Below are 922,746 nucleotides of genomic sequence, written 5' to 3'. Positions count from 1 at the left end.
TTCGAATCAGTTTCAGCAGAAATTAAGCGGTACTGATGCAATCCGGTATATGCTGGACAAATACCTGAAGGATTTGCCAGATCGCCCGCGCTGGGTAGATGGATCGGGCGTATCCCGGATGAACTTGTTCAGCCCCAGAGATATGATTATGCTGCTCCAAATGATCGATAAAGAGGTAAATAACAGAGAAAAACTTTTCAGCATGCTTCCTGCCGGAGGTCTGCGCGGGACACTTAAAAATGCCTATCCTAAAACAACACATCCTTTTGTATTTGCCAAAACAGGAACCTTTTCCAATAATTATAACCAGAGTGGTTATATCGTCACCAAAAAGGGAAAAATACTTGCCTTTTCTTTCATGAATAATAATTTTATGACCCCTATTAAAGAGTTACAGGCTGAAATGGCCAGACTTATGGGATACATCCACGATCAGTATTAAGCCTTGTTCTTCTCGTTTTTCAGGAACCTCTAAAAGGGTCTTCCTTGCTGTTGTGGTTGAGTTTGATACGGGTTTGAAACGCCACGACCCGTATCAAACCCGCTTCAAACTGCAACAGAAACCCGCCAGTTACCTTCGTAAACAGGGGTTGAAAAGGTATGTAATAAGTATACTCCTGGTTGTAAATCATAAGAGAAACAATCCTGTACTTTATAATTTTATCACCTGAAATTAAACTGCTTCTCTAAATTTTATCTTTATTTTTGTGCGGATATGCAAAAGTCCGATCAATCGATTTATACCCTGCAATTTGGCCTGGTATGTTTAAGTTCCTTCCTTTTTTCTGCCAGTTTTAATATGCTGATTCCCGAATTGCCTGCCTATCTGAGTGCGATGGGTGGTGCTGCTTATAAAGGATTGATCGTGGCACTGTTTACGCTTACAGCAGGTATCTCCAGACCTTTTAGTGGTAAACTGACAGATACTATCGGCCGTGTGCCGATAATGGCTGTAGGCTCAATAGTTTGCTTTGTCTGCGGATTCTTATATCCTGTACTGACTACAGTTGCCGGATTTCTGTTTCTTAGATTAATTCATGGGTTTTCTACTGGATTTAAGCCAACAGCAACAGCAGCTTACGTAGCAGATCTGGTTCCAAAAAACAGGTGGGGAGAAGCGATGGGGATTCATGGAATTTGTTTCAGTACAGGTATGGCCATCGGCCCTGCCATTGGAAGTACCATAACCGATCATTTTTCCATTAACGTCTTGTTTTATTGCTCTTCAATTTTTGCTTTATCATCCATTGTAATTCTTGGAAATATGAAAGAAACCCTGAAAGAAAAAAAACCTTTCAGCTTCTCCTTATTGAAAATTAAAAGACAGGATATTATTGAATGGAGAGTGATTCCTGCAGCTTTAATTACATTGCTGAGTTATGTGAGTTATGGTGTAATCCTGACTGTAGTCGGAGATTGGAGCAAATATCTCGGCACTAGTAATAAAGGCTTGTTTTTTATGGTATTTACCCTGGCTTCTTTACTGATCCGGTTTGTAGCAGGTAAAGCCTCTGACAAGCATGGAAGGATCTTAATCCTTAAAATATCCCTGGCATTACTGGCCGTTTCGCTGTTATGTATAGGCTTTGCGAATTCATCTTTTACCTTAATGGCCGCTTCAGCACTATACGGCGTAGCAACAGGAATGCTTTCACCAACAGTAAATGCCTGGACAATAGATCTGAGCGATCCGAAACATCGCGGCAAGGCTATGGCAACCATGTACATTGCACTGGAAGCCGGAATTGGTTTAGGAGCTTTGCTGGCAGGATGGTTATTTATTGACAATATCAAAACAATACCCCATACATTTTTCATCTGTACAGGCATTACCATTGCAGCATTAGTTTACCTGCAATTTATCTGGAAGCCGAAGCTTGCAGTTACAGCTTAGCTATTGATTGGCAGCAACTAATAATTCGATGTCTTTATAAGGAAGATTAAATCTCGCAGCCAGATCTTTACTGGTCAGGTGGCCTTTATAAATATAAAGTGCTTCCCTGATGCCTGGTTTATTCCAGATCAGGCTCATCAGGCCACCCATCTCGCCTATATCCACCAGGATTGGGGTAAAGATATTGGTTAAGGCATAGGATGCTGTTCTGGGTACTCTGGATGCGATATTAGGCACGCAATAATGGATAACATCATGTTTTCTGAAAACAGGATCTTTATGGTTAGTGACCTCAGAGGTTTCAAAACATCCGCCCTGATCTATGCTCACATCAATGACAACAGAGTCTGGTTTCATTCTGCTTACAGTCTCTTCGGTTACAATACAAGGGCTCCTGCCATGTGTAGCCCGGATAGCACCGATGACCACATCACAGGTTGTTACCGCTTTTCCTAACACGATAGGCTGCATTACAGAAGTAAATACACGGCTTCCCAGGTTATTCTGAAGGCGGCGCAAACGGTATATAGAACTGTCGAATACTTTGACCTCAGCACCTAATGAAAGTGCTGTTCTGGCTGCATATTCTCCAACCGTTCCAGCGCCAAGAATCACAATTTCTGTAGGGGGGACACCAGTAAAACCACCCAGCATCAAGCCTTTACCACCGGTTACACTGCTTAAATACTCTGCGGCAATAAAGATGGAAGTAGCCCCTACGATCTCGCTCATTGCGCGTACAACTGTTAAAATATTTCCTTCATCTCTTAGATTCTCAAAACATAAAGCATTGATCTTTTTATTGAGTAACGCTTTCAGATAACCTTCTTTAAGTGCACCCATCTGCAAAGCAGAGATCAGTGTCTGGCCCTTATGCATCAGATTGATTTCTTCTAACGTTGGCGGGGCTATCTTTACGATAATATCAGCATCATATACATCCTTTTTATTGAATGTAATCTGTGCACCCTGTTCGCTGTAATCATTGTCAGAGAAGTTTGCACCTGTACCTGCACCACTTTCCAGCAATACTTTATGGCCATGATTGACCAATAATGCAACTGATAAAGGCGTAAGTGCAATCCGGGTTTCCTGAAAAGAGATCTCTTTAGGGATTCCAATATAAAGGCTGTTGCTTTTCTGTTTGATTTCTGACAATGTCTCTTTAGGCTGTAGCAGTCCTTTCTGAGCAATAGAGGCCATTTCTTCCCGTAATCCTGTAGCCATTCTGTCTATCTGATTTTTTGATTGAAATTAAGAAAAATAAGCTGAATTTAAGAAATTTTTGTGAAGGTGAAAGAACGTTTGTCTTCTGACAACGCTTTAATTCCAACTTCGATATAATTTTCAGGCAGCAATTCGCTGATCATCTGAGGCCATTCTATCAGGCAGATATTGCCGGAATAAAAATATTCTTCATAACCAATATCAAATACCTCCTGCAGATTTTTAATTCTGTAGAAGTCAAAATGATAAATGGCCTGATGAGCGGGTGCTGCATATTCGTTTACAATGGAAAATGTAGGACTGTTAACTACATCTGTTACGCCTAATTTCTGGCAGAGGACTTTAATAAAAGTTGTTTTTCCTGCTCCCATTTCGCCCTCAAAGGCGAATATTTTTTCGTTTCCTGCAAAACTGAGCAGTGCTTCAGCGGCATTGCCCAGTTCATTCAGGTGATTAATTTCAATGTTCATTTCAATAGGCTATCTTGAGCTGTAAGTCGCTACAGGAATCATCATTTCTTCCAGAGAGATCCCACCATGCTGGAACGTTTCATTATAATAGTTCACAAACTGGTTGTAGTTGTTCTGATAAACAAAATAACGGTCTTCTTTGGCGAAAATATAATTAGAACTGATATTTATTTTAGGTAATTGCGCCTCATGAGGATTTTTAATCAAAAACACCTCTTTTGCATTAAAATTCAGATTTCTGCCCTGTTTATAGCGCAGATTTGTATTGGTATTTCTATCTCCGATTACTTTACTTGGATGTTTTACCCTGATGGTACCGTGATCTGTAGTAATAATTACTTTAACCTGTTTCTGCGCAAGTTTCTTTAACAGCTCCAATAAAGGAGAGTGCTCAAACCAGGAAAGTGTCAATGAGCGGTAAGCTGCATCGTCATTGGCCAGTTCTCTGATCATCGCCATGTCTGTACGGGCATGAGAAAGCATATCGACAAAGTTGTAAACGATTGCATTGAATTCATTTTGCATCAGGTTGTTCATTTGCTCGTTAAGTGCTTTTCCATCATCATAAGTCAGAATTTTATGATAGCTGAATTTACAGTCTTTACGTACGCTGCGTTTAATCTGATCTGCAAGAAAAGCTTCTTCATGCATGTTTTTACCACCTTCTTCATCATCATTTTGCCAAAGTGAAGGGAAACGTTTCTCCATTTCAAGAGGCATCAGCCCTGAAAAGATAGAGTTCCTTGCATATTGTGTCGCTGTTGGCAGGATACTCGTATAAATATCTTCCTCGTCTAATCTGAAATGTTCTGTGATTAAAGGATTGATAATCTTCCATTGATCATATCTCAGGTTATCAATCAGGATAAAAAATACCGGAGTAGTAGAATTGATATGCGGAAATGCTTTCTTTTTAAGCAGCTCATTAGACAATAAAGGCGTTTTACCTCTTTTATTTACCCAGTCAATGTAATTGTCTTCAATGAATTTAGAGAATTGCGTATTCGCTTCAGATTTTTGCATGGTCAGAATTTCATGCATCTGAGGATCATCTAACTTTTCAAGCTCCAGTTCCCAGAAAATAAGTTTTTTATAAACCTCTGTCCATTCTTCATAACTTAATTTGTCATTCAGTGTCATGCCTAAACGTCTGAAATCTTGTTGATATGCCATTGAAGTTTTGGCACTGATCAGTCTTTTATTGTCTATGATTTTTTTGATCGTCAGCAATACTTGCTTAGGATTAACCGGTTTTATCAGATAATCGTCAATTTTTGAACCGATCGCATCCTCCATCAGGTTTTCCTCTTCACTTTTAGTAATCAGTACAACCGGAATGTCACTTTTTATATTTTTAATGGCAGACAGGGTTTCCAGTCCACTCATGCCTGGCATATTTTCATCCAGAAATACCAGGTCGAAATGCTCCTTACCAAAAGCCTCCAATGCATCGTTTCCATTTGTAAATGTAGTCACATGGTACCCTTTTTCGTTTAATAGTAATATATGCGGTTTTAATAAGTTTATCTCATCATCGGCCCATAGAATCTTGGTTTCCTGCATTATTGTATATATAAGGTGTAAATAAATCCTTAAAAAGAGCTATCTCTTTCTTAAGTACGGATAAAAATAGCAATTTTTGTACCGTATAATTTATTTTGCCAAGATTGAATAAAAAGAAAATAATAAATGACCCGGTATATGGATTTATCAATATACCCTCAGAATTGATCTTTGACCTGATCTCGCATCCCTTTTTTCAGCGGCTACGCTACATTAAACAATTGGGGATGACGCACCTGGTATATCCGGGAGCTTTGCATACGCGTTTTCACCACGCGCTTGGTGCAATGCACCTGATGTGCCTGGCTATTGATATCTTACGCAGTAAGGGCCACGAGATTACTAAAGATGAAGAAGAAGGTGCAACCATAGCTATATTACTCCATGATATCGGTCATGGGCCATTTTCTCATGCCCTGGAATATTCACTGGTTAAAGGCATTCAGCATGAAGATATCTCTATCCTGATGATGGAGCGCCTGAATATGGAATTTGACGGAGAACTAAATACCGCCATAGCAATATTTAAGGGAGAGTATCCAAAGAAATTCCTGCATCAGCTGATTTCAAGTCAGCTTGACCTGGACAGAATGGATTACTTAAACAGAGACAGTTTCTTTACTGGGGTGAGTGAAGGGGTAATCAGCTTTGACCGGATTATTAAAATGTTTAACATCGCTGATGATCAGCTGGTCATTGAAGAAAAAGGAATTTACTCTATTGAGAAGTTCCTGATTGCAAGGAGATTAATGTACTGGCAGGTTTATTTGCATAAAACAGTGATTGCCGGAGAAATGCTGCTGGTGAAAATTTTGAAACGCGCTAAAGAGCTTGCCGTAAAAGGCGGAGATTTATTTGCAACCCCGGCATTGCAGCATTTCCTGAAAAATGAGATTTCTCAAAAGGAGTTTTTCGGGACAAATGTGCATTTACTGCAATTCGCCAAACTGGATGATCAGGATATTTTTACCTCGGTGAAAGTATGGTGCGGACATCAGGACAGAATTCTTTCCTTGTTATGTAATATGCTGGTTAACCGTAATCTGTACAAAATTGAGATTACCAATGATGCGCCTGATCCAGGCAGAGTAGCGATGATTAGTGAAAATACTGCCTTTAGCCTTGGAATTGATCTGAATGAGGTATCTTACTTTGTTTTTACAGATGTAATTAGCAACAGGGCGTACAATACAGGGGCTGGAAACAGTACAATTAACATATTAATGAAAAATAATACAACAACAGACATTGCAAAAGCATCTGATTTATCTAACCTCGAATCACTTGACAGGACAGTTAAAAAGCATATACTTTGCTATCCAAGAATTATTTAGCATTATTTAACAAAATAATCCAATTATTATCCCGTTTTTTATCCGATTATACAGGAGCGTTGAAATGGTCAAGTGGCTGATAAAATAGGGAGTTGGGATAATTTGTTCATATCAATTTAACATTTAACTTTGTAGAATGCAATTTACTGCCAAGCAGATAAGCGACTTTTTAAGTGGAACAGTTGAAGGCGATGAAACTATCACAGTTTCAGAGCTTTCGAAAATAGAAGAAGGAAAAAAAGGGGCCTTATGTTTTCTATCTAACCGGAAATACGAGAACTTCATTTATTCAACTAACGCGTCTGTCGTTATCGTTGGGTTGGATTTTGTTCCTTCGCAACCCATCAGCTGTACGCTGGTGAAGGTGAAGGATCCCTATAGTGCTTTTTCTGTTTTGCTGGAAAAGTATAATGAGGCCTTAAATGAAACTGCCCAAAAAACGGGTATTGAACAGCCTTCTTTTGTTCATCCTTCAGCAAAAATTGGTAAAAATGTATTTATAGGAGCTTTTTCTTATATCGATGCCAATGTTGAAATTGGAGACAATACAAAGATTTTACAGCAAATACATATTGGGACAGATTCAAAAATAGGCTCCGGGTGTACTTTTCATCCGGGAGTAAAAATCTATAACCGTTCTGTAATTGGCAATGGTGTTGTTATTCATTCTAATACAGTAATAGGAAGTGATGGATTTGGATTTGCTCCTCAGCCTGATGGTACCTATACTAAAATTGCACAGATAGGGAATGTCGTGATTGAAAATGATGTTGAAATCGGTGCCAATACTGCAATTGACAGAGCAACAATGGGCTCTACCTTTATTAGAAAAGGCTCAAAACTGGATAACCTGATTCAGATTGCACACAATGTTGAAATTGGAGCGCATACGGTTGTTGCTGCCCAGGCAGGAGTTTCCGGAAGCAGCAAAGTGGGTGAAAGATCAGTTGTTGGTGGTCAGGTTGGAATTGCAGGACATTTATCATTGGCCAGAGGTACGCAAATTGGCGCTCAGGCTGGTATTAATTCCAATATTACAGAAGAGAATAAACAATGGCACGGCACACCTGCGCAGCCGCTCAGAGACTGGATGCGTGCATCTGTGTTATTTAAGCACTTGCCGGGAATAGAAAAACGGATTACAAAATTAGAGGCTGAAATTACAGCAAAACTCCAGTCATAGTATAATTAGTACCACACAAAACAATAATGAACGTTAAACAAAAAACCATAAAAAGCGAAGTTTCTGTACATGGAGTAGGCTTGCATACGGGTGCCAGTGTCACTTTAACTTTTTGTCCGGCTCCGGAAAACCACGGGTTTAAATTTCAAAGGACTGATTTACCAGGTCAACCAATCATCGATGCAGACTGTGACAATGTTACAGATACTGCAAGAGGAACAACAATTACGCAAAACGGAGCTAGTATCAGCACAGTGGAGCATGTAATGGCTTCTTTGGTTGGGATGGATCTTGATAATATATTAATGAAGCTGGATGGTCCTGAAACTCCGATTATGGACGGGAGTGCGATCCTTTTTGTAGAGGCGCTGGAAAGTGTTGGTTTGGTACAGCAAAGTATTGACCGTGAGTATTTCCAGATTCCTCATAATATTACTTATACTGATGCTGAACGTAAGGTAGAGATTGTGGCAATGCCACTTGAAGATTACAGGTTTACTTGTATGATTGACTATAACTCACCTGTATTGGGCAGTCAGCATGCTGTAATTTCTACGATTGCGGAATTTAAAAGTGCGATTGCATCCTGCCGTACATTCTGTTTCCTGCATGAATTGGAATATCAATTACAGAACAACCTGATTAAAGGTGGTGATTTAAATAATGCAATCGTTATTGTTGACAAAGAGGTTACGCGTGATGAGTTAGATCACCTGGCTAAAATATTCAACAGAGAGAAGATAGAAGTAGCTCCGCAAGGTATTTTGAACAATATGGAGTTACGTTACCAGAATGAGCCTGCAAGGCATAAATTATTAGACATGATTGGTGACCTTGCACTTGTTGGAATGCACATTAAAGGGCATATCATGGCAGCAAGACCTGGGCATGCGGCAAACATTGCGTTTGCGAAAAAGATCAAAGCAGCAATCAAGAAAGAAAAAAACAAGAAAGTTCAGCATGTTTATGATCCATCTGTAAAGCCTCTTTATGATGTGATGCAGATCATGGATATTTTGCCGCACAGACAACCGTTTTTGTTCATCGATAAGATCCTTGAATTGTCAAAAACACACGTTGTTGGGGTGAAAAATGTAACGATGAATGAAGAGTTTTTCAAAGGACATTTTCCAGGTGCACCAGTTTTACCAGGTGTAATCCAGATTGAGGCGATGGCACAGACTGGTGGTATTTTAGTATTAAGTACTGTTCCTGACCCAAGAAACTATCTTACTTACTTCCTTAAAATTGATAAAGTAAGATTCAGGGCGCAAGTGCTGCCTGGTGATACGATCGTTTTCAGATGTGATTTGATGGAGCCAATCCGCAGAGGCATTGCACAGATGAAAGGGGTGGGCATGGTAGGAGAGAAAATAGTAGTAGAGGCAGAGATGATGGCCCAAATTTCAAAAGTTAAAGATAGCGAACGCGTATCATGATACAACCATTAGCATATATACATCCTGATGCGATCATAGCAGACAATGTGGTTATAGAACCTTTTTCTGTTATACATAAAGACGTTGTCATTGGGGAAGGAACATGGATTGCCTCTAATGTGGTAATCATGGACGGCGCAAGAATAGGAAAGAATTGCAGGATTTTTCCTGGTTCTGTAATCTCAGGAGTTCCTCAGGACTTAAAGTTCGCAGGTGAAGTGACTACTGCCGAAATCGGGGATAATACTACGATCAGAGAGTGTGTAACGATCAACCGCGGAACAAAAGATAAATGGAAAACTGTAATTGGAAGCAATTGCCTTATTCAGGCATATTCACATATTGCGCATGATTGCGAGGTGGGTAATAATTGTATTTTCTCTAACAGTACCACGCTGGCAGGACATATCACTATTGGTGATTACGTAGTTCTGGCTGGTTTAGTGGCAATACATCAGTTTGTTAATGTAGGGGCGCATGCGTTCATTACTGGTGGTTCACTGGTAAGGAAAGATGTTCCTCCTTATGTTAAAGCTGCAAGGGAGCCTTTATCGTACGCAGGAATTAATTCTGTTGGATTAAGAAGACGCGGATTTTCTTCAGAGAAGATCAATGAGATACAGGAGATCTACAGGGTACTGTTTGTAAAGCATAACAATGTGACCAAAGCCCTTGATAAGATAGAGGCTGAATTTGCACCGACTGAAATTCGTGATGAAATCGTTGATTTTATCAGAAATTCAAACAGAGGTGTGATGAAAGGTTTTGGATCAGGTAGCTAGTCATTTGAATGAAGATCGATTTAAAAGATGCCGGCAGAAGGTTTAACCAGGAGTGGATATTCAGAAATTTCACTTATGGATTTGCTGCTGCCGGCAAATATGCTGTTCTGGGGCCAAATGGCTCTGGTAAGTCGACTTTATTAAGTGTAATTCTCGGTAGTCTGGAGCCTTCTGAAGGCACGATTAGTTATGCAGACGATGCTCATGTCATTCCAGTAGAAAAAGTGTATAAGCAAGTAAGTTTTGCTGCGCCTTATCTGGATCTTGTGGAGGAGTTTACTTTGCAGGAGACTATAGATTTCCATTTTAAATTCAAGAGTTTTCATCCCGGTGTCAGTGCGGCACAGGTGATGGATCTTTTAGGATTGAGAAAAGCTCAGGATAAGGCCTTAAAGTATTTTTCTTCGGGTATGAAGCAGCGGACCAAGCTGGCTTTGGCTTGCTGCACGGATACACCGCTGCTGCTGTTGGATGAGCCAACTTCCAACCTTGATCAGCAGGGAATTAAGTGGTATCACGAGCTGATCCGGGATTTTACTGCGGATAAGCTCGTTGTGATCGGCTCCAATCAGGAAAACGAGTATTCTTTTTGCGATAATTTTATAAAGATAACTGACTATAAATAAAGCGAAACGTGTTGAATTGCAAGGCTATTGTCAAGAAACGGACTAAAAATGGGCCTTATTTATATTATTTAAAATAACTATTGTAGAACCAGAAATTGTTTTTACCTTTGCGGCACGAAATGACGCTGCTGGTAGGGCAATGAATTTCAGAAAAAAATGGCAAAAGCATCAGAAGTGAAAAGCGGTAATATTCTTCGTTTCAATGGAGAATTAATTGTAGTAGAAGAGTTTCTGCACCGGACTCCTGGAAATTTAAGAGCTTTTTACCAGGCAAGAATGAGGAACATTAAAAGCGGCAAATTAGTCGAATATAGGTTCCGCACAGATGAAGAGGTAACAATTTGCCGGGTAGAGACAAATGATTATCAATATTTATACGAAGATGGAGAATTCCTCGTTGTTATGGATAACAGTTCTTTTGAACAATTTAACATCCCAAAATCATTATTTGGGGATCAGATTAAATTCTTGAAAGAAGGCATGAATGTTGTAATAGCATTCGAGAGTGAAGAGCCGATTTCGGCACAAACTCCCCAGCATGTTGAGCTGGAGGTTACTTACACAGAGCCCGCTGTTAAAGGGGACACTTCAACAAGTGCATTGAAATATGCGACCGTTGGAGCAGACGTTGAAATAAAAGTGCCGATGTTTATCAATCAGGGCGATAAAGTTAAGGTTGATACACGTACAGGTGAATATATAGAAAGAGTAAAATAAGAATTTTCATAGTTTAGTTTTAGGTTTAGGTTGATTTTGGCTTCGGAGTGGTTCCCGAAGCCATATTTTTTTACAGACTTTTTTATTGGGCTGGCAGACAGATTTCCGAAGGATTTATAACTTGCAGCATATAGGAGTTACAAAGGATGTATAAAGCAGAAATCAGGAAACAGGAGACTAAAAAAAGGAAAGAACTTAGTCAGGAACAGGTTTATGAGCTGAGTGAGAAGTTACTCGGACAATTCACAACACTTGATTTGAGTGTAGTAAAAACACTGCATATCTTCCTTCCGATTGCTGAAAAGAATGAACCAGATACCTTTTTGTTTATTGAATGGCTTAAAACACATCATCCGCAGGTAAAAATAATTGTACCCCGTGCAGATTTTAAAACTTCTTTAATGACTCATCATCATTACAAAGGAGAACAAGATCTTTTAAAGAGTTCTTTTAATATTCTGGAGCCAGTAGATGAGGAAGAGTATCAAGGAGAAATAGACTTGGTTCTGGTGCCTTTACTGGCATTTGACGACAGGGGGTGCCGGGTGGGGTATGGCAAAGGATTCTATGACCGGTTTTTACAGGGAAGAGACACGCTTAAAGTGGGTTTGTCTTTTTTCAAAAGTGTGGGCATCATTGCTGATACCCACGTGAATGATATTCGTCTTGATCTCTGTATTACACCAGATCAGGTGATTTATTTTAAAGATTAAATCCTTTCAGAAATTTAATCGGGCATTCTGCAATTATGACGTTAATTCCAGTAAAATCGGACAATGGTCAGAGTGTATGGCATCAGACAAAATCTTTACGTCTTTAATCCGGTCCAGCATAGGTTGCGTAGCTAAATGATAATCGATACGCCAGCCCAGGTTCTTACCTCTTGAACCCGCTCTGTAGCTCCACCACGTATAATGGTGAGGATCTTTATTCAAATGCCTGAAAGTATCAATAAAACCAGCTTCCAGGAATAAGCCCATCCACTCTCTTTCCTGCGGAAGGAAACCAGAAGAATTTGCATTGGATTTAGGGTTATGAATATCAATTGCAGTATGGCAGATATTATAATCACCGGAAATGATCAGATTTGGATAAGTTTCACGGAGTTTGGTAATATACTTCTCAAAATAAGCCATGAATTCATACTTTTTAACCTGTCTGTCGTCTCCGGATGATCCGGACGGAAGATATACACTCATCAAAGAGAAAGTGTCAAAATCAGCCCTTAAAATGCGTCCTTCTTTATCTATCCATTCTTCACCACATCCGTATTCAACATGATTAGGTTTGATCTTTGAAAATATAGCAACTCCGCTGTATCCTTTTTTTTCTGCGGCAAACCAGTAATGGTGATAGCCAAGGTTCTCAATTAAACCAATGATCTCCGGAATTTGAGAAGGAAGGGCTTTCACTTCCTGAAGACAGATCATATCTGCATCCGTTGATTGCAGCCAGCCTACAAAGTTTTTTGTAGAGGCAGCACGGATTCCGTTCACGTTGTAAGAAAGTATTTTCATCGTGTTATATATTGTTTTTTTTATGGTGATGAAGCTTGCCGGGCTAAAGTGCCAAGGCAGGTTTCATTGTAGTTTCTATTGTTTTTTAACAGTAATATTATTGGTTAAGCAGAAAGATGATTTCATCACCTCCTGATTTTTTCATCTCTTTTTCCAGTTTGCGCGCCTTTCTTCTTTTCAAAAGTGTCACTGTCATTTTTACATCTGCTAAAGGGCGGTCATTGGAATCTGTTTTCACAGCTGCAATCGTATCGATCAGCGGTAATCCGCTTACAACTTCGCCATAAACAGTATAGCGTTTATCTAAATGAGGGACACCGCCTTTGGTTTTATAAATTTCGCGTTCCCATTGCGGGATTTTGAATTTCAACCGCTTAACCTCCATACTATCCAGTTGTGCATCGGTAAATTTCTTTCCCTGTACCAGGTAAAACTGGCAGCCACTGGATGCCATCAGTGGATTATCATCTCTGGCAGCAGCCAATACTCCTTTTTTATGAAATAAGCTATCCCGGAATTCGGCGGGTACAGTATAACCCACATCTCCGTCTCCTAATTGCTTACCTGCCGGAGCATTTTTAGAATCAGGATCACCACCCTGAATCATAAATGAATGAATTACCCGGTGAAAAATAGTGCCATCATAAAAGCCTTTTTTAACCAGTTTAACGATATTATCACGATGCTGCGGAGTTTTATTGTATAACATAATGATACATTCACCCTGTGCTGTTGTGATCTTTAAATATTGATGTTTTGGCCCGGAAGCAAAAACAGAGTTCAAGCAGAACAGGAGCAGAAAAGTAAAGAATGGCTTCATCTTGTAGGGTATTTTTGGCTAAGTTAAGACAGAATTCTACTTTAAAAAACTGCTATGGCATAATCTTGTAATCTTTCTGTTGCTAATCAGCTCTGTTTTTCGTTTTTAAAAATTTATACTTAAGTTTGATAATTGATACTATAAACGCGCAAATGAAACTGAAACAAAAGATAGCTTTAGGATTATGTGCCTTTTACCTGATCAGCGTAATTGGTGTTGCCCTGAGCCTGCATTTTTGCGGGGGACAGCTATCTGGAATTCATTTGACGGAAGTTGCCCATTGTGGTGGCTGTAATGAAGTGGAAAAATCAGTTAAAAAAGAAGATTCCTGCTGTAAGAACACCAGGGTTGATGCTAAAATCAAAGACAGTCATCAGACAGGTCTGAAAATTGATGTTCCTAAAAATCACGGTCTTCCTGTATTAATCTCTTCTTATATTTCAGAACTGCTTTCCTTTGTTTTACCGCAGTTATTCAGTAAAATTAAAGAGGAAGCCCCTCCTTTATCCGCGCGGGTCGCCCTGCATGCCTACAACTGCGTTTTCAGAAATTAGACCAGGAATAAATTAAATTGCTGGTGGATTTTCGTCCGCTATTGCTCTTTCGTATTAATTTATTTCAAATCATCAGCCGCTGTTTTTAATATTCAGGCAGCCGCTTAAAACAATTTCAATTATGAAAACGATCAAATATTTCATTTTAATATTATGCTTATTTATCGGCGGAACTACCTTTGCACAGCAAATTTCTAAAGCCGAACTACAAGTTAACGGCTTAACCTGCTCTATGTGTTCAAGGGCTACAGAAACATCTTTAAAAAGCCTTGGCTTTATTGAAACTGTATCTCCAGACCTGAATAGAAATGTTTTCGTCCTTACTTTTAAAGCTGATCAGAAAGTAAACCTGGATGAAATCAGAGATAAAGTTCAGGATGCAGGATTTTCTATAGGAGACCTTTCTGCTACAATTAATTTCAAAAATACACAAGTTGATGCTGTCGGAATTGCTGAGCTTGATGGTGCTGTTTTTCAGTTCATCAATGCAAAAAGCAAAACATTGGATGGCCCGGTTATCGCGCGTGTCATGGATAAAGATTTTATTACCTCATCAGCTTTTAAAAAACAAGCTGCGGAACTAAAATCTGAAACCTATCTTAAAGGAAAAGGTGTTGTTCAGGGTAAGGAAACACGTATTTTTCACTTAAGCATTTAACCATAAGAATGAAGTTTATTCAATTAGCAGCAGTCGTTTTTCTGCTGGGCGGAAGCTTGCGTTCAGGTGCACAGGAATTATATGTTTTTACCGAACCGGCAAGTAATATGGCAGCCAAATCTATCGGGGTCAGGATTACTAATGAAGGGATCTTTAACGGAGGTGGAAACAGAACTATCCCTGAAGTGATGTTTAGCTTTAATAAAAACCTGATGACACACTTCCAGGGATTCTTTTCTGATATGGATGGCAAATACAGGCTGGAAGGAGGGAGCGTTTATACAAAATATCGTTTCCTTTCTATCGATGATACGCAGCGGCATTTGCGTGCTGCGGTATTTGGCAGGGTAAGTACCAGTAAACGGCCAGCTTATACAGAAGATATCAATCTGGAAGGTGATAATAGCGGAGTTCAGGGTGGTATAGTCGTAACTCAGCTACTTCATAAACTGGCTTTATCGGGTACTCTAAGCTATACTAAAGCTTTTGACGTAAAAAGCCAGCAGGTAACAGGGACCTTAAAGCCTGATCAGATGATTGGGTATAGTTTATCTTCCGGATACCTGGTGCTTCCATTCGTTTATAAAAACTATAATCAGCCAAATTTCAATGTTTACTTTGAAATGCTGGGTAAAACAAATCCGGCAAACGGAAGGTCTTACCTTGATCTTGCACCCGCTTTACAGGTCATTCTAAATAGCAGAACACGTATAGATCTGGGATACAGATTTCAGGTAGCAGGTGATATGGCTGGCAGATATAATAAAAACATGTACCTGGTACGTGCAGAGTTTAATTTCTTTAACGTTTTAAAATAATATGATGAAGACAGTAATTTTAAGTTTAGTCCTGTTTTCAGGGACATTTGTACAACCTGCGCTTGCGCAGAAAACTGACGTGTCTGGTAAATTTAACCAGACTTTAAAAAGCTATTATGCTTTAAAGAATGTATTGGCTACGGATAAACCGGACGAAGCTCCAAAATTGGCGCTGGCATTACAAACCGCGGTCAGAGAAGTTCCGCACAAAGGATTTAAGGATACCAAACAACACCTGTTATGGATGTCCGAATCGGCAGTAATTCAGCAGAAAGCAGTGGCACTAAGCAAAAGTAATGACCTGAAAGGTCAGCGTAAAAGTTTTGAAGGGATCAGTACTGCGTTTATCAGATTAGCAAAAGGGTTGAAGCTGAATAATCAGGAAGCCTTTGTTCAATATTGTCCAATGGGTAAATTAAGCTGGCTGAATGAAGTGAAAGAAATACAGAATCCTTATTATGGGAGCCAAATGTACGACTGTGGTACTGTGAAAGATACGCTTGAAAAGAACTAAATATTTCTTATCATACATCAAGGGTTTTTGCCATAATTCCCTATATGTTTGTATAGTTATTTAAAACACAACATTTATGAAAAAGATATTTTTATTTCTGCTTGTCGCTTCTATCAGCACAGCATCATTTGCACAAACAAAGTGGTCTGCAGACCCGATGCATACCTTTATTAATTTTGAAGTTAAACATTTGGGGATCTCTTTTGTAAATGGGTCGTTCAAGAAATTTGAAGGCACAATTGATGCGGCTAAACCGGATTTAACAGATGCTAAAATCAACTTCACTGTGGATGTAAACAGTGTTACAACTGGTGTTGAGATGAGAGATAATCATTTAAAAACAGATGATTTCTTCAATGCAGCGAAATATCCAACGATGACTTTTGTGGGTTCGTCTTTCAGGAAATTGAAAGATAATAATTATGAACTTGCTGGTAAACTGACTATCCGTGACGTAACGAAAGACGTGAAATTCAATGTTATTTATGGCGGTATAGCTAAAGATCAGCAGGCAAATACAAGAGCGGGCTTTCACGCTACTACCACAGTTAACCGTTTAGATTATAACATTAAATATGATCCAAGTGGAATGGCAGTCGCTAAAGACATCAAAATTGAATTAAACCTGGAATTCGTTCAGGCTAAATAATATTCTTGTTTAAACTAAAGAGGGGTTGTTTAAGCAGGTAAATGCTTAGATAACCCCTTTTTTAGCTTAAAAATTATGGCAAACTTATCAGAGCTTAAAAATTTAACAGGAAATCTTCCTGTTCAGGACGTACTGATGCCTGTTTTGTTTATTGGTCACGGTTCACCAATGAATGGGATAGAAGACAATGAATTTAGTCAGAAATGGGCTGATATGGGTCGTACCATGCCTGTTCCTAAAGCGGTTATTGTAGTTTCGGCACACTGGTTTACCAGGGGAACAGCGGTTACTGCCATGAACTTTCCGAAAACGATCCATGACTTCGGTGGATTCCCGCAAGCTTTATTTGATGTCGAATACCCTGCACCAGGCAGTCCTTTGCTGGCCGCAGAGACGGCAAAGCTGATGACCAGTACAGACGTGGTTTTAGATCATGACTGGGGACTGGATCATGGAGCATGGACAGTATTACAGCATATGTTTCCAAAGGCTGATATTCCTGTGTTACAATTGAGTATCGATTATACGAAAGATCCAAAAGCACATTATGAGCTGGCTGCTGAACTTTATCAGCTCCGCAAGAAAGGAGTATTGATTATGGGCAGCGGTAATATGGTTCATAACCTGAGGATGATGAATTGGGAAATGATAAACGGCGGGGGATATGACTGGGCACTTGAAATCAATGAGCAGTTCAAATCACTGATTCTGAATAAAGAGCATCAGCCGCTAATGGCTTATCAAAACCTGGGTAAAGCAGCTATGCTCGCCATTCCGACACCAGAACACTATTTGCCGTTATTATATACCTTAGGCTTACAAAATGACAAAGAAGAAGTTGTGCTTTTCAACGATAAGGCTGTTGGTGGTTCTTTGACGATGACTTCTGTACGGATTGGTTAGCTGCTGTTCAATCGAAATGATGTCCTGTAACATTTGTAAAACGTTCTTTTAAGGCAGTGTATGAGGCTTGTTTTTTTTTATAAATTGCGGGCTAAGTTTAAATTAATGAAGAAATTCTGCCTCTTATTTTTATTGGGTCCCAGCATCGTGCAGGCTCAGGAAAAACCTGTTTTAACTGTAGAAAGTATTATGCGTGACCAGAAATGGCTGGGTGTTTCTCCATCTGATTACCACTGGTCTGGTGATAGTAAAACAATTTATTTCAAATGGAACCCTGAAAATAAAGAGAATAATGAGTCTTATAAAGTTGACATTTCTGCTGGAAAACCAGTAAAGACGACGGATAAACTGGCTGATCAGGAAAGTATAGGTAACTATATTTATAATAAAGACCGTAGTTTGGGCCTGATTGAAAAATCGGGTGATTTATTCCTGTATGTTTTTAAAACAAAACAGCGGCGCAGATTAACAAATACTCTGGAAGCGGAGCGTAATCCTGTTTTTTTAAACGATGGGACGATTGCTTTTCAAAAGGGAAATAATTTATATGCGCTCAACCTAAATACTTCAGAGTTGAAGCAGCTGACCAATTTTGTTTCCGGAAAAAAGACTTCTGCGGTTAAAAATGCGCAGGACAGCTGGCTAAAAACCGAACAGGATGGACTCTTTGAAGTACTTAAAAGCAAGAAAAAGCAGGAAGCTTTCAGGCTGGCTAAAAAGAAAGGCCAGTATGGAGAGGATAAATCTTTAAGGGCAATTGAATTGGGGAACCAGCAATTGAGTAATTTAGTGATCAGTCCGGATGGGCGTTATATCAACTACAGGCTGAAGCTTCAGGCGGAGGAAGGCAGAGAAACGATTGTCCCGAATTTTGTGACCGCATCCGGATATACTGAAGATATTCCTGGCAGAACCAAGGTAGGAGAGCCTTTACCGGCTTATGAGAATTTTATCTATGATCAGCAAAGGGATACTGTTTATAAGATTCAGCTCACAAAGATCCCTGGCATTAAAGACCTGCCAGACTATCTGAAAGATTATCCAAAGGAGCAACAAGCGGCAGTTAAGAAAAATGAAGACAGGAAAGTCAATTTATCAGCGCCCATTTGGAATGCTGCGGGTACAGTGGCTGTTTTAACAGCAGAATCACAGGATAATAAAGATCGCTGGATCTTGAAGCTGGATGCAGCTACAGGGGATTTAACTCTTCTGGACAGACAACGCGATGAAGCATGGGTTGGCGGGCCTGGTATCAATTCTGATAATTTGGGATGGACAGACAACCAGCATGTATATTTTCAAAGTGAGGCAAGCGGATATGCGCATATATATGTTGCTGATGTCTCTAACGGGTTTAAGCGTCAACTCACCAGCGGAAAATGGGAAGTGAAAAATCTTTCTTTAGCTAAAGATAAACAAACCTTTTATTTCACTGGAAATATAGCGCATCCAGGCATTACGCATTTTTATAAAGTAAGCGTGAATGGTGGTACACCCATTAAAATTACCAGTATGAAAGGTGGAAATGAAGTTATTTTATCTCCTGATGAACAGTGGCTGGCTATTAATTATTCTTACATGAACAAGCCCTGGGAGCTTTATATTCAGGCGAATAAGCCAGGGGCTAAAGCAATTAAGGTAACTGAATCCCCTTCTGCGGAGTTTAAAGCTTATCCATGGAGAGAACCGGATCTGGTTTCTTTTAAAAACAGGTATGGCGATGAGGTATATGCGCGGGTTTATCCGGCTTTAAAGCCTGCTGCGAATCATCCTGCGGTAGTATTTGTGCATGGTGCGGGCTATTTACAGAATGTACATTACTGGTGGAGTCAGTACTCACGGGAATATATGTTCCATAACCTGCTTGCAGATAATGGCTATACAGTAATTGATATCGATTATACAGCGAGTTCCGGATACGGCAGAAACCATCGTACAGGTATTTACCGTCATATGGGTGGTAAAGATTTAACGGATCAGGTAGATGGCGTAAAAATGCTGGTAGACAAGTACCAGGTAAACCCGCAGCATGTAGGTATTTATGGCGGTTCTTATGGTGGGTTTATTACTTTGATGGCCTTATTTAATGAGCCTGATGTTTTTGCTTCTGGCGCAGCACTACGTTCGGTAACGGACTGGGCGCATTATAACCATAGCTATACTTCCAACATTCTGAACGAACCAGTTAATGATTCACTGGCTTACAGGCGCAGCTCTCCAATCTATTTTGCCGAAGGTTTAAAAGGAGATTTATTGATGTGCCATGGCATGGTGGATGAAAATGTACAATTCCAGGATATAGTCCGTTTGAGTCAGCGTTTGATCGAATTGGGCAAAAACAAATGGGATCTGGCTGTTTATCCTGTTGAAGACCATGGATTTGTGCAGTCTTCGAGCTGGACAGATGAATACAAAAGGATCTTTAAGCTGTTTGAAAGGACGTTAAAGAATTAAAATAGAGCAGGCTGATTCTTTGGTTTATGTGTATAGCTTTTGTCTATGGGGCCATCAATATTAAGTATCTGTTATCTTTTCAATAGTATTGATAAAGAGGCAATATTGATGTATTTTTGCACAACGAAAAAAAGAACATTATGATTAATATAGGTGAACAATTTCCAGCTTATTCAAAACCAGCTGTAGTTAGTATAGAAAAAGGAAAAGAGTTTGAAACATTAACTTCTGAAACTTTAGTAAATGAGAACAACCAATGGACTTGTATGTTTTGGTGGCCAAAAGATTTTACTTTTGTTTGTCCAACTGAAATCGCTGAATTCAACGCTAATTTCGGTGAATTCCGTGACCGTGACACTACTTTAATCGGTGCTTCTACAGATTCAGAAAATGTGCATTTGGCATGGAGACACAACCATGATGATTTACGTGGTTTAAAATTCCCAATGCTTGCTGATACTTCTAAATCATTAGCTGAAGCGCTTGATATTTTAGAGCCAACAGAAAAAATCGCTTACCGTGCAACTTTCATCATTGATCCACAAGGAATTATCCGTTGGGCCAGTGCAAATGACTTAAGTGTTGGACGTAACGTAAAAGAAGTATTAAGAGTACTTGATGCTTTACAAACTGACGAACTTTGTCCTTGTAACTGGGAAAAAGGTGAAGCAACTTTAACAGTTTAATTTTTGAAATTCCTGTTTATTTTTAAACAGGGTTTAATTCATAAAAACCCCTGTAAATGCATTTTGCAGGGGTTTTTTATATCCACAGCAGCTGCTTTTTAAGCTAAAGGCAGCTTTAAATCATAAAAAAATGAGTGAAAGTACTGAAACCATAGAAGAATTATTAGCCCTTGCAGGTCTGAACGAAGGCTATAGAAACGAAAGTATCCATTTACTGGAAAAAGGTAATTCAAGATATGTACGTGACTTAAAATTAAATTTCAGCAGTACCCTGACTTCAGCACATATGACTGAAAAAGAATGTGCTTTACTGGGTTTAAGTATTGCAATTAATAACAACAACAAAGTATTAACTGATTTCTTCGAGAAGCATGCGCAGCAAAAAGAAGCGACAGCAGAAGAAATCGCTGAAGCGGCTGGTTGTGCTTCTTTACTGGCTTTAAACAATGTACTTTATCGTTTCCGTCACTTTACGGCAAAAGAGAAGTATACCCGTATGCCTGCACGTGTAAGAATGCAATTGATGGGCAACCCGGTAACTGGTAAAGAATTTTTTGAATTAATGAGTTTAGCAGTTTCAGCTGTAAACGGTTGTGAAATGTGTGTAAATGCACATGAAGAATCTATTCTGGCTTTGGGAGCGACTGAAGAACGTGTATTTGATGCGATCCGTATTGCTTCAATCGTTACTTCTGCTGGTAAGATCCTTTACTAGAATTAACCAATTTATTGAAAAGGAGGTGCCTGAAAAGAGCCTCCTTTTCTTGTTTGAGCCTGTTTTGAAAATATTTAAGTATTTATTTGGATTTGCTGAACAGTGTTCAGTACATTTGTACGGTATAATTTAAGGATATGGGTATATCAGAGAGAAAAGAGCGGGAAAGGGAAGAGATGAAAACGATGATCACTACTGCGGCCATGAAAATGTTCCTGGAGGATGGTTATGCGAAAACTTCTATCCGTAATATCGCCGACGCTATTGAATACAGCCCCGGCACTATTTACTTATATTATAAAGATAAAGATGAGTTACTCTTTGAAGTTCAGGGGCAAGCTTATCTGAAGTTATTAGAAGCATTCAGGCAAAATGTGACCAGTACGGATCCGCTGGAAAAGCTGGAGCAACTAGGTAAAACCTATGTTTCTTTTGGTTTGGCTAACCCGGAGCTATACGATCTGATGTTTATCATCAGGGCGCCTACCAACGTCGATGAAACTGTTCATGGAGATAATGGTGATGCTACTTTTAATTATCTGATTGATTGTATTCATGAATGTATCCAGGCAGAACTGTTAATTTTTAAAGATGCAAACCAGGCGGCACTGCAAATCTGGTCTATGGCGCATGGACTGGTTTCTTTAAATCTTCGCTGCCGTTTAAAGGTGATGATCCCAGAAGAAGCTTCAGTTCCTGAAATTTTGCATCAGGCGATAGAAGAATATTTATTTTCCATAAAGGCTTAGGCCTTTTTTTTGACCCATTACTAAACACTGTTTATTATGTATACATCATTTATTAAAGCATCTGTTCTACTCACTGGATGGCTGCTCATTTTAGGGAAACCAGCCATGGCGCAACAGCAGAGCAGGCAACTGGATGACTATATTTTATTGGCTTTTGGACAGAACCAGGGCCTGAAGCAGCAAAACTTTGACCTGGAAAAATCTTTGTTTGCTTTGAAAGAGGCTAAGGCAATGTATTTGCCTACGGTGAGCATGTTAGGAAGCTACACCAAATCTGCGGGCGGCAGGACAATAGATGTGCCGGTTGGTGATCTGGTCAATCCTATTTACAGTGCGCTTAATCAATTGACTTCTTCGTCTAAATATCCGCAGATAGCGAATCAATCGTTTTTATTGAACCCGGATAATTTTTATGATGTTAAACTCAGAACATCACTTCCGCTGATCAATGCTGAAATCCGTTATAATAAACTGATTAAACAACGATTGATCAGCAGCCAGCAGGCTGCGGTGAACGTTTACAAAAGAGCGTTGGTCAAAGACATTAAAACTGCTTATTACCACTATTTTCAAGCCTTACAGGGAGTAGAAGCTTACCATAGTGCGTTATTGCTTATAGATGAAAACATCCGTGTAAATACGAGTTTACTGAAAAATGGGGTTAGAAATGGGACTGCTTTATTAAGAGCACAGACAGAGCAGGAAAAAACCAATGCTGCGTTAATTAATGCGCAGCGTAACGTGGACAATGCCAGTGCTTATTTTAATTTCTTATTAAACCGGCCTTTAAAGGAGGCAATTCTGATAGACAGTGTTGCCATTGCCAATGTGTTAGTTGTACCGGATACCACAACGGGCATTAGCAGGCGGGAAGAATTAAAGCAATTAAGTAGCTTAAAAGAGGTCAGCAATCTGGATTATAAATTACAGCGGTCCAATTTGATACCTAAGCTGAGCACGTTTATAGATCTTGGATCGCAGGGAATGGATTTTAAAGTCAACGATAAAACAAGATATTATCTATGGGGTGTCAATTTGCAATGGGACATTTTTACAGGAGGTAAAAATAAATTCCGTGCGGCACAAGCACAGTCAGATATTAAGGCAAATACAGCGAAAATTGATGAAACGGAGCAGTCGTTTAAATTGCAGCTTGCCCAGGCTTATAACAATTACAGGGCTGCAAAAGCCGCCTGTACAAGTGCAATTTCGGGCTTGTCTTTCGCTGGAAAATATTACAGAGATCAGCTCAAAGCATACCGTGCAGGGCAGTTATTATACCTCGAACTGATCGACGCACAGGATCAGCTAACCAGTGCAAAACTGAGAATGGCCGATACACAGGCCGACTTACAAATCACGCTTGCTGAACTGGAGCGTGATCAGGCAACCTATCCATTGAATAATTAATATTAAAATATAAACGAAATGAAAGCTATTCATTATGCTGCGCTATTGCTGGGAGTACCGTTATTTTACGCTTGCAATACCTCAACACCAGTTGCCAGTACGGCAATGGGAAACGATACGATCCCGGTTCAGGTTATGAAACTTAACCTGGAAAGCAGTAATGCCGCGATCCCGGTATCCGGACAATTTACAACGAACAATGAAGTCATGCTCTCTTTTAAGACGGGTGGAATTATTAACAGTCTGCTGGTTAAAGAGGGCGATGCAGTCAAAAAAGGGCAATTACTCGCAACTTTGAACCTCACAGAGATTAATGCACAAGTGCAGCAAGCTCAACTGGGTTATGAAAAGGCCAGGCGTGATTATCAGCGGACAAAAAACTTGTACACTGATAGCGTAGCTACTTTAGAGCAATTGCAAAATAGCAAAACTGCGCTTCTGGTTTCTCAGCAGCAGCTCAATCAGGTTGATTTTAACAGGAAATATTCAGAGATACATGCGCCAGAAAATGGCTTTATTTTAAAAAAGATGGCTGATGTAGGCCAGCAGATTTCTTCCGGTACTGCTGTATTACAAACCAACGGGGCACAATCCGGGAAATGGGAGTTAAAAGTAGGGATCAGCGACAGGGAATGGGCGATTTTGAAATTAAATGATCCGGCAAAAATAGAGACTACTGCTATGCCGGGACAGGTTCTGGATGGAGTAGTGAGCCGTAAGTCTGAAGGGGTTGATGCAGCTACCGGAACGTTTACAGCTTATATTAAGTTAACAGGACAGACGCCAAAAGCTATTGCTGCCGGCATGTTTGGAAAAGCAACGCTAAGCCCTTCAAAACAGGCGGAGCATAAAGGAAACTGGCAAATACCATACGAGGCATTGTTAGATGGTGACGGAAGCAGCGGTTATGTATTTATTACCAATGATAACAAAACTGCACATAGGGTAAAAGTGACGGTTGCGGGAATTGAAAAAAATACGATAACCATTAGTGAGGGGCTGGAGAATGCTGGGTCATTAATTATTTCTGGATCAGCGTATTTGACAGATAACAGCAAGATCAGTATTCATTCACCATTAAAAGTAGCGAAATGAAAATATCAGATTACGCTGTAAAAAACAGCCAGTTTACGCTGGTGATTTTCCTGATGATCATTGTATTAGGGATTTCCAGTATGCTCAGTATGCCCAGATCGGAAGATCCGGAGATGCATGCACCGGCTTTTTCTGTGATTATTGTTTATCCGGGAACCAGTCCAAGGGATATCGAAGACCGGGTGGTTACCCCTTTGGAAAAGACTATTTCGGGATTGGATGATATCAAAAGAATCCGAACGAGTATCTCTAACGGAGTGGCCGTTTTACGAGTAGAATATAAGTATAGCAGCAGTGTTGAAGGAAAATATCAGGAAATTGTAAGAGAGGTTAACAGCAAAAGAAGTGAATTACCGGCTGATATTTATAGCATAGAAGTACAGAAACAACAACCTTCAGATGTGAATGTATTGCAGGTTGCACTGGTTTCAGAGAATGCGCCGCGCAGCAAGATGCAATATTATGCAGAAAAGCTTCAGGATGAACTGGAAAAGGTAGCTGCATTAAAGAAAGTATCCATTTTCGGTTTGCCAAGACAGCAGGTTAGGATAGAGCTTGACCTGGAAAAAATGGCACAGATGAATCTTCCGGTTGGTGCTGTGAAAAATAGCCTTCAGAGTGAAATGGCAAGTATACCGGGCGGAAGTATTGATGCTGCTCACCAGACTTTTAACATTGTAACCAATGAATACAGAACCTTAGATGCAGTTCAGCATACGATTGTTTATGCGGCAGGCGGGAAAAATATAATCTTAAAGAATATTGCCCGGGTTTATTACGGATATGAAGAAGATAAGCATATTACGCGTTTAAACGGACACCGGAGTTTATTTATAACTGCTGCTCAAAAAGAAGGAGAGAATATTAGTAAAACGCAGAAGGCTTATCAGCCGGTGCTGGCAAATTTTAAAAAGACATTACCTGCTAATATTGATTTGGTACAGAATTTTGACCAGGCAGATAATGTAAATAGAAGGTTGACAGGTTTAGGACATGATTTTATAATTGCGATTTTACTAGTTGCAGTCACTTTATTGCCACTAGGGATGCGTCCGGCAATTATTGTGATGATTTCAATACCGCTTTCGCTGGCTATCGGGATTGTTTTATTACAGTTGTTTGGTTTCAACCTGAATCAGCTTAGTATTGTCGGACTGGTAGTTGCATTGGGGCTCCTGGTGGATGATAGTATTGTCGTTGTGGAGAATATTGAAAGGTGGATGCTGGAAGGGCACAGCCGTTTGGATGCCACTTTAAAAGCGACTAAACAGATCGGTATGGCCGTAGTGGGTTGTACTATTACTTTGATTATAGCCTTTATGCCACTGGTATTTTTACCAGAAGGTTCTGGCGATTTTATCAGATCGCTGCCACTGGCAGTTATTTTTTCGGTACTGGCATCAATGTTGGTTTCTTTAACGATTATCCCTTTCTTATCCAGCAGGTTATTGAAAACTCACGTTGGGAATCCAGAAGGAAATATGTTGATGCGTGGGCTGAAAAGATTGATTCATGGCAGTTATGCACGTTTATTGGATAAAGCGTTGCAAAGACCTTTGTTAACCATTTCGATCGCGTTTGTACTTTTCGCAACTTCTGTATTTCTTTTCAAAGTGATTGGATTCAGCTTGTTTCCTGCGTCAGAAAAACCACAATTCCTGGTGAATATCACTACGCCAAATCAAACTAATTTGTCTTATACTGATGGGGTCGCCAAGGCTATTGAAAAGGAATTAAAGCAGGAATCTGAAGTAAAATATTACTCTTCTAATGTAGGAAAGGGCAATCCGAGGATCTACTATAATATTATACCAGAGAACGACCGCAGCGATTTTGCGCAGCTATTTGTACAACTGGACGAGGATACTTCTCCTGATGCCAAATTAAAGCTGATTCAGAAGCTACAGAAGCGTTGGGCACATTATCCGGGTGCAAAGGTCGAAGTGAAGAATTTTGAGCAGGGACCGCCTGTAATTGCGCCGGTTGAGATTCGTTTATTCGGAGATAACCTGGATACGCTGCGTCTGCTTTCTATCAAAGTAGAAAAGTTATTGAAGGAATCACCAGGTACAATGTATGTCAGAAATCCTGTAAGCTTACTTAAAAGTGATATCCGTGTAGTTGTCAATAAAGAAAAAGCACAATTATTAGGAGTTTCCACCATAAATATTGATCAGATAGCAAGATTGGCGGTTACCGGGTTAAATATGGGAACCTTTTATAACAATGATAACAAAAACGGCTACGGTGTACTGCTGACACGTACCAAAGAAGGAAGGCCAGGCATGGACGCTTTCCGGAATTTGTATGTTGACAATGCAAAAGGAAATGCTTTGCCGATGAACCAGGTGGCAGATTTGAAACTGGAAGCTTCACAGGCAGTGATTAATCACCAGGAAAAGAAACGTGTAGTCTCTGTACAGGCCAATGTCAGGGATGGTTTTTTGGTTAACCGGGTTATTGATGACGTTATCCTTAAAATGGATAAGGTTCATTTGCCAGCTGGCTATAGTTATGAAATGGGTGGTGAAGTAGAATCCAGGAACAACTCCTTTGGTGGATTCCTGAACATCATTCTGGTCACTGTGTTCTTATTTATTGCAGTGCTGATCCTGTTATTCAAAACGTTTAAAAGTACGCTCATTGTTTTATCTGTTATTCCTTTGGGGGTGGTAGGAGCTGCGGTAGCCTTATGGATAACAGGAAATTCACTTTCTTTCGTAGCTATTATAGGTTTGATTGCGCTGGCAGGGATAGAGGTAAAAAACACGATTCTGCTGGTAGATTTCACCAATCAGCTCAGAAAGCAAGGGAAAGGTTTACAAGAAGCGATCCGGGAAGCTGGTGAAGTCAGGTTTTTACCTATCGTATTAACTTCGCTGACTGCAATTGGTGGGTTGATACCGATCGCAATTTCTACTAATCCATTGATTGCACCTTTAGCCATTGTTTTGATAGGCGGGTTGATCAGTTCGACTTTATTGTCGAGGATTGTTACACCGATTATTTACGAGCTGATCCCTCCGGTAATTGAGGTTGAAGAGCAAAATCCAGTGGAAGAATAAGAAGATGAATGACCATAAAAAAGGAGGCGTCCCTAAACAGGAACGCCTCCTTTGAATTATAATAAATAGCTATGCAGAGTTTCTACCTGCATTTACTATCCCGTAAACGGTTCTGATGGCCAGTTTTTCATAAGATTCAAGTTGTTCATCATCCAGTTCATGCTGTAAGTTCTCTAAAGCAAAATGCTGGATCAATACTAAAGGAAGTACAATCTTCTCTCTGACTGCAATCGATCTTTTTTCTACAGGGTAGTTTTCCATCAGCGTAGTATGTCCTGCTAATTTTAACAGCATTTCTTTGGAGCTTTCATACTCATCACGGAGCATTTTCCAGAAATCACCGAATTCAGGATCTTTGGCGAAATGTGCAGTAATAGAGAAGTCTGTTTTACTCATCGACATCATTCCGTTGTCTATGATAGTTTTAAAATAACCGGATTCCTGGTAGGTTTTGCAGATCTTATCCCAGTTTCCTGAAGCTTCCTGGTTCTTTAAAGCGGTACCTATTCCATAAAAACCTGGTATATTCTGTTTCAGCTGTCCCCAGGCAGTTACAAAACTGATTGCCCTGAGATCTTCTAAACGTAGTTTTTCACCTGAACTTCTTTTGACAGGCCTGCTGCTGATTGTAATTTTAGACAATAAGCTCAGTGGAGAGAAGCGTTCCAGATAATTTAAAAACAAAGGGTGTTTACGTAAAGCAACAAAAGCATCAAAACTATCCTTTGCCATTACATTTAAGATGTCCTTGTGGGGTGAATCCAGTAAGATATTGTGTTTTTCTTTTAGGCCGGACGAGATACCTGCATTAATTAATTGCTCCATATTAAACTCCGCACTATCAATAGAGCCGTATTGTGAACTGATCGTTTGTCCCTGGATAGTCAGTTGTATATTTTTATTGGCAATTTCTTTCCCCATAGAAGCGTAAAAGCGGTGAGTTTTGCCTCCACCTCTCGATGGAGGGCCCCCGCGGCCATCAAAAAAGGCCAGATGTATGTTATGGGCTACCGAAGTTGCAGTTAAGGCCACCTTGGCGTTAAAAATAGACCAGTTGGCCATCAGGTAACCACCATCTTTAGTGCTATCTGAGAAACCAAGCATAATGTCTTGTTTATTCCCTCTGCTTTCCAGATGTTTTCTGTAAAATGGATGCGTATACAGACGTTCCATGATTTGTGAAGCACCTTCCAGGTCACTTACCGTTTCAAACAGCGGTACAAAGTCTATAGTCAGTTCTTTTTCATCCCATCCGTTCCATAGAAACAATTCCATCAGCTGAAGGATATCGCTGGCCTGCTGGCAATTGCTGATAATATAACGGTGACAGGCCAGTTCTCCATTTTGCTGCTGAATCTGTCTGATCTCCGCAATGGTTTGCAGGGTATCAGTAGTCAGGGAATCTGCATCGCCCGAATAATTTACTTTTGCGGTTTTGAAAGACAGCAATTCTATTTTTTCTTCTTCTCCTAACTCATCAAAGTTTTCAGGGAAAAGAGAAATAATAGGTTTGAATTGTCTGCAATAAGCATGGACACTACGAAGTACTCTGCTATCCTGTCTGATGTCAAGAGAGGCAAAATGACTTCCGAAAAGTTCAACTTTACGTATCAGATCGTCTACCAGGTCTGCAAACAGGCCATCATGGAATTCGATCAGGGTATCTTTAATCTGATTCAGGTTCTCTACCAGGAAATCTGAAATGTTGGTCGGTTCAATATTAGTGTCAAAGGCATTTTTATAGAGTACATCCTGAACTTTATAAACTGTTTCTTCTACTCCTCTGAAAGTAATTCTTCGTTTCAGTTTCCTGAAATCTCTGTAATAACAGCGGAAAAGGATTTGGCGAAGCATCTTTGAAACCTGTATGGTATCCTGTGCGTGCACATTCGGATTACCATCACGGTCTCCGCCTGGCCAGAAACCAAGTTCTATTGCTTTTTTTGAAGGGATATTAAATTCTTCAAGACTGCTTTCTATTTCTGACTGTATATTGGCCGCGGCGAAGTAAAAAACATTCTCCAGGTACCAGCTTAAGCTTAGGGCTTCATCAACCGGTGTGGGAGATTTCTTATTGAAAAACGGAGTTTTACCTAATTGCTGTAACAACTGGTTAATGGTCACAATATCATTGATCTTAATTGCCGCAGTCAGATCGTTAATGATAGAGAGCACACTACCCGGATAAAACTGTGTCGGATGTGCGGTGAGTACCAGGCGAAGTGAAAAATCTTCGATCAGTTTGGCTATTTTATCATGAAGTTCTGCATTGAATTCGCTTTTTTTCAACATAGACCGCAATGAACTATGGTCTTCCGCTGTGTTTAATTTGGTAAATGATGCATCTTCAACAGCGTCAAATAATACAACCTGACGTTCAATATATTGAATAAAACGGAACAGTAAATCTATAATATCCTTAGCATCTGTGGTTTGGGTATACCGCTCAAAAAAGCTCTTAATAATTTCAGCAGGAGTCTTGAGATTCTTGACACCATCTTCGCAGTGTTTAATAAAAAGTGGCAGCAATGTACCAGTATCCTTGATTTTATAAAATGGGAGGGTTAGAAACAGGCTGTTGTAAAGTTCGAATCTGGAGACAACTTCGTTGTTAAAAATGGATTCTCTTGGCCCTGTAACTCTTAGTTTCTGCGTCATAACAAAAGGGTTCTTTTTGGGAGCTTAAGCTACAAAATAATGACGGGAAGATCTATAGAATAATGTTAATAAATTTTGTTTGCTTTTTAATGACAAATACTATAAATTGCTTTCATTAAGGTTTTTTAACTCTTTTAAAAGTATAAGCATTCGTTGTGTGTAGCGACATTGTATTTTTTTGTAAAATGAAACAGGCTGTCTTTTCCGGACAGCCTGTTTTTATTTTAGTGAACGTCAACAGGGATGTCGACGTTTTTCTTGAATTTCTGCAAATAAAGCAGTGGTATAGAACACAATAAAACCAGTCCTACTAACCAGTAAGCATCACTGTAAGTCAGTAATAATGATTGTTTGGTTACTGTACCATCAATTGCTTTGATAGCCATTACTTTAGCATCCAGCATACTGTAGCCTTTAGACATAAAATTATGAATAAAAGCATTCATTCTGTCTGTAAATGCAGGATTATACTCGTTGACATTAGCCAGCAATGTGCTTCTGTGGAATCCCTGGCGGGTGTGGATTAAAGTTGTTAAAGCTGCGATACCAAATGATCCGCCCAGTTGTCTCATCATATTGTTCAATCCCGAACCCTGACCAATTTCTGCACCTTTAAGATCCTGAATAGCCAGAGTCGTTAACGGAACAAACAATAGTGCCATTCCAATACCTCTGATGACCAGTGGCAGGAAGAAATCATTCGTTCCCGAAGAAAGCGTGGATTTGCTCAGCATATTACAGAAAACAAAGAACAGGAACATCCCGATTGTAGCCATAAACTGAGCAGGGATTCCTTTTTTAAGGAATATACCAATAAAGGGCATCATCATGATGGTACAAATTCCACCTGGGAATAACAGCTCTCCGGTTTGTAATGCGGAAAAACCTAATAGATTCTGACAGAAAACCGGAAACACGAATACAGATCCGTATAACCCGAAACCCAAAATAAACGAGGTCACCATACCAATAGAGAAACTTCGGTGACGCATAATCTTGAAGTTTACAATAGGGTGGTCTGTAGACATCTCCCTCCAGATAAACAGCAATAAACCAATTGCTGATGCTACCGATAACGCAATAATATAAGGTGTTGCGAACCAGTCTTCACTTTCTCCTTTTTCCAGTACAGTTTGTAAACTACCTACTGCAATTGCCAGTAATGCGATACCCCACCAATCGACAGGTAGTCCCTTTCCATCCTTCGGAGTGGCCTTTATATAGGTTATTGTACAGTACGCGGCGAGAATTCCGACGGGAATATTCACGTAAAAGATCCACGGCCATGAACTGATGTCCAGAATATAACCCCCGATAGTCGGGCCCACAGTCGGGCCTACTACGGCACCTAATCCAAAGAGTGCGGTGGCTATACCTATATCTTCACGCGGCCAGGTTTCAATCAGAATAGACTGTGCAGTAGAGATCAATCCCCCTCCGGCAATCCCCTGAAGGATACGGAATAAGATAAGTTCTTCCAGTGTGGTTGCATTACCGCATAAAAATGATGCTATCGTAAAGACAATGATGGAAGTCAGAAAATAATTTTTACGCCCGAAACGACTGCCCAGCCAACCCGACATGGGCAGGACAATTACATTCGCAACGGCATATCCGGTTGATAACCAGGCGACATCCTCGAGAGTCGCACCCAGGTTACCCTGAATTTGTGGTAAAGCCACGTTTACAATAGTGGTATCAATCAGCTCCAGTAACGAAGCTGTGATCACTGTAAACGTGATTATCCATTTTTTAAAACCATACTCGGCCATTTTTTTAGTCTTTTGTAGTTACAGAAACTTTAACACTCATACCCGGACGTAATTTTTCCAGCATTTCTTTTGAGGCCTTAAGTTTAATTTTAACAGGGACACGCTGAACAACTTTTACAAAGTTACCTGTTGCATTGTCTGGAGGAAGAAGAGAACCTTTTGCTCCTGTAACAGGAGAGAAGTTATAAACTTCACCTGGGATTTTCTGATCCGGGAAAGCATCAACTTCAACTTCCACTTTCAAACCAGCGCGGATTTCTTCTAATTGTGTTTCTTTAAAGTTTGCAGTTACATACAGGCTGTTTTCATTCACAATAGAGAATAAAGACTGTCCTGCCTGAACTAACTGACCTTTTTGGATACTTTTCTTAGAAACGATACCTGTTGCAGGGGCTTTAATCTCCGTATAAGATAATTGCAATTTGGCAAAGTCAACATCAGATTGACGTTGAGATACACCATTACTGCTTACTGCAAGCTGAGATTTTGTCGTACCGATTTGTTTAAGGGCAACTGTATATTGATCTTTTGCCGCATTATAAGTAGCCTGTGCAACATCTCTTGTTGCTTTAGCCTGGTCAAATTGCTGTTGAGTGATTGACCCGTCTTTAATCAGGTTCGCATAACGGTCAAAATCTTTTTGTGCCTGCCATAATTTTACTTTAGCAGATTCGATATTGGCTTTAGCAGTTCCTGTATTTGCTGAAGTGGCAACGATCTGAGCTTGTGAAACACCAACACCAGCATCGGCACCTTTCTGACCTGCCATTGCTTGTTCCAATTTCAATTTATAGTCCCTGTCGTCTAAGGATACTAATACCTGGCCTTCAGTAACTTTAGTGTTTTCTTCAAATTTGATCTCATTGACATACCCGCCAACACGTGCAACTACCGGGCTGATATCGCCATCAATCTGGGCATCATCGGTATCTACGTGTTTGCTGTAGTACATATATTCTTTCACGCCAAATACGGCGCCTATAACGATTAGCACAGCTAATATTATAGGGACAACTTTACTTTTCTTTTTAGGTTCAATTGTCGCTTCTGTTGTTGATTCTGTAGTCATTACTAGATGGATTATAATATTATTGAGAAATTTTTCCTGTTGATTTTAATAAAGTATAATAGGCGAGGCCTGCATCAGCTTTTGCAAGCTCTAAATTGATCTTTGCCTGGTATAAAAGGGTTTCAGCATCAATTCTGTCTATTGCAGAGGCTACGTTGTTCTTGTATTTTGATTCCAGTAACCTGTCATTTTCAGTTGCCTGATCGATGGAAGTTTCCAGTACTTTGATTTTGTTTTTAGCCACCTGGTAAGTCTGGTAGTTTCTGTTGATCTCCGTTTTTACGTTATCAGATTGAATGTCTTTCTGAATACCGATGCTTTTCTGCTGAACTCTTGCTTCTGTTACCTTATGTTTATTAGTCCACAGGGTACCAATGTTCCACGAAAGGGTAGCACTGGCGGTCATTGGCATGATATAATTATTTGATTTTGGTAACAGGCTTCCGTTAGGATTGATGTAGTAAACGTCTGCGCCGATACCAAAAGTTGGAGTTGCATTTGCTTTGACCGATTTGATATCAATCTCTGCAACTTTATTTTGTAAGTCCAGTTGTCTTAATTCCTGACGGTAAGCTAATGCCTGATCAATGTAAGCACTCAGTGGAGCAGCATCTTTCTGACCGGTTGAAGGGTCTGTAATATCAATCTGTGTATCTTCTGGTAAGCCTAAAAGGATGTCCAGGTTGTAATTGATGATCTTACGGTTGCTCTCAATGTCCAGATCTGTCAAAGTAATATTTGCCTGTTGCAGCTGGAATCTTAATACATCGTTTTTAGTCACGATCCCTTGCTCAAAAAAGCGTTGTGATTGTTTCAGCTGACTTGCAACAGAAGCTAAATTTTGTGCGACAACCTTTTTACTTTGAGCTACCTTATACAGGGAGTAGTAAGTATCGATCACCGCATAAGTTACTTCTTCCTGGTTTTTATCTGCATCCAGGCGGGCAACATCAGCAAGTAATTTAGTACTCTCTCTCGCATATCTCATCTTACCACCGCCATAAACCAGCTGTTGTACTGAGGCTGTACCTACAAAGGCATCAGCGCGTTTAGGAAGGAATATCGGGCTGCCGCCGTCTAAAACCAATTCATGGGCAGGAATTTCTGCGTGATTATAGAGTACACTTGCTTTAGCTGTAGGAAGAGAATTATCTTTCGTGACTTCCAGTTTTGCCATTGCTTCTTCAATTTTATTCTGAGAAAGCTTCAGGTTCTTGCTGTTTTCTATCCCTAACTGAATCGCCTCCTGCAGCGTCAGTTTTTTCACGTTCTGTGCATAGAGCATGCCTGGCAGCAGGAGAGCGAAGCAACTCATTTTAATGGTTTGGTGTATCATTTCTGGGGTGTTAAATAGGTGGTGACCAAATCTTGCAGATGTGCGATTAAGCGGTCGGTTAAAATTTCTTTGTCTTTTGGGATGTTAATGTCCAGTGTAGAGCCTTGTGTGATTTTATTTGGCATAGTAGCTACACTGGTGATGGTACCCATAATTGATGCCATGAGCATCCGGGTATCTACTTGTCTGAATGAGCCGTCAGCCACCCCATTGTTAATGATGTTTTCAATGACCTGCATATTTCCGGTCATCGCGTCTCTTAATTGAAGACACATTTCGGGACGTTGTGCTAAGGAGATCTCTCTGTACATCATTTTATGAAAAGGGATATCTGAAAGGATTCTATGGGCATATCCTTCAATTACTTTCATTAGTTTCTCCAGTGGGAGGATGCTGTCTTCATCAATACTCAATAACTGGGCTTTGAACCCTTTAATTCTATCATTGATTACTTCGATAAAGACACCTTCTTTAGATCCGAAGTAATAATTGATCATAGACATATTTGCCCCTGATTCTTTTGCAATCTGGCGGGTTGAAGTTCCTTCATACCCTAACTCAGAAAACAATTTTTGAGCAGCTATTAATATACTTGTTCTTTTGTCTGGCTTTTCCATTTATGATTTGATGGGACAAAATTAATCAATCGATTGATTGAATTGATATAAGAATAGTGATTCTAATCATAATTTACATATTGCTGACAATATAAACGGTGCTTCTTTTTGGATAAAGCACTGAATTCTTTCTTATTTGAAATAAATCAATACCTTTGGTTCATCAATATTTTAATGATGATTAAAGAAGAAAATAACAAAAGTTTTGATTGGGTTTATTCAGTTTTAGGCCTGGTATGTGGTATTGCTACTGCAGCAGTAATTTCAGGTAGTTTCCTTTGGTCACTATTTGGTGGCGTTTTAGGATTGATTATGGGAGCAGTTTTCCTTGGATCAGTTGTAAAAGGACGTAAATACTAGTTTAAACAAGTCTCTCAAACCAGTTTACCAGTTTATAAACTAAATTTAAAAAATGAAGAAGCTCAATCTGCTGATTGTAATGGCATTATTTGCTTTTACAGTAAATGCGCAAGAAGTTAAGTTCCCGGGGCTGGATACCAGCCCGGCAGATATTGCTTATTTCCCTTTAAATACAACTAAGGTTAAAAAAGGAGAAGATGCTGCACCGTTAATCAAAGTAATTTATTCAAGACCTTCTGTAAAGGGGCGTGAAATCTTTGGTAAACAGGAAGCTTTTGGAAAAGTATGGAGATTAGGTGCTAATGAAAGCACTGAAATCAGATTTTTCAAACCAGTAGTTATTGGCGGCAAAGAAATTCCTGTCGGTGCTTATAGCTTGTTTGCTATTCCTGAACAAGATAAATGGGTGGTGATTGTCAATAAGCAAACTGACCGCTGGGGAGCATATACTTATGATGAAACCAAAGACGTAGTCAGAGTAACAGTTCCTGTTAAGCCTTTAACCACAGTTGTGGAAGCTTTAGCAATTACTTTTACACCAAATGCATCAGGTGCGAATTTAATTATCGGATGGGACAAGACATCAGTTGAAGTACCAGTAACGATTAAATAATTTCATTTTTTCCTCAACTGAGGATATAAAAAAAGAGGAAAGCCCGTTGGACTTTCCTCTTTTTATTTATTTAATGTGCGCTTCCTGCAAAGAATTTCAAGCCCAGAATAGAGCCAATTAAAGTTGCGATAAAAAAGATTCTCCAGAAGTTTGCTGGTTCGTCAAAGTATAAAATACCTACGATAACTGTTCCAACAGCCCCAATGCCAGTCCATACGGCATAAGCTGTACCCATTGGTAAAGTCTGAGTGGCCTTATTTAGAAATAAAAAACTTAAGGTAATACAAGCAAAGAAAGCTATACTCCATTTAAGGTTAGAGAAGTTATTGGAAAGCTTAAGACTGGTGGTAAATCCAACCTCAAATAAACCCGCAATAATCAAAATAATCCAGTTCATAATTTAATAATTTGCTGCAAAAGTACGGCCTCAGGCTGGCGTGACTTTTTACAAATGTTAAAAAATGAATTATTTGATCTCTGCCCTGATTCGGCTTAAAGTAACCTGTGTAACCCCAAGATAAGAGGCAATATGACCTAAAGGAATCCGCTGAATCAATAGCGGGTCTGTTTGCAGCAGATCAACATAGCGCTCTTTAGCTGGCTTAAACAAACGCCCGATGTAAGATTCCTCGGTTTTAATCAAGATAAGTTCTGCCAGTTTTCTGCCCCAGTTGGCCAGTTCTGTATGTGTATTATATAAAGCTTCCAAAGCTTCAGTCTTCAATTCGTAGAGCCTGCAGTTTTCCAGCAGCTCTATACTTTCATAACCAGGTGTATTGTTAATATAGCTATGGTAGGAAAGAATAATATCACCCTCCATGCCAAACCAGAAGGTGATGCGGTTGTCTTTGCCATCCACATAAGCACGTGCAACCCCGCTTTCTATAAAATATAAAGAGCGCTCTACTTTTCCGGCACTGATAATCTGATGACCTTTAGGAAATTCCACTTCTTTTAATTCTTTCAGCAGCAGATTCAGATGCATTTCCTTTAACGGATAAATGCTTTTTATGGACTTCAGGGTATTTTGCAAAATGGTCAATTATCTTGCTTTAGGAATAATAGCAACTGTTAAACGGCTGATGCAATTCATTTTCCCTCTGTCATCATAAATTTTGATGTCCCAGATATGTGTTTTTGCACCTTTATGAATAACAGTACAAATTCCGGTAACTTTTCCGCTTTTAACCGGACGTAAGTGATTGGCATTAATTTCAAGCCCTACAGCCTGGTATAATTCAGGATCTATACACATGAAAGAGGCAATACTGCCCAGTGTTTCTGCAAGTACTACGGAGGCTCCTCCATGCAATATTCCGGCAGGCTGATGAGTACGCTCATCTACAGGCATGGTCGCGGTTACCGAATTCTCACCAATCGCTGTAAATTGAATAGCTAAAAGCCCGCCCAAATGGTTTTTTGGCCTGTTGTTAAGCTGGTCCGGGGTAAATTCAGTAAACCAGATCATAAGTATCTTTCGTTAATAATTTGTGTATGGTGCATTAAATGTCCGGCAATCACATACAGTAAAGCACGCACAGAGATTTGTCTTTCAGAAGCCGTTCCGCTGCGTTTCAGCTCATGATCATTCAATGATTTAAATAAGTACAGGTTCGCTTTTCTGAGCAAGCTGAATTCTTCTGCAAAGCTGTTCAGATCGCGGTCTGAAAAATGTGCATTCGCTACATAATCATCTTCCTCAAAACCTGGTAAAGCAGTTTGCTCCAGACGGGAAAAACAGGTTAAGCGGTAAACTAAAATTCTTTCTGTATCAATAATATGCCCTGCCATCTCTTTGAGCGTCCATTTGCCTTGTGCATAAGCATAATCTGCCTTAGCGGTCAATGTGTTTAAAAAATCTGGAAACTCATCAGCCTGACGTTCTAAGAGTTCAATAATATCACTATTAACTTTTTCAATGTAAGTCAATGCCCATGCCGGGTATTCGTTTGGTTGAGGTCGGTTCATATTTAATACTGCTTTTTAGGATGATTCGAAATGTGGTCCCTTTGCCTAATTCAGAGTCTTTGACGAAGATCTGACCACTATGATAATTTTCTACAATTCTTTTGGTTAAGGATAGTCCAAGTCCCCAGCCTCTTTTTCTTGTGGTATAACCGGGTTGGAAAACAGCATCAAACTTAGATCTCGGAATACCTTTTCCTGTATCTGTAATGTCTATGAATACTTCTTCTTTTGCCAGATGTTCAATAATATTGACCGTAATGTGTCCTTCATTCTCAATGGCATTGGCTGCATTTTTAAGCAGGTTTTCTGTCACCCAGTCAAATAAAGGAATATTTAGCATGGCACGTACCTGGTCATCACCGGTGATGGTGAAAATCACTTTGTCAGAAGTCCTTAACTGGAAATACTGGATGAAATTGCTGATGACAGAATAAACGACATGATCTTCCAGTACAGGTTTCGAGCCGATCTTGGAAAACCGGTCTGTAATGACTTCCAGTCTTTTGAGGTCATTCTCCATTTCAGCAATTAATGGGTCATCTTCGGCATTGAAGCGGGATTTCATGAGTTCTATCCAGGCCATGAGTGAAGAAATAGGAGTTCCCAGCTGATGTGCTGTTTCTTTCGCCATCCCAACCCATACCTGATCTTGTTCAGAACGTCTTGCAGAACTGAAAGCCACATAGGCTGTTAGTAAAAAGAGGCCGATTACCCCAAGCTGAATAAATGGAAAATAGCGCAGCTGGGTTAAAATAAAGGAGTCTTTATGGTAAATGTGCCATATTTTGCCGTCCAGGCCAATAATTGGTGTGCCGGGATGCTGTAATTTCATTTGCCTCAGCTCTCTTTCAAAATAGGCAGGATCGTACGTTTTTTTGTACTGTTTTTCTACGCCATAGTTTGTTTTTGCGGAATCCAGTCCCTGGTAGGAATTGATCAGTCCATCTCCGTCGGTCATAATTACCGGGAGTTTGGTGTTTTTCGTAATTGTTTCGATCAGATCAGTAAAGCGGTCATCATCATACATGACTAAAGACTGTTCGGTTACTTTGACATAAAGCTGAAACTGAACTTGTTCTTCGCGCTCCATCTTTTTAACGAAAAAGTCACTGTAGAACACCGATGCGGTTCCGATTACAATCGCAAAAATAAGGAGGAAGAACTTCCAGCGGCGTTTTTTTTCGTAAGGATTCATAGAATATTCAGGCAAATTACAAAATAGCATTCAAAAAGACATCAATAGAACGGTAAGCGCTTAAAAAATATATCTTTGTGATTCATAATATGGAAAAGAAAGTTAGAGTAAGATTTGCGCCCAGTCCGACAGGGGGCCTTCATTTAGGCGGTGTACGCACGGCTTTATTTAATTATTTATTCGCCAAAAAACACAAGGGTACATTTGTATTGCGTGTAGAGGATACGGATCAGACCCGTTTTGTAGCCGGAGCAGAGGAATATATTGCTTCATGCCTGGCCTGGTGTGGCATTCTTCCTGATGAAAGTCCGCAGGTTGGTGGTGAATTTGCACCTTACCGTCAGAGTGAACGTAAACCAACTTACAAGCAGTATGCTGATCAGTTAATTGCTGATGGGTTTGCTTATTATGCTTTTGATACTCCTGAAGAATTAGATGCCAAACGTAAAGAGATTCCTAATTTTCTATACGGTCTGTCTTCCAGAATGGGGATGAGAAATTCGTTAACCCTTTCTGAGCAGGAGGTTGATGTCCTTTTGAAAAATAATACGCCACATGTTGTCCGCATCAAAATGCCGGCAGATGAGCAGGTGTCTTTTATAGATATGATTCGCGGACTGGTTACTTTTGAAACCAATCTGGTTGATGATAAAGTGCTTTTAAAAGCGGATGGAATGCCTACGTATCATCTGGCTGTGGTCGCTGATGATAAAGCGATGAAAATCAGCCACATTTTCAGAGGCGAAGAATGGTTGCCTTCAGCACCAGTTCATATTTTATTATGGAAATACCTGGGCTGGGAAGATGAAATGCCAAACTGGGCACATTTACCGCTGATTTTAAAACCAGATGGAAACGGTAAGTTAAGTAAACGTGATGGTGACCGTTTAGGTTTCCCTGTTTATGCACAGAACTGGACAGACCCTAAAACCGGAGACGTGACCAGAGGTTTCAAAGAACTGGGTTTTATGCCTGAAGCTTTTGTAAACTTACTGGCGATGTTAGGCTGGAATGATGGAACAGATCAGGAGCTTTTCACTATGGATGAGCTGATTGAGAAGTTTTCTGTCGAAAGAATCAGTAAAGCAGGGGCTAAATTTGACTTTGAAAAGGCTAAATGGTATAATCATGAATGGATTAAGCAGACTGATGCTGCCGATTTGCTGGATATAGTTAAACAGGAGTTTGCTGCCAGAGAAATCATTTTGACGGATGATAATTTTGTTCTGAAAGTGATTGGACTGATCAAAGACAGATGTAATTTGTTAACTGATTTTGTTGCACAAAGTGAGTATTTCTTTAACGCGCCAGCTTCGTATGATCTGCCTGCGGTACAAAGTAAATGGTCGGCTGAGAAGGCGGCTTTCTTTACGGCATATATTCCGATGCTTGAGGATGGATCAACAGCTTTGGTACTGGAAGATAAATTCAAAGCTTTAGCGGCAGAACATAACCTGAAACCAGGAGAATTAATGCTGCCATTCCGGATTATGCTGGTTGGCGGAAAATTTGGCCCTGGTGTTTTTGATATTGCAGTAACTTTGGGTGCTAAAAATACAGAAAGCCGTATTTTAGCAGCCCTGGCGGCTTTTGCATAAGCTGAGGGATTATTTAAATTCAGCGCAACAATTGACCTTAATATTTGTTATAACTGATTAACGCAAAAAATATGAAATGGTTCGGTAAGGGTAGTGATAATGTAGAAGATGCAAGAGGTTCCTCTGGTGGGAAAACGTTGTTAGGTGGTGGTATTGGCCTGATTGTCGTGCTTGTGGGCATGTTTTTTGGTACTGACCTTACCGGCCTGGTTTCTCAGCTGCCTTTGGGCGAAACTCAGCAGACTGAAGTTAAAAAAGGATCAAATACTGATCCTGAACTGAAATTTGTAAGTGGTGTACTGGAATCTACAGAACAGGTCTGGGATGAAGAATTCAGCAAAATGGGTAAAACTTATGAGCACCCTAAACTTACGGTATTTAATGGAAGTGTAGAGTCTGCTTGTGGTCGTGCAGATGCTGCGGTAGGCCCCTTTTATTGCCCCGGAGACCATAAAGTATATATTGACCTTAGTTTCTATACAGAACTGAAAGATCGCTTTGGTGCGGCAGGAGATTTCGCACAGGCTTATGTGGTAGCGCATGAAGTAGGCCATCATGTACAAAACTTATTAGGAATATCTGAGAAACTGGAACGCGCACGAGGATCGTTATCCAAAACGGAATATAATAAGCTTTCTGTCAAGCTGGAATTACAGGCCGACTTTTTTGCTGGTTTGTGGGCTAATCATGCCAAAAAACTTAAGGATTTTGAATTAGATCCCGGAGATTTAGAGGAGGCACTGACTGCTGCAAATGCAATTGGTGATGATAAACTGCAACAACAATCCAGCGGACAGGTTGTTCCGGATGCTTTTACGCACGGGACTTCTGCGCAAAGAATGTATTGGTTCAAAAAAGGATTTGATACCGGAGATATAAACCAGGGAGATACCTTTACCAGTAATCAGCTTTAAATTATTATTTATTCATCATAATGATCCTAATTGTAGACGATACACCAGAGAATCTGATCTCGCTAAAAAAAGTTCTCGAAAGACACAATTTTGAAGTCGATACAGCTTCCTCAGGAGAAGAGGCTTTGAAAAAAGTGCTTAAAACGGCTTACGTATTAATCATATTAGATGTTCAGATGCCTGGGATGGATGGTTTTGAAGTTGCAGAAGCCATTGCAGGATACAGTAAGGCGAAAGAAACGGCTATTATCTTTTTATCAGCCGCAAATACTGAACTCAGCTTTATCACTAAAGGTTATTCTTCTGGCGGCCTGGATTATATTACCAAGCCTGTAGATATCAATATTCTGCTTTTAAAGGTAAAAACCTTTTACAGAATCTATGAACAAAGCAGAAAACTCATAGAGATTCAGAAAACGCTGCTTGAAGAAATAGAATTCAGAAAAAGAGCAGAAAGAAAAAAAGATGAATTTATCAGTATTGCCAGTCATGAGTTAAAGACCCCTTTAACCAGTGTAAAGGGATATGTGCAATTATTGGAAAGAAGTGTCGACAAGGGAGATATTCCAACGGTAAAAAAGCATTTAAAGAAAGCTCAGTTGCAACTGGATAAGCTGAGTGACCTGATTGCTGATTTGCTTGATATTTCTAAAATTGAAAGCGGAAAACTGAAGTTTAATAAACAATACTTCAATCTGAATACTTTGCTGGATAACATTTTAGAAGTAATCCATCAATCTAATCCTGAATTTACCATTATAAAAAATGGACATGTCCCTGGTGAAATCTTTGCAGATGAAATGCGGATTGAGCAGGTGGTGGTGAATTTTCTGACCAATGCCATTAAATATGCTCCTGGAACAACAGAAGTCCATATTAATGTGACAGTAGCAGATGACCGGGTAACGGTAGCGGTGAGAGATTTCGGAATTGGTATTGAGCCAGAGCAGCAAAAGAATGTCTTTGATAAATTTTACCGGGTAGAGGAAACATCTATCCATTTCCAGGGCTTAGGAATTGGTTTATATATTTCTGCCGAAATTATCGGCAGACATGGCGGCACAGTAGGTGTAAATAGTATTTTAGGAGAGGGATCTGAATTTTACTTCAATATTCCTTTAATTTCAACAACAGAGACAGCTTAAAAATATTTCCTTTTTATGATCAAAAAAACATTAAAAAAAAACCTGCGTTTTGGATTGGGTTTATCTTTATTATTGCTTTTTATCAGTTCGTTTGCTTCCTATTTAAGTATCAGTCACCTGATTAAAAACTCAGATCTGGTATCTCATAGTAATGCTGTAATCAGGCATACAGATAGTGTTTTATCGGTTTTAAAAGATGCAGAAACTGGACAACGGGGATTTTTGCTTACAGGTGATGAAGTGTTTCTTGATCCCTATAAAGGTGCTAAAGCCGAAGCGGTACTTTTACTGGATACCTTACAGCGTCAAACTACAGATAATTCTGCACAGCAGGTCAATATCAATAAATTAAGAGAAATTATTGAAGGCCGTTTAGGTATACTTGAAAAAACTATTGCCATTAAAAAGAAAGGTGGATCCGTAAGCATAGGCGACCTGCTTACCGGTAAAGCCTATATGGATAAAGCCAGGGATGTAATTAAAGCTATGCAGGCTGAAGAACAGAGTTTACTGGCCAGACGTACTGCAAGTCAGAGTAAACTGGCTGATTTTACGCCAGTCTTAATCATTTTGGCAGCATTACTGGCCATTTTAATTACTATCTTCTTTTACCGCAGAGTTTCAACAGATTTCGATGCAAGAATCGGGTTACAGCAAGAACTGGAAGAAACCAATAGAGAAGTTGAGCGCAGGATTCAGGCGATTCAGGAAATAGCTGCTCAGATTTCCAGTGGAAATTATCAGATCAGGCTGGATGAAGCCTCAGAAGATGGTTTAGGAAGATTGGCAGTCTCGCTGAACTCGATGGCAGAATCTTTACAATACTCTTTCTCTTTACTGGCTGACAAAGAATGGCTGCAATCTGGTATTGCAAACCTGAACGATAAAATGGTTGGCGAGAAAAATATAGAAACGCTGGCCAATGATATTTTAGAAAACATTATTCAGCATACCAGTGCACAAGTAGCAGCATTTTATCTTTTAGAAGGAGACCGGGAGCTGCATATGGCAGGAAGTTATGCCTTATTAGCAGATCAGGGAAAGCAAACCCTGAAAGAAGGAGAAGGGCTGGTTGGTCAGGTACTGAAATCCGGTAAGCAGATTTTGCTGAACGATATTCCTGACGGAGAGCTTACCATCAGTTATGCAGCTGGGAATACAAAACCTAAAAATATTGTTGCAGTACCTGTAATCAGGGATAATGTGATCGTTGGAGTTATGGAGTTTGGCTCTTTAAATAAATTTAGTCAATTGCAGCTGGACTTTTTCAATAATATTGCGACCAATATAGGAGTAGCCGTTCATGTGGCCCAGAACCGTAAGAAATTGCAGGAATTCCTGGAAGAAACGCAGGCGCAGGCAGAAGAATTACAAGCACAGCATAGCGAGCTGGAAGGCCTGAATGCGGAATTAGAAGCGCAAACTCAAAAGATACAAACTTCTGAAGAAGAACTTCGCGTACAACAGGAAGAGCTTTTACAAAGCAACCAGGAACTCGAAGAAAGAACAACCTTGCTGGAAGAGAAAAATCAGATGATCCATGAACATAATGTGGAGATTCAACAGAAATCTGAGCAACTGGAACAAAGCACGAAATATAAGTCAGAATTCCTGGCCAATATGTCTCATGAGTTACGAACACCTTTAAATTCGATCTTGCTGCTCTCTAAACTGATGTCTGATAATGAGGAGCTGGATCCGGAATATATAGAATATGCTGAAGTTATTCAGAGTTCGGGACAAGGTTTATTAGGCTTGATTGATGAGATTCTTGACCTCTCTAAAATTGAGGCAGGGAAAATGAAATTAGAACTGGCAGATATCAGTCTGAATGAGGTGTGTTCAGATATGCGTTCTTTATTCAATCCGATAGCTAAAAACAAACAACTGGAATTTAAGATTGAGCAACATGGTGAGCTCTCCACACTTTACACCGATAAGATGCGTCTGGAACAAATTCTAAAGAATTTACTATCCAATGCAATTAAGTTTACAGCTAAGGGAAGTGTATCCTTGAATATTTATAGTGATCAGGCAAATAATGCAATGATCTTCAAAGTAACTGATACTGGAATTGGTATTCCTGCGGCTAAACAGGGACTGGTCTTTGAAGCTTTTCAGCAAGCCGACGGGTCAACCAGAAGGAAGTTTGGCGGAACGGGGCTTGGGCTTTCGATCAGCAGAGAACTGGCTAAATTATTAGGTGGTGAAATAGAATTGACGAGTGCAGAAAATACGGGTAGTACGTTCACCCTTATTTTGCCTATAGATGGTATTGCAGCTGAACTCGAAGAAGAAATCCATGCAACTTATGATTACAGTGATACAGAGGTTATTGAAACAGAAGGAACAGCATTGGCTGAACGCTACACAGTAGATCATATCCCGCAGGAAATTGAAGATGACCGTGGAACCATTGTCAAAGGAGACAAGATTATCTTGATTATTGAAGATGATACTTCTTTTGCCAAAGCACTATTAAACTTTACCCGCAAAAGAAATTATAAGGGAATAGTTGCTGTTAGGGGAGATATTGGTATTGAACTGGCAAATCACTTTATGCCACTGGCAATTCTGCTGGATATACAACTACCAGTGAAAGATGGCTGGCAGGTAATGGAAGAGCTGAAAGCGAATCCGAAAACAAGACCGATTCCTGTACATATCATGTCTTCTTTGGAAGTTAAAAAGGAAAGCCTGCTAAAAGGAGCAGTTGATTTTATCAATAAGCCGGTTGCATTGGAACATATGCAGCAGATTTTCCAAAAGCTGGAACATGCTTTAAGCCGTCACCCTAAAAAGGTGTTGATTGTGGAAGAAAATCAGCAACATGCAAAAGCATTAAGCTACTTTTTAAGTAATCATGCCATACAAACCGAAGTCGTAAATAATGTTGCAGAGGGAGTTGATGCATTGCAGCGTAAAGAAGTAGATTGTGTGATCCTGGATATGGGCATCCCGGATAAGAATGCTTACCTGACACTGGAAACAATTAAAAAGAGTGAAGGATTAGAGAATCTTCCTATCATTATTTTTACCGGTAAAAACCTGTCTCAGGGAGAAGAACGCAGAATTAAGCAATATGCAGATTCTATTGTCGTAAAAACGGCACATTCTTATCAGCGTATTCTGGATGAAGCTGGGCTTTTCCTGCATTTGGTAGAAGAAAAAGCAATCGAAAGCAAAACAAAGAAATCGACTGAAACGCTGGGTGGCTTATATGAAGTGCTGCACAATAAAACCGTATTGATTGCCGATGACGATGTCAGGAACATTTTTTCTCTGACTAAGGCACTGGAACAACATAAGATGAAGGTATTAGCCGCTACTGATGGAAAAGAGGCACTACAGCTGCTTAAAGAGAATCCATCGGTGGATCTTGTGCTCATGGACATGATGATGCCGGAAATGGACGGATATGAGAGCACTAAGGAGATCAGGAAAATAAGTACGTTTAAACAATTACCTATTCTGGCTGTTACCGCGAAAGCAATGATGGGAGATAGAGAAAAATGTATCGCTGCCGGTGCATCTGACTATATCTCCAAGCCGGTCGATGTAGATCAGCTGATTTCATTATTGCGGGTATGGCTTTATGATAAAAACTAATAAACTACCATGTTTTAAGGTATGGAAAAGAAGAGAAAAGTATTAATAATAGATGACGATAACAGGAATATCTTTGCCTTAAAGGCAGTGTTAAAATCTAAAGGTTATCAATGCGTTTCGGCAATTGGTGGTGAAGAAGGTTTACAATTGCTGGAAGAACAAAAAGATATTGCAGTAGTATTAATGGATATGATGATGCCTGGAATGGATGGTTATGAAGCCATGGCAATCATGAGTAAAGATCCTGAATTAAAAGAAATTCCTGTTATTGCGGTTACTGCGCAGGCAATGCTTGGAGATAAAGAACGCTGCCTGAATGCAGGTGCAGTTGGTTATGTGTCCAAGCCTATTAACGTAGATAGCTTAACCGATTTATTAGTTAAATATATTTAAATGAGCCAGGAATTATCTGTAATTACTGACGAGCAGGTCGAAATCTTGCTGGCAGATTTGCTGGAACATTACGGATATGATTTTACAGGTTATTCCAAAGCATCTATTAAAAGGAGAATATTCAGGTTATATTCTCTGGATAAGCAGGTAAGTTTTGCGGAGTTCCGGTATACTATAAATAATGATACCACTTATTTTAAACGATTTGTAGAGCAGATTACGGTCAATGTGACCGAAATGTTCAGGGACCCGGGTTTTTTCAGGGCATTAAGAGATGTTGTGCTTCCTAAGCTTGGAACTTATCCCTTTATAAGAATCTGGCTGGCTGGTTGTTCAACTGGAGAAGAAGCCTATTCTATTTCGATTATCCTGAAGGAATTGAACCTCTTGCATAAATCTTTAATTTATGCAACTGATTTGAACCCTGTTGTTTTGGAAAAGGCTGCGCAGGGGATGTTTGCGATGAGCCAGATGAAACAATATTCGGAAAATTATATCTTATCTGGCGGTGCAAAAGATTTTTCCAGTTACTACACTGCAAACTATTCTCTGGCAAAGTTCAGTGATGATTTAAAAAGCAGGCTGATTTTTTCTACACATAATTTGGTTTCTGATCACTCTTTTAATGAATTTCAGCTAATTTTGTGTCGTAATGTCCTGATTTACTTTGACCGGGATTTACAGCATAAGGTTTTAAATCTTTTTGATGAAAGCCTGGAAGGTCTTGGTTATCTTGCTTTAGGAAGTAAAGAAACACTGGATTTTTCCCCGCTCTCTAAAAATTATAAGCGGGTTCCCGCAGAAAAAATCTGGAGAAAAGTAAGTTAATGAAAGCTTGTGAAGCATTAATTATAGGAGGCTCTGCCGGAAGCCTGGATGTACTGCTGAAAGTACTGCCAGGACTTAGCAACGCGCTTAGTTTTCCTATTATTATCATAGTTCACAGAAAAAATGGGGCAGACTCGCTACTGCCAGAATTACTTTCAGGGCGAACCAGTCTGATTGTGAAAGAAATCGATGAAAAAGAACCTATTGTGGCGGGTACAATTTATGTCGCACCTTCAGATTACCATACGCTGATAGAAAAAGACAAGAGTTTTTCACTCGATTATTCAGAAAAAATAAATTATTCCCGTCCGGCAATAGATGTAACATTTCAAACAGCCGCGGAAGTTTACAAAACTAAATTAGTGTGTTTATTGCTCTCTGGATCTAATTCAGACGGGGTAAATGGATTAATCAGCGTAAAAGCATGGGGTGGAATTACCGCGATTCAGGACCCGGCTACAGCGCAGGTTTCTTACATGCCGCAGCAAGCAGCGATCCATGCTAAAATAGATTACATTTTACGCATTGAAGATATGACAGAATTCATAAATTTGTTGTCCTAATCTATACTCTTAAATGGCCGAGCAAAAAAAAGTATTCATTTTTGACGATAATACCGACATACTTGAATTATGTACCTTTATTCTGGAAGACGCTGGTTATGAAATCAAAACCTCATCTACCTCGAATAATATCATAGAACAGGTTATGGCCTATATTCCGGATATTATCTTTATGGATAACTGGTTACCTGACGTGGGTGGTATTGATGCCACCAGAGCGTTAAAAAGTGATGAAAAACTAAAGAATATACCCGTTATCTATTTTTCTGCCAACAATGATGTAATGTCTCTGGCAGATGAAGCAGGTGCGGATGGTTATTTGTCTAAACCTTTCGATATTCAGGAACTGGAAAATATCATTTTGAAACACCTTCCTTCCTAAACTTCTTTAAAAGAAAATGCCGTCATACTCATTTTGAATATGACGGCATTTTTATGCAGGGTTATTTATTTTACACCCAATACATCAACTCCCTGCTCGAATACGACATCAACCGGGATTCCTTTTTTACTTAACCTGTCTAAATCTGCCTGCAGTTCGGGACTGATTACCGCATAGGTTTTCTGTACTTTCTCTACCGCAGCCTTATCTCCATTACCTTGCAGGGTAAGGATGACGTTGCTCAGGTCATTCATTGCAGTCTGGAATTTGGTGAAATCTACTTTATAGGTTCCGTTTGCTGTTCTTACAAATGCACCTTTCTCTTTGAAAAAGTTGAAACACTGCATGTTTGCTTTACCGTGTGCACTTGACGCGCCAAATCTTACTGAACGAAGCAGACCAGCCATAAATGTGGTATAATAAGTTTTAATATCACCTGTTAACTCACCTTTCTTCAGCAGGCCTGTAACCATGTAAAGACCTAATATATCTGCTTTTCCTTCTTCCAGCCATCCAGATTGCTCTTTAAGGGCTTCTTTTACGAAACCTTTACCGGTAACTGTGTTCTTGATACCCAGGCCATGTGCTACTTCATGAAACATTACATTGGCAAAGAATGAATCAAAATTGATGTATTGCTGCTGATCTTTATCAATCAGTTCAGCTGCAATCGGGACCAGGATCTTATCGAATTTAGCCTTCATTGCATTTTTCAATTGCGATCTGCGTGTACCTTTTTTCTGCTGAATTACCTCATCATTCGGTAAATTAACCGCGATCGTTTTAGAGCCTGAATTACAGTCACCAGCATAATAAACGACATCATAAGCGTTTAATTCTGAATCTGTACCTGGTTTTTCTTTTTTATATTTTTCAGCTACAGGCAGCCCTTTTTGTAATTCCGGCAGCATACTTACATATTTTGCCAGGCGTTTGCTCCACACTTTATCCTTTACTAAAACATAAGCTTCGTAAGAGGTACGCGCATTGAACATTTTGTCTTCGTAATTCTCAATAGGGCCGATAATGATATCCAGGATATTGGTTTTCATATCTAACCAGGCATAATCACTTGCATTAAAATTATCATTCATCAGGGCATCTGCTCTAAGGTTCAGGTATTTTTTGAAACCTGCATCCTCAGTCATTAATGCCGCTTGTTTTAATAAGCTCGAAGCTCTTTGAAGCTCTGATGCATAGAGAACATGGTAAGGAACGCTGATCAGTTTTCCACTTGAATCCTTTTGAATCACCGAATATGCGTTGAATTTATCTTTTAAGGCAGATTTTTCCAGATCCGCTTTAGTCATGCCGGCAGGATAAAAGGAAGCACCTTCTGGTTTAGCTCCAATGCCTGCAATAAATGGTTTATCACCATTCAGTCTGTCCCATGGGCCATAATTTATTTTGATAAACTCTTTGGTTTTTTCATCTTTCAGCGTTGCAAGCAGGCTGTCCCGCTGCGGATAAGCTTGTTTCCAGAACAATTCATCCATAATCTGGGCTGCCTGAATCAGCAGAGGAAGTATTTTTCGCTCATTCGCACTCAGTACATTCAGATTAGTCGTTAATTTAACCGTTTCATAAATATCCAGTCTGTTGTGTACATATTCCTGTAAACTGTCTTTGACTGCATTTGGTTTATCTGTTGTTGTCGTTGTAGCGGTCTTGGTTCCCGATGTGTTAGTACAGGATCCTATGCCTGCAATGATCGAGCATCCTGCTAAAAATAAGGCTGCTTTGGTAGTTTTGTTCATGGTAATTTTTTATAACGCAACTAAATTAGGAAAAATAATAAGCCGGGCATAAACATTAGTGTATTCTAACGCATTTATGTAAATATTAGTAATTTCACCGTTTATAATTACCTATGATGAGACAAATCTTTTTAAGTAAAAACATTTTACTGTTAAGTATCCCCCTGTTTTTCCTTGCGGCCTGTTCAACGAACAAGTACGCAGCAACAAATAAGATCTATAAGACCCAGGCTAAAGGGTTTGGCGATATGCTGACAGCCATGCCTCCGGTAAATCAGAATATTGAGACGCTTCCGGCTGATCAGCAGTCATTTGTAGGATCTGTGAATTTTGGTATCCGTAAGCCTAATTTTATTATTATACACCATACAGCGATGACCTCTACAGAGGGAACAATCAGGGCTTTTATCAAGAAGGAAACACAAACCAGTGCACATTACATTGTTGGAAGAGACGGCAAAGTAGTACAAATGGTGAATGATTACCTCCGTGCAAACCATGCTGGTGTTGCTAAATGGGGAAATGAATCTGATCTGAACTCTTGTTCTTTAGGGATCGAACTGGATAACAATGGAAATGAACCCTATTCTGAGGCACAAATGAACAGCCTGATTGCGCTGTTAACCTCGCTGAAGAAAAAATATAATATACCAGCTTCAAATATTATCGGACATTCGGATATTGCACCTAAGCGTAAAATTGATCCTAATAAATTCCCATGGAAACAGCTTGCTGACCGGGGTTTTGGTTTATGGTACGATGATGTGCTTCAAATTCCTCCTGTCGAATTTGATCCGGCCATCGCCCTGCGTATTATTGGTTATGATGTAAGTAACCTGCCAGCGGCAATTGTGGCTTTTAAACGTCATTTTGTACAGGCAGACATCACGCCGGTATTATCTGATAGCGATAAAATGATCTTATATAATCTTTATCAGAAGTACTAACGGTCTTTTTGGACATAAAAAACCCCTGAAACTGGTAAAGGTCAGGGGTTTTTTAATGAAATTATTTCTTTGCTTTCGCCCAGGCATCTTTCAAACCAACAGTTTGATTGAAGACCAGGCGATCTGCTGTTGAATCTTTATCCAGGCAATAGTATCCTTTACGGATAAACTGATATCTTGATTCCAGATCAGCACCTGCCAGATAAGGTTCTATATAAGCTTCTTTGATAACTTTCACGCTGTCAGGATGCAGGTAGTCTTTGAAATCACCTTCTTCGCTATCAGGAGACTCTACCGAAAATAAACGGTCATAAACTCTGATCTCAGCAGTTTTAGCATGTTTCGTACTTACCCAGTGAATTGTTCCTTTCACATGGATTTCGCTGGTATCTTCACCACTTTTGGATTCAGGGATGTAAGTACAGTGAATTTCAGTAACGTTTCCATCTGCATCTTTTTTGAAATCTTCACATTTCACAATGTAAGCGTTTTTCAACCTTACCATTGCTCCGGGAGCTAATCTGAACCATTTTTTAGCAGGTTCTTCCATGAAATCTTCCCGTTCGATCCAAAGTTCATTACTGAAAGGAATCTCTCTTAAGCCACCTTTATCTTCAGCTTCAGGGTTATTCTCTCCAATAAGAATCTCTTCTTTACCTTCAGGATAGTTTGTAATCACTAATTTAATAGGATCAAGAACTGCCATTACACGGTTTGCTGTTTTATTTAAGTGCTCACGCACACAGAATTCCAATAAGCTCAGTTCAATCAGGTTTTCTCTTTTCGCAATTCCGATTCTTTCACAGAATTCACGGATACTTTCTGGTGTATAACCTCTTCTTCTAAGCCCGCTGATTGTAGGCATGCGCGGATCATCCCATCCGGTCACTACTCCATCATTCACTAATTGTAACAGCTTACGTTTACTCATTACTGTATAAGTAAGGTTTAAACGTGCAAACTCGTACTGGTGTGAAGGGAAGATGCCCAGTTGTGCAATAAACCAATCATATAACTCACGGTGAGAAACATATTCAAGTGTACAGATAGAGTGTGTAATTTGCTCAATACTGTCACTCTGGCCATGTGCAAAGTCGTACATCGGGTAAATACACCATTTGTTGCCTGTACGGTGATGTGCTGCATGTTTGATACGGTAAATAATCGGATCACGCATCAGCATGTTAGGGCTTGACATATCAATTTTAGCACGCAGAATACAAGCTCCGTCTTCCAGTTCACCAGCTTTCATGCTGCTGAATAAAGCCAGGTTTTCTTCCACACTGCGGCTGCGGTATGGACTGTCAGTACCTGGTTCTGTTGGCGTACCTTTCAGGGCCGCAATTTCTTCAGCAGTACCATGATCTACATAAGCAAGACCATTTTCTATTAACTTAACGGCAAAATCATATAGGGTATCAAAATAATCTGAAGTATATAATTCATGTTTCCATTCAAAACCTAACCACCTGATGTCTGCCTGCTGGCTGTCTACATATTCGGTTTTTTCGGTCACAGGATTTGTATCATCAAACCTCAGGTTGGTATAACCACCGTATTTTTGGGTTAATCCGAAATTCAGGCAGATAGCCTTAGCATGACCGATATGTAAATATCCATTAGGTTCAGGTGGAAAACGTGTTACTAAAGTTTTGTACTTTCCACTATTTAAATCGTTTTCAATGATCTCTTCAATAAAGTTCAATGATCTTTCCTCACTCATAAAAACTGTAAATTTATATTCAAAGTTAATATAAAAGAGCTAATTTACTTACATTTACGATGGATTATCGGTATAATTTATGAGCAAAACATTAAATAGGCCAATTCGGATTTTAGTGGCCAAAGTTGGCCTTGACGGTCATGACCGCGGAGCGAAAGTGATCGCAACATCTTTGCGTGATGCTGGTATGGAAGTGATTTATACCGGGTTACGGCAAACACCTGAAATGGTGGTCAACACTGCATTGCAGGAAGATGTGGATGCGATCGGTGTTTCTATCCTATCTGGCGCACATATGACAGTTTTTCCTAAAATTGTGGAGTTCATGAAACAAAAGAAGCTAACCAATGTATTATTAACTGGTGGCGGGATCATCCCCGAATCAGATATGGAAAAACTCAAAGAGATTGGAGTAGGAGAATTATTTGCACCGGGAACAACAATGGTGACCATCGTCGATTATATCCGTGACTGGGCTAACGAAAACAGAAATTTTTAAAATATGAGCTATCAGAATATACTATCAGAGGTTAAAGCAAATATACTTTACGTTACGATTAACCGTGAATCCAAATTGAATGCCCTGAATAAGGAAACACTGGCCGAACTGGCAGATGTAATTGCTTTTGCATCCAGAACAGAAGAGGTGAGAGGCGTACTTTTAACTGGCGCTGGTGAGAAAGCATTTGTTGCCGGAGCTGATATTTCAGAATTCTCAGCCTATACTACAGAGCAGGGGGAGGATTTAGCCAGAAGTGGACAAGTCAATGTTTTTGATGCGATAGAAAATAGTAAAAAGCCTTTTGTAGCTGCAATTAATGGCTTCGCTTTAGGCGGGGGATTAGAGTTGGCAATGGCCTGTCATATTCGTATAGCTGCAGATACGGCCAAAATGGGGCTGCCTGAAGTTACTTTAGGCTTGATTCCTGGTTATGGCGGAACACAAAGATTAACCAGGCTTGTAGGAAAAGGAAGAGCTACTGAAATGATTACTACAGCTGATATGATTACTGCGGAAAGGGCAGAGAAAATAGGGTTGGTGAATCACGTAGTACCTCTTGCAGAGCTGACCGGCAAAGCTGAAGAAATCCTCAATAAAATTAAACAACGTGCACCTCTTGCTATTGCAGCGGCAATAAATGCTGTGAATGCAGCTGTAAATGAGGGATTAAACGGTTTTGAGGTCGAAATTGAGGAGTTCGGTAAATGCTTTGGTACACAAGACTTTAAAGAAGGTACAGGAGCCTTTCTGGAAAAAAGGCGCGCAGATTTCAAAGGGCGTTAACTCACTCGTTATAAATGGTTTAAATTTTGCGGAAAGGCACGCTGGAGCGTTTCCGTGGATAAGTATGCAATTAAGGGGAATATGAATATATAAGTGTAGAAAATATTTCCCATATAAAATATTTCTTTATATTTATCATCGAATAAGTTTAGAATTTGTTGCCAGATATGAAAAGGATACTAATAGTAGATGATGAAATTAATATAGGTTTATTACTGTCAAAATTCTTAACCAGAAATGGGTTTAGTGTGAATACTGCGACCAGTGGCGTTTCTGCACAAGACTATCTGAGTAAGGATCAGTATGATCTTGTTTTATGTGACTACAGGCTGGAGGATACTGATGGAAAGGAAATGCTCATTAAAATTAAAGAGAATTATCCACAGACCGGCGTGATTATTATTACTGGCTATTCGGATATCAAACTTGCTGTTGAACTGATTAAATTAGGGGCTTACGATTATATTACGAAGCCTTTATATCCGGATGAAATCTTAAATACTATAAATAAAGCTATTGATACACAGATAGCATTAAATGATACTACGGCCGAGGGTATAAGATCTGAAGTACAAAAAGCCAAAACGTCAAAGCCTGTTTATAACCAGGTAGAAAATTTTGTGGCCGGACAGAGCCAGGCTTCAAAGGAGTTGTTAAAGCAGATTCAATTGGTAGCCCCAACATCATATAGTGTAATTTTAACTGGTGAAAGTGGTACTGGAAAAGAGTCTGTAGCAAAAGCTATTCACTTAAACAGTCCAAGAAGAGACAACCCTTTTGTGGCTATGGATTGTGGTTCTTTAACAAAAGAACTGGCAGGAAGTGAGTTTTTTGGACATGAAAAAGGTTCTTTTACTGGTGCATTGAACACGAAAATAGGCCATTTTGAAATGGCAAATGGCGGAACGCTTTTTCTGGATGAAGTAGGAAATTTATCTTATGATTTACAGGCTGCTTTACTGAGAACTGTTCAGGAAAGAAAAATTAAGCGTATCGGTAGCACAAAAGAGATTGATCTTGATGTCCGTATTATTGTGGCAACGAATGAAAATCTGGCTACAGCGATCCAGCGAGGTCGTTTCAGAGAAGATTTATACCACCGTTTTAATGAATTCGCAATTAACCTTCCGCCATTGAGCATGAGGGGAAAAGATATTATGATTTTTGCGAAGACTTTTCTTGACTTCGCCAATGAGGAGCTGGGCAGAAATGTGCTGGGCTTTTCTAAGGATGTGGAAGAGTGTTTTCTGAGCTATAACTGGCCTGGAAATGTGAGGGAACTCAAAAATGTAGTTCGCAGAGCAACATTACTAACAGAATCTGATGAAATTCAGCTTAAAGCACTTCCGCTGGAAATTTCTACAGATGCCAAGGTAACTGCTATTGAAAATACAATTCACAGAAACCATGAGAAGTCCAGGGACTTGAAAAATGCAGCTTCAGAGGCTGAATACGAAGCGATATTGAAAGTACTTCGTGAGGTGAACTTTAACAAGACAAAGGCTGCAAAGATCTTAAATATAGACAGGAAGACTCTTTACAATAAAATGAAGGCGATTAACCTGGATACCTAACCCCACTCTAATCTTCGTATTAACTTAATAAAGGACGGTGTTGTACATTGTTTCCTCAGGCTCATGTTTTATACCAGGTTTGAAAGATTTCTATGCTGTTAAATTCTCAGAAAATATTAAAACAATTCCCGGTGCTAAAGAGTTATAAGAAACAATACCACCTAATTATCAATTACATCGCTACAAAATCAATTATTAAACATAAAAAATTAAAGTCATGAACGATAACTCAAAAGTATTAATTGGATTATTAACAGGTTTGGCTGCAGGTGCAGCGTTAGGTTTGCTGTTTGCGCCTGAAAAAGGTAGTGAAACTCGTGACCGTTTAAATCAGTCATTAAAAGAGCTGGGTGATGCATTAAAAGAGAGAGCAGCAGATGAAATTGATCATTTAACTGGTCTGAAAGATAAAGTAGTAAGTTCTGTAAAGAATAAGCTGCATGAAGCTGAAGAAGAATTTGTAGATGATGCGGAACACGCTTAAACAATATTCTTAATAATGAGTTATTATCAGTAGTTCTGCGAATTTATGATCAGAACAAGCTAAAGTTTAATTACCAATGGAGGAGAAGAAAGAAAAGAATATTGAGGAGCTGTTTTCGGAGGCTAAAACCTACATAGATACCCGGATAGAATACGCACGGCTAGTACTAATTAAAAGGTCTGCTAAAGTATTTGCTGACTTGATTACTAATGCTATTGTGGGTATTTGCTTTGTGCTGGCCTTTATTTTAGGAACAGTTACGCTTGCACTCTTCTTATCTACACTTTTTGCCAGTTATACGGCTGGTTTTGGTTGTGTTGCAGTGCTTTATTTGCTTTTAGCGATTATAGTGTATGTAACTAAAGAGAAATTCATTGAGAAGGCTATTGTCAACTTCACGATCAGAAAATATTTTAAAAAACTACAGGAGGACGAGGAAGATGAGCAAAAAGTATGAAATTAATAACCTGCAAGATCTGAACGTCAGACTGATTAGTCTTAAAGTTGATTATAAGATGCAGGAGGAGGTCATTAAGGATGATGTGAAGATTTATCTGAAACAGTTTACTTTTGGTAGCCTGATTAAGAAATATGCAACGCCATCTGCATTTTTAAAGGTTGATGATAAGCTGAATATCAGTAGCAAACTGATGTCTATGGCATTGCCTATCCTGATGAATAGTACACTGTTTAAGGGCTCAGGTTTTATTACGAAGGCATTGGTAGGGTTAGCGACAAGTAAGGTCGGTAAAACGCTGGATGCGGAACATATTTCTGCGATATTTAATACGGTAAAGGGTTTGTTCACGGGAAAAAAGAAAAAGGAAAAAGCACAGGGGTTCGTGGATTATGGGATTCCACCCGATAGTGAGTCCTTTTAAATAAAGTTATCGTACGGCTAAAAAAAACAAGGCTGTATGGTTTGCGAACTACGCCCATCTGAAGAGATGGCCAATGTTCGTAAACCATACAGCCTTGTTTTTTTTAGAGGCCTGATTTTTATGTAATGCGGTTTTGGGGGAAGGAGTACAGGTTGGGAGGTGAAGCAGAATGGCGAAGCACTGAGGAGAAATAAGCGATCAAGTCATAAACTTGTGGAGCAGGCTCTTTTTTAAGCATAAATTTTGACACGCTAACAGAAAGTCTTTGCTGTCGCGGATGCTCTTATGCCGCTGGAAGTTGCGCTGAAAGCTTTCAATTTGCGTGGGAATGACTCGGCCGAAACAAGGCCGGGCTGTTCGTAAATAAATTCAAAATAGCTAAATAATAAATCTATATCGCCCGGGTACTGCCCGAGTACTGCCTGAGTACTCGTTAGGGTAAGAGCAGTGCTAAAGTAACGCGAGAGCATGGCAAGTCTAAGTCAAAACAACTAGTTGAAATAACTTAGACTTGCCATAGTTACAGCCCGTTTACAACCTGGTGTCATCCCGACCTCTATTCAGGCACAACTCAATCATAACCGGATGAAGATTAATGAAATTATAATTTCCCCTTTGACTAACCCATGGACAACTGCGGACAATTGCAGACAGCTGCGGACAATTACGGCCATTTTTTACGCATCAGGATAATCTTTAACGCGAATAGCTTACATTGGTGGAAAGGCATTTATTTATTATGGGAAGTTTAACGGGTAAATTTTCAGAGGGAATCCTTAACGATTTCATTTTTAAAGCAACAGTTTGGCGTACCGGTTGTTTCAAAAGTTCTGTACCGGGCAAAAGGAAACAAGCAATGGAAACCCAAAGGCATCAGAGAACTTTCGTCAAAGTAGCCAGCCTGGAAAAAACAAGATCTTTCCTCCCCTTAAGAATTCCGCTGAAGCGTTGGCCGATCTCTTATCAAAGTAATCAGGAGCGTTTAATAATGATAAATTGAACTATAAAATCAGGAAGTAATCAGCTTAGTAAAGAATCGTAACCAGCTGGTTTTGCTTTCCCTGTTCTGCCGGATGCTGACCGGGGAATATTAAAGAAATTTGCGATACATTATATTCCAGGGAATATATGAGCCTAAAGAATTTGCAGCATTAGTTGAGTTGATTAATAGCCGTCTTAAAAAGGTACAAATTCAATAAGTTTTAATGGTGAAGCAGGGTTTCTTTCAGGATCTTTAGGGCTTGTAATTGATAGCTGAAGGTTTTGGAGAGGTCGTTTAAGTCCCATGCAGTATTTTGCAGCATGATGATGCTGGTTTTTGTTTGTGGGAAATAATAATCCATAGAGACAAAACCGGGAATATAGCCTGTCTGACCTGTTTGCAGCAGATTGTCGGTATTGGTAATGGTAGGGCCGTAACCGTAATCTGTTTTCCCCAGGAATACATGTTGTCTGGTCGCATAAGGAGTGATCATGAGTTTATAGGTTGCTGCATCAAGAAGCTTTCCTGAGTGTAGAGCGCTGTTCCAAAGGACTAAATCCCTGGCAGTAGAAATAAAGGTCGCAGCGGGCGTAAACTCTTCGAGAGCTGATTTTTCAAGGTGTAGTTTCCCGTCTTCTTTTTCGACATAACCGTTGACAAGTCTTTGGTGTTTTTTTAGGTTGGGATCAAAGGTGTTTTTCATCCCGCAAAGAATAAATAATTCATTTGATAATTCCGGAAAGGTCTTTCCGGAGGTTTTTGCTGCAATCTTTCCCAGTAGCTGATAGCCAATAGTGGAATAGTTAAATTTTGAGCCTGCGGGATAGGCCAGTGGCTCGTCCAGCGCAGTGATTCCATGGGTATGCGTAAGTAATTGGTGGATAGTTACGGTGTCTGCCCATGACATCGTTAATTCGGGCAGGTATTTCTTTATGGGGTCCTGAAGGTTTAGCCTGTGTTTATCCAGTTCTCTTAAGACCAGTACGGCAGTGATTTGTTTGCTGACAGAGCCGATCACAAATTGATCGGTTTCATTGAAAGGAGTTTTCTTTCCCGGTACAGGAGATCCGTTCTGCCGTTCGTATGCTAATTTGCCATCTATAGCAATGATAATTGTGCCATTGAATGGTTTGTCGCTTTTAATCTTTAGTAAGGAATCAATGCGTGGAAAGGCCTTTTTCAGAAATTGTGCTTGTCCGAAGACGGAAACAGTTTGAAGGGTTAACGCCAGCAGGAAGGAGTAACTCAGTTTTGGAAAAAACATGGAAGAAGATTAGAAATGAAATCGATTTAAGATAAAGGTAATATTATCTAACTTAGAAGAATGAAGAAAGTTATGATGCATTGTGCTTTATTTCTGGTGTTCAGCCTGAGTGCTGCTGCACAATCTGTTAAAATCAATGCGGATTCACTTTTACTTCAAATGACGAGCGCAGTTGAGCAGGGACATTATCCGAAGATTCATAGTATTTCAGTCTTTAAAGGGGATAGGCCAGTTTATGAGCATTTTTTTAATGGTTTTAACCGGGATTCTTTGCATGATTCCCGGTCATCTTTTAAGTCGTTTACAAGTTTACTGGTCGGTATAGCGATTGATCGTGGACTGATTAAAGGTGTTAATCAAAAGGTTTATGAGTTTTTTCCGCAGTATCCGGCCTTTGGAAGGGATAGGCTCAAAAAGGAAATGACCATTAAGAACCTGCTTGAAATGAAGTCGGGGTTTGATTGTGAGGAATTTAATGATACTAAGGATTGTGAAGAAGAGATGAGTTTGAGTAAGGATTGGGTGAAGTTTTCTCTGGATTTACCGATGAAATATAAGCCTGGTGAAGTTTGGTCTTACACATCAGTAGATCCTATGGTTCTGAGTGGTGTGATCAGCAAAGCTTCAGGGATGACGATTATGGAGTTTGCAGGGAAATACTTATTTAACCCGCTGGGTATTGTGGATTATAAATGGACAGTTGATCCCGCTGGAAATGGTATGGCTGCCGGGTCGTTTTATATTCATCCTTCGGATATGGTTAAGTTGGGGCAATTGGTGAAGAATAACGGGGTTTGGAAGGGGAAAAAGGTAATTTCTAAACGCTGGATCAGCCAGTCTACGCTTTGTGATATTCCTATTCCTGATTTTTCCAATGCGAAATCCAGCAGAAGTCAGCTGCTTATCCCTCAGCCCACTTTTTATGGGTTTTACTGGTATCGTGAAGTGCTGAAAACAAACAATATACAGCAGGATTTACTTTTTGCTTCAGGAAATGGGGGGCAGTTCATTTTTATACTCAAAGATTTAGACTTAACGGTGGTGTTTACACAGGGGAATTATAAATCTTTTAAGGGTAAGCAGGCTTTTGAGATCCTGGCTAAATATATTGTGCCGGGCTTCTCTGGTAAATAATAAAAACACAAAAGCCTTCCAGTTTGCACTGAGAGGCTTTTGTGGAAAGCAGGAACAGATCCTGAACGTTTCCTTATAAGTTGGTCTTGATTTTTAATTCTTTCAACTGTTTCTCATCGATTGTTGATGGGCTGTCAATCATCACGTCTCTTCCTGAATTGTTTTTAGGGAAGGCGATCACGTCACGGATACTGTCTAAGCCCGCGAAAATTGAACAAAGTCTGTCGAAACCAAAAGCAATACCACCGTGCGGAGGAGCACCGAATTCAAAAGCGTCCATCAGGAAACCGAATTGTTTCTGTGCTTCTTCTGCAGTAAAGCCTAAATGTTTGAACATTAAAGCTTGTAAAGTACGGTCATGGATACGAATAGATCCACCACCGATTTCAGTACCGTTAACGACCATGTCATAAGCATTCGCTCTTACTTCGCCCGGATGAGTATCCAGCATCGCGATGTCTTCTGGTTTAGGAGAAGTAAAAGGGTGGTGCATTGCATGGTAACGTTCAGATTCTTCATCCCATTCTAAAAGCGGGAAATCAAGTACCCATAATGCACTGAATACGTTTTTATCACGTAAACCTAGTCTGGAACCGATCTCAAGACGTAACTCACTTAATTGTTTACGTACTTTATCTTGAGTTCCGGCCATTACTAGCATTAAGTCGCCAGGTTTCGTCTGAAGCGCCTCAGCCCATCCTTTCAAGTCTTCTTCGCTATAGAATTTATCAACCGAAGATTTGATTGAACCATCTTCACCATGTCTTGCATAAATCAGGCCTGTAGCACCGATCTGAGGACGTTTAATGAAGTCAGTCAGCTCATCCATCTGCTTACGCGTATAATGCGCACAGCCTGTTGCATTAATTCCGATCACTAATTCTGCATTGTCGAATACAGGGAAGTTTTTCCCTTTAACCACTTCGTTTAATTCAACAAAGCGCATTTCGAAACGTGTATCAGGTTTATCAGAACCATACCAGCGCATGGCATCCGAGTATTGCATTCTTGGAACCTCTGGTAATTCAAAGTTTTTAACCTCTTTAAATAAGGTACGGATCAGTCCTTCGAAAGTATTCAGAATATCTTCCTGCTCAATAAAGGACATTTCACAGTCGATCTGAGTAAATTCAGGTTGTCTGTCTGCACGTAAATCTTCATCTCTGAAACATTTTACGATCTGGAAATATCTGTCAAAGCCAGAAACCATCAGCAATTGCTTAAAGGTTTGAGGGGATTGTGGCAAAGCATAAAATTCACCAGCATTCATCCGGCTGGGTACTACAAAGTCCCTTGCACCTTCAGGTGTTGATTTAATCAATACAGGAGTTTCTACCTCGATAAAATCTAAAGCATCCAGATATTTTCTTACAGACTGAGCCATTCTATGACGCAGCACCATATTATTTCTTACCGGATTTCTTCTCAGGTCCAGGTAACGATATTTCATACGCAAATCATCGCCGCCGTCTGTTTCATCATCAATTAAGAATGGTGGAATCTTCGAAGCATTCAATATTTCAAGAGCAGTGATTTTTATTTCCACTTCTCCCGTTGGTATTTTAAGGTTTTTATTGGAACGCTCAACAACAAGTCCACTGGCCTTGATCACAAATTCGCGACCTAAACTGCGGGCTGTTTCACAGAGCTGAGTGTTATCATCCATATTAAAAACCAATTGGGTGATGCCGTAACGATCACGGATATCAATAAAAGTCATTCCTCCCAAGTCTCTGGATTTCTGTACCCAACCGCACAGAATTACGCTTTCGCCTAGATTCTCAATCGTCAGCGCTCCGCAAGTTGTTGTTCTTAACATTTTTTCATCGGATTAAGCCGCAAAAATATTCATTTTGAGCCATATATTACAAAAGGTTATTGATTTAACGAAGTATATTCAAAAGTTTTTTAATGAAGATGCAACGTTTGTGAAATCATGATGTCATTTATAACGAATACGAGGAACATTGGAAGCAGTATACATAGACAAAAATATAGACCTGGTTAACGCTTGCCGGAAAGGTAGCCGGGCCGCACAATTTGAATTATACAAATTGTATGAGAGAGCTATGTACAGTGCTGCGCTGCGGATAGTAAATCATGAAGCTGAAGCTGAAGATGTTGTACAGGAAGCATTTTTAGATGCTTTTCTACGGATTGGCGATTTCAGAGGGGATACGACTTTTGGCCTCTGGTTAAAACAGATCATCGTCAATAAGTCTATTAACTGTCTGCGCAAAAGACGAGTGGAGTTCACAAACCTCGATGGCGTGGAGATTGCAGCAGAGGAATCGGCAGATCAGGAAGAGCTGCAATGGAAAGTAGAAGAGGTGAAAGCGGCAGTAAAAGGACTGGCAGATGGATATAGAGTGGTACTAACGCTGTATTTATTTGAGGGGTATGATCATGAGGAGATTTCCCATATCCTGAAGATATCTGAGGTTACTTCCCGGTCACAATTCATGAGAGCAAAAACCAAATTGAGAAATATATTAGAAAAGAGAGGAGCAAGAGATGAGTACTAAATTAGAAGATTTTATCAGAGACAATAAGAGGGAGTTCGATACCGACAGACCTTCTGGTGGACTCTGGGGTAAAATTGAAGCGGAACTGGATAAACAAGAAAAACAGAAAAAAAAACTTAAAAGGTCTTTTAACCTTCAGCTGTGGTCTGGAATTGCTGCATCACTGCTCGTGGTGCTGGGTATCACCTTTCTGTATGTAATTCCCGGGAAAAGAGGAAAGATCAGTGTGGAAGATGTAAATCCGGTATATGCACAGAAGCAAGTGAAGTTTGTCAGTATAATTGAGCAGAAACAGGATAGTTTACAGGCTTTTGCAAAAACAAACCCTGAACTCTACCGCAAGTTTAAAGCGGATTTTGAAGTCCTTAATAAAACTTATGAGGGATTAAACAAAGAGATGGCAGGAAGCCCAAATCAGCAAATGGTAGTTAAGGCAATGGTCAGAAACCTTGAAATTCAGATCCAGCTGTTAAATCAGCAATTGTCAATTATTAATGAAGTCAGTCAATATAAAAAGGAGAATAGTATATGAAAAATCTGATCCTTGCAGGTACTCTGCTATGTTCATTGAGTATAGCCAGTGCACAGACCGAAACAGACAATAAAGTTAGCAGTGAACCTGTTTATGCGGCAAACTCGGGCAGTTCGTCTTCTTCCAGCCGCTCGTCGCATATGAGCCGCGGAGTTCAGCAAAATACAGATATGCAAAGCGGGGATGATGACGCTATGCGTTCAAAGAACTTCAGTAAGAGTTTTTCTTTAAGTGCATCAGATAAAATAAATCTTCACAATCAATATGGAGGAATGGTCATTAAAATCTGGGACAAAAAGGAGGTCAAAATAGATGTATCGATCAAAGCATTTAGTAATGACGACAGGGAAGCTCAAAAATTAATTGATCAGGTTAATATTTCGGCAGATAAGGACGGTGATATGATAACCTGTAAAACCAGTATAGGTAATGGAAGCAGATTTTCGGGACGTAACCGCCGCAGAGAAGTAAAGGTGAATTATGTTGTTTATATGCCAGCTGCAAATTCACTGACTTTAACACAGGAATTTGGTAATGTCACTATGGAAGATTTTGCCGGCCCGCTTTATGCAAAGGTGCAGTATGGTGATTTTATCGCCGGAAAACTATCCAATGTCAATAATTATGTTTCTGTTCAATATGGTAAAACGGTAATTTCAGATATCAATAAAGCTGTTGTTAAACAGCAATATGGATCAGGCCTGACAATTGGAGCAGCCGGAACACTGGATCTGAATGCACAATATGTAACTGTTAATATCAATACCATCAGAGGGGATGCGGTTATCAGGCAGCAATACGGTTCGGGAATCAGCATTACCAATGTCAATAATCTTGATCTTGATATTCAATATGCAAATGTGAGGGTTGAGAATATCAAGGGAAATGCGGTCATCAAACAGCAGTATAATAATATTAAAATAGGAACTGTTGGTAAGCTTGAACTAAAGTCACAGTATGCTAATGTAGAAATTGGTGCTTTAAGAGGCGATGGTTTGTTTAAGATGAGCTATAATAATTTTGATATTGCTGAAGTAGGTGCAGGATGCAGGAGCTTAACGATTGATGCGGATTATGTAGATTCAAAATTAAGATTCTCTGATAGCTTTAACGGTGATTTTAATGTACAAACAAGTTATAGCGGATTTAAATCCGGAGATCGGGTAGCTGTACGTCAGTCAGGGTCACAGGATGATGATAATTCGAAAAATTATACGGGTAAAATTGGAAGCGGGGGCAGATCATCAGTCCGGATAAAATCGGATTATGGATCAGTTACTTTCAGATAAAAAAATAAACTAATTGTTGTGAAGCTTGTTGATTAATTCAACAAGCTTTTTTTAGCTTTACAGCAAAACGTTTAATATATGGAATTCTTTAGTACGCCCGAAGCCTGGATCTCGCTGTTAACCCTGACTATTTTAGAAATTGTACTGGGTATTGATAATATTGTGTTCATCTCGATTCTTTCTGGGAAATTGCCCGCACATCAGCAAAAAAAAGGCAGACAACTGGGACTCGGACTGGCTATGATAACCCGTGTATTATTGCTTTTATCATTAAGCTGGGTAATGAGCCTGACCGCCACTTTATTTAACGTAGGGGAATGGATCAGCCTGGATAATAAAGAATGGCTGGAGAAACTGGCTATTTCAGGACGCGATTTGATTCTGATCGTCGGGGGAATGTTCTTAATCTATAAAAGTACGCATGAAATTCACCTGAAATTAGAAGGTGAAGAGGAGGAAGAAGGAAAAGTTAAAGTCCATTCTTTTGCTGGTGTAATTGCACAGATTCTCGTGCTGGACATTGTTTTTTCCCTGGATTCTGTAATTACAGCTATCGGGATGGCTGACCATGTTGAAATTATGATTGCGGCGGTAATTATAGCGGTAATTATTATGATGGTGTCTGCAAATGCAATCAGTGATTTTGTGAATAATCACCCTACAGTGAAAATGCTTGCACTTTCTTTCCTGTTATTAATCGGTGTTTCTTTATTGGCAGAAGGGCTTGATCAGCATATTCCTAAAGGATATATCTATTTCGCAATGGCATTCTCTGTATTGGTGGAAATGCTGAACCTGAGAATGAAGAAGAAATCTACCAAACCTGTGGAGCTTAGAAATACCGCAAAAGAAGAAAAATAAAGTATTTTTGCGATCCGTTAACTAAGCTAAAAATTACAGCGTATATGATTTATTTTCCAGAAGCATCTCTGTCAGAGCTTTCTATACATAGAATTGGCAATAAAGCACAAGATGAGTTCTATGTGCTGTCTGAAGCCTCGATGCAAATTCAGGATGAGCATTTGAAGAATGTGCTGATCCAGTATTTTTTAAGTCCTTATGAAAAAACAAATGAGATCTTTCGTTTCTTTCATCCGAATGATGATTTAAACCTGAATGAAGTTTATCATTTTGTTGAACAGGTATTTGAAGATGGAACACACTTTCATAAAAACAGTGAGCAACTGGCAAAATATCTGTATGATACCTCTAATCATCCTAAAATTAAGGCTGGTGAGCTATATGTGGCTTATTTTGAGAATGTACAGATTGAAGGAGAGCTGCATGATGCGATTGGCATTTTTAAATCAGAAACCAAAGAGACTTATTTAAAAGTTTCTCCTGAACAGGCGGGCTTTGCACTGAGTTATGAAGAAGATGCGATCAATATCAATAAGCTGGATAAGGGCTGCATTATTTTTAATACGGAAAAAGAAGAAGGCTATAAGGTTGCGGTTATCGATCAGACGAATAAAAGTAATGAAGCCGTTTACTGGAAAGATGAGTTTTTGAAGCTTAAGGTCAGAAATGATAATTACAATCAGACTAAGAATGTATTAGGCGTCTATAAAAGCTTTGTAACTGAAAAACTTGATCAGGAGTATGATGTCACCAAGGCGGATAAAATAGACCTGCTGAACCGCTCTATGAAGTATTTTAAAGAGAAAGAAAGCTTTGATATAGATGAGTTTTCTAACGAAGTTATCGGGAATAAGGAAGGAATCGAATCTTTCAAAAACTATAAAAAGAGTTATGAGGAAGAGTTTGAAACGCCTATAGCTGATAGTTTTGATATCTCAGGTGCTGCGGTTAAAAAACAAGCTAAAGCTTTTAAAAGTGTGCTTAAACTGGATAAAAACTTCCATATCTATATCCATGGAAATAAAGAGCTCATCGAAAAGGGTTTCGATGATGATAAATCCATGAATTACTACAAAGTTTATTTTAAAGAAGAAGAATAAGATTTACAAAATATATTCATCATTAATGGGCTTGACTGGCGCAGGAATCTTTTCTGCGCCAATCATCTCCAGCAAGTTAATCTCTATGGTTCTTGTAATCTGGTTCAGAGGTACTGAGGAAGAGTTGTTTTCGAAAGGATCGATCAGGCTCATTCCGTTGATCTGCGTAGATACAAAAACAAAACCAACCAGCCAGCCAATAAAAATGGCCCATACGCCTGCTTCATGACTAATCACCAGGGTCAGCGAAACTACAAATAACCAGATAAAGACTTTCGTGAAATAATTATAAGTAGTCGGGAAAACGGTATTTTTAATCCGTTCGGCTCTCCCCATGTGATCGGAAAAATTAACCAGGAGCTTGTTCAGCTCCATAAAACGAAAGCCATCAATCAGCCCATCTTTACTCAATTGCTGCAGATCTCTGGATTGCAAGGTTAAAATGGCATTGTGTACGTTACTGTGGAGATTGATTTCTTTCAGATCTGCCTCATCCAGGTATTGCTGATAATTTTCATCAACTGCATCTCTGAGTTTGGCTTTAAGGGCATAAAGGAAACCAATATGGCGGCGGACCATTCTATCTGTTAAGGCTTTAAATTCCTGATTGCTAATCTCATTCTGTGAAATATAGGTGATTACACTTCTGGCCCATGATCTGGAATCATTGACCAAAGCGCCCCATATTTTACGGGCTTCCCACCACCGGTCGTAGGCCTGGTTATTATTAAATCCAATAAAAAAAGCTATCGCGGTACCTAAAACGGTAGGAATAATAGATGGGACCACAAAGTTATGTTTAATCAGGAACGCTCTGGTTAGATACGCCCCTGTGCAGGAAAAGATCATGATGAGGTCTATTTGCCAGGTATTCCTCAGAATACGGCTTAACCGGATATTTTTTACTATTAGCATTCGGGAAATTTGCGTTTTGTCTAATCTACAAACAAAACGCAAATTTGTTTGCTACCCCTATGAATAAAATGCTTTTATTTCTATTACAATACCCTCAATAATAAACCTTTAAGATATTCTCCTTCTGGAAACGAAATTCTTACCGGGTGATCTTCTGGTTGATGAAATTGTTTGATGATTTGTACTTCTCTGCCAGCATCCAATGCTGCCCAGGCAATAATCTGTTTGAAAGTTTCCAGATCAACAGCCCCTGAACAAGAGTAAGTAGCCAGGATACCGCCTTTTTTTAGCAATAGCATCCCTAATCTGTTTAAATCTTTATAAGCGCGTGCAGCTCTGTCTAAAGCGGATCTTGAAGGTGCATATTTTGGTGGATCAAGGACGATTACATCAAATAATTTTCCTTCTTCTTTAAAAACGCGGAGTTGTTTATTCACATCAGACTGTATGCTGGTTTGCTGATGTTCCATGAAGCCGTTTAAACCAAGATTATGTTTTAAGGTTTCCATAGCCAGCGCTGAGCTATCTACACTGGTTACATGTTTAGCCCCATGTTTTAAGCTATTTAAAGTGAATCCGCCACTGTAGCAGAAGCAATCCAGTACTTCTTTATCCCTGGTATAAGCAGCAAGGATTTCGCGGTTATCACGCTGATCGCAATAAAAACCAGATTTCTGTCCGTCTGCAATATTGATATGGTAGCAGACGCCATTTTCTTTAACCTCTATAAATTCCGGTGGGGTTTCTCCCCAAAGTAAACCTTGTGAAACTTCCAGGTTTTCATGCGTGCGTGCATTCGCATCACTTTTATCAAAGATCCCTACTGGGTTTAATTCAGCAATTAAGATTTCAATCAGTTCTGCTTTAACATTTTCCATTCCTGCGCTCAGGATTTGCAGAGAAAGGTAGTCAGCATATTTGTCAACAATCAGTCCAGGCAGGTAATCGGCCTCACTAAAAACCAGACGACAGGTATTTGTTTGCTGATCGCTCAGTAAGTGCGCGCGGGAAGCAATCGCATCTTTCAATCTCACTTCATACCAGGCTTTATCAATAATGTTGTCTTCTTCCCATTCCAATAAACGAACTGCTACGCGTGACTGGCCGTTATAATAGCCGTAAGCCAAGAAGGACTGGTCGGCTGCAAGAACCTTAATAACCTCTCCATTCAATGGATTACCTTTAACTTTATCTATAGCTCCTGAAAATACCCAGGGGTGTTTTTGGTGGACGGCTTTTTCTTTGCCTTTTTTAAGTACAACATCAATCATGTTACAAAGGTAACAAAAAGCAATAGTCAACATAGGGCATTATAAGCTGAAGATTCGTAATTTTATCGGTGTACAAATAAGAGAGCGAATATGGAACCTATTGACTGGAATGATTTTGAGAAGGTCGAATTAAGAGCAGGCACAATTTTAGAAGTCCTGGATTTCCCTGAAGCCAGAAAACCTGCTTATAAAGTTAAGGTGGATTTTGGCGAATACGGGCAGAAAATGAGCAGTGCGCAGATCACCGCTCACTATACTAAAGAAGAGTTGGTTGGCAAGCAGATTGTTGGTGTGGTTAATTTTCCTAAAAAGCAGATTGGCAAGTTTATGTCAGAGTTTCTGGTTACTGGATTTGCGGACGAAGAAGGAAGTATTGTATTGACAACGCTGCTGGGAAAAGTACCCAATGGCAGTAAATTGTGTTAAACTAAATGAGTTATTATAATTTTTCTGAAGAAAAGGATCTGTCACAAGAAGATGAACATTATATGGGGCTTGCTTTGCAGGAAGCACAAATAGCTTTTGATCAGGAGGAAATTCCGATCGGGGCGATAGTCGTTTGTAAGGGCAGGATTGTTGGACGCGGACATAACCTGACTGAGCAGTTAAATGATGTTACTGCGCATGCCGAGATGCAGGCATTTACGGCGGCGAGTTTAACATTGGGTGGTAAATATCTGAAGGATTGTACCCTCTATGTAACTGTGGAGCCTTGTGTAATGTGTGCTGGTGCCGCTTACTGGACGCAGATCAGCAGGATTGTTTATGGTGCTTCGGAAGAGAAGCGCGGATTTACGAGTAAAAATGCTAATTTGCTGCATCCAAAAACGATCACACAAAAAGGAGTGCTGGCACTGGAATGTGCGCAACTGATGAAGCGTTTCTTTGAAAACAAACGAGGGTAAATGACAAAATACTGAACAATACTTAACCTCGAATGTTATCTTTGTGGACCATTAATTTTTAAACTTAAATATACAATAATATGGCTTTTGAATTACCTGCGTTACCTTACGCAACAGATGCATTAGAACCGCATATCGATAAAACTACCATGGAAATTCACCATGATAAACATCACCAGGCTTATGTTACTAATTTAAATAAAGCTTTAGAAGGTAAACCTGAGGCTTCACAGAGCCTTGAAGAAATCGTTAAACACATTTCTAAGTTCCCGGCAGCTGTAAGAAACAATGGTGGTGGTCACTTTAACCACTCTTTGTTCTGGGAAGTTATGGGACACAATAAAGGTGGTGAGCCAACGGGTGAATTAGCTGAAGCAATCAAAGCTGCTTTCGGTTCTTTCGCTGATTTCAAAACTAAATTCGCTGAAGCTGGTGCTACACGTTTTGGTTCTGGATGGGCTTGGTTAAGCGTTGGTGCTGACCGTAAATTAGTTGTTTCTTCTACACCTAACCAGGATAATCCATTAATGGATGTTGCTGAAGTTAAAGGTACTCCAATTTTAGGAATGGATGTGTGGGAACATGCTTACTACTTAAAATATCAAAACAAACGTCCTGATTATATCGCTGCATTCTGGAATGTAGTAAACTGGGATGCAGTTGCTGAACGTTTCAAAAAAGCATAAGCTTTAAAGAAATATAAATATCAGATAAAAAAGGCATGACCGAGGTTATGCCTTTTTTATTTTAAATTCCTACAATATCTTTTTTCTTCTTTTGCTTCATTGCCTTTGGAATAACGGCTAAGATTTCTTCTTTAAGCGCGCTCAGCATCCTTTTCTTGATATAGTTTTTGTGTGTCACTAAACTGATCTCACGAACTGGTTCAGGAGATTTAAATGTTCTTACTTTACTGAGTTGTTTAGGGGTTAATTCTGCTAAAGCCAGCTCAGGCAATAAAGTAGCGCCATTATTCATGTCTACCATGCGGATCAATGTTTCCACACTTCCGGTATTATAAGTTAAGCCCTGTAAGCGGTTATCTTTGGTAAATCTGCAAATATTCAGCACCTGAGAACGCATACAGTGGCCTTCATTCAATAACCAGATATTTTCATCTTCCAGATCATTTGCATCAATGTTTTTCTTCTTGAAGAGTTTACTGTTTTTACTGATATAGGTCACGAAATTCTCGTAGTACATCGGGATTTCTGTAATGGAGTTATCACCAAGCGGGGTAGCTAATATTCCGCAATCCAGTACGCCTGTTTTAAGGTGATGAATGATATCTTCGGTGGTATATTCCCAGATTAATAGTTTTAATTCAGGGTATTTTTCCATCATGGAGGCAATGACCTGTGGCAATAGATAAGGAGCTACGGTAGGAATGATGCCTACTTTCAGTTCGCCAACAATATCCTGCTGCTGACTACTGATGATTTCTTTGATTTTTTGACTTTCCTGAAGAATCAGACGGGCCTGCTCAATAATTTGGGAGCCGATTTCTGTAGGAATAACAGGTTGTTTACTTCTGTCAAATATTTTAACATTTAACATTTCTTCCAGCTTCTGCACCTGCATACTCAGCGTTGGCTGGGTAACAAAGCACTTTTCGGCTGCGCCAACAAAGCTCCTGTACGTATCTACAGCTACAATATATTCTAGTTGAACTAAGGTCATATAGCTAAAGTTTATTTTCTTTTACAAATGTATAAACTTTAGTTATATGACGCTTAACTAAAATTGACTAAATATGTTTAGCCAGAAAATCCTGGTAAGCCAGGTGGATTCCTTGTTCCAGTTCAACCTGATGTTTCCATCCAAGGCTATGTAATTTCGATACATCCATTAATTTGCGGGGAGTACCATCTGGTTTAGTACTGTCAAAAGTAAGTGCACCTTCAAAGCCGGTTACTTTTTTGACCAGCAGTGCAAGGTCTTTTATGGTTAAGTCCTCTCCGGTACCAATATTGATCAGGTGGGGCTCATTATAATTCTGCATTAAGAAGTAACAGGCATTGGCCAGATCATCCGCAAATAAGAATTCGCGCATAGGTGAGCCTGATCCCCAGATTACCACTTCTGGTGTTCCGTTAACTTTAGCCTCATGAAACTTGCGGATTAATGCAGGTAGTACATGAGAATTCTGAGGATGGTAATTGTCATTGTAACCATATAAGTTAGTTGGCATGACAGAAATGAAATTACAATTGTACTGGGCGCGGTAAGCATCGCATAATTTGATACCTGCTATTTTAGCAATTGCATAAGGTTCATTTGTTTCTTCCAGCAAACCTGTGAGCAGGTATTCTTCTTTCAACGGCTGCGGAGCTAATTTTGGATAGATACAGCTTGAGCCCAGGAACATCAGTTTTTTGACGCCTGTTTCATAAGCCTGATGAATTACATTATTCTGGATTGATAAGTTCTCATACAGAAAATCAGCTCTGTAAGTATTGTTCGCGATAATACCACCTACTTTTGCAGCAGCAAGAAATACGTAATCTGGTTTTTCCTGTACAAAAAAATCTTTTACAGCCTGCTGATTACGCAGGTCTAACTCCGAAGAAGTCCGGGTAACCAGATTTGTATAACCCTCACTCAGCAATTTACGATGAATAGCTGATCCTACCATCCCACGATGGCCTGCGATATAAATTTTTGCGCTCTTTTCCAATTTGTTCTGAAGTAATGTTTACACAAAAATACGAATTACAGCCGAGCATAACCACGCATCTAAAATTAAACAGACGCTGAAAAGATTAAATTGTATTTTTGCATAAAAAAAACAATAGTGGGTAAAGATAAGTTAAGGAAATTTGCTGAAATTGATACCTTCCCGAATGTCTATCAGATGGAGGAAGGAATGGCGCTTCAGGGCAAATGGGCAGCGCAGCATTTTAAAAATGACAATCCGGTAGTACTGGAACTGGCTTGTGGTAAAGGAGAATATTCAGTTAATATGGCTAAGTTTTTCCCGGAGAAGAATTTTATAGGCATAGATTTAAAAGGAAACCGCATCTGGAGAGGCGCAAGGACCGGAGTAGATGAAGACATCAATAACCTGGCATTTTTAAGAATACAGATTGAGGATATTGCAGGGTATTTTGGTGAAAATGAAGTGGATGAGATCTGGATTACTTTTCCTGATCCGCAGCCACAAGACAGCAGAGAAAAGAAGAGATTAACTTTTCCGGGCTTTCTGAACAAGTATAAAGGCTTTTTAAAACCAGGTGGTAAGATTAATTTAAAAACAGACAATGACGGTTTGTATGCTTATACTGTTGAAAAAGTGGAAGAGTTAAAGCTGCCATGTTATAAAAAAACTGATCATTTATATACTTCAGAATTCTATGATGAGGTCTTAAAGATTAAAACGCATTATGAAAGAATCTATTTAAAACAAGATAAAAATATAAATTACATCCAATTCTCTCTTGACTAATGGAACAATCATTTTATGAGCAGGTTTATGAAGTAGTCAGGTTAATCCCAAAAGGGAGAGTAACCTCTTACGGCGCAATTGCGAAAGCGCTTGGAGCGGGAAAATCTTCCCGTTTGGTAGGCTACGCAATGAATAATGCTCATGATGCATTGCCTCCTGTACCAGCGCACCGCGTGGTCAATCATAAAGGATTACTGACCGGGAAATTTCATTTTGCTACTCCGGAGCTGATGCAGGAATTATTAGAAAATGAAGGATTGGTGATTGAGCAGGATAAAATAAAGGACTTTAAAACCCATTTTTGGGATCCGGCATTGGAGCTGTAATCAGTTAAGAACAAAACAAATGCTATAACCAGCTATTTAAAATATGATATGGGTAAATTAGTAGAAGAATTTAATGACTACCGTTCAAAGATGAACGACAGAATCATGGAAACTGCCAACACAAACATTAAGCGTTTCTTTGCACTGGATACCACAACCTACGCTGCCGGAGCACTGGATGTGAAAAGTAAAGAAATGATGGGCCTGGTAGCTTCCATGGTTTTGCGCTGCGATGATTGTATCAAATATCATTTGGAAAAATGTTTTGATGCAGGTGTGAATGATGCAGAAATTAATGAAGTATTCATGATCGCAAATCTGGTTGGCGGTTCTATTGTTATCCCGCATTATCGCCGTGCGGTAGAATATTGGGATGAATTAAGTATGTAACACAGCACATGAGCGCAGAAGTGAAAAGATGTGGCTGGTGTGGAACCGACCCTTTGTATATAAAATATCATGATGAAGAATGGGGTAAGCCTGTTTACGATGATCAGGTTTTATTTGAGTTCCTGATTCTGGAAGGTGCACAGGCTGGTTTAAGCTGGATTACGATTCTGCGCAGACGTGAAGGCTATCGTACAGCATTTGCTGGCTTCGATGTAGCAAAAGTAGCTGCTTTTACTGAGGCCGATGCAGAGCGGTTAATGAAGGATACCGGGATTATCAGGAATAAGCTTAAAGTCAATTCTGCCATTAAAAATGCACAGCTTTTTATAGCGATACAAAAGGAGTTCGGCTCTTTTTCCAACTATATATGGGGCTTTTTGCCAGAAGGGAAACCTGTTGTCAATTATTTTAAATCTCTGGGAGAGGTTCCGGCAAGAACGGAAATATCTGATGCGATTAGCAGTGATATGAAAAAACGGGGTTTCAAGTTTTTCGGAACAACGATTTGTTATGCTCATATGCAGGCTACTGGAATGGTTAACGATCATATTGAGGGCTGTATTGCACGCTAAGATGCTGGTGCTGATTGATGATTTAATAGCTTACCTGAAACGTCCTTATCTGGCCAGGATTCCTGAAAAGGTAGAGAGGCCTTTTAATTTAGTATTCAAACTGGCTTTCATCTGTATCATAGCAGGTATTGGCTGCGGGATGTTAACGGGAATATTAATCGGACTGAAAATTATTCCTGATCCTGGGCCATCTGTAATGGACCATAAAAAGATGTCAAAGGTTTTGCTCTTTGTAATGGCTGTAGTTTGGGCACCATTAACTGAAGAGCTTCTTTTCAGGGCGCAGTTAAGACGTTTTACGGCCAGTATTGCTTTTATTGCATTGAGTTGCGGAGCAGTCTTAAGTGCAATAGTTCAAACAGACTGGGCTTTTCTGGTCAGTCCTTTTATTTTTATCATTTTATACCTGGTGTACCGGTACAATCTTTCCCGTAGTATCACTTTAAAGTTTGAATTCTGGAAGCGGATTTTTCCGTGGCATTTTCACCTGACCGCGATTTGTTTTTCGCTGGTACACCTCAGTAATTATGAAAAGGGGATCGGCTTATTACCTTTAGGGATATTGTATACTTTACCTCAGTTAGCTGTTGGGCTTGTTTTGGGTTATACCCGGATGAATTACGGCCTTAAATATTCCTTTGTACTTCATGCGATGTATAATTTCTTTCCTGTCCTTTTATTTCTGTCCAAATACTAAAAATAATCGCAAATTAGGTTAGCTCATCTTCAGATGTTAACTTTGGGCAGATAACCTGTAGCGTAGCTGACAGTGTTCAATATTGATAAAAATATAAATATATTCTAATGAAGAAACTTTTCCTGCTTGACGGTATGGCGTTGATCTACAGAGCGCATTTTGCACTAAGTAAAAGCCCTAGATTTACCTCTACCGGTATCAACACCTCCGCAGTAATGGGCTTTGCCAATACTTTAATGGAAGTCCTGAAAAAGGAAAAACCAAGTCATATCGCAGTAGTTTTTGATACAGATGCACCTACCGAAAGACATACTGATTTTGTTGCTTATAAGGCACATCGGGAAAGTATGCCAGAAGATTTATCTGCTGCTTTACCTTATATCTTTAAATTAATTGAAGGCTTTAACATCCCTGTGATTACCAAGGATGGTTTTGAAGCAGATGATATTATAGGCACATTAGCTAAAGAAGCTGAGAAAGCAGGATTTACTGTTTTTTGTATGACACCTGATAAAGATTTTGCGCAATTGGTTTCTGATAATATCTTTATTTATAAACCAGCACGGATGGGCAATGAGATGGAAATCATCGGCGTTCCTGAAGTACTTGCAAAATGGGAAATAGAAAACGTATTGCAGGTAATCGATATTCTCGGTTTATGGGGAGATGCAGTTGATAATATTCCTGGAATCCCTGGAATAGGAGAAAAAACTGCGAAATTATTGATCAAACAATATGGTTCGATGGAGAACATTATTGCCAATGCAGAGCAGTTGAAAGGTAAACAGCGTGAAAACGTAATTGCATTTGCTGATCAGGGGATGATCTCTAAAAAATTAGCGACTATCATTCTGAATGTTCCTGTTGAGTTTGATGAACAATCTTTATTGTTAGAAGAACCAAGCAGAGAATTATTAGAGCCTCTTTTTGCGGAGTTAGAGTTCCGTACTTTAGGTAAAAGAGTATTTGGAGACGGTTTCAGTATCGGGGACGCGAAAGCAAATGTATCACAGCAAACTGATTTATTCGGTAATTCAGTAGATGAACCGGTTAGCAAAGCCAAAACCTTTGAACAATTACCTAATTTATTTGAGCAGCCTCCGGTAGGAAAAACGATTGCAGATACTAAACCTGATTATCAGCTGGTAGATACTGCGGAGAAAAGAAAAGTATTAATTGATTTACTGCTTCAGCAGGAAAGTATCTCATTTGATACCGAAACAACCGGAATAGATGCGAACAGAGCAGAGCTGGTTGGTCTGTCTTTCTGTATTGAAGCAGGAAAAGCATGGTATGTTCCTGTTTCGGCAGATCAGGCAGAAGCGCAAGCAGTTGTTGATGAATTCAGACCGGTATTGGAAAATGAGAAAATAGGCAAGACCGGCCAGAATATTAAATATGATATTTTAGTGCTTAAATGGTATGGCGTAGATATCAAAGGAAAATTATTTGATACCATGCTGGCACATTACCTGATAGATCCTGATACGCGGCATAATATGGATGTGCTTTCAGAAAACTACCTGGGTTACACACCAATCTCTATTACTACGCTGATTGGCCCGAAAGGAAAGAACCAGGGAACGATGAGAGATGTACCTGTAGAAAGTGTGGTAGATTATGCAGCAGAAGATGCTGATGTTACTTTACAGCTTGCCCATGTTTTCAAGCCAATATTGAAAGAGCTGAACGCAGAAGAACTTATCACCAATATCGAAAACCCACTGGTTTATGTTCTTGCGGATATGGAAAAAGAAGGGGTTAGAATTGATATGGAAACTTTGATCAGCTATTCTAAAGATCTGGAAGTTGATATCCGCAGGTTTGAGCAAAGTGTTTATGATAAAGCGGGTGTAGTATTCAACCTGGCTTCTCCAAAACAATTGGGAGAAGTTCTTTTTGATAAACTGAAGCTGGATCCTAAAGCTAAAAAGACAAAAACAGGGCAATATCAAACTGGGGAAGATGTTTTATCCGCGCTGGCGCATAAAAGTGATATTGTAAAAGATATTCTTGATTTCCGTCAGCTGCAAAAGTTAAAATCAACTTATGTGGATGCCCTTCCTTTATTGGTTAATCCAAAAACAGGCCGTGTACATACAAGTTATAATCAGGCTGTGGCTGCTACGGGAAGATTAAGCTCAAATAATCCAAACCTTCAGAATATTCCTATCCGTACAGAACGTGGCAGGGAAGTCCGTAAAGCATTTATTGCAAGAGATGCAGATCATGTGTTGCTTTCGGCAGATTATTCGCAGATAGAGCTTCGTATCATTGCTGATATCAGTAAGGAAGAAAACATGCTGGATGCTTTTAATAAAGGAATTGATATCCACACGGCAACAGCAGCGAAGGTTTACGGAATCACTATTGAGGAAGTTGATTCTACGCAGCGCCGGAATGCGAAAGCAGTAAACTTTGGTATTATTTACGGGCAGTCTGCGTTTGGTTTGTCTCAGAATCTGGGGATACCGAGAAAAGAAGCTGCGGAGATGATCGAGCAGTACTTTGCACAGTATCCTGGTATCAAAAGATATATGACGGATACGATGAACTTTGCGCGTGAAAATGGCTTTGTGGAAACGATGATGGGTAGAAGAAGATATTTAAGAGATATCAATTCGGCTAATCAGACCGTACGTGGTTTTGCGGAGCGAAATGCAATTAATGCACCGATACAGGGATCAGCGGCTGATATGATCAAGATTGCAATGATTCATATTCATCAGGATATTAAGGAGCAGAAGCTGCAGTCTAAAATGACCATGCAGGTGCATGATGAGCTGGTGTTTGATGTGTTGAAATCTGAAGTTGATGCGATGAAGAAAATTATCACGCACCGGATGAAGACTGCCATCAAAACAACTGTACCTATCGAAATCGAAATCGGAGAAGGCAATACCTGGCTGGAAGCACATTAATAAGAATTGTACTTTAAAACAATTACATAAAAAAAGCGCCTGTTTTCTACAAACAGGCGCTTTTTTTATGTAATTGTTTTAAAGTTGAATTGTTTCTCCTATTTCCGGTAACAACAATGATTTACCTTCTCTCTCGAATTTCTCAACTGCATCTCTCGTATCAATCTCAATTACAGGGAAAGTGTTATAATGAACACCGATTACCTTGCTGCAGTTAATGTACTTAGTTGCAATTAAAGCGTCATCCACATCCATCGTGAAGTTACCACCAATCGGCAGGATCGCGTAATCCAGATTATACAACTCAGCTAAAATCTTCATGTCAAGATTCAATGAGGTATCTCCTGCATAATAGATTGCTTTGCCTCCTGTTTCCAGTACGAATCCTGCAGGATTTCCGCCATAGCTACCATCAGGCATTGAACTTGAATGTGTTGCCCAAACCATGCGTACTTTTCCGAAGTCAAATTTCGCAGAGCCATAATTCATTTGGTGGATATTAGTCAGGCCTTGTTTTTCTGCCCATGCAGCAACCTCAGGCATGGCAATAATCACTGCACCAGTTTGTTTCCCTAAAAGAGCAAGGTCGGCCACATGGTCACCATGTCCATGACTTACCAAAATATAATCAGCCTCGATTTTTGAAATGTCAACAGCCGAAGCCAGCGCATTGTGTGTAATAAATGGATCAAATAGAAACTTCTTTCCGTCAGCTTCTAAGAGGAAGCAGGATTGTCCGTAATAGGTGTATTTCATCTTTATGTGTTTTTTTTGTTATTGGCCGAACATTCCACCTAAACCACCAAGCATGTCCTGGGTTGCAGCTTGCATTTCGGTAGCGTTAACTGTTTCAGCTTGTTGCAATACCTTATTGATGGCCGTTAATAGTAGTTCTTCAATTTCTTCTTTATCAGCTTGTTTATAGAATTCTTCGTTGATGTCTATCGCTGTGATTGTTTTGTTTGCTGTTGAAGTAACTTTAATTGCACCACTTTCAACTTCTGCATGAACGTAAACAGTGTCTAAACGTTTTTTTATTTCTTCAGCTTTTTGCTGAGCAGCCATTAATTTATCGAACATAATCTCTTTTTTTATTGAACAACAAAATTAAGACAAATTGGTTTAGAAACCAGCTTAAAAATAGAGCAAGGCATAACTATTGCTTTAAGGAGATCAGATGGCACAACCTTATTGTATCTGGGTACATTTATTTTGCACTGCCGGGATAAATGGGGTGATTTGGTTATTTATAATTTTAATCCTTTAGAACAACCAAAGATTGAAAGGATAAATACTATAGATGAATTTATAGTGCAAGCAGGCAAGCTGCTTGCTGAAATGGAATTAAGGGGTTAACTCTTTTTTCTTGGTTTGGCGCGTACATATTGATCCGGCCATTTGATTTCATCGTCCAGTTCAAAAGCAGCATGTAATGGGAAATAAGCATCTCTTAAGAGCTCTCTCGCTAAAAGAATCAGGTCAGCTTTTCCTTCCTGAAGAATTTCTTCAGCTTGTTTTGCTTCGGTAATCAGGCCAACTGCACCAGTTAACATGCCTGTTTCTTTCCGGATTGAAGCAGAAAACTGCACCTGGTAACCTGGAAAAAGAGGGATTTCCTGGTAGTGGATATTTCCGCCCGATGAACAGTCAATCAGATCTACATCCTTTGTTTTAAGTATGGCAGACAATTGGATAGAATCTTCAGGTGACCAGCCTTTTTCAGCCCAGTCTGTAGCAGAAATACGGACAAATAAAGGTTTCTCAGTTGTCCATACTTCACGAACGATGTCTACTACTTCCAGTAAAAGACGTATTCTGTTTTCAAAGCTTCCACCGTATTCGTCCGTACGTTTGTTGCTGAGCGGAGAGAAAAACTGGTGAAATAGATAACCGTGGGCCGCATGGATTTCTATCACCTGATAACCAGCCTCTATGCTTCTTAAAGTTGCAGACCTAAAATCAGCCTTTATCTTTTCGATATCACTGCCGGTTAAAGCGATCGGCGGCTCATCATGGTCATGAAAAGGGATTGCACTTGGAGCGACCGTTTTCCAGCCTCCGTCTTTCTCCAGAATCTGCTTACCACCATTCCACGGCAAGTCAAAACTTGCTTTTCTACCAGCATGAGCCAGCTGGATGCCAGCTATTGAGCCCTGTTGATGAATAAAAGAAGTAATGCGTTTCAGTACAGGAACATGGCCATCAGACCAGATCCCTAAATCACCTGGTGAAATTCTTCCAATCGGAGAAACAGCAGTTGCTTCCTGAATGATCAAAGCGGCTCCGCCAACTGCACGGCTGCCTAAATGAACTAAATGCCAATCGTTAGCATAGCCATCTTCTGCGGAATACTGGCACATTGGCGAAACGACAATCCTGTTTTTCAGGCTGATATTTTTTATAGTTAACGGAGATAGTAAAATTGACATCGATGTATGTATTTATAGCAAATAAACGATCACAGTGTCAATTTGTTAGTTTGGAAATTGACACAATTAAATATATGACAGAAAATCGATAATGAATATAGGAATAGTGGCCATATTAAAAAGATTTCATCAATGCAGCATTAAATTTTACAAATAACTTAAATAAGTCGGCAAATTCCGTTAAAGGCAGAGTTGCAGGTATATCATCTACATCGTGATAAGCACTTACTCCTCCCTGAGTATAAATAAAGAAGGCAGGGACACCTTTTTCAGTGAAAAAATAATGATCGCTGTTAGCCGCTTTGTTCCGGGGGGTAATTTTGCTGAGGTAATGATGCTGATCATTGATCTTATTCAGCAAAGAGAATTCTTTTGGAAGGATAGTCGCATTGACCACAGTAATTCCTTTTTCGCCTGTGCCGACCATATCTACATTGATCAGAAACCTGATACTGGATAGCGGAACAGGGGGGAAGGTGGTAAAGTAAGAAGAACCTTTAAGTCCAGGCTCTTCACCGGCAAAACAAACGAAAGCAATGGTATAAGGCGCTGGGTTTTTAGCATAATACTTCGCCAGATTTAATAAAAGAGCTATTCCGCTGGCATTGTCATTGGCCCCGGGAAAAAATGTATGTTCTCCCATACCGCCTAAATGGTCGTAATGTGCGGTCATCATTAATATTGAATCCGGATGTTTTGTCCCTTTGACCACGCCACAGATATTGCTCGTTATAAATTCTGGAATAACCTCATTGTCAATAGCTACGCTAATGGAGTCGGGTTTAATCGTCAATGCCTTTTTATTGATTTCAACAACGGTATAGTCATTTGCCTTTTGTGCAACGCTCCAGGTCAGCTTATCTTTAAGTAAAACAAACATCCGCTGGGCACGGTTCATATAGATACTGTCTTTTTGTTCCAGTTTCATACTGCCATGCAGGCCCTGGCTTGAAGGTTCAATAATGAAATCCTTGCCAGGAACCAGCTTTTCCCCATTCACTGCTACTTCCATTTTACCAGGAAAAGTATTTACGGGGTAAGAGAAATTCTGTCTGTAATCATTTCCTTCCATAGGCTTCAGGCCTGCCTTTTTAAATTCGTCACAAAGGTAAATCGCGGCCTTGGCCATTCCCTCTTTGGTATAGCCTCTTCCCCAGAAATCGGGAGCAGCCATTTTGTTTATTGTTTTTCTGGCTGCGCGTAAGTCCTGTGCAGAGGTTATTGAGGTAAATGCAAGAGGTAAAAAAAGAAAGAAAAGGAGTTTCTTCATGAAAAGGGATGTTAGCTTATAAATGATAAACGTACAAATAAATAAACATCTTGCATTTTATCTATACAATCTGAATTTAAAATAGATTTACGGGATTGTGATTATGACTTTGTCTCCTAACTTAGGGGATAAATTTATTCACGTTGTTTAAAATAGAAATAATGAAAGTTACCAAGCCTCTGCTTTTATTTGCTATAAGTGCAATCGCAGTTCTGATACAAGGATGCGATAGCAGAGAGAAAAAGGTAGTCCGTACCTCTTATCTTGCAATTAAGGGAGCCGATACGGCTATTCTGAAATTAACTATTACAGGGACGCAATTTATAGGGCAGTATGAAGTGAACTATCATGGTAGTTTTAAAGATTCCGGAGATGTAAAGGGAGCTATCAAAGGAGATACTTTGATCGGGGATTACCATTTTCAGCATTATGGTCTTGAAAAATGGTTCCGGGGGCCAATAGCTTTGCTAAAGAAAGACGGAAGGCTGATTTTGGGAACAGGTATGCTGGAAAACTACCTGGGGATAAGTTATTTTAAAAAGGGTGCACCGATTGATTATAGCGCACCTAAATTCATATTCCAAAAATCGTATTAGTTATCCTCCTGGTTTTTCGCAGGTTTCTATCCTGAAATTTAACAAAAATTTAATCTTTACTATCAACAGCTATAACGTATTTTTGAGCGGTGACGTCATGAGATCCAAGGAGTTGATGAAATGTAAAAAAATAAAAAACCTGTTGCACAACTCGAAATTTATTTAAACCTTTACACTATTAATATTTTAAAGCGGGAATTATACAGAAAATGATCAAACAGATAATACATAAACTTTCAATCGTAACAGCAAAGAACATTGCTGCGAGAAGTTTATATATTGAACGTCTGGAGCCTGTCATTTATGTAACAACCAGCCGGCAAAATTACACACCCCGTATTTGAGTTAATTCTAACTCAATCCTGAGAATTTTATAGCTCCTCAGAACCAATTAATAAGAATATTTTATCTTTTTTTCGTTAACTATTAATGAATATAAACGATTTTATAGTGCAGGTTGCACTTCCTGAACATCGTGTTTTTGCAGAAGAAATCTGTGAAGAAATGGCTGAATCTGCTAAAGCACGAGGTACAGGTATCGCTAAACGCTCGCCCGAATATGTTGCGGGAAAGATGACTGAAGGTAAATCAGTTATTGCTTTCCACAAAGACGGCTCCTGGGCTGGGTTCTGTTATATTGAAACATGGAGCCATGGCCAGTTTGTGGCCAATTCAGGTTTGGTAGTCAGCCCCAAATACAGAAAGATGGGGCTTGCCCATACGATTAAGTATAAAATCTTCGAATTATCACGTCACAAATATCCTAAAGCCAAGATCTTCGGATTAACGACGGGGCTGGCAGTAATGAAAATTAACTCCGACCTGGGTTATGAACCTGTAACTTATTCAGAACTTTCACAAGATGAAGAATTCTGGAAGGGGTGTCAAAGCTGCGTGAACTTTGAGATTCTGAAAAGCAAAGACCGTAAAAACTGTATGTGTACAGCAATGCTTTACGATCCTGCAACGCAAAAACATGATGTAGCAAAGAAATTTGCTGAGGAATTAGAGCGTAAACCTAAATTATACGAGCGTTTTATGCGCATTAAACAAAGATTAGTGCTTAAGCCAAAATCATCAGATGACAAAGGAAGCTTAAAATCATTCTTACACCAATCAGTCCTATTTTTTAAATAACAACAACTAAAACGGTTATGGAGGCTGACAGGCGTAGAAACGCAGGTAAGTTTCATCACCACAAAAACACACATTGCTCATGAAAAAGAAAGTAGTTTTAGCTTTTAGCGGAGGTTTAGATACTTCATTTTGCTGTATTCACCTGGCTCAGGACCGTGGACTGGAAGTTCATTCGGTCATTGTTAATACAGGTGGTTTTTCTGATGAAGAATTACAGGAAATCGAAAAAAGAGCTTACGCTTTAGGGGTGGCCTCTCATGCTGTAGTTGATGAAACTGCAAATTATTACGATGGCTGTATTAAATACCTGGTATTTGGTAATGTATTGAAAAATGCAACTTATCCACTTTCTGTAAGTGCTGAACGTGTAAGCCAGGCTACTGCCATAGCAAATTATGTTAAAAAAATAGGTGCTGATTATGTAGCACACGGAAGTACTGGAGCTGGTAATGATCAGGTACGTTTTGATATGATCTTTAATATTATCATTCCTAACGTAGAGATTATCACACCAATCAGAGATTTGAAATTATCCCGCGAAGCGGAAATAGAATATTTAAGTAAACACGGAGTTGAATATAGCGCTGAAAAAGCAAGATATTCTATCAACAAAGGTTTATGGGGTACATCAGTAGGAGGAAAAGAAACTTTAACTTCTAACGAGACTTTACCAGAGGAAGCATGGCCAACACAAGTTTCTGAAACTAAGAGCCGCAAAATTGAGCTTACTTTTGAAAAAGGAGAACTGGTTGCCCTGGATGGTGAGCAATTAGAACCGGTAAAAGCGATTCAGAAATTACAGGCGATTGCACAACCTTATGGGATTGGACGTGATATCCATGTTGGAGATACAATCATTGGAATTAAAGGACGTGTAGGTTTTGAAGCTGCCGCACCAATGGTGATTATCAAAGCACACCATACTTTAGAAAAACATACTTTAACAAAATGGCAGTTGTCATGGAAAGAGCAATTGGCTTCTTTTTATGGAAACTGGCTGCATGAAGGTCAATTCCATGATCCGATCATGCGTAACATTGAAGCTTTCCTTGCAGATACACAACATACGGTAAGCGGAAAAGTATTTGTAGAGTTATTGCCATACAGATTCCAGATCATCGGTATCGAATCTAAACATGATTTGATGAGCAATAAATTTGGCAGCTACGGAGAAATGAACAATGCATGGAGCGGTGAGGATGTTAAAGGGTTCTCTAAAATATTTGGTAACCAGGTAATGATCTGGCATAAAGTGAACGGAAATGAAGATTAAAGCAGGTATAGTTGGCGGTGCCGGATATACCGGTGGTGAAATGCTGCGCCTGCTGGTTAATCATGAAGGCGTAGAAATCGTATTTGTACATAGCAACAGTAATGCTGGAAATCTGATCTCAGCTGTCCACACCGATCTTTTAGGAGATACTGACCTGTGTTTTACAGCTGAACTTTCTTCTGCCATAGACGTGCTTTTTTTATGCGTAGGCCATGGCGATGCAAAGAAATTCCTGGCTGCAAACCCTATTGCAGCTGGTATTAAAATAATAGACCTGAGCCAGGACTTCAGATTGGCTGAAGCTGCGGGTCAGGATTGGGTTTATGGTTTACCTGAACTAAACAGGGAACGTATTCAATCGGCAAACTTTATCGCAAATCCGGGTTGTTTTGCAACTTGTATCCAACTGGCTTTATTGCCACTGGCAGCAAAAGGATTATTGAAAAGTGAAGTTCATATCAATGCAACAACTGGCTCAACAGGAGCAGGACAAAGTTTGGCGGCAACTTCTCATTTTAGCTGGCGTAACAATAATCTATCTGTTTATAAGGCTTTTGAGCATCAGCATCTGAATGAAATCGGAGAAAGCCTTTTACAGCTGGATACTGACTTTAACCAGGAGCTGAACTTTATCCCGCAACGCGGAGACTTTACAAGAGGTATTCTTGCTGCGGTTTACCTGGAAAGCGATTTAACGGCAGAACAGGCACAGACTCTTTACGAAGACTATTATAGCGGACATCCTTTTACGCATGTCAGTTCAAAGAATATTGACCTTAAGCAAGTGGTGAATACGAATAAGGGTTTAGTACATGTAGAGAAACATGGCAACAAATTATTAATAATCAGCATGATTGATAATCTGTTAAAAGGAGCAAGCGGACAGGCGGTACAGAATATGAATTTGATGTTTGGATTAGACGAACGGCAAGGGTTGAAACTTAAAGCAGCTGCTTTTTAAATCAACAAATACGCCTGCTTAAACAGGCATTGCAATCAAATTATTTTATGAATCTCCTGAGGTGAAAACCTGGGCTAAAAAGCTTTAAAAAAGATGAACTTATTCGATGTATACCCTTTAAATGATATAGAAATTGTTAAAGCGTCTGGTAGTGCCGTATGGGATGCCAATGGGCAGGAATATCTTGATCTTTACGGTGGACATGCCGTAATTTCTATTGGTCATACGCACCCTCACTATGTAAAACGTTTAACAGACCAGTTGAACAAAGTAGGATTTTACTCTAATTCAGTGAAAATACCTTTGCAGGTGGAGCTTGCTGAGAAACTGGGTAAAGTTTCTGGAAAGACTGATTTTCAGCTATTTCTTTGTAATTCTGGTGCTGAGGCCAATGAAAATGCTTTAAAACTGGCTTCTTTCTATAATGGAAGAAAAAAAGTGATCGCTTTTAAAGGAGCTTTTCACGGCCGTACATCCCTAGCGGTTGCGGCAACGGATAACCCTAAAATTATTGCGCCGGTCAACAGCACAGATCATATCGTTTTTCTGCCCTTCAATGATGAGGATGCCTTGAAACAGGCTTTCGCAGCATATGGAGAAGAAATCAGCGCTGTGATTATTGAAGGCATACAAGGTGTTGGCGGAATTAAAGAAGCTGCTGTAAGCTTCCTTCAACTAATCCGCACATTATGTGACGAATATAATGCAGTTTATATCGCTGATAGTGTTCAATGTGGTTATGGCAGGACAGGCATATTTTATTCTCATGATTATGCCGGGGTAAATGCCGATGTATACACTATGGCCAAAGGAATGGGAAATGGATTTCCTGTAGCGGGAATTTCTATTGCTCCTAAATTTACAGCGTGGCATTCTATGCTGGGCACTACTTTTGGCGGAAACCACCTGGCTTGCGCAGCTGCATTAGCTGTACTGGAAGTCATGGAACAAGATCAGCTGATGGAAAATGCAGCAAAAATTGGTGATTATTTAATTGCTGAACTTAAAAAGATCGAAGAAATCCGTGAAGTAAGAGGACGTGGTTTAATGATCGGTATTGAGCTTCCTGAAGAACTTTCACAGGTTAAAAAGAACTTGCTGTTCAAGCAATTCATCTTTACAGGAGAAGCCAAACCAAATGTGATCAGATTATTGCCTGCGCTTAATCTGACCAAAGCACAAGCAGATCAATTTTTAGAAAACTTTAAAATTGCTATAAAAGGATGAACCAGTTCACTTCAGTAAACGATGTTGAAGACATCGGCCAATTAGTAAAAGATGCTCTTGCTTTAAAGCGCAATCCTTATGCAGATCAGCAGTTAGGAAAAAACAAGACGCTTGGACTTGTTTTTCTGAATCCAAGCCTGCGTACCCGCTTAAGTACCCAGAAAGCAGCCATTAATTTAGGAATGAGTGTAATGGTGATGAATATGGATAAAGAGGGATGGGCACTGGAAACTGAAGACGGCGTGGTCATGAACGGGACTACTGTAGAGCATATCCGCGAAGCAGCAGCAGTAATGGGGCAGTATTGTGATATACTGGGACTTCGTTCTTTTCCAAAACTGGTAAACAGGGAGGAAGATTACAACGAAGATTTCTTTAATAAGTTTATCAAATATTGCGGTGTTCCTGTGGTAAGTTTAGAAAGTGCTACCCGTCACCCTTTGCAAAGTCTGGCGGATCTGGTAACGATTAAAGAAACCTGGAAAGGAACAACTAAACCTAAAGTGGTTTTGGCCTGGGCTCCGCATATCAAGGCTTTGCCACAAGCAGTTCCAAACTCTTTTGCAGAATGGATGTGTAAAGCGCAGCAGGAGGATATGCTGGACTTTACAATTGTTCAGCCTGAAGGGTATGAACTTTCCGAAGATTTTACATCAGGTGCCCATATTACGAACAACCTGGAGGAAGCATTGGCAGGTGCAGATTATATTTATGTAAAAAACTGGTCCAGTTATAAAGAATACGGTAAAATCCTGCCTTACCCCGAAGGATGGATGCTGAACAATGAACTTTTAAAAGGCACAAATGATGCAAAAGTGATGCATTGTTTACCGGTTAGAAGGGATCTGGAGCTTTCGTCTGAGATACTGGACGGGCCAAATTCTTTAGTAGTCCATGAGGCGGGAAATCGCTTATGGGCAGCACAGGCAGTTTTGAAAGGTCTGTTACAAAAGCTATCTTAGGGGATGCCTGATTGATTAAGAAATCAGGCCTCTATTGACTTAAAAACCGTTAAAACATCAGAAATCTCATGAAAAGGTTCAATCTTTTATTCTGTGCGCTTTGTTTTGCCGCATTCTCTTTTGCTCAGCAAAAAACTGTAGATAGCTGGACTGATGGTAAATTTGTTACTGTCAACGGTGCTAAGTTATGGGTGGTTACTGTTGGTCAGGGTGATCCGGTTATTTTTATTGCTGGCGGCCCTGGTGGTGCACATCCTGGTTTAAGAAGTTTTGATCCTTTAGCAGACGCAAATCATCAGTTGATTTATTTTGATGGGTTTGGCAGAGGAAAATCAGATACTGCAAAAGTAGTTTCAGCTTATAGTCTGCAAAGAGATATTGAAGATATAGAAGGTTTAAGAAAAGCATTAAAACTTAATAAAGTGTCTCTTTTAGGACACTCTTACGGCGGGTTAGTTGCACAAGGATATGCCATTAAGTACCCAGCTCATGTAAGTCACCTGATCCTGGCCAATACTTTTCACAGTTATGTGATGTGGCAGGAAAATGATGACAATTCTAACCATGAGATCAAAACGAATTATCCGGAAGTCTGGGCTGACCTGATGAAAATCAGGGAGCAGGGGGCGGTTTCAAGTGATGCCGCGCATCAGGAGATTTATGGTAAAGTTCCTTATGGATTTTTATATGCGTATAATCCTGGTCAGTTTGTTTCCAGAGGCAGAAAACCTTATCCAAACAGCATGAATACTAAATTATACTATCAAATGGTAGGCAGGGATGGTGATTTTTATGTGGGAAGTGATATAGGAACTTTTGACTTCAGGAAACAGTTAAAGGATTTAAAGATGCCGATATTAGTAATTGGCGGTCGTTTCGACAGAGTAGCCACACCCTGGATGATGGTAAAGTATAAAGAATATTGTCCACAGGCACAGTTTGTAATGTTTGAGAAATCGGGTCATAATCCACAGATAGAAGAGCCGGAAAAAGAATTTCCTATCATCAATGAGTTCCTTAAGAAATAAAGCATGAAGCAGTTAACAGTGATAAAGATAGGTGGAAATGTAATTGATAATTCAGAGAAGCTACATCAGTTTCTCGTTGATTTTACAGCTTTACCAGGAGATAAGATCCTGATCCATGGAGGCGGTAAGATTGCCACAGAATTGGGAAACTCTCTGGGAATTGAACCTAAACTGGTTGATGGCAGAAGAATTACAGATATTGAAACCCTTCGCGTAGTGACAATGGTTTACGGAGGGCTGATTAATAAAAATATGGTAGCGCAGTTACAGGCCAGAGGATGTAATGCGATTGGATTAAGCGGAGCAGATGGCAACGTGATTAAGGCGGTAAAACGTCCTGTTAAAGAGATAGACTTTGGTTTTGTAGGTGATCTGGATGAACATTCTGTTTCGGTAACCACATTGGATAGTTTACTGAAGAGTAACCTGACTCCTGTTTTATGTGCGATTACGCATGATGGAGATAGTCAGTTGCTGAATACCAATGCAGATACGATTGCTTCGGCTGTTGCTGTCGCGATGTCTTCGGTTTATGAAACACGCCTGGTTTACTGTTTTGAGAAAAAGGGTGTTTTGCGTGATGTGGAGGACGAAACTTCGCTGGTAACAGAGATTAAAAGAGAAGATTTTGAGCGCTTACAAACCGAAGGGATAGTTTCAGGAGGGATGATCCCTAAATTACATAATGCATTTGAAGCCATCAGACAAGGAGTTAAGGCGGTCTATATTGGCAAAGCAGATGAATTACCACAGATTGATACACAGGGTCTAGGAACCCGATTAATAGATTAATATGGGACAATTTACAGGCAAGATAGCGATACTGGGCAGTGGTAATATTGGAATTTCACTAGCCAAAGGATTAGTTAAAGCGAATTATGTACAGGCAGGTGCGATTACTTTAACCAGGAGAACTTTAAGTCATTTAACCGGATTTGCAAATCTTGGTTATCAGATAAGTGCTGATAATGCTGCGGCTGTAGCGGCTTCGGATGTGATTGTTCTGGCTGTTTTACCACAGCAGCTCAATCAGCTGATGGAACAGATTTCCGGAGCGATTGATATCAAGCGGCATGTGGTGATTTCTGTGGCCTCAGGAGTGAGCTGTGCCGCAATCCGGGAGAAACTAGGGGAGCAATTAGAAGTTATTCGTGCGATGCCTAATACGGCTATCGCTATTGGCCAGTCTATGACCTGTGTAGCTGCGGATCAGGCTTCGGCAGAAAATATAGCTGAAGTAACCAGAATGTTTGAAACCGTTGGCGCAGTAGTTAAAATTAATGAAGACCTGATGACTGCTGCAACTGCTTTGTGTGCTTGTGGTATTGCTTTCTTTTTAAGAGGGATCCGTGCGGCTTCACAAGGAGGTGTAGAAATTGGGTTCCACGCAGATGAGGCACTGAAAATGGCTGTTCAGACTGCAAAAGGAGCCGCAGATTTACTGTTGCAGATGCAATCGCATCCAGAGCAGGAAATTGATAAAGTAACTTCGCCAAAGGGATGTACTATTGCAGGCTTGAATGAAATGGAGCACAATGGATTCAGTTCATCCCTGATCAAAGGCATTAAGCTTTCAGCTATAAAAGCCGGGGCATTATATACAAAAGAATAAATTATGATAGAGACGCTGCAAAAAGATAGTTTGGAATTGTTGAAGAATCTGATCAGTATTCAATCTTTCAGTAAGGAAGAGGACAAAACTGCTGATCTGATCGGGCAATTTTTGCAGGAACGGGGAATTAAAATCCACCGTAAGCTGAATAATATCTGGGCTTACAATCTGCATTTCGATGCCAGTAAACCTACGGTGCTTTTAAATTCGCACCATGATACGGTAAAGCCAAACTCTGGTTATACGAGAGATCCTTATGAACCGAAAATAGAAGATGGAAAGTTATATGGACTGGGAAGTAATGATGCAGGAGGCTGCCTGGTTTCCCTGATTGCTACCTTTTTGTATTTCTATGCGCAGGAAGATCTGGCTTACAATATCTGTTTAGCGACTACCGCCGAGGAAGAAATTTCAGGGAACAATGGACTGGAATGTATAATTCCTGATCTTGGGGAACTGGCATTTGCTATTGTTGGTGAGCCGACAGAAATGCAGCTTGCAATTGCAGAAAGAGGATTGTTAGTACTGGATTGTACGGTTACCGGAAAAGCTGGCCATGCGGCAAGAGAAGAAGGTGATAATGCAATTTATAAGGCATTGAAAGATATTGAATGGTTCAGGAATTATCGTTTCGCAAAAGTATCTGAAGTATTCGGGGCCTTGAAAATGTCAGTTACGATTATCAATGCCGGCTCTCAGCACAATGTAGTGCCTGCAACTTGTACGTTTACTGTAGATGTACGGGTTACTGATGCGTACAGCAATGAAGAAGTGCTGCGGATTATCCGCACCAATGTGGATTGCGATGTCAAAGCACGTTCTGTACGGTTAAAACCTTCCTCAATTGATAAAGAGCATCCGCTGGTTCAGTCTGGTATTGCATTGGGCAGAACTACTTATGGTTCGCCAACTACATCCGATCAGGCTTTATTAAGTATTCCTTCTGTAAAAGTAGGGCCAGGTGATTCTGCACGGTCACATATGGCGGATGAATATGTATTCATTAAGGAGATCGCTGAAGGAATAGAACTCTACATTGATATGCTTAAACCGGTGATCAGCGGGAAATAACATTTGCTCCTGCGGGAGCTTTTTATAATTTATAATAGACAATGAAAATCTGGCAAAAAAATATAGAAGTAAATAAAAGTATTGAGAGTTTTACTGTAGGTCAGGACAGGGAACTGGATTTACAAATGGCGGCTTTTGATGTGTTAGGTTCTCTGGCACACGTAGAAATGCTGGAAAGTATCGGTTTACTGACTGCTGCTGAGCTTGCTGAAATACAAAAAGAGCTGAAGCATATTTACGCTGAAATTGAGGCTGGAGAGTTTAAGATTGAAGATACAGTAGAGGATGTACATTCGCAGGTTGAATGGTTACTGACACAGCGTATTGGGGAAGCTGGTAAGAAGATTCATAGTGGAAGATCGCGTAATGACCAGGTTTTAGTAGATCTGAAATTGTTTTTCAGAAACAGAATTGAAGAGATGGTCAGCAATTCTGCGGTCTTGTTTCAGCAGTTAATTACCTTAAGCAATACACATAAAGACAAATTGTTACCGGGTTATACGCATTTGCAGATTGCAATGCCTTCTTCTTTTGGGCTTTGGTTTGGCGCTTATGCGGAAAGCTTAGTGGATGATATGGAAATGATGCTGGCAGCCTGGAAGATCTGTAATAAAAATCCTTTAGGTTCGGCTGCGGGTTATGGTTCTTCTTTTCCATTGAACAGAACGATGACTACTCATCTTTTAGGTTTTGAGAACCTGAATTATAATGTGGTTTATGCACAGATGGGCAGAGGGAAAACGGAAAGGATACTGGCTCAGGCAATGTCTTCTGTGGCAGCTACCCTGGCTAAAATGGCGATGGATGTATGTTTGTTTATCAATCAGAACTTTGGTTTTATCAAATTTCCTGATGAATTGACTACTGGTTCGAGTATTATGCCACATAAAAAGAATCCGGATGTGTTTGAACTGATCCGTTCAAGATGTAATAAGATTCAGGCATTGCCGAATGAGATTGCAATGATGACCACTAATCTGCCCTCAGGCTATCACCGTGACCTGCAATTATTGAAAGAGAACCTTTTTCCTTCGATTGTTTCTTTAAACGAATGTCTGGAAATGACAACCTATATGTTACAGCATATTACGCTGAAGGAAGATATATTGGCAGATAAGAAGTATGCTTATTTGTTTAGTGTAGAAGTGGTTAATGATTTGGCTTTAAAGGGTGTTCCTTTTAGAGAAGCTTATCAGATAGTGGGAGAGACGATTGAAAATGGTACCTTTGTACCAGGAGTTCAGGTAAATCACACCCATGAAGGCAGCATAGGAAATCTTTGTAATCCGGAAATTGAAGTGATGATGGAAACTATTCTCGACCAGTTTAATTTTGAAAAAACAAAGTTAGCTATTCAAAGCTTGCTAGCTTAATTCTAACCATTAATAAATTATAAAACATGAATGTATCGGTATTAGCAAACTCACTTATTGGATCAGAAATCATTAAAATCGGTAATGAGGTTAATGAGCTGAAAAGCAAAGGTGCTAAAATTGCAAATTTAACTATCGGTGATTTTGATCCTTCAATTTTTCCTATACCTGCCGGGCTGAAAGCTGAAATTGTTGATGCTTATAACCATAATCAAACCAACTATCCGCCTGCTGATGGTATTTTAGCCTTACGTGAAACGATTGTAGACGTTTTAAAGGACAGATATGATCTTGACTTTAAAACAAATGAAATATTGGTTTCTGGTGGATCACGCCCATTGATTTATGCCACTTACCTTGCTTTGATTGATCCGGGAGATAAAGTTATTTATCCTGCTCCATCATGGAATAACAACCATTACTGTCACCTTTCTTCTGCAGAGGGAATCGCTGTGGAAACTACTGCGGAAAGCAATTTCATGCCTACTGCTGAGTTGTTAAAACCATATCTTAAAGGCGCAACTTTACTGGCTTTATGTTCTCCGCTGAACCCAACGGGTACTATGTTCACTAAAGAACAACTGGAAGAAATCTGTGACCTTGTGATTGCAGAAAATAAATCAAGAGCTGAAGGGGAAAAACCGTTGTATATTATGTACGATCAGATTTACTCTTTATTGACTTTTGGTAAAGAACATATCAACCCGGTTAGTTTACGTCCTGAATTGAAAGATTACACTATTTATATTGATGGAATATCTAAATGTCTTGCGAGTACTGGTGTACGTGTAGGCTGGGCTTTCGGACCAGATAAAGTAATCGGTAAAATGAAAGCTTTACTGACGCATATCGGTGCCTGGGCACCTAAAGCTGAACAGGTAGCGGTTGGTAAATATTTTGCAGATAAAGGGCAGGTTGATGAGTTTTTAGGTGCATTTAAAACACAAATTCAGGATAGTCTTAATGCTTTGTATGAAGGTTTTACCAGCTTGAAAGAGGATGGTTTTGCAGTAGATGCGATAGCACCTATGGGCGCAATTTATCTGACACTGAAAATCGATTATATTGGTAAAACTACTGCGGATGGCGATTTACTGAAAGACAGTACTGATGTGAATTCTTACCTGATTAAAGAGGCTCAGGTGGCATTGGTGCCATTCTCGTGTTTTGGTACGGATGAAACTAAATCATGGTTCCGTGCTTCTGTTGGTGCTTGTTCACTGACTGATATCAAAGAAATGATTCCACGTGTTAAAGCTGCATTAAGCAAATTGAAATAATACGCTATAACTTATTGATAAGGGGTATTCTGGTTTGCATCCTGGTGCAGATTCAGCATACCCTTTTTTATTTAGCAATTGATATGCTGGCTTTATCTAAAGAAGCTGCTGTAGTTGTGGTTGTTTTTGCAGCGACTTCTGATGCCTGATCAGTATGGCTGGCACTGGTTGCGAATGTCAGGATCATCATCACAAATGCAGGAACTAACAGGAGTATAAATGGCGATATGTTAAACAGAGATTTCATAATATTTCGTTTTGTTGAAACAAATAGAATGAATAAAAAAATCCTGTTAAAATGTTTTATACCAAGTCCATTTTATCGTAGACGAACGGTTTAATTAAAGAATAAAGGCATTTTATTGCTTTTTGAGACTTTCGTAGCATAAAAATGCCAGTTTGTCGAAATAAAAGGGGTACGAAAAAGGCTGTAACGATTTGTTTCGCTACAGCCCTTCTTATTTTGTTGCTTATTTGAATTCAGAGGTCTTGTGGAATTCAATATCCGGATAATCTCTTTTAGTCATATTAATCATAAAGTCATTGTCTGCAAGAAAAACTGGGTTTCCGTCTTTATCTTGTCCGATGTGCTGTCCTTTACGTTTTACAAATTCTTCCAGTTTCTTCTTATCTGTAGAAGTTACCCAGTTTGATCTGCTGTAACTCAGCATACGGAAGTGTGCTTTTGCACCATATTCATGTTCCAGTCTGAATGCAATTACTTCAAACTGCAATTCACCTACAGCGCCAATGATTTTCCTGTTTCCTGGTTGTTGAGTGAATAGTTGGGCAACACCTTCTTCTGTTAGTTGTTGTATGCCCTTTTCAAGCTGTTTGGTACGAAGCGGGTCTTTATTCTCAACTTCCTTAAAAATTTCAGGAGAGAAGCTAGGAATGCCTTTAAATTGCAATTGCTCTCCCTCAGTCAATGTATCTCCGATTTTAAAGTTTCCACTGTCATATAATCCGACAACATCACCTGGCCATGCTTCTTCTACAATACTTTTCTCATTGGCCATAAAGTCCATTGGGTTAGAAAACTTAAGTTTTTTACCCTGACGTGTATGGAAATAAAATTTGTTTCTCTCAAACTTACCTGAACATATCCTTAAGAAAGCAATACGGTCTCGGTGTTTAGGGTCAAGATTGGCGTGTATTTTAAATACGAATCCGGAAAAGTTTTTCTCTTCTACCAGAACTTCTCTTTGTTCAGCTTCTCTGCTTCTCGGACTTGGTGCGATATTAATGAAGGTGTCTAACAATTCTTTAATACCAAAGTTGTTAATGGCACTTCCAAAAAATACAGGGGCAAGCAGGCCTTCTGTATACATGTTCTGGTCTAAAGTACCATATACGCCCTCTACAAGCTCCAAATCATTTTTTAATTCTCCAAGCTCCTTTGGTTTAAGGAAATTATTCAGGTTTGGATCATTCAGATCGCTGACTTCTATAACGGGATCAGCAATTTTTGTTTTATCCGGCTCAAACAGGTTAAGGTGTTTATTGTAGATACTATATACACCTTTAAAGGTATGTCCTTGTCCGATTGGCCATGATAAAGGGCATAAACTAATATTCAGCTTATTCTCAATTTCATCCAGCAGATCAAAGGCGTCTTTACCCTCGCGGTCCATCTTATTGATAAAGATAATTACGGGAGTATTCCGCATCCGGCATACGGCCATCAGCTTCTCTGTTTGTTCCTCAACACCTTTTACACAGTCTACAACAAGGATTACGCTATCTACTGCAGATAAAGTCCTGTAGGTATCTTCTGCGAAATCTTTGTGACCTGGTGTATCCAGAATATTGATGCGTTTATCTTTGTATTCAAAACCCATTACTGAGGTCGCAACGGATATTCCACGTTGTTTCTCAATCTCCATAAAATCTGAAGTACTGCTTTGATTGGCTTTGTTACGTTTTACAGCACCAGCGGTATTAATTGCTCCTCCAAACAGCAGAAACTTTTCAGTTAGTGTTGTTTTTCCGGCATCCGGGTGACTGATAATGGCGAATGTTTTTCGTTTTTCTATTTCGGGGTGAATCATAAAGGGTTAAGCATATTGCTTGATGAGGCTGCAAAGATAATTATAATATATAAAATAAAAACCGGCCATTATAGCCGGTTCTTATTTTATTAATTTCTTCCTGATCTGGAAGATTCACCTCTTTGAGGAGCATCACCACCGCTTCTTGAATCCTGAGAACGTTGCTGTTGCTGCTGTTGTTGCTGCTGACGTTGCTGCTGTTGTTGTTGCTGACGCTGCTGATCTTGTTGTTGTCTCTGTTGATCCTGCTGTTGACGTTGTTGTTGCTGACGCTGCTGATCTTGCTGTTGTCTCTGTTGATCCTGCTGCTGGCGTTGTTGTTGCTGGCGCTGCTGATCTTGTTGTTGTCTCTGTTGATCCTGCTGTTGACGTTGTTGTTGCTGACGTTGCTGATCTTGTTGTTGTCTCTGTTGATCCTGCTGTTGACGTTGTTGTTGCTGACGCTGCTGATCTTGTTGTTGTCTCTGTTGATCCTGCTGTTGACGTTGTTGTTGCTGGCGCTGCTGATCCTGCTGTTGTCTCTGCTGATCCGGATTCGCTGATCTGGACATATTATTATTTCCTGCTCTTGAACTGCCTATATCTGCTCTTCCAGAACGATCACTATTCCGATTTACCGGAATACCTGCATCTGGCCTTGTAGTACTGGTATTTCCTGATCTTGAAGTATTCATATCTCCTCTTCCTGAACGGTCAATACTTCCGGCTCTTGAATTATTGACATCCGGCCTTATAGTACTTGTATTTCCTGATCTTGAGGTATTTATATCTCCTCTTCCTGAACGATCCACACTTCCGGCTCTTGAATTATTTATATCACTTCTTCCTGAACGGTCAACACTTCCTGCTCTTGAACCGCCATTGTCGCCTGCTCTTGAAGATCCGTTAACTCCTGATCTTGGATTGTATATATTGATATTATTATTTGAAATACTTGTTCTTCCAGGTCTTTCTGAACGGGAGATATTGTAAACTCTTACATCTCTGTTCGTTGCTCTTCTGATATCATCAGCCCTTGGGCCTGTATAATAAGTATCTCTGCCACCACGGCCGTAAGTATTATTGATAATAGTAGTACGGTTAATGATCGTGATGTTTCTGTTTGAATAACGTGGATAGTTGTTGCTGTAAATACTACCCTGAGGAATAAAGTTCCACCAGTTATTCGGTGTATTATATCCGCCGCCGCCAATATTGATATTAATACTGATACCCGGGCCTAAAGGAGCCCAGCCATAATAACCAGCACCACTTCTCCAGCTAACCCATGCAGGCCCCCAGACAGTGTCCGGAATCCACACCCATTGATTAAACCTGTTATTTACCCAGCGACCATAGTGAAACGGAGCCCAGCCCCAGTCATAGTCAGATACCCAGGTATTTCCATACTCAGTCATCGCCCAGCGGCCATCGCTGTAATAAGGTCTGAAATCATCCTGATCTACATCGGGCCGCCAGACATTTCCATATTGGGGGTCTTGAATCCAGGTTCCGTAAGGGGATAATTCATCATAAAACGATTGCAGTGAGATATCGTCATAGCCCCCCTGAGCCATCGATTTCTGTGCTGTGAAGCCGAACAAGAGCATAAGCCCCAGTAATGCAGCTGGAAATTTGATCATGTTTTTCATTTGTGTGTGTATTTATAATATAACCTAACTTATATCTATGAGTAAAAAAATATACAATGGTTTAACGTTTTATGTGTTAAATTAAGGATCGGCAAGGTTCGTATTGAAAATTACATACGGAAGACACGGGATTTATGGGTTTTAAAAAGCTAAACTTAAGATTTAGATTCTTATTTTCTCTTTCCAAATATTTATTCTTTTCCTTTGTAATTCTAAACTAATGCAATCCGCAGGAGTAAATGATAAAATTTAAATAAATTAATACTGTTATCAGAGCCCTTATAGCCATTAAAGTGGTATAGACGGAATTTACTACAGTACTACATAAATTATACCAAAAACAACAAATATCAAATGAAGAAAGGTGTATTATTCCTGATTCCTGTTCCATTGGCAGAAAATGCCTCTGCTAAGTCATTCACTCCATATCTGATTGATACGATCAATGCTATAGATACTTATATCGTAGAGAATGAAAAAACTGCAAGGAAGTCTCTGAAAGAGGCAGGCTTAAAAATTCCACAGAGTGATCTGACTATTCATGATTATGGTAAACATAAAAGGAATGACTCTATGGTCCCTTATTTTAAAGAATTAATGACCGGAAAAGATGTAGGTCTGATGAGTGAAGCAGGTTGCCCTGGAGTAGCTGATCCAGGGGCTGAAATCGTGTCGGAAGCACATAAACGCGGAATCAAAGTCGTACCTCTGGTAGGCCCCAACTCCTTGTTATTAGCGCTGATGTCTTCAGGCTTTAACGGACAAAGTTTCACTTTCCACGGATATTTACCTATTGACAAAGTAGAAAGAGTAAAAAAAATTAAAGAGCTGGAGCAACTGGCTGAAAAAAATAAACAAACTCAGCTATTCATTGAAACTCCTTTCAGGAACAATCATTTATATGAGGATATTATAAAAAATACAGCAGCAAATACTTTGCTGTGTGTAGCAAGTAATATTACGGGAGAGGATGAGTATATCAGAACGCAGAGTGTTGGTCAATGGCGTCAGGAGAAGATAGATCTTCATAAAAAACCGACTATATTCTTAATCTACCGTTAAACAGCTGTTTAGCGATACATATTTTTACTGTCCATAAATGCGATTACATTTTCAGGAACAAGAAACTGAATATTTTTACTGTCTTTTAAAGCTTGTCTGATAAAGGTCGATGAAATCTCCATCTGAGGTGTTTCTGTCAATGTAATCGAAGGATGGTTAACCCATTCTGTAACGTCGGATCCTGGTCTGGGATACACATAAATAGCATAGTTTTTTAACAGGACCTCATAGTTCTTCCATTTTTTTAAAGAAGCCAGGTTGTCCGCGCCCATAATCAGCACAAACTCTTTTGTGGGATGTTTTTCCTGAAGGTAGGCAAGGGTATCAATGGTATAAGAAGGCTGGGGCAGGTTAAATTCAATATCACTTACCTTAAGTTGTTCTGCCGGTTCAATTGCTAACCGGGCCATCTCAAGTCTGTCATACATATTACCAAGCCCCTTTTTATTTTTCAGTGGATTCTGTGGCGAAACGATCAGCCACACCTCATCCAGATCGGTGAAATTAGCCATATAACTGGCTATAATCAGATGTCCTGCATGAATAGGATTGAAAGAACCAAAAAATAAACCTGTTTTCGCCATTCTTTTGATCAGCTTCTTATTGCTTAAGAAAATCGGTAACTAATTTTTCTGCTTCTGCACAGGCGGTATTAAGATCAAAGTTTTTAAGGATCACATCGAACTTATCTGCATATTGCAGCTCTTTCTCCGCTTTAATAAATCTTTCCTGAAGCTTTGACTCACTGTCAGTACCACGGCCGCTTAAACGTTCTTTTAAGACTTCCAGAGATGGTGGCTGAACAAAGATAGCTAACGCGTCCTCTTCGTATTTACGTTTTAAACGCAAACCGCCTTCTACGTCAATGTCAAAAATCACATGTTTCCCTTCATTCCAGATCCGTTCAATTTCTGAACGTAAAGTACCATAGAAAGTTCCATTATAAACTTCTTCAAATTCTACGAATTCCTGGTGTGCAACTTTATGTAAAAACGATTCCTTAGAGATGAAATAATAATCATTCTCATGTTTTTCATCACCACGTAATTCTCTGGTTGTTGCTGATATAGAAAAGCTTAGTGATGGAAACTTTTCCAGTAAGTGTTTTACTATTGTTGTTTTTCCTGCGCCGGACGGAGCGGAAAATATAATGAGTTTGCCCTGTATCATTGGTGTGTAAATCTTGCCAGCGTATTAAATTACGTTTAACAATTGTTCTTTAATTTTTTCTAATTCCTCTTTCATACCTACAACTAATTGCTGTATTTGTGCATCATTTGCTTTTGCACCCATGGTATTGATCTCTCTGCCTATTTCCTGAGAAATAAAACCAAGTTTTTTACCATTGGCATCTTTACTTTTTAAAGTCTCAGTAAAGTAGTCACAGTGGCTTTTAAGACGAATTTTTTCTTCCGTAATGTCAAGTTTATCTATGTAATAGATAAGTTCCTGCTCTAAACGGTTTTGATCAACATTAACCTTTCCTGATACCTCTTCCAATAATTGGTTCAGTTTCGCTCTGATATGAGGAATTCTTAAAGGAGCTAAAACTTCAATCTGAGAGAAAAAGCCAAGTATATTTTTGATTCTGAGTTCCAGATCCTGTTTTAATGCATTTCCTTCAGTTTCTCTGAACTGATTGAAGCTGGCCAAAGCAGTATAGAATGTTTTTTGCAAAATATCCCATTCCCCTTCATTTACTACTTCTTCAGTATAGCTGATTACGTCCGGAAAATTTAATACAGCTTGAAGAAGATTACTTGAATTTGCACCTAAATCAATGTTAATTGCTTCTAATTGTTTGTAATATTTGCTCAGTAAAGCGGCATTAATTGTTGCACCTTTAAGGTTTTCTTCACTGCGCTCAATATTGATAGAAACATTTACTTTTCCGCGTTCAATATCCTTGCTACAGACATTACGCAGTAAAAGTTCTTTATCTGCATATGCCCTTGGGAGTTTTAGATTAAGCTCTAAAAACTTACTGTTCAGGGATTTTATCTCTACGGAAAACTTTGTATTTTCCTGATCTGTAGAGGCCAGGCCATAACCTGTCATTGATTTTATCATGTGCAAAGATATAATTTATTGTTAAAATGAGCGTCTATTTTAAACAGACACTCCTGAAGATATGAAATTTTTAACGTGCTCAATAGCATTTATAAAGCCATATGGCAATTTTGCCATGGCAGATTGACAAACAATAGTTAAATTTACTCCATGCATCACAGACCAATGACCCGTACAATCCAGAAAAGTTTACTGGTTTTTACCTTTATAATTGCTTCCGTATCTGTTGTATTCGCGCAACAGGATTTTCAGTTAAATGGCGTGGTCATGACAAAAGGAACAACTACCCGTATTGCAATGGCGCAGGTTACTAACTTGCGGACAAAGTTCACTGTTAGCAGTAATGATCTGGGGCTTTTCCAGGTGAAAGCTAACATAGGAGATACACTGGTTATCTATAAACAAGACTTTTCAGATAAGCAAATGGTCATTTCGTCAAATAAGGATTTGATTGTTTACCTGGATAATGGAGCCGGCACGACTCTGCATGAAGTAAATATCAAAGGGAAATCTAAAAAAGCAGAACTGGACGAACTGAAACAGGATTACAGGGATAAAGGTTCTTTTTATGCCGGGAAGCCACCTTTACTCTCCTATATTTTTGCACCTATAACTGCTTTGTACGAATTATTTGGACGTACACCTAAAAATGCAAAGCGATTTGGGAATTATTATAACAGGGAAATGCAGCAGACTCAGATAGACGGGTATTTCAATGAATCCCTGATTAAAAAGAATACTGAACTGAGTGGTAAAGAGCTGGAAGATTTCATGCTAAACTACCGTCCTGATTATCAGAAAGCAAAAAACTGGACAGAATATGATGCCGTAAAGTATATCAGAGATACTTACAAAAAGTATACAGATACGGTAAAAAAGAAATAAATAATGAGTCTTGTTTATAAAGATAATGCTTCACAAGCCTTCTCCGCGGCCTGTTTTTCTGCATTTTTCTTGTTGTAATCTCTTCCGATACCGAAACTCTCGCCGTCAATTATGGCCTGTATAGTGAAAAGTTTGGCACTGTCGCCTTCACTGTTCTCCATCATTTCAAACGTAATATCTTTAGCATGACGCTGACACCATTCTATCAATTTACTTTTGAAATTTGTTTCAGTAAGTTCAAGGGTGTGAACGTCGATATATGGCTTGACAATACGTTTAAGCAATAATTCTTTGGTGAAATTATATCCTTTATCCAGGTAAACGGCGCCTATCAGGGCTTCGAAAGCATCACCCAGCATAGAGTGGTGTTTGGTCTGCATGTTAACCATTTTCTGATCGAATACAATCAGCTGATCAAAGCCCATTTTTCTGGCTAACTGATTTAAGTTAACCCTGTTAACGATCTTAGAACGCATCTCTGTAAGGAATCCCTCTTCTTTATAAGGGTAACTTTTGAAGAGTAATTCTGCAATAACAGCGCCGAGGATGGCATCGCCCAGAAATTCCAGACGTTCGTTACTGCTCCGACTTCCATTTTTCAATAATTTAGCCACAGACCTGTGCCTGAATGCCATTTTATACAAAACGGTATTTCCAGGCACAAAGCCTAACATATTTTTCAGCTTTTTTATAAACTCTTTATCAGGCGATAAATAGAGCTTATATAGGTCAAATAGGGGCATTAAATTTATTAAAATCGATATTTCGTGACGTTTACTCTTCGTATTTTTTGAAAATTACTGATGCATTGTGTCCACCAAAACCAAAAGTATTGCTTAATGCAGCACGTACCAATCTTTTTTGTGGCTTATGAAAAGTAAAATTCAACTTAGGATCAAAATCAGGATCGTCGGTGAAGTGATTAATTGTTGGAGGTACGATGTCGTTTTGTACAGCAAGAATGGCAGCAATGGCCTCAACAGCACCAGCAGCACCCAAAAGGTGACCAGTCATTGATTTCGTTGAACTGATATTCAGTTTGTACGCGTCTTCACCAAATAAATTAACAATTGCGCTTGTTTCACTGATATCTCCGAGTGAGGTCGATGTTCCATGAACATTAATATAATCAATGTCTCCAGTAGTCATTCCTGCATCTCTTAGTGCATTGGTCATCACCATTTTAGCGCCTAGTCCCTGCGGATGTGGAGCTGTAATATGATTTGCATCTGCACTCATTCCACCACCAACTAATTCGGCGTAGATTTTTGCACCACGTGCTTTTGCATGTTCTAACTCTTCCAGGATAATAGTTCCGGCACCTTCACCTGCTACAAATCCATCCCTGTCTTTATCAAACGGTCTGGAAGCAGTTGACGGGTCGTCATTTCTGGTTGAAAGTGCATGCATTGCATTGAAACCGCCAATACCAGCTTCATTAATAATTGCTTCAGACCCACCGCTGATAATTACATCAGCCATATCAAGACGTATGTAATTGAAAGCATCGATCATCGCATTAGTTGAAGAAGCACAGGCAGATACGGTCGCAAAGTTAGGACCACGTAAGCCATATTTTATGGAGATGTGACCAGGAACGATATCAATAATCATCTTTGGAATGAAGAACGGATTAATACGGGGAGTTCCATCGCCCGCAAAATAGTTTCTCATTTCTTCCAGAAAAGTCTTGATACCACCGATACCAGTACCCCAGATAACGCCAATACGATTGGTGTCCATTTGCGAGAAATCGAATCCCGCATCTTTAACCGCCTCGTCTGTTGATGCTATCGCGTATTGCACAAAAGGATCTAATTTACGAGCTTCTTTTTTCTCTAAAAAGTCTTCAGGATTGAAGTTTTTCAGCTCGCAGGCAAATTTTGTTTTGAATTTTTCTGTATCAAAACTTGTAATCGGCCCAGCCCCACTCACCCCTTTTAACAAATTATCCCAGAATTCTGGGATAGTATTGCCAATTGGAGTGAGTGCACCTAGACCTGTAACTACTACTCTTTTTAATTCCATTTATACGGATTATACGGAGGCCGTATGTTCTACTTTACGTTTTTCTCTAGATAAGCAATTGCTTGACCAACTGTACCGATAGTCTCAGCTTGATCATCAGGAATTGCTACATTGAATTCTTTTTCGAATTCCATGATAAGTTCTACAGTATCCAAAGAATCCGCACCTAGGTCATTAGTGAAAGAAGCTTCTGGGGTAACCTCGCTCTCATCCACACCTAATTTTTCAACGATAATAGCCTTAACTCTTGAAGCAATATCAGACATAATGTTATAATTTAATGGGTTAAATAATTCAGTGCAAAGAAAAATAAATTCTGACACATTTCAAATGTTTTTATTTCTCTGTCAATTTTAATGTTTTTATTTCAAATGATAAAGCAAAATTAGTTTTATAATTTCGTATCCTAAAATATATCTTACTAAGCTGCTTTGAACAAAACCTATTTAAAACTTTCGCTGGACCTGGATTTTGTCTTAATCGCAATCACAGCGTCTTTAAAGGATTATGTCCTGTGTCATAAAATCAATACAAGACTCAATTTAAATTTTGAAAAAGTTGAAGATCATGAGGTGTTTTTTAATGTAGATGAGCCTGCTTTAGCATTTTCGAAGTATAATTTTTACATAGAACAGGGTGATAATGATTTTTTTATACTGAGTAATCGCAGTAGTGAGGGATTCTTGATTCCGGAGATGAATAAAGTGGATTATTTTATGATTATTCAGGGATATATTGATAAAGAAGATCTGGATTATATCATTTCAGGTCTTAATAAACTGCCTGATATTCAGGTTGCTGCGCAGATAGATCCACTCAAATTGAAGTCAAATGAGAATTTGGTAATATAAATTTTATATGTAAGGTGTATTAAATACACTATATTTGAATCTAACATTATTTAGTTAAATAACAGAATCAACCAGGCTAACAGTGGTTTTTAATAGCTAAAACCTTCTTTTGTTAGTCGTAACAAATAAAATAACTCAAATGAAACCCTTTCATTCCAGAACAAAAATTGTAGCCACGCTAGGTCCGGCCTCAGCAAAACCAGACGTTTTATTAAGCATGTTTAATGCAGGACTAGACGTTTGCAGACTTAACTTTTCACACGGTTCACAAGCCGATCACCAGGAAGTTCTGGATACGATTCGTGCAATCAATAAAAAACACAACTATAATGTTGGTATTTTAGCTGATTTACAAGGCCCTAAAATTAGAATTGGAATCGTTAAAGATGGTGGTATACACTTAGTTAATGGAAGTCGTACAATCATCACAACTAAAGAATGCATCGGTAACGAAGAGCGTATCTATATCACTTATACAAGCTTTCCTAAAGATGTAAAACCAGGTGAAATCATCCTTTTGGATGATGGAAAACTGCAAATGAGAGTGATTGAAACGAATTATGAAGATGAGGTTGTTTGTGAAGTTGTTCACGGTGGTATTTTAACCTCAAGAAAAGGTGTAAACTTACCAAATACTAAAGTTTCTATTCCTTCTTTAACTATAGAAGATCGTAAAAACCTTGAGTTTGTGTTAGAAAATGACGTAGACTGGATCGGTCTTTCATTTGTACGTAACGCAGCTGACATTATCGAATTAAAAGATATTATCAAACAAAGAGGTAAAGGTGCAAGGGTAATCGCTAAAATCGAAAAGCCTGAAGCAATTGATAACATTGATGAAATTATTGCAGTTTCTGACGGTATCATGGTTGCCCGTGGTGACCTTGGTGTTGAAATGCCAATGGAAGAAGTTCCATTGTTACAGAAAATGATTGTTCAGAAATGTATTGCTGCTTCTAAACCTGTAATTATTGCTACCCAGATGCTGGAAAGCATGATCACTACACCAAGACCAACACGTGCTGAGGTGAATGACGTTGCAAATTCAGTATTGGATGGTGCAGATGCAGTGATGCTAAGTGGAGAAACGTCTGTAGGAGAATTTCCTTTGATCGTTATTGAAACGATGCAAAAAATCATTCAGAACATTGAAACAAACAACTATCCATTCCACGTTGAAAAAGCTTTAAAAGCTGATTCTGAAACTTTCTTAAGTGATGCAATTTGTGATTCTGCTTGTATTTTAGCGAGCCGTACAAATGCTGTAGGTATCGTTTCTATGACAGTGAGTGGTTATACTGCTTTTGAAATATCTGCACACAGACCAAAAGCATTAACTTATATTTTCACAAATAACAGGCAATTATTAAATACTTTAAGTTTGGTATGGGGTGTTCAGGCTTTCTTTTATGATAAGTTTGAGAGTACTGATGAAACCATTTTAGATGTGAACAGTCTGCTGGTTAAAATGAAACTGATCAAAAAAGGAGATACTTTAATCAATACTGCCGCAATTCCTATGGAAAGTAAAGGCAAAACAAATATGGTAAAAGTTACTGTTATTGATTAATTTATAAAAATAAGGCAAGCTCAGGTTTAACAACCAAAAAAAATATTACTTTTGCACTCCCCGAATTGGAGAGGTGTCCGAGTGGTTGAAGGAGCACGCCTGGAAAGTGTGTATACCTCAAAAGGGTATCGAGGGTTCGAATCCCTCTCTCTCCGCTTAAAGAGACGTACAGCTTTGTATGTCTCTTTTTTTATTTAACGCAACTCATTGAATACTAACAATTTACTTGTTTATTTTCAAGCATCAAAAACGGTTCGATATTTTTTTAATACATACCATAGCTTTCTCTTTTATTATAAAGCGCTCAAATTCATCAGAAATGGCTATTTTGGGTTCGACACTCCCTCAAGGTATCGTAATTCTCAAGTAGCTGAATCTTTGATATTAAAAATCAGAGAAATGTATAAGTGTTTCCGTGAAATCATCAAATGCCTCACAATGATTTGAAGGAAATTTGTACCAGAAATATTAAATCATTTATTATGAAAAAGACAGTATTGATAACAGGGGCATCATCAGGATTTGGAAAAGCGTCCGCAAAATTGTTTCAAAACCAGAGCTGGAATGTCATCGCTGCTATGCGTTCTCCTGAAAAGGAAGACGAATTAAAGGATAGTGAAAATCTACATTTGGTAAAACTGGATGTTACAGATTTGGAAAGTATTAAAAAATCAGTTGAACAAGGACTAGAAAAGTTCGGTAAGATTGACGTTCTCATCAACAGTGCAGGTTACGGTTTGATAGGCGTTTTCGAATCGTCGGACGAAGCTCAGATTCAAAAACAATTTGAAGTCAATGTTTTCGGCTTGATGAATATGACTAAAGCCATTTTACCGGCGATGAGAAAACAAAAAAAAGGAGTTATCATCAATATTTCATCTTTCGGAGGTGTGACAGCCAGTCCTTTTACAAGTTTATACAACAGTTCGAAATTTGCCGTCGAAGGTTTTTCTGAAGCATTATATTTTGAATTGTCATCTTTTGGAATTTCCGTAAAAATTGTAGAACCCGGAAGCGTTGCGACCAATTTCAGAAACGGAATGGAAATGATTCAGAATACGATTGAAGATTACAATCAAGAATTGGCGACTTTCATTCCAAAGTTTACAAAACGTACAGAACATTTAGCAAATGCTACGACCGAAGAAGTTGCAGATACTATTTTTGAGGCAGCAACAGATGGTCAATCCAAATTGAGATACAGTATTGGGGATGATGCAAAGTTCTATATCGATTTGAAAAATCAAAATTCTGAAGAAGATTTTTTAAGAGGTATGCAGGAATAATCGCTGCAGAAAGATTTAACTTTATCATTACAAATTCCAACAAAATGCCAGAATCATTCATCAATATTCATTCGATTGCAGAGTTTCATCGATATTACGGTCTTGAAAGTCCGAAACATCCTCTGGTAAGCGTTATCGACCTTAAAAAAATCAAAAGAAAAGATGTGGATTCTGCCCCTCATTTTCATCATCTGGGTTTATATGCAGCTGTATACAAAAAATTTGACGGGAGCTTTAAATACGGCCGTTCAGATTATGATTTTCAGGAAGGTGCTTTGATGTTCATTGCGCCTGATCAGATAATACAGACAAGTTCTGATACTGATGCTGAGATTGACGAAGGATGGTTTCTGGCATTTCACCCTGATTTTATCTATGGTTCCGAATTGGGCAAAAAGATTCGGAACTATACTTTTTTCGACTACTCAAGCAATGAAGCACTGTACGTTTCTGAAGAGGAAAAGAAAACGCTTGAGGTAATAATTTCTACCATTGAAACAGAGTATTCAAAAAACATTGACCGGCACACACAAGGTTTGATTTTAAATAATATCGAGTTACTTCTCAACTATTGCGACCGCTTCTACGAAAGGCAGTTTTTGACGAGGTCAAAAGTGAGCAGCGATATTCTTCAGAATTTTGAACAGTTGCTCAATCACTATTTTGATGACGAAAATCTCATTGACAAAGGTATCCCCGAAGTGAAATATTTTGCAGAAAAACTTTATCTTTCATCTAACTATTTATCTGACCTTCTCACCAAATATTCAGGAAAAACTACGATTGAACATATTCATCTCAGGTTGGTTGATAAAGCAAAAAATCTGCTACTTGGAACTTCAAAATCTATCAGCGAAATTGCTTATGAGCTTGGATTCGAACATCCTTCACATTTCACAAAAATATTTAAAACAAAAACAGGATTATCGCCACTTTATTTCAGGAAAAACCAGAATTGACTAATCCGTAGAAAGACTGAGTATTTCAGGCAAAATGGACGTGCGCTCCATTTTCAAAGTCATATTGTATATATAACCCCTGGTAATTGCACTAGGTGCAAATTCCAGCATGATCATTATTAATATAATTTAGATAATTTTCAATCCACTAAAAAAACTCAAAAGTGGTATCAGGGGTTCGACTGTAGCACCCCACACTCCGCCAAACAAAAATGCTGCCCGCAGGGTGGCATTTTTGTTTTAAATCGGCCTGAGTCCTTCAGCTCAAAGGCCAGATTAAAAACAAAAAATGTCATTGAGCGCAGCGAAAAGCATTTTTTTTGAAGCCTCCCCCCAAAGGGATCAGCGAGAGCATCGAGCTAATCCTCATTGAAGGATAGGCCCTTGCAAGCTTCTCGTGCTTATAAAGCTCAATTTGCCACATACCAGATAGCTTATTTATACTTGGTTTTCAGGATAGGAAATAGGCATTGGTTTTTTGGTTTGGCTTTCAAAACGCAAACGGTGATAATCGAAGGCAGTCTTTTTTGAAGAAGTTAGCCAGATGAAAAATTGCAATTTAAAGAATCTTATTGTGGTCTGGAAGGCTTGACCCTTGCAGATACCACCGTATTATTCTTAACATAGTCAAAAAATGATTTTTTATAAGTGTTTCCTATCGGGATCTGGGTTCCTTTCACCATAATAATCAGATTTCCTTCTATCATTTCTATCTTATTCCTGGCTATTACAAAAGATTTCTGCACCTGTACGAGGTTATTAAGCTGATTCAAAGTCTGAAGGGCCTCTTTTAGCGTGAGGTAAGTAATAATACTATCCTTGTCTGTGTGAACAATGATATAGTTATCTTTTGCTTCGAGATAAATTACCTCCTCAGGGCTGACTTTGATAATTTTATTCATTACCCCGGTTTTGATAAATATCTCTGATTTGGCCACAGGCTGAAGAGGGGCTTTACCAATTTTTCTGATGATCTTTTCTATCGCTACGGTAAATTTCGGGAAGGTAACAGGTTTAATAATATATTGATCTGCCTCCAGCTCAAATGCTTCTACCGCATATTGATGATACGCTGTTGTAAAAATCAGGAAGCGCGTTTTCGGGCGAAGAATCTTAGCCAGATCCATTCCCGATATTCCAGGCATATTTATATCCATAAAAAGAATATCTATCTGATCTTCTTCTGTTATTTCTGCCAGTGCAATTATAGGTTGAGAATAAACTTTAAGTAAATGAAGATTAGGCATGTTCTGAATGTGGTCTGTCAGCAATTCAATCGCATGATTTTCGTCTTCTATGATAACACAATTTAATGGCATAAAGCAAGTATTAATAGTGGTGGTTTTCTTGAACCATTAAAAAACTAAATTACAATACATTATTGTTAATTGTATATTAAAATGTCATGATCAGCAGGAATTGAATATTATTTCTCTCATTATCATACATTAATTATTAAATAGTAAAAGGATGAAAGCATTAACATTTTCGGAACTACTGGAATACATAGAAGTACCCAAAACAATCTTAAAAGAAGGAGATTTATTACTCGGAATAAAAGCTATCGGCCTGGACTTTGCAGATATTTACCGAAGGAAGGGAGATTATCACTTAACGGAGGAGTCACCCTATATTGCTGGTTATGAGCTCCACGAATGCCAATGGAAGGTTCTAAAAATGGATCAGCACAAAATAAATTAGTATAGCTGAACCAATTTCTTTTAAACTTGCAGAAGGAAAAGACGCACATGACTTTTTAGAAAGCAGAAAAAGCACAGGAAAAATAATTTTGATTTTATAACTTGAAAAACTAATCAGACAATAATGCATAAAGGAAGAATGGAAGCTTTTAGTGATGGCGTAATCGCCATCATTATCACAATCATGGTCTTGGAATTAAAAGTACCACATGATGGTCAGGACCTCAGTGCATTAGTTTCGCTCATACCGGTGTTTATGAGTTATATCCTGAGTTTTGTCTATGTAGGTATTTACTGGAATAACCATCACCACATGCTTCAGGCTGCAAAATCTGTGAACGGACGTATCTTATGGGCTAACCTGCACCTGCTGTTCTGGCTCTCGCTGATTCCTTTTGTGACTGCCTGGATGGGTGAAAATCATTTCAGTCAGTGGCCGATCGCCTGTTATGGATTTGTGATGCTAATGAATGCATTTGCCTATTCCATCTTGTCAAATTCTCTGATCATACATGAAGGTAAGAACTCAAATCTCAGTAAAGCAATAGGAAAAGGTACTAAGGGGATGATTTCGGTCGGATTATACCTGACAGCTATCGCCTTGTCTTTCATAAACCCATGGATCAGTTTTGCGCTTTATGTATTAGTTGCAGTAATCTGGTTCATACCCGATTCCCGTATTGAAAAAAGTATGGCACAGGAATAGCAATAATGCCTATACCAAGATAGTACGGTACAGTTAGCCCGGCTGGAATTTTTATACTTGCCTATTATTTTTGATATAGCAATAAAGCTGTATGTTTTGCCAAAATCAGATATAGAAGATGAGCACGTTAAGCGTATTTTCGTAAATTGTGCTTTCAGTAAACATGAAATTTACACAGTTTCAAATGATTTCGCTTTATGAAAAGAGTAGGCCTTTTTATTCCCTGTTACGTAGATCAATTTTACCCCAACGCAGGTATTGCAACATATCAGCTGCTTAAAAAACTAGGATTAGATGTGACTTATCCAACCGGACAAACCTGTTGTGGACAACCTATGGCCAATTCAGGTTTTGAACATCTTACCGGAGATTGTAACCAGTTATTTGTAGACAATTTTGCAGAGTTTGATTATATCGTATCCCCTTCCGGCAGTTGTGTTTTACACATTAAAGAACACTTGCATACCGAAAAATCAGAACCGCAGGCAGCCGCAATCAGGACTAAAGTCTATGAGCTGGTAGAATTTTTAGTGGATATACTCCAGGTAAAAAATCTTAAAGCAAAATTCCCTCATAAGGTAGGCTTACACCAGAGCTGTCACGGTCAGCGAGGATTGTTACTCACACAAATGAGTGAACTGGTTGCCCCTTATTTTTCTAAACCTCAACAACTTCTGGCGCAGGTAGAAGGACTGGAACTCATCAATTTGAAAAGAGAAGATGAATGCTGTGGATTTGGCGGGACTTTTTGTGTGGTTGAAGAAGCCGTATCAGTGAAGATGGGAAAAGACAGAGTAAAAGATCACCAGGCAAATGGTGCAGAATATATTACTGGTGCCGATATGTCGTGCCTGATGCATATGGAAGGGATTTTAAAAAGAGAAAATAGCAACGTGAAGGTGCTGCATATTGCAGAAATATTAAATGCAGGATAGAATTTATGAGTATACCAGCTAAAACCCATCCTGAATTATCGGAAGTATTTAATAAAGATGAAGAGCGTGTAAACTGGCATGATGAAACCTTATGGTGGATCAGGCAGAAAAGAGATAAGTCAGCCCACAGTATTCCAGAATGGGAAATACTGCGGGAAAAAGCCTCTCAGATTAAAAACAATGCTTTGTCTAACCTCGCTGAATACCTGGTTAGCTTTGAAGAAAAGGCGCTCGCCAATGGCATTATTGTGCACTGGGCAGCAGATGCGCAGGAGCATAACCAAATTGTGCATCAGATTTTAAAAAAGCACGATATCCGTCAGCTGGTGAAAAGTAAATCCATGCTGACCGAAGAATGTCATTTAAACGAATATCTGGAAAAACAAGGACTGGAAGTAATTGATTCTGACCTGGGAGAACGTATTGTCCAGTTAGCTAAAGAACCGCCAAGTCATATCGTTCTGCCTTGTATTCATAAAAAGAAAGAAGAAATCGGAGATTTGTTTCATGAACATCTTGGCGTTGCTGCCGGAACCTCAGATCCGCAAATATTAACAGAAGCAGCAAGAGTACATCTAAGAGAAACCTTCCTGACCAGAAAAGCTGCCCTAACAGGAGTTAATTTTGCGATTGCAGAAACTGGCGAATTTGTAGTTTGCACCAACGAAGGAAATGCTGATATGGGTGCTCATCTTGCTGATGTTCATATTGCCTGTATGGGGATTGAGAAGATTATCCCAAAGCGTAAACATTTGGGGGTATTTCTGCGCTTACTCGCCAGAAGTGCAACCGGTCAACCCATTACCACTTATTCCAGCCACTTTAAAAAGCCGGGAGCAGGACAGGAAATGCATCTTGTACTCGTTGACAATGGCCGTACTATACAAATGGGAAGAGAAGATTTCAGGGCTTCTTTAAAATGTATCCGTTGCGGCGCTTGTATGAATACCTGTCCCGTTTACAGAAGAAGTGGTGGACATAGTTATCATTCTGCAATTTCGGGTCCTATTGGTGCTATTCTGGCACCTAATCTGGATCGGGAAAAGTATGCTGATCTGCCTTTTGCTTCTACCTTATGCGGATCTTGCTCTAATGTATGCCCCGTTAAGATTGATATTCATCAGCAACTTTATAAATGGAGACAGGTAATTGTCCAGGAAGGTTATGCAACCTCAGCTAAAAAGATGAGCATGAAAATCATGAATTATACACTTTCGTCTCCAGGAGTTTACAAGACCGCAGGAAAAGCAGGCAGATGGGTTTTAAAATATATTCCCTTTGCAGTTAATAACCACTTTAATCCATGGTACAAACAAAGAGATATGCCTGAAGTTCCAAAGGAATCATTCGGGGAATGGTATAAAAAGAATGTTAAATAACGATGAGCAGAGATAAAATATTAGCCGCATTAAGAGAAAACCAACCAGAATTAGTCCCTCTGCCAGCTGCAATGCCATTAGCACGTGTAGAGATACTTGAACTTCAGGCTAAATTTAAGGTAATGGCCGAAGGAATAGGAAGTACAGTACATCTGGTTGATGAATTTGCAGCGATACAACCTTTAATTACAGCACAGTTTTCAGGAGAAAAAAGAATAATTTCTACTGTAAAAGAATTAGTATCTGCTGATATTCCCGGCTTTGAGTTTGATCCGGATCCGCATAGTTATGCAGATACAGACGTCGCCATTTTTAAATCATTAATCGGAGTTGCAGAAAACTCAGCGCTCTGGCTTACTGAAGAGCAAATGGGCATCAGGGTTTTACCTTTTATTACCCAGCACATGGTGATGATAGTGCCGCTTTCGGCAATAGTTCCCGATATGCACACTGCCTATCAGAAAATCGGAGAAGCTGAATATGACTTTGGAACTTTTATCGCAGGGCCATCCAAGACCGCAGATATAGAACAATCATTGGTTTTGGGGGCCCATGGGCCAAGAAGTATGACTATATTTATTTATGCTTAAACCTGTAAAAAAAAGAATTCTTTAATCTGGTTTTAATCTCAGTAATATTGTATTCTAATATCTTTGCGCTCATCCTATGAAGAAGATCATATTATTGGGTTTAGCCACTTTACTGGCAGCACCAACTTTCGCACAAACAGATAGCCTGTTTAAAAAAAGATTTAACCTCCATTTCCAGCAAACTGTAATTACGCAGACTAAACCTGGATTTAGTGCACCATATTCCGGTACGAACAGTCTTTCTACTGCTCATGAGACAGCCACCTCTTTTACAACAACCTTATTTGGAGGGGCCAGGTTATGGAAAGGAGCAGAAGCCTATTTCAATCCGGAGATGTCTGGCGGGAAAGGATTTAGTCAGGCTGTAGGCATAGCGGGTTTTACAAATGGGGAAACCTTCAGGATTGGCTCTCCTGAACCAGCGATTTATATTGCCAGAGCTTACCTTGTTCAAACCTTTGGCTGGGGAAAGGAAGTAGATACCCTGGCTGATGATGCCAATCAACTGGCCAGTTACCGCAAAAAGAAATACTTCTCTATTACTGCTGGTAAATTTGGATTAAGTGATTTCTTCGATAACAATGCTTTTAGCCACGATGCGAGATCACAGTTTATGAACTGGTCACTCATGGCAAATGGCGCTTGGGACTATCCTGCCAATACAAGAGGCTATGTGTTCGGAGTCGTATTCGAATTAGGACAGCCAACCTGGGCATTACGTTTGGCCACCACAATGGTTACCACGACAGCTAATGGAGCAATTTGGGATGGAAAAATAGGCAAAGCACATGCATTCACACTTGAATATGAAAAGCGGTATCAGCTTAGCGGACAAAAGGGAACACTGCGTGTATTAGGCTATGACAACGCTGCAAAAATGGGAGATTACCGTTTAGCAGTTGCACAAAACCCAATCGCACCGGATATTACGGGGACCCGTGCTTATGGCAGAAATAAATATGGGTTTGGAATTAATATAGAGCAGAATATCAATACTAATCTTGGTGTTTTCGCTAAAACAAGTTATAACGATGGGAAAACTGAAACGTGGGCTTTTACAGAAATCGACAGATCAGTAAGTTTAGGCGCAATTTTAAAGGGAGATAGCTGGAATCAAAAAAATGCAGAGATTGGTCTTGCCTTTGTAGGGAATGGAATTTCCAAAGATCACCGTGATTATCTTGCACACGGGGGATATGGATTTATCATCGGTGATGGCAAGTTAAACTATGCTCCTGAAATGATTGCTGAAACTTATTATAAGGTTAATGTGTACCAGAAGAAATTCTTCCTGTCTCCGGATTACCAGTTTGTATTGCATCCTGCCTACAATAAAGACCGCGGGCCTGTTCATGTTTTCTCTTTAAGAGCACATGTAGAATTTTAACAAAAAGCCCTGCTTCTAATTAAAGAAGTTGAAGTGCCCCCAAAAAGTTAGACACTTATTGGGGGCACTTCATTCTAATTAAAGAAGTCAGGGCTTTTTTTCCATAGGTATGGATATACTTAAAATTTAATACCTACACCAACAGAGAATACCTGATTCCTGAATTCTGGTGTAGAAGATGTTCCATTTTCGTTGTTTTTCTGGAAATCCAGCGCATAACGTCCATGAATATCAAATTTCTCATTGATATCATATCTGAAACCGATCAGACCACCAACCAGACTTTTCTTAAATCTGTCTGAATCTCTCTCTACATTGGTTTGTTCTACAGTTCCGAATCCATTGTCAAACTTGTTTTTAGTAGACAATAAGAAAGAAACCTGTGGACCAGCAACAATATTAAAGCTGCTTCCCAATCTGAAACTAGCCAGAATAGGTACGTCAATAAAGCTTGTTGTTTGTCTGAACTCTCCTAAGGAAGAAGTTAATTTGTAGCCCTTTTGTGAGTACAGCACCTCTGGTGTGAAGGCTAGTCCCGCAATTAATGGAATCTCTACAGTAACACCTGCATTAAAGCCTGTTTTTACTTTGGTGTCGAAGTTGTTGTTGCCATCACCTTTGATAATGTCTGATAGATTTAAACCGGCTTTAACACCAAATTTAATCTTATCCTGTGCATTTGCTGCTGTAGCTACAAAAAGGCCAATAGCCAAAATAAAGATCTTTTTCATGAGTATATATTTGTTTTTTAATGGTTATGAAGCGATCATGATTTTTTTCATTTCGTTGTGTGATTTGAAAAATCATGATGGTTTCATGAGTATGTTTATTAATTTTTTGATTAATGCGGAGTGCATTGAAATAAGTGTGCCAGTTTAATAGATTTTAAGGAGATAAAAAGAAATCAGTGCTCTTAAGTATTGATAAACAGTGTTTTATTTCCAGTTTTTAAAATTGTTGTTTTTGTTCTGAAGCATTCCTTGTGTATCAAATCTGATACATTGGTTTGAAGGTTTTAATTAACTTTGTGAGACTAACCATATTAATTATCCATGATTCAAAAAAAGTTCCCCGTATTTATAGTAGTGCTATTATTCTTCGCCTTTTCTGTTCAGGCACAAAAGAAATCTTATATCCAGAGTTTAGATGAACCTAACCATTGGGTAGATTCTGTAATGCATAAATTAAAAAAACGGCATAAAATTGCGCAATTGTTTTTTGTAAGGGCACATACCAATAAAGGACAGGCCTTCGAAGACTCTGTTGGACTCGTGATCAAACGGGAACGTATTGGTGGATTAGTTTTCTTTCAGGGCGGCCCCGGCAGACAGGCTATTTTAACCAATAAGTACCAGGCATTGGCACGTACGCCTTTGTTAATTGCTTCTGATGGAGAATGGGGATTAGGCATGCGTTTGGACAGTACAATCGCTTATCCTTATCAAATGGCACTGGGTGCTATACAAGATAAAGAGCTGATTTATAAAATGGGGCTGGAAGTCGCTAAAGATTATAAAAGAATAGGCATGCAGATGAATCTTTCACCTGATGTTGATATTAATAATAACCCTAAAAATCCGATTATCAATTACCGTTCTTTCGGAGAGGACAAATATAATGTAGCAGTGAAAGCTGGTGCTTATCTTAAAGGGATGCAGGATGGCGGATTATTGGTAACGCTCAAACATTTTCCTGGTCACGGAGATACCGATGTAGATTCGCATTATGATCTTCCTCAGCTTAATTTTACTAAAGCCCGTTTAGATAGTTTGGAAATATATCCTTTCAAAGAGTTAATCCGGGAAGGTGCTGCAGGTGTAATGATTGCGCATATGAACATCCCATCGCTGGATAATACACCAAACCTTCCATCCACTTTGTCAAAACCTATTGTGACTGATCTTTTAAAAGGGGAGCTTGGTTTCCGTGGATTGGTCGTTACCGATGCCATGGAAATGAAAGGGGTAGTGAAGAATTTTAAAGATGGTGAAGCAGATGTCATGGGAGTTATTGCAGGAAATGATATTCTGGAACTTTCTGAGAATAGCAAGAGAGCAGTTAAATTGGTACGTCAGGCAGTGAGAGATGGAAGAATCAGTATGGAAAGGATTGATGAAAGTGTCCGGAAGATCCTGGTTGCTAAATACTGGGCAGGAGTTTATAAAAGAGATACTGTCAGCACACATAACGTTGCTGCTGAAGTTAACAGAGCAGAGAGCCTGGCTTTATTACAACAGCTGGCTGATGCATCCATGACTATTTTGAATGGTGATGGCGGAATAAAGTCGCTGGATTTAGCTAAAAGAACAGCTATTATTAGCATAGGCACACCTGATGTAACGGTGTTTCAACGGGAGTCAGGGAAATTATATCAAAATTGTATGTTCTTCAGTTTAGATAAAACTGCGAACGCAAATACAGTTGCCGGGGTGATGAAGCAGCTGGCTGGTTTTGATCAGGTGATTATTGGAATTCATGATACCAGGTTACGTCCTGGGAATGGAATGGAATTGAGTGGCGATTTGAAGATGCTGATCAGAGATATGGCAGCCAGGAATACAGTATTCGCATTATTTGCTAATCCATATAACCTGGCTGGTTTACCTGGAATAGAAAATGCAAAGTCTTTAGTAGTAGGGTACCAAAAAGAAGGTTATATGCAGAAAGCTGCGGCTGAGGTTATTGGTCATGTAAAAGTAGCTACTGGTAAATTGCCGGTTACTGTCAACAATTTCTTCCGGTTTAACGCTGGATTATAAGTTGACAGCTTATTGTTTTGATGCTTAAGATGAGATCCTTAAAAGAAATTCTACACACATTCTATGGTTAATTTATTACTATCTTTGTTTTATAATCAGAGATGGGAATATTTTCAAAAACTTGTGAGTATGCAATCAGGTCGGTTTTTTTCATTGCACACAGAACAGCCGGAGAGCGGGGCAGGGTAGGCATTAAAGAAATTGCATTGGGGATAGATTCACCTGAACCTTTCCTGGCAAAGATCTTACAGGATTTAAGCCGTAGAGGGATTGTGCAATCTACGAAAGGTCCCAATGGCGGATTTTACGTCGATAGTACTTCTTTAGAGAGACCTTTAAGTGATATTGTTGCCGCTGTAGATGGAAATGATATATTTTATGGTTGCGGTCTGGGACTGAAACAATGTTCAGAAATCAATCCATGTCCATTACATAATGAGTTTAAGGATATCCGGAACAAGATCTACCTGATGCTGCATGAAACCAAAATAGGAGAGTTCAATCACGAGCTCATGAATGGAATGCTCTCCCTGAAAAAATAAAATTATTGTGCACCGTCTTTCTTAGCATAAGTTGCAGGGTCTAAGGCTTCATAAGTCCATCCCTCAAGAAATTCAGTTACTTTTTTGACGCTATGTCCTTTTCCTTCTTCCAGGTAACCGGAATTCTGGATATGTAATATTTCCCCATCCCCATCAAGGATCACAAAAACCGGATAGCCGAAACGGCCCGGATAACCTAAACCAGCCATGATCGCTTCATTCTTGTTCTCTTTACTATAATTTACCAGTACAGTCTCATAATGAGCGTTCAGGTAAGTTTTTAAAGCAGGGGTGTTATCCACTAAATGATGAAAAGCAATACACCACGAACACCAGTTTCCGCCAACCTGTATAAATACATGCTTTTTTGCTGCTTTAGCTCTGGCAACAGCCGCAGTAATATCTGCTTTGGCATCAGCTGCAGGATTATATATTTTTACTTCTTCTTTTGGTGCTTTAGTTTTGGTAGCCTGTGCAAAAGTTGCAGTTGAAATTGACAGTGTGGCTAACAGAATCAGTGATAGTTTCTTCATGTCTGGTTGTTTTTAATAATTTTAACAGAATTTTAAAATGAGCAGCTCAATTTTAAACTTTTCTAAATGTATACAATTTGTCCTAACTTCACCACATGCCTCAACCACTTAAAATATTACAAGCTTCGGCAGGCTCAGGTAAAACATTCAGCCTTACGGCACACTACCTAACACTCTTACTCTCTGGGGAAACCAAGTACAGGGAGATTCTCGCGGTAACCTTTACCAATAAGGCTACCGAAGAGATGAAAACCCGGATTATGGAAGTGTTAAAAGGCTTTGCTACGGGCGATCAGGAGGTTGAAGATTACAGAATCCTGGTTTTGCAGGCACATCCTGATTTAGATGCAGCCATTTTAAAGGAAAAATCAGCCAGAATATATAAAAGAATACTTCACGATTACAGCCGTTTTTCGGTGAGTACAATTGATGGTTTCGTACAAAAGGTTATACGTGGTTTTGCCTTCGAACTAGGCCTCGACTCCGGTTATAAACTGGAGATGAACTTTGACAAGGTCAAAAATGAACTTGCAGATAAACTGGATGAACAACTGGATGCCAATCCGGAATTACTGCAATGGATCATAGACCTCGCCTTAGACCGGATCAGCAATAATATCAGCTGGAATTACAGAGCTGAATTAACAGACCTTGCCGGAGAAATATTTAAAGAACGCTATCAGCCATTTGACAATGCTATCCAGGCACTGGTGCAGCATACAGATATGAATGTGTTGTTTGGAGATTACCATAAAGAGACTAAAAAACAAATTGCACTGTTTGAAGAAACTGTTAAACAGCTTTCTTTAAAAGCGCTTCACATTTTTGAAGCGTCAGGAGTTAATCCGGATTTTTTAAAAGGGAAATCAAGATCCCCGTTAAATAACCTGAAGAAAATTGCGGATGAAGACTTTGATAAAGTAGAAAGTTTAGGTAAACTCATTGACGAACCTGAAGAATGGTTCAAACCAGGAAGCGATGCCTCATTATATGATACACTGAATCCGGTGATCCGCGATTTATATCAGACTTATACCAATGGACTGCCTGATTATATTTTAGCACAAGCTTTCAATAAAAATTTATATTACCTGCGTTTAATGCAGGAAATGGCTATCCTGTTAAAAACCTACCGGGAAGAAAGCGGCAGTTTACTGATTAGTGATGCGCAAAACCTGCTCAAGGGGATTACCGGAGATGACGATGATAACCCCGCATTTATCTGGGAAAAAACAGGCAGTCGTTACCGGCACTTCTTATTTGATGAATTCCAGGATACTTCAGCCAATCAATGGGGTAATTTCAGGCCGCTGCTAAAAAATGCAATGGCAGAAGCAAACGGGAAACTTATTGATCATCTGATTGTAGGGGATGTAAAGCAGTCGATTTACAGATGGCGCAATGGCGATTGGAATATTCTTCATCAGCAGGCTAAAAAAGATATCGGCGCCACTTATGTTACAGATTCCAGTTTGGAAGAAAATTACAGGAGTACCAGGAACATTATTAATTTTAATAATATCCTGTTTAAGGCATTGCCGATACTGATGCAGAAAAATATCAATACTACAGTAGAGGCACAATCGGCTAACCCTACCCTCCATGAATGGTGGGAAGAGAAAGGCTTTAGCCATATTATTACAGATGTTTATGCAGAAGCAGAACAAAAACTTACGGCAAGAACAGCAGATGGCGGCACCATCGATTTTAATGTTTTAAAAACTGATGAAAATGATGCCCCTTTAAATAAAACAAGTTTCAAGGCGGCGGCGCTTCACAAAATGGTGGAAACGCTTAAACGTCTTTTGATAGAAGAAAAACGTTATCAGGCCGGTGATGCCTGCGTACTGGTGCGTTCCAATTCAGAAGCGATTGCCGTAGTAGATATATTGATGGAGCATAACATCAATGTAATTTCAGGAGAAGCCTTGCTTATTGAGAACAATACCGCAGTGAAAATATTAATTGATACCTTAATGGTGATGGCAGGAATGCCATCCAATACTGCTTTGTATAAAGCAAACTGTATCAGTTTATATGCACAATTACAACAACGTACGCTTGACCCTGCTTCTTTATTTAACCTGAAAAGTAAACAGCTGGAAGAATTAACCGGCGTATTGCCTGCTGATTTATGTATGCACTGGCGCAGCTGGATGCAGCAGCCACTACCCGAATTACTCGAAAAACTGATCTCAGCTTATGGCTTAAATGAAACAGCTTATGCCAATCATTTACCTTATTTATTTGCTTTGAGAGATTTGGCAGGAAATGCCGGCCGTCAGGGAGAGAAAGGGATTACCTCATTTTTGAAATACTGGAAAGAAGAGGGAAGCAGAAAAACCCTGCCTTCTTCGGAGAGTACAGATGCTGTACAGGTCATTACCATCCATAAATCTAAAGGGCTCGCTTTTAAAGTAGTGATGATCCCTTTTTGTAACTGGGATATCAATGGTAAGATCAATAGTATCTTTTGGGTGCCCGCTGCAAATACACCGTACCATCAACTCCAAAGTATCCCGCTCAAATATACTTCAGCATTAGGGGCATCGGCTGTTGCCATTCCTTACTATGAAGAATTACTATATAATAATATGGATGCTTTAAATATGCTTTATGTGGCCACAACGCGCACTAAAGAATATTTATATATGAGTTGTCTGGGTAAGAAATCTGAAAGCATCAGCACCATCGGGGACTTGCTGATCCGGATCTTTGAAGATCAGCTCACACCTGAAGGGCAATTTCTTCTGGAAGAAGAAGTTATTAAAAAAGGATCAGGGAAATCAGCTGCACACCTCAGTCCGGAAATTATTGATTTGAAAGAATATCCATTATCGGGAAGGCTCAGTGAAGTTTTTAATAGCGATCTGAGAAAAAAAGAACTGGATATGCTATTAAATGATAGCGCAGGCAGAGCAGGGAGTATTTTGCATGAGGTGCTGGCCCGTGCGGTGACTATCCATGATATAGATGAAGTTTTAGGGCAGATGCTGAATGAAGGATTCTTTAAAGAAAAGGAAATTGCTGATTTCAGAAAGCAAGCTATGATTGTTTTAGCACATGAAGCATTGCAAAACCTATTGCTGAACAGCACGCAAAGTGTCAGTGAAAAGAGTATAATTGATTTTACAGGTAAAAGTTACCGTCCCGATAAAGTCTTGTTTACAGCAACTGAAGTGATCGTGATTGATTATAAGTTCACTAAAAAACAGAGCCGTAATCACGTCAGACAAGTACACGGCTACCGGGATCTTTTGCGGGAAATGGGTTATCCGAAAGTGAGCGCCTATTTATTTTATGCCACGATTGGCGAATTGATTTTAGTATAAAAGCCAGTTTAAAAACATGAAAGCATTTTTAAAAGAAGTTGCAGAAGATTTAGTGGACAGGTTAGGGAATACACTGCACAACTCTGCCGTGATCTTTAATAATAAACGACCTGTGCCTTATTTGCAGCATCATCTGGCAGATACCATTGGTAAACCTTTCTGGAGTCCGTCGTTTTATACTATACAGGAATTTTTCGCCTTATCGACAGATTTACTGATCGCTGATGGCTTTACACAATTCTTTACTTTACATCAGCAATACAATGAACTATTAAAAGCAGAAGGAGCGAAAGAAATTAATCCGGACGTATTTTATCCTACTGCAAGAATTATATTGAGTGATTTTGCCCAGATAGACAATGATCTGGTGAAGGCAGATCAGTTATTTGAGGAGCTGGAAGACATCGCGGTTATTGAAAAAGATTTTCAGCATCTCACTATAGAACAGCAACAATTTCTGGAGCAGTTCTGGACTTCATTCTCTACAGGGAAACAGAAAAATCACCAGGAACAGTTTATCCGGATGTGGCGCAGGATGCCTAAGTTATACCGTGGCTTTCATGATGCACTAGCTTCAAAAGGGCTGACTTCAATGGCACACGTATACCGGAAGTTAGCGAATGGTAAGGCAGATAAACCAGGCTTTATTGATGATTTTGCCAAAGGTAAATTAGTCTTTGCCGGATTTAATGCCTTAAGCAATGCGGAAGCTGTGATTTTTAAAAGATGGAATGAAGCTGAAAAAGCACTCTTTTATTTTGATACAGATACTTATTATATGGAGGATGATACGCAGGAAGCGGGATTATTCCTTCGGAAAAATATTCAAAGGCTGGGTTTGCCTAATGCACTGGGACAAAGCAGGCAGCTGATCAAATCAGTGCAGAAAGAAGTCAAAGTCTATAAAACACAAGGGCAGACTGCACAGGCAAAGATCCTGCAACAGGAACTGGAAGAAGACTATCCAATACTGGATGCTGTGAATAATGCAGGTAAAATAGCCTTAATTCTTGCGGATGAAAGCTTGTTGTTGCCTGTTCTGCAAACTATTCCTACACATTATGAGGCAGAAGGGAAGCGTACTGCAGTAGAGTTGAACGTAACCATGGGTTATCCGCTGTTAGCGACTTCCATTTTCGGGTTGGCAGATCTATGGCTTTCCGTGCAGTCTCAGCTGGCAGGAGGAAAAAAAGATACCGTCAACCATAGAGAGGTGGAAGCATTCTTATCTCATCCGCTGATTGGTATTCCGCAAGAAACAAGAAATACATTACAGCTTGAAATTTTAGCGAAACAGTTAATTGAAGTTGATATTCCTTTATTACAGCGTTCAGGAGCATTAGCCCAGTTGTTTTTTACCAAAAGAAATACGGCAGCATCGGCCATTATCAATCTTCAGGAGGTTTTTAAAGCTGTTTTAACACAGCAGGTAGAAGAAAAGACTTTAAAACAAACTGAGGTAGATTTATTTATTGCCACGATCAAAGAATTGAACCGTTTACATGATACGCTGGCAGAATTTGCTGCCCGCTTACCTTTGCCATTCGTTTTGTCACTGATTCAAAAAGCGGTGCAGGGAATAGCGGTTCCTCTAAGCGGAGAACCTTTAGAAGGCGTACAAGTGATGGGTTTACTGGAAAGCAGGAGCCTGGATTTTGATCATGTCTATATATTAGGCGTAAATGAAGGTATTTTACCACAAGTAAGCGCATCGCCAAGTTTTATTCCCGACAGTATCAGAAGGGCGTATGGTTTACCTGTTATTGAGAATCAGGATGCGATCTCAGCCTACATGTTTTACCGGCTGCTGCAACGTTCCAGAAAAATTAGCCTGGTTTACAATGGTCAGGCAGATGACAATACAACAGGAGAGCCAAGCCGGTTTTTACGTCAGCTGGAATTTGAAAGTGGGTATAGCTTCAAATACTTTGACCAGTCACAATCTGTAGCGACAGAACATCCGGTTACCGTTCAGATTAAAAAAGAAGGTGACGTTTTGAAACGATTGGGCCTTTATCTGGATCAGCAAGATCCTTCGGTAAGGATTTCAGCCACCGCGGTTACTACTTATATGAACTGTCCGGTGCAGTTTTTTTATAAGTATATCGCTAAAATAGAAGAGCCGAAAGAACTCTCAGAAAACCTGGAAGCAAACTATATTGGTTCGATGCTTCACTTTGTACTGGAGAAATTCTACGAAGAACTAAAGGCAGAAACTCCTTATATCACTAAAGAGCGGATTGTTGCGCATCGCAAAAATCTGCCCCGTTTAACAGAGCTGGCCTTTGTGAAAGTGATGTATGATGATGAAAAACAGGTGCTGTCGGCCAATGGAATGCAGCAGGTCGTGCTGGCTATTGTGACTGAATATGCCAATGTAATTCTTGATCATGATGAAAAGGAAGCTCCGTTCTCTATTATAGGATTGGAGAGCAAGGATGAAATTTATTTCAAAATCAATGTGGCAGGCGTAGAAAGACAGGTTACTTTACATGGGATTATCGACAGGGTAGATCAGAAAAATGGAGTAACACGGGTTGTCGATTATAAAACCGGGCGTGATGAACTTCAATACAGTTCGCTGGAAGAGATTTTTGATGCGGAAACGGACAAACAAAATAAGGCATTGATCCAAACTCTTTTTTACACCTATGTGTATGAACAGTCCAGAGGGATAACGGATATGGAACCTAATTTATACCTGATCCGGAAGATGAGAAAAGAAGGGACATTGTTCAGTTTTTCTGAAGGAAGAGGGAAGAAGCTGCAGCTGCAAGCTGAATATTTAGTGGAGCTGAAAAAAGATTTTAGCCGTTTACTACGGGAGAAACTGGAGGAATTATTTAATCCGGAAATCCCTTTTATACATACTACATTAGCCGATAATTGTACATATTGTCCGTATTTGTCCCTTTGCGGCAAGTAGGGCAACGATAGCGTTAATAATAATCGCTTTGTAATGTAATTAAAACAAACTTTATTATTACGTTACAATAGTTATATTTGCCGGCAGTTAACATTTGAATATACAATGAGAGAGATTCAATTTAGAGAAGCTTTGCGTGAAGCTTTGAGCGAAGAAATGCGTAAGAATGAAAACGTATTCTTAATGGGCGAAGAAGTTGCGCAATACAATGGTGCATACAAAGTAAGTCAGGGAATGCTTGATGAGTTTGGTGACAAACGTATCATCGATACCCCAATTGCTGAGCTTGGTTTTACCGGTATCGGTATTGGTGCTGCAATGAATGGGTTAATTCCAGTCATAGAATTTATGACATTCAACTTCTCCCTGGTTGCAATCGATCAGATTATCAACGGAGCTGCAAAAATGTTATCCATGAGCGGTGGTCAGTTTTCTATTCCAATCGTATTTCGTGGTCCAACAGGTAATGCAGGTCAGTTAGGTGCGCAACACTCTCAGAATTTTGAGAACTGGTATGCAAACTGCCCAGGTTTGAAGGTTGTTATTCCTTCAACTCCTTACGAAGCTAAAGGATTATTAAAACAAGCTATCATTGATCCGGATCCGGTTATTTTCATGGAATCTGAGGTGATGTATGGTGATAAAGGTGAAGTTCCTGAAGAGGAATATTACCTGCCAATCGGAAAAGCAAGAATCGTTCAGGAAGGTACTGATGTAACTATCGTTACTTTTGGTAAAATGCTGACACGTGTTGTTAATCCGGCTGTGGAAGAATTAACTAAAGAGGGAATCAGTGTTGAAGTTATCGATTTACGTACTGTACGTCCTATCGATTATCCTGCAATCATTGAATCTGTTAAGAAAACAAACCGTCTGGTAATTGTAGAAGAAGCATGGCCATTGGCTTCAATTTCTTCTGAAATTGCTTTCAACGTACAAAAAAATGCATTTGATCATTTAGATGCACCAGTTTTACGTATTACTTGTGCTGATGTACCATTACCATATGCACCAACTTTAATCGCTGCCAGCTTACCAAATGCTGAACGTGTAATTAAAGCAGTGAAAGAAGTAATGTACGTAACAAAATAAGTTATTAAGAATTGTTGATATATAATCCCGCTGGCTAACCCCATGCGGGATTTTTTGTTTTTTACCTTTACCCGTAAAAATTTAATTCACAGAAACTGGCTTGCCGAAGCTGTTTCTTAAAACATCACCCAATATTTTAACATGAATAATCACTCAAAGATTATTGCTGCGGAATTAGCAGTCTCAGAAAAACAGGTTATTGCAACTATTGAATTATTAGATGAAGGGGCAACTGTGCCTTTTATTTCCCGTTACCGTAAAGAGGTGACCGGAAGTTTAGATGAGGTACAGGTGGCTGCCGTTCGTGATCGTTTCCAGCAATTGCGTGAATTAGATAAAAGACGAGACGCTATTCTGAAAGCGTTGACCACGCTGGGTAAATTAACACCAGAGCTTGAAGCTCAGCTTCATGCAGCTGAAAACATTACAACCATTGAAGATATCTACCTTCCATATAAACCAAAAAGGAAAACAAGAGCTTCTGAAGCCAGACGTAAAGGTCTGGAGCCTTTAGCCCTGTTGATTTTTGAACAGGGAAAATTAAATCCTGACGAAGAAGCAGTCAAATATCTGAATACAGAACTTGGCGTTGTGAATACGGAGGAAGCTTTGGCAGGTGCAAGGGATATTATTGCAGAAATGATTAATGAAAACGCAGAAGTGCGTACAGACATGCGTCAGTATTTTCAGCAGAAAGCGATCATGAAGTCTTCGGTGATTAAAGGAAAAGAAGAAGAGGGAATAAAATATAAAGACTATTTCGAATGGGAAGAGTCAGTAAAATCTGCACCTTCGCACCGTGTTTTAGCTATGAGACGCGGAGAAAATGAATCTATATTAAAAGTAGAAGCCATGCCTGAAGAGGATGGCGCGATTGCAATCTTAGAAAAACAGGTGATTCAAGGAAATAGTGCTGCTGCTAAACAAGTAGAATTGGCTTTGCATGATTGTTATAAACGTTTATTAGGTCCGGCAATGGAAACAGAACTTCGTTTATTAGCTAAACAAAAAGCTGATGAAGAAGCAATCCGCGTATTTGCCGAAAATGCGAGACAATTATTACTGGCTGCGCCTATGGGTCAGAAAAATGTACTGGCAGTTGATCCGGGTTTCCGTACAGGTTGCAAAGTCGTATGCCTGGACAGACAAGGTAAATTATTAGAGAATACAACAATCTATCCGCATACCGGGCAGGGAAATATAAAAAATGCTGCAGATGCGATCCAAAAACTTTGCGTTAAACATGAAGTGGAAGCCATTGCGATTGGAAATGGTACCGCAGGAAGAGAAACAGAAACTTTTATCAGAGGGCTGAACCTTGCTGGTGTATTGATTGTAATGGTGAATGAAAACGGTGCTTCTATTTATTCTGCATCAGAAGTTGCCCGCGAAGAGTTCCCAACTCAGGATATTACAGTTCGTGGCGCTGTTTCTATTGGCCGCAGGTTAATGGATCCTTTAGCTGAACTGGTTAAAATAGATCCTAAATCTATTGGTGTAGGGCAATATCAGCACGATGTAGATCAGACTAAGCTTCAGCAATCGCTTGATGATACGGTTATGAGCTGTGTAAATGCAGTTGGAGTAGAATTAAACACGGCCTCTAAACAAGTTTTAGCTTATGTTTCTGGATTAGGGCCACAACTGGCTCAAAACATTGTGACTTATAGAAATGAACATGGTGCGTTTAAAAACCGGGAGAGTTTAAAGAAAGTTCCGCGTTTAGGAGACAAAGCTTATGAGCAGGCAGCTGGTTTCTTAAGGATCAGAGATGCAGCTATGGTGCTGGATGCAAGTGGTGTTCACCCGGAACGTTATGCGCTGGTCAATCAGATGGCCAAAGATTTGGGTCATTCTGTGGATGAACTTTTAAAAGATGTAAAACTTCAAAAGCAGATTAAATTACAGCAATATGTTAGTGACAATGTGGGTTTACCTACATTAAATGATATTATGAAGGAATTAGCTAAACCAGGAAGAGATCCAAGGGAAGCTTTTGAAGCATTCAGTTTCACCGAAGGTGTGAATGAAATTAATGATTTAAAGGTAGGTATGAAGTTGTCAGGTATTGTAACTAACATTACTAATTTCGGTGCTTTTGTGGATATAGGTGTACACCAGGATGGTTTAGTCCATACGAGTCAGCTGGCTGATAAATTTGTGGCTAACCCGAATGATATCGTTAAAGTTAGTCAGAAAGTAGAAGTAACGGTGAAAGAGATTGATGTAGTTCGCAAGCGTATTTCACTGTCTATGAAAAGTGAAAATGCACCAAAACCTGCTGTACGTGCTAAAGTTGATAGACCTGCCGTGCAGAGAAAGCCTGAAAATAACAGAGCTGAACCGGCTAACAGACCTCAACATAACATGCCAAAGCCTCAGCAAGCAAAAGCACAACCAGAAGGTGATTTGCAAACGAAGCTGGAAGCTTTGAAAAATAAGTTTAAATAAGATAACCCCCGTTTGAATACTAAAATTCAAACGGGGGTTTTTAAATAATAACTATAAGCTTGCAGTTATCGTTTTTACTGGGTTACCTCTTGCCAGGGCAGTATGATTTTGCCACTGTAATTGCTGCTGCTCGATAAGCTGCCTGGTTTGCCATGAAGTAACTTTGTTTTCCAGCCTTTCCAGGCAAAGTTTTTTGTTTTGTAGCTGTGAACGTGTATCCATTACCAATACTTGCAGGCCAGAGGGTTTATGTATTGCTCTGACTGCAGTTTCTACTTTATTTACGTTTTGTCCACCCGGGCCTGACGCTCTGAGTGTTTCTATTACTATTTCTTTAGGGTTCCATCTTAATTTCTCCTGATTTTCGTAAATCTCTACGCCAATGAACCAGTTTTTCCGCTTATGGTATCTGCGATATGGGCTTTGTGCTATCCAGAGAATTGACCCTTGCCATTCTTTAGTAAAGGCCGTTAAATCTTCGGCTTTTGCCAGTAGCAGTGCAGAACGCAAAGTTCCATTAAATTCTCCTTTAATATTTTCAAGCACTTCGATCTGTATTTTTAATTGCTTTGCTTGCTTAATTAACATCTCCTGCACTTTTGCTACGACTCTGCAGCATTCCTCAGGACCTTGTCCTGAGGTGATTTGTATACTGATGCTTTTCATTAATCTTTATTCATTCTAACTATTTTTGGTAAAAATTTACCTTGTACCTCAATGAGGTCTTTTTGTGCTGCGATTACCTTTTCTATGTCTTTATAAGCCACAGGGCTTTCCTCCACACTTCCGCCAATCAAAGTGACACCTGCATTGTTCAGCAATTTTTTAAGCGCTGATGCCGTCATGTTTTGTTTCGCTTTTGTCCGGCTCATTGCACGGCCAGCACCATGTGATGCTGAATTGAGTGATAATTCTGCTCCTTTTCCTGCTACCAGGTAGGCTGGCGTAGTCATGCTGCCAGGGATAATTCCCATTTCTCCCTGATGTGCAGGTGTTGCGCCTTTACGATGAACAATCATTTCATTGCCGTTTGCCGATTTTTCTTTCCAGGCAAAGTTGTGGTGATTTTCAATGTTTGTTAAAGTTTGTAATCCCAGGGACTTTAACAGTGTCTGATGTATGGTGTCATGACACGCTTTAGCGTATTCACCTGCCAGATTCATGCTGATCCAGTATTCCTGCCCGGCTTCTGTAGCTAAATCTAACCAGGCGAGCTTTTGTACTTCTCTTGGAAGTCTGCATTTTTCTACTGCAATTTGGGTATAATGACCTGCTATATTAGCGCCCAGACCCCGGCTGCCGGAATGGGAGAGTAAGGCCATGTACTTTTTTGCAGGTAGTTTCATGGAGTTATTCTCAAATAATTCAATTTCTCCAAATTCTACAAAGTGATTTCCACTGCCTGAGGTACCCAGTTGTCTGGCTGCTTTTCCTTGTAATCTCCTCAAAAATTCTGTTTCATTGAATACGGGACTGTCAAGAATTTCATGATAGGGCTGAATGTCCAGCGAACCTTCCATCCCAAAATGAGTATGTTTTTTAAGGGCCAGTTTAATCTGGTGGCTATACCGCATAAAAAAGCTGGCACTTTCATCTATAATAGAAAGGGACATCCGGCAGCCTATGTCTACGCCAACAGCATAAGGTATAACCGCATGATGAGTGGCTATTATACCACCAATAGGTAATCCATAACCAGTATGAGCATCTGGCATCAGTGCGCCTTGTATAGCTACAGGAAGAGACATCGCAAGTTCCATTTGTTTTTTTGCACCGGTGTCTATTTCTTTTGTACCGTAAACTTTATAAGGGCCAGGCTGTGCTGAAAGCGAAAATGCTTCGAAATCACGGGATTTGGTTTTTCCTGTAAGTGTTTCGGCAATCTTGCCAAAATGTTCATGATCAAGGTATTTTTCCGGGTTATTTATGATTTGAATTAATAATTCAGTGATCTCGGCAGTGGTATGGTGTTTATAATGTTTGGAGAGGGTATTGATGACCAGGCTCCTCGCTTGATCGTTAGTATAACCCATTTTACTGAGTTCTTTTGTTTTTAAATTGCTCATCGCGTTTTAAATTGTTGCTTGTTGCCGGAAAATGAGGAATGAAGATTCCTGATTTTAGCGCTTAAATATTGATATGAGTTGAACTTTCCTGTTGATACGGGGGTAAAATTCAAATTTTCCTGTAAAGGAGCTCCCTTTTAGAATTGCTATGAATTACCTGAATCTAAGGCAGACGAATTGCGTTGATTAGTTTTTACTAATCAATTGTATCATTCCGGAAAATATTAATTGTAGGAATAACGTCAGCCTGATTTAGGCAATGAGCGATAGGGGCGATATGTAGTTGTGTTCTGTCATGATTCCTGATTTTAAAATGATTAAACCATAAGGAATTGATGCAAAGGTATAATAAGAAAATTGATTGCGCCAAATTTATTTTTTTATTGTTTGGTGATGGGTTGGTTTAAGAGGGAGAGTTGTGGTTATAAGAGGTTTTATCGAGATAGGTTTAGTCAGTGTTTAGTATATATAGTATAAGATAAGCAGACGAAATAAGGTAAAGACGGGTAAAGTCAAGTAAAATCAGCAAAATTCTCCTGTCAGGTCAAGTGATTTGAGTACACTTATGGTATAGAAGTACTACTGTAGTGTATTAGAACGACCTTGAAAAGACCTTGGGATGAGGTTGGAATGACTGTGGTCATTGCAAGGTCATTCCAACCTCATCCCAACCTCATTCCAAGGTCATTTCAAGGCACTATTTAACCCCTTTTAAATACCTGTTTTATACGACGAGGCCATGTTTTGAGTTTTTTTGTACTTTATATCGTCTGATCATGAGGTTTGGAGGCTGGAATTGCTGTGCAGCCTGTCGGTTTTGGAATTCCTTTTGAACCGTTTAAAGCGCCAATTAGCTATAGGCGTAAAGGTTTTTGGCGGTTTTTAAAATCAATCCAGGCTGGTTGCTGTTGTGGAGGGATTTAGTTTGAAGTATTTCGTGTTGAGAATCATGCAGTTAGGGATTGCATACAATTATAAGTGCGTTATTGTTTGGTAGCTGGTATAATTTTCCTACTTTTGCATCCCGCTTCGGAGGAAGGGAAAGAGTGAAAAAGATGTAGTGCTGAAGATTGAAAGGATGTGAAGTAGAGGTTGTTGTTAAGCTCCTGGGAAGGAATTAAAACTTTCTAAAAATAAAAAATAAAAAGCTTGACAAAACGAAAAAGATTTCTACCTTTGCAGTCCCAACAAAAACGGGAAGATCATTAACGGATGTTAGCAGATCACAATAACAAGACTGAAACGATGAAATACCGGAAATGAATCAGGAACATGAAGACCTGAGAAATAGAAGGAATAACATTGCAACATATAAAGACTGGCCGTGAGGTACTGTCGAGAAGTTCATTAAAGAGATGTCATTTACAAACGTAGCGAGGTAAGCTAGTACAAGTTCAAAGTACATGAACCGCGCGAGTTTTTTAAGTCTATTCTGACAGACAAATAAGAATAAGACTATTATTAATACAAGTTAAGAATGGTCAGTGTTCAAACATAACATTTTACAATGGAGAGTTTGATCCTGGCTCAGGATGAACGCTAGCGGCAGGCCTAATACATGCAAGTCGAACGATACTCTTTAGCTTGCTAGAGAGGAAAGTGGCGCACGGGTGCGTAACGCGTATGCAACCTACCTTAATCAGGGGGATAGCCCGAAGAAATTCGGATTAACACCGCATAAAATCACAGCACAGCATTGTGCAATGATCAAATATTTATAGGATTAAGATGGGCATGCGTGACATTAGTTAGTTGGCGGGGTAACGGCCCACCAAGACCACGATGTCTAGGGGATCTGAGAGGATGACCCCCCACACTGGTACTGAGACACGGACCAGACTCCTACGGGAGGCAGCAGTAAGGAATATTGGTCAATGGAGGCAACTCTGAACCAGCCATGCCGCGTGCAGGAAGACAGCCCTCTGGGTCGTAAACTGCTTTTATTCGGGAATAAACCACATTACGTGTAGTGTGCTGAATGTACCGAAGGAATAAGGATCGGCTAACTCCGTGCCAGCAGCCGCGGTAATACGGAGGATCCAAGCGTTATCCGGATTTATTGGGTTTAAAGGGTGCGTAGGCGGCTTTTTAAGTCAGGGGTGAAAGACGGTGGCTCAACCATCGCAGTGCCCTTGATACTGAAGAGCTTGAATGAACTAGAGGTAGGCGGAATGTGACAAGTAGCGGTGAAATGCATAGATATGTCACAGAACACCGATTGCGAAGGCAGCTTACTATGGTTAAATTGACGCTGAGGCACGAAAGCGTGGGGATCAAACAGGATTAGATACCCTGGTAGTCCACGCCCTAAACGATGAATACTCGCTGTTAGCGATACACAGTTAGCGGCTAAGCGAAAGCGTTAAGTATTCCACCTGGGGAGTACGGTCGCAAGATTGAAACTCAAAGGAATTGACGGGGGCCCGCACAAGCGGAGGAGCATGTGGTTTAATTCGATGATACGCGAGGAACCTTACCCGGGCTTGAAAGTTAGTGAATCATTTAGAGATAGATGAGTCCGCAAGGACACGAAACTAGGTGCTGCATGGCTGTCGTCAGCTCGTGCCGTGAGGTGTTGGGTTAAGTCCCGCAACGAGCGCAACCCCTATGTTTAGTTGCCAGCACGTTATGGTGGGGACTCTAAACAGACTGCCTGTGCAAACAGAGAGGAAGGAGGGGACGACGTCAAGTCATCATGGCCCTTACGTCCGGGGCTACACACGTGCTACAATGGATGGTACAGAGGGCAGCAAGCTGGTAACAGCAAGCAAATCTCCAAAAGCCATTCACAGTTCGGATAGAGGTCTGCAACTCGACCTCTTGAAGTTGGATTCGCTAGTAATCGTATATCAGCAATGATACGGTGAATACGTTCCCGGGCCTTGTACACACCGCCCGTCAAGCCATGGAAGTTGGGGGTACCTAAAGTATGTAACCGCAAGGAGCGTCCTAGGGTAAAACCGATAACTGGGGCTAAGTCGTAACAAGGTAGCCGTACCGGAAGGTGCGGCTGGAATACCTCCTTTCTGGAGTAAGATAGATAACTCGCTGCGTAAATGATATACCAATGAAACTCTAACAGCTAGAGCAACAGCAGTATATAAGTAAATGACAATAAAATCTCAAAAGGAAAACCCATAGGATGAAACATCACAAATAGTTGTTCGCCTACTGCAAGTTAAGACAATTTAGTCCCGTAGCTCAGTTGGTTAGAGCACTACACTGATAATGTAGGGGTCAGCAGTTCAAATCTGCTCGGGACTACATTATATATTCTAAGGGGGATTAGCTCAGCTGGCTAGAGCGCCTGCCTTGCACGCAGGAGGTCAACGGTTCGACTCCGTTATTCTCCACGATTGTCCCGTAGTTAAGATAAAAGCTACAGGAAATAGGGTAAGATGGTAGCAATACTATAGTACCCGGGACAATAAAGTTCTTTGACATATTGGAAGAAGTTAATAAAGAAGAGCAAACAACAATAGAGACGTTGTTAGCTTGAAGGAAACATGAATGTATTTATACACGACTGAATCCGTAAGGGTTAATAACAGATTAAAAAAAGCATTTCCATAGGCGCAAAAGGCTATGGAGAGAAGAAAGTAAGAAAGAGTACACAGGGGATGCCTTGGCTCTCAGAGGCGATGAAGGACGTGATAAGCTGCGATAAGCTCCGGGGATTAGCAAATATGAATTAATCCGGAGATTTCCGAATGGGGAAACCTGGCTAGTTGAAGACTAGTCGCATTACGATGCGCAAACCTGCCGAACTGAAACATCTAAGTAAGCAGAGGAAGAGAAAATAATAATGATTTCCTAAGTAGTGGCGAGCGAACGGGAAAGAGCCCAAACCAGTTATGTTACGGCATAGCTGGGGTTGTAGGACTACAATATGGCATTAATGAAATGAAGTGGAACAGGATGGGAAGCCTGGCAAAATAGCGTGAGAGCCGCGTACACGTAAGTAACATTAGTCTAGTAGTATCCTGAGTACCGCGAGGTCGGAGACGCCTTGTGGGAATCTGCCGGCACCATCCGGTAAGGCTAAATACTCCTGAGAGACCGATAGTGAACCAGTACCGTGAGGGAAAGGTGAAAAGAACCCCGAACAGGGGAGTGAAATAGAACCTGAAACTGTGTACTTACAAGCGGTCGGAGCGTCCAGGTGGCGTGACGGCGTGCCTTTTGCATAATGAGCCTACGAGTTACTCTTCTCTGGCAAGGTTAAGTGTTTAAGACACGCAGCCGAAGCGAAAGCGAGTCTGAACAGGGCGTATAGTCAGGGGAGGTAGACGCGAAACCTTGTGATCTACCCATGGACAGGTTGAAGGTGCGGTAACACGTACTGGAGGACCGAACCGATAAACGTTGAAAAGTTTCCGGATGATCTGTGGGTAGGGGTGAAAGGCTAATCAAACTGGGAAATAGCTCGTACTCCCCGAAATGTTTTTAGGAACAGCGTGGTGGTTAAGTTTATTAGAGGTAGAGCTACTGATTGGGTGCGGGGGAGTCAAATCCTACCAAATCCAGACAAACTCCGAATGCTAATAAATATACACTGCAGTGAGGCCCGGGGTGCTAAGGTCACGGGCCGAGAGGGAAAGAACCCAGACCATCAGCTAAGGTCCCCAAGTTACTACTAAGTTGAACTAACGAGGTGCGATTGCCTAGACAGCTAGGATGTTGGCTTGGAAGCAGCCATTCATTTAAAGAGTGCGTAACAGCTCACTAGTCGAGCGATCGTGCATGGATAATAAACGGGCATAAAGTAGTACACCGAAGCTATGGGTAATATTAATATTACGGTAGGGGAGCATTCCAGCGGCAGCGAAGTTTTGGCGTAAGCCAGGGTGGAGCTTCTGGAAAAGCAAATGTAGGCATAAGTAACGATAAGGCAGGCGAGAAACCTGCCCACCGAAAGGATAAGGTTTCCTGATCAACGCTAATCGGATCAGGGTTAGTCGGGGCCTAAGGAGAACCCGAAGGGGAAATTCGATGGACAACTGGTTAATATTCCAGTACTTTTTATAACTGCGATGTGGGGACGGAGTAGTGACACTGCCGCGATCTGACGGAATAGATCGTTAAAGACTGTAGGTATAGGAGAGGTAGGCAAATCCGCCACTCTTGCTGAAGGTCGATAGTACCGCAAGCCTTCGGGTAAGTGGATAGCGCAGGTAATCAGACTTCCAAGAAAAACCGCTAAGCTTCAGGTTATAAAAACCCGTACCGCAAACCGACACAGGTATCCGGGAAGAGAATTCTAAGGTGCTCGAGTGAATCATGGCTAAGGAACTCGGCAAAATGGCCCTGTAACTTCGGGAGAAGGGGCGCTGACAGCAATGTCAGCCGCAGTGAAAAGGCCCAGGCGACTGTTTAACAAAAACACATGGCTTTGCAAAATCGAAAGATGAAGTATAAGGCCTGACACCTGCCCGGTGCTGGAAGGTTAAGAGGGGATGTCATCTGTTAAAGGAGAAGCATTGAATCGAAGCCCCAGTAAACGGCGGCCGTAACTATAACGGTCCTAAGGTAGCGAAATTCCTTGTCGGGTAAGTTCCGACCTGCACGAATGGTGTAACGATCTGGGCGCTGTCTCAGCCATGAGCTCGGTGAAATTGTGGTCCCGGTGAAGACGCCGGGTACCCGCAACGGGACGGAAAGACCCCATGCACCTTCACTACAATTTAACATTGACATTGGATACAGGATGTGTAGGATAGGTGGGAGACTATGAAGCGGCATCGCCAGGTGTTGTGGAGTCAACGTTGAAATACCACCCTTTTTGTATTCGGTGTCTAACCCTTGAATGAGGGGACATTGTTTGATGGGTAGTTTGACTGGGGTGGTCGCCTCCAAAAAGGTAACGGAGGCTTTCAAAGGTAAGCTCAATACGCTTGGTAACCGTATGAGGAGTGCAATAGCATAAGCTTGCTTGACTGTGAGGCAGACAAGCCGAGCAGGGTCGAAAGACGGATATAGTGATCCGGTGGTTCTGCATGGAAGGGCCATCGCTCAAAGGATAAAAGGTACGCTGGGGATAACAGGCTGATCTCCCCCAAGAGCTCATATCGACGGGGAGGTTTGGCACCTCGATGTCGGCTCGTCACATCCTGGGGCTGGAGAAGGTCCCAAGGGTTCGGCTGTTCGCCGATTAAAGTGGCACGCGAGCTGGGTTCAGAACGTCGCGAGACAGTTCGGTCCCTATCTGTTGTGGGCGTAGGAATTTTGAGTGGGGCTGACCTTAGTACGAGAGGACCGGGTTGGACTAACCTCTAGTGAATCTGTTGTTCCGCCAGGGGCATTGCAGAGTAGCTACGTTGGGAATAGATAAGCGCTGAAAGCATCTAAGTGCGAAACTAGCCACGAGATGAGAATTCCATATAGGACCGTAGCAGACTACTACGTTGATAGGTTACAGATGTAAAGCTGGTGACAGCATAGTCGAGTAATACTAATCATCCGAAGCTTTCAAGAGCAATAAACTGTTGTTTGTTCTTCATAACTAACTTCTTTCAATAATATGTCATCGTTTGATGGACCGGAGTGAAAACAGGAAAAGCAGTGATGCGGATCCTTTAAGCCCAGGAACGGAAAACAATTATAATATCAATCGAGCGATAATAACAAAAGCTATATCAATGAATAGCTGAAAATAACAAAAGCTGGATAAAGACATTTAGGTGCCTATATCGGTGGTGTCCACCTCTTCCCATTCCGAACAGAGAAGTTAAGCCCACCAGAGCCGATGGTACTGCGGTAACACGTGGGAGAGTAGGTCGGTGCCAAATCTTAAAGAAAGCCTGTAGGAAACTACAGGCTTTTCTTGTTTAAAGACCTTTTTTATTAAACAGAAATAGCTACTGCCTTTATGTAACCAGGTATATATAACCTGTAGTGTGGGGGGATTCGAATTCCTAACCTGATCCGGATCCTGGACCAATAGAAACTTCAATACTACTTCCTGAACTTTGAGAAAGATAATTTCTATCTTTAATTTGATGAAACTATCAATCTTATATGTGCAGGGCAGTACACAATTGGCATTTTTGATGGGACAGATACTATCTGTTCAGTTCTTCGATAGAAAGGCTGGATCCCTTGGCTAATCTCTATATCATAGCCGGTTGCAATGGTGCAGGTAAAACTACCGCGAGTAATACCATTCTGCCGGAAATCTTAAATTGTATGGAGTTTGTGAATGCTGATAATATTGCCTGCGGCCTGTCTCCTTTTAATCCTGAAAGCGTAGCTTTTGAATCAGGTAGAATTATGCTCAGACGTATTCGTGCATTAATGACAGCCAGGATTGATTTTGGGTTTGAAACTACATTGGCGAGCCGAAGTTATGTTACCCTGGTTAAACAGGCAAAACTGATGGATTACAAGATTAGTTTGTTGTATTTTTGGCTAAGCTCTCCAGATCTGACCGTAGAGCGTGTTGCTAAGCGGGTGAGCAATGGAGGGCATCACATTCCTTCGGATGTAATAGAACGCAGATATTATCGGGGCATTTATAATTTATATAACCTGTATATGCCGATATGTGATGAATGGACAATCGTAAATAACATGGACCTGGTACCTGAAGTGATTGCCAAATATGACAGCTTTGGAAAAGCAGTATTTAATCGCGAACTTTGGAATACTATCATTAGACAGCAAAATCATGGAAAGACCTGATTCTTTAATTCAAGATGACACTTTTACCGATAAGGTAATGGTTGGTCTCAAAAAGGCTTTACGAAAGCTGGCTGAGGAAGCCGCTGTAAATAACGAGGAGCTTGTTATTGGTGATAAGGAGGGGAATACTAAATCTGTCCCTGCCAAAGATCTGCTGAAGACGTTGTCTAAATAGTTTATCGTTGATAAGCTATCAATCCATTTGTATCTATTTCTTCTCTGATTTTATTTCTCTCAGGTATCAATACTATTCTTTTATTGGTTTCAACTTATAATAATCTTATTCTCATTGCTTGTTTTATCATTCAACTGTATTGCATCACTGGTTTTGATTATTACTCTTCCTACTTTACTTAATATTTGATAAAAAATAGTACTTAATAGATGAAAATGGGAAGAATGATTGAATTTTTCCTAATACAGGATATTGGGTTTTAGGTGATTTTTCTGCTAAAAATGTGGTTTGTGAGTCCCTCTAGCATTTAATTTAATTTTTTGTAGTTGTAAATCATGTAGTTAGGGATTGTATACAATTATAAGTGCGTTATTGTTTGGTTAATGGTATAATTTTTCTACTTTTGCATCCCGCTTCGGAGGAAGGGAAAGAGTGAAAAGGATGAGTGCTGAGGATTGAAAGGATGTGAAGTAGAGGTTGTTGTTAAGCTCTTGGGAAGGAATTAAAACTTTCTAAAAATAAAAAATAAAAAGCTTGACAAAACGAAAAAGATTTCTACCTTTGCAGTCCCAACAAAAACGGGAAGATCACTAACGGATGTTAGCAGATCACAATAACAAGACTGAAACGATGAAATACCGGAAATGAATCAGGAACATGAAGACCTGAGAAATAGAAGGAATAACATTGCAACATATAAAGACTGGCCGTGAGGTACTGTCGAGAAGTTCATTAAAGAGATGTCATTTACAAACGTAGCGAGGTAAGCTAGTACAAGTTCAAAGTACATGAACCGCGCGAGTTTTTTAAGTCTATTCTGACAGACAAATAAGAATAAGACTATTATTAATACAAGTTAAGAATGGTCAGTGTTCAAACATAACATTTTACAATGGAGAGTTTGATCCTGGCTCAGGATGAACGCTAGCGGCAGGCCTAATACATGCAAGTCGAACGATACTCTTTAGCTTGCTAGAGAGGAAAGTGGCGCACGGGTGCGTAACGCGTATGCAACCTACCTTAATCAGGGGGATAGCCCGAAGAAATTCGGATTAACACCGCATAAAATCACAGCACAGCATTGTGCAATGATCAAATATTTATAGGATTAAGATGGGCATGCGTGACATTAGTTAGTTGGCGGGGTAACGGCCCACCAAGACCACGATGTCTAGGGGATCTGAGAGGATGACCCCCCACACTGGTACTGAGACACGGACCAGACTCCTACGGGAGGCAGCAGTAAGGAATATTGGTCAATGGAGGCAACTCTGAACCAGCCATGCCGCGTGCAGGAAGACAGCCCTCTGGGTCGTAAACTGCTTTTATTCGGGAATAAACCTATCTACGTGTAGATAGCTGAATGTACCGAAGGAATAAGGATCGGCTAACTCCGTGCCAGCAGCCGCGGTAATACGGAGGATCCAAGCGTTATCCGGATTTATTGGGTTTAAAGGGTGCGTAGGCGGCTTTTTAAGTCAGGGGTGAAAGACGGTGGCTCAACCATCGCAGTGCCCTTGATACTGAAGAGCTTGAATGAACTAGAGGTAGGCGGAATGTGACAAGTAGCGGTGAAATGCATAGATATGTCACAGAACACCGATTGCGAAGGCAGCTTACTATGGTTAAATTGACGCTGAGGCACGAAAGCGTGGGGATCAAACAGGATTAGATACCCTGGTAGTCCACGCCCTAAACGATGAATACTCGCTGTTAGCGATACACAGTTAGCGGCTAAGCGAAAGCGTTAAGTATTCCACCTGGGGAGTACGGTCGCAAGATTGAAACTCAAAGGAATTGACGGGGGCCCGCACAAGCGGAGGAGCATGTGGTTTAATTCGATGATACGCGAGGAACCTTACCCGGGCTTGAAAGTTAGTGAATCATTTAGAGATAGATGAGTCCGCAAGGACACGAAACTAGGTGCTGCATGGCTGTCGTCAGCTCGTGCCGTGAGGTGTTGGGTTAAGTCCCGCAACGAGCGCAACCCCTATGTTTAGTTGCCAGCACGTTATGGTGGGGACTCTAAACAGACTGCCTGTGCAAACAGAGAGGAAGGAGGGGACGACGTCAAGTCATCATGGCCCTTACGTCCGGGGCTACACACGTGCTACAATGGATGGTACAGAGGGCAGCAAGCTGGTAACAGCAAGCAAATCTCCAAAAGCCATTCACAGTTCGGATAGAGGTCTGCAACTCGACCTCTTGAAGTTGGATTCGCTAGTAATCGTATATCAGCAATGATACGGTGAATACGTTCCCGGGCCTTGTACACACCGCCCGTCAAGCCATGGAAGTTGGGGGTACCTAAAGTATGTAACCGCAAGGAGCGTCCTAGGGTAAAACCGATAACTGGGGCTAAGTCGTAACAAGGTAGCCGTACCGGAAGGTGCGGCTGGAATACCTCCTTTCTGGAGTAAGATAGATAACTCGCTGCGTAAATGATATACCAATGAAACTCTAACAGCTAGAGCAACAGCAGTATATAAGTAAATGACAATAAAATCTCAAAAGGAAAACCCATAGGATGAAACATCACAAATAGTTGTTCGCCTACTGCAAGTTAAGACAATTTAGTCCCGTAGCTCAGTTGGTTAGAGCACTACACTGATAATGTAGGGGTCAGCAGTTCAAATCTGCTCGGGACTACATTATATATTCTAAGGGGGATTAGCTCAGCTGGCTAGAGCGCCTGCCTTGCACGCAGGAGGTCAACGGTTCGACTCCGTTATTCTCCACGATTGTCCCGTAGTTAAGATAAAAGCTACAGGAAATAGGGTAAGATGGTAGCAATACTATAGTACCCGGGACAATAAAGTTCTTTGACATATTGGAAGAAGTTAATAAAGAAGAGCAAACAACAATAGAGACGTTGTTAGCTTGAAGGAAACACAAGTGTATTTATACACGAACTGAATCCGTAAGGGTTAATAACAGATTAAAAAAAGCATTTCCATAGGCGCAAAAGGCTATGGAGAGAAGAAAGTAAGAAAGAGTACACAGGGGATGCCTTGGCTCTCAGAGGCGATGAAGGACGTGATAAGCTGCGATAAGCTCCGGGGATTAGCAAATATGAATTAATCCGGAGATTTCCGAATGGGGAAACCTGGCTAGTTGAAGACTAGTCGCATTACGATGCGCAAACCTGCCGAACTGAAACATCTAAGTAAGCAGAGGAAGAGAAAATAATAATGATTTCCTAAGTAGTGGCGAGCGAACGGGAAAGAGCCCAAACCAGTTATGTTACGGCATAGCTGGGGTTGTAGGACTACAATATGGCATTAATGAAATGAAGTGGAACAGGATGGGAAGCCTGGCAAAATAGCGTGAGAGCCGCGTACACGTAAGTAACATTAGTCTAGTAGTATCCTGAGTACCGCGAGGTCGGAGACGCCTTGTGGGAATCTGCCGGCACCATCCGGTAAGGCTAAATACTCCTGAGAGACCGATAGTGAACCAGTACCGTGAGGGAAAGGTGAAAAGAACCCCGAACAGGGGAGTGAAATAGAACCTGAAACTGTGTACTTACAAGCGGTCGGAGCGTCCAGGTGGCGTGACGGCGTGCCTTTTGCATAATGAGCCTACGAGTTACTCTTCTCTGGCAAGGTTAAGTGTTTAAGACACGCAGCCGAAGCGAAAGCGAGTCTGAACAGGGCGTATAGTCAGGGGAGGTAGACGCGAAACCTTGTGATCTACCCATGGACAGGTTGAAGGTGCGGTAACACGTACTGGAGGACCGAACCGATAAACGTTGAAAAGTTTCCGGATGATCTGTGGGTAGGGGTGAAAGGCTAATCAAACTGGGAAATAGCTCGTACTCCCCGAAATGTTTTTAGGAACAGCGTGGTGGTTAAGTTTATTAGAGGTAGAGCTACTGATTGGGTGCGGGGGAGTCAAATCCTACCAAATCCAGACAAACTCCGAATGCTAATAAATATACACTGCAGTGAGGCCCGGGGTGCTAAGGTCACGGGCCGAGAGGGAAAGAACCCAGACCATCAGCTAAGGTCCCCAAGTTACTACTAAGTTGAACTAACGAGGTGCGATTGCCTAGACAGCTAGGATGTTGGCTTGGAAGCAGCCATTCATTTAAAGAGTGCGTAACAGCTCACTAGTCGAGCGATCGTGCATGGATAATAAACGGGCATAAAGTAGTACACCGAAGCTATGGGTAATATTAATATTACGGTAGGGGAGCATTCCAGCGGCAGCGAAGTTTTGGCGTAAGCCAGGGTGGAGCTTCTGGAAAAGCAAATGTAGGCATAAGTAACGATAAGGCAGGCGAGAAACCTGCCCACCGAAAGGATAAGGTTTCCTGATCAACGCTAATCGGATCAGGGTTAGTCGGGGCCTAAGGAGAACCCGAAGGGGAAATTCGATGGACAACTGGTTAATATTCCAGTACTTTTTATAACTGCGATGTGGGGACGGAGTAGTGACACTGCCGCGATCTGACGGAATAGATCGTTAAAGACTGTAGGTATAGGAGAGGTAGGCAAATCCGCCACTCTTGCTAAAGGTCGATAGTACCGCAAGCCTTCGGGTAAGTGGATAGCGCAGGTAATCAGACTTCCAAGAAAAACCGCTAAGCTTCAGGTTATAAAAACCCGTACCGCAAACCGACACAGGTATCCGGGAAGAGAATTCTAAGGTGCTCGAGTGAATCATGGCTAAGGAACTCGGCAAAATGGCCCTGTAACTTCGGGAGAAGGGGCGCTGACAGCAATGTCAGCCGCAGTGAAAAGGCCCAGGCGACTGTTTAACAAAAACACATGGCTTTGCAAAATCGAAAGATGAAGTATAAGGCCTGACACCTGCCCGGTGCTGGAAGGTTAAGAGGGGATGTCATCTGTTAAAGGAGAAGCATTGAATCGAAGCCCCAGTAAACGGCGGCCGTAACTATAACGGTCCTAAGGTAGCGAAATTCCTTGTCGGGTAAGTTCCGACCTGCACGAATGGTGTAACGATCTGGGCGCTGTCTCAGCCATGAGCTCGGTGAAATTGTGGTCCCGGTGAAGACGCCGGGTACCCGCAACGGGACGGAAAGACCCCATGCACCTTCACTACAATTTAACATTGACATTGGATACAGGATGTGTAGGATAGGTGGGAGACTATGAAGCGGCATCGCCAGGTGTTGTGGAGTCAACGTTGAAATACCACCCTTTTTGTATTCGGTGTCTAACCCTTGAATGAGGGGACATTGTTTGATGGGTAGTTTGACTGGGGTGGTCGCCTCCAAAAAGGTAACGGAGGCTTTCAAAGGTAAGCTCAATACGCTTGGTAACCGTATGAGGAGTGCAATAGCATAAGCTTGCTTGACTGTGAGGCAGACAAGCCGAGCAGGGTCGAAAGACGGATATAGTGATCCGGTGGTTCTGCATGGAAGGGCCATCGCTCAAAGGATAAAAGGTACGCTGGGGATAACAGGCTGATCTCCCCCAAGAGCTCATATCGACGGGGAGGTTTGGCACCTCGATGTCGGCTCGTCACATCCTGGGGCTGGAGAAGGTCCCAAGGGTTCGGCTGTTCGCCGATTAAAGTGGCACGCGAGCTGGGTTCAGAACGTCGCGAGACAGTTCGGTCCCTATCTGTTGTGGGCGTAGGAATTTTGAGTGGGGCTGACCTTAGTACGAGAGGACCGGGTTGGACTAACCTCTAGTGAATCTGTTGTTCCGCCAGGGGCATTGCAGAGTAGCTACGTTGGGAATAGATAAGCGCTGAAAGCATCTAAGTGCGAAACTAGCCACGAGATGAGAATTCCATATAGGACCGTAGCAGACTACTACGTTGATAGGTTACAGATGTAAAGCTGGTGACAGCATAGTCGAGTAATACTAATCATCCGAAGCTTTCAAGAGCAATAAACTGTTGTTTGTTCTTCATAACTAACTTCTTTCAATAATATGTCATCGTTTGATGTACCGGAGTGAAAACAGGAAAAGCAGTGATGCGGATCCTTTAAGCCCGGGAACGGAAAACAATTATAATATCAATCGAGCGATAATAACAAAAGCTATATCAATGAATAGCTAAAAATAACAAAAGCTGGATAAAGACATTTAGGTGCCTATATCGGTGGTGTCCACCTCTTCCCATTCCGAACAGAGAAGTTAAGCCCACCAGAGCCGATGGTACTGCGGTAACACGTGGGAGAGTAGGTCGGTGCCAAATCTTAAAGAAAGCCTGTAGGAAACTACAGGCTTTTCTTGTTTAAAGACCGTTTTTCTATCAAACAGCAGTTTAATGCCTTTACTATCCTAACTCTATTTGCCTTCTGATGCTTTCCTCCAGTGAGATCAATGTCTCCGTGCGCTGTATACCTGCCACAGCCTGGATCTCTTCATTTAATACATGACGTAAATGATTGGTATCCCTGCATATGATTTTAGCGAACATACTATAGGCACCAGTTGTATAATGCAACTCCACAACTTCTTTAATTCTGCTGAGCTGTTCCACTGCATCTTTATACTGAATTCCTTTTTCCAGGTATATACCTAGAAAAGCACAGATATCATATCCTGCCTTCTGCGGATCTATAATTAAATGTGATCCTTTTATAATTCCCATTTCCTGTAGTTTTTTCATTCGAACGTGAATTGTTCCTCCCGAAACAATCAAATCTTTCGCTATTTCTGTGTAGGGTTTAGTCGCATCCTGCATCAGTTGCTTTAAAATGTCAATATCCAGGTTATCAATTTCTAAATTTTGGCTTTCTTTTTTGAGCATGATTTCAATTAATTATAATGATGTTCTAATATAATTACAATAGTCGTAATAATGAAATTAAATCATTAAAATATTTGTAACGTATGCAGTCTATCGTTACATTTGTATCAAGCAAGTAAGAAAAAAAAGTTCATTTTAATAATTGCTTATACTCTGTAGGGTGGTGGAACTGGCAGACGCACCTCCTTGTCTCGGTGGTGGAGAATATGGAAAACCTGAAAAGGCTAACTACTCCTTGAAGGTTCGACTCCTTCCCCTACAGCCAAAGAATGATTGTTCTTTATTTAATGTTGGGTGGTGAAATTGGCAGACACACCTTCTTGTCTCGGTGGTGGGGATCATGGGATAAACACAGTTTATGGGTTGACCACAAATTAATTTTTTGAACTGCGGCTAACTTCCCCTTGAAGGTTCGACTCCTTCCCCAACAGCCAGTTTTTTTATTTTAATAAGTTAGTTAATTAGGGTGATCCGGAGGCGGATTACCCTTTTTAGTTTTAAACTTAATCCGTTGTGCGTAGTAAATTAACAATTCCGGGGTAGCTTCGTGTTATATAATAACGAAATAAAAAATCGTATTCTCATAACAATCTAACCGAAAAACAATTGATGAACAGCAACAGAAAACTACAGCTTTTCTTAATGGCAATTGGTGTATTCACCATTACCTCCTGTAAGAAACAAGGAATTCAGGACAATGCTCCTGCAACGAGAAACGAAAGCGCGATGATCAAAACTAACGCTTTGCCGAATTACTCGCTTAATAACTGGATGAGTTTCTTGCCAGACACCATGAACATCGCGCAGATATCCATTCCTGGAACACACGATTCAGGCGCGAGGACTGAACCTATATCTGGTACTGCAAAATGTCAGACGATGAGTATAACAGAGCAGTTAAATGCTGGTGTGCGATACCTGGATATCAGATGCAGGCACATCAACAACAGCTTTGCCATTCATCACGGTGCTATCTATCAGAATTTAAACTATAGTGACGTTTTAAAGGCTTGTATTGACTTCTTAAATGCAAATCCATCAGAAACTATTATGATGAGCGTAAAGGAAGAACACACAGCTACTGACAACACACGCAGCTTTGAACAGACTTTTGATAGCTATGTACAGGAAAATGCTGGTAAATGGGATCTGGGAACTGGTATTTCGAAGCTTTCAGCTATTCGCGGTAAAATTAAACTGCTGAGAAGATTCAGTTCAGGAAATGCAAAAGGAATAGATGCTACCCAATGGGGAGATAATACTACTTTTGATATTAATAATCCGGCAGCTAATCTGAAAGTACAGGATGAATATAAAGTTTCTAATACAGATACTAAATGGACCAGTGTGAAAGCACAATTAGATGCTGCACATGCTGATCATTCCAACAGGCTGTATCTAAACTATAGCAGCGGATATAAATCACTTATTTTTGGCATTCCTGATATCAATGCAGTACACAATTCAGTTAATCCAAAAATCGCAGCCTATTTTAGTGGGAACATCAGTGGCAGATATGGTGTAATTCCAATGGATTTTGTTACGGCCGATTTAGCACGAGGAATTGTAAAGACAAATTTTGGTCAAACTTTATAATGATTCTAAATATTAATAATAGGACCCTGCGCTTATAAGCAAGCATTAATTTCTTATTTTTGAAGAAAAAACTTGTTATGGGTATTTATGAAATCTTGAAGAGTGCGCACTCTGGATGGCGTTATTTAGTAATCATCTTATTGCTGGTTGCTTTTATTAATGCATTAATGGGATATGTGGGTAAGAAACCATATACCGAAGGGAACCGTAAATTAAATGTGTTCGCTTTGATCAGTGCGCATATTCAATTTGTTTTAGGTTTAGTAATCTATTTTATGCATGATTGGTATAAAGGAGATAGTTCCGTTGCCATACAACGTTACTGGAAAATGGAGCACGTATCTATGATGTTAATTGCAATCATCTTAATTACAGTGGGTAATGCCCGTTCCAAGAAAGGTGCTACAGCATCAGCTAAACATAAAACTATATTTATCTTTTTTGGATTAGCACTTTTATTAATCACTGGGGCAATTTTAGCAATGGTTAAGGTAGATCCAAGCAGACATCTCTTCGGAATGTGATAATTATTTTACGATTTAATTTTGGTTTGTAAGATTTATTTCTATTTTTGCTACTCAATGATTAACAATAAACATACTACTTGGCAATGGCGTGGTAATTCTGAAAAGAGTTTCGTCGTAGCCTCGTGTACCTTATAGTTTATCAACCTAAACCAAACCACACATACTAACCCGACGTTCTACGCGTCGGGTTTTTTTTGTTTTAATAATTTCAGATGGAGAAGATCAAAATCAATACCGTTTTTAAAAAGAGATTAGCAGATACCATTACTCCAGTAAGTATCTATCTGCGATTGAGGGATGTTTTTCCAAACTCCCTGTTGCTGGAAAGTTCTGATTACCATAGCCGGGAGAACTCCGTAAGTTACGTTTGTGCAGATCCTGTTGCAGGAATTATGCTGGAAAATGGAAAATTGTCTTCTTATTTTCCCAATGGAGAAAAAGTAGTGAAGGATGAATTTGTCCTGACTGAGGAAATCGAAGCTTTTAAAGCAAGATTTGATCCTCAAACTGTAGAAGAACAGCGCCGTATTTCTACGGGAATGTTTGGTTATTTTACCTGGAACACAGTACAGTATTTTGAGGATATCAAATTTACAGCGCAATCTCCAAAGGGAGAAGAGATTCCAATGATGCAATATCATGTTTACCGTTATATTATTGCCATTGACCACTTTAAGAATGAGATTACCTTGTTTAAGAATAATTTCAATGAGGAAGACGATGAAGATTTAGAGAAAATCGAATACCTGATCCAGAATAAAAACTTCCCTGAATATAGCTTTGATACTGTAGGTGAGGAGCAGTCTAACCTGACGAATGAGGGCTTTATGGATATTGTGGAGAAAATGAAGAAACATATCCTTCGTGGTGATGTCTTTCAGATTGTTCCTTCCAGAGCCTATAATCAGAGATTTTCGGGTGATGAGTTTAATGTTTACCGCTGTTTGCGCTCTATTAACCCTTCTCCTTACCTGTTCTATTTTGATTACGGAAGCTTTAAGCTTTTTGGCTCATCGCCAGAAGCGCAGATTACGATTAAAAACGGAGCAGCTAACATTTTTCCAATCGCCGGAACTTTTAAACGTACTGGTAATGATGAAGAAGATGCTGAATTAGCGAGAAAGCTGGAGCAAGACCCTAAAGAAAGTGCAGAACATGTAATGCTGGTAGATTTAGCCAGGAATGATCTGAGCAGACATTGCAGGGATGTTGAAGTTAAATCGTTTAAAGAGGTTCAGTATTATTCTCATTTAATCCATCTGGTTTCAAAAGTAAGCGGAAATATACAGCCAGATGTTTCAGCTTTTAAAGTGGTCGCTGATACTTATCCGGCAGGAACTTTGAGCGGGGCACCAAAATACAAAGCCATGCAGCTGATCGATGAATATGAAGGGCTGGCCCGTAATTTTTATGCGGGTGCAATTGGTTATATGGACTTTGGCAGTTCATTTAATCATGCAATCATGATTCGTACGTTTATGAGTAAGAATAACCAGTTGCATTATCGGGCTGGTGCTGGTATTGTAGCAGATTCTATTGCAATTAATGAGCTGAATGAAGTAAACAATAAGATCGCTGCCTTGCGTAAAGCAATAGAGATGGCCAAAGGGATTAATAAAATTTAAATTAAAGACATGCAAAAGAAAATATTAGTCATAGATAATTATGATTCATTTACCTATAATTTAGTGCATTTAATTAATGAATTGGGCAGAGAAGCAGAAGTGTGGAGAAATGATAAATTTTCCCTGGCTGATGTCGCTCAATTTGATAAGATTTTATTATCACCCGGCCCTGGTATACCATCAGAAGCAGGATTACTCTTAGAAGTGATCAGGACCTATGCAGCTGAAAAAAGTATTCTGGGTATCTGTCTTGGACAACAGGCTATTGCTGAAGCATTTGGTGGTCAGTTGTTAAATTTAGGCAGACCTATGCACGGCATAGCTACACCTATAAACGTAATTGATAAGGAAGAATTCTTATTTAATGACTGTCCTGAATTAATTAACGTAGGCCGGTATCATTCATGGGTTGTTAGCCGGGAAGGTTTTCCGGCTGAATTGATTATTACCGCTACTGATACAAGTGAGGAGATTATGGCACTCAGACATCAGACTTATGATGTTCGTGGTGTACAGTTTCATCCGGAAAGCGTGCTGACGGAATACGGAAAAGAAATGATGAAAAATTGGTTAGATAATTAAAACATACAAAATGAATATTTTAGATAAAATCGTACTTAGAAAAAAAGTAGAAGTTGAACAAGCTAAAAAGCTGGTTACTATCAAAGAGCTGGAACAAGGTGTTTATTTTAACCGGACACCTTATTCTTTGAAAGAATTTATAATGAGCCCTGAACGTACAGGCATTATCGCAGAATTTAAGCGCCGTTCTCCATCAAAAGGAATTATCAATGACCATTCTACAGTTGTAGAAGTGACTAATGGTTATGCGGCAGCAGGTGCTTCTGCCATTTCTGTATTGACTGATATAGATTTTTTTGGCGGTCATCCGAATGATTTACTGGAAGCAAGGGCAGCAAACAATATTCCTCTTTTGCGTAAAGATTTCATGATTGATGAATACCAGATTGTAGAAGCAAAAGGCTTGGGCGCTGATATTATTCTGCTGATTGCAGCAATTCTTACCCCTGCACAAATTGAGACTTTCAGCAGGCTGGCCAAAAGCTTAGGCCTGAATATATTGCTTGAAGTGCATAACCTGGAAGAATTACAGCGCAGTATCAATCCTTATGTTGATGCAATAGGAGTTAACAATCGTAATCTGACAGACTTTTCTGTCAATATTCAGACGTCTTTTGATCTGGGAGGGGAGATCCCAAAAGAATTTCTAAAAATATCTGAGAGTGCGATCAGTGATCCACAAACAATTAAGCAGCTAAAAGCGGCTGATTTTAACGGTTTTCTGATTGGTGAAAACTTTATGAAGACAGCTGACCCTGGAGCTGCAATGCACGAGTTCGTTAAGGAATTGATCTCGGTATAACTTTTGTATCTTTGTACTTTACATGGGAAAAGAGAAAACTTATGATACCGCCGTTAAGCAGGAACGGGCAGTCCTGGTAGGTGTGATCAGACCGGGAGAAAAACCGGAAGAAACAAAAGAATATTTAGACGAGCTAACATTTTTGGTAGATACAGCAGGTGGGGTAGTGGATAACATCTTCACACAAAAAATGCTGAAGCCTGATAGAGGTACCTTTGTTGGAACGGGAAAATTAGAAGAAATAAGAGCCTACGTGAAGTCGGAGGAAATTGATATGGTCGTTTTTGACGATGAGCTATCTCCTTCACAACTGCGGAATATAGAGCGCGAACTGGAAGTGAAAGTTCTGGACAGGAGTAATCTTATCCTTGATATTTTTGCAGGAAGAGCGCAAACCTCACAGGCTAAAACTCAGGTTGAATTAGCGCAGCTGCAATATTTATTACCACGTTTAACACGCTTATGGACTCACCTGGAGCGCCAGAAGGGTGGTATTGGTATGCGCGGACCGGGTGAAACTCAGATTGAGAGTGACAGAAGGATGATTCTGGAGAAAATCTCCCTGTTAAAAGGAAGATTAAAACTGATTGATAAACAGAATGAAACACAACGGAAAAACCGTACTGAATTAATCAGAGTGGCTTTAGTAGGCTATACAAATGTGGGCAAGTCTACTATCATGAACATGATTTCAAAATCAGAAGTGTTTGCAGAGAACAAGTTGTTCGCTACTTTAGATACTACGGTAAGAAAAGTTGTGATTGACAATCTGCCATTCTTATTGTCTGACACCGTTGGTTTTATCCGTAAACTGCCGCATCACCTGGTAGAATGTTTCAAATCAACATTGGATGAAGTCAGAGAAGCTGATATATTAATCCACGTGGTGGATGTGTCTCATACGAGTTTCGAAGACCAGATCAGAGTGGTAAATGAGACGCTGAAAGACCTGGGTGCAAGGGATAAGGAAACGATCGTAGTTTTCAATAAAATTGATGCTTACGTGAATCCTGAAGCCGACGAAATGAATGAGGAGGAGAAGGTGACTTTAACACTGGAAGACTTTAAAAGGAGCTGGATGGCACAGCATAATACGCCGTCGTTATTTATCTCAGCACTGCATAAGGAAAACCTGGAAGAATTTAAACAACTTTTATACGATAAGGTTGTTGCCCTTCATACGGCCAGGTATCCTTATGACAAATTATTATACTAAATAAAGATTACAAAAATCATGGAAAGTAAACGTCAACAGAAATTTGCTGGTGTACTGCAAGAGGAATTAGCGACATTATTTCAAAGAGAAGGGGCAGAGTACTTACCCAATACATTAGTTACGATTACAAAAGTCCGCGTATCTCCGGATTTAGCGGTAGCCAAGGTTTACCTGAGCTTTTTAAGCACAAATAATACAGGACTATCCATTGCAACCGTAAATTCTCATGCTGGAGAAATCAGGTATAAACTGGGTGCGCGTATTCGTCACCAGGTAAGAGTTGTACCAAGTTTGACTTTCTTTTTGGATGATACAAACACGTATGTGGAACATATGGATAAGATCTTCGATAAGATTTCAAAAGAACGTAAAGAACAGGGCGGAGAAGAAGAAACAACAGAAGACTAATTCTGATGGAATCTCTGGAAAAGCTTAAGGGGTGGTTATCAAACCCTGAAAATCAGATCAGCAGTGTAGTAGATTTCGATCCTTCTGCTGATCGGTTATACCCTTTCGATTTTACAGCGGCTAACCTGGAACTTACTGCCGGAATTCTTGCAGATACGTCAGTTTTTTCTTCGTGGGTATCAAAGAAACTGGAAGATACGGGCTCTCGTTATGGTATCGGAGGATACAATGAGCACCGGACAATTTATTCAAGAAGTATTCATTTCGATACGCTGGAAGAACCGCGAAGATTACATCTTGGTGTAGATATCTGGGGACCTGCCGGAACTTCAGTATATAATTTTTTTGATGCACAGGTACATAGTTTCAAAAACAACGATCATTTCGGTGATTATGGGGCAACAATCATCCTGAAATATCAATTGGACGGACTCACTTTATATGCGCTTTACGGACACTTAAGCCTGAAATCATTAGAAAGGCTTCAAGTAGGGCAGTTTATTGCTGGCGGAACTTTATTTGCTTCTTTTGGAATTCCTGCTGAAAATGGAAACTGGCCCCCGCATCTTCATTTTCAGCTGATGTTTGATATGCAGGGACAAGAAGGAGATTATCCTGGAGTTTGTCAGTTTTCTAACAAAGCTGTTTACCTGAAGAATTGCCCGGATCCGGGACTGATTCTCAAACACACTTTTAATATTCCTGCAGAATAATTTCGTAAATTGGGGAATGAAGAAGATTCTTGCTGTATTCCTGTTTTTTATCGGTTTGTCTGTTCAGGCGCAACCTTTATTTAAAGGTGGTCTGGATGCTTTTATTCAAACAAATATCATTTATCCCGAATTCTCCTTACAACATTGTTTGGAGGGAAAGATTAATGTTAGTTTTAAGCTCAACCTGGCAGGAGATGTTTATAACTCAAAAGTAAGCAGTGGATTGGGGATTGATCTCGATCAGGAGGCTTTACGATTAATCAGGCTGAGTAGCGGAAAATGGCAGATACCTGAGGGTTATGATACGGCTTACATCATTATTGCTCCTGTCAGCTTCACTATTTCCGGGGGAGATTGTGCAAAAATAAGTACTATTGACAAAAACAAGGCTATTGCAGCTTATCAGGCGAATGAAGGGCTGACAGAGGTGATTACTAACTTTTACAGGAATAAGGCTTCAGGAAGCTTCAATGAAGCAGAGGAAAGCAGGATAATCGCATTGAAGGAAGAGCTGGGCTATGATGATGCTTACCTGAAGAAAAAAATCGAAGAAGGGCAAAAGAAGTTAAAACAAAAAGACAAACAAGGAGCCTGCGAGGACTTTTTGTTTGTCAAATATATGGGTTCAGCTTTGGCTGATGAACTACTGGAAAAATATTGTAAATAAATGCGTCCTTTATTCAAATTATTCGCGTTGCTGGATCTGATCAGCATCGTTTCTCTGAGTCCTCAAATCTGGGCTGTTTCAGTTAAATATCAAGAAATTCCAAAGGAAGCATTTGCTATAGGAAGGGTTGTTTTTACCCTCCTGATATTTTGCTCACTATTTATTTCTGCTGCTGGTCTGTTTCAATTTCGCAAATACGGAATTATAACCTATTATCTGCAATTTCCTTTCCGGCTGGCACTATGGGTGTTTTCTATCGGGTTTATTACTTTTTTACCTGAACTGTTTCATCAGGGCGAACAATGGTTTGGTATCCTGTTCAGGATCTGTATCATTGCCGAGTTTTTCAGGGGATACTATATCCTGCAGGCACATCGTAAATATTTCAGATAAACAAGGCGTCCAGGCGAGATGACTATACTATTTAGCTTAGCACTGGCTTAAAAACTACTGTTATAGCCGCAGGTAATAGTTCTGCTGTTATGGTATTGACTTTACCTATATATTCTCCGTCTACCTGAAAATGTGCCTTGTGTTTAGTTTTAATACGTAACCCTTTTGTCTGAAATGATTCGATCTTTTCCGGATTAAAAGGTAAATCGGTGAAACGTATCTTAATAATTTCCATTAAAGAGTATTTTTTGACCAGGATAACCTCAAAAACATCATCATCCAGCTGACCGTCCGGATTGATTTTAACACCGGTACCATACATGGTCGCATTCGCAATAACCACCATTGCAGCCTCGGAACGAATAGTTTCTTTCCCGATTTGAAATTCTACTTCCATCTTATGATGGCTCCATAGTGCTTTCCACAAAGCTTTAGTGTATCCCCACATCCCTCTTTGCGGCAGATCATCAAACTTTTTGACGATATAAGCATTAAAGCCAATGTCAGATAAATGAATACATAGTTCGCCATTCACAACTACTGCATGAATTTCTTTAGTTTCCCCATTGATGGCTAAATCGAGTGCTTCATTGATGTCTAACGGTACACCCAGTTCTTTTGCCATACCATTTGCCGAACCAGCAGGAATAATTCCGATTGGAGTTTTCGTTCCTTTTAATAACTCACAAACCAGTTTTAAAGTCCCATCTCCGCCCACTGCGATTACACGTGTTGCTTTTGCCTGGTCAATAGCTGTCTTAATTTGTTCGGTACTGCAATTTTTAGTGAGTTCATAGATTTCAAACTGATGTTCCAGTGCCTTAAAAAAGTCTGTAATCACCGTTGTGAAATCTGTATTATCACTTCCCGAGCCTGGGTTAACAATAAATAATAATTTCATGGCGGTAAATTAACGTGGAGTAATATGTTCAATAGCACAAACAACCAGGCGTCTGCTCTGTTTGATTTATAATGAATAATTCTGTTACTGTAAAAGTATATCATGGATATGGGCACACACAAAACCTTGTAGTGTACGGTCATGTCTTTAAATTCAGGGCGAAGAATACCCAGAACTATAGCAATAATTTCTTTGTAAATATCCTCTATCTGATCAGGATGTTCATTTTAAAGCCCTATCCATGGGTTAAAGTAAGACTTAGTTTTTATACACAGACTGTCACTCAGACTACAGAATACGACGGTTTTTTTAAATTTGAATGGAGTGCTGAAGAGAATGTGAGCGCAGGCTGGCACCAGGTAAAAGTAGAGGCACTGGGCGATAACGGGGAAGTATTAGCAGAGAGTACGGGGGATGTTTATGTTCCTCACGTTACCCAGTATGCATTTATATCTGATATTGACGATACGATTATGGTTTCACATTCTGCAACTATAGGCAGAAGGCTAAGAGAACTTTTTATTAAAAATCCCCATACCAGGAAAACTTTCCCGGGGGTGAGTTCCCAATATAATTTACTGGCCCTGTCTCATACCGATGTTGAACATCCTAATCCCTTTTTTTATGTTTCCAGTAGTGAATGGAACTTATATGATTACCTGGTCAGTACTTTCAGGTTCAATAATTTGCCTGAAGGAACTTTTCTGCTGAACCAGATTAAGCGGTGGAAAGATCTGTTGAAAACGGGTAAGACCGGGCACGAAGGTAAACTTATACGGGTTTTGAGGATTATAGATGCTTTTCCGAATCAGAAGTTTATACTTTTTGGCGATAATTCTCAGCAAGACCCAGACATTTATTCTTCAATTGCTATAAAGTACCCAAAAAGTATAGAGGCTATCTATATCAGGAACATCAGGAAAGAGAAACAGGCTATTACCCTTGATCTGCTTAAAAAGGCAGAGGAATATCAAATTCATACCTGCCTCTTCACAGACAGTAAAGAAGCCATGTTACATGCTGCTCAAATCGGTTTGATTAAAGTTTAAATAAATCCTAGTGTATTAAACCGCTTGTTTAGAACCTGCGAATTGTTGACATCCAGCCATTTATCCAGAATAGTGCCGTATACTTCCCTGAAATCTACCTGGTATTTTAAATCTCCGTTATCCAGGTTTGCTAGATCTGGTGCCGCATTATAGATGCCCTGTTTTTTTAGTCTGCCGCCAAATAAAAACATGTTGTTTGCTGTACCATGATCAGTCCCGTTGCTTGCATTTTGGGCAACCCGTCTGCCAAATTCCGAAAAAGTAATTACCAGCGTATCTTCCAGCTTATTATTCTGGTTCAGATCTTTCACAAAAGCATTCATCCCTTCTGCATATTGCTGTAACAACCGGCCTTGTTGATTAAGTTGATTCACATGCGTATCAAAACCACTTAAAGAAACGTAGTACACCCGGGTTTTTAAGCCGGAACAAATAAATTTAGAAACGGTTTTCAGCTGATTGGCAAAACCTGAATTCGGATAAGTATAATTGGGCTTGTAAATTTTAGAAGTATTCTGGATATAATTAGCAGAAGAAGAGGTTTCGATCATTGTTTTATAGAGATAACCTAAGTTTTCTTCATCCAGATGGTCTTTATCGCTCTGAATCATTTCTCTGAAAAATGGCTCATTTGTATTGCGGAACAAGGTAGCCGGGTCTTTCAGTGCAATTCCTTTTTTGCTTAGCCCTTTCATCGCTAAAGAAAGGCTGTCGTCAACTTCGATAGCTGTGTAGGGGAATTTACAGGTTTGACAATTGGAATCCAGGTAACGTCCTATCCAGCCTGTAGAAAGGTATTGATTCGCATCGCTTGCTGTTTGCCAGATATCCATAGATCGGAAATGTGAACGGTCAGGATTGGGATAACCTACATCGTTAATGATAGACATCCAACCCTGATCATAAAGCTCTTTTAAACAGGTCAGATTGGGATTTAAGCCCTGCATATCATTCAATTTGATAACTTCTGTTGGTTTAATTGCTATCCCATTTCTCATTTGATAATAAATATCATTTCCAAAAGGGACTACTGTATTTAATCCGTCATTACCTCCGGATAGCTGTACGACTACCAGATTCTTGTATAAACTGAGTTCATCCAATGCGAGGGCTTCAAATGGCTTCATGAAAGCGGGAACAACCATTGTACCCGCTGCTGCAAAAGCTGCCTTTCTTAAAAAATCTCTTCTTTCCATGTGATTCAGGTTAGCATAATTGATACTCCGGCATACTGGTTACAGCAATGACGGTGTTTTTTAGATTGACATTACTGGCAACCAGATCGCTGATCTTTTTTCCTACAGTGGGTTCCAGTAAAAAAGCAGCCATTTCTGTTTGTTTCATATCCTTTGGAAAACAGGATAGAAATTTCGGCCAGTCTGCTTGTGCATTCACATAAGATTTAACGGGCTTTGGCTTTTGTTTTTTATTCAGGGCAATGACAGCTTCTTCTTCAGGATCTGCCTTCCCGTCAAAATCAAGGATTCCATCATTTAAAACCAATGAAGGTATCTTGAGCCGAAGCATCAGAGAGGAGCTGTCTATCCAGCTTTTACCGCCCGGCCATCCCGCCACATTAGGGGGATTAAATAAATACTGTCCCAGACTGCTTTGTAATTGAATTAAAATCTGTGGTTTATTATACGTGACATAAAATTCTCTGCTCAGATTGACAAGAAATTCTACAGGAGATTTTATTTTGTTGCCCATGTTTTCTTTACTATAAAACCATTCTGCATTAAATATACGTTTCATCAATGCAGTGATATCATATTGCTGGTCATAGAAATAAGCCGCCAGTTCTTTGACATGCGCTTCATTTGGGGTATCATTCACAAAAAAAACATAAAGCTTACGGCAAATGAAAACTGAAGTTTCTGGTTTAGCCAGTATGTGGTCAATGATCGCTTCTCCATCAAAATTTCCCGTCTGTCCAAAGAATGTTTTTTCTTGTGTATCGTGTGTCCTGGGATTGAACTCAAATGCTCCATTCTTATTATAAGCCCATCCGGTGAATGCTCTTGCGGCTTCTTTGATGTCTGTTTCTGTGTAATTTCCTCTGCCTAAGGTGAATAGTTCCATTAATTCTCTGGAGAAATTCTCATTGGGATGACCCTTTTTGTTTTGCTGATTATTGAGATAATCGAGCATAGCAGGAGATTTCGAAACTTCCATCAGCAGTGTCTTAAAACTGCCCAGTGCATTGTTTCTTTGAATATTGTTGAGTTGTTGTGCGTAGAACGGATTATTGGCGCGGCAGGCAAAATGTCCATGCCAAAACAAAGTCATCTTTTCTAATAAAGGAGTTTCTGTGGAGATCATCCTTTGTATCCAGTTCAAATTAAGATCGCGGCTTTTTTCATTCCTTGCTTTGGTAATGTCTTCGCGCTGCTGCTTTTCTTCGGGAGTTAATTCTTTTTTGCCATTTAAACCGGACAAAGTAAGCTGCTGTTGTTTGAATTCATCAGAAGTAACTGTAGTCAGTTCGTTTCCAGGTACGGGGCTGACAAACAAAGCATTGATCGCCTTACTTATTTTTCTTTTGCTCAATTGCAATAAATCGGGATAGGCTATGCCGAAACCGGCTCTGTTGTAAAGATGCTTGATGTTAGAGAAATTGTCTTTTCTATCCATGATGCAGGCTGTTTTCGGGGGTTATGACAGTAATAAAACGTTTAGGTTTAAAATTTTATATTTTTGTCTCTATGATATTTCAGTTACCTGAAGAAGAATTGGTTTTTCCTGACCCCTCCTTGGCGGAGGAAGATGGATTGCTGGCTATTGGAGGAGATCTAAGTAAAGACAGGCTGGTGCTGGCCTACCAGAATGGTATCTTTCCGTGGTTTAGCGAAGGAGATCCGATTTGCTGGTTTGCTCCTCCTGAACGCTGTGTAATCTTTCCTGAACGAGTTAAGGTGAGTAAAAGTATGCGGAAAGTAATGGCAGATGGTGTTTTTACAGTAACAGTGGATCAGGTTTTCGGGGATGTGATTCTTTGCTGTGCACAAACTCCCAGAAAAGAACAGGATGGTACCTGGATTACCAATGCAATGCAGCAAGCTTATATCAACTTGCATCAGCATGGCTGGGCACACAGTGTAGAAGTCTGGTCTGAAGGAGAACTGGCAGGAGGTTTATATGGATTAACAATTAACGGTGTGTTTGTTGGAGAAAGCATGTTCAGCCTGAGAAGTAATGCTTCTAAAACGGCCCTGATCTGGCTTTGTCAGCAAGGAAATTACAGGCTGATTGACTGCCAGGTACCCAATGACCATTTAATGAGTTTAGGTGCTGAAATGATTACCCGGGAAGCTTATACAGAAATTCTACAGGCAAATCTTTAATTTACACACCGGCACTCTGATTTGTAAAGCCTATTTTAAGATCTCTCTGATATCTTCTTTACTCAAAGATTTGAAGAAACTTTCCTCTGTAGTAATCAATGAGCTTGCCAGGCGCTTTTTGCGGTTTTGCAGCGCCAGTATTTTTTCCTCAACAGTATCCTTCGCAATAAATTTATAGATAAATACTTTCTTTTCCTGCCCGATGCGGTGTGATCTGTCAATGGCCTGCTGTTCAACGGCAGGGTTCCACCACGGATCTAAAATAAAGACATAATCTGCCTGAGTCAGGTTTAAACCTACTCCGCCAGCCTTAATCGAAATCAAAAATACTTTAAGATCTTTGTTCTCCTGAAATTCGGCAACAATCTCCCCCCGGTTTTTTGTAGAACCATCCAGATAGGCAAATGGAATTAGCTCTTTTTCAAAATGATTTTTGAAAATACTCAGATGCTTTACGAACTGTGAGAAGATTAAGACCTTATGGCCACCCTTAAGTACGTTGTCCAGTGTATGGATTACGTTCTCAAATTTGCCCGAATCAGACAAATATTCTTCATCAATCATAATGGGGTGATTAGCTAGTTGACGTAAAGCGGTTAAACCTTGCAGGAGCTGCACCTGTTTTTTAGCATAAGTACCATCATCCATGCTACTCAGTAAGTCATTCCGGTAAGCAGACTTTGTTTTTTCGTAATAAGAAGCCTGATCTTCGCTCATATCACAATAAATAATCTGTTCAGTTTTTGCCGGCAGCTCTTCTGCTACTTGTTCTTTGGTACGTCTGAGTACAAAAGGTTTGATGATCGCCTGTAGTTTCTTTGCCTTATCTTCATCCTTTCTCTTTTCGATAGCTTGTACATACTCCTCATTGAAAAAGCCTTGTGTACCTAATAATCCAGGATTCAGGAAAGTAAGCTGTGTCCAAAGATCCCCCACCGAATTTTCTACAGGAGTACCACTCAGAATCAGCCGGTGCCTTGACTTTAACTGTCTGACAGATTTGAATGATTTTGAAGACGGGTTTTTGATATTCTGACTTTCATCGAGAATAATGTAATTGAAATAAAAATCCTGTATTTCATTGACATCAACTCTGGTGATTCCGTAGGTGGTAATTACGATATCGTATTTTATAAAATGACTGACATCTTTGTTGCGTGTACTGCCGGTATGGGCAAGAATCTTCAATTTTGGAGTAAACTTTTTTGCTTCAGCCAGCCAGTTATAGATTAACGAAGTAGGCATAATGATTAAAGAAGTGCTATGTGTATGGTTCAGCTCGTCTTCCTCCTTTAATTTTTGCAGCATTGCCAGTGTCTGGATGGTTTTACCCAGACCCATGTCATCTGCTAAACAGCCGCCAAAGTTATATTCTCTTAAAAAGCTGAACCAGTTATAACCTGCCTTCTGATAACTTCTCAGTTCACCTTTAAAATGAACAGGCATCTGTACATCATCAATATTTTCAAAGTCATTCAGTTTCTGAAGCTTGCGCTGCAAGGTTACATTCGCAATTCCATCACCCGCCAGATCATTGATCAGACCAATATGATGTTTTTTAAGTTTAAGCATTTTTCCTCCGTCAGAGAGACTGAATAAACTTCCATATTGAGAGAACCATTTTTCTGGTATGATCGCTATAGTGCCATCGGGAAGTGGGAACTCTCTTTTTTTATGCAGGATATGCTGTTTAAGCGAAATAAATGGAACAGGGTGTATTCCGAAATATACAATGGCATTAATGTCAAACCAGTCGTTGTCTTCTTTGATTTCAAAGTCGATTTTACTCGATGCGAACAAGAACTTCTTCTGACCTGTTGATTGTTCAATAGTATAACCTTTAGCTGCTAACTGTTCGATATGTTCGTTAACCCAGTTCAGAATGCCGTAAGCTTTATCTTCGGTATCAGCTGCTGCGAGTTCCAGGTTATAAAAGATTGCACTTGTTTTTTTAAGCCCCAGTTTTGTTAACTCGGTATATTTATGTTTTTCCCATACCGTATCTCTTTTAACACGGGTAAATATATAGTTGTTCTCCTGTTTTTCAAGATGAACGGTTACCTTCTTCTCATTTCCCAGTGCAAAAACATGCGCACCATATTTGAAATAAAGCTGTAGTTGAGAAACACCGCCCTCTATATAAATTACTTTCAGGATTGCCGTAGGTTCATGTTTTTCGGTCTGGATATCAAACCCTTCTGCATAAACGTGATATTTCTCTATTAAAGGAGCTACGAATTTCTCGAAATAAGTTTCTTCTTTAGCTGTAGGGATAGTGATGTAACGTTTATTCAGAAATGGGAATAGCTTTTTACCTTCGATATCCTGTTCAAAGAAATAAAGTACATCATTGAGCAAGAGCCATGCAGGCTGATTGCTAACAATCTGCGCTTCTTTGAACATAAAATCTATCCGCTGTGACTGGTATTTGATGGTTGGAAAGTAGCGTGTTTCTTGCTCATTTCTTCTGAAGTGAAACAAAATTGTAGCAGGCTCAGTAGCCAGTTCTATTTTGCGCTCTGCCGGCCATCCGTCTTTATCCATGAGGTACAACTCATCTTTAATTTTGAGGATTTCCAGTACTTCAGCTAATTTTTTCTCGATTTTAGGCCTCGCATTGTCATAGAATTTATCATCGTAGAACTTGCTGAAAAATTCGAAAGGTCTGATTACTTTCTTATGATACTTCTTAATCACATGATCCTGCTCTGTTTCATCCAGCATCTTAATGATTTTAAGATCAGAATCTGTTAGATGTTTGGCAAATTCCTGAGCAGTATGGCTAAATAGACGCTGATAGGTTAAAGAAAAATCTCCCTGTGGATTAAGCTGAACAATATGGGGTTCAATTAAATAGCCTAAATACTCATGCTTGCACAGTGAATATACGATTTTGCAGGGTTTAGAACTATCTACGCGTAACATGAGGCAAATGATTAAAAAAAGAGGAGTCTTTAAGCTAGTAAAGCTTTAAACATACATCAAATTTGAATTGTGGTCAAATAGAAAATTGATTTTTCAGGGGATTATTCAAAAAAACTAAACATAAGCGGCTTTTGCAGAATTATTTTTGAGTAAAGGGTTTGATAAGCGGGACGGGTTTGTCGGAAAATTAAGGGCGTTCGTCGGGTTTGACAGGGTTGTGGTATAAAAGGCAAAAAACTTTGCAACGTATGGTAACTGTTTGCGTCTTAATTACAAACTGTTTAGAAACAAACCATTAGAAAACCTTAAATATAAAGATATGAAAACTTCATTCAAAACATTAGTAGCATCGGCATTGACTGCCATCGTTTTATCAACAACAGTAGTTACTGCTTTCGCTTCAGAAAAAGTAACAGCAAAAGAAAAAGTATCTGAGAATCAGGATATCAAAAGAGTAATTGTCAATGGAAACACGAAAGTGTTTATTGTACAAAGTAATCGTGATTGGGTAGCTGTCGGTGATGATAATCTGGATAAAGTCTCAATCAAACAAATTGGAAATACGCTGAGTATTAATTCATCAGAAGCAACGCCGGTAGTTGTAACTGTTTACGTAAAAGATCTTTACAGGATCACTGCCGCAGATCATGCCAGTATAAATACCATTGGAACAGTTAATTTACCTAACTTGCAGGTAGTGATGAGAGACCATGCTAAAGCGCGTATTAAAGCTAAAACAGAAAGCTTATATACTGATCTGAAGGGTGAGGCAAATCTGGAACTATTAGGTGTAACAGCTAGTCATACCATAAAAAATACTGGTATTGGAAACTTGAAAGTGGAAAAACTGGTTGCTGCTAAAACTGAAAACTTACCAGCAGGAACAAGACTGGCAATGATTGACACTATTTATAACGTTAAAAGAACAAACACGGAATCTTCAAAAAGATAATCCTGACTTTACCTGGTCTGATCAGCATAAGATGTTTTTACTGTAAACAAGATTACAGCCGAGAAATGTCTTATGCTTTTTTCGTTTACAGGGTTTTGTCTTTAATTAATACCGTTTCATAGTCCTGCTGATCGGCAACCTGTACTGTAGCGATTTTATACAAATCAACAAAAAAATTCCTGTTAATTTCCTGACTTGAATTTTACGCAGATTAAAATTAAGTTGCGTTACTTTGTATCAATTCAGGAAAACCCCCAGATAGTCTGCATAAGTTTTTTACTCCTGTCATGTACATGCTTAAGCAAGTTTCATTACAGCCAGAACTGTAAATCTTATGGATAATGCTGACCCAGGCCAGGAGGCTTATTTACTGCTAAATTTAATATTATCAACGAATTACGATGTCAGTTGTTTGGATGTTGATAATTATTTCGGTTGCATGCTATATAATACTGTAAACTTATACTGTATTTTAGGAAAAAAGGGAGCTGTTCTTTAATTATTCATACAATGGAAGAGGAATTTTACTTTGATTTTAGTGATGATGCGCAGCGTTCGGTAGAGCGTTACGAAGAGATGATAAGGAACCAGGATCAGTATTTTTTTGATGCCCAGGCTTTTGAGAACATCATTGACTACTATATAGAAAAGAGTGACCCCGTAAAGGCACTTCAGGTGATAGAGTATGCCCTAAATCAGCATCCATACGCCGCAATTTTTTTAATTAAGCAAGCGCAGCTTTATTTCGTTACTGATCAGATAGACAGCGCATTTTTCTCTTTGCAAAAAGCAGAAATGCTCGAAGCGTCCGAATCAGAGATCTATGTACTTCGCGGAAATATATACAATAGCCTGGAGCGTTATGCTGAAGCATTGGATAATTTTCAGATCGCGTTGACCTTCGCGGAAACTACTGATGAGATCCTGCTTCAAATCGCTTATGTTTATCAGAATATGCTGGATTACGAAAGCGCAATCAAGTATATCAAGCAGAGTCTGGAACAAAATATGGAAAACAAGGACGGTTTATATGAACTGGCTTTCTGTTATGATATTTTAGACAAACAAGAAGAAAGCATCCAGTTTTATATGGAATATATCGATAACGATCCCTATTCTTATGCAGCATGGTATAACCTGGCAAACTCTTATCATAAGCTTGATCTGTTTGAAAAAGCGATCGATGCCTATGATTATGCAATCTTGATTAAAGATAATTTTGCTTCAGCTTACTATAATAAAGGAAATGCGCTGGTACAGCTAGATCGTTATGCGGAGGCTATAGAAGTTTATAAACAAACCTGGGAGTATGAGCAGCCAAATGCAGATACCTATTGTGCAATAGGGGAATGTTATGAAAAGCTGGAACGTATGGATGAAGCACGCGCTTATTATAAGAAGTCTGTGAAGATGGATAGTAAGCTGGCGGATGCCTGGTTTGGAATAGGGGTAACGCTGAATTTTGAGGAGCGTTATTTTGAATCTCTGCATTTTTATAAGAAAGCAATAGAGCTGGATGATGAAAATCCTGACTTCTGGTTTGCAATGGCCGATGCCTATTACAAACTGGGACAAATAGAACAATCTGTAGAAGCTTATTATAAAGTACTGGAATATAACCCGCTTGACATAGAAGCATGGCTGGATTTTTCGACAGTTCTTTATGAGCAGGGAAGGTTATTGGAAGCCTCAGAGACTATTTCTGACGGGATCAAGAATAACCCGGATGCAGCAGAACTTTACTACAGACAAGTGGCTTACTTATTTGCTCTTGGACAGCATAAAGAGGCCCTGGTTTACCTGGAAACAGCCTTGGTGACTGATCCGGATAAGCATTACATCCTGTTTGAATACCTGCCGCAGTTACAGGATAACAATGCAATTATTGAGGTAATTAACAGATATATTAAATAGCCACATTATTGTTACCCGATTATACAAGATGCAATTAATGACCTTAAAAAGCTTATACCAGATAATGGTATAAGCTTTTTTGAGTGAAAAACAAATTTATAGTGATGAAATAAGCCTATTTTTTTTCACCTTTACAGCAGATATGAATTACCCATTAAATAATATTCCCGAACGTCCAGTAAAACCACGTCAGAGTGGCATAACTATGGTGATGGACAAGGGCCTCAGTTTAAGACAGACAGAAGATTTTATTGATGTCGCAGGTGTCCATTCCGACATCGTAAAATTAGGTTGGGCTACATCCTTTGTTACCCCGAAATTGAAAGAAAAATTAGATATATATCGCAGTGCAGGTATCCCGACTTATTTTGGAGGTACTTTGTTTGAAGCGTTTATTATCCGTAATCAATTTGAAGATTATATTCGTGTACTGGAGCAATTTGGTATGGAATACGCAGAAGTTTCTGATGGTTCTATCGAAATTGAACATGATCTTAAATGTGAATACATCCATAAATTAGCTAAACACGTTACTGTAATTTCAGAGGTAGGTTCTAAGGATGCTACGAAAATATTTGCACCTTATAAATGGATCAAGCTGATGAATGCGGAAATTGAAGCAGGTTCATGGAAAGTGATTGCTGAAGCCAGAGAAGGTGGAAATGTAGGCATTTACAGAGGGTCAGGTGAAGTGCGTGAAGGATTAGTAGATGAAATACTGACGCAAATTCCGGCTGAAACCATAATCTGGGAAGCTCCGCAAAAAGAACAGCAGGTTTGGTTTATCAAACTGATTGGTACTAATGTGAACTTAGGTAATATTGCTCCGGCAGAGGTTATTCCCTTGGAAACTATTCGTTTGGGATTAAGAGGAGATACATTTGATTACTTCCTTAATTTAGCAAAATAACCGGTTATCCGGTTTACTGCTGTTGCATATATGAGAACATTCGGACTAATTGGCTATCCGCTCGCACATTCATTTTCAAAGAAGTTCTTTACAGAGAAATTTGCGGAGGAAGAAATTGCTGATCATCAATATGAACTTTTTCCTATAGAAAATATAGCTGCTGTAGTCTCTTTGATTGCAGCAGATGATTCTCTTGCAGGCCTGAATGTTACTATTCCTCATAAAGTAGGGGTAATGACTTACCTGAATGAGCTGGACCCTGCGGCGCGAACCATAGGTGCAGTGAATTGTATTGCTATCCAGCATAAAGACGGGCAAATCTGGCTTAAAGGGTATAATACAGATGCATATGGCTTTCAGGAGTCCCTTAAACCTTATTTAAAAGGACACCATACCCATGCGCTGATCCTTGGCGATGGAGGAGCAGCCAAAGCAGTAAAATACGTATTGGATCAATTGCAGATTACTTATCTTTCTGTAGTGCGTACAGCAACTCCAAATGCGATTTTATATAGTGATTTAACCGAAAACCTGCTGCAAAAGCACCAGGTTATTATCAATACTACTCCACTGGGTACTTTCCCGAATGTTGAGGCGGCTCCGGCTATTCCTTATCAGTGGCTTACGGACCAGCATCTGGCCTACGATCTGGTTTATAACCCCGAAGAGACTGAGTTTCTGAAACGTGCCAAAGCAAAGGGAGCGGCGGTTAAAAATGGATTTGAAATGTTGCAGCTTCAGGCAGAACGGTCCTGGTTTATCTGGAACCCTTAGGCTGAAATGAATATGAAATCATCTTTACTGTACAGCGTCTTTGTTATTTTGTGCCTGAGTGCGGCCTGTACCAGTAATGAAACTTATACGCCTAAGCCAAGAGGCTATTTTCAGATTAAATTCCCTAAAAAAGAATACCTGACTTACAATGACGGTTGTCCGTTCACGTTCGACTATCCAAAATATACAAAAATAGAAGCTGATCAGGAACGCGGAGCAGGCAAGTGCTGGAGCAATGTTCACTTTACGCAGTTTAATGCACGTCTTCACCTTACTTATTATGGTGTTTCCTCTCAAAAGGAATACGAAGGCTTGGTAGAGGATGCACGTACTTTAGCCTTTAAACATACCGTTAAGGCCAATGCTATAGACCAGAAACTGATCAACTTTCCAGACCGGAAAGTTTATGGGATATACTATGCAATTGAAGGGAACACAGCTTCTTCTGTACAATTTTTTCTGACAGACAGTGCTAAACATTATTTCAGGGGAGCTTTGTATTTTAATGAGCGTCCGCAATATGACTCGGTTGCACCTGTTGTGACTTTTATAAAGAAAGATATCGACCGGATGATTGATACCTTCAGATGGAAAAACTAATTTTAAACTCGCATGATTACTCTTAAGCAATTTACATTTAACCCATACCAGGAAAATACCTATGTTTTATATGATGAAACGGGGGAATGCGTAATTATTGATCCGGGAATGTATGATGGTAGTGAGCAAAATATCCTGGCCAGCTGGATTAAAGAAACGAAGCTGAAACCAGTTTTGCTATTGAATACGCATTGCCATCTGGATCATGTTTTTGGCAATAAGTTTGTTTTCGATACCTGGGGTTTAAAGCCACAATTTCATAAAGGAGAATTATATATTCTACAGGCAGTTCCGGGATATGCGCCACAAATGGGCTTAAATTATGAGCTTTCACCAGAGCCAGAAGTGTTTTTGGAAGAAACTGGAAAAGTGACTTTTGGGAACAGTGAGTTAGAATTGATCTTTGCTCCGGGTCATTCTCCGGCACATTTATGTTTTTACGCAAAAGAGGACGGGTTTATTGTAGGTGGTGATGTTTTATTCTATACTTCAATTGGCCGGACAGATTTGCCTGGTGGTAATCATCAGCAACTGATAGATAATATCAGAGAGAAGTTGTTTATCCTGCCAGACAAGGTAGAAGTATTTCCGGGACATGGTCACCTGACTACAATCGGTTATGAAAAACGAAACAATCCTTTTTTAAAATAAGTACGTGTATATTTGACCAAACCACCATCATTTGAACACAGCCCTTTATATTGCCCGCAGGTATCTCTTTGCTAAAAAGTCTACCAATGCTATAAATATCATTTCTACCATATCTGTGCTGGGAGTTTTTGTAGGCAGTGCGGCATTGATTATTGTTTTATCAGTATTCAATGGATTTGAAGATGTTGTGCTAAAGATGTTCAATACGATTACCCCGCAACTGGTCATTGCACCGGCAGAAGGAAAGACGTTTGATCCGCATAGTGTTTTTTTTACGGAGCTGAAATCTGCAAAGGAAGTTTATTCTTTTACCGAAGTCCTTTCTGAAAATGCTTTGCTGCGGTACCGTGATAAGCAATCTGTAGGAATGGTCAAAGGGGTAAGTACATCTTATCTTAAAAATAAAAGCCTGGATAGCATTACCGTACAAGGAAAATTTGTCCTCAATACCGAAGCTGGCCCTAATGCGGTGATCGGCTCTGCGCTGCAAAACTATTTAATGGTCAATACCAATGATCCCTTTACACAGCTGCAAGTCTTTTCTCCCAAAAAGGGATTGAAAACAAGTTCTGTGAATCCGGCTGATGACTTTATGGATCTGTATATTCCTGTATCAGGCATTTTTGAAGTGCAGCAGGATTTTGATAACATTGCGATTGTACCTTTAAGCTTCGCCAGGAAATTATTAAATGAGGAAATAAAAGTCTCTTCGATAGAGCTTAATTTACAAAAAGGAGTGGATCCTGATGTTTTTAAGGATAAGATTGCACAAAAGCTGGGCAAGAACTATCTTGTTAAAGACAGAGTGGAACAAAACAAAGCATTGTATAATATTTTAAGTACCGAAAAATGGGCGGTATATATCATTTTAACATTTATTCTGATCATTGCCATTTTTAATATCATAGGCTCACTGACCATGCTGGTTATTGATAAGCTGAAAGATATTGCTATACTGAGTAGCCTGGGAGCCGGAAAAGGCCTGATTAGAAAGATTTTCCTTTTCGAAGGAATGATGATCACTTTAGCAGGCTGTATCTTCGGCCTTTTTGTCGGTCTGGTCTTCTGTTTATTGCAGCAGAAATTTGGGTTAGTTAAAATGTCGCAGGAAAACCTGCTGATGAGTAACGCTTATCCGGTTGGCCTTAAATGGAAAGATTTTTTATTAGTATTCATTACAGTGAGTATTTTCTCGTTTATGGCATCAGCTTTGTCATCTAATTTGAGTGTGAAGAATATTAATCACTTAAATCAAGATCTCTGACATGAATTCCTTAAAACATACATTTTTATTATTATTCATCTTTTCTATTGCTTTTACAGCGTGTAACCATACCGGCACAGAGACTCAAAAAAGTGAAATCAGAATAATTAAGGGATTGTATAGCTATGGCCCGGAAATCAAGTCTTTTGCAGATTGTGAAGGGGGAACGGAATACTGGGTTGCCGACAGCTCTAAAACATTGGAGCTGGCTTATAGTAAATTCAATTTTGAGAAACCATACGAGCCTGTCTATATTGAGGCAGAATGTCATGCTATTAAATCGGACAACCAGGTGGTTTCAGCAGATTTTGACTCGATTTTAGTCGTGACTAAACTGATTAAAATTACACGTGAAATTCCTGACGGTCCCTGTAATCAATAACAGGTTGTTGCTTAGCTGGTGACGTAAAGATTTTGATTAATCTCAGGGATAATTCCTCTTTCCTGAGCCATTTTGAATAGGATATCTATCGCTTTTCTGCCTTCAATACCTAAATCAACGGAGTATTTATTGACATATAAATCGATATGTTTATACATCACTGCTTCTTCCATTTCCTGCGCATGTGCAGCAATAAAGTCAATTCCTGATTTTGGATTCCGGAAAGCGAATTCTACAGATTTGCGGATCAGGCGATTCACCTTCAGTTGTACTTCATGATCAAGCTTACGGTTAATTACAATGCCTCCAAGGGGGATTGCACAGCCTGTCAGTTCTTCCCAGTAGCTACCCAGATCAACTATTTTATGTAACCCTTTGTCTGTATACGTAAAACGGTTCTCATGAATAATCAGGCCAAGGTCAATACTATGATTTAATAAGGCATCCTGGATTTCTGAGAAAACCATTACCTGTTTATTGAGCAAGTTGGGAAAAGCAATACCCAAAAGGAAATTTGCAGTGGTGAGTTCGCCAGGAATAGCAACACTCAAAGTGGAATCTTTTTGAGTTAAACGTGCACTGCCAATTAAATCTTCATTCTTGCAAATGAGTAAGGGGCCAACTCCGAAGCCTAATGCACTTCCGGCATCCAGCAGCGCGTATTTTTCTACCACATGGGCAAAGGCATGAAAACTCAGCTTGGTGATGTCCAGTTCTGAACGTAATGCCTTTTGATTTAAGGTTTCCACATCATCAAAGAATACTTCGAACTCCAGGCCCTCTGTATCAATTTTATGATGGATCAATGCGTCAAAAATAAAAGTATCGTTTGGACAAGGAGAAAAGCCGAGTGAAAGTTTCATGTGGTAAATGTAAGGAGTTCCTGTAGCTGCTTAGTTAACTGTTTGTCAAAAATTCAATGGCCCAGTCGTTCAGGTTTTTAATAGCAAGGCCTATTTTCCAGCTGTCCCGGTTTCTTTCTTCCACGTAATTAGAGATACTACGAACTTGAATACAAGGGATATTCAGTTGTGCACAGCAATAAAATACAGCGGCACCTTCCATACTTTCAGTAACCGGGCTGAGGCGGCTGGTCAAGACCTGGATACTTGTCTTATTGCCATGTACTTTGTTAACGGTAATCCCACTCACCTCTGGTAAATTAAGTTGCAGATCGTTTAAATGAACAAACGAAGGGATATCTTTCGGCGTATAGCTGCTTTTTCCAAAACCCAGGTCTTCAATCGTCAGAAATTCATCTTTATTTTCTGCACCTAATTCTGAAAAATCATCACGCACAATATTAACCAGGCTACCTAGAGGGATTGTACGGTCAAAACAGCCTGCAATCCCTAAATTAAGCACTAATTTATAGCGTGTAGCTGCGGATAAATGTTGTCCTAGTGCAAATGCAGTAGCTGTCATGCCCACACCAGTAATTAAAAGGTCAAAATGAGGGGTCTGTATAAAATTTCCTTCGGCCAGTTCAAAAGCCGTACAACATCCGGCTAATTCGGCTCTTGTCGCTGCAACTACCAGTATCTTCATTTAACGAAGTTACAAAACACCGCGGTAAAACAGCTGGGCAAGCACATACCTTGCTTGTTTTTAGATAGTCTTCGTATATTTGCGGTCAATTACTGAAATAATGATTTATATAACCCGCAAAGAATCTTTCAACGCCGCACATAAATTAGCAAGACCAGACTGGTCTGATGATCATAACCTGGAAGTTTTTGGCAAATGCGCCAATCCTAACTGGCACGGTCATAACTATCAGCTATTTGTTACTGTAAAGGGAGAAATAAACCCTGAAACGGGTTTTTTAGTCGACCTGAAATGGATGAAAGAAATTATCAATGAGCATATCATTGACAAACTTGACCACAGAAATCTCAATCTGGATGTAGATTTCATGAAAGACAAATTAGCTTCAACAGAAAACCTGGTGATTGCCGTTTGGGATCAATTACTGCCTCATATTCAACAAGGTGGTGCAATACTGCATTGCGTTAAAATTTACGAAACTGAAAACAACTTTGTAGAGTACTTCGGTTAAGCACAGGATATACATGGAAAATAATGCATTAGATGCCTTCGGTGAGGAAAACGAAGGGTATGTTAAAATAGATCGTTACAATACAGCAAAAACAGTTTCTATTTCCAGTCACTATACGGATATATTGACTCAGCTGGGAGAAGATCCTCAGCGTGAGGGTTTATTAAAAACGCCTGAACGTGTGGCTAAATCATTGCAATATCTGACTCATGGTTATGATATTAAGCCAGATGAAATTTTGCGTTCAGCAATGTTTAAAGAAGATTACAGCCAGATGGTTGTAGTGAAAGACATCGAAGTTTATTCTATGTGTGAACATCACATGCTGCCTTTCTTTGGAAAAGCACATGTAGCCTATATTCCAAATGGCCATATTGTTGGTTTAAGCAAGATTCCACGTGTGGTAGATGCTTTTGCAAGAAGATTGCAGGTACAGGAAAGACTGACGAACGAAATCAGAGATTGTATTCAGGAAACTTTAAATCCGGCAGGAGTAGCAGTAGTAATTGAATGTCAGCATTTGTGTATGGCAATGAGAGGGATACAAAAACAAAATTCAGTGACAACTACCTCAGCTTTTACAGGAGAATTTGCCAAAGATAAAACGAGGGCAGAGTTTTTGAGGTTAATAACAGCACGGTTACATTAGAAAACAATAATAATATAAATGAAAGCATATTTATTTCCAGGGCAGGGCGCGCAATTTTCAGGTATGGGTAAAGAACTGTACGAAACTGAAATGGCCAGAGAATTATTTGAAAAAGCAAATCAGATTATTGGCTTCCGCATCAGCGACATTATGTTCTCGGGTACTGAAGAAGAGTTGAAACAAACCAGCGTTACTCAACCTGCCATATTCCTGCACTCGGTGATCCTTGCCAAATCTTTAGGAGATGATTTTAAACCTGATATGGTTGCCGGACACTCCTTAGGAGAGTTCTCAGCCTTGGTTGCTGCTTCAGCAATCTCTTTTGAAGATGGATTAAAACTAGTGATTGCACGTGCAAATGCAATGCAGAAAGCCTGCGAATTACAGCCTTCAACTATGGCTGCAATCTTAGGATTAGCAGATGATGTAGTGGAAAAAATCTGTGCAGAAACTGACGAAGTGGTGGTTGCCGCAAATTATAACTGCCCGGGCCAGCTGGTTATTTCCGGCAGTATTGAAGGTATAGATCTGGCCTGTGCAAAATTAACAGAAGCAGGAGCAAAGAGAGCTTTGAAATTAAATGTGGGTGGTGCATTTCACTCTCCGCTGATGGAACCAGCAAGGATCGAACTGAAGGAAGCCATAGAAAACACTACAATTTTGCCTCCGGTATGTCCGATTTACCAGAATGTTGATCCAAGACCACAAACAGATCCTGAAAAGATTAAATTTAATTTAATCACGCAATTGACAGGTGCAGTGAGATGGACACAAACAGTAGAGCGTATGCTGGCAGACGGAGCAAATGAATTTATAGAAGTAGGACCTGGTAAAGTTTTACAAGGGCTGGTAAAAAAAGTAAGCAGAGAAGCACAGACCAGTTCAGCTGCTATCCCTGTTTAATCGGTATTTAAAAAAAAGATCCGGCGTGAATATAGGGGGTAAAATAAGATTTCTTTTATTGATTCTGGGGATATGCTGTATAGTTACAGCCTTATCGTTAAAACACTCTATAACAGAAAAAGACCTCCTGCAACATGAGGCAGGTAAACTTCAGGAAAACCTTGCTTTAAACGAACAGACTGTATATGATTTCTTAGCAGATGCGCAACAGCTTGAAAGGGCCAAGCAATTTCACCTGAATGAAACATTTGCTTTGAATTATATTAATTCCTTTGGCGCCAGAGGAATTAATATCCTGACCTATGACCATTCCGTCCTTAAATTCTGGAGTTCTTACAAAGCGATACCACCAAACCCGGATAAGTTAAAAGAAGGATCTTCCTTTCTGCAATTGGCCAATGGATGGTATGAAGCGATAAAAAAGACAGAAGGAAGTTATACTTTGATCTTTCTGATCGATATCAAAGATCAGTTCAGTATTCAGAACCGGTATCTTAAAAACGGGATTGTTAAAGATTTATCGTCTTCTAACTCTCTGGCGCTGGCCTCGTTTATGGATGAACAGGTGAACGGCATCATGAACCTCGATGGAAAATTGCTGTTTGAGGTTAAACTCAAACCCAATTATACAGAGAGCGTTTATTCCACCATACAAATCTGGCTCTGGATAGTCGGTTTATTCAGCTTTGCCCTTTTTGTAAATTCATTTTGTGCGCGGCTGGCTAAAAGAGGTTATCTGGTCCCGGCAACACTGTTGATCATTGCTTTTTTCTTAGGGGTAAGAGTTACTGATCTGGAATATGGCTGGTATAACCATCAGTTCAGTCTGGAAATTTTCAGCCCTGCTATTTATGCAGAAAGCTTCTTCCTGCCTTCTCTTGGAGACTTCCTGCTTAATGTACTCTCCATTACCTGGGTTGTACTTTTTATGTTTACTTATAAAGACCAGTACCGGCTTCCGAAATGGATGACCAATAGCAAAATAGCGGGTTTGTTTTTCCACCTATTGCTGCTGCTCCTATTTTCCGGTATAGCCTTTTTGATGAATGAAGTCTTTTTTGGTCTTATTTATAATTCCAAAATCAATTTTGATATTACTAATATTATCAACCTGAGCTGGTTAAGCTGGGTATGTATTATTATTCTTTGCCTGGTCTGGTTTAATGTTTATCTGCTGGCCAATATCTGTATAGACCTGACCAGACAATTAAATGTTAGCAATAAAGAACGGTTAATTGTATTCCTGAGCCTGTTTGCTTTGTATTTCATTTATATGTTGTGCATAGAATTTACAGCTTTTTTTATTGCATACGCTTTATTCCTGTTTATCATTTGCTATAATGGCTATATTCAGAAGAATAAATTTTCTATAGGTGTTTTTGCTGCTGTTTTTTTCTGTCTTGCTTTTATTTCTTCTATTAAGTATTTGAAATTCAATGATATTAAAGAGCGAAGCAACCGGTATGTAATTGCACAAAAGTTGCAATCTTCTGATGATCCTAAAGTTATCAATTCTATTGAAAGCCTTGGGAATGGAATCTCCAATGATCTGTTCATTACAGATTATTTTAAAAGTCCGGGATCAAACAGGCATCTTGCGTTGCAGAATTATATTATCAAGACCTTTTTAGATGGATATTTATCTCCGTTTGAACATAATTTCTATGAGTTTAATGCAACCGATTCGACACTTGCTGTAAGAGAAGACCGGTCATTGCAACACTATCAAAACCTGGTTAAATCTGGTTCTGTAAAGATTTCGAACTTCTTTTACCGTCTGAATGATACTTTCGGCTATCAGAATTACTTCGGTATTATTCCGATTTTTGATGATAACCACATCCTGGGTACACTGGTCATCGAATTAAAGTCACAGCAGTATAACTATAACAGCCAGTTTCCTGAGATTCTGATTGATGGCAAGTTGAAAAATGATGAAGATTACAGCAATTACTCTTTTGCCTTTTATAACAATAATAAGCTGATCAAACAGGCAGGAAAGTATACTTATAAAATAGCAAATACAGAGTTTAAAGGTGTTTACGGGGAGCCGGTAATTATAAATGAACCTAAATTAGGGTATAGCCATTTAATTTATTCTGCCAGTAACTCCAAAATCATCGTCATTAGTAAAGAGAAGGTGAATTATATTGTCAGGCTCGCTGCATTATCTTTCTTTTTTTTAATGTTTATTATCTTTTCTGCGGCATTATATATGCTCATCTGGTTATTGAAGAACATTGATAAGAGCTGGGGAGGATGGTTTAATATCAACCGCTCTTTAATGATCAATGCGAATAAGATCTTGTACAAGACCCGTATACAGCTTTCTATTGTACTTTCTGTTGTAGCAACCTTACTGATCGTTGGCTGGTCTACTTTCTTTTATATCCGCGATGAGTACAGAAAACAACAAGAAGATTTTATCAGAGAAAAGATCCGCAAAGTACAGCTCTCTTATGAGAAGCAAATATTCAGTACTGGGATACCAGAAGCCACTGATATGGCTGTAATTAATTTCAACCAGTTTGCTGATATCAATTCTGCCTATTTAAACTTATTTGATACTGATGGGAACCTTTTGTTCACTTCATTGCCTAAGATGTATGATTATGGCATTATAGGTACTAAAATGGAGCCTAAAGCCTATATCTATCTGAAGCAGGTTCAACGGTCAGAATATTCCAATCCTCAGGAAACAATCGGTGAATTCAAATATTCTTCTGCTTACGCACCGATCCGTAATGCACAAAATCAAACTGTCGCTTATATCGGTTTGCCTTATTATGGAAATGAAGCTGATTATCAGTCGAAAATAGGATTGTTCATTAATACACTGATTAATATTTATGCGCTCGTTTTTGTGGCTATTGGTATTTTGGCAGTATTCCTGGCCAATCAGATCACAAGTCCGTTAACTTTTATTCAGGAGAGTATTAAAAAGACTAAACTCGGACAGAAAAATCAGCCTATTATCTGGTCTCGTCATGATGAGATTGGTTCACTGATCAAAGAATATAATAAAATGATAGCTGCGCTGGAAGAAAGTGCGGTTAAGCTGGCCAAATCTGAAAGGGAGAGTGCATGGCGTGAGATGGCCAAGCAGGTTGCTCATGAGATTAAAAACCCGCTTACCCCTTTAAAGCTTGGAGTACAATTGCTGGAGAAATCATGGAAAGAGAAGGATCCTAATTTCGAACAGAAATTTGAACGTTTCTACAGATCTTTTGTAGAGCAGATTGATAGTCTGGCCACTATTGCCTCAGAGTTTTCGAATTTTGCCAAAATGCCGGATACCAAACTGGAGAATTTGAAACTGATCCCAATTATTGAACAAACAAGAGATGTTTTTGTAAACACCAAAAATGTAGAAATCTATATTTCTAATCTGACCAATAAGGAGGTGCTGATACAGGGTGATAAAGATCAGATGCTGCGTTCATTCAATAATCTGATGAAGAATGCGATAGAAGCTGCAAATATGAAAGATAAGTGCATGATCTTTATCAAGATTAGCAATGATCAGCATTATGTTTGGGTAGAGGTAGAGGATAATGGAAAAGGAATTGATCTGGAGCTGCAGCCAAAAATATTTGTCCCTAATTTTACAACCAAGTCTTCTGGAACAGGCTTAGGTTTAGCTTTTGTGAAACAGGCTGTAGAGAATGCAGGCGGAACAATAGACTTTAAATCAGTGGCTGATACGGGAACGACCTTCTATTTGAGTTTTCCGCTTGTTCAGGCACAGGCTTAAATTAATTTAACGTAATAGATGCTTTCCCCATGTTAAAGCCATTTGCGTAAAGCAGAATTGCATAAGTGCCTTTCACGAAAGGTCTTGGGTTTACCCATTCAATTGTATAAGCTGTTGCGTCATTGTTATAAGAAATAGTAATCATATCACTATACTGCATTTCCTGGCCTTCTGCCTCAAACATGTTCTGCTCATCAGCAATCAGATTGCCTGAAGGATCAAAAACACGGATATAAATTTTGTGATAGTCTTTTGTAGCCAGTTCGTTAGGAATGATATTAAAATAAGTGACTAGTTTCTTAGCTGTTGAAGCTTTGGTTACTTCTACATTTTTACCACTGTTTTTAACTTTAAAAGCAGCAAGAGCTACATTAAAAGCCTTTAAAGCTGCACCACTTTTTACTTTGGCATTTAATTCTGTGTTTTTCTTTTCCAGTGCATTTGCTTTGGCAGATACTGTAGTTACTGATCTGACCAGGCTGTCTCTTTCGGCCTTAAGGAAAGAGTTTTCCTTCTCCAGCCTGGAGAAATCATCTTTGTAATCTGTTAAAAATGCTCTTAATTTTTTAAGTTCTTCCTGAGCAGTAGTAAGCTCTGCCTGTGTAACCTGTCCTTTTTGTAAAGATTGTTTAAGTGCTGAGATTTTAATTCTGGCCAGTTTCTGCTCATTCTGAAGTTTTTCAGTAAGGGCAACATTCATGGTATTCACCTTATCGAATTCGACCTCTATCTTTTCTACTTCCAGTTTTAGTCTGTCTTTCTCGGTATTGGTAGTGACGAAACGCTCTTTTTCATATTTATCCTTGAAATATAAAAAGGCATTTGTGCCTAATAAGGCCACTATTACTACAATTAGAAAATATATCTTATTACGGTCTCCTTTATTTACGGGATCTTTACGGTCTAACATTTGAAATCAAAAATTGAGGTTTCTTTGTCGAATTGTTTATGATTCTTATTGATAAAAAAAACGAACATAGGATAAATAATATAATTTCTGGTAAAAAAAAGACTCAATTTGTATGAGAGCTAAAAAAAAATCGTTTAATTGCTAAAACCGGGGTTGAAACTTGAGAATTACATCCCCACATTTATTTTAAATTTAAACTACCAAAAGAACTAATAATGCTGAAAAAGATTGTTTTTGCAATTCTAACAACTTTAATTACCCCAATTTTTATCTATGCACAAACAGCAGCAAAAATTGCTCCAAAAAGGGAGTTCAGAGGGGTTTGGGTTGCAACTGTTACGAATATAGACTGGCCTTCAAGACCAGGCCTGAGTGTGGATGAACAAAAGCAGGAGTTGATTGGGCTGCTTGATCAGCATAAAAGAAATGGAATGAACGCGATTATGCTGCAGGTAAGGCCTGCAGCCGACGCATTTTACCGAAAATCAAGAGAGCCGTGGAGTCAGTGGCTGATGGGCAAACAAGGTGTTGCACCAAGTCCGGGATATGACCCTTTGGAGTTTGCGATTACAGAAGCGCATTCGCGTGGTATGGAATTACATGCCTGGTTTAACCCATATCGGGCAAGTATGAGTGCAAATACTGTATTCAGCGAAGATCATATGACCAAAAAAAGACCAGATATGTTTTTTACCTATGGCGGGAAAAAACAATTTGATCCGGGATTACCTGAGGTCAGAGAATATATTGTGCAGGTTATTTTAGATGTGGTTAAAGGTTATGATGTAGATGGGATCCATTTTGATGATTACTTCTATCCTTATCCTATTGCCGGACAGCGCATCAATGATGGAGCTACCTTCAGCAAATACTCTAATGGATTTACAAATCTGAATGATTGGAGAAGAAACAATGTTGACCTGTTGATTAAACAGCTGGATGACAGTATCCACCATTATAAAAAATATGTAAAATTCGGAATCAGTCCGTTTGGGATATGGAAAAACAGTAAAGAGGATCCCCAGGGATCTGAAACACATGGTCTTTCTAACTTTACAGAATTGTATGCTGATTCCAGGAAATGGATTAAAGAAGGCTGGGTAGATTATATCAATCCGCAGGTCTATTTCAGTTTCACCAGGAAGGCTGCGCCATTTGACACTTTAGTAGATTGGTGGAGTAACAATACTTATGGCAGGCACCTTTATATCGGACAGGCTGCTTACCTGATGAATCAGCGTATGGAAGCTGCCTGGCGGGATCCAAATCAGCTCCTGGATCAGGTCAGGTACATGCGCGAGAATAACCGGGTACAGGGAAGTGTATTCTTTAGTTCCAGGTCATTTTCTACTGTGGCAAGAGCAACAGCAGATTCTCTGAGAAATGATTTATACAAATATCCGGCACTTCCCCCACAAATGCCCTGGCTGGACGAGATTGTGCCAAATATACCACAGGGTCTAAGTGCAGAGGCTGCAGGCATAGGTGTACAGTTGAAATGGTCAGCGCCGTTAAAAGCAGCTGATGGAGAAACAGCTTCCGGTTATGTGATTTACCGGTTTGATGAAGGAGAAAAAATCAGCGTGGTCAATCCTAAAAATATGATCAAAATCAGCTTTAATGATACCCCATCGTTTTTGGATACCAATATCATTAAAGGCAAAAGATATACTTACCTGGTTACTGCGCTCGACAGGTTAAAAAATGAGAGTGATGCCAGTGGCCCGGTAGGGGTCGAGACTAAATAAAAAAAGCGGACATGAATCAAATCATGTCCGCTTTCTGGTTTATGTCTTATTTGTTATTTCTGCGGCATTAAGACCATCCGGATATAGTTATCCTGTTTTAAATACTTTTGTGCATTCGTTTTAGAAGATTCAGTGGTCACTTCATTGAGTCTTTCTTTTGCGGTCAGTAGCTGGTTCAAATCATCTCCATATTTAAGCCTGGTGGTCAGGTAACCAAGCCAATAGCCATTGTTACGCAGATTTAATTCTTGCTGACGCTGTACCTCAGATTTGAATTTTGCCAGATCCTGAGCCGTTACTCCGTTAGTTCTTATTATTTTTACTTCGTCCAATGCAGCAGCAATTAGCTTTTCTGTATTTGCTGGCGCACAACTAAAAGAGATGGTGAAATAGTAATGTGCTCTTGGATATTTATTTACACTCAGTGAAACCTGCGGAGAATAAACACCACTTTCTTTTTCACGCAATCTTTCGAGGATTTTGATTTCCAAAGCACTGCTTAAAGCATCCAGTTGTACATTATTTGCCGCTGTATAATCATAATCACCGTGAATATATAACTGGACACTGGCCTTTTCTTCTAAACCTTTGTAGACTGTTTTACTAATGGTCCCATTTGGAGTGCGTGATCCAAGATCAATATAACCGGTCTTTTTATTCAAGGTTGGTAAACTGGCAATATAAGTCTCTATAAGCGGTTTAATTGTATTGAGGTCAAAGTTACCCACAAATACAAAGCTTTGTTCTCCAAGGTCCGCAAAGCGCGCTTTATAGAACGAAAAAGCTTTGTCCAGAGAGATTTTATCAATATCTGCTAATGTATAGGGCATGCTTCTTTTATGATAAGAAGAAAGAACGGCTTGTACTGTATCTGCAAAAACGCTTTCTGGCTCTGCATCTTTATTCTCCAGACTTACTTTAGCATCACTGATTGATTTGTTAAAAATCTCTATGTCTTTACGCGGGGTCAAAGCCGAAGCGGTAACCATCTGAAGTGCATTTTCCAAATCTTTAGGCGCAGCACTTCCACTAAAGCCCTGGTATAATTCACCTATATAAGCACCTGCGCTGCCTGTATTCCCGGCTAAAAGCCTGTTGAGTTGTGAAGGGTTGAAATCACCTAAACCACTTTGAGTAATAATCCCTGCATTATCAGCAGACTGATAATCATCCGGATCTGCTAATGAAGTCCCTCCTTTGGAAAAAGAACTGAAAAGTATCTGATCATTCTTGAAATCTGTTGGCTTAAGCAAAACTTTAATGCCATTACTCAGCGTCCACTGGGTAACACCAATATCCTCAAATTTCTTTTCTGAGACCACTTTTCCAGCTACTGGTTTTTGTGCTAAAAGAGGTTTATCAACAGCATTATCCACATAGGGTTTCAGGTTTTTTTCTGCATTGGTTAAGGCAGCAAGTAATTGAGCCGTAGTTGGAAGATTCGATTTTTCCTTTTCAGGAGCGGTTACAATAATAATTTGATTTTGGTTGGTAATCAATGTTTTTGCCAGTGCATTTACTTCGGCCAGGGTGATCGTTTTCAGGTTTTCTTTCGTGTCTTTATAATTGAACCCGATTGAACCTATTGCAGAGCCAGTTAAAAAATGACTCAGGTATTCTCCTACAAAAGCAACAGATGAAGTTTTGTCTTTCTCTTTCAACAGCATCTCATTCCCGGCTTCAATATTCTTTTTAACCACATCTAGTTCTGATTGTAGAAAACCAAATTTGACGGCCCTTTCACTCTCCGCAACTGCTGCGGTAAATGCAGGTAAGAGGTCTTTTCCTGATTTTGCTCCGGCAGTAGTTTGAAAAGCATTGATTTTTGGAACTAAGCCTCCCTGATAACTACCAAAAGAACCTTGTGCAAACAAGAACGGGGCGCTGTTCTTTTCCAGGATTTCCTGAAAGCGTGCGGATAGCATAGCGTTAATCATACTATAAACAACATTTTTTCTCTGATCTGTGGTCGTTTTTAAGATATTTCCGCGTTGTTTCCAGGTTACAGAAGCCACATTGTATTGCTGTTCTGCATCAGTAATAATTTTAACTAGTGGTGCTTTATTGTCCGGAAGGTCATAATTTAATCTTTCTTTCTTTTTAGCCGGATTTTTTAAACCGGAGAAGTTGGCAATAATCAATTGCTCCACTTCATTGACATCAAAATCTCCAACTGCAATTACTGCTTGCAAGTCTGGCCTGTACCAGTCTGCATAAAAGTTTCTGATCTTATCGTGTGTAAAAGTTTTTAAGAGGTCTATTTTTCCAATAGGAAGCCTTTTTTCATAACGGGAATCTTTAAGCATGACCGGCAGCAGTTGTTTTCTGATGCGTTCTGCTGAGTTTTTGCCGCTCTGACGGTCTTCTTCAATAATGACACCCCTTTCTCTATCTATTTCGGCTCCGTCCATAGAGATTTTTCCTGCCCAGTTGGCCAGAATTTTAAAACCAGTATGGAAGAGCTCTGTGCTGTCTGTGGGAATTGGCAATTGATACACAGTCTGATCAAATGAAGTATAAGCATTTAAATCAGCGCCGAAACGTACCCCCGCTTTCTGCAGATAATTGATGATTTCATTTTTAGGGAAATCCTTTGTACCGTTAAAAGCCATGTGTTCGGTAAAATGTGCCAGTCCTAGCTGATCGTCATTTTCCATTAAAGAACCGATGCGGTTGGCCAGGTAGAGCTCGGCCCGGTTTTTAGGCTCCACATTTTTCCTGATATAATAGGTCAGGCCATTGGGTAATCTGCCGATTTTAACGGCTGGGTCATTGGGGATTAATTTTCCGGCGCTTACAGTATGCTTAGCGACTGGTTGGTGTTTTGTAGTCTTTTGTTGTCCTGATACCGGGTTGTTAATTGCTGCAAGCAAAGCTAATCCGATAATCGGGAATATATTTTTATACATATGGTTTTAATTTAAAGCGCCTGTTTAAGAAACGGTCTGAAACTGTGTTTTGATATAGTTTTGAACGATTTCTTGAACAGGCGCTAGATTTTATTGGAAATATTGCTTAGAATTTCCAGCGGACGAAAGCTTCCATTGCTTCGTATTCTGCTAATCCCAAGTCATCATAAGCTTTCGCAGTGTCTCTGTTCCTATCTTCAGCACGCTCCCAGAATTCTCTGGAATCGTCCCCTGGAAATACTGCTCTGTCTTTTTGTGACTGGTGTTTGAAAATTGCATATTTCTTTTTCAGCAGTTCCTGAGGACTCAAAGGAACTGCCATCTCAATTTCATGCGTATCAAATTCCTGCCATGCGCCGCGGTACATCCATAACCAGCAGTTTTTTGCCCATTCTTCTGTTTCGCGCAGGCGGTTCATGGCTTCAATAATAATGTTAAAGCAAACCAGGTGTGTTCCGTGCGGATCTTCAAAGTCTCCGGCAGCAAAAATCTGCTCAGGTTTAACTTTTTGAAGTAGTTCTATAGTGAGTTCAACATCCAGATTGGTTACCGGATTTTTCTTGTTTTTTCCGCTTTCATAAAAAGGAAGTGCCATAAAATGGATATGATCATCTTCTAGTCCGCAGTAACGGGCTCCTGCAATTGCTTCTCCTTTTCTGATCAGTCCTTTTACAGATTGAATTTCTGGTGTATCAACCTGATTAGGTTTTTTAGCTGCAATGAAAGTACGCATGTTGTCATATATACCCTTCAGCTCTTTTTGATCCAGTCCCATTTTTTCTGCGAAGTCAATGCTGAATTCTACAAATCTTAAAGCGTCATCATCCCAAACAGCCGTATTTCCTGAGGTTTGGTAAGCGACATGGACATCGTGCTGCTGATCTACCAGGCGGATAAAAGTACCACCCATAGAGATCACATCATCGTCTGGATGCGGAGAAAAAATAACTACTCTTTTTTTAGCTGGAGTTGCTCTTTCCGGTCGCTGAGAATCGTCTGCGTTTGGTTTTCCTCCCGGCCATCCGGTAATGGTGTGTTGTAATTTATTGAAAATATGAATGTTGATGTTATAAACAGGGCCTCTTTCAATGGCTAATTGTGCCATACCGTGATTATTGAAATCATCTTCGGTAAGTTTTAAAATCGGCTTTTTCAGTGTATTTGCAAGCCATATTACTGCTTTTCTGATTAATTTATCTTCCCATACACAGTCTTTAACAAGCCATGGCGTATCAAAACGGGTCAATAAGGAAGCTGCGTCTTTATCAAGGATAAATTCTACATGATCTGATAATTGCAGATAGGTGGCGGGTACTTCACTTGAAATTTCTCCTTCTACTGCTTTTTTGATAATAGAAGCTTTTTTCTGGTTCCATGCCATCAGAATGATCTCACGGGCTTTGAAAATAGTCCCGATTCCCATGGTGATTGCTTTGGAAGGGACGAAAGATTTTCCACCGAAGTCTCTTGCTGCATCTCTTCTGGTCAGATCATCAAGAGTAACCAGACGGGTTCCTGAATTGGGGGCAGAACCCGGTTCGTTAAACCCAATGTGTCCTGTACGTCCAATTCCGAGGATTTGAATATCCAGACCACCGAGCTCTCCGATTTTGCGTTCATAATCAAGACAGAATGCAGGAATAGCTTCCAGTTCGAGTGTACCGTCGGGAATATTAATGTTTTCTTTAGGAATATCAATGTGATCGAATAAATTCTCATTCATAAAGGTCACATAACTCTGAGCGGCGTTAGGCTGCATCGGGTAATACTCGTCCAGGTTGAATGTGATCACGTTGCTGAAACTCAGATTTTCCTCTTTGTGTAAACGTACAAGCTCTGCGTATACTGCAATCGGTGTAACACCGGTCGCAAGGCCTAGGACTGCCTTTTGCTTCTTTTCTTGTTTTTCTCTGATGAGATTAGCGATACGCTGTGCAACGTTTATGGATGCTGCTGCTGGGTTATCAAATACTGAAACAGGGAGTTTTTCGAAACGTGTTTCTTCCAAAAGATTTAATCTTGCCATTGTAATTATGGTGTTTTGAGGATTTAAGGAAGCCGTAAATATAAAAAAGTTTTTGAGTCTTCGATAAAAAATGGATGTAGTGTTTTTTTGACGCATTCATGAAGAATGAATGCACGTCAAAAAAACACTACATCCATTTTTTATCTCAGCTTATGGGTGGGTTGGAGAGGAGGGGACTTTTGAAAGGGCTTAATTTACAGGAGGATAGTTGGAAAGCTTAAAAAGACCTTAATTAGGAAAAACCATTTAGAAAGGACTTAATTAGAAGGAACCAATTAGAAAGGACTTAATTAGAAAAAACCATTTGGAAAGGACTCGATTAGAAGGAACCTATCACAAGGAATTTAATTAAAAGACCTTAATTAGAAAAAGCCAGTTAGAAAAATCAATTAGAAAGGACTCGATTAGAAGGAACCCAATCACAAGGAACTTATTAAAAAGACCTTAATTACGAAAACCCAATTAGAAGAACTCAATTTGTTAGAAAGACCTTAATTAGAAAAAACCAGTTAGAAAAATCAATTAGAAGGACTCGATTAGAAGGAGTCTATGACAAGGAACTTAATTAAAAAGAATTTGATTAGAAAGGACTTAGTAAAAGGGGACTCAATTAGACAGTCCTTAACGAAAAATAGGCTTCGAGTTCTTTCAGGGTATTTTCGTTGGTGTACATATCTTTGATAATTTTTCCTTTTTCAAATAAGATGATACGTTCGCAGACATCTGTAACGTGGTTGAGGTCGTGACTGGAAATCAGGGTAGTAAGTTGTTTTGTTTTTAAAGTTTTTAAATGGTCTTTAAGCCTGATTTGTGTGGTTGGGTCAAGGTTTGCAAAGGGTTCATCGAGAATCAGTAATTCTGGGTTTTGGAGCAGGGCTGCAACAATGCCTATTTTATTTTGGTTTCCCATGGAGAAGTCACGGATATATTTGCCGCTGTTCATAATTTCCCCGTTAAAGAGCTCTGTATAGGGGATTAAGGAATTCATGACCTCCAAAGCACTGTAGTGTTGGAGGGAGCCGATAAAAATAAAATATTCTTCTGGGGTGAGGTAATTGATCAGAAATCCTTCGTCCAGGAAAGAGGCTGTATAGTTTTTCCACTGATCGTCCTGGGCTACATTTTTACCTTTGGAGAGTATCTCTCCTGAAAAGGGACGGATCAGGTCTAATAGCATTCTGAACAGGGTTGTTTTACCTGCCCCATTATTGCCAACGATGCCAACGGTCTCGCCGGCGTTAATGGTTAGATGATCAATATCTACTACGGTAGTACCTGCGTATTCTTTTTTTAGTTGTTTAATTTCCAGCATTTTATTTTTGTCTAAAGCCTTCTGCGATTTTATATTTTCTTTCCTGGAACTCTTTGGTGAGGAAGTTGATCCAGAAGTTCCTGGTCAATAAACCTGCAAGGCCGGTAATGGCAACGCCGGCAATCCCCCAATAGGGGTTTGAAATCAGGGATATGGGTAAATAAATTAAGTAAGGGCTGAGCATGAGCGGAATAGTTTGCAGCATGGTAGAAGCTGTAATTCCCTGCCAGTTCATCGCAGATCCTTTACTGAGGTCAAGCGCCTTGTAGTTTCTTGTGGCAAAGTATAAAGTAATCACTGAAGTAACCCCGATATTATAGCAATAGACTGCAAACTGAAGGATCAGGATTTTCCAGCTGATTAGTCCGTAAATACTTACTGCGGCTGTTAGAAGAGTTGATCCGATAGTGAATAACAGAAATTTTGCTTTGAAAAAAGTCTTTATATTTAGTTTGCTGGTTAAGAGCCCGTCAAATTCTGCACTTTGCCAGCCAAACATAAATTGTCCGTAAAGCATAATCATATTTCCGGTCATAAAAGTAGCGGGAAAGATCAGAGACCAGAATTTGTTGGCATCCAATGTTTCCTGTTTATAGAAAAGAAGGCCGTAGAAGATAAAAAGGAGCCCTTTGGTGAGTGTTGAGCGTGACCTTTTGTTGCGCAATATTAATTTGATCTCCAGGGCAAGGTAAACCCCTGTTTCACCAAACCTGTCAAGAAAGGGGTAATCTGTACTTGATTTTTTCTGCTTTGCAGACTGCAGTTCTTCGAGATATAAATTCCTCTTTAAAAAACGGGTGTTGATCGTGAGCATAATAACTGCCGCAACAGGGAAAATGGTGGCGACTGGTGGCGTAGTCGTTATCACATGGAAAACATGATTCGACAGCGATGCGATGGAGAAGACTTTAAAGTATTCAAGCAGACCGACGGCAACTAAAAAAACTGAGCCCAGTATTCCCGCTTTAAGGTTTCCTATAGTCAGCCTTTTGAAATAAAGTGCAGCATAATTATTGAAAATCACTAAAGACATAATAGCGAGTAAATACATGATACAGGCAAACGCGCCAAAATCACTGTTGATCTTTAAAATGGAAAAGGGAAAGAAAAGCAGTAGGGGAAGAAGGTTGAAAACTGAAAAAAGTGCGGTGATATTTAAGAATGAAATCAGTTTGCTTTTGGGAATATTCAGGTGCAGATAAGGTTGTACAGCCAGTGTTGGAAGCTCTTGCAATTGTAAACGCATGAGGAACTCTATGGTGAAATAATAGAGGATCATGCCGTTGAAAACCAGCATGACGTCTTTGCCGGGAAGCATTTCTTCGATAATATGTTCCATGTTATACCCGATGAAAATGGAAACAAGAACCAGGTAAAGTATAATAAAGCCCATAATCAGTTGTGTGGCAATTGTTCCACCCTTGCCTTTGGATCTCCAAAAACTCATCCACTGATGTGCTAAAAATGTTGCGTACATAATCGTAAATATATATATAAATTAACTCCGTCGTATGCCCGGATTCCGTTCAGCAGCAAGCGGGCGGGAGATCTGCTATATAGAAGGTGCTTTGTTGAGTTATTGCTGTTTTTTTTTCATATTTTTGCGGGAAAGAATATATTATGGCAAGCTTTACGTTCACTCCTGAATCAGCAGAAAGAGTTAAAATCAAAGTCCTTAGAAAATACAGAGATTTAGCTAAAGAGAATTTAATATTTGCACCTGGTCAGGAAGATCAGCTGGTTAATCAATTAACTGCATTATTAAAAAGAGATGTCAGATATGTTGAATTTACCATCAATAAAGCACTTGCTGATCCTAACGGAAACAGGTTATAAGCAATAGGCAAGGCCATCCTCTTTAACTTATCTGTATGCCCATGAAAAGAAACAAGTTTGCACTTCTATTTGCTCTTATTGCATTTGCGTCTTTTACCTGGTCTTTTAAGGAGGATTTATTCCTGGTATCTAAAAATATGGACATTTTCGCGTCCTTATACCGGGAAATTAACATCAATTATGTGGATGAAACCAATGCCGGAGATCTAATGAAAAGCGGTATCGATGCGATGCTGGACACATTGGATCCTTATACTACTTATATTCCAGAATCTGAGGTAGAAGATTATAAGCTGAAATATGTGAGCACACAGTTTGGCGGAATTGGTGCCAGTACAGTTTTTATCGAAGGAAAACTTTTTGTAAATGAAGTAAGTGCAGGTTATCCTGCGTTTAAGCTTGGTGTTCAGCCCGGCGATCAGATTATAAAGATCAATGGCATTGAAGTGAAAGGAAAAGAACGTGCAGAAGTGAGCCGTTTGCTTCGCGGTCCGCGCGGTTCTGCCGTAGATCTGCTGCTGATCAGAGAAGGTACAGTCCTGCAAAAACAGTTGGTCAGAGACGAAATCAAACAACTTAATGTTTCTTATTCAGGGATGATCGGTGATCTTGCCTACATCAGGCTGGATAAGTTTCTGGAGAATTCTGCACAGGAAGTACAGGACGCAGCAATCGAGTTGAATAAACAACATCCGAAAGGGATGATCCTTGATCTGAGATATAATGGAGGAGGGATCTTGCAGGAAGCTGTAAAAATTGTCAATCTGTTTGTCAATAAAGATCTGGTTGTGGTAACCCAAAAGGCCCGCAATCCTGAAAAAACAATCAATTATAAGACAAGTAATATGCCGCTGCTGCCAGATCTTCCGTTGGTGGTATTGATTAATGGTTCTTCTGCTTCCGCTTCAGAAATAGTTGCGGGCGCATTGCAGGATCTGGACAGAGGTGTGGTGATCGGGCAACGGAGTTACGGTAAGGGACTGGTTCAGCAAACTTTCAATCTACCTTATAATAGTCTGGTTAAAGTTACAGTAGCCAAGTATTTTACGCCTTCAGGCAGGTGTATACAGGCGGTAGACTACGCGCATAAAAATAAAGAAGGGAAAAATTTGAAAATTGCAGACTCCCTGATTGCAAAATATAACACTAAAACGGGAAGGGTTGTCTATAATGGAAGTGGTGTTTACCCTGATCTGCTGGTTGGAGCTATCAAGCTAAGTCCTATAACAATTTCTTTAATTAGTAAGAGCATGTTCTTTGATTTCGCCAATGCTTATAAAAAGAGCCACGCAACAATCAGCCCGGCTACAGATTTCCAGGTGTCGGAAGAAGATTATGCTGCTTTTGCGAATTCGCTGGATGGAAAAGATTATTCTTATACTTCTACAGCAGAAAGATTGCTGTCAGATTTGAGAACTGAAGCAGAAAAAGAACAAAAACTATCACTGGTTAAGAAAGATCTGGAAGAGCTGAAAGCGAAGATGCTGGTGGCTAAAAAAACAGAGATATTCACGCACAAAGCAGAGATTAAAAGAATACTTGAAACGCAGATTGTAAGCAGGTATTATTTTGAGAAGGGTAAAATAGTGCAAGCATTCCAGTATGATAAGGAATTGGAAGCTGCTAAATCAGTGCTTGGCAATTCCACTAAAATGCTTGCAATATTAAAAGGTGAGGGTACTTATAAGACTATAGGTGATCCTGTAAAAGTAATCGCAGCACCCGCAGATAGTAATTAGTCAGTACCGTGCAGTTTGACAACCAGCCCATCCATTTCGTGGCTTAATTGCAGCTGACAAGCTAATCTTGAATTTGGTAAAAGGTCAGGTAAAGTATCCAGCATGGCATATTCGTCATCTGTCATTTCCTTTAACTTGTCTTCACCTTCCAAAACATCCACACAGCAGGTTGCGCATAAGGCCATCCCACCGCAGGTAGCTAAAATATCATATTCACACGCTTTAAGATACTCCATCAAACTTAATCCCATATCAACAGGGGCTTCCAGTGAAGTTAATGTGCCATCAGGGTTCTGAACGTGTACGGTAATATTATTTTCTTCCATTATTTAAAATTCTGCTACTCCGTTAACTGTGGTATATTTCATCGTGTATTTAATACCAGGGTTCATGTACTGGTAAGCACTATGACTCATCAATGCAGCCTCGTGGAATCCACAAAGGATTAGTTTCAATTTGTTTGTATAAGTATTGATATCACCGATTGCATAAATACCCGGGATATTGGTCGAGTAATCATCAGTATTAACTTCGATTGCACTTTTATGAATATTCAGGTTCCATTGCTCAATCGGGCCTAATTTAGGGCTTAATCCAAAAAGAGGAATTAAATGGTCAGCATCAACGATAGTTTTTTCAAGTGTTTTGTTGTGTACAATCTCTACCTTTTCCAGCTTGCCTGTTCCTGTTACAGCACCCAGGTTACTGTTGAGTACAAGATTGATTTTTCCGCTCTCTGCCAGCTGCATTACTTTAGCTACGGAGTCTGGTGCTCCACGGAAGCTTTCGCTGCGGTGTACAAGTGTTAATTCTTCAACTAGATCAGCAAGGAATATAGTCCAGTCCAATGCAGAGTCACCACCACCTGCAATTACCATTTTCTGTCCGCGGTACTGCTCAGGATCAAGGATCATGTAATTTACGCCGCGTCCGTTTTCAAACTGCTCTAGTCCGGATACGACAGGTTTACGAGGTTCAAAACAACCTAATCCACCAGCAATTACTACAACTTTGGCTTCTATGATAGTACCCATATTGGTTGTCAGTACGAAATCACCTTCACCACGTTTCTCCAAACCTTCAATACGTTCGCCTAAAGTATAACCAGGGTGAAATGGTTTAGCTTGTTCTACCAGGTTATCAACTAGTTCCTGAGCTAGTACGCTCGGATAACCAGGGATATCATATATAGGTTTTTTAGGGTAAATTTCGGAAAGCTGACCTCCAACCTGAGGTAAGTAATCAATTAAATGACAACGCATTTTAAGCAAACCTGCTTCGAAAATAGCAAACAAACCTACGGGTCCGGCGCCAATGATGGCTATATCTGTAGAAATCATGTATTTAAATTTGTTGCGAATTTACAAAATTTGTTTGTAATGATTCTCAACTGTCTGCATTTGATTCAAAATTGAGGCTGATTTGACAAAGCTGACTGATCTAATGGGCTAAGTATTCATTTTATCATAGGGTTAAGGCCGATTGCCGGTAAAAAATATTTTTGGACATGATTGATAAAATGGTTGACTATCTTTGAATATTGATGAAAAAGAACATATATTTTGCCTCTGATTTTCATTTAGGGTCACCAAATCATGCTGCAAGCCGCCTTCGTGAAGACAGGATTGTACGCTGGCTTAATACCATTGAACCAACTTGTGCAGAGTTATTTTTGATGGGAGATATTTTTGATTTTTGGTTTGAGTATAAAACCGTTGTACCTAAAGGATATATCCGTTTACTTGGGAAATTAGCTTCCATGTCTGATGCGGGTATTAAAATCTATTTTTTTAAAGGAAACCACGACATGTGGGTAGATGATTATTTTACCAAAGAAATGGGGATACAGATCGTTAGTGATGAGCTGGTTATTCATAGAGGTGGGAAAAGTTTTTATCTGCATCACGGTGATGGCCTGGGGCCTGGCGATGCAGGTTACCGGGTGTTGCGGAAATTCTTCAGAAATCCGGTTTGCAGGTGGTTATTCTCTGTGCTTCCACCAAGAATTGGTTTAGGAATCGCTACTGGCTGGTCTGGACATAGCAGGATTGTGAATACGGCAACAGAAGAAGTTTTTCTGGGTGAGGATAAAGAGTGGCTGGCTGTGTATTCGAGAGAGGTGCTTGAAAAACAGCATTATGATTATTTTATTTATGGTCACCGTCATTTACCGATGATCGTTGACCTGGGTAAAGAAAGTAAATATTACAATATTGGAGAATGGTTTGGATTTAATTCTTATGCCGTTTTTGATGGTGAAGAGTTGAGTTTAAAGTATTTTGAAAAGGCAGGGGAATAAAATCTTTACTAATGCGCTGATCAATTATTAGTTGCGTAGCCTGACTGTCCTTGAAAAACAATCCTATATTTCACCGAAATTCCTTATTTTTGTAATCCTGATAAATACCAAGTGCTTCAGTATACCTTTCTGATCCGGTAGTTTCCAGCCAGATAAGCTGGAGATTAACGGTATAAACATTGTGAAAGGGGTTGAGCAGCTATTTATTTGCTGAATAAAAAGATTATGTTAGAGAAATTAGAAGCTATAAAAATTCGCTGGGAAGATGTAGAAGAGCAATTGACTAATCCTGATACTATGCAGGATATGAAACGTTTTGCCCAGTTAAATAAAGAATATAAAGATTTAAGCAAGATTGTAAATGAGTATCTGGTTTACAAAAATGTAATGAGCAACATTGACGCAAACAAAGAAATTCTGCTGACTGAAAAGGATGCGGAGATGCGTGAAATGGCTAAAGAAGAATTAGATCTGCTGTTGAAACAGCAGGAAGAGATTGAGGAAAAGGTTCGCCTGATGCTGATCCCTGTAGATCCTGAGGATTCTAAAAATGCAGTGTTCGAGATCAGAGGTGGTACTGGTGGTGATGAAGCAGCTTTATTTGCTGGTGATTTATTCCGGATGTATACCCGTTTCTTTGAGCAGAAACGCTGGAAAGTTGAAGTTGTGGATGTTACTGAAGGTACAGCCGGCGGATACAAAGAGGTGATCATGAAAGTTAGCGGAGAAGATGTATACGGACAATTGAAATATGAGTCTGGTGTACACCGTGTACAGCGTGTGCCTGATACAGAAACACAGGGAAGGGTACATACTTCAGCTGCTTCGGTAGCGGTATTGCCTGAGGCCGAGGAAATCGATTTCTATTTGAACCCTGCTGATATTGATCTGCAGACTTCGCGTTCAGGTGGTGCAGGTGGACAGAATGTAAATAAGGTAGAGACGAAAGTACAGTTGACACACAGACCATCAGGTATGGTTGTTGTTTGTCAGCAGGAACGTTCACAGTTGGGTAACAGAGAGATTGCGATGGAGATGTTACGGAGTAAGCTATATGATATCGAATTGCAGAAACGTAATGGAGATATTGCTTCAAGACGTAAAACGATGGTCTCTACTGGTGACCGTTCAGCTAAGATCAGAACGTATAATTATCCGCAGGGAAGGGTAACGGATCACCGTATCGGTTTAACGTTATATAACCTGAATGGGGTGATGGATGGTGGCGTACAAGAACTAATTGATGCATTACAGTTCGCTGAGAATGCAGAAAAGATGAAAGAGGGCTCTGTAGCTTAATGAGTTAGGTTTTTATTCAAAAATAATTAATATATTAATTTTGAATTGTAATTATAGTTCCTATATTTGCAATCCCGAAAGGGAAAGACGGACCGGTAGTTCAGCTGGTTAGAATGCCGCCCTGTCACGGCGGAGGTCGCGGGTTCGAGTCCCGTCCGGTCCGCAAGATTAGACAAAACATCAAAAAACCTGTTATCATAACGATAACAGGTTTTTTGATTTACAGATCTTCCGAAATATTCAATTTTTGGGATCAGGCGTAAAAAGTATCTTGTTAAATATTTGTAGAACATTTTCGTTTAGTTCAGCAATTTTTGCTGTTAAACTAAACGAAAATGGCAATTGAAAAATTGAATGGGTAAGGATAGTTCCTCAATATGGAATAAAAAAACCATAATAATAGTTAGAATGAGGTTTCTACGTGATTTTCATTCCTGAAAATCTTTGCTCCCCCTAAGTGGGCAATTCTCTAACCAAATTATAGCCTTATTGGTTAAATTAGGCCAGCTGTCAATATTTTAATAGTTCGGCCACTTTCTTTTTATAAACCTCATAACCAAATTTTTCCATACATTTTTTTTGGATGTCATCTTGTTTGCCTTTTTGCAGAGCAATCAAAATTGCTGTTTCAATCTCTGCTTGGCTAGTGGGATCAATCAACATTCCCAATTCACCGTTTAATAAGGCGTCCCTGCTACCGTCAGCATTGCCACCGATAACCGAACAGCCATGGGCAGCCGCTTCTATAAATACAAGGCCAAACCCTTCAGCTTTGCTTGGCATTACAAATACATCCGCCAATTGATAATGATGATTTAATTCCAAATCAGGAACAAATCCGGTAAGAATTACATTTTTATCTACTTTAAATTCTTCAATGAGTTCGTTTAGCCGCGCCAATTCTATTACATCTGCTTTTCCAACCAATAGATAAACAAGATCAGGATAGAGTTGGATAACTTGTTTTAGTGATTTAATCACAAGATCATAACCTTTATACTGTTCGGCTGAAGATAAACGGCAAATGGTCAACAAAACCTTTTGACCACTATTGATAGCGTATTTATTTAATAACAAATTTGGTTTTGATGTTACATTGGATATTTTTAAGAATGGGTCTATGCTATTATTCAAAACTTTTATCTGTTTTTGATTAATGCCGTGCCGACTTATTACTTGCGCTGCAGTATACTGGCTCACAGCCCAAATCTCTATTTTATTTAACAACAGCTTTTTCCAATTGGGTAGTGGGCTCCAGATTTCTATGCCATGGGCAAAAAGTACAATTCTGATATTAGGTTTCAATTTCTTAACAATGCTGGCAAAAACCAGGAGGTGCAGATGACTGATGATGAGGACGTCAGCATTTAAGCCTTTTCTTACTGCTGCCATTCCGAAAACAAACCGATTAGCCTTATATCCTTTGAATTGGTCTTGCGGAATATATTGCGGATCGGCCAGGTCATCGTACATAGATAACACCTGATAAGAAACAATCTGCCTGGCAACTTTTAAATCATCTAGTGCTTTTGCAAATGTTTTACTCATTTTCTCGATGCCCCCGGTTAAACTGAAGGTATGCAAGGTCAGAAAAAGAACTCTACAATCTCTCAACTCGTTTCTCTAATTTTTAAATACCTGGTAAAGCAACATTACTTTACTCCAATGTAAATTACCCTGTCTAAATGTATCAACTATTTTTGTTGCACTTTGGTTTCCACCCGTTCTTATCGAAGTTAAAAATTGCTCGTCTTTTGTTAACCAAAGTTGGAAGGGGAAGGTAAAGCCCATTTTTTTTCGGTCCCATACTGCAGTTGGCAGTATGGAAGAAAATGCATCAATCAAAAGTGATTTTGGCCGATCAGTTTTAAATTTCAGCTTGGGTTTAATAGATTTAAGCGTATCAAGTAAGTCCTGATCTAAAAACGGGACCCGTACCTCTACACCGTGCTGCATGCTCATAGAATCGGTATCTTTAAGCAATTGGTTCTGCATGTATAAATTGCATTCCAACCAGCTTGCCCTTTCTCCATTATCTAAATAATTGGGGACGGGTGCAATGTTTACATTTTTTAGTACACCATCTACTTTCTCTATGGTGCAATTCAATAAAGCTGAGATTTCATCTGGGGTAAATATTCCCCTTAAAAAAAGATATTCACCAACAGTGTTTTGATAACTTAAATAGTAAAAACGCTTAAAAGCTGACTTCTTGAAGATCAAGCTCTTCTTAAGGATGAGTTTTGGTAACTTTTTAAGTTGTTTAACTAGTCCCATCCGTGTGAAAGATGGATAACCTCCAAAAAGCTCATCTGCACCAATGCCAGATAAAACTGCTTTCAACCCATTTTCTTTTGCAAAATAATTTATAAACCATGAGTTGACCCCATCTGCAGTCGGTTGATCAATAGCTTTTAGAGCAGCAGGAAAATGTTCTAAAAAGATAGCTTGGGTAATGGTGTATTCCGAATGCTTGCTATTAATTTTCTCAGTTACAGTATCCTGAAATACTTTCTCTGAATAGGCTGTTTCTTCGAAGTTGATCGAAATGGTGTTCAGGGTACTTAGATTCTGGTTCATAACTTCATCTGCAAGTAGTGTTACAATACTACTATCTATGCCGCCGCTTAAAAAAACGCCAATTTTAGCATCTGATAATAGGTGTCTTTTGACCGATGCACGTAAATTTTGTTCCACAGCCAATTTAGCAGCCTCTTTGTCCGAAATTCTTTCAATTTGCCGAAGCTGGACATAATTTTTGATTTCGAAAGTATCCGATTGATGTTGCCATTCCAGATAATGCCCCTTTGCGAGCATCAATACTTCGTTAAAAGTGCTATATGGTTCTGGTATGTGTCCAAAAGCGAGGAAATAGATTTTCCAATCAGGTTGTTCGCTATAACTATAACAGGTTTTGGTAAAAGCCTTAACTTCTGAAGAAAAAACTAAATTTTGTGCTGTTGCGCGATAATATAAGGGTTTAATACCCGATTGGTCGCGGACTAAATAGCTGCATTTAAGGTTTGAGTCATATAAATAAAACGCAAACATGCCTTTGAGCTTTGCGAAGCTCGCTATGCCCCAAGCTACATAGGCAACTAGTATAACTTCGGTATCGCTTTCGGTATCAAATAAAAAGCCCAAATTTTGAAGTTCCTGTTTGAGTTCCTGGTAATTGAAAATTTCTCCATTGAAAGAAATTATAAATTCGCCTGCTTGATATTTCATTGGTTGATGACCACAAGGAGAGAGATCGATCAACGCCAAACGTCTATGTCCAATCACAATTCCTTCGCTGGCGTTAGTATAAAACCCCTCCCCATCCGGACCGCCGTGCGCCATTATGTCGCACATGCCCTTAACCTCCCGTTCGATTTGATCTATTGATCTTTTTTTATCAATTATACCTGAAATTCTACACATAGATCTCCGTTCCCATTTATTTCAATTGCATAGCCGATAACATAATTTTTGACCGGAATATACACAAAAATGTAAGATTTAATCCAAGCCTCCTCGCTACTTTTTTACAATAAATCTACTACTATGCCGGTCTTTTTTTAATGAATATAGGTTGGGATTCCGTCTCTCATAGGTTCTGCATAATTAAGGTTTATGCAGATTTGTTCAACTTAAATTATAATATGATGTTGAGCAAAGAAGAAAGCATTTATTCAATCTTTCCAATATTACCGCTTGATCCTTGAAAGGTTGAAATTAGCCTGCAGAACTGGTCTAACTCAGCTATATGCTTAAAGAAGAAAAAAATACCCCGGTTCCACAACATTTGGCATTGATCCGATCAAGACCAAAACTTTTGGGGAGTCAATAAACTAAGCAGTAAAATAACCGATTTTGAGGACTATCAATTGCTGACTGACGGGTACTAAAAAAATGAGCTAAATAATTGAACGAGACCTGATTTTTAGTGCAGGATTTCCCTGATAGATAGAGTATGGGTCTAAATTTTTTGTAGCTATTGAACCTACTGTAAGTACGGAATGTGATGCTGCTGTAATGCCCTGGTTTATGATCGCACCAGCTCCGATCCAGACTCCGTTTTCTAATATTATCTCTCCGGTAATCAGGTCAAAAGAAGGAGTTTTATAATTATGATTGCCTGTAAGCAGTAATGCACCTTGTGATATGCATACATTTTTGCCAATCTTTACTGGAACCAGGTTATCAATCCATACATTTTCGCCAATCCAGCTATGATCTCCAATATTGAGCAACCATGGGTATTTGATGTTTACGCATGGTTTGATATTCACGCCCACGCCTACACTGGCACCAAATAATCGTAACAGGTATACTTTTAATCTGCTGTATGGAATAATGCTTGTTTTAAATAAAATAGCATTAACATAAAACCATACTATTCTTTTAAACAGTGTTCCACCGGGATGATAGGGGAAGTTATGGTACGCTGAGAGGTCAGTTTCTTGCATGAGGCTTAATTTCGGGATTGTCAGTTGTGTTTTTTTTCATCGCAGGTGTATCTGCAATCTCCTTAATTTTGATATCAACGATAAGGCGAAACCAGAAAGCCTGTAAAAAGTGAAAAATGAATCCTTGATGGCCATCAAGAATGCCAAGTCTGAATATATAACGATAGATAAAGTATACAAAAGGGCGAACAAATAAGGGCATCTGCCACCATAACTGTTTAAGCCAGGCCGTATGTTCATCCGGGGAACCCCGGAATTTGGGCACAAGTGTTTGCGTACGTAGTTTAAGTCGCCTTTCTATTTCCTCATAGGCAAGCAGGTCGCTATAGCGGTTATGCTTATCTATCCAGAAGCGAATGTTATTCTCTTTTAGATTTTCCTCCACCAAACAACTGTTTTTCCATAGTATAGTTTTACCAGGTACAATAAATCGATGGTCCATATTTTCATTCAGATCTGAATAACCTAATCCGTAACGGAACATTTTTAAGAGGTAAAAAGGAAAATAACCTCCATGTTTAATCCATTTACCTTTAAAATAGTTCTTACGGTTAAAATAGATCCCGTTGATATCCTGGTTATCTTCATCCCTGAAATTTAACAACTGCAGCCTTAGTTCGTCTGTCAAGATCTGGTCTGCATCAATACAGATTACCCAGGGAGTCTTTATCTCAAAAGTTTCCAGTGCATAATGCCATTGCTGCGGATGATTAATAAATGTATGTTGTTTGACTTGTGCACCTGATATTTCAGCGATTTGGAGCGTCAGGTCTGTACTGCCAGAATCAAGTATACAAACAGCAGCATTTAAACCCTTTATAGAGTTCAATAACCGTTGAAGATGTAATTCTTCATTATAAGTTAATATAATGAAGGTATAATCCGCATTCATCAAGGGTGGCTATTATAAGTATTAATTTCCAGAAGCAGGGGGAACTGGAGACAGCCTTCAGTCATGTTCAATTATTTGTTTATACATTTCATAATATTTTTTAATCAGGATTGTTTCTTCAAAATCATTCCTGATGCCAGAAGGGGCCAGTTTTCTGATGGTATTTAATTTTTCTGGATTATTGTATATTTCTGTAAGGGAATTTTTAACAGATAATACATCTGCGTTGCAAATCCAGCCGAATTGCCTGCTTGTTATATAGGTTGCCAAGCCAACCTCTCTGCTAATCAAAACGGCAGTGCCCACAGCAAGGCTTTCAATTACCACATTACCAAAATTCTCATCATAAGAAGGAAGTATAAGCAAGTGATGAGCGGCCATGAGATCAAACTTGTCTCCGTCTTTAAATCCGACCCAATCTACCTGATGACCAATTTTATAGCCATTAATTAATTTTTTCAGCCCTGCAATATATTTTTCATCCCCACTTCCTGCAATAGTAAGCCGGAAAGGAAGAGTAGTACTGGCAAGTGCAGCAAATAATAATTCAAGCCCTTTTTTTTGTTCTATCCTGGAAAAGAAAAGTAGCCTGAACATTTTATTTTCCTTTGGGTTCAGAGGTGCTGCTGCAGGAAAATGTGCAATCCTGGGCATCTTTACAAAATTGTATATGGTGTAAATGCCTTTTGGCTTTAGTAGTGCAGCCATTGCAGCTTGTTCTCTTTCGGAAGTTGTGTGCAGAAAACAATAGCTGAGCAGCGGCCTGCCTATAAGTATATGAAATGCTTTTTTTAAAGCTATGTGCCTGTTCTTAAAAGAATAGTTGCTCAAAGTCCCGCGTGGTGACAAAACAACAGGGACTCTGCGTAAAATAGCAACAAAGCAGGCAAATATAGAGACAAGGTTCCACCAGGCATGGATATGAACCACATCAAATGATCGTACTTCTTTCCATAGAAAAGCTAATAGACCTGGGGAGAAGTGGCTGTGGTCTTTAGTGAGGCGTTTGAAATACCTCACTTTTACGCCATCAATGTTCTGAGGAATAACCATTGTAACCTCCAGTTCTGTAAGTCCATTAGCTGTTGTTGTAAATACTTCTACCGTACAGCCTGCTTTTACCAGCTCTTCACTTAGTTTTGAAACGGACATAGTTGGCCCCCCATAAATATACGCCGGTTTATAAGAGGCGTTTACCTGTAAGATTTTCAAAGCCGTTTGATTACGTTTGTGAAAAGTAATACTTTGAATATTAAATACATTGTTATATAGTTCCAGAATACGGCATTGATTAGAAATTCAAGACTAAGCCCGCGCCAGAACAGTTGGAATAAACCGGTAAATATCAATGCTGTACCTAAGGTATAGCCGCCAAATATCTTTTCTGCTTTCATAGCGATCAGCTGACATGCTGCACCATAAAAGAATAATAATATAAAAATGCTTGGCATACCGCCTGATAAGTAAGCATCAACAATAACGGCTGGCTTGGCAGATACATTAGTTCCGCGGGATATAATCCCTGCATCATAAACACGTTCCATGACCATATTCTCGGTAATTGGTTTGGAAGGCCAAAATATACGGGGCATAATAGCTATTGCTGATTGCCTTAGGAGTTGTGTCCCATAAAAATCAATATGAGCAGGTGTAGACTTCACATAACTGGTAAACATATCAATTTCGCTTAACCGGTAAGTGAAAAATTCCCAGTTGTCGTTCGCATTATTCTGGTTAACCACCGACTTTAATGCTAATTGTGTAGCCTCATTAGTGGAAAGGTTGCCAGACCATGCCTGCTGCCTGAAAATGCGGTTATAGGTAGGCAATAGTATAAAAAAAAGTAAAAGTAAAGGAACAAAAAAGATGAGCACTGTTCTTTTATAATTGGGGTATAGAAAGATACCTAATATCAGGACATTTAAAATTATTGGTTCTTTAAAACCCGAGATCAGAGCCTGATAGATATTGAATCCATAAATGATCAGGCAGATCAGGATACGCCATATTTTTCTATCTGGTATGGCAAATGCAAGTGCCAGTGTTCCAGCTATAAAACTTAATAAACTAAACTGATGGGAAAATTGTGACAAACCACTAACACGCATCAGCAAAGAAGACAGTAGCGTAGCTATTAAGGCGATGTTAAGAATAACTTTGGTTAAGTCTGCACGGTTGTATCCATATTTTTTCTCAACCGGGTAGCGCATAAAGATCAGAATCCCAGTGACAAAAGAGGCGTGTGCAAGACAATAGTACCGCTGACATTGTGCAGTAAGCCTTAATCTTTCCTGGTCTACCAGATAGAAATCACTTATCTTATGAAAATTAATATACCCCAAAACATCAAAAAGATAAAATATGGAAGTACAGGCCATATATCCTGCAAATATGACTTGAGTGATGAAAATAGGACGCATAAGCTGCTCTTCAATATTTCGGTCATCAGGCAAAGGTTTGATCCAGCCTTTTAAAGTAACCCAGAATATAAAAAAAGAGCCAAACCAGGCAATAAAGTATGACAGAATATAAGAATCCTTGAAAAGCATGGCGAATATCCAGGGGATAAACAGCACCATATATTTTTCAATAAAAATGCGGTTATTCATGTTTTAAAAATGCAGATTCGATAGCCTCGGCCTGTAGTTGGAACGTCCATTTATCGATGATTGTTTTTGAATTTGAGCCCATATGCTTCAGCTCTTCCTTTCCCTTACAGATCAGGAGATCCAATTGTCCGTTCAGACTTGTTACAGACCTGGCTTTAAAGATACTTCCATTGTATTCATTCTTCACCAGGTCGGCGGCGCAGCCAACCTTATCAGATACCAGAACTGCTTTCGAACAGGCCATAGCTTCGTTTACTGCAAGACCCCATGTTTCACCGGGACCTGATGAAGGGAGACAGAACAGGTCGCAGGTCTGATAGATTACCGGCATGTAAGATTGGTTCTCAAAGTCCATGAAATGAACATGAGGCTGATGCTTAGCTTTCTGCTTCAGTGTTTGCTCTAGTTCGCCATTTCCTACAAAAAGAAGGTGTACATCTGGGTTTTTCAATTGTAGAAATGAATCCATTAAAAGCAGGGGGTCTTTTTTCTGCTCAAACTTACCCGCAAAAAGTATAACGATGTCTTCCTGTGCAATACCCAGCTTTATTTTTAATTCTTGCACTTCCATATTTCTATCTATGGCGAATCTTTGGTTATCGATTGCATGAGGAGTAAAGATCAGCTGCTCCTCTTTCATACCATATTCTTTAAAATAAGCTTTGCTGTTGGTACCAGTATACAAAGCCTGATCAACATGCTTATAAATCCATTTCAGGAATAAAGCCCTGGCATATTTTTTTAATATGCCCGATGGATCCAGCAAGGTAGAATCTCCACGGAAAAAAACAGGCAATTTGGTTTTAAAATACTTTAACGTTTTTAGATGGCTATGATATGCCCATCCATAAACTAATACCGCATCTGGCTGCCAATTTTCAATATTCCGGATCAAATCCGGGTTAATAATACCTCTAAAGTTATGCGAACCCGGGTCCGAAGAAGTATTCTTTGCCCATTCATAAGGATAACCCGATAAAAGAGGTAAATCCCAGTTAACGATGGTATAAAATCCGGGGTCATAATTATCTACTGCCTTTTCACCCCAAGTGTAAAAAACTTTAATATGTATTTGTCCACGCTCATGCAGCAGTTTAAAAACCGGGGCATAGTATTGAATCGGGTGGGTGGTAATAATTGCTAAGCGCATTTAATTGTTATTTCATAAAGATGGTCATTTGTTTCAGTTAGACCTGGCAGCCAATACTTCATTAAATAGTGCACATTGGTGTAAGGTCATGTTTTTTGCCGAATATTTATCAACAGCGCTTGCGTTATAGCTGATTTCAGGAATTTCCTTGCCTGATACTTCATTCAAAAAAAGATTTACTTTATGATCAAGAGCGGGGTTGTCATAGTGATAAGAATGCTTTACTCCATATTCTTTGAGAACTTCCATCGCCGGACTATGGCTGTTGAATATGGCTAGTGTTATTTTATTTGCAGACAGGTAAGGATAAATTTTTGAAGCGGTGTATTTTGGGTCATCGGAGCCAGGTATAAACAATGCGTCGGCATTTTGAAGGGTGACCAGGGTATGAAAATAGCTTATCCTATTTGTAATTTCCACCACATAATCTTCTACTCCATATTGTTTTGCCAATGGCAGTATAGTTTGTTTCCCCTGACCTTCCGCTGCGTAGCTGGTACCAATAAAATGCAGCCTGACCCTGCTGAATTTTAAAGGATCGATTTTCAGTCCGCTCTTTAGTCCCCTAATTAAAGGTGTTATAGCCTTATGCATGTCATAACCTCCTCTGCCAATGTACACTATATTTATAAAATCGCTGCTCAGCAGCGGTTTAAATAAATGCTGATTTTTTTTTGCGGTATCAAAGTCTTTTTGAAATGCTCCAAAGGTGATTACTGCGTGAGGAATGTGCCGGACTCGGGAATAACGAAGCTTTAGTATATTAATATAATCTGCCGATACGCTGATCAGGCCATCTGCATGATTCATCGCCAGGGGTTCAAGATATTTATTGATGCGGTAAGAAAACCAATATTTAGGAGGCTGCTGCGCTTTAGGTTTATCCTGGTAGTAGTCAGAATGCCAGGGGTCCTGCATGTCTATGACATAAGGGATATTGAAGCGTTTTTTCCAGTACGCACCTAAAATGCAGAGTGGAAACTGGGTAGTTGAAAAATAAATGAGATCAAATTTCTGCTTTTTAAGTAGCTGATTTACCTTTAACAGGTAGAACAAGAGTGCTCTTAAGGCGATACTACCCAAGCCAATTTTTGAGGTCCATCTTTTATGGAATGCTTTAACATAGTGAATTTTGGTATCTGCTGGCAGACTTTCTATCAGTAACTCATCTTTTGGAAAATCTAAATATTCCGGATCAACGGAAACGACTTCTGCATCCCATCCATATTGGTTAAAATAAGACATACTCATTCTAATACGCTGCATGTCGGCCGCATTAAAGATAGGGAAGTAGGGCGAAATAATCAGAACTTTTAGGTTCAAGGTATAAATGGTTGAATGATCTTTAAAAATTTTAACTGCTCCGTTTCCCAGTTTAATGAAGTTTGGGCAAGGCTTAATGCGGCCTTCCTGGCTTTGCAGAGCTCATCCCTGTGTGCTGAATATTGCTGCAGAATTTCTGACAGGGCATGAATATTACCGATCTCATATGATTTACCAGTTTCCGGATATTTCTTTAAAAAGTCCTGTTGTGAAGTCGTGTTACTGGCAATAATTGCCAGCCCTGCCTGCATATAGGTGAATATCTTATTACTCAGGGCCAGATCATTGTTAATGGAAAATGCCGGTTCAAGTGCTAAACCCAGATCAAATTTTGATGAAAAGGTAGTTAACTCAGCAGGAGGAACAGGATCATGGAAATGCAGTCGATTGGACATATGCCCGGCTAACGTTTGGAAATATTCTTTTGGGGTATTATACTGTAACTTTCCCATCAGATGTAATTCAAACTCCGTGTCTTTTAGCAGATAAAGTGCTTTAAGGACGTCCTCTATACCACGGTTGGTACCTATAGTCTGAGAGCACCAAAAAAGTTTAAGCGCAGCATTTGATTTTGCAGGAATAATATGGGCATCTATCAGAGCCTTGTTAAAAACATTAAGAATAACTACCGGATTCTTTGCCGGGAAAAGCTTTCGGTAAGCTTCCGCAATCCTGGGGCTACTCGCTGTAAGGTAATCTGTATGCGGAATATATCTGTTTTCAATATAGGTCTTCAGTAAAACATCAAAGTGATGTTTATCATTGCTTACTTCGTGCCTGTGAAAATCTTCGGCATCAAACCCGCAAGGTTTACGATGATGTTTTGCAGCTTTTACAACAGCTGGCAAAGCCCCGAGATTATGGGCGATATACAGATCTGCAGGATATGCAGAAGCGGATTTGATCAGCCAGCAGGTATTTCTGGAAATGGCAAATTCAGCAAAGTATCTCAATCCTATCCTTTTAGCAAAAGTAATAGCCAGTTTGTGGATCACCCTGCTGAAAAAGTAAAGCAAGGGTTTCTGCTCAGGGTCGCCGCCAATACGAATGGCTTTCCATTTTTTAGATTTTAGTAAGTCGCCATCAAATTTAGTTCCCCAGTCATTCCAATAGGTATATAAAACGGTTACATCGTGACCGGCAAAACTTAATGTATCGGCCTCTTTTACTAAACGCGGGTTCAAGGATGGCTGACCTGATGTCACTAATATAATTTTCAAGACCGATCCTGTTTCACCGCACTCAATCTTAGGTTGCTATAAGCATTCAAAAAAGCAGCTGGCCTTTTAAATAAATAGATTTCAAAAAGGTAGCTGATTGATATAGTTAAAAATATGCATAGTATAGCTCCTATGAGTTTTTGATCTGGGATCAAGTAAAACATCAGGTACATTATTGGCATGTGCAACAGATATAGCGGGTAGGAAATACCGGCAAAGAATCTGAAAAATGGTTTAGATCTATTGTATACCCATTTTATGTTAAACTGAACCGGTTTATAATATAAAATTAAAGATAACCAGGGTAGCAGGCTATAAATAATCTTACTGCTGGCCAGCGAATTTGAATACTGCCATAATAGCAGTAAACTCACCATATAAACAGGAATAACCCACTTATAACTGATAACTATTTTTTTTCCATCCGTTATCGTATCGTCTCTGAGCAGGTAGGTAAAAAGAGGTAACAAGAAAATCCCGCCTGCGAAATACATAACTTCATGGACGTTATACGGCAGTTGATGAAGTCTGGTGACCAGGGGTATCATCAACAGCCCGCATACTGCAACTGATAAACTGGTTTGGAATTTATTCCGGTATTCAAAAACAAGATATCCGAGTATCCATAAAAAGGAATTATTCATCAAAAATATAAAATGATGAACTATTCCCATACCATCAACTGTTAGCAGTCTATAAATTATAGACAGGCAGCAAACTGCAAACCAGACCCATATCGCGCTCAATCTTTTTGATTTATAGATCAGGCCAAACAAGAGGTAAAAAAAGGCTTCACAGCTTATACTCCAAACGGCAGGATTTAATGGCATAGTAGGTACCAAATAACCATCAAGGGTGGCCGAGAGCAATAGATTGCCTATAAAGATCCCTGGAACTATGGCATGTCCTAATACCAGGTTGTCGCAGGCAAAGCAAATTATAAGTATAGCCAGATAAATGGGGTAAATCCGGATAAACCGCTTTTTGAAATATTGCCATTGGTCCGTTTTATTCTGCGAACTGAGATTGATCACTATACCTGATAAAATGAAGAATATCATGACAGACTCCTTTCCCCAGGCAGAGAAAACCTGGATAAAGTCAAACCTGGAGTCTACAAAATACCGGGTGGCAACCCTTACATGACTGATCCAGACAAGTAAGCAGGCTATGCCTCTTAGAACGTCGAGTGAAACTAGATTTTCTTTTGACTTCATGGATTGGATTTGTAAACAGACAAGTAATCATCTGCGATTTTAACATCACTATAAGTAGTTTCTGCCTTTAACCGGCAAGCATAACGATCAAGCTGACTTATCTTTTTTACCTGCCGTGCCATTTCTTCTGTGTTTTGGCTGATGTATCCCGTAATATTTTCGTCGATGCCTTCTGCGATTCCCCCTTGATCAAAACCAAGCACTGGTGTCCCGCAGGCATAGGCCTCCGGTATAATGATAGGAAAAGGCTCAAACCACTCAACAGGAGTAAGCAGGGCAATAGCATTTCCCAGTAATTCGTTTTTTTGAACATTATCTACCTGGCCAATGTAACTGACTTGATCACCATCGATCAATGGCATTATTTCCTGTTCAAAATAAATTCTTTCTTTCTCTATTGCCGATATGTTTCCTGCAATGACCAGTTTGCTATGGGTTAGCTGTGCCACTTTAATCGCATTATGGAGTCCTTTACATCGCTCTATTCTTCCCAAAAAGGCAAGATACCCATTAGGTGATACCGTTGCCTTAAACTGGAACTGTTCAATCGGGGCACAGTTATAGATGGTTACCCACTTACTTTTACTGGTCTTACCAGTATTGGTAATTGCATTAGAAACAGCAGTATAAGTAAGATTTACGGGCCGTAATTTATCCAGCCATTCAATGTTTTTCCGATTAACTGTACGCATGTAAGTTTGTACTTTAGGTATTTTATGTTTCAGGAAAGGGAACAGAAAGAGTAAACGGCCAAAGTTATGGATCACGTCGTGTTGCTTGATTTCTTTTCGCAGTATAAAAAAAACAGTGGCAAGTAATTTAATGTTGATGGACGGGTCTAAGGAGCCATTCAATCCATAGGTGATTAATCTGTCCGGTGACTTTGAATTTGGTCCGGCAACAATAGTTACACGGTGCCCAAGTTTCACATATTGACAGGCAATATCGTAGATTACACGTTCTATACCACCATAATGCGCTGGCGGCACAGGTATAAATGGATCCATTACCAGTAATATTCTCATTTTATTTCTTTTTTAACCTGCTGATAGATCTCTATATATTGCACTGCGCATTTTTCCAGTGTCAGGTTTTCCAGGATATAAGCACGTGGTTGAAAGTGGTTAAGGTTATCCAGGAAAACGGGAAGTTTCGCTTCGAAATCAGTTATAGTATTAAATTTTATGCCGCAACGCTCATCCCAGTAAGGCACAGCGCTGACTGGCCGATATTTAACCAGATGAGGAAAATAAGCTGGATCTTCCCAATATCCGCCCTTTTCCCATGCCAATATAGGTATACCAGCAGCTAACATTTGCTGATAGGCAAAACCCTGTGTTTCACTTTTGCTCAGGAAAATTGCGGCTTTGGAATTTGCAAGTCTTTGTTTCAATTCATGCTGTGTATAGGTTCCATAATTGATAAACTGGTAAGTAAGATTTTGTTTGCTGAGGATCTCCATGATATCATCAGGTAACTGATCGCCTTGTATTTTATTATAGATTAAAAAATCAAATTCTTTGGGCACTGCAGCTGCGGTTAGCCAGTGATCTGTATCTATTCCTGCAGGCCAGGCGATTACTTTATCCAGGTAATAAGGTTCACACATTTTGCGCATCCATTCACCCGGAACAAGGAAACGTTTTACATTTGGATATTTAGTGAACAGGTCTGGGCATTCAATAGGATGGGAGTATACACCGGCGCCAAATATGACAGGGTTTTCCCAGTTTTTTCCAAATAACAAATTTGGTTTGCCAATAATGCAGGCAATCTCTTCAGGATGATTTTTAATATACTTATAATCGTTAAACCGATAAGGAACACCTATTTTATCAAGCCCTTTCATGAGGTTGACCGCAATCATCATTACTCCACCAGGACGCTGTTTACCTCTTATAAGGCGACGTATAATTTTTCTTGGATATCGGTCATATTTAATCCACCGATCCGGATCGGGTTCTTCATAGAATAAGTTTAAATGGGTATTGCTCAACATCTTATGCTGTGATTGGTTAATGCTTCTGGGGTGCCAGATTTTGATAATAATATTGTAAGATCCTGGCGCATTTCCATCCAAACATATGCTTGATTAATTCTATAGCTTTACCCCCTATTACAGGTCGGTGGGGGCTACCGCCAGCTTCTTTGACACTGCGCTCTATTCCTAAGGCCAGTTCCTTATGCTGTGGATAAACTTTGATCAATAAATCCATTAATAATCTAGACACGACCACAGCTATTCTGGGGTCATGTGCGCAGGTTTCCAGGTGCTTTTGGATGAGCTTGATTGACATGAACTGGCTGGTAAATGCTTGATAATCTCTATGTGATGAAAGTGAATTACCTGCGGATATTTTTCTATAATAACAAAAGGTATCCGGGGTATTGAGAATTGCAGTAGCATTAGCCGCCATCCTGCAGAAAAATTCGCCATCATCGTTCAATGAAAGTTCTTCATTCCAGAGTCCGGCCTTTTTTATTAGGGAAGCCTGTGTGAGCCAGGAGTGGATCGGGATCATAGAACCTCCATTTTTATGGATTCCGTAAAGGTTTAATAAGAATTCGAAAGGATTATCGCTATCTATATAAAACTGAAGTTCATACGCATTAGGGCTAAGGGTGTTCAATTGATGCTCCTGATCATTATTAAAATGAACAACTGGACAGATGGCCAGAGTATCTTTCTGATCACCGATTAAAGATAGCTGGCGGCTTATTTTATCTGCGGACAGTAAATCGTCAGCATCCAGAAATTGTATAAAATCACCTTTAGCTTCTGACAATCCCTTATTCCTGGCAGCACTTGCACCGCTGTTAGGTTGATTGTAAACTTTTATAAAAGAACATTCATAGGATTTTGCGATCATCAAAGAGTTATCTGCTGACCCATCATCAACCAGTATAATTTCTTTGTGTTCCCAGGTTTGGGCAATTGCTGAGCGCAGGGTTGCCTCTAAATACTTTTCGGCATTGTACACAGGGATAATTATAGAAACTAAAAAAGGCTGCACAATTAGACGGGCTGTTTAAATATTTCAATCCAGCGTTCCTTCGCCGATGTATTAACAGGGGCAGGATGGAGCCACTGCTGATTTAAAAGCTGCATATAAGCTTCTTTATCCTGATCAAGTTCAATTATTTTTTCAATTATCGGTTTGAAATTGAGCTTTTGAAACTGTAAATACATTTTTGCATTTCTTCCGGCTATTTTTAACTTTCTTTTGAGACGGTGGTTAAAATTTTGGTAAAATTGAGGCCTCATATCTATAAAATCGGGCTGGCTATTCTTTTCAAGCCAATTGACGGTAGAATTAGAAACTACATTCAGGTGATCCGGGGCATTAAGAAAACTTTGTGTGTTAAAAATATCCCCGATAAAAGGGTCACCAAAGTAAATGGGGATACTATTGGCTTGCATGGCATCATATAGCTTTTCTGTTTGATAACCGGGGTAGATATAATTTTCAAAGGCTATGGTAAACTTATACGGATGCAGAAATTGTCTTTTACGTTCCCAAATGTTGCCCTTATACTGTTTGTCAATACTTGCCATATTGTTCATAGACAGGCCGGGAGCATCAACTTTTTTGTATTTTGATAACTGTCTGAAGAACTCCTCCCTGTAGTATACCTGATGTGAATACAGGAAATTACAAAAAAGAGACTTGCTATTGTATACCTGCTCTGCATCGTAATTGTCCGGCTTTATCAGTATTTCCGGGTTAAGTCCGTGCCATTGGATCCTTTTATATCTCGGATGTAATATTTCCTGTTCTCTTGGAATACCAAACGCCCATTCACATATTCCCATATCAGGTGTCATATTTTCACAGAAATAGCCTATTCTAATGTAACGGCCTGGTAAAGGAATATCGTTTCCATAAGGGCCAAATAGAATAAAATCAGGATTATCAGTTTCCTCAAATATAAAATCATCCAACAAATCAGTCAGAATTTCATTTTCCGCGATTGACCGGTCTATACCATTTTGGAATTTTATCCTGATTGTTGTTTTCATTATTTTAAGATGTAAGCTGATGTAGGTTTCATTTCAACAGCTGCTTTAATGCTTTTCCAAAGAAATATATAGGTTTAAAAATTACCTCTACGGCCAGATTGGCTACTTTTTTTGGTAAGTGATAGTGATAAAAAAGTTTTAAACGTAAGGCGTCAAATATCCATGGATTTTTATGGTAACTGTTGCCGCCAAAGTGTATGATCAGCGGACGATATTCTCCTTCAGGAAGCCAGTATTTATATCTATAGTCTTTTGAGTTATTAAATAAGGCTTTATTATATAATGTATTTAATTGATTGTGGGTTTTAAATTGTACTATATCTGCCCATATATTACCAGTATCTGCATAAGGAGTAGCTCCGGACTTTGCTAAGCTGATAGATAGAACAGGTTCATCATTTACACTTTTTGTATGACGCTGGAACATATAATTGCTCAGAGATAACTGCTTTGCTGTCTCACAAATGTTAGCTGTCAACTGGTTTTTAATGATATAGTAAAAAGCCCCGCAATAACGGATGATATATGGAATTGCAAAATAGTCCAATACTTCAGGTAGTTCCAATTCAGCCCAGCTACCCTTGGTCTCTTTCATGCCGATAACTTGTACAGCGGAATTAGGAATGTTAAACACGTGAGAGATATTACCATAAATAATAGAATCTGCATCGATAAAAATTGATTTGTAAGCGGGTGTAATCTGGTCAAAATTAAATTTGTAGCTCACTCCGGAGGTCAGTAAATCCCCGGCTATTATTTTTTTTTTAATCCATTTTAAATCCTTCGGTAGTGTGAAATCTGTATCAGAGATAATAAAAAAAGGGATTTCATCATCATGATGAAACTTATATGACCTGGCTAAAGTAAAAGCAAAGCTTAAATACTTGTCTCCAGTAGCTACAGTAAAAAAGCATTGATCAATCATTAAGCAGTCTTTTTATTAAATTTTTTACTTTTGGCCATAAGGCAACTGGTTCTTTGCCCCATTTTTTTTCGAAAATTATTTTTTGGCCGTGAGTAAGATGAGATAGCTTTTTTTCATTTATCGCAGTATGGGTTTGGTTGCCTAAATGATCTACTTTAGCGGGTATAATAAGCGCATGGTCTATTTTATAGTTTAATAGCGTACGCCCAAAATCTTTATCTGCATACCAAAACTCAAATTGTTCATCTAATAAACCAATGGTGTCAAAAATTTCCCGTTTAAGAAAGATGCACCATCCAGTAAGGATTCCGTTCAGGAGATTCCTGGTTGTACCAACTACTATTTTTTTAGGTTCAGCTATTTTTAATTGAGGATGAAAATAGCTGCAATAGGGGTTCGCTGACTTTATATTTGGGTTTTCCTCCATTACGCTCAGTATTTCACTTGCCCAATTTTGATGATAAATCAGATCATTATTACACAGGCATATATAAGCATTATCCGTTTGTGCAATACCAATATTCAGATATTTATTAAAGCCAAATTTTTCATCAGGATATATAGTTTTGGTATTCGGATATTGATAAGGAAACAATGCTGCATTTGATTCAATAACAAGGGCCTCAAATTGAATATGATCAGGATCTTCTGATAGAAAAAGACTTTCAATCCCCTGTAAAGTGATTTGCTTTAGCAGTTCGGTCTTCGCGTAGCTTAAAATAATAATATCTATTTTAACAGGCATGCTAAAGGGAGGCAACGATTACAAATTGGGGAAATTTCATGTCTTCCTGGGTACCCAGTAAAAGGAAATTAAGGACATTAAAAAATGAAAAGCTATTGTCCTTATTAATTCCCTTAACCTGACAAACTTTGTAATTACTTTCTTCAAAAAGCCTGACCATACTTTTTTTTGTGAAAAAGCGCAAATGTGTTTTATCCATCACCCCGGCTTCCTGATATTTGAAATCCTTATACCTAAGCAGTGATAAAATAACCGGGTACCAGCGGATATTGGGAATAGAAGCAATAATGCGGCCGTCTGTAGTCAGCAGCTCTTTACAAACAGAAATTGCTTCAGAAGGATCTGCAAGATGTTCCAGGACATCATTAAAAAATATGGCATCAAATTTTTTACCGGCCAATTCCGGCATGGAGCCAGAAAATATTGCATTCACACACTTGTCAATTTTTTTTTCTGCTTCACGTGCAGAATTTTTGTCCGGTTCGATTCCCCAAACCATACATTGATATTCTTTTTTTAAAAGAGACCCGAATGAACCGTTCCCGCAACCTATATCCAAAGCCGTCTTTATACCAGCAGGAATAAATGGTAATATTTCTGTACGGCTGTGGTTGTAATATATCTCATCCTTATTTTCATACAGCTTCTCGTAGTTCATTAATTGTAGGGCTAAATAACGGTAAAATGATAGTCTACTTCCATATATCCTCTTATAGGTAATGGATAAGGAAGCAGTTTACTGGTTAATTCTTTTTGCAGGACTTCAAACTGCAGCAGGCTAAAAAAATCTTTATACAATAAGTTCGATTGAATATGTAATCCTATTTTATATTTCCCGGGTCTGAGCGGAAGCTGTTTTAAAATGCCTTTAATTTCAAATTTTTTTTCAGCGGTACTTATTTTAAACATCTCTTCACTGCGTAAATCTACAAAACCTGCTTTCTGATCGTATTCATCATAAATAAATAGCGCAATAGATTGAAAACTATTTTCCATAAGGCTTTCGATAATGATACGAAAAGTCAGATCATCATGTGAGGTGATTTCAGCTTTAGCTATCTGGAACAGGCATAAACATATATCTGCGTTAAGCTGAAGATCTGAAATAACAGTTTTAGAGATTTCATTGCTGTTTTTTGAGGAATATTTTATTATTGCCTCATTAACTTCACCATGGAAAACCATTTCGCCATGATGCAGCAATAATCCTTTATTGCATAAAGATTTTATACTTTCCATCTGGTGGCTCACAAATAAAACGGTTCTGCCTTCTCCCTTGCTGATTTCACCCATTTTTCCAAGGCATTTTTTTTGAAATTCTGCATCTCCAACAGCAAGTACTTCATCCACAATTAAAATCTCTGATTCCAGATGTGCGGCTACGGCAAAGGCTAATCTAACATACATGCCCGATGAATATTTTTTAACAGGGGTATCTATATACCTTTCTATACCTGCAAAATCAACAATAGCATCAAAATGCTTTTTAATTTCTGCTTTGCGCATACCCAGAATTGCACCATTTAAAAAGATGTTCTCTCTGCCAGTTAACTCCGGATGAAAGCCTGTGCCTACCTCCAGCAAACTGGCGATACGTCCTTTTACTTTGATTGATCCTGTCGTTGGAGAAGTCACCCTGCTCAATATTTTCAGCAATGTGCTTTTTCCTGCGCCATTACGACCTATAATGCCAACCGCATCACCCTGTTCAATGTCAAAGTTGATATCTTTTAAGCTCCAGACTATATTGCTGTTACCTTTCGCAGTTCTGTCATTGGTTTCTCCGATACGCAGAAAGGGATCTTCTTTACCACGTAGCTTTGCCCACCACCGTTCCAGATCGCGCGAAATTGTCCCCGTGCCTATCTCCCCCAGCTGGTAAGCCTTGGAAAGATCTTCTGTTTTAATAGCGATATTATTCATCAACCTGATTTATCAAATGGTATCTACAAAATTCTTCTCCACTTTATTAAAAACAACGATTCCTAATAAGAGGATCAATGCCGTTATACCTGCACAGTAGCCCAGGGATTCCCAGCTAAAGCTACCACTTCCCAAAAATCCATACCGGAAAGTTTCAATAAGAGGTGTCATTGGGTTATATTGAATAATCCATGCATATGCTGGATATTTCTCTATTGCAGTGGATAATGGATAGATCACCGTTGTGGCATACATCAATAGCTGCACGCCAAAGGTGACTAAGAATGCCAGATCACGGTATTTAGTGGTCATTGCAGAGATGATCATGCCTAATCCTAAACCCAGGCAGGCCATTAGTAATACAATTACTGGAAATAACAGGATAAACCAATTGGGACCAAAATGTTTACCAATGATCATATAATAAACGATCATGATTATAAATAGCAGTAACTGTACGCCAAACCGTACGAGGTTAGACACTACAATGCTCAAAGGCATAATTAGCCGTGGAAAATATACTTTTCCAAATATATTGGCATTGTCCTTAAATACGGTACTGGTCTTAGTCAGGCATTCTGCAAAATAATTCCATGCAGTGATACCTGCCATATAAAATAAAGGTTGCGGAAGCCCGTCTGTAGAAATACCCGCCAGGTTCCCAAAAATAAAAGTGAAGATAATCGTGGTAAAAATAGGTTGTATAAAAAACCATAGTGGCCCCAGAATCGTCTGTTTATAAAATGATACAAAATCGCGTCTTACAAAAAGTAATAACAGATCGCGGTAATACCAAACATCCTTCAACCTTAAATCAAACAGGTTGTTCTTTGGGGTAATTTCCATATCCCAGTTTTCTTCAGGCAGTTGCTCCATTTATTAATTTTTCTAAGGTACTGCTGTAATCCTGTGCATTAAAATGTTTTAGGCATTGTTGCTGAATGCTTTTTCGTTCATCAATGGTTAAAGGATGGACTAATTTCTGAAGGATTGTCTGTTCTAAGAGTGCACTATCGTCAGGATCAATAGCAGTTCCCATTTCTTTATTGCGTATAGCATCTATGCTACCATCTGCATTACCGCAGATTACAGGGAGTCCAAATGCCATGGCTTCTATAAAAACAATTCCGAACCCTTCTTTTTTGCTGGGCATTACAAATAAATCAGCCATTAAAAAGTAGTCGGCCAGTGCTGTTTCTTCAAGGTAACCTGTTAATATAAAATTGCTTTCCAGCTGCTCGTCCTTTATTAATTGCAAGATTCGTGTTTTTTCATTTTCATCATAAGGGCCTGCAAGAATATACTTCACATTTGGAAAGCTTTGCTTAATCCTGTCCAATGCTTTTATAGTTTGCTCGTATCCTTTAAATTTCTCTGTTGAGGTAATGCGTGACAGGCTCAGTATAACTTTATCATGTGCCAGCAGGCCGTAATTTTTTAATAAATGTGCAGGCTTAACAAATAAATCAGGCAACTTTGTAAAAGGATCCAATGCATTGTTTAATACCACACATCGATCAGGGTCAACGGGATGCAGCTCCACTATTTTTCTTTTGGTAAAACTGCTTACACATATAATTTGATCCGCTATGCCCCAGATTGCTTTTTTCCAAAATTTTAAGGGGTGCCATACTTCTACACCGTGAGCGATAAGCCATATTTTACAGGTAGGATTCAGCAGTCGGATCAGGCAACCTATGGATGAAAGATGAACATGGCTTAAAATGATTAAATCGCTGTTCATTCCGGCTTTTAAACTATGCCATATATAGCTTAACTTGTTTTTTTTAAAAGCTTTAAAATTAGCTACAGGAAGATATTGGGGCAGGAGATCTGCCTGTTGATCATGTGAAGCATACATGTTGACATCCCAATGGTTCTTTTTGCCTAACTGGTACAATGTATAGGACAATGTTCGGTTCATTTTCTGAATTCCGCCAGTTCCACCAAAAGTCTCCAGGGTTAAAAAAAGTATTTTTTTGGACATGGGGTAGCTATCTTTTATTACTCATAATCATGCACAGCTTCGCTCCTTTAGTCACATTTATTTTTGTAACTATTTATAATTCAACACCTTAATAACACCTGAGAATCGGTGCTTATTGTAACCTTTCTATCAATGATGCTGGGACATGCACAATGATATTGTATTTGATATCGCCTAATCTCAGAAGCAACTGCTTTTGAGAATGGTATTTAATAATTTCTCCACGCATCCCTTTCAGGGAGCCCGCTTTAATAATAATTTTTTCTCCCGGTTGTAGTTCGTCTTCTGTAATTTCCAATTCATAAGCACTGGCCAGTACTAATTTGAGTTCCTCTATTTGTCTGTCAGGCATTGATGTAATTTTGCCTGAAAAATAGAGGAAACGTGCAATCCCATTGGTCATCAATACCTCAGTTTGCTGATGCTGATTTATGTGGACAAAAAGATAAGATTTGATCAATGGCTCTTCTACCCATTTTTTCCTGTCACTCCATTGTTTCATCTGACGGTGCAAAGGCAGATAGGCTTCAATATCTTTGTTCAGTAATTCCCGGTATGCTTTCTTTTCTGCCCTTGAGTGGGTATAAACTGGATACCATTGCTGTCTTTCTTTACTTCTGGTGCTAGTCATCTGATTAAATTAAGATTTAAACCAACGCTTGGTGCTCCACCATTTTAATTTTTCCACTTCATCTAAATAATAACCGGAATTTTCATAGTCGTAATGTGTATCTGAACTAAAACTGCCATTGTTCTTATGTAGTCCGGCATGTAAAAGGTTTTTTTCAAAGGCATTTAATACAATAAACAGGTTATTTAAATTATATTCCTTTGCCAGCCGTTCAGGTAATGTAATTGCACTGTATTTTGATTTTCCATAGCGGATTACAAACAGATTGATGTCGCTCAGACGGACCAGTGGAACTGAGTCTGATACCAGGCCTACAGGCGCAGTATCTATTAAGATCACATCATATCTTTCTCTCAACTGGCCAATTAGTTCGGTCATGCGTTCAAGATGCAATAATTCTGAAGGATTTGGCGGTATAGGGCCTGAACTAATAAAATCTAGATTTTTGGTGTCTGATTCTTGAATGATATCGTCTATACTACATTTGTTAACCAGGTAATTGCTTAAGCCCATCGAGTTAGGCATACCAAAGGTTTTATGCAGTTTCGGCCTGCGAAGGTCGGCGCCAATAAGTAATATCTTTTTGTCGATCAGGGCGAAACTGGTTGCCAGGTTAATAATCACGAAAGATTTTCCTTCTCCTGCATTTTCCGAGGTAATACAAATGACCTTACTTTTCTTTCCTGAGGCGAGAAAATTAAGGTTCGTACGTATAATGCGGACAGATTCTGCAAAGATAGACCGCGGTTTACTTAAAGAAAGTAGCTGACTATTGTTTTCGTCTATTTGATCCGGGAACTTTCTGAGTGCACCTAAAATTGGTATCGAAGTTGTCCTTTCAATGATCTCTCTATCATAAATGTAAGGATTGGTTATCCTGATCACTATAATAATCCCTAAGCCGGCTAAGAAACCCAATACAATAGCAGTGCGGTAAATTTCCTGGTTGTTAGGGGAAATAGGCACTGTATTCAGTTGTGCCTTTTCAACAATGGTTGCTCCCGGCAAAATTGCAGCGCGGTTAACTTGTGCCTCGAGGCTTTTTTCGGATAAAAAAGAATACACCTTTTCATTAATCTCGAAATTACGGTTTAAGCCAATCAAGTTTTTTTCTGCCGTTGGAAGTACAGCTACTTGCTGGTTTACTTTCGCTAATTGATCATTTAAGTAACCAATACTTTTCTGAATGCGCTGATTTGAAGCACTTATATTTCGCATTGCAGACTTTTTGACCTGCGAAATCTGGCGGTTAATCTCCTCTATTGGTTGCGATGTATTGTTATAAACTTTTAACAGGGCATTTTTCTCGTTCATTAAAGTATTGAAATTGCTTACAAGTACTCCCAGCAAGGGGTCAATATTTCCCTCCAGATTAAGATTAAGATTTACTGCATTTTTTTCGGCAGCTATTTGTTCTTTTAGCTGATCAATAACAATGAGCTGAATTTTTAGTAAGGAACGCTGGGACTCCAGATCACTGACTTTGCTCAAAGCAGTTCCTGCAGATGAACGTACGTCCATGATCTTTGTATTTTGCTTGTATTTTTCCAATGATCGTTCTGATCCTTTCAATTCAGTGGAAAGGTATGCTAACTGTTCATTAATAAAGTTGATCAGCTGTGTAGCAGATTGTGTTTTCTGATTACGGTCATAATTCAGATATTCTTTCATGATCGCATTGATGATATCCGTTGCAAACTGAGGGTTAGCATCAGTTTGCTGTATCGTGAGAAGATCTGAATTTTTAATCGCCTCATTAATCCGCAAACCACTATGTACCCGATCTAAAAAAGATTCAGGAATATTGAATTTAAACAAGTAGGTAATACCTGGGTTAACCGATCCCGGATAGCTGACGGTAAAAGTAACAGGGCCGATATTTACAGGATAACCATATTTGAAATTTTGCTGGACTTCGTTATCCCCGATTTTCCAGCTCAGTTCAAATGTTTTTTTATTTACTGGTTTAAAGGCGATCAGATCCTGGTAAAAATTCAGGCTATCAAATTTTAATAAATTGATCTGAAGTGGCTTCTTTGGATACATGTCATAGGTACGTACCCTTCCCGAAAGATAAAAGGTAGTCCTGTAATCCAGGTTTTTAATGGCCTTCAATAGCAGGCTGCGGCTTTGGATGGTAAAACTTTCACTTTGCAAATTGACAGCACTCCGATCGGAATTACTCATTGTTCCTATAATGTCAGCAAGTTCTGGCTTTTTTTCTTCAAATTTAAGTAATCCGGATGTAGAATAGGTTTTTGGAGTATACCATAAATAAAGATTCGCCGTGATTAAACCGATTATAATTGGACCCGCTATCAGATACCAGCGGCTGAACAATATCTTAATTATTTTTAGATAGTCAATTTCCTGACTACTCAGATATGTTTGTGTCTTTTTTACTTCTTGCATTATCTCGTTATCGTATAAATGATCAGTGCAGTATTTAATAACAAGATAATGGGTTGCAATATGGAAGAGAAGCCTGTCACTTTAGTGGAGCGTATAGCTTGTTTATTTTGTGTAACATAGATAATGTCCTCGTTTTTGAGGATGGTCCTGGGATCAGTGAGGGTAGTGAGATTACTTAGATCTACATCAATCACCTGTTGATTTTTCATTCCTCCCCGAATTATTCTCACATTTTTGCTGTTTGCCCGCTCGGTCAACCCACCTGCTTCACCAATCATTTCTATCAATGAAGTGCGGTCTTTTACCAGCGCATAGTTGCCCTGGGTTTTAACTTCGCCCAGAACGGTTACTTTCAAGTTAACAATTTTTAACTCAATAATAGGATTTTTGATTTCTTTACGGTAAAGATCTTCAATTTGCTTAGCAGCATCATAACGTTTAAGCCCCTCTACTTTTACATGCCCTATGATCGGAAGCGCTACTGTACCATCATTTTCTACAAGAAAGGTCTGGCCTTCGGTACTGCTGGCACCTTTTGCTGCTGATGTAGTTGTAGTAGGTTCATCAACAATATATTTGGGGCTCTGCAGGTTTTTTATCTGAAGCAGGTCCTGTGGTTGTATTCTATAGTTCGCTGTATCAGTAATAATTACAGTATTATTGAAAGCCTGGCCTCTGTTCTCAAAAAGAACCTGTTGCTGTTTAAAAGAACAGGAAACACAACTGGTAAGAAGAGTAAAGATAAGTACATAAAGTATGTGTTTTTCTGAGAGCATAATAAATATTATAGATGATTAGTATCACACTTTATAAATCTAAGGTAAATAATCATTACAATTATAGGTGTAACTTCATTTTATACTTTGTAATATTGTTATTACAAAGAAATAAATATTGGATTAATAATATGTTTTTGATATTTTTTAATTTTAAAATAATATGCTATAAAGAGGTGTGTTATTTTTTATTTAGTTAAAATTTTTCTTTTCATAGCTAAATCGAAATTGATGTGTGTGATTTTTAGTACATATCATTACGATTATCATTATACTGTTAATTAGATCTTAATATTTTTTCGGTGTGTGCTGGCCATTGAAAGTTCCTGCGCCCGGATATTCCTGGAAACTCTATCATTATTATAATTATGTTTACTCTATCATATGGTGCATCAACTAAAGGTCTCCTTAATCACAGTCACTTATAATGCAGTGCAAACATTGCAACGGTGTATCGAATCTGTAACCAATCAGACCTATAGTAATGTAGAATATATTATCATCGATGGTAATTCAACGGATGGTACATTGAAAATTATTCAGAATAACAAAAAATATATTCATGTTTTCAATTCTGAACAAGACAGGGGTATTTATGATGCAATGAACAAGGGTATTAATCTGGCAACTGGTGATATCATTGGTACGCTCAATGCGGATGACTATTTTGCTGATAATGATGTATTAGAAAAAATAGCGCAATCATTTAATGCTGATCATACAGATATGTTATATGCAAACCTTAATTATGTAAATAAGGATGGAACAGTAGTACGTAAGTGGCGGTCTGGAAAATATAAGGCTACCAAATTTAACTGGGGATGGATGCCACCTCACCCAACATTTTATGTTAAGAAGAACTTTTTTAATAAATACGGTTTGTATGATCTCAGTTATGGAACTGCTGCTGATTATGAATTGATGCTTCGTTTTATGTATTTAAAAACCGTAAACGTGTTTTTCCTCGACGAAGTAATTGTAAACATGACTACTGGAGGAGTGAGTAACAGGAATTTTAGAAACAGAGCCAGGGCCTGGGCCTGCGATTTTAAAGCCATGAAAAGTTGTCAGATACCTATTCCATTTTTAGGGGTGATTTTCAAGCCGATACGAAAAATATTACAGTTCATTTAATATGTAAAAATACCTTCTATGGAAACATTTGATCTGCCAGCTTATTTAAACAACCATCATTTAATTTGCTGCATTCTGGTATTTATATCTTCTATTTTGATTACTCTGGCTATTATTCCTTCTATTATTTATGTTGCCAAAACCCATAATTTATACGATAACTTCAGCTATTTCAGAAAGCGGCATCTAGGTGCTATTCCCCGCTTAGGTGGAGTGGGTATATACACTGGTTTTACGGTTACTTTACTATTTTTCGGTTTAACGGATAAAACAACTCCGATTAATTATCTGCTTGCTGCTTGTATGATATTGTCTATTATGGGAATTAAAGATGATCTTCTTGGAGTTAATCCGCGTACAAAACTCATCATTCAGTTAATTACCTCGCTGATTTTGGTTATTCCAGGAAATATCAGGATCAGTAGCTTCCATGGGATATTTGGTTTCTACGATATCACCTATCCTGCAAGTGTTGTGCTGTCTCTGCTAGTTATTATATTCATTATTAATTCCTTCAATTTGATTGACGGAATCGATGGACTGTCAGCGATGACAGGTATTATTGTGAATAGTGTATTTTCAGCCTTATTCATATATATGGGCAAATATGAATTAGCTACTATTTCCTTAGCGATGACTGGCGCTATTATAGGATTTATACAGTTTAACATTACACCGGCGAAAATCTTTATGGGGGATACAGGAGCATTGCTGATTGGATTGATATCAGCAGTTATGACAATTAAATTTTTAGAAGTAAATAAGTTTACAGAAAATCACAGTCCTGATATTTTTTCTGCTCCCGCTATAGCACTGGCTATTCTGATTATTCCTGTTTCAGATGCATTACGAGTGTTTATTCTCAGAATTGTAAAAGGAAAATCACCTTTTTTGGCTGATCGGAATCATATTCATCACCGTATATTAAAATTAGGTTTTACCCATATGCAGACTACTACCCTTTTAATTGGTGTTAATCTATTGATGATTTTAATAGCATGTCTCTTTGCCACTTATGGCAATGTGTTCTTGCTGATAGTTATTTCTCTTATTACATTAATGTTTAACTGGATACTCAGTTACCTGATACGCTCCAAAGAACGTGAAAGTTATGCCCTGCGTAATTTGTTTTTATGAGATACATGAGGTTTTGTGCCAGCTCTTTCTGATATTGAGCCTGTTTCTTCTGCTCAGACTTTTCCCTGGCAATATTCCCCTGAAATTGTGGTTATAGGATTTCATAATAATAATCCCTGTATTTTGTATTTGAGCAGACATACTATAAAAACGGTTTTCTGTCTGATCTGCTCTCTGGCTAAGAACATAACTCATTCTGCTTATTCGCTGCAATTATGCGGCGAATAAACAGTTTAACTACCGCATATTTGATTGCTGGCTATAGTAATGGGATTAATTCCTCTGCTTCTTAATTAAAACAACTAAAAAATAAGTTTGAGAGATTACATAAAACTCTATTTTTGAATAAATTCCTACGAAAGAGATTATGCTGGATAAAAATGTTTTGAATAAAACGGAGCCGAAAAACAGGAAACTAACTGAGAGAAAGCTCATTGATGCAGTAGGGGATATCATCCGTTCAACAGGTTATACGGGATTAGGCGTAAATGCCATTGCTAAAAATGCCGGAGTCAGTAAAAAACTGATCTATCGCTATTTTGGCACAGTTGATTCTTTAATTGAAACGTATCTTGTAGAAAGAGATTATTGGGTTACTTTTTCTAAGAAAGTGAGTGATGCGGCAGTTGCCTCCAATAAAAAACAAACTATGATTGAGTTTTCATCCAGTATATTCGAAAACCAATTTGATTTCTTTTTCAATGAGGATGAAATGCAGCGGATTATCCTTTGGGAGATCTCAGAAAAAAATAATATTTTAAATGACCTGAGCAGAAAGCGTGAGGCGATGGGAGAGGAGCTTCTAAAATTGACAGATCCTTATTTTAAGGACTCAGATATCAATTTCAGAGCTGTTTCTGCAATTATCATTTGCGGAATTTATTATTCTGTATTACACACTAAAAAGAATGCAAGTACCATTTGTGGGCTTGACCTGAATACAGAGACAGGTAGAAAAGAAATTACAAAGGCGATAAGAAAAATAGTGGAGCTTTGTTTTGGAAGCAAAAAGAAAAAATCTGTCTGAAAGATACCTCATGGCTAAACACACCTAAAGCCATGAGGTATACTGATTCATGTTGGTAAGAACGATTTCTAATCTTCTCAAAGATTCACACTTCACAAAGTTATATCACAATAATTCTCTAAGTGGTGACATAAGTGAGAAATAATTGAATTATTTTTCACTAAAATATTTGTATAAGTGTCTTTTTATGAGGGTTTTATATTTTTTTTCTTAATGGCGTGAATAAAATTATCTGACAAATCATTTCATAATTAAAAATCGGGCGCTTTTTTAAGACTAACTACTATTCCGAATTGTATTCAAATAGGCTGTTGTACCCAATGTTTTTTTGCCAATGGACTATCCGGATTCTGTCTTATAAAAATGCCAGAGTAGTCTATCGAATCCGACTACTCTGACATTGAAAATATTAACAGGTTCGAATTCCTGGTAAAGTACCACAACTTTGATAAGTGTCTTTAATAGGAGTTCCACAGCTACATGTACTAGGATTAGGTACTGGATCTTCTGTTCCACATTTTGCGCCTGCAGTCGGGCACTGATAAGTTTGGACTGGCATAGTTACAGGAGCACTTCCTCCTTTTATAGCGCTCAGGTCACTAATAATCTGTTTGTCGAAAATTAGCTGTTTTTCAATCTTTTGTTTTTTCATGATTTTAATTTTATTTGATAAATAATTGGTTGATTTTAATTTTTCCTGTTATTTTTTTTATAGAATTCTTCTAGAAAATATCTATGCATAAAATCATATAATATATATTCTGACACCCGGTTGTCTTTAATGAAAATTCGATTTAAAGACATGTGAAAAAAACTTGTAATCAATATGTTTTTCGGAATAAAAGGCGAATTAAAGCCAATATTTGATATCAATGACTTAATTACGAAAGATTGACGTAATACATTCTGCCGGTTCAAAGTAACTAACGTATTATATTTTTTACCATCTAATACGCCGGAGAGCAATTCTCGCTTATTTTTGTACCTGCTTGCTATTTGCTTACTATCTTTCGAACTAATCTGATATTCGTTATGAAAGCTTGACTTCAGACTTTTTAAGAAATCTATTCTTTCATATAAATCAAAATCAAATAGATCTAAATAATGACTTATTAATGCTGCTGCTTGTAACCATCTGGAGTCACTATTTGTACTGAGGTCAATTGACTTGAGCATTTGTAAAATTTGAATGCTATCATAGAAAAAAAACTGTTCGGACAATTCCATTGTAAAATCACCATATCTTTCAATCTCCCGTTGGTAAGTGTCGATTTGAATAGAATTAATCCTTTCATTCAAAATATATTTATTGAGAAGTTTATGGAAAACATTAATAATAAAACCTATTTTTTCTATGTTGTTAAGTTTTATTCTTAACCTGATATGGAATTCAGGATCATTGTATCTTATAAAAAAAAAGAATCAATTGCGTTGTCTTTTAACAGTTTATTAAGGGTTGGATAAATTGCAACTATAAGAATATTATCAGCGGTGATTTCACTTAAGTAAATTTTGTAACACAGCCATTCTGAGCCAACAATATATTTTCTAAATACCTGGTTACGCATTTTTATAGAATGAAATTAATAATTCATGACACTGATTTTGATTTGTAGCATTCTTGACTAAGCTTGCTTCTTTGAACAAGAATTCCTTTAGTAGTATTGTATTATTCTTAAGTAATTTATTTAGGAAAATTTTCACAGATTGCTGGTTTTCAAAATCAATAAGCAGTTCATTATCTCCTTCACATAATAGTACCAGCTCAGGTAGTTTAAACTTATTTCTAAAGTTGTTTATTGAATTTGTTAATGCATCTGTGTCTTCTAGGTTAATACTCTTAAGTGTGGGCTCATTGAACTTAATAAGCCATCGTGCCTCAAGAACAATACAATCCTTATATTCAATCCTGGGAATGTGAGCAAACATTTTTTGCAGATCATCCAAATAAAATCCTAAATAATTTCTTTTTCCATACAATTGCAGGTCTGTAAGAAATCTATAGACCGGTATGTTTGATGTTAGGCTGTTATGGGCATTAGATAAAAATGGTTTAATAATCTTATTAAGCTTTTTAGATCTTAATTCTAACTTCATGTTGTTGGTTAATCTTACCATAATATCCTCCATAAGTATAGGTTCAGCTATAGTAGATAATGGAGTTGAAAGTATGGGAATGAAATGATTGAAAATATGCTTTTGCTCAAAAACATTGGTTAAATGTATACTTGGAGCATGAATAATTTCAGCATTGATGTATCCATTTCTATCAGCATTCTCATTTTCTTTTTTAGCAATGTCACTTACTAAATGCTCGGTCATTTCATCTTGATATGTGAATCGCGTAAGCAGATTTACAGCAGAAGGTCCTCCAAATCCATTGATAATAATTTTTTGCCCATTTAGAGTTTGCAGGAGTTTGACATTGGCATAAATAGTTTCAGGAATATCATTCCAGTTTTCCCCTATATCTTCAAAATCAGAATCGTATAGCTTGATTATTTTATCTTTGTGTGTATGAGCTGAGAGAATTTTTTGGTGTAGAATAGAAGTCACTATATCCCAACTGATAGTATCATTTTTTTGTGATTTTTGTTTTATGTTTAAATTTTCAATGAGTGGACTGGATAATATTTGGTGATAATTAATTGGATATCCTAAACCAATATCGCTATCCATCAAGGTAACAATGTTTACTTCTCTGAACTCATATTTTTTGTAGAATGACTGCGTAAATTGCTCTAATTCAGGGTTTTTTACTGCTGTTGTTATCTTATTAAAAAATGGTAATAAACTTTTGATTTTTAAGAATAGCGCTTTATCTAAGGTATTTATGCCGTTTTTCAATACGACAGTTGATTTTATTGGAGAAAAATTAATCAAACCATCAACTGAATTTTTTTTGATATTTATGATTTCATTGAATTTTTCAATATCTAATCCTTCACTATTTATGTCTCTCAGAATTTGAGTGTATTTATTTGTAATTTCATCCAATAAAGAGCCTCTGTTTAACTTCTTGGATAGTTCTGCAATTTTTGTAAAATAATCATCTCTCAATGTGGGCTGCATTTCCGTTAACAGAAGCTTATTTTTTATTAGTGTATCTAAATATGTTTGAGCGTTATTCTTGGAATATCCTTGTAAGATTAAGTCATTTAGCAAACTTCCTAAAGTACAACCTGATTTAGCTAACTTTAGAATTCTGCTTAAATATGTATTATTATTAGTTATTACCTCCTTGAATATTCTCTCTCCTTTTGTAAAATCATCGAAGAATTCAATAAACTTGTATTTTTTATTAAGCCCAAATAACATATTATTCGAATAAACATTCATTTCTGAATACTTATCAGGTTCTATCCTATATAATGCTGTTACTAATTCGTGTAAAAAAGTATTATCATACTGATAATTTAAAGTGATCTTACCTGAATCTATAACGATTTTAGAGTCCTTTCCTATTTGACCAACAGAAATTCCGGAAAAAAGCCCGTATGGCGTACTTCTTGTACTCATTCGGGACAAATATTTCATCAAAGTACTACTTAACCTTGCTTTATCTTTGGTATTAACTTTAATGTGGCTTTTATTCTGTATAGCTTTAAGCTGATAATATAGATCAGGTGAAGAAATTAAAATGGCCATTTGGAAATATTCATTTAAACAAAAAAAGTTAAACATATTATCTTCATGTATCATTTCATTAATACCATCAACGGCATAAATTGGAAATCTTAAGAAGTACTTATCAAAATAGTGATAGGGATTCTTCATGCGTAGTGCTATTTTTAAAATTATAACTTTATTATTTTCATCCTGGTGCTGTAAAGTATAGGCTTTAAGTATTATAGCATCATAGATTGTTCCCAGTTTAATTCAGTATCGGTTGTCAGTGATAGTATACCTAAACCTATTCCTGCAATACCATCTAAGAGATTGACCTCATTGATGTATTTATCGTTCTCATATTTTTTAAATCCTCCTAATCCATCTGGGAAACACCCCTTCATTAAACCATCATTCAACCAATAATCAGAGGTTTGATGAAATGTTTTATTTGAAGTTATATCATAAAAGTTCTTGTAAATTAGTGCTATACCTAATGACCCATGACATAATCCACTATCTACGACTCCCGTTTCTGTCAGATGTTTTCTGGAACAGCATCTTAACATAATTCTTTCGCTCTCCTTTAATAATTCTTTTTCTTTGATAAATTTGCTAGCCTTCATGAAGGCACTGGCGATTCCTAAATCTCCGTAACACCATGCCATCCTGCTTGCTTCGGCTAAATGCTGATCAATTGAATGAACATAAATATTTTTAGGATAAGCAGAATTCAGATGATCAGTTTTGGCAGATAAAATGAAACTCGTTGCCAAGTCAATCATTTTTAAAGCCTTTAGACTTTTTATATTGTGTGACAATACATTGGTTAAAAAACTAATTATACCAGACATACCGTGTGCAGATCCGGTGTCTATTGAATCTTTAGGAAATCCTTCAAAGGTATTTATCCAATAGATACCATTTTGATTCGCAAAAGATAAATTGTAAAGATTATCAATCAATTGATGAATGTTATTAAGATATTCTTTTTTTAGTTTTTTCGAATGTGTTAGATTATATCTTTTTAGGAAGTAATATCCATATCCAATCGAACAATGTAAAAAATCAAATTGACCCTTTATCATACAACTTTTCATGTTTTCTAATAAATACTCATCAATTTCATTGAAATTTTTGTCTGAATTAAATTTTATGAAATTGTATTCATTTAAATATTCAATAGTCCAGGCAGCACCTGCAATTCCACTACAATATGTTGGAAAGGAGTATCCATTATTAATTCTGTCAATGATTTCTTCTATATATTTTTTTCCAAGGTTTGAATAATATTCATCACCTGAATATTTATAATAATGAAAGAGGAATAAGGCGATTCCGGAAATCCCGTTCAGTACGCCCAAGTTAGGACTATTGAGGTGCTTTTCATCCTTTAGTTCTTCAGCAATATGGTTTAGCTTTTCTTTCGCAAGCTTATACTTCATAATTGATTTTGGTATAAATAGATACAGGCACAACCTTATAATTAAATAGGTTATATTAAATTGTAGTTTTAATTATACAATATAATATTAATTTATTCCTTTTTTTTAATTTATTTTTATATTATGACATGTTTTTTGCTTTACGTATGTTTTGTTTTAATGTGTAATTTGCTTTGAAGTAGTCGTAAGGATAAAATAACCTTGTTTAAGGTAGATATAGGATATAGAATAATAATTATTTAATGTGATTAACTATGTGCAGTTCTGCTATCTGAAGGAGCTTCTTTACGGTCAAACATTCCATAATCTCTTACCACACTTGCTATTCTTAAATGATAATCTTTAAAAACCGTCTCACGACCCTGTGACTGTGCATCCCGGTGCATTTCTATATTTCTCCATTCCATAATTGCTTTTTCACTTTCCCAAAATGAAAGAGAAAGAATTTTATCGGGCTGCACCAGACTCTGGAACCTTTCGATAGAGATAAATCCTGCTATGTTGGAAAGTTGTGGATAAAGCTTGGCAGCAATGGCCAGATAGTCTGCCTTTTTACCTGCTGCCGGGATGACTTCAAAAATTACTGCGATCATTTTTCCTTATTTTTTAAAGAGTGATAAATAAATTTTTAACCAGTCTGGCATTTAAGAGTGGTTCATAGGTTAAAGATTGTGGGAGTATTTGAATACGATGATATAAAATTTTAAAGGTTTCTGCGGTTAGGTGCATCGTTAAATGTTTAGCCAGACATTGATGATGACCCGCGCCAAAAGTCAGATGCTCCTGATTATTACTTCTGGAGGGGTTATAAGTTAAAGGAGATTCAAATATTTGAGGATCAAGATTAGCTGCTGCTAATAAAATGATTATTATTTCTCCTTCTTTTATCAAATGATCACCTATCAAAAGATCCTTTCCTGCAATCCTTCGGGTTAAATGTATTGGGGGATCAAAACGCAGGGTCTCCATAACGGCTTCTCTAAAGTATTGTTCTGTTCCTGATACTGGAACAGGTAATTGATGGCAGGCAAGCTGCAAGGCTGTGTTCGTCAGCAGACCTCTTCCGGCATCATAACTCTGAATCAGCAAACCAATGAGATTAGAGCACAGTAATGTTGTCCATTCTCCGGGGTTTAAATCGCTTTGAGTTGTAGTCATATCCGGCAGATATTTTTGTAATAAAAGGAATAAACTATCGATCAGTTCATTTAACTGTGGAATGTCTTCTGAAGTTTGCCGGGGAGACATAATCTTAACCAGTATTTGGAGATGACTGATAATAAAAGTGCAATCTTCTGCTCCAATCCCCAGACTTTTTAAGATATAAAGCGCAGGTAGTCTTTTACAAACTACTTCAACCCAATTTACAGATGTCCCCGAGCTTGTTTTTTCTAATAAGGAATCAAGCAGCTCATGGATGGCAACGGGTTGCATTTGATTGTAAATCTGTAATGCTGCATCTCTTGATTGCTGGTGTTGTTCAAAATTATTCAGCCGTGCTAACTGTTGAATCAATTTAACTGCATTTTGATTCAGACCGGTCTGATTAGTTTCAATTTGAGGTATAAGTGCATCCTGGTGCAGCAATGCCTCTTTGGCTTGCTTATAACCGTAAATGATCCAGCTTTGTTGTTCCTGATCATAATGAACCTGATGCGTTGCTCTTTTCTGAGCATAGAATTGACGTGGTTCTGTTGTATTCCAATCTAAAATAATTCCGGTATCCATGAGTTGCTGGTTATTGACTTAATCAAAAGTAGCTAACCAGAAAAGGTGATACTTCATTTTAAAATGAAGTATGCTTGATGGATGGGAAAACTGTATAAATAAACAAAGGAAAACTTTCCCGCTTTCCTTTGTTTATTTGACTGACTATTTAAATAGTTCTTGCAGGTCCCTATCGGCAGTAGGGATTTTTTTGAGAAAATCATCAAAACCCGTTCCTTCGTGAGAGCTGTACATGCCATAGGCATCAATGATATAGCCAATCTGGCCATCTTTGTCTTCTAACAAATAAAGCACAGAATTATCTGCCGGGTCTGAGTCACCTTCAAAACGATAAGTTTTTATGATAGTCAGATCTTCCGGTGCATAGATTTTGTGCAGACCAACTCCTTGCATTTTGCCATGATCGGTCATCTTTATTTCGTTATCTAACCCTTTTTGCCTTAATTTTTCTAAAATCTGGCTAAGTGTATTCATTTCAGCTGGTTGTTCCATAATAAAGATCGTTTGTTTATTAAACAAAGCCTTTTATAAATGGTTTTCTTTTTTATTTTATGTAGCCGTATTTTTTAATCAGGGAAATTAATACCCCATTAGTCCATCCAAATCCATCCTGAGAAGCATATTCTCCTCCTCCGGCTTTCAGTTGCAGGTCAACCACATTGTATTTCTCCATCAGTTTTCCTGTACGCTTATAGACGCTGGTATTTAAATTAATCCAGCGGACAGAAATCTGTTTTTCTAAATCATGAAAACCATAATTACCCAGTCCGGTGATGGCCATCCATTGTAAAGGGGCCCATCCATTAGGTGCATCCCATTGCTGGTGTGTATTTAATGGTGTAGAAACCAATCCCCCGGCTTTCAGGAATTTTTGTTGTAAAGTTTGCTTAACCAGTTTGGCTTGTTTTTGGTCAGCCAGCTTAAAAGATAAAGGAAACATCCCTGCCAAACTCAGCACAAGAGATTGTTTTTTAGTTTTAAGATTGTAATCTGTGAACCAGGAATATGCTGGCGACCAGAAATATTTCTGAATACTGGCTTTCCTCTTTAGGGCCAGGGTCTGATACTGCTTTTCTTTAACTACATCGTGTTGAAGTGCATAACATTTCTGTAGGGTGAGTTCCAGGTTATATAATAAACAATTCAGGTCCACAGGGACAATCCGTGTAGTTTGAATAGTCTTTAATTGCATGCCATCTGCTAACCATCTGCTGCTGAAATCCCAGCCACTCTCTGCTGCTGACCTGATATCACGGTATACTTCCGGGTTTTTTGCTCCGGTCTGTTTGCCGATCAGCACATCTTCTTTATAGGATTCTTGTCTTGGTGTATTTAACTGGTCGTAATAGCGGTTTAGTTTACTCCCATCGGGCATAACCACTACATGTTTCGTCGGTGCAGACTGATCCATCCAGTACGCGTATTCTTTCTCCAGTACTGGTAAGTAAGTGGAATATACTTCGTTTCCTTTGGTTTTCGCAAGAAGTTCAATCATCAGTGAGAAAAACGGAGGTTGCGACCTGCTGAGGTAATAATTTCTGTTTCCGTTTGGAATATGTCCATTTTGCTCAATCAGATAAGCGAAGTTTTTGATCATATTTTCAATAGTCTCATTTTCACCGGATACTTGCAAACCCAGCATTGTGAAATAACTATCCCAATAATAAACTTCTCTGAAGCGTCCGCCTGGAACTATATAAGGAAAAGGAAGATCAAGCAGGGAACTGTTGGCTGTTTTTTCTGAGGGTTTACGGCGCAGTGCTTCCCAAAGCTGGTTAATATGTTCGGTTACGGGCTGATTCGCTGTGATTACGATTGTGGTATTGGTATCTGGAAGAATAAAATTATCATTTACAAAAGCCCTGGTGCTAAATTTGGTTTTAGCGGCTTTTAATTTCATATAGTCTTCTAATATTTTTGCCGGATCTCTTTTCGGAATACAATCCACAAAAGTTTTACCGTCTTTCAGTACATTCTGCATTTGCACATCAATAAACAATTGACCGTACAATTCATCTGGTGTTTTGGTCTGTGCGGAAACTCTTCCCAGCTGAAGCCCGATAAAGAGGATAAATATAATCTTTCGTATCATAATCTTGTATTTTGATTAATGATACGATTTATTCTGGTTTTACCGATAAAACCCGGATTAAAACTGCTGATTTCCTGTCCTGTTCAACTTCTGTTGTGGGACTATTACTAGCTGGGTAGAGGTACCTATGAGTCCATGTTGAGTCCACCTTTTCCCATAAAAAGGTGGACTCAACATGGAGCTGACCTGTAGCGGATATGGATTCACAGAGAAGTTAATAGGAACTTGACCAGGACTTAAACGCAAAAGAGCGATACCTGTGGAAGACATCGCTCTTTTTTCTAAAGATTTAGCTGACCGGATTATAGAGAGAACGCTTTTTTAACTGCGTCTACAAAGTCTAATTTTTCCCAGGTGAACAATTCAACTGTAACTTCTTTTTCAGTACCGTTAGATGCTTTAAAGATTTTGGTAATCACTTCATTGTTTTTACCAAAGTGTCCGTAAGCAGCCGTTTCCGAATAAATAGGATTTCTTAATTTCAAACGGGTCTCAATACCATAAGGAGTCATATCGAAGATTTTTTCTACTTCTTTCGCTATTTCACCATCAGTAAGCAATTTACCATCTGCTGCTTTAACCCTGGCTGTTCCGTAAGTGTTTACGTAAATACCCATAGGCTGAGCAACACCGATTGCGTAAGATACCTGTACCAGGATTTCATCGGCAACACCAGCTGCTACTAAATTTTTAGCGATGTGTCTGGTTGCATAAGCTGCCGAACGGTCAACTTTAGATGGATCTTTTCCTGAGAATGCACCACCACCGTGAGCACCTTTACCGCCATAAGTATCAACAATGATCTTTCTTCCTGTTAAACCAGTATCTCCGTGAGGACCACCAATCACAAATTTTCCAGTCGGATTAATGTGATATTTGATGTCTTTGTTGAACAATTTGCTGAACTGAGGATATTGACTTGAAACACGTGGAATCAGGATGTTGATAATATCTTCTTTTATCTTTTTAAGCATGGTCTGCTCTTCATCGAAATCATCATGTTGTGTAGACACGACGATAGAATCGATTCTTACAGGCTCATTGTTATCGTTATACTCTAAAGTAACCTGAGATTTTGCATCCGGGCGTAAATAAGTGATTTCCGTGTTTTCACGACGGATTGCGGCTAATTCAATCAGGATTTTATGTGCAAGGTCAAGCGCAAGTGGCATGAAGTTTTCAGTCTCTCTGGTTGCATAACCAAACATCATTCCCTGGTCACCAGCTCCCTGAGTAGTTTTGTCTTCTTTGTCTACACCCTGGTTAATGTCAGGAGATTGCTCATGAATAGCAGATAGTACACTACAAGAGTTACTGTCAAACATATATTCACCTTTAGTGTAACCAATTTTATTGATTACTTCTCTTGCGATCTTCTGCACGTCAAGATATGCTGTAGATTTAACTTCTCCGGCAAGGAAAACTTGTCCGGTAGTTACTAAAGTCTCACAAGCAACTTTTGATTCAGGATCAAATGCTAAAAAATTATCAATTAGTGCATCTGAAATTTGATCTGCTACTTTATCAGGATGACCTTCAGAAACAGATTCTGATGTAAATAAATATGACATTTTAAATAATTAGTTAAATAATAATCAATTCTTTAAAATGGACAATGACCCCGTAAAAACAGGCAGTAAAATGAAGTGTATGAATGGTTAGCACTTTTTTTTACGTGGTTGCAATCCCGTCATGCTAACATAACATCGCAAATCAGTCCACCTTTATATTGCAAAATTACTATATATATTCAAAATAGTCAAAAAATATCAATTATTTTGTGCCATAATTAAATCATATCCCTTTGGCAAAGTCAAACATTCTATTCATTATTAATCCTATCTCCGGGGGTAAGGATAAATTAAAGATACCTGCTATCATTGATGCAAATCTGGACAGATCCAAATTTAATCCTAATTTTAGCTTTACGGAGTATGTAGGACATGCGGCTGAGATAGCGGAAGAAGCTGCAAATAAGAACTTTGATATTATTGTTGCCGTTGGTGGTGACGGGACGATCAATGAAATTGCTACAAAAGTTATGCAGCAGCAAAAGATCCTGGGAATTATTCCTTTTGGATCGGGAAATGGTTTGGCCCGGTTTTTAAAAATACCCATGAATACAGCTAAAGCGATCCAGGTATTAAATGAGCTGATCGTAACGAAAATTGATACGGGTACATTTAATGATAAGTTTTTCTTTAATATGGCCGGGATGGGGTTTGATGCACATATCAGTTCTGTATTTGTCGGCAATAAAAAAAGAGGCTTAACAGGATATTTCAAACTGGGGCTCAAAGAAATGGTTAATTATAAACCTGAGACCTATCACATCCGGGTGGATGGGGTAGGGTATACCAGAACGGCTTTTGTAGTCAGTGTAGCGAATTCTTCTCAGTATGGAAATAATGCGCATGTGTCACCGCATGCTTCTGTAACGGATGGTTTGCTGGACGTTTGTATCATTAAGTCTTTTCCACTTTATAAAATACCACTACTAGCTTACCATATGCTGAATGCGAGTACAGACAAATCTGATCTGGTAGAAATTATCCAGGGAAAAGAGATACAGATTACCAGGGTGGACGATGCTGCTATCCACATTGATGGGGAACCTTATTTTATGGGCAGAGAGATTGAGGTCACAATTTCACCATTGTCTTTAAATGTAATTGTTCCGGCAGCAATGGGTGTTATCATTTAATATTATAAATTATGAAGCCGAATAAAAAATCATTGAGTGATCTTGGCGGGATCATGTATTCTACTGATCCTTCTTTCAGCTATGAAACTGAAAGCGAGACACCGGAAGAAGTAATTGCCAATAATCAACAAGATTTAAGGGTGATGCTTGACCGGAAAAACAGAGGGGGTAAAGCAGTTACACTGGTTACTGGTTTTCGTGGAAATGCGGAGGAACTCGAGAAATTATCGAAAATGCTGAAGACCAGATGCGGGGTAGGCGGAAGTGCTAAAGATGGAGAGATTATGGTGCAGGGCGACTTCAGAGATAAGGTAGTTTTGATGCTTCAAAAAGAAGGCTATAAAGTGAAAAAATCTGGCGGATAATAAGGTTACTAAAACGTTGATATGTAGATTGTTAATCTATAGTGTATATGCCACAATAAGTGAAATATTTCCTTTGAAATGATAATTTTTCAATAAATATCTCCTTAGCTTTGCCTAAACAAATAATCATTTTATGAGCAAAGTTTTAATGCCTAAACCAGACTTATCCCGGTTGAATTTGGGTACTGAGAATGCATACTATCAGTTAAGTGTACCGCAACTGGTAGAAGAAGCGATCAATAACGGAGAGGGTACACTCTCCTCTTCAGGTGCTTTGGCAATTGATACTGGTAAATTTACTGGTCGTTCGCCAAAGGACAGGTTTATAGTGCTGGATGAGGTAACGAAGGATTCAGTTTGGTGGGGCGATATTAATATCCAGTTTAGTCAATCAAATTTCGGGTCTTTATTACACAAAGTTTGTGCACATCTTAACAAAGACAAGTTTTATGTGAGAGATGCTTATGCTTGTGCGGATGAAGCCTACAAAATGAGTATCAGAGTTATCACTGAGACCGCTTATCAAAATCTATTTGCTAATAATTTATTCCTCAGACCAGAAGAAGGGGAGGTTATTGAAAATCCGGAATGGACAATTATAGCTGCACCAACATTCCTGGCCGATCCGGCAGTTGACGGCACACGTCAGGCTAATTTTGCGATCCTGAATTTCACAGACAAAATCATATTAATCGGTGGAACAGGTTATACAGGTGAAATAAAAAAAGGTATTTTCTCTGTTTTAAACTTCATTTTGCCTGAATTGAAAAATACTTTATCCATGCACTGTTCTGCCAATGTTGGTGCGTATGGGGACACTGCAATTTTCTTCGGATTATCTGGTACTGGTAAAACAACGTTGTCTGCGGATCCTGCAAGAGGATTAATTGGTGATGATGAACATGGCTGGGGAGATAATTCTGTCTTTAATTTTGAAGGCGGATGTTATGCTAAATGTGTAGATCTGACTGCTGAAAAGGAGCCGCAGATTTATAATGCGATTAAATTCGGCGCTTTGCTGGAGAATATCAATTATTTCCCGAATACCAGGACGGTGGATTATTCAAATATTGAAAAAACAGAAAATACGAGGGTAGCTTATCCTATAAACTATATTGACAATGCGGTTTCACCTTCTATTGCAGGTATTCCTAAGAATATTTTCTTCCTGACGGCAGATGCTTTTGGTGTTTTACCTCCGCTGTCAAAATTAAACCCTGGCCAGGCGATGTTTCATTTCATCTCGGGATATACGGCAAAGGTTGCAGGTACAGAAGCTGGGGTAACTGAGCCTCAGGTCACTTTCTCTGCTTGTTTTGGAAAGGCTTTTCTGCCTTTGCACCCAACTAAATATGCAGATCTGCTTGGAAAGAAAATGGAAGAGCACAAAGTAAATGTCTGGTTAGTGAATACAGGCTGGAGTGGTGGTGCTTACGGTACAGGCAGCAGGATGAAATTAAGTTATACACGTGCTTTAATTACTGCGGCATTGAATGGTGAGTTAACTTCGGCAACATTTACTGAACATCCTGTTTTCGGATTACAGATGCCGGATGCTTGTCCGGGCGTTCCTTCAGAAATTTTAAACCCAAGAAATACCTGGTCAGACCAACATCAATATGATCAGAAAGCAAACGAACTTGCTAAAGCGTTTATTGATAACTTTAAGCAATTTGAAGAGTTCGCAAACGATGAAATACTCAAATCAGTCCCAAAAGTTGTAGAAAACACACTTTAAATCATTTTTTTTAAGGAAAAATTTGCATTTGAATTTTTTTTTAGTTTTCATTGTGAAAGATTGTCTTCTAACCGGGACAATCTTTTTTAATAATAGCTACGCGACAATAGATTTATTGCGAAAATCAAATTTACCTGGTAATGATAATTTAATTTGGAATTAAAATCAAAGTTGTAGATTTGTTATTGCAACATTTGATTCTATTCGTCGTTGTGTGTATTACAAGATATTTAATCTAAATTTAAAAAACAAAGTACTAAAAACTCAAAAACTAAAAAAATGGCAAACGCACCAAAACCAACAACAGTTAAAAAGGAAAGCTCATCAGCTTCAAATCTATTCGCTACTCTAGTCATTCCAATTTGTATTATCATCGCGGCACTTATTTATAAATTCGTTCTTGGAGATGCAAATAACTTTATTGACAACAACGTTGAGAACTTACCTAAAGTTGGTAACTATGCAGGTATGGCTTACAAAGGTGGACCAATCGTTCCAATCTTAATGGGTATGCTTTTAATGGTAATCGTATTCTCAGTAGAACGTTTCATCGTTATCGGAAAAGCAACTGGTACATCTAGTTTAGATGCCTTCGTGAAAAAAGTACAAGCACTTTTAAATTCAAATAATATCGAAGCAGCTATGGCTGAGTGCGATAAACAACAAGGTTCGGTTGCTAACGTAATCAAATCTGGTTTGAAAAAATATCGTGAGATGGAAGTTGAAACAAACATGGACACAGACCAGAAATGTTTAGCTATCCAAAAAGATATCGAAGAAGCTACAACATTAGAAATGCCAATGTTAGAGCAAAACTTAACAGTAATCGCAACATTAGTATCAGTTGGTACATTAATGGGATTATTAGGAACAGTAACAGGTATGATCAAGGCCTTCGGTGGTTTAGGTGCTTCTGGAGCTCCGGATTCAGCAGCGTTAGCAACAGGTATTTCTGAGGCATTGATCAATACTGCAACTGGTATCGGTACTTCAACTTTAGCGATTATCATGTACAACATCCTGACTTCTAAAATTGATAAATTAACTTATGCAATTGATGAAGCTGGTTTTAGCATCATCCAAACTTATGCTTCTACGCATAAATAGAAAATAATGTAATTTTTTTTTACCGGCTTTATGGAAAACCGGAAGAATTAACATCATTATACAAAACATAAGTAATTTTTAAAATTATGCCTAGAGCAAAGGTTCAAAGAAAGAGTACCTCGATTGATATGACCGCCATGTGCGACGTGTCCTTCCTGTTACTTACTTACTTTATTTTATCAGCGACTGCAAAACAACCGGACCCTTTGGATGTAAGACTTCCTACGTCAACGTATAAAATCAAAGTTCCTGAAAAGGACATCGCGATTTTAACGATTGGTGCAGACAAAGTTTTCTTCGAAGCTGCTGGTCAGGATATCAAAGTAGCAACGCTGGAAAAAATTGGTGAGCAATATAAGATCAGTTTTACACCAGAAGAGAAAAAACGCTTTAGCGTAATTGGATCATTTGGTGTGCCAATCCAGAGTTTAAAACAGTTTGTGATGCTGGACGGAGATAAAAGAAAGAAATCAGGTCTGGAAACAGGTATACCTACCGATTCTACCAATAATCAATTGGCAGATTGGATTCTTCAATCCCGTAAAGCTGTTGCTGAGCTGCATTCTGAAGGAATGAGAGTAAGTATCAAAGGTGACGCTGAAGAAGGCTACCCGATGGTAAAGAAAATTGTTGACATCCTTCAAAAACAAAAAATTAACAAATTCAGTTTAATCACCACTGCTGAAGGCGGTAGCAAATAATTAAAACATGGCAGAATTAGATACCTCCGGCGGGGGTGGCAAAAAGGGTGGGAAAGTAAGGAGTAAGAAATCGTCTACGAAAGTAGATTTAACCGCGATGGTTGATTTAGCGTTCTTATTGATTACCTTCTTCATGTTAACCACCACGCTGAATAAACCAATCGCAATGGATATTGCGAAGCCAGATAAAGATGAGAAGAATGAGCAGAGACTTGAATTAAGAGCATCTCAGACTATGACAATTTTGTTAGGTAAAAATAACAAGGTTGCCTGGTACATGGGAGAAGCTGGAAAATCAGCTCCTGAAGTTCAGAATTTTACTGAGATCAGAAAATCGATACTGGATAACAAACAAAAAGTACAGGCTGCAAGTGGTAAATCTATCGTTATGGTGATTAAACCAACTTCTGGCGCTACCTATAAAAACTTTGTTGATATCATGGATGAGTTAGCAATTACCGGAATCAAGTCGGCTCCTGCAATTGATGATGAAAATATCACTGATGCTGAAAAAGCATTCATGAAATCTCAGAATCTTTTATAATATTATTAACATTTTAAATAACAAGCAATGTTCGGATCTAAAATAGATTTATTCAATAAGGAATGGCTTGATGTTATTTTCGCTAAAAAGAACAAAGAATACGGAGCTTACGAGCTACGTAAACAAAATGGCGCAAATACTTCAAGAGCACTACTTTTTGCTTCGGCAGCTTTTATATTTTTGTTTCTTTTACCTAAGATCATTACTTTGATCAAGGGTCAGCTTCCTGAAGAGGAGATTGTGAAACAAGTTGAAGTTACTGTTGCACCTCCGCCTCCGGTGGATCCAAAAACACCTCCACCGCCACCGGTTGAGCCACCGCCACCAAAGACGGATCAAATCAAGTTCCCTCCTCCGATTGTAAAACCGGATAATCAGGTTCGTGATGAAGATCCTCCTCAGATTGAGCAATTAAAAGCTGCTGACCCAGGTCAGAAAACAATTGAGGGTGATCCGGGTGCTGATATTGTTGTGGCTGGTCCAGTTGGAGAAGGCCCTAAACAAGCAGCAGTAGTGGAAGATACTAAAGTTTATGACTTCGTAAGTATCGAAACTCAGCCAGGTTTCCCTGGAGGTATGGACAAGTTTTATGCATACTTGCATAAAGCAGTAAGATATCCTCCTATGGCTCAGGAAAATAATATTCAGGGTAAGGTGTTCTTATCTTTCGTAGTTGAGAAAGATGGTCGTCTGACTGATATTAAAGTTGAGCGTAAATTAGGTGGTGGTACTGATGAAGAGGCTATCAGGGTATTAAAGGCTAGTCCAAAATGGACTCCTGGTATCCAGAATGGTAAACCTGTTCGTGTTAAATATAACATCCCGATCAGTTTCACTTTATCTAACTAAATATTATTACAATAATGTTTAACTTCAATACATTCAAACAGAAATCGCCTCAACAGCGATTTCTGTTCATTTTAGGCCTGGCGATGTTGACCATGTACGTGGTACTTGGAACAGCATTAATCTTCTGGAAAGACATTCCTTTCGAAATCAAGCCTACCTACCGTATCTTATTCGGACTATTACTGATCGTTTATGCGGTAATAAGATTTTTCCGTTTGATTAATCAAAAAGACAACTAGAATGAAGAAGCTGATTTTTATCCTGCCATTATTTTTATTCATTGCTTGTAAGCAAAAGCCTAAAGGTGATGATGGGGAAGCATCGCGTGTTTCGGGTACGTTAAAGTTACTTGTTGACGAGAGTTTTTCTTCGGTTCTGGAAGATCAGATCGAAGTCTTCAAACTGGATTATCCGGATGCTAAATTTGAATTGATACAGGGAAATGAGAATAAAATCCTGCCTACTTTCTTAAATGATAGTGTAAGGGTCGCGGTTTTATCCAGAATGCTTACACCTGATGAAGAAAAGGCTTATAGTAAGAGAAGTATTCCAATTTTTACTTCCCGGTTCGCTATTGACGGCATCGCACTGATTACGGGAAATGATAATCCGGATTCAACGATTACTGCTGATGAAGTGGTTTCGATCATGAAAGGCACATCCACTTCTGGTAAACAACTAGTTTTTGATAATGCTTATTCAAGCACACTGCGCTATTTTAAGGACCTTTCTCAGATTAAAGAATTACCTAAGTCAGGTATTTATACTTTACAGAATAATAAAGACGTTATCAAATATGTTGCAGAGCATAAGAACTATATTGGAGTTGTTGGGGTGAACTGGCTAATGAAAAATAGCCGTGATCAGCAGGACTTTACCGATAAGGTGAAAGTTATGGGTGTAAAAAACACCAAGGGTAAAAAAGGTGATGATACCTTCTATAAACCTACTCAAAAAAATTTAATTGATGGTATCTATCCTTTCTTAAGGAATGTTTATATCATTAATGCAGAAGGTAAAAATGGTTTAGGCACGGGTTTTGCAACATGGTTAACAGGCCAGAGAGGTCAGTTGATAGTTTTGAAATCCGGACTAGGACCAAATAAGATGAATCCAAGAGAGATTAATATAAAAAAGGAAAATTAATATTATATTGAGCCGTGGTTTTTAGTGGACTGCAATAGAAAGAAAACGAATTAGCTTATACAGTAAATAAAAATAAGTAACCGATGAGCCTGCATATTTCATGTAAGCTTCATCACCTTTAAAAATCAAACAGAAAACGGATGAAACCTGCATTTTTCATGCAAGCTTTATCACCTTTAAAATCAAATCGAAAACGGATGAAAATGACAAAGAAAGCAATAACCTTAAGTTTAGGTTTAGTAGTGATGGGTTCTGCCTCTTTTGCTCAAAACTTAAGTGATGCAAAAAAAGCAATTGATGCTGAGCAGTATGCTAAAGCAACTTCTATGCTTAAATCACTAGTAAGTTCTCAGGCGGGTAAAGGGGAGAACTATTTTAACTTAGGTGATGTATATCTGCATAATGAGTATGTGGATTCTGCTAAAGCAGTTTTTACTAAAGGGATTACTGCTGATCCTAAATATGCCTTAAACTATGTAGGATTAGGACACGTAGATCTTGCGACTAACAATGCGGCATCAGCAAAAACTAATTTTGACAAAGCTATCGGATTAGCCTCTAAAAAAGACCACACTCCATATTTATACATTGGTAAAGCTTATCTGGAGCAAAACAAACCAGATTTCGCAGCAGCTTTAACTAACTTAACAAAAGCTGACGAAGTAGATGCAGCTGATAAAGATCCGGAAACATTTTTGGCTTTAGGTGATCTGTATGCAGCACAGAAAAAAAATTCTGAAGCATTAAGCAACTACTTACGCGCATTGAACATCAATGAAGGCTTAGTAAGAGCTAAAGTTCAGATCGGAAGAATGTACAAAGAATCAAGAGCATTTCCTGAATCTGAAACTCAATTGAAAGAAGTAATCACAGCTGACCCTAACTATGGTCCTGCTTACCGTGAAATTGCTGAATTGTACATGCAATGGGCAAACTTTGAGCCAGCTCACTATGATGAAAAATCTAAACAAGCTTTAGAAAACTACAAAAAATACATGGACCTGACTGACAAATCTTTCGATACAAGATTACGTTATGCTCAGTTCTTGTTCTATGCAAAAGATTTCAAAGCTTTAGAGACTGAAACTGCTGATATTGCAAAATTATATCCTAACAACCAGAAAACATTAGTAATCAATCGTTTACAAGCATACTCAGCAGCTGAAAACAAAAACCCTGAGAGTTTGAAATTATTAACCGATTTCTTCGCTAAAAACGCTGATACTTCTCGTTTAATCGCTGCTGATTATCTTTATTTAGGTAAAGCTCAGTTAGTTGCAGGACAAGATAGTTTAGCTTTAAAAAGCATCAGAACAGCAATCTCTAAAGATTCTACTAACGTAGAAGCATTAGAAGATGTTGGTAAAGCATTATATACAAACAAAAAATACGATCAGGCTGCTGCTGTTTATAAAGACGCAATCAAATTGAATCCAAACGGTAAAGGTTCATTAACTAACTATTACTACCTGGCTTCTGCTGATTACTTTGATTATGCAAACAAAGACAGAGACAAAAAGAATCCAGCTAAAACTATTTTAGTGGAAGCTGACTCAGCTTTAGCGCACTTAAACAAAGTTTCACCTGAATTCACTCTGGCTTACATCATGAGAGCACGTGTTGCACGTTTGATGGATGATCAGACTAATCCTAAAGGTTTATTAGTTCCTTACTATGAGCAATACCTGGATTTAGTAACGGTTAAAAAACCTGAATTAGGTGCTGCTGAAGCTGAAAAAAGAAACTTAGTTGAAGCTTATACTAACTTAGGATTTGCTTATACTCCTACAGATAAAGCAAAAGCAGGTGACTATTTCAAAAAGGCCTTAGCTATTGATCCTGCAAATGCAAATGCATTAGCCGGCGCAAAACAATTAGCTGCCCCTGCTGCAAAAGCTCCTTCTAAGAAAAAATAGTATTTAAATCTAAATACTTAGCATATTTAAAAGGCTGCCCCAATGGACTGCCCCCAAAAGTTTAGACAAATTTAGTATTAGATTTGTTATAATGAGCCCGATATTCCATCGGGCTCATTCCGTTTAAGTTCAATTTTATTCGTTCCTTGTTGTAGTACCAGATATAGTCATTTATATCTTTTTTGAGCTGATCTGTCGATTCATATTCATTTAAGTAGAAGAGTTCCGATTTTAAGGTTCCGAAAAAGTTTTCAATTATAGCATTATCTAAGCAATTACCTTTTCTGGACATACTTTGGATAATCCCATTTGCTTTTAGCAGTTGCTGATACTTTGGCATCTGGTATTGCCATCCCTGGTCAGAATGCAAGACTAACTGAGAAGTATTCCTAGCTTGTGGTAATACTTTTTTGAGCATGTCCAATACTCCCTTGAAAACCGGCCTGTCAGTGAGTTCATAGCTGATAATCTCCTGATTGAACAGGTCTATTATTGGAGAGAGGTACAATTTCTTTCCCTTGACTTTGAATTCTGTAACATCTGTGGCCCATTTTTGCATAGGTTGGTTAGCCTTGAAATTCCTATTAAGGATATTTGGAGCTATTTTCCCTAGCTTGCCCCTATAAGACCTGTATTTTTTTATCCTGATCAGGCTCTTCAACCTCATTTCTCCCATCAATCTAAATACAGTCTTATGGTTAATAGCCATTCCGACCCGTTTCAGTTGCAAGGTAATGCGCCGATAGCCGAAGCGACCTTTATGGGCATGATAGACCTTGTTGATCTGGATCTTGACCTGTTCGTATTTATCAGGCAAACTGGCCTTCTTAGAATAATAATAAAATGTACTTCTTGCCATGCTAATACAATTCAACAGGGTATCCAGGTCGAACTGATGCCTTAGTTCCATTATGGCTTGCGCTTGTTTTCGGCTTGAACTAAGGCCTGGAGCTTTTTTAGCAGGGCATTCTCTGCACGTAAATATTCATTTTCCCGTAAAAGCTCTTCCTCACGGGTAAGTGGCCTATCCGATTTTCTCGGTTTTCGCTTGTTTGCTGGATTCTCCTTATATGCCATCGGTAGTCTTCCTTTAGGTCGCGGTTCTAGTCCAGATGATCCAAACTTCTCAAATCGTTTCTGCCATTCGATAATTCCCGCATCACTTGAAAGCCCAAAACGTAGCACTGCCGCTCTCAAAGATAACTTTTCTTCACGAATTGACTTCAGGACTGCTAGCTTAAAGGATGGACTAAAAACTCTTTTCCCCTTTCTGGGAAGTAATCCAGGAGCTCCCAGATGCTCGTATATCCTAAACCAATCTTCGAAAAGAGAATAAGTAATCCCGTATTCCTCACCCAGAGATTTTGCAGAACGATAATGTTCCGACATCTGCTTCACACAGTATAACTTGAATTCAAAACTGTGTCTGTTTTTCTTTTTCATAATAATGCCCCCAGAAAGTGTCTAACTTTTTGGGGGCATTGCACAATGGGTAGCCTTTTTTTATAGCTCAGAAAGCCAGATAAAGCGATTACAGCGGCCCTCTTTCATATTTAGCTATAACAATGTAAGCTTTATGAAATGTGCAATACAGCACCATGATGTAGAGAAAATGGACAAAGTCAGGTTTCTCTTTAAGCTTCGTTTTCAAATATCGCTATTAGCTTTCTGACTTTGCAATGACGTTTTCTCCACGAGTATCATCTAAAGTTTACTCATCCGGGCTTTGCCATGAAGTTTCTCAACAAGTATCATCTAAAGTATACTCATCCGGGAATTGCCATAACGTTTCTCCTCCAACCATAACATCAATTTCTTCTCTTTTCGCCTCTATCCAAGTTTTCCTAAGAGCGCATTTATCTTAATTTGTGCCTCTTGTAAAACACCAGTCAAGGTTGCAGTATGAAATAGTTAAAAGAGACTTGCTAATGTAAGGACACTGCATTTTTGCCTTTTCAGGCAAAGAAATGCCGTCCGAACATGGCAAGTCTCTTTTAACTATTTGATTTCCTCCTTTTTTCTTTTACTTTTGTGGCCTAATTAAGATTATATGGAAACGCAGAGTTTACCCTCAGATTTTTTACCTATCATTTTCCAGGTTATCGTAGCCCTTGGCTTTGTTGTAGTTACTCTTATTGCTACACACTTCTTAGGTCCCTCCCGTAAAACCAGTGACAAACTAGGTACATTTGAAGCCGGTGTAAAAGTAGTCGGAAATGCGCGTCAGCCATTTTCCATTAAATACTTCCTTGTCGCTATCCTGTTCGTACTATTCGACGTCGAAGTTATCTTTATGTATCCATGGGCTGTGAATTTCAGAGAACTTGGATGGCCGGGATTAATTGAAATGTTTGTCTTTATGGGTACGCTCTTATTAGGCTTTATTTACATCCTGAAAAAGAAAGTGCTTGACTGGAACTAATTATTTAGATCGGTTCTAAATCGAGATAGACTAAGCCTTTTTGGCTCGAAATATTGTAGATTTGTGGTTCATTCTGTATTAGAATGAGCCTTTTTTGTTTTATGATATGAGTGACATCAATATAGTAGACGCGCCTCCAGGCATTGAAGGATCTGGCTTTTTCGCTACTTCTTTAGACAAGGTTATTGGCTTAGCCCGTTCCCATTCATTATGGCCATTGCCATTTGCAACCTCATGCTGTGGAATTGAATTCATGGCTACAATGGGTTCGCACTATGATTTCGGTCGTTTTGGTTCAGAACGTTTAAGTTTTTCTCCCCGCCAGGCAGACTTATTAATGGTTATGGGTACCATAGCTAAAAAAATGAGTCCTGTATTAAAGCAAGTGTATTTACAGATGGCAGAACCCCGCTGGGTAATGGCAGTAGGTGCATGCGCATCAAGCGGTGGTATTTTTGATACTTACTCAGTTCTGCAGGGTATCGATGAGATTATTCCGGTAGATGTTTACGTTCCCGGCTGTCCGCCAAGACCAGAAGCTATTTTAGATGGTTTCGGTAAGATTCAGGAATTAGTAAGAAATGAATCTGGCAGAAGAAGAGATTCTGATCAGTATAAACAAATGTTGGCTTCATACGGAATCGAATAATGGCAGAGGTTAACAATAGTAGTGTAACAGAGCTGTTAGCTGCCCGTTTCGGAGCTAAAGTGAGTGGAGTAAACGAACCATACGGTTTGCTGACTGTAGAGACCACTAAAGATGTAATTATTGATGTACTCACCTATCTGAAAGAAACAGAAGGCACTAAATTTGCTTTTTTGACTGATATCACTGCAGTGCATTATCCTGAAACTAAACATATCGCTGTAGTTTACCACTTACACAACATGGTAAACAAAATCAGGATCAGAGTTAAGGTATTCATCCATGAACAAACTCCTTCAATCCCAACAGCTACTGTGCTGTGGAACGGTGCAAACTGGATGGAAAGAGAAACATATGACTTCTTCGGTGTTAAATTCGAAGGTCACCCCGATTTAAGAAGGATTTTAAATATGGACGAGCTCAATGTTCACCCGATGTTAAAACAATATCCTTTGGAAGATCCGAACAGAGTTGATAAAAAAGACGAATACTTTGGTAGATAAGAACATGAATCACAATCAACCAGTATATACAGACAACGATCCTCAGAATGAGCTGGTCACCTTAAACTTAGGTCCGACTCACCCTGCAACACACGGTGTTTTTCAAAACGTACTTCAGTTAGACGGAGAGCGTATTGTGAGCGGAGTTTCTACCATCGGGTATATTCACCGCGCCTTTGAAAAGATTGCTGAACACAGGCCATTCTATCAGATTACGCCCCTTACTGACAGATTAAATTACTGCTCGTCACCTATTAATAATATGGGATGGCATATGACAGTAGAGAAACTGTTAAATATAAAAGTACCTAAACGTGTAGATTATCTCAGGATTATCGTCATGGAACTGGCGCGTATTTCAGATCATATTATCTGTAATACGATTATCGCGCAGGATACCGGTGCAACAACCACCTTCTTATATCTTTTCCAGTTCAGAGAGCATATCTATGAAATTTACGAAGAAATATGTGGTGCGCGTTTAACAACAAATATTGGCCGCATAGGTGGTTTTGAAAGAGATTTCAATGACATCGCCTTTGCTAAAATAAATAAGTTTTTAAAAGAATTCCCTGTTGCTTTAAGGGAATTTGAAAGCCTGCTTAACCGTAACCGTATCTTTATTGACCGTACCGCCGGCGTTGCCTGTGTTACTCCTGAAGATGCTTTAAGTTACAGCTGGAGCGGTCCTTTATTACGTGCAACTGGTGTAGACTATGATGTACGCGTAAGTGAGCCTTACTGCTCTTATGATGAATTCGAATTCGAAGTTCCTGTAGGTACAAGTGGCGATATTTACGACCGTTATTTAGTACGTAACGAGGAAATGTGGCAGAGCGTAAGCCTGATTGAACAGGCAATGGAGAAAATCAAGCATGAACCTGCCGGAATTTTCCATGCAGATGTGCCGGATTTCTATTTACCTGCCAAAGAAGAAGTATACAACAATATGGAGGCCTTGATTTACCATTTCAAAATTGTAATGGGAGAGATTGATGCACCTAAAGCAGAAGTATATCATGCTGTTGAAGGCGGAAACGGAGAACTTGGATTTTATCTGATCAATGACGGTGGAAGAACGCCTTACCGTCTGCATTTCAGAAGACCTAGTTTTATTAATTATTCCATGTATGCAAAGATGAGTGAAGGAATGTTATTGTCTGATGCCATTATCAACATGAGTAGTATGAATATTATTGCCGGAGAATTAGATGCTTAAAGTAGAAGAACAACAACCAGTAGAGTTTTCGTCAGCTTTGATCGCAAAGTGTGATGAAATTTCAAGTAGATATCCGCAAGGGAAACAAAAATCTGCCCTATTGCCTATACTTCACGAAGTTCAGGCAGAGTTAGGTTGGTTAAGCTCCAGTGCGATGGATAAAGTAGCAGCATATTTAAAAATTGAACCTATCGAAGTTTACGAGGTAGCCTCTTTTTACAGTATGTACTTTTTACAGCCAAAGGGTAAATATGTTTTAGAAGTTTGCCGTACCGGGCCTTGCTGCCTGGTAGGAGCAGAAAAACTGATGGAGCATATGGAACAGACCCTTGGGGTGAAAGAAGGTGAGGTTACAGCTGATGGTTTATTCAGCTGGAGAGGTGTTGAATGTCTTGCAGCCTGTGGTTATGGCCCGGTTCTGCAAATAGGCCCTGAATACACTTTCTATGAAAACCTCGACAATCAAAAGGTAGACACATTGATAGAAGAATTACGCAAAAAATAATGGCCCGTAAACTCTTATTAGAACATATAAACGTACCAGGCATCAATACACTTGATGTTTACCGCCAAAAAGGCGGGTACCGTGCTGTGGAGAAAGCTTTGAAAACCCTGACCCCTGATGAAGTGGTGGAAGAGGTTAAAAAGTCTGGCTTACGCGGACGTGGCGGTGCAGGTTTCCCTACAGGAATGAAGTGGAGCTTTCTGGCAAAACCAGAAGGTGTTGCCCGTTACCTGGTATGTAATGCCGACGAATCAGAGCCGGGTACTTTCAAAGACCGCTACCTGATGACTTACATTCCTCATGCTTTAATTGAAGGAATGATTGTGTCAAGTTATGCATTGGGCGCTAATACATCTTACATCTACGTACGTGGAGAGATGATGCCGCAAATCAGGATTCTGGAAAGAGCAATCGCAGAGGCAAAAGCTGCCGGCTTTTTAGGAAAAAACATTTTAGGGTCGGGTTATGACCTGGAGGTTTATGTTCAGCCTGGTGGCGGAGCTTATATCTGCGGGGAAGAAACGGCTTTATTAGAATCACTGGAAGGTAAAAGGGGTAATCCAAGGATTAAACCACCATTCCCAGCTATCGCTGGTTTATATGGCTGTCCAACAGTAGTGAATAACGTAGAATCTATTGCCGCTGTTGTACCTATCATTAATGACGGTGGTGATGAATATATGAAAATCGGTATTGGACGCAGTACAGGAACGAAACTGATTTCTGCTTCGGGTAACCTGGTCAGACCAGGTGTCTACGAAATAGAATTGGGCCTTCCGGTAGAAGAGTTCATTTATTCTGATGAATATTGTGGTGGTATTGCCAATGGTAAAAGATTGAAGGCTACTGTAGCCGGAGGTTCTTCTGTGCCGGTATTGCCTGCTAACCTGACACTTAAATTAGCAAACGGCGAACCCCGTTTAATGAGTTACGAATCGCTTTCTGAAGGTGGATTTGCTACCGGAACTATGTTAGGTTCGGGTGGTTTTATTGCTTTTGATGAAGATCAGTGTATCGTAAGAAACACCTGGAACTTTTCCCGCTTTTATCACCATGAAAGCTGTGGCCAGTGTTCTCCATGCCGTGAAGGTACCGGATGGATGGAAAAAGTATTACACAGACTGGAACATGGACACGGTAAGATGAGTGATATTGACTTATTGGTTGATGTTTCTAAGAAGATCGAAGGAAATACGATTTGTCCTTTAGGAGATGCTGCTGCATGGCCTGTTGCGAGTGCAATCAGACATTTCAGAGATGAGTTTGAATGGCATGTGAAAGAGCCTATAAAAAGTCTTCAGGGAAACTATGGTATCGCTAATTATGCAGTACCAATTCCTAAAGCAGAAGTAAAACAGGAAAATTAACTGTCAGACCTGGTTTTTTTGATTGAGAAACGCAGGAATGATAAAAGAATATCATTTAACAATGAGTGAAAAAGTTAAGGTAACCATAGACGGGATAACTGTCGAAGTAGAGCCCGGTACAACAATCCTGAATGCTGCAAGGCAAATTGGAGGAGACATTGTGCCTCCTGCAATGTGCTACTATTCCAAATTGGAAGGTAGTGGAGGTAAGTGCCGTACTTGTATCGTAAAAGTAAGCAAGGGATCTGAAAAAGACCCCAGACCAATGCCTAAGCTTGTTGCTTCGTGCCGTACCACAGTAATGGACGGAATGGAAGTGCAGAATATTACTTCTCCTGAAGTAATTGAAGCCAGAAGTGGTGTGGTAGAGATGCTGTTAATTAATCACCCGCTGGATTGCCCAGTATGTGATCAGGCCGGAGAATGCGATTTGCAGAATCTGGGTTATGAGCATGGTTTACAGAAAACACGTTATGAATTTGAGCGCCGTACTTTTGAGCGTATCGATATAGGAGATAAGATCCAGTTACACATGAACAGATGCATTTTATGCTACCGTTGTGTGTTTACAGCAGATCAGATCACTAATAAACGTGTTCATGGTATCTTAAACAGGGGTGATCATTCAGAAATTTCTACTTATATCCAGACTGCTGTTGATAATGATTTCTCCGGAAACGTGATTGACGTATGTCCGGTTGGTGCTTTAACTGATAAAACTTTCCGTTTCAAAAACAGAGTTTGGTTTACAAAACCTGTAGATGCGCATAGAGATTGCCCTACTTGTAGTGGTAAAGTGACTTTATGGTATAAGGGAGAGGATGTTTTAAGAGTAACTGCCCGTAAAGATATTTATGGTGAAGTGGAGGAGTTCATTTGTAACACGTGCCGTTTCGATAAAAAGAAAACAGCAGACTGGACGATTGAGCATCCTACGCATATCAGTGATACTTCTGTAATCTCTGCTAATCATTACGAAACGATGATTCCGTTACCTGTAATTCAGGAAGATCTTCGTTTGCAGGAAGCTAATAAAGTTGAACTGGAAAAAACCGCTAAATTCTAATGGATATCTCATTCGTCATAGAAAAATTTATACTGGTCGCTATCATTTTTGGTATAAGTTTAGTTATCGCTATGTATTCTACATATGCGGAAAGAAAAGTTGCTGCTTTTTTGCAGGATAGACTTGGACCAGACCGTGCAGGCCCTTTCGGGATCTTACAGCCATTGGCAGACGGACTGAAAATGTTCATGAAGGAAGAAATTATTCCTACGCATGCGAACAAGTGGTTGTTTATGGTTGGGCCGGGTTTAGCGATGCTGACCGCCTGTATCGGAACTGCTGTTATTCCATGGGGAAGCCCGATCACAACGGCTGCCGGAAGAGTTATTCCATTACAGGTAACCGATATTAACGTTGGTGTTTTATACATTTTCGGCGTAGTTTCTCTGAGTGTATACGGGGTAATGATCGGGGGCTGGGCTTCTAACAATAAATATTCTCTTTTAAGTGCTATCCGCGCGGCTTCGCAGAATATCAGTTATGAGGTTGCCATGGGACTTTCTATTATCGCCTTGTTATTGGTAACTAATACGATGAGTCTGAAAGAAATCGTGGATATGCAGCATGGATGGCACTGGAATGTGCTTTATCAGCCATTAGGCTTCCTGTTATTTATCATTTGCGCATTTGCTGAAACTAACAGAGCACCATTCGACTTACCGGAGTGTGAAACTGAATTAATTGGTGGATACCACACAGAATATTCTTCGATGAAATTAGGTTTTTACCTTTTTGCGGAATATATCAATATGTTTGTGTCTTCGGCAGTAATGGCTACATTATACTTTGGAGGCTATAACTACCCGGGTATGGATTGGGTATTAACGCAGGTTGGGCCTGTAATTGCACCATTAATCGGAACCGCTGTATTGTTCGCTAAAATATTTGCCTTCATATTTTTCTTTATGTGGGTGAGATGGACAATTCCTCGCTTCCGTTATGATCAGCTGATGCACCTGGGCTGGAAAGTTCTGATCCCAATTGCCATAGCGAACGTAATTATCACAGGTATTGTGATTGCAATAGTAGAAAAGTTTTAACTATCCGCTCAGCGGAATATAAAAGGAGGTTTAATGGAACCATTAACCAGTAAAAAGAAAATTTTAATACAAAAGCCACTTAATTTTGCGGAACGGATGTACCTGCCTGCATTAGGAAAGGGTCTGGCTATTACGATCAGTCACTTCTTCAAAAAAGAGGCGACGATCAGGTATCCTGAAGTTCAGCGTGAAATGTCTATCAACTGGAGAGGGATGCATTCCCTGAAAAGAGATGAGAATGGCAAAGAACGTTGTACTGCCTGTGGGTTATGTGCATTGTCATGCCCTGCAGAAGCAATCACTATGATTGCTGCTGAACGTAAACCAGAAGAGAAGGATTTGTATAGAGAAGAAAAATATGCAGCTGTATATGAAATCAATATGCTGCGCTGTATTTTCTGCGGTTTATGTGAAGAAGCTTGTCCGAAAGAAGCAATTTACCTGGACGGGCCGATTGTCCCTTCAGATTATCTGCGTAAAGACTTTATTTACGGTAAAGACAAACTGGTAGAAGAGCCTCTGGTAAAGAAATAATGAAATTGAAGCGGGGTAATCGCTTCTTGATATAAACAGTTTATACATTTGCCGTTTACGGCTTTAAAACAAAAATAATAAATGGGTACATCAGTATTCTATTTGGTCGCTTTTTTAAGTATTTTCTTTTCACTGATGGTGATTTTCGCAAAGAACCCGGTGCACAGTGTACTTTATCTGATCGTAACGTTTTTTACGTTCACAGTCCATTACATTTTGCTTAATGCACAGTTTCTGGCAGTAGTAAACTTTATTGTGTACATGGGGGCAATTATGGTACTCTTCCTGTTTGTCCTGATGCTGCTTAATCTCAATAAAGAGAATGAACCGCTGAAGTCTGGTTTGGTAAAGGTTGTAGGTATTGTTGCCGGATGCTGTCTGGTAGTGACGCTGATTGGCTCTTTAAAAGCTACAGCTGTATCTGATCCTTTAGTATTGCAGAATCCAAACTTAGGTCTGGTTAAGAACCTGGGTAAAGAATTGTTCGGTCCATTTATGCTGCCTTTCGAATTGTCTTCAATTCTATTGCTTACAGCTATGGTTGGTGCCGTATTATTAACTAAAAAAGAAAAAGTATAGTGAATAATCTTACTCAAACCTTACAGGGTGTACCGCTTAATCATTATATATGGTTAAGTGCTATCATTTTCACCATCGGTGTAATAGGCGTACTGACCCGCAGAAATGCTATCGTAATTTTTATGTCGGTAGAGTTGATGCTGAATGCTGTTAATTTATTACTTACTGCTTTCTCTGTACATAGCAACGATCCTTCGGGGCAGGTGTTTGTGTTTTTCATCATGGCTCTGGCAGCGGCCGAAGTAGCAGTGGGCTTAAGTATTATTGTAATGGTTTACAGAAATACGCAGTCTACAGATATTAATGTATTGAATCGCCTTAAGTGGTAATTATTAAGAATAAATTATAAAATGATAAATTTAGTTTGGCTGGTTCCGTTAATTCCTCTTTTAGGCTTTATGATCAGCGGTCTTGGGAGAAATACATTATCCAAAAACCTGATCGGTTTTATTGGGAGTAGCGTGATATTCATATCTTTTGTGATTAGTATCGGCATCTTTTTAGCTTTAGGCAATGATGCTGTGAAATCGCATGAGATTTTCTTATTTGACTGGATCAGTGCTGGTTCATTAAAAATTCCGGTTTCCTTCCTGGTAGATCCATTGAGTTCAATCATGTTGCTGATCATCACCGGAATTGGTTTCCTGATTCATGTATACTCGATCGGGTATATGCACGATGATGAAGGATTCGGTAAATTCTTCAGCTATTTAAACTTGTTTATCTTTTTCATGTTATTGCTGGTTCTTGGATCAAACTATATCGTGATGTTTATCGGATGGGAGGGTGTTGGATTATGCTCTTACTTACTGATCGGCTTCTGGTTTACCAACAGCAGTTACGCGACAGCAGCAAAGAAAGCCTTTGTTATGAACCGTATCGGTGATTTAGGCTTCTTAATCGCGGTATTCCTGATCTTCACTACTTTCAGTAGTGTGGAGTTCTCTAAAATATTCCCGCTGGCAGGCAATATGGTTTCCGGCAATTCTACCATTGCATTAATTGCTTTGCTATTATTTGTGGGTGCCTGCGGTAAATCTGCACAAATTCCATTGTTTACCTGGCTACCGGATGCGATGGCTGGTCCTACGCCTGTTTCTGCCCTGATTCACGCGGCAACAATGGTAACCGCTGGTATTTATATGATTGCACGTTCCAATGTATTATTTGATCTGGCTCCTGTAGTTCAGCATTTAATTGCAATTATTGGTCTGTCAACAGCTGTTATGGGTGCATTGATTGCCCTGACACAAACAGATATTAAAAAAGTACTGGCTTATTCTACAGTATCTCAATTGGGATATATGTTCTTAGGATTAGGTGTTGGTGCTTATAACGGTTCTTTCTTCCACGTCATTACACATGCTTTCTTTAAAGCATTATTGTTCTTATGTGCAGGATCGGTGATCCATGCGATGCACCATGAGCAGGATATGAGACATATGGGTGGTTTACGTAAAAAACTTCCGGTTACTTTCTTAACCATGCTGATTGGTACAATTGCGATTTCGGGTTTACCTCCGTTCTCAGGTTTCTTCTCGAAAGACGAGATCCTTTCTCATGTATACGAGTATAACAAAGTAATGTGGGCAATTGGTGTATTCACTGCCTTTTTAACTGCATTCTATATGTTCAGGATGTTGTTCCTTACCTTTTTTGGTAAATACAGAGGAACACATCATGCTGAAGAAAAAATTCATGAGTCTCCAAAAAGTATGACGATCCCATTAATCGTTCTTGCCGTGCTTTCAGCTATCGGTGGTGCCATTGGTATTCCGGAATCACTGGGAGGTTCACATTGGTTATCACATTGGCTTGCACCGGTTATCCAGCATCATGGAGAAGCGCCGGATCATGCGACTGAATATATTTTAATGGCTGTTTCGGTTGTGGGTGTATTGATTTCTATCGCATTTGCTTATAGCAAATATGTGAAACAAAACCATGTTCCTGTGGCAGACGAAGGACAACGTTCCGCACTGGCTAAACTATCTTATCATAAATTTTATATAGATGAGATTTATGATACTTTAATCAGAAAACCTCTGGATGCTATTTCAGTATTCTTTTATAAGGTATTTGATAAAAAGATTATTGACGGTATTGTCAATGGTTTAGGATGGAGCACATCGGAAGCAAGTAAAGGAGTCAGATTACTGCAGTCAGGTAATGTTGGGTTCTATATTTTTATGATGGTGGTTGGAATCATCTCGTTGTTATTGTATACTTATTTATCTCTATAAAAGATCGTCCAAGAAAACATAATGGAACAACTTTTAATACTTCTAATATTTCTGCCAGTAGTTGGTGCACTGGTTACAGCATTTACCGGCAATGCCGCTAAACATGTAGCCCTGGTTTTCGCTGTTGCTTCATTGGCATTAACAGCTGTTGTTGCCGGACAGTTTATCCCGGATGCAAGTACACAATTTGTCGTTAACTTACCCTGGATTCAGGATCTTGGAATTCATTTTCATGCAGGTATCGACGGGATCAGCCTAATCACAGTATTGCTCACCAATGTGCTGGTACCGATCATTATCCTGGCCAGTTATCAGCATACTTATAAATCACCAGCTGGTTTCTTTGCTTTGATCTTATTTATGCAGGCAGGTTTACTGGTTGTATTTACAGCAATGGATGCTTTCTTATTCTATATCGGCTGGGAAGCAGCATTAATCCCAATTTATTTTATCTGTGCAATCTGGGGAGGTAAAGACCGCATTAAAGTAAACATGAAGTTTTTTGTTTATACGATTGCCGGTTCTTTATTCATGTTATTAGGTATTATTTACCTGTACTTACAGAATCCTGCACATAACTTTGATATACAAGCATTCTATCAGCTTCATTTAGATCCTGTTCAGCAGGGCTGGATATTCTGGTCATTCTTTATTGCTTTTGCGATTAAAATGCCAGTTTTCCCTTTCCATACGTGGCAACCGGATACTTATACTGAGGCACCGGCAGCAGGTACGATGTTACTTTCGGGTATCATGTTGAAAATGGGTATTTATGGTGTGATCAGATGGTTATTACCCATTGTTCCGGCAGGTGTACAGGAATGGGGCAACACCGCAATTATCCTGTCTGTTATCGGAATCGTATATGCTTCTTTAATCGCTTTCAGGCAGAAAGACGCAAAAAGACTAATCGCTTATTCATCTATTGCCCACGTAGGGTTGATCTCTGCGGGCATCTTCGCTTTAAATACGCAAGGTATGCAAGGCGCAATGATCCAGATTTTAAGTCACGGTGTAAACGTGATCGGGTTATTTTTTGTCCTTGACATTATTTTCTCCAGGGTAAAAACAAATACGATTGCTGAACTGAGTGGTATTGCGAAATCAGCGCCAAAACTGGCAATTGCATTCCTGATCATTGTATTGGGAACAGTAGCTTTACCAGGAACCAATGGTTTCATCGGAGAGTTTCTATTGCTGATCGGTATTTACCAGTATAATATCTTGGCTGTCGTATTTGCAGGACTGACAGTTATTTTTGGTGCGGTATATATGTTCCGCCTGTACCAGAACATTATGTTAGGTAAAACCAATGAGCTTACTGTTGGATTTGCAGACATTAAAGGGACTGAACAAATTGTATTGTTTATAATTTGTGCGTTGATTATCGTACTGGGAGTATATCCTAAACCAATTCTGCATTTATCAGAAGCTTCGGTACAACAATTATTAGAACAGGTAAATCAAAAATTAACATCGGTAAAATAAGGAAATGAATATCATTATAACAATTGTTGTTACAGCTTTAGCGGTGCTTTATGCAGGTTTATTCAAAGCGAAGAAAGCTTTGTTACCACTAACTCTTGTGGGGTTATTGATCTCTCTGGCCTTTGCAGTTACAGCCTGGAATTCCAATACAGTGTATTATGGAATGATGGAGATGGACAATTTTGCCATCGCTTTTTCATCACTGACTATTTTAGGCACGATTTTCATCTTTTTACTGACGCAGAATTACTTTGCTAAAGACAGTGAAAACGTAGCAGAATATTATACTTTGATCTTATTCGCCCTTTCGGGTATCGTGATCATGGTATCTTATACCAATATGTCCATGTTGTTTATTGGAATAGAAATTATGTCTGTGGCGTTATATATCCTCGCGGGTATCCGGAAGAACAATTTTGCTTCCAATGAGGCTTCTTTAAAATATTTCCTGATGGGTGCCTTTTCTACAGGTTTCCTTTTATTCGGGATCACTTTAGTTTATGGTGCTACAGGTTCATTCAGCCTGCACGCAATTAACCAGTACCTGATTGGAAATTACCAGGCGGTATCTCCATTGTTTTATCCTGGAGTAATTCTGATCATGGTAGGGCTATGTTTTAAAATAGGTGCTGCACCTTTCCACTTCTGGACTCCTGATGTATATGAAGGCGCACCTTCTCTGATCACTGCTTTCATGTCTACAGTGGTGAAAACTGCTGGTTTTGCAGCCTTCTTACGTCTTTTCGCTGGCACTTTTGCTCCGCTTCATGATTTCTGGATGCCACCATTGATGGCTATTGTATGCATTACCTTATTTATCGGTAATGTGACAGCCCTTTTCCAAAAGAACTTCAAAAGGATGCTTGCTTATTCAAGTATCTCTCATGCAGGTTACCTGTTATTCTCTTTAGTTACTTTGACTGCCAATTCGGCAAACAATGTAATGGTTTATGCAGCAGCCTATACTTTTGCCAGTATTATTGCTTTCGCAGTATTGATCCTGGTGAAACAGAAAACTGGTCATGATAATTTTGAGAGTTTCAACGGATTGGGGAAACGCAATCCTTTAGTAGCGCTGGCATTAACTATTGCGATGCTTTCTCTAGCTGGTATACCGCTTACTGCTGGTTTTATAGGAAAATACCTGATGTTTTTAAATGTGATGAATGAGTACCAGATCTACCTGGTTGCATTTGCGATTTTAAATGCGCTTGTAGGGTTTTACTATTACTTAAGAGTAATTGTAGCTATGTACTTTAAAGAAGGTGCTGAGGTGGTATTAGAAACGCCGGTTCAATACAAAGTAGTTTTAATTTTATCTGTAATCATCACTATATTCTTAGGAGTTTATCCAACTATAATATTAAATCTGATATAGGCATTTCTCAGGAAATTATTTGTAATTTTACGATTACTTGAACTATGCACGATTTCTGGACCTCCGTACATCACTTTATTGATCCTGAGAAATTACTTAAAGAGGGTGGCTTTTATGTCCTGATATTCGTAATTTTTGCTGAGACGGGATTATTTTTTGGATTTTTCTTACCTGGGGATTACTTATTGTTTCTTGCCGGGATGTTCGTGGCGACGGGTAAACTTGACGTAAATATTTACGTGCTTATCTTTGGTCTGATTGCGTCGGCGGTTTCAGGTAATTTTACCGGTTATTGGTTTGGAAAGAAAACGGGGCCGGTTTTATACGATCGTAAAGACACTTTTTTCTTCAAAAAGCGATATCTTAAAGCGGCTGAAGCTTACTATCACAAACAAGGTGCTTTTGCTTTAATCATGGGAAGATTTGTTCCCATTGTCAGAACTTTTGCACCAATCATTGCCGGGGTCGTTAAACTTGATTTTAAGAAGTTCGCACTATATAATATTTGTGGTGCTTTTTTATGGATAACATCTTTAACTTTGCTGGGCTATTTTCTTGGCAAGAAATTTGAAAAGGAAATTAACGCTTACCTGCTTTATATTATTGTAGGTTTTATGGTTATAACTACTATCCCGCTGCTCTATACTTTTTTGAAGAAGCGGGTACATACAAACGAAGAGAATAAATAACAACATTAAAAAAAATGCAAATAGACACAAAACATCCCTGGCACAGTGTTTCTCCAGGTGCTAATTTACCAGAATCTGTAAATGCTATTATTGAAATTCCTAAAGGATCAAAGGCTAAATACGAAATAGATAAAGACTCTCATTTGATTAAATTGGATCGTGTCCTGTTTTCTTCTGTCATGTATCCTGCAAACTATGGTTTCATTCCTCAAACTTACTGTGATGACAATGATCCATTAGATATTCTTGTTTTGTGTTCTGTGGATGTTTATCCTTTATCTATTGTTGAGGCAAAAGTTATTGGTGTAATGCACATGGTTGATAATGGTGAGCAGGATGATAAAATCATCGCTGTTGCAAAAAATGATATGTCAGTGAACTATATCAATGATATTTCTGAATTGCCACCACACCAGATGAAAGAAATCGTAAGATTTTTCCAGGATTATAAAGCTTTAGAAGAAAAGAACGTGACTATCGAAAAGTTGATGGGCGTTACTTATGCTTATAAGGTTATTGAAGAAAGTATAGAACTTTATAATAGTACATTTAGAAACAACTCTTAATGGGCTTTCAAATATTCTTAACCTTTTTCTTGGTCGTCTTAAACGGCTTTTTCGTTGCAGCTGAGTTTGCAATCGTTAAAGTCAGAGCGTCGCAAATAGAAATTAAGGCTAAATCTGGTAATAGAGTAGCTAATATTGCTAAATATATTACACAACATCTTGATGGATACCTGGCTGCAACGCAGCTGGGTATTACATTGGCATCACTGGGATTAGGCTGGGTTGGAGAATCAGTAATGGAACATCTGTTACACAATCTATTAACTTCATTAAACCAGTCCCCTGCATTCATCGATTCCTTCTCGAAAACTGCTTCTCCAATTATTGCATTCAGTTTTATTACGATTATGCACATTGTATTCGGAGAGCTTGCACCAAAATCAATTGCTATTCAGCGCCCCGTAGCGACTACGCTTTTTATCTCTGTTCCGTTACAGGTATTCTATGTAGTTTTCAGACCGTTTATCTGGTTACTGAATGGGTTTGCGAATATTATCCTGAAAATTTTTGGTATTTCTACAGTTGGCGGTCACGAGGCGGTACACAGTACAGAAGAACTATATTACCTGTTAGATCAGGGAAGAGAGAGTGGTGCGCTGGATAACAACGAGCATGAACTCATCCGTAACGTTTTTGATTTCAATGAACGTGTGGTTAAAAATATTATGGTACCCAGAACCAAGATTTCGGGTATCGAACTGTCTACGCCAAAAGAAGAAGTAATTACATTAATTATTGCTGAAGGATACTCCAGGATGCCGGTATACGATGATATTATTGATAAGATCATTGGCATTATACACGCTAAGGATGTTTTGCCTTTACTGGCAGGAAATAAAGAGTGGTCATTAAAAGATATTATCAGAAAACCTTATTTCGTTCCGGAAACGAAAAAGATCAATGATCTGTTAAGTGAGCTTCAGCAGAAACGCATTCAGATTGCTATTGTCATCGATGAATTTGGTGGTACAGCGGGTATGGTAACGCTGGAAGATATTGTTGAAGAAATTGTAGGTGAGATTCAGGATGAATATGATGAAGAAAAACCTACTGTAGAAAAGATTTCTGATACAGAGTTCGTGATCAATGCTTATGCAACTGTTTACGATGTGAATGAGCATCTTCCACATGATCTTCCTGAAGATCTGGATTTTGATACTGTTGGTGGTCTGGTGTCCCATGCTTTTGGAAAGATCCCTGATGTAGGTGATAGTGAAGAATGTTATGGCTATTTATTTACCATCCTTAAAAAGACAGAGCAGAACATTGAAACGATCAAGCTTGAATTGGTGATCAGTAACAATGATCTGGTAGATAATCACTAAAATCAGATAAGATGCATGTTTTTTATACGCCGGATATTACCGCTGATTCCTATATTTTAAATGAGGAAGAAAGCAGGCATTGTATGAAAGTATTGCGTCTGGTGATTGGTGATGTTGTACACCTGATTGATGGCAGAGGCGGGCTCTATGAAGCAGAAATCATCGCTGAATCTAAAAGAAATGTAACCCTGCATGTGCTGATGACCACCAGGGAATATCAAAAGAGAAACCACGGGCTTCATATTGCAGTGGCTCCTACAAAAAATATAGACAGGCTGGAATGGTTTCTGGAGAAAGCAACGGAAATTGGAATTGATATGATTACCCCGCTGATCTGTGAACGTTCGGAACGTAAAATTGTCAAAGAAGAACGCTTGAATAAAGTGATCACTTCGGCAGTTAAACAATCTTTACAGGCTTATCATCCGGTATTAAATGATGCGGTTGGCTTCAAAGAGTTTATCAGTAAACATACTGCTGATTATAAAATGATTGCACATTGTGCAGACGGAGAACCACGCGGCTTTATCAGCCAGGTTTCCAAACCGGGGCAGCATTACCTGATCCTGATCGGGCCGGAAGGAGATTTCACACCAAATGAAATTCAACTGGCTTTGCAAAATGACTTTAAACCATTAACTTTAGGTAATACGCGTCTCAGGACAGAAACTGCCGCTTTGGCTGCATGTTTTGAGGTGAATTACTTAAATAGATGAAATTTAAACTCCTGATCTTTTTCCCTTTAATGGTTTTACTGACAAGCGGTTTTTATACGCCTGCTTATCAGCTGGCGAGACTTAAATATAGCGGTGGAGGAGACTGGTATGGCAACAGAACTGCTTTAGTTAACCTGGCTGCCTTTTGTAATCAGAACCTGCATACTAATTTTGCTCCCGAAGAAGCAATTGCAGAAGCGGGCAGTCCTGAAATCTTTAATTATCCTTTTATTTATATGACCGGGCACGGAAACGTAGTGTTCAGCGCACAGGAGGCTCAGAATATCCGCCGTTATTTAATAGGAGGAGGATTTTTGCATATAGATGATAACTATGGGCTGGATAAATATGTAAGGGTACAGATGAAAAAAGTATTTCCCGAGTTATCATTTATCGAATTGCCTGCTAATCACCCGATTTATAGTGAAAAATTTAAATTTCCGAATGGTCTGCCCAAGATCCATGAGCATGATGGAAAGCGCGCGCAGGGCTTTGCGCTGTTGTGGGAGGGTAGAATAGTTTGTTATTATACCTATGAGTGTGATTTAGGGAATGGCTGGGAGGACTTTGGGACTTATCCGGGAGATACAGTGGAAAAAAGAAATAATGCGCTTAAAATGGGCGCAAATTTAGTCAGTTATGTTTTAACACATTAATATGTATAAGATAAAAGTAAATGATACTTATGATTTCGATTTATCGGCTGTAAATGATACTTTACAATTGAATGGTGAAGCAATTCCGGTCGATGTAAGGGAGCTTCAGGATGGACACCTGCATTTCATCTATAAAAATAAATCGTACAATGCTGAAGTGGTTTCTGAGAACCATGAAGATAAAACTTCAGTTGTTAAAATAAACGGGAAACTATATGAGGTCGGTATCGAAGATCAGTTTGACAGTTTACTGAAGGCAATGGGAATGGCTGCCGGAAGTGGGAAAGTAGCCAAAGAAGTTAAAGCACCCATGCCGGGTTTAGTGTTAAATATCAGTGTGGTTGAAGGGCAGGAGATCCAGAAAGGTGACAGTCTGCTGGTACTGGAGGCTATGAAAATGGAGAATATGCTGAAATCAGTGACTGAAGGAGTAATCAAAAAGATCTATGTCAGCAAAGGTGATAAAGTAGAAAAGAACCAGGTTTTGATAGAATTTGTATAAGTAACAACCCGAATTGTTTACATAAAAAAAGAGGAACTGAAAGGTTCCTCTTTTTTTATGAGCTTATATTATTTCTTTTTCGCATTGAAAGGCTTTTGCTGTTTAGGCTTAAACTGAGGTTTTCCGACAGAACGGATCTCAGAAGCACCCAGCATGGTCATCGCACAGCGGAAACCAATATCAGCAGTAGATTCATCTTGTGGTAAGAATCGTCTGGTTGCAGGGTTTAACCATAATGCCTGGTCATCCCATGAGCCACCTTTGTAAACTCTTGATTTATTGTTTACCAGGGTAATCTCACCATATAGTTTGCTTTCCTCATCACGGAAACCTCTTTTGTCTGCATATGAATTTTGCACAGTGTCAGCTTTAGCAGTTGCAGCTTGTTTTTCTGCCCAGGTTTGTTTTTTACCAGATACCGCAGCAGTCTTAATTGGTCTGTTGTAAGCATCTTTCTCTAATCTTCCGGTTAGCGGATCAGCAACTTTTTTGTCCTGGTAGTAATTTCCCCTGTATGGGTTTAAAGCATCTGCATCTGCAAAGGTATTAGAGCGGTAAACATCGGCTACCCACTCGTTCACATTTCCAGCCATATTGTATAAACCGAAATCATTTGGTACATAAGAACGAACCGGAACGGTTATACTTCCTTTATCATTCAGTGTACCGCCAACTCCCATATAGTCACCTTTAGTTCTTTTAAAGTTGGCAAGGATTAAACCGCGGGTCTTGTTTTTCGCAGAACTGATACCCAGACCATCCCAGGGATAAATCTTATTGCTGGAGATATTCTCGTAATTCGTATTTCCGATTAAACCTAAAGCTGCATATTCCCATTCAGCTTCTGTAGGTAACCGGTAAGGTTGTTTGATAATACCATCTTCTAACCTTACATTTCTTGTTGCACCACCCTTTTGTCCCTTGGCATTTGCATTGGCAGCAGTAGCCGCAGGGCTGAAATCTTTCATGGCTTTGGTTCCTTTATCGTCATACTGGCCATTTAAATAAATGTCCGTATTGAAAGGACCGGTTGGTTTAGCCGCAGTAGCTGCCGCATTTGTTTTTTTACCATTTTTACCGGTACCGTTCAGGTCCTTGTAACTGGTCATATAGTTTTGCTCTCTTAAAAGAGATTCATTGACGATATCTGTTCTCCATTCACAATATCTCTGCGCCTGTTCCCAGCTCACACCTACTACAGGATAATCCTGATAAGCAGGATGTCTGAGATAATTGTCAACGTAAGGTTCATTATAAGAAAGAGGTCTGCGCCAAACCAGCGTATCAGGTAACTCATTGTAATAATATTCGTAGTTAGTCGGATCAACTTTTCTGATCCAGTTCAGGTATTCTAACCAGTTGGTATTGGAAACTTCAGTCTCATCCATATAAAAGGAAGATACAGTCGTTTCTCTTTTGTGGTTATAATCTTTAAGCTCCTGTCCCGGAACATTGGTCGCGCTTCCGCTCATTACAAATACGCCACCTTCAATTTCAACAAGTCCAGGACCAGGTCCTCGTTTGAATTTGTTATTTACCTGAAACCCTCCGTTTTCTGGTCTATTGTATGCTAATCCTGTCTTTTCGGAGGTTGCATTTTTTTTCGATGTGCACGAAATTATTGAGGAAACAGACAATAAAAAAGCAAATGAATATAGGTATGTTTTTTCCATAGTTGCGTATTGAGCTATTCTAACTGTTAAAATTACACAAAAAAAGATCGATGAAACAAAATAATTGAATAATATCATCATAGATTAACATCTTGCAATATATATGCGCACAAATGTTAAGTCTTAAATTAAATAAATTGCTTATTTAAATTATATTTGAAAAAGAGAGTCAACACTGACCCATACCCATCTATGAACCTGAAAAAGAAAATCAATTAATGAGGATAATAAAACTGAAGTGCTCTTCAAGATTTCTATTGATTTGCTTCTTTTTTGCTGTGGAAACTTTCTCTCTGCAGGCACAGACACCAGAAACCCAAAGTAACGGCAGCAGGTTTAACAGTTTGAAAACGGCAGTTCCATTTTTACTGATCACGCCTGATGCAAGAGCCGGGGGGATGGGAGAGGCCGGTGTGGCGATCTCACCAGATGCAAATTCTGGTAGTAATAACCCTTCCAAGCTTGCTTTTCTGGAGGAGAAATACGGGTTTTCGGCTTCTTACAGCCCATGGTTGAGAAGTATTGTTTCTGATATTAATTTAGGCTATCTGAGTGGGTTTTATAAACTGGATGACAGAACAACTTTAGCTGCTTCAATGCGTTACTTTTCCCTGGGTAAAATACAGCTGACTGATGCGAATCAGCAAGAGCTGGGTACTTCAAATCCAGGTGAGTTAGCTATTGATGCAACTTTTGCGCGTCGTTTTGGAGATTCATTCTCTTTGGGAACCTCTGTCAGATATATTTATTCAAACCTGGCTGCCGGGAATTTTGGCGTTGGACAGCAATCAAAAGCGGGTAAATCTCTTGCGGTGGATGTTTCTGCTTATTTCAGGAAGCCAACTTATATGCTTGGACATGATGCAATTGTGTCTGCTGGAGCAAATATTTCAAATATTGGTACAAAAATGAGTTATGTAGATGGTGGCCAGAGTGCTTTTTTACCGACAAACCTGAAAATCGGGGGAGCTGCGACGCTCATTCTGGATGATTATAATGAAATAACGCTTGCACTGGATTTCAATAAACTTTTAGTACCTACCCAGCCGGTTTATAACCAGGATGGAAGTATACAGTCTGGCCGGGATCCTGACCGTTCAGTTCCTTCCGGTATATTTGGTTCATTCACTGATGCACCAGGAGGTTTTAACGAAGAAATAAAGGAGATCAATATCGCTTCAGGGCTGGAATACTGGTACAATAAGAAATTTGCGCTCAGAACCGGGTATTTTTATGAAAGTCCTCAAAAAGGGGACAGAAGATATTTTACTTTAGGTACAGGCTTTAAATATGAAAGTTTTAATTTCGATGTATCTTACCTGGCTGCAAGTGCAGGAAAAAGTCCATTGGCGAATACTTTAAGGTTTACCTTATTGTTTAATTTGGGGGATACCAGTAAATAAATATAAATAAAAATGAAGATTAAAGTAGGATTTGGATTCGACGTACACCAGTTAAAAGGTGGTCATCCATTTGTGGTTGGAGGAGTAAATCTTGAGCACCATCAGGGGGCATTTGGACATTCAGATGCCGATGTTTTATTACATGCAATTTGTGATGCTTTGTTAGGAGCTGCGAATCTTCGCGATATCGGCTTCCATTTTAAAAATACAGATCCAAGGTGGAAAGGGATCAGCAGTATTATCCTTTTACAGGAAACAGTGAAATTGCTGACAGAGAAAGGCTGGAGCATTGGAAATATCGATGCGATGCTTTGTCTGGAAGCACCGAAAATAAATCCGCATATTCCACAGATGCAGCAAAATATTGCAGAGGCTACAGGCATGTCAACAGAAGATATTTCGATTAAAGCGACCACCAATGAAACGATGGGTTTTATTGGCCGGGAAGAAGGGGTGGTTGCTTATGCAGTCTGCCTGATTGAAAAATAAAAAACAATTGGCGCTGCATGGGGTTGTTTAGAAAAACCATTATTATGAAAAATTCATTCCAATGTTTACTCATAGCGGGAATAACTGTGCTTTCTATTTCATCTTGTACGATGGGTGATAAAGGAAGCGAGAAAGTTCCTGATTCAGTAAAAATAGATACGAGTATTAAGGCTTCTTCACAGCCAGCTCAGCAAAAGAGTTCTGATACCACGCTAATTGATAGTTTGCAGACAGATCACTCCAAGCCTGTTAAAAAATAAAGCAGAAAGCCGCTGAATCCTAAGAATCAGCGGCTTTCTGCTTTTATTGCCGGCGCCTGGTTTACTGTAAGATTAATCTTCTAAGTAACCAAACTTACCTTCATTATAATCGCTTATTGCCAGTTTTATTTCTGCCTGGTTGTTCATTAAGAATGGTCCGTACTGGGCAATTGGTTCGTGAATAGGTTCACCACTCAATACCAGGATAATACTGTCTTGTGCCGCCTTAACCTTAATTTCCTCCCCGTCATTCTTAAAGTATACGAACTCATTTCCGGTTGCTTGCTCCCCATTGACCACCAGGTTTCCCTCTACAATCAATATTCCTGTATTAAAATCAGCTGGAAAGCTAAAGGTGGCGTCTCCATCAGCATTTAAACGCACATTATATACGCTCATCGGGCTGAAGGTAGTTGCTGCCCCTTTAACATCCATATACTGGCCTGCAATAACTTCTACTGTACCTGCATTTAATGGTAAAACATAGCTGCCGATTGTATCATTTTGAATCGCCTGATACTTAGGTTTACTCATTTTATCTTTAGCCGGCAGATTTACCCATAGCTGAACCATTTGAAAAGGTCCGCCTTTTTTACTGAATTCCTTTTCATGATATTCTTTATGGAGGATACCGCTTGCTGCTGTCATCCACTGCACATCACCAGGATAAATAATCCCACTGTTTCCGGCACTGTCATGATGCGCAATAGCACCATGATAAGCAATGGTCACCGTTTCAAAACCACGATGCGGATGAACGCCAACGCCGCGTAATTGATGAGTAGGAGGAAGATCTATTTTATCATTAAAATCGAGCATATAGAAAGGGCTCATTTTAATTTTATAGCCTCCCGGAAAAAAGTTGCTCACTTTAAATCCATCACCGACCATATGTGGTGCTGGTGCGGCTAAAACAGCCGAAACAGATTTTATAGTGGTTTCCATAAGCAATCGTTTTTATAAAAAGGAATAATTCAGGTTTTAAAGAGAGGAGTTAATTACGCTTGTTTTGCGAATTGCAATTCACCTAAAATTTTAACTTCTTCACCTAGCATTACACCGCCAGTTTCTAATGCTGCATTATAAGTCAGACCGAAATCAGTTCTATTAATTTTTCCTTTGATAGTAAAACCAGCTTTAGTATTTCCCCATGGGTCTTGTGCAGTTCCGCCAAATTCAACATCCAGGGTAACTGGTTTAGTTACATCTTTGATAGTCAGGTCACCTTTCAATTGATAATCGTCACCATCTTTAGTGAATGAAGTCGAAACAAAAGAAACAACCGGAAAATCAGCAGCATTAAAGAAATCACCACCTATTAAATGACCATCTCTGTCTTTATTACCTGTATCGATAGAATCTACACCTGCTTTGAAAGAAACAGCTGAATGTTCGAAATCATCATTGTCTGTATCTAATTCTGCAGAAAATTCATTGAAGCTACCGGTAACGGTAGAGATCATCAAATGTTTTACTTTGAATTGAAGTTCACTGTGTGTTGGATCTAGTACCCATTTAGTAGTTGCCATAATCTTTAGTTTTAATATTGATTTTTATTATAACACAAATCTAAAGCTAATGTTGGGTGTGGGTGTTGATGTATGATAAGAAATAGTTAAACTTTGAAATGTTTGTGTGCGAGGTCTTTACGTACTCTGCTTAAAGATTCTGGTGTAATACCCAGATAGGAGGCAATCATCCATTGGGGTACACGGAGTGTCAGATTAGGATATAGTTTGATAAAATCAAGGTATCTTTCTTCAGCAGTTGCACTTAATAACATATTGATCCTTTTTTGCATAAAGCGGATCGAATTGTTTAGCATGGTATAATTAAGATCAGCAAAACAAGGGATGTTTTTTGCAGCATCATCGAAGTAGTTTTTAGGGATTTGTAATACTGTTGTGCGTTCTACAGCATCAATATAGAAATCGGAAGGTTCATTGAAAAGGCTGTTTCTTTCAGACATCCACCAGTTTTCAGGAGCAAACTGAATAATATTGACCTTTGCTTTACTATCAATAGAATAGCAGCGTAACAGCCCTTCAGTCACAAAATAGCCCTTGGAATTGATTTCACCAGGTGCAACCAGCAATTGATTTTTTTCAATAACCTTGACCTTAATATCTCTTGAAATCAGTTCAAACTGCTCGTCAGTTACTGTAATTCTTTTTTGCAGGTAATCTTTAAGCTGTTGGAACATATTGATAGAGATGAAAACTATTTATTCTTAGTTTCAATAGTAGAGAAATCTACACCACATTTGCAATTAGATCCGCATCCGCCACTTTTTGGGGATACAGCGCGATAAATGATGCGGCCTATATAAAATAGTGCTGCAACAAATAAAAGTCCTACTAAAATAGCTTGAATATCCATCATACAATTATAATCAATTGATTTATTCAGGGAGTCTGCTCAATGTAAATTTACCGGGTCATCAGTCCCACAGTGCCGCCTACCCAGTCAAAATCGGCATTATAACGTACGCCGATCATTTTTCCTCTGCTTAAACGGGCCAGGTTAATACACAATTGCGGCTCTTCTCCATCCGGCCAGATATAAAGTAATCTGAGCTCTGCTTTAACCAGGCCATCAGGCGATCGAACAACAGGTTCATAATTCACTTTTCGCTGTAAAATCCAATTCTCAGGATCAGCTATCCCATTGATATCGGCCTTGGTGACATCTATGATCACGCCCATTCCTGCAAATGAAAATAAGGGTTTAAGGACGTAATTATCTAAATCTTCGGGGATGATTTCAATAGTATTTAAAAACCGGGTTTCAGGTACAAATTCATTCTTTAAAAATGGCATGGTGAATTTGCTGATTCTGTAAAACCAGTTAGGATGTGTAATCCATTCTATGTCAAGTTTTTCTCTCGGGTCAAAACTGAGTTTAAATAGCTCTTGCTGCGTACTTACCTCATCAAAGATCAGGCGGTTATAAATCCTTCTTAACCGTTTTTTTTTGCCCTGTTCTTTATAAAATAGCTGATCACCTTCTTTAAAAATATCCGTTAAGCTTAGAATCGGGATCCCTAAATGTTTTGCTGTGACAAAGAAATCGATAGCCGTTTTCTGATTGGGTGCATCGATATCCATTAAGGCAACCTCCTCTGGTTCAAAAGGCCCCAGGATCACTTTTTTCAATAAAGCGATATAATTTTGCTGATCCATGTCGTGAAAAAACGGGCTGAAATCAGCAAGTTTATCCAGTTCAAAAGTCTCTTTATAAATATCGGCGAGATGTGGCTGAAAGCCAAATAAAGAAGGGAAGCCCTGCATCTCTATCAACCTGGGCACCAACCGCCCGTGTTCATCTTTACAAATGCCAAAATCAAAGGCCAGGAAATGAGGATGATCATTTTCATTGGGAACTATCCATTCTTCAGGAATAGCGCTATCAGTAAGCGATTTAAAATCAGGCTGTTTGATCAATTTTATAATCTCTTCACCGGCTTCGATCAGCTGATTTTTTAAATCTTCAGGGATGAATACAGGTGTTTCAGCAAATCTGATGGTTAATGGTGGATAGTCTTCGCCAAGCACACGTAAAAAGTTTACATATTTGTCTGTGGTAAAGTTCCGGTTAAAATATTCCCTGTAAGTACGGACCATATCAGGCTTCTTTAAGAGATTGAATAGCTTCGGTTAAAAAATTGGGTAATATAGTTTTTTGAGTCAGCAGAATCCTGTCCGGATTGTCGAGACTTTCCAGCATATCCAGGTATTTTTCTTCTCCATGGGCAGCAATAATGTTTTTTTTCTTTTCTTCTTCGAGCAGATATAACCTCATTCCATCCGGGTCTGCTTCAGGATGAAATTGTGTACCTACAAATTCTTTAGAGAAACGAATAGACATGATACAGCGTTCCAGATCAACATGGGGACGTTCTTTTTCCAGGGCCAGAACTTCTGCTCCGGTTGCATGGAAAGTTTCATCTTCTGCATCTACGACCTGCCAGTCTCTGCTATCAATTGCGAAAAATGGATTAGTCAGTCCCGCATAGATAATATCATTTTCTCCCTGTGCTGTGAGCGTGACCGGGAAAATTCCAAAAGCATTAGACTTTCGTTCTGTAACCAGGCCTAAGCCATATTTGCGGCAGGCCATCTGGAAAGAATGACAAATTAAGAAAGCATATTTTTTATCTTCGTGTGCCTGATTATAGGCTTCCAGAGCATCCAGTAAATTGAAAAACGAGTTTTCCCACGCCTGGCCTTCTCCTTCATAAGGACTGCCGGGGCCACCACTTGAAATATAAATATCAAATTCTGTTCCCGGGATCTCATTTTTTACCCTCAGATCAAATACCTGAATGGATAAATTCAGGGCATGTTCTTCTTTATAAGTGGATACAATACTCAGAATACCTCTCAAACCCTGGTTGGGGAATCCGTTATTCATGTCTATTACCGCAACTTTTATTTCTTTTAGCTGTTCTGTCATCCGTGTGCCCCGATTAGAGTTTGTGAAGTAATATAATCTACCACAGATTCAAAGCTCCCCGTCTGCGAATAAATTGCCAGCTGCCTGTCGGCACCTGTTCCATTTTCAAGAATCTTATGGATATAATTCAGATCTTCTCTGCAACCCAGTTCATCCACCACATCGTCCACAAAATCTAATAATTCTAAAACGAGATTACGGCAGTTGATTTCCATTTCTTTCCCAAAATCAATCAGGTTTCCATCAATTCCATAACGGGCTGCCCGCCATTTATTCTCATTGATCAGTGCTCTTGAATAATTGATAAAGCTCATGTTTTGCAGACGAAGCTTATATAGTTTGGCACAGAGGGCCTGAAATAAAGCTACAAAAGCCATCGTTTCATCGATCAGCATCGGACAGTCACAAATTCTGAATTCAATGGTTTCAAAGAAAGGATGTACACGGATATCCCACCAGATCTTTTTGGCATTATCAATACTATTGGTTTTAATTAATAACTTAACGTAGTTATCATAATCTTCGATGCTATTGAACACATCAGGGATACCAGTTCTTGGAAACTTATCAAAGATTTTAGTTCTGTAGGATTTATACCCGGTGTTTCTTCCTTCCCAAAAAGGTGAATTTGTAGATAAAGCAAAGACATGGGGCAGGAAATAACGAACCTGGTTGGCAATATGAATGGCCAGTTCCCGTGATTGAAATCCTACGTGAACATGTAAACCAAAAATCAGATTGGAACGCGCTGCCTCCTGAAGTTCATTGACAATTTCGCTATATCTTGGATGTTCTGTGATCAATTGCTTTTCCCAATGTGAAAACGGGTGAGTTCCTGAGGCACCAATACGCAGCCCTTGTTCACCCGCAAGTACAGATACCGTATGGCGCAGCTGGGATATTTCAAGACGTGCCTGTTCTGTATTTTTACAAATACCAGTTCCGACTTCGACAACCGCCTGGTGCATTTCGGCTTTTACCTGATCCTTATGGATTTTTTGCGCAGCCTCTACTATTTTTTGATCGTGAGAGGTTAGCTCGCGCGTAACCGGGTCAATGACCATATATTCTTCTTCTACACCGAGCGTAAATTCATTTATCATCTTGAAACCTCCTTATTGAATCTATTTTTTCTTTGCTGTTGCTGTTTTGCCAGTTGCTGCCGTTTTTGCTTTTTTAGCGGGTTCAGTAGTGTTTGCTGTTGCTTTAGGTTTCGCCGGACTTTCTGATTTTGGTTCCGCTGAACTTTCCGCTTTAGGCATTGCTGAGCTTGCTGCTTTAAGCTTTGCTGAGCTTGCTGCTTCAGCCGTAACTGTTTTTGCCGGCTTTCCTGTGACAGTCAATGGTTTTCCAGCAATAGCTGATTTCACATATTCGCCCCAAGTTAAGTTATCCTGTCCGTCAACCTGCGCTTTTGCTCTTTCTATTGCATATTTCGCGGCATGATCCACTACCCAGTCAAAGTTCTCCTGTCCTACACTTGCAATGTCTGCATCCGGCGCAGGATTGCAGAAATCAATAGCATAAGGAATCCCATCGCGTACTGCAAATTCTACCGTGTTAAAATCGTATCCTAAATACTGATTTAGCTTAATCACGTAATCCTGAATTGTCTTTAACAGTTTTTCGCTCGAAGGCTTATGATCTACGGCATACCTTAAATGTGCAGGATTACGCGGCTCATATTGCATGATACGTACATATTTTCCTCCAATACAATAACATCTGAAATACTCGTCAAACTCAATTTCTTCCTGTAGCATCATCACATACTGATGCGTCTGACTATGTTTCTCGAAAAATTCTTCTTTATTGTTTAGCTTATAAACCTCTTTCCAGCCGCCGCCGTCAAAAGGTTTCATATAGGCTGGAAAGCCTGTATATTCAAAAATATTATCCCAGTCAAAAGGAAAAGCCAGGTTGCTGAAAGAATTTTCATTCGTGTCATCCGGTCTGGCATGAGAAGGGATCAGTGCGGTTTTAGGGACTGGTATTCCTAATTTGACAGCCAGTGCATTATTGAAAAATTTTTCATCAGCACTCCACCAAAAAGGATTGTTGATCACTGCTGTTCCTGTAATTGCTGCATTTTTCAGCGATGCTCTGTAAAAAGGGACATCCTGAGAAATCCGGTCAATAATTACGGCATAATCCAATGGTTCTGCCTGAAATACTTTATCAATGCTGACATATTCTGCCTGGAAATCTTTGCCTCCTAATTCATTTACACGTTTCACGAAGGCTTCAGGAAATGATCGTTCCTGTCCGAATAAGATGCCTATTTTCTTCATAGATTTTTAAAATTAGGTGATAGTAGCTTTTATGATTTTTGTTTATAGTCTTGCTAAATAATCCGGGAACATTGCCCGCCATACTGGCCAGTCGTGGTCAGCATCGGGCCTGATATCCAGCCAGTGGCTGATGTGTTTTTGATGAAGAATGCCTGATAAACGTTCATTGAAAGGTTTACAAATATCCCGTTCTGCTGTGCCCAGTATAATATGCATATTCCATAAGTCAGGATCCTGGTCCCCGGGAAGAAAATCAACAGGGTTATTATAATAAATATCAACATTATAAAAACCATCTGTTTGCGGAGTAATATCAAACGTTCCGCTCATGCTGAACAGATGACTTACTAATGAAGGATGTTTGAATGCGAAATTTGCCGCATGATAACCGCCAAAACTACAGCCGGCTGTAACCACTTTCTGATAACCTGTTTCCTGAACTGCAAGCGGAAAAAGTTCTTCAACGAGCATTTTATCATACCAGGAATGATTGTGTGCACGTGCAGCCGGAGTTATATCTTTATTATACCAGCTCAATGCATCGACACTGTCCGGACAATATATTTTGATCTTTCCCTGTTCAATCAGGTGTTGTACAGAAGCAATCAGGCCAAAATCTTTTGTTTCATAATAGCGGCCTTTGCTTGTTGGAAAAAGTAGCACAGGCTGACCGCTATGGCCATAAATCAGAAGTTCTATCTCGCCGCTTAAATTAGGACTGTACCATTTCTTATATTCTTCTTTCACGCCTTTCCCGATTAGTATACTGAAGATATGTAAAACTCATTCAAACCCAAAAGGTTTTGGCAATTTATTCTTATCTGTTATCAATTCAATAAAGCTGTATAAGTTTCCAGGCAAAAACATCAACTGAATGAGATTGACTTGCTTTTACTGTCAAAAAAATAGATAAATTATTTCCGGAGATTGTTAAATTTGCAGGGAATTTGTGAGAAAGGGAATTCGTTGAATTATGTATACTACTAAGTCAGTTCTTGGGTTAAACCCTGTTGTCCGTCAATTAGCGTCCGCTCACTTACAGCGTGTAGTGGAAATAGAATTATTTTATCCTTCCGGTTTGCTGGGCAATGAAAAGTTAAACTTATTGCTGCTAAACGATGGGCAGGATGCAGCAGGATTAAACTTGCAGGAGACACTGAGCGGTTTATATGAAGAGCAGAAAATTGAACCCGTGGTTGTGGTTGCAATTAAAGCTTCCCAGGAGCGGCTTCAGGAGTATGGTGTAGCCGGTGTCCTGGATTTTGCAGCAAGAGGCAGTAAGGCCGATGCCTATTCCAGATTCATTACGCTTGAATTATTGCCTTATCTGGAAAAAGAAACAGGAATGCCTTTTCTGGGCAAGCGTGCATTCGCAGGATGTTCATTGGGTGGGTTGACAGCTTTTGATATCGTATGGAAAAATGATAACTTCTTTGATATTGCCGGGGTTTTCTCTGGTTCTTTCTGGTGGAGAAAAAAAGATCTGAAGGACGGCTATACAGATGATGACCGCATTATGCACCAGGTGATCAGGGACACTGAAGGAAAGCCTGCAGTAAAATTCTGGTTAATGACCGGAACGGAAGATGAAATCGCAGACCGTAACCGTAATTTTATCATTGACTCTATAGATGATACGATTGATATTATCAAGGAATTAACCAAAAAGGGATATAAAAGACAAGATGATATTTTCTACTATGAAATGGTAGGAGGGAAGCATAATGTGGCCACCTGGGGTAAAGCATTACCTTCGTTTTTATACTGGGCATTTCCAAGAAAAACGTTTTTATAACACGTCACTCAGCGCCTGAATCTGATCGGAAGGATGTGTAAATATTCCTTTCTGCTCATTCAGAGATTGGGCTAACATTACTTTAGCTACAGCCGTTACTTTAATACTTCTGTATTTTCTCCATTTACCTACTAAAAGCGGATTGATTAAATGCATCAGCTTGTTCATGATACCTTCCCCGAAACGTTTTTGTGATCTTTCCCCATCCAGTAATGAAGGACGGTAAATATGGATGCTCTTAAAAGGAACTGCCTTCAGGTCACGTTCCACTTCTCCTTTTGTCCTGTTGTAAAAGAAAGAAGAGTTTTTATCGGCGCCCATTGCCGAGACTAAATGATAACTTTCTGCACCATTTGTATGTGCTATCCAGGCGATATCCAGCGGATATTGATAGTCTATCTGACGATATTGCTGCTGGTCGGGAGTCTGGCTTTTGGTGGTACCGAGGCAGCAAAAAACGGCGTCTCCTTTAATCTCTGCTGCATAATCACTCAACCGGCTAAAATCTATCAGCAGTTGATTTAATTTAGGGTGCTGAACAGTTAATTTTTTGCGTACCAGCACCAGCACATCCTTATAATGTGTATCATTTAATAAGTCCTGTAGTAAACTGCGGCCTATAGATCCGCTTGCACCAACCAGTATTGCTTTCATATCTCTAGTATCAATCTTTAAAGATCACTTTTTCTGTTAAAAAACAGGCCTTATCGATTTTTTTCTTCGCTGATCAGACAGTTTTGTTACATAATCATCTTTGAATAAGATGAAAAGAAATTTAATGTCCGGATTGCTTTTTATGCGAAATATATTGACATAGTCCTAGGTAATAGGCTGATATATCAATTATTTACGTTATCTTTGCGCCAAAATTTAGGCGCATTTTATGCAAAAAATAAGAAACATAGCTATTATAGCACACGTTGACCACGGTAAAACTACATTGGTTGATAAGATTTTACACACTTGTTCTATTTTTCGTGACAACGAGCAAACAGGTGACTTAATACTTGACAATAACGACCTGGAGAGAGAACGTGGTATTACCATCGTTTCCAAAAACGTTTCAGTAATGTATAAAGATATTAAAATTAATATCATTGATACACCTGGTCACGCCGATTTCGGTGGTGAAGTTGAACGTGTATTAAAAATGGCTGATGGTGTATTGTTGTTATGCGATGCGTTTGAAGGTGCAATGCCTCAAACTCGTTTCGTAACTCAAAAAGCATTGGCTTTAGGTTTGAAGCCTATTGTTGTTGTAAATAAAGTAGATAAAGAAAACTGTCGTCCTGAAGAGGTTTATGAGCAGATTTTTGAATTGTTCTTTAACCTTGAAGCTACAGAAGATCAGTTGGATTTCCCTGTAATCTACGGTTCATCTAAACAAGGATGGATGAGTACTGATTACACTAAACCAACTACAGATATTTTCCCTTTATTAGATGCAGTTGTTGCTAACATTCCAGCTCCGCAATTAATTGAAGGAACTTTACAAATGCAGATCACTTCGTTAGATTATTCATCTTTCGTAGGTCGTATTGCAGTTGGACGTGTTCACCGCGGATCGATTAAAGAAAACCAGCCGGTTACTTTAATCAAACGTGATGGTAAAATGGTAAAATCAAGAGTAAAAGAATTATACACTTTCGAAGGATTAGGTAAAATTCGTACTACTGAAGTATTTTCAGGTGATATCTGCGCAGTTGTAGGTATTGATGGATTTGACATCGGTGATACTATTGCTGATTTTGAAGCTCCTGAGCAATTACCAGTTATCAAAATTGATGAGCCGACTATGAACATGTTGTTCACAATCAACAACTCACCATTTTTCGGTAAAGAAGGTAAATTTGTTACTTCTCAACGTATCAAAGAACGTTTGTACAAAGAGATGGAGAAAAATCTTGCCTTGAAAGTTGTAGAAACAGAATCTCCTGATGCTTATTTAGTATACGGCAGAGGTATTCTGCATTTATCAGTATTAATCGAGACTATGCGTCGCGAAGGATACGAAATCCAGGTAGGACAGCCACAGGTAATTATCAAAGAAATTGATGGTAAGAAATGTGAGCCGGTTGAAACACTGATCGTTGACGTACCGGGTGAAGTTGCTGGTAAAGTAATTGAGCTGGTTACACAACGTAAAGGTGAACTGTTGATCATGGAGCCAAAAGGTGATTTACAACATTTAGAGTTTGAAATCCCTGCACGTGGTATCATTGGATTAAGAAATAACGTATTAACTGCTACAGGTGGTGAAGCTATTATGGCTCACCGTTTCAAAGCTTACGAGCCTTGGAAAGGTACTATTCCTGGAAGATTGAATGGTGTATTGGTTTCTATGGAAAAAGGAAGTACAACAGCTTATTCAATTGATAAATTACAGGATCGTGGCCGTTTCTTCGTTGATCCGGGTGTTGATGTTTATGAAGGTCAGATTATGGGTGAGCACATCCGTGATAATGATTTAGTAGTTAACATTGTTAAAGGAAAAGCTTTAACTAACATGCGTGCATCAGGTACAGATGATAGTAACCGTATTGCTCCGGCAATTAAGTTTTCTCTGGAAGAAGCAATGGAATATATCCAGGCTGATGAGTACATTGAAATCACTCCCTTAAGTATGCGTTTACGTAAAATCTACTTAACTGAAGGTGAACGTAAAATAAAAGGTAAAAACTTCTAAGTCCTTATAAATTGAGTATTAAGAGGGTGTCTTCATTTTGAAGACACCCTCTTTTAGTTAATGTGCAGACAGATCAAAAGGAACGACTACCTTAAAACTAATGTTCCGTCCCATGTTAAAAATACCAGGTTGTACACCGGCTGGTACATCCTTGTTATCAAAATACTTTAGCCTGCTCACATTTGACTGATAGTTCACATTGGCAAGGTTTCTGCCTTCTAGGAAGATCTGTACTATTGTTTTACCCGTTTTATTGACCAGACTGCCACCTATTCCGGCACTTAGTAAATTATAACCGGATGTATAGGTTTCCGTACCATAAGCGCCAAAAAAATGATCCTGGGCGCTAAAATGATCAAATCCTACAAAAGCATAACAATTTCTGATATTACCTCCAAATGCCTTATTGAAATTTCCTCTCAATTCACTGTGTGTATGCAATGGCGGAATAAAAGGGAGATATTTCAGGCTATCTGGCACCGGGCCGCCATTACCCAGATTGTGACCATAAGTCAGGGAGATTGAGTTTTCAAAATGAAGCCATGGCAACGGATGGATATCGAGACTGAACTCGCCTCCATTGATCCTTGCTTTACTTTGTACATAGCTAAAAGTGTTGTAGCCTTGAGTAAGAACGGGTGAGCCATCTGCATTGAGTAGTTGCTCCTGGAATATATAATTCTGAATGTTATTGTTGAATAGTTCTAAACTTGCTGTAACATTTGATAAATTCAGTATGGCACCGATATCTTCCTGAACATTAAATTCGGGTTTGAAATTATTATTTCCGATATGATAGATCTGAGAACCAGGATCAGACCCGTTGGCCGAAAGTTCGGCTATACTTGGTGCTCTGAAACCCCTTGCTATATTTGCCTTCAGCAGGAATTGATCAGAAAAGTTATAAGTACCCCCAAGACTTCCGGAAAGACCTGAAAATGTTTTCTTTAAGGCACTGAACTGTGAAACCACATTGGGAGCGGAAGTTGGATCCGGGCCATGGTAAAGGGCTGGAAAAGTAGCGTTCGTTGTATCAACATAGGCTGCCTGTCCGTTAAATGAACGACTATCATATCTTAGACCTGCCGAAAGATCTAACTTACCAAAACTCTTTTTTACAATAGCAAACGGGCCAATGTCAAATTGCTTATAGGCTGGTATTGGGAAATCAGTACTTTGTCCCAGTGTATTTTTTTGATACATACCATTTAATCCGACCGATGTTTCATAGCCATTTCCCAAAGTATAGTTATATTTTGCATCGTAAGTATAGGTAGTCAGGTTGAGATTTAATCCAGGTATAGCGGGCTCAGTCGGATGTGTATACTCTCTTCTGTGACTCAGCTGATAGCCTAAATTAACCACCAGATTTCCATTACCCAAAATGAAATTACTATTGCTATAGACCCGGTATAATTGAACACGCTGATGTAATGGTGTGATCTTATAAGAATTCAGTTCTGAAGGAGAAACAATAGTTCTGACTGTGTCTTCTGTAAGCTGTTTCGTAAACTTACGGGTTGCAGGATCACGGCTCCCATCGGGAATTTCCTGTAAATCATCAAAAATTGAAGCGTTGATATGTGTATATCCCCACGATTTATTCAGGCCCACCATTACCCTGGCATCTTTTTCCTTATACCCGGTATTGTAAACTCTGCCATCGTGCTGATTCTGATAATCCTTAGCTTGTTTAGCGGAAAGAATGGTGCCCCAAACCAAGCCATTCTGATTTCCGTATAACCTGAATGATCCATTAACCAATCCCTGATTTGTGCCATATGTTCCTTGTAATGATCCCAGGATCTTACCTTCAGGCACTGCGGCAGGCGTAATCAGGTTAACTACACCTCCTATAGCATCGGAGCCGTAGGATAAACTGGCCGGGCCTTTAATAACCTCTATACGGTCAATAGAATTCTGATCTGCTTCAATACCGTGTTCATCGCCCCATTGCTGACCTTCCTGGCGGATACCATCCTGTAAAGTGACCACGCGATTATAGCCCAGTCCATGGATAAAAGGTTTGGAAACATTCGGACCGGTAGTCAGCGCACTGATTCCTGGTAAATTAGCTATAGCATCAATGATGTTTCCCGAAGCTGCACGCTGATCTAAGTATACTTTACCTACTGCAACAATTGGAATAGGGCTCTTTTTTAATTCAGTTGCCCTGCTTACGCCTGTAATTACCACTTCACCTGCCTCGATGGTGGAAGCCTCCATCTGAATATCCAGACTGCTGATTTTTGCAAGGTCGACTGTACGTACAACTGTTGCATAGCCAATCATACTGAATTGTATCAGATAAGCACCTTTAGGCATATGACTCAGGAAGTATTTACCGCTGGCATCAGTGACATTCCCTATCTTAAGATCAGGAATAGTGATGGTTACCCCGCGAATCGGTTTATGGTCTGCCTTATCAGTTATTATCCCGGTCAGAGAACTTGTTAATGTACTTGCAGGCATATTTGCCGCATAGGAAGAGTGCTTAAAAAAAGTGAAAAGTAAGAGCATAAAAAGCCCTGTATAAAATGTTTTATGTTTCATAAATTTTATATAAATATGCTATATATCGAAAGGCCGGCTATAAAAGGATATAGTGGCAGCACCCAGACTGGGTTTAAGATCAGGAATAAACTAAAGGAGGGGAGAGCCCGTCAGAATGGCTCAGGAAAATACCTTTGTAATGTTGAAGGATGTCTTTCCAGTAAAATACAGCACTGTCCAGGATAAACGGTGAGTTGACATGTTCAATGGCAATAACAGAATGGACAGCCAGATCACAAACAGGGCACCTGACCCGTATGGTATTGAATGGCCTTGGTTTTTGTGTATGATGTAAAGCTGAAAAGGTGCTATGCTGATGCAGGTGACCATAAATAATCGACTGTCCCGCAAAAAGACATAATAGGAAAAAGCAGGAAAGTATACGATGACTTATACGGCTTCTCATGAGTATATTATATCTTTCATTATGTTATTTGGCAATATTAACCATAATATATTGTAAATGCAACAATGTTACTTTTTATTGCGTTGCTGTTCGTTAGTTAGTTCTTCAATTGTACAATAGATAAAGGGGTGATTTTTGCAAAGTTTCTTAGTTTTGTAGCTCAATAAATAATATCATGGAATCATTAAAAGGAAAAAATGCATTGATTACAGGTGCTGGTAAAGGAATTGGTCGTGCTTTGGCGATCGCTCTTGCGCAAGAGGGGGTAAATGTCGGACTGATTGCAAGGACAGCAGCTGATTTACAAAATGTAGCGGAAGAACTCAAAACTTTTAATGTTCAGGTGGCTGTCGTAACGGCAGATGTTGCTTCAATAGACGCTGTAAATACTGCTGTGGCGAAAGTAAAGACTGATTTAGGTGCTTTAGATATTCTGATCAACAATGCAGGTATCAGCTCTTTTGGTTCGTTCATGGAATTAGAACCAGCCAGATGGGAAGAAATAGTAAAAGTTAATTTATTCGGTGCCTATTACGTAACCCGGGCCGTTTTGCCAGAGATGATAGACCGTAAAACCGGCGACATCGTAAATATTTCTTCTACAGCCGGTCAGCGCGGAGCTGCGGTGACCAGTGCTTACAGTGCTTCTAAATTTGCATTAATTGGTCTTTCTGAATCACTGATGCAGGAGGTTCGCAAACATAATATCCGTGTGACAACCTTAACTCCAAGTACAGTCGCAACAGATATGGCTAAAGAGCTGAACCTTACTGACGGAAACCCGGACAAAGTAATGCAGCCAGAAGATCTTGCAGAATTAGTGGTGAGTCAATTGAAATTAAACCGCAGAGTTTTCGTAAAGGAAGCGGGACTTTGGTCTACCAACCCATAATCTGCCAACCTCTGATATGAAACGGATTTTTTACTGGCTTGCGGCCATAACATTAGTGATTGTGCTTCTTTTTGTACTGCTGTTTACCTGGCGCCCTGAACTGGTGCGTGTTTTACGGTATCAGTCTCCCGATGCCAATACCTATAAAATATTCCCGCAAGCCATTATCCAGCCTTCAGATACCGCTTTTAATTTCGTTAAAGCAGCAGTCAACCGGGATGACCTGGATACTGTTCATGTACTGAACTGGAAAAATGAATCCGTTCCATTGACTACCTACCTGAAAGACGGGAAGGCTACAGTTTTTATGGTCATCAGGAATGATACGATTATCTATCAGAAATTTGCCCCGGGTTATAGCGATACCACGCTGACCACACTTTTCTCTGTTGCCAAAACGATGGTATCTATCATGACAGGCGAAGCTTTAGCAGCAGGCAGGATTAAAAGCCTGGATGATCGCCTGATCCAGTATGTTCCTGAACTTAAAAGCAACCCTGCATTTGATCAGGTTACGCTCAGAAATTTACTGGAGATGAAATCAGGGCTGGAGTTTAAAGATGTTTACGGAGGTCTTATCGCTGCTTTTTTATCAGATGAGGCTAAATACTATTATATCGAAGACATTAAAAAGGAGCTGCTTCAGGTAAAGCTCGCAAACAAACCTGGTACCGTATGGAAGTATAAAAGTATAGATGCTTTCTTATTAACCTGGGCACTGGAAAATGCAACAGGGCAAAAGGCTGCTACTTACTTTCAAGATAAAATCTGGAAGAAAATCGGTACTGCTTATCCGGCAAGTTTCGGACTGGATCATCCGAATGGATTCCCCAATACTGCCAGCAGGTTTCAGTCTACCGCAATAGATTTAGCTAAACTGGGCCGTCTCTACCTGAATAAAGGCCGATATAACGGTAATCAGGTAATTCCGGAACAATGGGTTGGTCAGTCTGTTAGTCTGGGAAATGAAGTTCCTGCAAACGCTAAGGGCTGGCAAAAATCGGCTCATCACTATCTATGGTGGGTTCCGCAAGAAGGGGTGACCGGAGATTATGCCGCAGAAGGAATGAGAGGACAAAGGTTATACATTGATCCTTCAACTCATACCATCATTGTTCAGTTTTCAGAAAAAGGGGCAGGAGGATATCCTTTCAGAAAGGTTAGTCGTTATTTATCAGGTTTACCTTTTACTTATCCAGAGAATCCGCCTTTAGAATCAGCGATCAGTCAGTAAACCAAATCGTAGTAAAATTAATTAATCATTTGTTTTCTTATGCTTCACATAATACTGCGTCAGGTTGATCGCAATCCAGAAATGATTAACCAGGTTTGGAATCAATCCGTAATACTTCTGGAAAATGAGGAAACGTTCCTTTAAACTCGCAAAATGCTTTTGTTTAGAAATTCCGCCAACCAGGTATTTTGCTACATAAAGCTGTGTATTCACAATACTCGATGCCTTTTTTGCCGCTTTAATAATCCAGTCAATATCTGAACTGTATTTGTACTCTAAATCATAAGGCTCCGCTAAACTGCGTTTCACATAAATTGCCTGATGACTAATACTCATCCCATGTTTAAAACTGCGCCAGCTAAAACATTCTGGCGCACGGTGTCTCCTTTGTCCTAAACTCTGCCAGTTATCATTAAACATTTCAGTTTCCCCATAATAGATATCGGCTCCCGGTGCAGTCTCAAAAATATCCGTTACCGTTTCAGGTGCATAAATTTCATCCCCTGAATTCATAAACAAGACATAATCGCCGGTGGCTAATTTCAATCCTTTGTTCATCGCATCATAAATTCCCTTATCTTTTTCAGAAATAAACTGAGCCAGGCGGGATTTATACTTATAAATGATATCTTTTGTTCCATCCGTTGAAGCGCCATCAATCAGGATATATTCAATATTAGGGTATGTCTGATTTAACACCGAAAGCATAGTACGTTCGATATCCCTTACATTATTATATACGATGGTAATGACACTTAGCTTTGGCTGCAACATGAAATAAGTTATAATTGATTAACGTGGATGTAAATTGATCAGGGATTGATATAAAGCAATGTGTTTATCGGCAATAACGGCCTCAGAAAAATGTTTAAGTATAGTTAAACGGGCCTCCTTTTGAATCTCTGCCGCATTTTCCTCATGATATAACCACTCCATACCAGTAGCCAGATCTTCAGCAGATTCATAAGCTGCGAGATAGCCATTCACCAGATGTTCGACCATGTCCGGAATCCCACCTGTTTTAAAGGCCACTACCGGAGTTGCACAGGCCAGACTCTCCATAACCGTATTCGGTAAATTATCTTCCAGAGAAGCCGTAATAAACACGTCGGCGGCCGAATAACATTTCGCCAGGTGAGCATCATTATCTATTTTCCCCAGATAAGTAGTTTTAAAAGGGAAAACAGGCACATGAGTCTGATCCTTATTGCCAAAGATCAGTAATTCAATATTCTCTTTAACAATACCCGGTCTGGTGGCCAGATCGTTCATCGCTTCAATCAAATAAGCAGTTCCCTTATGTTTGTCATGATTAGAAGGCATAAAACCACTCATTAAAACAAACTTATCAGGATTAATATGTAAAGACCTCTTCGCTTCAGCCTTTACATAAGGCTTAAAAACATTAGTCTCAATAGTATTCGGAATAACCGTAGTTTCTCTTGCGCCCATCAAGCTGCTGAACTTTACCGAATCTGCCATCCAGCGGCTGGGTGCAACAATATGAAAACCCAGATTCGCATATCCTTTTTTCTTGCTTACCCAGTTCCAGTGAGAAATATCATTCGGACCGCTAATCTTTAACAGCGGACAAGACCCGCACTGCTTATGAAAATTCTCACAAGCATATCTCACATGACAGCCCCCTGTAAAAGCATTGCTATCATGAAAAGTCCAGACGATCGGCTTGTCAAGCTCTTCCAGCTCGGCCAGTTTCTTCGGTGTTAAAAAACCATGATTAATCCAGTGAATATGAATCAGATCCGCATCCTTCAATGCAGCATTGTCAATTACAGAGCGGCCAAACCACTGCAAAGAAAAAGGTGTTTTCAATGCTTTCGTTAAAAATTTGGCAAGGTACCTTTCCACCAGAATATTGAAAATGGCCCTTCCCTTTTGAAAGAGGCTTTTGCTAAACGAATCCGCTTTGCTGCTCTCCTTAAACTGGTAAAACACCATCACACGGGATTCAACGCCACTTGCCAGCAGCGCATCACTTAACCGGAGGCAAGCTCTTCCAGCCCCACCGTTTCCCTCGTATGTATTTAAATGGATTATCTTCAACAGTTCAAAATTACATATAATTGTTATCCTTTATTCGATGCCAAGAACAATTTATCACCTAAATTTCATCGGCTTCTTAATTTTTTAACTGTTTTCCCTTGAATATAATTAATTTTACGTCTCCCAAAATCAATAAAAAAACATATTTTTCTTCCATAACGTCAGATCTGCAAACTCTAGTACCCCATTTGACGTTATTAACCTGGAGAGAACAAACAAAAAAACAAAAAAAAGAAAACACAACATGGATAACCTTTTAACAGACAGACAATTTTGGGTAAACTATTGGGAAAGCAAAACAGGACTGTCAGTGAATATCCCTGCAAACTACCTCTTCCACAAAGAGCTCACTACCATAGCTCAAACCCAAAAAGTAAAAACTGCTATAGAACTCGGTGGATTTCCCGGCTACTACGCTGTCTTCCTTAAGAAATACCTGAAACTCGACGTTACCCTTTTAGACTACTTTGTTCACCAGCCTGTAACCAACGACCTGCTCAGAGCCAACGGCCTGAAAGAAAGCGACATCCACAGTGTTGAAACCGATCTGTTCAACCATAAAGAAACCCAGCAATACGACCTAGTCCTATCCTGCGGTTTGATCGAGCACTTCAATGACACCGCCGACATTATCCAGCGCCACATAGATTTCGTCAAACCAGGAGGAACCCTGTTTATCACCTTACCAAACTTCAAAGCCATCAACGGCTGGTTCCAGAAATCCTTTGACAAGGCCAACTACGATAAACATAACATCTCCTGCATGGATCCCACTCTCCTGGCAGAAATCTGTAAAAAAGCCGGCCTCGAAGTGATCCAGTCCAAATACTTCGGGCACTTCAGTATCTGGCTCGAAAACGAAAAACAACGCTCAGCAGGAGTAAAACTCCTGAAGAAATCCATATGGCTTGCCGGGAAAGTATTTACAAAAATACTCCCATTCAACTCCCGTCAACTGTCCCCATATATCATTCTGGAAGCCAGAAAACACAAGTAAAAGCAATCCTAAAACATGAGTAAGAGTTTTCATCTAATCTGCACTCTGCCAAACCATCCCAGTATCTGAGAAGGAGATCTTCTTTTAAGTAACAGTAACAGGATTTGTCATCCCATTTGAGAAATTAAAAACCCGCGATACTGCAGGTGACCAGCGTTGGTTTTACCAACAAAGGGCACCTGCAGTATCGCGGGTTTTTATATTTCCCTGGTGGAAAAACCTACTTTAAAAGACCAATCCCTTTCAGATACCTCTTCACCCGATCTACCAAACTCCCCTTCCTCGTACTCAAAAACCCCCTTATAGCCTGATAAGCCATAACACTCTCCTCAACAACCTCCGGAAAAACCGTCACCCTTTTCGGATTAATAATCACATTATAAATATCATTGATCCCAGAATGTACCCCAGAACCATCATGGCCAATATTATTCACTAACGACTGGCTCGGATTCAACGTTAACCCGCCCCTTAAAAAAATCGAAGCATACCACCTGATTGCCCACGAATTATTCCTTCCAGCCTTAAAATCCTTCATCTGTTTCCAGAAATTCATTTGATGCTCAATAGAAAACTCTGACCTTTTTCTGGCATCAAACTGCTTCATTAATACGTCGATATCCGGCTCAAAATATTGCCACGCCCTGTCCCAAGTCGCCCAGCCCCAGCTTGTTGCCGCTCTGTAAAAAAACGTTTCCGGCAGCCCATTCTCCTTCAGCGGGTACATATAAGCCCCAATATGCATCACCCTTTCCTGATCACGATAACGATTCAGTGCATCATTAAAATAAGTCAGTGTATAAGGCGAACTCACTAAATCATCCTCAAAAACAATCACCCGCTTATAATCCTTCACCAATCTGCTTACCCCTGCAATAACAGACTCAGCAAGGCCCATATTATTCTTTCTCTCTATAATCTCTACAGACCTGAATCCCTCAATATGCTTCAATAACTCCCTTACTTCCCTCACACTTTCTTCGTCGGCATCTGACTTTGGGCCATCAGAAAAAACAAATAACCTGCTTTCAGCAGCCATTTCATTCTGTCTCAAAAACTTGAGTGTACGTTCAGTATGCTTGGGTCTGTTGTAAACAAATAAGGCAATAGGAGCGAAACTTTGCATGGGTTAAAATATTTGAAGTGTCTGACTTGATTTTTTCGTTAAAACGGTATATGCATTCCCATATTGTTCCTGCTTTTTTGTTCCCAGTAAATTTCCAGCCAATTTCTTGATCCGGTATTCCAATTCAATCCTCAGTACTTTTGAAAAAGTCTTAGGCGTCTTATTATTAATAAACTGGTTGAATTTGATTGTTGCCGTAGGTGTCATAGAGACCTTATCATCGATAATCTCTAAACCCTCACTCTGCAATAAAAAACGCAATGCAGTAGGTGTATACATATTAATATGGCCATAATCCAGGAAATGTTTCATCCTTTTATCTACCCCGAAACGGTAATCCAAAGGCACTTCGACTACAATATGCTTAGCCACACGCTTTAATTCCCGGATTAAAATTCGTTCGTGCTCCACATGCTCCAGCACATGTGCTAGAATAACCAGATCAAACTCATTATCTCCATAAGGAATCTGGTAACCATCAAAACTCTTTACCTCTTTCAACCTGCTCAAACCGCGGTTCTGAATCAGAGAAACACCCGTATCAGCAATTTCCAGTGCATAAAGCTCCTTTCCGAAATTCTGTTCATTTAAAAAATGGAGAATACTGCCATCACCCGCACCAACTTCCAGTACCTTAACAGGCTGGATACTTTTGCAGACATCCATAATATTCTTTGCTTTAGCTTCCGCGCCAAGCATGCGCCAGGTCGTATCGGTCTGCGTATAAAAATTGTCGTATGCTGATTTTACTTCATCGCTTAACATGGCAAAAATTCTTTTTAGGTATAGTTTGAGATCTGAAAAATCCGGATAAATTAAACATGAGGCGGATTTTCATGACGATTGAATATTTTTTGAAATACAGTGAACAAAAATAATGATTTTAACATCATTATACCCTGGCCCCTGGTTTTGGGAATTAATAAAAGATAAAAAGCACTGACCGCACAAGCGATTAAAGTAGCTATAGATGCACCGACACCACCATATTTGGGAATCAGCCATAAATTAAGTAATATGTTGATCACAGCACCCATGGCTGTACGTTGGAAAGATATCATGGTATAACCCTCTGCCAGCAAATACTGTGAACTTGCACTACCCAGAAAAACGAATAAACCAGACCAGATATGTATCGCCAGCATTTGTCCTGCACCATTATAAGTGTCCCCATAAAGGAACTGAATAATAAAAGGAGCTAAAAATGTGATCACTACTGCTACCGGTAAGCTAATAAATACCAGCAAATCATATAAATTCCTCAAACGTTTCTGATACCGGCCAAGATCAGTTTTTCGCGCATGGATTAAAGCTGGAAAAACAGAGGTTACAATAGCGACAGGAATAAAAAACCAGGCCTCACTGATTTTTGCTGCGGCACTGTAAATACCAACCTCTACACTACCTACACTCTTTAACATCACCTGATCAATCTTCATATAGATAGAAACCATAACTGCCGAAAGTATCAGCGGAAAAGACTGTTTCAACAAACTAACAGCTCTTTTACGACTAAAAGTCCAGGTGAATAAACTGAATCCCCTTTGATGATACATATAGACTAAACCAGTTGCGAGCGCAAGACTGTCAAAAGTTAAGGAAGCGGCAAAATAGATCAGCGGCATTTTACAAACGACCAGCAAAACCTTCACCACAGCAGATAACACCACGCAGATATTCTGTACCTTAACTACATATTTTGAAGCAACCTGCGATTGAAAATAAGAATCAATCACGTTGAACGACTTGAAAAAAGAAGCGAAAGACAAGATTAAAATAATCCAGGTCAGAGAATCTCCCGGTTTCTCAGAATAATTATGGAAAAGCAGGTAAATACCAACCGTAATGGGAATTAATAAGGCATTAACCCCTAAACGCATCAATAAAGAAGTGCCTAAAATCTCATCTTTTTTACTGGGCTCATTCAGGATTTCCCGAATGATAAAAGTATCCAGCCCTAAAGCACCGACAGCAGCGATAATCATTGTAAATGCATCTGCAAAACTAAGTTCTCCAAAAGAAGAAGCACGAAGATACCGCGCAATCACGAAGCCAACCACCATGCTGAGAATTTTCCCAAACATCAGCCAGCCAGTATTTTTAAAATACTTGTTAAACGCTTCCTCGTCAAAACCTTTTAAACCCGGTAATTTCATCCGCGCAAAGATGTGAAATTAAAAACTCTTCTCAATTCGCTTTAATTGTTTCAAATGATGTTTTAAATGGATTTCCATAAAACGAAACCATTGTGATGCATTTAAATAACCTAAACGTGGATGACGGGTTTTAAGTGCAGGATCTGCCAAATGAAGCTGACCATAGACCATATCAAGTTCTTCAAGAAATTTCTGTATAAATGCAGCAGCGGCCTCTTTCGTGATTTTCGTTTCCCTTCCAACTAATGCTTTTGGTACTTTATATTTAGCGTTTGGTGGAAAACTTCCGAAAAACAGGATTATTTTGACAATAAAAGCAGTAGACTTTATTTTTCCTTCGCCCTTGATACAATTTTCAACTTCTTTGATCGTCAGTATACTGAACTCAAAAATATGAGCATATACTTCACTGTATGACCATCCTCCAATAGGCGGTGTTAATTGGAACTGACCGTCAGGAACCTCCCGTAAAAAATCATGGTATTTTGCTGAAATGTCTTTCAGCGAAGAAAAAATGGAAGGATTGCGCATGGGCCGGCTTGTAGTTTTAGTCAATTTAAATTCAGGTCATCATTGAGCTGATCACCTGAATTTAAAGAGCTATTCTGATTAAAACAGCAAATTGCTAAAAATGTTGCATTAATTCTTCCAGATGTAATATTTGCCATTCTACATCAGCAGGCTTAGTGATATTTAAAGGATTAAAGAAAATAGCTTTGATTCCGAAATCCTGGGCGCCGCGGATATCGGCTTCCAGGCTATCACCAATCATGATGCTCTCTTGTTTCTTTGCACCAGCTTTTTGCAGTGCATATTCGAAAATTGCACGGTCAGGCTTATTCACGCCCACATCTTCAGAAATAATTACATTCGAAAAATATGGGTTTAAATTACACGTAGCCATTTTAGTTAAGGTCGTTTCCTTGAACCCGTTGGAGATAATATGCAGCGTATATTTCTGTTGTAAATAAGCCAGTACTTTTTCCGATCCTTCGAATAAGTTCTTTTTTCTTGGGCTTTGATTTACATAATCAGCTTCAAATCCCTGGGGAACTAAATCCGGAGCTATGCCCAGCTGAACAAAAGTTCTGCTAAAACGCTCAGATCTCAATACGTCTTTGGTGATTTTCCCCAAATGATATTCTGCCCAGAGCGAATGGTTATTTTCTGTATAAACAGCTATAAATAAATCGCAGTCAGGAAGGCCAAGCAGGTTCAGCTCATACTGATGATATAATTCAGTTAAGGTTTCTCCCGCATTTTTATCAAAATCCCAGATCGTATGGTCTAAATCAAAAAAGATATGTTTTATCATTTGATACTTAGATTTTGGTTCCGTAAGCAAGATCACCTGCGTCTCCTAATCCAGGTACAATATATGATTTAACCGTCATTTCTTCGTCTATAGCACCTAACCATAATTTGGCATGTGGTAAGTTTGCGCGTACATGTTTCACTCCTTCAGCGCTTGCAATTGCAGCTACAATATGTAATTCTTTAATTTTGTACTTTGCCATCAGTTCTTTACAGCATAAGACCATGCTTAAGCCAGTAGCCAGCATCGGATCAACCATAACCAACACTTTGTCCGTTAAATCCGGAGAAGAGATATAATCTACATGAATCTCTATCGTTCCCGCAGGATTTGACTTCCGGTAAGCAGTAACAAATGCGGCGTCGGCCCGGTCAAAGATATTTAACATACCCTGTTGCATAGGCAGCCCGGCACGTAAAATCGTGGCGAGTACAGGCTGACTATCCAGTGCTTTGGTTTTTGCAATCCCCAGTGGAGTTTGTGTCTCTGAATCGTTATATAGTAGATTTCTGCTGATTTCCCAGGCAAAAAATTCACCTAGCCTCTCCAGGTTTTTACGGAAACGCATCGTATCCTTCTGTATATTTTCATCACGCAGCTCTGCCATGAAAATATTCGCAATAGAATTTGTTTTACTCAGGTCAAATATCATCCTGTAAAGATAAAAAATTGCTTAACAATTGTGTGTATAGTCTTCTTCCAACTTTCCCTTTACCGAATTCGGGTAAAGTTTCTTTATGCCATAATACGTGAAAATGACCATTTAACAATTTAACGTTTGCGATCAATCTGCCCCATTGGGCAAGCGTTTCATCAATATTGAAAGTTCTGTTCTGTAAGAGAATAGCATCATTGATAGCTACAGGATATAGCTGTAAATGCGTAGTTTTTTCCAGCTGAAGATCATACCAGAAAAACGGAGTACATGTACCAGCTCTGAAACCAATTGTAGTATCATAACCCATTCTGTAATCTTTGAGCACACCCGATTTAAGCAGCTGCAAATAGCTTTTTGGAAAGCTGATCTGCCGGTCGCAAATCAGGTCTACTCCGGCAGAAGGTTTAAAAAAGTAAACGGGTGCCAGCCGGTATTTTTCATGCTGTTCATTTAGAAATAATGATAATCCGCTACCCTTTGCCTGAGCGGTAGCTTTGGGACGCGAAATCAAAGGGATATTCCTTAAAAAATTAATAGCATGCTTGAAGATATTAAATGAGCTGATTCCCGGTGCATCATACATGCAGACCAGCGGAGTGAACTCAAATTTCTTTTGTCCGAAATGGAGCTTGGGATAACGCTTTAATAACATATTTTTAAGCAGCAGTGCCCAGCCATCTATGACAGGAAATTCCAGCAGCTTAAGTTTAGATTGCAGACTGGCTTCAGGAGGATAATTTCCTGCTGTACCCGGGGTAAAAGGAAGGTATTCTTCATAGCGGCTCACAAAATAAAACGCTGCTGCGAAAACATCAAATGGCAAACTGCTGTTATCAACGGCAAAAGGGACTATCATATCCCCGAAGGTTGTGGTTTTTATATTTGGAGACGAAATGGTATGCGCAAGCAGGAAATCGGAATTCTTGAAAAAAGGCTCATCGCCAACAGGCATATCGGAGTAAGTGATTTTAGGCAAGGGTGAAGCTTTAAATTCTTGCACATTCGAACTGAACCCTGCTTGTGTTTTGAGGATATCGGTGAAAATAAAGTTAAAAACATACTTAATCCTGGGTGTAAGTATGGGAACATATACCAGTAATTTCATGCTGCCAATAAATTTAGGATATAATCACGACAATCCAATACATCAATAATTGTTATCTTTGAATAGCTATGAAATTTCAACTTGTTTCAGATTATAAACCTACGGGTGATCAACCAGCCGCCATTGAACAACTGGTTACAGGCGTTAACAATAATGAAAATTATCAGACTTTGCTGGGGGTTACAGGATCTGGTAAAACGTTTACTGTAGCCAATGTGATTCAGCAAACGCAGAAACCTACATTGATTCTGAGCCACAATAAAACACTGGCTGCCCAGTTATATGGAGAATTCAAGAACTTCTTTCCTGAAAATCAGGTCAATTATTTTGTTTCTTACTATGATTACTATCAGCCAGAGGCTTATATGCCCAGCAGTAATACCTATATCGAAAAGGATTTAAGTATCAATGAAGAGATTGAAAAACTCAGGCTGAGAACAACTTCTGCCTTAATGTCGGGCCGCAGGGACGTGATTGTCGTTTCTTCGATTTCCTGTATTTATGGTATGGGAAATCCGGAAGATTTCTCCCGCTCGGTATTCCGGTTTGCGGTAGGGACCAGGGTTTCCAGAAATACATTCCTGCATAGTCTGGTAGAAATTTTATATGCTCGGACTATCAATGACTTTAAAAGAGGAACATTCAGAGTGAAGGGGGATACAGTTGATATCTTTCCGGCTTATCTGGACACGGCTTACCGGATTTCTTTTTTCGGCGATGATATCGAAGAATTGAGCATTATTGATCCGGTAACGGGCAAAACATTAGAAAAAGTGGAAGATATGGCCGTTTATCCGGCAAATCTGTTTGTAACCCCGAAAGATAGATTTACTTCTTCGATCTGGGGAATTCAGGAAGAACTGGAAGTACGTAAAAATCAATTGATAGGAGACAGGCAGTTACTGGAAGCCAAGCGATTGGAAGAAAGAGTCAATTTTGATATTGAAATGATGAAAGAACTGGGTTATTGCTCAGGTATTGAGAATTATTCAAGGTTCTTCGATGGCCGTCAGCCCGGCATGCGCCCTTTCTGTTTGCTGGATTATTTTCCTGAAGATTACCTGATGGTGATTGATGAAAGTCATGTAACTGTACCACAAATCAGGGCAATGTACGGCGGAGACAGGTCGCGTAAAATGTCATTGGTAGAATATGGTTTCCGCTTACCTTCTGCACTGGACAACAGACCTTTAAACTTTGAAGAGTTTGAAAGTCTTGCGCCGCAGACCATTTACGTAAGTGCAACACCAGCGGATTATGAATTGCAGAAAACTGAGGGAGTTGTGGTCGAACAAGTAATCCGTCCTACAGGGTTGCTTGATCCGCTGATCGAAGTGCGTCCGGCAATTAATCAGGTTGATGATTTACTGGATGAAATTGACAAAACTATAAAAATGGGCGACCGTGTACTGGTAACCACCCTGACCAAACGCATGGCAGAGGAGTTAACTAAATACATGGACAGGCTGAATATTAAATGCCGTTATATCCACTCTGAGGTGAAAACACTGGAAAGAGTAGAGATTTTAAGGGGATTACGTTTAGGTGAGTTTGATGTGCTGATCGGGATCAACTTGTTAAGAGAAGGACTGGATTTACCGGAAGTCTCTTTTGTAGCGATCCTGGATGCCGATAAGGAAGGGTTTTTAAGATCAGACCGGGCATTGATCCAGACCGTTGGCAGGGCGGCGAGAAATGACAGGGGAAGGGTAATTCTTTATGCGGATAAAATAACAGATTCCATGGCCAGAACCATAGATGAAACCAGCCGCCGCAGAGAGCGGCAGATTGCTTACAATACTGAGCATGGCATCACTCCTAAAACTGTAGGGAAGAGCAGAGAGGCGATTCTGGAACAGACTTCTGTACTGGACTTCTCGGCGAATACAGATCATAAAAATGCGTATGTGGAAACTAACCAGGCCAGTATAATGGCAGATCCGATTGTGCAGTATATGACACAGCCGGAAATGCAGAAATCAATTGATAAAACGCGTAAAGATATGGCTAAAGCAGCCAAGGATATGGATTTCTTAATGGCTGCGCGGTTGCGTGATGAAATGTTCGCAATGGAAACAGTTTTTGCAGAGCGATTCGGTAAACAAAAAGTTAAATAATGGACGGAAAGAACAGAGCGGATATTTATCCGGGATTAGAAGTCGAAATCATTTTAAAGAAAGATCAGCGCAGCGGGAAGCTGACCAGGGGAATAGTCGCTAACTTATTGACTTCCTCAGCTTTTCACTCCCGTGGAATTAAAGTTCGTCTGGAAGACGGACAAATAGGAAGGGTTGCAGAAATTGTTGAAGAAGATTAGGTCTATAAATAGGCTTAAATGCTTATTAAAGCAGCATTTCTGTACAGATTGTAATTATTATATAACAAACAGGCAGTCTTTGTATTAATCAGCATTGAATTCTGTCTATATTTGTAGATTAACTGAAAAAATAAATGGGATTAATTAAATTTCTTTTTTTTACTATACTGATACTCTGGATTATCCGTCTTTTGTTGAGACTGGTATTTCCAATGGTAGTCAAAAGTATCTTCGGGAAAATGCAGCAACAGTCTTCAGGTTATGCCGGACAGCAGCAACAACAACAACAGCGCTATTCTACTAAACCAGAAGGCTCGTTGTCAATTGACTATGTACCGCCACAGCCTAAGCAGGGAAATGCCGATAAACTAGGTGATTTTGTTGATTACGAGGAAATTAAATAAAAATATCCCGCTAATCGATATATTTCCTTCCTAATCTGTATCAATTTTATATTTTTGGGGTTAGTTTAATATAAACAGACCTTAATGAACAATTGGTTAAAAAGGAATGGCATACACTTAGCCATCAGTGCATTTTTTGTAATTTTATGTTTCGTCTATTTTAGTCCTGTTCTACAGGGGAAAGTTCCGATTCAGGGCGATGTCATGCAGGCTAAAGCCATGCAGCGGGAGATCATGGAGTACAAAGCCAAAGATGGCAAAGGACCCCTTTGGACGAACGAGATGTTTGGAGGGATGCCTGCTTATCAGATCTGGGTTCAATATCCGCTCAATCTGACTACTTATGGGATAGCATTGATTACAGATGTTTTACCAAATCCTGTAGGTACGGTCTTAATGTACCTTTTAGGTTCATACCTGCTTTTCTGTGTATTAAAAGTTAATCCATGGCTTGCTGCGGCAGGTGCAATCGCATTTGCATTTACTTCTTACAATTTTATAATTATTAGTGCCGGGCATAGCAATAAGGCTCTTGCAATTGGCTTGTTTGCGCCGATTCTTGCTGGGATTATTTTGACGATGCGGGGGAAATACTGGATGGGTGCGAGCTTAACAGCACTTTTTCTGGCACTGAATATCAGGGCTAACCATATCCAGATGACTTATTATTTTCTGTTGGCGCTGTTAATTTACATCGGAATAGAAATCTACCATGCGGTTAAAGCAAATAAAACTAAAGAACTTTCTAAAGCTATTGGGTTTCTTGGAATGGCCGTACTGTTGTCAGTAATGGTGAATGCAAGTAATCTGTGGACAACTTATGAATATGGAAAAGAGACTATCCGTGGTAAATCTAACCTGACTGCTGATGCGGCGGAACCAGATAGCGGTCTTCCTAAGGACTATGCTTATCAGTGGAGCCAGGGTGTAAGTGAATCTTTCACCTTTTTAATCCCAAATTTATATGGTGGAGGAACAAACCGCCTGGATGCTAAATCAAACGTAGCGAAAGCCATTGAGACTGTAGGTGCTTCACCTGAACAGGCGGCTGGTTTTGCAGCACAGATGCCAGTATACTGGGGAGATAAACCAGGTACGGCAGGCCCTTATTATTTCGGGTCGATCGTGTGTTTATTATTCGTATTCGGGTTATTTATTGTTCGTAACCGTATCAAATGGTGGATCTTAGCGACTACAATCTTATTCCTTTTCTTATCATTTGGTAAAAATCTGCCATTTATATCTGATCTGTTTTTCGACTATGTACCGTTATACAACAAATTCAGAGCTGTAGAATCTATTCTGGCAGTAGTTGGATTATTGTTCCCCATATTAGCTGTTCTTGCTGTTAAAGAAGCTCAGGATGGACAGTATGACCAGAAATACCTGGTTAAAAAACTAACCTGGTCTGCGGGTATTACAGGTGGTTTCGCCTTGATCATTGCAGTGATGCCTACTTTGTTCTTCAGTTTCAAGACTTCTGATCATGAAGCTTTTCTGAATACGTTGAGCCAGGCCGTGAATAATGATAAAAACGTTGCGCTGACAATTGGTAATGCTTTAATACAAGACAGAGCAGAGCTGGCTAGAGCTGATGCTTTGAGAACTTTGATCTTTATCGCTATCGGATTTGGATTAACATGGGCATTCATCACTAAAAAGATGAAAGCAGAATATGCTTTTGGTTTACTGGCTTTATTTATCTTGATTGATATGTGGCAGGTAGATCGCCGTTATTTAAATAACCAGAATTTTGTGCCTGCATCTTCATTGACTAACCATTATCAGCCAAGGGATGTGGATACTTTTATTTTAGCGGATAAAGATCCTGATTTCAGGGTGTTTGATACGTCTATTCCTACTTTTACCAGCGCAGATGCTTCGTATTTTCACAAAACGGTTGGTGGCGCGCATTCAGCAAGGTTAAAACGTATTCAGGAGTTGGTTGATCATCAGTTTACCAAAAGCGTAAATCATGATGTGCTGGACATGCTGAATACAAAATATATTATTACGCAGGATCAGCAGACTGGCGCTTATAAAATGCAGCGTAATGAGTCGGCGGCTGGTAATGCATGGATTGTGGATCAGGTGCAGTTTGTGAAAAACTCTGATGAAGAGATGAAAGCAATCAGTAGTTTCGATCCTAAGAAAGAAGCAATCGTGGATATTAAATATAAAAACTTAATTGATACGGCTAAAGCGGGTATTGGCGGGCCAACAGCGATGATTAAATTAGATAATTATCATCCTGACCATATGGTTTATTCTTATAGTGCCCCAAGAGATGTGATTGCTGTATTCTCTGAGATTTATTATGATAAAGGCTGGAAAATGTACATTGATGATGTGGAGAAGCCTTATTTCAGAGCTGATTATACCTTACGTGCAGCACAGCTTCCTGCTGGAAACCATAAGATTGACTTCATTTTCCATCCTGTATCTTACTATATGGGAGAGAAAATTTCATTTGCAGGTTCAATCCTGTTGATGTTAGGTTTAGGGTTTGCTGTTTATACGGATCAAAAGAAGACAAAAAAGGTGAGTTAAGAATTTTTAACTGATCAAATGAGAAGGGTTGTTGCGTTATGCTGCAACCCTTTTTTATTGGGATGAAAAGTTGGGGTTTGCAAGGGTTTTGGCCAGGTACTGTAGGGGTTGTGGTATACATTGAACTAGTACTGAACTAGGGTTGAAGTACCCTTGAAGTAGTCTGAGGTACTTCAAGGGTAGTTGAATACTACTTCAATGTATACCACAACCTAGCCACAACCCCTGCAAAACCTTAACACCTATCAGCCGGAAAATCAGTAGGTCTTAATCCTTAAAAAACTAATATTTATACCATAATATTTACTTAATGTATTGTTAACCTGACTTTTGCATATTTGTGTATATAAACTGAACTGATATGCAAGAAATAATTACGGTTGTCTGTGTTATCGCTCTTGTAGCTTTCTTTTTCAGTCCCTATGAACTAACCATAGATGAAGACGATGTGTAAAAGAGAAGTTGATATTGTCGTGATTTCTGATGTCCACCTGGGCACTTACGGTTGTCATGCAAAAGAACTCCTTAAATATTTAAAAAGTATCAAACCCAAAACACTGATCCTGAATGGAGATATCATTGATATCTGGCAGTTCAGTAAAAGATACTGGCCCGAAACACATATGAAAGTTGTCAGAAAACTGATGAAGTTTGTAACGGAAGGAGTACCAGTATACTATCTGACAGGAAATCATGATGAGCTATTGCGCAAATTTGCAGACATGCACCTGGGATCTTTCCATATCCAGAATAAGCTGGTTTTAGAACTCGACGGAAAAAAGGCATGGTTTTTCCATGGGGATATCTTCGATGTGACGATGCAGCATTCAAAATGGCTTGCCAAACTAGGCGCAGTAGGTTATGACAGTTTGATTCTGATCAATAGTTTTGTCAACTGGGGGCTGAAACTCTTTGGCAGAGAAAAAATGAGCTTTTCTAAAAAAGTTAAAGCGCAATTTAAAGATGCAGTTAAGTTTATCAATAAATTTGAAGACACAGCTTCCGAACTGGCGGCAAAAAATGGCTATGCCTATGTGGTATGTGGCCATATTCATCAACCTGAAATGAGAACAGTAACTACTGAAGATGGGCAGGTACTGTATTTAAACAGCGGAGACTGGGTCGAAAACCTGACCGCGCTGGAATATAAAGATCAGAACTGGAATATCTTCAAGTATGACGCTAAAGACTTTCAAACAGACGAAGTAGAAGAAGGAATTCTTTCCGATAGTGAGGACTTGCATAGTAAGCTGGATATCAATATGTTGCTACAAAAGATAAAATTAGAAATTGTCTAGCAAATAAAATTACAGATATTCGGCAAGGATGAAGATACTTTATGCTATTCAAGGTACAGGAAACGGTCATGTCAGCCGCGCACGTGAAATTGTGCCTTTATTACAACAGCACGGCGATGTAGAACTATTAATCAGTGGTACACAAGCTGATGTTAAATTGAGTCAGCAAGTGGCTTATCAGCTTCATGGTTTTAGTTTTATTTTCGGTAAAAAGGGGGGGGTAGACCATTACGAAACCTGGAAATCAATGAATCTTCCGCGGTTTGTAAAGGATATGCGTCAGCTTCCACTTAAAAGCTACGATCTTATTTTAAATGATTTTGAACCTGTTACGGCCTGGGCATGTAAGTTGAAGGGAGTAGAGAGCGTGGGCTTAAGCCATCAGGCTTCTTTTCAGTCTAAGAAAGTTCCGAAGCCTAAGAGTATAGACTGGGCCCAGTTAGTGATGAAATACTATGCACCTTCTACTCATTATGTGGGTTTCCATTTCAAAGAATACGACGACTTTATCCATACACCTGTTATCCGTTCAGAGATCAGAAACCTTCAGACGAGTAATCTGGGCCATTATACAGTTTACTTGCCAGCGATTGCAGATGAAATACTGGTGCCGATTTTAAAACAAATTCCCCATGTACAATGGCAGGTCTTTTCTAAACATACGAAGACGAGTTTTACAGCCGGGAATGTTCAGGTGCGTCCTGTCAATAATGAACAGTTTAACCTGAGCATGGCAAGTTGTGAAGGTTTATTCACTGGTGGTGGATTTGAGGGGCCTGCTGAGGCCTTGTTTTTGGGTAAAAAACTCCTGGTTGTCCCGATGAAATTTCAATACGAGCAACAGTGTAATGCCTATGCTTTACAGCAAATGGGTTTGCCAGTGATCTGGGGGTCTAATAAAAACTGGCTACCCGTGATTCAGAAATGGGTGCTTCAGCCGCAAACGCATCAATTTAATTTTCCTGATGAGACTGCTGATGTTATTGAAAAAGTTGTCAGCCAGTTTGCCAGATAAATTTCTTTACTTTGCCCTTCTATTTACGGCATGATCAATCAATTCAAAACGTTAAACCCTATTAACATACTCCTGCTGTTCGCATATACTTTTTTTATGCGGATATCGATTTTGATCAATCCACCAGAGCGGCTGAATTTTGAGTTTATGGAGTCGTATGCCAAGTTTTTGATTCAAATTCCAATAGGGGAAAATTTTTCGGTGATTACCAATATCCTTCTGGCCGGCATTTTGGTTTTTATACAAGCCATTATTTTTAACAGGATCGTTAATAACCATACTTTACTGGCTAAACCAAGCTTCCTGCCAGCTTTACTCTATATCACAGGAGCCAGTTTATTCGATCCTTTTCTTATTCTCAGTCCTGTACTGATGTCCAATTTCATGTTGATCCTGATCATGGATAAATTATTGAAACTTGGTAAATCGCCCAATGCGATCATGATTATGTTTGATATCGGGTTATTTATTGCAGTGGGCACATTGATTTATTTCCCTTTTGTGATGATGCTTTTGCTCATCTGGCTCAGCTTACTGTTATATCGCTCTTTTAGCTGGCGGGAATGGATTTCCGGATTGGTAGGTTTTCTGACCATTATCTTTTTTCTGGCTGTTTTTTATTACTGGAACGACAATCTGGGAATGTTCTACAAGATATGGCTTCCTTTAAAAAATAAGTTTCCATCGATGTTCAAGATCAGGTATAATGATTACCTGGTGCTGGTTCCGGTTGGAATTACGATGGTACTGGCCACTATACAGTTGCGGGAGAATTTTTTCAGGAGTTTTATCAGTACCAGAAAAGCTTTTCAAATGCTGTTTTTTATGTTTCTGATTGCAATTTTAAGTGTTTATACGAAGTCGAATTTTAAACTTTACCACTTTTTACTTTGTGTGCCGCCGGGTGCAGTTTTGCTGGCTTATTATTTTTCGAACGCCACAAAAAGATGGTTTTATGAAAGCTTGTTTGTTATTTTAGTCTTAACGATACAGTTCTTTTTATTTGTTTAACTTTTTTTAACAATTTGACGGCTTGAAACTTGGTAAAGATTAATAGCTTTGTAACATGAAGTGTGGATTGATAAATGCATAATCTCGTAATAGATATCGGCAATACTAACAGTAAAATAGCTGTTTTTAACGATAAAGTGCTGGTGTTTTTTCAAATCCTTGAGCATTTTGATCAGCAGGTACTGACGACATTAATCGCAGAATATAAAGTGGCTAATTCTACTGTTTCCAGTGTGAAGAAGGCTGATGCCGCACTTTTGACTTTATTAGAGGAAAAAACTAATTATATACCGTTTTCTACCGATTTAAATACGGGTATAAATAATTATTATAAAACAATATCCACTTTAGGGCAGGACAGATGGGCAAAAATAATTGCCGTTCATCATGCTTATCCCCAGCAAAATTGTTTGGTTATAGATGCAGGAACCTGCATTACCTATGATTTTTTAAATAAGGAGGGATCTTATTATGGCGGAAGCATCAGTTTGGGCCTTAATATGCGGTTTCTTGCTTTGAATCATTATACAGGCAAGCTGCCATTAGTGAAGTGGGACAGGGAATTACAAATTATTCCTCAGGGTACTGATACCGGGACGGCGATCATAAATGGCGTCTTACAGGGCGTAATCAATGAAGTTGAAGGATTTATAGCATTAAATAATAAAAATAATAAAGAACTGAAGGTAGTTATAACTGGAGGGGATGCTACTTTTTTGCTGGAACAATTAAAAAACAGCATCTTTGCACCTCAAATTATACACGATCCCTATTTAGTATTAAAAGGATTAAATGAAGTCATTGCATTTGAATATGTACAAAAAAATTAATTATATAACGGCAGTTTTAGTTCTGCTAGCGAGCATTTCTGTTAACGCACAGGTTACTACCCAGTCGCCATATTCTAAATATGGTATCGGAAACCTCAAAGGTGTCTTACTCCCTCAGTTCAGAGCAATGGGCGGAATTTCGACAGCGGTTAATAAGCCTACCGGATATAACAATATCAATATTCAGAATCCTGCATCCTATGCCGGAATCACTTCAACGACTATTGATGTTGGTGTTGCTGGTACTTTTACCAATCTGAAAAAGGATGGTGCAACGGAAAACAGTTTTAACGGTACATTAAGCCACCTTGCTTTGGCTTTTCCGGTAAATCAGCATTCTGCACTGAGTTTTGGTATACTTCCGTATTCAGAGCTGGGTTATAATTTCTCTAACAGACAGACCATTACTGGTACGCCTGGAAATCCTTCAACGTCTGATGTAAATAATGTTTATTCTGGTGAAGGCGGGTTATCAAAAGCTTATATTGGATATGGTTACCGTTTTGGAGATCATTTTAGAATTGGTGCCAATATGGAATACCTTTTCGGAAACCTGATTGAAAACAAAGGAGTGGAATTCGTAAATGATCCAGGTGCTTTTGCGACACGTTTGCAAAATAAAAACAGTGTTGGCGGTATCAGCTTCTCTTATGGTGCACAGTATGATATCCGTTTAACCTCTAAAATGTTATTGACTTTTGGTTATTCTGGCTCATCATCTTCTACTATCAACTCTACAAGAACCTTTATGGCCAGCAAATATTTGTATGATGGTAATACAGGAGAAGGAAACGTAACTGTAGAAACTGTGGATTCTATAGGAAGCGGAAAGTCTAATCTGAAACTTCCTTTAATACATAACTTCGGAATTGCATTGCAAAAAGATAACAAATGGTTGATTGGAGCAGATTTCAGAACAGGTAAATGGTCTTCGTATGCTATTAATGGAGTTAACCAGGGTTTGCAAAACAGCCAGGGCATATCAGTGGGTGGTCAGATTACACCTGATATTACTTCAATTAATAGTTATTTCAAAAGAGTTGACTATCGTTTAGGCTTTAGTTATGATAAGACTTATATTAATATCTCTGATCAGGATGTAAAACAGATGGCGGTATCTTTTGGTCTTGGGTTGCCATTGGCAAACTCTCAAACCAGAGGTACATTCTATAAAATGAATTTCACCACTGAACTTGGCCGCAGAGGAACCATGCAAAGTGGTAGCCTTCAGGAAAACTATATCAGTGTTCACTTAGGCTTCACGCTGAATGATACCTGGTTCAAAAGATTTAAATTCGACTAATGAATATTGCCGGTATATTATCCCGTATAGTTATACTGTGCTTTGTCCCGCTTTTTTTAAGTTCCTGCAATGGGGATGACTTAAAAAAAGCGGCTACAATATCATCTAAAAAACTTACACTCAGTAAGGACCGGTCTTTAAAGGTAGAAATCGTTTTCAGCGATTCTGCAGTAGTTAAAGCCAAAGGGTTTGCACCCATCCTGGATCAGGTAAATCCATCTTCTGGCAGTAAGTATCAGGAGATGCCGAAAGGGGTGAAAATTACCTTCTTCGATCCAAAGCAAAACGTTACAGGAACCATTACTTCTGATTATGCGATCAGAAAAGAAACTGAACAGGTAACGATATTTAAGAAAAATGTTGTTGTTGTTCGCGATGATCTGACTTTTAACACAGAAGAGCTGACCTGGAATCAACAAAAAAAAATGTATTTCTCTCCAAAAGGTATAGTTACCCGGCCTGATGGCACCGTTTTAAATGCGCTAAACTTTACTGCACCTGAAGATTTCAGCTCTGTCGCCTTTGAACAGGGGTCAGGTGAAACTTATGTCAAAGGTGATTTGGGGCAATAACCTCACATCCTTCAGAAAACGATTCTCTGCTGAGCTCCCAAAGCTTACTCTGTAACTAAAATGTTATGAATTCTGCGATAAAAAAAACGACTGATCAGCCTCTTTAAATTCTGAAATAATTGCGCGTTTTAGTGCTTTCCCGGCACTTTTTATATTCGAAAACGTATCTTCAGATATTAATTATAGATTAATTTTAATAGGCTTCGTATAACTCTGCTTTAGGATGTATGTTTTTTTGCATAAACGATTTAAATTGTCAAAAAAATGCAAAAAAAGTTTTATTCATCATTTTCAAACCATATATTAGTGATTGTCAACTAATACGAGTATCAACCGCTCATTAACTATTATTAACAATTAACTAACTAAATTATTTAGAATTATGAAAAAACTTCTACAAAGTTTGTTCGTACTTCTGTTTGTTGCAGTATCTGCAATGGCTCAGGAACGGACAATCAATGGTACAGTTACAGCGCAAGAAGATGGCCTTCCTCTTCCTGGAGTAAGTGTAAAGATCAAAGGAACAATTATCGGCACAAGTACGGCCGCAAACGGAAAATTTTCAATCCGTACAGAAAACAAAGCAGTTTTGGTGTTTTCTTTTATCGGTTATTTACCGAAAGAAGTTACAGTTGGTCCAAACACTTCTACACTTAATTTATCTTTAACAGCCGATAACCAGCAACTGAATGAAGTTGTGGTAACTGCAATGGGCCAGCTGAGAACTAAAAACTCTTTGCCTTATGCAGCGCAACAGGTTAAAGGGGATGAATTAACACAAACAAGAACTGCAAATGCAGCTTCAGCCTTATCTGGAAAAGTTTCTGGTTTGCAAATTATTCAGGGTAATGCAATTGGAGGATCTACAAATGTAGTGATCAGGGGTAACAAATCATTGACAAGTAATAACCAGGCTTTATTCGTAGTTGATGGTGTACCTGTTGATAACTCAAATAATAACACCGCCGATCAAAAAACAGGAAGAGGCGGATATGACTATGGTAATGCTGCTGCGGATATCAATCCTGATGATATTGAGTCTGTGAACGTACTGAAAGGTGCTGCTGCAAGTGCATTATATGGTTCAAGAGGTGCAAATGGTGTAGTGATGATTACCACCAAAAGCAGAAAACAAGGTGGTATGGGAATCACGATTAACAGTGGTTTATCGATCGGATCGATTGATAAATCTACTTTCCCTACTTATCAGAAAGAATACGGAGCTGGTTACTCAGGCGGATACGAAAGCGGTGATGGTTTCCTTTTAATTGATGTATTAGGTAACGGTGTAAAAGAAAAAGTAGTGCCTACAGGTGAAGATGCTTCTTACGGAGCAAAATTTGATCCTAATTTATTAGTTTATCAATGGGACGCTTTTGATCCTGCTTCTCCTAATTTTCATAAAAAAACGCCATGGGTTGCAGCAGCGAATGGACCTGCATCATTTTATCAAACAGCTATTTCTAACAGTAATAGTATTATGTTAGATGGAGCAACTGATAAAGGAAGTATTAAAATTGGCTATAGCAGAAATGATGAGAGAGGTACTTTGCCAAATAGCAGAGTGCTGAAAAACATCGTGAATTTTAGTTCTACCTATAAAATTACTGATCGTTTAACTGCTTCTGCATCTGCGAATTTCTCGAAAATTGACGGTAAAGGCAGATATGGCTCAGGATACAGTGGTCAGAACGTAAATCAGAATTTCAGACAATGGTATCAGACTAACGTAGATATGCAGGCGCAGAAAGATGCTTATTTCAGAAACAAGAAAAACATTTCCTGGAACTGGGCAGATCCGTCTACTCCAGCAGGATTGGTCCCAAAATATACTGATAACTATTACTGGACAAGATATGAGAATTTTGAGACTGATAGCAGAACCAGGATTTTTGGAAATGCAGCATTAAATTATAAAGTTAATGATTGGTTGAATGTGATGGGGAGAGTAACATTAGATACTTATAATGAGAATCAGGAAGAGCGTATCGCTGTAGGTAGCCAGGGTGCTGCATCTTATTCACGCCAGGATCGTACTTTCAATGAGACCAACTATGATTTAATCGCAAATGTTGATAAAAACTTTTCAAAAGACCTGAATTTTAAAGCTATTTTAGGTACGAACATCAGAACCAGTAAAATCACAAGTATTTTTAATACGACTAATGGTGGTTTAATTGTACCGGGTTTATATAGTATATCGAACTCTGTTGGAACGCTTGCAGCTCCTGTTGAAACTTACCAACCTAAACAAGTTGATGGTTATTTTGGTGGTGCTACACTTACTTATAAAGAGTTTTTAACTTTAGATGGTACATTCAGAAGAGATAAATCATCAACCTTACCTGCAGGTAATAATGCCTACAACTATTACTCTGTTGCTGGTAGCTGGTTGTTCTCTAAACACATTCAACAAGATTGGTTATCTTCAGGTAAACTGAGAGTCAACTATGCTACAGTAGGTAATGATGCACCATGGGGTAGCACACAAAACTCTTACAAAATAGAAAATCAATTTGGCAGCACAATTGTAACTTCTTATCCAGTTACAACTAACAATAGCAAGCTGAAACCTGAGCAAACAGAAAGTACTGAATTTGGTTTGGAAATGGCTTTCTTGAAAAACCGTGTTGGTTTTGATGCGTCGTATTATGTCACTAATACTAAAAATCAAATTCTTCCTGTTTCAGTTTCTCCATCTGTTGGTTTTTCTAATACTTATGTGAATGCTGGTATTATTCAAAATAAAGGAGTTGAACTTTCTGTGTATGGTACCCCTATCAAAACAGATAATTTTAACTGGACTATTAATGTAAACTGGACAAGAAACCGGAATTTGGTTAAGGAGTTGTATAATGACAGTAAAAATGTACAGATTGCAAGTTATAACGCCGGGATTAGTGTAAATGGAACATTAGGCGAGGCTTTTGGAACAATCCAGGGTAAAACTTATGTTTACAATGCTCAAGGTCAAAAAGTTATTGGTGCTGATGGTTATTATCAAACAACAAGTACAACTAATAATGTAATTGGAAATATTAACCCGGATTGGATGGGTGGTATCTATAATAAATTCAGATATAAAAACATTACTTTAGGTTTCCTGGTTGATATCAAAAAAGGTGGTGATTTATGGTCGTTAGATCAGTTTTATGCTACTTATACGGGTATATTGCCTAATACTGTTGGAAATAATGACTTGGGTAACCCGGTTAGAAATCCAGTTACTAATGACAGCAAAAGCGGAGGTGTTATTTTGCAAGGTGTAACAGCTGATGGCAAACCAAACACAAAACGTGTAATTATTGATGCCAATAATGGCAGATATCCGCAGTCAGAATTCATTTATGATGCTGGTTATGTGAAATTAAGAGAAGCAACCCTGACCTACAGTTTACCGAAATCAGTTGTTGCGAAATGGGGACCAGTTAAAGCAGTAGATCTTTCTGTTTTTGGAAGAAACTTATGGATTATTCATAAAAACCTTCCTTATGCAGATCCAGAAGAGAATTTATCTTCAGGTAATGCTCAGGGCTTCCAGAGTGGTGCTTATCCTACCACAAGAGTATTCGGATTCAATGCCAAACTATCATTCTAAAATTAAATTTTATTCAGATGAAAAAACTAATTATATTTTTTATCGGCATGCTCAGTTTAGCGGCCTGCAAAAAAGATATCACCACCTTAAATACCGAAACAAAGAAACCGGCAGCTGTACCTGCAGGTACTTTATTTGCTTTTGCAACTAAATCATATGCAGATGCGATAACCAGTGCAAGTGTGAATCTGAACGTGTTTAGATTCACAGTTAGTCATTGGGCAATGACAACTTATCAGGATGAAGCCAGGTATGATTTCACGACAAGGACTATCCCTCTGTTTTGGTTTAGAGGAATGTACAGAGATGTATTGCAGAATCTAACTAATTCGGCGCAGATAATTAGTGCTGATGTTACATTATCACCAGGTGAAAAAGCGAATAAATTAGCTATACTGGATATTATGCAGGTTACTGCTTTCAGTACGCTAGTGAATACATTTGGAAATGTGCCTTATACTGAAGCTTTGAATCCGTCTAATTTGTTTCCTAAATATGACGATGCAAAAACTATTTCGCTTGATCTGATAAAACGGTTAAATAACGATATCAGCCAGTTAAAAACGACAAGCCCTGGATTTTCAGCTTCAGAGGACATTATTAATAAAGGATCTATTTCAAAATGGATAAAATATGCGAATACGCTGCGTATGCAACAAGGAATGATCCTTGCTGATGCAGATGCTGCTACAGCCAAAGCTGCAGTAGAAGCTTCGGATGCCGGAGCAATTTCTGCTGCTGCTGACAATAGTTATTTTCAATATTTAGCAGGTGCACCAAGTCAGAACCCATTGTTCGTTGATATCGTTACTGGTGGCCGTGGTGACTATGTTGCTGCTGAAGATTTAGTAAACAAGCTTACAGCACTTGCTGATCCTCGTTTATCTCAGTTTTTCGCTAAAACTGTTGCTGGTACTTATGTAGGTGGAAAAGTTGGTGCGAATAATACGATTTCACTTTTCTCACTTCCTGCGCCAAAAGTTTATGCAGCTGATGCCCCAACTGTAATGATGGATTATGTGGAAACTGAATTTTTCAGAGCTGAAGCAGTTGAAAGAGGCTTTGTTGTTTCTGGTAGTGCTGAAACTCACTATAACAATGCAATAACTGCATCAATTATTTATTGGGGTGGTACTGCCGCAGATGCTGCAACTTATCTGGCTCAGCCAGCAGTAGCTTATGCAACAGCTACAGGAACGTGGAAAGAAAAAATCGGAACACAAAAATGGATCGCTTTATATAACCGCCCTTTCAATGGCTGGACTGAAATGAGAAGACTTGATTTTCCTAAAGTTACAGCTCCTGTGAGTGCAAGATCTGCTTTCCCAACAAGATTTACTTATCCAGGTAATGAACAACAGTTAAACGGTACTAACTACGCTGCTGCTGCTGCTGCAATTGGTGGTGACTTAAGTACAACTAAATTGTTTTGGGATAAATTCTAAAAGCTTTTAATATGAATTAATGCTTTTATAGCAATATTAATCAAAATACCCCCGGGAAATTCCCGGGGGTATTTTTGTTTTTGGAGAAAAAAACATTTTTAGAGATTGAATCGGAGCTTTTTTTAGGTTAAAAAATTGATTTTTAATGTTGTAGGTGAAAAATAGTGTATATTAATGTAATAAAACAATACCTCAATCAAAACCTATCAACCAAGACCTATGAAAAAACAATTATCGATTGTTGTTGCACTGCTATTCCTATGTACGGGAATGGTAATGGCACAAAAAAAAGCGATTACCGGAACCGTTATTGACGGGGCCAATAAAGAAATCATCCCGGGTGTATCTATCCGGGTCAAGGGAACTACCTTAAGTACAAGCACCAACCAAAATGGGCAATTTTCTATCCTTGCGGGGCCAGCAGATCAGCTGATTTTCAGCTATACCGGTTATACAGCAGTGACAACTACTGTAGGAACGAACACAAAAATTGATATAACTTTAGAAAGTAATACTGCCCAGTTAAATGAGGTTGTATTGATTGGTACGCGTTCTGCGGGGCGGGTAAAGCTGGAAACAGCTGTTCCTGTTGATATTGTGAATGTCAGTAAATCTGCGGCTACAACAGGTCGTATGGAACTTACTGATATTTTAAACTATGCAGCACCTTCGTTTAATTATAATAAACAATCCGGTTCTGATGGAGCAGATCATGTGGAACTGGGTACTTTAAGGGGGTTGGGCCCTGATCAGACCTTAGTACTGATCAATGGCAAACGCCGCCACTCTACTGCTTTTGTTTCGGTATTCGGAACACGTGGTAGAGGTAATTCGGGGGTAGATCTGAGTACAATACCGACAGCCTCAATTGAACGGGTGGAGATTTTAAGAGATGGAGCATCTGCACAATATGGATCTGATGCGATAGCAGGAGTAATTAATATTGTTTTAAAGAAAACAGTGAACCAGTTCAATATCAATGCAGGTTATTCTGGTTACTATGATCCCAAATTCAATAGTAAAAATAGTGTTGCAGCCAATCAATACCCACATGGTGGATCAATTGATGGAAATGCAGTCAATGTAGATGCAAACTATGGCTTTAAAATAGGAAAGGAGGGTTTCCTGAATATTACAGCAGATTACTCGAAAAGTGGAAAAACTTACAGACAGGTACATGATACTACCACATCCGATCCTAAAGCATTGCCTGTAAATACAGCCAGACGTGCCAATGGAGACGGTTCTTCTGAGAATGGAACTATCTTCTTTAACAATGAAATTCCGCTAAGTGCCAAAACTACGTTCTACAGTTTTGGTGGATATAGCTATAAAGGATCAGACGCCTATGCATTTTCCAGAAACTTCCTGGCCCGGCCAGATCGTTTTCCAACAACCGGCGCTGGTGCATTGATTCCGGTAGACGGGATCATCGTGAATACACCTAACGGAGATTCTTATTATAATCCGCTGATTGAAACACATAACACAGATGTCTCATTTGCTGGTGGTTTGAAAGGGAGCTTTGGGGATGCCTGGGACTGGGATCTGAGTAACAATACAGGGAGTAATAATTTTCATTTTTATGGTGAAAAAACGTTTAATGCATCTTTAGGGGCTGATAAAACGCATTTTGATGATGGTGGGTCAGCTTTCTTACAAAATACGACTAACCTGAATTTTAGTAAACACTTTGATCAGGTGTTATCCGGATTTAACCTTGGCTTCGGCGCAGAATACCGTTATGAACGCTATAAGATTTTTTCGGGAGAAGAGGCTTCTTATAAAAACTATGATCCAAATGGAATAAAAGCAGCAGGTTCACAAGGTTTTCCGGGGTTCCAGCCTGGTGACGCTGTAAATGCAAACCGTAAAGTATTTGGTGGTTTCGTAGATTTTGAAGTTGATATCACTAAAAAATGGCTGATTGACTTTGCAAACAGATTAGAGCATTACAATGACTTTGGGTATAATTTCAGCACTAAATTCGCTACCCGTTACAAGCTGACAGATAATTTCAATATCCGTGGTTCGGTAGGTACTGGTTTCCGTGCACCATCCTTACAGCAAATTAATTATAGTTCTACTTTTACGAATGTTCAGGGTGCTATAATCTCTGAAGTGAAGATTGCACCTAATTATAGTCCGATCACTCAGGCCGCAGGGATTCCTAATCTGAAACAGGAAAAATCCAAAAATGCAGGCCTTGGATTTACATTCAAACCTGTTCCTGAATTCAGTATTACGGTAGACGGATACATCATTAAAGTCACTGACCGCGTAGTGCTATCGGGTCAGTTTAGTGCGAATGATACTTCTCTTGATCCCTCATTTACCAATGCGTTGAAATCATTACGTGTAGGCTCGGCACAATTCTTTGCCAATGCAGTGAATACAACCAATCGTGGTTTAGATGTAGTGCTTGATTACAATAAAACTATCGGGGATAACCGTTACCGCATGTTGTTTACAGGGAATTTTCAGCATATGACGATTGATAAGGTTAATTATCCGCCTATTCTGGGCAAGACGGAGACTTTGCAAGAGACTTTCCTGAGTTCAAGAGAAAAGAAGTTTATTCTGGCTTCTGCACCTTCTGCTAAATTCTCTCTGAACCCGGAATTCGGACATCAGGATTTTACTGCTGGTTTACGTTTTACTTACTTTGGCAAAGTTGATATCAATGGATATGGCGATGGATCAACTATTTACCCTACTGTGCCAGCTGATAATGGATCTGGCCCGCTGCCGGATCTGTACAATTACAGCGGAAAAGTAGTGAGTGATCTTTATTTCTCTTGTAAACTGAATAAGATTGCCCGGATTACGCTGGGTTCTGATAATATATTTAATGTACACCCCGATCTGGGCTATATTAAAGGGGCAAAAGGATTTGCCTATAACAACGAACCTGCGGGACCGTTTGATGCAGTTCAAATGGGTGGAAATGGGAGGCGTTTCTTTGTTCGCGTGGGTTTAACGCTATAATATTTCAGTTAAAAGGATAAAAAACCACACCGGCCGGCTTAGCTTGCCCGTGTGGTTTTTGCATATTTTATCTGCTGTAAAAACTTTATTGAATCAAATTTAAATTTGCTCATATTCAAAAACATTAAATTGTTTTCTTTTTTTAGCAAAAGTTGTATCTTGCGCCCTCTTTAGAAATATAAATAATAGATATTATGGGTTTTATGACATTTTTGCGGAATCGCATGGGCATTATCTTAGTGGGCGCCATCGGTTTTGCAATTGTTGCATTTTTAGTCGGTGATGCAATTAACGTAGGAAAGCCTTTCTGGGCAGCATCTCAAAAAGTTGTTGGATCAGTAGATGGTGAGGACATCAACATCGATGAATTCGGTCCTAAAGTAGATCAGAATTTACAACAGTTCAAACAACAGTACGGCGGTAGTGCTAATCCTCAAATGACAGCTATGGCTGTTGACAATGCATGGAATGGTGAATTGGCTACTTTACTGTTAGCTAAAGAATATCACCGTTTAGGTTTAGGTATCTCCAGCGAAGAATTGTTCGATTTATACCAGGGTAAAAATCCCAGCCCGCTGATCGTTCAATATTTTGGTAATCCTCAAACTGGTCAGGTTGACCGTGCTGCGGTAATCAATTCACTGAAACAACAAGCGACTAATCCTCAGTTGAAACAACAATGGGATTTATTGGAAGCTGAAGTTGAAAAACAAGCTTTACAGCAGAAATATGCTAACTTAATTAAAAACTCTGTTTACGTAACTTCTATTGAAGCTAATGATGAATATCAAAACAGAAATAAACTGGCTAACTTTAACTATGTAAGCCTGGATTATGCAAGTATTCCTGATGCTTCAGTTAAGCCTTCGGAGTCTGATTACTCAGAATATTACAATAACAATAAAAAGAGATTTGATAACCCTGCGGAGACCCGTTCATTTGAATATGTTTCTTTCAGTGTTAATCCAACTAAAGAAGATTCTGCTGCTGTTAAAGGCCAGATTGAAAAATTAGCTTCGGATTTCAAAGCTTCTAAAAGTGATTCTTTATTTGCAGCAGTTAATTCTGATGTAAAAGTTCCATATGCTTATATCAGCAAAGGTAAATTAGATCCTAAAATTGATTCAGCAGTATTTGCTTTGCCAGCAGGTAGTTTCTACGGGCCTGTGTTTAGCGGAAACTCTTACAAACTGGTTAAAGTTATCGACACCCGTTTTTCTCCTGATTCAGTTAAAGCAAGTCATATTCTTTTAGACGCAACCAAATTAGGTGGTGTGGATAAAGCGGAGAAAATGGCTGACTCTTTAAAAAACCTGATTCAAAAAGGTGCAAGTTTCGCTGAACTGGCTAAAACCTACAGTGTAGACGGATCGAAAGATAAAGGTGGTGAACTGGGTACTTTCTCCAGAGGACAAATGGTTCCTGAATTTGAGAATGCAGCATTTAATGGTCAGGTTGGTGAGCTTAAGGTAGTACGTTCACAGTTTGGAGTACACTTAATTAAAATCGAAAAACAAATTGGTTCTTCTAAAGTAGCTAAGCTGGCTTACATCGAGAAAAACCTTACACCAAGCAGCAAAACTAAAGATCAGGCTTATAAAAAAGCATCTAACTTCCTGAATTTAGCTAAAGGTGATAACTTTAGTGCTGAAGCTAAGAAATTGGGTTATAAAGTAGCAGTTGCAGATAGAATTACAGGAAGTCAGGGTTATGCACCAGGATTAGATAATCCCCGTCAGTTGATCCGTGATGCTTTCGCAGCTAAAAAAGGTGACGTGTTAACAGAAGTTTATCAAATGGATAATGCTTTCGTTGTAGCACACGTTACAGACATTAAAGCGAAAGGTATCCTGCCTCTTGATGCAGTTAAAAAGGATATTGAGCCAATGGTGATCAATGCGGTTAAAGCAAAGATGCTAGCGGAAAAATTAAGCAATGCAGCTAAAGGTGCTGGCAGTCTGGCTCAGGTAGCTCAGAAAGTTGGTAAAACAGTTACTCCTGTTTCTAATATTGTTTTCTCTAACCCTATTGTACCGGGTGCGGCACAGGAAAATAAGCTGATAGGTAGTGTATTTGGTTCAGCACCAGGCAAAATATCTAAACCAGTTGATGGTGAGCACGGTGTATATGTATTTACCGTAAACGGATTTACTAATCCTGCACCAATCGGAAATACTTACAAACAAAAAGAAACTATGCGTCAGGTGATTGCTCAGAAGTCATTAGGAGCAGCATTCCAGGCATTGCAAGATAAAAGTGACATAAAAGACAATAGAGTGAAATTCTATTAATCTTATTTTACGTAATTTTGAAACCGGAAGTACATCACTTCCGGTTTTTTTATTTTAAGCGAAAATGGATATTCAGGAAAATATAGTCAATAAGGTTGCTTCCAGTGGTTTAGTTACTTTCAATCTGGAGCTTTACTATGATCAGGGGGAAAGGGTAGTTTATGATATTAAAGAAAACCTGTTCCATGGCCTGATGCTTAGGGAAAAAGATTTCAGAGAATTTATTAAAGCCCATGACTGGGCTTCTTATACAGGGAAAAATGTAGCCGTTATTTGCAGTGCAGATGCCATTGTACCTACCTGGGCTTACATGTTACTGGCCAATAAACTGAAGCCTTTTGCAAATGAAGTCGTTTTTGGTGGTTTAGATACACTGGAAGCTGTTTTATTCAGTAAAGCCCTGGCTAAAGTTGATCTTTCTGTATACCAGGATGCCAGGGTTGTCGTGAAGGGCTGTGCAGATATTGACGTTCCGGTATCTGCTTATGTGGAGATCACTTCTTTGTTAACTCCGGTGGTAAGAAGTATCATGTATGGTGAACCTTGCTCTACAGTGCCTATCTTTAAACGAAAGGATTAGTTTTTTGGAGGAGTTTTTGTTTAGATCAGGTATGAGAAAATTATTTTTGATGTTTGTATTTTTGATTACCATCGCTGATGCTGGAGCTCAGGAGTTACCATTAAAGAAAGAACCGGTCTTTCAGGCTGGGGAAGTTTTATCTTATAAATTGAAATATGGCTTTATCACAGCAGCAGAGGCTACGATTAAAGTCATGAATTCAGATCTCAAATTTGAGGACAAGGAGACTTATAAACTGGTAGTCGATGCAAAAACTTCGGGTACCTTCGATATTTTTTATAAAATCAGGGATCATTACGATTCTTATATAGACAAGACCAAACTGACTCCTTATTTTTATCAGGAGGACGTTAAAGAAGCAAGTTATACCAGGAAGGACAAAGCAAGGTTCACACAGGAAATAAAAAAGGTTGTTTCTAATAAGGGTACCTTTACTGCACCAACAAATCAGACCTTTGATCTGGTTTCTGCTTATTATTTTGCCCGTAGTCTGGATATTTCCAGGCTGAAGATCGGGGAGAAGTTCAAGCTGAATTATTTTCTGGGTGATGGCATTCATCAGCTGGAAATCAAATATGTTGGAAAAGAAGTTGTAAAAAGTAAATTAGGAAATATACGTTGTCTGAAATTCAGCCCGTCTATTGAACCAGGCAGAATCTTTAGAAAAGACAGCGCTTTGTATCTCTGGATTACTGATGATGGCAACAGAGTGCCTGTAAAGGCTCAGGTAGAGATTATCGTGGGCGCGGTCACTATGGAAATTAAATCGGCTGATGGATTAAAGTACCCGCTGGCTAAAGAAAAATAAGGAACCATCATGATTTTTCAAATTACACGACGAAATTGAATATAAAATCATGATAGCTTAATAACCGCTGAAAAGCAAATATATTCTGATAAAAATGATAGAAGTACAAAATACCCTGATACACGAAGACGTTATACGCGAAAATTTTGTGTGTAACCTGAATAAGTGTAAAGGTATCTGTTGTGTGGAGGGAGATGCAGGAGCACCTTTAGAAGTGGCTGAAACAGCTATTCTTGCGGAGATTTATCCTAAGATAAAACATATGCTTGCGCCAAAAGGGATCGCAGCTATTGAAGCATATGGTACCTCTGTAGTAGATGCAGATGGGGATCTGACTACACCATGCGTAGATGGTAACAAAGAATGTGCTTATGTTACTTTCGAGAATGGAATTACTAAATGTGCGATCGAGAAAGCACACGAGCAGGGAATCGTAGACTGGCAAAAACCAATCTCCTGTCATTTGTATCCGATCCGGATTACAAAATACCCGGAATTTGATGTCCTTAACTATGACAGATGGCATATCTGTTCTGATGCCTGTGCATTCGGAAGGGAACTTAAAGTACCAGTCTATACCTTTTTAAAGGGACCGCTGATCAGAAAATATGGCGCTGACTGGTATGAAGAATTAGAAAATAGTGTATCTTCAAACCTATAATCATAAAAATATAAAATTTTGAAAGGAATAATTTTAGCAGGGGGGAGCGGCACCAGGTTGCATCCCTTAACTCTGGTCATGAGTAAACAAATGATGCCTGTTTACGATAAACCAATGATCTATTATCCATTGTCAACATTAATGCTGGCTGGAATCAAAGAAATACTGATTATTTCTACCCCTCATGACCTTCCTAATTTTGAAAAGCTTCTGGGAGACGGCAGCAGTTTAGGCTGTAAATTTTCTTATGCTGTTCAGCATGAACCTAATGGTCTTGCACAGGCTTTTGTTATTGGAGCTGACTTTATTGGAACAGATAAAGTTGCACTTGTTTTAGGTGACAACATCTTTTATGGTGATGGAATGACTAAGCTATTACAGGCAAGTTCTGATCCTGAAGGAGGAGTTGTTTTTGCTTACCGGGTATCTGATCCTGAACGCTATGGAGTAGTGGAATTTGACGCGGATAAAAAAGCAATATCTATTGAAGAAAAACCTGTAGCACCGAAATCTGATTATGCAGTTCCAGGACTATATTTTTATGATAACAGTGTGGTAGAAATTGCAAAAAATATCAAGCCTTCTCCACGTGGTGAATATGAAATTACCGATGTAAATAAAGTATATCTTGAGCAGGGAAACTTAAAAGTTGGTGTGTTGAGTCGTGGAACAGCCTGGTTAGATACAGGAACTTTTGTTTCCTTGATGCAGGCCGGACAATTTGTACAGGTGATTGAAGAACGTCAGGGTTTAAAAATCGGATGTATTGAAGAAGTAGCTTACAGAATGGGCTTTATTGATGCTGAACAACTGCGTAAAATAGCAACCCCGCTTATTAAAAGTGGATACGGTGCTTATTTGCTGAAAATGATCAAATAAATTTAAAACAACTTAACCAGAAAAATGAATTATAATTTGCCTGAACTGCCTTATATAGGGGTAGATATTGGAGGCTCTCATATTACAGCAGCACACGTAAGTGCTGCTGATTTGAAAGTAATAAAGAGTTCGCTGATCAGAGAACGTGTAGCTTCTATGGAAGGTGCTGAGGTAATCATTAAATCATGGGTTGATGCTTTATTACCGCTGATTGAAAAACGAGGCGAAGAAACTACCTATGTTGGTATCGCAATGCCCGGACCTTTCGATTACGAAAAAGGTATTTCCCTGATGAAAGGAACTAAAAAATATGACTCTTTATATGGGTTGAATGTTTTAGAAATACTTGCTGAAAAATTAAATATCCCTACCAGTCACATTCTTTTCAGGAACGATGCTGAATCGTTTTTGCATGGTGAGTTAGCTTCTGGAGCAGTAGCGGGTGAGAAACGTGCATTAGGAATTACACTTGGAACGGGATTAGGCTCTGCAAGCAATTGCCAGGGTAAAACCGTAGATTCAGATCGTGCATTTATTCCATTTAAGGATAGTATTGCTGAGGAGTATATTTCTACCAGGTGGTTTTCAAAACGCTATAAAGAGTTAACAGGAAAAGAGATTAAAAACGTAGAATCTCTGCTTGAATCTGATGAACAAGGAATCAAGGATCAGATATTTGAAGAATTTGGCCAGAATCTGGCAAGCTTCCTTAATGATTTCATTGCGGAAGAAAAACCTGATGTTATTGTCATCGGCGGGAATATAGCCAAGACATGGGATTATTTTATTCCGGAGGTGAAAAAGCATCTTAAAAATCAGCAGGTAACTTTAAAACAGAGTATCATGTGGGAAGATGCAGCTTTAGTTGGAGCAGCATATAGCTGGCAGCTGGCTTAAGGTAAGTACCCTAAAAAGGAAAGCGCCGTTCCCTGTTTCAGGAGCGGCGCTTTTTATTTATATAGCTTTTGTTGCTTCTTTCAGCCAGTTGCTTTCTTCCTGAGTTAATCTTGGACTCAGCTTTTCAAAAACTTCTGCATGGTAACTGTTTAACCAGTCAATCTGTGATTGGTCCAGTAATTCTTTTTTCACAATTGTAGTATTGATCGGAGCAATAGTCAGGGTTTCAAAACCATAGAATTCATTAAACTCATTCACTTCAACCGCAATCGTCTGCACCAGGTTCTCTATACGGATACCATGTCTTCCCGGACGATATACACCCGGTTCAATAGACGTGATCATACCCAGCTCTATGGCGACCGGAGTATTGGTTGGGTTGAATACTTGCGGTCCTTCATGTACATTCAGTAAATAACCTACACCATGACCTGTTCCATGACCATAATTAATCGCATAGTCCCATAAAGGTTTTCTGGTAATGGCGTCAATCTGATAGCCACACGTTCCTTTAGGGAATTTAGCTTTACAGCCATCAATCATACCTTTCAGCACAAGTGTATAATCAGTTTCTTCTTGCTCAGTAGTAATACCCATTGGGATGGTACGGGTAACATCCGTTGTGCCATAAAAATACTGGCCTCCCGAATCTACCAGGAACAGGCTTTCAGGAATTACTTCTGCATCACTTTCTGCAGAAGCTGAATAATGAGGTAATGCACCATGTGCTCTGAAGGCGCTTATTGTCGTAAAACTATCTCCAATAAAACCATCTTGCGCTGCTCTGTACTGACGTAGCTGTGCAGCTGCAGAAAGTTCTGTAATCTTGGTTTTTCCGATATTTTCTTCTACCCATTTGAAAAATCTGGTGAGTGCAACACCATCTTTAAGCATTGCTTCACGGGTATTTGCAATTTCTGTTTCGTTCTTAACTGCTTTCAGGCTGGTAGAAGGATTGGTTTCCTTAATGATTTTTACCGAAGAAGGAACCAGCTTCGCATAAGCATAGCAGTTACGTTTAGGATCTATAAATATCGAGGTGTTTACAGGGAGCTGAGTCAGCGCACGTTCAATTTCTTCGTAAGGAAGAACTTCAACTCCGCTTTGCAGTAAAGTAACTTTTTCAGCTTCCGTTAATTTATCAGGGTTAATGAATAAAGTAGCATGATCCTGATTAATTAATGCGAAGGCTAATACTACAGGGTTAAAGTTTACATCCTTACCTCTGATATTGAATAACCAGGCAATATCATCCAGTGAGGAAACCAGGTGATGATCTGCCTGATATTTAAGCAATGTGGCTCTTACTTCAGTCAGTTTGCTGCTTACCGATTGTCCGATATGTTCATCTGCGATTAAAAATGCCGGGTCAGCAGGCAAAGATGGACGGTTTTCCCAGATCGGGCTTAAATAATCTTTGCTGACCAATTGAATGTCCCTGTTGGATAGTTGCTGGGTAAGCAGGTCGCCCAGTAAGACAGAAAGTAATTTCTCATTCGTTGCTACGATAGCACCTTTATCCAATTTTTCACTTAACCACTGTATGTGTTCTGGTGCATGCTGAACTTTTTGTTTAACCAGTTCAAAACCGCTGCCAGCTAATTGTTCGGCACCTTGTTCGAAATATCTGAAATCAGTCCACAGACCAGCAAAATCGTGTGTAATCACTAAGGTACCTGCTGAACCGGTAAACCCTGAAGTAAATGGGATACACTTATAATGTTTTGGCAGGTATTCACTGATATGAGGATCAGCAGATGGGATGATATAGGCCTGTACATTATCGGCCTTCATTTGTTTACGTATTTCGCGTAGTTTATCCTGATATGTCATATTGCAAATGTTGTTGTATAGAATTTGATGTCCAAATTTAACGAATTTATTGACACCCTTGAGACAATGGAGGTTTTGAAGACAGGTCAGAAAAAATAGTTGCTGAAAAGTGGCCTGAACAGATTATAAGGTGAATTTTCAATTATTCTTTAGCAATAACAACAAAAACACGCCGTTATAGGAGTTTTAATTTATCTTTGAGGTCGAGGAGAAGAATATGGGATTGAAAATGCGTATAACGTATAGAGACACAGATTATGTGTACGAAATTATAGATGGTGCAGCAATAAATAAAGACACTACCGAATTGAAAATAATTTTAAACGGGCAGCCGGTAACTTTATTGAAAAACGTTAATCAGGTTTGGATGCAGCAGGAGAGTGAATTTACTATTGAACCTGATCTTGCTCAGGCTTTAGGAAGATCTGTATCTTTACGCTACCGCATGTAACCACAACACTATATCCTTACAAAAGCTTCCTGAACCGTTGCTTTTGATCACTTCAGGAGACCTGTTTTTTTCGAAAGTTCTTTCTATATGCTATCTTTACGTTAACATAAAAACAGCTTAAAAGCGGGAACTAAAATGATAAAGGATTCTTTTGACCGTATACATAATTATCTGCGTATATCGCTAACGGACAACTGTAATCTACGTTGTTTTTACTGTATGCCAGAAGAAGATTATGAATTCACACAGGCTTCAAAGTTGATGCAGGCTTCAGAAATTGAAGCACTGGCAAAAATATTTGTAGGCGGGGGAGTCACTAAAATCCGGCTCACCGGAGGAGAACCACTGATCCGTAAAGATGCAGCACAAATCATCTTATCTCTTTCCAGATTACCAGTAGATCTTTCTTTCACCACTAATGGTGCCAGGCTGCATGACTTTATAGAGGTACTGCTGGAAGCGCGTATTCAAACTATTAATATCAGTCTGGATACCCTGGACGCTGATAAATTCAGAATCATTACCAGAAGAGATCTTTTTCAGCAGGTCAAAGCTAATATTGATCTTTTATTGAAGCATAAAATCAAGGTTAAGATTAATGTGGTGATGATGAAGGAATTCAACGATACGGAGATCCTGGATTTTATAGCATGGACAAAAGATGCCCCTCTGGAAATCCGCTTTATAGAATTTATGCCTTTCGAAGGAAACCGCTGGACGAGTAATCAAGTGATCTCACTGGAAGAAATTCTGGCCCGGGTCAAAACTAAATATGACTTTAATTTGGTGACAGCTGGTTTGAATGATACGGCTAAACACTATCATATTACAGGACATGCTGGCACATTTGCAATTATCAGCACGATGACGGCTCCCTTTTGCGGTACTTGCAACCGGATGCGTTTAACAGCAGACGGTAAGCTGAAAAACTGCCTCTTTTCAGTTACTGAAACAGATCTGCTTACCCCTTTACGAAAAGGAGAAGATGTATTGCCTTTAATTCACGAATGTATAGGCAGCAAGGCCGAAGCACTAGGCGGGCAATTCTCCGGATTATTCGAAAATATAAAACCCGATACTATTCACAATAGAAGTATGATCACTATTGGTGGTTAATACGTTAAGCCATTGCTATGATCTCTGTTCATGATGCTAAATTATTAGTACAAGAAAATATAAAAACACTACCAGCTCAGCGTGTTCCTTTGGCTATGGCTGCAGGTTATACTTTACATACTGATGTTTATGCCAGAACAGCTATTCCTGCTTTCGAACAATCTTCTATGGACGGTTATGCTATCCGTTTTGAAGAACGTGAAAATGCTTTAACCCTCAACGGAGAAATGCAGGCAGGTACAGAAAATCAGGCTGTTTTATGGCCAGGACAGGCTGCCCGGATATTTACAGGTGCTCCTTTACCCGCCGGAGCAGATACAGTGGTCATGCAGGAAAAAGTTAAGGTAGCTGATGGTATTTTAACTATTCTGGATACAGCATTTGCGGAAGGTGCTCATGTGAGAAACAAAGGCGCCGAAACTCAGCAAGGTTCCCTGGCTATACAGAAGGATTGTTTTTTAACACCTGCGGCTATAGGTTTTCTGGCCGGAATAGGAGAAACTGAGGTGGAGATTTACGGAATTCCCTCAGTGGGTATTATTATTACTGGTAAAGAATTGCAGCAGCCCGGAAATGACCTGGCTTTCGGACAAGTTTATGAATCCAATTCTTATACACTGACTGCTGCTTTGCAACAAGCACAAATCACAAAACTCAAGGTGTATACTGCAGATGACAACCTGGATGAACTTACCCTTGTTTTACAGCAGGCGCTTCAAAATCATGAAGTAGTTTTGCTCACTGGCGGTGTGAGTGTGGGTGATTATGATTTTGTGATCAGTGCGGCTGCAAGATCCGGAATCACTACGATCTTTCACCGCATCAAACAGAAACCCGGAAAGCCGCTGTATTTTGGCAAAAAGGGAGATCAGGTAATTTTTGGTTTGCCCGGAAATCCCTCATCTGTACTGAGTTGTTTTTATCAGTATGTGCTGCCAGGATTACGAAAAATGTATAATTACAACGGAAAGGGGCAGTTTAATGCACTTCAAACCAGGGAGGCAGTTTTAACCCATGACTATCACAAAGCATCTGGCCTTACCCATTTTTTAAAAGCATATTTTGAAGAGGAAAAAGTTACGCCACTTTCTGCACAGGAATCCTTTAGAATGAGTTCTTTTGCACAAGCAAACTGTATGATTGAACTGGAAGAAGAAGAAACGATATTTACAGCCGGCACAAAGGTGAAGATTTATCTTTTTCCAGCATAAACAATTGAAGATGAAAGTGAAAATTTTGCTATTCGGGCGTCTCATTGAACTTTTGAACCAGGAACAACTCCTATTGGAAGATGTCGCTGATACGAATGAAGTTCGCAGTCGTCTGGAGTTACAATTTCCTGCATTGAGCCAGGTAAAATATCGGCTGGCTGTCGATCAAACAGTAATTAACGGGAATAAAGATTTAACAGACGATATGACTATTGCTTTAATGCCACCATTTTCGGGAGGTTAAAATGAATATAAAAGGTGAAGCCCGCTACCAGCGGCAAATATTACTAAAAGATTTTGGTCTGACCGGTCAGCAGAAACTCTTTCAGGCCAGTGTACTGGTGATTGGTGCAGGTGGATTGGGTTGTCCGGTTTTGCAGTATCTCGCTGCAGCTGGTATCGGTACCCTGGGTATTGTAGACCATGATATGGTGGAACTGAGTAACCTGCACAGACAAATTTTATATACCGTTGCAGATGTGGGGCTTTCAAAAGCATCCTGCGCAGCAGAAAGATTAAAAAAATTCAATCCCGATATCACTATCATTCCCTATCAGTTACAATTGACAAATCAGAATGCAGTATCCATTCTGAGTGAATTTGATATCGTGATTGATGGATCAGATAATTTCCCGACACGGTATATGATCAATGATGCCTGTGCATTATTAAACAAGCCTTTAATCTATGGCGCATTGTCAGAATCCGAAGGACAGGTTGCTATCTTTAATGTGGCGGGTGCTGATGGCGTTAAAGTGAATTATAGAGACGTTTTTCCGGCAGCTCCGCAACCAGGTGAAGTTTTAAATTGTTCTGAGGCAGGAGTACTGGGTGTTTTACCAGGGATTATTGGTACCATGCAAGCCAGTGAAGCGATCAAATTGATTTCGGGAACAGGAACACCACTAATCAACAAAATGATCATTTATAACCTGTATTCGGGAGAAACTTATAAACTCAGATTATCACCTGCGGATTCAGCAGAGGCAGCTTTACCAGCTGATCTGGAGGCTTTTGCTCAAATGAATTATCAATGGTTTTGTGGGATTAAGCAACAAACCGGAGAAGTCAGAGAAATGAGTCCGGGAGAGTTTAATGCGGTAAGACAAGAGGAAGATTTTACGATTATTGATGTGCGTGAGCCCGGCGAGCTTCCTCAGGCATCCGGATTTGACTATATTAGTTTACCACTGTCTATATTAAGAAAGGAAATCCCGCCTATTGCAGGAAACAAAGTGATCCTGTTCTGTCATTCTGGAATCAGAAGCGTCATTGCCGGAGAGTTATTGCTGGAAGCTTATCCCGATAAAGAATTTTACAGCCTTAAAGGTGGCATTTTGCGCTTGAACTTTTAACAAATGAAAGAACATAAGATTAAGAATATCTTTGTCAACGGGCCGGTTTCAGCTCAGTTTATTGCAGAAAGTATTCAAAAACATGAAAGCAATACTGCAATTGGAGCACATAGCATTTTCCTGGGACAGGTTCGTGCAGATCAGGTTGGTGAAGAAACAGTAGCAGGGATTAATTACACTGCTTATGAGGAAATGGCCTTGCAAAAAATGTATGAAATCAGAGAAGCTATTTTTAAGAAATACCCGGTTACCTGTTTACACGTACATCACAGTTTAGGTTTAGTGGCTGCTGGCGAAGTTTGTCTCTTTGTTTTTAGTTCATCCACACATCGCAAAGCGGCTATGGAAGCGTGTGATGAATTGGTAGAACGGATTAAAGCAGAATTACCAATCTGGGGCAAGGAGATTTTGACAAATGCAACTCATCAATGGAAGGAAAATAAATAAATGGTAGATATTACATCCAAAACAAATACGCTGAGGAAAGCAGTAGCTACTGCCAGACTGAAAGTTTCCAGTATTCAGACTATTGAAGCTGTGCTGGCGAAAAAAGTTCCTAAAGGAGATGTTTTCGAGTTTTCAAGAGCTGCAGGATTATTTGCAGTAAAAAAGACTAGTGATGTAATTCCCGATTGTCATCCTTTACCTATAGAATATACAGCGATTACCCATGAAATTGAAGGGATGTATATCATTATCCGTGTTGAAGTACATACAATTTATAAAACAGGAGTAGAAGTAGAAGCCATGCACGGTGCATCGGTTACTGCACTGACTATTTATGATATGCTGAAACCAATTGACAAAGGGATTGAAATTGAGAATATCCGTTTGGAACATAAATCGGGAGGGAAAAGCCAATATAAGCTGGTCAGTCAGGATCAGCTGAAATGTGGGGTAATAGTTTGTTCCGATCGGATCAGCGCAGGTGAAAAACAAGATATATCGGGCAAAACGATTATTCAGAAGCTGGAATCTTATAAAATAGAGACTAATCATTACGACATCATTCCAGATGATTTTCAGCAAATTCAGCAAAAGGTAATGGCGCTCGTTGAGCAGGAATTCAATCTGCTGATTTTTACTGGCGGCACTGGTTTATCCCCAAGAGATGTAACACCCGATGCCATCACTCCGTTATTGGACAGAGAAATTCCGGGAATGATGGAAAATGTCAGAAAATATGGGCAGGAGCGTATGCCCTATGCGATGTTGTCCAGAGGGGTTGCCGGATTTATCAAATCTACACTGGTCATCACACTGCCTGGTTCTGTAAAAGGGGCAGAAGAAAGTATGGATGCACTTTTTCCTGCTGTGTTACATGTGTTGAAAGTTCAAAAAGGCGCAGACCACGCATAATTGCAGGAGATCAAAAGTCCGGTTTAACAGCACTGATTAACGCTGATTAGCAAGACGAAAAATTATAATCGACTGGTGGTTAAAACATACCGACAAAGAACAAAAAGTGAACGATGGAAAGATTTGCACCTATTACTGCAGGTTGATTAACTTGCCCTGATCAATATAATTAAATTTTGATTAGATGAATGCAGTAAAAAGCCGTTCCTATATCACCGTTCTTCTCCATATTCTGGTATGGATGCTATTCTCGTTTGTTTTGCTTTTTTATATGCCATTAACATGGAGTATTGAAGTTCCTTATCAGCTCTGGATTAAGCAAGGATGCGAGCTGGTTTTCCTGATTACTATATTTTACGTGAATAGTGATATTCTGGTACCTAAATTACTGTTGAAAAATAATTCACTCGGTTATTTACTGGCAATTGTTGGTTTTGTGATTGTAGGTACAGTAATGGTGAGATATCTGGACAATATCCTGAATTTAGCGGTACTGATTACAGAAGCTTTTCATAAAATAGGGATTACTAAACTTCCAAGACACAATGACAAACTGGATATCTTTCTGATTATGATGATCCTGTTGATTATCGGAATCAGCACCAGTGTAACCCTGATACAGAAATGGCAGGCCAATAAACAATTGCAGGAAGCACTCGAAAAAGACCGGATAGGATCAGAATTATCCTTTCTGAAAGCACAGATTAACCCTCACTTCTTCTTTAATACCCTGAATAATATCTATGCATTAACCCATGTGGATGTAGAGAAGTCCCGTAATGCGCTGCACAAATTATCAAGGATGATGCGTTATCTTTTGTATGATACTCAGGCCGGCAGCACACCGCTGAGCAAAGAAGTATCTTTTATCGTTGATTATATTGAACTGATGAAACTTCGTCTCAATGATACGACTAAAGTAACTTTTGAAGGTCCGCTGATCAATAATGATATACAAATTGCGCCGATGTTATTTCTGCCTTATATTGAAAATGCCTTCAAACATGGTGTGAGTTCAACCTCCTCCTCAATTATTTCTATCGAGCTGAGTATGGAAGAAGATACCCTTGAAATGAAGGTGCAGAACTCAATTTTTAATGAAAATGCGGAGATCGCAGATAATTACGGAGGTATAGGCCTCACCAATACTAAAAGACGCCTTGATTTATTATATCCGGGAAAACATACTTTTTTGGCCGGTAAAACTGAAGATACCAATGAATTTATTGTTCACTTAACCTTAATGCTCGATGATACTGAACTGTATAGCAGTAGACGATGAACCTTTAGCGCTGGGGCTGGTTTGCAGTTTTATTGAACAAACCCCTTTTTTACGTCTCGCAGGTAGTTTCTCCAGTGGAGTAACCGCGCTGACTATGATCCACGAACAAGAAATAGATCTGATCTTTCTGGATATACAGATGCCGGATCTGACCGGGATTCAACTGGCCAGGATTCTGGACAGGCAGCCCGGCAGCAATGGCCCGAGAGTAATATTTACGACAGCGTTTAACAATTTTGCGCTCGAGGGATATAAAGTTGATGCACTTGATTACCTTTTGAAGCCATTTAATTACGAAGAGTTCCTGATTGCCGCCAATAAAGGAAGAGCTTATGCGGAGTTGGTGAAGACTGGTCAGCAGTCAGTTGTATCACCAGAACAGGAAGAAGAATATATCTTTTTAAAAGTCGAATATCATTTGGTCAGGGTGGCTATTAAAGACATCCTGTATATTGAAGGGCTCAAAGATTATGTAAAGGTTTATCTGGAAAATACAGATAAAGCGATATTGACTTTAACCAGTCTTAAGGTACTGGAACAAAAGCTCTCTGCAAAAATATTTATGCGTGTTCACCGCTCTTATATCGTATCTCTTGAAAAGGTGAGCTCAGTGACCAAGAATAGTCTGAACATCGGCACACTCAGTATTACTGTAGGTGATCAATATAAAGATGCATTTAATACTTACCTAAGCAGGTGGATGTAATCAGAACAGTTAGCTTAAAGATCGGCGCAGAAAGTTATATAGCTTTAGCGGGAATGACTCTTTCTCCGATCTCAGCATCTTCGTCTGCTGTAAATGTGCTGGAGTTGATGCCTTGCATTAAGCTTCATTAGGTATTTCAGCTTTATAGATAATCAAAAGAGAGCTGGTTATTTGCCGGATAATTGCTGGACTACTCCCTCCAGTTTTTCTTTTAACAATTGTGAGGAGAAAGGTTTAGTGAGGTAATCATCGAGATAGGTATAACTAAAAGATTGTTGTATATCTACATCACTTGAAGCGGTCAGTGCAATGATTTTAATCTTGGACATATTGACGTCTGGTAATTCTCTGATGTGCCTGGAGGCTTCGAAGCCATCCATAACCGGCATGTGAATATCCATCAATACCACATCAAAGCCTCCGGTTTTTACCATATCAAGAGCTTCCTTTCCATCTTTGGAAAGCGAATAATTGCAATTCCACTGGTCAAGGATCTTTTTGAGCAGCATAATATTGATAATATTGTCTTCTGCAATCAGGATGTTCAGGTTGCTGATCGTAGAAATGGCCGGTTTAACTAGTTGTACAGCTTCCGGTGAAACTATGGATAGTGCCAGTTCATATTTAATCTCAAAAGAGAAAGCTGAGCCGACATGCTCCTCGCTTTCCAGAACCAGTTTACTCAGGTGCAGGCCAATCAGTCTTTTGACGATGGCAAGCCCGAGGCCTGTGCCTCCATAGCGTTTGGTAATGTTATTGTTTGCTTGTAAGAAAGGTTCAAAGATGATTTCCTGTTTATTCTTAGGAATCCCAATGCCTGAATCTTTAATAGCAAAATGTAAGAGGATATGTTTTTCTGTCCGGTTTTTTGTAGCCACCAGGATTTCTACCTGCCCGCCGTTGTCGGTGAATTTCAGGGCATTGGAAATCAGATTATTTAAAATCTGGGCAAGCCTGGTCTGATCGCCAATGATATGCAGTGGAACATTTTCGAAGTCTAAATTCAACCTGATGTCAATCTTCTTCTGTTCTGCCTTTGGCCGGAAAGTGGCCAGTATGTTTTGCAGCAGTATAGTCAGATTAAAAGGAGATTTATTCAGGGTAATCTGATCTTCATTCATTTTACTGAAGTCCAGGGTATCATTGATCAATGCCAGCAGGTTCTCTGCCGAGAAGCGCAATACAGCAAGATTTTCTTCCTGATCTTTTCTTGGGTTTTCTACGCTTAAAATATTAATCAGTCCGATCACTGCGTGCAAAGGCGTGCGCAGTTCGTGAGACATGGAAGAAAGAAAGTCAGCTCTTAATTTAGTGGCTTCCTGTGCCTCTTTAAGGGCTGATTGCAATTGAGAATTCAGTTCCCTTTCTTTAGAATTACTCTTAAAAAAGGATTTAAAGAATTCATAATGCATAGTAATCAGGATGCCGAAATTGACAATCAGCGCCAGCATAAATGAACTGTTATTCAGTTGCAGTGGAGTTACAGTTATTTTTCCATTCTGACCATTGGTTAACAAGAGATGTGTGACCACTGGGATTACTCCTGCCAGTGAATAAACGATACCCCAGTTTTTTCCGAGGATATAAAAACTGGCAGAAATAATAATTAAAGTGATTTGTAAGCTGACCAGGTTAATACCGTAGGTGTACATCAGTATATTCGTCCAGATCACACTGCTAAGCGATAAGAGAAAAAGATGGCCTGCCAGCTGCCAGTTATTCTTTTCAAACATCAGGTAAAGTCCGGAACACATTGCGCTGATCGGGATCACTAATCTTGCCGCTGTTTTATAATCTTCTCTCAGCAGGGACTTAATAGTAATGATCAATAACAGCGCAATCATCAGGATTAATCCAAAAGTTAAAATTCTGATTCTGGACTGCATTAAAGGAATTTGCTTATCTCTTAATAAGGCCGCATACTTTTCTCTGAGCCTGATAATAATATTCATACACCTGATCTTAGCGTCAATATTACAAAAAAAAGAGTTCGGTTTTTAGGAACAAAGATTTTTAATAACGTTTAACTTTGCGGTAAATATTAAACCGTCTGATCCCAATAGTTGTATTCGTCACACTGGTAGGTGCCAATCTGTCCAGGCTTATTGTTTATGCTGGTTTTGAGGCTAACCAGCAGTTTATTTCAGCAAATCTTTGTAAAAATAAGTCGCGTCCCTGGATGCATTGCAATAGACATTGTTATCTGATGAATAAATTAAAACAAACTGAGGAAAAAGAGAAAAAGCAAGAACTTGAGGAACAAAAAAGCCGTTACCACGAATTTTTACCTGGTGAAACGTTGAAAATAGCTTTCAAGTTTCCTGTTTTTAAGCTTATTTATCCAGAATGCTTTCCTCAAAACACGGTAAAGCGTTCATTTGGCATTTTCCACCCACCACGAAACGTTTAATTTTATCTTATGATGAAAATCCTGCTGTTTGTAACAAACAATAGCCGGGTTATGATCTGTCCATTAGGTGTTTAACTTTTATTTAGTTAATTCCAGGCAACTGTTGAAATGGTTGCTCAGGAAGGGCTGTGCTTTAAAAAAAAATTACAACAACTCATTTGATTTTGTTTAAGAAAAGATTAGTTATAGTGCGATTTGTTATTGATTTTGATTGAGTATTGGTGTGATTTCTTAATACAGACATATTCTGGTGCTAATATAAGGGCCTTTAAATTTGCCGAAAAAATAAGTTCAAATCACATGATGAAAAATTTACTCTGCACAGTACTCTTACTGTTCTTTTGTTGTTGTTTTAAAAACGAATTAGCAGCGCAAACGACTCAGGCATCTATCTCCGGAATTATAACCGATGACCTTAAAAAAACTATTCCTGGTGCATCCGTGCAAGTCCGGAATGAGTCCACAGGTTTTACCACCAGAACCACGACCAATGCCAAAGGAGAATATACTTTTAAAGAACTTCCTTTGGGAACTCCTTATACAGTTACCGCTACTTATATCGGGTTTGGTGAACAGAAAAAAACAGGTTATTCTTTGAATCAGGGGGATGCCTTAAGAATTGATATTTTAATGCAGGATGCTGTAAATAATCTTTCTGTAGTGGAGATCGTTGGTTCAGGAATGAAAAACAAAACTGAAACCTTAGGAGCGGCAACAACCATTTCGGCCAGGGATATTACCAGGCTTCCGGTAAACGGACGTAATTTTGCCTCGTTGACTGATCTTTCGCCATTAAGTAAGGGTACAAATATTTCAGGTCAGTTAGGTTCATCTACAGGTTTTACTATTGACGGGATGACGGCTAAAAATCCAACCTCTGCAGGTTCAACAACAAGCAGAAGTGGTGCGCCTTATTCGATTTCGATTGAAGCAGTACGTGAATTTAAGGTCGTGACCAACCAGTATGATGTAACTCAGGGAAGAAGCGGTGGTGGTGCAATCAGCGCGGTAACCAAATCCGGAACGAATACATTGAGTGGTAGTGCATTTACTTACGGACGTGCAGACTGGTTATCCAGCCCTTATGATATCAATGGAAATAAACGTAAATCTGATTTCTCTACTTATCAATATGGTTTCTCTCTGAGCGGCCCGATTATTAAAGATAAGTTGCACTTCTTTATGGTTTGGGATCATGAAAAGGATGCCCGTCCATTGCAAATCGCCAATATCCTGTCTCCGGCAGATGAAACGAGATTGAAAATCAATCAATCTACGCTGGATCGTTTTGTTGATATTTCGCGCAGGTTATATGGAGTAGCCAACACACCTCAGTTTGGTTCTTTCGATAAAAAACGCGGATCTGATGCTGCTTTTGCACGTATTGACTGGCAGATCAATGAGAAAAACCTGTTAACAGTTCGTGATAATTATACGAACAGCAGAAACCCGCAAGGATTAGAAGATAACACTGCTATCAATTTATATGAATCTTATGGTAATGATAAGAACATTGATAATAGTTTGCTGGCTTCCCTGCGTACTTCTATCAGCCCGAGATTAACCAATGAGTTGAAAGCACAACATTTATACACATACCAGTTAAGTAGTCCTGGTGATCAGTTGCCTTCGGCAAATATCCCGCGTGCAGTAGTGGAAGGAGTTACTTCTACCATCGGTAAAGGTTCACTTTCCACTGATATTGAATTGGGTGGTCACCGTTTTGCTCAGGAAGGTTTTACAAATAATGTATATCAATTAGTTGATAACCTTTACTACAACACTGATAAAATCAAATATACTTTTGGAGTTGACTTCATGTATACCAACGCACATTCAACTTATGGAAGTGAATTGAACGGACGTTTTTATTTTAAAGAAGATGCGAACACAGGAACTTCTGCACTGGATAATTTTGAATCGAGAACTCCTTACCGTTATACCAGGGAGGTGCCTTTACTAGCCGACCCTAGTGTAAAACAAGGAATCTATAATTCTGCAATTTATGGTCAGATGCAAGCGAAACTTGCTTTAGGGCTGGATATGGTTGCAGGTTTACGTCTGGATTACAGCAGCTATCCTAAAGGAAAATTTAATCAGCTGGTATTTGATGAACTGGGTTTAAGAACTGATAATTCATTATCTACGCTTCAGATTCAGCCACGTGTCCAGTTTAACTGGGATGTGAATGATAAACATCAGGATTTTATTCGTTTTGGTGCAGGTATTTTCGCTTCGGACATTAACAACTATGCCACGATCAATAATATGGTGTTTGACGGAAATCACCTGGCTTCGATTGATGTAAGAGGGGCAGGTGTACCGAGACCAGATTTTCCGGGTTACCGTGCAAACCCTGGCAGTGCCCCAGGGCAGGATCTGTTTGGTCAGGCTGGTGTGAATAAACTAATGACGATCAATGCGAATGCAAATGACGCGCAGGTTCCTGTGGTTTATAAGGCCAATGTATCTTATAGCCGCTTTATTACTGACCGTTTAAAAGTGGGCATTACTGGTTACATGACTTTAGGAAGGCACAATTACATGTATGTAGACCGCAATATGGTTGCTAATCCTTATTTCCGTTTATCAAATGAAGATAACAGAGGGGTTTATGTACCGGCAGGAACTATTCAGAATAGTTCTCCTGATTGGCTGCAGGGCCGTATCAGTAACAAATTAGGCCGTGTAATGGAATTAAACAGTAAGGGTAAGGTCAATCAGTTTGCCGTAGTCATTGATGGTAGCTACCAGTACTTTAAAGATGGCGCAATTTCATTCAGTTATACCTGGAATGATGCCAGGGATAATACCTCTTACAATGGTAACGTAGCTAATAGTGCAACTTTATCTCTACCGGTAAAAGATGATCCGCGTGATTTAAGCAAAATGACTGCTTCGGATAATCAGTTCCGCCACAAAATTGTAGTGTATGGAACTTTACCAACCTTTCATGGAATTGGTGTTGGTCTTCGCTATTCAGGTATTGGTGGTACACGTTATACATTATTATCAGGTGGTAATACGAATGGTGATTTTGTTGCAAGTAATGACCTGGCTTTTATCTTTGACAGAAACAATCCGGCGGTTGCTCAAAATGTCCGCGCTGGTTTGCAGGCAGTTTTAGACAATCCTAATGCAAGTCAGAGTGTGAAAGATTATATCCTGAAATACTCCGGACAGATTGCAGAAAGAAATGGCGGGATCAACAGTTTTTATGGAATCTTTGATTTGAGAATAACCAAGAAATTTAAATTGTATAAAACACATACTTTAGAGTTGTCTGGTGATATTTTTAACGTAGCCAATTTATTGAACAAGAAATGGGGTGTGAACGAATCGCTTGGTAATCAGGCCTTATACTCGCTTGGTATTCCTAAAACACCAACTACACCTGGTGTTGATGGATTTGATAAAACAACTAATAACTTTGTTTACAGAGTGAATGGTGCTGGTGTGGTTAAGCCTTCAGGTAACCCTTATCAATGTCAGATTGGACTTCGTTACAGTTTCTAAATTTCTTTATATGAAATATTTGTTTTTAATCGCTGGTTGTTTTAGTTTATCGACCGCAATCGCCCAGCAAAAAATTGAAGTACAGGGCCATCGTGGCGGAAGAGGGGTCATGCCAGAAAATTCTATTGCGGCCATGCTGCATGCGGTAGACCTTGGGGTGAGAACGCTGGAGCTGGATTGCGTGATCTCTGAAGATAAGCAGGTGGTTGTTTCTCATGATTTATACATGTCTGCTGATTTTATGCTGAAGCCTGATGGTCGTGAGATTACCAAAGCAGAAGAAAAATCTCTTTTATTGTATAAAATGCCATATGCGCTTATTAAAAGCTATGATGGCGGGACAAAGGTGAATACTTCTTTTCCGAAACAGCAAAAGTTAAAAACGGTGAAACCATTGTTAGGGGTGCTGATCGATAGTGTGGAGGCTTATGTTAAGGTTAAACATTTAAAACCGGTTGCTTACAATATTGAGATTAAAAGCTCGGCTGAAGGTGATAGTACTGCGCATCCTGCTCCTGAAACATTTGTCAGACTGGTAATGGATGTGCTTAAAGATAAAGGTATTACTAAAAAAGTGACTATACAATCATTTGATACCAGGCCTCTGGTAGTTTTACACCAGTACTATCCAAAACAAAAGCTTTCTTATCTGATAGCAAATAAAGACAGTTTTAAAGTTAACCTGAGTAAGCTTGGCTTTACTCCAGATATTATAAGTCCATATTATCTGATGGTGGATGCCGGATTTGTAAAAGACGCTCATACGTTAGGTATGAAGGTGTTACCCTGGACAGTGAACGATGAGTTGTCTTTGAAAAAGATGGCAGATCTGAAAGTGGATGGTATTATTTCGGATTATCCGGATATGGCTGTTGCATTATTCGGCAGTTACCAAAAATAAAATAGTCAATTAAATAGTACCCTGAAAGCGGCCATGCTGTTTCCTTGCTTAATCTCCTGACCGGGGAATTAAGATCTGGAAAACAGCATGGCTTTTTTTGTGGTTAAGGTTTCTAATGACCTGAAGCTGTTCAGCTTCTGAGTGACCCCTTTATGAATCCATATCAATTAAAGGATGTCTCCATAGTGAGTCCACCTATTTACGGGAAAAGGTGGACTCAACGTAGACTCATATATTAGTTAACATTAACGGGAACAGGCCGCAAAAAGGAATTCTTTGTTCGTGTTATATTAACTGGCATGAAAACAGATAGTTGTTCTGGCGTTGAATTTGTGAAAAATAAAGATAGCATTATGCGTTGCTGAAACAGGGTCGGTACGGAGAAATCAGCTGTGATTTTCAGTCGGTTGGTTGTGAGCTAAAAGGCAAATAGCTAAGCTTCTCTTCTTGATTCAGAAGGGAAGCTTTTTTTATTTGCCGCTTTACTTTAAGCGACAAAAAGTGGGGATTTATTTTGGGTATGGGGAAAATAATTCCCTTATTGAGAATTTATTTCCCCTTACGCGCTGTATGGGGAGTTGGATTGAAATTACTTTATCGTGCTGATTTAAAGTGAGGCAGACTTTTGAGTTCTGATGATCTCATACAATTGAATGATTTTTTTCTGTTGATCGTTATAGCGCTCATTCAGTTCATCAAGTTGCTTCTTTACGTCAGGATACTGTTCATCCTGCGAATCCTTCTCTCCTATACGAAGCATATCTATTATTGAAACTCCGTATATATCAGCTATTTGCTGAACTTTATAGAAAGAAACATCAGTTATTCCAGTCTCTATTTTAGAGTAGGCTGTAACAGATATGCCCAATTGATCGGCTACGATTTTCTGGCTAATGCAATGCGTATTGCGGATTGCTCTAAGCTTTTTTCCAATATTTTGAATCATTTGTTATAGATTTTAACGGGGATAAGAAAATGACATTTATCAAAAAATAATTTTTGTTACATGAAATGTTGCAAAATAAAGGCCAACGGAAATACTGTGCCGTGCCAAAGTGGTTAAGAAATATATGAATTAGGTTAAATGTGTGGTCAGAGCTCATATTGGACGAATTTATGGCTTGTTTGTATTGTTTTTGTGACTAAGTGCCGGGAAAAACTAATAACTGACTAAAGAGGTAAAAGGGTTAGTGATTTTAGCCTCGTTAACCTTGTTTTAATCCTTAAGATAATATAGTGAGGCTGGGGCGTAAACTTCAGTGTTTTTTATATCCGGACATTTGGGCTATCTTTGACTAATGAATCCTTTTAAATGGTTAAACAAAATGTCGCATCAACAGCTCGCTTCACAAATGCGGATTGGATTGGCTATGTTTTGCCGTTTTCTTTTTATCCAGTATCGTTTGGGTGATTCATTTCTTAAAAGTAGCAAGGACTTTATTTAGCGGGCCCCAGCCTTTTTCAAGGTGTGGGGTACAGGAACTCAACCTGACTTAAATTATTTTATAATTTTTTTTTATTCTTTCAGGAGCATCTGCGGCGACAGCTGTTTTGGCATGGCTGCTATTGGAATAAAAGGTAAGCTGAAATCTAATGAATCATTCCTTGAAAATGAGCTATAAAGACTTTGAGGAGAATGCCTCAGCTGAGTATAACAGGCTGAGGCTAATTGTCTTTTTATTTTTTTATAACCTCATTATTATTACATATGAATACTACGTCAATAAAAATAGATACCAGGCCGATCGTTTTGTCCAGAGGTATTTTTGATCTGTTAAAAAGTCATCTCAGAAAAAGAAAACTGAGTAAATACAATGAAGATAAACTGGAAATGGAACTTCGGTATGCCAGACAGGTGTTACATCGGGAGCTGCCACAAGATGTAGTGACCGTAAATACCTGTGTAAGGGTCAGAGAACTGGTTTCCGGAAATGAATTTACTTATAACCTTGTTGCTCCTGATCTGGCGAAAAGAAAAAACAATACTTTATCAATTTTATCACCTATCGGTGTAGCTATGCTGGGATATCCGCAGGGTGCAGAGTTACAGTGGGAAATGCCAGAAGGTATAAAGGTCTTTCGGATAGAGGAGGTGTCAAGGAATTAGTAAATTTTAAAATACCTTAAATCTTAAGGGCGTTGCGGTAATTTACTGCAACGCTTTTTTTGTTGTATTGAATATTATATTGTTCAGTCATTTTAGATAACTCAAGGTAATAATCGAATATTCCGGGTAAAGAAATTATTCCTGAATACAATCATTTAGCTAAATGGTTAATTTAAAATGATAATAATTAAATTGATCGAATTGGTCGAGTTATTGTATAAAGTTGATTTAATTTTGAAGTGTATTTAATTATATACTTTATTAAAATCCCCTTATATCAATGATTAAAACATGCCTGGTCATCTTTCTTGTAATGCTCTCTACGCTTGCTTATTCCCAAAGTAATGGGGATTATTTATATAGTGTTGGTGTAAGAGGCTATAGTTACATGCAAATGCCCAAAATTATGAACCAGACTGCCGGAAACAGTTATGTAAATAGTGCATTTAATAGTTTTATACTAAAATTTAATGATAACCTGTTTAGTTACAGACTGAATGGAAGCTATATGAGCAGAAATGAGAGTTTTTCCAATAATTGTGAGAGCTGCGAAATTTTGACAGGAAAAATGAAAGACTATTCTTTTAAAGTTGGTTTTGAAAAGAATTTTAATTATTCAAAATTTCAGCCTTATTTTGCACTGGATTTGGGATACAGATCAAACAAGTTTGATGGAATTTCTACCAATATAAACCCTATATTAAATTCTCCATCTGATTTGGCGATGGCAATACCTCAAAATCAGGTAATCGCTACAAAAGAAGGATTTACCATTACACCTGTTCTGGGAATAAAAATTAATCCTGTTAAACAATTTTCTATCTTTGTGGAGACGAATCTGGAGTTCTATTATTCTTATGAGCGTCAGGAATCTGTACCTCAGGACGCATTAAATATACGTTCTCTGAATAAATTCCATAAAACAGAATATTTATTGAATCCTGTATCTGTAGGTATTCAATTTCACCTCGGGAGTAAAAATTAATGAAAAGAAATATTATCGTAATTGGCGGGAGCGGACAACTTGGGCAATGCCTGAATGAAGTTGTCTCAGGAAAAGAACAGTTATTTAACTACTTGTTTCTCTCAAAAAGTGACCTTGACTTCATCAATGCAGAAGATGTTGCAAAATTGTTTGAAGCACATAAACCATTATATTGTATTAACTGTGCTGCATATACAGCTGTAGATCAGGCAGAAGACGATCTGGACCGCGTTTTTGAGATCAACGAATTTGCTGTGAAAAGACTTGCAGAGATTTGTCTGGTGCATCAGACTACATTAATACATATCTCTACGGATTTTGTTTTTGATGGAAATTCAAACATTCCATTAAAAGAGGAGATGCCAGCCAGCCCTGTTAATGTTTATGGTTTGTCCAAGTTAAAAGGCGAGCAGGAAATTCAGGAAATCATGGACTCTTATTATATTATAAGAACGAGCTGGTTATACTCTGAAAAAGCTAATAATTTTGTGAAAACAATGTTAAAGCTGGCACAAAGTAAGGATCAGCTCAGTGTTATTTACGATCAGGTGGGTACACCAACTTATGCCATGGACCTGGCCAGGATGATTGTTCAGCTGATACAAAAAGAAACAAAGAATTTTGGGGTTTATCATTATAGTAATGAAGGTGTCGCCTCATGGTATGATTTCGCAAAAGCTGTTTTTGAATTTGCTGAAGTAGATATGACGGTTTTACCTGTACCTTCTTCTGCCTTTGTGACCAGGGCGAAAAGACCACATTACTCTGTGATGGACAAGACAAAAATTAAGGCAGTAATGGGCATTGAAATCCCTTATTGGAGAGATAGTTTAAATTTCTGTATACAAAATTTATAGGCCGTTTCAATTGTGATATATTTCTCAGTAATCAAATAATTCATTTATCTTTGACCCCTACATAAAAAAATAACCTAATGAAAGTTGCCCTAATTACCGGTGTTACAGGCCAGGATGGTGCCTATCTTGCAGAGTTCCTTTTAAAAAAGGGATACTTTGTTCATGGACTGAAGAGACGTTCTTCTTTGTTCAATACGGATAGGATTGATCATTTATATCAAGATCAACATGAACATGGGGTAAATTTTAAATTGCATTTTGGCGATCTCACAGATTCAACTAATCTGATTCGCATCATTCAGGAAACACAGCCGGACGAGATCTATAATCTGGCAGCGATGAGCCATGTGCAGGTGAGTTTCGAAATGCCTGAATACACTGCTAATGCTGATGGTTTAGGGACATTAAGGTTATTAGAGGCTATACGTATTCTTGGACTGGAAAAAAAGACCAGAATTTATCAAGCCTCTACTTCTGAATTATATGGTTTGGTACAAGCTGTACCTCAAAGTGAAAATACTCCGTTTTATCCAAGATCACCTTATGCAGTCGCTAAAATATACGGTTATTGGATCACTGTAAATTATAGAGAAGCTTATGGTATGTTCGCTTGTAACGGGATTTTGTTTAATCATGAAAGCCCGCTTAGAGGAGAGACTTTCGTGACGCGTAAAATTACAAGGGCTGCGACCAAAATTGCTCTGGGTTTGCAGAAATGCTTGTATCTGGGTAACCTTTCCGCACAAAGAGATTGGGGACATGCCAAGGATTATATCGAAGCGATGTGGCTGATTCTTCAACAGGAAAAAGCTGAAGATTTTGTAATTGCAACAGGAGTGACTACAACAGTTCGTGATTTCGTAAAGATGAGCTTCGCAGAATTAGGTATCGATATTGAGTTTAGTGGTAAAGATGAGCATGAGAAGGGGGTAATTATAGATATTGATCACGATCTTGTTTTATCTTTAGGTTTGAATGAGCTTTACCTGAAGCCGGGAACTACTGTAGTCAGTGTTGATCCGAAGTATTTCAGACCAACAGAAGTTGATCTTTTATTGGGTGACCCTACGAAATCTAAAACGCAGTTGGGCTGGGAACCAAAATATGATTTACCAATGCTGGTTAAAGAAATGGTTCATGCTGATTTACAATTGATGAAGAAAGACGCATATTTGAAGGATGGCGGTTTTAATACATTGAATCACTTCGAATAAGTATAAAAATATATTATTACAGGTTACCCTTATGAATGTTAAAAAGATAATAGCTGCATTACTGTTTGTGTTTTGTATCATAGTAAGTCAGCAGGGTTACGCACAGACCAACTATTCTGATGTAAAAGTTGATGAACTTACTGATACACAGGTGCGTCAGTTGATGCAGCGTTCAGAGGCTGCTGGTGGCGGTGACGGACAGATAGAACAAATGGCAGCTGCACAGGGCATGAAGCCCGAAGAAGTAGCCAAATTGAAAGTCCGTGTTGATAAGATCAGGAAAGCCGGTGGTGTTCCTGATGTAAAAGCAAATAATCAAAACCTCGGTGATGGAGCCGGAGAAGGAGCAGAAAGAAGTTATGATGGTGCTGATTCAACAAAAAACAAGAAAAACCTTCAGTCAGAGAAAGCCAGGTCAGAAATGAGAGATGCTTTCGGAGATCTGATCCCTAAGATTTTTGGTGCCGATTTATTTAGGAACAATGATATAAAGTTTGAGCCTAATTTAAGAATGGCCACTCCTAAAAGTTATGTTATCGGCCCGGATGATCAGTTGCTAATTGATCTGACAGGTGATAATGAGGCAAACTATAAGCTTCCTGTTAGTCCGGACGGAACCATCAGACTACAATATGTGGGACTGATTTCAGTGGGTGGGTTGTCTATCGAACAGGCAACATCGAAAATAAAATCCTTAATGTCGCGTACTTATCCCGGCTTAAAAAACGGGAGAACTAATGTAGCAGTAAATCTGGGAAACATAAGGAGCATAAAAATTACGATTCTTGGAGAGGTTGTGAAGCCGGGATCTTATACTTTATCCTCTCTGTCAACAGTCTTCAATGCTTTGAGCGCTTCAGGAGGGCCGAATCAAAATGGATCATTTAGAAATATACAGGTTATCCGCAATAATAAAATTGTAGCTGCAATTGATGTATATGATTTTCTGTTAAAAGGTCTTCAAGTTGGAAACATTCGTTTACAGGATCAGGATGTCATTAACATACCAGTTTACAGAACAAGGGTTGAAATGTCTGGTGAAGTGAAAAGGCCAGCTTTGTATGAGGTTTTAAGCAGAGAGACGCTGGAAGATCTGATTGGCTTTGCCGGTGGATTCTCCAATAAAGCATACACCGCAAAAATTAAGGTTTTACAAAATACCAATAAGGAAAGACGCATCACTGATATCAATGCTGATGATTTCAGCAAATATAATCCGTTGAATGGTGATAAATATGTTGTTGAGGCAATTTTAGATCGTTTTGCTAATCGGGTAGAGATTGCCGGAGCAGTATTCCGTCCAGGAATGTATGAGCTGGAAAAAGGCTTGACACTTAAACAATTAATTCAAAAAGCGGATGGTTTAAAGGAAGATGCATTTTTAAACAGGGGCTATATTTCCAGATTAAATTCGGATAACAGTCTTGCATTATTGTCTTTTGATGTGGATAAAGTTTCTAAAGGAACAGATCCTGATATCACTTTAAGAAGAGAAGATAAAGTTACGATCTCTTCTATTTTTGATTTAAGGGAAGAATATAAAGTTGATATTAAAGGTGAGGTAAGAAATCCTGGTACATTTGATTATGGCGATGGTATGACCCTGGAGGCCTTAATACAAATGGCCGGTGGTTTTAGAGAAGGCGCTACGCCGGGCCGCATAGAAATTGCCAGAAGAATAAAGAATAGTGATGCCAGTTCAATCTCGGCAAAAACTGCAGATATATTGAATGTAAATATCTCAAGAGATTTAAAAATTCAGGATTCGGCTTTTGTATTGCAGCCATTTGATATTGTCTCTGTCAGAAGTTCTGAGGGGTATCAGGTACAACAACAGGTTAGAATTGAAGGTGAGGTACTCTATCCGGGTATTTATACGATCACAAGAAAAGATGAACGTATTTCTGATGTGATTAAAAGAGCAGGTGGTCTGACCGTACTTTCGTTTGCTGAAGGTGCTTCGCTGAAAAGGCCGGGTCAGGAAAGTGTAAGAGATAAAAATGGAAAAATAATACCAGGTAATTCATCCGATAAAAATGCGATTGATAAGCAGGAAGAAGAGATGCAGAAGATGGCAAATTTAAAAAGGCTTCAGGGAGTTGGTGTTCAGGATACTGCTCAGCTTATTCAGGAAGTGAAGGTATTGGGTAGTGATTTAGTCGGAATAGATCTGGTAAAGATATTGAAAGACCCTGCCTCAAAATATGATTTACTACTGGAAGACGGAGATGTAATCAGGGTGCCTAAGCAGTTGCAAACTGTTAAAGTTACCGGAGAAGTATTAAGACCGACGAACATCGTTTACAGCCCGAATAAAAGCATGAAACAATATATTAATGGTGCTGGTGGATTTACTTATAATGCGAATAAAAAGAGCGCCTATATTCAATATGCTAATGGTTCAGTAGATGCTGGAAGTAAATTCCTATTCTTCAACAATTATCCGCGTGTTAAACCTGGTGCTGAGATTTTTGTACCTAAACGTGCTCCGAGAGAGAAGTTTGGTATTGCGGGTATATCTGCTGTTGCTGCTGCTTTGTCAGGTCTTATCACTGCATTGGTTGTGATTTTACGTTAATAGTGTTGGCTGAATTAATTCTGAAGTAGTTTATTGTTATTATTAATTGCTTGGAAAAGCGAAACATGGAAGAAAAAGCAATAGAAATAAAAAATGAAACTGACGAGATCTCATTAAAAGAACTCTCTGTTAAATTTGGAGAATGGTATCGGTACATCTTATCTAAATGGATGACTATTCTGGCTTTTGGGATTTTAGGCGGAATTTTAGGCTATACCTATGCCTGGTACAAGAAGCCTGTATATATAGCTACGACAACTTTTGTGCTGGATGATGCAGATAAAGGTGGTGGGCTTTCGCAATATGCCGGACTTGCTTCTATTGCAGGTTTTGATCTTGGGGGAAGTGGAGGAGGAATCTTTCAGGGCGATAATATTCTCGTTTTGTATAAATCCCGCAAAATGATAGAAAAAACTTTGCTGACTGAGGTGGAGTTTAATGGTAAAAAACAGACGCTGCTGGAAAAATATATTGAGTTTAAGAAACTCAGAGAAGGCTGGGCTAAAAACGAAAAGTTAAAAAACATTCAGTTTAAAACGACTTTAGGTCCTGAGTCTCAAAAAAATGGTTTTACCCGTTTACAGGATAGCATTCTCGGCAAGATAGTGGAAGATATCAGTGGTAATTTGCTGAATGTAAGTAAGCCGGATAAAAAACTGAGTATCATCCGTGCAGAAGTGACCACAACTGATGAAGACTTTTCCAAGGAGTTTAATGAACAGATTGTGAAAAATGTAAATGATTTTTATATAGAGACAAAGACGAAGAAATCTTTGGAAAGTATAAAGATTTTGCAACAAAAGACAGACTCTGTACGTTCTGCAATGAATGGTGCTATATATTCGGCGGTCAGTATAGCAGATGCAACGCCAAATTTAAATATTACCCGTCAGGTACAGCGTGTCGCTCCGGTTCAGAGATCTCAGATTTCAATTGAAACTAATAAGGCAATGTTAGGTGAGCTGGTGAAAAATCTGGAGCTTTCTAAAATTTCATTACGGAAAGAGGCGCCCCTGATCCAGGTCATTGACGAACCCGTTTTTCCATTGGAAAAACAAAGTTTTGGTAAATTAAAGGGTATTATTTTTGGTGGGATAATATTTGGCTTCTTAAGTTTAATAACCATCATTATAAAAAAGATAATTAAAGAAATTAGTTTATAGCAATAGTATTCAAATTAGTATATGTTAGATTTAAGTCATAAGAGTATTTTGATTACCGGCGGTACCGGTTCTCTGGGAAAAGCATTAACAAAAGAAATTTTAGCTAAACATCCTGAAGTGAGAAGAATAATTATCTTCTCCAGAGATGAGCAGAAACAGTTTCAAATGGCACAGGAATATCCTGAAAAGGACTTTCCGCAGTTAAGGTTCTTTATTGGAGATGTGAGGGATGAGCAAAGGTTAATCAGAGCTTTTAAAGGCGTTGATTTTGTAATCCATGCAGCCGCAATGAAACATGTTCCAATTGCAGAGTATAACCCTGACGAGTGTATTAAAACAAATGTTATGGGTGCACAGAATGTGATCCATGCTTGTTTTGAAACGAACGTGGAAAGAGTTGTTGCTTTATCAACTGATAAAGCTTGTGCTCCGATTAATTTATATGGCGCAACTAAACTGACTTCAGATAAATTATTTGTTGCAGCGAACAATATTAAAGGTGATAGCCCGATTGTTTTTTCTGTAGTACGTTACGGAAATGTAATGGGATCAAACGGATCAGTTATACCATTCTTCTTAAATAAAAAAGCTGAGGGTAAATTGCCTATTACTGATGCAAATATGACCCGTTTTAATATCTCTTTACAAGGTGGTGTTGATATGGTTATGCATGCATTGGATAATGCCTGGGGCGGTGAAATTTTTATTCCTAAAATCCCATCTTATAAAATTACAGATGTTGCTACTGCAATCGGACCGGATTGCGAACAGGTAATTGTGGGTATCCGTCCGGGAGAGAAGGTACATGAAGAAATGATTACGCCTTCTGATTCATTCTATACTTATGACTTAGGGAAGTATTATACGATTTTACCTGCAACACATAAATGGAGCCTGGAAGACTTTAAAAGTAAGTTTAATGCAGAACTGGTTCCTAATGGATTTGCTTATAATTCTGGTGATAATACAGAATGGGAGACGATTTCAACATTAAGAGCGTTAATTAAGGAACATGTTGATTTTAGTTTTGAAGCATAATGAATAGTAAACCAATTCCTTACGGCAGACAAAATATAACTCCTGAAGATATTCAGGTTGTTATTGATACGCTACAGTCAGATTATTTAACTCAGGGACCAAAAGTTCTTGAGTTTGAACAGCATTTCGCAGAATATATAGGTGTTAAATATGCCGTGGCTGTAGCTAATGGAACAGCAGCATTACATTTATGTACGCTGGCATTAGCTGTTACTGAAGGTGATAAAGTAATCACAACACCAATTACTTTTGCTGCATCAGCTAATTGTGTACGCTATTGTGGGGGAGAGGTGGTTTTCAGTGATATAGATCCTGAAACTTATTTGCTGGATATTCATAAGGTAAGAGCTTTATTGGAGGCGTCTCCTAAAGGCACTTATAAAGGGATTATTCCTGTTGATTTTGCTGGAAGGGCTGTAGATCTGGAAGCATTCAGAACACTGGCGGATGAATTTGGGTTATGGATTATAGAAGATGCCTGTCATGCTCCCGGAGGATTTTTTACTGACAGTAATAATGTGCAGCAAAATTGTGGTAATGGTAACTTTGCTGACCTGGCAATTTTCTCCTTCCACCCTGTAAAACATATTGCTTGCGGAGAAGGGGGAATGATCACTACCAATGATGAGAAACTTTATCAGAAACTTCTGCAATTAAGGACTCACGGTATTGTGAAGAAGGATGAGTTATATACCAATAGTAAAGACTTTGCCAATGGTCAGGATGGTGCTGCTGATTATCCGGGCTGGTATATGGAAATGCAGACTTTAGGATTTAATTACCGGATCACAGATTTTCAGGCAGCTTTAGGAACAAGCCAGTTAAAAAGGGCAGAAGCAGGATTAGTAAGAAGAAGAGAAATAGCTGACATATATGCGAAAGCATTCTCTGGTAAATCATTTTTAAATGGGCAATCAGGGGCAGTAACTGGTCATGCTTATCATTTGTATGTTTTAGAATCTAAAGACAGATTAGGGTTATACAACTATCTGAAAGCTAATAATATCTTTGCACAAGTACATTATATCCCCTGCCATCTGATGCCCTATTACAGAGAATCAGGCTGGAAAGAAGGGGATATGCCTTTGGCTGAGAACTACTATAAAGGATGTCTGAGTCTTCCCATGTATCCGACTTTAACTGCTGATGAACAGCAACTGGTAATCTCGCTAATCCTTAAATATTATGGAGAATAAAAAGCAAAAATTATTAAAGAAAAATATTGATGCAAGCTACAAATAAGATTGTATTGGGTACAGTCCAGTTTGGCCTTACCTATGGCATCAATAATACTTCGGGGAAACCCAATCAGGAAAAAGTAAATGAAATCTTAGCTACTGCTTATGATGCTGGTATCTGTTATCTGGATACGGCAGAAGCCTATGGCGATGCACATCAGGTTATAGGAGAGTTTCACAAAACACATCCTGATCAGATTTTTCACATTATCACTAAATTACCTCATAATCTTGAAGGTGATGTAGATCAAAAGATAGAAAAGTACCTGGTAGAATTAAATGTGAGTCAGCTGCATGCTATACTTTTCCATTCTTACCGGACTTACAAAGAAAATCAGCATATCATTCAATTGTTAAATACCTATAAGAAAGCAGGTAAGATTGAATATATAGGAGTGTCAGTTTATACAAATGAACAGATTGAGGATGTTATTGAAGATGATGAAATAGATCTGATCCAACTTCCTTTTAACCTGTTTGATAATCTTAATTTAAGAGAAGATACGCTAAAAAGAGCGAGAATGAAGGGTAAGATCGTTCATACGCGATCTGCTTTTTTACAAGGTTTGTTTTTCACTTCATTACAGACTGCAAATGAAACAGCCTTGTCTTTGGCAGCCGAACTTGAGTATATACGTGAATTGAGTAAGTCTTACCAGGTTTCATTGCCTAAAATGGCACTGAATTATTGTTTGCAGCAACCTGACATAGATAATGTGTTAATTGGTGTAGATAACCTGGAGCATCTCAATCAAAATATACTGGACGCAGACTATAGCTTATCTCAGAATCTTCTGAATGATATTAATACGATCATCGTCAAAGATGTTACTTTATTAAATCCTTCTTTATGGAACAGGTAAAAACATTACTAATTACGCAGGCGCGTACAGGCAGTACACGTCTGCCAGGAAAAGTCCTGATGAAAATAAACGGACAGGAGCTTTTAAAAATACACCTGGACCGGATAAAAAAATGCAGGCTCGTAGACAAAATCGTTGTCGCTACAACTATAGTTAAGGAAGATGATGTGATTTCATCATTGGCTGAACAATGGGGTATTCATTGCTCAAGAGGAGCTGTGGATGATGTACTGGATAGATTTTACCAGGCAGCAAAAGATATTAAGCCTGAGTGGGTTATTCGTGTTACTTCAGATTGTCCGTTAATTGATCCTGAACTGATAGATGCTGTAATTGCTTTAGCTCAGGTGAACCAGGCAGATTATTGTGCAAACATCCTGGTAGAGCAGTTCCCTGATGGACAGGATGTGGAAATATTTAAGTTTTCTGCACTGGAAAAAGCATGGATTGACGCACAGTTGAAATCAGAGAGAGAACATGTTACACCTTATATAAGAGCAAATTCAACTTACAATGGCGGTGAGTTATTCACTTCTGTAAATCTTCCCTGTGCACATGATTTTTCTGATGTACGGATGACTGTTGATGAACCCCGGGATTTTGAATTGATGGAAAAGCTGATCCATGATTTAGGGACTGCAGAATCCTGGTTAACCTATACAAAATACATTATCAAGAATAATCTCCATAAAATCAACGCTAATATCATAAGAAATGAAGGATTGTTAAAATCCTTGAAAAATGACTAATCACATGGGAAAAGGACAAGAGTTATATGAAAAAGCTAAAACATTGATACCTGGTGGTACAATGTTGTTATCCAAAAGACCTGAAATGTTTTTACCTGACCAGTGGCCGGCTTACTTTTCTAAAGCAAAAGGATGCAAAATATGGGATCTTGATGGTAAAGAATTGTTAGACATGTGTATCATGGGTATCGGAACCAATACACTGGGTTATGGTAATGATGAAGTTGATGCAGCTGTAATGGAAACTGTAAAAAGTGGAAATATGAGTACACTGAGCTGTCCTGAAGAAGTATATCTGGCAGAGAAGCTGGTAGAAATCAATCCATGGGCAGATATGGTAAGATTTGCAAGGAGTGGGGGCGAAGCGAATTCGATAGCGATACGTATCGCAAGAGCGGCCTCAGGTAAAGATAAAGTGGCTATTTGTGGTTACCATGGGTGGCATGACTGGTATTTGTCTGCAAACCTGAACGGTGGTGATGATTTATCCGGACATTTACTGCCTGGCTTAAACCCTAACGGGGTGCCAAAGAATTTGAAAAATACGGTTTATCCGTTTCACTATAATAACTATGAAGAGCTATTATCTATAGTAGAGAATAATGAAATTGGTGTGATCAAGATGGAAGTTGTACGTAACTTCGGTCCTGAAGATAATTTCCTGCAAAAAGTAAGAGACCTGGCAACAGCTAAAAATATTGTGCTGATTTTTGATGAGTGTACTTCAGGATTCAGAGAGACTTTTGGTGGTATATACAAAAAATATGGTGTAGAACCGGATATGGCAATGTACGGGAAAACTATCGGTAACGGATATGCTTTAACGGCCATCGTTGGAAGAAAATCTGTCATGGAAGCTACTCAGACTACCTTCATCAGCAGTACTTTCTGGACAGAGAGAATCGGCCCGACGGCTGCACTTGCAACTTTAAAAGTAATGGAACGCATTAAATCATGGGATATCATTACGGCAACCGGTAAAAAAATGCAGGCTGGCTGGACTACTCTGGCAGATACGCACGGTTTATCGATTACCCTGGCAGGAATACCCGCACTGACTACTTATAGTTTTAATAGCCAGAAGGCATTGGAATATAAAACGCTTGTGGCACAGGAAATGTTAAAGAAAGGAATTCTGGCCAGTACTAATTTCTATGCTTGTACGGAGCACAGTGATGAAATGCTGGAAACTTATTTCAATGCACTGGACGAGGTTTTTGCTAAGATTGCCCAGTGTGAAAAAGATATACTAAAGGTGGAAAGCCTTTTAGAAGGACCGGTTTGTCATTCAGGATTTAAGCGTTTAAATTAATTGGAAAGACCAGCTATATTTTTTAGGGTAGATGCGAATACTACCATTGGCCTTGGGCATGTAGTGCGTTGTATTGCCCTGGCTCAAATGCTGCAAAAGGAATTTACGATTACTTTTGCAGCCAGAGAGATTCCGGCTGGTACTGGCACTGATATTCAGCAGCTCGGTTTTAATCTTCTCCTTCTTGAAAATGAAGAGAATTTTATAGCCTTATTGAAGAAAAATGATATAGTGGTGCTGGATCATTATGGTCTGGATTCAGCTTATCAAAAATTGGTTAAAGACAAAGGATCAAGATTAGTTTGTATAGACGATTTACATGATAAAGAGTTTTTTGCAGATCTGATTATTAACCACGCACCGGGTATTGATGCTACTGACTATCACAGTAAACCTTATACCCAGTTTGCACTGGGATTGGATTATGTCTTGTTACGTCCGCCTTTTCTGAACAGTCCGGGTTTGAGCGAAGCAAAGCCTGATTCAGTTTTTGTTTGTTTTGGGGGAGCTGATCCAAAGAATATCACACAGCTGGTGACAGCTATTCTTAAGGATGATAAGCGGTTTAAAAGCATAACGATAGTTGCAGGGACTGCGTATCAGTATATGGATGAATTAAAGCTTTCTATTGCTGATGATCCGAGGTTCAACTTATTTCATTCCATTACACCTGAAGTCATGCGGGATTTAATGGCAGCGGCTGAATTAGCAATAGTTCCTGCCAGTGGTATTTTGCAGGAAGTGTTAGCTGCGGGCAGACAGGTAATCTCAGGCATGTATGTGGAGAACCAGAAGAATTTCTTCGAAAAATATAAGGCATTGGATTATTTCATATCTGCTGAATACTTTTCAAAAGAAGCCATTGTGAAGGCGGTAGATTTATTCTTTAAAAGCCCTGTTAAGCTTAATAAAAGGTTAGTAGATGGTAAATCAGGGATCAGGTTGCTGAAATATTTTAAGCAGTTTCAGACTGAGGATAAAGTTTTGCTCAGGGAAGCTTTGGAAAGTGATTTATTAAAGACTTTTGAATGGGCTGCCAATAGTGAAGTCAGAAGGTTCTCTTTTAATAAGGGCACAATTGATTTTGAAGGCCATAAAAAATGGTTTCTGGCTAAATTAAATGATAAACATTGTTTTTATTATTTGGGAGAGCTGGAGCAGAAAGTATTTGGATCAATAAGATTTGATATGGATGGAAATACGGCAAATATCAGTTACCTGGTAGATCCCGGTTTCCAGAACAGGGGTTTAGGTACTGTATTATTAAAAAAGGGATTGGATTTACTCCTGACACAATCAGATGAAAATATATCCACTATTTGTGGTGAAGTTTTGTCTGAAAACACAGCGTCAGTAAAGGTTTTCCAAAAGCTCGGTTATGGAGTAGAATTCAATTCGTCAACTAATTTTGTTAAATTTAGCAAGCGAATCCGGCCTTGATTCTTCGAACAGTTGCCGGGAAATATAAGGATACATTTTATTTAGTTAGGATTATAAATTAAGAGATGAAGATTGGATCACGTAATATAGGTGGCGATAGTTCTGTATTTATTATTGCAGAATTATCGGCAAATCATAATGGTAGTTTAGAGAATGCTTTAGAAACAATTAAAGCGGCAAAACGGGCGGGGGCAGATTGTATTAAATTACAAACTTATACGGCTGATACGATGACTATCAATTCCAAAAAGGATGATTTCAGGTTGAAACAGGGGACATTATGGGATGATAAATATTTTTATGACCTATACCTGGAGGCTTACACGCCCTGGGAATGGCATAAGCAATTATTTGAAGCTGCTGCTGCGGAGGGGCTGATTTGTTTTTCTTCTCCTTTTGATTTTACAGCCGTAGATTTATTAGAGGATTTAAATACACCTGCTTACAAGATAGCTTCTTTTGAGATTACAGATATTCCATTGATTGAATATGTGGCTTCTAAAGGTAAACCTGTTATTATATCTACAGGTATTGCCGAAATAGAAGATATAGAGCTGGCTCTGGATGCTTGTAAGCGTATGGGAAATACAGACATTGCTTTATTAAAATGTACATCGAGCTATCCTGCACCTATTGAAGAAGCCAATTTAATCATGATCAAAGATCTTGCAGATCGCTTTGGTGTGATTTCTGGATTATCAGATCATACAATGGGCAGCACAGGTCCGGTTGTAGCTACTGTACTGGGTGCAAAAATAATAGAAAAACACTTTATTCTGGATCGTGCAATAGGTGGTCCTGACGCTTCATTTTCTATGAATGAGCAGGAATTTACCGACATGGTTAAAGCAGTAAGAGAAGCTGAAAAAGCAGTGGGTACTATAGATTATTCACTGACAGATAAACAACAAAAAGGAAGAGAATTCTGCCGTTCTCTGTATGTGGTTAAAGATATGAAAGTGGGAGAGGAAATAACGAAGGAAAACGTTCGCTCTATACGTCCTGGTTATGGCATGCATCCTAAGTTCTATAATGAAATAATGGGTGCTAAAGTCAAAACTGATATCAGTGTTGGAACTGCGTTAAGCTGGGAATTGATATGATGCCTACCGTTTTATTCTTCGCAAGAGACTATCAGGCAAAATTATTCCCTTTATTAAAGTCGGACAAATATAAATCGCTGTATGTAGTCCTGAACAGAAGAGAGAAAGAGGTAGTAAGTGCAAATGGTGGTGAAGACATTATTTGTTTAGAAGAAGAATTTGATTCTTTATCAGCAGACGGGGAATTAAATTCTTATCTGGAATATTCTTTTGGCTGTGACCGGAATTACGTAGGCCTGAATTTGCAGGAGCGGGAAACTATCCTTAAAAAATCGATCTCTTTCTGGAGAAATATTCTGGAGAAATATAAACCCTCACTGATTATCAATGAAACAGTAGCTATTGAGCTTTCTGAGGTGCTCGCTATTGAAGCAAAGGCCAAAGGAATTAAATATATGTCCTGGATGAGTTTTCCAAAGCAAGGAACGTTTTATTGGCAGAAAAGCCCTTATCACAATTCTATGAAGGAAACTCTGGAAACTATAGTTCCTTCGGAAACCGAGCTTAAAGAAGCAACATCTTTTGTTCAGGGACTGCGTGATGGACTTGAACGACCGTTTTATGTAAAAGCCAAAAGTACGAGGTATTCTTTCCTTAAGTTTTCCAAAAATATATGGACAGCGATGCTGGAAGTCTCTTTGATGACTAAAGTGCCAAAGCTTAAACGAAGAATGGCCTATGGTGCCAGTCTGAATACAAGTTTGTGGAATATTAAGCTTTTCTTATTATCGGTATTTACATGGACTAATAAATATGATAATATAGCAGATAGTGAAGGCAGAGAGCTTATCTTTTATCCTTTGCATTTTGAACCAGAGGCTGTTCTTTTTTATATGGCCTATTATTTCGATAATCAGGTTTCTGTAATTGAAAACACCTTGAAATGTTTGAGTCAGGATCAGATTCTTGTAATTAAGGAACATCCTCAGCAAACAGGAGTTTTGCTTGAAAAAAGATTTCGCAATATTAAGAAACGGTATCCGAACCTGATCTTTATTAAGGGAGAAGAGCCTACAACTGAGATTTTGGGAAAATGCAGTGTGATTATTACATTAGGTAGTACTGCTGGTTTTGAAGCCCTGTCTTTAGGCAAAAAAGTGATTAACCTGGGAAGAGTATTTTATGATGCTTTTGATGGTGTTAATAATTGTAAATCTTTCAAAGAGGTTTATGACTTGCTTAGAGGGAATGTTCCTTTTAATACCTCATCTGCCTTTGATTATTTTGTTGCGAAGATGTTAAATTACATCAAACCTGGTAATCCTTTCCCTCATGCGGGAGTTTATAGTGCCGAAAATGTTGCTGCAATTAAAAATGCCATAGAAGATGAGCTTATTAGACAAGATAAGTAGCCTGATACCGTATTTGCTTAATCTGATCCGGGTTTTTTACGTGAAATGTTTGCTTAAGGATAGATTTTCTGTCGGAAAAATTCCTCAGTTAAAAAATACGTCAAGGATAAATATATTCGATAAAAACGGAAGAATCGCAATTGGAGATTACTTTTCTATGGGGTATAATACTGAATTATATGCCTGGAAGGAAAAAATACACATAGGCTCAGGAACTTCCTTGAATGATAATTGTAAGATTTATGGAAATGTATCTATAGGTTCAAATTGCCTGTTTGCGTCCGAAATTTTTATTTCCTCAGGTACGCATACCTTTGCTCATTTACCAGCTTTACCTATTAAGGCACAAGATAAATTAGTTTCAAGCAGTAAGGCGATTGTCATAGAGGATGATTGCTGGATTGGCTTTGGAGTCGTTATCATGCCCGGGGTTTATATTGGAAAGGGTGCGGTTATCGGATCAAATTCTGTAGTTACAAAAAATGTATTTCCATATACTATTTTTGGTGGTGTTCCTGGAAAAGAGATAGGAAAACGACTTGATTTTAATGAATCCTTCAGGGAAATAAAATCTGCCGTAGCCGAACACTGGCCTTTCTTTTACAGAGGATGTAATTACCGGCAGTTTGAAATTCAGGATAGTTTGAATGCTGGTCTGGAGCTGGAAGCAGTTTCCATGTTTTTATTTACAAAATCACCGGATAGAAAATTGAAAATAGCAGGTTTTTGTGCTCAGAAAATGCTTGTAAGCATTTTTCTTAATGCAGAAGCTGGTGCAGAGTTACAACTTGAAGCGGGGCCATTTGAGTTAGAGGTGAAGCTGGAAAATGCTAAAAGCAATGTTCCGGACGGATTCAGTCAGCTCTCCCCGGAGATCAAAGAAAAATTTAATGTTATTACCCTTCAGGCAGACCAGATAAATGGATCAGCAGCCTCTAAATACATATGGAAAATAAATTCAGCAGGCTTACAGCTTTAATAACCAGTCCTAAGTCTAAATTTGTAATAATTACATTTGTAGTTAGTGCCATCGGATTCTTTAAGAGTTTCATTTTACTGAAAATCTTCGATTTCGAAAAATTAGGTATCATTGCGTTATCACAAACAGTGACAACAACAATTTCTCTGCTGCAAATAGGTGCGGTGACCGGAGCATACAGGTTATTTTCTTACAAAAGAGAAAATATTTTAAAGCGGGTAAACGCTGCATTACTGATGTTTTTTGTATTCCTTACTATTCTGCTTTGTATTGCAGGGGTTGTTGTAGATTTTTTTTACGATACAGGAATAAGTACCTCAATTCTTTTCCTCCTGATTATTATAGGAGTTACTTCATTATATTCAAATTGGGTAACCTGTAAACTGCTGGGAACAAAGAATATCTTCATTCTGAATAAGGCTCAGCTGAGTTCAGCGATAGTTTCTTTTGTAATTACATTCCTTGCCAAGTGGATAGGCTTACCAGCTGTGCTGGCGGGATTATTAATACAGCCATTGATCATTATCGGAGTTGCTTATTTAATTGTTCCTGGTTTAATACCAGGAATTAGTTTCCTGAGTTTTAAAAAGTACATACTGAAAATCATCTCTCTTGGATTTGTCCCTTACCTGACAACGGGGCTGACTTTATTTAATTCTCAACTGGGAAGATGGGTGATTACTTTTAGTTTAGGAACCGTTATTCTGGGTAAAACATTTCTGATTACACTATTCGTTTCTCTGGTGAGTGTTTTCCCGGGCGCAGTGAGTAATCTCTTTTTTCCCTCGATCATTGAAAAATATGAGTTAAATCTGAAAGCTGATCTGAAAGCCACTTTAAAAAGGCAATATCTTATTTTGGGTGGATATTATCTTTTGGTAATGCTGGCAACAATTTTGTTGGCCAATACAATGGTCAGGATATTCTTACCGAAACATATTGAATCGGTTTATCTGATTTATACTATATTTCCATCATTGTTGTTTCTTCATTTGAGCGGACCAGCTATAACTTTCTTTAATGCAGCGAAGAAATTCAGATTAATATTATTTGGTAGTCTTATTTCGGTTTTTACTTACGTAGGTCTGTTATCTTTGTATGTAATACTTGAAAAACCATCTCTGGGCGGCTTTTTTATTATTGAAAGTATTAGCGCCTTCTTTTTCTTTATTTTTAACAGTTATTATTTTAACAAATTAAACAAATCTTAATACTATGGGCAAACGGTTTATTGATAGGGTTTCATTTTACATTCAGCGAAGAGCACACAATATTCAGCTTAGAGACTTAATTTGTGGAGTTCATAGGTTATTTTTACCAAATCCGGGACATTCTGCCGGAATAAATTCACTTCATATTGCGAAACAGGAAGATGAAATCTTTAATGAGCTAAAAGCTGACGGATTTTCACATCTGGGTTTTGTTTTATCAGAGAGTCAGATTTCATCTATTGTGAGTAAGTTAAGCCATGTGGAATGCTTTGACACTGCAAAGGCAAGCCGGCCAGTGGTTGATCTGTCAAATCCAGGAAATGATGTGCAATTAGCACATTATACCAGAAATAGTCTGGCTGAATTTCCTGAGATCATAGCGATTGCAAATGATTCGAAAATACTGAATGTAGTTTCAAAATATCTTGGAGTTAAACCTACTGTCTCCAATATCAATTGCTGGTGGTCGTTCGGGAGCAGGGAGTCTGCTAAGGAGGCACAGTTTTACCATAGAGATATGGATGATTTCAAATTTGTAAAGTTGTTCTTCTATTTAACAGATGTGACTGCAGATAGCGGCCCCCATATTTTTGTGAAAGGATCTCACAAATCCAATAAATTAACCGAGCTCAGAAGATTTAGTGATGAGGAAGTGGTTGAGTCATTTGGCCAGGAAAAAATTACAACGCTGATAGAACAAAAAGGAGCTTGCTTTTTAGAAGATACTTATGGTGTTCATAAAGGACAATTACCTTTAAAAGGCAACAGGTTATTATTACAGGTTCAATATTCTTACAGACCTTTACATGTGGAAGATTATCAGCCTAAAAAATCAGCTTTAGTAGAAAGTATGAAGCTGGATGAATATGTTAACAGACTTATTGTTACTAAGTAATTTACAAAGCGGGGTTCTTGAGTATTGAAACTGGAAAAATTATATTTGTTCTTAATCATCATGCTTACGGGTACTGTATATGCAGCGCTGTGGGGCCCCATGATATTTGTTTTAAGTACAATTGTTCTGGCTATTATATTTCTCAGAGATTTTAAAGTTCCCTATGCTACCAATCTACTGATTACTTACCTTGTTATATCATTGATGTTCGGTGCTGTACTGTTCATCCATTTTATTGCAGTGCCTTTTTCAAACGATCCTGTAGCTTATATCATCCTTTATTTCAGGTTTATAATTATAGGGTTGTTTTTTATGCATCTGAAAGGCCGGAATATAGATTTCGGATTACTCTTACATGGTGCATTGAAGTTCATAGCCTGTCACGCAATTATAGGATTTATATTATCTTTTTTTGTAATCCGGTTTGTGGTTAATGTGAATTCAGAAGACCTCAATTCCAATACTTTTTTATATGCCTTTTTCTACAATAGCAGTTTTGATCTGTTTGGTATAACTGTTTATAGAAACCAGGGTTTATTCTGGGAGCCTGGAATACTACAGATCTTTATGAATTTTTTATTCTTTATGAGTTCTTTTGTATTCCGGAATAAAAGATATCAGGTCATTGCTGCTATTCTGATTCTGACTACTTACTCTACTACAGGGATTGCGATTTTATTGTTGCAATTTATAGTATTGCTGTTTTCAGGAAATACTACCCGTATTCAAAAGATAATAGTTGCCTCGTTTTTAGTTGTGGTGGCGCTCCCTGTTTTTATCCTGAACTATAACCAAAAGGTTAATGAAGGCGATACTTCTTCTTCTGAGGTTACCTCTTCAATTATGAGAGTGTATGATTTTGCTGAGGGTGTAAATATTACTGGCAGATATCCATTGACCGGAATTGGAATGTCAGGAGATACTTATAAATCCGTTAAAAGTTCGAGTACCTCTCTTTTAAGTGGTTACTCCAGTGAGTTTGTTGATCTTATAGCAGATAGAAGAAGTTCTAACTCTATTATGTACTTTCTGACCAGATTTGGTATACCGTTTGTATTTGCCTGGTTCCTTTTGATTTATAAACAAGGCCTGACCAAAGAGAAAAGATGGCTTTTTCTCTTAATAATAATAATCTCAAACTTATCTGAACCATTGATACTGGATCCTTTTTTTGTATTGATAGCCTGTTCAGGACTATATTCATTATTTAGATTCAAATTGGTTGGATCTAAGCCCTATGCTATTTAAATCTATGTTTAAGAATAAAAAAATATTATTTATCGGACCGGTTTTTCATGAATATCACACCCTGATCACTGAGAAGTTAAGCTCAATGGGAGCAGAGGTTAAATTTCTTCCTGAAAGAACTTATGGCCTGACTTTTAAAATAATTAATAACTTTTTCAATAAACAGCTGAAGGATTACCAGGCGACACATTACCGTAAACTTACAGAACAGATCAAACAGGATCAGTTTGATTACTTATTTGTAGTTAGAGGATATCAGATTACTGAGGAGTTTTTAATGGAATTTAAACGGTTAAATCCGCAGTCGAAAATGATCATGTATCAATGGGATTCTAATAAAACAAACCCATATGCGCATTTACTGGATCGTTTCGACCAGGTCTATTCTTTCGATTTTGAAGATTGCAGGGTATTTCCTGCACTGAAGTATATTCCGCTGTTTTTCTCAGATGATGTAAAAACTATTGTCAGTGATAAAAAACAAGCTGCATATGACTTCTTCTTTATGGGCTGGTTTTTGCCTGAAAGATATCAGGCGGTAGTTAAATTTAAGGAGTATGCTGAAGCGAATGGATTTAAACTGAAAGCATTTTTATATATGCCATTTACTTCTTATATCAAAGAACGTGTTAAAGGGGTTAAATTAGATACCACTATAGTTTCATTTAAGCGAATGGAGAGAAATGATTATCTGGGGTTTTTAAAAGAAACCAGGGTGATGGTGGATGTGAGCAGTCCGAATCAAACGGGATTAGCGATGAGAGTTATTGAGGCTTTAGCTTCCAATACTAAAATATTAACTAACAACCATAAAATAAAAGATGATCCGGAAATTTATAATACGGATTGTATTGCTTTTCTGGATGAAAAGCAGCCATTTGTGGAGCCTTCATTCCTTGATTTCAAGGCAGGGGTGGTAAACAATAAATTATTGACAATTGAAGATTGGTTAAAGCGTATTTTTTTTAGGAACTAACATTGGTTTTCCTGGTATTTTAATAGAAATTATAATTATGATTAAGACATATGGTATTTGGGGAATGTTTATACTGATCAGGTCATGGATCTTTACAAAAATATTCTATCGTTCTGCCAAATTAATGCTTTTACCCGTTGATATAAGAGGAAGAAAACATATAAAGTGGGGTGCGAATTTTACCATGGGATTTGGTTGCAGGCTTGAATCGTATCCAAAGAACGGTGAAGTAGTGCTGCATATTGGCGATAACGTACAATTGCAGGATGCTGTACATATCACGGCACGTTCCAGAGTTGTAATTGGTAACGATGTACTGATGGCGAGCAAAATTTATATTTCAGACTGTTCACACGGTGAATATTCAGGAAATGAAACTGACAGTTCACCAATGATCCGTCCTGGCTCAAGAGAACTGTCTTCAAAAGATGTGGTGATCGGGGACAGGGTATGGCTTGGTGAATTTGTTGCTGTATTACCAGGGGTAACTATAGGTGAGGGTACAATTGTTGGTACTAACTCTGTTGTTTCAAAGGATCTGCCTGCGAATGTTATTGCAGTTGGTATTCCGGCAAGACCAATCAAAAGATTTAATTTTGAGAGCGGAAGATGGGAATTAATTCCTAAAGATCCTGATGGGTTATTTAAATAGACGTTAAAAATAAAAAGAATGAAAAATATATTGATTACTGGTGGAGCTGGTTTTATTGGAAGTAATTTAGCCCTGGCACTTATAAAAAAAGGTCATAAAATTACAGTTTTAGACAATTTATCTCCTCAAATTCACGGTGAAAACCCATTAGAGACATCCCCTTTATACCTTAGCATAAAAGATAAAGTTAAATTTATATCAGGAACAGTTACTTCTAAAAAGGACTGGGAAGCAGCAATTAAAGATCAGGATATTATCGTTCATTATGCAGCAGAAACGGGTACTGGACAATCTATGTATGAAATTCAGAAATACGTGGATGTGAATGTAAACGGGACGGCAATCATGCTTGACTTGCTGGCTAATCAGCCTCATCAGGTTAAAAAAATTGTGATTGCATCTTCCAGATCAATTTATGGTGAAGGTAAATACAGAAGTGCTGAAAAAGGGATTGTTTATCCTAAGCACCGTACTTCGGCAGCGATGGATAAGGGTGATTTCGAAGTTAAATATGCTGATGATCAAGAAGATTTAGAGCTGTTAGCTACTGATGAAGAATCAAAAATACATCCTTCTTCAGTTTATGGAATTACAAAACAGAATCAGGAGCAAATGATTATGACAGTGTGTCCTACGCTGGGAATTTCGCCAGTAGCATTCAGATATCAGAATGTATATGGCCCGGGACAATCATTAAAGAATCCATATACAGGCATCTTATCTATCTTTTCTACGCAGATCAAGAATGGAAATGGAATTAATATTTTTGAAGACGGTAAAGAAACAAGAGATTTTGTTTTTATTGACGATGTGGTAAATGCGACAATTTTAGGAATTGAAAACCCGGCTGCCGATGGTGAAGTATTTAACGTCGGTACAGGAGTGCCAACTGACGTGATCACTGTAGCTACTACATTGGTAAAAAACTATGGGGTGGAAGTTCCGATCACGATTACCGGAAATTATCGTTTAGGAGATATCAGGCATAATTTTGCTGATATGACCAAGATTGAGGCGAAATTAGGGTTTAAGCCAGCTTATACTTTTGAACAGGGTATTCAGGAGTTTACCAACTGGGTAAACGGGCAGGAAGTAGAAAATGATAATTATGCACAGTCAATTCATGAGATGAAAAGTCGTGGATTGTTAAAATAACCAGATTAGAATTTAATAGTATTTATGACTTTGTCAAAAAAAACGGTTTCAGTGGTTATACCTATGTATAATTCATCGGGGACTATTCAGGGAACCTTGAATTCAGTAAAAAACCAGACCTGCAAAGATTTCGAAATTATCGTTGTTGATGATGGCAGTACAGATAATTGTGCTGCTTTGGTTGAGGAATATATTACTGAAAATCAAGATCTTAATATTAGTTTGATCAAAAAGAAGAATGGCGGGGTTTCAACGGCAAGAAATGCTGGAATGCGGGCCGCTCAGGGAGACTACATTGCATTGCTTGACGCTGATGATGAGTGGGACAAACAAAAGCTGCAGGAACAGCTTACGGTATTGGAAGCTGACCCTGCAATAGACCTTCTTGGATGCAACAGAAACGGACAGGTTCTGGATAGCTTTTTGTCAAAGAAATTCTCCCGGCTGACACCAATTTCTGCGAGATTTCTGATGTATAAAAATTTCTTTTCTACTCCGACTGTTATTTTCAAGCGGAAAATTTTAACTGAGATTGGTTTTTTTGATGAAACACAACGGTATGCAGAAGAAGGAAATTACTGGCTGAGAATTTGCAATAAGAATAATTGTATGCTGTTAAATGAGAGTTATGTGTTAACAGGCGGCGGGAAACCTGATTTCGGGTTTTCGGGTTTATCCTCTAATTTGAAGGAAATGGAAAAAGGAGAATTAAAAAATCTCCGGGAAGCCTTACGCCTTAATGTGGTCGGAATATTTGAGTATTCCTTTTTAGTAGTATATTCAGTATTAAAATATATCAGAAGATTAGTCATCGTAAAACTCAGAAAGAAATGATCAAGTTATTTCGTGTTTATGGTTTCTTTGGTAGTTTGAAACTGATTCAATCCGTTTTATATACTAAGATTTTTTTTCCACAGGCAAAAATTATCAGATTGCCTTTTGATATCAGGAATAAAAAATACGTTGGTGTTGGTCAGGGTTTTACTACTGGCTTTGGTTGCCGGATAGAAGCATATCCATTGATAGCCACTACTGATCCTATTATTAAAATCGGGAGTAATGTTCAAATGAATGATTATGTTCATATCACTGCGATGGAATCAGTTACTATCGGAAATAATGTGCTGATGGCCAGCAAAATTTATATATCTGATTGTTCTCATGGTGCTTATGAAGGAGGTGAGATGGACTCTTCTCCTCTTGAAATACCTATCCTTAGAAAATATAAGACTAAAGCTGTTCATATTGAAGATAATGTCTGGTTAGGTGAGTTCGTTAGTGTATTACCAGGAGTTACGATTGGAAAGGGAACTATTGTAGGGGCAAATTCTGTTGTGACCAAAAGTTTACCTCCCAATGTTATTGCAGTAGGTGCGCCGGCAAAACCGATTAAGCGGTTTAACTTCGATACACAGAGATGGGAAATTATAAAATAAAGTTTATGAAAAATATATTAATTACCGGGGGTGCTGGTTTTATAGGCAGTAACTTATCGTTGAAACTCATTGAGAAAGGATATAGTGTAACTGTACTGGATAATTTATCTCCTCAGATACATGGCGCTGATGCTGCAAATACATCTCCTTTGTACCAGAGTATTAAAGACAAAGTGAAATTCATTCACGGTACGGTAACTTCTAAACTGGATTGGGAAGAGGCCTTGAAAGGACAGGATGTCGTAGTACATTATGCTGCTGAAACAGGAACTGGACAATCCATGTATGAAATTCAGAAATATGTGGATGTAAATATCAATGGAACAGCTATTATGCTTGATTTACTGGCTAATACGCCTCATCAGGTTAAAAAAGTCGTAGTAGCCTCTTCGAGATCTATCTATGGTGAAGGAAAATATAAAAGTGAAAAATACGGAATAGTGTATCCGGCTCATCGTGTAGCAAAGTATATGGACGAGGGCAATTTTGAAGTTAAATATCTGGATGATCAGGCTCCGTTAGCGTTGTTGGCAACAGATGAAGAATCAAAAATACATCCTTCTTCTGTTTATGGGATTACCAAACAAAATCAGGAACAGATGGTGATGACGGTATGTCCTACGCTTGGTATTTCGCCAGTAGCATTTCGTTACCAGAACGTTTATGGCCCGGGCCAATCGCTGAAAAATCCATATACAGGTATTTTATCTATCTTTTCTACCCAGATCAAGAATGGAAATGGAATAAATATTTTTGAAGATGGTAAAGAAACAAGAGACTTTGTATTTATTGATGACGTAGTCGCGGCAACCATACTGGGTATTGAGATGGAAGAAGCTAATGGTGAGATTTTCAACGTTGGTACAGGTGTGCCTGTTGATGTGATTAGTGTTGCGAAAGGTCTGATTGAAAATTATAAAGTTGAAGTACCGCTAACTATAAGTGGTAATTACCGTCTTGGGGATATCCGCCATAATTATGCTGATTTAACTAAAATAAAAAACAAATTAGGTTTCAGCCCTGAAGTTAGTTTTGAGCAGGGATTACAACAATTTGCAGCATGGGTAAATACTCAGGAAGTGGAAAATGATAACTACAATAAGTCGATTGAAGAAATGAAGGTAAGAGGGTTATATAAATAAATGCAAAATTTATCCGGTAAATCTGTATTGTTTTTCTGTCCTACGTTTTTCAATTATGAGAAGGAAATCCAGGGGGCTCTGGAAAGACTCGGGGCAAATGTGGTGTGGTTTGACGACAGGCCTTCTAATAATGTATATTCAAAGGCATTGATAAGAATCAATAAGAACTTTTTGAAGAATAAAATAAATAATTATTACGACAGTATCCTGGAAAAATTAGCCGGGAAAAAACTTGATTATTTGTTCTTCGTCAATCCTGAATCTATTTCGCTGGAAAGCTTGTCAAGGCTTAAGAAAGCATTTCCTGAGGCAAAATGTATTTTATATATGTGGGATTCTTTTAAAAATAGAAAACAGAATCTGGAATTGCTTCCGTTATTTACTTCGAAATTCACTTTTGATCCGCATGATGCCGAAAAATACGACCTTAAGCTAAGGGCTTTGTTTTATACCAGGGCCTACAGCAATAAAGAAGCAGGAAATATTGAATTTGACTTTTTGTTTGTTGGTACAGCGCATAGCGACAGGTATATTTTTGTCAACAAACTTATAGAGGCCGCCAGCATAAAAAATGCTAAGCTTTATTTCTATCTGAGCAGTAAATTATTATTTGCTTTCAAAAAAATATTCGATAAATCTTTCAGACAGGTTAAGTATAGTGACGTCTCTTTTAAATCTTTAGGCCATCATGATATAGCTGATTTAATGTGCAGATCTAAAGTAGTTCTGGACATAAATCACCCTAATCAGATTGGTTTAACAATGCGTACACTGGAAACTTTAGGTGTTCAGCGCAAATTAGTAACTACTAATAAAGATATCTTAAAGTATGATTTGTATAATGAAGCAAATATTTTACTAATAGACAGAGAAGACCCTAAGCTGGATACTGCTTTTTTTAATGTACCGTTTCAACCTTCTACTCCAGAACTCCTGTTTAAATATAGTATTGATGGTTGGATTAGTAATATATTTGAATTAGAATGATTTTATTAACAGGTGCTTCAGGTTTTTTAGGAAAGATAATCCGATTAAAATATCAAAAGGAAATCATAAGTTTAGGGAGGTCCGAAAACGAGGATATCGTTTGTGACTTATCAAAGCAAATTCCCACTCTTCCAGCTATTGATATTGTTATTCACGCAGCTGGTAAGGCTCACTCTGTTCCTAAAACTGAAGCTGAAAATCGGGAATTTTATGAGGTCAACGTAAATGGAACTATTCATTTACTGCAAGGGTTAGTCCATACAAACCAGTTGCCCAAAGCATTTATATTCATCAGCAGTGTTGCAGTTTACGGTTTAGAATCAGGAAGTAATATTCATGAAGATACACCATTAAGTGCCGCAGATCCTTATGGTAAAAGCAAGATTGAGGCAGAAAAACTGGTTGAGCAATGGTGTACTGAGCATAAAGTTATTTGTACTATTTTAAGATTACCACTTCTGGCCGGAGCGAATCCTCCTGGTAATCTTGGCGCTATGATCAATGGAATAAGTAAAGGATATTATCTGAATATTGCGGGAGGAAAAGCAAAGAAAAGTATGGTAATGGCAGCTGATGTGGCAGATATCTTATTCAAATCTGCTGAAATCGGTGGTATATATAATCTTACAGATGGTTATCATCCTTCTTTTTCAGAATTGTCTGAAGTCATTGCAGCTCAGCTTGGTAAGCGTAAACCAGCCAGTATACCAGGCTTTCTGGCCAGTATAATAGCTTTAATGGGAAATATTGCAGGAAGACGCGCCCCAATTAATACAAATAAATTAAAAAAAATCACTTCGGATCTTACATTTGATGACTCTAAAGCCCGGAAACTATTAGATTGGAAACCTGTCAGGGTTTTAAATGGTTTCAGGATAAAATAATAAATATGTCGATTATCACTATTCTTATCATTCTGCTTGCACTTTTTGCCATTGAACTTTTTTATTTCAAAGCAGCTGCTCACTTTAATATCATAGACAGACCAAATAGCAGGAGCTCGCATACTGCACTTACTATACGCGGTGGGGGAATCATTTTTGGTATAGCTGCAATTCTCTTCTTTTGTTTATATCAATTTCAATATCCCTTTTTTATTGCAGGGCTGTTTCTTATTGCGCTGATCAGTTTTCTGGATGATATTTTAACGCTCAACAATAAGATCAGACTTTTTATTCATCTGCTGGCTGTTGCTTTGTTATTTGCGCAGCTGGATTTATTTTCAATGGCCTGGTATCTGGTCATTATCGCAGCAATATTCGTTATTGGAACCATCAATGCTTATAATTTTATGGATGGTATTAATGGGATAACAGGAGCTTATAGCCTGGTTGCAATCGGAAGTTTATATTATATTAATCAATATGTGATCACTTTTACCTCAAATGAGCTTCTGATAATCACAGGCTTGTCCTTAATTGTATTTAATTTCTTTAATTTCAGGAAAAGAGCGAAATGTTTTGCGGGGGATGTAGGGAGTGTAAGTATAGCTTTTATTGTATTGTTCCTGTTATTACAATTGATTATAAAAACAGAAAACCTGAACTACCTTTTGCTATTGTTAATATATGGGCTGGATGCGGTAACCACCATTATATTCAGAGTTATCCGTAAAGAGAATATCTTTGAAGCTCACAGAGCTCATTTTTATCAGTACTGGGCAAATGAAAGAAAAGTATCTCATTTGCTGGTTTCCCTGATTTATGCACTGGTTCAGCTTGCTGTTAATGTGCTGATTGTTTACTGGATGCCCAATTCTATTTTTAGTCTGTGTCTTTTATTGGTATGCAGTGCAACTATTTTTATGGTTTGGAGATTTGCTGCTGAAGGTTCTGCAAGGCTCCTGGATAAAAGGGTTTAATAAAACCCGCCACCTTGCAGTGTCAGCCTGTAGTTTATTATGCCACATGAATAGCGGCTATGAGTTGCTGCATAAGATATATTTAAGCTCTGCCAACATCCAGTCACTTTGAGTATCGATATCCTGCACTCTTTCTGGGGATAAGATTACTGAGCCGGTATTTTCTTTAAATAAAGAGTTTTTTATTTTTTCGGGGTTATACCAATACCACTGTCCTGCATCGTGGTAAACTGTTTCCAGATCTTGAGAACGCGCATTTTTATGCTCTGGCCAGACCATTTTTGTTTTCCCATCAACTATTTCAACTCCACGCTTAACCGGATAAGAAAATTCAACGACTGGAAAAACGGAATCCAGTTCTTTCTCAACCATTAAATTATATCCTTCTAAAAGTTTATCAGAATTAATTAACGGAGCTGTTGGATAGATACAGCAGATGTAGTCAAATGACTTATTGAAATTTTCCTTATAGGCCATTTCTACCTCTTTAAGGACACTTATGGTCGTAGCAAAGTCATTGCTGTTAGATTCGCTTCTAAAAAAGGGTACACTGGCGCCATATTGTATCGCGATAGCTGCAATTTCGGGATCATCAGTTGAAACCATAACTTCATCGAATAACTTTGAATTTATAGCAGCCTCAATAGAATAGGCGATAATGGGTTTACCGAAAAAATCTTTAATATTTTTCCTTGGAATTCTTTTACTGCCGCCCCGGGCAGGAATAATTGCCAGTCTATTCATAATTCAGATTTATAGTATTAATTGGTGGTTTGTGAATTTGCTTTACATGAGACCTTAATTATTCTTAACTTCAGACTCTTGCTCCTTCTAATGGTTTAATAAATAATTTTTTTTAACTGATACTTTTTTTTACGAATAATAATCGCTTTATATGCATTTATAATTCTCTTTGACTTTCATTAAGTATACAAGTTTTTCGGTATATACCAAAATAAAGTGGTAACATGACTTGTAACATTTAAATAACATTTGATTTACTTTCGGCTTGTTTCTATTCTTATCTTAAAAGTTAATACAGTCTTCAGCTGTCTCAACTGTCTGTCTGGATGAGATTCAACACCTTTATCGCTTCTAAATTATGAGCTGGAATAACATTGGACTTATATTTTATTTTCTTAATGATAAATTTATTTAATCTTTGTATTACTAACGTATCAATTGAGTTGTTAGTATTAAAACACATTAAGCGCTTTTAATCTGAAGCATACCAAGAATTATTTTGAATAATATATCTTTGTTACATGAACTGTACTAAACTTAAATTCATCTTTTGTATCTTCTTTACCTTAGTAATTAGTAAAGTAAATGCTCAGTCTGAATTATTGCCCCTTGGCCATGATCTCAATAATAAATTAGGGAAAGAAATATATTTTAATGGCTCTAAACGTAGTCATTCGGCCTTGTTGCCATATATTGCAGCTGATGTAGACACTTTAGGGAAAGACAGCTTATTGAAAAGTGCAATGCCTCTTCAGCAAGACTGGCAAAGCAAAAACTGGCTTTTCAGAAAAATATTTCAGGAACATCTGGTAGAAGTGAACGATAAAGATTATTCTTTTTACCTGGATTTTATTCCTGATCTTCAGATCGGTAAACAAAGCAGCAAAACAATCTGGCTGAATACAAGAGGAATTGAGTTAGGCGGGAAAATAGGAAAGAAGTTCTCATTTACCAGTCATTTTTATGAAAATCAGGGAAAGTTTGCGCAGTACCTGACTGATTATATTACAAAGAACAGGGTAGTTCCCGGGCAGGGATATGCCAAAACATATGGAGTTGGCGGATTCGACTATGCCTATTCTGGTGGAACATTATCTTATACCCCGTCAAAGTATGTGAATTTTCAACTGGGTTATGACAAGAACTTTATTGGAGATGGTTACAGATCTCTGTTATTATCAGATAATGCATTTAACTATCCTTTCTTTAAGGTTACTGCTACACTGGGTAACGTTCGTTATATGGCTATGTGGGCTCAATTTATTGATTTATATGATACCCCTTTTGACGATGAGACACCTTATCCGAAAAAATATGGTTTATTTCATTATTTAAGCTGGAATGTAACCAAAAGACTTAGCTTGGGCCTGTTTGAAAACATCATGTGGAAACCAAGAGGTTTTGATTTCAGTTATGTAAATCCAGTGATGTTTATGCGGCCTACTGAATATGCAAACGGATCTCCTGACAAAGCACTTATCGGACTGAATGCAAGTTATAAAATAGCGGATCGTTATGTAGCTTACGGGCAGTTAATGATTAATGAGTTTACTTTTAAAGAAGTATTTGCCAATACGGGTTACTGGGCAAATAAACAAGGTGGACAATTAGGTATTAAAGGTTTTGATGCTTTTAAGGTTAAAAACTTATTTCTTCAGCTGGAAACAAACAGGGTAAGACCTTATTCTTACTCAGCTACAGACCATTATAAAAATTATGGACATTATAATCAATCGCTTGCACATCCTTATGGTGCAAATTTTGCAGAATATGTAGGTATTGCCAATTACAGGTACAAGAGATTTGATTTGAGAATGCAATTGAGTTCTGCAACCTATGGTCTGGATATTAACGGACTTAATTACGGGAAAGATATTTATAAATCGTATACTACCCGTGTAGATAATTATGGAGTCAATATAGGTCACGGTTTAAAAACAAATTTACTGTTTGCAGATGCTAAGCTTGGCTATATACTTAATCCCAAAAACAATCTTCGTCTGGAGTTTGGAGCCACTTACAGAAAAGAAAGCAATAGTGAGTTTACTGATAAACAAAGATTCTTCACTATTGGTCTAAGGTCTTCATTCAGAAACATTTATACAGATTTTTAGATTTTATATACACTCGCTCTATAAATGTTCATTATTTAGGTCATTTATTGGCACGGTTTCAGATGAGTTTCTGAAATTGAAATTATCTTTTTAAGAGCCTTTTTATTAAGATAGAAAATTTAAGAAGGTTTCGGGTTATGTTATTAACTTCTTTTGAGACTAAATGATGAAATAGTGATAAATCTATTCTGTTATTTTAATAAATGAAAAGAGGTAATTTCAACTTGGTATGATTTTTTGATTAAATTTGTGGATTATTAAAATATAAAATCTTGTTCAGTCAGATAAACATAGTACCCAGATGGATAATATTTACGCTTGATCTAACGATCTGTTTTATATCGTTAACTCTAGCCTATCTAATCAAAAGAAATTTTGATCTGTCTACATTAGATTACGTAGAGTTTAGCAGAAATGTACTAGTTACCACAGTGATCAGTACGCTGGTTTTCTTAAAGGTCAAGACCTTTTCTGGAATTATCCGCTATACAAGCGCACAGGACACTTTCCGGATCTTATATGCGGTTATTGTAATTAACAGTACTTTTTTTCTTGTTAACATGGCCTTTGTTGCTACAGGCAACAGCGCAATTATTCCCAATAGTATCTTAATTATCAATGGGCTATCGAGTTTCCTGCTATTGATAACCTATCGTGTACTGATTAAATACTTCTTTATTTATATCAAAAATCTAAAGCTTGATAAGATCAGAGTCATGATCTATGGCGCTGGTGAAGCAGGTGTTGCTACTAAAAGAACATTTGATCATGACCCTCATGTCAATAAAAATATCATTGCCTTTGTAGATGACGATCAGCGGAAGATGGGTAAAACGATTGACGGGATCAAAATCCTTGATGCTAAAGACCTCGTGAACCTGATTGTTGAGCATCAGCTTGATGAAATTATCTTTGCATCTTATACCATTCCTAAAGAACGCAAAAATCAAATCGTAGATGTCTGCCTGGAAAACGGTATTAAAGTATTAAATATTCCTCCTCCTAATGTTTGGACAGATGGAAAGTTACAACCGACTCAAATCAAAAAACTGAATATCGAAGATCTGTTAGACCGTAAGTCTATTCATATCGATATTGAAGGAATAGGCCATCAGCTTAAGAACAAACGTATTCTGATTACTGGTGCTGCCGGATCAATAGGAAGCGAAATTGTTCGTCAGCTGACAAAATTTGAAGTAGGATTGATTATCTTATGTGATCAGTCAGAAACAGCACTACACGAGTTATACCTGGAATTAACTGAAACAGCGAAAAATCAGAATTTCCATGCTTTTATTGGTGACGTGCGTGACGAAAAGCGTATGGAGCATTTATTCAGCACTTTTAAGCCTCACTACGTCTATCATGCCGGTGCATATAAACATGTGCCATTAATGGAAGATAATCCTTGTGAAGCGATTAAAACCAATGTGCTGGGTACAAAAACTATTGCTGATAAGGCTGTAAAGTATGGTGTTCAGAAATTCGTTATGATTTCTACCGATAAAGCAGTGAATCCTACCAATGTAATGGGCGCTTCTAAAAGGATTGCCGAAATTTACGTACAATCACTAAACAATTCTCTGCACCATAAAGATCATATTTTCAGTAATGGATTAAGTTATATCAATGAATTGGATATTAAACCGATTACTAAATTTATTACTACCCGTTTCGGAAACGTTTTGGGTTCTAATGGATCTGTGATCCCAAGGTTTAAACAGCAAATTGAAAAAGGAGGGCCCGTTACGGTTACCCACCCGGAAATTACCCGTTATTTTATGACAATTCCTGAAGCTTGCCGTCTGGTACTGGAGGCTGGTTGTATGGGAGATGGTGGTGAGATCTTCATCTTTGATATGGGGAAATCTGTAAAGATTGTTGATCTGGCTAAAAAGATGATTCAGCTGGCTGGTCTTGTACCTAATCAGGATATTCAGATTGAATACTCAGGATTAAGACCAGGAGAAAAATTATTTGAAGAGTTATTGAATGATAATGAGAATACAATGCCTACACATCACGAAAAGATCATGATAGGTAAAGTAAGAGAATATGCATTCGATGAAATTCAGCTTCAGATTTATGCTTTGATAGAGCATGCTAAAAGATGTGATGACCTGCAGGTTGTAACCCTGATGAAAGGCCTGGTGAAAGAATATAAAAGCAAGAACTCAATCTTCGAAGAGCTGGATGTAAAATCCTAGATTCAACCCAGTCATTTAATAAGGCAAAGTTATCTTTTAATCCAAAGCTTTAAAGCTTCACCAGTAATATGCTGTATTCTTTTATAAGAAGAAGGAACATATTCATCGCTGCAATGAAAGGTGGCTACTCTTGTACCTGATGGTTTTTCTTCCAGTAAGTTATAAAACTGATTCAGGTATTCATTATAAATAGCTTCGGAACAATCAACCAGGTTATCAATAGGCTTATAGTGAAACAAGTTTTCGCTGAAAGAATTGTAAAAATAGAGGTGATCATAGTCATTCATGTTCAGCTCATTAAAATTGGCGTGGATAAAATTTACATTGGTTATCCTTGTTGCATTTTGGGCAATAATTGCCTCGTCTACCAATGCTTTCCTCTGCTCCACACCATGAAAAATATGGTCCGGAAAAAATTGAGCAGCTACAATACAAAATTTACCAACTCCGCTTCCTATATCCAGGATATTTTTGCCTTCTCCTGCGGTAAGGTGCGCAGCAGCCTTTTTAGCAACGTCTACGGGAGTCCAGTGGATCGAAGACAGCTGTTGTGCTCTCAGAGAATATAAACTATCGAATGCTGTATCACTTGAAAAATTGTCAATCATAGTTGTTTTACGCTCCATACAAAGGTACATTGTAATTTTATTAATACTTGATTAAGCAGCGAATAAAAAGATGGAGTAACTTTTGCTAATTTACATTGAACTATTTAAATTTCTATGAATACAATAAAACCTTCTCTTGTTATTCTGGCTGCTGGTATGGCCAGCAGATATGGCGGCAATAAGCAAACTGAATCTTTTGGTCCTTCTGGAGAAACTATAATGGAATATTCCATATATGATGCGATAAAAGCTGGATTTGGAAAGGTCATCTTTATTATAAGAGAGGAATTCTCGACTGCATTTAAAGAAGTTATTGAACCTAAATTGAGTGGCAAGATTGCTACAGATTACGTGTATCAATCACTGGAAAGCTTTAGTGGTGGTAGAAATATTCCTGCAGACAGAACAAAGCCTTTTGGAACTTCGCATGCATTATTGTGCTGTAAGGATATATTGGATGGCCCTTTTGCAGTAATTAACGCAGATGATTTTTACGGTTTTGATGCTTTTAAACAAGCTTATAACTTTCTGACTACAGCTATTGAGGTTAATAAATATGCTTGTATAGGATATGAATTGAAAAATACATTAAGTGATAACGGCTCAGTAACACGCGGAGAGATTAATGTAAATGCACAACAAGAGATCATAAGTATTACTGAACGTAAGGAAATCTATAAAAAAGAGGGTAAAGCATTTACCAAAACAGGTGAATCAGTTCAGGAACTTCCGCTGGACACTAAAGTGAGTATGAATTTCTTTTGTTTCACACCAGACTTTGTGAACTGGTCTGAACAAGAATATTATAAATTTCTGGACAATAATACAACTGATTTAAAGGCAGAATTCCTTATTCCTGAAGTTGCTGACCTGTTGATTAAATCTGGTGAGGGTGTTGTGAAGATGATTCCTACACAGGCTAAATGGTTTGGGGTAACTTTTAAAGAAGATGCACCGGTTGTTAAAGCTGCCTTAAAAAAGCTTGCGGACGAAGGTGTTTATCCTGCTAATCTTTGGGGATAAAATTTATGTTTTCAATAAAAGAACATTGGTGGAGGATGCAGCGGCTGATTGAACAGGCGGTGCTCAGGAATTCTGACCCCTCAGAAGAGGAGCATGTCTTTTGGCGGAAACGACTTTTCAGAAATGTGATCAGCTATGGTTTTGTCATCAGCATAGTCGCATTTGTCTCTTCAGTTACCTTTGGTTTTTTTGCCGGCAATACTATCGTGCAATGGTTTAACGTTGTTTTTGTATTTGCCTTATTATCTATTATTTTCAATAAGAAAATCATGATTCATACCAGGAAAATATTGGCATTGTTTCTTTTATATGTGCTGGCGATCATTTATATAGCAGTATTAGGCTCAGAAGGGCCTGGCGTACTTTATTTGATTATCATTACCATTTTTTCTGCGATGATTTTTCCCCGTCCTGCGGCTTATTGGCTCGTAGGATTGAATGTGCTGATTTGCGCAGGCTTTGGGGCTGTTATACAGTATAAACTCTTTGAAAGTCCGCTATTACAAAGTTATGATCTGCCATTGTGGGCGTCTTACTCAGGTAATCTTATTTTTGTGAGTTTAATCAGTGTGATGCTGATCAGTAAAGTTCTGAATGGTCTGGAACAAACTATTAAAAAAGAAGCAAGTCTGATTTCCAGACTGGATGCCTCAGAACGCTATTTCAGGAACACCTTCGAAGCCAATCCCGTTCCAATGTACGTGTTTGATATGGAGAATGGCAATTTTCTGCATGCAAATGATGCAGCCTGTAATAAATACGGCTACACCAAAGAAGAATTCCTCCGGATGAATATTGTGGATATTCGTCCACAATCAGAAAGCAGCAAACTGATGGATCTGACCAGCATGATTAATAACAGGGATTATTCCGGGATATTAATTCATATTAATAAAAATAAAGAAGTTTTTCCAGTAGAGATTGAGACCAATACAATCAGGTTTGAAGAGCGTGAAGCGCGTTTGGTACTGGCAACAGACGTTTCTGAGCGGATTGATTACATTCAGAAAATCGAACGTCAGAACAAAGACCTGAAAGAAATTGCCTGGATACAGAGTCACATGGTCAGAGCTCCGCTGGCAAATATTATGAGCTTAACCGAATTCCTGATCAAATATCCCGGAGAGGATACACAAGAGACCCTGAACTTTCTGAATGATTCTTCACAGAAGTTAAATATGGCTATAAAGTCTATTGTAGGGCAGGCTGGTGGTTCTGGTTTGACGAGTTAACAGGCTCCCCTTTAAAAGTGATTATAAAAGTAGTTCCTTCGTTTACTGCACTTTGAACTTCAATATTTCCACCCATAGCAGTAATCTGTGACTTCGTAATAAACAGGCCCACTCCATTTCCGGTAATATGGTTATGAAAGCGCTGATGAAGTCCAAAGAGCTTTTCTTTGTTGACATTCATATCAATACCCATTCCATTGTCCGAAAAGCGCAATACACAGTTATTATGCTCATCTCTGGTTAAGTTCACGTTTATTTCAAGTTGCCGGCTATGCAAGCGATATTTAATTGCATTGGACAACAGGTTCATCAATATACTTTCCAGATAGCTTTTGTTGAAGTGTATATGTGTGCAATCAAAATTAGTCGTCAGGATCACATCAATTTGCTTAATTTGTTCATTGAAGGAATGGCATACTTTTTCAAATGCTTTCTGCACATTAACTTTCGTGATTTTTACACCCTGATTGTCTTTAAGCGTCAAAATATGTGTAAGATCGAATACTGTCTCACTTAATCTTTCTGTAGAGCATTTAAACAAATCAACAATACCTTTATTATAATCATCAAGAAGATCAGTTTCCAGAATATTAATCAAGCCTATTAAATTGGCCAGCGGTGTTCTCAGGTTATGGGAGATAATATAGACAAACTGGTTAAGGTCCTGATTTCTTTTAGTAAAATCCTGAATCAACAGGGCCTGTTCATTTTCACTATTGATCCGGTCTGTAATATCATTAAACCTGAACATCAGTGCCTGCATATTATCATCTAATAAGTTGGTGATTACACCTTCTATCCAGCGATATTCATTTTGCTTGGTTCTGCTTCTGAATTTCAAATTGACATTATTTCCGGGAGATGAAAGCACCAGCTGAAGTCTTTCCCTGGTATGGTTCAGTTCATCAGGATGTATAGTGTCTGTGATATTGAATCCGTGGTACTCTTTGTTGCTAAAACCGAATAGTTGTTCAGCAGAGGTGGTAACATGAATGAAGTCGCCGTTTTTATTTGTAAAGAACAGGAGTTCATTACATTTTTCAATGATCGTGAGAAAGTTTTTATTCTTTTCAGCGTACCCCATCATATGCTCTGCGTTGTGTCCTTCCTGCCACCTAAAGTTTTGTCTCATAACCATTTAAAACACTAAAATATTCAAACATCCTGACAATTTCTCAATTTATTTAAAGATAATGAACAAAATGAGCGCGCTTTATTCACATAATTATTGAAATGGTGAATAAAAAGAACGGTTGTTTACTTTAGAGCAGGATTGAATGTGGAGAAAAAATTCTATCTTGGATAAATGATCACAAGGCTTTTTCTTTTTAATAAAAGAATCAATCTAATAACTAGCTTTGTATCGTCAAAATTGTTGACTGAAACCTGCATATGATTAATATCCCATCACTTAGGAATGAAGCTGACAGAATTGCTGCGCTTTACGTGTTGGAAATTTTGGATACTGGTGAAGAACAGGAGTTTGACAATATCGTCAAGCTTGCTGCTATTATTACACAGGCACCGGTCTCGGCTATCACTTTTGTGGATAATAACCGGATATGGTATAAAGCAAAACTGGGTACTGACCTGACTGAAACGCCCAGAGACAACTCTATCACCGACATATTTCCGTTTCTGATCGCTATCCCTGTGGTCGTGAATAAGAATCTGGTTATTGGACATTTAAGCGTGGCCGGCCCGAAACAAATTACATTAAACCAGGAACAGCACAAGGGGCTTGCGTTGCTTGCACAGCAGGTAACCAGTTTGTTACAGCTTAAACTTCCGGTCATTAATAATAGTATTAAAGAATTTTATGAGAGCATTCTCAACAATATCCCTCAGGATATTGTTGTATTTGATGCTAACCACAAGTATCTTTTCGCCAATCCAATGGCGATTAAAAATGAAGAATACAGAAAGTTCATTATTGGAAAGGATGACTTTGAATATGGTGCTTTCAGAAATCGGGATCCCGGGATAGCAAAAGCACGCAGAGCACAATTTCTTGAAGTAAAAAATAGTGGAAAAGCAATAGGCTGGGAAGAAAGCCAGAAAGATCCTGATGGAAATAATATCACCTTTTTAAGAAGGATGTTCCCTATGCATGATGAAAAAGGGAACTTCATCATGGTGATTGGCTTTGGAATAGACATTACAGAACGTAAACTGCTGGAAGAAAAGCAAACGCTGATTATGGAGCAGCTGGCCATTCAGAATACACAACTCATAGATTTCTGTAATGTAGTTTCTCATAATTTGCGCGGGCCGTTAATCAATATGGCGATGCTGGCAGAGTTTATACAAGAAGCCGAAGACGCTGAAGAACAAAAAATGCTGGTCTCCAAACTGGAACCTGTCATAGAGAATCTGAAAAGTACATTTAATGAGCTGGTAGAATCTATACAAATCAGGTTAGACAGAGATATTAAACTGGACAGACTGAACTTCAGCACTTGTCTTCAGGAAGCACTTGACGGACTTTATGTCGAGATCCAGAAAGCAAAAGCAAAAATCAGAGTGGACTTTGAAGATGCACCAGCGGTATTATATCCACATAAATATCTGGCAAGTATTTTTTATAACCTCATTAGTAACGCGATTAAATACCAGTCACCAGAAAGACAATTATCCCTGAACCTCGCCTCTAAAATTAAAGAGGGAAATATTGTCCTGACCATTCAGGATAATGGATTGGGTATAGACCTTGTTAAACATAAAGACAATATCTTTAAAATTGGAAAGGTGTTCCACCGCCACCCTGATGCAAAAGGCCTTGGATTATTTATGACTAAAACCCAGGTGGAAGCTATGGGTGGTAAAATTTGGGTGGAAAGTCTTCCAGACCAGGGTTCTATTTTTTCTATAGAATTTGTAAATCAAAATATGAATTGGTAATGAAAAAAGTGTACCTCATCGATGATGATGATATTTTTGTATTTCTTACAAAAAAAACAATGCTGAAAGTCTCCGAAGATGTTGAAGTGGAAGTCTTTTCAGACGGATTGCAGGCAATTACGCATCTGAAAGAAATTCAGGATCAAAAAGAATTGCTGCCAGATGTTATATTTCTGGATCTGAATATGCCAGTAATGGACGGATGGGAATTTCTGGCTGAATACCAGGAGCTATATCCATTTTTTGTAAAGAGAAATGAACTTTATATTGTTTCTTCTTCTATTTCTCCGCACGAAATGGAAAGGTCAAAAAATATAGACGAAGTTTGCGAATTTATAATTAAGCCTTTAGTGAAAGAAAAGTTTCTGGAAATTCTGGAAAATTTATAGTTTTAGAGGATGTTTCAATCCCAATCTGTCAACCTTGATATCCTGAAGAAGAGAGCGTTTAACTTAAGGTGGGCCACTGTGCCTGAAGGAGTTATTCCACTAACTGCTGCCGATCCGGATTTTCCGAGCGCGCCTGAAATTGCAGAATCAATTATCCGGTTTACAAAAGATAGATATCTTTCTTATGGCCCTGCTTCAGGATTACCTGAATTTAATGAAAGTTTAGCCAATTATTATTCCGTTAAACGGAACATTCCGGCAAATCCAGGATTTATATTTCCGGTCGATAGTGCTGCCTTTGGTATATATTTAACGTGTAAAGCATTTCTCTCCCCAGGTGAGGAAGCTATTATCTTTGACCCTGTAGATTTTCTTTTCAGATACTCTACCGAAGCTGTTGGCGGCGTTGCTGTACCATTTGCTATTCCTCCGGGATCTGACACTGTTGACTTTGCTCATCTGGAACAATTGATCACGCCTAAAACCCGTATGATCTGTCTTTGCAATCCATTAAATCCGACGGGAAAGGTCTTTAAAAAAGAGGAATTACTTCAGCTGGGCACAATAGCTTGTAAACACGGGCTGATTATTTTATCAGACGAAATATGGAGTGATATTGTTTACACACCAAACTTATATACAAGTATAGCTTCTCTCCATGAAGAGATCAGGAACCAGACGATAACAGTAACAGGTTTCAGTAAATCCTACGGACTTGCAGGCCTGCGTATCGGAGCTGTGATGGCATCCAATCAGGCACACTATGATCGTTTGTTTGAGGTTTCTCTCCATGGTTCTACTATCCATGGTGCAAATATACTTTCGCAGGTAGCAGCTACCACAGCTCTTAACGACTGCGGATACTGGTTAGCCGATTTTCTGGTACATCTTCAGAAAATGAGAGATCTGACCGTTAGAGAACTCAATGCTACACAAGGATTCAAATGTATTTCTCCAGAAGGATGTTACGTCGCGTTCACCAACATTACCGGGACCGGTAAAAGCAGTAAAGAAATTCATCAGCTTTTACTCGATCAAGCGAAAGTTGCTGTAGTTCCAGGTGCTAAAGAATGGTTTGGAGAAGGTGCAGAAGGCTTTATCAGAATGAGTTTTGCCACTTCAGAAGCTATTCTTAATGAAGCATTATACCATATAAAAACTACCGTTAATAATTTATGAAAGTAGTCGTTTTGGGTGGTGGGATTGCTGGGTTATGCATGGGGATTTATTTGCATCAGCATGATATTGACGTAAGTGTAAACGAAAGACAAATCTTCTCTGCGGTAGGAGGGCATGCCTTTTTGATGCATCATGACGGCATTACTGTACTGAATGAGCTTGCCATTAACAGTAATGCTCTACTTCCGGGTAAAGAAGTCCATACCTTTATGCTCAGGGATTCCGAAGGGCTGATCCTGAATGAAAAGACGCTGGAAGACTGGCAATGCTTCAAACGTACAGACCTGCTGGCTTGTTTAAATCAGCTCCTGCCTGCATACAGATTAAAAAATAACCGTGTATTTTCTCATTTCATCTATGAAACGGATCAAATTGTAGCTGCTGCATTTTCAAATGGGGAAGTGGAATATGGAGATGTCTTTATTGGTGCCGATGGTGCGAATTCAATCGTGCGGCAACAAATATTCGGGGAAGTGAAATTTGAACCAGGCAAAGTAAAAGAGGTTGTTGGAATTATACAGCACGCTGAACTTGCTGGCTCACTACAAGGAAGATTTACTAAATTTCAGCAAAAAGACCAGGGACTATCCTTTGGCCTTATTCCAACTTCAGCTACAGAGATGGTGTGGTTTATGCAATATGATCCCCTGTTAGCTGATATCCCTGAAGGAATTAGTTCACGTAGTTCCGGACAATACCATGAACAGCTGCGTCAACTCTGTTTAAACCTGTTAAAAGATTTTCCTGCTGAAGTGCAGGAAGTTTTAAAATATAACGACTTTCGAACCAGTTATATCTGGAATACCAGAGATTTTGACCTGTTACCAAGCTTTCATTATCAGAATGTAGTCTTGATGGGGGACGCGGCACATGTTGCACTTCCATTTACAAGTGCAGGTACTACAAATGCGATGCTGGATGCAAAAACGTTGTCTCATTGTATGCTCAATTATCCCAGCTTACCTGCTGCATTTTCAGCCTATTATCAATTGAGAGCCGATAGTATCAAAGAACACGTCAATCTTGGCAGAACTTTAAGAGATTCCTTTTTAGATGCAACTTCAACAGGTGTTATTCCACTCATCAGCACCGTAATAAAATAATACGTATTTCATTCAGTCCTTTCTCTGCTGATTGAACAGAATGAATGCCTGAGCCCATTAAAGTAATCATTAACTTTATTTTATATCGTTTCAAGTTATTTAAGCAATGAGGCTAAGGAAGGGAAATTATGATTAAAGTCGGAATTATTGATACCAATCAACAGAGCAGAAATATGATGTGTGTGCTGCTGAATCATCAGCATCAGCATCATTTAAAGGTAACCTTCGACATCGGATCTATGGGGGAATGTAAAAAAGTACAACCTTCTCAGGAGCCCGATGTGACCTTGCTTGATATCGAGGTCAATGGAATTGATATCATTCCTGATATTTACCGGAAATTTCCAAATACAAACGTTGTTGTTTACAGTAATATTCAAGATCACAACAGTGTGCTGGCATGTGTAAAAGCCGGAGCTATGGGGTATCTGACCAAAGATACCTGTGTAGATGATGTCATTTCTACTATTGTAACTACTCATCGCGGAGGCTCTGTTTTCAGTCCTTCCATCTCCCGGAATGTAATCCAGCAGGTACAGTATACTATAGACTATCAATCTAAATTAAGCAATAGAGAACGCCAGATTGTAGAAGGCCTTCAACATGGCCTGAGTTATAAATTGATAGGTTATAAATATGGAATCTCCTTAGATACTGTACGCCAGTATATCAAAAGAACCTATAAAAAACTGAATATTAACAGTAAAGGTGAGCTGCTTGCGCAATTCAAATAAAAATCAATTGGCTATTCCTTGTCCTGCAGGACAGCTATGCTTTTTATCATGAACTATGATGCATAAAATCGGCTACTTGAAGATATTATATTTGATTTTTTGCTGTCTGGCCGGATTTAATGTATCAGCACAGGTAAAATATGCATTCACGCGTGATACGCTGGAAATTAAGGGCGGGGGAACCTTCTCTAACCTGTTAAAAATTACAAATTTTGAAAAAGAAACCGTAACGCTGCTGCAAGATCAGAAAGAAAAAAAACTGACCAGAGGATTAATCTCATTACCAGACAGCCTGGTGCTCAAAGCGGGGGAGAGCAGAGTCTTTCCATTGAAATATATCGCTGACCGGCAAACTATTAATACTAACAATCAGCTCTTTACCATTCACCTCGCTGCTTTAAATGCACGCGTTCAAGTACAAAAATCGGCAACATTCCTGACTCAGCTCACTGACGTTGGGGGTTTAACTCTGGGTACGGAAGATGATGAAGTTTACTTAGGTCAGCTCAGCAACCAGGCACAGGTTATAGTGCGTTGTGCAAATAACGGCTTTGTACCGATTACCTTCAGGCTGCTTCTTTCTGGTATCCCTGACGGGCTGGAATTTACTGGTCAAACTATGAATCTTACCTTGCAACCCGGGACCCAGCAATTACTTCCTTTTTTGGCCAGGAATAAAATAAATAACCGGGTACCCGCAGATTTTACAGTAACTATTCAGGCAGTAGACGCTGGTAATCATCCGCTGGCAGTTAAAATGATCCGGATTTTAAACGTGACCAATGCAAGAAGAATGAGTATGGGCAGTGATCAATATGCAAGCAGTCTGTCTAATACTATTGCGCTGCGTTATGCCAGTTTGAGCAGCAATTCGTCTTTTTATCAATTACAAGCGTATGGGAAAGTGAAAACCGGAGATCATGCATCGCTCGGGTACCGGTTAAATGCTGATCAGTACCATCAGCAAAATGCGAATGGTATTAATGTTTACAATACCTATGTAGATTACCAGGCTAAAAGCTGGGGGGTTAAAGTGGGAAATATCTATGAGAACATAGATTTTTCTTTGGGCGGCAGGGGTATAAAAGCGAGTCTGAAGATGGAAGATAACGGCGTATTGTCTGTTTATGGTATTCAGAATAATTTCCTGTTGTATGATCAGATCAATACAACAATATCCGGTGCAAAAGTTCTGGCAGTCGATTATAACCTGGCTACTCCTGATACCAGAGGTGACCGGCGGCTTACTTATATACATAGCCGCGACTCCTTTACCGGTATTGATGCCAATCAGCTGAGTATGAAAGCCGGTGTAAACCTTGGCAAAGGACAGCTTTTAGACTTTGAAGCAGGTTATTCCCTGGAAGGGCAAAACAAGATGAATTCTTCCTCCAGGCAAGGTGTCTCTGCGGGAATGAATTATGCCTTTAATAACACTGGTTATCAATTTGCCGGAAGTGGCTATTATAGCAGCCCGTACTTTACAGGATTAAGGCGTGGCCTGTTATTGACAGATCTGCGCCTGACCCGCAAATTTGAAAATGACAATAGCCTTGCAGCTCATTTTAGTTTGCAGGTAAATAGTCCGAAGTATCAATATGAACTGAATAATATCCTGAACACCGGGATTAATAAAAATGCGATATATATTTATGAATTGGGGTTCAATACCAGGGTTGGAAATGTCTTTATCGGCTTCGGACCTTATTTTATAGATCAGCATCTGATTACTTCTACGGTGACCGATCAGTTTGGTGCCAGCGCTGACTGGAGGTCTTCATCAATGCGTTTAAGCGCAAACATCGCTTATAGCGGGCGCATACATAATTTCTCCATGACCGCTGACTACGGTTATACTTATGTGAATACCTCAGAAAGACCAGCAGCTCCATTTCATTCTATTAAAATCAATACCAGTTATAACCTGCCAATTCTTGGATTCAGCAGTTATATTCAATTAAACCCTTATTATATTTCAGACATTCTATCTTCGAACGGAACTCATCAATACCAGTTATATTCTTTTGGGCCAAACGTACATTTTGAAGCCTTACAGAATAACCTGACTTTCCGGTTAGGCGGTATGTATAACTATTACGGTTTCACGCGCAGCAATAATTATTCGGTTAACAGCACTATAAGGTATCTGCTGAAAGGAAACTGGGCACTCACCAGTGATCTTCAATATACTATAACCAGGCAAAAGCAACCTATTCCAATTTATAACCCTGTTCCAAATACCATTAATACCCTGGATAATCTATATTTCGAAAACAGACAACTGAGATTTGGTGTAGAAAAGCAGTTTGGTGCAAAAGGCAGTTCAGGTACAAAAAAACTATTGCTCACCTATTATGAAGATCACAACAGTAATGGACAGCGTGATCCCGGAGAAGCACCAGTGGCCGGTGTATTGGTGAAAATCAATGGCGAAGCGGCCCTGACCAATAGTAAAGGTATCGTAGAATTTAAAGATATGAAAAAGGAAGCCTATACCGTTTCTGTAACGAATACAAGAGGCTGGAGTTTACAAGATCCTACAGTCGTATTCCTGGATAAAAATAAGAAACTGGAAATTCCTTTAGTGAAAACACAAGCCCTGAATGGCTGCCTGAAGCTGAAAGCGGAAAAATACGGTGATGGAGCACCAGTACTTGCAGGTATCAGAATTAATGCAGCAGATCCAAACGGCCGTATTCACCAGACCTTAACAGATGATCAGGGTAATTTCTGTTTCTATCTGCCAAGAAATAAATACACTGTTTATATTGAAACAGAAGGAATGCCTTTTTCCATTGAAAATGAAAAAGAAGAAGTTTCCCTTCAGGGAGTTCCGGTTGGTATGCTGACCTTTCTCTACCACGACCAGCGCCGGAAAGTTACAGTAAGCAGATTTTAATTAAGGTGCGACAATGGTATAAGTAACGGTAGTATTGTAGCTTCCTGCAGTTTTATTCAGCAGATTAGAAGTCTGTGTGGAAGGAATGCGGTACTGTAAATTAAGTAAACGGTCGATTGCAGGATCAGCAGAAGTAATGATAGCCTGCGGACTGGCAGAAAGCACAATTGGTGTCACTCCAGTCTGCCCCGTCATTCCTTCAATAGTAATTACCCCAACAGGTATTTGAACGCCCCCAGAAGAGCTTAAAACACTGCTGCTTGCCTTTACAGTAACATTATAGGGAACGGTACTGCTTACTTTAACATGGTTCGGCTTGGTGGTGGTCACTCCTTGCTGATAATTTGCAGTCGTATTGACTGTTAACGTTACACTGGGATCCTGAACAATTAATTCCATCAGGTTGCTTACATTAACCTGAACAGAGCTGTTCATCGTTTGTGAAGGCAAAGTTGCAGGGAAAGAGGAGGCTGTTTTGGAAACTGTATAAACTACCGGTACCGTATAGGTTCCTGCCTGTACAAAATTACTTTTCAAATTAGCGCCGCTGATACTCAGTGTAGAAGATAAAACACTTTTATTCGTTAGAATGACAGGAATTCCGGTAGCAGCAGTCAATAGCTGATCACTCGCAGAAAGGCTAATCGCGGAACCTGCATAAGTACCTGAAAGAACTGCACCCATTAAATTTACACTGTTTGTTGCCGGCAATTGATTATAAGGCTGAGTAGTAGTGAAAGCGAAAGTACTGCTGCCGGCCTTGAGACTTAATAAAGTAGGAACAGTCGTAAAATAATCATTGCCGGATACTGCACTTACACCAGCTACGCTTCTGAAAATGGCAAATGAATTCACGTTCAATGTAGTTGTAGCCGGAACCAGTGTATTTAAAGTAATATAAGCAGGAACATTCAGGGTGAGTGTTGGTGTTGGCGGGGCAATGCTTCCGGTAAAGGTTAATGTTGTGGCATAACTTCCAGCGGCCCAGGCCACACCTGCCGGCGAAACCGTGTAGTCAACCAGCATGATCCCACTCAATAAACCAACTGCTACGAAATAAATATTTTGTGATACACTGGACAGTATGATTGGATTTGCCCCTGAAAGAACATTCACTCCTCCAATTGAAGTTACCTTCATGCCGATCAGGTTCGGGGCAAGTGCAAGCGCAGGTAAAGTAGCAGGGGTTGGTGTTAAAGTTGTACTGGCGGCTTTGACATTGACCGCTGACAACAGACTTAAAGCAGGGGAGGCACCACTATTTAAATTGACCACATAATTTGTTTGTCCTGAAATATTTGCTTCAGGCAGATTGATAATCAATTGCGCATTGACATTCCCGGCTGTAAAACAGCAAAAAATAACACTAAGGGCGGTATATAATCTCTTTTTCAGCAACTTTCAAATCATAAGAAGAACCGGCATCCAATAAAGCAACAGCAAGGAATTTTCCCTTTAAATCTGTTGGCAGGTCAACCATTACCCATTGCGTGGCATCAGGCAGCATGGCCAGTACTTCGGGTTTAATTTTTATTTCTTCACCCGTCTCTTTATTGGTTAATTCGAAACGGATAAATGCATCTTTATTCAGGTTTCCTTTGTTGTGTATTTTTAAAGCCAGTCTGCGGCTTTTTGCTTTTCCATTGTCGTAAACGCCACGGTCATCAAAAGATAGAAATTCAAGCTCTCCCGGATTTAGCCCCCGCGGAACATAATAAACCTGTATGCCAACTTCCATTAACACATTAATACCAACCTTGGCCATGTTTTTTTGCTGTGCCTCCTGTTCTTTTACCTGGGTAAAAAAAAGCATGCTCGTTGTTAATTTATTCGCATTTGCAGGAATAGTCATGGATACATTGACCTGTTTATTTACGCCAGGCTGTACAGCTATATTATTTGACGAAAGTGTCAGCCAGCTGGCATTAGACAAAGGCAGCGTATTGCTATCGTAATAGATTTTAGTACCCAGTGAATCTCTGTTCCAGTCCTGTATTCTGGTTACAAAAGATAATACACCTGCCGAAGTATTCCCAAAGGTGACCGTCTGACTAACCGTTTCTCCTGGATTTCCGGTTAAGAAGATCCTGGCAGGTGAAATGGAAAAGCCCTGTCCTTTCGCTGGGTCTGGCAGCGTCATGACAAGGCATATGATGAATAAACCAGTAAGTAGCCTCATCAAAACGGTTAAGGTTGTGTAACTGTATAAACAACATTAGTAGCATATGTTCCTGCAGCTTTGCCAATTAAGCCAGCGGCTGTAGGAATTGAATAGTTTACATTATACGCAGTTGCAAGTGTCGGTGAGGCCGTGGTCACCAGCGGCTGATTCGTTGTTGTTAAAGCTGGTGTAGCATAAGTGGCTCCTGTAGCCGGTGTACTTGGATCTATGCTCACTTGTACCACGCTTAAAGCTACCGGTGTTGCATTACCAGCGATTACATTAAACTCTGTCGCAGCTTTTACTGCAACACTGTAGGGCTTGTTGCTCACTACAGTAAAATGGTTTGGTTTCGCGACTGTTTTGCTGCCTGCATAATCTGCAGCTGTTGAATAAGTAAAAACTACATCGGGAGTTGCGCCCAGTGTAATAGAGAACGCATCCGAGAGTACGATGCTTAACGGTACGTTGCCACTTACAGCCTGAGCATTGGCCTTCAGGTTGAAAATGGCACTAAGGGCTAATAATACGGCGATATGGAGTACAATCTTTTTCATGTTATACGTTTTAAGGTTGTGTAACTGTATAAACAACATTCGTTGCATAAGTTCCTGCCACTTTGCCAAGCAAACCAGCGGCGGTAGGAATTGAATAATTTACATTATAAGCAGTAGCAAGTGTTGCTGAAGCGGTGGTCACCAGGGCCTGATTAGTTGTTGTTAAAGCTGGTGTAGCGTAAGTAGCTCCGGTAGTTGGTGTAGTTGGATCTATGCTCACTTGTACCACACTTAAAGCTACCGGTGTTGCATTACCTGCAATCACATTGAATTCTGTCGCAGCTTTTACTGCAACACTGTAAGGCTTGTTGCTCACCACAGTAAAATGGTTCGTTTTTAAGACTGTTTTACTCCCTGCATAATCCGTTGCTGTTGCATAAGTAAAAACTACATTAGGAGTTGGACCAAGCGTGATGGAAAAAGCATCGGAGAGTACGATGCTTAGCGGTACATTACCACTTACAGCCTGAGCATTGGCTTTCAGGTTAAAAATGGTGCTGAAGGCTATTAATATAGCGGTAATAAGTAAGGTCTTTTTCATGTGCTGTAGGATACGTTAACTACAAAACTAGAAGTAAACTCGTACTAAAATGCTAAAATAAAGACACATATTGATGTCACACAGGAGTGTTATTTGAATGTTACAGTGAATGTACAGCCTTGATCAAGCTCACTTTCAACTGTAATTTTACCACCCATGGAGGTAATCTGGGTTTTAGTAATAAACAGGCCTACACCACTCCCGTTTACATGACTGTGGAAACGTTGATTTAAACCAAAAACTTTGTCTTTATGCTGAAGAAGATCGATTCCTATACCATTATCAGAGAAGACCATGATCGTATTTCCCTCTTCATTAAACCTGGTTGTAATGTCAATTCTGAGCGGTCTGTCCGGAGAATGATACTTCATTGAATTTGACATTAAATTCATCAGAACACTTTCGAGGTAACTTTTGGGGAATGGAACCATTTCACATTGGAAATCAGTGTGTATATAAATTCCCAGTTTGTGGATTTGTTTATTAAAATAATTACATACTTTTTTGAAAATGGCAGAAATATTTACGTTTTCGATCTTCAGTTTTTTATCACTTTTGATACTCAGCATCTGTGTCAGGTCATAAATTGTCTCATTCAGCTTAAAAGCAGAATCCCTGAACATATCTACAATTGTCTTGTTATATTCATCCAGGACATCGTGATCCAGAATGTCAATTAAACCGATTAAATTAGATAAAGGAGCGCGTAGATTATGAGAAGTGATATAGGCGAATTGATTCAGATCCTGATTACGTGAAGTTAAATCCTCTATGAGCTGATCTCTTTCCTCTTCGATCTTATTTCTGGTGATGTATTCACGAAAATTAGTCGCCAACGCACTAATGTCAGAGTTTTTAATCATATTATCTTTTAGTTGATTCGACATGAGTATAAATTCATCGGAGATTACTGACATCAGGCAAACACCTTGCCATATTGTGAGAAAAAAACTTATTTGGATACCCATTATTATTCTCTGTGGGAATAATAAATTCTGATTGTTATGCTCAGATGATTTCTAGTGATTTATTTTGTATTGTGCTGTAAACTAATATTATGTCTATAGGTGTGATGTCTTTTTTTTCGTCCGGATTTAAAAATAATGGAATAATGCCTGCTAAATTGTATTATTTAAAAGCTGTTGTGCAAGCACTGCATCGAGTGCCGAACTGGCCGCCAGACTTAAGATAAATTCATCTCTTGAACTGTCTCCTAAATATTGCGTATTGGTGTTGCCCAGAAGATCAGTAACACTATTCAGCGGATTATAAGTAGTAATCTTAATATCACTTTCTGCAAAGCCGCTTTTGATCAATAATTTAAAAGCATTTTCAGCTTCACTTTCTTCCTGATATACCCTGGTAATTACTTGAAACGGGATGTGTTCAGCATAACTGCCATGTGCTTCTTTTGCAGCTTTACCAGGCTCATCAGAATCTTTATGGCCATATATTTCAGAATCAGTTGAGATGATCGCATTTCCCTGAATATAATCTGGTAAAACTGAAATCTGCTGCGCGGTGATATTCGGAAGCATAACTTCTCCGGCATTATGATGTAATTCTGCTGCACCGATAGGGATCAGCACTTCCCGCTCTTCGATATGCCATACGTTGCCGGTGAGGTTGAGAATCAGGTAACGTACTTTATGCTGTTCATCGATGAGCAGATCTCTGATGGTTCCAATGAATTGCCGGGCAGAATTTACAACTGTCCAGGTGGAAAGGTCAGGTTGCCCTGCTCTGATTGAAAAAGTGCTTTGGTTTAATTCTGTTAAATTTTTAAGCTGATGCTCATTTTCTTCTCGTTCCATAACCATTAATTTAAACTTATTTTGGAATAACAATCTCAAATCATCGTTGTTCTCCTAAAAATATTGCCGTTTAAAACACAAAAAACAGGCTTTGAATTAATGCCAGGTGTTTATAACTGTCAATAACTTAGTTTAGCGTCAAGATATACTTTTTAATATTCGTACACTACATATATATCTGTAATACAGCGATATATTTGTTTATAAATTGTTGCCTATAACCACTCATAGTAATCTTATTCCGGATAGTTATCCATGATTATGTAAGTTATGCACATAGGAATGTGGATAACCTGGGCATAAAAAAACCTGCCTTTTTCAAAGCAGGTCTCTGTTTTTCATAAAGTGTGTTAATTATTTAATCACGCCATCTTTGCCAATTTTTAAAGAAGCAGTTTCTTCTCCTTTTTTAGCATCAACCTGGTAATATTCAGCTTTGCTTGCATCTGTTATCTTGAACGCTGCAATTGGAGCCCAGTCTTTATATTTATCTGACGCTAAAGTTGCTTTTACAGCATCAGGTAATTCTTCAATTTTAACCGGAGTTTTAGTTGTGCTGTCTTGCTGAACTATAATGGTAACCGGTGTTTTGATATCGTTTGCTTTAACTGTTGAGACACCTGCAAATGCTAAGATGGCTGCACCTAAAATTAAATTTTTCATATATTATATTTTTAAATATGTTTTTTTATATAATGATTTGTATTCATGCAGGTTACATAATAATGCCAATTTTGTTTTTTCTATTTAATTAACTGTAAATGAGGTGTTTAATTTTTATTTCCAGTTTGTTTAGTGTAGAGAAACTCCACACTTTGCTGACAGGATAATCAATTGATACAGAAGTAATCTGTTAAAATGAATTCGTATAAACTAAACCGATATTTAAACGGAGAAAATCAGGAAGCGTTAAACGGGGACTTTTGCCCCAAAAGAATGCGAGTATATTTTATTTTACTATAAATAAATCATTAATTGACTAGATTTACACCTTTATACTAGAATAATATGTGTGGAATAGTAGGATATATAGGTTATAGAGAAGCTTGGCCAATTGTGCTGAAAGGCTTGAAAAGATTAGAATACCGCGGATATGACAGTGCAGGCATTGCATTGATCAATCAAAGCGGGTTAAAATTATACAAAAAAGCAGGAAAGGTTCAGGAGCTTGAAAATTTCAGTGAGGGAAAAGATAGATCGGGAACGATTGGAATGGGGCATACGCGCTGGGCAACCCACGGGGAACCATCAGATAGAAATTCACACCCGCATACTTCTAACGATGGTAAATTAACTATTATCCATAATGGGATTATTGAGAATTATGCTATCCTGAAAGAAGAGTTATTATCAAGAGGTCACGTTTTTAACAGTGATACAGATACAGAGGTATTGATCCATTTAGTAGAGGAGATTTATAAAAAGGAAAATACAGATCTCTTAGAAGCAGTACGTCTGGCTTTACACCAGGTTAGCGGTGCTTATGCCATTGTAATCATGGACAACGACCATCCTGATCAGTTAATTGCAGCCAGAAAAGGTAGCCCGATGGTTATTGGTGTAGGCACAGGGGAGTATTTTATTGCTTCGGATGCAACACCGATTATTGAGTATACTAAAAATGTTATTTATCTGAATGATAATGAGATCGCATTTTTAAAACGCGATGAGTTATTAATCAAAAGATTAGATAACGTTGTACAAACTCCATATATACAGGAACTGGAGCTTAAACTGGAAATGCTTGAAAAAGGTGGTTATGAGCATTTCATGTTAAAGGAGATCTTTGAGCAATCAAGATCGATCAGAGACTGTATGAGAGGCCGTATTTATCCGAATGAAGGCCGTGTACAATTAGGCGGGATTAAAGAATATGCGGACAAACTGAAAAACATTGACCGTATTATTATTGTCGCTTGCGGAACTTCATGGCATGCCGGATTAGTAGGTGAATATTTAATTGAAGAATATGCACGTATACCTGTAGAAGTAGAATATGCTTCAGAATTCCGTTACAGAAATCCAATTATCACAGAAAAAGATGTGGTTATTGCGATTTCTCAATCCGGAGAAACAGCAGATACGATGGCGGCTATTGAGATGGCCAAAGAAAAAGGAGCAACTATTTTCGGCGTTTGTAATGTGGTAGGTTCATCTATTCCACGTTTAACCCATGCAGGTGTTTATACCCATGCAGGACCTGAAATTGGCGTAGCTTCAACTAAAGCATTTACAGCACAGGTAACCGTATTGACACTGATGGCCTTTTATATGGCACAGCAGAAAGGTACTTTAACACAAGCCAAATTGGTGGAACTGTTAACCGAACTGGACTGTATACCTGAAAAGATCACTAAAGCTTTAGCATCTAACGATCTGATTAAAGAGATCGCCCATAAATTTAAGGATTCCAGAAACTGTCTGTTCCTGGGTAGAGGAAGTGGTTTCCCTGTTGCTTTAGAAGGTGCATTGAAATTGAAAGAGATCTCTTATATCCATGCAGAAGGTTATCCAGCGGCAGAAATGAAGCACGGCCCTATTGCACTGATTGATGAAGAGATGCCAGTAGTGGTTATCGCTACTAAAAACTCTTCTTATGAAAAGGTAATCAGTAATATTCAGGAAGTAAAAGCAAGAAAAGGAATTGTATTGGCGATCGTTACTGAAGGTGATACTGAAGTTCGTAAAATGGCCGATTACTGTATAGAGATCCCTGATGCAAGTGAAGCATTCCTGCCATTACTGGCGACTATACCATTGCAGTTACTTTCTTATCATATTGCTTTGTTAAGAGGTTGCAACGTAGATCAGCCAAGAAACCTGGCAAAATCTGTGACTGTAGAGTAAGCCGCAGTTTCAGCTATAAAAAAAGCTACTCCATAATAGAGTAGCTTTTTTTTTGCTATGAATTTCGTTAAAGGAGCTGAGTTAAGAAGCGATAGTTGCAGTAGTTCTGCCAACTGCAATCTTTTTTACAGTTGCTATGATTCCAGCTTTATCATAACCACAGATTGCCCATAATTCATTTTGTTCTCCATGGTCAACAACCTTGTCAGGAATACCTAAACGGATTACATTGGCCTGGTAATTATGGTCAGCCATGAATTCAAGTACTGCTGAGCCCATTCCACCTTGCAGACAGCCATCCTCCACAGTGATTATCTTTTTATAACGCTTAAAAACATCATGCAGTAAAGCTTCATCTATAGGTTTAACAAAACGCATATCATAATGCGCAGGATGAATACCCTCTGTGTTTAATTCTTTACAAGCCTCAACAGCGAAGTTACCAACATTTCCAATAGTCAGGATAGCCACTTCTTCTCCATCACAAATCTTTCTGCCTTTTCCAACTTCAATAGCTTTGAAAGGACGTTTCCAATCTGCCATTACTCCACTTCCTCTGGGATAACGAATAGAAAAAGGACCCATATTTTCCAGCTGTGCAGTGTACATCAGGTTTCGGAGTTCTTCTTCATTCATTGGTGCAGCAACAGTCATATTTGGAATGCAGCGCATGTAGGCCAGATCGTAAGCACCATGGTGCGTTGCACCGTCACTACCCGCAAAACCAGCGCGATCCAGACAGAAAACAACATTTAAGTTCTGTATAGCTACATCGTGGATTACCTGATCGTAAGCGCGCTGCATAAAACTTGAATAAATATTACAGAAAGGCAGCATGCCTTGCGTGGCTAATCCCGCAGAGAAAGTAACAGCATGCTGTTCAGCAATACCTACATCAAACGCGCGGTCAGGCATTGCTTTCATCATAATATTCATTGATGATCCTGAAGGCATAGCAGGGGTAATCCCCACAATATTTTTATTCGCCTCAGCCAGTTCAACCAGCGTATGTCCGAAAACATCCTGATATTTTGGTGGCTGCGGCTTATCATTTACAGATTTTTTTATTTCACCGGTAATCTTATCAAAAAGACCCGGAGCATGCCATTTAGTTTGATCCTTCTCCGCTAATGCAAAGCCTTTTCCTTTAACTGTTACACAGTGTAATAGCTTAGGGCCGGGAATATCTTTAAGATCTTTCAGCACAGCTGCTAATTTTTTCACATCATGACCATCAACCGGACCAAAATACCTGAAATTTAAAGACTCAAAAAGATTGCTTTGATTCAATAAAGTGCCTTTGATACTTTTTTCTATCTTTTTAACGAATTTATGTGCATTCGGGCCAAGCTCAGAAAGTTTGATCAGTACACTTGAAATATCATCTCTAAACCGGTTGTAAGATTTAGATGTAGTAATATTTGTTAAATACTCTTTCAGTGCACCGACATTCGGATCAATAGACATACAGTTATCATTCAGAATAACCAGCAGATTTGAATTTTCAATTCCAGCATGGTTAAGTCCTTCAAAAGCAAGTCCGGCAGTCATTGCACCATCACCAATTACAGCAACATGCTGACGATCTTTCTCGCCTTTTAACTGGGAAGCTACAGCCATACCCAATGCTGCAGAAATTGAGGTAGAAGAGTGACCTACCCCCATTGTATCATACTCACTTTCACTAATATTAGGGAAACCACTGATACCATTCAGCAAACGGTTAGTATGAAAAACAGATTTTCTTCCGGTCAGAATTTTATGGCCATACGCCTGATGGCCTACATCCCAGACTAATTTATCATAAGGAGTGTTCAGCACGTAATGTAAAGCTACAGTAAGCTCTACAACACCAAGGCTGGAAGAAAAGTGACCGCCATTTATACTGACAGTATCAATAATATACTGACGTAATTCCTGGCTGATTTGTTCCAGGTCGTCTTCTGTATACTGCTTTAAATCAGCAGGATAGTTTATGTTAGGTAGTAATGGAGTGTTGAAGTTTTCCATGCAGGGTTTAATAGACAACAATATACAAAGTACGGGATTTTAGTTAAGATAACCGCAAAATAATAGTCATTTCGAAAACAAAACAAATACGTGTTCAGGCTTACAACAGTTGAAAAAACAAATATGTTCTGAGAAGGTGTTTAAAATCGTTTGCATGAAGTTGTATGCGTACGCTTCATCACCGTTAAAAAACAATTGGATTCTAACGAAAATGATTATTTTTACAAAAATATACTTTGATAAATGGAACGAGATACTTTAATTTTTGATTTGATTGACAGGGAATTAGACCGTCAGGAAAACGGCCTTGAGCTGATTGCTTCAGAAAATTTTGTAAGCAAACAGGTAATGGAAGCTGCGGGTTCAGTATTAACTAACAAATATGCTGAAGGCTTACCGGGCAAACGTTATTATGGCGGATGTCAGGTAGTTGATGAGGTAGAGAATATTGCCATTGAGCGTGCGAAAAAACTATTTGGTGCGGAATGGGTAAATGTTCAGCCACATTCTGGCGCGCAGGCTAATGCAGCTGTGATGCTGGCTGTAATACAGCCAGGAGACAAAATCCTTGGATTTGATCTGTCTCATGGAGGACACTTAACTCACGGTTCTCCGGTAAATTTTTCGGGTAAATTATACAAGCCTTTTTTTTACGGTGTTAAAAAAGAAGACGGACTGATTGATTATGCAAAACTGGAAGAAGTAGCTTTAGCTGAACGTCCAAAATTGATTATCTGTGGGGCATCTGCTTATTCAAGAGAATGGGATTATGCTTTTATCCGTAGCGTAGCTGACAAAATCGGTGCGTTGGTTCTTGCTGATATTTCACACCCTGCTGGTCTGATTGCAAGAGGATTATTGGCAAACCCACTTCCTCATTGCCATATCGTGACTACAACTACTCACAAAACATTACGTGGACCACGTGGTGGACTGATTATGATGGGTAAAGATTTCGAAAACCCATTTGGTATCAAAACACCTAAAGGAGAAACCAGAATGATGTCATCTGTATTAGACATGGCAGTTTTTCCAGGTACTCAGGGTGGTCCGTTAGAACATATAATTGCAGCAAAAGCTATAGCATTTGGTGAAGCATTGAGCGATGAATATCTGGTCTATATCAAACAAGTACAAGCGAATGCGCAGGCAATGGCCAAAGCTTTTATGAGCAGAGGTTATGGCATTATTTCAGGCGGTACAGACAATCACTTAATGCTGATTGACTTACGCAATAAAAATATAACTGGGAAAGTTGCAGAAAATGCGCTTGAAAAAGCAGATATTACCGTGAACAAGAATATGGTGCCGTTTGACGATAAATCTCCTTTTGTGACTTCAGGTATCCGTGTAGGAACTGCTGCAATTACAAGCAGAGGATTCAAAGAACAAGACATGGAAAAAATAGTTGATTTAATAGATCAGGTTTTAACCAATCCAGAGGATGATGCCCATTTGAGTGAAGTGAGAAAACAAGTAACTGCTTTAGTTGCTGGTTTTCCATTATACAAGTAAAAAATACGGGTTAATCAATTATGCCAATAAATACAGGAGTATGGTCATCTAGTGAAAAAGAAAGATTATGTGCTTTATATGCATATCATATCCTTGATACCCCTGTTGAAAAAAGCTTTGATAACCTTGCGAAACTCGCTACACAAATATTTAATATACCCATTGCCCTGATTTCTCTTTTAGACAAAGAAAGGCAATGGGTTAAATCATCCATTGGCGTTGAGCTCAGGGAATTTCCACGCAAACAATCTTTTTGCGAATATACCATCCAGGGAAATACAGTATTCGAAATCTGTGATACCTTGAAAGACAGTCGTTTTGTCGATTATCCGGTAGTTGTTTCTGAACCTTATATCAGGTATTATGCTGGTGCCCCTTTAATTGATGATCAAGGTTTTGTATTAGGCACACTCTGTGTATTTGATCTGGTGCCCCGTCAATTTACGGATAGCCAGAAAGATATTCTAAAAGGGATTGCACAGGAAGTTGTCGTGCACCTTGTGCTCAGAAAGAAAGACGAGCAGATTCGTTCCAGTATGATCCGCTGCCGGGAACTTTTGGATATTACAGGAGTTTCTCCCGAAATCCATTGCATCCTTGACTTCAGGGGCAAGGTTTTATTTGTCAATGAGGCGGTTACCCGTTTATTAGGTTATACTGTGCCCGAAGCCATGGAACTCGGTCTTTTGGATGTCTGTTATCCGGAAGATATTCCCCGGGTAATGAAAAGTATAGCAGATGGACTGGGGAATAATTATAAAGAACTTCATATTGACTTCAGAGTAGTTGGCCGGGATCATATTATCCGCTGGATCAGCTGGTCGCTGGTTTCCAAAAACAAGCGCTGGTATACCTACGGAAGAGATATCACAGACAATAAAAAGGTGGAGAGTGATTTGATGAAACTGTCATTTGTGGCCAGCAAGGTAAATAATGCTGTAGTCATTAATGATGCAGATAATCGCGTGACCTGGGTAAACGCTGCCTTTGAGAAGATCACAGGATTTAACCTGGAAGATGTTAAAGGAAAGCGCCTGGGAGATTTGATTATTGGTCCTAAAACAGATCTGGAGCTGATTGATGAGGTTAGAAGACTAACCAAACAAAGGCAATCTTTTACCATCGATATGCTGGCTTATCGAAAAGATAAGAAAGAAATCTGGCTTTCTGTTTATAATACAGTGGTACTGGATGAGAGAGGAAATGTAGAAATCGAAGTAGAGATTATCATTGATATTACCGATAAAAAAAGAGCGGAAGAAGAGTTACAGGTACTGTCTATGGTAGCCAGTAAAACGAATACAGGAGTGAATATCCAGGATAAAGAAGGCATTACCACCTGGGTCAATCAATCTCTTGAAAAGTTGACCGGATATAAGAAAGAAGAGCTCTATGGACATCATTTAGGGAATATTCTTTCTCCTAATTTCTATGATCAGGAATTGATATCCAGCTCGCGCGTTAAAAGTAAGAACAACCAGTCTTATACCATAGAAGTACTGGCAGAGAAGAAAAACGGATCTACGGTCTGGTTGTCTGTCTCCAATACACCTATTATTAACAGTAAGGGAAAAGTAGAGCGGCAGATTGACCTGATCTCTGACATTACACAGCGTAAGCAAATTGAGAAAGAGATGATCGAGGCCAGAGAACAGGCCTTAAAACTTAGTGAAGCAAAAGAAATGTTTCTTTCGGTGATGAGTCATGAAATTCGTACACCTTTGAATGCCGTGATTGGCATGACACATTTATTATTGGATAATGATCCTAAAATTTCGCAGATTGATGATTTAAATATTCTGAAGTTCTCAGGTGAAAACTTATTGCATATTATTAATGATATTCTTGATTTCACTAAAATGGAAACCGGTAATATGGAACTGGAAGTTTTTCCATTCAATCTGAAAACACTGGCAAATGATATTATCAATTCCCTGCAGGTTAATGTAAGGAAGAAAGGAAATCAGTTAAATCTTGTTTTTGACCCTTTAATTCCATCCTTGATTTCCGGAGATAAAAACAGGCTGTACCAGATTCTGATGAACTTTTTAGGCAATGCGATTAAGTTTACGGAGAATGGGCAGGTGCAGCTGATCCTGACTCTTGCCGGACAGAATGAAAAAGAGTCAATCATCAGGTTTGAGATTACAGATAATGGTATAGGCATCCCTAAAGACAAACAAAGCTATATTTTTGAAAGCTTTACACAGGCCAAAACGGATATTTCCAGGAAATATGGAGGTACTGGACTGGGGCTGGCAATTACGAAAAAGTTACTGCAGATGTTCAATTCTGATATTATTGTAGACAGTACTGAAGGTGAAGGAACAACCTTTTCTTTTGAAATTGCATTTAGTAAAACGGCAGAAATATCTGCCTCACCTGGTCATGGAACCGAGATGAGTGTTTTTACAGGCAAAAGAATATTGGTCGTAGACGATAATGAAATTAATATCCTGATTGCTAAACGGATTTTGAGCAAATGGGGGTTAGAGATTGAAGCTGCGGTGAATGGGTATGAGGCTTTAGAGAAGATAATGACGGAGAGTTTTGATCTGATCTTTATGGATATTAAAATGCCTGGAATAGATGGTTTCGAAACCACAGGCATTGTCAGGGATATCAGCGGGGACTATTACAAGAAAGTACCTATCATTGCGTTGACCGCTTCTACGCTTAAAAATGACCATTACAAATTTCATGAATGCGGTATGAATGGTCATGTGCTAAAACCGTTTAATCCTGAAGAGATTAAAAACCTGCTTTTCAGCTTCTTTTCGCGCGAAAAGGAATAGAGAAAGCTCCTTTTTATTTCCTGGCTAAAAAAAAGAGCCGGAACTCCATTTCTGAAATTCCGACTCCTAAATTAACGCTCTCGTTTATATTAACGCTTAAGTACGATGATTGTTTTTACCAGATTGTTTTTTTTATAAAAATAATCTGATCTGCGCTGAAAAGATAAAGGGCCGATATTTCTATGAAGAAAATATCGACCCTTACCATCTAAATTAACGCTCTCAAATATATAAACGAGGATAAAATATAAATGTTATACTGGCTATGTATTTTTTTTATTCTGCATAGGCAAGGGTGGCTATGGAGAGTTTATTTAAACCGTTATCCAGCAGAAGCTTGCCGCAAGCTTCAAATGTAGCTCCGGTAGTGAGGATGTCATCAACGAGCAGGATATGCGTATTTTTTAAATCGTGAGGCTGATTGATTTCGAACGCCGCTTTTATGTTTTCAAAACGATTATACCTGTTCTTTTTGGTTTGCGTGGTGGTATTGATTTTGCGGGTAAGGAGTTTGGTGTTGATGGGAATTTGTAAAATATGGGCTATTCCTTCTGCAATACATTGACTTTGGTTATAGCCTCTGCTACGCTCTTTTTTTGGATGAAGTGGAACAGGAATAATTAAATCGGGTTTTTGCTTTGATAACAGCATGCGCTCACCAATCATGTTACCTAACAGTAACCCTATATCTGTTTGTCCTTTGTATTTGAGCTGATGGATCAATTGCTGAACTCTGGTTCCTTTTTTAAAATGCAGAAGGGCAATGACCTGATGAATTGGAATGCGGCCCCAGAACAACCTGGCTGCGGGATTTTCAGGATATAAATGGAAGTCTGTGAAGGGGAGATCATACAGACATCTGGTGCAGATCGTTTTTTCTCCATTAAACAGCGGAGTGCCACAGGCATTGCAGTTCCTGGGGAAAAGGAGGTGAAAAAGGTCGGCAAAGATTTGTTGAATCAGGGACATTTTACAATGTACCCCTGATTTGTCAGAATTAGTTAACTGATATGGCTGGTTCTGGTTGATTTTTTACAGCGAGTTGTCCACAGGCAGCATCAATGTCTTTACCACGGCTACGTCTGATATTTGTATTCACCCCCTGACTTTTCAGGTAGTTAGAGAAGGCATCAATTTTATCTCCTTCTGCATTAATGAAATCTGCAAACTGAATTGGGTTATACTCAATCAGGTTCACTTTACAGGGTACGTGTTTACAGAATTTAGCTAAATCTATAGCATCCTGCAATTCATCGTTAAAGTTATTGAAGACAATATATTCGTAGGTAACGGGGTTCTTTGTTTTAGCGAAGTAGTATTTCAATGCCTCTGCGAGTACTTTTAAAGTATTCTGTTCATTGATAGGCATGATTTCATTTCTCTTCTTGTCATCTGCAGCGTGCAGGGAAAGTGCAAGGTTGAATTTAGCGCCGTCATCTGCCAGTTTCCTGATCATTTTAGCGATACCTGCTGTAGAGACTGTTATTCTTTTATAAGACATGTTCAATCCATCAGGAGCAGTGATACGCTCTATTGATTTCATCACATTAGCATAGTTGAGCAGGGGTTCTCCCATACCCATATATACGATATTGGTCAATGGGGCATTGTAATTCTTTTTGGCCTGCTGGTCAATCAGCACTACCTGATCATAAATTTCATCAGCATTCAGGTTACGTTTTCTATCCATGTAACCTGTTGCACAGAATTTACACGATAAGCTACAGCCAACCTGAGAGCTTACGCAGGCGGTCATCCTTTCTTCCATTGGGATCAGGACGCCTTCAACAATGTTTCCATCGAATAAACGGAAGGTGTTTTTAATGGTCTGGTCGTTACTGAATTGTGTATTATTGACCTCAACTGCATTGATGGTATAGTTCTCATCCAGTTTCTTTCTCAGGTCTTTAGACAGGTTACTCATTTCTTCAAAGGAACGCGCAGATTTCTCCCATAGCCATTGGTAAACCTGTTTGGCACGGTAAGCGGGTTCTTTCATCTCAGTAAAGTGCTGCTGAAGCTGGATAAGACTCAGAGAACGGATATCAGTTTTAGTTGTTACTAGCATTTGATGCAAAGTTACCTAAAAATAATAAGCCACCCAATTTTTCGTTGGAACTTACTTGTTTTTAGCAAGTTATGAAATTTGCATGACCTTATTTGATTCGGAGCATGCAAATTATAGTATTTTTATGATGTACTAAGGTGTTGATGTTTAGCGTTTTGGGCTTCTTGTTTTTGCGGGTGCTGATCCTGATCTTCCTTTTGTTGGTCTTACTGATCTTCTGCTTGGACCATTGCTTTTGTTCCAGTCATTGGTCGCCGCTGGTGCTTTGAATGCGGATGAGCCTGATGCTGGTTTTGCTCTGGAGCCTCTTGGTGGCTTTTCTTCTCTTTCGCTTCTTTCGCCGCGTTCACCTCTTGGTGTAGTTGGTCTTGGTTTTCCTTTTGACGGGCCTGCTGGTCTTGCTCTGAATGCTTTTGCAGGAGTTACATTAACTTCTTCTGGTGCAGCAGGAGTTGCTTTTGCTTTTTTAACTACTCTTTTTGCAGCAGCGTGTTCGACAGAGCTTGATTTTGCAATCATGTTATGGATTTCTGTCAGTTCTTCCGGGGTGAATTCTCTCCATTCTCCAACTGGAAGGCCTTTCAGGTTGATATTCATAATACGAATACGTTCCAGCTTGGTCACTTCAAATCCGAAGTGTTCACACATGCGTCTGATTTGTCTGTTCAGGCCCTGGATCAGCGTGATTTTAAAAATGAAAGGGCTTTCTTTGGTCACCTTACATTTTTTGGTCATCACCCCCAGTACGGGTACACCTTTGGCCATGTTAGTAATAAACTGGTCGGTTAATGGTTTATTAACGGTAACCAGGTATTCTTTTTCATGGTTGTTGCCGGCACGAAGGATTTTGTTCACTAAATCTCCGTTATTGGTCATGAAGATCAATCCCTGGGAGTCTTTGTCAAGTCTTCCAATAGGGAAAACTCTTTCGCTGTGGTTTACGTAATCAACGATATTGCTTTTTACGCCTGCTTCTGTTGTACTGGTTACGCCAACGGGTTTGTTAAAGGCAAGAAGTATAGAGTTGTCTACTTGTTTAGGTTCAATGGTTTGTCCGTTTACCGTAATCAGGTCACCGAAGTATACTTGATCACCAACTTTGGCTTTTCTGCCATTAATAAAGACATTTCCCTGTTCAATGTATCTGTCTGCTGCTCTGCGCGAACACATGCCGCTTTCACTAATGTATTTATTTAATCGGGTAGTAGAATCGGACATAATAGTATTTCTTTTTACAAAGTAATCAATTTATACCCATATATGCTATGAAAATAATGGGATTTCAAAAAAACAGTTGTTATTTCTTGCTGGATTTCATTCTGCGAATGAAACAGGCTGCGAAATTAACAACTGGTTTTTTTGAAATTTCACAGGTTTTTCCAGACTTGTAATTTGGATAGCAAGGTTGGATAAAATTGGTTGCTTTGAAAGTTAGAACAGACTAGTTACAGTCGGTTTGGGGAAAAATAGGGGAAACGCTTAGAAGAAGATAATTGAAGGAAGTATTGTTGTTTGGTGCGGACTTGTTTGGCTCCACCCAATTTCTGCCACCAATGGTGACAGTTTTTCGTAGGTGCTGTAAAACATATGTATACGCCATATATTTCGACTACTCATGCATTCCATTCCTGCGAATTCTATTTGGAGATCTTCCGCCAATTGTTCCACAACTGATTTACCCCAACCGTGTTCTTTCTGCTTTTCTATGATATTTTTCCCGATCTCCCAATAGAGTGTAACAAGCCTGGTATTGACTTGCTTCATCGCCTCGTATTGCGCCAGTAACGGACATAGGGTAAAGTAAAAACAGTAATTACAATGAATTATTAAACCTAATGTGTCATTGAAATCCGTATAAGATAATTAACGTGGCCTCGTCGTATAAAACAGGTATTTAAAAGGGGTTAAATAGTGCCTTGAAATGACCTTGGAATGAGGTTGGAATGACGTTGGAATGACCTTGCAATGACCTGGGTCATTCCAACCTCATTTCAAGGTCGTTTTAAGGTCTTCTCAATACACAAGAGTAACTAGGGTTAATACGTTGTTTACTAATCGTTTAATGGATTGGTTTGGCTTTTTAAAGTGATAAATTATCTGGTTTTTTTTAGCGTTTGGACAGAATAACCGTAATTTGTATAATGAGTTCTTATTTGTCGGCATCATGGGTTTATCCGGTCAGCGCGGAGCCTTTACGGAATGGAATAGTTGCTGTCAGTGATGATGGTACTATTACAGATGTATGGACTGCGCAGCAGGGGGAAGCACTAAATATTAAAGGGATAAAGTTTTATGATGGGATATTGGTACCGGGATTGGTAAATACGCATTGTCATTTGGAGTTATCGCATCTTGCCGGCAAAATACCTGAACATACGGGATTGCCGGGGTTTGTGCAGCGGGTTATGCAACAGAGACAGGCTTCGGAAATGGAGATTGAGGAGGCGATGGAGCTTGCTGATCAACAGATGTATGGGAATGGTATTGTCGCCACAGGAGATATTTCCAACCAGATTTATTCTAAAGGGGTAAAGCTGAAGAGCAAGATTTACTATCATACTTTTGTGGAAGCAATGGGTTTTAATCCTGAAAGAGCTGATGAAATTATCCAAAAGGCGATAGAGACCAGGGATGGGTTCTTGCCTTTGAGAGCCACGATTGTTCCGCATGCGCCTTATTCGGTTTCTGCGGAGTTGTTTGAGGAGATTAAGAAGACCTCGGGAACTGGGGAGGAATCGGTTTCTATTCATAATCAGGAAACGCTGGATGAGAATTTATTTTTTGAGTCGAAACAGGGGCACTTTCTAAAGTTATATGAGTTTCTGGGGTTGGATATTGGTTTTTTTGAAGCCAAAGGAAAGACTTCTTTACAGAGTTATTTGCCGTTTTTATCCGGGGAGGCCAGGACATTACTGGTTCATAATACTTTTACAAGTAAGCAGGATGTCGTGTTTGCACAAGAGCAGCATCAGCGGCTTTATTGGTGTTTGTGCCCGGGTGCGAATTTATATATTGAAAATAGATTACCGGATGTCGCTTTGTTGAGGGATGCCGGTGTGACGGTTACATTAGGGACAGATAGTTTAGCGAGCAATCATCAGCTGAATATTTTAGCTGAAATGAAGGTTCTGCAAGAGCTTAAGGAGGTTTCTTTTGAGGAGTTGTTGCAATGGGCAACGTTAAATGGAGCGGCTTTCCTTGGGGTTGAAGCACAGTTTGGAAGTTTTGAAAAGGGAAAGAAACCGGGGATAAATTTAATTAAGGGTTTGAAGGGGGGGCTGATTACGGCCGGAACTTCTATTGAAAGAATTATATAATAAATATATGTCAAATCGTATCACCTCTTTATTTAATATTCAGTACCCGATTATTCAGGCAGGCATGATCTGGTGCAGTGGATGGAAACTTGCTGCGGCAGTTTCAAATGCTGGTGGACTAGGCATTATAGGGGCTGGTTCTATGTATCCTGAGGTGCTGCGGGAACATATCCGGAAGATGAAGCAGGCAACTGTTTTGCCTTTTGCGGTCAATGTACCCATGATTTATCCAAATGTGGAAGAGATCATGCAGATTTTGGTTGACGAGGGGGTAAAGATTGTGTTTACCTCGGCTGGCAATCCGGCAGTGTGGACTGGTTTTTTGAAAGCAGCACAAATGACGGTGGTGCATGTGGTTGCCAATACGAAGTTTGCTTTAAAGGCGGAAACTTCTGGGGTGGATGCGGTTGTTGCGGAAGGCTTTGAAGCGGGGGGACATAATGGCAGGGAAGAAACGACGACGATGTGTTTGATTCCTATGATTGCGGATGCAGTGAAGATTCCGGTTATTGCAGCTGGTGGGATTTCCTCGGGACGCAGTATGTTGGCGGCCATGGCTTTAGGGGCCGATGGGGTGCAGGTAGGCTCTGCTTTTGCCGTTGCACAGGAGTCTTCGGCCCATATTTCTTTTAAGGAACGGATCATCGGGGCTGCAGAGGGGGATACCAAATTGAGGTTGCAGAAATTGGTCCCGGTCAGGTTACTGAAGAATTCTTTTGAGTCGGTAATCGCATCGGCAGAAGCTGAGGGCGCGGATGCGGAAACATTAAAGGGCTTGTTAGGACGGGCAAGAGCAAAATTAGGTATGTTTGAGGGGAATTTAGAGGAGGGTGAATTAGAGATTGGACAGGTTTCTGCGTTATTGAAGGAGATTAAACCTGCTGCGGTTATTTTAAATGAGATATGGCAGGGGTTTTTGAAAGAGAAAGACAGGGTTAGTCAGTTCTGAGCTGGTGTTGAATACAGGCTAAAACTGATGGTAGGAAATATACAGAACAAGAGGATAAGACAATACAACAGATAAAATAGATGAAGCAAATTATAATCAGAATAACAGGAAAAGTGCAGGGGGTGGGGTTTAGATATACCACAAAAGTAGTTGCAGACCAGATGGGTGTGCGCGGAATTATCAGGAATGAGAAAGACGGCAGCCTTTATATAGAAGCCGAAGGAGATGATACTTTGCTGGATATCTTTGAGGAATGGTGCAATGAAGGACCTGACCGTGCCAAGATAGAGCAGGTGGAAATCACGCCTGGCGAACTGAAAAACTATCGTAATTTTGAGATCATTAAGAAATAAGTCCGCTTTATTACCCGTTAATCAGATCAGGTGTCAGTTTTAAAGAAATTTTTAGGTCAGACTGCGGTCTATGGTGTGAGTACCATACTATCCAGGCTACTCAATTTTATATTAACTCCAATTTATGTGAGGGCATATCTGCCCGGCACATTTGGTATTTTGACCAAACTTTTCAGCTATGCATCGCTGATCAACGCGGTGCTCGCTTTCGGAATGGAAAGTACTTATTTCAGATACCTCAATAAACATGAAGACAAAAAGGATGCGGTATACAACAACTCCTTTATTTGTATAGCCTTTATAGCAGTAATATTCTTGATTACAGGCTCTGTTTTTGCCGATTCAATTGCCTCCTGGATCAATAATGGAGAACAGGCACAGGTATTGGATTATCAGAGATATGTGAAGTATTTTGTCGGGATCTTATTTGTAGATGCCATCTGCGTAATCCCTTTCGCCAAAATCCGCGCCGATAATAAAGCATTCAGGTATAGTGTGATCAAATTCCTGAATATCGGGAGTTTTGTCGGGCTCAACCTGTTCTTTATTTTTGTGATCCCTTTAATTATTAAGCATAACTGGCCACTGGCCCCGTGGTTTGAGAGCTGGTATCATTATCAATGGGTGGGATACGTTTTTATCTCCAATCTGGCCGCTAGTATTCTTACCTTTTTATTGCTGTTGCCTGAATTCCTTCAAATCAGATTTAAGTTTGATAAAGAGATGTTCCTCAAAATGATCTCTTATAGCTGGCCTATTCTGGTAGCCAACTTATCTTTCATTATCAATGAGAACCTGGATAAAATTGTACTGAGTAAATTATTACCGAAAGCAGTGGCCGATATTGATGTCGGGATTTATGGGGCAGTTTGTAAAATTGCAATTTTCTTAAGTATTTTTATTACAGCTTTCAGACTGGGAGCGGAACCGTTCTTTTTTAGCCATGCGAAACATGAAAATGCAAGGAAGACCTATGCGACGATTTTGCACTATTTTGTAATTGCACTTTCGTTATTATTTGTAGCCCTGGTCGCTAATATTGACATTCTGAAATATTTCATCAAAGGAGATGCAGCACATACAGCGCAATATTGGTCTGGACTGCCGGCAGTGCCTTACTTGCTGTTTGGTTATGTCTGTCTGGGTATTTATATGAACCTGTCGATCTGGTACCGGTTGTCGGATCAGACGCGTTTTGGCTTGTATCTTTCTGTGGCAGGCGCAATTATTACGATCGTATTTAATTTTATACTGATCCCAAGATATAGTTATATGGGCTCTGCCTGGGTTTCGATGCTGGCGTATTTTGTGATGATGGTGATGTCTTATGTACTCGGACAAAAATATTATCCGATTCCTTACAAATTGAAGCGGATTTTAGCTTACCTGATCGCCTCGGTAGTTATTGTAGTACTGTCTTTCTGGGTATTTAACAGGAATATCTATATTGGGAATGGATTGTTACTCCTGTTTTTAGCAGGGATCATTTATGTAGAGAAGGATGAGGTAAAGGTGCTGCTAAGCAAGCGGTAACTCATCAGAATCAAGAGGTAAGCAATCAAAATAATGAAAATAACAAAAGTCTGTTTAATCAGGCTTTACTACTAAATAAATAGAACAAGATGAAGATTAATATTATCAACAAATCAGGATTGGCATTGCCTCAATATGAAACAGCTCATGCAGCAGGAATGGACATGAGAGCTTTTGTAACGGAAGAGATCGTAATCAAGCCTATGCAGCGCATATTGATACCTACAGGTTTGCATATTGAATTGCCAGTGGGCTATGAAGCGCAGATCCGTCCACGAAGTGGTTTGGCTTATAAGCATGGAATCAGCATCGTGAATTCTCCGGGAACTATTGATGCAGATTATCGCGGAGAGATCAAAGTGTTACTGATCAATCTTTCTGATACTGATTTTGTGGTGAATAATGGAGACAGAATAGCGCAGATGGTGATTTCAAAGCATGAAACTATCAGCTGGGAAAGTGCAGAAGAACTAAGTGATACTGCACGTGGTGAAGGTGGTTATGGACATACAGGTAAATAAACCTTAAATAAATGAACAGAATCGTTGTTTTATGCGGTATGCTATTCCTGACCCTTTCGTCAGTTGCCCAGCGCCTGCCTGTTTCGGCCAGGGATAGTATACGCATTAAACAACTTTTTTTTGCAGGTCTGAGCGATAAGCTCAAAGATAACTACGTAAAGAGCAATGAGAACTTTACGAAAATAACGGCTATTGATGCTGGTAATGCCGCTGCCTGGTATGAGATTGCTTTGCTGAACTTCAGACAGAATAGAATGCCTGAGGCTGAAACAGCTAGCACTACGGCAGTTAATATGGACAAGAATAACCCATGGTACTGGAAATTACTGGCCGAAATTTACAAGAGTACCGGTAATATGGACCGCCTGATTCCGGTTTTTGATCAGTTGATCCGCCTTGCTCCGGATGAGCAGAATTATCAGTTTGACCGTGCCAATGCGATTGCGATCTCCGGCAGAAAGGAAGAGGCCCTGGCCGCCTATACACTGATAGAAAAGAAATTTGGCCCCTCAGAGGCGCTCTCAAGAGCACGTCAGCGAATTAAAGCAGGGCCACAGGAGGTTGTTGCGCCTGTAAATGCAACCGAGGCAATGGCAGCAGCAACTTTGTTCCTCTCTCAAAAGAAATTTATGGCAGCTTCCAGAGTATTGGAAAATATCGCCAGTACACATCAGGATGATCCGCTTTTTCTGGCACTTTATGGGGATGTCTTGTACGAAACCGGAAATCTTCCGGCTGCACTGGAACACTATAAAAAGGCATTGAAATTGACCGATCAGTTGTATGGGGTTTGGGAGAAAGTACTTAATATCTCTATTCTGATGGGACAGTACAAACAAATGATCGGTTTTGGAGAGGCTGCTCTGGCAGTTTATCCAAATCAGGCTATTTTATATTATTACATGGCCTTCGCCCTGCATCGGGAAGATCAGAATAAAGAGGCACTGGCGCATATTAAATCGGCAATGATGCTGGATGGGGAAAATAAAGAGCTTCAGGCACTGATTTCCGCATTACAGGCAGAGATTTTAATTGATCAGGGTAAAGTGGCTGCGGCAGACCAGGCTTTTGAGAAAGCTGTAGGGCTGGATCCGCAGAATTTCCTGATTATGAACAATTATGCGTATTACCTGGCGTTAAGGAATGAGAACCTGGATAAAGCAGAGGCACTGATCGCAGTTGCCGCCAAAGCGCTGCCCCGGGATGCTTCTGTAGCGGATACTTATGCGCTTATTTTGCTGAAAAAAGGTAAATATGAACTGGCCAGAGCATGGATAGAAAAATCCCTGCGGAATAATGAGGCTGAAAATAGCGTTTACCTGGAGCATTATGGCGATATATTGTTCCATACAGGATCACCCGATGAGGCGTTGGTACAATGGAAAAAGTCATGGGATGCAGGCAATGATTCACCGCTTTTAAAACGAAAAATAAATGAGAAAAAGTACCTTACGAAATAGTCTGCTGATTCTTTTGCTGTTAAGCACCGCACTGGCCTGCAAGACCAAAAAAGCGATTGTTAAAACTCCTGATGTGGCTGTTGTGCCTGCGGCTAACCGTAAGAAAGCGGAAAACCTGGCACTGCTTAAAGGAAAAGATATGCCTTTCAATACGCTTTCCATGAAAGGGAAAGTAAGTTTGGATATGAACGGGAATGTTAATAATGTGAACATCACCATCAGGATTCAGAAAGATCAGAAAATCTGGGCAAGTGTGACCGCTATTGCAGGAATTGAAGTCGCCAGGGCACTGATTACACCGGACAGCGTTCTTTTACGGAACAATTTACAATCGCTGGCCGTTAAAAAGCCTTTTAGCTATTTGAATAGTTTTACCAATAAACAGGTCACTTTCAAAATGCTGCAAGCTATTTTGACGGGAAATACGATTGCTGAATTTACGAATGATCAGGCTGAGCTGAATTCGAATGCGGGCGTGTTTACAGCGAGCGGGACGCAAGGGGAACTGGCCTTCAGGGTCTTGTTTAATACGCTGCTGAAAACGGGTGAGCTGAATATGAATGAGGTAAGGGCAGCGAAAGCACTGAAAGTTGTATATTCAGATTATCAGCAGGTAACAGACGCTTTGTTCCCTTCTGTAATCAAAATCAATTCTCTGTCAGGGACTAAGAAAACCAATCTGGCATTTGACTTTTCAAAAATAGAACGCAATGTTCAACTGGATTATCCGTTCACTCTTCCTAAAAGGTTTGAGATAATAAACTAATTTTTTTTATACTTTTGATGCAATGAAGCTACATAAATTACTTTTATTTCTTCTTTTTATCGCGTTTGCGCCGGCAGCCTTTGCTCAAAGCAGCTCTCAGTTAAAGCGGAAGAAAGAAGCCATCCAGCGTGAGATTGAACTTTTACAGAAAAACCTGAATAAGGCAGCTCAGGGTAAGAAGCTTACTTTAAGTGAGATACGTGCATTGAGTACGAAAATTAGCTTAATGCAGAGTAAAATCACGGTCATCAACTCAGAAATAAAAAATCTGGACAATGAGATCCATGAGAATAAAAACACCGTACATTCATTGCAGGGTCAGCTGGCACAACTTAAAAAAGAATATGCCGGAATGATCAGGTTTGCACAGCGCAATAAAAATTCATACGATAAGATGATGTTTATTTTTGCTGCACGTGATTTTAACCAGGCTTATAAAAGAATAAAATATTTACAGCAATTTGGCCAGTACCGCAAAAAACAGGCTGATTATATCCAGGGAACCGAAAAGAACCTGAACTATAAGATTGTAGTGCTGGATAAAAGCTTAAAAGCGAAAAGCAGTTTATTAAAAGAGCAGGAAACTGAACAAGGTAAACTGGCAAAAAATAAAAATGAACAGGCTACGGTATTAAACCAGTTCAGTAAACAGGAAAAACAATTTGGCCGGGATATCGCCAAAAGAAAGAAACAACAGGCCGCAATTGACCGTGAGATCAGAAATGCCATTAACAGGGAGATTGCTTTAGCCAGAAAAAGAGCGGAAGAAGAGGCAAGGGTTGCCGCAGCGAAAGCAAGAGCGGAAAGTAAACCTGCTCCGGCAGAGAAACCAAAACCAAAAAGTGGTAACTACCTGACGGCAACGCCAGAGGCAGCGAGGTTATCAGCAGGATTTGAAACCAACAGAGGACGCTTACCGTGGCCGGTGGCTTCAGGATCAATCACTGAAGGTTTTGGAAGACATACAGAAGGTCAGGCCGGATATACCAATGATGGGGTAAACATCATGACCAGTGAAGGCGCAACGGTACGTGCGGTGTTTGGTGGAGAAGTGTTATTTGTAACGGTGATCCAGGGGATTTATGTAGTTGCAATACGCCATGGGGAGTATTTCACGATTTATCAGAATCTGAAATCACCAAGTGTATCTAAAGGAGAAAAAGTAGAAACCCGCCAGAGTATTGGTACGGTTGCCACAACTTCTGACGGAGCGGTACTGCATTTTGAAATTATGAGGGGACAGTCAAAACTGAATCCTGAGGCATGGATTGCAAAATAAATTAAAGGGGCATTTCAAAGCAGATCCTTAGTGTATCAGTTTAATGACATTAGAAAGCCATTAGAACTGTAATAAAATACAAAAGGTGCGCCTGAAAAATGTTTATATTTGTTAGTCTAATAATTTAATTGATATGTATACTGGAGTAGTATTAGAATTTTTAAATATGGGTGGAAGCGAAATCATGCTTATCCTGGCCGTAGTACTGTTGTTGTTCGGAGGTAAAAAATTACCGGAGCTGGCAAGAGGATTAGGAAAAGGGATCAGAGATTTTAAAGATGCCTCAGAAGGAGTGAAACGCGAAATTCACCGCAATATCAATGCGATGGATATTGATGATGAGATCAAAGCAACAGATGCTGCTTACCCGGCAACCGGTACAGCTGCGTATGATGCAAATCATGCAGTTCATATTGATCCGTCAGCACCGTCACATACCGTTGCAGAAACACCAGTAGCAGCAACAGCAGAGACGCACGTAACGCCAGCAGCAGAAGTACACCACGTTACGCCGGTGACAGAAGCACACGTAACACCAGCTGCAGAAACGCATGCAACAGGAACAACTGCTGCGGAAGCACCATCAGAAATAGAAAAAAACAAAATTTAACTCAATAACCATGTTAAACACAACAATATTAGCAGCACTGGGTACACCAGAGATCATTATTATTTTGGTAGTTGTTTTGCTGCTTTTTGGCGGTAAGAAAATTCCTGAACTGATGCGTGGACTTGGTAAAGGCGTTAAAGAATTCAAAGACGGTAAAGAAGGAGCAGACGAGCATGTTGATCCTAACAGTACCCATAAACCACAATAGGTTTAGTCGAATTTTTAATCTTTATAGACCTTAGTATAATTGAAGAAGTATAACTCTCTATCAGAGATACAAGCACTTATTGCGCAAAAAAAGCTTGATCTTCCTGATTTACTTGACTATTATTTTACGCAGATAAAAACACAGCAGCACCTCAATGTATTCAATGAGGTGTTTGTCGATTCTGCAAAAAAGCAAGCAGTCAGCGTTCAGCAAAAAATAGACAATGGTACTGCCGGTAAGCTGGCAGGCATGGTGATTGGTATCAAGGATAATATCCTGTATAAAGACCATATCACGACTGCTTCTTCAAAAATGCTCGAAGGATTTATTTCTCCTTATTCTTCTACAGTCGTTACACGGCTGATCCGGGAAGATGCAATTATCATCGGCAGAACAAACTGTGATGAATTTGCTATGGGAGGCTCTAATGAAACATCTTATTACGGCACGGTACGCAATGCTGCAGATACGGAAAGAGTAGCCGGTGGCTCTTCAGGAGGTTCTGCTGTCGCTGTACAGGCTGATATGTGCCTGTCTGCGCTGGGTACTGATACGGGTGGTTCAGTTCGTCAGCCAGCCGCATTTTGCGGTTGCTATGGATTAAAACCAACTTATGGACGTATTTCAAGATATGGTGTAATTGCTTATGCCTCTTCTTTTGATCAGGTAGGCCCGATTACTTCCTCAGTAAGTGATGCCGCCTTACTTTTAGAAGTACTGGCCGGCGCTGATGAAAATGACAGTACTGTATCCCGCTTACCCGTTCCTGGTTACCTGGCTGCACTGGATAATGCTTCTCCAAAGAAGATTGCCGTGCTGAAAGAAACTCTGGAAAGTGAAGCACTTGATCCGGATATCAAAGCTGCAATCCTGCAGGCAATAGAGCAGTTTAAAGAACAGGGCCATACTATTGAGTATGTATCTTTCGATTTGCTGGAATATCTTGTTCCTGCTTATTACGTCTTAACAGCCGCAGAAGCTTCTTCTAACCTGTCCAGATATGATGGGGTTCATTATGGTCACCGTAATTTACAGGCTGAAAATCTGAATAGCTTATACAAGAAATCCAGAGCTGAAGGTTTTGGAGACGAAGTAAAGAGAAGGATTTTACTGGGTACTTTTGTACTGAGTGCAGGTTACTATGATGCTTACTACCAGAAAGCACAACAGGTAAGACGTTTGATCAGAGATAAAATCGAAGCGCTGCTGGTTGATTTTGATGTGATCCTGACACCGGTTGCACCTACACCACCATTTAAAATAGGCGAAAATATACAAGATCCGCTGGTGATGTATATGGCCGATATTTTTACCGTACTGGCTTCGTTGACAGGGGTTCCGGCAATAGCTATCCCTCTGGGCAATAATAAGCTGGGTTTACCGTTAAGTCTTCAGTTAATGGGCAAACACTTTGAAGAAGGGGCGTTACTTTCCCTATCCAAAAGTTTTACTTATGTTAGCTCCACCTGAATCATAAACCAAAGATTATAATTGCAGCACTGCAAGGACCGCCTATGAAAAGAAATGTACTTATCCTCTCATTTTGTGTATTAATCCTTGCAGCTTTCCATAGCAATGCGCAACAAAAGATCAATAAGCTCGACTCTATTTCTCCGATCAGCTTCCTGACTACTACTTATACTGGTGATACAACAGCAGTACCTGAAGTTTTAGAAAATCCATTATTTTACAATTATAATTTCACTTATAAAAAACGTCTGGACTCTATTCAAAGAGCTATTCCGCTGACGTATAATGAATCCGTACAACGTTACATTGATATCTACAGCAGCAGAAAAGATATGATGGGCAAGATGCTGGGCCTTTCTGAATATTACTTCCCGATTTTTGAAAATGCACTGAAAGCTTACGATGTTCCTATGGAACTTAAGTTTTTGCCAATCATAGAATCTTCGATGAATTCACATGCGATTTCCAGAGTCGGGGCAACCGGCTTATGGCAGTTTATGTTTTCTACAGCTAAAGACTATGGACTGGGCATGGACAACTTTGTGGATGAACGTAAGGATCCTATTCAGGCGAGTTATGCTGCGGCAGCTTATTTTAAGGACGCCTACAAGAACTTAGGCGACTGGTTACTGGCTATTGCAGCTTACAATTGCGGAACAGGTAATGTTAACAGAGCGATTGCAAAAGCACATTCGAGAGATTTCTGGGCGATCAGGCCTTTCCTGCCACAAGAAACACGCAATTATGTACCTGCTTTTATTGCGGCAATCTACGTGATGAATTGCCCGGATAAACATCAGATTAAAGCGCAGAAATCATTGTTTGCCATTAAAACCGATACTATCCAGGTGAGCCGTTTTGTTTCTCTGACAGAGCTGGCAGCAGCATTGGCGATGGAAGAAAGCGATCTGTGTACTTTGAATCCTTCGTACAAGAAGAAAATTGTTAACGGGTCGGAAGATGAGCCTAAAAGAATTATTGTACCTAAAGTAAGCCTTGTCAACTTCGAAGGTATTTACGAAGTGCTGAATAACCATACGGTAGAAACCAGTACGCGGGTTATACTGGCTTCAAATGATGACAGAAGGCTGCATAAAAAACGCAAAGAAGCTGGCCAGAGCAGTACTCAGGTCAAATATCATAAAGTAGGCGCAGGCCAGAATTTAATTGCAATTGCCAATCAGTATAATGTTGAAGTGCAGGATTTGCGCGTATGGAATAACTTAAAGGGAAATACTATCGTTCCCGGACAACGTTTAATCGTCGCTCAGAAATCAGGTCACTCCCGTGGAACTGAATCCAAATCTGGCAGGAAATACATCTCTTATAAAGCGAAGAGCAAATCCGGATCAAGAATAACAGACAGGCTATAAAACGGGCCTTGTTCTTTTTGTTCATTTCTGTTTGAAATATCTTTTTCCTGAAAGATTTCTCCATATTCGTTTTGTGCATTTTTTTTTTAAAATCACTGTTAACCCTATTTAATTTTGCCTTTTATTGGTTTAAATGGCTTGTAACGCGAGTTTTAAATCTGCGTTAAATTTATGTAGACCGATGTGTTTTTATTTTAGTGCGTATTAAAAGAATTGTAACTTTAAATCTTTTATCCAAATAAGCGTATGAGCAAAATTAACAGGAAACAAGATGCATTAGATTACCATTCCCAGGACAGGCCGGGTAAGATCGAAGTTATTCCAACCAAACCGACCAATTCACAAAGAGACTTAGCACTGGCTTATTCACCAGGAGTAGCTGAACCTTGTTTAAAAATTGCTGACCACACAGAAGATGTTTATAAATATACGGCTAAAGGTAACCTGGTTGCAGTAATCAGTAACGGAACAGCTGTTCTTGGCCTGGGTAATATCGGGCCGGAGGCCTCTAAACCAGTTATGGAAGGTAAAGGCCTGTTGTTTAAAATATTCGCTGATATTGATGTATTTGATCTGGAACTCGACACGACTAATGTGGACGATTTTGTCAAGATCGTTAAAGCGCTGGAACCTACTTTCGGGGGTGTTAACCTGGAAGATATTAAAGCACCAGAATGTTTTGAAATTGAACGTCGTCTTAAAGAGGTCATGAACATTCCGGTGATGCATGATGATCAGCATGGAACAGCAATTATTTCTGCTGCTGCACTATTGAACGCCTGCGAACTCCAGAAGAAAAAAATAGAGAAGGTTAAAATTGTGGTTAACGGTGCGGGTGCAGCTGCTATATCCTGCAGCCGGCTGTATATTTCATTAGGGGCTAAAAAAGAAAACCTGGTGATGTGTGACCGGTCTGGCGTTATCCGCAATACGCGCGAAAACCTTGATCCTACCAAAGCTGAATTTGCCACTTCAAGAAACCTGTCTACTTTGGCAGAAGCAATGAAAGACGCAGATGTATTTATTGGTTTATCGTCTGCGGACTGTGTAACAGTAGACATGTTAAAGTCAATGGCACGCAACCCGATTGTTTTTGCTATGGCTAACCCTAATCCGGAAATTGCTTATGAACTGGCTATCAGCTCACGTAAGGACTTAATTATGGCAACAGGCCGTTCTGATTACCCTAACCAGGTGAACAATGTACTGGGCTTCCCTTATATATTCAGAGGTGCATTAGATGTACGGGCTACAGGAATCAACGAACCGATGAAAATTGCAGCGGTACGCGCGATTGCTGAACTGGCTAAGAAATCTGTTCCTGAAGCCGTTAATATGGCTTATAACGAAAGAAATATCAAATTCGGTAAGGAGTATATTATTCCAAAACCAATGGACTCGCGTTTAATCACCAATGTTTCTATGGCAGTTGCAAAAGCAGCAATAGATTCTGGTATTGCCCGTAAAATTATTACGGACTGGGATGCATACGCAGAAGAGTTAAAACAAAGAATTGGCGGGGATGATGCGATTATGCGTGCCATTACCAATAAGGCTAAATCTGATCCTAAACGTGTTGTTTTTGCAGAGGCTGATAACTATAAGATTTTAAAGGCTGCGCAAATTGTGAAGGATGAAAACATCGCTATTCCTATTTTACTCGGAAATAAAGAGGTGATTCAGCAGATTATTGCAGAAACGGCGCTGGACCTGGAAGGAGTATTGATTATCGACCCTCTGGAGGATGCCGAACGTATGGCGAGGTATTCAGAATCACTTTATCAGAAAAGGCAACGTAAAGGAATCACGCTTTTCGAAGCCACTAAATTAATGCGGAACAGGAACTATTTTGGTTCTTCGATGGTGGAATTCGGAGAGGCTGACGCGATGATTTCCGGACTGACAAGAAATTACGCCTCTACCATCAAACCTGCCTTACAGATTATAGGAACAGCAGAAGGGGTGAACAGAGTTGCAGGGATGTACATGATGATGACCAAAAAAGGACCTGTTTTCTTTGGTGACACGACTGTAAATGTAAATCCGACGGTACAGGAACTGGTCGATTTAACCTTATTATTGGAACGTGCGGTAGCTAAATTTAATATACAACCAAGAATTGCTTTACTTTCTTATTCTAACTTTGGGTCTAATGACGGTGAAGTTCCTCAGAAAGTTAGACAGGCGGTAAAAATATTACACGATAAGCATCCTGAGATTCTAGTAGATGGAGAAATGCAGGCTAATTTTGCAATTAGCAATTCTTTGTTAAAAGATAACTTTCCTTTTAGTAGATTAGCGGAAAGCCCGGCAAATACGCTCATCTTCCCAAACTTGGAGTCTGGAAATATTGCCTATAAGTTATTGCAGGAATTAGGTGAAACAGAGGCAGTAGGCCCAATATTATTAGGATTAAAGAAGCCTGTACATATTGTACAGTTAGGAAGTTCTGTACGCGAAATTGTGAATATGGTCACGATCGCAGTATTGGATGTACAGGGTAAACAAGCAGGCGAAAAGCCTAAAAGAACAGGGTTATTAAAGAAAACGAAATAAAGTATAAAATATTATGTTTGATTATATTGATGGCAGGTTAACGTTTAAGTGTCCTGCTTATATTGTGGTAGAGGCGGGTGGTATTGGATATCACATCAATATATCATTGAATACCTACAGCAGTTTAGGAACTGCCGAGCGTTGTAAAATCTATGTATGGCTGCATGTGAAAGAAGATGCACATACTTTATATGGATTTATTGACGAAGGAGAACGCCGGTTATTCCTGCACCTGATTTCAGTGTCTGGTATCGGGCCGAATACCGGGCGTATGATGCTCTCTTCTATTACGCCGGCCGAAATTCAAACTGCTATAGTCAACGCTGATTTACCTTTGATACAACGTATCAAAGGTATTGGTGCCAAAGGAGCACAGCGGATAGTTTTAGAGCTGCAGGATAAATTGAAAAAAGAAGGTACCGGGTCGTTAATTGCCGCGCCTTTAAACCATACGGTCAGAGAAGAGGCATTATCAGCATTAACGATGCTTGGATTTGCAAAAGTACCAGCGGAGAAAGCGATAGATAATGCAATCAAAAATGGCGGACTGGATTTAACTGTTGAACAGATGATTAAAATAGCTTTAAAGAACTTATAAAAAAATACCTACCATAAATTCCGAGCCTTTGAGAAACACTTTTACTTTAATCATTTTATTGATTTTTTCCTTTTGGGGACCACAAGCTTTCTCGCAGATAAATCCGGAGGACCGTTATCAGGACACCACCAGAAACAACTTTGGGCTGAAAGAAAAACAGCGTTTAGGTATCCGTCAGCCATTTAATTCATTTACACCGCAGCCAGATAATATCAAAAGAGAGGTAGAGTTTGATGCGGCCAATAAACGTTATATCATCAGGGAAAGAATTGGGGGGAGATTTTTTGGCCGTCCTCAATACCTGACTATAGAGGAATACCAGCGCCTGGTCAATTCTGAAATGAAAAGAGGCAACTGGCGCGTAATCTCCAATGCAGAAACGGAAGAAATCAGAAGAACAGGTGTTATTCCAAGTCTGACAGTTAATAACAAGTCATTTGATAAGATATTTGGCGGGAATCAAATTAGTATCCAGCCCAGGGGTGAAGCAGAGCTTACCTTTTTAGGACGTGTAAACAAGAATGAAAACCCGCTGTTCAATGAGCAGCAAAGAGTACAGAGCAATTTTGATTTCAACCAGCGGATCCAGATGGATCTGGTGGGGAATATCGGAACAAAGCTGAAGCTGAACATGAACTATAATACCGAAGCGCAATTTGATTTTGAGAATCAGATCAAGCTGGATTATACGGGCGGGGAAGATGATATCATCAAGAAAATAGAGGCGGGTAACGTAAGTTTACCTTTAAGCACCTCGCTGATTACAGGTACACAGGCGCTATTCGGGATCAAGACCCAATTGCAATTCGGCAGATTGAATGTAACGACCGTATTTACGCAGCAGAAATCACAATCCAGGGAGTTGCAAATCAGTAATGGGGCGCAGCATAATGATTTCCGGATAACCGGTGATAGTTATGAAGCTAACAAACATTATTTCCTGGCAAAATTCTTCAGGGACAATTACAATAAGGCCATGGCCAATGCGCCCAATTTGCTGTCGGGTGTAAATATCACGAAAGTAGAGGTCTGGATTACCAATAAAACAGGCAATACACAAGATTCAAGGGACGTTTTAGGTTTGATGGATCTTGGAGAGAATCAACCTTATAGTGCTTTGTTCACAGGCGGGGCAGCTTTTTCACAGGCCCCATCGGGCTTTTCACTTCAGGGAATAAGGCAGTCTAATGATATCTTAACTAAATTACCTGCGGGGGCAAGGTTCACGAATTCGAATGATGTAATTTCTTACTTTCAGGCTAATAGAGGAACGGATAATTATGCGAAGTTAACTTACGCCCGTAAGCTTGCAGACCGTGAATATACTTTCCATTCTCAACTGGGGTATATCTCCCTGAACAATGCCCTGAACTCAGATGAAGTACTGGCTGTAGTTTTCCGCTATACTTACAATGGAGTAGAGTACCAGGTCGGTGAATTCTCTACCGATGTACCTTTTGATCCGAATACGCCAAAAGTATTGTTTGCTAAATTACTGAAAAACGAAACCACTAAAACCAATCTTCCAACCTGGAAGCTGATGATGAAGAACATCTATTCTATAGGTGGCTACCAGATCAGTCCTCAGAACTTTAAACTGGATATCTTCCGTCTGGACAATGAGACGGGTATTGAAAGACCAGTGATGACTGAGGGGGTCAATACAACCAACAAATTATGGATTAACTTAACCGGTCTGGACAGGCTAAATCAGCAAAATGACCGTAAGCCGGATGGAGTATTTGACTTTCAGGCAGAGGATAAACCTTTCACCAGTACTTCGAGCGGAGTACCGCCTACCACGATCAGCAGTATTGGTAACATTGGTACGAATGGAAATAACGGGCTTGCGGCTTTTGCCACAAACATGAGTAAAGGATATATTACGATCGATCCTTTAAACGGACGTGTTATATTCCCGGTAGTAGAACCTTTTGGCAGAGATCTGGCCGCCCAGTTTAACCCGGGAGAGCAGAATCTGATTGATAAATATACTTATACTGCGCTGTATGACTCTACGAAAGTAGTTGCACAGCAGCTTTTCACTAAGCAAAACAGGTATATCATTAAAGGGGGCTATCAGTCACAGGTGGCTTCAGAATTCAGTTTGAATTCAATCAATGTTCCGGAAGGATCTGTAAAAGTATTTTCCGGAACTATCCCTTTACAGGAGGGTGTCGATTTTACGGTTGATTACCAGGGTGGAAGGGTAAGTATCATCAATACCGGTGTATTGCTGTCTGGTCAGGCCATCAGGATTACCACCGAGAACAATGAGCTGTTTGGTTTACAGCAGCGTTCACTGTTTGGTACCAGGCTGGATTATAAAGTGAATAACAAGCTGAATTTAGGGGCAACTTATATGAACCTTTCAGAGAAGCCGCTCACACCAAAAGTAAATATCGGAGAAGAGCCAATTTCGAATACGATCTGGGGAATGGATTTGAATTATAGTACTTCTTCCCGGTTCTTAACAAAGATGGTAGATAAGCTGCCTTTCATTTCTACAAAAGCTCCTTCCAAGTTCTCTTTCTCGGGAGAATTTGCCCAGCTGGTACCAGGACACCCAAAAGCAATCAATAGTTTAGGGGATAAAGGCGGAACAAGTTACCTGGATGATTTCGAAGCTTCACGTTCAGTTATTGACTTAAAGAGTGCAATTGCCTGGCAGATTTCAGGTACACCACAACTCTTCCAGGAAGCAGGATTAACAAATGACCTTGCTTATGGATACAATAGAGCAAGACTTGCTTTTTATAATATTGATCCTACATTTTATAACAGAACAGCTTCTAATATTCCTGCAAACTTAAGGAACAACAAAACGGAGTTATCCAATCACTATGTGAGGGAAATTATTGAACAGGAGGTTTTTCCTTTTAAAGAAACGCCGACAGGACAAGCGGTTTCTTTGCCCACACTGAACGTAGCCTTTTATCCGAATAAACGTGGACCTTACAATTATACGCCGAGTGGTTTCAGCAGTAACGGGGATCTGATGAATCCTAAAGCACGCTGGGGAGGGATGTTCAGAAAGATCGAGACCAATGATTTCCAGGCGCTGAATATTGAATATATAGAGCTGTGGGTAATGGACCCTAATATTTACAAGACGAATGCCGCTGGTGGAGATTTATATTTTAACATTGGTAATATCTCTGAAGATATTCTGAAAGATGGCAGAAAGTCATTAGAGAATGGATTGCCGCCAGATGGAGATCCGGCTAAATTTGATGAAACGAATTGGGGGCGGGTTCCAAAATTACAACCGGTAGTTCAGGCGTTTGACAATGATCCTGCTGCGCGTAAAGCACAGGATGTTGGTTTGGATGGATTGGCAGATAATGACGAGAAAACCAAGTTTGCACCTGTCCTGAACCAGATTGTTCCGCAGTTAAGTCCTTCAGCTGCCAATGAGCTGCAGGGTGACCCGAGTTCAGATAACTATACTTACTTCAGAGGCCCGCAGCTGGATCAGGAAAATGCAGGGATTCTGAAACGTTATGAAAAATACAATGGAACAGATGGAAACTCGAAAACCTCTCAGCAATCTTTAGCAGATTTAGGCATCGATAACTCTGCATCTACTTCTTTGCCAGATGGCGAGGATGTAAACAGAGATAACAACATGACGCAGTCGGATGAGTATTTTCAGTATAAAGTATCAATGCGTAAAGGGGATCTTGAAGTTGGAAAAAATTATGTAACAGATGCGGTGACTTCACAGGTGAAATTAGCCAATGGACAAACGCAGCCGGTTACCTGGTATCAGATCCGTATCCCTCTGGCAGATTATCAGCAGAAAGTAGGAAATATCCAGGATTTTAAATCGATCAGGTTCTTCAGGATGTTTCTGACTAATTTTGCAGATACAACCATCTTAAGGTTTGCTAAAATTCAGCTGGTAAGAGGAGACTGGAGAAAATATAATGACCAGAATATCGGTACACAGTTAATTACTGACCCGGGACTAAATAACACTGTAACACCAGATAATTCAACGATTGAAGTGAGTACAGTAAATATTGAGGAAAATGGAAAACGTACACCTATTCCTTATGTCGTACCGCCGGGAATTCAAAGGGAACTTGATTTCAACAACTACAGAACCAATACAAGATTAAACGAGCAATCTCTTTCTTTTATTGTGCGGAACCTGCGCGATGGTTATGGCCGCGCAACTTTCAAGACTGCATTGAATGATTTCAGGTCTTACAAAAGACTGGAAATGTTTGTCCACCTGGAAGCTGTAGGAAATACCGTAATTAACAATGGTGACCTGAGTGCCTTTATCAGGATCGGATCGGATAATCAGGACAACTATTATGAGTATTCGCAACCGCTGACAGTTACACAACCCAACACAAATGACCCCTATGCAATCTGGCCGGATGCCAATAAGCTGGATATCCAGTTATCACTTTTTCAGGATATTAAACTGGCACGTAACCGGGCTACTATGGCTAATGGGGCAATTTGGGATATTACCAAGCCTTTCTCTTATGTGATAGATGGTAAAACCGTAACGATTAAAGGACAGCCTGATATGAGCCAGGTCAAGGTTTATATGCTTGGGGTGAAAAATCCATTAAAACTGGCTGCGGATCCGCGTGCGGATGACGGGTTGGAAAAAAGCGGGCAGATCTGGTTCAATGAACTTCGCTTAACTGAATTTGATGAACGTGGCGGATGGGCAGCAGCAGCAAGAATGAATGCACAGCTGGCTGATTTTGCGGAAGTGAATATTTCGGGAAGTAAGTCAACTATTGGTTTCGGCTCACTGGACAAAAGGGTGAGTGAAAGAAACAGGTCTGACAATACCTCTTTTGATATTTCATCCAATATGGAATTGGGTAAGTTCTTCCCTAAAAAATCGGGCATCAAGATTCCAACTTACATCAGTTATTCCAAGCAGGTGAGCACCCCTCAGTATGATCCGAAAATGCCGGATATTGAATTGAAGACTTCTCTGAAAGGAGCGTCTGCTGAAGAGCGGAAAATTATCCTGGATTATTCACAGGATTATACCACACGGAATAGTATTAACTTTACGAATGTTCACAAAGAGCGGACAGATCTGACCAAAGCGCCTAAGCTTTGGGATGTAGAAAACTTTAGCGGAACCTATTCTTTTACTAAAATCCTGCACCACGATTTTATCAATCAGAGTTCGATACAGAAAACCTATTTCGGCTCCCTGGCTTACAATTATTCCGGACAGTCAAAGAACTACAGGCCATTTGATAAACTGATTAAGTCGAATTTACTGACGATATTAAAGGATATTAACATTAGCCCGATGCCAACATCGATCAATTTCAGGATTGATGTGAACCGTTATTATTCAGAGAATAGCTTGCGGAACAATGATCCGGGAAATTCAATACCAATCAATACGACTTTCAATAAAAATTTCCTGATCACCAGGGTATATGCAATTTCATGGAATCTGACCAAATCTCTGACACTGGATTTTGATGCGACAAATTATTCTATCATTGATGAACCAGAGGGTAGAGTCAATGGGCTGAAGCGTGATACGGTCTGGCAGAACCTGCTTAGACTGGGCCGTACCACAGACTACAGCCATAATATGAATATCACCTATGCTTTGCCGGTCAATAAGATCCCTGGCCTGGACTGGATCAATGTGGCCACAAGGTACGGGACCAACTTTACCTGGAATACAGAGCCGCTTTCTACTTTGAGAGATCCGCTGATCAACCTGGGGAATACCATTCAGAATGCAAGGACGATCCAGATCAATCCAACTTTTAACTTTACGGGTTTATACAATAAATTTGGTTTGTTAAAGCGCGCGAAGAATAATGACGGAGGCCCTGGAATTTTATTAGGTTTGTTAACGAGTATTAAGAATATCAATGCAGCCTATACCCAGACCAAAGGGATATTCCTGCCTGGTTATACGCCACAGACAGATTATTTTGGAATTGATAAATTCTCCGGAGCACCGGGCTGGGGATTTGTATTCGGTAGCCAGCGTGACATCCGGGAAATGGCGATCAGAAATAACTGGATTACACACGATACGTTGCAGACCCAATTGTATATCAATACCATGAGAGAAGATTTAAGTATTACAAGTGTGATCGAGCCTTTCCGTGATTTCAGGATTACCCTGACGGCCAATAAAAACAGAACGATGAATTATTCAAGTAATTTCAGATATGATAATACGAGTCAGGCTTTCCGTAACCTGAGCCCGTCAACCACTGGTGATTACAGCATTTCATTTATCTCATTGGGAACTGCATTTTCTGAAAATCCAGGAAGTACTGTTTCAAAACTGTTCAATCAGTTTATGGCAAACAGATCGACTATCTCGGCGCGTTTAGGTGCCATCAATACGAATTCTAATGGCCTCTCTGGCGGCTTTGCTGATGGATATGATAAGAATTCTCAGGATGTACTGATCGCTGCATTTATGGCGGCTTATACTGGTAAGGATGCTGCTAAGGTAAGCTTGAATTCTTTCCCTAAAATACCTTTGCCAAACTGGCGCATCAATTACGGCGGATTAACGCGATGGGACTTTTTAGGTGATTATTTCAAGTCGATTGATTTGAGACATTCTTATCGCTCTATTTACAGTGTGAATGGATTTAATACACTGGCCCGCTATCAGGAAACTGACGGGTATGTGAGCAGCAGGGATGACAATAAGAATTTCCTTCCTTTCTATCAGTATTCACAAGTAACGATTGCCGAACAGTTTGCACCGCTGATTGGAATTGATACCCGTTTAAAAAATAACCTGACTGCTAATTTTGAGTTGGGCAGAACACGTTTGTTAGGTTTGAGTTTAGCGAATAGTCAGCTGGCACAACTGTCTGAGAACAACATGGTGTTTGGTTTGGGTTACCGTACTACTAAATTCAGATTTCCTTTTGGATTGTTTAAACAGCTGAAAATGGATAATAATATGGACTTCAAACTGGACATTTCCATCCGGGACAATAAGACTGTGATTTACAGGGCGGATATATCTGAGGCAGAAATTTCTTCGGGTGCTAAAAATATTACCTACCGGCCGAGTGTGGATTACATCCTGAATCAGCGTTTTAACATTAAGGTTTTCTACGATTCAAATATTACCAAGCCCTATACTTCGCAATCGTTTAATACTTCATTCAGTAATTTTGGATTTAGTTTGAGGATCACACTTAATTAAGAAAAGTAACGTTTTGTATAAAGTATATATTAATTACCTTTGAGCAATCAAATCGAATAAAAAATGAATTTTCCATCAGAACTAAAGTACACTAAAGACCACGAATGGGTTAGAGTTGAAGGTAATGAAGCCTTTATTGGTATAACTGATTTCGCCCAACGCGAATTAGGTGATATCGTTTATATCGATATCAATACTGTAGGTGAGGAAGTAGGTAAGGATGATGTTTTCGGTAGTGTTGAAGCCGTTAAAACTGTATCTGACTTATTTATGCCGGTTACTGCTACTGTATTAGAAATTAATGCTGCATTGAACGATAGTCCGGAATTAGTGAATTCTGATCCTTATGGAGAAGGCTGGATGGTTAAAGTAACCTTAAGTGATGCTGCTCAGGTAGCTGAATTATTGGATGCTGCTGCATACCAGGCTTTAGTTGGTGCTTAATAAATGAATAAATTCAAAGTACTCTTACATCAGCGCCTGGCCCTTTTATGGACGGTGTTTATCTTGATTCTTTGTACGATGAAAATGCCTGATTCCGTTGGTGAATCGGGCATTTTCTTTACGGGGTTTGACAAGATAGTACATCTGGGGTTTTTCTTTGTCCTCACTATTTTACTGTTTTACGGTGAAACAAAAAGTCAGCGCAGAGAAAATTTCGGAATCTTAACTATCTTTAAGATCCTGATGCTCACTTTTGCTTTAGGTGGTTTTATTGAGCTGATCCAGTATAAGTTCTTCACTTACCGTTCTGCGGAGTGGTGGGATCTGGGCAGTGATATGATCGGTGTATTTATGGCGATATTTGCGTATGTGTTATTAAATAAATCTAACTATGAAAAGGAAAGCTAGTATTTTGTTTTTGCTGTCTATAGGACTGCTGAGCAGTTGTAGTATTTTTAAACCGGGCTGCCATTGCCCTAAAGTTAGCTATTCAGTTCCTGCGGTGCAGAAAAACAAGCTGTATTCTTAGTTATTCTTCCTGTTGTTAAAACTTTTTATCGGCCCCTTAAGCTGAATAAACGGGTGTATTTAAAATGTTACCCATATTTTAACGGATAAAAACAAACCATTTACCTTTATTGGAGTCAGAGAGGCATATAATTGAAAAATATCAAGCTTCTTCCATGATGACTTTTACAAAAAATCTCCTGCTGATTGCATTCCTCCTTTTCAGCTTTTCTTCGTATGCACAGTTAAAAAATGGCTCCGTTAGTGGAAAAGTCGTTAATGCGAAAGACCGTTTACCTGTAGACTACGCTTCAGTAGCAGTTAAAAGTCTTAAAGATTCCAGTGTTGCTGGTGTGATCAATACAGAAACCGATGGCTCTTTTGTACTCAAAGGGCTTGCCCCGGGACCTTACAGGCTTACGGTAGCTTATCTTGGTTTAAATAATGTCAATAAAGAATTTACGGTATCTGCTGCTTCACCTGCAATCAATTTGGGTACGCTGGCTATGGAAAATACAGGACTGAATTTAAATACAGTCGTGATTAAAGGGGTTGTTACTCCGGTAGTAGTTAAAACTGATACGGTAGAGTATAGTGCGGGTGCTTATAAGGTAAGAGAGAATGCTGTAGTGGAGGATGTACTGAAAAAACTGCCTGGCGTTGATGTGGCTAAAGATGGTTCGATCAAAGCTCAGGGAGAAACCATTACGCGTGTTCGTGTGGATGGGAAAGATTTCTTCGGAAATGATCCTTTATTGGCTACAAAGAATTTACCTGCTGATATGATTGATAAGATCCAGGTGATTGATTTACTTTCGGATCAGGCTCAGTTTACGGGTGTGGATGATGGGAACAGGGAGAAGATTATTAATATTACGACCAAGAAAGATAAGAAGAATGGTTATTTCGGAAATTCAAGTGTTGGTTATGGTACGGATGATCGTTATGATGTGAACCTGAATGTCAATAAGTTTAACAAGGAGCAGCAGTTTTCGGTGATCGGCCAGTTTAACAATGTCAACAAACAGAACTTTGGTGGCGGTGGCGGCCTGGGTAATGGCGGCGGCGGAGGTGGTGGTGGTGGCGGTGGTCGTTTCAGTGCGGCATCGGGTGCTCCACCTCAGGGAATCACGAATACCAATGCTTTCGGTATTAACTTTGCCGATGTTTATACAGATCAGACTAAAATTACTGCGAGTTATTTCTTTAATAAGACTTCTTTGTTCAATGAGCAGGCCAGCTCAAGGGAAAACTTGTTAGGAGATAGCAGGACTCTTTTTAATCAGAATCTGACGAGCAATACGGAGAGTAAAAATCACCGTTTTAACTTTTTGATTGATACGAAGATCGATTCAACAATGTCAATCCGTGTACAGCCGAATATTACTTATACAGAAACCGGATTAGCTCAGCATACCAATTATATAAATACCTATGATAAGTACCAGACAGTAGGTACGCAGGGGTACAATACGAATTCCACATCGCCGGTAATTGGCAATAATATTCTCTTAAGGAAAAAGTTCGCTAAGAAGGGACGTACGTTATCTTTGAATATCAATACAAGTATCAATGATAATGATTCCAAAATCTATAATGATATTAACAACGTAACCACTCAGGGAGATTCGGTAAGCAATTCGGTTATCAATCAGCTGAACAACCAGAATTCACATTCGATTTCAAATACTTCAAGAGTAGTTTATACAGAGCCTGTTTCTAAGACCTTAAACCTGGAGCTGAACTATCAGAATACTTATAGTTTTAACAATAGCGAGCGTTTCAATTATAATTTTAACCCGATTACTTCTCAGTATGATATACCTGATTTGACCTATACCAATACTTATGAGAATAAGACGCTAACCAATGCAGTTGGGGCAAGTTTGAATAAGAATACGGAGAAGTTAAATTGGAATATAGGAGTGGGTGTACAGAATACGGACAGAAGAAATGAAAATCTGACAACCGGTAATGTGATCACTCAGAATTTTTATAATATCGTTCCTACCGCACAGTTGCGTTATAAATTCAGTAAGAGCAAAAGGTTAGTGATCAGGTACCGCGGAAATACACAACAGCCTTCAATTAATCAGATTCAGCCTATTCCTGACAATACCAATGCGCAGAGTATTCCGATTGGTAATCCTGGTTTAAAGCCTTCTTTCACAAATAATCTGACTGTATTGTATAATAATTTCGACTTCGCAAAGTTTCGTTCACTGTTTATCTTCGCGAATATCAGCCAGACTTTTAATGCTTTCGGAAATGACAGCAGGCTGATTGACGCGCCGGCTGATCCTAACTTTGGTAAACTTGCGGTTGTTCCTGTCAATGTGAACGGGGTTTATCAGGGTACTTTAGGTTCTTCTCTGGGCTTGCCTATTATTAAGGAGAATAAGCTGAATCTGAATATAGATTTAGGAGGTACTTATGCCAGAGGGGTTAATTTCACCAATTCTCTGCAAAATGTAACGAATGATCTTTCGATCACCAATAAATACAGGTTAGTTTCTTCTATGGATAAACTGGATCTGACTGCGAGTGTGGCGGGATCAATTAATCGTGCTACCTATTCGGCTCAGGCCTCTGCAAATACTACTTATTATACACTGAATCCTGCAATTGATGTGAGTTATATGTTTCCTGGAAATATTCGTCTGGCTGTGAATGTGGATTATTTCCAGAATACGGGAAGAGGGCCGGAGTACAATACAAACTTCACGATCATGAACGGTTACATCAGTAAACAGTTTTTCAAGAACAGAGGGACTTTTAAGGTTGCTGTAAATGACGCGCTGAATCAGAATCAGGGGATTTCAAGAACTTCCAGCAATAACACGATTACAGATTTAAGGTATAATGTGCTGAAAAGATATTATATGTTCTCATTTACTTATTCTTTAAGCAGAATGGGTGGCAAGACTATGCAGAATGATGTGCCAATGCCGGGTATGGGTGGAGGTGGTCGTAGCGGTGGTTTTGGTGGTGGCGGTGGAAGAAGAGGCGGGGATATGTAATACGAAAAAACAGGTGGAAAATGTTGATTGCTTGATGAATAATCGACTTATTTAAAGGATTATACCCGAAAATGTACCATGCAATTGTTAAGCTAAAACAATTTATTTAATGGATTGACAATATTCTGCGCTAAAAGCTATTATTTAGACTGATTTAAAATAATTTTGAATACTTAGTAAAAATGCACTTACTTTGCGCCAAAATTATATATAATCAATCTAAATAATTATGGTAAAACAATTACTTTCATTAATTTTCATCTTATTTTTAAGTACTAGCCTGTACGCGCAGCATACTGGAAACATCAAAGGTAGAATTACTACTTCGGATGGAACTGTTGCTGATGGAGTAACTGTAAAATTAAAGGGTACAACTTTTGGTGCAATTACTGAAGAGAATGGTTCTTATTCAATCAGGAAAGTACCAGCAGGAGAATATACGCTTGTTGTTTCTGCAATTGGCCTGTATCCAAAAGAAAAACAAATTACAGTGACTAAACAGACAGTAATTGCTGACTTCTCTTTGAATGAGAACAAGTCGCAGTTGAAGGATGTTCAGATTTCTACCAATAAAAAATATAAAGTAGAAAAAGTCTCTTCTTCTTTACGTTTACAAACAAAGTTATTAGAGTTACCTCAAAATATTAAAGTCGTTACCAGTCAGCTGATGGCAGATCAAATGGCTTTTGATATTGTTGACGGTGTAACCAGGAATGTAAGTGGTGCCGTAAGGGTTGGCCACTGGGATGCGCAGTATGCAAATATCCTGATGCGTGGTTTCTCTATCCCAGGATTCCGTAATGGAATGAATTTAAAAACCCCATGGGGTCCGCTTGCAGATGATGCTGCGACAATTGACCGTATTGAATTCGTAAAAGGCCCTGCTGGTTTTATGATGGCAAATGGTGAGCCGGGTGGTCTTTACAATATTGTTACTAAAAAACCTACAGGCACGAATCAAAGTTCTGTTAGCCTGAGTGCTGGTGGATATAACCTTGCACGTGCTGCGGTCGATTTAGATACCAGGCTTTCTGCTGATGGTAAATTGTTGTTTCGTTTAAACGTGGCTGCGCAAACTAAAGGCAGTTTCAATAAGTTCAATTACAATGATAAGTATGTAATTGCACCGGTAATCAGCTATCAGATTGACAGCAATACCAAAGTTACCGCTGAATACACACATCAGCACGTAGAAGCATTAGCATTGGGTAACTACGGATTCTCTCCGAAAGGATACGGTGATACTGATCCAGGTTTCTTTGTTGGAGACCCTTCATTAGATCCGAATAAGCTGAATGACCATAACCTTACGCTTTATTTAAATCATAAATTCAATAAAGACTGGACATTTAACGCACAAGCTGCTTACCTGAATTACTCCTTATTGGGAGGTACGCCATGGCCATCTACAATTGCTGCTAACGGTGATATGAGAAGAGGGCTGAATATCAGTGAAGAATTAGCGATCAATAAAAATATCCAGTTGAGCTTACAAGGCCAGTTCAAAACAGGTGAAGTTGTGCACCGGGTTTTAGGTGGTATTGATATGGGTAACTTAAAAACCTGGGGTGATTTTTCAAGTGTTTCACAACCAGATCTTCAGTTGGCAGGTAATGCTACTTTTAATATTTATAATCCTGTTTATGGTATCCCAACGGCTAACATTCCTGTATTTGACAGGTCAAGAAGCATTCAGGTAAGATCAGGTGCAAATACTTATGCAACCAATTCAACTTATACAGGCGCTTATTTACAAGATGAATTACGCTTTCTGGATGAGAAACTACGTTTGACCCTGGCAGGTCGTTTTACCCATGCAGAAACTGTTGGTAAAACCAATGCGACACAAATGTCAGACAATGCATTTACCCCAAGAGTGGGCTTAAGTTATTCCATCACGAAAGATTTCTCGGCTTATACCTTATACGATCAAAGCTTTATTCCACAATCTCAGGCTTCCAGATCGGCAACCGGAGACGTTTTTAAACCCGTAACAGGTAATAACATTGAATTTGGATTGAAGAAAGACTGGTTTGGCGGAAAGTGGAACTCTACATTCTCTATGTATAAAATTACAAAGAAAAATGTCTTAACTCCTGACCCGGCATACCCGCTTGGAGATCCAAACAACTTCATGGTACAATTAGGTGAAGTTCAATCTAAAGGTATTGAGTTTGATTTGGTAGGAGAAGTAGCTGAAGGCTTAAACTTAACCCTGAACTATGCTTACACAGATCCAAAGGTAACCAGGGATGAGAACAAAGATCCGGCAAGAAATGCGACTGGAACCTACTTGGCGAATACAGCTAAACACATCACTAACGGATGGTTATCATACCGTTACAGAAATGCAAATTCGATATTTAACGGAATTGGATTCTCAGGTGGTTACCAGATGCTATTAAACCGCTACGCAGGATCAGGACCTGCTCAAACCCCGTTTGCAGATTATATCCGTTTCGACGCTGGTATATCTTACGTAAAAGGTAAGTTCTCCATCACAGGTTTAGTAAGTAATTTATTGGACAAAAAATTATTCACTCAGGGTTCTTATACTAAATTAGCAAAAGAAACAGCAACATCAGTTTCTTATTACACTTACATCTACGAAGTACCCAGAAACGGAAGAATCAGTGTTAAATATAACTTCTGATAAGAATTAGTACAAAACAATACTAACAATCTCCATGGTGGATTGGATATAAACAAAGGATACTTCAGGTGAGGGCATTCATTGCGAGCCCCTTCAGGCGACGGCAATGTCGCCCGGACATAAAGTATCCTTTGTTTTTATGTATTAATGGTGTCACAACGAAGGTCTTTATTTGGATTTATTATTGATAAAGGGTACATTAGCGACCTAATTAAGCATATGAATCTTTCGCAGTTAAATCCAGGAGAACGTGGCACTATTGTAGCCTTTACAGATTTAGAAATGTCAGTAAAACTAATGGAAATGGGCTGTTTGCCTGGAGAAGTTGTGGAAGTTGAACGTTTTGCACCACTAGGTGATCCTATGGCAATACGTGTTGCAGGTTACCAATTATGTTTACGCAAAAACGAAGCTTCTGTTATTATAATTTCTTAGATCAATCTTGGCTACTACACTGAAAATTGCGTTAGTTGGTAATCCCAATACAGGAAAATCAACACTATTTAACTTACTCACCGGGTTAAACCAGAAGATCGGTAACTTTCCCGGAATTACCGTTGATAAGAAAACTGGTTTCTGTAAACTTTCTGCCACACAACAGGCCGAAATTGTCGATCTGCCAGGAACTTACAGCTTATACCCAAAAAGCAGGGACGAAAGTATTGTATTTCAAGTACTTGCTGATAAAAAAAACTCAAGCCATCCCGACCTCATTGTATTAGTTGCTGATGCAACTAATCTCCGCAGAAACCTGCTCCTCTACTCACAAGTAGCAGACTTGCGTATTCCAGTCGTACTTGCACTGAATATGACGGATATGGCTACCAAAGAAGGGATCAATATCAATATTGATGAACTCTCCAAACGCCTCGGCATCCAGGTTGTTGGCATCTCTGCCAGGAGTAAAACAGGGCTTGATGCACTAAAACAAGCCATTGCCAATACCACTACTATCCCTACGCAAGTAAACGGAACAGACGTTAATGTACTCGCTGCGGCCGCCATTAACGAAACTAAAGCTCTTCTTGCAACTGATAATGACTATTTCGCCCTGCAAATTCTGCACCAGCACGAGCACCTTGAAATTTATACTGCTCAGCAACACGCGCAATTCGAGCAGATTAAAAAGTCACACCAATTCGAATCTTCCAAACTACAGGCAGCAGAAACTATTGCCCGTTACAGATATTTAAGCACCGTATTATCCGGTGTTATTGAAGATACCGGTGCCTCCAGAAAATTTGCGTTCAGTGATCAAATAGATTCGATTCTGACTAACCGTTTCTGGGGATTCTTTATCTTCCTGTTTATCCTGTTCTTTATTTTTAACGCTATTTTCTCGTGGTCTGCCTATCCGATGAGCCTGATTGAAGGCGCATTTGGCTGGATTGCGAAGACAGGACACCAATACCTTCCCGATGGAATATTAACTAACCTCCTTTTAGATGGTGTGGTTGCCGGACTAGGCGGTATTATTGTCTTTATCCCGCAGATTGCCATTTTGTTTGCACTGATCTCTATCCTGGAAGATACCGGGTATATGGCCAGAGTGACTTTTATGATGGATAAGATTATGCGGAAATTTGGAATGAGCGGGAAGTCAGTTGTACCGATGATCGGTAGTTTCGCCTGTGCCGTTCCTTCTATTATGAGTGCCCGGAACATTGAAAACTGGAAAGACAGGATCATTACCATTATGGTTTCACCTTTGGTAAGTTGCTCAGCAAGACTTCCGGTTTATACCTTATTAATCTCTCTGATTATTCCCGACACTAAATTCTTAGGCTTTATCAGCATGCAGGCATTAGCTCTGATGGGAATGTACCTGATTAGTATCATTGCTGCGGTTACGGTTGCTTTCGTAATGAAGTTCATGATCAAAGCCACAGAGAAGTCTTACTTTATTATGGAGCTGCCTGTTTACAGAATGCCAAGATGGAGTAACGTGCTTTTCACGATGTATGAAAAATCTAAAACCTTCGTATTTGAAGCAGGTAAGGTGATTATTGCAATATCCATAGTTTTATGGGTGATGGCAACCTATGGCCCGTCAGAGAAATTTGAACAGATTGAAACAAAATACGCTAAAATTGAAATGCAAAAAGACAGTGTACAGATCAGTACGCTGGAAAGAGATAAATCGGCCGAAAAGCTGGAAAACTCTTACGCAGGAATCCTCGGCAGAAGTATTGAGCCAGTGATTAAACCTTTAGGATTTGACTGGAAGATCGGTATTGCACTGATTACTTCATTTGCTGCCCGTGAAGCCTTTGTAGGGACGATGGCAACAATTTACAGTGTCGATAACGGAGAAGAGAACCCGGGGACTATACGGGATAAAATGAGAGAGGCGAGAAATCCGGAAACCGGGTTGCCTGTTTTTACCTTTGCCACCGGATTTGCCCTGATGCTGTTTTACGCTTTTGCTATGCAATGTATGAGTACGGTTGCTGTAGTTTACCGCGAGACGAAATCATGGAAATGGCCGCTGATCCAAACCGTATATATGACTGCTATGGCCTATGTAGCCAGTTTAATCGCCTATCAGTTTCTGAAGTAAATTCTTTATCTTAGGACTGTGGAAAAAGTTGATGTTTTAGCACAGTATATGCCCCCTGAGGCGGCTCCGGTAATTGCTAAATGGATCGACTACTTTCAATGCGAATTTAAGATCTCCAAAAGCAGGGCGACCAAACTCGGTGATTACAGACACCCTTTTAAAGAACTGGGACATAAGATCTCTGTCAACAATAACCTGAACCGTTATGCCTTTCTGGTGACTACAGTGCACGAATTTGCACACCTGCTAACTTGGAACGACCATAAGAATAAGGTCAAGCCACACGGCGGAGAATGGAAGCACAACTTTAAAAGGATGATGACTCCCTTTCTGGAGCAGCAGGTTTTTCCTGAAGATCTTCAAATAGCAATCAGCACTTATTTAACTAACCCTTCCGCTTCCAGCTGTACCGACTTAAGCCTGTCCAGAGCGCTTAAAAAGTACGATGGCATTCTTGATCACTCCCGGTTAGAAGAACTTCCTCAGCATACCATATTTACTATTAAAGATGGCCGCAGATTCAAAAAGGGGGAAAAGCTCAGGAAACGTTTCAGATGTGAATGTCTGGATAACGGTAATACCTATTTATTCAGTCCTCTGGCCGAAGTTGTAGTGTCTGCTACCGGTACATAAATAGAGGTATTATCCTCTATTTTCCATTTGAAATTTAACTGATCATCCTTAAACAACGAAGGGAAATTCAATAAACTATCAATATAAGCATCTTTAGTTTTAACCAGGATGCTTGATTTGTAATTCGGCTGTCTCTTGCTTTTAAGCATGATATAAAGCGCATCCGGATATGTGGAGATGTTATCAAATACCATTTCAAATTTATCTGTTCCCTGAATTGCATCATTAATTCCTTTCACATCCGAAGCATAACTTTCATCAGGATATTTATTATCCGCTGCTTGTACTGGTAAATAAGGAAGTGTACGTAAAGCCTCAGCAGAGCTTGCTGTGCGGCTATCTATTTTGAAGATCACATTATTCCGCATATAAGTCCTTACGTCCTTAAAAACGCTCCCTTCCTCATTCATGAGCTTAATCCGTTCTTTGACCAGGATCAGGCTGTCATTCTTAAAATAATAACTTTTTACTGCGTTACTGATCGTTCCATTTGAGGTATAGGTTTTATACAACATCCCATCATTATGTGCACTGTACTTTTCTGCGTATACAGAAAGATCGCCCGATAAATAGATCAGACTGTATTCTTTCTTATAATCCCGGAGTGTCCGGTCAATCGAAGCAGCATAGTTTAAAATAGACTTATCAGTCATATTTGTGGTACCTTCTTCAGGCAAACCAGCTTGTGGATGTGTAGATTTAAAATACTTACAACCCGGAAGCGTAAACAGTAAAACTCCTAAACATAGTAAATAAATGGTTTTCATAACGCGTTCCTGTAAAATTGAGCTTTCAATCAACAGGCCATTATCGTGCCAAGGCCTTAATAGGCCATTAATTTCTGAACAGTTTCATGCAGACGGCTTTTAGCCAGAAACTGATCTTCCAGCAACTTGCTCATTGGAATAGCGGTGTCCAGGCTTGCGCAGCGCATCACTGGTGCATCTAAATCTGTGAAACAGTGTTCGCCAATCCAGGCAGCGATTTCGGCTCCAAAACCACTGCACAGCGTATCTTCATGAAGAATAATTACCCGGCCGGTAACTTTTACGGCCGCTGCAACGGTTTCTTTATCCCAGGGCTGTAAACTGCATAAATCGATCAGGTTCACTGATAATTCAGGATGATCATATAAGTAAGAAAGTGACCAGTGAACGCCCAGACCATAGGTAATGATCGTGAACTGCTGCCCTTTTTTCAGCCAGCTGGCTTTCCCGATTTCCAGCGTATAATAACCAGCAGGAACCAGCCCGCTTAAACTTCTGTATAAAAGTTTATGCTCAAAATAAATCACCGGATTAGGATCTTCAATGGCTGCAAGCAGCAAACCTTTTGCATCATATGGGAAAGCAGGATAAACTATTTTAAGTCCTGGTGTCTTGGTAAACCACGCTTCGTTACTCTGAGAATGAAAAGGGCCTGCACCAGTTCCAGCGCCCGTTGGCATGCGCACTACAACATCTGCTTTCTCTCCCCAGCGGTAATGAGTTTTGGCCAGGTTATTTATAATCTGATTAAATCCGCAGGTGACGAAATCCCCAAACTGCATTTCTACCACTGCTTTATAGCCATTGATGGACAAGCCAAGTCCGGCACCAACAATAGCAGACTCACAAATAGGGGTATTGCGGACTCTTGCCCTGCCAAATTCTTCTGCGAAACCTGCGGTAATTTTAAATGCACCCCCATATTCAGCGATATCCTGGCCCATAATCACCAGGTTTGAATGTTTTTGCATCCCAATTCTTAAACCATCGCTGATCGCATCCAGATAACGGATTTCAGTAGAAGGTTCGGTAGGATGGATTACCTGGGGGGTGTAAGGATAATACATATCCGTGAGCTCTGTTTCCGCAGAAGGTTCAGGATCAGCATCTTTAAAAGCCTGCTCAATTTCCTGATCCAGCTCCGTCTTAAAATCTGCTTTAATTTCTTCTAAAAGCTCATTCGTCAGGATATGCTGTTCAAACAGATAGCGCTCGAAATTCTTAACCGGGTCTTTTTCTGCCCACTGCTCAAACAAGTGAGGAGGAACATATTTTGTACCCGAAGCCTCTTCATGGCCCCTCATTCTGAAAGTGAGGCATTCCAGTAAAACTGGTCTGGGATTAGCACGGATGTTTTTTGTAATCTCAGTAATGGTATCAAAAACCTCTAAAACATTGTTCCCATCAATTTGAATGCCTTCAATACCATAACCTATAGCCTTGTCTACCAGGTGATCACAATTGAATTGCTCATTGACAGGTGTAGAGAGCCCGTAGCCGTTATTTTCAATCAGGAAGATCACAGGTAAATTCCAGACTGAAGCTACGTTGACTGCTTCATGGAAATCACCCTCACTGGTGGCACCTTCTCCCGTAAAAACAAGTGTAGCCTGTTCTTTCCCGGTAATCAGATCAGCCAGGGCAATCCCATCTGCCAGAGCCAGTTGCGGGCCAAGGTGAGAAATCATCCCTATAATTTTAAATTCTTGCGTACCAAAGTGAAAAGACCGGTCCCTGCCTTTGGTAAAACCGGTTATTTTTCCCTGCCACTGCGCCATTAAATTACGCAGCGGAATGTCTCTGGAAGTAAAGACCCCAAGATTTCTGTGCATGGGCAGAATATATTCTTCCGCCTTCATGGCTAATGCAGCACCTACTGCAATCGCTTCCTGGCCTATGCCAGAAAACCATTTACCTATTTGTCCCTGTCTAAGCAGGATCAGCATTTTTTCTTCGACCATTCTGGGATAAAGCAGACGCTTATAAAGCGACAACAAAGTTTCATCGTCTTTTTCTTTCCGGTCGAAATGCATATAGGTTAGGTTTGCGGTTTATTTTTGGATTTTTCTTCCCATTGTCTGGCAAAGGACTTTGGTGCGACCTCCGGCATAGCACGGTAGTTGCCCCACATTTTTTTGAAGATCAGCTTCATGAAAAAGTTCTTTATTTTTCCCCCAAACAAGTCCATTTTTGATCTTCCGGACATCCCCGAATTCCAAATCTTCCAGCCAATATCTTCAGTCTTTGTGTTTTGATGCTGTTCTACGGCGTCTCTTCTGTTGAGCAGTAACATTTTATGAATATCAATCTTTACCGGGCAAACTTCAGAACATTTACCGCAAAGGCTCGACGCATAACTCAGGTGCTTGAAATCTTTCATCCCCTGTAAATGGGGCGTAATAATAGAGCCTATCGGGCCACTGTAAGTTGTATTGTAAGTATGACCACCTATGTTTTTATAAACAGGGCACGCATTTAAACAAGCGCCACAACGAATGCAATATAAGCTCTGACGCTGCTCTTTTTGTGCCAGCAGGTTTGTACGACCGTTGTCCAGTAAGATCACATACATTTCTTCCGGGCCATCGGTTTCATTGGCCTGTCTTGGCCCGCTTAGAATTGAATTGTAAACTGTTAAATTCTGACCTGTTCCGTGGCTTGACAATAAAGGCCAGAAAAGATCAAGGTCTGCCATAGAAGGAATGATTTTCTCGATTCCGACAATTGCAATATGTATTTTAGGGAAGGTCGTGCTTAAACGGGCATTTCCTTCATTTTCAGTTAGCGCAACGCTGCCTGTATCCGCGATCAGGAAATTTCCACCAGTAATCCCTATATCAGCAGTCAGATATTTCTCTCTTAAAAGTTCTCTTGCTTTTTGAGTAAGCTGTTCAGGTGTAAAATCTATCGGAGTACCGAATTTTTCATGGAATAATTTGGCAATGTCCTCCTTGGTCAGGTGCATTGCAGGGGTTACGATATGGTAAGGTGCCTGCCCTAATAACTGCACAATAAATTCGCCCAGATCACTCTCTAAAGAAGAGATCCCGTTCTTTTCCAGAAAATCATTCAGATGAATTTCTTCGGTAGTCATGGATTTCGATTTAATAACCGATTTGCCACCACTTTTATTAATTATATTTAATATTTCTTTTTGTGCTTCTTCTGCATCATTTGCCCAGATTACTTTTCCACCACGGCGCTGGAAATTGGCTTCAAATTCCGGTAAGAATTTGTCCAGATTTTCCATCACTCTCCACTTGATCACATGCGCCTTCTTTTTTGAGTTTTCTAAATTCTCAAATTTCGTTAAACCCCTTGTAACCGCATCATTGTACTTTCCTATGTTGTGGTTGATTGTGTTACGATGATCTACATCAAATGCCTTCTCATCTGCCTTCACCAAAAACTCTTCAGCAATCTTCGTCATGTTCAAATATAAATAAATGTTTGAGAGCCTGTTTAAATTTAGGGGCTAAAATTAACAAGCTCTTCATAAAACGAAAAAACCTGCAGGTTATGCAGGTTTTTAAAATTATTTCTTTGGTGTACCATCTTCATTCTTATCTACCGCAGGCCTGACAGGGCGGTTAGCCAGGTCCCAGGCCGTATAATAGACCAGTTGTGCACGCCGGGCCAGCAAGTCGAATTTGATCTTGCTTACTTCATCACCCGGCTGGTGATAATCTTCATGCACCCCATTAAAATAAAAGATAACCGGGATACCATGTTTCGCAAAATTATAATGGTCTGAACGGTAATAGAACTGGTTTGGATCAGTCCTGTTATTGTATTTCATATCCAGGTTCATCTTCATATATTGCTCATTCGCATTGATTCCGGCAGCATTCAGCTCAGAACTCAGCATATCAGAACCAATGATATAGATGTAGTCTTCATTATGCTCATGTTCTTTATCTACACGGCCGATCATATCAATATTTAAATTGGTAATCGTATGCTCCAAAGGAAGTACCGGATGCTCAGAGTACCACTCAGAGCCTAATAAACCTTTTTCTTCTCCAACTACGGTCATAAACAAGATACTTCTTTTAGGCCCTTTTCCGGCTGCTTTAGCTTTGGTGAAAGCATCAGCAATCAACAATACACCTGTAGTTCCGGAACCATCATCATCCGCACCATTGTTCACTTTATCAGTACCCGAAGTTGTCAGGCCGATATGATCATAGTGACCAGTGATCACCAGGATTTCGTTCTTTAACACCGGATCAGATCCTTCCAGAAAACCCAGTACATTTTCAGCCCTTACTTTTACTTCTTCCTTTTTAGCACTACCCGACAAAGCAATTTTAATTACCTGTGAAGCTGGCTGTCCAGTTGAACTGATCTTTTGTTGTAAAGCTTCTACAGTTGTACCTGCTGCTTTTAACAGTTCATTTGCAGTAGCTGTATTGATGTTAATGGCAGGAAAAGTTTTCATCTTTGCCATCCTTGCCGTATTCTCTGCGCTTTTCAAAGTAAGCTGTCCTGAACCTGCATTCATCAATTTCGTTTCTTCATTCAAACTATCCAGTGAAGGATCTATCTGAATTACAGCCAATGCTTTGTGATTAGAAAGGTACTGAATTTTCTCTCTTTTCGCAGTCATTGCTTTTCTTCTTGCAGCGCGGTCGGCCGGAGCAGCTTCTGGCTGCTGCGAAGGGTTGCCGGAAGCAAAGATCACAACCACTTTACCTGCAACATCAATGTTCTTATAATCATTGTAACCGTCTGTATCCAGGCCGTAACCCGCAAAGATGACTTCATTCGTATGGAAAGTAAAACCTTCAAGAGAGACGTTCGACGCAGGAACAACAAAATCCCGGTTATATACTTTAGCCTGACCACCAATTGTAAAAGCAGGTTGGTTCAGCTGATAAGTAACCATGTCTATCGGTTGAAAATAATCACCATTAACAGGGCCTTTTAAGCCAATACTTTTGAAATAATTTTTGATATAATCTGCTGCCATCCAGGCACCTTTTTTACCAGTTTCCCTGCCTTCATATTCATCAGATGCGAGTACAGAAAGATGTTTGTAAGCGTTAGCTTTATTGATACTTGTGCTAAACTTTACTGCCGTTTGATTTTTGGCAGGAGTCTGGGTTTGTGCACATGCACCCAGGCAAAGCAATAAAGCCATGCTTGTATTTAAAAAGTGTTTGTTCATTATTTAGTTTTATGCTGTTTTCTTGTTTTTCCAGATGAATTACCCTGGTCTTTAAAGGGTCTTAATATAGGAAATTAACTATTTCTTTTAGCGGCACCAGGCCGATTTTTCAGGGAGTCACTATTATGTTACAGCGTGGCCAGAAGCATAATTGGCCCATAATGCCATAGCATTAGGGGCCAATTGTTTTTTAAGCTAAGCCTGTAAGGCTAGCAGGATATTTTAGCAACGCGCTCAGCGTGCCTGCCACCTTCAAATGCTGTATTCAGAAAGGTCATGACCATTTCTTTAGCGAGTTCCTCTGACACAAACCTTGCAGGAATACAAATGATATTCGCATCGTTATGTTGTCTCACTAAGGAAGCTATTTCATTTTCCCAGCAAATCGCAGCTCTGATTCCCTGGTGTTTGTTAGCTGCAATAGCAATTCCATTAGCACTTCCGCAGATCAGGATCCCAAAAGGGAATTCTCCGTTTTCTACTGCCGAAGCCACAGGATGTGCAAAATCAGGATAATCTACAGAGCCGGGGCTGTATGCCCCGAAATCCTGCACCTGGAAATCCTTCAGAAAATCACGTAATAACTCCTTATAAGCAAAACCAGCGTGGTCAGCACCAATAGCGATTTTTAGTTGTGTGGACATGTTTTTAAGCGTTGTTACCTCTGGTTGTACCGTAAAGTTCTTTGTTTTTTCTGCGTTCAATTTTTGCAGAAATAAATATACTCAGCTCATATAAAATGAATAGCGGGAAAGCTACGACAAGCATCGTCATCATATCCGGAGTAGGGGTAACTACAGCAGCAATGATCAGGATGATTACAACCGCATATCTCCGGCTGGCACGCATAAATGCAGGCGTCATGATACCGAATATAGAGAGGATATAAATGACAACAGGTAATTCAAATATAATCCCTGTTCCGATGGTTAAAGTAGAGACAGATGATAAATACGAATCAATTGTGAATGTATTTTCGATCATCGGACTCACCGAGAAATTAGTCAGGAAGTTAATTGATAACGGACAGATGATGAAATAACCGAATAAAACACCTATCAGAAATAATACAGAAGCAAAGAAGACAAATCCACTTGCAGCCTTCCTTTCCTTCTCATGAAGGGCAGGTTTGATGAATAACCAGAGTTCAAAAAGAATATATGGAATCCCAAAAATGATACCCGTCATAATACAGGAATTAATCTGTAACGTGAACTGGCCTGCCATTTCCGTGTTGATAATTTTACCCTTAATGGAGGTGATACAAAAATCAGATCCCAGGGAAGGGAAGATCTGGACCAGCTTACACATCATCCGGTAAGTCCAGAAATCAGGGCTCTTAGGGCCCATAATAATCGTGTTAAACAGGAAATCGTAAAACCAGAAGGCTAAACCAGTAAAAATTACGATCGCCAATAATGCTCTGAGCAAGTGTTTTCTTAATACATCAATATGGTCAAAGAAAGACATTTCGGATTCCAGATTCTTTCCTTTATTCTTAATGGCCCCTATAAGGTCCTGCGCTTTATTATCACTCATGTACGTTATTTGTAAAACAAAAATACCATTCTATTTTATTAGAATGGTATTTACGTTTTAAATATAATAATTAGATGTCTTTATTCGGATTTATTCAGAAAAAACAAATGTTTCCATGAATTTAGTGGTGAAGTTTCCTGCTCTGAAGTTCGGATCTTTCATCAATTGCAAGTGAAAAGGAATCGTAGTTTTTACACCTTCAATTACAAACTCACTTAGCGCACGCTCCATCGTACTGATTGCTTCTTCACGTGTTTGCGCAACACAGATCAGTTTAGCAATCATGGAATCATAGTTAGAAGGAATCTGATAGCCTGCATAAACATGCGTATCCACCCTTACCCCATGTCCACCCGGAGAATGGAAATTAGTGATTTTTCCCGGACAAGGCCTGAAGTTATTAAACGGATCTTCCGCATTGATCCTGCATTCAATAGCATGCATGTTCGGAAGATAGTTTTTACCAGAAATAGGAACACCTGAAGCTACCTTAATCTGTTCTTTAATTAAATCATAGTTGATCACTTCTTCTGTAACCGGATGCTCTACCTGGATACGGGTATTCATTTCCATGAAGTAGAAGTTACGGTGTTTATCAACCAAAAATTCAATTGTTCCGGCACCTTCATAAGATACAGCAGTAGCCCCTTTAATTGCAGCCTCACCCATACGTTCTCTCAATTCCGGAGTCATGAAAGGAGATGGAGCCTCTTCAACCAATTTCTGGTGACGGCGCTGAATAGAACAGTCACGCTCAGATAAGTGACAAGCTTTACCATATTGATCACCAATAATCTGGATTTCAATGTGGCGTGGATCTTCGATATATTTTTCTAAATATAAACCGTCATTTCCAAAAGCAGCACCAGATTCCTGTCTTGCACTGTCCCATGCATTTTCGAAGTCTTCATCTTTCCATACCACACGCATTCCACGGCCACCACCACCGGCAGTTGCTTTCAGGATCACAGGGTAACCGATTTCATTCGCTAAGACAATACCTTCTTTTACGCTTTCCAGCAAACCCTGAGAACCAGGGATAGTAGGTACACCTGCTTTTTTCATCGTTTCTTTAGCGGAAGCTTTATCTCCCATAGAATTGATCTGTTCTGGTGTAGCACCAATGAACTTAATTCCATAGTCTCTGCAAACAGAAGAGAATTTAGCGTTCTCAGATAAAAAGCCGTAGCCTGGATGAATCGCATCTGCATTGGTTAATTCAGCAGCTGAAATAATATTCGGGATACTTAAGTAAGAATCTTTACTCGGAGGCGGGCCAATACAAACAGCTTCATCCGCGAAACGAACATGGAGACTCTCCCTGTCAGCAGTTGAATAAACTGCAACAGTTTTAATGCCCATTTCCTTACAGGTACGAATAATACGTAACGCAATTTCGCCCCTGTTGGCAATTAGTATTTTTTTAAACATATAATTGATAAGATGATAATTTGCCAGAAGCAAAATTACATAGGTTCTACTAAAAATAAGGGTTGGTCGTACTCTACTGGTGATGAATTATCAACCAATACTTTAACGATTCTTCCGGAAACTTCACTTTCAATTTCGTTGAATAACTTCATGGCCTCAATAATACAGATAACTTTACCCGGAGCGATTTCATCACCAACATTTGCGAATGAAGGTTTGTCAGGGCTCGACGAACGGTAGAAAGTTCCGATCATTGGAGATTTTACAGTAATATATTTAGAATCATCAGCCTCAGCAGCAGACGAAGCATTGTTTGCCGTTACAGCAACAGGTTGTACTGCAGGAGCAGAAGGCAACACCTGTGGTGCTACTGCCTGCGCAGGAACTGTTGTGGTAATAACTGTAGGGGTCTGATTAGTTTTGATAGTAATTTTGAAGTCCTTTTGTTCTATTGCAACTTCATTGACGCCCGAACGAGAAACAAATTTAATGAGTTCCTGAATTTGTTTGATATCCATTTTTAGGTATTTTGTTGAAAAGATATTGGTCTTTTAAAGACTCAAAGTTAATATTTTTATTGGTAATAAAATTTAGTAAGCCCACTTTATATAGACTGATCCCCAGGTAAATCCACCCCCAAAAGCAGCAAGAATAATATTGTCTCCTTTTTTTAGTTTGTCTTCCCATTCCCATAAACAAAGCGGGATGGTTCCATTGGTGGTATTGCCGTAGCGTTCTATATTGATCATTACTTTTTCAGCTCCTATGCCCATTCTTGAAGCCGTAGCATCAATAATCCTTTTATTCGCCTGGTGCGGAACTAACCATTTCACATCGTCAGCATTCAGCTGATTGCGTTCCATGATTTCGGCCGCTACATCTGCCATATTGGTTACTGCGAATTTAAAAACAGCTTTTCCTTCCTGGTAAACGAAATGTTCTCTCTGGTCAATCGTTTCGTGCGAAGCTGGTTTAACAGATCCACCGGCTTTCTGATGCAGGAATTGTCTTCCGGCACCATCCGATTTCAGCACAGAATCAATGATTCCATTTCCTTCATCATTAGGTTCCAATAATACAGCACCACAGCCGTCACCAAAAATGATGCAGGTTGTTCTGTCTGTATAATCAATGATTGACGACATTTTGTCGCCGCCCACTACCAATACTTTTTGATGTTTTCCTGACTGGATAAATTGCGAAGCAGTAGAAATCCCATAGATAAATCCAGAACAGGCGGCCTGTAAATCAAAACCCCATGCATTTTTTGCGCCGATTTTATCAGCTAAAATATTTGCAGTGGCCGGGAAAGGCATGTCGGGAGTCGTGGTGCAAAAGATAATCAGATCGATTTCTTCTGCAGTAATACCTCTTTTCTTTAAAAGTCCGTTCACTGCGTGAACAGCCATATCAGAGGTACCTAATCCTTCACCTTTTAATATTCTTCGCTCTTTAATACCCGTTCGTGAGGTGATCCATTCATCTGTTGTGTCAACTATCGTCTCTAATTCTTTATTAGAAAGGATATAATCAGGAACATAACCTTGAACCGCAGTAATAGCAGCGTGAATTTTACTCATTTGTTGTCAGATTTTATTTAAATGCATCTTGTATTTTTCCCACCAGACCTGTAGTAATCATATCTCTCGCCTGAAAGATCATGTTTTTTACAGCGGTAGGCGAGGAGATTCCATGACCTATGATCACAGGTGCATTTACTCCAAGAACCGGACTTCCACCGTAGTTTTCATAATTAAACCTGTCAAAGAACTCATCCTTAAGTCCTTTTTTGATAGTCATTATGTAAAACGATTCAGCCAATTTAAGCATAATATTTCCGGTAAACCCGTCACATACAATTACATCTGCTTTATCGTTGAATAAATCACGTCCCTCAATATTTCCAATGAAGTTAAAGAGTTTACAATCTTTCATCAATGGAAAAGTTGCCAGACTTAACATATTTCCTTTTTCATCTTCTTCGCCAATATTGATCAGGCCAACTTTAGGGTTGTTGATCTGCATGACATTTTCAGCATACAAACTTCCTAAAATGCCGAATTGAAGCAGCGTGTCAGGCTTACAGTCGGCATTTGCGCCAACGTCCAGCATTAAACCTCTTCCGCCGTCAAGTTTGGGTACGATCGTGCACAGACAAGGTCTGATAATACCCGGAACTGTTTTTACACTAAAAACAGCACCAACCATCATCGCCCCAGAATTACCTGCGCCGACAAATGCATCGATTTCTCCTTTTTTTAACATAGAGAAACCCAGAGAAATACTTGAGTTAGGTTTTTGAGCAATTGCTCTTGTGGGATGTTCGCCCATACCAATTACCTCTTCGGTATGAACATATTCAAAGTGATCGGGATTAAACCCGCTGTCAGCGAGCAAAGGCTTAATTTGCTGAGTATCGCCTATTAGCACTAAATGCTCATCTGGCGCTAATAATTCATGAGCAGCTATTGCTCCCAAAACGTTTGCTTTGGGAGCATAGTCTCCGCCCATTATATCGAGACCTATTTTCATAGTAAAAAATCAGTTTGTGAATAAAGCATTATTGCCTTTTTTTTCAAGCGCCTAAGTTAAACTTAATGAAGCTGAAAACACAAACAATTTCTCCGAAAAATTAACCTATAGAGGTGTTTTCAATAACCAGTTTACCGTTGTAGTACAAATTCCCATCAACATTGTATGCATGGTGAGGAATGTGGATTGCACCTGTAGTTTGACAAGTAGATAAAGAAGGAGCTACCGCTTTATAGTGTGTTCTTCTTTTATCTCTTCTACTTTTAGAGATCTTGCGTTTTGGATGTGCCATTGCTGATTTATTTAATTATTATTTTAATTTTTTTAATGCTTCCCAGCGTGGGTCAGCACTTGTTGTATTTTCTTCTTGCTGAGCAGGATTAGCCAGACTTTCAAGTCTTTCAATCATCTCTTTGTCGCATTTGGCACCATTGCCGTTCTGCTCACAAATTTTTATATAAGGTACCGATACTGTGATAAATTCATAAAGAATTTCCGCGATATCGATGCTGCTTTCTTTTTTATTCAATACGATGATTTCTAAATCATCACTCTCCAGTTCATCTTCAGCGAATTTTACAATCTGCCTTTCTGAAATATCCAGAGGGGCATCAAATTCAGCTAAACATTTATCACAATCAAGCTTTATTGTTCCAACAATGCGGATTTTCAAAATCAGCATGGTTTCCTGTTTATCCAATTCTACCGTTACTTTCAAATCCCCCTTTTTTACCAAAGAGTATTCGAATGCGTCAAAAAAGCTGTTATCAATCTCAAAATCAAATTGATGCTTGCCAATTTTTAAGCCAGTAAACGGGATCGAAAATTGTTTTAAAGGTTTCAATTGTAACAAAATTTTAGCCCGCAAATGTATGAATTAATTTGATACTTCTGAAATGTTTTAGAAATATTATTGTCGTTAATTTGCATCATCCTTCACATCTGCCGCAGTTTCTATAATTTTTCCGCCGCTTCTTAACTGGTTGCTTAACAGTTCGTCCTGTTCACGTCTGTGTTTTACAATGTGTGTCGCCGCAAAAAGTGCTTCTATAAAAGAAGATGGGTCTGCCAGGTCTTTTCCGGCAATATCGAAGCCTGTACCATGATCAGGAGAGGTACGTACATACTTCATTCCGGCAGTAAAGTTTACACCGGTTCCGAAAGCAATGGTCTTGAAAGGGATTAAGCCCTGGTCATGATACATGGCCAGTACCGCATCGAATTGTTTATAAGCACCTTTGCCGAAAAATCCATCCGCAGGATAAGGGCCAAAGCAAATTACACCTGAATCGAAGGCTTCCTGAATCGCAGGCATGATAATGTCCTGTTCTTCACTACCCAGCAAACCATTGTCACCAGCATGAGGATTTAACCCTAATACCGCAATTCTTGGTTTCTCAATCCAGAAATCTCTTTTCAGACTCTTATTGATCAGTAAAAGTTTTTTAACAATACTTTCTTTTGTGATACTTTCTGCAACTTTAGAAACAGGAATATGGCCTGTAACTACCCCTACACGAATATCTTCACTCAATAAAAACATGAGAACATCAGAACTGCCCGTGCGTTCCTGTAAGTATTCTGTATGGCCAGGGAATTGAAAATTCTCAGCTTGTATCGTATGTTTATTAATCGGAGCAGTGACTAAAGCGTCAATATTTCCTTTGATCAGGTCTTCTGTTGCTCTTTCTAAAGATAACAAGGCATATTTTCCACCAATTTCATTGGCCACACCGAGTTCAATCTTTACATCCTCTTCCCAGCAGTTGATCATATTTGCTTTTTTAGGATTAGCTGCTTCAGCATCATTGATGACATTGAAACTGAAATCACCTAAACCCAGTGCTTTTCTATGGTAAGAGGCTACTTTTGTATGTCCATAAACGATAGGAGTGCAGTAATCCAGAATACTGTTATTGGCTAAAGTTTTCAGAATCACTTCCAAACCTATGCCGTTTACATCACCTATACTGATACCTATTTTGATTTTATTGCTCATGCTCAAATGAAAATTTGCGCAAAATACAGAAATTCATTAGAAAACGTGTTGTTTTTAAGGGAGATCTGTTTAGAACGGGTAATTATAGCAATTGAACCTTGGGCATAGATGATCAAATATAAGTAGTTGAATATAGCAAGTAACATTGCTGATTAGTCGTTCTTAGCTAACGCTTCATTGCTAATAATTAGGCTGAACTCGTAAACTTTAGTTATTTTGCACCTTTTAGAAGTCTTGGCTTCTTTCGATTAATAAAATATAACAGCAATCATATGAGTTTGGTAAGGGCGAAAAAACATTTAGGGCAACATTTTTTGACCGATAAAAAAATAGCAGCTAAAATTGTAGACGGTCTTGTCCATACCGATCAGTACAGTCAGGTGCTTGAAGTAGGGCCGGGTATGGGTATCCTTTCGGACATTCTGCTGGAAAGAAAAGACCTGGAAACCTTTATGATTGATATTGATGTGGAATCTTATCATTTCTTAAAAGATAAGTATCCGCAAATGGGCGAAAGGTTAATTAACGGGGATTTTTTGAAAATGGATCTGAAAAAAGTATTTTCCGGCAAATACGCTATCATAGGTAATTTTCCTTATAATATTTCTTCACAGATCTTGTTTAAGGTTTTGGAACACAGAGAAAATGTAGTAGAGATGGTAGGCATGTTTCAAAAAGAAGTGGCAGAACGCTGTGCATCTAAAAGCGGAACAAAAGATTACGGGATTCTAAGTGTGCTGATCCAGGCCTATTATAATATTGATTATTTATTTTCTGTAAAGCCAGGAACTTTTAATCCTCCTCCTAAAGTGAACTCGGGTGTAATCCGTTTGAGCAGAAACGAGCGGGCGACTTTGGATTGCGATGAGAAATTATTCTGGATTGTCGTTAAAGCCGGATTTAATCAGCGTAGAAAAACATTAAGAAATGCTTTGTCGGGCGTATTGCCTAAAGTTAAAATGGATGACAATATCTATTTTGAAAAAAGAGCAGAGCAATTGAGCGTAGAAGATTTTATTACCCTTACACAGCTGGTCACCAGGCTGGCGTTATAATTATAAAACAGATGAACGGTAAAATTTTAATTGTTGATGATTTACACCCTGTATTCAAAAGCAGGGCAGAACAATTAGGTTATGAAGCAGACGATCGTCCATTAATCACCAGGGCAGAAACGCTGGCGGTGATTTCAGGATATGATGGTATTGCAGTACGGACGAAGTTTAAGATAGACAGGGAGCTGATGGAAGCTGCACCGGGGCTTAAATTTGTAGCCAGAGCAGGGGCAGGATTGGATAATATTGATGAGGCTTATGCGAAGGAGCGGAATATTAAGTTGCTGAATGCACCGGAAGGTAACAGGGATGCAGTAGGGGAACATGCGATGGGGATGTTGCTTTCACTAATCAATACGCACCGCAAGGCTGATATGGAGATCAGGAACGGAATCTGGGATCGGGAAGGTAACCGTGGATGGGAGCTGAAAGGTAAAACTGTCGGGATTATCGGATATGGTTTTATGGGAAGCAGTATGGCCAGAAAACTTTCGGGTTTCGAGGTGAAAGTGCTTGCTTATGATAAATATAAAACAGGCTTTTCTGATGCTTATGCGCAGGAATGCAGCATGGAAGAGATTGTTAAACATAGTGATGTGCTGAGTTTACATATTCCACTGACTTCGGAAACCAGGCAAATGGTGGATGAGGAATATTTATACCATTTCAAAAAGAATATATTTTTTATCAATACGGCCAGAGGCGAGATTGTAAATACGAAAGCGGTATTGGCAGCGATTAAATCGGGTAAAATATTAGGTGCAGGACTGGATGTGCTGGAAGTTGAAAAATTCCCGGCATTGGCAGAACAGGACTGGTTTACTGAATTGAAAGCATCTGAAAAAGTTATTCTGACGCCACATGTTGGTGGATGGACTTTTGATTCGTATAGAAAAATTTCTGAGGTGCTTGCTGATAAGCTGGAGCAGATTTAGGGTAAAAAGATATTTTATGTCAGACCCGGTTATGTAAATGACCGGGTTTTTTTTTGCCTGAAATGTTTTGCTTTGAACTTAAATATTACCTTTATCAAAAACGCATTACTCATGGAGTTTCTTTACGTCATCTTACTGGTTGTCATCATCGTGATGATTGCCACCACTAAAAGCAGCCTGAACGAAAGAGTCGGGAAGCTTGAATACCGGATCTTTGAATTTCAGGAGCTTTTAAAGCAAAGCAGGCCCGGATATATTCCACCAGAAACAACTGCCACGGAGCCAGAGCCACAAGAAATGCGGCCTGTAGACTGGGGTACATCTCCATTTCAAGCGCCGGCAATCCCACTTGTTCCGCCACCGTATAAAACTAAAAAAGATCTTAATCCTGATCCTGTACGTGATTTCATTCCCAAACCTGTTCAGGAGGAAGCGGTTGTTCCTGAAGAAACAGTACAACCTGAAGTTGTTCACGATATACCTCAGCCAGTTCAACAACCTGTTCATCGTGAACCAGCGGTACCAGAACTTTCCTTCTTTGAGAAACATCCTGATCTGGAGAAATTCATCGGAGAGAATTTAATCAATAAAATTGGTATTGCAATACTCGTACTGGCTATCGGTTACTTTGTGAAATTTGCTATTGACAGCAACTGGATCGGCCCGGTAGGCCGCGTTGGTATTGGCGTACTTTGCGGAGGTATTTTAATTGGTATTGCACATTGGATGCGTAATTCTTACAAAGCATTCAGCTCTGTTTTAGTAGGGGGTGGGCTTGCCGTTTTATACTTTACCATTACGCTTGCTTTTCATCAGTTTCATCTGTTCAATCAAACCACGTCCTTCATTATCCTGATTGGGATAACCTGTTTTGCCGTCGCGCTTTCGCTCTTGTACAACAGGCAGGAAGTGGCCGTTATTGCATTAGTAGGTGGTTTAACCAGTCCATTAATGGTCAGTACCGGACACGCCAATTATCACGGTTTGTTTATTTACCTGGTCATATTAAATGCAGGGCTGCTGGTGATTGCTTACCGTAAATCATGGCGTATTCTTAATGTATCGACCTTTGTACTGACCGTACTGATGTTTTCAGCAAGTCTGTTCAGCATGCCAGCTACGAGTTATGGAACCGGCTTTTTATATGCCAGCATTTTATACCTGCTTTTCTTTGGGATTAATGTGGCTTATAATGTCCGGGAGAATAAAACATTTATCGGTGCTGATTTTACCCTTTTACTGGCCAATACCGCGCTATATTTTGGAGCAGGATTATTCTTGCTGACCGGAATGCATCAGGAACAGTTCAGAGGGCTTTTTGCTGTAAGTTTAGCAGTGATCAACTTGCTGTTATCTTACTTGCTGTTCCGCAATAAAAAGGTAGATACCAACGTGCTTTATCTATTGATCGGGATTACGCTGACCTTTATATCGGTTGCTGGCCCAATTCAATTACACGGCCATTATATTACCTTATTCTGGGCAGCAGAAACGGTACTGCTTTACTGGCTTTATCAAAAATCCCGCATCTATTTAATGCAGCTGGCTTCGCAAATTATCTGGGCATTGATGCTGTTAAGCTTATTCATGGACTGGGCGGCAATTTATGGTGACTCTGCAATAGCTGTCAATGTGCTGATCAATAAAGGATTTATTACCTCACTGTTCAGCGCAATCAGTTCTTACTTGTTATACGTTCTTTATCAAAAGCCTGACGTTGAAGGGGAAATTCCTAAAGGAGATATCTTAAACCCGGCATTCATTAAATACACAGCTATTGTACTGCTGTTTTTAAGCGGACTGCTGGAAGTTAATCATCAGTTTTCAAACCGGTTCCCGCATACCCCTTTGAACAGTGTGTATGTAATTTTGTATGCTTCATTATTTCTTTACTTATACCTGTTTTTAGGTAAAAAAAGAGAGTCACTCCGGTTAAACTGGAGAATAAATGCGGTCCTGATCGGCGGTTGTATTGCGGTGTACCTGTTCTTTATGGTTGGATTTTTTGATCTGCAAGAGGCTATGCTTGTGCGTCAGGAGGTCGCATCTTTCCATTTTACAGCCCACTGGATTTGCGCGGTGTTTATCGGGCTGTTATTTGATCAGCTGATCCGGATTTGCAGAACCTTATTGCCAGAAACCCTGAAGAAAATGGCAGCCTGGGTTTTAGCGGGTTCAATTGTTCTGTTCCTGAGTCTGGAAGTCAGCTTAATCAGCAACGTACTATTCTATTCAGCTAACAACTCAATCAGCAATGTAGAAACGATTTATATAAAGACGGGGCTTCCGGTATTATGGGGATTAGCATCCTTTGCGATGATGTGGCTGGGCATGCGTCATAAATATCTTACGCTAAGGATTATTTCGCTGAGCCTGTTTGCGCTTACCTTATTAAAGCTATTTATATTTGACATCAGTAATATTCCACCTGCTGGTAAAATAGCAGCGTTCTTTTTCCTGGGCGTCATCCTGTTAATCATTTCATTCATGTACCAGAAAGTTAAAAAAATTATTGCCGCAGATGAACCCCATAAAGATGAATAAACAGTTTTTTTTAACACTAACTTTTTTACTGAGTGTTTTCGGTGTATTCGCGCAGCAAACATTCAGGTATCAGGCTGTACTGCCAAAAGTAGAAGCCGATGGGTTTTACCGGGTTGATTTGAGTCCTGAACTGATTGCTGGTGCGCAGGCAAATCTGGGTGATATCAGGATACTGAATCAGAAGAAACAGTTTTCACCTTATATTTTTGGCAATCAGCTGGTTTTTAAAGATCAGCGGAACTTTATTGCTTTCCCAAGGTTGAAAATGTTAGCAGAAGTGGATACTGTAACCACTTTTATAGTGGAGAATGCAGCTCACCTGACCATTAATCAATTGAGTTTACAGTTACGTAATGCTTCTGTTCAAAGAAATGTAAACTTATCCGGAAGCGATGATCTTAAAAAATGGTATGCGATTAAAGAGAACATCTCTTTGGAAGAAGCTGTTTCCAATGAACCAGGTAATGGAACTTATCAGCAGCAGCTGAATTTCCCTTCCAGTTCTTACCGGTATCTCCGGATACAGATCAACAATGAAAATAAAGAACCGGTAGCGATTTTGCAGGCAGGTATTTACAGGCAGCAAAGTATTCCGCCTGTTTATGTTCAGCTTAAAAAGCCTTTGATTCAGCAGCGGGATAGTGCTCAGGTCAGTTATATAACGGTTCGTTTCAATGCGCCTTATCAATTGAATAAACTGTACCTGGAAATGGCCGGGCAAAAGTATTATAAACGCAATATCAGGGTTTATGCGGTACATCAAAAAGAGAAAACACTGGTTGCAGATACTTCTATCAGTACTTCAGCGATTCCTAACCTGTACTTCTCAGCCAAAACAAATCATTTAGAGCTTGAAATTGTGAATGGTGATAACCCACCATTGGTGCTTAATAAAGTCAATGGCTATCAATTGAGCCAAAGTCTGATCAGTTACCTTGAAAAAGGTCAGGATTACAAGATTTTGTTCGGAGATGAAAAAGCAAATGCGCCAGATTATGACCTGAAGTTTTTTGGAGATAGTTTGCAGCAGGAGTTGAAACCACTGAACTATCAATTGATTTCTGCTAATCCTTTATATCAAAAACCACAGGAAAAAAGTAAGGTGGCAAAAGGAGACGGGATTCCGGGCTGGATAATCTGGGCAGCAATTGTCATAGTCGCTGCTTTACTGGGGTTCCTGACTTTTAAAATGACGCAGGAAGTCAGTAAAAGAGATCAAATATAAACTGCCCTGCTGTCGACATACAGCAGGGCAGTTATGCAGTTGAAATTTACTTGTTCCAGCTGTTATCTGACGGCTTGGCATCCATATAAATACCACCTTCCAGCACTATTGAAGTCACTGGCTTGTCGGCAGTAAATTGAATGTTAATTGCTTTCTGGTTGAATTTCCACACGGCTGGCGTTTCATGGATTACATGAGTAGTTCCGTCAGCATAAGTAACTTTAATATCAAAAGGTATCGCAAAACCACCTGTGTTTTGAATAGAGATGTTATACGTCATCCCTTTGATGGTTACTTTATCAATAGCCAGATCGATATAGTTATTGCTGAAAAACCAGTTGTTCCAGAACCAGTTTAAATCTTGGTTGGAAACATCATTGATGGTATTAAAGAAATCCCATGGAATAGGGTGCTTTCCATTCCAGCGGTCCATGTAGGCATGCAGGTATTGCTTGAACAATACCTCTCCAAACATATCTTTTAAAGCCAGGTAAGCCAGCGAAGGCTTCACATAGGCATTATTACCATATCCTGAACCAGAAACCTGGGTAGACAGGGTGATAATTGGCTGATCTTCTTCTGTAGAAGGATCTTTAATCCATCGTTCTACTCTGAATTTCTTGTAATTCTGGTCTGCTTTTTCTTTTCCAAGCTGCTGCTGACCAATCAGGTATTCTAAAGTAGTTGCCCACCCTTCATCCATATGCGCATAACGGGTTTCATTCGTTCCCATGTAAAAAGGGAAATAAGTATGTGCAATTTCATGGTTCAATACAAACTGGCTGAATTCCATATCTGGTGTACTGGAGTCATTCACCATCATCGGAAACTCCATATCAGCAAAACCTTGTACTGCAGTCATTTTTGAGAATGGGTAAGGAACACCCGGCCAGTTATTTGAAAACCAGTCTAAAGCTAGTTTAGTCCAGGTTGCAGCATGAGAAAAGTCTTCAGCTTTGCTGTCATAGGCAGATTGTACACTTGTTCTTCTGCCGGTTTTTTTATCAACGACAACGCTTCCTGCATCCCATAAATAATGATTACTCAGCGCAAAGGTTACATCAGTAATATGATTGGCAGCAAATTTCCAGGTATTCCATTCATTTTGCTTAGTCACTTCTCCATTTGCCATTTCCTGCGCATTGGCGATAGACACGACTTCTTCACTGGTGTAAGACTTTTTAAGCTTCTCTGCGAATTTAGGCTGTAACACCTCATCCGGATTCTTTAAATCGCCTGTGGCCCATACTACGTAGTTTTTAGGTGCTTTCACCGTCAGCAGGTAATCATTGAAATCATTATAGAATTCAGTTCTGTCGGTATGCGGAATTTTATCCCACCCATTATAATCATCATAAACGGAAACTCTCGGAAAGGCATAGGCTACAAAAAAAGTGGTGCTGTCAATCTGGCCTTCTCTGCCGCTTACTTTTGATAAAGGATAACTCCAGTTGATTTTAAAGGTTGCAGTTTTGCCTGGTGCTAATGCATTGTTCAGTTTAATGTCTGAAGTAGTGCCCCAGTCTTTGCTGTCTACATTGTAAGACTGTCCATCTACTGTAAATAAACTGATATCCAGTCCGCTCGTTAAATAGTCTTTGCTCACGTAACCTGCTCTTGGTGCTTCTGGTTTGTGCATGTTATTAACAAACCTCATCGTTATTCTTCTCAGCGTATCAGGGCTATGGTTCGTGTAAGTGATGGTTTCCGTTCCTTTGACTAATTTATCATTTGGAGTGACTGTGATCGTCATATCGTACTTCCCTTTATTCTGCCAGTAATTTTTTCCAGGCTTGCCATCCAGCGCACGTGTACCTTTAGCGAACGCTGCTTTGATATTCCGTGGCATGTACAGTTCCTGGGCCTGCGTGGTAACGGCTCCCAATAAAAATAGCGTAGCTATCTTGAAAATGTTTTTGTGCATCATATTTTTATAATTCGTTCAATACCTGTCTGAATTCAGTGGTTCCATATTTTACGACCTGTTTAAATTTATTCTTCAAATTTAAACAGTCACTGAAACAGGCAGCTGAATTCAGGCAGATTTTCAAAAGTAATCGTTTTAGGCCTTTAAACAAGTTATTCAATAAATATTAAGGGATTTAAAGGCTTTGCAAACAATTCAAATCAAAAGATTTGCTTTTGTAAGAATTGCCTGTTATCTTCGTTTTAATTGAAGCAAGACTATGTGGGCTTATTGCCGGTATAGTCTTGTTTGTATTTTAAAGGTTTTACAAATAATAAATTAAGCTATGACAGAGGTAACATACTACACTCAGGAAGGATTAGATAAGCTAAAAGAAGAAGTACATTACTTAACTACTACAGGGAGACAATTGATCTCCAAAGCTATAGCTGAAGCAAGAGATAAAGGCGATCTATCTGAAAATGCGGAGTACGATGCTGCGAAGGAAGCACAAGGTCTGCATGAAGCAAAAATATCTAAATTAAAGACTACACTTGCATCTGCAAGATTAATTGATGAATCGAAATTAGACCTGACTAAAGTGCTGGCTTTATCGATCGTTAAAATAAAGAACTTAAAAAACGGTGCAACGATGAGTTACCAGCTGGTGGCTGAAACTGAAGCTGACCTTAAAACCGGAAAGATTTCTGTTAAATCTCCGATTGCACAAGGTTTGTTAGGTAAATCGGTAGGGGACAAAACTGAAATTGAAGTTCCTGCCGGTAAAATTGAATTTGAAATATTAGAAATCACGAGATAATCATTTTATATGTCAAGTATATTTTCCAAGATCGTAGCCGGAGAAATTCCCGCACATGTAGTTGCCGAAACGACAGAATTTATGGCGTTTTTAGATGTCAGTCCTTTAACGATGGGACATTTACTGGTGATCCCTAAACAAGAAATTGATTATATATTTGATATGGACGAAGAAAGTTATTTCGGACTTACCTTATTTGCAAAGATTGTAGCAGTAGCGCTAAAGAAAGCTTTTCCATGTGTAAAAGTAGGAATGGCCGTTATTGGTCTGGAAGTACCTCATGTACATATCCATTTGATCCCTATGAACGCAGTGGGGGATATGAATTTTAGTAAAGCGAAGCTGAACCCTACGCAGGAAGAATTGCAGGAAGCCGCTCAGAAAATTAAAGCACACTTATAAAAAGATAAGAGCCAGTTAAAAAACAAGGACCTGTTTTCAGTACCTGATTCATTCTTCATGAATTCCAGTACGAAAACAGGTCCTTGTTTTTTTTAATTGACCCTGTTGCTTTATTTCAGCTTCTCATTATTTTTATGCCTGTCGGCATCCCTGATACTCTTTTTCACCAGGTTTTTCTCCATTGCTTCGGTCAGGTTAATACCAGTTTGGTTAGCCAGACAGATCAGCACGAATAAAACATCGGCCATTTCATCGCCAAGGTCTACAGCTTCATCACTTTTCTTGAAAGATTGCTCACCGTATTTACGGGACATAATGCGGGCTACTTCACCTACTTCTTCCATCAATATGGCCGTATTGGTTAATTCGTTGAAATAACGGATTCCGGTCGTATTGATCCACTGATCAACGGTATCCTGTGCTTCCTGTATCGTCATTATTCTTTATTTTTAGTATCAATTAATATCGTAACCGGCCCGTCATTGACCAAACTGATTTTCATGTCTGCACCAAAAATCCCTGTTTGTACAGCTTTGTCTGATAAAATACTGAGTTGTCTGATCATGGCTTCATAGAGCGGAATAGCCTGGTCTGGTTTTGCAGCGCGGGTAAATCCGGGTCTGTTTCCTTTTTTAGTCGCTGCAAACAGGGTGAACTGACTGATCAGTAAAATATCTCCAGTTATATCTGCAAGCGATTTATTCATCAGCCCGTTTTCGTCACTAAAGATCCGGATATTGAATATTTTAGCAGCGAGCCATTCCAGGTCTTCCTGATTGTCGGCTTCTTCAATGCCTAATAAAACGAGCAGCCCGTTTTCAATTGAACCGGTTATCGTATCGTCTACCTGGCAGCTGGCCTGCGTAACTCTTTGTATAACTGCCCTCATGAATGTTTAAGCTCTGGTTTCATTGCCATGGTACATACTCAGGTAACTTTCATAGCGGCTGCTTTCGATTTCCCCGCTTTTAACGGCCTCTAAAACTGCGCAGCCAGGTTCGTTGATGTGACGGCAATTGTGAAACTTGCATTGATGCATCATATCACGCATTTCTCTGAAATAATGACTCAGTTCCTCTGGTTTAATATCATAAATACCCAGTTCTCTGATGCCCGGACTATCGATCAGGTAACCACCAAAAGGCAGGGTATGCATTTCAGCAAAAGTTGTGGTATGCTGGCCCTTATCACTGGATTCAGAGATCTCGCCCGTTTTAATATGACGGTCTGGTAGCAACACATTGATCAGACTCGATTTTCCTACACCTGAGTGCCCTGAAAACAGGGTTGTTTTATCTTTTAATAAACTTTCTATCAAGGGCATATTAGTACCTTCGGTTGCAGAAACTTCATAACACGGATAACCCAGACTTTCATAGATATTTTTATATTCTGCCAGTACTTCCAGCCCATCTTCATTGTATAAATCCAGTTTATTGAAGATTAATACCGAAGGAATGCTGTAAGCCTCCGCGGTTACTAAAAAGCGGTCTATAAAGCCTAGTGAAGTACGGGGAGAGGCGAGCGTAACCACCAGAAAGGCCTCATCTATATTGGCTGCTATGATCTGCGCCTGTTTTGATAAGTTGATTGATTTTCTGATGATATAATTTTTGCGGGGATGAAGTTTATAAATAACTCCATTTTCAGAATTAGGCTCCATCTCGAAGTCTACCTGATCTCCAACTGCAACAGGATTGGTGGTCTGAATTCCTTTGATCCGGAATTTTCCTTTAATCCTGCATTGATAATCACGGTCATCTTCTCCATGAACCAGATACCAGCTCCCTGTTGATTTTATTACTAGTCCTTGCATAATTTACGCAGTAAAGGTAAGTAAAAAACAGGAGGCTGCTTTTTGAGAACACTGAATAATTTTAGTCAGGTGTATTTATTTGCTGATAATTTTTTTTCATGTTTTCTTGCTTATTAGGAAAATATAACTTTACTTTAGGGTATAGCAATACCGAAGCAATATTGTTATGAACATATGATAAATAATTCAACACTTACATCCATTATTATTACCACCACCGGGAAAGCCGGAGGCAGGTGTATATTGGTATAATAAGCATAATAAAAAACCATAAAAAAGCGCCTTCCTCTAAACCGGAAGGCGCTTTTTTTTTTGAACTTGTACCAAACCAATACCTCTAAAACCAATAGATTAACAATTAAAACTATGAACATTCTAAAATTCGGCGGTACTTCAGTAGGATCAGCATCAGGTATACGAACCCTGATCAGTATCCTAAAAGAAAGGGAACAGGGTGATTATCCAGTAGTTGTACTTTCAGCAATGAGTGGAGTTACCAATCTGCTTCTGGCTATGGCAGAAAAGGCACAGGTGGCAGAGGAGTATGCCGCAGAGCTCAAAGCAATTGAAGAGAAACATTTCGAAGTGGTGAGAACGTTGCTTCCTGCTGCTGCACAAAATCCAGTATTTACACGGTTGAAAATTTACTTCAATGAAATGGAAGATGTTTTGCAATCGGTTTATCATTTAAAAGAATTAAGTCCTCAGACCAAAGATTTAATCCTGAGTTTCGGTGAGCGTTGTTCTGCTTTTATGATCAGCCATATTGCTAAACAGGATTTTCCCAATGCAATTTGTGTAGATGGATCTGAACTGATTAAAACAGATAGTAATTTTGGACAGGCCAAAGTAAATACGCCATTAACAGAACTGCTGATTCAGGACTTTTATGAAGCAAATAGAGATAAACTATTGTTTGTAACCGGATTTATAGCCAGCAATACCGAAGGAAGAACCACAACTTTGGGACGTGGTGGCAGTGATTTTACCGCAGCAATATGGGGTTCTGCCCTGAATGTAAAAGAGATTGAAATCTGGACTGATGTAGATGGGATGCTGACTGCTGATCCAAGGATCGTAGAAAAAGCATTTTCTTTACCAGAACTGAGTTATACAGAAGCAATGGAGCTATCGTATTTTGGCGCAAAGGTAATTTACCCGCCAACAATGACTCCTGCTTTTCTAAAGAAAATACCGATTGTCATCAAGAATACTTTCAATACAAGTTTTAAGGGTACTTATATCCGTCATGGGGTAAATACTTCAACTTTTCCCATCAAAGGAATTTCTTCAATCGATGAAATCAGTATCCTGAATTTGTCTGGTAGCGGAATGGTTGGAAAGGCTGGTTTTAGTGGCAGGTTATTCTCTCTTTTATCAAGGGAACAGATTAACGTGGTCTTGATTACCCAGTCTTCTTCTGAGCATAGTATCACTTTTGCAGTGAAGCCTGCTGATGCTTTGAGTGCACTGGCGATCATCAGTAAAGAATTCGAACTGGAATTACAGGCTAAAAAACTGGAATATCCGGAAGTGGAAAATGGATTGGCTGTACTGGCTATTGTAGGGGAGAATATGAAACATACACCGGGCATGTCTGGTAAATTGTTCCATGCTTTAGGTAGAAACGGGGTCAATGTGCGGGCAATTGCACAAGGATCTTCAGAATATAATATATCAGTTATTTTATCGAAAACTGATCTTTCAAAAGCGGTGAATGCGGTGCATGAAGCTTTCTTTGAAAATCTGAAGAAAACACTCCATGTATTTTGTCTGGGTACCGGAAATATTGGTAAAACTTTGTTCCGCCAGTTATTGGTGCAAAGTCCGTTGCTGGCGCAGAACAATGATTTGGAAGTGAAGGTGATGGGGATCAGTAATTCCCGCGAAATGTATTTGAGTAAAACAGCCATGAACCTGGCAGATTGGGAAAATGAGCTGAGCAAAAATGCGGAGCAGGCAGATTTAGCTTCCTTCGTGAAGCAGATGAAAGCCATGAATTTACCCAACTGTGTTTTTGTAGACAATACAGCAAGCAGCAATCCGGTCAACTTTTACCAGGAAATATTAGAATCAAGCATTTCCCTGGTGACTTGTAATAAGATTGGAAATTCTGCCGAATATGAGCAATATGCTGCTTTTAAAACGGCTGCACGTACTTATGGGGTAGACTTTCATTATGAGACAAATGTAGGGGCAGGTCTTCCGATCATTCGTACATTGAAAGATTTAATGCTGAGCGGAGATAATATTTTCAGTATAGAAGCGATCCTATCGGGAACCATTTCTTTCATCTTTAATAACTTTAAAAATGAGGTGCTTTTCCATGAGATCGTCAAAGAAGCACAGGATAAAGGGTATACTGAACCAGATCCGCGTGATGATTTAAATGGAAAGGATTTTATGCGTAAAATGCTGATCCTGGCAAGAGACGCAGGTTATCCGTTAGAGGAAGCAGATGTACAGTTGGAAAGTATGCTGCCTCCGGCTTGTATGGCTGCGGATAGTGTGGATGATTTTTATCAGGAACTTAAAAACAATGCGGCTTACTTTGAAGATTTGAAAAGCAAAGCTGCCGCTGAAAATAAAGTGTTGCGGTATATTGGAAAACTGGAAGAAGGAAAAGTGACTATTAACCTGCAAATGGTTGATGACAGCCATCCTTTCTACATGCTTTCGGGCAGTGATAATATTATTTCTTTCACTACAGACCGGTACAAAGATCGTCCTTTAGTGATTAAAGGGCCTGGTGCGGGTGCTGAAGTAACTGCTGCCGGTGTATTTGCGGACATCATAAATGTGGGCAAGAAATGAGAAATACAGTAAAAGTTTTTGCTCCGGCAACCGTAGCGAATGTGGTTTGCGGGTTTGATGTTTTAGGTTTTGCAGTGAATGCGCCGGGTGATGAAGTGATTATGCGGGTTACAGATAAACCCGGGGTGATGATCTCTAAAATTACCGGGGATGAGGGCAGGTTACCGCTTAATCCGGCAAAGAATACGGTCAGTGCAAGTGTACAGGATTACCTGAAACATATTGGCCGTACGGATATTGGAATTGATATTGAATTGCACAAAAAGATGCCTATCGGAAGCGGCCTGGGTTCAAGTTCTGCAAGTACGGTAGCCGGACTTTTTGCGATCAATACTTTGTTCGGCAATCAATTGAGTAATAAAGAACTGGTTCCTTTTGCAATGAAAGGTGAGGAGCTGGCTTGTGGTTATGGACATGCAGACAATGTGGCACCTGCTTTACTGGGTGGTTTTGTACTGGTTAGAAGTTACGAACCTTTAGATGTGATTAGTTTACCTTTTCCACAGGATATGTGCGCGGCTATTGTTTATCCGGAAGTGGATGTGCCTACTAAGGATGCCAGGCAAATGATCCGTTCTAAAGTTTTACTGAAAGATGCAGTGAAACAATGGGGAAATGTAGCTGGTTTGGTAACGGGCCTGTTTACGAATGATTATGATTTGATTGGCCGCAGTATGGTGGATGTACTGGTAGAGCCTACACGGTCTATTTTAATCCCTGATTTTTATAAAATGAGAAATATAGCCATGGAATTGGGTGCGGTTAGTTTCGGGATTTCCGGTTCGGGGCCTTCGGTTTTCGCCCTGACCAAAGACCAGGATACGGCACATTTAATTACACAGGCACTGCAGAAACAATTAAAATCCATTCAGATTAACAGTCTTTCATTTGTATCAACGGTCAATAAAAAAGGCCCGGTTATACTTGATTAAAAAATGCAAACATGAAATTATACAGTACCAATAACCACGACCTGAAAATAGATTTCCAATCGGCTGTTTTCAATAGTATGCCCCAGGATAAAGGCTTATATATGCCTGTGGAAATCCCTGCGCTTGATCAGGATTTTATTCAGCATCTTGACCGGTATACACTGCGCGAGATTGCTTATCAAGTGAGTTCTGCTTTATTGCAGGATGATATCCCTGCAAATGATCTGAAAGCAATCATTGACGATGCGATCAATTTTGAAGCCCCTTTGCATCCGCTGGATGAAGATACTTACGTATTAGAATTGTTTCACGGCCCTTCACTGGCTTTCAAAGATTTCGGTGCAAGGTTTATGAGCAGGGTAATGGCTTATTTTTTAAAGGATAATGAGCAATTGCTGGATGTGCTGGTGGCTACTTCGGGAGATACCGGCGGGGCAGTAGCACTTGGGTTTTTGGGTGTGCCGAATACCAGGGTAACTATTTTATACCCTAAAGGAAAAGTGAGTGAGATTCAGGAATTACAATTGTGCAGCAATGGACAGAACATCCGTGCAATAGAAATAGACGGAACTTTTGATGATTGTCAGCAGCTGGTGAAACAGGCATTTGCTGAGGAGGAGCTGAATAGTAAAATGAGACTTACTTCTGCGAATTCGATCAATATTGCGCGTTTGATCCCACAAACTTTTTATTATTTTAATGCAGTAGCTCAGCTTTTCAGAAAAGGGCAAAGAGAAGTGGTATTTGCAGTGCCTAGTGGTAATTTTGGAAATATTGCTGCGGGTTTACTGGCTTATAAAATGGGCTTGCCTGTGAAGCAGTTTATTGCCGCTACCAATGTAAATGATACGGTTCCGCGTTTTCTGGAAACCGGCGTTTATGAAACCAGGCCTTCAGTACAGACTTATGCGAATGCAATGGATGTAGGTGCGCCAAGTAATTGGGTAAGGATTATGAACTTGTTTAATGATTCGCGTGAACAGGTGAAAGAACTTGTGAAGAGCTATCGTTATACGGATGAGCAGACTGTGGAGGCGATTGCTGATATTTACCAGCAGTTTAACTACGTGGCTTGCCCGCATACAGCTATTGCCTGGTTAGCGGTACAGGAATACCAGCAGCAACATGCTCCGTCCGAAGATACTTTTGTATTCCTTTCTACTGCACATCCTTGTAAGTTCCCGGATATATTTCCTGCTGAAATTGCGGCGCAGATCAATATTCCTGAGCAGGTGAATGCGCTGAGACAAAAAGAGAAAACAGCTACAGCGATGCCAGTAGATTTTGATGCTTTTAAAGCGTTTTTATTGACGGCTGGCTAGAGTTTATTGGAAGGAGTAAAAATAAAAGCCTGTTTAACTTGAATTAAACAGGCTTTATGTTATTTTATCTTTTTGAATCGCATAATAGCGATATCGCCCATCATAAAATTAAGTATCGTATCTCCTTTGACGGAGTATTTATTTACTTTTTTTAAGGTTTCAAAGAAAACAGATTCTCCTTCACCAGGGCAGGCCATTTTTGTAACTGCCATTGGTTCATTAAAGCTAATGGAGGTGTCGTCTGCATTCAATTTTCCCGAGAAAGAGTTACAGCTGCTGTTACCGCTTACCTTTTTGTCTGCCAGGTCAAAATTCAGGGTTGGTTTCCTGCCTGGATATAAACCATTGAAAGCAATCCTCGGGCCTGAGATATAATTCAGTTCCCATGTTCCTCCGAGCTTGGATAAATCTGAACTTGCTTCTACCGTATTCTTTAAGGCATTACAGGAAGTTAAAGTGCCAATAACTGTAAGTACCATCAATGTCGTCCTTCTCATATCGTTCTTTGTAGAGAACGAAATATACAAAGAATCTGCCAATTATTCCTCAGCAGCAGAATCTGACCTCCAGATTAGAAAACTGCGCGGGCAATTCTTTTTGTCGGTTCAGGGTTACTCATGGTATAAAAGTGAAGTACAGGAGCGCCGACTTTGATTAACTCTTTGCACTGCTGGATCATCCATTCTATTCCTACCTCTTTTACATCTTTCTCATTTTTACATTCCTGCACGGCTTCTGTCAGATCTTCTGGCAAATCGATATGGAATATTTTTGGTAAACTGATCAGTTGTTTAGAGGACGTAATTGGTTTAAGTCCGGGAATAATGGGGACATTTATCCCGTTTGATCTGCACTGGGCAACAAAATCACAGTATTTAGCATTATCAAAGAACATTTGGGTCACAATAAATTCTGCACCCATATCTACTTTTTGTTTCAGGTATTTAAAATCAGCCTTTAAGTTAGGGGCTTCAAAATGCTTTTCGGGATAACCTGCCACCCCAATACAGAAATCTGTCTGGAAAGCTGAATGATCTTCAAAAAGATATTTCCCATTGTTCATATCATTAACCTGGCCTAACAGATCAGTGGCATAAGCGTGGCCACCAGGAGTAGGAATAAAGGTTGAATCTGCGTGTCTTGCGTCTCCACGTAAAACCAATACATTATCAATACCTAAAAATTGAAGGTCAATCAGTGCATTTTCAGTTTCTTCTTTGGTAAAGCCACCACAAATTAAATGCGGAACAGCATCTACTTTGTATTTGTTCATGATCGCAGCACAAATGGCTACTGTACCCGGACGTTTACGGTAAGAAACTTTTTCCAGCAAGCCGTTGTCATGCTGTTTGTAGATATAATCTTCTCTATGATAGGTCACATCAATGAAGGGTGGATTAAATTCCATCAAAGGGTCTATGGCATCATAAATATCAGTAATGCTTTTTCCTTTAACTGGCGGCAGCAGCTCAAAAGAAAACAAGGTTTTACCCTTGGCGTTGGTAACGTGGTCGGTGATCTTCATTTAAGTTTTGTTGTGAGGTTAATAGGCTAAATTCGGACTAAGCCATCTTTCGGTATCTTCAAGTGACATGTTTTTTCTGACTGCATATTCTTCTACCTGATCTTTGGTGATTTTCCCAAGGCCGAAGTACCTGGATTGAGGGTGTGAGAAGTAAAAACCACTTACTGCTGCTGTTGGGTACATCGCGAAGCTTTCTGTGAGGCGAAGCCCTATTTTTTGTTCTGCGCCCAGTAGTTCAAATAGTGTTTCTTTTTCGGTGTGGTCCGGACAGGCAGGATAACCTGGTGCCGGACGGATACCTGCATATTCTTCCTTGATCAGATCTTCATTTGTTAACTGCTCGTCCTTTGCATAACCCCAGTAATCTTTACGGACTAATTCATGCAGGTGTTCTGCGAAGGCTTCAGCAAGCCTGTCTGCGAGTGCTTTTGCCATGATACTGTTGTAATCGTCATAGTTGGCTTCAAATTCAGCAACCATCTCATCACAGCCAATACCTGTAGTGACAGCGAAGCCACCAAAATAATCCTGAACGCCGTCTTCTTTTGTCGCAACGAAATCTGATAAAGCATAGTAAGGCTCTCCGGCAACTTTCTCTGCTTGCTGACGCAGGGTATGGATCGTTACTGGTTTGCCTGCTACATCTAATACAATATCATCGCCTTTGGCATGTGCCGGCCAGAAGCCAATCACTGCTTTTGCGGTCAGTAATTTCTCCTCAACGATCTTTTGTAACAATACACGGGCATCATCATATAATTTTCTGGCTTCTACGCCAACCGATTTATCGTTGAATATTTTTGGGTAACTGCCTCTTAATTCCCAGGTATGGAAAAAAGGAGTCCAGTCAATATAAGGGACAAGGGTTTCCAGTGGGTAATCTTCCAATGTTTTAGTCCCGGTAAATTTAGGTGCAGGCGCAACCAGGGCAGGGTCAATGGTAAATTTGTCTGTCCTTGCTTCTTCAATAGATTTGAAACGTTTATCGTTACGTTTGTTCAGATGCGCTTTGCGTGCTTTATCATATTCCTGTCTGATATTATCAATATAACCTCCTCGGGTCTCGGGATTCATCAGGGTACTGCATACGGTCACACTTCTGGAAGCATCAAGCACATGGATAGCGGGGCCTGAATAATTCGGCGCTATTTTTACCGCAGCATGGATTCTGGAAGTAGTGGCGCCACCTATCAGCAGGGGTACAGTAAAGCCTTCACGTTCCATCTCTTTGGCAAAGTGAACCATTTCATCCAGCGAAGGTGTGATCAGGCCGCTTAAACCGATAATATCTGCATTGATTTCTTTGGCTTTTTTAATGATCTCCTGTGCAGGGACCATTACCCCTAAGTCTACGATTTCAAAGTTATTACAGGCTAAAACTACCCCTACAATGTTTTTACCAATATCATGAACATCGCCTTTTACGGTAGCGAGTAAAATTTTTCCGGCCGAAGAACTTTGATCTCCATCGGGGTTGTCCAGTTTTTCCTGCTCAATGAATGGGAGCAGGTAAGCTACGGCTTTCTTCATGACCCTGGCAGATTTTACGACCTGTGGCAGGAACATCTTTCCGGCACCGAACAAATCCCCCACGATATTCATTCCGTCCATTAGCGGGCCTTCAATGACGTGGATAGGGCGATCGTATTGTTGCCTTGCTTCTTCTACATCGGCATCCAGGTATTCAATGATTCCTTTGACTAAAGAGTGGGAAAGACGGGACTCTACGGGTTCTTTTCTCCATTCTTCATCCTTAACAAGTTCTTTTCCTTTAGATTTTACGGTTTCTGCAAAGTCTACCAGACGCTCTGTCGCATCTTCCCGGCGGTTTAATAAAACATCTTCTACACGTTCCAGTAATTCGGCGGGGATGGCTTCATAAACTTCCAGCATCCCGGCATTCACAATTCCCATATCCAGTCCGGCCTTAATGGCGTGGAATAAAAAGGCAGAGTGCATGGCCTCACGTACGGTATTGTTTCCTCTGAAAGAGAAAGATATATTGGATACACCACCACTTACTTTCGCGTAGGGCAGGTTTTCTTTAATCCAGCGTGCTGCGTTGATAAAATCAACTGCATAGTTATTGTGTTCTTCTAAGCCAGTGGCTACGGTTAAGATATTCGGGTCAAAAATAATGTCTTCTGCCGGAAAGCCAATCTCATTTACCAGGATGTCGTAAGAACGTTTACAGATTTCTTTTCTGCGTTCAAAGTTATCCGCTTGTCCGTTTTCATCGAAGGCCATCACCACGATCGCTGCACCGTAATTCATAATCTTACGGGCACTTTCACGGAATTTGTCCTCTCCTTCTTTGAGTGAAATCGAGTTGACAATCCCTTTTCCCTGTAAACATTTTAAACCGTTTTCAATGACGCTCCATTTAGAGGAATCGACCATGATCGGCAGTTTGGAAATATCAGGTTCTGAAGCAATCAGGTTCAGGAATTTCGTCATTGCAGCTTCAGAGTCCAGCATTCCTTCATCCATGTTCACGTCAATGACCTGCGCACCACCTTCTACCTGTTGTCTGGCAACGGCAAGTGCAGCTTCGTAATCACCGCTTAAAATTAACCTGGAAAATTTTGGGGAGCCCGTGATATTGGTTCTTTCACCAATGTTGACAAACATGCTTTCGGGCGTAATGGTTACGGGTTCAAGTCCGCTCAGGCGAAGATATTTAGGTATTTCTGGTATTTGTCTTGGGGTAATATTTTTGGCTTTTGCGGCAATAGCTGCGATATGGTCTGGCGTGGTGCCACAACAACCACCCACAATATTCACAAAGCCGTGCTGAATGAAGTCTCCAACTAAAGTAGCTGTTTCATTAGGCATTTCATCATAAGCGCCAAATTCATTCGGTAAGCCTGCGTTAGGATATGCGGATACGTAACAGGGTGCTTTGGCAGCCAGTTCTTCAATATGGGGCCTCATGTCTTTTGCACCCAGTGCACAGTTGAAACCGATGCTGAGTGGGTTGGCATGAATGATTGAATTCAGGAAAGCTTCTACAGTTTGTCCGGACAGTGTTCTGCCTGATGCATCTGTAATGGTTCCGGAAATCATGATCTCAATTTTACGTCCTATAACTTCTTCGTATTTTTTGATTGCAAATATTGCTGCTTTCGCATTTAAAGTATCAAAAATTGTCTCAATTAATAACAGGTCAGATCCGCCGTCAACAAGACCCCTGATTTGTTCATAGTAAGCGTCAACGAGTTCATCAAAGGTTAAAGCCCGGTATCCAGGATCATTCACGTCTGGTGAGATAGACAAAGTACGGTTAGTAGGCCCTACAGCGCCTGCAACAAAACAAACGCGGTCTGGATTTGCAGCCATGAATTCAGTAACTGCTTCTTTGGCAATTTTAGCGCCTTCGAAACTCATTTCATAGTCCAGTTCTTCCATCTTATAATCCGCAAGAGAGATTCTTTGCGTACTAAAAGTATTGGTTTCAATGATATCTGTACCTGCTTTAAGGTATTCTGTATGTATAGCTTTGATGATATCAGGACGCGTAATATTCAGCAGGTCATTATTCCCTTTGACATCGCATGGGTGATTCGCAAAGCGCTCTCCTCTAAAGTCTTCTTCAGTCAGGATATAGCGCTGAATCATGGTGCCCATTGCCCCATCGATGATTAGTATTCGTTTTTTAAGCTCTTCTCTTATGCTCATTATCTGTGTTGTGGATAGCCGTTTGTCTGTATTCAAGCCACTAGTGCAATGCGATGTAGTATCTTAAAGACAGAAAATTTTATATAAAGGCCTAATCAGAAATCCAGTGTCGGATCGAATTAACTTATCTGTCAGGAACAGCCGGAACTGTTCGAGTAGAATGTAGCACCTTGTAAGCACAGGTTGCTAAGACTTCGTCGGGTCTAATCCCTCCGTCTTTCTTTATAAGCTTGGTACAAAAATGCAACAAAGAAAAATCATTTCCAAGCAAATAGAGTTTAAAGCATATAATATTGCAAAAATCAGGTAATTTGAATGGTGGTACGAAACAATGTTCTGCGGGGTCAAAAAAAAAGCCGGTCAGCTTTAAAACTGACCGGCTTCCTTTGTAAGGATGCTGACTTATTTTCTTCCTCCGAATATTCTCAATAAGAAGATGAAAATGTTCAGGAAGTCAAGGTATAATGACAAAGCGCCCATGATCGCTAATTTCTTAGTATCATCAACAGCCATAGTACCACCGTTTTCTTCGATACCTGCACCGATACGTTTTAGTTTCTGAACGTCATAAGCAGTTAATGCAGTGAAGATCGCTACACCAAAGAAGCTCATGATATAGTCAAAACCGGAACTTTTCAGGAACATGTTAATTACACTGGCAATCACCAGGCCTACTACACCAATCATTAAGATTGATCCGAATTTACTTAAATCCGTGTTGGTGGTATAACCTAATACAGCCATTAAACCAAATATTCCTGCCGCAGCAGCAAAACAAGCCACTACTGAACTTGTTGTATAAATCAATAAGATGAAACTCAGACTGACACCGGTCAATACTGAATACAGAATAAATACACCTAATAAAGCGCTGTATGATAACTTACTCAGCCCTGCACTCATCAAAAGTACCAGCCCTAGCGGAGCAAACATAGCAACATAACCTATCATAGACATTTTACCTGTTTCCTGATTGATCAGGTAGCTTAACATTTCTGGCGTATTTGCCATGTAAACTGCAGCCAGTGTTGATAAACTCAACGCTACAAACATCCATAAAAACACGTTGGCAAAGAATTTCTTTGCAACTGTTCCTGTCTGGTTTTCCACAAATACTGATTGTTGTGACCAATTATTATTGTTGTTATCCATGTTATTTTAAAATTTAATTAAATATACGAATCTATTTGTATCAGCAAAAGCTATGCCCCTAGTCTTTTTGTCAGAATTTCTTCAACTTTATGGAAGATTTGAAGGGGTTTTGCTGTTCTCCATGCCAAATCGTCAAGTTCACCACCAAAGTTGATATAGTAATCAATATTGCTGCTTCTGAATTCTTCAATCACATGCGGGTTGAAATTCAGTCCGGTGATCCAACCGTCTTCCACATCCTGAAACCATTCTTCGTAGTAACTGTCTTCTGAAGCATGGAAGTTAAGAACGTTTTCTCCGATAAGGATAAATTTATTGATGCCTTCATCGATCATCAGTTCCAGTATTTCTCTTTTCAGGAGCATAATGTCATTTCCTATCGCATCGTTCCATTCGCCGATAAATTCAATGATCGCATAATTATGTTCATAGTCTACAAACAGCACTTTAATATAAAGTGTATTGGAGCCAAAATCATCCCATTGCGGGTGAATCAGGAAATTGTACAGCTGTTTATCGAAATAAAACTCAGAGTATTCGGTGTTGTAAAATGGTGACCGGGGGTCTTCCGCGGCTATATAATCGTCACGCCAGCGGTAAAATGGTTCTATTTCGTGCATAATAATTTTATTTAGTACCGGCTTCCACAGCCTTTCTAACACTTCCGTAACGGATCAGCAGGTCTTCGGCTTTTTTATAGTCGATATGAAGTTCATTCATCACCATCTGTGTACCTCTGTCAACGAGTTTATGATTCGTTAATTGCATATCAACCATTCTGTTTCCTTTGACACGGCCTAATCTGATCATGACTGTTGTACTTAGCATATTCAGCACGAGTTTCTGTGCGGTACCGGATTTCATCCGGGTAGATCCTGTTAAAAATTCGGGGCCTACTACAACTTCAACCGGGAAATCACTGGCTTCAGCTACAGGGCCGCCTTCATTACAAATAATACAGCCGGTCAATATGCCGTTTTCTCTGGCTTTTTTCAGTCCACCAACTACGTAAGGGGTAGTTCCTGATGCGGCCAGACCAACCAGGCTGTCTTTCGCGTTGATGTTGAATTCCTGTAAGTCTGTCCAGGCCTGATTATCATCATCTTCTGCATTTTCTACGGCGCGTCTGATTGCTTTGTCCCCACCAGCAATAATTCCCACCACTTCATCAAAAGGAACGCCGAACGTTGGCGGACATTCTGAGGCATCAACTACACCCAGTCTGCCGCTTGTACCTGCGCCGATATAAAATAACCTTCCACCGTTTTTCATCCGCTCTGCTACAGCAGCAGCCAGTTTCCCGATTTGTGGAATCGCTTTTTCCACTGCAAGAGGAACTGTTTTATCTTCGTTATTTATACCTTTCAGAATGTCAAGTACTTCCATCTGATCAATATTAGTATACTTTGATTCTTGTTCGGTGATGCGTATCATTTTATCTTTTTTTGTTAAAATTCGTCAATTTCTTTTGAACAGGGAAATATGAATGCATTTCGGGCAGATTTTCAGCTGAATATTTATAAACAAATGAGTATTATAATAAAATCTTAAACAATTACAATTCTAATGGGGTTAGTAGCTTAATTAACAGCGTAATTTCATAACTTTGTGCAAACCTACTTCAGTGAAACCAACTACCCGTAAAAACCTGCTTGTCGCAATCACTTATTCTGTTACATTAATAGGTGGTATGTTCTTGGGTTATAAGTTTTTAAAGGATCAGGGGTTCACCTTTCAGCACAATGTTCAGTTTGCAGATAAAAATTCAAATAAAGTAGACGAAATTATCAATCTGATCAATAGAAATTATGTGGATGAGATTAATGCAGATACTTTAAGTCACCTTGAAATTGATAGTTTATTACACCAGCTGGATCCTCACAGTGTTTATCTTCCTCCGGTCAAAGCAAATGCACAAGCTGATATGCTGGAAGGTAATTTCCAGGGCATTGGTATTGAATATTATATTCTTAAAGATACACTGCTGGTAACCAATGTAATCAAAGATGGGCCGGCTGCACAGGCAGGGCTGAAACTGGGTGATAAAATCTTGAAAATTGATAGTTTGTTTGTCAGTGGTAAACATTTGACTAAAGATAAAATGATCGGAAAGATCAAGGGTAAAAGCGGAACTCCGGTTCAGCTGGTCGTACTGCATACCGGAGCTGCACATCCGGTGACGTTAACGATCAAAAGGGGGAGAGTGAGTGTGAGCAGTATTGATGCTGCCTATATGATCAATGCAGATGCCGGGTATATCCGGATCAGTGAGTTTGGCGCTAATACCGATAAAGATTTTGTAGAATCTGTAAAAGCACTAAAGTCTGCGGGAATGAAAAAACTGGTACTTGACCTGCGGGATAATGGCGGTGGTTATTTAACTGCGGCTACGGGGCTGGCCAATCAGATTCTTCCGGAAAATAAACTGATTGTTTATACCGAAGGGAAACATGAGCCGCGTACAGACTATATTGCAACCGGGGGAGGGGAATTTGAAAATGGAAAGCTTGCTGTGCTGATTAATGAAAATACAGCTTCTGCGAGTGAAATACTGGCGGGTGCTGTTCAGGATCTGGATAGGGGGGTGATCATTGGACGCCGTTCCTTTGGAAAAGGACTGGTACAGGAACAGTTTCCTTTTGGAGATGGTTCTGCACTGAATCTGACTATTGCAAGATATTATACCCCTTTAGGCCGCAGCATTCAGAAATCTTATAAAAAAGGGTATACAGCTTACCAGAATGAGATTGATGATCGCTATAATGATGGAGAGCTGACGGATAAACCTGTAGCTGCAAAAGATAGTTTAAGAAGAAACCTGGCTTTTACAACGGGTTCGGGAAAAAAAGTTTTTGCAGGTGGCGGTATTGAGCCGGATATTTATGTGAAAATGGACACGACCGGAATGAATAAGTTCTATGGGATGTTATTGACCAAAAAAGTGCTTTTCGATTATGTGTTCGACGTATTGGCAAACCGGTACAATGCCGCTTACCTGGAACAGAATTTAGCAACTTTCAGTATCAGTGATACAGATTATAAAGACTTTGTGAAGTTTATACAAAGCAAAAATATTGTGATTGATCCCAGGCAGCTTGCTGCGGCAAAGCCGGTTATTTATAGTGACCTGAAAGCTTTACTGTGTAAGTATCATTTAGGGGAAGCTGGTTATTATAAGGCTTTGAACTTAAATGACACTATGGTGAAGCAGGCGCTTTCAAGCATGCAATAAATAAGATTAAACCATTTTTTCAGGCATAAAAAAAGCGGTATTAAATCTAATACCGCTTGTTGATGATTTTCAGTTTCTATTTCTGTCTGAAGTAGATCTGGATTGGTGCTCCGCTAAAGTCGAAGTTCTCACGTAATTTATTCTCAATGAAACGTTTATACGGTTCTTTGATATATTGAGGAAGGTTACAGAAGAAAGCAAACATTGGTGAAGTTGCATTGATCTGCGTCACGTATTTTACTTTAATGTATTTTCCTTTTAATGCTGGTGGCGGATATTTTTCAATGATCGGAAGCATCACATCGTTCAGTTTCGAGGTAGGAATTTTCTTTCCTCTGTTTTTGAACACTTCTAATGCCGTCTCAACTGCTTTGAAAATACGTTGTTTGCTCAATACTGAAGTGAATACGATTGGGATATCTGTGAAAGGTTGTAATTTAACACGAATCTGTTCTTCGAAAGCTTTCATCGTTTTATGATCTTTCTCTACCAAATCCCATTTGTTAACCAGAATTACGATACCTTTTTTGTTCTTCTCTGCTAAGTGGAAAATATTAACGTCCTGAGATTCTAAGCCATCAACAGCATCTATCATTAGCAATACCACATCAGCCTCTTCAAGAGCCTTGATAGTACGCATTACAGAATAAAACTCGATGTTCTCTTTTACTTTTGTTTTTTTACGAAGCCCTGCGGTGTCGATGAACATAAATTCATGTCCGAACTGATTGTAGTGAATATGGATGGAATCACGTGTTGTACCTGCAATTGGGGTAACAATATTTCTATCCTGGCCCATTAAGGCGTTGATCAGGGAAGATTTACCCACATTTGGTCTGCCGACTATAGTCAGTTTTGGTAAAGCATTTTCTTCGACTACGTCATCTTCAAAATGTGAGATCACGTCATCCAGTAAGTCACCTGTACCTGAACCTGTCATCGAAGAGATCGAATAAATATCTCCAAGGCCAAATCCGTAGAATACAGCTGCATCATTTTCTAATGAAGTATTGTCTACTTTATTTACGACAATGAAAACCGGTTTTTTACTGCGGCGTAATAGCTGTGCTATTTCATCATCTAAATCTGTAATTCCAGTGATTACGTCAACCATAAACAGGATAACGGAAGCTTCTTCGATCGCGATAACTACTTGTTCGCGGATTGCCGCTTCAAACAGATCTTCAGAATTTGCTACATAACCTCCTGTGTCAATTACAGTAAATTGTTTGTGTGTCCATTCAGCAACGCCATAATGGCGATCGCGTGTTACACCACTGAAATCATCAACAATTGCTTTACGACTTTCAGTTAAGCGATTAAAAAGGGTAGATTTGCCTACGTTTGGTCTTCCGACGATTGCGATAATGTTACTCATGTGTTTTGTGAATTGTATTAATTATTAAGGGGTTGCAAAGGTAGGTTTAATTTTCGTACCCGAAACTTTTTAAATAGTTCTTTTTACTACGCCAGTCCGGAAGTACCTTTACGAAGGTTTCAAGGAAGACTTTCTGATCTAAAAACTTCTCAATATCCTTACGTGCTTCAGTACCAACCTTTTTCAGCATAGCACCACCTTTACCAATCAGAATGTTTTTCTGTGAGTCACGTTCTACGATAATTTCTGCACTGATCCTGGTGATTTTCTCTTCTTCTTTAAAAGAAGTGATCACTACTTCTGTACTGTAAGGGATTTCTTTCTGGTAATTGTTGAAGATTTTCTCTCTGATAATCTCAGAAACAAAGAAACGCTGGGTCTTATCTGTCAGGTCACCTTTATCATAGTAGGGTGGGTGTATGGGAAGGTATTCTAAGATTCTTTCCATAATTCCATCCAGGTTATATTGATGTAAGGCGGAGATTGCATAAATATGTTTTGGTTTTAAGAGCTCCTGCCAGTAGGCTTGTTTCTCTTCTACCTGTTCCTGCGTTGCACCATCAATTTTATTGATCAGTACAATCATAGGGATAGTGGTATTGATTATTTTTTCCAGTACATCATTTTCATCATGTTGTTCGTTGATGTCTGTGACGAATAAAATTAAATCTGCATCACTTAATGCTCCTTTGACAAAATTCATCATTGAATCCTGTAGTCCATAACGTGGTTTTATGATGCCGGGTGTGTCTGAAAAAACAATTTGTGAATCTTCTTCATTGACAATTCCAAGAATACGGTGACGGGTAGTTTGGGCCTTCGGAGTGATGATCGATAGCTTTTCCCCCACCAGGGCATTCATTAACGTGGATTTACCAACATTTGGCTTTCCTATTATGCTTACAAAACCTGCTTTATGCGACATTGAATTTTTTTTAAAATAAATTTGCATTGCAAAGAAACGAAATATATCTTTGCAGACCAATTTAAAACAAAGGAAGATTTAATCTTTTATAGTTTTAAATTGTAAATATAGTGCGGGGTGGAGCAGTTGGTAGCTCGTCGGGCTCATAACCCGAAGGTCATCAGTTCGAGTCTGGTCCCCGCTACCTGGAGAAGCATAACCTGCAAAGGTTGGTCGCTTTGAAATGGCCCGTTCGTCTACCGGTTAGGACGCCAGATTTTCATTCTGGAAATAGGGGTTCGATTCCCCTACGGGCTACAAAAGAAAAGGCTGGTTACATACTGGCCTTTTTTGATTAAAACATAGTGCGGGGTGGAGCAGTTGGTAGCTCGTCGGGCTCATAACCCGAAGGTCATCAGTTCGAGTCTGGTCCCCGCTACCTGGAAAGCGTTTAACCCTTAAAAGTTAAGCGCTTTAATTTATGGCCCGTTCGTCTAGGGGTGAGGACGCCAGATTTTCATTCTGGTAACAGGGGTTCGATTCCCCTACGGGCTACTCAAATTTTCATCTTGTTTCTTTGGTGAAAAAAATCTTTAATGATCTTCTGGTTTTTGTGTTGCCCTTTGTAATTTTTGTCTTCAAGAGGATTAGTTGCTTTATAGTTATATATTTGGCTGTTCGAAAGAATGATTGCTATTATATAAAAATAAATACAAGTTCAGTTTATGAAGATTTCTCCGTTTTGGTGTGGTGTTTTTGCTCTATGTTTATTCGCAGCCTGTAAAAAGGACGACCCCGCACCTTTGGAAATAAAACCCGATCCTTTATTAGCACTGGGAGATTCTTGTGCTTATCAGATGGATGGTAAGTCTTATTCCTTTACGCGTCAGAATGGTTTTCAGATTGGAAATGCGCAACCCAATTTTAAGTTGGACTCTTTTGTAAAGGGAACAAGTTATTATTCTGGCGATAAAGATTCTGTAATGTTCAGCAGAGGTTATGATTTCAACTCAAAGGAGTATGATGCAAGAATCAATATTTCTTTTGCTAAAAAATACAATAAGAAAGAAATGGAGAAAAATGTGCTGGCTTTTTTTACACCGAAAAATGGACTGGATCTTTTTCAGCCTGGAAATTATAGTTACCCTATTGATTATAAAAGAGAGCATACGCAAAATGGTGTAGCTATTGATCTGTATACAAGTGAAGATTTTTCTACGTATAGCAAAGTTTCTATAGGAAGTCCGACTGCTATAACTTTAGAGAGTCAGCGACAGTCAAGATTCGAAATTATTCGCTGCGTTAAATTAACAAATGGTACTTATTTGCTGGAAGCAAAATTCAATGCTGTCGTTTTTGACCAGGAAGAAAAGGTTAAAAAGAACGTTGAAAATGGATATTTGAGGTTAATTCTATATTAACATAAGCAAAATTTCTATTTTTTAATATAAAAATAGAAATTAGATCTGTCTGTGAATTAAGGGGATAGGGTTGTTTTTTAAAAATAATATAAGTATTTATTGTTAATATTTGCGGTTTTTGAAAAATAACCCTATGTTTGCATCACTTTAAAAAACAGTAGTATTAGCCTCTGAAGGCCTGTTTGTTAAGTATATAGTGCGGGGTGGAGCAGTTGGTAGCTCGTCGGGCTCATAACCCGAAGGTCATCAGTTCGAGTCTGGTCCCCGCTACCTGGAGAAGCATAACCTGCAAAGGTTGGTCGCTTTGAAATGGCCCGTTCGTCTACCGGTTAGGACGCCAGATTTTCATTCTGGAAATAGGGGTTCGATTCCCCTACGGGCTACGATCCCGCTTTACGATAAGTAGAGCGGGATTTTTGCTTTTAGGGGAAATTTGCTGGCATTTTCATATTTAGTGATCAAGGATCAAGTGGATCAACGATCAAGTCATAAACTTTTGGAGCAGGCTCTTTTTTAAGCATAAATTTTTGACACGCTCAACAGAAAGTCTTTGCTGTCACGGATGCTCTTATGCCTCTGGAAGTTGCGCTGAAAGCTTTCAATTTGCCTGGGAATGACTCAGGGGAAACAAGGCCGGGCTGTTCGTAAATAAATTCAAAATAGCTAAATCATAAAGCTATATCGTCCGGGTACTGCCTGAGTACTGCCTGAGTACTCGTTAGGGTAAGAGCAGTGCTAAAGTAACGCGAGAGCATGGCAACTCTAAGTCAAAACAACTAGTTGAAATGACTTAGACCTGGCATGCTTACAGCCCGTTTACAACCTGGTGTCATCCCGACCACCACTCAGGCACAACCCAACCATAACTAGTTGAAGATGAATGAAATTATAATTTTCCCTTTGACTAACCCACGGACAAAGCGGACAATTGCAGACAGCTGCGGACAATTGCGGACATTTTTTACGCATCAGGATAATCTTTAACGCTAATGGCTTACATTGGTGAAAAGATATTTATTATGGGAAGTTTAACGGGTAAATTTTCAAAGGGAATCCAGGACGATTTCATTTTTAAAGCAGCAGTTTGGAGTACAGGTTGTTTCAAAAGTTCTGTACCGGGCAAAAGGAAACAATCTATTGATCTGGAGGCACAAAACAATAATGTCACATGCCTCCGGAGGTGGCATGTGACATTATTGTTGTTTACTTCAATAAAACGTACTGCTGGCTAAAATTGATGAAAAGTAGTAATACTTTTGGCAGGAAGCGTATACTTAAATGCATTGCCTGAAACGGCAACGGATCCTATCGAAGACATGTTTTCATTAGTCGATGTGCGATTAATATTCAGCGAATTAACACCGCTAACGTTAGCAACTGAAAAAGACTGACTTACTGCTGAAGTTCCTGTATTAATAGCTACTATTACCAATCCGCCTCCACTGTAAGCTGTTATATAAACGTTAGAGACAGGATTATAGGTGCACGCTATTCTTTGTTTTCCAGGTCTTATCCATTTGGCAAACTGGCCGCCAGTGTAGCCGGCTTTATAAATTGTACCGCTTTGATTAACCAGGTTAACACTTGCATCATTATCATTAACCCACCAAAAGTAGTAAGCACTAAATTTGTTGTTCATACAATCACTAATGTTTTTAGCTAAAACTAAACAGTTATCCATATTGTCACGGCTATTGGAAACATAGTATTCTGTCATCCAAACACGCTTTCCTTTATTTAATGCATTCTGATGTACATAATTGCCATTACCGTAAAGGTGTCCGGAAACATAAGAAACTTTAGAGGCAGCGGTGGCATCGTTCAGTATCGGGTCAGTATAAATATCGTTAAAATTAATAGCATCGGAACAAACAATAGGTTTGCCAATATTTGATCCGCCTGCTTTAATAATATCACGTATCTGGTATCCATCCAGATTGCCATCTTCCGAAGAGCCATCGGGCTCATTTTTTATAGATACAAAATCACATTTTATTGTTGAGGCAGCACTACCCAGCCAATTGCAGAAATTAACATACTGGTTAGATGGAATAGTATTGCCTGATCGGTAAGCTGTAGGTATTTTCCAGGGACAGCCTAATACTTTAGCACCCCTGGCGTGCGCTGCCGCGGCATTATTTGTTTCATCGGCCCAGTCATTATTCTGGTCGAAACGTACCCTTAACAAAGAAAAGCCCAGTGTATTATAAAGTGCATCGTTTTTGGCTGTAGTAAGCGTGCCACACCATGCGCTGGAAAAGCCTAATCCATCAATGGTTTGATAAGAGGTATTGCCATCAATAGATGCGAGTCCTTGTACCTGCGAATCAGCGATCTTCGAATCAGCGTTTTCTTGATTTTGCTGCTTTTCTTTTGAACAGCCAAACAGCAAAAATGCGGTAATGGCGATAAAATGAATTTTAAATTTCATAATTGATTGATTAATGTTTTTAAATAGGTAGCCGTTAATTTTTAAAAAAAAGTTTATAAAAGTTACTTACTTTAATGCCTTCTTTCTTTTAATGCCCGGTATTTTGTTAGATACGATTTGCAGATTAACGCTGAAAATATTGAATATTGTATAATATTTGTCAATTTATATATTCAGTGTTTTAATTCATACCTATTATAAAAGTTGAAAAAGCTACTGAACAGGTACATGAAAATATGATTACCACAACATTTCTGACACAATTCAGCCTGATCAGCTTATAATTTAAATTTCAGAGAAAAGCACATTAATTCAAACCTTAAACAGAACATATGGAAACCTCAAAACCAACACCAATTACAGTAGACCCTACCGGTGGAGAAATACTATCAGTAGCGGGCGGTAATTACCGGGTACTCGTTTCGGGCAAACAAACCAACGGCGCATTTTCAACAATTGAAATGCTGGTACCTCCTCAAAACGGCCCCCGGTCCACATTCCCATGCCAATTTTTACGAGTCCTTTTATATTGTCGAGGGTGAAGTGGAAGTTCATTCCGAGGCGGGATCCTATACCGCAAAAAAAGGTTCTTTTGTTGTTGTGCCAGAAGGAGGCATTGTACATTATTTTAAAAATGTTAGCGATCTGGTCGCCAAGTTGCTTTGTATAGTTGTACCTGCCGGGTTAGAAGAGTTTTTTGAAGAAATAGGGCAGCCTGCAACTCCCGGCGAATTTCTTCCGCCGCCACCAATGGACTCTGAATCCATTAAAAAATTGCAGGCTATTGCGCAAAAGCATGGACAAATTTTATATCCGTCAAATTTTCTTGATCAGAAATAAGCATTAAGGCAGGTTTTAATTTAACAGCAATCAGAGTTCAAAAGTCGGCGTAAAATAATATCTTGCATTAGAATCCTGAAATATAATGGAAAAGAAAATAGAAAAAATTGCTGTCCTGATCGATGGTGACAATGCACAGGCTAAATTATTAAAATCAATCCTTGAAGAAATCGCCAAATATGGTAAGGTAACTATTAGACGAATATATGGGGATTGGACACAAAACAATATGAACAGCTGGAAAGATTTATTAAACGATTTGTCTTTTACCCCAATACAAAAATTTAGTTACACTTCTGGTAAGAATTCGACAGATGGTGCACTAATTATTGACGCGATGGACATATTGCATAGCGGTGTGGTTGACGGATTTTGCATTGTTTCAAGTGATAGTGATTATACCGGATTGGCAAAACGGATAAGAGAAGAAGGAGTCTTTGTGATGGGGGTAGGTGAAAAAAAGACCCCAACCGCCTTTGTACGCTCATGCGAAGTATTCACATTTAGTGAAAATATCGTTCAGGAAGAAGTGCTCGAAAAAGAAGTGACTACAGTCAAATCAAAAAAGGCATCTGATAAGGCAGAAGTGAAGCAGTATCCTAAAGTCGAATTAGAACTCATAGACAAGGCATATTTCATGTCTAATAGAGAAGATGCTGAATTGCTTGTTTCTGTTTTGGGCACAAACCTTCGGAAAATTGACCCGAGTTTTGATTCCAGGGCGCATGGCTTTTATAACTTATCAAAATTATTGGAAAGCTTGCCTGAATACGAAGTATCAAAAATTGAAATTGGGGGCGTAAAGCACAATGCAGCCAAGAGAAAACAAAAATCACCCAGGAAATAACAGTATATCAGAATTTAAATAGCCTGTACGAATTTACTGCTATATAGTTTTAAAGATAAAATTAAGCTGTTCAGGGTAAAACAATTATATCCTGAACAGCTTAATTGGAAAATACTATTTAGGGCAGTTCTCTACAAACTCCCAGGGACCCCATTGGCCGGCTTCTGGCAATTCATTAGGGTTTACGTACCATTTGTTTTTATATATTTTACCATTGTAATATACTTTTGTGCCGGGTGCTGGATAAGCAATTCCTGCGTTATAGGGCGCTATACCACAATTTCCTGTGCCGGGGTTGGTTGGATTGGTTGGGTCAGTAGGGATAACTGGTGTCTCATTCTTGTAGTCAAATGCATTCGCAAGTGCTGCTGATGTAGTTTGCCCGTTTAAAACTTTTTTAGCTACGTTCAGGTAAGTTACGCCAGTATAATTCGTTCCTTTTGCGGATAATAATGCAAGGTTCCAAATCATAATACCATCATTTTTACCTGCTCTGCTTTGCGTACCGCCATCATGGATGTATTTTGCTAAATCAGCTTCAAATTGAGGTGTGTGCTCAAAATAAGGCCCCCATGGCTCGTTTGGTACGTGTGTACCATGTGCTAACTGGAAGCCATAGATGTTGGCATAATAAGCATAAGAATCATACATTAACTTGCGGTTAGGCGCTGCTCCGATATTATAAGCCTGATAAGCGATAATATCCAGTTTATCTCCTGCAGCTTTAATTACAGGAATCATTGCGCCAGTTGCGCTGAAGCCAAATAAGCTGATGCTTTTTGTTCCGTCGGTTGCGCTGTACAGGTAACTGTCAGATTCTCCGGTTATCGTATTGCGTTTGTTATAGGCAAACGGAGATGCAGCATCATCATTGTTTAATCCGCCTAAAGCTCCTGATCCTACCGGTGCTGTAGCGATAATATAGCCTGCCGACTTTGGCATTAATTTCCTTGATTCGGTAATGAACCTTGTTAAATAAGCTACGTTAGCTGCATTTCCCGATTCGCTAAAGCTACCAGCAGGTTCAAAATCCCAGTCAATTCCTCCAAAGCCAATATCATCTACGAGATCTTTGATTTGTTGATAGTTGATGTTATTGAAGTTCTCCGGAGCTCTCCAGTAGGTTTCACCGCCTAATGATAAAATTACTGTAATGCCGCGTTGTTTCAGGATTCCAACAGCACGTTTCAACATCAGGCCGCCTTCGGTTGCCTGGTAACACTCCAGTCCGGTATTTGCTGTAGAAATATTGTAAGAACCCTTTACGTAAGTTAAGTTAGGTTTGGCAAATGCAAAGAATACGTGTGTTACAGCAGTAGGTAAGGTTGTGAATGCACTTTTTCCATCTTCATTTAACCATCCTTCAGTCCAGCTTGGATAGTAGCCTATGGTAATTGGTTTAGTTAAACTAGCATTCGGATTCCGCTCAAAATTGACTTGTGTTTTTGAATTACTTAAGGACTGGTTGTCTGATTGTAAATTCCCAGGTGCTGATTTCTTGCAGGAAGAAAAAGCGGTTAAGATGAAAAGGCCTGCTGCTGTGCTGTTTTTTAAGAGATTGCACACTTTCTTTTTCGATGACAAGATTTTGTCACGAACTGATAAATGTTGTTTCATAGGATTAGGTTTTTAGGTTAATCTCAAAAGTAGCATAGGGAATTGCATTCACAACTTTAACTGTAACATTTTCGATATAAATTATCAGATGTTATTTATCTGGTATTTATTTTCTTTAAAAAATAATAATTGTGAATTTTTTATTGATTTAGTGATAGGTCTTAACTGGGTCATGTGTCTCATTGTCACATCATTATGAGTGTATTGTGTGTTTTTTTATTTTTCAATTAATGAAATTATAAGGTCATTCTTGGAAATATTTATAGGTTTTATTGTAAATCAAAGAAAACGATGGGGGATTTCTTTCAGGATACTATTCAATCACAAGCCAGGTGTAGCCATTTGCTGGTATCGTTACTTCGTAAGTTACCTGATTATTAGTGTCTAAAGTATAAGCAACCGATTGGCCTTCTTTCTCTCTGATATTGGCATTACCTTTAAGGCCAGTGTAATAAAGCGGTAATATGATTTTCCGTGTAATTTTCTCTGCCGAAGGATTGTATAACATAGCTAATCCCTTTTCTTTTTCATTTGGATTAACATGTAAAATTCCATCCCATTCTCTTCCATCCGCCCTGCGCAGGTGTATAATGTCTGAATTTAAAATAACCCTGTATTTTTTATACCAGCTGATTACATCAGTTACCAGTTGCTTTGTTTCAGGTGTATCATATAATCTGGGACCACGATAGCAAGCTTGTATTCCAGCTCCATAATACTGCATCATCAACTGTTCATAAGCGGGAAGATGTGCAGAAAGGGGCTCTAATGTGGCAGCTTCTCCACCGCCCTGATATTGTGCTAATGGAACGAATCCCCAGCTCATTGTGGGTGTTTTCTCCCATGTTCCATCATAGATATTCTGACGGTTCAGGAGGATCTGCTGTTCCCGTGGTAAACTAAAGTTTACTTCTCTGTATCCCAGCGAAATTTTATGAGTTCCGTCCAGAAAATACCAGTCGGGCGCATTTACATAAATTCCGTTTTCATTGCACCAGCGATACAATCCTTTTTGTAGTTCTATTTGTGCCCATTGTGAATCTTCCAGCCCTTTATGGCCCGGATGTTTTGTCGATGCGCAAACATCACCCGGATATGGGCCGTCATTCTCAAATATATCCAGCCCTGTCTTTTGAATAAACGCTTTAATTTTATTTAGATAAGCAAGGCCCCAGTTTGAACCTAAACAAGGGGCATGCAGAAACTGAGCATGTACATCTGCTTTGCCTGTTTTGGGATCAATTACATCTTCATCATCATTAATCCGGCGGCTGGAAAATAAAGAATATCCACCCATCAAAATCCCCTTACTATGTGCATAATCGACTAATTTCTTGATCTTTGCTATGTTTTCTGCGCTCTGATCTTCCATATGCAGACCGCTGCCAAAACTGAGAATAATAGCTTCATAACCGGTTTCTGCACATTGGTCAACAGCAGTTTTTACCACCTTTGGATCAATAGTGATCAGGTGCATGAAAATTGGGTTTTCTGTTGACCATGGGGCAATTTTTCGGTACATCATACGCTGTGCCAGGCCATTTCTATCCCTGTCATAGCTATCCAGCAGCAATTCGTTTGTACGGATAGATTTGAAGATACCGCCCGGAGCGATGGTTACACCCGGACCAACTGGCGGATAAACTTCCAGTAAACAAGGCGTTTTAAGGTTATAGTTAACCTGTGAGGTATAGGTGGAATCGGTATTCCAATGGGTAGTTTGATCCGAAAGCCGGGCATTCATGGAATTATTAAAGGCATAATTGCTTTCTATATAAATTCCATGAGGGATTTTAATATCTTCTGGATTCCCGTCTACTGTAGATTCTTCCTCATGTGCAGCGATAATCTCATGAATTACCTTGTCTAATTTGATAATTTGCCGGCCTTTATTTTCGACGCTGAGCCATTTGCAGATTAACGGTATGCCGTCATATAATTCATAATTTACGTTTACCCGGATCCCTTTTAGTGCAGGTAAGCTGGATTCAAAAGAAAATGTCAGCATCTTTCCTGTTGGTTGCTGTTTGTTGGAGGCAAATGTATTTGTAGCGGGCTTCCAGTTGATGTATGGGGTAACGGTGGTGACTTTATAAGCTTTAAATTGAAAATCAGAACTATTTGTAGTTAGCCCATCCAGCCATTGATTCAAGAGATAAGCTTTTTGCTTTTGGCCATATAATCCGCCCACGTTATAAGATTTACCATTGATGGTCAATTTTGCTTCCGGACTTACGGCTCTTAAAAGTTGCTGTCCATTGCTCAGATTACTGAAATCTGTACAGGCGAGGTTGGGTTGTAAACGAAATGATCTTCTAATTAAGCCATTAGACAAAATAATATCCTTATTAGTTAAATCCCGATATACTTGTGCTGTTTTACCAATGCTATTGATGAGCCAATCTTGTTTTTTAACAGTTTCTTCTGTTTCTTTCCATATTGGCAGTGATGTTATTTTATCTTGTGCCAATAGGTGACTGGCTTGAAATAATAGTAAAGCAGCTAATAATTTTTTCATTTTTTAATCTCAATTTTCACGAATATAAAGAGATAAATATTGAAATAAATGGATAGTTATAAGACATGTTATGATAAAATGTTTTAGCTATATCTATTTGATAATTAATTTTTTAAGTGTCTTTTATCATTTGATGAATATTCTAAAACCTGGATTCCTATAGCTAAAAATGCCAGATCTTTCAAGATAAAGAAATCGGTAACCGGAACTCCATCTGATTGCTTCCAGATGCCTGGGGTGCTCAACAAAAAGCTTAGGGTAGAGGTTAGATGAGAGCCATCCGAATAAGTTTTTCAGGATACAAAAAGGGCAGAGTCCGGGAGGACAATACCTAAAAAATTTAAATGACCGTTATGCTGATACTATCAGCATAACGGCAGCGTTAATTTATTATGGTTTTATAGAGAGCCGAAAATAGTACCTAATGTATTTCCTAAAAAGCTAACAGTGCTTTGCACAAAGTTAGTCGTGATGGATATAGCTTCATTGAACAGACCTTTAGCCAGGTCATTAATGATACCACCACCTTCAATTGCTGACATTTCTGCTGTGTTCATTTCCTGAACACCAAAGTTCTTTAATTCTGGATTTTTCATGATAGGAGTTGGTTAGCTCAGGTCTTATAGAGAACCTAAAATTGTAAATAATTGAGCAAGACCAAATTTAACGGTATTCCCAACTACATTATTAACGGTATTTACAACTCCATTTACAGTTGTGGCAACTGCACCTACTACACCAAAAATATCACCTAGTAAACCACCGCCTTCTATGGTTGACATTTCTTTTGTGTTCAGCTCTTGAACACCAAGGTCTTTTAATTCTAAATTTTTCATAATGGGGGTATTATAAAATCTATTCCTTACTCGTTAAAGGCTTTTCAGGATACGCCTAGGTTGGCCAAACACTATAACGAAAGTAATAATATTTGACTAATAGGCGGAAAATCCAAAAAGCCTGAAATACCATGTTTTCGCTTCGCAGTTGATTGAATACTTGGTTTTTATATTAAAAAACAGGGTTTTTGAGCTGCTGTCCTGGTTGCGTTTGGTGCTTATTCAATTCATTCATTTAGTGCATAGGATTTTTGAGCTTTACAAGGTGAATTAAAAAGGATATTGATGCCTGTTTTTTGCTGAATATTGTGGTTAACTGACTGATAATAAGGTTGTTTTTCTTTTGTATGAATAGAAGTTTCATAATTCGAAGGAAGAAGAATCTCAGCCGAAAATTGAATTATAATTGTGGCAATTGAAGTTTCCATAAATTAGCATAAGCTGACTCTTTACTGTAAATCAGTTCATGGTGTGTACCTTGTTCAACAACAACTCCTTTGTCCAGGACAATGATTTTATCTGCATGATTTAATGTGCTTAATCGATGTGCAATAACGATAACCGTCTTTTGATTCGATTTTAAGAGGTCAATCATTTTTTGGACATATTGTTCTGAAGCAGAGTCGAGCGAAGAAGTTGCCTCGTCCAGGATAAGGATTTCGGGGTTCCGGTACAGTGCCCTGGCAATTGCAATGCGCTGCCGCTGTCCACCAGACAATGTGGTGCCATTTTCTCCAAGGTAAGTTTGAAATCCCCGGGGTAAGGTTTCTATGAAGTCGATAATACCCAGTTGCGTGGATATCTCAATGATCCTTTGCATGTCGGGTTCATCATCACCTACCGCTATATTATCAATGACATTGCCGGCAAATAAATCAATTTTCTGAGGTACTACCGCTACTGCCTGGCGCAGAGAAGAATTACGGATATACTTTAAATCATAGCTCCCTATACGGACATTCCCTTCTTGTATGGGGTAAATATTCTGTAAAATGGACATCAAAGTTGATTTTCCTGAACCACTTTCGCCAACAATGGCAGTAAATTTACCCTTAGGGATCATCAGGTTTAGATTTTCAAAAACATTGAGCCTGGTTCCATAACGGAAAGAAACTTTTTCGAAGTGTATATCACCGATCTTATCGGGCGTAAGGTCAATCTGGCTTTCCTCACTTTCGCGTTCCAGATCCATAATTTCAAACAACCTGTCTGCCGCAATTACAGCATCCTGTATGGTTTTATTCATGCCGATTAATGACGTAACCGGGCCGGTAAAGTAACTTATAAGTGTATAAAAAGATAACAATTCACCAGGGGTGATATTACCATCGAGCACATATCCGGCACCTACCCACAGTAAAACTATCGTTAAGAGTCTGGATATTAATTCTGTTGAAGTCCCCGAAAAGACGGAGTTGATATTGGATTTAAAACCTGTTTGCAAAAGATTGATAAAACGGGTTTCTGTTTTTTCATTGGCATGAGATTCCAGCCCGAAACGTTTGATCGTACCCACCGAATTCAAACTTTCCACCAATTGTGATTCCAGTTCTGCAGAATCTTCCATGAGTTTCCTTTGTACTTTCTTATTTAACTTATCTGTAATCACATAAATGATAAGATATAATGGGATAACGGTCAGCATGAGCAGTGCCAGCTTCCAGTAATAGGTGAACATCATGATAAAGGAGAAGAAAACAATGAATATGTTCACGAGAAAGTTAATACTCACGTCGTTTAAAAATGTTCTGATTTTTACAGCGTCATTGATTCTTGAAATAATTTCACCCACACGCATAGTATCAAAAAATGTCTGTGGTAATTTCAATAAGTGTTTGTAATAGCCCAAAATTAGCTGGCTATCGATCATTTGACCTGTTTTTAAGGTGAATATCGTTTTGGCAGTACCGATCAAAAGCTGGATAGCCAGGATAATCACCATCGCTATGCTCATCAGGTTAAGCAGGTTCCGGTTGCCATCAACCAATACAAAATCTATTAGTTTTTGGACGAAAATGGAAGTCGACAGTCCTAGTATGGTATATACAATTGCACCCAGCAGTGCCTGTATGAGAATACCTTTGTGCGGTTTGATCAGGTTCCAGAAACGACTTTGGACGGATATTTTCTCATTTCCGGGCTGAAATTCTTCTGCAGGTAATAACAAAACGAGCGCCCCGGTCCATTCCTTTTTAAACTCTTCATGGGTTTTACGATGCATTTGTCCGTCGGCGGGATCCATCACCTCAATGAACTTACTGGTCACTTTATAAACCACCACATAATGTTGTAAAATCTGATCAACGATTAAGTGGGCGACAGCAGGCTTAGGAATCTTAAATAAACTCTCAAAGGGGCCTTTTACACCAGCAGTCTCAAAGCCTAATTTACGGCCAGCTTCTACCAGCCCTAAAACTGTTGTTCCTTTTTTATCTGTACCGGCCAGCTGCCTGATGCGGGCAACGGAAAGATCCAGCTTAAAATGTGAGGCAATTGACGCTAAACATGCTGCACCGCAATCGGTAATATCTCTTTGTTTTACTTTGGTGCTCATATTTTGTCGCTTACATTTGGATTAACCCAGTCATCAACTTTATCATATAGTAACTGATATAAACTGCGCTCGGTCACAGTGAAGCGCGCAGTGAAGTTCATGCCTTTTTTTAAAAATCCTTTATAACCGTTTTTTAACACTAAATAATTCCTGGTCAGGTTACATCTCACTTTAAATACGGGCTGATTGTTTACAATGATAATATCATCTGATATGTCGAGTACTTGTCCGGTTGCCAGTCCCCATTGGTTATAATTAAAAGCATCCACCTGGAACCTGACCTCTTGTCCTTTTCTGATCAGCCCGATATCTGCTGGTTTGATATAACAGAAAGCAGTAATATTAGTATCCGGAGATAGCTCTCCGATTTTTTGATTGGCAAATACATAAGCGTCTTTCTGGATACCTGAAAGATTCTGAACTGAGCCGCTGATCGGAGCCCTCAAAGTATATTGTTTTTTCTGTTCGTTTAAGTCCACCTGCTGGCTGGAAAGCTGACGCATTTCATTTCTGAATTGATTGGCTTCTGTTTGCCACCTGGTTTTATACTTGCTGGTCACCATCAGGTAAGCAGAAGCCGCCTGTTCTTTTTCAAACTTATATTTTTCATATTCAGATTCAGTCACAACTTTACTCTGGTACAATTTATTATATCTGTTAAAAGTGGTTTCCGTCTGTTCTTTCGCAATTCTGGCAGTTTCAGACTCCTGTGCAAATTCCTGCCAGGCTGCAGTATACTGGCCAGTTTTCGGATTTGGATAACTATATCCATTCCATTGAATGTATACCAGTAATTTATTCAGGTCTTGTAAAAATTCACTGATCTGTCCCTGGCGTGTTTGTACAAGAGCATCCTGTTTTTTGGGTGCAGAAGCATCAATAACTAATAAGATGTCGCCCTGTTTTACTTTTTTATTGTCTTTCAATCCGAGCTGAGTAATTCTGCCATTAACAGGAACAGTAAGCTCTGTTTTCTCCATAGAAGATTGTAAAAGGCCATTGCTTTTTACGCTGATTGGCGTTTTAATAAAGGGTAATGCGGTAAAGACAGCTAAGATAGCCAGTACGGTGACGATATAGATAAATTGGCTGGGCTTACCAATCTTTGACCGGTGAACGATGGAATTACCCGATATAGTTTCAATGGTGTAATTAGACAGGGACATACAGGCAGTATATAAAATAACCGTTATGCTTCAATCGGGCATAACGGTTATCAGTAAGCATTTTAAATGCTGATCTTTTAAAGAGGACCGATGCCAATATTGATCAGTGGAGATAATATTTTATTCAACGTATTCACCACATTGCCTAACAGTGTGTTCACACCTCCCATTAATCCGTCAAGGAAGCTCAGCAAACTTCCGCCTTCGGTATTTAACATTTCCGTTGTGTTCATTTCCTGAACACCAAGATTTTTTAACTCTAATTTTTTCATCATACTAACTTGTTACGAATAGTTCCTTACTCATTTAAGGCTTTTCAGGGTACGCCTCTCTGGTCAAACGCTGAATCGAAATTAGAAAATAAGAAGTTAAAAACATGGCGGTGCTTCTTATTCAATTTATTCATTATTTGTCAGTATGGAAACCGCGCTATGTAAATATGCGCAGACAATTCATGTTGATAACAGGATTTTGTTACCTTGTCTGCCTTGCAGGGTTATTTTTTTATGAAGAAATATATTTTTTATACGCTATTGACTGGCTTACTTTCAGGAGTAAATTTAGTGTCATTCGCACAGAAAGGAATTGATTGTAACCAGGTGCTTGATCAGGAGCCTTATTTCGCCAAGCATCAGACTTTACAAAATGATTCTCTTTTTTTAAGGGATCTTCAAATCTTAAAACATTGTGGAAACTATGGAAATGTGGATAGTGTGCTGCTAAAAGGATCGGTACTTTCTGCATTTTTACGCACTGCGATGGATGAAGGACAGCCCGCTACTTACCGTACGATGATTGGATTTATGGATAAATTTAAGGATACACAAGACTATCGCCAATTTGTAGAATCCTTACAGCTCTATAAGAGCCTTGAAAATAGAAAGGTTAACCTGGAAGAGTGGGATCTTGCTCAGCCCTTTTTCGTGAAAATGGGTTTTACCCAAAATGATATTGATGATTTCAAACAGTTTATTGCTAAACCTGGGCATCATGAGCTCACTTATATTGCTGCTTATTACCTGTACATGAAAGAACTCAATGAAGTTACAGGCAGTAAATGATTGTTGAAACTGAGCAAGTTTCGGGTGGTTAAAGCTTGTTCTGGTCTCTATTTTTGTGTGGTCAAATAAATTATACGAAAAAATGAAAGCACAGGAAGAAACTAATTATAGCCGCATTGCCCAGGCAATCAGTTATATCAATGGTAACTTTAAAACCCAGCCCGGTCTGGAAGAAGTCGCCGAAAAAATAAATCTCAGCCCCTTTCACTTTCAACGGTTATTTACGGAGTGGGCAGGAGTAAGCCCAAAGAAATTTCTGCAATACCTGACCGTTGAACATGCGAAGAAAATGCTGAAAGAAAACCAGGCTACCCTGTTTGAAACTGCATTTGAAACAGGTCTTTCCGGAACAAGCAGGCTGCATGATCTGTTTGTCAATATTGAAGGAATGACGCCTGGTGAATATAAAAATGGTGGAGAGAACCTGACTATCAACTATAGCTTTGCTGAGACCCCCTTTGGTAACATCCTGGTAGCTTCAACACCTAAGGGAATTTGTCATATTGCTTTTACTGAGCATGCTGAAGATGCACTGGAAGACTTGAAAACGAAATTTCCCAATGCTGTTTACCAGCAATTTGCTGATGCTGCTCAACAGCATGCCCTTTATATTTTTAGACAAGACTGGGATCGGATCAGTGAGATCAAATTACATTTAAAAGGAACGGATTTTCAATTGAAAGTATGGGAAACTTTATTGAAAATCCCGGCTGGACAATTGACAACTTATGGTGCTGTTGCCAGAGAGATAGGTCTGCCATCTGCATCCAGAGCTGTAGGTTCAGCCATAGGTGCTAATCCGGTAGCCTTTATCATTCCCTGTCACCGCATCATTCAGTCTACGGGTTTACTAGGTCAATACCACTGGGGAAGTACGCGCAAAACGGCTATAATTGGGTGGGAAGCGGCAATGACAACCAGCGAAGCATAAGATGAAGACAGTTGAAGAGAAAATAGCAGCTGCCGACTGGCAGCGGGTTACAGAAAGTATGCACGATCAGGGTTATGCTGTACTTAAAAATATATTAACAGCAGAAGACTGTGCCGGACTGATCAGTAATTATCAAAATCCGGATGGTTATCGGAAAACAGTGATAATGGAAAGATACCGTTTTGGTATCGGAGAATATAAATATTTCAATTATCCTTTACCGGCATTGGTCCAGTCTATCAGAACAACAGTTTATCCCCATCTTGCTCCGATTGCGAATACCTGGATGAAGGTTCTTCAGCTGGATAATCAATATCCGCTGCTTCATGAAGAATTTTTAGCAAGGTGTAAAGCGCAGCAGCAAACTAAACCGGCAGTACTGATTTTGAAATATGGGCAGGGGGGATATAACACGCTGCATCAGGATCTTTATGGAGATCTTTATTTTCCGATACAGCTGGTGTTGTTCTTAAATGAACCTGGAGAAGATTATGAAGGTGGTGAGTTTGTGCTGACCCAGCAAAATCCCAGAGCACAGTCTAAAGCTATGGTATTAAAACCCTGCAAAGGAGATCTGTTGTTGTTCACCACCAATTTCAGACCTGCAAAAGGTAGCAAAGGATATTATCAGCTAAAAATGAAGCATGGAATCAGTGAGGTACAAAGCGGGGAACGTTATGCGGTGGGCATTATATTTCACGATGCATTAACTTAAATTTGATGAATCCTGTAAATTTGCTCAATCATACAGAAATTAGTGCTGTACAGCTGAGAATGCTGATCAAAAAAGGTATAATTACCTTAGGTGGAAATAAAAAACTAAAGATCTATGGACTGCTGAACTGTAAAAGCGGAAAGCGGATGAAGGCGGAGAACAGGGTGTTTTTTACAGATGAACAGCAAGCCATAGCAAACGGATTCCGTCCATGCGGAAATTGCAAAAGAAACTTATATAAGAAATGGATTTATTCAGTACCGGAGAATTAGTGAATTTGCTGCCTTATGATGGTGAAGTAATTTATTATGGACAATTAATACCTGCTGGTAAACTCACTTACTATCTGGAGCGCCTGAGGAATGAAATCATCTGGAAAAATGATGAAGCAGTTATTTTTGGTAAACATATTATCACCAAAAGGAAAGTTGCGTGGTATGGAGATGCTGAATATGCCTACACGTATTCCAATACAACCAAACATGCCCTTTTATGGACAGAAGACCTGCTGGCCTTAAAACAGCTGGTAGAGGAGCAAACGGGTGCGCGGTTTAATTCCTGTCTGCTTAATTTATACCATGATGGTGAGGAAGGGATGGCATGGCATAGTGATGATGAGAAATCGCTGGGCAGGAATACCACGATCGCTTCGGTGAGTTTTGGTGCGGAACGTAAATTTGCTTTCAAACATAAAGGCACGAAACAAGTGGTTTCCCTGCTGCTGGAAAATGGAAGTTTATTAGTCATGAAAGGTGAAACACAAACGCACTGGCTGCACCGTTTGCCAACAACCACTAAAGTTACCCGCCCGAGAATAAACCTAACCTTCAGGACTATCGTATAACAAATTCTTTTGATCTTGTTATCTTTACTGGATATTATCAAAACCAGCGAATGATAGATGTTTCCCGGAAAAGTTTTTTAAGCGATGCCAAAGGCAAAATTATAATAGGTTTCATCCTGGCCTTCTTTGCCCTTTTTTTAGCCTGGGGAGTCAGCAAAATAGCCTTTGATGAGATGCTGGATACAGTGGATACCATCTCCACACCTAACGTCAAACTGCGGCTGGTTAACATGGTCTCACGAAAAATAGCGAGTCTGGATCAGCAGCAAAAAAACCTGGCTTTCAACTCACCAGGTAATTATAGCAACTTCTTTAAACAATCCGGGCAGCTCAGGCTGATGCTGGACACTTTAGGAGGGATGTATGCTGCCGATTCTGTTCAGCTGAGCAGGATTAAATCTATAGAAAAACTATTGGTACAAAGAGATAAACAATTTATCAGCTACCTTAAAGTCAGAGAGGGGCTGGTCAATAATAAATCGTTTACTCAGGAAGTTCGAAAGTTGAATGAGCTGGTTAACAAAGGACCGCAGCAACAGGACAGTACCATTGTCACCACAGAAAAAAAGACTTCCACGGTTACGATATTGCCTGTCGATGAGTCTAAACAGCGCAAAGGATTTTTCAACCGCCTGTTTAATAAGAAAAAGGAAGAAGAAGATAAATCTTACCAGGTTACCAATGAAGAAAAAATAAAAAGGGATACTATTGCCCTGGCAGGGGAGACTGTGATTGCGAAAGGACTGGAAAAATCATTGCGTACCATAGCAAAAGAGCAGCAATTGAAAAGCGCGCGTTTTTTGGACAGAGAAGCTGTTCTTGCCAATGCGAATGATGTGCTGATCCGTCAGATGCTTGATATTCTGAGAAAAGTAGAAGCAGAGGTAGTTGCCCAGATAGAGCAAAATGGTATAGCCGCAAAAGCAGTAGTGAATACCGGGATCACGAGGATAAGCTTTATTATGATCGGTTTTTTCTTATTAACCATCGTTTTGTTATACCTCATTTTAACAGATATCACGAAAAGCAATCTTTACAGGAAAGAACTGGAAGCGGCAAGGGATGAGGCAGAGTATCATGGAATGGCAAAACAACGCTTCCTTTCCAATATGAGTCATGAAATAAGAACGCCTTTGCAATCTATTATTGGTTATGCTGAAATTATCAGGGAGCAGGAACATCCTAAAAAGAAAGATATTGATGCGATCTATCATTCTTCTGAGCATTTGCTACAGATTGTGAATGAAATTTTAGATTATAACCGGATTATCTCGGGGAAATTCACCTTTCAGCAAAAAACCTTCAATATCAGGGAGCTTTTAGAAGAAGTGATTATAATTATGGAGCCGCAAGCTGAGCAGAAAAATCTGAAAATGCGGACAGAAATAGAGCTTCATGATACTGATTTCGTCGTTGGAGATGCCTTTAGACTGAAACAGATTTTATATAATTTGCTGAGTAATGCTATTAAATTTACACAAACAGGTGAAGTGCTGCTGAGTGTTTTTTATAAACGGCAATCAGATAATCTGCATTTTACTTTCCTGGTAAAGGATACGGGCATCGGATTAACTGAAGAAGAAAGCAGTCGTGTTTTTAATGAATTTGAGCAGATTGATTCACCGGATAAAGAAGTGAACAATAAAGCGGGTGCAGGCCTGGGACTTACGATCATTAAATCACTGGTAGAAAACCAGGACGGACGGATTTATGTTAAAAGTAAACCCGGAGAAGGAAGCATTTTTACTGTATATCTGACTTTCAAAATTGCAGCTGTACCAGTTGGAGAAAGTAAAGTGGCACAGCTCAGCGAAAAGACTTATGTGAAAGATAAAGTATGGGTAGTAGATGATGACCGGCTGATCCTGGATTTGTGTCAGCTCATTTTTACGAAAAAGAACATTGCTCATGTCTGCTTTAATACACCGGCAGCTATGCTGGCTGCGGATTGGGATCCTGAAGTTAAATATATTCTGATGGATATGCGGATGCCTGAGATTTCGGGAGCAGAACTTTGCGTCTTGATGAAAGCTAAGATCCCTTTAGATGTTAAGGTATATGCAATGACTGCCCAGGTTTTACCAGAGGAACTGGAATCAGTATTGCAGCAGGGGTTTGATGGACTGATTATGAAGCCATTCCGGGAAAGTGATCTGCTTGATGTTTTCAGTACAACAGCACTGCCTGAAAATGCTGTTGAGCAAAAGGTTAAATCAGTACCTCAAAAACAAGCAACGGACGAATTTGCCGGAATTGCATTGGATACTGCAGTTGTAGAAAAGATGACTTTTGGTGATCAGGAATTGTTATTAAGTATTCTGAACAGATTTAAGGAAGACTGCCAGCATGATATGGTGGAACTTCAGCAAAGTATCCACACCAATGATCAGCCTTTAGCCAGGTTAATTGTTCACCGTATCGCCGGCAGAACGGCACAAATGGGATCAGGACAGCTTGCCGCAGAATTCCGGACGATGGAAATTGAACTCTCTGAGATACAGGATATTCAACCGGAGCATCAGGACAAGCTGGAATATTTAATCAAAAGACTTGGCCTGCTCATGCAGTTAGTAGACCAGAAAATTGGCTGAGCTTATTCAATCTCGTAACGCTCCATTTTACTGTAAAGCGTTTTTCTGTCTATATTAAGCAGTTTTGCTGCTTTTGATTTGTTGTACTTCACCTTAATCAGTGTTTCCAGGATCAGTGTTTTCTCATTGCTTTCATTGATCGCTTTAAGGTCTGAGCCACCTGGTTTAGGAGTTTGTTTAATGGCTAGTATCATTTCGTCTGGCAGAGACTCAATACCTGCAGTATCAGCAGGGGTCAGTAAAACCATCCTTTTGATTACGTTTTTCAGTTCCCTTAAGTTCCCGGGCCAGTCATATTGCAAAAGCAGATCTTTAACCGGGCCGGAAAGATGTTGTACATTTCTATCCAGTTCAGTATTGGAAAGTTTGATAAAATGATTGATAAACAACTCCAGGTCTTTACCACGATCGCGTAAAGCAGGTAAAAGAATTTTAAACTCGTTTAAACGGTGATACAGATCTTCGCGGAATTCACCATTCTGGATGCTGGTTAACAGGTCATCATTGGTTGCTGTGATAATGCGCACATTAACCGGGATCTTTTTAGTACTGCCCAAAGGCTGGATCACTCTTTCCTGTAAAGCTCTTAACAGTTTTACCTGAACTTCATAACTCAGGTTTCCTACTTCATCCAAAAATAAAGTACCCCCTTCAGCAGCTTCGAATTGTCCCTTTTTGTCATTCACAGCGCCTGTAAAAGCACCTTTAACATGGCCGAACAGTTCACTTGCAGCCAGGTCTTTAGAAAGAGCCCCGCAGTCAATTGCAACGAAAGGTTTAGTGTTACGTTTACTTTGGGTATGTAAGGTGCGGGCTGCATATTCTTTACCCGTACCACTTTCTCCCTGAATAATTACAGACATGTCTGTTGGAGCAACCAGATCTATATGGGCATACAGCTTATCGGCTGTTGTACTTTTTCCTTTAATGAAATCCTCATGTTCAACCGAAGCAGGCTGGCTCTTTTCTTCCTTTTTCTCGAGAGCGCCTTTGATGATCATCAGCAGTTCATCCGGATTCACAGGCTTGGTAATATAATCTATTGCACCGAGCTGGATTGATTTTACCGCAGTTCTTACATCATTAAAACTGGTCATGATCACCACCGGATAATTTAATCCGTTTTCCCGCAAATGTGCGAGCACATCAAGTCCAGTTCCATCAGGAAGACGATAATCTATCAGAAAGAGTTCGAAATTGTGCTGCGAAATGAGCTTGAAAGTACTTTTGACATCATGAACAACATGAGGTTCATGACCATGCTTTTTAAGAAAGCCTTCTAACAACTGCGAGAACGTCAGATCATCTTCAATAATAAGTATTTTCGCCATAAGTATCCGCTTCGCTTTTTGATTATACGGCAAAAATACAAAAGCCGGAGAACTTCCGGCTTTTATATTATTTATATTTTATTGTGTGTAGCAATTATTGTTGAACTACGCCGTCAGCACCTACTTTTAAGAAGGCTACTTTATCGGCTTTTTTAACATCTACTTGATAATAAGTTGATTTATCAGCGTTAGTAATTAAAAAAGCTGTAGTTGGTGTCCACTCTTTATAAGCATCAGCTTTTAAAGTCGCTTTTACCGGATCAGGTAAGGCTTCAATTTTCACTGGTACCTTAGCTGAACTATCTTGTTTCACTGTGTTAGCAGTACTATCCAGTCTTGCTGTAAAAGCTGCGCTGTCTGTTTTTACTGTATTTATTGCGCTATCTGCTGCAACTGTATAAGCTGCACTGTCTGTTCTGAATGTGTTAGCTGTGCTATCTAATTTAACTGAATAAGCTGCGCTATCTGATTGAATTGCAATTGGGTTTTTAATTTCATTTGCTTTAACTGTTGATACTCCTGCGATTGCTAAAACTGCTGCTGATAAAATGAAACTTCTCATATTCTGTCTATTTAAATTTAAAAATTCTAATTAACTAATTCTGTTTAGCTAGGTATCATAATGATGCCAGCGTGCCAGAAAATAGTTAATACGCTTTAGTTTAGCTGTTTATGGTTTATGCCCCAAAATAATGGTGTAGACATTCTCTACAGTCTGCCCCCATAACACAGCAATTTCATCAGAACAAATCCTGTTGGCAAACGTTATTAAGATTTATAAACTTAATTTAACTCCTATGACTTATAAAGAAATGCTGCATTCCCTGGCAGAAAAAACCGCTGAGACTTATAATGCTTATTTACAGGCTAAAATTTCAGTAACAGTTGAAGGTGATGGACTTTCTGCTGAAAAAGCTGAACAGCATAGAGCAGAGTATGAAAGACTGGAAAAGAAACTGGTTGCGCTGATAGCCACAATTAAAAATGATGATTCTATCAATGAGCAGGCTCCTGATAACTTCTACGAAGAATTTATTAAATAAAGACTATAAAATAATAGTCTTTATTTATGTTAGGTATTTTTGAACTGATTAAATCAAAAATGTCCTATGAAGTTACCTTTAAACTACCTTGCTTTCATTATACCTGTGTTCTTTATTTTTCTGCCGCTGAAATATAAACTGGCAAAGCGTAAAAAGAAAGAACACTATTTTAAACATGAAAGCTCGGTAGCTAATGTGAGTATATTATATTATCGCTATGTATTGCGTGAGGAAACGTTATATTAATCCTTGACATTTATCAATACCTAAATCTTTTCTTAACTTTGTTCTGATATGTTGTCTAAGAAAACAAAATATGCCATTAAAGCACTGGTGGCTTTAGGCAAGAACGTTGAGAATCCTCCCATGCAAATCGTAAGATTAGCAGAACAGGAGATGATACCCAGGAAATTTCTGGAACAGATATTATTGGATTTGCGTAATGCAGGTTATCTGTATAGTAAAAAAGGTGCAGGTGGAGGTTATAGTCTGAACAAGAATGCTGCGGATATATATTTGGTGGATATTCTAAGGATAACAGACGGGCCGATTGCTATGGTTCCTTGTGCAAGTTTAAAATTTTATCGTAAATGTGATGAGTGCCATGATGAAAAAACATGCGGGATCAGAAAGACATTTATTGATGTCAGAGATGCTACCCTCGAAGTACTTTCAAAAACCTCTGTAGCAGACGTTATTGCACGTGAAAGCAATGGGGAAATGATGTTTTAAATTTATTGTAAAAAAAGACTACTATTTAAATAGACTTTATTATATTTGTTTATCAGCAAGTATATAAACCTTTAAAATAGCCGGTTATGATTTTAAATAAAATAAAAAACAGCATTCAGGAACCCCGTATCACTTTAGTAGGAGCCGGCCCCGGAGATCCTGATTTAATTAGTTTAAAAGGAGTAAAAGCGCTTAACACTGCAGATGTTGTATTGTATGATGCTTTAGTGAATGGCGCATTGCTGAATCATGCTCCGGAACATGCCATTAAAATATTTGTAGGAAGTCAGTCTGATGGAGAATCCTTCTCACAGGATGCCGTAAATAAATTAATGATTGATTACGCTTTGAATTACGGCCATGTGGTAAGGCTTAAAAGTGGTGATCCATTTGTGTTTGCCAAAGGCTTCGAAGAAGTAAATTTCGCAGAATCTTATAGTATTCAAACTGAAATTGTACCCGGTATCTCCAGTGCTATTGGTGTTCCGGGCCTGCACAAAATCCCGATGATTTATGGAAATATGAGCGAAAGCTTCTGGGTACTGTCAGGCGTTAATTCAAATGGAGAGATCTCTTCGGATCTGAGAGGTGCAGCACAATCCAAAGCAACTGTTGTCGTTTTAATGGGAATTGAAAGAATCAGAGAGATTGCTGCAATTTTTATAGCTGAAGGAAAAGACAGGTTACCTGTTGCAGTTATTGAAAATGGATCTGTGCATGATGAAAAAACAATTGTTGGCGTTGTAGAGACTATTGCAGAGCTGGTTGAAGATCACCAAGTTTCTTCGCCTGCATTACTAATTTTTGGTGATGTAGTTTCTTTACATCCATCTTTTGACAGCATCAGAGATTTTTATCATATACTTTCCGAAGGATAGGAAGTTAAATACAAATCTTATTAGTATAAATTAAAAATCCAGGAGAAATTCCTGGCTTTTTAATTTATAATCAGGTGCAAACCGTTACCTTTGAATATAATGGTGAAAGCTCGCAGTTAAGCTAAATTTGATTGCCGGGCATAACTAAATATCAATATTAACGTTTAGCATATAATTTAATTAACACATATGAACACATTAAAAAATAAAGTTGTATTGCGTGGTCTGTTTAGTACCGCACTTATAGCAGGATTAGGATTCAGCTCTTTTGCTCAGGCTCAGAAAGATAACTGGCATAACCTTGACTTTAAAAAAGATTCTGTATTTGGTGTAAGTACTGAAAAAGCATACCTGGAATTACTAAAAGGTAAAAAATCAACACCAGTTATTGTAGGTGTACTGGACGGCGGAGTCGACATTAAACATGAAGATTTGCTGAGTGTAATCTGGGTAAATAAAAAAGAAATTGCTGGTAATGGAAAAGATGATGATAAAAACGGATATATAGATGATGTAAATGGCTGGAATTTTATTGGTTCAGCAAAAGGGTCTGTAAGTCACGAAGCATTGGAACTTACCCGTGTATTGCGCAGGGATAAGGCCAGATTTGAAGGTGTAACCGCAGAAACCGTTAAATCAGCTGACAAAGCAGCATTTGAACAATACCAAAAAGCACAAGCTGATTTCGATAAACAAATCAATGAAGCTAAAAATGCTGTTGCAAATATCGGTGGTTTAAAAATTGCATTGGATGCAATGGTGAAGAGCATGGGTAAAGAAAATCCAACTTTAGCTGACTTCCAGAACTATAAAACTTCATCTGATATGGAAGGCCGTTTGAAAAACATTATGGTTTCTCAATTGCAGAATTCAACTTATGAGGATTTCTATAAAGCACAAATCGTGAAAGGACTGGAACACTATCAGGATCAGCTGGCTTACAATTTAAATCTTGATTTTGATCCCAGAGCTGAGCTTGTAGGAGATAACTATGCAGACAGTAAACAAAGAAATTACGGAAATAACGATGTTACAGGCCCTGATGCAAGTCACGGAACACATGTATCCGGAATTATAGCTGCAAACCGTACCAACACTATTGGTATCAAAGGCGTAGCAGATAATGTGCAGATTATGGGAGTTCGCAGTGTGCCGGATGGTGATGAACGTGATAAAGATGTTGCCAACGCGATACGTTATGCAGTTGCGAATGGTGCGAAGGTTTTGAATATGAGTTTTGGTAAAGCCTATTCATGGGATAAGAATGCCGTTGATGAGGCCGTTAAGTATGCCATGTCTAAAGATGTGCTTATTATCCAGGCCGCAGGAAATGACAATAAAAATCTTGATGTAGAAAAAAGTTTCCCGGACCGCAGATATGAGGGTGGTGGAACAGCAGAAGCTTATATCGTAGTAGGTGCTTCGGGATCTGCTGATGATCAAACTTTGAAAGCTGACTTTTCTAACTATGGGAAAACAACTGTTGATGTATTCGCACCAGGCGTAAAAATTTATTCTACAGTACCGGGATCAAAATACGAAGCTTACAATGGTACAAGTATGGCTGCCCCTGTAGTTGCAGGTGTTGCCACACTGATCAGAGAATATTATCCTAAATTAACTGCTGTACAGGTTAAGGATATTATTATGAAATCAGTAGTCAAAGTTAATCACGATGTAGCTATAGAAGGTGCTGATGGTGAAACTCCGAAATCTGTACCGTTTGCAGATATTTGTATCTCAGGTGGAATTGTGAATGCTTATAATGCTTTAAAATTGGCTGCGGATTATAAATAGAACGCAACGCTATTAATTCCAATAAAAAACGGGTCTGTCTCTAAAGAGGCAGACCCGTTTTTTTGTTAATGATTAAAATAGCTGTCTTGAAACCTGGTGTTCATCAAGCAGGCAAAGCTTCTCATACTTGTACTCATTGACCAGATCAAATTCTTTCAGATCTGTATAGATATTAATCAGCAGATTGAACATAAACATCGCATTCAGCAGTATATTATTTCTTCTGAAAAGTAGCAGGCATTCCTTGGTATGGTGAATCGCAATTTCATATTCTTTTCTGTTGTAGTATTGCTGAGCCTGAAACATCAATAAAATCACTTCCTGGTATTTGGCAAAATTCGTGTAGTTCCTGTTGGATAAATAAACTATGATATTCTCAATCTGATCTGTTTTCTTTCCCGGGGCACTTCTGGAACTGTACATTCCATAAACAGCAAGCATATAAATAGTGAAAGTAGTCCTTTTTGCAAATTCTCTTGGATGAAGTTTAACAACATTAGAAATTATTTCGTGGCCGGAAGTGGCATCACCAGTAAACAGGTTCACGTAAAGGATCAGGAGGTAAGAAATACCTTGCCTGGGATCAATAGGATTCTCTGGCATGATCCCAAAAGGGTTATCACCATTTCTTAAACGCTCAATATTATCCAGCAAATTCCTTTCAGCAGGTTGTTCTGCATTAATCTTTGCATAAATAATTTGAAGTGCTTCTACAGGGTTGACCATCCAGTCTGCAGCATTCAAGGTACTGATGTTTTTTATTCTGGCCTTGATGGCCTCTTTATCAAGTTTAATGACATCAAGAACCCCTAATATCGAATTATAGACCAATAAATGATCGTCATTACTGGCGATATCAATTAAGGCCGCAACAGCTTCCTTATAGCAGGAATCAATAAAGTCGAAATTGATGAGTTTAGAGATGATGATCTCATGAAACTTATTTTCGTCCAGTACTCTGATGATGTCGGGATTAAACTTTGATCTGTATTTAATCTCTTCGGCCATGAACAGAATCAGGTAATTACTCTCAAAGCTATTCAGGTTCAATTTGAAAACAGATTTGAGCTCGTGGAAATTGCCGGTTTTAATCAGGAAACGTGTAGTCCACTGTAAAAGCTGGAAACGAACCTGATTAGCTTCATATTCCGTATTGATATAAATGAAGAAGTCCATGTTTACCTGGAGGTGGAACTTTTCCAGAATCTCAACAAAAAGGAAATACTCGAACAAATGCGGATGCAGAAAGCGCACATATTCTTTTGGGTGTGCATTCTCTGTTCGCTTTTCTTCCATCAAAATACCATCTGTCAGTAATTCCATATACGCATTTCTGAAAGCAGATAGTTCGGAGAGCAAACTATCTTTTTCTATTGCATTGGTTTGTTTTCCATATTCAGTAAGCTGAATGATTTTTTTCAGGAAGAGGATCTTCTCTGTATAATAATTTGAGCGGTAAATCTTTTCCTGAATGAAACGGGAAACCAGCTCATAAAAAGTAATGTTTGTATAATAGTTGAAATCAGGGTCTTCTTCTTTAAGCTGATAATAAAGCTGGATATGCAATGGGAATTTCAGATGAGCCTTAAGTCTTGGATTGATTTCTTTATTGTCCAGGTAATTGATTTTAGAAATGATCACGTCTACCTCTTTCTCTGTGAGCGGAGGGACATTGGACAATTCATGGAGATTAAAGTAATTGCCCGGGAACCATTTCGATTTCAGGAAAGAAGAATGGCGGATGCGTTCATAAAACCTCATCCAGGTTGTAGAACGCAGGCTCATCATTAACTTGATATTCTTGTAATCTTCCAGCGAGCAGATCAGGTTAATGATATTATCAAATAAACGGTTCTTGTCCTCTTTGTTTAAAATCAGTTCTGCAAATCCATCTAACATGATAATAAACTTACCACCATGTGCAACCTGAATATTATTAATATATTCCAGTGTATTTTCAGCGGGGTCTAATTGCAGCTGCAACTTGAGCAGATCTTCCATATTAAGATTTGCATGATCCTTACTAAAGAAGTTATAGGCCTGAACAAATAATATGGTGGAATCTTTATACGCAGCATCCTGCTTATAAAACAGATCTTCTGCTAAATGGCTCAATAAAATAGTCTTCCCATAACCAGGTTGCGAAATTACGCTGGTAAAAATATAATCACCAGCATAAAACTCATCAAAATCGTACGCTGCGAATTTTCGGCTGATCGTAATATCATAGGGGATACCGGATCGGTTTCTTATAGTTTTTAACGTGAACTGAGTAATCTTGTCAGCTTTATCTTTAAGATTTTTCCATTCGTCTGCAGGATGACCAGGTTGTGGTAAATTGATTACATCAACCGATGCAATGTCAACGTATTCAGCAAGGGTGGTCAGGGTGAACGTAGAAAATTTATGTTTAACAACAGCGAAACCAAATAACCTTTTAATAGTCGTTTCACTTACGTTCTTGTTAAGATGCTTACTAATCTCAATTGAGATTCTCTTACAGTCAGCAGGCGTAATAAATCGAATACCACATTTTAAGAGAATCAAGCTTTTAAGTTCGTTCAGCCGGTGACTGTATTCCATAGATCCGTTTTTTTTCTATTGTATTATTCGGGTTTAGTTAAAAAGCTAGTTAGACACCATTACTAACCGAATATACACATATACGTGATAAATGAACGGAAAGGATTTAAATAAAAAAAGCAGGAAATTATCTATAAAGCAGATAAATGCATTTAGACTGGGTTTAAATGCGCATGCTCGAAATTTTATAAATTAGAAATAGAAAATTGAACAAAATGAATGGAATGAGCTGTTCATTTTACCTGGTTTAAATGAATGATTTGAACACTAAATTAGCTGTTACCTTTCCTTAAAATTGTCGGATAGTATTAAAGTTAACCTCTAAAACTGCCGGTATGAAATATACTTCTACTCCCCGAATTTTAAAAAAACACCTCTGTCTTCTCGTTAGTATATTAGCTATAACGCTATTTGGTACACGATCGTATGCACAAACCAAAAATTACGCGACGGTAACTCCTTCTACAGGAATTGCCAGCTATAACATTGGATCGGATAATCCGAATTCCAATCCGGGAAATGTGGCATCGGTCGATAATCCGGGAAATGCAATTTTGCAGCCGCCGGGAGCTCCCGCAACGCTCAATGCCAGATATGTCAGTTTACTCGGATTGGGATATGAAGGGGAGGCGTATATACAGCTTAAATATGGTAGCCAGCTGGTTGCAGGAAAAACCACTTATATTCGTTTTGATCAGCCAACCAATAATGGCTTAAATCTGGATTTGCTGGGAATTGTAGGAGATCTTACCGGCCTGTTCTCTAAAAGAATTGTACAAATTGATGCTTATACTGGCGCAACCGCTGGCAGCGATGGTACGGTGATACCCGCTACTAATGTTTCAGCTACGGTTGTGACTGATGTGGATGGTAAAACCTATTTTGCAGTTACTTCGTCCGTTGCCTACAATTCACTCCGGATTCGTTTAAGAGTTCGTAGTAATGCACTTTCCATCAGTCTTGGAAGTTCAATCAATATGAATGTATATCCCGCATTCAATTATGATGCTGATAATTGCAGTTCTTCTATATTTACGAATGTATCAGCCACAGGTCTGAATGTTTCTTTAACCAGCCTGGTTACTAATCCTCAAAATGCTATTGATGGTAACTTGAATACTTTTTCGCAACTTCAGGCAGGAGTAGTGACTTTAGGCTCCTCAGTTTCTCAAACTATTTATTTAAACGGACTATCTTCCGCAACAGATGTTGCCAAAGTTGTTTTTTCACAAGGTGGTTCTATACTCACGGTGAATGTACTGAAAACGATTACCGTGCAAGCCTATAATGGAAATACGGCTGTCGGCAATCTGAATTCACTCGGTAATTTAATTAACCTGGATTTACTCGGCTTATTTACAAACAATACCCAGGTTCCGGTTTTCTTTACACCAGGCGCTCCATTTGACAGGATCAAAGTTACGCTGGATAATGGTCTGGCCATAGGCGGTAACCTGCTGGCAGGAGGTTTGAATATTCACGAGGCACAACGCACAGTGCCTAAACCCTTATTTGAAGGCGTAAATGGAAACGCACAAACGCTATGTGGAGGTAGTACATTAACCTTAACTCCACAAAGCCCTGATGCGGGATATACTTATAATTTCTACAAAAAAACTGGCCCTAACGGATCAAGAACAACTGCCACAGGTGTAACGGCTAATGTCCTGACAGAAAACGGGCTGGCAGCCGGAGTTTATACCTACTATGTGTCTGCCCGGAAAACAGGATGTATTGCCGAATCTGATCTGGACAGTGTAATTGTAACTGTTAAACCAACACTGCTGTTCACTGCAACCTCACTCAGCAATGGAACAGTTGGTAAAGCCTATACCAAACAAGTTGGCCCTGCAACCAGCGGAACAGCTCCATATACTTATGCCATTGCTCCTGGGAGTGCATTGCCTTTGGGCTTAACCATGACTTCGGCAGGTTTGATCAGTGGAACACCTACTGCGGCAGCAGCAACAGCAACTTTTAGTTTGATTGCAACTGATGCCGGAGGATGTACCACTACAGCAATTCATACTTTAACTATCACCGCAACTTTAACTCTGCCAGCGGCCACTTTGCCAAATGGTACAGTCAATAAACTTTATCCGGATACACAATTGCCAACGCCAGCAGGAGGCAGTACACCTTATACTTATGCTGCAACCAATTTGCCTCCGGGGATTACTTTAAACCCGGCTACCGGATTGTTAACAGGAACACCTTTAACTGCGGGTACTTATACTATTCCGGTAACTGTTAACGATGCAGATGGAAATGTGGTGACTACTACTTATACTATTATAGTCAGAAGTCCGCTGGCACTCACAGCCTCTATTTTATCGGATGGTACTAAAGGACTATCTTATACTCCTCAGATTATACCTTCAGCAACAGGTGGCAGTGGTGTCTTTACCTACAGTGCGGCCAGTTTGCCGGCAGGATTAAGTTTTGATCCGGTAACCAGGGCAATTACAGGTACGCCAACACAAACAGGTACTTTCACTTTCCCTGTCACTGTAACTGATAATGAAAACAATACTGCTACCCTGAATTATACCATTACTGTTAGAGATGCCCTGGCATTAGGTAATGTTGTATTTCCTGATGGAGCGGTTAATGTAGTTTATCCAACCCAAACTATCCCGGATGCCACTGGCGGAACTGGTCCTTATACCTATGCAGGTTTGAACCTTCCTCCGGGACTGACTTTTAATCCTTTAACTAAAACTGTTTCAGGAACACCTGCGCAATCTGGTACTTTCACACTTTCAATTAAAGTAACAGACGCAGCAAATGGAACAATTACCGTTCCTTATACAGTAAAGGTTGCCGGTGCGCTTACCTTACCAACTGTTACTTTAGCAAATGGTAAAGTGGGTACAGCTTATACCTCTGCAAGTTTGCCAGCAGTAACAGGCGGTACAAGTCCTTATACTTATACTGTTGCAGCAAATCAATTGCCGGCTGGCTTAAGCTTCAACCCATCAACCCGGGTAATTTCAGGAACTCCAACAGCTGGTGGTAATTATACCATTACCATGAAAGTTACTGATAATGCAGGAAATACAACCAGTACAGATTATGCACTGAATATTACTGTTGATCCGCCTGTTGCAGCTGGTATTATAGTTTGTAGTGGTAATAGTGCAACTTTAACAATTGATAACGTTACTAATGGTGTAACTTATAATTACTATTCTTCTACAGGAAATACACCGCTGGGTTCCGGAACTACATTTACTACACCGGCACTGACAGTGTCTACTACTTATTATGCAGAAGCAGTTTCAGGAACAGCTGTAAGTGCACGTATTCCGGTTACGGTAACCGTGAACCCGGCACCAGATGCACCAACTGTAGTGATTAATAGTGTAACTATCAGTGCCGGCCAGACTGCTACCCTTCAGGCTACCGCTACCTCTGGTTCAACTATCAAATGGTATGCAGCAGCGGCAGGTGGAATTGAACTGGCTTCGGGTGGAACTTTTACCACTCCGGTGCTGAATGCAAATGCTACTTATTATGTTGGAACCTCAAATAGTTTTGGCTGTACCAGTGCAACCCGGGTTCCGGTTGTAGTTAGCGTGACTAACGGAACAGTCAATCCAAATTGTTATGCCGCAACCAAACAGGAAAGCGGAATTACAGGTGGTTTATTGTGTGTGGCCTGTGCGGTTATTGATCCGGCCAGCTCTACAGATGCTGACCTGACCAACTATACCCGGATATCTCTTCCGGCAGGTATCGGAACTACAGGATACCAGCGTTTAATTTTCCAGAATCCTGGCGTAGCAACAGATAGTGTTCGTCTTGATCTGGAAATACCATCAGGTCTGTTAGATTTATCTGTACTTGGTGGAACTACTATTAATGTAATGAACGGGACTACTGTAGTCAGCAGCTATCCGCTAAACTCATCCCTGATTCATTTAAGTTTATTAGGGGGAAACAGATTTAAAGCCAGTGTTGCAGCGGGCGGCGTTTATGACAGAGTAGAAGTCAAAGTCAATGCACTTCTTTCTGCACTGATCAATGTATATATTTATGGGGCAGATGTTGTTGCACCAAACCCAGCTTTAATTACTGGAAATCAAACCATTTGCTCGGGCTCAACAGCTAGTTTGCAAGTGGTACCAATAGCCGGCACGACCATTGCCTGGTATAGTGCGGCAACCGGAGGGACAATTTTATCTACCGATGATATTTTTACCACACCAGCACTAACAGCAACTACGGTTTACTATTTACAGGTAAGTAAAAATGGTTGTGCGAATGCTACCCGCCTTCCTGTTACTGTTACGGTAACCACAGGGCTTACGCCTCCGGTTCTGGCTACAGTAGTTCCGGTTTGTGCGGGTTTACCAGCAACCTTATCAGTAGACAGCCCGATAGCCGGAATTACTTATCAATGGTATGCGGCATCTACAGGCGGAACAGCCTTGTTTACAGGTACGGTTTTCACTACACCTGCATTGACTGCGAATACAACTTATTATTTAGAAGCGACCAATGGAAGCTGTGTTTCAGCAACCCGTACCGCGGCAAATGTTACCGTTAATGCCCGCCCGGTTACTCCACTGATTACTACTGCAATGACTACAGTAGCTCAAGGCCAGCGTGTAAGCTTAACAGGAACTTCAACAGAAAACGATATTACTTTTAACTGGTACACTGATGCAAATGCAACCACTCCTGTATTCACCGGGGCAACTTATTTAACTCCACCACTTACTGCAACTACCACTTTCTATCTGGATGCGGTTTCTACAGTGACCGGTTGTGCCTCTTCTACCAGAGTACAACAAACAATCACGGTAGTACCAACCGGAACACCTATACCAGTAGGCTGTGAAGGCCCAGCCAGTCAGACTAATGGCGTTGGAGGTTTGGTCTCTGTATTAGCCAGAGTAGATAATCCGGAATTAGCGATTGACGGAGATCAGCAAACCGGATCAACATTAGCGATACCAGTAGGTATTGGTTCTAATGTTTATCAAAAAGCAGTTTTCACAGGGCTGTCCAACGTAGGTGATACTGTGCGTGTATTGTTAAATTCACCAGGTCAGTTATTGTCACTTGCACTTGTTCCGAGTGTAACTGTAACTACTTACCAGGGCAATACCAGCAATAATGATGGTGTTGCAATAAACAATCCGGTTATAAACCTTAAATTATTAAGCGGTGGCACTCAGGCGCTGCTAACATTTGTTCCGGCAGCTCAGTTTGACGGGGTAGAAGTTAAATTGAACTCAGGTCTTGTGGGCGCTTTAACCTCTATTAACTTTAACTATGCTAAAAGAACAGCGACTGCACCAGTAGTTGCCTCGGCCGATGTAACGGCGTGCTTAAATGGAACAGCAACTTTAACTGTGCCTGCTCCGCTGCCAGGTATGAGCTATAAATGGTATGATGCCGCCGGAACTTATTTAGGTAATGATGGTGCTACTTTTATCACACCGGCAATTACTGCGGATACTAAATTCTTTGTAGAAGCATCAAGAGGAGGTTGCGGAAGTTCAAGAACTCAGGTTAATGTTACAGTTAGTCCTGCACCTTCCACTCCTTTATTACTTGCACCAGCTCAGAGTACCTGTGCAGGATCAAGCATACAAATCAAAATACAAAGCCCTCAGGCAGGTGTAACTTACAACTGGTATAAAGCTGGTGTATTGGTTCCAGGCCAGACAACTGCAACATTTAATGATGTAGTTACCGCAGCTGTAACTTATGAAGTAGAAGCGGTTAACGCCTGTGGTACCACTTCTGCAAAAGCAGCAGTTGCAGTTACTGTTGGCAGTTTAACTCCACCAGTACTAACTCCGGCAGCAGTTACTATTAACTCAGGTGAGAAAGCAGTGCTGATAGCCAACTCATCAACTACTGGTTTAACTTATCACTGGTATGGTGCTGATCCGGCTGTTACACCACTTACACCAGAATTATCAACCCTGGCTAATGGTGCAAACGGAATGTTTGCAACTGGTCCGCTGACTACAACTACTACTTTCTATGTAACTGCAGAAGGTGCAGCAGGAACTTGTATTTCGGCTGCCGCTTCAGTTGTAGTTACTGTAAATACGATTACACCAAATCCAGGATCAGTGCCTTGTGAAGGTGCAACAGTTGATCAGGGTACTACAGTAAATGGGCCTGCACTATTTGCAGGTGTTTCAAATCCTGCTTTTGCCCTGGATAATGATTCTACAACGAGTTCTTCACTGTTTATCCCGGTTGGTTTACTGAATAGTTATGTAAGTCAGCGTGCAGGTTTCACCGGACTTTCAACTCCTGGTGACCAGGTTAAAGTAAGCCTGACTCAAACAGGTGCACTGCTTAACCTGGGGCTTGCTAACAGTATTACCGTAACGACTTATAAAAATGGAGTAAGTAACAATGATGAAAAGAACATTAATGATCCGCAACTTAATCTGAATGTTGTTACTGCTAATAAAAATTTTGTTATTCAATTTACTCCAGGTACTACTTTCGATGCCATAGAGTTGAAACTTAAATCCGGAGCAGCGGGTCTGCTTACTTCTGTCAACCTGAACTACGCACAGCGGATTATAGCGCCACCAACTGTTGTTGCAACTGCTGTTTCAGCGTGCGAAGGCAACGCCGCAACGTTTGCAGTGAGTAACCCTGTTGCAGGAGTAACTTACACGTGGTACGATAGCGCGGGTGCGATAGTAAGTAATACTGCAACTTTCAGTACGCCAACTACGCTGACTGCCGGAACTTATACCTACACTGTAAACGCAACCCGTGGTACTTGTGCTGGCTTAGTAAGCACAACAGTAACAGCTATCATTATCAGTTCAGCTCCGGCTGCGGTACCAGCAACAGGAAATCCAACAACAACTTGTCTGAATACTCCTGTTACCTTAAGAGTAGATCCGGTTACAGGTGTGACTTACAACTGGTATGATGCATTAACCGGAGGAAATCTGATTGCTTCAAACACGAATAGCTTCATTACACCGTCCAGTCTTGCAGCAGGAACTACAACTTATTATGTAGAAGCCTCAAATGGTAACACCTGTGGAAGCACTTCGGCAAGAACTCCGATTGCCATTACTATTAATCCGCCTGCTACCGCTGCTGATATCACCGTTACCGGCGCAGAAAATTCTGTTTGCGTAGGTTCAGGTGCTGTACTAAAAGCAACCAGTACATTGACTAATCCGGTATTTACCTGGTTTACAGATGCTGCATTAACTAATGTAGTATTTACAGGAGATACTTATAATGTACCTCCTGTAACGGTAACTAAGAATTACTATGTTACTGTAAAAGCAGATACCAGGTGTATAAATACCCCTGGTACAGGTAAAATGGTTACCTTAACTGTAAATCCGCCAGCTACCGCTGCTGATATTACTGTTACTGGTATACCAGTAAGTACTTGTGCTGGTAGTCAGGTTACTTTAACTGCCACTTCAACCACAGTGATCAATCCAGTATTCACCTGGTATAAAGACGCTGCATTAACCATGGTGGCACAGACAGGTCCGACATTCGTTGCTACGGCATCCACCACAAATACACTTTATTACGTAACCGTTCAGGGAACTAACAAGTGTAAAAATGCGGCGGCTAATGCAAAGGTTGTTACCCTGGTTGTGAATCCACCAGCAACTGCTTCAGATATCCGCGTAAATGGTATCCCTGCAATTATTTGCTCTGGATCAGGTACAACTTTAACTGCAAGCAGCCTCACTATAGTTAATCCGGTATTTACCTGGTATATTGATACCGCTTTACTGAACCCGGTATTTACAGGTGATGTTTACAATGTACCTGCATTGACTACAACCAGAAACTATTATGTAACCGTAAAAGGACTGAATAAATGTCCGAACCTGCCTGGACAAGCACTGGTAATCACTTTAAAGGTGAATGCTCCATTGAACTTTGCAGGTAAAGCACTGACTAACGGCTCTACAATCAATACATACAGTGTACAAATTGATCCTGCAACCGGTGGAACAGCACCTTATACTTATGCGCTCGCTTCAGGCAGTGTTTTGCCAGCAGGATTAACGCTGTCATCTTCAGGATTAATCAGTGGAACACCGACAACAGCTGGAAATTATACCTTCACAATTAAAGCCTCAGACAGTAAAGGTTGTAATACTTCAGGCGTATTCACACTGAACATTGGTACAACAGCAGTATTGTCACTGCCAGCAGCTACCTTGCCTGATGGACAAGTAGGTACAGCTTATCCTGTACAAACCCTGCCAGCTGCAATTGGTGGAACAGCCCCTTATACTTACGTAGCTACAGGCCTGCCTGCCGGGCTGTCATTTGATCCTGCAACCAGGAACATTACCGGAACACCGACAATTGGAGGTATGTTCACTGTAACCATGACGGTAACCGATGCAAGTAACAGAAATGCATCAGCAAACTATGCACTGAAGGTGACTGTACCAGCACCAGTTGTTGCTGACGGATCGAATTGCGGAGGTGGCCGTGTTACTTTATTAGTAACCAATGCTCTACCTGCAATAACTTATAACTGGTTTGCGGATGCGACAGCGAAAATCCCGATTTTTACAGGAACAAGCTTCCAGACCCCTGCAATCACAGTGAATACTATTTATTATGTAGAAGGTCTGGCTGGGATAACCAGTACAAGAGTTGCCGTAAATGTGAACCTGAAAAGTCCGGCCAGATCAGCAGATATTACTATAACAGGTATACCTTCAGTAGTGTGCGGAGGATCGGGCGCCAGTTTAACTGCAAGCAGTGCAACTGTAACTAATCCAACATTTAAATGGTACACCGATGCTGCTTTAACTAATGCTGTATTTACCGGAGCAGTATTCAATACTCCAGTACTCACAGCCAATACAACTTACTACGTATCAGTACAAGGACCGAATACTTGTGAAAGCTCATCGGCCACCGCCAAAACAGTAGTCTTAACTGTGAACCCGGCATTGATGTTCAACGGTGCAACATTAGCCGGCGCGTCTACTTCTACTACCTATTCTGCGCAGGTTGGTTCTGCAACAGGAGGTACTCCGGGATATACTTACACCCTTCAGTCAGGAAGTACGCTTCCGGCAGGTTTGTCGCTGTCATCAGCAGGTTTGCTGACCGGAACCCCAACAACAGCAGGAAGTTATGCCTTCGCTGTTACTGCTACCGATAGCAAAGGATGTACAGCGGCAGCCGCTTTCGTTCTCGGTGTTGGCAACAGTACACAAATGACCTTGCCACCAGCAACTTTACCAGACGGACAGGTAGGCAGCTCATATACACCTCAAACCTTACCAGCAGTAGTTGGCGGAACAGCACCATTCAGCTATGTAGCTACAGGCTTGCCTCCAGGGTTAAACTTTGATCCGGTAACCAGGGTAATCTCAGGAACGCCGACATTAGGAGGAAGCTTCCAGGTAGTGGTAACTGTTACTGACCGGAATGGTCTGACTGCAACCAATACTTATACAATTAATGTTACTGTACCAGCACCAGTAGTAGGCGATGCTTTAAGCTGCGGAGGAAGCCCGGTTACTTTAACTATAACTAATGTACTGACAGGAGTGACCTATAACTGGTATAACGCGCCAACAGGTGGAAGCGTGTTGTTCACGGGGCCTGCCTTCCTGACACCTGCAATCACTGCAACGACTATATTCTATGTCGAAGCGATTTCAGGAACAGCAAGCAGCGGCAGAATTGCAGTTAATGTTACTGTTGCAGCAGCACTTTCATCGCCAGTAGTGGTCGTGAAATCAAGTACACTGAGCAGTATCACCTTTAGCTGGAATGATGTTCCCGGAGCAACCAGCTATGAAGTATCAATGGATGGCGGAACAACCTGGAGCAGTCCAAGTTCAGGAGCTGCGGGTACTGCACACCTGATCTCAGGACTTCCGGCAAACACGACAGTTAAACTGATGGTAAGAGCAAAAGGAAATACAACTTGTCAAACCAGTGCCGCCGGCAGTGTAACAGGTACTGTTACAGATAGAATAGTGCCTGATGATTTATTCATTCCGAATACATTCACGCCAAACGGAGATGGTAGAAATGATATCTTCTATGTCCATGGAAATGCAATTGCTAAAATGAGGATGTGCGTCTATAACCAGTGGGGACAATTCATCTTTGAATCATTGCAGCAGCAAGTAGGATGGGATGGTTCATACAGAGGACAAATGCAACCGAACGGGGTATATGTGTACTATGTTGAAGTGACCCTCACAGACGGCTCTACAGCTATGAGAAAAGGAACAATAACCATTTTAAGATAACAGACCCATTAACCTGAAATATAAATAACATGAAGAAACTATCAAAAATCATCGTCTTGGGCTTGTTGTGCATTACGGGAGCTTCGAAGGTTAGTGCGCAAATCGATCCTCACTTTTCACAATATTATGCCAATCCATTATGGCTTAACCCGGGTTTAACCGGGGTCATCGATGGAGATTACAGGGTATCAGTAAATGCCAAACAACAATGGGGGTCAGTCTCCAATTCTTATCTCACAGCAGGCGCCTCATTTGATATGGCGCCTACTAAAAACCTTGCATTTGGCGGTATGATCCTGAATCAGAATGCAGGAGATGTAAGTTATAATTACCTGAATGCATTAGCTTCGGCTGCTTACCGGATTCGTTTTGGCCGTGCAGGTTTAAGCATGATCAACTTTGGTTTGCAGGCAGGGATATTAAACAAGAGTTTTGATCCTTCCAAAGTTACATTGGGCAGCCAGTTTAACTCTGGAACCGGGTACGATCCGGGTTTACCATTCAATGAAAATTTTACATCCAGTAATACATTGGTGCCCGATGTCAATGTGGGGGCTATGTTCTTTGATGGAAGCGGAGACAAGCGTGTCAACGTTTTTGCAGGAGTTGCAGCCAATCACCTGACCAGGCCGATTGACCGTTTCCTCGGGAGTGAAATCAGAATACCTATCCGCTATGCTGCGCATGGTGGTGCCCGTGTCAAAGTGAGTGATGTATTTGATATCACTCCTAATGGACTTTATATGAAACAGGGGAATGCGCATGAAACTTCGGTTGGCGCTTATGGTCAATTCTATGTCAATCCGGAAGCTGACCTGATGTTTGGCTCCAATTACCGTTTTGAAGATGCTGCGATAGCTTTCTTCGGGCTTCACCTGAAAAATATGACTTTCGGAGTGAGTTATGACTTTAATACTTCAGGGCTTAACCGTGCATCAGGAAGTAAAGGTGGATTGGAATTGTCAATATCCTTTACCAGCCGCAAGGGAATTGCAGGTCCTAACTTCTTTTGTCCACGCTTATAACCCACAAATATGAAACCTCTCAGACTATTGCTTTTGATCTGTTTACTAAGTACAGGAGCAAAGGCCCAATATGTAGCCAATAATAAAAGAATTGCTGATGTGTATTTCCAGAATAAGGATTATTATGCAGCAGCCGAATACTATAAAAAAGCACTGAATATTTCAACTGATAGCATAGGATTCGTTGTGCCTTATGCTTTTGAGGCTAAGGTGAAGAATGAGAGTCCGAAGCGTCCTGAATACGAATATTGCGTTTTTCAGTTAGCATCTTCACTCCGGCTTTATAAGGACTTCAGGGGAGCCGAAGCCTGGTATGCCATTGCCAGAAACTTCAGTAACCCTAAGTACGTGCTAAGCATATTTTATTTCGGAGAAAGTCAGCGTTCCAATCAAAAATTTAATGACGCGATTATTTCTTTTAAAGAATTCTTAACCAAATACAAGGCGAATGATGACTATGCAGAGAAAGCCAAACTTGAAATTGCTTCCTGTAATTTCGCCCTCTATGAAATGCGTTATCCACGCTTATATAAATTCAGTAAACTGCTGAATCAAATTAATGATCAGGGTTCTAATTATACCCCATTACTGATGAACAATAACTTTTATTTTACTTCATCCAGACCTGTTGTAGTAGGTACTAAAACAAAGACTATCCGTGACAGCAAGATGAAAACTAAAGTTGTTAAAGCAGAGAACCCTTTTATCAATGCAATTTATTCTGCTTCCGGAAATCCGCAAAGAACATCGACTACGGTGCAAAAAATAGGTGCACCAGAAAAAGGCAAAGAATTCGCGGCTCCGGCATTCAGTCCTAACGGAAGGGTGATGTATATGACGAGCTGGAGTGGGGCAGGTAATAGAAAGATATACCAGGTTAATGTTTCAAAAGGTACAGGACAGGTCTGGGCTGCGCCAAAAGTGCTGGGTACAGAGGTTAATGTGGAAGGCTTTAATTCGATGCAGCCTTTTGTAACCAAAGACGGAAAATACCTTATTTTCTCTTCAGACAGACCTGGTGGATTGGGTAAGTATGATCTTTGGTATTGCAAACTTCGTAGTGACGGTACTTTGAGCGAAGCTTCCAATATGGGCAATACAATCAATTCTAAGGAGAACGAGGAAGCGCCTTATTACAATGCCAGGACTAAAAAATTACTGTTCAGCAGTAATGGAAGAGTAGGCATGGGTGGACTGGATTTCTATGAAAGTTCAGGTGACTTTGGTGCCTGGTCGGAACCAAGAAACTTAGGCTTCCCATTTAACTCTTCAAAAGATGATGCTTATTTTACGCCAGCCGATAGTGAGGATAGTGAGGGATATATCAGCTCTGACAGGGAGTCAGTATGTTGTCTGGAGATTTTTCATGTCAAAAAGGATTTCCTTACTGTAGAGGGAACAGTCCTGGATTGTAAAACCAATTTACCGCTGGACAGTGCGGTGGTTACCCTGAGTGACTCTGTACAAATCATAAAGGTGATCACTCAGGCAGATGGTAAATACAGGTTCAGGGTCAATTCTAATCGTCAGATAAGAATAAAAGCTGAAAAAAATCTTTATTTCAGAAAGGTACTGAGCTATAATTATGATGAACTGGCTAAATTAGATACGCTTTTGAATCCGCGGATCTGTCTGGATGGGTTCATTATCAATAAACCGGTTATCCTGGAAAATATCCTGTACGACTTTAATAGTTATAAGCTTAATCCGGCATCAGAAGTTATTCTGGATAAACTTTATCAGAAACTGGTTGACAATGAGACCCTGGAAATTGAGCTGAGTGCACACACTGATAATGTAGGTAAGGATGCTTATAACCTGAAACTGTCAGAAAGAAGAGCGCAGTCGTGTGTAGATTACCTGGTTAGAAAGGGGATTGCTGCCAGCAGGATAACCACTAAAGGTTACGGTTTTAGTAAACCTATTGCTCCCAATCAGCTTCCTAGTGGAAAAGATAACCCACAAGGCCGTCAGCTGAACAGAAGAACTGAATTTAAGGTTACCAAACAATAAATACTCAAAAGCCTGCCTTGAATGATGAATTCAGGCAGGCTCTTTTAATAACTGCTTTAGCTTATTCAGCAGCACTGCCATCTCAAATGGTTTTTCCAGATAAGCATCTGCCAATAAATTTTCCCGCATAATATAGTCTTCAGAAAAGCCGCCCGAAATTAGCATAACTGGCAGATGGGAAGTAGCTGGTCTGGTTCTGATTTCCTTAAATATTGCTCTTCCATCCATTCCGTCCAGTCTGATGTCCATCAGGATAATATCGGGTCTGAATTCTTCAATAATCCTGAAGACAGGTCTTCCGTTCATCAAGGGGAAAACCTTATAATTGTTCTCCTCGAGAACTATTTGAATGACTTCCAGTAAATCCGGATCGTCTTCGACAACTAGTATTCTATTCATAATTTTTAAAAAACATCCTGAACAAACAGAGTGCCATGATTGGCAGAAAGAATTGATACTTTTGTTTTATTATTTATAAAAGACACATGCAGCCGAAAGAACAAATAGAAGCAATCGCGAATACCTTACTCCCTGGTTTTATACCAAAAAATAATCAGGAGACCACGTTATCTTTTCATTTTACTTTACCTCCGGATAATAGCTATAAAGTTTTCTTTGAAAAAGATGCGAGGGCAAAATGGCAGTTTATACGCTATGAGCAGGCGGAGCGTTAAGAGATAAGATTAAAGAGTTTAGTCTGTAAAATTTAGAAGCTGTTTGAGCTTATTAACCTTAAAGGTATGTTGAATTTCGAATTTAAGAATCCGGTAAAAATAATATTTGGTAAGGGCCAGATCGTAAAGATCAGCCAGGAGATTCCGGAAAATGCAAAAGTTTTGTTGTTATATGGAGGTGGAAGTATCAAGTCGAATGGTATCTATGACCAGGTGATGTCAGCGCTTAAAGGCTTTGATGTCACTGAGTTTGGTGGTATTCCGGCAAACCCTGAATATGCTGTGTTAATGCAGGCATTGCAAATTATCAAAGAGAAGCAGATTACCTATTTGCTTGCCGTTGGTGGTGGTTCAGTGATTGATGGCACTAAATTCCTTTCGGCAGCGGCCCTGTATCAGGGAGATGAGCCCTGGGATATCTTAAAAAATAAAATCAGAACAGACAAAGGAATGCCTTTTGGAACAGTGTTGACTTTGCCGGCTACAGGTTCGGAAATGAACTCTGGTGCTGTGATTACAAGGGCAGATACACAGGAGAAATTTGGAATGGGCGGGCCTGGTTTATTTCCTGAATTCTCTGTACTGGATCCTTTGGTGGTCAAGTCTGTTCCTCAGCGGCAGCTGGCCAATGGAATTACGGATGCATTTACGCACGTACTGGAGCAGTATATGACTTATCCTGCGCAAGCATTTTTGCAGGACAGGTTTGCGGAAGGAATTATGCAGACGTTGATAGAAATTGCACCCAGGATTCAGCAAGATCCATCAGACTATGAAGCTGCAGCTAACTTTATGTGGTGCTGCACGATGGCTTTGAATGGGCTGATTCAAAAGGGTGTACCTACAGACTGGTCTGTTCATGCCATTGGACATGAGCTGACGGCATTGTTTGGTATTGACCATGCGCGTACGCTCGCAATTATTGTACCCAGACATTACCGGTATAATTTTGAGCAGAAGAAGGAAAAACTTGCACAGTACGCTGAGCGTATCTGGGGTATTGAGGAAGGTACGGTCGATGAAAAGGCGGAGCTGGCTATCATCAGAACGGAATCTTTTTTCCATTCTTTAGGTATAGATACCTTACTTTCTCAGTATACTGATAATTATGAGGGAACTGCGCAGAAGATTGCAGCACGGTTTACCGAAAGGGGATGGTTAGGTTTGGGAGAGCATAAAAGCATTAAGCCTGACGATGTAAGACAAATTGTGGAGTTGAGTTACTAATACTTACCTGTGCTATACCAAACAGGAATGCAATTGTAATTCTGTTTGGTGTAACATTTTTTTTACTGAATATTTTAAAAGGGTATGGAAATTGTATAGGTTAGCAGGTACAAGTTATACAAGTAATAAATAAGACATTGGAAAATACTTTTGGAAGGAATATAATTCCACAGAATGAAGAGGCTCGTTTAGAGAACTTAAAAAAGTATAAAATTCTATATACCAAATCAGAACCAATTTTTGACCAGTTGGCAGCAGTTACGGCAACGATGTTAAAAGTTCCATTGGCGATGATCAACTTTGTTGATAAAGACCATGTGTGGACAAAGGCTGATCAGCAGGGGGATTCTGGTAATGAGGTAGAAAGAGGGACAAGTCTTTGTTCGCTGGCAATTCTGAGAGATGAAATGACAGTTTTCGAAGACGCTCTGGTAGAGCCATGCCTGATGTCAAATCCTTTAGTGGTAGGTGAATTCGGCCTTAGATTTTATGCTGCGGTACCGATCACCACGCCAGAAGGTTTTAATATTGGTGCGGTATGTATTGTAGACAAAAAGATCAGAACATTCACTCCTGAAGACAGAAAAAAACTAGAGTGGGTTGCTCAGCTCATCCAGGTTGAAATAGAAAAAAGAGTTTAACTCGTTTACTATTATTTAGTGCAGATGAATTTTTTAGTATACGAGTTCTGTCCTATTTTTACAACCATAAAATAAATACCGCTCACATAGCGTGTCAGATCTATCTGACTATAATATACACCTGAAAAATCATTTTTCTTCTCGCTGTAGAGCTTTTGTCCTGATATATTGAACACGTCGATGCTGACATCTTTTTTGTCTGTTATATTGAAATTGATATTAACTTCATTTCTTGCGGGAACAGGATAAACCACCATATTTAATTCACCTTCGTTCACCTTATTTGAACCAAAGACAGTATCACCATTTATCCCGGTCAGCAGGATAGAATAAGCTTGTGCCCCACGTTTAAGTGTGCCTTTATGGGATATATTAAAGCGGTATGTTTTACCTGCCACAGGTTCATCAATGCGAATTTGTTCTACGTTATCCCTGGTATTATCTCCTTTTGTTGCCGGAGCTGCTGGTTTAGCAGGATCGAGTATCCACGGTAAAAACGTGACAGATTCCTGAACTGCACGCAAATCCAGGTCATTGGCTAACCTCGGAGCTGGGTTATTAAGGGCATCAAGCGTACTGACTGGGGTTACCTCCGGATCAGTCCAGCAAATTGTACCATTTAAAGGGATTCCGCCTTTAGCGACTACATCAATAAATTGTTGTTCTCCCTGGGTAAGCAGGTTTTCAGCAATTCTGCTTTTAACATGGTTATCTAATATTGCCTGTGCGGCAGCTTCCATATTGAGCAGGCCCCATCCATAACTGTAGTCCGGGCCCGGACTACTGCCTGCTTCAGCTGCGGTACCAATTGCGACAGCCTTTAAGGTGGCAGAGCGCATATAGGCAGCGTTATTCTGGTGGCTGTAAAGTTCCTGTAAAAGGACAAGTGATCCACTGACATTTGGGGTGGACATAGAGGTACCTGACAAGGTCGTATATCTGTCATCTCCTGCATTGCTGGTTGAAGTTACCCTAATGCCATCCGCTACTAAATCTGGCTTGATCCGGCCGTCATCTGTTGGTCCCCAGCTGCTGAATGCAGCTGCCTGAATACGATCCGGGGTGTAGGGGCCAGTACCTAATGGGTTGATTGCACCTACTGTCAGAATGTTTTTTGCAGTCCCGTAAGTAGCGATATTATCATATTTATCATTGCTGCTCAGACCTGCTGGTCTTTTACCAGCATCGGCCATCACTTTATCTGCGTTGAATCTGTAATAATTTGCTCCTTCCGGCGGTCCGTTAGATGACCTGTTGTTCCCTACAGATTTGACTGGAAGATAATAAGGTGCGTTGTAACAGATTTTATCCCAGTCTGAGGATTGAGAGTCGTAGTAGCCAAATTTATAGTCTTCTGTGGCTCCTGGAGCAGCATAGAATTCCCAGCGTTCGGGATTGATATCTGTATTTAAAGACCAGCCTGCAACAACTCCATAAGAGTGATTGGAAATAAGTAATCCAACAGCATTTTCGGACATTTCAGGAGTATCATTATCGAAGTCAAAAGAGTAGAGTTTCGGGAGGCCGAATGCCATTCCTTTAGCGATTGGATTTACCCCTGCTGCTATCATTGTTCCTGCAACGTGCGTGGAGTGTTCTGAGGTACTCTGGGTTTTATCGCGGATTTCAATTCTTCCGCCGGCAAATTCAACATGAGTGGTTAAAACACCGTCTCCATCCCATATAGCTATTTTTCCTGCCGGAATAGTGCTTCCGCTGAGTGCCAGGCCTAAGCCTCCGCCATCATATAATTTATTGGTCCGTGTGGTTGCTGCGGCAATCGCATTGCTATTGGTCGTATAATAAACCGGCAGGCCAGCATCGTCGAGGCGTTGCAGCCTTATTACCGATCCATCACGATCTCTTCTGGTCACAGTCCATCCTTTACTGGCAGCGATAGCAAATGCACTGATCCTCTGTTTATTGGCGTTATTTGCAAGGGCGACACTATTGGTTTTCAGGAATCTGGCATTAGTAACACCAGGCATGATCACTTGTTGTGCGTGCACGGGCGAAAGTGTAAGACTTGCGCAGAATATTATGGATAATAGTCCACACTTTCGTAAATTGAGAGAATTAATCATAATGCACGGTAAATTGCTTGAATTGCGTTACGGGGTGTTTCAAATTTAACTTTAATACCTATACAGATGAAATTTTATTTAGCTATTTTTTGTTCGGCAATACTCCTGGTAAATTTTTCCTGCGCTTCGAGAACTTCGGGACAGTCTGGTGTTATTCAGGAAGGTATAAAAGGAAAGGTATCAGTAAAGGAGGGTAACTTTATGCCGGGGCCTGATCAGAAGCCCGGAGGTAAAACCGGGAAGGTTACGCAGCGTACTGTTTATATTTATGCGGTGACTACAGCGGCACAAGCAGAGGGGGAGGGGCCATTATATAAGGCAATTCACCAAACTTTAGTGGCGAAGGTGAAAACTGATGAAAAGGGTTTCTTTCAGTGTAAGCTGGCTCCGGGAGTGTATTCTGTGTTTACTGGTGAGGATGGGGGAATGTTTTTCGCCAGTTTGTCTAATGGCAAGGGGGAGTTAAATCCTGTAGAGGTTTTCGCAAAGCAGGTTACGGTTTGTGATATAGTAGTGAATCATAAGGCAGTTTATTAAGTAAATGGGCGTAAGCATTAAAGAAATAGAGGCAGCTGATACCTGGGATTTACGGCACAGGGTGATGTGGCCTGAGAAATCTGTTGACTATGTGAAATTAGACGAAGACAAAGATGGAGTTCATTTTGGCCTTTTTAAAGATGAGCAATTAGTCTCAGTGGTCTCACTTTTTATGACTGGCAAGGAAGCGCAATTCAGGAAATTTGCAACAGATTCCATAGCTCAGGGAAATGGTTATGGGACAAAACTGTTACAACATGCGCTGTTGGTAGCTCAGCAAAATAATGTGGAAACAATCTGGTGTAACTCCCGTTTTGATAAGGCCTCATTTTATAAAAGATTTGGTCTGGCTGAAACTAATCAGAAATTCAATAAAGACGGGATTGATTATGTGGTGATGCAAAAAACTTTAAATTCCTGAACATCACCGTGACTTGTAATATGAACACATCTGCCAGCAAATGAACGTCAGTTGGAGAGTCTGAAAAAAAGTATATCTTAATGTGAGGACATTCATTTCTAATGTCGTCCGAAAATAGGATATACTTTTTTTTACAGCTTGAAAAACCCTTAGAGAATCCCTTCTTTTTTCAGAATATAATTATAAATCCCCTCAATCGGCTTCTGCATAATCCTTCCTAACTTCAACCCGTTCAGCTCGCAGACCTGTTTCAGTGTATCCTGATAGTAATGAGCAATCGACCCTACAAAGTGACAATCCAGCGTTTTATAATCCTTGAAATTCTTAATATTCACATCAATGAACTCCTGAAAACCATCAATCAATAGCTGATTGATAAAAGGATGTTCCCTGTTCGGGTACATAAACCTGCTGAAACCAGCTAAATAAGTATTAGGAAAAGGTTTTTGATAAACATTGGTGATAATAGTTTCTTTATCTGTATTAAACTCCTCCGCAAAAAGCGTACGCAAATCCTCTGGCATCTGCTCATACAAATAAGAAGTAACAATCTTTTTTCCGAAAGTAGTGCCGGAACCCTCATCGCCAAGGATATAACCTAAACCATAATTGCTATCGTAAGTAGAGACACCATCAAAATAAGAAACATTAGAACCTGTACCCAGGATGCAGATCAGTCCTTTCTGATCTCCGCATGTGGCATAAGCGCAACCAATTAAATCATTTTCTACACTGATAAAAGCCTTTGGGAAATATAAGGATAAACCATTAGAAATGACCTCATGCTTGTCAGGAGTAGAACAACCCGACCCATAAAAATAAATTTCCCGGACATCAGCAGCAAACTCCTCTGTTACCTTTAATTTGGTGAATATCTTGAAGATATCCTGTGCATTTAAAAAATAGGGATTGATGCCCTGTGTGCTAAAACTGATGGTCTTACCATCTTTATACCCCAGCCAGTCTGTCTTTGAAGAACCGCTATCTGCTACTAATATCATAAACGAAAGTAATCAAGTTATTGAACATTTAAAGTACCGCTAATCTCTTTTAAATTAATTTCTGTTAGTTTAGCCTGATATTGAGCGTCCAGAAAGCGGATAATTGCATTGATAGAATTCCTTTGGGCTTCCCGTAATTCAAGCGGACTGATACTCCCCAAACGATACTTTTCAAAAGTAATATCCAGATTTTGTTTCGCCAAATCTACATTTCCGGTTTCCACCTTTAACAAATCAAGATTAGTTATATAATTCTGGTAAGTGGCATTCAGCAAAGCACTTACATCCTGCTTTGTCTTATCCAGACTTAATTCCGTAGAATTTAGCTGTACTTTAGCATTACGTTCATTTTGCCTCTGTAAAAAGCCATTGAAAATATTAAGACTTGCTGTTAAACCATAGGTAAGTCCATTGGCTCTGAATTTCTGGTTAAACCCTGTTGGGCTGGTACTCCTTGAAAACTCATAACCACTATTGACAGCTACCGTAGGGTATCGTTGCCCTTTTACCTGTTTCAAACTCAGTGCAGCAATTTTTTTGTTGATTAAAGCATTCTGTAGCGTTGGATTCAGGCGCTCCATTGACAACTCCAGATCAGCCAGTTTCAGGTCATTCTGAATATTTAACTGCTCATTCACTGCAAATACAATATTCAGATCCCGTGCCATTAATTGATTCAATGTAATTCTGGAAGTATTCAGGATGTTTTTCTGTTGCAGATACAATGTCGTGTCTGTATTGTAATCTACTTTTGCACTGAGTACATCCAGCCTGGAACCACGTCCGATTTTTAACTTGCTGTCTGCGATGGTTACTCTTAAACGGGATATTTTTAGTGCGCTGTCCGTTGCCAGTACCAGCTGCTGTTGTCTGACCAATGCATAGTAAGCAGCTACTACATCAGAAACAGTATTCAATATAGTGAGCTTACCATTCACTTCACCCTGTTTTTGTAACTCCTTTAACCTATCGTAATTTGCGAACATCTGGAACCCGTCAAAAACTGTCCAGTCCAGCGCAACACCATAACTTAGATTTGTACTGCGTACACCGCTGGATTTTCTCTCCGGGCCGGTTGCCGGAGTTTGAACTGTATTTTGTCTGCTGCCTCCATTACTGAAGGTTCCGGCAAGTCCGGGAAGCATGCCAGCGTTTCCGGCATTCAGGTTGTTTTTGGCGATCTGTATTTCATTATTGACCAATCTGATATCATAATTGTTCTTTAATGCCGTGCTGATCGCGTTCTCCAGGCTGAGTGTGTCCTGAGCGACAGCTGCTTTTGTGCAGCAGACGATCAGGAAAGCTAAGATATATATGAGCTGCTTATTCATTTGTCTATACTAATTATTTAAGCCGAAGTATTTTTTTCTTCAGCCAATGCTGCTTTTAAGGACTCTTGTAAATCAGTATTCGTTTTATGCTCCTTTGACCAGTAAGAATAAATAGAAGGAATTACAAATAAAGTAAGAACCAATGAGAAAGTTGTACCGCCTACAATTACAACTCCCATACCCATACGGCTTTTTGCTGCCGCACCCAATGCCATAGCAATAGGTAGAGCACCGATAGATATGGCCAGACTCGTCATTAAAATTGGCCTTAAACGGGAAACAGAAGCCTCTCTGATCGCTTCATGTACACTTTTACCATTCTCTTTCAGCTGATTCGCAAATTCTACGATCAAAATCCCATTTTTTGTCACCAGACCAATCAGCATGATAGTTCCAATCTGACTGAAGATATTCCAGCTCTGGCCAAATAACCATAGCGAAAGGAATGCTCCCGCTACTGCCATAGGCACAGTCATAATGATGATAACCGGATCTTTGAAACTCTCAAATTGTGCAGATAAAATCAGGTAAACTAACAATAAGGCAAGTCCGAAAGCAAACATTGTGTTTGAAGAACTCTCCTGGAAATCGCGGGATTCACCGCTCAGATCGGTAGAGAAAGTCTCATCTAAAACCTTATCCCTGATTCTGTCCATGGCCGCAATACCATCTCCAATACTCTTTCCCGGAGCCAGGCCAGCAGAAACTGTCGCTGCTGTGAAACGGTTATTCCGGTATAATTGTGGCGGGCTGCTTTCTTCTTTTGCACTAACCAGGTTGTCAACCTGTATCAGCTCCCCTTTATCATTTCTTACATATACAGAACTTAAATCCAATGGATCTTTCCGGTTGCCACGGTCAAACTGGCCGATCACCTGGTACTGCTTTCCATTCATAAAGAAATAAGAAAAGCGCTGACCACTTAAGCCCAGTTGTAAAGTTTGTGCAATCGCGGACACAGATACCCCAAGGTTTCGTGCCTTATCCCGGTCTATAGTAAGATTGATTTCCGGTTTATTGAATTTCAGGTTAACATCAGAAACAGTGAAAGTAGGATCTTTACCTACCTCATCCATAAACTGAGGTACCTTTTCGCGAAGCTTATCAAAATTCTGCGCCTGTATAATATAACTGACTGGTAAACCGCCACGGCGACCTACAGAGATGGTCGGTTGCTGGGTAACCAATACTTTTCCTTCTGTATATTTCCTGGTGATCCGGGTCAGCTGTGCTGCAATCTCTTCCTGAGAACGGCCACGCAGTCCAGGATCCACCAGGCCCATTCTGACAAAACCACTGTTTACGGCACCACTTCCGCCGAAACTCGGGGAGGTAATTGTGATATTTACGTTCTTTTCCGGAATAGAGTCCTCGACCATTTTGGCGATTTTCATAATGAACTGATCCGTATAATCGTAAGATGCTCCTTCAGGTGTAGTAATGCTCATATTGATTGCACTTCTGTCATCATAAGGAGCTGTTTCTTTCGGTAAGATCTTCCAGAATAATACGATAAGGCCTGCACAGGCTACGATGATTGGAATAGCCAGCCATCTTTTATCCAGGAATTTGTTCAGGTTTTTCGCGTAGTTATCATTCAGCATCACAAAATAGGGCTCAGACCATTCATAAAACCTCGATTTCTTATGCCCTGTTTTTTTCATCAGGTAAGCATTCAACATCGGGGTTAAGGTCAGTGATACAAAAGCAGAGATCAATACCGCTGCGCCGATCACGATTCCAAATTCCCGGAAAAGCCGGCCTACAAAGCCCTGTAAAAATACAACGGGCAGGAATACTGCTGCCAGTGTGATGGAGATAGATATAACCGCAAAGAAAATTTCATTAGACCCTTTAATCGCTGCTTCAAAAGGAGAATATCCTTCTTCCACCTTCTTAAAGATGTTTTCTGTAACCACAATCCCATCATCGACTACCAGTCCGGTAGCCAGTACAATGGCAAGTAAACTCAGTACATTAATGGAAAAACCAAAAATGTACATGATAAAGAAAGTGAATACCAGTGATACAGGAATGTCAATCAACGGGCGGATTGCAATTGCCCAGTCCCTGAAAAATAAGTAGATAATCAGGATAACGAGTACGAGCGAAAGGATAATGGTTTCTGCTACCTCTGTTACTGAATTTTTGATAAACCTGGTGTTATCCAGTGAAACATTCAGTTTAATATCTTTGGGGATATCATTTTTTAACCGTGCAAAACGTTTCTCAAATTCTGTTGAAATGTCCAGATAATTTGCTCCTGGTTGTGGTATTAAAGCTACTGCAACCATCGGTTTACCAGATTCTCTTAAAATAGTCTCCTCATTTTCAGGACCAAGCTCGGCAAAGCCAACATCCTTTAACTGGATCACATTATTGCTGTCAGTTTTAATAATCAGGTCATTGAACTCTTTCTCATTTGTTAATTTACCGAGTGTTTTAACTGTTAATTCCGTACTTGCACCAGTAATTTTACCAGATGGAAGTTCAACGTTTTCATTGTCAAGCGCAGTGACAATATCCTGAGAAGTCAAGCCATAAGCAGCCAGTTTATTAGGGTCAATACGAATTCTCATCGCATATTTTTTCTGTCCCTGAATCTGTACGCCACTTACTCCTGGAATCGTCTGTATCCGTTCGGCGATTACGTTCTCTGCATAATCACTTAGCTCCAGCTGATTTCTTTTATCACTCTGGATAGTCATGGTAATAATCGCATCCGAATTGGCATCGGCCTTGCTCACTACAGGATTTCCATCAATATCTTTTGGTAAATTACGGGCAGCCTGTGATACTTTATCGCGTACATCATTGGCGGCTTCTTCAATATTTTTACCCAGGTTGAACTCTATGGTGATGGTACTGCTTCCCTGATTGCTGGAAGAAGACATATTTCTGATCCCGTCAATTCCGTTAATAGATTTCTCCAGGGGTTCAGTAATTTGCGATTCGATAATGTCTGAATTTGCACCTGGATAGGAAGTCCTTACGGAAACTACGGTCGGGTCAATATTAGGGAACTCCCTTACACCCAGAAAATTGTATCCGATAACCCCGAACAGCAGGATCATCAGGTTCATTACAATTGCCAGAACGGGTCTTTTTATACTCGTGGTGGATATACTCATTTCGGTAGGGTTAGTTATTTTACAACTGATACTTTGACAAGGGCATCATCTTTCAATGAAAGAGCACCTGTTGTTAAAACTGTGTCACCGATTTTTAGTCCGGAGTTAATTACTATATTTTCGGCGGTACGTGTACCTGATTGTACTTCAACTTGTTTCGCTTTACCGTTTTTGCTGATAAATACAGTCTTACCTTTTAGTACAGGAATAATTGCCTGGTTAGGGATTAATATAGCGTTGTCAACTTTATCCAGTGTCAGGGATACTTTCGCAAAAGAGCCGGGACGTAATTCATTGTTGTCATTTGCGGCCAGTGCTTTCACTTGCAGCGTCCTGGTTTGTGCATTGATACCAGGTTCCAATGCGAAAACTTTTCCTTCAAAAATCTGTGCAGTGCCATCTGTACGAAAAGTAATGGTAGAATTTACTTTGATCTGTGCCATATATTTTTCTGGTACAGAGAAGTTTATTTTTACCGGATTTGTACTCATTAAATTGGCAATGATTTTAGTTGGTGTGATATACTCACCTGCAGAGATAGAACGAAGACCGATTTTTCCACTGAAAGGTGCCAGGATCGAAGTTTTTGCCAGCTGTGCTCTGACGAGTTGTGCCTGGGCTTTTAAAGATTTCAGGTCAGCTAATGCTGTATCATATTCTTCCTGGCTGATGGCTCCTTTTTGCAGCAATTGTTTTGCCCTGTTTTCATTGGCAGATGATAAATTTTGTTTAGTCAGTGCCTCCTGCAATTGTGCCTGAATATCGCGGTCATTAATTTTTACCAGCAGCGCACCTTTGGTTACATTACTTCCTTCTTTAAAAAAGATACCTGTAACTAATCCTGAAACTTCACTTTGCAGCGTAACAGATTCATTGGCTTCAATAGTTCCGGTAATGTCCAGTTTATTGGCGAAGGAAGTGGCCTGAACCACTATGCCGTTAACGGTCATTTGTTGTGGTTTTCCACCTTTGGAAGAGCCGGAGTTTTTTGCACCAGCACCCATTCCCGAGTTTTCAAGTTTTTTGTTGACAGCTATCCTGTGATAAATAAGGTAAACGATCCCAACGAAAATAAGGGCGTAAATGACGTATTTCAGTTTCATAATTGGTTGTTGGAGCGACTAATTATACAAAAATATTTAAATATGCGCGCTGGCGGTACTTGTATTAAGTATGTTACAGCTAATTTCCGATTTAAACCGATAACAAATGCTATATATTCTAAATTTGCGTCAAAAGAATTATTATATGCTGTTGAAACGAATAGGAATAGGATTGCTGACCTTAATTGCGCCAGCTCTGGTAGCTAAAGCACAAATTAAAGTTAATTATGAGATTAGTTTTAAAGAACCACAAGCTCATTATGTCAATGTAAATATGCTGGTTGGTGGTTTATCCAAAGAATATATTGATGTTAAAATGCCTGTCTGGGCACCTGGATCTTATCTGATCAGAGAGTTTTCGAAAAATGTAGAAGGTTTTACCGCTACTTCTGGTAAAAAAGTACTCAGGACGGAGAAGTTAAAGAAAAATACCTGGAGAGTTTATACAGATAAGGCAAATGCTGTTGCGATCAATTATAGTGTTTACGCTTTTGAAGTATCTGTTCGTACTCCATTTATAGACGCAACACATGCGTTTTTATCACCAACAGCGATTTTTATGTATCCTGATAACCAGCTTGCTTTATCGAGTACAGTTAAAATTATTCCTTTTGAGGGATGGAGTAAGGTTTCTACAGGTTTAGAGCCTGTAAAAGGTCAGAAATTTACTTATATGGCTAAGAACTATGACATTTTATTTGATAGCCCTATAGAAGTTGGTAACCAGGAAGTTTTTGAATTTACTGCGGCAGGTGTGAAACATGAAGTGGCGATGTACGGTGGTGGAAACTATAATGCAGAGCGTTTGAAGGTTGACATGGCGAAGGTTGTAGAACAGGCAACGGCTATTTACGGAGAGAATCCAAATCAGCACTATACGTTTATTGTGCATAATTTTCAAAGAGGAGGGGGTGGTTTAGAACACTTAAATTCTACGGTATTAGGCGCTTCCAGAAATGGTTATGGTACAGAGAAAGGGTATAAAGGCTTTTTAGGTCTTGTTGCACATGAATATCATCATTTGTGGAATGTAAAAAGATTACGTCCGGTTGCTTTAGGGCCATTTGATTATGAGAACGAAAACTATACTACAAATTTGTGGATTGCTGAAGGATTTACAGCTTACTATGAAAACAAACTGATGCTGCGTGCCGGATTAACTACTCCTGAGGAATTTATCGGGGCACTGACCAGTTCTATGTCTGATGTAATTAATACACCGGGTGGTTATGAGCAATCGGCTGCGATGTCAAGTTTTGATGCCTGGATAAAGTATTACCGCCCAAATGAAAATTCAAATAACAGTGGTATTTCTTATTACAGTAAAGGGGAAATTGTCGGTATGCTGATGGATCTTGAAATTGCACATGCGAGCAAGGGAAAGTCTAGTCTGGATGATGTGATGAAGGCAATGTATGAACAGTGTAAGGTTAAAGGCAGCGGTTATACAGATGCTGAATTCAAAGCTATGGTGGAAAAGATTAGTGGGGTCAGCTTTACAGATTTCTGGGCTAAATATGTGAATGGTACGGATTCGGTAGATTATAAAAAGTATTTAGGTTATGCAGGAATCAGCGTGAAAGATACTGGTGAGAAGGGTGCTTATCTGGGGGTTGCATCCAGACCAACAGAAGGCCATGTGTTAATTACCGCTGTTTCACGTAATTCGGCTGCATGGGTGGATGGGTTGAATGTTGGTGATGAAGTGATCAGTATTGATGATGTGACTGCTGCACCATCGATCTCGGGTATGGATGTATTTCGTACTAAGAAGGTTGGCGATGTAATTCGTGTAAGAATTATCAGAGATGGGATTGATCAGGAGATTAAGGTAACTTTGAAAGCAAGCCCGAATGTGGATTTGGTTTCTTCAATGGATCCGGCAGGAACACAACTGGAGAAAGCAGTGTTTAAAAGATGGACGGGGATTTAGCAGAAACTTGATCTTTATATAAACAAATAAGGCATATGGATTATTTCCATATGCCTTATTTGTTTTATGCGCTTGACTTTTTTCTTAGAAAGTGAAACGTAATGAAAGTCCAACACCAGAAGCATCAAAATCAGTATCAGGAGCTAATTGAATAGCTGGTTTCCAGTCTAACGAAAGGTTGATAGGGGCATCAGCAAATTTATAATCCAAACCTAAAACACCGTCAACAGAAAGGTATAAATCGCTTGAATTGTATGGCTTGTATTTTACAGAACCCAAACTAGCACCACCACCATAGTACCAGTTAAGACCACGCGCACCGCTGATTGGCTGGTAAACTTCATATAATGCTGTTGCACGGAAATAATTGTAATTGTTGTTAGATCTGAAATTGGCAATAATGTCTAACATTTTGTTTTCACCAAGAGAGGTTTTAAAAGTTACCCCATTGGAAGCCCCAAAACGACCACCAATAGCGTTTTTGTAACTCTGAGCTTTAGAAGATGATTGGATCGCAAATAACGCGATTACAGTTAGGCAAAGTATAGTAAATACTTTTTTCATATGATTAGTTAAAGTTTAAATGTAAAAATGAGGTCAGCAATTATTATGCCGGATATGTCATCTGAATGAAATTTAATTCTGAAAAGAGAACTTAAATAAACTGAAGCACTACCAGAATTTGTAAGTGAAATCAGTATAAGATAACTCTATCAACTTCTGTTACTAGCTAGGTAGCGGTATTTATGAATCTACCATGAGTCCACGTTTTTCCGGAAATACGTGGACTCACTACCGACTTACTATAGAAACGAAGTGCTTTCATACAGTACCACACTAGGCCAGTGTGTTCTCAGTAACTGATTCAGAATAAATCGAAAGCACATATTTGCGCTAAAAGGAATAAAATGTTGTAATTCCTAATTATAGTTTTGCTGGTTTCAGTTTGATACTGTTGTGAAATCCGATGATTTTCGGCCTTTATGAGCACTGAACCAATAAAACATACCAAAATTAAAATTGGTTTTATTACAATAATTAATTTGTTAGATTTGGAAATAACCAAGTAATCAGGAACAAATTTTGTTCTTGAACCTTACGGGGTTCATCTATATAAAATATTTAAACTGATAAAATCAATATTATGCCTGTAACTGTAACAAGAGTATTTGATTTACTTAAATACAACTTAGAGAAATTCCCAAAAGATGAGTTTATTAGTGGAAAGAGTAATGGGGTATGGAAAAAATATAGCACTCAGCAGTTTTCTGATACAGCTGACAACCTGAGTAAAGGGTTGTTGCAACTCGGCATGGTCAAAGGGGACAGGATCGCTGTAATGTCTCATAACAGACCAGAATGGAATATTGCAGATTTTGCTGTAAATCAGTTTGGTGGTTATCATGTACCCTTATATCCTACACTGGCTGAACACGATATTAAATTTATTCTGGAAAATGCAGGTGTAAGCGTAGTCTTTGTAGAAGATGAGACCTTATTCAAAAAAGTCAAGCCAATTGGTGAAGCTGTGAATCCTGATCTTAGGATTTATACTTTTAATGAAGTTGCAGGTGCAAACCACTGGAGCACTTTGGTAGAAGCAGGAGCAAAGAGCCAGGAATTTGATCTGGAAACTTATCGTGCAGCAGTAACTCCGGATGATGTGCTGACCCTGATCTACACCTCTGGTACTACCGGAACTCCAAAAGGCGTGATGCTGACTCATCATAATCTGGTTCAGAATTTTATAAACTCTGCGGTGGTGGTTCCACGTGGTCTGGAAAACGCACTCAGCTTTTTGCCGCTGTCACATATTTTTGAGCGAATGATCATCTATCTGTATCTTTATATGGGGGTATCGGTTTATTATGCTGAGAGCATGGATACCATTGTTGCAGATATTCAATCTGTTAAACCGAATGCTTTTTCTACTGTTCCAAGGTTACTGGAAAAGGTATATGATAAAATCATGGAAAAAGGTAAGGCGCTTACAGGAGTTAAAAGAGGTATTTTCTTTTGGTCAGTCGCATTGGCTGAACAGTATGATATGAAGAGTGGTTGGTTTTACAACTTTAAACTCGGAATTGCCAGAAAGTTGGTATTTAAGAAATGGCAGGAGGCGCTGGGTGGAAATATTGTCGTGATTGTTTCTGGTGGTGCCGCATTAAATCCACGTCTGGCACGTATTTTCTGGGCAGCGGGAATGCCTGTTTTTGAAGGTTATGGATTGACAGAAACTTCACCGGTTATTACTGTTAATCATTTAGAGAATGCCATGTTTGGTACTGTCGGTCCTGTGATCGATGGGGTAGAAGTTAAGATCGCTGCTGATGGAGAAGTGCTGACCAGGGGGCATAATGTGATGAAAGGCTATTATAAGCGGGAAGATCTGACTGCAGAAGCGATTGATAAGGACGGCTGGTTTCATACCGAAGATATCGGAGAACTGGTCAACGGAAAATTCCTGAAAATTACTGATCGTAAAAAAGAAATCTTTAAAACTGCTGGTGGTAAGTATGTTGCGCCACAAATGCTGGAAAATAAGTATAAAGAATCAGTACTGATTGACCATATTATGGTATTGGGAGAAAATCGTAAGTTCCCGTCTGCGTTAATTGTACCAAATTTTGAAGCCTTAAAATCGTGGTGTACTAAAAAAGGGATTACATATACTACTGCTATTGAAATGGTTCAAAATGCTCAGGTTCTGGAGAAATATAATCAGGAAATTGTTAATGGATCTAAAGACTTTGGCAAATGGGAACAAGTGAAACGTTTTGTGTTACTCACTAAGCCCTGGAGTATTGAAGGAGGTGAATTTACTCCTAAGTTAAGTTTAAAAAGGAAAATTATTCTGGAGAAGAATAAAGATTTAATAGAGAAAATGTATAAGGATGCAGAAAGCTATAAATCTGAAAAATAGGTATAGAATGTGTTTTGATAGTAATAATTAATCTTCGTAACTGAAAATTATTTGTCAGATTTCTTTATAATCCATACCTTGGCGGCGTTATTTAAGTTTATGTTCATTTAAAATGGCAGATTTTGCTTCATTAAATATACAGTTTGTGAAGAAAAAACTGCCCTATAATGCTCAAATGCTTGTAAACTACTTTGGTATAGATATTGCTTAAGTATCAAAAAAAATACCAGAACTATTTTTTTTATTAAACTCATATTATGAAACAAAAATTATTCAAAAGCCTGCCAGTAGCTTTAGCTGCCCTCTTAATTGGTGGTGCTGCACAAGCGCAGGAACAACCAGTTAGTAATGCTGCTCAACAGTTCAGTACTTGGTCTATCGGTGTTAATGCTGGTATTTTAACTCCAACTTCTCCACTAGGTGGCCACAATGATTTCTCTAAGAACAGTTCTAGTTTAGGATATGGTCTTTATGTTAAGAAACAATTTACTCCATATTTCTCTTTGAAATTAGACGGAATCAGAGGTAAATTGAAAGGTGACAACTCTAAAGCATTCAATGATGGAAAAGGTGTTGCTATCGTAGGTGGAAACTCTAAATTTGAAACTGAATTAAATTATGCTGCTAGTTTAAGCGCAGAAGTTAACATGTTCAACATTGATTTATTCAGAAAACAAGATGCATTACAATTATTTGTAACAGGTGGTGCTGGTTTAGCTGGTTACAAACCAAAAGTTACTGCTGGTAATGTAACGACTGAATATCCAAAAGATGTTAAAGAATTAATCATCCCTGTAGGATTAGGTGCTAGATTTAAAGTTTCTGATAAAGTTAACTTTAACTTAGGATGGTCTGTTTACTTTGTTGATGGTGATAACTTAGACGGTACTTACCGTGGTGGTCGTCATAGCGATAAATTCAGCTATGCTAGTGCTGGTTTAGAATTCGCATTGGGTAAAGGAAAGCAATTAGCTTTCAGCAATCCAGTTGCTGCTTCTTACGACGAAGCTCTTCAGGCTAAAAACATTGCAAATTCTTTAAAAAGCGATTTAGATGCTCAAAAATCTGAAAACGCTAAATTAAGAACTGAAATGAATGACTTGTTAAAAGATACTGACGGTGACGGTGTTGCTGACAAATTGGATAAATGTCCTAACACTCCATCAGGAACTGTTGTTGATGGTGCTGGATGTCCATTAGTTGCTCCTGCTCCTGTTGTTACTGAAAAAGTAATCATCACTGAGGCTGATCGTAAAGTTGTTAAACAAGCAATTAAAGACTTAGAATTTGATTTGTCTAAAGCGACTATCAGAGCTAAATCATACCCTTCTTTAAACCGTGTTGCTAATTTATTAGTAACTAAAAACTTTAGCTTGAAATTAGCTGGTCACACTGATAACACAGGTTCAGCTGATTTGAACATGAGATTATCTAAAGACAGAGCTGAGTCAGTTAAAGCTTACTTAGTTTCTCAAGGTGCTAATGCATCTAGAATCGAAGCTACTGGTTACGGTAAAAACCAACCAATTGCAACTAACAAAACTGCTGCTGGTCGTCAGAAAAACAGAAGAGTAGAATTTACTTTATACTAGTCTGAAACTATATTTGAGAAGCCGCCAGGGTCAAACCTGGCGGCTTTTTTTGTGCTCTTTTTTTTATCGTTATGTAATTGTTTTTTTTCGAAGTCTTTATTGTTTTTAATTGAACTCAAGAGCAATCGTGGTTTAGTAGTTATGAAGCTATTATTATTCTGATATTCATTTCGTTATGGGGTCTGAAAAATCATGATGGTTTCTTGGATTCTAGTTTTATATTCTTTAGCTTTGTTATGCAAGCATAGTAATTAATGAAACAACAGGAAACAATAGATTATTTATTGAAAGTGGTTTGGCAGAATATGTCCAACACGTATAACCAGATCGCTTCTGAATTCGGAATCACTCAAGCTATTGGTTATGTGTTGATTAATATTGATAAAGACGGTACGGCAGTCTCGCAGCTTGCAGGATTGCTTGGCGTTAAGGCCACCAGCCTGTCCAGGATGTTAAACAATATGGAAGAATCCGGATTAATATACAGGGAAGCCTCCTCTGGAGATAAAAGATCCGTGAAAGTCTTTCTGACAGACTTTGGCCGGGAGAAGCGGCAATTAGCAAAAGGAGTTGTACGCTCTTTCAATGAATACCTGAATGATCATTTAACTGTATCAGAAAAGAATAATCTGGTACAAAGCTTACAGAAATTAAATAAACTCACTTTAGGATATACAGTAACTACAGGAAATGATGAACAAAAAGATAAATAAAGTAGCGGTATTAGGCTCCGGTATCATGGGCTCACGCATTGCTTGTCACTTTGCGAATATAGGTGTAGAAGTATTGTTGTTAGACATTGCGCCAAAAGAACTCAGCCCTGAGGAAACAGCCAAAGGATTGACGCTGGAAAATCCGGCAGTTCAGAACCGTATTGTCAATGCAGCTTTGCAAAATGCCATTAAAACCAATCCTTCCCCGGTTTATACCAAAAAAGTAGTCAACAAGATTACCACGGGTAACTTTGAGGCCGACATGTCCAGAATTGCTGGTGTAGACTGGATTATTGAGGTGGTAGTCGAAAATCTTGATATTAAGAAAAAAGTATTCGAACAAGTTGAGCAGTTCCGTAAGGCCGGAACGTTAATCACCTCCAATACTTCTGGTATCCCTATACATTTAATGACCGAAGGAAGAAGCGACGATTTCAAAGCTAATTTCTGCGGTACACACTTTTTTAATCCGCCGCGTTATCTGCGTTTACTGGAGATTATTCCTACTCCGGATACCAAACCTGAACTGGTAGATTTCTTAATGCACTATGGAGATAAGTTTTTAGGTAAAACAACTGTTTTATGTAAGGATACTCCTGCCTTCATTGCCAACAGAGTAGGCGTATATTCTATGATGGCTTTACTGCACCTGGTTGAGAAATTAGATTTGACAGTAGAGGAAGTTGATAAATTTACAGGACCTGCTTTAGGAAGACCAAAATCAGCTACTTTTCGTACTTCTGACGTAGTAGGTTTAGATACCATGATTAAAGTATCAAAAGGACTGTATGATAATTGTCCTGATGATAAGGCCCATGATTTATTTAAGCTTCCTGATTATGTAGTTAAAATGGAAGCTAATAAATGGTTAGGCGATAAAACCAAACAAGGTTTCTATAAAAAAACAAAAACCGCTGATGGTAAAACAGAAATTTTAGCGCTTGACTTAAAAACACTGGAATACCGTGTTCAGCAAAAAGTGAAATCTGCCACACTTGAACTGACCAAACCAATTGAAAATGTCAGGGACAGAATGAAAGTTTTTGCAGCAGGTAAGGATAAAGCAGCAGAAGTATTCAGACATTCTTTCTTTGGTTTGTTTGAATATGTATCTGACCGGATTCCTGAAATTGCGGATGAACTTTACAGGATTGACGATGCCTTACGTGCTGGATTCGGATGGGATTTAGGCCCGTTTGAAGTTTGGGATGCTGTAGGTATTAAAGAATCACTGGAAGGCATGAAAAAATATGGCCATGAAGCTGCTGCCTGGGTTCATGAAATGCTAGCCGCTGGTCATACTACTTTCTATAAAGTAGAGGATGGTGTTAAAAAATATTACGATATTCCTTCTAAGAGCTATAAAGCATTACCAGGGGCTGATTCATTCATCATCCTGGATAATATTCGTACTACTAAAACAATCTGGAAGAACTCAGGTGCTTCTATTCTTGATCTGGGTGACGGAATTCTGAATGTGGAATTCCATTCTAAAATGAATACCATCGGGGGAGATACCCTTCAGGCGATTAACAAAGCCATAGACCTGGCAGAAAAAGATTACAGAGGAGTAGTGATTGGTAATGATGGAGCTAATTTTTCGGCAGGTGCAAATGTTGGAATGATTTTCATGATGGCTGTAGAGCAGGAATGGGATGAGCTGAACATGGCAATCAGGGCATTTCAGAATACTTCGATGAGAATCAGATATTCTTCTATTCCGGTTGTTGTAGCTCCGCATAACCTGACTTTAGGTGGCGGATGTGAATTCAGTTTACATGCAGACCATGTACAGCTGAATGCAGAGACTTATATGGGGCTGGTTGAATTTGGTGTAGGCGTGATCCCTGGAGGAGGCGGTACAAAAGAATTCGCCCTGCGTGCTTCTGATGAATATAAAGATGATCAGATTGTTCAAAATGTACTGAAAGACCGTTTCCTGACCATAGGAATGGCCAAGGTTTCAACTTCTGCACTCGAAGCTTATGAACTGGGATACCTGCAAAAAGATAAATTCTCTGTTTCCATGAACCGTAGCAGATTAATTGCCGATGCCAAAGCGAAAGCAATTGAGCTGGCAGATGCTGGTTATACACAACCTGTAAGAAGAAAAGATATCAGGGTGTTGGGTAAACAAGGACTAGGAATTGTTTATGCAGGTGCAAATACAATGTATTCAGGTCACTATATTTCTGAACATGATAAAAAGATCTCCGAAAAACTGGGTTATGTAATGTGCGGAGGTGATTTATCGTCTCCTACAGAAGTAACTGAGCAGTATTTGCTGGATCTGGAAAGAGAAGCTTTCTTATCACTTTGCGGTGAGCGGAAAACGCTGGAGAGAATTCAGAGTATTGTGACTAAAGGGAAACCATTGCGTAATTAACCAGAGGATTTAAAGAAAATATAATGTTTAACAGCAAAGGACCGGCGGAATTTATTCCACTGAGACTTTTCTTAACTACATAAAAAATGCAAGAAGCATATATCATAGCAGGTTTACGTACAGCAGTGGGCAAAGCACCACGTGGCGTATTTCGTTTTACCAGGGCCGATGATCTGGCTGCTGAAGTCATCAAACAATTGGTAGCCTCAGTGCCTAATCTGGATAAAGATCAAATAGATGATGTAATCGTTGGTAATGCAACTCCGGAAGCAGAGCAAGGATTAAATATAGGCCGTATGATTTCCCTGATGGGATTGGATACGGTTAAAGTTCCGGGGGTAACCCTGAACAGGTACTGTGCATCCGGACTGGATACCATAGCTACTGCGGTTGCTAAAATTAAAAGTGGAATGGCAGACTGCATTATTGCCGGTGGTGTAGAAGTGATGTCTGGTATGCCTTTTGGCGGATGGAAAGTCGTTCCTAATTTCGAAGTCGCTAAAAAGAACCCGGATTGGTACTGGGGAATGGGACTTACAGCCGAAGCTGTAGCCAATGAATACAAGGTAAGCAGAGAGGATCAGGATGAGTTTGCTTTCAGGTCAAATATGAAAGCAGTGGAGGCTATAAAGAACGGACATTTAAAAGCTGGAGTAGCCCCAATTACAGTGACAGAAAATTATCTGGATGGTCAGCAGAAAAAGAAGACCAGAAGTTATGTGGTGGATACCGATGAAGGACCGCGCGCGGATACTTCTCTGGACAAGCTGGCTAAACTTAAACCAGTTTTTGCAGCTGATGGAAGTGTAACTGCTGGTAACTCTTCTCAGACTTCGGATGGTGCAGCCTTTGTGATTGTGGTTTCTGAAAGTAAGTTGAAAGAACTGGGTGTTGAACCAATTGCCCGCCTGGTTAGTTATGGTGTGGTGGGTGTTCCGCCAAGAATTATGGGTATTGGCCCGATTGAGGCAATTCCTCTGGCCTTAAAGAAAGCTGGCCTGACTTTAGAACAAATGGACTTAATCGAGCTGAATGAAGCTTTTGCTTCTCAGTCTCTGGCTGTAGTCAGAACTCTAGGGATCAATCAGGATGTGGTGAATGTGAACGGTGGTGCGATTGCTTTAGGCCACCCGCTGGGATGTACAGGTGCAAAACTTTCTGTGCAATTGTTCCATGAGCTGAAACGCAGAAATGGTAAATACGGAATGGTAACGATGTGTGTGGGTAGCGGACAGGGCGCTGCTGGTATTTTTGAACTTCTTTAGCGGCTATTTCAGCGCGCTTTATTATAAAATATAAAATGAAAGCCCGGGGAAATCCCGGCAGCTTTCAACAAGAAAGAATATGGAAACTACAGACAAAACAAAAGTAAAAGGTGGCGAGTTCCTGATTAAGGAAACCACATACCAGGATGTATTTATTCCTGAAGAATTTGATGAAGAACAGCAAATGATTGCACAAACGTGCAGAGATTTTCTGACAACGGAAGTGTATCCGAATCTGGATCGTATTGACAAAATGGAAGAAGGGCTGATGGCATCATTGGTGACTAAAGCGGGTGAATTAGGTCTGCTGGGTGTTTCTATTCCTGAAGAGTACGGTGGCTTCGGTAAAAACTTTAATACTTCGATGCTGGTTGCTGATGTAATTGGTGCAGGTCATTCATTTGCGGTTGCCATTTCTGCGCATACAGGAATCGGTACTTTGCCTATTCTGTATTATGGAAATGAAGCGCAGAAAGCGAAATATATTCCAAAATTGGGTTCAGGTGAATGGAAAGCAGCTTACTGTTTAACAGAACCGAATTCAGGATCAGATGCTAATTCTGGTAAAACTAAGGCTAAGTTATCAGCAGATGGTAAACATTATGTGATTAACGGACAAAAAATGTGGATCACTAATGGTGGTTTTGCAGATATCTTTATTGTATTCGCGAAAATCGATGATGATAAAAATCTGACTGCATTTATTGTAGAGCGTGAGTTTGGTGGGGTAACGATGAACCCTGAAGAACATAAAATGGGAATTAAAGGGTCGTCAACACGTCAGGTGTTTTTCAACGATTGTGCGGTCCCTGTAGAAAACATGTTGTCAGAACGTGAAAATGGATTTAAGATTGCTGTTAATATTTTAAATATCGGGCGTATTAAATTGGCTGCTGCTGCTGTCGGAGCTTCTAAAGCTGTGATCAGTACTGCGATCAATTACTCAAACGAGCGTATCCAGTTTGAACGCCCTATTTCAAAATATGGTGCCATTCGTTATAAGATTGCTAAAATGGCAACTAAAGTTTATGCCGTAGAGTCTGCCAATTATCGTGCAGGTCAGAATATTGATGATGCTTATGAAGCATTAGTTGCTGGCGGAATGGATAAAAGTAAGGCGAAACTAAAATCTACGGAGCAATTTGCGGTGGAATGTGCGATCCTTAAAGTATGGGGCTCCGAGGCATTGGATTATGTGGTAGATGAAGGAGTTCAGATTTATGGTGGAATGGGCTTCTCGGCCGATGCCCCTATGGACAGAGCATATCGTGATGCAAGGATCAACAGAATTTTTGAAGGAACAAACGAAATCAACAGGTTATTGACTGTTGATATGATGTTGAAAAGAGCAATGAAAGGTGAATTGGACTTAATGACCCCGGCTACTGCTGTAGCTGCTGAATTAATGTCTATTCCAGATTTCGGTGAGGAGGATGATACCCTTTTCGCTGCGGAGAAAAAAATCATTCAGAACTTGAAAAAAGCAACATTAATGGTTGCCGGCGCAGCAGTTCAGAAGTTGATGATGAGTCTTTCTAAAGAACAGGAAATCCTGATGAACATCGCAGATATGGCAAGTTATGTGTATGTAGCGGAGTCAGTGATGCTGAGAACAGAGAAACTGGTTAGTTTAAGAGGTGCTGAAGCTTGCGAAGGGCAGTTAAACATGATGCGTATCTATTTTGTAGAAGCAGTTGATGCTTTGCAAAAAGCTGGAAAAGAAGCTTTATGGGCTTTTGCTGAAGGTGACGAGCAACGAATGATGCTGGTAGGACTAAAAAGATTTACTAAAATGGAACCATTTAATGTGAAAGATGCACGTCAGAAAGTTGCACAACAACTGATTGCTGAGAATAAATATTGTTTTTAATATTTTTAAATAAGAGCGCAGAGGCCGGTTCATCACGCATGATCCGGCCTCTGTTTTTTATGATAATTGTTAAAATTGGTTAAATATTGTACCATCCCTAATAAAAGACTATTTTTGTGCAATATGTCTAAAAGCAAAATTTTGTTATTGTTGATAATCGCCGCTTGTTCTTTCGCAGCCTGTAAAACAGCTCCTGCCTATGATAAAGATGCGCAGTTAGCAATTGATGATGATTTGATTAAGATATATATAGATTCAATTAACAAAACGGGGGTTGATTCGACAAGAATAACTGCAAAAAAGACTGCTGAAGGTTTATACTATCAGATTTACAGTGATGGAAAAGGCACTGCAACTTATGATCCTACAGATACCATAAGATTGCGTTATACAGGAAGTACAATCAAACATTTGTTATATGATATGACTCCGGTAGTCGTAGATTCACTGGTGCCAAGATTTGTTTTTAGTTCAGCTATAGAAGGCTGGCAAAAGGGACTCAGACTGATCCAGCCGGGGGGACATATCAGGTTAATCATCCCTTCAACAATGGCTTACCAGAACAGGGTAGTCCCTGCATTGCAGCAAAGTAATGGCTTACCAGCATTTTTGCCTGCAAATTCAATATTAGATTTCGACATTAAATTAATCGAAGTAAAAAAATACGTACCAATAGTCCAACCAAAATAAAAATAATGCTTAAAAAGTTATCACAATTTACTCTTGCCTTGATTGGCTTAACTGTTCTTTTTAGTTCTTGTAAAAAGACTTATGATTCTATTCAGGTTGTAGACGGGAAAAAGATAGAGGATTATATTAAAGCCAACAATCTGACTGTTACTCCGGATTCATTGAAAACGGGTTATTATTATCAGATTCTGAATCCTGGAACTGGCACTGCTTTGTACTCAACCAGTGATTCTGTTTTGTATAATGTTTCGGTAAAAGGACTGGAAAATGGTACAGTGTACTGGGCCTCTTCTTTAAATGGGAATTTAGGTACACTTGGTGGTTATACAAATGTGCTTGCCCCTGTTGATAACACTGTTTTCTCTACAATAGGAGTTACTGCATTGCGTGACGTAATTTTGAGACTTAAACCAGGTGGTTCTGCAAGAATCCTGCTTCCATCTTACCTGGCTTATGGCAAAAATGGTGTTGGGACTATTCCTTCAAATGAAAATATAGATTTGACAGTGACTACTGCGCCGGAGAAATCGCAGGTTGCTTTAGATGACCGTATCATTAATGATATCATTAAAAAGAATAGCCTGACTATGATTAAAGATCCTTCAAGAGTTTATTATAGTATTTCAACTCCAGGTACAGGTACAGATAAAATATCGCTCAGCTCAACGCTGATTGTTAATTATACATTAAGATTTGCTGATGGTAGTGTATTTGCAAGTAGTCTTGATGGTACTTACAGTACAACTTTAGCAACTTTGATCAAAGGTTGGAGTGATATAATTCCTGGTAAATTAACTAAAGGTGGTAAAATACGTCTTCTTATTCCTTCTGATCGTGGTTATGGGCCGCTTGGAAATGCGCCTACGTTACCTAGAAATGCAGTGTTAGATTACGATATAGAAATTGTTAGTGTGACAAATTAATAAATAAATATCTATACAAAATCCCTACTAAGATTTGAATCTTAGTAGGGATTTTGTATTTAAAGCCAATTTGCTATTTATCAATCGATTATTAAATTAATAATTCTACTATTCTCATAATTATTATTATTCACTCATAATTTTGGATTTATTATCATTTTATTGTTCATTAGTTAATAAAATATCTTGTTTATTTGTTTTTTAGTTTATTTTATGTATTTTTAAAGAAATATATAAACGTATGAAAGTAAATTACAAATTTCTGGCAGTGGCGGCTATCTCATTAGGTCTGCTTTGGTCATGCAAAAAGACTGATGAAGGAATTGCATCAAAAGATAGCCTTGCTTCTTCTGCTATCAATGGGGTAACTTTAGAAAATGGATATCTGAAATTTAATGATCAAAGATCATTTGATTCAATTTCAACAGTTTTGATTAGTAAACAAGGAGTGGCTTTGGAAGCTTGGGAAGCAAGATTTTCGGGATTTAAATCTTACAGGACTGTTTTTAAAAATATCCAGGATGAATATGAAAACGTAAATAGTAGTGAATCATTTCAGGCCTTTAAAAATAAGTACAGTGACCTTGTGACTATAAAATCCGATAGTTCATTGACTTATAAGTTTGGTTCACCGCTTTCAGCTTTATTTACCAATGCTAAAGGAGAAGTGAAAATTGGTGAAGACTTGAAAGTTTATACTAAAGATGGAAGAATAGTTTCTTCGGTTAACAGCTCAAAAACAACACAGAATGCAATGCCAGTTCCACTTATTGGACGTCTTTTTTTAAATACATACTATAATGGTGACTCTAAAAGAAGGTTACATGTAGAATTATGGTATGATGAGGTGACAGGTGCAAATCCAAAACAACAACAAGGTAGATTTTATCTTGCAGTTACTCAGGAAGGAACGAAAACTTTCGGAGGATGGGGTGCTAACGAAACTGATTTGAGTTTTAGAAATATTTACTGTCCAATAATGCACCAGTCCTATGAATTATTGTTAGCACCAATTAGATATGACTATAGATTAGCATCTTACGATGCAAAAGATTTCAAAGGTACTTTTATAGTGGACATGGGTAGAATGGCTGGATATGGAGCGAGTATCTCGGGATCAGGATCAATTAATTCCAGAGGTGTTCCATCAGCTCCTCAGCTTGACTTTGCTTTGGCGCGTGTTGGGTCGGGAGGATGGTTGAATCCAAATATACCTCATTAACTTTTTAACGCTTCTTTAAATACTTTGAGAATTCGTTCTCTGGCAAAAGCATGGTCAACTATAGGTTGGCTGTGCTTTTCTTGTTTATATTCAGGTGCCCATTTATAGATGTACTTATTTTCCGGATCAAATTTCTTCGCTTGTAACTCCGGATTGAATACCCTGAAATAAGGAGCTGCATCATTGCCGCAACCGCAAGCCCACTGCCATCCACCAACATTACTGGCCAGTTCATAATCCAGTAACTTTTCTGCAAAATAGGCTTCTCCCCAGCGCCAGTCAATCAGCAGGTGTTTAGTCAGGAAACTTCCCACGATCATTCTGACCCGGTTATGCATATAACCTGTTTGATTAAGCTGATTCATTCCTGCATCTACTATAGGATATCCGGTTTTACCATTTTTCCAGGCCTCGAAATCCTGTTCCCTGTTCAGCCATTTAATCTGATCATAAGCCGGTTTAAAAGATTGCGTAGTGATATGAGGGAACTGCGATAAAATCATCATGTAGAAATCTCTCCAGGCCAGCTCAGACAGCCACTTATCAGCACCAGCATTTAATGCTTTCGCTGCTGCCTCTCTGATACTGACCGTTCCAAACCTTAAATGGATACCCAGATGGGTTGTCGCATCGTCCGCAGGGAAATCTCTCCTTTGTTCATAAGCCGCTAATTTATGCTCAAAACTTGCTGAAGGAAATTGTAAATCTGATTCCTGAAAACCTAAAGTATTTAACTCAGGAAAAATAAAGGGTGGAGTTTGTAACAGGTTTTTCTGGTATTTCTCTACCGGATAGGCTTTAAGATAGAAATCATTTAATTTAATTTTCCATTGACGGAAATAAGGAGTAAAAACAGTATAAGGTTTTCCATCAGCTTTTACGATTTCCTTTTTCTCAAAGATTACCTGGTCCTTACAGGTTTGAAAGGAAACAGATTCAGAACGGAGATATTCTGCTAAAGCATCATCGCGTTCCATGGCATAAGGTTCGTAATCATGATTTGCATAAACTGATTTCACCTGATAAGCTTTCAGCAATTCCGGCCAGATTTGCTCTGGCGTGCCAGATTTGATGCATATGGAAGAGCCTTTTTGCTGCAATGTGGTTTCCAGTTCTTTTAATTTGCGGTAGATGAAGGTTACCCTGGCATCCTTCGGATCATTTAGATCATTCAGAATATTACGGTCAAATATAAAAAGCAGTAAAACAGGAATCCCTTCTTTTAGTGCATGATATAATGCCGCATTGTCTTTTAACCTTAAATCCCTTCTTAACCAGCAAATGTTTATCTCTGTTTTCATGAACCGTAAATATCGGATAAAGCTTGTTCCAGCTGTGTATATTTGAAAATAAATCCGCTGGATTCCAATTTTTGGGCTGTGGTATGGGTACTGTTCAGTACCAGGGAACTCATCTCTCCTAAAATAAGCTGTAATATTTTCTCAGGAACATTAAATGGCCATACAGGGCGATGTAACTGCCTGGCGATCGCTTTAGTCATTTCTTTATTAGTAACAGGGAAAGGAGCGGCAGCATTGTATACACCTGTTAATGAATCGTTATCCAGCGCATGGAGATAGATCCGGGTCATATCCTGATAATGAATCCAGGGAATCCATTGTTTTCCGCTTCCCAGAGGTGCACCAGCAAATAAGCTGATTGGCGTGGCCATGGCTTTTAATGCCCCGTCATTTTTTGCCAGTACCACACCCGTTCTGATTTTTACTATCCTCAGGTTCAATTGCTGCCCCTGATCTATAGCTTTTTCCCACTGGATACAGCACTCTGCAAGGAAATTATGTCCAGGGGTACTTTCTTCCGTTAACAGTTCATCCCCGCGGTTGCCATAATAGCCTACAGCAGCGGCAGAAATAAAGTTTTTGACCTGATTCGGAACAGTTGCCAGGGTTTTAAATAACAGTTGTGCAGAAAGAACCCGGCTGTCAATAATCTCTTTTTTGCGCTGATCAGTCCATTTCCCTTTGGATATATTTTCGCCGGCAAGATGGATAATACTATCTATACCTTCCAAACAGGAGGTATCAATTTTCTGCTGATCTGCATCCCATAAAAATACTTTTACCTGCTCCATTTGATGTGGCTTTCTGGAAAGGATGGAAACCCGGTCGCCCCGCTTTAAAAGCGTTTGAATTAAATCTTTACCGAGCATGCCGGTTGCACCTGTAAGTAAAATATGCTGGTTCATTTAAGATAAACTTTAATACTCGTGTTTTTGTTTCTGAGAAAACTGTTTAAACGTGATTTTTAACTAAACTTTTGTTGCGGTTATGTAAATATTACTTTGTGTATTAGATGTTAGGATAAAAATGGTATATTTTTGGAGATTACAACAAAACTTTAGGCTAAATAATGGAATCTAGGAAAATACTTGTCTGGTTTAGAAATGATTTGCGGTTACATGACAACGAAATGTTAGTAGAAGCGATCAGTAAGTCTGATAGTATCCTTCCTGTTTATTTTTTTGATCCTCGCCATTTTGAATGTACTGCTGCAGAAGGAAACAAAGCAGTGCACAACAGATTTCAATTTTTAGCAGAAAGCGTCTCTGCTTTGCGCGAATCATTGAAAAAACTGGGCGGTAATCTTTTGGTCATCACTGGTACTCCCGAAGATCATATTTCTGCACTTGTGGAGCAATATGAAATTGCAGAGGTTTATCACCATAGAGAGGTCGCAACTGAAGAAACTATGGTTTCATCGAATGTAGAAGATTTATTATGGAAATTGAGAATAAACCTGAAACATTTTATTGGGCATACCCTTTACAATAAAGAAGATCTCCCATTTCCTATTAAAGATATTCCTGACGTTTTTTCTCAGTTTAAGAAAAAGACGGAAAGAGATGCCATCGTCAAAGATTGTTTTCCCGCACCTGAACAGATTAATTTTGTGACGGTGGAAGACTGGGGAGAGCTGCCTGAATGCGGCGGTGCTTTTCTGACGAATTTATCTGGTGGTGAAGAAGAGGGAATAAAACATTTACAAGAGTTATTTGCCGCCGGGTCTGAAATTTATATCCGTAGTAGCAAGGCACATGCTGCTCAGCATACTTTCACTTCTAAATTGTCTCCCTGGCTTGCTGTAGGTGCATTGTCTCCAAGAAAAGTATATTGGGCAGTGAAAAACGCCGAACATCAATTTGGGGCTAACAGTCATTTTACGCAATTGATATTAGGCTTGTTGTGGAGAGACTTCTTCAGATTTATGTTCAAAAAGCATAGTGTGGATTATTTCAAGGATATTGTAGAAATAAAGGAATTTCCGCAAACTGAAGAATATATCCGGAATTTACAAGAATGGAAAGACGGAAATACAGGTAATCCTGTTGTGGACCAATATATGACAGAACTAAATGAATCTGGCTTTATTACACATACAGGACGTTTACTGGTGGCTACTTACCTGATTTATATCTTAAAGTTAAACTGGATTGACGGGGCTGGTTATTTTGAACAAAAACTAATTGATTATTCACCGGCCAGCAATTGGGGCAACTGGGCTTATGTAGCAGGAGGCGGAAAAGATACCCGTTCTAAAAATGCGTTTGATTTAGATAAACAAATCAAATTGCTGGATATAGAAGTTCAGGATATTTAATAAAAAACCTGGCGCAGGTTAAACAAAAAAAATATTTAAAACATTTTTTGTTTAAGAGCGTTATCACATGAAGTGAAAAGATTCTCAATCAGCGATATAGAAAGCTTAATAGGCATTAAAGCGCATACAATCAGGGCTTGGGAGGCCCGGTATAATCTGGTGCCTCCAAAAAGAACGGCTACAAATATCAGATATTACGAAGAGGAAGACCTGAAGGATCTGCTTAATATTGTGACTTTGAATGAAAAAGGTTACAAAATCAGCCGCATTGCGAAAATGGATAAGGCACAGATCAATGACCTTGTGCTGCAATTACAAGCGGATTATAACAATGACACTGTACAGGTGCTGCGCCTTTCTGATGCCGCCTTAAAATATGACGAAACTGCATTTGCTGAAATTCTTTCTGGTTGTATTGAGGAGTTAGGCTTAATTGATACCATGGACCTTGTACTTTTTCCATTTATGAAAAAGGTTGGTATGTTGTGGCAAACTGGTGCTATAGATCCTTCACATGAACATTTTGCTTCCAATCTGATCAGGGACAGGATGATTGTGGAGATTGACAAGATCTCTAAGCCAGATAGAAAAGATCGTAAAAGATTCCTGTTATTCCTTCCGGAAGCCGAAATGCATGAGATAGGTTTACTCTTTGCCCGTTATTTACTCAAACGATGTGGCATGGATACACTGTATCTTGGACAGGAAATTCCCTATAGTGATCTGAAAAAAGTGATTTTACATTATAAACCTGATTACGCTTTTATTGTACTTACTTCTCTGAATCTTGGAAAAGACATCAATAAAATATTGACTAAGGTGATGGACTATATGGACGTGCCTCTGCTGGTTGCCGGCAGTTTAATCTCTGAATTTGACATACTTCTTGACGATAGGCTGACACCACTTAAAAAGGTTTGTGAAATCGTAGAATTTCTTGATGATTTATAGCTGTTTTTAAAGGTAAAATCCTAATTTTGCCATACTTATACCAATTCTTAAACAATGGATAATTTATCTTATCTCAACGGCGCAAATGCCGAATACATCGATTCTATTTATCAAGCTTATAAAGAAGATCCTAATGCGGTTGAATTCGGCTGGCAGAAGTTTTTTGAAGGGTTTGATTTTGGAAGAGGAGCAGATGCAGGCGTAGCCAGTGAAGCAACTCCCGAACATTTTTTAAAAGAAGTGAATGTCTTAAATCTGATCAATGGCTATCGCCAGCGGGGTCATTTGTTTACTCAAACAAACCCGGTAAGAGAGAGACGTCATCATTTACCAACGCTTGATATAGAAAACTTCGGTTTAAGCCAGACTGACTTGGACACTATTTTCAATTCGAGTATAGAACTTGGAATTGGTGCTGCCAAACTAAGCGATATTGTAACCTTTCTGAAAAGAACTTATTGCAGATCAATCGGTGCGGAATATAAATTCGTTCGTACACCTGAGGTATTGAGCTGGATTGAAAATAAAATGGAAAGTGTGCAGAACACTCCAAATTTCTCCATTGAAGAGAAAAGAAGAATCCTTAAAAAGTTAAATGAAGCAGTAAGCTTTGAAAACTTTTTAGGAACTAAATTTCTTGGTCAGAAGAGATTCTCTTTAGAAGGAGCTGAGGCTTTAATTCCTGCACTGGATTCAGTGATTGAAAAGGGTTCTGCAATGGGAATTGAAGAATTTGTAATTGGTATGGCACACAGAGGGCGTTTGAACGTTCTTGCCAATATCATGCAAAAAACTTACAAAGATATTTTCGCAGAGTTTGAAGGTAAAGGTTACAGTGCAGAATCTCCTTTTGGAGGTGACGTGAAGTACCACCTTGGTTATTCTACGGATGTAACTACGAATGACGGAAAAAGTGTGCATTTGAGTTTATGTCCTAACCCATCCCACCTGGAAACAGTAAATGGTGTGGTTGAAGGAATGACCCGTTCTAAAATTGATTTCAAATACGGTGGTGATGATTCGCGTATTGCGCCTATTCTTATTCATGGTGACGCTTCAGTTGCCGGACAGGGGATCGTTTATGAAGTGATTCAAATGGCTGGTCTGGATGGCTATAAAACCGGCGGTACCATTCACCTGGTAATTAATAATCAGATTGGTTTTACTACAAATTATAAAGACGGCCGTACCAGTACTTATTGTACAGATATTGCTAAGGTAACGCTTTCGCCTGTTTTCCATGTGAATGGGGATGACGTGGAAGCGTTGGTTTATGCGATCAACCTGGCTATGGAATACCGTCAGAAATATAAAAATGATGTTTTCATCGATATCCTGTGTTACCGCAGGTTCGGTCATAATGAAGCGGATGAACCTAAGTTCACTCAGCCTTTATTATACAAAAGCATCGAGCAGCATGCTAATCCAAGAGATATCTATATCAAACAATTGATTGGTGAAGGTAAAATGGAGGCCAGCCTGGCAAAAGAAATGGAAGTTGAATTCCGTGGTATTTTACAGGAGAGGTTAAATGAGGCTAAAGAAGTTACTTCTACTTATAAAGGTGTGAAGTTTGCTGGTGCATGGTCAGACATGAGAATTGCCAGTGCGGAAGATTTCGTTACTTCTCCGGATACGTCTGTTAAAAAAACTACTCTATTAGAGATTGCAAAAAGGATCAGTACTTTACCTTCGGATAAGAAGTTCTTCAAGAAAATTGAAAAACTATTTGCTGAGCGTAATAAAATGGCTACTTCAAGTTATGTTTTTGATTGGGCAATGGGTGAGCAGCTGGCTTATGCAACTTTGCTTACTGAAGGTAAGAGAGTTCGTTTAAGCGGACAGGATGTGGAGCGTGGTACATTTTCACACCGTCATGCTGTGTTAACTCTGGAAGATTCTGAAGAAGAGTATATCCCTTTAAGTAACCTTTCTGATCAGCAGGCTCCATTTGATATTTACAATTCTCATTTATCAGAATATGGCGTTTTGGGGTTTGAGTATGGTTATGCAATGGCAAATCCAAATGCTTTAACAATCTGGGAAGCGCAGTTTGGTGATTTCTTTAATGGAGCACAGATTGTTGTCGATCAGTATATCGCAAGTGCGGAAACAAAATGGCAGCGTGAAAACGGGTTAGTGATGTTATTGCCTCATGGTTATGAAGGACAAGGTCCGGAGCACTCTTCTGCAAGGATTGAGCGTTTTATGGAGCTTTGTGCAGATTACAATATGCAGGTAACGAACTGTACTACTCCGGCTAACTTTTTCCATGCAATCCGTCGTCAGTTTAAACGTGATTTCAGAAAGCCATTGATCGTTTTCACTCCTAAAAGCTTATTGCGTCATCCGCTTTGTGTTTCTAAACTGGAAGAGTTTACTGATGGTAAATTCCAGGAGGTAATCAATGATGCGAATGTAAAGGCTAATGAGGTAGACAGAGTGTTGTTCTGCAGTGGTAAAATTTACTACGAATTGTTAGAGAAACAACAGAAAGAGGAGATCAAAAATGTTGCGATTGTTCGTGTTGAGCAGTTATATCCTACGCCATTGAAACAAATGGAAGCAGTTTATAAAGGTTATAAAAATGCGAAAGAAGCTATATGGGTTCAGGAAGAGCCTGAAAACATGGGTGCATGGCCTTATTTGTTGCGTAAAACAAGAAAGACAGTATTCAGTGCTATTGAAGTGATTTCAAGAAAAGAAAGCAGCAGTACTGCAACTGGATTTGCGAAGCAGCATGCAGATGAGCAAGCTTATATTCTGGCAAAATCTTTTGCAGCACCTGTAACTGAGGTGGATCAGAAAATTGCCAAGAAATCAGTGAATAAAGCATATAACGTAGATTAGAAAAATATAATACATCAATTATGAGTCTAGAAATAAAAGTTCCGCCAGTAGGCGAATCAATTACCGAAGTTGTTTTATCCCGTTGGGTGAAGAATGATGGTGATGCCGTAGAAATGGATGAAGTAATCGCCGAGTTAGAGTCTGATAAAGCAACTTTTGAATTAACTGCTGAGCAAGCCGGAACTTTGAAAATAGTGGCGGCCGAAGGCGATACGCTGGCTATAGGTGCTGTAGTTTGTTCTATCGAAACTAGTGGAGCTGCTCCGGAAAAAGCGGCAGCACCAGCTGCTGAGGAAAAAGCAGTGGTTAATGATGCTCAGCCTGCTGCTCCGGTAGCGGAAAGAAACGGCGGGAGTTATGCAACGGGTACCCCTTCACCGGCAGCGGGTAAAATTCTTGCAGAAAAAGGTGTTGACGCAGCAGCTGTTAAAGGCTCTGGTGTGGATGGCAGAATTACAAAAGATGATGCGCTTAAAGCGGAGAAAACGGCTGCACCAGCGGCTAAGGCTCCTGAAAAAGCTGCACCAACTGTAGCTGCACCGGTTGCAGGTTCAAGAAATGAACGCAAAGAAAAAATGTCTCCATTGCGCAAAACCGTTGCGAAACGTTTAGTTGCAGTGAAGAATGAAACGGCTATGTTAACTACTTTTAACGAAGTGAACATGAAACCGATCATGGATCTTCGCGGAAAATATAAAGATCAGTTTAAAGAGAAATATGGTGTTGGTTTAGGTTTCATGAGTTTCTTTACGAAAGCTGTTTGTGAGGCTATGAAAGATTTCCCTGCTGTAAATGCACGTATTGATGGGGAGTCTGTTGTTTACAATGATTTCGTAGATATTTCTATTGCTGTTTCTGCACCTAAAGGATTGGTTGTTCCAATTATCAGAAATGCAGAGAGCATGACACTTGCACAGATTGAAAAGTCTGTAATTGAGCTGGCAACTAAAGCGCGTGATAGTAAATTGACTTTGGAAGAAATGACTGGTGGAACGTTTACAATCACTAATGGTGGTGTATTTGGTTCGATGATGTCTACGCCAATTATCAATGCGCCTCAGTCTGCGATTTTAGGCATGCACAATATTATTGAGCGTCCGATTGCAGAAAAAGGTGAAGTTGTGGTTCGCCCGATGATGTATCTTGCTTTATCTTATGATCACAGAATCATTGATGGCAGAGAGTCAGTTGGATTCTTAGTTAGAGTAAAACAGTTATTAGAAGATCCTGCACGTTTGTTGTTAGGCGTATAATTACTGATTAATATATTTTTGAAAATCCTGCCGTTTTGTTACGGCAGGATTTTTTTGTTTTTTATTGCGTCTTGTTCGTGTCATATGTTTTGCGAAAATTCGTTTTCGATAGGATTTCAGTACTTTTGTGAGGTGAAAAAAAGCTACTTATTATTGTTGTTCCTGGTTTTTGGTAAAAAAACGAAGGCACAAGAAACTACAAATACAACGGATAATCCGGTAAAGATTGGAAAGAGTATATTTTCTAATGAGATCAAGAGAAATTTCTCCAGAAAAGGTGATTTTTTTGTGCATTGGGGATATAATCATTCATGGTATGGAAAGAGTGATATTAACTTTACAGGGCCTAATTATGATTTTACATTGAAGGATGTAGTTGCCCATGACAGGCAGTCTCCGTTAAAGTGGAACTATTTAAATCCGTCAAAGGTCTCTGAGCCTCAGTATAATCTTCGTGTAGGTTATTTTATTTCGGATAATTATAGTGTTTCGATTGGTTGGGATCACATGAAGTATGTCATGGATATTCCGCAAAGGGTAGCGATTACTGGTGTGATCGGAGAGAATATTTCTGAACCTGGTGTACCTACTGGTGCGCTTGCGGGAACATATAATGGACAAATGATTGATGTAACGAGTAAGATGCTTACTTATGAGCATACTGACGGGTTCAATTATGCGAATATTGAGATTGAGCGTTATGATGATATCTGGGTTGCACCTTCCAAACAGACTTCTTTAACTTTAGAGACTGGTCTTGGTGGCGGTATGATGGTACCAAGGTCGGATGTACGTTTATTTGAGCAGGGAAGAAATAATCACTGGAATGTTGCTGGTTATGGTTTTTCTGCTAAAATTGGTCTGAAGTTTTATGTGACCAGGGGATTGTACATTCAGAATACAACAAAGGTTGGGGCAACTAATTTGAAAACTGTCCATACTACGGGCAGGGATGATCTGGATAAGGCAAGTCAGAAGATTAACTATGTACAGAATTTCTGGGCTTTAGGATACCAATTTTAAAATTTAGTCCTTTTTAAAAGCTGCAGAAGCGTTTAAGGGCATGTTTTGTTTTTTAACGAAAAAATAACAAAAACAAGTTATTTTATTGATAGTTATAGTGGATATTGCAGGTAAATCGTATACCTATGAAAAATATTAAAGTGTTAATTTGCACCGCTCTTGTAGCGGTGTCTTTTTTTGCCTGTAAAAAGGCGAATGACCGTGTTGTACCGGAGCGTCTTTCTTCAGCACAAGCTGCTTCTCCAGCTGTTGCTGCTTCTGCTGCCGGAGTTACAGTACTGGCAGCTCCGATTGCGGAGGCGAAAATCTATAAGTTGATTAAAGGCTATAATAAGGATGATAAGTTTGAAGCCAGTGGGGTTTATTATCTGAATGGTTATTTTTATGTGGCTTCTGATAATCGCTTTGAGATTGCCAAGATCAGGCAGACTTTACCGGAGAATAGCAATGAGAACAGTTTGCTTGGTTCGGGCTCAGGTGATTCAGGATTTGAAGGGATCACTTATGCAGCTAAAAGTACACCGGCTTTCTTTGTAGTGGAAGAAGCTGTAGAGCATGGCAGCCGCTATCAGCCACGTATCCGCGAGTATAATTCAAATATGGTTTATCAGAGCAGCTTATGGGCAGATTACTATTTTACAGAAGCAAACAGCAATAAGGGATTTGAAGGAATTGCCTGGGTTGCCCGTGGTGGAGATGACTATCTGCTGGGTTTGGTGGAAGGAACAGGAAAGATTGCCGTTTTAAAGAAAAATAACAACCAATGGCAGAAAGTTACAGAAATTACGCTGCCTTCTCCGGCAAGTTTTACTGATTATTCTGAGCTGACTGTTTATGGGAACAGAGTAGCAATTACCTCGCAGCAGGATTCTAAATTGTGGGTTGGTACATTGAACAGTACAGATTGGACAATTACCGGAGGTAAGACCTATGAGTTTCCTAAAGGGAATAGCAGTGGGGTTGTGGGGTCAGGTAATAATGTATTGTATGCGAATATAGAGGGTGTTTCTTTTATCAGCGATACACAGATCGTTGTGGTTTCTGATAAGGCGAAATCTGATCAGCCTGCTTACCAGAAATTTAAGGACCAGTCGGTCCATGTTTTTAATTTGCCTTTATAAAATTGTTGTAAATAACAGAAGGCCCTGCATTTGTTTGAAATACAGGGCCTTTCTTATTATAGGGAGTTAATAATTATTCTTTTCTTATACTTCCGGATCCGATCACTGTTTTTTTAACTGTCGCATTTCCTGAATAACGGATGCTGCCTGAGCCACTGATTACTGCTTCAATGCTTTTGTTAGCTGTGATGCTGATATTAGCTGAACCGCTGATTTGAGCAGACAGGTCATTTACGGCAAAATCTTTACCTCTGAAACCGCCTGATCCACTCAGGGTCAAGTTTGAGTCGTCCGCTTTACCGCTTAATTTAATTGAACCCGAGCCACTGATGGTGCCTGTAAATGATTTTACATTTGCACTGGCAGTAATGCCTCCAGAGCCGCTAAGGGTTGCTACGAGTTCGGGTGAGTTAATGGCATTCTCCACTACGATATTACCTGATCCGCTCAAAGTTAAGGAAGTAATCTTTTTTGCTGTGATGTAAACAGTTACATGGGCACTGTTGAATTTTCTTGACCAGTCATTCCATTTAGTTTTTGGTTTAATAGTCAGAAGGCCTGAGATTACTTCAGTTGTCAGGTTAGCAATGGCTTCCTGATCACCCTCCAGACGTATTGATTCTTTATTACCCATCGTGATTTTTACAGTCAGGGGGCCGCCTGTAGCAACTCCTTTGAAACTTCCAACAGGTCTTTCTTCTTCACTGAAAGATTTGGCAATCCGGATAGGAGAGGTCGCGTTAACGTGAGAACCGAGCGTAAGCAGGGCGAGTAAGAGTAAACTATTTAATTTCTTCATTTTTGTTAGGTTTTTTTATAGGACGTTAAAATATTTGATTAGTTGCATAAACGTCCGCATTTTATTTATGCTTTTTTCATTATATGATTTGAAAAATCATAATGGTTTCAACAAAATATAAAAATTAGGGTCGGCTTTAAAACTGGATTCATCTATACCGCTTTGAACAGCAATTGTTTTTGATGTCGTGGTTGGATAAATAAAGCTAAACGTTCCGGGTTTCAGCGATACTTTAACCGGCATATTAAACCCTTCCACTACATTCGTCCAGCGGTAGGTTAATTTACCGTTTTTGATTTTGTAACTGAGCACAGGTACTTGAATGGTTCTCAAATACTGATCAAATACTTTGGATAATTTCAGGCCGCTTTCTTTGCTGATATAGTTTTCGACCTGTGCTGTAGTGACTGTTTGATGGTAGAATGTTTTATTCAGGCCACGTAAAATCTGACGGAACTTCTCGTCATCCTGGATAAGCTGACGTATGGTATGCAACATATTCGCTCCCTTATAATACATATCGCCTGAGCCTTCGTGGTTTACATTGTAAACACCAATGATTGGTACGTCATTTTGAATTTTATGTCTTATACCCACTACATAAGCTGTGGAAGCCTCTTTTCCATAAAGGGATTCAACCATTAATGACTCTGAATAGTTGGTGAAACTTTCATGGATCCACATATCAGCAATGTCTTTCGAGGTGATGTTATTGCCAAACCACTCATGACCACTTTCATGTACAGTAATGAAATCGAACTTTAAGCCCCAGCCTGAACCGGATAAATCATTACCGAGGTAGCCCATCTTAAATTGATTGCCATAGGCAACAGCACTTTGATGTTCCATACCAAGGTGCGGAGCCTGAACGAGCTTATAGCCATCTTTGTAGAATGGATAAGGACCAAACCAGTGTTCGAATGCTTTAAGCATTGGCTTTACGTCTGCATCCCAGTGTGGTCTTGCTTTTGCACTATCGGCTTTCAGCGACCAGTAATCTAAGGTAAGATCTCCATCCTCTCCTTTGTAAAGGTCTGTCCAATGGGCATATTTCCCGATATAAAATGTGATGTTATAGTTATTGATCGGATTTGCCACAAACCAGTTGTATTGTTTGTAGCCATCAGGTTTATCTACAACACTGCGCAACCTTCCGTTTGATACTTCCTGTAAATCTTTAGGGACGCTGATGCTGATTAACACACTATCAACTTCATCGCTTTGATGTTCTTTAGTGGGCCACCAGGAACTTGCACCGAAGCCCTGACAGGCTACAGATACCCAGGGATCGCCAGCCTCATCTTTACTGAAAATGAAACCTCCGTCCCATGGTGGTTTTCTGGCAATGACCGGGCTGCCTGAGTAAAAGACTTCAAATTTGTCTTTTGCTCCCTTTTTAATCGTGGCTGGAAAAGTTACAAATACAGCATTAAACTCCCTTTTGAAAGGGAGCTCCTGGTTTTTATACACTACTTTTTCAATCGTCAGGTTACTAAACAGGTCAAACTGAAGTTGTTTGAAGTCTGTTGTCGCCGTAAAATTGAACTCATTGCTTCCGCTGATTGATTTGCTGCCGATATCCACTTTGACATCCAGGTGGTAATAGTTGATGTCATAACAAGTACGCAGTGGGGTCAGCATACCTCTTAATGTATCTGCGCGAGAGAAGGTGTGCTTCCCTTGTAAGAGTTGCGCATTCGCCTGAAAAAGGGCTATGAATACAATGAGGGTACTGATAAATAATCTTTTCATAATAAATTAAGGTTTTAATACGGTCACCGTTAAAGCAGAAGTATTTGCTTTATCATGATAAATACGGTGGGTTGCTTTCTGAAAGTCTTTATCATCTGCATGGTAAATATCCAGGAATTTCTGTGGATTTCTGTCTACTAAAGGAAACCAGGAGTTTTGTACCTGGATCATGATTCTATGTCCTTTTTTAAAGGTGTGACCTACGTCCGGAAGCGTGTAGTTTACTTTGGTGATCTGACCTGGAACAAAAGCTTCAGGCTGCTCAAAACTGTTGCGGAATTTACCACGCATCACTTCGCCGCGAACCAGCATTTCATAACCGCCCATGATAATCCCTTTTGGATTGATTGCCGGATCTGGTTCGTCTTCTGGATAAGCATCAATTAATTTAACCACATAATCGGCATCTGTACCTGTAGTAGATACAGATAGTTTGGCCATTATGGGGCCTGTCAGTGTGATGTCTTCTGTAAGAACGTCTGTTTGGTAAACTTTCACATCAGGTCTGCGCGCCGCAAAACGCTGATCGTCTATCATATATTCTCTGGTTCTTTTCTCTTGTATACCTTGCTGATAGGGAACCGGGTTGTTAGGATCACTTTCATATTCATCAAAACTTGTTCCTGTTTCTGGCGCTGTAAAACTTAGTTTTCCATTGGCCTGGAAGTATAGTGTTTGTTCTTCTGTATTTTGAGGCGGCCAGCTGCTGAATTTCTTCCACTGGTTACTGCCAGTCAGGAAAATAGTTGCTTCGGCTATGTCTGCATCTTTTTTATCTTTCAGATATTGCATAAAGAAAGGGAATTCCAGGTTCTGCTGATACCAGGTGCTGGTCTGCTGACCGAATTGTATATCTCCAAAACCAGCTCCTGTTCCTCTTGACCAGCCTCCGTGAAACCATGGGCCCATAACCAGGCTGTTTTTGGCTTTAGGATTTTGTTTTTCAATGGCCTGATAAGTGTGTAAAGCTCCATAAGCATCTTCGGCATCGAAGAAACCACCAACTACCAGCACGGCTGGTTTTACATCAGTGAGGTGCTGACGGATATCCATGGCTTTCCAGAAGGAATCATATGTACCGTGAGCCATCAGGTCATTCCAGAATTTAATGGTATCACCAAAGTATTTCAGTTTCACGTTTTTTAGTGCACCAACACTTAAGAAAAAGCGGTAATTGTCTTTAATAGGGAACTTAAAGCTTTTAGGTCCTTTGTCCGGAGTAATTGGTTTTGGCCTTGGAACACCAAATACGGAATAAAAATTAAAAGCATCAGCCAGCATAAATGCTCCGTTATGGTGAAAGTCATCTCCGTGAAACCAGTCTGTTACCGGAGCCTGAGGAGAAACTGCTTTCAGACCCGGGTGGGCACCTGGTAAAGATGCTGTAGAATAAAATCCAGGATAAGAGATCCCGTAAATACCTGCTTTACCATTGTTATTGGGGATATTTTTAATCAGCCAGTCTATGGTATCGTAAGTATCAGAGCTTTCGTCGATGTCTTTTTTACTTTTCTTATGGGCAATCTGAGGGCGTACATCTACAAATTCACCTTCACTCATCCACCTGCCGCGCACATCCTGATAAACGAAGATGAACCCCTCTTTCAGAAATAAAGGATCCGGGCCTAAGGTAGTTTTGTATTGATTTTCGCCATATGGGCTGCTGGTATAAGGAGTACGGTTCAGCATAAAAGGGTACTTTTGATTTTTATTTTTTGGAATATAAATCGCAGTGAACAGTTTAACGCCATCCCGCATAGGGATTTGTCTTTCGATTTTAGTGTAATTGTCACGGACATAGGCGGAATCAGTCACCTGTGCAATAGCGGAATAGCTTGTTACCAGAAAGCAGAGGGCTAACCAGAATATTTTAAAAGAAGGGTTCATCTGTTTATTTATTTTAAGTTTTTGTTAGATGGAGCCTTTGATGATTAAAATAATTATTGCCTTGCGGGTTTAATAATTATTTTAATCATGCCGGGTTCATATGAAAAGTTTAGATGGGCTAAATATAAGGGATATAGCACCTTTTTTATAAAATAGACCACTATATAATCTAAAATGTTACTCATTTTGATCCTCAATTCTAAAATGATTGTACCTTTGGTTCACCTAATAACCAATCATGCCGCAAAATAAATTCAGTAGTTCCTATTTTTCCTCTTTATTAACGCCAAAAATTCTGGCTTTCCTAAAGTTTGGAATCACAGGGGTTTCGGGATTGATCATTGATTTTGCGCTGACCTGGTTTTTTAAGGATGAGCTGGGTTTTAATAAGTTCATAGCAAACGGAATAGGTTTTACCGCTGCGGTAATCAGCAATTACATCATCCATCGCAACTGGACATTTAAAGCCAATAAGTCGAAGCCGGGATTACAGTTTACCGTCTTTTTTATCGTTTCATTAATTGGTCTGCTCTTAAATTCGGCGATTATCTTTTTATTGGATAATTTGCTTTCAGTTAATTTTTATGTGAGTAAAGCGATAGCCATTTTTATTGTTTTCTTCTGGAATTTCAGTGCAAACTATTTCTTTGTTTTCAAATCTTCTGACAAAGAAAAATCAATCTAATCCACACTTATGCAGAAAGTACTGGCAGATCAAACTACAAAATGGCTTTACCTTTTTATCGGGTTTGCTGTTCTGTTAAATTTTACCGGATTATTTGTGACCGTAATCGGGCCTGACGGTGCTTTATATGCTTCCATCGCTAAAAATATAGCACAGCATAATAACTTCATTGATTTGATGGTTGAAGGAAAGGATTGGCTGGATAAGCCTCATTTTCCTTTTTGGGTGACAGCTGTTTTCTTCAAAACCTTTGGCATCAATACCTGGGCTTATAAACTGCCGGGGATACTTTTTATCATGCTTGCTGCTGTATATACCTATAAATTTGCTAAAGAGCTTTATTCAAAGCAGGTTGGTTTATGGGCTGTTCTGCTTTTATTAACGGCGCAGCATATCCTGATTTGTACGATGGATGTTCGTGCAGAGCCTTTTCTGACCGGACTGATTATCGCAAGTGTTTATCACTTTTATAAGGCTTTGGGCAAAAAATGGTTAGGGCATTTAGTGATTGCGTCTGTATTTGCAGCCTGTGCGGTAATGACAAAAGGGATTTTTGCGTTGATCCCAATAGCAGGGGCTATAGCCGGAGAGTTGCTGATCAAAAAGAACTGGTCAATGGTTTTTAATTTCAGGTGGTTACTGGCAGCAGTACTGATCCTTGTTTTTATGCTTCCGGAACTTTATACTTTATACCACCAGTTTGATGTTCATCCTGAGAAGATTGTTTTTGGCCGTCAGGGGGTATCCGGAATTAAGTTTTTCTTTTGGGATAGTCAGTTTGGCCGCTTTTTTAACAGTGGGCCGATCAAGAAGTCAAATGGTGATCCGACATTCTTTTTACATACTATTTTATGGGCATTTTTACCCTGGAGTTTGTTGCTTTATACAGCAATATTTCAATTTTTCCGCCAGAACTTTAAGAAACCTTTATGGACGGAATGGTTCTGTATTTCGGGTTCTTTCCTGACTTTACTGGTCTTTTCTTTATCCAAATTCCAACTGCCTTTTTATATTACTATCGTATTTCCGTTTTTTACGATTATCTGCGCGCAATATCTGTGCAAGGTTAAATTAGAGCGTTCGGTAAAGGCAATCCGTATGATGCAGCTGATTGTTGGGGGCATTATGATGTTCCTGATTGTGGTATTGCATTATTTTTTTCAGCCAGATAATATCACCGTATTTTCTGCATTGTTACTGGCTGGAGCTGTAGCTTTATTTATTGTGGTGTCTCTGCGGCCAATTGACAGTCATTATAAAGTGTTCTTCCAGGTTTGTACGATTGCCTTTTTTGTTAATCTGTATTTTAACCTGGCTTATTATCCCCGGTTAGTGAAATATCAGGGGGATAGTGAGGCTGCATTCTGGATCAATGCCCACAATACAAAGGGTTTACCGGTAGTGCAGAGCAATCTTGGCTTTGCTTATTCGCTTGATTTTTATGTCAATGCACCTGTTTATTTCTTTAGGCCGGGAGAAGAATCTTTATTGCCCGCAAAACCCTATCTGCTGTATGCGGACACGGAACTGGTAGATCGTTATATTCAGCAGGGCGTAAAGGTTAAACGCCTTAAAACTTTTGGGAATTACCGGATTACCATGGTCAAAGGAAAGTTTTTAAATCATGCTACCCGTGAGCAGACATTGTCTGTAACCGAAGTAGTGTTGATTAATTGAAAGATTAACAAGAAACCCCCTTGCTGATGCCTTATTTCCATTGGGGATTATTAACTTTGTACAACAAAATTTTATCATTATGCAATACGACGTCGTTATTATTGGTTCTGGTCCTGGTGGTTATGTTAGCGCAATAAGATGTGCACAATTAGGGTTAAAAACAGCAGTTATAGAAAAATATAAAACTTTTGGTGGAACTTGCCTGAATGTAGGTTGTATTCCATCTAAAGCCTTGTTAGACTCTTCAGAGCATTATCATAATGCTGCACATACTTTCACTACTCATGGAATTGACCTGAAAGATCTGACTGTGAATATGCCACAGATGATTGCACGTAAAGATGATGTGGTTGCTCAAAATACGGCTGGTATCACTTACTTGTTCAAAAAGAATAAAATTGACAGTTTTGAAGGTTTAGGATCTTTCGTAGATAAAAATACAATCAGGATTACCAAAACTGACGGAACATCAGAAACAATTACGGCTAAAAATGTAGTGATTGCATCGGGTTCTAAACCTACTGCTTTACCATTTTTACCCATAGATAAAAAAAGAATCATCACTTCGACAGAAGCATTAAATATAAAAGAAGTTCCAAAAACGATGGTCGTGATTGGTGGTGGTGTAATCGGACTGGAATTAGGGTCTGTTTATGCACGTTTGGGAACTAAAGTTTCTGTAGTGGAATACCTGCCTTCTATCATCGCTACTATGGATGCTGGTTTAGGCAAAGAATTACAGCGTGTATTGAAAAAATCACTGGGTATGGAATTCTTTATGGGCCATAAAGTAACAGGTGCAACTGCGAAAGGTGAAAAAGTAACGGTTTCTGCATTGAACGCTAAAGGCGAAGAAATGAATTTAGAAGCTGATTACTGTATCGTAGCTGTTGGCCGTACAGCTTATACGGAAGGCTTAGGTTTAGAAAATATTGGTATTAAAACTGAAGAACGCGGTAATAAAATTCCTGTTAATGCACATTTAGAAACTGCTGTACAAGGTGTATATGCCATTGGTGATGTAATTACAGGTGCAATGCTTGCGCATAAAGCAGAAGATGAAGGTATTTTTGTAGCAGAAACTATCGCAGGTCAAAAACCACACATTAACTATAACCTGATTCCAGGTGTTGTTTATACCTGGCCGGAGGTTGCATCAGTAGGTTATACTGAAGAGCAATTGAAAGAAAAAGGTGTAAAATATAAAGCTGGGTCTTTTCCATTCAAAGCAAGCGGACGTGCTAAAGCAAGTATGGATACTGATGGTTTTGTAAAGGTCCTGGCTGATGAAGCTACTGACGAAATATTAGGTGTTCATATGATCGGCCCACGTGCTGCTGATATGATTGCTGAAGCTGTTGTAGCTATGGAATTCCGCGCTTCTGCTGAAGATATCGCAAGAATTTGTCACGCACACCCTACTTATACTGAAGCTATTAAAGAAGCAGCTATGGCTGCAACTGCAAACAGAGCGATTCATATTTAAGATTCGTTCTATAGTTATTAAAAACCTGCAGTCCCGGCTGCGGGTTTTTTTATGCCCAGTTTTGGATAAGCTTCAGCTAAAGTTGTTACACCAAGTTGTATCAGTCTGAGGTTTTCTTCCTGATGACCATGTTGTACTTCTACATTGATATAGGGAATTTTATTTTGCATGGCATAGATAGATAGTGAACCATCATCCACTGCTTCTTCTGATTGCAAAACCACATTTACATCTGCTTTTTTTAACAGGTTGAAGAGTTTCAGTTCGGTGACAAGTATCATATCATCTTCATCCATTTCATAGTTGACGTGAACAGAGTCTGCAGTGCTTCCCAGTTCGTTTTCCGGCAGGTAACTTTGAATGCCAAATCCACCGTCTGCGTTATTATGCAAGGTAAAAATATAAGCTGATTTTTTAGGGTTGTAAGTCTTGAGAATAGTTTTACCGGTTTTTTTTAGTTCGGCAATTACAGCTTCACTGGATACTCCATATTTCTCGAGTCCGATCGGGATGCCTTCATCTGTATAAATGCTGTTAGGGTCTGTTTGATAAGTAACCTCATCCTGCATGAACTTAAAATTTCTCGCGCCTCCATATTGACAGTCTACAATACTTCCTCCATTCATAGCGATGTAATCAAAAGCAGCTTTTACTCCAGTATCTTCATTGTCATGAATAGCCAGGAAATTTATGCCGGGTGCATTGTAAGTGTATTGAATAAGATTCAGTTCCATATCCCCTAAAAGGAGTTTGGTGCTGTCTGTAGTCATGCCTTCAAATACTGGAGGATGCTGCGCCTTAACCACAAATGAGCAGGTTAAAAGAAAGATAAATAAAAGTATATATTTCATAATTACTGTTATGCATTTCTATAACGCAAAAAAGGAACCACAATGGGTTCCTTTTTTAAATTTATAACGAATTGTCTTAATGCTGCTGATCTAAATCGTATTCATGAACTTCTTTATGATCGTAAGGTTCTACCATCAATTCATCAATAGTGACTCCTTTTTTATTCAATCCAAGACGTTCAAGTAATCTGTCAAATAACTGGTACATTACTGGTACAAATATTAGCGTCAGGAATAATGAACTTAATAATCCTCCTATAATTACCCAGGCCAAACCGTTTTTCCATTCTGCACCTGCACCACTTGCTAACGCAATTGGCATCATACCAATTACCATGGCAATTGTCGTCATCAGAATTGGACGTAAACGTGCATGGTTAGCCAGAATAAGTGCCTCATGCGTAGTTTTTCCTTCAGACCTCATTTGATTGGTGAAATCGACGAGGATAATCGCATTTTTCGCTACCAGTCCGATTAGCATAATCATCCCTAAAATTGTAAAGATGTTAATTGCATTATTAGTCAGTGCTAGTGCAAGCAATGCTCCGATAACTGATAAAGGAATTGAGAACATCACGACAAAAGGATATACAAAACTATCATAGAGCGCTACCATAATAAGATATACCAATATAACGGATGCTAATAAGGCTATACCCAGGGTTCCGAAACCATCCCCCTGATTTTCAGCATCACCTGCCCATACATAACTTACACCTATAGGTTTTTTAAGTTTACCTGATTTTTCCAGATCTTCTAATTGTTTTTGGAATTCTGCTACAATTGTGCCTGTTGGGCGACCAATAGATTGCGCTCTTACTGAAACAGAAGTACTCTTATCCCTTCTTTCCAACTGACTTGGTCCTGAACCATTAGTAATCGCTGCAAACTGGGATAACTTAATCTGTTTTCCTGTCGTGTTCACAAAGATCAGATTTCTTACATCGTCAATGTTTTTACGGTTAAATGTCTGGTAACGGATATTAATGTCATATTCGTATTCTCCTCTACGGAATTTACCGTCTGTATTTCCGCTAAAAGCAGTTTGCATAGTTGCACCTACTGTTTGCAGGGTAAGACCCAGAGCGGCCATCTTATCGCGGTCTACTTGTACATTAATCTCGGGGCTACCGTTCTCAACGGATAGTTTAAGTTCTGCTGATCCTTTAATTTTCGCCAGAACAGCCTTAGCACCTTCGGCATATTTCATTGCGCTGTCTAAGTCTGAGCCCATAACTACCAGTTCAATGGGTGCATTTTCTGCAATACCTAAAATACTGATCGGAACAGTTTTTACCTTAGCACCCACCAATACTTTAGCCAGTTCACGACTTACTTTTGTCGCATAAATACTCGATACGTCTTCACGTTTATCGCGTTCAACCAATTTTACATTGATCTCAGATTTATAGGCTGTAGCTTGTGTTCCTCCAAAATCACCACTTGATTGCCCAACAGTAGTGATTAACTGTATGATTTCTGGTTTTTTAACTAAAAAGGCTTCTGCTTTTTGTGTCATCAAATTCGTTTGTTCTATGGATGCGTCCTTAGGAAGCTCTATTTGTACAAGGAATTCTCCTTTATCACTTTTAGGGAAAAACTCTGTTCCGATGTATCCAGCAACTGCTAGTATTATTGAGGCTACAAACAGAACAACTACAATTACAATCGTGAGTGTTCTGTTTGCCAGAGACCACTCTAAGATACTTGTGATCCAGACAGTAAATTTGCGCAGTTGTTTTTCAAACCAGAGTATGAAACGACCAAATATGTTCTTACCTTCTATTTTCTCTAGTTTACCAAAACGGGATGATAAAAGAGGAACGATAGAGAAGGATGCTAATAATGAAAGCATAGTCGCAATAATTACTACGACACAGAACTGACGCAAAATATTGGAAACTAAACCCGTACTTATAGCAATTGGGAAAAATACAACTACAATTACCAGGGTAATGGAGACTACGGTGAAACCAATTTCGCTGGTTGCATCGTACGCTGCACGTACTTTATTTTTACCCATTTCCATGTGGCGGTAAATATTCTCCAATACCACAATCGCGTCATCCACCAAAATACCTACTACCAGTGATAAGCCCAGTAGAGACATCAAGTTTAAAGTATAACCTAATACGCTGATTCCAATAAAAGTTGCGATCAGTGAGGCTGGAATAGAAACCATAACAATCAGGGCATTTCTAATACTGTGCAAGAAGAAAAGCATCACAAAAGCAACGAGAATAATAGCGAGGACTAAATCATGAATTACTGCATCAGCAGATTCCAGTGTAAAAATAGAACTGTCATTAGCAATTGTGATTTTTAAGTTATTTTTCACGTAATCCTTCTGCAAAGTTTCGATTACCTTGTGAACGCTTTTACTTACTTCTACGGCATTCGCATCAGATTGTTTGATGACTTGTATTGCAATCGCACCTTTACGGTCTATACGTGCTAATTTCTCCACTTCTTTTTGTGCATCTCTAACATCTGCAATATCCTGCAAACGAATCTGAGCACCATCTTTTCCTGTACCTACAACTAATTTACGCAGCTCATCTACGTTTTTGTACTTACCAGATAAACGAATTAATATATCCTGGTCGTGTGTTTTTACACTACCAGTAGGGAAGTCAAGATTGGATGTTAGAATTGACTGCTGAACTTGTAAAACGGATAAGCCGTATCCTTGAATTTTGTCTGCATCCAGACCCACTTCAATTTCACGTTCCTGGCCACCTACCAGGTTCACCTGTGCAACACCGTTTACCCTGGATATAATCGGAGCAATACGTTTGTCGATCAGATCGTAGAACGAAGCATCATCCATTTTTGCAGATGCTGACATCGTGATTACTGGTAAGTCATCCAGTGAGAACTTATTTAATGAGGGTGGTTTTACATCAGTTGGTAAATCTTTCAGAATGGAGTTTACTTTACGTTGTGCTTCATTTAATGATAAATCCACATTCGCTTTATCATTCAGGGTAATAGTCACTACGGATAAACTTTCGTAAGAAACTGCATTCAGTTTCTTGATATTCTCCATGGAGGACACTGCATCCTCAATTTTCTTGGTTACCGTATTTTCTACCTCACTCGGCGATGCACCTGGGTATACTGTAGAAATAGATACAACATTCTGAGAGAATTTGGGCAGCAACTCATAACTTAAAGAGAAGTAGCTCAATAAACCCAGTAATGTCAGTACGCTGAATACAACGATGACAAGCGAAGGTCTTTTTATTGATATTTCTGTTAATTTCATCTATATATAGATTTATATGCTGATCTGATATTATTTTATAATTGCAACAGGGCTGCCATCAACTAAATTGATCTGTCCGCTGATGATTACTGTCTCACCTTCTTTCAATCCGTCAAGAATTTCTACCTGATCACCAATAATTCTGCCTGCAACTACTTTACGTTGTTTTGCGATATTTCCTTCGCCCAGTACAAAAACTTCGTTACTGCTTACACTGCCTACAAATGAACCGCGTGGAATAGTAATTGTAGCCGCCTGTGCTGGAAATTTGAAAATTGCAGTTCCATACATCCCTGCTTTGATCGTATTTTTGTGGTTGTTTTCTACTTCAATTTCAATAGGGAAGTTTAAGGTCTCATCTGCTTTAGCAGCAATGAAAGTAATTTTACCTGAGAAGTTGTCAGAAGGGAATACATTCGATTTAATTTGTACGGTTTCACCTGTTTTAAGATTTGCAACCTGGCCCTCGTTGACGTTAACTTTCAATTTTAGTCTGGAAACGTCAACCAATTCAAACAACTGCGTACCCTGTGCGGTTACAAAAGCACCCGTTTCAATATATTTTTTATTCACTATACCATCAATCGGAGATTTGATATTCGCATCACTTACTCTTCTTGCAGAACTTTGCAGTCTTAGTCTTGCATTCCTGGTAGCCAGTTTTGCCTGATCAAGTTGTTGTTGTGTTACACCACCCGTTTTGAAAGAACTCGCATATCTGGCTTCATCTCTGATTGCATTGTCTAATGCGGCTTGTGCAGTTTCTTTATCTGTATTGATAATCTCAGCATCAATATGTGCTAAAACTTGTCCTTTACGTACGTGGTCACCTTCTTCTACATAGATTTTTGTGATACGACCTGCATTTTCTGACAGAAAGTTCAATTCTTTTTTAGGTATAAAATTACCATTCGCACTAAAATCCAAATCAACGGCTACTTTTTTCACTGGAGCCACGCGTACACTGATAGCACCACTTCCCTGAGCTACCAAAGCCGTTTGCGCGTCATTTTTCTTCTTATTGTTTTTAAGTACCAAAGCAATAGCTCCGATAACAACTATAATTAGAATGACTGTTATAATTCCTCTTTTCATTTTAATAGTGATTTTATATTTCCGTTTGATTTGATTAGTTGTATTTCGGCAATTTTGTAGTTCAGTAAGGCCTGGGTATAGCTGTTTTGTGCAGATGTTAATGCGTTTTCAGTATCCAGAAGATCTGTCAGTGCAGCAAGCCCGTTATTATAATTGTTTTGAGTGCTGTTGTAGATCTCCTGAGCCAGCAGTACATTCTGACGCTGAGATTTAATCGTATTGATATTGTTTCTCAACTGGATTTTGGCATTTTCATAAGCCAGGTTCAAAGTGTTTTTTGTTTCTCTGATATCCTCATCGTTCTTTTTGATATTCACATCTGCCTGACGTATTTTCGAGCGTGTGGCAAAACCACTGAATATCGGTATTTTTAAAGCGAGTCCTATTGCCGAAGCGTCATAGTAAAAAGCAGTTCCGTGCTTGCTGAATAAATCGAATTTATCACTCTGACCAGTTTTGGATAAGTTAGCTGTTAAGGACAGTTGCGGATAATACTCAGCAACATAGGCTTTACGCTGCAAGCCTAATAAATCTTTTTGGACATTCAATAATCTGATTTCCGTTCTGTTCTCCAGGTTAACACTATCTGCCATTGCAGGTAAGGTTTCTACTTTACTGAATTCATCAGGTGGTAAAGTTATGGTTGTTGAAACAGGCATGCCCATTGAATATTTCAATTGATTTTCCAGTTGTATTACTGCATTTATAGTTTGCTCACGCTGTGTTTCCAAATTCGTCAAATTAACTTTGATCCGGTCCACATCAATTTTCTTAGCTAAGCCATTTTGATATTGATTGGCAATGATTTTCTCTACAACTTTAACATTTTTGATGTTGGTGTCTATAACATTCAATTGTTGTCTGCTTACTAAAACCTGGTAATAATTATTGGCTACTAATTCAATAATTTGTTCTTCAGTCAGATTTGCATTCAGGTTATAGTACTTTTCGCTGGTCTTTGAAGCTTTCAGGCCAGTAAAAACCTGCTGGTTGAATAACTGCTGACTTAATTGTATACCCGCATTGGAATTCCACTTTCTTCCTAAGGTAAATGCCTGATCACCAAAAACAAGCTGTCCGATAATCGGGTTGTAAGTCAATCCGGCATTTGCTGAAATTTGTGGCAGTGCCTGTGCCTTTACTTCCTGTGTTTTGTATTTACCACCATCGATATCCAGTTTTGCTTTACGCACATTTGTATTGTTTTCGATGGCAAAATTAAGTGCATCTTTCAGCGTAAGCTGTTCTTGTGCATTCACCAGGTTGGCGAACAGCAGGCAGAGCATTAAGATGGGAATTGATTTTACTCTTTTAGTCATGATCGTGGTTTTCGTTTGATAGAGCTGATTTTAATTTTTTAATCCTTTGATGAATATTTTAGAGAGGCTTATTTGTTTTTCCTTCATTATTTTTAACTCTTTTTTTCCTGGAAAAAGTTCTTTATTCCCATGCATGACACATAAAGAAGTCAAACCTGACTGGCAGGATAAGTAGAGTTCGGCCAGTTTAGAGATATCCTCCTGAGGAGCAATCTCTTTGTTTTCTATAGCCATCTCAAATATTTTTTCGTGAAACTGAACATTTTTCTCCAGCATTTTTTCTAAATATGATTTTAATTCAACTGAGTTCAGTGAAGAATCCGGATTTCCATTAGATAAATGCAGCATATAATAGCGCAGAAAAAAACGGTGTTTGATTTCTACAATGTTCAACAATGTAGTTTCAATATTGGCTGATTGTTTTAAATCAGCGTATAAAACGTCGAAATAATCTTTGAAAATCCGCTCTACTACACCAAGAATTAAACTGGTTTTATCTGGGAAGTAATAATATAATGAAGGTTTAGAAACAGATAAATCCTCTGCTATTTCATTCATCGTAGTTTTATTGATGCCAAAATGTATAAAACGCTTGATTGCACCCTCTATAATTAGCTCCCTTTTTTTATCCGTCTCTGCCATTTTACTTTTTTACCTTCTGACTTTATTATATGTAAAGTCAAAAGTATGGCAAGCATTTCTAATAAAGAAACTTTGGGATAAAAACAAGTGCTCTTAATGAATAAATGACATTTATATGACTCAATTTAAGAATCTTAAACCGTTTTTATTGGTCTTCAGTCTCTTACAAACTATAATAATAAAATAAATGGTAGTTCTATGACTTAAGTGTCTGCTTATTCCGCGGGCTTTAAGCCAGCCAGAAAGATCTCAGCAAATCTTTTTTCTTTCAGAAAGATGAGCTTAAATTGTTCTTTACCTGGGAAAATGTTTCGTGCACGGTTGAGGATATTAAAATGGATACCAGACACAGCTTCGACAAATATTTCGGTGGTGAAAGGAATGTCCTTGATAGAAAATTCTCCTGATTGATCACCTTTAGTTAATAAACCGGTAATGATTTTAAGTTCGAATGCTCTGGCACGCTGAAATTTTTCATAGAGTGCTTCCGGGAGCTCCGGGCCAATCATTTGTGTATATTCAAGCAGATTATAATACTTCTGTGTAAATGCCTGCCTTTTCTGTAACAGCATCAGGATGCCTTCTGTAGCTGTAGAGGTCTTCTCTACAGACTTAATCAGGTCTCTGCTGATCGTATGCATCATATGTTCGACTACACTGACATATAAGCTTAATTTGTCGGGGAAATAATAATAGAGTAACGCTTTTGAAAAAGCAATATCTTTTGCGATTTCAGTCATCGTAGTTTTTGCGAGTCCGTAATGTGCGAACCTCTTTAATGCAGCGTCTATAATTAAGAGTCTTTTTCTATCTTGATTTTCCATTGTGAATGAGCAATGCTTTTTTCTATGAGCGTGCTGGCTTGAATAAGGGTTAGAACCGGATGTAAATTATGCAAATTTATTAAATATTATATTTAACATGTTTATTACACAGCCTAACAATTACATTTGTGGTAAATAATTCTAATAATTCTTATGCTTGTAATACAAGAAAATATATCCCTTAAACCTTACAATACTTTTGGTATCGATGTCAAAGCACGTTTTTTTACTGAAATCTTTACTGAAAATGAGCTGGTAGAATTAAGGGATCACCCGGTGTTCAGGGCCAATAAGTTGCTGGTACTTGGAGGTGGAAGTAATGTGCTTTTTACGGAAGACTACGCAGGTCTGGTACTAAAGGTTAGTATCCCTGATATGACCACAGAAGTTACAGATAGCCAGGTTTTTGTTAGCGCAGGCGCCGGGGTGATCTGGAATGATCTGGTGAATTATTGCGTAGAAAATGGCTTTGCAGGGATGGAAAACTTAAGTCTTATTCCAGGAACTGTAGGTGCATCACCAATCCAGAATATCGGTGCCTATGGTGTGGAACTTAAAGATGTGTTTGAATCTTGTGAAGCGTTTGAACTGGCTACCGGCGAGCTTAAGACTTTCAATTATAATGATTGTCACTTCGCTTATAGAGACAGTATTTTTAAAAATGAATTAAAAGGTCAATATATTATTACGCGTGTCAATTTCAGACTATTGACCCGTATCAGAATCAATTCTCAGTATGGTGCTATACAAGGATTACTTGCCGAAAGAAGAATTACGCATCCCACAATCACAGACATCTCAAAGATTGTCGCAGAGATCAGAGTAAGTAAATTACCGGATCCTTCAACTATTGGAAATGCAGGTAGTTTCTTTAAAAATCCTATTATTGAGCGTTCAAAATTTGAAGTGTTAAAGCGTGAATTTCCTGCAATAATCAGCTACCCTGCTGGTGAAGATAAAGTTAAACTGGCTGCTGGATGGCTGATTGAGCAATGTGGTTTTAAAGGAATAACTGAAGGGCATACAGGTACCTGGAAAAATCAGGCACTGGTGCTGGTTAACCATGGTGGTGCAACAGGTCAGGAAGTGTATAGTTTTTCAGAAAAAATTATAGACACTGTATTCTCTAAATTTGATATAAAATTGGAACGGGAAGTGAATATCCTGTAACAATTATGTGATTTTCACAACTATAGGAGGTTTTTTCATGGTTAAACAATTAAATCTATGTGTTTAACCATGAATCATTTTTTTGGTACATATGTTGTATAACTGTTAATATACAAGATTAAACAAACTTGATAACGCCACTTTTTAAAAAGTCTTGTTTGTTTGCTTTTTTAACCTTAAAACTTAAACACTATGACAAAAAATGAATTCAACCTTCAGCTTCACAACCACTCGGTTTCCTTGCAGTCATTCGCTTTAAATTTTACTAAAGATATTGAAGATGCAAACGATTTAGTTCAGGACACGATGCTGAAAGCGGTTACGTATTACAGTAAGTTCAAAGAGGGTACAAATTTGAAAGGATGGTTATTTACCATCATGAAAAATACGTTTATTAATAATTACAGACGTCTGGTTAAAACAAATGCATTAATTACTAAATCTGAAGATATTTCTTCTGCTAATCTTCATTTTAGTGCGACTAAAAATACCATAGACAGTAAGTTCATTATCGGTGACATCAATAAGGCTTTAGCAACTTTACAACCTGAATACTACGTGCCTTTCATTAAATATTTTGAAGGCTATAAATACCATGAGATTGCGGACATGCTTGAAATCCCGATCGGTACAGTAAAAACAAGAATCCACGTAGCACGCCAGATATTGAAAAAATATCTTAAAACATATTCTAAAGAAATTCTGGGAACGGAGATCGTTTAAGAGCTTTGTTTTTATTTAAAAAGCAGCTGTTTTTAAAACAGCTGCTTTTTTTGTGCTTTATTTTTAGGTAATGAAGGGGAAGCGCAGGATAAAAGAAAATGGTTTAATGGGATCAAAAGTATATTTTTGGTCTTCAGACTTATCCTGCTAAATGAATTATACTTATTTATTAATTGACCTGGTACTTTTGTTATTGCCGGTTTTACTGTTTTCTATCCGGCAACTGAATTTTACTGATCAGAGTAAGTTCATAGTCCTGGCTGTTTTAATCAGCGTCTTTTCTTTCTCCATCCCTACAGAATTTATGACACAATTAAAGGTAATGGTGTTTAATCCGCCTTATCTGAGCGGGATGACTTTATGGCAATTGCCGGTGGAAGAATTATTGCTATTGTTCATTCTGCCTTTAAGCGGGCTCGCGGTTTACTTGTTTCTTAATCACCGTTTTCCAGTTAATACCCTTGAGAAATATAGCCTGGCTTTTAGCAATATTATGCTGGGTGTATGTATAGCGATGCTCTATTTTGGTCATCAAAAGTTATATACGCTTTTTACATTTTCGATCTTGTTTGTATTCATCCTTTATGTAGAATATGTTAATAAAATAAGATTTATGTACCGTTTCTATCGTGCATTTCTGGTTACCTTAATTCCATTTTATATCGTGTATGGTGTGCTGGCCAATCTTCCTGTAATTCAGTATAATAGTGCTGAAACATTGGATTTTAATCAATTTAATATTCCCTTTGAAACTCCTTTTTATTTTATGGGGATGTTATTGCTGAGTGTTTATCTTTTTGAGTTTTTTAAACTAAGATCACGCCGGTAATGGAACTGCCAGAATTTACTAAACAGCAATTAGCATTGAGAAACGGGCAGGATAAACCACAAATATGGGTGGCTTATCTTGGTTTTATTTATGATGTTGGAGAAAGCCGCTTATGGAAAAATGGAAAACATTATGAGCATTGGGCGGGACAGGATTTGACCGATGAATTAGCAGATGCGCCACATTCAGAAACTGTCTTTGAGAAGTTCACTGTAATTGGTAAACTGAAAAGTTAACAAAAAAAGCATCAGTCTGCACTGCCGCCAAATAGTATCTAACTTTTTGGCGGCAGTGCAGACTGATGCTTTTTTAATTTAGATTCAGGTTTCCTGTTGTTCAGGGGAACCTGAATACTTAAGCTTCAGTAAGTGTGAACGCACTTAGGTTTACAAATTCCTGTATGCGGCCGGCAACTTCTGCAGCTGTGAGGTTAACGATTTTTTCTGTACCGAATTTCTCTACACAGAAAGATGCTAATGCAGAACCGTAAATGATTGCATTTTTCATCGAATCGAAGTTGATAGTTCCAACCTTCGCTAAATAGCCAATAAAACCACCTGCAAAAGTATCACCTGCACCAGTTGGATCGAAAACTTCTGCTAGAGGAAGGGCAGGGGTAGAGAATACTTTATCTTCATGGAAGAGCAAAGCACCGTGTTCACCTTTTTTAATGATCAGGTATTTTGGGCCCATTTCCAGGATTTTCTTCGCTGCTTTAACTAATGAATATTCTCCTGAAAGCTGACGTGCTTCTTCATCATTGATGGTTAATACATCAACCATTTTAAGCGTATCCAGCAAATCATTCAATGCAATATCCATCCAGAAGTTCATCGTGTCTAAAACGATTAGTTCAGGCCTGTTTTTAAGACGTTTGATGACTGTTTGCTGTACTTGTGGAGATAGATTGCCTAACATCAGGTATTCGCAGTCCTGATAGCTCTCAGGGATAATCGGGTCGAAATCTCCCAGAACATTCAGTTCAGTAATCAAAGTGTCTCTGCTGTTCATGTCATTGTGATACTTTCCTGACCAGAAAAATGATTTTTCGCCTGCTTTGATCTGCAAACCTTCGGTATCAATGCCGTGTTTTGTAAAGGTATTAATGTCTTCCTGGTGGAAGTCATCACCTACAACTCCGACGATTTTCACTTTATTATAGAAGTAAGAAGCAGCCAAACTTGCGTAAGTTGCCGCTCCACCTACTATTTTATCAGTCTTTCCGAAGGGAGTTTCAATTGCATCGAATGCTACACTTCCTATGATTATCAGGCTCATATGTTTTATTTTAAATTTTTTTGAAAAATATTGTCTACAAATATTGCATAAATAATTTAAAAGCCCTAATATTGCATTCCCAAAACGAACGAAGCTTTATGTTGTTTATTAAGGCAGAGAAAACGTTTTCGGATAACCAGAGTACTCCTTCTTAGCTCAGCTGGTTAGAGCATCTGACTGTTAATCAGAGGGTCGCTGGTTCGAGCCCAGCAGAGGGAGCAGATTAAAAACCTTTCAACATCACGTTGAAAGGTTTTTTCTGTTAAAGTAGAGGGCATTGCCTTTTATATTACGCTTTACCTTTTTAAAAAAGGCGTTATTTTTTTTAAAAACCAGCACTCCTTCTTAGCTCAGCTGGTTAGAGCATCTGACTGTTAATCAGAGGGTCGCTGGTTCGAGCCCAGCAGAGGGAGCATCAATCTGCAAGTCGGCAGATTACTTAAAAACCCCGTTTCTTATATTGAGGACGGGGTTTTTTATTTCCATATTAAGGAACTCTCCTTACCCCATTCAATTTTTCAATTGCCATTTTCATCCAGTTCAACAGCAAAAATTGCTGAACTAAACGAAAATGTTCTACAAATATTTAACAAGAAAAACCCTGCGATTTAGGAGTTCCGGTATCAGCAAACGCAATTTTAAACTTGAAAAATGGTAACAGTAGAAGCAAAAGTTTACCTGCACCATTACAAAAATGATGGCACATGTAACGTTAAGATCTCGAACTGGAAATGTTGGATTCGATTTAATACCATTAATGTTAGGGAGTCGTGTTACTTCAGTGTGAATAATGGAAAAATAGTAATTATGTCATGATTTCTCTTAATACTTTAGCGTTTGAATAATATTCTGAGGAATAATTTTGAACTATGTAAATTTGACTTCTGTCTTTTAATTTAGTGTTTCTGTAGAAATAAGATAAGATAAACGAATATTGGTCGTTTATCTTATTAATATTGCGCATACTTAATTATTTTTTGTAATTTTGACATAAGATAAACGAATTTAAATCGTTTATCTTATTGATATTTAACAATGGATATTCAAGCAGCGTTAAGAGAGCTATCTAATCAACCGCTGACCCATCAGCTCCTGACAGGTCTTTTGAAAGACTATAAACGGCCAAACGATAAAATATTATCTTTAAAAGCAGATGGCCTAATCGAACCGGTCAAAAAAGGACTTTACATAGCAGGTAGGTCTCTTAGCTCTGAACGACCTGAAAGCGCACTGCTTGCCAACCATATACTCGGGCCAAGCTACCTTTCAATGGAAAGTGCACTCGCGCATTACGGGCTAATTCCAGAGAAGGTTTTTGCGGTCACTTCAATGACTACAAAAGCCTCGAGGAAATTTCAGACCAGCATAGGCCTATATACCTATACCAACCTGCCATTGCCTTATTATGCATTCGGTCTTGCTACCGTGAGCCTGTCTAAAGACCAGCGAGCCATAATGGCAATTCCGGAAAAGGCACTGTGCGATAAAATAGCTACAACGGCAGGCATAACCTTAAGAAGCCAGTCTTCTGCAAGAGACTATGTTTTTGGAAACCTGAGAATGGAGGAAGATGATCTAGCTAAATTTGATCTAAATGCGATGTCAGGCTGGCTGGAAAATGCACCGAAAAGGGAAAGCCTGGAAATGTTAATCAAAATGATCGAAAAAATATGATAAAGGAATGGCTTGAAAGCTATCATCCCGCAAACAGGAAAGAAGCTAAAGATGCATTGAGGGAAATCATGCAGGAGATTACACTGGCAGGACTTAACCGTGCCGGTTTTTTTGAAAAGGCGGCATTTTATGGCAGAACTACGCTCAGGATCTTCTACGGGCTAGACCGATTTTCAGAGGATCTGGATTTTTCGTTGCTTGCCGTTGACCCGGATTTTTCACTGGAAAAATACCAGGATGCTATCATAAATGAGTTCGCCGCCCTGGGGATGCAGGTATCGATTTCGGAAAAACAGAAGGCAGTGAAGAGCAACATCAACTCTGCCTTTCTAAAGTCAGAAACGATTTGGAAGGAACTTGTTCTCGAAGGCGTCATCCCACAGAATGGGCTCAAGGAAGTGGCTAGTATCAAAATCAAGATAGAAGTCGATAAAGCGCCGCCATTGGGGTTTTCTACTGAGGAAAAGTTATTGCTCAGGCCTTTTTCGTTTTACGTGAAGTGCCTGTCGCTTCCCGACCTTTTTGCCGGCAAGATGCATGCATTGCTTTTTCGCAAGTGGGGCACGAATGTAAAGGGGCGGGACTGGTATGATATGGAATGGTATATCAAAAAAGGATATCCTCTCAATCTCGATCATTTCTTGCTAAGGGCGATAGATAGCGGTGACTGGAAAAAACAGACCATCAACGAAGAAGAGTTCAGGAAATTATTGAGCGAAAAGATCGAAAGTGTTAAAATGGACTTTGTCAAAGCTGACATCTCCAGATTTATAAAGAATCCAAAGGTACTTGAAATATGGTCCCCAGGTTATTTCCACGACCTGAGTGCAAAACTAAAAATCAAGACATCTAGTTAAGCTCTGGGCCTCGGTTTAAAAAATTAAAACCAGAGGCTATGTATTCAAAAGAATCTACTATTTGTTAATAATTAAAAGCCGTTACAAATATTTAACGGGATTTCTTTGATAGTTTGTAATCTATTGATTAAGATATAGTTATAAGCTGGCAACCTCCGTCTGTTAATCAGAGTGTCGCTGGTTCGAGCCCAGCAGAGGGAGCAAAGATTTTCAGGAATGAAAATCACTTAAAAACCCCATTCTAACTATTAGGATGGGTTTTTTTATTTCCATATTAAGGAACTCTACTTACCCCATTCAATTTTTTAATGGATCAAGTCATAAACTTGTGGAGCAGGCTCTTTTTTAAGCATAAATTTTGACACGCTAAACAGAAAGTCTTTGCTGTCACGGATGCTCTTATGCCTCTGGAAATTGCGCTGAAAGCTTTCAATTTGCATTGGAATGACTTAGGTGAAACAAGGCCGGGCTGTTCGTAAATAAATTCAAAATAGCTAAATCATAAAGCTATATCGGCCGGGTACTGCCCGGGTACTGTCCGAGTACTGCCTGAGTACTCGTTAGGGTAAGAGCAGTGCTAAAGTAACGCGAGAGCATGGCAACTCTAAGTCAAAACAACTAGTTGAAATGACTTAGACTTGCCATAGTTACAGCCCGTTTACAACCTGGTGTCACCCCGACCACCACTCAGGCACAACCCAACCATAACTAGTTGAAGATGAATGAAATTATAATTTTCCCTTTGACTAACCCTTTGACTAACCCATGGACAACTGCGGACAATTGCAGACAGCTGCGGACAATTGCGGACATTTTTTACGCATCAGGATAATCTTTAACGCTAATGGCTTACATTGGTGAAAAGATATTTATTATGGGAAGTTTAACGGGTAAATTTTCAAAGGGAATCCAGGACGATTTCATTTTTAAAGCAGCAGTTTGGCGTACAGGTTGTTTCAAAAGTTCTGTACCGGGCAAAAGGAAACAAACAATGGAAACCCAAAGGCATCAGAGCACTTTCGTCAAAGTAGCCAGCCTGGAAAAATCAGGATCTTTCCTACTCCTAAGAATTCCGCTGAAGCGTTGGCCGATCTCTTATCAAAGTAATCAGGAGCATTTAATAAGGATAAATTGAACTATAAAATCAGGAAGTAACTAGCTGATTAAAGAATCGTAACCAGCTGATTTGAACTCAAAAAATATCAAACCCAAAACTTGAAATTTAATCCCTGATCCACAAGTTTATGACTTGATCCTTTTAAACTTGAAAAATAGCAACAGTAGAAGCGAAAGTTTACCTGCACCATTACAAAAATATGGCACATGTAACGTTAAGATCAGGATAGCTCGCCACAAGTAATATGTTTTACATAGATTTGGCGAGCTATATGTATTGATAGCTCGCCAAAAGTTTATATCCTTGCAGAAGGGTAAAGCGGTAACAAAAACAAAGAAAACCTTATTCCTGACAATGGTCACGACCTATGGTACGAAGGATAACCTATATAAAACTGGGCTCGTACAAAACGAGGTGACCATGGACGATTTGTTCAATGCATAGAAATATAAAACCCCATTCTAGTTATTAGGATGGTTTTTTTTATTTCTATAACAGGAAGTATCCTGGCTTCAAAGGAAAAATCAGTCAAGCAGCCGTAGCAAAAAGCTCCAGCTTGTTTTGTTTAGCAGAGATTCTCACCAGGCTAACAGTATTTGGTTTTTAAGAATTGCCGTGGATATTGGAATTATTTGTTGAAATGGTATTTATTGTTACTTTTGAATATGACAGCATTTGTTCCTGAAAGTGATGACGATCTTTTAAATGCTTTCAATTTAGGTAATAAAGAAGCCTTTGAAATCATTTATGACCGTTACTGGCTGCTGCTCATTCGCCATGCCAACCATATGCTGAATGATGAAGAGGAAGCAAAGGATGTAGTTCAGGAAGTGTTCACGGCCTTGTGGTCAAGATCCGACAGCCATCCCATCTGTCCTAATTTAACGGCTTTCCTCTATGCAGTTACGCGCAACAGAATTTTAAACCGCCTGAAACATTTCAAGATAGAAGCTAAATATTTAGCACAGGTAGAGCATGTCATTCAGCATCCTGCACAATTACCAGACAGCAGGGTAAGGGAACAGGACCTCAAACGTGTGATTGAAGAAGGATTAAACAGTCTGCCACCAAAAATGCGTGAAGTGTTTGAATTGAGCAGGAAGCAGCATAAAACACACAAAGAAATTGCTGAACAATTGAATATCTCCGATAAAACCGTAAAAAAGCAAATAAATAATGCTTTGCGCATTCTTAAAAGTAAAATGGGTGATTCATTTAATATTTTCTTAACTTTTTTTTAATTCTGTCTACTACCAGACCCTTCTTTAGTTGTTATCATTGTAATTAACCACAGTAGAAGCAAATAAAGGATGGGAAATCATCAGAATGATCCGGATAATTTACTTAAAAAGTACCAACAGGGACTTTGTACGCCGGAAGAGAAGGAAATTGTTGAGTATTTATATATTTTTTCGGCCAGATCTGAAAAGAAAACCGGGAAAGTTATTGAGGATGGCCCGTTTCGTGATGAGATCTGGAGAAAAGTGCTATCTGTTAATGGCATCAAAAGTTTGGAGAAACAAAATACGATATCAACTCCACAAATACACAGGCCTGCGCTGTGGAAAAGGATATCCATTGCGGCAGCACTATGTATAGCTGTTGGAACTGCACTTTTTCATGTAGTAAAAACGCAACCGAAGCAGGAACAGGTAGTTTACACAAAAGATATTAACCCTGGAAAAAACAACGCTACACTTACACTGCCTGATGGAAAAATCATCGTACTTTCTAATGCCCGTAAAGGTGAGCTGGCAAAAGAGCAGGGGGTGGTTATCCGTAAAACCAGCGACGGACAAATTGTATACGAAGTAGTTGACCGGGGTACAGCCGGTAACAATCAAATCAATACCCTGTCTACTTTACGCGGACAAAATTATGAAGTGCGTTTGCCGGATGGAACTAAAGTGATGCTAAACGCGGCTTCTTCTCTCAAATATCCTTCATCCTTCCTCGGGGCCCTCAGCCGTAAAGTAGAACTGACAGGCGAAGCATATTTTGAAGTAGCAAAAGATAAAGCTCATCCATTTGTTGTGTACAGTAAAGGACAAACGGTGGAAGTATTGGGTACCCACTTTAATATTTCGGCCTATCCCGATGATAATCTTTCCAAAACTACGCTCCTGGAAGGAAGCGTAAAAATCAACAACCAGTTACTGAAGCCCAGTCAGCAGTTTATACGCTCGTCTACAGCTGAACAAATTGTAGCTGTGAACCCTGATGAGGCCGTTGCCTGGACGCAAGGATACTTTATGTTCAATGATGAACCTCTGGAAAATATCCTGTCAAGAATTGCCAGATGGTACAATGTGGAGATCATTTACAAAAATCAGGAGATTAAGCAGAAGAAGTTCCTGGGTACTATAACCAAGTATGACCAGCTCTCTAAAACATTAAGGCTTCTGGCCAAGACCAAAGATGTATCATTCGAAATTACCGGAAATAAAGTATTCGTTGATCATTAAAAGGCCTGAAATATCACTAATCAATATTCATCACTCAAACCTAAACCAACCAACATGAAGAACCACCAACACGATCCTTAGGAAGGAACCTACGCAAAGGTTTTAGCCTATTGATATTTCAAAAACAAAGTAGCCAGGGATGGTGGAACATCCCTGGCCGTGTTTTGCTAAAACCTAATCTTATCAGGTAAAGAATCAATTCAATTTTAACAGATACCAAATGTATAAAAATTATAATAAGATTTTATGCAAGCCTTTGCGCTGCTTTTATAAAATATTGGTTATCATGAAGTTAACAACTATTATACTCTTAGCAACGTTGCTTCAGGTGAGCGCCGCCGGATTCGCCCAAAAGGTTACTTTTGTACAGAAAAACAGTACGCTCAAAGAAATTTTCGGAGAGATCAGAAAGCAGACAGGTTACTATGTCATCGCCTCTTCAGATCAGCTTTTTCAAACGGTAAAAATAGATGCAGGCTTCAGGAATGCTGCGCTGGAAAAAGTGCTGGATAAATGTCTGGAAAATCTTCCTTTCAGTTATGCAATCGACGACCATTCGGTGATTATCAGCAGGAAGGAGAAGTCTGTAACGGAAAAAATTATCAGCTTATTCATCCCTAAAATAACAGTAAGGGGAGTGGTGAAAGTGCAACAGGGAGCACTCGGAGGGGTATCCATCCTGGTGGAGCGCACACACCAGGTGAGCCGGACCAAAGAGGATGGCAGTTTTTTCATCGAGGGGCTTGAAAAGGAAGATGTACTGGTAGTGAGTTATATTGGCTATCAGCAGCAGAGAATACGTGTGGCGGATGTGGAGGGGGTAATCAATATTGAACTGAAGCTCAGTACCAATGCCCTGGATGAAGTGCGGGTGCTGGCTTACGGACAAAAAGCTTCCCAAAGAACAAATACCGGCTCTACAGTTTCTATAGATGCGGCTGTATTGGAGAAAACACCAACTTCAGATCCTATTGCTGCATTACAGGGGAGGGCCGCGGGCCTGTTGATTACCAATAACAGTGGATTGCCGGGAGCACAGGCCACTGTGCAAATAAGGGGGATAAATACATTGAATACGGATGGAAAAGCCAGAATGCCGCTCTATATCGTAGATGGTGTGCCCTTTTCCTCCGGTTCTATTGCCTTATTAACCAATGTTGGAATATTAAGTACAGGATCAAGAGAGAGCCCATTTAAAAGTATAGATCCAAATTCAATCGCTAATATTGAGGTACTTAAAGATGCGGATGCAACAGCGATTTATGGGGCAAGAGGTGCCAATGGGGTGATCCTGATTACCACAAAAAGAGGTAAAACGGGACAAATACAAATAGGGGCCGACGTATATGCTTCAGTTGCTAAAATCCCTCATTACATCGATATGCTGAATACGCCACAATACCTGGACATGCGCAGGCAGGCCGCAATCAATGATGGAATAAAAATCACCAAAGATACTTATCCCGATTTAACCAGCTGGAGCCAAACTAAATATACCAATTGGCAAAAGGAATTTTTTGGTAAAACTGCATTAACGCAAAATGCAGAACTGAATATTTCTGGAGGTAGTAACCAGACGCGTTTTATGCTGGGCGGAGGATATAGAAATGAGAAAACCGTATACAATAGTAAAGATGGACTAAAAAGTGGAAATGTAAGGTTCAATGCCGATCACAATTCAAAGAATAATAAATTGAATCTTGCTTTGTCCCTCAGTTATTCAGGTGATAAGAATACCGCTATTGCCCTGGATCCTGTTGCTTTTTACGCCCTGCCACCAAATTACTCTTTATATAATGAGGATGGTTCTTTAAACTGGGCAGTCGGAAATCCGGTTGCCTCTTCGCTGACAACGATGGAAAACAAGTCCAGGAATATCATCAGCAATTTTGTTGGGAGTTATAAAGTATTGCCTGATCTGACATTAAAGGCCAGCGTTGGTTATACTGATCTGCGAGTCAGGCAAATGTTTCTATCCCCTCTTGCTGCACAAGATCCGAAATCTTTTGAGCCCAGCGGAAGAACAAATTATGCAAATAGCAAAAACAACTCATTTACCTTTGAGCCCCAGGCAGATTATGTCCTTCACCGTGGAAACAGTACTTTCCGTGCACTACTCGGAGGTACCTATATTGATAACCGATCATCCAGTTATGGCTTAAATGCCTATGGCTATACGGATGATGCGATGTTGGGCAATGTGTCTGCCGCCAAAATTTCAGATACTACACAACTGGCAAGCCAGTATCGTTTCCTTTCTGCTTTTACCCGTATAGGGTATGAATACCAGAATGAACTTTTCGTGAATGCGACACTGAGACGTGACGGTTCTTCACGTTTTGCGCCCGGGAAACAATTTGGCGATTTCTGGTCGCTCGGTGCAGCCTGGGTTTTTACAGAACGCCCCTGGATGAAATCGGCAGTGCCCTTTTTAAGCACGGGTAAACTGAGGGGAAGTTACGGACTTAGTGGTAATGATAATATTGGGGATTATAGTTATTTTGTGAACTATATAAAAGACCCCATCAAGTATCAGGGGACCGGACTTGCTCCTCAAAATGTTTTTAACAGTGATTACCGATGGGAAGAAAATAAGAAATTCGAAGTTGCAATAGAGCTTGGTTTCCTGAACGATGCAGTGATGCTCAGCGTAAATTACTACCGGAACCGGTCAGGCAACCAGCTGATCGCCTATCCCTTGCCTTCACAAGCCGGAGTGTCTAGTGTAAACCAGAATATGGATGCACAGATACAGAATACCGGATGGGAATTTATGTTGAACACTTCACAGATTAAACATAAAAATTTTAGCTGGACAACAAGTTTTAACCTGAGCGTAGGAAGAAATAAGTTACTTTCATTCCCGGACCTGCAAAACTCCGTTTACAGCACTCAATATATGCTGGGTAAATCCTTATCATTGTTATGGGGGTTTGACTATCAGAAAATAGATCCTCAGACAGGTAAGCCTGTATTCAGGGATGTAGATGGAAATGGCACGTTGACCTATCCAGATGATTTTGTGCCCTTAGCTAATCTTTTGCCAACATTTTACGGTGGCTTTACCAATAATTTCTCTTATAAGCGGTTTGACCTGGACGTTTTCTTCAGCTTTAAAAAGAGCGGGCCAAACAATGCATTGTATTTGAGCCCCGGTGCAACTATGGATAATCAGTCGGTAGAAGTGCTCAACAGATGGCAAAGTCCGGAAAATCCGGGTAGCCGTATCGCTTATACCACGGATGGTGCGCTGATATTAACATACAATTCAAGTCTGGCCACTACATTTAATAGTTCTTATATCAGACTTTCAAATGTATCCCTCGGGTTTAACTTCTCAGAAAAACAGGCAGGTAAATTAGGAATGAAAAATTTGCGTGTGTATGCAATGGGAAATAATCTGTTTACCCTGACCGGCTATCCCGGGCTGGATCCCGAAACAGGTATCAGTATGCCTACGCTACGCTCAGTTACTTTTGGTCTAAGAACAACTTTTTAAAATTATACAATGAGAAATTTGATACGCCGCACAGCTTTCCTCTTGATGTTAACAGTGGTCAGCACATCATCCTGTAAAAAAATATTAAAAGTGGAGCCTGAGTTTATCAGAACTACCGGACAAGTATATGCCACCGACAGATCTGCTGATAGTGTGGTGGTGGGTATGTACGTTAAATGGGCAGGTAACAGTAGTTTATTTGATATACCCGTGGCAGCAGGGCTTTCTTCTGATGAACTGAAGCCAGGAACAACGACAAACGATTCTTACCTGAATATGTTCAATAACAATATCGTTCCTGTCAACTCCAGTACCGAGATCTACTGGTCAGATTATTACAGTGCGATCTATATTGCAAATTCGATCATCGAAGGTACTGCGGCCTCGTCTGGTATGACTACTGCCGGCAAGGAAAAGGCAACTGGAGAGGCCCTGTTTATACGCTCCTTTTGTTATTTCTATCTGGTCAATTTTTTTGGCGATGTACCACTGGTAACCAGCACTGGCTATAAAGAAACCAAAGATCTGGCCCGGACACCAGTAGCTACGGTATATACACAAATACTGGCAGACCTGCTTAAAGCCGAGAAATATCTTGGTGATCAATACCCTACAGCTGGTCGTGTAAGAGCAAATAAATGGGCAGTTAAAGCATTGCTGTCGCGTGTATATTTGTATACCGGCGACTGGAATAATGCAAATGTGAAAGCTTCCGAAATCATCAATAACCAGGCTCAGTATAGTCTTGGAGCGATGAATGGTACCAGTGCTGAAGATGCAGAAATGGATATCTTCCATAGTGACAACAATGAATCAATCCTTCAGATATGGAATAACATAGGCTATAGTATAGGAGGCGCTACCCTGGATGATTTTTCTGAGGTTGCAGTTGCAGATCAAGGCAGTAATAGTCTGCTGGACGCCTTTGAGGATGGCGACAAGCGCAGATGGAATTACATCAAGGAGGAAGCTGGCGATTACAGGATCTACAAATACAGATTAGCTGAAGAAAGTTCAGATTATAAGGAATATACGGTAGTGTTGAGACTAGCTGAGCAGTACCTGATTCGTGCAGAGGCCTTAGCTAAGCTTGGACAGCTTAAAGCTGCTGCGCAGGACGTGAATACCATACGGAACCGTGCGGGGCTGGGAAATCTGCCTGACGGACAGACGGAAACGTCGATCCTTGATGCCATAGAACAGGAAAGAAGGGTGGAGTTGTGTTTCGAATGGTCCGATCGCTGGTTTAACCTGCGCAGGCTGGGACATATTGACCAGGTAATGTCTGTCAATAAACCTACCCACTGGAAACATACTGCTGCCTTATACCCGATACCGAGGGCGGAAATACGAAATAATCCAAAACTGGTACAAAACCCAGGTTACAACTAAATTTATAGAAATGAACACATATAATCACAGATCGATCCAATGGATACTTTTTCTGTTGCTGATCACAGGCAGCGCTGTGTCCTTTGCGCAGAAGAAAGCTCCGAATTATACATTAAAAGGGAAAATAACCGGCATGAAATCCACTGATAAGGTGACTGTATATCTTGAACGTTATAGAGGCGATAATATGCAACAGGATTCTGCCCTGGTGAAAAACGGGACCTTTAGTTTCTGCGGGAACGTAAAGGATCCGGTATGGGCAATCCTTTCTTATTCCCTGTCCACTAAGGAGGGGGGCGAAGCTGTACGCCCGTCCTCTGAATTGTTTATTGAGAAAGGGGTTTTGAACGTCTCTTTTTCTTTGGGAAACATTTCACAGGCCGTATTTTCAGGTTCTCCTTTGAATACAGAAAAGGTAGCCTATGAAAGTAAAACAGCGGACCTTATAACGGCTTTGAGCGAAGTAAGGTCTGCCTATTTCAAAGTTGAGGATTTGATGGGGGATAGTACGCAAGACAGAGCTAAGCTCAAGCAGCAGATGAAGGCAATAGAAAAGAGATCAGATTCGCTGGATAATTTGAAAACCACCACTGACAGTTCATATATTGCCCGTCATCCCTCCAATTATTTCAGTCTGTATCTTTTATCAGAGTCTTTCAGGCACGGAATGCCTTTTGAACTGGCTATGGGGTTGTTTAAACAGATTAAGGCCCCATTGAAACTGACCTTAGCTGGGAGGAAACTGACAACGGACCTGCAACGTGCACAGAAAGTAAGTGTTGGGATGGTTGCACCCGAATTCTCTCTGCCGGATTCTACTGGAAAGGTGGTCAAGCTATCATCTTACCGCGGTAAATACGTACTTGTCGATTTCTGGGCCAGCTGGTGCGTGCCTTGCAGACAGGAAAATCCTAATGTAGTTGCGGCCTATCAAAAATTCTCTACTTACAATTTTAATGTACTGGGCATCTCTTCAGATTTCGGCAGAGACTCCTGGATGGCCGCCTTGCGTGAGGATAAATTATCCTGGCCAAATCTACTGGATGCCGGCCAAAAAGTCGGTAAACTGTTTGATGTCACTGCGATCCCGTCGAATTTCCTGATCGGTCCGGATGGTAAAATTATTGCAAAAAACCTACGTGGAGCAGCACTGGAGCGTAAACTGGCAGAAGTGCTGCCCCACTAAATAAGGCAGATTGCAGCTCATGGCACAGCGATATAGCTGAAGAACAACCAGAATTATAAATTTTATTACCCATATGAAAATCTACAAAATTAATATAGCCCTGCTTATCGCAGGAAATTGCCTGCCCTTGCTTGCAGGAGCACAACACAAGCCTGCTAAATCCACTGTTGCCGTTCACCATACTGTTCAGCCAGGTGCAAAACTGATTCCGCTGGACCCCACGGTGCGTACTGGAAAGTTAGCGAATGGTTTTACCTATTATATTCGCCATAACAATGAGCCTGAACACCGGGTAGTGATGTATCTTGCCAATAAGGTAGGGTCTATCCTGGAGACAGATGAAGAACAGGGACTTTCACATTTCCTGGAGCATATGAGTTTCAATGGGACAGAGCATTTTCCTAAAAGTGAGCTGATCAATTATCTTCAGAAAGCTGGTGTAAGGTTTGGTGCCGATTTAAATGCCTACACCAGTTTTGATGAAACAGTTTATCAGTTACCGCTGCCCACAGATGATCCTGCGGTGATGAAAAATGGGTTGCAGATTATGCGCGATTGGGCACAAGGACTTACATTGGAGACTGCCGAGATTGAAAAGGAGCGTGGCGTGATTATGGAAGAAGAAAGGTTGGGCAAGGGCGCTGCGGACCGTATGCTAAGACAAACCCTTCCGGTGATGGTCAACAACTCGCGTTATGCTTCCCGTTTGCCTATCGGTAAAGCAGAGGTGATCCTTCATTTTAAACCGGATGTGATCCGCAATTATTACCATAACTGGTACCGTCCGAACCTGCAGGCCCTTATTATTGCAGGGGATATCGACGTGGCAAAAATGGAACAACTGATCAGGCAAAAGTTTGCTGACCTGAAAAACCCGCCACATGAAAAAACAAGGGTAAAATATAGCTCTTCTTTAACAGGAAAAAACCAGTTTCTTGCTGTGACGGACAAAGAAATGACTAATACAGTTATCGAGATTAACTCCAAGCACAAAGAGAAGAAAGTTTATACCGAGCCTGATTACCGTGCTTCACTGGTAAGAAGTTTGTTCAACGGAATGCTGAGCAAGCGTTACGTAGAGTTATCCAGACAGGCCAATCCTCCGTTTTTAGGAGGTGGTGCTGCGATTGGTGCGGTTATGCCAGGACTGGAAGCATTTAAACTTTTCGTTAGCTGCAGGCCTGGAGAAGTGGAGAACGGATTTAAAGCGGTGTGGAGGGAAACGGCCAGGCTGCAGCAGCTCGGATTTTCTAAAACAGAGCTGGAGCGTGCCAAACATGAGTATCTGAATAATATGGAAGCGATGATGCAGGAAAAGGATAAAATGACTTCCGATACGTATGTAAATGCTTATCTGAACCATTTCCTTTACGGTGGGGCCACTCCCGGATTAAGCAAACAAAATGAAATGGTAAGCCGGTTTATTCCTGCGATTACGCTTGCAGAGGTCAATGCGGTAACCAAAGAATACATCCTGGAAACTGACCGGGATATCATTATAACCGCACCGGAAAAGGACAAAGCATCTTTACCTGCTGAATCAACTGTTTTAGACTGGATGAAAGAAGTCAATGCAGAGAAGATGGATGCTTTCAAAGACGATGTAAGCACATTACCCTTACTGGCCCATGCGCCGGTACCTGGGAAAATTGTGAAGGAGGAGAAAGATGCCAAAACCGGACTTACTTTCCTTACCCTCAGCAATGGGGTAAACGTGATCCTGAAGAAAACGAATTTCAAAAATGACCAGATCGTTTTCCAGGCTTTTACAAATGGAGGCACATCCTTATATAGTGATGCTGACTATCAAAGTGCTGATAATGCCTCAAAAATTTTCTCTTCAGGAGGTGCAGGGAATTATAATGCCAGTCAGCTGGAAAAATATCTGGCAAGTAAACAGGTATCGGTTTCTCCTTTTATAGATGAGCGTATACAGGGCTTTATTGGAAGTACAAATGCCAAAGATATGGAAAGTGCTTTTAGCTTACTGTATGCCTACGCTACCGAACCGCGTAAAGATGAGGAGATTTTTAAAGGGATTATTTCTAATGCGAAAGCGGCTCAGGTGAACAAAGACGATGATCCTGAATCGGTTTTCAGTGATACAGTGGCTACAGTTATGGGGAATTACAATGTCCGCCGTACGCCTGATAACCTGGAAAAGATTGCACAGATCAACCTTGACCGCGCATATACCATATATAAAGAGAGATTTGCCAATGTAACGGGGATGAAATTTGTCCTGGTAGGGAATATAGACGAGGCGAAACTAAAGCCTTACCTGGAAAAATACATCGCTTCCCTTCCGGCAAACGGGACCATAGAGGCGGCAAAAGATCTGGACATCCATGTCCCTGATGGGGTAATATCCAAAACGGTCTACGCTGGTAAAGAGGACAAGGCCACGGTTTACCTGGTGTTTTCGGGAAAGTTTGAATATGATTACGCAAGTACCCTGAAAATGCAGGCGTTAAAAGAAGCTTTGGAAATCCGTTTACTGGAAAGACTGCGGGAGGAAGAAAGTGGCGTTTACTCTCCGGCTGCGGAAGTAAGTACCCGTAAACTGCCTGATGGCAGATATGGTATATCTATTTATTTTGGCTGTTCACCTGCAAATGTAGAAAGGATGATTGCCTCTGCGGTGGATGAGGTTGAAAAGCTGAAGAAAGATGGCCCGGCACAGCAAAATATTGACAAGTTTAAGGCGGAAGACTTACACATGATGCAAACTACCATGAAGACCAATGAGTTTTGGCTGGACTACCTGACTGGACAGCTCAGCAATGGAGAACCGCTGGAGCAGATCTCCAGCTATAACCAGCTCATCAAAGGAATTACAGCCAGGGATGTAAAAGATATTGCGGATAAATACCTGACCGGCAAGAATTATATCAGGTTGATACAGTTACCTGAACCGGCTAAATCAAAATAACTTATTTCCTTGCCCTTTGTTCTGTCATGATAGAACAAAGGGCAAGGTGATTAACCGCATTATAGAAGCGGTGCGTTATACCTGTCAAACTTAATGTGGGCTTACTCCTGAAGAAATGACAATTGCTGATAAGTATGGTGTTAAATCATACCAGAGGTTGTACAAAATTTTAGAGATTTAACCTTGATATACAATTCATTAACTATCTTTGCATTCAATGGAGATCAATTCCTATATTAATGAGGGTAATTTGGAACAATATTGTTTCGAATTAAACAATGTGAGTCTTGGAAACGAGATCGCCTCATTGCGTTTGGGACATCCCGAAATCAGAGAGGAGCTTAACCGGATCGAATTTACTATCGAAGAACTGGCCAAAAGTCATGCTATCACACCCAGCCCGAAACTTAAAGGCAGAATAATGGCTGCATTGGGCATTGCTGAAGAGGAACTCCATCTGGATCACCTCCCGCCGACCAGTAAATACTCAAATTATGAAAACTGGTTAAAAACAGTAGAACACCTGATTCCGGCTGAGCCTTTTGACGATTTTTTTGCACATGTATTACAGCAGAACGAACAGATGGCACAAACTCTGGTGATCACTAAATTGAATGTGCCAGATGAGGTTCATGATGTGGTAGCTGAAAGTTTCTTTATTCTGAAAGGTACTTGTACCTGTACTGTCGGTAGTGAGATTTTTACGCTGAATGCAGGAGACTATTTAGCCATTCCGCTGCACACCAACCACGATATCAGGATCGACTCCCCTTATGTGATTGCTATATTACAACACCAGTTCGTCTGATCAGCAAAAAAAAGGACAGCAGGAAATTTCAGCTGGTTAGGTGATGTATGTCACATTCATATCCGGGTTATTTGCGCCCCCGGTAAAGTCTGCTTAATGTTTCCTATCTTAGGGTTTTCTAAATAATTTTTGTAAAAATCAATATTTAATATGAAAAGATCCGCTTTATTACTCCTTTTATTCATTTCCTTTTCAGGTTACGCCCAGAATACGATTAATAATTATAAATATGTGCTGGTACCTGAGAAATTCAGTTTTCTTAAAGAACAGGATCAGTACAGGCTAAATACACTGACTAAATTCCTGCTGACCGAAAAAGGTTTTGAAACCTATTATGATAATTTTGAGTTACCAACAGCCGTTGCCAATAATAAGTGTGATGCTTTGCATGCTGAAGTGCTGGAGAAGAAAGGAATGTTTACAACCAATCTTACACTTTTACTAAAAGATTGTAAGGGTAATATTATTTTTAAGAGCAAGGAAGGCAAGAGCAGAGAGAAAGAATATAAAACTTCTTATAATCTTGCTTTAAGAGATGCATTTACGTCGTTAGATGAGGTTAAATATGCTTATAATGGAACTGTAAATGCAGATCAGCAAGTAGCGACGACTACAACGGCGGTGACTGCTCCTGTAGTAGCAACAGCAACTGTTCCTGTTAGTGCTGCGGTGATTGCTACTGCAAAACCTGTCGTGGCAGAATCAAATCAGCCTGCCGGAACATTATATGCGCAGCCAACTGTTAATGGATATCAATTGATAGATACTACACCTAAAAAAGTATTAACATTATGGAGGACCTCTGTGCAGGATTATTTTATTGCTGACAATGGGACCGCTAATGGAATAGTGTTGAAAAAGAGTGGAGAGTGGTTTTTCGAATATTATAAAGACAGTAAGCTGATGGCTGAAAAGCTGCTGATAAAGTTTTAATTAAATATACTATCAACACAAAAGGCCTTTCATTAATCGTGAAAGGCCTTTTGTGTTTTCATACAGATTTTACTATTGTTTATTATCCCGCATAGGGGTCTTGGGAAATCCTGCGTTTATGAATCAAATAATTACAAATGATTCACCTTAAAAGAACCTGGTTATTAATGAAACGAGCTTTTTCCAGCTTTAAGCGGTTAGCTTAAATGATTTGGAGCAGGGGATGAGAATTCTGTTGGACACTTTGAAATGTCGTTTCAGTGAGACTAATCTCCGCCTCGGTTACTTTGTCTTCCAATAAATTTGATGTCAGTTTAAATTTGGAAAATAAAGAAAGTAAAATTAATTATTTGATTATGAAAAAATTATTATTATCAGCAGGGCTATTGTGCGCTGTACATTTAGTAAAGGCCCAGGATATTCAGTTAATTCCGAAAGCTGGTTTAAGCTTCTCCAGACAGTCGATTAGTAATATGGAGGGAGAAAAAATACAAACTGCCCGTGATTTGGGTAAGGGGCAGTTTGTAATTTAATTATTGTATTATCCCAATCAATTATGGCCTATAGGCTTTATGAAGTTTCTTATTTCAATATTCTTTCTTTTTTTCTTCTTTAAGGCAGAGGCCCAGACAGTACAGGTGAAAGGTCTGATCACCGATAAATCAACAGGAAAGCCGCTGCCCGGAGTAACCATAAGTTTCGAAAATTCGACCACTAAGTCTTCAAGTGATGCCGGGGGATTCTACACTATCGTTTCAAAGGAGAAGGTTAAAGCAATTCATTTTTATAGTATAGGATACAGAAGGCTGAAGCTGGAGATGGCTGCCGGGCATAGTCATCATATGAATATTGAATTAGAGCCGCAATCTGAAGATCTGTCTGAGGTAAGTATCTCTGTAGCGCATAAACCGAGATATAAGAATAAAGACAATCCGGCAGTTGAACTGATCAGAAGAGTGATTGAGCATAAGAAATCCAATGCAGCAAATCTTCAGAATTATCTTTCTTATCAGGAATATGAGAAAATGAATATTTCATTAAGTATGACTACTGAAAAAGCAAAAACTTCAAAGTTGCTTAAGAAGTTATCATTTTTAAAGGATAATTCAGATTCTCTGACGCGTCCGGGTAAATTGCTGACCCCTATTTTTATGAAAGAAAAGATAAGCCATAACCTGGTTTATCAAAATCCTTTTAAACAAGAGACTTCTGTTCTGGCAGAGAATCAATCCCGTATAGATCAATTTATTGACGAAGATGGTATCAATGAATATCTGGATAAGATTTATCAGCGCGTTGATATTTATCAGAATGATATTGGTATTGGTAATCAGAGTTTTATGAGTCCGATTGCAGAGCTTGCTCCCCAGTTTTATAAGTATTTTATTATAGATACGTTAAAAGATGTATCTCCGGTGCAGGTTAAGCTGATGATCGCACCCCGTAATAAGGAAGATGTGCTTTTTCTGGGTTATCTGTATATATCTCTTGATGGTAAGTATGCTGTACAAAAAGCAACTCTTTCTGTCAATTCTAAAATAAATATTAATTGGGTAAAGGAGATGAATATATCTCTTCAATATCACCAGGATAAAACGGGTCATTATTATTTAGGAAAAAGTGTGATGGCGATGGATCTTGGACTTTTTAAAGAGGGTGCAAGCATCTTTGGGGAAAGGACTTTATTCATCAATGATTTTATGAGTAGCCCGACCGCATTAAATTTGCCGTTAAAACTTAAACCTGTGGAAGGTAAATCAGTAAAGCCAGTGCCAATGGCAGAGCTGAGGCCAGAAAAACTCACGCAAATTGAGGAAATGGCGTATAAGAATATAGATAGTCTGAAAAACTCAAAGCCATTTAAACGGGCTATGGGGATTGCCTCCTTCTTACTTTCTGGTTACCTGGGGCAGGGTAAAGTAGAAGTTGGTCCATTCAACTCTTTTTACAGTTTTAATCCTGTAGAGGGGCTGAGGCTTAAGGTTGGTGGACGAACTACCGATTTATTCAGCAAAAGAATCTTCTTTGATGGGCATGTCGCTTATGGTAGCCGTGATCAGAAATGGAAATATTCATTAGGGACGGTACTTTCACTTTCTCCGGGTTCAATTTATGAGTTTCCTGTAAAATCATTAACCTTAAGACATAGTTATGAGACGCAGATACCAGGTCAGGATCTCAACTTTTTAGAAGATGATAATTTCCTGTTATCATTTAAAAGAGGGGTAAATGATAAATGGCTGTACAACAGGAAATGGCTTTTTGAATATTTGAATGAAATGGAAAACCATTTCTCGTTTAAAGTAGCTTATAAAAATCAGATCTTAGATCCGGCAGGAGGACTTCGGTTTATCGCATTAACTCATGCCGGGCATATTGAAATCCCCGATATTACAACCTCTGAATTTACAGCCGAAGTGAGATGGGCACCACATGAGCAGTTTTACCAGGGAAAACGCTTCAGAAGGCCAATCCGAAATGAATATCCTATTTTTACTTTGCGCGGCTCTGTTGGAATTAAGGGATTTCTGAATGGAAGTTATAATTATCAGAACCTGACCTTTAATGTGTTTAAAAGAGCTTATTTTTCGCAGTTTGGCTATTCAGATGTCATCCTGGAAGCAGGAAAGGTATTTGGAAAAGTTCCGTTTCCATTGCTGACTATACATCGTGCTAATCAAAGTTATGCCTATGAACTGCCATCTTATAACCTGATGAATTTCATGGAATTTATGAGTGACCGCTATGCGAGTATTAATCTGGAGCATAATTTCAATGGCTTTATCCTGAACAAAATACCATTAGTGAAGCGGCTTCAATTAAGAGAAATTCTGACTTTAAAAGTCTTAAGTGGCTCTCTTTCCAGTAAGAATGATCCGCGCGAAGGTTCAGGATTATATCAATTCCCAAGAGATAGACATGGAAATGTCGTGTCTCCGGCATTAGGTGCTACTCCTTATGTGGAGGGCAGTGTAGGCATATCCAATATATTCAAAATACTGAGGGTGGATCTGGTTAGAAGGTTTACTTATCTTGATCACCCAAGAATTTCCAAATGGGGGATAAGGGCTAAGATTAAAGTTGATTTTTAGATTGGATTTAGCCAAAAAAGCCGGCATGTTTATGTACCGGCTTTTCTTAATTTATCAAATCAGGATAAAATTCTTTGGTTAAGCAAAGTTAAACCATGAACTTTCTGACTTATAATCTTCTATTACCTGTGAACTGTTATCAAAATTAAATGCACAGATTAAGGTACGTACCTCTTGTTTAACGTTTATAATACAGTTATCAATCAGGTCTTTTCTAAACCCCTTAAGTTCCAGATCCAGTACATAGCCTAAAGAAACAATTCTTCCGATCACTTTCCCCAGATCAAATAATTTTCGCTGTGAAAGAGCACTGTTCAAGGTAAAACTCAGTTCGTTTTTGAAGTAATGACAAGCTTCAGCGGTTTGCTTAAGTGTAGCCAGGAAATCAAATAAATTCGATTCTTTCTGTTTCTTCATCTGACGGACAATGATTTCAGAAATTTGTGCATAAAGCATTTCATTGGAACCTTCAAAAATCTGGAAAGGCCTGCTATCCATAATCCCGCGACCACCAACATGTGAAGTCTGGTATCCTTTAGCGCCTGAGACCTGTGTTAAAATCTGGGCAGATTCCTGCATCAGATCAGTAACCACTGCTTTCATACTATTAGCTTCCAAGCCTTCTGTGGCCAAACTATGATCAATACCGCTGATCTTACTGCTTCTGACACACATAGCTGAACAGATGGTGTAAGCCGACTGGATTTTTGAAAGCTGAAACTGGATCTGGTCCATAGCCAACAGGTTCGTTGAACCAACCATTCTGTTTTTACATTGAAGAAGTGCTTCATCCAGCATTCGCTTGATAAAGCCCATTCCCATACCAGGAAATTGCATCCTGCTGCGGTGCAGAATATCCAGCATCATTTTAATACCAGTAGATTCGGGGTGTAATTTAAACGTTTTAGGAACTTCAATGTTTAAAACATTACGTCCGTATGGGATCATATGAAGCCCTATGGTATCAAAATATTCTTCTACGACAACGTATTGTTTCTCTTGTGTATTATCACATAAAAAGAAATCTATATCACGGCTAAGTCCTCCATCAGCCAGCTCTGCTCTGGAAGCAATCAGCCAATAGTCGGCCAGACCAGTAAGCCCCTGCCAATGTTTAGTTCCTTTAATACTATACCCATTTGTCAATTCGCTATTCCGGGTTTTCATGTTGAGTGCATCACTTCCATAATCAGGTTCAGTGATCATCAGTCCACCCATGTTTTGTTCGTAGAGAAAGCGATCAAAAACTTCTTTCTTAACGGACTTGTCTGCATATTTGGCAAGTGGTTCAAGAAAAAGGGCAATGTTAATTCCAAAGGTAAGTGAAAGCGGTAAAGATTCATAAGAAGCTGCTGCCAGCACACTCAGACATTCTTTTACCTGAGCTCCACGGCCTCCATACTCTTCTGGGATAGCCGCAGCCAAAGGTTGCTCAGCAAGGATTTCCTTCATCACTAAAGGAGGAAGCTCTGCTGCTAAATCAAATTGATTGATATTTTCTTTTCCCCTGAATAAGAGTTTCAATTTCTCTTCGAAATCCTTAATGTATTCTGAAAACTCTGTCTTTAATTCTATCATCATTAGGGTCGTAAATTACTGTAATATTTTAATATTATATCTCCTTGCAAGATACATCACAAATATACCAAACTAATTTAGAATAGTTCCAGATAATTATTATTCCGCGAATTATGGCTAAATATGTAGTTAGTACTCTAGTACATCATCAATAAGGAATGATTTTTCGGCCACAATAATTCTAATATCTCTATTATATTTTTTGTGATAATTAGTATCTTCAAGTACTACATTAAAAACAAAACCATCGGGAGTTTTGTTTTTTAACTTACATTCCGTCACTTTGATCAGACCGTAATCTTGTTCAGGAATTAAGAAACCAAATCCAATTCCCGCTAATTTCGGATTATACTTTCCCTTCCATTTTGTGATGAACTCATCTTCAGTCAGACCATCGTCTAAATCCACATTGATTGCATCAATTTTATAAGCGCTATACTGAGTTGTATAAATACTCTTTGCTTCTTCATTCGAATCTTCAATAGTATCGTGCCCCTTGTTCAAAGAGTTCTCTATGTTCGCAATGATCCATTCTTTAGCTTTAACAACTTCAGGAGAAAGCGGCTGAGCGGAATTATTTCCAGAAGGGATTTTTTGATGGATAACATCTTTTGCATTTGTATGAACTGAGTCGGTAATCTTTTTCGTGTCATTGTGTTTGCCATTGCAGGAAATCAGCAATATCGCGGTTGATAGGAGAATGATAAATTGCTTCATATGTTCAATTGTCTTTTAATTAGTTCAGACATCCGTCGGACACCCAGTGTGAATCAGGTTATCAACAATCAGGCCTTTAGTTATAATAACATCTGGCTTTAAATCGATATTTATCATTAATTTTAGGAGTCTGTTTGAATTTCAAAAAGGCGCCAGGATATTATTAGCTCAATTCATTTGAAGAACAAGAATTACATCGTGCTACTGTACGTGATTACAGGCTGTGTCTGGGTATTGTTAAGTGACCAGCTAATTGCCTTTTTGGTGGATGGTATGCCAGTTAAGGATCGTGCGCTGATTAATAGTCTCAAAGGTTTTTTCTTTATCGCATTCAGTGCAGTCCTGCTGCATTACCTTGTCAACCTTTACAACAGAGGAAAGAAGCGGGAACTGGCCTATTTGCAGCGCGATCTGGATAATAGTAAGAAAGATCAGCAACAATGGTATTATGCCCATAAAATGGCTAAGATTGCCAGTTGGGAGTATTTGTTGCAAACTGATGAAGTGATCTGGTCTGATAACCTCTATACATTGTTTGGTCTGGCACCTGATTCAGGGATTACAACTGTTTCATTTTTTCTCGACCAAATCCATCCTGATGATCTGGATGGATTTCTGGCGGCACATGAAAAAACAAAAATTACAGGTGAGATGGATTATGTGCACCGTTTAAAAATTGATGGCGAATGGCATCATGTACGTGAAGCGGGAAAAGTGATTTACCAGGATGGAAAACCCTATAAAATCAGTGGTGTACTTAAAGATATTACAGACAGCTTTAACCGGGAATTATTATTGAATAATGCGTTGGAAAGACACGAATTAGTTAACGAAGCTACACACGATGCGATATGGGACTGGGATTTAACGACCAGCCAGGTGACCTGGAATTCTGGTTTAAAACAATTATTTGGTTATGACCATGAGCAAGGTTTTTTCAAGCCGGACTGGTGGATAGGTAAAATGCATCCATCAGATAGCAAAAGGGTACTGGACAGCTTGAATGCCTTTGTTAAACAAGCTAAAAAACGCTGGGAAGCCTCTTATCGCCTGCTTTGTGCAGATGGAAATTATAAATATGTTTTCGATCAGGCTTATTTGGTGACAGGTGAGGATGGCGCACCCCGGCGGATTATCGGAGCTGTGAAAGATGTTGATGAATTAAGACGTAAAGATGAAGAAAACAAGCAACTTGCTGATGTGGTCAGTAAAGTTAAAAGCGGTGTAGTTATTAAAGATATTGCCGGGAAGATAAGCTGGGTTAATTCTTCATTTGAACAGCTGACAGGTTATCCATTAAATGAGCTGAAAGGAAAGACGCCTGGTGAAATGTTGTATGGCCCTGAAACCAGTATGCTGACCAGAAATGCGATCACAGCTTCACTCAAAGTGCATGACTTCTTTAATATTGAAATTATAAACTATTCAAAAAATGGAGATCCTTATTGGGTAGAAGTAAATAGTACTTCAATTGTCGATTCCGATGGACAGCATTCTGGATATATTGATATTGTTACCGAAATTACTGAACGCAAAAGACGTGAAGTAGAAATTAGTGAGCAGAACCATACACTCAAAGAGATTGCCTGGATCAATTCTCATGAAATCAGAAAACCCGTGGCCTCTATATTAGGATTATCGGCACTTGCAAACATTGCAGCAAACCAGGAAGAGAAGGAAGAGTATTATAAAAGGATTAATAACTGTGTGAAGGAGATGGATGAGATTATTCATCAAACATCGGCGAAAGTAAATGAGCTGATGGGAAAAGAGCACGGATTTTAATCAGAAAATCAGGATTCCAGGTCAGAAAAATCACATTCCAGAGAAGTCCTGTCCCAGTTTCCGGTAATTGCTGCGGCTTCATAAGTTGACTGTAAAAAATCCATCAGGAATTTTTCAGGATCAGCAGCATTTTTTACTTCTTCATAATGAAGGATAAATTCACCTAAATCAGGGCTGTAGAAAGCTTTCTCAGGTTTTACTGGTTGTTCTTTAAATGTTTCCGGAGTTGGATAGCAGTAGGCATAAAAAACCGGATAGGGAAAACTGTCATTGCCCGGCCAGAAACCGCAGCTGCTTACCTCATGAGAATAAGCTTCCTGCATTACATCGAGTGGCATGTTGGGCATTCCTCCTGCATGTTTAGGTGCCTTTCTGCCGGAAAATCTGGTTACCGCCAGATCGAAACCTCCCCAAAAGAAATGAACCGGGCTGCATTTTCCACTGAATTTTGCCCTGAACCTGCTGAAAACAGCTTCCATTTTAACCAGTGCCTGCCAGAATGCAGCGATTTGATTTTCTTCATAATGACAATGGATAGTATCTTCCTGAAACGGAATTGCATTTTCTATCTCATTCGGTCTGGCATATATTGCAGCGTCAATCCCCAAAAGTCTTAGCTTTTCAAAAAGCTCCTGATAAAAACTTGATACTGTATGTGAGGATAAATTGAATTGTTGTTGTCCGTTTGCGCTGGAGGTGATGATCAGCTGATGAGAAAGAAAATCAAAATCTATCTGGAAAAGACCATTATGGTAAGGAATACTGCCCGTGGTCAGTCCCTTTCCGGATACGTATAAAGTGACATGCCAGGAATGGTTAAGCCATGGAGATTTGACCAGCCTGATCTTGCCGGCAATTTGTGTCCACAATTGTACTGTTGCCAGTGTCTCTTTCAGATTTTCGTATTTTAATTCCGGCCAGCTGGTCATATCTTATGAATTTGATTTCATAAATATACAGAACTCCTCTTAAATGTATAACTCAATTATTTAAAGGTTGAAGACACTCGTTGGATTATATCCGGGGTGCAATTCACTTCATGGTAAATGAAATTAATGTTAACCTTTATTTTTCGTATATTTTAATAGACAATCAGACGTTATGCTCATATAATCTCACCGAAATGGAAAACCAAATTTTAACTGAATTAGCTGAAAAAACACAGGGTCTGTTTTATTTCAGTGAATCTGAAGCCCCACTAACTATTGAAAACCTTGGACAGGTTCCAAAGGATGAGTTAAGGATGAAGCTTGCTCAGCTTTACAGTGAAACGCCCGGTACATTGAAAACAATCGATCAGGAGGCTTTCTTTGAAAAAATAGTGGGTACTGCCGACCCGGGTGACCAGGTGATGGTTGCTAATGCCCGGAAATTTACGGCACTTCACACTTATCTGAAAGACAATTTCTCTGACATACAGGTAACACGCATAGAGGGAGGAGTGAATGTACCGATAATCATTACGTTTGATCTCCTGGATAATACTTGTATCGCGATCGCTACTTATGCAATTGAAACTTAGAAAATACCCGGCAGTATTTCAATAAAAAAGGCCCGCAGAAATATTTCTGCGGGCCTTTTTTATTGAAATATCAGTTCTAGATATTTGGAAACATTGACTGTGCTCTCTGACCAATCAAAGGGATTTCTTTTTTAGTTCCCTGAATAGCACCGATCAAACCTATAATCCATAAAATGAATATAATTAGAGACAGAATGCTGAATATAGTAAATACAAATCCTGAAGGAGTTATGCTAAGAATAATACGTTGTACAATTTGTAAGATAAAAGCTACAATATAAAGTAATAACGTTTGTCTTAAATGAAAGCTTCCCAATTCTGTTCTCTTGTCTTTGTGCATACCGAAGTAGGCGATAAGCCAGCCAATGATTGTAATGTAACTGACAATAGCTACTGTTTTTCCGTCTTCTGTTTTTGTTACGTTGAAGTTATTTTCCATATGTTGTTTTTTGTTAATTTAGCTTGTTTTGAGTGATTTATGCCTGCAATTGTAATTGTGCCTGAGCGTTTTTAATCCTGTAATAAATAATTGAATATCGTCTGTGTGATTAAAATGGCAGAAAGAAATTTTGTCTTTAAAAACAGAAATTATTTCTTAATTAATTGCCATTTTATATTACATTTCCGATAATTCTTGAATTATATAAACACCCTGAACAAAAATTAAGCCATCTGCTGACATAGGGTTGTCATAGACACTCATATTTTTGCTGCTTAACAAATAAAAAGATGAATATTATAAAAATCGACTCCTTTCATGTAATCGGTATTTCAGTGCGGACCACTAATGAAAACGGACAAGCCGCTAAGGACATTCCTGTACTTTGGGAAAAGTTTATGTCGGAAGGAATTCTTGATCAGATCCCCAATAAAATTGACAATGCACTCTACTGTATTTATACAGATTATGAAAAAGATCATACTAAACCTTATACTACTATTTTAGGGTGTAAAGTTGAAAATCTAAATGATATTCCTAATGAAATGGTGAGTAAAACAATTGATGTTGCTGCCTATCAGAAGTTTGTGGCCAAAGGCAAATTAATGCAGGGAGCAGTTTATAATGAATGGATTAAGATTTGGAATTCGGAGCTGGAAAGAACTTTTACCGCCGACTTTGAAGTATACGATGAACGTGCTCTGAATCCTGAAAATGCAGAAGTGGACATATTTGTGGCAGTTAAAAAGGAATTCCTTTCTTAAATAAGATACATTTGTTTTTGTCCTGAAAAAATATTAATGAAACCCGAAACCATAATAACTACAGTAAGTATGATTGCGGCTGTCAGCCTGTTTCTGTATTTAAAGAAAAAATATAATCAGCGTTTATGGAATGAAGCTATGGCGAGTCCTGATCATCAATTACAAACAGGAAGTTTTATTTTTTCAAAACGGACTGAGGTTCAATCCAAACAAATAGATTACTCCATTTTTAAGGTGATCAGAATAGATGGTGAATACGTGAAACTTGCAGGTATCAGACAATTAGCCTTTCCTAACAACTCCAATAGTCTTTTAATGACTGCTGAACAATATGAAATTATAAAAAATAACATACAGGAAGTAGTGATTACCGGAATATCTGCAATGGATTTCCCTCAAAAGGCAAATATACCTTTAACAGAAGAGTTATTGGACAGGTATCCTGATCTGAATAAATCAGGATACTATTTTGAAGATCTTTCTCCGAATGAAAAGATTAAACCTTTACCTGATGACATTGCAGGGTGCCAGGATTATATGAAACTGGTATATTCTGCTGAGCATATCATTAAAAATGGACGGCTACGTCTTTATTCACTAACAGATCTTCCGTCTCTGATGCCTACTTTAGATTCTGGCCAGGGTGAAGTTATCGAGCAGATTCTTAATCAAAGAAAATCATAATTCACCCCTTTCATCTGAAATCTATTTAAGGGATTTTATTCAGGTAATCAAATTAGTAGTTTTAGAAACAGCGCCGGCTCTTGTTTTTTTCTGAGAATTAATTTGACGTCCTAAAGAAAATCTATACATTTGAATCATCAGATGATATGATGAATAATACAAATCTAATTTCCCGCAAGTCACTGGCCGACGAAGTAGCTGAAAAACTACAACAGCAAATCGCTTTTGGCACTTATAAAGTAGGCGAAAAATTGCCCATAGAACCAGAGCTGATGTCGTCCTTTGGTGTTGGCCGCTCTACAATCCGGGAAGCTATCAAGATCCTGGCAAACTGTGGACTATTAAGAGTCCAACAGGGAGTAGGTACTTTTGTAGAGAATTCAACGGGCATTAAAGAACCTTTATCTCAGCGTCTGAAACGTGCTGATTTTGAAGATTTAAATGAAGTGCGGCATCTGCTGGAAATGAAGATTGCTGAAAAAGCTGCACTGAACAGAACAAAAGCAGACCTGGTTAAAATATATGACTGGTTAAAAAAACGGGATAAGGCAGCGAAGAACGATTTACTGGAAGAATGTATCGATGCAGATATTCAATTTCACATATCTATTGCAGAAGCCTCAGGAAATGAGATCCTGATTGACCTGTACAAATCAGTGGCCATCCATATGAAAAACTGGTTTATGGAAGTTCATCATGACACAAGAGCATTCAAAGAAACCAATCATCAACATAAACAACTCGTTAAAAGTATAGCAGCTGGCGATGCAAAAAAAGCATGGAATAACTCAGCAAAAATCATAGGACATATTTCTCAATAACAATTCATCACAAAGATGAACTGACCTAATTTATGGAAACTAATACAGCAACACTTGATCCCGGTATCAAAAAAGACATTATTCAAAAAACGATTTATCCAATTCTCTTTACGATAAGTTTTACGCATTTATTAAATGACATGCTGCAAGCTGTTATTCCATCTGTTTATCCGCTTTTCAAAACTGAGTTTAATTTGTCTTTTTCTCAAATCGGGTTGATTACGCTAACTTATCAGCTAACTGCTTCGCTCTTACAGCCTTTTGTAGGTCATTATTCTGATCTGAAACCAAAACCCTATTCTTTGGCCATAGGCATGGGGTTCACGCTGATCGGTCTGATCTTTATAGCTATGGCTGCCAGTTTTGCGGCCATCCTGGTAGCTGTCGGTTTCATCGGTATAGGCTCTTCAATTTTTCACCCTGAAGCATCCAGAGTTGCACATTTGGCTTCTGGTGGTAAAAAGGGACTGGCACAATCTATCTTTCAACTAGGTGGTAATGCAGGAAGTGCAATAGGTCCTTTACTGGCTGCCTTGATTGTTATTCCTTACGGTCAATTTTATATTATCTGGTTCGGAGTAGCTGCTGTTTTAGGTATACTGATTTTATTCCAGATCGGGAAATGGTACAAAGGCCGTCTTAATCTTAAAGTTCAGGGGAAGGTTCAGGCTTCAGATGAACCTAAACATAATTTATCCAGGGGAAGAGTAATTGGCTCTATTGTTATTCTGCTGGTACTGATCTTTTCCAAGTACTTCTACATGGCCAGCATGACCAGTTATTTCACATTTTACCTGATTGACAAATTTCATGTTTCGGTTCAGGAATCTCAACTCTATTTATTTGCTTTTTTAGCTGCGGTTGCGGCGGGAACGATGATTGGAGGACCATTAGGTGATCGTTTCGGCAGGAAATATATTATCTGGATCTCTATTTTAGGCGTTGCCCCATTTACGTTGCTTCTTCCTTATACCGGATTATTTTTAACGGGAGTACTTGCTGTGGTGATTGGTGGAATTATCTCTTCTGCATTCTCTGCAATCCTTGTTTATGCGACAGAACTGATTCCTGGAAAGGTAGGTATGATTGCCGGTTTGTTTTTCGGTTTCGCGTTTGGAATGGGAGGGGTAGGATCAGCTGTATTAGGTAAACTGGCCGATCAGACCAGTATTGAATATGTATTTAAAGTTTGTGCTTTTCTACCGCTGATTGGTATAATTACTGGATTCCTTCCTGATATTGAGCAAAAGAAAAAGGCAGTTAGCTAAGAAAATATTCATTTAAAAACTTTATGGAAGAAATTACAATTAGAAATGATACAACATCAATGAATTGATTACGGCTGATCATATCGCTTTGCAAAACTTTACATTCACATGCGGAGTGAGATTTAAATTATTATTTTTAAACGATTTAGCCCATATTTGCGAAAAAAAGATTTTTCCTGACCCTGATTTATTATGAAATTATCTCTAGTTGCCATTACTCTGCTAATCGTTTCTGCCGGATGCAGCCAGCAAGATCAAAAAGTTAAGCACTATACGCCAAAGACTTTAACCCAAAACGAAGTCTTTAATGATTTTCCAGCGAATGCCTCAGACTCTATTTCTGTTTTAAGTAACAATGAAGGAAAGGCAGAGACCTTTAATGCAAAGTTCAAAGACAGTATAGTTCACATTCAGGCTGACGCGGCCGATCTAAGTAAAGGCCCAACAAAATTTGCCTCTGCGCAATTTATTAACAAGCAAAAAACAGCGCTGCTGGTTCAGATTGCAGATAGCTCAGGCCTGGTTCCGCGCCCGTTTCTGATTGCAGTAAAAAATGGTGCATTAGAAGTGGTTAGTTTATACCGTCCGTCTAAAGGCAAAGAAGATTTAAAGTTCAGCAAGGGAGTGAAGAAAATTGGTGCAACCGGATACCTGGTCAACAATGATTTTTTCATTACCAATGTAACCGCTAAGGTTTACTTAGTTAAAAGGCAAAATCCTGAGGAGAGAATTCAGGGAGACGTCTTATTGATGTCACCAGACAAACAGACTATTGTTTTTGCTGTTAAGAACGTTCTGTACCAGGTAAATTACAGGACTGATGAAGTAGTTAGTGAACCTATTGTTGCTGGCAGTCCTCAAGGAGATGAAGCAGCTTTTAATAAATGGATCACAAATAACTATACTTTTGAGAAAAATAAAAGTGGAAATACTTTTCTGAAATATCATGACGATAACAGGATCGTGGATATGAAAGAATTTAAATAACAATAAAAAGGACAGCAATGTAAATGCTGTCCTTTTTATTGAAAATAGGGTTAACCTCTTGACGCAATATACTGCTCACATAATCCAAAAGATAAAGTCATCCCATTACCTCCCAGACCATTAATCACGGTTACCCCTGGTGCTGCCTCCGTAATTAATTCAGTAGCCCCATTAGTCATTTTAGGATAGATGCCATGCCACGACTGCAACATTTTCCATTCCTTGAAATCAGCGAAAGTATGTAAGTAATCAATAATCATGGTATTGATAAATTCTTTATCAAAAGGATCATGAACCAAACCATACTCATGTGAATCCCCGATGGTCAGTTCACCAGTTCCATTTTGTGAAACCATCACATGGATACCCCAATTCAAATGCGTTGCATACTGCTCTTTGTATCTTTTTCTTAAAGCTGGTAAAGAAGGTGCTGCCTGGAAACCCGGATAATGAATCATAGATAAACCACCGCAAAGAGAAGGACCAATACGCCATTCATCAGGCTGAGTGACCAAACGCATCATCTGTAACTTACATTTGGTGATCGCCGTTGCCGCAAATAATTCAGGATAAAGCGTTTCAAAATCAGCACCGCTGCAAACAAAAATTTCTTCTGCTTCCCAGCTTTGATTTCCGGAACTCACTTTCGGATGTTCAATCCGGCTGATGGCTGTATTCCAATGAAAGATTACACCATACTTTTCAGCAAGGTAAGCCGCTACTTGTCCAACAGCGACTCTGGATTCAATAATCATTTCCTCTGCACTCCATAAAGCACCTTTTAATCCATTTACATTGATTGCTGGTGATTTTGTTAAAGCCTGTCCGGGCGTTAATAAACTGCAATTCCGGTGCTGGCGGTTAATTTCTGCATACTCACTCATCACCTGCAATTCATCCTCATGATAGGCTAAATGTAAAGAACCCACCTCCTCATGCCATATCTTAGCCTCTGTACAGACCTCTTTCCAGATACTTCGTGATAACATTGCTCTTTCAAACATTGGGCCTGTAGCCTGCCCAATAGGCCATACCATGCCGAAATTACGGATAGATGCACCAACGGCACGTTCATTCCGCTCAATAACTGTGACTTTATAGCCTCTGATGGCCAGGGCACGGGCAGTAGCCAAACCTACAATACCTGCACCAATTACTATTGCTTTACTCATAATGATACGCTATTAAAAGCTGTTCTCTTGTTTTCTGTTCTTTAGCTTTTTTTTCTTTATTTCGATTCTTTTGTGCGGTTTGTAAAAAGTAAATCAGGGATAACACTCCGCTAATCACACCCACAATGGCAACGAGCATTATACCTTCTTTGAAAAAGTTACCCCAGCTAATATTGGGTTTGCCCAGTTCTTTGACTAACAAAATACTTACGCTCGCTAAATAACCCGCAGCATCAGCTACATACATAATAAAGCCAGCATTGCTGCGATAATTGAAAGAAGCAATCATCCTTTCAAAAAATATGGCATTGTAAGGAACATAAGCAAGATAAAGACCCAGGCCTGCGGTTGTCATCCAGGCAATCGGACTGATCATCCTGTGATCAAAAAAATAAGTAGACATGCCGACCAGCAAACATCCTGCAATAATAAATAAGTGAATAATACTAAAAGCCCTGATGTTCTTTTTAACCAAAATCAGCAGACTCATCGCAATCAAAACAATAACTGAAATGAACAGGTCTATATGTGTATAAATATTATTGCTCTTTACGCCCAGGTCTGCCCAGATTTCTACTTCAAAATTATCCCTGACATCACGCATAATTGTTAATAGCACATAGATAATCAGTGTCAGAATAATACCCGGTAAAAATCGGATCAGGAAATCCTTTCGCTCTTTAGCATTCATTGGCTTACGTTCTACCCTTAACTTTTTATCTTCCGCAGTAGGAGGGGGCATCAGTTCCAGGCAAAACACAAAAAGTAATAGCGGGATTACAAATATTGCTCCCGTAAGGAAAGGCATATTATATTCATTGATATGAAAATCTGTCAATAAAGTACGACCGATAGTTTTGACAAAACCAGAAGCGAAAATTAAACTGATAGACATTACAGCTGCCATAAATTCAGTAGACTTTCTACCCTCCAGATAGCCGAATACCAGTCCCCAGATCATCCCTAATGGAAAACCATTAATAAATAGGAATGCGATATTCCAGGGGGCAGGAACGAGTGCGAACCCCAGCAAGGCAAGCCATGAAATTCCAATTAAAATCAAAATGCTTTTACCCCGGTTATTCCCTTTGATTTCGGAGATAAAACGAATACCATAAAACTTACTTAACATATACCCCATAACCTGTGCAATCACCAACCATACTTTATAGTCAAGGTGCACATACTGGTGATCCGTAAAAGTGCCTGCTGCAAATGCCTTGCGAAAGGAATACATAGCTGTATAAGTTCCAAATGCAGCTAAAGCGGCCATTACAGAGATTACAGCGTACGGTAATGTTGCGACTTTAGCGCGCAGACGATCTATGAATTTCATACTATCCATTTATAATGGTCAGTACCGGCTATATCAAATACTGCTAATTTAATAGTGCTCATAGCTGCTATCTTTTGTTTAGCAATACTAAACTTTGTTTATTAATATGAAATAACCTCAATGTTAAGCTTTGGTAAACAATTGATTCATAAATTTGGTTAAATTTAGACCATGCATATCGTAACAGTTTTATGGCTTAAGTCACTCGATTTTTTTAGTAATGTTCCTGATGATCAGTTACAGTGGTTTATAGATAACAGTGAAAATCAATTGCTGAATGACGGTGATTACCTGACCAGGCCAGGCGATCCGATCGAGGGACCTCATGTGCTTGTAGCAGGTAAGTTGAGTCTTCATATGTTACAGAATGGTTCCAAACGTGAATTTGTGATGTTTAACAAAGGGGATATCTCAGGTTATCTGCCTTATTCCAGAGGGAAGATTTCGGGGGGATATGCGCAGGCAATTGGCGAGGTTCAACTCTTGAGTTTCCATACAGACAGTATTCAGGAAATGATCAAGGATCATTTTGAGCTGACACAATCACTCGTTCATGTGATGAGTAACCGCGTCAGAGAGTTTACAGCAATGCAGCAGCAAAATGAAAAAATGATGGCACTCGGTAAATTGAGTGCCGGGCTGGCGCATGAGCTGAACAATCCTGCTTCAGCAATTGTACGTGACTCTATTTCACTGAAGGAACACTTAAGAATGGGGCCGGAAGTTTTTAAGAAAGTGGCGGCCATCACTATTGCCGAAGCTCAGATCGACAAATTAAATGAGGTATTGTTCGGAATATTAGCCAGTAAAGAGAAACCTCTTTTGAACTTAAAACAGCGGATGGTGCTGGAAGATGAAATTGCAGACTGGTTTGAAGCGCAGAACGTTGAGAACGGTTATGCAATTGCAGAGAGTTTCGTTGACTTTAACTTTAGTGTTGCTGATCTGGAAGCCTGTGCAGCACCAGTTGCCGAACATCTTTCTCCGGTTTTTAACTGGATCAGTAATCTGCTGGTTACAGAGCGGATGGTCGAAGATATTCAGGAATCCTCTAAAAGAATAGCTGATCTGGTTAATTCAGTTAAAACATTCACCCATATGGATAGGGGCATGGATAAAGAATACGCAGATATTCATATGGGTATCCGCAATACACTGACCATGTTAGGTCACAAAATCAAGAAAGGGAATATTACAGTAGTGGAAGAGTATGATGAAACGCTTCCGCAGATCAAAGGAATAATTGGCGAATTAAATCAGGTCTGGACAAACCTGATCGACAATGCCATTGATGCCATGGAACCCAACCAGAAAGGTACTTTAATCCTGAAAACAGAAAAGGACAGAGAATTTGTTAATGTCTTTATTATTGATGATGGCCCTGGCATTCCTGCCGACATTCTCTCTAGTATATTTGATCCTTTTTTCACGACTAAACCCATGGGTAAAGGCACAGGTATGGGGCTGGAAGTAGTTCAAAGAATCATTCACCAGCACAATGGTAGTGTTAAGGTTAAATCTGTCCCGGGCCGAACGGAATTTATGGTATGTTTTCCGTTAGAAAACTAATAGCTTAATCAGCTGTTTAACGAATTTTAAATTAGTAAAAAAGATGAACCTTCCTATAATTTTTTCTATAGATGATGATCCACAGGTTTTGCGTGCAATCAGCCGTGACCTGAAAATAAAATACGGTAAAGAATATAAAATATTAAGTACAACTTCTGCTCAGGAGGCACTGGATATGCTGATCGAACTTAAAAACAGTGCAGATGTGGTCGCTTTATTTTTATGTGACCAGCGGATGCCTGAAATGGAAGGTGTAGCTTTTCTGGAAAAAGCAATGCTGATTTATCCCGAAGCGAAGCGTGTCCTGCTGACCGCTTATTCTGATACCGAAGCTGCAATTAAAGCTATCAATGATGTGAAACTGGATTATTATCTGATTAAACCATGGGATCCGCCAGAAGATAAGCTGTATCCTGTAATTAATGATCTGCTGGATGATTGGCAGGGTGATTATACGCCTGAATTTAAAGGAATCAGAGTGGTCGGTTTTCAGTTCTCCCCGTTATCGCATGTGGTCAAAGATTATTTAGCCAGCAATTTAATTCCATATCGATGGATGGATGTGCAGACTAATCCTGATGCGGCCAGTTTATTGACACTTAATAAACTGACAAATGATGATCTGCCTATGGTTTTAATGGATGATGGGACATTTTTAACTAAACCTTCTATTAAGGAAATTGCGGCTAAAATAGGAAAGAACCCGGAAATTATTCATGACATGTACGATGTGGTGATTATTGGTGCGGGCCCGGCGGGTTTAGCTGCGGCAGTTTATGGGGCTTCCGAAGGATTAAAAACATTGATGATCGAACGTAAAGCTCCCGGAGGACAGGCAGGGACAAGTTCAAGAATAGAAAACTATCTGGGCTTCCCTGCTGGATTGAGCGGAGCAGATCTGACCAGAAGAGCAATCAGCCAGGCTGTACGTTTAGGTGCTGGATTCTTATCTCCGCAATCGGTGAGCGATATCAAACAAAAAGATGGCTATAAAACCATTATCCTGGAAGACGGGCCTGAGATTATCAGCCGTGCGGTGATCATCACCACGGGTGTTGATTACCGGAAGCTGGAAGTAAAAGGTGTTTCTGATCTGACCGGTGCTGGTATTTATTATGGTGCTGCCACTACAGAAGCCAGTGCCTGCAGAGACAAAAATGTTTATATCATTGGCGGAGGAAACTCGGCTGGGCAGGCAGCCATGTATTTGTCAAAGTTTGCTTGCAGTGTAAACATTGTTATCCGTAAAGATGATTTGACATCGACCATGTCCTCTTACCTGATTGATCAGATCGGACATACATCTAATGTGCATGTTTTAGGGAATACCGAAGTGATTGAAGCGAAAGGAGATAAGTGTTTAGAGAAACTGGTACTGATTAACGTTAAAACAAAAGAGACCAGAGAAGAAGAAGCAGCAGCACTTTATATTTTTATAGGCGCTAAACCCTATACAGACTGGTTGAAGCTGAATATACTGAAAGATGAAAAAGGTTTCATTGAGACTGGCCGTGAATTGAGGAATTATGAGAATTTCAATAAAACATGGAAACTGAAAAGAGATCCTTTTTTATTGGAAACCAGTTGTGCGGGTATTTTTGCCGCAGGTGATGTCCGCTCGGGTGCCATGAACAGGGTAGCTTCCGCAGTAGGAGAAGGCTCTATGGCGATCAGCTTTGTCCATAAGTACCTGGCTGAAGTTTAAAACGGCGGACTGAAGTTTAAACAGCTGACTGAAGTTTAATAAAGGCTTTACACTAAAGATTTATGTGGGCAATATCTTTGTACAGCGCATTAATTATAAATATTTCTTATAATTTGATATCTAAAATGCGCTCTATTAGATTGATACACATAATTTGATTAACAAGAATGAATTCCAGAAGAGACTTTTTAAAGAAAGCAGCAATGTTTTCTGGTGCTGCCGGTTTAGCAAACGTAATTCCAATGTCGATACAAAAGGCAATGGCAATTGAAGCAGATCCCGGAACTACTTTTTATGATGCAGAACACGTGGTATTCCTGATGCAGGAAAATCGCTCTTTTGATCACATGTTTGGTAAACTGAACGGCGTACGCGGATTTAATGATCCCCGCGCAGCAATTCTGCCCAACAAGAATAAAGTGTGGCTGCAACAAGACGCTTCTGGAAATACTTTCGCACCCTTCCACATAGATATTAACAAAACCAAGATCACCTGGCAGGGGGGACTGCCTCACTCCTGGAATGATCAGATTGCAGCGCGTAATCAAGGGAAATATGATAAATGGGTACCTGTTAAAACACTCATGACCTTAGGACACTATGAGCGTACTGATGTCCCTTTTTATTATGCACTGGCTGATGCCTTTACGATTTGTGATCATAGTTTCTGTTCTTCACTGACCGGGACTACACCAAACAGGTTATTCTTCTGGTCAGGTACGATCCGTCCGGAGCAAAATGGAAAAGCTGTAGCAGCAGTCAATAACTCACAGGCTGAATCCCATACTGGTACTTTTGTAGACTGGGATACTTTTCCAGAATTACTGGAAGACAATGGCATATCCTGGAAGGTTTATCAAAACGAACTCTGGACGGTAAATTTACAGGATAAAAGAGTTGGTGATTGGGTGGATAATTATGGTGATAACGCCTTGGAATATGTGAAAAGATATAACGTTAAACTTTCTGCCTACTTCCGTAAACATGGTGACCAGACTAATAAAAAAGAAATTTTAACCGCAGAACAAGTCACTGCAAAATACAATAAACTGAGCCAGAAAGAGAGAAACCTGATCGACAAAGCATTTGCGACCAATATCAATATGCCGGGAGATTATCTGGAACTTGAACCCTTCACTTATACCGATGATCAGGGAAAAAAAGAAACAGTGGATATCCCTAAAAATGATATTTTCCATCAGTTCCGGACAGATGTAGATCAGGGTAAATTACCTGCTGTTTCCTGGTTAGTTGCTCCTCAGCGTTTCTCAGACCATACCAGTTCCCCTTTATACGGAACATGGTATGTATCCGAGGCCATTGACATTCTGACTAAGAACCCTGAAATCTGGAAAAAAACCATCTTTGTTTTAACTTATGATGAGAATGATGGATATTTTGACCATATCCCTCCATTTGTAGCTCCGAATCCTAATGATCCGGAAACAGGAAAAGTCTCTTCAAAAATGAATATTGACGTAGAATGGGAAGCTAAAACGGGAAGCCCGCTTGGGTTGGGTTACCGCGTACCGATGCTGATCGCTTCACCATGGAGTAAAGGAGGATATGTAAATTCACAAGTATTTGACCATACCTCTTCACAACAATTCCTGGAGAAATTTCTAAGTAAAAAGACGGGTAAGAAGATTAAAAATAACAATATCAGTGATTGGAGAAGGGCCGTTTGCGGAGACTTAACCTCAGCTTTCAGACCTTATAACGGAGAAAAAATAGTTAACCCTGAATCTTTGAAAAAAGAGCAGGTAGTGACCAGTATTCAAAATGCGAAGAATAAACCTGCGCAGGTTACTCCTGATGCATTAACTGCAGCAGAAATAACGGCAATTAATGCCAATATTCCATTTTCTTCTGCATCGCCGGTAGCTATGCCAGTACAAGAAAAGGGCACAAGAAAATCCTGCGCTTTGCCTTACCAATTATTTGCAGAAGCTAACCTGAATGCTGATAAAACGGCGATAGAATTAAGATTTGAATCTGGTAAAACAGGATTTGGGCAATTACTGGAACCAGTAGGTTCTGCATTCAATGTGACTTCTTTAAATCCGTATGCTGAGGTTATTGGTAAAAACTGGGATTATGCGGTTAATGCAGGAGATCAGGTAACACACCAGCTTCAGTTGAGTAAATTTAAAACTGAAAATTATAACCTGCTGGTTAGAGGGCCTAATGGATTTTTCAGACATTTCAAGGGCAGTAAAAATGATCCGGAACTTACCGTAAACTGCACCTATGAAAAATCGGGGTTACTGAAGGAAAAACTTAGCGGAAATGTGAGTATACTATTGGAAAATACAGGAGCAGCAGCTTTAACGCTTGAAATCAAACCGGGAGTATATGCAGGTAATCCGCAAAAAATCCAATTAAAACCTAAAAGTAAAGAACAGGTAGTTTTAAACCTTGGGAAAAATTCAGGATGGTATGATTTTACTATTGTAACCACAGACGAGGCTTATAGCAGACAATATGCAGGCCACGTGGAAACCGGGAAAGAATCTATTTCTGATCCTTACATGGCAGGAATTCTGTAACTATCTTTATCCTTGTTTATAAGTGGGCAGAGAGATGAAAAAAGAGCTTCCAAAGTTTTTACCTTCACTTTCTGCCCATACTTTACCTTTATGGCTTTCCACCAGCATTTTCACAATAAACAAACCTAAGCCGTAAGATTTTTCATGTGCTGTAGGGATAGCACTTAGCTTTGCGAATTTCGTAAATAGCTTTTTCATATCCTCTTCACTCAGGCCAAGGCCTTCATCTTTAAACTCAATGATTAACTGGTCTTCGGACAGCGAAGTATTAATGATAATTGTAGCGCCTTCGTAAGAGTACTTCATCGCATTGCTCAACAAATTATCCAGTACATCCAGTATCCGTTCCCGATCGGCATAGATTAAAGCAGAGAGCTCATTATTAATGATTAAGGTTTGATTTTTCGCAATCAGCGACAACTCAAACGACTGCTGCATCTGCAAAAGCAGGTTACTAATAATCACTGGTTCATGCACTAATTCAACCATTGAATTCTCGCTTCTGGCATCGGTAAGCAAATTGTTAAGCTTCTGCTCTACTCCTTTAGCAGAATTTTCAATTTTAGCGGCCATAGTAAATACTTTTTCACTGGTCATTTCACGGCTGCCCAGTAATTGCGCATATAATGAAATTGAGGTGATTGGGTTTTTCATATCATGGGCCAGGCGATGCAACCGGTCATCATAAGCTCTTACAATTTTTCTGCTGACCATTCTTGTTTCCAGCTTCTCCATAACCATTCTGGAAAGTAGCAAGAGCATTCTGGACTGATGATCAGTTACTGTGGTCCGGGGTTCTGCATCTAAAACGCAAACTGTGCCCAATGCAAACCCATCGGCGGTTCTGATCTGTGCGGCTGCATAAAACCGCACACCTCCCGGTCTGGAGATGTAAGGGTTTTTCATTAACTCCGGAAATTGATGAGTGTCGTGAAAAATAGTCAGGTCATCCTCCATAATACTCAGTGAGCAGAGGCCGTAAGCTCTGGAAATATGGTCAACCTCAATTCTGCTGCTGCTCGCTTTGACGAAAACATGTCCTTTATCAACAAAAGTCACAAAAGCTTTCTTAGTTCCAAATATTTCGGCCGCCATTAGCGCTATCGTATCAAAATCCGTTTCAGAATGGGTGTCCAGAATTTCATATTGATATAACTTTTTTAATCTGATCTCATCATGAGCAGGAATAAGATCATCCGGCGTTTTATTATTTGTCATTGATTTTAATTCAGAACATCCATGGTTAGGTGATAGGGTGCGTTTTAGCCCTGCTTGACCGGGCATAAAAAGAAATCCTAAGAATAATATTATGCATTAAACAAAAAATTGGTTTGATTGTTGTATAAATTGTTCTTTTTATAACACGATGCTGATTAACTATACTAATAAAAGAATTACAATGACCGGTCCGTGTATGTTTATGTATCACAATTATTCATCTTTATAAGTTATGAGTATAATTAGACTTTGCCTGGGATTTATTAAGTTTCTATATTCACAGGTCTGAGAAAAGCATAAAATCCTTCTTCACTCTCTGTTACTGCTTATCACAAGATTTCCATTGAGAAGTAAGTTTTATACTTATCCTTCTCTGCTGAAAGCTGTTCAGAATTTAGCACAGCTAAAAAATTAAGTAGAGAAAAGAGGGCTTTTATTTATAATCGGTGTAACAGATACCAGGAAACGTTTCTGCAGCTCTATGCAGCCTTATCCTCAGGCTTTCAGCATTGGTAAAATCTCATCCACATACTTCCTTTCATTAGCCAGACGGGGTACTTTATGCTGTCCTCCTAATTTACCTTTTGATTTCAGCCAGTTATAAAAAGTATCTTTTGGTGCATTGTGAACTTTAGGTCTGCAAAGTGCCATGTTGTTAAAACGTTTGGCATCATAGTCAGAATTGATGTCTCTGAGTGTTTGATCCAATATGTCTACAAATTTCTCAAAGTTATCGGGCTGCTGATCAAATTCTATGATCCATTCGTGTCCTCCGGCATCATTTCCTTTGAAATAAATAGGACAGGCAGTGTAATCTTTAAAGGCTGCCCCAGTTTCCCTGCACGCTTTACTGATGGCTTGTTCCGCATTGTCAATAATCACTTCTTCTCCAAATGCATTAATGAAATGTTTAGTCCGGCCGGTAATTTTGATCCTGAAAGGATACAAAGAAGTAAACTGAACCGTATCTCCGATTACATAACGCCATAAACCAGCATTGGTAGAAATGATAATTGCATAATTTTTATACAACTCAACTTCTCCAAGACTTAAAGTAACCGGGTTGTCATCACAAAGTTGTTCTAAAGGTAAAAACTCGTAGTAAATACCATAATCAAGCATTAATAACATCTCTTCCGAATTTTTCTGATCCTGTATACCAAAGAAGCCCTCAGAAGCATTATAGGTTTCCAGGTAATACATATCATCTCTGGGGATTAATTCTTTAAACTGCTCTCTGTAAGGGCTGAAATTAACCGCACCATGAAAGTAAAGTTCCAGATTTGGCCATACTTCCAGTAAATTCTTCTTACCTGTAATTTCCAGTACTTTTTTGGCCAGTACAATGGTCCATGTAGGTACACCAGAGATATTGGTTACGTTCTCTTTAATGGTGGCCTCTGCCATGCGATCCATTTTTTGTTCGTAATCGTCCATCAAAGCGATTGAAATATCCGGCGTACGGTAGTATTCTGCCCACATTGGCAGATTTTTGATCAATACAGCAGAGAGGTCTCCATAAAATGAATCTTCATTTAACTGGTTAATTTGATGACTGCCGCCTAAGACAAGTGCTTTTCCAGTCAGGATCTGGTTGGATGGCTTGTTATTGCAGAAGATGGAAATCATATCCTTCCCGCCCTTAAAGTGGCATTCTTCTAAAGCCTCAGGAGAGACGGGGATAAATTTACTCCGGTCACTGGTTGTGCCGGATGATTTGGCGAACCATTTAATCTCGGAAGGCCAGAGGATATTTTGTTCCCCTTGCAGCATCCGCTCTATATAAGGTTTTAATGAATCGTAATTTTGAAGTGGAATACGCTGTTTAAACTGATCCGGGGTCTCAATAGACTTATAATCATATTTCTTTCCCCATTCGGTGTTTTCCGCACAGGAAATCAGGGTGTGAAACCATTCCTCCTGGACATCTGTCGGATATTTCATGAAAAGCTCTATCTGGTGGACACGCTTTTTCATATACCAGGTAAAAATAGAATTTACAATTGCCATACGATAGATTATAAGTTTTTACTGCGAAGTACAAAATTGGAACCCAGGTAGACCTTTCTTACCATTTCATTGGCGGCCAGTACTTCGGGAGTACCAGACTCGAGTATTTTACCTTCAAATAGGAGATAAGCCCGGTCAGTAATGGAAAGTGTTTCCTGAACATTATGGTCAGTAATCAGGATACCGATATTTTTATTTCTTAATTTGGCTACGATAGTCTGGATTTCCTCTACTGCAATAGGGTCTACCCCTGCAAATGGTTCATCCAGTAAAATAAAATTAGGGCTTGCTGCCAGTGCTCTGGCAATTTCTGTTCTGCGGCGTTCCCCTCCTGATAAAAGGTCACCACGGTTTCTTCTCACTTTGTGCAAACTGAATTCATCAATTAACTCTTCCAGTTTTTCCTGACGTTCTACTCTGGTCATGGTGGTCATCTCCAGAATCGACAGGATATTATCTTCAACAGACAGTTTTCTGAAAACAGAAGCTTCCTGTGCTAAATAACCAATTCCTTTTTGTGCCCTGCGGTACATTGCATCCTTGGTGATGTCTTCATCATCCAGATAGATATGACCTTCATTAGGTTTGATCAATCCTACAATCATATAAAAGGAAGTGGTCTTTCCCGCTCCATTAGGGCCGAGTAATCCTACAATTTCCCCCTGACTCACACTAAACGAAACATCGTTGACGACTGTCCGCTGTTTGTATTTTTTTATAAGATTATCAGCTCTTAATATCATTTATATGATTGGTTATTTATCTCTATTGCTTTAATATTCAATTGCAAACGCTTCTGCTCTTTCCACACATTTTCTTCTATTGTATAACAAACAGAGAAAGGTTGATCAGGTTTTAATAGTTGCTCAAATTCTGCCAGCCCGAATCCAATGGTCTCAAAAATACTGGAATTTTGTTGTTTAATACTCAACTTTAAATGTTTTGCCCCTACAATATAAGGTCTTCCCACATAAAATACATTATGGCTTACAAATACCGGAGCTGGGTTAACCGGGCCAAAAGGTGCCATCTGAGCGAGTATACGCTGAAATTTGCCATCAATCTGAGCCAATGAAATTTCATTGTCAATCAAAATCTCCGGACAAAGTAAATTTTCTGTTATGGTTGCCGCAACCACTGTTTCAAACCTTTCGGCGAAAGCTTCAATATTTTCAGGCTTAATTGTCATTCCGGCTGCGAACTTATGTCCGCCAAATTGTTCCAGTAAATCGGCACAACCTAAAAGCGCCTCATATAAATCGTAACCCGGTACCGAACGTGCCGATCCTGTCAGCATTCCATTGGATAATGTTAAAACTATGGTAGGTCTGTAATATTTTTCCGTCAGGCGGGAAGCGACAATGCCAATTACCCCTTTATTCCACTGGTCGTTGTAAACTACTGTTGTTTTTTTATTGATCAGGATTTCAGATTCATCGATCAGTGCTAATGCTGCTGCGGTAATATGCTGATCTGTAGTTTTCCGGTCTGTATTCTGCAGGTTAATGAAAAGACTTTGTTCTGCAGCCAGTGTATCCGCTGTGCACAATAACATTTTAACGGCCTGATTACCGTGATCCATCCTTCCGGCTGCATTAATCCGTGGTGCTAAAGTAAATACAACATCGGTAATGGTAAAATCTTTGTTTTTACCGCAGCTATCCATTAATGCTTTCAACCCTGTGCAAGGGTTTGTATTTAATTTGATCAGCCCATAATAAGCCAGGGTACGGTTCTCCTCATTGATCGGGACAATATCCGCAGCAATGGAAACCATAACCAGATCAAGATATCTTTCGTAATTTTCTGCCGGAAGATTGTGCGTCAGGCAATAAGCCTGAGCCAGTTTAAAACCAATTCCGCAGCCTGCAAGTTCTTTAAAAGGATAAGGGCAATCCAATCTTTTAGGATCAAGGATGGCGATTGCCGCCGGTAGTTCATCACCTGGTAAATGGTGATCACAAATGATAAAATCTATACCAAGGTTATTTGCATAATCAATCTTATCATTTGATTTAATTCCGCAGTCCAGTGCAATAATCAGGGTAATCCCCTGCGCTTTTGCATGATCAATCCCTGCAGTAGAAATTCCATATCCTTCTTTATGCCGGTCAGGAATATAATATTCAATCGCTGAAGTAAACTGACTGAAAAAGCTGTAAGCAAGAGCCACTGAGGTTGTTCCGTCTACATCATAATCTCCGTATATCATGATATTTTCTCCGGCAGCCAGTGCAAGATCGATTCTGGCGATGGCTTTATCCATATCCTTCATTAAAAAAGGATCATGTAATTGTGTGAGTTGCGGCCTGAAAAAGTCTTTAGCTTCCTGAAAAGAGGAGATACCACGTTGTACTAATATTTCAGCTAAACTTGTATCTATATTTAATTGCTGTGCAAGCGAATCTGTTGTTTCTGCTTTACCCTTTACGGCCTGCACCCATCTTTTCTTCATTTAGTTTTAGTTTTGTGTTTTTTGCAAAGCGCTGTTTAAGCGGTAATGACGTTAGCATGAAGGTATTTCATGCAGGTTCCATATCTTTGTAACAGATTGTAAATATATCATTAATTATTCTTTTGACTAACACCTACGCCATTGCAAGTTTTCACTTTATATGAAGGTTCTTATTCTGTAGCAGCCGATAAAAAGTTCGTTCCTTTTAATCCTCAGACAGATAGCCCCAAAGACAGACCCGGATCTCTATTTATACATGTTAACCCTTTCCTTGTTAAATTTGGGGATAAATTAGTGGTGCTGGATACCGGTTTGGGCTATAGTAACAGTAACGGAGAGTTGATTTTACATGAAAATATCCGCAAAGCAGGTTTTAATCCTGAAGATGTGGATTATGTTTTAATGTCGCACCTGCATTTTGATCATGCTGGTGGTATGGTGCATAAAGAAAACAATGGAATGGAACTTAGTTTCCCAAACGCAGCTTACGTAATTCAGCGTGGAGAGTGGGAGGGTGCATTTACCAATGCCTCTTCCTCTTACAGAACAGAAATATTTGATTTTCTTCAGCGAAATGCAACTTTGGTTTTCGTAGATGAAACCGGTGATTTAATTCCCGGCATTAAACATATCCTGACTGGCGGACATACTCCTTTTCACCAGGCATGGCTATTAGAAGATGAAGAGAATAAAGTATTTTTTGGTGGTGATGTTTTACCGGAGCCAGAGGAATTATACAAGAAATTTATTGCCAAATATGATTTCGATGGCCGCAAGTCAATGGAATTAAGAGAAGAATTTGGACATACAGCTGTTACTGAACACTGGAACTGCCTTTTCTATCATGGTAAAAGTAAAGCGACAGGTTTTATAGAATTGGGCGAAGAAGGTCAGTTTAAAGTTATATAGCCTCTGAATTTTTGCCTTCAAATAGTTCGACAAGACGTTCAATAGAAAGGGGTTTAGAAATAAACCCTTTTACTGTTTTGTAGGTTTTGGCTTTTTCAATGTCATTCTCATAAACCGAAGAAGACAACATATACATGTCTATATCATTCTGGATACCTAAGTTTTCATAAGCATCTAAAAACTCCCAGCCATTGAGTACAGGCATGTTGATATCAATCAGGATCAGGTGAGGCAGAATCTGATCGCTCGCTATTAATTCCTGCAGATAATCAATCGCCATTGATCCATTGGTCTTGGCAACCATTTTAGCCTCATAGCCTGTTTTCTCAACAATTTTCTTAATAATGAAAATGTTAATGTCATCATCGTCAATTACCAACAGGTTAATTTTAGTATTCATCAGCTTAATAGTTTATAGAAAGATCACTGGGATTAATATAAAGATATAAAATAGAAACGTAAAGTAAATCTTTGATGATTTATATATTTTAAAAAAGACGGATCATTTCAAAAATGACCCGTCTTCTTAAATTAAAAGAAGGTGAAGCCTGGTTATAAACTAACTTCTTCTTCCATATAACTTTCTATTGGCGGGCAGGCACATACTAATGACCTGTCTCCAAATGAGTCGTTAACTCTTCCAACCGAAGGCCAGAATTTATGTTCAGCTACATAAGGTAATGGGAAAGCGGCAGTTTGTCTGCTGTAGCTATGTGCCCATTCATCTCCCGTAACTTTAGCAGCAGTATGTGGCGCATTTTTTAATGGATTATCTAACTTATCCAGTTTACCGTTCTCTACTTGAGTAATTTCATTTCTGATGGCAATTAAAGCATCGCAGAAACGGTCAAGCTCATGTTTAGGTTCACTTTCTGTGGGCTCAACCATTAATGTTCCGGCAACCGGGAAAGATACCGTTGGTGCATGGAAACCATAATCCATTAATCTTTTCGCAATATCAACTACCTCGATGCCGAAGTTTTTGAACCCGCGGCAATCCAGGATCATTTCATGAGCACAACGTCCTTTACTTCCGGAATAAAGTACTGGATAATGTTTCTCTAAACGCGCTTTCATGTAGTTCGCATTTAAAATTGCATATTCAGTCGCATTTTTCAACCCTTCGCCACCCATCATTGCAATATAAGCATGAGAGATGATCAGGATAGAAGCAGAACCCCATGGAGCAGAAGATACTGCGTGAATTGATTTCTCATTGTTGATATCTACTACAGCATGACCCGGTAAGTATTTTACCAGATGTGCAGCAACACCAATCGGGCCCATACCAGGACCGCCACCACCGTGAGGAATGCAGAATGTTTTATGTAAGTTCAGGTGACATACATCAGCACCAATGTTTGCAGGGCTGGTTAAACCTACCTGTGCATTCATATTTGCACCATCCATATAAACCTGTCCGCCATTGGCGTGGATAACTTCACAGATCTCAATGATACTTTCTTCAAATACACCATGTGTAGACGGATAAGTTACCATGAAACAAGATAGGTTAGCTTTATGCTCTTCAGCTTTTGCTTTCAGATCAGCGACATCAATATTACCGTTTGCATCACATTTAACAATCACAATCTTCATTCCGGCCATTGCTGCGGATGCAGGATTAGTACCATGTGCTGAAGAAGGGATTAAAGCAATATTACGCTGATGATCACCACGATCCTGATGATAAGCTCTGATTACCATTAAACCTGCATATTCTCCCTGAGCACCAGCATTTGGCTGTAAACTCATGGCTGCAAAACCAGTTATTTCACTTAACCATCTGTCAATCTCATTGAATACAGTATAATAGCCAGCCACCTGATCTGCCGGAGCAAAAGGGTGAACACGGCCAAACTCTGCCCAGGTAACCGGGATCATTTCTGTCGTTGCATTTAACTTCATGGTACATGAACCTAAAGCAATCATAGAATGACAAAGAGAAAGATCTTTTGCTTCCAGTGATTTGATATAACGCAGCATCTCATGTTCTGAATGGTGCAGATTAAATACCGGATGCGTCAGGTAAGCTGAAGTACGTTGTAATTCAGCAGGGATTACAGTTTGAATATTTTTTTCTTCAGCAAGTTCAACGCTGTCCGCAGAGATACCTTTTACTTTAGAAAATATTTTATTCAGCAATTTGATGTCTTCGATAGAAGTAGTCTCATCTAATGCGATTGTAGCTACACTACCGATATAGTTCAGGTTGATTTCATTATCGATACATTCTTTATGGATTGAATCTTTTAAATCACCTAAATCGACACGGATGGTGTCAAAGAAAACTTTGTTTAATTGTTTATAACCGATTTGCTCAATTGATTGTGAAAGGGCAACCGCTAAACCGTGTGTTCTTTCTGCAATTAATTTAAGACCTTTCGGGCCATGGTATACCGCATAGAAACCAGCCATAATAGCTAATAATGCCTGTGCAGTACAGATATTTGAAGTTGCTTTATCTCTACGGATGTGCTGCTCTCTGGTTTGCAGTGCCATACGTAAAGCGTAATTGTTGTGACTGTCAATAGTTACACCGATGATTCTTCCTGGGATAGAACGTTTATACTCATCCTTAGTAGCGAAAAATGCAGCATGCGGGCCACCGAAGCCCATTGGTACACCAAAACGTTGAGTAGTACCCACAACGATGTCAGCTCCCCATTCTCCCGGAGGAGTTAATAGCGTTAAGCTTAAAACATCAGCAACCACTGTTAATTTAACATTTTTAGCATGTGCTTTTTCAGCGAATGAAGTATAGTTAAACACTTCACCATTTCCGGCAGGATATTGAACGATTGCGCCAAAAAACTCTTCAGTTGCTTCAAACGTCTGGTGATCACCAATGACCAGTTCAATTCCGAATGGATTTGCACGTGTTTTTAAAATGTCTATAGTTTGAGGGAATAACAATTCCGAAACGAAAAACTTGTTTGCCTGTGTATTTTTACGCAAACTGAATTGCATAAACATCGCTTCAGCAGCAGCAGTACCTTCATCTAAAAGAGAGGCATTTGCAATTTCCATACCTGTAAGGTCAATAACCATAGTCTGGAAGTTCAGCAAAGCCTGTAAACGACCTTGCGCAATTTCAGCCTGGTATGGAGTATATTGTGTATACCATCCTGGATTTTCCATCACATTTCTCAGAATTACTCCTGGAGTAGTGGTGTCATAATATCCTTGTCCGATATAAGATTTGAAAACTTTATTCAGTGAAGCCGTTTGTCTAAGGCTTTCCAAATATTCTTTCTCAGACTTAGCAACAGGTAAATTAAGTGGTTTTTTCAGTCTGATTTTTTGAGGAACAGTTTGTTCAATCAGTTCTTCAATAGAATTCAGACCAAGGGTGCTTAACATAGCCTCCGTATCCTCCGCATTTGGAGCGATATGACGGTTTTTAAAGTCTTCTTTGTAATGGATGTTTAAACTCATGACGGTTAACAATAAATTTGCGCAAAGGTATTAAAATTTCAGTTCCATTCCAATGGAATGGACCGATCAAAATATATTCTACAATTGTTTCAAATAGAGCTGAATTGTGTTTTCCAGACCTAAATACAAGGAATCGCTGATTAGAGCATGGCCAATAGAAACTTCCAGTAAATTAGGGATGTTATCCGCAAAGTATTTCAGGTTCTGCAAGTCAAGATCATGCCCGGCATTGATTCCTAAACCTAGTTTATTCGCTGTATGTGCAGCTTGCGTATACGGACTGATTGCCATTACAGGGTCTTTTGCGTAATTAGCTGCATAATACTCTGTATAAAGTTCTATCCGGTCAGTTCCTGTCGTTTGTGCAGCTTCGATAATTTCCCTTACCGGATCTGTGAAAATCGAAACTCTGATCCCTTCTTTTTGAAATAGCTGAACCATTTCTTTAAGATAGGCCTGGTGTTTTATAGTATCCCATCCATGATTGGAAGTGATCTGTCCTTCAGTATCTGGTACCAATGTTACCTGTGCGGGCTTGTTGGCCAGTACAAGATCAATGAATTTTTGTTCTTTGCAGTTACCTTCTATATTGAATTCTGTTGAAATGGCTGTTTTAAGATCGAATACATCCTGATAACGGATATGACGTTCATCAGGTCTTGGATGTACAGTGATTCCTTCCGCACCAAAACGTTCACAGTCAAGTGCTACCTTAACCAGATCTGGATTGTTTCCCCCGCGACTGTTGCGTAACGTGGCTATTTTATTGATATTTACTGATAGTTTTGCCATGTACAAAGATAAACCATTAAACATGAACAGGTATAATATTATTGTAAACAGGTCAACGTTCTGTGTAATTATTTGTTGTTTTTTAATTTTTGGAGCAATTGTCTGTTCTGCACAAGAGGTGATTAAAAATTATACAGTTTATACTGGGGTCGTAAAGGTGCAGGGAACCGAACTTTTGGCAATCCGGAAAATGGAAAAATCGGGTAAAGTAGTTTACCTGACTGTCAATCCACAGACTTTAACGACACAATTGATTGCCGATGTTGTGGTACGCCCAATGGACTGGAAAAGTTCAAAAGCTTATTTTCAGCAGACCCCATATTTTAAAGCTTATGATGCTGCAGCAAAACAAGCACTGGCATTACAGGATGCCGGAGTTACCCATGGCTTCCTTAAAGACAAAGGAATAACGCTGACTATCGATCTTTGTCCTTCGCATAAACCGCTGGACCGGATTATCTTCACTTCATTGATTAAGGAGTTTGCAAAAATTGAGCAGCCTGTTCCTGTAGCGCTTTCTATAACCGGACGCTGGATGTTAACACATACTGACGATTTGAACTGGCTGAAAGAACTGGTTGCAAAAAAAGAAATTGATATCACCTGGATTGATCACTCTTTCAATCACCATGTGAGCCCGACTGCACCCTTAAAGACTAATTTTCTGTTAGAACCGGGTACGGATATGAATTTTGAAATATTGGGTACCGAACTGGCGATGTTGCAGCATGGTTTGATTCCTTCTGTTTTTTTCAGGTTCCCGGGGCTGGTTTCTGATCAGCGGGTAGTGGATAAAGTTTTAGCTTATGGGATTATCCCGGTAGGGAGTGATGCCTGGTTAGCAAAAGGGCAGAAGCCTGCTGCGGGCAGTATCGTTCTGATTCATGGAAATGGAAACGAACCTGCAGGGGTGGCTGATTTTATCAAGCTGTTAAAAAGTAAGACAGCCGAGGTCACAAGCAAGCAATGGCTGATGTATGATTTGTCGGAAAGTGTAGAAGATGAATTTGGAGGATCTGAATAGCCTGTCTTATAAAAAAGGGATGTAACCTTTCGGCACATCCCTTCTTTATTATTTAAACTGACTAGTATCTGTAAGCTTCTGGTTTGAAAGGACCTTCAACTGGTACACCGATATAATCCGCTTGTTGCTGATCTAATACGTCTAATTCAACACCGATTTTTGCCAGGTGTAAACGGGCTACTTTCTCATCCAGTGATTTAGGAAGAACATATACTTTGTTCTCATATTTTCCTGGGTTAGTCCAAAGCTCTAACTGCGCTAAAGTCTGGTTAGTGAAAGAGGCAGACATCACGAAACTTGGGTGGCCGGTAGCACATCCTAAGTTTACTAAACGGCCTTCAGCTAATAAAATAACGTCTTTACCGTCGATAGTATATTTATCAACCTGTGGTTTGATTTCGATTTTAGTATCACCATAGTTAGAGTTTAACCAGGCCACATCGATTTCATTGTCAAAGTGACCAATGTTACAAACGATAACTTTATCTTTCATTACTCTGAAATGCTCAGGACGAACGATATTACAGTTACCTGTAGTAGTCACAACGATATCAGCTTCTTGAACTGCTGTAGCAAATTTCTTTACTTCATAACCTTCCATTGCAGCTTGTAATGCACAGATAGGATCAATTTCAGAAACGATAACACGTACACCTTGTGAGCTTAAAGATTCAGCAGAACCTTTACCTACATCACCGTAACCTGCAACTACAGCAACTTTACCTGCAAGCATAACATCAGTAGCACGACGGATCGCATCTACCAATGACTCACGGCAACCGTATTTGTTGTCAAATTTAGATTTAGTAACAGAGTCATTTACATTGATAGCTGGTAAATGCAAAGTACCGTTTTTCATACGCTCATATAAACGGTGAACACCAGTAGTCGTTTCTTCTGATAATCCTTTGATTGCAGCGATCAGCTCAGGGAATTTATCGAAAACCATGTTAGTTAAGTCACCACCATCGTCTAAGATCATATTTAACGGTTGTTGCTCAGGACCGAAATGTAAAGTTTGCTCAATACACCAGTCGAAATCTGCTTCATTCAGGCCTTTCCAAGCGTAAACCTGGATTCCGGCAGCAGCAATAGCAGCAGCAGCGTGATCTTGTGTAGAGAAAATATTGCAGGATGACCAGGTCACTTCTGCTCCAAGTTCAACTAAAGTTTCAATTAAAACCGCAGTCTGGATAGTCATGTGCAAACATCCTGCGATACGTGCACCTTTTAATGGTTTTGAAGGACCAAATTCAGCACGCAAAGACATTAAGCCTGGCATTTCTGCTTCTGCTAATCCAATTTCTTTACGGCCCCATTCTGCCAGTGAAATGTCCTTTACTTTAAAAGGAACGTAAGTAGTCTCTACTGATGACATATTTTGTTTTGTTTAATTATTTGTATATCAATTATTTAAGAAGTAACAGTTTTGGCGTTGCTCACTATTTGCCCACCTTTTTCAAAACATCTGTTTTTCTTCTACAAAATTACACAATAGTTTAACCAAATTCAAAAAGGGATCAGATGGTTGGGCTGTTTATACAAAGATCTCCGCATTCTTGATTTTCAAATGATACTAATGTTCGACAACTTAAGAGGGAATCTCTCGAATATTCTTCCTTAACAAGTATATTTATAATTTATTGATTTATACAGCACTACTATTCGCTATAAGACCGAATAAATTAAATCTAAAAGATTGTCATGCAAGTAGTAATAAACAAATATTTAACTATGAGTTATAATTGAATCATGATTAATTGCATATATTGCATTTGTAAACTTATTAGATATAAATTATGCACATAATATTAGAATCACGTGTTTTTTCGAATTTTGGTGATCCAATACAGAAAATATGGCGTCTCCTAGAACAATTATCTTCAGCTGATATTAGTGAAGCAATATTTCTAGATTACAAGGAAGCTAAGTTTACTAATCCTTTTTTCTTGCTATCACTGCCATTAATAGTGGAGCAATATAAAAGAAAAGGTTATAACATCAATATCTCCACCGATTTTAATCATGGGTATTTTAAAGATTATATGCATTACGTTAATTTTCCAGAAGGACTGGATCCAGATAAATTAGAAGGTGATTTTAATCAGTTTATCGCAGGTTATCAAAATAAGTCTTACATCCCCATCATTTGCTTTCCAACTGGTTCTAGTGCTAATGTAACTGAAATTAGAGATGCGTTTTTAAGTGCAGTCAATCAGTTATTGGTAAAAATATGTGGTGTCTCTGCTAATATGATTACTGCTTTGATGTACTTAATTGATGAGGCCGTAAACAATGTTTTGCATCATTCTAAAGATGATAAAGGATATTTATTTGCTCAGTATTATAAATCAGAAGGATATATTGACTTGGTCGTTGCTGACATTGGTCAGACTATATTAGAAACATATGCGGGCTTTGAAAAATTGAAAAATGAAGTAACTAATCATAGGCTGGCGATGGAAGCGGCTTTAGGGGGTAAATCTACTAAAAGCGCCGATGTGGATAGGGGTTTTGGAATAAGTACGTCTAAAGAGTTATTAACTAAAGGCTTGAATGGTAAATATTTCATTTATTCAGGAAATGTTTGTAATATGCATAATTCAGAAATAAATGAGATATACGAATTACCTGAAACAATTTACTGGCAAGGAGTGTATTTATGTTTGAGAATACCGGTAATACCGAAGCCTGGATTCAGGCCTTCTGATTATTATGAATAATACTTGGAGATTAATGAAATTATAATTATATTTAATTATCTTTGCACACTCAAAAAAAGAAAGGGAAACGATTATGTTTACTTCGGAAATCAAAGTCACAGATATATTGCCATCAACCTTAGATACACGTGAGTCAGCTACAAGGCTGGTAAATGTCATTAAAGAGGAGGGTAAAATTAATTCAAAGATTGAGATAAATTTTAGTGGTACCATATTTATGTCACGTTCATTCGCAGATCAATTTCATAAAGATTTGTATGTTGATGAACAAGATATAGATATAGATATTAAGAATGCCTCTTTTGACATTATTTCAATGTTGAGGGCTGTTTCAAATACACAGACGAAAAGAAAAGCAATTACCACTAGTTATAAAACATTAGTTTTTAATAGTATTTCAAAGTTGGAAGACTTTAGTCTTTCATGGTAAAAATTCAATTGAATAATATTTAAGAGACCTAGTCAGGTCTCTTTTTTTTGACTAGACTTTAGCTTTGATTATTAAGTTATATCGATAAATATGATAATTTTATCTTCCATCAAAAAAAGTTTATCTTTTTGATGCTCTGGCAACTACATCTAGCTTAAGTCGGCTAATTACCCATTTAACTGACCCATACGCATCCCAACCGGATGTAGCAGCACCTCTTTGCCTCGTGACGGTAACGGAATAACCAGATCGTATGTATTTGACCTTTAGAAAAACTTCTAGAGTTTGAAATGCGGATTGTAAACTTAAGCACATTGCGTATATGACCGCTAGAATACTTTTTTCGTTTATTCTACAGCTTTGCAGACTGACTCGCAAAACTCTTCATGATACTCCCATTACTGACTCCGAAAATTCAATTATCCAGACTCTATAAATTAATGGAGGCCAAATTAGCTCGACATCATGTCGAATTTAGTTTATCCCAAAATTGGGGTAAAGCTAATGTTTAAAATTCTATGAGATCTATCCTGAAGGACGTAAACTCTTTAATATCCAAATGTTCGCATGTGTATGGACTCTCAAAATTCAATTATCAATGGTGTATACCAATAATTTACTGATCGTCTCGCTTGTGCGCATTGTTCATTGCCAGCGTTACTAGGTGAAGACTAAGTTTTGCTAAGTCCTTAGCCTAATTTACTGCCTTCAAGTGGGGCTGGTTAAGCATAACTTAGTCGGTGTGCGAAAATCAAATATATTAATAACTGAATAATTTGGAATTACCAGGTGGAAGATGCAATTTAATGTGCTTATAATTGTATGTAAGCAGAACTTACTTTCAAATAGCAAAGTGGGATTGTCTCGTATCGGTACAAGTGGGACAAAAATTCTGATGGCCTGATATTACGAAATGCCAGTTGGCCACATAGAGCAGGCAATCAACTTGAAGGTGAGTTATGATTAGTGAAATACCAACAAATCTAGTAATTTGGTAAAGTCGTGCTGTTCCTTATCCGGTAATGCTGCGGATTTAAGTAATGGAGTACAATAATTAAAACTATCCACGGAACATGTAAATTGTGCTTTACACAGTAACAAGACTTAAAATAAGGCGATATGAGCGATTTTAATTAAATTTATGTTTCCTTGACCATGCGGGGCATATTTTGCATTCTACCATATTCCTTTATTTATGTATTGGAGGGTCTACAAATTTCGTTGTATCTTGTTTAAGATAAAAATCTATTTTAATTGAATCACCCAGATTTGCTCTGATTTTTTTTGATTTCACATCTCGATTACCAATGCATCGGCCTTTAAAACTATATCTACCGGATTTAACTCTAAAACTGAATTCTCCAGTCGTATCAGCGTGATGTATAATGCTGTCATTTATCTTAACAATACCAATCTTTATAATATAGTCAGAGTTATATTCATGTAGACGGCCATAAACTATTGGATCTTTGCTAGAGTTGGATTTCGATATGTGTACATTGTAATTACCGTCTTTCGTTATTACTTGGCCTTGCTGGGTTACGCATCCTGTAAAAATCGAAAATGCTAGAATTGTTATAATGATTGTTCGAACTAAATTTGTGTAATTCATAATTCTAATATTTTTAGCAGCCACCTGATGTACTACCTTTGGGTGAACTTGTATTTCCATCAATATCTTTTCCGCTTTGTTCACTAAGAATTACATTATTAATCCTTTTTTGTACTTCTTCACTAAAAGCCTTGAAGGCTGAGGTTTCTTGAAGTCCACCCCAAGATAAATCATAATAAAACTGATCAGGTAAATTGTATCCTTGATTTTTCCCATAAGTTATTAAATTACCAGCTACACTACCTATAAAATTTCTGACCATTTCATTATGCTGTAGGTCATTTAGATCGGGACGTGTTGTGCTATTGAAATCTTGAAGATACTGGGAGAATGTCTTTTGTGCAGACAATGGATCTACTTTAAAATAAGCAACTAAATAAGCATGGACAGATTCATGTAGAATTGTTTTAGCAATTGCTAAATCACTTCCACCCTTGAAATTAGCAGAATTGAATGTTGTCGTTACTGTTCCGGTGCTGCTGTTATATATGTTACTTGTTACAGCATTATTCCCATTTGTAATTCCATCTTGCATTTTCCAATTGTAACCAGGTGTAGTTCCAGCAAAAGCAGTAACTAAATTTGGAAGACAAGCTCTATCAATATATTTTAATTTTTCTAATGCCTTTTTAAAACAGTCTTTTAATTTTTCATCATCAATCTTATTAACAAAGTCATTATTATCAAGTGGAGTTAATGATGGATTTGGTGCTGGGTCACCGCCACCTCCTCCAAAATCACCACCACCAGCACTGCCATCATCTGGATTAAATGATTGACAAGAAGTTGCAGTATCCCACCCTAAAAACGATGTAGTGCAGCCGCCGCCATCACCCTCTCCAGCGCAAATAGTTCCATATCTTGGAGTTTTTGTTGTAGAACATAGATCATACTCTGTTTTAACACCATTGTTTATTGTAAATTGTCCAGGTTTAATTGTTTTATTTATTTTCCCATTTTTGTAGGCCCAACCATTCAGATATTTTCCGGAAATTGAATAATATTGTATTTTTCCCGAGAAAGTACCGACATTTTTATAATGTATTTCTTTATCAGTCTCATTTATATTCTCGCTAAGAATATTCATGAACCCTCCTTTAATCTCTTTTGTTTTTTGATCAATAATGAATACCAGGCGAAATTGGCTCAATTTATAACTTTCTGAAGCTTTAGACGCATCAATTTTTTCATTTGCAAGAAAAACTTTGTTTGGATTTTCGACTTCGACTTCATAAATGATTTTAGTGCTGTCTTGTCTTGCATTGACTTTTTCCCAATTAGGTATTAATCCTGGTAAAGTGTTATTTCCACCTAGTGACTTTGCGTTCTCTGTATTATACCATCTTTGCAATTCAGAATATTTGCTGGTTTTTGAATTTTCACTCGTAGTTCCATCCTTTTTGCATGAGACGCAGAAAGTAGTTATAAAAATTAAAATAATCCATTTAGAAATAGATTTTATTGGTATTTGTCTTTTCATAATTGAGTATATTTTCGACAAGTATAATATTACCTTTATAAAAAGAATATTTTTTTACACCAAACCTCTTTTTGACGCGGTGAAAATAAGGCAATTACGGAAACCCGTAACTTTCTTCTTCACTTATTGGGATTTTCAGGCATTTTTATGAATCAAATTGCTTATATTCATCAATCACACGGCCAATATTCTGGACTAATACCGGGTCTATATTGTCATCTGTTCTCCAGCCCGGTTACGCTCAATTATCAACTCGATTGCGTTCAGCTGATCTGAATCCCGGCACTTAGATTCTGAATGTTAAGTTTTGATCAATGTTAGAAGTTGGTTATTATTGATCAGTATAAGAAATCTATGAACTGTCTTATACCGATTTCACCTGACACATCAGGTCTGATAATCGATTGTAATTCCTGTTTTTACTTTACCTGCTCCAATCCTGAAATTTGACATAACTGTATCTTTTAACTACAAACTGTAGTCTAATTCAACACTCACAAAACGGTATCTAATTCGATTTTTTACCAGTTTTATCCCTGATAAAAAAAATATATCTCCCTGATCTGTAATCAAAGGGGGCGTGTCTGATAAAGAAACGAAAGTTTTAATGTTGGCAAAATTATTGTTAGTATTGTACATACTTATTAAATATATTTCACCCAAAAATTAAAGTTATGGCTTTCAAAGCAAGATTAAACTTTTCGGGCAAGGAGTACGATGTACTCCATTGTTCCTATTCGCTGAACCGGGATGTAGACGCCAAAGGAAGACCCTCTTCCGGAGTATATGGTGGTACAATCGACGTGGAAATTGAATCAACAGAAGACACTTCTATCGTTGAATCAATGGTTAACAATCAATATAAACCTTTAGCAGGCACACTGCTGATCAAGAAATCTGAAGAAGATGCCAAAATGAAAGAAGTTCATTTTGAGGATGGTTATATTGTCAAGTATACCGAAGGAATTAATATCACTGGTGCTAATCCAATGACCCTGAAATTTCAGATTTCTGCCCGTAAACTGAAGCTTGGCAATGCCGAGCACATCAATGACTGGCCGAAAGCTTAACATTACTGGCTTATAAATTCATATCTTTTGGATCCAGGTGCTGCAGGATTCCGGGATAAATCAATTTAGACTATTATTAATACCATTAAAATAATAAATTATGGCTTTTAAAACCAGATTAACTCTAGGCGCTAAGGAATTCGATGTACTGCAATGCAGTTTCTCGTTAAATAGAGATGTAGATGCTAAAGGACGTCCGTCTTCCGGTGTTTATGGTGGATCTATTCACCTTGAAATAGAATCGACCGAAGATACTTCAGTTATCGAATCCATGGTCAATAATCAATACAAACCATTAGCAGGCACAATCGTATTTAAAAAAGGCGAAGAAGATGCCAAGATGAAAGAGCTTTCATTTGAAGATGGGTATATCATTCAGTATAATGAAGGGATTGCTGTTAATGACAATACCCCAATGACACTGAGTTTTGTCATTTCTGCCAGGAAACTAAAACTTGGAAATGCTGAGCATACCAACGACTGGCCAAAAGCTTAATGTTCTCTTAGTTCTCATCTATGTTACGCTACAAAAAAGATACGCCTTATTTCTCCATCTTGTTCGACCTTGAAAAAAATGATTTTAAAGTGGTGCAAAGATGGAGATATAACTGGAACAATGTTCCGGGTACCAGCAGGTGGACGTATACTGAAACCAAAGATTTTCACAGGAAAGTAGAAAGGCTGATCCGGTCTGTATGGGGAAGTAAACTGCTTATTAAAGTTATTCCAGGATCAACGCTGCCCATAAATTATCCTGCTGCACCTATCAAGACCTCTTTTGAGGTCAACTGGGTTATGGACAATAGTGCGCACTGGACAGCTGCAATTCATAAAACACATCCAAATACCTATCAGAAAGGGGATATCCGCTGGGATGCGCGAAAACTAAGTCTCGACAGCCCTGATCAGTCTCCCATAAATCATAAGTTTGTCCATACAGGCAATGGAGTGCTTTATACACCAGGTACTTACCTGGAGCAGGGAGTGTCCTGGGAAAATACACTGAATGATTTTCCCGGAATTATGAATACCGGAACAGAGCTCAAAAGAAGACATCTTGATTTTATAAGACAAACCATTAACGGGCTGGTTCCGGGAATGAAATTCGAACTGACCTATGGAAAATAATACCAACAAAATTAACAGCTAATTTCTGCAAGATGGAAAAGAAAATAAATCTGGAAATACACATTGATGATACAGCAATTGTTCATTTTAACTCACTGAGTATTACTCAGGCGTTTAACCGTCACCATGAATTTGAGCTCATCATTAACCAGGATGTGATTGAACAAACCGGGGGATTTAAAATTGACCAGTCAAAAACATGGGTCGGCAAGAGCTTTATCGTTAGTATTGATAAAGGTAATATGGACTTTAAAGGGGTGGTTTGCGAAGTTAACCTGACGCAAAGCCATGGTCTGAGAGGTAACCTGATTATCAAAGGATTTTCTCCGACAATCTTGCTGGAAACCGGCGGAAATCTTATCTCTTACAGTGATATGAAGCTGGATGAGATTGTGACAAAAGTTACAAGCACCATTCCAGCCAATGAGATGGATTTTGCGATTAAACCTGCTTACAAAGAAGAACTTAAATATATCACTCAATTTAAAGAGAGCAACTTTGCTTTCATTAACAGACTGAGCTCCGAATATGGTGAATTCTTCTATTACGATGGAAAAGCACTTCATTTTGGAATGCCTTCCAGCCAGCGCACCGTTTCACTGGTGCACGGTCAGAACCTGAACTTTATGAATATGGCAGTGCGGATTCAACCGATGAATTTTTCTTATTATTCCTATCGTTCTCAGGAAGATAATACCATGTCTACCAACTCTGCTAACCAGAGTAAAGGACTCAATGATTACGCTCAGCATGCCTTTAAGGAATCCACTACTGTATTTGACAGTAAAGTGAATACGCCGGTCAAACCAAGGGTAGAAAATAAAAGTCAGCTGGAACAACTGGCTGATAAACATAAAGCTGCAATGGCTTCAAACCTTTCTGATCTTACCGGAGAGAGCACCAATACCGCTTTAAATATCGGAAGCATTGCGGATGTGCAGGTTTCTCATAAAATAGGATCGGCAACTTTTAACCAGGATTCTGTTGGCAAGTTTCTGGTCACAGAAATCAGCCATCATATTGATGGTCTGGGCAGATATAACAATACTTTTAAAGGTGTTCCTTCCAATACAGAAGTTTTACCTGTGGCACATATTCAGGCTCCTCAGGCAGAGTCTCAGGTAGCTATTGTTACCGATAACAATGATCCTTCGCAAACGGGCAGGATTAAAGTACAGATGCTTTGGCAAAAAGACAATTCTACTACCGACTGGATCAGGGTACTGACTCCTGATGGAGGAAGCAGTGAACCTTTTGCAAAAAACAGGGGATATGTTTTTATTCCTGAAGTTGGTGACCAGGTGGTAGTCGGGTTCAGGTATAATGATCCGGACAGACCATTTGTAATGGGAAGTATTTTTCATGGCAATACGGGTGCCGGAGGTAAGGACGCGAATCACCTGAAAAGTATTACCACCAGAAGCGGACACCTGGTAGAATTCAACGACGGGCCTTCCGGACATGGAATTACCATCACAGATATCAATAAAAACCTGATTCATATTGATACCAGCGGAAATAACATTACGATTACTGCTAATGAGAACATGACTTTGAATTCAAAGAACATGCAGATCAATGTAGGAGAGAATCTGGATATTAACGTAGGTAAGAATATTGGAACACTTGCGGGCAATGATATGACCACGCAGGTTGGCGTAAATAACACGATCAGTACCGGAGCTGACTATTCATTAACTGCTGCGAATATCAGTGAGGTTGCTTTGGATGCTTTTAAGAGTGAGGCTACCAATATTACCAAGACTGCGGCAGGTGCGCTCAGTATGAGTAGTCTGGAGGGTAGCATTACCAAACATGCTGCCAAAACGATTCACAATAATAGCGGAGAAAAAAGTAATCTCTTTTAGGTATGGGAAATGGTAATATCACGAAAATTGCCAATGGGCATATGCAGGAAGTGGCAAAACAGGAACATACTTCTTTTGCCAAGACTATACAGTCCAATGCTGCTCAAAAAGTAAAGGAGAACTCTAAAGACGGAATTGTTTACGGAGAACCTAAACAAATGAAATACACCACGGTTGATGGAATAGACATTATTGCGGGAGTATTCTTTGATGGTACTTTAAACAATATGACCAATACCAAAAACCATGACACGGGTAAAAATAAAGGGAGTTATGGAAATGATCTGTCTAATGTAGCGAGGCTGCTCGCTTATTACAAAGAATCTGATAAGATCATCAAGACCTATACCGAAGGAATGGGAACGACGAACCTGGACTCAGATGATACCACGGGTTCTGGATTTGGTGCCGGAAAAACCGGTATACCTAAAAAGGTTTTGAAAGGTTGCCAGCAACTGGCTGACCGTGTTGTAGCCAAAGCCACAAAGAAAAAGGTGAATACATTAACGATTGATGTATTTGGTTTCAGCAGGGGGGCAGCTGCCGCGAGAAATTTCATATATGAGGTGACTCATGCTGAATATACAACCTATCAGGCAGGTACAGGTGTCAGATATGATATGCACAGACAGGAGACTACCCTGGAGAAATTGCCAAAAGGCGGAGAATTAGGTAAACTACTACTAGCTAAAGGTGTGAAAGTCACCAATATCATTATTCGTTTTGTGGGTTTATTCGATACCGTATCATCGTTTAATAAAAGTGGTTTTGTGATTTCTCCTGATTTTAGCAATGATGTGGAAGAACTGCATCTGGACAGGCTTTTTAAAGCACAGAAAGTTATTCATTTTACTGCTGAAAATGAGCATCGTAAATATTTCGCGCTTACCCGTATTCAAAGTGCCGGAAACAAAGGTATTGAGAGAGAACTGCCGGGTGTACACTCTGATATTGGAGGTAGTTATCCGGATGAAACCGAATATGTAGATGAAATTCTGAATGGTAACAGTGATGTGCTGGAAAAAGAAAAAAACAGGCTCATTGCTGAAGGCTGGTATTCAGAAGGACAACTGGAATTGCATTCTATACTGGGTAAATTATCAGGTACACGTGTGCTGAAAAAAAATTACAGCTATATCCCGCTTCATTTTATGTCGGAATTCGGATTGAAAGAACCGGTGCCTTTACCTTTTGATCAGGCTGGTGTAGAAGGTGAATATAAATTAACCTATACCATGTTACATGGGGTTAAAAAGAAGTTACATGGGTATGTATTTGGTAAGGAGCCTCCTTATAAATTCATATACTATAAACAATTAATGGCAAATTATAATGCCAAAAAAATTAGTGCATTTGATTATAACAAAGCAGTAGCCGAACAAAAGGACCTGAGAGTGTTACGGAATAAATTCCTGCATTGGTCGGCTGATTATGACGGAATAGGAGACCCATTCCAGCCAAATATAGAGAATGGTGTACGTAAAAGAATACCTTATGAAGGTTAAAGCAGTAACGATATTCCAGCTGATCTTAATTCAGCTGGTCTTAATTTTTCAATTATCATCTTGCCAGCGTATGCAGACAGAAGAATATAAGTGGATACCAACAGTTGGGGCTCCGCAGGAGTACCCTATCAGAATTATTGAAGGACAATTTATTTCCAATCATGGGTATAGCCCAAATTTACCAAGATCTGCTTTTGTAAATATGGGTTGGGGAGATAATGGTGGGGTAATGGATGTTGGCCCGGAGAAAAGACCAGCACCAGATAGTCTTGCTTTAACCTGGTTGTCTTTCGCAGAAAATAAGTTTTATCGTGGACGCTTTGCTTTGCCTCAGCAGGAAATAGCAAATCTTTTAAAAGAGGGTTATATTGATCATATCACTAATAAAAGGGAGGATTATAATTATTTAACATTGGGGCTCACTCCTGGCGGGGGTATAGTTTTATGGCTTTCCGGTGGCCCTAAACAAATAGCAGTGGCTAAATTTCAAGCTAAAGAGGTGAAATTGACTGCGCATGATTTGGGCAAGGATTATGCTTTTATATTCGAACCGGGATTTGTTCAGGAAACTTACGAAAGAAATGCTCCGGCAGAAGTACGCGAGCGTGTAGTGAAAGGGGAAATACAACCTGCTCAGTTTGATATCTGGCAAAAGCGGTATAACTGGAATTTTACAGTAAACTCAAAGACCGTTAAATTTCATGAGCTTAAACCTCTTTATTTTAACCAGGAATCTGAAGAGATTTTTGGAGATTCCCTGTTAAATAATCCGGTAGCAGAAAGAGCTTTACCAAGAGAAGTTATTGTAGCCTGGATTGATAAAAAAGGGCAAAAAATGCTGACTACACTTGATTTTGATGAAAACGAGCTCAGAACAGCATTTGCAAGGATCCCTGAAATGGGTAAAGCGGAACTTCATTTGGAGGTAGATCCTGATGAATACACCATTGCGGTTACTTTTAAAACAGGAACTCAGGAAACTAAAATAACTAAACAGAAAGCTAAGACTGAACTTGAATCAGATTAAAGATGGAAAAGGTAGAATTCGTTGATCAGCACGCGCTTAAACTACAGCTAAAATCAGGTGATTTTTGCCGTAGTTATGGGGTGCAGTACACGTATTTATTGGGTGAAAAAGAGCATTCGATAAAATTTAACCTGGACATCAGTTTTGTGAAAACTATTATTGACCGTGCCCGGATTTTTAAAGTAGAAAGGACTTCCCCTGTTTTCCTGAACAATAAAGTCCCGGATCTGGTAGCTGATCAGCTGGCTTATGAATGTGGAAAAGTATTTTATCCGCTGCTGCTGGAAATAGATTTTGACGGACAGTATATCGGAGTCCATAATTATACAGAACTCATCAGCAGGTGGAGTGAAACTAAAAAAGCAGTGCTGGAATATTTTCAGGGTGAAACAACCGAAAAGTACCTGGAGCTGATGGAGGAAGCTATTTCTACGCCAGAGCGGGTGAGTGAGCTATTTAGAAACGAGTTGTTTTATTCGGTTTTCTTTTCTCCTGTTTACAAGTCTTACGGAGGTGAATTTAAGGTAGAAGAACATATGTCTTTCCCAATCGCGGGCCGTGCAGCACCAGTAGAATTCAAAATCACACAGGAAGTCGTTCCTTTTTTGAATGAAGCACATTATATCGAGATACATCATCATGGTGTAGTGACTGATAAAAGAAGTAATGCTGATCTTTTAGAAGAGCAGAGTTTTCCTTTAGAACAGTTGCTCAATCCAGATGCAGCCGGAGCAACAGGAATTTATACAGCAAAGTATGTACTGGATCCATCAACCAGGTCTATCCGGTCGATTGTGGCTAAATGGACTCTTGAATTCAATATTCCTCAGGAAACAGAGCTCAAAATATTTGAGTTGACTGAAGATAAAGAGGAAGAAATTAAAATTATAGCAACTGAAAATCAACAAAGGGGAATGACATTCCTTGATGGGAATGCTTCGCCGAAAGGGAAAAAAGTAACAGATATTTTTAACTTTTTGTGGGAGAAATAACTTAAAGATAAAGACATGGCAGAAAAACATTTAGTAGTGGAGGGCGCAATGTGTATGTGTGATTTTGGTAAAAATCCTGACTTTTTAAAAGTGCTTACGCATAAGCGTGAGTATGCTAATGACAAAAGCGGATCAACCAAATATATTGCCAGTACCAAAGATATCGGTGCCACATTTAAGCAGAATACGTTTGGCCCATGTGCAAAACAGCTGGGCAAACCCTGTAATGCTATCGTTTTGGAATGGAAATATTTTTATGAACATACTACTTTAACCAATGGTGGTAAAATAATACTGGAAGACAGCAAGGCAACCTGTCCGGTTGGCGGACCTGATTGCATTAAAATAATTAAACATGGTCAGATTGCTGAACCGGGCGGGCAGAATTTTAAAAATGCAGAGCCTAAGGTGAGCAAAGTATTAAATCCTGCGGTAGACCCCAGAGCATTAACAGAAGAACCGGTTAGTATTGAAGGAATAATTTTTGAATAGCATGGCGAAAACTGTAAAAGGACCAAAGAAGATTGGATTAAAAGCCGGAGAAAGTTATTTCCCCGGAACCACCAATGATAGTTTAGTGCTGATCAAAGCAGATGTAGCCTCTGCATTTGAAGTAGTTGAATGGTTTCCTGGAACTACTGACGCACAAAAAAATAACATTACCTGGTTATATGAAGATGTAAAGCGCAAAAAGGTGCTCATGGCTTCAAAAACCGGTGTTCCGGAAGTCAGAGCATTATCCATTCCTAAAAAACTTTGCGGGAGTTCACCCATGTATTACCTGGAAGCGAGTCTGACAGGATCTATTGACCTGAGTCTCCATGCTGGTATACTGGTTAGGGGAGTTTGCGAACCATTGATTGTAAAATCAAGCTGGAGTAAGGAATATAAAGGAGCATCCCTGGGAAAAGAACCTATCCGTTTTGGTGATGACGTGCATCTGAGATTATTTACTGAAGGGTTAAATGGAAACAGGGTCACTTTGCAGTTCTTTAAAATGGAATGGGGGAATGATTTTCCAGTAGACACTTTAAACAATATTTTATGTGAGAATGGGGAAGTCAATTTACTGATCCGGCATACTTATTTATGGTACCCCAAACTTAAAACTGGTCCGGACATTCAGGAGATTTATGTTAAAGTACTGGATCCGTTAACAAAAAAATTGGTATTGGATAGCCGTAAGCAGGATATGCATGCCAGGTTCCTCAGGCTTAAAAATGCAGTTTCTACTTCTGCAGTAGCAAGCCCGACCAACTTAACTGTAGCTACGGTAGGGCCTCCATTAGAGAATTTGAAACAGGTAGATCACTGCCGGTATACTAAAATTGAGCTCATGGATCCTCAAGCGGTTCCGGTATTTGATGAAGGTAAGATCAACCTTGAAGGCGCAAAAAATTCAGAATTCTATCTGGATGAGAAAATCAATTATGCCTTTGATGAGTATAAAGTACGGGACAGTGATAAAAAGAAGCTGGATAAGATTGCGGAGATCTTGATGAAGATCCCTTACACGCCAGTAGAATTAGGCTCACATACCGATCGTTTTGGTACGCCAGAGTACAATATGAAACTTTCTGAAAAAAGGGCTCAAGCTGCTGTAGATTATCTGGTCTCTAAAAATATTGATGCTTCCAGAATTTTTCCTAAAGGATATGGAAAGACAAAACTTTATAATCCGGATGAAAATCTAAGTAAGCAGGGGAGTATAGTCAACCGCAGGACGACTATTAAACTTAAAATTTTCACCCATAATGCAGTAAGTATACAATATGAGACTATCGGGCCTGGTGAAAGTATCAAAAGAGAAATTCCGATAAAGATTTCCAACTTTAAAACTAAAGGTTTATGTAATCTGATTTCTAATCCGCACAAGCTGGAAGTTCCTTATGGTGATCTGCTGCCCAATAAAGCAAGTACGACGCTAAAGCTGGATGCAGCGGAGACTATTCACCCTAAGGTTTATTCTCCTTTGGATGAAAGGACACATGCCTATGATTATATCTGGCCGATGAGCAGGCAGGCGAATAAGTTCTATTATTATATCAATTCCTGTGCTTATTTTTCTGACCAGAATAAACCAACACTTGTAATCAATACCTATTCTGATATTAAATGGGTATTGACTTTTTTCTTAAACCTGACCAATGATCTGAGTGTGAAGTGGCAGAACTTTACGCCCGAACAGCATAAAGAGATGCAGAGCAGGGCTGGTAAACTGGGTGCAGAAAGAAGGTGGAAACAAAAGGAAGCTTCTTTTGGCTTTGATTTGCAAAGCAACTGGAATATGGGCGGTGACGGAACATATGGCGGGCATGATGAGTTTAAAAAAGAGCATGAAGGGAAATTTAAAAAACTCTATAGCCTTTTTTCCGGATTAAATTCTATTTCTGATGCGATTACTGCGCAGACTAAAGGAACGGTAAGAAATATCGGATTTAAAAACGGGCCGATCTCATTTGCTGTAAAACCACCTAATCTTTCTTTATCAGCAACCTGGCAATTGCAGCGTGCTAAAAAGAAAGGTGCACCTATGTCTAAAATAGGTACCCGGATAGATATTAATTTTAATGCAAATCCGCTGATTGGTCTGGAATTGACAGTCGATCTGATTGGAACTGCTGTTGGTCTTGTCGCTGGCGCTATTTCTGGTGGTTCTGCTGCTCCCGGAGCAGTTAAATTATACCAGAAAATTAAAGAGCAGCTTAAAACAGGTTTAGATCTTGGAAATGATGATGTAGGATTTAAAGCCAATGTAGATTTTTATATGGATCTGGTCATTACAAGTATGATCAATACTAAAATAGGTTTTGGATTTAATACCGTATCTGAGACCAAAGAAGATACCTTTAAACTGGAAGCTAGCAGTACGCTGGGTGTGGAATTAAAGGCTGGTGTGATGATCAAAGGGGAGCTTTCCATGTTAGTGGTTTCTGTAGATGGCTATTTTGAAGTTAAAGCAAAAGGCAGCGCGTCGATTACTTTCGGACATGGCGTTTATTATGATTCAAAAGGATTGATGTATAAACCTAAACTAGGGTTTGATGGTTTGGATGCAGAATATATAATTACTGCAAGTGTAGGATTAGCCACTAAAAAAGGTACACCTGCGGCAGATTTAGTTAAAGATCAAAAAGGAGATTGGGTACTTGCAGAAGGAAACTATAAAGAGGTGATCCCGAAATTTGATGTCATCAAAAGTTTAGAGGAAATTTCAGGAATAAGTGTTCAGATACCATTAATGAGAGGGGATGACAATTAATTATGAAAAAGAATATAATTTTAACACTTACACTGGTCACTGTTTTTATGATCAATATAGTAAAAGCGCAGACTAAGTATGACCTTGAAAAACTGGCTTACCGAACTGCGATCACTGAGGTATTAAAAGGTAAAGATGCTTATCCTGAGGAAAGAGAGATGTCCACAACTTTACCCTGTCTGACAACCAAAAGCGTTAATAAATTCAGATTTGGTACGCTGCAATTTACAGATGGCAGCCAAAGTGGTTCTAAATCAGACCTGAGCAGTACAATTTCATTTCTTTTTAGTGATCAGGCGCATACAAAACTGGCCGGTCTGGTGATCAGAATACAGAAAAAAGCAGAAGCTAAAAAAATAGGAAAATATATAGCTGCGAAATACGGCAAGGGAACTGTACTTGCAGCTGTTCCAAAACCCAGGGCTACCGGAGAGGTACTGGGTTATCCAGCAGTATTTTATGTAAATAAGAAAACAAACCAAACAATTGTCGTTGCTGATAATTATACGGAGATAGATGGCAAGCCGGATTTTTCAACAGATCTGTTTATCATTGATAATGGTACTAAGGTTGCTGATCAGGGCAGTAGTGATACGGTAGCCGAAAGGCTGAAGAGGTCTTATAAGAGACTTCAGGAATAGACTTAAAAAACAAATTATAATGAAAACATCAATCTACTTAGCTTTAATTGTACTGATCAGCTGCTCATGCAAAAGTGAGAAACCGGCTGAATTTGACCTGGCTCATATCAATTTTAAAGAAACGATAGGTCAGGCTCTCAAAGGTACCTCATTACCTGTAAAGGGAGGTAAAACTACGAGCTGGACACTGGCACAATATGATATATTTGAAAGTGCAGATCCAAAAGTGATGAAGTTTAATGGTGTTGACTTATCAGGGAAACTAGGTGATTCTGTGAACAGGGTTATTATTCATTATTCCCGTAAAGACAGTACGATAAGTTTTGTGGAGCTTAAAGTGTTTTCTGAGCCACAAGTTAAAGCTCTTGCTGCCGCCCTGGATAAGAAATTAGGAAAAGCACCTTACCCTACTGATGCTTATACCACTGTTTTTAGTGAAAACGTTCAGTATTTTAACCGGGTATGGATAGATCCTAAAACAACCATTGGTCATTTTTTTACGGATGCGATGTCAAAGGAGAAACATGAAGAAGCAAGACTGGCGATTCTGAACTATTCAAATTCCCAGGTATCCGAACTGGCAGCATTGAAAGGTTATTCTTCAAGTATCAATCTGGATGTACGTGAAGCCAGTAAACTACTTCCAACGGCAAATAAAAAATAAAAATCTGATGAGACAACCCTATTATATGGTCGATTTCAGTGTGGCACATTGCATGTTTGAAATCCGCATTAACGACATTTCTGTAATGACACTGGATATTCCGGGGCAGGTTGCCTCTATGACTCCAGTGAATTTCTCTATTCTGGAGAGTGGAGTGCAAACGATCTCTGCAACTTTACTCCCGCATTCCGGACAGCTGAGCCTTGACCCTGCTGCAATGCTTAAATTTAATATCAAGTTGTATGATGTAGACAAGGATTTTGTATTTAAAGAGCAGCTGGCAGCTTATCAGTTTGCGCCTGTAAAAGAGGAACAAAAAATACCGGTCTTACGTCATCAGTTAACCTTTAACGCAACTGTTCCTTATCAGCTGAAAGGCTGGCAGGAGGGAACTAACCTTAAAGATGTGGAAGATATGAATGAGAAGTTGAGAGCAGCTTATCAAAATATAGCTACATTAATTAATAATAAGAGATATGATCGTTTTAAAGAAGTAATTACTAACCGCGAACATATTATGGTCACTTCTATGTATATGAGCCCAAAACAGGCCGATGCAAGGATTGCCGGTTTAATTGAAGATTTTGAGGCTGGATTTAAAGTTGCACCTATTCCTGCCAATGCTGTGTTGCAGACTTACGGGAACGGAAAGATGGCTGCATTAAAGAAAATCAATGGTGAATCTGCTTTGTACCTGGTGAATGAAGAAACTAAAGAAGAACTGATGCTTGATATGATGTTCTATATTCCAAAGGGAAAAACTGCTTTTGAAATCATTTAATCCTGTTAGATTTGAATTTGCAAGACCACCGGTTCAAAGTAATTTCAAGGTAAAAAACGGGTCAGCCCATGAGTATTCCTTTGATGCTATGTAACAGTGCAGTACCTTTGTATAGTAAAATTGAATAATATTAAAGCTTTTATATATGTATCCAGAATATTTAGTTGAACCAATGCGTGCAGAACTTACGAATGTAGGTTTTGAAGAAATGAAAACTGCAGAAGATGTGGACAACGCGATTTCTTCAGAAGGAACTGTTTTTGTAGTTGTGAATTCTGTTTGTGGCTGTGCAGCTTCAAATGCAAGACCAGCAGCAAAATTAGCAGCTGCTAATGAAAAACACCCTGATAAAATGATTACTGTTTTTGCAGGAATGGAAAAAGAAGCAGTAGACAGAGCAAGAAGTTACATGGTACCTTTTCCTCCATCTTCACCAGCTATGGCATTGTTCAAAGACGGTAAATTAGTACATATGATTGAACGTCATCAAATTGAAGGACGTGCAGCTCAAATGATCGCTGATAACCTTAAAGGTGCTTTTGATCAATATTGCTAATTGATATCTTAAAAGATATGTCCGGTGTATACCGGTAAGGAATCCGGTCTTTGTACCGGATTTTTTATTGCGTCCGGATTTCTGAGAATACTGCTGTTTGAACAGCTTAAAAATCCTTGTTCAGTAGCTTTTCCAGTTCTCCAAAAGAAACATTCATCCTTACCCTGCCTTGTTTCGCATAAGCAATTTCACCAGTTTCTTCCGATACAATAACTGCAACAGCGTCTGTAGTTTCAGAAACGCCAATTCCTGCACGGTGGCGTAAACCGAATTGCGGAGGCAATTTATCATTGTCTGTCAGCGGCAGGATGCAGCTGGCACTTTTAATCTTATTTTCAGCAATAACTACTGCTCCATCATGTAAAGGACTATATTTCTGAAATATACTTTCTAACAAACGTTTAGAGATTTTAGAATCGATCAATTCACAACTATTGGCAAATAACTGATCATCGTAAAATTTAACAAACACAATCAAAGCCCCTGTTCTGGACTTCTTCATACTTTTACAAGCATCAATAATGGGTTTGATCCTCACCAGGTTATCGCGTTCAATATCTTTGCTGCCAAATAAATATCCCCACCAGGCTTTATTCTTTTGTAAAAAAGTGTTTTTACCAATTAACAGTAAGAACCGCCTGATCTCGGGCTGGAAAATCACAATCAAAGCAATGATCCCCACACTCATGAATTTGTTAATGATGGTTGATAACAGGCGCATATTTAACGCGTCCACCACAAACCACAGGATCAGGATGATAAACATACCCAGGAGTAAATTAACTGCCAGTGTATTTTTAATCAGGTTATAAGTATAATAGATCAGGAAGGCAACGAACAAAATGTCCACTACATCCGTGACTGTTATTGTTAGAAAATCAAAGTCAAAGCCTTTCATTGTTGCCAAGTTAGGAAAATATTAAGATTGTTGCATTTTTTCGACAATTGCAATGCACTCAGCTGCGGCCTTTACATCATGCACACGTAAAATTGCTGCCCCCTTTTGTAAGGCGATGGTATTTAATATCGTAGTTCCATTCAGTGCTTCATCAGCGGTAGTGCCTAATAATTTATAGATCATCGATTTTCTTGAAATACCAACCAGTACCGGTAAACCAAATACATCCAGATTTTCCAGCTGATTCATTAACTGATAATTGTGTGTCGTATTTTTAGCAAAGCCGAAACCAGGATCCAGGATAATATCTTTAACACCCAATGCTCTTAAAGTACTCACTTTTTCTGCAAGATAATCCACTACTTCAAGTCCTATATTTTTATAAACGGGTTTTTGCTGCATGGTTTGAGGTGTCCCTTGCATATGCATCAGGATATAAGGTACATTTAATGCCGCAACGGTATCAAACATCAGCTCATCGAGGTTTCCGCCCGAAATATCATTCACCACATGCGCTCCCGCTTCAATACTTTCCTTCGCAACTTTAGCACGGAAAGTATCAATAGATAACTTAGCTTCCGGAAATCTTTTACTGATTGCTGTAATTGCAGGGATCATTCTCCGGAGTTCCTCGTCTGTAGTCACTTCAGCTGCTCCGGGACGGGAAGAATAAGCTCCGATATCAATAAAAGCAGCACCTTCTTTAAGGCAGGTTTCTGCTCTTTCCAGGGCCGCATCAATGGATCCCGTTCTGCTGTTGCTATAGAAAGAATCCGGGGTTAAATTCAGGATACCCATCACACACGGGCGGCTTAAATCAAGGAGTTCACCTTTTAGGTTAAGTGTTATTTTTCGGTTTAAAAACGTATCTTTAGCCATCATTCTGTACAAAAATACAGTATTAAAATAGCCGTTTAAAATTTATCAGACTCTAAATATTTTAATTGTTTTGGCAACAAATACCTCACAAGAATTCGACTCAGTAATTGCGGTTTGTAAATCGCTTTTTTTAAAGAAAACCAAAGACTACGGAACAGCCTGGCGTATCCTGCGATTATCCTCAATTACCGATCAGCTGTTCATCAAAGCCCAGCGTATCCGTACCCTGGAAGAGAAGAAAGTTTCTAAAGTGGGAGAGGGAATCATTCCTGAATATATTGGTATTATCAATTACTGTGTGATCGCGATGATGCAAAGTGAAATGACAGCGAATGACCCGAACGAACTGGAGCTGTCCAAAGTGGAAACTTTGTTTGATCAGAAGATACAGGAAACAAAAGATTTAATGTTGGCCAAAAATCATGATTACGGTGAAGCATGGAGAGATATGAGAGTCAGTTCACTGACCGACCTTATTCTGATGAAAGTATTCAGGGTGAAACAAATTGAAGATAACCTTGGAGAAACTGTAGCCTCAGAAGGCGTGGTTGCCAACTATCAGGATATGCTGAATTATGCAGTTTTTGCATTGATCAGAATGGACGTGAAATAATATCAATCATAAAAATAGCTGTAAAAAGATGAACAAAGCTGCGCTGAATTTTTCAAGAATATTTGTAGGTATACTTTTTATTTTCTCAGGTCTGATTAAGGCCAACGATCCGCTGGGGTTCGGTTATAAGCTGGAGGAATACTTTGATGTATTTCATATGGCTGTCTTTAGTCCTTATGCAACCGGGATAGCTATCTTTCTTTGTGTGCTTGAAATTGTATTGGGTGCGTTATTACTATTTGGTTTCTGGGGTAAGAAAGTGACTACAGGCCTGCTTGGGATTATCATCTTTTTTACTTTTCTGACCTTTGTTTCTGCTGCTTTTAAAGTTGTGACTTCATGCGGTTGTTTCGGAGATGCCATTCCATTAACGCCATGGCAATCTTTCTCAAAAGATCTGATCTTGCTGGTACTCATTGTATACCTGTTTATCAACCGCAATAAAATTTTACCGCTGACCACAAATCCCGGCCAGCAAAAGATTGGTTTGATTGCTGTAGTTGCACTTGCTGTAATCTTCAGTATCTACACTTATACCTACCTTCCTGTACTCGACTTTTTACCTTATAAAAAAGGAGCCAGCTTACCAGAGGCGATGAAGATTCCTGCTGGTGCAGAACCGGATCTTTATCTGATCATGTATAAGCTGAAAAATAAAGCGACCGGGGAAACTAAAGAAATGAGTGATAAAGATTATCTGAAAACAGAAATATGGAAAGATAATAACTGGGAAATCGTAGGTCAGCCGGTACAGAAACTGATTAAGAAAGGTTACGAAGCTAAAATCAAAGATTTAGTAATCAGTGATGCCTCAGGAACCGATTATACCAAAGAACTGATAGAAAATCCATATTATAATATTTTGATCGTTGCCTATAACCTGAATCATACAGATGAAGATGCGATTGGGAAATTGAACGCAATGACGCTGGATCTGACAGAACAATTCAATATCCGTACGGTATTGCTGACGTCTAATTCTGCACAGGATGCTGCGGTATTCAGTAAAAAACACAAATTGTTTGCAGAGGTATTTTATGCCGATGCTGTACCTTTAAAAAGTATGGTCAGAGCTAACCCGGGTATTGTATTATTGAAAAACGGGGTGGTAATTAATAAATGGAGTTATCAGTCTCTGCCTTCACTGGAAAAATTAAAAGCCACTTACTTCAATAAGTAAATCAGATGTGGTTTTACGCGCTCAGGAAATTCTGCTATGGGCTCGCTGTGATGGCGGGTGTGGTCGTAGTTGTATTTGTTCTGTTCAACATCCTTCCGGGCGATCCGGCAAGGATGACGCTGGGACAGCGCGCCGATGTACAATCTTTAGAAGCTGTACGTAAAGAATTCGGATTAGACCGTTCAAAACCTATGCAATTTGTCCTTTTTCTGAATGACCTCTCTCCGGTAGGTTTTCATGACGATAACAAACAGGCGCAGGAAAAGTATCATTATATGCGTTTGATCAGCTGTTCTTCCGCTGATGTGATTGCCCTGAAATGGCCTTATCTAAGGCGATCTTATCAAACAAAGCGGGAAGTATCAACAATTCTATCAGAAACTGTCCCTAACACCTTCGTATTGGCTGCAACAGCTATGCTGTTTGCTACCTGCTTAGGTATTTTACTCGGTGTACTATCAGCAGTATATAAAAACACATGGATTGATCATGCCGTGAATGCTTTTGCAATCATGGGTTTATCAGCACCTTCATTTTTTGCGGGTATTATCATCGCCTGGTTTTTCGGCTTTGTACTCGGCCCGTATACGGGATTGAATATGTCGGGGAGTTTATATAGCTATGATCCTTTTAAAGGAGAAGTGCTGACGTTGAAAAACCTGGTATTACCAGTGCTTACACTTGGACTGCGCCCGCTGGCAATTATCGTACAGCTCACCAGAACAGCAATGCTGGATATACTGGCACAGGATTATATCCGTACCGCACGTGCCAAAGGTCTGGGGCGGAATGCGATCATTTATAAACATGCTTTAAAGAACGCTATGAATCCTGTGATTACAGCGATTTCCGGTTGGTTTGCCTCTTTACTTGCCGGTTCTTTCTTTGTAGAATATATTTTTGGTTATAATGGGCTGGGCAGGGCTACAGTCAGAGCTTTGGAGATGTCCGATTTCCCTGTAGTTATGGGATCAATTCTTTTTATTGCACTGGTATTCGTAGTAATTAATATTTTTGTAGACGTATTGTACGCCCTTGTTGACCCGAGGGTAAAATTGAATAATTAATGAAGATATTTCTGATTGGTTTTATGGGATGCGGCAAGAGTACGCTGGGAAGAAAATTAGCGACTAAGCTTGGTTATGATCTGATTGATCTGGATCACCAGATTGAGAAAAATACGGGACTCGCTGTAGGTGAATATTTTTCAGCCCATGGAGAAGAAGCCTTCCGTAAATTAGAAAGTGAAACCCTTCAGGCATTTGATTACCCTAAGAACTGTGTAATTGCAACAGGAGGAGGCACACCATGCTTCTTTGATAATATAGACTGGATGAATGCTAATGGAACAACTATCTATATTGAGATGCCGCCGGCCGCACTGGCTAAACGCCTGGAAAGTGGAATAGCCAAGCGTCCGCTGCTGCGTAACCTGACTTCCGAAGGAGTGCTTGAATTTATTGAAAGTAAACTGGCTGAACGTGAACCATTCTATGCTAAAGCATCATTGGTGATGAGTGGAATCAGCTTAACCGCCGACGATATCCGCGCAGAAATCCTGGCCCGGAACTAGTTATCTTCGGCAGCGAACTGCTCTTCTATAAATTTGATCTCTTTTCTGCCATGTGCGACAGGGTTGCCATATTCATCAACGTTTACAAAGACCATTTTATCAATCGTTAAAATGCTTTTTCTGGTGATCTTGTTGCGTACTTCACAACGCATCGTTAAAGAAGTATTTCCGAAAGCGATTGCAGTAATACCCATCTCAATAATATCTCCCTGTTTTGCAGAGCTTACAAAGTTGATTTCTGAAATATATTTGGTAACAACTCTTGGATTGCCTAGTTGAACAATAGCGTAAATTGCTGCTTCTTCATCTATCCATCTTAACAAACTACCTCCAAATAAGCTTCCGTTAGGATTTAAATCTTCGGGTTTGATCCATTTTCTGGTGTGGAAATTCATAATATTTAAATTTCCACAAAAATAAGAGTTTCTTAATGCGCGAATCTCACCTGAGCGTAAATAATATCAGAGTGCTTTCCAGTTTGTATCTGCGTGTTTTTGAAGTACGGCAGAAAAATCTACCCTCGGAGGAAGATTCAGATAGGGATAGGTTACTTTAGAAAGGTAAAGGCCCTGGGGATGTGCTGGAGTAATCAATGCAGGAGTTTTTCTGCTGATCAGGTGACTTTCGAACTCCTCTACACTGAGCGTTCCCTGACCAATTTTCAAAAGCTGGCCCATAATAATACGGATCATCTTTCCTAAAAACCGGTTAGAAGAGATCTGAAACCTCATTTTCTCCCCTTTCTCATCTACCATTAAGCTGGCAGATCTCACATAACATAAAGTATGCTCATATTTATCAGGGCTCGTACAAAAGGCACGATAGTCTTTGTACTGAGGAAGTAAAGCTACCGCTGCTTTCATTTGATCCCATTGCAGATTTTCCAGCAGGTAGTAAGAACTCAAACCATTTAAAAACGGATCCTTATAAGTATGCAGGAAATAATCATAAGCACGCTGTACCGCATCAAACCGGGCATGAGGTAAGCCTTCCATCGGTATCACATCATAAACAGCAATATTCAATGGTAATAGTTTATTGAGCCTGAAGATCAGATCAAAATCCCATTCCTGCGCTATATCCATATGGAAAAAAAACTGGCTGGCATGAACCTGAGCATCTGTTCTTCCGCATCCATTAATGAAAACCGGTACCTTAAAAATCTGGGTCAGGGCATTTTCTATTACGCCCTGGATATTCAATACATTCAGCTGCTTTTGCCAGCCATTATATTGTAAACCATTATAACTGATGTGTACGAAATATCTCAACTGCTTATCTTTTTCCTGCTCTTTTATTTAAATCATCAACAGCAATAGTTAACAATCTGCCGATCGCCTGTTTACCTCTGTAGGTAATCACACGCATTTGATTTGCATCCTTAGGGATCACTACTTTTTCTGTATATTTTGGATAAAATCTATCTGGAGTTGAATTGTCGAAGCTATAATAAATATCCAGACCATCAATTTCGGTAGTTAATTCAACCATTACCTGTTTATCAGCAGTTCTGCTTGCTTTTACAACAGGGTCATAAATTGCCGGCGAATATTTAGTTTCAGCAATGTCCATTCTATGAAAATGCTGTTCCACTTTACCTGTGAAATTTGTCCAGTTTTTCTTTTCTTTCGGAGACCATACAGATTCTGCAATCGCATAACCCCTTGGCCAGGTCATATATTCGGCCTGACGGATATTATAAATTTGTTCTGACCATAAGTTACCCTGGCCTCCTTTAATGTATTTAGCATCTGCACCAGCCGGGATAGGGTCAAATTCATAAGCTTTACCTAAACGGACAGAATTATACACTTTGGATTCGGAAGTTACATCACCTTGCATCAAATCGAGATAATTCGTGTTTTGCGGGCTCATCACCACTTCATGTTTGGCACGGGAAGCCTCTATACCGAAGTTCGCACTTCTCCAGCTCATCACCGCAGCACTTGCCGGCATATCGCCATTAAGAATTTCATCCCATCCCATAAATTTCTTGCCCTTTGACTCTACAATTTTCTGCACTCTTTTTTCGAAATATCCCTGAACCTGGTGCATATCTTTTAAGCCTTCTTTTAACATCAAAGCTTTAATCGCATCACTTTTCTGCCAATAGTTTATCGGAGCTTCATCGCCACCCATGTGGATATATTCAAAAGGGAATAAGGCAGCTACCTGTGTAATAACAGTATCCAGAAAAGTATAGACTTTCTCATTGGCCGGGCATAGCGTATTGTCTATTAGTGCAATTGGAGGAGCACCTTTTGACCAGTCCATGATACGCTCTCCGGAACGCACACGATAAGTTTCTGCACCCGGGGTACAAGAGAGTTCCGGATAAGATACAATTGCTGCCAGACTGTGTCCGGGAACATCAATCTCTGGTAAAATATCTACAAATCTATCTTTTGCATATTTAACCAGTTCTCTCACATCGTCCTGCGTATAAAAACCACCATAAGTACGGGGCTCATCAGCTCCTGGTGTACTGAAAGTACCGAAATCACCTACTTTTTTAACATTCCATGCACCTACTTCGGTTAGTTTCGGCAAGCCTTTAATTTCAAGTCTCCAGCCCTCATCATCGGTCAGATGAAGATGAAGCAGGTTAAACTTATAGCGAACCATCGCATCGATATATTGCTTTACTTCTTGTTTGGTGAAAAAGTGGCGGGCTACATCAAACATAAGCCCTCTCCAGGCTACACGCGGGTAGTCAGTAACTTCTACACATGGAATTTTCCAGGTTACACCTTCAACAAGCTCTTTGGATTCTATTTCTTTTGGAAAAAGCTGCAACAAACTTTGCACGCCATAAAACAGTCCGGCAGCCTGATTCGCTTTAATGACGATCATTGCTGGTGTTACCGAAAGCTGATAACCTTCATTTCCTAAAGTTGCATCTGGTCTTGGATTGAGTATTAATCTGATCGTTCCTGTGGCTTGTGTATGTGCAAATTCAGCAACAAACTTACCCGTAGGAACGGACAGTTTTTCCTTCAGATAATCTACTACGAGTTTCATTTCCGGGGTAGCTAAAACAACTACCTTATCTGGTAAGGTGAAAGAACCATTGGTTTTTAACAAAGATACCGGCTCAGGAATTATTGAAAATTCAGGTGGCCTGCTGATCAAATTAGTATTGCTATCTATAACAGAAGAAGTAGAAGTTCCGGATCCCATTTGTTGACTATATGTGCTTGTGTAAAAAAGAAGGCAGCATATAAAAGGTAAGAATTTATTCATAAAATTAACAGCGGCTTGTGCTTGTGAAACTGGTAAAAGGTTGCAATTTAGTAATTTGTGGATAAATAAGGGGATTCTGTGGAGAAAATACTGTTATTTAAGGGCATCCAGCACTTTGAAAAGTTTGCTATTGATCCCAGAACCTGAATAATTGTTAATATTAATCACAATCACATATTTACTGCCATTACCGGCTGTATAATATCCCGCAAATGCAGAAACATCATTGATTGTCCCGCTTTTTAATTTCATTCCGTTGTATTCTGGTAAAGATTTATAAAAATCAGGAAACCAGTTTTCCTGTTGTACCTGGAAAAGGATATTGGCCATGGCCGATGTAGTGACTCTGGTGGCTGGTGAAAGTCCGCTGCCATCAATAATATTCAAAGCATTTTTGTCAAAGCCTTTCGCTGCCCAGTATTTAATCTCGGCGGCTGCACCATTGCTTGTGGTAGGTATTACACCCGATTTCCAGGCGATAGTTTTTAAAAGATGTTCCGCATATAAATTGATACTCTTTTTATTTAACCAGTAAACGATCTCAGGCAGGGCGGGAGAGGTTATCGTACTCAGTTTTTGTTTAACCTCTGGCAAAGGTAATTTGGCTGCAGAAAGCTGGCGGCTTGTTACCGGAGCCTCAGTAACCTGGATACCTGCTTTAGCTAAAGTATCTTTCAGGCGGAATGCCACTTCATAAGCCGGATCGGGTAATGCTGCTGCAATACCTTGTTTTTGTATATCTGTTGCCCATGTACCTCTCAGATAAGCGATGTTTGCTAAGGGAGGGAGATAAGCATAAGCATGATCTCCGCTACCTGCGGAACCTGGTTTTAATTCGTTAATGATGGTCAGATATGGCATTTCTGGTACAGTTCTAAGAACTGAAACCGGATTTCCCGGACGGAGTTTAATGTCAAATTGATTTTCTCTCCAGCTTAAAGCAGAGGTACCAGCACCATAATAATTGCCAACATCCTGCCATAACCAGCCGTCAGGTGTAGACTGCGTATCCCAAAGACCATCATCGCCAATCACTTTACCTTCAACTTTTTTAATACCTGCTGCTTTGATAGCCGCTACCCATTGCGCTAAGACTACGCTTTCTTTGCTATTGGCATAACGTGGAGAACCCAGGGTAGGGTCGCCGCCACCAGTTATAATCAAATCTCCTTTTAAGGTGCCATCAGCACTGATACTGCCGCTGTAGCCCATTGTGGTTTGATAATGGAATTCTTTCCCTAAAATAGAGAATGCAGTTGCTGAAGTAATTGTTTTTAGCGTAGAAGCAGTAGCAAGGCCAATGTTCTCATTCTTCGCATACAATTGTTTTCCTGTTTTGGCATCTAAAACACAAATGGAAGTAATCGCATATTTTGCTTGCCTGTCTTCTGATAGTGTATGGAAGGATTGCGTTAGTTTTTGTACAGGACTCTGTGCAAAAGATAAACTGTGCGAAAGCACGAACAGGAAAACTATTGATTTTTTTAACATATGTATCTGATAAATCTATTGCAAATAACGGGAAAGCAAAAGACTAATAACAAAAAATGTGGTGTTATTCCAGCATTTTGCCAGATTAACACCACATCCTGTATTTTTAAAGAACTGGATCAGATCAGTTCTTTTCTTAGTAAAAATTCAGCAATCTGCACTGTATTTGTTGCAGCACCCTTGCGCAGGTTATCCGCAACAATCCACATATTTAAAGTGTTTGGCAAGGATTCGTCTCTTCTGATACGGCCTACAAAAACTTCATCTTTTTCATGCGCATCTTTCGGCATAGGGTATTTAAGATTTGCAATATCGTCTACTACAATAATACCTTCTGTTTTTTCTAAAATTGATCTGATTTCAGCAACATCAAAGTCATTCTCAAACTCTATGTTTACAGACTCTGAGTGCCCACCCATTACAGGGATCCTTACTGTTGTTGCTGTAACGCGTATGCTATCGTCGCCCATAATTTTACGGGTTTCTTTAATCATTTTCATTTCCTCTTTAGTATATCCGTTTTCTTCGAATACATCAATCTGAGGAATAACGTTTAAGTCGATCTGGTGAGGATAAGCCATCGGGCCATCTAAAATACCTTTGCGCTCATTCATCATTTGCTCCACAGCTTTAACACCAGTTCCGGTAACAGACTGGTAAGTAGAAACAACTACACGTTTAATTCTGTATTGATCATGTAATGGTTTTAAAGCCACTACCATTTGTATCGTTGAACAGTTTGGATTAGCAATGATTTTATCATCAATTGATAATTCGTGACCATTAACCTCTGGTACAATCAGTTTTTTAGACGGATCCATGCGCCAGGCAGAAGAATTGTCAATCACCGTTGTTCCTGCTTCTGCAAATAAAGGAGCATATTTTAAAGAAGTACTGCCACCTGCAGAGAATAAAGCCACATCAGGTTTCATCGCAATTGCTGTTTCCATGTTAACGACCTTGAACTTCTTACCCTTGAATGTGATTTCTTTACCAACACTCTTCTCAGATGCAACCGGAATTAGTTCGGTCAACGGGAAATTACGCTCTTCTAGTACTTTTAACATAACAGTGCCTACTAAACCAGTAGCACCTACAACTGCAATTTTCATGTTTCGATTTTGTTTTTAATGGTTTTATTTAAAGTTTATTAATGATGATATACTATATTTCAAATATGGGAAAAAACTTCGCTTTTTCCTTGGCATCTGTTTAAATAGTTTCTTAAAACTGTCTCTCTCTGAAGCATTTTACAAATTTTCAGGAAACCTTGCTGCACAAAAAAGGCGGGCTTATTTGGACTGCCCCCAAAAGTTTAGACAAATTTAGTATTAGATTTGTTATAATGAGCCCGATATTCCATCGGGCTCATTCCGTTTAAGTTCAATTTTATTCGTTCCTTGTTGTAGTACCAGATATAGTCATTTATATCTTTTTTGAGCTGATCTGTCGATTCATATTCATTTAAGTAGAAGAGTTCCGATTTTAAGGTTCCGAAAAAGTTTTCAATTATAGCATTATCTAAGCAATTACCTTTTCTGGACATACTTTGGATAATCCCATTTGCTTTTAGCAGTTGCTGATACTTTGGCATCTGGTATTGCCATCCCTGGTCAGAATGCAAGACTAACTGAGAAGTATTCCTAGCTTGTGGTAATACTTTTTTGAGCATGTCCAATACTCCCTTGAAAACCGGCCTGTCAGTGAGTTCATAGCTGATAATCTCCTGATTGAACAGGTCTATTATTGGAGAGAGGTACAATTTCTTTCCCTTGACTTTGAATTCTGTAACATCTGTGGCCCATTTTTGCATAGGTTGGTTAGCCTTGAAATTCCTATTAAGGATATTTGGAGCTATTTTCCCTAGCTTGCCCCTATAAGACCTGTATTTTTTTATCCTGATCAGGCTCTTCAACCTCATTTCTCCCATCAATCTAAATACAGTCTTATGGTTAATAGCCATTCCGACCCGTTTCAGTTGCAAGGTAATGCGCCGATAGCCGAAGCGACCTTTATGGGCATGATAGACCTTGTTGATCTGGATCTTGACCTGTTCGTATTTATCAGGCAAACTGGCCTTCTTAGAATAATAATAAAATGTACTTCTTGCCATGCTAATACAATTCAACAGGGTATCCAGGTCGAACTGATGCCTTAGTTCCATTATGGCTTGCGCTTGTTTTCGGCTTGAACTAAGGCCTGGAGCTTTTTTAGCAGGGCATTCTCTGCACGTAAATATTCATTTTCCCGTAAAAGCTCTTCCTCACGGGTAAGTGGCCTATCCGATTTTCTCGGTTTTCGCTTGTTTGCTGGATTCTCCTTATATGCCATCGGTAGTCTTCCTTTAGGTCGCGGTTCTAGTCCAGATGATCCAAACTTCTCAAATCGTTTCTGCCATTCGATAATTCCCGCATCACTTGAAAGCCCAAAACGTAGCACCGCCGCTCTCAAAGATAACTTTTCTTCACGAATTGACTTCAGGACTGCTAGCTTAAAGGATGGACTAAAAACTCTTTTCCCCTTTCTGGGAAGTAATCCAGGAGCTCCCAGATGCTCGTATATCCTAAACCAATCTTCGAAAAGAGAATAAGTAATCCCGTATTCCTCACCCAGAGATTTTGCAGAACGATAATGTTCCGACATCTGCTTCACACAGTATAACTTGAATTCAAAACTGTGTCTGTTTTTCTTTTTCATAATAATGCCCCCAGAAAGTGTCTAACTTTTTGGGGGCATTGCAATTAAGCCCGCCTTTTAAACATATTATTTATAAGATTGACTTTTTGACATAATCTGCACTTTGCTTAATACTCACATAAGGATCAATGCTGAAGTTCTCCTGCTCCACGATCAGGTGTTTTAATCCTGCCAGTTTAGCCTCTTTATAAATGGCCTTAAAGTCGATCTTTCCAGAGCCTACTTCTGTGTTAATCGTGTTATCAACTTTGTCCATATCTTTCACATGCCACATTGGGAAACGCCCAGGGTGGTCAGTAAATAATTTGACAGGATCATTACCTGATCTTACTACCCAGTATAAGTCCATTTCAAACTTAACAGCTTGTGGATCTGTTTCTTTAAGGAGAATATCATATCCAGTAGTTTCTCCATATTTTACAAACTCAAAATGGTGGTTATGGTAACCAAGGCCAAGGCCGCTTGCTTTACAGATCGCCGAAGCTTCATTTAACCTTGCTGCAACTTTTTTCCAGTCATCTTCTGTTTTGCGTAAGTTATCTCCTAAATAAGGAACTACAATGTAGCTGCTGCCAATTGTATTCGCTGCCTCAATATAGCTTTTAAGCTCATCTGTGTTACCAGTCCCAATGAACTTATCCATTCCATAATGCCCGCTTGGCGCAGTTAATCCATTATTTGATAATAAAGTTTTAAAAGCCTTAGGATCTAAACCCCAGTACTTACCATTTAAGGAATAACCATAGGTTTCCACTTCTTTATAGCCGGCTTTTGCAACTTTAGCAATCGTACCAGCTACATCAGCTGGTAATTGTGCTCTTAATGAATATAGTTGTAAACCAACAACTTTAGCCGGGGCAGCAGCAAAGGTTAGTGAGGGTAATACCACAGCACCTGCCGCAGCTAAACCCGCCTGTTTGATGAAATTTCTTCTTGAATTCATAATTAAATCTTTATAAGTCACAAATTTTAACCGCGTTTCTTAAGGACTGAAGTTTATCCTTCTGTTTAGGAATAAATTCCTGTGCGATGTATCCTTTAAAGCCTGTTGCCAGGATAGCTTTGATGATTGCAGGATAAAAAAGCTCCTGTGTATCATCTATTTCATTCCTGCCGGGTACACCAGCAGTATGGTAATGCGCAATATACGGATGATAAGTCCTGATATTATGAATAACGTCACCTTCATCAACCTGCATATGATAAATGTCATATAACAGCTTAAAGTTCTCTGAACCCAGTCTTTTAGCCAGTTCAGCGCCCCAGGCAGTATGATCACATTGATAATCTTTATGATCAATTTTGCTATTCAGTAATTCCATCACCAGCACAACTTTGTGTTGCTCAGCAAGCTTGATTACCTGCTTTAATCCTTCAACACAATTATTCCAGCCTTCTTCATCAGTTTTGCCTCTGCGGCTTCCGCTAAAACAAATCAGGTTTTTATACCCGGCTTCTGCTACCAGAGGAATCATTTTTGTATAATTCTCTATCAGTTTCGGATGAAAGCTTTTATCATTCCAGCCATCGGTCAGGTTAATCTCTGCACCATTGCACATCGAAGAATACAAGCCATGTTTCTTCAAAACAGGCCATTCAGCAGGCCCCACAAGGTCCATTGCTTTTAAACCCATTCCTTTGACTGCAATACAAAGATCATCCAATTCAATGTCGCTAAAACACCAGCGGCAAACAGAGTGGTTTACATTCCCTTTTAAAGGGGCATTGTTTTTTAACATATCCTTAGCTGATTCCAGTTCCGCAGCGTATGAAGGCATTGCAGAAGACAGTCCTAAAATAGCTGAACCTGTAATCATTGTTTTCAGTGCATTTCTGCGGCTTTGTGCAGTGGCCATCCTTAAACCTCATTAAATTGGGTGTCCACAACTCTTTTGCGCTTTTCATTAAAGAAAAGGGTGAAAAGCAGGAATACAGCCAATGCAATTCCCGCAGGGATAATCCAGACCATTTTCCAGTCTACTGAACCATCAGCTAACTTATAGTTGTCAGTAATCATGCCAGCAACTTTAAAGCCAATCAGCATTCCTACACCATAAGTTGCCAAAGTAATTAAACCCTGAGCAGCACTTTTATACTTTTCTCCAGCTCTTGAATTCGTGTAGATCTGTCCTGATACAAAGAAGAAATCATAACATACACCATGCAACGCGATACCAATCAGCAGCATAAAGCTTAACTCACCAGCATTACCGTAAGCAAATAAAGCATAACGGACAGCCCATGCAATCATTCCGACCAGAATCGTGGTTTTAAAGCCGAATCTTTTAAAGAATACCGGTATCATTAATAAAAACAGCGCTTCAGATACTTGTCCGATTGCCATTTTACCAGTAGGCCCTTCTACACCAATATTAGATAAGAAAAGATTTGCATTCTGATAATAAAAAGCAAGCGGAATACAGATTAAAATCGCAGATACAAAGAAAACCGCGAAGTTTTTATCCTTCAATAACTTCAAAGCATCTAAACCCAGAATATCTGAAATCGTAACTTTATCATCTTTAGATACTTTTGGCGGGGTTTTAGGCAGTGCGAAACTAAACAAACCTAAAATCAGAGAAGCTACTCCAGCCATCAGGAAAGTGTTTTTTAACAGACCTGAATCCATACCAGCTTTTGAATCCCATAAGAATAAGTAACTGATACATAATCCGGCAACAATCCATCCGATAGTACCCCAGAACCTGATATTTGAAAACTCTTTTTCAGCATCTTTCATTTGATTAAATGAAACCGAGTTCACTAAAGCCAGGGTAGGCATGAACAGGATCATATAACCTAAAACATAAGGATAGAATACATTTACATCCGTAGCTGTATACATCTGGTACATTAATACTGCTCCGATCAGATGCAGTACACCGAGAATTTTCTCTGCATTAAAGAACCTGTCGGCAATCAGTCCGATAATAAATGGGGCAATAATCGCTCCCCAGGACTGCGTAGAGAATACAGCAGCTGAGTCTGCGCCTGTAGCGTGCAGGTTTTTTTCCAGGAAAGTACCCAGTGTAACAAACCATGAACCCCAGATAAAGAACTCCAGGAACATCATAGCTGATAATTTAATACGGGTATTGATATTCATCATATAGTTTAAATGTTTTTAAGGTGTATCAGAATTTAACAAGCTTACAATTCTTTGATCATAATATTACGGAACCAAACTTCGTCGCCATGATCTTGTAAGGCAATTTTTCCTTTAGTAAAAGTTCCAAAACCATCCCATTTAGCAAACTTGCTGCCTGCAATCAGTGCCTTCCAGTTCTCATCGAATTGTGTAGTTGAAACTGTTTTTACGCCATTCAGTATAAATTCTAATTTACCTTTATTGCTGATTATTTCGGCAGTATTCCATTGTCCAACTGGTTTAACAGGTTCTGAACTGCTTTTTACCAGGTCGTACAAATCACCCGCACGGTGTTTGATAATTTTTCCATCAGGGTGACCGTCATTGTCAATTACCTGCATTTCGGGACCGGTACTGTAAGTTTGATGGTATTTCTCCGGATTTTCGTTGATATGGAATAAAATACCGCTATTAGATTTAGGAGCTACTTTCCAGTCAATTTTCAAATGGAAGTTTGCATATTCTTTATCCGTTACCAAATCACCCTCGTCATTTTGTTTAGACTTAGGATCAAGATGTATTGCGCCGTTTTCAACTTTCCAGCCTTTTCCAACTGTATTTTTTCCATAGCTATGCCATCCTTTAGTCGTTTTTCCATCAAATAAAGAAGTGAACCCTTTTTTTGAATGCTGAGCTTGTGCGTTGAAGCCAATCATTGTAAATACCAGTATCGCAGAAATTGCGTAAGTCTTCATATCAGTTGTTTTAAAATAAAATTATGCGCCCAGTGTCCATCCTTTGCGGTATTCGCGTTTGACGTACTGGTTTACAGCATCAAAATTGGTAACTTTCATATTGTCATTATCCCATAACAGTTTGATATTTCTGCCAGGATAACTGGTTTTTCCATTCGCATCTTTGCGTTGAATATCATTTGCCCTGATGGCAAGATTAGCCATTAATAAAGCCTCAGTAAGCGGGCCTGCAATTTCGAATGGAGAACTCAGTTCTTTCTTGCCATGACCAGCAATGCAAGCCTCCACCCATTGCGCATAATGACCTTCTGCACCATTCGGTACACGGGCAAATTTCTCAGGAACTTTAATTTCTTTATTGCGGCTCAGCGGTAAAAGACGGGGATTCGCACTATACGTTTCACTCATCATTTTTCCTTTTGTTCCGATAAACAACGTTCCGTTACCACCATCACCAAATACTTCATTCGCTTCCAGTTCTTCCGGACGCGTGGGTTGAATACCACCATCCATCCAATGCACAGTAACATCACCCTGAGTTTTAGCTGTCTTGGGGAATTTTAACGTCACATGACTTGAAGGCGGGCAACTATCCGGGAAATAACCACGTTTAAACTCATCCACATAAACAGAACCCACACTGGCTTCTACCTCAGCAGCATATTTTAAACCAAGCACACTAAAAGGAGCTTCCAGCAAATGGCAACCCATATCTCCTAATGCACCAGTTCCATAATCCCACCAGCCTCTCCAGTTAAAAGGAACAAGCTTTTCTACGTAGTCCTTGTAAGGAGCACTGTTCAGCCATAAATCCCAATCCAGGTTTTTAGGGATATCTGCCTTGTTTGCAGACCATGGAATACCTTGCGGCCATACCGGGCGGTCTGTCCATGCATAAACAGTATGTACATCTCCGATCAGACCTGCATCATACCATTCTTTCATTTGGCGGGGACCATCGTTTGAGGCACCCTGGTTACCCATCTGTGTAACCACTTTATATTTTTTAGCCGCTTCTGTTAACTTTCTGGCTTCATAAATATCATGCGTCAGCGGTTTTTGAACATAAACATGTTTACCCAGCTGCATTGCTGCAAGGGCAATCATCGCATGACTATGATCTGGTGTAGAAACACTAACCGCATCAAAGTTTTTATGCTCTTTGTCCAGCAACTCACGCCAGTCTTTATAAAACTTAGCTTTAGGGAAGCTTTTTACTGATCCCGCAGCCCTGTTCGTATCTACATCACATAGAAATCCGATGTCTGCTTTTCCGCTTTTAGCAAAATTTGCAATATCCGAACCGCCTTTTCCACCTGCACCAACTCCCGCAACTATTAATCTGTCACTCGGTGCTATAAATCCGTTGCCACCCAGTACATGACGGGGCACAATCATAAATGAAGCTGCTGCAATTGCTGTTGTCTTAAGAAACGAACGTCTGTTAGACGCATCTGTTTCTTTGTTGGTTTTTTTCATCGGCTTAAAAATATTTGGTTAGACAGGGATCTGCTGGTGTTGTGGAGAACTTACTTTTTCAGTGACAAAATCCAGGTCACCATTTGTTTCGCATCGTCTTTGCTTAAGTTCGGATGAGGAGTCATTGGCAGATCGCCCCATGTTCCTTTACTTCCTGCGATAACTACATCAGCTAATTTATTGATGTTTTCTTCGCTTGAAGGATATTTTGCTGCGATATCTACATATGCAGGCCCGATTACTTTTTGAGTTTTGTTATGACAGCCAATACAATCTGCTGTAGCTATTAGTTTCTCACCAGGCAACATTTCTGATGGAGTTTGTGCTTTTACCGTAGTTTCAGTATCTGTTGAAGCTGCTGTAGTTGATCCTTCAGTAGTAGCACCCGGGTTTCCACAAGAAGCTATCGCTAAACTAATACATCCCAAAATTAACAGTGTCTTTTTCATAATGTTCTTATTGTTATTAATGATTATGAAGCTTTCATGAGCTTTTTATCCTGATTATAAAAGGTAAGCTCATTCAGGTTTCATTCGTTTGTGTGTTTGTGTTTTACTATTTTATTTTATACCTAATATTTGTTTGTTGAATTCTGAATCTGCACCTGTCGCAGCGAAATCATCAAATGCTCTGCTTGTTACCGGAATGATGTGGTTTTTAATAAACTCAGCACCTTCTCTTGCACCAGTCTCAGAATCTTTAATACAGCATTCCCATTCCATTACTGCCCAGCCTTTAAAATCATACTGTGCCAGTTTACTGAAGATCGTTTTGAAATCTACCTGTCCATCTCCGGGAGAACGGTAACGGCCTGCGCGGTTTGCCCAGCTTTGGTAACCGCCAAAAGTACCTTGTCTGCCAGTTGGGTTAAATTCTGCATCCTTTACATGGAAAGCTTTAATTCTTTCATGATAAAGATCAATATATTGGATGTAATCCAGTTGTTGTAATACAAAGTGTGACGGATCATATAGTAAACATGCTCTTGGATGGAAATTTACCTGCTCCAAAAACATCTCATAAGTTATCCCGTCAAATAAATCTTCACCCGGGTGGATCTCATAACAAACATCCACACCACAAGTATCAAATTCATTTAATATCGGTAACCAGCGGCGGGCAAGTTCTTTAAAACCTTCCTCTACCAATCCTTCTGGTCTTTGTGGCCAGGGATGGAACATATGCCATAAAAGAGAGCCACTAAAAGTAGCATGTGCATTCAAACCAAGATTCTGAGAAGCCTTTGCCGCATATTTCAGCTGCTGTACTGCCCATTCTGTTCTGGCTGCAGGATTATTGTGGTAAGCAGCCGGTGCAAAACCATCAAATACCTTGTCATAAGCAGGATTAACTGCCACTAACTGACCTTGGATATGCGTAGAAAGTTCTGTAATTTCCAGACCATATGAATTGATTTTTCCTTTCAATTCATCCGCATAGGTTTTACTCTCTGCCGCTTGCTGCAGGTCAATAAATCTGTTATCCAGGGTTGGCATTTGTATACCTTTAAATCCTAAATCTGCTGCCCACTGACAAATCCCGTCAAGGGAATTGAACGGGGCCTGGTCTCCAATAAACTGGGCTAAAAAAACTGCTGGTCCTTTAATTGTTGTCATCGTTATTTATATTTTAAAATCAAACCATTTCTGATCTGACAGCCCTGAGGCTACTACATTTTCTATAAATGCCATTCCACGTACACCATCCTCTACGCCAGGGAAATCTAACATCTCCGGGGTAGGGGTTTCACCTTGCTGCTTTGCTTTTAAAGTTAACGCGAAATTCCGGTAAATGTTAGCAAAAGCTTCTAAATAACCTTCCGGGTGTCCGGCTGGTGTTCTTGCATTAAATTGTGCTGCCGGGGTTAAATAACCTTGTCCCGCACGATACAGTTGACTTGGTGCATCCAGCCATTTTACTTTCAGCGTATTTGGTTCTTCCTGGTGCCATTCCAGGCTTCCTTTTTCCCCATAAACTTTAATTTTCAGTGCATTTTCTTCTCCCGCAGCAATCTGTGAAGCCACTAGAACTCCATTGGCGCCATTGCTGAATTTTAGCAATACATTTCCATCATCATCAAGCGCACGGCCATCTACCATAATATTCAGGTCCGCGCAGATTTTTGTAATCTCCAGGCCTGAAATATATTCGGCAAGCTGTGCAGCATGTGTTCCGATGTCACCCATACAGCCACTGATCCCACTTTTCGAAGGATCGGTTCTCCACGCAGACTGTTTATTGCCGTCACGTTCAGAAGGTAAGCTTAACCAGCCCTGAGGATATTCTACCAGGATTTTTCTGATCTTTCCGAAAGCATGATCTTTCACCATCTGGCGAGCCTGCTTAACCATCGGGTAACCAGAATACGTATAGGTAAGCGCTAAAGTCAAACCTGTTTCCAATACCTTATCTCTGAGTAGTTTAGCTTCTGCCAGTGTTAAGCTGATCGGCTTGTCAATCACCACATGAAAACCATGTTCCAATGCCAGCATTGCAGGCGCGAAATGTGCAAAATTAGGCGTAACAATAGTTACAAAATGCATTCTTGTAGTTGCAGGCAGGAGACTCTCTTTTTCGATCATCTCCTGGTAAGTCCCGTAATTTCTGTCTGCTGCCAGGAACAATAATTCGCCCGATTCCTTAGCGGTTTCAGGATTGGAACTTAAAGCTCCGCAAACCAGTTCTATCTGACCATCTATATTGGCTGCGATACGGTGGACGGCGCCTATAAAAGCATTTTTACCGCCACCGATCATCCCCATTCTTATTTTACCGTTCATTAAAGATTACCTTTTTTTAGTTCACTTACTGCAAAATCTGCGGCTCTGGCTGTCAAAGCCATAAAAGTCAGCGAAGGATTTTGACAAGCAATCGATGGCATACAAGATCCATCCGTTACAAATACATTTTTAACTTCATGCATCTGGTTCCATTTATTTAATACGGAGGTTTTAGGATCATTTCCCATACGGGCTGTTCCTTGCTCATGGATAGCCATACCTGGAGTTGATCCCGCATCATAAGTTTGTATATTCTTGATTCCTGCTGCTTCCAGCATTTCTGCTGCATCGTTCATCATGTCAATACGCATTTTTTCTTCGTTACCTTTAAACTCACAGTCAATAGCCAATACCGGCATTCCCCATTTATCTTTTTTGGTTTTATCAATATAAACCCTGTTTTCATGGTATGGAAGAGACTCACCGAAACCACCTAATCCCATTTTCCAGGCACCTGGCTGCGTCATCAGATCTTTAAAGTCGCCACCAAAAGCAAGTTCAGCTACATCTTTATGCCATCCTGTACGACTTGCACCACCCTGATAACCGAATCCACGTAAATAATCACGTTTATCACCACCCATGTTCTGGTATCTCGGTACATAAATACCATTTGCCCTGCGGCCATAAGTATATTTGTCGTCAAAACCTTCTGCATCTCCCGAAGCACCGCAACGGAAATGGTGATCCATTAAATTGTGTCCAAGCTCACCACTCGCATTCCCTAAACCATTAGGATGCTCAGCAGAAGTTGAATTCAACAATAAGAAGGTACTACCTAAAGTAGAGCCATTTACAAATACAATCTTTGCAAAATACTCTATGTTTTCTTTCGTTTCTGAATCTATGATGACTACACCTGTTGCTTTCTGTGTTTCTTTGTCATAAACAATATGATCAACTAAAGAGAAAGGGCGTAAAGTCAGGTTTCCAGTAGCTACAGCAGCTGGAAGGGTAGAAGACTGTGTACTGAAATAAGCACCAAAAGGACATCCTCTGCTACATCTGTCACGGTACTGACAACTTCCTCTTCCTCCATGGGGAACAGTCAGATTGGCTGTACGGCCAATAGTCATAATACGTGATTTCTTCCACTTATCTTCTATTCGTTTCTTCACATCTTTCTCTACACAATTCATTTCCATTGGCGGAAGAAAGTGTCCATCAGGTAAAGCAGGCCAGTTTTCTACCTGACCACTAATTCCTGCAAACTTTTCTACATGGTCATACCATGGGCTTAAGTCTTTATATCTGATTGGCCAGTCATTACCATGGCCATCTTTTTTATTGTCTTCAAAGTTCAGGTCACTGAAGCGGTAACTTTGACGGCCCCACATCAATGATTTTCCACCTACGTGAAATCCGCGGTACCAGTCAAAACGTTTGACTTCTGTATATGGACATTCGTGGTCATTCACCCAAAAGCTCTCATTGAATTCCTGGTAAGGATAATCACGCTTTTGTACCGGGTGTGCTTCTTTTTGTACTTCAGTTAATTTACCACGGTGTTCAAATTCCCATGGTTTTTTCATTGCTGTAGTATAATCTTTGATATGCTCGACGTTTCTGCCGCGTTCAAGCAAGAGAACTTTAAGTCCTTTTTCAGTAAGTTCTTTTGCTGCCCATCCTCCACTTATTCCTGATCCGACTACGATAGCATCGTATGTATTTTGTGCGGTTGCTTTTGTGTTTAAATTCATGTGTTTTGTAAATAGATTAAGAAGAATAAACTTTTTGTCCAGGTTTTAAATCGACACAGCCATTGTAACGGCCGGGAACGTCAATGTACTCTAACGCTTGTGTAGCGCCGATTTCTGAGGTGAAATAACCTAACATAGTTAAATCTCTCGCAATGGCAAAAAAGTAAGATGGGCCTTGTGGTCCATATTTAGCAGCCTTAACAGTATTTGTTAATGCTTTTCCAGTTCCTTTCGCTTTTTCTGCGGCTGCGGCTTTTTCGCCATCAGCTTTCTGAGCAGCAACGGTCTCATCTCTTACTTTTCCAAGTAATTCTCCACGTTCTTTTACAGAAATTTTAAGGAATGAATTATTGTATTGTTTTTTAGAACGGGCTTCCAGATCTTCAAGGCCTTTAACAAAAACGTCTTGCGCTTCTTTAGGATAGCAATCTCTCACCATCATTGAAATCCATGGTCCAACGCCTGCTGCTTTTGCACCTGGTGTTTTTGTAGATGGGATAATAATGTCGGCTACTTCAGTGATCAACTGGTCCTGATCTGCTGAAAATAGTCCCGATCCTTTCTTGGCAGAAGGGGTGTTACAGCTGTCAAGAAATACTCCGATTGTAGTAGCAGATAATGCGCCTCCCATTAAAAAGGCAATGTTTCTGACTGCGTCTCTTCTTTCCATACTTTGATATTTGGTTATTTAAGGTGTTGTTTATACACTATCAACTACTAAAAATAGAAAAAAAATAGACGGAACAAACAAAAAAATGATATTTAATTCTCAATATTCTTGCTTTTGTTACACCCTATATTCATTCTAAATAAGGATTTAGCAAAAGGATGTCTAAACACCCTTTTAAGGGCTGTTTTTGCAGCACTCATTAAATATAAACAATAGCTATGTAAAAACATTTTTTAACAGGTTTCGTGCAATTTTTTACCTTTGCCAAAATCAAAAGACCAATGACCGAAAAAATACTAGTATTAGGCTCTAATGGGCAGATAGGAACTGAACTGGTGACTGCACTGCGCAAAACTTATGGTGAAGACAATGTAGTGGCCTGTGATATCCGACGTCCTGATTATGACATCAAGAATTCAGGACCTTTTGAGTTCGTTAATGTTTTAGAGAAGGATACTTTAAATACCATATTTAATAAATATAAACCTGGCCAGGTTTATTTGCTGGCTGCGTTATTATCAGCTACCGGTGAGCAGAATCCAAAGCTTGCCTGGGACCTGAATATGAACGGTCTGCTGAACATTCTTGACCTGGCGATTGTCTATAAAACTGCCAAAGTTTACTGGCCAAGCTCCATTGCGGTATTCGGGCCTAACTCTCCGAAGGATCAGACTGAACAATACTGTGTGATGGATCCAAATACGGTTTACGGAATCAGTAAATTAGCAGGTGAAAGATGGTGTGAGTATTATCATCAGAAATTTGGTCTTGATGTGCGCAGTATCCGTTACCCAGGTTTAATCAGCTGGAAAGCTGCTCCGGGTGGTGGTACAACGGATTATGCCATCCATATTTTCCATGATGCATTAAAGAAAGCGAATTATGCTTCTTTCCTTTCTGCAGATACAGAATTACCAATGATGTACATGGATGATGCGATCCGTGGAACCATAGAATTGATGGATGCTCCGGCAGACCGTATTTCTATTCGTTCGAGCTATAATTTTGCTGGTGTAAGTTTTACGCCTGAAACTTTGGCAGCGGAAATAAAGAAACATATTCCGGAATTTACATTAACTTATACTGCTGATGATCCCCGTCAACAGATCGCTTCAAGCTGGCCCCGTTCAATGGATGATCAGATTGCAAGACGCGACTGGGGTTGGAAGCCTGAATTTGATCTGTCAAAACTGACGATTGATATGTTAAACAATTTAAAAAAGATAGGGTAGACCTCTATAATTTATACCATGGGAAGAGCATTTGAGTTTAGAAAAGAAAGAAAATTTAAGCGTTGGGCTAAAATGGCCGTGCAGTTCACCCGTATAGGGAAAGAGATTGTAATGGCAGTAAAGGACGGTGGTCCTAATCCTGATACGAATTCACGTTTACGTACAGCAATCCAAAACTCTAAAGCGGTAAATATGCCGAAAGACAGAGTGGATGCTGCAATTAAAAGGGCTTCTAATAAGGATGAAAATGGTTACGAGGAGCATGTATATGAAGGATATGCACTTCATGGGGTAGCTATATTAATCGAAACTGCTACCGACAATACGAACAGAACGGTAGCTAACGTACGTAGTTACTTTAGTAAAACCGGTGGTTCTTTAGGAAAAACAGGTTCCCTTGATTTCATTTTCAACCGCAAGTCTATTTTTAGATTTATACCGGGTGACAAGGATCTGGAAGAACTGGAGTTTGAATTGATTGACGCTGGTTTGGAAGAGTTGTATCTGGAGTCTGATGAAGAGGGTAACGATATTGCAGTTGTTCAGACAGCTTTTGAGGATTTTGGTAAGATGCAAAAGGCGCTGGAAGATTTAGGCTTTGAAATGAAAAGCGCGAAATTGGAAAGAATTGCAATGTCCACAACGCCTATTTCAGAAGAACAGGCGCTTGATGTTTTCAAACTGATTGACAAGTTGGAAGAGGATGACGATGTACAGGCTGTTTATAATAATATGGCTGAGTAAAAGTAAGGGGGATATCCTCTGAGTATAAAAAAAACCAGGAAGTAGTTTTCTTCTGACGTTCATGAAGAATGAACAATGTCAGAAAACTTACTTCCTGGTTTTTTTTATTCGCATCCGAATTTGGAGGGGTTGGGAAGGTTAGAAAGAAAGAAAGAAAGAAAGAAAGAAAGAAAGAAAGAAAGAAAGAAAGAAAGAAAGAAAGAAAGAAAGAGAAGAAACCCCTGGCCAATCGCAGAAATAAGCCGGGTGTCAAAAAAAAAGATCACTGGATAGTTTTCTGACATTGTTCATTCTTCATGAACGTCAGAAGAAAACTGCCAGCGATCTTTTTTTTGTATTATGGATTAATTTTAAGAACTGCTTTAAGGAAAACCTTGCTGGATTGTTTATAAAAAGCACTTTAAGAATTGCTTTAAGGAAAACCTTGCAGGATTGCTTCTCAGAACTACTTCTTGTGACTAAACAACCACGGAAGTAACTTGGGTTCTGCAAAAGTGGAATCCCAGCTGTTGTGATTTGCGTCAGGATAAAGCGTAAATTTCACTTCTTTACCAATAATTTTTAACTGGTTAGCGATTGCTGTAGATCCTGCTGGTGGTACCACATCATCTTTTCCACCGTGGAAAATCCAAAGGGGAACATGTTTGTATTTTTCAACGTTTGCAATGTTGTCACCTCCGCATATTGAAAAGGCAGCGGCGAATGTTTTAGGTTTACGTCTCAAAAGTTCAAGGGTTCCCATACCGCCCATAGAAAGTCCGCCAACATAAACTTGCTGGTGATCGATATAGGGTTTATCAAGAATATTATCGATCATTCCTAAAAGGGCCTTCATCGCTTTTGTAGGTTTTCCTTTTTTTTGATAATTAAAGATTCTTTTTCCGGTAGAATCTGAAGAAAACTGCACATTAGCCCAGTAACTGTCTTCTGAACATTGAGGGAAAATTATGATGGCGGGATATTGTTCACGGATATCGTTTCTAAGGAAGAGCTTGCCACCGTGTACTAATTGCTTTTCGTTATCATTTCCGCGTTCTCCGCTGCCGTGAAGGAAAAACAGGACGGGATATTTTTGTTTTGGATCGAAGTGTTCGGGGAATAGGATACGATAGGAGATACTGTCTTTGCCGTCAATAAAGCTGCCTTTATCGTATTTTTTGAGATCCTGAGCCATTGTTTGAAGGGAAAACAGGAGAGAGAACCAGAGAATTAATTTGTAATGCTTCATACAACTAAATTAAAAAAACCCGCTTGAATATAAGCGGGTTTTAATGAATTAATGTTTATTTGAATGGCTAAGCCATTTGTGAGTTAGTAACCAGGGCTTTGTACCAGCTTACCCTGACTTCTGTCAATTTGATCTTGTGGTAATGGCCAATACTCATCACGTGGTTTAAGCGAAATGTTTTTCAGGTAATCGAAGTATTTACCTTCAAAGTTAAAGTAGCTTTCCAGTGTTGTTTTTGCAACACCCCAGCGTACAAGGTCAAAGAATCTGTGACCTTCCAATGCCAATTCTAATCTGCGTTCAAAATGAACTGCATTTCTAGCATAATCAACACTAGGGAAAGAAGGATAAAGACCTACTTTATAAGCTGCTGTAGGTGCGCCGTTCGCTAATTGAGGTGTTATTTTTGCTGCGCGTTGTCTCACTGCATTGACCAGGGTTAATGCTGTTCCAAGATCACCTGTTTCTACAGCACACTCTGCTGCCATCAGGTAAATATCAGCAAGACGAATCAGGTTAATGTTTAATCCGGTTACGTTTGGACTTCCCGGAGCTGTTCCGCTGGCCAGCTGAGAAACTTCAATTGTGTTTTTAATCGGTAAAAATGGTCCGCCATTACTCGCATCACGAATCCAGGCATCACCAGGCATTACACCCCAATCACGATAAGGAGTACCTCTTCTGCCTAAAGTAGACTCAATCCTTGGGTCTAAAGCTAAAGCAGTATTCAATACATAGGTTTTCTTTTGATCTGTTGTTAATCCTAAATCAGAAATATATGGATTGGTACGGTAGCTTCCATCTAGTAATGGTAAACCAGCAGCATCAACTTTGAACGCGTTAGCCAGGTCAATTGTTGGCTGGAAGAAACCACAGCAGTTGATCGGTGCACTTCCGGAAGGGAAGTTTAACATATCACCCACGTTTCCGTTATCTCCACCTGTACCATCTGTTCCTACAGAATTCTGAACAGAAACAATTGATTCCGGACCATCTTCTTTAGTGATATCGAAGTTATCTGAATAAGGTAAGTTGATAAGACTTGGTTTTGCTGCAATGATAGCATTAAACTGTGCATAGGCCTCAGCATATCTTTTCTGATATAAGAATACTTTTCCAAGATAAGCTTGTGCGGCAAATTTATCCATACGCGCTTTTTGACCTTTTGGTTTTGTTGTACCCAGATTTGCTACTGCTGTCTGAAGATCTGCGATAATGTTAGGATAAATATCCTTGTCGTTTGGTATGATAGTTCCACTTACAGTAGTTTCAGTAACATAAGGAACAACTTTAAACACCCTTACTAAAAAGAAATAATAATGAGCACGAAGTACTTTGGCTTCACCCTCGATTTCTTTAGCACGTGCATCACTAAATTTTGCAGCACCACCACCAGCTTGCAGGTTAGCTAAAATTTTCAGGGTGTTGTTACAGCGCTGAATACCTTCATAACATCTGTCCCATAAATTTGCTAAATTATCATTTGTACTCGTTGGTGCGTGTCTTTCTATCGCGTTCATATTTGGCTGATCACCATTGCTACTCCCTTTATGGGCATTGTCAGAAGCAACCTCACCAAATAACCACTGGCTTGGAGCAGCACCGTAATTGCCCCATGTACCGTTTACATTACCATTTAGTAAGCCATAAGCACCGATAAGTAAACCTTCAACACCATCCTGTGTCGTTATTTGTTCTCCTGTCAGCTCTCCCTGGGGCTGAACCGTCAGAAATGACTTCTTGCAGGATAGCGTACTGCAAATTATAAAGGATAAGAAAATATATTTTAAGTGTTTCATCTTTGTATCTTTTAATTAAAATCCAACATTTATACCAATTAGGAACTGACGAGGTGAAGGATAAACTCCCTTATCAACGCCAAGTGCTGAGAATGTATCAGCTGGTGGTCCAGAATTTCCAACAGCAGCAGAAGCATCTCTGGTCTGACTAACTTCCGGATCAAGACCAGTGTATTTGGTGATCGTGAAAAGGTTGGTTGCGCTTACGTAAACTCTCATTCTGCTGATGCCTGATTTTGGACCAAATGCTTTAGCTGTTGGAATTGAATAACCGATCTGGATATTCTTCATTCTGAAGAAGCTGCCTTTTTGTACATAGTAGCTTGAAGAAGTATATTCAAGATCAGAGGCTCCGGTATAAGCAGAAGGAATCTGGCTTGAAGTGTTCGTTGGGCTCCAGGCACCTAACAATCTTGTGCTTTTTGCACCGTCAAATGATGGGAAATCTGTGAAGTAACGTGTTGCTTCAAAAAGATCATTTCCCTGAACGCCGTAGAAGAAGGTTGCAAGATCCCAGTTTTTATAAGAAGCATTTAAATTGATACCATAAGTGAAGTCCGGATTTGGATTTCCAATAATTGTACGGTCTTTAGCATCAATTACGCCATCACCATTGATATCAGCATAACGTAAACCACCTACCCTGGCTCCAACATAAGAAGGATTGTTTGCAATATCTGCTGCACTTTGATAAATTCCCGCAGTCTGGTAACCATAGAATGAACCAAAAGGAGCGCCTTCTTGTAATACACTTGTTTGTAAACTTCTGTAGTTGCCATAAATCTGGTTGAAAATACCAGGAGCAAGCTTTACAATTTTATTTTCGTTTTTAGAGAAATTCAGGCCGATATCGAATTTAAAAGGGCTGTCTGATTTTTTTCCATAATGATAAGCAACGTTAAACTCAACACCCTTATTGCTCATATCACCAATATTTACATATGGTGAATTACCCAATCCAACTACAGTTGAAGGTTGTGGCAAATTATAAAGCATATCTGTGGTTTTTTTATTATACCAGTCTGCCGATCCGTCAAATGCACCGTCAAACAATGTAAAGTCAATACCTACGTTAAGGGATTTCACAGATTCCCATTTGATGTCCGGGTTTTGATAAGCATTTTGCCAAACACCAGTAGTTAAGCTATTTCCGCCACCAAGAGCATAAGCTGAATTCGCGATAGAACTCTGAAATCTGTTCAGATACTGATTAGAAGGAATTCTTTGGTTCCCTGTTTCTCCATAACCTACACGGAATTTGAAATCAGAGATCCATTTAACACTTTTCATGAAGTCCTCTTCAGAAACTCTCCAAGCTGCACTTGCTGCCGGGAAATAACCATATTTGTTGTTCGCTCCGAAATTAGAAGAACCATCACGACGAAGTATAGCGCTGAATAAGTAACGGTCATTATAAGAATAATCAACTTTACCAAATAAAGAGAAAAGTGATCCAATTGCACCATAACTAGAGTTACTGATATTAGAAGAACCAGTGTTCAAATAATAATAATCCTGATTTCCTAAAAGGAAGAAATCATTTCTTCCTGCATTTAACTGACGGGATTTAGATTTGATAGCCTCTGTACCAAGTAATACATTCAGTCTGTGCTTCTCATTAATAACTTTACTATAGTTCAAAGTATTTGACCACGTCCATTCTGTATTATAACCCATATACTCACCCAGGTTATTAGAGTTGTTCCCTTCCGAGAATTCCAGGTTTGGATAACGCATAGTTACCCCGTTAAAGTTCTCGTAACGCAGACCAAAATTTGTTTTTAAAACAAGTCCTGGTATAATATCTCCTTCAGCATATACATTTCCAAAGAAGAAGTTACTTTTGTTTTTATTGTCTTTTGCACGATAAAGGAAAGCCAGTGGATTTTCAGCATTACCTAACTGGCTGCCGCGGCTTCCTGCAAAATTTCCGTTAATATCATAAACCGGAATAATAGTTGGTATACGGTATGCCCAGCCTATTGCACTTCCCTGATCCTGATAATCTCCGGATGTATTTGGATTTACACCCAAACCATAACCTTCAGAATAACTATACTGCGCATTTTCACCAAAACGTACTCTTTTGTTAAAGGCTGAAATGTTCGTATTAGACCTGAAATTATAACGCTTAAAGCCTGTATATTTGATTGTTCCTTTCTGATCCAGGTAACCACCTGAAAAAGTATAGGTCGCATTTTCTCCACCACCAGTAGCACTTAACTGATAATTCTGAACCGGAGCAACGTCTGTAATTTCGTCAAACCAGTTAGTTCCCTGTTTGTTTGCTTTGGTGATCTGATAGAATAAAGCAGGATCGCGGCTGTAGTTATATTTTGACGGGTCATAATCAGCAGCGGTAATTTCCTGACCGGTTTTTCCACCTGCAACCAGGTAATCTGGCAATGTAGGTACTGTACCTGAACCATAATTTGTTCCTGCTGCAATGGTTTTTCCAGCATTGGTATAACCGTCAAATACATACTGTGCGTATTGCTGCGGATTCATCATTTTTGGAAAACTGCTTTTCCTTGGAACCTGAGTACCATAGTAAGAATCCAATGTGATTTTTGGTGCACCTGCAACTCCTTTTTTCGTGGTAATAATTACAACACCATTGTTTGCTCTTGATCCGTAGATAGAAGCAGAAGAAGCGTCTTTCAGTACCTGAAGACTTTCAATATCATTCTGATTAAGCCATGATAATTTTCCTTCAAATGGTACCCCGTCGATTACATAAAGAGGTTCGTTGTTGTTAATTGTACTGATACCACGGATTCTGATTTGTGGTGTTGAACCTGGCGCACCATCGTTGATGATCTGCACACCAGTTGCCTTACCTTGTAAGGCTTCCACAGCACTCGCAGCAGGCTGAGCTTTTAAAAGGCCCATGTTGACCACTGCTACAGCACCTGTAAGATCCTTTTTACGTTGTGAAGAGTAACCCGTTACAATAACCTCAGTCAGGTTGTTGTTGTCGGCCAGTAAAATTACACTGATATTGGTTTGCTTGCCAACCGGAATCTCTTTAGAGCCGTATCCAACAAAGGAAACAACAAGGACATCAGTTGGTTTTACAAGAAGTGCGAATGCACCATTTCCGTCTGTGGTCGTGCCACCCGGAGCATTTTTGATTTTAATGGAAGCGCCGATAACCGGTAATTTATCATCGCTGCCGATGACTTTTCCGGTGATTTTGCTTTGGGCCATTGCGCCAATAGCGAATGACAGGCCCAGGCACAAGAGAAGGAGAACCCTCTTGAAAAGTGGTAGATTTCGTTGCATAAGTTATATTTGGTTTAGTGAAGGGATATTAGTTATAAAAGTTGTTTAATAGCTCGTTTTTTTAAGGGTGAATAAATAGGTTATATAGTTGATAAACAATTTGTATGTGTAGTTCTTACACTATATCTAAACTAAAGAAAGGAAAGATTAAATGCAATAGTTAAAAATATTATTTTTTCTATTCCGGATATTAAAACCGCAGACGCTGTAAATCTAGGTAAAATAAAAAGGTAATGTTCTTGTTTTTTTAACCAAAAAAAAGCCCCTTAGCAATTGGCTAAGGGGCTTTTTGAAATATTATTCTTAAAGCGTGAAGCTAAATTTAGCTGTTGAAACGTCTCTTGAATTTGAGCCGATAAAGACATTAAAGTCACCAGATTCAGCTGCAAATTTTAAATCTGAGTTATAAAACTTCAGCATTTCTGTGTCTATAGTAAACGTAATCTTCTTAGATTCACCCTTTTTCAGGAAGATCTTTTGGAAACCTTTTAGCTCTTTTACCGGGCGGGTAACCGAACCATAAATATCCTGAAGATATAACTGTACGATTTCATGACCATCAAATTTTCCGGTATTTTTAACCGTTACAGTTGCCTGAATAGTCTGACCACTTTTCAGGGTAGATTTATCTAATTTAACTGCTGAGAAATCGAAAGAGGTATAACTTAATCCGAAACCAAACGGGTATAAAGGATCATTTGAGCTATCGATATAACGTGACTTGAATTTCTCATTCGAAATCCCGTCATATGGACGTCCAGTACTTTTGTGGTTATAATAAAGAGGGATCTGACCTACATTTCTTGGAAAAGTAGCTGTCAGTTTACCCGAAGGATTATAATTACCAACCAGTACATCAGCAATTGCATTCCCAGCTTCTGTACCACTGAACCACGTTTCTAAAATGGCAGGAACATTGGCATCTTCCCATTCCAGTGTCAACGGACGGCTATTCATCAATACCAGAACGATTGGCTTACCAGTAGCTGATAGTGCTTTTAATAAATCTTTCTGATTCGGCAGCAAATCAAGGTTCGTGCGGCTTGTTGCCTCACCACCCATAATCGCACTTTCACCTAAAACAACTACAGCAATATCAGCTTTTTTTGCTGCATCAACTGCCTCATCAATTAATTGCTTTGGTGATTTTGCATCTGCGGTAATATCAGCACCATTGGCATTGATCTGTTTTAATATTGCTGGATTATCAACCAGGTTCGCACCTTTAGCATAAGTGATCTCCATATCCGGAGCTGCATTTTTTAAACCTTCGATTACGCTGATGGCTTTTTTCCAGTCACCCGCTGCACTCCAGTTACCAATCATATCACGTTTATTATCCGCAAGCGGGCCAATTAAAGCGATCTTTGCATTTTTCTTTAACGGTAACAACTGGTTGTTGTTTTTCAATAACACCATAGAAGCAGCTGCGATGTTTTTTGCATCTGATCTGTTTTGTGCAGAAAGGATTTCTGTTTTTGCAAGTTCTTCATTCACGTACTTGTAAGGATTTTCAAACAGACCCAATTTATATTTTGATTCCAGAATCCTGCGGCAGGCCATATCAATCACTTCTTGTGTGATCTTCTTTTCTTTCAAAGACTGTTTTAAAGTAGTCAGGAAACCCTCACTCACCATATCCATATCATTTCCAGCTTCCAGAGATCTTGCACTCACCGTTTGTAAATCACCCAGACCATGTGCAATCAGTTCACTCACACCCGTGTAATCACTCACCACAAAACCTTTGAAACCCCAATCTTTACGCAATAAATCAGTTAATAACCATTTATTGGCAGTAGCTGGTGTTCCGTTAATATCATTGAAAGAAACCATTACCGTTTCAGCACCTGCATCAATAGCTGCTTTATAAGGAGGTAAATATTCATTGTACATTCTGATCAGACTCATGTCTGTGGTATTGTAATCTCTTCCGCCTTCAGCAGCACCGTATAAAGCAAAGTGCTTTACACAAGCCATAATCGCATCTTTATTGGAAAGACTATTGGTTTGATAACCTCTGACCATAGCCGCACCGATTAAAGATCCTAAATAAGGATCCTCGCCAGAACCTTCAGCGATCCTTCCCCATCTCGGATCTCTTGCAATATCCACCATAGGAGAGAACGTCCAGTTTAAACCATCTGCACTAGCTTCTCTTGCAGCAATACGCGCACTTTTTTCAATTAAATCCATATCCCAGCTTGCACTTAAGCCTAAAGGAATAGGGAAGATCGTTTTATGACCATGCACCACATCATATCCAAATAACAAAGGAATTTTTAAACGTGATTTAGTCACGGCAAGCTTTTGTAATTTAAGTACTGCTTGTGGGGTGAATGTATTGAAAACACCTCCTACAAGGCCTTTTTCAATTTTTTCATCTACTCCCTGACTTAAAATCGGCCCCGTTACATCGAAACCAACCGCAGGAAGGTTTAGTTGTCCGATTTTTTCATCCACTGTCATTTTAGACATTAGATTGTCGATGAACGTGTTCATCTTCTGGTCAGTCGCGCTTGCAGCTTTTTTCTGTTGTGCCACTAAAGAGTTTGCACAGAAAAGAGCCGCCAGGAAAAATAAGGAAGTCGTTGTTTTCATTTTAATATATTATCGTGTGTTATTCAGTTTATAAAATCTATCTTAATTGACTCTCGTTACTTTTGATCTTTCAGATATTCCATTTTCATTGATTGCTTCTATACAGAAGTAATAAGGTTTTTCTTTATCCATGCCTTTATACCAATATTCATTGGCCTGGTAAACCATGATGCTATTGTATAATTTATCAGGATCCGTACCTAAATAAATGTTATACCCATAAGCGTCGTCTACGGTACTCCATCTGATCCATGAATTTCTTTTGTCTTTTTCCGTTCTCAACACGGTGAAACCTTTAACAGCTGCTGGTTTCTTTCCATTGCCATTTCCAAACACCCTTAACCCGCTGATCGCAAATTTGCCAGCAGGCATATGGATATTCTCTAATTTGATAAAGCGGGCAGAGACTGGCTGATCCAATTCTATATAATCATGCGGAACATCTTTCCGGTTTGCACTTTTATCAGCTAATATTTTCCAACTTTTACCATCCACCGAATACCACAGTTTGTATTGGTGATAAATGTCATTTTGTTTTCCTGAAAATTCTGCATCCTGGTCCGCATAATTTATTTGTACTGCGTTTACACGGGATAACTTCCCAAGATCGGTCTGTATCCATTCTCCTTTTTTACCACTTTCTGCACTCCAGTAGGTCCTGATACTTTCATCCACTGCTAAATTTGCAGTATAACCACCCAAAGTAGAAGAAACAATAACAGGCTTATTGTAATTCAGCAACATCCATCCGGTGAAACCAGACTTTAAATGATCTGTAGTCTGGTCAGGAAAATAATGCGGATAATCGCCAAAAGCAGCATCCATATACATGACATCATCCTGATCGAATCCTGCAGGCCAGATACCTAGTCTGCGTTCAAAATTGTTCTTGACAGAGACCACCATAGTAGAAACGTGCCAGTAATTTTTCCATCTGTCCTGAAAGGTTGCTCCATGTCCGGCGCCTCTTGCAAAACCACCCGGTTTATAAGATAACGGTAATGACTGATGCTCAAAGGGGCCAAGCGGACTCTTTGATATCGCTACACCATCTGCATAACCACTAAACTCTGTGGCTGGTGCACCATACTGTAAATAATATTTTCCATGATGTTTAGTCATCCATGCGCCTTCAATAAAAGGATCAAGGAAAGTATTGTCCAGGTTTTCACCGAAACGCTGCCAGCCAAACCGTTCATCATTCAACAAGAGCAATTCTTTTCTTGTACCTATCGGAGCGAAAGTTTTACGATTTAATTCAATTCCGTACAAAGGATATTGATTGCTGCTACCATTGTACATATATAACTTCCCATCCTCATCCACAAAATGTGCAGGGTCCCAGCCCCCGATTTCAAATTCATGTACCGTTTCCTTCCACGAATCCTTTTTCGGATCTGTACTCATCCAGATCGGGAAATTTTTGGAATAAGTAGAACCAAAAACCAGCATGGTATCACCCTGTATCCAAACTGAAGGCGCACACAGATCATCATACACCTTATGCTCCGGACGAAGGAAAGAGCGGGAAACAAAATTCCAGTGATATAAGTCTTCACTCCACCAATAGCCCATCTGATTGGTAGAGAACAAGAAATAATCTCCTTTATAATTTACAATCACAGGATCTGCTGTTGCACGGTGTTTCCCCTGTTCTGTAAAATGAGGAATAGGGGTATAGCCATAATCCAGATTGACCGGATTGCAATAAGTCAGCTGCTTTTTCTGAGCGAATAAAGCAGTGCTTGAAATCAGCAGGCAAAACAACAGCAGCGTTCTTTTCATGACTATTTTATTTAGCGATGGCAGGACTTTCAATGCCTAATTTGTTCAATCCGTTTTTAACATCCGGATTGCTCATAAATAATTTCCATAGTAATCCTGTGCGGTAGTTTTCTATCATACAGATAACAGGCCCCTGATCAATTGCCAGATGTGATTTTGCATACCAGTTATGCTCTTCACTAAAGCCATCCACGAAACCATATTCACTCCAGATCTTGTCACCAAGATCAAAATAGAAATGCTTCAAAGCTTTCATCGAATATTCAGGCGTATAAGGGAAAGCTGATAAAGCAGCCGTTGGGCTGATCACACTTAAATCTTCCGAAGGAGAATGTGCAGCATAACCCTGCCAGCTATCACTTGCAGTTAATCCCCAGCAATTTTCTCCATAACCTTTAAAATGTTTAGGATTCTCTATACAATAGGCACGATTGATTAACGTGTGGTTTTTATTCTGTTCAAAATAATCTGCGTAACGATCTTTCAAACCACGCGGATCCAGTCCTGTAAAGGAATATTGTGAAAAGAATAAGGGGCCACCGAAATCAAAACCAAGAGGTAGTGTAATCCCTTCAAATTTTTTTCCGTTGAAAAATGTATTGCTGTTTGCCCAGCCTTCTTCGTACACTTTTTTATCAATAGGTGATTTTGGAGATGAAGCCGCCAGCACATAGGTGATAAAACATTCATTCCATCCTTTAATCGGGTGGTTCATGCTCCAGCCATTATTAGGACTCCAATGCCAGTATAAAACATTTTGTTGTTGTGTAAACCAGTTCCATTCCACACCTTCCCACATCCAAAGGATTTTATTGCGAATATCAGTCTCTACAGCATTGTCTGCCGTATAATATTGGCGTGCCGTCAGTAAACCCTGGAAAAGCAAAGAGGTTTCCACCAGATCAGCACCGTCATCTTTAGGACTGAAACGGATTACTTTTCCTGTTTCGCCATTCAGCCAGTGCGGAAAAGCACCATGAAACTGATCAGCCTTATATAAAAAGTCTACAATTTTTTTAGTTCTTGCAGCAGCCTGTTCACGCGTTATAAATTTACGCTCAGCAGCTACAATAGTTGCCATGACCCCAAAACCAGTTCCACCAATAGTCACGACCTCACTGCCATATTCAAAAGCGACATTACTGCGCTCACGTGCCATTCCACTAACAGGATGACCAAAATCCCAGAAATAACGGAAGGTTTGTTTCTGTACTAAATCAAGAAGCTGGTCGTCAGTCAGGTTTTTCTGTATTTTCATTTCGGCTTTAATACCCTGAAATGCTACATTTTTCTTTTGCGCTACTGCAAAAAAAGTAAGTATCGTTAAAATAAAGAGGCTGAGTAAAGATTTTAATTTCATCGTTGGCTTTTAAATTAGGTACAGGGCAGGAGTGATGTTAAAAGAGGTTACCAGGCTCAGCCTGGCAACCTCTCATTTGGTATGTTTGATTTGAATTAGTAACCCGGGTTTTGAACTAATACCCCACCGCTGAGGTCAACTTCTGTCTGAGGAATCGGCCAAACTTCATTTTTACCAGCTTTCCATCCTTTAGGGCCGAAAACTGCTGTTCCTCTTCCCTGACGGATTACATCAAAGTAACGGTCAAATTCCATGGCTAACTCCACACGTCTTTCTTTATAGATCGCTGCGCGTAAAGCCGTCTGGTCTGTGGTTGTTACCGCAGGTAAAATATCAGGATTACCCTGACGGGCTCTTTTTCTTACTTGTTCTAAAGAAGATAAAGCCTGACCAGAATTACCCAGTTCATTTGCTGCTTCTGCGTTCATTAATAAAACATCAGAGTAGCGGATCATGCGTACATTTTGTTGTGCACCTTCATTGAAATTACTTACAAATAATTTGAAAGGAGAGTAAGATTTCATGTTGTACATAGGATTGTCACCAACTTTAGGAATTACGTCGCCTTCTGGAGTAGTTGTGCCTCTGAAAAGAATAGTACCAGATCTTCTTGGGTCACCAGGTTCAAAAGCAGCAGCCAGATCAGGAGTAGGAACATTGAACCCCCATCCGCCACCATCTACACCACTTGTTCCACGTACACCTTGTACCTGTGAATACTGAGAATTGGAAGCATCCGGATTTCCAGGAACTAAAGCACACTGAATTTCAAATATTGATTCTGAACTGTTCTCATTCGCAAGTCTGAAACTTTGTTCAAAATCAGGTAACAATGCATAACCTAAACCCATTACCTGGTTGGTATAATTGAGTACATCACCCCATTTCTTTTGATACATGGCTACTTTAGCATGTAAACTTAAAGCAGCACCTTTGGTTGCTCTGCCTAAATCTGCAGCTCCATATTTAGCTGGCAGTACAGCTTCAGCTTCCGTTAAATCTTTTTCAATCTGCGCATAAACCTGTGCAACCGGAGTCTGAGGCAAGTTATAATCCTTGTTAGGATCTTTTGGGACATGCAGACGCAAAGGAATGTTACCAAAAGCACGAACCAATCTGAAATAAGAGAAAGCTCTTACAAATTTAGCTTCAGCCAGGTATCTTGCTTTTAAAGCCTCATCCATTACAATTGCAGGTACGTTATCCAGTACCTGGTTTGTGTAGTTAATATTTCTATACTGACCACTCCAGAAACCAGCAATATTACCTTGTGCAGGGTCTACCTTGAACTCATCAAAGTCCAGGAAAAAACTTGCATCACTAGGTGTACTACCTTTTTCTGCATCATCAGAACCCATACTTTCAATTGCAATTGCAGGGAAAGCTGTGTTTTCCCATGAACGCAGGTTCCCATAAATTGCATTGACACCTTTTCCGGCATCTTCAGCTGTTTTCCAGAAGACAGCGCTATTTTGTTGTCCTTGCTCAGGTACATTCAAAAAGCTCTTCTTACAAGCAGGGATTACAGCAATAGAAACAATCAGGCCAAAAGCCAAAACCGTTTTTGTGTATATATTTTTATTTTGTATCATGACGTTCCGGATTAAAAAGTAAGATTAACACCAAAGTTGTAAGTCGCATATAACGGGTAAACGTTAGCGTCAAGACCTGCATTTAATGAGTTCGATGGTCTGTCTAAAATTTTCTCAGCGTTATCAACAGGGATTGGTCCAACTTCAGGACTGAATCCTTTGTAGCCAAATAAATTGATTGCGTTTTGCGCGTTGGCATAAAATCTGATCTTCTGGATTTTCCATTTAGCCAGAACGCTCTTAGGTAAAGTATAACCTAATTGTGCATTTCTAACTCTGAAATAAGAACCGCTGCTCACATAGAAAGAGTTTGGCGCTGAGTTCGCTGACGACCCGATATTTACTGAAGGGTAGGTATTTGAAGTACCTTCACCATGCCAGCGGTTATCTACGAAATCTTTAGTGAAATTCTCATTTCCAAAACGGTAAGCAAGATTAGAGTTGTAAACATCAACACCAGCCACACCTTGGAAATCTAAAGCAAGATCAAAGTTTTTGTAAGAGAAGCTTGTATTGATACCATAAGTATATTTAGGATTAGGATTTCCCAAAGCAACTCTGTCCTGAGAATTAATTTGTCCGTCACCATTGGTATCTGCATATTTAAATCCACCAGGTAAAGCACCAGATTGAGTAGGTGAATTTGCAATATCAGCCGCATTCTGGAAAATACCTACAGTTTTATAACCGAAGAATTCTCCGATCGGGCTGCCTTCCATAGTTCTGTTGGCTACATAACCATTCGTTAAGCCAGTGCTACCAGCATAGATAGGAGTTTTACCAGATAATACAGAAAGAACTTTATTTTGATTATAACTGACGTTACCACCAATAGAGTAAGTTAAACCACCACCTGTTACATCACTCCAGGCTACTGAAATCTCAGCACCTCTGTTTTGTAAATCAGCCTGGTTACCTAAAATCTGGTTGTCAACAGTTCCTAATGAACCTAAAATTGGCAAACCGAAGATCGCTCTTGAAGTTTTTCTGCTGTAATAATCACCTTCAACTGTTAACCTGTTTTTCAGGAAAGCAGCTTCGAAACCAATATTACTTCCAATTCCTTTTTCCCAGACAATAACAGGAGGTACCAAAGTATTACCACTTGCACCAGTATTTGGATTGTTATTATAGAATGCGATCAAATCAGCAGTCTGAGCAATTAAAGACTGACTTGGGTTAACCGGTACACTTGCGTTACCAACTTTACCCCAGCTACCTCTTAATTTTAAAGAGCTGAATACGGTCTGATCTTTCATGAAGTCTTCATTCGTTAATACCCATCCGGCACCTATAGAAGGGAAATAACCCCAGGTCTCGCTACCAAAAAACTGTGAAGCTCCATCAGTACGAATAGAAGCGTTTAACAAGTATTTGTTTTTGAACGCGTAATTTACTCTGGCAAAATAAGAAGCAAATTTAATCAGAGATCCCTGATCCAGTATATTTCTTGTTGCTGCATCACCTAATCTTAAATATAAATCTGCATCGCTGTTAAAAGGTACGTTTTGTGCAGAAGCATTTAACGTATAAGATTTATTGCTTTGTGCAGACTGACCTAACAATACAGTCAGACTATGATCTTCATTAAAAGTGTTCTGATAAGTCAATGTATTCTCTACGATCCAGTTTCTCGTTTCTACGCGTTTAAGATCTAAAAGACTGATGTCATTTTTCTGTGCTGTAGTTGCGAAATAAACAGGGTTGTATTTTCTGTTTTCAGACTGACCAAATTCTCCACCTACACTTGTTCTGAAAGTGAAGTGTTTTGCGAATTTTAATTCAGCATAAATATTACCTGTAACTCTGTAATCCTGTGTTTGCTGATTGAAGTAATCAAGCGTAGCCTGAGGATTGAAGTTAGCACCATCTCCTAAGTTCTGTAATTTTGGATCACCATAAGTTCCGTCTGCATTAAATACAGCTACTGTTGGTGATGCAGAATACATCTGGTGGAAGATAGTTTGAGGAATATCTTTTGATTTACTGGCAACACCAGTCACGTTATAACCAACTTTCAAATCTTTGAAAACCTGGATATCATTCGATACTCTTGCTGTATATCTTTTGTAGTTGTTTGTTTTTACAATACCATCCTGATCTAAATAACCCAGGGAAACATTGTAAGTAGATTTTTCTGTACCACCAGCAATAGAGATATTGTGGTTCATTACAAAAGCATTTTGCAGAATTTGTTTGTACCAGTCTGTGCCAGCACCCAGGTTTGTATCCTTAAATAATGGAGCCTGACCATTGAAAGTATACAACTCGTTTGTCAACGTTGCATATTCAGAAGCATCAGCCATTTTAACTTTATTCGTTACCGACTGGAAACCTGCATAAGCATCGTAGTTAATGGTAGTCGCTGAGCCTAACTTTCCTTTTTTGGTAGTAATCAATACTACACCATTCGCAGCGCGGATACCATAGATAGATTGTGCAGAAGCATCTTTTAAAACACTCATGTTCTCGATGTCACCTGGATTCAGGAAATTAATATCGCTGTACCATACACCATCCACTACATATAAAGGAGCCTGGTTACCGAAGATCGTACCTAAACCCCTGATGCGGATTTGAGGCGCAGAACCTGGTGTACCTGAATTGGTGATCGCCACACCTGCAATCTTACCTTGCAATGCACTTACCGGGTTGGTAGATGCCTGCTTGGAGATCTCAGTTCCTTTCAGGCTGGCTACTGATCCTGTGACGTCAACTTTACGCTGTGTACCATAACCTACTACCACTACCTGCTCTAATTGCTGCGAGCTGGAAGCTAAGGATACGTTAACAGTTGTTTGATTGTTTACAGGAACCTCCTGTGTGTTGTATCCGATATAGGTAAATACTAAGGTTCCGTTAGCCGGAACGCTGATGGCATACTTACCATTAGCATCTGTTTGTGTTCCTATGGTTGTCCCTTTTACAACGACGCTCACTGCCGGGATAGTTGTCTTATCCTGACCATCTGTGATGGTACCCTTAACAGTAATGTTCTGGGCAGATGCTGCGTTAATAAAAAGCAAACATAGAAAAGTTAAAACAGAAAATTTTGTAAAGATTCGTTTCATACTGATTATTGGTTTTGTGTTAATAGTTTGTTAAATCTCTGGTGGATTTGGGTCATAAACAAGGAAAGTACCTCTACATTATTACATCATGGTACCTTTGTGTAAAAAAGACAATAAGTATTTAAGCGGTAGAAATGCCGCTGAAATACCATTTAAGATAGGATTTAAGACCAGGTTTGTGGAAAAGAAGAATTGATGTATTTAAAGCGTTTTTGAGGCTTTGTGTAGTAATGATGTAGTCCTAAAGCTCCATAAAGAACTCTGCAAGGTTCTTGTCATGTGGTATATTCAGCTTCTTACGCAGCCTGTACCTCCGGATTTCAACCCCCCTGAGCGAGATGTTCAATAAAGAAGCCATTTCTTTACTGCTCATATTCATGTGCAGATAGGCACATAATTTGAGGTCGTTCGGAACCAGGTCAGGATGATTTGCCTTCAGTTTTTTGAAGAAACTTCCATGCGCTTCATTGAAGCTGGTCTCGAATAAATTCCAGTCCCGCTCATCATTCATCCCTTCATCAATAACCTTTTGTATTTTTCTGAACTGGTCGTCTGCAAGTACCTTACCTTTCTCGTCTTTCAGCTTGATCATCTCCTGACTCAGCTTTTGCAACAACTCATTTTTATAAACCAGGCTCATAGCCGAATTTGCCAGTTCCCGGTTTTTACTTTTCAGTTCTGTTTGCAGTCTTTCCGTTTGAATAACGCTAAGTTGTTTCTCTCTTTCTTCTGCCTCTGTTTTCAGGAAAATCTCTTTTTCCAATTCCACTTTGGCCAGGATTTCATCATGGTCTTTGCGAAGCTTCAGCTGGTATTGTTTTTTAGCGAGTATAAACAGTAAAATAATTAATAACGCATAGAACGCGAAAGCCCAGTTGCTCGCATAAAATGGAGGGAGAACAGTAAACTCAAATACGCTGACTTTACTCACCAGCTCATCATTGATTTTAGCACGGACCAGGAACCGGTAACTTCCTTTACCCAGATTTGTAAAGTCTTTCGCAGAAGAAGCGCTCCACTCAGACCACTGGTTAGAATAACCCTCCAGGTAATATTGGAATTTGATTTTTGCCTGTCTGTAATAAGGAAGAGAAAAAGAGATCCTGATATTATTCCTGTTGAAAGGGATTTCAATCTCTTCTCCACTATTCCCATTCTCACTTATTGTTTTATAAACATCAGTTACATCTTCTACTTTTCTGATCAGTACTGCCGGTAAAACCGTTTTCTTTCCATGGTCATTACCCGCAATGGCATCATAAATCACAAAGCCATCATCAACACTTACCAGGTGCATCGTATTACTGATCGGGCTGATATTTTCATAATACTGAACCATTCTGCCATCCAGTAAACTCAGCCTGTTAGAGTCGATGTTCAGTTTGCCTGGCTCACTGAAATCGACCATGGCAGTTTTTCCATGATTGATAAACCAGTATTTCTTCACACCTGCATTGATGATTTTATTTGAATTGGCAAAACTTCCTAATCCTTTGTTTAGTTCTTTATAAGGCGTAAAGCGATTGCTGATCTCATCATAGAGCATAAAACCAGCATCAGAAGAGAAGACCAGTTTATTTTCCAGGGTAAACAGGTTAATATTGTAATTGCCGGGAAGTCCGTTACGTTCGTCATAATAGTGAGTTTTGATCACCTTTTTAAAATCAGGGCTTAAAGTAAGTTTGTATAAACCTTTATAAGCGTGGCTTACCCAGATGTCTCCCCTGGAATCCTGTTCTACATAACGGGAAGGCTCTTCGAAGTTCTGGATTTTCGTAAAATACTTCCATTGCCCTTTCGCATCTTTCTGATATAAAACAAGACCATTGTAAGTTCCCTGGATCAGGTAATTTGGATTACTATTTAGCTTTTTAATGGTCCAGCCTCCGCTATTGCTGGAAATCTTTTCAAGCTGGTTGCCGTTTACTTTAAAACTGCCCACATTATGGCCCATAATCAATTGACCATCCAGCACACTCAGGTCCCATACCTGCCCTTGTGAATTCGGAACCAGTCTGAAATCAAAAGTATTAAAGCTTTTACCATTGCCTGAAACCCATGGACTATAAAATAACCCCTGATTGGTTCCCAGATAAATATTGTTATTGTAAATTAAACTGGAATAGACTGTCCCAAACTGTCCGGCTTTATCCAGGTAAAAATAAAGCGGAGAGTTCAATTCTACCCTGTCAATTCCATTGTCCAGGCCTGCCCAGAGATTCTGCTCGTTATCCGTAAATACACTTAATACCGTATTGTTCTGTAAACCTCTCGACTTATTGATCTGCTGTACAATATTTCCCTCCTGGTCAATCAGGATAATTCCATTCAGGATAGTACCAAAAGCATAATATTGATTGTTGATCCTGCTTCCGTTATTCAGCTGGAATGTTTTGAGGAAATCATTGGCCGGAATATTAAAAGGAGTAAAAGTTGATCCATTGTAGATGAACAAGCCGTCTTTACTTGTCCCGATCAGCATACTTCCATTTTTATAGGGAAGGATTGTCATGATATTTTTCGGACTGGCCAGATCGGTATGCGGAAGCGGCGTCAGCCTATGACCTTTGAGCTCGAATATCCCTTTATCTAAGATCTCAATTAAAAATCTGCTGCCCACATGGTGCATAAACAAGAATGACCCCTGCCCTTTAATCTGTGTTATTTTATTATTTTCGTAAATATAGATGGTAGTGAATGACTGAAAGATAACTCTTTTGCCATCTACAATGATTTTCCAGACTTCATCAGAGAGTTGTCCTGTTTTAGGAATGAGCCTGACCAGTGAAGTATAAGTAAGTTTCTTGTGCTGCGATGACCAGTAACCAAATTCCCCGAATGCACCTGTATAAATCTTTCCTTTGGAATCAGTAGCCACTGAACGTACGATCTGACGGTTAGGTAACTGGTACTGCTGCCAGTATTTACCATCGTAGGTAAGCAGGCCCTGCGTATTGCCAAAATACATGATTCCCTGGGCATCTTTAGCGATAGACCAGTTCTGATTCCCGGAAAGGTATACTGATTTCGGGAAGTTCTGAACGTAAGGAACACCAATACTCTTTATTTGTGTTGCCTTCAGGGGCATACCTGTCAGGATGAAACACAGGAATAACAGGAAATTCAGTAGATAACGGATTTTCATTTATAAAATGGATGCTCAATTATTTAGAAGCTGCAAATTATACATTAAAAATTAGTTTCCCTTTATAAAATCTAATACAGGCCCTTTGATTTTCCTTTCCGGCGTGCGTTTACACCGCATTAAGGCATATTTATCTATAAACGAAAGCGCTGGTTTAAATTAATCTGACTGATTAAAATTTTGAATGATGATCAGTCAGGTTAAAATAGGATATGATTTTATTTTACAGCAACGTTTACTTGCTGAGGAACTTTTACGTAGTAACCTGTTCCGTCATAAGGACGACGGCGTGGGTTCGTTACACAGGCAGCAGAGCAGCATCCTTCTAGTTTTGTACCGCATTCATCACATTGAGTAATGTGCTCATTACATTCCGGATTGGCACAGTTGATCATTTTTGCGGTAGTTGTTCCGCAGTTATAGCATTTTGATACTATAGTAGGGTTTACTGAGTTTACATCTACGGCTATACGGTTATCAAATACATAACATTTTCCTTCGAAGTCTTCTCCACCTGCTTCTTTACCATATTTGATAATACCACCGTGTAATTGGTAAACATCATTAAAGCCATGGTGGAGCAATAGGGCAGAGGCTTTTTCACATTTAATTCCCCCGGTGCAATAAGTAAGGACTTTTTTGTCTTTGTATTGTGCCAGTTCGTTTATCTTTTCCGGAAACTCTCTGAAGTTATCAATGTCAAGAGTAATGGCGTTTTTAAATCTACCAAGGCTGTGTTCATAATTCGAACGTACATCCAGGATGATTACATCTTCCTGATCAAGCATTTCTTTAAATGCTGCGGGTTCAAGATGTTTTCCTGTCTGCTCATTAGGATTGATAATGCTGGTGTCTCTTAAACCAGAGTGTACGATCTCAGATTTATAACGGCAGTGCATTTTAATGAAAGAAGGTTCCGGAACTTCATCAATCTTAAATTCTGTCTTTGCAAAGCGTTCATCTGCATGAACAGCTTCCATGTAAGCTCTACAAGCAGTTTCTGTACCTGAAACTGTTCCGTTTAAACCTTCATCAGCAACGATGATCCGGCCCACAAGACCTAATGATTTACAAAATTTGAGGTGATCGGCAGCAAATTGTTCCGCATCTGCTATTGGACTATAGCAGTAGTATAGTATTGTATTGAATTTTTCCATAAAAATTGATACCGCTGCAAACGGCGTTTAACGGCTGCAAATTTAAGAATAAAATCTAAATACTGCGAAATTGATTGATAATGTGGATTAGGGAGTTTTGGAGGGTATATATAGTGTATGTATATATAGTATTATAATTGAAAAAGGGAGGTTAAGATGCTGAATAGGGTTTGAATTGATGTTAGCGGTGATTTTGTTATGCTTTGAAAAGGAAGTGGATGTGATATCCTTTTGTTTCTGGAGTGGAATGGCAATTGTTGAATCAGATCTTATAGTCTGTATAACAGTAGTTTGGGATGAGGTTGAATGATCTTTGATGTGCGCACTGGCGATTCTGGAGAAGATGGTTTAGATTTCTTAATGAGGCATGTGCGGATGAAATTAGTTAGGTGAGAGAGATGAAGTCAAGTGAAATCAGTAAAATTCTCCTGTCATGTCAAGTGATTTGAGTACACTTATGGTATAGAAGTACTACTGTAGTGTATTAGAACGACCTTGAAAAGATCTTGGGATGAGGTTGGAATGACTGTGGTCATTGCAAGGTCATTCCAACCTCATCCCAACCTCATTCCAAGGTCATTTCAAGGCACTATTTAACCCCTTTTAAATACCTGTTTTATACGACGAGGCCATGTTTTGAGTTTTTCTGTACTTTATATCGTCTGATCATGAGGTTTGGAGGCTGGAATTGCTATGCTGCCGGTTGGTTTTGGAATTCCTTTTGAACCGTTTAAAGCGCCAATTAGCTATAGGCCGTAAAGGTTTTTGGCGGTTTTTAAAATCAATCCAGGCTGGTTGCTGCTGCGGTGGAATTTAGTTTGAAGTATTTCGTGTTGAGAATCATGCAGTTATGGATTGCATACAATTATAAGTGCGTTATTGTTTGGTAGCTGGTATAATTTTCCTACTTTTGCATCCCGCTTCGGAGGAAGGGAAAGAGTGAAAAAGATGTAGTGCTGAGGATTGAAAGGATGTGAAGTAGAGGTTGTTGTTAAGCTCCTGGGAAGGAATTAAAACTTTCTGAAAATAAAAAATAAAAAGCTTGACAAAACGAAAAAGATTTCTACCTTTGCAGTCCCAACAAAAACGGGAAGATCACTAACGGATGTTAGCAGATCACAATAACAAGACTGAAACGATGAAATACCGGAAATGAATCAGGAACATGAAGACCTGAGAAATAGAAGGAATAACATTGCAACATATAAAGACTGGCCGTGAGGTACTGTCGAGAAGTTCATTAAAGAGATGTCATTTACAAACGTAGCGAGGTAAGCTAGTACAAGTTCAAAGTACATGAACCGCGCGAGTTTTTTAAGTCTATTCTGACAGACAAATAAGAATAAGACTATTATTAATACAAGTTAAGAATGGTCAGTGTTCAAACATAACATTTTACAATGGAGAGTTTGATCCTGGCTCAGGATGAACGCTAGCGGCAGGCCTAATACATGCAAGTCGAACGATACTCTTTAGCTTGCTAAGGAGGAAAGTGGCGCACGGGTGCGTAACGCGTATGCAACCTACCTTAATCAGGGGGATAGCCCGAAGAAATTCGGATTAACACCGCATAAAATCACAGCACAGCATTGTGCAATGATCAAATATTTATAGGATTAAGATGGGCATGCGTGACATTAGTTAGTTGGCGGGGTAACGGCCCACCAAGACCACGATGTCTAGGGGATCTGAGAGGATGACCCCCCACACTGGTACTGAGACACGGACCAGACTCCTACGGGAGGCAGCAGTAAGGAATATTGGTCAATGGAGGCAACTCTGAACCAGCCATGCCGCGTGCAGGAAGACAGCCCTCTGGGTCGTAAACTGCTTTTATTCGGGAATAAACCTATCTACGTGTAGATAGCTGAATGTACCGAAGGAATAAGGATCGGCTAACTCCGTGCCAGCAGCCGCGGTAATACGGAGGATCCAAGCGTTATCCGGATTTATTGGGTTTAAAGGGTGCGTAGGCGGCTTTTTAAGTCAGGGGTGAAAGACGGTGGCTCAACCATCGCAGTGCCCTTGATACTGAAGAGCTTGAATGAACTAGAGGTAGGCGGAATGTGACAAGTAGCGGTGAAATGCATAGATATGTCACAGAACACCGATTGCGAAGGCAGCTTACTATGGTTAAATTGACGCTGAGGCACGAAAGCGTGGGGATCAAACAGGATTAGATACCCTGGTAGTCCACGCCCTAAACGATGAATACTCGCTGTTAGCGATACACAGTTAGCGGCTAAGCGAAAGCGTTAAGTATTCCACCTGGGGAGTACGGTCGCAAGATTGAAACTCAAAGGAATTGACGGGGGCCCGCACAAGCGGAGGAGCATGTGGTTTAATTCGATGATACGCGAGGAACCTTACCCGGGCTTGAAAGTTAGTGAATCATTTAGAGATAGATGAGTCCGCAAGGACACGAAACTAGGTGCTGCATGGCTGTCGTCAGCTCGTGCCGTGAGGTGTTGGGTTAAGTCCCGCAACGAGCGCAACCCCTATGTTTAGTTGCCAGCACGTTAAGGTGGGGACTCTAAACAGACTGCCTGTGCAAACAGAGGAAGGAGGGGACGACGTCAAGTCATCATGGCCCTTACGTCCGGGGCTACACACGTGCTACAATGGATGGTACAGAGGGCAGCAAGCTGGTAACAGCAAGCAAATCTCCAAAAGCCATTCACAGTTCGGATAGAGGTCTGCAACTCGACCTCTTGAAGTTGGATTCGCTAGTAATCGTATATCAGCAATGATACGGTGAATACGTTCCCGGGCCTTGTACACACCGCCCGTCAAGCCATGGAAGTTGGGGGTACCTAAAGTATGTAACCGCAAGGAGCGTCCTAGGGTAAAACCGATAACTGGGGCTAAGTCGTAACAAGGTAGCCGTACCGGAAGGTGCGGCTGGAATACCTCCTTTCTGGAGCAAGATAGATAACTCGCTGCGTAAATGATATACCAATGAAACTCTAACAGCTAGAGCAACAGCAGTATATAAGTAAATGACAATAAAATCTCAAAAGAAAAACCCATAGGATGAAACATCAACATTAGTGTTGTTCACCTACTGAAAGAAGGAATTGACCGAGGAAAAGGAATTGTGCTGAGACACCTCAACAACAACCCTGACCCAGTTAAATAGTCCCGTAGCTCAGTTGGTTAGAGCACTACACTGATAATGTAGGGGTCAGCAGTTCAAATCTGCTCGGGACTACATTATATATTCTAAGGGGGATTAGCTCAGCTGGCTAGAGCGCCTGCCTTGCACGCAGGAGGTCAACGGTTCGACTCCGTTATTCTCCACGATTGTCCCGTAGTTAAGATAAAAGCTACAGGAAATAGGGTAAAGATGGTAGCAATACTGAATACCCGGGACAATAAAGTTCTTTGACATATTGGAAGAAGTTAATAAAGAAGAGCAAACAACAATAGAGACGTTGTTAGCTTGAAGGAAACACAAGTGTATTTATACACGAACTGAATCCGTAAGGGTTAATAACAGATTAAAAAAAGCATTTCCATAGGCGCAAAAGGCTATGGAGAGAAGAAAGTAAGAAAGAGTACACAGGGGATGCCTTGGCTCTCAGAGGCGATGAAGGACGTGATAAGCTGCGATAAGCTCCGGGGATTAGCAAATATGAATTAATCCGGAGATTTCCGAATGGGGAAACCTGGCTAGTTGAAGACTAGTCGCATTACGATGCGCAAACCTGCCGAACTGAAACATCTAAGTAAGCAGAGGAAGAGAAAATAATAATGATTTCCTAAGTAGTGGCGAGCGAACGGGAAAGAGCCCAAACCAGTTATGTTACGGCATAGCTGGGGTTGTAGGACTACAATATGGCATTAATGAAATGAAGTGGAACAGGATGGGAAGCCTGGCAAAATAGCGTGAGAGCCGCGTACACGTAAGTAACATTAGTCTAGTAGTATCCTGAGTACCGCGAGGTCGGAGACGCCTTGTGGGAATCTGCCGGCACCATCCGGTAAGGCTAAATACTCCTGAGAGACCGATAGTGAACCAGTACCGTGAGGGAAAGGTGAAAAGAACCCCGAACAGGGGAGTGAAATAGAACCTGAAACTGTGTACTTACAAGCGGTCGGAGCGTCCAGGTGGCGTGACGGCGTGCCTTTTGCATAATGAGCCTACGAGTTACTCTTCTCTGGCAAGGTTAAGTGTTTAAGACACGCAGCCGAAGCGAAAGCGAGTCTGAACAGGGCGTATAGTCAGGGGAGGTAGACGCGAAACCTTGTGATCTACCCATGGACAGGTTGAAGGTGCGGTAACACGTACTGGAGGACCGAACCGATAAACGTTGAAAAGTTTCCGGATGATCTGTGGGTAGGGGTGAAAGGCTAATCAAACTGGGAAATAGCTCGTACTCCCCGAAATGTTTTTAGGAACAGCGTGGTGGTTAAGTTTATTAGAGGTAGAGCTACTGATTGGGTGCGGGGGAGTCAAATCCTACCAAATCCAGACAAACTCCGAATGCTAATAAATATACACTGCAGTGAGGCCCGGGGTGCTAAGGTCACGGGCCGAGAGGGAAAGAACCCAGACCATCAGCTAAGGTCCCCAAGTTACTACTAAGTTGAACTAACGAGGTGCGATTGCCTAGACAGCTAGGATGTTGGCTTGGAAGCAGCCATTCATTTAAAGAGTGCGTAACAGCTCACTAGTCGAGCGATCGTGCATGGATAATAAACGGGCATAAAGTAGTACACCGAAGCTATGGGTAATATTAATATTACGGTAGGGGAGCATTCCAGCGGCAGCGAAGTTTTGGCGTAAGCCAGGGTGGAGCTTCTGGAAAAGCAAATGTAGGCATAAGTAACGATAAGGCAGGCGAGAAACCTGCCCACCGAAAGGATAAGGTTTCCTGATCAACGCTAATCGGATCAGGGTTAGTCGGGGCCTAAGGAGAACCCGAAGGGGAAATTCGATGGACAACTGGTTAATATTCCAGTACTTTTTATAACTGCGATGTGGGGACGGAGTAGTGACACTGCCGCGATCTGACGGAATAGATCGTTAAAGACTGTAGGTATAGGAGAGGTAGGCAAATCCGCCACTCTTGCTGAAGGTCGATAGTACCGCAAGCCTTCGGGTAAGTGGATAGCGCAGGTAATCAGACTTCCAAGAAAAACCGCTAAGCTTCAGGTTATAAAAACCCGTACCGCAAACCGACACAGGTATCCGGGAAGAGAATTCTAAGGTGCTCGAGTGAATCATGGCTAAGGAACTCGGCAAAATGGCCCTGTAACTTCGGGAGAAGGGGCGCTGACAGCAATGTCAGCCGCAGTGAAAAGGCCCAGGCGACTGTTTAACAAAAACACATGGCTTTGCAAAATCGAAAGATGAAGTATAAGGCCTGACACCTGCCCGGTGCTGGAAGGTTAAGAGGGGATGTCATCTGTTAAAGGAGAAGCATTGAATCGAAGCCCCAGTAAACGGCGGCCGTAACTATAACGGTCCTAAGGTAGCGAAATTCCTTGTCGGGTAAGTTCCGACCTGCACGAATGGTGTAACGATCTGGGCGCTGTCTCAGCCATGAGCTCGGTGAAATTGTGGTCCCGGTGAAGACGCCGGGTACCCGCAACGGGACGGAAAGACCCCATGCACCTTCACTACAATTTAACATTGACATTGGATACAGGATGTGTAGGATAGGTGGGAGACTATGAAGCGGCATCGCCAGGTGTTGTGGAGTCAACGTTGAAATACCACCCTTTTTGTATTCGGTGTCTAACCCTTGAATGAGGGGACATTGTTTGATGGGTAGTTTGACTGGGGTGGTCGCCTCCAAAAAGGTAACGGAGGCTTTCAAAGGTAAGCTCAATACGCTTGGTAACCGTATGAGGAGTGCAATAGCATAAGCTTGCTTGACTGTGAGGCAGACAAGCCGAGCAGGGTCGAAAGACGGATATAGTGATCCGGTGGTTCTGCATGGAAGGGCCATCGCTCAAAGGATAAAAGGTACGCTGGGGATAACAGGCTGATCTCCCCCAAGAGCTCATATCGACGGGGAGGTTTGGCACCTCGATGTCGGCTCGTCACATCCTGGGGCTGGAGAAGGTCCCAAGGGTTCGGCTGTTCGCCGATTAAAGTGGCACGCGAGCTGGGTTCAGAACGTCGCGAGACAGTTCGGTCCCTATCTGTTGTGGGCGTAGGAATTTTGAGTGGGGCTGACCTTAGTACGAGAGGACCGGGTTGGACTAACCTCTAGTGAATCTGTTGTTCCGCCAGGGGCATTGCAGAGTAGCTACGTTGGGAATAGATAAGCGCTGAAAGCATCTAAGTGCGAAACTAGCCACGAGATGAGAATTCCATATAGGACCGTAGCAGACTACTACGTTGATAGGTTACAGATGTAAAGCTGGTGACAGCATAGTCGAGTAATACTAATCATCCGAAGCTTTCAAGAGCAATAAACTGTTGTTTGTTCTTCATAACTAACTTCTTTCAATAATATGTCATCGTTTGATGGACCGGAGTTAAAACAGGAAAAGCAGTGATGCGGATCCTTTAAGCCCAGGAACGGAAAACAATTACAATATCAATCGAGCGATAATAATAAAAGCTATAGCAATGAATAGCTGAAAATAACAAAAGCTGGATAAAGACATTTAGGTGCCTATATCGGTGGTGTCCACCTCTTCCCATTCCGAACAGAGAAGTTAAGCCCACCAGAGCCGATGGTACTGCGGTAACACGTGGGAGAGTAGGTCGGTGCCAAATCTTAAAGAAAGCCTGTAGGAAACTACAGGCTTTTCTTGTTTAATGCCTTTTCTTGTTTAAAATCTTGTTTGTTTACAATCTTGTTTGCAATCTTTTTTTGTTATAAGCCTTTTTATATATTAATCATGGATTTTAGCGCCGGGTCTGAAAAGAATATTATATTTACCTGCTATTTATAATATTTATATTACATAATTGATCAAGACTTGCTCAAGAATCCACTCATTAAGCTCATAGACTTCTTTTACTTTCCTTTCTTACATTTTATACCGATAAAGACTTTTAGATATGGTGTCACCGGCGGAAGTAATGCCCTGCTCAATCTGACTATATTCTTTCTGAGTTACAATTATATATTGAAGGGAGAAGCATTAAGAATTGGAAGCTATACAATCACCTCTTATATTGGAGCAGATCTGATGGCTCTTTCTGTGAGTTTTCCGGTAGGATTTCTATTGAATAAGTATCTGGTTTTCCAACAACAAGGAAGAGGGATTCAGCAGCTGGGGCTATACGCATTTGTTACTGTAAGTTCACTACTGATGAATTACGGCTTGCTACATTTGCTGGTTGGATATTTTGGCTTTTGGGCCACGCCTTCACAAGCTTTTATTATTGTACTGATGTCTGCGTTCAGTTACTTCTTTCAATCGTATGTAACTTTTCGGGAACGAAAATAACTTTAATTATAAGATGAGCCTTAAGATATTCAATAAACTCAATGTTTTTTTTATGCTAAAGGTATGTTCTTAGTGAATTGTGAAATCGTTCCTGAAGGATAACCTTGCTTGTTCAGCCATCCCATAAATTTATCCATTCTGGTAATCATATCCTGACCAGAATTTTTACTGACATAACCCGGAAAACCAAAACGCTCTTTATCGGTCAGGTCTGTAAACTCCCATGGATGAAAATAAATATTAATATAATTATCTTTCTGATAAGTCTTTTTGACCAGATGCTGGTAAAACCAAAGAGGCAGGTTATGAAATGATAGCCAGAAAAGCGGAAAGCGTGAAATCGGGCTTACTGAAGCCGGTAATTGTAAAACCCCGCTCTGATAAAAATATGTTCTGGAAATATGGCGGTTATTATACCTTCCAGGCAACCACGTTGGATTAATGGAGCTATTATATAGATAACCTGCTTTTTGTATCTCCTGCTCATCTACGGGCATCATCCTTGCCATTCTGTAACCTGTTACCGCTACTCCTGATAATTCTTCCAGGGCTAACCTGGATTCCAGTAAGTGTTCTTTTTTGAAATCTGAATGGTATACGCCATGGGAAGCAAGCTCGTGACCTTCATCGAGTATACGCTTTATAATTGCAGTTGCATTTTTTGCAAAGGTAACCGTACTGAAAAAGGTCGCTTTAAGTTTGTTCTTAGCCAGCAGTTCCAGTATGGTCAGGGTACCTTCAGAAGAGATTCTTATTTGTTCTTCGAAAGTGATACTTTTTCCATATTCAAATGCCATATCGAACTCTTCAATATCAAAGCTGAGCAATATCATAATTTGTGTTTGTAGGTGCCGGAACGAAATTTGTAGATTTAATGATATAGTTAGGGCGATTTTTTGTCTGCATAAACATCTTGCCGATATAGATTCCTATAATCCCCATAATAATGAGTTGTAATCCTCCGAAAAACACTATAGTCATAATAGTAGATGCCCATCCGTCTACTTCTATGCCCATGTAAACCGAGTAGAATACATAAGGAATGTATAAAACAGATAACATAGAAAAAGCGAAACCAAGATATACAGCAGTGTAAAGTGGTTTGATACTGAACGAGGTTACGCCCTGTAAGGCAAAACGCATCATTTTCCGAACATTATATTTACTTGTACCTGCGTGTCTTTTATGCGGGATATAATCAATCGCAATTTGTTTATAACCCATCCACTGGACAAGGCCACGAATAAAGGGCTCGTTTTCTTCAAAGTTTCTGAATACATCTATCACTTTTTTATCCATCAGCCTGAAGTCAGCAGTGCCTTCTTCAATTTGTATGCTTGATAAGACATTGATCAGTCTGTAGAAAAGGGATGACGATTTTCTTTTTCCGTAAGGAAGACTCTTATCTTCTGATCTACGGGTATAAACTACATCATTACCTTCTTCCCACTTTTCAAGCATCTGGATAATCAGCTCTGGTGGGTGCTGCAGATCTGCATCCAGAGAAATTACACAATCACCTTTGGCCTGATCTAATCCAGCTTTTAAAGCAAGCTGATGTCCGAAATTCCGGGAAAACTCTATATAAAATAATTTAGTATTGATACTTGCCATCGTTTTAAGGATGGTGAGGGTGTGATCAGTACTACCATCATCAATAATTATAAATTCGGCATCATAGACCGTATTTTTGAAGATACCCTCCAGCCTGTCGATAATAACGATTAAGTTCTCGGCCTCATTAAAGGCGGGGATCACTACAGATACGGTTTTCTTCATGCCGTTGGATTGTTTGTTAAATCAAATTGTTTAAAGATCATTTGATAAGTCATATAGAACCATATGAGCACACATGGAAGAGCTTTTAACGAATAATGGATAATATAATTGTCTCTGAAAGACCTGGTATATAAATCGGAAGACCCTAAAGTTGTAAGTAATATCGCAAAAACGAAAAGAGCAATCACGATTGGTTGTATAGGTTTTTCCTGCAAGACAAACCAGATAGCTACACCTGTAAATGCAATGATATAGGTCGGTGATTCAGAAGAATTACTAAAGATAACAGTAAAGATCAGCGTTGATGACAGGTACATCAGCCTGAATGCCTGTGATTGATATTGTTTAATCCTTAGATAAGGAAGACAGAAAAGAATAACGCCGGTAATCAGAAACGGTAAATTTGAAATATCAGGATTTCCGGTCACTCTCCTGACTATTCCCATCAGGGATATATCCTGCCAGGAAACCAGTGTCGCGTTTTCAAGTTGTTTAGCACTTAAAGAAAGATACCATTCTTTATATTGTAATAAGATATATTCATGACCGTAAAAGAGCATCGGCAGTCCAAAGAATACGATAGCCCAGAAGATACAATAGGCAATGAATTTTGGCTTTTGTTTAACGAAAAAGAAGAATGCAAGCCCGACAATACCGTATAGTTTGATAAATGTACCTAGTAAAATGAGGCATGCTGCCCAGAAGTTCTTTTTTTTATCAATTAAGGTATAACTTAAAACAATGATTGCTGTAATCGAAGGATTAATCTGACAGGCAAATAAGGCTGTGAGCAATTCATGGGCAATGATCCAGTACACAGCATTTATCTTTGCATCTTTTAGTGGTAGTGTCTTTATCGCATAGTATAAGAACAGACTGTTTGCGAGCTCCCAGAAAAACATCCCCAGAAATTCAGGCAATTGAGCGAAAGGTGCAATGAGGAGTGAGAACAACGGCCCGTAATGATTCATGTCTGCATATTCAGGATACCTGCCAAATAAGGATACATGCTCGTTGGCGTGAAAATAAGTATAAATGAAAATCAGATAGTTATTATGAGAGGTACCCGAATGATATTGTCTGTAGGAAGTAATTGCAGGCAAAAGGATAAAAATACTGAGAATAAATAGCCGGTTATTAAAAAGCTTAGTTAAATTAGCGGCCAAGCTTGATTTCATTTGTGTAGTCAGTGGCATTAATTCTGTTGTATTAAGAGATTTGCAATCGTAAAGTTACAAAAGTTCTTTTGCAAAAGAAGCCCCCTGACCGAAGACCAAATAACATCCTGGAAATATGGCCTGTTTTAGACATATCTACCGTTTTCCTATTGATCTGCTGGCCTCAATAAATACCTGCGAAATGAAATGGCAATAAATTTATCCTGATAAATGTGCAGGTAGCCCTATAATTTATTTTGTTAAGCTGTTCCCGTTTTGCTCAAAGAAATAAATAATCAGCATGATTGCTTTTTGATCAGAGGTATTTTTAGGCGTATGGGGTAAACGCCCGTCAAATAGCATAGAGTCTCCATCAGACAGGCTGTAAGTCTGATCTTCAAAAATATAGTCTACTTTCCCTGATAAGATATATTTATATTCGAATGCTTCAGTAACCACCATTGGCCTGGTTGCATTTGGTTCAAGTTCAAGCAATACGATATCGACTGTTGAATTTTTAAAGGTTTTTGTGAAAATACGCTGATATAAAAATCCCATTGCCTGTTCTTTTTCGAACGGCTCGTATTCATTTTTTCTTTTAATGATTACAGGACTAAGCTGGCTGCTCGCTGATATATCTTTGAAAAACTGGTTTAAATCAACTTCTAAAGCACTGATAATATCTATCAATACCATTAAAGAAGGTACAGTACGGTTATTCTCAATCTGTGAAATCAGTCCTTTGCTTACACCCGCAAGATCAGCAAGTTCCTGTACTGTTGTATTACGCTCTCTTCTTATTTCTTTTATCCTGGTACTTATCTTAAGTATAATATTCTCTTCCATAAAGGGGGCAATTGCTCAAACTTAAGAAATTCGGCAGAGTTTAATAGTTAATAATCGTTAAACCGGTGTGTATATTCCCGGCGAGTGCTATATTCCTGTATTTTATGCTTTGATAATTGCAATCAGTTCTGAAATATCATCAATGATATGTGTCGGGTGATGTGGTTCAAGTTCTTCCCTTGTAAAAGCTCCGGTAGTAATTCCGACCACGTATTTACATCCTGCATTAATCCCTTCATTTACATCGACTTCTGTATCTCCGATTTTAACTATTTCATCCGTTGTAAGCAGATTCAGGTCGGCTTGCATTTTATGAATCATATCTGGATATGGACGGCCATTTTTTACATCGTCACTGGCAACCATGATGTCTATCTGTGTTTCCCAGTTCAGACGGCTGATAATCAATTCTGCAATATTTCTGGAAAACCCTGTATCCAGACCAATTTTAATACCCATAGTTCTAAGCTGTCCGAAAGTGCTTTCAACATTTGGGAGTGGCCTGATTTCATTGGAATTAGTGTAAAATTCCAGCATTATATTTACAAAATCAGTATGTATCCGGGCTATGGAATCTGTATTGATTTTTTGAACATCAGTTTCATACTTGTCCAGTATCATCTGAATAGCAAGAGGTTTTTCATAACCCATCAATGGGTTTATATCTTTTAATTCCACATGATATCCCTGATTTTTCATGGCTTGCTGAAAGGATAGGGCTACGTAATTTTCATCACTTACAGTTGTACCAGCCATATCAAACACTACTAGTTTTATTGACATTACTTCTAATTTTATTGTTTACAATTATAGGTTTATTGTTTAATATAACTAAACAATCGGGTGTTATTTAATTGTTAAGTATAGCTAAATAATTGGCGATTTAATTCTTTAGCATCATAATTGCTTAATCTTAATTTTATTATTACTTAATCAACAAGAATCTTTATGAAACAAAAATTACCACTGCCATTATGGACAATAGTAACGCCTGTTATAGCCTGGTTGGCTTATTTCGGGATTTCTCTGGATCTTGGTATTCTTTATACCTTTTTTCTTGCCGCTGTACTAATTGGTGGAGTACTTGCTGCTGTGCATCATGCTGAAGTTGTAGCACACAGGGTGGGCGAACCATTTGGTACTTTACTACTCGCATTGGCAATCACCATTATAGAAGTTGCATTAATTGTATCTCTGATGTTAACCGGAGGACCTGATGTGGCTGAACTTGCCAGAGACACAGTTCTCGCGGCCGTTATGATTATTTTAACCGGAATTGTTGGATTAAGTCTGCTCGTTGGAGGAGCAAAGTTTAAAGAGCAGGTATTCAGTTTACCGGGAGTAAGTGCGGCACTGGTTACACTCACAGCGATTATGGTACTTACTTTAATTCTTCCAAATTATACCACAAGTAAAGCTGGTCCGCAATATACTCAGGTTCAGCTGATTTTTGTCGCTGTAATTTGTTTAGTACTGTATGGTTCATTTGTTATGGTTCAGGCAGTTAGACACCGTGATTATTTTTTACCTCCTGAGGCCGATGGAAATGAAGATGTGCATGCAGAACCACCAACAAATAAAGTGGCTTTAATGAGTGCCTTTTTATTGGTGCTGTGTTTAGGCATTGTAGTATTACTGGCTAAAGCTTTAGCTCCGGATATTGAAAATACGGTCGTAAATATGGGAGCACCAAAATCTTTAGTGGGCGTAATTATCGCAGCTGTAGTTTTATTGCCTGAAGGACTTGCTGCTTACCGCGCTGCCAAAAAGAACCGTTTACAGACCAGTCTTAATCTGGCACTGGGTTCTGCGCTTGCGAGTATTGGTTTAACGATTCCTGCGGTTGCAATTGTTGCTATGGTAACCGGTATGAGTATTACTTTAGGAATCGATATGAAGGCAACAGTGTTATTGTTGCTCGCTCAGTTTACCATTATGCTTTCGCTGGCTACCGGCCGTACGAACATATTACAGGGTATAGTGTTGCTGGTTATTTTTGCAGTATACCTTTTCACTATTATAGCTCCTTAGTTTGAGTTGATTATAAGCAGGTTTCTTCAGAAAACCTGCTTTTGTATTTCAAAGCAAGGGAGACTAACTACTGCTGGTTAATTAAATTCTTCTTTGATGTTGTGTTTGTAATCTTTTAATATCATTTTAGTAGAATTTTTTTGAAAAATAATCTTTATTTAATTGAAAATTCGTTATTATTTCTCTATTATTGTTCGTAGCAATTTTTCATTGTAAAAAATGGATATTTTGTGACCAAATATATTTTTTACTGTTTTATTGAGCACATCTTTGCTCATTGTAGAAGTTCACTGTAACTCACTATAGCGATAGCTTTATCATCTCGGGTTTTTCTTTAATCAAATTGATTTAAAAAATAATTTAATAGTCTTTTCTTTATTATTACTAAGATCCTATGGGTATATTTCATCATGGCTGGTATGTAATTTATACACGGCCACAGCGAGAAAATAAAATATCTAATTATTTATCGCAAAAGGGAATTGAATTTTTCTTCCCGACTATTAAAGATGTCAGGCAATGGAATGACAGAAAAAAGGTCATTAGTAAACCACTTTTCCCCAGCTATATATTTGTCAAAATTTATGATTCTGCCGACTATTTTAATTGTCTGGAAATTGACGGAGTGTGTTATTTTGTGAAGTTTGGCAAACAGCTGGGCAGGATTTCTCAGGATGAAATTGACCAGCTAAAAATTATGGTTAATTACAATGGAAATATAGAAATCTCTGATGAATGTTTTCAATCAGGTCAGAAACTTCAAATAGAAGAGGGTATACTGGCTGGTCTGAAAGGAGAGATGGTAAAGTATAATGGCAAAGCAAAGATCCTGATCAGGACCTACATCCTGAACCGAAATATATTAGTCGATTTATCAGCAGAACTCTGTTCTGCTATTGCATAATATTAGTTAATAAAGGTATAGATCACATATTAAATAGTAGATTCTGAATCAGAATTTATTCAATAGGTAAAAATGGAAAAATTATTGTACAAACTTAATGGATACGGAATTAATGTTGAAGTTGAGAATGGTAATCTAAAATTGAATATTCCAAATGGTTTTGATGCTCAGGATATTCTTATAGAGGTTAAAGCTAATAAGCAAAGCTTGATTTCTCATATTCTTGAAAACAAACGTGTTATTCACATTACTGACCAGGCCGACAATAAGCATGGGTATAAGCTGTCGTCAGCACAGCAACGTTTATACTTTTGTACGAGATGGACCGGAATTCGCTGGCTTACAATATGCCTCAGGTCGTGAAAATGGAAGGAATACCTGATCGGGAACAGTTAAGGCTTGCCTTTAACAAACTGATTAATCGTCATGAGAGTCTGCGTACCTATTTTGGGTTGTTTAATGGCGTTCCAGTACAAAGAGTTTTACCTGCAGTAGATTTTAATATTAATATCTATCAGGCTGAAACGGAAGCAGATATCCCTGATTTGCTTAAAGATACAATCAGTCCTTTTTTATTGGAGGAAGCTCCTTTATTGCGTGTGGCATTGATTGAGCTTTCTGCTGAAGTACATTTGCTGGTAATTGATATGCATCACATTATTACTGATGGAATCTCTCATGGAATCCTCATTAATGAGCTGATTGCTTTTTACCAGGATGAAACAATTGCTCCGCTTGAACTGACTTATAAGGATTATTCGGAATGGCAACAGAGCGATCAGCAACAATTCGTACAACAACAGCAACGTAATTTCTGGTTAGAAAATTTTGCTGAAATGCCTGCATTACTGGAACTTCCAATAGATTTTAATCGTCCTCTGGTGGCTTTGCATGAAGGAGCCAGAACGCATTTCAAATTGGATTTTGAAGAAAGTAAAGCATTAAGGGAACTTGCAGCAGCAGAAGAAGTAACATTGTTTATGTTATTGCTTGCTATAAATAATGTTTTACTAGGAAAACTGGGGAATCAAGAGGATATAGTGATTGGAGTACCTGGGGCAGGGCGCGAGCAGGATGAACTAAATAAAGTGATAGGGATGTTTGTCAATACATTGGCATTGCGTAATTATCCGAAAGGAGAATTAACCTTTCAGGAGTTTTTGTCAATGGTCAGACAGAATACGCTTAGCTGTTTTGATAACCAGGCTTACCAGTTTGATAACCTGGTGAATGAATTGAAGGTGCCGCGTGATACAGGGCGTAATCCATTGTTTGATGTTATGTTTACTTATGAGCGCCAGGGAGAGACTTCTATTGATATTCCTGGTCTGCACATCAGTGGTTATGAGAGCGGTTTTCATGTGGCAAAGTTTGAACTACGTATTGCAGCTTTTGATAATAAGCAAGAGATTGAGATAAGTTTTGAATATGCATCTTCGTTGTTTAAAGCGACAACAATTGACCGTTTTATAACTTATTTCCGGAAGATAGTGACTGCTGTAATTACTGACAGGAGCGTGAAGCTGGCCGATATTGATATTTTTTCTTCGACCGCGCAGCGAGAACTGCTGGATGGGCTGGATCACCGTCATGTTATTTATCCTTCTTCAAAAACGATAGTCGAAATTTTCCAGGAACAGGTTGTTTTATATGGTGAGCATACCGCGCTGTTTTTCCAGGGGGAGACCATGAGTTATGCAGAACTGAACCGACGATCCAATCAATGGGCACATGTGTTGCGTGAACGTGGCGTAAAACCGAATACAATTGTTGGTTTACTGGTTGACCGGAGCATGGAAATGGTAATTGGTATGCTGGCTATTTTAAAGGCTGGCGGCGCATACCTTCCTATAGATACAGATTATCCATTGGAGCGTATCACTTACCTGATAGCCGATAGTGGCATAGAATTGTTATTGACTACTTTAGAGCGTGAAATAGGTTTTACGGTAGACACTTTATATTTAGTACAGGATGGAGCAGCAGATTACAGTGTTGAAAATCCGGCCATGGTAAATCAGCCTGCTGATTTATGCTATATTATTTACACTTCCGGTACTACAGGTCAGCCTAAGGGTGTAATGATTGAACACAAGAATGTAGTTCGTCTGTTTTTTAATGATGATTCCGAATTTGATTTTGGTTCAACTGATGTCTGGACAATGTTTCATAGCCACTGTTTTGATTTCAGTGTGTGGGAGATGTACGGCGCACTGCTTTATGGTGGGGAACTCGTTATTATTTCAAAACAGGCGGCTCAGGACCCTTTCGTTTTTTTGCAGACTTTAACAGATCGTGGGGTAACAATACTGAATCAGACTCCATCTGCTTTTTACAATTTGATGAACGCAGAAAAGGATTATTTTGAGAATGCATCTGTTCAGGATAACAAACCTGACCTGCAATTGCGTTATATTATATTTGCAGGAGAAGAGTTAAAGCCATTAAAGCTACAGTCCTGGCATGCAAAATACCCGCAGACCAAATTAATTAACATGTATGGGATTACAGAAACAACTGTACATGTGACCTATAAAGAGATTAAAGAGTTTGATATTTTAGCAGGCCGGAGCAATATAGGTAAGCCGGTTGCTACCTTATCGGCCTATATTTTTGACCGCCATTTAAAACTTGTTCCTTCTGGAACAAGTGGTGAACTATTTATTGGTGGGGAAGGGATTTGTCGAGGGTATCTGAACAAAGAATCGCTGACGGCGGCACGGTTTATCGTTAATCCTTATGATAGCAGTGAACGTTTATACCGTACTGGTGACCTGGTTAGAAAAATTCCATCGGGAGATCTGGAATATCTTGGTCGTATTGATGAACAGGTCAAGATCAGGGGATATAGAATTGAACTGGGAGAAATAGAAAAAGTTTTACTTGAAAGTGGATTGGTGAGTCAGGCGGTGGTTGTAGCCGGGGGGGACAATCTTGAGGATAAAAAATTAATTGGCTATTTTACAACAGATAAAAATACTGAAAAACAAGCGGTCATTGATTATCTGCGGACTTATCTTCCTGACTATATGGTTCCGTTGGTATGGGTGAAATTAGAGGGAAATTTTCCATTAACTGCTAATGGAAAATTAGCTAAAAAAAGCCTTCCTGATCCTGAGTATAACGATTTGCTGGTAAATGAATATGCTGCTCCAAAGACAGAGGTCGAAAAGACACTGGTCAAGATATGGCAGGATATACTTGGTATAAAGCGTGTGGGAATAAAAGATAATTTTTTCCATGTAGGGGGTAATTCTGTTTCAAGTATAAATTTAGTGAGCGAAATCAATAAACAGCTTGGTATTTCAATTCCATTAAAATGGGTTTTTGAAGTATTTACTATAGAAGGGATAGCTGGCAAAATTCAGAAAAGAAGTACCTGGATAGGTAATTTTGAACCGGACAATAAAAATTCAGAAAAAGCAAAGGTGCTTAAAATAGCCCATTTGACGGAAACAGTTAATTTACAACCTTTCTTTTTTTCTGCACCATTGGGTGGTATTCTACCTGCTACGAGTATCATAGGAATCTTGGATATGGCACCTTATTTAAAGGACAAAGCCTCTTTTTATAGTATCCAGGCGCCAGCTCTGGATACTGCAATCCAGAAAGCAATTGAAAATAATGAAGTAATAAATCCAGACAAATGGAATTTTGAATTTTCGGCGTTTGAAAAGATAGTCGACGAAGCGGTGAATAATCTGCTGGCCATTCAGGAGCAAGGACCTTATGCTTTGGGAGGCTTCTGTAGTGGATGCGTTTTGGCAATGGAAATCGCAAAAAAGTTAACGGTTTTGGGTAAAGAAGTTGAAAAATTGGTACTTATTGATCCGCCTTTATGGGTACAATCTATCAAAAAGGAAGAGGTTAATTCAAAATATACAAAAGAAGAGATTGCCTGGTTTGTTGCAAAAGATATTGGCTGGGCATCCCCAATGATGAGTTTGGAGAATTTGACAGCAGAAATAGCCACAAATCCTTCAGAATGTGCCTGGGAAATTAGTCATTCACATCTCACAGCGGCAGGGGTTCTTTCTGAACGTGTAAAGCCTTCTGAACTTAAGCAGGCCTTTGAAAATAAATTCTATAATGATATTGCTCTTCAACTGTTTTTTGCTGGTATCGGCTATTTATACCCTAAAATAAAAATTGGGCATACTTTAGTTTTATTCCCTCAAAGTAGCTACGATTTACTTCCACCTGATTTTGCAGACAGTATAAGGGAAAATATTTTTCAGAATAATTTAACTGTTAAAGCTATTTCCGGTGATCATGGGACTCTTTTCTTACCTGATCTCTTAGCGAAATGGATACCGTTTGTAGCGGAACATTTAATGAAATAGGATTACTTATCTGACACCATCCTTTATGAACCAATTAATATACGAAGTTCCTGCTGGTAAAAATAGCAGCGATCTGATGCGGAAAGAAATGATATTCAAGTCCTTTGATGAGTCAGTGAAATCTGTACATGTGGGCTTTTTTCCTGCTAAAGGGAGATACTTTATACAGGAAATGTTTGATAAAGGTGATAGTTGTTTCGTTTTGGAGGTTATGCTGCCAAGAGGTAAGTCTTTTTACCAGTATTTTTTTAATGGGAATTTCAGTGCGCCTAAAAATAATGAACAGCTTGTTATTTCTCAACATGATGCGCAGAAAAGAGCACCAATGATGCTTGAAAACCAAGTTTTTTGTCCTGTTTATTTTTTGAACGAATCAAGTTTTATAAATTATATAAAGGACGACATCTGGGAAATTCAGGTAATTACCTATCAGGGTTGGATCAACGAAGTTGAATTAGTTACGATTGATTCGGTATATCCGCTTTGTATTTCCTTTGTGAATAAAAATGTTGCTTTCTGGTCTTGCAGGATTCATGCTGATAGTCGTGAACTAAATTATTGTATTAAGATTTCTGGTGGAGGGCAGATTAAATTCCTCAGTAAGGCGTACCATATCAGTGAATATCCTGTCAGGGAAAATTTTTTTTCATTCAATCTGCAGCAAGAAAGAGAAAAACACAATGCTATACCGTTTTTAAGAGCAGGATATCAGATTTTACCGGATAGGTTTCACCGGGTTGACGTCGTGCCTGTTGAACGTGAATTTGATCCATGGGGCGAAAAGCCAGCCAATGAAAGTTATTTTGGCGGTAATTTAAAAGGTATAAGCTCAAAGCTGGAATACATTGCGGATCTGGGAATAGATTTTATTTATCTGAATCCCATATTTGCAGCGAAGAATTCTCATCGTTATGATTGTTCTGATTATATGTTAATTGACCCGGTATTGGGAAATGAAGCTGATTTAAAAGAACTGGTGGACTTAGCACATCAATTAGGTATAAAGGTTATTATTGATATCTCATTAAATCATTGCAGCACAGATTTTTTTGCATTTAAAGACATTCTGATACATCAGGAACAGTCAATTTATACAGATTGGTTTGAAATAGAACAATTTCCACTACTGGATGGAAATAAACATTATTATAGCTGCTGGCATGGTCATCGGGAATTACCACAGTTTAACTTAAATAATCAACAAGTAGTTGAATATTTTATGCAGGTTGCAAGGTACTGGATTGGAAATTTTGATATTGATGGCTGGCGATTAGATGTTTGTACTGAAATGCCTGCTGAGTTTGTAAGAAAATTTGCACAAGAATCAAGAAAGATAAAACCTGAAATGGTTTTTATTGGGGAGACCTGGCAGGATCATGGCCATGAGCTGGCAAAAAATTGTGAAGTAAACGGAATTACCAATTTCACCTTGTATCTGGAGGGGATGATTCCCTTGTTTGAACAGGAAAAACTGTCTCTCTCTAATTTTGGGATGACCATTATGAATACGCAAAGTCAGAATTCCTTCCATACCAATTTGTTTTCCTGGAATTTCCTGAGTAATCATGATGTACCCAGGTTCTATTCTGTTCTGAAAAGTAAAGATAAATATGCACTTGCTTTTACGTTGATTTATGCACTGCCGGGAACACCTGTTATTTACTATGGAGAAGAGATCTGTATGGAGGGTTTGGCGGATCCTGCAAACAGAGGTTGCATGAGTTTCGAAGGATCAACAATGGATTCTGTTTTATTTAAGCTGATCAGGAATCTCAACCATATTAAAAAGTTATATGCTGAAGTCTTTACTTACGGGAGTATTATGATCCCTTTTGTAAGTGATAAGGATAAGCTGATGGTTATCAAAAGATCATTCGCTGATCAGCATCTTTATTTTGTCCTGAATTTTAACAGTATACCGCAAGACTATCCGATGGATTGTGAAATAGATGGCAAAAACGCAGGAGAGAGGCAATTAGTAAATATAATGCCTTTTAGTGCAAAAATCATCTATTATAATAAGGACAGCGATGGTTTTGGTCTGTTCTGTTAATTTATAACATAGAATTATTTTTAAATAAGTATCACGATATGATAGTTCATCTGGCTTCTGAAGTTGCACCTTTTTATAAAAGAGGAGGACTCGGCGATGTGGTTGGGGCACTTCCAAAATACCTGAGTGAAAGACAGCAAAATGTTGTTATTTCTTTTTTTTATGAAAACAGGATGAAAGGAATTGATCTTGAAACAAAAAAATCCATTCAAATAAGTATACAAGGTATTGAATATGAATTTGTTTATTATCACCATCATAGCGAACAGATAGATTATTATTTTCTGAATATGTCTGATCGGCATATTTTCAGCGATCAGGAATCTGGAGAAGGTGACAAGTTGCTTGAAGATGGAGAAAAACCTTATCAGCATAATTCCTCCTTCTTCATTTATATCTATTTTGCCAAGGCTGCTTTAAAGCTGATTGATACTTTGAAGTTATTACCAGAATACCTTATTTTTCATGACTGGCACGTTTGCGGGTGTTTTGGCTTTCGTCAATTAATGGGAAACATCAGATCAGAACGAAACTATACTACTATTTTACTAATTCATAATTATGAATATCAGGGTGAAATATTGCCAGACTCTCTTCATCTGCTGACCAGGGAAGCTGTAGAGGAATTGTCTCCGGTTTTAGAAAAATATGGTACTGCGACATTGCTCTCACTTGGATTAAAGAATGCTGATTATGTAGCAACTGTAAGCGATAGTTATGCAAAAGAACTTGAAGCCGGAGGATTACCGCATACTGGTCTTAAGTTCCTTGAGCTGATCAAAAGGAAGAAAATTTATGCTTTGCCAAATGGAATTGACACTTTGCTCTGGTCACCGCAAAACAGTCCATATCTGGCGCATCCTTATAATCAGTTTTCTGCTCTGGAGATGAAAAAAAAGGCGAAGAAAGAAATTTTGGAAAAATTACAGTTTTCACCATCTGGTGATCCGGTTATTTTAATGATGGCCAGACTGACTGAACAGAAAGGAATTACTTTATTAATGAATTTCTGGAACGATGAAGAAACTGCTATGAAAAACCTGCAAGAGCTGCTGGACAAGGGTGTAAGGTTAATTGTCTGCGGCCGTCCTTCAGGTGGAACAAATGGTAATGTCCATAAAAGATTTTCACTGGCTGCCAAAAGATTTCCAGGAAGGTTCTGTTATCTATCTGAATATAATGAAGAATTAGCCCATCAACTTTTAGCTGCTTCGGATGCTGTATTATGTCCTTCACTCTTTGAACCTTGTGGTTTAGTACAAATCTATGGAATGTCTTTTGGAGCAGTTCCGGTTGTCAGAGCGGTAGGAGGACTACGTGATACTGTTAAATCTTATCAGCATAATCCTTCAGTTAGTACAGGATTTTATATTGAAGAATTCAATCACAGCAGCCTTTGCATGGCTTTTGAACAGCTGGTGCAGCTCTATAAATTGCAACCGGAGGAATGGAACCAGCTTGTTAAAAGGGCTATGAATGAGGATTTTTCGTGGGAGAAAATAAGAGCAGTTTATTTTCAATTTTTTGATCAGATCGCAGAGGAACTTATTGTTGAACAAATAGAAGAATCATTGTAGTAATTTTTTTTAATTTTAACCTAAAAAAAATGAAGAAGATAAAACTTTTCTGTATCCCTTATGCCGGAGGATCAGCTGCAATTTATAATAAATGGAAGAGTCATCTAAGTCCATCTATCGAGCTGAATGCGATTGAGCTGGCAGGCAGGGGAAGCAGAATTCAGGAAGGATTGTATCAGAATATTTCTGAAGCTGTGGAAGATATTTTTAAATTCATCAGCAAAGATATTCAGCAGGCTCCTTATGCAATATTTGGACATAGCATGGGTGCTATGTTATCTTATAAGCTTGTTCAGAAAATCAGAGATGCCGGTTATGTAGAACCGGTGCATATATTTCTTTCGGGGCGGGGAGCACCGGGGATCAAAAGAGATGATAAAAAGAAATATCATTTAATGAATGAGGAAGAATTTAAGGAGGCAATAATGAAGCTGGGCGGGACTCCTCCGGAATTTTTTGAACATCCTGAATTAATGCAATTGTTCCTGCCTTTATTAAAAAATGATTTCAAATTATCAGAATCAGATGATATTCACGCAGACCTTAAACCATTTGATCAGAATCTTACTGTTTTTTTGGGAAAAGACGAAGATTTAACAGCTGAGCAGTGCGATAGCTGGAAGAAACATACCAATAAACTTTGTAATATTCATTATTTCAATGGCGGACATTTCTTTTTGCATGATGAACCAAAACAGATTACCAAAATAATTAACCATGTCTTGCTTGACAGAATCTATGAATAATTAAACTAATAACGGGGAATTTGCTGTATGGGGCAATGTATAAAAAACTGCATAAATGGGATTTAAGTTAAAAACTTAGATCCCATTTTTTTTGAAATTTCTCAGCAATAATTAGATTAAAATCCTTTAGCTTTTAACCAGGTTTGGAAAAGGTCAGGCCATACAGAAACGGATGAGTTCTTTTTGCTTATTTTCCAGCCATGTCCGCCAGCGAAGAAACCTGATATACCGATTTGGGAAGGGTCTGTTCCGTATGTTGTTTCCCAGCTTTCTTATGTTATGTTATATTAAATGGTGTCTATTTTTGCGAAATCCGGCGTAAAGGCAAGTAGATCTGTAAATAATAACCGATTGTTTCTGACCTGGTAATTCCAGTTGACGAATTGCAGGTAATGTCCTTTGTTGTCAGTGGGTAATTCCTCTTTGTAAAGCAGGTGTTTATAGTTTTTATGTCCCAGCCATTCAAAAATCTCAGTAAAAGTTTTTCCGTTTTCCTGTCTGATAAATTGTGCCAGTTCTTTAACCAGATGAATAGTGTCGCCTGTTAAGGAAAAGCTTAATCCATAGCGGCTTTCAAACTTTGGCATTACATACTTGTCAAGATCGGTTATATATTTTGGATTAGACTTGAGTTGCTCCGCTATGTTTGCCTGTTCTTCTGCTGTTAAATCTTTTAAGTAATAGCCTGAGCAATAATCGGCACCAATTTGTTTCTTGAATTTTGAATTGAAAAGACGTTTTAATTCAACAAGCGGTTCTTCTTGCAAACTTCCAATCTGACTTTCTTTAATTGACCCTGTTTCCCAGTCTCCCATCACAAAAAAGTGATATTCTTCGTATTCAACAGGGATAAATTTTTCTATTCTATGAATTCCTTTGCCATATGATTTTACCCATTGGCCGATTTTAAAATCTTTGTAAGTCTGCATCTTGTTAAAATAAGGTATCTGCTGGTTTTTCAGAATTATTTCTTTCAAATTTAAGTAACCATTTTTTCTTTTCTACTCCGGCTGCATATCCGGTCATGCTGCCATCGCTACCAATTACGCGGTGACAAGGGATAATAATAGCCAGGCGGTTCCTGCCATTTGTGGAGGCAATTGCGCGAATAGCTTTTGGATTATTCATTTGATCGGCTTGCTGTTTATAGGAACAGGTTTGACCATATGGAATTTTCTGAAGCGTTTGCCAGACTGTTTGTGCAAATTCATTGCCGGGTGCGTGCAGGGGAACAGAAAATACTTTCCGTTTTCCATCAAAGTATTCGGCCAGTTCATCTTTCAATTGCGCTAAATGTTGATTTTCTCCGGGTTGCATCACTGCATTCAGCAGTTTCTGTAAATCAATGATCTCTTTTTCTAATCTGATCCGGTTAATGAATTCCAGTATGCAAACACCTTTTGCGGTAGCTCCTGCCAGCATTGGGCCAAGTGGAGTAGAAATTTCTGTGGTGGTGATTATGCTGGTTTCGTTAGCTGGTTCTGGTTGTCTTTTCATAAGATAAACATCAGATCCGAAATTACGGAATGTATTCCTTAATAGGAACCCATTTCTTGCACAATCAAGCGGTAGAAAAACACATCAGCAAAACTCTTTCCCATGCCATTGCGTCTGATGGAAATTATGGGCAGCCAGGCACACCTTATCGGGAAAATCATGAGCATATGAACCTATCAGGTTAATGTCAGTGAAAACCGGCTTTAAACGAAACCAGATTTTAAATCTGCTAAAGTGGGTTTCTTTAAATTTTTCAATGGAAAAGTTCTTAACATTAGTGTGGATAACTATGTGGAAAACCAAAAAATATGTGGAAAAGGTAACTTTGAATGGCAAAATACTGGAAAGGGGCTGGATTACTCAGGAGGAAATCATGAAAGGAGGGAACTGGTGATTACTGCATCGGATCAGCTTTCTGAATCATTTGGTGTCAAGAACAAATGGATTTCAGCTATGAATCAATAATAAATAAGTTTTTGTAATTGGAGGGCTGAATTAATAAATATTTGCACTAAACGTAAGAGTTGATGGTTATAATATGGAAAATTTATGTTAATACTGTTTGGATTGTACCCTATAAAATGTTAATATTTTTTTGCCAATGATGTTGTACGATTTCTCTACTGGTCTGACGGAAATACGCATCAGTGCATCTTCCAGAAATTATTATTACCTTGTTTCTTTTAGTAAATGTATACTTGCAGGACGAATGGTCAACATTAATCAAACTGATGAGAAGTCTTTATTGCTACAATTGAAAAACGGTGATGAACTTGCATTTCAAATACTTTACAACAATTATAAATTCCGGATTGCTGGAAATTTGTTCAAGCTTCTCAAATCTGACGACCTGGTCAAAGAAATACTGCAAGAGCTTTTTTTCAAAATATGGGAAGTTCGGAGAAATATTGATCCTGAAAAGTCTTTTAAATCTTATCTTTTTCTTATAGCAGAGAACCTGGTACATGATTATTATCGGAAAGTGGCTAAAGACAAACGTTTATTGGCTAAAATGGTGGCTTCAAGTTCAGAACTGTACGTTCATATTGAAGAAGATATACTGAGTAAAGAGAAGGCCCTGAAATTGCAGGAGGTCGTAAACCTGATGCCCCCTCAGCGTAAAATGGTATTCACACTCTGCAAATTAGAAGGTAAATCTTATAAAGAAGTAGAGGAGATTATGGGGATCAATGCCAAAACCATCAGTAGCCATATGCTGCAAGCCAATAGATTTCTCAGAACATATTTTAAGAATTCCTCTACGCTTACAATTTCTTTGTTTTTAAGTGTTTTACTCAAAGGTTTTTAGTGCTTATCATTGATTTTGGAAATTAATTGTTAATTTTTTATTAACAGACTAAGGATATTTTTGCTCAGCTCCGTATTAGCTGTAAAAATTGAGCCTTGAAATCATCTGATCAACTCCATATACTATTCAAAAAATACCTGGACAATACCTGTAACCTTGAGGAAACACAGCGTCTGATGGATTACTTTCAACTTGATGAAGATCAGGAACTGTTGAAAGACATGATCATTGATGTTTTAGAAACTCAGGATGAAAGTTATGAAACTAATGCTGCCATTGCCGGGGTGCTGGCAAAAGTTGACCGCGATTTGCGTATTCAAATTCATGCAGCAGCAGTACCTGTACCTGCCGGAAAAAATAAAATACTTAAACTCTGGTTACAAATCGCCGCTGTTGCAGCCACTTTGGCCATCGTATGCATGGGCGTTTATTTCTTCAATTACAAGTCAGGCAAACTTCGCGCTGCTGCCACAGTAGTAGTACAAGATGCTAAACCTGGCGATTTTGGTGCCACACTTACACTGGCAAATGGCAGGAAGATCAGTTTAGCGAATGCTTCGAAGGGAGAAATTGGCAGGGAAGCGGGAATAATCATCACTAAATCTGGTGATGGCAGGCTGGTCTATGAGATTAATGAAAAGGTTTCTGATCCGAATGCCTCTAATACTTTATCTACCGCCCGGGGAGAAACTTACCAGGTACGTTTGCCTGATGGTTCACTTGTTTATTTAAATGCGGCTTCGAGCCTCACTTATACCGCTTCTCTGATTGAAAATGGAAAACGGGTGGTTAAGCTTGCCGGTGAGGGGTATTTTGAAGTAGCGAAGGATAAGCATCATCCATTTATTGTAAAGACAGACAAGCAAGAGGTAGAAGTATTGGGAACGCACTTTAACATCAGCAGTTATGCTGATGACGAAGTAGAAAAAACCACCTTACTGGAAGGAAGTGTGAAGTTGTCGGCATCGGGAATTTCCAAAATCCTGAAGCCAGGGCAGCAGGCTGTGCTGGCTGGTGGTAAATTGCAGCTCAATGAAACGGATGCAGACCTGGCTGTTGCCTGGAAAAATAATGAATTTGTAGTCGAAAGTGAGCACATTGAAACCATCATGAAAATGATTGAGCGCTGGTATAATGTTGAAGTCATTTACGTTGGCGAAAAAACCAGGCAGCGGTTTAGTGGCAGTGTTTCAAGATTTGATAAAATGTCAAAAGTCCTTGAGATTGTAGAATCAACCGGAGAAGCCCATTTTGAAATCAGGGGAAGAACCGTGTATGTGTCAAAATAAAGAGCTAAACTATTAATTAACAGAATATTAAACCTTAACCACACCACATGAAAAGAAAATTACATTAGCCACAATATGTTCAACAAAACCAAGCCCGGACTACCCATCCGGACCTGGTCAAAGTTTGGAACATTCAATTAAAAATCAAAGTTATAATCGCAGTCCTCCTTACGGTTCAAGGCATAAGAGGCTGCTCAACCAAACCGACAACTAATGTATCAATATTTAAAGAAATTTGGTATGCCTGAACGGCTGTACCCAAAATTATTGCTGACTATGCGCTTAACCATCGTAATAATAATAGCATGCTTTATGCAGGTAAGTGCGTCGAGCCTTGCCCAAAAAGTAACCCTGACCAAAGCTAATACTTCGCTTAGATCTATCTTTAAGGAGTTGAACCAACAAACTGGGTACAATTTTTTTTATACAGACAACTTGTTGGAAAATTCGTCACCAGTGACCATTGATGTTAAAAACTCTGAATTGCCAGTTGTGCTTCACGAAGTCCTTACTGGACAAAACCTGGATTTTATTATACGCAATAAAACTGTGGTCATCAAAGCACGTACCGTGATCAATCAGGAAATCATTTCTGGTTTTGTAGGGGATGCGAAAGACCGCGCGCCTATTCCAGGGGTTACAGTTTTCATTAAGGGAACAAAATCTGCCGTTGAGACGGATAAAAACGGAAAATTCACCTTAAGCATACCCAATGGTGCTAAATCCCTGGAATTCAGATTTGTCGGCTATAAGACCGTTGAAGTACCTATCTCTGCCAACTCTAATTACAACATTTATATGGTTGAGAATATGCTTGGACTGAATGAGACGGTAATTACGGGAATTGTTGACAGGAAGGTCAGTACTTATACCGGGGCTGCCAAAGCCATGACTGGTGCAGAGCTTAAGGCGGTGAGTCCGGTCAACCTGTTTACTGCCGTTGCTGCTCTGGATCCGTCTTTCAGAATGATTCCGAACAATGTTACAGGCGGTAACATTAATACACTTCCGCAGGTGACTATGCGTGGCCAGACTTCCTATCCTACCCTTGGGGCAGAACTTGTGGGAAATCCCAATACGCCATTATTTATTCTGGATGGTTTTCAAGTTTCGCTGCAGGCTATTGTAGACCTGGATATGAACCAGATTGCCTCAGTAACTTTATTAAAGGATGCTTCAGCTACTGCAATGTACGGTTCCCGTGGCGGTAACGGTGTCATGGTTGTCACCACTATCCTCCCTCCAAGAGGAAAGGTAGAAGTTTCTATCAATAACAATTTTACGTTATCATCTCCGGATCTTTCTGTTTATCACATGCTGAATTCGGCAGAGAAACTTGATTTCGAAAAGCGTGTTGGACTCACCGACAGTTATAGAGGCCAGTATATCAATGCAGAAAGATACAAAGCAATGTTAAGCGGTGTGAACACCGACTGGAAATCTATTCCTGTTAGAACTGGTTACAATAACAGGACCAACCTGTCTTTACGTGGCGGCGACCAGTCGCTGACCTTTAACCTGTCTTTCAGCAGCAATTTTTTACAGGGGGTAATGAAGGGGCAGGACAGGAAAAATTATGCGGGAAGTTTTACGCTGAGCTATAAAACGAATAAACTGACATTCCAGAATAATACCATCGGAACCCAGGTGATCTCCAATGCTTCTCCGTATGGAGAATTCAGTCAGTATCTGAATTTGAACCCCTACTGGAAGCCTTATGATGCAAACGGCAACGTAAACCAATACCTGGAAAACATTAACATGGGCTTCGGTAACGCAGGCTCTGTTGTGGCAAATCCACTGATGGACGTCACACACAACACCATTAATGACAGAAACAAGAATTTTAATTTACGAAACAACACCACAGTTCGTTACGATGTAAATAAATCATTATGGTTTAATGGCGCCCTGGGAATCACCAAAGTAAATGGAACGATAGACAATTTCTATTCGGCTCTGGACAGCCGGTTTAATGATATAGCCGATCCAAGTCAACGGGGTACCTATTCTATCAATAACACCGCTTCCTTTATGATGGACGGCACGGGATCAGTAAACTATAATAAGAATTTTGGAAAAAATGGTATTACTGTATATGCAGGCTTCAGGGTTGCCAAAGCACATGTTGATTCCTATACCGTATCTACGCAGGGTTTCCCTTTTGATCGTTTAGATAATATCCTGTTTGCTGCTCAATATTTAGACAGCAGGCCAACGGGAAGCGAAAGCACCATAAACAACCTTTCCTTTTCCGGAAGCGCCAATTACTCTTATGATAACCGGTACTTTACCGATTTCACCTATACCAGGGATGGCTCTTCGGCTTATGGGGTAAATAATAAATTTGGTGATTTCTGGTCGGCAGGCTTAGGCTGGAACATCAGCAACGAAGAATATTTTAAAGACAGTGATGTGATTAACTTGTTGAGGATTCGTGGTAGTTATGGCTCTACCGGTACCTCTGTACAGGATCCTTATGCAGCGCAATTCAGGTACAACCTGGGCACATCGTCCGGTTATTTTGGGGAAGTAGGTGCCGTTCCCGGCGGACTTGGAAACCCGAATCTGAGCTGGCAGCAAGTACTCAAATCGAACGTAGGTATTGCTTCAGCATTTCTGGACAACCGTTTGACTTTCAATGCGGAGTTTTACAATGAGGTAACCCAGAATGCGCTGACTACAGTTTCACTTGCGCCGAGTACCGGCTTTCCTTCCTATACCGAAAATTTAGGTAAAATCCAGAACAGAGGATTGCAGCTTGAACTGGGCTATACGATATTATCCCGACCTCGTAATGGCTTAAAATGGAATGTTTCTGTGAATGCGGCTACCAACAAATCAGTGCTAAAACAAGTTTCTGATAAGCTTAAAGCCTTTAATGCTGCACTAAATACCAATAATACCAATCAGACGGTTGAAAATGCCCAGTTTATTGAAGGCAGGTCAACAACGGCTATTTATGCAGTGAAATCATTGGGTATTGATCCCGTTACCGGGCAGGAAGTATATCTGAAAGCGGACGGCACCCCAACTTTTGTCTGGGATGTCAATGATAAGACCTATGCTGGTGATACACGCCCTAAATGGACCGGTGCAATAAATTCAAATTTCATGTATTCAGGTTTTGCCTTAAACTTCAGCATTAATTACAATTATGGTGCTCAACTGTATAACAGTACTTTGTTAAATCGTGTGGAAGCTGTTGATGCACGTAATAATGTGGACCGGAGAGCTTACGATCTGGGTTGGACCGGTCCTGGCAGTATAAGTCCATACCGCAGGATTACTTCCTCACCAACACAAACGAAACTAACCTCACGTTTTGTTCAAAACGACAATAACATCCAGCTCAGCTCTGTTAATTTAAGCTATCAGTTCAAAACGGCATTTGTTAGAAAATTAGGCTTGCAGAATATTACGGTTAGCGCAACAACAAATAACCTGGCCACTTTCAGTACAATTGATATTGAACGCGGCACAGATAATCCGTTTGCAAGAGAATACACATTCGGTCTGAGTGCAAGATTTTAAATTCAAAAAAATTCATATCCCAATGAAAAGAACAACATTAATAATAGGAATTGTGGCCATATGTGCGACGTCTTTCAGTTGTAAAAAATTTTTGGATGTAACGCCAAAAACAAGTTTGTCAGAAGAGCAATTGTTTACTTCGGAAACCGGTTTTCAGCAGGCTTTATCAGGAGTCTATGGCCAGCTTGCCAGTAACAACCTCTATGGAAATAACCTTTCTATGGGCTTCGTTTCCGCGCTGGCTCAAAATTATGCAACAATTGCAACTGAATCGCCAGTTCTGCTACAACAGACACAACTCCTGAACTATACTTCAACAGAAGTTACCGGTTATACCAATAACATCTGGTCTTCCAGTTACACTGCAATTGCCGCAGCTAATAAAATAATTAGCCACACAGAAACTGGCCGCTCTATGCTATCGAATAATTCGTATGCACTGCTGCGTGGTGAAGCTTTGGCTTTAAGGGCATTTATACATTTTGATTTATTACGGATGTTTGGGCCTGAATATACTGCGGGTGCCAATCTAAAAGCTATCCCTTACAAAAAGGACGTTAATGAAAATGCAATTATGCCGGCAACAACCGCAGATGTGGTCAAATTTGCACTGGCCGACCTGAAAGAAGCGGAGAGCTTGCTACTACCGGTTGATCCAATTGTGACCAGCGGTTTACGAACCAGGCGGAATAAGCTTAATTACTATGGTGTAAAAGCACTGGAAGCAAGAATCAGGTTATATAGTGGCGATAACATCGGGGCTGCTGCCGCTGCAACCGTGGTGATTAACTCGGCGAAATATAATTTTATAACCCAGGCAGAAGCTAGTAACGTTGGCTCCGGAATAGTTGCGCGTGACCGCTTGTATTTTAATGAACAGGTGTTTATGATCAGAGTAAGGGACATACTAACCACTGTGCAGAGTTATTTTAGATTCAGAGGGACTGCAGACCAGACTCTTACCCGTCCTGAGAGTGACTTTTCTACGCTTTACGAAACCAAATCAGGAGGCGTTTCAGACATCAGATGGGCATATCGCATTGAGCGCGATGCAGGAGTCTTGTTCCCTTCTAAATTCTGGCAGACATCCAACTCTACAACTACAATCACCGACAATTTACTCGATCAGTATGTACCAGGTATACGTCTTTCTGAGATGTACTATATACTGGCTGAAACTGCGTCAACGCCTGCAACCGGCGTAGACTATTTAAATACGGTACGCCTGAACAGGGGAATTTCAAATTTGCCAAATACGATTACGGCCGATGCGCTTAAAGCAGAGATCACCAAGGAGTATCAGAAGGAATTTTATGCGGAAGGGCAATTGTTCTTTTACTATAAGCGCATCAAAGCCTTAAGAATGCAATTCCGCAGGATAAATATGGCACCAGAGCAGTATGTACTTCCTATACCAGATTCTGAACTTCAATTTAATCCGAATTATGCTAACTAATCAAACTTGTATCATGAAATACTTATTATATGTGACGATGGTCATCTGCCTTTTTTCCTGCAAGAAAGAAGCGTTAGAAACCTATCAGGGAAAGGATGGGGTTAGTTTCTTTGCCTATACCTACCAACAACTAAATACCACAGCAGTGAGAAGCTACTCTTTTGCCTTACAAAGCACTGAAAAAACAAGGGACACGATGTATATACCCTTAAGACTTACCGGAAAGTTGTCTGATCGGCCGCGTACAGTGCTGCTGAAAACAGCTGATGGAACAACGGCAACCTCAGGCGTGGATTTTGAATTGAAAGAAGCCATCATTCCACCTGGAGTTTACCTCTTTAATTATCCTCTTGTGCTGATCAACTCTGTCGGAATGGCAAGTCATGTTTATAGAATTGTGCTGGAGCCAGCAGAAACCAAGGACTTTACTTTAGGGACTTTTGGTCAGACTCCTGGCAATGACGAGATTACTGAAGAGAACTTCAGATATCTGAAGGTTGATGTGACCAGCCAGTATATTGAACCTGCTTATTGGGATAATCTCCTTACGGATTTTGGAGAATTCAGCGCTGTGAAATACAAGTTCATGGTGAAGGTCCTGGGGATAACAGATTTTTCTTTCGAGAAGATTGGTTCTGACGGTCTGCTGAACTTCCCGGTTACCTTAAGAAATGCGCTGGCCGCTTATGAAGCTGCGAATGGTCCATTGTTAGATGAGAAAGGTCAACAGATTTCTTTCCCTTAATTTAAATATTATGCATTTAAAATACTTTTTAAAGCTTAGCCTGGCTGTGCTGATCATGCTAACATTTGCCTGCCGTAAGGACAATCAATCATTTAAATATGAGCCAATCAACGACATTAAGATTACGGATACAAAAACCAGCTTTACGTTACCTCAACTGGATTCGCTGATCATCACACCAACACTAGCAGAAACATTGCCTGCAGGTGATTCATTTACCTACAGTTGGAAGATTGATTCAAATGTGATTGCTGAATCTAAAAATTTGCGTATCAAAGTAACCTTAAGTCCAGGTACCTATCAGATGATTTATAAGGTGACGAGTAATAGAAATGGTATTTTTACACTACAGCGTTATACGATTATCGTGACCGGGGCCTATCCGGATGGCTGGTATATCGTCAATAACAAGAATGGGAAAGGTAAGGTTTCTTTGATCCGCACGGACGATGTGATTTTTGACAATCCTATGGAAGTGGCCAACAATAAAAGCTATCCCGGTAAGGCATTAGCCTTATATAATTTTGGGAAGGGTGGTTTCTTTTATTACTTCACAGATCAGAATGCGTATCGGTTTAATATGAACGACTGGCTGGAGCTTGGTGATAAAAGTTCGGTACTTCCAGGTTTAGCTACACCACTTCCGTTCAAAATGGCACCAGTATTTATGATGAACACTTCAAAATTTGAACAGTTTATTGTTGCGGACGGCGGTTTGTACGTTGGCATTTCCGGTACAAACTCTGATAATGTTAAGCCGCTCACCCAACGCATTCCTGGCAATTATGATTTATTCCCTGGTGTTTTTCCCAGCACTTTTAACCTGACCTATTTTTATGATAACACTACAATGCGCTTCATGCAGATGGAGATTTTGTCAAGATTTCTGAAATATGCACCTGCAACAACCACAACATCCGACTCTTTTGACATGGCAAACGTGGGCAAAAAAATGATTGCTTATGACCGCGGCGTAACCACGTTAGGCGATGAAGGAATTGAATGGTATTACATCATGGAAGATAGCGCTGGCCGCTACTTAATGTCCATCACAAGTGACTCTAACAACAGCGCCACAGGGGTTAATCAAAAAATGGAGAATAGTCCGGAAATTGGTAATGCAACTAACTTTGCAACATCATCCATCTTAAAACAACTCTATTATACTGTTGACAATAAGGTGTATTTATACGATATGCTTGCGCAATCAGCACGCCTGATTTATACATTCCCCGGAAGCTATGTAATTAAAGATATTGAAATGCTGCGTAGTACCAGTAAGCAACTGGTGATCGGTGTGAATAACGGTACAGCAGGTGAGGTTTATTATTTCGACATCAATGGCCAGGGACAATTCAGCAATAATACTTACACCAAAAAATTTACTGGCTTTGGTGAAATTGTACAAGTTGCCGCTGCCCGTCAAAATCTATAGACTATACACTCAATTTAAAGAAGATTACTTAATTTTTAATCGAAATGAAAAAACTATCTATACTTATTGCTATCCTGTTTATAGGATGCGCAGCATACAGCCAGCAGGCAGGACCGCCTTATAAAGCAAGTCTTGATTCTTTGAAGATGTTAATCGATCTTTCAAAAAAAGAAGCTATTCTTACGCGCCTGATCAAAGCCCATCCGGGTGATAATTTTGACCAGTACAGAGCCACACTCGTAGATAATTTCGTTATGGCGAAAAACTCAGCGAAAGCTTTATTCTATTTTAATCAGATTACAGAAACTGCACGTATTATGTATGTTGGATCAGTTGCAGAGGAACTCATGACCTATGATGCGAAGGCTGCAGAAATATTAATTCAGCAAGAATTAGCGAATAAGACTAATGTTAAGGATGACCGGCTGTTCTTGTTAAATGTGTATAGCGAGGTGATGGATAAGCTGGGGGACCATAACAAAGCCTTTGCAGCTATTAAGGAGTGCTATGATCAGATGGCAGGGAAAAGTGCCGGGATGACTGCAAAATACTATTATTTGATGAGTAAAACGGGGAGATACCAGGAAGCATTTCCAGAGATGGAAAAAACAGTGATGGCAGGTTTAGCTGATAATAATTTTAAGGACGAACTGAAAAATGCTTACTCAAAACTGAACCCTGGGAAAGATGCAAACGCTTACCTGGCTGGGTTAACCAGTCAGTTTGAAGCAAAGTATAAAGGTAAATTAATAGCTAAAATGATAGCCGAACAGGCGCCAGATTTTAAAGTTAAAGACCTGAATGGCAGCGAAGTTTCGCTGTCAGATTTTAAGGGGAAAATTATTGTTCTTGATTTTTGGGCTACCTGGTGCGGGCCATGTAAAAGATCTCTTCCGGCAATGCAGCTGTTGGTCAACAAATACAAGGATGATCCGAATGTGAAGTTTCTGTTCATACACACCTGGGAGCATGTTGCTGATCCTAAATCGGACGCTGTGAACTACTTGTTGACCCATAACCTGGATCTGCCCTTGTATATGGATGTTAAAAATCCGGAGACGAAAAAGAACCCTGCGGTGTCTTCATTTGGTGTAAGTGGAATCCCTGCAAAGTTTGTAATTGACGGTAATGGTAAAATACGCTTTAAAACAAGTGGATTTCTGTCACCAAATGAAGCTGCGGTTAAGGAACTTTCTGCCATGATCGAGTTGTCCCGCTAATCAAGTCAATATCTGGTTGACTAAATTTACTTTTACAATTGGAGGCTGATTTTGTTTTTACAATTAAAACTCACCCATTTTTTTTGTAGTCAGCCTCCTTTTTTTCTTTGCGCTTCCTGTTTTCTGATTTTTAATTTCATCAATTGCATACCGTGCCGAATCTTTTACATCCTTTTTTCTGCTTTTTAGATGCTTTTCCAGAGATGGAATAGCTCTTGGCGTTCCCATTGTATTTAGCGTCGCATTTGCATAAGTCAGATCATAGAGATCATCTGTATTGTCAATGATATCGATCAATGCTATTTCTGCAAGACTGCTGGCATAAATTGGATCTTAAGAAACAGTGAGATTATAATCCAAAATTCGGCAAACGCGATGAATCACTATGTTCAGATTGAATAATTTTGTTTAGGCTGTACAGTTATTATAGATAACATCCAAAACCTGTTGAAACTGTAAAATTTGTTGTTCACTGATGTTTTTTAAAGCTATTCTCCGATTATTTTCAATCACAAGTTGCATATTATCCAATAGTTTGACAGCGACTTCGCTTAATTTCAGATGAAATCTTCTACGGTCTGTTGGGTGCGGATTACGGAATATATATTTTCTTTCTACCAGTAATTCTACCATACGCGTAACAGAAGCAAAGTCCTTAAATATAGTTTGAGCAATCTGGTTTTGTGTTTGTCCAGGATTTTCATGAACTGTTTTCAGCAGCAGCCATTGATCAATTGTGATCTCAAATCCTTTTTTAATCAATTGTTGCTGTGCAAATTGCCGGTAACTTTTGATTGACCGTTCGAGGGAATAGAATAATATATCTTCCAGGTTTTGCTGTTCACTCATGAATCTGTTTGTTATAAGGTAATTTAAAAAAAAATGAAACGTTTGGATTAAAGCGTACCATAATAGAAGATGTTGATCAGTTTTATATAGGCTTCACGGGATTCTAAATAACCGTTCATCATAAACAAAATGCCTTTTTTTGTTTTTGGATTAAACGCGATAAAGCTCATTACGCCCATATCACCACCTGTATGGTTGTATATTAGTTCGCCCCTATTTGTGCCCCTTAAGAACCATGCATAAAAACCTAAATTGGTTTCATCCGGCGTTAATAGCTGCACGGCGTTCCGCTTAAATACCTGTTCATTTTTGAATTTGCCATCCTGTGTCCATGCAATTAGAAAATTAGCAAACTCCGCAGCCGTAGTATGTAACGTACCGGCAGGATAGTCGGGAAAACCTCCAAACCCCAGTGGGACAAATTTTTTCAGCGAATCGTTGTAATCATATGGCATCGCCAGCCGGGTCGTATCAATCCCACTTAGGTACCAGGAAGTAGCATTCATTTCCAATGGGGTAAATAAGTAACGTTTACAATACTGTTCAAAAGGCATACCAGATATGCGTTCTACTAAATAGCCAATTAATGCGGTACCTATGTTACTGTAGTGAAAGGCGCTGTCGGGTCTTTCATTATAAAAGTTCTTAGCAGCATCATAGTTTTTTCCGCCTTTAGCTAAATAACCCTTCAAAAAAGTACCCAGTGGAATAGTCGGATCTCCCTTATTAATGTTCCAGAACTGACCCATGTATGTGATGTTGTCCTGGATAGCCGAACGGTGACGAAGCAACTGGGCAAAAGTGACGGGCAGTTCTGGATGATTGGGATTGATGATTTTAAAAGGCAGATATTGATTAATATCGTCATTCATTTTAAATTTCCCATTCCCGTAAAGCTGCATCAGTGCTGCTGCGGTAACGGTCTTTGAGGTAGAGGCGACGACGAATATGGTTTGGGCATTTACGGGCTTATGTTGCGCTATGTTCTGATAGCCATAATACCCGGTCCAGCTAATTTTACCACTATCAATGATAGCTGCGGATAAACCGGCGATGTGATGCTGTGCCATAATTGCTTTAACCACGCTATCCCGGTTGTTATTTTGAGCACAGCAAATAGTCGTTAAAGAAAAGAGTACGAGAAAGAGAAAAATTTCTGCTGTAGTTTTGATTTTCATTGACGTAAATATAATTGATATATCAATTATATTATAATTTTTTGTTTTTTTACATTACATTAAAGAATATGATAACAGGATGTATTAGTTGATGCATACACAATTTAAATAAATAGAAACATGGGTACTTTAAGTTTATTCCTTTTCCTAAACGCAAATTTTTTATTCGCTGGTGACCAGATAGGGGATTTAATACCAGCAGTAATCAAAAATTCAACTTCATTATTAAACATATCTGATAGTCACACTATCCTGCAAAAACCTCATCGGCCCATTTATGCTACTGGTGCTTCTGTGCGTATTGAAGGTAACTATGTTAGCAGAGCAATAGAAGGATCTGATGACAGTTGTGACATTAGTGTAGAAATCATAAAAGTTAAAAATTTATACCGTTATAAACTATATGTAGCGGGGACTACTTATAAGGGCATCCTGAAGGTTTTACATGGTGAAAAGCCAGAAGCAAGGTATCTTATTTTTACCGGCATAACCTGGGCTGTTAACGAAGGTGACATTTCACAATTAAAAGAAGACGAGGAGCCGCAATCACTTAAGCTACCTGTAGGTGTTAGAGCGGTTTTATTAAATAATGAGATAATGATACAAAATTCTGGCAATGCTATGAATCATTATGTGCAACTTAATGCTTGTGACCAAAAATATATCCGGATGGTTAAACAGTAGCTTGCGCCGAACAGGTATGGTCTCATTCATCATAATAAGCCTCAGAATGCGGTCTGGCATAATAGTATGGTCTGTTATAACAAAATATATAGGTATAGAAATGGATTTTAAAGGAAGATTTAGGCCGAGCGAGAAGATACGTCTAAATAATAACCTGCTTCCTGCTCAAAATATGTTTATTCTGCTTGTTTCTCAGTTATTATACTATATTTGAAATAGGCACATGGTGGTAGACAGCACACGGAAAAGGTATATTTGAATACCTTAAGACATAAAAAAACCTCTAGAGTGTTTCATCTAAAGGTTTGATTATCAAGTAGCGGGGAGCAGGATCGAACTGCCGACCTCAGGGTTATGAATCCTGCGCTCTAACCATCTGAGCTACCCCGCCGTGGGCTTCTTATTTTTTAAGAGTTGCAAATATAGAATAAAATACTTTTCTTTAGGAAAAAAAATAAAAATAATTTACAAATAACAAGATATAAGCGATTTAAGATGTCAGAAAAGAAAAAATTTACCCTGGAATATGAGTTGAAGTCGTCTCCGCGTATTTTGTTTAGTTTTATAAGTGAGCCAAATGGCCTTTCTCAATGGTTTGCTGATGATGTGGTTTTCCGTGATCAGGTTTATACCTTCACCTGGGATGATGAAGTGCAGAAAGCAAAAATGTTAAGTTTTAAAGAGAATAAGATGGTTAAGTTCAAATGGATTGATGATGAACCACACTGTTATTTTGAAATGGAAATTGTACAGGATGAATTAACGAACGATGTAGCCCTGTCTATTACTGATTTCGCAACTGAAGAAACACTTAAAGAAAGAACCCAGATTTGGGATAACCAGATTACTTACCTCCATAGTGTAATCGGAGCGTAGTCTAATAATTGGTGTATAGTATTTGAGTTGCATTGCCTACATTTGTAACATTGAAAAAGATACACATACTACTTCTTAAAGCATTCATAAGACCATTTATCGTCACTTTTTTTATAGTGATGTTTATTTTGCTGATGTTTTTCCTGTTCAAATATGTGGATGATCTGATCGGAAAGGGATTTGAATGGTATACGATAGTGGAGCTGATGTTTTATGCTTCGGCTGCAAATGTATCGATGGCTTTGCCATTAGCGATATTGCTGTCCTCTATCATGACTTTCGGGACGTTGGGGGAGAACTATGAGCTGGTGGCTATTAAGTCTGCAGGGATCTCCTTACAAAAGGCTATGCGGCCATTGCTGGTACTGATCATCGGTATCGCTTTTTCTTCATTTCTGTTCTCAGAATACATGCTGCCAAAAGCCAACCTTAAATTTGGCTCCCTGTTATGGGATGTCAGGAATAAGAAATTGTCTTTTCTGATTAAAGAAGGTGTATTCAATAATAGTATTCCCGGTTATTCAATTCGTGTAGATGAAAAAGGGGCGGATGGGACCTCTTTAAAAGGAATCATGATTTATGACCATACCGGAAATCAGGGGGTAGCAAAAATCATTGTGGCTAAAGATGGTACCATGAATACCACAAAAGATAAACAGTACCTGATCTTAAAACTGAATGATGGTGTAAGATACGAAGAGTCCAGCGGACAGAATAAGGGCTATGATCCAAGGCAGCAATTAACCCGGATGCGCTTTGGTCAAACAGAGCAAAAGTTTGATCTGTCAAGTTTTAAAATGAACAGGACAGATGAGAATAGTTTCCGGTCAAATAATCAGATGCTGAACCTCAAAGGTCTGACCCATAAATCAGATTCCCTGACTAAAGAACTGGATAGCGTAAACCGTTATGCCAGGGTGAATATCAGCAACTATTACAAGCAGAACAATTATACCAAAGGTTATACAAAGGCTAAAGTTGCGCCGGCAAAAATTAACGATAATATCCTGACTGAGTTTCCGGAAGATAAAAGGGTGAATACTGTTCAGGCCGCATTGGATCAGGCTAATTCTATTAAACAAACGGTAGAAGGCCGGATTCCGGATCATGATGATAAAGTCGCAAACCTGATCAGGATCAGAATAGAATATCAGCGAAAATTTACATTGGCAGTTTCCTGTTTGATGCTGTTCTTTATTGGTGCGCCATTAGGGGCAATTATCCGCAAAGGAGGCCTGGGTTTACCAGTAGTCATGGCCATTATCTTTTTCCTTTTTTACCATATCATCTCTACGGTAGCAGAAAAGTCTGCTAATCAGGGGAATATACACCCTGTGGTTGGTATATGGATGGCAATTATTGTCTTATCGCCCGTTGGGGCATTCTTAACCTATAAAGCCACAGTCGATTCCGCACTCTTTGATCTTACTTACTATAAATCACTGGTCATGAGACTTTTCAAAAAGAAAAAGATCTCTGATAAATAACAGCATACAGAATTCATAAGTCTTTAATCAGAGTCTTACTTAACGATGATATTTTAAATATATATTATCCGGGGAAGGTTGTAACTTTGTTTATGAATCTTAAATGGGATTTAATTATATATCCTTTGTTGAAGGTCTGATTATAAAATGGAAATTAAACTGAACGCAATAGAAGATGCTGTTGCAGATATAAAAGCCGGTAAAGTCGTTATTGTTGTTGACGATGAGGATCGTGAGAATGAAGGCGACTTCCTTACTGCTGCTGGGAATGCAACACCTGAAGTTATTAACTTCATGGCCACTCATGGAAGAGGCCTGATCTGTGCCGCAATTACTGAAGAAAGATGTGATGAATTAAACCTGGAGCTGATGGTCGGTAAAAACACCGCGGCTTATGAAACTAATTTTACGGTTTCTGTGGATCTGATAGGACATGGGTGTACCACTGGTATTTCTGCTTCAGACCGTTCCAAGACTATACAGGCATTGATCAATCCGGATACGAATCCTGATGAACTGGGCAGACCCGGACATATATTTCCTTTACGTGCTAAAGATGGTGGTGTGCTGAGACGTGCAGGCCATACCGAAGCAGCTGTAGATTTAGCAAGGTTAGCTGGAATGGTACCTGCCGGAGTTTTGGTAGAGATTATGAAAGAAGACGGGGAGATGGCAAGATTGCCTGATCTGATTAAAATAGCAGCGCAGCACAATCTGAAAATAATCTCTATTAAAGATCTGATTGCTTATCGCCTGAAAAATGATAGCCTGATTAAAGAAGAGGTTACCATTAACCTGCCTACAGAATGGGGTGATTTCAAAATGACCGCGTATACACAACTCGAGAATAATGCGACACACCTTGCTTTGAGCAAAGGAGAGTGGACAGCAGAGGAAGCTATATTGGTTAGAGTACACAGTTCATGCGTTACTGGTGATATTTTTGGTTCCTGCCGTTGCGATTGCGGCCCTCAGCTGCATAAAGCATTACAGATGATTGAAAAAGAAGGTAAAGGAATTGTAGTTTATATGAACCAGGAAGGCCGTGGTATTGGGCTGGTGAATAAATTATTGTCTTATAACCTTCAGGATGCTGGTTTTGATACGGTAGAGGCTAATATTAAATTAGGCTTTAAAGGTGATGAACGTGATTATGGGGTAGGTGCACAGATTCTAAGAGCACAAGGTGTTCGCAAAATGCGCCTGATGTCTAATAACCCTACAAAAAGAGCCGGACTGATTGGTTATGGTTTGGAAGTTGTGGAGAATATCCCGATTGAAATTGTGAGCAATTTACATAACGAGACTTACCTGAAAACAAAAAGAGATAAAATGGGCCATACTATAATGAAGGGGTAGTCAATACCGCTTCTTTAAGTAACCTTTTTTGCTCTTCGGTGACCGCATCTTTATTAACAGATTGTTTTTTATGCTGACGCGTGTCATCTTGTTTATTCTTTAAGTTTTTGCGGTATTTTCCCGTAACCTTTTGAACAAACTCTCTGAAATTATCAAATTGCTGTGAATAAATCAGACCGAATGAAGTTACATTCACGTTCTGATTTATTCCAGTATTGACGAAAATACTTTGTTGTGTAGGCGGTTTATTGGCCAGCTTACCAATCAGCGTACCATCCTTGCGGATGAGTGCCAGGACTTCAACCTCACTGCCCACACTATTTCTTGAAAATCCGATAGGCGAGAGATCACTCGTACTTCTGTTATCTATAACGCCAGCATTGACAATGATCCGGTTATTGAAAAACTTGAACGAGGCACTTGCTTCACTCAGTGACCGGATATTAATATCTACGAAATCAAGGTTCAGTGAAGATAATACGTTGTTAAACTGGTTAAACAGCAGCTCTGTTGCGGTACTGGCCACACCAGAAGTTACTTGTTTACCCAAATCTTCTTTACCGCCTCCGGGAGCAAAACTTCTCCTGATAATTAAACTGAATGCCTGAAGGTTCAGGTTGTTCGGATCACTAAAGTAAGCCTGAAGTTCTTCTTTGATCGACGGGTTAGAAGGGAAAAATACATCAAGTTTAATCTCCGGCTTCAATAAAAGACCACTCAGACCCATTTCAACTTCTACAGGTACTCTTAACAGCGAGTTGCTGCTGTTATCTCTGTTGGCAGCAGCATACAGGTCTGAAAGACCTGCTCTGAGCTCATAGATCGCCTTTAGCTGTATTTGGGCTTGTGTTGGATTTCCAGTCCATCTGATGGTACCTCCCTGCCTGATGTTAAATTTCTTGTTGATGATCTCCTGTGCAGTAAAATCAAAACTACCCGATTCAATGATATAATCTCCCGACATCTCAAAGTCTCCAAGGCTATTGATCTCCAGGTTAAGGTCGGCATTTCCTTTTCCGCTTAAGTTCCCCAGGTTAGTAAACAGGTTAGCGGTACTGTTAGGGTCTACCTGTAGTTTAAAGCTCATCGTGATCCCATCAAAACTGATGGCCTTTTTAACGTTGGCAGTGGTATCCCTGTTCAAAAACGTTATGAAGTCTTTACTTGATACAGTTTCTGAACTATTTAAAGGGAGATTGAATACTGTTCCTTTTTCCGTTTTGGCGTCAATTCCGATAAATAACTTATTTGTCGGGCCTCTGAAAATGAAAGTACCTGTGGCAAAAGCTTGTCCGAAATAGAGTTCATTATCTTTAATTGTCGTGTTTAAAGCCATGAAGTTTTTGGCTTTGATACTAATATCCAGTGTTGGTGTATTGATATTGTTCATATCTACCGAACCACGGGCAACAGCAATATTGCCGCCAACGTCTTTTAATTCAAGGTCGTCAATGTCGATTACACTTTTATCCACACTCACTTTCTGCGATATGGTATAAGCAGTTTTTAAGTAGTTAACGGTTAATTCTGCTTCATCAAGAGTAATATCTCCGTCAATCTGCGGGGAATTAAATGCACCTTTAATGGTGAGGTCAGTAGAGATGTGCCCTTTAAGATTAGAAACCAGATCACTTACAAATGGAGACAATACAGTCAGTTCGCTTTCATCCATTTTCACGGTAAGGTCTATGTTTTTCTCCTTCAGATCCAGACGGCCGTTCACTTTAAGGGTTTCTTTTCCATCTCTGTTGATCCGCGTAAATACATTGGCAAGATTGGATTCCTGATTATAAGAAGAAGTATCTGTCAAAGAACCAATGTAAGTATCATTGAAGTTCAGGGAGTCAATTTTAATATCATCATTGATCTTTGGTGATTTCAACAGGCCGTAAAGTTTCGTATTACCGTTTACTTGACCAGATAATTGTACGCCAATTGTTTTAAGGAAAGGGTTAAGTGTTTTTAAGCTGAAGTCTTTAAATCCTACTTTAACAACATCGTTAAGATCATCGGATAAAATTCCATCAACAGTTAACAGCTGATTGCCATTTCGCAGATCAAAATTACTAATCTCAGTTTTGCCATTTTTAAAACTTATTCTCACTTTATCCTGAATAGCCCAATCCTGACTGTTAATTTTTAATATTGAAGGAAGGACACTGATACGGGTTGTGTCTTTTCCAAATTCTACCAGTCCGTTTAAATCCAGTTGATTGGCATCATTTGCATTGGATAGTTTGACGTTGAGTGCAAGACTATCATTACGAAGTACATTTGAAATGTTGACATTTTTGATATACAAACTATCATTTAAGTCTACACGGTCGGAAGTAATAATCGCCTGCAACTGATTGGTAGTCGTGTTTTCATCGATAATAATATTGTTAGCGATGACGCCTTTATATTTCAGTTTTTTGATGAATCCGTTCAGCGTGGCTATTTTCTTTTCGGAATCAAAATTCCCTACTAATTCTGCCTGATCTTCTATTTCCAAACCAGGGGCAATTAATTCGGCAACAGGCTCAAAACGTTTGATCTTAAGCTGAAACTTAAAGATCTGGTTTTTGAAATTTACAATGTCTGCTTTAAGAGAAGGGATGTAAGTTTTTGCAAGTGATTTATAATAGGAAGGGAGGGTATTCAGGTCATACTGACCTTGAATACTGGCTTCCAGTACGTCAGAATTAATTCTTAACATCCTGTCTGCACCAATTCCTTTTGCCTGCAATTGAACGGAGTCAATATTATAGATTCCTTTTACATTGTTAAGTCTTATTTTCTCAATCAGTAAATCACCTTGAATATTGTTCAGGTTTGTCCCTGAAAAATTGGTCTGGAAGGTCGCATCTACCATCAATGAGTCTTTAAACAAATGGAGATTACGAAGCTTGGCATTTTTGATAGAAGCCTTAAAGTCGAATACAGGAAGTTTAGGATTTAAGTTGACCCCACCGTCAAAGTCAAGTTTTATATTCTTATCGTCAATACTCAGTTTCCCGTCGAAATACTTTTTATCAAACTTTCCATCCACTTTAACATGGGTATAACGGTAATTATTGAAGTCGATATATTTGACGTCGCCATTTACCTGCTCGGTCAGGCTATTCAGTTCTATACCTTTACCTTTCACATAAACCGAGGCGGTTATCTTTCCGATACTGTTTTCATCAATCAGGTTTCCTAAATTAAAGTCGTATGTTTTTACATTTCCGGAGTAAGAAGGGACTCCCTGCTTACTGATTTTCATGTTTACATCTGAAACGATTCTGCCTAATTTGGTTTTAAACTCGCCAAAAGCAATAAAGTCATTTTGAAAACCTGTAAAGTTCCCATTGAAATAAATAGTACCGAATTTCTGAACGATCACAGGGATCGCTGTTTTACGGTTCCCGGTTATACCAGTCAGCAGTTCATCTAAATCCTTTTTATTAGTGGAAGCCATCTCAACTTTCATCTCCATAAAAGTTTCATCGAGTTCAGGCAGGCCTTTCAGGTTAAAATCACCTTTGATGTAGGTTGCCTTACCGGCCTTAACAGAGAGCTTTTTTGCTCTCAGGTTATTCACCAGTCCGGTAATCTGTCCATCGATGTCAATGTTCAGGTTCATCTTTGCAACTTCTGAAGTGAAATAGGCGACATCTCTTGAATCCAGGTGACTGTTTTTGAAATGAGCCTTCATTCTCACTTTATTTACATAGTCGCTGAAGTCTTCAAAAGCATGGAACTTCATTTCGAAGTAATCCGACAGATGACTTTTATTGGTCACCAGGGTTAATTTGTTAAGTTCAATACGGTTGGTATCCACCGTGGTAAATGCGGATAGGTTCTTCAGGTAAAAACCACTTTTTTCTTTAAAGGTCAGGTTTTTTATATCCGCCTGCATCAGGTGATCGGTCGTATTCAGCTTTTCGAAAATACCGTTCAGGCTGGTCAGTTCTACGTCCTCGAAGTTTACTCCGTTCATCAAGGTATCAACATTCAGGTTTTTATATTTGAGTTGCAGGTTATTCAGGATTATCCTGTTAAACGTGATCTTGTAAGGCTTCTTTTTCTTTTTAACAGTAGTTGAGGGGCCTGAATCAAAGTAGTCAATGATAAAATCAAGATTTGTGCCTTTATTTTTGCCTTTATATTTTTTCAGGAAGAAAGAGCCGTTGTTCAATTGTACTGTATTGACGTCAATAATTCGCTTCTCGAAAGACAGCATGTTGAGGTCTACAATAAATTTGGGGGTGCTTAACAGGGTATCCTTCTGCTGATCTAGTACCAAAAGGTCTTCGATAACTAAATATTTGAAGGGTTTAACGTAAATACTGTGTAAAGAAATTGTCGTGTTTAATTCTTTAGACAGGTAATTGGCTGCTTTTTTTGCCACAAAAGTCTGCACAGGACGGAACTGAAGCGAAAATAGGATAATCGCGAGCAGCAGCAGAATCGATGCAATAAACCAAAGAAGTATTTTTAATAGTTTTTTGATAGTTTTGTAGCTTAATAATAATCAACGTGTCAGTAATACTTGCTATCGAATCCTCTTGTGATGAAACTTCTGTTGCTATTTGTAATAACGGCAAAATTACTGCCAATGTTATTGCAAACCAAACAATTCATGAAAATTATGGTGGTGTCGTTCCTGAATTAGCTTCAAGAGTTCACCAACAGAATATTGTACCAGTAATTCAGCAGGCATTAACCGACGCTAAAGTTAGCAAAAAGGATATAAATGCCATAGCTTTTACCAGGGGACCGGGATTATTAGGGTCTTTATTGGTAGGCGTGTCGTTTGCCAAATCTTTTGCACTGGCTTTAGACTTGCCGCTTATCGCTGTGAATCATATGCACGCGCATATTCTTGCGCATTTTATTGATGACCCGAAACCGTCATTTCCATTTTTATGTTTAACAGTTTCTGGTGGGCACACGCAAATTGTTTTAGTGAAAGACTATTTTGATATGGAAATAGTAGGAGAATCACTGGATGATGCTGCGGGTGAAGCGTTCGATAAGACTGCCAAGATTCTGAACCTTCCTTATCCTGGAGGGCCACTGATTGATTTGCATGCGGCAAAAGGTAATCCATTGGCTTATAAATTTCCTGAGCCTCAGATTAAAGATTTGAATTATAGTTTCAGTGGTTTAAAGACTGCAATATTATATTTTATCAGAGCGCAGGAAAAGATAAATCCTGATTTTATTCAGGAGAACCTGAATGATATTTGTGCTTCTGTACAACATAGTATTGTTCATATCTTGTTAAATAAGGTAAAGAAAGCAGCAAAGCAGTATCATATTAAAGAGATTGCAATTGCTGGTGGCGTTTCTGCAAATACAGGGTTGCGCAAGGCACTGGAAGAGAAATCTGAAGAATTGGGCTGGAAGGTCTTTATTCCTGCGTTTCAGTTTTGCACAGATAATGCTGCAATGATTGCTATCGCCGGCCATTATAAATTTATCAATCAAGAGTTTGTTGGTCAGGATATTGCTCCTGCATCAAGAATGGAGTTTTAAGCTGTTGCTTCGGGTAACAGTAGTATATTTAATATTAAAGACACTAAAATAATTTGTTATGAATTCAATGAGTTTTTTATTTTTCGGCATGATGCTGATTCCTTTCATTTTGCTTTTGATCTGGATGATCAAACAGGATAAGAATAAGAACTATATCGGTCTTGTCGTACTGGTTGCTGCTATATTTATAGCTGCTTATGTAGCGGTTAACGTGGATATGAAGTTTATGAACCCTTAAATTTAGTTTCCAGGTTTCATAAAAAAACCGGTATATCGAAAAGGATATACCGGTTTTTTTTTGGTTAATATGGAGAACTATAACAATTCTTCTAATTTCTCACCAGTTACTTCTTCTCTGATTTTTCTTTCGATTTCGTCAGCTAATTCCGGATTATCCAAAAGTAGTTGTTTCACAGCATCTCTTCCTTGTCCTAATTTAGTTTCACCGTAAGAGAACCATGAACCTGCTTTTTTAACGATATTGAAATCTACACCTAAGTCGATGATCTCACCAACTTTAGAGATTCCCTGACCAAACATAATATCGAATTCTGCAATCCGGAATGGAGGAGCTACTTTGTTTTTAACAATTTTTACTTTTACCCTGTTACCTGAAACTTCATCAGCATCTTTAATCTGAGAAGTTCTTCTGATGTCAAGGCGTACAGAAGCGTAGAATTTCAGGGCATTACCACCTGTTGTTGTTTCAGGATTACCGAACATCACACCAATTTTTTCACGTAACTGGTTGATGAAGATACAGCAACATCCTGTTTTAGCGATTGTTCCTGTTAGCTTTCTTAAGGCCTGAGACATTAAACGTGCCTGAAGACCCATTTTAGAGTCACCCATTTCACCTTCAATCTCTGCTTTTGGTACTAAAGCTGCAACCGAGTCAATAACGATTACATCGATAGCTCCTGATCTGATCAGGTTGTCAGCGATTTCTAAAGCCTGTTCACCGTTATCTGGTTGTGCAATTAGCAGGTTGTCTACATCTACACCTAATTTCTTTGCATAGAATTTATCGAAAGCGTGTTCTGCATCAATAAATGCGGCTACACCACCTTTTTTCTGTGCTTCAGCAATAATATGGGTTGCCAAAGTAGTTTTACCAGACGATTCCGGACCGTAAATCTCGATCACACGTCCTTTTGGTACACCACCAATACCTAAAGCGATATCTAAAGTAATAGAGCCGGTTGAGATAGACTCAATAGATTCAGTAGGTGTATCACCTAATTTCATCACGGCACCTTTACCGTAAGATTTTTCTAACTTATCTAATGTAAGTTGTAATGCTTTTAATTTATCTGGGTTTGGGATCATCTTATTTAATTAGGTCGTAAATATAAAATATTTAAAACTATAAACTGTAGTAATTATACTAATTTATTTAGCAAAAATAAGTAATTATTTTCAATAAATAATAAAATATCTAAAATTATTGAATTTAATGGGCTTCCTGGCTAATAGCTTTAGCTGGTTTGTTCAGCTTCTCATAATATTTGCAGATCGAAGTGATTTCACAAATATTGCATTTCGGGGAACGTGCAACACATACATACCTGCCATGAAGGATCAGCCAGTGATGGGCAACATGAATAGTTTCTTCTGGTAAATACCTGACCAGATCTTTTTCTACTGCCAGTGGTGTTTTTCCTGTGGTTAACCCAATACGGTTGGCCACACGAAATACATGGGTGTCTACAGCCATGGCCGGTGCATTGTAGATTACTGAAGCAATGACATTGGCTGTCTTCCTGCCCACTCCGGGCATTTTCTGCAATTGATCAATGTCTGAAGGAACTACATTATTAAATTCATTCAACAGCATGTTGGCCATGCCTACCAGGTGCTTCGCTTTGTTGTTCGGATAACTTACACTCCTGATATAGTCGAAAACAATATCTGGAGTAACTTCCGCGAGTGCTTTCGCATTCGGGAAGCGCTGGAATAAAGCGGGTGTAACCTGGTTGATTCTTTTATCGGTGCATTGTGCGGATAAAATTACAGCGACCAGCAGCTGAAAAGGGTTATTGTAATGAAGTTCTGTTTCAGCATCAGGCTGTTTAGCAGAAAAATAGGCTACAAATTGTTTATACCTTTCTTTTTTAAGCATAGTGTGACAAAGATAAAACAAAAAAAGCTGCCATTAATGGCAGCTTTGTCTTTTAGATTGTTTACAGAGACTTGGAATAAGCCAGGATTTTGGAAATAGTTTCCTCATCAGGGTTTTTATTCAGCAGGTCCATCTGACATTTAATGCTTTCATAAAACATTAAATCAAGGTCGTTGAAAAACTCACTGCTTATATTTTCAGCATGCTGATTTAAGCAGTGGGAATTTGTGATAGGAGTAGAGGTTGTTATCATAAGCATTAAACTGTTTTCGTTTTCTAATTTAACGAAACAATTCAACATTTATTTTCATCAGAGCATATTGTTTTTTCCGTTTGTCTGTTTTTATTGAACTTATGAGCACTACGGCGTTTCAGCAGATTAATTATGCCCTGATAGGGACGCTGCTAAAACGATAAAAAATATAACAATGACTATTTCAGCCGATTAGGTCACTTCCTTCACTTTCATCATTTTACGAAGATTACTCAGGGCATATCTCATCCGGCCTAATGCCGTATTGATACTTACATCGGTAAGATCCGCTATTTCTTTGAAACTAAGGTCTGCGTAATGGCGCATAATCAGTACTTCTTTCTGTTCATCGGGAAGAAGCTGGATCAATACACGCAGGTCGGTATGGGTTTGTTCTCTCAGTAATTTGTCTTCTGCATTTTCTTCGTGAATTTGCAGCATATTGAGTATATCAGTTCCATCTGCACTGGTAATTACCGGCGCACGCTTTTCACGTCTGAAATAATCGATGACTAAATTGTGGGCAATACGCATTACCCATGGTAAAAATTTACCTTCTTCATTATACCTTCCTGAACGGAGTGTATTGATGACTTTAATAAAAGCATCCTGAAAAATGTCTTCTGCTAAATACTGATCTTTAACCAGTAAATATATAGAGGTGTATATCTTGGATTTGTATCTGTTCAGGAGTTCTTCAAGAACTGATTCATTTCCTTTCAGGTATAACTTCACTAATTCCTGATCACTATATGATTGTAACTTCATAGGATTATCTAAACTAAATTCCCTTGCTTGGTGTGCTAAAAAAAGATTGAGTAGATGTTTTTGCTATAGTGGTTCTCCTATGTTTTTTAAAGATGATGATTTAATTGATTGTGTTACAAGTTCAAAAGAAGCATTTTTTTATCAGATTACAAGAATAAAAGTAGTAAAAAAAATTAATTTAGTTTAAAGAGCCGTATTTTTGCATTCTCCCCACAAACTAATTTTGTGTTTTTTGGGTTATATTAGCAAATCCTATAAGGAAGTCAATGAGTAAGGAAACGGAGAAAGATCCACATAAAAACATTATTATCAAGGGTGCCAGGGTACATAACCTCAAAAATATTGATGTTGCAATACCAAAAAACAAGCTGGTAGTCATCACCGGAATGTCGGGTTCAGGGAAATCTTCCCTTGCCTTTGACACCCTGTACGCTGAAGGACAAAGAAGATATGTAGAAAGTCTTTCTTCTTACGCCCGCCAGTTTATGGGCCGGATGAATAAGCCGGATGTTGATTATATTAAAGGTATTGCCCCTGCAATCGCAATTGAGCAAAAGGTAATTACGTCCAATCCGAGATCTACGGTTGGTACTTCAACAGAAATTTATGATTATCTGAAATTGCTTTTTTCAAGAATTGGCAAAACTATTTCGCCGGAATCAGGAACTGTAGTGAAAAAGGATACGGTAAGTACGGTTGTTGATTTTGTTTCCAAACTTGGAGAGGATAGTGTGGCCACAATTTTCTGCCCGCTACATCCGCACAATAACAGATCTGTGAAAGAGGAACTGGCTGTATTGCTGCAGAAAGGGTTTTTAAGGGTTTACCTTGGAGATACGGTTCATAAAATTGAAGCGGTGCTGGAAGATGAACAGTTTAAGGATACCGAACTCAAGGATGCGGAGACGATCAAAATCCTGATTGACCGGATTGTTTTCCATGAGGATGATGAAACGATGAGCCGGTTAGCTGATTCTGTTCAGACTGCGTTTTTTGAGGGTAAGGGCGATTGTTATGTGGAGCATGAGGGAAAAATCACTCATTTCTGTGATCGTTTTGAGCTGGATGGAATTCGTTTTGAAGAGCCTACACCAAATTTCTTCAGTTTCAATAATCCTTATGGTGCTTGTAAGCGTTGTGAGGGGTATGGAAATGTGATTGGAATTGATGAAGATCTGGTCGTTCCTGATAAGAGCAAGAGTCTTTATGATAATGCAATTGCGCCGTGGCGTGGTGAAAAAATGCGGGAGTGGTTAAATAAGCTGATCAAGAATGCATCGAAGTTTGATTTTCCTATTCACAGACCTTTTAATGAGTTAACGGAGAAGGAGCAGCGGTTAGTGTGGACGGGTAATAAATATTTTGACGGACTGGATGCATTTTTCGCGGAGCTGGAACAGCAGACTTATAAAATACAGTATAGGGTGATGTTGTCGCGTTACCGCGGAAAAACTATTTGCCCGGATTGCAAAGGTTCGAGATTGCGTAAAGATGCTTCTTATGTTAAGATTGGCGGAAAGTCGATTGTCGATGTCGTATTAATGCCTTTGTCTATTATCCAGAATTTTTTTGATAACCTGGAGCTTTCTGAAACGGATGTTAAGATTTCAAAGCGTTTACTGGCAGAGGTGACGAGCCGTGTATTATATCTTAATAATGTTGGTTTAGGCTATTTAACTTTGAACAGGTTATCGAATACGCTTTCGGGCGGGGAGTCTCAGCGTATTAATTTAGCAACTTCACTGGGCAGTAGTTTAGTGGGGTCTATTTATGTGCTGGATGAGCCTAGTATTGGTTTGCATCCAAGGGACACGAATAAGTTGATCGAGGTGCTGCAGTCTTTGCGTAATGTTGGAAACACAGTAATTGTGGTGGAGCATGAGGAGGAGATGATGAGGGCTGCGGATCATATTATCGATATTGGCCCTGAGGCCGGTACTTTAGGGGGGAACCTGGTTTTTACAGGTACTTATAAAGAGATTATTAAAGATAAAAAGAGTTTGACGGGGAAATATTTGTCAGGCGAAGAAAATATAGCAATTCCTGCGGTGAGAAGAAAGTGGGCTGACCATATTCTGATTAAGGGGGCAAGGGAAAATAATCTTAAGAATATTGAGGTGAAGTTTCCGCTTGGTGTTTTTACGGTAGTGAGCGGAGTTTCGGGATCGGGAAAAACAAGTTTGATCAAGAAGATTTTATATCCTGCGCTGCAAAAGGCAATTGGTAATTATGCTGGTGAGCAGACTGGTTTATATGATGGGATATTTGGTAATTATGAGCTGATCAGCCAGGTAGAAATGGTGGATCAGAATCCTATTGGCCGTTCTTCGCGTTCTAATCCTGTAACGTATGTAAAGGCCTGGGATGATGTGCGTGCTTTGTTTTCTGCTTTACCTGCTGCAAAGGCTGCGGGGTTAAAGCCTGCTGCATTTTCTTTCAATGTGGAGGGTGGCCGTTGTGATGTTTGCCAGGGTGAGGGTGAGGTGAAGATTGAGATGCAGTTCATGGCGGATATTTACTTGCCTTGTGAGGCTTGTGGTGGCCGCAGGTTCAAGCAGCAGATTCTTGATATTACTTATCAGGATAAGAATGTGGCTGATATCCTGGATTTAACGATTGATGAGGCTGTAGGGTTTTTTAAGAATGAGACTAAGATTTTAAATAAGTTACAGCCGCTTGTTGATGTTGGGTTAGGGTATGTTCATTTAGGACAGAGTTCTAATACTTTGTCTGGTGGTGAGGCGCAACGGATCAAGTTGGCTTCGTTCTTAATTAAGGGAAATAGCGCGAGTAAAACGATGTTTATTTTTGATGAGCCCACTACTGGTTTGCATTTTCATGATATTAAGAAATTGTTGATTGCTTTGAATACATTGATTGAGCAGGGAAATACGATTTTAGTGATCGAGCATAATATGGATATGATCAAGTCTGCGGATTGGGTGATAGATATCGGGCCTGAGGGTGGTGATGGTGGTGGGAGTGTCGTTTTTGAGGGAACGCCTGAGGATCTGATTGGTACAAAGGGTTCTTATACTGCAAAGTATTTACTGCCGCATTTAAAGCCTTCTTTGGTTTAATCATGATTTTTTAAGGGCTGGTGTTTATTCATCAGCTCTTTTTTTGAACAATTTATACGGATCAATTAAATTTTTATATTAGCGCATGCTTTTTCTAACCTTATTCCTCGGAATAATTCTAAATTCGATAGGGTATATTCCGCCTGGAAATATCAACCTTACGGTGGTACAGATTACTATTACACGCGGGATAAAACAGGCTTTGTATTTTATCCTGGCTTTTTCTGCGGTAGAAGTTTTGTTCACGTTTGGTGTAATGAGGTTTGTGCAGTGGTTGTCGAGCGAGATCAAAGTGGGCAATTATATTGATGTAGTCATGATTGTGATGTTCACGGTACTGGGGGTGATCACGTGGCGGTCGAGAAAGGAAATGCCAAAGGCTGATTATTCTAAAAAGGATAGTATCAGGTACGGGATGTTACTTGGTGTGCTTAATCCAATGCAGATTCCTTATTGGTTATTTGTGGGGACGTACTTGATTTCTCATGAGTGGATTGATGTTGGATATTTGTCGTTGACGGTGTTTAGTATCGGGTCTGGGATTGGCGCTGCTGTAGCTTTATATGGTTTTGCAAGGTTTGCTCAATATATTCAAACTAAATTTGCTTTAAGTAGTTATATGGTCAATAGGGCAATCGCGTTATTGTTCTTCGCTCTTTCCGCTTATCATATTGTTAAACTGGGGCTCGTGTACTTAGGGAAATAAAAAAACCTGGTATGTGTTTTCCGACTGGCATTCCCCGAACGGGAATGAGGTCTGGAAAATACATACCAGGTTTTTTTATTTTCGATACGTAAGGTTTTATGGGTTAACAATAGGACTGCACTACAAGGATGACGAGTTTGACGACGCGGTTGGTTTACTTGTTGGATTGCTATCAGGTTTGCTTGTTGGATTGCTAATAGGTTTGCTTGTTGGATTGCTATCAGGTTTGCTTGTTGGATTGCTAATAGGTTTACTTGTTGGATTGCTAATAGGTTTACTTGTTGGATTGCTAATAGGTTTGCTTGTTGGATTGCTAATAGGTTTGCTTGTTGGATTGCTATCAGGTTTGCTTGTTGGATTGCTAATAGGTTTACTTGTTGGATTGCTAATAGGTTTACTTGTTGGATTGCTATCAGGTTTACTTGTTGGATTGCTATCAGGTTTGCTTGTTGGATTGCTATCAGGTTTGCTTGTTGGATTGCTATCAGGTTTGCTTGTTGGATTGCTAATAGGTTTACTTGTTGGATTGCTAATAGGTTTACTTGTTGGATTGCTAATAGGTTTGCTTGTTGGATTGCTAATAGGTTTGCTTGTTGGATCGCTATCAGGTTTACTTGTTGGATTGCTAATAGGTTTACTTGTTGGATTGCTATCAGGTTTACTTGTTGGATTGCTATCAGGTTTACTTGTTGGATTGCTATCAGGTTTGCTTGTGGGTTTGCTATCAGGTTTGCTTGTTGGGTGATTAATCCCAATTATTGTTTGGTTAGTTTCAGCGCATAGTTTAATTGACTATCTGCTTTGCCACTGATGTCTTGCTGGATTTTGTACTGGGGTATGATTCCTCTTGCTGATTTTTTTGAGGGCTTTACGGACATGTTGTATTTAACGGTACCGAAGGAAATTTGGATTTTACTGTGAGGTAGAGCAGACTCTATTTGTACGCCGGATGTATTGCCTTCATAAGTGCCCCCGGTCTCTTCTCCTATAAATTTCCCGCGGTTGTTACTGGATACAATAGCACAGAATTCTGCTGTTGTTGAAAATGATAAGCCATCGGTTAAGAGCCAAAGCTTTCCTTTGTAATTGTTTGGTTGGGGGGCGGTATATTGTAAGTTAGGGTGAGCTGCGTTTTTTAATTGGTAGATGTGGGGGCTGGTTTTTAATAGCATCTCTTTGTTGAGGTTATTGTAGGAGGAGAGGCTACTTTTAAATTGTTCGTATGGTAGGTTTGCTGTGGCCGTCGTCAAACTCTTATAGTATTGAAATGGCTGTTGTGTTAAGTAAGAATAGAGTAGTGGGCCATAGGTATCTCTGCCTCCTCCGTTTCCCCTCAGGTCTATGATTAGTTTTTGTATTCCTTTTTGGTGAAGGGCAGCAAAAGACTTTTTCAGGAACCCGGGTAAGTTTTCTCCGGTTGTTTCCAGTTGTGATTTTTCAAAGCTTTTGATGGTTAGGATAGCTGTGTTATTGGCTTTGATTGTTAATTGCAGATGTTTTACAGGTTCGTTTTCTTTTTCATTCTCTGCGAGCTCTTTTTCTGGCTTTCCGGCAATTTTGATTTCCTTTATGGCTCCGTCAGGAGTTTTAGTTTTAATGGTGTAAAGGGGCTGTTCACCTTGGGATAAGTAATAGTAGAAGTAAAAGAAATCATTTAATATTTTCTGTTTTTTAGTCTGAATATCTCCGTCAGAAACGATGTATTGCATTACATCTTTTCTGATCGCCTGGATTGGCTGATTGTTGATGGACAGTATTGCTGAACCTATGGGTATTTCATTGTTGATGGGTTTTGTCAGATAGGTGTGGTGGTCTGTGAAATAAAGTTTCAGTGGAAAGAACCTGGCCTTTTCTTCGCGGTATTTTTGCAGGGCTGGTGGCAGACTACAGTACAGGTGACCGTCTTTAATAGTGCTTAATGTCTTTTTTAAGAGTCTGTAGAATTCGAAATCTGTAGTGTTTGGCTGGATCGAGTTATAGGTACTATTGAGAATGGCATCCATTTTTGATTGGCTGTTATACCGGTAGAGGGATGGATAGCTGTTTTTTAATAGCTTCATGAATATCGCAAAGTCTCCTTTTAAGCTGTCTGCACTTTTTTCCTGGGCGATTAATTGGGTTGATCTAGTGCATAGGGATAGGATCAGACATAAGGTGAGCAGGAGGAGGTCTTTCCTTTTTTTACTTTGGTTGTTCATTAGTGGGGCGTTTCTTGGTTGTTCTGCTATTTTTTCAGGAATTCAACGTTCCAGATCTTTTCGGCTTTCCGGCCGATCAGCCAGAAGGAGGCAGCGAGAACACTAAAGAAAAGGGCCTTATGCCAGCTGTCCCAGAAGTATTCAAAGTAGCGGGTGTAAAGGTTGATAAACAGGAAAGTGATCCCGAATTCACGGGCAATGTCGTCACGATATTTAAGGCCGGTGAAAATACTGGCTACGCAGGCTACAGCCGAAATGATAGCCCAGTAGAAAAGACTGATTTGCTTGATGGCATACCATTTGTCAAGGGTGCCGAAATTACCGAATACGGAGATCAGCCACAGGGATACGAACAGGTAGACCATCCCGCAGATGTAAGTGGTATCGTAAAATAGGCTGAAGAATTTTACGTTCTTCAGGGATAGTGAGATTGCAGTGAGGGCAAGCCCGAAGGCGACAAAACGCAAAGGGTAATTCATGCCGAGAAAGTAGAGGTTATCACGGGACATATAGCCGGTTTCTGTTCCAAACCAGGCGCCAAGGGAAATCAGGACGAAGATCCAGATGAGGCGGGATTTAAAGAGGTAAGCCAATATGCCGTAGATGAATACCGAGAGCAGAATCAGGATGGAGAAGTGCCCGTCCCCTTTATCGAAGGTTTTACCGAGGTAGGCAATGGCATTGGCAGTGAGCATGACGGCAGTGAAAATAAGGGCATCATTACTGAATACCTTCATCGGCATGGTCTTCTTTCTGGTAAAGCTTATTTTATAGAGAATACCCGCCGCTGCGGCAGAGAGCAGACTGATCATACTGTCAGGGGTGTCGTAAAGTTTTTTTAAGTAGTCGAGGAATTTATTGTCTATTAATAGCGCTCCAAGGGAGATTACACCGCAGGCCATCGCCACCCAGAAAGAGTATTGGGCCAGCCTTCGCCAATCAAATGACTTCGTCTCATAGCTGGCTTTCAGCTTTTGGATGTCGGCAGGGGTGAGCAGGTTCTCTTCCTGCCAGTGGTCAAGCATTTCATCTAAAAAGTCACTCTTTTCCTGGTCTATCTTCATTGGTTAGCAGTTGAGCCTGAATCCTGTTTTCAGGCAAGAATCAGGCTTAACGAATCTAGTTGTTTAATTGAACAAACAGAAAATTAATTAGTTTAAACTTTCCTGAGCAGGTCGGGGATCTTTTTATTGTTCCCTACAATCCATACGATATCCTCATTCTCAAACACGAGATCTGAATCGGGATTGAGGATACGGATGCCATTTCTCTCGATGCCAACGACCAGGCCCTGCGTTTTTTCCCGGATACCGGATTCGCGGATGGTTTGAGCAAATACCGGGGAAGAGGCATTGATGACTATTTTTTGAAGAGTCATATCCTTTTTAGGGAAAGCACTTTCCTGGTTATCATTGTTAGTGCCTTTGAAAAGTTCTCCTACTGCTGCCAGCTGATCATCTGTACCGATCAGCATCACTTTGTCGTTTGGATACAGCCGCTCATCACGTCCGGGGGTAGGGATCATCATATTACCTCTTTCAATCAGTGCAATGTTTACACCGTATTTTTCTCTTACAGCCAATTCAATCAGTGATTTTCCAACAAGGGCTGATTCCGGAGCGATGGTCAATTCTGTTAAGTGGGTATCCCAGGGTAATATTTCTGGTTGTTTATTCTGCTCTTCTCTTGCGTTCAGGTTGTAGAGGAAGCGGTGTTCTAAACGGTCATAAAAGGCCTGTAGTTTCCTGCTGAAAATAATCATTCCGCTAACAATCAGGATGAGAGCAATAACCATCGCAACCCAGGTATTATAGAATTGGAAAATCAGGAAACATACGGCAAATATAGCCAGGGCAACCCTTAGTACTTCCAGTGCGATGAGTGGCCCGCGGGTGTATTTTTTATTCAGCCATAAGTGGGAGTGTGCTTTCCGTTCGATTCTCCGGATGGCCAGCGCCCATAAAAAAGGGGCCATAATGATCAGGGAAATAATCAGGCTGATAATGATGCCTTTATTGCCATTAATCAGGTTTTTGGTGATAAATGGGTGCAGATACCGGGAACCTAAAAAGATAATGGCAATGAGAATTACAGAGTGAATAATCGTATTGAAGGTATATGACTTTAATAATGTTTTCCAGTCGCTCATCGTCGTGATTCCTGCAGTACTGGAACTGTATCTGTTGATGGCAGCCACCCAGCTTTTTGGAAGGGTACGCTCCAGGAACAGGTAAAAGGGCTCCGATGCCTTGATCAGGTAGGGGGTGGTAAAGGTCGTAATTGCAGAAACAGCTACTGCAATTGGGTATAGGAAATCACTGGTTACTTTCAGCGTGAGCCCGAGTGTCGCTATAATAAAGGAGAATTCACCGATCTGAGCTAAGCTCATCCCGGTTTGTACGGAGGTTTTTAAGGGCTGGCCTGATAGTAATGCGCCTAAGCCTGAACTCAGGAATTTTCCCAGAACGGTAGCGATAGTAATGATCAGGATAGGAACCGCATAGTCAATCAGTATCCGCGGATCAATCAGCATCCCTACAGAGACAAAGAATATAGCGGCAAAAAGATCTTTTACAGATTTAGTCAGGTGCTCAATTTTCTCTGCTTGCGTGGTTTCGGCAAGAATAGAGCCCATGATAAATGCACCAAGAGCAGGGGAAAACCCGACTTTAACGGCAAGTAAAACCATCAGCAGACATAAAGCGATGGAAACAATCAGCATAGTCTCATCATTCATGAGCTTTTTTGTGGCCTTCAGGAAAGTAGGAACCAGGAAGATACCACCGATAAACCACAGGATCAGGAAGAATAATAGCTTCAGGATAGAGAAAAACATCTCTGCTCCGGCAAATTGCTGACTCACGGCAAGCGTAGAGAGCAGGACAAGTAAAAGGATGGCAACCAGGTCTTCTACAATCAGGACACCGAAAACCAGGCCTGCGAATTTTTTATGTTTAACACCGAGCTCTTCAAAGGCACGGATGATGATCGTTGTCGAGGAAACGGATAGAATCCCGCCGAGGAAAATACTATCCATCGTTTTCCAGCCCATCGCTTTCCCCGCAACAAACCCGATGAGCAGCATACAAACGACTTCGACAATAGCTGTGATAGAAGCTGATCCGCCTACTTTAACGAGCTTCTTGAAACTGAACTCCAGCCCGAGACTAAACAGTAAAAAGATAACACCGATTTCTGCCCAGATATGGATACTTTCATTGTCGGTAACGGTAGGGATAAAATTAATATGAGGGCCAACTAATAAGCCGGCAAGAATATAGCCGAGTACGAGTGGTTGTTTGATTTTTTTGAAAAGCAGGGTTGTAATTCCAGCCGCTGCGAGTATTAAGCCTAAATCAGTTATTAATACGGGTAAGTGTAGCATACATGATATTTAATTGTAAAAAAACAGGTTTTGGTATGGTGATAAAGACGTTACCAGAAAACATGGTTAGGATACAAGAAATCGTATATGAAATTATAATGGAAGCAGGTTTTTCGGTTATAAGCCCGGAAAGGCGTATTTCTGACCGTTTTGCTTTCGGGCAGACGAAACAATTGTAAGCTGGCTATGGATTGTTTATTTAAGCTTTGCCGGATTAGGGTAGGATGTTCTGAATCATCTGCATTTAAGCTCGATACGTCTTCGTGCTGCGTTTTATTGAACTGATGGTGAAGTGAAATCGCCTTAATTTCTAAAGCTGGTCTGCAGGCAGCCTGAATACGATCAGGCTTTAAGGCAAAGCATGAATTTGTAATGAAAAAGATTGTGATCATCATTAAAAAATGCCTCATTATTGTAAATATACAAAAAAAGAGGCGTTTTCTTTAATGAATTGACGTTTATTTTGAGTAAAGATGACACATATTTGAATTAGCCCTGCTGTGCAAAATAAGCTAGTGTATCTTCTTTATCTTGCTGAAGTTGTATTTTAAGCGCTTCCAGTCCGGTGAATTTTACATCGTGTCTGAGGAATTCCATGAAGTTCATTCTGATATACTGGCCATAGATCTCTTTGTCAAAATCAAAGATATTGACTTCTATATTCCTGGTCATTCCATTAATAGTAGGACGCTGACCTATGTAAGCCATCCCTTTATAAGTCTCATTTTCCATTTCAACGGTCACGGCATATATTCCGTCGGATGGGATGAGTTTATAAGGCTGTTCAATAAATATGTTTGCTGTCGGGAAGCCAATAGTACGGCCTATTTTATCTCCTTTAATTACCGGGCCGTATAAAGAGAAATTATAACCCAGGTATTCTGCGGCTAAACCAACATGTCCTTCAAGCAGTGATTTCCTGATTTTCGTTGAGCTCACAGCAACATCATTGACGTCCTGCTCTTTAATTTCTTCAATCTCATAACCATAAGGTTTTGAAAAAGCAACTAAGTCCAGCATACCTCCTGAACGGTCTTTTCCGAAACGGTGGTCGTAACCAACAATCAGCTGTTTAATGCCAATGGTATCTACCAGGATATTTTTAATATACTCAGCAGGGTTGAGGTTGGAGAAATCACGGGTAAATGGAGTAATGATCAGGTGATCAACTCCCAGCGCCGCTAATATCTCTGCTTTTTCTTCAATGGTATTGATCATCTTCAGGTCCTGATTTTCAGGATCAATAATCAACCGGGGATGTGGGAAAAAGGTTAGAATTACACTTTCGCCACCAGTATTTTTCGCAAGTTCGCAAAGCCTGTTAATGATTTTCTGGTGCCCGAAGTGAACGCCGTCAAAAGTGCCTATGGTTGCAACCGCATTGTTCAACCTTTTAAATTCGGAAAGGTGGTTATATATTTTCAAAATATTTAGTATTAATGTAAGGCATGTCGTTTTACTACGCCACCCTTGAGGTCAGAAATCTGCTGCTGCACAATAAAAGCATCCGGATCCAGCTGGCGGATTTCATTTTGCAGTTTACCCATTTCAAGTTTTGTAACTACAGTATATAAAATATCAATTTCTTTTTTCTCCCCGTATCCGCCTTCCCCTTTATAAATAGTCACGCCCCTTTTCATATCATTGATCAGGAACAGCTTGATCTCTTCTTTTTTCTCAGAGATAATCGTTACTCCGATATATTGTTCCAGCCCGTTGACTACAAAGTCTATGGTTTTGGAAGCTGATAAATAAGTTAGAATGGCATACATCGCCGTTTCTATATCCAGGAAAATTGCCGCAACCCCAAAAATGACAATGTTAAGGATCAGGATAATATTTCCAACAGTCAGCATGCTGTTCTTACTGATATATAAGGCGAGTACTTCTGTGCCGTCAATGACGCATCCGCCGCGCATAGCCAGACCAATTCCGCCGCCTAAAAACAGACCGCCAAAAAAAGCGATCAGTAATTTATCATGGGTAACTGGCTGAAAAGGCAGGATAATCAGAAAAATAGCAAGGGTAATAATCGCTAATGCTGTTTTTATGGCAAATCCTTTACCAATCTGTGAATAACCCAGAATCACAAAAGGGATATTGATCAGCAGAATCAGATAGGATAGTTTAAAACCAGTCAGCGTACTGATCAGTAGGGATATACCTGTCACTCCGCCATCTATAAACTCACTGGGCATTAAAAAGCTTTTAAGACCAAAGCAGGCAGAAACAATACCCAGCCCGATCAGGGTAAAATCTTTTAAATGACGCAAGTAAGTATTTTTGAGATGATTGTGCATGGTTGCTATTGGGTATTTGTATCAGCTTGTCCGGCTGCGGCTGCTTCTCTTTTGTTTTTAAGGTATTCTACCAGATCGGTTACTTCAAAGGCGTCTTCTAAAGAGAAATTACCACTTCTGGTGCGGGTAAGTTTCGATAAATAAGCACCATTTTCAAGATGTTTTCCGAAATCTGAAACCAGTGATCTGATGTAAGTACCTTTACTGCAAATAATTCTGAAGTCAACCTCTGGTAAAGCAATACGGGTAATCTCAAAGACGGGTACGGATACAAAACGAAGCCTCAATTCCTGTTCTTCGCCTCTGCGGGCTTTGACATATAAACGTTCTCCGTTTACTTTGACTGCGGAATGGGCTGGTGGATATTGCTGTATGTCACCGGTAAATGGTGCAGTAGCGGCATAAATTGCTTCTTCAGTTAAATTAGTGAGTGGATATTCCTGGTCCACTACCGTCTCCATATCAAAAGAGGGCGTTGTAGCCCCCAGGATCATCGTTCCGGTATATTCTTTGTCTTCTGCCTGAAAGGTATCGATCTGTTTAGTCAGTTTGCCTGTACATAAAATCAATAAGCCTGTAGCCAGCGGGTCTAATGTCCCTGCATGGCCAACTTTTAATTTCAGGGGTTTTAACGAATTTCTTATTTTCCCTACTACATCAAAACTCGTCCACTTATAGGGTTTATTGATGAGTAATAACTCTCCTTCGGCAAAATTGAAGGTTCTTTCCAGTAACTTTTGTGCGCTCAAAATGGTAATCTAAATTAAGCTGCAATTTACACATTAAATTATTTGCAGGTTATGCCCGCTATATATTAATACAATGATGATCAATCCAGCAATGATACGATACCATCCAAACACTTTAAATCCGTGTTTGTTCAGGTAACCGATAAAACTTTTAATAGCAAGTAAGGCTACAATAAATGCAATGACATTAGCGATAACAAGCAATTGGATCTGATCGTGGCTAATGGTATGGCCTTCTTTATAAAAATCGAATAACTTTTTTCCTGTTGCAGCAAACATCGTAGGGACAGCCAGAAAGAAAGAGAACTCAGCAGCTACTTTTCTGCTTAGTTTCATGGACATACCACCAACAATACTTGCGCCGGATCTTGATGTACCTGGTATCATAGCCAGACATTGAAAAAAGCCGATTTTTAAAGCAGTAAGGTAACTGATCTCTTCTTCTTCATGGATAGCTGGCTGATTAAACCATTTGTCTACAAAAAGAAGGATGATACCTCCAACTACTAAAGATATGGCAACTGTCATCGGGCTTTCCAGCATCTGGTCAATCTTTTTGCTGAGCAGTAATCCAAAAATAGCTGCGGGAATAAAAGCAACCAGTAATTTAACGTAGAAACCAATTGTTTTGAAGAAACGTCTGAAGTACAAAACAACTACCGAAAGAATTGCTCCCAGTTGAATGGCAATGGTAAACAGTTTAACGAAAGGATCGGATGCAATTCCCATAAAGGAAGAGGCAAGGATCATATGGCCAGTAGAAGAAACTGGCAAAAACTCAGTCAGTCCCTCTATTACAGCGAGAATAATGGCATCTATAAGAGTCATGTACAGCTTACTTTTTCAGGATTGCGTAAATACCAAATCCAAATCCAAAAAGGACAACCATTGGCGCAAGAAGTGTTTTTCTTAAATCATAAATGTCAGTTGTTCCGATCATCAGCATAAATCCAGCCACAACAATAGCCATACTGATTAACAACAGCTGATAATTCTTTTTTGTAAAAACCATTTCATTTTTAGGGTCCTGCGTTGCTGGACTAGTTTTTTTCTCGATCATTTGTTATTATCTGTAAAGGTCGTAAATTTTTAAACGTAAATATTTGCTTACTGCAAAGCTTGTACTCAGCGCGGTCAGGAAAATTCCCAGCCCGACCAAACCAAGCAGGACAATACCAAATTCGGTATAATTTCTTAGAATAATGATCTCAGGAATCTCTTTTTGTGCGTAATATAAAAGGCCAAGCAAGATCAGGATAGCGATAAAAGAAGCGATTAAGCCATGCAGCATTGCCCAGAAGATAAAGGGTTTGCGGATAAAGTTTTTTGTTGCACCTACAAGCTGCATGCTTTTGATCAGGAAACGCTGTGAATAAATTGCCAGTCTGATGGTATTGTTGATTAAGGCCACAGAGATTACCAGTAATATAGCGGCAAATCCCAATACAATTAAACCAATGGTATTGATGTTTTTATTCACCATATCAATTAGTGAACTCTGGTAAATGACTTCTTTAACAACCGGGTTTTTACTGATGTTTGCTTTTAAGGCGTCAATACTTTTATTGTTGGCATAGTCAGCTTTCAGGTAAACATCTACGGTAGACAACAAGGGGTTGTAACCCAGAAAATTCACGAAGTCTTCTCCTAAATCTTGTGTAAGATTTTTTGCAGCTACTTCTTTATTGACATATTCTGTCTGTTTAACGGCCGGGTTAGCGTCAAGTTCCTTTCTGAACTGAATAACATCTGCTTCTTTTGCGCCTTCGTCAACGATGATATTTAATACAATATTCTCTTTTACATAGTTAGAAAGATTCTTTGCATGTACCAGTATCAGTCCTAATACGCCAAGCATCAACAAAACCAGGGTTATACTAAATATAGTAGAGATATAAATGGTTTTCGTCTTCTTAGAAGCATCACTAACTTCAAATTCTTCCATATTTTATGAGTTGGGTGTATTTTATGTTCTGCGAAAATAAAAAAATATATGCAAACTAGATGCCTTTTAAACGGGTAAAATATCTTGTTTGGTATGAATATCGTTTATATCGCTAAAGTTCTTTTGATAAGGCTTCTGAAACCTCCTTAATTTCTTTATTTTCGCGGTATATAAAGGATTTTTGTAATGGATTACCAATTTAAAGAAATAGAACAGAAGTGGCAGGGGTTTTGGGCAGCACACCAGACGTTTAAAGCAGAGGCAACATCAGCCAAACCTAAATTTTATGTGCTTGATATGTTTCCATACCCATCGGGTGCGGGTTTACATGTTGGCCACCCACTGGGCTATATTGCCTCCGATATATTTTCAAGATACAAAAGATTAAAAGGTTACAATGTTTTACATCCGATGGGATATGATTCATTTGGTTTACCTGCTGAACAATATGCGATACAAACAGGACAGCACCCGGCATTAACTACTGAAGCGAATATCAGTACTTACCGCCGTCAGCTGGATCAGATTGGTTTTTCTTTTGACTGGAGCCGCGAAGTACGGACCAGCGAACCTGAATATTATAAGTGGACGCAATGGGTGTTTATGCAGCTGTTCAATTCCTGGTATAACCTGGAAACTGACCGCGCGGAAGATATCAGTACGTTAATTGAAAAATTCAATGCTTCGGGCAGTGCTGATGTAAAAGCAGCAAGTGATGAGGACGTGAAAAATTTCATGCCAAGTGACTGGGCAAATATGACCGCGGAAGAAAAACAGGAAGAGCTGTTAAAATACCGTTTAACATTTTTGAAGGAAAGTACAGTAAACTGGTGCGCAGCATTAGGAACGGTACTGGCTAATGATGAAGTTAAAGATGGTTTCTCTGAACGTGGCGGCCATCCGGTAGAACAGAAAAAAATGATGCAGTGGAGCATGCGTATTTCTGCTTATGCAGAGCGTTTGTTACAAGGTTTAAATACAATTGACTGGCCGGAACCGGTTAAGGAAATGCAGCGGAACTGGATTGGTAAGAGTGTTGGGGCGAGTGTCCGCTTCAAAATTGAGACCGATGCAGACATCAATACGGATTACATTGAAGTATTTACCACTCGTGTGGATACTATTTTTGGTGTTTCTTATGTAGTACTAGCTCCGGAACATGAACTGGTCGCAGCATTGACTACGCCAGCACAGGTAAGTGATATTAAGAATTATATAGAACAGACTAAAAAGAAATCTGAGTTAGACCGTATGGCGGATACTAAAACAGTTTCTGGTGCTTTTACGGGTACTTATGTGGTAAACCCGGTAAGTGGTGAGCGTATCCAGTTATGGATCGCTGATTATGTGCTTGCTGGTTATGGAACTGGTGCGGTAATGGGCGTGCCGAGTGGTGATCAGCGTGACTGGTTATTTGCAAAGCATTTTAATTTGCCGGTGGTTCAGATTCTTGATGCGCAAACAGCTATTGATGTACAGGCTGACAGTACTAAAGAAGGTAAATATATCAATTCTGGTTTTATCAACGGAATGACTTATGCAGAAGCTGTAACTACGCTGAATAAATGGCTGGAAGATCAGGGTGCAGGAAAAGCGAAGGTGAATTTCCGTATGCGTGATGCGATATTTGGTCGTCAGCGCTATTGGGGAGAGCCTATTCCGGTATACTTTAAAAATGGGCTGCCTTATTTGATTAAGGAAGAGGAGTTACCTTTATTGTTACCTGAGGTTGATAAGTATTTGCCAACAGAAACTGGTGAACCGCCGCTGGGCAGAGCTGAAAACTGGACTTACGAAAATCAGTATCATTATGAGCTGAGTACCATGCCAGGATGGGCGGGTTCAAGCTGGTACTGGTATCGTTATATGGATTCCAATAATGAAAAGAGTTTTGCTGGTCAGCAAGCGATTGAATACTGGAAAGACGTAGATTTATATATCGGTGGTGCCGAACATGCTACGGGCCACTTGCTTTACAGCCGTTTCTGGAATAAGTTCCTGAAAGATATGGGTTATGTAAAAGAAGAAGAGCCTTTCAAAAAACTGATTAACCAGGGAATGATCCAGGGCAGAACTAATTTTGTTTACCGGGTAGCTGATGAATCGGGTAAAGGTACTCATACTTTGGTTTCTCATGGTTTAAAGAACAATTATAAAACCTCGGCATTACGTGTCGATGTCAATATTGTAGAGCATGAAATCCTGGATATTGAAAAATTTAAGTTATTCAGACCTGAGTTTGCTGATGCAGAATTTATCCTGGAGAATGGTAAATATATCTGTGGAGTAGAGGTAGAAAAAATGTCCAAGTCTTATTTCAATGTGGTGAATCCTGATGTACTGATTGCCAGTTATGGTGCAGATACGCTAAGGATGTACGAAATGTTCTTAGGCCCGCTTGAACAAAGTAAACCATGGAATACCAATGGAATTGAAGGGGTATTTAAGTTCCTTCGTAAATTCTGGCGCTTATTCCACAATGACTCCTGGGAATTTACGGTATCTGATGCTGAACCTTCAAAAGCTGAATTAAAGGCATTACATAAAATCATTAAAAAGGTACAGGATGATATTGAGCGTTTTTCATTCAATACTTCGGTATCCAGCTTTATGATCGCTGTAAATGAACTGACGGATCTTAAATGTAATAAACGCAGTATTTTACAGGATCTGGTTGTTGTCCTTTCTCCGTATGCACCGCATATTACGGAAGAATTATGGTCATTGTTAGGAAATGAGGGTAGTTTATCTTATGCTGCTTATCCGGAGTTTAATCCGGCTTATTTAGTGGAAGATGAATTCAGTTATCCTGTTTCTGTAAACGGAAAAACAAGGTTAAATTTAAACCTGAGTTTAGCGCTTGAGGCTAAAGAGATTGAAGAAATTGTACTGGCTGATGAACAGGTCCAGAAATATCTTGAGGGTAAAACACCTAAAAAAGTGATTATCGTTAAGGGCCGTATTGTGAATATTGTGATTTAATTCAATCACATATATAATATACAGAATGGTTATTAAGGTGTCAAATCTTTAATAACCATTTTTATTTAAAGGCATTTCCAATAATTACTGGTAAATTTCTGCTGTTTACCGCTTATAATTATCTGATAGGTAAAAAGAATTTTAAATAGCCAGTAACAAAGTTAAATTTGCAGCGACTAAACAACACACACAGAATCACACGATTACTAAACTATGAAAAAAAAATTACTACTACTATTTGTCTTTCTGGGACTACTACAGCAGGTTAATGCCCAATTCACGCTTGGTGGAGGAGCACAGAAAGTTACTATAACCGGAAAAATAAGTGCTGTTATTATTGACTCTGCTACTAAACAACCTGTTGATTATGCAACGGTATCCCTGGTTAGGGTTAAAGATAATAAATCGATTAACGGGGGTGTAACTGATGCAAAAGGCAAGGTTGTACTGCAAAATGTATCACCTGATGATTATAAGTTATTGATTGGTTTTATGGGCTATAAGGGTAAAACTATGTTAGTGAAAACCAGTCCTGAGAAACCTGATCTGAACCTGGGAAACATTTTACTGACGGGTACGGAGAGCAATCTGAAAGAAGTCGCTATTGTTGGTAAAACGCCGATGATAGAAACTAAAATTGATAAATTGGTTTATAATGCGGAACAGGATGTAACCACATCAGGAGGTAATGCGGGGGATGTCATGCGTAAAGTACCCATGGTCACTGTAGATATTGATGGAAATCCATCCCTTCGCGGGAGTTCTGCGGTTAGGGTACTGATTAATGGGAAACCGTCCGGAACAATGTCGAATAGTGTTGCTGATGCTTTGAAAATGATTCCGGCAGAAGAGATTAAAAGTGTAGAGGTCATTACAAGTCCTTCGGCAAAATATGATGCAGAGGGTGCTGGTGGAATTATTAATATCATTACCAAGAAGAAAACTGCTCAGGGTGTAAATGGTAATGCTTCGTTATCAGTTGGTACACGCCAGAATAATGGAAATTTTAGTTTAAATGCTAAAAAGGGACGTTTAGGAATCAACTCAAGCTTTGGCGGGCAGTATGCAATCCCTCAGAATACGAGAGTTGTTTTAGAAAATGATGTCTACAGCCAGCAATCACATATCTTTCAGGACGGGTTCAGTAAAGCAAAAAGATATGCTTATAATGGAAGTATAGGTCTGGATTATGATATTAACGCCTATAACAGTCTTTCTACGAATATTAAATACAATGATTTTTCGAATGGTGCAAAAGGAAGTTCAAATGTGACCAGCAGTATCATGGATACTATATTGCGGACTTATGTACGTTCTTCTGATAGCAAGAGTAGTCTGAATAATATAGACTGGAGTGCCGACTACAGAAAAACAACCAAAAAAGAAGGAGAAGAGTTTACGGTTTCCGGTCAGGCAAGTTTTGGCAGAAATACAACTCAGTTTAATACCAGCCTGATTAATCCGGACGGGTCAGCACTGGCTCCTGATGTCAATGGTGATAATACGGGAAAAAATAATGAGTATACGTTACAAACGGATTATGTATATCCTTTTAGTAAAACGATGTCATTGGAAACAGGTGTTAAAGGAATTCTAAGAGATATAAAAAGTAAATATCAAAGCAGCGAACAGGATTTTGATTATAAACAGAATGTGGGTGCAGTTTATGGCGTTTTAAGTTTTAAACTTGCTCAGTTGTTTGATGTTAAGGGTGGTTTAAGGGCAGAATACACTGATATCAGCGGTGTTTCCGGTTCTTCACTGAATTTCAATAATAACTATACTAATTTATTTCCAAGTATAATTGTCTCCAAAACACTGAAGGGAAATTCTACCTTAAAACTGAGCTATAATACAAGGATGCAAAGACCAAGTTTGTCTTATCTGAATCCTTTCTTAAACAGGAATGACCCGGAGAATCAGCAGCAGGGTAATCCGAATTTGAATCCTGAAATCAGTGATATTGTGGAGCTTGGTTATTCGACCTTTATCAAGGGATCTGTAATCAATGCCTCGATATTTTACCGTACAACTACCGATGTCATTGAGAGTTTGTATTTTCCTGATCAAAAACTGACTACTTATGCCAACGTAGGTAAGAATAAATCTTACGGTGCCAACGTGTTCGCTACTTATAACCCATTACCTAAATGGACTTTAATGGGTAATTTCAGCTTGAATACTTATGATTTAAGAAATTCACAGACCAATCAGAGTACTGGTGTATTTGTGAATTACTCGGTGTTTGCGAGGTCTGCAATTTCTTTTAAAGGCGGATGGAATACGGAGATCTTCGGCGTGTATAATGCATCAAGAAGAACTTTTCAGGGTACTTCAGGGCCAATGGCATTTTATGGCGGTGCATTCAAGAAAGATATCATGAAAAAGAAAGCGACGGTTGGTGTCAATGTATTGAATGTCTTTTCAAGAGATCTGCATATTCACAATGAGAATACAGGGGCTGATTTCCGCCAGAATATGAATATTTATTATCCGCTAAGATCTTTTGGGGTTAACTTTAGTTATAAGTTTGGTAAGGTTACTTTTACTGCTCCTAAAAAGAAAAAAGGGATTTCTAATGACGATTTGAAACAGGATGAAGGTGCTGGAGGATTAGGCGGAGGTGCAGCTCCAAAACAATAGGCTGAGCTCAATAACAGGATTAAATTTTCAGCCAGCTGAAAATTTAATCCTGTTTCTTTTTAACCCGTTTCAGGATCATTACACTTAATGGATTGATTGGGTACCCGCTAATGCTATTTTGCAGCATAGTCACGGACTGATCATATAAAATAGGAACAATAGAGGCATTCTCTATGACCATGTTATCCATTTTCTGATATAATACGTAACGCTTTTTTGCATCATTCTCGTAATAGCTCTGTTCAAATAAACGGTCAAATTCTTTATTGAAATACCCGGTATAGTTTGGCCCGTAAGGAACACGGTTTTTAGAATAGAAAACGGAAAGATAATTTTCTGCATCCGGATAATCAGCAATCCAGGAACCTCTGAAAAAATTGACTTCATTTTTAGACATCAGCTCTCTTAAGCTCGAGCTTGGTGTAACGTCAACTTTTACTTTCATACCCAATGAGTTTAATTCACCCTGTATAAATTCGATCAGATCTTTGTAGGTTGTAGAAGTACTCAATGTGACTTCCGGCATCCCTTTTCCGTGGGGATAGCCTGCTCCGGCCAGTAACTGTGCAGCTTTTACAGGGTCGTAATGATAACCTTTTACTTTAATACTATCAAAGCCAGGCATGCCTTCAGGTACAAAACCAGAGGTCGCAGGGGTGCCTGTACTATTGCGCAGATATTTGATCAGCTTTGCTTTATCTATGCCGTAATTGATTGCCTGACGTACTTTCTTAAATCTTAAGGGAGAATTTCTGACAATGGATTTTGAGGTGTCTACTAATATGCCAACATATTCGGTACATAAATAGGCTCCTTTGATTAACTGAAATTTCCCTTTGTATTTGCGGGTCATATGACCACTTTTGGTTAAAATATCATCACGGTAACTTCCATCTACGCTGTAAAAGAAATCAAGATCTTTTTTTAGGAAAGACATGAATGCACTTTGTTTGTCTGTGATGAAAGAAACTTTAACAGCATCCAGGTAGGGGAGTCTGTGACCATGCTCTTTCTCCCAGTAATTTTCGTTTTTCAATAGCACCAGGATTTCCTCTTCTTTCCAGTATTTAAAACGAAATGGCCCTGTGCCTATCGGATGACTTCTGAAATCCTTTCCATAATAGTCTGCTACTTCATGGGGTACAACTACACAATACTGTGTAGTCAAAAGGTTGAGGAATGCTGGAAATGGTTTGATCAGGTGAATAATTAAGGTAGTATCATTGAGTGCCTGGAAGCTGCTTTTGTCTTTTACTTTATCACTAAAAATCCAGCCTCCGGAAGAAGCCACTTTGGGATCTGACAAACGGTTAAAACTATAGGCAAAATCTGCTGCAACAACTTTTCTTCCTTTTCCGTTTGTGAAAAGAGGATCATCGTGAAAGTACACATCATTGCGCAGATGAAAAGTATATTGAAGCCCGTCGGGAGCGACTTCCCATGAGCTGGCAATTGCGGGAATAGTATTCAGGGCACTGTCTGCCTGGACAAGCCCGTTAAAAAGCTGGTTCATCATCCATATGGCAGGCTGATTACGGGCAAAAGCCGGGTCCAATGAAGTCAGGCTCTGGTCAAAATTCAGGTTAAAGACTTTTTTATCAGTGTCCTGTGTCCCGGAATGGCAGCCAGCGAGTGTAATCAGACATAAAGTGTAAAATATATTTTTTATAATTCGGGGCATCAGGTCAGGAATATTACTTTTGCACAAAGTAATAAATTAATCGATATGTCTTTTTTAAATGCACTTATAAATAATGTTGGGGATGAAACGCTGCGCGAAGATTTGCAGGAGCGTGCGGATATTATTCTGCATAAGATTAAATTTATGGACAAAGTGCCTGTCATATGCCTGGATACCAATAATACGCCTAACCACGTTTTGAACGTGCTCCTGGAGGCTGTTGGTGGCGAAGTGCTTGAAATTGCTGAGCAGGCAAAAGTACTGATCTATCATCAAACCAATACAGGTATTGTACAGCTGATGGGAATGGTACCTGCGCTTTTAGCAAAGGAATGGCCGGCAGTTGCTTATAACCGTGTTTATCTGATGGAAGACACTTCTGCCTTTTTAAGTGATCCGGTATCCTTTGTAGAGGCTATGGAAGACATGGCAGAAATGCTTTATCCTGGTTATTTTATTTTTGGTAATGAAGGCAAAAACTGGACATCCTTTGCTGTTTAGTAAGCAATAAACTTGTCTATCTGCTGTCCTGTAAATTTTAAAGTATCTTCTTTATAGAAATTACCCTGTTCATCCAGTTCCGTTTTGATAGCCGGGATATGTAAACGTAAAGGGAGAACATTCAGGTGCAGATAACTGCATACACCACCAAAATGATCAATCCCCCTGATATTTCCATATTTGCCGGAGGAGATACCAATCAGGCATGCTTTTTTATCATAAAAGCTGTCCGGGAAGTCACAAGCATCTATTAAAGTTTTCAAAACACCGGGAAAACTGCCATTATATTCAGGAATGATGAATACAAATTTTTCAGTTGCTGTAATTTGTTCTTGTATTTTTATAAATTCCGGAGATCTTTTTCCGTATAAATCGGAAACGATTAATTGAGCGGGAAGGTCTGTCAGGCTCAGTATATTAGCTTGCTGACCTTTTTTAGCTAATGCGTCTCTATAATATTTTGCGACTTTAAGCGTATTGCTATCGGGTCTGTTTGTACCTGAAATGATCGTAATCATGTAAAAATTGTTAGTAAGATGTTTAAAACACGCTATTGTTTAACACAAATATTGTCATTTAGTTTGTATCTTAGCTAATTGTTAAAAAGCCCCTAAATATAGGTAAAAATAGCGTTTTATACCTAAAGGATCTAATTCACAAATTCTCAGGAAATAATTGGTAATTATTAAAAAGATAAATGAGTAAAATTATTGCATTGGCCAATCAGAAAGGTGGAGTAGGTAAAACAACTTCATCTATAAATTTAGCCGCCAGCCTGGCCGTATTAGAATATAAAACTTTATTGGTAGACGCAGACCCTCAGGCCAATTCAACTTCAGGAATCGGGTTTGATCCCAGAAGCATCAAGAATAGTATTTATGAGTGCATCATCAATGATGTAGAGCCATCAGAAGCTATTCAAAAGACGGAAACGCCTAATCTTGACTTATTACCAGCACATATCGACCTGGTTGGGGCAGAAATTGAGATGATCAATCTGAACAACAGGGAATATAAAATGAAAGCCGTCCTGGAGAAAATTAAAGACCAGTATGATTTTATCATTATTGATTGTTCCCCTTCACTGGGTTTGATTACCATCAATGCTTTAACGGCTGCAGATTCTGTTATTATACCGGTTCAATGCGAATATTTTGCATTGGAAGGGCTTGGCAAATTGTTGAACACTATAAAAATTGTACAAAACAGATTAAATCCTGAACTGGAAATTGAAGGTATTCTTTTAACCATGTACGATGTACGTTTACGTTTATCAAACCAGGTGGTAGAAGAAGTAAGAACACATTTCCAGGAACTGGTATTTGATACGATTATACAAAGAAATACCCGTTTAAGTGAGGCACCAAGTTATGGGATTTCGGTCATCATGCATGATGCAAATTGTAAGGGAGCAATAAATTATCTGAACCTTGCCCGTGAGATTGTCCGTAAAAACGGATTGGTCAAAGAAAATCAGGGTTTGACTTCTGCAACTATTTAAATATAACTTAATGACATCGTTTCAGCGAAAAACAGGTTTAGGTAGAGGATTAAGTGCTCTTTTAGATGATTCAGATTCTGCTCATCCGCAAAAGAATGCAATTAACCCGGTCAGTGAAACTGAACAGAAAACGCAGTCAGGTAATATTGGTCAGATCAGGATCAGTGATATCGCGACCAATCCTTATCAGCCGCGTTCTGAGTTTGATCAGGTTGCATTAAATGAACTGGCTGATTCCATCAGGGTACAGGGATTAATCCAGCCGATTACTGTCAGAAAAGCTGCAGGTGGAAATTATCAGTTAATCTCAGGTGAAAGACGTTTAAGAGCGTCTAAACTCGCTGGATTAACGGAGATTCCTGCCTATGTCCGTGAGGCTAATGATCAGCAGATGCTGGAAATGGCCCTGATCGAAAATATTCAGCGTGAAAATTTAAATGCGATTGAAGTTGCACTGAGCTTTCAGCGCATGCTGGAGGAATGTAATCTTAAACAGGAACAATTGGGAGAACGTGTCGGTAAAAACCGGTCAACGGTTACTAATTACCTGCGTTTACTTAAATTACCTCCTGCTATACAGATCTCGATCCGTGATCAGAAAATCTCGATGGGGCATGCACGTGCGCTGATTAGTGTAGAAGAAACCGACAAACAATTGTTTATCCATCAGGAAATTATTGACAAAGGACTTTCTGTACGCAAGGTGGAAGAGTTAGTCAGAAGTATTAATAGTCTTCAGCTGAAACCAAAAAGTGCAAGGCAGCCACAGGGTGTGTCTTTCGAATATCAGAAACTACAAAAAGATCTGGCTTCAAGATTTGCGACTAAAGTGAAACTTAAAGTTGGTGAAAATGGCAAAGGGGCAATAGAAATTCCATTTGTCTCTGATGATGACCTGAGCAGAATATTAGAATTATTAGATTGGTAATGCCAAAAAACCTACTGTTATCGGTTTTGTTTTGCTGCACTGTATTTGCAGTTAGCGGACAGGAAAAATTTAGTGTAAAAGGTGATAGTCTTAAACGTACGCCGGTTAAAGCGGATACGGGTTATGTAAATCTGGGCCGTATTGCCGGCCGCAAGGCAGCAATCAGATCTGCACTGATTCCTGGCTGGGGACAGTATGGAAATGGACTAACCGTCTATCGCGGGATAAAAATAGCTGCAATTTACACAGGTGGTACCTTGCTGGCCATGTCATTTATCCAGAATAACAATAAATATCACGAATACCTGACTGAACTTCAGAACAGAGCAGCGAACGGCAATCTGCCTACACAGGGAAGTCCGCTGGCTGGTATCAGTAGTGCGGGATTATTAACTGCCAAGGACGTATTTCGCAGAAACAAGGAGGTTATTATCTTCTCTTTTGTAGGCTTATATGTGGTGAATATCGTAGAAGCTTATGTTGATGCAAGACTTTCTTATTTTGATATCGGAGATAACCTGGCTATCAAAATTTCACCTGCCATGATTGGTACACAATCACCTATGTATGGATACAACGCTTTTAATCCGGGTCTGAAAGTTGCCTTTAGATTCTAATTTCAATATGATTTACCAACAATCTTTTCTAAATATAAATAAATGAATATAGCTTTAATCGGTTACGGTAAAATGGGTCAGATCATTGAACGTTTTGCTATAGAAAGAGGACATGAAGTTGTCCTGAAAATTGGCACAGATCAGCTGGCCGACCTGACTGTTTCTAACTTAAGAAAAGCAGATGTAGCTATCGATTTCAGTACACCTGATGCGGCTATTAACAATATATATACTTGTTTTGATGCAAACGTACCTATCGTTGTAGGTACAACTGGCTGGTATGGGCAATTACAGGAAATAAAGGATGAATGTCTGCGCCGTAACAATACCTTGTTATATGGGTCTAATTTCAGTATTGGTGTGAACCTGTTTTTTCATATTAATGAAGTGCTTGCCAAAGTGATGAACAATTACCCGGTATATGAGGTGCAGGTAGAAGAAATTCACCATACGCAGAAACTGGATTCACCGAGTGGTACTGCCATGACGCTGGCGGAGGGTATTATAGAAAATATGGACCGTAAATCTGAATGGGTAAATGAACTGGATGGTAATCCGGCTATTGAAGTCCTTAAGCAGGAACAAGTATTAATTGCTTCGCAAAGAATTGAAAATATACCAGGTACACATACAGTGATTTATAGTTCAGAGGTAGATGAAATAGAATTGAAACATACGGCGCATAGCCGTGCTGGATTTGCATTAGGTGCAGTAGTTGCGGCTGAATGGCTGCAAAATAAACAGGGATTCTATAATATATCTGATATATTTAATTTAAAATAACAAAACATATGAATTGGAAGTTCTGGCAAAAGAATAATACTGAGCCGAAAAAGAAAAAAACCAAAAGCAGAGAATGGTTTGATGCCGTTGTTTTCGCTGTAATTGCCGCAACTGTAATCCGCGTATTTTTTATTGAAGCTTATACTATTCCTACGGGGTCCATGGAGAAGTCGCTGTTAATCGGCGATTTTCTATTTGTGAGTAAAGTGAATTACGGAGCAAGAATACCTATGACTCCGGTTGCTTTCCCTTTTGCACACCATACAATGCCTATAACGGGTACAAAAGCTTATTATGACGGTATACAATGGAAATACCGCAGGTTACCCGGAATGCAGGATATCAAAAGAAACGATGTTGTCGTTTTTAACTTCCCTGATGGCGATACCGTAGCTTTAGAAGCCCAGGATAGAGATTATTATGATATGGTACGTGCAGTTGGCAGACAGGCTATTCAAAGTCAGTATACAATTGTGAGCAGGCCGGTAGATAAAAGAGAGAATTATATCAAACGTTGTATTGGTATCAGCGGTGATATATTAAGTATGTCTAACGGATTGGTGACGATCAATGGAAAGGCTGAACCGATGAAAAATACAGGACAAATTGATTATATGGTTAAATTTAAAACCAGTGATGTCAATTTCCAGGTATTTGAAGAAATGGGTTTTGTAATTGACAGAGACATCAGTGCTTTATCTCAGGATACTTATAATTTTGTCGGTACACCCTTAATGATGGACAAAGTGAAGAAACTGGATTTCGTTGCTGCTGTCAATACCCGTACTGCTGCACCTGGAGCCGTTGAAGCGAATGTATTTCCACAAGATCCAAACAGAAAATGGAATGCGGATAACTGGGGGCCTGTTCAGGTTCCTAAAAAGGGATGGACTGTAAAACTGGATAGCGTATCTATGCCTTTATATCAGCGTGCTATTACTACTTACGAAGGAAATAAGTTAGAGAAAGTTGCTGGTGGATGGTTAATTAATGGGGTAAAAGCTGATAGTTATACTTTTAAAATGAATTATTACTGGATGATGGGTGATAACAGACATAATTCACTGGATTCAAGATACTGGGGATTTGTACCAGAAGATCATATTGTAGGAAAAGCTTTATTCATCTGGATGAGTTACGATACTAATGGTTCTTTCTTTAGTAAAATCAGATGGGGCCGTTTGTTTAACGGTATTCATTAAGCCGGAATTTTAAAGACAAATAAAAAGGGTTGCTATGTCAGAGATACATAGCAACCCTTTTTTATAACCGGCTGATTTGTAGCTTATCGGCGAGTTCGTTAAGATCATTTACAACTGCTTCTACCAAAGGAATCCCTGATAATTTACGTTCCTGTTCAAATGCATATTCGGGTTCTCCCGGAATAATTACCCGTTTGGCAGGATCAATAGTTTCAGCACTTTGAAAGCGTTCTATCCAGTTATCAAGGTGATCCTTGAAGTCTTGTGCAGGGCGAAATCCATCGATGCGTATTGCACCTAAGAAATGACCTAAGCCTTCTCCTACAGGATTTGCTGACGGTTCCAGGAAAGCTACGAAAGGAGGAACCCATGGGCCATAATTGGCACCCGAAAGTACAGCAGTCAAAATATCAACTGTTGCACTTAGTCCATAACCTTTATGACTGCCATGATCCTTATCACTCCCTAATGGTAATAAAGAACCACCATTTTTCAGTGCATTCGGATCAGTAGTCCCATGGCCATCTTTATCCTGTGCCCAGCCATCCGGAATTGGTTGATTTGCACGCTGTGCAATTTCCAGTTTTCCATTGGCTGCTGCTGCGGTAGCCATATCAACTACTACAGGAGGATATTTCCCGGCTGGAAAAGCATAACATATAGGATTAGTCCCTAATAACCTCTCATTTGCATAAGTAGGAGCAACCAGCGGACTTGCATTGGTCATACTCATACCGATCATATCTTTTTCTACGGCCAGCAAAGCATGATAACCGGCAATACCGAAATGGTTGGAGTTTTTTACTGCAACCCATCCACTACCATAGATTGCAGCTTTTTCCATAGCGACTTTCATTGCAAAAGGAGCGACTACCAGGCCAAGGCCGGCATCGCCATCTACGGTCGCTGTGGTTGGGGTTTCATGCACAACCCTGATATTTGGTGTCGCATTAATTCTTTCTTTCTCCCATAAGCGGATATAGCCGCTTAACCGGGCTACACCATGAGAATCTATTCCTCTGAGGTCAGAACGTAACAATACATCTGTGGCAAGATCTGCATCTGTAGCAGCGCAGCCCATTTTCAAAAAGACGCTTTTGGTGAAATTCCTTAAACGTGTCTCTGTAAAAGTATGAAAGGTCATTTGAATGAATTAAGCGTATAGAACCGTAAATTTATAATCAAGCGGTTTGAATGCAGACAATAGGTTCTCAATGAAATCTTCACCATAAAGCACGTACATTGGTGCAATATTCAGCACACGTTCCTGCAATACACCTGATGGAAACAATTTATTTTTTAAAGTATCTATTTGATGCAAAGAGGTTGTATGCTTGCGCTTTTCAGCTCTTAAAAGTTTTTTCTCCAGGTTAGTGACCAGTTTCAATGCTTTTGTTTTAGCTGCCTCTGCAGACATTGAAAGTGTCTTGTCGATTTTATAGGAGTTTAATTTGATCTGATCGAAAACAGCCCTTATGGCACGTTGTTCATCATCCAGACAAAGAGAATCTCCTACATGTGCTTTGATCCACTGGTTTTTCAATTGCTCGTCACTGTTAAATAAGGTGATCGGGCTGATATCCAGGATTTGCATTTTACGGGCACTTCTATCGTCTATAACTAAAGCAGAATTTCTTAGGATCAGAATAGGATAAGGGACTTTGTAAAAGTCAAAATTAGACTTAAGCTGTAACCAGTAGGTTACTTCAGCTCCACCACCAATATAAGCAAGGTTCGGAAGGATCAGTTCCTGGTAAACAGGGCGCATTACCACATTGGGACTAAAACGCTCTGGGTGATTAGCGATTTCTTGCTGTAAATTCTCTTTGGTAAAACTGATTGCTGTATTCAGGACTTTATATTCGCCGTTTTCTTCTACAATACGTTCACGGAGCTGATTATCCATATAGAAGAAATTGATCTCCCGCGGATTGACCTGGGGTTTATAACCTTTTGCTTCCAGCGCTTCGCTACTCTTATTAATTTGTGCGAAACTGTTCTGTTCTACAATATCCTGGTACACAATTGATGAAAATTGTGCTTTCAATGCTGCATCATCAGCATCCACACAAACCAGACCTTTTTTACCAAATAAAGTGTCTACCAGTTCACGTGTGGCATCAGCAAGTGTTTTATTGGAAGTATAGGCTTTTTCAACGATTTTTGAGAATTCAGTACCATTTTCACTGATACCTAAATATCCTTTATAACCAACAAGTGCTTCCGTAATATCTGAAGTACTTAATCTGCCGGTAGCACCAGCAGCATTTTTTTTCCAGGTCAGCATTTTATCCTCTACTTTCACATGATTGATTTCTTCAAAATCATGATCCTCTGTAGCCATCCAGTAGACAGGTACAAAGTTATAGTCAGGAAAACGTTGTTTGAGATCTGCTGCCAGTTTAATCGCAGTCACAATCTTATAGATGAAATAGAGGGGGCCTGTAAAAATATTCAGCTGATGACCTGTCGTTATGGTAAACGTACGGTCATCAGCTAATAAGCTGATATTTTCAAGAACTAGAGCAGAAGGCTGTAAATGCTGATACTGCTTGTGCAGGCTGTTTACTAATAAGCTGCGGTCACCAGAATATTTCCGGTCTCCGATTGCTTTTTTAAAACCCTCTAAAGTAGGGGAGTACTTATAAAAAGACTCCAGATTATCTTTTCCATCTATGTAATCCAATACAATGGATGAAAAAGCGTGTGTTTGCTGATAAGAGATGTACTTGGCCTGCATTGCTACGAAATTAAGTTAATAAACCATAATTCAGCAAAACGCAATATTATTTTACAATCTGTCCATATAGATCAAAATCTTCAGCACGATCAATTGCTACGTTTACGAAACTGCCATTTGCAGCATAACCTGTGCTGGCGTCGATTAAAACCTCATTATCAACCTCAGGAGAGTCAAATTCAGTACGTCCGATAAAGAAATCACCCTCTTTACGGTCTACCAGGACTTTGTAAGTCTGACCTACTTTATCCTGGTTGATTTCATAAGAAATTCCTTGTTGTAATTCCATGATCGCATCAACACGCTCTTGTTTTACTTCATCTGGTACATCATCCACTAAATTATGTGCATGTGTTTTTTCTTCATGAGAATAAGTGAAGCAACCCAATCTGTCGAAACGGGTATCTTCTACCCAGCGTAACATTTCTTCAAAGTCCTGCTCCGTTTCGCCAGGGTAACCGCAAATCAGTGTAGTACGCATGGCAATTCCAGGAACTTTATCTCTGATCTGGTTAACGATATCGATCGTCTTTTGTTTCGTGATTCCACGACGCATTGACTTTAGCATATTATCTGTAATGTGCTGTAAAGGCATATCCAGATATTTACAGATGTTTTCTCTTTCGTTCATTGCATCCAGAATTTCCATTGGGAATCCTGAAGGGTAAGCATATTGTAACCTGATCCATTCGATACCATTGATATCAGAAAGACGTCTTAACAATTCATCCAGATTACGTTTACCGTAAATGTCCAAACCGTAATACGTTAAATCCTGAGCAATCAGGATCAGCTCTTTAGTTCCGTTGGCAGCTAATATTTTTGCTTCTTTAACTAAAGCTTCCATTTCTGTCGATACATGTTTGCCACGCATCAGAGGAATCGCGCAGAAAGAACAGGGGCGGTTACAGCCTTCTGCAATTTTGAAATAGGCAAAATGTGAAGGAGTGGTCAATAAACGTTCTCCAATCAATTCATGCTTATAATTTGCACCTAATGAATGTAATATGTTTTGTAAATCGTTAGTACCGAAAAAAGCATCAACGTTTTTTATTTCTGATTCCAGTTCAGGCTTATAACGTTCCGAAAGACATCCCGTTACAATTACTTTACTGATTTTGCCTTCTTCTTTTAACTGACTGTATTGAAGAATAGTATCAATAGACTCCTGTTTTGCATTGTCAATGAAACCACAGGTATTAATCACAATGATATCATCCTTATTGATTTCATTAGCTTCATGAACCACATTTAAGCTATTCCCTCTTAATTGTCCCATCAAAACCTCAGAATCGTAAATATTTTTGGAACAACCCAGTGTAATTACGTTGATTTTTGGTTTTTTAACAGGGATAATTTTAGAAGTCGTTTTCGTATTCATCTTGTGTATATATATATTTGCTTTTAAAAAGAAGGCTTATTTAAACAGGCCGTCAACAAAAGCTTTTTTATCAAATAATTGAAGGTCATTCACCCCTTCACCAACCCCGATGTATTTAACCGGGATTTTAAACTGATCAGAAATACCAATCACTACACCACCTTTGGCAGTGCCGTCCAGTTTAGTAATTGCCAGTGCATTTACATCTGTAGCCTCTGTAAATTGTTTACATTGCTCAAATGCATTTTGTCCGGTTGATCCATCGAGTACCAGTAAAATCTCATGTGGTGCATCAGGAATTACCTTCTCCATCACTTTTTTGATTTTGCCAAGCTCGTTCATCAGCCCGATTTTATTATGCAATCTTCCGGCTGTGTCAATGATAACTACGTCTTCTCCGTTAGCAACGGCAGATTGTATAGTGTCAAATGCAACAGAAGCAGGATCAGAACCCATTGCCTGGGCAACTACTCTTACATCAATGCGTTCACCCCATAATTTAATCTGTTCAACAGCTGCTGCCCTGAAAGTATCTGCTGCGCCCAATACTACTTTCAACCCTTCGGCTTTAAGTTTATGTGCAAGCTTGCCAATGGTGGTTGTTTTACCTACACCATTCACACCAACTACCATGATTACATAAGGTTTATGGTCACCGTACTCAAAATTACGGAAATCATTGCTGTTATTTTCAGCCAGTAAAAGCTGGATTTCATCACGGAGGATCAGATTCAATTCTGAAGTGGACAAATATTTGTCTTTTGCCACTCTGTCCTGAATTCTTTCAATGATTTTCAGTGTAGTAGTTACACCGACATCCGAAGTAACCAGCACTTCCTCCAGATTATCCAATACATCATCATCAACTGTTGACTTTCCGGCAACAGCTTTCGTGATTTTGTTAAGGAATCCGTTTTTAGTTTTCTCTAAACCTTTGTTTAATACTTCCTGAGCTTCAGGAGCAGTTTCCTTTTTCTTGAAAAAATCGAATAGTCCCATAGAAATGTAGATGAAAACAAAAAAAGCCCTCCCATAAATATAGGGACGGCTTTAATATCATTAAATATTAAAATTACTTGCCTTGTCCAGCAATAGCATCTTTAACGTGATCGTTATGAACGATAACTTCTTTGAAAGAATAAGCACCAGATTTTGGTGATTTAGTCATCGTAATAACTTTTGAATATTCTTTACCTTTACCCGTTTTAAGGGTTGCAACTACCTTTTTTGCCATGATCTAAATAGATTGGAAATGTATTACTTAATTTCTTTGTGTACAGTTACTTTCTTCAATACCGGATTGAATTTTTTCAATTCTAATCTCTCAGTAGTATTTTTACGGTTTTTTGTAGAGATATATCTAGACATACCAGGCATGCCGCTAGTTTTATGCTCTGTACATTCTAGAATAACTTGTACTCTGTTACCTTTTTTTGCCATTTTATTAATAATTTAGTTGATTCACATCAACAATGTTTTTACAAAAATCCTTTTTTTACGAAACGGTTAATAGCTTCAGTAATACCAATTTTATTGATGGTTTTGATAGCTGAAGTAGAAACTTTCAGTGTTATCCAACGGTCTTCATCAGGAATATAAAATTTCTGAAGTTGTAAGTTGGGATAAAACTTACGTTTAGTTTTAACGTTTGAGTGAGAAACATTAAAACCACTCATAGCCTTTTTTCCGGTTAAATCACAAACTCTAGACATGCCTTTAATATATATTGTTAAATTGTTCTTCGCTTAATTTTTTAAGAGTGTGCAAATATCACGAAAATATTTGTAACGATCAAGAGTCCATGTGATTATTTTTCAAATTTTATGGATTGCCTCTTATTGCTCTTGCGGCAAAGATACATAAATACCCTAAAAATACGAATCTTAAACGATTCAGTGCGTTATTATGCTGTATTATAGTGAAATGACCGCAATATTTTGCTGTAATAATCTTTTAAGTACCTTTCAAATAATTTATATTAGCCTAAAATTATCACCAAATATATGATGCAAATCGAATCTTTAGCCGAGTACGAGAAAACCTATAAGTTCAGTGTCGAGCATCCAGAAGAATTCTGGGCTGGTATAGCAGATCAATTTCTATGGAAAAAAAAATGGGATAAAGTTTTATCCTGGAATTTTACAGACCCGCAGATCAAATGGTTTGAAGGTGCGAAGTTGAATATTACTGAAAACTGCCTTGACCGTCACCTGGAGAAAAGTGGTGACAAACCTGCAATTATCTGGGAATCGAATGATCCTGAAAAACCAAGTGTGACACTGACCTATAAAATTCTGCATGAACAAGTATGCCGGTTTGCTAATGTGCTAAAGAAAAATGGTGTAAAAAAAGGTGACCGTATTTGTATTTATATGCCAATGGTGCCAGAACTGGCAATTGCAGTGCTGGCCTGTGCACGTATCGGAGCAGTCCACTCTGTTATATTCGGTGGATTCTCTGCCAAATCAATTGCAGACAGAATCAACGACTCAGCTTGTAAACTGGTGATTACTGCCGATGGATCTTTCCGTGGAAATAAACAAATCCAGCTGAAAGAAGTCATTGATGATGCGCTGATCGGATGTCCGACAGTAGAGAAAGTGATCGTGCTTACCCACACACGTACACCTGTATCTATGTTAAAGGGCCGCGATTTATGGTTTGAAGATGAGATTAAACTGGTAGATACCATCTGTGCTGCTGAAGAAATGGATGCAGAAGACCTGTTGTTTATCTTATATACTTCTGGTTCTACCGGAAAGCCAAAAGGTGTAGTACATACTGTAGGTGGTTATATGGTTTACGCGGGTTATACTTTTTCCAATGTATTTAATTACCAGCCAGACGAAGTATTTTTCTGTACTGCCGATATCGGATGGATTACCGGGCACTCTTATATTGTTTATGGCCCGCTTTCCCAGGGAGCAACGACGCTGATCTTTGAAGGGATTCCTACCTATCCTACACCATCAAGGTTATGGGAAGTCGTAGAAAAACATAAAGTTAATATCCTTTATACCGCTCCAACCGCAATCCGCTCATTGATGAGCTTTGGTACAGAACCTTTAAAAGGAATAGATATGAGCAGTCTGCGTGTGTTAGGATCAGTAGGAGAACCAATCAATGAAGAAGCATGGCACTGGTTTGATGAAGAGGTTGGTCATCAAAATTGTCCTATCGTGGATACCTGGTGGCAAACAGAAACTGGCGGATTAATGATTTCCCCGATTGCTTTTGTAACACCTTTAAAGCCTGCTTGTGCAACTTTACCTTTACCGGGGATTCAGCCGTTGCTGGTTGATGAGAATGGAAAAGAGATTGAAGGAAACGGCGTGAATGGTAACCTTTGTATTAAATTCCCCTGGCCGGGTATATTACGTACTACTTATGGCGATCATGAAAGATGTAAACAGACTTATTTCTCTACTTATCCAAACCTTTATTTCACAGGTGATGGCTGTATGCGCGATGAAGATGGTTATTATAAAATTACCGGAAGGGTAGATGATGTCATCAACGTTTCAGGGCATAGGATTGGTACTGCCGAAGTGGAGAATGCAATTAATATGCATGCTGGAGTAGTAGAGAGTGCTGTTGTTGGATACCCTCACGAAGTAAAAGGGCAGGGGATATATGCTTTCGTGATTTTTCCGAACCTGCATGATGAACCTGAATTAACCAAAAAAGATATTCTGCAAACAGTAACCCGTGTAATTGGAGCTATTGCGAAACCAGATAAGATTTTATTTGTAAGTGGGTTACCGAAAACGCGCTCAGGAAAAATTATGCGCAGAATACTTCGTAAGATTGCTGAAGGTGAAATTACTAATCTTGGTGATACCAGTACGTTATTAGATCCGGGAGTTGTAGAAGAAATCATTGTCTCTGCACAGCAATTATAAAGATTCATGCCCTTTAAAACAATTTTTAAGCTTTAACTGTTCCTTATCAAAACGATCATTAATTTAAAACAGAGATACTATGGACAGTTTAGAGTTAAAAGGAAAATGGAATGAGTTGAAAGGTAAAGTAAAGCAAGCTTATGGAGATCTTACTGAGGATGATTTGAAACACGAAGAAGGAAAAGAAGATGAGCTTTACGGTAAATTGCAGCAAAAAACAGGTAAAACCCGTGATGAAGTGATCACCTGGTTAAAATCTTTATAGATTAATATGTTAATTAAGAAAAGGCTCCTCAAACTATTTTGAGGAGCCTTTTTCTATTTTGCCAAGTCAATAACCAATGCATTATTGACTATCGTAATGTTTACTCTTTGATCTGGAGTGAAGCCTGCTTCACTGAGCCATCGGCCTGAAAGTTTGATTTCAGGGATTATCGTCCGGCTCCGGCGATTAATTCTGATAATGGACTGGATCTTTAAGCTCCTGCTCCATGGCAGGTTACTTATATTTGTGTCTGTTACTAACATAGAACTTTTGGATAAATTTAAATACTGAATATCTCGTCATTAAATATACTTCCTTTAAGTTAAATTTTTATATGAAGTTATAAACAAAACAGCCGCTCCGGATTTTCTGTTTATTAACGGAGCTATTTGGAATAAATAGCTTTAAGGCCCTGCTTCTGCAAATAATTTTTCATTTTCATCTGTTCCTTATCGAAACGATAATTCAACCTGATAAAAATAAAAAAGAGAAGTCTGAAAAGGCCTCTCTTTTTTATTTTAGAATAACTGGCTTTTTAACACCCACCAGTATGGCGGCAGCTGACATTACTGTAAATACAGCATTAAAAATAATATGTGTTGGATAGGACATTTTACCTAGTATACCTCCGCATGAACAAGGGATATTTGTATAAAGAAAGTAAAGTGTACTTAAATATAAGGTAAACAGGAGCATGACAAAAAAAGAAAGAAATAGTCCGGCTTTCCTTGTTAAAGTAAAGCTCAGTAAAACTACGATCAGGAATTCAGTGCCGAGTACTGCAGGCGCCAATAAGGTTTTATCGTATTTTACCAGTAAAGGTGATTTGCTGAGGTCTGAAAGAAATAACTGATAATCCATAGCCTTGAAAATCCCTGCATAAATAAAAAGTATAGATAAAAGTATAACTACGGCAGTTTGGATATAATTACTTTTCATAAATATTGAGCTTGAAAATTAAGATGTTATTCTCATATACTGCTATCAGTTTGTCAGCATAGCGGGCCAGTTGTATGACAGGTCTGTTTTCGAAACCAGGCAGCCTGAAGCTACCTTCATAATTTCCTGTTTTTGTATGGTATACATCTATTGCGGGGCCCCGGTATCCACTGGCTGCTGCATCTTGTGTCAGTACGTAAGATAGTATATAAAGATATCTGTCATCAACAGCAGCTGTAGAATTAATTACAATAGATTTACTTGAACGCGTATATATTTTTCCGGTCTTTACTGTAATGTTGCCGGATTTTGTTTGATCAATGGTATGAAATAAAGACGTTTTATTAAGCTGATCATCATATTTGATAATTTCCCCATTATAAAACGGGATGTAAAAATGTTCATGAGAATGAAGGTTCCTGACAAAAAATCCGTCTGCTGAAAGTCCGCCGTCTTCGAAGAAAGGAAATTGATGAAGTACAGAGTCTTTACCTGGAAATGAGAAATTTCTGAGTTTTAACTGCAAGATTTTTTTTGTAGTATCATAGTCAGAAGAAAGAAAAAAGTTGTTTTCTAAACTGCCCCCGGACACTCCTTTAGTATTTTTTCGAAAAAGAATACTGTCAATTTTATTTTTATCCGGCTGGTAGGTAATTACCTTATTGCCTGTATCATCAAAAATATAAAATTTATTAGTAATTGTGTCAATTTCCAGTCTGGTGACAATATTTACCGGCAGGTTTTTTTTAGCAAAAAAGGTATCAGTTTGATGACTGAAAGAATTATAGCGGAATATGCTGTTTTGGTTATATACATAACCATAGATATTACCCTGACCGGCCTTCATGATGCTTACCCTGCCAGGAAAAAGAATAGTATCAATAGGGAGCAATTTAAATTTATGATAGTCTCTGGTGAAATTCGCATAAATTCTGTCTGGTTCAGCATACCTGATTAAAATATACATAATCAGGATAGCACTGCAAAAAAGTGCAGAAAGTATAAGCAGGTTTTTTTTCATAAAAAAGAAGGCCGCTCGCGCGGCCTTTTTGTTTTAAAATTTAGAGCGCATTAAAATTTACGATAAGTATTTCCTGTTTTTGAATTAAGGACAGATTTGAGTTTTAATACCCCATGCCCCAGTCGAATTGCATTTAATATCCGGCTCACAATGGCAGAAAGCTGCTAATTTTGATTGATTGGCTTTAACAGTAAAAGCGGTGAAAGTGCCTGCAATAAGCACTAGTGAAAGTAAAGCTAGTTTTTTCATAGTTTTGTTTGTTTTAAGTTGTTGGTTGAAAATAATAGTTAATAAACGTAAATCTGATAGTTTTTCAGTAGAATAGTTGTCTGATTATTATTTTAAATTTATTCATTTAGTTTGTGTTAACTAATGTAAAGAAATTTTTTTTACACTTACAATTTTTTTTTCATTTTTTTTATTTATATCTGTTGTAAGACAGGTGTTTATGTCTAAAAAAATAGCTAAAAAAAAGGAGATGCTAAAAACATCTCCTTTTGAATAAAATATTAAATTTAACTTAATAGCCGAATATTTGTTCTAATGTAATCGTATTCAGCTTTCCGAATTTCTCCATATCCTGTGTTTTTACTTTTTTATCAGAAGCAACAATACAATAGTTATATGGTTTATTGGCTACCTGACTGGTATGAAAAGCTTTAATATCTGCAAAGGTTAAAGGCTGTAAGCCTTTGTACTCATCAATTCTTGAATCATGATCAAGTCCTAATCTCTGGTCTGCATAATAATGACCGATAATTGCATTTTTAGTGATCCTTGAAGTTTCTAAAGAATTTAAAGTATTGGATCTTGAAGACTGAAAGTTTTTCTCAGATTCAGGCAATACGTTCAATAATTCATTCATAGCACCGACAGCGTCGTTCATTTTATCTGCCTGGCTGCCTACATAAGCAATCATTGAATTATCTTTTTCTTTTTTATCAGGAGAAGAATAATAGGCATAAGTGGAATAAGCTAAAGCTTTAGACTCTCTGATGGTCTGGAAAACGATAGAACCCATACCACCTCCAAAATAGCTGTTAAACAGATTGATTTTAGCTGCCTCTGAAGGATTGTAGATTCCACTGTTTCTTATCCATCGAATTTCGGACTGTACCATATCATAGTTTGCAAAATAAACCTGGTTGTCTTTATTATCGGTATAAACAAACTGCTGGGCAGGTACTGTTTCAGTAAATACTTTTGGCAAAGCATGCACTTTTTCAATGTTTTTAGTGAATACATCAATGGTTTCCGGACCATAATAGTTTATGGAATGTTTGGTTTCATTGATATGATGTAAAATATCCAGTAATTGTGCAGAAGTCAGTTGTTGTACTTCTGTATTGGATAAAACAAAATTAGTAGGGTTTAATGAACCATATTGCGCATAGCTCATTAAACCGGAAAGAATAGCAGACTTGTTCAGTTTTGTATTTTCCCTTGCTTTAAGGATACTGGTTTTCATCTCTTTCAGGGCTTCTTCATTTGCTTTGCAATTAGCGAACACATGTTCCACTAAATTTATAGCCTGATCAAAATTCTCCTGAAGACCACTGATTTCAATCGTCGTTACATCATTTTTTACAGAGAATGAATAATTACAGGCAATGTTATAGAACTGCTTGCTGATTTCTTCTGCAGTATATTTATCGGTGCTTAAAAAAGCAAGATATTTTGCTGCATAAGGTAATAATTTAGAATTCCAGGACCCCATATCAAAACGATATGTCAAATTGAAAATGCTGTTTTCTTTATTTTGAACAGTCACCACATTGGCGATGCCAGCTTTACTGAAGTTCAGATCTTTCTGATAATCGAGGAATCTCGCCTCAATCGGTTTTGAAGGTGTAGCCAGTAAGTTTTTAGTGAAAGCAGAAGTCTCATTCGTGTTCGTTTTAACCGGAGTGATTGCCGGTTTATCTACCTTTTGAGTACTTTTGTCCTCTCCTTTATGTTTCAAAATAACCACATAATTATCCTTAAAGAACTTGTTTGCAAAATCAACCAATTCTTTCTTGCTGATTTTGGCCATATCATCAGGATTTCTCAATGATTTGTCCCATTTCGTTGCACGGTTTAAGATAAACTCAGTGGTGGCCGCTTCTACACGGAAATCATTCTTATCAAATGACTCTAATAAGCTTAATTTACTATTGGCAACTGTTGCTTTGATCAGGCTCTCGTCAAAATCACCTTTTTTTAATAAAGTAACCTGATCTAATAATAATTGTTTGGCCTGGTCCAGTGACTGGCCTTGTTTAGGTTGGGCAACTAAAAGGAAAGTACCATAATCTTTCATCTGCTGATAACCCGCACCTGCATTTAATACTTTCTGTTGTTTGTTTAAATTAATATCCATTAAACCAGCTTTACCATTGGCAAGAATGCTGGAAATTAAATCAAGCATCATACTCTCCTTTGTATTTTCTGCAAACCCTCTGTAACCGATTCTAACCGCTTCGGCACTTGGACCATTGATATCGGTTACCTGAATTTTGGTTAATGGTTTTTCAGCAGCAGGATTGTATAATTCAAGAGGTTTTGCTTTCATATAAGAGAAAGACTGATCTACCTTTTTAATCATCTCATCGGCCTTAAAATCGCCAGAAAGAATAACAGCCATATTATTAGGAACATAATATTTGTTATAATACTTGCGGATTTCTACCAGAGAAGGATTCTTTAGATGTTCAATTGTTCCAATGGTAGTTTGCTGTCCATAGTTATGTGTAGGGTACAACAAATCATTCATCTTCTCACTGATTTTCCAGGAATCATCGTCAAGTCCGCGGTTTTTCTCCTCATAAACAGCTTCCAGTTCTGTGTGGAAAATACGGAATACCGGGTTGCGGAAACGTTCAGCCTGTAAGGCCAGGAATTTATCTGTTGCATTGGAAGGCAAATCCTCATTGTAAACAGTTTCCTCATACCAGGTGTGTGCATTGGTTGATTGCCCACCGATAGATTTCATCATTTTATCATACTCATTGGCAATAGAGTAATTAGAAGCCTCATTGGAAGTTTTATCTATCTGGGCATAGATTTCTTTTCGTTTAGCAGGATCAGTTGTTGCATGATATTTTTCATATAATCCTTCTATTTTATCCAGTAAAGGTTTTTCTTTAGCATAATCCAGCGTACCAAAGCGGTCGGTTCCTTTAAATAAAAGATGCTCCAGGTAGTGTGCCAGTCCAGTGGAAGTATTCGGGTCGTTATTGCTGCCAGCTCTTACAGCCATACGAAACTCGATGCTGGGTTCTTTTGCATTTTCAGAAAGAATTACTGTAAGCCCATTTTGTAAGGTATAGAAACGGGATTTTGTGGGATCATTGGTAACATACTTATAAGTATATCCACCAGAGGATGCCGTTTTCCACTCATATCCCACCTGCGCCATTAAGGACGATCCAGCAAGGATAAAGCAGGATAAGAGTAATAATTTTTTTTTCATGTTTAATAAGTTATGGCCAAATATACTTTTGAAATATGAGAAACTAGTTATATATATCCTATAATCTTGTACTTTTACCCCCATGAAGAAAGAGCAATCCAGGCCCAATATTTTAGTAGTAAATGATGATGGTGTTACTGCACCAGGTATCAGGAATCTGATTGAAGCCGTAAAGGAATTCGGTAATGTTGTAGTGGTTGCACCAGATGGACCGCAGTCCGGAATGGGGCACGCAATTACCATAGGAAAACCTTTGCGTTTTGACAGGGTATATCTATATGAAGGTGTTGAAATGTATAAATGTTCAGGAACACCTGTAGACTGCGTAAAACTGGCAGTAAACAGAATATTTAAAGGTAAAAAACCTGATCTGTGTGTTTCAGGTATCAACCATGGATTAAATAATTCGATTAATGTTATTTATTCAGGTACGATGTCAGCTGCTATGGAAGGAGCGATTGAAGGTATTCCTTCGGTTGGTTTCTCTTTAGATGATTTCTCTGAAGAAGCTGATTTCAGTCATTGTCTTAAGTTTGTTAAAACGATAGTCCGTCAGGTACTTGATCATGGTTTACCGCAGGCAACTTTGCTGAATGTCAATTTTCCTAAAGGTGCAGACCTGAAAGGGATTAAAATTTGCAGACAGGCAAATGCAAAATGGGCAGAAGAATTTGACGAACGTAAAGACCCTTATGGCCGTCCTTACTATTGGTTGTCCGGGGTATTTCAGAATAACGATAAAGGAGAAGATACAGATGTATGGGCACTGGAGAACGGGTTTGTGTCAGTTGTACCTGTACAATTTGATTTAACTGCACATCACGCTATCCCAATATTAAACTCGTGGACATTTAATGATTAAGCAAATTAAAAATAATGTGTGGGTAGGTTTTGGAATCGGTATTTTCCTTCCGGGAGTGCTGCTTTCTATCGTATGGTTTATTATGCACCAGATAGCTTACCTGGCCAAAGCAGACTTGTTGCTGATCGGCTGTATTGCTGTGAATGCTTTACTGCTGAAGTACTTTTTCAAGGTGAATCAGGAAAATACCGGTAGAGGCGTATTAGGAGCCACATTTATATGGGGAATGCTTTTCTTTTTCTATAAAATCTCGCAATCATGAAATATTATCTTGTAGCCGGTGAAGCTTCCGGAGATCTCCATGGAGCTAATTTAATGAAGGCATTGAAGGATCAGGATCCGGAAGCTGAATTCAGATATTTCGGCGGGGATAAAATGAAAGCAGAAGGCGGGACGCTCGCAAAACATTATGCAGAGATGGCATTTATGGGCTTTACAGAAGTGCTGCTTAACCTGAGAACAATATTCAGAAATTTAAAAACCTGTAAAGAAGATATCCTGGCCTATTCGCCCGATGTTTTAATTCTGATAGATTTTCCGGGCTTCAATTTAAAGATTGCCGGTTTTGGAAAAGAGAAAGGGATTAAAGTATGTTATTATATTTCCCCAAAGGTTTGGGCATGGAATCAAAAGCGGGTACTCAAGATCAAAAAGGTGGTCGATAAAATGTTTTGCATCCTGCCATTTGAAGTAGAGTTTTACAAAGGATGGGGAATGGAGGTGGATTATGTAGGTAACCCTTTACTGGATGAAAAAGCCTCCTTTATACCCGATCCGGATTTTCGTGCGCAGCATCAATTAAACGAGAATCACATTATTGCCCTGCTTCCGGGAAGCCGTAAACAGGAAATAGAACGGCTGTTGCCAGCAATGCTTAGCGTTACTGAGCAATTTCCTGATCAGCAATTTGTTGTTGCGGCGGCACCAGGATTTCCTGTAGTCTATTATCAGCAGTTTATTGGTGCTAAAAATGTGAAACTGGTTTTCGGAAAGACATACGATTTGTTGAATGTAGCCACAGCAGCTGTGGTTGCTTCGGGTACAGCAACTTTAGAAACAGCTTTATTTCATGTACCGCAGGTGGTGGTTTACAAAGGAGGAACAATATCCATTGCGATTGCAAGAATGCTGGTAAAGATCAGATTTATATCCCTGGTCAATTTGATTATGGATAGAAAGGTCGTTACTGAACTCATTCAGGAGGATTGCAATACTGTGAATATTACTGATGAGTTGCTCAGGCTGATTGAGGGGCCGGGAAGAACTCAAATAATGGAAGATTATAAACAATTGTCGGTTATTATGGGAGAACCCGGAGCTTCTGCCAGAACGGCATCACTGATTTCAGCATATCTGCTAAAAGGTTAAAATTTAAGTACCTGCCTTGAAACTATCAGGGCAGGTGATCATCGCTATGTTAAGCAGTCTTTTTAACTAATAAGTTATTGATTCTTTTAACCACATCATCCAGATCAAATGGCTTACTGATATAATCATCAGCACAAGCCTGTGTACTCATTTGTTTACTTCTTGGATTCGCAGACATCACGATAACAGGAATGTGTTTAGTAAACATATCATTTTTAAGATCATCACAAATCTCGATTCCATTTCCGTCAGGTAACATCACATCAATAATAAACAGATCAGGAAGAGCGTCTCTCAGTTTACTTTTTAGTTCACTAACTGACGAAGAAAGTTGCAATTCATAACCCTCATCCTTCAATAAATATTCAATGATATACCTGATATCACTGTCATCTTCAAGTACGTGTATCCTTTTAATCATAACTAATTATGTTTGGCTATTATTTGAACCATATGTCATCAAATAGTGTTCCATAATAGCCATTAAGGACTGTGTCGGTTTAAATATTACATAACATTGTGTGAAAGTTATTTGTTCAAAAAAAAGAGCAGCTCAACGATATTGAGCTGCTCTTTTGCAATGGAATATTTTAATTATGCAGCATCAATTGCTTCACGTAAAGCTTTTGCAGCAGCAGCAGGATCTTCTGCACCATAAATTGCAGCACCAGCAACTGCTACTATTGCACCTGCTTTAATCACAGCTGTAACATTGTTTATGTTTACACCACCAGCGATAGAAACAGGAACACCAGCACGCGCAGCTTCGTCAATTAAAACCTGGATAGAATATCCTGCTGTCCATTGTTCATCTAAACCTGCATGTAATTCCACGAATTCAGCACCTAATTTAGTGACTTCCTGTGCACGCTTAACACGGTCAGCGACGCCAATTGTATCTACAACTATACCTTTACCATGCGCTTTAGCTGCTTTAATTGCACCAGCAATCGTTGCATCTCCGGCAGCACCTAATACAGTTACTAAATCAGCACCCGCTTTAAAAGCAATATCTGCCTCTAATTCACCAGCATCCATTGTCTTTAAATCAGCAAATACTAATTTATCAGGGTGAGCTTGTTTCATTGCTGTGACTACTGCAATACCTTCATTTTTAATTAATGGAGTACCTAATTCAATAATATCAATATAAGGAGCAATTTTAGCAGCTAAGGCTAAAGCATCTTTCGTAGTTAATAAATCTATTGCGACTTGTAATTTTGCCATTGTTATTTGTTTTTAATTATTGTTTGTATTTCTTTAAAACTGATTATAAGCAGGTATTTATTATTCCAGGTTGGCATGTCTTTTCCATAATTCTTCGGCAGGAGTACCGTCTGCAGCCCACATTGTTTGAAAAAGTGCGTCCATCAACAGAAATAGAGCTTGTTCAAATAAACTGCCTGCATATTGCTCAGAAATAGTTTTTCCGTGATCCTGTTTTTGTGCTGCGGGAAGCAGCAGTAAAAGTGTCGCTAAACTCCCAAGAGGAGAATCGCTGGTTGTAGAAAAAGCAATGACCTTTGCATCAGCAGCAATAGCTTTCTCTGCTGCCTTGACGATAGTGCTGGTTGTGCCTGAACCTGAAGCTGCAATTAAAAGATCCCCCTTTTTAATTGCCGGTGTAGTTGTTTCTCCTGCTACGAATACTGTAAACCCAAAGTGCATTAAACGCATTGCAGCAGCTTTCAATGCTAAACCAGTGCGTCCGGCGCCAATTACAAACACACGCTCTGCCTGTTGTAAATAAGGAATTATTGCTGTTAACTGAATAAAATCCAGTTGATCCGCTAACTTCTGGTTCTCTTGTAAAATCAATTCCAGGTTTGCCTTTAAACTGGCTGCCTGCTCATTTATGTTTGCACTACCCATCTCTTTTTTGTCTGGGTCAAAGATAGCCGGGGCATGCAGCTCTCTCGTTACACTATATGCGCATAGTATGGGACAATTTGGAAACGACCACAAATACATCCTTAACTATTAATATATTTGACCCAGATGGAAGAAAGTAACGGCCTTGGATTAGAAAAGTCATTAATATATATCAGAAACCTTGAAAATTGTCCACCAAGCTATCTGAATGATCCAGGGAGAAAAGACTTTTTTGAAATTGTCTGGCTGCAAAATGAATTTCCATTACATGCCGTTAAGGAAGAAGAAAAGCCAGCAAAAGGAGACTGGATTTACCTGATTCCGCCATACCGGGTGCATCAACTGAACAAAGCAGGTAAAAACGGTATCCTGTTATCTTTTAAAAGAGACTTTCTGGATGATGAAGATAAGGAATTCTACCTCGACATCTTTAAAATCTTTAATATTCAGGGAGAATTCTCCTGTTTGCCCTTAACCCGGGAAAATGCTGTTGAACTGGATAAAATTTATCAATTGCTGGAAGAAGAATACAAAGAGCAAAGCAATAGCTTTTTAATATTGAAAGCGTTGCTTAAAGTTTTTCTGCTGAAACTTATCCGTATTAAAGAACATGTATTTACCACGCAGGATGTCAATCAGAAAAGAGTATATGAATTTATGATGCTGCTGGAAGAGAATTATCAACTGGAACGGAATGCCGACTTTTATGCCGGAAAATTAGGATTAAGTGCTAAACGCCTCAATCAGATCTTAAAAGATAAACTGGATAAAACAGGGATGCAGCTCATTCATGACCGGATTATTCTGGAGGCTAAGCGGCAAATCATCCACAGCGAAAATACACTTAAAGAAGTTGCTTATAACCTGAACTTTACAGACCGTTCTTACTTTAGCCGGTTCTTTAAAAAACAAACCGGGTTATCTCCCGAAGACTTTCAAAAGCAAGCTAAAAGCCATATTGAATCCAGATTTAATACCCTGATTGAATAGATAGAACCTGATAAATATTCACTAGCTTTATTTTCTAAACTCAAAATTTATGAAAAGAATAGCTTTTGTTCTTCTGTTTGCTGGTACTATAGTGGCTTGTAAACAGGGAGACCAAAAAAGTAATGCGAATCTGCAATTTGGTAAACTATGCGATCAGTATTACGAAGATTATTTGAAATTAAATCCAGTTTCTGCTACCTACGCAGGGGATAACAGGTATAACGGCGAGTTACCCAATGATGGATCTGTTGCTTATCTGAATACCACTAAAAACTTCTATAAACAATATCTGGATAGTTTAGGCAAATATAAACGTGACCAGCTGGATGAAAATGATAAGTTATCTTTTGATGTATTAAAAGATAATTTAGAAACAGGTATTGAAGGTTTAAAATATCATTTCGAATATCTTCCTTTCAATCAGATGAATGCCTTGCCATTAACTATCGGGCAATTGGGGTCTGGCACAGGTGCACAGCCTTTTAAAACAGTTAAGGACTATGAAGACTGGTTGAAACGTGTCAATGCATTTTCTGTATGGGCGGATACAGCTATTGGTAATTTTAAAAAAGGAATAGCATCTGGTATAGTTCTGCCAAAAGCGTTAGTGGTTAAAATGTATCCTCAAATGCTGAGTATGGTAGTTACCGACCCGGCAAAAAGTTTATTTTATGCACCTGTTGCGCAAATGCCAAAAGAATTTGCAGCTGCAGATAAAAAAAGACTTACTGAAGCTTATCGCAATACCATTATGACTGTTATTGTCCCAACTTATAAAAAGCTGGGAGAGTTTCTGAAAAATGAATATCTGCCGAAATCCAGAACTACTTCTGGCTTCTCTTCCTTACCGGATGGTACAGCCATGTATACTTACCTGGTGAAACAGCAAACTACAACGACTAAAACTCCTGAAGAAATTTATCAGACGGGTTTGAAAGAAGTAGCAAGAATCCATTCTTTGATGGATAGTATCAAAAATAAAACGGGTTTCAAGGGTGATCTTAAAGCATTTTTTGAGTACATGAAAACTGATCCTAAATTCATGCCTTATCATACACCTGCTGAAATTCTGGCTGCCTTTGATCAAATTCATAAACGGATGGAACCAAACTTGAAAACAATGTTTACTACCGTTCCTAAAACACCATTTGAGATTCGTCAGACAGAAGCTTTCCGTGCGGCATCTGCCAGTGCAGAATACAATCAGGGATCTGCCGATGGCAAACGTCCGGGTATTTTTTATGTACCTATACTGGATGCGGCTAAATTCAATACCACTTCGGGTATGGAGTCTTTATTCCTGCACGAAGCAATCCCTGGTCATCACTATCAGATTTCATTAACACAGGAAAATACAGAACTTCCTAAATTCAGACGCTTTGGAATGCATAATGCTTACGTAGAAGGATGGGCTTTATATTGTGAATCTTTAGGTAAAGAATTAGGGTTATATACAGATCCTTATCAATATATGGGAGCATTGGGCGATGAAATGCATCGTGCTATCCGCCTGGTAGTAGATGTAGCTATACATACTAAAAATATGACCAGAGAGCAGGCTATTAAATATATGATGGAAAATGAAGCTATTAACGAACAAGGAGCAACAGCCGAAATTGAGCGTTATATGGGGATGCCTGCACAAGCATTAGGGTATAAAATAGGAGCGATGAAGATTCGTGAATTGCGCACCAGATATGAAAAACAACTGGGCACTAAATTTAAGCTTGCCGAATTCCATCACCAGGTACTTAAAGATGGCTCTTTACCCCTCAGTGTTTTTGAAAATAAAATGGACAGCTGGGCAGCCACGGTAAAATAAATGATCAGGAGAAGATTCCGGTCATTGAAGAAAAACGTCCGGGGCTGAACTTATATCCATATATAACCGGGTATAAATTCTCTATTTAGGGGCCTGTAAAAGAGGCCTGTGCCAGGTCATCAGGATTGGAACGGAAATTACGGGCCATTTTCCTGATGACCTGTTTTATATATTTCCAGCATACCCCGTTTGTTGTAATCTAAATAAAGGGATGGGTGACATTGTGGCTTGCTTTAACTTTCTAAGCTAATTGGTTCTCAACACGTTTTAATAAATCGTCTAAATCGAAAGGCTTGCTGATAAAATCATCTGCAAATGCTTCTTTACTGCTCTGTTCCGCATTGGCATGTGCAGAAATGATAATTACCGGAATATGCCTGGTATCCAGGCTTTGTTTCAATTTCCGGCACAACTGTATACCATTTCCATCCGGAAGTCTGACATCCATCAGGATAAGATCAGGCAGGGTATTAAAGAGATTGATTTTAAATTCTTTTGCATTCGCAGCAACCGTAACCTCAAATTCTGACTGTTGCAGAATATATTCTATTACATCGCGTATAGCTTCATCGTCTTCTATGATTTGAATCAGTTTTGACATAAGATTTATTAATGAAAAATATATTTGTTAAACAAGATATGCTGTGCATTGTTTAACAAATTATTTTAATTAAAAAATGGAGATTAGGGATAACTTAGGGGCAAGTCATAAAGTTGTGGAGCAGGCTCTTTTTTAAGCATAAATTTTGACACGCTAAACAGAAAGTCTTTGCTGTCACGGATGCTCTTATGCCTCTCAAAATAGCTAAATCATAAAGCTATATCGACCGGGTACTGCCCGAGTATTGCCTGAGTACTCGTTAGGGTAAGAGCAATGCTAAAGTAACGTGAGAGCATGGCAAGTCCAAGTGAAAACAACTAGTTGAAACAACATGGACTCGACATGCTTACAGCCCGTTCTCAACCTGGTGTCATCCCGACCAACACTCAGGCATAACCAAACCATAACTAGCTGAAGATTAATGAAATTGTAATTTTCCCTTTAACTAACCCACGGACAACTGCGGACAATTGCAGACAGCTGCGGACAATTACGGACATTTTTTACGCATCAGGATAATCTTTAACGCGAATGGCTTACATTGGTGAAAAGATATTTATTATGGGAAGTTTAACGGGTAAATTTTCAAAGGGAATCCTGGGCGATTTCATTTTTAAAGCAGCAGTTTGGAGTACAAGTTGTTTCAAAAGTTCTGACTTGATCCTTAATTTCTCCAGAGTTGATTTAATTCAAGGCGCAAAAAAAAGTCTTCCAGAATTAACTGAAAGACTTTTTTGTAGTGGGGGGAGAAGGATTCGAACCTTCGAAGTCTTGCGACAACAGAGTTACAGTCTGTCCCATTTGGCCACTCTGGTATCCCCCCGATCATTTGGCCTATATCCCTGCGGCACTGAAGGGTTTATAAAGCTAAAAAAGAAAGCTTCAGTTTTTCTCTGAAATTCTCTGTGGAGAATAGCGGAGTCGAACCGCTGACCTCTTGCCTGCCAGGCAAGCGCTCTAGCCAACTGAGCTAATCCCCCGGGGTGGCAAAAGTAATTAAATTTGAATGGGATGCAAATTAAATAATGAAATAAGTGAAAATAGATGCTTTAAGTGGCTTTTAACACAATTTAAAGGCGTTTAGAAGTCTTAATTACTATATGAGTTTTACTCTCTTGTATATAAAAGATTAAGATGTAAAGCCCACATTATGCAAATGAGTGTGCAAATTTTGTGCAAATAACACAAGCAGTCTAGCCATAACAGAACGGCGTTATGGTGATAATCAATACTGTTTTAGACAAAAGGAATGAGTGTAATTATTAGAAATGAAATGCTAAGTGCACTGATAATTAACCAATGGATAAAATTCATTCAAATAAAACAGGTTATGTTGATTCGTTGTTTATATTTGATACATAGCCAAATAGATTGACATTTACCGGATATCCACATGCTAACGAACAAGAAATACAAATCTGATAAGATAGTCATACCCTTAATTGTTTTACTAGGGCTCGCATCTATTATAATTTATGTTATATCAGATAATAAGATTCTATTATTAGTTTCTATAACCGCATTCATCACTACAATGCTTGGAGTACCTATTTATCGAAGCTTCTTAGAACAGAACTGGAAAGGAGTCCTGTATAATGCGATAGCTCTTATACTGCTATACTCATATCTGGTGGTTTCTGCTTTGTATTTAAATCCTGTAAAATTATGAAAGAGTGGCATATTAAATCACATAACATTCTATTGTCTGGGGATGGTGAGAATACAAACTCATTACAATTCAATGGGATTTGGATTAAATTTATGGAACAAGGCAGATCGATTATCATCCAAACGCATCAATGCGCATATATCGACACCGTAACAGCACGTGGTGAGCAAGGCCGGATACATTCTGGAGAGACTACCAGATCTGACGGAAGGATGGAGGAGATTAACGGTAAGTTGAGAACAACAAATTCACTAACTCAACGAGATTCTCTAATGAATTTAAGCCGTGTTCAGAATTTGTTCCCTCAGGGAGTTCGTAACTTCAATAACCTGATCTACAATATAAAATCTTATAACAAAGCTCACTTTAGCGAACAGAAGAATTACTATGCAGACCGTAAAGGCTTTGGTAAAAAGTATCTTGATGGTACTTTTACTGCTGCAACTACTGGCCCGTTCCTCGGAAGTACGTTTCAAGCTGCTGCACTTCCAATTAAGGTATTTGCCCGAATTGGTACAGGCGTTGATTTTATGAATATGCTTAGTGAGGCATCTTTTAGTAATCTTTATGAGAATCTCGTTAGTCAATCCACCAAGAAGCCGGTTATCATATTGGATTTTGATAAGGAGAATGACAGTCTAAGAGATTCAACTGGTCATGTAATTCGTGCCTTTAGCCGGAATATTATAAGTAAGCACAATGAAGTCATTTCTGACGACAACATCTTTCAAGCCATGTATCATGGTGTCTCTGGATATATAGATGGTTACATTAAACGAGCTAAGAGCTTACAATAATGAATAGCATTCCCAAAGCCATCCCTTCCACAGAAAAGCGGCTTAAGCCGTGAAAGGGATGGATTGGTCATTCGGTTATATTATAAAGTTCTTGCGGTGGTATCAAACCTGTGCCAGTACGGACTATTCGTTCTATCATTCCTGCTGTGGATCAACAAAGCAAGTCGTCGAAAAAAGGTACTACGCAAAGCTCTGCTCTCTAAAAACCCCAGCCACAGCTTCGCTTTGTCATGGTTTTTATATTGAGCATCGGTTGCTCCGTGAATGCTCTTTTTATCTTTATCTAGGATTTGCTGAAGCTTCATCCTGGATAAAACTAATCGCATTCCACTTTTCAGTTCACCTACGCAATCGAAATTGCTGCACAACTGTTACGATATTTGGTCAAATATCCCACAAGTCGCTTGTGTCAAGAGATAGTCAAAGACGTACTGCGTACTTTTCCTTTGACACAATTTCTCTGTGCGCAGGCGGTGAGCATTAATAGTTTTGAGTTCTTGTTACACTTGTATTTCTATTCTAATGTTTTAACTTTAACTTTCTAAATTAACGTATGAAGATCGAAGACATTAAAGGACGAATAAACGAATTAATCTCGTTTGGTGCCGAGGTAATGAAGACACAAAAAGATGGTGGTCAGTATGGCTTACCGTCAGTAAATGTATCAATGTTCAATGAATTAAGGTCTGCATCACTTTCCTTCTTGAAAACCATATTTGAAGAGAGGCATCCATTTTATAAAGAGTTTGACGCCAAGACAAATAAGAATAATCCTACTGAGTTGCTTGCGGGTATAGGCATCTTGAAAGCTGCTAAGCAAGAAATTGATGGTGGATGGTTGTTTACTGTAAAGGGGTTGGTCTCGGCAGAGATATTCTCCGACTTCTTGGAGATGGCAGATTATCTATTGCAAGAAGGGTATAAAGACCCTGCCGCAGTAATGACTGGAAGTGTCTTAGAGGAGCATCTTAGGCAATTATGCAATAGAGCAGAGATATCTGTTGAAGTCGAAAAAGGAGGCAAATTATCACCTAAGAAAGCAGATCTACTTAATGCTGATCTGGCTAATGCAGAAGCTTATAACAAGTTAGATCAGAAGGCTATTACCACATGGCTTGATCTTAGAAATAAAGCCGCGCATGGTAAATACACCGAATACACAAAGGAGCAGGTTGAGATGATGTATCAGGGTGTTGCTAACTTTATATCTAGAACTACTTAACATGAAATCATCCTTCGGATTACCTCTGCGTGCATTTTTATTTCAATTCGCCATAATGTAATAACAAAGCTTGTTCTAGCGGTTAACAATTTCAGCTTCTAAAATACGAGGCTTTAAACGAACTGCCTAACTTAAATCGATACCAAATGTTTAATGGCCAATGTAAAGTTAAAATTATATGAAAATAGATAATATTAAAAGTGTTATACCAATTGATAAGATCTATGAGGACGCACTTAGTCCTGCTATGAAGCAAATTGGCAAATCTTTAGAGAGTGTTGCCAAGACATCAAGATTTCTTCTTGCACCATTTGATTATCTTGCCGCGCAACATGATCGATGGGAACGCTACCTCAAAAAGGTATCAGAGAAAGTTAAAGCAGAAGATTTAATGGAGGGGCATCCTCAGATAGTGATACCAACATTGGAAGGTTTGAGTCTTACTTATGAGAATACATTATTGAGTGAGCTATTTATAAATCTTCTAGCTAACTCAATAGATAAAACCAAGCAGGATTTTGCACACCCAGCCTTTCCTAATATCATCAAACAACTTTCACATGATGAAGCTGTTATCTTGTTTTATTTAAAAAAGAAAAATTACGTTATAAAACAGCACTCAGCATATGATAACGGGCGAAATTGGTTTGCTGAGTTAACTACTGTTGAAGATGAGTTCCCTGTTGATAAATTACAATTCTCTTCTCATATGTCACTATACATGAATCACTTAAATAGTTTAAACATAGCAGGAACTTATGAGATAGGCGATCAAGAATCTATTTACGAGCCGGAAACTAAAAAGCAGATTGGTGTGTATATCAATAGTGAGAGGAAATTAGCAGAATTTGGCTTATTATTTGTAAACTCATGTGTTCCTGACGATTTCGAGGTGCTATAGTTAAATTTATTCTAGTAATAATGGCTGCGCTAATTTCATTAATCGTATATGATGATTATTTATTTATTACTCCAAGAAGTTAAGATTCTCCACTCAACACGTTTCAAAATTTTATCAGCCTGGCTTCATTTGTATAGATGTCAAAAGCCTTATAAAAGGATTGAGCAGTCGTGCTAAGGATTGTTTCTATTTAGATTTTATCTCAATTCCCAAAGGTTGAGTGAGCTCTGTTTATTATGCTATGAGTATTCGCGATTCTTCCGTTGCCTAATTCTACTTTCTTCTTAGAATAAATGATCTAAAGATATTCTATTCGTTAGAGTTTAGCTTAGTTTACATCTGAGGAAGGAATATTTAGTATTGAAAATTATTTGTAAATATGGTAATTAATTAATATGTTTAATGATAACGTACTTTCATTTTGGTTATTAAGCATATAGATATATGATAAGTTTCAATTATAACGGCATTAAGCATACAATCTCCTCATTTAACCTTTTCAATATATCTATTAATATATCATTCAATAAGAAAGACGAAATTCAAAACAAAATCAATATTGAACTACCGCCCTTAGAGACTAAAAAGGAAATAAGAGATTACAAAACCTTACTACATGGAAGTAATATAAACGTGATAGAAAAGATGAATAATGATTTAACTGTTTATCTATTCATTCAAAAACATAAAGATTCAAGTGCTTGGAATTTAGTCGTCCCTGTTATTCTTGAAAGAGTTACAGGAAAGATTACACAATTTGGACAAGGTTATTTTGCACTTGAGGGATCTGGAGGTGGACTCGGTAATACAGATTTCCTATTGCACTTTCTAAAGCGCCATAAGCATAAAGGTTTTGCTGTTTCCATTAGACCTATGATTGTTAATAATGAATTATTAAATGGATTTGAATATGTGGACAGTGGGGTTAAATTGGCGGACTTATTAGATGATCCAATAGAATTAATGAGCTACCAAAAAGGTCCATTTAAATGGATCTATAATCAATATGCTGAATTAATTGAGAAGTATGATGTACAATAATAGTTAAGTCTAACAAAAAACAATTGCAATTAGTTTTGTTAACCAAAAAGGAGAAATAATAATCTAGCAATTTGCTTAAAACCTTTGTTATCCTATTTGAAACAAATATTGAGTCCAAAGGTTTGTTTCAAGATATACATAGTTCACATACCTCCGATGGATGTCTGTGCTTACGTTTCCATCTTAATTTGCGAAGGTTAGGTTCTCTGCTAAATGTTTACGGTTTACCGTATTAAATAGCTAATTAAATCCCGGACATTAGTGTGACTAAAAAATAAATATGCACTTGAATCATATTACAACTTATAATCATTTAAATTGAAGTCTAAATAAATAACTAACTATAAACAAATATAAAAATGAAAAGAATAATAGCTGTTTCAAATAGTTCGAGAGGAGGACTTGATGATGATTATACAATGTATGATAATGGCGAGGTTTTACATGAATATGATAGGCATATTTATCCGGGAGGACAAAATTTGTCCACAGTTTTAAATGCTAAAGAATTAAAACCAGAAGTCAAACAAAGGCTTATTGCAGCTGCTTCTGACGAAAATAGAAAGCTTGTTGAACAGCTTCTAACTATAAATGGTCAACATGAATAAAGGTATATTATTGAGCGATAATGTTAAATGGTAAAAAGCTTTATGTTAAATAAATCAGAACAATTAAGGAGCGACTCTTGGTCAAAGTCCCTGAATGCATTAGGAACTTCCTATATTTTTCAAGAGAAGGTTAAAGTATATAAGAGGCTAATTAGATTGATAACGGTGTTTGGAATAGCCGCACCTTTACTTTTAGGAGCCACACTTGCTGCATATGGAGGTAATTCTATAGTTCTAATTATTGCAGTTACTATAACTGCACCGATAACTATTGCTCAAGTTTTATTATCAGCAGTCTCTCTAGTTTATAAGTGGGATGAACAACTAGCTTATTCTTTAGAGTCATTAACGGATAATCGTGTGATCTCAGAACAATACGAAGAAATCGCTAAGTTTCCCCCAACGTCTTTACTTGAACATGAGACAAAGTATAGCTTATTAAAAGCAAGGGATGACTTTAGAACTGCCCAAGACGAGAAGATCGTGTTTACCTCGAAGGAAAATTGCAAAGGTATGAGATATGCATTATGGATTAGGAAGAAAGAATGCGCTACCTGTAAACTTATACCAATAAATATGTCCCCAACAGAATGTCAAACATGCGGAAAATTTTAACTAAAACTATAGATTATGACAGACAAGCAAAAATTAGTAATGAAAGGCCTTTTGGAGCTTTCAGAATCTGAAAGACAAGAGATAATTAGAGAATCTCAGAACTTTAAAACCAAGACCTTTTCTGAAAAAAGATCATTAAATGAATCTCTAGAAAAGGCTCAGAGAACGATTGGTCCAACTAGTAATGGTAGTTGTCTTTGTTGCGGGAGATAAGTTAGCAAATAAATTGCTGGACTTTATTATCAAATTATAACTAATGGAGATAGTTGAATAATTAGAACTCAAAGCTATTAGGAAATTATCAGCCGGGCTTAATCAACCCGGCCTAATTTTACTTAACAAAACGTCATCATTGTGAGTGAAACTAGTTAATGAGCTGCAAATATTTATATAATGTTTTAAACAATCCTCATAGATAAGTATCTACTGTTAAGCTATTAAATACAGTTAATCAGCTGCTTAACAGAATTCTTTAATGTCAGTCTATTATAGAAACATATAATTATATTAATAATTACACAAAGTTAAGCTTGTCTCCTCAACACGTTTCAAGAAATGCCGGCATGGAAACAAAAGTTCTACATATCCAAAATCTGAACCAGCCTCTTAAGTTTTTTAATACATTTACGGATATAATATATATCCTTTCATATAAACTACTCTGTCATCTATGATCCTAAAAGAAATTAGAATATTATCGGAAGCTTTATGGGAAAGTGCTAAGACTGATTTAAAGTTTTTTTCTCCAATTCAGTCTTTTATTAAAAACCTTTCAGAACTTTCCTATTTGGATGCGGATAATATTGACGAAGCCGCTCTTTACGTAAATAAAATTGAAGACTTCTTTGAAAGCTATAGGGATAAGCCTAGTAGCAGTGGTTTCTACTTTGAACCACCTTTGATTAGACTTAACGATGAGTCTGTGAAAAAAATAAGTGCGCTACTAAATAAATTAAAAAAATTTGATGCAATTGAATTAAATGGGGAAATTGCAAAACTGAAGATAAATTCTAAACCGCAATCCAAGAGTGATGGAATTATATTTATCGGACATGGGAGAAGTAAATTATGGGCGAGACTCCAGCTTTTCATTAAAGATGATTTAGGTTTAAAGACATTAACATTCGAAGAAGAATCTCGAACAAGTGAGACAATCGTGAATATTCTATCTCAGTTTTTAGACAAAGCTTCATTTGCCATACTAATAATGACTTCCGAAGATGAAACTGTTGACGGGAACTTACGAGCAAGACAAAATGTTATTCATGAAGCCGGGCTTTTTCAAGGGCGGTTAGGTTTTGACAATGTAATTATTCTAAAGGAAGATAATATTGAAGAGTTTTCTAACATTTCGGGGCTCCAATATATTTCTTTTGCAAAGAATAATATTGAACAAACCTTCTACGAATTACAAAGAAAATTCAAGAAAATGGGCATGATCAAATAGAAAATAGCTAATATCTTAAACATGCCGCATTCACAAAAAACATGAAAACTGAAGACTTTAATCACGAATTAACTATAAAGACAAAGGTTCAACAGATACAGTTTGAACAATGGATGAGAACGTTTTTCTACCTTACATATAAATTGTATGAGGTCTTCGACCCGACGCTTCAAGACATGCATTACATTAAACTATATGGGACTTTAACAGAAGGTCTGGAATATGCGAAAATTGTTTTACAGCATTTGGAAAACGGTAAAAACTTAAATAAGAAAAACTGGTATATAAAATGTGTTGAAGGACTCACAATACTAAAGTCTCAATTAACCGAAAGAGAATTGATATACATCGAATATCGCAGACATAACATCTGCCATATGTTTCAAAACCAATACGAACGCATCCAAGAAAATTATACAATCAAATATCAAAGAAAAGGTATGGATTTAACTGAGATTGATTCTCTTTTGAAAAGTTTATTATTGGAATTTGGAAGTGACAGAAATATCGATGAACATCTAAAGAATAAAATGAAATTGACAATAACATCTCTTTACGACGAATTAATTAGAATTAAAAAGGAAGAATAACAGTAATATTTTTTTTAATTACACCACAAAGGTAAGCTTCGTCACCTCAACACGTTTCAAGAAATTCCGGCATAAACGCTAAAAATGGCTTTTGCGCACTATATCCATTTATTCCGTTGCTTCTTGACTTAGTTTCGTTGAAAGCTTGGTTTAGTACCATAATTAATTAAAATAATATGGTATTACAATCAAAATTATTCAAAGTTGCAGAAGTGCAGATCAGTTACAATCCAAAATTTAAGGTATCAGAAAGGCCGCAAATAAGAAGCTCTAATGACGCTTATCGGATATTGAGACAGCAATGGGATTCAGGTAAGATTGAGTTTCTGGAAGAGTTTAAAATCTTGTTGTTAAACAGAAGAATCAGAGTATTGGGAGTGGTTAATATTTCACAAGGTGGTGTTGCTGCAACAGCAGTAGATTCTAAAGTTCTATTTGCATCAGCGTTGAAAGCCAATGCCTGTGGGATCATCCTCTGTCACAATCATCCAAGTGGAGATATAGATCCCAGCAGTGAAGATATTTCATTAACTAACAAACTCAAAGACGAAGGTGCATTGCTAGATTTAATAATCATGGATCATTTGATTATAAGTAAGGATACCTTTTACAATTTTGCTGATGAAGGCTTGATGTAAATAAAATAGAATACTAAATTGCAATAATTAACAAATATTATAAACAGGTTAGATGTTCTGTGAAATTTCTGTGAAAAATAAAAGAGATTGTGAAATGAGGCTTTAAAGCACTCCAGAGGCTGATGTCCGAGTGCCTGCCAGGCAAGCGCTCTAGCCAACTGAGCTAATCCCCCGGGATGGCAAAAGTAATTAAATTTGAATGGGATGCAAATTAAATAATGAAAATATTGTGGCTTATATAAGGGATTAAGGCCGTAATGGTATTTAATCGGTTGAATATGTTCAACTTGTGCAGAATTAAATAAGTTAACAATTTATTGATTTATTCATTTTAACCTGAAAAACAATGACTATTTTGCATTAAGTTAACAGTATAAATGCAAATTGCCCTGAATTTACGCTTACAGACCAGCTAATGCGAAAACTTATACTTCTTTTGTCCGGCTTTGTTCTGGGATGTATCAGAATTGCTGTTGCCGGTTTACCATCAGAAAATATTTTCTTGCTCTCAGAGAGATCTACTGTAAGCGTTCTTACTTGTAGCAAAACCAGCAAATATAGCTATACCTTATTTGGCCATAGTGCAGTCAGGATCACAGATCAGGAAAGGCAGCTGGATCTGGTTTATAACTATGGAACATTTGATAATAGTGATCCTAATTTTTATATCAATTTTCTTGGAGGAAGAATGAAATATTGTTTATCCGTTTCGGCATATTATTCCTTTTTACAGGAATATATAAAAGATCAGCAAACTGTTTCCACCCAAAAACTTAACCTGACGCTGAAAGAGAAAAATAAACTCTTTATACTGCTGAATGAACAACTCAAACCCAGGAATAAATATTACTATTATGATTTTATCAGGAATAATTGTGCAACAAAAATAGTTGACCTGTTAGCACAGAGCATAGGGCCTGATTTTGACCATTCTCTTGCTGTAGCTAACCGGGGGCCAGGTAATCCAATCAGGACACTGGTGAGTAATTATTTGACAAATGATGCCCTTTATATGATCGGAATGAATGTTTTATTAGGAAACAAAGCAGACAGGTCTTCCAGTAAAGCCGTCAATTTATTTCTGCCTGATACTTTACAAAAAAGATTAGGAAACATTCAATTGCAGCGGCGTAAACTTGCTGAGCCAGTTGTCTTTTTATTCATATCTGGCAATGAAGAACATCTTTACTCTAATGTTTTAACCATCTCTCTCTATAGTTTTTTACTGATCCTTATGCTGATCAGTCCATTTATTGAGAAATTTAGCGGGGCAAATAAATTAATGATGTGGGTAACTATAACCATTTTTACAATGGTCAGTTTGCTGGGTTTTTTACTGCTCTGTCTGTCTCTGTTTTCCAGCCTGGAATTAGTAAAATATAATTTAAACCTGCTGTGGTGTCATCCCTTTTATCTGCTGGTTTTCTTTAAAAAGCTAAGTAAACCTTTAGCAGTAATTTTCCTGACCAGTATAGTCGTATTCGTCATTTTATATTTTAAAACAATGAGTTTTCCAGTTATACTTCCGATCCTGATTTTATTGATTGTGCTATTATCTCTTCACTACAATGCTTCTGCCGGTAACCAGGTTAAAGGTGTAAATACGATATAATCCGTCGTCGCTGATATCAATCGTTTCTACTAAACCTGTTTTACTAAAAGTATCTGTTACTAAACTACCTTTCTTAACCTCCTGCAATATATCAGTGGGTGTTTCATTGTTTAATCTGATCATGGTATGTGCTGTGAAATTATTAAGATAAGCTATGAGAGCCAAAGATAAGGGCATCTATTCGCTTATCAGTTATTTCTTTTGTAAAAACAATGGTGTTTCTTTTTTGACGATATTTAGAAACTTAAGGAGTTCCTGGCTAAATTGTACTGGCTTTTCATAATGAATGTTGTGTTCAACTCCCGCAAACTCAACCCGGGTTATCAACTGTGGAAATTGATTCGCCAGCGCAATGTTATCTTTTTCAAATGGCATTGGATCATGATCAGATACCGGATCAAGTATTAATAGAGGTACATGCAGATTTCTAAAGATAATTTTCGGTTGAATCATGGTGATCGAAGCCGCATACAATGGCGAATTATTTGGCTTCAATACCAGGTTTTTAAATTGCTGATCATCTTTCATATAGAAAAAGTCACTTAATCCTGCATACGTAACCCATTGATTGCCTTTCCGTTTGATCGTATTTAATAATTCAAACTGATTGCCACCTGCACTCTTATCATACAGGCTCTCATAAGCTGCAACTGGTGAATCAAACGAGGCTTCATAAATACTATGGACTCCTTGTTCAGGTACCATAGATTTGATTTTAATAAGAAGCGCTTCTTCGCTCATTTGATGGTTAAAGGTATTAAATGCTACAGAGCCTCCATCCTCTAATATTAAGGCCTTAACTCTTTCCGGATAACTTTGATAAAAGGCAGCGGCAATATATCCTCCCCTGGAAAATCCTCCAATGATAGCCTGATCAATCTTTAAAGAATCCATTAATACCCGGATATCATCCGCAGAATTATAAAGTGATACTTCTTTTTCTGGAATCGGTGTCTGACCATGTCCGTAATAATCAACAGCAATTAAATAATATCCTCCATCATTGAGGAGTTTTGCCAGACCAGCCAGTTCATAACTGTGACTAAAGCTTCCATGTGACCAGATTAAAGGAACATCTTTTGGATTTCCCCAGCATAGATAGTGCATCAAGACATTATCTGTCCGGACATAACCTCCATGTTTCCTTTCAAATTCCCGGTAAGATGAGCTCGCCTGAGTATATAACTGTCCTATACCGGTAACATTCCCTGATTGTGCCATCAGCGTGAAGTTTCCTAAAGCAAAAGACAAATAAGCGAATAAAAGAAGTATTTTCATCTGAAGCTTATTTATTTTTCTTTGTGAAATAATAATGTTAAATTAACTGATTAAAAATAAGACTGTTATGAAAAAAAGTATTTGTTATTTATTCCTGTTGCTATTTTTCTGTTCCTTTAAAAGTGGTGATCAGAAAGCACAGGCAGCACGATTTAATTCCTCAAAGATAACCAAAACTGAGGCTGTCACCGGAATTTGGCGGTCAGGGAATGTTCAGACGGGTGTCACATTTAAGCCCTATGTACTCTGTGATTATAATGACTTATTCATTTTATACGCAAATCCGATAGCTGGTGCATCAACTAGAAAATGGGTAGCCCGTACGGCCCAGGGGAATGTTGAGCTTACTGAGTACAGCTCATGGAGCGTTGAAGTTCCACCGCATACCCTATGGGTTGAGTTAACTGTAGTTACCAGTACTGGTGTAATAAAAGGAAGAGAACGTATTAGCTTAACGAATTGTGTGAATTGATCAACAGGCTATAAAATGAAAAGGCGGCAAGGATTAAAAATTAATCCTTGCCGCCTTTTCATTTGGACAAATTAACCAGTGCATTTATTGAAATAAAAGCTATTCATGATCCTGTTATTAGTTGGTTTTTAATATATTTATATTCTACCGTGGAGAATATTGATTTATAAGTTATTAACTAATATTTGAAACAATCAGCATATGTTTAACGAATTGAATAAGTATAAAAAGAATGGACATTTCTTTTTGATGCCAGAAGATAAATTACAGGATGTTTGTAACGCACCTGAAAAGCAATTAGGGATATTCCTTACTTATGCCCTGAAAAATGGAAAAGTAGAGCTTGTATTTATTGGAGGGACAGGTGAGGTGACTAAAAAAGAATTAAGCACTATTGAAAGTACAGGGGCCGGAGGACTAAAAGATCAGCTGATCAACGGCATGCAGTTTACTGATATACCCAGAGCAATATCCTGGCCCGCTCAAATGGAAAAAGAAAACATTGAAGCGCTGGACGTTTATTGGTATGTAACTTATAATGAAAAGTATACCGATAGTCCCGGAAAAGTGGAAAATATACTATTTGAAAAACATTATCAGCTCTTTCAGCGGATGCCAAGATGGAACTCAGACCTGTAAAATAGGTTTTAGGCATTTTGACTATATTTGCCGGAATGAAAACTTCGGTATATAACTCCAGGTACTTTATCGCAATCGGAGTATTTATCTTACTGTGTTTTAGTGGGATTGGTTTTTTTATAACCAGTAAATTCAATAAGCGCACAGAACGGATCAGCATGGATATGGCAACCAGTATTTATCAGCTGAAATCCAATGTTATCAATAATGAGTTCAGAGGTTTTATCGGAGGATTGAACAATACTGAACTCATCATCCCACAATTCAAATCTGCCGGTGATTTCCTGAAAGGAGCAAAGCTGGTCAATGCACTACTGCTGAGCCATTCTAAAATAAAACATGGCTGGTATGCTATCGTCAACGGTCAGGATACTGTTTACAGGACAATTAGTGAAAAGGGAACTCATGATCAGCATGGTGAGATACCAGCCTATCAGAAGAAATGGATTCGTAATCAACTGCTTTCAAAAGATACCATCACCAGAATAGGAACTATTATCAATGTACAAGATTCTATTCATGGCCTGCTGGCTACCCGGCATCGCCTTGCTGATTCCTCTACGCTTATTTTAGGATTGGATATTAATTTCAAAGAATTACAACGTTATTTATGGGGTGTAGATAGTAAAAGTCGTGCAGCTATTTATATTGTTGATGAACGGGGCGATTATGTACTGAGTCCGGATGAGAAACAGATTGGGAAACAAATGCCTGGCGGGATCAAAACAGCCCGGCTGGAGAAGCTTCCAGATAGCGTAAGTTTTTATGAAATTGCCACTTCTTCTTACCTGGGGATACCTGTATTTCGTTTTTATACCCCATTTGGCCTTAGCCGGATGAAATGGACGATGGTACTGGAAACACCTGTTTTTGTGATAGACGAAGATGTAAAGGCCATCGAAAAGTATGTGTTTCTGATGCTGATCGCTGCCACTTTAATTATCCTGGTTTTAATTGAATGGTCACAAGCCAAATGGCAGAAACAGTTCATGCTGAGGCAGCAGGCAGAAATACTGGCCGCACAGCAGGAAAAAGAGAATGCAATCCTGCAACTCGATAAACTTAAAGAAAAACTCGATCCGCATTTCCTGTTTAATTCCCTGAGCTCGCTGAATGGTTTAATTGAAGAACAACCCGATCTGGCTAAAGCATTTGTCGTTAAGCTTTCCAGAGTATACCGGTATGTTTTAGATCCTACACCAAATGGATTGGAAGAAGTTTCCAGAGAAGTACGTTTTGCCAGTGAATACTTTTTCCTGTTAAAAATACGTTTCGGTGAAGCACTGGCATTCCTGGAAATAGACATTGATCCTCAACACTCTTCTGCTTATATTCCATTTATGAGTGTACAGACTTTAGTCGAGAATGCTGTAAAACATAATATAGTAGCTAAACTTCAGCCGCTGCATATCAGTATCAGGAGTAAAGGAGAAGGTATCGTGGTCACCAACAACTTACAATTACGCACTGATGTGAAAGATTCCGGGAAACAGGGATTAAAATATCTGCAAGGTATTTATGCACACTTTGGAGACTTTAAACTGAGCTATGGAATTGAAAATGGGACATATCAATGCTTTTTGCCACTGATTAAAAAACCTTTCACTCCTTAAAACTGCGCTTTCACTTCACATAACAGGACTTTCACTTTTAATAATTTCATAATCTCCCAACTATGGGGGATTTTGTAGCATGATTTTGACTAAAAAACTTTTGAAATTGTCTTTTACGGCGCTCTTTTTATTCTTATGCAACGTAAACGGTTTTACCCAGATACCTAATAAACTACCAGTGCAACCGAAGAAATTACCTGTACATAAAGGTAAGATTACTGGTAAAAAAGCAGTTACAGATACACTTAAAAAGAAAGCAGATAGCACCAGTAAAAAGGAAGAGAAAAGTTATACCGAATTATTAAAGAAGGCAACTACACTAAAAGGTATATTTAAAGTACACCAGGTGGAGAACGATTATTACTTTGAAATCCCTTTGAACCTGATGGAAAAGGACTTTTTAGTAGTCAATAAAATATCATCAGTACCCCTGTCACTTAATGAATCGGGAGTTAATAAAGGAATGAACTTCGATAACAAAGTCATTCGTTTCTCCAGAAATAAAGCAGCAAAAACAGTATGGGTTAAGGTGATTGTGCCACAGGTAGAATCTCCTGCGGGCGATGCGATCACCCGGTCAGTGAAAGATAACTTTACTGGTTCTGTAATCGAATCATTTAAAATTGAAGCATATTCCCCTGATTCCTCGGCAGTTGTTGTGAAAATGAACAAGGTTTTTGACGGAACAGAGAAAAGTTTCAATGATGTGTTCAATGATATGGGACTGGGAGCTACCCCTAAAACTTCTCTGTCGGCTATTGAAAAGATTAAAAGTTTCCCTCAGAATATTGTCGTTCGTGCATTGATGAGTACCAGGGTAACGGATGCAGGAATCAGTGTGCCTATTAGTATTACAGTAACCACGAATATTCTTTTATTGCCTGAAAAACCAATGAAACCTCGTTTTGCAGATAACAGAGTTGGTTTCTTCAGCACGCCAAGATGGTATTTTTCAGATGCACAGCATAAACTGGAAACCAGAGAACTGGTTACCCGATGGAGAATGGAACCTAAGCCAGAAGACCGTGCAAGATATCTTAAAGGTGAATTGGTAGAGCCAGTTAAACCGATCATCTTTTATATAGACCCTGCAACTCCGCCAAAATGGAGAAAGGAAATTATTGCCGGCGTATATGACTGGCAGAAAGCCTTTGAACAAGCTGGTTTCAAAAATGCAATTCAGGCACGTGAAGTTACAGATACCACAGATTACGATGGGGACGATGTACGCTACTCAGAAATTACTTATGCCGCTTCGCCCAAATCAAATGCAATGGGCCCGGCTGTGGTAGATCCACGATCAGGAGAAATTCTGGAATCTGATGTGATCTGGTGGCATAATGTAATGACTTCAGTTCAATACTGGATGCGTGTGCAAACCGGGATTATTGATCCTGAAGTAAGAAATAATGACGTGTCTGACCAAAGAATGGGACATGCAATCCGTTTCGTTTCTTCTCATGAAATTGGCCATACTTTAGGGCTGAAACACAATATGTCTTCTTCGGCATCCTTCCCGGTTGACTCTTTACGTTCCCCGGCTTTTACCAATCGTATGGGCGGAACAGCTTCTTCGATTATGGATTATGCACGTTTTAATTATGTAGCACAACCAGAAGATAAAGTTACTAATATCACCCCGCAAATCGGTATTTATGATAAATATGCTATTGCATGGGGGTACCGCTGGTTACCGGTAGATGACCCGCATCAGGAATTGCCAATCCTTAAAGAATGGATTAAAGTACATGCAAATGATCCTTTGTACCATTATGGAGAACAGCAGCAAGCGAAAAACATCGTGGATCCAAGAGCACAATCTGAAGATCTTGGTGATGATGCTGTAAAAGCAAGCCGTTACGGACTGGCGAATTTAAAACGTATGATCCCGCAAATCTTAACCTGGTCTGCACCAGAAGGTGATAACTATTACCAGGCAGGTAAACTCTACCTGGCTGCAATCTGGCAATGGCAAACCTATGCAGAGCATGTAACTGCGAACATTGGAGGTTATTATTTAGAAAACCCGGTTAGCGGAGACGGTAAAGATGCTTATACACCAGTGCCCGTTAAGATTCAGAAGGGCGCATTGGAATATTTTAAAGAGCAGGTATTTACTATGCCGGAATGGTTGTTCAACAAAGAGTTACTTAAAAAAACCTTCCCTGTAAAAGATACTCCGATAGGCCCGATGGAATATGCACCATTAAACCTGAGACGTGAATATCAGTACGGTCTGCTTTACAGTTTATTGGGCGAGGACCGTCTGTTGAGAATGCTGGAGATGGAAGTCCAGTTTGGCAAGGAAAACGTATTTACTGTAGGTGAATTATTTAAAGATATCCGTCCTGCAATTTTTGCGCAGACGCTGAAAGGCAAAACATTGTCTATTACAGACCGCATGTTACAGCAAAATTATGTAGATGTTTTATTGGTGAGTACTGATAAGATGCTGGAAAAGATTACTAAAAAATCTCTGTTCCAGACCAGCTTGAATAACTTACCACAAACTTGTGATTTAGGTTTAAATAAAGATGATGCTGATTTGAACTATGCCATGAAAAATGGGATCAACCCTTCGGCAAACCTGAGAAATATCTATGTTTCTGCAATGAGCCGTACTTCGGAAGTTGCAGCAGCCAAAAGAGGAGAACTTTTACAAATCTTAACCCTATTGGAAACTCATAAAAACAGAGGTGACGAGGCTACTAAAGGTCATTACATGGATTTGATCCTCCGGATTCGTCAGAGCCTGCAAACGAAATAAAAGCACACACACACAAATAAACACACCACAATTAACTATTATCAAACACACCTAAACAACAAACTATGATTAAAAATCTACTGTTAATACTCTTCCTGATTGGCCTCAGTCTCTCAGGATACAGTCAGAAACAAACCACTATAAGTGGACAGGTTTTGGATCCGGAAGGATTACCAATACCAGGTGCATCTGTTTATGTGGACAAATCCACCATAGGGGAGCAGACCAATGTGACAGGAGTAATCCAGAATACAGCGATTGGTACTGTAACTAACGCTGAGGGTAAATTTACATTAACTGTTCCTGAAGGTACACCAGCCATTCGCGTAAGTTATATGGGGTATAGCTCAGTATTGGTAAATATTATCAATAAGACTAAAATCACCATTTCGATGGCAAGTAATGACAATAACCTCGGCGAAGTAGTTGTGAACGGTTATACTGCCATTTCAAAACGTAAGAATACCACAGCAGCAACTGTGCTGGATTATGACAAAGTTCGTCAGTCTGGTGTTTCAGGAATCGATCAGATGCTGGAAGGTCAGATTGCCGGTGTAGCAGTGACTTCATTGGGTGGTGGTCCGTCGGGAGCACCGAAAATCCGTATCCGTGGTACAGTTTCATTGAACGGCGGACAAGATCCTTTATGGGTACTGGACGGAATTCCACTAGAAGGAACCAATTTGCCGAATAACCTGACAGATAAAGATAATATTGACCAGTTGCGTAACTTGCCAATCGCAGGTTTAAACCCTGATGATATTGCTGATATTACAATTTTGAAGGATGCAGCAGCAACCTCTATTTATGGAGCCAGAGCAGCAAACGGAGTTATTGTGATCACCACTAAGAAAGGAAAGAAAGGGCCAATATCAATAAACTTTAATGCCAATACTTTCATCTCAGAACGTCCGGACCTGGATAAACTGAACCTGATGAACTCAACTGAAAAAGTTGATTTTGAATTAGGACTTGCAGCAAGACCAGATCTTCTTTACCGGAACAGTCAGGGTGGGGTAGCCAGAATTCTTAATCAGAGCAAAGAATTGGAAAACTATCAAACCAATGGTTTTTCAGCTTTGAGCCCTGCTACTCAGCAAGCAATTAATGCACTGCGCGGAAACAATACAGACTGGGGTAAAGAACTTTACCAGACTGCTATTAACCAACAATATAGTTTAAGTCTTTCTGGTGGAAATGACCAGGCCAATTATTATTTTTCAGGAGGCTATTACGATGAAAAAGGAACAACCATAGGGACAGGGCTGAAAAGATATAATATGACTTTGAAGACTGGTTTTAATATCTCTCAGAAGTTAAAACTTGGCGTTGCAATTTTCGGTTCCAAATCAGATCGTAAAAATTACCTTGCCGATATAGATGGCTTTACGAATCCAGCAAGATATTCCAGGAATGTCAACCCATACCAGCAGGTTAGAAATGCTGATGGAAGTTATTCCTATGACAGGGATATTTTCGGTACCAATAACCTGCGTGGTGATATTTATGTCCCTTTCAACATCATTGAAGAAAGAAATAACACCCGTTATACTTTAGGAAATAAAAGTGTAAAGAGTATTATTGATATGGATTATCAGATCTTTAAAGACCTGAAATTCCATTCTGAACTAGGCTTGCAATTTGAAGAGACAGGTATTGAAAAATATGCAGGTGAAGAATCTTATTTCACGCGTAAATTCAGACAGGGTACAAGTTATTACAACGCTAAAACCAAACAGTACGAATACTTTTTGCCTGCCGGCGCAATTATGCAGAACCAGCAGACTTCTTTCTTTCAGTACAACTGGAAAACTTTGCTGGAATACAAAAAAGTAATTAGCGAGAAACATGAAATTGAAGCACTTGCGGGTACTGAATTCAGGAAAAATAACAGTGATGACCTGGCTACTAAAGCTTTCGGTTATAATGAACGTACTTTAACTAATCAGAATATTCTATTCCCAAGTTCAGACAGGATAAACGATGAAATTTATCGTGCTTACAGAAAGTCAAAACTGAGCAATGCTTATGCTTCTTTCTATGGTACACTTTCTTATACTTATGATAGAAAATATACGGCTTACGGAAGTATTCGTTACGATGGATCAGATTTATTCGGTGTAGATCCTAAATACAGGTACCTGCCAATTTACTCTATCTCGGGCGCATGGAATGCGAATGAGGAAGATTTTATAAAAAAAGCAAAATGGATCTCGAATCTGCGTTTCCGTACTTCGTACGGTATACAAGGGAATATTGACAAAAACACTACGCCGCAAATTGTCGGCAGGTATGGTAGTGCAGATATATTACCTGGTGGCACACAAGAAACAATTAACGTAGAAAGTCCGCCAAATAATAAACTTCGCTGGGAAAAAACGACAACTTTTAATGCAGGTGTAGATCTGGGCTTATTTAACAATGCTTTCCAGATTACTTTTGATTATTACAACAGGAACAGTAAAGATCTGATCGGCTTACAATCTTTACCATTAGAGAATGGATTTGAATTTACCAACTCTAATTTTGCTCAGGTTAAGAATAAAGGATTAGAGCTGACTATTTCGACAAGAAACATCAGCACTAAAGGATTCCAATGGTGGACTGATTTTAACATTGCTCATAATAAAAGTAAAGTTACCCGTGAGATGGCCAGAGCTAATCAATTCACGCCATCAAGAGAAGGTTATCCTGTAAATGCTGTATTCGTTTTGAAAACAGCAGGATTGGATGCTAATGGAATTCCACAATTCATCCAGGACGGTAAAGTGGTATCTGTAGAAAACTTCTATAAATTATATGATCCATATGCAGATTTCTTCCCTGGAAACGCTACCGCTTCTTCTTTAACAAATAAAGAATACCAGGGACTATTTACTTATGCAGGTGACAGAGATCCTAAATATACAGGAGGTTTGATTAACCGTTTCCGTTTTGGAAATATTGATCTGTCTATATCAGCAATCTTTAACCTCAGTCAGCTCATGACTGTTACGCCTGCTTATAATCCAGCAGCAGTTGACCGTGGAATGAATTTCTCTAAAGACATTCTAAACGCATGGACACCTACCAATACAAACACCAATCAGCCGCAGATTTTTGATAGTGCGACTGGTGATGGAAGCCGCTGGATGGCTTATAACTGGTATAACAATACAGATCCTGGAAACTCTTACAAATCTTTGGATATTTTCGCCAAAAGAATGAGCTATCTGCGTGTAAACAGTGTCCGTTTAGGTTATACTTTACCAGCAAGAATTTCATCGAAAATCAAAGCAAATGCATTGAGGTTTAGTGTTGAAGGCAGAAACTTATTCGTATTGAGCACAGGATACAAAGGATATACTGATCCTGAAACTTATGGTAATATTTATGCTCAGCCTATTTCCAGAAGTATTTCAGTTGGTTTGAATGCAACATTTTAAACTTAAAAACAGATTCAAAATGAAGAAAATTATAAAATTATCTGCTGTGCTATTGGTGTTACTCACCCTGGGCAGTTGTAAAAAATATTTAGATATAGAACCCGTAGGAAAAGTTGTCCCTAAAACTGCAAATGATTTCAGGGATTTACTGAATACAGCCTATGCTGGATTCTCCACTAATAAATCACTTTTGGCTATAAGGACAGATGAATTGGCTATCGATGAATCTGGTAATGATATCGCATTTTATCGTGATCTTTTTAAATGGAATGATGCTTCTCCGGATCCTGTAACAACCTCTTTCCAATACCTGGAATTTTATAAAACTATATTTTATGCCAATGAAGTGATTGCGGAAGTGCAGGAGAAGGCAGGTAAAAGTGCAGAAACAGATCAGTTAAAAGGAGAGGCTTACTTATTAAGAGCGTATAGCCACTTTGAATTACTGAATGTATATGCGAAACCTTACCTGGCGGCTACTGCTGGAACTGATCGTGGGATACCTTTATCAATCAAAATGGATCTGGAACAAAAATACGCTCCTGCTACTATTGAGGCTGTTTATAATCAGGTGATTGAAGATATCAATGAAGGTCAGAAATTATTAAATGTAGCTACCTTCGAGGCTGGAAAGAACTATCGTTTTACGACGCGTGCGGCACTGGCGCTGAAAGCCAGAGTTTATGAATTTAAAGGAGACTGGAACAATTCATTAGCTGCTGCTCAGCAGGCTTTAGCAATCAACAATCAGTTGGAAGACCTGAATGTTGAGGGTAGTAAATTACCCAATCATTATCAGGCTAAAGAGAATATCCTGTCGATGGAGAAAACATTAGTGGTTTCTGTAGCGCAGTCTTTCTTTATCTCATCACATTTGCTTAATATTTATAATCAGGAGAATGATCTTCGTTTTCCAATGTACTTCAGTAAATCAAGCAAAGGTTACGTTTCTCAGAAAACAACAGGAAACGAAACTAAGATTTCTTTCCGTAACGGAGAACTCTATCTGATCCAGGCCGAAGCAGCTTTACAAACCGGGAATACTGCGCTGGCAACGGAAAGTTTACTGGCACTTAAGGCTAAGCGTTTAAAGCCTGCTTATTTCCTGACAGAGCAAACGAGAATTCAGGCTTTAGCGAAAACAGAGCTGCTAAAGGAGATTTATGCAGAGCGTGAAAGAGAATTAGCTTTAGAAGGTCATCGCTGGTATGATTTAAGAAGATATGGACAGCCTGCTTTGACGCATACCATATCGGGCACAACTTATACTTTACAGCTAAACGATCCAAGATATACATTGAGATTCCCTAAGGATGCGATCGTGAATAACCCAAATCTATTATAGATAGCATATAGATTATCAAATGATACATTTAACTCCGGTCTGTTTTTGCAGGCCGGAGTTTTTTTTTACATTTACAGTTAAGCAATCCAAGCATGACTGTACTGATTATTGAGGACGAAGAACTCGCTGCAATCACCTTGCAGAATATGCTCGTACACATTAATCCCGAAATACAGGTACATGCAGTTGTCGGAACAGTAGAAGCTGCGGTAAACTGGCTACAACACCATCAGGCAGATCTTTTGTTTATGGACATCCATTTGGGTGATGGAGAAAGTTTCCAGATTTTCCAGAAGGTAGAAGTCAGCAGTCCGGTTATCTTCACTACGGCATACGATCAATATACTTTAAAGGCTTTTAAAAATCAGGGGATTGATTATCTGCTTAAACCTTTTGACGAAGAAGATGTACGTAGTGCATTAACGAAACTGAATAATATCCGCCAGACCAGCAGTGTCAATACTCCTGCACTGGTGCAAAAGGTGGAAGATGTATTAGGAAAAACGCGTAACCGGTTTATGGTGAAGGTTGGTAAGCTGATCAAAACAGTGCCTGCCGATCAGGTCGCTTATTTTATGGCCGATGATAAGTATCTTTTCCTGGTGACTAAAGATCAGCAAAACTATATTATTGAAGAAACTATTGGGAGTCTGGAACCCAAACTGGATCAGGATAATTTCTTCCGGATCAATAGGAAGTTTATCATCCATATCAATGCAATTAAAGAAATGTATAAACTTTCCCGGAACCGGGTCAGAATACATTTGTCTCCAAAACCAGAAAATGTGGAGGTTGTTGTTAGTGAAGAAAGAGCAGAAGCTTTTAAAAAATGGCTTGACCAGTAAAGGAAATCAGGATTTATTGTATTGCTGAAATGGTGATTGATTAAAATCCCACCAGTCTTGTGCCAGCCTGTTTTGAAGATCACCCCAGTAGGGATCATTCTGATCAAATCTGAAAGCATAACGCAACAAACTGTAGCACGTTGTAAACTGCCCGGTTGCAATCAATGCTGCAGGTCTGTTCTCTGCCAGATGATTTTTGTCGAACCAGAGTGAAGTATCCATTTCTGTGGCGAGTTCAGCTACCTGCTGTAAAACCAGGGTGGGCTTCATCAGTTCGTTCAGGTTCATTTTTTTTCCATTGATCTGTACAGTCAGGTTATTTTTGTACCAGGGTTCACTTTTAAGATCTGCAATTCGCTGAAAGTCATTTTTAGGACTCAGCAAGTAGATCGCATTCATCAGGGTGAATTGCCGCCAATGTTTCAATTCTATTTGCTGCACTAAACTTTCTTGTTCCCCCTTTTTCAATAAGGTACCATCGGCTTTGAGCTTCCGCTCAGAGATCTTCTCAAATAATCTATCGTAAGATACTCTTCTTATTTTTTTTAGAAATACAATGGCTGAAAGATAAGCTACTGAGGTGGCACGTGAAATAATCAGCTGTAAAAGAACACTGAGCCGCAGGCGTAAGAAATATGAAATACGCCCAAGAATAACGATGCCATAGGTCTGTTTCTTTTCCTGCACTTTTTGATAGGCAAGGAAACCAGTAATGGAAAAACAGATCGTGGTCAGCAGTAAGGCAGAACTGATTCCTAAAAGTGAAAATGATAATTCAACATAGGTTTTAGTTAGTACTCCAGTGATACATATTCCAGTGAACAGGATTAAAATCAGCAGGTATTGTAAAAGGTTAAGCCTTTGCAGCCAGCTCTTTTTATTTTCCTCAGGGAAATTATAGCCACTGGTATAGTTACTGCTTACATCACAGGTAATGTACAGGTCATAGCCGAATACATTTTTGTTCTGAAGTCTTTCTTCTGCTTTTGTAAAAGAATCGATCCCCTGGTTATCATCAATTCCACCATCCATTAATACAAAATGAGCAGGAGGTATGATCGCTTGTTCTCCTTTATCAGGGGAAAAACGCGGGTCTGTTTTAATTGCAGCTTCCAGTTCGCTTTTACTTAATTGAGTATAGGTGAAATCATTCGGAAATACGAAAGGTTCAAAGCCTACCGGGAAACAGGAAGAACAGGCTAATATATCTGCGAGCTTAATCTTTTTCAGGGTTTCCAGTGCAGCGTGTTGTGCTTTAAATCTTAGGAATTTATTTCCTGGTAAACCCGCATTCTGGAAACGAAAGAGCATACCATTATCAAATTCTGTGGCATTGGCGCAAACTTCTTTAACGCCATTTTTAACAGGGTTCCAGTAAATACCAAACACTTCTTCTTTAAAAAGCAGTTCATCGTAGGCAATTGAAAAAGCATTGATGATATTTCTTGATTTACCAGGACGCTTTTTCCAGGCGCTTTCAGCATTGAGGATCTTAAAAACACGGTCAATTAATTTGGTCCCATGCAAAATATGCTTGTTCATGCTGGCATAAAAGTCAGCGAAAGATTGTCCCTTTCGCTGGCTGACAGTATAGGCCAGGTTGGTAATGGTTCCGCCCGATGCAGAAGAAATAAAATGAACAAGTGAGGTCAGCTTTTTACCATCAATATAAACAGTCTCCATATAGGACAAACAGCCCAGTGCGTAAGATGCTGCCCGGAAACCACCACCTGAAAAGCTTAATGCAATATGTTCAGGTTTTCGTGGTTGAAGCACTGAATATTCCATAATGAGGTTGTTTTAGTCTGGTCTTATTGATTGGCGATAAAAGGTATGACTAATTTGAACAATATCAAAGAAGGGTAGCTATTAAACATTTCTGGCTTTTTATTAGAGGTAGATTGAACTACCATCATGTTTTAATCTTTTATTTTGTTAGAAATGCTGTAATTTTATAACATCATATAAAATGTTATCCGCAAATGAAAAATGCTACGCTCTTACTCTTCTTTTTATTCAGTGCTGCTTTTGTTAATGCACAAGATTCTATAAAATACCGGGTCATTTTTATTGGTGATGCCGGAGAAATGAATGTTGCACAAAGAGAGTCTTTAAAAAATGCGGCTAAACATGTCATTGCCGGAAAAACTACAGTGATGTACCTGGGAGATAATATCTATCCAAGAGGAATGGGTTTACCCGGAAGTAAAGAAGAAGAAACGACCAAACAGATTCTGCAATCTCAATTTCAGCCGATGCGTCAAATGGGAGCTGCGGTCTATTTTATTCCGGGAAACCACGATTGGGATAAAATGGGACCGGATGGCTTGGCTAAAATCATCCGTCAGGGAGAATACCTGGCTGAGCAAAATGACTCTTTATTAAAAATGATTCCGCCAAACGGATGTCCTGATCCGACAGCGATCCAACTCACAGACAACTTAACGATTATTGCTTTTGATAGCGAATGGTGGTTATATCCTTACGCCAAACAAAACCCTGAATCTGAATGCAGCTGCAAGACTAAAGATGATGTAATTGCCTGGATGCAGGAATTGCTGGAAGCCAACAGGGGAAAGGTCATATTATTTGCCGATCATCACCCATTGCAGAGCTACGGCGCGCACGGTGGATATTTCAGCTTAAAAAACCATATTTTCCCATTAACCTCACTGAATAAAAATCTATATATCCCTTTGCCCATTATCGGTTCATTGTATCCATTACTGCGCTCTTCGTTTTTGAGTCCGGAAGACCTGAAGCATCCCTTTTATAAGGATATGATTAAAAAGATAAACGGGGTTTTCGGTGCTTATCCGAATCTTACTTATTTTTCAGGACATGATCATGGTTTACAGCTGATCAAAAGTGAACAGCTTAATCTACAGGTGGTGAGTGGTGGCGGAGCTAAACATTCTGCTAATAAAAAAGGGAAAAACTCTATTTTTCAGGAATCCGAACAAGGTTATGTAACTGCCGATTTGCTGATGAATAATGATATGCGTTACGATTTTTATGTATATACAGAGGGTGGTGTCAAAAAAGTATACAGTTATACTAAACCTTTTGTACCTGTTGCCCGTGAATCCGGGAATACAGTAAAAGTGATCACAAAAGATAGTATTTCTATCAAAATATATCCAAAATATGATAGTGTAAGTAAAGTTCACCGGTTCTTTTTCGGAGAGAATTACAGGAAAGAATACGCGCTGGAAACTAAAGTACAAGTGATCAGGCTTTCTGAGATTAAAGGAGGGCTGACACCATTACAGCGGGGTGGTGGATTTCAGTCACACTCTTTGCGTATGGTGGATAAGCAAGGAAAAGAATGGGTACTAAGAAGTGTAGAGAAATATCCTGAATCGTTGTTGCCAGAGAATCTGAGGGAAACTTTTGCGAAGGATATTTTAAAAGATAACATGTCTGCACAGCATCCGTTTTCGGCATTAATTGTGCCGGATATCGCTGAAGCCGTTGGGGTAGCACACGCTAATCCAATTATCGGATGGATCTCTCCGGATGCTAATCTGGGTAAGTACGGAAGAGTATTTGAAAATACACTTTGTCTTCTGGAAGAAAGAGAACCAACCGGTAAGTCTGATAACACTTATAAAATGTATAAGAAACTGGCCAAAGACAACGACTATACTTATGACGGGCCTCAATACCTGAGAGCAAAAGCATTGGATATAGTGATCGGAGATTGGGACAGACATTTTGATCAGTGGAGATGGACGCTGGATAAAACAGGCGAAAGAGAAGTTTATCAGCCAGTCCCACGTGACCGTGACCAGGTATTTTATCTGAGTCAGGGACTCATTCCGCGCTATGCACAGTCTTCTTACCTGCTGCCAATGATTCAAGGCTATGAAAGAAATGTGAATGATGTCAACTGGTTTGTCTGGGAAAGCCGGGCAATGGCTACCCGTTTATTAAGTCAGTTATCAGAAAAACAGTGGATGGATATTATTCATACTTTTTGTGCTGATTTAACAGATCAGGTGATGGAAAAAGCATTGAAGAAGTTGCCCGAACCGGGGTATTCTTTACGTCATGACCAGCTGCTGGCACAATTGAAAGAAAGAAGAGCGAAATTACCTGCGATGATGAATGAATATTATCATTTCTTAAATAAAATTGTAGACATACAGGCGAGTGATAAAGGAGAACTGATAGAAATTTCGGATGCTGCTGGTGGCGGGTTAACAGTGAATATACACCAGTTATCTAAAAATAAAAAGGTAAAAGAGCAAATGTTCATCAAGACCTTTGATCCGAAAATTACGAAAGAAATCAGGTTATATACTCACAATGGAAATGATAGTCTTATTTTAAACAATAAAGGAACTGATATTCAATTACGCATTATCGGTGGTCATGGAGTTAAAGCTTATCATGTAGAAAACTCTTATCATCGGGTAAAACTTTACGATAAGGTTGATAGTGCTGTTTTTACGGGAGATGCCGGCAGATTTACTAAAATATTATCTAATGATACTGGCAATGTTTCTTACAAGCAAACAGACCTATACCACAGAAGTATGTATTTGCTGAATGGCGGATTTAACAAAGATGATGGATTATCATTAGGCTTCTCTGTTAAATTTATGAATCCTGGATTCAGAAAATTCCCTTATGGAAATATACAGCAGTTTTCTTTTATCCACTCTTTTAGTACAAAAGCTTTTAAGTTTGACTACCGCGGGGAATGGATGCACACTTTCGGGAAAGCAGATTTAATTTTACAGGCCAGTGCTTATGCGCCGCACAATACACAAAATTTCTTTGGTGCGGGGAATGAAACCTCTTTTGATAATTCTATTGATGGGATCAGCTATTACCGCGCAAGGTTTAGTTTATACCAATTTGATCCGGCATTGCGTTGGAAACGGACAAAATCTTCTTTCAGTATCGGGCCGTCTTTTCAATATTATAGTTTCAACAAGGATGACAATACCGGAAGGTTTATTAATAACAGTGCGAACCTGCACTCATCAGATAGCCTGACTATCTCAAAAGATAAATTATATACTGGTGTTGTGGTTAATTTTATCAACAATACCCGGAACAATGAAATCCTGCCTTCTTTAGGAAGTTATATCAATCTGAAATTGCAGGGTTATACGGGACTGAATAAATATTCGAATACCTATGGGCAGTTTACCGGAAGTGTGGCTTTGTATAAAAATCTGGATAGCAGGGCTAATTTTGTAATTGCAGAGCGTTTTGGGGGTGCAGTAACTGTAGGTAAACAACCCTTTTATCAGTCTGCATTTTTAGGTGGGGAAGGAACGCTGCTGGGCTTCCGTCAATTCCGGTTTGCTGGTGATCATAGTTTTTACAATAACCTTGAAATGCGCATTAAACTGGCAGATTTTGTGAGTTATGTATTGCCGGGGCAATTTGGATTGCTTGGTTTTCATGATATAGGAAGAGTGTGGAAAAAAGGAGAAGACTCCACTAAATGGCACAATGGCGTGGGTGGGGGATTGTATTTTGCACCTGCTTCTATGACGGTTGTCCGTGTTGTTGCCGGACATTCTGATGAAGGATGGTATCCTTATATCTCTTTAAGTTTCCGTTATTAACAGGTGTTTTAAAATTGTTTACAGCATCCCGAAGAAAAATTATTACCTTAAGGTATGAGCGAATTACTGAAAGAAACTACTGTTATATTAGAGAATGAACGTGCTTTAATCCGCCCGCTTAGGCTGGCCGACCATGAACATTTACTGCCTTTTTCATTGAATGAACCTGAAATATGGCACTATTCGTTGTCAAGTGCAGGCGGTGCTGAAAATCTGACTGCGTATATCAAAGCGGCGATGGATGATAAGGAAAAAGACAAATCTTATCCTTTTATTATTTTTGATAAGCAAACCAACAGTTATGCTGGTTCTACACGGTATTATGATATACAGCCAGTTTTCAAAACATTGCTCATGGGGTACACCTGGTATGGTGGTGATTTCCAGGGTACAGGGCTCAATAAAAATTGCAAATATCTTTTATTAAAGTATGCCTTTGAAGACCTGGGCATGGAAAGAGTTGAATTCAGGGCAGACAATAGTAACCACAGAAGTCTCGCTGCGATGAAAAGTATTGGCTGTAAACTTGAAGGAGTACTTCGTAACCATATGCCTGATGGACATGGAGGCAGAAGAGATAGTGCTGTTCTCAGTATTTTGAGAAAAGAATGGTTTGATTTTGCGAAAGCAAATCTGGAAGAGAAGTTGTAAAATTAAAATAGATTTTATGTGATCATTCCTCATGACCACATAAAATCTAAAAAGATTAAGCCTATATTTTCTCTTTTTTGTTCTTATTGAAAGAGAATCTTCTGGCAATACTGAAACCCCATCGATACTGACCTTTTAGCCACGAACTGGTTGTCTGCGAGATATACTGCATCTCTTCTATCGCTGCGGCATTGGTGAAGTTCAGGTGAAAAACGTGTCCGCCAGTTTCAATTTCAAGGCCTACACCTAAAGGGTTATAAAATTTCACTCCACTGGTTTGTTCCAGGTAAGCTTTGTCTTCTTTATTGCGGAACGGAAGAAAATAATCAACCACAATAGCCATGCGTTTACTGATTTTAGCTCTTGCACCTGCCCCAATGGCAAAAAGATCATTCTGATCTCTGAAAGCAGTAAAATTTTTATGCACGTAAGTTGGCGTAAGGCTGAAGGAGAAATTTGAATTAAACTTCCTGGCCAGGATAACCTGGCTGACAAAATTCATCCGGTCACTGAATTTATGGTAAGCTGTAGCTGCGGCAGGATCATCACTGGCCTTAACTGCGGCAATTGTATTGCTTCCAAACAGGGTAACAGCAACAGGAATATAATCATCCGTAGTCTGTTCCAGTAATCTATATTTTATGCTTCCTTCGTATAACTGTTGTACATTTGTTGCACCTTTTGCCCTGGCCAGACCAATACTCAGCCTGTCGGTGAGCCCGTAATCAAAACCAATTCTTACATCGGTAGAATTGTCAAGTCCAAAGAACTGTTTTAATCCGCCGTTGCTGCCTGCGATGTCTCCAAAGCGGTGATCAACCTTGAATTCAAGTTCATTTTTATGGATCGTTTCATTGGTGTGCCCGTTAATTAGTTTAGTGTCTTTAAATGTAGCAAACACTTTTTCATGACCCGGGTTCGTATTGGTCAGTTCTTTTTCCAGGTCTTGTCCAAAACCATGAAAGCTGCTGAGAACAAGTCCTGTCAGCAGTAGGTTTTTCCAGAATAACATTAATCGTTTTTGTATCATTTTATACTATTTTCGTAAGTGGTCAGTTGATGAGAATCAGGATGGTTTTTTAGGTTGATATACTGCGGATAAACGTACTTCTACGAATTCGGCAATATGCTTGAAAACCAGAGAAGGTACTTTGATATTGTGATCTTCGATTTTCACTTTAAAGGTTGTTTTTGCCGTAATTACTCCCTGAGCGATGGCCAGGGTTACTTTGCATTTATAAGGCTTGACTACCCCATGAATATCCAGATTCCCTGCTACAGAAACGGTGTAATTTCCATCTTTGCTGAGGTCAACATCATCTGTGATTTTTCCGCTGAACTTGGAAAATGGAAATTTGTCGCTTTCCATATAATTTTCATTAAAGTGCTCTTGCATCAGTTTTTTTGGGAACTGAAATGAGGTATTGCTGACTTTAAAAATGAGTTCTTTAGTTTTAGCGTTGATCACAGAACTGGCTGTATTGCTTTTTCCTTCTATATCCTCAACGACTGTACTGGAAAAGAAAGAAACAGATGCGTTTTTACTGACTAAAATGTCCTGGGCGCGGGCATGAATTGCGAATAGACAAATGCAGATAAAGAGTAATACCCTTTTCATTAGATAGTATGTTTTCATATTTTGATGATTAAATAATTATTGGAGCATACCCTGGTCAAACCAGTCTTTAATAGATTGAAGTTCTGTGGCAGAGAGTGTTCCTCCGATCGGCATAGTTTTACTGACTAAAACAGCCTGTTTGATTCTATCTGCATTACCAGTAACAGAGGTATACCCATTAAAACTCCAGGCAGCAGAGGCTCTGTTACCCGGAGCATGGCATCCGGCACATTTAGCCTGAAGCAGCGGTTGCATTACTTCGGCATAAGAAACCTTGGTACCGGGTTTTTCCGGTACCACAGGTTTAGGTTCATCAGCCTGGTTTTTTGAACAGGCTGATAAAATAAGTAAAGTCATCATGATCGTAATCACAGGATAGGTGAATTTTGACATAGTGGTTAAATTAAGGTGTTAATGCAATTGTGTTTACAGTAAGAATTGGCCACAAACCTGCGCCTACGTTGACGCCTTTAGTGTCACCGCGTTTGGCGTCCGGCCCGAAATAATATAGTGGATGGCCTTTGTAGGTTAATTGTTTTTTGCCCGCAGCTGTAATCTGTACAAACATATCTTTTTTGATTACTGAGGGTACATTGAGCACGTCTGATTCATAGATAGGCCAGGCGCCATCATTACTCAAATCGGCTTTAGTATAGGTATTCAGGTTAAACTTATCAGGTGCATATGCATACAAAGTTCTGCCGGCTGCATCGGTCAGGTATTGGGTAATTCCTGTACCTTCTTTTTCATCAGCAGTATAATTTTTACCGTCAATGCCTACCAGCTGATTGTTTGCGAACATTACGGAGTAATCCGGTTTAGCAATAAACCATGTTCCGCCTGAACCATCGCCATTTACGTCTCCTTTATTTGTATCTCCGGAAAAATAGTATAAAGGCCATCCTTTATAAACAGTTTGTTTTTTGCCGTCCGCACGGGTAATGGTACTGATATCTGTTGCTTTAATTCCTGTAGGAGCAGTCTCGTTTCCTGCATAATAAGGCATCCATGCAATCGCACATGAGCCTGAACAGCCTGATGTACCATTGGCATCAATAGCAAAAGCATAAAGTGATTTTCCATTGGCATCGGTCAGGATACTGCCAAATTTTGCATTGGTAGTCAGAGCCAGGCTGGATGTGGCTGGTGTGGTGACCGGTGTGTTACCATATGGATCTTGTCCGCCAGGTGTGGAGTCATTGTTTTTTGAACAGGCCGAGAGCATAACTATCAATGTTAAACTGCAAAGAGCCATCCATTTTCTAAAAGATAAATTCATGGTTGCTGAGGATAAATGTTAATAATGTTTTTAATTATTGCGGTTACGGCGAATAAGAGCTAAAGGTTGTGTGGAATAGAAAATAAATATTGTTAATAAAAATAATTGTCTGTGGTACAGGTTTTTATGTGTAAAAACAAATTTTATTATTAGGTTTGGCAACCTTTGGTCTATAAGCGACGTATTGGTAGGAAAATGGCTCAGGTTAAATTATAAGAATAGGTGCAAAGTATCATTATCGGGTGCATCAAGAAGGAAAGGTCAAGTCAGTATTTACTCTATAAAGAATTTTATAGTTATTGCATGGCTATATGCCGTCGGTATGCTTTAAATGATTTTGACGCTGCCGAAGTATTAAATGATGGATTCCTGAAAGTCTTTACACATATAGAAAAATATGACCTTGAAAAACCCTTTAAACCATGGCTTGCGCGCATTATTACAAATACGGCAATTGATCGTTACCGGATGAATCTGAAGTTTTCAGATCATGATGACGTAAATGATCATGAGGAAATTGGCCAGGCTGCTTCGGTTTATGAGCAATTGGCTTATAAAGATTTACTGGTTTTAGTCCAAAAACTTTCACCGGCTTATCGTACCGTATTTAATTTATATGCTATTGATGGCTATTCGCATGAAGAAATAGCCAGTCTCTTAAAAATATCAACAGGAACATCTAAATCTAACCTATTTAAAGCACGACAACAGTTAAGAGAAAAGCTCGCAGTCTTGAATGTAAACAAGCCAGCAGAAGGAACTGCAGATTTACAACAGATTGAGGGAAGGGGCATTGGGTATAATGGAAGATAAATCTGGTTTTAACAATGAAATGCAAAGAAAATAATAAATACTGATGAATGAAGATAACGATATAGATCAGCTATTTAGAGATAGGTTAAGTGATCCTGAGATCCCTTTCAATGAAATGAACTGGGAAAAGATGGAGCGCAGGCTTGATGGGAAGACGAAAAAAAGAGTTATTCCATTATGGGTATATACTGCGTGCAGTATTGCCGCTGTATTGCTGATCTCTTTATACTTGATTTTCCTTGCTCCTGTAAGTTCAGATCAGCAGATCGTTAAAGATCCGTTAACAAGTCATGTGGTGAAACCAGGGAAAGAACTTGTTCCTTTAACGGCTGTAGATTCATTGAAAGCGCCAGGTGTGAAAGTGCCAGTTACGGGAAAATCTGCCGGTATCCAAAATGGATATATCACTGATCATACAGATTTTTCGCTGGCAGGAATGACACCGGTTTCTTCAGGAACGGGTTCTTCATTAGAACGCTCTGCTGGAAATAAGGGGATCGCTGCAACATCACCTTTAGTGGGGATTACATCTCCGCTATTAGATTTTTCATCCATAGTATCAAATCCTATATCTCCTGTATTAACCCCTGCAACCACTATTGCTGCGAATGCTAAAACAAAACCTGCAGTTCCAGCAGTGGAAACAGACAGCGCTATGCTGGTCAGAAAGGCGAATGCTTTAGCGCAGAGTAAAGATCCGTTTGAAAGGGTTGAGGCCTCAGAAATCGCACGCAGCGTAAAAAATAAAATGGAGAAAGCTTTACAGCCACAAAACGATTTGATATTAAGTGCCATGGCTGCGCCAGATATGTCTTTTGCAAAATCAAGCAGGCCTTCTAAAGTAAGTTCTAATGTTGGTGTGCTGGCTACTTATGCTTTCACATCGAAGATCAGTATGACTTCGGGAGCCGTTTATGCGCGAAAGTTCTATAATTCTGGTAATTCTGGAGGAGGGAACTGGGCAAATATTACTTATGTACCGGGTTCGGACTGGCAGGTCAATGCAGACTGTAATGTACTGGATATTCCATTGAATGTGAACTATAAGATCTTTAACAAGAAAAAACTATCGGTAAGTTTGAATACCGGGGTTTCCAGTTATTTTATGCTGAAAGAAAAATATCAGATTACAACAGGGCAGGGGGCAGCGGCAAAGGTTACAAATCTGGAAATTGACAATGAGAATCAACATCTTTTTGGAATTGCGAATGTGTCAGTTAGTTTTGATCATCAGCTCACTCCATCGGTTAGCGTAGGTGTGCAGCCTTTTGCAAAGTTGCCATTGACAGGAATTGGCTATGGGGATGCAAGTTTAAAATCAGCAGGGGTATCTTTCTCTTTGAATATTGGTTTATTTCCTGCTAAAAAGCCTGGAAAATACGCAGCTGTCCGGTATTAATCTAATCGCATAAAATGACTCCCGTTTGTTCCCTTAAATTGCAAATCATTCATTTGATCTATATCCGCCAGGTATAAAACATTATTTTGCAGAACAGGTATCGTTTTACTGATTCCCAATTTTTTATTCTGAAAATTGGCTGGTAATCAGTTTATTTATCTTTAATTCAAGTCGGGGACGATATCGGGTAATCTTTGTTGCATCTTTAAGAGTTTCTTAAACCAAATATAAATTAGAGATGACGATCCGGATTAAATATAATTTTGGGGCGGGACCTTGTATCCTTCCTCCCAGCGTATTGGAACAAGCTGCTGAAGCAGTAAAAAACTGGGATAACAGCGGACTGTCTATCCTTGAAGTTTCTCACCGCTCTCCAGAATTCGAAGAAGTAATGCGCAAAACAGAAGAATTGGTAAGAGAACTTCTGGAAGTACCAGAAGATTATGCGGTACTGTTTTTACAAGGCGGCGCGAGTACACAATTCTCGATGATTCCGCAAAATTTTTTACAGAAACATCAGAAAGCAGCGTATCTTGATGCTGGCTTATTCGGACATAAATCTATTAAGGAGGCGAAATATTTTGGCGGGGTAGATGTGGTGGGCTCTTCTGCGGGTGACAGTTATTCAAGAGTACCAGAAATTGGAGATGTCAGTAAAGATACTGCCTATTTTCACTGTACTTCCAATAATACTATTGAGGGGACAGCAATGTTCGGCTTTCCTGATTTAGGTGTACCACTAATCTGTGATATGTCTTCTGATATTTTTAGCAGGGTAATTCCAATCAGCCAGTTTGACCTGGTTTATGCTGGTGCACAGAAAAACATGGGCCCGGCAGGAATGACACTGGTCTTAGTGAAAAATGAATTACTCGATACGGTGGAACATCCGGTTCCCTCGATGTCAGATTACCGGATTTACCGTGACAATCAAAGTATGTTCAATACCCCGCCTGTATATGCTATTTATGTGGCGATGTTAAACCTGCAATGGTTAAAAGCTAATGGCGGAGTTGCAGAGATTGAAAAAGAAAATATCGCTAAAGCAGGTTTATTATATGCAGAGATCGAGAGAAATCCGCTGTTTTTTGGAATGGCTGATCAGGCGCACCGTTCCAGAGTTAATGTTTGTTTTAAAATGCATGATGAGTCTAAGGAAGAAGATTTCCTGTCTTTTGCTGCAGAAAGGGGTATGGTAGGGATCAAAGGCTACCGGACAGCGGGAGGTTTCAGAGCTTCGCTTTACAATGCATTAAGGCTGGACGCTGTAAAAGCACTGGTCGCCTGTATGCAGGATTACGAGAAACACAGTTTATTATCATATGGCAACAATTAGACCTTTCGTCGCGTTAAGGCCTCAGGAAGTTTATTTAGATAAAATGTTAACCCTCAAAGCTTCTTCCGGTAATGGGGGAAGCAACGGATTTATTGCCAGGATGCTGGATAATGGCCATCCTGAAAATAAAGAGCTGACTAATGCACATTTGCTGGAAAACCTGAAGAGAATGCTGCTTAAAGGTGATTTTTACCAGGAAGAGCATCCTTGTATTTTTATTTATGAAATCACAAAAGGTACCCATACACAGACAGGAGTATGGGCAGTTACTGATCTGGATGATTTTGACCGCGGACATATCAAGACCCATGAATCTACCCTGAACTGTAATTCTTATAGTTTAATGAACTACCGGAATGAAGTGGGACTGGAAGGAGACCCTTTATTGTTAACTTACCGGCCTGACAGGACAATCAGTTCGCTGTTGAATCAGATTAAGCAGGCTGAAGCCAGTTCAGTTTATTATTCCAATAAGATTTTTCATAGAATATGGCGGGTTTATGATTTAAAGACAATCCGTCAGCTGAGTTTATGTTTTTCAGAGTTACAGCATGTTTATCTTGCAGATGGCCATCATCGCCTGGTAGCAGCCGCTAAATGCAGGAATATTGAAGCTAAAACTTTAGTAGAAGCAAGAAATTTTAATTATATCTCTTCTTTTTATCTTTCCAGCGATCAATTGAGTATTAAAGGATCTCACCGGGTAATTATTCCGGCTGATGATGTTTATATCGATCAGGTATTCCGGACATTGAAGAAGATGTTTTCTGTTACAAAATCATCACGTAACGAACCCGTAATCCCTTTAAACCCGCGTGAATTTGGGCTGTTTATGGAAGAAAAATGGTACAGAATGGTTTATAAGCTCGTGGATAAAAATGAGATGCCAGATGCTTGTCTGTTGCAGCAAAAAGTATTTGAACCTTTGTTTAATATTAAAAATCCGGAAACTGATGCGCAGTTAATTGCCGTAGGTGGCACTGATGCATTGAGCCAGATTCAGCAGATCCTGGCAGAAAACCCTGCGGCTATTGCTTTCACCCTGGCTGTGATGAATGCCGATCAGTTAATGGATATTGCGCAGCAGGGGATTTTGCTTCCGCCAAAATCTACCTGGATAGAGCCGAAAGTCCCTTTTGGTTTATTGTTAAGGAAATTGTAGCCAGTTTCAGATTATGCCTTGTTAAAATGAAAATGAACCTTTCCATTTCGGAAAGGTCCGGGCACTGGTTTCTTCAGCATGAAAAATATAATTCCCCTTTAAATAGCTTTAAAAAGGATTGATGAGGAATTGTCCGTCCGGGCATATCATTTGGGTTTAGATTTTTAAAAAAATTTAGACTCAAATGGAGAATCAAATGATATTTGTGCGTGTTGCCACATTAAATGATATCAGATATGCCGATGAAATAGTTAAAGAAACCGAGGCCTCTGCAATTGTCAGAGGATCAGGGATTGCAAAACGTACTCCTGAATCAATAGCGCAAAAAATGCGTGCTGGTCAGGCTGTTATCGCTGTGACCAGCAGCGGGCAGTGGGTTGGGTTTGCTTATTTTCAATCTTATGAAAACAATAAATTCGTTTCCAACTCTGGTTTGATTGTTTCTCCTGCATTCAGAAATTCTGGCGTAGCCAAAGCAATTAAAGAAAGAGTTTTTAAGCTATCCCGAAGAATATATCCGGAGGCAAAAATTATCAGTATTACTTCAGGTGCGGCAATCATGAAAATGAACTCTGCCCTGGGTTTTGAACCCGTTACCTTCGCTGACATTACCCATGATGAATTCTTTTGGGAAGGCTGTAAAAGCTGTATAAATTATGACATTCTGGAGGGTAAGAAAAAATGTAACTGTTTATGTACAGCTATGTTATTCGATCCCGAAAAAGAGCAGGCAGATACTCTTCCTGCCGAAGTATTAAGTCATTTTCCTATGTATTTTTTCAGAAGCTAATTAATCTTTGTATTTATGAAAACAGATTTTGAATACCAGACTGATCAGGATTCTTTCTTTCCATATCAGGTGGAATCCTTTGAATTATTAAAAAAATTAATTTCAGCACCTTCTTTTAGCGGACAAGAACAAGTGACCGCAAATTTGATTGAATCGTTTCTCCGGGATAATTATGTATTTACGCTAAGAAAGCACAATAATATATGGTGTTATAATCTTCATTTCGACCATAACAAGCCTACTATTTTGCTGAATTCACACCATGATACGGTTCGTCCTGCAGCAGCTTATACGAAAAATCCTTTTGAACCGGTAGTTTGTGATGGCAAGCTATATGGCCTGGGGAGTAATGATGCCGGAGGAGCATTGATTTCACTGATCGCAACTTTTCTTCATTTCTTCAAAAGAAGAGATTTACCTTTCAATATTTGTTTAGCAGCAACGGCCGAAGAAGAGAACTCTGGTGAAAAAGGGCTTAAATCTATATTAGATGATTTGCTGCCTGTTTCTTTCGCTATTGTCGGAGAGCCTACACATATGCAAATGGCTATTGCAGAGAAAGGTTCAATGGTTCTGGATTGTACTGCTTTTGGACGTTCCGGACATGCAGCCCGGGAAGAAGGGGATAATGCGATTTACAGAGCATTAAAAGATATTCAGTGGTTTTCTTCTTATGTGTTCCCCATTGAATCCAGCATAATGGGGCCTGTGAAAATGACCGTTACCGAAGTAAATGCGGGTATACAACATAATATTGTTCCTTCGGAATGTAAGTTCACAGTAGATGTCAGGTTAACGGATGCCTATACCGAGAAAGAGCTTTTACATATCATTCAGAACCATACTTTCTGTGAGTTTACGGTTCGCCCGGGGGTATTGAAACCTTCTTGTATCGATCAGCTTCACCCGATTGTTAAAACCGGGCTCTCTATTGGCAGGATGGCTTATATTTCTCCAACAAGTTCTGATCAGGGCTGGCTGGATATGCCTTCTGTAAAAATGGGGCCTGGTGAATCTGCCCGTTCTCATACTGCCGATGAATTTATTTACCTCGAAGAGATTAAAGAGGGCATGGATATCTATATACAATTACTGGAATCTTTATTCCCTTACCTGGTTAATAATCCTGAAGCTAAAAATCAATAAAAAATTCATTAGTGCTTTTTCCTGGCCCTGGTATTTTAATACCGGGGCTTTTCTGTTTATATTTAGAAACAGGATCCATGCCGATGTTAAAATAGCTTAATAACTGGATAAACAGGTATTGCTTTTTTTGACGAAAAGATCCTTTCTTTAGCCTAACCAATATAAACCGAAAACGTATAAACGATTAAAATGCGAAAGAATCAATTTGCTGTAGTACTGATCATCTCCCTGTTTTTTTTGTGGGGCTTTGCACTCAATCTAAATCCTATCCTTATCCCTCATTTAAAGAAAGCATGTCAGCTTTCCGATACACAATCTGCATTGATAGACTCTGCTTCTTATATCGCATATTTCCTGCTGGCAATTCCTGCGGGTAAATTCATGAAAAAGTTCGGCTATAAAGGTGGTATTGTATTGGGATTATTGTTATTTGCTACGGGTGCATTTCTTTTTTATCCCGCAGCAGTCACCAGGTCTTATATATTCTTTTTAATTGCACTTTTTATTATAGCCAGCGGACTCGCTTTTCTGGAAACGGCTGCTAACCCCTATATTACAGTGCTGGGAGATGAAAAAGGGGCAACACAGCGTCTGAACTTTGCGCAATCTTTCAACGGACTTGCCTCTACGCTGGCGCCATTTTTAGGAGGAATGTTTATTCTCTCCGGACAAACACTGGATGCAAAAGCAGAAGCTGCAATGAGTCCGGAACAGCTGAATATTTATCTGAATCATGAAGCCTCTTCTGTTAAAATACCTTTTTTAATTATCGGAGCGGTGGTCTTGCTGGTTGCTGTTTTTCTGATCAGGACCCCATTGCCTGAAATTAAAGATCATGAAGGGGATTCAGATAGCAGTGTCTCTTTATTCAGAGAAAAAAATCTGATGCTTGGGGTAACTGCCCAGTTTTTTTATGTAGGTGCACAGGTTTGTGTATCCAGCTTTTTTATCCGTTTCTCTGCGCAGGTGGCCGGAATCGCTGAGAAATCAGCCGCGTTATATCTTTCTGGCGCATTACTTGGATTTATGACTGGCCGTTTTATAGGAACGTTCTTAATGCAGTATATTTCTCCTTCAAAACTTCTGGCAATTTATAGTGTGATTAATATTGCTTTGATTTTTGCTGCGGTAACCACTAATGGTATGACAGCGATTTATGCTTTATTAGGTGTTGAATTCTTTATGTCAATTATGTTCCCGACTATATTTTCGCTGAGTATCCGCGGGTTGGGTTCCAGAATGAAAGAAGGTTCTTCTCTGGTGATTATGGCTATTGTGGGGGGAGCAGTATTCCCTGTGATCATGGGTAAGGTATCCGATATGACCAATATTCATACGGCCTATATTGTACCGGCTGCGTGTTTTGCAGTGGTCTTATATTTCGCGCTGACTAACCTGAAAGTAAAGAAAATCAAATTGACCACGGCACATTAGAATTGATCATTACACCTTAAATCATAGCAAATGAAAATTGATGCCCATCAGCATTTCTGGAAATATGATACCCGCAGGCATGACTGGATCAGTGAAGAAATGGCTGTAATCCGCCGTGATTTTTTACCTGAGCATCTTGCAGGGGTTCTCGCGGAAAACAAGGTGGACGGATGTATTGCTGTGCAAGCAGATCAGTCGGTTGAAGAAACTGAATTCTTGTTGCAGCTGGCTGCTTCGCACGATTTTATTAAAGGGGTGGTAGGCTGGGTAGACCTTCAGGCTGCTGATCTTCAAAGACAGCTTGAAAATTATAGTCAGTTTAAAAAACTGAAGGGGTTCAGGCATATTTTACAAGGGGAAGCACAACGTGACCTTTGCCTGGAGCAATCTTTTCAGGATGGAATTGCGCTATTGGCACCTCATGGATTCACTTATGACATTCTGATTCATCAGGATCAATTGCCATTTATTCCTGCATTTGTGGCCCGGTTTCCGGATCAGCGTTTTGTCATTGACCATATCGCAAAGCCAGGTATCAAAGAAAAAGACATCAGGAATTGGAAAAGGGATATAGAATTGGTTGCTTTGCATCCTCATGTTTCCTGTAAAATATCGGGTCTGATCACAGAGGCAGATCTGAAAGCATGGACAAATGAAGACTTTATTCCTTATTTGGATGTAGTCGTTAATGCTTTTGGTATAGACAGGGTTATGTATGGGTCAGATTGGCCGGTATGTTTAGCCGCAGGAAATTATAAAGCTGTAATGGAATTGGTGAAATCATATTTTAGTTCTTTTTCTGCCTCAGAACAGCAGCTTTTTTTTGGAGGAAATGCGATTGCATTTTACCAGTTAAATGGATAAAATATTTTTCGACCGCTTATTGGTCAGCGGAATCTTTTGAATTAAAATTCCTTAAGGGTATTTCGTTTTTCTGCTGCCGCAATTTTGATTATTTGTAATAAATTGAGCGAAATTTGTCAGCATGAAGAAAACTATCCTTTATTTAGCCGTTGCCGGTTCGTGTTTTACTGCCTGTAAACCAGGTGAAAAAAGTAAAGCAGATGCCTCTCCGGATTCTGTAGCCATTAAAATGATTAATGATTCCAGTTTTGCCAGTCATATCCGTGTTTTGGCCTCTGATGAATTTCAAGGTCGTAAACCGTTCACTATTGGAGAAACCAGGTCTATTCATTATCTGAAAGAACAATTCAGTTTACTGGGACTTAAACCTGGTAATGGAGATAGTTATTTTCAGGAAGTACCGATGATCGAGATTAAATCTGTTCCTGAAAGTAAAATGATATTTAAAGGGGCTGCCGGTGAAGTGATTGCAGATTATCTGACTGGTTTCGTTGCGGCGACCAAAAGAGTACAGCCCGAAGTAAAGCTGACCAATTCCAATCTTGTATTTGCAGGTTATGGAATTGTTGCTCCTGAATATAAATGGAACGATTATGCAGGTCTGGACGTGAAAGGAAAAACTGTAGTGGTCATGATTAATGATCCTGGTTTTGCTGATTCAACACAGTTCAGAGGAAAGAACATGACTTATTATGGTCGCTGGACTTATAAATTTGAAGAAGCAGCCCGCAGGGGAGCGGCTGGTATATTGATTATCCATGATACAGAACCAGCGGCATATCCATGGTCTGTAGTACGTAGTGGCTGGTCAAAATCCAAGTTACAAGCAGAAGAAAAGGATAACAACAGGTCAAGAGCTATCGTAGAAGGATGGATCAGTATGGACATTGCCAAATCTTTATTGAAGCTTGGTGGCCAGTCTGAAGCTATTTTTAAAGCAGCTGGTAAACCAGGTTTCAAAGCGGTTGGCTTAAAATTGACTACTTCTCTGACGATAAAGAATACAATTAAAAAGTCAATATCAAATAATGTAGTGGCTATCATTCCCGGTACTAAAAGACCAGAAGAAAATATCATTTATTCTGCCCACTGGGATCATCTCGGGATTGGTGAGAAAGTAAATGGTGATTCTATTTATAATGGAGCAGTTGACAATGCAACAGGTGTAGCAGCTTTACTGGAAATTGCGTCTGCTTTTCAAAAATCAGCACGCAAACCTGAACGTTCCATCGTATTTGTCTCTTTTACCGGAGAAGAACAAGGACTGATTGGTTCAGCATATTATGCTAAACATCCTGTTTATCCGGTTAGTCAAACGGTTGCAGATATGAATATGGACATGATGGGGATTGCCGGGAAAACAAAAGATATCGTTGTTTATGGGTATGGCCAGTCAGATTTAGAAGACTACGCAGAGGTTTCTGCAAAAAAACAAGGCAGAGTAATTGTAAAGGATCCTGTTCCTTCATCGGGTCTGTATTACCGTTCTGACCATTTTAACTTCGCCAAGGTGGGTATTCCGTCTTTGTTTACTGGTTCAGGAGTAGATAATATTCAGCATGGGAGGGCATGGGGGTTAAAACAGGTAGCCGATTATACAAAATCACGTTACCATGCACCAGCTGATAATTCTGATGCGATCACTGACCACAGTGGAATGGTGGAAGATGCACGCTTATTATTTGATATGGGCTACCGGTTAAGTCATGAAACTACTTATCCGAAATGGAAAGAAGGTTCTGAGTTCAAAGCGATCAGAGCGGAAAAATAATAATAAATTGACCAGGAGGCTTATAAAATGAGCCCTCTGGTCAATTGAGCATTTTTATTAATCGATAATCAGCAGAATATTATCTGTCATTTTGCTGGACACTGTTTTCGGGGTACTGCCATCAATAGCAATCACCATAGACTGGTCGAAATCTAATTTGTCCAGCACTTCTATTTTTGAGCCCAGTCCTAAATTAAGCTGTTTCAGATATTTTAAAAAGGGTGTGGAGGTATCTCTTACACTACCTACTTTACCCACCTGATTAATTTCCAGTTCACTCAGCCGTTTATTGGCATAAACTGGCATTTGACCATTGGACGCAGGAATAGGATCTCCGTGCGGATCAAATGCAGGATTTCCTAAAAAGTCATCCAGTTTTTTTGCCAGTTGTTCATCGTGAATATGTTCCAGCTGTTCAGCAATATGATGAACCTCGTGCCAGTCATAATTTAATTTTTCTACTAAGAATACTTCCCACAATCTATGTTTACGAATAATATCAAGTGCAACAGTTTCTCCCGTAACAGTTAGAATTGCACCCTGAGTTTTATCATAAGTAATTAATTCCTTCTCCTTTAATTTTCGCAGCATATCAATTACTGAAGCAGGATTGTTTTCCAGCGCATCAGCTATGGCCTTCAAACTGACCTTATTTTCACTTTTGCTGATGTGGTAAATCGTTTTCAGATAGTTTTCCTCAGAATAGGTTTTCTTCATTTTATAGCTTCTCCGGCACAAAAGTAAATAAATATTAGTTACTCTATTCAATTAGGTAAAGCTAATTACTTATATTTGCTTAATCAATTTAATTAATTTAAACAGGCCTAAATGCTCAAAGATGAAGCACTGGTATGCGATTTAAAGAGTGACTGCGTTAAATACACAGGTGATGTCTAATTCGCCATTTAAATTATTGATCATATTTACTTACAAATTATGGAAGTAGCAATTACCATACTCGAAAATGAAATCAGAAATAAGTCAGCATTTCTGAAAAAAGAAGACCTGATGAGAAAAGATCTGAAACAAGCCACTATACTGATGAAAGATATTTCTAAACTTAAAACGGCAGTGAAATTACTAAAAGATCACCATCAGAGAAAAGAAAGAATACACTTGTAAGAAGTGATTTAAAATCAGAGGGCCTGTTCGTTTTAGCGTACAATCTTCCAGTTTTTTAAATTCAGATTTATTTGAAAGTGGCCTCGGTGTGGTTCCCGGGGCTATATCTTTTTATTTTAATTATTTTTCACTTATTTAATTCATATTTAGGTGTTTGGTTAATAATTTTCTATATTTATATTTAAATTCGCTAGTCAAATTATTATTTAACCCATGCAACCTCAACCTACTCAAAACTCTGAGGAGTTATTACAAAATCAGGATGAATACAGCTACGTCCCTTTTGATGGTTTTGTAAATGTAAATGATATCGTAACCAGAAGAAGACAGCTAAGAAGTGCTGAGTTCAATATCCCTGAACAAACCTGGGAAATAAATATGGATCAGCCTTCGGTGACCCTGTAAAAGATCAGTTATTCACGATCAATTCATCAATTCTTTGGGTAAATTAATATTTTACTTATATTCAAAGTATCTATTATATCATTTGATATATACTGCTGATGAAATTATTCACTGCCTATGTAACTGCTAAGAGGTGTCTTTACCTTCTTTTGCTGATTCTTTTATTGGTTGTTTTTTCGGATGTATTTAACTTGCTGTCCCGGCAGGTGATCTTAATTCTGCATCTGATCCTGTTGCTTGCTGTGCTGATTTTATTTGTCGTTTTTTCTGCTCAGGAGAAAAAGAAGAAAAAAGGAAAGGCCAGAAGAGAAGACAAAATTAAAAAACAGCACACAACACAACATACAGCAGACCACATTGCGGAAAATGAAACTGGTTTTATTACTATTGCAGATCAGATCCCGTTTATGGTTTGGCGTTCAGATCCCGATGGAAGATGTATTTACGTCAATAAAAAGTGGATACAATTTACTGGGATGAGTTATAAAGATAGCCTGGGTTTTGGGTTTGCCAAACCAATGGCCATTCCGGAAAATCAGGAGATCAGGCAAGAGTGGTGGAACATGATCAAAGGGCATCAGCCTTATGAGATAAAATTCCGGATCAAAAATGTATCCGGAGAATTGCGCTGGGTAATGGCCAGAGCAAACGCATACCATACTGGTAATGTATTTATGGGTTACATTGGCAGTATCATCGACATTACAGAACAGGAAAATTCTACTATAGCCGTTCAGGAGTTGTCAGATCGTAAAGATGAGTTCCTGAGTATTGCCAGCCATGAACTTAAAACCCCGCTGACAAGTATTAAAGCACTTTTTCAATTGATAGGGAAAAGCATAACCCCTGAAGATAAAATCTATCATTTCATGGAAAGAGCCAATAGTAACATTATAAGGCTGGAAACACTGATTGCAAATTTACTGGATGTATCAAAAATCAATGCTGGAAAATTAAGCTATGATTATACAGAGTTTGCCTTTGAACAGATGCTGGAAGATGCTGTGCTGAGTATGGAAAATATTGCGCCGGACCATCACTTTACCCTGCGCAAATCTGATGCTGTAAATTTTACGGGTGACAGGTTCAGGCTGGAGCAGGTGATCTATAATTTTCTATCCAATGCAGTCAAATATTCACCCGGAGGAAAAGAGATTATTGTAACCTCAGAGGTCATCAATGGAAATATCATCGTTTCTGTACAAGACTTCGGGATCGGAATAAAGCGGGAGAACCTGGCTAAGATTTTTGAACGGTATTACAGGGTCGATAATACCATCATGAAATTCGATGGATTGGGTTTAGGGTTGTTTATTTCTTCGGAAATTATTAAACGGCATAATGGCAGTTTCTGGATTGAAAGCGAATTAGGGCAGGGGGCGACCTTTTACTTTATCCTGCCGCTTACTGAGCAGCACTTACATGCAGATGTCCATACAGATGAGTTTAGTTATTACCAGGATGAAACAATTGATGTGCAAGTTAATACTGCAGCAAACAGGCTGGATGTAAACTGGACAGGTTATCAAAACTTCAAAAGTGTACAGGATGGCTGCCTGATTATGCTGGATCTGCTGAAAAAGAACCAGGTTGCTAAAATATTAAATGATAACACTGAAGTGAGGGGAAACTGGTCGGAAGCATCAGACTGGGTGTCCAAGGAATGTTTACCGGCTCTGGCAGAAACTGGAATAAAATATCTGGCCTGGATCTATTCGCCAAGCAGCTTTAGCCAGCTTGCCGCTGAAAAAAGTGCCGCACCTTTAAAGAGCACAATCAATATTCAGTTTTTTAAGGATAAAACATCAGCTATAGACTGGCTTGACTCATTATCCTGAGTATCAGTAAATTTCAGTTCTTAACATTTTTTTGTGGAATACATAGGCAATTTCTTACATTGTATATAAATCAATTTATTAAATGAGAATCTTATGAAAAAATTACTTTCGTTAGTAGCCATATTAAGTTTCTGGGTAAGCTTAACAATGGCACAAACTGCTGCACCTGCAACAGTTAAGCTTAAAAAAGATGGTACACCAGACAAACGTTACACGCCTGTAAAAGAGACAAAAACTACGACAAAATTAAAGAAAGATGGTACGCCTGACAAGCGTTATACAACGACTACCACTACTAAAGTATCCCCTCCTGATAAAACAGTACAAAAAGAAAAAGCAAGTAGAGTTACTAAAGTGACGACCATTACAAAACCAGTAACGGGGGCACCTGCTGCCGGAACGGTCAGACTTAAAAAAGATGGTACGCCAGATAAACGCTACAGCAATTCAGCTGAACCAGCAGTGGCTCCTGTACAAGAAACAAAAACTACGGTCACTAAAGCAACCAGAGCACCTAAAGCTGCTGCTGCACCAGCTGCAAAAGATTACAAACCAACAGTTGACAGAAGTATTTCCGGACCAAATGGAGAAGAAATCATGACCGGGCCACGTGGTGGAAAATACTATATCAATAAAAATGGAAATAAAACCTATGTAAAAAGAGAAGGATAATGCGAAACTTTAAGTTAAATAACTCTTGAATTCGTTGCAAAACAATTTAATTATAGGAGAATAAAACACCTTTATATCTTTTATATTAAATATAGTTAGCTGAAATTTAACTAATTAACGATTTTAGTTGTTGTTTAATTCTAAAGATATTTTATATTTGTATTGTCCTTATGACACCACCAGTTCATATGAATTGATGACACGGGGCCGGGTAGACTGAACAATGCCCGGCCTTTCTTATTTCAACCCACCTTTTTAATAATTACCACTATGAAACCTCATGCTTTTTTGCTTGTACTCTGCTTATTTGCGGGTGCTGTAAGTCAATCATTTGCGCAAACTTCGCCAGGAAAAGAAGCCGCAGTCCTCAATCACATCGCTGTTTATGTGACCGATCTAAAAAAAAGTACGGAATTTTATGAAAAACTATTCCACCTGCAACAAATTCAGGAACCTTTTAAAGATGGTAAACATAGCTGGTTTACGCTTGGAGCTGCCGGACAAATGCATCTTATCCTGGGTGCAAAACAAACCACTGTTCATGATAAAAATGAACACCTGTGTTTTAGTGTACGTTCGATTCCGGATTTTATTCAGTTGCTGGATCAGCAGAAAGTTGATTATTCCAATTGGCCTGGTACAGCTAAGGAGCCGACCATCAGAGTAGATGGTGTGAAGCAAATCTATTTCCAGGATCCTGACGGACACTGGCTTGAAGTAAATGATGACAAAAAATAAAAACAGACTATACCAACAGGGCGACAACAGCAGAGATTTGACAACGATGCATAACGGTTCAAAAACACTGAAATACTGCATAAAAACTCATGTTTTGCCGCATTTGGTGGTGTAAAATAGGTTTATTAACCTTATTTTTGGGGTGATCAGATAACTATGGAATTAATACCTAAATCACCCATTGAAAAAATTATTGCCCCGGTAAGCAAATTCATTCATTTGGAATATACTGGTGGAATAGTCCTGTTTTTAAGTGTGATTATTGCCATTTTATGGGCCAATTCACCATTTCATGAGTCATATCATCATTTGTGGGATATTAAATTCTCTATTGGTTTTGATAGCTATGTATTGAACAAGCCGCTTCACATCTGGATTAATGACGGGTTGATGGCTCTGTTTTTCTTTGTAATTGGATTAGAGCTTAAAAGAGAGTTTATGGAAGGTGAATTGTCCACCTTAAAGAAGGCTTCTTTACCGATGATGGCCGCTTTAGGCGGAATGCTGATTCCAGCCGCTATTTTCTTTGTGATCAATAAAGGATTGGCTTCTGAACACGGCTGGGGTATTCCAATGGCTACAGATATTGCTTTTGCACTGGCGCTGCTTTCTATGGCTGGAAAACATATTCCCGGCTCAGTAAAGGTGTTTCTTTCTGCTCTGGCAGTTGCGGATGACCTGGGGGCAGTTTTAGTCATCGCATTTTTTTACACCAGTAATTTAAATTTTGTTCCACTGGGCATAGCAGCAGTTTTTCTGCTGGTACTCCTGGCCGGTAATAAATTAGGGATCAGAAGTACAGCCTTTTATCTTTTAATCGGAATTGCAGTTTGGATTGGATTTTTACTTTCGGGAGTTCATGCCACAATCGCAGGGGTTTTAGTCGCATTCACTATTCCTGCGGTGACTAAGATTAATGAAAATAGCTTCTCCGAAAACCTGAGAAAGTTATCAGCAGATTTTGAAAAGGAAATCCCTAATGATGGTCTGCTGACCACTTCAGAACAACATAGAACTATCGAAGAAGTCAAAAGCCTGACGCTGGCAGCAGAAACCCCATTGCAAAAAATTGAGTATGCTTTGCATCCCTGGGTTGCTTTTGTAATTATGCCGCTTTTCGCGCTCGCTAATGCAGGTATAATTATAGGTGCAGACTTCTTCTCCGCTTTGGTGAATCCAGTGAGTCTGGGGGTTATATCCGGCTTAATCATTGGTAAATTTGTGGGTGTGCTTTTATTTACCTGGTTAATGGTAAAAACCGGATTGGCACAATTGCCGGATCAGGCAAACTGGAAACATATTACAGGTGTGGCTTTGCTGGCTGGTGTAGGTTTTACCATGTCCCTGTTTATCAGTAACCTGGCATTTGAACAACCAGAATTCATTAATCAGGCTAAATATGGTATTCTTATGGCGTCATTAATTGCAGGTATAGCAGGGATAACCCTGTTAAAGAGTTTTAAAAAAGTTTAAGCAGCCCGTAGCTTCAGTCAGCTCACAATAATTTTACTTATAAAATGTGCTGAACTGAAACAAGCTGATCACTATTTTGTTTTATCACTAAAACCAGGACATATGATTATCACAGAAAATAATACACCGTTTAACAACGAAGAAGAGGAAGATGACCAATTGAGTCAGCAAGATGTGCAATCGGACGGAATAGATGCTATTCCTGCTTCAGAAGCAGATAGATTAGCTGCCGAAATTGACAATTTAAAACAAGCGGATAAATCTTCAGAAGCTTCCTATACTTTAGATGCAGATCGGGGATTTGCTCCAAAAAAAGAAGAAGAATAAGGTTTTTTTACCTTCATAAAATCAGGCTGCCTCTAAAAAGGCGGCCTTTTATTGTTAAGAATATTTATATATTTCCTGCGGATTTCAAACCGTAGAAACAAACAATTCCATGTATAACAAATATAAAGTGCTGGCTCTTGGGCTGGCTATGACCGTTGCTTCCTGTCAAAATAAAAATAAGGAAACAAAAACAACAGCTACAGCAGCAGACTCAACTTCCACGCAGGCTCCTGAAAAGCTCACCTATAAAGTTGTGGGCACCTTACCACATGATACTGCTGCCTACACCGAGGGGTTTGAACTCCATGGTGGAAAAATCTATGAAGGAACCGGAACCTATGAGAATTCATTTGTCTCGGTATCTGATACGAGTGCTGGCAAGCTGGAGAAAAAATTCCCTCTGAAAGACAAAAGTATTTATGGCGAAGGAATCTCCATATTGGGCAATCAGCTTTTTCAGCTGACTTATCAAAACCATGTCGCGTATGTCTATGACCTGAAAGACCTGACCAAACCAACCGGGACCTTCAAGTGGCCGCAGGAAGGCTGGGGAATGACTAATGATGGTAAAAATCTTTACGTGAGTGTGGGGAGTTCTATTATTTATAAACTTGATCCAAAAAGCTTTGCTGTTATCGGGCAAATACAAGTCACAGATAATTTAGGTACCGTAGATCAGCTGAATGAACTGGAATATGTGGATGGATTCCTTTACATTAATCAATGGCAGACGACAAAAATATTGAAAGTGGATGTGTCTACCGGAAAGGTGGCTGGAACTATTGATTGCTTCGGACTGTTGTCAAATTATGCACCAGATTATACCCCGAAATCTGAGGATAGTGTGCTGAATGGTATTGCCTGGGATAAAACGCATCAATTATTGTATGTAACTGGTAAAAACTGGCCGCTAATTTTCAAACTGCGTTTAGACTAACATGCACATCAGTACATTTAATGCCTTTAAAAGCCGTAATTACAGGCTGTATTTCAGTGGTCAGTCTATTTCACTGATTGGAACCTGGATGCAGAAAACTGCGGTGAGCTGGGTAGTGTATTCAGAAACGCATTCTAAATTCATGCTCGGACTCACACTGTTCGCAAGTATGTTTCCTTCTTTTATCTTTTCGTTTCTTGGCGGAGTTGCATCCGATCGGTATAACCGGTATAAGCTCTTGTTAATTACCCAGTTTGCTTCAATGGGGCAGGCAATTCTATTAACTTTACTGATCTTTTTCAGACACTATTCGGTTTGGGAAATTATTGCGTTAAGTGCTTTACTCGGGCTGATCAATGCCTTTGATGTACCGGCAAGGCAATCTTTAGTTTATGAGATGGTCGATGATAAAGCCGATTTGCCTAATGCACTCGCTTTAAATTCTTCCATGGTGAACCTGTCCAGGCTCATCGGTCCGGGTATTGCCGGAATAGCGCTGGAGAAGTTTGGAGAGGACATTTGTTTCGGTTTGAACGCTGTGAGCTTTATTGCAGTAATCGGTTCTCTGCTGCTGATGAAACTTCCCAGATACTTAGAAAAGCCCAGAACTAAAAATGTGTTTGGAGAACTTAAAGAAGGGTTCCAATATATTAAACAAACACCTTCTATTGCATTTGTGCTGATTATGCTGGCGCTGATCAGTCTGCTTGTTTTACCCTTTAGTACGCTGATTCCTGTTTATGCGAAAGATATTTTTAAAGGAACGGCCTCTACCTTCGGTGTGATTGACAGTGTAATCGGGCTGGGTGCATTTTGTGGCGCCATTTTTCTCGCCTCTTTAAAACCCGGCAGAAACCTGAGAAAGATTCTGGCAACCAACACGCTTATATTCGGAGCTGGGCTGGTCTTATTTTCACATACAACCTATTATCCCATTGCTTTGGTTTTTGCAACGATATCCGGTTTTGGAATGATGTCACAGATTACCATTAGTAATACTTTAATTCAAACAACCGTAGATCCGGCGATGCGCGGAAGAGTAATCAGCTTTTATGCGATGGCTTTTTTCGGAATGCAGCCCCTGGGTGGTTTATTGATCGGAACACTGTCCCAATGGATCGGTACGCCGGATACCGTCATGGCCCAGGGGATTATCACCCTGATTATCGGATTTTCTCTATTCTGCTTTTTACGCAAGGATGAAGCTCAAAAATTAAAAGCTGAGCAGGAGGTTTAATTCTCCTGCCTGGCTGAGCAGCTCAGATCGTTTCCAGGTATAACTGTTGTAAATCGCTGGCAGAAATGTCCTTTGCATTCAGCGTATGGATGAGTGATCCCTGGCGCATAATCCCGATTCTTGTACCCACATTTACGGCATTAAAAATATCGTGTGTAGCCATAAAAATAGTTCTTCCATCCTTAGAAAGCTGTTTGACAATTTCACTGAATTCGTGTGTTGCTTTTGGATCAAGTCCGCTAGTGGGCTCATCCATTAAAATGACTTCTGCATTTTTGGCCACAGCAATAGCAATCCCTACTTTCTGGCGCATACCCTTGCTGTAATTTCCAACCCTTTTGTGAAACGCTTCCGGTTGTAAACCTGCCTGTAACAAATACTTTTCGAGTTCTTCCTTTTTGTAATTGAATCCGGCAATACGGCTAAAAAAGTCAAGGTTTTCTAAACTGGTCAGGTTTGCATATAACATGACAATTTCCGGAATATAGGCCAGGAATTTCTTGGTATCCGGCTGATCCGGGCTAACCAGAATCCCGTTGACCAGTGCTTTTCCCGAAGAAGCTCCTGTAAAACCCAGGAACAAATTAATTGTCGTGGTTTTACCAGCTCCATTCTGGCCTAATAAACAAAACACTTCTCCCGGTTCAACATTCAGGTTCAGCGCATTAAGTGCTGTATGGTCCCCGTATTTTTTAGTCAGTTCTATGGCTTGTAACATGCTTTTTATGGTTTAAAACTTAATTCCTAAAGATACTTTTACAGTAAACGGATCACCATCGATATAATAGAAATTACGGCCATCATAGGGATAACCTGTAATCAAATCGCCGGATGACATATAACGTTTACCAGTCAGGTTATCCGCAATTAACCGAAAGAAATATTTATCCTGTACATAACTCAAACCTGCATCATATTTGGTGAAGTCTGGGATATATTGATTTTTCTCTGAGGTACTGCGTTTGATCATGGTGGTCTGGCCTAAGCTCAGGTTCAGACTCGCTTTGTTTTTCAGTGGAAAACTATACTGTATCCAGGTATTAAAGATCTGTTGCGGGGTTTGCGGAAGTTCTTTACCTACTAATTCCGGATCCTCATCTTTAGTAATGGTAGCCTTTACATAGGTATAGTTGGTGGAAATGGAAAGCTGATCGGTGATATTTCCAATCACATCCACTTCAATTCCATTACTGGTTACCTGGCCGGCCGGGGTAACGAATCCGGCATTGATCAGGTCCGTTACCGGTACATTTGATTTTAACGTGTGAAATCCATTTATAGTCGTGTATAAATGAGAATTGAACCAGTTTCTTTTGATACCCAATTCCATGTCTTTCCCTTTTTGAGGATCAATAGCTGCCGTTCCGGTTACTTCTTTTGTAAGAGGATCAACAATAGCTCTCTGGTAACTCTGAGGCACAAAAGACTGGTCGTATAAGAAGAAAATTGAGGTGGCTGGATTAACCAGGTAGGTTAATGCGGCACGTGGAGAAAGTGCTTTCTGGTTGTAATTATTGGTTTTGACAACACCTTTAGCATTCGTGGTCTCTTTTTCATTCGTATACCAGGTATACCTTGCACCAAGAGTTAGTAAAAGCTTTTCCTGCAATTGGATATTGTCATAGATAAAGGCAGATTTTATAAAAGTGTTGTTGTTCGTCCTGTTGATCCTCGTAGTTAGTTTTACTGTTTCTGGTCTGGCTGTATTTACCGTTCCGGATTTGTTATAATCTGATTCTATCTTTCCGTTATTCAATGATAAGGAATCCCTGCTATTGGTATAATCTGCACCAAATAATAATTGATGTTTAATACCTCCTGTTTTGAGCTGTCCATTTGCAAATAACTGACTGGAGAAGGTTTTTCCCGCACCCATGGATAGGCTGGCCCTGCGTTTTGTATTCCCATTTGCATCAAAATTCACCATACTTCCTTTGGAGGTCATATTCCAGTTTTTATAAGGAGATGATAAATAAGAAGATTGGGAAGTAACCTGCCAGTTGTCATTGAATTTATGTACTGCATAGAATCTTGCGGTTTCATTTTGTGTATAACTTGCAGGTAAAGCCCGTTCTGAACTGTAATTTGTACTGATCGGGCCTTTCAAGATGTCTTGTTCACTGCGTACTTTGACAATGGCAGAACCATTTTGTATTTCCCCTCTTATAAAATCATATTCTGCCAGTACATAAGTATCCGGGCTAAAGTTATATTGTAATACCGGGGCAACCACGTATTTATTCGTGCTGATATCATTCAGGTAAGAATCCTTATGCTGATAAGCCGTATTGAAACGATAAGAGAATCCTTTCTTCTGAACTTCAGAACCAATATCCGCAGTTATCCGGTATAAATTGAAACTTCCAGCTGTTTGTACGATATTGAACATTTTATGCCCGGGGGTTTTAGTGAGGATATTAATTGATCCGCCCGGATCCCCCACAGAATTTAAAAAGCCCGCCGGGCCTTTAACAAATTCTACGTTCTCTATCAGCGCTTCATCGTCAATAGAAGCACCATAACTAAAACGGCGTGACATTCCATTTAAGGTCGTATAAGCGGCGAAACCACGAATCTGTGCAACGGCAGAGTTATCAAATGGAGTGCTGTTATAACCAAAATAAACACCGCTGGCATTACGTGCAGCATCTTTGAGTTCCAATGCGCCTTGTTGTTGTAATAAGCCGGTCGATACGCTGATGATATTCTGGGGGATCTGAATTAATGGCTGTTGCAGCTTTAAGCTATTGGAAAGGGTATCAGTTTTAATCCTGACCTTCTTTTTACGGGTTACATTGATCTGATTGAGTTTATTGATCTGACTCGTGGTATCGGTTAACTTTTTAGGTTGCTGGGCATGAAGAAAATTGGGGAGAGCGCTCAAACTGAGCATAAGTAAGTAAAAGGTTTTTTTCATTTGGTGTGGCAATTAATGGAGTTGTTAATTATTTGGATTTGTTTTTTTGACGGGCAATCAGCAGGATCAGTAAAATGGCCAGCCAGATAGACAGGATATTGACTAGAATCCGGTTTGTTCTGGTTTGATCTGCTGCAGGCCGAAATACAGGCAGTTGGCGGACTTCAGCCAGGCTTAATTTTTTATTAGACAACAGGTAGCTGTTCATCAGTTTTACCCATTGATTCTGAAAGATGCCAGTCTGGTTTTGATAATACAGATAGTCACTGAGCCCGGTCTGTGCAGTCGCATTCAGCAATGCCTGCATTTGAGCTACCGGATTAAACCAGGCCATTTGACTTAACCAGGCATTGTGTTTTGCAGCAGCAGCATTATATTCCTGAACATTTTTGTTCATCCGTCTGCCCAGCAGGTCATAATAGGCTACGAATCTTTTATTCCCATAAATAGCCGTGTCGCCAGCAGTTTTTAGCTTAAGGTATTGCGGGTTATTCTGATAAAACTCTTTTAATAACTGCGGGACCGGCATTTCCCAGGTATGCGTCATCGTTTCCCGCTGATGGGATACGAGTTCAGTGCGCAGTGGCATAGGATATTTAAGCGCGGCTGATTTGTTGGTTACCGCTGGTAAGATTAGAGTCAGCAGTAACCAGGTGCCCAGTAAAATTAAAGCATTAAGCTGTGAGGATTTGCGCAGCATAATAACCAGCCAGCAGACCGCAAACCAAAATAGCAGATAGGTATTGGTCACCAGAAACCATAAAAGAACATCAGGCAGATGCAGGGCAGCAGAGGCTGGGCGGATCAATAATCCAATCAAGCTGAGTATATTGGTCAGCAGGCAGATGAACAGCAGGCGAAAAAGAATTTTATACCCCAGGATACGCTTTATTTCACCACTTTGTACAGCGAGCAAACGGTCAGTTTGTTGCTCGGCTTCTCTGGAAAAGAGATCGTAACTCAGGATAATAATCAAGAGTGGAAACAAATAAATCAGCACAAATGAGAAATCGAAATTACCCGAAGCGAGTTTCTCCGGATTGGCGATTTCTGCATTGGGTGGAGTTAAAATATCACGTTTACTACTTACAATATCAAAATATGGCAGTAAATCGCGCTGGCCAATAGCCATTACAGCCAGTCCATGAGGTGGGTTTGTTGCTGCGGGCGGTGCTTTAAATTCTACAACTTGTGGCAAACCTGCCTGCTCAGCCAGCATTTTTCCTTTGACAGTAGCAGTATCCGTATAAAATCTGCTGATCAGCTCCTGGCGATGCGACTGCTGATTGTTTGTCAGGGTATCCAGTCCGGTTAATTGTCTGGTTACAAAACTTTGCCCATTGTACAGGCTGTATAAACTCATCAGCAGGAAAAATAGCAGCAAGAGTAATTGAACCGGCTGACGTAAGAATTGCCGCCATTCGAAACGGGAAATTAAAATGAATAACTGCATATTTAACGCAATGAAGGTTTGGTAATGAAGTATAAAGTGGCAGAAAGCAAGCCTATCCAGCAGCAGAGTGAAATTAGTGCCAGACGCTGTAAATACAGGGTTTGCAATAAAGTTGGCGCCTGATACTGGAAATCCTTAAGCTGCTGGAAAAACTGTGGATCTGCCCGGTAACTTTCATTTGGTTTTACAGGATGACTGGCCAGTTCGAGATTCAGTTTGCGGATCAGGGTATTGCGGTATGCTTTTGCCTGAAGAAAGAAAGTTTGATGGTGCTCAAAATCTGTGCCTGCCATGGCCATTGAAAGCCGCTTCAAGCTAATAAACGGATCTGCTAAACCCGCATAATTTAAAAAAGATTGCTGCTGGTTGAAAGTGTTTGCCAGTGCTGTATAGTAATAATCAAATACTTTGTTCTGATAATCTTCATGGTATTGCAGCATCAGGCCGTCGGCATTAACCGGAAGCTGGGTTGTACTATCCGCCGCATATTTTTTTAATAAAGCCGCATAGTGTTTTTCCCCTCTTTGCTGGTAAGGAAGATCCCCTTTAATCCCCTTTAGAAACCCTTGCTTAACGTTATTGTTGAAAGCTGCACGTGAGCTTAAAGGATATAACTCAGTTGCCTGAGCAGCTGCTATTTTAGGGAGGAGAATACTGCTGAACAGCCATAGGGTTAAAACAGTTAGTGTGGCTGTTCTTGAAGTACCACTCAGGGCAGATATGATCACGCCAGCTAACGTGATCAGTAAATAAAAAAGCAGATAGCTGCATACAATAATTAAAAACCGGCCCAGTAAAGCTGCGCCGGAAGGGGAGCACAGGATGACGAAAAACAGCACGATAAAAATTGGGATGACCAGGAATACGACCAGTAAATAATTTGACCAAACCTTTCCCCATGCCAATTGTGAAGGCTTTATCCCTTGCGCCATCAGCATTCTGAAAGTACCAGACTCTTTCTCATCAGTCAGTGCAGAGGAGCTGATAAACAGCAGCAATAATGGAATCAGCATTTGCATAATCAAAGCCAGGGTAAACTGACCAAACCGCATCAAAGCATCGTTACGTTCTGCATTGCTATAATCTACCTCATGTTGTATATGAGCTTCTACCCGGTAAGTAGTTCCGAAATAATCATTAAGGCCGGGATCAAACGCACTTAAAAGATTTAAAGGCTTAAAAAGATAGGTGCCAAAATGCGCAGCCTCATGTGGATTATGATGTTGTGCTTCCCACTGCTGACGAAACTTTTTATTGGAGATCTCGCGGCTTTGCTGATCGTTCTGGTACTGAAAAATAGTTAATAGCCCGCTGGTCAGGAACAGCGTGTAAATAATGATAGCCAGCGTGCTCATGATTTGGTCACGGAAAGCTAACCTGAATTCTTTCCAGATTAAGGTACGTAAAGGCGTGTAAGCGGATGGAGACATTTATTAATTGTTAATTGCATCAAAGTTGCATTATATTTATAATATTTGCAACAGTGTTGTATTTAAGAATCGTTTAGCTATGTTTCAACATTTCTCTTCTGACAGGAAATTTCCGTTTTATAAACAACCAGACGCTATGGACTGCGGGCCTGTTTGTCTTAAAATAGTCTCTGCCTATTATGGGAAAACTTTTCCAGTAGCTTATTTCAGGAAACTGTGCAGTATAGGCAAACAGGGAACAACGATGGCCAGTATGATTGAAGCGGCAAATTTGCTTGGATTTAAAACACTGGCAGTGGAACTGCCCTATGAGCAGTTGTTAAATAAAGTTGGGCTACCTTGCATCCTCCACTGGGAAAAGGAGCATTATGTAGTTTTATACCGGATGACCAGCCATTATGCTTACTTAGCAGACCCTGCACTCAGTGGAAAGGTTAAAGTGCGAAAGGAAGATTTTATCCGCTCCTGGCAAATTAAAGAGGGCAGTACTATTGGCAGAGCTTTATTGCTGGAAACAACGCCTGTTTTTGAAGAAAAACAAAGTGTCGCTGATCATTCTGCTTCTTTATGGTCCTTATTACCCTATCTAAAATTACACCGTAAAAGCGTGCTTCCTGTTGGTCTGAGCCTTTTACTGGCCTGCGGTTTTTCTCTGATTATCCCATTTTTAACACAGCTGACTGTAGATAAAGGTATTCAGGGAAAGCATACAAACTTGCTTTTTCTGATCTGTATCGGGCAACTGATGTTGTTTTCCGGAAGGATGCTGATGGATTTTCTCCGTGCAAGATTGCTTTTCAGGTTAGGTGCAAGAACCAGTATTGTTTTATTGAAAGAGTTCCTGGCCAAGCTCATGCAGTTACCTTTTTCTTTTTTTGATAACCGCCAGGCCGGTGATAATATGCAGCGGGTCAATGATAACCAGCGGGTCGAAGAATTTCTGACGAATTCACTGATCAGCTTTATTCTTTCTGCAATTACACTTTTAGTACTGGGCGGGGTATTGTGTTATTATAACTGGCAGATCTTTTTAATCTTCCTGATTGGTGCGGTGATCAGTGTGGTCTGGTCTAATTCTTTCCAGCAAAAAAGGAAAGTCATTGACCAGAAGAAATTTAAAGTGCTTTCTGCCAATCAACAGCTTTTGCTGGAGATTTTTTATGCCATGCAGGAAATCAAACTTACAGGCAGTGCTGATGAAAAGCAGGAGTTATGGGAGCGTCTGCAAGATCAGTCTTATGGACTTAAACTGGAGGCTTTACAGTTAGATCAGCTGATGCAGGGGATTGGCTATTTTATTAATGAAGTCAAGAATGTGCTGATTACCTATGCAGCTGCGATGCTGGTGATCAATGATCAGGTTACCCTGGGTGGGATGCTTGCCATTACCTATATCTGCGGTCAGCTCAATACACCGGTTACACAACTCGTTGAATTTGCCCGGGTTTCCCAGAATACAAAGTTCAGTTTACAGCGGATGGCAGAAGTACATCAGGAAGCAGCAGAAGATTTTGAAGTTGAATATCAGGAGATGAATAATGCTCCCGAAGCTATCGAGCTGAAACAAGTGAGCTTTCACTATGGAAATAACCAGGCACCATTCGTCTTGAAAAACCTGGATCTGCTGATCCCTGCTGGTAAAGTTACAGCTATTGTCGGGATGAGCGGAAGCGGTAAAACGACTTTAATCAAACTGTTGCTAAAGTTTTACCAGGTGAGCAAAGGGACGATTACCATCGGAAACCGTTCTGTAGACCAGGTACATGCCAAACAATGGAGAGCAGCATGCGGGGTGGTGATGCAGGATGGCTATGTTTTTATGGACACGATTGCAAATAATGTTTTTGCCGGATCAGCAGTCAAAGATAAAGCGCGCCTTTATGAAGTGTCCAAACTCGCCAATATGCATGATTTTTTTATGTCTATGCCATTTGGCTATGATACTGTAGTTGGAAAAGATGGTTACGGCTTAAGTGAAGGCCAAAAGCAAAGACTGCTGATTGCCAGGTTGATTTATAGAAACCCGGCCTATATATTTCTGGATGAAGCAACCAACTCGCTGGATGCACATAATGAATTGTCAATCGTCAACAATCTGAATAATTTCTTTGCCGGGAAAACAGTGCTGATCGTTGCACACCGGCTGAGTACGGTAAAAAATGCGGATCAGATCGTGGTATTGCACCAGGGTGAACTGGTGGAAAAAGGAACGCACCAGGAATTGATTGCACGACAGGGAAAGTATTACCAACTCATTAAAAATCAGCTGGAGCTAAGTAAATAATCTAAATAAATAACAAATGAGCATAGAGATATTTCCACACTCTTTAGTCAGATACGCAGGGATGAACTACCAGGCTTTTGATTCTTTTAAACTGGCAGAATCGAAAGAGATACTGCAAAAAGATCATCAGATGAAAGCTGCAAAAACAAAGCTTAAAGCATTAATTTGTGATGGGTTATTTGATCTGATTACGATTCAAACAGCTGATGTGCTGAGACAGGGGCTCATTAATCTTAAAAGACAAATCTTTAATGATAAGAAGGTAAATCTACAAAAGCTGGAAGAACTGCTGGACCTGTTTCCCGCAGATCTGAAGCTGGATTTTCAGAACTATATGCACATAAGTCAGCACATGGAGACTTTCCATCAAACCTATTCTTTCCATTATCAGCAACTGATCATTGAACAGCGCAGGGAACTTCAGAGACTGGCCATGGATGCTTCCTTACAAAACGGACTGCTTTTATCCAGTCCTGTTTTACTGGAACAACTATCAGCATATGTACAAAAAGAACCAGCCTCTTTCCGTCAAAAGGAATTGAGAATAGAGTTCAGTTTGCTGCGCTACTTAACAAGGATGTGTTTTAAAACCTCTCCGTTCAGTACTTTTACCTATACTGGAATTATGCAACTGGCCAGTACGCGGTCTGCTATTGCTGCACCAGCGGTTAAAACTGTTAAAAATAGCCTCCGGCTTAACAATGCATTATTTGAATATCTGAAATCTATCCTGATTCATCATCCGGGAGTCAATGAATTGCTGACTGTAAAACTCAATAAAACGGCAGTGGTCAAAGCAGGAAAAATACAATTCCTGGTTAATTTTAATAACATCGAATCCTTTCAGCTGTTACCTGCTTCAGGTCTGCAATTGCTGGTCTTTAATTACCTTAATGAGACTAAAGAATCGGTAAATGTAAAAGAGCTGGCAAATTATATGGCCTGTGCAGTAGAAGAGGCCAGTGATGTATTCATAAAAAAATATCTCTTTAAACTGGTTGCTGCAGGGTTGCTGGAAGCTGGTATGGAGACTTCAGGCATTGATCCGCAATGGGATCACAACCTACTGAAATTCTTTACCAAACTGGAGAGCAGTGAGCCGGCAGTTTTTCAAATTATTTACTTATTTAAACAATTGCAGCAGTATCAGCTGGCTTATATGCAGGGTGATACTGCAAAACGGAAATTAATTCTGGACTACGCAGAAAAAACTGTGGCAGATGTTTTTCAGAAATTACAGACTGAGGCTGGATTACCTGTCAATGCGGATCGGTCTATTTCAGCCGGAGCTAAAACCTCAGCTGTTAACGGGGCTTTTGAAACCTTGAATTTCATGCCGCATCATTTTGCAGGCAGACAGTTATTTTATGAGGACTGTTATACAACTGCTCAGGAAATCCTCGAAGATCATTGTCTTAAAGATTTCACGGCAAAGGCTGATCAGCTTTTGAATCACCTGCTTCCGCTGGATTTACTAAAAACCGAGCGGGAAAAAATGAGCAGCTTTTTTCTGGAACATTATGCTGCTCAGGCACAGGTTCAATTGATTGATTTTTACCAGGCTTATTATTTCCATGTTAAAAAACCTGAAAAGGAGAAGTCGGCAAACTCTGGTACGGTGGTACCGGAGCCCGGTAACTGGGAAAAAGAGATCAGTAAAAAATTAGCTGTACTCACGCAGCATAAACCGGATATGCTAAATCTGGAAAATGATTTTTTTCCGGAATCTTTAGCAGTGCTACCACCTGCTTATTATTCAAGGGGACTTTTCGTGCAGTTTTATAAGGGGAAAATAGAACAGGAAGCAGAAAATCAGGATGGTGTATTTGGGGTGATCAACAGCATCCTGCCGGGAATGGGTAAGGTAAGTGGTCGTTTTTTGCCCTTGTTTGCACCTGATATCACTACAGATTTCGTTAAATACAATGGTCAGCTTTATCCCGGGATAATTCAGGCAGAGCTCAATGATGCTTCAAGTTTTAATGCCAATATTCATCCTTCTTTACTCACCCATGAAATCGCGTTACCTGGTGGAAATAAAAGTTATCAGGAAAAACAGCAGATTCCTGTAGATGAATTAACTGTAAGTTTTGAGCAGCAGACGGGCAGTTTAAAATTAACCCATCGGAAGCAGGAAGTCTATACCTACGATTTATGCCTGGAATCTTTTTATAACCGCTCGAATCTGTACCAGCTTATGGCACATTTTAACCAGGAAAACAAGCTTTCTTTACAGCCATTTATAAATCTTGTGGATGCTTGTTATCTGGATACAGCACAGGAGCAAGCGCACGAGATTGAATCACTGCCGAGAATTACTTATGAAAACTCAGTCATTCTCAGAAGGAGAACCTGGCGTGTAAAAACGGACTCAATACCTGTGCAGCAGCCCGGAGAAACTGCTTATGCTTATTTTATCCGGATCAATGTTTGGCGCAGTCAGCATGGAATCCCTGTTACGTTGTTTTTATTCCTCAGGAAAAGGTCTTTTGTCATTAAACCTGCCGCGGGGCCGGAAGGTAAAAAAGAAGGACTTAGTGATGATTATAAACCCCAGTTTATCTCTTTTGAACAACCCTTATTAGTCGAAATGTTTAAGCGTTTGCTGGCCAGGGCAGGAGCGTATGTGATTATGGAAGAAATGCTTCCTTTAGTTAATGATATAGGACAATCCGGAAATCATGAACCTGTAAAAGAATACTTGCTGCAATGGTATAAATACTAAATATGAAAGTTAAAGCTGTACAATGGTTCGCTGCCTGCCTGTTTTATCCCGGAGACCTGGATCTGATGTTAAGGGAATTGGTTGCACCCTTTGTTTGGGAATTCTTTCCTGATGAAGATACTGAAGCATCCTGGTTCTTTATCCGCTACTGGGAAAACGGAAGTCATATCAGGCTTAGAATGCATACTGAACTCTCTTTACAGGATGTTTTGACTAAAGCACTGGAAAAAAGAGCAAATGAATTTTTTCTGCAGTACCCGGTATCTGATGCTGCTGATCGCACAACTTTAGCTGTTAACCATGCGCTGCAATTTCCTATTTATGAACCAGAAACGGCACGCTATGGGAATCACCAGAGCATGCCCTGGGCTGAGTTGCATTTTTTTAAATCTTCAGCTTTTATTTTAGACTGGATCTGTACCAGAAAACAGGGAGCTTCTGCTTTAATACAATCCTTACGGTTACATCTGATTTTATTGCTGGCCACCGGGTGGGAAATTTCCAGGTTGATTACAGTCTGTGATTTTTTTGTAGACGGCTGGTTGCCACGCTTATATATTCCGGGAACGGATACCGCAGTTCAAAAAATATTTTGGTTAAAAGAATTTGAAATTTCGTTTAACCGGACAAAAGAGATTATTTTGCCGGCGTCTAAAGTTTTTTGGGAAGAAATTATCACAGGAACGGCAAATCAAAAAGTACAAGATTTGTTTAAAGCGAATAGGCTGACCCTGCAAAATTATCAGCGGGCAGATTTTATGGAAATAAAGCTCATTGAAATTATGACGAGTTTGATGCATATGAATAATAATCGCCTGGGTATTAGTAACCATGAAGAGGCTTATGGGATGTACTGCACGGTCCAATGTCTTGATTTTATAGCTAATTCTTAATTTAAAATGCATGCATTCATTTACCTCACTACAAATTGAAAGGATCCACAAACAATTAGCACAGCTTAAAAGCGATTTGCTGGCCTCTTCCAGAAGAGATGAAGCTGGTGTATACTGGCAAAGTCCTTTTTATGAGACGGCAGACAAATTTTCATTTCAAACCACATTTGATATTTTTAATGGAAATAGCGGCATTGCTTTATTTTATATCGGCCTTTTTGAGCTTTCCGGTAATACGGAAGACTTGAAATTTGCAGCGGATATAATGAATAAAGTATTGAAGGAAGAAGCGGTATTAAAACCACGTTCTTTTGGCTTTTATACGGGGATAACTGGTGTGATTTACGTATGTATCAAGCTTTATGAGCATCATAAAGACGAGAAATATTTAAGCCATGCATCGCGTTTGTTATTGGCTCACCAGGAGAACATTGTGGATTGTACGGTTAAGGCTGATTTGTTAAGCGGATATTGCGGCAGTTTGCTGGTCATCACTTTACTTTATCATCACCTGCGTACTAAAAACCTGTTAATGATTATTCATCAGCTGATTGACAGGGTGATCAAAGAAGCAAGAATTTCTGCAGCTGGGCTGAAATGGGATTATAATCAGTCGAAATCTTCTTTTGATAGTCTGGCGGGGTTCTCTCATGGGGCATCAGGAATTGCTTATGCTTTAATGCAGGTGGGCAATTATTTTAAAAATGATGGCTTAATTTACCTTGCTGAACAAGCATTGGCTTATGAGATGCAATATTTTCATCCCGGTTCTGGAAACTGGCTGGATTTGAGGTTGGGGAAATTCAGATTGGGCCTGCCAGATGCGCACCATTGGGATCTGAATGTGTTTATTCCGGAAATGAACAAAGTAAATTCCTGGGCACATGGTGCTGGTGGAATTGGTCTGGCCAGGTTATATGCTTATGAACTGACTGGAAAGGAAATTTACCTTCAGCAATGTCAGCTGGTGATGAAAAAATGTTTAAAGGACCTGGAAAAGATGCACCGTACTGATTTTACGTTCTGTAGCGGATATATGGGGCTATTACCTTTTCTATCCAGATTTGCTGATCAGCAACATAAAAATTATAATGAGTTAATTTTATCAGTTGCTGATCGGGCGGGCGTTCAATATACACGCAAACGGAGCTATAATACTTACATTTCTGCTAATCAATTTGATTATGGACTATTATCTGGCAAATCTGGAGTTGGTTATCTATTGTTGCAATTGTTGAATAAGGGAATGGATAGTGTAGCTTATCCCGTATTGCCCCCCAGCGGAAAAGCACCGGCTGCGGTAGTCAGTCATAATAAGTTTGCCATTAAGCAACGGATTTTCTCCACGTATTATAAGCAGACAATTTACCTTTTAGATCAGTTTGAACCCTGTTTTATGCTGAAATTTCAAGCGGAAGACTTCAATGAGTTTGAGGAGAAGCTTTATCAAAAGATTAACGGATTGTCTGAGCCTGAAGTATCTGGAATTGCTGAAGTATTTGACTTTGAGCATAAACTGGCGATCAGGTGGAAATTACATAAAGGCCATTTATGTTATAAAAAGAAGAAGGAATTTATTCTGGGTCAGGCGAATCAGTTGTCTATAGTAACTAACGAAGAATTGTGTAGTTTATCATTCAAGCTCAATGATCATGTATGTTTTTATCCGTTGAGTATCAAACTTAAAAAGGTTCTTGGACTCTTACAAACCTATCAGGCTGCATTATTTATGTCTGAAGAGAACGGTGTAAATACGGTTTACATTGGTCAGCTGAGTACGTTGATTCTGAATTATCTGAATCAGCAGGCTGTGACGGGACAGGAACTGATCAGCTTAATCTTAGGGGATTTCTCAGGAAACGCACAGCTGAGACTGGAAACTACAGTATTACGCGAAAGAATCCTTTTACAAATGAGATCCCTGATCATCAGTGGAATGATCGGGTTAAAAGAACAAGTATAAAAAGAGGGCCGGAAACCGGCCCTCTTTTGTAAACAAATTGGATTTAAACTAGCAGATAACTGTCGTACACTTAATGGCAGGTGTATGGTGGTCATCGGTAGGTTCAGTATGTGTTGGTTCTGATACATTACCTAAACCGCCCGATAAACGCATAGCAACTTCACTGTCAATACTGGTTACAAAACTTTCTAATTGAAGATCTTCAAGATTTAACTTGATTTTTTCTGATTGATTTTTCATAAGATTATAATTTGTTTAATGTTCATGAAGCACCATGGACGAGCCACAATGGTTCATCAAATTTAATTAAGTATAATGCCTGCTGTGATAACGGGTTTTTGGCTTATCCCCGGTTGCAACAATGCTAAGATAGTTATTTGCAACATAGTTGCAAAACATATTTAAAGGAAAATTAAAATAAATAATAAGCAGATTGAAGCTTAGCAAAAAAGGGAGTGAAGGAAATGATTTTTGGATAGTTTCAGTAAAATACTAATGCTGAATTCAGCTAAACAACAGGCTCCTGCATAGCTGCAGCCCTTATCTTTTTAAGCTTCCAGGGAGCAGTTGTCTTTTTCAAAACCATCTTTTCCTGAACCAGTGGTTTCTTCCCTTTTTTCTTTTTGAATTTCTTACCGTACCAAACTAAAAATCCGGTAACAGGTAAACTCGCAGAGATCAGACTGGCTAAAAAAGCAATAATTTTTGTTGGAAGCCCCATCACTGAGCCTACGTGTAAATCATAGTTAATTCTTCTGATTTTATCAGGGATACTGGCATCCTCATATTTTCCCAGCAGGGGAGAGTTGCCTGCAAACTGTTTCATTGTGTATTGATCGAAAGCGTACCTGTCTGCTTTATAAAATGTTCCTGCTTTTAAATAAACAATGAAACCTATAGCATCCGAAGCTTTTGCAGGAAGCGTAATAAACATCCCTGAGGCCTGATCGGTTGTGACCAGCTTACTGTAAATTTTATCTATATTTTTTGGCTGAAACACAGCATTTGTAGTCGTATCCGATAGCGGTCTTGGTTTGGCTTCTAAAGACCTGCCACCTGAAGTTACCCAGTACAAAGATTTACTGTACCATTTGTAACTGTAAACAAGGCCTGTTAATGAAATTAAAAGTAAGACAAGAAAAACATAAAACCCTGCAACCTTATGCAGATCATAGTTGACGCGTTTAAAACTGCCACTCCATTTAATTTTAAAACTTTGATCACGTATGGATCTGATCCACTTTTTAGGCCACCATAAAACAATTCCGGAGATCAATAAAACTACAAAAACCAGTACGCCAGCTCCGATTATTTTTGAACCTGTTTTGCCCATCCAGAGTGTGCGGTGTCCATTCAGGATAAAACTGAAGAAATCAGCATTACTTCTTTTGTTCCTGCGGTCAATATGAATGATCTCAGCGGTGTAAGGATTCATATAAATAACCAGGCTTGTCCCTTTTTTACGGTTTAGAGAATTCACGGTAGCCGCTTCATTTTTCTGCCCGTAATTGATAGAAGTAGGCTTTAATTTACCTAACTCTGGTTTCGCACGGTCAATAAGCTGTGTGGGCAATAGAAAGGATTTCTCCTGAGGCTGTACAAATTGCCAGGGCTGATAAAAGCTTCTTATTTCTTTTTCAAAAACATAAATACATCCTGTAATACTTACAATAAATACAATCAGGCCTGAACCAAGTCCCAGCCATAAATGTAACCATGCATTGATCTTTTTTAAAGTCATAACCGAAACCTGATTATAATTGGAAAAGGATAAAAACCTTCATGCCATTTATTTAGAATGAATTAAGATAAGAGCGCAAAGTAAATAATATTAATTGGTTTTTCCTACGGTAATGATGAAGATCATATTTTGTGATGATGACCAGCATACGCTGATGCATTATTTACCCGGACCTTTAGCCATGGTTAATAAATTCTTATTCATACTGGTAATTTCCTTTACCGGCGTTTTCCAGGTCCGGGCACAGGAGCCTGTGAAATCAGATTCTACAGCGAAAGGGAAGATTATAATGAAGGGGCTATTTCAAGCCCGTTATCTCTTTAGCAGTCATAAAAACATCGATTTAAATGGCCTGCATCATCCTGATGGTAAAGCGGTTTATAATGACTTTGATATTAAGCGGGCCAGGTTACAGTTTACTTCAAAAATATCGGATCGTACCGATGTCGTATTACTGCTTAACCTGGCAGATTTTAAAACTGATCCTAAAAATAAAGTTTTGGAAAATGCTTATATCACCTATCGGCTGGATAATTTTATAAACCTGAAGATGGGACAATTCAGGCCCGCTTTTGGATTAGAGGATATGTATCCTGTTGATGTCATTAAATCAATGGACTATTCCAATCAATATACAGCTTTCGGGAATAATGGCTGGCAGAGTTTCCAGATTGGTGCAAGTATTTATGGGGCAACGCATGGGGAGATTCCTGTCAAATATGAATTGTCTGTGGTCAACGGGAATAACAGGAATCAGCTGATGGATAATGATAATGGAAAACATTTTTCTACCCGGGTAGAATTAGGCCTGCAAAAGAGCCTGAAAATTAAATTAGGATTGAACGGCGGGCTGGCAACGGTTTTGGGAAGCAGCGTCTATGCTTCCGGAGTCGATTTATCCGGTGTAGTTCCGTTGGGTAAAAAGTGGTCGCTGGAAATAGAAACAGAATTTAAGCAGGGAAATAACCATACTTATTATTATGCGCTGGATTCTGCGAAACGTGTGGGGGGCATAGGCAATTACCAGATGCGTGGAATGTATTTTTTACCCAACCTGAGGTATGCGATTAATTATCACCGTTTAAGTTCATTGGAATTCTCTTGCCGGTACGAAAACTTCAATAACGATTTTAAGCACGCCGCTAATAATCAAAGACAAACCATAACACCAATGATTAGTGCAGAGTTCTTAAAAGCTTACAGTGCACGCATCCAGTTTGGAGTTAATATTGACCGTTATAAAAGAAATATTCCCGGAACCACACAATACAATAATGAAATGTTTATAGTACAGGTCCAGTCAAGGCTATAAGTTAAAATAAGATCATGAAATCTACAGCTACTAAAGCGGCGGCGGCGCCTCCAAAAAAAGAAATTCAACCAATTCCATTACTGATTACCGTCTTATTCGGTCTCGCAGTCTGGTTTATTCCCGCTCCGGAAGGTGTGAAGCCAGAAGCCTGGCATTTACTGGCAATCTTTCTGGCTACCATTGTCGGGATTATCCTGAAGGCAGCAAGTATGGGTACACTTTGTATGATGGCTATCGCACTGGTTGCCATGACTGGTGTGCTTGCTCCTGGCAATCCTGGAAAATCAATTACACTGGCCTTAAGAAGTTTTGGCGATAAAGTGATCTGGCTGATCGGGATCAGTTTTTTTATCGCCCGTGGTTTTATCAAAACAGGTTTAGGGAGCAGGATCGCTTACATCTTTATCAAATTATTCGGTAAAAGTTCTCTGGGCCTGGCTTATAGTCTGGGGGCTGCCGATTTAATACTTGCTCCGGCTATTCCCAGTAACACAGCAAGGGGTGGAGGGATTATTTATCCGATTATGAAATCTATGGCGATGAGTCTGGGTTCTATGCCCGATCAGGCAGAAACGCACCGTAAAGTAGGGGCATACCTGACTTTGAACAGTTATTATATGAACCTGATTGCTTCGGCTATGTTCCTGACCGGAACGGCAAGTAACCCGATGTGTCAGAAATTTGCAGCAGATATGGGGATTCATATCAGCTGGATGTCTTGGTTCTGGGCTGCAATTGTTCCCGGACTGGCCTCTGTAATTATTATCCCTTATTTATTGTACAAGATTTTTCCTCCAGAATTGAAAAAAACAACAGAAGCACCTGCAATGGCCATAGCAAAGTTGAAAGAAATGGGTAAGATCACAAAAAATGAGTGGTTGATGCTGCTGGCATTCGTGATTTTACTAGTGCTTTGGGTAACCGGAGATTTGTTTAAAATCGATGCCACAACAACTGCATTTATCGGACTTTCGATCTTATTGCTTACCCAGGTATTAACCTGGGAAGATGTGAAAGCTGAAAAAGGAGCATGGGATACCATCGTCTGGTTTGCGACACTGGTAATGATGGCCGGATCATTAAACGAATTAGGCTTTATTCCCTGGTTTGGACATTTAATACAGACTTTACTTTTAGGGATGTCCTGGACATTGGCTTTCCCGATCATTATAGTCGTTTATTTTTTAAGTCACTACCTGTTTGCCAGTGCAACTGCACATGTGGCTGCGATGTATGCTGCTTTATTAGCGGTAGGTATCGCAATGGGCGTACCGCCACTATTACTGGCGCTGATGTTAGGTTTTACAGGTTCTTTGTTTGGTACCATTACACATTATGCGCATGGCCCTGCTCCGGTCTATTTTGGAAGTGGTTATGTGGACGTGAAACAGTGGTGGATTATGGGATTGATTGTCGGAGTTGCTTTATTAGCCATCTGGATGGGATTGGGCGGTTTATGGTGGAAAGTCACCGGAGTTTATTAAATAAAATAAGATGAAAACAGCCTTTTTAAAAAGCACTTTATCACGAAAAAACCTGATGGCCCTGACCGGGCTGTTCCTGTGTTTTTTCCTGGTCATCCATTTATTGGGAAATTTGCAGTTGTTGTTGCCGGCAGACCAGGCATCAGCGCGTTTTAATTACTACTCTAACCTTTTATCCGGAAATATATTGATCAAGGTGATTTCTTATGTACTGTATTTTTCGCTGATTGCACATGCGGTGGATGCTTTAATCATCACCTTTAAAAATAAACAAACGGCTGCCAAGTATGCATATGATAACCGGAAACAAGCCAGTAAATGGTATTCCAGAAATATGGGGATATTAGGTACAATACTCTTGATTTTCCTGGTGATCCACTTTAAAGATTTCTGGTATGTCTATAAATTCGGGACGGTACCCTTTGACCGGAACGGAAATAAGGATTTATATATAGTCGTTGTCCATGCCTTTAAATCATGGTGGTATGTATTGCTTTATGTACTCTCGATGTTTGCCTTAGGTTTTCATCTTTTACATGGCTTTAAAAGTGCCGTCAGAACATTGGGCTTATACCATCCGGGCTATGCTGCGCTCGTACAAACCTTTGGTACGGTTTACAGTTATGCAATTACTATCGGTTTTGCAGTCATACCGGTTTATGTTCACCTTACTCAATTCGGATGATGGAATTAGATGCTAAAATACCAGCCGGCCCATTAGAAACTAAATGGAGCCAGTATAAAGCGCAGGCTAAACTGGTCAATCCTGCAAACCGGAAAAAATTACCTGTTATTGTGGTTGGAACCGGGCTTGCGGGGGCATCTGCTGCTGCCTCGTTAGCTGAACAGGGTTATCCGGTCACTTCTTTCTGTTTCCAGGATTCTGCAAGAAGAGCACATTCAGTAGCTGCTCAGGGCGGCGTGAATGCAGCCAAGAACTATCAGAATGATGGAGACTCTGTTTACAGGATGTTTTATGATACGCTGAAAGGCGGGGATTTCCGGGCACGTGAAGCTAATGTATACCGTTTAGCGGAATGTTCTTTAAATCTGATCGATCAGGCAGTAGCACAAGGTGTACCTTTTGCGAGGGAATATGGCGGATACCTGAGTAACCGTTCTTTTGGCGGAGTGCAGGTGAGCCGTACCTTTTATGCGCGGGGACAAACCGGACAGCAATTGCTGCTGGGTGCTTATCAGGCATTGATGCGGCAGGTTTCTCTTGGGAAAGTTACTTTATACAGCAGACATGAAATGCTGGATCTGGTAGTTGTAGAAGGGAAAGCTAAAGGAATTATTGCAAGAAACCTGGACACCGGGTTAACAGAGCGTTTTGCTGCCGAAGCTGTAGTGATAGCCACAGGCGGGTTTGGTAAGATTTATTATTTATCCACGCTGGCTATGGGCTGTAACGGCTCGGCCATTTGGCGGGCACATAAAAGAGGAGCGCTGATGGCTTGTCCAAGCTGGACACAGATCCACCCGACGAGTTTACCTCAATCGGGAGATTACCAGTCGAAATTAACGCTGATGTCAGAATCATTGCGGAATGACGGAAGAATCTGGGTTCCTCAATTACCAGATGAACAAAGGGCTGCAAATGATATTCCTGAACAGGAAAGAGATTATTATCTGGAAAGACGTTATCCTTCGTTTGGTAATCTGGCACCAAGAGACATTTCTTCCAGAGCAGCTAAAGAAAGAATTGATGCTGGTTTTGGGGTCGGTGCACAGCGGAATGCAGTATATCTTGATTTTTCAAAAGCCATCAGAGAACAGGGAAAAGATAAGATTAAAGAGAAATACGGGAATCTGTTTTCTATGTATAAAAAGATAACTGCCGATGATGCGTATGCTGCACCAATGAAAATCTCTCCTGCTGCGCATTTTTCGATGGGTGGGTTATGGGTAGATTATGAGCTGATGACTACCATTCCTGGCTTATTTGCAATTGGAGAAGCTAATTTTGCTGACCATGGTGCAAACAGGCTGGGGGCAAATTCTTTGTTGCAAGCCTGTGTAGATGGCTATTTTATCCTTCCTTATACCCTGGCTAATTATTTATCTGGGGAGTTGAAGAAAGAAAAGATAACGACTGATCATCCTGAATTTGACCGGGTTGAAAAAGACGTTGTTACGCAGCTGGACGGGCTTTGCGACATCAAAGGCACAAAAACAGCAGATTACTTCCATAAGAAATTAGGGAAATTATTATATGATAAATGTGGTTTGTCACGGTCTGCTGAAGGGTTAACAGCAGCTATTGAAGGGATTAAAATATTAAGAACAGCGTTTTATAAAGACCTGATTGTTCCTGGAACAGCTGATGAAATTAACAGCGAACTGGAAAAAGCGGGCAGGGTGGCTGATTACCTGGAGATCGCTGAGCTGATGTGTCATGATGCATTAAGCAGAGAAGAATCATGCGGTGCACATTTCAGGGAAGAATATCAAACTGCGGATGGCGAAGCGTTAAGGGATGATGAAAATTATTGTTATGTGTCTGCATGGGAATGGAAGGGAAAAGATAGTCTCCCTGTATTACACCCTGAGCACTTAAAATTTGAGTTTATTAAATTATCAGTAAGAAGTTATAGTTAGAAATCATGAAGATACATCTTAAAATATGGCGTCAGAAAGATGCGAAAACTAAAGGGAAACTGGTAGATTATATGCTGGATGAGGTGGATCACCACATGTCTTTTCTGGAAATGATGGATACTTTAAATGAGCAGCTGATCCTTAAGGGAGAAATGCCTGTTGAATTTGATCATGATTGCCGGGAAGGGATCTGCGGGACTTGCGGGATGATGATTAATGGGCAGGCTCATGGGCCGGTTCCGGGTTTAACTGCATGCCAGCTGCATATGCGGGAGTTTAAAGATGGAGCTACGATTTATGTGGAGCCTTTCAGGGCAGCTGCTTTTCCGGTTAAGCGCGATCTTAAGGTTGACCGTTCAGCTTTTGACCGGATTATACAGGCGGGTGGATTTATTACGGTTAATACCGGACAACCTGTGGAGGCCAATACTTTATTGATTACGCACGAAACTGCGGAATCTGCTTTTGATTCGGCTGCTTGTATTGGCTGTGGTGCTTGTGTAGCTACTTGTAAAAATTCAAGTGCTGCTCTTTTTACTTCTGCCAAGATTTCTCATTTAGCCAAAGTCCCGCAAGGAGAAAAAGAAGCAGCTAAAAGAGTATTGAAAATGGTTTCCCGTATGGATGAGGAGGGTTTTGGGCATTGTAGCAATACAGAAGCTTGTGAGGTGGAATGTCCGCAGGGTATTTCCGTACTCAATATCGCAAGAATGAACTGGGAATATACTAAAGCGAATTTGCTGAAAGATTAAAATATATTTTTATTACTGTAGCGTTTGCTGATTTACTTACGTTTTACAGTTAATAGGTTAGATTCGAACTCCGGAATCGGGTAATGGTAGTTACCTAAGGGATCTTCAGTGGTGTGTTTTGTTGCTCGCCAATGTTGAGAATACAAGGAATTTGAACTTTTGGGTAGATGAAATTCCACACACACACAAATGGATACAATAGCCCCTCAGTCGTTATGGCCGAGGGGCTTTGTGTTTGGGGATATCTTTACCGGGAATATTTTACCAGAAGAGGCTGTATAAGGCCACAATAATTCCACCTACAATCAATGATCCGATAGCGAAACTCTGATTGGTTTTAAACATAGATCTGTCAACCTCCAGCCCTTTAGGATTGATACCATTCCTGTTTTCCATTTTACTGATGATGAACATGGCAATTACACAAATTGCAAATACAAAGCCCATCCGGTCAATGAAAGGGATCTCATATAACATGGCACCATTTTTCTGTTCTACGAGTTTTGAAAAACCATAAGGACTTAACCATTCCAGGTTAGCGAATAATGGCAGTACTTTGAATAAAACGGAAAGGATGAAACCGCCGATAGTTGCAAATAATGCCGCATTAGAGGTTGTTCTTTTCCAGAAAAATCCAAGTAAGAACATGGCGAAAATACCTGGAGAAACAAAACCGGTATATTCCTGTATAAACTGGAAGCCTCCTTTTTTATCAATCCCAAGTTGTGGTGCAATAATAATTGCAAGGATCATCGCTACAATAACAGTAATCCGGCCGACGATAACCTGTTTATTCTCATCAGCGTCTTTATTAATCACTTTCTTGTAAACATCAAGCGTAAATATCGTAGCAATACTATTTGCTTTCCCTGCAAGAGAAGCTACAATAGCTGCTGTTAAAGCGGCGAAGGACAGACCTTTCAGCCCTTGTGGTAAGAGGTTAAGTAACACAGGGTAAGCTGAATCTGCATTTAAGGAACCGTCTTTCAGCATGGCTTTCTGGAAATCTCCATAACCCTCTTTATATAATACATAAGCAGCGATACCCGGCAGAACCACGATGACCGGCATCAGTAATTTCAGGAATGCAGCAAATAATAATCCGCTGCGGGCAGTTTTTAAATCAGCACCTAATGCTCTTTGTGTAATATATTGATTACAGCCCCAGTAGTTGAGGTTAACGATCCACATTCCACCAATCAATACAGAAAGACCAGGCAGATCCATATAATTTGCATCTTCTTTATGGAAGATCATCTGGAAGTGATCGACAGCTTTTTCTTTAATCAGCGAGAGCCCGTTGAATACACCAGTGGTTCCAAAGTGTGCCGAGACTAATTCCAGCGCAAGGTAGGTTGTTGCCAGACCACCAAGAATCAGGAAAAATACCTGGATAACATCTGTATAGCCAATTACTTTCATTCCGCCGAGGGTAATAATTACAGCGAAAACAGAGAGTACATACATACAGGCGGTAATATTGATCCCGGAAATACTGTTGATAGCTAAAGCGCCCAGGTAAAGTATAGAAGTCAGGTTGACCACTACATAAAGTAAAAGCCAGAAAATAGCCATAATCATGGCTACAGTACTGTTATACCGCTGCCCAAGAAATTGTGGCATCGTATAGATTTTATTCTTGATATAAACAGGAATAAAAAATATAGCGACAATAATCAGGGTTACAGCGGCGAGCCATTCGTAACTGGCAATTGCCAGGCCCATAGTAAAGCCTGATCCGCTCATTCCAATAAATTGTTCTGCTGAAATGTTGGAAGCAATGAGGGAGGCACCGATGGCCCACCAGGTTAAGGAATCTTTTGCCAGGAAGAAATCTTTTGAATTTTCCTTTTGTGCTTGTTTTTTGCGGTAAACTGTCCAGCCATAGAGGGCGACGATGAAGAAATAAACGAGGAAAACGACGTAGTCGTAAATGCCTAATGAGTTCATAGTTTAAGTGGTTCAGATTCAGCGGCTATGGCCACTGAACCATTTCCTTTATCAGGAGGTTGGTTTATAATTGGTTATCGAAATAAATTTAGTATAATAATTTTATTATGCAATTTATTATCACACGCTGTTTAACATTCTGCTCCTGATTTGTTACTCAGCTATGGTTTGGGACAGAAATTTTCTGGACTTTTGCTTTATGGATAATGTATTGTCAAAAGCAGAGCGTACCCGTCAGTTTATTATTGAAACCACAGCGGGTATATTTAATACGAAAGGATATGCGGGAACCTCATTGTCAGATTTAACAGAGGCTACTCACCTGACCAAGGGAAGTATTTATGGCAATTTTGAAAATAAGGAAGATGTTGCGCTTTCGGTTTTTGATTATAATTTATCCAAGATCAGAAAAGCTGTCATTCAGCGCATGCAAAAAGCAGTCAGCTACCAGGAGAAACTAATGGTTTATGCACAAGTTTACCATAGTTTTAGCGGAGCATCTTTTCCGACAGGCGGATGCCCGATCCTGAATACGGCCATAGAGGCTGATGATACCAATACCTTATTAAAAGCAAAAGCTGCGAAGGCAGTAACGGATTGGAAAAAAGATATCAGTAACCTGATTGCTGCCGGAATGGAAGCAGGGGAATTTAAAGCAGACACGGATGTTGACCGGATAGCTTATTCTATCATTGCGTTGATTGAAGGTGGGATTATGATTGCAAAAATTACCGGTCATCCTTCAAATCTGGATAAAATCCTGATCACTGTAGAACAGGTTATTCATCAATTAAAAGTATAATGTCTTCATTTTCGGGCATAAAAAAGCCGGCATGTTTTGTTAATTGCATGCCGGCCTGAAATTTATCCTGGTTTATAACGATTTGAAAACAACGATTCCGTTGTGACCGCCAAAACCGAAAGTATTGCTCATTGCTGCTTTAACTTTAGCAGAGATTGCTTCTTTAATTACAATATTCAGATTTGATGGAATTGCAGGGTCAAGTTCATCTGTATTGATGGTTGGAGGGATAATGCTATCCCGCATCGATAATAAACAGATAATTGCTTCAATTGCTCCGGCTGCACCTAATAAGTGACCAGTCATAGATTTTGTTGCGCTGATAAACAATTCATTTTTACCTGTTCCCAGCAGGTTACTTACTGCTTTAGTTTCAGAAAGGTCACCAACAGGGGTTGAGGTTGCGTGCGTATTTAAGTAGTTAATATCATGGATAGTTAAGCCAGCCTCTGTAAGGGCTAATTTCATCGCATGAGAAGCTCCTAAACCTTCAGGATGGGTTGCTGTCATATGGTAAGCGTCAGCAGTCATTGCTGCACCACCAATTTCTCCGTAAATAGTTGCACCACGTTTTACAGCGTGCTCATATTCTTCCAGAACCAGTGCGCCTGCACCTTCACCCATCACAAAACCATCACGTTTAATGTCAAATGGTTTTGAGGCTGTTTCCGGCGTATCATTTTGTGCTGACATTGCTTTCATTGCACAAAAACCACCAACTGAAGAAGCCGAAATAGGCGCTTCTGAACCACCAGTCACAATGATTTTTGCTTTACCCATACGGATATAAGTGAAAGCATCCATAATTGCTGTATTGGAAGTTGCACAGGCAGAAACTGTAGTGTAATTGATTCCCATATAGCCATTACGGATAGAAATCATTCCTGAAGCCATGTTCGCGATTAGTTTTGGAACAAAGAACGGGCTGTAACGCGGCGTACCATTTCCAAGCGCAAATTCAGCAGACTGCTGCTCGAAAGTATCCATTCCACCCTGTCCTGATCCCCAGATCACACCTACATCAAATGGATCCATTTTGTCAAATTCAAAGCCAGAGTCTTTGATTGCCTCATCAGATGCCACTAAAGCATATTGTGTAAAACGGTCTGTTCTTTTAATGTCAGACCTGTCTAAATATTTTGTAACGTCATAATCCTTGAGTTCACAAGCAAATTGCGTGCGGAACAGGGAGGCATCAAAGCGGGTAATCTTTGCAGCTCCGCTTTTTCCAGCTATGGTATTGCTCCAGAAAGTATTTACATCATTTCCTAAAGGCGTTAATGCCCCAATTCCTGTGATAACAACTCTTTTTAACATATGCATATATAAATTAATGATTGATCATCGCCCTGACGGCTTTGATTAAACTCTGGGTCTGTTTAAACTTAATACAAACTCTTACAAAAGTAAGATTATATTTAATACCTTATGGTATAATTCAGTGCTGTATTTACCGTTTCACCCCATTATGACGCGAAAATACAAATATTAAAATCAAATATTAGTGTGTTTAAATTTATGTTGCCTGTGTGTGTTTATATTTAAACGGGTTCTTTAATAGATTGCGGTGATGTTTATTTATGTAACTGATATTTTGCAATGCACTGAAAATAGCGAAAGGAGGGGGGGCTGAAAGGTATATGGAGTACTAACAAATAATCAGATGAATTTTAAACTGTTTCTTATATTTGAGCATTAAAATATTTATATATAATGTCAGATCAGAAAAAAGAAATATTCGACAGTGTTGCTCAGCGACTGAAAATTGAAGGTTTTAACGTAGTAAATCGTGATGAAACCCGTCCATGGGGTGGTTTTTTCGTTATTGATGAAGCACAAGCACAACAGTTTGCCAATGTTTACTTTGACGGACTAAATGTAGAGGAGCTGAAAATCTCAGGAAAATTAAGTCCTAAGATTTTAATCGTTGCACCAAATACACGTTTATCATGGCAATATCATCACCGCCGTGCTGAAATATGGAGAGTGGTAAGTGGTACCGTTGGTGTGATTACCAGTGAGACTGATGAGCAGGGAGATGTACAGCAATTGGTTCCTGAACAAACTATTAAATTGAAACAAGGAGAAAGACATCGCCTGGTAGGTTTAGATGACTGGGGCATTGTTTCTGAAATCTGGCAGCACACTGATCCTTCTGATCCATCTGATGAGTCTGATATTGTACGTGTATCAGACGATTTCGGCAGATAAATCATATTCCGGCATGTGTTTGATTCTGGAATCAAACACATGTTTTTTTTCTCTCTTTTGCGCGTGTCGGTATTCAACAAAAAATTAATAGTCTGAACATTCCACGCCAAATCCTTTTCTTTTCTTTACTTTTGTAATTGAAACATCCCGAAGGATGTTCAGTTCTATAGTATACCCGATTCAATATGATTATATTAATATTTTTTCTACTGCACTGGTTCCTGTCACTTTTCTCTCAAACTTTCTTTTTACACCGCTATGCTTCGCATAAAATGTTTAAAATGAATCCGTTCTGGGAGAAGTTTTTCTATACGATTACTTTTCTGTCTCAAGGTTCTTCTTTCTTAAATCCAAGGGCATATGCTATCCTTCACCGCATGCACCATGCTTTCAGTGATACCGAGAAAGATCCGCACTCTCCTCATTTTGTAAAGGATGTATGGGGAATGATGATACAGACTAAAAATATCTATCTGAATTATGCCAAATATAATGAAGAGCCGGAAGAACAGTTCCGTGATAACTATCCTTCATGGCCGCTGATTGATAAAATTGGCGATTCCTGGATCACAAGAATGGTATTCATTAGTTTTTATATCTGGTTCTATGTGACTTTTGCTACGGCGTGGTGGATGTTCTTATTGTTGCCGGTTCATTTCCTGATGGGGCCTCTGCATGGCGCTATCGTAAACTGGTGTGGTCATAAATATGGTTATTCAAACCATGATAATAATGATCATAGTAAAAATTCCCTTCCACTGGATTTCCTGATGATGGGAGAGTTGTTCCAGAACAATCACCATAAAAAACCTAACAATCCGAATTTTGCTTCTAAGTGGTTTGAGTTTGATCCTACTTATCCGCTGATGAAAGTGATGCATTGGTTACATATCATCAGAATCAGAAAGACCTAACAGGTCCATAGTCATCTTTTTTTATAACTGCCAGCTACGATTTTGAAGATATATACAGCTTTTTTTCTATTTATATTTTTAAATACAATGCTGCTTTCTCCAGTGAATGCGCAAAATGGCATTCTCCTTCGGGGTGTTGTCCAGGATACGACCAAAGTGGGTATTCCTGGTGCAAATGTGCGCCTGATTGCAGGCAAAGATACTTTGAGCAGTAATACCGATACTACAGGCAGCTTTAGCTTTTCGAATGTGAGGAGCGGGAATGTAACTTTGCTGGTCAGGGGTATAGGTTATTCTGCTTATCATCAAGTTATTACCTTGAAAGATGGGATCATGGAGCAATCGTTACCAGCCCTGGTCTTAAAGTCGGCTGCGCTTCAGTTAAATGAGGTGGTAATTAAAGGTAGGGTAGTTCCTATGCGGGTAATGAAAGATACCGTGGAGTTTAATGCAGATGCCTATGCTGTTCATGAAAATGATAAGGTGGAAGATTTACTGAAACAATTGCCTGGTGTAGAAATAGATAAGGATGGTAATGTGTCTTCTGCGGGTAAAGCACTCACTAAAATACGTGTGAATGGAAAAGACTTTTTTACAGGTAATGTCAAGGAGTTTATTTCAAAGTTGCCAGCGGGAACGGTTTCCAGAATCCAGTTTATTGATGATTATGGAGATAAAGCAAATTTTACAGGGATCAAAACCGGAGAACCACAAAAGATTTTGAATGTTGTCCTGAAGTCAGACCGCAATAATGGAAATTTCGGCAGTGTGACAGCGAGTGCCGGAACGGATAAACGTTATGGTTTAAATCTGAATGATTATTTGTGGAGAGATCTCCGGCAGATTGGTGTAAATGCAAATGCGGGTAATACCAATACGGGAGCCGGGATCAATACCAATTCCAATCTGGGTTTCAGTTATAGAGATAAGATTAAAGAAAAGCTGATTTTTGGCAGCAACTATAATTACGCTTACAATAAAAACGAAAGTATACAACAGAGTTTAATTGAAACAGTAAATCCTCAGGGAATTATCTACGATAAATCTGCGAATACAAATTCCTCCAAAAGTAACGGACATAACCTGGATCTGAGCCTGGAATCTACGGATCAGGAGAATTATCTCAGAGGTGGGTTCAGAGGAGCTTTACAGGGCACAAACAGCAATGCTATCAATGAGTCATTACAAACCGGTGTTGTCCGCCGCGATTTGAATACCCAAAGGAGCAGTAAACAGGATAATCCAAATTTGAATGCTGATTTTACTATGGCCCGCAAGTTGAAAAAGCCAGGCAGAATTATTTCTGCTGGTGTGAATGGCAGTTCTGGTCTTACAGCTAATAACAGTGATCTGGATAACCAGATTAAGTATTATGATCCTAAGACAGGTGTGGCGGTTAAAGATTCGCTATTGAATCAATTGGTAGATGAACGTAACCGCACAACTACGCTGAATGCTAATTTCACCTTTACTGAACCTTTGAAAGCAAAAGATTCACTGGTTAAAAGAAGCCTGGATTTTAATTATCTTTTTTCATTGAGCCGTACAAGAAACAGCCTGGATACCAAAGACAGGGATCAGTCAGGAAATATCAGGGATGTAGATTCTTTAAGCAATTCTTACACTTCTTCTTTTAGTAAACATATCATTGGTATCAATTACCGGTATGAAACAAAAAAACTCAATTATATTCTTGGGATAACCGGACAGCCGAGTTTATTGACCGGAGCCTATGAGGGAAGAACTGACCGGATTAACCGCGCAGGTTTTAATTTCTCACCAATTGCGCGTTTAAATTACATGATTTCCACTAAAAGCCAGTTTAATTTCTTTTATACAGGAAATAGTGTAGAACCTAATTTTAACCAGCTACAACCGGTAAGAGATACCCGTAACCTGAACAATATAGTGATTGGGAATCCGGATTTGAAGGCTGCGTTTAATCATTTGATTAATCTGAATTATAACCATAGTAATCCGCAGAGCGGAAGTAATTTACAGGTAGGGTTAAGAGGGTCGGTTACACAAAACCAGGTCGTGTCGAATACGTTGCTGATCGCTGATAAGCTGGTTCCTGATTCGTTGAAGAATTTTAACCAGGAAACGCATTATCTGAATACCAATGGTAATTATAATTTCGGTACTAATTATTACTGGTCTTTGCCTTTTGGAAAAAAATATACGTTTGAAATGATTGGCGGCATTAATTATAATCACCGTATTTCATTTGCAGAAGAGGTGAAGAATATTGGAAAGGGTGTTAATATCAATCAAAGGGTTGGATTAAGGATGAACCGCAAATGGATTATGCTGCATACCAGTGCGAATTATAGTTACAATAGTAATAGGTATTCGATCAGAAGCTTTAATTCGAATACGTTACAGATCTGGACGTTTAATATGGATAGCAGGATCTTTATTTTAAAGAGTTTGGTACTGGGAGTGAATGCAGCAAAAACTTTGAATCAGGGATTCTCAGTTAATGCTACAAACCCGTTTATTATCAATGGTTCTATAGAGAAGACGTTTTTTAAGCATAAGCAGGTGAGTGTGAAACTGGAAGGAAATGACTTTTTAAATCAGGGGAATAACCTGACCAGAACGGTCACAGACAATACGACTACAGAAAGCAGGACTAATCAGATTACCAGGTATTTTCTGTTAAGTTTTACCTGGAATCTCCAAAGTTTCGGCGGAGAGAATTAAGATCATGTTGGCTGCCTACTAAAGTCGCCAAAATCTGCGGAATTATGAAGATAACGACTTCTGAGTTGTCTTTGCAGATTAATTCTTTAAACATTTGACAGATTTATTTTATAGAGCATAAATCAACTGCCCATCTGATTGTCAAAACCCCTGAAACAAAAAAAACCGTTTCCCACAACAGGAAACGGTTTCAAGATCTTAATGTTTATATTAATCTGTTTTAGCCTTAGGTCTTGATCCGCTGAATCTGCGGTTACCACCACCATTGCCGCCACCCGGAGTTCTTTTTGCTCCGCTAAGGTTTGGCTTATATTCAGTTCTTTCCTGACGGCCACCTCTTGAAGGTTTGCTCTTTCCTTTTACTTTTGCCGCTGCGGCGCCAGACATCAGGCTCTGCCAGCTCATTGCATAAGGATGATCTTCCTGTACAGGGATCTTAAGCGCGATTAATTTCTCGATATCGTCCAGGTATTCTTTTTCTTCTCCATCGCAGAAAGAGAAGGAAACCCCACTGTTACCAGCACGACCTGTACGGCCAATTCTGTGTACGTAAGTTTCAGGAACATTTGGCAATTCATAGTTGATCACATGTGTTAACTCATCTACGTCGATACCACGGGCAGCAATATCAGTTGCTACAAGAATGCGGGTAGTTTTGTCTTTAAAATTAGTTAAAGCTCTTTGTCTTGCATTCTGTGATTTATTACCGTGAATAGCTTCGGCTTTTACACCAACTTTAATCAGGTCTTTAACGATACGGTCTGCACCATGTTTTGTACGGGTAAAAACAAGTGCTGTAGTAATCGTTTTATCCTTAAGAATATGGATTAATAGATTTTTCTTATCATTTTTATCTACGTAATAGATAGACTGCTCAATTTTTTCCGCAGTTGAAGACACAGGCGTTACTTCTACTTTTAACGGATCAGTTAAAATCGTATTGGCCAGTTTTTGAATTTCACCAGGCATCGTTGCCGAGAAAAATAAAGTTTGTCTTTTAGCAGGCAGCTTTGCAATAGTTTTCTTCACATCATGAATGAAACCCATGTCCAGCATTCTGTCTGCTTCATCCAGTACAAATATTTCAACATCTTTAAGGTTGATGAAACCCTGATTCATTAAATCAAGCAATCTGCCTGGTGTAGCGATCAGGATATCTACGCCGCGATGTAAAGCGTCAGTTTGTGCTTTTTGTCCAACACCACCAAAAATAACCAGGTGGCGCAGCGAAAGATTTTTACCATAAGCCTTGAAACTTTCTTCAATCTGAATGGCAAGCTCACGTGTTGGCGTTAATACCAGGGCACGGATCGGTCTCGGGCCTTTAGTATTCTGATGTTCTTTATTCAGCAGTTGTAACATAGGAATTGCAAAAGCCGCTGTTTTACCAGTTCCGGTTTGCGCACAGCCTAGTAAGTCTCTGCTTGTTAATATAGTAGGAATAGATTGTTCTTGTATAGGGGTTGGGTTAGTATAACCCTCTGCTTGCAGCGCTTTTAAAATAGGCTCAATCAGGTTTAATTCTTCGAATAACAATGTGTTTGAATTTTAATGTGTATAATAATGAAGAGACGTTAACAATCAGCAGGCGTTTAATTAATGAATTCCTTGCTGATTAAAGAGTTACGTTTCGCTGGCGCAAATATACATATAAGTTCCGTAACTTATTTGTCTTCTTTAAAGCGGGTGAAAAACAATAAGGCGAGCACACATAAAACAAAGCCTGCAACACCATTTAAACGCAGGCCAAAATCGTGTCCCGGATCTTTACCATAAACAGTCAGCATGGCAAAAAGTGCAATTCCTACAGTTTGGCCAAGTTTAACAAATAGATATTTAACTGCGAAAAACATGCCTTCATGGTTTTCACCGGTCTCCCTGGTGTCTTTTTGAGCGATATCAGCCAGAATTGCATTTGGCAGAATACCAAGCGCGGCCAGTGGAAAAGAAGCGCAAACTACCAGGATATACATTTGCATAGCCGGTGGGAAGGGCAGGTGCCCGAGAAAGTAAATAGTGACAAAAATAAGACTAAGGATCGCAAAAGCAGCAAGCACCAGTGCCTTTCTGCCATAGCGTTTTGCCCCTGAATTTATGAAAGGATAAAACAGAAGGGAAAGAAAGACCATAGTCCCCATATATTTTCCACCGTCCGACTCAGGTAATTTCAATAAAACACTGACGAAATAAAGCAAACCACTTGAAATGATACTCAGCGCCATATAATAGGCAAAATCCGAAATCAGGTAATATTTGAAATTCGCATTGCGGAAAGTATTTTTAATAGCTGGAAGCAAGGGGATATGCGTAGGCTTGCCGTTACTATATTCCTTTTCGTTGATTGTAACTACAGGAAGGATCATCACCAGTCCGGAAAAAATACTGAGTCCGATGATGGTATATTGAAGGGCTTCCATTCTTTCCGGGATATGAAATACAAACTGAATCAGATCGGCAAAGTTATTGATCATTGCCGACAGGATCATTCCCATGACAAAACCAACCTGCTGAAAAGTAGAAAGCTTAACTTTTTGTTCCGCTGTGTGTGCTAATTCGGCCAGTAAAGCATTGTAAGGTATGATATAACTCGTAACTGACATGAAAAAACCAATCAGCATCAGGGTAAGCCACCAGGCATTTGCAGTAGACTCTGCCTTTACTAAAGGGTGAAAGATCAATCCGCAGAAAATAACCGCAGGGATAATCGCATAACGCATAATCGGGATGCGTCTGCCTTTGGGATTTGTACTTCCATCACTCACTGAAGCAATAAAAGGGTCATAAAAAGCATCGAATAATCTGCCTGATGCTGCAATCAGGGACAGGATGTTAAATATACCAAATACGATCAGCTGAGGAACTAAAGGAGTTAAGCCTGAATTGGTAGGCGGCAGGTAGAAATAGGGAAGCATCACAATAATAATATTGGTCATAATGCTCCAGCCCATCATTCCGGCTGCATAGGTGATCTCTTTACTTAAGGGCAGTTGCTTCTGCTGCATCGGCTATCTTCTTCTTTTTATTGAATATTTTTGAAATAAAATAAATGGCTATGAATCCTATAAATATATACAATCCATTGCTGGCAGCGGAAGGATCGTCCTGATAAATACTGATTCCAACGAATAAATAAAAAGAAATAAATAGCACAGGAAGAACAGGGTACCATTTCATCCTGTAAATACTGCTTTTATCTAAATGAGCAGTAGTTCTGCGCAGAATAAATAAAGTAGCTGCCGAACTTGCTGTTCCGATGCATTCCAGTATAATGGAGTAGTTGACAATTTTATCGAAAGTCTGGGCGAAAAAGAGCGTAGTCATCACCAGTGCAGTAAAAGTAGTCAGGCTGACTACCATCACCTCTGTTCTCTTACTTTTTTGTGCAAATACAGCAGGGAGTGCTTTTTCTTCACCCATGGCAAACATCGCTCTTGGATTACTTAAAAGATTCACATTGACATAACCCAGAACAGATAAAAAAATAACCGCAGAAAGTATAGTAAAGCCTGCGGGTCCGAAAATTCTGCCCGCTAATATGGACGCAATGCTATGCGCAGTTTTTAACTGTTCAAATCCGATAACTTTTACATAGGCATAATTGATGAGCAGGTAAAGTGAAATAATCATAAACAACCCCAGCTTAATACCCTTGGGAATGATTTTCTTGGCATCCTTAACTTCTCCGCCCAGGTTGATCGTTTGTGTATATCCTGCAAAAGAAAAGGTAACTGCAATCAGGCAAATTCCCAGTGCCTTCCCGTAATCTGACCAGACAGGTTTGTTCCCTGAAACTGTTTTAAATACAGGGGTGATGGTTTCCGTTTGTCCGCCAAAAAATATGGCGCAAATCAGCGTCAGTACGAGCGTAATTTTAATCACCGTCAGGATATTCTGGACTTTCGAACTCGCCTTTAAACCCATCAGGTTAATACTGTAAAATATAAGTATGGTTACCGCAGCGACCACAAGCCGGTAAAAGTCGGTCTGCATCTCTGGCGGAAAAATAACACTGCTCAGGTATTCTGAACCAATTAAGGTTACACCAGCCATAGAAGCCGCACTTGTCAACACGACTATACCGTTAATGGCGAAAGCTACCGAAGGATGATAACAGGTAGAGAATATTTTATAATAACCACCGGTTACCGGAAAACGTGAACCGATTTCTGCATAGATCAATGCCCCGCAATAGGCAACCAAACCGCCTATAATCCAGGCCAGGAAGAATAATTCGGGAATTTGTGCCTTGGCAGCTACATTAACTGGTGTACGGAAGATGCCCATTCCGATGACCAGGCTGACAACGATCATAGACAGATCGAAAAGGGAAAGCTGTTTTTTAGGCTGCATTTATTGTTGGAGTAAATGCACGAAGGTAAGGCAAAATGTGTATTTGTTGAAACTTTGATGTTTAATTGAGGTAGCTATTCATTAAATTTGCAGTTCTACACAAAAATTATGGCTGAACCTATATATAACGATGACAGTATACGGTCACTGGACTGGAAAGAACACATCAGATTGCGCCCTGGTATGTATATCGGGAAGCTGGGTGATGGCTCCGCTCAGGATGACGGTATTTATGTCTTGCTCAAGGAGATCATGGATAACTCTATTGATGAGTTTGTCATGGGATCTGGCCGTATCATTGATATTACTGTTTCTGATTCTAAGGTGAATGTACGTGATTATGGCCGTGGTATTCCATTGGGTAAAGTGATTGACTGCGTGTCAAAGATCAATACCGGTGGTAAATATGATAGTAACGCTTTCCAGAAATCTGTAGGGTTAAACGGGGTAGGTACAAAAGCAGTAAATGCTTTATCGACCAATTTCGTGGTGCAGTCTTACCGTGATGGAAAAACAAAAAAGGTGGAGTTTTCAAGAGGGGAGATCACCATGGATCATCCTGTTATTGATACCACGCAAAGAAATGGTACTGCCATTACTTTCTATCCTGATGAGACCATTTTCAGAAATTATCATTATATCCCTGATTTTGTAGAAAGTATGATCTGGAACTATGTGTTCCTGAATACTGGTTTAACGGTTAATTTTAACAATCAAAAATACTTATCGGAACGTGGTCTGTATGATTTGCTGCATAAGGTAGCAGATGTAGAAAATATCCGTTATCCGATTATTCACCTGAAAGGCAATGATATCGAGATCGCAATGACTCATGGTCAGCAGTATGGAGAAGATTATCATTCTTTTGTGAACGGGCAGCATACCACTCAGGGCGGTACACACCAGGCTGCTTTCAGAGAAGCGGTAGTGAAAACTATCCGTGAGTTTTATAAAAAAGAATACGAGGCTTCAGATATCCGTTCTTCTATTATTGCTGCGATTTCTGTTCGTGTGCAGGAGCCGGTATTTGAGTCACAGACAAAAACCAAACTGGGTTCTCAGAATATGGGGCCTGACGGGCCTTCTGTACGTACTTTCATCAATGATTTCGTGAAGAAAGAACTGGATGATTACCTGCATAAGCATACCGATGTTGCAGACGCTTTATTAAAGCGTATCCTGCAATCTGAGCGTGAGCGTAAGGATATCGCCGGAATCAAGAAACTGGCGAATGACAGGGCTAAAAAAGCATCACTTCACAATAAGAAACTCAGAGATTGTAAAGTCCATTTCAGCAGTACGCATGAAAAACGTTACGAAACTACCTTGTTTATTACCGAAGGAGATTCTGCATCCGGATCTATTACTAAGTCAAGAGATGTAGATTGCCAGGCAGTATTCAGTTTGAAGGGTAAACCTTTGAATTGTTATGAGCTGACTAAAAAGGTGGTTTATGAGAATGAGGAATTCAACTTATTGCAGCATGCGCTGAATATTGAAGACGGGCTGGAAGGTTTACATTATAACAATATTGTAATCGCCACTGATGCCGATGTGGATGGTATGCACATCAGGTTACTGATGATGACTTTCTTTTTGCAGTTCTTCCCCGATCTGGTTAGAGCAGGACATGTATATATTCTGCAAACTCCTTTATTCAGGGTACGTAATAAGAAAGAGACCATCTATTGCTATAGTGATGATGAGCGTAAGAGAGCAATTGAGAAATTAGGAAATAAGCCTGAGATTACACGGTTTAAAGGTTTAGGAGAGATTTCTCCTGACGAGTTTGGTTTATTTATTGGTAAAGATATCCGCCTGGATCCGGTAATTCTGAAAGACCAGACGATCAAGAATTTGCTGGAATATTATATGGGTAAAAATACACCAGACAGACAACAGCATATTATCAGAAACTTAAGAATAGAGAAAGATACCGTAGAAGCGTTAATCTCTGCTGATTTGGATGCGGCAACAGCGGCAGTTTCTGAAGATATCATTGAAGATGAAATTGCAGAATCGGCTTAGGCCGGTTCTGTTTTTGTTTCTTCAGGATGTTGCGGAGGCAAAACATCTACTTTCTTTTCGACCACAGTAATTTGTGTATGGACCGCATACTTACTTGGTCTTATTCCTTTATCATATTTTTCTGCATACACCTGGGTAAATTCAGCTCCGAAGTACAGAATAATAGCAGTATAATAAATCCAGAGCAGGATCACAATAATTGAACTTGCAGCACCAAATGCTGATGCCGGATTTCCTTTCTCAATATATACTCCAATCAGATATTTACCTAAACTGAATAGAAGTGCTGTAAATAAAGCGCCTATAAGAGCTGATTTCCATCTTAGAATGACATCAGGCAATACTTTAAAAATAATAGTAAACACAGCCGTTACAGCTGCTAAAGTAAAAGCATTGTTCAGGATGTAAATTAACAGGGTAGTTGTTGTATCTGCAACAGGAATAATTTCGCTTATTTTGCTTCTGGCTACCAGCTCTCCTAATTTAGAACCAAGCCCGACCACAATACTGTTAATGACCAGTGAAACCAATAACAGGAAACCCATTGATACAATTAATGAGAAAGAAAGCAATCTGTTGGTCAGCATTTTTAACCATCCTTTTTTAGGAACAGCTTTTACTTTCCAGATCATATTGATACTGTCCTGGATTTCAATGAAAATAGCAGTTGAACCGACAATCAATGTTCCGATCCCAATAATCAGTCCTATTGTACTTTTACCGGTAAGATTAGCATTAGTAACAAATCCCTGTATTTGTTTAGCTGCTTCAGCTCCTGCTATTTCGTTGATCTGAGCAAATAATTCTGTTCCCGGATTCAGTTTATCACTGAAAAATATACTCGCTGCTGAAATAACGATAATGATCAGTGGTGTTAAAGAGAAGATCGTATAGTAAGCAAGTGCGGCGCTTAATTTCATCACACGGTCTTCGATAAAGCCTGCTCCGGCCGCCACGAACAGATGGTACAGTGCAATAAAGAAACGTTTGATTTGATGTAATACTTCCATTTTAGATAAATGTCTTTAGATTGGATTGGTAATTAAAATGGATAGCCAATTCCTATGTTATAAACTAAGTTTTGTTTTCTCCAGGTCTTATCACCAAATGCAACCTGATCAATTACCCATCTTTGTCCTTCAGGTAAGTATGGTTTTCTGATCGGGAAGGCTACGTCTAAACGGACAACAAAGATTTTAGCATCTACGCGTAAACCAGCTCCGGTTGATATGGCCATTTCGCTTAATGCATTTTTTACCTTGAAGCCTGAGCCTGGCCTGGCTGGATCTTCTTTTCTTAGCCAGATATTTCCTGCGTCAGCAAATAAGGCGCCGTATAATACACTAACTAGTTTAAAACGTAATTCTGTATTCAGCATAATTTTTACGTCACCACTTTGATCAGCGAATTGTGTGGTATCTGGCACTTTATAAGTACCAGGGCCAAGTGATCTGGAAGCAAAACCGCGAATATCGTTTGTTCCTCCTGCAAAAAACTGTTTTACAAAGGGCATAGATGTACTGTTACCGTAAGCATAACCATATCCCAGGTTTAGTCGATTAGCCCAGATCACATTTCTGTTGATCTTAAAATAATCTCTCAGATCCGTCTCTAATCTTACAAACTGAGTTAATGGCACATTAAAAATTGATTTTTCACCCTTGCCATCTTTTGAAATAAATACACCCCATAGATTACCACCAGTTTGTATGTTCCCATTAAAGTAAATATTGTTTCTTCTGGACTCTTCCATTTGATTGGTATAGTTGAAGTTATAGCTACTTCCAATTATAAACTGTTTATCAAGGATGTTTTTCAAGCCAGGAGTAAGTCTGAAAATACTATCTTTTTTAGCGGAATCAATGCCTGGTTTTACATAGGTAATTGAAATAGGATTAAAAGTATGTTCTTTATGAACGTTTTCCTTCCATACATAGCCATATTCTGCTTTAAATGAACTTAAATCATATAAAGATCCTCTGCTTAACAACTCATAAGACAGAGATGCAATAGTTTTTGGAATGAATGCAGTGGTACTGCTAGGCTTGTAAAACGGAACAATAAATCTTGGGAAAGTTAATTTTCCCTGGGCAGTAAATGAATAAGAGTTCAGGTTCTTTGCTTGTCCGCTTACCTGTGTTTCAAAACCACCGCTTAAACTTACGTCCAGTTGCTCAGCACCTCTGAACAGGTTTCTTGTAGTCTGAGTTACTTTTACCTCTGAACCTACAAAATTATTTGATTTACTGGTTCCCGTTACTGAAAATGACAGGGAGTTTTTCTTTAAAGGGGTCAGGTAAATATTTAAATCCAGCTGGTCGTTTTTAAAACTGTCAACAGGCAAAAACTCTGCTTTAACAGCTTGAAATGCATTGATATTAACCATTCTGTTTAAAGACTGGTTATGGTCTTTTCTGTTATAAGTTTCACCTTTTTTAAAGAAGACCAGCCTGTCAAATAAACGAGGTTTAAATGTTTTTTTATCATCATAGATCTCGAAATCATTATACTCGACAGGCTGCAATTTCCTCAGTGCAGTATCCCTTCTTAAGGAGTAGTTCGGATATATTTTAATCTCTTTGATTGTATAAGGCTTCAAACCTGCATCAGGTGCTATGTCTTTTACTTTCACAGTAATATTAACCTGGCTTTTTCCAATAGTACTGTCCACCTGCAGAATCAGATAGTCCGGGCTGAAATAGAAATAACCATTTTCTTTCAGGTCGTTATCTATACGGATCCGTTCATTTTTAAAGACTTCAAGATTATAGAAATCTCCTTTCTTAAGCAAGGTATTTTCTTTATTCTGATTAATAATATTGGCCAGGTTCCCTGTGTCTTTAGGAAAAGTGATGTTATTGATTTTATAACGTGTACCTGTTTGTGCTGTATAAACAGCCTTAGCAGAACGTTTTTTAACAATAGTATCTCCGGTTACTACAGATTGCAGGTATCCCTGGCTAATCAGATAACTGGTTAATATGGCATTATTGCTTTTTAATTTGACATCACTCAATAATACAGGTGGTTCTCCAACTTTGGTTCTTAGCCAGTGGCGGATACCTTTTGGTTTTTTAGGTTCACCGGCAAGGTTATAGATATATAATTTTGGTCTTAAGCCAAGAATCGTTTTATTAGGTGCAGGTCTTGTTTTACTTTCCAAATCACTCTTTACATTCTTTTCATCTGCAATTTTTGAAGAAGAATCGGGATTAATCTTTACCTCAGCACCTGTATACAAAGTCTGTCCGGGTTTCAGGTATTTAGTGTTGCTGCAGGCGGCCCACACTAAACATGAAAAGATTAATAAAGAGGGTAGAATTAGTTTTTTCATTCACTATTTATGTTTGTAAGCTTCTGCAGGTTTACACCTGCAGAAGCTGTTTTTTTGTTAAATCTTATTTTTCGCTTTTTGCAGGTGTATTACTAACCGCTTTTTCTTTTGGTTTTTGCTCAGTGGTAATCTGATACCGCTTTCTTCTTTTCTGGAAAATCTCTTTGAATTTATTATAATCAACAACTAAGGCAAATCCAACACCAGTCTCGATAATCTGTCCCTCAATTACACCCTCGTTCTGATTACGTCTGTAAGCTCTCAAACGGTATCTGCCATCAGCAGAAAGCGCATATTCCACATTCACATTACCCGCAATATTTGTTGCATTCTGCCCAGGTGCCTGCGGGCCTTCCAGGCCAAATGAACTACCTACAGTTACTGTTAACCTGTCATTCAGCAGTTTTTTAGATAAGCCTACTTCCAGGTCTGTTTTTTGCTGCAATGAGCCTGAAGAGTAATCTTCAGATGAATTCAGTCCAAAGTTTATATCTACACCTTTAACTAAATCTGAAGCGAGATTATTTAACTGATCGGTCAGCAAATTACTCACACTTGAACGTGCCATCGAGGAAATACCTCCACCACCACCAACAAGACTCTCGAATGGATTATCTGCAATGAAACGGCCCAGCGCTAATAAAGCAAATACCTGTTTATTAAGCTGTCCTTCATCTCTGTTTATATTCTGTATTTTAGTATAAACAACTCCGCCTAAAGCGCCTTGTTCGTTTGCAGGCATATCCAGCTTGAACGATATGGTTGGCTTCATCAGCTGATTTTTCATGTATAGATAAACCTGGAAAGGCAGTTTTGTTTTAGCCGGGATGTTATCAGGTTGATTAAGCAAGTCAATTGGAGCTGCATTAACTTCATATAATGCAGTCAGGTCTACATTGGCTTCTGTAGGTTCTCCAGTCCAGATAATACTGCTTCCTTTAACCAGTTTAAATGATCTTTTAGCTAAGCCGCCGATAGACAGGTTATAAGAACCCTCATTCAGATCATAACGACCTGTTAAGCTTGTCTTACCACTGGCGTCCATTGTGGCGATCAGGTTAGCTGTTCCTTTTACCTTCAGCGCGTCACCATTTGCAGGGTCAACCACCACATTCAGTTCTGCATCCGGATCAATCTTAATATTGGCACTCAGATTAATTCCTTTAATAGGCGATTTACTGATACTATCTGCTTTCAGTGCCTTCTGGCCGTTAAATGGCGCAGCATCTGCATCAATAAACTGGACAATCCCTTCCTGGCTGATTACCGAAGGATCATCAGGAGGTAATGCGAAGAAGAACTTAGTTCCTTTCTCTACCTGAACATTCATATTGATATCCGGCTGATTTAAATCACCTCTTACCTTGATCATACTGGTTAGGAAAACTGTTCCATAGATCATTTCATTGTCTGCTGCTGTAGAATGCAGCGCCCTGAAATTATTGGTTCTGATATCCATATTGAACTTGAAGTTCCTGTAATCTTTCGTCAGGATTCCACCATTTATGGTCGCTTGTTTATTCAATGAATCAATGATGGTGAAGTTATTGAACTTAACACCTTCTTCAGTAAAGCTGATCGTCTCATTCGGCATTCTGAAATATGAATTCACATAAGTTGCATTGAATGCAGCCTGGTTAAATTTAACGTCTCCCAATACTTTTGGTGAAGCGATCGCCCCCTTAATCGAAAGTTGTCCGGTTATTGTTCCTGAACCCTGTTTAATCTGTCCCATAGAAACACTTTCCAATGCCTTAAGATCTATCTTGTCAATATTCAAAGTAAGATCCAAAGCATTCTCAGCTTTCGTATAATAGAATCCGTTTACCCTTAACTCATGTACCCCGGTTAAAGCGATATTAGTTTCAAATGCATTCTCTGTATTGTTATTTACAGCAACACGTAATGTTCCCAGCTGATCTTTCTGATAACGAAGATGATCAATTGTCAGGTTAGCTTCGAACTTTGGACTACCTGTTAATTCTTTCACATCTACAGTTCCATTAATTGCTCCGCCTACTAAAGAACTATCCTGCTCTGCAAATTTGGTCAGTGTTTGTATTTGGAAATTCCTGAACTCTACTTTAAGCGGTGAGCCTGGTGTCGAATTCAAACTATTTACACTCAGTAACTGTCCGTCTTTACTTAAATTGAATTGATTTGCCAGGATACCCGAAGCGCCGAACTGAATAAAGTTTTCCGGAGAAACTGTCCATTTCTCATAATCCAGGGTTAACTTCTGCGGATCAAAACTGAACTGAAAGTTTTTATGAATTGATTTAAATGTACCTCCAAGTACATATTTATCTTTTAGTTTACTATCTCTAAGGAAGATGTTAACCCCCAATAGATTATTCGCAGCTTCACCACTTAGTTCTGTATTATATAAAGCGATTGATTTGCTTTGCACATGCTTTACCAATAACTTATAGTTCAGTTTTTGATTGATATTGTCTATAGTAATGCGTGTACTGTCCACCTGGTAATCTCCATAAACTACCTGGGGAATCCAGGCATTCATCACTAAACTATCTTTTTTTGTATCCAGTAAACCACTGATTCTGGAAGGAGAGAAGGTGGTTAGTTCAGGGATAAAGTTTTTAATGAACTTAGGATTATAAATGTTCATATTAAATCTGAAACGCTGATCTGGTATCCTGGTAACCTCGCCAAATGCATAATATTTATTAATCTGGTTGATCATTGCAGGGGCAAGGTTAGTGAGCTGATATTGTCCATCAACACGTGCACTCAGCAACTCTGATTTTAAAGTCAATAAAGTATGTCTGGCTGTCGCCTCAGCATGTACATCAATCGTATCTACATTAAATCTTTGTCCATCTTTAACCAGTTGCATACCTCTGATACTTACATCCCCATTCAGGTAATCCGGGTCGGCAGTTTTAATATCCGCTTTAACCAGACCCGCCATCCTTAATTCTGTAGCACTGAAATTCAATTTCTGCAAATCAACTTGTTTTAAATTAAGATCTGCTTTAACGGCAGGGTATTTACCAGCCATATTGACAAAAGCAGTTAAATTGAAATTAGCATTGGAATCTGCCATTTCACTTTTGATATTCATTTTCTGACCCGAATAGGTACCGCTCAGTAACAGGTTTTTGTAGGTATATTTATTATAATAAGCGCTTAATACCTGTGCATTGATCTTTGCACTGGCAGTTTTTGCGTCTAAACCTGTTCCGTTTACAGTAGCTTTAGCGCTTATCCTGCCTAACTTAGACTGCATTTTTATTAAACGGCCAACATTAAAATTATTCAGATTGATATTTGCAGTATAACTTTCTTTTCCTTTAGGCCCTTTCATACTTGCCAGTAATTTGGCTGCCCCCATATCTGTGTTGATATTGAAATCAGTATTGAAATTGGTCATAGACCCTTTAAATTTTCCTGTGGCTGCAATTGTATTGGGTAATTCAATATTGGCAGGTAAAGATTTTTTAGGAATAATTACCAGCAGATCTCTTTTTGTTAAAGAGAAGCGTTTAATGTTAAGATCAAGAAATGTCTTATTGACATCTGGTAAACCTTTAACCGTACCATTCAAATCTATATTTGTACTTTTTAAGCCACTAATCTGCAATTGAGGAATTGACAGATTATTCATAAACCCATTTGCGCGGGCAGTTATTTTAATTTTCTCATTGCGGTATGCTGCTGGAATTGCATCACTAAAATAGGTCGCATCTTTTAAGCCTAATACAGAATTTTTTAGTTGTATGTTTATTTTTACCTTTTCGGGATGTTTTGTTAAATCATCCAGTGAAGTATAGTTCAGCGTGGTATTATTCTCAATATGAGTATGAGGTGTTTTAAAGACAAGATTGGTAAGTTTAACCATTTTATCACTGTAGATTACATCACCCTGCAACTTTGAAAGTTCAAAGCCACTTCTTTCTTTGAATGTTCCACTTTTAACATTTACCTTGATTCCGGTCTGACTGTAGGAGAGTGCCTCTGCTTCCAGTCCAAGTCCATTAACTTTTAAGTGGTTATAATCCAGTCCTTTTGCGGTAGGCTTTACAGCCAGGTTATCATATTGTATATTGTTTTCTGCGAGATTTAATTTACTGACCAGGACAGCTAATGCAGAAGGCTTTGCAGTTGTACTATCGGCAGATTTTGTTCCTGAGGCCACCGAAAGTGGTTTAAAAGCAAAAAGGATGTTAGATTTATTCAGCGTAGCTTCATCTAATTTAAAATTACTTTTAGTCAGGTCGGCAAACAGTTTTTTCAGGTTAAGTTCATTAATATTCAGATCAGCACGCATGTCTGAGAGCATATCATTAAAGTTGATCTTCACATGATTAAAAGCAACATCCTGAATCTCTACCAAAGGAAGTTTTCCTGAAGCTGTTTGAGCAGTATCGATACTTTTTTCCAGGTGAGCTGCCAGCTGGGTAAGTGGTTTTTGCTGTAAATATTTAAGGGAAGTGTTTTTCAGCACCAGGTCTTTAATGACGTAGTGTTGGTTATCCATGTCAAAATTTTTAATGTTTGTCTGGAATTCTCCAAGATTTACGCTTACATCATTACCTGCAACATCATCACGATAAACAATACCAATATCTTTTAAGCTTATTTTGCTGATAGAAAACTTCATGGTAGAAGTGGTATCCTTTTTCACCTGGTCTTCCGGCTTCTTCTGTTCAGACATAAATGCATCCAGAAGGAAAGAAAAATTAAATGTGGTATCGGGATCAATACGGGTCACATTTGCCCGGATTTTCTCCAGCTCAATATTGTTAATTTCTATTTTATTACTCAATAGTTTGAAAAGACTGATATCGACTGCTAATTTCTGTGCATACAATAAAGTGTCGCCTTTTTTATCTTCCATGTAGAATTTGTTGAGCACAATATCTTTAGGCAAGGCAATTTTAATACTTTCCAGACTAACTTCTGTATGGGTTTTATTTTTCAGGTAGCCAATAGCTTTGCCTTTAACGAAGTTCTGAACAGCGGGGATATTTAAAGATATAGCGATTGCAACTACTAATAAGATGATAGCAGCAATAATCCATAAAACAACCTTTAAACTTTTACGTACGTATTTATTCAATTCAATTAGATTTTGAGAGATTTATGACTAACCAAGGTATAAAAACTATGCCATAAGGCGGTTTTAACCTGTAGTATACTACAAATAAACCAAAACTTTGTTTAAATAAATATGACAATTCAGACAGGAAGGCCCTGGATCCGGATCTTTATGTATGGAATAGGAGAATTATAAATTATTCAGTGAAATGCTTTACAGATATTGACTGCGCCCAACTTACGCTGTGTACCTCTGTTATTGGTAATTTTTATCTATATTGGAAATAATATGTTTTATTGTTATATGTATTGTATTATTTGGGATCTGTTCAAATTAACAACGTATATTGTGAGCCCTAATTTTTACCAGCTATAGACCATCAATAATGAGGTCTGCTGTATTTTAATTTTTAAATTAATATGAATAAACTAAATATTTCCATTGCTTATGAATCTTACGATCAGTTAGAAGAACTGAATGCAGTTGATCAATCCTTATGTGTGCAAGCAAAGGAAGCACTTAAGACCTCTTACTCTCCATATTCTAATTTTAAAGTAGCCACTGCGGTAAGGTTAAATGATGGTGTGGTTGTTTCCGGCAGTAACCAGGAAAATCTGGCTTATCCATCCGGGCTTTGTGCAGAACGCGTAGCTCTTTTTACAATCGGCGCAACTTATCCAAATGCGATTATAGAAAGTATGGCAATTACTGCCCATACCGATAACTTTAAAATTGAGCAGCCTATTACCTGCTGCGGTGCTTGTTTACAAGTGATGGCCGAATTTGAAAGGAAACAGCATAAAGAGATAGAAGTGATTTTCTATTGTCTGGACGGTAAGGTTCTAAAAGTGAAAGGGATCAGAAGTTTACTTCCTTTTGTGTTTGTAGAAGATCGTCTGGCAGTATAATTCCGGAATCCAGGCACTGCATCAGTTTTTTTTAAAACTGTTGGGAAATTGTGTTCTCAAAATTTGAGCGGATGCCTTATCTTTACGCCATCCAAACCCCTTTCTTGATGAGCGACGAATTAGATAATAACGTAAACGAAGAGACAAAACATACCGTAATACCTATTAATGGCCTTTACGAGAACTGGTTCCTCGATTATGCCTCTTATGTAATTTTAGACCGGGCAGTACCCCATATTAATGATGGACTGAAGCCTGTTCAGCGTAGAATTATGCATTCGCTGAAAGAGATGGATGACGGACGTTTCAATAAGGCAGCCAATGTGATTGGAAATACCATGAAGTATCACCCGCACGGGGATGCTTCTATTGGGGATGCCATGGTGCAAATCGGTCAGAAAGACCTGCTGATTGACTGTCAGGGTAACTGGGGAGATCCGATTACCGGAGATAGTGCAGCTGCGCCGCGTTATATTGAAGCGCGTCTGTCAAAATTTGCTACAGAAGTTGTTTTTAATGCAGATACAACTATCTGGCAATTAAGTTATGATGGCCGGAATAATGAACCGCTTACTTTACCCGTAAAATTCCCGCTGTTATTGGCGCAGGGAGCTGAAGGGATTGCAGTAGGTTTGGCTACTAAAGTTATGCCGCATAACTTTATTGAATTACTTGATGCTTCTATTGCCATCCTTCAGGGTGAAAAACCTAATATCCTTCCCGACTTCTTTACCGGAGGTATGGCAGATTTTTCTGCTTATAACGAAGGAATGCGTGGTGGTAAGATTCGTGTACGTGCTAAAATCACTGAAAAAGACAAGAAGACCCTGGTCATTACTGAAATTCCTTACAGCACCACTACAGGCTCTGTAATTGACAGTATACTTTCTGCCAATGATAAAGGTAAAATCAAAATCAAGAAGATTGAAGATAATACAGCCGCGCATGTGGAAATTGTCATTCAGCTTGCTCCGGGTATATCTCCGGATGTAACTATAGATGCATTATACGCATTTACTTCCTGTGAGGTTTCTATCTCTCCGAATACCTGTATCATTAAAGATGACAAACCTCAGTTCCTGAGTGTGAATACTATCCTGGTAGAAAATACTCAGAATACTAAAAATCTGTTAAAACAGGAGCTTGAAATCAAACTGCATGAGCTTCAGGAAAAGATTTTCTTCAGTTCTTTATTGAAGATCTTCATTCAGGAAGGCATGTACAAGCATGCTGAATATGAGAATGCAAGTAATTTCGATGCCGTAGTAGAAGTGCTGAATATATTATTTACCCCTTTCAAGGAGCAATTATACAGAGAAATCCTGCCAGAAGATTTTAAAAAGCTGATCGATAAACCGATGAGCAGTATCACCCGTTTTGATGTTAAAAAAGCGGATGATCAGATGAAAGCACTGGCCGATGATATTAAGGTAGTGAAAAATCACCTTCGTCATCTGACCGATTATGCAATTGCATGGTATCAGAAATTAAAAGATAAATACGGAAAAGGCAGAGAACGTAAAACGGAGATCCGCCTGTTTGACAGGGTGGAAGCTTCCAAAGTTGCTTTAGCCAACGTTAAACTTTATATGAACCGGGAAGACGGTTTTATCGGAACGGGACTTAAAAAAGATGAATTTATTGCAGACTGTTCTGATCTGGATGAGATTATTGTTTTCAGAGAAGACGGTAAATGCACGATTACTAAAGTAGCAGATAAAACATTTGTAGGAAAAGGAATCGTGTACGCACAGGTCTTTAAAAAGAATGATGAACGTACCATTTATAACCTGATTTACAAAGACGGGGCAAGCGGTACTTCTTATATCAAGCGTTTCGCTGTGATGGGGGTTACCCGCGACAAAGAATACGACTTGACAAAAGGAACTAAAGGGTCGAAGATGTTATATTTCACACCTAATCCTAACGGAGAGGCTGAGATTGTTACCATACTGCTTAAACCGCATACTAAGCTGAAGAAGTTACAGTTTGATATTGACTTCGCAGATATTGCGATCAAAGGACGCGCTTCTCAGGGAAATATTGTTTCTAAATATCCTATCAAGAAAGTTTTACTGAAGAGTAAAGGTGTTTCTACATTATCGGGCCTGAAAATCTGGTATGATGATTTATTAAGAAGATTAAATGTTGACGGAAGAGGTAAATACCTGGGTGAATTTGATGGCGACGACAAAATTCTGCAAGTACATAAAGAAGGCTGGTATGAGCTGAGTTCTTTCGAATTGAGTAACCATTTCGATGCTGATTTACTGCTGATCCAGAAATTTGATCCGGAAAAAGCATTTGCGGTTGTACAGTATGAAGGAAAAGCTAAGAATTACTTTATTAAACGCTTTGTTTTTGAACCTATTGCAATTGGCAAAAAGCAAACGCTGATTAGTGAAGAAACTGGTTCCAGATTCCTTCACCTGACCAGTAATCCTGAAGCGACATTAACAGTTGATGTGTTAAAAGGCAAAACACAGATCCCTGAGACATTGGAAATCGTGCTGGCAGACTTTATAGATGTAAAAGGTATTAAAGCTAATGGTAACCGGTTGAGTCAGCATGAGGTGAAAAATATCGCCATCAGTAATGCTGAGGAGAACGAGCCTGTTCTGGAAGAACTTAAAGAAAGTAACGTTGCAGCAGGAGAAGTTGCTGAAGATGACCAGGAATCACCGGCTTCAGTAGAATCTGCCGGAGCTGAAACAACTGTTGCTGCCGAAACCGAAACTCAGGAGCAGATGGAAGTTGTTGATGAAACTGAAACTGAGGATGAAGTGACGTCAGTTGAAGAAGCTGCATCAATTGAAAAGGTTATGGAAGAAACAGCTGAAGAAGTAATTCCTGAAGAAGCAAGCGTAGAAACTGAAGATACCGTTACAGACAATCAGGAAAGTTCTTCCGTAGCTGAGGAGGAAAAAGTTGCTCCTGTTGTTAAAAAAGAATGGATCAGGCAGGAAAATACAATTCAGCCTGTTGAAGAAGCAGATAAAGCGGTACGAACTCCGGTTAAACGCACTAAGAAAGCAGAAGCATCAGTTACTCCGCAAGTAGAGGGAACACCAGTTGCTCCTGTGGAATCAGCGGAACTTGTTACTCCCGAAGTGATAGCAACACCATTGGTTCCTGTCAAAGCAGAAGTACCAGTTATTCCGGAAGTTGTGGAAACACCAATCACTCCTGTTGAAGTACAAGCAGAAGTTACTCCTGAAAAAACTGAAACACCAGTAGTTAAACCGGCAAAGCAAAAGAAAACGGACGATGCTAAAAGTAAAGTGACCAAAGAAGCTTCACTGAATAAAAATGTTAAATTCGAGATCACTAATCCTGATGACGTAGAGATCGATGATAAAGGTCAGCTTGGCTTATTCTAACGGAATAAGTCAGGCCACCGCTCTGCGGCCATAATAAACGAGATACCAAATATTGCGGAAGACAGGAAGAAATTCCAATCCCACTTTTTGACCTTGAAGATATTGAGCAGGACAAAAGAAATAAGCAATATTCCGGTTACGATAAGAACCTGACCGAATTCCAGCCCGATATTGAAAGCAAATAACTCTGCTACAATATTGGTGCTTTTGCCAAGCAGGCTGTTCAGGTAATTGGAAAAACCCATTCCATGGATCAATCCAAAGAAAAGTGCAAGTATATACTTTAATTGTACCCCTTTAGGCTTTGACGACTTTCCACTAAGAATATTTGAAGCCGCAGTAATCAATATCGTTACTGGAATCAGGAATTCAATCAGATTAGTTTTGACTATGATTACTTTCAGTACGCTTAGTGCAAGTGTAATACTGTGGCCAATTGTGAAAGCAGTGACCAGTAATAATACTCTCTTCCAATCTGTTAAAGTATAGGCTCCACATAAAACTATTACAAAAAGAATATGATCGTATCCCTTCCAGTTTAATATATGCTGCCAGCCCAATTCGAAGTATAAAGAGAAATCCTGCATAGACCAAACTTATTAATTTTAATTAACAATGAAAGTATAATTGTGGTGTCTCCAGGCGAAGGAACGGTTATATTACAGGATAACCGTTTTAGGTATCCGATTTGGAGGAATAAAAAAACGCTCTGTTAATCAATAACAGAGCGTTTCTTATCTAAAAATGAGGCAGGCCTACTGATACTGTATATATACAGGTATTGGTGTAAGTTTCATTAATTCTTCTGGTGTCATTAATTTGTTTGGTGCTTTTTTCAAATCATTTTTATAGAACAATTTGAAACCTGTGAACTCAACAGGTTCGCTAAAGATAAAGTGACGGTAAGTCCCTTTTTTAAGGTCAGGTTCTCCCCATCCATCCATATGCATTACGATTTGAACTTCAGGACGTAGCTTGATGTTCTTGTAATTGGTAATCATTTTCTTTGTAAAACGGTGAACAGTAAAAACCTTTGGAGGCAAATTGTATTTTTTTACCAGGTTAGCAAGGAATTGTGAACAGTAATTGATATCAGCAGCATCATATGTACCAATTCTTTTTCCTGGTTTCACGCCTTCTTTCATAGAGAATTCAGGATCTATTCCTAAATGAACATTTGGCATTTTCAGATATTTTTCCAACAAAGGCAATTCATCTCTGATTGTGCTTAACGATACTTGAATATCAAGGAACACAATCATATTTTTGCGCATTCTTGAAATAGCCAGTACAGAATCAATTTGTTTATCCGGCATTCTGAATCTATGTTTGCCATCTTTACCAGGGTCACCCTGAGCTACTACAGCAATATAGTGTAAAGCAGGCTGAACAGGGGTAGAAGGATCAGCCTTTTCCCATTTCTTAACTTCAACATCCAGTCTGGATAACATTTCTTTAGGTGCATATTCCCCTAAAGCACCCATTCTTTTTGAATATATATTTCCGTAGTAAGCAACGATCCTTTTGTAAGGTAAAATGGCACCCGGCAGTGGATAAGGCTGAGGCTTAACCGGCCATCTTCCAGTAGTATCTCCATGCGCAAGCTTAACCATTAAAGCATTGTATTTTGCAGTATCAATAGGTTTGCGTGAGGTATCAGTAACAGCAACTTCCGAAGAATCTCCTGATGCATTTATAGTCGTTTTTGTTTTGTCACCTTTTTTATCAGTACTGGAAGTACAATTGGCAAAAAGGGTAATCGTTGTAAATGCAATTAATAATGTTCCCGCGAGTTGTGGTATTTTCATAGGTTATAAAGTGATTTAAGTATGAATTCGTGTGGTTGCAAAACTACACATTCAGCTGACAAAATCTCTAATCCATAAAAGAATTATCAGATTAATAAGAGCCAGGCCGCTGAAACTGAGATAATCTGCCTATTCTGCGCCAGATTTGTGAAAAATTCAAGATCAGGAATATTATCTTTACGCTTCTTAGCGTTTTAGAGGACTAGAGATTTAACATGAATAAAAATAATATACTTATTATTTGCTGCTGTGTAGTTTTTGCTTTTGCAGGATGTAAAAAAGACAGTGTTGACTACAAATACCCGCAGCCATATGCAGGGCAACAGGCAACACTTCCTGGTGTGGCCGGAACTGAACTTGGTCTGAATGCAGCTAACAGTGTTTTTGTCGATTTTAGTAAAGGTGTAGTGACTCCCATCAGACGTGCAAACTGGGATCTTGGACTTTATCCTGGTGCAGATTTTAAAGTTATTCTCAACCACACTATGGGGGCTTTGGCTTTTGATACGGGTAAGCAAAACTTTGCAAATGTTTTGCAGGCCGATTCCATTGCGATAATGTCGTCTTTAAAACTTGATGCTGCCGGCAGTTCAAAATATGCAGATCCTGTGACCGGTACAGCGGCTGATTATTTAGCTAAGCTGGTGACATTGAAAGTTGGAGAAACTGAAGCAACCAGCAATATCTATATTATTAACAGTGGTTATGCAGGAGTTCCGGCACTGACTAATGCGATACCAGCAACTCCAACCACACCTTTTATTCCACCTGTGCCATTTAAAAGACCCTGGTATAAAGTAAAAGTTTATAAAGGGAATAATGGGTACCGCATTAAGTATGCTTCGATGTTCAATGACAATCCCGCTTTTACAGAATTTACAGTGAATAAAGATTTATCCTATAATTTTAACTATTTCAGTTTTACACAGTTGTCTACTGCCGGAGAGCCTGCACAATCATTATGGGATATAGAATGGACCTGGACTACCAGTAAAAGTACAGATGGTACAGTAGCCACAGCAACCCACGATTTTGTACTGATTAATTTTTTAGGAGGCGTAAGCGCTGCTGAAGTAAAGATTGTGAATCAGGCTGCGAATGAATATGAGAATTTTAATAAAGATAAGCTGACTGGATTAACCTATTTGAATACCCGTGAAGCTATCGGGGTAAAGTGGAGATCACTGACAGCAGATAACAGGCCTATTGTCAACAGAGATCGTTTTTATGTGGTTAAAGATGCTGATGGGAATGTTTATAAACTCAGGTTTGTGAGTTCCAGTAATGCTGACGGGGGAGTTATAGGTAATCCTGTGATAGAATACAGGCTGGTAGAGGGGGCAATAACTCCCGGGGTCACCCAATAATCAGTTCAGGTCATTGTACTTTCTCTTCTTAAGAAGAGAAAGTATTAAATTTTCCAAAAACACCCAGTGGTAATTTTATTCCTGAAGTAGCCTGAAGATATAATTCACCAGTTTCAAGATTTTTCACCTGAGGGAAAGAAGTCTTAATCAGGTTTTCAACAATTACAGAAGAGAACCCTAACGAATACGTATTCAGAATCAGGAAGTGCTCCTCCTCATCCAGTAACTGTACTACATCCTGCATCATTTCCTGGATATGATCTTCCAGTTTCCATTTCTCTCCATTTGGGCCATGTCCGAATGCAGGGGGGTCTAAAATGATACCATTATATTTTTTACCGCGTTTCAATTCACGCTTTACAAATTTCAAAGCATCTTCCACAACCCATCTCACATCTTTTAACTGGGATAACTCCTGGTTTTCGTTTGCCCAGTTGACTACCTGTTTGATAGAATCCACGTGTGTAGTATCTGCACCTGAAGCTTGTGCAATCAATGATGCTGCACCTGTATAAGCAAAAAGGTTAAGTACTTTCGGTTTTGGATTTTTAAATTTTTTAATGGAAGAAGAGATATAATCCCAGTTCACTGCCTGCTCAGGGAAAACACCTACATGTTTAAAAGAGGTTAAACCAAGACGCAGGTTAATCTTTACCTCCTCATTCCTGTATTCTACATTCCAGCGGTCAGGAACGTTTCCAGTAGATTTTACCCATTCTCCGGAAGTTGCAGAGCGACCTTTAAACCTGATATGTGTTAATTTTTTCCATTCCTGTTCAGGAAGCATTTTTTTCCACACAGCCTGAGGCTCAGGTCTGCAAAGGATCAGATTGCCAAAGCGTTCTAATTTTTCAAAATCTCCACAGTCAATCAACTCATAATCTTTCCAGTGCGTGGGGGTAAGTAGGCTTATCATAAATATTTTTGTACAAATGTTATTAAAAGTTTTTCTTGGCAGCTTTCATAAAACGGCTGGCAAAAACAAAATCATTAAGTTCTGCAATGTCAGTATGGGCAATTTCTTTATTAGAACCCTCCCAGAATTTTTTTCCTTCGTGTAAGAAAAGAATATAATCACCAATGCCCATTACCGAGTTCATATCGTGGGTAACTACAATGGTAGTGGTATTGTATTCTTCTGTGATCTCTTTAATCAGCTCATCGATCACGATAGATGTTTTCGGATCAAGTCCTGAGTTAGGCTCATCAACAAAAAGATATTTAGGGTTCATGGCAATCGCACGGGCAATTCCCACACGCTTTTTCATTCCTCCTGAAAGTTCAGCCGGAAACAGTTTGTTTTTACCTTCCAGGTTAACCCTTTCCAGACAAAAATTAACGCGTTCCAGTTTTTCTTTAAAGCTGTGATCGGTAAACATATTCAGGGGAAACATAATGTTCTCTTCCACGGTCATCGAGTCAAAAAGTGCTGAACCTTGGAAAAGCATGCCGATTTCTTTACGGATTTCAATACGCTGTTCGAAATCCATATCAATGAACTCTCTTCCATCATATTGTACACTTCCTTTCTCAGGCGTATGTAAACCTATCATGCATTTCAGCAAAGTAGTTTTTCCTGAACCTGAGCCACCAATGATCAAATTCGTTAATCCTTCTTTGAATGTACCTGATATACCTTTCAGGACAGTATTGGACCCGAAAGATTTTTCAATGTCTTTGATTTCGATCATAATAATAATTGGGTTACAATGTAATCGCAGGCCAGGATACTGATACAGCTTACTACAACTGCTCTTGTACTTGCCTGAGCTACTTCTAATGCACCACCCTTAACGTAAAAACCTTCGTATGCAGGAACTGTGGTAATGATAAAACCAAAAACAAATGCTTTGACCAGTGCCACAACAATAGTATAAGGGTTAAAATCAGTGGTAATACCCTGAATATATTCAGCAGGTGTTACTGCGCCTGATAAAGTACCACCTAAATAACCACCGGTAATACTTAATACCATGGCAAAAATTACCAGAACCGGTACCATCGTAATCCCTGCAATCAGTTTAGGCAGAATCAGATAACCAGGTGAATTGATCCCCATAATCTCCAATGCATCAATCTGCTCACTCACCCGCATGGTACCAATTTCCGAAGAAATAGCAGAACCAATTTTACCCGCAAGTACAATTGCTGTAATTGTCGGGCTGAGTTCCAGGATACTTGAATCCCGTGTAACCGAACCAATAATAGTTTTAGGTATAAAGTCACTCACCAGCTGGAAGGCGATTTGTAAAGTCATAACCGCCCCGATAAAGGTAGAAATGATAGCAATCAAACCAAGGGAGCCGACACCTACAAAATCCATCTGTTGAAAAATGGCCTTAAGATATATTTTAAATTTTTCGGGTTTCCTGAAAACTGCTCTCAACAGCAACAGATATCTACCAAAATTGGTGAAGTTCATTCAGTAAGAAATTAGCTAATGTATTAATACTATAATAATACAAAGAAACAACAAAAAATGTTGTGGGTTTGTTTATTTCAAAAAAATATTCTGCTATTTGATGAATAATGCGGTTTTTTGCAGCCGCTTAGGACTTGAGCTATAGCATTGTTAATGTCGGAAAAAAATGCTTTGCAGAGTTTTGTAACTAAATAGTACTTGCTCAGTCTTAATTGTGTATTGAGGCTTAATCAATGTTTATAGCTTATCAAACTTAAACATTATAAATGTTGTTAAGACCGTTAATGATTTTATTGTTAATAAAATAGGAGAGTGATTTATGGAAAACAGATTGTTAAGAAACGAACATGATAAAATAATTGCAGGCGTTTCATCGGGATTAGCAGAGTATATGCAGGTAGATGTAACTATCATCAGGTTGTTATTTGTATTGTCAACTATATTTTTGGTTGGAACTGGTATCGTGGTTTATCTGGTGATGTGGATTGTAGTGCCGGTAAACAATGATCCGGCTGCGAAATTTTCAAAGTTTAATGATTATTTCAAAAAACAGAATGATTTTCAGGGATTTAATACGCCACCTCCATCTGGACAGGAGCAGCCGTTTTCAGCAGCCGGGAACCCGGATGTGAAAAGTGCCCCTGCACAGGACTGGCAGAACCCGATAGATTTTAAATCTTTACCTAAGAATAATGATACAGGACGGACTGTAGGAGGATTAGTTTTGCTGGTGATTGGTTTATTTTGTCTGATGAATGAGTTCGATCTGATTCCTTACTGGGTCAGGTTAGATAAATTGTGGCCTTTATTCTTCGTTGCGATCGGTTTAAGTTTTATTTTGAAAGCTAAACGCCAGAATAAATGGGTAGACTGGAAGGATAAACAGGCTGAAGATGTTAAAACTACAGCAGAGCAGCCTGTTGCCCAGGAAACTGCAAAACCTGCTGATCAGGCTCCGGAAAATCAATTGTAAACCTGCTAACTTAAATATATTATGAAACTGAATAGAGTAATGTGGGGCATAATACTACTGTTTGTAGGTGCGGTCCTTTTGTTAGAGAATTTTAATGTGATTACTTTTTACTGGAGAAATATATGGAGCTTCTGGCCTGTGTTTTTGATCATTGCCGGTGTAAATATCCTGTTTAACAGGAACAAGTCAGAAACTGGAAACATGATTTCTCTTGGGGTACTGGTATTGATGCTGGGTTTTATGTTCTACAAGGGGCAACAGCCTCCGCTTCATAAAAATTGGATTGGTGATCGTCTAGGTAAAGATCTGGATCTTGATTTAGATAGTGCCGGGGATGAAGATGCGCAGAATATCAAATTTACGGAGCCATTTGTTGCGGCCGACAGTTTGAAAAAAACTGTGCTTAATATTTCTGGCGGAGGAACGTCTTTTAATTTGAAGGGGGAAACTCAGGAGTTGATCACAGCAGATGTAGAGCGCAAAAATGGGAATTTTATTTTGCAGAAAGAGAGTTCAGATTCTGTAAATACAGTGACCTTTAAAATGAAGGATAAGAAAGGAAACTGGTCTCTTGGCAATGGAGGAAACAATGTAGAGTTGAGTTTGAATAAAAAACCAGAATGGACTGTGAATATGAATATGGGCGCCGGTGAGGTAGATTTGGATTTGACAGCTTATAAGGTGAGAAGTTTCAGGTTTGATGGTGGTGCGGCTTCTGTTGACCTTACGTTAGGGGATTTATTGCCTGTTACTGATGTGGTGGTTAAAACTGGTGTTGCTTCGATAGAAATCACTATTCCTGAAGCATCGGGTTGCAGAATCATCACTAAAACGGGGCTTTCTGCAAAAGACTTCCCTGGTTTTATCAAGATTGACAATAATAATTATGAGACTTCAAATTATAAAACAGCTGCGAAAAAGATTTTTATTAATCTGGATGGTGGATTGAGTAATTTTGAAGTAACCAGAAATTAACAGCTATTGGAACCTAACTATATTGTTGTCGTCAATGGAAAGCCTGAGGGGCCATACGATTTTGAACATTTAAAGCAGATGAATATTGTAGCGGGAACCTTTGTGAGGAAACCCGGAATGGACGATTATAAAGAAGCGCACGAGTTCCCTGAACTCCGTGCGCTTTTTGGTTTCAGTTATGAACAGACTGCTCCGCAGTATTTTGCTTCATTTGATCAGCGTTTGCTGGCTGCCGTGATTGATTACTTCATTTTGTTTTTGGTTTACATTGTGTTGATACTTTGCTGTTTTATGTTTGTGAAGGGGCAGGGTGAAAGGATTTCATTTGCGTTGTTGCTTTTGCCGCTGATCCCGGTGTTCAAGTTTGTTTATGGTGTTTTTGCGGAGGCTTCTGCCAGGCAGGGCACGATTGGTAAAAGATTGTTAAGTATTAAGGTGACGGATATGGGAGGGGCAAGGGTAAGTATTGGTTTGTCTTTCTTAAGGAACCTGGGGAAGGTTTTATCTGTCGCTCCATTGTTTTTTGGGTATCTGTATAGTTTTTTGAATAAGAAGCAACAGTGTTTTCACGATGTTGCTGCGCGCACTTTGGTTATCAAGGATCGCCTGATCTAAAAATAAAAAAGGAATAGCCATATTCCGGCCGACGTTCATGAAGAATGAACAATGTCCGGAATATGGCTATTCCTTTTTTATTTTTTCTCTTCCACCATTTATTGGGATTACACAGTTTCAAACCTTTATTTAAAACGTGGCCTTGGTGTATAGAACAGGTGTTGAAACCGGGTTAAATAGTGCCTTGGAATGACCTTGCAATGACCTGGGTCATTCCAACCCCCATCCCAAGGTTATCTCAATGACGCTTTAATAGGCCTTCAGACCACTATTGTAGTATAAGTTGATGTCATTTTGGAGTTTCGAAGATTAATTCCTGAATCATTTATTATTTGGAACTTATCTGAATTCACATACAAAATTTAATCTTTATAATTTCTATGTGAATTCACATACAAAACATAATCTTTATCTTTGTGGCCTTATGGAAAACGTAGCAGCACAAAAAGAATTAGCCGGAGGGTATTGTAATCATCTAAACCAGTATTCCAGGTTCTTAACTCGTGAGGTTTCTATAGGGGATATCCCTATGGGCGGATTGAATCCGATCAGGATACAATCTATGACCACTACTGACACTATGGATACGCTGGGGACGGTAGAACAGACCATCAGAATGGTAGAGTCTGGCTGTGAATATGTAAGAATCACAGCGCCGAGTATGAAGGAAGCTGAGAATCTGGCTAATATCAAAAAGGAGCTGAGGTTCAGAGGCTATAATGTTCCTTTAGTAGCCGATATACATTTTACACCTAATGCTGCTGAAGCTGCAGCCCGTATTGTGGAGAAGGTGAGGGTTAATCCGGGTAATTATGCGGATAAGAAACGTTTTGAAAATATAGAATATACACAGCTGGCTTATCAGGCCGAGCTGGAAAGAATTTATAAGAAGTTTTCACCTTTAGTGAAAATTTGTAAGGAATATGGTACTGCAATGCGTATTGGTACCAATCACGGTTCGTTATCGGACAGGATTATGAGCCAGTACGGAGATACGCCACGCGGGATGGTGGAGTCAGCCATGGAATTTATGAGGATCTGTGAGGATCTGAATTATTATAACCTGGTGATTTCAATGAAAGCGAGCAATACACAGGTGATGGTTCAGGCTTATCGTTTGCTGGTAGAAACCATGGTGAAGGAGGGGATGAATTATCCGCTGCACCTTGGGGTTACTGAAGCGGGTGATGGAGAGGATGGAAGAATCAAGTCTGCAGTTGGTATTGGTACTTTACTGGAAGATGGTTTAGGCGATACGATCAGGGTTTCTCTGACAGAAGATCCTGAATTTGAAGCTCCTGTAGCTAAAGCATTAGCTGATCGTTATGTAAAACGCGCGCTGAATAGCGTAGAGAAGGAAAAGATTGAGATCCGGGATCTGCCTTATAATCCTTATGAATATAACCGCAGGGTGACTTTACCGGTACAGCATATCGGAGGACATCATCATCCGGTAGTGATGCTCGATGTGTCTTCGAAGAATTTAAAGGATCCTTATTTCCTGACTGAGGTTGGGTATAAATACAGTGCAGGACTGGATAAATATAATATGGCTGATCAGGCTTGTGACCTTGTTTATTTGGGTGATGAGCTGCCTTCTTTCTCTTTTCCGGGGAATCTGCGCCAGATTTATAATTACAGCACATGGTTAGTGCTGAAGGATAAAAGTAATTGTCATCCGCTGATTAAACTGGAAGATTATGCATCGGCCGGTCAGAAAGATCCTATCCTGAATCTTGTGAGTGTCAATGCAAAGGATTATAGTCAGGTTTTGCTGTCACTGTTAGATGAAACTGTGGTACTGGTGCTGGAAACTTCTTCGGAAGAGGGAACCATTGAGCAGCGAGCTTTTTTTATTGAGTTGCTGAATAGCGGAAATCAGATTCCTGTAATTATCAGGAGATCTTATGCGGCAATTAGTGCAGATGATCTGCAATTATATGCGGCAACTGATTTAGGAGCGTTGTTTACGGATGGTCTTGGTGACGGGGTTTGGATTGATGCTCCTGAAGCGGTTGGTCTTCCAATGATGAATTCTACAAGTTTTGGAATTTTGCAGGCTACCCGGACGAGGATTTCTAAAACAGAATATATTTCTTGTCCAAGTTGTGGCAGAACATTGTTTGATTTACAGGAAACCACACAATTGATCCGTTCCAGAACTGATCATTTGAAAGGGATCAAAATCGGGATTATGGGCTGTATTGTAAATGGGCCTGGTGAAATGGCAGATGCCGACTATGGTTATGTAGGTACAGGCCCTGGTAAAATCACTTTATACCGCGGTAAAGAAGTGGTGAAAAAAAATGTGAGCTCTGCCAAAGCACTTGATGATCTGATTGATCTGATCAGAGAAGATGGTAATTGGACAGAAGTGAGATAAATTTGATTTGTAATCAAAAATATGGATTGCCAGCCCTGTATGAATTTACAGGCTGGCATTTTTAATGAAGGCAAGTGTTTTTTCACACACTTCCAGCAATTGAGCAGGTAGTTCGGTTGCCGTATAAGGATGTGAGGCGCCAAAAACATGATTTGCACCTTTGATTTTCTGCAATTGGGCATTTGGTTGTGCTTGCGCAAGCTCTTGTGCTACGCTGAATTTTACATTGACGTCATCATCACCATGCAAAATTAACCAGGGAATTTTAACCTGCCTGGCAGCATGCAGCAGATCGAATTCACTTTGATGCGCCTTGAAATCTTCTAGCAGCGTACTATTTAAAGGCATTTTTTCTTTTGTTCTTGCATTTTCCACAAAGATTCTTCCTGTAGATAACCATTCTTTCTCTTGCTCTTTTTTCCATAAAGAACTAAAGTCTGAAATGGCAGACCAGGTAATGATTTTCTGAATACGTTCATCGGACGCACCTTTTAAAATCACTAAAGCACCACCACGGCTATGACCAATCACATAAATAGGTGTTAATGGATAGGTATGGGCAATATAATTAAGGGCGGTATCTACGTCTTTAAGCTCCATACTGACTGTGTTTGCAGCAAATGCTTCTAAATCGGTAACATCATCAGGTTTTTGATCCGTTACGCCGCTATGACTCAGGTTAAATTTGAAATAACGGTAACCATTGGAAGCAAAATAGGAGGCTACCAGGTTATGTGCACCCCAATCTTTAAATCCTTTGAAGCCATGTACAAATAAAATGCAAGGTTGATTTGTCTGGTTATCGTCATAGGTAAGGTCACCAGAAATGGTTTTATCTTTGGATCCGGACAGAATAAAGTGCTCTTTTTTAATCATAACTTTCTTTTATAGCTGGTTAGCTTATTAACAAACATAATGATCTCTTGTTTTTTTCTTGGAATGTTTAATTTAAAATCTTTCTAAATTGCTCTTAATTACAGCATAATGACAGACACTAAGGGAGGTCTTGTTACTTTTGTTTCCACTATATAAACACAACACAAACCCAAATTGGAATATTTAAAGATACTTGCTTTCACTCATAAACAAATTGACTTAAAGTCTTTAGGGAAATTAGTTATCTGTGAGCAGACACTGGATGACAGACTGAAGAATATTCAAAATGAACTGGATGTAAAAGAAATTTTTTATATCGGTACGTGTAACCGCGTTGAGTTTGTTTTTACCACTGCTCACGAGCTGGATCGTGAATTTATCCTTCGTTTCCTGACTGTGCTGGACATGGGATTACCGGAAGCGTATATGGATAAGTTTCTGGAAAGCGTTTCTGTTTATGAACAGGTGGAAGCTTTTAATCATCTGTTGCGTACTTCCTGCTCATTGGAAAGTCTGGTGGTTGGTGAAAAAGAAATCCTTGCCCAGGTACGCCGGGCTTATGAAGCATGCCGTGTTTCTGGCTTTACAGCCGATTATATGCGAATGATCATGAACCGGGTTGTCAAAACGGCAAAGGAAGTTTATACCCATACGAATATCTCTAAAAACCCGGTTTCGGTAGTGTCTTTGGCCTATCGTAAATTAAGGGACCTGACTATAACTGCCAGCTCAAGAATTCTGATTATAGGAGCTGGTGAGACTAACAAGAACTTAGCGCAATACCTTAAAAAACACAAGTACTCTAATTTTTCTATCTTTAACAGAACGGTAGAAAATGCACAGTCGCTTGCAAAAGATTTAAATGGTATCGCTTATCCATTGACTGCACTGGAAAATTTCGATCAGGGATTTGATGTCATCATTACCTGTACCGGTGCTACTGAACCCATCATCACAGAAAAAATTTACCGTAAGCTATTAAATGGTGAAACGGGCAAAAAAGTTATTGTAGATCTTGCAATTCCTAATGATACTGCACCAGCGGTTATCCAAAACTTCCCTGTACATTATATTGAGGTTGAATCTTTAAAAGAGATCGCCCGCAAAAATATTCAGGAACGTTATGATGAACTGGTTAATGCAGAGCAAATTATCGATCAGAATATCAAAGAATTTGATTTAGTACTTCGCCAGCGCAAAATAGAAATCGCAATGAGTGAAGTTCCTCAGAAAATTAAAGCAATTAAAAGTAAAGCACTGGATATTGTTTTTGCAGAGGAAATCAATACACTGGATGAAAATTCAAGACTGGTTCTTGAACGGGTGATGGATTACATGGAAAAGAAATATATTAGCGTACCGATGATCATGGCGAAAGAAATTCTGGTCAACAACAGCTAGCCTTCCGGGGTAGATTAGTCAGCACAAATACATTATTTGTTTATTATTTAAGACTATAGCTCTTTTAGGTTAAATTTGCGCGATCTAAATACGTGATATCTACAAAAGCTTAACTCAACTATTTGTTAATGGTTGACGGCAGCCTTATAAAAGAACAATTATATACTGATGAAAAAACTTATTATCGGAACAAGAGGCAGTGATCTTGCACTATGGCAGGCTAATTATACGAAAGACAAACTTGCGGAAATTGGTGTCGAAGCAGAACTGAAGATCATTAAAACCCAGGGGGATAAAATACTAAACCTGAGGCTGGACAAACTTGAAGGAAAAGGTTTTTTTACCAAAGAGCTTGAAGAAGAATTATTAAGCGGCAGCATTGATATTGCTGTACACTCTCACAAAGATTTACCAACCACCCACCCTGCCGGATTAACGATTGCAGCAGTTTCTGAAAGGGAAGATGCATCAGAATTATTACTTATTCTGAAAGATTGTGTAGATGTTACGCAAAAACTTTCTTTGAAAACGGGCGCGCAGGTTGGTACTTCATCAAACAGACGTAAAGCGCAATTGCTTGCTTTAAGAACAGATCTTAATATTGAAGACCTGCGTGGGAATGTAAATACCCGTATTCAAAAATTAAGAGATGAAAACTATGATGCTATTTTACTGGCAAAAGCAGGTGTAAACCGTTTGAATCTTGATCTGTCTGAATTCCATATGGAGGTGATAGATACTACTGAGCTGATTCCTGCTCCTGCACAGGGGGTACTGGCCATTCAGATCAGAGAAAATGACCATGAGTTATTTGATGTACTGCAAGGAATCCATGATGCAGATACCGCTGAACAGATTGGTGTGGAACGGAAAGTACTAAACCTTTTTGAAGGTGGCTGCCATATGCCTTTGGGTTGTTATTGTAAAAAAGAAAACGGCAAATATGAGGTATGGACTTCCAAAGCATTAACAGCTGATGATTTTCCAAACCGTTTGTTCTTCAGGGTAGATAGCGTGGAAGGGTTGGCAGAAAAGATCGTTGCTAAATTTGATAAGGACAGAAAGATGCCTGCAAAGGTATTTATTTCCAGAGAAATCGGGGAACATAACTACTTCAGAAGAGCACTGGAAACCAATCATATAGAAATAGAAGGCAGATCATTGATCCGTACTTTTCCTATTGTCAATGTATTGGATCCTTTTTATCTGAAACACCTTAACTGGATCTTTTTCAGTAGCCGTAATGGGGTAGAATACTTCTTTAAACTGAAACCCGTATTGCCTAAACACGTCAAGTTTGGTGTGGTTGGCAGAGGGTCAGAAGATGCACTTAGAAAACAGGGTTATAAAGCTGATTATGTAGGTGAAAGTGGTGATATTACTGAGGTAGCGGAAGATTTTGCGGTACTGGTCCGCAATCAGACTGTCTTATTTCCGCGTGCACAGGATTCACTGTTAAGCATTCAGAAATCGTTAGCTGAAGACACAAAAATCATTGACCTGCCTATTTATGAGACGGTCATTGAAGAAAATATAGACCATACTTATGCTGATGTATTGATTTTTACCAGCCCATCCAATGTGGAAGCTTATTTCGCTGACAACTTACTGGATCCGGGACAAAAGGTAATTGCCATAGGAAATTCAACAGGAAAGAAATTTGAGGAAATGGGAGTGGAGTACGTACTTCCTTATTCGCCTGACGAAATTGGCCTTGCAGAAGCAGTATTCGGAATTGATATTAAATAAAAAAAGAGGTTGATTATGTTGCACCGTCCGCGTAGATTAAGAAAGAACCCAATTGTAAGAGAGATGATGGCCGAAACAAAACTGTCGAAAGACATGTTTGTTTATCCCTATTTTATCGTTCCTGGAAACGGAGTGAAACATGCTATTGATTCCATGCCTGGAATAAACCATTTTTCAACGGATATGCTGATCAGAGATGTTGAAAAGGGACTTGAACTGGGGGTAAACAAGATCATGCTTTTCGGTGTGGGAGATGAAAAGTCTGAGGATGCACGTTCTGCTTACCATGATCATTCGCTGGTACCTGCTGCTGTTCGTGAGTTAAAGAAAAACTTTGGTGATGATTTATATATAGTTACTGATGTTTGCGTTTGTTCTTATACTACACATGGTCATTGTGGTATTTTGAAAGATGATTATGTGCAGAATGATGAAACCGTAGAGGTGATTGCTAAAATGGCTCTGACACATGCACAGGCCGGAGCGGATATGTTAGCGCCTTCAGATATGATGGACGGACGTATTGGCGCAATGCGGAATTTACTGGATCAGCATGGTTATGTGAACGCAGCGATTATGTCTCATGCTACTAAATTTGCTTCTGCTTATTACGGGCCGTTCAGAGAGGCTGCGGATTGTGCACCAGGCAAAGGAGACCGGAAGGCTTACCAGATGGATTTCAGGAATCCTGAAGAGGCTTTGCGTGAAGCATTACTTGATCAGCGTGAAGGGGCGGATGTATTAATGGTAAAACCAGCATTGGCTTATATGGATGTAATTCATAACCTGAAACAAAATACTGATTTGCCTGTTGCCTGTTACAATGTATCCGGAGAGTATGCCATGGTTAAAGCAGCTGCACAAAAGGGATGGATTGATGAACAAAAGATTGTAATGGAAACTATGTATGCTTTCGCACGTGCGGGAGCAAGCATCATTACCACTTACCATATAAGAGATATTGTAGAAAAGAACTGGATGTAATATGTTAGAATCGTTAAAAAAGATGTTTTCCGGCAATGAAGGAGATATGCCTGTGAATACTGGAAGTAAGCCGGATATTTCAAGAGAGAAATCTAAAGAGTTGTACGAAAAGGCAAAAACCTATTTCCCTGGTGGCGTAAATTCACCGGTAAGGGCTTTTAAATCTGTCTATGGAACGCCTTTATTCATTCAAAAAGGTGATGGGTGTTTCGTCTGGGATGCTGATGGAAATCAATTTATTGATTTTTGCGGTAGCTGGGGCCCTTTAATTCTAGGTCATAATCCTCCTAAAGTAAGAGAGAAAGTAATTGAAACCATGCAGAATGGAATGAGTTTCGGTGCACCTACTGCTTTGGAAAATGAGCTGGCTGAGCTGATTATCAAAAATAACAAACACGTAGAGAAAATTCGTTTTACGAGTTCTGGTACGGAAGCGGTAATGTCTGCGATCCGTCTGGCACGTGGTTACACCAAAAGAGATAAGATCCTGAAATTCGAGGGCTGCTATCATGGACACAGTGATTCATTATTGGTAAAAGCAGGTTCAGGCCTGGTTACTTTTGGCGAAACTTCATCTTTAGGTGTTCCTAAGTCTTTTGCGGAAGAAACGATTGTAGTTCCTTTAAATGATACGGAAGCTTTAACACAAGCTTTTGCACAGTTTAAAGATCAGCTTGCTGCAGTAATTATTGAAGGTATTCCTGCAAATAACGGATTACTGATTCAGGATCCTGCTTATATTGAATTCCTGCAGAAGATCTGTAAGGACAATGGTACTTTACTGATCTTTGATGAAGTGATTACAGGTTTCCGTTTAGGTTTTGAAGGTGCTGCGGGTTATTACAATGCGAAGCCGGATATTGTTACTTATGGTAAGATATTAGGTGGTGGTTTACCGGTAGGAATGTACGGGGCATCTGCCGAAATCATGGGACATATTTCTCCTGATGGTGGTGTTTACCAGGCGGGTACTTTATCTGGAAACCCTGTAGCTATGTCTGCGGGTATTGCCCAGCTGACTGAGTTGTTGAAATCGGGTTTCTATAAAGAACTGAATGCAAAGGCTACTGAATTTGCAGAAGGTATCCAGCGCTTTGCTACGGCAAGAAGCTATAAATTCAAAGTATTTCATGTAGGTTCTATTTTCTGGTTCGCTTTTACGGACAAGGATAAAATACAGTGTGCAGAAGATATTGATCCGGCAAGTATGGAGAAATTCAAAATTATGCACCGTGAATTATTAAACAGAGGAATTTATTTAGGGCCTTCGGGATATGAAGTAGGATTTGTTTCTGCAGCGCATACAAAAATAGAGTTGGAAAAAGCTAAAAGAGCTATTCTGGAAGCGCTGGACATTGTTTTTAGGAAATAAGTAAATTAGCGTATATTTAAGAACTGTTTGATTTTGAACAGTTCCAAGAGATTTAAACATTTTGAAGAAATCAATTATCATATTTTATTTCATGTTGCTGTACTCTCTGGTACAGCTGATCTCCTGGGGAACGCTTGTGGTGAAGCTACAACCTTCCAGAATGGCCATGGTGATGGGAGAGGGATCTGTGTTTTTGTTTCTTTTGTGTGTGGGGGCTTATTTCCTGCACCAGTCGATCAAAAAGGAAGATCTGTTAAGAGAGCAGCAGCAGAATTTCCTGCTATCTGTTACGCATGAATTGAAATCGCCTCTGGCAGCTATTAAATTATCACTTCAGACTATTGTGAAACGTGATCTGGATAAAGCACGTCAGACTTCTTTACTGAACAATTCATTAAAGGATATTGAACGCCTGGATGATCTGGTGGAAAATATGCTGCTGGCTACAAAAATTGAAAACCGCTCGTATTCCTTCCCTAAGGAAGAGTTTGATTTTTCAGAACTGGTTACCAAAATAACGGACAGGTTACAAATTCATTCCTGCGGATGTGAACAGGTGATTAATCCTGTCATCCAGCCGAATGTGGTTGTACTGGGAGATCCTTTCACCCTTTCTTCTGTGGTCACTAACCTGGTAGAAAATGCGGTGAAATATTCTGGCCCATGTGCTGAAGTGGGGGTTGAACTGGGAATGCGTGATGGACATCCTTTCCTGAGTGTTTCTGATAGAGGGCCTGGTATTCCGGATGCGGAAAAAATGCTCATATTTGATAAGTTTTACCGCGTTGGTGAAGAAAATACAAGGAAAGCGAAAGGAACTGGACTGGGATTGTTTATAGTCAAAGAAGTTTTGCAAAAACATGACGCTGATATCAGCGTCAGAGACAATGTGCCGCAGGGTACGATTTTTGAAATCACATTTAGTTGATCATTATGCAACAGAAATTAAGAATTTTATTGGTCGAAGATGAAGACCATTTATTAGATGCTATAAAATTAAACCTTGAATTGGAAGGTTACAAAGTCCATGCAGTGAAGGATGGTAAAACGGCCTTGAAGATTTTCAAAGAGGAACGTTTTAACCTGATTATCCTGGATGTGATGCTTCCTGAAATGGATGGTTTCCAGGTTTGTGAAACTATACGTTTAGAAAATACGGAGGTCCCTATCTTATTTTTAACGGCTAAAAATACAAGTGAAGACCGTGTAATGGGCCTTAAAAAAGGTGCTGATGATTATTTAGTGAAGCCTTTCAATTTAGAAGAGCTGATCTTAAGAGTTGGTATCCTGGTGAAACGCAGCATGAAATCTGACGATTTAAAGGAATTGAATTCTTATAAAATCGGCGAAAAAACTATCTATTTCAATTCGTTTGAGCTGAAACAGGATGATGGGGTGATTGTGCCTTTAACTAAAAAGGAAACGATGCTGCTTAAGTTACTGATTGAGCGTAAAAACGAAGCTGTTTCCAGAGAGCAGATTTTAGAGACTGTCTGGAATTATGATGTTTATCCTTCGACGCGTACGATTGATAACTTTATCCTTACTTTCCGTAAGTATTTTGAACCAGATCAGAAAAACCCGGTTTACTTCCACTCGATTCGTGGTGTAGGCTATAAGTTTACGGATATCCATAACTAATGTATAACGCAAAAGGCAGGTATGCTCTGATGGCAATTTTTGTTATTGCCGCTGGGGTGTGCCTTTTTTATGATCAGTTCCAGCTTGCAGTAATCTCAGGATTAATGGCTGGATTTGTAGTCTGGAGCCATTTTAAAAGCAGCTCCATCTTAATTGCTTCGAAGTATTTTAAGCATGGTGATTACGATAAAGCTGAGAAATTATTGGCAGAAGTGCCAAATCCGGATCGTCTGGCTAAAAACAGACGTGGTTACTACGAATTTATGATTGCGAATATCGCGCTGAAGAAGGAGGATTACCAGGCTGCTGAATATCATTTTCAGGTAGCGAGCAGGTTCCCTCTGGGCACAAAAAGCGATAAGTCTTTTGTATTGATACATCTGGCTAACCTTGCGCTGCGCAAAAAGGATAAGGTAAGAGCATTGGCTTATGCTGATAAAGCAAAGGATCTTGCAAATACGGAGAGAACGAAAGAGATAATTAATAAAATAGAAAAAGAAGCAAATAGCTTACCAACAAATTAAGATTAGATGAACACTTTATTTTTAGATGCAGCATGGTCCAGACAAACTGAACGTCCACCGGTATGGATGATGCGTCAGGCTGGTCGTTTTATGCCAGAATATTGGGAGATTAAAAACAAGTATTCATTCTTGGAAATGTGCAAAACACCCGAAATTGCTGCTGATGTAACCATGTTACCGGTAGATTTATTGGGTATTGACGCGGCTATTCTGTTTTGTGATATATTGGTTACTGGTGAGGCAATGGGTGGTGATCTGAGCTTTACGCAAGGTGTCGGACCACGTTTTGCGAATCCTGTACGTACATTGAAGGATGTAGAAAACCTGAATGTTGATTGTTTAGATCAGCTGGAATATGTTGCTGATGCGATTAAAGTAATTCAGCAGCGTTTAAATGGCAGTATTCCTTTGATCGGTTTTGCTGGTGCTCCGTTTACGGTAATGAGTTACCTGGTAGAGGGTGCTTCTTCGAAGGATTTCAAATTAACAAAGTTGCTGATGCATAATCATCCTGAGGTTGCGCACAAATTGTTAGCGAAAATTGCAAAGGTAACTGCTGATTATCTGAATTTGCAGATTGCTGCTGGTGTGAATGCGGTACAGATTTTTGATAGCTGGGCTATGGCTTTGTCATGGAATGATTATCAGGAGTTTTCGCATCGTTATATCCAGGAGATCATCGCGAATTTAAATAGAAAAGATATTCCTGTAATTTCTTTCTGTAAGGGTAGTTCTGTGTTTGCGCCGATTATGGCTACTGCAAAACCGGATGTGATTTCTGTGGATTGGAATGCTGATTTATTAAATATTAAACAGGCTTTACCTGCTGGTATTGCTGTTCAGGGAAATCTTGATCCGCATATTTTATATGCTGATAAGTCGGTAATTAAGAAACATATTTTACAGTTGTTTGAGCGTATGCGCGGTGAGAAAGGGTTTATATTCAATTTGGGACATGGTATCATGCCTGATATCCCTTTTGATAATGTGAAGTATGCGATTGATTTCATTAAAGAATTCCGCTATTAATGGACTCTTATTATCCATATATACTTTCTGTCCATATCATCTTTGTGGTGAGCTGGATGGCTGGGTTATTTTATAGTGTCCGTTTGTTTATTTATCATACGGAGGCAAATGATCGTCCTGAGGTTGAGAAAGAGATTCTTCAGAAGGAGTTTATTAAGATAGAGCACAAGTTGTGGCACATTATTACGAACCCGGCAATGACTTTTGCCGTGCTTGCGGGGATTAGTATGATTTGCATCAGACCGGGTTTGTTACATACGCCCTGGTTACATGTGAAGCTTGGTTTTGTTTTGTTATTGCTGGTTTATCATTTTATTTGTCAGCGGTTAATGAAACAGATGAAGAATGGGGTTTTTAAACTGAGTTCTTTTAAGCTGAGGTTGTGGAATGAGGTGGCTACGGTTTTATTGGTAGCGATCGTGTTTACAGTCGTGTTAAAGAGTGCGGTTGACTGGGTTTATGGGTTGATCGGATTGATCGTGTTTTCCGGGGGGATTATGACGGCTGTTAAGTTGTACAAGAATTATCGTCAGAAACGGGGAGAGTAAAAAGGTACTGTAAGAGGGAAATAAAAAAACACCATGCAGTATTTCGGCTGGAATTCATCTGAAGGGATGAATAAGGCTCGAAATACTGCATGGTGTTTTTTTATTTCTCTGAGGGGGTTTTTTACATGCAGGATGTTTAAGCGAGAATTGCTTGTTTGGTTTGGTTGTTGGAAGAACTGGGTGGCTAAGCTGGGTTGGAAAGATTAGTTGGCGAAACTGGGTGGAAAGACTGGGTGGCTAAGCTGGGTTGGAAAGATTAGTTGGCGAAACTAGGTGGAAAGACTTAGTGGCGAAACTTGGTTGAAAGATTTGGTGGAGAAAATAGACACTGCATTGATGTGAGTATAAATTCAGGAAGATAACTTAGTAGCACTGTTGAAGGACGCAGGTTAATATTAATCTTTTCTGTTGTGAAACTTATGTCGGATTTGTAGATCTATTAGGTATCAACAAAATGTTATTTGATACAATAGATGAATTACCTGGTCTGTTAAGCCCTCTTTTATTGGATTAGATTAAGGAATGCTTAATTTAGCAGCTGGATACGATAATGGTATATATGTTAATTAGTTGCTACATTGGAAGGATACTTGTAAATAACAATTTCTGAAGAACATTAATATATATAAACTGGTTATTTGATAGAGACGGGTATTGAATAAGATATAGAACTGAACTGATAATATGAAGAAGAATTTACTAAAGACTTTAATGTTGACTGGATTGATTGGGGTGGCTTATTTTACGGCTGTTGCGCAATCGAGTGATCATGTGGATACAACAGTGGTACAGACCGCTAAAACTTCGGTAAAGAGCCGGAAATACAATTTGCAGATGTCTTTTGGACGTAATGAGGATAGTGTGAAGAATGTTTCTGCTCCTAAGGGGCAGTTTGGCTACGCACTTACTTTTACGAGGCTGGATATTGGTTTTTCAAGATTGATTGATAATGGAAGTTTTAAGCTTTCTCCTAAAAATGATTTTTTAGATTACAGAGGGATCAAAACGAGTACGATATCTTTTGATTTGGCATACTTTGGGTATCGCTTCAATCCAAATTTCAGGATTTATGCAGCGGCAGGGTTTGATTGGACTTTGATAAGACTGGAAAAGAATATTACGATTCAGAAGAATACGCCGGATCTTACTTATGCAGAGGAATCGATTGATTTTAGTAAGAATAGATTTTCGAGTAGTTATGTGCATATTCCATTGAATTTTGAGTTCAGGACGAACGAGAATCAAAGGGGAAAAAGATTTTATTTTGTTGTTGGGCCTGAAGTGAGCTTTTTGCTGAACGGAAAGGTTAAACAGATTAGTGAGGAACGTGGTAAGCAGAAGTTCAGGAATGATTATGATTTTCAAAAGGTTCGTTTAGGCGGTACGCTGAGAGTTGGATATTCTGGGATTGGCTTGTTTACTAAGTATTATTTCAATGATATGTTTGATACTGAAGCACAGAAGGGACTTAAGAATTTGGCTTTCGGTATTACCTTCGGGATTCATTAGACGATATTTGATGGCATTATAAGCCTCAGTATGATCACCAGGCTATACTCCTTATTCCTAAAATTGCGGGAGGGAACTTAGTGATCGTACTGGGGATTTTTATGTCATATGGGATTCAATTCGGTGCTTATATTAGGTAATTTCTCTCTGAAGCGTATCTTTACGGTGTGGACGAAATTATCATCAGCGTTAGACAACTAACTAAGCAATATCAAACTGAACAGGCTTCAGGAATCAGAAATATCACTTTCGATATTAAACGCGGAGACATCATTGCGGTGATCGGTGAGAGTGGGAGTGGGAAGTCTACTTTACTGAAATCTATTTTTGGTTTACTGAAGGTTGATGAGGGAGAGGTTCTGCTGAATGGTAAGCGTGTGCTGGGGCCGGATGAACAGCTTATTCCCGGACACAAGGAAATGAAGATCGTGACTCAGGATTTCTCACTGAATATTTATGCGAAGGTGTATGATAATATTGCTTCTGTGCTGTCTAATACGGATGTAAAGGGCAAGCAGGAGAAGACGGTGAAGATGATGGAGCATTTGCATATTGATCATCTGAGGAATAAAAAGATAACTGAACTGAGCGGGGGGGAGCAGCAGCGTGTGGCGATTGCCAGGGCTTTGGTTACGGATACTAGTGTTTTGTTATTGGATGAGCCTTTTAGCCAGGTGGACGCGTTATTAAAGAATCAATTGCGTGCGGATATCAAGCGTATTGCTGCTGAAACGGGAGTAACAGTGATTATTGTCTCTCATGATCCTGCTGATGGATTGTTTTTGGCGGATGAGTTAATCTTGATGAAGGATGGGATGTTAATCCAAAAGGGCAGCCCTGTTCATGTTTACAATCATCCGGAACATATTTACACTGCACAATTATTAGGGAATGCCGTTGTGCTGAAGCCGGAGGATGCGATTAAGTTAGGACTTCAGGCTAAGCAGCAGTCTGTAGTGTTTTATCCTGAATGGGTAGAGCTAAAGGGGGGATGGAATAGTAAAAGGTACGAGGTAAAGGATGTTTATTATAAGGGCTTTTATGAAGAGCTGTTGCTGGAGAGAAATGGAGTGGTTATCAGGGCTATTCAGCTGAACAGGGGAGAGCATAAAAAAAACGACCACGTTCAGGCGAACATTGGTCGTTTTTTAGAATTTTAAGTTACCTGATTACTGAATCAGATAAGAGTCTATTAGGGTTACTTTTACAGTTGAATCAAAGTTAGGTGCTGCAATTGCATTACCAGCCGGATCACTAAAGTATACATTTACAAAACCTATACCAGAATCAAACGTATAAGCTATGTTTTTATATACTTGAGGAATGGCTTCATAAACATTTGGATCATCGATTGCCATAGCGACTACGATATGGCCATTTTTATTGAAATAAGCATCGTTTTCCTGAACTTTAATGGTTGTAAACCATGATTTGTTATCACTGGTTAACTTCCAGTTTGCTTTTGGAACATTAACTAAAATAGTTCTGTTCGTAGTCTGGTTATTATCATTGGCAATAACTTCTTTTTTACATGAAGACAATCCAATTGCCGTAATGCTTAAGAGTAATAGTAGGTATTTTTTCATATTTGTATGTTTCATATTTACTTAGCAAATGTATTGCCAAGTTCTTGCTGGTCATAATAATTAACAGTTTTTAACTTTTTAATAGTATCTGATTATAGTATTATCCCTGTCATTATATGTAAATATAATATTATTGGTTAAAATTTATGCTCATTAATTGATTTTAAATAAAAAAAGTCTCTATACTTTTATTAGAAATAGAGACTTTTTGTGTGGAGAAAATATTAAAATGTTTTCAAAGGCTGTATATTTAATCTTATTTGATTTAATAGTAATTATTAGTGTGTATTTAAAATACTAAATAGAATTAATGATTATCAATAATTTAATTTAAATTATTAATAATTAAATATTGATCTTTTTTTCTGAGCTATGATTTTAATATTTCCAGCAGTATTGTAAAATTATATGCTGTTTGTTTACAATTGGTTATGTTTTTTATTATTAATTAGCAAATGTTGTTGTATTGTGTAAAAAACTACTAAGTTTAGTAAATACTTATGTAATAGATTTTTTACCTAAAACCTAAACCTATGAAAAACAAAACATTATTAGTTGCGCTTGCCTTCGCAGCTTTCACCACTGCTTGTAAGAAACAAAGTGGACAAGAGGCTCCATTAGCTGATGCTAAACAAAACGATTGTAATTGTGCTATTGAACAGGCGTTGCCCGAGGTTAAGGGACAAGTAATTTCTTTTGGCAATGGGGCTAAAAAGATCAGCCTGACGAAAAAGAATGATCAGTTTATTCTTGGAGGAGACATCTTACTGAGTAATGATCAGGTTTCCTTTTTAAAACAGAAGGCTGGTGTTTCTGGAGCATCTACGGAAAGTACATTTGTTGATTACCTGAATAGGAGATGGACAAATGGTATCGTATATTATGCTATTGATACTAATGTTCCAAATCAGGCAAGAATTACTGATGCAATTGCACACTGGAAAACTAAAACCAAGTTAACTTTTACGGTGCGTACCAACCAGGCAAACTATATCAGGTTTGTAGTCGGGTCTGGTTGTTCTTCTTCATTAGGAATGATTGGAGGGGCTCAGAAATTGAACTTGTCATCAAGCTGTTCAACGGGTAATGCGATCCATGAAATAGGACATGCACTTGGATTACTGCATGAGCAAAGCCGTACTGATCGTGATGATTATGTAATTATTAACAAAGACAATATTGAAGCAGGTTATGAACATAATTTCGATACCTGGTCAGATAGAGGAATACTAGCGGACAAACTGGCGCCTTTGATTTTGGATCGATTATGATGTATCCTTCAAGTGCTTTCTCCAGTAATGGTGAACCTACAATTACTAAACTTGACGGATCTACTTTTGGCTCACAAAGAACCGCTTTATCTGCTGGAGATCTGGCCGGGTTTAAATATTTGTACCCAGGTTACGCACTGTAGTTTGTGTAGCTGTTGCTGCTTATTTGTATTTGCCTCTGGTATGGGATGCAGGTTAAGAGAGAATATTTAAACGGAAGTTGAAATTAATATCAAGTTGAAACTAGTATCAGGTTAAAGCCAATAGCGGGTATAAAAACTGCTGGCAATAGCATAAAAAAGACCTTAGTTAATCAAATAGCTAAGGTCTTTTTGTAGTGGAAAAGAAAGGTTATTATACCAGGTATTCAAACAAGGTCTGATCATCATTCAGATCAATGACTTCAAACTTAAATTCTGCCATTCTTTCCTTTAAAGAAGTATAATCACTGCTTTCCTGTAGTTCAATACCAACCAGTGCAGGGCCATTTTCCCGGTTAGTCTTTTTGATAAATTCAAAACGGGTGATGTCATCATGAGGCCCTAATACGTTATTCACAAATGATTTCAGCGCACCTGGTCTTTGTGGAAAGCGAACAATGAAATAGTGCTTCAGGCCTTCGAAAAGTAAAGATTTCTCTTTAATTTCCTGCATTCTCTCAATATCGTTGTTACCGCCACTCACGATACAAACCACGGTTTTGCCGGCTATTGTATCTTTTAATTGATCGAGTGCAGCTACCGCAAGTGCTCCTGCTGGTTCCACAACAATCGCATCTTCATTGTATAATTTTAAGATAGTCGTGCAGATCTTACCTTCAGGAATTAATAACATCTCATCCAGTAAATCACTGCAATATTTGAAATTGAGGTTACCTACACGTTTCACTGCTGCACCATCTACAAAACGATCAATATAATCCAGTGTAACCGGACTACCGTTTTTTAGTGCATGATTCATGGAAGGAGCGCCTTCTGGTTCCACACCAATCAGTTTAATCTGCGGATTGATATTTTTGAAGTAACTGCCTACACCAGAAGCCAGGCCGCCGCCGCCAATAGGCATCACGATAATTTCAGTTTCCGGAAGATCCTGATAAATTTCAATACCTACCGTTCCCTGACCTTCTATTACTTTAATGTTATCAAAAGGAGGAACAAAGACCATCTGGTGTTCAGCCGTATAAGCCAGGGCTTCCTTCATACAGTCATCAAAAGTATCACCGACAAGTATAATTTTTATATTGTTTCCACCAAACATTTCAGTCTGTTTGATTTTCTGTCTTGGAGTGATTTCAGGCATGAAAATAACACCCTGGATACCTAGTTTTTTACAAGAGTAAGCTACACCTTGTGCATGATTTCCTGCACTTGCACAAACCACGCCGCGGCTGGTTTGTGTTTGATCCAGTGTGCTGATCATATTATAAGCACCACGTAATTTATAGGAACGTACTACTTGCAAATCTTCTCTTTTCAGATAAATTTTAGCATTGTATTTTAGCGACAGTCCTTCATTATACTCTAGTTGAGTACGTTTAACAGTATCTGCAATACGTGCGGCCGCTGCCTCAAAATCCAGTTCTACTTCCTTTTCCAGCTCCATGTTATAAGAATTTGTTTAATGCATCCAGGTAAGCATCGGCTGATGCCTTAACGATATCGGTGCTGAAGCCATAACCTAAATAAGAACGCTCTTCGAAAATTACTCTCATATTTACTTTACTGGTGTCATCACTGCCACCGTGCATTGCCTGAATAGTAAATTCTTTCAACTGAATATCTTTACCAATGATGCTTTCTATAGCTTTAATCGTCGCATTTACGGGGCCGTTACCTTCAGCTTTCGCTTCTTTTTCTATCCCTTCATGTTCTAATTTTACTGTCGCTACCGGTAATGCTGAATCTCCGCAAACTACATGTAAAGAATTCAGTTTATAACCGTTTTTATAGGTATGTTCTTCACCATCACTCATTAATGATAATAAATCATCATCTGAGATCTCTAATTTCTGATCAGCCAGTAAAAGGAATTTCTCATATACCTGATCCAGGTTGATCTTTTCAATCACATAACCTAATCTTTCCAGGTGATGCTTTAAAGCATGACGACCACTTCTTGCAGTCAGGATAATTCCAGCTGCATCGATCCCTACATCTTCAGGGTTAATGATTTCGTAATTCTCTCTGTGTTTAAGGAAACCATCCTGGTGAATACCTGAGCTATGTGCAAAGGCATTTTGTCCGATAATCGCCTTGTTAGGTTGTACCGGCATTCTCATCATCCGGCTCACTTTAGCACTGATCTCACTGAAATGTTTAGTATTGATATTGGTTTTCAGGTTCAGCGCATGGTGTGTTTTTAAAACCATAGCGACTTCTTCCAATGCAGTATTACCTGCACGTTCACCGATACCATTGATCGTACATTCTACCTGACGTGCTCCATTGATTACGCCGGCCAGCGTATTAGCTGTCGCCAATCCTAAATCATTGTGGCAATGCACAGAGATAATGGCCTGGTCTATATTCTGAACATTTTGTTTCAGGTAAAGTATTTTTGAACCGTATTGTTCAGGAAGGCAATAGCCGTTGGTATCAGGGATATTTACCACGGTTGCGCCTGCTGCAATGACAGCCTCAATCATCTGGGCCAGAAATACATTATCTGCACGGCCTGCATCCTCTGCAAAAAACTCGATGTCTTCTACAAATTGTTTGGCATATTTTACAGCTTCTACAGCACGTTGCAGAATTTCTTCGCGTGTACTGTTGAATTTGTATTTGATGTGCATATCAGAAGAACCTATTCCGGTATGTATCCTTGGTCTTTTAGCGTATTGTAATGCAGCTACAGCCGAATCGATATCTTTTCTGTTTGCTCTGGTCAGTGCACAAATAATAGGCTCTCTTACTGCTTTGGATAATTCAACTACACTTTGAAAATCACCAGGACTGGAGATAGGGAAACCAGCTTCAATCACGTCTACGCCGAGCGCCTCCAGTGCTTTTGCAATTTCTATTTTTTCTGGTGTAGAAAGCTGGCAGCCTGGAACTTGTTCTCCATCACGAAGGGTCGTGTCAAATACGTAAACTCTATTAGGATCGTGTAGCATAGTCATGGTTTAGTTAGTGTAAGTTTGTTGTGTAATGAATTTTAAGACGAGTTTACCCATATCCTGAGTACCTAATACTTTGTACGGGCTGGTGGATTCGTCTGCGATGTCACTGGTTCTGTAGCCATCTTTTAATACCCTGTCAATAGTCGAAATAATCAATTGTGCCTCTTCTTTTAAGCCGAAACTGATTTCCAGCATCAGCGCAACAGACAGGATAGAAGCCAGCGGGTTGGCCAGATCTTTACCTGTGATATCATGCGCAGAGCCGTGGATAGGTTCAAAAAAGCCAGTACCATCTCCAATTGAAGCAGAAGCAAGCATACCCATTGAGCCTGCAATTTGTGAAGCTTCGTCAGTTAAAATATCACCAAACAGGTTTGCTGTTAAGACCACATCAAATTGTTTAGGATCTTTAATCAATTGCATCGCTGCGTTATCAACAAATAAATGCTGTGTTTCTACTTCAGGGTATTGTTTAGCGATTTCCTGAACGGTTTCTCTCCATAATCTTGAGCTTTCCAGTACGTTTGCCTTGTCTACAGAACATAGTTTTTTACCACGTTGCATAGCAGCTTCGTAAGCTTTATGTGCAATTCGTTCTACCTCATATTTGTGATAAATCATCAAATCTGATGCGGTATTTTTATCTTCTGATCTTGTTTTTTCACCGAAGTAAACATCACCTGTCAGTTCTCTGAAAAACAGGATGTCTGTACCGCGCAGAATATGTGCTTTAATACTTGACGCGTTTAATAATTCATCAAATAATAAGATAGGGCGCAGATTTGCATAAAGACCAAGTTCTTTACGGATTTTCAGCAGTCCTTGTTCCGGACGCACTTTTAAAGAAGGGTCATTGTCATATTTGGCATGACCTACTGCTCCGAATAGGATTGCATCACTCTTTTTGGCTTTTTCTAAGGTTTCATCTGGTAATGGATTACCAGTTGCTTCTATAGCTGCATGTCCCATTAAAGCCTCATCAAAAGTAAACTCATGATCAAAGCTGATTGCAATTTGTTCTAATACGGCTTTCCCCCATTGGGTTACTTCTGGTCCAATGCCATCCCCTGGTATAACTAATATGTTTTTCTTCATTTTAATACGGGTTCTAATATTTTTCCGACGGATTTTACTTCGCCGTTTTCCAATAAAATTCTTTTCTCAATACAAGCAGGCAGTTGTGTTTCAAAGTGGCCGACATAAATTAATGTGGTTCCGTTTTTACATAATTCGTCTACGAGCTTGTTAAAATATTGTGTTTGTTGCTGGTCCAGGCCCTGACATGGTTCATCCAGGATGAGCAGCTCGGGGTTTTTTATAAGGGTACGGGCTAAAAATGCCAGTCTTTGTTTCCCTAAAGGAAGCTGGTTGAGCAGGGTGTCCTGATATTCAGTAAGGCCGAAGTAATCAATTAATTCTGCTGCCTGCGTTTTTTTTGTATAATCAGCTTCACGGAATAAGCCTGAACTATCAAAGAATCCGGAAATGATACTATGTTTGACAGTTGCCAGTGGATCAAAATACCAGTGAAGTTCTGGTGAGATCAAACCGATACGTTTTTTAATATCCCAGATACTTTCACCACTGCCTCTTTGATGACCGAACAGGTAAAGGTTGTTCGCATAAGCCTGAGGGTGATCGCCTGTGATTAAACTTAACAGTGTCGATTTACCAGATCCGTTAGGGCCTTGGAGCAACCATTTTTCTCCTGCTTTAACTTCCCAGTTGATATTTTTTAAGACTTGCTTTTCTCCATAGCTGATATTGACATTGATCATTTTGATCACGCTATCCGCAGATGAAACCGGAGCTTCCTTTAAAAAATCAGGAATCGGTTTGCTTTCCTGATCAAACTCCAATGTATGTTCATCAGCTGAGATTTCAATCAGCTGACCTCCTGTAACTTCAGCATAGCGATGAACGCATGGAGGTATCTCTTTATCATTGCTGATTAAAATCAAAGTTGTGCCAGCTGCGGTAATCTCTTCAAATAGCAGGTTTAAATTATGACGGGAAAGTTTATCTAATCCGTTATAAGGCTGGTCTATGATTAATAACTGTGGTTTAAGCCATAAAGCAAGAACTAATTGCAATTTTTTATGTTCACCACTTGATAACTGAATCAGCGTCGATGCTATCAAATCTGAAAAACCTAAAGCGGCTAAAAGTTTCTCAGCTTCACTAAACTGAAGCTGGTGTTTTTTGCCATAGCTTTCCAGTTCGAACTTAACAGTCGCAGTCGTTTCTGTCGCCTGTTTATTGTAGCGCTGCTGATAATAGAAGTTAGACTGGCCTTCCAGATCTTTAAACTGATACCAGTTCGCCACATAATGAACCATAGGGGCTAAATTGTGCGCTGTATCAAAGTTAATTTCAATATCGCCCTGAAACTTAACCAGGCCCGCAATTGCTTTTGCCAATGATGTTTTTCCGCTGCCACTAATCCCACGTAACAACCAGTTTTCATGGCGGTTTATTGTCCAGTTCAGTTCCTGAAGTACCGGTTTGTGCTGGTACTTCAAGTTCAGATTGGTGATATGTACGATGGGCTGCGTCATTATTTTGCTTGTTCGAATGCTGCGATCAGATGTTTTTGGTTTAAGATAAAATCAATGTCATCATAGCCGTTAATCAAACATGATTTTTTATAGGCATTGATTTCAAAATCGGCCTGCTCTCCGCTATCCAGGATAGTGACGGTCTGTTTTTCCAGATCGACATCCAGTTGTGCTTTGTGATTTTTACCAACCACAGTGTAAATTGCAGCTAAGAAGTCTTCACTGACCTGAATAGGTAACAAACCATTGTTTAAAGCATTTCCTTTGAAGATATCAGCAAAAAAACTACTGATCACAACGTCAAAACCTGCATCCTGGATTGCCCATGCTGCGTGTTCACGGCTACTGCCACAACCAAAGTTCTTTCCTGCGACTAAAATCTGGCCGCTATAAGTAGCATCATTCAGTACAAAATCTGGCTTTAAAGTATGATCTCCATTGTAACGCCAGTCGCGGAACAGGTTTTCACCGAAACCTTCACGGGTTGTCGCTTTCAGGAACCTGGCCGGGATGATCTGGTCAGTATCAATATTTTCTATGTTTAAAGGCACAATTGCCGATGTTAGTTTCTCGAATTTTTTCATCATGTGTTTTTCTAAGCCCTGGTCAACATTTCTCTTACATCTGTAATTTTTCCTGTAACAGCCGCTGCTGCTGCTGTTAGTGGACTTACCAGTAAAGTTCTTGCATCAGGACCCTGGCGACCTTCAAAGTTTCTGTTTGAAGTAGAAACACAGTATTTTCCAGCAGGTATTTTATCTTCATTCATCCCTAAGCATGCACTGCATCCCGGTTCACGAAGCTGAAAGCCTGCTTGTTCAAATATCTGGTCAAGACCTTCATTTTTGGCTTGTTGTTCCACTTGTTTTGAACCTGGAACAATCCATACCGTTACATTTTCTGCTTTTTGTTTTCCTTTTACAAATTCTGCGACTTCACGCAGATCTTCGATACGGGAATTGGTACAGCTTCCAATAAATACATAGTCAACAGGTTTTCCGATTAAAGACGAGTCATCATCAAATCCCATATAATCCAATGCCTTTTGATAAGACAATTGTTCTTTATCTGGTTGTGAGTTTGTAGAGGGTATATTTTCCTGAATGCCCATCCCCATACCCGGATTTGTTCCGTAAGTAATCATTGGGGCAATGTCTTCAGCTTGGAATGTTAATACGCTATCAAATTTAGCATCTGCATCACTGTACAAAGTTTTCCAGTAAGCAAGGGACTTATCCCATTCTGCACCTGCAGGGGCAAATTCTCTGCCTTTGATATAATCGAAAGTAATTTGATCAGGTGCAATTAATCCACCTCTGGCACCCATTTCTATACTCATATTACAGATCGTCATCCGGGCTTCCATACTTAAAGCCTCAATTGCCGAACCTGCATATTCTATAAAATAACCAGTACCGCCTGCGGCTGATATTTTGGAGATAATATATAAAATAATGTCTTTAGCAGATACGCCTTTTCCTAAAGTACCATTAACCTCAATTTTCATGGTCTTTGGTTTTTGCTGCAATAAACATTG

At 39.3% G+C, this 922,746-nt stretch carries 769 protein-coding genes, 21 tRNA genes, 9 rRNA genes, 2 pseudogenes and 1 riboswitch (2 of these 802 cut by a window edge); of the genes and pseudogenes, 491 read left to right on the top strand and 310 right to left on the bottom strand.

What is annotated here, in order from left to right; all coding sequences use genetic code 11:
* Positions 1 to 442 carry the 3' portion of a D-alanyl-D-alanine carboxypeptidase gene (locus AB3G38_RS16785; RefSeq protein ID WP_367864984.1) on the top strand. Its footprint begins 890 nt before the window's first position, so the window shows 442 of its 1,332 coding nt (coding positions 891–1,332); its start codon lies off the left edge, out of view; the stop codon is at positions 440 to 442.
* Positions 443 to 715: 273 nt separating this feature from the next.
* Positions 716 to 1,894 carry an MFS transporter gene (locus AB3G38_RS16780; RefSeq protein WP_367864983.1) on the top strand — a complete coding sequence of 393 codons (1,179 nt, stop codon included), beginning with the start codon at positions 716 to 718 and terminating at the stop codon, positions 1,892 to 1,894.
* Here the strand turns inward: AB3G38_RS16780 and AB3G38_RS16775 are convergent, their stop codons facing one another.
* From AB3G38_RS16775 to AB3G38_RS16765, 3 genes are read right to left on the bottom strand one after another with little or no spacing between them, the layout of a single operon-like run.
* Positions 1,895 to 3,121 (bottom strand): alanine dehydrogenase, encoded by a 1,227-nt coding sequence (locus AB3G38_RS16775; RefSeq protein ID WP_367864982.1) that lies wholly within the window; start codon positions 3,119 to 3,121, stop codon positions 1,895 to 1,897. It abuts the gene before it with no gap.
* A 47-nt stretch (positions 3,122 to 3,168) separates the two neighbouring features.
* Positions 3,169 to 3,591 (bottom strand): tRNA (adenosine(37)-N6)-threonylcarbamoyltransferase complex ATPase subunit type 1 TsaE, encoded by a 423-nt coding sequence (tsaE, locus tag AB3G38_RS16770; RefSeq protein ID WP_367864981.1) that lies wholly within the window; start codon positions 3,589 to 3,591, stop codon positions 3,169 to 3,171.
* Between the two features lie 9 nt (positions 3,592 to 3,600).
* On the bottom strand, positions 3,601 to 5,154 hold the full coding sequence (locus AB3G38_RS16765) for a bifunctional response regulator/alkaline phosphatase family protein (RefSeq protein ID WP_041883582.1): 1,554 nt from the start codon (positions 5,152 to 5,154) through the stop codon (positions 3,601 to 3,603).
* Between the two features lie 104 nt (positions 5,155 to 5,258).
* On the opposite strand from AB3G38_RS16765, the gene AB3G38_RS16760 reads away from it, so the two are divergent.
* The 7 genes from AB3G38_RS16760 (at position 5,259) to AB3G38_RS16730 (ending at position 11,948) form a co-directional block, all read left to right on the top strand.
* Entirely contained in the window at positions 5,259 to 6,488 is a 1,230-nt protein-coding gene (locus tag AB3G38_RS16760) for an HD domain-containing protein (protein ID WP_367864980.1), read from the top strand.
* Between the two features lie 136 nt (positions 6,489 to 6,624).
* The gene (gene lpxD, locus AB3G38_RS16755) at positions 6,625 to 7,671 is read left to right on the top strand and encodes a UDP-3-O-(3-hydroxymyristoyl)glucosamine N-acyltransferase (protein WP_367864979.1); all 1,047 of its coding nucleotides are present in this window, start codon (positions 6,625 to 6,627) and stop codon (positions 7,669 to 7,671) included.
* Between the two features lie 26 nt (positions 7,672 to 7,697).
* On the top strand, positions 7,698 to 9,110 hold the full coding sequence (locus AB3G38_RS16750; RefSeq protein WP_183869240.1) for a bifunctional UDP-3-O-[3-hydroxymyristoyl] N-acetylglucosamine deacetylase/3-hydroxyacyl-ACP dehydratase: 1,413 nt from the start codon (positions 7,698 to 7,700) through the stop codon (positions 9,108 to 9,110).
* Positions 9,107 to 9,892 (top strand): acyl-ACP--UDP-N-acetylglucosamine O-acyltransferase, encoded by a 786-nt coding sequence (lpxA, locus tag AB3G38_RS16745; protein ID WP_068404747.1) that lies wholly within the window; start codon positions 9,107 to 9,109, stop codon positions 9,890 to 9,892. Before AB3G38_RS16750 ends, lpxA begins: the two co-directional genes overlap by 4 nt.
* Positions 9,893 to 9,900: 8 nt before the next feature.
* Complete coding sequence (locus AB3G38_RS16740; RefSeq protein WP_367864978.1) at positions 9,901 to 10,518, top strand: ATP-binding cassette domain-containing protein; 618 nt, start codon at positions 9,901 to 9,903, stop codon at positions 10,516 to 10,518.
* A gap of 156 nt (positions 10,519 to 10,674) precedes the next feature.
* Positions 10,675 to 11,235 carry an elongation factor P gene (gene efp, locus AB3G38_RS16735; protein WP_068404751.1) on the top strand — a complete coding sequence of 187 codons (561 nt, stop codon included), beginning with the start codon at positions 10,675 to 10,677 and terminating at the stop codon, positions 11,233 to 11,235.
* Between the two features lie 146 nt (positions 11,236 to 11,381).
* On the top strand, positions 11,382 to 11,948 hold the full coding sequence (locus tag AB3G38_RS16730) for a 5-formyltetrahydrofolate cyclo-ligase (protein WP_367864977.1): 567 nt from the start codon (positions 11,382 to 11,384) through the stop codon (positions 11,946 to 11,948).
* A gap of 33 nt (positions 11,949 to 11,981) precedes the next feature.
* Here AB3G38_RS16730 and AB3G38_RS16725 read toward each other — a convergent pair whose 3' ends face one another.
* Together AB3G38_RS16725 and AB3G38_RS16720 are read right to left on the bottom strand one after the other, a co-directional pair.
* Positions 11,982 to 12,752, bottom strand: coding sequence for an exodeoxyribonuclease III (locus AB3G38_RS16725; RefSeq protein WP_367864976.1), 771 nt, complete (start codon positions 12,750 to 12,752; stop codon positions 11,982 to 11,984).
* Between the two features lie 97 nt (positions 12,753 to 12,849).
* Positions 12,850 to 13,572 (bottom strand): peptidylprolyl isomerase, encoded by a 723-nt coding sequence (locus AB3G38_RS16720; RefSeq protein WP_367864975.1) that lies wholly within the window; start codon positions 13,570 to 13,572, stop codon positions 12,850 to 12,852.
* A gap of 152 nt (positions 13,573 to 13,724) precedes the next feature.
* Here AB3G38_RS16720 and AB3G38_RS16715 point away from each other — a divergent pair, with 152 nt between their 5' ends.
* The 13 genes from AB3G38_RS16715 to AB3G38_RS16655 all read left to right on the top strand — a co-directional run bounded on the left by AB3G38_RS16715 (position 13,725) and on the right by AB3G38_RS16655 (position 27,842).
* Positions 13,725 to 14,126 carry a hypothetical protein gene (locus AB3G38_RS16715; RefSeq protein WP_367864974.1) on the top strand — a complete coding sequence of 134 codons (402 nt, stop codon included), beginning with the start codon at positions 13,725 to 13,727 and terminating at the stop codon, positions 14,124 to 14,126.
* Positions 14,127 to 14,247: 121 nt separating this feature from the next.
* Positions 14,248 to 14,784, top strand: a complete 537-nt coding sequence (locus AB3G38_RS16710) for a heavy-metal-associated domain-containing protein (RefSeq protein ID WP_367864973.1) — start codon at positions 14,248 to 14,250, stop codon at positions 14,782 to 14,784.
* An 8-nt stretch (positions 14,785 to 14,792) separates the two neighbouring features.
* Positions 14,793 to 15,602 (top strand): hypothetical protein, encoded by an 810-nt coding sequence (locus AB3G38_RS16705; RefSeq protein WP_367864972.1) that lies wholly within the window; start codon positions 14,793 to 14,795, stop codon positions 15,600 to 15,602.
* A gap of 1 nt (position 15,603) precedes the next feature.
* Entirely contained in the window at positions 15,604 to 16,116 is a 513-nt protein-coding gene (locus tag AB3G38_RS16700; protein WP_367864971.1) for a DUF3347 domain-containing protein, read from the top strand.
* Between the two features lie 76 nt (positions 16,117 to 16,192).
* Positions 16,193 to 16,765 (top strand): YceI family protein, encoded by a 573-nt coding sequence (locus AB3G38_RS16695; protein ID WP_367864970.1) that lies wholly within the window; start codon positions 16,193 to 16,195, stop codon positions 16,763 to 16,765.
* 75 nt (positions 16,766 to 16,840) lie between these two features.
* Positions 16,841 to 17,668: a 4,5-DOPA dioxygenase extradiol gene (gene ygiD, locus AB3G38_RS16690; protein ID WP_367864969.1), complete on the top strand. Its 828-nt coding sequence runs from the start codon at positions 16,841 to 16,843 to the stop codon at positions 17,666 to 17,668.
* 105 nt (positions 17,669 to 17,773) lie between these two features.
* Positions 17,774 to 20,122 carry a prolyl oligopeptidase family serine peptidase gene (locus AB3G38_RS16685; RefSeq protein WP_367864968.1) on the top strand — a complete coding sequence of 783 codons (2,349 nt, stop codon included), beginning with the start codon at positions 17,774 to 17,776 and terminating at the stop codon, positions 20,120 to 20,122.
* Positions 20,123 to 20,262: 140 nt separating this feature from the next.
* A complete protein-coding gene (locus AB3G38_RS16680; RefSeq protein WP_068404771.1) occupies positions 20,263 to 20,808 on the top strand; it encodes a peroxiredoxin in 546 nt (181 codons plus the stop codon).
* Positions 20,809 to 20,938: 130 nt separating this feature from the next.
* Positions 20,939 to 21,523 carry a carboxymuconolactone decarboxylase family protein gene (locus AB3G38_RS16675; RefSeq protein WP_367864967.1) on the top strand — a complete coding sequence of 195 codons (585 nt, stop codon included), beginning with the start codon at positions 20,939 to 20,941 and terminating at the stop codon, positions 21,521 to 21,523.
* Positions 21,524 to 21,660: 137 nt separating this feature from the next.
* Entirely contained in the window at positions 21,661 to 22,272 is a 612-nt protein-coding gene (locus tag AB3G38_RS16670; protein ID WP_367864966.1) for a TetR/AcrR family transcriptional regulator, read from the top strand.
* Positions 22,273 to 22,308: 36 nt separating this feature from the next.
* Positions 22,309 to 23,682: a TolC family protein gene (locus AB3G38_RS16665; RefSeq protein ID WP_367864965.1), complete on the top strand. Its 1,374-nt coding sequence runs from the start codon at positions 22,309 to 22,311 to the stop codon at positions 23,680 to 23,682.
* An 18-nt stretch (positions 23,683 to 23,700) separates the two neighbouring features.
* The gene (locus AB3G38_RS16660) at positions 23,701 to 24,777 is read left to right on the top strand and encodes an efflux RND transporter periplasmic adaptor subunit (RefSeq protein ID WP_367864964.1); all 1,077 of its coding nucleotides are present in this window, start codon (positions 23,701 to 23,703) and stop codon (positions 24,775 to 24,777) included.
* Positions 24,774 to 27,842, top strand: a complete 3,069-nt coding sequence (locus tag AB3G38_RS16655; RefSeq protein ID WP_367864963.1) for an efflux RND transporter permease subunit — start codon at positions 24,774 to 24,776, stop codon at positions 27,840 to 27,842. The genes AB3G38_RS16660 and AB3G38_RS16655 overlap by 4 nt, the downstream gene beginning before the upstream one ends.
* Before the next feature lie 69 nt (positions 27,843 to 27,911).
* Here AB3G38_RS16655 and AB3G38_RS16650 read toward each other — a convergent pair whose 3' ends face one another.
* The 5 genes from AB3G38_RS16650 to AB3G38_RS16630 form a co-directional block, all read right to left on the bottom strand.
* The gene (locus AB3G38_RS16650; RefSeq protein ID WP_367864962.1) at positions 27,912 to 30,500 is read right to left on the bottom strand and encodes a phosphoenolpyruvate carboxylase; all 2,589 of its coding nucleotides are present in this window, start codon (positions 30,498 to 30,500) and stop codon (positions 27,912 to 27,914) included.
* Between the two features lie 224 nt (positions 30,501 to 30,724).
* Positions 30,725 to 32,272 (bottom strand): DHA2 family efflux MFS transporter permease subunit, encoded by a 1,548-nt coding sequence (locus AB3G38_RS16645; protein ID WP_068404785.1) that lies wholly within the window; start codon positions 32,270 to 32,272, stop codon positions 30,725 to 30,727.
* 4 nt (positions 32,273 to 32,276) lie between these two features.
* The gene (locus AB3G38_RS16640; RefSeq protein ID WP_367864961.1) at positions 32,277 to 33,341 is read right to left on the bottom strand and encodes an HlyD family secretion protein; all 1,065 of its coding nucleotides are present in this window, start codon (positions 33,339 to 33,341) and stop codon (positions 32,277 to 32,279) included.
* Positions 33,342 to 33,360: 19 nt separating this feature from the next.
* Positions 33,361 to 34,656, bottom strand: coding sequence for a TolC family protein (locus tag AB3G38_RS16635; protein ID WP_367864960.1), 1,296 nt, complete (start codon positions 34,654 to 34,656; stop codon positions 33,361 to 33,363).
* 17 nt (positions 34,657 to 34,673) lie between these two features.
* A complete protein-coding gene (locus tag AB3G38_RS16630; RefSeq protein WP_367864959.1) occupies positions 34,674 to 35,294 on the bottom strand; it encodes a TetR/AcrR family transcriptional regulator in 621 nt (206 codons plus the stop codon).
* A 174-nt stretch (positions 35,295 to 35,468) separates the two neighbouring features.
* On the opposite strand from AB3G38_RS16630, the gene AB3G38_RS16625 reads away from it, so the two are divergent.
* Positions 35,469 to 35,654 (top strand): hypothetical protein, encoded by a 186-nt coding sequence (locus tag AB3G38_RS16625; protein WP_245952621.1) that lies wholly within the window; start codon positions 35,469 to 35,471, stop codon positions 35,652 to 35,654.
* A gap of 52 nt (positions 35,655 to 35,706) precedes the next feature.
* Complete coding sequence (locus AB3G38_RS16620; protein ID WP_367864958.1) at positions 35,707 to 36,267, top strand: DUF2911 domain-containing protein; 561 nt, start codon at positions 35,707 to 35,709, stop codon at positions 36,265 to 36,267.
* A 70-nt stretch (positions 36,268 to 36,337) separates the two neighbouring features.
* Here AB3G38_RS16620 and AB3G38_RS16615 read toward each other — a convergent pair whose 3' ends face one another.
* The 5 genes from AB3G38_RS16615 to AB3G38_RS16595 form a co-directional block, all read right to left on the bottom strand.
* Entirely contained in the window at positions 36,338 to 36,664 is a 327-nt protein-coding gene (locus AB3G38_RS16615; RefSeq protein WP_367864957.1) for a multidrug efflux SMR transporter, read from the bottom strand.
* Positions 36,665 to 36,733: 69 nt separating this feature from the next.
* Positions 36,734 to 37,300: a Crp/Fnr family transcriptional regulator gene (locus AB3G38_RS16610; RefSeq protein ID WP_367864956.1), complete on the bottom strand. Its 567-nt coding sequence runs from the start codon at positions 37,298 to 37,300 to the stop codon at positions 36,734 to 36,736.
* A gap of 9 nt (positions 37,301 to 37,309) precedes the next feature.
* On the bottom strand, positions 37,310 to 37,735 hold the full coding sequence (locus AB3G38_RS16605; RefSeq protein WP_367864955.1) for a hotdog fold thioesterase: 426 nt from the start codon (positions 37,733 to 37,735) through the stop codon (positions 37,310 to 37,312).
* The gene (locus AB3G38_RS16600; protein WP_367864954.1) at positions 37,732 to 38,235 is read right to left on the bottom strand and encodes a DinB family protein; all 504 of its coding nucleotides are present in this window, start codon (positions 38,233 to 38,235) and stop codon (positions 37,732 to 37,734) included. The genes AB3G38_RS16605 and AB3G38_RS16600 overlap by 4 nt, the downstream gene beginning before the upstream one ends.
* Positions 38,183 to 39,430, bottom strand: coding sequence for a HAMP domain-containing sensor histidine kinase (locus AB3G38_RS16595; protein ID WP_354299571.1), 1,248 nt, complete (start codon positions 39,428 to 39,430; stop codon positions 38,183 to 38,185). The genes AB3G38_RS16600 and AB3G38_RS16595 overlap by 53 nt, the downstream gene beginning before the upstream one ends.
* 89 nt (positions 39,431 to 39,519) lie before the next feature.
* On the opposite strand from AB3G38_RS16595, the gene gltX reads away from it, so the two are divergent.
* The 8 genes from gltX (at position 39,520) to AB3G38_RS16555 (ending at position 48,862) form a co-directional block, all read left to right on the top strand.
* The gene (gene gltX, locus AB3G38_RS16590) at positions 39,520 to 41,028 is read left to right on the top strand and encodes a glutamate--tRNA ligase (protein WP_367864953.1); all 1,509 of its coding nucleotides are present in this window, start codon (positions 39,520 to 39,522) and stop codon (positions 41,026 to 41,028) included.
* A gap of 71 nt (positions 41,029 to 41,099) precedes the next feature.
* Positions 41,100 to 41,942, top strand: coding sequence for a neutral zinc metallopeptidase (locus AB3G38_RS16585; RefSeq protein WP_367864952.1), 843 nt, complete (start codon positions 41,100 to 41,102; stop codon positions 41,940 to 41,942).
* Positions 41,943 to 41,962: 20 nt separating this feature from the next.
* Complete coding sequence (locus AB3G38_RS16580) at positions 41,963 to 43,087, top strand: ATP-binding protein (protein WP_367864951.1); 1,125 nt, start codon at positions 41,963 to 41,965, stop codon at positions 43,085 to 43,087.
* 15 nt (positions 43,088 to 43,102) lie between these two features.
* On the top strand, positions 43,103 to 46,696 hold the full coding sequence (locus AB3G38_RS16575) for a response regulator (RefSeq protein ID WP_367864950.1): 3,594 nt from the start codon (positions 43,103 to 43,105) through the stop codon (positions 46,694 to 46,696).
* Between the two features lie 21 nt (positions 46,697 to 46,717).
* Positions 46,718 to 47,089 (top strand): two-component system response regulator, encoded by a 372-nt coding sequence (locus AB3G38_RS16570; RefSeq protein ID WP_183869206.1) that lies wholly within the window; start codon positions 46,718 to 46,720, stop codon positions 47,087 to 47,089.
* A complete protein-coding gene (locus AB3G38_RS16565; RefSeq protein WP_367864949.1) occupies positions 47,090 to 47,917 on the top strand; it encodes a protein-glutamate O-methyltransferase CheR in 828 nt (275 codons plus the stop codon).
* A complete protein-coding gene (locus AB3G38_RS16560; RefSeq protein ID WP_367864948.1) occupies positions 47,917 to 48,480 on the top strand; it encodes a chemotaxis protein CheB in 564 nt (187 codons plus the stop codon). Before AB3G38_RS16565 ends, AB3G38_RS16560 begins: the two co-directional genes overlap by 1 nt.
* Positions 48,481 to 48,493: 13 nt before the next feature.
* On the top strand, positions 48,494 to 48,862 hold the full coding sequence (locus tag AB3G38_RS16555; protein ID WP_183869204.1) for a response regulator: 369 nt from the start codon (positions 48,494 to 48,496) through the stop codon (positions 48,860 to 48,862).
* 65 nt (positions 48,863 to 48,927) lie between these two features.
* Here AB3G38_RS16555 and AB3G38_RS16550 read toward each other — a convergent pair whose 3' ends face one another.
* Positions 48,928 to 50,619 carry a Zn-dependent hydrolase gene (locus tag AB3G38_RS16550; RefSeq protein WP_367864947.1) on the bottom strand — a complete coding sequence of 564 codons (1,692 nt, stop codon included), beginning with the start codon at positions 50,617 to 50,619 and terminating at the stop codon, positions 48,928 to 48,930.
* Between the two features lie 116 nt (positions 50,620 to 50,735).
* Here AB3G38_RS16550 and AB3G38_RS16545 point away from each other — a divergent pair, with 116 nt between their 5' ends.
* On the top strand, positions 50,736 to 51,566 hold the full coding sequence (locus AB3G38_RS16545) for an N-acetylmuramoyl-L-alanine amidase (RefSeq protein ID WP_367868772.1): 831 nt from the start codon (positions 50,736 to 50,738) through the stop codon (positions 51,564 to 51,566).
* A gap of 61 nt (positions 51,567 to 51,627) precedes the next feature.
* On the opposite strand, the gene AB3G38_RS16540 is transcribed toward AB3G38_RS16545, so the two are convergent.
* Positions 51,628 to 53,289 (bottom strand): glutamine--tRNA ligase/YqeY domain fusion protein, encoded by a 1,662-nt coding sequence (locus AB3G38_RS16540; RefSeq protein ID WP_367864946.1) that lies wholly within the window; start codon positions 53,287 to 53,289, stop codon positions 51,628 to 51,630.
* Between the two features lie 79 nt (positions 53,290 to 53,368).
* Here AB3G38_RS16540 and AB3G38_RS16535 point away from each other — a divergent pair, with 79 nt between their 5' ends.
* The 6 genes from AB3G38_RS16535 (at position 53,369) to AB3G38_RS16510 (ending at position 57,513) form a co-directional block, all read left to right on the top strand.
* Positions 53,369 to 53,788 (top strand): cobalamin B12-binding domain-containing protein, encoded by a 420-nt coding sequence (locus AB3G38_RS16535; RefSeq protein WP_068404829.1) that lies wholly within the window; start codon positions 53,369 to 53,371, stop codon positions 53,786 to 53,788.
* Between the two features lie 3 nt (positions 53,789 to 53,791).
* Positions 53,792 to 54,574: an enoyl-CoA hydratase/isomerase family protein gene (locus tag AB3G38_RS16530; RefSeq protein ID WP_367864945.1), complete on the top strand. Its 783-nt coding sequence runs from the start codon at positions 53,792 to 53,794 to the stop codon at positions 54,572 to 54,574.
* A 167-nt stretch (positions 54,575 to 54,741) separates the two neighbouring features.
* The gene (locus AB3G38_RS16525; protein ID WP_367864944.1) at positions 54,742 to 56,148 is read left to right on the top strand and encodes a sigma-54-dependent transcriptional regulator; all 1,407 of its coding nucleotides are present in this window, start codon (positions 54,742 to 54,744) and stop codon (positions 56,146 to 56,148) included.
* A 217-nt stretch (positions 56,149 to 56,365) separates the two neighbouring features.
* Positions 56,366 to 56,632: a YtxH domain-containing protein gene (locus AB3G38_RS16520; RefSeq protein ID WP_367864943.1), complete on the top strand. Its 267-nt coding sequence runs from the start codon at positions 56,366 to 56,368 to the stop codon at positions 56,630 to 56,632.
* Between the two features lie 76 nt (positions 56,633 to 56,708).
* Positions 56,709 to 57,089: a phage holin family protein gene (locus AB3G38_RS16515; protein WP_367864942.1), complete on the top strand. Its 381-nt coding sequence runs from the start codon at positions 56,709 to 56,711 to the stop codon at positions 57,087 to 57,089.
* Positions 57,073 to 57,513, top strand: coding sequence for a hypothetical protein (locus AB3G38_RS16510; RefSeq protein WP_367864941.1), 441 nt, complete (start codon positions 57,073 to 57,075; stop codon positions 57,511 to 57,513). The genes AB3G38_RS16515 and AB3G38_RS16510 overlap by 17 nt, the downstream gene beginning before the upstream one ends.
* A 1,202-nt stretch (positions 57,514 to 58,715) precedes the next feature.
* On the opposite strand, the gene AB3G38_RS16505 is transcribed toward AB3G38_RS16510, so the two are convergent.
* The gene (locus AB3G38_RS16505; RefSeq protein ID WP_367864940.1) at positions 58,716 to 59,759 is read right to left on the bottom strand and encodes a serine hydrolase domain-containing protein; all 1,044 of its coding nucleotides are present in this window, start codon (positions 59,757 to 59,759) and stop codon (positions 58,716 to 58,718) included.
* A 60-nt stretch (positions 59,760 to 59,819) separates the two neighbouring features.
* Here AB3G38_RS16505 and AB3G38_RS16500 point away from each other — a divergent pair, with 60 nt between their 5' ends.
* Complete coding sequence (locus AB3G38_RS16500; protein ID WP_367864939.1) at positions 59,820 to 60,893, top strand: serine hydrolase domain-containing protein; 1,074 nt, start codon at positions 59,820 to 59,822, stop codon at positions 60,891 to 60,893.
* A 73-nt stretch (positions 60,894 to 60,966) separates the two neighbouring features.
* Here the strand turns inward: AB3G38_RS16500 and aspS are convergent, their stop codons facing one another.
* On the bottom strand, positions 60,967 to 62,712 hold the full coding sequence (aspS, locus tag AB3G38_RS16495; RefSeq protein WP_367864938.1) for an aspartate--tRNA ligase: 1,746 nt from the start codon (positions 62,710 to 62,712) through the stop codon (positions 60,967 to 60,969).
* Positions 62,713 to 62,860: 148 nt separating this feature from the next.
* Between aspS and AB3G38_RS16490 the strand changes: the two genes are divergently transcribed.
* The 5 genes from AB3G38_RS16490 (at position 62,861) to AB3G38_RS16470 (ending at position 67,200) form a co-directional block, all read left to right on the top strand.
* Positions 62,861 to 63,418: an RNA polymerase sigma factor gene (locus AB3G38_RS16490; RefSeq protein WP_367864937.1), complete on the top strand. Its 558-nt coding sequence runs from the start codon at positions 62,861 to 62,863 to the stop codon at positions 63,416 to 63,418.
* Positions 63,408 to 63,950: a hypothetical protein gene (locus AB3G38_RS16485; RefSeq protein WP_367864936.1), complete on the top strand. Its 543-nt coding sequence runs from the start codon at positions 63,408 to 63,410 to the stop codon at positions 63,948 to 63,950. The genes AB3G38_RS16490 and AB3G38_RS16485 overlap by 11 nt, the downstream gene beginning before the upstream one ends.
* Positions 63,947 to 65,239: a hypothetical protein gene (locus tag AB3G38_RS16480; protein ID WP_367864935.1), complete on the top strand. Its 1,293-nt coding sequence runs from the start codon at positions 63,947 to 63,949 to the stop codon at positions 65,237 to 65,239. The genes AB3G38_RS16485 and AB3G38_RS16480 overlap by 4 nt, the downstream gene beginning before the upstream one ends.
* A gap of 78 nt (positions 65,240 to 65,317) precedes the next feature.
* Positions 65,318 to 66,100: a TerC family protein gene (locus tag AB3G38_RS16475; RefSeq protein WP_183869191.1), complete on the top strand. Its 783-nt coding sequence runs from the start codon at positions 65,318 to 65,320 to the stop codon at positions 66,098 to 66,100.
* Positions 66,101 to 66,144: 44 nt separating this feature from the next.
* Positions 66,145 to 67,200 (top strand): nucleoid-associated protein, encoded by a 1,056-nt coding sequence (locus AB3G38_RS16470; RefSeq protein ID WP_367864934.1) that lies wholly within the window; start codon positions 66,145 to 66,147, stop codon positions 67,198 to 67,200.
* Between the two features lie 3 nt (positions 67,201 to 67,203).
* Here AB3G38_RS16470 and AB3G38_RS16465 read toward each other — a convergent pair whose 3' ends face one another.
* Positions 67,204 to 68,115: a bestrophin family protein gene (locus AB3G38_RS16465; RefSeq protein WP_367864933.1), complete on the bottom strand. Its 912-nt coding sequence runs from the start codon at positions 68,113 to 68,115 to the stop codon at positions 67,204 to 67,206.
* Between the two features lie 83 nt (positions 68,116 to 68,198).
* Positions 68,199 to 69,386, bottom strand: a complete 1,188-nt coding sequence (locus AB3G38_RS16460; RefSeq protein WP_367864932.1) for a class I SAM-dependent rRNA methyltransferase — start codon at positions 69,384 to 69,386, stop codon at positions 68,199 to 68,201.
* Positions 69,387 to 69,476: 90 nt separating this feature from the next.
* Between AB3G38_RS16460 and AB3G38_RS16455 the strand changes: the two genes are divergently transcribed.
* The 3 genes from AB3G38_RS16455 to AB3G38_RS16445 all read left to right on the top strand — a co-directional run bounded on the left by AB3G38_RS16455 (position 69,477) and on the right by AB3G38_RS16445 (position 70,977).
* The gene (locus AB3G38_RS16455) at positions 69,477 to 69,812 is read left to right on the top strand and encodes a tRNA-binding protein (protein ID WP_367864931.1); all 336 of its coding nucleotides are present in this window, start codon (positions 69,477 to 69,479) and stop codon (positions 69,810 to 69,812) included.
* 5 nt (positions 69,813 to 69,817) lie between these two features.
* Positions 69,818 to 70,291 (top strand): nucleoside deaminase, encoded by a 474-nt coding sequence (locus tag AB3G38_RS16450; RefSeq protein WP_367864930.1) that lies wholly within the window; start codon positions 69,818 to 69,820, stop codon positions 70,289 to 70,291.
* A gap of 80 nt (positions 70,292 to 70,371) precedes the next feature.
* On the top strand, positions 70,372 to 70,977 hold the full coding sequence (locus AB3G38_RS16445) for a superoxide dismutase (protein ID WP_367864929.1): 606 nt from the start codon (positions 70,372 to 70,374) through the stop codon (positions 70,975 to 70,977).
* Positions 70,978 to 71,038: 61 nt separating this feature from the next.
* Here AB3G38_RS16445 and AB3G38_RS16440 read toward each other — a convergent pair whose 3' ends face one another.
* Together AB3G38_RS16440 and AB3G38_RS16435 are read right to left on the bottom strand one after the other, a co-directional pair.
* On the bottom strand, positions 71,039 to 71,971 hold the full coding sequence (locus AB3G38_RS16440) for a hydrogen peroxide-inducible genes activator (RefSeq protein WP_367864928.1): 933 nt from the start codon (positions 71,969 to 71,971) through the stop codon (positions 71,039 to 71,041).
* 67 nt (positions 71,972 to 72,038) lie between these two features.
* Positions 72,039 to 72,968 (bottom strand): GDP-L-fucose synthase family protein, encoded by a 930-nt coding sequence (locus AB3G38_RS16435; protein WP_367864927.1) that lies wholly within the window; start codon positions 72,966 to 72,968, stop codon positions 72,039 to 72,041.
* A gap of 117 nt (positions 72,969 to 73,085) precedes the next feature.
* Here AB3G38_RS16435 and trmB point away from each other — a divergent pair, with 117 nt between their 5' ends.
* The 6 genes from trmB to polA all read left to right on the top strand — a co-directional run bounded on the left by trmB (position 73,086) and on the right by polA (position 78,642).
* The gene (gene trmB, locus AB3G38_RS16430) at positions 73,086 to 73,736 is read left to right on the top strand and encodes a tRNA (guanosine(46)-N7)-methyltransferase TrmB (RefSeq protein WP_367864926.1); all 651 of its coding nucleotides are present in this window, start codon (positions 73,086 to 73,088) and stop codon (positions 73,734 to 73,736) included.
* Positions 73,736 to 74,062, top strand: coding sequence for an MGMT family protein (locus tag AB3G38_RS16425; RefSeq protein ID WP_367864925.1), 327 nt, complete (start codon positions 73,736 to 73,738; stop codon positions 74,060 to 74,062). The genes trmB and AB3G38_RS16425 overlap by 1 nt, the downstream gene beginning before the upstream one ends.
* A 48-nt stretch (positions 74,063 to 74,110) precedes the next feature.
* On the top strand, positions 74,111 to 74,452 hold the full coding sequence (locus AB3G38_RS16420; RefSeq protein ID WP_041882030.1) for a carboxymuconolactone decarboxylase family protein: 342 nt from the start codon (positions 74,111 to 74,113) through the stop codon (positions 74,450 to 74,452).
* Positions 74,453 to 74,460: 8 nt separating this feature from the next.
* On the top strand, positions 74,461 to 75,024 hold the full coding sequence (locus AB3G38_RS16415) for a DNA-3-methyladenine glycosylase I (RefSeq protein ID WP_367864924.1): 564 nt from the start codon (positions 74,461 to 74,463) through the stop codon (positions 75,022 to 75,024).
* Positions 74,963 to 75,721 (top strand): CPBP family glutamic-type intramembrane protease, encoded by a 759-nt coding sequence (locus AB3G38_RS16410; protein WP_367864923.1) that lies wholly within the window; start codon positions 74,963 to 74,965, stop codon positions 75,719 to 75,721. The genes AB3G38_RS16415 and AB3G38_RS16410 overlap by 62 nt, the downstream gene beginning before the upstream one ends.
* Positions 75,722 to 75,828: 107 nt before the next feature.
* Positions 75,829 to 78,642: a DNA polymerase I gene (polA, locus tag AB3G38_RS16405; RefSeq protein ID WP_367864922.1), complete on the top strand. Its 2,814-nt coding sequence runs from the start codon at positions 75,829 to 75,831 to the stop codon at positions 78,640 to 78,642.
* Positions 78,643 to 78,720: 78 nt separating this feature from the next.
* Here polA and AB3G38_RS16400 read toward each other — a convergent pair whose 3' ends face one another.
* From AB3G38_RS16400 to AB3G38_RS16385, 4 genes are all read right to left on the bottom strand, one after another.
* Positions 78,721 to 79,398 (bottom strand): metal-dependent hydrolase, encoded by a 678-nt coding sequence (locus tag AB3G38_RS16400; protein WP_367864921.1) that lies wholly within the window; start codon positions 79,396 to 79,398, stop codon positions 78,721 to 78,723.
* Between the two features lie 18 nt (positions 79,399 to 79,416).
* The gene (locus AB3G38_RS16395; protein ID WP_367864920.1) at positions 79,417 to 79,722 is read right to left on the bottom strand and encodes a YbaB/EbfC family nucleoid-associated protein; all 306 of its coding nucleotides are present in this window, start codon (positions 79,720 to 79,722) and stop codon (positions 79,417 to 79,419) included.
* Positions 79,723 to 79,994: 272 nt separating this feature from the next.
* Complete coding sequence (gene namA / locus AB3G38_RS16390; protein WP_367864919.1) at positions 79,995 to 81,071, bottom strand: NADPH dehydrogenase NamA; 1,077 nt, start codon at positions 81,069 to 81,071, stop codon at positions 79,995 to 79,997.
* Positions 81,072 to 81,186: 115 nt separating this feature from the next.
* Positions 81,187 to 82,341: a M28 family metallopeptidase gene (locus AB3G38_RS16385; RefSeq protein WP_367864918.1), complete on the bottom strand. Its 1,155-nt coding sequence runs from the start codon at positions 82,339 to 82,341 to the stop codon at positions 81,187 to 81,189.
* 161 nt (positions 82,342 to 82,502) lie between these two features.
* On the opposite strand from AB3G38_RS16385, the gene AB3G38_RS16380 reads away from it, so the two are divergent.
* From AB3G38_RS16380 to AB3G38_RS16325, 12 genes are all read left to right on the top strand, one after another.
* Positions 82,503 to 82,937 (top strand): hypothetical protein, encoded by a 435-nt coding sequence (locus tag AB3G38_RS16380; RefSeq protein WP_367864917.1) that lies wholly within the window; start codon positions 82,503 to 82,505, stop codon positions 82,935 to 82,937.
* Between the two features lie 429 nt (positions 82,938 to 83,366).
* The gene (locus AB3G38_RS16375; protein WP_068404892.1) at positions 83,367 to 84,074 is read left to right on the top strand and encodes an N-acetyltransferase; all 708 of its coding nucleotides are present in this window, start codon (positions 83,367 to 83,369) and stop codon (positions 84,072 to 84,074) included.
* Between the two features lie 79 nt (positions 84,075 to 84,153).
* Positions 84,154 to 85,347: an argininosuccinate synthase gene (argG, locus tag AB3G38_RS16370; RefSeq protein ID WP_367864916.1), complete on the top strand. Its 1,194-nt coding sequence runs from the start codon at positions 84,154 to 84,156 to the stop codon at positions 85,345 to 85,347.
* A complete protein-coding gene (argC, locus tag AB3G38_RS16365) occupies positions 85,337 to 86,308 on the top strand; it encodes an N-acetyl-gamma-glutamyl-phosphate reductase (protein WP_367864915.1) in 972 nt (323 codons plus the stop codon). Before argG ends, argC begins: the two co-directional genes overlap by 11 nt.
* Before the next feature lie 93 nt (positions 86,309 to 86,401).
* Complete coding sequence (locus AB3G38_RS16360; protein ID WP_367864914.1) at positions 86,402 to 87,535, top strand: aspartate aminotransferase family protein; 1,134 nt, start codon at positions 86,402 to 86,404, stop codon at positions 87,533 to 87,535.
* Positions 87,532 to 88,497 carry an acetylornithine carbamoyltransferase gene (locus AB3G38_RS16355; RefSeq protein ID WP_367864913.1) on the top strand — a complete coding sequence of 322 codons (966 nt, stop codon included), beginning with the start codon at positions 87,532 to 87,534 and terminating at the stop codon, positions 88,495 to 88,497. Before AB3G38_RS16360 ends, AB3G38_RS16355 begins: the two co-directional genes overlap by 4 nt.
* A 68-nt stretch (positions 88,498 to 88,565) precedes the next feature.
* Complete coding sequence (locus AB3G38_RS16350) at positions 88,566 to 89,525, top strand: alpha/beta fold hydrolase (protein WP_367864912.1); 960 nt, start codon at positions 88,566 to 88,568, stop codon at positions 89,523 to 89,525.
* 3 nt (positions 89,526 to 89,528) lie between these two features.
* Complete coding sequence (gene argB, locus AB3G38_RS16345; RefSeq protein WP_367864911.1) at positions 89,529 to 90,317, top strand: acetylglutamate kinase; 789 nt, start codon at positions 89,529 to 89,531, stop codon at positions 90,315 to 90,317.
* 1 nt (position 90,318) lies between these two features.
* Positions 90,319 to 91,137, top strand: a complete 819-nt coding sequence (gene proC, locus AB3G38_RS16340) for a pyrroline-5-carboxylate reductase (protein WP_367864910.1) — start codon at positions 90,319 to 90,321, stop codon at positions 91,135 to 91,137.
* A gap of 3 nt (positions 91,138 to 91,140) precedes the next feature.
* The gene (locus tag AB3G38_RS16335) at positions 91,141 to 92,208 is read left to right on the top strand and encodes a M20 family metallo-hydrolase (RefSeq protein ID WP_367864909.1); all 1,068 of its coding nucleotides are present in this window, start codon (positions 91,141 to 91,143) and stop codon (positions 92,206 to 92,208) included.
* A 41-nt stretch (positions 92,209 to 92,249) separates the two neighbouring features.
* A complete protein-coding gene (gene argH / locus AB3G38_RS16330; RefSeq protein ID WP_367864908.1) occupies positions 92,250 to 93,581 on the top strand; it encodes an argininosuccinate lyase in 1,332 nt (443 codons plus the stop codon).
* A gap of 26 nt (positions 93,582 to 93,607) precedes the next feature.
* Positions 93,608 to 94,861 (top strand): pyridoxal phosphate-dependent aminotransferase, encoded by a 1,254-nt coding sequence (locus AB3G38_RS16325; RefSeq protein WP_367864907.1) that lies wholly within the window; start codon positions 93,608 to 93,610, stop codon positions 94,859 to 94,861.
* Between the two features lie 67 nt (positions 94,862 to 94,928).
* Here the strand turns inward: AB3G38_RS16325 and AB3G38_RS16320 are convergent, their stop codons facing one another.
* The 3 genes from AB3G38_RS16320 to AB3G38_RS16310 all read right to left on the bottom strand — a co-directional run bounded on the left by AB3G38_RS16320 (position 94,929) and on the right by AB3G38_RS16310 (position 98,534).
* Positions 94,929 to 95,108, bottom strand: a complete 180-nt coding sequence (locus AB3G38_RS16320) for a hypothetical protein (RefSeq protein ID WP_367864906.1) — start codon at positions 95,106 to 95,108, stop codon at positions 94,929 to 94,931.
* A 223-nt stretch (positions 95,109 to 95,331) separates the two neighbouring features.
* Positions 95,332 to 96,912, bottom strand: coding sequence for a peptide chain release factor 3 (locus AB3G38_RS16315; RefSeq protein ID WP_367864905.1), 1,581 nt, complete (start codon positions 96,910 to 96,912; stop codon positions 95,332 to 95,334).
* Positions 96,913 to 97,001: 89 nt separating this feature from the next.
* Positions 97,002 to 98,534 carry a DUF6600 domain-containing protein gene (locus AB3G38_RS16310; RefSeq protein WP_367864904.1) on the bottom strand — a complete coding sequence of 511 codons (1,533 nt, stop codon included), beginning with the start codon at positions 98,532 to 98,534 and terminating at the stop codon, positions 97,002 to 97,004.
* A 363-nt stretch (positions 98,535 to 98,897) separates the two neighbouring features.
* Between AB3G38_RS16310 and AB3G38_RS16305 the strand changes: the two genes are divergently transcribed.
* Entirely contained in the window at positions 98,898 to 99,605 is a 708-nt protein-coding gene (locus AB3G38_RS16305; RefSeq protein WP_354299490.1) for an SAM-dependent methyltransferase, read from the top strand.
* Between the two features lie 8 nt (positions 99,606 to 99,613).
* Here AB3G38_RS16305 and nadD read toward each other — a convergent pair whose 3' ends face one another.
* Genes nadD through AB3G38_RS16290 form a run of 3 tightly spaced genes read right to left on the bottom strand, consistent with a single transcriptional unit; the run spans position 99,614 to position 101,663 of the window.
* On the bottom strand, positions 99,614 to 100,189 hold the full coding sequence (gene nadD / locus AB3G38_RS16300; RefSeq protein ID WP_367864903.1) for a nicotinate (nicotinamide) nucleotide adenylyltransferase: 576 nt from the start codon (positions 100,187 to 100,189) through the stop codon (positions 99,614 to 99,616).
* A gap of 16 nt (positions 100,190 to 100,205) precedes the next feature.
* On the bottom strand, positions 100,206 to 100,775 hold the full coding sequence (gene gmk / locus AB3G38_RS16295; protein WP_367864902.1) for a guanylate kinase: 570 nt from the start codon (positions 100,773 to 100,775) through the stop codon (positions 100,206 to 100,208).
* Between the two features lie 24 nt (positions 100,776 to 100,799).
* Positions 100,800 to 101,663, bottom strand: coding sequence for a YicC/YloC family endoribonuclease (locus tag AB3G38_RS16290; protein ID WP_183870294.1), 864 nt, complete (start codon positions 101,661 to 101,663; stop codon positions 100,800 to 100,802).
* A gap of 162 nt (positions 101,664 to 101,825) precedes the next feature.
* Between AB3G38_RS16290 and AB3G38_RS16285 the strand changes: the two genes are divergently transcribed.
* A complete protein-coding gene (locus AB3G38_RS16285) occupies positions 101,826 to 102,560 on the top strand; it encodes a hypothetical protein (protein ID WP_367864901.1) in 735 nt (244 codons plus the stop codon).
* A 14-nt stretch (positions 102,561 to 102,574) separates the two neighbouring features.
* On the opposite strand, the gene rnc is transcribed toward AB3G38_RS16285, so the two are convergent.
* From rnc to AB3G38_RS16270, 3 genes are read right to left on the bottom strand one after another with little or no spacing between them, the layout of a single operon-like run.
* The gene (gene rnc, locus AB3G38_RS16280; protein WP_367864900.1) at positions 102,575 to 103,303 is read right to left on the bottom strand and encodes a ribonuclease III; all 729 of its coding nucleotides are present in this window, start codon (positions 103,301 to 103,303) and stop codon (positions 102,575 to 102,577) included.
* Positions 103,304 to 103,334: 31 nt separating this feature from the next.
* Positions 103,335 to 104,588 (bottom strand): beta-ketoacyl-ACP synthase II, encoded by a 1,254-nt coding sequence (gene fabF / locus AB3G38_RS16275; RefSeq protein WP_367864899.1) that lies wholly within the window; start codon positions 104,586 to 104,588, stop codon positions 103,335 to 103,337.
* A gap of 29 nt (positions 104,589 to 104,617) precedes the next feature.
* Positions 104,618 to 104,854 carry an acyl carrier protein gene (locus AB3G38_RS16270; protein ID WP_008508386.1) on the bottom strand — a complete coding sequence of 79 codons (237 nt, stop codon included), beginning with the start codon at positions 104,852 to 104,854 and terminating at the stop codon, positions 104,618 to 104,620.
* A 165-nt stretch (positions 104,855 to 105,019) separates the two neighbouring features.
* On the opposite strand from AB3G38_RS16270, the gene AB3G38_RS16265 reads away from it, so the two are divergent.
* The 5 genes from AB3G38_RS16265 to AB3G38_RS16245 all read left to right on the top strand — a co-directional run bounded on the left by AB3G38_RS16265 (position 105,020) and on the right by AB3G38_RS16245 (position 109,254).
* On the top strand, positions 105,020 to 105,439 hold the full coding sequence (locus tag AB3G38_RS16265) for an IPExxxVDY family protein (protein WP_367864898.1): 420 nt from the start codon (positions 105,020 to 105,022) through the stop codon (positions 105,437 to 105,439).
* A 139-nt stretch (positions 105,440 to 105,578) separates the two neighbouring features.
* Positions 105,579 to 107,009 carry a pyruvate kinase gene (gene pyk / locus AB3G38_RS16260; protein WP_183870270.1) on the top strand — a complete coding sequence of 477 codons (1,431 nt, stop codon included), beginning with the start codon at positions 105,579 to 105,581 and terminating at the stop codon, positions 107,007 to 107,009.
* A 67-nt stretch (positions 107,010 to 107,076) separates the two neighbouring features.
* Positions 107,077 to 107,164: transfer RNA gene (locus tag AB3G38_RS16255), tRNA-Ser, on the top strand.
* 327 nt (positions 107,165 to 107,491) lie between these two features.
* Positions 107,492 to 108,295, top strand: a complete 804-nt coding sequence (locus tag AB3G38_RS16250; protein WP_367864897.1) for an SDR family oxidoreductase — start codon at positions 107,492 to 107,494, stop codon at positions 108,293 to 108,295.
* Between the two features lie 44 nt (positions 108,296 to 108,339).
* Positions 108,340 to 109,254: a helix-turn-helix domain-containing protein gene (locus AB3G38_RS16245; RefSeq protein WP_367864896.1), complete on the top strand. Its 915-nt coding sequence runs from the start codon at positions 108,340 to 108,342 to the stop codon at positions 109,252 to 109,254.
* 569 nt (positions 109,255 to 109,823) lie between these two features.
* On the opposite strand, the gene AB3G38_RS16240 is transcribed toward AB3G38_RS16245, so the two are convergent.
* Positions 109,824 to 110,573 carry a LytR/AlgR family response regulator transcription factor gene (locus AB3G38_RS16240; protein WP_367864895.1) on the bottom strand — a complete coding sequence of 250 codons (750 nt, stop codon included), beginning with the start codon at positions 110,571 to 110,573 and terminating at the stop codon, positions 109,824 to 109,826.
* Between the two features lie 151 nt (positions 110,574 to 110,724).
* Between AB3G38_RS16240 and AB3G38_RS16235 the strand changes: the two genes are divergently transcribed.
* The 6 genes from AB3G38_RS16235 to AB3G38_RS16210 all read left to right on the top strand — a co-directional run bounded on the left by AB3G38_RS16235 (position 110,725) and on the right by AB3G38_RS16210 (position 115,951).
* Positions 110,725 to 110,955 carry a hypothetical protein gene (locus AB3G38_RS16235; RefSeq protein ID WP_367864894.1) on the top strand — a complete coding sequence of 77 codons (231 nt, stop codon included), beginning with the start codon at positions 110,725 to 110,727 and terminating at the stop codon, positions 110,953 to 110,955.
* Positions 110,956 to 111,078: 123 nt separating this feature from the next.
* A complete protein-coding gene (locus AB3G38_RS16230) occupies positions 111,079 to 111,660 on the top strand; it encodes a TMEM175 family protein (RefSeq protein WP_367864893.1) in 582 nt (193 codons plus the stop codon).
* A 197-nt stretch (positions 111,661 to 111,857) separates the two neighbouring features.
* Positions 111,858 to 112,595, top strand: a complete 738-nt coding sequence (locus AB3G38_RS16225; RefSeq protein ID WP_367864892.1) for a (Fe-S)-binding protein — start codon at positions 111,858 to 111,860, stop codon at positions 112,593 to 112,595.
* 5 nt (positions 112,596 to 112,600) lie between these two features.
* Positions 112,601 to 113,974, top strand: a complete 1,374-nt coding sequence (locus AB3G38_RS16220) for a lactate utilization protein B (RefSeq protein ID WP_367864891.1) — start codon at positions 112,601 to 112,603, stop codon at positions 113,972 to 113,974.
* 2 nt (positions 113,975 to 113,976) lie between these two features.
* Positions 113,977 to 114,564, top strand: coding sequence for a lactate utilization protein C (locus AB3G38_RS16215; RefSeq protein ID WP_367864890.1), 588 nt, complete (start codon positions 113,977 to 113,979; stop codon positions 114,562 to 114,564).
* Between the two features lie 76 nt (positions 114,565 to 114,640).
* A complete protein-coding gene (locus tag AB3G38_RS16210) occupies positions 114,641 to 115,951 on the top strand; it encodes a carbohydrate porin (protein ID WP_367864889.1) in 1,311 nt (436 codons plus the stop codon).
* A gap of 119 nt (positions 115,952 to 116,070) precedes the next feature.
* Here AB3G38_RS16210 and AB3G38_RS16205 read toward each other — a convergent pair whose 3' ends face one another.
* Positions 116,071 to 116,682 (bottom strand): porin family protein, encoded by a 612-nt coding sequence (locus tag AB3G38_RS16205; RefSeq protein ID WP_367864888.1) that lies wholly within the window; start codon positions 116,680 to 116,682, stop codon positions 116,071 to 116,073.
* A 321-nt stretch (positions 116,683 to 117,003) separates the two neighbouring features.
* Between AB3G38_RS16205 and AB3G38_RS16200 the strand changes: the two genes are divergently transcribed.
* Positions 117,004 to 118,710 carry a glycoside hydrolase family 3 protein gene (locus AB3G38_RS16200; RefSeq protein ID WP_367864887.1) on the top strand — a complete coding sequence of 569 codons (1,707 nt, stop codon included), beginning with the start codon at positions 117,004 to 117,006 and terminating at the stop codon, positions 118,708 to 118,710.
* A 101-nt stretch (positions 118,711 to 118,811) separates the two neighbouring features.
* The gene (locus tag AB3G38_RS16195) at positions 118,812 to 119,252 is read left to right on the top strand and encodes an Rrf2 family transcriptional regulator (protein ID WP_367864886.1); all 441 of its coding nucleotides are present in this window, start codon (positions 118,812 to 118,814) and stop codon (positions 119,250 to 119,252) included.
* 2 nt (positions 119,253 to 119,254) lie between these two features.
* Here the strand turns inward: AB3G38_RS16195 and AB3G38_RS16190 are convergent, their stop codons facing one another.
* Complete coding sequence (locus AB3G38_RS16190) at positions 119,255 to 119,785, bottom strand: thioredoxin family protein (RefSeq protein ID WP_367864885.1); 531 nt, start codon at positions 119,783 to 119,785, stop codon at positions 119,255 to 119,257.
* A 95-nt stretch (positions 119,786 to 119,880) separates the two neighbouring features.
* On the opposite strand from AB3G38_RS16190, the gene AB3G38_RS16185 reads away from it, so the two are divergent.
* The 4 genes from AB3G38_RS16185 to AB3G38_RS16170 all read left to right on the top strand — a co-directional run bounded on the left by AB3G38_RS16185 (position 119,881) and on the right by AB3G38_RS16170 (position 129,586).
* Positions 119,881 to 123,117 carry a UvrD-helicase domain-containing protein gene (locus tag AB3G38_RS16185; RefSeq protein ID WP_367864884.1) on the top strand — a complete coding sequence of 1,079 codons (3,237 nt, stop codon included), beginning with the start codon at positions 119,881 to 119,883 and terminating at the stop codon, positions 123,115 to 123,117.
* A 16-nt stretch (positions 123,118 to 123,133) separates the two neighbouring features.
* Positions 123,134 to 126,043: a PD-(D/E)XK nuclease family protein gene (locus AB3G38_RS16180; RefSeq protein ID WP_367864883.1), complete on the top strand. Its 2,910-nt coding sequence runs from the start codon at positions 123,134 to 123,136 to the stop codon at positions 126,041 to 126,043.
* A 105-nt stretch (positions 126,044 to 126,148) separates the two neighbouring features.
* Positions 126,149 to 127,135, top strand: coding sequence for a pyruvate dehydrogenase complex E1 component subunit beta (locus tag AB3G38_RS16175; RefSeq protein WP_183870287.1), 987 nt, complete (start codon positions 126,149 to 126,151; stop codon positions 127,133 to 127,135).
* A gap of 141 nt (positions 127,136 to 127,276) precedes the next feature.
* A complete protein-coding gene (locus tag AB3G38_RS16170) occupies positions 127,277 to 129,586 on the top strand; it encodes a Tex family protein (protein WP_367864882.1) in 2,310 nt (769 codons plus the stop codon).
* A gap of 51 nt (positions 129,587 to 129,637) precedes the next feature.
* Here the strand turns inward: AB3G38_RS16170 and prfH are convergent, their stop codons facing one another.
* Both prfH and AB3G38_RS16160 read right to left on the bottom strand, forming a co-directional pair.
* Positions 129,638 to 130,252, bottom strand: coding sequence for a peptide chain release factor H (prfH, locus tag AB3G38_RS16165; RefSeq protein WP_367864881.1), 615 nt, complete (start codon positions 130,250 to 130,252; stop codon positions 129,638 to 129,640).
* Positions 130,252 to 131,652, bottom strand: coding sequence for an RtcB family protein (locus tag AB3G38_RS16160; protein WP_367864880.1), 1,401 nt, complete (start codon positions 131,650 to 131,652; stop codon positions 130,252 to 130,254). The genes prfH and AB3G38_RS16160 overlap by 1 nt, the downstream gene beginning before the upstream one ends.
* 1,504 nt (positions 131,653 to 133,156) lie before the next feature.
* Here AB3G38_RS16160 and AB3G38_RS16155 point away from each other — a divergent pair.
* From AB3G38_RS16155 to rrf (AB3G38_RS16100), 12 genes are all read left to right on the top strand, one after another.
* A 16S ribosomal RNA gene (locus AB3G38_RS16155) occupies positions 133,157 to 134,678 on the top strand.
* Positions 134,679 to 134,842: 164 nt separating this feature from the next.
* Positions 134,843 to 134,916, top strand: a tRNA-Ile gene (locus tag AB3G38_RS16150).
* Between the two features lie 15 nt (positions 134,917 to 134,931).
* Positions 134,932 to 135,005: transfer RNA gene (locus tag AB3G38_RS16145), tRNA-Ala, on the top strand.
* Positions 135,006 to 135,245: 240 nt separating this feature from the next.
* A 23S ribosomal RNA gene (locus AB3G38_RS16140) occupies positions 135,246 to 138,126 on the top strand.
* 202 nt (positions 138,127 to 138,328) lie between these two features.
* A 5S ribosomal RNA gene (gene rrf, locus AB3G38_RS16135) occupies positions 138,329 to 138,440 on the top strand.
* Between the two features lie 310 nt (positions 138,441 to 138,750).
* Positions 138,751 to 139,332: a zeta toxin family protein gene (locus AB3G38_RS16130; protein ID WP_367864879.1), complete on the top strand. Its 582-nt coding sequence runs from the start codon at positions 138,751 to 138,753 to the stop codon at positions 139,330 to 139,332.
* Positions 139,319 to 139,507 (top strand): hypothetical protein, encoded by a 189-nt coding sequence (locus AB3G38_RS16125; RefSeq protein WP_367864878.1) that lies wholly within the window; start codon positions 139,319 to 139,321, stop codon positions 139,505 to 139,507. The genes AB3G38_RS16130 and AB3G38_RS16125 overlap by 14 nt, the downstream gene beginning before the upstream one ends.
* A gap of 889 nt (positions 139,508 to 140,396) precedes the next feature.
* Positions 140,397 to 141,918 (top strand): 16S ribosomal RNA (locus tag AB3G38_RS16120).
* Between the two features lie 164 nt (positions 141,919 to 142,082).
* Positions 142,083 to 142,156: transfer RNA gene (locus AB3G38_RS16115), tRNA-Ile, on the top strand.
* Between the two features lie 15 nt (positions 142,157 to 142,171).
* Positions 142,172 to 142,245, top strand: a tRNA-Ala gene (locus tag AB3G38_RS16110).
* A 241-nt stretch (positions 142,246 to 142,486) separates the two neighbouring features.
* Positions 142,487 to 145,367, top strand: a 23S ribosomal RNA gene (locus tag AB3G38_RS16105).
* 202 nt (positions 145,368 to 145,569) lie between these two features.
* Positions 145,570 to 145,681 (top strand): 5S ribosomal RNA (rrf, locus tag AB3G38_RS16100).
* Together the 16S, 23S and 5S rRNA genes with 4 tRNA genes alongside form the textbook arrangement of a ribosomal RNA operon.
* Positions 145,682 to 145,762: 81 nt before the next feature.
* Here rrf (AB3G38_RS16100) and AB3G38_RS16095 read toward each other — a convergent pair.
* Positions 145,763 to 146,239, bottom strand: coding sequence for an Lrp/AsnC ligand binding domain-containing protein (locus AB3G38_RS16095; RefSeq protein WP_041883359.1), 477 nt, complete (start codon positions 146,237 to 146,239; stop codon positions 145,763 to 145,765).
* Positions 146,240 to 146,393: 154 nt separating this feature from the next.
* Here AB3G38_RS16095 and AB3G38_RS16090 point away from each other — a divergent pair.
* The 12 genes from AB3G38_RS16090 to AB3G38_RS16035 all read left to right on the top strand — a co-directional run bounded on the left by AB3G38_RS16090 (position 146,394) and on the right by AB3G38_RS16035 (position 154,768).
* Positions 146,394 to 146,504, top strand: a tRNA-Asp gene (locus AB3G38_RS16090).
* A gap of 23 nt (positions 146,505 to 146,527) precedes the next feature.
* A tRNA-Asp gene (locus tag AB3G38_RS16085) sits at positions 146,528 to 146,673 on the top strand.
* Between the two features lie 175 nt (positions 146,674 to 146,848).
* Entirely contained in the window at positions 146,849 to 147,835 is a 987-nt protein-coding gene (locus tag AB3G38_RS16080; protein WP_367864877.1) for a phosphatidylinositol-specific phospholipase C, read from the top strand.
* A 59-nt stretch (positions 147,836 to 147,894) separates the two neighbouring features.
* A complete protein-coding gene (locus AB3G38_RS16075; RefSeq protein ID WP_367864876.1) occupies positions 147,895 to 148,359 on the top strand; it encodes a cytochrome B in 465 nt (154 codons plus the stop codon).
* 215 nt (positions 148,360 to 148,574) lie between these two features.
* A complete protein-coding gene (locus AB3G38_RS16070; protein ID WP_367864875.1) occupies positions 148,575 to 149,987 on the top strand; it encodes an anthranilate synthase component I family protein in 1,413 nt (470 codons plus the stop codon).
* 9 nt (positions 149,988 to 149,996) lie between these two features.
* Positions 149,997 to 150,569: an aminodeoxychorismate/anthranilate synthase component II gene (locus AB3G38_RS16065; protein ID WP_367864874.1), complete on the top strand. Its 573-nt coding sequence runs from the start codon at positions 149,997 to 149,999 to the stop codon at positions 150,567 to 150,569.
* A gap of 10 nt (positions 150,570 to 150,579) precedes the next feature.
* Positions 150,580 to 151,371 (top strand): indole-3-glycerol phosphate synthase TrpC, encoded by a 792-nt coding sequence (gene trpC, locus AB3G38_RS16060; protein WP_367864873.1) that lies wholly within the window; start codon positions 150,580 to 150,582, stop codon positions 151,369 to 151,371.
* A gap of 22 nt (positions 151,372 to 151,393) precedes the next feature.
* Positions 151,394 to 152,587: a GTPase HflX gene (gene hflX, locus AB3G38_RS16055; RefSeq protein ID WP_367864872.1), complete on the top strand. Its 1,194-nt coding sequence runs from the start codon at positions 151,394 to 151,396 to the stop codon at positions 152,585 to 152,587.
* An 18-nt stretch (positions 152,588 to 152,605) separates the two neighbouring features.
* Entirely contained in the window at positions 152,606 to 152,995 is a 390-nt protein-coding gene (rbfA, locus tag AB3G38_RS16050) for a 30S ribosome-binding factor RbfA (protein WP_183868431.1), read from the top strand.
* A gap of 5 nt (positions 152,996 to 153,000) precedes the next feature.
* Entirely contained in the window at positions 153,001 to 153,708 is a 708-nt protein-coding gene (locus tag AB3G38_RS16045; RefSeq protein ID WP_367864871.1) for a peptidoglycan DD-metalloendopeptidase family protein, read from the top strand.
* Positions 153,709 to 153,724: 16 nt separating this feature from the next.
* Complete coding sequence (locus tag AB3G38_RS16040; protein ID WP_367864870.1) at positions 153,725 to 154,375, top strand: energy transducer TonB; 651 nt, start codon at positions 153,725 to 153,727, stop codon at positions 154,373 to 154,375.
* Positions 154,376 to 154,768 (top strand): hypothetical protein, encoded by a 393-nt coding sequence (locus AB3G38_RS16035; protein ID WP_367864869.1) that lies wholly within the window; start codon positions 154,376 to 154,378, stop codon positions 154,766 to 154,768.
* A 31-nt stretch (positions 154,769 to 154,799) separates the two neighbouring features.
* Here the strand turns inward: AB3G38_RS16035 and AB3G38_RS16030 are convergent, their stop codons facing one another.
* Positions 154,800 to 155,669, bottom strand: a complete 870-nt coding sequence (locus tag AB3G38_RS16030) for a diacylglycerol kinase family protein (RefSeq protein ID WP_367864868.1) — start codon at positions 155,667 to 155,669, stop codon at positions 154,800 to 154,802.
* A gap of 71 nt (positions 155,670 to 155,740) precedes the next feature.
* On the opposite strand from AB3G38_RS16030, the gene AB3G38_RS16025 reads away from it, so the two are divergent.
* A complete protein-coding gene (locus AB3G38_RS16025) occupies positions 155,741 to 156,718 on the top strand; it encodes an App1 family protein (RefSeq protein ID WP_367864867.1) in 978 nt (325 codons plus the stop codon).
* On the opposite strand, the gene AB3G38_RS16020 is transcribed toward AB3G38_RS16025, so the two are convergent.
* Positions 156,715 to 157,914, bottom strand: a complete 1,200-nt coding sequence (locus AB3G38_RS16020) for a DUF1501 domain-containing protein (RefSeq protein ID WP_367864866.1) — start codon at positions 157,912 to 157,914, stop codon at positions 156,715 to 156,717. The genes AB3G38_RS16025 and AB3G38_RS16020 overlap by 4 nt on opposite strands.
* 10 nt (positions 157,915 to 157,924) lie before the next feature.
* A complete protein-coding gene (locus AB3G38_RS16015) occupies positions 157,925 to 159,352 on the bottom strand; it encodes a DUF1800 family protein (RefSeq protein WP_367864865.1) in 1,428 nt (475 codons plus the stop codon).
* Positions 159,353 to 159,423: 71 nt separating this feature from the next.
* Between AB3G38_RS16015 and aat the strand changes: the two genes are divergently transcribed.
* The gene (gene aat, locus AB3G38_RS16010) at positions 159,424 to 160,062 is read left to right on the top strand and encodes a leucyl/phenylalanyl-tRNA--protein transferase (RefSeq protein WP_367864864.1); all 639 of its coding nucleotides are present in this window, start codon (positions 159,424 to 159,426) and stop codon (positions 160,060 to 160,062) included.
* A gap of 30 nt (positions 160,063 to 160,092) precedes the next feature.
* Here the strand turns inward: aat and AB3G38_RS16005 are convergent, their stop codons facing one another.
* Complete coding sequence (locus tag AB3G38_RS16005; RefSeq protein WP_367864863.1) at positions 160,093 to 162,987, bottom strand: SNF2-related protein; 2,895 nt, start codon at positions 162,985 to 162,987, stop codon at positions 160,093 to 160,095.
* A gap of 319 nt (positions 162,988 to 163,306) precedes the next feature.
* Here AB3G38_RS16005 and AB3G38_RS16000 point away from each other — a divergent pair, with 319 nt between their 5' ends.
* From AB3G38_RS16000 to AB3G38_RS15965, 8 genes are all read left to right on the top strand, one after another.
* Positions 163,307 to 163,939: a DUF2807 domain-containing protein gene (locus AB3G38_RS16000; protein WP_367864862.1), complete on the top strand. Its 633-nt coding sequence runs from the start codon at positions 163,307 to 163,309 to the stop codon at positions 163,937 to 163,939.
* 510 nt (positions 163,940 to 164,449) lie between these two features.
* The gene (locus tag AB3G38_RS15995; RefSeq protein ID WP_367864861.1) at positions 164,450 to 165,853 is read left to right on the top strand and encodes a tetratricopeptide repeat protein; all 1,404 of its coding nucleotides are present in this window, start codon (positions 164,450 to 164,452) and stop codon (positions 165,851 to 165,853) included.
* 142 nt (positions 165,854 to 165,995) lie between these two features.
* Positions 165,996 to 166,763, top strand: a complete 768-nt coding sequence (locus AB3G38_RS15990) for a phosphosulfolactate synthase (protein ID WP_111636130.1) — start codon at positions 165,996 to 165,998, stop codon at positions 166,761 to 166,763.
* A gap of 30 nt (positions 166,764 to 166,793) precedes the next feature.
* Complete coding sequence (locus AB3G38_RS15985; protein WP_367864860.1) at positions 166,794 to 167,537, top strand: shikimate dehydrogenase; 744 nt, start codon at positions 166,794 to 166,796, stop codon at positions 167,535 to 167,537.
* A gap of 6 nt (positions 167,538 to 167,543) precedes the next feature.
* A complete protein-coding gene (locus tag AB3G38_RS15980; protein WP_367864859.1) occupies positions 167,544 to 168,137 on the top strand; it encodes a gliding motility lipoprotein GldD in 594 nt (197 codons plus the stop codon).
* Positions 168,138 to 168,149: 12 nt separating this feature from the next.
* On the top strand, positions 168,150 to 168,788 hold the full coding sequence (locus tag AB3G38_RS15975) for an MBL fold metallo-hydrolase (RefSeq protein WP_367864858.1): 639 nt from the start codon (positions 168,150 to 168,152) through the stop codon (positions 168,786 to 168,788).
* Between the two features lie 31 nt (positions 168,789 to 168,819).
* A complete protein-coding gene (locus tag AB3G38_RS15970) occupies positions 168,820 to 170,052 on the top strand; it encodes an ABC transporter permease (protein ID WP_367864857.1) in 1,233 nt (410 codons plus the stop codon).
* A 1-nt stretch (position 170,053) separates the two neighbouring features.
* Positions 170,054 to 170,434: a hypothetical protein gene (locus tag AB3G38_RS15965; RefSeq protein WP_367864856.1), complete on the top strand. Its 381-nt coding sequence runs from the start codon at positions 170,054 to 170,056 to the stop codon at positions 170,432 to 170,434.
* 11 nt (positions 170,435 to 170,445) lie between these two features.
* On the opposite strand, the gene AB3G38_RS15960 is transcribed toward AB3G38_RS15965, so the two are convergent.
* Together AB3G38_RS15960 and mqnB are read right to left on the bottom strand one after the other, a co-directional pair.
* Positions 170,446 to 171,297, bottom strand: a complete 852-nt coding sequence (locus AB3G38_RS15960; RefSeq protein ID WP_367864855.1) for a menaquinone biosynthesis family protein — start codon at positions 171,295 to 171,297, stop codon at positions 170,446 to 170,448.
* A 34-nt stretch (positions 171,298 to 171,331) separates the two neighbouring features.
* Positions 171,332 to 171,982, bottom strand: coding sequence for a futalosine hydrolase (gene mqnB, locus AB3G38_RS15955; RefSeq protein ID WP_367864854.1), 651 nt, complete (start codon positions 171,980 to 171,982; stop codon positions 171,332 to 171,334).
* A gap of 100 nt (positions 171,983 to 172,082) precedes the next feature.
* On the opposite strand from mqnB, the gene AB3G38_RS15950 reads away from it, so the two are divergent.
* Genes AB3G38_RS15950 through AB3G38_RS15935 form a run of 4 tightly spaced genes read left to right on the top strand, consistent with a single transcriptional unit; the run spans position 172,083 to position 177,799 of the window.
* The gene (locus AB3G38_RS15950) at positions 172,083 to 172,493 is read left to right on the top strand and encodes a 6-carboxytetrahydropterin synthase (protein ID WP_068405027.1); all 411 of its coding nucleotides are present in this window, start codon (positions 172,083 to 172,085) and stop codon (positions 172,491 to 172,493) included.
* A gap of 13 nt (positions 172,494 to 172,506) precedes the next feature.
* Positions 172,507 to 173,142 (top strand): GTP cyclohydrolase I FolE, encoded by a 636-nt coding sequence (gene folE, locus AB3G38_RS15945; RefSeq protein ID WP_367864853.1) that lies wholly within the window; start codon positions 172,507 to 172,509, stop codon positions 173,140 to 173,142.
* An 18-nt stretch (positions 173,143 to 173,160) separates the two neighbouring features.
* A complete protein-coding gene (gene fabD / locus AB3G38_RS15940; RefSeq protein WP_367864852.1) occupies positions 173,161 to 174,045 on the top strand; it encodes an ACP S-malonyltransferase in 885 nt (294 codons plus the stop codon).
* Between the two features lie 25 nt (positions 174,046 to 174,070).
* On the top strand, positions 174,071 to 177,799 hold the full coding sequence (locus AB3G38_RS15935) for an ATP-binding protein (protein ID WP_367864851.1): 3,729 nt from the start codon (positions 174,071 to 174,073) through the stop codon (positions 177,797 to 177,799).
* 1 nt (position 177,800) lies between these two features.
* On the opposite strand, the gene AB3G38_RS15930 is transcribed toward AB3G38_RS15935, so the two are convergent.
* On the bottom strand, positions 177,801 to 178,709 hold the full coding sequence (locus tag AB3G38_RS15930) for a hypothetical protein (RefSeq protein ID WP_367864850.1): 909 nt from the start codon (positions 178,707 to 178,709) through the stop codon (positions 177,801 to 177,803).
* 215 nt (positions 178,710 to 178,924) lie between these two features.
* Between AB3G38_RS15930 and AB3G38_RS15925 the strand changes: the two genes are divergently transcribed.
* On the top strand, positions 178,925 to 180,457 hold the full coding sequence (locus AB3G38_RS15925; RefSeq protein WP_367864849.1) for a glycoside hydrolase family 10 protein: 1,533 nt from the start codon (positions 178,925 to 178,927) through the stop codon (positions 180,455 to 180,457).
* Positions 180,458 to 180,510: 53 nt separating this feature from the next.
* On the opposite strand, the gene AB3G38_RS15920 is transcribed toward AB3G38_RS15925, so the two are convergent.
* The 4 genes from AB3G38_RS15920 to AB3G38_RS15905 all read right to left on the bottom strand — a co-directional run bounded on the left by AB3G38_RS15920 (position 180,511) and on the right by AB3G38_RS15905 (position 188,181).
* Positions 180,511 to 183,366, bottom strand: coding sequence for a M16 family metallopeptidase (locus tag AB3G38_RS15920; RefSeq protein WP_367864848.1), 2,856 nt, complete (start codon positions 183,364 to 183,366; stop codon positions 180,511 to 180,513).
* Between the two features lie 106 nt (positions 183,367 to 183,472).
* Positions 183,473 to 185,392, bottom strand: coding sequence for a glucosamine-6-phosphate deaminase (gene nagB, locus AB3G38_RS15915; RefSeq protein WP_367864847.1), 1,920 nt, complete (start codon positions 185,390 to 185,392; stop codon positions 183,473 to 183,475).
* A gap of 610 nt (positions 185,393 to 186,002) precedes the next feature.
* Entirely contained in the window at positions 186,003 to 186,704 is a 702-nt protein-coding gene (locus tag AB3G38_RS15910; protein WP_367864846.1) for an ABC transporter ATP-binding protein, read from the bottom strand.
* A 1-nt stretch (position 186,705) separates the two neighbouring features.
* Positions 186,706 to 188,181, bottom strand: a complete 1,476-nt coding sequence (locus AB3G38_RS15905) for a DUF5687 family protein (protein ID WP_367864845.1) — start codon at positions 188,179 to 188,181, stop codon at positions 186,706 to 186,708.
* 143 nt (positions 188,182 to 188,324) lie between these two features.
* Between AB3G38_RS15905 and AB3G38_RS15900 the strand changes: the two genes are divergently transcribed.
* Positions 188,325 to 188,540 carry a hypothetical protein gene (locus AB3G38_RS15900; RefSeq protein WP_111636124.1) on the top strand — a complete coding sequence of 72 codons (216 nt, stop codon included), beginning with the start codon at positions 188,325 to 188,327 and terminating at the stop codon, positions 188,538 to 188,540.
* A 41-nt stretch (positions 188,541 to 188,581) separates the two neighbouring features.
* Positions 188,582 to 190,279 (top strand): S41 family peptidase, encoded by a 1,698-nt coding sequence (locus AB3G38_RS15895; RefSeq protein WP_367864844.1) that lies wholly within the window; start codon positions 188,582 to 188,584, stop codon positions 190,277 to 190,279.
* Here AB3G38_RS15895 and AB3G38_RS15890 read toward each other — a convergent pair.
* Positions 190,276 to 190,605: a 2Fe-2S iron-sulfur cluster-binding protein gene (locus AB3G38_RS15890; RefSeq protein ID WP_068405051.1), complete on the bottom strand. Its 330-nt coding sequence runs from the start codon at positions 190,603 to 190,605 to the stop codon at positions 190,276 to 190,278. The genes AB3G38_RS15895 and AB3G38_RS15890 overlap by 4 nt on opposite strands.
* Before the next feature lie 3 nt (positions 190,606 to 190,608).
* Positions 190,609 to 191,619 (bottom strand): NAD(P)/FAD-dependent oxidoreductase, encoded by a 1,011-nt coding sequence (locus AB3G38_RS15885; protein WP_367864843.1) that lies wholly within the window; start codon positions 191,617 to 191,619, stop codon positions 190,609 to 190,611.
* A gap of 203 nt (positions 191,620 to 191,822) precedes the next feature.
* Here AB3G38_RS15885 and AB3G38_RS15880 point away from each other — a divergent pair, with 203 nt between their 5' ends.
* The 3 genes from AB3G38_RS15880 (at position 191,823) to AB3G38_RS15870 (ending at position 194,040) form a co-directional block, all read left to right on the top strand.
* The gene (locus AB3G38_RS15880; protein WP_367864842.1) at positions 191,823 to 192,578 is read left to right on the top strand and encodes a UDP-2,3-diacylglucosamine diphosphatase; all 756 of its coding nucleotides are present in this window, start codon (positions 191,823 to 191,825) and stop codon (positions 192,576 to 192,578) included.
* Between the two features lie 225 nt (positions 192,579 to 192,803).
* Positions 192,804 to 193,877 (top strand): peptide chain release factor 1, encoded by a 1,074-nt coding sequence (gene prfA, locus AB3G38_RS15875; RefSeq protein WP_183868400.1) that lies wholly within the window; start codon positions 192,804 to 192,806, stop codon positions 193,875 to 193,877.
* 89 nt (positions 193,878 to 193,966) lie between these two features.
* Positions 193,967 to 194,040 (top strand) — tRNA-Asp (locus tag AB3G38_RS15870).
* Between the two features lie 347 nt (positions 194,041 to 194,387).
* Here AB3G38_RS15870 and AB3G38_RS15865 read toward each other — a convergent pair.
* The 23 genes from AB3G38_RS15865 to AB3G38_RS15755 form a co-directional block, all read right to left on the bottom strand.
* Positions 194,388 to 195,425 carry a glycosyltransferase family 4 protein gene (locus tag AB3G38_RS15865; RefSeq protein WP_367864841.1) on the bottom strand — a complete coding sequence of 346 codons (1,038 nt, stop codon included), beginning with the start codon at positions 195,423 to 195,425 and terminating at the stop codon, positions 194,388 to 194,390.
* Between the two features lie 75 nt (positions 195,426 to 195,500).
* Positions 195,501 to 197,300, bottom strand: a complete 1,800-nt coding sequence (gene asnB / locus AB3G38_RS15860) for an asparagine synthase (glutamine-hydrolyzing) (protein ID WP_367864840.1) — start codon at positions 197,298 to 197,300, stop codon at positions 195,501 to 195,503.
* Between the two features lie 476 nt (positions 197,301 to 197,776).
* The gene (locus tag AB3G38_RS15855) at positions 197,777 to 198,328 is read right to left on the bottom strand and encodes a WcaF family extracellular polysaccharide biosynthesis acetyltransferase (RefSeq protein ID WP_367864839.1); all 552 of its coding nucleotides are present in this window, start codon (positions 198,326 to 198,328) and stop codon (positions 197,777 to 197,779) included.
* A complete protein-coding gene (locus AB3G38_RS15850) occupies positions 198,315 to 199,220 on the bottom strand; it encodes a glycosyltransferase family 2 protein (RefSeq protein WP_367864838.1) in 906 nt (301 codons plus the stop codon). Before AB3G38_RS15850 ends, AB3G38_RS15855 begins: the two co-directional genes overlap by 14 nt.
* A gap of 57 nt (positions 199,221 to 199,277) precedes the next feature.
* A complete protein-coding gene (locus AB3G38_RS15845) occupies positions 199,278 to 200,432 on the bottom strand; it encodes an XrtY-associated glycosyltransferase XYAG1 (protein ID WP_367864837.1) in 1,155 nt (384 codons plus the stop codon).
* Positions 200,429 to 201,829 (bottom strand): exosortase Y-associated Wzy-like protein, encoded by a 1,401-nt coding sequence (locus AB3G38_RS15840; RefSeq protein ID WP_367864836.1) that lies wholly within the window; start codon positions 201,827 to 201,829, stop codon positions 200,429 to 200,431. The genes AB3G38_RS15845 and AB3G38_RS15840 overlap by 4 nt, the downstream gene beginning before the upstream one ends.
* Positions 201,822 to 202,979, bottom strand: a complete 1,158-nt coding sequence (locus AB3G38_RS15835; RefSeq protein WP_367864835.1) for a glycosyltransferase family 4 protein — start codon at positions 202,977 to 202,979, stop codon at positions 201,822 to 201,824. The genes AB3G38_RS15840 and AB3G38_RS15835 overlap by 8 nt, the downstream gene beginning before the upstream one ends.
* A 33-nt stretch (positions 202,980 to 203,012) precedes the next feature.
* Positions 203,013 to 204,302 carry a glycosyltransferase gene (locus AB3G38_RS15830; RefSeq protein WP_367864834.1) on the bottom strand — a complete coding sequence of 430 codons (1,290 nt, stop codon included), beginning with the start codon at positions 204,300 to 204,302 and terminating at the stop codon, positions 203,013 to 203,015.
* Positions 204,299 to 205,522, bottom strand: a complete 1,224-nt coding sequence (locus tag AB3G38_RS15825) for a hypothetical protein (RefSeq protein WP_367864833.1) — start codon at positions 205,520 to 205,522, stop codon at positions 204,299 to 204,301. Before AB3G38_RS15825 ends, AB3G38_RS15830 begins: the two co-directional genes overlap by 4 nt.
* Positions 205,519 to 206,739, bottom strand: a complete 1,221-nt coding sequence (locus AB3G38_RS15820) for an acyltransferase family protein (protein WP_367864832.1) — start codon at positions 206,737 to 206,739, stop codon at positions 205,519 to 205,521. Before AB3G38_RS15820 ends, AB3G38_RS15825 begins: the two co-directional genes overlap by 4 nt.
* On the bottom strand, positions 206,736 to 207,764 hold the full coding sequence (locus AB3G38_RS15815; RefSeq protein WP_367864831.1) for a glycosyltransferase: 1,029 nt from the start codon (positions 207,762 to 207,764) through the stop codon (positions 206,736 to 206,738). Before AB3G38_RS15815 ends, AB3G38_RS15820 begins: the two co-directional genes overlap by 4 nt.
* Positions 207,761 to 208,738, bottom strand: a complete 978-nt coding sequence (locus tag AB3G38_RS15810) for a glycosyltransferase (RefSeq protein WP_367864830.1) — start codon at positions 208,736 to 208,738, stop codon at positions 207,761 to 207,763. The genes AB3G38_RS15815 and AB3G38_RS15810 overlap by 4 nt, the downstream gene beginning before the upstream one ends.
* A gap of 16 nt (positions 208,739 to 208,754) precedes the next feature.
* Complete coding sequence (locus tag AB3G38_RS15805) at positions 208,755 to 209,753, bottom strand: glycosyltransferase family 2 protein (RefSeq protein WP_367864829.1); 999 nt, start codon at positions 209,751 to 209,753, stop codon at positions 208,755 to 208,757.
* 2 nt (positions 209,754 to 209,755) lie between these two features.
* A complete protein-coding gene (locus tag AB3G38_RS15800) occupies positions 209,756 to 210,760 on the bottom strand; it encodes a glycosyltransferase family 10 (RefSeq protein WP_367864828.1) in 1,005 nt (334 codons plus the stop codon).
* A gap of 28 nt (positions 210,761 to 210,788) precedes the next feature.
* Complete coding sequence (locus AB3G38_RS15795) at positions 210,789 to 211,685, bottom strand: hypothetical protein (RefSeq protein ID WP_367864827.1); 897 nt, start codon at positions 211,683 to 211,685, stop codon at positions 210,789 to 210,791.
* Positions 211,678 to 212,430, bottom strand: a complete 753-nt coding sequence (locus AB3G38_RS15790; protein ID WP_367864826.1) for a glycosyltransferase family 2 protein — start codon at positions 212,428 to 212,430, stop codon at positions 211,678 to 211,680. Before AB3G38_RS15790 ends, AB3G38_RS15795 begins: the two co-directional genes overlap by 8 nt.
* Before the next feature lies 1 nt (position 212,431).
* Positions 212,432 to 213,088 carry a class I SAM-dependent methyltransferase gene (locus AB3G38_RS15785; RefSeq protein WP_367864825.1) on the bottom strand — a complete coding sequence of 219 codons (657 nt, stop codon included), beginning with the start codon at positions 213,086 to 213,088 and terminating at the stop codon, positions 212,432 to 212,434.
* Positions 213,089 to 213,099: 11 nt separating this feature from the next.
* Positions 213,100 to 214,353: an ABC transporter ATP-binding protein gene (locus AB3G38_RS15780; RefSeq protein WP_367864824.1), complete on the bottom strand. Its 1,254-nt coding sequence runs from the start codon at positions 214,351 to 214,353 to the stop codon at positions 213,100 to 213,102.
* A gap of 12 nt (positions 214,354 to 214,365) precedes the next feature.
* Positions 214,366 to 215,229, bottom strand: a complete 864-nt coding sequence (locus AB3G38_RS15775) for an ABC transporter permease (protein WP_367864823.1) — start codon at positions 215,227 to 215,229, stop codon at positions 214,366 to 214,368.
* Entirely contained in the window at positions 215,213 to 216,340 is a 1,128-nt protein-coding gene (locus AB3G38_RS15770) for a glycosyltransferase family 4 protein (protein ID WP_367864822.1), read from the bottom strand. The genes AB3G38_RS15775 and AB3G38_RS15770 overlap by 17 nt, the downstream gene beginning before the upstream one ends.
* Positions 216,341 to 216,452: 112 nt before the next feature.
* The gene (locus tag AB3G38_RS15765) at positions 216,453 to 216,971 is read right to left on the bottom strand and encodes a UpxY family transcription antiterminator (protein ID WP_367864821.1); all 519 of its coding nucleotides are present in this window, start codon (positions 216,969 to 216,971) and stop codon (positions 216,453 to 216,455) included.
* A gap of 9 nt (positions 216,972 to 216,980) precedes the next feature.
* The gene (locus AB3G38_RS15760) at positions 216,981 to 219,383 is read right to left on the bottom strand and encodes a GumC family protein (RefSeq protein ID WP_367864820.1); all 2,403 of its coding nucleotides are present in this window, start codon (positions 219,381 to 219,383) and stop codon (positions 216,981 to 216,983) included.
* The gene (locus tag AB3G38_RS15755) at positions 219,383 to 220,159 is read right to left on the bottom strand and encodes a polysaccharide biosynthesis/export family protein (RefSeq protein WP_367864819.1); all 777 of its coding nucleotides are present in this window, start codon (positions 220,157 to 220,159) and stop codon (positions 219,383 to 219,385) included. Before AB3G38_RS15755 ends, AB3G38_RS15760 begins: the two co-directional genes overlap by 1 nt.
* 384 nt (positions 220,160 to 220,543) lie before the next feature.
* Here AB3G38_RS15755 and AB3G38_RS15750 point away from each other — a divergent pair, with 384 nt between their 5' ends.
* From AB3G38_RS15750 to AB3G38_RS15740, 3 genes are all read left to right on the top strand, one after another.
* Positions 220,544 to 221,293 (top strand): glycosyltransferase family 2 protein, encoded by a 750-nt coding sequence (locus tag AB3G38_RS15750; protein ID WP_367864818.1) that lies wholly within the window; start codon positions 220,544 to 220,546, stop codon positions 221,291 to 221,293.
* An 18-nt stretch (positions 221,294 to 221,311) separates the two neighbouring features.
* Positions 221,312 to 222,430 (top strand): MraY family glycosyltransferase, encoded by a 1,119-nt coding sequence (locus AB3G38_RS15745; RefSeq protein ID WP_367864817.1) that lies wholly within the window; start codon positions 221,312 to 221,314, stop codon positions 222,428 to 222,430.
* Between the two features lie 367 nt (positions 222,431 to 222,797).
* Positions 222,798 to 223,457, top strand: a complete 660-nt coding sequence (locus AB3G38_RS15740) for a TetR/AcrR family transcriptional regulator (RefSeq protein WP_367864816.1) — start codon at positions 222,798 to 222,800, stop codon at positions 223,455 to 223,457.
* A gap of 409 nt (positions 223,458 to 223,866) precedes the next feature.
* On the opposite strand, the gene AB3G38_RS15735 is transcribed toward AB3G38_RS15740, so the two are convergent.
* The 9 genes and pseudogenes from AB3G38_RS15735 to metK form a co-directional block, all read right to left on the bottom strand.
* Positions 223,867 to 224,109 carry a hypothetical protein gene (locus tag AB3G38_RS15735; RefSeq protein ID WP_367864815.1) on the bottom strand — a complete coding sequence of 81 codons (243 nt, stop codon included), beginning with the start codon at positions 224,107 to 224,109 and terminating at the stop codon, positions 223,867 to 223,869.
* Positions 224,110 to 224,144: 35 nt separating this feature from the next.
* Positions 224,145 to 225,025 (bottom strand): annotated as a pseudogene (locus AB3G38_RS15730) (thiopeptide-type bacteriocin biosynthesis protein).
* A complete protein-coding gene (locus AB3G38_RS15725) occupies positions 225,018 to 227,234 on the bottom strand; it encodes a lantibiotic dehydratase family protein (RefSeq protein ID WP_367864814.1) in 2,217 nt (738 codons plus the stop codon). Before AB3G38_RS15725 ends, AB3G38_RS15730 begins: the two are co-directional and overlap by 8 nt.
* Positions 227,235 to 227,305: 71 nt before the next feature.
* On the bottom strand, positions 227,306 to 228,511 hold the full coding sequence (locus AB3G38_RS15720; RefSeq protein WP_367864813.1) for a lanthionine synthetase C family protein: 1,206 nt from the start codon (positions 228,509 to 228,511) through the stop codon (positions 227,306 to 227,308).
* Between the two features lie 248 nt (positions 228,512 to 228,759).
* Positions 228,760 to 229,104 carry an antibiotic biosynthesis monooxygenase gene (locus tag AB3G38_RS15715; RefSeq protein WP_367864812.1) on the bottom strand — a complete coding sequence of 115 codons (345 nt, stop codon included), beginning with the start codon at positions 229,102 to 229,104 and terminating at the stop codon, positions 228,760 to 228,762.
* 13 nt (positions 229,105 to 229,117) lie between these two features.
* Positions 229,118 to 230,239, bottom strand: a complete 1,122-nt coding sequence (locus AB3G38_RS15710; RefSeq protein ID WP_367864811.1) for a cytochrome P450 — start codon at positions 230,237 to 230,239, stop codon at positions 229,118 to 229,120.
* A 144-nt stretch (positions 230,240 to 230,383) separates the two neighbouring features.
* Positions 230,384 to 230,731 (bottom strand): hypothetical protein, encoded by a 348-nt coding sequence (locus AB3G38_RS15705; protein ID WP_367864810.1) that lies wholly within the window; start codon positions 230,729 to 230,731, stop codon positions 230,384 to 230,386.
* 52 nt (positions 230,732 to 230,783) lie between these two features.
* The gene (gene treF, locus AB3G38_RS15700; RefSeq protein ID WP_367864809.1) at positions 230,784 to 232,331 is read right to left on the bottom strand and encodes an alpha,alpha-trehalase TreF; all 1,548 of its coding nucleotides are present in this window, start codon (positions 232,329 to 232,331) and stop codon (positions 230,784 to 230,786) included.
* A gap of 302 nt (positions 232,332 to 232,633) precedes the next feature.
* Positions 232,634 to 233,902: a methionine adenosyltransferase gene (metK, locus tag AB3G38_RS15695; protein WP_367864808.1), complete on the bottom strand. Its 1,269-nt coding sequence runs from the start codon at positions 233,900 to 233,902 to the stop codon at positions 232,634 to 232,636.
* Positions 233,903 to 234,135: 233 nt separating this feature from the next.
* On the opposite strand from metK, the gene AB3G38_RS15690 reads away from it, so the two are divergent.
* The 10 genes from AB3G38_RS15690 (at position 234,136) to AB3G38_RS15645 (ending at position 243,401) form a co-directional block, all read left to right on the top strand.
* Positions 234,136 to 235,035 carry a diacylglycerol kinase family protein gene (locus AB3G38_RS15690; protein ID WP_367864807.1) on the top strand — a complete coding sequence of 300 codons (900 nt, stop codon included), beginning with the start codon at positions 234,136 to 234,138 and terminating at the stop codon, positions 235,033 to 235,035.
* 11 nt (positions 235,036 to 235,046) lie between these two features.
* Complete coding sequence (locus tag AB3G38_RS15685) at positions 235,047 to 235,400, top strand: translation initiation factor (protein ID WP_367864806.1); 354 nt, start codon at positions 235,047 to 235,049, stop codon at positions 235,398 to 235,400.
* Between the two features lie 133 nt (positions 235,401 to 235,533).
* On the top strand, positions 235,534 to 237,138 hold the full coding sequence (gene pckA / locus AB3G38_RS15680) for a phosphoenolpyruvate carboxykinase (ATP) (protein WP_367864805.1): 1,605 nt from the start codon (positions 235,534 to 235,536) through the stop codon (positions 237,136 to 237,138).
* 279 nt (positions 237,139 to 237,417) lie between these two features.
* Positions 237,418 to 238,245: a MotA/TolQ/ExbB proton channel family protein gene (locus AB3G38_RS15675; protein WP_367864804.1), complete on the top strand. Its 828-nt coding sequence runs from the start codon at positions 237,418 to 237,420 to the stop codon at positions 238,243 to 238,245.
* Positions 238,246 to 238,331: 86 nt separating this feature from the next.
* Complete coding sequence (locus tag AB3G38_RS15670; RefSeq protein WP_183868356.1) at positions 238,332 to 238,946, top strand: biopolymer transporter ExbD; 615 nt, start codon at positions 238,332 to 238,334, stop codon at positions 238,944 to 238,946.
* Positions 238,947 to 238,953: 7 nt separating this feature from the next.
* On the top strand, positions 238,954 to 239,490 hold the full coding sequence (locus AB3G38_RS15665; protein WP_367864803.1) for an ExbD/TolR family protein: 537 nt from the start codon (positions 238,954 to 238,956) through the stop codon (positions 239,488 to 239,490).
* Positions 239,491 to 239,517: 27 nt separating this feature from the next.
* Complete coding sequence (locus tag AB3G38_RS15660) at positions 239,518 to 240,339, top strand: energy transducer TonB (protein ID WP_367864802.1); 822 nt, start codon at positions 239,518 to 239,520, stop codon at positions 240,337 to 240,339.
* A gap of 14 nt (positions 240,340 to 240,353) precedes the next feature.
* Entirely contained in the window at positions 240,354 to 240,578 is a 225-nt protein-coding gene (locus AB3G38_RS15655; protein ID WP_367864801.1) for a hypothetical protein, read from the top strand.
* Position 240,579: 1 nt separating this feature from the next.
* Positions 240,580 to 241,485 carry a PstS family phosphate ABC transporter substrate-binding protein gene (locus AB3G38_RS15650; protein ID WP_367864800.1) on the top strand — a complete coding sequence of 302 codons (906 nt, stop codon included), beginning with the start codon at positions 240,580 to 240,582 and terminating at the stop codon, positions 241,483 to 241,485.
* Positions 241,486 to 241,688: 203 nt separating this feature from the next.
* Positions 241,689 to 243,401 (top strand): tetratricopeptide repeat protein, encoded by a 1,713-nt coding sequence (locus AB3G38_RS15645; protein ID WP_367864799.1) that lies wholly within the window; start codon positions 241,689 to 241,691, stop codon positions 243,399 to 243,401.
* Between the two features lie 61 nt (positions 243,402 to 243,462).
* Here AB3G38_RS15645 and AB3G38_RS15640 read toward each other — a convergent pair whose 3' ends face one another.
* Positions 243,463 to 244,311 (bottom strand): IS3 family transposase, encoded by an 849-nt coding sequence (locus AB3G38_RS15640; protein WP_367864487.1) that lies wholly within the window; start codon positions 244,309 to 244,311, stop codon positions 243,463 to 243,465.
* Positions 244,311 to 244,790: a helix-turn-helix domain-containing protein gene (locus AB3G38_RS15635; RefSeq protein ID WP_367864486.1), complete on the bottom strand. Its 480-nt coding sequence runs from the start codon at positions 244,788 to 244,790 to the stop codon at positions 244,311 to 244,313. Before AB3G38_RS15635 ends, AB3G38_RS15640 begins: the two co-directional genes overlap by 1 nt.
* Before the next feature lie 661 nt (positions 244,791 to 245,451).
* Between AB3G38_RS15635 and AB3G38_RS15630 the strand changes: the two genes are divergently transcribed.
* The 20 genes from AB3G38_RS15630 to AB3G38_RS15535 all read left to right on the top strand — a co-directional run bounded on the left by AB3G38_RS15630 (position 245,452) and on the right by AB3G38_RS15535 (position 262,845).
* Positions 245,452 to 245,823, top strand: a complete 372-nt coding sequence (locus AB3G38_RS15630) for an NADH-quinone oxidoreductase subunit A (protein WP_367864798.1) — start codon at positions 245,452 to 245,454, stop codon at positions 245,821 to 245,823.
* Positions 245,824 to 245,929: 106 nt separating this feature from the next.
* Positions 245,930 to 246,472 carry an NADH-quinone oxidoreductase subunit B gene (locus AB3G38_RS15625; protein WP_068405166.1) on the top strand — a complete coding sequence of 181 codons (543 nt, stop codon included), beginning with the start codon at positions 245,930 to 245,932 and terminating at the stop codon, positions 246,470 to 246,472.
* Positions 246,472 to 246,972, top strand: a complete 501-nt coding sequence (locus AB3G38_RS15620) for an NADH-quinone oxidoreductase subunit C (RefSeq protein WP_367864797.1) — start codon at positions 246,472 to 246,474, stop codon at positions 246,970 to 246,972. The genes AB3G38_RS15625 and AB3G38_RS15620 overlap by 1 nt, the downstream gene beginning before the upstream one ends.
* A gap of 4 nt (positions 246,973 to 246,976) precedes the next feature.
* Positions 246,977 to 248,191 carry an NADH-quinone oxidoreductase subunit D gene (locus AB3G38_RS15615; RefSeq protein WP_367864796.1) on the top strand — a complete coding sequence of 405 codons (1,215 nt, stop codon included), beginning with the start codon at positions 246,977 to 246,979 and terminating at the stop codon, positions 248,189 to 248,191.
* Positions 248,184 to 248,696 (top strand): NADH-quinone oxidoreductase subunit NuoE, encoded by a 513-nt coding sequence (gene nuoE / locus AB3G38_RS15610; protein ID WP_367864795.1) that lies wholly within the window; start codon positions 248,184 to 248,186, stop codon positions 248,694 to 248,696. Before AB3G38_RS15615 ends, nuoE begins: the two co-directional genes overlap by 8 nt.
* Entirely contained in the window at positions 248,696 to 250,063 is a 1,368-nt protein-coding gene (gene nuoF / locus AB3G38_RS15605; protein ID WP_183868346.1) for an NADH-quinone oxidoreductase subunit NuoF, read from the top strand. Before nuoE ends, nuoF begins: the two co-directional genes overlap by 1 nt.
* Positions 250,064 to 250,124: 61 nt before the next feature.
* The gene (locus AB3G38_RS15600) at positions 250,125 to 251,129 is read left to right on the top strand and encodes a 2Fe-2S iron-sulfur cluster-binding protein (RefSeq protein ID WP_367864794.1); all 1,005 of its coding nucleotides are present in this window, start codon (positions 250,125 to 250,127) and stop codon (positions 251,127 to 251,129) included.
* Entirely contained in the window at positions 251,129 to 252,169 is a 1,041-nt protein-coding gene (nuoH, locus tag AB3G38_RS15595; RefSeq protein WP_367864793.1) for an NADH-quinone oxidoreductase subunit NuoH, read from the top strand. Before AB3G38_RS15600 ends, nuoH begins: the two co-directional genes overlap by 1 nt.
* A gap of 33 nt (positions 252,170 to 252,202) precedes the next feature.
* Positions 252,203 to 252,703, top strand: a complete 501-nt coding sequence (locus AB3G38_RS15590) for an NADH-quinone oxidoreductase subunit I (RefSeq protein ID WP_183882502.1) — start codon at positions 252,203 to 252,205, stop codon at positions 252,701 to 252,703.
* 81 nt (positions 252,704 to 252,784) lie between these two features.
* Entirely contained in the window at positions 252,785 to 253,282 is a 498-nt protein-coding gene (locus tag AB3G38_RS15585) for an NADH-quinone oxidoreductase subunit J (RefSeq protein WP_183868344.1), read from the top strand.
* On the top strand, positions 253,282 to 253,611 hold the full coding sequence (gene nuoK, locus AB3G38_RS15580; protein ID WP_041883890.1) for an NADH-quinone oxidoreductase subunit NuoK: 330 nt from the start codon (positions 253,282 to 253,284) through the stop codon (positions 253,609 to 253,611). Before AB3G38_RS15585 ends, nuoK begins: the two co-directional genes overlap by 1 nt.
* Positions 253,612 to 253,632: 21 nt before the next feature.
* Entirely contained in the window at positions 253,633 to 255,525 is a 1,893-nt protein-coding gene (nuoL, locus tag AB3G38_RS15575) for an NADH-quinone oxidoreductase subunit L (protein ID WP_367864792.1), read from the top strand.
* A gap of 21 nt (positions 255,526 to 255,546) precedes the next feature.
* Positions 255,547 to 257,013: a NuoM family protein gene (locus AB3G38_RS15570; protein WP_367864791.1), complete on the top strand. Its 1,467-nt coding sequence runs from the start codon at positions 255,547 to 255,549 to the stop codon at positions 257,011 to 257,013.
* A 4-nt stretch (positions 257,014 to 257,017) separates the two neighbouring features.
* Positions 257,018 to 258,391, top strand: a complete 1,374-nt coding sequence (locus tag AB3G38_RS15565) for an NADH-quinone oxidoreductase subunit N (protein WP_367864790.1) — start codon at positions 257,018 to 257,020, stop codon at positions 258,389 to 258,391.
* A 44-nt stretch (positions 258,392 to 258,435) separates the two neighbouring features.
* Positions 258,436 to 259,080 carry a DedA family protein gene (locus tag AB3G38_RS15560; RefSeq protein WP_367864789.1) on the top strand — a complete coding sequence of 215 codons (645 nt, stop codon included), beginning with the start codon at positions 258,436 to 258,438 and terminating at the stop codon, positions 259,078 to 259,080.
* Positions 259,081 to 259,094: 14 nt separating this feature from the next.
* Entirely contained in the window at positions 259,095 to 259,646 is a 552-nt protein-coding gene (locus tag AB3G38_RS15555; protein ID WP_183868339.1) for an inorganic diphosphatase, read from the top strand.
* Entirely contained in the window at positions 259,646 to 260,971 is a 1,326-nt protein-coding gene (locus AB3G38_RS15550) for a hemolysin family protein (protein ID WP_354305578.1), read from the top strand. Before AB3G38_RS15555 ends, AB3G38_RS15550 begins: the two co-directional genes overlap by 1 nt.
* A gap of 11 nt (positions 260,972 to 260,982) precedes the next feature.
* Positions 260,983 to 261,687 carry a 16S rRNA (uracil(1498)-N(3))-methyltransferase gene (locus AB3G38_RS15545; protein ID WP_367864788.1) on the top strand — a complete coding sequence of 235 codons (705 nt, stop codon included), beginning with the start codon at positions 260,983 to 260,985 and terminating at the stop codon, positions 261,685 to 261,687.
* Positions 261,684 to 262,343: a DUF4159 domain-containing protein gene (locus AB3G38_RS15540; RefSeq protein WP_367864787.1), complete on the top strand. Its 660-nt coding sequence runs from the start codon at positions 261,684 to 261,686 to the stop codon at positions 262,341 to 262,343. Before AB3G38_RS15545 ends, AB3G38_RS15540 begins: the two co-directional genes overlap by 4 nt.
* A gap of 1 nt (position 262,344) precedes the next feature.
* Positions 262,345 to 262,845: a biotin/lipoyl-containing protein gene (locus AB3G38_RS15535; protein ID WP_367864786.1), complete on the top strand. Its 501-nt coding sequence runs from the start codon at positions 262,345 to 262,347 to the stop codon at positions 262,843 to 262,845.
* A 68-nt stretch (positions 262,846 to 262,913) separates the two neighbouring features.
* On the opposite strand, the gene AB3G38_RS15530 is transcribed toward AB3G38_RS15535, so the two are convergent.
* Complete coding sequence (locus AB3G38_RS15530; RefSeq protein WP_367864785.1) at positions 262,914 to 264,518, bottom strand: SUMF1/EgtB/PvdO family nonheme iron enzyme; 1,605 nt, start codon at positions 264,516 to 264,518, stop codon at positions 262,914 to 262,916.
* A 218-nt stretch (positions 264,519 to 264,736) separates the two neighbouring features.
* Here AB3G38_RS15530 and porV point away from each other — a divergent pair, with 218 nt between their 5' ends.
* From porV to AB3G38_RS15515, 3 genes are read left to right on the top strand one after another with little or no spacing between them, the layout of a single operon-like run.
* Positions 264,737 to 265,921 (top strand): type IX secretion system outer membrane channel protein PorV, encoded by a 1,185-nt coding sequence (porV, locus tag AB3G38_RS15525; protein WP_367864784.1) that lies wholly within the window; start codon positions 264,737 to 264,739, stop codon positions 265,919 to 265,921.
* Positions 265,922 to 265,933: 12 nt separating this feature from the next.
* Complete coding sequence (ispF, locus tag AB3G38_RS15520; protein ID WP_367864783.1) at positions 265,934 to 266,410, top strand: 2-C-methyl-D-erythritol 2,4-cyclodiphosphate synthase; 477 nt, start codon at positions 265,934 to 265,936, stop codon at positions 266,408 to 266,410.
* A 44-nt stretch (positions 266,411 to 266,454) separates the two neighbouring features.
* The gene (locus tag AB3G38_RS15515; protein WP_367864782.1) at positions 266,455 to 266,670 is read left to right on the top strand and encodes a hypothetical protein; all 216 of its coding nucleotides are present in this window, start codon (positions 266,455 to 266,457) and stop codon (positions 266,668 to 266,670) included.
* A 72-nt stretch (positions 266,671 to 266,742) separates the two neighbouring features.
* Here AB3G38_RS15515 and AB3G38_RS15510 read toward each other — a convergent pair whose 3' ends face one another.
* From AB3G38_RS15510 to AB3G38_RS15470, 9 genes are all read right to left on the bottom strand, one after another.
* Positions 266,743 to 267,615, bottom strand: coding sequence for a pirin family protein (locus tag AB3G38_RS15510; protein WP_367864781.1), 873 nt, complete (start codon positions 267,613 to 267,615; stop codon positions 266,743 to 266,745).
* A 53-nt stretch (positions 267,616 to 267,668) separates the two neighbouring features.
* Positions 267,669 to 268,199 (bottom strand): YceI family protein, encoded by a 531-nt coding sequence (locus AB3G38_RS15505; protein WP_367864780.1) that lies wholly within the window; start codon positions 268,197 to 268,199, stop codon positions 267,669 to 267,671.
* 86 nt (positions 268,200 to 268,285) lie between these two features.
* Positions 268,286 to 268,873, bottom strand: coding sequence for a Crp/Fnr family transcriptional regulator (locus AB3G38_RS15500; RefSeq protein WP_367864779.1), 588 nt, complete (start codon positions 268,871 to 268,873; stop codon positions 268,286 to 268,288).
* A 17-nt stretch (positions 268,874 to 268,890) separates the two neighbouring features.
* On the bottom strand, positions 268,891 to 269,049 hold the full coding sequence (locus tag AB3G38_RS15495; RefSeq protein WP_367868771.1) for a FeoB-associated Cys-rich membrane protein: 159 nt from the start codon (positions 269,047 to 269,049) through the stop codon (positions 268,891 to 268,893).
* A gap of 50 nt (positions 269,050 to 269,099) precedes the next feature.
* Positions 269,100 to 270,293 carry a hypothetical protein gene (locus AB3G38_RS15490; protein ID WP_367864778.1) on the bottom strand — a complete coding sequence of 398 codons (1,194 nt, stop codon included), beginning with the start codon at positions 270,291 to 270,293 and terminating at the stop codon, positions 269,100 to 269,102.
* A 1-nt stretch (position 270,294) separates the two neighbouring features.
* Entirely contained in the window at positions 270,295 to 271,125 is an 831-nt protein-coding gene (locus AB3G38_RS15485; protein ID WP_367864777.1) for a type 1 glutamine amidotransferase, read from the bottom strand.
* Positions 271,122 to 272,228: a carboxylate-amine ligase gene (locus AB3G38_RS15480; protein WP_367864776.1), complete on the bottom strand. Its 1,107-nt coding sequence runs from the start codon at positions 272,226 to 272,228 to the stop codon at positions 271,122 to 271,124. Before AB3G38_RS15480 ends, AB3G38_RS15485 begins: the two co-directional genes overlap by 4 nt.
* Positions 272,229 to 272,249: 21 nt before the next feature.
* Complete coding sequence (locus AB3G38_RS15475) at positions 272,250 to 273,416, bottom strand: RimK family alpha-L-glutamate ligase (protein WP_367864775.1); 1,167 nt, start codon at positions 273,414 to 273,416, stop codon at positions 272,250 to 272,252.
* Positions 273,417 to 273,458: 42 nt separating this feature from the next.
* Positions 273,459 to 274,163, bottom strand: a complete 705-nt coding sequence (locus tag AB3G38_RS15470) for an esterase family protein (protein WP_367864774.1) — start codon at positions 274,161 to 274,163, stop codon at positions 273,459 to 273,461.
* 226 nt (positions 274,164 to 274,389) lie between these two features.
* Between AB3G38_RS15470 and AB3G38_RS15465 the strand changes: the two genes are divergently transcribed.
* A complete protein-coding gene (locus AB3G38_RS15465) occupies positions 274,390 to 275,211 on the top strand; it encodes an alpha/beta hydrolase (protein WP_367864773.1) in 822 nt (273 codons plus the stop codon).
* Here the strand turns inward: AB3G38_RS15465 and AB3G38_RS15460 are convergent.
* Entirely contained in the window at positions 275,206 to 275,865 is a 660-nt protein-coding gene (locus AB3G38_RS15460; RefSeq protein ID WP_367864772.1) for an oxidoreductase, read from the bottom strand. The two genes, AB3G38_RS15465 and AB3G38_RS15460, sit on opposite strands and share 6 nt — an antisense overlap.
* A gap of 229 nt (positions 275,866 to 276,094) precedes the next feature.
* On the opposite strand from AB3G38_RS15460, the gene typA reads away from it, so the two are divergent.
* Positions 276,095 to 277,897 carry a translational GTPase TypA gene (typA, locus tag AB3G38_RS15455; RefSeq protein WP_183868321.1) on the top strand — a complete coding sequence of 601 codons (1,803 nt, stop codon included), beginning with the start codon at positions 276,095 to 276,097 and terminating at the stop codon, positions 277,895 to 277,897.
* Positions 277,898 to 277,954: 57 nt separating this feature from the next.
* Here the strand turns inward: typA and AB3G38_RS15450 are convergent, their stop codons facing one another.
* Together AB3G38_RS15450 and AB3G38_RS15445 are read right to left on the bottom strand one after the other, a co-directional pair.
* Positions 277,955 to 280,450, bottom strand: a complete 2,496-nt coding sequence (locus AB3G38_RS15450; protein ID WP_367864771.1) for a TonB-dependent receptor — start codon at positions 280,448 to 280,450, stop codon at positions 277,955 to 277,957.
* Between the two features lie 79 nt (positions 280,451 to 280,529).
* The gene (locus AB3G38_RS15445; protein ID WP_367864770.1) at positions 280,530 to 280,856 is read right to left on the bottom strand and encodes a hypothetical protein; all 327 of its coding nucleotides are present in this window, start codon (positions 280,854 to 280,856) and stop codon (positions 280,530 to 280,532) included.
* A 175-nt stretch (positions 280,857 to 281,031) separates the two neighbouring features.
* Here AB3G38_RS15445 and AB3G38_RS15440 point away from each other — a divergent pair, with 175 nt between their 5' ends.
* Together AB3G38_RS15440 and AB3G38_RS15435 are read left to right on the top strand one after the other, a co-directional pair.
* The gene (locus tag AB3G38_RS15440) at positions 281,032 to 281,748 is read left to right on the top strand and encodes a 3-ketoacyl-ACP reductase (RefSeq protein WP_367864769.1); all 717 of its coding nucleotides are present in this window, start codon (positions 281,032 to 281,034) and stop codon (positions 281,746 to 281,748) included.
* Between the two features lie 16 nt (positions 281,749 to 281,764).
* Positions 281,765 to 282,982: a serine hydrolase domain-containing protein gene (locus AB3G38_RS15435; RefSeq protein ID WP_367864768.1), complete on the top strand. Its 1,218-nt coding sequence runs from the start codon at positions 281,765 to 281,767 to the stop codon at positions 282,980 to 282,982.
* 21 nt (positions 282,983 to 283,003) lie between these two features.
* Here AB3G38_RS15435 and AB3G38_RS15430 read toward each other — a convergent pair whose 3' ends face one another.
* Both AB3G38_RS15430 and AB3G38_RS15425 read right to left on the bottom strand, forming a co-directional pair.
* A complete protein-coding gene (locus AB3G38_RS15430; protein WP_367864767.1) occupies positions 283,004 to 283,756 on the bottom strand; it encodes a glycosyltransferase family 2 protein in 753 nt (250 codons plus the stop codon).
* A gap of 18 nt (positions 283,757 to 283,774) precedes the next feature.
* A complete protein-coding gene (locus tag AB3G38_RS15425; RefSeq protein ID WP_367864766.1) occupies positions 283,775 to 285,046 on the bottom strand; it encodes a glycosyltransferase in 1,272 nt (423 codons plus the stop codon).
* A 244-nt stretch (positions 285,047 to 285,290) separates the two neighbouring features.
* Here AB3G38_RS15425 and AB3G38_RS15420 point away from each other — a divergent pair, with 244 nt between their 5' ends.
* Positions 285,291 to 286,043, top strand: a complete 753-nt coding sequence (locus AB3G38_RS15420; RefSeq protein ID WP_367864765.1) for a class I SAM-dependent methyltransferase — start codon at positions 285,291 to 285,293, stop codon at positions 286,041 to 286,043.
* A gap of 220 nt (positions 286,044 to 286,263) precedes the next feature.
* On the opposite strand, the gene AB3G38_RS15415 is transcribed toward AB3G38_RS15420, so the two are convergent.
* From AB3G38_RS15415 to AB3G38_RS15385, 7 genes are all read right to left on the bottom strand, one after another.
* Positions 286,264 to 287,169, bottom strand: a complete 906-nt coding sequence (locus tag AB3G38_RS15415; RefSeq protein ID WP_367864764.1) for a glycosyltransferase — start codon at positions 287,167 to 287,169, stop codon at positions 286,264 to 286,266.
* 3 nt (positions 287,170 to 287,172) lie between these two features.
* Entirely contained in the window at positions 287,173 to 287,934 is a 762-nt protein-coding gene (locus AB3G38_RS15410) for a class I SAM-dependent methyltransferase (RefSeq protein WP_367864763.1), read from the bottom strand.
* Positions 287,935 to 287,984: 50 nt separating this feature from the next.
* On the bottom strand, positions 287,985 to 289,325 hold the full coding sequence (locus tag AB3G38_RS15405; protein WP_367864762.1) for a flippase: 1,341 nt from the start codon (positions 289,323 to 289,325) through the stop codon (positions 287,985 to 287,987).
* Between the two features lie 18 nt (positions 289,326 to 289,343).
* On the bottom strand, positions 289,344 to 289,856 hold the full coding sequence (locus tag AB3G38_RS15400) for a DinB family protein (RefSeq protein WP_367864761.1): 513 nt from the start codon (positions 289,854 to 289,856) through the stop codon (positions 289,344 to 289,346).
* Positions 289,857 to 289,950: 94 nt separating this feature from the next.
* Positions 289,951 to 290,640, bottom strand: a complete 690-nt coding sequence (locus AB3G38_RS15395; protein WP_367864760.1) for a YjjG family noncanonical pyrimidine nucleotidase — start codon at positions 290,638 to 290,640, stop codon at positions 289,951 to 289,953.
* A gap of 7 nt (positions 290,641 to 290,647) precedes the next feature.
* A complete protein-coding gene (gene upp, locus AB3G38_RS15390) occupies positions 290,648 to 291,292 on the bottom strand; it encodes a uracil phosphoribosyltransferase (RefSeq protein ID WP_367864759.1) in 645 nt (214 codons plus the stop codon).
* On the bottom strand, positions 291,282 to 292,403 hold the full coding sequence (locus AB3G38_RS15385; protein WP_367864758.1) for a hypothetical protein: 1,122 nt from the start codon (positions 292,401 to 292,403) through the stop codon (positions 291,282 to 291,284). Before AB3G38_RS15385 ends, upp begins: the two co-directional genes overlap by 11 nt.
* Positions 292,404 to 292,471: 68 nt before the next feature.
* On the opposite strand from AB3G38_RS15385, the gene uvrB reads away from it, so the two are divergent.
* The 19 genes from uvrB to AB3G38_RS15290 all read left to right on the top strand — a co-directional run bounded on the left by uvrB (position 292,472) and on the right by AB3G38_RS15290 (position 317,850).
* Positions 292,472 to 294,520 carry an excinuclease ABC subunit UvrB gene (gene uvrB, locus AB3G38_RS15380; RefSeq protein ID WP_367864757.1) on the top strand — a complete coding sequence of 683 codons (2,049 nt, stop codon included), beginning with the start codon at positions 292,472 to 292,474 and terminating at the stop codon, positions 294,518 to 294,520.
* Positions 294,520 to 294,720 (top strand): YwbE family protein, encoded by a 201-nt coding sequence (locus tag AB3G38_RS15375; protein WP_068405291.1) that lies wholly within the window; start codon positions 294,520 to 294,522, stop codon positions 294,718 to 294,720. The genes uvrB and AB3G38_RS15375 overlap by 1 nt, the downstream gene beginning before the upstream one ends.
* A 134-nt stretch (positions 294,721 to 294,854) precedes the next feature.
* A complete protein-coding gene (locus tag AB3G38_RS15370; protein ID WP_183868308.1) occupies positions 294,855 to 295,124 on the top strand; it encodes a DUF4834 family protein in 270 nt (89 codons plus the stop codon).
* 84 nt (positions 295,125 to 295,208) lie between these two features.
* On the top strand, positions 295,209 to 297,674 hold the full coding sequence (locus tag AB3G38_RS15365; protein ID WP_367864756.1) for a hypothetical protein: 2,466 nt from the start codon (positions 295,209 to 295,211) through the stop codon (positions 297,672 to 297,674).
* A gap of 446 nt (positions 297,675 to 298,120) precedes the next feature.
* Entirely contained in the window at positions 298,121 to 298,972 is an 852-nt protein-coding gene (locus AB3G38_RS15360) for a UDP-2,3-diacylglucosamine diphosphatase (protein ID WP_367868770.1), read from the top strand.
* A 28-nt stretch (positions 298,973 to 299,000) separates the two neighbouring features.
* Entirely contained in the window at positions 299,001 to 299,987 is a 987-nt protein-coding gene (locus AB3G38_RS15355) for a glycosyltransferase family protein (protein ID WP_367864755.1), read from the top strand.
* A 96-nt stretch (positions 299,988 to 300,083) separates the two neighbouring features.
* Positions 300,084 to 300,998: a DUF6427 family protein gene (locus tag AB3G38_RS15350; RefSeq protein ID WP_367864754.1), complete on the top strand. Its 915-nt coding sequence runs from the start codon at positions 300,084 to 300,086 to the stop codon at positions 300,996 to 300,998.
* 74 nt (positions 300,999 to 301,072) lie between these two features.
* Positions 301,073 to 301,828 (top strand): type III pantothenate kinase, encoded by a 756-nt coding sequence (locus tag AB3G38_RS15345; protein ID WP_367864753.1) that lies wholly within the window; start codon positions 301,073 to 301,075, stop codon positions 301,826 to 301,828.
* Positions 301,791 to 303,131, top strand: coding sequence for a hypothetical protein (locus AB3G38_RS15340; protein WP_367864752.1), 1,341 nt, complete (start codon positions 301,791 to 301,793; stop codon positions 303,129 to 303,131). Before AB3G38_RS15345 ends, AB3G38_RS15340 begins: the two co-directional genes overlap by 38 nt.
* Positions 303,131 to 303,703, top strand: a complete 573-nt coding sequence (locus AB3G38_RS15335) for a hypothetical protein (protein ID WP_367864751.1) — start codon at positions 303,131 to 303,133, stop codon at positions 303,701 to 303,703. Before AB3G38_RS15340 ends, AB3G38_RS15335 begins: the two co-directional genes overlap by 1 nt.
* A 382-nt stretch (positions 303,704 to 304,085) precedes the next feature.
* Positions 304,086 to 307,301, top strand: a complete 3,216-nt coding sequence (locus tag AB3G38_RS15330; protein WP_367864750.1) for a SusC/RagA family TonB-linked outer membrane protein — start codon at positions 304,086 to 304,088, stop codon at positions 307,299 to 307,301.
* 17 nt (positions 307,302 to 307,318) lie between these two features.
* Positions 307,319 to 308,746, top strand: coding sequence for a SusD/RagB family nutrient-binding outer membrane lipoprotein (locus tag AB3G38_RS15325; protein WP_367864749.1), 1,428 nt, complete (start codon positions 307,319 to 307,321; stop codon positions 308,744 to 308,746).
* Between the two features lie 219 nt (positions 308,747 to 308,965).
* Positions 308,966 to 311,734 (top strand): TonB-dependent receptor, encoded by a 2,769-nt coding sequence (locus AB3G38_RS15320; RefSeq protein WP_367864748.1) that lies wholly within the window; start codon positions 308,966 to 308,968, stop codon positions 311,732 to 311,734.
* 224 nt (positions 311,735 to 311,958) lie between these two features.
* Complete coding sequence (locus AB3G38_RS15315; RefSeq protein WP_367864747.1) at positions 311,959 to 314,025, top strand: peptidylprolyl isomerase; 2,067 nt, start codon at positions 311,959 to 311,961, stop codon at positions 314,023 to 314,025.
* 64 nt (positions 314,026 to 314,089) lie between these two features.
* A complete protein-coding gene (locus tag AB3G38_RS15310; protein WP_367864746.1) occupies positions 314,090 to 314,605 on the top strand; it encodes a DUF2480 family protein in 516 nt (171 codons plus the stop codon).
* A 31-nt stretch (positions 314,606 to 314,636) separates the two neighbouring features.
* Complete coding sequence (locus AB3G38_RS15305) at positions 314,637 to 315,413, top strand: DUF3108 domain-containing protein (RefSeq protein ID WP_367864745.1); 777 nt, start codon at positions 314,637 to 314,639, stop codon at positions 315,411 to 315,413.
* A 94-nt stretch (positions 315,414 to 315,507) separates the two neighbouring features.
* Positions 315,508 to 316,074, top strand: coding sequence for a DUF3109 family protein (locus AB3G38_RS15300; protein WP_367864744.1), 567 nt, complete (start codon positions 315,508 to 315,510; stop codon positions 316,072 to 316,074).
* 18 nt (positions 316,075 to 316,092) lie between these two features.
* Entirely contained in the window at positions 316,093 to 316,953 is an 861-nt protein-coding gene (gene rfbA, locus AB3G38_RS15295; RefSeq protein ID WP_367864743.1) for a glucose-1-phosphate thymidylyltransferase RfbA, read from the top strand.
* A gap of 24 nt (positions 316,954 to 316,977) precedes the next feature.
* Positions 316,978 to 317,850 (top strand): ROK family protein, encoded by an 873-nt coding sequence (locus AB3G38_RS15290; protein WP_367864742.1) that lies wholly within the window; start codon positions 316,978 to 316,980, stop codon positions 317,848 to 317,850.
* Positions 317,851 to 317,907: 57 nt separating this feature from the next.
* On the opposite strand, the gene AB3G38_RS15285 is transcribed toward AB3G38_RS15290, so the two are convergent.
* On the bottom strand, positions 317,908 to 319,683 hold the full coding sequence (locus AB3G38_RS15285; protein WP_367864741.1) for an aminopeptidase P family N-terminal domain-containing protein: 1,776 nt from the start codon (positions 319,681 to 319,683) through the stop codon (positions 317,908 to 317,910).
* Positions 319,684 to 319,912: 229 nt separating this feature from the next.
* On the opposite strand from AB3G38_RS15285, the gene AB3G38_RS15280 reads away from it, so the two are divergent.
* From AB3G38_RS15280 to AB3G38_RS15240, 9 genes are all read left to right on the top strand, one after another.
* Positions 319,913 to 320,134: a hypothetical protein gene (locus tag AB3G38_RS15280; RefSeq protein WP_367864740.1), complete on the top strand. Its 222-nt coding sequence runs from the start codon at positions 319,913 to 319,915 to the stop codon at positions 320,132 to 320,134.
* A 135-nt stretch (positions 320,135 to 320,269) separates the two neighbouring features.
* Positions 320,270 to 321,250 carry a GTP 3',8-cyclase MoaA gene (gene moaA / locus AB3G38_RS15275; RefSeq protein ID WP_367864739.1) on the top strand — a complete coding sequence of 327 codons (981 nt, stop codon included), beginning with the start codon at positions 320,270 to 320,272 and terminating at the stop codon, positions 321,248 to 321,250.
* 17 nt (positions 321,251 to 321,267) lie between these two features.
* Positions 321,268 to 322,461, top strand: a complete 1,194-nt coding sequence (glp, locus tag AB3G38_RS15270; protein WP_367864738.1) for a gephyrin-like molybdotransferase Glp — start codon at positions 321,268 to 321,270, stop codon at positions 322,459 to 322,461.
* A 10-nt stretch (positions 322,462 to 322,471) separates the two neighbouring features.
* Positions 322,472 to 322,705: a MoaD/ThiS family protein gene (locus AB3G38_RS15265; RefSeq protein ID WP_367864737.1), complete on the top strand. Its 234-nt coding sequence runs from the start codon at positions 322,472 to 322,474 to the stop codon at positions 322,703 to 322,705.
* A 1-nt stretch (position 322,706) separates the two neighbouring features.
* Positions 322,707 to 323,816: a ThiF family adenylyltransferase gene (locus tag AB3G38_RS15260; RefSeq protein ID WP_367864736.1), complete on the top strand. Its 1,110-nt coding sequence runs from the start codon at positions 322,707 to 322,709 to the stop codon at positions 323,814 to 323,816.
* 3 nt (positions 323,817 to 323,819) lie between these two features.
* A complete protein-coding gene (locus AB3G38_RS15255) occupies positions 323,820 to 324,263 on the top strand; it encodes a molybdenum cofactor biosynthesis protein MoaE (protein WP_367864735.1) in 444 nt (147 codons plus the stop codon).
* Positions 324,264 to 325,175, top strand: a complete 912-nt coding sequence (gene moaCB / locus AB3G38_RS15250; protein WP_367864734.1) for a bifunctional molybdenum cofactor biosynthesis protein MoaC/MoaB — start codon at positions 324,264 to 324,266, stop codon at positions 325,173 to 325,175.
* Positions 325,176 to 325,359: 184 nt separating this feature from the next.
* Entirely contained in the window at positions 325,360 to 326,457 is a 1,098-nt protein-coding gene (locus AB3G38_RS15245) for a sensor histidine kinase (RefSeq protein ID WP_367864733.1), read from the top strand.
* Entirely contained in the window at positions 326,426 to 327,163 is a 738-nt protein-coding gene (locus tag AB3G38_RS15240) for a LytR/AlgR family response regulator transcription factor (RefSeq protein WP_367864732.1), read from the top strand. The genes AB3G38_RS15245 and AB3G38_RS15240 overlap by 32 nt, the downstream gene beginning before the upstream one ends.
* A gap of 167 nt (positions 327,164 to 327,330) precedes the next feature.
* On the opposite strand, the gene AB3G38_RS15235 is transcribed toward AB3G38_RS15240, so the two are convergent.
* A complete protein-coding gene (locus tag AB3G38_RS15235; RefSeq protein ID WP_367864731.1) occupies positions 327,331 to 329,115 on the bottom strand; it encodes an ATP-binding protein in 1,785 nt (594 codons plus the stop codon).
* Between the two features lie 254 nt (positions 329,116 to 329,369).
* Between AB3G38_RS15235 and AB3G38_RS15230 the strand changes: the two genes are divergently transcribed.
* The 3 genes from AB3G38_RS15230 (at position 329,370) to AB3G38_RS15220 (ending at position 333,990) form a co-directional block, all read left to right on the top strand.
* Positions 329,370 to 329,573, top strand: coding sequence for a hypothetical protein (locus tag AB3G38_RS15230; protein WP_367864730.1), 204 nt, complete (start codon positions 329,370 to 329,372; stop codon positions 329,571 to 329,573).
* Between the two features lie 300 nt (positions 329,574 to 329,873).
* Complete coding sequence (locus tag AB3G38_RS15225) at positions 329,874 to 333,089, top strand: carboxypeptidase regulatory-like domain-containing protein (protein ID WP_367864729.1); 3,216 nt, start codon at positions 329,874 to 329,876, stop codon at positions 333,087 to 333,089.
* 10 nt (positions 333,090 to 333,099) lie between these two features.
* Positions 333,100 to 333,990, top strand: a complete 891-nt coding sequence (locus AB3G38_RS15220) for a glycerophosphodiester phosphodiesterase family protein (RefSeq protein ID WP_367864728.1) — start codon at positions 333,100 to 333,102, stop codon at positions 333,988 to 333,990.
* A 607-nt stretch (positions 333,991 to 334,597) separates the two neighbouring features.
* Here the strand turns inward: AB3G38_RS15220 and AB3G38_RS15215 are convergent.
* Positions 334,598 to 334,936, bottom strand: coding sequence for a helix-turn-helix domain-containing protein (locus tag AB3G38_RS15215; protein WP_367864727.1), 339 nt, complete (start codon positions 334,934 to 334,936; stop codon positions 334,598 to 334,600).
* Positions 334,937 to 335,698: 762 nt separating this feature from the next.
* Between AB3G38_RS15215 and AB3G38_RS15210 the strand changes: the two genes are divergently transcribed.
* The 27 genes from AB3G38_RS15210 (at position 335,699) to AB3G38_RS15080 (ending at position 364,531) form a co-directional block, all read left to right on the top strand.
* Complete coding sequence (locus tag AB3G38_RS15210; RefSeq protein WP_367864726.1) at positions 335,699 to 336,097, top strand: GreA/GreB family elongation factor; 399 nt, start codon at positions 335,699 to 335,701, stop codon at positions 336,095 to 336,097.
* A gap of 280 nt (positions 336,098 to 336,377) precedes the next feature.
* Positions 336,378 to 337,082 (top strand): hypothetical protein, encoded by a 705-nt coding sequence (locus AB3G38_RS15205; RefSeq protein WP_367864725.1) that lies wholly within the window; start codon positions 336,378 to 336,380, stop codon positions 337,080 to 337,082.
* Positions 337,082 to 337,939, top strand: coding sequence for a dTDP-4-dehydrorhamnose reductase (gene rfbD / locus AB3G38_RS15200; RefSeq protein WP_367864724.1), 858 nt, complete (start codon positions 337,082 to 337,084; stop codon positions 337,937 to 337,939). The genes AB3G38_RS15205 and rfbD overlap by 1 nt, the downstream gene beginning before the upstream one ends.
* A gap of 77 nt (positions 337,940 to 338,016) precedes the next feature.
* A complete protein-coding gene (gene gmd / locus AB3G38_RS15195; protein WP_367864723.1) occupies positions 338,017 to 339,153 on the top strand; it encodes a GDP-mannose 4,6-dehydratase in 1,137 nt (378 codons plus the stop codon).
* A gap of 31 nt (positions 339,154 to 339,184) precedes the next feature.
* Positions 339,185 to 341,731, top strand: a complete 2,547-nt coding sequence (locus AB3G38_RS15190) for an SLBB domain-containing protein (RefSeq protein ID WP_367864722.1) — start codon at positions 339,185 to 339,187, stop codon at positions 341,729 to 341,731.
* Positions 341,732 to 341,796: 65 nt separating this feature from the next.
* Positions 341,797 to 342,894: a lipopolysaccharide biosynthesis protein gene (locus AB3G38_RS15185; RefSeq protein WP_367864721.1), complete on the top strand. Its 1,098-nt coding sequence runs from the start codon at positions 341,797 to 341,799 to the stop codon at positions 342,892 to 342,894.
* A gap of 21 nt (positions 342,895 to 342,915) precedes the next feature.
* A complete protein-coding gene (gene pseB / locus AB3G38_RS15180) occupies positions 342,916 to 343,932 on the top strand; it encodes a UDP-N-acetylglucosamine 4,6-dehydratase (inverting) (protein ID WP_367864720.1) in 1,017 nt (338 codons plus the stop codon).
* On the top strand, positions 343,932 to 345,128 hold the full coding sequence (gene pseC / locus AB3G38_RS15175) for a UDP-4-amino-4,6-dideoxy-N-acetyl-beta-L-altrosamine transaminase (RefSeq protein WP_367864719.1): 1,197 nt from the start codon (positions 343,932 to 343,934) through the stop codon (positions 345,126 to 345,128). The genes pseB and pseC overlap by 1 nt, the downstream gene beginning before the upstream one ends.
* A 29-nt stretch (positions 345,129 to 345,157) precedes the next feature.
* The gene (locus AB3G38_RS15170) at positions 345,158 to 346,033 is read left to right on the top strand and encodes an aldo/keto reductase (protein ID WP_367864718.1); all 876 of its coding nucleotides are present in this window, start codon (positions 345,158 to 345,160) and stop codon (positions 346,031 to 346,033) included.
* The gene (locus AB3G38_RS15165; protein ID WP_367864717.1) at positions 346,021 to 346,782 is read left to right on the top strand and encodes an NTP transferase domain-containing protein; all 762 of its coding nucleotides are present in this window, start codon (positions 346,021 to 346,023) and stop codon (positions 346,780 to 346,782) included. Before AB3G38_RS15170 ends, AB3G38_RS15165 begins: the two co-directional genes overlap by 13 nt.
* A complete protein-coding gene (locus AB3G38_RS15160) occupies positions 346,775 to 348,094 on the top strand; it encodes an aminotransferase class III-fold pyridoxal phosphate-dependent enzyme (RefSeq protein ID WP_367864716.1) in 1,320 nt (439 codons plus the stop codon). Before AB3G38_RS15165 ends, AB3G38_RS15160 begins: the two co-directional genes overlap by 8 nt.
* Positions 348,095 to 349,534, top strand: a complete 1,440-nt coding sequence (pseG, locus tag AB3G38_RS15155) for a UDP-2,4-diacetamido-2,4,6-trideoxy-beta-L-altropyranose hydrolase (RefSeq protein WP_367864715.1) — start codon at positions 348,095 to 348,097, stop codon at positions 349,532 to 349,534.
* A gap of 65 nt (positions 349,535 to 349,599) precedes the next feature.
* On the top strand, positions 349,600 to 350,637 hold the full coding sequence (gene pseI / locus AB3G38_RS15150) for a pseudaminic acid synthase (RefSeq protein WP_367864714.1): 1,038 nt from the start codon (positions 349,600 to 349,602) through the stop codon (positions 350,635 to 350,637).
* Entirely contained in the window at positions 350,634 to 351,989 is a 1,356-nt protein-coding gene (locus AB3G38_RS15145; protein ID WP_367864713.1) for a hypothetical protein, read from the top strand. Before pseI ends, AB3G38_RS15145 begins: the two co-directional genes overlap by 4 nt.
* Positions 351,964 to 352,968 carry a DapH/DapD/GlmU-related protein gene (locus AB3G38_RS15140; RefSeq protein ID WP_367864712.1) on the top strand — a complete coding sequence of 335 codons (1,005 nt, stop codon included), beginning with the start codon at positions 351,964 to 351,966 and terminating at the stop codon, positions 352,966 to 352,968. The genes AB3G38_RS15145 and AB3G38_RS15140 overlap by 26 nt, the downstream gene beginning before the upstream one ends.
* Positions 352,935 to 354,179, top strand: a complete 1,245-nt coding sequence (locus tag AB3G38_RS15135; protein ID WP_367864711.1) for a hypothetical protein — start codon at positions 352,935 to 352,937, stop codon at positions 354,177 to 354,179. Before AB3G38_RS15140 ends, AB3G38_RS15135 begins: the two co-directional genes overlap by 34 nt.
* A gap of 4 nt (positions 354,180 to 354,183) precedes the next feature.
* A complete protein-coding gene (locus tag AB3G38_RS15130) occupies positions 354,184 to 355,074 on the top strand; it encodes a phytanoyl-CoA dioxygenase family protein (RefSeq protein WP_367864710.1) in 891 nt (296 codons plus the stop codon).
* 60 nt (positions 355,075 to 355,134) lie between these two features.
* On the top strand, positions 355,135 to 356,322 hold the full coding sequence (locus AB3G38_RS15125; protein WP_367864709.1) for an O-antigen ligase family protein: 1,188 nt from the start codon (positions 355,135 to 355,137) through the stop codon (positions 356,320 to 356,322).
* A gap of 4 nt (positions 356,323 to 356,326) precedes the next feature.
* Positions 356,327 to 357,298: a hypothetical protein gene (locus AB3G38_RS15120; RefSeq protein WP_367864708.1), complete on the top strand. Its 972-nt coding sequence runs from the start codon at positions 356,327 to 356,329 to the stop codon at positions 357,296 to 357,298.
* A 37-nt stretch (positions 357,299 to 357,335) separates the two neighbouring features.
* Positions 357,336 to 357,950, top strand: a complete 615-nt coding sequence (locus AB3G38_RS15115) for an acetyltransferase (RefSeq protein ID WP_367864707.1) — start codon at positions 357,336 to 357,338, stop codon at positions 357,948 to 357,950.
* 18 nt (positions 357,951 to 357,968) lie between these two features.
* Positions 357,969 to 359,105 carry an NAD-dependent epimerase/dehydratase family protein gene (locus tag AB3G38_RS15110; RefSeq protein ID WP_367864706.1) on the top strand — a complete coding sequence of 379 codons (1,137 nt, stop codon included), beginning with the start codon at positions 357,969 to 357,971 and terminating at the stop codon, positions 359,103 to 359,105.
* Positions 359,106 to 359,168: 63 nt separating this feature from the next.
* Entirely contained in the window at positions 359,169 to 359,939 is a 771-nt protein-coding gene (locus AB3G38_RS15105; protein WP_367864705.1) for a glycosyltransferase family 2 protein, read from the top strand.
* Positions 359,936 to 360,541 carry a DapH/DapD/GlmU-related protein gene (locus AB3G38_RS15100; RefSeq protein ID WP_367864704.1) on the top strand — a complete coding sequence of 202 codons (606 nt, stop codon included), beginning with the start codon at positions 359,936 to 359,938 and terminating at the stop codon, positions 360,539 to 360,541. The genes AB3G38_RS15105 and AB3G38_RS15100 overlap by 4 nt, the downstream gene beginning before the upstream one ends.
* A 5-nt stretch (positions 360,542 to 360,546) precedes the next feature.
* Positions 360,547 to 361,683: an NAD-dependent epimerase/dehydratase family protein gene (locus AB3G38_RS15095; protein WP_367864703.1), complete on the top strand. Its 1,137-nt coding sequence runs from the start codon at positions 360,547 to 360,549 to the stop codon at positions 361,681 to 361,683.
* Positions 361,684 to 362,670 carry a hypothetical protein gene (locus AB3G38_RS15090; protein ID WP_367864702.1) on the top strand — a complete coding sequence of 329 codons (987 nt, stop codon included), beginning with the start codon at positions 361,684 to 361,686 and terminating at the stop codon, positions 362,668 to 362,670. It begins immediately after the preceding gene.
* Positions 362,667 to 363,554: an NAD-dependent epimerase/dehydratase family protein gene (locus AB3G38_RS15085; RefSeq protein ID WP_367864701.1), complete on the top strand. Its 888-nt coding sequence runs from the start codon at positions 362,667 to 362,669 to the stop codon at positions 363,552 to 363,554. Before AB3G38_RS15090 ends, AB3G38_RS15085 begins: the two co-directional genes overlap by 4 nt.
* Before the next feature lie 5 nt (positions 363,555 to 363,559).
* A complete protein-coding gene (locus AB3G38_RS15080; protein ID WP_367864700.1) occupies positions 363,560 to 364,531 on the top strand; it encodes a UDP-GlcNAc--UDP-phosphate GlcNAc-1-phosphate transferase in 972 nt (323 codons plus the stop codon).
* 57 nt (positions 364,532 to 364,588) lie between these two features.
* Here the strand turns inward: AB3G38_RS15080 and pseF are convergent, their stop codons facing one another.
* Positions 364,589 to 365,275, bottom strand: coding sequence for a pseudaminic acid cytidylyltransferase (pseF, locus tag AB3G38_RS15075; RefSeq protein WP_367864699.1), 687 nt, complete (start codon positions 365,273 to 365,275; stop codon positions 364,589 to 364,591).
* Between the two features lie 521 nt (positions 365,276 to 365,796).
* Here pseF and AB3G38_RS15070 point away from each other — a divergent pair.
* Both AB3G38_RS15070 and AB3G38_RS15065 read left to right on the top strand, forming a co-directional pair.
* A complete protein-coding gene (locus AB3G38_RS15070; RefSeq protein WP_367864698.1) occupies positions 365,797 to 367,389 on the top strand; it encodes a hypothetical protein in 1,593 nt (530 codons plus the stop codon).
* A 272-nt stretch (positions 367,390 to 367,661) separates the two neighbouring features.
* Positions 367,662 to 369,596 carry a polysaccharide biosynthesis protein gene (locus tag AB3G38_RS15065; RefSeq protein WP_367864697.1) on the top strand — a complete coding sequence of 645 codons (1,935 nt, stop codon included), beginning with the start codon at positions 367,662 to 367,664 and terminating at the stop codon, positions 369,594 to 369,596.
* Positions 369,597 to 369,625: 29 nt separating this feature from the next.
* Here AB3G38_RS15065 and AB3G38_RS15060 read toward each other — a convergent pair whose 3' ends face one another.
* Positions 369,626 to 370,222, bottom strand: a complete 597-nt coding sequence (locus tag AB3G38_RS15060; RefSeq protein WP_367864696.1) for a methyltransferase domain-containing protein — start codon at positions 370,220 to 370,222, stop codon at positions 369,626 to 369,628.
* Between the two features lie 96 nt (positions 370,223 to 370,318).
* Between AB3G38_RS15060 and AB3G38_RS15055 the strand changes: the two genes are divergently transcribed.
* Together AB3G38_RS15055 and AB3G38_RS15050 are read left to right on the top strand one after the other, a co-directional pair.
* Positions 370,319 to 371,227 carry an NDP-sugar synthase gene (locus AB3G38_RS15055; RefSeq protein WP_367864695.1) on the top strand — a complete coding sequence of 303 codons (909 nt, stop codon included), beginning with the start codon at positions 370,319 to 370,321 and terminating at the stop codon, positions 371,225 to 371,227.
* A 5-nt stretch (positions 371,228 to 371,232) separates the two neighbouring features.
* The gene (locus AB3G38_RS15050) at positions 371,233 to 372,459 is read left to right on the top strand and encodes a PAS domain S-box protein (RefSeq protein ID WP_367864694.1); all 1,227 of its coding nucleotides are present in this window, start codon (positions 371,233 to 371,235) and stop codon (positions 372,457 to 372,459) included.
* Here AB3G38_RS15050 and AB3G38_RS15045 read toward each other — a convergent pair.
* Positions 372,419 to 373,591 (bottom strand): ATP-binding protein, encoded by a 1,173-nt coding sequence (locus AB3G38_RS15045; protein ID WP_367864693.1) that lies wholly within the window; start codon positions 373,589 to 373,591, stop codon positions 372,419 to 372,421. The genes AB3G38_RS15050 and AB3G38_RS15045 overlap by 41 nt on opposite strands.
* A gap of 260 nt (positions 373,592 to 373,851) precedes the next feature.
* Here AB3G38_RS15045 and AB3G38_RS15040 point away from each other — a divergent pair, with 260 nt between their 5' ends.
* The 6 genes from AB3G38_RS15040 to AB3G38_RS15015 all read left to right on the top strand — a co-directional run bounded on the left by AB3G38_RS15040 (position 373,852) and on the right by AB3G38_RS15015 (position 381,664).
* Positions 373,852 to 375,360, top strand: coding sequence for an ATP-binding protein (locus tag AB3G38_RS15040; protein ID WP_367864692.1), 1,509 nt, complete (start codon positions 373,852 to 373,854; stop codon positions 375,358 to 375,360).
* Complete coding sequence (locus AB3G38_RS15035; RefSeq protein WP_367864691.1) at positions 375,360 to 375,749, top strand: response regulator; 390 nt, start codon at positions 375,360 to 375,362, stop codon at positions 375,747 to 375,749. Before AB3G38_RS15040 ends, AB3G38_RS15035 begins: the two co-directional genes overlap by 1 nt.
* 9 nt (positions 375,750 to 375,758) lie before the next feature.
* On the top strand, positions 375,759 to 376,928 hold the full coding sequence (locus AB3G38_RS15030; protein WP_367864690.1) for a pyridoxal phosphate-dependent aminotransferase: 1,170 nt from the start codon (positions 375,759 to 375,761) through the stop codon (positions 376,926 to 376,928).
* Complete coding sequence (locus tag AB3G38_RS15025) at positions 376,925 to 378,031, top strand: FAD-dependent monooxygenase (protein WP_367864689.1); 1,107 nt, start codon at positions 376,925 to 376,927, stop codon at positions 378,029 to 378,031. Before AB3G38_RS15030 ends, AB3G38_RS15025 begins: the two co-directional genes overlap by 4 nt.
* A gap of 128 nt (positions 378,032 to 378,159) precedes the next feature.
* Positions 378,160 to 378,765: a LuxR C-terminal-related transcriptional regulator gene (locus tag AB3G38_RS15020; RefSeq protein WP_367864688.1), complete on the top strand. Its 606-nt coding sequence runs from the start codon at positions 378,160 to 378,162 to the stop codon at positions 378,763 to 378,765.
* A 76-nt stretch (positions 378,766 to 378,841) separates the two neighbouring features.
* Positions 378,842 to 381,664 (top strand): collagen binding domain-containing protein, encoded by a 2,823-nt coding sequence (locus tag AB3G38_RS15015; RefSeq protein ID WP_367864687.1) that lies wholly within the window; start codon positions 378,842 to 378,844, stop codon positions 381,662 to 381,664.
* On the opposite strand, the gene AB3G38_RS15010 is transcribed toward AB3G38_RS15015, so the two are convergent.
* From AB3G38_RS15010 to AB3G38_RS14980, 7 genes are all read right to left on the bottom strand, one after another.
* A complete protein-coding gene (locus AB3G38_RS15010) occupies positions 381,665 to 383,062 on the bottom strand; it encodes a hypothetical protein (protein WP_367864686.1) in 1,398 nt (465 codons plus the stop codon).
* Entirely contained in the window at positions 383,031 to 383,804 is a 774-nt protein-coding gene (locus AB3G38_RS15005; RefSeq protein ID WP_367864685.1) for a hypothetical protein, read from the bottom strand. Before AB3G38_RS15005 ends, AB3G38_RS15010 begins: the two co-directional genes overlap by 32 nt.
* 47 nt (positions 383,805 to 383,851) lie before the next feature.
* The gene (locus AB3G38_RS15000) at positions 383,852 to 384,382 is read right to left on the bottom strand and encodes a hypothetical protein (protein ID WP_367864684.1); all 531 of its coding nucleotides are present in this window, start codon (positions 384,380 to 384,382) and stop codon (positions 383,852 to 383,854) included.
* A gap of 10 nt (positions 384,383 to 384,392) precedes the next feature.
* Positions 384,393 to 384,923, bottom strand: a complete 531-nt coding sequence (locus AB3G38_RS14995; RefSeq protein ID WP_367864683.1) for a hypothetical protein — start codon at positions 384,921 to 384,923, stop codon at positions 384,393 to 384,395.
* Positions 384,924 to 385,012: 89 nt separating this feature from the next.
* Entirely contained in the window at positions 385,013 to 385,810 is a 798-nt protein-coding gene (locus AB3G38_RS14990) for an ATP-binding protein (RefSeq protein WP_367864682.1), read from the bottom strand.
* 231 nt (positions 385,811 to 386,041) lie between these two features.
* Complete coding sequence (locus AB3G38_RS14985) at positions 386,042 to 386,737, bottom strand: PRC-barrel domain-containing protein (RefSeq protein ID WP_367864681.1); 696 nt, start codon at positions 386,735 to 386,737, stop codon at positions 386,042 to 386,044.
* 354 nt (positions 386,738 to 387,091) lie between these two features.
* Entirely contained in the window at positions 387,092 to 387,400 is a 309-nt protein-coding gene (locus AB3G38_RS14980) for a hypothetical protein (protein WP_367864680.1), read from the bottom strand.
* Positions 387,401 to 387,745: 345 nt separating this feature from the next.
* Here AB3G38_RS14980 and glmS point away from each other — a divergent pair, with 345 nt between their 5' ends.
* On the top strand, positions 387,746 to 389,584 hold the full coding sequence (gene glmS, locus AB3G38_RS14975) for a glutamine--fructose-6-phosphate transaminase (isomerizing) (protein WP_367864679.1): 1,839 nt from the start codon (positions 387,746 to 387,748) through the stop codon (positions 389,582 to 389,584).
* An 81-nt stretch (positions 389,585 to 389,665) separates the two neighbouring features.
* Here the strand turns inward: glmS and dxs are convergent, their stop codons facing one another.
* Positions 389,666 to 391,594, bottom strand: coding sequence for a 1-deoxy-D-xylulose-5-phosphate synthase (dxs, locus tag AB3G38_RS14970; protein WP_367864678.1), 1,929 nt, complete (start codon positions 391,592 to 391,594; stop codon positions 389,666 to 389,668).
* A 243-nt stretch (positions 391,595 to 391,837) separates the two neighbouring features.
* Here dxs and glyA point away from each other — a divergent pair, with 243 nt between their 5' ends.
* A complete protein-coding gene (glyA, locus tag AB3G38_RS14965; protein WP_367864677.1) occupies positions 391,838 to 393,109 on the top strand; it encodes a serine hydroxymethyltransferase in 1,272 nt (423 codons plus the stop codon).
* Positions 393,110 to 393,129: 20 nt separating this feature from the next.
* Positions 393,130 to 395,904: a PAS domain S-box protein gene (locus AB3G38_RS14960; protein ID WP_367864676.1), complete on the top strand. Its 2,775-nt coding sequence runs from the start codon at positions 393,130 to 393,132 to the stop codon at positions 395,902 to 395,904.
* A 276-nt stretch (positions 395,905 to 396,180) separates the two neighbouring features.
* Here the strand turns inward: AB3G38_RS14960 and AB3G38_RS14955 are convergent, their stop codons facing one another.
* The 4 genes from AB3G38_RS14955 to AB3G38_RS14940 form a co-directional block, all read right to left on the bottom strand.
* Positions 396,181 to 396,873: a ComF family protein gene (locus AB3G38_RS14955; RefSeq protein WP_367864675.1), complete on the bottom strand. Its 693-nt coding sequence runs from the start codon at positions 396,871 to 396,873 to the stop codon at positions 396,181 to 396,183.
* A 28-nt stretch (positions 396,874 to 396,901) separates the two neighbouring features.
* Positions 396,902 to 397,972, bottom strand: a complete 1,071-nt coding sequence (rlmN, locus tag AB3G38_RS14950) for a 23S rRNA (adenine(2503)-C(2))-methyltransferase RlmN (protein WP_367864674.1) — start codon at positions 397,970 to 397,972, stop codon at positions 396,902 to 396,904.
* A 147-nt stretch (positions 397,973 to 398,119) separates the two neighbouring features.
* On the bottom strand, positions 398,120 to 399,190 hold the full coding sequence (gene rluF, locus AB3G38_RS14945; protein ID WP_367864673.1) for a 23S rRNA pseudouridine(2604) synthase RluF: 1,071 nt from the start codon (positions 399,188 to 399,190) through the stop codon (positions 398,120 to 398,122).
* 261 nt (positions 399,191 to 399,451) lie between these two features.
* The gene (locus AB3G38_RS14940) at positions 399,452 to 399,736 is read right to left on the bottom strand and encodes a DUF1016 N-terminal domain-containing protein (protein WP_367864672.1); all 285 of its coding nucleotides are present in this window, start codon (positions 399,734 to 399,736) and stop codon (positions 399,452 to 399,454) included.
* A gap of 377 nt (positions 399,737 to 400,113) precedes the next feature.
* Between AB3G38_RS14940 and AB3G38_RS14935 the strand changes: the two genes are divergently transcribed.
* From AB3G38_RS14935 to AB3G38_RS14830, 22 genes are all read left to right on the top strand, one after another.
* Entirely contained in the window at positions 400,114 to 401,289 is a 1,176-nt protein-coding gene (locus AB3G38_RS14935) for an amidohydrolase family protein (RefSeq protein ID WP_367864671.1), read from the top strand.
* Between the two features lie 7 nt (positions 401,290 to 401,296).
* On the top strand, positions 401,297 to 402,238 hold the full coding sequence (locus tag AB3G38_RS14930; protein ID WP_367864670.1) for an NAD(P)H-dependent flavin oxidoreductase: 942 nt from the start codon (positions 401,297 to 401,299) through the stop codon (positions 402,236 to 402,238).
* An 80-nt stretch (positions 402,239 to 402,318) separates the two neighbouring features.
* The gene (locus tag AB3G38_RS14925) at positions 402,319 to 402,591 is read left to right on the top strand and encodes an acylphosphatase (RefSeq protein WP_367864669.1); all 273 of its coding nucleotides are present in this window, start codon (positions 402,319 to 402,321) and stop codon (positions 402,589 to 402,591) included.
* 30 nt (positions 402,592 to 402,621) lie between these two features.
* The gene (locus tag AB3G38_RS14920; protein ID WP_367864668.1) at positions 402,622 to 404,124 is read left to right on the top strand and encodes a polysaccharide biosynthesis C-terminal domain-containing protein; all 1,503 of its coding nucleotides are present in this window, start codon (positions 402,622 to 402,624) and stop codon (positions 404,122 to 404,124) included.
* Positions 404,125 to 404,213: 89 nt separating this feature from the next.
* On the top strand, positions 404,214 to 404,645 hold the full coding sequence (gene dut, locus AB3G38_RS14915) for a dUTP diphosphatase (RefSeq protein ID WP_367864667.1): 432 nt from the start codon (positions 404,214 to 404,216) through the stop codon (positions 404,643 to 404,645).
* A gap of 11 nt (positions 404,646 to 404,656) precedes the next feature.
* Entirely contained in the window at positions 404,657 to 406,105 is a 1,449-nt protein-coding gene (locus AB3G38_RS14910) for a tetratricopeptide repeat protein (protein ID WP_367864666.1), read from the top strand.
* Positions 406,080 to 406,871, top strand: a complete 792-nt coding sequence (locus AB3G38_RS14905; protein ID WP_367864665.1) for a DUF4292 domain-containing protein — start codon at positions 406,080 to 406,082, stop codon at positions 406,869 to 406,871. Before AB3G38_RS14910 ends, AB3G38_RS14905 begins: the two co-directional genes overlap by 26 nt.
* A gap of 22 nt (positions 406,872 to 406,893) precedes the next feature.
* A complete protein-coding gene (locus tag AB3G38_RS14900; protein ID WP_367864664.1) occupies positions 406,894 to 408,150 on the top strand; it encodes a murein hydrolase activator EnvC in 1,257 nt (418 codons plus the stop codon).
* A 133-nt stretch (positions 408,151 to 408,283) separates the two neighbouring features.
* On the top strand, positions 408,284 to 408,760 hold the full coding sequence (gene tatA / locus AB3G38_RS14895; RefSeq protein WP_367864663.1) for a twin-arginine translocase TatA/TatE family subunit: 477 nt from the start codon (positions 408,284 to 408,286) through the stop codon (positions 408,758 to 408,760).
* Positions 408,761 to 408,770: 10 nt separating this feature from the next.
* On the top strand, positions 408,771 to 408,968 hold the full coding sequence (locus tag AB3G38_RS14890) for a twin-arginine translocase TatA/TatE family subunit (protein ID WP_068405561.1): 198 nt from the start codon (positions 408,771 to 408,773) through the stop codon (positions 408,966 to 408,968).
* A 39-nt stretch (positions 408,969 to 409,007) separates the two neighbouring features.
* Positions 409,008 to 410,438 (top strand): Asp-tRNA(Asn)/Glu-tRNA(Gln) amidotransferase subunit GatA, encoded by a 1,431-nt coding sequence (gene gatA / locus AB3G38_RS14885; RefSeq protein WP_367864662.1) that lies wholly within the window; start codon positions 409,008 to 409,010, stop codon positions 410,436 to 410,438.
* A gap of 44 nt (positions 410,439 to 410,482) precedes the next feature.
* Positions 410,483 to 411,811: a transglycosylase SLT domain-containing protein gene (locus tag AB3G38_RS14880; RefSeq protein ID WP_367864661.1), complete on the top strand. Its 1,329-nt coding sequence runs from the start codon at positions 410,483 to 410,485 to the stop codon at positions 411,809 to 411,811.
* 246 nt (positions 411,812 to 412,057) lie between these two features.
* Positions 412,058 to 414,367, top strand: coding sequence for an NADP-dependent malic enzyme (locus AB3G38_RS14875; protein WP_367864660.1), 2,310 nt, complete (start codon positions 412,058 to 412,060; stop codon positions 414,365 to 414,367).
* Positions 414,368 to 414,380: 13 nt separating this feature from the next.
* Positions 414,381 to 414,965, top strand: coding sequence for a Holliday junction branch migration protein RuvA (ruvA, locus tag AB3G38_RS14870; RefSeq protein WP_367864659.1), 585 nt, complete (start codon positions 414,381 to 414,383; stop codon positions 414,963 to 414,965).
* A 28-nt stretch (positions 414,966 to 414,993) separates the two neighbouring features.
* On the top strand, positions 414,994 to 422,157 hold the full coding sequence (gene sprA, locus AB3G38_RS14865) for a cell surface protein SprA (RefSeq protein WP_367864658.1): 7,164 nt from the start codon (positions 414,994 to 414,996) through the stop codon (positions 422,155 to 422,157).
* A 63-nt stretch (positions 422,158 to 422,220) separates the two neighbouring features.
* On the top strand, positions 422,221 to 422,601 hold the full coding sequence (gene gcvH / locus AB3G38_RS14860; RefSeq protein ID WP_354304697.1) for a glycine cleavage system protein GcvH: 381 nt from the start codon (positions 422,221 to 422,223) through the stop codon (positions 422,599 to 422,601).
* A gap of 3 nt (positions 422,602 to 422,604) precedes the next feature.
* Complete coding sequence (locus AB3G38_RS14855) at positions 422,605 to 423,009, top strand: VanZ family protein (protein ID WP_367864657.1); 405 nt, start codon at positions 422,605 to 422,607, stop codon at positions 423,007 to 423,009.
* A 275-nt stretch (positions 423,010 to 423,284) separates the two neighbouring features.
* On the top strand, positions 423,285 to 426,128 hold the full coding sequence (locus tag AB3G38_RS14850) for an outer membrane beta-barrel protein (RefSeq protein ID WP_367864656.1): 2,844 nt from the start codon (positions 423,285 to 423,287) through the stop codon (positions 426,126 to 426,128).
* A gap of 229 nt (positions 426,129 to 426,357) precedes the next feature.
* Positions 426,358 to 428,781 carry a TonB-dependent siderophore receptor gene (locus AB3G38_RS14845; RefSeq protein WP_367864655.1) on the top strand — a complete coding sequence of 808 codons (2,424 nt, stop codon included), beginning with the start codon at positions 426,358 to 426,360 and terminating at the stop codon, positions 428,779 to 428,781.
* Between the two features lie 219 nt (positions 428,782 to 429,000).
* A complete protein-coding gene (locus AB3G38_RS14840) occupies positions 429,001 to 429,216 on the top strand; it encodes a FeoA family protein (RefSeq protein ID WP_041879861.1) in 216 nt (71 codons plus the stop codon).
* A gap of 7 nt (positions 429,217 to 429,223) precedes the next feature.
* A complete protein-coding gene (feoB, locus tag AB3G38_RS14835) occupies positions 429,224 to 431,341 on the top strand; it encodes a ferrous iron transport protein B (RefSeq protein ID WP_367864654.1) in 2,118 nt (705 codons plus the stop codon).
* 18 nt (positions 431,342 to 431,359) lie between these two features.
* Positions 431,360 to 431,974 carry a SprT-like domain-containing protein gene (locus AB3G38_RS14830; RefSeq protein WP_367864653.1) on the top strand — a complete coding sequence of 205 codons (615 nt, stop codon included), beginning with the start codon at positions 431,360 to 431,362 and terminating at the stop codon, positions 431,972 to 431,974.
* Here AB3G38_RS14830 and AB3G38_RS14825 read toward each other — a convergent pair.
* From AB3G38_RS14825 to pdxA, 13 genes are all read right to left on the bottom strand, one after another.
* Positions 431,923 to 432,741, bottom strand: a complete 819-nt coding sequence (locus AB3G38_RS14825) for a hypothetical protein (RefSeq protein ID WP_367864652.1) — start codon at positions 432,739 to 432,741, stop codon at positions 431,923 to 431,925. The two genes, AB3G38_RS14830 and AB3G38_RS14825, sit on opposite strands and share 52 nt — an antisense overlap.
* Before the next feature lie 56 nt (positions 432,742 to 432,797).
* Entirely contained in the window at positions 432,798 to 434,774 is a 1,977-nt protein-coding gene (locus AB3G38_RS14820; RefSeq protein WP_367864651.1) for a thiamine pyrophosphate-dependent enzyme, read from the bottom strand.
* Between the two features lie 5 nt (positions 434,775 to 434,779).
* Complete coding sequence (locus tag AB3G38_RS14815; RefSeq protein ID WP_367864650.1) at positions 434,780 to 436,171, bottom strand: LutB/LldF family L-lactate oxidation iron-sulfur protein; 1,392 nt, start codon at positions 436,169 to 436,171, stop codon at positions 434,780 to 434,782.
* 105 nt (positions 436,172 to 436,276) lie between these two features.
* Positions 436,277 to 437,911 carry a M28 family peptidase gene (locus AB3G38_RS14810; RefSeq protein ID WP_367864649.1) on the bottom strand — a complete coding sequence of 545 codons (1,635 nt, stop codon included), beginning with the start codon at positions 437,909 to 437,911 and terminating at the stop codon, positions 436,277 to 436,279.
* A gap of 209 nt (positions 437,912 to 438,120) precedes the next feature.
* Positions 438,121 to 438,555: a ribose 5-phosphate isomerase B gene (gene rpiB, locus AB3G38_RS14805; RefSeq protein WP_367864648.1), complete on the bottom strand. Its 435-nt coding sequence runs from the start codon at positions 438,553 to 438,555 to the stop codon at positions 438,121 to 438,123.
* Positions 438,556 to 438,559: 4 nt separating this feature from the next.
* Positions 438,560 to 439,450, bottom strand: a complete 891-nt coding sequence (gene tatC, locus AB3G38_RS14800) for a twin-arginine translocase subunit TatC (protein ID WP_367864647.1) — start codon at positions 439,448 to 439,450, stop codon at positions 438,560 to 438,562.
* Between the two features lie 90 nt (positions 439,451 to 439,540).
* Positions 439,541 to 440,881 carry an acetyl-CoA carboxylase biotin carboxylase subunit gene (gene accC / locus AB3G38_RS14795; RefSeq protein WP_068405607.1) on the bottom strand — a complete coding sequence of 447 codons (1,341 nt, stop codon included), beginning with the start codon at positions 440,879 to 440,881 and terminating at the stop codon, positions 439,541 to 439,543.
* A gap of 35 nt (positions 440,882 to 440,916) precedes the next feature.
* Positions 440,917 to 441,399 carry an acetyl-CoA carboxylase biotin carboxyl carrier protein gene (accB, locus tag AB3G38_RS14790; protein WP_367864646.1) on the bottom strand — a complete coding sequence of 161 codons (483 nt, stop codon included), beginning with the start codon at positions 441,397 to 441,399 and terminating at the stop codon, positions 440,917 to 440,919.
* Positions 441,400 to 441,471: 72 nt separating this feature from the next.
* The gene (locus tag AB3G38_RS14785; protein ID WP_367864645.1) at positions 441,472 to 442,461 is read right to left on the bottom strand and encodes a beta-ketoacyl-ACP synthase III; all 990 of its coding nucleotides are present in this window, start codon (positions 442,459 to 442,461) and stop codon (positions 441,472 to 441,474) included.
* A gap of 13 nt (positions 442,462 to 442,474) precedes the next feature.
* Positions 442,475 to 443,413, bottom strand: coding sequence for a phosphate acyltransferase PlsX (plsX, locus tag AB3G38_RS14780; RefSeq protein ID WP_367864644.1), 939 nt, complete (start codon positions 443,411 to 443,413; stop codon positions 442,475 to 442,477).
* 100 nt (positions 443,414 to 443,513) lie between these two features.
* A complete protein-coding gene (gene rpmF / locus AB3G38_RS14775) occupies positions 443,514 to 443,705 on the bottom strand; it encodes a 50S ribosomal protein L32 (protein ID WP_068405618.1) in 192 nt (63 codons plus the stop codon).
* An 18-nt stretch (positions 443,706 to 443,723) separates the two neighbouring features.
* A complete protein-coding gene (locus tag AB3G38_RS14770) occupies positions 443,724 to 444,257 on the bottom strand; it encodes a DUF177 domain-containing protein (protein ID WP_367864643.1) in 534 nt (177 codons plus the stop codon).
* A 75-nt stretch (positions 444,258 to 444,332) separates the two neighbouring features.
* Entirely contained in the window at positions 444,333 to 445,412 is a 1,080-nt protein-coding gene (gene pdxA / locus AB3G38_RS14765; protein WP_367864642.1) for a 4-hydroxythreonine-4-phosphate dehydrogenase PdxA, read from the bottom strand.
* Positions 445,413 to 445,684: 272 nt separating this feature from the next.
* Here pdxA and rsmA point away from each other — a divergent pair, with 272 nt between their 5' ends.
* From rsmA to AB3G38_RS14745, 4 genes are all read left to right on the top strand, one after another.
* Positions 445,685 to 446,467, top strand: coding sequence for a 16S rRNA (adenine(1518)-N(6)/adenine(1519)-N(6))-dimethyltransferase RsmA (gene rsmA, locus AB3G38_RS14760; protein ID WP_367864641.1), 783 nt, complete (start codon positions 445,685 to 445,687; stop codon positions 446,465 to 446,467).
* A gap of 11 nt (positions 446,468 to 446,478) precedes the next feature.
* Positions 446,479 to 447,402, top strand: a complete 924-nt coding sequence (locus AB3G38_RS14755) for a 2-hydroxyacid dehydrogenase (protein ID WP_367864640.1) — start codon at positions 446,479 to 446,481, stop codon at positions 447,400 to 447,402.
* 111 nt (positions 447,403 to 447,513) lie between these two features.
* Positions 447,514 to 449,946, top strand: coding sequence for a DUF2339 domain-containing protein (locus AB3G38_RS14750; protein ID WP_367864639.1), 2,433 nt, complete (start codon positions 447,514 to 447,516; stop codon positions 449,944 to 449,946).
* Positions 449,939 to 451,171, top strand: coding sequence for a DUF3999 family protein (locus AB3G38_RS14745; protein ID WP_367864638.1), 1,233 nt, complete (start codon positions 449,939 to 449,941; stop codon positions 451,169 to 451,171). Before AB3G38_RS14750 ends, AB3G38_RS14745 begins: the two co-directional genes overlap by 8 nt.
* 46 nt (positions 451,172 to 451,217) lie before the next feature.
* Here the strand turns inward: AB3G38_RS14745 and AB3G38_RS14740 are convergent, their stop codons facing one another.
* Complete coding sequence (locus AB3G38_RS14740) at positions 451,218 to 453,098, bottom strand: M1 family metallopeptidase (protein ID WP_367864637.1); 1,881 nt, start codon at positions 453,096 to 453,098, stop codon at positions 451,218 to 451,220.
* 325 nt (positions 453,099 to 453,423) lie between these two features.
* Between AB3G38_RS14740 and greA the strand changes: the two genes are divergently transcribed.
* Positions 453,424 to 453,897 carry a transcription elongation factor GreA gene (gene greA, locus AB3G38_RS14735; protein ID WP_183870212.1) on the top strand — a complete coding sequence of 158 codons (474 nt, stop codon included), beginning with the start codon at positions 453,424 to 453,426 and terminating at the stop codon, positions 453,895 to 453,897.
* A gap of 9 nt (positions 453,898 to 453,906) precedes the next feature.
* The gene (locus tag AB3G38_RS14730) at positions 453,907 to 454,299 is read left to right on the top strand and encodes an HIT family protein (protein WP_367864636.1); all 393 of its coding nucleotides are present in this window, start codon (positions 453,907 to 453,909) and stop codon (positions 454,297 to 454,299) included.
* A 110-nt stretch (positions 454,300 to 454,409) separates the two neighbouring features.
* On the opposite strand, the gene AB3G38_RS14725 is transcribed toward AB3G38_RS14730, so the two are convergent.
* From AB3G38_RS14725 to rsgA, 3 genes are read right to left on the bottom strand one after another with little or no spacing between them, the layout of a single operon-like run.
* A complete protein-coding gene (locus AB3G38_RS14725) occupies positions 454,410 to 454,736 on the bottom strand; it encodes a nucleotide pyrophosphohydrolase (protein WP_068405648.1) in 327 nt (108 codons plus the stop codon).
* A complete protein-coding gene (dtd, locus tag AB3G38_RS14720; RefSeq protein WP_367864635.1) occupies positions 454,736 to 455,188 on the bottom strand; it encodes a D-aminoacyl-tRNA deacylase in 453 nt (150 codons plus the stop codon). Before dtd ends, AB3G38_RS14725 begins: the two co-directional genes overlap by 1 nt.
* A 6-nt stretch (positions 455,189 to 455,194) precedes the next feature.
* Positions 455,195 to 456,115 (bottom strand): ribosome small subunit-dependent GTPase A, encoded by a 921-nt coding sequence (gene rsgA, locus AB3G38_RS14715; RefSeq protein WP_367864634.1) that lies wholly within the window; start codon positions 456,113 to 456,115, stop codon positions 455,195 to 455,197.
* A gap of 366 nt (positions 456,116 to 456,481) precedes the next feature.
* Between rsgA and thrA the strand changes: the two genes are divergently transcribed.
* The 3 genes from thrA to thrC are packed head-to-tail and all read left to right on the top strand — an operon-like array spanning position 456,482 to position 461,183.
* Positions 456,482 to 458,929, top strand: a complete 2,448-nt coding sequence (thrA, locus tag AB3G38_RS14710; RefSeq protein ID WP_367864633.1) for a bifunctional aspartate kinase/homoserine dehydrogenase I — start codon at positions 456,482 to 456,484, stop codon at positions 458,927 to 458,929.
* A complete protein-coding gene (locus AB3G38_RS14705; protein WP_367864632.1) occupies positions 458,926 to 459,861 on the top strand; it encodes a homoserine kinase in 936 nt (311 codons plus the stop codon). Before thrA ends, AB3G38_RS14705 begins: the two co-directional genes overlap by 4 nt.
* 11 nt (positions 459,862 to 459,872) lie before the next feature.
* On the top strand, positions 459,873 to 461,183 hold the full coding sequence (gene thrC, locus AB3G38_RS14700; RefSeq protein WP_367864631.1) for a threonine synthase: 1,311 nt from the start codon (positions 459,873 to 459,875) through the stop codon (positions 461,181 to 461,183).
* A 59-nt stretch (positions 461,184 to 461,242) separates the two neighbouring features.
* On the opposite strand, the gene AB3G38_RS14695 is transcribed toward thrC, so the two are convergent.
* The 6 genes from AB3G38_RS14695 to murQ all read right to left on the bottom strand — a co-directional run bounded on the left by AB3G38_RS14695 (position 461,243) and on the right by murQ (position 468,972).
* On the bottom strand, positions 461,243 to 461,680 hold the full coding sequence (locus AB3G38_RS14695; RefSeq protein WP_367864630.1) for an META domain-containing protein: 438 nt from the start codon (positions 461,678 to 461,680) through the stop codon (positions 461,243 to 461,245).
* Positions 461,681 to 461,754: 74 nt separating this feature from the next.
* Positions 461,755 to 462,708, bottom strand: a complete 954-nt coding sequence (metF, locus tag AB3G38_RS14690) for a methylenetetrahydrofolate reductase [NAD(P)H] (protein ID WP_367864629.1) — start codon at positions 462,706 to 462,708, stop codon at positions 461,755 to 461,757.
* 18 nt (positions 462,709 to 462,726) lie between these two features.
* Positions 462,727 to 466,386, bottom strand: coding sequence for a methionine synthase (gene metH / locus AB3G38_RS14685; RefSeq protein WP_367864628.1), 3,660 nt, complete (start codon positions 466,384 to 466,386; stop codon positions 462,727 to 462,729).
* 121 nt (positions 466,387 to 466,507) lie between these two features.
* A riboswitch (SAM riboswitch) is annotated at positions 466,508 to 466,617 on the bottom strand.
* A 171-nt stretch (positions 466,618 to 466,788) separates the two neighbouring features.
* Positions 466,789 to 467,538: a Bax inhibitor-1/YccA family protein gene (locus AB3G38_RS14680; RefSeq protein WP_183869967.1), complete on the bottom strand. Its 750-nt coding sequence runs from the start codon at positions 467,536 to 467,538 to the stop codon at positions 466,789 to 466,791.
* 50 nt (positions 467,539 to 467,588) lie between these two features.
* The gene (locus AB3G38_RS14675) at positions 467,589 to 468,158 is read right to left on the bottom strand and encodes a hypothetical protein (RefSeq protein ID WP_367864627.1); all 570 of its coding nucleotides are present in this window, start codon (positions 468,156 to 468,158) and stop codon (positions 467,589 to 467,591) included.
* Positions 468,159 to 468,165: 7 nt separating this feature from the next.
* Positions 468,166 to 468,972, bottom strand: coding sequence for an N-acetylmuramic acid 6-phosphate etherase (gene murQ, locus AB3G38_RS14670; RefSeq protein ID WP_367864626.1), 807 nt, complete (start codon positions 468,970 to 468,972; stop codon positions 468,166 to 468,168).
* A gap of 190 nt (positions 468,973 to 469,162) precedes the next feature.
* Here murQ and AB3G38_RS14665 point away from each other — a divergent pair, with 190 nt between their 5' ends.
* Positions 469,163 to 470,770 (top strand): S41 family peptidase, encoded by a 1,608-nt coding sequence (locus tag AB3G38_RS14665; protein WP_367864625.1) that lies wholly within the window; start codon positions 469,163 to 469,165, stop codon positions 470,768 to 470,770.
* A gap of 76 nt (positions 470,771 to 470,846) precedes the next feature.
* Here AB3G38_RS14665 and der read toward each other — a convergent pair whose 3' ends face one another.
* Together der and era are read right to left on the bottom strand one after the other, a co-directional pair.
* A complete protein-coding gene (gene der, locus AB3G38_RS14660; RefSeq protein WP_068405690.1) occupies positions 470,847 to 472,148 on the bottom strand; it encodes a ribosome biogenesis GTPase Der in 1,302 nt (433 codons plus the stop codon).
* A 46-nt stretch (positions 472,149 to 472,194) separates the two neighbouring features.
* Entirely contained in the window at positions 472,195 to 473,073 is an 879-nt protein-coding gene (era, locus tag AB3G38_RS14655; protein WP_367864624.1) for a GTPase Era, read from the bottom strand.
* Between the two features lie 111 nt (positions 473,074 to 473,184).
* On the opposite strand from era, the gene AB3G38_RS14650 reads away from it, so the two are divergent.
* The 8 genes from AB3G38_RS14650 to AB3G38_RS14615 all read left to right on the top strand — a co-directional run bounded on the left by AB3G38_RS14650 (position 473,185) and on the right by AB3G38_RS14615 (position 475,705).
* A tRNA-Met gene (locus AB3G38_RS14650) sits at positions 473,185 to 473,257 on the top strand.
* A 41-nt stretch (positions 473,258 to 473,298) separates the two neighbouring features.
* A tRNA-Glu gene (locus AB3G38_RS14645) sits at positions 473,299 to 473,370 on the top strand.
* A 48-nt stretch (positions 473,371 to 473,418) separates the two neighbouring features.
* A tRNA-Met gene (locus tag AB3G38_RS14640) sits at positions 473,419 to 473,491 on the top strand.
* 44 nt (positions 473,492 to 473,535) lie between these two features.
* A tRNA-Glu gene (locus AB3G38_RS14635) sits at positions 473,536 to 473,607 on the top strand.
* Between the two features lie 170 nt (positions 473,608 to 473,777).
* Entirely contained in the window at positions 473,778 to 474,473 is a 696-nt protein-coding gene (locus tag AB3G38_RS14630; protein WP_367864623.1) for a hypothetical protein, read from the top strand.
* A 197-nt stretch (positions 474,474 to 474,670) separates the two neighbouring features.
* A tRNA-Met gene (locus AB3G38_RS14625) sits at positions 474,671 to 474,743 on the top strand.
* Positions 474,744 to 474,784: 41 nt separating this feature from the next.
* Positions 474,785 to 474,856 (top strand) — tRNA-Glu (locus tag AB3G38_RS14620).
* Between the two features lie 606 nt (positions 474,857 to 475,462).
* Positions 475,463 to 475,705 carry a hypothetical protein gene (locus AB3G38_RS14615; RefSeq protein WP_367864622.1) on the top strand — a complete coding sequence of 81 codons (243 nt, stop codon included), beginning with the start codon at positions 475,463 to 475,465 and terminating at the stop codon, positions 475,703 to 475,705.
* On the opposite strand, the gene AB3G38_RS14610 is transcribed toward AB3G38_RS14615, so the two are convergent.
* Complete coding sequence (locus AB3G38_RS14610; RefSeq protein WP_367864621.1) at positions 475,702 to 476,904, bottom strand: hypothetical protein; 1,203 nt, start codon at positions 476,902 to 476,904, stop codon at positions 475,702 to 475,704. The two genes, AB3G38_RS14615 and AB3G38_RS14610, sit on opposite strands and share 4 nt — an antisense overlap.
* Before the next feature lie 456 nt (positions 476,905 to 477,360).
* On the opposite strand from AB3G38_RS14610, the gene AB3G38_RS14605 reads away from it, so the two are divergent.
* Both AB3G38_RS14605 and AB3G38_RS14600 read left to right on the top strand, forming a co-directional pair.
* Entirely contained in the window at positions 477,361 to 477,744 is a 384-nt protein-coding gene (locus tag AB3G38_RS14605) for a cupin domain-containing protein (protein ID WP_367864620.1), read from the top strand.
* Between the two features lie 85 nt (positions 477,745 to 477,829).
* The gene (locus AB3G38_RS14600; RefSeq protein WP_367864619.1) at positions 477,830 to 478,591 is read left to right on the top strand and encodes an NYN domain-containing protein; all 762 of its coding nucleotides are present in this window, start codon (positions 477,830 to 477,832) and stop codon (positions 478,589 to 478,591) included.
* A gap of 114 nt (positions 478,592 to 478,705) precedes the next feature.
* Here the strand turns inward: AB3G38_RS14600 and AB3G38_RS14595 are convergent, their stop codons facing one another.
* From AB3G38_RS14595 to AB3G38_RS14560, 8 genes are all read right to left on the bottom strand, one after another.
* Positions 478,706 to 480,208 (bottom strand): hypothetical protein, encoded by a 1,503-nt coding sequence (locus AB3G38_RS14595; protein ID WP_367864618.1) that lies wholly within the window; start codon positions 480,206 to 480,208, stop codon positions 478,706 to 478,708.
* A 313-nt stretch (positions 480,209 to 480,521) separates the two neighbouring features.
* Entirely contained in the window at positions 480,522 to 482,726 is a 2,205-nt protein-coding gene (locus AB3G38_RS14590; protein ID WP_367864617.1) for an alpha-galactosidase, read from the bottom strand.
* Between the two features lie 104 nt (positions 482,727 to 482,830).
* Positions 482,831 to 482,971 carry a DUF417 family protein gene (locus AB3G38_RS14585; RefSeq protein WP_367868769.1) on the bottom strand — a complete coding sequence of 47 codons (141 nt, stop codon included), beginning with the start codon at positions 482,969 to 482,971 and terminating at the stop codon, positions 482,831 to 482,833.
* A 153-nt stretch (positions 482,972 to 483,124) separates the two neighbouring features.
* The gene (locus tag AB3G38_RS14580; protein WP_367864616.1) at positions 483,125 to 483,322 is read right to left on the bottom strand and encodes a hypothetical protein; all 198 of its coding nucleotides are present in this window, start codon (positions 483,320 to 483,322) and stop codon (positions 483,125 to 483,127) included.
* A gap of 24 nt (positions 483,323 to 483,346) precedes the next feature.
* The gene (locus AB3G38_RS14575) at positions 483,347 to 483,562 is read right to left on the bottom strand and encodes a bacteriocin (protein WP_367864615.1); all 216 of its coding nucleotides are present in this window, start codon (positions 483,560 to 483,562) and stop codon (positions 483,347 to 483,349) included.
* 400 nt (positions 483,563 to 483,962) lie between these two features.
* A complete protein-coding gene (locus AB3G38_RS14570; RefSeq protein ID WP_367864614.1) occupies positions 483,963 to 486,116 on the bottom strand; it encodes a peptidase domain-containing ABC transporter in 2,154 nt (717 codons plus the stop codon).
* Entirely contained in the window at positions 486,113 to 487,282 is a 1,170-nt protein-coding gene (locus AB3G38_RS14565; protein ID WP_367864613.1) for an HlyD family secretion protein, read from the bottom strand. Before AB3G38_RS14565 ends, AB3G38_RS14570 begins: the two co-directional genes overlap by 4 nt.
* A gap of 77 nt (positions 487,283 to 487,359) precedes the next feature.
* Positions 487,360 to 487,557, bottom strand: a complete 198-nt coding sequence (locus tag AB3G38_RS14560) for a hypothetical protein (RefSeq protein WP_367864612.1) — start codon at positions 487,555 to 487,557, stop codon at positions 487,360 to 487,362.
* Between the two features lie 231 nt (positions 487,558 to 487,788).
* On the opposite strand from AB3G38_RS14560, the gene AB3G38_RS14555 reads away from it, so the two are divergent.
* The 6 genes from AB3G38_RS14555 (at position 487,789) to AB3G38_RS14530 (ending at position 493,424) form a co-directional block, all read left to right on the top strand.
* A complete protein-coding gene (locus AB3G38_RS14555) occupies positions 487,789 to 488,343 on the top strand; it encodes a hypothetical protein (RefSeq protein WP_367864611.1) in 555 nt (184 codons plus the stop codon).
* 82 nt (positions 488,344 to 488,425) lie between these two features.
* Positions 488,426 to 489,274, top strand: a complete 849-nt coding sequence (locus AB3G38_RS14550; protein ID WP_367864610.1) for a bifunctional helix-turn-helix domain-containing protein/methylated-DNA--[protein]-cysteine S-methyltransferase — start codon at positions 488,426 to 488,428, stop codon at positions 489,272 to 489,274.
* A gap of 1 nt (position 489,275) precedes the next feature.
* Positions 489,276 to 489,989: a 2OG-Fe(II) oxygenase gene (locus AB3G38_RS14545; protein ID WP_367864609.1), complete on the top strand. Its 714-nt coding sequence runs from the start codon at positions 489,276 to 489,278 to the stop codon at positions 489,987 to 489,989.
* A gap of 5 nt (positions 489,990 to 489,994) precedes the next feature.
* On the top strand, positions 489,995 to 490,261 hold the full coding sequence (locus AB3G38_RS14540; RefSeq protein WP_367864608.1) for an Ada metal-binding domain-containing protein: 267 nt from the start codon (positions 489,995 to 489,997) through the stop codon (positions 490,259 to 490,261).
* Positions 490,234 to 490,833 (top strand): alpha-ketoglutarate-dependent dioxygenase AlkB, encoded by a 600-nt coding sequence (locus AB3G38_RS14535; protein WP_367864607.1) that lies wholly within the window; start codon positions 490,234 to 490,236, stop codon positions 490,831 to 490,833. Before AB3G38_RS14540 ends, AB3G38_RS14535 begins: the two co-directional genes overlap by 28 nt.
* Before the next feature lie 50 nt (positions 490,834 to 490,883).
* Positions 490,884 to 493,424, top strand: coding sequence for a hybrid sensor histidine kinase/response regulator (locus AB3G38_RS14530; protein ID WP_367864606.1), 2,541 nt, complete (start codon positions 490,884 to 490,886; stop codon positions 493,422 to 493,424).
* A 2-nt stretch (positions 493,425 to 493,426) separates the two neighbouring features.
* Here AB3G38_RS14530 and AB3G38_RS14525 read toward each other — a convergent pair whose 3' ends face one another.
* Positions 493,427 to 494,755, bottom strand: a complete 1,329-nt coding sequence (locus AB3G38_RS14525) for a sigma-54-dependent transcriptional regulator (RefSeq protein ID WP_367864605.1) — start codon at positions 494,753 to 494,755, stop codon at positions 493,427 to 493,429.
* A 94-nt stretch (positions 494,756 to 494,849) separates the two neighbouring features.
* Entirely contained in the window at positions 494,850 to 495,317 is a 468-nt protein-coding gene (locus AB3G38_RS14520) for a hypothetical protein (protein WP_367864604.1), read from the bottom strand.
* 235 nt (positions 495,318 to 495,552) lie between these two features.
* On the opposite strand from AB3G38_RS14520, the gene AB3G38_RS14515 reads away from it, so the two are divergent.
* The 5 genes from AB3G38_RS14515 (at position 495,553) to AB3G38_RS14495 (ending at position 499,205) form a co-directional block, all read left to right on the top strand.
* Entirely contained in the window at positions 495,553 to 495,798 is a 246-nt protein-coding gene (locus tag AB3G38_RS14515; protein WP_367864603.1) for a hypothetical protein, read from the top strand.
* Positions 495,799 to 495,864: 66 nt separating this feature from the next.
* Complete coding sequence (locus tag AB3G38_RS14510) at positions 495,865 to 496,044, top strand: hypothetical protein (protein ID WP_367864602.1); 180 nt, start codon at positions 495,865 to 495,867, stop codon at positions 496,042 to 496,044.
* Positions 496,045 to 496,092: 48 nt separating this feature from the next.
* Positions 496,093 to 496,530, top strand: coding sequence for an Rrf2 family transcriptional regulator (locus AB3G38_RS14505; RefSeq protein WP_111632967.1), 438 nt, complete (start codon positions 496,093 to 496,095; stop codon positions 496,528 to 496,530).
* A gap of 86 nt (positions 496,531 to 496,616) precedes the next feature.
* Positions 496,617 to 497,408, top strand: coding sequence for a uroporphyrinogen-III C-methyltransferase (cobA, locus tag AB3G38_RS14500; protein ID WP_367864601.1), 792 nt, complete (start codon positions 496,617 to 496,619; stop codon positions 497,406 to 497,408).
* Between the two features lie 189 nt (positions 497,409 to 497,597).
* Entirely contained in the window at positions 497,598 to 499,205 is a 1,608-nt protein-coding gene (locus tag AB3G38_RS14495; protein ID WP_367864600.1) for a S8 family peptidase, read from the top strand.
* A 72-nt stretch (positions 499,206 to 499,277) separates the two neighbouring features.
* On the opposite strand, the gene AB3G38_RS14490 is transcribed toward AB3G38_RS14495, so the two are convergent.
* The gene (locus AB3G38_RS14490) at positions 499,278 to 501,788 is read right to left on the bottom strand and encodes a hypothetical protein (protein WP_367864599.1); all 2,511 of its coding nucleotides are present in this window, start codon (positions 501,786 to 501,788) and stop codon (positions 499,278 to 499,280) included.
* Positions 501,789 to 502,123: 335 nt separating this feature from the next.
* Between AB3G38_RS14490 and AB3G38_RS14485 the strand changes: the two genes are divergently transcribed.
* From AB3G38_RS14485 to AB3G38_RS14475, 3 genes are read left to right on the top strand one after another with little or no spacing between them, the layout of a single operon-like run.
* A complete protein-coding gene (locus AB3G38_RS14485; protein ID WP_367864598.1) occupies positions 502,124 to 512,050 on the top strand; it encodes a putative Ig domain-containing protein in 9,927 nt (3,308 codons plus the stop codon).
* A gap of 29 nt (positions 512,051 to 512,079) precedes the next feature.
* Positions 512,080 to 513,075, top strand: coding sequence for a PorP/SprF family type IX secretion system membrane protein (locus AB3G38_RS14480; protein WP_367864597.1), 996 nt, complete (start codon positions 512,080 to 512,082; stop codon positions 513,073 to 513,075).
* A 9-nt stretch (positions 513,076 to 513,084) separates the two neighbouring features.
* Positions 513,085 to 515,088, top strand: a complete 2,004-nt coding sequence (locus AB3G38_RS14475) for an OmpA family protein (RefSeq protein ID WP_367864596.1) — start codon at positions 513,085 to 513,087, stop codon at positions 515,086 to 515,088.
* 30 nt (positions 515,089 to 515,118) lie between these two features.
* On the opposite strand, the gene AB3G38_RS14470 is transcribed toward AB3G38_RS14475, so the two are convergent.
* Positions 515,119 to 515,487 (bottom strand): PleD family two-component system response regulator, encoded by a 369-nt coding sequence (locus AB3G38_RS14470; RefSeq protein ID WP_367864595.1) that lies wholly within the window; start codon positions 515,485 to 515,487, stop codon positions 515,119 to 515,121.
* 86 nt (positions 515,488 to 515,573) lie between these two features.
* On the opposite strand from AB3G38_RS14470, the gene AB3G38_RS14465 reads away from it, so the two are divergent.
* The 3 genes from AB3G38_RS14465 (at position 515,574) to AB3G38_RS14455 (ending at position 517,630) form a co-directional block, all read left to right on the top strand.
* Positions 515,574 to 515,762, top strand: coding sequence for a hypothetical protein (locus AB3G38_RS14465; RefSeq protein ID WP_367864594.1), 189 nt, complete (start codon positions 515,574 to 515,576; stop codon positions 515,760 to 515,762).
* 66 nt (positions 515,763 to 515,828) lie between these two features.
* The gene (locus tag AB3G38_RS14460) at positions 515,829 to 516,989 is read left to right on the top strand and encodes an iron-containing alcohol dehydrogenase (RefSeq protein ID WP_367864593.1); all 1,161 of its coding nucleotides are present in this window, start codon (positions 515,829 to 515,831) and stop codon (positions 516,987 to 516,989) included.
* A 137-nt stretch (positions 516,990 to 517,126) separates the two neighbouring features.
* Positions 517,127 to 517,630: a GAF domain-containing protein gene (locus AB3G38_RS14455; protein ID WP_367864592.1), complete on the top strand. Its 504-nt coding sequence runs from the start codon at positions 517,127 to 517,129 to the stop codon at positions 517,628 to 517,630.
* 11 nt (positions 517,631 to 517,641) lie between these two features.
* On the opposite strand, the gene AB3G38_RS14450 is transcribed toward AB3G38_RS14455, so the two are convergent.
* On the bottom strand, positions 517,642 to 519,639 hold the full coding sequence (locus AB3G38_RS14450; RefSeq protein ID WP_367864591.1) for a S8 family serine peptidase: 1,998 nt from the start codon (positions 519,637 to 519,639) through the stop codon (positions 517,642 to 517,644).
* A gap of 141 nt (positions 519,640 to 519,780) precedes the next feature.
* On the opposite strand from AB3G38_RS14450, the gene AB3G38_RS14445 reads away from it, so the two are divergent.
* Together AB3G38_RS14445 and AB3G38_RS14440 are read left to right on the top strand one after the other, a co-directional pair.
* Positions 519,781 to 520,251 carry a hypothetical protein gene (locus AB3G38_RS14445; RefSeq protein WP_367864590.1) on the top strand — a complete coding sequence of 157 codons (471 nt, stop codon included), beginning with the start codon at positions 519,781 to 519,783 and terminating at the stop codon, positions 520,249 to 520,251.
* A gap of 4 nt (positions 520,252 to 520,255) precedes the next feature.
* Positions 520,256 to 520,672 (top strand): GNAT family N-acetyltransferase, encoded by a 417-nt coding sequence (locus AB3G38_RS14440; protein WP_367864589.1) that lies wholly within the window; start codon positions 520,256 to 520,258, stop codon positions 520,670 to 520,672.
* A gap of 149 nt (positions 520,673 to 520,821) precedes the next feature.
* Here the strand turns inward: AB3G38_RS14440 and AB3G38_RS14435 are convergent, their stop codons facing one another.
* From AB3G38_RS14435 to AB3G38_RS14420, 4 genes are read right to left on the bottom strand one after another with little or no spacing between them, the layout of a single operon-like run.
* Positions 520,822 to 521,673 (bottom strand): N-acetylglucosamine kinase, encoded by an 852-nt coding sequence (locus AB3G38_RS14435; protein WP_367864588.1) that lies wholly within the window; start codon positions 521,671 to 521,673, stop codon positions 520,822 to 520,824.
* A gap of 17 nt (positions 521,674 to 521,690) precedes the next feature.
* The gene (locus tag AB3G38_RS14430; protein WP_367864587.1) at positions 521,691 to 523,004 is read right to left on the bottom strand and encodes a TolC family protein; all 1,314 of its coding nucleotides are present in this window, start codon (positions 523,002 to 523,004) and stop codon (positions 521,691 to 521,693) included.
* 17 nt (positions 523,005 to 523,021) lie between these two features.
* Positions 523,022 to 526,135 (bottom strand): efflux RND transporter permease subunit, encoded by a 3,114-nt coding sequence (locus tag AB3G38_RS14425; protein ID WP_367864586.1) that lies wholly within the window; start codon positions 526,133 to 526,135, stop codon positions 523,022 to 523,024.
* A 14-nt stretch (positions 526,136 to 526,149) separates the two neighbouring features.
* Positions 526,150 to 527,238: an efflux RND transporter periplasmic adaptor subunit gene (locus AB3G38_RS14420; RefSeq protein WP_367864585.1), complete on the bottom strand. Its 1,089-nt coding sequence runs from the start codon at positions 527,236 to 527,238 to the stop codon at positions 526,150 to 526,152.
* 106 nt (positions 527,239 to 527,344) lie between these two features.
* Here AB3G38_RS14420 and AB3G38_RS14415 point away from each other — a divergent pair, with 106 nt between their 5' ends.
* On the top strand, positions 527,345 to 529,171 hold the full coding sequence (locus AB3G38_RS14415; protein WP_367864584.1) for a M61 family metallopeptidase: 1,827 nt from the start codon (positions 527,345 to 527,347) through the stop codon (positions 529,169 to 529,171).
* Positions 529,172 to 529,255: 84 nt separating this feature from the next.
* Here AB3G38_RS14415 and AB3G38_RS14410 read toward each other — a convergent pair whose 3' ends face one another.
* Positions 529,256 to 529,735, bottom strand: coding sequence for a hypothetical protein (locus tag AB3G38_RS14410; RefSeq protein ID WP_367864583.1), 480 nt, complete (start codon positions 529,733 to 529,735; stop codon positions 529,256 to 529,258).
* A gap of 580 nt (positions 529,736 to 530,315) precedes the next feature.
* Here AB3G38_RS14410 and AB3G38_RS14405 point away from each other — a divergent pair.
* From AB3G38_RS14405 to AB3G38_RS14365, 9 genes are all read left to right on the top strand, one after another.
* Positions 530,316 to 532,094, top strand: a complete 1,779-nt coding sequence (locus AB3G38_RS14405; RefSeq protein WP_367864582.1) for a long-chain fatty acid--CoA ligase — start codon at positions 530,316 to 530,318, stop codon at positions 532,092 to 532,094.
* A 257-nt stretch (positions 532,095 to 532,351) separates the two neighbouring features.
* Positions 532,352 to 533,686 (top strand): DUF6089 family protein, encoded by a 1,335-nt coding sequence (locus AB3G38_RS14400; protein WP_367864581.1) that lies wholly within the window; start codon positions 532,352 to 532,354, stop codon positions 533,684 to 533,686.
* 254 nt (positions 533,687 to 533,940) lie between these two features.
* Positions 533,941 to 534,399: a MarR family winged helix-turn-helix transcriptional regulator gene (locus tag AB3G38_RS14395; RefSeq protein ID WP_367864580.1), complete on the top strand. Its 459-nt coding sequence runs from the start codon at positions 533,941 to 533,943 to the stop codon at positions 534,397 to 534,399.
* A complete protein-coding gene (locus tag AB3G38_RS14390; protein WP_367868768.1) occupies positions 534,380 to 536,785 on the top strand; it encodes a 3-hydroxyacyl-CoA dehydrogenase NAD-binding domain-containing protein in 2,406 nt (801 codons plus the stop codon). Before AB3G38_RS14395 ends, AB3G38_RS14390 begins: the two co-directional genes overlap by 20 nt.
* A gap of 86 nt (positions 536,786 to 536,871) precedes the next feature.
* The gene (locus AB3G38_RS14385; RefSeq protein ID WP_367864579.1) at positions 536,872 to 538,050 is read left to right on the top strand and encodes an acetyl-CoA C-acyltransferase; all 1,179 of its coding nucleotides are present in this window, start codon (positions 536,872 to 536,874) and stop codon (positions 538,048 to 538,050) included.
* 79 nt (positions 538,051 to 538,129) lie between these two features.
* On the top strand, positions 538,130 to 539,920 hold the full coding sequence (locus AB3G38_RS14380; RefSeq protein ID WP_367864578.1) for an acyl-CoA dehydrogenase family protein: 1,791 nt from the start codon (positions 538,130 to 538,132) through the stop codon (positions 539,918 to 539,920).
* Between the two features lie 147 nt (positions 539,921 to 540,067).
* A complete protein-coding gene (locus tag AB3G38_RS14375; RefSeq protein ID WP_367864577.1) occupies positions 540,068 to 540,610 on the top strand; it encodes an FKBP-type peptidyl-prolyl cis-trans isomerase in 543 nt (180 codons plus the stop codon).
* Between the two features lie 5 nt (positions 540,611 to 540,615).
* Positions 540,616 to 541,533, top strand: a complete 918-nt coding sequence (locus AB3G38_RS14370; protein WP_367864576.1) for an FKBP-type peptidyl-prolyl cis-trans isomerase — start codon at positions 540,616 to 540,618, stop codon at positions 541,531 to 541,533.
* Positions 541,534 to 541,774: 241 nt separating this feature from the next.
* Complete coding sequence (locus tag AB3G38_RS14365) at positions 541,775 to 542,755, top strand: hypothetical protein (RefSeq protein WP_367864575.1); 981 nt, start codon at positions 541,775 to 541,777, stop codon at positions 542,753 to 542,755.
* Here the strand turns inward: AB3G38_RS14365 and AB3G38_RS14360 are convergent.
* Entirely contained in the window at positions 542,752 to 544,056 is a 1,305-nt protein-coding gene (locus tag AB3G38_RS14360; protein WP_367864574.1) for a deoxyribodipyrimidine photo-lyase, read from the bottom strand. The genes AB3G38_RS14365 and AB3G38_RS14360 overlap by 4 nt on opposite strands.
* The gene (locus tag AB3G38_RS14355; protein ID WP_367864573.1) at positions 544,053 to 544,961 is read right to left on the bottom strand and encodes a TIGR01777 family oxidoreductase; all 909 of its coding nucleotides are present in this window, start codon (positions 544,959 to 544,961) and stop codon (positions 544,053 to 544,055) included. The genes AB3G38_RS14360 and AB3G38_RS14355 overlap by 4 nt, the downstream gene beginning before the upstream one ends.
* 164 nt (positions 544,962 to 545,125) lie before the next feature.
* Between AB3G38_RS14355 and AB3G38_RS14350 the strand changes: the two genes are divergently transcribed.
* The 6 genes from AB3G38_RS14350 (at position 545,126) to AB3G38_RS14325 (ending at position 553,571) form a co-directional block, all read left to right on the top strand.
* Positions 545,126 to 546,373 carry a DASH family cryptochrome gene (locus tag AB3G38_RS14350; RefSeq protein ID WP_367864572.1) on the top strand — a complete coding sequence of 416 codons (1,248 nt, stop codon included), beginning with the start codon at positions 545,126 to 545,128 and terminating at the stop codon, positions 546,371 to 546,373.
* 72 nt (positions 546,374 to 546,445) lie between these two features.
* Complete coding sequence (locus AB3G38_RS14345; protein ID WP_367864571.1) at positions 546,446 to 547,324, top strand: MerR family transcriptional regulator; 879 nt, start codon at positions 546,446 to 546,448, stop codon at positions 547,322 to 547,324.
* A gap of 54 nt (positions 547,325 to 547,378) precedes the next feature.
* Positions 547,379 to 550,174: a 2-oxoglutarate dehydrogenase E1 component gene (locus AB3G38_RS14340; RefSeq protein ID WP_367864570.1), complete on the top strand. Its 2,796-nt coding sequence runs from the start codon at positions 547,379 to 547,381 to the stop codon at positions 550,172 to 550,174.
* Positions 550,175 to 550,194: 20 nt separating this feature from the next.
* Positions 550,195 to 551,427 (top strand): 2-oxoglutarate dehydrogenase complex dihydrolipoyllysine-residue succinyltransferase, encoded by a 1,233-nt coding sequence (gene odhB / locus AB3G38_RS14335; protein ID WP_367864569.1) that lies wholly within the window; start codon positions 550,195 to 550,197, stop codon positions 551,425 to 551,427.
* A gap of 132 nt (positions 551,428 to 551,559) precedes the next feature.
* Positions 551,560 to 552,450: a hypothetical protein gene (locus AB3G38_RS14330; protein ID WP_367864568.1), complete on the top strand. Its 891-nt coding sequence runs from the start codon at positions 551,560 to 551,562 to the stop codon at positions 552,448 to 552,450.
* Between the two features lie 125 nt (positions 552,451 to 552,575).
* Positions 552,576 to 553,571, top strand: coding sequence for a hypothetical protein (locus AB3G38_RS14325; RefSeq protein ID WP_367864567.1), 996 nt, complete (start codon positions 552,576 to 552,578; stop codon positions 553,569 to 553,571).
* 73 nt (positions 553,572 to 553,644) lie between these two features.
* On the opposite strand, the gene AB3G38_RS14320 is transcribed toward AB3G38_RS14325, so the two are convergent.
* The 3 genes from AB3G38_RS14320 to AB3G38_RS14310 form a co-directional block, all read right to left on the bottom strand.
* The gene (locus AB3G38_RS14320) at positions 553,645 to 554,370 is read right to left on the bottom strand and encodes a head GIN domain-containing protein (protein ID WP_367864566.1); all 726 of its coding nucleotides are present in this window, start codon (positions 554,368 to 554,370) and stop codon (positions 553,645 to 553,647) included.
* Between the two features lie 96 nt (positions 554,371 to 554,466).
* On the bottom strand, positions 554,467 to 556,122 hold the full coding sequence (locus AB3G38_RS14315; protein ID WP_367864565.1) for a M1 family metallopeptidase: 1,656 nt from the start codon (positions 556,120 to 556,122) through the stop codon (positions 554,467 to 554,469).
* A 6-nt stretch (positions 556,123 to 556,128) separates the two neighbouring features.
* Positions 556,129 to 558,009, bottom strand: coding sequence for a CocE/NonD family hydrolase (locus AB3G38_RS14310; protein WP_367864564.1), 1,881 nt, complete (start codon positions 558,007 to 558,009; stop codon positions 556,129 to 556,131).
* Between the two features lie 238 nt (positions 558,010 to 558,247).
* Between AB3G38_RS14310 and AB3G38_RS14305 the strand changes: the two genes are divergently transcribed.
* The 3 genes from AB3G38_RS14305 to lpdA all read left to right on the top strand — a co-directional run bounded on the left by AB3G38_RS14305 (position 558,248) and on the right by lpdA (position 561,857).
* Positions 558,248 to 558,694, top strand: coding sequence for a GtrA family protein (locus AB3G38_RS14305; RefSeq protein WP_367864563.1), 447 nt, complete (start codon positions 558,248 to 558,250; stop codon positions 558,692 to 558,694).
* A 9-nt stretch (positions 558,695 to 558,703) separates the two neighbouring features.
* The gene (locus AB3G38_RS14300; RefSeq protein ID WP_367864562.1) at positions 558,704 to 560,371 is read left to right on the top strand and encodes an ArnT family glycosyltransferase; all 1,668 of its coding nucleotides are present in this window, start codon (positions 558,704 to 558,706) and stop codon (positions 560,369 to 560,371) included.
* Between the two features lie 79 nt (positions 560,372 to 560,450).
* Positions 560,451 to 561,857, top strand: coding sequence for a dihydrolipoyl dehydrogenase (lpdA, locus tag AB3G38_RS14295; protein WP_367864561.1), 1,407 nt, complete (start codon positions 560,451 to 560,453; stop codon positions 561,855 to 561,857).
* Positions 561,858 to 561,874: 17 nt separating this feature from the next.
* Here lpdA and AB3G38_RS14290 read toward each other — a convergent pair whose 3' ends face one another.
* The 6 genes from AB3G38_RS14290 to AB3G38_RS14265 form a co-directional block, all read right to left on the bottom strand.
* Complete coding sequence (locus AB3G38_RS14290) at positions 561,875 to 562,708, bottom strand: hypothetical protein (protein WP_367864560.1); 834 nt, start codon at positions 562,706 to 562,708, stop codon at positions 561,875 to 561,877.
* Between the two features lie 76 nt (positions 562,709 to 562,784).
* Positions 562,785 to 565,976: an efflux RND transporter permease subunit gene (locus AB3G38_RS14285; protein ID WP_367864559.1), complete on the bottom strand. Its 3,192-nt coding sequence runs from the start codon at positions 565,974 to 565,976 to the stop codon at positions 562,785 to 562,787.
* A gap of 30 nt (positions 565,977 to 566,006) precedes the next feature.
* Positions 566,007 to 567,071: an efflux RND transporter periplasmic adaptor subunit gene (locus tag AB3G38_RS14280; protein WP_367864558.1), complete on the bottom strand. Its 1,065-nt coding sequence runs from the start codon at positions 567,069 to 567,071 to the stop codon at positions 566,007 to 566,009.
* Positions 567,068 to 568,390, bottom strand: coding sequence for a TolC family protein (locus tag AB3G38_RS14275; protein ID WP_367864557.1), 1,323 nt, complete (start codon positions 568,388 to 568,390; stop codon positions 567,068 to 567,070). The genes AB3G38_RS14280 and AB3G38_RS14275 overlap by 4 nt, the downstream gene beginning before the upstream one ends.
* Before the next feature lie 30 nt (positions 568,391 to 568,420).
* Positions 568,421 to 569,032, bottom strand: a complete 612-nt coding sequence (locus AB3G38_RS14270) for a TetR/AcrR family transcriptional regulator (RefSeq protein ID WP_367864556.1) — start codon at positions 569,030 to 569,032, stop codon at positions 568,421 to 568,423.
* 215 nt (positions 569,033 to 569,247) lie between these two features.
* A complete protein-coding gene (locus tag AB3G38_RS14265) occupies positions 569,248 to 569,856 on the bottom strand; it encodes a TetR/AcrR family transcriptional regulator (RefSeq protein WP_367864555.1) in 609 nt (202 codons plus the stop codon).
* A gap of 153 nt (positions 569,857 to 570,009) precedes the next feature.
* Here AB3G38_RS14265 and murB point away from each other — a divergent pair, with 153 nt between their 5' ends.
* The 4 genes from murB (at position 570,010) to AB3G38_RS14245 (ending at position 572,814) form a co-directional block, all read left to right on the top strand.
* Positions 570,010 to 571,026 carry a UDP-N-acetylmuramate dehydrogenase gene (gene murB, locus AB3G38_RS14260; RefSeq protein ID WP_367864554.1) on the top strand — a complete coding sequence of 339 codons (1,017 nt, stop codon included), beginning with the start codon at positions 570,010 to 570,012 and terminating at the stop codon, positions 571,024 to 571,026.
* A gap of 192 nt (positions 571,027 to 571,218) precedes the next feature.
* Positions 571,219 to 571,749 (top strand): RNA polymerase sigma factor, encoded by a 531-nt coding sequence (locus tag AB3G38_RS14255; protein WP_367864553.1) that lies wholly within the window; start codon positions 571,219 to 571,221, stop codon positions 571,747 to 571,749.
* 151 nt (positions 571,750 to 571,900) lie between these two features.
* On the top strand, positions 571,901 to 572,578 hold the full coding sequence (locus AB3G38_RS14250) for a lycopene cyclase domain-containing protein (RefSeq protein ID WP_367864552.1): 678 nt from the start codon (positions 571,901 to 571,903) through the stop codon (positions 572,576 to 572,578).
* Complete coding sequence (locus AB3G38_RS14245) at positions 572,578 to 572,814, top strand: cytochrome b5 domain-containing protein (protein WP_367864551.1); 237 nt, start codon at positions 572,578 to 572,580, stop codon at positions 572,812 to 572,814. Before AB3G38_RS14250 ends, AB3G38_RS14245 begins: the two co-directional genes overlap by 1 nt.
* 118 nt (positions 572,815 to 572,932) lie before the next feature.
* Here AB3G38_RS14245 and AB3G38_RS14240 read toward each other — a convergent pair whose 3' ends face one another.
* Positions 572,933 to 573,856, bottom strand: a complete 924-nt coding sequence (locus AB3G38_RS14240) for a PfkB family carbohydrate kinase (protein WP_367864550.1) — start codon at positions 573,854 to 573,856, stop codon at positions 572,933 to 572,935.
* Positions 573,857 to 574,001: 145 nt separating this feature from the next.
* Here AB3G38_RS14240 and AB3G38_RS14235 point away from each other — a divergent pair.
* The 15 genes from AB3G38_RS14235 to AB3G38_RS14165 all read left to right on the top strand — a co-directional run bounded on the left by AB3G38_RS14235 (position 574,002) and on the right by AB3G38_RS14165 (position 593,811).
* Positions 574,002 to 574,075: transfer RNA gene (locus AB3G38_RS14235), tRNA-Asn, on the top strand.
* Positions 574,076 to 574,195: 120 nt separating this feature from the next.
* Positions 574,196 to 574,269: transfer RNA gene (locus AB3G38_RS14230), tRNA-Asn, on the top strand.
* A 622-nt stretch (positions 574,270 to 574,891) separates the two neighbouring features.
* Entirely contained in the window at positions 574,892 to 575,530 is a 639-nt protein-coding gene (locus AB3G38_RS14225; protein ID WP_367864549.1) for a hypothetical protein, read from the top strand.
* Positions 575,527 to 576,387 carry a nucleotidyl transferase AbiEii/AbiGii toxin family protein gene (locus AB3G38_RS14220; RefSeq protein WP_367864548.1) on the top strand — a complete coding sequence of 287 codons (861 nt, stop codon included), beginning with the start codon at positions 575,527 to 575,529 and terminating at the stop codon, positions 576,385 to 576,387. The genes AB3G38_RS14225 and AB3G38_RS14220 overlap by 4 nt, the downstream gene beginning before the upstream one ends.
* Before the next feature lie 844 nt (positions 576,388 to 577,231).
* Entirely contained in the window at positions 577,232 to 577,522 is a 291-nt protein-coding gene (locus AB3G38_RS14215; protein WP_367864547.1) for a hypothetical protein, read from the top strand.
* A gap of 647 nt (positions 577,523 to 578,169) precedes the next feature.
* Complete coding sequence (locus AB3G38_RS14210) at positions 578,170 to 578,745, top strand: RNA polymerase sigma factor (RefSeq protein ID WP_367864546.1); 576 nt, start codon at positions 578,170 to 578,172, stop codon at positions 578,743 to 578,745.
* A 69-nt stretch (positions 578,746 to 578,814) separates the two neighbouring features.
* Positions 578,815 to 579,969 carry a FecR family protein gene (locus AB3G38_RS14205; protein ID WP_367864545.1) on the top strand — a complete coding sequence of 385 codons (1,155 nt, stop codon included), beginning with the start codon at positions 578,815 to 578,817 and terminating at the stop codon, positions 579,967 to 579,969.
* Positions 579,970 to 580,255: 286 nt separating this feature from the next.
* The gene (locus AB3G38_RS14200) at positions 580,256 to 583,468 is read left to right on the top strand and encodes a SusC/RagA family TonB-linked outer membrane protein (RefSeq protein WP_367864544.1); all 3,213 of its coding nucleotides are present in this window, start codon (positions 580,256 to 580,258) and stop codon (positions 583,466 to 583,468) included.
* Positions 583,469 to 583,477: 9 nt separating this feature from the next.
* Positions 583,478 to 584,860 (top strand): RagB/SusD family nutrient uptake outer membrane protein, encoded by a 1,383-nt coding sequence (locus AB3G38_RS14195; protein WP_367864543.1) that lies wholly within the window; start codon positions 583,478 to 583,480, stop codon positions 584,858 to 584,860.
* Between the two features lie 10 nt (positions 584,861 to 584,870).
* Positions 584,871 to 586,046: a redoxin domain-containing protein gene (locus AB3G38_RS14190; protein WP_367864542.1), complete on the top strand. Its 1,176-nt coding sequence runs from the start codon at positions 584,871 to 584,873 to the stop codon at positions 586,044 to 586,046.
* Positions 586,047 to 586,119: 73 nt separating this feature from the next.
* Positions 586,120 to 588,978 (top strand): M16 family metallopeptidase, encoded by a 2,859-nt coding sequence (locus AB3G38_RS14185; protein WP_367864541.1) that lies wholly within the window; start codon positions 586,120 to 586,122, stop codon positions 588,976 to 588,978.
* A 217-nt stretch (positions 588,979 to 589,195) separates the two neighbouring features.
* Positions 589,196 to 589,786 (top strand): cupin domain-containing protein, encoded by a 591-nt coding sequence (locus tag AB3G38_RS14180; RefSeq protein WP_367864540.1) that lies wholly within the window; start codon positions 589,196 to 589,198, stop codon positions 589,784 to 589,786.
* Positions 589,787 to 589,936: 150 nt separating this feature from the next.
* Positions 589,937 to 590,719: a hypothetical protein gene (locus AB3G38_RS14175; protein WP_367864539.1), complete on the top strand. Its 783-nt coding sequence runs from the start codon at positions 589,937 to 589,939 to the stop codon at positions 590,717 to 590,719.
* A 356-nt stretch (positions 590,720 to 591,075) separates the two neighbouring features.
* Positions 591,076 to 591,252 (top strand): hypothetical protein, encoded by a 177-nt coding sequence (locus AB3G38_RS14170; RefSeq protein ID WP_367864538.1) that lies wholly within the window; start codon positions 591,076 to 591,078, stop codon positions 591,250 to 591,252.
* Between the two features lie 39 nt (positions 591,253 to 591,291).
* Positions 591,292 to 593,811: a DUF5686 family protein gene (locus AB3G38_RS14165; RefSeq protein WP_367864537.1), complete on the top strand. Its 2,520-nt coding sequence runs from the start codon at positions 591,292 to 591,294 to the stop codon at positions 593,809 to 593,811.
* Between the two features lie 78 nt (positions 593,812 to 593,889).
* Here the strand turns inward: AB3G38_RS14165 and AB3G38_RS14160 are convergent, their stop codons facing one another.
* On the bottom strand, positions 593,890 to 595,392 hold the full coding sequence (locus AB3G38_RS14160; protein WP_367864536.1) for an acyl-CoA dehydrogenase family protein: 1,503 nt from the start codon (positions 595,390 to 595,392) through the stop codon (positions 593,890 to 593,892).
* A gap of 126 nt (positions 595,393 to 595,518) precedes the next feature.
* Positions 595,519 to 596,106: a hypothetical protein gene (locus AB3G38_RS14155; protein ID WP_367864535.1), complete on the bottom strand. Its 588-nt coding sequence runs from the start codon at positions 596,104 to 596,106 to the stop codon at positions 595,519 to 595,521.
* Between the two features lie 177 nt (positions 596,107 to 596,283).
* Between AB3G38_RS14155 and AB3G38_RS14150 the strand changes: the two genes are divergently transcribed.
* Positions 596,284 to 597,891 (top strand): PAS domain-containing protein, encoded by a 1,608-nt coding sequence (locus AB3G38_RS14150; protein WP_367864534.1) that lies wholly within the window; start codon positions 596,284 to 596,286, stop codon positions 597,889 to 597,891.
* 8 nt (positions 597,892 to 597,899) lie between these two features.
* Here AB3G38_RS14150 and AB3G38_RS14145 read toward each other — a convergent pair whose 3' ends face one another.
* Positions 597,900 to 598,820 carry a DUF5996 family protein gene (locus tag AB3G38_RS14145; RefSeq protein WP_367864533.1) on the bottom strand — a complete coding sequence of 307 codons (921 nt, stop codon included), beginning with the start codon at positions 598,818 to 598,820 and terminating at the stop codon, positions 597,900 to 597,902.
* A 194-nt stretch (positions 598,821 to 599,014) separates the two neighbouring features.
* Between AB3G38_RS14145 and AB3G38_RS14140 the strand changes: the two genes are divergently transcribed.
* Positions 599,015 to 599,413, top strand: a complete 399-nt coding sequence (locus AB3G38_RS14140) for a nuclease A inhibitor family protein (RefSeq protein WP_367864532.1) — start codon at positions 599,015 to 599,017, stop codon at positions 599,411 to 599,413.
* Positions 599,414 to 599,489: 76 nt separating this feature from the next.
* Here the strand turns inward: AB3G38_RS14140 and AB3G38_RS14135 are convergent, their stop codons facing one another.
* Entirely contained in the window at positions 599,490 to 599,852 is a 363-nt protein-coding gene (locus AB3G38_RS14135; protein ID WP_367864531.1) for a DUF4870 domain-containing protein, read from the bottom strand.
* 290 nt (positions 599,853 to 600,142) lie between these two features.
* Between AB3G38_RS14135 and AB3G38_RS14130 the strand changes: the two genes are divergently transcribed.
* From AB3G38_RS14130 to AB3G38_RS14110, 5 genes are all read left to right on the top strand, one after another.
* Positions 600,143 to 600,616 carry a GyrI-like domain-containing protein gene (locus tag AB3G38_RS14130; RefSeq protein ID WP_367864530.1) on the top strand — a complete coding sequence of 158 codons (474 nt, stop codon included), beginning with the start codon at positions 600,143 to 600,145 and terminating at the stop codon, positions 600,614 to 600,616.
* A gap of 36 nt (positions 600,617 to 600,652) precedes the next feature.
* Positions 600,653 to 601,300, top strand: coding sequence for a hypothetical protein (locus tag AB3G38_RS14125; RefSeq protein WP_367864529.1), 648 nt, complete (start codon positions 600,653 to 600,655; stop codon positions 601,298 to 601,300).
* A 146-nt stretch (positions 601,301 to 601,446) separates the two neighbouring features.
* Positions 601,447 to 602,121 (top strand): FadR/GntR family transcriptional regulator, encoded by a 675-nt coding sequence (locus tag AB3G38_RS14120; RefSeq protein WP_367864528.1) that lies wholly within the window; start codon positions 601,447 to 601,449, stop codon positions 602,119 to 602,121.
* Positions 602,122 to 602,153: 32 nt separating this feature from the next.
* Complete coding sequence (locus tag AB3G38_RS14115; RefSeq protein ID WP_367864527.1) at positions 602,154 to 603,389, top strand: MFS transporter; 1,236 nt, start codon at positions 602,154 to 602,156, stop codon at positions 603,387 to 603,389.
* A gap of 192 nt (positions 603,390 to 603,581) precedes the next feature.
* Positions 603,582 to 604,376 carry a hypothetical protein gene (locus tag AB3G38_RS14110; protein ID WP_367864526.1) on the top strand — a complete coding sequence of 265 codons (795 nt, stop codon included), beginning with the start codon at positions 603,582 to 603,584 and terminating at the stop codon, positions 604,374 to 604,376.
* A gap of 50 nt (positions 604,377 to 604,426) precedes the next feature.
* Here AB3G38_RS14110 and AB3G38_RS14105 read toward each other — a convergent pair whose 3' ends face one another.
* Entirely contained in the window at positions 604,427 to 605,548 is a 1,122-nt protein-coding gene (locus AB3G38_RS14105; protein ID WP_367864525.1) for a TIGR03364 family FAD-dependent oxidoreductase, read from the bottom strand.
* Positions 605,541 to 606,884, bottom strand: a complete 1,344-nt coding sequence (locus AB3G38_RS14100; RefSeq protein WP_367864524.1) for a DUF5690 family protein — start codon at positions 606,882 to 606,884, stop codon at positions 605,541 to 605,543. The genes AB3G38_RS14105 and AB3G38_RS14100 overlap by 8 nt, the downstream gene beginning before the upstream one ends.
* A gap of 171 nt (positions 606,885 to 607,055) precedes the next feature.
* On the opposite strand from AB3G38_RS14100, the gene AB3G38_RS14095 reads away from it, so the two are divergent.
* From AB3G38_RS14095 to AB3G38_RS14085, 3 genes are all read left to right on the top strand, one after another.
* On the top strand, positions 607,056 to 608,453 hold the full coding sequence (locus AB3G38_RS14095; protein ID WP_367864523.1) for an ATP-binding protein: 1,398 nt from the start codon (positions 607,056 to 607,058) through the stop codon (positions 608,451 to 608,453).
* A 43-nt stretch (positions 608,454 to 608,496) separates the two neighbouring features.
* Positions 608,497 to 610,158 carry an FAD-dependent oxidoreductase gene (locus AB3G38_RS14090; RefSeq protein WP_367864522.1) on the top strand — a complete coding sequence of 554 codons (1,662 nt, stop codon included), beginning with the start codon at positions 608,497 to 608,499 and terminating at the stop codon, positions 610,156 to 610,158.
* A 167-nt stretch (positions 610,159 to 610,325) separates the two neighbouring features.
* Positions 610,326 to 612,707 carry a phosphocholine-specific phospholipase C gene (locus AB3G38_RS14085; protein WP_367864521.1) on the top strand — a complete coding sequence of 794 codons (2,382 nt, stop codon included), beginning with the start codon at positions 610,326 to 610,328 and terminating at the stop codon, positions 612,705 to 612,707.
* A 6-nt stretch (positions 612,708 to 612,713) separates the two neighbouring features.
* Here the strand turns inward: AB3G38_RS14085 and AB3G38_RS14080 are convergent, their stop codons facing one another.
* The 4 genes from AB3G38_RS14080 to recJ all read right to left on the bottom strand — a co-directional run bounded on the left by AB3G38_RS14080 (position 612,714) and on the right by recJ (position 618,390).
* On the bottom strand, positions 612,714 to 613,925 hold the full coding sequence (locus AB3G38_RS14080; RefSeq protein WP_367864520.1) for an ATP-binding protein: 1,212 nt from the start codon (positions 613,923 to 613,925) through the stop codon (positions 612,714 to 612,716).
* Positions 613,926 to 614,420: 495 nt separating this feature from the next.
* A complete protein-coding gene (locus tag AB3G38_RS14075; protein ID WP_367864519.1) occupies positions 614,421 to 615,935 on the bottom strand; it encodes a GH3 auxin-responsive promoter family protein in 1,515 nt (504 codons plus the stop codon).
* An 8-nt stretch (positions 615,936 to 615,943) separates the two neighbouring features.
* Positions 615,944 to 616,678 carry an LPS export ABC transporter ATP-binding protein gene (lptB, locus tag AB3G38_RS14070; RefSeq protein WP_367864518.1) on the bottom strand — a complete coding sequence of 245 codons (735 nt, stop codon included), beginning with the start codon at positions 616,676 to 616,678 and terminating at the stop codon, positions 615,944 to 615,946.
* Positions 616,675 to 618,390 carry a single-stranded-DNA-specific exonuclease RecJ gene (recJ, locus tag AB3G38_RS14065; RefSeq protein ID WP_367864517.1) on the bottom strand — a complete coding sequence of 572 codons (1,716 nt, stop codon included), beginning with the start codon at positions 618,388 to 618,390 and terminating at the stop codon, positions 616,675 to 616,677. The genes lptB and recJ overlap by 4 nt, the downstream gene beginning before the upstream one ends.
* A gap of 141 nt (positions 618,391 to 618,531) precedes the next feature.
* On the opposite strand from recJ, the gene AB3G38_RS14060 reads away from it, so the two are divergent.
* Positions 618,532 to 619,299, top strand: a complete 768-nt coding sequence (locus tag AB3G38_RS14060) for an MBL fold metallo-hydrolase (RefSeq protein ID WP_367864516.1) — start codon at positions 618,532 to 618,534, stop codon at positions 619,297 to 619,299.
* Here the strand turns inward: AB3G38_RS14060 and AB3G38_RS14055 are convergent.
* The 3 genes from AB3G38_RS14055 to AB3G38_RS14045 form a co-directional block, all read right to left on the bottom strand.
* Positions 619,292 to 619,699 (bottom strand): response regulator, encoded by a 408-nt coding sequence (locus AB3G38_RS14055; protein ID WP_367864515.1) that lies wholly within the window; start codon positions 619,697 to 619,699, stop codon positions 619,292 to 619,294. The two genes, AB3G38_RS14060 and AB3G38_RS14055, sit on opposite strands and share 8 nt — an antisense overlap.
* 152 nt (positions 619,700 to 619,851) lie before the next feature.
* Positions 619,852 to 622,737 (bottom strand): aminomethyl-transferring glycine dehydrogenase, encoded by a 2,886-nt coding sequence (gcvP, locus tag AB3G38_RS14050; protein ID WP_367864514.1) that lies wholly within the window; start codon positions 622,735 to 622,737, stop codon positions 619,852 to 619,854.
* 78 nt (positions 622,738 to 622,815) lie between these two features.
* The gene (locus AB3G38_RS14045) at positions 622,816 to 623,529 is read right to left on the bottom strand and encodes a pyridoxine 5'-phosphate synthase (protein ID WP_367864513.1); all 714 of its coding nucleotides are present in this window, start codon (positions 623,527 to 623,529) and stop codon (positions 622,816 to 622,818) included.
* A gap of 22 nt (positions 623,530 to 623,551) precedes the next feature.
* Here AB3G38_RS14045 and AB3G38_RS14040 point away from each other — a divergent pair, with 22 nt between their 5' ends.
* Positions 623,552 to 624,553 (top strand): polysaccharide deacetylase, encoded by a 1,002-nt coding sequence (locus AB3G38_RS14040; RefSeq protein WP_367864512.1) that lies wholly within the window; start codon positions 623,552 to 623,554, stop codon positions 624,551 to 624,553.
* Between the two features lie 61 nt (positions 624,554 to 624,614).
* Here AB3G38_RS14040 and ahcY read toward each other — a convergent pair whose 3' ends face one another.
* Positions 624,615 to 625,931 carry an adenosylhomocysteinase gene (ahcY, locus tag AB3G38_RS14035; protein WP_367864511.1) on the bottom strand — a complete coding sequence of 439 codons (1,317 nt, stop codon included), beginning with the start codon at positions 625,929 to 625,931 and terminating at the stop codon, positions 624,615 to 624,617.
* Positions 625,932 to 626,352: 421 nt separating this feature from the next.
* On the opposite strand from ahcY, the gene AB3G38_RS14030 reads away from it, so the two are divergent.
* Positions 626,353 to 627,276 (top strand): hypothetical protein, encoded by a 924-nt coding sequence (locus AB3G38_RS14030; RefSeq protein ID WP_367864510.1) that lies wholly within the window; start codon positions 626,353 to 626,355, stop codon positions 627,274 to 627,276.
* A 73-nt stretch (positions 627,277 to 627,349) separates the two neighbouring features.
* Positions 627,350 to 627,706 carry a hypothetical protein gene (locus tag AB3G38_RS14025; RefSeq protein ID WP_367864509.1) on the top strand — a complete coding sequence of 119 codons (357 nt, stop codon included), beginning with the start codon at positions 627,350 to 627,352 and terminating at the stop codon, positions 627,704 to 627,706.
* A gap of 1,189 nt (positions 627,707 to 628,895) precedes the next feature.
* Here AB3G38_RS14025 and AB3G38_RS14020 read toward each other — a convergent pair.
* Together AB3G38_RS14020 and AB3G38_RS14015 are read right to left on the bottom strand one after the other, a co-directional pair.
* On the bottom strand, positions 628,896 to 629,378 hold the full coding sequence (locus tag AB3G38_RS14020) for a hypothetical protein (protein ID WP_367864508.1): 483 nt from the start codon (positions 629,376 to 629,378) through the stop codon (positions 628,896 to 628,898).
* Complete coding sequence (locus AB3G38_RS14015; protein ID WP_367864507.1) at positions 629,332 to 630,798, bottom strand: hypothetical protein; 1,467 nt, start codon at positions 630,796 to 630,798, stop codon at positions 629,332 to 629,334. The genes AB3G38_RS14020 and AB3G38_RS14015 overlap by 47 nt, the downstream gene beginning before the upstream one ends.
* A gap of 674 nt (positions 630,799 to 631,472) precedes the next feature.
* Between AB3G38_RS14015 and tssD (AB3G38_RS14010) the strand changes: the two genes are divergently transcribed.
* The 13 genes from tssD (AB3G38_RS14010) to AB3G38_RS13950 all read left to right on the top strand — a co-directional run bounded on the left by tssD (AB3G38_RS14010) (position 631,473) and on the right by AB3G38_RS13950 (position 644,292).
* Entirely contained in the window at positions 631,473 to 631,868 is a 396-nt protein-coding gene (gene tssD / locus AB3G38_RS14010; RefSeq protein ID WP_367864506.1) for a type VI secretion system tube protein TssD, read from the top strand.
* A gap of 100 nt (positions 631,869 to 631,968) precedes the next feature.
* On the top strand, positions 631,969 to 632,364 hold the full coding sequence (gene tssD, locus AB3G38_RS14005; RefSeq protein ID WP_068405984.1) for a type VI secretion system tube protein TssD: 396 nt from the start codon (positions 631,969 to 631,971) through the stop codon (positions 632,362 to 632,364).
* Between the two features lie 20 nt (positions 632,365 to 632,384).
* On the top strand, positions 632,385 to 632,996 hold the full coding sequence (locus AB3G38_RS14000) for a hypothetical protein (RefSeq protein ID WP_367864505.1): 612 nt from the start codon (positions 632,385 to 632,387) through the stop codon (positions 632,994 to 632,996).
* 32 nt (positions 632,997 to 633,028) lie between these two features.
* Positions 633,029 to 634,864 carry a type VI secretion system Vgr family protein gene (locus AB3G38_RS13995; RefSeq protein WP_367864504.1) on the top strand — a complete coding sequence of 612 codons (1,836 nt, stop codon included), beginning with the start codon at positions 633,029 to 633,031 and terminating at the stop codon, positions 634,862 to 634,864.
* A gap of 2 nt (positions 634,865 to 634,866) precedes the next feature.
* Complete coding sequence (locus tag AB3G38_RS13990; protein ID WP_367864503.1) at positions 634,867 to 636,369, top strand: DUF2235 domain-containing protein; 1,503 nt, start codon at positions 634,867 to 634,869, stop codon at positions 636,367 to 636,369.
* Positions 636,359 to 637,396 (top strand): DUF2931 family protein, encoded by a 1,038-nt coding sequence (locus tag AB3G38_RS13985; protein WP_367864502.1) that lies wholly within the window; start codon positions 636,359 to 636,361, stop codon positions 637,394 to 637,396. The genes AB3G38_RS13990 and AB3G38_RS13985 overlap by 11 nt, the downstream gene beginning before the upstream one ends.
* A gap of 2 nt (positions 637,397 to 637,398) precedes the next feature.
* A complete protein-coding gene (locus AB3G38_RS13980) occupies positions 637,399 to 638,388 on the top strand; it encodes a hypothetical protein (protein WP_367864501.1) in 990 nt (329 codons plus the stop codon).
* 15 nt (positions 638,389 to 638,403) lie between these two features.
* Positions 638,404 to 638,880, top strand: a complete 477-nt coding sequence (locus tag AB3G38_RS13975; protein ID WP_367864500.1) for a DUF4280 domain-containing protein — start codon at positions 638,404 to 638,406, stop codon at positions 638,878 to 638,880.
* 1 nt (position 638,881) lies between these two features.
* Positions 638,882 to 641,650 carry an OmpA family protein gene (locus AB3G38_RS13970; RefSeq protein ID WP_367864499.1) on the top strand — a complete coding sequence of 923 codons (2,769 nt, stop codon included), beginning with the start codon at positions 638,882 to 638,884 and terminating at the stop codon, positions 641,648 to 641,650.
* Positions 641,651 to 641,652: 2 nt separating this feature from the next.
* On the top strand, positions 641,653 to 642,291 hold the full coding sequence (locus tag AB3G38_RS13965) for a hypothetical protein (RefSeq protein ID WP_367864498.1): 639 nt from the start codon (positions 641,653 to 641,655) through the stop codon (positions 642,289 to 642,291).
* Positions 642,292 to 642,310: 19 nt separating this feature from the next.
* On the top strand, positions 642,311 to 642,955 hold the full coding sequence (locus AB3G38_RS13960; protein WP_367864497.1) for a hypothetical protein: 645 nt from the start codon (positions 642,311 to 642,313) through the stop codon (positions 642,953 to 642,955).
* A 7-nt stretch (positions 642,956 to 642,962) separates the two neighbouring features.
* A complete protein-coding gene (locus tag AB3G38_RS13955) occupies positions 642,963 to 643,736 on the top strand; it encodes a hypothetical protein (protein WP_367864496.1) in 774 nt (257 codons plus the stop codon).
* 145 nt (positions 643,737 to 643,881) lie between these two features.
* Positions 643,882 to 644,292, top strand: coding sequence for a BrxA/BrxB family bacilliredoxin (locus AB3G38_RS13950; protein WP_111635497.1), 411 nt, complete (start codon positions 643,882 to 643,884; stop codon positions 644,290 to 644,292).
* 106 nt (positions 644,293 to 644,398) lie between these two features.
* On the opposite strand, the gene cdaA is transcribed toward AB3G38_RS13950, so the two are convergent.
* Positions 644,399 to 645,190, bottom strand: a complete 792-nt coding sequence (gene cdaA / locus AB3G38_RS13945; protein ID WP_068406022.1) for a diadenylate cyclase CdaA — start codon at positions 645,188 to 645,190, stop codon at positions 644,399 to 644,401.
* Positions 645,191 to 645,211: 21 nt separating this feature from the next.
* Complete coding sequence (gene folP, locus AB3G38_RS13940) at positions 645,212 to 646,069, bottom strand: dihydropteroate synthase (RefSeq protein WP_367868767.1); 858 nt, start codon at positions 646,067 to 646,069, stop codon at positions 645,212 to 645,214.
* Positions 646,070 to 646,139: 70 nt separating this feature from the next.
* On the opposite strand from folP, the gene AB3G38_RS13935 reads away from it, so the two are divergent.
* The 4 genes from AB3G38_RS13935 to AB3G38_RS13920 are packed head-to-tail and all read left to right on the top strand — an operon-like array spanning position 646,140 to position 649,435.
* On the top strand, positions 646,140 to 646,682 hold the full coding sequence (locus AB3G38_RS13935) for a DUF1599 domain-containing protein (RefSeq protein ID WP_367864495.1): 543 nt from the start codon (positions 646,140 to 646,142) through the stop codon (positions 646,680 to 646,682).
* 28 nt (positions 646,683 to 646,710) lie between these two features.
* Entirely contained in the window at positions 646,711 to 647,862 is a 1,152-nt protein-coding gene (locus tag AB3G38_RS13930; protein WP_367864494.1) for a BT_3928 family protein, read from the top strand.
* A gap of 5 nt (positions 647,863 to 647,867) precedes the next feature.
* Positions 647,868 to 648,929: an ABC transporter permease gene (locus AB3G38_RS13925; protein ID WP_367864493.1), complete on the top strand. Its 1,062-nt coding sequence runs from the start codon at positions 647,868 to 647,870 to the stop codon at positions 648,927 to 648,929.
* Positions 648,929 to 649,435, top strand: a complete 507-nt coding sequence (locus AB3G38_RS13920; protein ID WP_367864492.1) for a shikimate kinase — start codon at positions 648,929 to 648,931, stop codon at positions 649,433 to 649,435. The genes AB3G38_RS13925 and AB3G38_RS13920 overlap by 1 nt, the downstream gene beginning before the upstream one ends.
* Here the strand turns inward: AB3G38_RS13920 and AB3G38_RS13915 are convergent.
* The 17 genes from AB3G38_RS13915 to AB3G38_RS13835 form a co-directional block, all read right to left on the bottom strand.
* Positions 649,432 to 649,830 carry an acyl-CoA thioesterase gene (locus tag AB3G38_RS13915; protein ID WP_183870074.1) on the bottom strand — a complete coding sequence of 133 codons (399 nt, stop codon included), beginning with the start codon at positions 649,828 to 649,830 and terminating at the stop codon, positions 649,432 to 649,434. The genes AB3G38_RS13920 and AB3G38_RS13915 overlap by 4 nt on opposite strands.
* Positions 649,831 to 649,896: 66 nt before the next feature.
* Positions 649,897 to 650,706 (bottom strand): tRNA pseudouridine(38-40) synthase TruA, encoded by an 810-nt coding sequence (locus AB3G38_RS13910; protein ID WP_367864491.1) that lies wholly within the window; start codon positions 650,704 to 650,706, stop codon positions 649,897 to 649,899.
* Positions 650,707 to 650,710: 4 nt separating this feature from the next.
* Entirely contained in the window at positions 650,711 to 652,615 is a 1,905-nt protein-coding gene (locus AB3G38_RS13905) for a beta-N-acetylhexosaminidase (protein WP_367864490.1), read from the bottom strand.
* A 156-nt stretch (positions 652,616 to 652,771) separates the two neighbouring features.
* Positions 652,772 to 654,169, bottom strand: coding sequence for a D-alanyl-D-alanine carboxypeptidase/D-alanyl-D-alanine-endopeptidase (dacB, locus tag AB3G38_RS13900; protein WP_367864489.1), 1,398 nt, complete (start codon positions 654,167 to 654,169; stop codon positions 652,772 to 652,774).
* 119 nt (positions 654,170 to 654,288) lie between these two features.
* On the bottom strand, positions 654,289 to 655,281 hold the full coding sequence (locus AB3G38_RS13895) for an aspartate-semialdehyde dehydrogenase (RefSeq protein WP_367864488.1): 993 nt from the start codon (positions 655,279 to 655,281) through the stop codon (positions 654,289 to 654,291).
* Between the two features lie 203 nt (positions 655,282 to 655,484).
* On the bottom strand, positions 655,485 to 656,333 hold the full coding sequence (locus AB3G38_RS13890; protein WP_367864487.1) for an IS3 family transposase: 849 nt from the start codon (positions 656,331 to 656,333) through the stop codon (positions 655,485 to 655,487).
* Positions 656,333 to 656,812 (bottom strand): helix-turn-helix domain-containing protein, encoded by a 480-nt coding sequence (locus AB3G38_RS13885; protein ID WP_367864486.1) that lies wholly within the window; start codon positions 656,810 to 656,812, stop codon positions 656,333 to 656,335. The genes AB3G38_RS13890 and AB3G38_RS13885 overlap by 1 nt, the downstream gene beginning before the upstream one ends.
* Positions 656,813 to 656,936: 124 nt before the next feature.
* Positions 656,937 to 657,809: a sugar phosphate isomerase/epimerase family protein gene (locus tag AB3G38_RS13880; RefSeq protein ID WP_367864485.1), complete on the bottom strand. Its 873-nt coding sequence runs from the start codon at positions 657,807 to 657,809 to the stop codon at positions 656,937 to 656,939.
* A gap of 10 nt (positions 657,810 to 657,819) precedes the next feature.
* Entirely contained in the window at positions 657,820 to 658,722 is a 903-nt protein-coding gene (locus tag AB3G38_RS13875) for a hydroxypyruvate isomerase family protein (RefSeq protein WP_367864484.1), read from the bottom strand.
* A 2-nt stretch (positions 658,723 to 658,724) separates the two neighbouring features.
* The gene (locus tag AB3G38_RS13870; protein WP_367868766.1) at positions 658,725 to 659,972 is read right to left on the bottom strand and encodes a nucleoside permease; all 1,248 of its coding nucleotides are present in this window, start codon (positions 659,970 to 659,972) and stop codon (positions 658,725 to 658,727) included.
* A 44-nt stretch (positions 659,973 to 660,016) separates the two neighbouring features.
* Complete coding sequence (locus AB3G38_RS13865; protein ID WP_367864483.1) at positions 660,017 to 660,709, bottom strand: DUF1080 domain-containing protein; 693 nt, start codon at positions 660,707 to 660,709, stop codon at positions 660,017 to 660,019.
* A 21-nt stretch (positions 660,710 to 660,730) separates the two neighbouring features.
* Positions 660,731 to 662,188, bottom strand: coding sequence for a Gfo/Idh/MocA family protein (locus tag AB3G38_RS13860; RefSeq protein WP_367864482.1), 1,458 nt, complete (start codon positions 662,186 to 662,188; stop codon positions 660,731 to 660,733).
* Positions 662,189 to 662,238: 50 nt separating this feature from the next.
* Positions 662,239 to 662,637 carry a c-type cytochrome gene (locus AB3G38_RS13855; RefSeq protein WP_068406070.1) on the bottom strand — a complete coding sequence of 133 codons (399 nt, stop codon included), beginning with the start codon at positions 662,635 to 662,637 and terminating at the stop codon, positions 662,239 to 662,241.
* Between the two features lie 111 nt (positions 662,638 to 662,748).
* A complete protein-coding gene (locus tag AB3G38_RS13850; RefSeq protein ID WP_367864481.1) occupies positions 662,749 to 663,804 on the bottom strand; it encodes a sugar phosphate isomerase/epimerase family protein in 1,056 nt (351 codons plus the stop codon).
* A gap of 6 nt (positions 663,805 to 663,810) precedes the next feature.
* On the bottom strand, positions 663,811 to 664,968 hold the full coding sequence (locus tag AB3G38_RS13845) for a Gfo/Idh/MocA family protein (RefSeq protein ID WP_367864480.1): 1,158 nt from the start codon (positions 664,966 to 664,968) through the stop codon (positions 663,811 to 663,813).
* Positions 664,968 to 666,668, bottom strand: a complete 1,701-nt coding sequence (locus tag AB3G38_RS13840; RefSeq protein ID WP_367864479.1) for a GMC oxidoreductase — start codon at positions 666,666 to 666,668, stop codon at positions 664,968 to 664,970. The genes AB3G38_RS13845 and AB3G38_RS13840 overlap by 1 nt, the downstream gene beginning before the upstream one ends.
* A 16-nt stretch (positions 666,669 to 666,684) precedes the next feature.
* Positions 666,685 to 667,338 carry a gluconate 2-dehydrogenase subunit 3 family protein gene (locus AB3G38_RS13835; RefSeq protein WP_367864478.1) on the bottom strand — a complete coding sequence of 218 codons (654 nt, stop codon included), beginning with the start codon at positions 667,336 to 667,338 and terminating at the stop codon, positions 666,685 to 666,687.
* A gap of 281 nt (positions 667,339 to 667,619) precedes the next feature.
* On the opposite strand from AB3G38_RS13835, the gene AB3G38_RS13830 reads away from it, so the two are divergent.
* The 3 genes from AB3G38_RS13830 to AB3G38_RS13820 all read left to right on the top strand — a co-directional run bounded on the left by AB3G38_RS13830 (position 667,620) and on the right by AB3G38_RS13820 (position 669,595).
* Entirely contained in the window at positions 667,620 to 668,570 is a 951-nt protein-coding gene (locus AB3G38_RS13830) for an NAD-dependent epimerase/dehydratase family protein (RefSeq protein WP_367864477.1), read from the top strand.
* An 18-nt stretch (positions 668,571 to 668,588) separates the two neighbouring features.
* Positions 668,589 to 669,314 carry a YebC/PmpR family DNA-binding transcriptional regulator gene (locus tag AB3G38_RS13825; RefSeq protein WP_367864476.1) on the top strand — a complete coding sequence of 242 codons (726 nt, stop codon included), beginning with the start codon at positions 668,589 to 668,591 and terminating at the stop codon, positions 669,312 to 669,314.
* A 68-nt stretch (positions 669,315 to 669,382) separates the two neighbouring features.
* Positions 669,383 to 669,595, top strand: coding sequence for a hypothetical protein (locus tag AB3G38_RS13820; RefSeq protein WP_367864475.1), 213 nt, complete (start codon positions 669,383 to 669,385; stop codon positions 669,593 to 669,595).
* Between the two features lie 164 nt (positions 669,596 to 669,759).
* Here the strand turns inward: AB3G38_RS13820 and AB3G38_RS13815 are convergent, their stop codons facing one another.
* From AB3G38_RS13815 to AB3G38_RS13770, 10 genes are all read right to left on the bottom strand, one after another.
* On the bottom strand, positions 669,760 to 670,542 hold the full coding sequence (locus tag AB3G38_RS13815) for a prolyl oligopeptidase family serine peptidase (RefSeq protein ID WP_367864474.1): 783 nt from the start codon (positions 670,540 to 670,542) through the stop codon (positions 669,760 to 669,762).
* Positions 670,543 to 670,625: 83 nt separating this feature from the next.
* Positions 670,626 to 672,341, bottom strand: a complete 1,716-nt coding sequence (locus AB3G38_RS13810) for a RagB/SusD family nutrient uptake outer membrane protein (protein WP_367864473.1) — start codon at positions 672,339 to 672,341, stop codon at positions 670,626 to 670,628.
* 15 nt (positions 672,342 to 672,356) lie between these two features.
* The gene (locus AB3G38_RS13805) at positions 672,357 to 675,626 is read right to left on the bottom strand and encodes a SusC/RagA family TonB-linked outer membrane protein (protein ID WP_367864472.1); all 3,270 of its coding nucleotides are present in this window, start codon (positions 675,624 to 675,626) and stop codon (positions 672,357 to 672,359) included.
* Positions 675,627 to 675,929: 303 nt separating this feature from the next.
* A complete protein-coding gene (gene bglX, locus AB3G38_RS13800; RefSeq protein WP_367864471.1) occupies positions 675,930 to 678,227 on the bottom strand; it encodes a beta-glucosidase BglX in 2,298 nt (765 codons plus the stop codon).
* A gap of 42 nt (positions 678,228 to 678,269) precedes the next feature.
* A complete protein-coding gene (locus tag AB3G38_RS13795; protein ID WP_367864470.1) occupies positions 678,270 to 680,012 on the bottom strand; it encodes a family 43 glycosylhydrolase in 1,743 nt (580 codons plus the stop codon).
* A 7-nt stretch (positions 680,013 to 680,019) separates the two neighbouring features.
* Positions 680,020 to 681,372: a glucoamylase family protein gene (locus AB3G38_RS13790; RefSeq protein WP_367864469.1), complete on the bottom strand. Its 1,353-nt coding sequence runs from the start codon at positions 681,370 to 681,372 to the stop codon at positions 680,020 to 680,022.
* A 95-nt stretch (positions 681,373 to 681,467) separates the two neighbouring features.
* Positions 681,468 to 682,964, bottom strand: coding sequence for a RagB/SusD family nutrient uptake outer membrane protein (locus tag AB3G38_RS13785; protein WP_367864468.1), 1,497 nt, complete (start codon positions 682,962 to 682,964; stop codon positions 681,468 to 681,470).
* Between the two features lie 11 nt (positions 682,965 to 682,975).
* A complete protein-coding gene (locus AB3G38_RS13780; protein ID WP_367864467.1) occupies positions 682,976 to 686,035 on the bottom strand; it encodes a SusC/RagA family TonB-linked outer membrane protein in 3,060 nt (1,019 codons plus the stop codon).
* Positions 686,036 to 686,276: 241 nt separating this feature from the next.
* Complete coding sequence (locus tag AB3G38_RS13775) at positions 686,277 to 689,180, bottom strand: triple tyrosine motif-containing protein (RefSeq protein WP_367864466.1); 2,904 nt, start codon at positions 689,178 to 689,180, stop codon at positions 686,277 to 686,279.
* A 218-nt stretch (positions 689,181 to 689,398) separates the two neighbouring features.
* A complete protein-coding gene (locus AB3G38_RS13770) occupies positions 689,399 to 690,337 on the bottom strand; it encodes a rhodanese-related sulfurtransferase (RefSeq protein WP_367864465.1) in 939 nt (312 codons plus the stop codon).
* A 1,397-nt stretch (positions 690,338 to 691,734) separates the two neighbouring features.
* On the opposite strand from AB3G38_RS13770, the gene AB3G38_RS13765 reads away from it, so the two are divergent.
* The 6 genes from AB3G38_RS13765 (at position 691,735) to AB3G38_RS13740 (ending at position 697,753) form a co-directional block, all read left to right on the top strand.
* Positions 691,735 to 693,254 (top strand): 16S ribosomal RNA (locus AB3G38_RS13765).
* 220 nt (positions 693,255 to 693,474) lie between these two features.
* A tRNA-Ile gene (locus AB3G38_RS13760) sits at positions 693,475 to 693,548 on the top strand.
* 15 nt (positions 693,549 to 693,563) lie between these two features.
* Positions 693,564 to 693,637: transfer RNA gene (locus AB3G38_RS13755), tRNA-Ala, on the top strand.
* A gap of 241 nt (positions 693,638 to 693,878) precedes the next feature.
* Positions 693,879 to 696,759, top strand: a 23S ribosomal RNA gene (locus AB3G38_RS13750).
* A gap of 202 nt (positions 696,760 to 696,961) precedes the next feature.
* Positions 696,962 to 697,073 (top strand): 5S ribosomal RNA (gene rrf / locus AB3G38_RS13745).
* 206 nt (positions 697,074 to 697,279) lie between these two features.
* Positions 697,280 to 697,753, top strand: a complete 474-nt coding sequence (locus AB3G38_RS13740) for a GtrA family protein (protein ID WP_367864464.1) — start codon at positions 697,280 to 697,282, stop codon at positions 697,751 to 697,753.
* Positions 697,754 to 697,803: 50 nt separating this feature from the next.
* Here AB3G38_RS13740 and AB3G38_RS13735 read toward each other — a convergent pair whose 3' ends face one another.
* From AB3G38_RS13735 to AB3G38_RS13715, 5 genes are all read right to left on the bottom strand, one after another.
* Complete coding sequence (locus AB3G38_RS13735; protein ID WP_367864463.1) at positions 697,804 to 698,586, bottom strand: polysaccharide deacetylase family protein; 783 nt, start codon at positions 698,584 to 698,586, stop codon at positions 697,804 to 697,806.
* Complete coding sequence (locus tag AB3G38_RS13730) at positions 698,567 to 699,532, bottom strand: glycosyltransferase family 2 protein (protein WP_367864462.1); 966 nt, start codon at positions 699,530 to 699,532, stop codon at positions 698,567 to 698,569. Before AB3G38_RS13730 ends, AB3G38_RS13735 begins: the two co-directional genes overlap by 20 nt.
* Positions 699,529 to 700,710 carry a glycosyltransferase family 87 protein gene (locus AB3G38_RS13725; protein ID WP_367864461.1) on the bottom strand — a complete coding sequence of 394 codons (1,182 nt, stop codon included), beginning with the start codon at positions 700,708 to 700,710 and terminating at the stop codon, positions 699,529 to 699,531. Before AB3G38_RS13725 ends, AB3G38_RS13730 begins: the two co-directional genes overlap by 4 nt.
* 231 nt (positions 700,711 to 700,941) lie before the next feature.
* The gene (locus AB3G38_RS13720; protein WP_367864460.1) at positions 700,942 to 701,535 is read right to left on the bottom strand and encodes a helix-turn-helix domain-containing protein; all 594 of its coding nucleotides are present in this window, start codon (positions 701,533 to 701,535) and stop codon (positions 700,942 to 700,944) included.
* 102 nt (positions 701,536 to 701,637) lie between these two features.
* A complete protein-coding gene (locus AB3G38_RS13715) occupies positions 701,638 to 702,318 on the bottom strand; it encodes an HAD hydrolase-like protein (RefSeq protein ID WP_367864459.1) in 681 nt (226 codons plus the stop codon).
* Positions 702,319 to 702,483: 165 nt separating this feature from the next.
* On the opposite strand from AB3G38_RS13715, the gene AB3G38_RS13710 reads away from it, so the two are divergent.
* From AB3G38_RS13710 to AB3G38_RS13680, 7 genes are all read left to right on the top strand, one after another.
* On the top strand, positions 702,484 to 703,566 hold the full coding sequence (locus tag AB3G38_RS13710) for a calcium:proton antiporter (RefSeq protein ID WP_367864458.1): 1,083 nt from the start codon (positions 702,484 to 702,486) through the stop codon (positions 703,564 to 703,566).
* A gap of 394 nt (positions 703,567 to 703,960) precedes the next feature.
* A complete protein-coding gene (locus AB3G38_RS13705; RefSeq protein WP_367864457.1) occupies positions 703,961 to 704,470 on the top strand; it encodes a UpxY family transcription antiterminator in 510 nt (169 codons plus the stop codon).
* 72 nt (positions 704,471 to 704,542) lie between these two features.
* Complete coding sequence (locus AB3G38_RS13700) at positions 704,543 to 704,833, top strand: hypothetical protein (protein WP_367864456.1); 291 nt, start codon at positions 704,543 to 704,545, stop codon at positions 704,831 to 704,833.
* Complete coding sequence (locus AB3G38_RS13695) at positions 704,791 to 708,813, top strand: amino acid adenylation domain-containing protein (protein ID WP_367864455.1); 4,023 nt, start codon at positions 704,791 to 704,793, stop codon at positions 708,811 to 708,813. The genes AB3G38_RS13700 and AB3G38_RS13695 overlap by 43 nt, the downstream gene beginning before the upstream one ends.
* Before the next feature lie 25 nt (positions 708,814 to 708,838).
* Positions 708,839 to 710,866, top strand: a complete 2,028-nt coding sequence (locus AB3G38_RS13690) for a glycoside hydrolase family 13 protein (protein WP_367864454.1) — start codon at positions 708,839 to 708,841, stop codon at positions 710,864 to 710,866.
* Positions 710,867 to 710,904: 38 nt separating this feature from the next.
* A complete protein-coding gene (locus AB3G38_RS13685) occupies positions 710,905 to 712,443 on the top strand; it encodes a glycogen/starch synthase (protein WP_367864453.1) in 1,539 nt (512 codons plus the stop codon).
* Between the two features lie 29 nt (positions 712,444 to 712,472).
* A complete protein-coding gene (locus AB3G38_RS13680; protein WP_367864452.1) occupies positions 712,473 to 713,189 on the top strand; it encodes a thioesterase II family protein in 717 nt (238 codons plus the stop codon).
* Positions 713,190 to 713,476: 287 nt separating this feature from the next.
* Here AB3G38_RS13680 and AB3G38_RS13675 read toward each other — a convergent pair whose 3' ends face one another.
* Positions 713,477 to 714,118 (bottom strand): hypothetical protein, encoded by a 642-nt coding sequence (locus AB3G38_RS13675; RefSeq protein ID WP_367864451.1) that lies wholly within the window; start codon positions 714,116 to 714,118, stop codon positions 713,477 to 713,479.
* A 4-nt stretch (positions 714,119 to 714,122) separates the two neighbouring features.
* Entirely contained in the window at positions 714,123 to 714,686 is a 564-nt protein-coding gene (locus AB3G38_RS13670; protein WP_367864450.1) for a methylated-DNA--[protein]-cysteine S-methyltransferase, read from the bottom strand.
* Positions 714,687 to 714,942: 256 nt separating this feature from the next.
* On the opposite strand from AB3G38_RS13670, the gene AB3G38_RS13665 reads away from it, so the two are divergent.
* The 8 genes from AB3G38_RS13665 (at position 714,943) to AB3G38_RS13630 (ending at position 725,674) form a co-directional block, all read left to right on the top strand.
* Positions 714,943 to 715,080, top strand: a complete 138-nt coding sequence (locus tag AB3G38_RS13665) for a hypothetical protein (RefSeq protein ID WP_367864449.1) — start codon at positions 714,943 to 714,945, stop codon at positions 715,078 to 715,080.
* Between the two features lie 207 nt (positions 715,081 to 715,287).
* Positions 715,288 to 715,995 (top strand): RNA polymerase sigma factor, encoded by a 708-nt coding sequence (locus AB3G38_RS13660; RefSeq protein ID WP_367864448.1) that lies wholly within the window; start codon positions 715,288 to 715,290, stop codon positions 715,993 to 715,995.
* Positions 715,996 to 716,090: 95 nt separating this feature from the next.
* Positions 716,091 to 717,284, top strand: a complete 1,194-nt coding sequence (locus AB3G38_RS13655; protein ID WP_367864447.1) for a FecR family protein — start codon at positions 716,091 to 716,093, stop codon at positions 717,282 to 717,284.
* Positions 717,285 to 717,497: 213 nt separating this feature from the next.
* Positions 717,498 to 720,818, top strand: a complete 3,321-nt coding sequence (locus tag AB3G38_RS13650) for a SusC/RagA family TonB-linked outer membrane protein (RefSeq protein WP_367864446.1) — start codon at positions 717,498 to 717,500, stop codon at positions 720,816 to 720,818.
* A gap of 22 nt (positions 720,819 to 720,840) precedes the next feature.
* Positions 720,841 to 722,274: a RagB/SusD family nutrient uptake outer membrane protein gene (locus AB3G38_RS13645; RefSeq protein ID WP_367864445.1), complete on the top strand. Its 1,434-nt coding sequence runs from the start codon at positions 720,841 to 720,843 to the stop codon at positions 722,272 to 722,274.
* Between the two features lie 13 nt (positions 722,275 to 722,287).
* Positions 722,288 to 723,019: a DUF4843 domain-containing protein gene (locus tag AB3G38_RS13640; RefSeq protein ID WP_367864444.1), complete on the top strand. Its 732-nt coding sequence runs from the start codon at positions 722,288 to 722,290 to the stop codon at positions 723,017 to 723,019.
* Between the two features lie 10 nt (positions 723,020 to 723,029).
* A complete protein-coding gene (locus tag AB3G38_RS13635; RefSeq protein WP_367864443.1) occupies positions 723,030 to 724,454 on the top strand; it encodes a PKD-like family lipoprotein in 1,425 nt (474 codons plus the stop codon).
* Positions 724,455 to 724,498: 44 nt separating this feature from the next.
* The gene (locus AB3G38_RS13630; RefSeq protein ID WP_367864442.1) at positions 724,499 to 725,674 is read left to right on the top strand and encodes a TlpA family protein disulfide reductase; all 1,176 of its coding nucleotides are present in this window, start codon (positions 724,499 to 724,501) and stop codon (positions 725,672 to 725,674) included.
* 63 nt (positions 725,675 to 725,737) lie between these two features.
* Here AB3G38_RS13630 and AB3G38_RS13625 read toward each other — a convergent pair whose 3' ends face one another.
* The 3 genes from AB3G38_RS13625 to AB3G38_RS13615 all read right to left on the bottom strand — a co-directional run bounded on the left by AB3G38_RS13625 (position 725,738) and on the right by AB3G38_RS13615 (position 727,701).
* Positions 725,738 to 725,971: a hypothetical protein gene (locus tag AB3G38_RS13625; RefSeq protein ID WP_367864441.1), complete on the bottom strand. Its 234-nt coding sequence runs from the start codon at positions 725,969 to 725,971 to the stop codon at positions 725,738 to 725,740.
* Between the two features lie 111 nt (positions 725,972 to 726,082).
* The gene (locus AB3G38_RS13620; RefSeq protein ID WP_367864440.1) at positions 726,083 to 726,523 is read right to left on the bottom strand and encodes a MarR family winged helix-turn-helix transcriptional regulator; all 441 of its coding nucleotides are present in this window, start codon (positions 726,521 to 726,523) and stop codon (positions 726,083 to 726,085) included.
* Positions 726,524 to 726,570: 47 nt separating this feature from the next.
* Positions 726,571 to 727,701 carry a serine hydrolase domain-containing protein gene (locus tag AB3G38_RS13615; protein ID WP_367864439.1) on the bottom strand — a complete coding sequence of 377 codons (1,131 nt, stop codon included), beginning with the start codon at positions 727,699 to 727,701 and terminating at the stop codon, positions 726,571 to 726,573.
* A 120-nt stretch (positions 727,702 to 727,821) separates the two neighbouring features.
* Between AB3G38_RS13615 and AB3G38_RS13610 the strand changes: the two genes are divergently transcribed.
* The gene (locus AB3G38_RS13610; protein ID WP_367864438.1) at positions 727,822 to 728,385 is read left to right on the top strand and encodes a hypothetical protein; all 564 of its coding nucleotides are present in this window, start codon (positions 727,822 to 727,824) and stop codon (positions 728,383 to 728,385) included.
* 317 nt (positions 728,386 to 728,702) lie between these two features.
* Here AB3G38_RS13610 and AB3G38_RS13605 read toward each other — a convergent pair.
* Positions 728,703 to 728,776 (bottom strand) — tRNA-Met (locus AB3G38_RS13605).
* 104 nt (positions 728,777 to 728,880) lie between these two features.
* Here AB3G38_RS13605 and AB3G38_RS13600 point away from each other — a divergent pair.
* The 3 genes from AB3G38_RS13600 (at position 728,881) to AB3G38_RS13590 (ending at position 732,107) form a co-directional block, all read left to right on the top strand.
* Positions 728,881 to 729,261 carry an START-like domain-containing protein gene (locus tag AB3G38_RS13600; protein WP_041882351.1) on the top strand — a complete coding sequence of 127 codons (381 nt, stop codon included), beginning with the start codon at positions 728,881 to 728,883 and terminating at the stop codon, positions 729,259 to 729,261.
* A gap of 50 nt (positions 729,262 to 729,311) precedes the next feature.
* Positions 729,312 to 730,748, top strand: coding sequence for an LptF/LptG family permease (locus AB3G38_RS13595; protein ID WP_367864437.1), 1,437 nt, complete (start codon positions 729,312 to 729,314; stop codon positions 730,746 to 730,748).
* Positions 730,749 to 730,895: 147 nt separating this feature from the next.
* Positions 730,896 to 732,107 (top strand): bifunctional 3,4-dihydroxy-2-butanone-4-phosphate synthase/GTP cyclohydrolase II, encoded by a 1,212-nt coding sequence (locus AB3G38_RS13590; protein ID WP_367864436.1) that lies wholly within the window; start codon positions 730,896 to 730,898, stop codon positions 732,105 to 732,107.
* Here the strand turns inward: AB3G38_RS13590 and AB3G38_RS13585 are convergent.
* Positions 732,091 to 736,482, bottom strand: a complete 4,392-nt coding sequence (locus tag AB3G38_RS13585; protein WP_367864435.1) for a translocation/assembly module TamB domain-containing protein — start codon at positions 736,480 to 736,482, stop codon at positions 732,091 to 732,093. The two genes, AB3G38_RS13590 and AB3G38_RS13585, sit on opposite strands and share 17 nt — an antisense overlap.
* 128 nt (positions 736,483 to 736,610) lie before the next feature.
* Between AB3G38_RS13585 and tsaD the strand changes: the two genes are divergently transcribed.
* Together tsaD and AB3G38_RS13575 are read left to right on the top strand one after the other, a co-directional pair.
* Positions 736,611 to 737,612 carry a tRNA (adenosine(37)-N6)-threonylcarbamoyltransferase complex transferase subunit TsaD gene (gene tsaD / locus AB3G38_RS13580; protein WP_367864434.1) on the top strand — a complete coding sequence of 334 codons (1,002 nt, stop codon included), beginning with the start codon at positions 736,611 to 736,613 and terminating at the stop codon, positions 737,610 to 737,612.
* 67 nt (positions 737,613 to 737,679) lie between these two features.
* A complete protein-coding gene (locus tag AB3G38_RS13575) occupies positions 737,680 to 737,850 on the top strand; it encodes a hypothetical protein (protein WP_367864433.1) in 171 nt (56 codons plus the stop codon).
* A gap of 77 nt (positions 737,851 to 737,927) precedes the next feature.
* On the opposite strand, the gene recA is transcribed toward AB3G38_RS13575, so the two are convergent.
* From recA to AB3G38_RS13555, 4 genes are all read right to left on the bottom strand, one after another.
* The gene (gene recA / locus AB3G38_RS13570) at positions 737,928 to 738,941 is read right to left on the bottom strand and encodes a recombinase RecA (protein ID WP_183868471.1); all 1,014 of its coding nucleotides are present in this window, start codon (positions 738,939 to 738,941) and stop codon (positions 737,928 to 737,930) included.
* A gap of 124 nt (positions 738,942 to 739,065) precedes the next feature.
* Positions 739,066 to 739,734, bottom strand: coding sequence for an endonuclease III (nth, locus tag AB3G38_RS13565; protein WP_367864432.1), 669 nt, complete (start codon positions 739,732 to 739,734; stop codon positions 739,066 to 739,068).
* A gap of 61 nt (positions 739,735 to 739,795) precedes the next feature.
* Complete coding sequence (locus AB3G38_RS13560) at positions 739,796 to 739,987, bottom strand: hypothetical protein (RefSeq protein WP_367864431.1); 192 nt, start codon at positions 739,985 to 739,987, stop codon at positions 739,796 to 739,798.
* A 192-nt stretch (positions 739,988 to 740,179) separates the two neighbouring features.
* Entirely contained in the window at positions 740,180 to 740,755 is a 576-nt protein-coding gene (locus AB3G38_RS13555; protein WP_068406212.1) for an RNA polymerase sigma factor, read from the bottom strand.
* A 266-nt stretch (positions 740,756 to 741,021) separates the two neighbouring features.
* Between AB3G38_RS13555 and uvrA the strand changes: the two genes are divergently transcribed.
* The 3 genes from uvrA to AB3G38_RS13540 all read left to right on the top strand — a co-directional run bounded on the left by uvrA (position 741,022) and on the right by AB3G38_RS13540 (position 745,286).
* Positions 741,022 to 743,835 carry an excinuclease ABC subunit UvrA gene (uvrA, locus tag AB3G38_RS13550; protein ID WP_367864430.1) on the top strand — a complete coding sequence of 938 codons (2,814 nt, stop codon included), beginning with the start codon at positions 741,022 to 741,024 and terminating at the stop codon, positions 743,833 to 743,835.
* 85 nt (positions 743,836 to 743,920) lie between these two features.
* Positions 743,921 to 744,541, top strand: a complete 621-nt coding sequence (locus tag AB3G38_RS13545; protein ID WP_367864429.1) for a LysE family transporter — start codon at positions 743,921 to 743,923, stop codon at positions 744,539 to 744,541.
* Positions 744,542 to 744,554: 13 nt separating this feature from the next.
* A complete protein-coding gene (locus AB3G38_RS13540) occupies positions 744,555 to 745,286 on the top strand; it encodes a hypothetical protein (protein ID WP_367864428.1) in 732 nt (243 codons plus the stop codon).
* A gap of 10 nt (positions 745,287 to 745,296) precedes the next feature.
* On the opposite strand, the gene AB3G38_RS13535 is transcribed toward AB3G38_RS13540, so the two are convergent.
* From AB3G38_RS13535 to AB3G38_RS13490, 10 genes are all read right to left on the bottom strand, one after another.
* Positions 745,297 to 746,601 carry a S41 family peptidase gene (locus tag AB3G38_RS13535; RefSeq protein ID WP_367864427.1) on the bottom strand — a complete coding sequence of 435 codons (1,305 nt, stop codon included), beginning with the start codon at positions 746,599 to 746,601 and terminating at the stop codon, positions 745,297 to 745,299.
* Positions 746,602 to 746,765: 164 nt separating this feature from the next.
* Positions 746,766 to 747,803 carry a DUF2157 domain-containing protein gene (locus tag AB3G38_RS13530; RefSeq protein ID WP_367864426.1) on the bottom strand — a complete coding sequence of 346 codons (1,038 nt, stop codon included), beginning with the start codon at positions 747,801 to 747,803 and terminating at the stop codon, positions 746,766 to 746,768.
* Between the two features lie 92 nt (positions 747,804 to 747,895).
* Positions 747,896 to 750,124 (bottom strand): cation:proton antiporter, encoded by a 2,229-nt coding sequence (locus AB3G38_RS13525; protein ID WP_367864425.1) that lies wholly within the window; start codon positions 750,122 to 750,124, stop codon positions 747,896 to 747,898.
* A gap of 50 nt (positions 750,125 to 750,174) precedes the next feature.
* Positions 750,175 to 750,519, bottom strand: a complete 345-nt coding sequence (locus AB3G38_RS13520) for a hypothetical protein (protein ID WP_367864424.1) — start codon at positions 750,517 to 750,519, stop codon at positions 750,175 to 750,177.
* 94 nt (positions 750,520 to 750,613) lie between these two features.
* A complete protein-coding gene (locus tag AB3G38_RS13515; protein WP_367864423.1) occupies positions 750,614 to 751,549 on the bottom strand; it encodes a bifunctional riboflavin kinase/FAD synthetase in 936 nt (311 codons plus the stop codon).
* An 11-nt stretch (positions 751,550 to 751,560) separates the two neighbouring features.
* Complete coding sequence (locus AB3G38_RS13510) at positions 751,561 to 752,424, bottom strand: YitT family protein (RefSeq protein WP_367864422.1); 864 nt, start codon at positions 752,422 to 752,424, stop codon at positions 751,561 to 751,563.
* A gap of 5 nt (positions 752,425 to 752,429) precedes the next feature.
* Positions 752,430 to 753,173: a tRNA pseudouridine(55) synthase TruB gene (gene truB / locus AB3G38_RS13505; protein WP_367864421.1), complete on the bottom strand. Its 744-nt coding sequence runs from the start codon at positions 753,171 to 753,173 to the stop codon at positions 752,430 to 752,432.
* Positions 753,174 to 753,206: 33 nt separating this feature from the next.
* Positions 753,207 to 754,001 carry an undecaprenyl-diphosphate phosphatase gene (locus tag AB3G38_RS13500; RefSeq protein WP_367864420.1) on the bottom strand — a complete coding sequence of 265 codons (795 nt, stop codon included), beginning with the start codon at positions 753,999 to 754,001 and terminating at the stop codon, positions 753,207 to 753,209.
* A 7-nt stretch (positions 754,002 to 754,008) separates the two neighbouring features.
* Entirely contained in the window at positions 754,009 to 754,233 is a 225-nt protein-coding gene (locus AB3G38_RS13495) for a DUF3098 domain-containing protein (RefSeq protein ID WP_111633545.1), read from the bottom strand.
* Between the two features lie 6 nt (positions 754,234 to 754,239).
* Positions 754,240 to 755,118, bottom strand: a complete 879-nt coding sequence (locus tag AB3G38_RS13490) for a cell division protein FtsX (protein WP_367864419.1) — start codon at positions 755,116 to 755,118, stop codon at positions 754,240 to 754,242.
* 186 nt (positions 755,119 to 755,304) lie between these two features.
* Here AB3G38_RS13490 and leuS point away from each other — a divergent pair, with 186 nt between their 5' ends.
* Entirely contained in the window at positions 755,305 to 758,100 is a 2,796-nt protein-coding gene (gene leuS / locus AB3G38_RS13485) for a leucine--tRNA ligase (RefSeq protein ID WP_367864418.1), read from the top strand.
* Positions 758,101 to 758,313: 213 nt separating this feature from the next.
* Positions 758,314 to 760,743 (top strand): TonB-dependent receptor, encoded by a 2,430-nt coding sequence (locus tag AB3G38_RS13480; RefSeq protein ID WP_367864417.1) that lies wholly within the window; start codon positions 758,314 to 758,316, stop codon positions 760,741 to 760,743.
* A gap of 43 nt (positions 760,744 to 760,786) precedes the next feature.
* Here the strand turns inward: AB3G38_RS13480 and AB3G38_RS13475 are convergent, their stop codons facing one another.
* Positions 760,787 to 762,424, bottom strand: coding sequence for an ABC transporter substrate-binding protein (locus AB3G38_RS13475; protein WP_367864416.1), 1,638 nt, complete (start codon positions 762,422 to 762,424; stop codon positions 760,787 to 760,789).
* A gap of 45 nt (positions 762,425 to 762,469) precedes the next feature.
* Here AB3G38_RS13475 and AB3G38_RS13470 point away from each other — a divergent pair, with 45 nt between their 5' ends.
* Complete coding sequence (locus AB3G38_RS13470) at positions 762,470 to 762,925, top strand: hypothetical protein (protein WP_367864415.1); 456 nt, start codon at positions 762,470 to 762,472, stop codon at positions 762,923 to 762,925.
* Here the strand turns inward: AB3G38_RS13470 and AB3G38_RS13465 are convergent.
* A complete protein-coding gene (locus tag AB3G38_RS13465; protein ID WP_367864414.1) occupies positions 762,922 to 763,443 on the bottom strand; it encodes an NADPH-dependent FMN reductase in 522 nt (173 codons plus the stop codon). The genes AB3G38_RS13470 and AB3G38_RS13465 overlap by 4 nt on opposite strands.
* Positions 763,444 to 763,622: 179 nt before the next feature.
* Here AB3G38_RS13465 and AB3G38_RS13460 point away from each other — a divergent pair, with 179 nt between their 5' ends.
* The 5 genes from AB3G38_RS13460 to lepB are packed head-to-tail and all read left to right on the top strand — an operon-like array spanning position 763,623 to position 767,956.
* Positions 763,623 to 764,426, top strand: coding sequence for a ParA family protein (locus tag AB3G38_RS13460; RefSeq protein WP_367864413.1), 804 nt, complete (start codon positions 763,623 to 763,625; stop codon positions 764,424 to 764,426).
* 10 nt (positions 764,427 to 764,436) lie between these two features.
* Entirely contained in the window at positions 764,437 to 765,354 is a 918-nt protein-coding gene (locus AB3G38_RS13455) for a ParB/RepB/Spo0J family partition protein (protein WP_367864412.1), read from the top strand.
* Complete coding sequence (locus AB3G38_RS13450; RefSeq protein ID WP_367864411.1) at positions 765,354 to 765,971, top strand: DUF5683 domain-containing protein; 618 nt, start codon at positions 765,354 to 765,356, stop codon at positions 765,969 to 765,971. The genes AB3G38_RS13455 and AB3G38_RS13450 overlap by 1 nt, the downstream gene beginning before the upstream one ends.
* Before the next feature lie 42 nt (positions 765,972 to 766,013).
* Positions 766,014 to 766,754, top strand: coding sequence for a 4-hydroxy-tetrahydrodipicolinate reductase (gene dapB / locus AB3G38_RS13445; protein WP_367864410.1), 741 nt, complete (start codon positions 766,014 to 766,016; stop codon positions 766,752 to 766,754).
* 8 nt (positions 766,755 to 766,762) lie between these two features.
* A complete protein-coding gene (lepB, locus tag AB3G38_RS13440) occupies positions 766,763 to 767,956 on the top strand; it encodes a signal peptidase I (protein WP_367864409.1) in 1,194 nt (397 codons plus the stop codon).
* A 61-nt stretch (positions 767,957 to 768,017) separates the two neighbouring features.
* On the opposite strand, the gene AB3G38_RS13435 is transcribed toward lepB, so the two are convergent.
* From AB3G38_RS13435 to rpmB, 7 genes are all read right to left on the bottom strand, one after another.
* On the bottom strand, positions 768,018 to 769,100 hold the full coding sequence (locus AB3G38_RS13435; protein WP_367864408.1) for an Ldh family oxidoreductase: 1,083 nt from the start codon (positions 769,098 to 769,100) through the stop codon (positions 768,018 to 768,020).
* Positions 769,101 to 769,109: 9 nt separating this feature from the next.
* Complete coding sequence (gene bshC, locus AB3G38_RS13430; protein WP_367864407.1) at positions 769,110 to 770,696, bottom strand: bacillithiol biosynthesis cysteine-adding enzyme BshC; 1,587 nt, start codon at positions 770,694 to 770,696, stop codon at positions 769,110 to 769,112.
* A gap of 46 nt (positions 770,697 to 770,742) precedes the next feature.
* Positions 770,743 to 772,077, bottom strand: a complete 1,335-nt coding sequence (rimO, locus tag AB3G38_RS13425; protein WP_183868498.1) for a 30S ribosomal protein S12 methylthiotransferase RimO — start codon at positions 772,075 to 772,077, stop codon at positions 770,743 to 770,745.
* Between the two features lie 36 nt (positions 772,078 to 772,113).
* The gene (gene ftsY, locus AB3G38_RS13420; RefSeq protein WP_367864406.1) at positions 772,114 to 773,076 is read right to left on the bottom strand and encodes a signal recognition particle-docking protein FtsY; all 963 of its coding nucleotides are present in this window, start codon (positions 773,074 to 773,076) and stop codon (positions 772,114 to 772,116) included.
* Between the two features lie 73 nt (positions 773,077 to 773,149).
* Positions 773,150 to 773,311 carry a DUF4295 domain-containing protein gene (locus AB3G38_RS13415; RefSeq protein ID WP_082036098.1) on the bottom strand — a complete coding sequence of 54 codons (162 nt, stop codon included), beginning with the start codon at positions 773,309 to 773,311 and terminating at the stop codon, positions 773,150 to 773,152.
* A gap of 23 nt (positions 773,312 to 773,334) precedes the next feature.
* On the bottom strand, positions 773,335 to 773,517 hold the full coding sequence (rpmG, locus tag AB3G38_RS13410) for a 50S ribosomal protein L33 (RefSeq protein WP_008242799.1): 183 nt from the start codon (positions 773,515 to 773,517) through the stop codon (positions 773,335 to 773,337).
* A gap of 38 nt (positions 773,518 to 773,555) precedes the next feature.
* Entirely contained in the window at positions 773,556 to 773,789 is a 234-nt protein-coding gene (gene rpmB / locus AB3G38_RS13405; RefSeq protein WP_037437638.1) for a 50S ribosomal protein L28, read from the bottom strand.
* Between the two features lie 294 nt (positions 773,790 to 774,083).
* Between rpmB and acs the strand changes: the two genes are divergently transcribed.
* On the top strand, positions 774,084 to 775,979 hold the full coding sequence (gene acs / locus AB3G38_RS13400; RefSeq protein ID WP_367868765.1) for an acetate--CoA ligase: 1,896 nt from the start codon (positions 774,084 to 774,086) through the stop codon (positions 775,977 to 775,979).
* 79 nt (positions 775,980 to 776,058) lie between these two features.
* Complete coding sequence (locus AB3G38_RS13395; protein WP_367864405.1) at positions 776,059 to 776,244, top strand: CsbD family protein; 186 nt, start codon at positions 776,059 to 776,061, stop codon at positions 776,242 to 776,244.
* A gap of 53 nt (positions 776,245 to 776,297) precedes the next feature.
* Here the strand turns inward: AB3G38_RS13395 and AB3G38_RS13390 are convergent, their stop codons facing one another.
* The 5 genes from AB3G38_RS13390 to AB3G38_RS13370 form a co-directional block, all read right to left on the bottom strand.
* A complete protein-coding gene (locus AB3G38_RS13390; RefSeq protein ID WP_367864404.1) occupies positions 776,298 to 776,507 on the bottom strand; it encodes a SymE family type I addiction module toxin in 210 nt (69 codons plus the stop codon).
* 250 nt (positions 776,508 to 776,757) lie between these two features.
* On the bottom strand, positions 776,758 to 777,183 hold the full coding sequence (locus AB3G38_RS13385; RefSeq protein ID WP_367864403.1) for a MauE/DoxX family redox-associated membrane protein: 426 nt from the start codon (positions 777,181 to 777,183) through the stop codon (positions 776,758 to 776,760).
* Positions 777,173 to 778,204 (bottom strand): hypothetical protein, encoded by a 1,032-nt coding sequence (locus AB3G38_RS13380; RefSeq protein WP_367864402.1) that lies wholly within the window; start codon positions 778,202 to 778,204, stop codon positions 777,173 to 777,175. Before AB3G38_RS13380 ends, AB3G38_RS13385 begins: the two co-directional genes overlap by 11 nt.
* A gap of 84 nt (positions 778,205 to 778,288) precedes the next feature.
* The gene (locus AB3G38_RS13375; protein WP_367864401.1) at positions 778,289 to 778,453 is read right to left on the bottom strand and encodes a hypothetical protein; all 165 of its coding nucleotides are present in this window, start codon (positions 778,451 to 778,453) and stop codon (positions 778,289 to 778,291) included.
* A 271-nt stretch (positions 778,454 to 778,724) separates the two neighbouring features.
* Entirely contained in the window at positions 778,725 to 781,658 is a 2,934-nt protein-coding gene (locus AB3G38_RS13370; protein WP_367864400.1) for a M16 family metallopeptidase, read from the bottom strand.
* A gap of 82 nt (positions 781,659 to 781,740) precedes the next feature.
* On the opposite strand from AB3G38_RS13370, the gene surE reads away from it, so the two are divergent.
* From surE to lpxB, 3 genes are read left to right on the top strand one after another with little or no spacing between them, the layout of a single operon-like run.
* A complete protein-coding gene (gene surE / locus AB3G38_RS13365; protein ID WP_367864399.1) occupies positions 781,741 to 782,520 on the top strand; it encodes a 5'/3'-nucleotidase SurE in 780 nt (259 codons plus the stop codon).
* On the top strand, positions 782,513 to 782,782 hold the full coding sequence (locus tag AB3G38_RS13360) for a stationary phase survival protein SurE (protein ID WP_367864398.1): 270 nt from the start codon (positions 782,513 to 782,515) through the stop codon (positions 782,780 to 782,782). The genes surE and AB3G38_RS13360 overlap by 8 nt, the downstream gene beginning before the upstream one ends.
* Positions 782,779 to 783,888: a lipid-A-disaccharide synthase gene (gene lpxB / locus AB3G38_RS13355; protein ID WP_367864397.1), complete on the top strand. Its 1,110-nt coding sequence runs from the start codon at positions 782,779 to 782,781 to the stop codon at positions 783,886 to 783,888. Before AB3G38_RS13360 ends, lpxB begins: the two co-directional genes overlap by 4 nt.
* Positions 783,889 to 783,937: 49 nt before the next feature.
* On the opposite strand, the gene AB3G38_RS13350 is transcribed toward lpxB, so the two are convergent.
* From AB3G38_RS13350 to hxlB, 3 genes are all read right to left on the bottom strand, one after another.
* Complete coding sequence (locus AB3G38_RS13350; protein ID WP_367864396.1) at positions 783,938 to 784,309, bottom strand: response regulator transcription factor; 372 nt, start codon at positions 784,307 to 784,309, stop codon at positions 783,938 to 783,940.
* Positions 784,310 to 784,482: 173 nt separating this feature from the next.
* Complete coding sequence (gene hxlA, locus AB3G38_RS13345) at positions 784,483 to 785,115, bottom strand: 3-hexulose-6-phosphate synthase (RefSeq protein WP_367864395.1); 633 nt, start codon at positions 785,113 to 785,115, stop codon at positions 784,483 to 784,485.
* A 60-nt stretch (positions 785,116 to 785,175) separates the two neighbouring features.
* The gene (gene hxlB, locus AB3G38_RS13340) at positions 785,176 to 785,760 is read right to left on the bottom strand and encodes a 6-phospho-3-hexuloisomerase (protein ID WP_367864394.1); all 585 of its coding nucleotides are present in this window, start codon (positions 785,758 to 785,760) and stop codon (positions 785,176 to 785,178) included.
* A gap of 126 nt (positions 785,761 to 785,886) precedes the next feature.
* On the opposite strand from hxlB, the gene AB3G38_RS13335 reads away from it, so the two are divergent.
* Together AB3G38_RS13335 and AB3G38_RS13330 are read left to right on the top strand one after the other, a co-directional pair.
* Entirely contained in the window at positions 785,887 to 786,750 is an 864-nt protein-coding gene (locus AB3G38_RS13335; RefSeq protein ID WP_367864393.1) for a helix-turn-helix domain-containing protein, read from the top strand.
* Positions 786,751 to 786,799: 49 nt separating this feature from the next.
* Positions 786,800 to 788,572 (top strand): DUF885 family protein, encoded by a 1,773-nt coding sequence (locus AB3G38_RS13330; RefSeq protein WP_367864392.1) that lies wholly within the window; start codon positions 786,800 to 786,802, stop codon positions 788,570 to 788,572.
* 241 nt (positions 788,573 to 788,813) lie between these two features.
* On the opposite strand, the gene AB3G38_RS13325 is transcribed toward AB3G38_RS13330, so the two are convergent.
* From AB3G38_RS13325 to AB3G38_RS13315, 3 genes are all read right to left on the bottom strand, one after another.
* Positions 788,814 to 789,173 carry a PleD family two-component system response regulator gene (locus AB3G38_RS13325; protein WP_367864391.1) on the bottom strand — a complete coding sequence of 120 codons (360 nt, stop codon included), beginning with the start codon at positions 789,171 to 789,173 and terminating at the stop codon, positions 788,814 to 788,816.
* Between the two features lie 740 nt (positions 789,174 to 789,913).
* Positions 789,914 to 789,996 (bottom strand) — tRNA-Tyr (locus AB3G38_RS13320).
* A gap of 83 nt (positions 789,997 to 790,079) precedes the next feature.
* Positions 790,080 to 790,153 (bottom strand) — tRNA-Ala (locus tag AB3G38_RS13315).
* Between the two features lie 961 nt (positions 790,154 to 791,114).
* On the opposite strand from AB3G38_RS13315, the gene AB3G38_RS13310 reads away from it, so the two are divergent.
* The 11 genes from AB3G38_RS13310 to AB3G38_RS13260 all read left to right on the top strand — a co-directional run bounded on the left by AB3G38_RS13310 (position 791,115) and on the right by AB3G38_RS13260 (position 800,313).
* The gene (locus tag AB3G38_RS13310; RefSeq protein ID WP_367864390.1) at positions 791,115 to 791,639 is read left to right on the top strand and encodes a hypothetical protein; all 525 of its coding nucleotides are present in this window, start codon (positions 791,115 to 791,117) and stop codon (positions 791,637 to 791,639) included.
* A gap of 553 nt (positions 791,640 to 792,192) precedes the next feature.
* Positions 792,193 to 792,861, top strand: a complete 669-nt coding sequence (locus tag AB3G38_RS13305; RefSeq protein ID WP_367864389.1) for a hypothetical protein — start codon at positions 792,193 to 792,195, stop codon at positions 792,859 to 792,861.
* 178 nt (positions 792,862 to 793,039) lie between these two features.
* Positions 793,040 to 793,762, top strand: a complete 723-nt coding sequence (locus AB3G38_RS13300) for an Abi-alpha family protein (RefSeq protein ID WP_367864388.1) — start codon at positions 793,040 to 793,042, stop codon at positions 793,760 to 793,762.
* Between the two features lie 444 nt (positions 793,763 to 794,206).
* The gene (locus tag AB3G38_RS13295; protein WP_367864387.1) at positions 794,207 to 794,803 is read left to right on the top strand and encodes a hypothetical protein; all 597 of its coding nucleotides are present in this window, start codon (positions 794,207 to 794,209) and stop codon (positions 794,801 to 794,803) included.
* Between the two features lie 359 nt (positions 794,804 to 795,162).
* On the top strand, positions 795,163 to 795,411 hold the full coding sequence (locus tag AB3G38_RS13290; protein WP_367864386.1) for a hypothetical protein: 249 nt from the start codon (positions 795,163 to 795,165) through the stop codon (positions 795,409 to 795,411).
* A 42-nt stretch (positions 795,412 to 795,453) separates the two neighbouring features.
* On the top strand, positions 795,454 to 796,026 hold the full coding sequence (locus AB3G38_RS13285) for a mobilome CxxCx(11)CxxC protein (RefSeq protein WP_367864385.1): 573 nt from the start codon (positions 795,454 to 795,456) through the stop codon (positions 796,024 to 796,026).
* 15 nt (positions 796,027 to 796,041) lie between these two features.
* On the top strand, positions 796,042 to 796,239 hold the full coding sequence (locus AB3G38_RS13280; RefSeq protein WP_367864384.1) for a hypothetical protein: 198 nt from the start codon (positions 796,042 to 796,044) through the stop codon (positions 796,237 to 796,239).
* A gap of 457 nt (positions 796,240 to 796,696) precedes the next feature.
* The gene (locus AB3G38_RS13275; protein WP_367864383.1) at positions 796,697 to 797,473 is read left to right on the top strand and encodes a TIR domain-containing protein; all 777 of its coding nucleotides are present in this window, start codon (positions 796,697 to 796,699) and stop codon (positions 797,471 to 797,473) included.
* 41 nt (positions 797,474 to 797,514) lie between these two features.
* A complete protein-coding gene (locus AB3G38_RS13270) occupies positions 797,515 to 798,063 on the top strand; it encodes a hypothetical protein (RefSeq protein ID WP_367864382.1) in 549 nt (182 codons plus the stop codon).
* 176 nt (positions 798,064 to 798,239) lie between these two features.
* A complete protein-coding gene (locus tag AB3G38_RS13265; RefSeq protein WP_367864381.1) occupies positions 798,240 to 798,701 on the top strand; it encodes a RadC family protein in 462 nt (153 codons plus the stop codon).
* 415 nt (positions 798,702 to 799,116) lie between these two features.
* The gene (locus tag AB3G38_RS13260) at positions 799,117 to 800,313 is read left to right on the top strand and encodes a DUF4105 domain-containing protein (RefSeq protein WP_367864380.1); all 1,197 of its coding nucleotides are present in this window, start codon (positions 799,117 to 799,119) and stop codon (positions 800,311 to 800,313) included.
* 192 nt (positions 800,314 to 800,505) lie between these two features.
* On the opposite strand, the gene AB3G38_RS13255 is transcribed toward AB3G38_RS13260, so the two are convergent.
* Positions 800,506 to 801,591 (bottom strand): alpha/beta fold hydrolase, encoded by a 1,086-nt coding sequence (locus AB3G38_RS13255; RefSeq protein WP_367864379.1) that lies wholly within the window; start codon positions 801,589 to 801,591, stop codon positions 800,506 to 800,508.
* Positions 801,592 to 801,658: 67 nt separating this feature from the next.
* Between AB3G38_RS13255 and AB3G38_RS13250 the strand changes: the two genes are divergently transcribed.
* From AB3G38_RS13250 to AB3G38_RS13220, 7 genes are all read left to right on the top strand, one after another.
* Positions 801,659 to 802,063: a hypothetical protein gene (locus AB3G38_RS13250; protein WP_367864378.1), complete on the top strand. Its 405-nt coding sequence runs from the start codon at positions 801,659 to 801,661 to the stop codon at positions 802,061 to 802,063.
* Between the two features lie 201 nt (positions 802,064 to 802,264).
* On the top strand, positions 802,265 to 802,702 hold the full coding sequence (locus AB3G38_RS13245) for a hypothetical protein (RefSeq protein WP_367864377.1): 438 nt from the start codon (positions 802,265 to 802,267) through the stop codon (positions 802,700 to 802,702).
* A 35-nt stretch (positions 802,703 to 802,737) separates the two neighbouring features.
* Entirely contained in the window at positions 802,738 to 804,315 is a 1,578-nt protein-coding gene (locus AB3G38_RS13240) for a sensor histidine kinase (protein ID WP_367864376.1), read from the top strand.
* 178 nt (positions 804,316 to 804,493) lie between these two features.
* Complete coding sequence (locus AB3G38_RS13235) at positions 804,494 to 807,082, top strand: zinc-dependent metalloprotease (RefSeq protein WP_367864375.1); 2,589 nt, start codon at positions 804,494 to 804,496, stop codon at positions 807,080 to 807,082.
* A gap of 65 nt (positions 807,083 to 807,147) precedes the next feature.
* On the top strand, positions 807,148 to 810,507 hold the full coding sequence (locus AB3G38_RS13230) for a SusC/RagA family TonB-linked outer membrane protein (RefSeq protein ID WP_367864374.1): 3,360 nt from the start codon (positions 807,148 to 807,150) through the stop codon (positions 810,505 to 810,507).
* Between the two features lie 19 nt (positions 810,508 to 810,526).
* The gene (locus AB3G38_RS13225; RefSeq protein ID WP_367864373.1) at positions 810,527 to 811,852 is read left to right on the top strand and encodes a RagB/SusD family nutrient uptake outer membrane protein; all 1,326 of its coding nucleotides are present in this window, start codon (positions 810,527 to 810,529) and stop codon (positions 811,850 to 811,852) included.
* 92 nt (positions 811,853 to 811,944) lie between these two features.
* Positions 811,945 to 812,697 (top strand): LytR/AlgR family response regulator transcription factor, encoded by a 753-nt coding sequence (locus tag AB3G38_RS13220; protein ID WP_367864372.1) that lies wholly within the window; start codon positions 811,945 to 811,947, stop codon positions 812,695 to 812,697.
* Positions 812,698 to 812,703: 6 nt separating this feature from the next.
* Here the strand turns inward: AB3G38_RS13220 and AB3G38_RS13215 are convergent, their stop codons facing one another.
* Positions 812,704 to 814,485 carry a patatin-like phospholipase family protein gene (locus tag AB3G38_RS13215; RefSeq protein WP_367864371.1) on the bottom strand — a complete coding sequence of 594 codons (1,782 nt, stop codon included), beginning with the start codon at positions 814,483 to 814,485 and terminating at the stop codon, positions 812,704 to 812,706.
* Between the two features lie 194 nt (positions 814,486 to 814,679).
* Between AB3G38_RS13215 and AB3G38_RS13210 the strand changes: the two genes are divergently transcribed.
* Both AB3G38_RS13210 and AB3G38_RS13205 read left to right on the top strand, forming a co-directional pair.
* Positions 814,680 to 818,285, top strand: a complete 3,606-nt coding sequence (locus tag AB3G38_RS13210; RefSeq protein WP_367864370.1) for a BamA/TamA family outer membrane protein — start codon at positions 814,680 to 814,682, stop codon at positions 818,283 to 818,285.
* A gap of 54 nt (positions 818,286 to 818,339) precedes the next feature.
* Entirely contained in the window at positions 818,340 to 818,936 is a 597-nt protein-coding gene (locus AB3G38_RS13205; RefSeq protein WP_367864369.1) for a GNAT family N-acetyltransferase, read from the top strand.
* 61 nt (positions 818,937 to 818,997) lie between these two features.
* Here AB3G38_RS13205 and AB3G38_RS13200 read toward each other — a convergent pair whose 3' ends face one another.
* Genes AB3G38_RS13200 through AB3G38_RS13185 form a run of 4 tightly spaced genes read right to left on the bottom strand, consistent with a single transcriptional unit; the run spans position 818,998 to position 821,833 of the window.
* The gene (locus AB3G38_RS13200; RefSeq protein WP_367864368.1) at positions 818,998 to 819,966 is read right to left on the bottom strand and encodes a DUF5777 family beta-barrel protein; all 969 of its coding nucleotides are present in this window, start codon (positions 819,964 to 819,966) and stop codon (positions 818,998 to 819,000) included.
* A gap of 36 nt (positions 819,967 to 820,002) precedes the next feature.
* Positions 820,003 to 820,554: a YceI family protein gene (locus tag AB3G38_RS13195; RefSeq protein ID WP_367864367.1), complete on the bottom strand. Its 552-nt coding sequence runs from the start codon at positions 820,552 to 820,554 to the stop codon at positions 820,003 to 820,005.
* Positions 820,555 to 820,590: 36 nt separating this feature from the next.
* Positions 820,591 to 820,947 carry a cytochrome c gene (locus tag AB3G38_RS13190; RefSeq protein ID WP_367864366.1) on the bottom strand — a complete coding sequence of 119 codons (357 nt, stop codon included), beginning with the start codon at positions 820,945 to 820,947 and terminating at the stop codon, positions 820,591 to 820,593.
* A gap of 10 nt (positions 820,948 to 820,957) precedes the next feature.
* Positions 820,958 to 821,833: a hypothetical protein gene (locus AB3G38_RS13185; RefSeq protein WP_367864365.1), complete on the bottom strand. Its 876-nt coding sequence runs from the start codon at positions 821,831 to 821,833 to the stop codon at positions 820,958 to 820,960.
* Between the two features lie 303 nt (positions 821,834 to 822,136).
* Between AB3G38_RS13185 and AB3G38_RS13180 the strand changes: the two genes are divergently transcribed.
* From AB3G38_RS13180 to AB3G38_RS13140, 9 genes are all read left to right on the top strand, one after another.
* Positions 822,137 to 822,646 (top strand): RNA polymerase sigma factor, encoded by a 510-nt coding sequence (locus tag AB3G38_RS13180; RefSeq protein ID WP_367864364.1) that lies wholly within the window; start codon positions 822,137 to 822,139, stop codon positions 822,644 to 822,646.
* Positions 822,647 to 822,689: 43 nt separating this feature from the next.
* Positions 822,690 to 824,045, top strand: coding sequence for a hypothetical protein (locus AB3G38_RS13175; protein WP_367864363.1), 1,356 nt, complete (start codon positions 822,690 to 822,692; stop codon positions 824,043 to 824,045).
* A 238-nt stretch (positions 824,046 to 824,283) separates the two neighbouring features.
* Positions 824,284 to 825,381: a 3-phosphoserine/phosphohydroxythreonine transaminase gene (serC, locus tag AB3G38_RS13170; protein ID WP_367864362.1), complete on the top strand. Its 1,098-nt coding sequence runs from the start codon at positions 824,284 to 824,286 to the stop codon at positions 825,379 to 825,381.
* Positions 825,368 to 826,543, top strand: coding sequence for a DUF1015 family protein (locus AB3G38_RS13165; RefSeq protein ID WP_367864361.1), 1,176 nt, complete (start codon positions 825,368 to 825,370; stop codon positions 826,541 to 826,543). The genes serC and AB3G38_RS13165 overlap by 14 nt, the downstream gene beginning before the upstream one ends.
* A gap of 184 nt (positions 826,544 to 826,727) precedes the next feature.
* Positions 826,728 to 827,333 (top strand): GNAT family N-acetyltransferase, encoded by a 606-nt coding sequence (locus AB3G38_RS13160; protein ID WP_367864360.1) that lies wholly within the window; start codon positions 826,728 to 826,730, stop codon positions 827,331 to 827,333.
* Positions 827,334 to 827,348: 15 nt separating this feature from the next.
* Entirely contained in the window at positions 827,349 to 828,479 is a 1,131-nt protein-coding gene (locus AB3G38_RS13155; protein ID WP_367864359.1) for a M20 family metallo-hydrolase, read from the top strand.
* Positions 828,480 to 828,668: 189 nt separating this feature from the next.
* On the top strand, positions 828,669 to 829,913 hold the full coding sequence (gene fucP, locus AB3G38_RS13150; RefSeq protein WP_367864358.1) for an L-fucose:H+ symporter permease: 1,245 nt from the start codon (positions 828,669 to 828,671) through the stop codon (positions 829,911 to 829,913).
* A gap of 30 nt (positions 829,914 to 829,943) precedes the next feature.
* A complete protein-coding gene (locus AB3G38_RS13145; protein WP_367864357.1) occupies positions 829,944 to 830,777 on the top strand; it encodes an amidohydrolase in 834 nt (277 codons plus the stop codon).
* Positions 830,778 to 830,898: 121 nt separating this feature from the next.
* Positions 830,899 to 832,548 (top strand): M28 family metallopeptidase, encoded by a 1,650-nt coding sequence (locus AB3G38_RS13140; protein ID WP_367864356.1) that lies wholly within the window; start codon positions 830,899 to 830,901, stop codon positions 832,546 to 832,548.
* A gap of 57 nt (positions 832,549 to 832,605) precedes the next feature.
* Here the strand turns inward: AB3G38_RS13140 and AB3G38_RS13135 are convergent, their stop codons facing one another.
* A complete protein-coding gene (locus tag AB3G38_RS13135) occupies positions 832,606 to 833,265 on the bottom strand; it encodes a metal-dependent transcriptional regulator (RefSeq protein WP_367864355.1) in 660 nt (219 codons plus the stop codon).
* A 219-nt stretch (positions 833,266 to 833,484) separates the two neighbouring features.
* Here AB3G38_RS13135 and AB3G38_RS13130 point away from each other — a divergent pair, with 219 nt between their 5' ends.
* The 9 genes from AB3G38_RS13130 (at position 833,485) to AB3G38_RS13090 (ending at position 841,297) form a co-directional block, all read left to right on the top strand.
* Positions 833,485 to 833,670, top strand: a complete 186-nt coding sequence (locus AB3G38_RS13130; protein WP_367864354.1) for a hypothetical protein — start codon at positions 833,485 to 833,487, stop codon at positions 833,668 to 833,670.
* 213 nt (positions 833,671 to 833,883) lie between these two features.
* Entirely contained in the window at positions 833,884 to 834,075 is a 192-nt protein-coding gene (locus AB3G38_RS13125; RefSeq protein WP_367864353.1) for a hypothetical protein, read from the top strand.
* Between the two features lie 98 nt (positions 834,076 to 834,173).
* Positions 834,174 to 835,913, top strand: a complete 1,740-nt coding sequence (locus AB3G38_RS13120) for an ATP-binding protein (protein WP_367864352.1) — start codon at positions 834,174 to 834,176, stop codon at positions 835,911 to 835,913.
* Between the two features lie 93 nt (positions 835,914 to 836,006).
* A complete protein-coding gene (locus tag AB3G38_RS13115; protein WP_367864351.1) occupies positions 836,007 to 836,585 on the top strand; it encodes a hypothetical protein in 579 nt (192 codons plus the stop codon).
* Positions 836,586 to 836,855: 270 nt separating this feature from the next.
* On the top strand, positions 836,856 to 837,323 hold the full coding sequence (locus AB3G38_RS13110; protein ID WP_367864350.1) for a VOC family protein: 468 nt from the start codon (positions 836,856 to 836,858) through the stop codon (positions 837,321 to 837,323).
* 156 nt (positions 837,324 to 837,479) lie between these two features.
* Positions 837,480 to 838,796 (top strand): Na+/H+ antiporter NhaA, encoded by a 1,317-nt coding sequence (gene nhaA / locus AB3G38_RS13105; protein ID WP_367864349.1) that lies wholly within the window; start codon positions 837,480 to 837,482, stop codon positions 838,794 to 838,796.
* A gap of 102 nt (positions 838,797 to 838,898) precedes the next feature.
* Entirely contained in the window at positions 838,899 to 839,123 is a 225-nt protein-coding gene (locus AB3G38_RS13100) for a hypothetical protein (RefSeq protein ID WP_367864348.1), read from the top strand.
* A 109-nt stretch (positions 839,124 to 839,232) separates the two neighbouring features.
* Entirely contained in the window at positions 839,233 to 840,060 is an 828-nt protein-coding gene (locus AB3G38_RS13095) for a glutaminyl-peptide cyclotransferase (RefSeq protein ID WP_367864347.1), read from the top strand.
* Between the two features lies 1 nt (position 840,061).
* Positions 840,062 to 841,297 (top strand): MFS transporter, encoded by a 1,236-nt coding sequence (locus AB3G38_RS13090; protein ID WP_367864346.1) that lies wholly within the window; start codon positions 840,062 to 840,064, stop codon positions 841,295 to 841,297.
* A gap of 22 nt (positions 841,298 to 841,319) precedes the next feature.
* Here AB3G38_RS13090 and AB3G38_RS13085 read toward each other — a convergent pair whose 3' ends face one another.
* From AB3G38_RS13085 to AB3G38_RS13070, 4 genes are read right to left on the bottom strand one after another with little or no spacing between them, the layout of a single operon-like run.
* Positions 841,320 to 842,015, bottom strand: a complete 696-nt coding sequence (locus tag AB3G38_RS13085; protein WP_367864345.1) for an ABC transporter ATP-binding protein — start codon at positions 842,013 to 842,015, stop codon at positions 841,320 to 841,322.
* Positions 842,016 to 842,027: 12 nt separating this feature from the next.
* Complete coding sequence (locus tag AB3G38_RS13080) at positions 842,028 to 844,214, bottom strand: TonB-dependent siderophore receptor (RefSeq protein ID WP_367864344.1); 2,187 nt, start codon at positions 844,212 to 844,214, stop codon at positions 842,028 to 842,030.
* 28 nt (positions 844,215 to 844,242) lie between these two features.
* Positions 844,243 to 845,667, bottom strand: a complete 1,425-nt coding sequence (locus tag AB3G38_RS13075) for a DUF3526 domain-containing protein (protein ID WP_367864343.1) — start codon at positions 845,665 to 845,667, stop codon at positions 844,243 to 844,245.
* 2 nt (positions 845,668 to 845,669) lie between these two features.
* On the bottom strand, positions 845,670 to 847,097 hold the full coding sequence (locus AB3G38_RS13070) for a DUF3526 domain-containing protein (protein ID WP_367864342.1): 1,428 nt from the start codon (positions 847,095 to 847,097) through the stop codon (positions 845,670 to 845,672).
* A 79-nt stretch (positions 847,098 to 847,176) separates the two neighbouring features.
* Between AB3G38_RS13070 and AB3G38_RS13065 the strand changes: the two genes are divergently transcribed.
* Genes AB3G38_RS13065 through AB3G38_RS13050 form a run of 4 tightly spaced genes read left to right on the top strand, consistent with a single transcriptional unit; the run spans position 847,177 to position 854,962 of the window.
* A complete protein-coding gene (locus AB3G38_RS13065) occupies positions 847,177 to 849,381 on the top strand; it encodes a peptidase domain-containing ABC transporter (RefSeq protein ID WP_367864341.1) in 2,205 nt (734 codons plus the stop codon).
* A 16-nt stretch (positions 849,382 to 849,397) separates the two neighbouring features.
* The gene (locus AB3G38_RS13060; protein ID WP_367864340.1) at positions 849,398 to 852,106 is read left to right on the top strand and encodes a lantibiotic dehydratase; all 2,709 of its coding nucleotides are present in this window, start codon (positions 849,398 to 849,400) and stop codon (positions 852,104 to 852,106) included.
* Between the two features lie 2 nt (positions 852,107 to 852,108).
* Entirely contained in the window at positions 852,109 to 852,999 is an 891-nt protein-coding gene (locus AB3G38_RS13055; protein ID WP_367864339.1) for a thiopeptide-type bacteriocin biosynthesis protein, read from the top strand.
* A gap of 10 nt (positions 853,000 to 853,009) precedes the next feature.
* Complete coding sequence (locus tag AB3G38_RS13050) at positions 853,010 to 854,962, top strand: lanthionine synthetase LanC family protein (RefSeq protein WP_367864338.1); 1,953 nt, start codon at positions 853,010 to 853,012, stop codon at positions 854,960 to 854,962.
* A gap of 48 nt (positions 854,963 to 855,010) precedes the next feature.
* On the opposite strand, the gene AB3G38_RS13045 is transcribed toward AB3G38_RS13050, so the two are convergent.
* Both AB3G38_RS13045 and AB3G38_RS13040 read right to left on the bottom strand, forming a co-directional pair.
* Positions 855,011 to 855,202 (bottom strand): pinensin family lanthipeptide, encoded by a 192-nt coding sequence (locus tag AB3G38_RS13045; RefSeq protein ID WP_041882676.1) that lies wholly within the window; start codon positions 855,200 to 855,202, stop codon positions 855,011 to 855,013.
* 268 nt (positions 855,203 to 855,470) lie between these two features.
* Complete coding sequence (locus tag AB3G38_RS13040) at positions 855,471 to 856,703, bottom strand: PepSY-associated TM helix domain-containing protein (RefSeq protein WP_367864337.1); 1,233 nt, start codon at positions 856,701 to 856,703, stop codon at positions 855,471 to 855,473.
* Positions 856,704 to 856,815: 112 nt separating this feature from the next.
* On the opposite strand from AB3G38_RS13040, the gene AB3G38_RS13035 reads away from it, so the two are divergent.
* The 5 genes from AB3G38_RS13035 to AB3G38_RS13015 are packed head-to-tail and all read left to right on the top strand — an operon-like array spanning position 856,816 to position 862,852.
* On the top strand, positions 856,816 to 858,015 hold the full coding sequence (locus tag AB3G38_RS13035; RefSeq protein WP_367864336.1) for a porin: 1,200 nt from the start codon (positions 856,816 to 856,818) through the stop codon (positions 858,013 to 858,015).
* A 14-nt stretch (positions 858,016 to 858,029) separates the two neighbouring features.
* Positions 858,030 to 859,499 carry an anion permease gene (locus AB3G38_RS13030; protein ID WP_367864335.1) on the top strand — a complete coding sequence of 490 codons (1,470 nt, stop codon included), beginning with the start codon at positions 858,030 to 858,032 and terminating at the stop codon, positions 859,497 to 859,499.
* Between the two features lie 10 nt (positions 859,500 to 859,509).
* Positions 859,510 to 860,184 (top strand): succinate dehydrogenase cytochrome b subunit, encoded by a 675-nt coding sequence (locus AB3G38_RS13025; RefSeq protein ID WP_367864334.1) that lies wholly within the window; start codon positions 859,510 to 859,512, stop codon positions 860,182 to 860,184.
* The gene (locus AB3G38_RS13020; protein WP_367868764.1) at positions 860,184 to 862,100 is read left to right on the top strand and encodes a fumarate reductase/succinate dehydrogenase flavoprotein subunit; all 1,917 of its coding nucleotides are present in this window, start codon (positions 860,184 to 860,186) and stop codon (positions 862,098 to 862,100) included. The genes AB3G38_RS13025 and AB3G38_RS13020 overlap by 1 nt, the downstream gene beginning before the upstream one ends.
* Positions 862,101 to 862,105: 5 nt before the next feature.
* Positions 862,106 to 862,852 (top strand): succinate dehydrogenase/fumarate reductase iron-sulfur subunit, encoded by a 747-nt coding sequence (locus tag AB3G38_RS13015; RefSeq protein WP_367864333.1) that lies wholly within the window; start codon positions 862,106 to 862,108, stop codon positions 862,850 to 862,852.
* A 261-nt stretch (positions 862,853 to 863,113) separates the two neighbouring features.
* On the opposite strand, the gene AB3G38_RS13010 is transcribed toward AB3G38_RS13015, so the two are convergent.
* A complete protein-coding gene (locus tag AB3G38_RS13010) occupies positions 863,114 to 864,802 on the bottom strand; it encodes a sodium/sugar symporter (protein WP_367864332.1) in 1,689 nt (562 codons plus the stop codon).
* 199 nt (positions 864,803 to 865,001) lie between these two features.
* Between AB3G38_RS13010 and AB3G38_RS13005 the strand changes: the two genes are divergently transcribed.
* The gene (locus AB3G38_RS13005; protein WP_367864331.1) at positions 865,002 to 865,604 is read left to right on the top strand and encodes a TetR/AcrR family transcriptional regulator; all 603 of its coding nucleotides are present in this window, start codon (positions 865,002 to 865,004) and stop codon (positions 865,602 to 865,604) included.
* A 72-nt stretch (positions 865,605 to 865,676) separates the two neighbouring features.
* On the opposite strand, the gene fabF (AB3G38_RS13000) is transcribed toward AB3G38_RS13005, so the two are convergent.
* The gene (gene fabF, locus AB3G38_RS13000; protein ID WP_367864330.1) at positions 865,677 to 866,921 is read right to left on the bottom strand and encodes a beta-ketoacyl-ACP synthase II; all 1,245 of its coding nucleotides are present in this window, start codon (positions 866,919 to 866,921) and stop codon (positions 865,677 to 865,679) included.
* Between the two features lie 396 nt (positions 866,922 to 867,317).
* Here fabF (AB3G38_RS13000) and AB3G38_RS12995 point away from each other — a divergent pair, with 396 nt between their 5' ends.
* The 3 genes from AB3G38_RS12995 (at position 867,318) to AB3G38_RS12985 (ending at position 871,435) form a co-directional block, all read left to right on the top strand.
* Entirely contained in the window at positions 867,318 to 867,815 is a 498-nt protein-coding gene (locus AB3G38_RS12995; RefSeq protein ID WP_367864329.1) for a phosphoheptose isomerase, read from the top strand.
* Positions 867,816 to 868,000: 185 nt separating this feature from the next.
* Entirely contained in the window at positions 868,001 to 868,729 is a 729-nt protein-coding gene (locus AB3G38_RS12990; RefSeq protein ID WP_111635840.1) for an acyl-CoA desaturase, read from the top strand.
* A gap of 87 nt (positions 868,730 to 868,816) precedes the next feature.
* A complete protein-coding gene (locus tag AB3G38_RS12985; protein ID WP_367864328.1) occupies positions 868,817 to 871,435 on the top strand; it encodes an outer membrane beta-barrel protein in 2,619 nt (872 codons plus the stop codon).
* 210 nt (positions 871,436 to 871,645) lie between these two features.
* On the opposite strand, the gene AB3G38_RS12980 is transcribed toward AB3G38_RS12985, so the two are convergent.
* The 3 genes from AB3G38_RS12980 to AB3G38_RS12970 all read right to left on the bottom strand — a co-directional run bounded on the left by AB3G38_RS12980 (position 871,646) and on the right by AB3G38_RS12970 (position 875,785).
* Positions 871,646 to 872,971: a DEAD/DEAH box helicase gene (locus AB3G38_RS12980; protein ID WP_068406580.1), complete on the bottom strand. Its 1,326-nt coding sequence runs from the start codon at positions 872,969 to 872,971 to the stop codon at positions 871,646 to 871,648.
* Positions 872,972 to 873,099: 128 nt separating this feature from the next.
* Positions 873,100 to 874,437: an MFS transporter gene (locus tag AB3G38_RS12975; RefSeq protein ID WP_367864327.1), complete on the bottom strand. Its 1,338-nt coding sequence runs from the start codon at positions 874,435 to 874,437 to the stop codon at positions 873,100 to 873,102.
* Positions 874,409 to 875,785, bottom strand: a complete 1,377-nt coding sequence (locus tag AB3G38_RS12970) for an APC family permease (RefSeq protein ID WP_367864326.1) — start codon at positions 875,783 to 875,785, stop codon at positions 874,409 to 874,411. The genes AB3G38_RS12975 and AB3G38_RS12970 overlap by 29 nt, the downstream gene beginning before the upstream one ends.
* 108 nt (positions 875,786 to 875,893) lie before the next feature.
* On the opposite strand from AB3G38_RS12970, the gene AB3G38_RS12965 reads away from it, so the two are divergent.
* Positions 875,894 to 877,813 carry a DNA topoisomerase IV subunit B gene (locus AB3G38_RS12965; RefSeq protein WP_367864325.1) on the top strand — a complete coding sequence of 640 codons (1,920 nt, stop codon included), beginning with the start codon at positions 875,894 to 875,896 and terminating at the stop codon, positions 877,811 to 877,813.
* Here the strand turns inward: AB3G38_RS12965 and AB3G38_RS12960 are convergent.
* The 3 genes from AB3G38_RS12960 to AB3G38_RS12950 form a co-directional block, all read right to left on the bottom strand.
* Complete coding sequence (locus tag AB3G38_RS12960; protein WP_367864324.1) at positions 877,810 to 878,823, bottom strand: YihY/virulence factor BrkB family protein; 1,014 nt, start codon at positions 878,821 to 878,823, stop codon at positions 877,810 to 877,812. The genes AB3G38_RS12965 and AB3G38_RS12960 overlap by 4 nt on opposite strands.
* Positions 878,824 to 878,855: 32 nt before the next feature.
* Entirely contained in the window at positions 878,856 to 881,147 is a 2,292-nt protein-coding gene (locus AB3G38_RS12955) for a BamA/TamA family outer membrane protein (protein ID WP_367864323.1), read from the bottom strand.
* 64 nt (positions 881,148 to 881,211) lie between these two features.
* Positions 881,212 to 886,230, bottom strand: a complete 5,019-nt coding sequence (locus AB3G38_RS12950; protein ID WP_367864322.1) for a translocation/assembly module TamB domain-containing protein — start codon at positions 886,228 to 886,230, stop codon at positions 881,212 to 881,214.
* Between the two features lie 398 nt (positions 886,231 to 886,628).
* Between AB3G38_RS12950 and AB3G38_RS12945 the strand changes: the two genes are divergently transcribed.
* Positions 886,629 to 887,117 carry a cytidine deaminase gene (locus tag AB3G38_RS12945; protein WP_367864321.1) on the top strand — a complete coding sequence of 163 codons (489 nt, stop codon included), beginning with the start codon at positions 886,629 to 886,631 and terminating at the stop codon, positions 887,115 to 887,117.
* A 107-nt stretch (positions 887,118 to 887,224) separates the two neighbouring features.
* A pseudogene (locus AB3G38_RS12940) lies at positions 887,225 to 889,762 on the top strand (DNA gyrase/topoisomerase IV subunit A); the annotation flags it as partial.
* A gap of 731 nt (positions 889,763 to 890,493) precedes the next feature.
* Here the strand turns inward: AB3G38_RS12940 and AB3G38_RS12935 are convergent.
* Together AB3G38_RS12935 and AB3G38_RS12930 are read right to left on the bottom strand one after the other, a co-directional pair.
* Positions 890,494 to 891,084, bottom strand: coding sequence for a HupE/UreJ family protein (locus tag AB3G38_RS12935; RefSeq protein ID WP_367864320.1), 591 nt, complete (start codon positions 891,082 to 891,084; stop codon positions 890,494 to 890,496).
* Positions 891,085 to 891,252: 168 nt separating this feature from the next.
* Positions 891,253 to 892,305, bottom strand: a complete 1,053-nt coding sequence (locus AB3G38_RS12930; protein ID WP_367864319.1) for a hypothetical protein — start codon at positions 892,303 to 892,305, stop codon at positions 891,253 to 891,255.
* A 215-nt stretch (positions 892,306 to 892,520) separates the two neighbouring features.
* On the opposite strand from AB3G38_RS12930, the gene AB3G38_RS12925 reads away from it, so the two are divergent.
* On the top strand, positions 892,521 to 893,672 hold the full coding sequence (locus AB3G38_RS12925) for an HmuY family protein (RefSeq protein ID WP_367864318.1): 1,152 nt from the start codon (positions 892,521 to 892,523) through the stop codon (positions 893,670 to 893,672).
* A gap of 28 nt (positions 893,673 to 893,700) precedes the next feature.
* On the opposite strand, the gene AB3G38_RS12920 is transcribed toward AB3G38_RS12925, so the two are convergent.
* Genes AB3G38_RS12920 through AB3G38_RS12910 form a run of 3 tightly spaced genes read right to left on the bottom strand, consistent with a single transcriptional unit; the run spans position 893,701 to position 896,094 of the window.
* Positions 893,701 to 894,588: a class I SAM-dependent methyltransferase gene (locus AB3G38_RS12920; RefSeq protein ID WP_367864317.1), complete on the bottom strand. Its 888-nt coding sequence runs from the start codon at positions 894,586 to 894,588 to the stop codon at positions 893,701 to 893,703.
* Positions 894,589 to 894,610: 22 nt separating this feature from the next.
* The gene (locus AB3G38_RS12915) at positions 894,611 to 895,363 is read right to left on the bottom strand and encodes an ABC transporter ATP-binding protein (RefSeq protein WP_367864316.1); all 753 of its coding nucleotides are present in this window, start codon (positions 895,361 to 895,363) and stop codon (positions 894,611 to 894,613) included.
* Positions 895,360 to 896,094, bottom strand: coding sequence for an ABC transporter permease (locus AB3G38_RS12910; protein ID WP_111635822.1), 735 nt, complete (start codon positions 896,092 to 896,094; stop codon positions 895,360 to 895,362). The genes AB3G38_RS12915 and AB3G38_RS12910 overlap by 4 nt, the downstream gene beginning before the upstream one ends.
* A 319-nt stretch (positions 896,095 to 896,413) precedes the next feature.
* Here AB3G38_RS12910 and AB3G38_RS12905 point away from each other — a divergent pair, with 319 nt between their 5' ends.
* The 4 genes from AB3G38_RS12905 (at position 896,414) to ispG (ending at position 901,040) form a co-directional block, all read left to right on the top strand.
* Positions 896,414 to 897,067, top strand: coding sequence for a PspC domain-containing protein (locus tag AB3G38_RS12905; RefSeq protein WP_367864315.1), 654 nt, complete (start codon positions 896,414 to 896,416; stop codon positions 897,065 to 897,067).
* A gap of 21 nt (positions 897,068 to 897,088) precedes the next feature.
* Positions 897,089 to 898,042: a DUF5668 domain-containing protein gene (locus tag AB3G38_RS12900; RefSeq protein WP_367864314.1), complete on the top strand. Its 954-nt coding sequence runs from the start codon at positions 897,089 to 897,091 to the stop codon at positions 898,040 to 898,042.
* Positions 898,043 to 898,048: 6 nt separating this feature from the next.
* Positions 898,049 to 898,657, top strand: coding sequence for an RDD family protein (locus tag AB3G38_RS12895; RefSeq protein WP_367864313.1), 609 nt, complete (start codon positions 898,049 to 898,051; stop codon positions 898,655 to 898,657).
* Between the two features lie 424 nt (positions 898,658 to 899,081).
* Positions 899,082 to 901,040 (top strand): (E)-4-hydroxy-3-methylbut-2-enyl-diphosphate synthase, encoded by a 1,959-nt coding sequence (gene ispG / locus AB3G38_RS12890; RefSeq protein ID WP_367864312.1) that lies wholly within the window; start codon positions 899,082 to 899,084, stop codon positions 901,038 to 901,040.
* Positions 901,041 to 901,085: 45 nt separating this feature from the next.
* Here the strand turns inward: ispG and AB3G38_RS12885 are convergent, their stop codons facing one another.
* Complete coding sequence (locus AB3G38_RS12885) at positions 901,086 to 901,916, bottom strand: alpha/beta hydrolase family protein (protein ID WP_367864311.1); 831 nt, start codon at positions 901,914 to 901,916, stop codon at positions 901,086 to 901,088.
* Positions 901,917 to 902,090: 174 nt separating this feature from the next.
* Between AB3G38_RS12885 and hemA the strand changes: the two genes are divergently transcribed.
* The 11 genes from hemA (at position 902,091) to AB3G38_RS12830 (ending at position 913,833) form a co-directional block, all read left to right on the top strand.
* Positions 902,091 to 903,317, top strand: coding sequence for a glutamyl-tRNA reductase (hemA, locus tag AB3G38_RS12880; RefSeq protein ID WP_068406657.1), 1,227 nt, complete (start codon positions 902,091 to 902,093; stop codon positions 903,315 to 903,317).
* 168 nt (positions 903,318 to 903,485) lie between these two features.
* Positions 903,486 to 905,066, top strand: coding sequence for a hydroxymethylbilane synthase (gene hemC, locus AB3G38_RS12875; protein WP_367864310.1), 1,581 nt, complete (start codon positions 903,486 to 903,488; stop codon positions 905,064 to 905,066).
* A 15-nt stretch (positions 905,067 to 905,081) separates the two neighbouring features.
* Complete coding sequence (gene hemB / locus AB3G38_RS12870) at positions 905,082 to 906,050, top strand: porphobilinogen synthase (RefSeq protein ID WP_367864309.1); 969 nt, start codon at positions 905,082 to 905,084, stop codon at positions 906,048 to 906,050.
* Position 906,051: 1 nt separating this feature from the next.
* Complete coding sequence (hemL, locus tag AB3G38_RS12865) at positions 906,052 to 907,422, top strand: glutamate-1-semialdehyde 2,1-aminomutase (RefSeq protein WP_367864308.1); 1,371 nt, start codon at positions 906,052 to 906,054, stop codon at positions 907,420 to 907,422.
* Positions 907,423 to 907,483: 61 nt separating this feature from the next.
* Entirely contained in the window at positions 907,484 to 908,350 is an 867-nt protein-coding gene (locus AB3G38_RS12860) for a sensor histidine kinase (RefSeq protein ID WP_367864307.1), read from the top strand.
* A 5-nt stretch (positions 908,351 to 908,355) separates the two neighbouring features.
* Positions 908,356 to 909,063 carry a response regulator transcription factor gene (locus AB3G38_RS12855; RefSeq protein ID WP_041887337.1) on the top strand — a complete coding sequence of 236 codons (708 nt, stop codon included), beginning with the start codon at positions 908,356 to 908,358 and terminating at the stop codon, positions 909,061 to 909,063.
* Positions 909,063 to 909,587 carry a hypothetical protein gene (locus AB3G38_RS12850; RefSeq protein ID WP_367864306.1) on the top strand — a complete coding sequence of 175 codons (525 nt, stop codon included), beginning with the start codon at positions 909,063 to 909,065 and terminating at the stop codon, positions 909,585 to 909,587. The genes AB3G38_RS12855 and AB3G38_RS12850 overlap by 1 nt, the downstream gene beginning before the upstream one ends.
* A gap of 6 nt (positions 909,588 to 909,593) precedes the next feature.
* The gene (gene hemE, locus AB3G38_RS12845; protein ID WP_367864305.1) at positions 909,594 to 910,616 is read left to right on the top strand and encodes a uroporphyrinogen decarboxylase; all 1,023 of its coding nucleotides are present in this window, start codon (positions 909,594 to 909,596) and stop codon (positions 910,614 to 910,616) included.
* Positions 910,616 to 911,164, top strand: coding sequence for a CopD family protein (locus AB3G38_RS12840; RefSeq protein WP_367864304.1), 549 nt, complete (start codon positions 910,616 to 910,618; stop codon positions 911,162 to 911,164). Before hemE ends, AB3G38_RS12840 begins: the two co-directional genes overlap by 1 nt.
* Before the next feature lie 684 nt (positions 911,165 to 911,848).
* Positions 911,849 to 912,673: an outer membrane beta-barrel protein gene (locus AB3G38_RS12835; RefSeq protein WP_367864303.1), complete on the top strand. Its 825-nt coding sequence runs from the start codon at positions 911,849 to 911,851 to the stop codon at positions 912,671 to 912,673.
* 167 nt (positions 912,674 to 912,840) lie between these two features.
* Positions 912,841 to 913,833 carry an ABC transporter ATP-binding protein gene (locus AB3G38_RS12830; RefSeq protein ID WP_367864302.1) on the top strand — a complete coding sequence of 331 codons (993 nt, stop codon included), beginning with the start codon at positions 912,841 to 912,843 and terminating at the stop codon, positions 913,831 to 913,833.
* 9 nt (positions 913,834 to 913,842) lie between these two features.
* On the opposite strand, the gene AB3G38_RS12825 is transcribed toward AB3G38_RS12830, so the two are convergent.
* The gene (locus AB3G38_RS12825) at positions 913,843 to 914,259 is read right to left on the bottom strand and encodes a hypothetical protein (protein WP_367864301.1); all 417 of its coding nucleotides are present in this window, start codon (positions 914,257 to 914,259) and stop codon (positions 913,843 to 913,845) included.
* Positions 914,260 to 914,792: 533 nt separating this feature from the next.
* Between AB3G38_RS12825 and AB3G38_RS12820 the strand changes: the two genes are divergently transcribed.
* Both AB3G38_RS12820 and AB3G38_RS12815 read left to right on the top strand, forming a co-directional pair.
* A complete protein-coding gene (locus tag AB3G38_RS12820) occupies positions 914,793 to 915,530 on the top strand; it encodes a M12 family metallopeptidase (protein WP_367864300.1) in 738 nt (245 codons plus the stop codon).
* The gene (locus AB3G38_RS12815) at positions 915,527 to 915,673 is read left to right on the top strand and encodes a hypothetical protein (protein WP_367864299.1); all 147 of its coding nucleotides are present in this window, start codon (positions 915,527 to 915,529) and stop codon (positions 915,671 to 915,673) included. The genes AB3G38_RS12820 and AB3G38_RS12815 overlap by 4 nt, the downstream gene beginning before the upstream one ends.
* A gap of 211 nt (positions 915,674 to 915,884) precedes the next feature.
* On the opposite strand, the gene ilvA is transcribed toward AB3G38_RS12815, so the two are convergent.
* The 6 genes in view from ilvA to leuC are tightly spaced (at most 11 nt apart) and all read right to left on the bottom strand, a layout consistent with a single transcriptional unit that may run on beyond the window.
* The gene (ilvA, locus tag AB3G38_RS12810; protein WP_367864298.1) at positions 915,885 to 917,135 is read right to left on the bottom strand and encodes a threonine ammonia-lyase IlvA; all 1,251 of its coding nucleotides are present in this window, start codon (positions 917,133 to 917,135) and stop codon (positions 915,885 to 915,887) included.
* A gap of 1 nt (position 917,136) precedes the next feature.
* On the bottom strand, positions 917,137 to 918,651 hold the full coding sequence (locus AB3G38_RS12805) for a 2-isopropylmalate synthase (RefSeq protein WP_367864297.1): 1,515 nt from the start codon (positions 918,649 to 918,651) through the stop codon (positions 917,137 to 917,139).
* Between the two features lie 3 nt (positions 918,652 to 918,654).
* A complete protein-coding gene (gene leuB / locus AB3G38_RS12800) occupies positions 918,655 to 919,746 on the bottom strand; it encodes a 3-isopropylmalate dehydrogenase (RefSeq protein WP_367864296.1) in 1,092 nt (363 codons plus the stop codon).
* A complete protein-coding gene (locus AB3G38_RS12795) occupies positions 919,743 to 921,209 on the bottom strand; it encodes an ATP-binding cassette domain-containing protein (RefSeq protein WP_367864295.1) in 1,467 nt (488 codons plus the stop codon). The genes leuB and AB3G38_RS12795 overlap by 4 nt, the downstream gene beginning before the upstream one ends.
* On the bottom strand, positions 921,209 to 921,793 hold the full coding sequence (gene leuD, locus AB3G38_RS12790) for a 3-isopropylmalate dehydratase small subunit (RefSeq protein ID WP_367868763.1): 585 nt from the start codon (positions 921,791 to 921,793) through the stop codon (positions 921,209 to 921,211). Before leuD ends, AB3G38_RS12795 begins: the two co-directional genes overlap by 1 nt.
* Positions 921,794 to 921,804: 11 nt before the next feature.
* Positions 921,805 to 922,746, bottom strand: the 3' portion of a protein-coding gene (gene leuC / locus AB3G38_RS12785; protein ID WP_367864294.1) for a 3-isopropylmalate dehydratase large subunit. 465 nt of this gene lie beyond the right edge of the window; the window shows 942 of its 1,407 coding nt (coding positions 466–1,407); its start codon lies beyond the right edge, outside the window; the stop codon is at positions 921,805 to 921,807.

Source organism: Pedobacter sp. WC2423, assembly GCF_040822065.1.
Taxonomy (GTDB): Bacteria; Bacteroidota; Bacteroidia; order Sphingobacteriales; family Sphingobacteriaceae; genus Pedobacter.
Note: the sequence above shows the minus strand (reverse complement) of the source record. Positions and strands in the feature narration are given on the sequence as shown.

Coding starts and splice junctions, on each gene's coding strand:
- AB3G38_RS12925 (WP_367864318.1), top strand. CDS start 892,521: ATGAATAAAAATAATATACTTATTATTTGCTGCTGTGTAGTTTTTGCT.
- pdxA (WP_367864642.1), bottom strand. CDS start 445,412: ATGAGCAATAAAATCAAAATAGGTATCAGTATAGGTGATGTAAACGGC.
- AB3G38_RS13890 (WP_367864487.1), bottom strand. CDS start 656,333: ATGGAACTAAGGCATCAGTTCGACCTGGATACCCTGTTGAATTGTATT.
- odhB (WP_367864569.1), top strand. CDS start 550,195: ATGAGTCTAGAAATAAAAGTTCCGCCAGTAGGCGAATCAATTACCGAA.
- AB3G38_RS15140 (WP_367864712.1), top strand. CDS start 351,964: ATGAGCTTATTAGACAAGATAAGTAGCCTGATACCGTATTTGCTTAAT.
- AB3G38_RS16515 (WP_367864942.1), top strand. CDS start 56,709: ATGGAGGAGAAGAAAGAAAAGAATATTGAGGAGCTGTTTTCGGAGGCT.
- AB3G38_RS13180 (WP_367864364.1), top strand. CDS start 822,137: ATGGCTATATGCCGTCGGTATGCTTTAAATGATTTTGACGCTGCCGAA.
- AB3G38_RS13075 (WP_367864343.1), bottom strand. CDS start 845,667: ATGCAGTTATTCATTTTAATTTCCCGTTTCGAATGGCGGCAATTCTTA.
- AB3G38_RS14540 (WP_367864608.1), top strand. CDS start 489,995: ATGAATCCTGTAAATTTGCTCAATCATACAGAAATTAGTGCTGTACAG.
- bglX (WP_367864471.1), bottom strand. CDS start 678,227: ATGAAAACAACGACTTCCTTATTTTTCCTGGCGGCTCTTTTCTGTGCA.
- AB3G38_RS14425 (WP_367864586.1), bottom strand. CDS start 526,135: ATGAGTATATCCACCACGAGTATAAAAAGACCCGTTCTGGCAATTGTA.
- AB3G38_RS15765 (WP_367864821.1), bottom strand. CDS start 216,971: ATGACTAGCACCAGAAGTAAAGAAAGACAGCAATGGTATCCAGTTTAT.
- hflX (WP_367864872.1), top strand. CDS start 151,394: ATGGGAAAAGAGAAAACTTATGATACCGCCGTTAAGCAGGAACGGGCA.
- moaCB (WP_367864734.1), top strand. CDS start 324,264: ATGGTAGATATTACATCCAAAACAAATACGCTGAGGAAAGCAGTAGCT.
- lepB (WP_367864409.1), top strand. CDS start 766,763: ATGAATTGGAAGTTCTGGCAAAAGAATAATACTGAGCCGAAAAAGAAA.
- rpmF (WP_068405618.1), bottom strand. CDS start 443,705: ATGGCACATCCAAAACGCAAGATCTCTAAAAGTAGAAGAGATAAAAGA.
- AB3G38_RS15760 (WP_367864820.1), bottom strand. CDS start 219,383: ATGCAAGAAGTAAAAAAGACACAAACATATCTGAGTAGTCAGGAAATT.
- AB3G38_RS15230 (WP_367864730.1), top strand. CDS start 329,370: ATGAATAAATTAAAACAAACTGAGGAAAAAGAGAAAAAGCAAGAACTT.
- AB3G38_RS16210 (WP_367864889.1), top strand. CDS start 114,641: ATGAAGAAGATCATATTATTGGGTTTAGCCACTTTACTGGCAGCACCA.
- AB3G38_RS15545 (WP_367864788.1), top strand. CDS start 260,983: ATGCATGTTTTTTATACGCCGGATATTACCGCTGATTCCTATATTTTA.
- plsX (WP_367864644.1), bottom strand. CDS start 443,413: ATGAAAATAGGTCTCGATATAATGGGCGGAGACTATGCTCCCAAAGCA.
- AB3G38_RS14175 (WP_367864539.1), top strand. CDS start 589,937: ATGAAAAGATCCGCTTTATTACTCCTTTTATTCATTTCCTTTTCAGGT.
- aat (WP_367864864.1), top strand. CDS start 159,424: ATGATATTTCAGTTACCTGAAGAAGAATTGGTTTTTCCTGACCCCTCC.
- rpmB (WP_037437638.1), bottom strand. CDS start 773,789: ATGTCTAGAGTTTGTGATTTAACCGGAAAAAAGGCTATGAGTGGTTTT.
- AB3G38_RS15210 (WP_367864726.1), top strand. CDS start 335,699: ATGAATACTACGTCAATAAAAATAGATACCAGGCCGATCGTTTTGTCC.
- AB3G38_RS13720 (WP_367864460.1), bottom strand. CDS start 701,535: ATGGAAGAGAATATTATACTTAAGATAAGTACCAGGATAAAAGAAATA.
- AB3G38_RS15560 (WP_367864789.1), top strand. CDS start 258,436: ATGCACGATTTCTGGACCTCCGTACATCACTTTATTGATCCTGAGAAA.
- AB3G38_RS15475 (WP_367864775.1), bottom strand. CDS start 273,416: ATGAAGAAAATAGGCATCTTATTCGGACAGGAACGATCATTTCCTGAA.
- AB3G38_RS15820 (WP_367864832.1), bottom strand. CDS start 206,739: ATGAAGTCAAAAGAAAATCTAGTTTCACTCGACGTTCTAAGAGGCATA.
- AB3G38_RS15420 (WP_367864765.1), top strand. CDS start 285,291: ATGGATAACCTTTTAACAGACAGACAATTTTGGGTAAACTATTGGGAA.
- AB3G38_RS14360 (WP_367864574.1), bottom strand. CDS start 544,056: ATGAAAACAGAGATAAACATTTGCTGGTTAAGAAGGGATTTAAGGTTA.
- AB3G38_RS14080 (WP_367864520.1), bottom strand. CDS start 613,925: ATGACAAATAATAAAACGCCGGATGATCTTATTCCTGCTCATGATGAG.
- AB3G38_RS16730 (WP_367864977.1), top strand. CDS start 11,382: ATGTATAAAGCAGAAATCAGGAAACAGGAGACTAAAAAAAGGAAAGAA.
- AB3G38_RS15930 (WP_367864850.1), bottom strand. CDS start 178,709: ATGTTAGACCGTAAAGATCCCGTAAATAAAGGAGACCGTAATAAGATA.
- AB3G38_RS15325 (WP_367864749.1), top strand. CDS start 307,319: ATGAAAAAACTAATTATATTTTTTATCGGCATGCTCAGTTTAGCGGCC.
- AB3G38_RS13965 (WP_367864498.1), top strand. CDS start 641,653: ATGAAAAAGAATATAATTTTAACACTTACACTGGTCACTGTTTTTATG.
- AB3G38_RS16525 (WP_367864944.1), top strand. CDS start 54,742: ATGAAAAGGATACTAATAGTAGATGATGAAATTAATATAGGTTTATTA.
- AB3G38_RS14390 (WP_367868768.1), top strand. CDS start 534,380: ATGAACAAAAAGATAAATAAAGTAGCGGTATTAGGCTCCGGTATCATG.
- AB3G38_RS15115 (WP_367864707.1), top strand. CDS start 357,336: ATGATTAAGACATATGGTATTTGGGGAATGTTTATACTGATCAGGTCA.
- AB3G38_RS13815 (WP_367864474.1), bottom strand. CDS start 670,542: ATGAAGCATTACAAATTAATTCTCTGGTTCTCTCTCCTGTTTTCCCTT.
- AB3G38_RS12805 (WP_367864297.1), bottom strand. CDS start 918,651: ATGACTATGCTACACGATCCTAATAGAGTTTACGTATTTGACACGACC.
- AB3G38_RS16645 (WP_068404785.1), bottom strand. CDS start 32,272: ATGGCCGAGTATGGTTTTAAAAAATGGATAATCACGTTTACAGTGATC.
- AB3G38_RS13080 (WP_367864344.1), bottom strand. CDS start 844,214: ATGAAAAAAACCTTTTACTTACTTATGCTCAGTTTGAGCGCTCTCCCC.
- AB3G38_RS16185 (WP_367864884.1), top strand. CDS start 119,881: ATGCCTCAACCACTTAAAATATTACAAGCTTCGGCAGGCTCAGGTAAA.
- AB3G38_RS15990 (WP_111636130.1), top strand. CDS start 165,996: ATGAATTACCCATTAAATAATATTCCCGAACGTCCAGTAAAACCACGT.
- AB3G38_RS13380 (WP_367864402.1), bottom strand. CDS start 778,204: ATGAAAAAAAACCTGCTTATACTTTCTGCACTTTTTTGCAGTGCTATC.
- AB3G38_RS13705 (WP_367864457.1), top strand. CDS start 703,961: ATGGGTATATTTCATCATGGCTGGTATGTAATTTATACACGGCCACAG.
- AB3G38_RS13660 (WP_367864448.1), top strand. CDS start 715,288: ATGATGTTGTACGATTTCTCTACTGGTCTGACGGAAATACGCATCAGT.
- AB3G38_RS14675 (WP_367864627.1), bottom strand. CDS start 468,158: ATGCACGAAATAGAACCATTTTACCGCTGGCGTGACGATTATATAGCC.
- hxlA (WP_367864395.1), bottom strand. CDS start 785,115: ATGGCAAAATTACAAGTCGCAATAGATTTATTAACTACGAAAGATGCT.
- AB3G38_RS16200 (WP_367864887.1), top strand. CDS start 117,004: ATGATTCAAAAAAAGTTCCCCGTATTTATAGTAGTGCTATTATTCTTC.
- acs (WP_367868765.1), top strand. CDS start 774,084: ATGCAAATCGAATCTTTAGCCGAGTACGAGAAAACCTATAAGTTCAGT.
- hemB (WP_367864309.1), top strand. CDS start 905,082: ATGTTGCACCGTCCGCGTAGATTAAGAAAGAACCCAATTGTAAGAGAG.
- AB3G38_RS15410 (WP_367864763.1), bottom strand. CDS start 287,934: ATGTTAAGCGATGAAGTAAAATCAGCATACGACAATTTTTATACGCAG.
- AB3G38_RS15645 (WP_367864799.1), top strand. CDS start 241,689: ATGACAAAGAAAGCAATAACCTTAAGTTTAGGTTTAGTAGTGATGGGT.
- AB3G38_RS16020 (WP_367864866.1), bottom strand. CDS start 157,914: ATGGAAAGAAGAGATTTTTTAAGAAAGGCAGCTTTTGCAGCAGCGGGT.
- AB3G38_RS14370 (WP_367864576.1), top strand. CDS start 540,616: ATGCTTAAAAAGTTATCACAATTTACTCTTGCCTTGATTGGCTTAACT.
- AB3G38_RS14545 (WP_367864609.1), top strand. CDS start 489,276: ATGAAGACAGTTGAAGAGAAAATAGCAGCTGCCGACTGGCAGCGGGTT.
- AB3G38_RS14785 (WP_367864645.1), bottom strand. CDS start 442,461: ATGAGTAAAATTCACGCTGCTATTACTGCGGTTCAAGGTTATGTTCCT.
- AB3G38_RS16160 (WP_367864880.1), bottom strand. CDS start 131,652: ATGAGCAATTTAAAAACAAAAGAACTCAGTAAAATGGGTTATACTAAC.
- AB3G38_RS13250 (WP_367864378.1), top strand. CDS start 801,659: ATGAAAAAAAGTATTTGTTATTTATTCCTGTTGCTATTTTTCTGTTCC.
- AB3G38_RS14845 (WP_367864655.1), top strand. CDS start 426,358: ATGGTAAAACAATTACTTTCATTAATTTTCATCTTATTTTTAAGTACT.
- AB3G38_RS13260 (WP_367864380.1), top strand. CDS start 799,117: ATGCGAAAACTTATACTTCTTTTGTCCGGCTTTGTTCTGGGATGTATC.
- leuB (WP_367864296.1), bottom strand. CDS start 919,746: ATGAAGAAAAACATATTAGTTATACCAGGGGATGGCATTGGACCAGAA.
- AB3G38_RS14420 (WP_367864585.1), bottom strand. CDS start 527,238: ATGAAACTGAAATACGTCATTTACGCCCTTATTTTCGTTGGGATCGTT.
- AB3G38_RS15620 (WP_367864797.1), top strand. CDS start 246,472: ATGGCAGAGGTTAACAATAGTAGTGTAACAGAGCTGTTAGCTGCCCGT.
- AB3G38_RS16510 (WP_367864941.1), top strand. CDS start 57,073: ATGAGCAAAAAGTATGAAATTAATAACCTGCAAGATCTGAACGTCAGA.
- AB3G38_RS13025 (WP_367864334.1), top strand. CDS start 859,510: ATGAAAACAGCCTTTTTAAAAAGCACTTTATCACGAAAAAACCTGATG.
- AB3G38_RS13370 (WP_367864400.1), bottom strand. CDS start 781,658: ATGAAAAAAAAATTATTACTCTTATCCTGCTTTATCCTTGCTGGATCG.
- AB3G38_RS14045 (WP_367864513.1), bottom strand. CDS start 623,529: ATGGCAAAACTATCAGTAAATATCAATAAAATAGCCACGTTACGCAAC.
- AB3G38_RS14530 (WP_367864606.1), top strand. CDS start 490,884: ATGATAGATGTTTCCCGGAAAAGTTTTTTAAGCGATGCCAAAGGCAAA.
- AB3G38_RS15220 (WP_367864728.1), top strand. CDS start 333,100: ATGAAATATTTGTTTTTAATCGCTGGTTGTTTTAGTTTATCGACCGCA.
- nhaA (WP_367864349.1), top strand. CDS start 837,480: ATGGAATTAATACCTAAATCACCCATTGAAAAAATTATTGCCCCGGTA.
- AB3G38_RS15665 (WP_367864803.1), top strand. CDS start 238,954: ATGGCAGAATTAGATACCTCCGGCGGGGGTGGCAAAAAGGGTGGGAAA.
- AB3G38_RS13715 (WP_367864459.1), bottom strand. CDS start 702,318: ATGTCAATAAAACTAGTAGTGTTTGATATGGCTGGTACAACTGTAAGT.
- AB3G38_RS16065 (WP_367864874.1), top strand. CDS start 149,997: ATGCAAAAGAAAATATTAGTCATAGATAATTATGATTCATTTACCTAT.
- AB3G38_RS13780 (WP_367864467.1), bottom strand. CDS start 686,035: ATGAAACGAATCTTTACAAAATTTTCTGTTTTAACTTTTCTATGTTTG.
- AB3G38_RS13305 (WP_367864389.1), top strand. CDS start 792,193: ATGAAGATCGAAGACATTAAAGGACGAATAAACGAATTAATCTCGTTT.
- AB3G38_RS13070 (WP_367864342.1), bottom strand. CDS start 847,097: ATGTCTCCATCCGCTTACACGCCTTTACGTACCTTAATCTGGAAAGAA.
- AB3G38_RS16540 (WP_367864946.1), bottom strand. CDS start 53,289: ATGAGTGAGGAAAGATCATTGAACTTTATTGAAGAGATCATTGAAAAC.
- AB3G38_RS13295 (WP_367864387.1), top strand. CDS start 794,207: ATGATAAGTTTCAATTATAACGGCATTAAGCATACAATCTCCTCATTT.
- AB3G38_RS14090 (WP_367864522.1), top strand. CDS start 608,497: ATGAACCTTCCTATAATTTTTTCTATAGATGATGATCCACAGGTTTTG.
- AB3G38_RS15405 (WP_367864762.1), bottom strand. CDS start 289,325: ATGAAATTACCGGGTTTAAAAGGTTTTGACGAGGAAGCGTTTAACAAG.
- AB3G38_RS16325 (WP_367864907.1), top strand. CDS start 93,608: ATGAATGTATCGGTATTAGCAAACTCACTTATTGGATCAGAAATCATT.
- AB3G38_RS15625 (WP_068405166.1), top strand. CDS start 245,930: ATGAGTGACATCAATATAGTAGACGCGCCTCCAGGCATTGAAGGATCT.
- AB3G38_RS13175 (WP_367864363.1), top strand. CDS start 822,690: ATGAATGAAGATAACGATATAGATCAGCTATTTAGAGATAGGTTAAGT.
- AB3G38_RS13995 (WP_367864504.1), top strand. CDS start 633,029: ATGGAAAAGAAAATAAATCTGGAAATACACATTGATGATACAGCAATT.
- AB3G38_RS13980 (WP_367864501.1), top strand. CDS start 637,399: ATGGAAAAGGTAGAATTCGTTGATCAGCACGCGCTTAAACTACAGCTA.
- AB3G38_RS13835 (WP_367864478.1), bottom strand. CDS start 667,338: ATGGAAAGAAGAGACGCAGTCAGAAACATTGCCTTTTTAATGGGAGGC.
- AB3G38_RS14810 (WP_367864649.1), bottom strand. CDS start 437,911: ATGAACAAACACTTTTTAAATACAAGCATGGCTTTATTGCTTTGCCTG.
- AB3G38_RS16695 (WP_367864970.1), top strand. CDS start 16,193: ATGAAAAAGATATTTTTATTTCTGCTTGTCGCTTCTATCAGCACAGCA.
- AB3G38_RS14215 (WP_367864547.1), top strand. CDS start 577,232: ATGGCTTACATTGGTGAAAAGATATTTATTATGGGAAGTTTAACGGGT.
- AB3G38_RS16360 (WP_367864914.1), top strand. CDS start 86,402: ATGAACTTATTCGATGTATACCCTTTAAATGATATAGAAATTGTTAAA.
- AB3G38_RS12960 (WP_367864324.1), bottom strand. CDS start 878,823: ATGGAAGTATTACATCAAATCAAACGTTTCTTTATTGCACTGTACCAT.
- AB3G38_RS13280 (WP_367864384.1), top strand. CDS start 796,042: ATGACAGACAAGCAAAAATTAGTAATGAAAGGCCTTTTGGAGCTTTCA.
- AB3G38_RS13895 (WP_367864488.1), bottom strand. CDS start 655,281: ATGAAAATTGCAGTTGTAGGTGCTACTGGTTTAGTAGGCACTGTTATG.
- AB3G38_RS13905 (WP_367864490.1), bottom strand. CDS start 652,615: ATGGGATCCGGAACTTCTACTTCTTCTGTTATAGATAGCAATACTAAT.
- AB3G38_RS13990 (WP_367864503.1), top strand. CDS start 634,867: ATGGGAAATGGTAATATCACGAAAATTGCCAATGGGCATATGCAGGAA.
- AB3G38_RS14960 (WP_367864676.1), top strand. CDS start 393,130: ATGCCAATAAATACAGGAGTATGGTCATCTAGTGAAAAAGAAAGATTA.
- AB3G38_RS13285 (WP_367864385.1), top strand. CDS start 795,454: ATGTTAAATAAATCAGAACAATTAAGGAGCGACTCTTGGTCAAAGTCC.
- AB3G38_RS16335 (WP_367864909.1), top strand. CDS start 91,141: ATGATAGAGACGCTGCAAAAAGATAGTTTGGAATTGTTGAAGAATCTG.
- AB3G38_RS14485 (WP_367864598.1), top strand. CDS start 502,124: ATGAAATATACTTCTACTCCCCGAATTTTAAAAAAACACCTCTGTCTT.
- accB (WP_367864646.1), bottom strand. CDS start 441,399: ATGGATATCAAACAAATTCAGGAACTCATTAAATTTGTTTCTCGTTCG.
- AB3G38_RS16125 (WP_367864878.1), top strand. CDS start 139,319: ATGGAAAGACCTGATTCTTTAATTCAAGATGACACTTTTACCGATAAG.
- AB3G38_RS14575 (WP_367864615.1), bottom strand. CDS start 483,562: ATGAAAAATTTAGAATTAAAAGACCTTGGTGTTCAAGAGCTGAACACA.
- accC (WP_068405607.1), bottom strand. CDS start 440,881: ATGTTTAAAAAAATACTAATTGCCAACAGGGGCGAAATTGCGTTACGT.
- AB3G38_RS15590 (WP_183882502.1), top strand. CDS start 252,203: ATGGAACCATTAACCAGTAAAAAGAAAATTTTAATACAAAAGCCACTT.
- AB3G38_RS16270 (WP_008508386.1), bottom strand. CDS start 104,854: ATGTCTGATATTGCTTCAAGAGTTAAGGCTATTATCGTTGAAAAATTA.
- AB3G38_RS13730 (WP_367864462.1), bottom strand. CDS start 699,532: ATGAAGAAAACCGTATCTGTAGTGATCCCCGCCTTTAATGAGGCCGAG.
- AB3G38_RS15395 (WP_367864760.1), bottom strand. CDS start 290,640: ATGATAAAACATATCTTTTTTGATTTAGACCATACGATCTGGGATTTT.
- AB3G38_RS14850 (WP_367864656.1), top strand. CDS start 423,285: ATGATGACTTTTACAAAAAATCTCCTGCTGATTGCATTCCTCCTTTTC.
- pseI (WP_367864714.1), top strand. CDS start 349,600: ATGAAGATTGGATCACGTAATATAGGTGGCGATAGTTCTGTATTTATT.
- glyA (WP_367864677.1), top strand. CDS start 391,838: ATGGAACGAGATACTTTAATTTTTGATTTGATTGACAGGGAATTAGAC.
- AB3G38_RS13670 (WP_367864450.1), bottom strand. CDS start 714,686: ATGAAAAGACAACCAGAACCAGCTAACGAAACCAGCATAATCACCACC.
- AB3G38_RS16725 (WP_367864976.1), bottom strand. CDS start 12,752: ATGAAAATACTTTCTTACAACGTGAACGGAATCCGTGCTGCCTCTACA.
- AB3G38_RS16240 (WP_367864895.1), bottom strand. CDS start 110,573: ATGCCATTAAATTGTGTTATCATAGAAGACGAAAATCATGCGATTGAA.
- AB3G38_RS15300 (WP_367864744.1), top strand. CDS start 315,508: ATGATAGAAGTACAAAATACCCTGATACACGAAGACGTTATACGCGAA.
- AB3G38_RS14000 (WP_367864505.1), top strand. CDS start 632,385: ATGTTACGCTACAAAAAAGATACGCCTTATTTCTCCATCTTGTTCGAC.
- nagB (WP_367864847.1), bottom strand. CDS start 185,392: ATGGCAAGATTAAATCTTTTGGAAGAAACACGTTTCGAAAAACTCCCT.
- AB3G38_RS15570 (WP_367864791.1), top strand. CDS start 255,547: ATGGAACAACTTTTAATACTTCTAATATTTCTGCCAGTAGTTGGTGCA.
- AB3G38_RS16765 (WP_041883582.1), bottom strand. CDS start 5,154: ATGCAGGAAACCAAGATTCTATGGGCCGATGATGAGATAAACTTATTA.
- AB3G38_RS14930 (WP_367864670.1), top strand. CDS start 401,297: ATGTCAAATCGTATCACCTCTTTATTTAATATTCAGTACCCGATTATT.
- AB3G38_RS16420 (WP_041882030.1), top strand. CDS start 74,111: ATGGGTAAATTAGTAGAAGAATTTAATGACTACCGTTCAAAGATGAAC.
- AB3G38_RS14470 (WP_367864595.1), bottom strand. CDS start 515,487: ATGAATAGAATACTAGTTGTCGAAGACGATCCGGATTTACTGGAAGTC.
- AB3G38_RS15640 (WP_367864487.1), bottom strand. CDS start 244,311: ATGGAACTAAGGCATCAGTTCGACCTGGATACCCTGTTGAATTGTATT.
- AB3G38_RS15205 (WP_367864725.1), top strand. CDS start 336,378: ATGATTAAAACATGCCTGGTCATCTTTCTTGTAATGCTCTCTACGCTT.
- AB3G38_RS15305 (WP_367864745.1), top strand. CDS start 314,637: ATGAGAAAATTATTTTTGATGTTTGTATTTTTGATTACCATCGCTGAT.
- nuoH (WP_367864793.1), top strand. CDS start 251,129: ATGGATATCTCATTCGTCATAGAAAAATTTATACTGGTCGCTATCATT.
- surE (WP_367864399.1), top strand. CDS start 781,741: ATGAAGAAAGAGCAATCCAGGCCCAATATTTTAGTAGTAAATGATGAT.
- tatA (WP_367864663.1), top strand. CDS start 408,284: ATGTATACTGGAGTAGTATTAGAATTTTTAAATATGGGTGGAAGCGAA.
- AB3G38_RS16635 (WP_367864960.1), bottom strand. CDS start 34,656: ATGAGTTGCTTCGCTCTCCTGCTGCCAGGCATGCTCTATGCACAGAAC.
- AB3G38_RS14580 (WP_367864616.1), bottom strand. CDS start 483,322: ATGAAAAATCCAGAATTAAAGAACTTTGGTGTTCAGGAAATGAACACA.
- AB3G38_RS14130 (WP_367864530.1), top strand. CDS start 600,143: ATGAATATTATAAAAATCGACTCCTTTCATGTAATCGGTATTTCAGTG.
- AB3G38_RS13875 (WP_367864484.1), bottom strand. CDS start 658,722: ATGGCCACTGCACAAAGCCGCAGAAATGCACTGAAAACAATGATTACA.
- AB3G38_RS16455 (WP_367864931.1), top strand. CDS start 69,477: ATGGAACCTATTGACTGGAATGATTTTGAGAAGGTCGAATTAAGAGCA.
- porV (WP_367864784.1), top strand. CDS start 264,737: ATGAGGATAATAAAACTGAAGTGCTCTTCAAGATTTCTATTGATTTGC.
- AB3G38_RS16560 (WP_367864948.1), top strand. CDS start 47,917: ATGAAAGCTTGTGAAGCATTAATTATAGGAGGCTCTGCCGGAAGCCTG.
- AB3G38_RS13770 (WP_367864465.1), bottom strand. CDS start 690,337: ATGGAAAAATTCAATACAATACTATACTACTGCTATAGTCCAATAGCA.
- AB3G38_RS16585 (WP_367864952.1), top strand. CDS start 41,100: ATGAAATGGTTCGGTAAGGGTAGTGATAATGTAGAAGATGCAAGAGGT.
- AB3G38_RS13215 (WP_367864371.1), bottom strand. CDS start 814,485: ATGGAATATTCAGTGCTTCAACCACGAAAACCTGAACATATTGCATTA.
- AB3G38_RS14095 (WP_367864523.1), top strand. CDS start 607,056: ATGCATATCGTAACAGTTTTATGGCTTAAGTCACTCGATTTTTTTAGT.
- AB3G38_RS15135 (WP_367864711.1), top strand. CDS start 352,935: ATGGAAAATAAATTCAGCAGGCTTACAGCTTTAATAACCAGTCCTAAG.
- AB3G38_RS14245 (WP_367864551.1), top strand. CDS start 572,578: ATGGAACTGCCAGAATTTACTAAACAGCAATTAGCATTGAGAAACGGG.
- AB3G38_RS15675 (WP_367864804.1), top strand. CDS start 237,418: ATGGCAAACGCACCAAAACCAACAACAGTTAAAAAGGAAAGCTCATCA.
- AB3G38_RS13005 (WP_367864331.1), top strand. CDS start 865,002: ATGGATAATGTATTGTCAAAAGCAGAGCGTACCCGTCAGTTTATTATT.
- AB3G38_RS16320 (WP_367864906.1), bottom strand. CDS start 95,108: ATGAAATCTCTGTTTAACATATCGCCATTTATACTCCTGTTAGTTCCT.
- AB3G38_RS14985 (WP_367864681.1), bottom strand. CDS start 386,737: ATGGAACGAGAAGAAAATGAGCATCAGCTTAAAAATTTAACAGAATTA.
- dxs (WP_367864678.1), bottom strand. CDS start 391,594: ATGGAAAACTTCAACACTCCATTACTACCTAACATAAACTATCCTGCT.
- AB3G38_RS13045 (WP_041882676.1), bottom strand. CDS start 855,202: ATGAAAAATCAATCAGAAAAAATCAAGTTAAATCTTGAAGATCTTCAA.
- AB3G38_RS14745 (WP_367864638.1), top strand. CDS start 449,939: ATGAATAAACAGTTTTTTTTAACACTAACTTTTTTACTGAGTGTTTTC.
- AB3G38_RS14135 (WP_367864531.1), bottom strand. CDS start 599,852: ATGGAAAATAACTTCAACGTAACAAAAACAGAAGACGGAAAAACAGTA.
- AB3G38_RS16170 (WP_367864882.1), top strand. CDS start 127,277: ATGAATAATCACTCAAAGATTATTGCTGCGGAATTAGCAGTCTCAGAA.
- AB3G38_RS13375 (WP_367864401.1), bottom strand. CDS start 778,453: ATGAAAAAACTAGCTTTACTTTCACTAGTGCTTATTGCAGGCACTTTC.
- tsaE (WP_367864981.1), bottom strand. CDS start 3,591: ATGAACATTGAAATTAATCACCTGAATGAACTGGGCAATGCCGCTGAA.
- AB3G38_RS13950 (WP_111635497.1), top strand. CDS start 643,882: ATGTATCCAGAATATTTAGTTGAACCAATGCGTGCAGAACTTACGAAT.
- nuoF (WP_183868346.1), top strand. CDS start 248,696: ATGGCCCGTAAACTCTTATTAGAACATATAAACGTACCAGGCATCAAT.
- AB3G38_RS13635 (WP_367864443.1), top strand. CDS start 723,030: ATGCATTTAAAATACTTTTTAAAGCTTAGCCTGGCTGTGCTGATCATG.
- AB3G38_RS14300 (WP_367864562.1), top strand. CDS start 558,704: ATGCAGAAAGTACTGGCAGATCAAACTACAAAATGGCTTTACCTTTTT.
- AB3G38_RS13435 (WP_367864408.1), bottom strand. CDS start 769,100: ATGACCTTTCATACTTTTACAGAGACACGTTTAAGGAATTTCACCAAA.
- AB3G38_RS12945 (WP_367864321.1), top strand. CDS start 886,629: ATGAATAAACTAAATATTTCCATTGCTTATGAATCTTACGATCAGTTA.
- AB3G38_RS15485 (WP_367864777.1), bottom strand. CDS start 271,125: ATGACAGAACAGCTAAAAGAAATAAAAGTTGCGGTAATAGACATGAAT.
- AB3G38_RS14220 (WP_367864548.1), top strand. CDS start 575,527: ATGATAAAGGAATGGCTTGAAAGCTATCATCCCGCAAACAGGAAAGAA.
- AB3G38_RS14995 (WP_367864683.1), bottom strand. CDS start 384,923: ATGAAAAAGACCTTACTTATTACCGCTATATTAATAGCCTTCAGCACC.
- AB3G38_RS13135 (WP_367864355.1), bottom strand. CDS start 833,265: ATGAAGAAAACCTATTCTGAGGAAAACTATCTGAAAACGATTTACCAC.
- AB3G38_RS13810 (WP_367864473.1), bottom strand. CDS start 672,341: ATGAAACACTTAAAATATATTTTCTTATCCTTTATAATTTGCAGTACG.
- asnB (WP_367864840.1), bottom strand. CDS start 197,300: ATGTGTAGAATTTCAGGTATAATTGATAAAAAAAGATCAATAGATCAA.
- AB3G38_RS16685 (WP_367864968.1), top strand. CDS start 17,774: ATGAAGAAATTCTGCCTCTTATTTTTATTGGGTCCCAGCATCGTGCAG.
- AB3G38_RS16450 (WP_367864930.1), top strand. CDS start 69,818: ATGAGTTATTATAATTTTTCTGAAGAAAAGGATCTGTCACAAGAAGAT.
- AB3G38_RS15855 (WP_367864839.1), bottom strand. CDS start 198,328: ATGCAAGAAACTGACCTCTCAGCGTACCATAACTTCCCCTATCATCCC.
- AB3G38_RS15095 (WP_367864703.1), top strand. CDS start 360,547: ATGAAAAATATATTAATTACCGGGGGTGCTGGTTTTATAGGCAGTAAC.
- AB3G38_RS15240 (WP_367864732.1), top strand. CDS start 326,426: ATGATACTGAACTGTATAGCAGTAGACGATGAACCTTTAGCGCTGGGG.
- AB3G38_RS14200 (WP_367864544.1), top strand. CDS start 580,256: ATGAAGTTAACAACTATTATACTCTTAGCAACGTTGCTTCAGGTGAGC.
- ispF (WP_367864783.1), top strand. CDS start 265,934: ATGAAGATTAAAGTAGGATTTGGATTCGACGTACACCAGTTAAAAGGT.
- AB3G38_RS15265 (WP_367864737.1), top strand. CDS start 322,472: ATGAAAGTGAAAATTTTGCTATTCGGGCGTCTCATTGAACTTTTGAAC.
- AB3G38_RS16705 (WP_367864972.1), top strand. CDS start 14,793: ATGAAGTTTATTCAATTAGCAGCAGTCGTTTTTCTGCTGGGCGGAAGC.
- AB3G38_RS15790 (WP_367864826.1), bottom strand. CDS start 212,430: ATGCCTGTTAAAATAGATATTATTATTTTAAGCTACGCGAAGACCGAA.
- AB3G38_RS16025 (WP_367864867.1), top strand. CDS start 155,741: ATGAATAATTCTGTTACTGTAAAAGTATATCATGGATATGGGCACACA.
- AB3G38_RS16385 (WP_367864918.1), bottom strand. CDS start 82,341: ATGAAGAAACTCCTTTTCTTTCTTTTTTTACCTCTTGCATTTACCTCA.
- AB3G38_RS13035 (WP_367864336.1), top strand. CDS start 856,816: ATGATGAAGATCATATTTTGTGATGATGACCAGCATACGCTGATGCAT.
- AB3G38_RS15550 (WP_354305578.1), top strand. CDS start 259,646: ATGGGCTTTCAAATATTCTTAACCTTTTTCTTGGTCGTCTTAAACGGC.
- AB3G38_RS15985 (WP_367864860.1), top strand. CDS start 166,794: ATGAGAACATTCGGACTAATTGGCTATCCGCTCGCACATTCATTTTCA.
- AB3G38_RS15815 (WP_367864831.1), bottom strand. CDS start 207,764: ATGAGAATATTACTGGTAATGGATCCATTTATACCTGTGCCGCCAGCG.
- leuS (WP_367864418.1), top strand. CDS start 755,305: ATGGATTACCAATTTAAAGAAATAGAACAGAAGTGGCAGGGGTTTTGG.
- AB3G38_RS15415 (WP_367864764.1), bottom strand. CDS start 287,169: ATGCAAAGTTTCGCTCCTATTGCCTTATTTGTTTACAACAGACCCAAG.
- AB3G38_RS15785 (WP_367864825.1), bottom strand. CDS start 213,088: ATGAACTACGAGAAGCTGTATGAAAATAAGGATGAGATATATTACAAC.
- lpxB (WP_367864397.1), top strand. CDS start 782,779: ATGAAATATTATCTTGTAGCCGGTGAAGCTTCCGGAGATCTCCATGGA.
- AB3G38_RS15960 (WP_367864855.1), bottom strand. CDS start 171,297: ATGAAACTTTCACTCGGCTTTTCTCCTTGTCCAAACGATACTTTTATT.
- leuD (WP_367868763.1), bottom strand. CDS start 921,793: ATGAAAAAATTCGAGAAACTAACATCGGCAATTGTGCCTTTAAACATA.
- pseB (WP_367864720.1), top strand. CDS start 342,916: ATGTTAGATTTAAGTCATAAGAGTATTTTGATTACCGGCGGTACCGGT.
- AB3G38_RS16250 (WP_367864897.1), top strand. CDS start 107,492: ATGAAAAAGACAGTATTGATAACAGGGGCATCATCAGGATTTGGAAAA.
- AB3G38_RS14240 (WP_367864550.1), bottom strand. CDS start 573,856: ATGAGCCTGATAATCATAGGAAGTGTAGCATTCGATGCAATTGAAACT.
- AB3G38_RS14185 (WP_367864541.1), top strand. CDS start 586,120: ATGAAAATCTACAAAATTAATATAGCCCTGCTTATCGCAGGAAATTGC.
- AB3G38_RS14160 (WP_367864536.1), bottom strand. CDS start 595,392: ATGATGATAGAATTAAAGACAGAGTTTTCAGAATACATTAAGGATTTC.
- AB3G38_RS14225 (WP_367864549.1), top strand. CDS start 574,892: ATGGATATTCAAGCAGCGTTAAGAGAGCTATCTAATCAACCGCTGACC.
- AB3G38_RS14380 (WP_367864578.1), top strand. CDS start 538,130: ATGGAAACTACAGACAAAACAAAAGTAAAAGGTGGCGAGTTCCTGATT.
- AB3G38_RS16400 (WP_367864921.1), bottom strand. CDS start 79,398: ATGAAATACACCTATTACGGACAATCCTGCTTCCTCTTAGAAGCTGAC.
- AB3G38_RS13725 (WP_367864461.1), bottom strand. CDS start 700,710: ATGAAATCAAGCTTGGCCGCTAATTTAACTAAGCTTTTTAATAACCGG.
- AB3G38_RS15185 (WP_367864721.1), top strand. CDS start 341,797: ATGGAAGAAAAAGCAATAGAAATAAAAAATGAAACTGACGAGATCTCA.
- AB3G38_RS13460 (WP_367864413.1), top strand. CDS start 763,623: ATGAGTAAAATTATTGCATTGGCCAATCAGAAAGGTGGAGTAGGTAAA.
- AB3G38_RS13060 (WP_367864340.1), top strand. CDS start 849,398: ATGAGCATAGAGATATTTCCACACTCTTTAGTCAGATACGCAGGGATG.
- treF (WP_367864809.1), bottom strand. CDS start 232,331: ATGATACGAAAGATTATATTTATCCTCTTTATCGGGCTTCAGCTGGGA.
- AB3G38_RS15100 (WP_367864704.1), top strand. CDS start 359,936: ATGATCAAGTTATTTCGTGTTTATGGTTTCTTTGGTAGTTTGAAACTG.
- AB3G38_RS13385 (WP_367864403.1), bottom strand. CDS start 777,183: ATGAAAAGTAATTATATCCAAACTGCCGTAGTTATACTTTTATCTATA.
- hemC (WP_367864310.1), top strand. CDS start 903,486: ATGAAAAAACTTATTATCGGAACAAGAGGCAGTGATCTTGCACTATGG.
- AB3G38_RS14350 (WP_367864572.1), top strand. CDS start 545,126: ATGGAATCTAGGAAAATACTTGTCTGGTTTAGAAATGATTTGCGGTTA.
- uvrA (WP_367864430.1), top strand. CDS start 741,022: ATGAGTAAGGAAACGGAGAAAGATCCACATAAAAACATTATTATCAAG.
- AB3G38_RS14880 (WP_367864661.1), top strand. CDS start 410,483: ATGAAAAGAAATGTACTTATCCTCTCATTTTGTGTATTAATCCTTGCA.
- thrA (WP_367864633.1), top strand. CDS start 456,482: ATGAACATTCTAAAATTCGGCGGTACTTCAGTAGGATCAGCATCAGGT.
- der (WP_068405690.1), bottom strand. CDS start 472,148: ATGAGTAACATTATCGCAATCGTCGGAAGACCAAACGTAGGCAAATCT.
- AB3G38_RS14565 (WP_367864613.1), bottom strand. CDS start 487,282: ATGTCCCTGTCTAATTACACCATTGAAACTATATCGGGTAATTCCATC.
- AB3G38_RS13055 (WP_367864339.1), top strand. CDS start 852,109: ATGAAAGTTAAAGCTGTACAATGGTTCGCTGCCTGCCTGTTTTATCCC.
- gmk (WP_367864902.1), bottom strand. CDS start 100,775: ATGATACAGGGCAAACTCATTATATTTTCCGCTCCGTCCGGCGCAGGA.
- AB3G38_RS16180 (WP_367864883.1), top strand. CDS start 123,134: ATGAAAGCATTTTTAAAAGAAGTTGCAGAAGATTTAGTGGACAGGTTA.
- AB3G38_RS14325 (WP_367864567.1), top strand. CDS start 552,576: ATGAAAAATATTAAAGTGTTAATTTGCACCGCTCTTGTAGCGGTGTCT.
- AB3G38_RS13825 (WP_367864476.1), top strand. CDS start 668,589: ATGGGAAGAGCATTTGAGTTTAGAAAAGAAAGAAAATTTAAGCGTTGG.
- AB3G38_RS14740 (WP_367864637.1), bottom strand. CDS start 453,098: ATGATGCACAAAAACATTTTCAAGATAGCTACGCTATTTTTATTGGGA.
- AB3G38_RS14280 (WP_367864558.1), bottom strand. CDS start 567,071: ATGAAAAGAGGAATTATAACAGTCATTCTAATTATAGTTGTTATCGGA.
- dtd (WP_367864635.1), bottom strand. CDS start 455,188: ATGAGGGCAGTTATACAAAGAGTTACGCAGGCCAGCTGCCAGGTAGAC.
- AB3G38_RS16740 (WP_367864978.1), top strand. CDS start 9,901: ATGAAGATCGATTTAAAAGATGCCGGCAGAAGGTTTAACCAGGAGTGG.
- AB3G38_RS14495 (WP_367864600.1), top strand. CDS start 497,598: ATGAACACATTAAAAAATAAAGTTGTATTGCGTGGTCTGTTTAGTACC.
- AB3G38_RS13125 (WP_367864353.1), top strand. CDS start 833,884: ATGCAACCTCAACCTACTCAAAACTCTGAGGAGTTATTACAAAATCAG.
- AB3G38_RS15465 (WP_367864773.1), top strand. CDS start 274,390: ATGTATACTACTAAGTCAGTTCTTGGGTTAAACCCTGTTGTCCGTCAA.
- AB3G38_RS15320 (WP_367864748.1), top strand. CDS start 308,966: ATGAAAAAACAATTATCGATTGTTGTTGCACTGCTATTCCTATGTACG.
- AB3G38_RS15120 (WP_367864708.1), top strand. CDS start 356,327: ATGTTTAAGAATAAAAAAATATTATTTATCGGACCGGTTTTTCATGAA.
- AB3G38_RS15360 (WP_367868770.1), top strand. CDS start 298,121: ATGTGTAAAAGAGAAGTTGATATTGTCGTGATTTCTGATGTCCACCTG.
- AB3G38_RS15635 (WP_367864486.1), bottom strand. CDS start 244,790: ATGTCGGAACATTATCGTTCTGCAAAATCTCTGGGTGAGGAATACGGG.
- AB3G38_RS16595 (WP_354299571.1), bottom strand. CDS start 39,430: ATGAATCCTTACGAAAAAAAACGCCGCTGGAAGTTCTTCCTCCTTATT.
- AB3G38_RS15540 (WP_367864787.1), top strand. CDS start 261,684: ATGAAATTTAAACTCCTGATCTTTTTCCCTTTAATGGTTTTACTGACA.
- AB3G38_RS15280 (WP_367864740.1), top strand. CDS start 319,913: ATGCGTATAACGTATAGAGACACAGATTATGTGTACGAAATTATAGAT.
- hemL (WP_367864308.1), top strand. CDS start 906,052: ATGTTAGAATCGTTAAAAAAGATGTTTTCCGGCAATGAAGGAGATATG.
- argB (WP_367864911.1), top strand. CDS start 89,529: ATGAAGCAGTTAACAGTGATAAAGATAGGTGGAAATGTAATTGATAAT.
- AB3G38_RS13455 (WP_367864412.1), top strand. CDS start 764,437: ATGACATCGTTTCAGCGAAAAACAGGTTTAGGTAGAGGATTAAGTGCT.
- AB3G38_RS15000 (WP_367864684.1), bottom strand. CDS start 384,382: ATGAAAAAGATTGTACTCCATATCGCCGTATTATTAGCCCTTAGTGCC.
- AB3G38_RS14490 (WP_367864599.1), bottom strand. CDS start 501,788: ATGGAATACAGTCACCGGCTGAACGAACTTAAAAGCTTGATTCTCTTA.
- AB3G38_RS16245 (WP_367864896.1), top strand. CDS start 108,340: ATGCCAGAATCATTCATCAATATTCATTCGATTGCAGAGTTTCATCGA.
- AB3G38_RS15110 (WP_367864706.1), top strand. CDS start 357,969: ATGAAAAATATATTGATTACTGGTGGAGCTGGTTTTATTGGAAGTAAT.
- AB3G38_RS13265 (WP_367864381.1), top strand. CDS start 798,240: ATGGTATTACAATCAAAATTATTCAAAGTTGCAGAAGTGCAGATCAGT.
- AB3G38_RS16575 (WP_367864950.1), top strand. CDS start 43,103: ATGATCAAAAAAACATTAAAAAAAAACCTGCGTTTTGGATTGGGTTTA.
- AB3G38_RS16710 (WP_367864973.1), top strand. CDS start 14,248: ATGAAAACGATCAAATATTTCATTTTAATATTATGCTTATTTATCGGC.
- trpC (WP_367864873.1), top strand. CDS start 150,580: ATGAATATTTTAGATAAAATCGTACTTAGAAAAAAAGTAGAAGTTGAA.
- dut (WP_367864667.1), top strand. CDS start 404,214: ATGAAGATTAATATTATCAACAAATCAGGATTGGCATTGCCTCAATAT.
- murQ (WP_367864626.1), bottom strand. CDS start 468,972: ATGATACGCATCACCGAACAAGAATCAAAGTATACTAATATTGATCAG.
- AB3G38_RS14520 (WP_367864604.1), bottom strand. CDS start 495,317: ATGAGAAGTTTCATTTTATCAGCAGCAGTTTTAGCAATCGCAGGAGTA.
- AB3G38_RS15810 (WP_367864830.1), bottom strand. CDS start 208,738: ATGTTGAGCAATACCCATTTAAACTTATTCTATGAAGAACCCGATCCG.
- AB3G38_RS15315 (WP_367864747.1), top strand. CDS start 311,959: ATGGGCATTATCTTAGTGGGCGCCATCGGTTTTGCAATTGTTGCATTT.
- AB3G38_RS13140 (WP_367864356.1), top strand. CDS start 830,899: ATGAAGAAAACTATCCTTTATTTAGCCGTTGCCGGTTCGTGTTTTACT.
- AB3G38_RS14145 (WP_367864533.1), bottom strand. CDS start 598,820: ATGACCAGCTGGCCGGAATTAAAATACGAAAATCTGAAAGAGACACTG.
- AB3G38_RS14115 (WP_367864527.1), top strand. CDS start 602,154: ATGGAAACTAATACAGCAACACTTGATCCCGGTATCAAAAAAGACATT.
- AB3G38_RS14305 (WP_367864563.1), top strand. CDS start 558,248: ATGCCGCAAAATAAATTCAGTAGTTCCTATTTTTCCTCTTTATTAACG.
- rimO (WP_183868498.1), bottom strand. CDS start 772,077: ATGAATACGAAAACGACTTCTAAAATTATCCCTGTTAAAAAACCAAAA.
- AB3G38_RS14395 (WP_367864580.1), top strand. CDS start 533,941: ATGAAACAACAGGAAACAATAGATTATTTATTGAAAGTGGTTTGGCAG.
- AB3G38_RS12915 (WP_367864316.1), bottom strand. CDS start 895,363: ATGATCGAAATCAAAGACATTGAAAAATCTTTCGGGTCCAATACTGTC.
- AB3G38_RS14265 (WP_367864555.1), bottom strand. CDS start 569,856: ATGGAAAATCAAGATAGAAAAAGACTCTTAATTATAGACGCTGCATTA.
- AB3G38_RS14140 (WP_367864532.1), top strand. CDS start 599,015: ATGGAAAACCAAATTTTAACTGAATTAGCTGAAAAAACACAGGGTCTG.
- AB3G38_RS13830 (WP_367864477.1), top strand. CDS start 667,620: ATGACCGAAAAAATACTAGTATTAGGCTCTAATGGGCAGATAGGAACT.
- AB3G38_RS16235 (WP_367864894.1), top strand. CDS start 110,725: ATGAAAGCATTAACATTTTCGGAACTACTGGAATACATAGAAGTACCC.
- AB3G38_RS16375 (WP_068404892.1), top strand. CDS start 83,367: ATGAATATAAACGATTTTATAGTGCAGGTTGCACTTCCTGAACATCGT.
- AB3G38_RS13735 (WP_367864463.1), bottom strand. CDS start 698,586: ATGATATTGCTCAGCTTTGATATTGAAGAGTTCGATATGGCATTTGAA.
- AB3G38_RS16750 (WP_183869240.1), top strand. CDS start 7,698: ATGAACGTTAAACAAAAAACCATAAAAAGCGAAGTTTCTGTACATGGA.
- AB3G38_RS13710 (WP_367864458.1), top strand. CDS start 702,484: ATGAAACAAAAATTACCACTGCCATTATGGACAATAGTAACGCCTGTT.
- glmS (WP_367864679.1), top strand. CDS start 387,746: ATGTGTGGAATAGTAGGATATATAGGTTATAGAGAAGCTTGGCCAATT.
- AB3G38_RS16775 (WP_367864982.1), bottom strand. CDS start 3,121: ATGGCTACAGGATTACGGGAAGAAATGGCCTCTATTGCTCAGAAAGGA.
- AB3G38_RS13880 (WP_367864485.1), bottom strand. CDS start 657,809: ATGAATTCAAGAAGAAATTTCATCAAACAGGCGGGTTTAGCTGCGGCA.
- AB3G38_RS13975 (WP_367864500.1), top strand. CDS start 638,404: ATGGCAGAAAAACATTTAGTAGTGGAGGGCGCAATGTGTATGTGTGAT.
- AB3G38_RS15350 (WP_367864754.1), top strand. CDS start 300,084: ATGCGGATATCGATTTTGATCAATCCACCAGAGCGGCTGAATTTTGAG.
- AB3G38_RS14905 (WP_367864665.1), top strand. CDS start 406,080: ATGAGAAAAAGTACCTTACGAAATAGTCTGCTGATTCTTTTGCTGTTA.
- rnc (WP_367864900.1), bottom strand. CDS start 103,303: ATGCCCCTATTTGACCTATATAAGCTCTATTTATCGCCTGATAAAGAG.
- polA (WP_367864922.1), top strand. CDS start 75,829: ATGAAGAAACTTTTCCTGCTTGACGGTATGGCGTTGATCTACAGAGCG.
- AB3G38_RS12935 (WP_367864320.1), bottom strand. CDS start 891,084: ATGCAGGATTTCTCTTTATACTTCGAATTGGGCTGGCAGCATATATTA.
- AB3G38_RS13415 (WP_082036098.1), bottom strand. CDS start 773,311: ATGGCAAAAAAGGTAGTTGCAACCCTTAAAACGGGTAAAGGTAAAGAA.
- AB3G38_RS15995 (WP_367864861.1), top strand. CDS start 164,450: ATGGAAGAGGAATTTTACTTTGATTTTAGTGATGATGCGCAGCGTTCG.
- gmd (WP_367864723.1), top strand. CDS start 338,017: ATGAAAGTTGCCCTAATTACCGGTGTTACAGGCCAGGATGGTGCCTAT.
- AB3G38_RS15530 (WP_367864785.1), bottom strand. CDS start 264,518: ATGGAAAAAACATACCTATATTCATTTGCTTTTTTATTGTCTGTTTCC.
- AB3G38_RS15345 (WP_367864753.1), top strand. CDS start 301,073: ATGCATAATCTCGTAATAGATATCGGCAATACTAACAGTAAAATAGCT.
- AB3G38_RS15780 (WP_367864824.1), bottom strand. CDS start 214,353: ATGAATAATATCGCTATTAAAACAGAAGATCTTTCCAAGGCTTACCAG.
- AB3G38_RS16205 (WP_367864888.1), bottom strand. CDS start 116,682: ATGAAAAAGATCTTTATTTTGGCTATTGGCCTTTTTGTAGCTACAGCA.
- AB3G38_RS13785 (WP_367864468.1), bottom strand. CDS start 682,964: ATGATACAAAATAAAAATATATACACAAAAACGGTTTTGGCTTTTGGC.
- AB3G38_RS15050 (WP_367864694.1), top strand. CDS start 371,233: ATGTTTTCAATAAAAGAACATTGGTGGAGGATGCAGCGGCTGATTGAA.
- nuoL (WP_367864792.1), top strand. CDS start 253,633: ATGATAAATTTAGTTTGGCTGGTTCCGTTAATTCCTCTTTTAGGCTTT.
- AB3G38_RS13530 (WP_367864426.1), bottom strand. CDS start 747,803: ATGAAGATAGACCAGGAAAAGAGTGACTTTTTAGATGAAATGCTTGAC.
- AB3G38_RS16410 (WP_367864923.1), top strand. CDS start 74,963: ATGCTCATATGCAGGCTACTGGAATGGTTAACGATCATATTGAGGGCT.
- AB3G38_RS12905 (WP_367864315.1), top strand. CDS start 896,414: ATGGAAAACAGATTGTTAAGAAACGAACATGATAAAATAATTGCAGGC.
- rluF (WP_367864673.1), bottom strand. CDS start 399,190: ATGTCCGATTCTACTACCCGATTAAATAAATACATTAGTGAAAGCGGC.
- AB3G38_RS13330 (WP_367864392.1), top strand. CDS start 786,800: ATGAAAAGAATAGCTTTTGTTCTTCTGTTTGCTGGTACTATAGTGGCT.
- AB3G38_RS12855 (WP_041887337.1), top strand. CDS start 908,356: ATGCAACAGAAATTAAGAATTTTATTGGTCGAAGATGAAGACCATTTA.
- AB3G38_RS15890 (WP_068405051.1), bottom strand. CDS start 190,605: ATGGAAGAAAATAATATTACCGTACACGTTCAGAACCCTGATGGCACA.
- AB3G38_RS13930 (WP_367864494.1), top strand. CDS start 646,711: ATGAACAAAGCTGCGCTGAATTTTTCAAGAATATTTGTAGGTATACTT.
- AB3G38_RS13590 (WP_367864436.1), top strand. CDS start 730,896: ATGGAAATTAAACTGAACGCAATAGAAGATGCTGTTGCAGATATAAAA.
- AB3G38_RS15040 (WP_367864692.1), top strand. CDS start 373,852: ATGATTAATATCCCATCACTTAGGAATGAAGCTGACAGAATTGCTGCG.
- AB3G38_RS15660 (WP_367864802.1), top strand. CDS start 239,518: ATGTTCGGATCTAAAATAGATTTATTCAATAAGGAATGGCTTGATGTT.
- AB3G38_RS16070 (WP_367864875.1), top strand. CDS start 148,575: ATGGAGAAGATCAAAATCAATACCGTTTTTAAAAAGAGATTAGCAGAT.
- AB3G38_RS16015 (WP_367864865.1), bottom strand. CDS start 159,352: ATGGATAGAAAAGACAATTTCTCTAACATCAAGCATCTTTACAACAGA.
- AB3G38_RS13685 (WP_367864453.1), top strand. CDS start 710,905: ATGATAGTTCATCTGGCTTCTGAAGTTGCACCTTTTTATAAAAGAGGA.
- AB3G38_RS12985 (WP_367864328.1), top strand. CDS start 868,817: ATGCTGCTTTCTCCAGTGAATGCGCAAAATGGCATTCTCCTTCGGGGT.
- fucP (WP_367864358.1), top strand. CDS start 828,669: ATGCGAAAGAATCAATTTGCTGTAGTACTGATCATCTCCCTGTTTTTT.
- AB3G38_RS15565 (WP_367864790.1), top strand. CDS start 257,018: ATGAATATCATTATAACAATTGTTGTTACAGCTTTAGCGGTGCTTTAT.
- folP (WP_367868767.1), bottom strand. CDS start 646,069: ATGGCTAAAGATACGTTTTTAAACCGAAAAATAACACTTAACCTAAAA.
- AB3G38_RS15865 (WP_367864841.1), bottom strand. CDS start 195,425: ATGAGTAAAACATTTGCAAAAGCACTAGATGATTTAAAAGTTGCCAGG.
- AB3G38_RS16030 (WP_367864868.1), bottom strand. CDS start 155,669: ATGAAATTATTATTTATTGTTAACCCAGGCTCGGGAAGTGATAATACA.
- AB3G38_RS15740 (WP_367864816.1), top strand. CDS start 222,798: ATGCTGGATAAAAATGTTTTGAATAAAACGGAGCCGAAAAACAGGAAA.
- AB3G38_RS16035 (WP_367864869.1), top strand. CDS start 154,376: ATGCGTCCTTTATTCAAATTATTCGCGTTGCTGGATCTGATCAGCATC.
- AB3G38_RS14725 (WP_068405648.1), bottom strand. CDS start 454,736: ATGACGATACAGGAAGCACAGGATACCGTTGATCAGTGGATCAATACG.
- AB3G38_RS14475 (WP_367864596.1), top strand. CDS start 513,085: ATGAAACCTCTCAGACTATTGCTTTTGATCTGTTTACTAAGTACAGGA.
- AB3G38_RS14560 (WP_367864612.1), bottom strand. CDS start 487,557: ATGATGAAAAAATTAGAGTTAAAAAATCTTGGTGTTCAGGAAATGAAC.
- AB3G38_RS13390 (WP_367864404.1), bottom strand. CDS start 776,507: ATGTTAGTAACAGACACAAATATAAGTAACCTGCCATGGAGCAGGAGC.
- rlmN (WP_367864674.1), bottom strand. CDS start 397,972: ATGCTAGTAACAACTAAAACTGATATCCGTTCTCTGAGTCTTATCCAG.
- AB3G38_RS13495 (WP_111633545.1), bottom strand. CDS start 754,233: ATGATCGAGAAAAAAACTAGTCCAGCAACGCAGGACCCTAAAAATGAA.
- AB3G38_RS14610 (WP_367864621.1), bottom strand. CDS start 476,904: ATGAAATTTAAAATTCATTTTATCGCCATTACCGCATTTTTGCTGTTT.
- AB3G38_RS15775 (WP_367864823.1), bottom strand. CDS start 215,229: ATGGAGCAACTGCCTGAAGAAAACTGGGATATGGAAATTACCCCAAAG.
- tatC (WP_367864647.1), bottom strand. CDS start 439,450: ATGAGTGATAATAAAGCGCAGGACCTTATAGGGGCCATTAAGAATAAA.
- AB3G38_RS13085 (WP_367864345.1), bottom strand. CDS start 842,015: ATGTTACAAGCCATAGAACTGACTAAAAAATACGGGGACCATACAGCA.
- AB3G38_RS14030 (WP_367864510.1), top strand. CDS start 626,353: ATGCACATAATATTAGAATCACGTGTTTTTTCGAATTTTGGTGATCCA.
- AB3G38_RS13840 (WP_367864479.1), bottom strand. CDS start 666,668: ATGAATTTAAACACAAAAGCAACCGCACAAAATACATACGATGCTATC.
- AB3G38_RS12795 (WP_367864295.1), bottom strand. CDS start 921,209: ATGACGCAGCCCATCGTACATATCACCAATCTGAACTTGAAGTACCAG.
- AB3G38_RS13230 (WP_367864374.1), top strand. CDS start 807,148: ATGATTAAAAATCTACTGTTAATACTCTTCCTGATTGGCCTCAGTCTC.
- AB3G38_RS14055 (WP_367864515.1), bottom strand. CDS start 619,699: ATGAATACTAAAATTAACCTGTTGGTAATTGACGATGATGACATTAAC.
- AB3G38_RS15715 (WP_367864812.1), bottom strand. CDS start 229,104: ATGATCGCAGTAATTTTTGAAGTCATCCCGGCAGCAGGTAAAAAGGCA.
- ispG (WP_367864312.1), top strand. CDS start 899,082: ATGGAAAACGTAGCAGCACAAAAAGAATTAGCCGGAGGGTATTGTAAT.
- metK (WP_367864808.1), bottom strand. CDS start 233,902: ATGTCATATTTATTTACATCAGAATCTGTTTCTGAAGGTCATCCTGAT.
- AB3G38_RS15085 (WP_367864701.1), top strand. CDS start 362,667: ATGATTTTATTAACAGGTGCTTCAGGTTTTTTAGGAAAGATAATCCGA.
- ahcY (WP_367864511.1), bottom strand. CDS start 625,931: ATGTCATCAGTAGAGACTACTTACGTTCCTTTTAAAGTAAAGGACATT.
- AB3G38_RS13490 (WP_367864419.1), bottom strand. CDS start 755,118: ATGGAAGAATTTGAAGTTAGTGATGCTTCTAAGAAGACGAAAACCATT.
- AB3G38_RS13520 (WP_367864424.1), bottom strand. CDS start 750,519: ATGATGATCACAATCTTTTTCATTACAAATTCATGCTTTGCCTTAAAG.
- AB3G38_RS13255 (WP_367864379.1), bottom strand. CDS start 801,591: ATGAAAATACTTCTTTTATTCGCTTATTTGTCTTTTGCTTTAGGAAAC.
- AB3G38_RS15080 (WP_367864700.1), top strand. CDS start 363,560: ATGTCGATTATCACTATTCTTATCATTCTGCTTGCACTTTTTGCCATT.
- AB3G38_RS13510 (WP_367864422.1), bottom strand. CDS start 752,424: ATGCACAATCATCTCAAAAATACTTACTTGCGTCATTTAAAAGATTTT.
- AB3G38_RS15125 (WP_367864709.1), top strand. CDS start 355,135: ATGCTTACGGGTACTGTATATGCAGCGCTGTGGGGCCCCATGATATTT.
- ftsY (WP_367864406.1), bottom strand. CDS start 773,076: ATGGGACTATTCGATTTTTTCAAGAAAAAGGAAACTGCTCCTGAAGCT.
- AB3G38_RS14875 (WP_367864660.1), top strand. CDS start 412,058: ATGAGCAAAATTAACAGGAAACAAGATGCATTAGATTACCATTCCCAG.
- AB3G38_RS13915 (WP_183870074.1), bottom strand. CDS start 649,830: ATGAATTTCCACACCAGAAAATGGATCAAACCCGAAGATTTAAATCCT.
- gcvP (WP_367864514.1), bottom strand. CDS start 622,737: ATGAGTTTAAACATCCATTACAAAGAAGACTTTAAAAACCGTCATATC.
- tssD (WP_068405984.1), top strand. CDS start 631,969: ATGGCTTTTAAAACCAGATTAACTCTAGGCGCTAAGGAATTCGATGTA.
- AB3G38_RS13465 (WP_367864414.1), bottom strand. CDS start 763,443: ATGATTACGATCATTTCAGGTACAAACAGACCCGATAGCAATACGCTT.
- AB3G38_RS13560 (WP_367864431.1), bottom strand. CDS start 739,987: ATGATAACAACCTCTACTCCTATCACAAATTCCCACTGCTTAAATCAG.
- AB3G38_RS14825 (WP_367864652.1), bottom strand. CDS start 432,741: ATGAAAACCATTTATTTACTATGTTTAGGAGTTTTACTGTTTACGCTT.
- AB3G38_RS12990 (WP_111635840.1), top strand. CDS start 868,001: ATGATTATATTAATATTTTTTCTACTGCACTGGTTCCTGTCACTTTTC.
- AB3G38_RS13245 (WP_367864377.1), top strand. CDS start 802,265: ATGTTTAACGAATTGAATAAGTATAAAAAGAATGGACATTTCTTTTTG.
- AB3G38_RS13030 (WP_367864335.1), top strand. CDS start 858,030: ATGAAATCTACAGCTACTAAAGCGGCGGCGGCGCCTCCAAAAAAAGAA.
- AB3G38_RS13545 (WP_367864429.1), top strand. CDS start 743,921: ATGCTTTTTCTAACCTTATTCCTCGGAATAATTCTAAATTCGATAGGG.
- argH (WP_367864908.1), top strand. CDS start 92,250: ATGAAAATCTGGCAAAAAAATATAGAAGTAAATAAAAGTATTGAGAGT.
- AB3G38_RS13160 (WP_367864360.1), top strand. CDS start 826,728: ATGGAGAATCAAATGATATTTGTGCGTGTTGCCACATTAAATGATATC.
- AB3G38_RS14155 (WP_367864535.1), bottom strand. CDS start 596,106: ATGAAGCAATTTATCATTCTCCTATCAACCGCGATATTGCTGATTTCC.
- AB3G38_RS13850 (WP_367864481.1), bottom strand. CDS start 663,804: ATGACAACAATTAAAGGACCAGCAGTTTTTTTAGCCCAGTTTATTGGA.
- AB3G38_RS16285 (WP_367864901.1), top strand. CDS start 101,826: ATGCATCACAGACCAATGACCCGTACAATCCAGAAAAGTTTACTGGTT.
- AB3G38_RS16215 (WP_367864890.1), top strand. CDS start 113,977: ATGAGCAGAGATAAAATATTAGCCGCATTAAGAGAAAACCAACCAGAA.
- AB3G38_RS14320 (WP_367864566.1), bottom strand. CDS start 554,370: ATGAAGAAATTAAATAGTTTACTCTTACTCGCCCTGCTTACGCTCGGT.
- AB3G38_RS16175 (WP_183870287.1), top strand. CDS start 126,149: ATGAGAGAGATTCAATTTAGAGAAGCTTTGCGTGAAGCTTTGAGCGAA.
- AB3G38_RS15495 (WP_367868771.1), bottom strand. CDS start 269,049: ATGGATATTCAAGCTATTTTAGTAGGACTTTTATTTGTTGCAGCACTA.
- AB3G38_RS15160 (WP_367864716.1), top strand. CDS start 346,775: ATGACTAATCACATGGGAAAAGGACAAGAGTTATATGAAAAAGCTAAA.
- AB3G38_RS14355 (WP_367864573.1), bottom strand. CDS start 544,961: ATGAACCAGCATATTTTACTTACAGGTGCAACCGGCATGCTCGGTAAA.
- AB3G38_RS13040 (WP_367864337.1), bottom strand. CDS start 856,703: ATGACTTTAAAAAAGATCAATGCATGGTTACATTTATGGCTGGGACTT.
- AB3G38_RS12815 (WP_367864299.1), top strand. CDS start 915,527: ATGATGTATCCTTCAAGTGCTTTCTCCAGTAATGGTGAACCTACAATT.
- AB3G38_RS13210 (WP_367864370.1), top strand. CDS start 814,680: ATGAAAAATGCTACGCTCTTACTCTTCTTTTTATTCAGTGCTGCTTTT.
- AB3G38_RS16675 (WP_367864967.1), top strand. CDS start 20,939: ATGAGTGAAAGTACTGAAACCATAGAAGAATTATTAGCCCTTGCAGGT.
- AB3G38_RS16195 (WP_367864886.1), top strand. CDS start 118,812: ATGGGAATATTTTCAAAAACTTGTGAGTATGCAATCAGGTCGGTTTTT.
- AB3G38_RS15720 (WP_367864813.1), bottom strand. CDS start 228,511: ATGAAGTATAAGCTTGCGAAAGAAAAGCTAAACCATATTGCTGAAGAA.
- AB3G38_RS14630 (WP_367864623.1), top strand. CDS start 473,778: ATGAAGATTTCTCCGTTTTGGTGTGGTGTTTTTGCTCTATGTTTATTC.
- AB3G38_RS14750 (WP_367864639.1), top strand. CDS start 447,514: ATGGAGTTTCTTTACGTCATCTTACTGGTTGTCATCATCGTGATGATT.
- rpiB (WP_367864648.1), bottom strand. CDS start 438,555: ATGTCCACACAACTAAAAATCGCTATTGGTGCTGACCACGCTGGTTTT.
- AB3G38_RS12975 (WP_367864327.1), bottom strand. CDS start 874,437: ATGCAGCAGAAGCAACTGCCCTTAAGTAAAGAGATCACCTATGCAGCC.
- AB3G38_RS16545 (WP_367868772.1), top strand. CDS start 50,736: ATGAGACAAATCTTTTTAAGTAAAAACATTTTACTGTTAAGTATCCCC.
- AB3G38_RS16615 (WP_367864957.1), bottom strand. CDS start 36,664: ATGAACTGGATTATTTTGATTATTGCGGGTTTATTTGAGGTTGGATTT.
- AB3G38_RS13205 (WP_367864369.1), top strand. CDS start 818,340: ATGAGCGAATTACTGAAAGAAACTACTGTTATATTAGAGAATGAACGT.
- AB3G38_RS15165 (WP_367864717.1), top strand. CDS start 346,021: ATGGAACAGGTAAAAACATTACTAATTACGCAGGCGCGTACAGGCAGT.
- lpdA (WP_367864561.1), top strand. CDS start 560,451: ATGCAATACGACGTCGTTATTATTGGTTCTGGTCCTGGTGGTTATGTT.
- AB3G38_RS14815 (WP_367864650.1), bottom strand. CDS start 436,171: ATGACGAAGATTGCTGAAGAGTTTTTGGTGAAGGCAGATGAGAAGGCA.
- AB3G38_RS13970 (WP_367864499.1), top strand. CDS start 638,882: ATGGCGAAAACTGTAAAAGGACCAAAGAAGATTGGATTAAAAGCCGGA.
- AB3G38_RS16535 (WP_068404829.1), top strand. CDS start 53,369: ATGAGCAAAACATTAAATAGGCCAATTCGGATTTTAGTGGCCAAAGTT.
- AB3G38_RS13020 (WP_367868764.1), top strand. CDS start 860,184: ATGGAATTAGATGCTAAAATACCAGCCGGCCCATTAGAAACTAAATGG.
- AB3G38_RS15385 (WP_367864758.1), bottom strand. CDS start 292,403: ATGAAATTACTGGTATATGTTCCCATACTTACACCCAGGATTAAGTAT.
- AB3G38_RS12850 (WP_367864306.1), top strand. CDS start 909,063: ATGTATAACGCAAAAGGCAGGTATGCTCTGATGGCAATTTTTGTTATT.
- AB3G38_RS13110 (WP_367864350.1), top strand. CDS start 836,856: ATGAAACCTCATGCTTTTTTGCTTGTACTCTGCTTATTTGCGGGTGCT.
- AB3G38_RS13090 (WP_367864346.1), top strand. CDS start 840,062: ATGCACATCAGTACATTTAATGCCTTTAAAAGCCGTAATTACAGGCTG.
- AB3G38_RS16310 (WP_367864904.1), bottom strand. CDS start 98,534: ATGATCAAATTTCCAGCTGCATTACTGGGGCTTATGCTCTTGTTCGGC.
- fabD (WP_367864852.1), top strand. CDS start 173,161: ATGAAAGCATATTTATTTCCAGGGCAGGGCGCGCAATTTTCAGGTATG.
- AB3G38_RS13290 (WP_367864386.1), top strand. CDS start 795,163: ATGAAAAGAATAATAGCTGTTTCAAATAGTTCGAGAGGAGGACTTGAT.
- thrC (WP_367864631.1), top strand. CDS start 459,873: ATGAAATTATACAGTACCAATAACCACGACCTGAAAATAGATTTCCAA.
- AB3G38_RS15035 (WP_367864691.1), top strand. CDS start 375,360: ATGAAAAAAGTGTACCTCATCGATGATGATGATATTTTTGTATTTCTT.
- AB3G38_RS15975 (WP_367864858.1), top strand. CDS start 168,150: ATGATTACTCTTAAGCAATTTACATTTAACCCATACCAGGAAAATACC.
- AB3G38_RS16620 (WP_367864958.1), top strand. CDS start 35,707: ATGAAGAAGCTCAATCTGCTGATTGTAATGGCATTATTTGCTTTTACA.
- AB3G38_RS14570 (WP_367864614.1), bottom strand. CDS start 486,116: ATGAGCACCAAAGTAAAACAAAGAGATATTACCGATTGCGGTGCAGCA.
- AB3G38_RS14550 (WP_367864610.1), top strand. CDS start 488,426: ATGAAAGCACAGGAAGAAACTAATTATAGCCGCATTGCCCAGGCAATC.
- AB3G38_RS14025 (WP_367864509.1), top strand. CDS start 627,350: ATGTTTACTTCGGAAATCAAAGTCACAGATATATTGCCATCAACCTTA.
- AB3G38_RS13865 (WP_367864483.1), bottom strand. CDS start 660,709: ATGAAGACTTACGCAATTTCTGCGATACTGGTATTTACAATGATTGGC.
- AB3G38_RS16470 (WP_367864934.1), top strand. CDS start 66,145: ATGATTTATTTTCCAGAAGCATCTCTGTCAGAGCTTTCTATACATAGA.
- AB3G38_RS12910 (WP_111635822.1), bottom strand. CDS start 896,094: ATGAACTTCACCAATTTTGGTAGATATCTGTTGCTGTTGAGAGCAGTT.
- AB3G38_RS12965 (WP_367864325.1), top strand. CDS start 875,894: ATGGCTGAACCTATATATAACGATGACAGTATACGGTCACTGGACTGG.
- upp (WP_367864759.1), bottom strand. CDS start 291,292: ATGATATTTGACCTGAGTAAAACAAATTCTATTGCGAATATTTTCATG.
- AB3G38_RS12955 (WP_367864323.1), bottom strand. CDS start 881,147: ATGAAAAAACTAATTCTACCCTCTTTATTAATCTTTTCATGTTTAGTG.
- AB3G38_RS16500 (WP_367864939.1), top strand. CDS start 59,820: ATGAAGAAAGTTATGATGCATTGTGCTTTATTTCTGGTGTTCAGCCTG.
- glp (WP_367864738.1), top strand. CDS start 321,268: ATGATCTCTGTTCATGATGCTAAATTATTAGTACAAGAAAATATAAAA.
- AB3G38_RS16505 (WP_367864940.1), bottom strand. CDS start 59,759: ATGTTTTTTCCAAAACTGAGTTACTCCTTCCTGCTGGCGTTAACCCTT.
- metH (WP_367864628.1), bottom strand. CDS start 466,386: ATGAGCATAAGAGAAGAGCTTAAAAAACGAATACTAATCATCGATGGG.
- AB3G38_RS16355 (WP_367864913.1), top strand. CDS start 87,532: ATGAACCAGTTCACTTCAGTAAACGATGTTGAAGACATCGGCCAATTA.
- AB3G38_RS14415 (WP_367864584.1), top strand. CDS start 527,345: ATGCTATATATTCTAAATTTGCGTCAAAAGAATTATTATATGCTGTTG.
- dapB (WP_367864410.1), top strand. CDS start 766,014: ATGAATATAGCTTTAATCGGTTACGGTAAAATGGGTCAGATCATTGAA.
- AB3G38_RS14705 (WP_367864632.1), top strand. CDS start 458,926: ATGAGAAATACAGTAAAAGTTTTTGCTCCGGCAACCGTAGCGAATGTG.
- AB3G38_RS16440 (WP_367864928.1), bottom strand. CDS start 71,971: ATGACCTTAGTTCAACTAGAATATATTGTAGCTGTAGATACGTACAGG.
- AB3G38_RS16680 (WP_068404771.1), top strand. CDS start 20,263: ATGATTAATATAGGTGAACAATTTCCAGCTTATTCAAAACCAGCTGTA.
- AB3G38_RS14600 (WP_367864619.1), top strand. CDS start 477,830: ATGGAAAAGAAAATAGAAAAAATTGCTGTCCTGATCGATGGTGACAAT.
- AB3G38_RS13985 (WP_367864502.1), top strand. CDS start 636,359: ATGAAGGTTAAAGCAGTAACGATATTCCAGCTGATCTTAATTCAGCTG.
- AB3G38_RS13630 (WP_367864442.1), top strand. CDS start 724,499: ATGAAAAAACTATCTATACTTATTGCTATCCTGTTTATAGGATGCGCA.
- AB3G38_RS15795 (WP_367864827.1), bottom strand. CDS start 211,685: ATGATTGATCAATGCTTTTTTACTGTAGCTACTGGAGACAAGTATTTA.
- AB3G38_RS14510 (WP_367864602.1), top strand. CDS start 495,865: ATGAAGTTACCTTTAAACTACCTTGCTTTCATTATACCTGTGTTCTTT.
- AB3G38_RS15920 (WP_367864848.1), bottom strand. CDS start 183,366: ATGTATAAAAATATATTCCCGATTATCGGATTAGCTTTGCTTGCAGCA.
- AB3G38_RS15460 (WP_367864772.1), bottom strand. CDS start 275,865: ATGAAAGCAATACTGGTTGGTGCAAGCGGATCTATAGGCCGCAGTTTA.
- AB3G38_RS15340 (WP_367864752.1), top strand. CDS start 301,791: ATGAAGTCATTGCATTTGAATATGTACAAAAAAATTAATTATATAACG.
- AB3G38_RS15215 (WP_367864727.1), bottom strand. CDS start 334,936: ATGATTCAAAATATTGGAAAAAAGCTTAGAGCAATCCGCAATACGCAT.
- AB3G38_RS13775 (WP_367864466.1), bottom strand. CDS start 689,180: ATGAAAATCCGTTATCTACTGAATTTCCTGTTATTCCTGTGTTTCATC.
- AB3G38_RS14505 (WP_111632967.1), top strand. CDS start 496,093: ATGTTGTCTAAGAAAACAAAATATGCCATTAAAGCACTGGTGGCTTTA.
- AB3G38_RS12820 (WP_367864300.1), top strand. CDS start 914,793: ATGAAAAACAAAACATTATTAGTTGCGCTTGCCTTCGCAGCTTTCACC.
- AB3G38_RS16095 (WP_041883359.1), bottom strand. CDS start 146,239: ATGCTCAAAAAAGAAAGCCAAAATTTAGAAATTGATAACCTGGATATT.
- AB3G38_RS15285 (WP_367864741.1), bottom strand. CDS start 319,683: ATGACATATCAGGATAAACTACGCGAAATACGTAAACAAATGAAGGCC.
- AB3G38_RS13555 (WP_068406212.1), bottom strand. CDS start 740,755: ATGAAGTTACAATCATATAGTGATCAGGAATTAGTGAAGTTATACCTG.
- AB3G38_RS15965 (WP_367864856.1), top strand. CDS start 170,054: ATGAATTCCTTAAAACATACATTTTTATTATTATTCATCTTTTCTATT.
- AB3G38_RS16460 (WP_367864932.1), bottom strand. CDS start 69,386: ATGATTGATGTTGTACTTAAAAAAGGCAAAGAAAAAGCCGTCCACCAA.
- AB3G38_RS16600 (WP_367864954.1), bottom strand. CDS start 38,235: ATGAACCGACCTCAACCAAACGAATACCCGGCATGGGCATTGACTTAC.
- AB3G38_RS16485 (WP_367864936.1), top strand. CDS start 63,408: ATGAGTACTAAATTAGAAGATTTTATCAGAGACAATAAGAGGGAGTTC.
- AB3G38_RS13870 (WP_367868766.1), bottom strand. CDS start 659,972: ATGAATATCAATACCCGTATTAAATTATCAGCTATGATGTTCCTGGAG.
- AB3G38_RS13675 (WP_367864451.1), bottom strand. CDS start 714,118: ATGCAGACTTACAAAGATTTTAAAATCGGCCAATGGGTAAAATCATAT.
- AB3G38_RS15145 (WP_367864713.1), top strand. CDS start 350,634: ATGATGCCTACCGTTTTATTCTTCGCAAGAGACTATCAGGCAAAATTA.
- AB3G38_RS15895 (WP_367864844.1), top strand. CDS start 188,582: ATGAAAAGAAACAAGTTTGCACTTCTATTTGCTCTTATTGCATTTGCG.
- AB3G38_RS16670 (WP_367864966.1), top strand. CDS start 21,661: ATGGGTATATCAGAGAGAAAAGAGCGGGAAAGGGAAGAGATGAAAACG.
- rpmG (WP_008242799.1), bottom strand. CDS start 773,517: ATGGCAAAAAAAGGTAACAGAGTACAAGTTATTCTAGAATGTACAGAG.
- folE (WP_367864853.1), top strand. CDS start 172,507: ATGGAAAATAATGCATTAGATGCCTTCGGTGAGGAAAACGAAGGGTAT.
- AB3G38_RS15800 (WP_367864828.1), bottom strand. CDS start 210,760: ATGAAAACAACAATCAGGATAAAATTCCAAAATGGTATAGACCGGTCA.
- AB3G38_RS15225 (WP_367864729.1), top strand. CDS start 329,874: ATGATGAAAAATTTACTCTGCACAGTACTCTTACTGTTCTTTTGTTGT.
- AB3G38_RS13640 (WP_367864444.1), top strand. CDS start 722,288: ATGAAATACTTATTATATGTGACGATGGTCATCTGCCTTTTTTCCTGC.
- AB3G38_RS13095 (WP_367864347.1), top strand. CDS start 839,233: ATGTATAACAAATATAAAGTGCTGGCTCTTGGGCTGGCTATGACCGTT.
- rsgA (WP_367864634.1), bottom strand. CDS start 456,115: ATGCAAGGACTAGTAATAAAATCAACAGGGAGCTGGTATCTGGTTCAT.
- pseF (WP_367864699.1), bottom strand. CDS start 365,275: ATGAATAGACTGGCAATTATTCCTGCCCGGGGCGGCAGTAAAAGAATT.
- AB3G38_RS15255 (WP_367864735.1), top strand. CDS start 323,820: ATGAAAGAACATAAGATTAAGAATATCTTTGTCAACGGGCCGGTTTCA.
- prfA (WP_183868400.1), top strand. CDS start 192,804: ATGTTAGAGAAATTAGAAGCTATAAAAATTCGCTGGGAAGATGTAGAA.
- AB3G38_RS12995 (WP_367864329.1), top strand. CDS start 867,318: ATGTCAGATCAGAAAAAAGAAATATTCGACAGTGTTGCTCAGCGACTG.
- AB3G38_RS14310 (WP_367864564.1), bottom strand. CDS start 558,009: ATGAACCCTTCTTTTAAAATATTCTGGTTAGCCCTCTGCTTTCTGGTA.
- AB3G38_RS13100 (WP_367864348.1), top strand. CDS start 838,899: ATGATTATCACAGAAAATAATACACCGTTTAACAACGAAGAAGAGGAA.
- AB3G38_RS16625 (WP_245952621.1), top strand. CDS start 35,469: ATGATGATTAAAGAAGAAAATAACAAAAGTTTTGATTGGGTTTATTCA.
- era (WP_367864624.1), bottom strand. CDS start 473,073: ATGTCGCATAAAGCAGGTTTTGTAAGCATAATAGGAAAGCCAAATGTT.
- efp (WP_068404751.1), top strand. CDS start 10,675: ATGGCAAAAGCATCAGAAGTGAAAAGCGGTAATATTCTTCGTTTCAAT.
- AB3G38_RS12840 (WP_367864304.1), top strand. CDS start 910,616: ATGGACTCTTATTATCCATATATACTTTCTGTCCATATCATCTTTGTG.
- nth (WP_367864432.1), bottom strand. CDS start 739,734: ATGCTTAAAAAAGAAAGGTATAAACAATTTGTAGCCTATTTTTCTGCT.
- AB3G38_RS15880 (WP_367864842.1), top strand. CDS start 191,823: ATGAAAAAGAACATATATTTTGCCTCTGATTTTCATTTAGGGTCACCA.
- AB3G38_RS16220 (WP_367864891.1), top strand. CDS start 112,601: ATGAGTATACCAGCTAAAACCCATCCTGAATTATCGGAAGTATTTAAT.
- AB3G38_RS15900 (WP_111636124.1), top strand. CDS start 188,325: ATGGCAAGCTTTACGTTCACTCCTGAATCAGCAGAAAGAGTTAAAATC.
- AB3G38_RS15705 (WP_367864810.1), bottom strand. CDS start 230,731: ATGGAACAACCAGCTGAAATGAATACACTTAGCCAGATTTTAGAAAAA.
- AB3G38_RS13680 (WP_367864452.1), top strand. CDS start 712,473: ATGAAGAAGATAAAACTTTTCTGTATCCCTTATGCCGGAGGATCAGCT.
- AB3G38_RS13790 (WP_367864469.1), bottom strand. CDS start 681,372: ATGAAATTAAAATCTTTACTCAGCCTCTTTATTTTAACGATACTTACT.
- AB3G38_RS14730 (WP_367864636.1), top strand. CDS start 453,907: ATGTCAAGTATATTTTCCAAGATCGTAGCCGGAGAAATTCCCGCACAT.
- AB3G38_RS15850 (WP_367864838.1), bottom strand. CDS start 199,220: ATGAATGCGGATTATACCTTCATTATATTAACTTATAATGAAGAATTA.
- AB3G38_RS16425 (WP_367864925.1), top strand. CDS start 73,736: ATGGAACAATCATTTTATGAGCAGGTTTATGAAGTAGTCAGGTTAATC.
- tssD (WP_367864506.1), top strand. CDS start 631,473: ATGGCTTTCAAAGCAAGATTAAACTTTTCGGGCAAGGAGTACGATGTA.
- AB3G38_RS15335 (WP_367864751.1), top strand. CDS start 303,131: ATGAATATTGCCGGTATATTATCCCGTATAGTTATACTGTGCTTTGTC.
- AB3G38_RS12825 (WP_367864301.1), bottom strand. CDS start 914,259: ATGAAAAAATACCTACTATTACTCTTAAGCATTACGGCAATTGGATTG.
- AB3G38_RS15630 (WP_367864798.1), top strand. CDS start 245,452: ATGGAAACGCAGAGTTTACCCTCAGATTTTTTACCTATCATTTTCCAG.
- AB3G38_RS16630 (WP_367864959.1), bottom strand. CDS start 35,294: ATGGAAAAGCCAGACAAAAGAACAAGTATATTAATAGCTGCTCAAAAA.
- AB3G38_RS13650 (WP_367864446.1), top strand. CDS start 717,498: ATGTATCAATATTTAAAGAAATTTGGTATGCCTGAACGGCTGTACCCA.
- AB3G38_RS13955 (WP_367864496.1), top strand. CDS start 642,963: ATGAGACAACCCTATTATATGGTCGATTTCAGTGTGGCACATTGCATG.
- AB3G38_RS13575 (WP_367864433.1), top strand. CDS start 737,680: ATGAGTTTTTTATTTTTCGGCATGATGCTGATTCCTTTCATTTTGCTT.
- AB3G38_RS13115 (WP_367864351.1), top strand. CDS start 836,007: ATGAAAAAATTACTTTCGTTAGTAGCCATATTAAGTTTCTGGGTAAGC.
- AB3G38_RS15005 (WP_367864685.1), bottom strand. CDS start 383,804: ATGACGCTGCCAGACCCAGCGAAAGGACAGGGCTTTTCCATTTCACCT.
- AB3G38_RS14195 (WP_367864543.1), top strand. CDS start 583,478: ATGAGAAATTTGATACGCCGCACAGCTTTCCTCTTGATGTTAACAGTG.
- AB3G38_RS14555 (WP_367864611.1), top strand. CDS start 487,789: ATGAAGAAATATATTTTTTATACGCTATTGACTGGCTTACTTTCAGGA.
- AB3G38_RS15245 (WP_367864733.1), top strand. CDS start 325,360: ATGAATGCAGTAAAAAGCCGTTCCTATATCACCGTTCTTCTCCATATT.
- ygiD (WP_367864969.1), top strand. CDS start 16,841: ATGGCAAACTTATCAGAGCTTAAAAATTTAACAGGAAATCTTCCTGTT.
- AB3G38_RS16190 (WP_367864885.1), bottom strand. CDS start 119,785: ATGAAGAAACTATCACTGATTCTGTTAGCCACACTGTCAATTTCAACT.
- AB3G38_RS16580 (WP_367864951.1), top strand. CDS start 41,963: ATGATCCTAATTGTAGACGATACACCAGAGAATCTGATCTCGCTAAAA.
- AB3G38_RS14405 (WP_367864582.1), top strand. CDS start 530,316: ATGCCTGTAACTGTAACAAGAGTATTTGATTTACTTAAATACAACTTA.
- AB3G38_RS16045 (WP_367864871.1), top strand. CDS start 153,001: ATGGAATCTCTGGAAAAGCTTAAGGGGTGGTTATCAAACCCTGAAAAT.
- hemE (WP_367864305.1), top strand. CDS start 909,594: ATGAACACTTTATTTTTAGATGCAGCATGGTCCAGACAAACTGAACGT.
- AB3G38_RS15375 (WP_068405291.1), top strand. CDS start 294,520: ATGGACGGAAAGAACAGAGCGGATATTTATCCGGGATTAGAAGTCGAA.
- AB3G38_RS14285 (WP_367864559.1), bottom strand. CDS start 565,976: ATGAAATTAACAGAAATATCAATAAAAAGACCTTCGCTTGTCATCGTT.
- AB3G38_RS16520 (WP_367864943.1), top strand. CDS start 56,366: ATGAACGATAACTCAAAAGTATTAATTGGATTATTAACAGGTTTGGCT.
- AB3G38_RS14365 (WP_367864575.1), top strand. CDS start 541,775: ATGAAAGTAAATTACAAATTTCTGGCAGTGGCGGCTATCTCATTAGGT.
- AB3G38_RS14250 (WP_367864552.1), top strand. CDS start 571,901: ATGAATTATACTTATTTATTAATTGACCTGGTACTTTTGTTATTGCCG.
- AB3G38_RS14755 (WP_367864640.1), top strand. CDS start 446,479: ATGAACGGTAAAATTTTAATTGTTGATGATTTACACCCTGTATTCAAA.
- fabF (WP_367864899.1), bottom strand. CDS start 104,588: ATGGAATTAAAAAGAGTAGTAGTTACAGGTCTAGGTGCACTCACTCCA.
- AB3G38_RS14210 (WP_367864546.1), top strand. CDS start 578,170: ATGACAGCATTTGTTCCTGAAAGTGATGACGATCTTTTAAATGCTTTC.
- AB3G38_RS14075 (WP_367864519.1), bottom strand. CDS start 615,935: ATGGCAATTGTAAATTCTATTTTTACCTGGTATATGAAAAAGCGTGTC.
- murB (WP_367864554.1), top strand. CDS start 570,010: ATGCTTGTAATACAAGAAAATATATCCCTTAAACCTTACAATACTTTT.
- lpxA (WP_068404747.1), top strand. CDS start 9,107: ATGATACAACCATTAGCATATATACATCCTGATGCGATCATAGCAGAC.
- AB3G38_RS13620 (WP_367864440.1), bottom strand. CDS start 726,523: ATGAGTGAACAGCAAAACCTGGAAGATATATTATTCTATTCCCTCGAA.
- AB3G38_RS14820 (WP_367864651.1), bottom strand. CDS start 434,774: ATGCATTTCGACCGGAAAGAAAAAGACGATGAAACTTTGTTGTCGCTT.
- AB3G38_RS12930 (WP_367864319.1), bottom strand. CDS start 892,305: ATGAAAATACCACAACTCGCGGGAACATTATTAATTGCATTTACAACG.
- pckA (WP_367864805.1), top strand. CDS start 235,534: ATGAGCAAAGTTTTAATGCCTAAACCAGACTTATCCCGGTTGAATTTG.
- AB3G38_RS15770 (WP_367864822.1), bottom strand. CDS start 216,340: ATGTCCAAAAAAATACTTTTTTTAACCCTGGAGACTTTTGGTGGAACT.
- AB3G38_RS13130 (WP_367864354.1), top strand. CDS start 833,485: ATGGAAGTAGCAATTACCATACTCGAAAATGAAATCAGAAATAAGTCA.
- AB3G38_RS13190 (WP_367864366.1), bottom strand. CDS start 820,947: ATGTCAAAATTCACCTATCCTGTGATTACGATCATGATGACTTTACTT.
- AB3G38_RS14435 (WP_367864588.1), bottom strand. CDS start 521,673: ATGATATTAGTAGCAGATAGCGGTTCTTCAAAGACAGACTGGCTGGGG.
- AB3G38_RS15480 (WP_367864776.1), bottom strand. CDS start 272,228: ATGATAAATGAATTTACGCTCGGTGTAGAAGAAGAATATATGGTCATT.
- AB3G38_RS16715 (WP_367864974.1), top strand. CDS start 13,725: ATGAAACTGAAACAAAAGATAGCTTTAGGATTATGTGCCTTTTACCTG.
- argG (WP_367864916.1), top strand. CDS start 84,154: ATGAAAAAGAAAGTAGTTTTAGCTTTTAGCGGAGGTTTAGATACTTCA.
- gltX (WP_367864953.1), top strand. CDS start 39,520: ATGGAAAAGAAAGTTAGAGTAAGATTTGCGCCCAGTCCGACAGGGGGC.
- AB3G38_RS16555 (WP_183869204.1), top strand. CDS start 48,494: ATGGCCGAGCAAAAAAAAGTATTCATTTTTGACGATAATACCGACATA.
- AB3G38_RS14430 (WP_367864587.1), bottom strand. CDS start 523,004: ATGAATAAGCAGCTCATATATATCTTAGCTTTCCTGATCGTCTGCTGC.
- AB3G38_RS14465 (WP_367864594.1), top strand. CDS start 515,574: ATGCAGCCGAAAGAACAAATAGAAGCAATCGCGAATACCTTACTCCCT.
- AB3G38_RS15980 (WP_367864859.1), top strand. CDS start 167,544: ATGAATATGAAATCATCTTTACTGTACAGCGTCTTTGTTATTTTGTGC.
- AB3G38_RS15030 (WP_367864690.1), top strand. CDS start 375,759: ATGTTTCAATCCCAATCTGTCAACCTTGATATCCTGAAGAAGAGAGCG.
- AB3G38_RS15710 (WP_367864811.1), bottom strand. CDS start 230,239: ATGGATACCGGAATTATTTTAGATTGGAATACAACAGAACCACGTCAA.
- AB3G38_RS16720 (WP_367864975.1), bottom strand. CDS start 13,572: ATGAAGCCATTCTTTACTTTTCTGCTCCTGTTCTGCTTGAACTCTGTT.
- AB3G38_RS16650 (WP_367864962.1), bottom strand. CDS start 30,500: ATGACGCAGAAACTAAGAGTTACAGGGCCAAGAGAATCCATTTTTAAC.
- AB3G38_RS14400 (WP_367864581.1), top strand. CDS start 532,352: ATGAAACAAAAATTATTCAAAAGCCTGCCAGTAGCTTTAGCTGCCCTC.
- AB3G38_RS13195 (WP_367864367.1), bottom strand. CDS start 820,554: ATGAAAAGGGTATTACTCTTTATCTGCATTTGTCTATTCGCAATTCAT.
- AB3G38_RS14190 (WP_367864542.1), top strand. CDS start 584,871: ATGAACACATATAATCACAGATCGATCCAATGGATACTTTTTCTGTTG.
- AB3G38_RS16605 (WP_367864955.1), bottom strand. CDS start 37,735: ATGATCTGGTTTACTGAATTTACCCCGGACCAGCTTAACAACAGGCCA.
- AB3G38_RS13795 (WP_367864470.1), bottom strand. CDS start 680,012: ATGAAAAGAACGCTGCTGTTGTTTTGCCTGCTGATTTCAAGCACTGCT.
- AB3G38_RS14460 (WP_367864593.1), top strand. CDS start 515,829: ATGTTGAATTTCGAATTTAAGAATCCGGTAAAAATAATATTTGGTAAG.
- AB3G38_RS12970 (WP_367864326.1), bottom strand. CDS start 875,785: ATGCAGCCTAAAAAACAGCTTTCCCTTTTCGATCTGTCTATGATCGTT.
- AB3G38_RS15725 (WP_367864814.1), bottom strand. CDS start 227,234: ATGAAGAATCCCTATCACTATTTTGATAAGTACTTCTTAAGATTTCCA.
- AB3G38_RS15060 (WP_367864696.1), bottom strand. CDS start 370,222: ATGGAGCGTAAAACAACTATGATTGACAATTTTTCAAGTGATACAGCA.
- fabF (WP_367864330.1), bottom strand. CDS start 866,921: ATGTTAAAAAGAGTTGTTATCACAGGAATTGGGGCATTAACGCCTTTA.
- AB3G38_RS14910 (WP_367864666.1), top strand. CDS start 404,657: ATGAACAGAATCGTTGTTTTATGCGGTATGCTATTCCTGACCCTTTCG.
- AB3G38_RS13500 (WP_367864420.1), bottom strand. CDS start 754,001: ATGACTCTTATAGATGCCATTATTCTCGCTGTAATAGAGGGACTGACT.
- pyk (WP_183870270.1), top strand. CDS start 105,579: ATGAAACCCTTTCATTCCAGAACAAAAATTGTAGCCACGCTAGGTCCG.
- AB3G38_RS15235 (WP_367864731.1), bottom strand. CDS start 329,115: ATGAATATTATTATCAGGCTCAGAGAAAAGTATGCGGCCTTATTAAGA.
- AB3G38_RS16040 (WP_367864870.1), top strand. CDS start 153,725: ATGAAGAAGATTCTTGCTGTATTCCTGTTTTTTATCGGTTTGTCTGTT.
- AB3G38_RS13145 (WP_367864357.1), top strand. CDS start 829,944: ATGAAAATTGATGCCCATCAGCATTTCTGGAAATATGATACCCGCAGG.
- AB3G38_RS13270 (WP_367864382.1), top strand. CDS start 797,515: ATGAAAACTGAAGACTTTAATCACGAATTAACTATAAAGACAAAGGTT.
- AB3G38_RS15290 (WP_367864742.1), top strand. CDS start 316,978: ATGAATTATAATTTGCCTGAACTGCCTTATATAGGGGTAGATATTGGA.
- AB3G38_RS12835 (WP_367864303.1), top strand. CDS start 911,849: ATGAAGAAGAATTTACTAAAGACTTTAATGTTGACTGGATTGATTGGG.
- AB3G38_RS16415 (WP_367864924.1), top strand. CDS start 74,461: ATGAGCGCAGAAGTGAAAAGATGTGGCTGGTGTGGAACCGACCCTTTG.
- AB3G38_RS16395 (WP_367864920.1), bottom strand. CDS start 79,722: ATGTTCGATAAATTAATGGCTGCTCAGCAAAAAGCTGAAGAAATAAAA.
- AB3G38_RS16000 (WP_367864862.1), top strand. CDS start 163,307: ATGAAAACTTCATTCAAAACATTAGTAGCATCGGCATTGACTGCCATC.
- AB3G38_RS15105 (WP_367864705.1), top strand. CDS start 359,169: ATGTATAATTCATCGGGGACTATTCAGGGAACCTTGAATTCAGTAAAA.
- AB3G38_RS15070 (WP_367864698.1), top strand. CDS start 365,797: ATGAACTGTACTAAACTTAAATTCATCTTTTGTATCTTCTTTACCTTA.
- AB3G38_RS16305 (WP_354299490.1), top strand. CDS start 98,898: ATGAAGAAAGGTGTATTATTCCTGATTCCTGTTCCATTGGCAGAAAAT.
- AB3G38_RS13065 (WP_367864341.1), top strand. CDS start 847,177: ATGTTTCAACATTTCTCTTCTGACAGGAAATTTCCGTTTTATAAACAA.
- AB3G38_RS15585 (WP_183868344.1), top strand. CDS start 252,785: ATGGGTACATCAGTATTCTATTTGGTCGCTTTTTTAAGTATTTTCTTT.
- AB3G38_RS13220 (WP_367864372.1), top strand. CDS start 811,945: ATGACTGTACTGATTATTGAGGACGAAGAACTCGCTGCAATCACCTTG.
- lptB (WP_367864518.1), bottom strand. CDS start 616,678: ATGATATTAAGAGCTGATAATCTTATAAAAAAATACAAACAGCGGACA.
- AB3G38_RS15445 (WP_367864770.1), bottom strand. CDS start 280,856: ATGAGAAGCCGTATAAGTCATCGTATACTTTCCTGCTTTTTCCTATTA.
- AB3G38_RS15745 (WP_367864817.1), top strand. CDS start 221,312: ATGGAAACATTTGATCTGCCAGCTTATTTAAACAACCATCATTTAATT.
- AB3G38_RS14515 (WP_367864603.1), top strand. CDS start 495,553: ATGACTTATAAAGAAATGCTGCATTCCCTGGCAGAAAAAACCGCTGAG.
- AB3G38_RS15355 (WP_367864755.1), top strand. CDS start 299,001: ATGAAGATACTTTATGCTATTCAAGGTACAGGAAACGGTCATGTCAGC.
- AB3G38_RS16380 (WP_367864917.1), top strand. CDS start 82,503: ATGAAAGTTACCAAGCCTCTGCTTTTATTTGCTATAAGTGCAATCGCA.
- AB3G38_RS14535 (WP_367864607.1), top strand. CDS start 490,234: ATGGATTTATTCAGTACCGGAGAATTAGTGAATTTGCTGCCTTATGAT.
- AB3G38_RS15435 (WP_367864768.1), top strand. CDS start 281,765: ATGAAACGGATTTTTTACTGGCTTGCGGCCATAACATTAGTGATTGTG.
- nadD (WP_367864903.1), bottom strand. CDS start 100,189: ATGGCGAAAACAGGTTTATTTTTTGGTTCTTTCAATCCTATTCATGCA.
- AB3G38_RS15755 (WP_367864819.1), bottom strand. CDS start 220,159: ATGCTCTCAGAAAAACACATACTTTATGTACTTATCTTTACTCTTCTT.
- AB3G38_RS13275 (WP_367864383.1), top strand. CDS start 796,697: ATGATCCTAAAAGAAATTAGAATATTATCGGAAGCTTTATGGGAAAGT.
- AB3G38_RS15190 (WP_367864722.1), top strand. CDS start 339,185: ATGAATGTTAAAAAGATAATAGCTGCATTACTGTTTGTGTTTTGTATC.
- AB3G38_RS14110 (WP_367864526.1), top strand. CDS start 603,582: ATGAAATTATCTCTAGTTGCCATTACTCTGCTAATCGTTTCTGCCGGA.
- AB3G38_RS13960 (WP_367864497.1), top strand. CDS start 642,311: ATGAAAACATCAATCTACTTAGCTTTAATTGTACTGATCAGCTGCTCA.
- AB3G38_RS15090 (WP_367864702.1), top strand. CDS start 361,684: ATGCAAAATTTATCCGGTAAATCTGTATTGTTTTTCTGTCCTACGTTT.
- AB3G38_RS13700 (WP_367864456.1), top strand. CDS start 704,543: ATGGAAAAATTATTGTACAAACTTAATGGATACGGAATTAATGTTGAA.
- AB3G38_RS14410 (WP_367864583.1), bottom strand. CDS start 529,735: ATGAAAAAAGTATTTACTATACTTTGCCTAACTGTAATCGCGTTATTT.
- AB3G38_RS15055 (WP_367864695.1), top strand. CDS start 370,319: ATGAATACAATAAAACCTTCTCTTGTTATTCTGGCTGCTGGTATGGCC.
- AB3G38_RS13200 (WP_367864368.1), bottom strand. CDS start 819,966: ATGATACAAAAACGATTAATGTTATTCTGGAAAAACCTACTGCTGACA.
- cdaA (WP_068406022.1), bottom strand. CDS start 645,190: ATGAAAGGCTTTGACTTTGATTTTCTAACAATAACAGTCACGGATGTA.
- argC (WP_367864915.1), top strand. CDS start 85,337: ATGAAGATTAAAGCAGGTATAGTTGGCGGTGCCGGATATACCGGTGGT.
- AB3G38_RS14120 (WP_367864528.1), top strand. CDS start 601,447: ATGATGAATAATACAAATCTAATTTCCCGCAAGTCACTGGCCGACGAA.
- AB3G38_RS16640 (WP_367864961.1), bottom strand. CDS start 33,341: ATGACTACAGAATCAACAACAGAAGCGACAATTGAACCTAAAAAGAAA.
- AB3G38_RS13310 (WP_367864390.1), top strand. CDS start 791,115: ATGAATTTAAGCCGTGTTCAGAATTTGTTCCCTCAGGGAGTTCGTAAC.
- pseC (WP_367864719.1), top strand. CDS start 343,932: ATGAATAGTAAACCAATTCCTTACGGCAGACAAAATATAACTCCTGAA.
- AB3G38_RS16290 (WP_183870294.1), bottom strand. CDS start 101,663: ATGACAGGTTATGGCCTGGCCTCTACAGATCAGGAAAATACAAAGTTT.
- AB3G38_RS16445 (WP_367864929.1), top strand. CDS start 70,372: ATGGCTTTTGAATTACCTGCGTTACCTTACGCAACAGATGCATTAGAA.
- AB3G38_RS14900 (WP_367864664.1), top strand. CDS start 406,894: ATGAAGCTACATAAATTACTTTTATTTCTTCTTTTTATCGCGTTTGCG.
- lpxD (WP_367864979.1), top strand. CDS start 6,625: ATGCAATTTACTGCCAAGCAGATAAGCGACTTTTTAAGTGGAACAGTT.
- AB3G38_RS13350 (WP_367864396.1), bottom strand. CDS start 784,309: ATGATTAAAAGGATACACGTACTTGAAGATGACAGTGATATCAGGTAT.
- AB3G38_RS13480 (WP_367864417.1), top strand. CDS start 758,314: ATGAAAAAAAAATTACTACTACTATTTGTCTTTCTGGGACTACTACAG.
- cobA (WP_367864601.1), top strand. CDS start 496,617: ATGATTTTAAATAAAATAAAAAACAGCATTCAGGAACCCCGTATCACT.
- AB3G38_RS15600 (WP_367864794.1), top strand. CDS start 250,125: ATGAGTGAAAAAGTTAAGGTAACCATAGACGGGATAACTGTCGAAGTA.
- AB3G38_RS13010 (WP_367864332.1), bottom strand. CDS start 864,802: ATGAACTCATTAGGCATTTACGACTACGTCGTTTTCCTCGTTTATTTC.
- AB3G38_RS14680 (WP_183869967.1), bottom strand. CDS start 467,538: ATGGATAACAACAATAATAATTGGTCACAACAATCAGTATTTGTGGAA.
- AB3G38_RS15655 (WP_367864801.1), top strand. CDS start 240,354: ATGTTTAACTTCAATACATTCAAACAGAAATCGCCTCAACAGCGATTT.
- ilvA (WP_367864298.1), bottom strand. CDS start 917,135: ATGGAGCTGGAAAAGGAAGTAGAACTGGATTTTGAGGCAGCGGCCGCA.
- AB3G38_RS13240 (WP_367864376.1), top strand. CDS start 802,738: ATGAAAACTTCGGTATATAACTCCAGGTACTTTATCGCAATCGGAGTA.
- AB3G38_RS13185 (WP_367864365.1), bottom strand. CDS start 821,833: ATGAATTTATCTTTTAGAAAATGGATGGCTCTTTGCAGTTTAACATTG.
- AB3G38_RS14105 (WP_367864525.1), bottom strand. CDS start 605,548: ATGAGTAAAGCAATAGTAATTGGTGCAGGTATTGTAGGTTTGGCTACT.
- AB3G38_RS16315 (WP_367864905.1), bottom strand. CDS start 96,912: ATGATTCACCCCGAAATAGAAAAACGAAAAACATTCGCCATTATCAGT.
- AB3G38_RS12920 (WP_367864317.1), bottom strand. CDS start 894,588: ATGATAAGCCTACTTACCCCCACGCACTGGAAAGATTATGAGTTGATT.
- AB3G38_RS16005 (WP_367864863.1), bottom strand. CDS start 162,987: ATGTTACGCGTAGATAGTTCTAAACCCTGCAAAATCGTATATTCACTG.
- AB3G38_RS14890 (WP_068405561.1), top strand. CDS start 408,771: ATGTTAAACACAACAATATTAGCAGCACTGGGTACACCAGAGATCATT.
- AB3G38_RS13535 (WP_367864427.1), bottom strand. CDS start 746,601: ATGAAGCTATTAAAAAACAGCTATCCATCCCTCTACCGGTATAACAGC.
- AB3G38_RS13325 (WP_367864391.1), bottom strand. CDS start 789,173: ATGTCAAAACTGATTCAAATCATAGAAGACGATGAAGCTATACGCGAT.
- AB3G38_RS14315 (WP_367864565.1), bottom strand. CDS start 556,122: ATGAAAAGATTATTTATCAGTACCCTCATTGTATTCATAGCCCTTTTT.
- AB3G38_RS14255 (WP_367864553.1), top strand. CDS start 571,219: ATGACAAAAAATGAATTCAACCTTCAGCTTCACAACCACTCGGTTTCC.
- AB3G38_RS15735 (WP_367864815.1), bottom strand. CDS start 224,109: ATGAAAAAACAAAAGATTGAAAAACAGCTAATTTTCGACAAACAGATT.
- AB3G38_RS16480 (WP_367864935.1), top strand. CDS start 63,947: ATGAAAAATCTGATCCTTGCAGGTACTCTGCTATGTTCATTGAGTATA.
- AB3G38_RS15260 (WP_367864736.1), top strand. CDS start 322,707: ATGAATATAAAAGGTGAAGCCCGCTACCAGCGGCAAATATTACTAAAA.
- AB3G38_RS14205 (WP_367864545.1), top strand. CDS start 578,815: ATGGGAAATCATCAGAATGATCCGGATAATTTACTTAAAAAGTACCAA.
- AB3G38_RS15885 (WP_367864843.1), bottom strand. CDS start 191,619: ATGATTTCTACAGATATAGCCATCATTGGCGCCGGACCCGTAGGTTTG.
- AB3G38_RS15020 (WP_367864688.1), top strand. CDS start 378,160: ATGATTAAAGTCGGAATTATTGATACCAATCAACAGAGCAGAAATATG.
- AB3G38_RS12900 (WP_367864314.1), top strand. CDS start 897,089: ATGAAACTGAATAGAGTAATGTGGGGCATAATACTACTGTTTGTAGGT.
- AB3G38_RS15670 (WP_183868356.1), top strand. CDS start 238,332: ATGCCTAGAGCAAAGGTTCAAAGAAAGAGTACCTCGATTGATATGACC.
- AB3G38_RS15440 (WP_367864769.1), top strand. CDS start 281,032: ATGGAATCATTAAAAGGAAAAAATGCATTGATTACAGGTGCTGGTAAA.
- AB3G38_RS14925 (WP_367864669.1), top strand. CDS start 402,319: ATGAAGCAAATTATAATCAGAATAACAGGAAAAGTGCAGGGGGTGGGG.
- AB3G38_RS13665 (WP_367864449.1), top strand. CDS start 714,943: ATGGAAAAGTTCTTAACATTAGTGTGGATAACTATGTGGAAAACCAAA.
- AB3G38_RS15400 (WP_367864761.1), bottom strand. CDS start 289,856: ATGCGCAATCCTTCCATTTTTTCTTCGCTGAAAGACATTTCAGCAAAA.
- AB3G38_RS15905 (WP_367864845.1), bottom strand. CDS start 188,181: ATGTACGCAACATTTTTAGCACATCAGTGGATGAGTTTTTGGAGATCC.
- AB3G38_RS14840 (WP_041879861.1), top strand. CDS start 429,001: ATGAATCTTTCGCAGTTAAATCCAGGAGAACGTGGCACTATTGTAGCC.
- prfH (WP_367864881.1), bottom strand. CDS start 130,252: ATGAAAAGCATCAGTATACAAATCACCTCAGGACAAGGTCCTGAGGAA.
- AB3G38_RS16665 (WP_367864965.1), top strand. CDS start 22,309: ATGTATACATCATTTATTAAAGCATCTGTTCTACTCACTGGATGGCTG.
- AB3G38_RS14015 (WP_367864507.1), bottom strand. CDS start 630,798: ATGAAAAGACAAATACCAATAAAATCTATTTCTAAATGGATTATTTTA.
- AB3G38_RS16350 (WP_367864912.1), top strand. CDS start 88,566: ATGAAAAGGTTCAATCTTTTATTCTGTGCGCTTTGTTTTGCCGCATTC.
- AB3G38_RS14525 (WP_367864605.1), bottom strand. CDS start 494,755: ATGGCGAAAATACTTATTATTGAAGATGATCTGACGTTCTCGCAGTTG.
- AB3G38_RS14595 (WP_367864618.1), bottom strand. CDS start 480,208: ATGAAACAACATTTATCAGTTCGTGACAAAATCTTGTCATCGAAAAAG.
- AB3G38_RS13015 (WP_367864333.1), top strand. CDS start 862,106: ATGAAGATACATCTTAAAATATGGCGTCAGAAAGATGCGAAAACTAAA.
- AB3G38_RS15650 (WP_367864800.1), top strand. CDS start 240,580: ATGAAGAAGCTGATTTTTATCCTGCCATTATTTTTATTCATTGCTTGT.
- AB3G38_RS15840 (WP_367864836.1), bottom strand. CDS start 201,829: ATGAATAACCGCATTTTTATTGAAAAATATATGGTGCTGTTTATCCCC.
- AB3G38_RS15025 (WP_367864689.1), top strand. CDS start 376,925: ATGAAAGTAGTCGTTTTGGGTGGTGGGATTGCTGGGTTATGCATGGGG.
- AB3G38_RS13450 (WP_367864411.1), top strand. CDS start 765,354: ATGCCAAAAAACCTACTGTTATCGGTTTTGTTTTGCTGCACTGTATTT.
- proC (WP_367864910.1), top strand. CDS start 90,319: ATGGGACAATTTACAGGCAAGATAGCGATACTGGGCAGTGGTAATATT.
- AB3G38_RS15555 (WP_183868339.1), top strand. CDS start 259,095: ATGCAAATAGACACAAAACATCCCTGGCACAGTGTTTCTCCAGGTGCT.
- AB3G38_RS14170 (WP_367864538.1), top strand. CDS start 591,076: ATGAAAAAATTATTATTATCAGCAGGGCTATTGTGCGCTGTACATTTA.
- greA (WP_183870212.1), top strand. CDS start 453,424: ATGACAGAGGTAACATACTACACTCAGGAAGGATTAGATAAGCTAAAA.
- AB3G38_RS15510 (WP_367864781.1), bottom strand. CDS start 267,615: ATGGAAACCACTATAAAATCTGTTTCGGCTGTTTTAGCCGCACCAGCA.
- AB3G38_RS16570 (WP_183869206.1), top strand. CDS start 46,718: ATGGAAAAGAAGAGAAAAGTATTAATAATAGATGACGATAACAGGAAT.
- AB3G38_RS13855 (WP_068406070.1), bottom strand. CDS start 662,637: ATGAAAAAGACACTGTTAATTTTGGGATGTATTAGTTTAGCGATAGCT.
- AB3G38_RS15130 (WP_367864710.1), top strand. CDS start 354,184: ATGGGCAAACGGTTTATTGATAGGGTTTCATTTTACATTCAGCGAAGA.
- AB3G38_RS14040 (WP_367864512.1), top strand. CDS start 623,552: ATGAACAGGTATAATATTATTGTAAACAGGTCAACGTTCTGTGTAATT.
- AB3G38_RS13690 (WP_367864454.1), top strand. CDS start 708,839: ATGAACCAATTAATATACGAAGTTCCTGCTGGTAAAAATAGCAGCGAT.
- AB3G38_RS14180 (WP_367864540.1), top strand. CDS start 589,196: ATGGAGATCAATTCCTATATTAATGAGGGTAATTTGGAACAATATTGT.
- AB3G38_RS14590 (WP_367864617.1), bottom strand. CDS start 482,726: ATGAAAAAATTATTAGCTGCTTTACTATTATTTCAAGCCAGTCACCTA.
- rfbD (WP_367864724.1), top strand. CDS start 337,082: ATGAAAAGAAATATTATCGTAATTGGCGGGAGCGGACAACTTGGGCAA.
- AB3G38_RS13610 (WP_367864438.1), top strand. CDS start 727,822: ATGGGTACTTTAAGTTTATTCCTTTTCCTAAACGCAAATTTTTTATTC.
- AB3G38_RS15750 (WP_367864818.1), top strand. CDS start 220,544: ATGGTGCATCAACTAAAGGTCTCCTTAATCACAGTCACTTATAATGCA.
- AB3G38_RS15330 (WP_367864750.1), top strand. CDS start 304,086: ATGAAAAAACTTCTACAAAGTTTGTTCGTACTTCTGTTTGTTGCAGTA.
- AB3G38_RS14020 (WP_367864508.1), bottom strand. CDS start 629,378: ATGGAAATACAAGTTCACCCAAAGGTAGTACATCAGGTGGCTGCTAAA.
- AB3G38_RS14855 (WP_367864657.1), top strand. CDS start 422,605: ATGAATAAATTCAAAGTACTCTTACATCAGCGCCTGGCCCTTTTATGG.
- AB3G38_RS13155 (WP_367864359.1), top strand. CDS start 827,349: ATGAAAACAGATTTTGAATACCAGACTGATCAGGATTCTTTCTTTCCA.
- dacB (WP_367864489.1), bottom strand. CDS start 654,169: ATGTTAAAAAAATCAATAGTTTTCCTGTTCGTGCTTTCGCACAGTTTA.
- AB3G38_RS13360 (WP_367864398.1), top strand. CDS start 782,513: ATGATTAAGCAAATTAAAAATAATGTGTGGGTAGGTTTTGGAATCGGT.
- AB3G38_RS14440 (WP_367864589.1), top strand. CDS start 520,256: ATGGGCGTAAGCATTAAAGAAATAGAGGCAGCTGATACCTGGGATTTA.
- AB3G38_RS16225 (WP_367864892.1), top strand. CDS start 111,858: ATGAAAAGAGTAGGCCTTTTTATTCCCTGTTACGTAGATCAATTTTAC.
- moaA (WP_367864739.1), top strand. CDS start 320,270: ATGATAAAGGATTCTTTTGACCGTATACATAATTATCTGCGTATATCG.
- AB3G38_RS13695 (WP_367864455.1), top strand. CDS start 704,791: ATGGACCGGAATTCGCTGGCTTACAATATGCCTCAGGTCGTGAAAATG.
- hxlB (WP_367864394.1), bottom strand. CDS start 785,760: ATGGGTAGTGCAAACATAAATGAGCAGGCAGCCAGTTTAAAGGCAAAC.
- AB3G38_RS14445 (WP_367864590.1), top strand. CDS start 519,781: ATGAAATTTTATTTAGCTATTTTTTGTTCGGCAATACTCCTGGTAAAT.
- serC (WP_367864362.1), top strand. CDS start 824,284: ATGACGATCCGGATTAAATATAATTTTGGGGCGGGACCTTGTATCCTT.
- AB3G38_RS13470 (WP_367864415.1), top strand. CDS start 762,470: ATGTCTTTTTTAAATGCACTTATAAATAATGTTGGGGATGAAACGCTG.
- AB3G38_RS13615 (WP_367864439.1), bottom strand. CDS start 727,701: ATGAAAATCAAAACTACAGCAGAAATTTTTCTCTTTCTCGTACTCTTT.
- AB3G38_RS13845 (WP_367864480.1), bottom strand. CDS start 664,968: ATGAACGGTAAAATAAGAATGGGGATGATCGGTGGCGGTAAAAATGCT.
- bshC (WP_367864407.1), bottom strand. CDS start 770,696: ATGCAGGCCAAGTACATCTCTTATCAGCAAACACACGCTTTTTCATCC.
- AB3G38_RS15490 (WP_367864778.1), bottom strand. CDS start 270,293: ATGGTCCGTACTTACAGGGAATATTTTAACCGGAACTTTACCACAGAC.
- AB3G38_RS15515 (WP_367864782.1), top strand. CDS start 266,455: ATGAAAAATTCATTCCAATGTTTACTCATAGCGGGAATAACTGTGCTT.
- AB3G38_RS13165 (WP_367864361.1), top strand. CDS start 825,368: ATGGCAACAATTAGACCTTTCGTCGCGTTAAGGCCTCAGGAAGTTTAT.
- AB3G38_RS15950 (WP_068405027.1), top strand. CDS start 172,083: ATGATTTATATAACCCGCAAAGAATCTTTCAACGCCGCACATAAATTA.
- AB3G38_RS14935 (WP_367864671.1), top strand. CDS start 400,114: ATGAGTTCTTATTTGTCGGCATCATGGGTTTATCCGGTCAGCGCGGAG.
- AB3G38_RS14085 (WP_367864521.1), top strand. CDS start 610,326: ATGAATTCCAGAAGAGACTTTTTAAAGAAAGCAGCAATGTTTTCTGGT.
- AB3G38_RS15365 (WP_367864756.1), top strand. CDS start 295,209: ATGAACAATTGGTTAAAAAGGAATGGCATACACTTAGCCATCAGTGCA.
- nuoE (WP_367864795.1), top strand. CDS start 248,184: ATGCTTAAAGTAGAAGAACAACAACCAGTAGAGTTTTCGTCAGCTTTG.
- AB3G38_RS13120 (WP_367864352.1), top strand. CDS start 834,174: ATGAAATTATTCACTGCCTATGTAACTGCTAAGAGGTGTCTTTACCTT.
- AB3G38_RS14980 (WP_367864680.1), bottom strand. CDS start 387,400: ATGAAAAATTTAATTTTAGGTGCAGCCATCTTAGCATTTGCAGGTGTC.
- AB3G38_RS16230 (WP_367864893.1), top strand. CDS start 111,079: ATGCATAAAGGAAGAATGGAAGCTTTTAGTGATGGCGTAATCGCCATC.
- AB3G38_RS15615 (WP_367864796.1), top strand. CDS start 246,977: ATGAATCACAATCAACCAGTATATACAGACAACGATCCTCAGAATGAG.
- typA (WP_183868321.1), top strand. CDS start 276,095: ATGCAAAAAATAAGAAACATAGCTATTATAGCACACGTTGACCACGGT.
- AB3G38_RS14695 (WP_367864630.1), bottom strand. CDS start 461,680: ATGAGAAGGACGACATTGATGGTACTTACAGTTATTGGCACTTTAACT.
- AB3G38_RS14165 (WP_367864537.1), top strand. CDS start 591,292: ATGAAGTTTCTTATTTCAATATTCTTTCTTTTTTTCTTCTTTAAGGCA.
- AB3G38_RS15450 (WP_367864771.1), bottom strand. CDS start 280,450: ATGAAACATAAAACATTTTATACAGGGCTTTTTATGCTCTTACTTTTC.
- AB3G38_RS15910 (WP_367864846.1), bottom strand. CDS start 186,704: ATGCTGGAAATTAAACAACTAAAAAAAGAATACGCAGGTACTACCGTA.
- AB3G38_RS14480 (WP_367864597.1), top strand. CDS start 512,080: ATGAAGAAACTATCAAAAATCATCGTCTTGGGCTTGTTGTGCATTACG.
- AB3G38_RS14940 (WP_367864672.1), bottom strand. CDS start 399,736: ATGAAGCAAGTCAATACCAGGCTTGTTACACTCTATTGGGAGATCGGG.
- AB3G38_RS15685 (WP_367864806.1), top strand. CDS start 235,047: ATGAAGCCGAATAAAAAATCATTGAGTGATCTTGGCGGGATCATGTAT.
- AB3G38_RS13395 (WP_367864405.1), top strand. CDS start 776,059: ATGGACAGTTTAGAGTTAAAAGGAAAATGGAATGAGTTGAAAGGTAAA.
- AB3G38_RS13600 (WP_041882351.1), top strand. CDS start 728,881: ATGTCAGAAAAGAAAAAATTTACCCTGGAATATGAGTTGAAGTCGTCT.
- AB3G38_RS16465 (WP_367864933.1), bottom strand. CDS start 68,115: ATGCTAATAGTAAAAAATATCCGGTTAAGCCGTATTCTGAGGAATACC.
- AB3G38_RS15505 (WP_367864780.1), bottom strand. CDS start 268,199: ATGGCAACTACTAAATGGGTACTAGATCCAACACACAGTGAACTTCAA.
- AB3G38_RS13645 (WP_367864445.1), top strand. CDS start 720,841: ATGAAAAGAACAACATTAATAATAGGAATTGTGGCCATATGTGCGACG.
- AB3G38_RS13335 (WP_367864393.1), top strand. CDS start 785,887: ATGGAAGAAAGTAACGGCCTTGGATTAGAAAAGTCATTAATATATATC.
- AB3G38_RS14270 (WP_367864556.1), bottom strand. CDS start 569,032: ATGGCAGAGACGGATAAAAAAAGGGAGCTAATTATAGAGGGTGCAATC.
- AB3G38_RS14955 (WP_367864675.1), bottom strand. CDS start 396,873: ATGTCCCTGATTCAACAAATCTTTGCCGACCTTTTTCACCTCCTTTTC.
- recJ (WP_367864517.1), bottom strand. CDS start 618,390: ATGAAGAAAAGATGGGTGCAGGCCGTAAAGGGTAAAGCAGAAACAACA.
- AB3G38_RS15835 (WP_367864835.1), bottom strand. CDS start 202,979: ATGCGCTTAGCAATTATTACCACCCACCCGATTCAATACTATGCCCCG.
- AB3G38_RS16080 (WP_367864877.1), top strand. CDS start 146,849: ATGAACAGCAACAGAAAACTACAGCTTTTCTTAATGGCAATTGGTGTA.
- AB3G38_RS15170 (WP_367864718.1), top strand. CDS start 345,158: ATGCAAGCTACAAATAAGATTGTATTGGGTACAGTCCAGTTTGGCCTT.
- AB3G38_RS14100 (WP_367864524.1), bottom strand. CDS start 606,884: ATGAAATTCATAGATCGTCTGCGCGCTAAAGTCGCAACATTACCGTAC.
- AB3G38_RS14275 (WP_367864557.1), bottom strand. CDS start 568,390: ATGACTAAAAGAGTAAAATCAATTCCCATCTTAATGCTCTGCCTGCTG.
- AB3G38_RS13925 (WP_367864493.1), top strand. CDS start 647,868: ATGTGGTTTTACGCGCTCAGGAAATTCTGCTATGGGCTCGCTGTGATG.
- AB3G38_RS13860 (WP_367864482.1), bottom strand. CDS start 662,188: ATGAAAAAAACCAACAAAGAAACAGATGCGTCTAACAGACGTTCGTTT.
- AB3G38_RS14290 (WP_367864560.1), bottom strand. CDS start 562,708: ATGAAATATATACTTTTATTTATCTTTCTTTTAACCTGCTCATTTGTG.
- AB3G38_RS13300 (WP_367864388.1), top strand. CDS start 793,040: ATGAAAATAGATAATATTAAAAGTGTTATACCAATTGATAAGATCTAT.
- mqnB (WP_367864854.1), bottom strand. CDS start 171,982: ATGAAGATACTGGTAGTTGCAGCGACAAGAGCCGAATTAGCCGGATGT.
- AB3G38_RS13475 (WP_367864416.1), bottom strand. CDS start 762,424: ATGCCCCGAATTATAAAAAATATATTTTACACTTTATGTCTGATTACA.
- AB3G38_RS13805 (WP_367864472.1), bottom strand. CDS start 675,626: ATGCAACGAAATCTACCACTTTTCAAGAGGGTTCTCCTTCTCTTGTGC.
- AB3G38_RS16660 (WP_367864964.1), top strand. CDS start 23,701: ATGAAAGCTATTCATTATGCTGCGCTATTGCTGGGAGTACCGTTATTT.
- uvrB (WP_367864757.1), top strand. CDS start 292,472: ATGAAATTTCAACTTGTTTCAGATTATAAACCTACGGGTGATCAACCA.
- AB3G38_RS14340 (WP_367864570.1), top strand. CDS start 547,379: ATGGATAATTTATCTTATCTCAACGGCGCAAATGCCGAATACATCGAT.
- AB3G38_RS14125 (WP_367864529.1), top strand. CDS start 600,653: ATGAAACCCGAAACCATAATAACTACAGTAAGTATGATTGCGGCTGTC.
- AB3G38_RS15925 (WP_367864849.1), top strand. CDS start 178,925: ATGCTGAAAAAGATTGTTTTTGCAATTCTAACAACTTTAATTACCCCA.
- gcvH (WP_354304697.1), top strand. CDS start 422,221: ATGAATTTTCCATCAGAACTAAAGTACACTAAAGACCACGAATGGGTT.
- AB3G38_RS16700 (WP_367864971.1), top strand. CDS start 15,604: ATGATGAAGACAGTAATTTTAAGTTTAGTCCTGTTTTCAGGGACATTT.
- AB3G38_RS15430 (WP_367864767.1), bottom strand. CDS start 283,756: ATGTTGCAGCCAAAGCTAAGTGTCATTACCATCGTATATAATAATGTA.
- AB3G38_RS13050 (WP_367864338.1), top strand. CDS start 853,010: ATGCATTCATTTACCTCACTACAAATTGAAAGGATCCACAAACAATTA.
- recA (WP_183868471.1), bottom strand. CDS start 738,941: ATGATCCCAAACCCAGATAAATTAAAAGCATTACAACTTACATTAGAT.
- AB3G38_RS13225 (WP_367864373.1), top strand. CDS start 810,527: ATGAAGAAAATTATAAAATTATCTGCTGTGCTATTGGTGTTACTCACC.
- namA (WP_367864919.1), bottom strand. CDS start 81,071: ATGTCAATTTTACTATCTCCGTTAACTATAAAAAATATCAGCCTGAAA.
- AB3G38_RS14385 (WP_367864579.1), top strand. CDS start 536,872: ATGCAAGAAGCATATATCATAGCAGGTTTACGTACAGCAGTGGGCAAA.
- AB3G38_RS16530 (WP_367864945.1), top strand. CDS start 53,792: ATGAGCTATCAGAATATACTATCAGAGGTTAAAGCAAATATACTTTAC.
- aspS (WP_367864938.1), bottom strand. CDS start 62,712: ATGTTAAGAACAACAACTTGCGGAGCGCTGACGATTGAGAATCTAGGC.
- AB3G38_RS15045 (WP_367864693.1), bottom strand. CDS start 373,591: ATGAGACAAAACTTTAGGTGGCAGGAAGGACACAACGCAGAGCATATG.
- AB3G38_RS13920 (WP_367864492.1), top strand. CDS start 648,929: ATGAAGATATTTCTGATTGGTTTTATGGGATGCGGCAAGAGTACGCTG.
- AB3G38_RS15500 (WP_367864779.1), bottom strand. CDS start 268,873: ATGTTCCAACAGCTTAAAGATTACCTGCAAAAAAGAATTACAGTAACT.
- rbfA (WP_183868431.1), top strand. CDS start 152,606: ATGGAAAGTAAACGTCAACAGAAATTTGCTGGTGTACTGCAAGAGGAA.
- AB3G38_RS16655 (WP_367864963.1), top strand. CDS start 24,774: ATGAAAATATCAGATTACGCTGTAAAAAACAGCCAGTTTACGCTGGTG.
- metF (WP_367864629.1), bottom strand. CDS start 462,708: ATGAAGATCACCGACCACGTTACCAACGCCAAGGGTAAAACCTTGTTT.
- AB3G38_RS15535 (WP_367864786.1), top strand. CDS start 262,345: ATGTATAAGATAAAAGTAAATGATACTTATGATTTCGATTTATCGGCT.
- AB3G38_RS13885 (WP_367864486.1), bottom strand. CDS start 656,812: ATGTCGGAACATTATCGTTCTGCAAAATCTCTGGGTGAGGAATACGGG.
- AB3G38_RS14615 (WP_367864622.1), top strand. CDS start 475,463: ATGGCTTACATTGGTGAAAAGATATTTATTATGGGAAGTTTAACGGGT.
- AB3G38_RS16565 (WP_367864949.1), top strand. CDS start 47,090: ATGAGCCAGGAATTATCTGTAATTACTGACGAGCAGGTCGAAATCTTG.
- AB3G38_RS15310 (WP_367864746.1), top strand. CDS start 314,090: ATGGATATTCAGGAAAATATAGTCAATAAGGTTGCTTCCAGTGGTTTA.
- AB3G38_RS16475 (WP_183869191.1), top strand. CDS start 65,318: ATGGAATTCTTTAGTACGCCCGAAGCCTGGATCTCGCTGTTAACCCTG.
- AB3G38_RS13525 (WP_367864425.1), bottom strand. CDS start 750,124: ATGCTACACTTACCCGTATTAATAACTGATTTAGGCTTAATACTCGCA.
- AB3G38_RS16550 (WP_367864947.1), bottom strand. CDS start 50,619: ATGAACAAAACTACCAAAGCAGCCTTATTTTTAGCAGGATGCTCGATC.
- AB3G38_RS12885 (WP_367864311.1), bottom strand. CDS start 901,916: ATGATTAAAAAAGAGCACTTTATTCTGTCCGGATCCAAAGATAAAACC.
- AB3G38_RS16780 (WP_367864983.1), top strand. CDS start 716: ATGCAAAAGTCCGATCAATCGATTTATACCCTGCAATTTGGCCTGGTA.
- rsmA (WP_367864641.1), top strand. CDS start 445,685: ATGAGTTTGGTAAGGGCGAAAAAACATTTAGGGCAACATTTTTTGACC.
- ruvA (WP_367864659.1), top strand. CDS start 414,381: ATGTTTGATTATATTGATGGCAGGTTAACGTTTAAGTGTCCTGCTTAT.
- AB3G38_RS14990 (WP_367864682.1), bottom strand. CDS start 385,810: ATGTCGAATCAACTAAAAGATAATATGATTAAAAACTCTGACATTAGT.
- AB3G38_RS13820 (WP_367864475.1), top strand. CDS start 669,383: ATGAACAATGTCAGAAAACTTACTTCCTGGTTTTTTTTATTCGCATCC.
- AB3G38_RS15370 (WP_183868308.1), top strand. CDS start 294,855: ATGGGATTAATTAAATTTCTTTTTTTTACTATACTGATACTCTGGATT.